Origin of the sequence: Myxococcus sp. NMCA1 (genome assembly GCF_026810205.1) — a bacterium.
GTDB classification, from domain to species: Bacteria; Myxococcota; Myxococcia; order Myxococcales; family Myxococcaceae; genus Myxococcus; species Myxococcus xanthus_A.
In genome coordinates, this window is sequence record NZ_CP113950.1 from 4,504,842 (window position 1) to 5,427,587 (window position 922,746).

Here is a 922,746-nt window from a genome sequence, read left to right on the forward strand (position 1 = left end):
TATTGCAATGGCCACCCGGTCGGGCTGTCACGCATCGGGTTCCATCGCGGAGCCATGCTTCTTTTGGCCGCGTTGGAAGAGGTCCGGGCTCTTGTCCGATGATGGGATTTCGCGTGCCACAGGCGAACGCGAATCACGCCCCAGCCGGGTGTGCCAAGGGCCGTGTCAGGCGCGACGTTTGATGGCGTTGGAGTTGCAGCGGAGTCTGGCCTTCATGTCCCAGCTTCTTCAGGACGTTCGATTGTCCCTGCGTCGCATGCGGCGCGAGGCCGCCTTCACGCTGGTCATCATCACCACGCTCGCGCTGGCCATTGGCGCCACCACCGCCGTCTTCAGCGCGGTGTACCAGGTGCTGCTGCGGCCGTTGCCGTACCGGGCGCCGGAGCAACTGGTGACGCTGTACCAGTCGACGCCCCAGCGCGAGCGGCTGGGCGTGTCGCTGCAGTCACTCCAGGCATGGCGCGAGCGTGCGTTCGCGTTCCAGGGATTGGAGGGGCTGTCGATCCGCGACATCACCTTGGCGGGTGACGGTGAGTTGGAGCGGGTGCGCGCGGGGCGGGCAACAGCGGGTTTGTTCTCGCTCCTGGGCGTGCGGCCCTTGCTAGGGCAGGACTTCCACGCGGACATGAACGCCAATGGCCTGCTCCTGTCGCATGCGCTGTGGCAGCGGCGCTTCGGTGGCCGCCCGGACGTGGTGGGACAGACGCTGATGGTGGATGACCAGCTCCACACGGTGGTGGGGGTGTTGCCCGCGGGCTTCCGCTTCGCACCGGACGTGGAGGCGTGGAAGCCGTTGGTCTTGTCCGCGGAGGAGTCGGCCGGAGGGGTGTGGCTGCGCGTGGTGGGGCGGCTGCGCGAAGGCGTGTCCGCGGAGCAGGCACGTACGGAGCTGACGGTCCTGGGCGCCGCGCTGGTGCGCGAGCCGGGCTTCACGGAGGAGCCCGCCGGAGTGCGGCTGGTGCCCTTGCACACGCAGGTGGTGGAAGGCTCCCAGGAGCGGCTGTGGCTCCTGGCCGGTGTGGTGGCGCTCGTGCTGTTGGTGGCCTGCGCCAACGTGGCCAACCTGTTGCTGGCCCGGGCTTCCGCGCGGGCGCGCGAGGTGTCGGTGCGCGCCGCCCTGGGCGCGGGCCGAGGGCGGCTGGTGCGGCAGTTCCTGGTGGAGAGTGGGATGTTGGCGCTCGTGGGAGGCTCCGCCGGGCTGGTCCTGGCGATGTGGGGCATGGATCTGCTGCGCGCGCTCATGCCACCTCAGTTCGTGGACGCCGAGGCCCTTCGCCTGCAGCCGAATGTCCTGGGCATCGCGCTGGTTCTCTCGGTGGTGACCAGCCTGCTCTTCGGCCTGGTCCCCGCGCTGCGGGTGTCGCGCGCGGATGCGCGGGGCGCGCTGGGCGGGCTGCGAGGCGGCGCGGGGGCCACGCGGGGCGAAGGCGGGCGCGTGGTGCTGGTGGTCGCGCAGGTGGCCCTGGCACTGATTCCGCTGGTGGGCGCGGGCCTGATGCTTCGCACCGTCCATGCCTTGAGCTCGGTGCCGCTGGGCTTCAATCCCCAGGGCGTCACGGTGGTTGACCTCTCCCTTCCGTCGGCGAAGTACCGGGATGAGGCCGTCCAACGGGCCCTCTTCTCCAGCGTGTTGGAGCGGGTGCGCGCGCTTCCAGGCGTGACGTCCGCGGGCATGTCCAGCACGGTGCCATTGTGGGGACGCAATGGCCTGGCTCCCGTGCTGCTGCCGGGCGAGCCGGCATCACAGGCGGACTCCCGGGAGTTGGTCCACTTCCGCACCACCAGCGACGGCTACTTCAACACCCTGGGCATTCCGCTGAAGGAAGGGCGCACTATCGAAGCCTGGGATGGGGCGGGCACCGCGCCGGTGGTCGTGGTGAACGAGACGTTCGCCCGACGCTACTTCCCCGGTCGGAGCGCGGTAGGGCAGCGCGTGCAACTGGTGCTCGACGGTGAGTCCTTCCGCGAAATCGTGGGCGTGGTGGGGGACGTCCAGCACAACAGCCTGGATGCGCCCCCGGCCAGCGAGGCCTTCGTCCCCATGGGACAGCTCTGGGGACTGCACATGCTGCTCACCGTGCGTGCCTCGCAGGACGCCGCCGCGCTGGCCCCGGTACTGCGCGATCAGCTTCGCGCCGTGGCCCCCGAGCTCCCGAGAGCCCCGGTGCGCTCCCTGGAATCGGTCGTGGACGCCAGCCTGGGCCACACGAAGGTGCTGGGTTCGCTGCTGGTGGCCCTGGCGGTGCTGGGGCTGGTGCTCGCGGGCGTGGGGCTCTACGGCGTGTTGTCCTATTCGGTCAGTCAGCGAACGCGCGAGCTGGGCATCCGCATGGCATTGGGCGCGACCGGGCAACATCTGGTGTGGCGCGTGGTGGGGCAGGGGCTTCGGATGGCCGTGGCCGGCGTCGTCCTGGGCATTGGCGGCGCCGCCGTGCTCGCGCGCAGCCTGTCCAGTGTCCTGTATGGCGTGAGCGCGTTCGACGTCGTCACCTTCGCGGCCGTGCCCGCGCTGCTCGCCGCAGTGGCGTTGCTGGCCAGCTGGCTGCCCGCGCGCCGCGTCACCCGCGTGCCTCCGCACGAGGCGCTGCGTTCGGACGACTGAGCCGGGTGCTTTGCTCAGGTGATGGCCTCGCGAGGCACGGGGACCATTGCCTGGCGTATCCCTACGACGAAGGTGTCTCCAAGGCGCCGGTGGATGTCTATGGAAGGCCTGGCGAAGGGTCGGTGGTCATCGATGCGGGCTGGGGATTCCTGCTCCCCGCCAACCGGACCTATCCTTGGTTCAAGTAGCGCCGTGATGCGAAATGACGACGGCCGGGCCTCCCTGAAGGATCTCGGCCGCCGTGGCGGACTCCGCGGGCGCCCGGGCGGCCGACTCCACCCCACGGGCCCGCCTGCCTCAGTCGTGCCTGAGCGCGATGATGGGGTCCACGCGCGAGGCACGCAGCGCGGGCATCCAGGTGGCCACCAGCCCCACGCCCAGCAGCACCAGCGGCGCGGCGACGAAGGACAGCGGGTCCAGGGCGCTGACGCCGTGGACGAAGCCGGACACCACCCGCGTCAGCGCCAGCGCACCCGCGCACCCCAGCACCACCCCGCCCGCCACTGAGCCCAGGCCCTGTCGGAGCACCAGCCTCACCACATCGCCCCGCGTAGCGCCGAGCGCCAGTCGCACGCCCATCTCCCGCGTCCGCTGGCTCACCAGATAGGACAACACGCCGTAGATGCCCACTGCGGCCAGCGCGAGCGCCAGCGCCGCCATCATCCCCAGCAACATCATGTTGAAGCGCTCGGATCCGAGCGAGCGCGCGACGTGGTCCTCCAGCTTCAGCGTCTCCATCACCGGTTGCTGCGCGTCCACCGCCCACACCTCGCGCTGGACGGCCGTTACGACGTCCGCGTGGCCGCCCCTGGCGCGCACCAGCAGGTTCTGCGGAATCATCCTCACGACCATTGACGCGACGCCCTGCGACATCTGTCCCGGCGCCAGGTACAGCACCGGGGGAGGCTCGTCATTCAGGCCGTCCTCGCGCACGTCCCGCACCACGCCCACCACGACGCGGGGCACCACGTCCCGGAGGGATGGCACCGAATGCGCCACCCGGATGCGCTGGCCGAGGGGGTCCTCGCCCGGCCAGAACCTGCGCGCCGCCGTCTCGTTGATGACCACCACCGGCTCAGAGCCCGCTATGTCGTTCTCCGCCAGCAGCCGCCCGCGGACGAGGCCGATGCGCATCGCACCGAAGTAGTCCGGCGTCACCGGGCGGTACTGCCCCCAGCCCGCGCCGGGGCCGTTGTCATCCCCCGTGTACTTGCCTTCGATGGAGAACGACATGCTGGGGCCCCTGTCCATGGGCAGCGACGTGGCGAACCCGACCGCCTCCACGCCAGGCAACGCCCGCACGCGCTCCTCCACCTGCGTCTCGAAGCGCTCCAGTGCCTGCAACGTGCCGTAGCGTCCCTCCGGGAGCGACAGCCGCAGCACGTGGACGCCGTGCGGGTCGAAGCCCGGCTGCACGCTCTGGAGCGTGGAGAACCCGCGGATGAGCAGCGCCGCGCCCACCAGCAACATCACCGCCAACGCCACCTGACCCACCACCAGGAACGCGCGCGTGCGCCCGCCCCCCGGGCCCAGGGTCGCCCGCTGGCCGCCCTCGCGGAGCGCCATCTGGAGGTCCGTGCGCGACGCTTGCCACGCGGGCAACAGCCCGAACAACAGGCCCGTGAGGAGCGACGCGGCCAGCGTGAAGCCCAACACCGTGCCATCGATGCCCACCTGCGCGCCCGCGAGCCCTCCGTCCCCGGGCAGCAGAACCGAGGTGTCCGGCGCCAGCGACAACAACCCTGGCAACACCGCCACCGCCAACAGCACCCCGAGCCCTCCGCCGGCCACGGAGAGCAAGAGGCTCTCCGTGAGCATCTGCCGCGCGAGCCGCCCCGGCGCCGCGCCCAACGCCGCGCGCACCACCAGTTCTCGGTTGCGCGCCGCCGCTCTTGCGAGCTGGAGGTTTGCCAGGTTGACACATGCGATGAGCAACACCAGGGTCACCGCGCCCATCAGCACCCAGAGCGCCAATCGCGTGTCGCCCGCGAGGAATGCCCGCAGGTCCACCGGGGCGAACTCCTGGCCCTCATCAAGCAGGCCCGGGTTCTCCGCGCGCACGCGGCCCCCCAATGTCTCCAGCGCCGCCGCCGCGACGTCGGTCGAGACGCCCGGGCGCAGCCTGCCGGTGACGAAGAGGTAGTGGGAGTTGGTCCGGTCCGTGAGGTCGAGCTGGAGCGGCGTCCACAGGTGCACGCCCGTGGGGTACGCGAACGACGCGGGCGCCACGCCCACCACCGTATAGGACTCGTCGTTGAGGACGATGGAGCGGCCCACCACGTCCGGCGCGCCGCCGAAGCGCCGCCGCCACAGGCTCTCGCTGAGGACGACCACGCGAGGCCCGCCCACCACGTCCTCCTCCGGCAGGAAGCCGCGTCCCAGCCTCGGCCTCACGCCGAAGGTCTCGAAGAAGCCCTCCGTCACGCGCATGCCCGGCAATCGCTCCGGCATGCCGTCGCCCACGGCGCTGAAGCCCGAAGGCAGCACCTCGTAGGCCGCGACGCGCGAGAAGGGTGACCCCTCCGCGGACATCCACACGTATCCAGCGATGGACTGCGACGCCGACCGCCCGTGGTCCTTGGTGACTCGCACCACCTGCATCAGCCGGTCTGGCTCCGGGTACGGCAGCGGCCGCAGCAGCACCCCGTTCACCACGCTGAAGATGGCCGTGTTCGCCCCGATGGCCAGGGCCAGCGTCAGGAGACAGACCAGCGTGAACGCACGACTCTTCAGCAAGAGCCGGAGCGAGAAGCGGACATCCTCGATAAGGGGGGACACGGGGGACCTCGGGGGGCGTGTGTTCGCCCTACGGCGCACGATGAGGACCATTGCACCTTCTGCGTCCGGGTACTTGAAGTGCGTCCGCGGCTTCCAGGTGCGCGCCTGGAAGTCCCGGCCCAGGCGCAACTCCTGGTCGATGGGGTTCGGGTCCACCACTTTGCCCGGGTTCATCTTCCCCTGCGGATCCCAGATGCTCTTGAACTCGCGGAGCTGGAGGCCTACACGGACCCCGGCGTACCGCCGCTGCCGCCGCACATCACCTTCGAGCAGGCCTGGCACTTCGCATCGGCGCTCCTGGAAGGGGACGAGGACACGGCGGGTGTCATCAAGCAATCCCTCAAGGGCATGGTGGACAAGCTCCTCCCGCACAAGGGGGAGCGACCAGAAGGGCCGTCGCAACACGTCACAGGCAGGACCTCTCAGGCTTCATCCGTGGTGAAATGAAACGGGCCCCGACGCGAATGCACCGCGTCGGGCCCCGGCGGATGACGCGCCTTGGGGGCGCGAGTGACTCAGTTGTAGGTGGCGGTGTAGGTGCCGGCCAGGGCGCCGTCGATGAAGGCGAAGTCCACGCCCTTGATGGTGCGCGTCACCGTCGTCACGGCGGAGCCCGCGCGGGTGACGGACAGCAGCGTGCGGCCCGTCGTGGTGCGGGTGGGCACCATGAGGGACAGGTTGCGCGCGGGGCTCGTGAGGTTGAAGGTGAGCACCGTGCCGGTGAAGGCCACGGTGGACACCTGGGTGGCCTCGCGGGCATCGAGCCACTCCAGCAGCTGCTTCGCGGTGATGACCGGCACGCCGTCACGCTTGGCGGACGCGATGATGGCGGCCGAGCCGGAGGAGCCGGCCGACGGCTGCGAGTCGACGTGCATGTTGGCGTTGAAGGCGCCGTAGTAGCCCTTGGTGCCCAGCGCGTTGCCCAGCAGCGTGTCGATGTGCAGCGGGTAGGACTGGCCGGACTCGTCCGTCATCTGCGTGGCGAGCTGGTAGACGTCCAGCGGAGTTCCGTCCAGGTCCGCGAAGCGCATGGCCAGGCCGGAGCCGGTGAACAGGCCCGGGCGGTCCTGCACCCAGTAGTCGGGCCAGTAGTAGTAGTTGGTGTCCATGCGGATGCCGTGCAGGCGCGACACCTTGGGCTGGGTGGACCAGTCGCTGAACGCGATGCAGTGCGTGCGGTTGGTGACAGGCGCGGGGACGGCGGGGAAGGCGGACGCGAAGCTGGCGAGCTGCGGGGTGAAGAAGTTCGGGTCCAGCGTGTTGGCCGTGTAGTCCGCGCAGCCGGTGTTGATGTGCAGGGCGTACTCGAAGCCCTGGGCCACGTAGTTGTTGGCCTGGGTGGCGCTCAGTCCGCCCACGTAGTCGTAGATGGTGCCTCGGATGCACTCCCAGTCGTCCACGCTGCATCCGGTGGGGCTGTCCGCGAGGTACTGGTTCCAGCGCTGGGTGGTGGCGCCACCCGGGTGTCCGTCGCCCGTCATCACCACGACGGCCTTCTTGGCGTTGGGGAAGTACCAGAGGCGCGGCAGCGGCGTGGTGCTCGTCTGGTGCAGCACGTTGGCGAGCAGTCGCTGCTGCTCGTCCGCCTGGGGAATCTGGACCTTGGCCAGGTTCACCCAGTCCGGCTGCGGGTCGAAGGACGCGTTGCCGTAGAACATGTCGCTGGCGCGCGCGCCCGGGCCGATGGAGGAGCCGTCCCGGTTCTGTCCCTGCCACGCCGGGTTGCCTTGCCGCGTGTAGATGACGGATTTCGCCAGGTCATACATGAAGGCGGTGGCGGTGCCGCTGCCCACGGTGCGCTGGCTGACGGCGGTGAACGTCGTCGCGGTGGTGGCGTCCGAGTAGAGCGTGGCGACGGTGCGCGTGCCGGTGACGATGGTGCGCTTGTCCGCGAGGCCGTGGTACTGCATCGTCTCCGCGGTGATGCCCGTGCCCGGGGCCTGGGTGTCGTTGACCAGGATGTAGCCATTGGCCTGCGTGCCCTGAGAGGCATTGAGTCCGAGCAGCGACTGGAGGTTCGCCGCGGGCCGCAGGGCGATGAGGCTGCCGCCGGCGGTGACCCAGTGGGTGATGAGCGTCACCTGGGCCGCGCTCAGCGTCTGCTCGCCGAGCACCAGCACCTTGTAGTCATTGAGGGAAACGGAGACACCCAGGTTACCGGCATCGGTTGTTGCAAAGGCGGCGATGCCCTCGGCCTCCAGGATTTCGCGCAGGTAGTCGGTGAAGGGGTTGCCGGGAGCGGTGGCCACCAGCACGGGGCCCGCGCCGTGGATGCCCGGGCGGGGCGGAGGTCCGTAGGTCTCGAAGACGACGTCCACCCAGTAATTGGAGTTCTGGTGGCTGCCGTTGGGGAACGTGGACGAGGAGGCGTAGGCGAAGACGCCGTTGCCGCCCGAGGTGGTGGCGCCGGGCAGGGCGTGCAGCGGAGGGGCGTCCACTCCGGTGGCCAGGCCGTTGCTGTCGAACGAGTAGCCGCCGAGCGGCGCGAAGTACGACGCCACGTAGGTGGTGCCGGCGGTGATGGCGACAGGGGAGGAGAACGTCACCTCCTGCCAGCCGACGGCCGTCTCGTTGGTGAAGGTGGCGGTGGCGAGCGGCTGGCCCGTGGCGCTCCACAAATTGCCCACGTGGGTGCCGTTGTTGCCGCTGCCCTTGTAGAAGCGCACGCCCGTCACCTGTCCGTCCACGTCCGCGCGGAACTTCACGCCCACTTCGATGGCGGCGGTGTCAGGGGTGGTGGCGGTGCCGGGCGTGGCGGTGGGGGCGAAGATACGGAAGGTGTTGTCCGGGGGCTGCGTCGGGGGCAATGCGCCGGTGGCCTGGAAGACGACGTCCACCCAGTAGTTGGAGTTGCCGAAGCTGTTGCTGGGGAAGGAGCCCGCGGCGCCGTAGGTGAAGACGCCGTTGCCGCCGCTGGTGCTGCCGGGCAGCGCGAAGAGGGGCGGGGTGTCCTGGCCGCTGGCGAGGCCACCGTTGTCGAAGGCGTATGCGCCGACAGGGGCGTGGTACGAGGCGACGTAGGTGGTGTTGGCGGCGACGGCGACAGGGGAGGAGAACGTCACCTCCTGCCAGCCGGTGGCCGTCTCGGAGGTGAAGGTGGCGAAGGCCAGGCGCTGCCCGTTGGCGCTCCAGAGGCTTCCCACGTGGGTGCCGGTGTTGGCTGCGCCCTTGTAGAAGCGCACGCCCAGCACGTTGCCGCTCACGTTCGTCTTGAACTTCACGCCCAGCTCCACGGGGTCGGAGTCATTGGTGACGGAGGCGACGGCGGGCGTGGCGGTGGCGGGCCACAGGGTGACGGGCTCAGCCGGGCGAAAGACGACGTCCACCCAGTAGTTGGAGTCGCCGAAGCTGGTGCTGGGGAAGGAGCCCGCGGCGCCGTAGGTGAAGACGCCGTTGCCGCCGCTGGTGGCGCCCGCGAGCGCGTGGAGGGGAGGGGAGTCCACGGCCGAGGCCAGTCCCGCGCTGGTGAAGCCGTAGGCGCCGCCGGGCGCGTGGTACGAGGCGACGTACTGGGTGTTGGCGCTGATGCGCACGGGCGTGGAGAACGTCACCTCCTGCCAACCGGAGGCCGTTTCTCCGGTGAAGGTGGCGAAGGCGAGGCGCGCGCCAGCGGCGCTCCAGAGACTTCCCACGTGGGTGCCGGTGTTGGCGGGGCCCTTGTAGAAGCGGATGCCGAGGATGTCTCCCTCGATGTCTGACTGGAACTTCACGCCCAGCTCCACCGGGGCAAAGTCATTGGTGACGGAGGGGACGGCCGGGGTGGAGGTGGGGGCGAATAGCGTGTACGTCGGCTGGGTGCGCGCGGTGGTGGGTAGCGCGAGCAGGACGGCCGCGAGCAGCGCCAGCGCGTGGGCGCGTGGCTGTCTCGCGACCCAGTTGGGCCGTGGCTTCGAGGGTGTCATTCGGACTTTTCCTTGGGGGATGGCACGACGAGACAGAGCAGCGGCGGCATCTTGCTGTCTGCCCCTGACGTGGACAATGGCGCGAGACGTAGGTCCGCGAGTCATTGCCGCATGACGCGATTTTTGGCTTCCAGGCGGTCGGACTTTTTCGGTGTCGGTTGTCTTCAGCCGTGATGGGGACCTTGAAAAAGGGCCCGACTCCATGCCGGGGGCTAGTGAATAGGAAATCCAGCGTTTAGACCTGACACGTCGTTCACCTCGGAATGGGCTGGCAGTACCTTGAGCTGGCCTTTGCGCGAGTCCCTCTCACGCGGGCACTCGGAGCTTCCCGCCGATGTCCAAGGGGAAGCGCAGATGCGCTGCGGCTGGTATGAAGGGGGGATGTTCCATTCTTTTGCAACGAGGGTTGTCCAGCTCGACGAAATCAAGGTCCGCTTCGAGGCCGCGAACGAAGCGGAGACCTTCGGCTGGTTCGTCGAGCACTTCGAGCGGATTCAGGATCGCGCCCAGCAACAGAACAAGCCCGCTGTCGAGATCCATCTGGCGACCGGGCTCGTGCGTGCCGACAAGCTCGTCCCTGCGTCTCCGTGGATTCTCGTTGTCGATGGAGATCTCGAGGTAGCGGGTGACATCGACCTGTCGACCCAGCCTTACGAAATCAGTCTGTTCGTAGTGTTCGGCAGCGTGCATGCGAAGAATCTGCGCTTCAGCGGAAGCGCGTGCTGCTACGCGACGAAGTCGGTCGAGCTCGCGGGCGGATGCTTCGGAGATCACGGCGACGAGGCGGCCGAACTCCACACCACCCGTCTGAAGGCCCGCATGTTGATGCTCGACGGCAACACCGGAGTGAACGCTCAGCAACTCGATGCGGTGGTGTTCGCGAGCAAGGGCTGGGGCCTGCCTCGGCACTTCACCGACGATGACGTGGCCGCAGATTTCTTCGTCGCCGAGGCGCTGGATGAGGACGGCGGAATTGACGAGCGTGCGGTGTGGGAGTTGATGACGAGCGGGAAGGACCCGTTTCAGCCCGGAGCACTGGCGACGCTCAGCGCGAGGCGCGTCGATGCCGAGACCCGACTCAAGCCCCGGTAAGCCGTGCCGAAGCTCCGCAGCTCGTTGTCGGCGAGCTGTTCGTGGCCAAAGTCCGGCCTCTCCGTCGCGGGGGGCGACAACACGCGCGCCATGAAGGAGAACAGCAGCTCTTTCAGGCAAGCGCAGCGCGAGCGCCGCATCGTGCCAGCTCCGGCGCAGGGGGACGGTGTCGCCCCCTGCGCGGTGGCTGAGGAAGCCCTGGGTGGATGAGCGGCTTCGCGATGCACGAGCATCGCGAAGCCGCAGGGCTACTGCTTGCGATAGCAGAAGAACACTGGGTAATCGACGCCGGAGGTACCCAGAATCTGGACCGCCTTGAAGCCATCCGGGCAAGACGCCTGGCCGGTGAGGGGATTCACATACGGGCCGCCGCTGCCTTCACCGTACATTCCGCCAAAACGGTAGGGCGACGGCAGATGTGGCTCGTAGGGACGGTGGCAGTATCGGAGGTCGTAGTCGATGCCCGAGGACCCCAGCGCCGCGTCGGTCAGGTAGCCATCGGGGCATGAGGCGGCCTGCGTGATGTCATTCTTGTAGTCGCCGATACTCCCGAAGCCATACGCCCCGCCGAACTCCGCCAGGGGCACGCTCCCGTCCACCGCGTGGCGGCCACAGAAGTACATGTTGTAGTCGACGTTGGTCGTCCCCAGCGTCTGGTACGCCGTGTACTCCGGAGGGCAGGAGGGGCCCCCGGTATAGGGATTGACGTAGGTGCCCCCATTGAAGAACCCATACATGCCTCCGAAGTGCATGTGGGCGTCCGCCCCGAAGACCTGGACCTCGGCGAGGCTCAGGGGGTTGTTGGTGTTACCGAGCTGGACGCGGACATAGCGGGCCTTGCTGTTGATGCTGAGGGAGGTCCGCCGCGGCGCCACGCCCGCGAAGGGGTGGTCCTGCCAGGTCGTGCCGTCCTCCGAGATGCGCACCCGGAAGTTCTGGAGCCGGTCCGAGCAACAGTCGGTGCGGTTGTAGAGGACCACGTTGGAGATGAGGTGTGAAGCCTGGAGGTCGACCTGCCACCACGGCTGGGTTTGTTGGCTTTGCAGGGCGGTGTGGGTGACGGAGCCGGCCCAAAAGTCGCCGTCGGTATTTCCGTCCACCGCGAGCGACGGCTCGCCGCCGCCGCCGAGGTAGGCGCTCGACTGCAGCGCCGGCTTGCCGAGCGCGAGGTTGGGAGGCGAGAGCAACGCCTGCCGCGCGGTGGTGCCGGTGAGGTCATCTGGAGGGAGTTGCTCGGCGGAGGCGTCGGGGGAGCACGCGCCGAGGAGCGCGGCGCCCGCGATGCTGACGAGCCAGGGGAGGCGGAACATTCGGGTTGGGGACATGTATCGGTCTCTGGATGGGGTTCACGCGGCCGGAGGGGCCGGCGACATACCGACCCGCCGCGACCGCGCGCCGCTGCCCCAGAGCAGCCGACGTGCCACGGGGCCGCCGCCCAGGCTTCCGAGGGGGAGCGGCCCTTCCCCGCGTGGCGCCGGCCGTTTCCACGCGTGGAACCCGGCGGCCGACGCGTGGAAGCGTCGCCGGAAGTCTGCATTGCTCCGGGACGTGCCCAGCCATCCCCGTCCCCGGCGTGGGACCACGCCACGGCCGATGCCTCCCGACGCCCGCTCTCCGCGGAGGGCGCCCGGCTCGTCCCCGCGCTGACCATCGTCTCGCACCCGCAGATGCGCCGCGTCGGTGAGCGGCTGCTCCTAGAGGGGCTGCTGGCGGGCCGCCCGGTGCGCATGTCCTGCAGGCGCTGGTGGCCTTCGAGAGCCCTGCCGCGGTGCCCGAGGTCCTCCAGCAGCTCGCCGTGCCCGCTTCGTGGACTTGCTATCGCAGATGATCGAGGAGGACCCGGAGGCCATCCGCGGCCTCTATGACGAGCTGCGCTCGCTGGTGACGGACCTCCGCAAACACCCATGGAAGGTGCTCTAGAAGGACTGAGCCACGTGCTACGACTTTTCTCAAGAGAGCGTGGCGAAATCCATTCGCCACGCCCAAGAGCTGAGCTGCTACGACGCATTTACATCACAAAACCGACACGTTCCACTGAAGCACCACCAAAAGATCCCACAGCAATCCTTCAGTAATCAAAAGCCACACAATCGGCATCCAGGCACTCAGCTTCACACTCTGTCTTGGCCACAATCTTGGACGGTCCAGGGCAGTAATGAAAGAACAGCCCAGTGGGATCCGTCGGGCACACCCAATAACCACTTTCGCAGAGCTGCTGCTCAATGGCTTCGCCTGCCACGACGGGTGCCTCCTGATCGCCAGTGGGGCCACAAGCAATCAGTCCGGCCGCCACGAAAAGACTCGCAGAACGCCTCATATCAAACACCCTCTTGCCGGCGGAATTTCCAGCACCAAGGCCTGCTCAATCACAGGCATCTCAACGCTACCCGCCCAATCGATGACAGTCCATCAGTTGCTGCCCGCTCGCACGTTCCTTCTCAATTAAATGGCACATCCACACGCCGTCATTTCCCATTGACAAGCTCCACTCAGTCAAACCCTCAACGCCGCCCCACGCATCGGCCAGCAGCCCCCTACGAGCACTCGCGCCCTATCGTTGATGGCGTGCACCAACGCATAAGGGGGATGGGGGCCCTGTTGAGGGGAGGGAGGGTGCAGAGGGGCCGAGGAGGGCCGCTGACGGGGCCGCCCGAGCGATGCTCCCGGGCGATGGACAAGGGCGCTTGAGCCCCCTTGGGGTGCACGCCTGCCCAGGCCGCGCGCCCATCAGGTGCGTGGCAGGAGCCTGGGCCTGTTGCGGTCTTGCTCAGTTTTCAGGCGGCCTTCGCGTGCTCTTTGCACTGCAATACCGAGCTGACACTGGGGGGCTTCCTTGACGGTGCTCTTCGACACGGCCTCCAGCACGTCGCCGCAGAAGTAGGCCCAACTGTCCGCGCTACTGATCGCGCTTAGGACAGGGAACGCGGCACTGGGCGCCAGTTCCTGGTAGTCGTAGCGGAGGTCTTCCGTGGCCTGGAGCTTGTGCGTCAGTTCATGGACCACCGTCGGCGCGCAACGCTACAGCCTGGGTTTCCTTCCGTCGGGCCGGCGCCGCCCGGCCTTCAAGAAGAGTTGGTAGGTGTTGCAGGTGTCGACAGTGAAATTCATGAGCACGCTCCGTTCGTCAGTCAGCTTCAGTTCGCTGTACAGGAGAGTTCCGCCTTGTCCCACGCCAACGCGAACACTCGTGATGTGTTAAGACTCGCCGTAGAGATCACTTCTCGCAAGCCATTTGGCAGACATCCTTCGCGATCACCAGTTGGATAGTGCGGAACTCGAACTCCCTTCCGAGCGTCACTGTCTTCCCCTGGAACAGTGCTCCTGACGGTCGCGGAATTGGTTACAGGAAGGCCTGCGCTCATGCCTCGAGGCGGCGAAACCAGGACGCGGTCTCCTCGGCCTGATTCCTACTCCCCGTGGAGAACCACATCCCCTGATCGTGTGCGCGCTCGATCAGCGGACGCAGCGCCAGATGTAGCGCCCTGGCGTCCGTCGCCTGCTCTCCGCGCTCGCGATCATGCAGTGTGGGTCGTTCGCCAATCCGAAACAGCGTCCCACCCGGTGCAGGCCCGTAGGTGATTGCCGGCCCCAGGCCCTTGACCACTGCGTCCACACCTCCGAACTCGGAGAGCAGAGGCTCGCTCACCATCGTCAGCCACGCGACCGTCTTGAGCGCGTTCTGCTGCACCGCCCGATGATCTTGCGGGATGCGTATGATATCGGTCTCGGGATAACGCATCGAGGTCCTCACGGCGTACGCCTCCGCCGCTGCGGACGAGTAGCGCGTGACATGGAAGGCGAACCCGGCGGTCGCGCAGACACACGGCACAATCTCGAGCAGGCGCATCAACAGGGACTGCAGCTCGCCCGCTCGCTGAAGGCCGAGTTCCGGCGAAAACGCCAGGGTGACCGAGTTGGCGTTTTTGGACTTGAAGGACGGTGACCCCTCTTCAGCGCTGGTGAACTTGAACAAAGCCTTCGGTGCATCCATCTCGCTGTCGCCGTCCTTCAGTTCCAGCGACACGTAGTCCTTCTTGTCCAGCGGCTCGGTGGCCCATCGCGCCAGCGTGCCCAGTGTCTTCTTGGTCACCGCTCGGTGCTTGCGCATCGTCTCGGTGGCATAGAAGTGGAGTCGCTCCGGCGGACAGACGGACAGGAAGAGCTCCTGGCAGCGCAGCGCCGCATGAGGGAACTCGGCGAACGTCGCTGCGGTGAAGAGGTTGATGGAGAAGGTGAACGAGGCCTGCCGGATGCCCTCTTCGTCCCGGAGGTCGAGCGAATCTATCAGCGTTGCGGTGTCAGGCATGGGGCCGGCTCCTCGTGTCGGCGATGGGCAAATGCAGCTCACGAAGCCAGGGCTGGGAGCTACGGTCGAGTATGGTCATGCATACAATTCTACCTGGAAGAGCCCTTGACTGTGGCGAGAGCTCGCTCGACGTGTAGCCCGTGCTCGATGACGAGCGAGCAACTCCAGCCATTGTGCGCCACCTCATGGAGTCGCCCACGTCGACGCTGGAGCACCTCGGTCCGACATTGGCCCCGGTGCTGTTGGACGTGCTGGAGAATCCGGAGTCGAGCTGGGAGGAGCTGGTGCAGGTGCGCTACGTGCTCGCCCGGCGCGCCTACTCATCCATCTGCACGGCACGCGCAGGGACAAGCCCTTCGTCAGCGTGAATCTGGGCGCCAATCCAACCGGCCCGGTGGGACGCTTTCTGCCGCTCACCGCCGGATGCGCGCGACTCACCGGTGTCAGGAGGCACTTCGCAGAGAGGACCGGCTGGGGGGAACCGGGTGAGGAATCCTCTGACTTGCACGGCGGCCTTCCGCCGCGACCCGTGCAAGGAGCCTTCTTCGCATGCGACTTCCCCGTCCCTTTCTCCTGCTTGTGGCTTTCGCTGTCGCGTGGGGGCTGTCAGGCCCCAGCGCTCATGCCCAGGCGACTCGCGGCTCGCGGGCCCCGCGTCATTCACGCGTCGACGCGGTGTTCGCGCCCTGGAGCGGCAAGAGCACACCCGGTTGCGCGGTGGGCGTCTCGCGCGATGGCGTGGTGGACTACGCGCGCGGCCATGGGATGGCGAACCTGGAGTACGGCATTCCCCTCACGCCGCGGTCCATCTTCGGCATCGCCTCCATCTCCAAGCAGTTCACCGCGTTCTCCATCCGCCTCCTGGAGCAGGAGGGCAAGCTCTCGCTGGACGACGACATCCGCAAGTACCTGCCGGAGATGCCGGTCCGCGAGAAGCCCATCACGGTCGCGCATCTGCTCCACCACACCAATGGCTTGCGCGAGCAGGGCCAGTTGCTGAACATGGCCGGCTGGCGCAACGACGACGTGTACACCGAGGTGGACATCCTCTGGGCGTTGACCCGGCAGCGCGGGGTGAACTTCGAGCCGGGTGCGGAGGTTCTGTACGGCAATGCCGCGTACACGCTGCTGGCGATCATCGTGCGGCGCGCGTCCGGCAAGTCGCTGCGGGTGTTCGCCGACGAGCGCATCTTCAAGCCGCTCGGGATGACCGACACCCATTTTCAGGATGACCGGAGCGAGGTCGTGCCCCGGCGTGCTTCGGCCTACGCCGCCCGTGAGGGCGGAGGCTGGCGACTCAAGATGTCCAACAGCGACCACTACGGCGCAGGCAACCTCTACTCCACGGTCGTCGACCTCCTGAAGTGGGAGCAGAACCTGCTCGACGGACGCGTGGGCGGTCCGGCGCTGGTCGCCTTGATGCAGACCTCCGGAAAGCTGAACGACGGCACCGTCACCGGCTATGGCAGTGGTCTGCGGCTGTCGGAGTATCGCGGCCTGCGTACGGTGAGCCATGACGGCATGGATGCCGGCTACCGCACGGAGGCCACGCTCTTTCCGGACCAGCGGCTGGCTGTCGTCACGTTGTGCAACGGCTCGACGCTTGAGGCCACGGACGTCGCGTGGAAGGTGGCCGAGGTGTACCTGGGGAACGTCATGAAGGACACGATGCCGCCCGCCGTGGCTCTGCCAGAGACGGAGCTGCCCGCGCTGGCCGGCGCCTACTGGAGTCCCCAGACGGATGAAGTGGTGAGGTTGGAGGTCAAGGACGGGGCGCTGTGCCAGGTCGGCGTGCCCAAGCCGTTCGTGCACATCGGCCAGGGCCTCTTCCGCCCGGGCGAGTCCACGCATGTGTGGCGTTTCTCCGCGCCGGCCAAGGCCGGTGGCCCGCGTGAATTGAGCATCCGGGACGCGTGGCCGACGACGCGTGACTTCATCCGTGTGTCCGAGCCCCTGCCCACGAACGCCGAACTCGCTGCCTTCGTCGGCCAGTATCGTAGCGACGAGCTCGACACGATCTACACCGTGCGCATCGCGGACGGCAGGCTGGCCATCCAATGGTCCCGCCGGGACGAGGTCATGCTGGACGCCGTGGGAGGGGCCCGTTTCCTCGGCTCGCTGGGCGCGGTGTCCTTCACGCGGGCGGCTTCTGGTGGAGTCGACGGGCTGATGATCAGCAACCGTCGTCTTCGCCGTCTGCGCGCTGACCGCGTGGGCCCGGCACCTCAGCCACCTGCCGTGAGCACGAGCGACTCAGGCCGACGCTGACTCCTGGTGACGGGCGGGCCATCCACGACCACCGGCTCATCCACCCAGGTGGCTCCCGCGTGGCCCTCGTGCCGGGGCCAACCTCGCACATGCCGCGGGCAAGCCCAGGTGCTCCAGAATCACCCGCACCCCGGGGGCCCCCTCGCTTTCCACCCACAGTCATCGATGTGGGTGGAAAGCGATCGAGCCGGCCGCGTGTCGCGGCAGCTTGGTATGTCCCGAGACCGCCTCCCCATTGCTCCACCTTCCTTCTTCGCCGCTACAGGAACTCGGTGGCCCCGTACGCGCCGCGCTCACTCGCCTTTGACGTACGCATGACGCAGCGACCGGATTTTGGGTAGATACAACCCCATCGACGGTATTCATGCGTAATGCGACCCCTTCGGTACTCCATCAACGTCACATTGGACGGGTGCTGCGATCATCGTGAGATACTCGCGGACAATGACCTGCATCGTCACGCGCGCGAGAATCTCGACCAGGCGGATGCGCTCCTCTTTGGGCGGGTGACCTACGAAATGATGGAGGCAGCATTTCGACCGCCAACGCGAACGGGGGCGATGCCTGACTGGATGGAACCCTTCGCTCGGACGATTGACGCGGCAAAGAAGTACGTCGTGTCGAGCACCCTGGAGCGGGTCGATTGGAACGCGGAGCTCGTGCGCGGGGATCTGGAGAAGGTCGTTCAGCAGCTCAAGCGGGAGCCGGGTAAGGGATTGTTCGTGGGAGGCGTGAAGCTCCCTCTTGCGTTGGCGGAGCTGGGATTGATCGATGAGTACGAGTTCGTGGGGCATCCCAGGCTCGTGGGTCATGGGCCGACCTTGTTCGCGGGGCTATCGAAGCATGTCGACTTGAAGCTCGTGAGCCGGCTGGAGTTCGACTCGGGGGCGGTGGCGCTGCGGTATGAGCCGAGAAGGTAGCCATCGGGCTTGTGCCCCTCCCTGTATCAGGGAAGATGTCGCCTGGGCGGACTCGCCGAGCTGTTGATGCCCTCTGCGCGCGCCTCTCTCACTCGCCTTGACGCACTGCTGAACGCAGCCTTGGCGCGCGCATGACGCAGCGACCGGATTTTGGGTAGGTCAGGTATTAGGGCTGAGCCCTGAGCGATCCCCTCATTTCAGCGAGCTGCTCACCAGCCGCCTGCCAGCCGGCTCCGTGCGAGGTGGGGGTGGTGGGAGGCAGAAGGAGAGGCCATGCTGGTACGCAAGGTGGCCATCAACGAAGAGCAGGTGCGGACGTTCCTGTCGAACTTGTTCGAGGAGGACCTGCACGCCAAGCGGGTGTTGTCGCTGTCGCACGCGACGTTGGGCGTGGTGCACGCGGCCTCCTTGTCGGTGCACGCCATTGGCCAAGCGCTGGCATGGGCACGGGGCGGCGTGCAGAAGCACGGCATCAAGCAGGTGGACCGGCTGCTGTCCAACGAAGCCGTGGACGTGTGGAAGTTGGCGGCCGCATGGGTGCCGTACGTGCTGGCCGAGCGCGACGAGGCGCTGGTGGCGCTGGACTGGACGGACTTCGACGCCGATGACCACACCAGCCTGGTGGCCAGCCTCGTCACCTCGCATGGGCGCGCCACGCCCTTGTTGTGGCTGACGCTTCAGAAGAGCGCCCTGGCGGGCAACCGGGCCCAGGCGGAGGATGAGTTGCTGCTGCGGCTCAAGGAGTGCGTGCCCGACGGGGTGAAGGTGACGGTGCTGGCGGACCGGGGCTTCGCGGACCAGCGGCTGTACGCCTTCTTGGCGCAAGCGGGCTTCGAGTACGTGGTGCGTTTTCGCAAGAACGTGCAGGTGGAGGTAGCCGGCGGCTCGCGGTGTCCGGCGGTCGAGTGGATGCCCACCAGCGGGCACGCGAAGAAGCTGACGAATGTGCACGTCACGGCGGACCGAATGCCGGTGCCGGCGGTGGTGCTGGTGCACCAGAAGGGCATGAAGGAGCCGTGGTGTCTGGCCACCAGCCTGGGCAGTGCCAGCGCGCGCCAGGTGGTGGACCTCTACTCCCGACGCTTCTCGTGTGAGGAGACGTTCCGGGACGTCAAGGATTTGAGATTCGGCATGGGGCTGTCCGCGGTGCGCGTGAAGAGTCCCGAGCGGCGCGACAGGCTGCTGCTGGTGAGCGCACTGGCTCAGGTCCTGCTGACACTGCTGGGCGCCGCCGGAGAGAGCCTTGGCATGGAGAAGGGATTGAAGGCCAACACGGCCAAGACGCGCACCTACTCACTCTTCCGTCAGGGCTGCATGTATTACCAGGCCATCCCCATGATGAGGGAGGAGCGACTGCTTCCGCTCGTCGAGCGCTTCGCCGAACTCCTTCACCGCCACCCCGTCTTCCAGGAAACTCTCGGCTTCATATGAGGGGATGGCTCAGGGCTGAGCCGGGAGGACGATCGAGAACGGATACCGGCCCTCGTCTCGGAGGTCCGGGTCATAGGGCCCCGTGGGCAGATCACTCGTTCGCGTGCATCGTGCCGTTGACGTACCTGAATTCAATCGTGCCTCTGAAGAAGAGGCTATTGAGGTTGAGGCCGTGGTAGCGGCTGGAGTCGTAGCGGTTGAGTATGCTGTTGCGGCGCCCGTACCAAGCCTCATTCACCTCCTGTAGGTTGCGCGGGCGCCGGGCCTCCAGCCGCTGGAGGATGGCCGCGTCGATGGGGCGGCAGTTCCGGACCAGCCGCGCCGCGCTTACCCCGAGTGCTGTCTCCAGGAGGCGCTCCTGCTTGTGCCCAACCGTCTCAATCTCAATCCCAAACCGGAGCGTCTTCATGGCGTTTGCCTCTCGCATTCTCGCGAGGCTGTGGCGCCCGTCGCGAAAAACATACGCGCTCTGGTGTGCGAATGAGGCAAGTCATCTTCGACGTCTGGTGGGTGGATTTCGGTGTCTGGATTGATTGCGTGAAATCGCAAGGGTTCACGCCTGCTCTCTGAAGCTGGAGCGCGGCCGGCCCGCCTGCGTTGGGCAGCAGGCGGAACTTCAGTGTGTTTGGGCGGCGAACATCCGCACGGAACAGAGTCGCCGCAATGAATGAACCGATTCTCTGCATCGCGCTGGGTGACGCCTTCGATGGTGTCCCTAACCCGAAGTTCGATCGCTGCGCCCTGGACGCGTCAAAGCTGCGGCAGACGGTGCGTCAACGCGGGTGAGCAGTCATTAGCCTCCTGCTCGCACCGGCATACAGCAGGCCTGCGCGCTGGGCGGGCAACAGACTGCACTCCAAGTCTGCTCTCACCGGCCCTCTCAAGAAGGCCCTCATCCTGGAGCCATTCACGCCGGCGAGAGCCGGAATGTCTCACGACAGGGACGGAAGTCGTGTGTGTCTTGTGGCGGATCCAGCGTCAAGCTAGGGGTATGTCCCCCAGGGCTGGCGGAGACGGCATCCAGAGTGGTGTCGATATGGGCCGTGTGCTAAGCGCCTGGCGCGCCTGCGCAGGTTTTCGGCGACGAAAAAGTCACGCTCTAGGACAACGCGACATGAAAATGACTTCGGAAAGAATCTCCCGGTGGGCAACCAGTGCTCTCTCGGTACGGGGCCCTATGATCGTGGCGTTTCTCGCCATACTCGTCGTGCAAACCGCATGGACAAACACGTTCCTCGGAATCGACCTGGATTTCCTGATGCAGAACCGGGGGATTCTCCTACTCGTTCTATTTGGGGTGCTGTTCGTCCTTGACGGCCTCAGGATAGGCCTCCACAAGTTCCTCTCGTCACGCGCCCAGGGGGACGACAGCGACGTGAAGGACGAGCAGGAACATGTCACCGCGATATTCTCTCTTGATAAAGCAGACCCGGCGAAGCCAGGGGCGCTCGTGGGCATGGAACACCTGCAAGAGAAGCACAACTTCGACGCGCTGGACTGCCCGGAATGCGACGGAGAGGGGTGCAAAGGCTGCGACGACGGTGGCCTCATCCTCGTCTGGGAGAAGGAGCCCTGCGGCCCAGATTGTCCCATCCTGGCTACCAAGCAGTGATACTGGGCGCGGGTCAGCCGAGGGGTGAGCCTCAATGGTCACGTGAAAACCGGCCAAAGGGAGAGGACCGAGACAGGAGGACTCCTACCCCGCGGACTCAGAGGTCCGCACCTCCATGGCCCCCTTGGTGTCCTTGGTGTGCCAGCAGCGGGGACCGAATCGGAAGACGTGGGCATGGTGCAGCAGACGGTCGAGCATGGCGGCCACGGCGGCGTTGTCGCCCAGGAGCTTCCCCCAGTCCTCCACGGGCCGGTTGGAGGTGATGAGGGTGGCGGCCTTCTCGCAGCGGCGCATGATGAGCTCGAGCAGGTCCTCGGCAGCGGTGGCCCTGGGACTGGATGAAGGCGCGGCCGAGGGACTGGGCGATGTGACTCTTGCCGGGGCCTGGAGGGCCGAGGAAGAGCGCGTCATCGGTTCGCTCCACGAAGCCGCCGGTGGCCAGCTCGAAGACGAGGCGGCGATTCCCCCTGTGTCTGAGAAGAAGTCGCCTCGGCTGACGTGCCGAGCTGACAACGCCTTGGGGGCGAGACCTGGCGTCTGCCGCGGCGCACGCATGCCCGGCTACATACCAAGCGGGCTCAGCGGACTTCTGATGCGCGCGTAGCAACCCCGTCTGACATGGGCGGGTCAAACCGGCACCTGGGCTCTGACTCCAAGTTTCCACTGCGGTTGTGCGCGCGAACGATGGCTCGTGAGCAATTCAAGGGCAGGTCTTCCCAGCAAGGCGTGAATAGTCAGAACATGGTCGGCGCGCGCTCTTGAAGGAGGCGTCGATGGAAGGGAAGAACCGGTACCGCAACAGCGAGTCGATGATTCTCCACGGCAACCCGTCCTTCCAGGCGGCGAAGGAGGCGGGGCTGTTGGACCTGGCGGTCCACAACACCGGGCACGGCACGCTCGCGCTGCCGGACGGCCGCGAGTTCATCAACATGTGTTCGTGTTCCTACCTGGGCCTGGACGCCGAGCCCGAGGTGCTTCAGGGCGCCATCGACGTGCTCCAGCGCGAGCGGACCATGGACATGGCCATCTCCCGGCTGCGCATCCGGCTGGCCATCCTGGACGAGCTCGAAGCGCGGCTGTCCACGCTCTGGCGCTCGAAGGTCATCGTCACCACCACGGCGAGCTACGCCAGCGCGGGCTTGTTGCCGCTCATCGCTTCCGGGCACCTGCTGCCGGAGGGCCCGCGGCCCGTCGTGGTGTTCGACAAGTCCGCGCACTTCTCGATGAACCTCATCAAGCCCATCTGCGCGGACGAGACGGAGGTGCTGACGTCGCCGCACAACGACCTCGAGTTCGTCGAGGACGCCTGTCGCAAACATGCGCGCGTGGCCTACGTCGCGGACGGCTTCTATTCAATGGGCGGCGCGGCGGTGGTGAAGGAGTTGCTCGCGCTCCAGGACCGCTACGGCCTGTTCCTGTACTTCGATGACTCCCATGCGCTCTCCGTCTATGGCGAGGCGGGGGAAGGCTTCGTGCGGACGCTGGCGGGAAGCGAGCTGAACCCGCGCACCATCATCATCGCGTCACTGGGGAAGGGCTTCGGCACCGCGGGTGGCGCTGTCATGCTCGGGCCGAGTCAGCACGCGGACCTGGTGGGCCGCTTCGCCGGGCCGCTGGGCTGGTCGCAGAGCCTGTCCATTCCGGCCATTGGCGCCAGCATGGCCTCCGCGCGCATCCACGGCACGCCGGAGCTGGCGAAGCGGCAGCAGGCCCTGCGCGCCAACATCCGGTTCTTCGACGAGCGCATACCAACGCGGACCGCGGGCGAGGACTTCCCCATCAAGGTCATCGACGTGGGCCCGGAAGAAGTCGCGGTGGAGCGCTCGCGGCGGCTGCTGGAGCGCGGGTTCTATTCGTCGGCGGTGTTCTTCCCCATCGTTCCGAAGGGACGCGCGGGCCTGCGCATCATGTTGCGGTCCAACCTGTCGCAGGCGGACGTGCAGCGCTTGTGCGACGCCGTGCGGGAGATTTCCGCACCCACAGCCTGAGTGAGTGGAGGTGGCGTCATGCCGTTGTCCGTTGCTTGCAGGTCCATGCTGGTGACGCCCGCCCTGGAGCCAACGCGCTTCGACAAGGCGGCCGAGGTGGGCGCGGATGTGGGGTTGCTGGACCTGGAGGACGGCGTGCCCTGGGCCTTCAAGTCCGAGGCGCGCCGCCTGGCCACCGAGCACCTGGCGCGAGGCCGCCGTTCGGGCCCCATGGCGTTGCGAATCAACAGCCTTCGCACGGAGGACGGGCTCCGGGACGTGCTCGCCCTGCTGGACACGGGGGCCCGGCCCGACATCGTCCTGCTTCCCAAGGTGGAGTCACCCGCCGAGCTGCAACAACTCGACGCGCTGCTGAGTCCCCGGCTGCCGGACGTGGCGCTGCTGGCCATCATCGAGACGTCTCGGGGTGTGGCCTCGGTGGATGACATCGCGACCGCCACGCCGCGGCTCCAGGGGCTCGTGTTCGGATCGGCCGACCTGTCCGCGCAGCTTGGAATCCCGCTGACGTGGGAACCCATGCTGTACGCGCGCTCGCGAATCGCCATGGCGGCGGGGACGGCGGGGCTGTCCGCCATCGACTCACCGTGCTTCGACCTGGCGGACCTGGACGCGGTGGAAGAGGAGACGCGCCGCGCCCGGGCGCTGGGGTTCGTCGGGAAGATTGTCATCCACCCGGCCCAGGTGGCCGCCGTCCACCGGGCCCTGCGTCCGTGCGCGCGCTCGGTGGACCATGCGCGCCGCGTGGTGGCGCAGGCGGAGGATGGGAAGGGCGGCATCCGGCGCCTGGGCAACGCCATGGTGGGGCCTCCGCTGGTGGCGGCGGCGCGGCGGGTCCTGGCCAACGAGCACCGGATGGAGGAACTGGAGTCTACGCCCCGGCGGCAGGGCGCCAGGACAGGAGACACATGAAGAAGATGGTCACCGCCCACAAGAAGGTGGGCAAGCAGCGCTACCGCGAGACGCACGGCCTCTACTTCGACGACTTCGAAGTGGGAGACGTGTTCGAGCACCGGCCGGGGCGCACCCTCACCGACGTGGACAACATGTGGCAGTCCCTGCTGTGCCTCAACACGCATCCGCTGCACATCGACGCGGTGTATGCCAGCAAGACGGAGTGGAAGAAGCCGCTGATGTCCAGCCTGGTGACGCTGGCCATCGTCGGCGGCATGAGCCTCAACAGCACCAGCGCGAAGGGCGTGGCGAACCTCGGCTGGGACAAGGTCCGGCTGACGGCGCCCGTCTTCGTGGGAGACACCATCTACGCGGAGAGCCGCGTGCTGGCCAAGCGCATGTCCCGCTCCCGTGGAACGCAGGGCATCGTCTCCGTGGAGACGAAAGGCGTGAAGGCGGACGGCACCGTGTTCATGACGTTCGAGCGCTCGTTCCTGGTGCCGCTCAAGAAGCACAGTGTGGACGTGGATGCGAACTACTGAAGCGGGGATGCGCGCGGTGACGCAGGACCGGCCCGGCGGTCCGGAGGTCTTCCGGCTGTGCGAGCTGCCGCGTCCAGCGCCAGGCCCGCGTCAGCTCCGCGTCCGGGTGCGCGCGTCCGCTCTGAACCGCGGCGACATCCTCCAGCGCAGCGGGGCCTATCCGCTGCCACCAGGTGTGACCAGCCCGCTGATTGGCGTGGAGGTCGCGGGCGAGGTGGAGGCGTGCGGCGCTGAGGTGCGTGACTTCGAAGCCGGCCAGCGAGTCTTCGGTCTGGTGGATGGTGGAGGCTACGCGGAGGCATGCCTCATGGAAGCGGGGATGGCCATCCCCATGCCGGCCCACTGGAGCTTCGTGGAGGCGGCGGCGACACCAGAGGCCTTCTTCACCGCGCACGAAGCCTTGCTGGAGCAGGGCGGCCTGCGCGCGGGCCAGTCGGTGCTCATCCACGCGGGAGGCAGTGGCGTTGGCACCGCGTGCATCCAGGTGGCCCGCGCGGTGGGCGCGCGGGTGTTCTTCACGGTGAGCACCGAGGAGAAGCGCCGCCGCTGCCTGGCCCTGGGCGGTGAGGCGGGCGTGCTGCGCACCGAGCAGGACTTCGCGCGGGAGTTGTCCGTCCTCACGGGAGGTGCGGGGGTGGACATGGTGGCGGACTTCGTGGGCGGCGCGGCCCTGGCGCGGAACCTGTCCGTGTTGAAGTTCGGCGGCTGCCTGCTCCTGCTGGGCGTGTTGGAGGGGATGGAGGGCGCGCTGGACGTGCGGCAGGCCATCCTGCGCCGGCTCCAGCTTCGCGGCATGTCGCTGCGCCCGCTGCCCTTGGAAGAGAAGGTGGCCGTCACGCGCCGCTTCCGCGAGCGGTGGTTGCCGGAGCTGGAAGCGGGGCGGGTGCATCCCATCATCGACTCCACGTTTCCGCTGGAGCGCGTGGCGGACGCGCACCGGCGCATGGAGTCCAATGCCAGCTTCGGGAAGATTGTCCTGGAGCTGTAGGCGGCTCAGGGGCGGACGACGCAGCGGAACCCGATGTGCGACGTGCCGCTGTCCACTGCCTGGGGTGAGCGCGCCGCCGGGCGGTACCGCAGGCAGTAGTTCGGCGCGCACAGGTGGCTGCCACCCTTGAGGACGCGGCGGGGAATCTTCACCTTCGGCAGGCACGGGTCCAGGCTGCGATCCGATGTGGCCGGTCCCCGCGGATTGACGGGGATGCAGCAGGGCTTTCCGCCGTTGCCCTCGTGCCGCTCCTGGTACCAGTCCGAGGTCCACTCCCACACGTTGCCGGCCATGTCGAAGAGGCCGTAGGCGTTCGGTGGGAAGTTGCCCACCGGGGACGTGCCCTCGAAGCCGTCCGTGTTCAGGTTCTGCCAGGGGAACTCGCCCTGCCAGGTGTTGGCCATCAGCTTGCCACCCGGCGCGAACTCGTCGCCCCAGACGTAGACCTTCCGCTCCAGGCCCCCGCGCGCGGCGTACTCCCATTCCGCCTCGGTGGGCAGCGCCTTGCCCGCCCAGTGTGCATAGGCGAGCGCGTCCTCGAAGCAGACGTGCACCACCGGGTACTGCTCGCGTCCCTGCCAAGTGCTGTCCGGGCCTTCGGGGTGCTTCCAGCAGGCGCCCGCCGTGTAGAGCCACCACTGCGTCAGGTCACGCAGGTCCACGCGAGCGAGCGTCTTCTTGAAGACGAGCGAGCCCGGGACGAGCAGCGCTGGATTCGCGCCGGGAAAGTCGTCGGGGTTCAAGGGGCGCTCGGCCACGGTGACGTAGCCGGTGGCATCCACGAAGCGCGCGAAGTCCGCGTTCGTCACCAGCTGGCTGTCCATCCAGAAGTCCGTCACCGTCACCTGGTGCGTCGGCCGCTCCTCCGGATAGTGGTGGTCCGAGCCCATCCAGAACGTCCCACCGGGGATGTAGACCATGCCCGGCAGCGAGCGGGCTTCCTGTCCCGCGCCGTCCTCGAGGGGCCGGCCGCCCTGGGCCGCGACTTCGTCGATGACGTCGATGCTCATGTGCGTGCCTCCTTCCCTGCGAGAACGGAGGGGCGCGCCGTGCCCCGGCAGCAAACGTGGGGGCCGCGCGGCACGGAACAATCCGGCCCTCGGGGGTAGGCCTCGTGTCCGCGCCTGCTCCTGCCGGTCGTCCCTGGCGCCCGGCCGGGGGCCGCTTGTGGGTTCCTGGACGCATCCCCACCGTGGAGACGGCGCCTCATGGACCCGCACTCGACGATTGCCGAATTCTCCCTGGTGAAGGGCGGGCTGCTCTTCGAGACCGAGCGCCGGCTCCGGCGCGGTCCGCGCAAGCGTTATGACCCCGTGTTGCGGGCGCTGGCCTTCTCGGCGATCGGCTGGTTGCCTCTGCTGCTCTTCACGCTGCCTTCGGGCGGGCCGACCGTGGGCTCCCTGTTCAAGGAACTCCAGGTTCATGCGCAGTTGCTGGTGGCGCTGCCCGCGCTCCTCGCCGCGGAGCCCTACATCGACGGCCGCCTGGCTTTCGCGGTCCGCCAGTTCCTCAATTCGAACCTGGTGGCGACGGACGGCCTCCAGACGTTCGAAGCGGATGCCCGGCGCGCCATGCGGTGGCGGGACAGCTATATCGCGGAGGCGCTGCTGCTCATCCTGGCGTACGCACTCACGTTCATTACCCCGGCTGACCCCACCCGGACGTGGACCCTCAGCGGCGACGGGTTCTCCATGGCGGGGTGGTGGAACCTCGCCGTGAGCCAACCCCTGTTCCGTTTCCTGGCGCTCCGGTGGATCTGGCGTGGCGTCGTGTGGAGCGCCTTCCTGCTGCGGGTGTCACGTCTGCCGTTGACCCTGGTTCCGACACATCCGGACATGATGGGCGGGCTCGGGTTCCTGCCCATCTGCCAGGCCAGCTTTTCGCCCGTGGTGTTCTCCCTGGCCGTGGTGGTGGCGGCATACACGTCCCGGGTGGAGCCCAAGGACCTGTCGGCCAACCCCACGGCCTACGTGATTCCGCTGGTGGTCATCGCGGCCGGAGCGGTGGTGCTGGTGTTCGCGCCGATGAGCTTCTTCGTGCCTCAGCTCGTGCGAGCGAAGCGGATCGGTGACGAGGACTTCTCGAAGGTCGCGTCCAAGCACTCGCGGCAGTTCGAACACAAGTGGTTCCGGGGCGGACCGGAGTCGGAGCTGCTGGGCGCGCCGGAGATGTCCTCGCTGGCGGACATCGGCACGGCCTTCACCCTGTCGCGGAGGATGCGCCTGTTGCTCTGGGACAAGATGGCCCTGCTGGCCGTGGTGGGGGCGGCGCTGGCGCCACTGCTCATGTTGCTGGTGATGGACCGGCAGTTCATCTCCGTCCTCAAGTTCATCCACGATGGCTTGAGGTGACGCGGGCCCGGAGGGCTCCGGGCCCGGTCCTGCCGATGCGCTCAGAACGTGGCGCCGACGTTCAGCGTGGCGTTGTAGCTGGAGCCTCCCGCGAACGTGACATCTGTCAGGGGCTGGTTCTCCGCGGGCGGCAGCGTGGGGACGAGCTCCTGGTTGAAGAGGAGGTTGTAGTTGGCCCGCAGGTCCGCGGTGAAGGAGCCGGTGTAGAAGCGCAGCCCCGCGCCCAGCGGCACGGCGCCGGCGGTGTCGTCGCGGTAGCCCAGCGCTTCCGCGCCGCGGCGGACGTTGTACCAGTTCATGCCGAGGCCGCCGAGGAGGTACGGCTGCACGGGGCTCGCCGTCAGGCCGATGGTGGCCACGGCCTGACCTCCGTTGCGGACGATGTCCGGGTTTCGTGCCAGGTCCTCCAGGCCGCGCCGGTCGAGCTTGTTGATGGCTCCGGTGTAGCCCAGCTCGATGCCCAGCACGGTGGACGGTTTGAGCGTGGCCGTGGCGCCGTACGCCGCGCCCGGATCGATTCGGGGGGCCAGCCCACCGCTGTAGCCCTCCACGCCGCCGCCCACGGTGACGGTGAGCCCGCGCATGTCGGACTCGTTCTTGGCCAGCGCCGTGCCTCCGCACAACGCGCCCGCGACGACCAGTGCCTGGATTCGTTTCATTTCGAGCGCCTCCAACAGACGGGGTTGTTCCGCCAGGAAGCTGGGGCCGCGGACAGGCCGGTTCAAGGCGAGCCGGCAAGGCATCTCCGCGAGCCCTCCCCAGCGTGCCTGTGTCCCACCGCCGGGCCCCACTTGGTGCGGTGGCATTGTCCGGCCGGGTTGAAACGGGAATCGCGTGGCTTTATAGAGGGGGACGCCAGCGGCCTCATCGTGAGGGTGTCTGGCCCGGACGAGGCGCGCCGTACCCGGTCAGGACAAGACGACGCGACAACGGGAGTCGTACGTCATGTCCTGGATTCTACTCATCATCGCGGGGTTGCTCGAGGTCGGTTGGGCCATCGGTCTCAAGTACACCGAGGGCTTCACCAAGCTGGTACCAAGCGTCCTCACGGGCGCCGCCATCGTCGCCAGCATGGTGCTCTTGGGGATCGCCACGAAGAACCTGCCCATTGGCACGGCCTATGGTGTGTGGGTCGGCATTGGCGCAGTGGGCGCGGCCATCATGGGCATCGTGCTCTTCAATGAGCCGGCCACGCCCGCGCGCATCTTCTTCCTGGTGCTGCTGCTCACCTCCATCGTGGGCTTGAAGGTCACCAGCGGCCGGTAGGTGGCCCTTCGGTGCTGATTTCCCAGGCGCTGCCTTGAAGGCAGCGCTACACGTGGGGGTCATGCGCGATGCGTTCCTGGGTGGAGGTCGTCCGAAGCGGCGGGGCCTGTGGCGGTATGCCCTGGGCGTGATGGGGCTGGGCGCGGTCGTGGGTGCCCTCCTCACGTGGACGACGACGGACGGCCTCCAGTCTTTCGGGGCGCGTGCGGATGGGGCGCGCCTGGAGCGGATGAAGGCATCGTCGCGCTACCAGGACGGCATCTTCATCAACACCGCCGGTGCCAGGCTGCCGCAGAATGGACCGGACTGGGGCACGTTGAAGGAGATGCTCTTCGGCACCCAGCAGCGTACACCGCCGTCCGCGCTGCCCATGGAACGGGACGTGGCCGCGGCGCTGGCGAAGCAGCCGGAGAGCGGCCTGCGCGTGACGTGGCTTGGCCACTCCACGCTGCTGGTGGAGATTGACGGCTTCCGCATCCTCACAGACCCCATCTGGGGCGAGCGCGCGTCGCCGTCCACCATTGCTGGGCCCAAGCGGTTTCATCCGCCTCCGCTTCCGCTGGACGCGCTGCCGGACGTGGACGCGGTGCTGCTGTCGCATGACCACTATGACCACCTGGACATGCCCACCATCCGGGCGATGGTGCCGCGTCAGGTGAAGTTCTACGCGCCGCTGGGCGTGGGGGCGCACCTGGAGAAGTGGGGCGTTCCGGCGGAGCGCGTGGTGGAGTTGGACTGGTGGCAGGAGGTGTCGTTGGGGGAGGGGGAGGGACGCCTGCGCATGGTGGCCACGCCCGCGCAGCACTTCTCCGGCCGAGGCCTGACGGACCGCAACAGCACGTCCTGGACGTCGTGGACGCTGCTGGGCTCGCGGCATCGGGTTTTCTTCAGCGGGGACACGGGGCTGACGGAGGAGTTCGCGGAGGTGGGCCGCCGCTTCGGTCCCTTCGACGTCACCATGTTCGAGGTGGGCGCCTTCCATCCATCCTGGGGAAGCATCCACCTGGGGCCCCGGCAGGCGCTGAAGGCGCATGAGATGGTGCGGGGGCGCACCTTGCTGCCCATCCACTGGGGGACGTTCAATCTGGCGCTGCACGCCTGGGATGCTCCGGCAAACGAGCTGGCGGTCGAGGCACGCGAGCGGGGCGTGAGTCTGCTCACGCCTGTCCTGGGCCGCCCCGTGGAGCCGACGCGGGAGCGGGCGGACACGGCCTGGTGGAGCACGGTCCAGACGGCGGCGGTCGCTGGCGATGCGCACTGATGCCTCGCCGAGGCCCTGACGTCACCAAGCGTCAGTTGGCACCCTGACAACCACGTCCTGGTCATCCGGTGGTCGCGTATGACCGCTCTGTCATTCTTCGGCCGGAATACAAGTTCTACAGACGATGCACTGAGATGTCTGTCGTTGGGTATGGGACGTGCAGTGCGGCCGGGCATGACTCGAACGGTCCTCGTAGCGGTGCTCCTGTGCGCAGGCGTCGGGAAGGCGCAAGGCGTGGAGGCCTCGTCGGTGCCGCAGGCCCCTCGCGCGGAGCGCGCCGGGCTGGCCATCTGGACGGCCTCCTTCATGGATTGGAGCCTGCTGCTGGTGGGGCCAATCCTGGGCGTGGGCCTCAATGTCGCGCTGCCGGTGGGCATGAACGTGCCCTTGACGGATACAACGGACGGAGTCTTCGAACTCCGACCCATGCTGGCGCGCAAGAGGTGCACCAATTTCCACGGAGACGCCATGCCCCGTTGCGGCACCCTGCAAGCCCTCCGGGCCACGGTGGGCCTGGCGTGGACGCCCTGGCCGGGCGAGCGCGGCGATGGCTTCTTCATCCAGCCCAAGCTGAGTGGCATGGTGACGCATCAGACCGTGCGTGGGACGGAAACCCCAGTGACGGCGGAGGGCACGAGGATGGAGACGGGCGGACAGGTCTCCCTCGGGTTCGACGTGGGGTACCGGAAGACGTCCCGCCGCTCGCGTTCTTTCCTGGCCCCGGTGATCGGCGTTGGCGTGGGCTATAGCTGGAACCAGCAGCGCGAGCGAGTCGACCCCGGGTGGCTCTTTGCCCGCGAGCAGGCGCGTGGCTGGAAGGACAAGTTCGTCGTGGACCTGAACCTGGACCTCTTGCGGTTCGGGGCCACATTCTGACGGCCAGGGGAGCTGCGTCAGTATCTGGATTCAACGCCGACCTGTGACAGGCGAAGTCCATGCCCGGCGTGAATTTGCACTGGGAAAGCAGTCGCCCGCGTCTGCGACGTAAGGGGTTCCCGAGGGATTGCACCCCCGCACGCTGGCGCCCACAATGCGACGCGTCTGGATTGTCAGATGGAGCATCATTCCCCGTTTTGAGCCCGGATCGGGCACGGCCGGATGCGACTCTCACTCACCCATAAAATCACCCTGGCGCCCATCGTCGTGGCGCTCCTGTTCGTCCTTCTCTCCCAGGGCTACACCGTGCCTCGGCTCCAGGAGGCCTTCGAGGCGCAGGGGCGGGAGCTGAGCGGCGCGCTGCCGACGGTGCTCGCCGCCGCGGTGGCGGACGGCATGAAGCGGAGCGCGCACGACGAGGTCCAGCAGACGCTGGAGGCCGTGGCTCGGCATGGTGGGGCGGCCTACGTCGCCGCGTTCGACGCGGGTGGGACGTTGGTGGGCGTGGCCGGTGAGAAGGCCCAGATGCTGCGGGATGCCCGCGAGCAGTTGAAGTCCTCCGAGGGAGGGCTCGTCCTGCGGGATGGGGACACGGAGCTACAGGACCTGGTGGCGCCGGTTCCAGGTGACGCCGGCAGGGTCCACGTGGGCTTCGACCGCACCCATGCGCGTGGGCTCGTGGAGGGGGCGCTGGCGAACGTGGGCATCACCGCGCTGGTCGCGCTGCTCGTCTTCACCGCGGCGGCCTTCCTGGTCAGCCGCGCCATCGTGTCACCCCTGATCCAGCTCTCCGCGGCGGTCCGTCATATCGCCGAGCGCGGCGACCTGCGGCAGACCATTCGCATCGACTCGGATGACGAGGTGGGGCAGCTCGCGCGGGCCGTGGGCATGCTGGTGGGCAAGCTGAAGGAGCTGCTGCATCAGCTCCAGTCCTCCACGGAGCTGCTCAGCGACTCGGTGTCGGGGCTGACGGAGTCGGCGGACCAGCAGAATGAGATGGTGACGCGCCACGCGGCCGCGCTGCAAGAGACGCAGGTGACGGCGCAGGAGATTCGCCAGACGGCGATGCTGGCGTCGGGCTCCGCGGAGTCCGTCATCCAGGTGGCCGAGCGCGCCGAGCAGCTGAGCCGCACCGGAGAAGAGGCCGTCTCGGCGAGCATCGACGGCATGGAGGAGGTGCGCAATCAGGTGGCGGAGATCGCCGCGCGCATCACCGCCCTGGGCGAGCGGACCAAGCAGATCAGCGGCATCACCGAGACGGTGAAGGACCTGGCGGACCAGTCCCACCTGCTGGCCGTCAACGCCGCCATCGAAGCGGCGCGGTCCGGGGAGCACGGCAAGGGCTTCGTCGTGGTGGCGAAGGAGATTCGCGCGCTGGCGGACCAGTCCATCCGGGCCACCAACCAGGTTCGGCGCATCCTCCAGGACATCAATCAGGCCATCATCGGCACGGTGGAAATCACCGTCGAAGGCACCGAGCGCATGGAGGCGGGGCTGACGCAGGTCCGCACGTCCGGCGAGACGCTGAAGCAGCTCACCGCCATCGTCGAGGACAGCACCGCGGCGGCGCGGCAGATCGCGCGGACGGTCAGCCAGCAGGCCACGGGCATCGAGCAGATCTTCACCGCGGTCAACGAGCTGAACACCCTGATGACGGACACCGTGTCCCGCATCTCTACGACGAGTGACTCCGCCATGTCCCTGAAGATGCTCTCCGAGCGCGTCTCCCAGGTCGTCCGCGCCTACAACGTCTGATGGCGCCGCCGGAGCAGCGGTGAGGTTCTTCGACCGCTACGACGCGGACTGAGCGGCCTTCTTCGGTGACGTGTGTTTCGTGGCTTGAGGGCGCTTCGCTGAGACGCGGCGCCGCTTCGCGCTCAGGTGCACCTCATCGCTCCGGCAGACGCGCACATGGAGGAAGCGCTGGAGCTGGGAGAGCGCCAGGTCATGGTCGTTGTCGCTCTCCGCCGCGCAGCAGTCGCTCAGCACCGTGAGCTGGTATTCGTGCATGTGCGCGTCATGGGCGCTGAAGAAGATGCACAGGTTGGTGGCCAGCCCCGCGAGGATGAGCTTCCGGGTGCCCAGGTGCTCCAGCAATGGCACCAGGGAGGTGGCGAAGAAGGCCGAGTGCTTGGGCTTGAGGATGAAGTAGTCATCCGGCTGCGGCTTGAGGGCCCGAGCGACGTTCCGGCCCCGGCTCCCTTTGCGGGTGCAGTGGTCGTAGGTGTCGCGGAAGTTGCTACGCCAGTACCCGAAGTTGTCGTTGACGTAGATGACAGGGACGCCGGCCCGCCGCATCCTCGCCGCGAAGGGGCCCAGCCGTTCCACCATGCGCAGGGCCCACGGGAGGACATTCTCCCCGCCAGGGAAGTCCAGGTCGTTGATGACGTCGATGATGAGCAGGGCCGTGTCGGAGCGTTTCCCCGCTGACATCCGCTGCCGTGGCTTCGTGATTCCGGCCTTCCGCGTCACATCCACCCCGTCTTCAGGAGGCTGCTGCGCGGAAGGGTAAGCACGGCCCCGGGGGACGGCGAGTCACCTCCGTCAGCGGGACTCCGCCTTCTTGTAGCGCAGGCGCTTCATGGCCTCGAAGCGGGCCCTGTCCTTGGGCGGCGTGGTGGCCACCAGCCCGTCGAGCATGCGCTTCGAACTCTGGAAGATTTCCTCGACGGCGACCTCGAAGGCGTCGGTGTTCTGCTTCGACGGCGTCCGCGTCCCAGCAATCTTCCGGACGAATTGAAGCGCCGCCGCGCGGATGTCGGCATCGGTGGCGGGAGGCGCGAAGTTGAACAGGGGCTTGATGTTCCGGCACATGCCCTCAGGGTAAAGCGAGTCCGGAAAACAGGCCATGGCCTGCCGCCGGCGGACGGCCGCCGAGGCGAAGCGCTCAGCGCAGGGTCCCCATGACTTTCAAGAACTGGGCGTGGGCGGTGTTCAGCTCTTCGAGTGCTTCGATGTAGCCACGGCGCCCATCCAAGGCCTCGCGCCGGATGATGAGCAGTTGCAGGGAGTCCACCTTGCCGGCACGGTAGGCCTCGGTGACGAGGTTCAGGTTCTCCTGGAGCGCGGCGAGCACCTCGGCGTCGAACAGCTCCGCGGCCGCCTGGGCGGACTGGTACCGACTGAGCGCGAGTTCGACCTCGGCGCGGACGAAGCGTTCGGTGGCGGCGAGCCGCTGCTGGGCCCTCCGTTCCCTCGCGACGCTCGCGCCTCGCTCGGCCTGGTTTCGGTTGAAGACGGGCAGGTCGATGATGAGCGTCCCTTGGATGATGGTGTCGTTCTCCTCCCGGCCGTAGGCCAGACCCACGCTGGGGCGGGGCAGGGCGTCGCGGCTGGCGAACCGGAGCTCGGCCCGGGCCGCTTCCCGTTCGGCCCGGGCGGCTTTCACATCCTGGCGCTGACCGGAGGCTCGCTCGACGAGCACCGAGAGCGCGGGCTGGGGCGTCACCTCTGTCCGGAGCGCGTGCTCCAGGGTGATGTCTTCGTTGGGGTCCATGCCCAGCAGGAGCTTCAGCTCCGCCAGGGCCTGGTGCCGCAGCCGGGTGGCGCGGACCTTCTCCTGCAGGGCCCGGCCTCGCTCCACCGTCGCGATGTTCATCTCGATGTGGGAAGCGGCGCCTGCCTCGAGCCGCTCCTTCGCGACCTTGCGCCCTTCCTCCGCGAGCCCCAGCGCGTCTTCGCTCAGCCGCAGCGCTTGTTCGGACGCCAGCGCCCGGCCGAAGGCCTGACGCACGTCCGCGGCCAGCTCCACCTGGAGGGATTCCAGTCGGAACCGGCTGGCCTCCGTGGCGGCGCGCGCGGCGTCCTTGCGCGCGCGTCGCTGTCCGAAGATTTCGAGCTGCTGGCTGATGCCCACGTTGAGTTCAAGCGTGTCTGCCTCATCGCGCAGTCGCGGACCCACGGCGGCCTGGAGCTGCGGATTGCTTTGAAGCGGGAGGTCCGCGCCCTCCCACCGCGCCTGCGCGGACGCGGCTTCGGCGCGGCCTTCGATGAGGCGAGGACTGTGTTCGAGCGCGAGCGTGACGGATTGCTCCATCGTCAGGGGGCGAGCCGAGAGGGCCGGCGTCGGAACGAAGAGAAGCAGGAGGGGCAGGACGCGCATCACGGAGTCCTCCTGAAGACCGAGTAGAGGACTGGGAGCACCACGAGGGTGAGCAGGGTGGACGACAGGACGCCTCCAATGACGACCGTGGCCAGGGGCCGCTGGACCTCCGCGCCGACGCCGGTGTTGAGCGCCATGGGCACAAAGCCGATGGCGGCCACCGCGGCGGTCATCAGCACGGGCCGCAGCCGGGACACGGCTGCCTGGCGGATGGCTTCGCTCAGGGCCTGGCCTTGCTCCAGAAGGGCGCGGACCCGTGAGACGAGCACCATGTCCCCCAGGACCGATACGCCGGACAGGGCGATGAAGCCCACGGCGGCGGAGATGGAGAAGGGCAGGCCCCGCAGCAGCAGCGCGAGCACGCCGCCCACGAGCGCGAAGGGGACGCCCGCGAAGATGCGCACGGCGTCCAGGACGCGCTGATAGGTGAGGTAGAGCAGCAGGAAGATGAGTGCCAGCGCGACCGGCACCACGATGAGCAGGCGCGTCTGTGCGCGCTCGAGGTGTTCGAACTGACCGCCGTAGCGGACGTAGTAGCCCGCGGGCAGCTCCAGCTTCTCGTCGAGCGTGCGGCGGACCTCCGCGACGAAGCCGCCGAGGTCGCGGTCTCGCACGTTGGCCTGGACCACCAGCCGCCGCTTGCCCCACTCGCGCTGGATGGTGGTGGGGCCGGACGTCTCCTTCATGGTCGTCAGCCGTCCCAGCGGAACGCGCTCGCCGCCGGGCGCGGCCACGGGGATGGTGGCGAGCCGCGTGGGCTCCTCGCGGTACTCCTCGGAGAGGCGCACGGCCAGGTCGAAGCGCCGCTCGCCTTCGCGCACCTCGCCGACGATGCGCGTGCCCACTGCTTCCACGACGTCGAGGACGGAGCGGGCGGGAATCCCGTAACGGGCCACCGCGGCCCGGTCCACCCTGATTTCCAGCACGGGCTGGCCCGTCACCTGCTCCACGGTGACGTCGGCGGCACCGGGAATGGCCTTCACCAGCGTCTCCAACTCGCGGGCCTTGGCCTTGAGCACGTCGAGGTCATCCCCGAAGAGCTTGATGCCGACGTCGCTTCGCACGCCCGCGATCATTTCGTTGACGCGCATTTCAATGGGCTGGAGGAAGGCCATGCGCATGCCTGGGAGGTCCGCCAGTTCGGCCTTCATCTCGTTCACCAGCTCCTCCTGGGTGGTGGCCCGCTTCCACTGCGCTCGGGGCTTGAGGGTGATGAAGACGTCGGACAGCTCGACGCCCATGGGGTCCGTGGCCACCTCCGCGGTGCCGGTCCGGGTCCAGACGCGTCGCACCTCGTCTGGGAACCGGGACAGCAGCACCCGCTCTATCTGGCTGCCATAGCGGATGGATTCGGAGAGGGAGACCTCCGCCAGACGCACGGTGTTGATGACGAGCGTGCCTTCGGACAGGCGGGGGACGAACTCGCTGCCGAGGCGCGTGGCGGCGAGGGTGGCACCCACGATGAGGAGCGCGGCGGCGGTCAGGGTGACACGCGCGTGGGCCAGCGCCCATTCGAGGACGGGCCTGTAGATTCGCTGGAGCCAGCGCATCAGCCGTGGCTCATGGTGAGGGCCACCGCCTCGCTTCAGCGCGAAGGAGGCCAGCACCGGCATCAGCGTCATGGAGAGCAGCGCACTGCCCAGGAGCGCGAAGATGACGGTGAGCGCCATGGGGCGGAACAACTTCCCCTCCACGCCTTCGAGGGCGAGGATGGGCAGGTAGACCACCATGATGATGAGCTCGCCGAAGAGCGTGGGCTTGCGGACCTCGATGGCGGCATCCCGCACCACTTCCATCAGGGAGCGTCCGTCCCGGGCCTCGGAGAGTCGCCGCTCCGCGTTCTCCACCATGATGACGGAGGAGTCGACGACGAGCCCGAAGTCGATGGCGCCCAGCGACATGAGCGTGCCGGCGATGCCGAAGCGCAGCATCGCGTTGAAGGCGAACAGGAGCGACAGCGGAATGGCCGCCGCCACGATGAGGCCGGCGCGCCAGTTGCCCAGGAAGATGAAGAGCACCGCGATGACGAGCAACGCGCCTTCCAGCAGGTTGGTCCGGACGGTGCGCAGCACGTGGTCCACCAGCTCGGTGCGCTCGTAGACGGGCTCCAGGCGGACGTCCTCGGGAAGCGTCCGCTGGATGTCCGCCAGCCGCTGGGCGAGCGCCTTCGTCACCGTGTGGGAGTTCTCGCCTACCAGCATGAAGCCCAGGCCCAGCACGGCCTCGCCCTCGCCATCCGCGGTGGTGGCGCCACGCCGGATTTCATGGCCCACCTCGACGCGCGCCACGTCCCGGATTCGGACAGGGACGCCGTGGTGCGCCGCGATGACCACGTCCTCGATGGCGTTGCCGTCCGCGAGCACTCCCACCCCGAGCACGAGCGTCGCCGTGCCGCCCCGCTCGAGCACCCCGCCCCCGACGTTGGCGTTGTTCTCCTCCAGCGCCCGGTAGATGTCGCCGAGGGAGAGGTTGAACTGCTGCAGGCGGCGGGGGTCGACGATGACGTGCCACTGCTTCTCCTCGCCGCCCCAGGCATTCACCTCCGCCACGCCCGGCACGCTGCGCAGTTGGGGCGCGATGACCCAGTCGTGCAGGGTGCGCAGCTCCTCGAGGCTCTTCGTCCGGCTCTTGACGAGATAGTGGAAGACCTCGCCCAGGCCGGTGGCGACGGGCCCGAGCGTCGGGGGCGCGATGCCCGCTGGCAGCTGCACCCGGCTCAGCCGTTCGGACACCTGCTGCCGCGCGAACCACAGGTCGGTTCCGTCTTCGAACTGGAGGGTGACCTGGGAGAGGCCGAACTTGGAGATGGAGCGCAGCTCGCTGACGCGAGGCAGGCCCGCGAGCGCCTGCTCCACGGGGACGGTGAGCTGGCGCTCCACTTCGTTGGGCGTGAGCGCCGGTGCGACGGTGTTGACCTGCACCTGCGTGGGCGTCGTGTCCGGGATGGCGTCGATGGGCAGCGCCCGGAAGGCGAGCAGGCCCGAAACGATGAGGGCCCCCGTTCCCAGGAGGACGGCCCAGCGGTGGGACAACGACCATTCGATGAGCCGGGTGAGCATGGCGGCTACTCGCCTCCCGCCGTCTCGCAGCAGCCCGCGCCGATGGAGTCCTTGAGAATCTCCGTCTTGAGCAGGAAGGCGCCGGTGGTGACGACCTCCACCCCCGCCGACAGGCCCTTGACGATTTCCACCTCCTCGCGCGTGCTGGCGCCCAGCTCCACCGCGACGGGCTCGTAGAGCCCCGGCTGCTTGCGCACGAAGACCAGCGTCTGGCCTTCCGCGCGCTGGATGGCCGCGTGGGGAACCAGCACCGCCTCATGTTCCGGGGCGACCTGCACCCGGGCCCTGAGGAAGAGCCCGGCCTTGAGGGCGCCGTCGGGGTTGGGCAGTTCGACCCGGGCGCGCACCGTGCGGGAGGCCCGGTCCACCGACGCGCCCACGCGGGTGAGCGTGGCGTCACACGTCTGGCCGGGCATGCTTTCGAACGTGAGGGTGACGCGCTGTCCCGCGCGAACCTGGGCCGCGTCCGCCTCCGGAATCTCCAGCAGGGCCCACATGGTGCTCAGGTCCGCCACCTGGATGAGCGGCTGTCCAGCGGATGCATGGCGTCCGGCGACGGCGTCTCGCGCCACCACCGTCCCCGCGAAGGGCGCCGACAAGGCATAGGTCCCCTGCGGGCCCTGGCCGTTGGCGCCCGCGGCGGAGAGCGCCGCGCGGGCGGCATTGCGCTCGGCCTCGGCCGCCGCGACCTCCGCCTGGGCGGTCTCGACGTCTTTTCGTGCGCTGATTCCGCTCGAGGCCAGCCGCTGCTCGCGCTCGAGCGCCGAGCGCGCCACCGTCAGCCGCGTCTGTGCCGCCGACAGCCGTCCCTGGTCCGCGCCCACGGCCCCGGAGGTGACCAGCACCAGTGGCTGGCCCGCCTTCACCTCGTCGCCGACGTCCACGCGGACGTCCGTTATCAGCGCCTCGCTGCGGGCGGACAGCTGCGCCAGCCGGTTCTGGTTGAAGTCGAGCTGCCCGACGACGTCCAGGGTCCGGGCAAAGGGCCGCTTCACCGCGCGACGTGTCTGGATGCCGGCCTCGCGGACCGTCTCGGCGGACGCGAGGCGGACGCGCGTGCCCGGTTCGGGGAAGGTGGGGGGCTGGGCGCCCGCGGCCTTCACCAACTCCGGGTGGCAGTACGGGCAGACGGACTCCGGGAAGCCGTGCTCCCGGCAGTAGTCACCGGCCTCGATGAATTTCGCGACCAGCGACGGGTTGCATTTGGTGCAGCGGGACTCGGGGACCGCGTGCTCCTTGCACCAATCCTTGGGGGCGGTGTCCCGCGCGGTGAACGTGAGGCCCGGGTTGCATTGGAAGCACTGGGATTCGGGCACGCCGTGCTCACCGCACCAGTCGTCCTGGTCCTTGAAGACGTCGATGAGGTCGGGGGTGCACCGGGTGCACAGCTCCGCGGGGACGCGGTGCTCACAGAGTGCGGGCTCGGACGGGGTGGACGTGCCTCCCGAGGCGGCTGGAGCCGGTGAAGGCGCCTTCGCCGCAGGGGGACTCGCTGGTTGGCTGCAACTGGCGGCGCTCAGTGCCAGCAGCACCGCCAGGACGCTGGGGCCGACTCGGGAGGCACGCATCTACTTCACGCCCTTCTTGGAGAGTTCCGGGTTGCAGAGGACGCACTGGGATTCGGGCCGCGCGTGCTCGGGGCACCAGTCACCCTTGGCCTTGAAGACGGGGGCCAGCTTCGGGTTGCAGCGGGCGCAGAGGCTCTTCTGGACGCCGTGCTCGCAGCGCGGCTTCTCGGACCCGGCCGCCTGGGGCTGCTGGGCGGGTTTGCTCTCGTCGGCCAGGACAGGAGCGGCGAACAGGGACAGGACGACGGACAGCGTACGCAGCGAGTGCATGATGAGGCGCTCCTGCCGGGGCGCGTGCCCACGGCGGTGGTGGCCCGCGCGAAGGTGCGCGGGAAGGTCGGACAGGGCCTGGGCGGTGCGGGAGGACGTGCGCGCACGTCCGGCCACGGCCCTCGCAAGACACACGTCTCCCGTGAAGGGCGGTGTCAGGCTCTGGGCGGCTGGAAGATGTCGGTCCCCACGCTGGAGAGCGTGGGCTCATCCACGCGCGAGGGGATGGGTAGCGGCCGGGGCGGCGGGACGAGACGCGCGTGGGGCGACGCGGGAGCGGGGGCGGCTCTCAGTGGGCAGCACACGCACAGCACGCAGTTGGGCGAGCAGTCCTCGCATTCGTCGGATGCCTCTTCCGCGCATTCGTCGTGCACGTACGACGCCAGGGCCAGCGTCTGGAAGACGCCGCCCGTCATCAGGACGAGGAGCACGGCGAGAAGTCGCAGAAGGGACTGCATCCAGGACCGGCTTATTAAATGGGGCTTGGTGGTGTCAATCCAGCGGGCGAGGCGCTGAGGGTGGGGGCTCGCGTATCAGGCGCTCCAGCAGACGACGCATCGCGCTGGAATCCCATTCCCGCGGGCCCGAGAAGCGGGCGACCTGGCGGCCGTCGACCAGGAGGACGCTGACGGGAAGCAGGTTCACGCCGAACGCGTCACCGGCTCGTTTGTCCACGTCGAGGCGCAGGTGGAGCGGCGCGGGTGGAGGCCCCTTGAAGAACGACTCCACCGCCTGGGGCGTCTCGTCATGGCTGAAGACGACAACCTGGAGGTCCTCGGGGGGCGCTTTGGCCAGGGCGACGAGCTGGGGTGTCTCCTGCCGGCAGGGCGGACACCACGACGCCCAGAACACGATGAGCAAGGCGCGGGAGGGCGGCACGTCCGCGACGGTGGGCGCGGTCCCCTGGAGCCGGACATAGGCCGGTGGGGGCTCGCTCTTGCATGCCCAGGTCAGCGACGACAGGCCGAGCAGAAGCAGGCGCAAGGCGGTGGGGGTGCGCATCAGGGGCTGAGACCTCGAGGCGTGCGAGCGTCCCCGAAGGTACCACGTCCCCGTGGCTTGAGTATTCAAGTGTTCTATTGAATAGTTTCATTCGTGACGACACCCCATCGACGCTTCAAGGACGCCATCTACGAACAGTTCGCCCGGCTCGGTAAGGCCGTATCGGCGCCGAAGCGGCTGGAGCTTCTGGATCTGCTCAGCCAGGGGCCGCGGACGGTGGAGTCGCTCGCGGGGCAGGCGGGCCTCTCGGTCGCTAACGCGTCCCAACATCTCCAGGTCCTTCGCGCCGCGCGGCTCGTCGATGCGGAGAAGCGCGGCCTCTATGTCGAGTATCGCCTCGCGGACGATGACGTCTGGCGGTTCTTCCTGTCGCTGCGCGGGCTCGCGGAGGCGCGTCTGGCCGAGGTCGAGCAGGTCACCCGTGAGTACTTCACGCGGCGGGGCGCGATGGAACCCGTCGAGGGGCCGGAGCTCGTCCGGCGGGTGAGGGCCGGAGACGTCACCGTGCTCGACGTCCGCCCGGTGGAGGAGTATCGGGCGGGCCACATCCCCGGTGCGATTTCCATCCCCGTCAGCGAACTCAAGGCGCGGCTCGACGAGTTGCCGAAGGGTCGCGAGGTCGTCGCCTATTGCCGTGGCCCCTACTGCATCATGGCGGTGGAGGCGGTCGAACTGCTCCGCAAGCGGGGCTTCAATGCACGGCGCATGGAGCAAGGCGTCATCGACTGGCGTGCCCGCGGCTGGCGCGTCGAAAGCGAGGCCGCACAGTCATGATCTTCCGGCGTGACGTGGCGGGCCAGACCGCAGCGCGCCGCTCGGCGCCGGACGTCCGCCTGGGACTGAGGGAGAACTGGAAGCAGTTCTCCCTGCTCATGCTCACCAATGCCTTTGTCGGCGGCATGGTGGGCATCGAGCGCACCGTCGTCCCGCTGATGGGCTCCGAGGTGTTCCACATCGCGTCCACCACGCTCATCACCTCGTTCATCGTCAGCTTTGGTGTGGTCAAGGCGTTCGCGAACCTTGTGTCGGGGCAGTTGGCGGATTCCTGGGGGCGCAAGCGGGTCCTCGTGGCGGGCTGGCTCGTCGGCCTGCCGGTGCCCTTCATGCTCATGGCCGCGCCGGACTGGGGGTGGGTGATTGCCGCCAACGTCTTGCTGGGGTTGAGCCAGGGGTTCACCTGGTCGATGGCGGTCGTCATGAAGATCGACCTCGTCGGCCCGAAGGGACGCGGGCTGGCGGTGGGCCTCAACGAGTTCGCCGGGTACCTCGCGGTGGGGGCCACGGCTTTTCTCACCGGCGTGCTCGCGAGCCATTACGGACTGCGTCCCGTTCCGCTCTACGTCGGCGTTGCCTACGCCGTCATCGGGACCGCCCTGTCCATCCTGCTGGTGCGGGATACGGGCGGGCATGTTCATGCGGAGGCCAGGGCCGCGAGCCCCGTGGAGGCGTCCTTGGGCTTCCGTGAAGTCTTCGCGCGCACGACGTTCCGGGACCGCAACCTGTTCGCAGCCTCGCAGGCGGGGTTGGTGAACAACCTCAATGACGGGATGAGCTGGGGAATCTTCCCTCTGTTCTTCACGTCGCTGGGGCTCGGCATCGAGCGGATTGGCATCCTCAAGGCCGTCTATCCGGTGGTGTGGGGCGGGCTTCAGGTTGTGACAGGCCCCCTGAGCGATCGGTGGGGCCGCAAGGGGCTGATTGTCGCCGGCATGTGGGTGCAGGCCGCGGGGCTCGCCCTGACGGCGTGGGGCGGACGGTATGTCTGGTGGTTCGCCGGGAGCGTCCTGCTGGGGATTGGCACCGCCCTGGTCTATCCGAGCTTGATCGCAGCGGTCTCCGACGCCTCCCAGCCCGCGTGGCGCGCGCGTTCGCTGAGCGTCTACCGCTTCTGGCGTGACCTGGGATACGCCCTGGGGGCCTTGCTGGCGGGCCTCATCGCGGACCGCTTCGGTTTCGAGTCGGCGATTCTCGCCGTCGCCGTCGCGACCTTCATGTCCGGCACGACGGTGGCCGTGGTCATGCGTGAGGCGCCGCCGGCGGTCTGTGGTCGCGGGAGCGCCGGAGGTCGCGGCCTCGACGGGCTCCACGTGCCATGAAGGTCAGGATCGTGCTTCGATTGGCGTGACACCCGGGGAGGTGCTGGGCACCGTGCGACTGACCCGGACCAGGCCGGAGCCCACGAGGGAGCTCCGGCCTGGTGGTGTTCAGCGACTAGAGCTTGGCTGCCGTCGCGCTGAAGGCAGCGCAGGCGGCGGGCACCGCGAAGCCGTTGGTGGGCGTCGTGCCGCCGGAGCCACTGGACACGGCGTTGGTGCCCATGCCGAACGCGGCGAAGGCCGTCCACAGGCGGCAGACGTCCTCGCCACCGTGCAGGGTGGTGGCCGCGGTGATGATGCCGTCACGCACCTGGGTGAAGGTGGGGCTGCACGGCGTGTTCTTCAGGCCCTGGGTGAAGTACAACATCATGCGCTGGTTACCCGCGGTGCCCGTGGCGTCGTACAGGTTGGCGCTGAAGCCGTGGTGGTTGACCAGGGCCCAGTAGGCCTCCCACATGCCCTGGGCGAACACGGCACCCACGCCGTGCGGAACCGCCATGCCGTTGATGCTGGCGTAGGTCCAGGTGTTGACGGTGCTGCTGGTGCTGTAGCGCTGGGGACGGATGCCCACGCCCGTGGTGGGCTGGTTCAGGGCGTAGGTGCCCACGCCGCGGCCCTGCGCGCCGGTGTCCGTCGCCTTCGCGGTGTAGAAGAGCGACAGGAAGTCGCTGATGCCCTCGCCCGGCTGCTGGCGGTTCGACAAGCAGGACACGTTGCTGGGGCCGCCCACGAGGCGGTTGGAGATGCCGTGGCCGTACTCGTGGACGATGATGCCGGCGTCCAGGTCTCCGTCCTTGTTCGGCGTCACCGTGTTCCAGCGGTACATCTGCATGCGCGGCCGCTGGCCGTCCGGCGGGGTCATGAAGTTGGCGTTGTTCATGCCGCCGCCGTCCTGCGCCTCCGCGCGGACGTCGTCGTTGCCGGCGCCGCCCCGGCCGTAGTTGTTGACCTGGAAGTTACCGGACGCCTCATCGAAGCCGTACTGGTACTGGACGTCGTGGATGATGTTGTTCCAGTAGAACAGGTTGGTGACGGCCGCGGGGATGTACGTGGAGGGCGCGCCCGTGAGGGTGATGGGGAAGTCGCAGTGGATGGCCGCGGTGCAGTCGGGCTGCACGGCGGGCGGCAGGCCATCGTTGTTGGTGTCCTCGTAGGCGTGGACGTTGTTGCCGCGGAGGGTGGTGTACTCCGCGCCGGCCGCGCCGTTCGTATCGTGCCAGCCGTAGGGCGACGCCGTGACGTTGGCGGGGTTGGAGACCAGCACGCGCCCGTCCGCCGGCGGCAGCGGCGTGGTGTGGTTGGGGCTCTCCACCGGCATGGGATAGACGCGGTAGGTATCATCGGCCGCCACCCAGTCGAAGCGGGTCCAGACCTCGCCCGTGGACGCGTCCACCGTGACGTCGTAGGCGTGATCGTTGTCCAGGGTGTGGACCTGGAAGCGCCACACCAGCCGTGCCTCACCACGGCGAACTGGCAGCACCGCCAGCTCCGCGTCGATGGGCTCGGTGGACAGGCCTTCCACCGCCACGCGCGTGCGCTGACGCGCGCCGGGCTCGGCCTTCAGGGACTGCGGCGCCGCGGAGATGCGGACGCCCAGGTGCTTCGCCACGCCCACCACCGCATCCGCGGCGCTCAGGCGCGGCGTGGTGCCGGCGAGCGAGGACTCCAGGGCCGGGAGGAAGTCGCTGTGCACGCTGAGCACGCGGCCGTCGCGGTCCACGTTGATCTGAAGCTGGCCGTTGTAGACGGGCAGGCCCCGGTACGTCTGGCGCAGGTACAGGTTGGTGACGCCGCTCACCTTCGAATAGACGCGGTCCGTCACCTCGAGGTTCGCCAGGTCGTTGAGCCCCAGCCCGAGCGCGTCCCGGTGCTTCTGGACGAAGTCCAGGCCAATGGCCATCGGGTCCCCGCTGCGCGGACCGGAGAGCGCACCCACCGGATTGGTGAGCGAGCGCACCAGGCCGTTGGACTCGTCGAACTCCACCATCAGTTCCGGCACGGCCTGCCGCAGCGCGGCCTGGCTGGACGTCTGGGCAGACGAGATGCCAAACCGGGCCTGCGCGTTGTAGGCATCACGCGCATCGTAATTACGAACGCCTGCCTCCGAATGGACTGCCATTGCAGCGGAACCCGAAAGGGTTCCCACGAGAAACACCGCATGAAAAAGGCGCCTTCGGTAAGGACCTGAGGACATGTCGTGCTCCTGCACTGCGGGTTGACCGAGCTCCTCTAGGAGCTACGGTGCTGGCACGGCAGAAATCACACTTTAAGTGAAAATAGCAAATCACCAACTAATCTGGAATTCTGCGGTTTCGTGCAACGGATTTGCACAGTCCCGCAGTATGACAAGCAATGACGCTGTTACGTCTTTTGAATGTCAATCATCCAACGCGGTGCGGTGAGCAGGAATTGGCCGCGGAAGCAGGCGCGACAGCAGCGCGCTCACGGAGCGCACGGGGTGGGCGCCGGGCTCGGGGATGCGCGCCGTCAACAGGGCCGCGCCCAGGCGGGCCACAGCGGACAGCACGAAGAGCACGTGCAGGTTCACCCAGACGTGGCCGCCCAGGGTGAACTGGGTGGGCAGGGCGGCGGCGATGGCGCCTCCCAGCGCGGCCGCGGCGGCATAGGCCAGGCCGCCGGCGGTGGCGAAGGCGGCCAGGTAGAAGGGCCGGTTCTTCCGGGGCGCGACCGTCAGGGGCAGCTCGAAGATGGCCAGGCCGTGGCCGCTCCACAGCGCCCCGGCGAGGAGGACGTCGAAGAGCAGGGGCCACAGCGTCCCCGCGGAGGGCAGCAGCCACAGGGCGGGGATGGTGGCGATGCCCAGTGAGCACGCCATCAACACGGGCTGGGCGCCGCAGCGGTCAATCGCGCGGCCCCAGAGTGGCGCCGCCAGGATGCGCACGCCCGCCACCGCTGCGGCATGCAGCGCCATGATGACGAAGGTCATCTTGAGGTTCTGGAGGCTGTGCAGCGCGAAGAAGGGTGCGGACACCCCCACCGCCGCGTTCCAGGCCACCTGGTAGGTGAGCACCCGGCGCGCGTTGTCATCCTTGAAAGGGACCAGCGCGCCCTTGAGCTCCAGGGGCGGCGTGGTGCCCGGGGGCGCCGGGTCGTGCTGCGAGGCCATGAACAGGGTGGTGACGATGCCCATGACGCACGCGCCCAACGCGAGCAGCGGAAGGGCCACGCCCACGCCGCCCGCGGGGCGCAGCCGGTCCATCAGGAGGCCCGCGCCCAGGGAGGCCAGCGTGCCCGCCAGCGTGGTGAGCGCGGTGCGGCGTCCGAAGAAGCGGCCCCGGACGGCGCGGGGCACCAGCTCCCCCATCCACGCCACCCAGGCGTTGTTGCCCACCACGCTCAACGCGGCGGAGATGCCGGCCACCGTCAGCAGCAGGTGCTGCTGGGATTCGAAGGGCAGGCCCAGCCAGGGCAGCACCGCCAGGGGGAACATCACCACGCGGGACAGGCACACCGCGGTGAGGGCCACGCGCCGGTGGCCGAAGACGCCCGTCAGCCAGGCCGCGGGGAACTGCACGAACTGCGCGAAGAAGGGCAGGGCCGTCATCACCCCGACGAGGAAGGGCCCCAGCTTCAGCGCGATGGCCCAGGCGGTGAGCACCGTCGCGCCCGCGCACGCGGTGAAGACCTCCGAGAACATGCCCTCCACCACGGACACGCCCAGCGTCCGGCGCAGCCGGCCCTGCTGGGGGCGGACCATGGGCCCGGGGCCGTCCGCGGGCGGTGCCCCCAGGAGCGGCGCCGTCGAACCGGGCAGGGACGCGCCGGGTCGGAACAGCGGAACCGCGGAAGCAAGGGAGGCGAAGCTGAAGCTGCGGAGGAACTGCCGACGGAGGGCTGCGCGAGTCACAGGTCCGCGTTCTGTCGCACGCTCCGCCGGGCCCTCTCAATCCACCCCCGGTGGGCCCCGGAGTGCCCGGCCGCTCTCCGGGCGAGTGCGGCGCGGCTGTCCCACATGCTCCGGTACCCGTTCGCGCCCGGCTGCTGGGCAGCGCTGGAATCAGGTGCAGTTCAAGCGGTCTTGAACTATATGAACGGACGAGGAGACGGCGCACTATGGATCTGGCTCGGGAGCTGACGGATTTTCTGGGGGCGGTGGAGCAGCGGCTTGGCAGCACCCTGGTGGATGGCGATGCCGGTCCGGACGTGAAGGGCGACACGCTGATGGAGGCGGCCCGCCACCTGTGCCTGGGCAGCGGCAGCAAGCGCGCGCGCCCCATGCTGGCGCGGCTGTTCGGCGGCGCGGTGGGAGTTCCGGCGGAGCGGCTGGTGGACGTGGCCGTGGCCGCGGAGCTCATCCATTCCGCCAGCCTGCTGCACGATGACGTGGTGGACGCGGGCATGTTCCGCCGGGGCCGGCCCACGGTGAACGCGCGCTGGGGCAACATCGTCGCGGTGATGAGCGGCGACCTCATCCTGTCCACGGGCCTGTACCAGCTGTCCCAACTGGACGCGCGGCTGACGCGCAGCGCGCTGTCGGTCGTCTCCGAGATGACCCGCGCCGCCATCGCCGAGGTGGAGGCTCGCGGCGACCTGGACCTGCCGCTCAACCGGCTGCGCTTCATCGCCGAGGGCAAGACGGGCTCGCTGTTCGGCTGGTGTGGCAACGCGGCGGCGACGCTGGCGGAGCACCCCGAGGCGGTGGAACGTTTCGACGGCTTCGGGCGTCACCTGGGCGTGGCGTTCCAGATCGCCGACGACATTCGCGACATCCTGGGTACGGACGTGGGCAAGCCGCGTTACGCGGACGTGCACTCGCGCACGCCGTCCATGCCCATCCTCCTGGCGGTGGCCAAGGATGAGTCGCTGCGGCGCAAGCTGAAGGACGCGTGGGCGTTCTCGGCGATCACGCCGGAGCGCACGAAGGAGATTGGCGCGGCCATTGAAGCCACGGGCGCGGTGGATGCCTCCATGGCGCGGATGAACGTCGAAATCGAGGCGGCGCTCGACAAGCTGGGCCACTTCGCCAAGGAGCCCGCGGGCGCGGAGCTGGTGAGCTGGGCGCGGAGGCTGTCGGCCGGCATCGCGGAACAAGTCCAGGGGCGCGCTGCATGAAAGGCTACCTGTGGACGGGGGGACCCGGTAGCTCGGCCTCGGAGGCGCCGCCAGCGGATGGCCGGCTGGCGCCCTGGGAAGCCATCGCGGTGGACGCGGTGGGCAATGTCATTGAGTTCTGGGGGTTCAAGCGCAACCAGGGTCGGGTCTGGGCCCTGCTGTACCTGCGCGGTGAGCCCCTGACCGCGGGCGAAATCGAGCGCGAGCTGGACCTGTCCAAGGGCGGGGTCTCCATGCTGCTGCGCGACTTGGAGCGCTGGGGCGTCATCCAGCGCGTGCGCCTGCCCCAGGACACCGTCTGGCGTTACGGCGCCGAGAACGACCTGGTCCGGATGGTGACGCACGTCATCGAGGAGCGCGAGGCGGGCTTCGTCGCGCGCATCCGCGCCGACCTGGCGGAGGCCCGGCGGCTGGCGGAGACCCAGTCGGGGCTGCCCCCGGACCGGCTTCAGCGGTTGGAGAAGATGGCCACGCTGGCCGAGCACGTGGAGCGCGCGCTGCGGCTGTTCATCAAGACGTCCCGGCTGGATGTGTCCGGTGTGCTGTCCGTCTTCCGGGACGAGGCCTCCGGGGGACGCCGGGGCTCCAAGTAGTCAGTCAAAGGGGCGGACATGGATTCGCATTACGATCAGGTGATGAAGGCGCGTGCGGGCGCGGACCCGTCTGCCACGCGCCTGTACTTCGCGTACTCGACCATCCTGGACCGCGCCGCGTTCGAGGAGTGGCGGTCCCAGCACAGCTACGACTTCTTCGAGCTGCCCGAGGGGCGGCTGGCCGAGGCCGTGGATGTCGATCTGGTCTATGACTTCCCGTCGCGCTGGTGGGGTGGGCGCGTCGCGGGGCTGACGGATTCCGCGGGCCAGAAGGTGTACGGCCGCCTGTTCGAGATTCGCGGCCAGGACTGGCCCATCATCCAGCACAAGGAAGGCTTCGTGACGAGCATGTGCGTGGAGCGGCCGGTGCGCGTGCGCGTGGATGGGCAGGAGCTGGAGGCCACGGCGTTCGTCACGAATCCGCGGCGTGCGTCGACGGACGGCCCGGTCAGCACCCGTTTCGTGGACGCGCTGGTGCGCGGTGCCCAGGCCGCGGGCCTGCCAGCGGACTACGTGGAGCGGCTGAAGCGCGGCGAGTAGCCCTCGCGGGCGTTCCGTAAGCCCTCGGACACAATCCAGCGTGGTGCCTTCCCTCCTCGCTGGGAGTGCGCAGCTTGGGCGGCGCGTATGTTCTTCTTCTTCTCGAACCGGCTCGGCTGTATCGGCAGCATCCTGGTGTCCATCGCCCTGAGCGCGGTGCTCTACTTCCTGTTCATGCGCTGAGGCCCGGCCCCTGGGCAGGCTCACGGCTTGCCGTGCCACAGGTCGTCCGAGTCCTCGGAGTCCAGTGGATGGATGGTGATCTCACGCCCGTCCTTGTCGGGCGTGCTGCGCACCGCCTCCGTCTCGTCCGGCGTTCGAGGCGCCCGCTCCGAGAAGCTGTCGTTCTGGAGGTGGCGCTGACGCTGCTCACTGGTCCCGCCGTACCCCTCGATGATCTTCTTCTTCGTCATCCCCGTCCTCCTGGTGCGTCGATCGCCCAGAAGTAGGCTGGGGTCGGATGGAGGAGGGAGCAAGCGGCACGGCCTGCTCGCCTGGTGTGCGGGCGGTGTATCGGGGGTTGGCGGGGCAGTGCCTACATGCACAAAACATCAGGTGTTTTCAGGGGGCCTGAGACCATCGTTCCTACATGAACGTCAGGGCAGGGGCCCGGCGATCATGATCGGGGTCGATTGACTGTCTGGACGTTCAGTGGGTCATGCGGTGGTTGGCTCGCCAAGGCCCACATGAACGCGCTATCAGGCATTTGGCCTCATGTTCGCGGTGTCGCTGTGAGCGGGGCTTCAGTGACACACCGGGTTCTGGTTGCTGCCGGCTTGCTGATGACGTGTTCAGAGGGGCGAGTACCCTCGATTGCATCAATGCCCACATGATCGTGCGTTCAGTGTCGCGCGGAGTTCTGATCGCGGCCTGTTTGCTGATGGTATGTTCAGTGATCCGGATGGCGCTGTGGACGCGAATGCCTACATGGTAGCGCGTTCAGTACCGCGTATCGGCCTGAACGCGGCATGTTGCTGATTCAATGTTCAGTGGTTCGGGCGTCGTCTTGGGTATTCATGCCTACATGGCAGTGCGTTCAGTGCGCCGCTCGGCCGATCGCCGTCTTCGGGCTGGCTGGATGTTCAGTGGTTTTTGGCACCCCGTATTGCGATGCCTACATGGCTATGCGTTCAGTGCTGCCACAGCTGATCGCCGTCTTTGGACTGATTGGATGTTCAGTGAGTTTTGGCACCCCGTGTGTCGAATCCTACGGGCCTGCTCGTTCAGTGCCTGGCTGGTTCCCTTTCGCTGACGGGATGCCCAGTGATTTCAATGCACTCTGACGAGTCGTGCATGGGCTTGATGTTTGTGATTGATGTTTGTCTTTGATGTTTTTGTTGGCATTCATTGCGAAGAGTCATTGAGGGGCCCGCTGGAGCGCAGGCTGGTTCACGCGCGGGGCGGTGGCTGCTCTGGTGGGAGACCCACCATGGCGAAGACGAACGACACCAGGCGGCGAGCAAAGCCCGTCGCCGTCGCCCCCAGTTCGCACGCTGTGCCTCGACGCAGGAACCAGGAGTCCGCGGTGATGCTGTGGTGAACGCCCCTGTGTCGAGGGATTGGCTCAGCCCGGCGTGAACCACAACACGGACAACGGGGGCAGGGTGAGGGTGGCCGAAGCCGGCTGGCCATCCCAGCCCGTGGGTTCGGTGTGAATCTGGCCCATGTTGCCCAGGTTGGAGCCGCCGTACTGCTCGGCGTCCGTGTTGATCAACTCCACGTAGCGGCCCTGGAACGGGAAGCCCACGCGGTAGTTCTCCCGCACCGTCGGCGACAGGTTGGCGATACACACCACATGCCGTCCTGGCTGACGCGCGCGCCGCACGAACGCGAACACGTTGTACGCGGCCGAGTCCGGCTGGAGCCACTGGAAGCCCATGGGCTCGCCGTCCGCGTCGTGAAGCGCGGGCATGTCCCGGTAGATGCGGTTCAGGTCCGAAACCAGCTGAAGGATGCCGTGGTGCCCCGGGTCGTGCGTCAGGTGCCAGTCCAGGCTCTTGTCGTGGTTCCACTCGGCCGGCTGGCCGAACTCGCCGCCCATGAAGACGAGCTTCTTGCCCGGGTGCGCCCACATCCACGCGAACAGGGAGCGCAGGTTGGCGCGCTTCTGCCACGGGTCGCCCGGCATCCGCCCGTACAGGCTGCCCTTGCCGTGCACCACCTCGTCATGGCTCAGCGGCAGCATGAACTGCTCGCTGAACGCGTACAGCAAGCCGAAGGTGAGCTGGTTGTGGTGGTACTGCCGGTAGATGGGGTCCTTGGAGAAGTACGACAGCGTGTCGTGCATCCACCCCATGTTCCACTTGTAGTCGAACCCCAGGCCGCCTTCGGACACCGGCGCGGACACCTTGGGCCAGGCCGTGGACTCCTCGGCGATGACGACGACGCCCGGGTGCTTGCGGTGGACCGTTTCGTTCAGCTCGCGCAGGAAATGGATGGCCTCTTCGTTCTCCCGGCCGCCCCAGCGGTTGGGAATCCACTCGCCCTGCTTGCGGCTGTAGTCGAGGTAGAGCATCGACGCCACCGCGTCCACGCGCAGTCCGTCGATGTGGTACTCCTCGATCCAGAACAACGCGTTGGCGATGAGGAAGTTGCGCACCTCATTGCGGCCGAAGTTGAAGACCAGCGTGCCCCAGTCCGGCTGCGCGCCCTTGCGCGGGTCGGCATGCTCATACAGGGCCGTGCCGTCGAACTGCCCCAGGGCGTGCAGGTCGCGCGGGAAGTGTCCGGGCACCCAGTCCACGAGCACCCCGATGCCTTCCTGGTGCATGTGGTCGATGAAGAAGCGCAGGTCATCCGGGTGGCCGAAGCGCGCCGTGGGCGCGTAGTAGCCACCGACCTGGTAGCCCCAGGAGCCACCGTAGGGGTGCTCGGCTACGGGGAGCAGCTCGATGTGGGTGAAGCCGGTGAACTTGATGTACTCGGCCAGCGCGGGAGCCAGCTCCCGGTACGTCATGGGCCGGTCGCCGTCTTCCACCACCCGGCGCCAGCTGCCCAGGTGGACCTCGTACACGCTCCACGGCTGGTGATGGACGTCCCGCCGCTGCGCGCGTTGCTCCAGCCACGCCGCGTCGCCCCAGGTGTAGCGCGCCAGGTCGTGCACCACGGAGGCCGTGGCGGGGGGGACCTCGGTGCGGAAGGCGAACGGGTCCGCCTTGAGGACGTTGGGCCCGTCCTGGCCGGGGCGAATCTCGAACTTGTACCGGGTGCCTTCGCCCACCTCGGGGACGAAGAGCTCCCAGATGCCGGAGGAGCCCATGCGGCGCATGGAGTGCAGCCGGCCGTCCCAGCCGTTGAAGTCACCGACCACGGACACGCCCGCCGCCGTGGGGGCCCACACCGCGAACGAGGTGCCGCGCACGCCGTTGTGGTGCAGCAGGTGCGCGCCCATGCGCTCCCAGAGCCGCTCGTGGCGGCCTTCACCGGCGTAATACAGGTCCATCTCCCCCAGGGTGGGGAGGAAGCTGTACGGGTCGCGCAGCGTGAAGACGCGCTTGCCGGGGTACTCCACTTCCAGCAAGTAGTTGAACGTCTGGTCCTTGCCGTTGATGCGGGCCTCGTAGACGCCGCCCAGCCGGTGCGTCATCGCGACGCGGCCGCCGGATTCCGGCAGCACGTGGATGGCCACGGCGTCCGGGCGGAAGGCGCGAATCACCACGCCATCCCCATCCGGGTGGATGCCCAGGACAGAGTGTGGCTCCGGATGCCTCAGCTCCACGACGCGCTGAAGCTCCGCGTCGACCTGGGCCTTGTCGGCTGGCTTCCTCACTTGGGTGCCTCCATACGCAAGAGGGCCTGGACGGGGATGCGCACCCAGTCGGGCCGGTTCTGCATTTCGTATCGGACTTCGTAGAGGAGTTTCTCCAACTCGAACGCACGCAGCATCACGTCGAAGGTGTCTTCGTCCGTGGGCAGGAAGGGCGCGCCGCGCGTCACCTTCCGATAACCTTCCACGAAGGCGTCGCGGATGGTGTTCATGCGCTCGTGGGGCGTGCCACCCTCCAGTGCAACCGTCGCCTCCGCGTAGTCGAACGAGCGGATCATCCCCGCCACGTCGCGCAGCGCGCTGTACTTCTCCCGGCGGGTGGTGAAGGAGCGCGCGGGCTCGCCTTCGAAGTCGAAGATGATCCACTGGTTGTTGGCGCGCAGCACCTGCCCCAGGTGGAGGTCGCCGTGGATGCGAATCTTCTGGCCGGAGGGCGGCACCTGCGCCAGACGCTTCGCGTACTCGATGAGGTCGTCGCGCCGGTTCTCCAGTTCCGGGTACTGCCGGCTGGCGTCCGCCAGCGTCACGCCTAGCTCCCCGACGATGGAGGCGCTCCAGCGCTGGAGGTCCTCTTGCAGCAGCGGCTCCGGCGTGAAGGCCGGGTCTTCGTCGGTCGCCGAGGCGAACGCCAGGTGGAGCTCGCCCAGACGCGAGCCCAGATCGCGCATCTCCGACTGGAAGCGCTCACCCACCGCACGTTCCTGGCGCAGCCGGTCCAGCGTGTACTTCCAGCCGTCCGTCGCGTCCGGCACGAAGCGGTGGGCCACCGCGAGCGTCGCGCCCGCCGCCCCTTCCAGATGCAGCGCGCCCACCAGCGTGGGCGTGGCACGGAACGACGTCTTGGTCGCGAGGAAGCGGCCCACCTCATGCTCCGGATTCACGCCGGCTTCCAGCTTGCGGATGATCTTCAGGATGACCTTCTCACCCAGCACCACCGAGGTGTTGCTCTGCTCCACCTGCAGCCGCCGCACCTCTGGTGACTCCGAGAGGGCGAGCAAGCCGTCCTGACCGCCAATCCATTCGCCTTGCACGCGGCCGGACGCGGACGCCACCTGGCCTTCGGTTCGGATGAGGTCGAAGAGGCCGCGCAGGCATTCGTCGCTCTCCAGCGCGTCTCGCACGCCTTCGGTGGAGGGATGAACGGGCAGCAGGTAGCGCTCCGGGCTGCCCAGTTCGTAGATGACCTCCACCACGGCGAGGCTGAAGGAGCATCCGCCCGATTCGACGGTGGCGTGGTCCATCACCGTGACGTGCTTGATGGGCCAGGCCTTGCCGCTGAACCAGCGCTGGTGCTTGAGGTAGTCAGGGAGCTTGGTCAAATCGAGGGTTGTCATTCGAGGCTCCTCACCTGCTGGGGCCTGTCCAGCCGGAACCACAGGAACATGAAGGGGCCCATGGAGAGCTGATACGGCAGCTCACTCACCCGCGGGAAGGGGGTTTCTCCAATCAGCTCTACCGGCACGGCGCCCTCCCACTCACGCATGTCGAGCACCGCGGGCTGGGCGAAGCGTGACAGGTTGCACACCACCAGAACCGTCTGGCCCTCCCATTCACGGATGAAGGCCAGCACCTTGCGATTGTCCGTCTGGAGGAAGCGCAGGTTCCCCAAGGAGAAGACGGGGTAGCGCTGGCGGATGCGAATCATCCGCTTCACCCAGTGCAGGAGGCTGGACTTCACCCGCTCCTGCGCTTCCACGTTGATGGACTGATAACCGTACACCGGGTCGGCGATGACGGGCGCGTACAGGCGTGCGTAATCCGCGCGGCTGAAGCCCGCGTTGCGGTCTCCCGTCCATTGCATGGGCGTGCGCACGCCGTTGCGGTCGCCGAGGTAGATGTTGTCGCCCATGCCAATCTCGTCGCCGTAGTAGAGGACGGGCGTGCCGGGCAGGGTGAAGAGCAGGCTGTGCATCAGCTCGATGCGCCGGCGGCCGTTGTCCATCAGCGGCGCCAGCCGGCGGCGGATGCCCAGATTGATGCGCATGCGCGGGTCGGTGGCGTATTCCCGGTACATGTAGTCCCGGTCCTCGTCCGTCACCATCTCTAGCGTCAGCTCGTCATGGTTGCGCAGGAAGATGGCCCACTGGCAGTTGTCCGGGATGTCCGGCGTCTGCTGCATGATTTCGACGATGGGCGTGCGGTCCTCGCGGCGCACCGCCATGAAGAGGCGGGGCATCACCGGGAAGTGGAAGCCCATGTGGAACTCATCGCCGTCGCCGAAGTACACGCGCACGTCGGCGGGCCACTGGTTCGCCTCCGCCAGCAGCATCTTCCCCTGGTATTCGGAGTCGATGGTCTTCCGCAGGCGCTTGAGGAAGGCGTGCGTCTCCGGAAGGTTCTCGCAGTTGGTGCCTTCGCGCTCGAAGAGGTAGGGCACGGCGTCGCAGCGGAACCCGTCCACGCCCATGTTGAGCCAGAAGCGCATGACGTCCAGCATGGCTTCCTGCACTTCGGGGTTGTCGTAGTTGAGGTCCGGCTGGTGGCTGAAGAAGCGGTGCCAGAAGTACTGCTTGGCCACCGGGTCCCACGTCCAGTTGGAGCGCTCCGTGTCCAGGAAGATGATGCGCGCGCCCTTGTACTGCTCGTCGGTGTCGCTCCAGACGTACCAGTTGCGCTTGGGGCTGTTGGGGTCGCTGCGCGCTTCCTGGAACCATGGGTGCTGGTCACTGGTGTGGTTCACCACCAGCTCGGTGATGACGCGGATGTCGCGCTTGTGCGCCTCATCCACCAGCCGCTGGAAGTCCGCGAGCGTGCCGTAGTCCGGGTGGACGCCGTAGAAGTCCGCGATGTCGTAGCCGTCGTCGCGCAGCGGCGAAGGGTAGTGGGGCAGCAACCAGAGGCAGTTGATGCCCAGGTCCTGGAGGTACGGAAGCTTTTCAATCAGACCGGGGATGTCCCCGTGGCCATCTCCGTTGGAGTCATGGAAGGCACGAAGGTGCAGCTCGTAGATAAGGGCTTTCTTGTACCAGAGGGGATCCAGGTCCATACGCCTCTCGGGTTGTCACTCGTAGTAGTCGAACGCGTTCTCAGTGCGGCGGAACCGGTGAACGGCCCAGAGGGCCGCGGGCTGCTCGGGCGTCAGGCGCACCTGCACGTCGGGACCCTGCCATAGCGAGCGCTGGTCCGACATCAACTCGTGCACCTGATACGTCTCGTCGGGGCGCGCGCCCAGCCACTCCAGTGGCACGTGCAGCAGCGCCTCCTGGGCTGCATACGGGTCCAGGCTCACCGCCATCAGCACCATGCTGCCGCCGTCTGGCGTGCGCTTGCCGTAGAAGAGGACGCGGTCGTTGTTCGACGAGAAGAAGCGCAGCGTCCCGTACTGATGCAGCGCGGGGTGCGTGCGGCGCGCGGCGTTGAGGCGCGCAATCCAATCCCGGATGTTGCCGGGCCGATCCAAATCCCAAGCGACCAGCTGGTACTTCTCCGAATCGGTGTACTCCTCCTTGCCCGGGATGGGGCGGCCCTCGCACAGCTCGTAGCCGCAGTACATGCCCCACACGGAGGAGAGCGTGCCGGCCAGCGCCGCGCGCAGACGGAAGGCACCGGGCCCCGCGTTCTGGAGGAACTCCGGGAGGATGTCCGGCGTATTGGGCCAGAGGTTGCCGCGGAAGTAGTCGGACACCGGCGGCTGGGTGATCTCCTCCAGGTACTCCTGGAGCTCGCCCTTGAAGTTGCGCCAGGTGAAGTAGGTGTACGACTGGGTGAAGCCCACCTTGCCCAGGGCCTTCATCACCTTGGGACGGGTGAAGGCCTCGGACAGGAAGAGGACCTGCGGATGGGCTTCCTGCACGCGGCGGATGAGCCAGGCCCAGAATTGCGTGGGCTTGGTGTGTGGGTTGTCCACGCGGAACGTGTTCACCCCTTGCTTCACCCAGTGGAGGACGACGGATTCCAGCTCCGCCCAGAGCGACTCACGGGCGGGGCCCATCCAGTCGAAGTTGACGATGTCCTCGTAGCGCTTGGGCGGGTTCTCCGCCGTCTTGATGGTGCCGTCCGGCCGGTGCTGGAACCACTCGGGATGTTCCTTCACGTACGGGTGGTCCGGCGAGCACTGGAAGGCCAGGTCCAGCGCCACCTCGATGCCGTGTGCCTGCGCCGTCTCCACGAAGTGCCGGAAGTCCTCCAGCGTCCCCAGTTTCGGGTGCACGGCCTTGTGGCCGCCTTCCGAGGCACCAATGGCCCAGGGGCTGCCCACGTCGTCGGCCGCCGCGGTGAGGCTGTTGTTCTTGCCCTTGCGCGCCGTGCGGCCAATGGGGTGGATGGGCGGGAGGTAGACGGTGTCGAAGCCGAGCTGCTGGATGTACGGCAGCCAGGCTTCCGCGTCCCGGAAGGTGGCGTGGGTGACGCCGTCGCGCTTCGCCGAACGCGGGAAGAATTCGTACCACGCGCTGAAGCGGGCCTTCTCCCGGTCCGCGAAGACCTCCAACACCTTGTCGTAGCGGCGGGCCAGTGAACGGTCCGGGTGGGTCGAGGCCACGTCGGCCAGCTCGGGCGCCAGGGCCACGGCGAGGAGGTCAGGGGAGGGGGCCTGTCGCAGCCGGACAGCCGCTTCGGTCAGCACCCGAGCGTCGTCCATCTGCTTCGCCGTGCGGGCTCGGGCGGCGGCGCCTTCCAGCAGGGCGGCGCCTTCCAGCAGCTCGCTGCGCACGTCGCGGCCCGCGTCGACCTTGCGCTTCAGCTCGGACGTCCAGGTCCGGAAGAGGTCTGGCCACGCTTCAATCGAGTATTCGTAGCGGCCGTTCCGAGCGAGGGGGAATTCGCCTTCCCACCGGTCATTGCCGAGGAAGCGCATGGGCACTTCCTCCCAGTCGGTCTGCTGGGACCGGGGCGTCACCTGGCGCCAGCGGATGACGGCGACGAGGACGTCATGGCCTTCCTTGAAGACATCGGCCTTGACGGTGCACCGCTCTCCCACGACGCGCTTCACGGCGTGACGTCCAGCGTCCAGCTCGGGGCTGACTCCCTCGATGAATACGCTTCCGAGTCGTTCAGTCATGGTGGCCGGCAGCCCTTATAGGTCTTGGGTTGTGATTGCCTCGCGGCGAATCGCGGCTGTTGTCGATGCTGGACGGCTTCCGTGCCGGCCGCGTTGGCTCGTCAACGTTAAGGATGGGGGCGGGCACTGCCCACCCTGGAAGGCACAGCGCGCCCGGGTGCCCGCCTGCCGATACTTGAAGCTGGGAACTGCCCTGCCGATTGAGCTATCCGGGACGAACATGGCGCCTCCTTCCTCCGCTGTGCCCCGAGCAAGCGACCCAGCGCTGGACCTGGTCCTCCTCCGGCAGGTCGCCATGGGAAGCCCGCAGGCCATGCGCGACGTCTACGCGCGCTGCGGTGGACGGTGCTTCGCCATCGCGTTGCGGTTGCTACCGACCCACGCTGACGCGGAAGAGGTGTTGCAGGAGAGCTTCCTGGAGGTCTGGCGGCGCGCCAGAGAGTTCAATCCAGAACGCGGCGGCCTGGAGGCCTGGGTGACGACGATTGTGCGCACGCGCGCCATCGACCGGCTGCGGGCGCAGGGAACGGCGGCCCGCGTGGTGGAAGGGGCCGCGCAGCAGGGGCCTCCGGTCAGCGCCGCGCCCGCCGCGCCGGACGAAGCGGTCAGCCAGGGGGAGGCTCGCGCCCGCGTGGTGGCGGCGCTGGCCCAGCTTCCTCCGGAGCAGCGGGCGGTGGTGGAGCTTGCCTACTTCGAAGGACTCTCCCAGCGGGAGATTGCCGAGCGCACCGGAGACCCATTGGGCACGGTGAAGACTCGTGCGCGGCTCGCGTTGGAGAAGCTGGGGGCGTTGTTGGAGATGCTGCGCCCCCACGCCTAGCCCCGCTTAAGATTCCCTCAAGCTTTTCCGTCCAGAAGGGGGATGTGCCCGCCGACGTGGGCACGTCACCGGTTGGAACGGAGGCTGTGGATGAAAAGCGAAGTCATGTCGCGCCGTCGGATTCTCAAGGGCACGGGAGTGACGCTGGCAACCCTGCCGCTCGCTCGCTTCCTCATCGCGTGTGGCGAGGGCACGGACCCCATCGATGAATCGAACCCGGACGCGGGGACCGGGGCCTCCGCCTGGGCCACCGGCGGCACCTCGGCGATGACGATGGCGGACACCTATCCGGATCCGTTCGCCGCGGGCATCGGCACGGTCTGCGCGCTCACCTGCGAGGCCACGCTGGGGCCCTGCTACGCGACCACCATCGAGCGGCAGGACATCAGTGAAGGCGAGAGCGGGCTGCCTGTCCGGCTGGCGCTTCTGGTGGTGAATGAGAACTGCGAGCCCATCCCCAACGTCACCGTGGATATCTGGCACGCGGGGCCTGCCGGCCTGTACTCGGGTGAGGACGCGAGCGACTTCTGCACGTCCGGTGACGCAGAGGCCCGGGCCGCGCGCTGGTTCCGCGGGGTGCAGACGACGGATGCGCAGGGCCGGGTGAACTTCGATACGTGTTTCCCGGGGTGGTACAGCAGCCGGACCATCCACATCCACTTCACCGTTCGCGTGGATGGGGCGGAGTTCGTCACCTCGCAGCTCTTCTTCGATGACGCGCTCAACGATGAGGTCGTCAACACCCAGCCGCTCTATGACGCGCGGGGCGCCCGGGACACGACCAACCAGAACGACACGGTCATCTCCGGCGATGCGGTGGCGGACTACGTGTTCCAGACCGGGCGCATGGCGGACGGTGCGATGCTGGCGTGGAAGACGCTGGTCATCCGTTCCTCGCTGTCGAACGCGCGGTGCGCGGTGCCGGGGGGCAGTGGTGGGCCGGGCGGTGGACCGGGCGGCCCTCCGCCAAGTGGCGATGGCGGCATGGGGCCGCCGCCGGGGTGGGACGGGGGCATGGGCCCTCCGCCCGGCTTCTGATGGCGGAACGAGGAGGCACACGGCATGGGCGAGCGCATCCTGCTCGTGGAGGATGACCCCCAACTCGGCGCGCAGATCGCCGAGCACCTGCGCGGCGCGGGCTTCGAGCCCACGTGGTGGCGGGAGGGCCGTGTGCTCGCCTCGGGTGAGCTCCCTGACGTCAGCCTGGTGGTGCTGGACCTGATGCTCCCCGGTACCTACGGCCTGGACATGCTCAAGTCGCTCCGGGCCTTCTCGGAGGTGCCGGTGCTCATCCTCAGCGCGCGCAATGACACCTTGGACAAGGTGCGGGCGCTGAAGCTGGGGGCGGATGACTACCTGACGAAGCCATTCTGGCCGGAGGAACTCATTGAGCGGGTGCGGGCCCGGCTCCGGCGGCCGACGTTGCAGAAGCCGGACGCCGTCGTGGCGCTGGGGCCGCTGCGCATCGACCTCCAGGCCCGCGAGGTTCGCGTCCATGATCAGGTCGTGGAGCTGACGCGGGTGGAGTTCGCGCTGCTGGCGGCGTTGGCGCGCAGGCCGCGCGAGGCCGTGACGCGGCAGTGGTTGGTGGAGCATGTGATGGACCCGGAGCGCGAGGGAACGGAGCGCACGCTGGACGTGCATGTGTCCCGGCTCCGGCGGAAGCTGGGCGCCCAGCACGGCGTGGAGACTGTCTGGGGCGTGGGCTACCGCCTCGTGCCGGGGGATGGCTCGTGAAGCTTCGACTGCGTCTGGCGCTGACAGTGGTCGCGGTGTCGGTGCCGATGGTCGCCAGCGTGGGGTACGTCCAGCACTCGTTGCGGCAGCGCAACCAGGCGGAGGTGCTGGAGGCGTCCACGCTGGCACGGATGCAGGCGGGAGAGCGGGAGCGCTGTGAGGCGCGGCCCGCGACGTGGGGGGCGCGGCGAGGGCCCAGGCCACCAGCGTTTCAAGGGAACTCCGAGGGTCCGCCGCGCACCGCCGACGGGCGTCCCGCGGCGCCCGGCGAGGTGGAGCCTCCATGGCGAGAAGAGGCCCCGCGTGGCGGCGGTCCTCCCGCCTCGGTGCGGCCTCCTCGCATGGACCGATCCGGGCCCAACGGACCGTGGCCCATGGGCGTCGCGCATTTCGCGTACGGTGCCGGGCTCGAATCCCTGAACCCCGACGCTCCCGTCCTTTCCGAGTCGGTGCGGCGGGAAGCCCAGGAGGGACGTGCGACGGTCGTCCGTCGAACGGCGCGGGACGGTGAGTCGGTGCTCGACGTCCTGATTCGCATGCCGTGGGAGGAGGGGCCCTGCGCGTTCATCCTCGCCCGGCGGATAGAGCCCCGGGGACCACCGCTTGGCGGCATTCCCCCTCCGGAGGTGCTGGGCGTCCCGCTGCTGGCCGTGCTCGTGATGGCGTTGGCGCTGGGGCCCGTGGTCCGGCGCGTGCGGCAGCTCACCGCGGAGGTCCGTGCGTCCGCGAACAGCCGCTATGTGGAGCCCGTCCTGGTGCGAGGCCATGACGAGGTGGCCGAGCTGGCCCGCGCGTTCCAGGAGGCTCGCGCCGAAATCCAGTCCCAGCTCTCCCAGCAGGAGGCCCGGGAGCAGGCCCTGCGGGACTTCCTGGCCAACACCACGCACGACGTGATGACCCCGCTCACGGTGCTCCAGGGACACCTGTCGGGACTCCAGCAGCGGTTGAGCCGGGGGGAGGCCCTGGAGTCCTCCGTGGTCGGAGATGCGATGGGAGCGGCGCACTACATCGCGTCCCTGGTACACAACCTGGCGGCGGCGACGCGGCTCGAAGCCGGACGGCCCCAGGTCCAGTGGGCCGAGGTGGACCTCAACGCCGTGGTGTCACGCGTCTTGGGCCGGCATCAGCCCATTGCCCGCCAGCAGCGAATCTCCCTGGAGAGCGGCGTGCCGGAGACCGCTGTCTGGGTCCACGGAGACGTGACGCTCATCGAGCAGGCCGTGAGCAACACATCACCCACCATGTCGCGCAGGTGCATGGCTGGACCTTGTCGCTGGCGCCATCGGAATACGGCGGCCTGGAGCTCGTGCTGGAGGGCGCGTCCTCCCACTAGCGGCCCTTCTTGCGCTCCGTCTTCGCCTTCGGGCCCTCACCGTAGCCTGACACCACGAGCCCGAGCGTCTGGACGAAGTTCACCGCGGCCTCCACGGGGATGCGCGTGGCCTTCACCCGGTTGCGCGCGGGGTCGATGAACACGCCCAGCGCGGTTCCGAAGTCCGCCTTCGTGAGCGTGCAGCCGCGGAAGTTGCTGCCGGTGATGTCCGAATCGCTGAAGTCCGACTCGGACAGGTCCGTGTCGATGAAGTTCATCTCCAGCGCCGTGCAGCGCAGGAACGCCGTCTTCCGCAGGCTGAGCCCCGCGAAGGTGCAGTAGCGCAGGTTGGAGCCGTCGAAGGTGACTTCGGGGAAGCTGCCCACGTCCGTCCAGTCGATGCCCATCAGCTTGGAGCTTTCGAACCGCACGTCCCGCAGCGACGTCTCCGTGAACCGGGCCCGCGTGAGGTCGCAACCGGTGAAGACGCAGGACTCCATCCGAGTCCTCGTCCAGCGACTCTCCTGCAGGGTGCAGTTGAGGAACGTGCAGCGGTAGAACTCCTTCCCGCCCAGGTCCGTCTCCTGGAGGTTCAGGTCGGCGAAGGTTTCGTTCTCGAAGCTGTCTTCTTCGTGGATGCGCTGGGAGGCCATGGCGGGCCCGTCACTAACGCCAGATGGCGCTCGCGGGCCAAGTCATTTCGCTCCGGACTCTCTATCCATGACGGACGGTGAATGCCGCCAGCAGGGGCCCCGCCAGGCGGGTGTTCGCAGGAGACGTCGGTCCTCCTTCGGGAAGCTGCGTGAGGAGCGCCTCCAAGGCGGGCTTCATCTCCTCGAAGGCGGCGGTGGCCGCCGCCGCGTTGTCGAAGAAGCGGTGGTAGAGGAGCCAGCCGGTGACGGAGCAGGCGATGGCGTGGAAGGAGCGGGTGTCATCCAACTCGTAGGTGAGCCGCGCCAGGCCGCCGAAGTCCTCATCCCGCGCGATGGTGCCGCCCTGGGTGCCCATCCACCCGATGGAGCCCCCGTCTTCATATGGCCGCCACGCCGCGTCGTCCGCACGTCCCACCATTCCACCCCGTGAAAGGAAACCGGCGCCATCATGCGTGCCCCGGGGCGGACGCTCCAGGACTCCGAGGCCTCCTCTTCGTCCGGAGGTGGACGTCGGTTCGGCGCGGCGGAGGTAGGGAAGGGGAGCACGCCGCGGTTCGCGGAACAGTTGCGGCGGGGCGGTTTGTGCCCGGCGAGGCGCCGTCCTAACCTGCCATGTCCATGAAGGCGATCCTCGTCTCCCTTTTCCTGTTGGGCTCGGCGCCGGACTCCAGCGCGCCAGCGATTCCGCCCGAAGCGCTCGCGGCGCCCCCTGTCGCGGATGAGTCACCCACCGCGTGGTCCTGCACCGTGGACACCCTGCGCGCTGGGAAGGAATGCGTGTTCGAGGCGGACCTGTCCGCGGGCGCGCCCAGCGATTCGCAGGACGCGTCTAACAAGAAGCTCCTCCAGGACGTGGCCCGCGCGCTGTGCACGGAGGCAGTGGGCAACATCCGCGAGGGCCGCCCGGACGCGACGCTCACCGCGCTCTGTGAGCGGCGCTACATCACCGCCGTGGACCAGTGCGGACTGGAAGGCACGTCGTTCGTGGTGGACGCCAAGGGCCGCTTCGCCCCCGGCGCCCGCTCTTGCTACCGCGCGCTGGCCAACGTCCTTCAAGAGGTGCAGTTCATGGCCACGGTGGCCTCGCCGTGCTGCGAGTGCGCCGCCCGCGCCAACTGCCCGGGCACCGCGGACCGCTGCTATGCCGAGGTCGCCCAGCAGGCCACCGCGCCCCAGACGCAGGCGTGCCTGAGTGATAGGTGCGCGGATGCGTGCGCCGTCGTGCTTCCGCTGCCTCGCTCCGGTGCGCACCCCGCGCCCACCGTCCAGCAGCGCAGCCGTTCCACCAGCCCTGGCTCCGCTTCCCTGTAGGAGTTCCGCCCATGCGCCGTCCTTCCTGGAAGCTGTCCACCTGGGCCCTGCTGGGCTCCTTCACCGCTGGCTGCGGCGCCTCGCATTCCCACGTGACGTGGTCGGAGGACGCGCCTCACCCGAAGGAGGAGGTGTTTGTCGCCAGGCCTCCGCCGGAGCCGCCCGCGCCCAGCCCTACCTCGGACCCCAAGGCCTTCGCCGCCCGGTACGCCAACCCGGCTGTGTGTGAAGCCGCCGCGCGGCGGCTTCAGCGGGCTTCACGGGATGAGGCGTGGGATGGCCTGAAGGCCTGCATCGAGCACACGCCCTTCACCCAGCTCAACGCGCTGCTGGGTCGCGCCTGGGCGCAGGACCTGAGCGTCCGTCCCGAAGGCGCCAGGCTCATTGCCCGTGTGGTGGCCCAGCGCGGTGGCAGCGTGACGGGGGAGCTGCGCTACCTCCAGGAGAAGCAGATCCCCATCTTCTCACTGGCCTCCGCCATGGACCGGCCGGACACGTACAAGGGCCGCTACGTGCTGCTGCGCGCGCAGGTCGCGGACCAGCGTTCGGAAGGTGAGCGCCCCACGGTGTGGCTGGTGGAGCAGGCCCTCAGCTCCGTCCAGACGGACGAGGTCGTGGGCTATGGCGAGCGCATCGACTCCGTCACCGCGTACTCGGGTGACCTGGCCGGCCAGTCCGTGCTCACGGGGCCGGGGCGGATGGGGGGAACGGTGAGCACGTCGGAGCGCTCCGGCCGCAACACCACGCGGCGCTTCGTGGAGAACATCTCCGATGAGACGGGCCGCGAGGCACTCGGCCGTCTGGCGAGCGCCGACCCGTTCCTGGAGACCCGGCGCGACTACGTCATCCTCGCGCGTTTCGACGGCGTCCGCCTCACGTCGGGCGGCGCGGAGACGGATGATGAGGCGCCGCGCATCCCGGTGCTGACCATCGTCAGCTACCACGCACCGCAGGCGCTCGTCGTCTACTGAGCCGCCTTCGACGTGGGCTCTCCGCTGGATGACGCGGAAAAAAAACGAGGCGCCGGGAAACTTGCCCCGACGCCTCGCCCTGGGAACCGACCCCGCGCCAGTCCCCACGTAACCGTGTGCACGTCGCGCCCGCGCTACTGCTGGGTCGCACCCGTAATCGTGAAGTGATTCGCCACGTCGCGGCCCGAACCCACTTCCACCGTCACCGGATGGTCGGGCGCGGTGGAGGCGCTGACGAAGGGGGGCGGCTCGAGGTGCACCGTGAAGGTGCCCGGAATGAGGAACTTGAAGACCGCCTCGTAGGTGCCGTCGCCGTCCTCGTCGGTCAGCGCCAGCCGCTCACGGCTGCCCGCCTCGTTCGTCATCACCGCGTTGAAGTCGCCCAGCGTCACCTGGTGGCCGTCCACCACGGGCAGCGTCACCGTGGCGGCTGTGTCCGCCGTCACGCGGATGCTGCCGGAGGCCGTCACCTCGGCGGACTTGATGACCGGACGCATCACCCACTTGCCCGAGTTGCCCGCTTCCTTGCCAAAGCTCTGGCCGACGTCGAAGTCCACGAGCAGCACCTTCTGCTCGCCTTCGATGGTCAGCTTCTCGGAGAACTTCACCTTCAGCCCGGACGTGCCGTAGCTGGGCATGTGGAGCTGGCCGCCCACCTGCGTGCCCGCGGGCAGGCCGGAGTAGTCGGCTGACGACGCGAACACGGTCGACGCGCCGTCCTCATTCGCCACCTCGATGTAGCCACCGGTGATGACGAAGCGAAGCTCGGAGTAGTCGCCATTGGGGACCACCGCGTCAGACACCAGTTCGGACGTGGAGTTGGCGAGCTCCAGCAGGCTCACGGTGACGGGGGTATCGCGCAGCACCACGCGACCACCTTTGCCGTCGCCGCCTTGCAGATAGATTTCGGAGATGGTGACGACCGCGGTGCGGATGTCGTCTCCCGGCGCGTCGGTCAGCAGCAGGGTGACCTTTCCCTCATTGCCGCCACACGCCATCAGCGGGAGCAGGGCGATGGGCAGCAGGGCCAACAGGGTCGAGCGCAGGCGCGAGCGAAGAGTCATGGTCGGCACGTCCCGGAATAGGGCCCGCTGGAATACCGGGCCGTTCGACACGTAATGACCCGGCCCGGAAACAACCGGCCACGCGAACCTGCTCACGTCGCCGCGAAAGCAGGGGGCCCGGAGGCCCACACCCACTCACGCCGGTGACGTGTCCAGGCCGTGCTTGCGCAGCAGCTTGCGCAGGTACACGCGGTCGATGCCCGCCTCGCGGGCCGCGCGGGACACGTTGCCCTCGCAGCGGTCGATGAGGGCGCGCAGGTAATCGCGCTCGAAGCCTTCGATGATGCGGTCCTTGGCTTCCTTGAAGGGGAGGTCCAGGGAGATGGGGCGCGTGCTCTCCGGGTCGTCCGAAGGCGGCGGCAGGGTGGTGGGGTCCTCGGCGTGGGAAGGCAGGTCCGGGATGTCCGGCAGGGCCTCGTCGCCCAGGTTCACCACCCGGTCCACCACGTTGCGCAGCTCGCGCACGTTGCCCGGCCACGGGTACTGCGCGAGCAGGGCGCGCGTCTGGTCCGACAGCGCGCTGGGAGGACGCCCCATCCGCTGCAGCACCGTGTCGACGAGCAGCGGCACGTCTTCCAGTCGCTCCCGCAGCGGCGGAAGGCCGACGCGGAGCACCGCGAGCCGGTGAAAGAGGTCACCGCGGAAGCGCCCGGCCTGCACCGAGCCCTCCAGGTCCTGGTGCGTGGCCGCGACGACGCGCACGTCAAAGGTGCGGTAGTCGTTGGAGCCCACGCGCTTCACCTGCCGGCGCTCCAGCGCGCGCAGCAGGCGGGGTTGGACTTCCAGCGGCAGTTCGCCGACTTCGTCCAGGAAGAGCGTGCCGCCGTGGGCGCGCTCGAAGGCGCCCGCGCGGTCGGAGTGCGCACCCGTGAAGGCGCCTTTCACGTGTCCGAAGAGCTCGCTCTCCAGCAGTGAGGGGGCGATGCCCGCCAGGTCCGCGATGACGAATGGCCCCCGGGCCCGAGGGCTGTGCGTGTGGATGGCCTCCGCGCACAGCTCCTTGCCCGTGCCCGTCTCGCCCTGGATGAGCACGTCCGACTCACCCGCGGACAGCCGCTCCAGCAGCGTGAAGAGCTCCCGCATGCGGCGGCTGTTGCCCACCAGCGAGCCGAAGGCGCTGCGCGCGGACAGGGGACGCGCCCGGGGACGTTCGCTCTCCGGCATCAGCTTCAGCTCGGTGGTGCCCAGCTTGAGGACCGCGCCCGTGCGCACCTCCAGCTCCTGGAAGCGCATGCCTTCGCAATAGGACCCATTGCGCGAGCCCGGGTCCACCGCGCGCACGCCGCTCTCGTTCACCTCGAGGATGAGGTGCTGGCGCGACACCGCCCGGTCCGACAGGAGGATGTCCGCATCCCGGCCCGAACCCACGCGATAGCGTCCCGGCATCAGCGGCCAGTCGCGGCCAGCGTCCGGACCCGACAACACCACCAGCCGGGTACGTACCCGTTGGACGCGAATGGCCGGCAACGCATCGGTGCGGACCAGCTCGTCGTCCCCATCCTCATCTCCCAGACTCGCCACGGCGCGGACGATATCACAGCCGCTTTGCGGGGTTGGCCTCCGCATTCCCGGGTTATGCGGTAAAGTTTGAAAAGGGGGCACCCGCGATGGCAAGTGCGCCGCGAGAACGATTCGGCCGGTATGAACTTCAAGAGCGGGTTGGCCAGGGCGGCATGGCGGAGACGTGGCGTGCCCGGCTCCGGGGCGCGGCGGGCGTCACCAAGTCCGTGCTCATCAAGAAGGTGCTCCCGGAGTACGCCAACGACGAAGCCTTCGTGTCCATGTTCATCAGCGAGGCGCGCATCTCCGCCACGCTGTCGCACGGGGCCATTGCCCAGGTCTTCGACTTCGGGAAGGTGGACGGGCAGTACTTCCTGGCCATGGAGCTGGTGGAAGGCCAGCCGCTGAACCGCATCCTGAAGCGGGCGCTGCGCTCCGGCTACCACTCCCTGCCGGTGCCCCTCGCTGTCTTCATCGCCATGGAGATGTGCCGCGGCCTGCACTACGCCCACACTCGCAATGACGAAAAGGGCGAGCCGCTGGGCATCGTCCATCGCGACATCTCTCCCGACAACGTCCTCATCGGCTACGAGGGACAGGTCAAAATCGTCGATTTCGGCATCGCGAAGGCGCGCTCCCTGCGCAGCTTCAACACCGAGCCCGGCGTGGTGAGGGGGAAGTACCTGTTCTTCTCGCCGGAGCAGGCGCGGGGGGAAGCGGTGGATGCCCGCACGGACGTCTGGGCCACCGGCGTGGTGCTGTTCCAGATGCTCTGCGGCCGGCTGCCGCTTGAGGGACAGGTCCACACGGTGTTGCAGCGCTTGAATAGCGGCCAGCCGCTGCCCTCACCGCGACAGGTACGGTCCGACATCCCGGTGGCGCTGGACTCCATCCTCCAGCGGGCGCTCGCGCTCCGGAAGGAATCCCGTTTCGAGTCCGCCCATGCGCTCGGGGATGCCCTGGCCGGGTTCCTCTACTCGTCCACCCCGCGCTTTTCGCCCATGTCCGTGGGGTACCTGCTGCGGGAGCTGTACCGCCCGGACCTGGAGGCGCTCGGGATGACTGCCCGGGTGCCGGCCTCCTTCGCGGAGGAGATGTCCATCTGGCGCGAGGCGCCCCCGCTGCCAGCGCCCACGCAGCACGGTGTGCCAGCGCTGGACCTGGAGCCGGACTACCGCACCGAGGAGAGCGGGCCCGTCGAGGTGGACGACGCGGAGAAGGTGGCTCCCGCGCCGCGTGCGACGCGGGTGGGCCTGTTCGCCGAAGGCAGCCGCGGCTCCCAGTGGGTGGCCGGTGTCGGCCTGGTGATGGCCGCGGTGCTCGCCGTGGTGGCGGTGACGCGGGTGGGCTCCGACTTACTGGCCGCCGCCAGGGAAGAGGCGCGCGCGCCCGGGCCGCCCGTAGCGCAGCGGATCATGCCACCCGCGTTGCCTCCCGCAGCACCCGTGGCCGCGCCCTCGAAGCCCCCGGCCGCGGAGGAGTCGCCTTCGCGGGCCGCCGAGGCCATGGTCGAGAACGCGGATGACGACGAGGTGTCGGGAAACGCCGACACGCCGGATGACGCACCCGAGGCCGCGGCCGGGCGTTCCGGAGTGGCGCGTCCGGTCTCCGGGACGCGGAGCGGCAAGGTCATTCCCGCGGCTGGCACGGGCGCTCGAGGACAGACGCGGCAGGCCCCGGCGGCGCTGCTGGGTGAGGCGGGCAACGCCCTGGCGGTGTCGCCGGTGACGGCGGGGCCCGCGTACAGGGTGCTCACCGCTGGGCGCGCCCTCCAGCGTGAGGGGAAGTACACCGCCGCGCGGAACTCCGCCCGTGAGTGCGCCCGGCTCGAGCCCGGCAACGCCGAGTGCTACCTGCTGCTGGGGGCCGTGGAGGTGAAGCTGGGGCGCATCGAGGAGGGGGCTCGCAACTACCACCGCTTCCTGGAGCTGGCCCCGTCGGACCATCCGCTCGCGAGCACCGTCCTGCGCATCCTGCAGGAGTACGAAGCCCACCAGGTCGGGCGTCCATAATTCGACGCATTGAGTCATCTGGTTCCCCGCCGGGGGCTTGGAAAAGCGAGTGAGCCTCCCGTACAAGGGGGCTTGCATGACGCGTTTCCGCCTTCCTCGACGCCTGATGCTCCCTGCGCTGCTGACGGCGGCCGCATGTGGTGAGTCCGACTCCATCCCTGTCCGGACCTGCGACGTGACGTTGACCTACGCACCGCAGCAGTCCGTGGCGGGCACGGTTCAGGTCGTGGGGGAGTGGAACAACTTCGCCGCCCTGCCTCAGCCCATGAACGACCGGGGTGACGGCGTGTTCACGCTCCGCCTGGAAGGGCTGGAGCCGCGCGACTACGGCTACCGCTTCGTGGTGGGCAACAAGCAGGAGATGGACCCGGAGAACCCGTACTCGCGCTGGGTTCGCGCGGAGGAGTATTCGCGCCTCACCGTCCCGGACTGCCGCCAGCCCGTGCTGGAGCTGAACCGCTTCACGGTGACGCCCGAGGGCTCGCTGGACGTGGCTGTCTCCTACCTCGACGGGACCGACAAGGCCGGCCCGGCGGGTGAGGGCATGGTGATGTCGCTGGACGGCACGCCCCGGCCGGATGCCTATGACGCCGCCACCGGCCGCTTCAGCCTGAACGTGCAGGGCCTGGAGCAGGGCAAGCACCACGTGAAGGTGGTGGCCAAGGACAGCCAGGGCCGAGAGGCGAAGTCGCTCTACCTGCCGTTCTGGGTGGAGCCGGAGCGCTTCCACTGGGCTTCGGGGCTCATGTACTTCGCCTTCACGGACCGCTTCCACAATGGCCGGCTGGAGAACGACGCTCCGGTGGCGGACGTGGACCCCATCGCCAACTATCTTGGCGGGGACTTCGCGGGCATCACCCAGAAGCTGGAGGAGGGGTACTTCGACGCGCTGGGCGTGCGTACGATCTGGATTTCGCCGGTGGATCAGAACCCGGAAGGCCGCTTCATCGGCACGGGCGGCAAGTACTACACGGGCTACCACGGCTACTGGCCGTCGAAGCCTCGCGAGACGCAGCACCGCTTCGGCTCGCTGGAGGAGCTGCGCGCGCTCACGGCGGCCGCGCACAAGCGGGGCATCCGCGTCATCGCCGACCTGGTGCTCAACCACGTCCACCAGGAGCACCCCTACTGGACGAGCCACGGGCAGGAGGGCTGGTTCAACACCGCCGCCAGTTGCGTGTGTGGCACGCAGGACTGCGACTGGGAAGCCCAGCGCCTCATCTGCAAGTTCACGGACTATCTGCCGGATTTCAACTGGCGCTCGTCGGACTTCGTGGACCAGTTCGCCGCGGACACGCTCTGGTGGCTGGAGCAGGCGGACTTCGACGGCTTCCGCCTGGACGCGGTGAAGCACATGGAGCAGGTGGCCGGGCGCACCATCCGCGGGAAGCTGAAGGAGATCACCACGATGACGGGCACCGAGTTCTACCTCGTGGGCGAGACGTACGTTCACGTGGATGGGCGCTCACAGATTGCCCGCTACATCAGCCCGCGCGAGCTGGACGGTCAGTTCGACTTCCCCCTGTACTGGCCCGTGCGCGAGGCCTTCGCGGACGGCCAGGGCTTGCAGCGTGTGGACGACGCCGTGCGCGCCAACGAGGAGGCCTATGCGCCGGGGACGCTCAACTCGCCGTTCCTGGGCAACCACGACGTGGCGCGCTTCATCTCCCAGGCCGCGGGGCAGCTGCGCGGGGATGGGAGTGATCCCTTCGGTCCCAACCGCCCGTCCTCGGTGGTGACGGACCCGGCCGCCTTCGAGAAGATGAAGTACGGCTTCGCCTTCGTGCTGACGCAGCCGGGCGTGCCGCTGGTGTACTACGGCGACGAGGTCGGCCTGCCGGGCGCGGGTGATCCAGACAACCGCCGCTTCATGCGCTTCGGCAGCGCGCTGGCGCCGCTGGAGCGGGAGCTGCTCGACTTCGTGCGGACGCTGGGGCAGGCGCGCCTGGCGCACGAGGCGCTGCAGACGGGCGCGCGGCGGACCCTGCGCGTGGAGAACGACCTCTACGTGTTCCAGCGCGATCTGCCGGACGGACGGGGCGCTCTGGTGGCCATCAATCGTGGCGCCATAGAGCGCTCACTGGTGCTGGATCTGATGGGGAGCCTGGCCGCGAGCAGCGGCACCTACGTGGACATCTTCACGGGGCAGACGCTGCAGCTCGCCGGCACGGAGACGGTGCTCGTCGTCCCGCCGCGCGGCGTCGCTGTCTACGTGCCCCACCAGGAGTAACAGAGCAGGGATGTTCCGGTGGAGGGGTGGGCCGTCCCCCTTCCGCCGGCGCATTCCGCTCAGGACTGCGGGGCCGCCTGCTCGCTCTTGCCGTGCTTGTAGAAAAGCACGAGGGTGTAGCAGTGGAATTCGTTGTCGGAAGACTGACAAACGACCCGGTCCACAATCTCCAGGTCAGAGTTGCTCTTCAGCCACCGGGTGACGTTCTCACCCAGCTCCTCGCGCTCCTTCGCCTTGGTGGCGGAGAAGACCTTCACGCCCGTGAACATCGCCTGCCACTCCTTGTGCGGTGCTGATTCAGGACAATAGGAAGTTATCGCACGCGCCGTTCCGGGGTGTCAAAAACCCGGCTTCCCTGTTGTGGGGATGTTGATCGTCCATGCCTGGGGGTTTGCAGTCTCCCGCCCGTGCCTATGTTGATCGAGTCGCACCTGATTGCCTGGGGCGCTCGTGGCAGGGGGCCGCGAGTGGCGGCGGAGTGGGGAAGGGGGAAGGCCCGTGGACATGAAGACCAAGAAGGACCTGGCCGTAGACTTCATCAACACCATCCGGACGATGGAGCCCTCCGCGCTGAATGCGCTCATCGTCAAGGAGGCGGGTGAAGAGCTGGCCCAGTTCTTCCTCAATTACAGTGCGAATCTCATCTCCAAGGACCCGTCCCGGGTGCTGGAGAATACGTCCTCGCTGATGCTGATGGGGTACCTCATCCGCACCTACGAGGAGAAGAACACCCAGGCCACCCAGGGCACCTTCCAGTCCTACGCGTTCGCCTGAGTCGCGGGCAGGGCGTTGCAGGCTCGACAGGGCTCGGGGGAGCCTGTTAGGGAGCAGCGCCCATGCTCATCGACCTGCACGCCCATTCCCACCTGTCCAAGGGTTGCGAGCTGGACCCTCGCGCCGTGCTGGAGCGGGCCGCCTTGTTCGGCCTGGACGGGGTGGCCTTCACCGAGACGAACACCCAGGACGGCTGCGACGAGCTCTTCGAGATCGGCGCGAAGTCGAAGCTCAAGGTCTTCGTCGGGCTGGAGCTGGTGACGGACCGTGGACAGTACCTGTGCTTCTTCCCGAAGCCGGAGCTGGCCCCGGAGCCGGTGCAGATGTGGGGCAGCAACCGCGAGAAGCCGTGGAGCGCCGCCGAGTGCCTTCCCAAGGTGAAGGCCCTGGGCGCCGCCATCGTCGCCGCGCGCCCCTATGACCGGGACTCGCAGAATCCGGCCATGGACTTCATCCGCTCCCTCGGCGTGCTGAGCGCCGTGGAGGGCTACAACGCCCGGGTGAAGCAGACGTCCAATGACCTGGCCGTGGAGGCCGCTGCGGCGCTGAAGCTTCCCTGTGTGGGAGGCAGTGACGCCCGGGGCTCGCTCGACGAGGTCGGCCGGGGTGCCACGCTCTTCAAGCGGCCGGTGCAGACGCAGGCCGAACTGGTGGCCGAGCTGCAGAAGGGGGATTTCTGGCCGGTGATGGCCGGCGATCTTCCCCGGCTTACGCGCCCGGGAGAGGCCCAGGCGGCGCGCAAGTCCGGTGGTGGCGGCCGTGGTGGCGGTGGTGGCAAGCGCCGCCGTCGTTAGCCGGCGCTCACCGAAGTCCACTCAGGGGACGACCTGGTCGCCGCCTTCCTCGGCGCGCGCGAGGCGTCCGTCCGTGAAGAAGACGCGGCGGCGGCCCCCGGGGTAGGTCCACTCCTCGTGCCTGGCCGTGCCCTCCAGGGAGCGCCGCACCGTCTCTGGCGGGCCCCAGGCCATGCGTGCCGCGTCCATGGACATGTTGGCCACCAGTCGCTTCTCACGCACGGCCTCCTGCACCGCGGGCGGCAGCGCGTCCAGGGTGGGATTCAAGTCCCGCGCGGACAGGTACTTCTCCAGCTCCGTGCGGAAGTCCTCCGGACGGTCCAGGTTGGGCGGCATCACCAGGATGAGCGGCGGCGCGTTGGCGGGTGCGCCGGCTTCCGTGAGGTACACCCAGGGCCAGGCGCGCGGGCTGTAGAGGACGCGCTCGGTGATGACCCAGGAGGTGGGGAACTCCACGCGGGTGATGCGCAGCTTCGTCCCGGCGGGGAGCACTCGCTCCACGGCGCCCGGGTTGATGGGGGTGCCCTTCGTGTCGTCGAGGAGCCGGACGTCCTCGGGGGCGTAGGGCGTCAGTAGTCGCTTGGAGGCGTCACCGAAGAGCGGCGTGACGTTGCTGGAGACGCGGAGGTACTGCTCCGCCTCCGGGCCGGAGAGCGTCTGGTTGAGGGAGGTCCGCGCCTCGGGCGGCATGCGCGTCTGGGACGCACAGCCCGCGCCAAGCACGGTCAGCAGGGACAGGGACAGGATTCGGAATGGGGCGAGCGGCATGGCACCTCCGCGGGGACAGGGCGCGGCAGGTGTCCTGATTAGCTCACCGGGCTGGCTGCGTCAGCGGGGATGGCTCCACCGCCTCGCGCTTGCCACCGCGGCATCCGCGCTGGGGCGGGCAGATGGGGCCGCGGCCATGCGGATCCGCGACGAGCAGGAAACGGCCGAGCCCGCGGGTGTCCGTCAGCTCTGGATGGCCACACAGAGCGCAGTGACGGGGAGGACGCTTGGAGGGGGGGAAGGGCACGGGGAGTGAGTGTGCGCCGCTCCCATGCCCTGAGCGAATTTTCGGCGGGCCCGGCCCGGGTGGGCGCGGGCCGGGGACTACTTCTTGTCGCCCGAGGCCGCCGGCGCGGGGGCCGGAGCGGGCGTGCTGGGCGCGCTGCTGGCCGACGAGGACGCGCTCGACGACGAGGAGGAGCTGCTGCTCGACGCGGAGCTGCCGCCGTCCTTCTTGGTGGAGCTGTACAGGTCGGAGTACCAACCCCCGCCCTTGAGGACGAAGCTCGAGCGGCTGACGACCTTGGTCATCGACCCCTCGGCGCCGCACCCGCCGCACGTGGCGGGGGCGGGGTCGGAGATCTTCTGCAGCACGTCGATCATCTTTCCACAGCTCTGGCAGGAGTACTCGTAGATGGGCATGGTTCTCAGTGCCTCGTCAGGGTGTTGATTCAGCGGGAGCTGGCCAGCAACTGCTTGCGCAGTCCGTCCGCCAGTCCCAGGCGATCGAAGGCGCGGAAGACGAGCTCGGACGGGGCGCCGTGCTTGCGGCCGACGGCATCCGCCAGTTCGTGCAGGTCTCTGGCATCGTGCAGGACGTCACCGACCAGCCGCTCCAGTTCCTTGCGGAGCATGTCGGCGAACTTCTTCTGGATGCCCAGGTCGGCCAGGTACTTCTCGCGCCCGAGCAGGTCCAGCCGGTGCGTCAGGTGGGGCGCGGCCAGGGCCTCGCGGCGGAAGCGCTCGCGCAGGGCCTCCACGTCCTCCGTCAGCGACAGCACGGACACCAGCCGCTGCAGCTCCGACGGGCTCAGGCCCAGGGCCCAGGCCACGCGGCCGGCGGCGCCCCGCTGGGTGGTGAAGCCGTCCAGCACCTGGCGGCGCTCCTTCTCCACCATCGCGTCCATCAGCGCGTGGTCCCGGAGCACGTTCTCCAGATCCATCTGCGTCAGCTCGCCCCGCGCGCCATTGAAGCGCTGGGACAGGGCACGCAGCAGCGCGAAGCGGTGGTCGGCGGCCTCCAGGGCGGCCTCCACGATGGGCTTTCCGGTCAGGCGCGTCAGCTCCAAGAAGGACGCGCGCGGCGCCTCCACGCGGGTGAAGCGGCCCCGGGGGCGCGGCAGGTCCCTGCGCGAGAGGGCGGGCTCCTCGGCGAAGTCGGCGGGCGAACCCAGCGAGTCCTCCGTGGGGGCGCGCTTGCGCGGGGCGATGCGCTCCTTGACGGTGGCCTCCAGGTCCTCCTTCGCGGCCTTGCCGCCCTTCTTCCCGGCGGACGCATCCGCGGCGGGCGGCGGGGCGAAGGTGAGGGTGGGCTCGGCGGGAGCCGGAGCGGGCGGCGCCTTCTGATCGCGCACGTGAGCCAGCTCGCGGGCGACCTCGTAGAAGCCGCATGCCTGACGCTGCGCGGCCACGGAGGCCTGGGTGCCGCTGAGGATGTCGATGACGGCGAAGGGCCCCAGCGGGGAGGCCTCGGGTTCACCGTCCGTCAACGCGCGGACGCGGAAATCATCAGCCTCGGCCAGGAGGGCCAGCGCTTCGCGGACCTCGGGGGCCGGGGCGGGTGCCTTCGCGCGCCTGCAGAAGTCCGAGACGGCAACCGCCACGGGGGTGGGGACGTCGTCGGGCTGCCGTCTTCTCTGCCAGGGACTGTTCATGAATGTCGCGGAAAAATGCTCGTTTACGAGGGCGGATGCCTCTATCTTCGCCTACAGACAGGTGTCAATGAGCCAGTCCGATTCCAATCTAAACAGCCTACGGCGAGTGCAAGTCGCGGGGACGGGCGGGCGGGAGGGGAGGCGCTCCCCAGGGCCGCACGCCTAAGCGTTGCAGGGAGGGTGGGACGGGAGTATCAGGCCTGCGGCGTTCAGAGACCAACACATGCCGGTGACGTTTTCTTCTCCGGCGGGGCGCCTTTGTTGGGAAATGGCCGGGTCGCGAGGGTTGGCCGGATTGGTTACAAGAAGAGCGGAGGGCGAGGCAGCGGCGGGCCTCCACCCAGTGGCGCCCGAGGCATGGCGCGGACCCGCGGCGACTTTGAAGGATTTCACATGAGCAACAGCCACAGCCATCATCACCACCACGACGACGACCGGGACAAGGACGAGGTGCTTGCCCGCTACATGGCCCAGCATGGCCTGAAGAGCACGCGGCAGCGCAGCCTCATCATCGACACGTTCTTCGCGGTGGGAGGCCACCTGTCGGTGGAGGAGCTGTGGAACAAGGTGCGCGAACAGGACACCAAGGTGTCCGTCGCCACCGTGTACCGGACCATGAAGCTGCTCAGTGAGTGTGGCCTGGCCCACGCGCGCAACTTCGGGGACGGGCAGACGCGCTACGAGGCGGCCGCGGGGCGCGACCACCATGACCACCTGGTCTGTACGCGCTGCGGCACCATCATCGAGTTCGAGAATGAGCGCATCGAGGCGCTCCAGGACGCCGTGGCCCGCAAGCACGGCTTCAAGGTGACGTCGCACAAGATGGAGCTGTACGGCCTGTGTCGTGACTGTCAGCGGGCCGGGCCGCCCGCCTCGGAGGCCTGATCGCCATGTCCCGCGCGCTGCTACGGGGCGCCGTCGTGGCGCTGGTGGCGCTGGCCGGCTGCCGGGGCACTCGGCCGGTGGACGCGGGGTACGCCTTCCTCAACGCGCTGGCGCTGCCGTCGGTAGGGCCCACGCCGCATGACGTGCGCGCGCTGGACGGGAAGGTGGTGCTCGTCTCGTTCTTCGCGACGTGGTGCTTCCCGTGCCTGGCGGAGATGCCCACGCTGGAGGCGCTCCAGAAGGACTACGGCCTTCAGGGCTTCCAGGTGGTGGCGGTGGGCATGGACCTGGAAGGGGAGAAGGTCCTGGCCCCCTTCGCGGACCACTATGCGCTGCGCTACCCGGTGCTGGTCGCGAACCAGGCGATGATTGAAGGCCACAGCGCCTTCGGGGCCATCCAGGGCCTGCCCACCACCGTGCTGTTGGACCGCCGGGGCCGCGCCGTGGCCGGCTGGCATGGCGTGGAATCCCACGCCGACATGGCGAAGGCCGTGGAGAAGCTCCTGGCCCAGCCCAAGTAGCTTCCCGGCATTGCTACAGGCCTGGAGCGGAAATCTTGCGGGGCAGGGGGCCACTGGTACGGTCCTCCGGCTCATGACGGCGAGGCGAAAGTTCCTGGTGGTGGCGGTAGGGGTGGCTGCGGCCCTGAGCCTCGTGTCCGTCGTGGACGCGAAGGGCTTCCGCCGCTACCTCTCGCTCCGGCAGGACGTGGAGTCGGTGCAGGCCCGCAACCGCTCCCTGTCCGCCCAGAATGAGGCCCTGCGCAGTGAGATTGCCGCCCTGCGCAAGGACCCGGCCGCGCTGGAGCGCGCCGTGCGTGAGGAACTCGGCTTCGTGAAGCCGGGCGAGCTTGTCTTCCACCTGGAGTCCCCATGACGTCGCTTCCCGAGTTTCCGTCTCCCGGAAGGTTGCTGCGTCTCGCGGTCCGGTCCATACCCGCCGCGGCCGCGCTCGCCACGTTCATCCACCTGGCGCGCGGCGGCTTCCGGGGGCTGAACACGCTGGGGTGGACCGAGGCGGCCCTGGTGGGCTGCCTCCTGGTGGGCATCGCCGTGGCCGCCTGGCGCCGGGCCATGCGTGGCGCTGTGGGCGCTGTCATCGACCTTCGGGACGACCTGGAGCTGGGCGGAGCGCTCATCTCCGCGGCCTTCGTCGTGGTGGCCATTGGCGGCGGGGACTTGTTCCCCATCGTCTACCTGCTGATGGCGTTCCTGGTGGCCTTCCTGCCGCGCAACGCGGGTCTCACGCTGCTGGGTGTGGCGCTGGTGTACGACGCGCTGGTGACCCTGGGCGGTCCGGTGCCCAACGCCACGGGCTACCTGACGCACGCGGCCTTCCTGGCCCTGTTCTCCGGCCTCTACCACCTGGTGCTGGCGGCGCGCATCGCCGCCGCGCGCCGGGCGGAGAGCGACGCGGTGCAGAAGCGCATCCGCGAGGTGGAGGAGCGGGCGCGCACCTTCCGGCTGGTGTCATCCGGCACGCAGGACAGCTTCAGCGGGATGAGCTCGGACGAGAAGTGGCTGGTGGCCTCGGTGAAGGAGATCGAAGGCGCCGTGCAGGCCGCGCTCGAAATCGCGGAGACGGGGCTGCGCACCTACACCTGCGCCGCGTTCCTGCTCACGTCGGATGACCGGAGCCTCAAGCTGTACGACTGCCGCTCCGGCTCCGAGCGCGTGCAGCGCGAGCGCTTCAACGCGGGCGAGGGCATCATCGGCGGCGTGCTCAAGCGCCGCGCCCCGGTGCGGATGAACTCGCCGAACGGGCTCAAGGGCGTGACGCATTACGACGGCAGCGGCCCCGCGGTGCAGGCGCTGCTCGCGGTGCCCATCCTGGAGGCCAGCGGACTGGTGCGCGGCGTCCTGGTGGCGGACCGGCTGGCGAACGAGCCCTTCAGCGACCAGGACGAGAAGCTGCTCTCCACCATCGCGGGCGAGGTGCTGCGCTCCATCGAGGTGGAGCGGGTGATGAGCTACATCCGCAAGACGCGCGACGAGAAGGACCGGTTCTTCCGCGCCATCGAGGAGCTCAACCGCGCGGGCAGCCCGGACCAGGTGTTCGTGGCGGTGCTGGAGAGCACCCGGCAGCTGGCGGGCCTGGACTTCTGTGCGGTGACGCTGGTGTCCGAGGTCGACGGCAAGCGCATGCACCGCGTGGTGCGCATGTCCGGCGTGACGGCGCAGGGCCAGGCGCTGTCCGGCCAGAGCTTCGAGGACAACAACGGGCTGGTGGCCAACGTGGTCCGCTACGGGGCGCCGCTGCCGGGCCGCGACATCAAGGCCATGGACCGGCAGATCATCTTCGACGACGAGACGCAGATTCGCGGCCTGGGGGCGCTGAAGATCTTCCCGCTGGTGGCGGGTGACCGCATCCTGGGCACGCTGGTGGCGGGCTCGCGCAAGAAGGCCGCGTTCGAACAGGACGTGCTGCGGATGATTGAGGTCATCGCCATCCAGGCCGCGCAGGCCGTGCTGCGTGCGCAGCTCTTCGAGCAGATGGAGCGGATGGCCACCACGGACGGCCTCACCGGCCTGTTCAACCACCGCACCTTCCAGGCGAAGGCGGACGAAATCCTGGCCCAGGCGCGGCGCTACCAGCGCAAGTGCTCCATCATTCTCACCGACGTGGACCACTTCAAGAGCGTCAACGACACCTATGGTCACCCGACGGGCGACCAGGTGCTCAAGGGCGTGGCCCGCATCATCAAGACGATGGCGCGCGACACGGACATCGTCGCGCGGTACGGCGGCGAGGAGTTCGTCATCATCATGCCGGAGACGGACGCCAAGGGCGCCTTCACCATCTCCGAGCGCATCCGCGAGGCCGTGAAGGCGGAGACGTTCCAGACGGAGATGGGGCCGCTGAAGATCACCATGTCGCTGGGCATCGCCACCTTCCCCGACAGCGGCACGGAGAAGCAGCAGCTCATCGACCTGGCCGACCAGTGCCTCTACCACTCGAAGCGCAACGGCCGGAACCAGTCCGTCACCGTGGCCATCATGCAGGGCGGCCGGAAGCTCCAGGCGGCGAACGCGTCCTGAGTGTGAAGCAGGGGGCCGCCCGTGACGCGCGGCCCCCTGGACCTGCTTCGGCGCATTACAGCGAGCGCAGGAACGCCAGCAGCGCGTCGCGGTCCGCGCTGTTCATGTTGGCGAAGTTGTTGCGCGCCGCCTGGCCCTCGCCGCCGTGCCAGAGGATGGCCTCGGCGAGGTTGCGGGCGCGGCCGTCGTGCAGGTAGGCCTCGCCGCCGCTGACGCCCGCCGTCAGGCCGATGCCCCAGAGCGGGGGCGTGCGCCACTCCGCGCCGGTGGCCTGTCCGTCCGGCAGGTTGTCCGCCAGCCCCGTGCCCATGTCGTGCAGCAGCAGGTCCGTGTACGGACGGATGGTCTGGCCGCGCAGCTCCGCGTGCGGGTGGTACGCGCTGGTCGTCAGGCTGGCCGTGTGGCACCGCGCGCAGCCCGCGTTGTTGAACAGCGTCTCACCGCGCAGCGCCGTGGCGTCGCTCAGGTTGCGGCGCGCCGGCACGCCGAGCAGGGAGATGTAGCGCGTGAGCTTGTCCAGCTCCGAGTTGGCCAGCTCGGTGCTGGTGCTGGTGCAACCCTGCTGCGACGGACCGCAGTCCAGCGACGGGAACACGGAGGTGGTGACGCCGATGTCGCTGTTGAGGGCCTCGGCCACCTGGTGGCGGACCGTGGCGGTGCTCGCCTTCCAGCCGAAGCGGCCCAGGCGCGTCACGCCCGTCTGTGGGTCGCGCACCTGGTGCATGCGGCCGGAGATGCCGTCACCGTTGCTGTCGTTGGGGTCCGCCAGCGCGGCGATGGCCGACTCGGGGATGGCCTCCAGCAGGCCCATGCCCACCAGCTGCGGGGTGATGCGCGCCGAGTAGTTCGTGGGCGTGTTATTGGTGAAGCCGTAGTTGGGTCGGCGCAGCTCGAACCGGGTGCCGTCACCGTAGGTGCCGGAGCTGACGGTCCACCCGGTGATGCGGGCCTCGCCCTCTGGCGTGCCGCTGGTGCGGCGCGGCTGCAGCCGGTAGCCGAGGAACGGGTCGGCGGCGCCATTGGCCTGGCCCACCTTCACCACATAGTTCGTCAGCGTCGTGTTGTTGCCCGGGGGCAGGGCGCGGCCGTTCTGCACGTGGCAGGCGACGCAGGACGGGGCGACGTAGTGTGGGCCCAGCTTGCCCTGGTGCTGCGTGAGCGCGGGGTTGCCCGGCTCGGAGTGGCTGCCATCACCGAAGTTCGTGTGGTGGATGCGGCGGCCTTCCACGAAGGGCTGCGCGCTGACCGGCGCCAGGTTGTTGGCCATCTGCAGGAAGCGGTTGTCGGGCTCGTTGGACTGCGGCGAGCTCAGCGTGGTGCGGCCACCGCTCCAGCCCGCTTGCGGCATGGGGATGGAGTCCCGGATGGAACCCGTGACGTCGAAGGGCACCACGCCGCCCGAGCCGACCATGTAGAGGTACGTGGTGGCGTAGTAGTTGAAACGGCCTTCCACCGGTTGACGAAGGAAGACACCCACCTCCAGCTCCATTCGGTCGCCCACGCGGATGGCGCGGCCTTCCTTGGCGTTGAAGTCGACGCTGGACGTGAAGTGATAGTCGTTCACCTGGGTGAACTGGGCGTTGTGGAAGTACTCCGCCACGGTGCCGAGTCCGCGGAAGAAGGCGCGGAAGTCAGGGCGCTCGTAGGGATAGACGGTGTGCAGGTTCACCGTGACGCGGTTGCCACCCTTGGCGACCTCGTCGACGATCTCGATGTAGTGCGTGCGCGCCTGGAAGTAGAGGGGCAGGTAGTGGTCGTACGCCTGGAACATGTCCTCGCGCGCGTGGCGATCCCGGACGCGGTCGCCCACGCGGGTGATGATGGCGGAGGCCGTCTCCTGGACCGTCGCGGGCTCCAGCGGCGTGGACGTGGTGTACAGCGGGACGATGGGGCCCGTGGGAGGCGTGCCCGCGTCCGTCGGAGGTGGCGGCGTGCCCGCGTCGGTACCCGCGTCCGGCGGGGGCGGAGGCGGGTTCGTGCCGGAGTGCGTGTAGCGCGTCCAGGCCGTGTCACGGGCACAGTCGCAGGACACGTCCCAGTACGTGAATGAGTAGTCGATGGTTTCGCCCGCGGACAGGTCGGTCACCGTGTACTGGTTCCGGCCGTTGACGATGCCCATCCGATAGTTGAGCTGCCCCTGATTGTTTTGGACGTAGTGGATGTCCGCCCAGGCGTTGGTGTCGACGTAGAAGACGGCGGACGAGCCCGACGGCGTGACTCCAAAGGTGGCTGCGAACGCGTCGCCCACCAAGAGGGTTGCGACCATTACGACAACGGCCATTCCTGTTGCTCTGTTGTGCATCGTTGTCCTCTCCAAGCGATCCACTCCGGGCGCGGATTGGGGAGATTCTCCATCGTCCGAAGGAAGTCCGATTCTGAGGCACGAGGGCGCGAAATCCTATGGAGTTCGTTAATTCGTACTAATCCTGTCGGCTCCGAGACGGAGTCTGGCAGGGCCTTCCACGGTTGACGCGATGGGCCAGCCGTGACGTGGCGCGGAGCGTCGTGGATGGCGGAATCCGTTGCTCCTTCGCTGCGGGCATGGTGGATGCGAGGCAGGAGGGTGACCCTGGTACCGCTGGCAGTGACGACGAGCACGAAGGTGGATGCGGCGCTGGTGCGCGAGGCGCGGGCCGTGGCGGCGCGGTGGGGTGTGCCCTTCCTGCCTCGGCGCGCGAAGGAGAGCGTGGCGCCGTGGCTGGGGACGAAGGCGGCGGCGCTCTTGGTGGTGGGCGGTGACGGCGTGACGCTGTGGGACGCGGAGGGCTCGTTCGGGTTCCACGCGGGCATGGCGCACCTGCGGCGGATGCGGCTGCGGGCGGGGGAGCCGGATGCCTTCGTTCGGGTGGCGGAGCTTCGCGCCGGGGACTCGGTGCTGGACTGCACGTTGGGGCTGGCGCAGGACGCGATGGTGGCGTCACTGGCGGTGGGGCCCTCGGGGCGCGTGGTGGGGCTGGAGCGGAGCCAGGCGCTGGGGGCGGTGGCGGGGGAGGGGCTGCGGCGCTATGCGCTGGGCGAGGACTCAGGGCCCATTGAAGTGGTGCACGCGGATGCGCGCGAGTACCTGAAGACGTTGCCGTCGCGCGCGTTCGACGTCGTCTTCTTCGATCCGATGTTCGCGAAGCCGCGCAAATCACAGCCGGCGTTCGACATGCTGCGCCGCTTCGCGGAACACGCGCCGCTGACGCAGGCGACGCTGGAGGAAGCCCGGCGCGTGGCGCGGCGGTGGGTGGTGGTGAAGGGCGCGAAGTACACGGACGACCTTCGCAAGCTGGGCCTGGAGGATGAGCCCGGCTCGCGCTTCACCGACGTCATCTGGGGCCGCGTGGGGCCCTCCGCCGAGCTGTGAGGGCGGTTATCACCCTCCAGGGGTGACTGCCTGACAGGTTCCGATCCTGCGGGAAGCTCTGACGCGTCGCCTGAGGCCTACTCGTTCCCGGCGCCCTTCGGGGGGCCTTCGCTGCCCATCGGGGACAGCCGGGCGGACAGGGCTCCGGCCTGCTCGTGGGCCATCTTGTCCCGCGGTGAGCGGTAGTACTGCATGGGCGAATGGTGCAGGAAGTTCGACACCCGGCTCGTGTACAGACAGGCGTACTGCTCCACCTGGTAGCCAAAGCGGCTGTTCTCGTTGCCTTCCTTGAAGAGCAGTCCCCAGTACGGGTTGAAGCCTTCCTCCACGTCCTGCTCGAGCGTGTCCGCGACCTCGTTGGCCTCTTTCAAGGCCCGCCGCATCCGGTCCAGCTCCAACTTTGTCTGCTTGCGGAGCTCCTCCACGCCCAGCCGCTCATCCGGCGCCAGCTGTTCGCGCTCCAGCCGCCGCTCCAGGATGTTGAGCAGCGTCTTGTGGTGGTTCACCTCGTCGTCCAGGCGCTCACGGAGCACCTCCACCTGCGACAGCGTTCCAATCTCCTCCTGCCGCGTCGCCGTGTACGTGATTTCGTCCTCAATCTCCTGGACCACCATGCACGTGCGCCACAGCGACGACTTCTTCGACTTCAGGATGTCGCCGTAGATGTGGTCGCCCACGTACAGGATGTTCTCGCCCCGGTAGCCCGTCAGCTCCTCGAAGCGCGCCAGGTTGCCGCCCGAGTACACCTTGCCGCGCTCCAGCGACGAGGCCTCGCCCACCACGCGGCCTTCCTCCGTGGAGGCATCCAGCTCCAGGAAGGGGTGCGAGTCGGTGAAGAAGCCCGGCTTGCCCGCCGACGTCACCACCACGTCGAAGTAGTTCCTCCAGCTCGGATACTCCGCGAGCTGTCCGTCCAGGAGGTACTTCATCACCGCGTCCGTGTAGTCCCACGCGGAGTTCGTCAGCAGGAACAGCCGCTTCCCACCCGAGCGCAGCTTGTGCAATGCCGGCCCCAGCTCCGGGTCCAGGAACACGTAGCGCGCCAGGTCCTTGCGCACCTCGCGCTTGAGCGAGTTGTCCCGATGCACCGTGTCGATGGCCTCCCGGATGTCGTCGTACAGCTTGCCGTACTGGACCGTGTGGCCCAGCGACTCCAGCAGCTCGATGATGCCCGCGAACAGGCACGTCTCCGGCAACGCGAACAACGTGTCGTTCCACGCGAACTGCGGGTTTCGCAGCCGCACGCGCTTGTTCCGGTACAGCTCACGCGAGACCTCGCGCTTCAGCGGGCGCAGCCCGTGGTACGCGCGGCCCACGTGGCCGAAGCGGTCCATCTTCAGGATGTTGCCGTTGACGCGGTCCACCGCCAGCCCGCGCATCACGAAGTGATGGTCGTACAGCAGCCCGCCCACCACCGGCGGATAGCCGTACTCACTCACCAGCTTCGCCAGCGTCATGTCGAACGACAGCTGCTCCAGCCGGCGCATGTGATAGATGGCCAACGTGTAATCCATGTCGAAGCCGAACAGTTCGACACTGGCCATGCGCAGGTTGCGGTTGACGAAGATGTCCCGCGCCCGTTGCACCACCTCCCGGCGCTCGCGGGGCGACGTGAGCAGCCGCGTGAGCTCCTCGTCGGCGAGCAGTCCACCGGCTCGCTGCGCGGCGTCCTCGGCGCGGGCTCGATTGAGGGGAGAACGGAAGCTCCCGTGAAGCGGGTCCGGCGCGGGCCCACCCGGGATGGGACGGAACGGGGAAAGTGATGGTGCCAAGGGACTCAGACACATAACACGCGTGTGGGTGGCCCGGCTCTTACCTTGCGGGGCTTGGAGTCGGCATGGCACGCTCCAGGGTCTGCGATGCGCTCGCCCACCCGACGACAGCCCTCGGAGGCCCCCGAGGCGGTTCAAGCTCGCCTGTCCGCCCGGATCGCCGCGCTCGAAGATCGGGTTCGCCGCCTGGAGGCCCGGTTGCGTCTGAAAGTCGCCGCCACCGAGCCCGCCGCGCGAGGAACCGCCCAGCGTACGGCCGAGCGCCCGGTCCGGGCCCGTCCCCGCTGCCCGGGGTGCACGCTGGAGCTGCCGCGTGGCCGCCGCGGTGAGTCGTGCGTGTGGTGTGGCTTCGTCTTTTCCGCCGTCACGCGGCGACGTCCGGCGCGAAAGAAGCGATGACGGCCACGTATCGGCTGACGAGCAAGGTGGAAGGCGGGGAGCTGGCCGAGCTGTATCAGGGCATCGAGCTCCCCGGCATCCCCGTGGTGGTGAAGCTCTTCCACCCCAGGACGTCCGATCCGGCCTACGCCCATGACCTGGCGGAGACGACGCGGCTGCTCCAGCCCGTGCGGCACCCGGGCATCCTCCACGTCGTGGACCTGGGCGTCATCCGCCAGCGCCTGGCCGTGGTCCGCGAGGACGTGGACGGCTTCACCCTGGGCACCGCGCTCCAGCGCCTGCACTCCAAGGACGTGGTGCTGCCGCCCACCGTGGCGCTCCACATCATCATCCAGCTCCTGGAGGCCCTGCATCAGGCGCATGAGGCGGGCGTGGTGCACGGCGCCATCACCCCGGGCAACGTGGTGCTGTCGCATGACGGCCTGCCCGCGGTGTGCGACTTCGGCGCGCTACGCGCCCTCATGGCCGTGCCCCAGCTGCGCAAGTCGTTTGGCCACCGGGGCCGCGGCACGTACCGCGCGCCGGAAGTCACGCGGGGCGAGCCGCACTCCGCGCAGTCGGACATCTACTCGCTCGGCGCCATCGCCTACGAGCTGCTCACCCAGCGTGAGCCCGTGGTGCCCGGCAGCGGCGGGGTGTCCACGCGGCGCAGCGAGGCCTTGCCGCCGCCCAGCCGCGTGGACCGGCGCATCAATTCACGGCTGGACCCGCTCATCCTCCGCGCGCTGGAGCCCACGCCCCAGCGCCGCTTCCGCTCCTGTGGCGAGTTCGCCACGTCGCTTCGCAATCAGCTCGCGGCCAGCGGCGGCATGCCCTCGGCGGACGACGTTCGCCGCTTCGTGCGGGAGCTGTTCCCCAACGAGATGAGCCTCGTCAGCTCGGGGCCCCCGCCGTTCAAGGAGCCCTTCACGCTGGAGCCCATCTCCGGCGCGGAGATGGACGACCTGCGCGCGGAGGAACTCGAGAAGTCCGTGGTTCAGCGCGCCCCATACAGCCGCGCGCTGACCGAGGACGAGGCCAACGCGGAGACGCAGCAGGCCTCCGAGCCCGCGTTCGAGGAGTACCGCCCGGAGCTGTACGAGCGGGACGTGGCGGACGTGGCCACGCGGGTGCGGGCGCCCTCGGGCGTGTCCGCCTCCGACGCCACCGCCGCGCCGGGGGAAGATGACACCGGGCCCGCTCCCGCCGGACCGCTGGAGCAGGGGTGGGAAGCTCCGCCGGGCGCCGCTCCGCCGAAGCCTCGCCGCCAGCAGTCGTCGGTGGGGGGAGGGAGCGGCCACACCCGCATCGGGCGAAATCCGCGCCTCAAGGTCGTGGAGGACTTCTCCGCGCCCGAGCCGTCCGCGGATGACGAGGGCTCGGTCTCCGTCTCCGCGCCAGGTCGCCGCGGCGCCCGGGTCCGCCGCGCTCCCGCGGAGGCCAAGGGGCCCAAGACGATTCCGGACGTGTTGCCCGCGGTGCAGCCGGCCTCGGCGCGAGCGCGTGACGACATCGCGATGCCGCCGTCCGATCCGGCGTTGCCTTCGACATCCGACGTACACCGGCGCCTGGTGAGCGCGGAGCAGCGGTTGTCCGTGGCCCAGCACCGGTATGGACGCCGGTTGGGCATCGCGGCGGCCATCGCCGGGGTGGGGTTGGTCACCTTCCTGGTGGCCGCGTGGCAGCTCGGTGGTGATACCGCACCCGCGCCGGAGGAGGCCCCGCGGGAGGCGAAGGCCGAGGAAGCCCCCGTGGGCCCACCGCCCGCCATGCCCATCGCGCCGCCGCCGCCGGTGCCGGTGCCGGCGCGTCCGCCTGCTCCAGAAGCCGCGTCGCGAGGGGGCGAGGAGGACGCTGCCCCCGAGCCGAAGCCTCCCCCGAAGTCTCAGCGCGCGTATGTCACCATCACCACCAATGTGCCGGCGACCGTCTACGTCGACGGCACGCGGCTGAGCAGCCGTACGCCCCTCAACCGATACCCCGTCAAGGTGGGCACCCGGCGCATCAAGCTGGTGTCCGTCGCCACCGGTGAGCCCAAGGAGCTGGACCTGCGCATCAAGCGGGGGCAGCACCTCAAGGTCCTGGTGGACTCGTTCACGTCTCCGAGGCGGTGACCATGGACCCGACCCGCATCTTCGTCGTCGAGGATCAACCCCAGCTCCTCAAGAACCTGGTGAAGGTGCTGGCCACCTTTCCCGAACTGGAGGTGGTAGGCACCTCCCAGGAAGGGGAGGCCGCGGTGGAGGACATCGTCCAGCTCCGCCCCCAGCTCGTCCTCCTGGACCTGGAGTTGCCCGGCATCAACGGCATCCAGGTGACCCAGCGGGTGAAGCGCCACGCCCCGGAGGTGGAGATCCTCATCCTCACGTCCTTCGACGACGAGACGAAGGTCTATGAGGCCATCCAGGCCGGGGCCTCCGGCTACCTGGTGAAGCGGGTGGGGCCGGAGAAGATCCGCTCCGGTATCCAGGAGGTGATGGAGGGCGGGACGGTCCTGGAGCCCATCATCGCCAAGCGTTTCTGGAACTACTTCCAGTCCGTCCAGGCGAAGTCCACCCAGGAGGAGAAGAAGCCGGAGAACCCCTGGGCGCTCACGCCGCTGGAGTTCGAGGTGCTGCGCTACGTGGCCAAGGGCCTGTCCAACGCCGAGGTGGGGCACGTGATGACGCTGGAGCGGCGGACGGTGCGCACGCACCTGTCGCATATCTACCGGAAGATGGGCGTCAACTCTCACGTGGAGGCCGTGGTGATGGCCCTGCGTGCGGGTGTCGTGGATCTATAGCCACGCTCTGGTTAGGTTCGGGGTCCTATGTCCAAGGCTTCCCCGAGCAAAGTACCCACTCGCGTGGCGGACCCCGCACTCGAGTCCCTGTTCGACGTCCACGAGGCCACGCTTCCCAACGGCCTCCAGGTGCGGCTGCTCGCCAACCACCAGGCTCCCGTTGTCAGCCTCTACACCGTGTTCCAGGTCGGCAGTCGCAACGAGCGGCCCGGCATCACCGGCATCAGTCACCTGTTCGAGCACATGATGTTCAACGGGGCGAAGAAGTACGGCCCCAAGATGTTCGACAAGACGCTGGAGTCAAACGGCGGCCGCTCGAACGCGTACACGTCCACCGACCTGACGGTGTACTACGACGACTTCTCCGCCGACGCGTTGGAGACGGTGCTGGACCTGGAGTCGGACCGGATGCGCTCGCTGCGCATCTCCCAGGAGACGCTCACCAGCGAGCGCGAGGTGGTGAAGGAAGAGCGCCGCGTCCGCGTGGACAACGACATCTTCGGCATCATGGACGAGGAGCTGGGCACGCTCGTCTACAAGGCGCATCCCTACCGCTGGCCTGTCATCGGATGGATGGCGGACATCGAGGCCATCCGCCGCGAGGACTGTCAGGACTACTTCCGCACCTACTACGCGCCCAACAACGCCGTGCTCTACATCGTCGGGGCCATCGACCCGAAGAAGACGCTGGCGCTGGTGCGCAAGTACTACGGGAACATCCCCAAGGGCCCCGCGCCCGCGGCGGTTCTCAACTCCGAGCCCGAGCAGAAGGGCGAGCGCCGCGCCGAGGTCCGCCACCCCGCGCAGTCCCCCGCGCTGATGCTGGGCTTTCGGGGGCCGGCCGCGCGCGATGACGACACCTTCGTGCTGGACGTCATCCAGTACGTGCTGACGAAGGGGGAGGGGAGCCGGCTGATCCGCTCGCTGGTGTACGAGCAGAAGCTGGCCGTGTCGCTGATGCTCGACTGGAGCTGGCGCATCGACCCGGGCACCATCCTCTTCTACCTGGCCCTGAAGCCGGACTCCGACCCGAAGAAGGTGGAGGCCGCGCTGTACGCCGAACTGGAGAAGGTCGCGCGCGAGGGCATCACCGAGCGCGAGCTGCAGAAGGCGCAGAACAACCTGCGCTCGGACCACCTGCGCGAGCTGGCCACGAACAGCGGCCGGGCGCATGCCCTGGGCCACTACGAGGCGCTGCTCGGCGACTGGCGCCGGTTGCTGACGCTGCCCTCCACCTACGCCTCCATCACCAACGACCAGGTCAAGGCCGTGGCCGCGAAGTACTTCGCGCCCGAGCACCGCTCCGTGGTGACGCTGGTTCCCGCGCCCACCGAAGCCTGAGCCCGGCCCGTACAAGGAAACCTCCCGATATGGCCTCTCGCAAGAGCCCCTCCCGAAAGTCCCCCGCACGTCCGGCGAAGCGCGCCGGAGGCAAGGCCCCCGTTGCCCGCAAGGCTTCGTCCGCGCGCAAGGCCTCGCCGAAGCGCGGCGCGCCACGCGCCACGACGAGCGCCCTCACGCTTCCCACGCTGCACGAAAGCACCACGTCCAGTGGCCTGAAGGTCATCGCCGCCGAGCGCGGACCCCTGCCCATGGTGTCCGTGCGACTGGTGATTCGCGCGGGCAGCGCCACCGATCCGGATGGCAAGCACGGCCTGGCGGACTTCACCGCCCGGCTGCTGCGCCGGGGCACCCGCCGGCTGAACGCGCAGGCCATCGACGAAGCGGTGGAGTTCGTCGGTGCCAGCCTGGGCGTGGGTGTGAGTGAAGACACGCTGTCGGTGGCCCTCACTACGCCGTCCGAGCACTTCGTGCCGATGCTCGGCATCCTGGGCCAGTTGGTGCGCGAGCCCACGTTCCCGCAGTCCGAAGTGGACGATGCGCGCGAGCGCGAGCTGGCGCAGTTCGCCAATGACCTGGACGACCCGTCCATCATCGCCGACCGCGCCATGGTCCGCGCGCTCTGGGGCAACCACCCCTACGGCCATGACGTGGGCGGTTCGTCGAAGACCGTGAAGACCTTCACGCGTGATGACGTGGTGCGCTTCCACCAGGAGCGCATGGGTCCGAAGGTGTCCATGCTCATCGTGGTGGGGGCGATGGACCCGCAGCGCGTGGCGGCCGCGGCGGAAGATGCCTTCGCGGATTGGACGGGCGGGCCGGACGCGCCCGTGGCCATTCCCGCGCCGGAGCGCATTGCCCTGGGCGGGCGGGTCATCATCGTGGACAAGCCGGACCAGACGCAGTCGCAGGTGCGGCTGGGCGGCCCCGGCATGCGCATGGGCCATGAGGACTACTTCCCGGCCACGGCGATGAACATCGCCCTGGGCGGTGGATTCACCTCGCGCCTGATGAACGAGATTCGCGTCAACCGCGGCCTCACGTACGGCGTCAGCTCGTGGTTCGACTCGATGAACGCGGCCGGCGTCTTCGCGCTGTCCACCTTCACCAAGACGGAGTCCACGCGCGAAATCATCGACGTGGCGCTGGCGGAGATTGGCGGCGTCCGGGAGAAGGGGCTCAAGCCCCGCGAGCTGGCGGATGCGCAGTCCTACCTCGCCGGCCTGTACCCGCTGCGCACGGAGACGAACGAGTCCATTGCCGGAAGCATCGCCGAGGCCCGTTTGCACGGGCTGGGGGATGACTGGGTGGAGAGGTTCCGGGACCGGCTGCGCGCGGTGACGCCGAAGGAAGTCGTGGCCGCCGCGAAGAAGTACTGCTTCGCGCAGGCTCCCGCCGTGGTGGTGCTGGGCAAGGCGGACGCGGTGAAGAAGCAGCTCAAGGGCCTGGGCCCCATCACCGTGGTGCCGGCGTCGGAGTACGAGTGACGGACGTCCGCATCCTCTTCGAGGGCGGCGGCGTGCTCGTGGTGGACAAGCCGCCCGGGATGCTCGTCATTCCCGGGCGCGAAGGCGGCCCCTCGCTCCGGGAGCTGCTGGAGACGCAGCGGCGCCAGAAGGTCTTCGTGGTGCACCGGTTGGATCGGGACACCTCGGGGGCCCTGGTGTTCGCACTGGACGCCGCGGTGCACCGGGCCCTGTCGGGTGCCTTCGAGACGGGGAAGGTGCGCAAGCGCTACGTGGCGCTGGTGGAGGGCCGGGTCGAAGCGCCGCAAATGGTGGATGCGCCCCTGGTGGCCGGCAGGAAGGGGCGCATGCGCGTGGCTCGGCCTGGGGATGCGGAAGCCAAGGCCTCGCGCACCCGCGTGCGGCCCGTGGAGACCTTCGAGCGTGCGTCCCTGGTGGAGGCCGAGCCTCTCACGGGGCGGACGCACCAGATTCGCGTGCACCTGCTGTCCCTGGGGCACCCGCTCCTGGTGGACCATCAGTACGGCCGCGAGGCGCCGCTGACGGAGACGGACCTGGGCGGGGAAGGGGACTCGGTGGTGCTGTCTCGCACGCCGCTTCATGCCGCGCGTGTGGAGTGGCCTGCCCTGGCAGGTGTCGAGGCACGTGCCGTGGAGGCGCCCGTGCCCGGGGACATGGCCCGTGCCCGCGAGTTGCTGCGGGCGTCCGTCACTTCACCTTGAAGCCTAGGGCCGGTTCATGGTTCGAACCTCATGCCCAGGTACATCGCGAGCCCGCCGAGCTGACTGTCCAGCCAGGGCGTGTGCACCGGCGCCCAGGCGCCACGCGCCTCCGCCAACGCGCTCCAGCGGCCGAAGCGGTGGGCCGCTTGTAGGGCGACGAAGCCCATGCCGGAGACTCTGCTCTCTTTCACTTCGCCCTGGAAGTCGCTGGAGAGGTAGTGGTGGAAGGGGACGGGACCGGCGCCTGCCCGCCCGTAGAGGGAGAACGCGCCACGGCGGAAGAAGTCCGCGCGAACGGAGAGCAGCAGGGGCAAAGCCATCACTTGCGAGCGGACCACTCCGAGCGCCTCTACCGGACCTCCGTACATGGCGGTGCGGGCTCCGACTTCCAGCTCCGCCGCGATCCGGTGCCTCCACCAAGGCGTGAGGACCGAGACGCCCACACCGCCCGAGGGTCCGGTGTTGGCGCCACTCGCGATCACTCCTCCCGCGAGCAGGAAGAACGAACTCCGCCAGGTGTCGACCGCCTCGGATGCGCGCGCGGTGACGGATGTGGACAGCACGGTGACGCCAGCCTCGGTGTGTGATGCGTGCGCCTGGTCCCGGCGGCGGACGCGCACCTTCACCCGCTTGGCTCCGGAAGCTGGAGCGACGCGAACACGCAGCACGTCCTGGGCATTGGCGCCGACGTCGGCCGAGTGGGGAGCCTCTTCAATCGGAAGCTTCTGTGCTGGCGGAGCGGAGCCGCTTCTCGCGGGGGCCGTCCGCGTTGCCGCATCTGACAGAGGCCCCGTCGTCGGCATTTCCTCAGAGGTTGGGGCCACCACCGCTGACGGAGGACGCGTCGTCGGCATGTCCTCATCGGCAGGGGCGACCACCGCGCCTTCCGCCACCACGTCGACGTCACTGGCGCGCAGGGGCGCTTCGCCCGCCATCAGTAGCCAGCCTCCCTCCACTGCGGGCAGGGCAGGCGGCGTGAGCGCCGCGGCCAGCGGCGAGTCCGGCGGCGGGTCCAGTGGAACGGCTGCATCGGTGCGAAGCGTCCCTCGCGTGGCCAGCACTCGCGCCTCCCGGACGCCAGGAGGGACTTCGACAGGCACGCGAGCCTGCCCCCGGGTGTTCGCCCGAACAGGGCCGAAGCGACGATTCGCGACCTCCACCTCGACGCGCGCGCCCGCCGCCGTGGCGACATCGAGCTCCGTGAGGCCCACCAGGGGTAGCCGCACCACCGTCACCAGGGGCGGCGCGTCCGCGGTGGGAGCGTCCGTCCAGAAGAGGAGCACGGCCACCTGTGGATAACGCACGGAAGGAGGCCGCCACTGGAAGAGGCGGACAGCACCCCCCTCCACGCGGTTCGAGGCGAAGGTGCCCGTGGATGCCGCGGCGTGGAGGGGTCCCGTGCCGGCGGGGACCTGGACCTTCAACGTCACCGGAACATCGGTGCCGAGCACGATGCGCTCGGGCGACCAGGACACGGTGACGTCATGCTCGGCCGCCAACCCCGCCACCGGCATGGCGAGGACCATCAGGAGGGGCAGCGCGCGCAGTGTCATCGTCCGTGCCCCTCCATGATGGATGTGCGGCCCCGGTCAATCCTCCGACGCGGGGGGCGGCTCGGCGCCGTCAGCGGGCGCCGGCTCGGCGCTGTCACCGACGGGCTGGGGCTTGTCCGCGGGTCCGGTCACCTGCCGGTTGGGCGGGTTGAAGACCGGCTTCTCCACCGGGCCACCACCACGGCCGTGCACCAGCGTCTTGGTGTCGGTGCGGAAGGTGATGTCCACCTTGTCGCCGCGAACGGCCGAGACGTAACCCGTGCCAAAGGTGGGATGCTGAATGACCTGATCCACCTTGTACGTGTCCTTCGGGCTGTAGCGGGGCGCGTTGGCGACATCCTTGCCAGCGAGCTGCTCCTCGAAGGAGATGATGATCTTCTCCGCCTTCGCGGACGCGCTCGAGCTGCTGGAGGACGTGCGCGTGGTGCGGGTGGTGCTGGACGAAGGGCGATCCGTCGCGCCAGGCGCCCCGCGATAAGCGTGATCTCCGCCACACGTGTTGCAGCGCACCCGAGCAATCTTCGTTCCCACCATCGCCAGGATGGTGTGCGCGAGAGTGAGCTTGCAGCGGGTACAAAGCGCATCCACCTCGCCGCCGACCTTATGAGTTGCCATGTTCGTTCGTCTATTTCTCTGCCCTGCGGGGGACGCCGCCGGGCATGGGAGTAAAGGGGCGCGGAACATAACGGCATCGCTTCCAAGGGAGGAAGTGTCTTCGTCGCTTGCCTCCCCGGGCCTTGTGCCGGCCACCGGGCCGCCATAAAGAGTAGCCCCGAACGCATGACCACGCAGACCCCCAGCAAGCCGGCACGCGAGCCCGGGCCCTTCACCCAGGCCGTCACGCGCTTTGGCCAGGGCCTCATCGACATCGTCAGCACCCTGGGCGGCATCATCACCATGGGGTTGGACGTGTTCCGCTGGAGCGTGCGGCGCCCCTTTCGGCTGGTCAACCTCTTCGCCCAGCTGGACTTCGTGGGCGTGGGGTCCATCTTCATCGTGTCGCTCACCGGCACGTTCACCGGCATGGTCTTCGCGCTGCAGACGTCCACCGCCTTTCGGCTCTTCGACGCGGAGAGCCTGGTGGGGCCCACGGTGGCTCTGACGCTCACCCGCGAACTGGCGGCCGTGTTCTCCGCGCTGATGGTGACCATGCGCGCAGGTTCTGCCATGTGCACCGAGCTGGGCACCATGCGCGTCACCGAGCAGGTGGACGCGCTGGAGACCATGGCTGTCAACCCGGTGCAGTACCTGCTGGTTCCCCGGGTGCTGGCCGGCCTCTTCATGGTGCCGGCGCTCACCATGCTCTTCAACACCATGGGCATGGGCGGGGCCTACGTGGTGGCCGTCGGGGGCCTTGGCATCTCCCCCGGAACCTTCCTCACCCGGACGCAGCAGTGGCTGGCGCCCGAGGACATCTTCCAGGGCCTGCTCAAGGGCGCCGTGTTCGGCCTGGCGGTGTCCCTCATCTGCTGCTTCAAGGGCTTCAACGCCTCGGGCGGCGCCAAGGGTGTGGGTCAGGCCACCACGGAGGCGATGGTGGCCAGCGCCCTGTCCATCTTCATCCTCGACTTCATCCTGGGCGTCCTCTTCTTCTGATGTCGCCCCCGGCCTCCAACGCTCCGGCGTCCGGCACGCCGATGATCCAGGTGGTCGACCTGCACAAGACGTTCGGCGACCACAAGGTGCTCACCGGCATCAACCTCACCGTGCCGGCCGGCAGCACCTGCGTCATCCTGGGCGGCTCAGGCTCCGGCAAGACGGTGCTGATGAAGCACATGATTGGCCTGCTCAAGCCGGACCGCGGCCAGGTCATCGTCGATGGGGAGGACATCGTCCCCATGAGCGTCGAGTCGCTTCAGAGGGTGCGCAACAAGTTCGGCATGGTGTTCCAGGCCGCCGCGCTGTTCGACTCGATGACCGTCTTCGAGAACGTGGCCTTCCCGCTGCGGGAGCACACGAAGGATCCGGAAGACGTCATCCGCCAGAAGGTCCGCGCGCGGTTGGACCTGATGGGGCTGAAGAAGGACGTCGAGGATCGGTTCCCCGCGGACCTGTCCGGCGGCATGCGCAAGCGGGTGGGCCTGGCGCGGGCCATCGTCATGGACCCGAAGGTGGTGCTCTATGACGAGCCGACCACCGGCCTGGACCCCATCACCACGGACTACGTGGACGAGATGATCCTGGCCGCCCAGAAGGAACTGGGTGTCACCAGCGTGGTCATCAGCCATGACATCTCCTCTGCCTTCAACGTGGCGGACCAGATTGCCTTCCTCTCCAAGGGCGTCATCGTTGCCAGCGGTTCGCCGGAGCAACTCCGCGAGGCGGATCACCCCGCGGTGAAGGTGTTCCTGGAGACCTGGTTCGGGAAGAACTGACCGGGGCGCGGGGCGGCGGGAGGGCGGGGGGCCATAGGAAAATGTGGCACTCGGAATGCAAAACGTTAGAGTCGCGCCGGCCGGTCGCGCTCGGAGTCACATCAGGTGAAGAAGCTCGTCACGCCCTTCCGTGTGGGCCTGCTGGTCATCGCGGCGGGGGCTTTTTTCGTCACCTTCGTCCTGTTCGCTCGCAAAGGTGGTTTGAGCGACAGCGAATCCACGAGGGTGTGGGCCTATTTCCGGGATGCGTCCGGCCTGGCCGTGCGTGGGCGCGTGCAGATCGCCGGTATCCCGGTGGGCGAAATCGACGACATCTCGCTCGAGGGGACCCGGGCGAAGGTCTGGTTGAAGATCCGCAACGACGTGGACCTGCGCGAGGACGCCGTCGTCACCAAGCGCTCCGAATCGCTGCTGGGTGACTACCTGCTGGACCTGAACCCCGGCACGGAGGGCGCCCCCAGCCTGGAGACGGGTGGGCAGATCCGCCGCGTCGTCGACACCCAGGGCATGGAGGCCGTCTTCGAGTCGCTGTCGCAGATCACCGCCGACATCCAGGAGGTGACGGGGGCGCTGCGGGAAGTGCTCGGCGGTGAGCGTGGTGCGGGGTCGCTCCAGCGCATCGTGGAGAACCTGGTGCGGCTGTCGGACTCCGTGGATGCCACGGTCCGCCGCAACGCGGACCGCCTGGACACCATCGTCGGCAACGTCGAGGCCATCTCCGCGGACGTGCGCGGCATCACCCAGGGCAACCAGGCGGAAATCACCCGCATCATCGACAACATCGAGTTCATCACCCGCGACGTGCGCCAGGTGCTCGGCAGCGTGAAGAACATCGTGGGCACGGGTGAAGGCGACGTGAAGGAGACCGTCGCCAGCCTCAAGGAGACGCTCAAGAAGCTGGACGGCACGCTGGGCAACCTGGAGGAGATCACCCGCAAGGTGAAGGACGGGGAGGGCGCCGCCGGCGTGCTCCTGGCCGACGAGGCCGTGGGCCGCGAGCTCCGCGAGACGGTGCAGGACGTGTCGCGCTTCGCTTCCCGCCTGACCGACCTCCAGGCGGAGATTGGCATCCAGAGCACCTACCTGGCCGCGCAGGGAAATTCGAAGAACGTCTTCTCCGTGCGGCTCATCCCCAAGCCGGACAAGTACTACCTGCTGGAGCTGGTGGACGACCCTCGCGGCAGCGTGACGACGGAGGTGTTGCAGACGAACCCGCCGTCCGAGGGCGACCCCGTCGTGCAGACGCGGAAGGTGACGAAGGAGAGCCTCAAGGTCAGCGCGCAGTTCGCCAAGCGCTGGTACTTCACCACCCTGCGCGTGGGCCTTATCGAGTCCACCGGCGGCGTGGGCGCCGACCTGCACTTCTTCAACGACGCGCTCCGGTTCCAGGTGGATGCCTTCAACTTCGCGGACGACGAGCTGCGCTACCCCCGCCTGCGCGCCAGCCTGCGCGCCCAGCCGCTCGATCACCTCTATTTGATCGCGGGCATGGACGACATGCTCAACGCGCAGCAGCGGGACCTGGCGACGCGGCGCCTGGTGGCGGGCCGCGACTTCTTCGTGGGCGGCGGCCTGTTCTTCACGGACGATGATCTGAAGGCCATCCTCACCTTGACAGGCATTCCGACGCCCTGAACCCACCGCTCGGCGCTTGACGGAAAACGGGAAACGACGTACCCGGCATGGGCACGGGGCCCAGGGGAGCGCCGTGCCTGATTTCACGGCATCTCCCCCCAGGAAGCTCGCATGTCCCTGCTCGTCGTCGGCTCCGTTGCCCTGGACTCAGTGGAAACCCCCTTCGGCCAGAAGGAGGACATCCTCGGGGGCTCGGCCACCTACTTCTCTACGTCGGCCTCGTTCTTCAGCCCCGCGCGTGTCGTGGCGGTGGTGGGCGAGGACTTCCCCGAAGGGCACCTCAACTTCCTTCGCGGACGGGGAATCGACCTGGAGGGCCTCACCCGGGAGACGGGCCGCACCTTCCGCTGGAAGGGCCGCTACAGCTACGAGCTGAACGAGGCGCAGACGCTGGACACCCAGCTCAACGTCTTCCAGGCCTTCTCCCCGAAGCTGCCGGAGTCGTACCGGGATACGCCCTATGTCTTCCTGGGCAACATCCACCCGGAACTCCAGGCGCAGGTGCTGGACCAGGTGAAGGCGCCGAAGCTGGTGGCCGCCGACACCATGAACTTCTGGATCAAGGGCAGCCGGGCCGCGCTGCTCAAGACGCTCTCCCGCGTCAACCTCCTGTTCGTCAACGACGCGGAGGCCCGTCAGCTGGCCGGCGAGCACAACGTGGTGAAGGCCGCTCGCGCCATCATGGCCATGGGCCCGCAGCGCGTGGTCATCAAGCGCGGTGAGTACGGCGCGCTCCTCTTCGAGGCCGAGCACATCTTCGCGTGTCCCGCCTTCCCCCTGGCCGAGGTCTTCGACCCCACCGGCGCGGGGGACACCTTCGCCGGCGGCTTCATGGGCGCTCTGGCCACCTCCAATGGTGTGTTGGACCAGGCGTTGCTGCGCCGCGCCATGGTGATGGGCAGTGTCATGGCCTCCTTCACGGTGGAGAAGTTCAGCCTGGAGCGCCTGCGCGAGGTGACGCGGCCGGAGATCCACGCCCGCTTCGCCGAGTTCCGGAAGCTGACCCACTTCGACGACCTGGGCCCCCTGGAGCGATGAGGCCGTGGGCAAGGGTGGGGCGCTCCACCACCCTCGAACTTGACTGCGGAATCAGGCCGTCCCTAGGCTGCGGATTCGGGTGACGGAAGAAGGTTCCGGGTTGAGCGAAAACCGAAAGTCCACGCGGATTCCCACCCAGCTTCGGTGCTGGTGCGAGGGTGACAACGTCACGCTCTATGCGCGAATCTCGAATTTGAGCGAGGGAGGGCTGTTCCTCCGCACGAGCACGCCCCTGGCACGAGGGGCGCGTACGGTGGTGAAGCTGTCCCCCGCGGGCCATCAGGACATCCAGGCCCAGGCCACGGTGGTGTGGCTTCGGGAGGCGGAGGAACGAGCGCTTCCCGCAGGCATGGGGTTGCGTTTCGAGTCCCTGGACAGCGATACCCTGGGACGGCTTCGCCAGATGATTTCGCAGCAGCAGCAGAACCAGGTGAAGGCCGGCTGGGCGGGTTGAGCCCACGCCACCGGACCGAGGCCCCGCATGCGTATCGCCGTCATTTCCGACATCCACTCCAACATCGAGGCGCTCACCGAGGTGCTCCGCGTCGCCGAGCACCAGAAGGTGGACCGGTTCGTCTCGCTGGGGGACATCGTCGGTTACGGGGCGTCGCCCAACCCGTGTTGTGAGTTGGTGCGTTCGGTGGCGGAAGTGACGCTGCTGGGCAACCACGACGCGGCGGTGGCGGGGCGGATGGACTATTCGTACTACTACGACGCCGCCCGGCACGCGCTGGACTGGTCCGCCAACGTCCTCACGGACGAGAACATGGCCTGGCTGCGCAGCCTCCCGTACACGTACCGGATTGGCGACGTGGGCTTCTGCCATGGTTCGCCCATCGACCCGAAGGCGTACGAGTACATCTTCGCGCTGGAGCAGGCCCGGGAGCTGACGCCCTACGTGGCGGAGTTGCCGGAGGTGACGTTCATCGGCCACAGCCACCTGTGCCGCGCCTTCGCCATTGGCAATGGCGAGGTGAACGACGTGGTGGCCCAGAAGTTCGGCATCCGTCGGGGCTACAAGTACATCATCTCCGTGGGCAGCGTGGGGCAGCCGCGCGACTACGACAACCGGGCGTGCTTCGTCATCTGCGACACGGACGCGCGCACGGTGGAGTACATCCGCGTCGAGTACGACATCGAGACGTCGGCGCAGAAGATCTTCGACGCGGACCTGGCGCTGAACTTCGGCAAGCGCCTGTTCCTGGGCGTCTGAGGCCCGTTCCGGGGCACAAAAGGCGGACAGGCGCGGGGAAATGACATAAACCCGTGTCGTGCGCACCCTGGTCCTCCGAGCGTCCCTCAGGCCCCTCGTGGGCGTCGTCTCCGCAGTGCTGCTCACGCTGGCGCCCACCGCCTGCCGTCGCGAGCCTCCCGCCCCTTCCGCCGAGTACGAAGAGGCCGCCCGCCGCTTCCGCGAGCTGTATGCGCAGAAGCTGGATGACGCCTTCCTGGATCCGCAGGTGGGAGAAATCGAGGCAAAGCTCCAGCGCGTCCCCGCGGACAGCCTGGACGCCGAGGGCGCCCGCGAGCTGCTCCAGCGCATCAAGGACGGACGGAACCGGATGGCGGCGGCCGCCAACGAGCGGGACGAGGCCGTGGCCAGTGCGCGGGAGCTGCCGCCGGGCTCGTACACTGCGCCGTCCACCGAGGAGTCGGCGCGTCCCGCGGCTCCCGTGGAAGCGCCGGATGCCGGGCCTCCGGATGCCGGTGCTGGCGGTGGCCCCCAGGCTGGCACGGCCGCGTCCGAGCTGGTGGCGGGCTTCCGGGGGTGCTTCCAGCGGGGCACTCCCATCGATGTGCAGGGACGGGGCATGCGGGAGACCTGGCAGCTCGCCGACCGCACCGCCTGCCGCCTGGAGTACCCCCAGCATCAGGATTCATTCCTCCTGATTGAAGAGGGGAAGGTCCTCACGCTGTTACCCAAGAGTGCCGTGCAGACCGTCCCCGTCACTCCCGACGGCGGTCCGGCACCCGCGACCGACGCCGGTCGCTAGAACCGATTCGCCGATATGAACGACCAGACTTTCATGAAGTTGATGCAGGTGTTGCCCAAGTCCGCGCTCTCCACCGTGGTGGGGATGGCCACGCGACTGCCCGTGCCCGCGCCGGTGCATCAGGCCGCCATGCGCGCCTTCGCCAAGGCCTACAACGTGGACATGGAGGAGGCTGAGCACTCCTTCGACCACTACCCGACCTTCGCCCAGTTCTTCACCCGGGGCCTGAAGCCCGGCCTGCGTCCGGTGGACGCGGGGGAGAAGGTGGTGGTGTCCCCGGTGGATGGCCGCGTGTCCCAGGTGGGCTATTCGGATTACGGGCGCTGCCTGCAGGCCAAGGGCATCGAGTACACGGTGGACGAGCTGCTGGGGGACTCCGAGGCCGCCAAGCCCTTCCACGGCGGCGCCTGGACGACCATCTACCTGTCGCCGCGCGACTATCACCGCATCCACGCGCCGCTGGGTGGCACGATTACGGGCTACGCGTACATCCCCGGTGAGTTCTGGCCGGTGAACCCCGCGTCGGTGAAGAACAAGCAGTCCCTGTTCTGCGTCAACGAGCGGCTGGTGACCTACCTGGACACCGTGGCGGGCAAGTGCGCGGTGGTGAAGGTGGGCGCCACCTGCGTGTCGCGCATCAAGGCGGCCTACGACGAGGTGACGACGCACACCGGGCAGCCCGGCAAGGTGCACCGCTACGGCGCGGCCATGCCGGTGGAGAAGGGTGGGGAGCTGGGCCGCTTCGAGATGGGCTCCACTGTCATCCTCCTGTTCGAGCCCAAGCGCGTCACCTGGGACGACAGCCTCCAGGAGGAAGCCGTGGTTCGGCTGGGCAAGCGAATCGGAGCCATCACGTGAGTCAGAAGGTCGCGGGCGTCAAGGGCATGAACGATCTCCTCCCTGGGGAGATCGAGATCTGGCAGCACGTGGAGGGGCTGGCCCGCGAGCTGTTCGGCCGCTTCGGCTACGGTGAGATCCGCACGCCCATGGTGGAGGACACCGCCCTGTTCGTGCGCAGCGTGGGCGAGGAGACCGACATCGTCGGGAAGGAGATGTACACCTTCAACGACAAGGCGGACCGCAGCCTGTCCCTGCGCCCGGAAGGCACCGCGCCCGCGGCGCGCGCGTACATCGAGCACTCCATCGCCAACCAGGAGCCGCTCACCCGCTGGTTCTACACAGGGCCCATGTTCCGCTACGAGCGGATGAAGACGGGCCGCTACCGCCAGTTCTATCAAATCGGCGCGGAGGCCTACGGCGCGAAGGAAGGCGCCCAGGACGTCGAGATGATGGACATGGTGGTGCAGTTCCTGGAGCGGCTGGGGCTCAAGGACATCACCCTGAACATCAACTCGCTGGGGGACGAGGCCTGCCGGCCCGCGTACCACACGAAGTTGGTGGAGTACCTCCAGGCCCACCGCGAGGAACTGTGCGCGGACTGCCAGAAGCGCATGGAGAAGAACCCCCTGCGCGTCCTGGACTGCAAGAACGAGAAGTGCCAGGCCATCGCCGCGGCCGGACCCAACGTGCTGGAGTCCCTGTGTGAGCCCTGCCGCGCGCACTTCGACGACGTGCAGCGGAAGCTGACGGCGCTGGGCATCCGGCACGTCGTGAATCCACGCATGGTGCGTGGGTTGGACTACTACACGCGCACCGTCTTCGAGTTCATCGCCTCGCACCCCGCGCTGGGCACCGCCAGCACCGTGGGCGCCGGTGGCCGCTATGACAAGCTGGTGAAGAGCCTGGGCGGGCCGGACGCGCCCGCGGTGGGCTTCGCCTGCGGCCTGGACCGGCTGGTGCTGCTGCTGAAGGAGAGCGGCCAGCAGTTCGCCGTGCGCCCAGACGTCTTCGTCGCGGTGGCGGACGCGGGCTCGCACGATGCCGCCCTGGTGCTGGCCAGCCGCCTGCGCCGGGAGGGACTGCGCGTGGAGTTCGATACCCGCGGAGGCAGCCTCAAGAGCCAGATGAAGCGCGCGGACAAGAGCGGCGCGGACTTCACCCTGGTGCTGGGCGAGGTCGAGCGCACCAGCGGCCAGGCGAAGCTGAAGCCCATGGCCGGAGGCGAGCCCATCCCCGTCGCGCTCGACGAGGTCGCCAGGGTGGTGCGGGAGCGGAAGGCCGTTCCGGCATAGCGTTTCGTGGGGGCGAGAACAGTATTCCGGGCGGTTCTTGCCAAGTCTGAGAAACTGAGGTAGGCGCGTAACCCCTGATAAACGTTGGGTTATTGGGTCGGCGGGAACTCGCGGGCGCAGGTCGGGTCGGCTAGACTGACCTGCGATGCCGCGCGACACTTCCACCCCCGTTGTGCCTCCGGCCCTGAGCTGGGTCCCCGTCCATGGGGACAGCATGTGGCCATCGCTGCGCTCGGGCGACCATGCCGGCGTGGAGCCGCTGGAGGGGGCTCCACGACCTGGTGACGTCCTGCTGGCGCGCTTCGACCATGCCCTGGTGCTGCACCGACTGCGGCGGTGGGAGGCCGGAGCGGTGGCGCTGCGAGGCGACAACTCGCCCCAGGAGGATCCACCGCTGGCGCCGACGCGCGTGCTGGGGCGGGTGCGGCGCGTCCGCCGGGGCGGCGTCGTCCTGGAGACGGGGTGGGACCGGGGTCCCCGGTGGCTGGGCCGGCTGCGGGTGGCCGTGAAGTGGCGCCTGGCGGCGTTGCTGGGCCGGGGAGGTGCGCGATGAGCGCGGAATTCGCGGCGGACCATGCGCCGCGCTGGCGCGAGGGCGTCTCCGGCCAGCGCTTCGGCTCGGACTTCATCGTCCTGGATGCCGAGGGCAACACCCTGCGTGGGCTCAACGGAACGGCCATTGAAATCTGGGAACTGTGCGACGGGACGCGCACGGCGCGGGCCCTGGTTGAGCAGGTGGCCCAGCGTCACGGATGGGACGTGGAGCAGGTGCTGACCGACACGCTCAAGTTCTTCTCGGAGCTGACCCGGCTGGGGCTCATCGACGAGTTGGAGGAGGCGCGGTGATGCGGACGCGTTTGGCGCTCCTGGCGGCGGCGGTGATGCTGGCCTCGTGCACGGAGGGCGTGGCGCCCTATGCCCCCGTTCATGCGCCCCCGGCGCAGGAGCCGGTGGCGCCCACGGACGTGTTGCCCCCGCGCGAGGGTTCGGAGGCCAGGCCGCCGCCCGCGCCGGTGGAGGAGCCGGAAGTGCCTCCGCCTCCGCCGCCCGTGGTGCCGCGGGGCTCGGCCACCGTCATTGACCTGGGAGAGGGGCGCCGGGGCTTGCTGTCGGTGGAGCAGGTGGACGTGGACCTGACGGTGAGCGGCGTGCGTGGCCGGCACACGGTGTCAGTGGAGTTCGTGCCGCCTTCCGGGCTGCCGTATGAGCGCCGCTCGGCGGAGGTGGATTCACGCGTGGACGAGTCGCGCACGGTGCGCTTCTCCCTGCCCGTGGCAGGCACCGCCGTGGCGACGTCCGGCATGAGCGGGACGTGGCAGGCCCGGTTCTTCCTCGATGGGGCGCCGCTGACGGCGGCTTCCTTCACCCTGGATCCGTGAGGGCTCCATTCATGCGTCCGTTCTCCGCTCCCCTCGTCGCCGCCGCCGCGCTCCTGGCGCCCTCGCTGGGGTGGGCGCAGTCGATGTCCCCGACCGCCGTCTTGACCACGCAGCCGCAGGGTGGGGACACCCGCGCGCGGGTGGTGATGGACGAAGCCTCCGAGCTGACGGTCGATGTCCGCAACAACACCTTCAGTTGGTCGCCGCTCTTCCGGCGCATCAACGAGGTGTGGTTCGCGCTGCCCAATGGCTACATCCCGCTCGCGTCCATCCCGCCCCCGGGATGGACGGTGGACTACATCGCCAATGAGCGGTGGGTCATCTTCTACAATCAGGACTCCTGCAACGGCAGCGGCGACTACGGCCTGGGGCAGGACGAGTCGGCCCGGTTCGTTCTTCGCGTGGTTCCACCGACGTCGAACAACGACCAGAACAACGAACGCTTCATCGCGAGTCAGACGTTCGCGCGTGACACGTGCGCGGGGGGCGACTTCACCACGTCGGTGACGACCTCGGCCGCGAGCTGGATTCGCTCCGGCCTGTACACCCAGGTGGACGTGCGTCCTCGGGTGATGGGAGTTGGCGGCGACATCGACGCGCGGATGGTGGTGGAGAACCGGACAGGCACGAACCACAACAACACCACGGTTGAGGGACCCTCCACGGGCGCGGGCGCCGTCACCTTCCAGGTGGTGGACACCGAGCCGACGCCGTTCCGCATGAACATCGCCAGCCGGAACGCGGGCGTTTATTCCGCGAGAGTGCGGACGGGCTCGGCCGGAACGCTGGTGGCGCGGGTGCGGGGCGTCAGTGGGAACGGCAACACCGTGTCGCCCGCGATGGACGCGCGGATGGTCAACGTGGGGGCGCTCCCGGTGGCCATGGACGTGGACACCGACGACGCGTTCAACAATGAGCTCGTGCGGGTGCGGCTCACGGTGACCAACCCGACCTCGACGGACACGTTCCTGAACGTGACGCCGCGCGCGCCCGTGTTCCAGGGAACGGCGGCCGCGTCGCTCGTGTCGGGGCCTGGGCCCGCGAGCGTTCCCCGGCTGGACCCGGGCGCCTCCGCGCACTTCGTCTGGACGTACCAGCTCACGGGCTCCCCGTTCGCGAACTACCGGTTCCGGGGGCAGGTGGATGCCACACGCAACGGCGCCTCTGTGACATCGAACCTGGTGGACTCAAACCAGGGGCGCATCGTGCAGCACCGCGTGCGGACGAACATCAGCGCGGCGGCCGCCAACTCCACGAACCGGTCCGTCATCTACACCATCCAGAACCGGGGCCCCATGCCGCTGCATGAGGTCCGGCTGCTGCGGCCCGCGCTCAACTACTTCACCGTCAGCGGCGTGCTGCAGACGCCCACCGGGTGGCGCATGGCGTCCAACAACGCCACCACGGGCATCACCTGGGAGTCGACGAACGCCACGGGCATCCCGGTCAACGGCGAGCGCTCCTTCACGGTGGTGTATTCCAACTTCGGGGCGGGCGCGTCGTTGTCCGGGCCCACCACGTTCCGTCATCGCTTCCACCTCATCGACGATTATGGCGGGCCGCAGATTCGCATCGACACCCCGATGACGCTGGTGCAGGGCACTGTGCCGGACGTCAACCGTCTCACGGGCGTGGCGCGCGATGGCAGCGTGACGCTCGCCTGGGACAACCCGGCGGTGCACGGGGGCGTGCTGATTCTTCGCGCGGAGGGCGCGCCGCCGAACCTCTCTCCGACGCAGGGGCTGACCTACGCGGTGGGGGCCTATCTGGGCAACGCCCAGGTGGTGTACGCGGACGACGTTGGCGCCACCACGACGTTCACCGATACGTCCGTCACCAACGGCACCACGTACTACTACCGCGTCTTCAACTCGGATGACCTGCGGTGGTACTCGCCGGGCAACCAGCCGACGTCGCAGGCCCTGGTAGCCACGCCTCGGGCTCGCGTGGGCGCGGCGCCGCTGTGGTGTTACTCGGTGGGCCTGAATGCCTCGCAGCAGCCCATCACCGAGCTGGGCACGGGCATCTTCAGCGCCTTCAACGACTCCGTCGTCGCCAACCTCACGCAGGTCACCAATCCGTCGGCGGATGGCGCGGAGCGGTGGCGGCCTCGCCCGCTGGCGGGCCTCATTGGCAGCCGCTTCCCGGTGGTGCCGCTGCATGGCCTGTCCGGGCAGTACATCCTCGTGGGTGACCAGGGTGGCGTGGCCAGCGCGCTCAACGCCGCCACCGGCCAGGTGCTGTGGCGCTGGGACAATGGTGGCCAGCCCATTGGCACCATCCAGTCGTTCCCCGTCACGCAGCTCTTCGACTACGCGAACGCCACGTACCGGGCCGCGCACCCCAACCGCGACCTCGTCTTCTTCGCCACGCGGCTGGCGGACGCTTCGCGCAACCGGGTGGTGGCCCTGAATGCCGCCACCGGCGCGCCGGTTTGGAGCTACCAGCCCGGGAATCTGGGCATGGTGGCGGGTGGCATGGTGGTGGACTACACCACCAACCGGCTCTTCGTGGCGACGCGCGCGCATGCGGGCTCGCCGGACACGCTTCGGGTGCTGAACACGCTGACGGGGCAGGTGCTGGCGCAGCTCCCGGTGGGCGACGTGGAGCTGAGCCTGGTTCGCAATGCGTACACCAACCTGATTCTCGTGACGGACAGCGATGGCTTCGTGCACGGCGTGGATGCCGCCACGGCGCAGCTCGTGTGGAGCCTGCCGGTCACCACGCGCCCGGCGCCGAACACGCCGGCCTTCACCAGCTTCGTGCGGCCCCAGGGCTTGGGCTTCGTGGCCAGCCTCGCGGCTGGCCGGGTGGCGCTGTACGACGTGTCGGGGCCCGCTCAGTCGCCGCCGGTGCTCCGGTGGAGCACGCCGATTGCGTCTCCCTCTGGCGCCTTCTCCTTCAATCGGAATGGCGCCGTGCGCCTCTACGTTGGCAGCTCCGACGGACAGGTCCACCAGTTGGAACTGCTGGATGGCTCCGACTCCGGTCAGGTCTCGATTGGTGGTGCGCAGCGTATCGGGACTCCCACCATCGACCACACGGTGAGCCGCCTCCACGTGGGCTCCGAAGATGGTCGCATCTGCGCGTTCCCAGTCCCGTTCCCTTGAAGAACGTCCCTTCTTCCTCGCTCGCACACCCCATGACTTCGGACGCCTTCCAGACGCCGCCCCCTCCTGACGCCGGCCCTGCCTATGAGGCGCCGGCCATTCTCTGGGAGCAGCCCTTCGTGGCACTGGCGCAGATTTCCCAGTGCAACATCCCCGGTGAGTCGGAGTGCATTCCCTGACCCTTCCGCGGGAAGGCCCCACGGCGGACGCGGCCCTCTGCCTGCGAATCGCCGGTTGGACGGGAGTTGTGGAAGTCGGCGATGCGGGCCTGCGAGACTCGCTCCGGCGCATGTTCTCCCGGTTCGTGGTGTCCCCAGCGCGACAGGGCAGTGAGGTGGCTCGGCTCGTGGCCGTGGCCCCCGCCCAGGCGCGTCCTGCTCCCGTCATTCGCGAGCTGCCACGGGTCCACCGCACGGAGGACGGCACGCTGCGCCTGGCCGGCGAGGACTACGACGCGACGCTTTCCGCCGACGGCCTCCAGGCCCACGTTGAGGGGCAGGGACGGTTTCCCGTGGAGACGGTGCTGAAGGTGATGCTTGCCCGGGCGCTGGCTCGGCGTGGCGGGCTGCTGGTGCATGGCGTGGCGGTGGCGCACCAGGGCCGGGCCGCGCTCTTCACGGGGCACTCGGGGGCGGGGAAGAGCACGCTGGGGGGCCTTTGGGCGCAGGCGGGCGGGCAGGTGTTGTCCGATGAGTTGGTGGCCGTGTGGCCGGAGCCGGGCCGTGGGTGGCGGGCGGCGGGGACTCCCTGGAACGTGGGGCAGGCCGTCGAGGCGGAGCTGCGCGTGGTGGGGACGTTGGCGTGGGACGGCGTGTCGACGTGGGAGCCGCAGGCCGCTGGCGACGTCGGACGGATGCTGCTCGTCAATGCCCTGCTGCCCGAGGCGACGCCCGTGGGGCGGGGTGGGCTGCTTGGCGCGGCGGGACGGTTGCTGTCGGAGGTTTCGCCCGTGCGGTTGGTGTTCGCGCGTGATGCGTCCGCGGCGGCGGTGATTCAGGGAGCGTTGGCGAATGGGTGAGGGTGGAGCGCAGCGGCCACTGTTGACCGTGATTGCCGGGCCGACGGCGTCGGGGAAGACGGCGCTGGCGATTGCGCTGGCTCAGCGTGCTGGTGGCGAAATTGTCAGCGCGGACTCGCAGCAGGTGTACCGGCACTTCGATATCGGCACGGCGAAGCCCTCCTCGGAGGAGTTGGCCGCGGTGCCTCATCACCTGGTGTCCGCCGTGGACCCGATGGAGGCGTTCTCCGCTGTCGAGTACCAGCGCCGTGCGGACGCTGTCATCGCGGAGATTGCCGCACGCGGCCGGCCTGTCTTCGTCGTGGGCGGCACCGGGCTGTACCTGCGCGTGCTGCTTCACGGTGTGCTCGAGGCGCCCGGGGCCTTGCCGGAGTTGAGGGCGGAGTTGGAGGCGCTGGCGGCCGGTGAGGGGCGCGAGGCGGTGCACCGGAAGCTGGCGGAGGTGGACCCGGAGACGGCGGCGAAGCTTCCTCCGCAGGACCTGGTCCGCGTCATCCGGGCGCTGGAGATTCATGCGCAGACGGGCGTGCCTGCCTCGGCGTTCCGGAAGGCCCATGCCTTCGCGCCGGACCGTTATCCCTTCCAACTGTACGTCCTGTCGCCACCGCGGGACGTGTTGTACGGGCTCATCAACACGCGCACGCGGATGTTGTTCGAGCGTGGGCTCGTCGAGGAGACCCGCGAGTTGCTGGCGCGAGGGTACGCCGATGCGGCGCCCATGCGCAGCGTGGGCTACGTGCAGGCGCGCGCCGTCGTCGAGGGTCGGATGACGCGCGAAGAGGCCATCCACGACACCGCGCAGGAGACGCGCCGCTACGCCAAGCGGCAGTTGACGTGGTTCCGGAAGGAGCCCGGTGCTGTCTTCCTGGCTCCCCCGTACGAAGCGGCGCTTCCGCGCGGCGGCTGTTGCTCACCCTGACGGCCCAAGGGCCGGGGCGGGCGAGGGACGGAGCGGCGTCAGCGAGCGTTGTCGGCCCCAACGCGGTGGCCCATGTTCGGCGATGGATGTGCCGGGTTCCTTTGTCGCCTGCCGACAGGCGGGCGAGACGCGAGGCGGCTCGGCCTCCGAAGTGCACTCGCTTCGGGAGCAGTCACCATGGCCTTCACCGATGAACGCAAACCGGAAATCCTGACCCCTGACACGAGGCCGAGGGTGAACTCGGCGGCCTGGGGTGGCCCCTTCATCATGGGGATTTTGATGACGCTGCTGGGGATTGTCGCGCTGGGGGCCGCCTTCTTCACCAGCCTGGTGACGGCCATCCTCTTCGGCGCGATGCTGGCCGCAGCCGGCGTCATGGAAGTCATCTCCGCCTTCCGGACGCGCAAGGAGGGCGGGCCGTTCTGGTTGTACCTGCTCAGCGGCATCCTCTCCGTCGTCGTGGGTCTGTTCGTCCTCGTCTACCCGGCGGCGGGACTGGGTGCCATGACGCTGCTGCTGGCGGGCTACTTCTTCGCCAGCGGGCTCTTCCACGCCGTCACCTCGGTGATGGACCGCTATCCCCGGTGGGGCTGGGACTTCTTCTACGGCGCCGTGTCCATCTTCCTGGGCATCATCGTGATGCGGCAGTGGCCCATCTCCGCCGTCTGGCTGGTGGGCACGCTGGTGGGAATCGGCATCTTCTTCCGGGGCGTGGCGCTGATGGCGGGCGCCCTCTCCGTGCGGAAGGTGCTCCGCTCGGGCGGTCCGACAACGCCTGCCTCCATCTCCCACTGACGGGCAGGCGGCCAAGGGCACCGGCTCCCGTCCAGGGCGGACACATCCCACGTGTCCCCCTGGATTGGCGCTTGCCATGCCCCGCGCAGGCGCGGCAGCGTACGCGCCCTGCGACCATGATCGACTACGACCCGCACCGTTGGTGGAGCTACTTCCATTACCTCCGCGGTTCCATGGTCCGCGAGATTGTGGCTCGGGTCCTCGTCTGTGTGTTGTGGGCCGCGGGCGTCACCGCGGTCCATCATCACATCAAGCCCCTGGACATCCCGGCCACGGTGCACACGCTGGCGGGCATCTCGCTCAGCTTGTTGCTCGTCTTCCGGACCAACGCCTCCTATGACCGCTTCTGGGAAGGCCGGAAGCTGTGGGGCGGCATCGTCAACGAGACGCGCAACCTGGCCCGTGCATCCGGCGTCTTCATGCGTCGGGACGCCGCGCTCTACGGCACCCTGCTGCGGTGGATCATCGCCTTCCCCTATGCCGCCGCCTCGTCACTGCGAGGGGAGCGCGACCTGGGCCCCGTCGCCTCCGAGCTGCCGCGCGACGAAGCGGACGCGGTGCTGGGCAGCCAGCACGTCCCGCTCGCGGTGTCGCAGAAGATGTCCGTCGTGCTCGATGAGGGCCGGCTGCGGGGCTGCTACCCCGAATACGTCCAGATGCAGCTCGACCAGAATGTCCAACTGCTCATCGACTACATCGGTGGCTGCGAGCGCATTCACAAGACGCCCATTCCGTTCGCCTACATGATGCACCTGCGGCGAGCGCTGCTCGTCTACTGCTACACGCTGCCGTTCGCGCTGGTGGATTCGTTCGGCTGGATAACGGTGCCCGCCACGTTCGTCGTCGCCTACGTCTTCTTCGGCATCGAGGAGATTGGCGTGGAGATCGAGGACCCGTTCGGCCACGACGACAACGACCTGCCGCTGGAGCGGATCTGCGAGACGATCCGCGGCAACCTCAAGGCGCTGATGCCCGGGAGCGCCGAGGCCATCCACGCCCCGGTCTCCGCGGTCGCCATCCCCGGCGGTGGTCAGGACGCGTAGCGGTCCTCGGCCAGCTCGCGCGTGTCGTCCGCGGCGTGCGGCGCGGGCTCCAGAACGGGGACTCGGCCGGTGAGGATGCGCAGCAGCCGGTCAGGGTCCACGGGCTTGGGCAGGAAGGCCTCCGCCCCCGCGTCCAGGGCCCGCTGCCGGACATGCGGCCGGTTGAGGCCACTCATCACCAGCACGCGGGTGTTCCGGGTGAGGGGATGCTGCTTCAGGCCCTCGGCCAGCCGCAGGCCATCCACCCAGTGCAGCACCACGTCCAGGAGGATGGCCGTGGGCGGCCGCCGGGCCACCGCGCAGAAGAGGGCCAGCTCGTCGGCGAAAGACACCACCTTCGCCCCGGTGCTCTCCAGCAGCGCAGTGAGCGCCTCGCGTGCGTCCGGGTCGTCATCCACGACGTAGTAGAGGTCCGGCTCCAACTCCGGCACCACCGAGGGGACTGGCTCCACCGTGGTGCGCAGCCAGGAGCCGACCAACTCCTTGAGTCCCTCCCAGCGCGCGGCGCCAAGGAGCGCGATGGGCGTGGGGCCGCTCAGGCCCAGCACCCCGCCGCCGAAGGTGCCACCCAGCGTCCGTCGCCCCTTCGCCTTGACGAAGGCCTCCGGCGAGCGAGGGCCCGCTCGGCGCAGCCAGGTCATCGTCCGGGCTCCCGCGGCGGCGTCCTCCAGCATTTCGCCCAGGCCTTCGCGCACGTAGCGGCGCTCCAGGGTGCCCGTGTCCAGCCCGCCGTCGAGCAGCGCCACCGCCGCGCGGCTGCACGAAGCCAGTGTCTCCGACAATCCCACCTGGAGTGGGTGGCCGAAGGCCGCGGGCCCCACCGCGATCTGCCCCGGCGCCACCAGCGTCCGGCCCGGTCCGTAGGGCAGGCGGGTGGTCTCCAGGGCCGCCAGCTCGAAGCCTTCCTCCACCAGGCCGTCGCGCGCGGCCATCATCAGCACCTGGCACAGGTCCGCGGGCGTCACCGCCGGCCCGAAGGCCAGCGCGTACACCGAGTTGGCGCCAGGCAGCAGGAACAGACCATCCACCGTTGGCAGGGGCGCAATCCACAGCCGGGCCACCGGAGCCAGCTCCAGCCGAGGCGAAGCGTGGCGCAGGCGAGCCTGCACCGCCGGGATGGTGGGGGCAGGGCGGAAGCCCTTGAAGAAGGCGTCACCCATCAGCGGCCCGGCGCCGGTGGCCAGCGCCACCGCATGAAAGCGATCACCACTGCCCTGGGCGCGCACCACCAGCGAGCCCGCGCCGCGCACGGAGGCGGGCGCATCCGGCGCGGGGGCCTGCCGCTCCACGCGCTCGACGTGGCGGGGAAGGAAGCGGGCGCCCTGGGCGCTGGCCGCGGTGGCGAGCACATCCCGCACCTGCTCCAGGCCGCCCAGCCCCTGGGGCCAGCCGTCCACCACCCAGAGGCCACCGGGCGTGGAGGACAGCAGCTCGCGCCGGCCCTCGGCGATGATTTCAATGCCGCGCAGCTCATGGGCGCGCCATTCGGAGGGAATGCGGCAGCCCAGCGCGGCCAGGCGTGAGCGGCATTCCGGCGTCAGCACCGCCGGCGGAGCGGTGCGCTCCTGCGTTCCTCCGGAGTAGACGCGCACGTCCAGCGCCAGCCCGCGAGCCCTCCCGTTGAAAAGGAGTGAGGCGGCAAGCCCCGCTCCGGCAATGCCGCCTCCCACCACCGCCACCCTCGAACCTGTCGCCAGTCTGTTCCCCAGCATCATCCGCGCCCTCGCTGCTGCCCCGCCGTTGCCTGCCTCACCGCGCCCCGTTCAGTGCCGCTGCGCCGGAGGCGAATTCGCGGGCCGGCCAAACACGACGACCCGATCCCGCCCCTCGCGCTTCGCCTCGTAGAGGGCCGCGTCCGCCGCCTTCATCAGCGACTCGGTGTCCTCGCGGGGCCCTTCGAAGGTATGGTCGGCGATGCCCACGCTCACACTCAGTCCGAAGGGGGCAGGGCGGCCGTCGCTCTTCTGGACGCCGACGGCGCGCAGCCCGGTGCGGATGCGCTCGGCGAAGACGGCTGCTTCCAACGCCGTCTGGTGCGGCAGCAGCGCGACGAACTCGTCTCCACCGAAGCGGGCCGCGAAGTCCGACTCACGCAGCTCGTGCTTCAACTGGGTGGCCAGCGCGAGAATCGCCCGGTTGCCCACGTCATGGCCCATGCCGTCGTTGATAGCCTTGAGGTGGTCCAGGTCGATGATGACGACGCTCAGCGGGTACTGGTAGCGCTGGGCCCGGCGGAACTCTTCTTCCATCCGGATGGTCAGCGCCCGGAAGTTGGCCAGCCCCGTGAGGCCGTCCGTCTGCGCCAGGACCTGCAGCCGGCGCTGCTGCTCGCTCTGGCGCAGCGCCCGGTCGATACGGGCCAGCAGCTCCCGCGCGCTGGCCGGCTTGTGGATGAAGTCCACGGCGCCCATCTCCAGGCAGCGCTCCAGCGTGGCCTCGTCCGCGTCGCCCGTCAGGAAGATGACGGGCACCGCCTCCGTGCGCGACTCGCGCTGGAGCATCTCCAGCACCGCGAGCCCGTCTCCGCTGGGAAGGAACCTATCCAGGAGGATGAGGTCCGGGCGGTGCTCTCGCGCCAGCTCCAGCCCCGCATCCGAATCCGGAGCGGCGAGCACATCGAAGCGTACGGCGAGCAGGTCCACGAGGCTCTCGCGGACCTGTGCGTCATCTTCGATGATGAGCAGAAGGGACCGCTCGGAGGTCCGGCCGCGCCGTTCCATGCACCACTCCGCTTCACTCGGCTGCTGCGAAATGGCAGGCCGAAAGTCTCGGGTGCCACGCCCTGCCGTGTGCTCCCAACGCCCCTGCGCCCCACGCGCATCCGCCGCCGCCCGGTCCTGCAAGCACACCCCAACGCCCACAACCTTCACCCGAGACCTCCGGCTGCCAAGCCTGTCAGGCTCCGCGAGACGGGGCCGTTCCCCGTCATCCGTGAGGACGGTGCGGGAGCAAGCACCATGCCCCGCGGTGGGGGAGGGCAGTCAGAGTGTTTCCGGGCGGTTGCGCACCCTCTGCGTCGCCCTGTTGTACAGGGTCGGAAGACGTTGCAGCGCGCTGAGGGGCAAGCCGGTAGATATTCCCGTGCGCGGGCGGACGCTCAATGGCCGCGCGACGGGTCGCTAGCGTCGGGTGCTGAACTGCATGCGGCGGCCGCCCATGGGGGGCATGACCGGCGGCGGAGCCTCGAGCCCGAACTGCCACCACATGGGCTCGTACGGCTTCATCTTCAGGCGCTTGTCGTTCTGGAGCTGGGCGAGGCTGCCCTTGAGCTTCTCGTCCTTGGGGTTCTGCTCCACGCCCCGGGCGAGCACGCGCAGCGCGCCGTCCTTGTCCTTGTTCTGCATCAGGCACCAGGCATAGGCCGCCCAGACAATGGACTCCTTCTTGCCGCTCTTCGTGGCGGACTCGAACGCCTTCTTCATGGCGTCGAAGTCCTTGCGCTGGAAGTACAGGGCGCCTTCCATGGCCTTGGCCATGTAGTTGCGGCCGCTGCCCTTTTCGAAGGCGGCCTTGGCGCCCTCGTGGTCCTTCACCATGTACTTCAGCATGCCGATCTGGGAGTGAAGCTCCGGACCGACCAGGAACTGCCACTTGTCGTAGACGAGCCCCTGCTCCAGCGTCTTCACCGCCCGGTCCACCCGCGACTGGGCGTCCTTCTGGCTGGTGGGCTGGGACTGGAGGTCCTTCTGGACCACCGTCATCAGCGCCTGGACGCGGCTGGCCACCCGGCGAGCGAGCACGATGTAGGTGCCGACGAGAGCCAGGATTCCGGGGACGAGCCCCGCCCAGATGGAGAAGCCGGCCACCTTCACCAGGAGCGCGACGGCAATTCCCACACCGAGGGAGATGAGAAGGTTGTACATGGGGGGCCCCTCTTAGCGATGTGCGTGGAGCACCGCAATCTTCGGATGCACTTGGTATCAAGTCGCGGTATACGTCTGCTCGTCGCGACAGCAGGGGGCCCTCTGTCGAAATTGGTAGACGAGGCGGACTCAAAATCCGCTGCGGCTGACCCCGCGTCCCGGTTCGAGTCCGGGGAGGGCCATCATCCGAAGGGCAGGACCGGCGAGGTGGTCTTCCGCTGGAAGCGCCCGGTCCTGGTAAAGGACAGGCTCCAGCAGGTAGGGGCGGCGGAGGTCCCCCGTTAATGAGGGTGTTGCTGGTCGAGGATGACGCGAGCCTGCGGGAAGGCATGGGCGAGCTCATCTCCGAGCTCGCGCAGGTCCACGCGGTCGGCACCGGGGAGGAAGCGGTCGCGGCCCTTGAGGCCGAGCGCTTCGTCCTGGTCATCAGTGATCTGCGCATCTCCGGAGGCGAGCTGGGCGGCCGGACGGTCGTCGAGGCTGCCCGGAAGCGTCAGCAGGCGGTGGCCATTGTCAGCGCCGCGACGCCGGACGAGGTGATCCAGGCCGTCCAGCCCCAGGTGGCGGACGCCATTCTCCTCAAGCCGTTCCAGATCGACGACATCTACGCCCTGGTGGAGCGCTTCATTGCGCTGCGTCAGGACGTGGAGCGGCTGGCCACCCAGGGGCAGCGGCCTCCCGCGAGCGCCTGGTCGCAGTGGGGCGCCCACGTTCAGATCGCGCGGGAAGACGCATTGAGGGCAATGTGGGTGTCCGTGACGGCCGGCGGCGACTTCGGCTGGACGTTCCACCCGACACCCGCGGGCGTGGGGATTCAGGTGGTCGAAGGCGTACTCGAAGTGGATGACATGTCGTACTCGGCGCCCGGATATTTCTTCCTGGGGGTCGGGCAGGCGCCTCGGATGCGCAGCCCGGAAGGCTGCCTGGTCGTGGCCGTGGGACTGAAAGGGCAGGGCTGAGGCACGTGGATTCCGTCTGGCCGGCAACGCCCGTAGACCCGGATCGCCTGGGTCGTCCGTCCCGTCGTGGTGCGACGGCGGCACTCGAAGCCCACATCGCGGTGCTTCGCGGCGAGCCATTGAAGGCCGCGCTCGCCAACGCCTTGCGAGAGGCCAATGGCCTGGGCGGCCAGGAGCGGCGCTTCACCGCCATGGCCGTGCGCGAGCTGTCCCGGCACCAGCGCTTGCTGGACCTGGCGGCCCGGTTGCTGGGCCACACCATGGGCAAAGTGGGGCTGACGGAGGACCAGGCGCTGGTGCGCTACGCCCTCTGGCGCCGCATCTTCTGTGGTGAGGGCTGGGCCCGCATCGGTCCCGAGGTCCGGCTGCCGGGGCCCGTGCGTCCGCGCACCATCAAGGACGACCTGCTCCAGCGCGTGGTGGAACAGCCGCTGCCGGAGGCGCCGCTCCCGGAGTCCCAGACGGAGCGGCTGGCCATCCGCTACTCGTTCCCCAACTGGTTGGTGCAGCGCCTGGCCCAGGTGTACCCGGAGGATGTGCTGGAAGGACTGCTGGCGTCGCTCGATGAGGAGCCGTCGCTGCACTTCCGCGCGCGGCCCCCGGGGACCCGGGACGCGGTGCTGGCGGCGCTGAAGGAAGAGGGCGTCAACGCCGAACCGGTGGCCGCGGCGCCGGATGCCGTGCGGGTGACGGACTCCAGCCACCGCGTCTTCGAGACTCGGATGATGAAGTCCGGCCGGCTCCAGGTGCAGGACGTGGGCAGCCAGCTCATCTCCGAGATGTGCCGTCCCCGGGAGGGCTCGCTGGAGGGCTTCACCGTGGCGGACGTGTGCGCCGGCGCGGGCGGCAAGACGCTGGCGTTGGCGGACTTCGTCGGGCCCCGGGGCAAGGTGCTGGCCGGGGACCGTTCGCGCCGTCGGCTGGCCGAGGCGCGTGAGCGCGTGCGCCACTTCTCCCTCCGGCAGGTCGCCTTTCCACATCCGCTTCCGCTGTCCGACGCGGACGTCCTTCTGATCGATGCGCCGTGCAGCGGCACGGGCTCCCTGGCGCGCGAGCCGGATCAGAAGTGGAAGCTCACCGCTCAGGAAATCGCCAAGTACCAGGCCACGCAGTCGGAGTTGCTGGATGAGGTGTCACGCCAGGCGAAGCCGGGTGCACTCATCGTCTATGCGACCTGCTCGGTGATGCCGGAGGAGGACGAGGCGGTGGTGGAGGCCTTCCTCGCGAAGCATCCGGACTTCACGCTGGAGCCAGTCGAAGACGTACTCGGCGCGGAGCGGGCGGCGCTCGCCGCGCAGGGGCCCTATCTGAAGGCGTTGCCTCCCAAGGTTCCCGGGGGAGGATTCTTCGCGGCCCGGCTGCGGAGGACAGGGGCGGGGCCGGGTTGACAGGCTCCGAGAGCGCACGCTACGCAATCGTTGATTTCTCAAGGAGTGTGACTGACTTGGCGGCCGACTCGAAGCAGTCCGAGGTGGTGAAGCAGATCAACGAGGCCTTCCAGGCGGCGCAGGACCGGTTGGCCCAGCTTCGCGAGGCGGTGGAGCGCAACACGGACCTGGCCCGGGCGAACGCTCGCACCACCGTGTTGAAGGATCAGAAGGAGAAGGCGCTCAAGGAGCTGGGTGAAGCCGTCTGGCGCCAGGTCCAGAAGGGTCGGCTGGACCTTCCGGCGGGTTTCGGCGTCGCGCTCAAGGCGGTGGAAGCAGCGGAGCAGGCGGTCGAGGCCCACGCGCGTGAGCTCACCGACCTCCTCCGGGAAGGGGAAGAAGTGGCGCAGCGGTTGAACGAACAAAAAAACGCACCGAAGCCTCAAAGAGTTCTGGTGCCTGGAGCGAAGAAACGGTAGAAGGCACCCACTTCGCCGGTCGGGCCGCTCCCCAAAGCGGCTCATCAGTAAAAGACGGGGCTATAGCTCAGCTGGGAGAGCGCTTGAATGGCATTCAAGAGGTCATCGGTTCGATCCCGATTAGCTCCACTCTGAAATGAAGAGGCCCGCCAGGGGAACCTGGCGGGCCTTTTGTTTTGAAGCGTAGAGAGTAGCTGCTTCGCCAGTCGGGCCGCTCCCCAAGGCGGCTCAGCAGCAAAAGACGGGGCTATAGCTCAGCTGGGAGAGCGCTTGAATGGCATTCAAGAGGTCATCGGTTCGATCCCGATTAGCTCCACTCTGAAATGAAGAGGCCCGCCAGGGGAACCTGGCGGGCCTTTTGTTTTCCGCCGAGCCGATTACGACTTGCCGGCGAAGATGGCCATCACGTCCTTGAGGAGCTTGATGGACTCCTCGTGCGGACGCTGGAAGGCGTTGCGGCCCATGATGGAGCCGAAGCCGCCGCCGGCGTTGATCTGCTTGATCTCCTCCAGCAGGGCGTCGGTGCCCTTGGCCTCGCCGCCGGAGAAGATGACGATGCGCTTGCCGTTGAAGGCGGAGCGGACGACCTCGCGGACGCGGTCCGCCATCGTCTTGGTGGGGATGCCGGCCTTCTCGAAGGCCTTCTTCGCCTCGGCCTGCTCGATGTGGTCCTGCGGCGGCTTCACCTTGATGACGTGGGCGCCGAGCTGGGCGCTGATCTGCGCCGCGTACGCCACCACGTCGATGCCCGTCTCACCCTCCTTGGACAGGTTGCCGCGGGGGTAGGCCCAGAGAACGGTGGGCAGGCCGTAGGACTTGGCCTCGGCGATGATGTCGCGGAGGTCCTCGTACTGCTCGTTGCGCGCCCCGGAGCCCGGGTAGATGGTGTAGCCGACGGCGGTGCAGCCCAGGCGGACGGCGTCCTTCACGGAGCTCGTCACCGCGGACATGGGGTGGGGCACCTTGGCCAGGGTGTCGGAGTTGTTGACCTTGAGGATGAGGGGAATCTCACCCGCGTACCTGCCGGCCACTGCCTCCAGGAAGCCCAGCGGCGCCGCGTAGGCGTTGCAGCCCGACTCGATGGCCAGGTTGATGTGGTAGTCCGGGTCATAGCCGGCGGGGTTCGGACCGAAGGAGCGGGCCGGGCCGTGCTCGAAGCCCTGATCCACCGGGAGGATGACGAGCTTGCCCGTGCCGGCCAGCGTGCCGGTGTTCAGCAGCCGGGCCAGGTTGGTCAGCGTGCCGGGGTTGTCGGACGGGTACCACGACAGGATCTGCTTGACGCGATCGGTATGGGGCATGTGTGGGGATCCTCTGTCTCGGGAACAGGGCGCAATCTGCTGCATGCGCCACGTCCTACCAACTCCTTTTCGCGCGCGAGTGTCACGGGTTCCACGACAGTGCACATCCCCCGTTCCTTTCGGCGCGGCCGTCCACAATCTCCGGCCGGTGCCATGGGACGAACAACACCGGTGACGGCCCGCTGCCGAACGGACATGCTGCGCCGCCGTGGGGTTCTCGGCTATGGGGAGCTACACAAGGCGGGTTGATGCGCAGACACCTGGATCATGGCGTGACAATGGCGCTGGTGCTCGTGGCGGGCGTTGCCGGAGCGCAGCTCACCCCCGGTTCGGTCGGGACGGGGAGCAGCCCTTCAACCGGCACCGGAAGCACGCCTGCCCCCTCCACGCCCGGCGCTACGCCAGCGCCGACGACGCCGGACCTGGGGACGCCGGGGTCCGACGCGCCGACGACGGTGCCTGGCACTGGGGCGCCGGGAGGGACGCGGCCCACGCCGCGCGCGGGAACCGGGGGGAGGGAATTGCCGCCGAGTCCGCCGGGCATTGCTCCCAGCTCGATTGAGGAGACGCCGGGTTCCTCCCAGCGGGGGCAGGCCATTTCACCCGCACCAGTCCTGGAACCCTCCGCCGAGGCGGAGCAGGTGAAGGAGGGCGTGACGGATGCGCCGGACTCGGAGGAGAAACCCGCGCGGCGGGAGCCGCTGACGCTGGCGCAGCTGGTGACGCGGGCTCGCGAAGCGGACTCCCGGGTAGAGGAGGCGACGGCGGAGCTGCGCAAGTTCCAGGCGCTCTACCAACAGGCGCGGTGGGCCTGGTTCCCCAAGTTCGAAATCACCGTGGGCGCGGGAGGCCCCACGCCCGAGGCCCGCAACGACGGCCTGGGTGGACCGCCCACCACGGAGGCCACTTATAAAGGAGACCTGAACTTCGGCCGCGTCGGCGTGACGATGTTCTCCACTGGCAACGCGGTGCTGCCGCTCTACACCTTTGGCAAGCTGACGGCGCTGGAGAAGGCGGGCGCGCAGGGGCCGGTGCTGGGGGCCGCGCTCCGCGAGCGCACGCGCAACGAGGTCGGCTTCCAGGCCGCGCAGGCGTACTTCGGCTACCAGCTGGCGCGGAACGGGCTTCAGCAGATTGAAGAGGTGTCGAAGCGGCTGGAGGACGCTGGCCAGCGCATCGAGCGGCTGCTCAAGGAGGACTCGGGCCAGGTGTCCGCTGTGGACTCGTACAAGGTCCGCTTCTTCCGGCAGATTGTCGAAGCGCGCAAGGCGGAGGCCCTGCAGGGGCGTCAGTTCGCGCTCGCCGCCATCGGCCTGCTGGCGAACGTGGGGCCCGAAGACGCCGTCACCGTCGTGGAAGAAGACCTGGAGCTCGAAGAGGACGTGCCGGTGCCCAGCCTGGAGCAGGCCCTGGTGCGCGCGGAGCAGTCCCGTCCGGAATTGACGGCCGTCGCCGCCGGCATCGCCGCTCGCGAGCAGGAGGTCTTCATCCGCGAGCGCAGCTACTACCCGGACCTGGGTCTGGCCGGCTTCTACGATGTGCGCTTCACCACCAGCGCCACGCGACAGCGCACGCCCTTCGCGTTTGATCCGTTCAACGACCGCACCGCGGGCCTGGGCCTGGTGATGCGGGGGACGTTCGACATTCCCATCAAGGACGCCCAGCTCGAGCAGGCCCGCGCGGAGCTGGACAAGCTGCGCGCGCAGGAGAAGCAGATTCGCGCGGGCATCCGCCTGGAGGTCTCCAAGGTGCACGGCGAGCTGGTGTCCGCCTGGAGTCGCGCCCGGGCCTTTGGCGAGGCGGAGCGGAGCGCCCGCCGGTGGGTGACGGCCGCCTTCACCGCGTTCGACCTGGGGACCGGTGACACACGTGACCTGGTGGACGCTTTCACGGCCTATGCCCAGGCTTCAGGTGACAAAGGCAAGAGCTGGCACGACGTTCGGGTAGGTATGGCCGCCCTCGCGCGGGTAACCGGGGCGCCGCTGGCTCCGGGTGAATAACCATGCGCTCACCACAGTCTTCCCTGCCGTCCTTTCACTCGGAGCCCATTGAATGATTGCTTCCCTGCTTGCCGCCACCTTGCTTGCCGCCGCGCCCGGCCCACTGACGGTCGTCCAATCCGGGAATGCGGACGTGCAGAAGGCCGCCAACGCGCCCGGTGCCACCGCGCAGTCGCTCGCCACCGTCGTGGAGAAGTTCGTCGACTTCGAGGAGCTGGCGAAGCGTGCGCTGGGTGACAAGACCTGGGCCGGCCTCCAGCCCGCCCAGCGCAAGGAGTTCACCGAGACGATGACGGGCCTGCTGCGCGCGTCCTATGCCCAGAAGGCCCTGGGGCAGGCGCAAGCGCAGGTGAAGTACGGCGAGGAGGGCGTCGACGGTAACGAGGCCTCCGTGGGCACCACGGTGACGGTGAAGAAGGACGCCGTCCCCGTCGAGTACCGCCTGTACCGCACGTCGGCGACCGGAGCGTGGCGCATCTACGACGTCATCACCGACGAAGTGTCCCTCGTGGACACGTACAAGGGGCAGTTCCGCAAGCTGCTCGCCGACAAGGGCTTCGACGGCCTGCTGTCCACGCTGAAGAGCAAGCGGACGCAGCTGGAGAAGGAGAACGCGGCGTCGGCCGAGAAGAGCGCGGAACAGACGGCGGTCCCCTGACGCCCAGCGCGGTCCGCGTCACGAGTCCAGGCCGAGGTACCCTCGAGGGTGCCTCGGCCTTCGTCTTTTCAGCGGCCGCCCGCCTCGCGGTATGCCGCCAAGGTGCCAGCCAGGCCCTGGGACAGGGGGATGGTGGGCAGGAAGCCCAGCTCCCGGTTCGCGCGCTCGGTGGAGCACGTCCACGCTGCGCACCGCATCTCCCGCACCTTGTCCCGGTTGAGGATGGGCACCGTGCCGCGCAGGCGGGCCACGGCTTCGGAGCCCAGGCCCACCACGTAGCTGACCGTCTGCGGCACGGGCAGCACGGCGGGCCGGCCCTTGCCGAGCGCCCCGGCCATGGCCGCGCAGACGTCTTCCCAGGAATGCTCCACGCCGTCGGACACGCCGTACACGCCGCGCGCCGGGTCTTCCTTCGACACCGTGGCGCCGCGATCCGCGGCCGCGAGGAGGGCGGTGCACAGGTCATCCACGTGGATGAGCGAGTAGCGCTTGGGCCCGAAGCCGCTCTTCAGCGCCAGCCCCAGCTTCGCCATGGGCAGCAGTGACGGGAGGAACTCCACGTCACCGGGCCCGTAGACGATGGGCGGCCGGACGATGACGGACGGAACCCGGTCCGCGAACTCTCGCACTGCTTCCTCGCCGCCCAGCTTGCTGCGGCCGTAGATGGACACGGGCGCGGGCGGGTCCTCCTCGCGGCGTGGGCGCTCCGGCGTGGACGGGCCGGCGGCGGCCAGTGACGAGCAGTACACCAGCCGGGGAGGGTGGGGCAGGGCGGCCATGGCCTCCACCAGGCGGCGGGTGCCCTTCGCGTTGCCCTCGATGTAGCCCTCGGGCTCGCGGGACTTGGTGACGCCGGCCAGGTGCAGCGCGCAGTCCACGTCGCGCACGGCTTCGGCCAGTCCCGCGCCCGTTGTCAGGTCCGCCACCACGAAGCGGGCGCCCAGTCCCTCCAGGGGCCCACGGCGCGAGCTGGCGCGCACCATGAGGGTGAGCGTGTCGCCACGCTCCACGATGCGGCGCGCGAGCCGCTGGCCAATGAACCCGGTGCCGCCAGTGAGCAGGAATCGCAAGGAAGACTCCTCGGAGTCGGGCTGCGGTCAGAGCGCGCGCGTGTAGACGCGGTACGTCTTGGAGCGCTGGGCGCCCATGGACTCGATGGCGCGGTTGACCAGGTGGTTGTCCTCGAGCGTCCAGGAGATCTCCCCGCCCACGTAGCCCAGCCGCTTCGCCGTGCGCAGGGTGTCCAGGTACAGGATGGCGTCCAGGCCGCGGCGCCGGAAGCCCTCCTTGATGCCGAGGATGATGAGGCGCAGCCGGTTGATGCGGCGCGAGGCCAGCGCCAGCTTCACCAGGCCGATGGGCAGGCCGAACGTGGTGAGCCGCCCGTTGGCCGCGCGGATGGCCTGGTTGGCATCCGGCACCGTCAGGGAGAAGGCCACCGGCTCGCCCTGGACCTCCGCCATGAGCGCCAGCTCCGGCCGGACGACCGTCTTGAGCTCCTTGGCCAGGTGGTCGAACTCCGCGTCGGTGAAGGGCACGAAGCCCCAGTTCTTCTCCCACGCCGAGTTGTAGATGTCGCGGATGCGCTTCACCTCGGCGTCCAGGTCCTTCATGTTGACCGGACGCACGACGACGCCGTCGCGCACGCGAATCTTCTCCGCGATGCGCACCACCTTCTCCGGCGGCTGCGCGGACGATGACAGCTCGTAGGCGTACAGGTCCTTGGCCTTCGTCAGGCAACAGGCCTCCAGCAGCGCCGCGTAGTAGGGCGGGTTGTGCGGCATCATCACCGCGGGCGGCGTATCGAAGCCGTCGATGAGCAGGCCCCAGTCCTGGTTGGAGGACAGGTTGGCCGGCCCCAGCATGGCGTCCATGCCCCGCGGGCGCAGCCAGGCCGCGGCGGCCTCCAGCAGGGTCCGGGCGACGCCCGCGTCATTCACGCACTCGAAGAGGCCGAAGAAGCCCTCCTTCGTGCCGTGAATCTCCATGTGCCGCGGGTTGCGAATGGCGGCGATGCGGCCCACCACGTCCGGGCCGCGCCGGGCGAGGAACAGCTCCAACTCGCCGTACTCGAAGAAGGGGTTCTTCTTCGGGTCCAGGAAGTCCCGGCGCTCCATCTCCAGCGGAGGAACCCAGTGCGGGTCGCTCTTGTAGAGGGCGTAGGGGAGGCGGATGAACTGCATCCGCTCCGCCTCGCCGCGGACAGGGGTCACCTGCACGTCCGATGGCATGGTCGAGGACGCGTGGGTCGGCTGGGACGGCTCGGCGTGGAGGGCCATGGGCGGTTCAGTTCCGGTCGGAGTGGGCGCCGTTGCGCATGAAGAAGTGAGCGCCCTTCTCCAGCAGCAGGCCCGGCAGCTCGCCGCGCTTCTCCCATAGCTTCATGGGCGCGTTGCCCAGCTTGCGCAGGTCCTCCGGCTGGAGGTTGGCCGCGCGCCAGGTGAGCTGCTCCACCGCGTCGAACAAGCGGCCAGCCACCTCGCGCGACGACATGCGCGACAGCTGGTCCAGCGTGATGCCGCCCTTGTCCGCCAGCAGACCGTTCGAGCCCGCGGCCCACTTCTCGCTCGCGCGGTTGGACAGGATGCGGGTGCCCGGGCGGGCAATCTGCACCGGCTCGTAGACGGTGGGACGCGTCTCTGGAATCACGCCCAGCTTCCGGCCAATGGTCTCGAAGGTGTCGAGCACGCGGTCCAGCTGCGCGTCCGTGTGCGTGGCCATGTACGAGGTGCGGATGAGCGCGTGGCCTGGCTCCACCGCCGGCGGAATCACCGGGTTGGCGAAGACGCCGGCCTCATGCAGCGCGCGCCAGAAGCGGAAGCACTTCACCTGGTCGCCGATGTGCACCGGCACCACCGGCGTCACCGACACCCCCGTGTCGAAGCCCATGGCGCGGAAGCCGTTGTGCATCTTCTCCGCGATGTCCAGCAGACGGGCGCGGCGCTCCGGCTCCGCTTCGATGATCTCCAGCGCCTTGAGCGCCGCGGCGATGGAGCCCGGCGTCATGGACGCGGAGAAGATGACCGAGCGCGCCTTGTGGCGGATGTAGTTGATGACCTCGAAGGGACCGGCCAGCACGCCGCCCAGCGACGCGAAGCTCTTGGAGAAGGTCCCCATGACGAGGTCCGTCTCCTTCTCCAGGTCGAAGTACTCGGACGTGCCCCGGCCCAGCGTGCCCAGCACGCCCATGGCGTGCGCGTCATCCGTCATCACTCGCGCGTTGTAGTGCTTGGCCAGCTCCACGATGCGGGGCAGGTTGCAGATGTCGCCCTCCATGGAGAAGACGCCGTCGGTGACGATGATCTTGCCCGCGTCCGGATCCGCCTGGGACAGCAGCTGCTCCAGGTGGTCCATGTCGTTGTGGCGGAACTTGCGCTCGGTGGCGAAGGACAGGCGGATGCCGTCCACCAGCGACGCGTGGTTCTGGCGGTCGCTGAAGACGATGTCGTGCCGGCCCAGGATGGACGCCAGCGCCAGGTTCGTCTGGAAGCCCGTGGAGATGACGATGGCGGACTCGCGGTTGAGGAACTTCGCCAGCCGCGCTTCCAACTCCTCGTGCAGCGCCAGTGTGCCGTTGAGCAGTCGCGAGCCGGAGCTGGTGGTACCGAACTTCTCCGTCGCCTTGATGGCCGCTTCCTTCACGCGCGGATCGGCGGACAGGCCCAGGTAGTTGTTGGACCCGACCATGATGACACGCTTGCCTTCGATCTCCACCTCGGTGGCACCGTGCGACGCTTCGATGGCACGGAAGTACGGATAGAGACCCGTAGCCTTCGCGATACGGTAGTCCTTCCAGTTACGGCACTTGTCGAAGACGTCGCTCATGGGTGATCGGTCTTTCTCTCAGGCTGCGTCGGGAGGCATGGACCGGCCCGGGAGCCTGGGGCTCTCCAGTCGCGACTCCCCCGATTGAAGGAACGTTCCGCATCGGGGATTTCTGCGTCCGGAGGCCTCCCACTGGGGACGCGGGGCCGTGAATAAAGAGGGAGCGCGGCAGTGTCAAGGCAAGCGCCGCGCCGTCCATCCCGCTGTCGTCACCCGTATCCGGGCTCGCCTTGACAGCGCTGAGACTTTGATGGCACCCCGCCGTCCGACACACGATGTTCTCCAGTCGATACTGGAGCGCACGGTGTGCATTGGGCTGCACACCTGCCGTGGGCGGTGCGCGTCTGGAAGCCTTCCGCTTCACCCGCTGTTCAAGAGCGCCGCTGACTGGCCGGGAATTTGCTCCGTGGCTGGTCCCCGAGGAGTCGACGTTGGCCAGGTCTCAACGGTGGTTCGAAGGCTTCATCCAGGCCGCGGTCTCGCGTCCCTGGCAGGTGTTGCTCGTGTTTGCGCTGCTCGCGCTGGGCGGTATGGCGCTGGCGTCGCGGTTGGAGTTCCGCGGGTCGTTCGTGGAGCTGCTCCCTCAGGGATCCCAAGAAGTGCGGGATCTGACACTCGTGTCAGAGAAGGCAGGCGGGGACGGCTACCTGGTCCTCGTGGCAAAGGGAGACACGCCGGAGCGCCTGGAGGCATACGCGGCCGAATTGCAGACGCAATTGGAAGCGATGCCCGAGGTCCGCTACGTCGAGCACCGCTATGACGTGGACTTCTTCCGTCGAAATGCGCTGCTGTTATTGCCCATCGAGAAACTCGCTGCGTTGCGCCAGGACCTGACGGCGCGTGTGCGTTACGAGCGACAGCGCGCCAACCCCTTCTTCTTCGACCTGGGGGGCACGCCGGAGCCGCCGGACTTCGAGGCCATCGCGAAGAAGTACGCGCCGGACGCGCCCATGCGCGCGTCGTTGGCCAGCGCGGACGGCACCGAAGTTTATTTGATGATCAAGCCGTCTGGGACGGCGGGGGACCTGGGGTTCGCACGGCGCTTCGTGGACCAGGCGATGGGCACCGGACGCACGCTCGCGGCGCAGCGCTATCCGGGCGTGACGCTGCAGGCCACGGGCAACTTCCAGGGGCGCATCGAAGAGGACGCGGTGATGCGCGGCGACCTGTCGCGCGCGGGCACGCTGTCCGCGCTCATCGCGGTGGGACTCATCCTGCTCGCCACGCGGCGGGTCGCGGCGCTGGCCGTCGTTGGCATCCCCGTCATGGTGGGCGTGGTGTTGACGTTCGCGGCGGCGCAGCTGGCCATCGGCCACCTCAACATCGTGACGGGTTTCCTCGTCGCCATCTTGATTGGCCTGGGCATCGAGTACGGCGTTCACCTGTGCATGCGGTACTGGGAGGAGCGGCGCACGCGTCCGGCCCGCGAGGCCATCGCCACGGCGGTGCGCGGCACCTTCAGCGGCGCGGTGACGTCCGCGGTGACGAACGCGGCGGCCTTCTTCGTGTTGCTGCTGGCCCAGTTCCAGGCCTTCAACCAGTTCGGCCTCTTGGCCGGCCTGGGGGTGCTGCTGGCCGTGTTGGCGACGTATGCGATGGGCCCCTCGCTGCTGGCCATCGCGGAGCGGCTGCGTCCGGCCCGCGTGGATGTGGCGGCCGAAGCCACCGCGTCCCAGGTGTCCCAGCCGGAGCGGGCGTGGCGGCGCTGGCCCACGGGCGCCATCGCCGCGCTGGCGCTGTCGGTGGTGGGCTTCGCCGCGTTCTCCGTCTCCGTGGCGCCCCAGCTGGGCTTCGAGACGGACATGCGCAAGCTCAAGGGCGAGTCCCCGGCATCGCGCCTGGATGACCGCGTCACCGAACAGCTGGGCCAGCCCCTCAACCCGGCCATCTTCCTGGTGGATGACGTGGCGCAGGCGGCGCAGGTGGAGGCCGTCATCGCGGAGGTGAAGCAGCGCAACGGCGCGGACTCCGCCATCCTCGACTCCGCGTCCCTCAATGACTTGCTGCCGTCCGATGTCGAGCGCCGGGAGGTGGAGCTGTCGGCTTTGCGCGAGGCCTTCCAAGGTCTGGAGGACCTGCCCGCGGAGCTTCGCGCAGACGCGCGGCTCCAGGAGTTCCAGCGGATGCTGGAGGCGAAGCCCTACGGTCTGGATGCGTTGCCGGTGGAGGTGCGCCGGCGCTTCGAGGCCACGGACGGGAAGGGCACCTTCCTGCTCCTGTTCCCCTCCGTCTCCAACTCCGACACCGAGGAGCTGCGGCGCTGGGCCACGCAGATCGACCAGGTGGTGGAGGGCGTGAAGGCGCGCGGCATCGACATGGCCGTGCTGGACAGCAACCGCATCGCCGCGCGCATCTTCGCGCTGGTGAGCGCGGACGGACCGCTCATCCTGTGGTCCGCCGCCGCGGTGGTGTTCGTCGTCATCCTGGTGAGCCTGCGCAGCTTCAAGCGCGCGTTGCTCGTCACCGGGCCGCTGTTCCTGGGCATGACGTGCCTAGCGGGTGGCATGTACCTGTTCGACGTCCAGCTCAACTTCATCAACGCGGTGGTCCTGCCGAACCTGCTGGCCATCGCCGTGGACAACTCAGTGCATCTCTTCCACCGGTACGAGGAAGAGGGGCCCGGCTCGCTCGGCAAGGTGGTGCGCCACACGGGGCTGGCGGCCGTGGTGGCCACGCTGTCCAACGCGGCCGGGTATGGCGCGCTGCTGGTCGCCAACCACCAGGGCCTGCGGAGTATCGGTCAGATTGCGCTGCTGGGGGTCATGTGCACCTTCTTGGGGACCACGGTCTTCTTCCCCGCGCTGCTCGCCTTGCTGGAGCGGTGGAAGGGGCGCGAGGATGCGGTGGCGGGGAAGGGGGCGGTCGTTCAGAGCCTCGAACTCGGCGAATCTGGCGCGCAAGCCGCGCCGCCGGGGGAGCGTAAGTCGGCGTGAGTTCCTGGTATTCCCAAAGCGTTCGCGGTGAGGCGGTGCGCGTCCAGCTCACCACCGTGGACCTCATCATCGTCGTGTCGTGCGCGTTGGCTTCACTGCTCCTGCTGGGGCCGGGCCGGTGGGTGCCGGATGCGCTGCGCTGCGCGGGATTGTTCGCGGTGGTGGGCGTGGGGCCGCTCGTCCTCCGCACGGTGGCCGCGTCGTTCCCGGGGCACCGGTGGCTCCACGTCCTCGCGGACTGGTGGCTGCTGCCCACGGCGGTGATGACGCACGGCTGGCTGTCTCCCGTGGTGGACACGGTGAACCCCCTCCTCAAGGACGCGCAGTTGGTGGCGGCCGACCAGCGGCTCTTCGGCATGCAGGCGGCCGTGGTGCTGTCGCGCGTCGTCCCGGCGTGGCTCAACGACATCCTGCTGGTCTGCTACTACGGCCACTTCATCTGGGCGCTGGTGATGGGGCTGGTGCTCTACCGGCGCCCGGGCGGCGCGGAGTACGACGAGTACCTCACCGCACTGGGGCTGCTCTTCTTCCTCAACTACGCGGCCTACGCGCTGGTGCCGGCGGTGGGGCCTCGCTACTTCCTGGTTGACGCGTTCGATGGGCCGCTGCGGGGCTCGCTGGCGCCGCTGCTGGATTCACTCATGCGCAAGCCGCTGTTCGCGCGTGACTGCTTCCCGTCGGGACACACCGGCGCCACGCTGCTGGTGCTGTACTACGCGTGGCGGTTCTCCCGCCGTGTCTTCTGGGTGATGTTGCTGCCGGGCCTGGGGCTCATCGCGGCCACGCTGGTGGGCCGTTTCCACTACGCCACGGACCTGCTCTGCGCGGTGCCCATGGTCATGGTGGTGACGGGGCTGGCGCTGGGCGTCTCCCGGGCGGCCCGCCAGCGCGAAGTGGTGAAGGACGCGCGTTCCGTGCCGGTGGACGCTATCGTCAGGCCCTGAGCGCCCGGACGGTACGCGGCGCGAGGAGCCGACGTCCATGTCCAGGCCCGTAGCCGCGCAGCGAGTCACCCGGTTCGCCACCACCGTCTTCTCCGAGTTCAGCGCCCTGGCCGCCCGCCACGGCGCGGTGAACCTGGGGCAGGGGTTTCCGGACTTCGACGGTCCGGCGGCCATCAAGGAAGCGGCGCAGCGCGCCATCCGCGACGGGGGCAACCAGTACGCCATGGGCGCGGGCGCCCGGGAGCTGCGCGTGGCCATCGCCGAGCACTCGGCGCGCTTCTACGGCCAGGCGGTGGACCCGGACACCATGGTGACGGTGACGAGCGGCGCCACCGAGGCCATCCTCGACACGCTGCTGGGGCTGGTGGACCCGGGCGACGAGGTGGTGGCCTTCGAGCCCTTCTACGACTCCTACGACGCCAACATCACCTTCGTGGGGGCCACCGCGCGCTTCGTGCCGCTGCGCCCGCCGGACGCGGACCACGCGCAGTGGTGGTTCGACCGGGACGAGGTCCGCGCCGCCTTCAACCCGCGCACCCGGTTGCTCATCCTCAACACGCCGCACAACCCGACGGGGAAGGTGTTCACCCGCGATGAATTGACGTTCCTGGGCGAGCTGTGCGCCGAGTTCGACGTGAAGGTCCTCTCCGACGAGGTGTACGAGCACATCGTCTTCGATCCCGCGCGCCACCTGCGTCCGGCCACGCTGCCCGGGCTGGCCGAGCGCACCGTGACGGTGAGCAGCGGTGGGAAGACGTTCAGCCTCACTGGCTGGAAGGTGGGCTGGGTCATCGCGCCGCCGCCGCTGCGGGACGCGGTGCAGCGGGCCCACCAGTTCGTGACCTTCGCCACCGCCGCGCCGCTGCAGGCCGCCATGGCGGAGGCGCTGCGGCTGCCGGACGCGTACTTCACGGAGCTGACGGCGTCCTACGCGGCGAAGCGGGAGCGGCTGCTCACCGGGCTGCGCGAGGCCGGGCTGACGGCGTTCGCCCCGGAGGGCAGCTACTTCATCCTCGCGGACATCGCGCGCCAGGGCTTCGCCGATGACGTGGCCTTCTGCCGCCACCTGGTGTCCGAGGTGGGCGTGGCGGCCATTCCGCCCAGTGTCTTCTATGGTCCGGCGCACCGGCACCTGGGGCAGGGGCTGGCCCGCTTCGCCTTCTGCAAGACGGAGGCGGTGCTGGACGAAGCCGTGCGCCGCCTGCGTGCGGGCCTGTCGTCGCGATGAGCTTCTTCGGTGAGCTCTACCTTCGCAGCACGCTGCCGTTCCTGTCGGAGGCCGTCACCGCGCGTGAGGTGGACTACCTGGCCCGGGCCTTCACGGACGTGGCGGGGCCGGCGCCGGTGGTGGACCTGGGGTGCGGCCATGGCCGCCACGCGGCGCGGCTGAACGCGGTGGGGCCTCTGGCCGGGCGCGTCATCGGGCTGGAGTTGGACGCACTGTCGTTGGCCATGCGGCGCCCGGGCTTCCCGGCGATCCAGGGAGACCTGCGGGCCCTGCCGTTTCGCGAGGCGTCTCTGGCGGGGGCCTACGCGTGGTACTCGACGCTGGCCGCCTTCACGGATGGCGAGCACATGCACATCCTCCGCGAGGTCGCGCGCGTGCTGCGGCCAGGAGGACGGTGGGTGTTCCAGACGGTGCCGTTCGAGCGACTGGCGGCGTCCCCCCGGGCGGCCTTCCGCGAGACGCTGCCGGATGGAAGCGTCCTGGAGGAGGAGAGTTGCTTCGACGCCTCGACGGGGCGGGACGAGGGACGTCGGACGCTGACCTCTCCGGAGGGTCGATGCCTGCGCGCGTCATATTCCCTTCGTTACTATCCCCTTGCGGATTGGGTGAGGCTGTTGGAAAGCACGGGATTTTCCGTCGTCTGGGTGCACGGTGGCCTGGCGGGTGGGCCGCTGGACGCGCAGTCAACCGACCTGATCGTGGGAGCGGAGCGGCGCCATGGCTGAGATGCAGGAACACTCCAGGGCGAGGTTGGGCTGGCTGGGCCAGTTGCCTAAGCAGGTCGACGTCTACGAGGTCGGTCCCCGGGACGGCTTGCAGAACGAGCTGCGCACGCTGCCCACGCGGGACAAGGCGCGCCTCATCAACGCGCTGGTGGCTGCGGGGGAGAAGCGCATCGAGGTGACGTCGTTCGTGTCACCCAAGTGGATTCCCCAGCTCGCGGACGCGGAGGAGCTGCTGCGGCTGGTGGGCCGGCGCGAAGGCGTCGTGTTCTCCGCGCTGGTGCCCAACCTCAAGGGCCTGGAGCGCGCGAAGGACGCGGGCCTGGAGGAGGCCGCCGTCTTCATCTCCGCCTCCGAGGCGCACTCGAAGAAGAACATCAACAAGAGCATCGCCGAGGCCGTGGTGGGCGCGCGCGAGGTGACGGCCTCCGCGCTGCAGGCGGGCATGCGCGTGCGCGGCTACCTGTCCACCGTGTGGGGCTGCCCCTACGAGGGCGACGTCCCGGTGGAGCGCGTGGTGGACATCTGCCGGCAGCTCGTGGATGCGGGCATCTACCAGCTCAGCCTGGGTGACACGATTGGCATCGGCACGCCGCGCCAGACGGAGGTCCTCCTGGAGGCGCTGCTGAAGCACATCCCCGTGGAGAAGCTGGCGCTGCACCTGCACGACACGCGCGGCACCGCGCTGGCGAATGCGCTGGTGGGCCTGTCCGAGGGCGTGACGACCTTCGACGCCAGCATTGGCGGCCTGGGCGGGTGCCCCTACGCCCCGGGAGCGGCGGGGAACCTGGCCACCGAGGACGCCGTCTTCATGCTCCACGGCATGGGCGTGGACACCGGCATCAACCTGGACCGGCTGGTGGAGGCCGGGGAGATTGCCCAGGAGCTGATCGGCCGGAAGCTGGCGGGCAAGTACCTCCAGGCCGCGCTGGGCGAGCGTGAGAAGAAAGCCGCCCGCCGGGCCCAGACGTGAGCGAGCCCTGCCCAGTGCCGAGGTCATGAAGTACCCGACAGTCCTAAAATCCAGGTGTCGTTGAAAAATTCTGTTCGGACTTACGTTTCGAGGTGGTGAGCGGGTAGGGTGAGGTCGTTTTGACCCCACCTGCTGCCTCAACGGGAAGTGCCGGATGAACGTCTCGCTTGATGCCGACGTCCTCGCGAGACGTTCGCAATCGCTGTTCGACGCCCACCAGGTGGCGCTGAGCCGCCGCACGGACCGGATGTTCGCCGTGCTGATGGGACTCCAGTGGGTCGCTGGGCTGGTGGTGGCCCTGACTCTGTCCCCCCGGACGTGGACCGGGACGTCCAGTCAGGTCCATCCGCACGTCTGGGCGGCGGCCGGCCTGGGAGCCCTCCTGGCGAGCCTGCCGGTGGCCATGGCGTGGACGTTGCCGGGGCGGGAGGCCACGCGGTTCGTCATCACCACGGCGCAGGCGTTGGTGTCCGGGCTGCTCATCCATCTGACGGACGGGCGCATCGAGACGCACTTCCACATCTTCGGGTCCCTGGCGCTGCTGGCCATGTACCGGGACGCGCGGGTGCTGTTCCTCTACTCGGCGCTGGTGGCGGCGGACCACCTGCTTCGCGGCCTGTACTGGCCCCTGTCCATCTTTGGCGTGGAGTCCGCCAGTGCCTGGCGCGCGTGGGAGCACATCGGCTGGGTGGTGTTCGAGAACGTGTTCCTCCTGATTGGCGGGCGAGGCGCGGTGAAGGATGCCCGGGCACTGGCGGCGCGACAGGCCTGGTTGGAGTTGTCTCAAGGAGAGGTTCGCACGCGCGTGGTGGAGCCGCTGGTGGACTCGGCGCGGGCGCTGACGGAGGCGACCCATTCGCTCGTGTCGAGCACGGATGATCAGCGCGCGATGCTGTCGCGCCAGTCCGCGGCGCTCACGGATACGCAGGCGGTGGCGAACGAGATGCAGCGGGCGTCTTCCACGGCCTCTCATCAGGCGGATGCCATCCTCGCCTCCACGCTTCAGGCGGGGGACGTGGGGGCCGACGCCGAGGCCATGTTGGGCCAGAGCATGGAGGGCCTGGAGGCCATCCGCGCACAGGTGATGGAGATGGCCGGGCTCCTGCGTGGATTGGACGGCCAGGCGCGGCAGCTATCGAGCGTCACCCTGGCGGTGAAGGACCTGGCGGACCAGTCCCACATGGTGGCGGTGAACGCGGCCATCGAGGCGGCGCGCGCGGGGGTGCACGGCAAGGGCTTCGCGGTGGTGGCCACGGAGATGCGGCGGCTCGCGCAGCAGTCCGTCCGGGCGGCCGGGCAGGTGAGCGGCATACTGGACACCGCGCACCAGTCGATCCAGCACGTCGTGGAGCTCTCCCTGATGGGGGCGGAGCGGATGGCGCGGGACATCGAGGTGGTGCGCGCGTCGGGAGAGCGCTTGCGGGGCCTGTCCACCGTGCTGCGCACCAGCACCGAGGGCGTGCAGCAGATTTCAGTGGCGGTGGCGCGACAGGCCGCGGGCGTGGCGCGGATCTCCGGCGCGGTGGACGAGCTGTCCGCGATGATGAGTCAGACGCTGGGCCGTGTTGAACAGACGACCACCGCCGCCCAGACGCTTCGCGTGGTGACGGGCCGTGTCCACGGCGTCATCGACACCTATCAAGGCACCAGGACGGATGAGTCGCCGCCAGCGAACGATGCGGGCCGGGTGATTGCGTTCAGCCGGGACGCGTAAGCGGGCGTCCTCCGCGTGTGAGGTTGCTGGCCGGGGCGCGCGGTGCCGCCGCGCCCCGGAGCCCACCCCTTCGCCTCAGCGTCCGCCGAGCATGGACTCCAGCCGGTCCTGAAGTCCGAGGTGGGCGGCTGCGCTCACCAGCATCCGCCGCTCCTTGCGGTCGATGCGGCCGTCCACCAGCGCCATCTCCACGATGTTGCGCAGGAACACCTCCGCTTCGGGGCTGCCCTTCGCCACGAGGCGGTCGAAGAGCTGTGGCCCCATGGTCAGCGCCAGCTCCACGTTGTCCCACGCCACGCCCCAGCGCTCCGAGCACAGCTTCAGCAGTTTGCGCTCCGCGGACGTCACCTCGCCATCGGCGGCGGCGATGGCGGCCATCATGTACAGCAGGCGCTGCCGCTCCTGGACGTCCATCACCGCGTCCTCGGGCCGCGGTGTGTGGCCATGGTCACCCATGCGCTGTTGCGGCGCTTCCCGGCGCGGAGGGAGGGCCCGGAACCGCGCGTCCTCGTCCGCGTTCCACGCCTCGAACGTGCGCGCCGCCGCGAGCACCCAATCCCGCTCACCAGTGGCCAGCGGCGTGCCGCAGTATTCGCAGTCCGTGGCGGCGCTGTTCGTCAGCGGCGCGTTGCACTGCGGGCACCGGTTCGTGGACATGCCGTTGGCGGTGTTCGTCTTCGCGCCGTGCTTGCGCGTCAGCGTGAAGATGTAGCGCTGGGGCACGGTGGGCAGGGAACGGGGCCGCTCGTTGGCGGGCCCCACGCCCATGCGCGCGCTCCAGCGAATCTCCACGTGCGCCACGTCCTGGCCCTGCGGGTCCACTTGGAACGAACGCACGTCCGCGGAGCCCACGGCGCACTCCAGGAACACGCGGCGGAACCCCTGGCGGCGCAGGCCCTCCAGCTCCGTCTCCAGCCGTTGCACGGTGTCCGTCCGGGCCACCTTGGCCAGCGGCTTCGTGTCGCCGCGGCTCTGCGCGTCAATCCACTTCCAGAACAGCAGCGACGCGCGGTCCTCCAGCACCTCCAGGTTGAGCGCCGGGTCCGACTCGCGTGCCTGCATCAGCCCGTCCACCGTCTTGTGGTACGGCGCGTGCTCGATGCCCTGTGTGATTTCGGACAGCGTCCAGTCGTAGTTACCCGAGTTCACCACTGCACCGCAGAACTCGCAGCTGTTGGCCGCGCCACCGTTGAACGGCGCGCCGCAGTTGGGGCACTTGCCCTGGAACAGGTCCGCGCCGATGCGCGTCTGCGCCCCCGGCTTGCGCACGAAGGTCCAGACCTCCGTGAAGGCCTCGCTGGGGACCTTGCGCGCGGCCTCTGTGGCCTGCGCGTCGCTGAAGGACACCGGCACGTCGGTGTCTCGCATCCGCGCGTGGACACGGACGTGGATGCTGTCGAACCACTGGCTCTGGTCCAATCCGATGAGCTGGAGGTCCAGCACCTCGAAGTCGGTGATGGCGTCCCGCACGCCCTGCGCGCGCATGAGCTCCAGTTGCACGCCGAAGCGCTGGAAGGTTGCGTCCGACAGGAAGGGCCGCACCGGCGTCATGTCCCGGAGGAACCACGCCTGCTGCAGCTCCATGAACAGCCACTTCGTCTTGTCGAGCATCGGCTCCAGATCGAAGGCGGGATCCTTCAGCTTGAGGGCGTTCACCCAGCCTTGCACGTCACGCTGGGACACCTGGGTGCGCTGATACGCCTCGCGCTGCTCCAGGGCGCGCCTGGTGGTGGCGTCCGGATGCAGGTTGCGGCGGTACAGCCAGTACACGATGCCGCCAATGCAGAGCAGCGGCAGCATGACCTTGGGGTAGCGGAAGACGAGGCTGAAGAGCTGGTAGACGACCCAGAGCGCGACGCCGTCCCCGTCGCCGCCGCCGCGGCCACCGCCATTGCCGGACGAGGGGCGGGAGTAGTGCTCGCCGCCACCTCCGCGGCCCAAGGCTTCGAGCGGGAGCAGGAGCGCCACGTAGGCGATGGCGGGCAGCCAGGGGGCCCACCGGGAGAGTCGGTGCGAGATGGAGCGCAGAGGCGTGGCCATGTCCCCCATGCTAACCGTTTCCGCCTTGCCAGACCCGGCTTATGGCCGCACTCTGCCGCGGCCCAGAGCAGCCCGCCTGCCAGGCCGGGAAAGGGGAGCGAACATGCCGGAATTCAAGGTCGACGCACGAGGTCCCATCGAAATCTGGACCATCGACGGCGAGAGCCGCCGCAATGCCATCAGCCGCGCCATGTTGAAGGAGCTGGGCGAGTTGGTGACCCGCGTGTCTTCCAGCCGTGACGTGCGCGCCGTCGTCATCACCGGCGCGGGCGACAAGGCCTTCTGCGCCGGCGCCGACCTGAAGGAGCGCGCCACCATGGCCGAGGACGAGGTCCGCGCCTTCCTGGACGGGCTGCGCCGCACCTTCCGCGCGCTCGAGAAGAGCGACTGCGTCTTCATTGCCGCCATCAACGGCGCGGCCTTCGGCGGTGGCACGGAGCTGGCGCTCGCGTGTGACTTGCGCGTGGCCGCCCCGGCGGGGGAGCTGGGCCTCACCGAGGTGAAGCTGGGCATCATCCCCGGCGGCGGAGGCACGCAGCGCCTGGCGCGCCTGGTGGGCCCGGGCCGCGCGAAGGACCTCATCCTCACCGCCCGCCGCATCAACGCCGCGGAGGCCTTCAGCGTGGGGCTGGTGAACCGGCTGGCGCCGGAGGGCCACCTGCTGGCCGTGGCGTACGGGCTGGCGGAGTCGGTGGTGGAGAACGCGCCCATCGCCGTGGCCACGGCCAAGCACGCCATCGACGAGGGCACGGGCCTGGAGCTGGACGACGCGTTGGCGCTGGAGCTGCGCAAGTACGAGGAGATCCTCAAGACGGAGGACCGCCTGGAGGGCCTGCGCGCCTTCGCGGAGAAGCGCCCTCCCGTCTACAAGGGCCGCTAGCCCGCACGAACGACTTCGGGGACGGAAGGCCCGGTTCGCACCGGTGCCCCGTCCCCGAAGTGCATCACGTCATGGCCCGAAGGCCGCGCGCGCCGGTCAGGCGTTCGCGGTGCGCTCCTGGCCCATGTTGACGTTCTGCTTGTTCATGTAGGCCGTGGCCTTGTCCTTCACGGTGGTCCGCAGCTCGGTGCCCGTCTTCGGGGCCAGCAGCAGGGCCGCCACGCCACCCGCGGCCACGCCGAGGAGGAAGATGCCCAGGCTGCCCAGGCCCGCGCGCGCCGGCTTGTAGGTGGTCAATCCGACATGCCGCAGCACGTCATCCGGCTCGAAGTCATCCCAACGGTTCCGCGCCACGCGGGGCAGGTCATTGACGAGCTTGTGGGCCAGCCACTTCCGGTACAGGTCGCTCCGGGCAATCCCCTTGGCCATCCACTTGCCTCTCTTCGCTGCGAACATGCGTCCCTCCTGGGCCGAATGGTTGCCGGGTGCGCATCACTCGCGAGCACGCCCCCGTTACGCACCAAGGTAGGCAGGGGAGCCTGGAGCGGCATCCCCTGGGGAACTGTTCTGCGCGGTGCGTCGTCTGCCTGTCACGCCGCGCCGGTCCCCCAGCGAGAAGGCAGCCAGCCGTAGCCCTTTCTGCTATGTGCCACGGGCCATGTCCCAAGACTCGAGACTGCTGGAGAAGATCGCCCAGGTGGAGAAGGGTGGCGCGCAGAAGTACCACGCGAAGAACACGGAGGCGGGCAAGCTCTTCGCCCGTGAGCGCATCCGCCTGCTGGTGGATGAAGGCTCCTTCGTGGAGGACGCGAAGCTCGCCAACAACCTGGACCCGGACCTGCCCTCGGATGGTGTCGTCATCGGCGTGGGCAAGGTGGCCGGGCGCACCGTGGCCATCATGGCCAACGACTCCACGGTGAAGGCCGGCAGCTGGGGCGCCCGCACGGTGGAGAAGATCCTCCGCATCCAGGAGACGGCCCGCGACCTGCGCTGCCCGCTGTTCTACCTGGTGGACTCCGCTGGTGCCCGCATCACCGACCAGGTGGAGATGTTCCCCGGGCGCCGTGGCGCCGGCCGTATCTTCTACAACGAGGTGCACATGTCCGGCTTCGTGCCGCAGGTGTGCCTGCTCTTCGGTCCGTCCGCCGCCGGTGGCGCGTACATCCCCGCGTTCTGCGACCTGGTCATCATGGTGGAAGGCAATGCCTCCATGTACCTGGGCAGCCCGCGCATGGCGGAAATGGTCATCGGCGAGAAGGTCACCCTGGAGGAGATGGGTGGCGCGAAGATGCACTGCTCCGTCTCCGGCGTCGGCGACGTGCTGGTGAAGACGGAGCAGGAGGCCATCGAGGCGGCGAAGAAGTACATCGGCTACTTCCCGGAGAACTTCTCCCAGACGCCGCCGCGCGCCGAGCCCAAAGCCCCCAAGGCCGGCGGCAAGAAGGTGGAGGAGATCGTCCCCGTCGATCAGAACAAGCCCTTCAACATGCATGAGCTCATCAACGAGCTCATCGACGAGGGCAGCTGGTTCGAGGTGAAGAAGCTCTTCGCCCAGGAGCTCGTCACGGGCCTGGCCCGCATCGACGGCCGCCCGGTGGGCATCGTCGCCAACCAGCCCAAGTACAAGGGCGGCGTGCTGTTCGTGGACAGCGCTGACAAGGCGGCCCGCTTCATCTGGCTGTGTGATGCATTCAACATCCCGCTGCTCTACCTGGCGGACGTGCCGGGCTTCATGATCGGCACCAAGGTGGAGCGGGCGGGCATCATCCGCGCTGGCGCGAAGATGATCTCCGCCGTGTCCGAGGCCAGCGTGCCTCGCATCTGCGTGGTGGTCCGCAAGGCCTACGGCGCCGGCCTCTACGCCATGAGCGGCCCTGGCTTCGCCCCGGACGCCACCATCGCGCTGCCCGGCGCGATGATCGCCGTCATGGGCCCGGAGGCGGCGGTGAACGCCGTCTACTACAACAAGATTCAGGAGCTGCCGGAGGCCGAGCGGCCGGCCTACGTCCAGAAGCTGCGCGACGAGTACAAGCAGGACGTGGACATCTACAAGCTGGCCAGCGAGCTGGTCATCGACGACATCGTCCCGGGTGACCGGCTGCGTCAAGAGCTCACCCAGCGCTACGGCGTCTACTCCCAGCGGCATCAGCCCCGGGCGGAAAAGAAGCACGGTGTCTATCCGGTTTGAGTAGGTAGCGTTACCCCACCTCCAAGGCCCGGGCTGCGCCTGGGCCGTCTGCTATAGATCCTGCTGACACCATGGATTTTGACCTTCCTGAAAGCCATCGCGCCCTCCAGTCCTCCATCCGTGACTTCTGCGAACGGCGGGTGAAGCCGTATGCCCGCGAGTGGGACAAGGACGAGAAGTTCCCCATGGATGTCGTCCGGGAGTTGGGGCAGCTCGGGGTGATGGGCATGCTCGTCGCCGAGGAGTTCGGCGGAGCGGCCATGGACTCGCTCGCCGTGGCGGTGGCAGTGGAGGAGATCGCTCGCTACGACGGCTCGCTCGCGCTGACGGTGGCCAGCCACAACGGCCTGGGCACCAGCCACCTGCGCGTGTTCGGCTCGGACGCGCAGCGCCAGAAGTACCTGCCCAAGCTGGCCACGGGTGAGTACCTGGGCGCGTGGGGCCTGACGGAGCCCGGGTCTGGCTCGGACGCGTCGAGCATGAAGACCACGGCCGTGCGCAAGGGCGACGGCTGGGTGCTCAACGGCGCCAAGATGTTCATCACCCAGGGCACGGTGGGTGACGTGTTCGTGGTGCTGGCCGTGACCTCGCCGCAGAAGCGGCAGAAGGGCATCACCGCGTTCCTGCTGGACAAGGGCCTGCCGGGCTTCAGCCAGCGCCCCATCCACGGGAAGCTGGGCATGCGCTCGTCGGACACGGCCGAGCTCATCCTGGAAAACGTGGAGGTGCCGGACTCGGCGCGCGTGGGCGAGCTGGACCATGGCTTCATCGACACGATGAAGATCCTGGACCGCGGCCGCATCACCATCGGCGCGCTGGCGGTGGGCCTGGGCCGGGGCGCCCTGGAGGAGTCCATTGGCTACTCGCGCGAGCGCACCGCGTTCGGCCAGCCCATCAGCGAGTTCCAGGGCCTGCGCTGGATGATGGCGGACATGAAGACGGAGCTGGACGCCGCCCGGCTCCTGGTCCACCGCGCGGCGAAGCTGGCCGACGAGGGCAAGCCGTATTCGCGGGAGGCCTCCATGGGGAAGCTGTTCGCCTCCGAGGCCGCCATGCGGGCTTGCAACAAGGCCGTGCAGATCCACGGTGGGTACGGTTACACCCGCGAATTCCCCGTCGAGCGCTACCTGCGCGACGCCAAGCTGTGTGAGATCGGCGAGGGAACCAGCGAGATCCAGCGTACAATCATCGCCCGGGAAACCTTCAAAGGGGCTTGATGGACACCGCGCGGCTGGAAGGCCTCGGGCTGCAGTTGCGGGAGGACGCGGCCGGCACCGAGGCGGTGCTGGACCTGGATGCGTCCCCGCTGGTCAATCCCGTCACCCGGGCGTTCATCCCGGAGGTGACCTTCCAGGTGATGGGGGACCGTCTCATCCCCATCACGCCGCCCGCCGTGGTGGGGCTGGCTCCCATCCTGGTGGGCGCGCTCAGCGACGTCGCCGACATCGAGGCGCTGCTCGCGGACGCGTTCAACGAGCACATCTTCCACATCCAGCGCCGCTCGGCGGAGCTCCAGGTGCTGGGGCTGACGCCGCGCGTGGATCCGGAGACGCTGGAGCTGTCCACGGAGGTGGTGGACGGTGAGCTGGCCGTCACGCTGGTGTCGGACCGGCTGGGCAACTTCCGCGTGGCCCGCGTGGCCCGGGGGAAGGAAGACCTCTCCACCGGCAGCGGCCACACGCTGGAGCTGTCGGAGTTCCGGGAGCGCGCGGCGCTGACGGGCTACCTGGTCGCGCTCTTTGGAGAGCCGGCGACCCGTCCGCAGGCGGCGCCGGTGGGCGCGGGGCTGGTGCGCTTCTCCGACATCGTTGAGAAGTTCGGCGCCGAGGCGTTGGTGCCTCCCCGCAGCAGCCTGGAGCTGCTGGCGCAGTTGCAGGTGGAAGGCCGTCCGTACCGCTTCGCCGCCGCGAGGGTGGCGGGCCGAACCTTCCGGGGGCTGCTGGCGGGTCCCCAGGGCAAGGAGTGGGCGGGGCGGTTCGAACTGGATGAGTTTCCAGGCATCGTGCGGATGGTGGCGGACCTGCTGAAGGTCCCTCCCGCGGCCGTGAGGCTGGTGGGCCCGGACGCACCTCAGGAGTGATGCGTTTGAGTGGTGCGGACAAGATGAGCCCGTCCGAGCGGGTGCAGTTGCTGGAGTCGCGGTTGGGGTTGAGCTTCTCCCGGATGGAGACGGCGCTGGAGGCCCTGACGCACAAGACGTACGTCAACGAGACGCGGGACAAGGAGCTGAAGGACAACCAGCGCCTGGAGTTCCTGGGCGACTCGGTGGTCAACCTTGCCGTCAGCCACCGGTTGATGTCGCGCTGCCCGGGCCTGCCCGAAGGCGACCTGACCAAGATGCGCGCCCGCGTCGTCAACGAGGACGGCCTGGCCCGCGTGGCCCGGACCATTCCGCTGGGCGACCTGCTGCTGCTGGGGCGGGGCGAGCTCATGTCCGGCGGCCGGGAGAAGAACTCCGTCCTGGCGGACGCCCTGGAGGCCGTCTTTGGCGCGGTGTTCCTCACCAGCGGCCTGGACGCCGCGGTGGCGCTGGTGGACCGGTATTTCGCGGACCTGCTGGACGAGGTGTCCAGCGGCCAGGGCCGGCTCGACTACAAGACGCTGCTCCAGGAGATGGCCCACGAGCGGCTCAAGCTCCAGCCCCGCTACCGCGTCGTCTCGGAGTCCGGTCCGGAACACTCCAAGGTGTTCGAGGTGGAGCTGATGCTGGGGGAAACGGCCTTCGCCCGGGCCACCGGCCGAAGCAAGAAGGAGGCGGAGCAGTCCGCCGCGCAAGCGACGCTGGAGAAGCTGCGGGAAGACGCCGCGTGTCCCACCTCCCCCCCGCCCGGAACGCCACGACACGACACCCCGGCGTGAAACCCCTTGGATGGGGCAGGGGGCGGCGCGTAAGGTGCCGCGCCGACATGCCCCCCGCCTCCCTCCGAAAGACGCTCGCGCTGGTGACCTGCCTGCTGGCGGGCTCCGCCCTCGCCGCTGATTCCGGCAAGTGGACCCGGAAGGCCGCGGCCGGCAAGGACCTGTACGCCACGCTCCAGACGAGCGAGGGCACCATCGTCGTCCGGCTCTTCGCCAAGGACGCGCCCAAGACGGTGGCCAACTTCGTGGGCCTGGCCGCCGGTGAGAAGGAATGGCGGGACCCCAAGACGGAGAAGATGTCGAAGAAGCCGCTGTATGACGGCACGGTGTTCCACCGGGTGATTCCGGGCTTCATGATTCAGGGCGGGGACCCCACGGGCAGCGGCTTCGGGGATCCGGGCTACCGCTTCGCGGACGAGTTCCAGAGCGGCCGCACCTTCGACAAAGTGGGCCTGCTGGCCATGGCCAACGCGGGGCCCAACACCAACGGCAGCCAGTTCTTCATCACCACGTCCACGCCCGGGCACCTGGGCGGCAAGCACACCATCTTCGGTGAGGTGCTGGGCGGCTACGACGTGGTGGAGAAGATCAGCAACTTGCCTCGGGACAACCGGGACCGCCCGCGCACCGCGGTGGTACTTACCCGCGTGGTGCTGGGCGACAAGGCTCCCGCGGGCGTGACGGCCCCCGCGGCGGGCAAGGAAGCGGCGCCCCAGAAGGACGCGGGCGCGAAGACGGTTTCACCAAGGCCGTGACACATGACCGGGTCCGTCCGAAGGGCGGGCCCCCACACGGGAGGGTAGCATGGGAGTGTTGGACGAGGCCCGCGCGGGCAATGACCTTTACGCCACCTTCGACACCACGCAGGGGCAGATCGTGGTGAAGCTGTTCGCGAAGGACGCGCCCAAGACGGTGAGCAGCTTCGTGGGCCTGGCGACGGGCGAGCTGCCCTTCCAGGACCCGAAGACGGGTGAGAAGACCCAGCGCGCCTACTACGACGGCATCATCTTCCACCGCGTGATTCCGGGCTTCATGATTCAGGGTGGTGACCCCACGGGCACCGGCCGCGGCGGCCCGGGCTTCAACGTGGAGGACGAGTACCAGAGCGGCCGGACCTTCGACAAAGTCGGTCTGCTGGCCACGGCGAACGTCGGCCGCCCCAACACCAACGGCAGCCAGTTCTTCATCACCACGTCCAAGCCGACCTACCTCAACAACAAGCACACCATCTTCGGTGAGGTGCTCAGCGGCTACGACGTCGTGGAGAAGATCGCCGGCGTGCCGCGCGACGGCGATGACCGCCCCCGCCAGCCCGTGGTCATCAACAAGCTGACCATTTCGACGACCCAGCCGTAGCCCGTCTACTCGCCGCCCGTTCTGGCATGGCCGGGCGGGCGGTGAGCTGTGATAGGGCGCTGTCCAGACGTTCCCTTTTCGGGCCTCCGCGGTAAGCGGCGTCCCAGATCACCTCCGAAGCAATGGCCTCCCCCAAGACACACCGCAGCGGCTTCGCCGCCCTCATCGGGCGCCCCAACGTGGGCAAGAGCACGCTGCTCAATGCATTGACGGGCGAAAAAATCGCCATCGTCTCCCCCAAGCCGCAGACGACGCGCAACCGCATCCTCGGCGTCGTCACCCGTCCGGAAGGGCAGGTGGCGTTCATCGACACGCCGGGCATCCACCAGGCCAAGGGCGAGCTGAACCGCTACATGGTCGAGGTGGCCCTCCAGGCGGCGGAGGAGGTGGACCTGGTCCTCTTCCTCATCGAGCCGCCGGCGAGCGAGAAGCCCGAGGTGAGCCCAGGCAACCGCGCCATCCTCGAGCGGCTGCAGAAGATCGGCAAGCCGACCTTCCTGGTCATCAACAAGATCGACAGCGTTGCCAAGGGGCAGCTGCTGCCGCTCATCGACCTGTACCGCCAGGAGTTCCCCTTCGCCGAGGTGGTCCCCATCTCCGCCCGGGAGAAGGACGGCGTGGATCGGCTGTTCCACACCGTCCTGGGACACCTGCCGGAGGGAGAGAACGTCTTCGACGAGGACATGCTCACCGACCAGCAGGAGCGCGCGCTGGCGGCCGAGTACATCCGCGAGCAGGTGCTGCGCCACTGCCGCCAGGAGATTCCGTACTCCACGGCCGTGGTGGTGGACATCTTCGACGAATCCGAGCGCGAGCCCCGGCCGGGCACGCCGCCGAACCAACTGGGCGGGCTCATCCGCATCGCCGCGTCCATCTTCGTGGAGCGCGACAGCCAGAAGGCCATCATCATCGGCAAGCAGGGGCAGATGCTGAAGACCATTGGCACCGATGCGCGCAAGTCCGTGCAGCGGTTGCTGGGCGCGCATGTGTATCTGGACCTGCGCGTCCGCGTGGAACCGCGTTGGAGCGAGCGCCCCGAAGGCCTCAAGAAGCTGGGATACGACTGAAATGAAGCCCCTGGTCGCAATTGTCGGACGCCCCAACGTGGGCAAGAGCACGCTGTTCAATCGGCTGGTGGGCCGGCGCGTCGCGCTGGTGCAGGACGAGCCCGGCGTGACGCGGGATCGCCACTACGCGGACGCGGAGTGGGAAGGCCGCAAGTTCACCTTCATCGACACCGGCGGCTTCGTGCCCGGTGACGAGGACCAGCTCCTCCAGCAGGTGCGGGAGCAGGCGCAGCTGGCCGTGGACGAGTGTGACGTCATCGTCTTCGTCACCGACGCCCGGGCGGGCCTCACCGCCGCGGACGAGGCCGTGGCCAACTACCTGCGCAAGAGCGGCAAGCCGGTGGTGCTGGCCGCCAACAAGCTGGACAACACGACTGGGCAGATGCAGGCGCTGGCCGGTGAGTTCTACCGCCTGGGCCTGGGCGACGTGCAGGCCCTGTCCGCCGAGCACGGCCTGGGCATGCAGGAGCTGTTCGACTCGGTCGTCGCCAGGCTGCCGCCCAAGGAAGAGGACGAGGACGCGGAGGCGCCGCCGGACGACGGCATCATCCGTCTGGCCATCATCGGCCGGCCCAACGTGGGCAAGAGCACCCTGGTCAACGCCATCCTGAAAGAGAAGCGGGTGGTGGCCAGTGAGGTGGCGGGGACCACGCGGGACCCGGTGGACTCCGAGCTCACGTACAAGGACCGCAAGCTGCTGCTCACCGACACGGCGGGCATCCGGCGCAAGAAGTCCATTGCCCAGCGCGTGGAGCAGTTCTCCGTCGTGGCCGCGCTCAAGGTCATGGAGCGCAGCGACGTGGCGGTGCTGCTGATGGACGCCACGGAGCCGGCGGTGGACCAGGACGCCAAGCTGGCGGGCCTGGCGGAGGAGCGGGGCCGCGCCCTGGTCATCGTGGTGAACAAGTGGGACCTGGTGGGCGCGGACCAGCGCCGCCAGGAGACCTTCCGCGAGTCCCTCAAGCACTCGCTCAAGTTCGTGGGCTACGCGCCCATCCTCTTCACCTCCGCGCTGACGGGCTCCAAGGTGGAGAAGGTCGTGGACGTGGCGACGGAGCTCGCCGACCAGTTCCGCTTCCGGGCGCCCACGCCGCAGCTCAACCGGCTGCTGGAGCACATGGTGGACAACCACCCGGCGCCCATCGTCCGGGGCAAGCCGCTGCGCATGTACTACATCGCCCAAGTGGCCGCGGCGCCGCCGACCTTCACCATCACCGTGAACCATCCGGACGGCGTTCCGGACATGTACAAGCGGTACATCACCAACCAGCTGCGCAAGACGTTCGACCTGCGCGTGCCCATCCGGCTCATCTTCAAGGGCCGGCCCGGGCAGGCCAAGCGAGAGGCCCGCAAGCGGCCGCAACGCCAGGGGAAGCGCTGAGGCGTCAGTGCGTTGACACTCGCGGCGCGCGCTCCATACAGTGCGCCGCTCTTTAAAAGAGGTTTCCAGACGTGGCCGGAACCACCAAGACCGAGAAGATTCGCCAGAAAGAGCTCAGCCAGCCGGACTCCTTCCAGAAGGTGGGCACCGAGGCGAGCGACTGGCTTGCGCAGCGCCAGAAGATCATCGGGCTCGCCGCGGGCGTGCTCATCCTGGGCGGCGTGGGCGTGGCCATCGCCAGCGAAGTGTCCAAGCGCGGCGAAGAGAAGGCCTCCCAGGCGCTGGGACAGGCGCTGACCGTGCTCGACCGGCCCGTGGAGGGCGTGGAACCCGCGCAGCCCGGTGACACGGAGCCCCCCTTCAAGTCGGTGAAGGAGCGCGACGAGGCCGTGGTGAAGTCGCTGGGCGAGTTCCGCCAGCAGCACGGCGGCACCCCGTCCGCGGTGACGGCCGCCCTGGCCGAGGGCAAGGCGCAGTTCCGGCTGGGCAACTACGCCGCGGCGCAGACGGCCTTCGGCGAGTACCTCAAGGGCGCGGCCCAGAACGATCCGCTCCGCGCGGAGGCCTTCGAGGGTCAGGGCTACGCGCTCGAGGCGGACGGCAAGTACGAGGACGCCATCAAGGCCTTCGAGCAGATGGGCGCCGCGGGTGGCCCGTTCCTGGTGGGCATGGGCGACTACCACAAGGCCCGGATGCTCATCCTCCTGGGCAAGAAGGAAGAGGCGGCCCAGGTGCTGTCGAAGCTGACCACGGCGCAGCCGAACACGGCGGCGGCGCGTCAGGCCGGTGAGCGCCTGGCGGTGCTGGCGTCCGAAGGTGTGAAGGTTCCTGCCCCGGAGGCTCCGGCGGCTGCACCCGTTCCGGACGCGGGGTAGAAACACACGCCATGACGATGCGGCTCGTGAGCTGGAAGCGTTGGCTGGGTGGCGCTGTGGCGGCAGGGCTTCTGGGCGGCTGCAGTGGCGTGCGGTACTACGGCAATCCGGAGTTGCCCCGGTCGCCGTCGAACACGCCGCTGGAGTACTTCTCCGTCAACTGGTGGGCGCCGCTCGCGCCCCCGCAGACGCTGGAGTACGGGCCGCGTGAGACGGCGACGCCGGCCTATGATGCCGTCAGCCGGACGACCGTCGCGCTCACGCGGGACGGGTTCGCCCGCGGCGTGGGTCCCGACGGCCAGGTGAAGTGGAAGTACAAGACGGGCAGCCGCTTCAACGCCGGGGCCCGGGTGGTGGACGGCGTGGCCTATGTTCCGGGCGGGGACGGCGTGCTGTACGCGCTGGACGCGGCCTCGGGCGAGGAGAAGTGGAAGTACGTCGCGGGCGAGGCCCTGGCCACGGTGCCCGTGGTCGCGAATGGCCTGGTGCTCGTGGCCTCGGAGAGCGACACGCTCTTCGCGGTGAAGATCTCGGATGGGCAGTGGGCCTGGCAGTACCGCCGGGATCCGCCCACCGGCTTCACCGTCCGCGGCGCTTCGCGGCCCCTGGTGCGCGAAGGCGTGGCCTACATCGGCTTCTCTGACGGCTTCGTGGTGGCGCTCAGCGTCGACGACGGCGGCGTCACCTGGGAGCGCTCGCTGTCCGGCGCCGGCTCCGAGTTCCTGGACGTGGACAGCAGCCCGGTGATGGACGCCAACGGGCAGCTCTACGTGGCGTCATACAAGAGCGGCATCTTCGCGCTCGAGTCCGAGTCGGGCGACCTGGTGTGGAACACCTCCGTGGCGGGCATGACGTCGCTGCTGGTCAGCGGCCAGGTGCTCTTCGCCGCGGGTGACGGCCGCGTGGATGCATACCTGGCGGAGACGGGACGGCTCCTCTGGTCGCATCCCCTGGGGGAACGGGCGGCCTTCGCTCCGGTGTTTGCCCAGGGAATGCTGCTTGTGCCCACGTCCAGTTCGCTGCTGTTCCTGGAGCCCAAGACGGGGCGTTCGCGCGTGTCGTGGAACCCCGGGAGTGGCATCACCGCGCCGCCTTTCGCGGCGGGCAGGCAGCTGTTCGTGCTGTCGAACAATGGCTACCTGTACTCCCTGGACATGAACGGGATTGACGGGTGACGGCTCCGGCTCGCAGGATGGTCCGCGTGGTGGCGGCGCTGATTCCGCGGCCGGAGGATGGACGCCAGTTCCTGGTGCAGCAGCGGCTCCCCGGTGGAAGCCGCGCCTTGCTGTGGGAGTTCCCCGGCGGCAAGGTGGAGGCCGGGGAGACGGACGAGGCCGCGCTGGCCCGTGAGTGCCGCGAGGAATTGGACGTGGAGCTCGCCGTGGGCCGGCGGCTCTGGGAGGGCCAGCACTCCTATCCGGACCTGACGGTGGAGCTGGTGTTGTTCCTGGCCCGGATTGTCTCGGGCGAGCCCCGACCCCTGGGCGCCCACGCGCTGGCGTTCCACACGCCGGCGCAGATGCAGTCACTGCCGTTCTGCGAGGCGGACATCCCGCTCCTGGACGACCTGGTGGCGGGAAGGTTGGGCGCGCTCGATTGATGCTGCAGCGGACGTTCCAGCACATCCCCAGCGTCGGTCCCTGGCGGGAGAAGGACCTGTGGTCCCGCGGCATCCGCACCTGGGATGACTTTCCGGAAGCCGGCCAGGGCGTGGCGCTCAACCGGAAGTCCGACGACGTGGCCCGGGCGCGCATCGCCGAGGCGAAGGACGCGCTGGCCCGCCGGGACTTGCGCAAGCTCGCGGAGCTGCTTCCGAGCCGGGAGCACTGGCGGCTGTACCCGGAGTTCCAGGACGACGCCGTCTATTTCGATATCGAGACGGACGGCCGGGAGGCCCAGGCGCCCACGGTGGTGAGCCTGTTCGATTCGAAGGGCCTTCACGTCTTCATCCAGGGCCGGAACATGGACGCGCTGCCGGAGGCCATGGCGGCCCGGCGGCTGTGGGTGACGTTCAACGGCTCGTGCTTCGACGTGCCCGTGCTGCGTGACTACTTTGGCCCAGCGCGATTTCCGGTGCCGGATGCGCACATCGACTTGCGGTTCGTGACGCGGCGCCTGGGCATGGGCGGCGGCCTGAAGGAAATCGAAGGGAAGATCGGCGCCGAGCGTCCGCCGCACATGAAGGGCGTGAATGGCTACGACGCGGTACTGCTGTGGCGCGCGTACCAGCGCCGCGGCGACGTGGAGGCCCTCCGGTTCCTCGTCGAGTACAACCTGTACGACGCCTTCCAGCTCCGGACGCTGATGGATGTGGCGTACAACCGCGGCGCCGACGAGCTGAACCAGGATGTTCCCCGGCTGCCAGTCTTCGAGCGTGGCGACGTGCTTTACGACGTGAGCCGCATCATCCTGGAGCTGGGGCCGACTGAGCGCGACCTGCAGACGCTTGCTCGCGTCCGGGCCATGGAGCAGGACGGCTGAGCGGGCAGGGTGACTGTGCCCGGTTCACCGTCCTGGCGGCAGCCGTGCGTTCGCGAGTACCGGACGGTGAACACCTCCGCGTGTGAAGTGTAGCGGTCTGGTGGAATGACCTGGGGAGGCGTTTGTAGGTTGAAGGGTCCACCTACGGAGGAATGAATGAACGACCCGACGAATCCGACGCCGGCCGAGGTTCCCGAATCCGCTTCAAGCTCCAAGGGCAAGACGCTGGCCGTCGTCCTGGGGCTGGCGGGCCTGGCGTTGGTGGCGTCGTATTTCGGTCTGCGGCGTCAGGCGTCACTACCCGCGGAGGTTCTCGCGATTCCGACGGAGCCCGCTGGCGAGATGGCCGTGGCCCCTCCGACGCTGCCCGAAACGTCGCTGCCGGAACGGGACGCCGAGGTCCGCAGCCTGGCGAGCCAGCTTTCGCCTGATCCCGAGCTCGCGCGGTGGATGGGCGAAAAAGACCTGGTACGGCGCTTCGCGGCCGCGGTGAACAACATCGCGGACGGTTCGAGCCCGCGCACGGTGCTCGGGTTCCTGGCGCCCACGGGGGCTTTCCAGGTGAGCCAGGTGGACGGCACCACGGTCATCGATCCGGCCAGCTACGCGCGCTACGACACCGTGGCCCGCGTGATTGGCTCCATCGACACGCAGTCCGCGGCCAGCGTGTACCGTGAGCTGAAGCCGCTGATTGACCAGGCGCACGCGGAGATTGCGCCGCCGGGACAGACATTCAGCAGCGCCTTGAGCGCGGCCATCCAGCATCTGCTCAAGGTGCCCGTGCAGGAAGGCCCGGTGGAAGTCGTTCCCGAAGGCGCGCTGTATGCCTATGCGGCTCCGGAGTTCGAGGACCTGAGCCCCGCGCAGAAGCATCTGTTGCGCATGGGGCCCCAGAACATGCAGCTCATCCAGGCCAAGCTGCGGGAGCTGAAGAGTTCGCTGGGCCTGCCGCCAGTCGCGGACCGCTGATTCAAAGCCAGTCCCGGGCCGCCCAGGCTCAACGGCGTTTCTTCTTGCCGGCGGGCTTGGGCGGAGGGGCTGGCTTTTCCTTTTCGCCAGCGACTTGAAGGGCCTGGCGGAACTCGTCGACGTCACGGCCCAGGCCGTCGGTGAACGCGGTGCCGGTCTGGGCATCCACGACCAGGGTGTACCTGAATCCGGACTTGAGCGGCTGCGGCAGCTGGATTCGGTAGACGAGGCCGGTTTCGGATTCCTCGACGTCGTCATCGGACACCATGGCCCGGTCGGCTTCGTCGAACAGCCGGACCCGGTAGTTCTTGAGCGGGCTGGACGTCCGGAGCTCCAGGAGCGACGTGGGCTCAATGATGGTCGCGTCATCGGGGGCCGGGGCGATCTCCGTGAGGCCCGCGGCGGCGATTCCAGCGTCCTCGGCGATGCCTGCGTCGTTGGCGGGTGCCGCGGCGGGGGCGCTGGGCGGCGCCCGGTAGCTGAGTGAGAACCGGGTCGGCGGCGGCGTCGCGGGGACCTGGGGTGCCTCGGCGACCCCTGAGTCCGGGCTGGCGGCCGGCTTGTCCGGGCAGCCCGAGAGGACGAGAGCGCCACAGCAGGTGGCGGCGACGAGTCCGAATCGAAGAAGACGCATGTGGCGGCCACGGTATGCGCCTGGATGGACGCCGGAAAGCACCGAGTGCCGGGCAGCCAGCCGGGCCGTAGGTTGGTAGCAATGGGCCCGCGGATAACCGTCCAGGACGTGACCTCTCCCTCCGAAAGAGGGTCCGATAACATGCGTTATGTAAACTAAGTGAGCACGAATCCTGGGGTCGATTCAGGCCGTTCCCCCTCCCTGGTTTCTGGGCCGTCCGGGCCGGTTTCGGTCCGTCGATTGCAGTCGATTCCGGCAGGATCTCCACCCCCGACGTCCCGCCATGACCTTCTTCGATTCGATCGCCGCGGATGTTCGCTTCGCGCTCCGCACCTTCCGCCGCTCGCCCGGTTTCGTCGCGGCCGCCGTGCTGTGCCTTGCGCTGGGCATTGGCGTCAACGCCGTCATCTTCAGCGTGGTCCACGGAGTCCTCCTCCGGCCGCTGCCGTACGCGGAACCGGAGCGGCTGGTCAGCCTCGTCGAGGTGCGCCCCCAGGGCTATGGCGGCCCGGTGTCCTGGCCCACGTTCTGGGCCTGGCGCCAACACAGCCCAGCCTTCGAGCACATGGCGGCGTTCACAGGCGGCGGCGTCACCCTCCAGGCCCAGGATGCGCCTGAACGCCTCCAGGCTCTTCGCGGAACGGCTGACTTCTTCACGGTTCATGGCGTGCCGCCTTTGCTGGGCCGGACTTTCGCAATCGACGAGGACCTGCCCGGCCAGTCCCCGGTCGCGGTCCTCGGCGAGCGTCTCTGGCGCGCCCGTTTCGGCGCTGACCCGGCCGTCCTCGGCCGTTCCGTGAGCCTGGATGGTCTGGCCCACACCGTCATTGGCGTGATGCCCGCGTCTTTCGACGCGTCCACGGACGTCTGGCTGCCCCTGGTGGCTCCGCCGGACGCCGCCGCCCGGACCCGGTCCACGGTGCTGACCCTCCGGGCCCGCCTGGCGCCAGGCGTCTCGCTGGCCTCCGCCGAGGCCCAGCTGAAGCAAGTCGCCGCGAACTCCGCGGCGGCCCAGGCGGAATCCCACCGGGACCGGAGCGCCCGGGTCATTCCGCTCGACGAAAGCCAGACACAGTCCTGGCGGGCTCCGCTCCAGGTCTTGCTCGGAGCCGTTGCCCTGGTGCTCCTCATCGCGTGTACGAACGTCGCGAATCTGCTGCTGGCCCGCGCCGGCACCCGGCGGCGCGAACTGGCCGTTCGCCTGGCCCTGGGCGCTGGCCGGGCCCGGGTCGTCCAGCAGCTCCTGGCCGAAAGCCTCCTGCTGGCGTTTCTGGGCGGCGCGCTGGCCGCATTGCTGGCGCGTTGGGGCCTGGACGCGCTGCTCGCCCTGGCGCCGGAGAGCCTGCCCCGGCGTCAGGACATCGCGTTGGACGGCACGGCCTTCCTGTTCCTCCTCGGAATCACCAGCGTTAGCGGCCTGGCCTTCGGGCTGCTTCCGGCCCTCCAGGTCTCCCGGCTGGACGTCCGTGGTGGGCTCGCCGCCGCGGGCGATGGCAGCACGGTGCCGGGCTTCGGCCGTCGCCTGGGGGCCTCGCTGGTCGTTGTGGAGATCGCCCTATCGCTGGTGCTGCTCGTCGGCGCGGGCCTGCTCGGACGGGGCTTCCTGCACCTGCTGGGGACTTCCACCGGACTTGCCCCCGGCCAGGTACTCACGCTGCACCTGTCCATCCCAGACGACCGGTTCTTCAAGGACGGCGCCCTGGACGCGGAGCTTCCGGGGCGGCTCCTGGAGCCGGTGCTGGAGGCGGTTCGCGCGCTCCCGGGCGTCACCGCGGCGGGTATGACGTCCGTGCTCCCCATCCAGCGGGCCTGGAACAACGCTCGGTATCAGCTCGAAGGAGCTCCTCTGCCAGAGCCCGGCGACGAACCTCGCGCCGAGCGCCGCGCCTCCAGTCCGGGCTACTTCGCCGCCATGGGCATCCCCCTGCGCCAGGGGCGCGATTTCACGTCCCTGGACGCCGCGCCGGACCAGCCCGGCGTTGTCATCGTCAACGAAACCCTGGCCCGCCGGCACTTTCCGGCAGGAGGTGCCCTGGGCCACCAGCTGCGCATCGGGGCGACGCCGTACACCATCGTCGGCGTCGTGGGGGATGTCCGCCAGGCGGGACTGGAGCGCGAACCGCTCGCCGAGTTCCACGTCCCCCATGGCAGGCCCTGGGGCGATGACGGGCTCGTCCTGGTCACGCGCACCTCGGTGCAGCCGGAGACGCTGCTGCCGGCCATCCAGGAGGCCATCCGCCGCGTGGATGGCACCGTGCCCGTCTACCGGGCGCTCACCCTGGAACAGGTCATCTCGCACTCCCTGGCGATGCGCAGGCTCGTCCTGGGGCTCTTCGGCGGTTTTGCTGTCCTCGCCGTCCTGCTCGCCGCTTACGGCCTCTATGGGGTCATCTCGCTCCGGGTCGCCCAGCGCACGAGGGAGCTGGGCGTCCGGATGGCGCTCGGTGCCCGGCCCGCGGACGTGCTCCGGCTCGTCCTGGGCCAGGGCGCGGGCATGACGGCCGTGGGCCTCGGGGTGGGACTTGGGGCGGCGCTGGCCCTGTCCCAGGTGCTCGCAAGCCAGCTTCACGGCGTCAGCGCTCGGGATCCGTGGACGTTCGGGGCCGTGGCGGCACTGCTCGCGGCCGTGGCGTTGCTCGCCTGCTGGGTTCCGGCCCGGCGGGCGACGCGGATGGACCCGCTTCAGGCGCTCCGGAAGGAATGACGTCGGGACTTCCGCGTCCCAGGCCTGGGATGCGGAATCCCAGTCGTGGAACGCAGCCGGATGACACGTCGCGTTGACGGGAAATCCTGACGCGAATGCGACTTTTTCCTCCGCGTCACGTTGTTCCTCAATGGGCCCGGTTCAAGGCCGGTTTCTCCTCGGAATCCAACCTCTGGCGGCGGGAATCAGATGCCTGCTTGCATGTTGGGTTCCCCGGCGAATCTCCCCGCTTTTTACTGGCTTGACCCAGCCAGGAGCTTCCCGCAGAACCGCGACACCCATGGCCCTGGAAAGGACCGTTTCATGAAGCGTTTGTTCGTGATTGCCACCCTCCTCGGCGCGGCTCCCGCGATGGCCGACGAGGGCATGTGACCTACAACAACTTTCCCTCCGCGAAGGTGAAGGAGAAGTACGGCTTCGAGCCTTCCCAGCAGTGGCTGGACAACGTGCGCCTGTCCTCGGCGCGTCTGGCGGGCGGATGCTCGGCCAGCTTCGTGTCCGCCAACGGCCTGGTGATGACGAATCACCACTGCGCGCGCGGCTGTATCGACCAGCTCTCCACGGCGAAGAAGGACTACATCGCCAACGGCTTCTACGCGAAGGCGCAGGCCGAGGAGACCCAGTGTCCGGCGATGGAGATCAACCAGCTGGTCAAGATCACCGACGTCACGGAGACGCTGAACAAGGCCACCCAGGGCCTGACCGGTAAGAAGTACGCCGACACGCTGAAGGCGAAGATGTCCGAGCTGGAGCAGGCCTGCTCCGCCGGCAACGCCAAGGCGCGTTGTGACGTCGTCACCCTGTACCAGGGCGGCCAGTACAACCTCTACGAGTACAAGCGCTTCCAGGACGTCCGCCTGGTGATGGCGCCCGAGCACGCCATCGCGTTCTTCGGCGGCGACCCGGACAACTTCGAGTTCCCCCGCTACGACCTCGACGTGACGTTCCTGCGCGTCTACGAGGACGGCAAGCCGGCGACGACGAACAACTTCTTCAAGTGGTCCGACAAGGGCGCTCAGGAAGGCGAGCTGACCTTCATCTCCGGCCACCCGGGCCGCACCTCGCGTGGCCTCACCATCGCGGAGCTGGAGTTCCAGCGTGACGTGGTGCTGCCCAAGACGCTGATGACGCTCTCCGAGATGCGCGGCATGCTGACCGAGTTCGGCCGCCGTGGCGCCGAGCAGCGCCGCATCTCCACCAACCTGCTGTTCGGCGTGGAGAACTCGGTGAAGGCGCTCAAGGGCCGTCACGAGGCCCTGCTGGACAAGACGTTCTTCGCGCAGAAGGTCGCTGCGGAGCAGGACCTGCGCAAGAAGGTCGAAGCCAACCCGGAGATGCAGAAGAAGTACGCCGCGGCGTGGGATGAGATCGCCAAGGCCCAGGCGCAGCTGCGCAACATCCGTCAGGACCTGACGTTCATGGAGAACAGCGGCGGCCTGTCCTCCACTCTCTTCCAGGTGGCCCGCACGCTGGTGCGCGGCGCCGAGGAGCTCCCGAAGGCGAACGGCGAGCGCCTGCGTGAGTTCAACCAGGCCAACGTCCCGGCGCTGGAGGCCCAGCTGTTCAGCCCGGCTCCCGTCTACCCGGAGCTGGAGATTGCCCGCCTGACGTTCGGCCTCACCAAGATGCGCGAGGAACTGGGCTCCGACCACCCCTTCGTGAAGAAGGTGCTGGGCAAGGAGTCCCCCGAGAAGCTGGCCGCGCGGCTGGTGAAGGGCACCAAGCTGCGTGACGTGAAGGCCCGCCAGGCGCTGTACAAGGGCGGCAAGGCGGCCATCGCGGCGTCCAAGGACCCGATGATTCAGCTGGCCGTCGCGGTGGACCCGGACATGCGCGCCATCCGCAAGACGTACGAGGAGAACGTCGAGTCCATCATCCGCAAGAACAGCGAGCTGGTGGCCAAGTCCAAGTTCGAGATCTACGGCACCAACCAGTACCCGGACGCGACGTTCAGCCTGCGCCTGTCCTACGGCGCGGTGAAGGGCTACTCGGAGAACGGCAAGCAGGTCAGCCCCATCACCCAGATGGCGGGCACCTTCGAGCACGCCACGGGTGAGGAGCCCTTCGCGCTGCCGAAGTCCTGGCTGAAGAACGAGAAGGCGCTGGACGGCACCACGCCGATGAACTTCGTCTCCACCAACGACATCATCGGCGGCAACTCCGGCTCGCCGGTCATCAACAAGGACGCGGAGATCGTCGGCATCGTGTTCGACGGCAACATCCAGTCCCTGGGCGGCGAGTACGGCTTCGACGAGAGCGTCAACCGCTCGGTCAGCGTCCACAGCCAGGCCATCATCGAGTCGCTGACGAAGATCTACGGCGCCACGCGGCTGCTCGAGGAGCTGCGCCCGGGCAGCACCAAGGTCCCGCCCGTGAAGGCCAGCCCGGCGAAGTAATGCCTTCGGGCGAAGATGGGGGCCCCGGCGCGGTCGGCCAGGGCCCCTGAAACACGAAGAGGCTGCCCGGCACATGTACCGGGCAGCCTCTTTCGCGTCAGGGCGTCAAACGCCCTACCGCCCTACTCCCATTCGATGGTCGCGGGGGGCTTGGACGAGATGTCGTAGGCGACGCGGTTGATGCCGCGCACCTCGTTGGTGATGCGCGTGGAGATGCGCTCCAGCACGGGGAACGGCAGCCGGGCCCAGTCCGCAGTCATGCCGTCCACGCTGGTGACGGCGCGCAGCACGCAGGTGGACTCGTAGGTGCGCTCGTCGCCCATGACGCCCACGCTCTGCACCGGCAGCAGCACCGCGAAGGCCTGCCACACCTCCTTGTAGAGGCCGGCGCTGCGAATCTCCTCCTGGACGATGGCATCCGCGCGCCGCACCAGCTCCAGGCGCTGCTCGGTGACTTCACCCAGGACGCGGATGGCCAGACCCGGGCCGGGGAATGGCTGGCGGGACACCATCTCATCCGGCAGCCCCAGCTCGCGGCCCAGGGCGCGGACCTCGTCCTTGAAGAGCTCGCGCAGCGGCTCCACCAGCTTGAGCTTCATCGTCTCCGGCAGGCCGCCCACGTTGTGGTGGCTCTTGATGGTGACGGAGGGGCCCTTGTACGACACGGACTCGATGACGTCCGGGTACAGCGTGCCCTGGGCCAGGAACTCCGCGTCCTGCACGTCGCGCGAGGCCTCCTCGAACACGGCGATGAACTCGCGGCCGATGATCTTCCGCTTCTTCTCCGGGTCCGTCACCCCGGCCAGCTTGTCCAGGAAGCGCTGGCGGGCATCCACCGTCTTCAGCGGGACGTGGAAGCGGTCCACGAAGAGCGCCTCCACCTGGGCGCGCTCGTTCTGCCGCAGCACCCCGTTGTCCACGAAGATGCACTGCAGCCGGGGGCCAATGGCCCGGTGCAGCAGCAGCGCGGCCACGGAGCTGTCCACGCCGCCCGACAGCGCGCAGATGACCCGGCCGTGCTCACCCACCTGGCGGCGGATGGTGCCCACGGCCTCGTCGATGAAGCCCTTCATCGTCCACGAGCCGCTGACCTTGCACTCGTTGAAGACGAAGGCGCGCAGCATGGCCTTGCCCTGCGGCGTGTGGACCACCTCCGGGTGGAACTGGACGCCGAACCAGGGCTTCGTCGTGTGGGCGGTGGCGGCGAAGGGCGAATTGCCGCTGCGGCCAATGGCCTCGAAGCCGGGGGGCAGCGCCTCCACCCGGTCGCCGTGGCTCATCCAGACTTGGACTCTGTCCCCGGGGGTGAACTCGGCGAAGGGGCCGCGGCGGGCCAGCACCTCCACCTCCGCGTTGCCGAACTCGCGGTGGGCGCTCCGGTCAATCTTGCCGCCCAGCAGCTTGGCGGTGAGCTGGAGGCCGTAGCAGATGCCCAGCACGGGGACGCCGGCTTCGAAGACGAACGGGTCGCACCGGGGGGAGTCCGGGGCCTCCACGGACGCCGGGCCGCCAGAGAGGATGATGCCGCGGGGAGCGTACTTGCGGATGTCCTCCGCCGGGAGGTCCGGGCGGTGGATTTCGCAATAGACGCCCAGCTCGCGGACGCGCCGGGCGATGAGCTGGGTGTACTGGCTCCCGAAATCGAGGATCAGGATTTTTTCGGCGTGCAGGTCCACCTGGGAGTCTCCAAGAGGGGCGTCGTTGACGGCTGGGGGCCCTTATCGCTACAAACTTCCGGAATACAACGCCCAAGTACCTTCAATTGTTCGAGGCCTGGATGCTCCGCCGCCTGTCCGCCCCTACCGCTGCTGCGACCCTACTCCTGCTGTCCGCCACCGGATGCGTGAAGGAGATCTCCTCGGATGAGCGGCTGGACCGCGAAACCCAGAATCTCTCCGCGAAGGAGATGCCGGGTGCCGCCGAGCTGGAGAAGCTCACCTGCGAGGACTCCACCGAGGCGCTCATCAAGGCGCGCAATGTGAACCGGCCGGAGACGGACCGGCTGGTGGACTACATCGAGCTGTACTCCTCCCTCCGCAAGCGGACCGCCACGTTCGAGGATGCGATGAACCGCAACCCGGACCTGAGCTACCGCGAGGGCACCCAGCACCTGGTCAACGCCAAGGACAACTGCATCCAGCAGACGGCCGACGTCCGGGTGGAGTTCGAGACCTACATGCGGGAGCTGGTGGGCGTGCCCACCGTCCAGGAAATCAAGGGCGGCAACACCGTGACCATCGCCCGGCTCGACTTCAACACCCTGCGCCAGGCCATCGAGACGCTGGAGCCGGACGACAAGGACACGCTGCTCAACCAGGTGAACTCCGCGGAGAAGCGCGTGGCCCCGTCGACCCCCGCGGCCGATGAGTCCGCCCCCGCGTCGGGTGGTGGCCGCAAGCGCGGCCGGTAAGGACGCTCCGGCCGTCTCTGGCTGGACACCCAGGGCCCCGCCGAGAGGCGCGGGCCCTTTTTCATGGCCTCGGGACGCGGCGCGGGAGGACGGGCCACCGCCCTCCCTGGCGCCCTCCGGACTACCCGACGCGGTAGTTCGGCGCTTCCTCGGTGATGATGACGTCGTGCACGTGGCTCTCCTTGAGCCCGGCCGAGGTGATGCGGACGAAGGTGGCCTGGGTGCGCAGCTCGTCGATGGTGCGGCAGCCCACGTAGCCCATGCCGCTGCGGATGCCGCCCAGCATCTGGTGGACGTTCATCGCCAGGGTGCCCTTGTACGGCACGCGGCCCTCGATGCCCTCGGGCACCAACTTCACGGCCTCCACGTCCGCCTGGAAGTAGCGATCCTTGGCGCCCTGCTTCATGGCGCCCAGGCTGCCCATGCCGCGGTAGCTCTTGTAGCTGCGGCCCTGGTACAGGATGACGTCGCCCGGGGACTCCTCGGTGCCGGCGAAGAGCGAGCCGACCATCACCGTGTTGGCGCCCGCCGCCAGCGCCTTGACGATGTCGCCCGAGTACTTGATGCCGCCGTCGGAGATGACGGGCACGTCGTGCTTCTGGGCCTCGCGGACGCAGTCATCCACGGCCGTCACCTGGGGCACGCCCACGCCGGCCACCACACGGGTGGTGCAGATGGAGCCGGGGCCGATGCCCACCTTCACCGCGTCCACGCCCGCCTGGATGAGCGCGCGGGTGGCCTCGGCGGTGGCGACGTTGCCGGCGATGAGCTCGAAGCCCTGGAAGTTCTTCCGGGTGTCGCGCACGCCATCCAGCACCGCGGTGGAGTGACCGTGCGCGGTGTCCACGACGATGACGTCCACGCCGGCCTTGATGAGCGCCTCCACGCGGGCCTCGCGGTCCGCGGACACACCCACGGCGGCGGCGCACAGCAGGCGGCCCATGCCGTCCTTGGCCGCGTTGGGGTGCGTGCGGCGCTTCTCGATGTCCTTGATGGTGATGAGGCCCTTGAGCTCGAAGGCCTCGTTGACGACGAGGAGCTTCTCGATGCGGTGCTCGTGCAGCAGCTTCTGCGCATCTTCCTGCGTGATGCCTTCGCGGCCGGTGACGAGCTTGCGCGTCATCATCGACTCCACCGTCTGGGTGAAGTTGGTCTCGAAGCGCACGTCGCGGCTGGTGACGATGCCTACCAGCCGCTGGCCCTTCACCACCGGGATGCCGGACACGCCGTGAAGGCGCATCAGCTCCAGCGCGCGGCCCAGCGGGGCCTCCGGTTCGATGGTGACGGGGTCCACCACCATGCCGCTTTCGAACTTCTTGACCTTGAGGACCTCGAGCGCCTGCTGCTCGGGCGTCATGTTCTTGTGGATGACACCAATCCCGCCCTCCTGGGCCATGGCGATGGCGGTCCGGGACTCCGTGACGGTGTCCATGGCCGCCGACAGGAGGGGGATGTTGAGACGGAGATTGCGGGTGAGCCGGGTCGTCAGGTCGACGTCCTTGGGGACGACCGAGCTCTCGCCCGGGACCAGGAGGACGTCGTCGAAGGTGAGGGCGAGCCGGATATCGGGGTTGAGCATGAGCAGCGCTCCCGTGGGCAGATGCCCGCGGGGCACCACAGCCCGCGGGTGCGGTTCCATACGAGGTACGCTGCCCCGGCGCAACGGAGAAGGGCGCTGATTTTGACGCCCGTTCCCTCGGAGTTCGGGCGATAATCGCAACCCAGTATCCCCTCTCGTCTCAGGAACCGGGCATTGACGGATTCGAATCAGGGTGCGGTCGGGCTCGTCGTGAAGCTGCCCTTCGCGACGCCTGAGGAGTTCCTGGCGAAGTACGGCCCGAATGTGACCCGGGGTGGCATCTATCTGCGCGCACGCGCGGTGAAGCCACCGGGGACGGCCGTCACCTTGGATCTCAAGCTGGCGGGCGGGGAACGCATCATCTACGCGGCGGCCGTCGTTCACTACGTCACAGGTCAGGGCGGCCCGGGCGTGCTCGGCATGGGCCTGCGCTTCCTGAACGCGGATGCGCCCACCCGGCGGCTCCTGGATTCGCTGGTCGTCACCCTGCCCCACGCCCAGTCGGATGTTCCCCCGGTTCCTCCCAATGTAGGGCCGCCGGATTACACCGTCCCACCCACGGAGCAGACGCCCGTCGCCCTCGCCGCCGAGCTCTTCGCGCCGGCCCCCGTGCCAGGCAGTGCTTCAGCCGAGGCCCCTGCCGCGCCGCCGCAGATGATCTCCAACGCGGCGTTGAACCTCAGCTCGGAGGACCCGAAGCGCGCCGGTGTCGTCATCGGCATCGACCTGGGGACAACGAACTCGTGCGCGGCCTACGTCCGCAACGGCAAGCCGGGCGTGCTGCCCAGCCGCGAGGGCCACAACACGGTGCCCTCCATCATCGCCGTCAACACGCGCGGCAAGCTGGTGGTGGGCCACCCCGCCAAGGGGCAGATGCTCACCAATCCGCGCCAGACGGTGTACGGCGCCAAGCGGCTGGTGGGCCGGCCCTTCGCGTCCCTGGTGGTGGAGCAGATCAAGGACCGCTTCCACTATGAGATCGCCGCCAGTGAGAATGGCGACGCGGGCGTGAAGCTGGGCGAGCACGTCTACACGCTCCAACAGATCTCCGCGCTCATCCTCCGGGAGGTCCGGGAGGTGGCGCAGAACCAGCTGGGCCATCAGGTGTCCCGCGCGGTCGTCACCGTCCCCGCCTACTACAACGACAACCAGCGCCAGGCGGTGCGCGAGGCCGGGAAGCTGGCGGGCCTGTACATCGAGCGCATCCTCAACGAGCCCACCTCGGCGGCGCTGGCCTATGGCTACGGCCGCAAGCTGAACCAGCGCGTGCTCGTCTATGACCTGGGCGGTGGCACCTTCGACGCGTCGGTGCTGGAGCTGAACGACAACGTCTACGAGGTCATCTCCACCGGCGGCGACACGTTCCTGGGCGGCATCGACTTCGACTCCGCCATCGTCACGTACCTCCTGGACGAGTTCCAGAAGACCACGGGCCGCGCGTTCCAAGGGGACCGGGTGGCCCTGCAGCGCATCAACGACGCGGCCGAGCGCGCCAAGTGCGCGCTGTCGGAGCGCTCGGAGGTGCGGGTGCACGTCGCGTTCGTGACGATGATCGACAACAAGCCGTGCGACCTGGACGTCATGCTCTCGCGGCAGAAACTGGTAGAGCTGACGGAGGGGTTGGTGGATCGCACCCTCCAGGTCTGCGAGGAGGTCCTCCGAGCGAAGAAGGTGACGCCGCAGGACATCGACGAGGTCATCCTCGTCGGTGGGCAGAGCCGCTTCCCGCTGGTGCACGAGAAGATCACGAAGTTCTTCGGCAAGCCGCCCAGCAAGGGCGTGCACCCGGACGAGGCCGTGGCGCTGGGCGCGGCGCTGCTGGCGCACAGCCTGGGGCAGTTGGAAGGCGTGGTGCTCATCGACGTGCTGCCCATGGCCATTGGCGTGGGCCTGCCCGGTGGCCGCTTCAAGGCGGTGATGGAGCGCAACACGTCGCTGCCGTCCACCAAGAGCTACACCCTGGCCACGCACCGCGACGGCCAGACGGAGCTGGAGCTCACGGTGTTTCAGGGCGACTCCGACAAGGCCGCGGACAACGAGTACCTGGGCACGCTGAAGCTGGAGGGCCTGCCGAAGCTCCCGCGTGGCGCCGTGCAGGTGAACGTCACCTTCGAGGTCAGCAACGAGTCGCTGCTGAAGGTCACCGCGCGCGAGGCTTCGTCGGGCCGCGAGGTGACGAGCACCTTCACCACGCGCGACACCCCGGAGGCCGTGAAGGCGCGGCTGGCGCAGATCGAACCAGAGACGCCGCCGGCGCCTGGCCCGGCAGCCGCGGCACGGAGCGCGGGCCACGCGGGGGCCACAGCCACAGGGCCCTCCGCTCCGGTGAAGGTGCCCATGGCCACGGCCGCGCGGCCGGTGCTCGTTCGGCCCGCTTCGTCGGCTCCCGTGCCCTCGATTCCTGCTGTCAGTGTGACTGTTGCACCCAAGCAGAAGGGCTTTATGGGGTGGCTCAAGGGGTTGTTCGGAAGAGCCTGAGAACGCGCACTGCGTGTCCTGATCGCACTCAGTGTCATGTATGGTTTCGGTAATTTTCCGGTGAATCTGGCCATCGCCTAGATAGTCGGATTTGCCTGCTATGTAGCGCCTCGCTTCCTTCCGGACAGACGAGCGCGCTCCCATGCATGAGACTCCGCGAACCCTCCTCGAAGTCCTGACCCAACGCGCCTTCAGCGAGACGGCGCACCGGAAACAGTACGCATTTCTCGGCGATTCAGACGGTGAGGAAGCCTCGCTGAGCGCGAGGGAACTTCACGCGCAGGCGGCGCGCATCGGCGCGCTGTTGCAGGCACAGGGTGCGCAGGGCCAGCGTGTGTTGCTGTTGTACCCGCCGGGGCTGGACTACGTCGCGGGCTTCTTCGGCTGCCTCTACGCGGGTGCGGTGGCGGTGCCCGCCTATCCGCCGGACCCGGTGCGGCTGGAGCGCACCCTGCCCCGCCTTCGCGCCATCATCCAGGACGCCGAGGCCACGGTGGTGCTCACGACGTCTGGCATCCTCTCGCTCGCGGACTTCGTCTTCGAACAGGCGCCGGACTTCCGGGCGCTGAAGTGGCTGGCGACGGATGAACTGCCCGTGGGCGGTGAGTCGTCGTGGATTGAGCCCCAGGTGAGCCCGGGCACGCTGGCGTTCCTCCAGTACACGTCCGGCTCCACGGGCACGCCCAAGGGCGTGATGCTCAGCCACGCCAACCTGATTCACAACCTGGGGCTGATTGCCGGCGCCTTCCAGACGGGGCCGCAAAGCTCGGCCGTCATCTGGCTGCCGCCGTACCACGACATGGGCCTCATCGGAGGCATCCTCCAGCCGCTGTTCGCGGGCTTCCCCGTGACGCTCATGTCGCCCATGTCCTTCCTCCAGCGGCCCATGCGCTGGCTGGAGGCCGTGTCCCGGTATGGTGGCACCATCAGCGGTGGACCCAACTTCGCGTTCGAGCTGTGCGCGCGGCGGGCCACGCCCGAGGACATCCAGGCGCTCGACCTGCGGGCCTGGGACGTGGCCTTCTGCGGCGCGGAGCCCATTCGCGCCGCCACGTTGGATCGCTTCGCGGAGGTGTTCGCGCCCAGCGGGTTCCGCCGCGAGGCCTTCTACCCCTGCTATGGCCTGGCCGAAGGCACGCTCATCGTCACGGGTGAGGAGAAAGGCCGCGTGCCGCGGGTGCACGTCCTGCAGGACGCCGCGTTGGGCCACGGGCAGGCGGTCCGCGTCGAGCCAGGCTCCGAGGGTTCGAGGACCCATATCGGTTGCGGCTCCACGCTGGCCGAGCAGCGGCTGCTGATCGTGGACCCGGAGTCGCGCGTGCCACGTGCGCCGGGCCAGGTGGGCGAAATCTGGGTCTCCGGTGGAAGCGTCGCGCAGGGCTACTGGCGCAAGCCCGATGACAGCGTGGACATCTTCCAGGCTGTCCCGGTGGGCGCGGAGGCCGGTCCGAAGTACCTGCGCACCGGCGACCTGGGGCTGCTGCTGGAGGACGGGCAGCTCATCGTCACCGGCCGGCGCAAGGACCTCATCATCCTGCGGGGCCGGAACCTGTATCCGCAGGACGTGGAGAGCATCGTAGAGCGGGCCCACCGCAAGGTGCGTCCGGGCTGCATCGCGGCGTTCGCCATCGAGACTCCGGAGGGCGAGGCCCTGGCGGTGGTCGCGGAGGTGTCGCGAGACCTGGCGGAGGGCTCGGACCCGGCCGCGCTGGGCGCCGTGGCGGACGCGCTGCGGAAGGCCATTGTCGCGGAGCTTCAGGTCCAGCCGCACACGCTGGCGCTGCTGCCGCCGGGCTCGGTGATGAAGACGTCGAGCGGGAAGATCCAGCGCTTCGCCTGCCGTGCCGCCCTGGTGTCCGGCGAGCTGCCCATCGTGTGGCGCAGCGGGACGGGTGTCATCTCGGGGCCCGCGTCCCTGCCCGCTCCCGCGCCGGCTCCGGCCATCCAGCCCGCGCTCTCCCAGGAGGCACTGGAGACGGCGCTGCGTGAGGAACTGGTGGCGGTGCTCGGCGCCGAGGCTGTTGGACAGGACGCCAGCACGCCGCTGACGTTGCTGGGCCTGGACTCGCTGGGGGCCGCAGACCTCCAGGGCCGCGTGGAGAAGCGGTTGGGGGTGCGCGTCTCCATCGCCGCGCTGTTGCAGGACCTGAGTCTCCGGTCGCTGGCGGAGTCCGTGTCCGCGGAGGGCACGGGGCGCCGGTTGCCACCGCTCCAGCGCCGTCCCGCCGGTGACGCGCCCACGCCCGCGTCCTTCACGCAGGAGCGGCTGTGGTACCTCCTCCAACTGGATCCATCCTGGACGTCGAACCAGATTCCGGTGGCGCTGACGCTGCGTGGGACGCTGGACGTGGCGGCGCTGGAACGGGCCCTGTCGGAGGTGCTGCGCCGGCACGAGGTACTGCGCACCCGCTTCGCGTCCCGCGATGGCGCGCTGCTTCAGCGCGTGCAGGCGCCGGGCCCCGTCTCCCTGCCGTGCCTGGACTTCACGGGTGTGAGCGGTGACGCGCGGCAGGCGACGCTCGAAGCCCAGGCAGTGCTCGATGCGCAAAGCCCCATGGACCTGGAGGCAGGCCCGCTGGTGCGGTGCTCCCTGCTGCGCTTCGGGCCGGAGGACCACGTCCTGCTGACCGTCCTGCACCACCTGGTGGTGGACGGCACGTCCGTCGCGCTGTTCATGCGCGAGCTGGCGGCCCTTTACGGCGCGTTCGTGGAGGGACGGCCGTCGCCGTTGGCGGAGCCGGAGTTCCAGTACGGAGACTTCGCCGCGTGGCAGCGCGCGTACTTCACGCCGGATGCGCTCACCACGGAGTTGACGTGGTGGAAGGAGACGCTGGCCGGCGCGCCCCAGTTGCTGGCCCTGCCCACCGACCGGTCCCGGCCGCAGCGGTTGTCCGTCCACGGGGCTCGTCGCCTGCGCCTGCTGCCCGCGTCCCTCATGGCCCGGCTGCATGCGCTGGGACGGCGCCAGGGCGCCACGCCGTTCATGAGCGTGATGTCCGCGCTGGCCACGGTGCTGCACCGCTGGAGCGGCCAGTCCGACTTCGTCGTGGGCACCGTCATCTCCGGCCGTGACGCGGCGGGCACTCGCGAGCTGATGGGCGACTGCACCAACTTCATCCCGCTGCGGGTCCGCCTGCCCGAAGCCGCGACGTCCGCGGACATGCTCTCCGAGGTGAAGTCGCGGATGCTGGGCGCGCTCGCGCATGGGTACGTGCCGTTCGAGCAGATTCTCGCGGCCGTGCAACAGCCCGGAGCGGAGCGCCGCGAGTTGTACAACGTGGGGTTCATCCTCGACGACTACGAGCTGCCTCGCGCGCTGTCCGTCCGGGGTGGACTGACGCTCGACGTGTCCCTGGTGGACAACCACACGGCAGAGCTGGACATGACCTTCGAGGCGACGCACCGTCCTGAAGGCCTGCTGATTGGCTGCAAGTACTCCGCGGACCTGTTCGATGCGGAGACGGCGGACCGGCTCCTGAGCCATCTGGAGCATGTGATTCGCGGAATGGTGGAGGCGCCGGATGCGGCACTGACCACCCTGCCGTTGATGAGCGATGCCGAGCGGCAGCACGCGCTCCACGGCTGGAATCCCCGCGTCGAAGCACCTCCGTCCGGCACGCTGACGGAGCTCATCGAAGCGCAAGTCGAGCGGACGCCGGACGCGGTGGCGGTGGCGTTCGAGTCGGAGCGGCTGACGTACCGGGAGCTGGACGCGAGGGCCAACCAGGTGGCGCACCACCTGAGGAGCCTGGGTGTAGCCCCGGAGTCGCTGGTGGGGGTGTGCCTGGAGCGCTCGGTGGACATGGTGGTGGCGCTGCTGGGCGTGCTGAAGGCAGGCGCGGCCTACGTGCCAGTGGACCCGGCGTACCCGAAGGAGCGTCTGGGGTGGATGCTGGAGGACACCGGGGCGTCGGTGCTGCTGACGCACGAGAAGTGGAAGTCGGTGCTTCCGCCCAGCGCCGCGCGCGTGGTGTGCCTGGACAGCGAAGCGGGCGAAGTGGAGCGGCAGCCGGTGACTCGGCCGTCGGTGCGAGTGGGCCCGGAGTCGCTGGCGTACGTCATCTTCACCTCTGGAAGCACGGGCCGTCCGAAGGGGGCGATGAATGCGCACGGGGGCGTCGTCAACCGGCTGAAGTGGATGCAGGAGGAGTACGGGCTTAACGGCACGGACGTGGTGCTGCAGAAGACGCCCTTCAGCTTCGACGTGTCGGTGTGGGAGTTCTTCTGGCCGCTGCTGGCGGGGGCGAAGCTGGTGGTGGCGCGGCCGGGAGGGCACCAGGAGCCGGCGTACCTGGTGAAGCTGATGAAGGCGGAGGGCGTGACGACGGTGCACTTCGTGCCGTCCATGCTGCGTGCCTTCGTGGAAGAGCCGGGGCTGGAGGGACTGGGAAGCCTGCGGCGTGTGGTGTGCAGCGGCGAGGCGTTGAGCGCGGAGTTGGTGAAGAAGGCGTACGCGCGGCTGCCCGCACCGGTGCGGGTACACAACCTCTACGGCCCGACAGAGGCAGCAGTAGACGTCACGTACTGGCCGTGCCCGCGTGGAGAGGACTTCCACCGCGTCCCCATTGGGCGGCCCGTGGCGAACACGGTGCTGTACGTGCTGGACACGCACGGGCAGCCGTCTCCTGTGGGCATTCCGGGCGAGTTGCACATTGGCGGCGTGCAGGTGGGGCGCGGCTACTGGCAGCGGCCCCAGCTGACGGCGGAGCGCTTCATTCCGGATGCCTTCAGCGGCATTCCGGGCGCGCGCCTGTACCGCACCGGAGACGTGGCGCGGTGGCTGCCCGACGGCACGCTGGAGTACCTGGGCCGGGCCGACTTCCAGGTGAAGCTGCGCGGCTTCCGCATCGAGCTGGGTGAAGTCGAGACCGCGCTTGCCGCGGACCCGGCCGTCCGCGACTCCGTGGTGCTGGCTCGTGAGGATTCGACGGGTGACCAGCGGCTGGTGGCCTACGTCGTCCTGGACGATGCGGCGGCGGCGCAGGAGGTCGACGCGTCCTCCCAGTGGCAGGCCATCTACGACGAGGCCTACGCACGCGAGACGCCGGAGAGCGAAGACCCGACCTTCAACATCGTCGGATGGGAAGACAGCTACACTGGAGATCCTCTTCCGCCCGCGCAGATGCGTGAGTGGGTGGACACCACCGTGGCGCAGATTCTCAGCTTCCAGCCCAAGCGGGTGCTGGAGCTGGGGTGCGGCACCGGCCTCCTCCTGTACCGGCTGGCGCCTCGCTGCGAGGCCTACTGGGGCGTCGATTTCGCCCGGCCCGCGCTGGACCGCATCGAGCGCCAGCGTGAGCGCATGGGCGGAGCCCTGGAGTCCGTCCATCTGCTGCACCGGAGCGTGGACGACTTCTCGGGTCTGGAGCCGGGCTCGTTCGACACGGTCGTCATCAACTCAGTCGTCCAGTACTTCTCCAGCCCTGAGTTCCTGCTCGACGTGCTCCGCGGGGCCGTGCGCGTCCTGAAGCCAGGGGGCCGGGTGTTCCTGGGCGACGTGCGGAGCCTGGAGCTGCTCGAGGCCTTCCGTGCCTCGGTGCGCCTGCACCGGACCGCGGGCCCCGTGGCCACGTCCCAGTTCGCCTACCGCGTCCAGCGCGACATCCTGGCGGAGAAGGAGCTGGTCCTCTCCCCTGCCTTCTTCACCGCCCTGCCAGATCGCATCCCGGGCATCCAGCGCGTGGAGGTGCTGCCGAAGCACGGGCGCTACGATAACGAGCTCAGCCGCTTCCGCTACGAGGTCATCTTCCACGTCGGCGACGCCGCCAAGACTCCCGCCCGGCGCTCGAAGCCGGACTGGGTGGACGGCGCCGGATTCACCCTGGACAGACTGCGCGAGCAACTGAGCGCAGGGCCCGGACTGCTGGCCGTGCGTGGGCTCCCCAACGCGCGAGTCCTGGAACCCACCCGGCTTGTTGAACTGCTGTCCGCCACGCCGCCGCCCACGGTGGCGGGCCTTCGCGAGGCCCTGCATGACTGGCCGGGTACCCGCGGCGTGGAGCCGGAGGACCTGTACGCCCTGGGCACGGAGCTCGGCTACGAGGTCCGGGTGAGCTGGGCCTCCGCGCACCGGAATGGTGCGCTGGACGTCGTGTTCGCGCGCCCCGGTGAAGTGGACACGCTCGACCTGTCCCCCGAGCCGAAGCAAGTCACCTCCTGGGATGGCCTTGCCAGCGATCCGCTGCGGGGGGCTCGGAGTGCGCATGCGGTGAGCCGTCTCCGCGACACGTTGGCGGACAAGCTGCCGCCGCACATGGTGCCCTCCGCCTTCGTGGTGCTGCCCGCCCTGCCCTTGTCTCCCAATGGCAAGGTCGACCGCAAGGCACTGCCCGCGCCGGAGGCCGAACGCCTGGGCGCCGCGGACGCCTTCATCGCGCCCCGGACGCCCACCGAGGAGAAGGTGGCGCGCATCTTCGGCGAGATTCTGGGCCAGTCCCGAGTCGGCGCGAACGATGACTTCTTCGCGCTGGGGGGACACTCCCTGCTGGCCACGCAGGTGGTCGTGCGCGTGCGCGCGCAGCTCAACACGGAGATCTCGCTGCGCACCCTGTTCGACGCGCCCACCGTGGCCCGTCTGGCGGAGCGCATTGAATCGCAAGCCCAACTGGCCGACGCATCGGGTGTCCCGGCACTGGTCCCGCTGGAGCGCGGTCCGTCCGCTGACGAAGGACTGGCTGCGTCCTTCGCCCAGCAACGGCTCTGGTTCCTGGAGCAGTTGCACCCCGGGCAGGCCGCCTACAACCTCCCCGCGGCCCTGCGGCTGACGGGACAGTTGGATGTGGAAGCCCTGCGCCGCACCTTCCTGGAAGTGGTCCGCCGTCATGAGGCGGTGCGCACCACCTTTGTCACGCGCGAGGGCCAGCCCGCCCAGCGCATCCACCCGGCGCCGGCTGAATGGCCGCTGCCAGAGGAGGACCTGCGCGGTCTGGAGCCCGAGGCCCGCGACGCGGCCGTGCAGGCTCGGATGGTCGAAGAGGCCCACCGCGCCTTCGACTTGGAGAAGGGTCCGCTGCTGCGCACCGTGCTGCTGCACACCGGCGCGGACGCGCATGTGCTGCTCTTGTGCATGCACCACATCGTCTCGGACGGCTGGTCCATTGGCGTGCTGGTGCGGGAAGTGGCGGCGCTCTACGAGGCGCTGTCGCAGGGGCGTGAGGCAGCGCTGCCCGCGTTGACGGTGCAGTACGCGGACTACGCCGCGTGGCAGCGGCGCGTACTGGAAGGCCCGGCGCTGGCGCCGCAACTGAACTGGTGGCGCTCACGCCTTGAAGGCGCTCCCACGCTGGAGTTGCCCTCCGACCATGCGCGTCCCGCGGTCCGTAGCGGCAAGGGCGCTTCGTACTTCTTCTCGCTGTCCTCGGAGCAAGTCGCGGGCCTGGAGCGCGTGGCCTCGGCCCACAACGCCACGTTGTACATGGTGCTGATGGCGGGCTGGCAGGCGCTGCTCGCTCGCTACTCCGGGCAGACGGACTTCTGCGTGGGCACGTCGGTGGCTCATCGCACGCGGCCCGAGCTCGAAGGGCTCATCGGCTTCTTCGTCAACACCCTGGCGCTGCGCGCGAACGTGGACGGCGATCCGCGTTTCGATGAGCTGGTGGCGCGAGTCCGAGAGGAGTCCCTGGCGGCCTTCGCGAACCAGGACGTTCCCTTCGACCGTCTGGTGGAGGTGCTGGGAGGCCAGCGCGACCTGTCGCGCACCCCGTTGTTCCAGGCCGCCTTCGTCCTCCAGAACGCACCCATGCAGCCCCCCACGCTGCCGGGCATGGTCGTCGAGGTGCTGCACACGGGCACGGACACGGCCCGGTTCGATGTGACCGCGTTGCTGGTGGAGCGCGGCGGACGGCTAGACGGCGAGCTCGAGTACAGCCTCGATCTGTTCACTCCGGAGACCGCGCGCCGCATGGTGGAGCATTTCCAGCGGCTGCTCCGCGGCGTCGTGGAGGACGCGGCGTGCCGCATCAGCGCGGTGCCGCTGTGGAGCGAGGCCGAACGCCACGAAGTGCTCGTGGACTGGAACGACACGGCGGCGCCCTACCCCGCCGACACCACCGTCCATCAGCGCTTCATGGAGCAGGCGCAGAGGACTCCGCAGGCCATCGCCGTCGAGCATGAGGGCCGCTTGCTCACGTATGAGGAGCTGGATGCGCGTTCCAACCAACTCGCGCATCACCTGCGCTCGCTGGGCCTGGGCACCGAATCGCGCGTAGGCGTCTTCCTGCACCGGGGCCTGGACTTGCTGGTGGGCCTGCTGGGCATCCTCAAGGCGGGCGGCGCCTACGTGCCGCTCGCGCCGGAGTACCCCGCGCAGCGGCTGGCCTTCATGGCCGAGGACTCGGGAGTGGCCGCCATCCTCACCGAGTCCGCGTTGGAGGACGAGCTGCCCGCCGGTTCGCAGCTCATCGTGGTTCTGGATGACGAGTGGGCGCGGATTGAGCGCCAGCCGTCGACGCCCGTGACGGGTGGGCTCGTGGGGCCGGAGCAGCTCGCGTACATCACCTACACCTCTGGCTCCACGGGGACGCCCAAGGGCGTGGCCATTCCGCACCGGGGCGTGGTGCGCCTGCTCATCGGCTCTCGCTTCGTGGACCTGGGGCCGTCGGAGGTGGTGCTGCAGTTGGCGCCCCTGGCCTTTGACGCGTCCACCCTGGAAATCTGGGGCGCGCTGCTGCACGGAGCGCGCCTGGTGCTCTACCCGCAGCGGACGCCGGACCTGGCAGAGCTGGGCCAGGCGCTGGTGCGGCACCAGGTGTCGGTGCTCTGGCTGACGGCGGCGCTCTTCGAGCAGATGCAGCAGCACCAGCCGGAGGCACTGGGCCAGGTGCGTCAGCTGCTCGCTGGTGGTGACGTGCTCCCGGCGCCTCGCGTCCGGGAGCGGCTGGCGCAGGGCGTGGGACTGGTGAACGGCTACGGCCCCACGGAGGGCACCACCTTCACCGCGTGCCACCGGATGGCGCCGGGCGACGTCGTGGGTGACTCCGTCTCCATTGGACGGCCCATCGCGAATACCCAGGTGTACGTGTTGGACTCGGCGATGCGGGCGGTGCCCGTGGGAGTCCCGGGTGAGGTGTTCATCGGTGGCGACGGCCTGGCCCGGGGTTACCTGGGGCAGCCGGCCCTGACGGCCGAGCGCTTCGTGCCCAATCCCTTCGGGCCTCTGGGGGCTCGGTTGTACCGCTCGGGAGACCGTGCGCGTTGGCAGGCGGACGGCACGCTCCAGTTCCTGGGCCGTGTGGACTTCCAGGTGAAGCTGCGGGGCTTCCGCATCGAGCTGGGTGAAGTCGAGGCCGCGCTGCGCAACCACTCCGCGGTGGAGACGGCGATTGCAGTGGTGCGCGAGGACATCCCGGGGGACCGGCGGCTGGTGGCCTACGTGACACCGGAGGACGTGGACACCTCGGCCTTCCGGGAGCATCTGCGCCAGCGGCTCCCCGAGTACATGGTGCCCAACGCCGTGGTGGCGCTGGGCACCCTGCCCCTGTCGCCGAACGGCAAGGTGGACCGCAAGGCCCTCCCGGCTCCAGACCTCGTCGGTCTGGGGGCTGCTGACTTCGTAGCGCCCCGAACGGAGCTGGAGCAGCAACTTGCGCTCCTGTTCAGCGAGGTGCTCGGCCTGGAACGCGCGGGCCTGAACGACGACTTCTTCGAACTGGGAGGCCACTCGCTGCTGGCCACCCAGGTCGTGACCCGGCTGCGCGCGCAGCTTGGCGTGGACCTGCCGCTCCGCACGTTCTTCGAGGCCCCCACCGTGGCGCGTCTCGCCGCGCGCCTGGAGTCGGCGCCGCGAACCAGCACCTTGCTTCCCTTGGAGTCCCTGCCCCGGCCAGCCCAGGGCGAGGCGACCTTCGACGTCTCGTTCGCGCAGCAGCGGCTCTGGTTCCTGGATCAACTGCAGCCCGGACAGTTCACCTACAACGTGCCCGCGGCATTGGAGCTGAAGGGGCGGTTGGACGAGGAGGCGCTGCGGCGCACCTTCCTGGAAGTGGTTCGCCGCCACGAAGCGGTGCGCACCACCTTCGTGACACGCGAAGGCCAGCCGGCCCAGCGTATCCACCCGGCGCCCACCGAGTGGCCACTGCCCGTGGAGGACCTGAGCGGGCTGGCGCCGGAGGCGCGTGACGCGACCGCGCAGGCCCGGATGGTCGAAGAGGCCCACCGCGCCTTCGACTTGGAGAAGGGTCCGCTGCTGCGCACGGTGCTGCTGCGTACCGGGCCGGACGTGCATGTGCTGCTGCTGTGCATGCACCACATCATCTCGGACGGCTGGTCCATGGGGGTGCTGGTGCGGGAAGTGGCGGCGCTCTATGAGGCGCTGTCGCAGGGGCGCGAGGCAGCGCTGCCCGTGTTGACGGTGCAGTACGCGGACTACGCCGCGTGGCAGCGGCGCGTGCTGGAAGGCCCGGCGCTGGCGCCGCAGTTGAGCTGGTGGCGCTCGCGACTCGAAGGCGCTCCCACGTTGGAGTTGCCCACCGACCATCCGCGGCCGGCGGTGCGCACGCTGCGCGGCGCCACCCAGACGTTCACGCTGCCGCCTTCCCTGGTAGCTGGGCTGGAGCGCGTGGCCTCGGCCCACAACGCCACGTTGTACATGGTGCTGATGGCGGGCTGGCAGGCGCTGCTCGCTCGCTACTCCGGGCAGACGGACTTCTGCGTGGGCACGCCGGTGGCCCATCGCACTCGGCCCGAGCTCGAAGGGCTCATCGGCTTCTTCGTCAACACCCTGGCGCTGCGCGCGAACGTGGACGGCGATCCGCGTTTCGATGAGCTGGTGGCGCGAGTTCGAGAGGAGTCCCTGGCGGCCTTCGCGAACCAGGACGTTCCCTTCGACCGTCTGGTGGAGGTGCTGGGAGGCCAGCGAGACCTGTCGCGCACCCCGCTGTTCCAGGCCGCCTTCGTCCTCCAGAACGCCCCCATGCAGCCCCCCACGCTGCCGGGCATGGTCGTCGAGGTGCTGCGCACGGGCACGGACACGGCCCGGTTCGATGTGACCGCGTTGCTGGTGGAGCGCGGCGGGCGGCTAGACGGCGAGCTCGAGTACAGCCTCGACCTGTTCACCCCTGAGACCGCGCGCCGCATGGTGGAGCACTTCCAGCGGCTGCTCGAGGGTGTCGTGGAGGACGCGGCGCGCCGCATCAGCACGGTGCCGCTGTGGAGCGAGGCCGAACGCCACGAAGTGCTCGTGGACTGGAACGACACGGCCGCGCCCTACCCCGCCGACACCACTGTCCATCAGCGCTTCATGGAGCAGGCCCGGCGGACGCCGGAGCGTGTCGCGGTGACCTTCGAGGGCCGCTCGCTCAGCTACGCGGAGCTGGACGCTCGTTCCAACCAATTGGCCCGGCACCTCGTGTCCCTGGAACTGGAGCCGGAGGCCCGCATTGGCGTGTGCGCGTCGCGCGGGTTGGAGCTGGTCATCGGGGTGCTGGGTGCACTCAAGGCCGGTGGCTGCTACGTGCCCTTGGACCCGTCCTGGCCCGTCAAGCGCCTGGAGCACGCGTCCTCGTTGGCGCGCCTGTCGGCGGTACTGACGTGGCAGTCGCTGTTGCCGTCCCTCAAGGAAGGCCCGTGGCACGTCGTGGCGCTGGACGCGGATGCGGCGGATATCGCCCGCCAGTCCCCGGAGGCCGTGCAGGTTCCCGCGTTCCCGGAGGGGCTGGCGTTCGCCACCTTCACCTCGGGGTCCACGGGAACGCCCAAGGGCGTGGCCCTGCCGCATCGGGGCTTGCTGCGGCTGAGCGAGGGCTCCCGCTTCCTGACCCAGGCGCCCGAGGAAGTCACCCTTCAGCTCTCGCCTCTGGCCTTCGACGTCTCCAGCGTCGAGCTGTGGGGCACGCTGCTGCACGGCGGCAAGCTCGTCGTGTACCCGCCCGGGACGCCCGAGCCGGACGCGGTGGCCGGGCTCATCGTCGAGCACAAGGTGTCGTGGCTCATCCTGGCGACGTCGCTCTTCGAGCTGATGCAGCAGCACCAGCCCGAGGTCCTGGCGCGAGTGCCCAACCTGCTGACGGGCGGCGAAGCGATGCCAGCCCCCCGGGCGCGGGAGCGGCTGGCGCGGGGTGGTGCCCTGACCAACGCCTACGGGCCAACCGAATGCAGCACCATGGCCACCCGGCTCACAATGTCGCCTGGGGACTCCGTGGGCCGCTCCGTCCCCATTGGCCGGCCCATCGACAACACCGAGGTCTATGTCCTCGACCCGGCGCTGCGTCCCGTGCCAGTGGGCGTTCCGGGTGAGCTGTGCCTGGGAGGACCGGGCCTCGCGCGCGGCTACCTGAACCGCCCGGACCTCACGGCCGAGCGCTTCGTGCCTCACCCTTTCAGCGCCGCCCCCGGAGCCCGGCTCTACCGCACGGGTGACCGCGTCCGCTGGAGTCCGGACGGCTTGCTGGCGTTCCTGGGCCGGTTGGATCACCAGGTGAAGGTGCGGGGCTTCCGCATCGAGCTGGGTGAAATCGAAGCCGTGCTGCGCGCCCATCCCTCCGTCGTCGAGGCCACGGCCGTCGTGCGCGAGGACGCCTCCGGGAGCAATCGCGTGGTGGCGTATGTCGTTCCCCCGCAGGCGGATGTGGCTCCGCTGCGCGAACACCTGCACCAGCATCTGCCGGACTACATGGTCCCGTCCGCGTTCGTCGGACTGGACGCCTTCCCGTTGACGCCGAATGGCAAGGTGGACCGCAAGGCACTGCCGGCTCCGGACCTCGGTCTGGGAGCGGCGGACTACGTGGAGCCTCGAACGGAGCTGGAGCAGCAACTGGCGGCCCTGTTCCGCGACGCGCTCGGTCTGGAACGCGTGGGCCTGAACGACGACTTCTTCCTCATGGGCGGCCACTCGCTGCTGGCCACCCAGGTCGTGACCCGGCTGCGCGCGCAGCTCGGCGTGGACCTGCCGCTCCGCACGTTCTTCGAGGCCCCCACCGTGGCGCGTCTCGCCGCGCGCCTGGAGTCGGCGCCGCGGACCAGCACCTTGCTTGCCTTGGAGTCCCTGCCCCGGCCGGCCCAGGGCGAGGCGACCTTCGACGTCTCGTTCGCGCAGCGCCGCCTGTGGTTCATGGAGCAACTGCATCCCGGACAGGCCACCTACAACATGCCCGCGGCCTTGCGGCTGACGGGACGGTTGGACGAGGAGGCCCTGCGGCGCACCTTCCTGGAAGTGGTCCGCCGTCACGAAGCGGTGCGCACCACCTTCGTGACGCGCGAAGGCCAACCGGCCCAGCGCATCCACCCGGCGCCCGCCGAATGGCCGCTGCCAGAGGAGGACTTGAGCGGCTTGGAGCCCGACGCCCGTGACGCGGCCGTGCAGGTCCGCATGGCCGAAGTGGCCCACCATGTCTTCGATTTGGAGAAGGGACCGCTGCTGCGCACGGTGCTGCTGCGCACCGGGCCGGACGTGCATGTGCTGCTGCTGTGCATGCACCACATCATCTCGGACGGCTGGTCCATGGGCGTGCTGGTGCGGGAAGTGGCCGTGCTGTACGAGGCGCTGTCTCAGGGCCGAGAGTCCCCGCTGCCCGCGCTGACGGTGCAGTACGCGGACTACGCCGTGTGGCAGCGGCGCGTACTGGAGGGCCCGGTGCTGGCGCCGCAGCTGGACTGGTGGCGCTCGAGGCTCGAAGGCGTTCCCACGTTGGAGCTGCCCACCGACCATGCGCGTCCCGCGGTCAGTAGCGCCAAGGGCACTTCGTACTTCTTCTCGCTGTCCTCGGAGCAGGTCGCGGGCCTGGAACGCGTGGCCTCGGCTCACAACGCCACGTTGTACATGGTGCTGATGGCGGGCTGGCAGGCGCTGCTCGCTCGCTACTCCGGGCAGACGGACTTCTGCGTGGGCACGTCGGTGGCTCATCGCACGCGGCCCGAGCTCGACGGGCTCATCGGCTTCTTCGTCAACACCCTGGCGCTGCGCTGCCGGTTGGACGGCAATCCGACCTTCGCCGAGCTCGTGGCCCGTGTCCGCGACGAGGCCCTGGGCGCCTTCGCCCATCAGGACGTGCCGTTCGAGCAGCTCGTGGATGCCGTGGGCGGTGAGCGCGACCTGTCCCGGACGCCGCTGTTCCAGACGCTCTTCGTGCTTCTGAACTCGGACCTGATCCAAGCGTCGTCGCTTCCGGGGCTCCACGTCGACGTGTTGCCGAACGCGACGGACACGGCCCGGTATGACTTGACGCTCGCGATGAGGGCACGCGGCGGCGAGTTGGAAGGCCAGCTGGAATACAGCCTGGACCTCTTCACCGCGGACACCGCCAGGCGAATGGTGGAGCACCTGCGGGTGCTTCTGTCGGCGGTGGCGGATGGGGCCGGTTCGCAGCGGCTCAGTGCGCTGCCCATGATGGAGGCCCAGGAGCGCCAGCAGGTTCTCTCGACCTGGAATGCCACCCAGGCCGCCTATCCGATGGACGCGACCGTGCCTTCGCTCTTCGCGGAGCAGGCGCAGAGGACTCCGCAGGCCATCGCCGTCGAGCATGAGGGCCGCTCGCTCACGTATGCGGAGCTGGATGCGCGTTCCAACCAACTCGCGCACCACCTGCGCTCGTTGGGCCTGGGCGCCGAATCGCGCGTGGGCGTCTTCCTGCACCGGGGCCTGGACTTGTTGGTGAGCTTGCTGGGCATCCTCAAGGCGGGCGGCGCCTACGTGCCGCTCGCGCCGGAGTACCCCGCGCAGCGGCTGGCCTTCATGGCCGAGGACTCGGGTGTGGCCGCCATCCTCACCGAGTCCGCGCTGGAGGACGAGCTGCCGGCCGGTTCGCAGCTCATCGTGGTTCTGGATGACGAGTGGGCGCGGATTGAGCGCCAGCCGTCGACGCCCGTGACGGGTGGGCTCGTGGGGCCGGAGCAGCTCGCGTACATCACCTACACCTCTGGCTCCACGGGGATGCCCAAGGGCGTGGCCATCCCGCACCGGGGCGTGGTGCGCCTGCTCATCGGCTCTCGCTTCGTGGACCTGGGGCCGTCGGAGGTGGTGCTGCAACTGGCGCCCCTGGCCTTCGACGCATCCACCCTGGAAATCTGGGGCGCGCTGCTGCACGGGGCGCGACTGGTGCTCTACCCGCAGCGGACGCCGGACCTGGCAGAGCTGGGCCAGGCGCTGGTGCGGCACCATGTGTCGGTGCTCTGGCTGACGGCGGCGCTCTTCGAGCAGATGCAGCAGCACCAGCCGGAGGCCCTGGGCCAGGTACGTCAGCTGCTTGCTGGCGGCGACGTGCTCCCGGCGCCTCGTGTCCGGGAGCGGCTGGCGCAGGGCGAGGGGTTGGTGAACGGCTACGGCCCCACGGAGGGCACCACCTTCACCGCGTGCCACCGGATGGCGCCGGGCGACGTCGTGGGTGACTCCGTCTCCATTGGACGGCCCATCGCGAATACCCAGGTGTACGTGTTGGACTCGGCGATGCGGGCGGTGCCCGTGGGCGTCCCGGGTGAGGTGTTCATCGGTGGCGACGGCCTGGCCCGGGGTTACCTGGGGCAGCCGGCCCTGACGGCCGAGCGCTTCGTGCCCAATCCCTTCGGGCCTCTGGGGGCTCGGTTGTACCGCTCGGGAGACCGTGCGCGTTGGCAGGCGGACGGCACGCTCCAGTTCCTGGGCCGAGTGGACTTCCAGGTGAAGCTGCGGGGCTTCCGCATCGAGCTGGGTGAAGTCGAGGCCGCGCTGCGCAACCACTCCTCGGTGGAGACGGCGATTGCCGTGGTGCGCGAGGACATCCCGGGGGACCGGCGGCTGGTGGCCTATGTGACGCCGGAGGACGTGGACACCGCGTCCGTCCGGGAGCATCTGCGCCAGCGGCTCCCCGAGTACATGGTGCCCAACGCCGTGGTGGCGCTGAGCACCCTGCCCCTGTCTCCGAACGGCAAGGTGGATCGCAAGGCCCTGCCGGCTCTGGACTTGTCGCCCGCCGAAGACACCCTGGCGGGGGACCTGCCCCTGCTCCAGCAGCAGTTGGCGGCGCTGTTCCGGGAGGTGCTGCACGTCGAGCGCGTGCGGCCTCACGACGACTTCTTCGAACTGGGCGGCCATTCGCTCCTGGCCACGCAGTTGGTGACGCGCATCCGCGCGGCGCTCGGCGTGGAGGTCCCGCTGAGGACGCTGTTCGAGGCGCCTACGCTCGCGGGCCTGTCGCAGCGCATCGAGGCGCTGATGATGCAAGCGTCCCGCGCGGCGATGCCTCCGTTGCTGCCCGTGCCCCGGGATACGGCGCTGCCCTTGTCCTTCTCGCAGCAGCGCTTGTGGTTCCTGGCGCAGCTCCAGAAGGGACATACCGTCTACAACGTGCCCTTCGCCCTGAAGCTTTCCGGGTCGTTGGACGTGGACGTGCTGAGGCGCACCTTCGCCGAAGTCGTGGCCCGGCACGAGGTGTTGCGTACCTCCTTCTCCGCGACGGAGGGACTGCCCACGCAGCACGTACAGTCAGCGCCAGAGGTCTGGGACCTTCCGGTGGAGGATTTGTCCGCGCTGAAGGGGCCGGCTCGCGACGCGCGCGTGCGGGAACGGATGACGGAGGAAGCCCGCTTCCCGTTCAACCTGTCCGTGGCGCCCCTGCTCCGCACCGTGCTGCTCCGTCTGGACGCGGACGAACACGTGCTGTTGCTGTGCTTGCACCACATCGCCTCGGACGGCTGGTCCATGGGCGTGCTCGTGCGTGAGGTCGCCGCGCTCTACGCCGCGATCAGTGAGAACCAGCCGTCTCCCCTGCCGCCCCTGCCTGTGCAGTACGCGGACTTCGCCGCGTGGCAGCGGCAGTGGGTGCAGTCGCAGGGCATCCAGACGCAGCTTGCCGAGCTGCGGAGCCACCTCCTGGGTGTTCCCGCCTTGGAGTTGCACGGCGACCTGGGCCGGCCCGCGACCCGCACCGTACGTGGCTCGAGCCACTTCTTCATCGTGTCGGCGGAGCTGGCGGAAGCCCTGAAGAAGGTGGCTCGTGACCAGGGCGCCACGCTCTTCATGGTGCTACTGGCGGCCTATGAAGTCCTGCTCTCCCGCTACTCGGGACAGAAGGACTTCTGCGTGGGCAGCCCCATTGCCCACCGCACCCAGTCCGAACTGGAGCCCCTGATCGGCTTCTTCGTCAACACGTTGGCCCTGCGGGCCCGGTTGGACGGAGCGCCGACCTTCGCGGAGTTGGTGTCGCGCGTCCGCGAGGAGTCCTTGGCGGCCTACGTGCGCCAGGACGTGCCGTTCGACCGGCTGGTCGAGGCCGTTGGCGGCGAGCGCGGAGGCGGCAGGTCGCCGCTCATCCAGGTGATGTTCGCCCTGCAGAACGCGCCCATGCAGCCGCCATCGCTGCCGGGCGTGACGGTAGAGCAGCTGCGGTCCAGCACGGACACGGCCCGGCTCGACCTCACCCTGTCGCTGATGGAGCTGGGCGACGGGAGCCTGGAGGGAGGGCTGGAGTTCAGCCTCGACCTCTTCACGCCCGAAGCGGCGATGCGTCTGACACGGCACTTCCACACGCTGCTGGAGGCGGTCGTGCGCGATCCGCAGACGCGCATTCAAGCGCTGCCGATGCTGCCCGAAGACGAACGGCAGCAGGTGCTGAAGGGCTTCCGGGGACGGGAGATGGCGCCCGCTGCCGAGACGACCATCCACGCACTGGTCGAGGCGCAGGCTGCGCGCACGCCAGACGCGGTGGCGGTGGCGTTCGAGTCGGAGCGGCTGACGTACCGGGAGCTGGACGCGAGAGCCAACCAGGTGGCGCACCACCTGAGGCGCCTGGGTGTTGCCCCGGAGTCGCTGGTGGGCGTGTGCCTGGAGCGCTCGGTGGACATGGTGGTGGCGCTGCTGGGCGTGCTGAAGGCAGGCGCGGCCTACGTGCCTGTGGACCCGGCGTACCCGAAGGAGCGTCTGGGGTGGATGCTGGAGGACACCGGGGCGTCGGTGTTGCTGACGCACGAGAAGTGGAAGTCGGTGCTTCCGCCCAGCGCCGCGCGCGTGGTGTGCCTGGACAGCGAAGCGGACGAAGTGGCGCGGCAGCCGGTGACTCGGCCGTCGGTGCGCGTGGGCCCGGAGTCGCTGGCGTACGTCATCTTCACCTCTGGAAGCACGGGCCGTCCGAAGGGGGCGATGAATGCGCACGGAGGCGTCGTCAACCGGCTGAAGTGGATGCAGGAGGAGTACGGGCTTAACGGCACGGACGTGGTGCTGCAGAAGACGCCCTTCAGCTTCGACGTGTCGGTGTGGGAGTTCTTCTGGCCACTGCTGGCGGGGGCGAAGCTGGTGGTGGCGCGGCCGGGAGGGCACCAGGAGCCGGCGTACCTCGTGAAGCTGATGAAGGCGGAGGGCGTGACGACGGTGCACTTCGTGCCGTCGATGCTGCGTGCCTTCGTGGAAGAGCCGGGGCTGGAGGGACTGGGAGGCCTGCGGCGTGTGGTGTGCAGCGGCGAGGCGTTGAGCGCGGAGTTGGTGAAGAAGGCGTACGCGCGGCTGCCCGCACCGGTGCGGGTACACAACCTCTACGGCCCGACAGAGGCAGCAGTAGACGTCACGTACTGGCCCTGCCCGCGTGGAGAGGACTTCCACCGCGTCCCCATTGGCAGGCCGGTGGCGAACACGGTGCTGTACGTGCTGGACACGCACGGGCAGCCGGCTCCGGTGGGCATTCCGGGCGAGCTGCACATTGGCGGCGTGCAGGTGGGGCGCGGGTACTGGCAGCGGCCCCAGTTGACGGCGGAGCGCTTCATCCCGGATGCCTTCAGCGGCATTCCGGGCGCGCGCCTATACCGCACCGGAGACGTGGCGCGGTGGTTGCCCGACGGCACGCTGGAGTACCTGGGCCGGGCCGACTTCCAGGTGAAGCTGCGCGGCTTCCGCATCGAGCTGGGTGAAATCGAGGCCGCGCTGCGCACGCATCCCGGCGTGCGCGACGTTGTCGCCGTGGTCCGTGAAGACGCCCCGGGCGATCAGCGCCTGGTGGCCTACGTCACGGGAGAGCCGGCGCCGGAGGTGACGGCGCTGCGGGCACGGCTGGCTGAGCAGCTGCCGGCCCACATGGTGCCCACGTCCATCGTGACACTGCCGACCCTACCTCTGTCTCCCAACGGCAAGGTGGACCGTAAGGCCCTTCCTCAGCCGGTTGCCACCCCTGTCCCCGGGGCCGCCGCCCCGCCCGTGCAAGAGCGCATGACTCCGTTCCAACAGCGCGTCGCCGCCCTCTTCCGTGAACTCCTTCGCGTGGAGCACGTGGGCCTGCACGACGACTTCTTCGCATTGGGAGGCCACTCGCTTCTGGCCACGCAGCTCATCTCCCGGCTGCGGACGATGTTCGGCGTGGAGCTCTCCCTCAACGCGCTCTTCGACGCGCCCTCCGTGGCCCGTGTCACCGAGCTCGTCGAGGAAGGCATGCTCATGCGTGCCAGCGCGCCCCAGATTCCTGCGCTCCGGCCCGTGCCGCGCGATGGGAACCTGCCGCCGTCCTTCGCGCAGCAGCGACTGTGGCTCATCGACCAGCTCCAGCCCGGTGGCAGCCAGTACAACCTGCCGGGAGCGCTCCGGCTGGAAGGCGCGCTGGACACCGAGGCTCTGCGCCGTGCGCTGGAGTACCTCGTCAAACGCCATGAGCCGCTGCGCACCCGCTTCGTGATGCGTGACGGTGACCCCATCCAGGTCATCCACCCCGCGACGGACTGGGCGCTCCCCTTGACGGACCTCACCGGCCTGCCTCGAGGCGACCGGGAGGCCGAGGCGCGCCGGCTGGCCGCCACGGATGCGGGGCAGCCGTTCGATTTGAGCGCGGGCCCCCTTCTGCGCACCCTGCTGTTGAAGCTGGACGCGGAGCTGCACGTGCTGGTGCTGACCATGCACCACATCGTGTCGGACGGCTGGTCGCTCGGCGTCATCGTGCGCGAGGTCGCCGCCGCCTACGATGCGTTCGCCCAGGGCCGCGGCCCCGCGCTTCCGCCGCTGCCCATCCAGTACGCGGACTTCGCGTCCTGGCAGCGGCAGTGGCTTCAGGGGGACGTGCTCACCGCGCAGGTAGACTGGTGGAAGGCGCAGCTCGCCGGTGCGCCCCAGGTGCTGGACCTGCCCACCGACAAGCCGCGGCCCACCCATCGCTCGCAGTTCGGCGAGCTCTTCCCCATCCATCTGTCCCAGGACGTGGTGGCGCCGTTCCTCGCGCTGGCGCGCCAGGCGGGAGCCACTCCGTACATGGCGCTGCTGGCCGTGTGGCAGGTGCTGCTCTCGCGTTACAGCCGGCAGGAGGACCTGCTGGTCGGCTCGCCCATCGCGGGCCGCCGCCACGGCGAGGTCGAAGGCCTGGTCGGGTTCTTCGTCAACACGCTGGTGCTGCGGGCCCGGGTGCGTCCGCGCGACTCGTTCCGCGCGCTGCTCGCACAGGTCCGCGACACCACCCTGGCCGCGTACGAGCACCAGGACCTGCCCTTCGAGAAGCTGGTCGAGGAGCTCCAGCCGCGCAGGGACCTGGGCCGCAATCCGCTGGTGCAGACCTACTTCTCGTTGCTGAACACCCCCACGGGCCCGGTGCGGGCCACGGGCCTCACGCTGAGGCCGGCGGACGTGGACATCGGGACCTCGCGCTTCGACCTGGGGCTCGCCCTCATGGATGACGCCGACGGCTTGCGCGGCGCCATCGAGCACAGCACCGACCTCTTCGAGACCGCCACCATTGCCCGCCTCGCCGGGCACCTGCGCGTGCTCGTGGCGTCCGTGACCGCCGCGCCGGACCAGCCGCTGGGCACGCTGGACATGCTCACCCCGGGCGAGCGTCAGCAGCTTCTCCGGGAGTGGAACGACAACGCGGCCCGGTACGACGGCGCTGGCGGCACCATCGCGGAGGTCATCGCGCGGCACGCCTCCCTGCGCCCCTTCGCCGTCGCGCTGGAGTGTGGTGAGGAGACGCTGACCTTCGAGCAGTTGGACACTCGGGCCAACCAGCTCGCGAACCTGCTCCGTTCGCGCGGGGTGAGCACGGAAGTGCTCGTGGCCGTGAGCCTGGACCGGGGCACGGCGTGGGTCATCGCGCTGCTGGCGGTGCTCAAGGCCGGAGGCGCCTTCGTGCCGCTGGACGCGTCGTACCCCGCGCAGCGGTTGGCCATCATGCTGGAGGATGCGCCACCGCACCTGCTGCTCACGTCGCGGGCAAACCACGCCAGGCTGCCGCTTCCCGACGGCGGGCTTCCCACCCTGCTCCTGGAAGAGCTGGACCTGTCGGAGTGGCCCACCACGTCCCCGGTGTCCGACGTGGGACCGAATCACCTGGCCTACGTGATGTTCACGTCCGGGAGCACGGGGCGCCCGAAGGGCGTGGCCATCCCGCACCGGGGCGTGCTCCGCCTCTCGCACAGTGAGCCCTTCATCCACTTCGGCGTCCGGGAGACAGGGCTCGTCATGGCGCCTGCCTCGTTCGACGGCTCGGTGATGGAACTGTGGATTCCGCTGCTCAACGGAAACCGTGTCGTCCTGTATCCGCCGGAGGCGCAAGCCAGCGACCTGGACACGCTGTCCCGCGTGGTGGAGCGCCACGGCGTCACGCTCGTCCACTTCCCCGCGGGCCTGTTCTCACAGGTGGTGGAGCACCGGACCGACCTGCTGAGGAAGCTGCGGGCCATCCACGTGGTGGGTGACATCCTGTCCGCCCCGCACACGCGCCGCACGCTGACCACCGTCGGAGTCCCCGTCACCAACGGCTACGGGCCGACGGAGAACTCCATCATCTCGGCCAGCTACACGGCCTACGAGGCCTCGCAGGTCGGGGCCTCCGTGCCCATTGGCCGGCCTGTCTCGAACACGCAGGCCTACGTGCTGGATTCGCAGCTCCAACTGGTCCCCGTGGGGGTGCCCGGCGAGCTGTACGTGGGCGGCGAAGGACTCGGGCGCGGGTATGTGTCGCGGCCGGACCTCACGGCGGAGCGCTTCATCCCCGCCCCCTTCGCCACCCAGCCCGGTGCGCGCCTCTACCGGACGGGAGACCTGGTCCGGTGGCGCCCGGACGGCACGCTGGAGTTCATTGGCCGCACCGACAATCAGGTGAAGGTGCGCGGGTTCCGCATCGAGCTGGCGGACGTCGAGGCCGCGCTGCGCACCCAGCCCGGCGTGCTGGAAGCCGCCGCCGTGGTCCGCGAGGACGTCCCCGGTGACAAGCGGCTGGTGGCCTATGCCATGGGACGCGACGACGCGCCGCTGGATGTCGCGGCGCTCCGCGCGGGGATGCGTCAGCGGCTCCCTGAGTACATGGTGCCGTCCGTCTTCGTGGTCCTCCCCACGTTGCCGCTGAGCACCAGTGGCAAGGTGGACCGGAAGGCGCTCCCCGCGCCGGACAGCGCGTCCACGGGCCGCGATGGCCATTTCGTGGAGCCTTCGAGCCCGCTGGCGCAGCAGCTCGCCGCGCTGTGGGCGAAGGAGTTGGGCACGGAGCGCATCGGCCTCCATGACCACCTCTTCGACGACCTGGGCGGAACGTCCCTGTCGGTGGTGCGCATCGCCAAGCGCATGCGGGAGACGTTGAACCGGGAGGTGCCGGTGGTGTGGCTGTTCGAGCACCCCACCGTGGACGCGCTGGCCGCCGTCCTGGAGCGCGACGCGAAGGTGGATGAGGCCCCCGCCGCCCCCGCGCGGCCCGAGCCTGCTTCCGAGCCGAGCGCCGAGGCGAAACCCGTCACGGGCTCTGGCCTGGTCGCCATCGTGGGCATGTCGGGCCGCTTCCCGGGTGCCAGCTCCGTCCAGGACTTCTGGCGGAACCTGCGCGACGGTGTGGAGTCCATCTCCCGCTTCACGCCCGAGGAACTGGAGCGGATGCCCGGCCTGCCCGAGGGATTGGAGCTGTCACAGCACCCGGCCTTCGTCCCGGCTGGGGGTGTCCTGGACGGCATCGACGGGTTCGACCCGGGCTTCTTCGACCTGTCGCTGCGCGAAGCACAGTGGATGGACCCACAGCAGCGGCTCTTCCTCCAGACGGCGTGGTCCGCGCTGGAGGACGCGGGCATCGACCCGGAGCGCACGCCCGAGGCCATCTCGCTGTACGCGGGCGCCGTCGACTCCGGCTACAAGGACGCGGTCCGGGCCACGCTGCCGCTGGATGGCGCGGCGCTGTTCGAACTCTACGGCACCGCCACCCATGAGAGCCTGGCCACCAAGGCCTCGTTCAAGCTGGGGCTCACCGGGGAGAGCGTCCTCGTCTACACGGCGTGCTCCACCGGGCTCGTCGCCGTCCACCTCGCCTGCCAGAACCTGCTGGCGGGTCGTTCGGGTGTGGCGCTGGCGGGGGCCACGCGCATCGCCGTCCCGCAGCGCACGGGCTACGTCTACCAGGAGGGCATGATTCTCTCTCCGGACGGACACTGCCGGAGCTTCGACGCGAACGCGCAGGGCACGGTGTCCGGGAACGGCGTCGCGTGCGTGGTCCTCAAGCGGCTGGAAGACGCGCAGCGGGATGGTGACTCCATCTACGCCGTCATCCGGGCCACGGCGACGAACAACGACGGACGCTACAAGTCCGGCTACACCGCCCCCAGCGTCCAGGGCCAGGCGGCGGTCATCTCCCAGGCGCTCGCGCGCTCCGGCGTGCGGGCCCAGGACATCGGCTACGTGGAGGCCCACGGCACGGCGACGCCGCTGGGTGACCCCATTGAAGTGGCCGCGCTCCAGCGCGCCTACGGCCTGGGCGCCGAGCACCGGGGCACCATTGCCCTGGCCTCGCTCAAGAGCAACATGGGGCACATGGACACGGTGGCTGGACTGGCGGGCCTGATGAAGGTCGCGCTGTCCCTGCACCATGGCGAGGTGCCGCCCAGCCTGCACTTCGAGCGGCCCAATCCGCAGATCGACTTCGACGCGAGCCCCTTCTTCGTCAACACCACCCGGCGGCCGTGGCCGAGGACCGAGACGCCGCGACGCGCGGCCGTCAGCTCCTTCGGCATTGGCGGCACCAACGCCCACGCAGTGCTCGAGGAGTCCCCCATGGCGCACAGCGGCTCCACCACGCGCTCACATCAAGTCGTCACGCTGTCCGCTCGCTCCGCCGAGGCGCTGGAGGCCGCGTCGCGGCAGCTCGCCGGGCATGCCGAGGCCCACGCGGCGGACCTGTCCCTGGCGGACGTGGCCTTCACGCATGCCGTGGGACGCAAGGCCTTCGAATTCCGGCGCACCGTGGTGGCCCGGGACGCCGCGGACCTGACGGCGCGGCTGCGCAAGCCGTACACGCCGGTGAAGGTGACCGATGCCGACGTGAACCGCCGCCGGGTGGCCTTCATCTTCCCGGGCCAGGGCGCGCAGCAGGCGGGCATGGGCCGCGAGCTGTACGAAGCGGAGCCGGCCTTCCGCGCCCACGCGGATGCGTGCCTGGCGCTGCTGGAGCCCGCGCTCCGGGAGCGAGTCCGCGAGGTGCTGTTCGCCGGGCCAGGAATGGACGCGGCGGCGGTGGCTGACACCCGTGCCGCCCTGCCCGCGCTGTTCACCGTGGAGTATTCGCTGGCCCGGATGTGGATGGACTGGGGCCTGCGCCCATACGCCGTGTTGGGGCACAGCTTCGGTGAGTATGCCGCTGCGTGCCTGTCGGGCGTGCTGTCGCTGGAGGACGCGATGCGGCTCGCCGTGGCACGTGGCGAGCTGATGCACCGCATGCCCCCGGGCGCGATGCTGGCGGTGGCAATGCCGGAGTCGCAGGTGCTGCCGCTGCTGACGGGCCGGCTGTCGCTGGCGGCCATCAACGCACCGGACCGCTGCGTCGTCGCCGGGCCGATCGCGGAGGTGGAGCGGCTCCAGGAGGAGCTGCGCCGCCGTGAGGTGGGCACCGTGCGGATGCCCGCGCCGCACGCGTTCCACTCCGCAGACGTGGAGCCGCTGATGCCGGCGCTGGCGGACGTGGTGAACTCGCTCCAGCGCCATGCGCCGACGCTTCGGTATGCCTCCAGCGTGACGGGACGTTGGGCACAGGCGAATGAGCTGGCCCAGCCGGATTACTGGGCGGCGCAGATGCGCCAGCCGGTGCGCTTCACGAATGCCGTGGGGGCCCTGCTCGAAGAGGGGTGCAGCCTGTTGCTGGAGGTCGGCCCGGGTCAGGACCTGACGCCGTTGGTGCGTGCCTGCCTGGGACGCGACAAGGAGCGGGTCAAGGCGGTGGCGACGCTGCGCCGTGGCGGCACGACCACGGAGCACGCGAGTCTGATGACCGCGGTGGGCGAGCTGTGGACCCTGGGCGTCTCGGTGGACTGGAACGTCTTCTACGGCCACGAGCAGCGGCTGCGCCTGCACCTGCCCACGTACCCGTTCCAGGAGAAGCGTTGCTGGGTGGAGGCACCGGCGCGGCCGGCGCATGCGGCCATGCCCGCGCTGGCGAATGGCGCGGGGCACGCCGCTGCGTTCCAGGCACCCGGGGGCGCTGTCTCGCCTGCGGCTGCGCTCGCATCGGTGGCAGCGTCGGGTGTGCCTGGTCCGTCCGCGACGTCATTCCAGGCGTCGGCCGGTTTCGCGACGTATGGCGGGTTCCACACGTCCTCGGCACCCGCATCAGGGACGCAGCTCGGTTCTCCGGCTGCGTCCCTGGCACCAGGAAGCTTCGCGACGCCCGGAGTCACGCCGTCCTCTGCCCACGTGCCCAGCGGGCAGAATGGCTCCTCGGTTCCGGTCCAGGCCCACGGCGGCCTCGCGGCCCCTCACGCCACGTCGCCGCATCAGGCCTCGGGGACGCCTACGCCTTCTGCCACGCCAGAGCGTGAAGACGCGCCGCGAGGCGACGTCGAGGAGCGGCTGGCGGCACTCTGGCGCGATCGGCTCGGCCTGACGTTCGTGGGCCGGGACGACAACTTCCTGGAGATTGGCGGCAACTCGCTGATGGCCGCCCAGCTCCTCAACCAGGTGCGGTCCACGTTCGGCGTCCAGCTCCCCCTGGCCGCGCTGTTCGAGGCCCCCACCGTGGCGGGCATCGCCCAGCGCATCGAGCCCCTGCTGCGTCAGGGCCCGGTCGTGGAGACCACCCGCGAGCTGCCCATCGTCCCGCTGCCTCGCGACCGGCCCCTGCCGCTGTCCTTCGTCCAGGAGCGCGTCTGGCGCCTGGAGCAGCACTTGCCGGGCTTGTCCGCGTACAACATTCCGTTCGTCTTCCGGCTGGAAGGCGCCGTGGACGCGGTCATCCTGGAGCGCGCCGTCCAGGAGATCATCCAGCGCCACGAATCCCTGCGGACGACCTACGACGTGGTGGAAGGCCGCCCGGTCCAGCGCTTCCACGCGCGGATGCACGTCCCGCTGGTGCGCCTGGAGCTCACCGGTACCTCCGAACAGCGCGAAGCCGAGGCGATGCAGCTGGCGCGCGAGGACGCCGCGAAGCCGTTCGATCTGGTGAAGGGCCCCGTTGTCCGGACCACGCTGCTCCGGCTCGACGAGCGCCTGCACATCCTGCTGGGCAACATCCACCACATCGTCAGCGACACGCTGTCCATCAACATCTTCATCCACGAGCTGTTCCAGTGCTACGCGGCCTTCCAGCAGGGCCGTCCGGCGCCCCTGCCGCCGCTGCCCGTGCAGTACGCGGACTTCGGCGCATGGCAGCGGCAGTCCATCGCCGAAGGGCGTCTGCCCGAACAGGAGCAGTGGTGGCGCAACCAGCTGGCCGCCATGCCTCGGCAGCTGAGCATCGCCACGGACCGGCCGCGCCCCAAGACAAGTCCACTGACGTCAGTGCGCATGCCGGTGTCCTTCTCGGTCGCGCTGTCCCGGGAAGTGGCGGAGTTCGGCAAGCGTGAGAGCTACACCCCGTACATGATGGTGCTCGCCGCCTGGCAGGCGCTGCTGCACCGCTACAGCGGGCAGACGGACATCATCGTTGGCACGCCCATTGGCAATCGCACCCGGCCGGAGCTGCTGCCGCTCATCGGGTACGTGGCGCACTCGGCCGCGTTCCGCACCAGCTTCGCGGACGATCCGACGTTCCTCGAACTCCTGGCCCGCGTGCGGCAGGAGGTCAACGACGTCCAGTTGCGTCCGGACGTGCCCTTCGAGCACCTCGTGGAAGCCCTCGTCCCAGGCAAGGACATTGGCCGGGGACGGCTGACGGACACTATCTTCGTCTTCCACACCACCGTGGGAGGCACGGCCGCCGCGCTGGAGCTGACTGGTGTCCGCGGAACCATGGTGGAAGTGCCGGACGCCCCGGTGCAATGGGGCGCGACGCTGTCCGACCTGTCCCTCGTGCTCGGCGATGACGCCGGCCGCATCAGCGGCGCGCTGGAGTACGCCACCGAGCTGTTCGACGAAGCCACGGCCCGGCGCATCGTGGAGCACCTCCAGGTGCTGTTGGGCTCGGCGCTGGCCCGGCCCTCGGAGCGAATCTCCCGGTTGCCCCTGGCCACGGAGGCGGACCGGCGCGCCTGGCCCGCCCCCCTTCCCCGGCCCGTCTCCACGCCGATTCCCTCGCGGCTGTCCCAGCGCGCGGCACGGCAGCCGGGAGCCACCGCCGTCATTCAGGGCTCGACGGCGTGGACCTGGAGCGACCTCGCCCAGCGTGCGCGCAACGTCGCCGCAAGGCTGCGAGCGCTCGGTGTGCAACCCGGTGAGCCGGTCGCGGTCTGCCTGAAGCCGTCCCCCGCGAAGCTGGCCGTCCTCTGGGGTGTCCTGGAGGCCGGTGGCGCCGTCGTGGCGGTAGGCCCCACGGACCTGGGGCGCCTGTCGGACTTCGCGTCGTCCGGAGCCCGGGTGCCGGTGCTCGTCACGTGGCGCGGCATCATGACCGCCGCCCGGCTGGATGCGGCGCGGGTTCTCCATGTGGAGGACGCACTGGAGTCTTCTGGTGCCCATGCGGAGCGCCCTGCCCCGGCCCCGGAGGCGCTGGCGTGGCTGTTGCCCGTGGGTCCCAACCAGTCGCCGTGGGCCCTGGTGCATCAGGGGCTCACCGAGCTCTTCGACGCGCTCGACAAGCGGCTGCGGCCCGCGGAAGGCGCCACGTGGGTGGCCGCCGCGGAGTCCTCTGCCGAGCGTCCGGAGCTGGAGGCCCTGTGGGCCCTGTCACGCGGGCTGACCGTGACGTTCCCCTCCGAGCAGGTGACGGCCCAGTGGGAGGTCCTCCAGGGCGGCGGTCCGCGCCAGGGCGCGATGGACCTGAGCCTCATCTACTTCGCCAACGATGAAGACTCGCTCGTCGGTCCGAAGTACGAGCTGTTGGTCGAGGGCGCGAAGTACGCGGACGCCAACGGCTTCTCCGCGGTGTGGACGCCGGAGCGGCACTTCCACTCGTTCGGCGGCCTCTATCCCCAGCCCGCCGTGGTGGCGGGCGCGCTGGCCACCATCACCCGCAACCTGAGCCTGCGCTCGGGCAGCGTCGTCCTCCCGCTGCATGACCCGCTGCAGGTCGCCGAACAGTGGTCCGTGGTGGACAACCTCTCCGGAGGCCGCGCGGGTCTGTCGATTGCGACGGGCTGGCACGTGGCGGACTTCACCTTCGCCCCACAGAACTTCGAGGATCGCCGCAACATCCTGCTGCGGAACCTGGAGACGGTGCGCGCCCTCTGGCGAGGCGAGAAGCTCCGCCGTCCGGGTGGCGGCGGCGTCACGGTGGAAGTCGGCCTGCGGCCCAAGCCCGTCCAGAAGGACCTGCCCGTGTGGCTCACGGCCGCCGGCAGTCCGGAGACGTTCCGCCTGGCCGGCGAAGTGGGCGCGGGCGTGCTCACCGGTCTGCTCACGCAGTCACTGGAGGAGCTGAAGCAGAAGGTGGCGCTCTACCGCGAAGCCTGGCGCCGCAACGGGCATCCGGGCCGTGGCCACGTCGCGCTGATGCTGCACGCGTTCATCGGCGACGACGAACAGGAGGTGCTGCGCACGGTCCGCAAGCCGCTGCTGAACTACTTCCGGAGCTCGGCGGAGATCACCGCCACGCTGCTGGCCGCGCAGGGTTACCAGGGCGAAATCGACAAGGTGTCCGAGGAGGACGTGAATGCCCTGCTCGAACACACCTTCGAGCACCACGCGAAGGGCACCGGCCTCATCGGCACGGTGGAGAGCGGCGTGCAGCGCCTGCTCCACGTCCGGGAAGCCGACGTGGACGAGGTGGCCTGCCTCATCGACTTCGGCCTGGACACGCCAGTGGTGCTGGAGGGCCTGCGCCGGTTGACCGTGATTCGCGAGCGCCTGGAGCAGGACGCCTCGCAGCGGAAGGTCCAGCGGCAGGCGGAGGGAACGCTCGCGGTCGACGAACTGCTGGCGCTGGCCCGGCAGTCGGGCGCCGTCCTGCTGCATGCCTCGGCGCGGCTGGCGCGCACGCTGGTGGAGTTGCCGCGGGCCCGCGAAGCCCTGGAGCCCGTGGGCGCGCTTGTCCTGGACGGTGCCTCCACGGAGCTGGCCCTGTCGCTGCACCGGAACCTGGGCACGGAGGTCCTGCTCGCGGGTGCCGCTGGCGAGGGCGGCCTGCTGCCACGGCCTCCGACGGAGCGTGTCCCCGAAGGGCTTCAGTCCTGGGTGCTGGACGCGGCCGGATTGCCGGTGCCCCCCGGCGTCGTCGGTGAGCTGGCCCTGGAGGGCGCTGGCCTTCCCTGGGACTTGTGGCGCGCCAATGAGCAGGAGCGCCGCCGTTTCGTGCAGCACCCGTCGAGCAGTGAGGCCCGTCTCTTCCGGACCGGGCGGCACGCGCGGCTCCGCGTGGACGGCCGCGTGGAGCACGTCACCCTCCCCTCCGCGCCCAAGGCACAGGCCCCCGCGCCGAAGCCTCCACCGAAGGCGCCCCCTGCGCCCATGCAGCCCGCGCTGACGCAGCAACCCGAGCCCGCGGCGATTCCCCGCGTACCCCGGACTCGGCCGCTGCCCCTGTCCTTCGCGCAGCAGCGGCTCTGGTACCTCCAGCAACTGGACCCGAGCAGCACGGCGTACAACAACGGCTCCAACTTCCGCCTCACCGGCCCGCTGAACGTCGAGGCGCTGCAGGCCGCGCTCAATGAGGTGGTGAAGCGGCACGAGGTCCTCCGCACCACGTACCAACTGACGGAAGACGGCGCGGTGCAGGTCATCCACGCGGAGGGCACGCTGCCGGCTCTGGTGGAGGACGTCCCCGGCGACTCGGTGGAAGCGCGCGAAGCGGAGATGCTGCGGCGGTGCGCGGCGCTCGCGGCGCTTCCCTTCGAGCTCGAGAAGGGCCCGGTGGCGCGCGCGTTGCTGCTCCGGATGGGACCGGAAGACCACGTCCTGAGCCTGATGCAGCACCACGTCATCTCCGACGCGTGGTGCACCCTGGTGCTGGGCCGCGAGCTGTCGGTGCTCTACTCCTGCTTCAGCGCGGGCATCCCCTCGCCGCTTCCACCGCTGGAGGTGCAGTACGCGGATTACGCGGTGTGGCAGCGCCAGTGGCTGGAAGGCGCCGTGATGGAGGCGCAGGTCCGGTGGTGGAAGGAGCAGCTGACGGGTGTCCCGGCGCTCGAGCTGCCCACGGACCGGCCCCGGCCCGCGGTGCAGTCCTATGCGGGCGGTAGCTACAGTTTCGAACTGCCGGCCGAGGTCACCGAACCGCTGCTCGCCTTCGGGCGGCGCGAGGGCGCCACGTCGTTCATGGTGCTCATGGCGCTGTTCCAGGCGCTGCTGGGGCGCACTTCGGGACAGGAGGACTTCGCGGTGGGCATCCCCACGGCCGGCCGCTCCCGCCCGGAGGTGGAGGGGCTGCTGGGCTGCTTCGTGAATACGCTCGCGTTGCGCTCGCGGCTGGAGGGCGCCCCGTCGTTCCGGGAGCTCGTGGGCCGCGTGAAGCGGCATTCGCTGGAGGCGTTCGCGCACCAGGACGCGCCCTTCGAGCGCGTCATCGAGGCGCTCCAGTTGCCGCGTGACCAGAGTCGCACGCCGGTGTTCCAGGCCGTCCTCAACGTGATCAACACGCCCACCGTGGACGTGGCGTATCAGGGGCTGAAGCTGAGCGGGCTCGGCCTCTACCCGGACACCTCCAAGTTCGACCTGAGTCTGGAGGTCGTCGAGCGCAAGAACACCCTGTACTGCCGCTTCGAGTACGCATCGAGCATCTTCGATGGCGCCACCCTGGAGCGGCTCGCGGGCCATCTGGCCGAGCTTGCCCAGGCGGTCGTCGCCACACCGGACCTGCCACTCCATCGCGTGGCGATCCTCTCAGAGGACGAGCGCCGTCAGGTGCTGAAGGGCTTCCAGGGACGGGAGATGGCACCCGCGTCCGAGGCGAGCATTCACGCGATGGTGGAGGCGCAGGTGGCGCGCACGCCGGACGCGGTGGCGGTGGCGTTCGAGTCGGAGCGGTTGACGTACCGGGAGCTGGACGCGAGGGCCAACCAGGTGGCGCACCACCTGAGGAGCCTGGGTGTAGCCCCGGAGTCGCTGGTGGGCGTGTGCCTGGAGCGCTCGGTGGACATGGTGGTGGCGCTGCTGGGCGTGCTGAAGGCAGGCGCGGCCTACGTGCCAGTGGACCCGGCGTACCCGAAGGAGCGTCTGGGGTGGATGCTGGAGGACACCGGGGCGTCGGTGCTGCTGACGCACGAGAAGTGGAAGTCGGTGCTTCCGCCCAGCGCCGCCCGAGTCGTTTGCCTGGACAGCGCGGCAGACGAAGTGGCACGTCACCCGGTGACTCGGCCGTCGGTGCGAGTGGGCACGGAGTCGCTGGCGTACGTCATCTTCACCTCTGGAAGCACGGGCCGTCCGAAGGGGGCGATGAATGCGCACGGAGGCGTCGTCAACCGGCTGAAGTGGATGCAGGAGGAGTACGGACTGGGCGGCACGGATGTAGTGCTGCAGAAGACGCCCTTCAGCTTCGACGTGTCGGTGTGGGAGTTCTTCTGGCCGCTGCTGGCGGGGGCGAAGCTGGTGGTGGCGCGGCCAGGAGGCCACCAGGAGCCGGCGTACCTGGTGAAGCTGATGAAGGCGGAGGGCGTGACGACGGTGCACTTCGTGCCGTCCATGCTGCGTGCCTTCGTGGAAGAGCCAGGGCTGGAGGGACTGGGAAGCCTGCGGCGTGTGGTGTGCAGCGGCGAGGCGTTGAGCGCGGAGTTGGTGAAGAAGGCGTACGCGCGGCTGCCCGCACCGGTGCGGGTACACAACCTGTACGGCCCGACAGAGGCAGCAGTAGACGTCACGTACTGGCCCTGCCCGCGTGGAGAGGACTTCCACCGCGTCCCCATTGGCCGGCCCGTGGCGAACACGGTGCTGTACGTGCTGGACACGCACGGGCAGCCGGCTCCTGTGGGCATTCCGGGCGAGCTGCACATTGGCGGCGTGCAGGTGGGGCGCGGCTACTGGCAGCGGCCCCAGCTGACGGCGGAGCGCTTCATCCCGGATGCCTTCAGCGGCATTCCGGGCGCGCGCCTGTACCGCACCGGAGACGTGGCGCGGTGGTTGCCCGACGGCACGCTGGAGTACCTGGGCCGGGCCGACTTCCAGGTGAAGCTGCGCGGCTTCCGCATCGAGCTGGGTGAAATCGAGGCCGCGCTGCGCACGCATCCCGGCGTGCGCGACGCCGTCGCCCTGGTGCGTGAGGAGACGCGAGGGGATGCCCGCCTCGTGGCCTACGTCACGGGTGACTCGGCGCCGCTGGAGGCCGAGACGCTGCGAGCGCACCTCCTGAAGCAGCTCCCCCAGCACATGGTGCCTTCAACCTTCGTTCACCTGGGCGTCCTGCCGCTGACGCCCAGCGGAAAGGTGGATCGCAAGGCCCTGCCCGCCCCCGAGGCGCCCACCGTCCAGCGGGGCCTCTACGTGGCGCCGCGCACGCCGACGGAGGAGTCCCTGGCCGAGCTCTTCGCCCAGGTGCTCAGCGTCCGCCGCGCCGGCATCCACGACGGCTTCTTCGAACTGGGAGGCCACTCCCTGCTGGCCACCCAGGTGGTGGTGCGCGTGCGGACGCGCTTCGGTATCGAGCTCCCGCTGCGCGCCTTCTTCGAGTCACCCACGGTCGCCGGGCTCGCGGCGTACCTGGACGACCAAAAGAACGCGCCCGCGCAGACCAACGCCGCGGTGCCAGCACTGACCCACGCGGACCGGCGCGCCGCGCTGCCCCTGTCCTTCTCCCAGCAGCGGCTCTGGGTCATCAGCCAGTGGAGCGAAACGGGCAGCAGTGCCTACAACCACCCGCTGGCGCTCCAGCTCACGGGCGCGCTGAACCTGCCCGCGCTCCAGCGAAGCTTCGACACGCTGGTTGCCCGTCACGAGGTGCTGCGGACGACGTTCCGCATGGAAGGCGACGCCCCTGTCCAGGTCATCCACCCGCCCTCTCAGGTTCCCCTCCAGGTCCTGGACTTGTCGGGTGAGGCCGTCGCCCATCTTCGTGAGGCGGAGACGCTGCGGCGGGTCCAGGAAGAGGTCCAACGCCCCTTCGACCTGGCGAAGGGCCCGGTGGTCCGCGGCATCCTGTTGAAGCAGTCCGCGACGGAGCACGTGCTGGTGCTCAACATGCACCACATCGTCACCGACGGCTGGTCCAACGGCGTGATGGTCCGGGAGATGGCGGCGATTTATGGCGCCTTCCGGCAGGGCCAGTCGTCTCCCCTGCCCCCGCTCCCGTTCCAGTACGCGGACTTCGCGGCGTGGCAGCGGAAGTGGCTCCAGGGCCAGGTCCTGGAAGCGCAGCTCGACTACTGGCGCGGGATGCTCGCGGACGCGCCGCCGTACCTGGAGCTCCCCACTGACAAGCCGAGGCCGGAGCAGCCGTCCTTCCAGGGCGACAACACGCCCATCCAATTGCCGGCGGCCCTGAGCGACGCCGTGGACGCGCTCGCGCTGAAGGAGCGTGCAACGCCCTTCATGGTGTTGCTCTCTGCCTTCCAGGTGCTGCTGAACCGGTACTCCGGGCAGGAGGACGTGTTGGTGGGCTCGCCCATCGCCGGCCGTCGCCACGCGCAGACGGAGGGGCTCATCGGCTTCTTCGTCAACACGTTGGTCCTGCGCGCTCGCTTCGGTATGGACCCGACCTTCCGGGAGCTGCTGGCCCAGGTGCGTGACACCACGCTGGGGGCGTACGAGCACCAGGACCTCCCCGTCGAGCGGCTGGTGGAGGACCTCCGCCCCGCCCGTGAGGAGGGCCGCACGCCGCTCTTCCAGGTGATGTTCGCCCTCCAGAACACGCCGGTTCCCGAGCTGACGCTCCCGGAGCTGTCCCTCCGGGGCTTCGAGTCGAAGCACACGGTCAGCCGCTTCGAGCTGGAGCTGGTCCTGTCCCGCGCGACGGAGGGCTACCAGGGCGGGCTCGTCTACAGCACCGACCTGTTCGAGTCCGCCACGGCGGAGCGACTGGTGGCGCACCTCCAGGTCCTGCTGGAAGAAGCCGTGACGTCGCCGGACACCCCTGTCTCCGCGCTTCCGCTCGAAAGGGAGGAGGCGCCGCAGCCGGACGACGCAGCGGACATGGCCCGCGAGGCGACCTTCCACCTGCGCGTCGAGGAGCAGTCGGCTCGGACGCCCGATGCCCCCGCCGTGTCGCTGGAGTCCCAGGTCCTCACGTACGCCCAGCTCAACGCGAAGGCGAACCAGCTCGCCGCGCAGCTGCGCACGCTGGGCGTGGGCCCGGAAGTCCGCGTGGGCTTGTGCCTGGAGCGCACGCCTGACGCCATCGTCGCGGTGCTGGCGGTGCTCAAGGCCGGCGGGGCCTTCGTCCCCATCGACCCGGCTGCACCAGCGCAGCGCAAGTCCTTCGTCCTGAAGGACAGCAACGCGTCCGTGCTGCTCACCCTCCAGCACCTGGCCGATGCCTGGAGGCCCCAGGTCCGGCACCTGCTGTGCCTGGATACCGAGGCCTCGAAGCTGGCGTCACTCCCGACGCGGAACGTCGTGGTGAGCGTGCGCGAAGAGAACCTCGCGTACGTCATCTACACGTCCGGCTCCACGGGTACGCCCAAGGGCGTCATGGTGCAGCACCGCTCGTTGCTCGCCATGCACGCGGGAACGACGGAGGCGTTCCAGGCAACGGGCGCCACCCGGCAGCGCGTCAGCCTCAACGCCCCGTTCCACTTCGATGGGGCTTTGGAGCCTCTGGTCCATCTGGCGAACGGACATTGCCTCTGCCTGGTGCCCGAGGAGACGCGGAAGGATCCGGAGGCGATGCTGGCGTGGGTGGGGCAGCAGCGCGTGGACGTGCTGGACTGCACGCCCGCGCAGCTGACGCTCTTGCTCCATGCTGGACTGCTGGAGCAGGCGCATGTGCCCTCGCGAATCGTGTGCGCGGGAGAAGCGATGGCCCCGTCGCTCTGGAAGCAGTTGGCCAGCACGGAGCGCACGACGGCCTACAACGCCTATGGCCCCACGGAGAGCACCGTCTGCGCCACCACGGCGAGCGTCCGGAACAGCACCGCGCCCGTGCCCGTCATCGGGCGGCCCATCCAGGGCACGCGGGCCTACGTGCTAGATGCGCGGCAGCGGATGGCCCCGGCAGGCATCGCGGGTGAGCTCTACCTGTCGGGAGACGGCCTGGCCCGTGGGTACCTGGGACAGCCGCAGTTGACCGCGGAGCGCTTCATCCCGGACGCCTTCAGTGGACAGCCGGGGGCCCGCCTCTACCGCACGGGAGACAAGGCGCGGTGGCGGCATGACGGCACGCTGGAGTACCTGGGCCGGCTCGACTTCCAGGTGAAGCTGCGCGGTTTCCGCATCGAGTTGGGTGAAATCGAAGCCGTGCTGCGGACCCACGACCAGGTGCAGGAAGCCGTGGTGCTGGCACGCGAAGACGTGCCCGGCGACAAGCGGCTCGTGGCCTACGTTGTTGTCGTGGTGACTCCCGAGGCCCTGGTGACCGCGGAGATGTTGCGTCAGCACGCCCAGGCGCGGCTGCCTGAGTACATGGTGCCGTCCGCCTTCGTGCTGATGGGCACCCTGCCCCTCACCCCCACCGGCAAGGTGGACCGGAAGGCCCTGCCCGTCCCTGACGTCTCGAACCTGGCCGTCAAACGCGACGTCGAGCCGACCGCGACGCCCCTCGAGGCTCAGCTGGCGGAGGTCTGGAAGGAGCTGCTGCGTGTCCCCACCGTGGGCCGCCGCGACAACTTCTTCGAGCTGGGCGGTCACTCCCTGCTGGCCACCCAGGTGGTGGCGCGCATCCGGGCCACCTTCGACGTGGACCTGAACCTGCGCACGTTCTTCGCGGCGCCCACCGTGGCCGCGCTCGCCGAGCGCCTGTCCTCCGCCTCATCCGGTCCCCGGCTTCCAGCCCTGACGCGAGCCCGGGGGGACGGAGCCCTGCCGCTCTCCTTCGCCCAACAGCGGCTCTGGTTCCTGGATCAGCTCCAGCCAGGGAACGCGTCCTACAACATGCCGACGGCGCTGCGCCTGTCGGGTGCGCTGGACGCGGCCGCCTTGCAGCGTGCCGTGGATGAAATCGTCCGTCGGCATGAATCGCTCCGCACCACCTTCCAGACCGAGGACGGTGCGCCTCGTCAGGTCATCCACGCGCCGCACACCGTGGCAGTGGACCGGGTGGACCTCTCGGGCATCCAAGACGGGACGCACCGGGAAGCGGAGGCGCTGAAGCGCGTCACCGCCGATGCCCGGCGTCCCTTCGACCTGACCCAGGGCCCCCTGCTGCGCGTCACGCTGTTGAAGCTGGAGCCGTCCGAGCACGTGTTGCTGCTGTGCATGCACCACATCATCTCGGATGGCTGGTCCATGGGCGTGCTGGTCCGAGAGGTGACCTCGCTCTACGGCGCCTTCCATGCCGGTCAGCCCGTCACGCTGCCCGAGCTTCCGGTGCAGTACGCCGATTACGCGGTGTGGCAGCGGGGGTGGCTCCAGGGCGACGCGCTGAACCAGCAGTTCAGCTTCTGGAAGGAGCAGCTCGCGGGCGCTCCGCACGCATTGGAGCTGCCGACCGACAAGCCGCGCCCGGCGTTCCTGAGCACCCGCGGCGCGTCGGTGCCCGTACAGCTCTCCCTGGCGCACAGCCAGGCCGTGGAGACGCTGGCCCAGCGCGAGGGTGTCACGCCCTTCATGGTGTTGCTCGCGGCGTACCACATGCTGCTGAACCGGTACTCGGCCCAGGATGACGTGTTGGTGGGCTCGCCCATCGCGGGCCGGCACCATGCGCAGACGGAGCGCCTCATCGGCTTCTTCGTGAATACGCTGGTGCTGCGCGCGCGCTTCGGCCGCGAGCTGACCTTCCGCCAGCTCCTGGCGCAGGTGCGCGACACCACGCTGGGGGCCTACGAGTATCAGGACCTCCCCGTTGAACGATTGGTGGAGGAACTCCAGGTCGAGCGGGACCCGAGCCGCACCCCGCTCTTCCAGACGCTGTTCACGTTGCAGAACGCGCCCATCCCCGCGCTCGTGCTGCCGGGACTGACGGTGCGGCCGGCCGACGGTGAGGACACGGGCGTGGCGCTGTTCGAGCTGAGCCTGGACCTGTTCCGCGGCGCGGACGGCTTCAGCGGGACGCTCAACTACAGCACCGATTTGTATGAAGAGGCCACGGCCCAGCGGCTGGCCTCGCACTACCAACGGCTCCTGGAAGGCGTCCTGGCCCGGCCGGACGAGCGTGTCGCCGCGCTGCCGATGATGCTTCCCGAGGAGCGTCAGGCCGTGCTCGAAGCCGCGAGCGGCGCTCGGGAGCCACTTCCGAAGGATACGCGAATCCACGCGCTCTTCGAGGAACAGGTGTCTCGCACGCCCGACGCGCTGGCCGTGGTGGCGGGCGCCGAGTCGGTGACGTACCGGGAGCTGGATGCGCGGGCGAACGCGCTCGCCCTTCGCCTTCGCGCGGCGGGCGTGGGACTGGAGCATCGCGTCGCGGTGTGCGTGGAGCGCTCGGTGGAGCTGCTGGTCGCGCTGCTCGGTGTGCTCAAGGCTGGCGGGGCGTACGTGCCGCTGGACTCGGAGTCCCCGGCGGAGCGCCTGCGCTTCATGTTGGAGGACAGCGGCGCCCGGATCATCGTGGCCCGTGCGGCGTTCCGCGAGCGTCTGGGGGCAGCGGAGGGCTGCGTCTGGCTGGACGCGGAGGTGCCTCCCTCCTCCGGCGTGCCCCAGGCCCCCGCTGTCCTGGTGCCCCCCGAGGCCGCGGCGTACGTGCTCTACACGTCCGGCTCCACGGGCCGGCCCAAGGGCGTGGTCGTCCAGCACCAGTCGCTGGTGAACTTCACCCGCGCGGCGTGGACGTCCTTCCCGGTGGCGCCCGGAGACCGGGTGCTCCAGTTCGCCTCCATCAGCTGGGACACCAGCGCGGAGGAGATCTACCCGTGCCTCACGAGCGGCGGGACGCTGGTGCTCCGGACCCCGGACATGCTCGACGAGCCCGGTGCGTTCCTGGCGAAGTGTGAAGCGGCGGGCGTGACGCAGCTCAACCTGCCCACGGCCTTCTGGCATGACGTGACGGCGAGCCTCGATGCGGGCACCGCCCGTCTCCCCTCGGGGCTGAAGTGGGTGGTGATTGGCGGCGAACGCGTGGCGCCGGAGCGGGTGGCCCAGTGGCAGCGGAGCGTCGGTGCCGAGCTGCCACTGCTGAACACGTACGGGCTCACCGAGGTGACGGCGGTGGCCACGTCCGTGAACCTGTCAGCGGCCGGAGTCCTGGCGTCCCCGGGCGCCGAGCGCGAGGTCCCCATTGGCCGGGCGCTGACGAACGTGTGGATGTACGTGCTGGACCGCGAACTGGAGCCCGTCCCCCCGGGCGTACCCGGCGAGCTGTTCATCGGCGGCCGGGGTGTGGCCCGAGGCTACCTGGGCCGGCCGGAGCTGACGGCGGAGCGCTTCGTGCCTTCGCCCTTCGGTGACAGCGAGCGGCTGTACCGGACCGGCGACCTGGCCCGTTGGCGCCGGGACGGGAACCTGGAGTACCTGGGCCGCGGCGACACCCAGGTGAAGGTCCGCGGCGTCCGCATCGAGCCTGGAGAGATTGAGGCCGCCCTCCGCGCGCATCCCACGGTCCACGACGCCGTGGTGCATGTCCGCGAAGACGTCGCTGGCGACAAGCGGCTGGTAGCGTACGTCGTGCTGTCGTCCGCGCCAGACGCGGGCCAGCCGGAGGCGTCCGCCCTTCGGGAACACCTGCGCCGGAACCTCCCCGAGTACATGGTGCCCGCCGCCTTCGTGTCGCTGTCCGCCCTGCCCCTGACGCCCAGTGGCAAGGTGGACCGGAAGGCCCTCCCCGCGCCGGAGGCCTCGCAACTGGCCCTCAAGCGCGACAGCCTGCCACCCGCGACGTTCATGGAGGCCCGGCTGGCGGAGGTCTGGCGGGAGCTGCTGCGAGTCCCCACGGTGGGACGCCACGACAACTTCTTCGAGCTGGGAGGCCACTCCCTGCTGGCCACGCGCGTGGTCGCCCGCGTCCGCGCTGACTTCAACGTGGAGCTGAGCCTTCGCGCCTTCTTCGAGGCCCCCACCGTGGCGGCCCTCGCCGAACGTCTGGGCTCCGCCACGCCCGGCCCCCGGCTGCCACCGCTCACCCGGGCCCGGCGCGACGGGCCGGCGCCGTTGTCCTTCGCCCAGCAGCGCCTGTGGTTCCTGGACCAGCTCCAGCCGGGCAACGCCTCCTACAACATGCCGACGGCGCTGCGCCTGTCGGGGACGCTGGACGTCGACGCCTTGCAGCGCGCCGCGAATGCCCTGGTGGAGCGGCACGAATCACTCCGCACCACGTTCCAGGCCCAGGGCGGCGAGCCCCGCCAGGTCATCCATCCATCGCGAGCGCTGCCGCTGAAGGTGGTGGACCTCTCGGGACTCCAGGGGCGGGCGTACCGGGAATCCGAGGCGTTGAAGCGCGCCACCCACGATGCACAGCAGCCGTTCGACCTGTCCACGGGGCCCCTGCTGCGTGTCACCTTGCTGAAGCTGACCCCCACCGAACACATGCTGGTGCTGTGCATGCACCACATCATCTCGGACGGCTGGTCCATGGGCGTGCTCGTCCGGGAAGTGGCCGCGTTCTACGATGCCTTCCTTCGCGGACAGCCCGCGTCCCTGCCCGAGCTCCCCGTGCAGTTCGCCGACTACGCGCTCTGGCAGCGGGGGTGGATGCAGGGCGAGACGCTGAAACAGCACCTGGGCTGGTGGAAGGAGCAGCTCGCGGGCGCGCCGCATATGCTGGACCTGCCCACGGACAAGCCGCGACCCGCGGTGGTGACGCACCAAGGCGCTGGCGTGCAGGTACAGCTTCCGCTCGCGCTCAGTCAGGCGCTGGAGGCGTTGGCCCAGAAGGAGGGCGTCACGCCGTTCATGCTGTTGCTCGCGGCCTTCCAGGCGCTGTTGTGCCGGCACTCGGGACAGGACGACGTGCTGGTGGGCTCACCCATCGCCGGGCGCCGTCAGGCCGAGTCCGAGCCACTCATCGGCTTCTTCGTCAACACGCTGGTGCTGCGCGCGCGAATCTCCCCGGAGACGACCTTTCGCCAGTTGTTGGCGCAAGTGCGGGACACCACCCTGGGCGCGTACGAACACCAGGACGTGCCCTTCGAGCGGCTGGTGGAGGAACTCCAACCCTCGCGAGACCTGAGCCGCACGCCGCTGTTCCAGGCCATCTTCGCCCTGCAGAACGCACCGGGCTCCGAGCTGGCCCTCCAGGAACTCTCCCTGCGAGAGCTGGAGCCGACGCATGGTGTCAGCCGGTTCGAGCTGGAGCTCGCGGTGGCCCGCCTCCCGGAGGGCTACCAGGGCGCGCTCATCTACAGCACCGAGCTGTTCGAGCCCGCCACGGCGGAGCAACTGGTGGAGCATCTCCGGCTGCTGCTGGAAGGCGCCGTGGCGTCACCGGATGACCCCGTGTCCACCCTTCCCCTCCACACGGAGGCGGAGCAGCAACAGTTGATGGTGGACTGAACAGCACCACCTCCAGCGTCCAGCGCGGTGGCATCTTCCACACGCGCTTCGAGCAGCAGGTGGGACGCACGCCCAACGCGCCTGCCGTGGCGCTGGATGAGCAGGTGCTGTCCTTCAGCCAGCTCAACGCGAAGGCGAACCAGCTCGCCGCGCACCTGCGCACGCTGGGCGTGGGCCCGGAAGTCCGCGTGGGCCTGTGCCTGGAGCGTACGCTGGAAGCCATCATCAGCCTGCTGGCGGTACTGAAGGCCGGAGGGGCCTTCGTCCCCATCGACCCGATGGCGCCCACGCAGCGCCGCTCCTTCATGCTGGAGGACAGCGGGGCCACCGTGCTGCTCACCGTCCAGCACCTGGCCGAGGCCTGGCGGCCCCAGGTCCAGCATCTGCTGTGCCTGGACACCTTGGCCTCGAAGCTGGCGTCACTGCCCACGTACAACGTCCCCGCGAACGTGCGCGGAGAGAACCTCGCGTACATCATCTACACGTCCGGCTCCACGGGCACGCCCAAGGGCGTCATGGTGCAGCACCGCTCGCTGCCGTGGTTGCTCCAGGGAATGACGGAGTCGCTGGAGATGGCCGAGCCCGCCGGGCAGCGCCTCAGTCTCAACGCGCCGCTGTACTTCGACGGCACTGTCGAGCGGCTCATGCACCTGGCGGAGGGACACTGCCTGTGTCTGGTGCCAGAGGCCACGCGGAAGGACCCGGACGCGATGGTGGCGTGGCTGGAGCAGCAGCGCGTCGACATGCTGGATTGCACGCCCGCGCAGCTGGCACTCCTGCTCCAGGCCGGGCTCCTCGAACGAAGCCACGTCCCCGCCAGGATTTTCTGCGGAGGCGAGGCCATGTCGCCCATGCTCTGGAATCGACTGGCCAGCACGGAGCGCACGACGGCCTTCAACGTCTACGGCCCGACCGAGAGCACGGTGTGCGCCACCTCCGCGCGCGTTCAGGGCAACCCGAGTCCCGTCCCCGTCATCGGTCATCCCATCGTGGGAACGCGGGTGTACGTGTTGGACTCGCACCAGCAACTGGCGCCGCTGGGAACCGCGGGCGAGCTGTGCATCGCAGGAGAAGGTGTGGCCCGGGGCTATTTTGGCAGGCCGGGACTGACGGCGGAGCGCTTCATCCCGGACGCCTTCAGTGGACAGCCGGGGGCCCGCCTCTACCGCACGGGAGACAAGGCCCGGTGGCGGCATGACGGCACGCTGGAGTACCTGGGGCGGCTCGACTTCCAGGTGAAGGTGCGGGGCTTCCGCATCGAGCTGGGCGAAATCGAGGCGGCCCTGCGCACCCACGGCCAGGTCCAGGACGCCGTGGTGCTCGCGCGCGAGGACGTGCCGGGCGACAAGCGGCTCGTGGCCTACGTCGTGGTCGACTCGGTCACCGCCGAATCGCTGCGCCAGCACCTCCTGCAGCGGCTGCCTGAGTACATGGTGCCGTCGGTCTTCGTTCCACTGGGCGCCTTGCCGCTGACGTCCACCGGCAAGGTGGACCGCAACGCGCTGCTGGCACCGGACGCATCCCAGCTCGCGCTCACGCGCGACGTCGAGCCGCCCGCGACGCCCACGGAGGATCGGCTGGCGGAAATCTGGAAGGAGCTGCTGCGAATCCCCACCGTGGGCCGGCATGACAACTTCTTCGAGTTGGGCGGACACTCCCTGCTGGCCACCCAGGTCGTGGCCCGTATCCGCGACGCCTTCGATGTGGAACTGAACCTTCGCGCGTTCTTCGCGGCCCCCACCGTGGCGACGCTCGCCGAGCGGCTGGCCTCCACGACGCCCAGGCTCCGGCTCCCGCCATTGACGCGCGCCGGGAGGGACGGTTCGGTGCCGCTCTCCTTCGCACAGCAGCGGCTGTGGTTCTTGGATCAGCTCAATCCTGGAGACGTGTCGTACAACATGCCGTCCGCGCTGCGGCTGTCGGGGATGCTCGATGTCGAAGCCCTGCGGCGAGCCGTGAGTGCCATGGTGGAGCGGCACGAAGCGCTCCGCACCACGTTCCAATCGGTGGCTGGCGAGCCCCGGCAGGTCATCCACCCACCACACGACACGGTGGTGGAGGTCGTGGACCTCTCGGACATCCAGGACCGGGCCCAGCGGGAGGCGGAGGCGATGACGCGCGCCACCCGGGATGCCCGACAGCCGTTCAATCTCGCCACGGGGCCGCTGCTGCGCGCCACGCTGCTGAAGCTGGAACCGTCCGAGCACGTCCTGTTGCTGTGCCTGCACCACATCGTCTCGGACGGCTGGTCCATGGGCGTGCTGGTGCGTGAGGTGACCACGTTCTATGAGGCCTTCCAGAACGGGAACCCCGCGGCCCTTCCCGAGCTTCCGGTTCAGTACGCCGACTACGCGCTCTGGCAGCGGGGGTGGCTCCAGGGCGAGACGCTGAAGGAACAGCTCGGCTGGTGGAAGTCGCAGCTGGCCGGTGCACCCCATGCGCTGGAGTTGCACACCGACAAGCCCCGGCCCGCGGTGCTGCGTCACCACGGCGCGGTGGTGCCGGTGCTGCTGCCCCAGGAACTCGCGCTGATGCTGGATGCGCTGGCGCAGCGTGAAGGCGTCACGCCGTTCATGCTGCTGCTCGCGGCCTTCCAGTCGGTCCTGGCCCGTCATGCCGGGCAGGATGATGTGTTGGTCGGCTCGCCCATCGCCGGCCGGCGCCACGCGGAGACCGAGCCGCTCATCGGCTTCTTCGTGAACACGCTGGTGCTGCGCGCCCGCCTCACGCCCGCGATGACCTTCCGTCAGCTTCTGGCGCAAGTCCGTGACGCCACGCTGGGCGCGTATGAGCATCAGGACGTGCCCTTCGAGCGGTTGGTGGAGGAGCTCCAGCCCTCGCGAGACCTGAGCCGCACGCCGCTGTTCCAGGTGATGTTCGCGTTGCAGAACACCCAGGTCCCCGAGCTGGCCTTGCCCAAGCTGTCGGTCCGTCCCGCGGACGCCGACGACTCGGGGGTGACGCTGTTCGAGCTGAGCCTGGACCTGGTGCGTGCCCAGGATGGCTACGAGGGTGCGCTCGTCTACAGCACCGAGCTGTTCGAGCGGGCCACGGCGGAACGACTGGCCACCCATCTCCGGCTGCTGCTGGAGCGTGCCGTTGCCGCGCCGGACCTGGCCATCGCCACCCTGTCCCTCCACACGGAGACGGAGCAGCAGCAGTTGATGGTGGACTGGCACGACATCGCACCGGACCGCGAGCGTGGTGCGCTCTTCCACACGCGCTTCGAGCAGCAAGCCGCGCGCACGCCCGAGGCCCCCGCCGTGACACTGGGGGCACAGGTGCTGTCGTTCGCCCAACTGGACGCGAGGGCCAACCAGCTTGCCTCGTCCCTGCGCTCGCTGGGCGTGGGCCCCGAGGTCCGCGTGGGCTTGTGCCTGGAGCGCACGCCGGACGCCATCGTCGCGGTGTTGGCGGTGCTCAAGGCGGGTGGCGCCTTCGTGCCCATCGACCCGTCAGCGCCGGCACAGCGCAAGTCCTTCGTCCTGAAGGACAGCAATGCGTCCGTCCTGCTCACCGTCCAGCCGTTGGCGGATGCCTGGAAGCCTCAGGTCCGGCATCTGCTGTGTCTGGACACCGGGGCGTCGAACCTGGCGTCACGGCCCACGGATGACGTCGCGGTGGAGGTCCGAGGCGAGAACCTCGCGTACGTCATCTACACATCCGGCTCCACCGGCACGCCCAAGGGCGTCATGGTGCAGCACCACTCGCTGGCCTCGCTGCACGTGGCCTCGAACCTCGCGTTCCACCTGGGGCAGGCGCCGGGGCAGCGGTTCAGCCTCAACGCGCCGCTCTACTTCGACGTCAGCATGGACCAGCTCGTCCATCTGGCGGACGGGCACTGCTTGTGCCTGTTGCCCGACGACACACGGAGGGATCCGGAGGCGATGCTGGCGTGGCTGGAGCAACAACGCGTGGACGTCCTGGACTGCACGCCCGCGCAGCTGACGCTGCTGCTCCAGGCCGGGCTGCTGGAGCGTACCCACGTCCCGGCGCGGATTCTGTGCGCGGGTGAAGCCATGGACCCGTCGCTCTGGAGCCGCCTGGCGAGCACGGAGCGCACCACGGCGTTCAACGCCTACGGCCCCACGGAGAGCACCGTGTACGCGACGTTCGCGAAGGTGCAGCACAGCCCAAGTCCGGTCCCCGTCATCGGAAAGCCGCTCGCGGGGACTCGGGCGTACGTGCTGGATGCGCGGCAGCAACTGGCCCCCCTGGGCACCGCGGGCGAGCTCTACCTGGCGGGGGATGGCCTGGCCCGAGGCTACCTGGGCCAGCCAGGCCTCACGGCGGAGCGCTTCGTCCCCCACCCGTTCGCGACCACGCCGGGCGAGCGGCTCTATCGCACGGGCGACAAGGCCCGCTGGCGACATGACGGCACGCTGGAGTACCTGGGCCGGCTCGACTTCCAGGTGAAGCTGCGCGGCTTCCGCATCGAGCTGGGCGAAATCGAAGCGGCCCTGCGTGCACACGAAGCGGTCCAGGACGCCGTGGTGCTGGCGCGCGAGGACGTGCCCGGCGACAAGCGGCTCGTGGCCTACGTCGTGGGCGGCGCCGTCACCGTGGAGGCGCTGCGTCAGCACCTCCAGCAGCGGCTGCCCGAGTACATGGTGCCTCCGGCCTTCGTCTCACTGCCGGCCCTGCCCCTGAACCCCAGTGGCAAGGTGGACCGCAAGGCCCTGCCCTCGCCCACGCTCGCGGACACCCGAAGCCAGGAGGTCCACGTGGCGCCGCGGGATGGGCTGGAGCTGCGGCTCGTGCGTACCTGGGAGCAGCTCCTGGGCGTGGCGCCCATCAGCGTGCGCTCCAGCTTCTTCGAGCTGGGGGGCCACTCGCTGCTGGCCGTGCGTCTGGTCGCGGCCCTGCGCGAGTCCCTGGGCCGGCCGCTTCCCCTGGCCGCGCTGTTCCAGGCCCCCACGGTGGAGCAGCTCGCCGCGTTCCTGCGCCGCGAGGACGCTGGACCGGCGTCGTCGCTGGTCCCGTTCGACGCGGGCCGGAGTGGAACGGAGGTTCCGTTCTTCTGCGTGCACCCTGTCGGAGGCAACGTCCTGGCCTACGCGGAGCTGGCCCGGCTGCTGGGGCCAGAGCGCCCGTTCTACGGACTCCAGGCGCAAGGGCTCGACGGCAGCACGCCGCCGCTGGGCACGGTGGAGGAGATGGCGGCCGCCTATGTGGAGGCCATCCGCACGGTCCAACCCGCCGGGCCCTACCTGCTGGGCGGCTGGTCCGTGGGCGGCGTCATTGCCTATGAAATGGCGCGCCAGCTTCGCGAGCGTGGCGACACGGTGGCCTTGTTGGCGCTCATCGACGCCTACACGCCCGCGGTGCTCAACGCCGCCGAGCCGGAGCCCGACGCCGCGCAGGTCGTCTCCGCTTTCGCGAGCGACCTGCTGGGCATCGGGTTCGCGGACCTGGCCACGCCGGACGCGTCCCAGTCGCCCGAGGCCCAGGTAGAAGCGCTCTGGGAAGCCGGTCAGCGCGCGGGCGCCCTGCCGCCCGGAATGGAGCCCGCGCACCTGCGGGCCCTGCTCCAGGTCTTCGAGGCCAACCTCCGGGCCGCGCGCCGCTACCAGCCGCCCGCGCTGAACCCGGGCCGGGTGTTGCGGCTCCAGGCGACGGAGGGCGCGGAGGGCCTGCCCGAGGACGGCGGATGGAAGGCGCTCGTGGGAACCGGCCTGGAGCAGCACGCCGCGTCCGGCGACCACTACAGCGTGCTGCGCGCCCCGGGGGTCCGCGAGCTGGCGGACCGGCTCCGGAGCGCGCTGAAGCTCACCACCGGGTGAGGAGGAACTCGACGCCCAGGCCCAGCTCCTTGAAGTACTTGGGCGTCCCTCTGATGAGCCGCCGCTCTCCCTCCGTCTTCTTGAGGAGGTAGACCGGCATCGTGAGCCGCACGCCCACCATCTCCGCCAGGTCCACGCCCAGGCGGGCCTCCGGAACCGTCAGCGCCCATTCGTTGGGCTTGCTGAGGTAGCCCGCGGACACGCCCAGTCCGGCGCGCCACCGGACGTACGGCCCCAGGTCGAGGAACGGAATCGCGCCGGAGAAGCCGTCCATGTCGGAGACGCAGTCGATGTAGAGGCCCAGCGAGGCCCAACGGATGCGGGTGTCGTTGGGCACGAGCTGGTCCATGTCCCGCACGCCCAGCCCGGACAGCACGGCGCCGAAGCGCCACTCATTGCGGCTGTAGGCGTAGTCGTCGCGTCCCTGCTCGGACGCCAGGAACGGAAGCTCCACGCCCACGCCCACACCGCGCTGGCGCATGGCGCTGAGCGTCCAGACATGGTGCGGCTTCGAATACGTCAGCCACTCGTCCAGGAACGCGGCGCCCGCGGGACGGAGCGGAATCTTGAGATTGCCCCGCTGCTGCGTGACGAGGCTGTGGAAGGCGGTGCCCACGCGTTGGCGGACCGGGATGAGGTCCTCTCGGGTCCCCGTGGCTTCAATCCCCTCCATGACGCCTTCGCTGTACTGGTAGCCCACGTCGCCCAGCACGGAGAGCAGGTCGTCGACCTGTCCCTTCTGGAGCTGTCCCGCTTCCGCCTTCTTCGTCAGGGCATCGGTGGCCTGGCGCAGCCGCCCCAATTGCGGCGTCATCGTGCAGTCATTGCCCACGACGCAGCGGAAGCCGGGCGAGTCGATGCGCAGGACCTTCAGCACGCGGAGCTCACGATCCCTCAGACGCTCCTTGCCAGCGCGAGGCACCAGCAGGTCGACGGCGCGCGTCGAGGTGAGCTGAGTGGACAGGAAGCGGATGGCGTCCTGCATGCCCCGGTAGAAGTCGTGCTCGCGGAAGCGCCGGTCGAAGAAGCCCATCATCGCGAACTGGAACTCCGACGGGAGCACGGACGTGCGGCGAGGAATCTGGATGCGGCCCGACAGATTGATGTCGTGCTCCAGCGTGTTGAGCACGGCGCTGTCGCGCGCGGCGTTCAGCACGTTGCCCAGGTACTGGAAGTAGGCCTCGTCCAAGGGGCTGCGGGAGCGCTCCGGCCGTTCCGGCGGTGACGCCCAGTCCCAGCCGACCGCGTCCTGGTCCAGGTAGACGACGGGGAAGCGCTCACGATTGAGCGTCGTCTCCCGCGAGGTTCCGCGCTCCACCCACCGCGAGCCGAGCCGCACCGCCAGGTCCACGGGGTTGTTGTTGAGCACGCCGCCGTCAATGAGCTTGAGGGACTCCAGGGGCCCCCATTGCGTCTGGTTGAAGAAGGAGACCTCGACGGGAACAGGGGGGAACGCGAGCGGAAAGGCCCCGGAGGCCTGCGGGGTAAGCAGCAGGTTCGACAGGGACACCTCATGTCCGCCGTCGCCCGTCGGTTGGGCGCCCAGCGCCGGGTAGTACGCGAGCTCCTTGGGCTTCACTCCGATGTGGGGGAACGACGCGCTCACCGCGCCCTCCATGAAGGGCAGCCGGGCGGTGAGCTTCCCTTCGCCCTGCGTCATTACCTGGACGACCAGCTTCTCCGTCACGCGCTTCAGCTTGAACTGGGCGTCGGGTCCGCCGTCGCCGAAGGGAACTTCGCGCCCTCGCAGGTTCGTCACGGTGATGCCGTAGGCGAAGGTGCAGTCCTCCTTGAAGCGGGTCGTCTGGGCCTTCTTCAGGATGAGCTGCAGGGTGTCCTGCATGTGGGGCTCGCTGAAGAGATGCGTGCCCTGAGGTGGCTCATTCCGCTCTTCGGGGAGCAGCCGCCCCAGGTCGAGCTGGTCGATCCACACAGTCCAGAAGAGGCTCTGCTCCGGAGACCACGTGGGCTGGGCGAACGCCGTGTCACACGAAGCCAGTCCCCCGAGCAGCGCGTTCACCGCCCCCGCCGAGGCGCCCGTCCACACACGCGGCGCGGGGTTGCCCAGGTCCGCCTGCTCGCCTTCTCGCTGCGCGACGCTCCAGAACCGGACCAGTGTGGAGATGAACCCCGCCTGATACGCGCCCAGGCTGATGCCGCCGCTGACGACCAGGGCCGGCGCGCTGCGCTCCGTCTCCTCGGCCAGGGCGCGGGCCCGCGCGGGGTCTTCGATGTGCGGTGGCAGGAACGGCGTCCCCTCGGGGACGAGCGCGGTGTCCTTCGCGAAGGCGTCACCATCCGGCGGAACGGGCGGCACCTCGGGGCTCACCGCCGGAACGTCTTCAGTGACAGCGCTGGCCGGCACTTCGCCCGGTTCGGCTTCGGGCAGCGCCGCTGGCGCATCAGGTGGGGCGTCCGCCGACACGGGGTTGGCGGGTGTGGAGGAGTCCTCGGCCTCGGATGGGGCCAGTGGGACGGCTTGCGCCTGCGCGGTGCTGGTGGTTGCGAGCAGGACCACGGCACAGGCACGAAGAAGGTTCTTTGGCATTCACGGGGCTCAGATGAAGGTCGACGTTGAGGCTATCCCTCAATCCTGACCCTGATCCCGGAAGCCCGGCAACCACGGAAGGCGCCGGGGAAGCTGTCGTCCCCGGCGACCTTTGTTCGAAGGCCTACGACTTCTGCAGCTCGTGCGAGCTGTCGGCGGCGGCCTGCTCCGGTGCCGCGACGAACAGGGCGTCGCCCGTGCTGGACACCTGGGGACGCAGCGGCGCGGCCACCGACTCGTGGACCAGCGCGGGAACCACCACGGGCTCCACGATGGCGGCGGCCTGGGCGCGCTGCGCGGCCTGCCGGCGGCGCCACACGAAGTAGCCGATGGCTGCCGCGGCCAGCACGCCCATCACGGCGAACTGCCCTTCCTTGAACTTGGAGATCATCGTGTCCAGCTCGCCACCGAAGTGGAAGCCGAGCCAGATGAACACGGGCGCGGACAGCAGCGCCGCCAGGCCATCCCAGAAGATGAAGCGCCAGTAGGACATGCCCACGGAGCCCGCGGTGAAGTACGTCACGGCGCGCACGCCCGGCATGAAGCGGGCGATGCAGACGATCTTCTGCCCGTGCTTGACGAAGAGCCCTTCCACCTTCGCGCGTTTCTCGGGTGTGACAATGCGGGCGAAGAAGCCACCGCCGCCTTCACGTCCCAGCCTCCCCCCCAGCCGGCGGCCGGCGAGGTAGATGAGGCTGTCGCCAACGAGAATGCCCGCGAAGCCGACCACCATCATCACCGACAGGTTGGCGGCCCCCTTGTGGGCCAGGAAACCCCCGAGGATGAGGGAGATGTCCTCCGGAAGAGGAACACCCAGCCCGCAGGCCACCAGGATGCCGAACACGGTGGCATAGGCGAAGAAGCCCTGCGAGTCGCCGAGGAGGTTGGTGAGAAGTTCTTGCACGCGTCGTCCTGTCCATTCACGTCCGAAGGGCCCGCCCCGGCACTCACCTGAGGCCGCCCCTCTAGCGCCCAGACATCAACCGGGCGCGGGTCGTCAAAACTCCGGGTCAACAAGGGGAATCGACCACAAAAATCCCTGAAACCCGGCCTCCGCTTGGGCCCTCTTCGGTGCCCCTCGTCCCTTCTTATTCTCCGACCGCCGCCTCCCGCTGCCCCACTGTCCCGACGTCGCGCCGCCCCTTCGGGCAGCCTGCCCACCTGGGTTCCAGTCGTCCAGGAGGCCCATTCCGCCCCGGCCCGCACTGCGGAACGAGGTGGGAACTCCATCCACCAGGCCCTACCCCATCCCGCACAGCCAGAGCCGCCGGGCAGCTTAACCACCGCCCGCCCGAATGGCGTCACCTTCGGCTCAGGCCGCGGGCGCTTTTCCGATGAGCGTGCGCAGCATGTCCCGGTTGTCCCGGGCCTTCTGGCCGAAGTGCGCGACGATGCCCATCAGCAGCTTCACGCAGGCCTGCGGCTTGGTAGCCAGGAGTTTCTGGAAATCCGCGGCGCGAATCTCCAAGGCCAACACGTCGGTGACGGCGGTGGCGGTGCACAGCCGCTCACCCTTCTGCACCAGGGCCAGCTCTCCCAGGGGTTCGCCGGAGCCGACCTCACCCAGGGACACATCCTCGCCCCCGGCGCTCTTGGCGCTCAGGCGCACGGTGCCTTCACCCACGATGAGGAGCGAATCCCCCGTCTTGCCTTCTGCGAAGAGCGCGGTTCCCTTGGGGAACGCACGGGTGACGGCGACCCCGGCGAAAATCTGGATGCCGGTGTCCGTGAACCCCTTGAACAGCGGGCACGCCTTGAGCGTTGTGGCAGGCACGAGAGCCATGGATGTGCTCCTAACACGCCCAGCGTAGGCTCGCGAGCGACTCAGCGGTCCGTGTGGTACTCGGCCGCGAGCAGCACGTAGTGCTGGGCGGACATCAGGAGGAACTCACGCTCCGCCTCGGTGATGGGGCGCTTCACCCGGCCCGGAGAGCCCACCACCAATGAGCCCGGGGGGATCTTCGTGCCCGGCGTCAGCAGGGCTCCCGCGCCGATGATGCAGTCGTCCCCCACTTCCGCGTCGTCCATGACGGTGGCGCCCATGCCCACCAGCACCCGGTTGCCGATGGTGCACCCATGGAGGATGACGTGGTGCCCCACCGTCACGTCGTCCCCCACCGTGGTGGCGGACCTGCCGCTGGTGACGTGAATCAGGGAGAGGTCCTGCACGTTGGTGCGCTTCCCGATGCGGATGGGATTCACGTCCCCGCGCAGCACGCAGTTGAACCAGATGGAGGAGTCCTCCCCCACCTCGATGTCACCCACCAGCTGGGCGGAGTCGTCCACGAAGCATCCCGGGTGGACGCGGGGGGATACCCCTCGGAATGGCCTCTGGGGCATGGGGCTACGCCTCCGCGACGACGTGGAACGGCGCCTCGGCCATGGGCACCGGCAGCGGCTCCACCGTGGGCGGCTTGAGCAGGGCCACCTGCTTGCCCGAGAGCTGGTTGGGCGTGGCGCGCTCCACCTTCACCGTCACGAAGGCGCCCGCGGGGGCGTCCCCTTCGAAGTTGACGGTGCGGTTCTCCGGCGTGCGGCCGAAGCGCTTGGTGGCGTCGTAGCGCGAGTGCCCCTCCACCATGACCTCCACCTCCGAGCCCACCAGCGCCGCGGTGATTTCGCCGCTGATGCGCCGCTGCAGCTTCTGCAGCCGCTCCAGGCGGGCAATCTTCACCTCATGCGGCACCGGGCCCCAGTCCTTCTCGCGCAGGGCCGCGCCCGTCTTGGGCCGCGGGCTGTAGACGAAGGAGAACTGGTTGTCGTAGCGGACCTGCTCGGTCAGCTGCATCGTCATCTCGAACTCCTCCTCGGTCTCCCCAGGGAAGCCGACGATGATGTCCGTGGTGACGGCGATGCCCGGCCGCGCCTCGCGCAGCTTCGCCAGGCGCTCCAGGTACTGCACCACCGTGTAATCGCGGCGCATCATCTTGAGGATGCGGTCGCTGCCACACTGCACCGGCAGGTGGAAGTGCGGGGTGATCTTCGGCTGGACGCGGAAGGCTTCGATCAGCTCGTCGGACAGGTCATGCGGGTGACTGGTAGTGAAGCGCACGCGCTCGATGCCGGGGACCTCCGCGGTGCGCAGCAGGAGCTGCGCGAAGGAGATGCCGCCCGCGTACGAGTTCACGTTCTGGCCGATGAGCGTCACCTCGCGCACGCCGACCTTCGCCAGGTCCGCCACCTCGACGAGCACGTCCGGGAACGCCCGGCTCACCTCGCGGCCGCGCGTGTGCGGCACGATGCAGAACGAGCAGACGTTGTCGCAGCCCTTCATCACCGTGACGAACTCGGTGACCTTGCCGCGGGACGTCTCCGGGTCGGCGCGCGGGAAGACGTACTCCTCCGAGTTCACGAAGGCCGTCTCCACCACCCGCTCCCGCTCCGCGGACACCCGGCCGATGATGTCCGGCAGGCGCGCGATGTTGTCGGGACCGAAGACGAAGTCCAGGTACGGCACCTTCTTGAGGAGCTTGTCCTTCTCCTGCTGCGCCACGCACCCGCCCACGCCAATCAGCGCGCCACGGCTGGCCTTCACCGGCTTGTACCGCCCCAGGGCGGACAGCATCTTGTCCTCCGCCTTCTCCCGGATGGAGCAGGTGTTGAGGATGATGAGGTCGGCGTTGTCCGGCACCGGCGTCGGCGCGTAGGACATCTGGCTCAACACCTCGCTCATGCGGAGCGAGTCGTTGACGTTCATCTGGCAGCCGAAGGTGTGGATGAAATAGCGCTTCATGGAAGAACCCTGAGCAAGTACGTGCCCTTATCCGATGGCCGGACGCGGAATGCAACCGGCCGCCCGCCCGGCTTCATCTCCGGCTGAGCAGGTGCGTCAGGCGGGTGTGCAGGTCCACCAGCTCCGTCTCGCGGGCCCGGAGCAGCACCAGGGCGTCCTCGCCGTAACGCCGCGCCAGGGCGTTGGTTTCGCGCTCCTGTTTGGCCAGCTCGTCCTGGATGCGGCCCTTGAGCTCGTCCGCCGCGCCGCCCTGGAGCTGACCCAGCTTGTCCTGGAGCTTGCGGGCCGCCCAGCGCCGCCCGCCGAAGGCTCGCAGCAGCGCGCTGCCCTGCTCCGCCGTCTTGGGGTCCAGCCCCGACGCGGCCAGGGCCTCGGTGTGGGCCTTGGCCAGGGTCTCCGTCCCCTGCCCGGAGGCCTGGGCAAGGTAGGTCTGCTGGTAGCGGACCAGGGCGTCGAGCATCGCCGCGTCCAGCGGAGGGGCGGCCCAGCGCAGGGTGCGGTCGTCGGCGGCGGTGAGGTCCGTGGACGACTCCCGGTTGGGGACGTCCTGGAATCCGTTGTCGTCGAAGAGGAAGGAAGACATGGGGAGGTGCCTTGCGGGGGAATGGGCCCGGGACTACGCGGGCACGAGCTGGTCGGCGATCCGGGCCAGGTCCGACACGGAGGTGACGACGACGGCCTGGTGACAGTGCTTCTCGTAGGTGAGCATCTCGCTGTCGCCAATGCCCCAGTTGCCACGCTCCTCGGGGCAGATCCACAAGAGCCGCTTCGCCTTGCGGCGCAGGTCCTTGAGGGCCCAGGCGTTGTTCGCGTTGTAGTTGTTCCGCCCGTCGCCAATCACCATCACGGTGGTCCGGCGGGTGATGCTGCCCAGGTGGTCCCGGGTGAAGTCGGCCAGGGCGCGGCCGTAGTTGGAGTTCGCGCTCAGCGACACCGTCTTGCCCGCGGTGGCCATGTCGATGGCGGCGTCGACCTCCAGGTCCTTGAAGTACTGCGTCACCTCGCCCACGTCGGACACGAAGACGAACGAGCGCACGCGGACGAAGAGCGACTGCATCGTGTGCATGAACAGCAGCATCATCCGCGAGGCCTGTCGCACGGAGTCGGACACGTCGCAGAGCACCACCAGCTCCGGGCGCTCGGGGCGGCGGCTGCGGAACTGGGGCACCATGGGCACCCCGCCCCACGGCAGGTTCCGGCGCAGGGTGCGCCGCACGTTGAGGGCGCCCTTGCGGTGCGAGCGCTGCTTCCGGATGAGCCGGCTGCGCAGCTTCTCCGCCAGGGTGCGCACGGCGGACTCCATCTGGTCCACCTCCGCCTGGGTGAGCAGGTGCAGCGGCTTGTCCGCGGCGGTGTCGGTGCGGCGGCGGATGCGGGCCTCCGCCTGGCGCTTCACTTCCTGGCGGGCGGCGTCCTCGATCTTCCGCATCGCGGCCGCGACATGGCGCGAGACAATCTCCACCCCTTCCGGTGTGAGGCCGCGGGCCCGTAGCTCGTCCTCAAGCGACTTCATGTCGTTCCGGGCCTTGTCCGCTCCAGCCGCCGCCAGCATGCGCCTGGAGAAGAACCCGGCCTGGAGCGGACTCTCCATCCGCGACAGGTCCAACTGCAGCGAGGCCATCCGGAAGATCTGCGCCAGCCGGGCCCGGTCTCCCATCAGCACGGCCTGCGCCAGGGGGGACATCTCCGGGAGGAGCTGGTGCATCTGGATGAGGACCATCTTCAGCAGGTCGCCCTCCAGGTAGCCTTCCTCCTCCAACTGCTGCGCCAGCGACTTGTCGATGGCCTCGAACGTCCTCGCCGCGCCGGAGAAGTAGAACTCGAAGGCCCGGTTGAAGGTGTCCACGTCCAGCTCGCGCTTCACCAGCGTGGTGCGGAGCACCGAACGGAACAGGTTCCGATCCTTGAGGCCTACCTCGGACGTGGCGCGCAGCGCGTCCTGGACCTCGGACGTACTGACGCGAACACCGTTCTGGCGAAGGACCTCGGCGAACTCGACGATGCGGGCATCCACGCAACCATCATGTCCGGGGACGGCCCGCACGCAATCGGGAATGCACGACCGTGAAGCGAGCGGATGCCTGCCTCCCTGGTACACGCGGTGTAATCACTAAAATTTACTGAATTGCAGATTGTTCCGATCTGCGTCCGCCGTCTATGGAAGCCACTTTCAGAGGGAAAACAGGCAAGACGTGGCCTGGACGCCACGAGGCGCCCGAATCCCGCTGCTCAACGCAACAAAGACTGATGGTGCGTGTTGCCGCTGTTCAGGCCGACCGCTCGAAGGACATCACGGCCTCGACGTGATGCGTCTGAGGGAACATGTCGACCACCTGGAGGGCCAGGGGCTTGTACCCGGCGGCGACCAGGCCCGCGGCGTCCCGAGCCAATGAAGCCGGGTCACACGCCACGTACACCACGCGGCGCACCCCCAGGGCGGTCATCCACTTCGCCAGGCCTGGGGCTCCCGCGCGCGGCGGGTCCGCGAGGCACACATCGAAACGGCGCTGTTCGGCCACCAGCCCGTCGCACACCTTGCGGGCGTCGCCCTGGATGAAGCGCACGTTCGTCACCCCGCCCTCCCGCGCGCTCCGCTGGGCCAACTCCACGCCCACGGGGGATGACTCCACGCCCAGCACGGACGCGGCGGTTCCGGCCAGGGGGAAGGTGAAGTTGCCGTTGCCCGAATACAGCTCCAGCACGGAGTCGGACTCCCGGGCTCCCAACTCGTACACGGCCGAGGTCACCAGCCCCACGTTGGCTTCGGCATGGGCCTGGGCGAAGGCATCCGGCCGCAGGTACAGGGGGACTTCCGGCCGCAGCGGTGAGTAGGAGCGCAGCGCGGGCTTGCCCAGGAGCCGGGCCGAGCCCTCCTTCGGCGTCAGCACCGCGCCCTCCAGCCGCAATGCGCGCACGGCCGCCTCCGCGGCCTCCAGGTGGCGCGCCGTCACCGGGCCGCTGAGATTCACCGCGAACGCGGCCTTGTCCCCTTCGGCCAGCAGCAGCACCTCCTCGGTGTCCTTCGCCAGGGGCTTGAGCAGCGGAGCCAGCTTCCCGGGAAGCGCCGTCAGCACGGGCGTGAGCGCGCCGCAGACCTCCACGGGCACGCGCTCGTGGCTGCGCCGGCCGAAGTACCCCAGCGCCCCCTTGCCCGCGGGATGCAGCACCGCGCGGCGCCGGTAGCCCCAGTCCCTGGGCGCCACCAGCAGCGGACGCACGGTGAAGCTGTCCCGAGCCAGGTGGCCCAGGTGCTCCAGCGTGGACAGGACGATCTCCTGCTTCGCGGTGCGTTGGGCGGGCTCGGCCAGCCCCAGCCAGTCACAGCCGCCGCAGTCGGACGCGTACACGCAGGGCGCGTCACGCCGGTCCGGACCCGGTGACACGACCTGCCGCAGGATGCCGCGCAGCACGCGGCCTTGTATCTCCAGGTGGACGCGCACGGTGTCTCCCGGGAAGGTCCCCGGGATGAAGACGGTGCGCCCCTGCCAGGAGGCCACGCCTTCGCCGAGCTGGCCGAGGCGTTCGATGGTCAGTTCAATGGGAAGTTCGGGTAGCGGCAGCATTCAGGCGCTATTCGGGCGGGAGCTCCGAGCGCAAGCGCTCCACGAACTCCTCGATACGCGATCGCTTGTCTTCATCAACGTCCAGGAACTCCACCGCCATCCCTGGGGACTGGGGCGCGGGCACGCCCACGGCATTGGTACGCGTCACCCGCCCCTTCAGCTCCACGGGGAAGTGCGCGCCGGGCAGCGTCACCAGCAGCCGCACCACCGTGTCCACGGACAGCGGCTTGTCGGTGTTGATGTACAGGCCACCCTTCGACAGGTTCACCGCCCAGTCGGTGACGAAGCCAGAGACGCTGCGGTAGGCCACCGGCAGCTCGTACTCCAGGCGGGGCGCGCGGGGATGAGGGGTCGAGGTGTTGGGACTGTCTGCCATGGGATGCGCTCCGCCGCGGGATTCGTACAACGCCCGCGGCGGTGCACCTTAGCCCCACACGCTCAGACTTTCATCTCACGGACGTCGGGGGCCACCGTCAGCTTCGGCTCGGTGAGCTTCTGTACCTGCTCCACCGTCACCCCGGGGGCCACCTCGCGCAGGATGAGCCCCTGCGGCGTCACGTCGATGTACGCGTGGTCCGTGACGATGTGGTGGATGCACTTGAGGCCCGTCAGCGGCAGCGAGCACTTCTTGAGGATCTTGGGCTTGCCGTCCTTGTTGGCGTGCTCCATGGCCACGAAGATGCGCTGGGCACCGACGGCCAGGTCCATGGCGCCGCCCATGCCCTTGATCATCTTTCCGGGGATCATCCAGTTGGCCAGGTCGCCCTCTTCGCTGACCTCCATGGCGCCCAGCACGGCCATGTCGATATGGCCGCCGCGGATCATCCCGAACGACAGGGCCGAGTCGAAGAACGCGGCGCCGGGCACCGCCGTCACCGTCTCCTTGCCGGCGTTGGAGGTCCGGATCCTCCTGGCCTTCCACGGGCCAGGGGCCGATGCCCAGCAGGCCGTTCTCCGACTGGAGCACGATGTCCATGCCCGGCGGGATGTAGTTGGCCACCAGGGTGGGCATGCCGATACCCAGGTTGACGTAGAAGCCGTCCTGCAGCTCCTGGGCGATGCGCTGTGCAATCTGTTCACGAGTCAGTGGCATGGCTGGGCTCCTCAGGCCGACTTGCGGACGGTGCGCCGCTCGATCCACTTCTGGAGGTTCTTCGCCTGGACGATGCGCTTCACGAAGATGCTCGGGATGTGCACCAGGTCCGGGTCCAGTTCGCCGGGCTCCACGATGTGCTCCGCCTCGACGATGGTGACTTTGGCCGCCATGCACATCATCGGGGAGAAGTTCCGCGCCGTCTTCCGGAACACCAGGTTGCCCCAGCGGTCCGCCTTCCACGCGCGGACAATGGCGAAGTCCGCCTTCAGCGGCGTCTCCAGCACGTGCAGCCGCCCGTCGATGACGCGCGTCTCCTTCCCTTCGGCCACCTGGGTGCCGGCGCCCGTCGGGGTGAAGAAGCCGCCAATGCCGCAGCCGCCCGCGCGGATGCGCTCGGCCAGGGTTCCCTGCGGGTTCAGCTCCACCTCCAGCTCGCCGGAGAGGAACTGCCGTTCGAACTCCTTGTTCTCTCCCACGTAGCTGGACACCATCTTCTTCACCTGCTTGTTCTGAAGCAGGATGCCGAGCCCCAGCTCGGTGGTGCCGCAGTTGTTGGAGATGATGGTGAGGTCCTTCACGTTCTTCCGGTGAAGTGCCTCGATGAGATTCTCCGGGTTGCCGCACAGCCCGAAGCCGCCGCTCATGAGCGTGCAGCCATCCGGGATGTCGGCGACCGCCTCGTCCGCGTTCGCGTAGACCTTGTTCATCCGCCCTCCCGCATGTGCGAACGGGGTGAAGGCCCTTGGCGGGCCCCCACCCCGTGCCTCTCCCCTATCGGGAGAGGAAGTTCAGCGCTCCACCATCAGCGCGATGCCCTCGCCGCCGCCGATGCAGAGCGACGCGACGCCACGCTTCTTGTCCAGGTCCTGCATCGTCTGCAGCAGCGTCACCAGCACGCGCGCGCCGGACGCGCCAATCGGGTGGCCCAGCGCCACCGCGCCGCCGCGCACGTTCACCTTCGACACGTCCAGGCCGAGCAGCCGGTTGTTCGCGATGGACACCACCGCGAACGCCTCGTTGATCTCCCAGAGGTCCACGTCACCCGCGCTGATGCCCTGCTTCTTCAGCAGCTTGTTGATGGCGTCCGTGGGCGCGATGGTGAACTCCACCGGCTTGCGCGCCGCCTGGGCGTAGCCCGTGATGCGGCCCAGGATGGCGCGGCCCTCGGCCTTCGCGCGCTCCTCGCTCATCAGCACCAGCGCCGCGGCGCCGTCGTTGATGGAGGACGCGTTGGCGGCCGTCACCGTGCCGTCCTTCTTGAACACCGGCTTCAGGCCCGGAATCTTGTCCGGCTTCGCGTTGCGGGGACCCTCGTCGTCGGAGACGGTGACGACGTCCTCCGGCTTCTTGCCCGGAATCTGGACCGGGACGATCTCCGCCTTGAACAGGCCTTCCTTCTGGGCCTGGATGGCGCGGCGCGTGGACTCCAGCGCGTACTCGTCCTGCTGCGAGCGGCTGATGTCCTGCGTCGTGGCGCACTCCTCGGCGCAGATGCCCATGTGGACGTTGCCGTACACGTCCCAGAGGCCGTCGTGGATCATCGCGTCCTTGAACTCCACGTTGCCCATGCGCGCGCCGCCACGCATCGTGTGGCTGATGTACGGCGCGTTGCTCATGGACTCCATGCCGCCCACGACGACGACGTCCGCGTCACCCAGGGCAATGGCCTGCGCGCCCGCGCTGACGGCCTTGAGGCCGGAGCCACAGACCTTGTTGAGCGTGGTGGCGGGGACCGTCTCGGGCAGGCCGGCGAAGATGGCCGCCTGGCGAGCGGGCGCCTGGCCCACGCCGGCGGTGAGCACGCAGCCCAGGATGACTTCCTGCACGGCCTCGGGCTTCACGCCCGCGCGCTCCAGCGCCGCCTTGATCGCGATCGCGCCCAGCTGAGGGGCCGTCAGCTTGGCGAGCGCGCCCTGAAAGGCACCAATGGGGGTACGGGCCGCGCCTACGATGACGACGTCACGAGCCATGAAAACTGCCTCCTCTTGAGGATGTGCGGATGCTTTTCGATAACAGTGTCGGGGGCCCTTATCACCGGCCACTTCCCTGAGTTCAAGCATCCTTGCTCGTCACACGGACGTGAGCGTCCACTGTGCACGACGCAACGCGCCAGCGTGGGCAAAGGCGCGAAGTCACGAGGCCTCCTGGCTCGGACCCCGCGCCCCTGCCCGCCCGACCGGTCGGACGGTTCCTAGCGGACGAACCAGGAGAACAGCTCCGCGTCCCACCCGCCCGTCGTGATGACCTTGCCGTCCCCCCGCCAAGAGATGCCCAGGACCGTGCGTTCGTGGGCGCCAATGACAGTGGGCCGGAACGCGCCTTCTTCACGGACGTCCCAGGTGAAGAGCAATCCTCCTTCGCCGCCACTGGCGAGCCGCGTGCCATCCGGGCTCCACGCCAGGGCGAGTTGGATGAGCCAGGTACTGGCGCCCGCAACGAAGGCACCCGTGCTCAAATCCAGGACGGCGAGCCGCTCACTGCTGCTCAGCGCCAGGCGCGTCCTGTCGGGGCTGAGCGCGGCGGCCACGATGCCCGTCAACCCGGGCTCCATGCTTCGAAGGACACCGGACGCACGGTGCCAGAGGTTCCACGCCCCATGGCTGTAGACGATGATCAGCGACGCTCCATCGGGCGTCCATTCCAGCTCAACGACGGGGCTCGGCGTCTCCGGGATGCGCAGCAACTCCGTGCCGCTGCCCACGTCCCAGACTTGGACGGTTCCTTTCATCCCGGTGGGCGACAACGTCGTGCCCGCGCCCGCCAGGGTCCGGCCGTCTGGCGTCAGCGCGGCGTGCTCCACCCTGGATTGCTGTCCATGAGACCACGGCGTCAGCTCGACGGGCGTGCGCACCCGGGTGCCCGCATTCACGTCCCAGACGCAGAGCCGGCCGTCATCGCCTCCCGTCGCGAGTCGCGTGCCCTCCTCGCTCCACCCCAAGGCACGAACGTCTCTGCCCCCATGTCCGTCCAGCGCTCCCAGCGCCAGGCCTGAATCACTCCAGAGCCGGACCTTGCCCTCGCTGCCGGCCGACGCCAGCCGATCTCCCGCGGGACTCCACGCCGTGGCGTTGACCGCCCTCAGATGCGCCAGCAGCTCAGTGCGCCGCACGCGCGCGTGCTCCGCATCCACCTGGAAGACGGACACCGCGGCGGGCTCCCTCTCCAGCGCGACGAACGTGTTGTCGACCGGGTGGAACCGCACGGCGCCGTAGCCGGACGCAGTCAGCGGTTTAGGGGGAGGCTCGGAGCCATCCGCCACCACCGTCCCGGTGTCGGCCTCCAGGACCGTCAGCGAGCGGAGTCCATCCACCACCACGAGCCAATCCTTCGTGCGACTCCAGTCCAGGCGGGCGGCCAGGCCCCACGGGCCTGTCCACCCTGCCTGCTGCTCGTGGGTCGCTGCCTCATACACTCGCACGTAGCGGTAGCTGCCCACCGCGTACCGCGCGCCGTCCGGGCTCCAGGCGAAGCCATGGGCATTGCTCTGCCGGTAGAGCGGCCCCGCTGGGGCAAGCGGGTGGATCTCCACCATCTCGCCCTGCACCTCGAGCGCGATACGGCGTGCATCCGGGCTCCAGTGGATCTGGTGGATGGGATACTCCGTCAGCAAGGGCTCCCGGCGCTCCGTCCCCGTTTCCGCGGACCAGAAGCGCACTTCCCCGCCGCCCGTGCCCAGGTTGCTGATGCTGGCGAACTCGTTGCCGTCCGGGTTCCAGGCAACGCTCAACACCGGGCCCGAATGGGCGCGCCAACGCTGGACAGGCGCGCCTGTGTCCGGGTCGATCCGGGCCAACTGCCCATCCTCGAAGCCGGCGACCAGGTCCTCCCTCCTGGGCCCCCACGCCACGGCACGAATGTCCGAGCCCTCCATCCGAATCACCTGGGAGACGTGGCCGAGCTGCGCATTCCAGATGCGCAGTGAGCCCTCCCCCCCGACTCGATCCAGCACCGCGAGGAGGACCCCGTCCGGGCCCCAGGCCACGGCGCTGGGGTTACGCGCACCTGACTGCCTCCAATGCGCGGAGTGCTCGAGCTTTGGAGCGAACCCCACGCCACAGCGCCGGTCCTGCTCGACTCGGATGACATGGGGCATCTGCTCCGGCCCGCAGCGCATCCATCCGGTGAATCGCCATCCCTCCGCGGGCTCCGCCTGGAGCGTGACTTCGGTCCCCACATCGAAGCGCGCCATGCACGGGCCCGCGCAGCCGCTCACCCCTTCCGGCGTGCTCGTGACCCGCCCTGCGCCAAAGACTTCGACGAAGAGCGTCCGCTTCCCATCATCCAGGGGTGGAGCAGATTCGACGGTGAAGGCCACGGGTTCGGACCACGCCCCCACCCGCGAGTGCACGTCAACCGCGCGGCAACGGACTTCGTAGTCGCCCACCGCCTGGAACGCCCGGCTGACTTCTCCGGGGGCTCCGCTGGGAAGGCGTGCGGAAACACCCGGCGTGGGATCCGCGCGCCCCCAATCGAAGACGTAGGTGAGCGCATCTCCTTCCGGATCCTCGGCAGTGCACCGGAAGGCTCCTGCCTCTCCCACCGTAAACTGCTCCGCGAGCACTTCGACACGCGCCGGCCCTGGGGGCCGTGAGTCGGAAGACGCCGGGCTGCGACCACACGAAGAAACAAACATCGCGCTCAGCGCGAGCGCGCAGGCCACCTGGGTGCGACGGCCCCAGGTCAAAGAACGTGCAAACATGGCATCCCCCACGCGCTCGGCCCCGAAGCGCGCGTCGCCCTGCATAGCAGGCCCCGCCCCGAAACGGCAACGGCCGGGCCCCCTCTCGGGAACCCGGCCGTCTCGCCGTGCTGGCGCGTGCGGCTGAAGACTACTTCTTCAGCTTGCTCGCCATCACGTCGCCGAGGCGCGCCTTCGAGCCTTCCGCCTGCTTGCGGAGGTACTCGCGGTAGTCCTCGCCCTCGCCGATCAGCGCCTTCATCGACAGCGCGACCTTCCGGTCCGGGGTGTTGATGTCGATGATCTTCACCTCGACATCCTGCGCCTCCTGCACCACGTCACGCGGGTTCTCGACACGCTCCTCCTTCAGCTCGGAGACGTGGACGAGGCCCTCGATGCCCGGCTCGATCTCCACGAACGCGCCGAAGTCGGTGACCTTGGTGACCTTGCCCTTCACGCGGCTGCCCACGGGCAGGCGCTCGGACAGCGTCTCCCAGGGGTCCGGCTGGAGCTGCTTGATGCCCAGGCTGAAGCGCTCGTTCTCGACGTCGATGTTGAGCACCACCGCCTCGACTTCGTCGCCCTTCTTGAACATCTCGCCCGGGTGCTTGATGCGCACCGTCCAGGAGATGTCGGAGACGTGCACCAGGCCGTCCACGCCCTCCTCGACGCCGACGAACACGCCGAAGTCGGTGACGTTGCGGATCTGACCCTTGATGACGGAGCCGATCGGGTACTTGTCCTCGAGCAGCGTCCAGGGGTTCTGCTCGATCTGCTTCATGCCCAGCGCGATGCGCTTGGCCTTCGGATCGATGTCCAGGACGACGGCCTCCACCTCCTGGCCGACCTCCAGGATCTTGGACGGGTGCTTGAGGCGCTTGGTCCAGGACATCTCGGACACGTGCACCAGACCCTCGACGCCCTGCTCGATCTCGATGAACGCGCCGTAGTCCGTGATGGACACGACCTTGCCGCGCACGCGGGTGCCGACCGGGTACTTCTCGTCGGCGCGGTGCCACGGGTCCTCCTGGATCTGCTTCAGGCCCAGGCTGACGCGCTCCTGCGTCGGGTCGAACTTGAGGACGACGACGCGAACCTCGTCACCCACGTTGAACATCTCGCTCGGGTGACCGATGCGGCCCCACGACATGTCCGTGATGTGGAGGAGACCGTCGATACCGCCCAGGTCGATGAACGCACCGTAGTCGGTGAGGTTCTTGACCACGCCCTTGAGGACGGCACCCTCCTTGAGGTTCTTGAGGGTCTCCTTCTTCATCTCCTCGCGCTGCTTCTCGAGGAGGACGCGGCGGGACAGGACGATGTTGCCGCGCTTCTTGTTGAACTTGATGACCTTGAACTCGAATTCCTTCGAGATGTACTGGTCAAGGTTCCGCACGGGGCGGATGTCGACCTGCGAGCCGGGCAGGAACGCCTTCACGCCGATGTCGACGGACAGGCCGCCCTTCACGCGACCGACGATGGTGCCCTTGACGATCTCATCGCGCTCGCAGGCGGCGCTGATCTCGTCCCAGATGCGCATCTTGTCGGCCTTCTCCTTGGAGAGGACGACCATGCCGGTGTCGTTCTCGCGGCTCTCCAGGAGGACCTCGACGGGGTCACCGGCCTGAACCGAGACCTCTCCGCGAGGGTTGGTGAACTCGGAGATCGGGACCTGTCCCTCGGACTTGTAGCCGATGTCGACAATCGCGAAGTCCTTCGTCACCTGGACCACGGTGCCCTTGACGATCTCCCCTTCCTTCAGGATGCCGTCACCACCGCGCTCCTTGAGCGAGGCCTCGAACATTGCGGCAAAGTCTTCGTCGCCGCCGTCCATCCCGACCTGCTGGTTCACGTTCTGCTGCATGAAATGGAAGTCCTTTGAAACCGGTACAGCTGCCCCCTGATGGTGGTTTTTCCGTCGCGGCCTGCGGGGAGCAGCGGGCAGTGACGTTCGTCCTCCTCATTGAGGACTTGATTTGATGGAAGCCGCGCACCCTAGACACCGGTGATTCCGGTAGTCAAGCGAGCTCGTGCCCCTTGTGCTGTTGGGTGGATGTCCTACCCCAGGAAAGTCAATGCCTCCTAGTTAAGAACGCCTGCCCTACCGCGCAGCCCCGTCCCACAGGATGCCTGCCCCCAGCCTGGTGCTCGAACGAGCGGCCAAGGCCCTGAAATTCCAGGGCCAACTCCGGGCCGCGCTCAACCGCCGGCGGCCCCGGATTTCTTCCCGGCCGTCAGCCCTGGAGCTTGAAGCTCTCGCGGGCGATCACCATCCGCTGCACCTCGCTGGTGCCTTCGTAGATGGTCTGCACACGGGCGTCGCGGAAGAACCGCTCCACCGGGAACTCGTCGATGTAACCGTAGCCGCCGTGGAGCTGCACGGCCTTGTCGGCCACCTTGTTGCTCATCTCGCTGGCGAAGAGCTTCGCCATGGAGGCCTCGCGGGAGAACGGCTGGCCCTTCTCCTTCATCGACGCCGCGCGCAGCGTCAGCAGCTCCGCCGCCTCCAACTGCGTCTGCATGTCCGCGAGCATGAAGCGCGGGCCCTGGAACTCGCCAATGGGCTGGCCGAACGCCTGACGGTCCTTCACGTAGGCCACGGTCGCCTCGAGCGCCGCGCGCCCCACGCCGCAGGCCTGCGCCGCGATGCCAATGCGCCCACCGTCCAGCGCCACCATGGCCAGCCTGAACCCCTGCCCTTCGGCGCCCAGCAGGTTCTCCGCCGGAACCTCGCAGTCCTCGAACGTGAGCGACACCGTGCTCGAGGAGCGCAGGCCCATCTTGTCCTCGTGCTTGCCGATGATGAGCCCCTTCGTCCCGCCTTCGACGATGAAGCACGACAAGCCCTTGTTGCCGGCGGGGGACGTGCGCGCCCACACCACCATCACCCCCGCGTACGCGCCTGAGGTGATCCACTGCTTGCTGCCGTTGAGGACCCACACGTCCCCGCGCCGCACCGCGGTGGTGCGCAGCGCGCCGGGGTCGGAGCCCGCATGGGGCTCGGACAGCGCGAACGAGCCCGCGATGGCCTCGCCGGACGCCAGCCGCGTCACGTACTTCTCGCGCTGCGCGTCGGTGCCGAACGCGTTGATGAGCTCGCCGCACATGTTCGTGACGGCCATGGCCACCGACGTGGACGCGTCGGCCGCGGCCATCTCCATCATCGCCAGCGCATAGGCCACCACGCCGGCCTCCGAACCGCCGTAGCGCGCCGGGAGGTTCACCCCCAACAGTCCCATCTCTCCCAACTGCCGGAAGAGGTCCGTGGGAAAGCGCTCTTCGCGATCCAGTGTCCGGGCCTGGGGGGCCACGCGCTCGCGGGCGAACTTGCGAGCGGTGTCGCGGATGAGGGTCTGCGTCTCGGTGAGCTCGAGGTTCACGGCGGTTGTCCTACTCGATGGCCTTGAGGTTGAACGGGTACTCGATGGGGCGGTCCGTGCCATCCGGAGGCTTCGGGAAGGTCATGGACGACAGGACGGCCTGGACGCAGTCGTGCAAGCTCGGGTCCTTGAGCGTGCTGGTCTTCTTCACCACCCGGGCGTCCTTCACCAGGCCGTTGGCGTCGATGGTGAAGGTCGTCATCAGCTTACCCTCCACCGTCCGGTCCTTCTCCGCCATGTGGTCCTCGTAGCACTCCTGGATGCGGCGCTGGTGGTACTGGACGACCTGACGGATGGAGTCGGGCGTGAAGGGCAGCCGCTCGACGTCCGGCCCGTCGCGCTTGGCGGGGGCCGGCGTCGCGGCGGCGGGCTTGCCGCCGGCGGGCGCCTTCGCGGGGGCGGCGCCCTGCGCGAGCGCCACCGCCGAGGCTAGGACGACTGCGGAGAGAAGCGCTCGGGTCATGGCGGTTACTCCCTCAGCAGGTTGGCGGCGATGACGATGCGCTGGATCTCGCTCGTCCCTTCGTAGATTTCCGTGATGCGCGCGTCGCGCACGTGGCGCTCCACGTCCATCTCCTTGCTGTAGCCCATACCGCCGTGCACCTGCAGGGCCTTGTTCGCCACGCGGCTGGCCATCTCGCTGGCGTACAGCTTGGCCATGGCGCTCTCCGCGCTGTGGCGCACGCCCTTGTCCTTCTGCAGGGCCGCCCGCCACACGAGCAGCCGGGCCGCGTCGATCTCCGTGGCCATGTCGGCGATCATGAACTGGATGGCCTGGTGCTCACGGATGGGCTTGCCGAAGGACTTGCGCTCACCGGAGTAGCGCACCGCCTCTTCGTACGCCGCGCGCGCGATGCCCAGCGCCTGGGACGCGATGCCGATACGGCCGCCGTCCAGCGTGCTCATGGCGATCTTGAAGCCCTCGCCTTCCTTGCCGAGCATGTACTTGGCCGGCACGCGCATGTCCTCGAAGAACATGGAGCAGGACCAGGCGGCGCTGATGCCCATCTTCTTGTCCGGCTCGGCGCGGATGAACCCCGGGGTGTCCGTGGGGACCATGAACGCGGTGATGCCCTTGTGGCCCGCTTCCCGGTTGGTCATCGTCATCAGGACGATGGCGTCGGCCTTGGGGCCGTTGGTGATCCAGTTCTTCGAACCGTTGATGACGTACTCGTCACCCTTGCGCACGGCGACCGTCTTCTGCGCGGCGGCGTCGCTGCCGGCCTCGGGCTCCGTGAGGCCGAAGCAGCCCAGCTTCTCGCCCCGGGCGAAGGGCGCCAGGAACTGCTCCTTCTGCGCGTCCGTGCCGTACTTCATGATCGGGTCGCAGTAGAGCGAGTTGTTCACGCTCATGATGACGCCGGTGGAGGCACAGCCGCGGCTGATCTCCTCCATGGCGATGGCGTAACAGACGTTGTCGAGCCCGGCGCCGCCGTTCTGCTCGGGAACGGCCACGCCCAGCAGGGACAGCTCGGCGAGCTTCTTCACCGCGTCCGTGGGCCAGGCGTGGTGCTCGTCCCACTTGCGAGCGTTGGGGATGAGCTCCTTGGCCGCGAACTCGCGGGTCATCCGCTGGATTTCACGCTGGATGTCGGTCAACTCGAAGTTCATGGAACCTCCATAATATGAGGGGCTTCCCTCTGGAACAGCGAAGACGCGGCGCGTGCGCGGAAGCGCGCCGAGGCGTGCCGGTGAGACACCGTCCGGTCGCCTGAGACCCGGGATTCCCCGGGAGTACCCAAGAAAATATTGAGGGGCACCGTGACGTCGAGGCTGACATCCAGCCGGTTCCCCTCCCCCGTCCATGCCCGCCGCACGACCACGGACAGGGTCCACGGCACTGTGTCCCGGTGCCGCTCGATGAAGTCATAGGACAATCCCAGCCCCGCCACGCCCCCTGAGCCGTCCTGTCCCCACAGTCCCGCCCCTTCGGCCAACACTCCGAAGCGCGCTGCGTCAGGAAACGCATACACCCGTGCCCCGGCGAGCATCCGGAAGGCCGACCGTCCCAGCCGGAGCTGAGGCTCCAGGAACGGCGACACGACCAGCGTGGGCCCCGGCACGTCCAGCGGCGGCAGGGCCCACGGGTGGATGGGCCAGGACAGCACCCAACCCTCCTGGGTGTCCGGCCCCCACTCGTAGCGGACGTCGGGGATGAGCGGCTCCAGGAAGCAGCCCGTGTAGAGGCACAGCGAGCGCTTCCAGGACACCAGCACGGGGGCCCGCCCGTCCTTGTCCCCGCCGTCGTCCGAAGCCTGGGCCGGCTCGGCGGCCAGGAGACACGCCAGCAGTCCCCCGGCCGCGAGCCCCTTCACCGCGCTACTTCCCGGTGAAGGTCGCGGGGCGCTTCTCCAGGAAGGCCTTCATGCCCTCGCGCTGGTCCTCGGAGCCGAACAGGTCGCCGAAGGCCTTGCGCTCGATGTCGTTCGCGGCGCGCAGGTCCTGGTCGGCGCCGGCCTCGATGACCTGCTTGGCCTTGGAGATGGCCAACGGGCTGTTCTTGACGATCTTCTCCGCCACGGCGCGACAGTGCGCGAGCAGGCCGTCCGCGGGGAGGACCTCCAGCACCATGCCAATCTCCTTCGCCTTCGCCGCGTCGATGCGGTCGCCGGTGAAGATGAGCTCCTTGGCGCGGGCGCGGCCCACCACGCGGGTGAGGCGCTGGGTGCCGCCGAAGCCGGGGATGACGCCCAGGCCGACTTCCGGCAGGCCGAGCTTGGCCTTCTCGGAGGCGTAGATGAAGTCACAGGCCAGGGCCAGCTCGGAGCCGCCGCCGAGCGCGAAGCCATTCACGGCCGCGATGGTCGGAATGGGCAGCGCCTCCAGCGCGGCCATGACCCGGTGCCCCAGGGCACCGAACTCCTGGGCCTGGGCGTCGGTGAGCGCGGCCATCTCCGCGATGTCCGCGCCCGCGACGAAGGCCTTCTCGCCGCCGCCGGTGACGATGAGGACGCGCACGTCCGCGGGCAGCGACTTCAGCGCGGACTCGAGCTCCTGCAGCGTCTTGGTGTTGAGGGCGTTGAGCGCCTTGGGGCGGTCGATGAAGAGGGTCGCGATGGCGCCCTCCTGCTCCAGCCGGATGTTCTCGTAGGCCATGTTCGAGGCTCCTGGGGTGGAAGTGGGTAACCGCGTGGCGGCTCAGTACTTGTAGAAGCCGCGGCCGCTCTTCTTGCCGTACCAGCCGGCGTCCACGTACTGACGCAGCAGGGGGCTGGGGCGGTACTTGGAGTCGCCCAGGCCCTTGTGGAGCACCTCGGCGATGTAGAGGACGGTGTCCAGGCCGATGAAGTCCGCCAGTTGCAGCGGGCCCATGGGCTGGTTGGTGCCCAGCTTCATCGCGGTGTCGATGTCCTCGATCGAGCCCAGGCCCTCCATGACGGCGAAGCAGGCCTCGTTGAGCATGGGGATGAGGATGCGGTTGACGATGAAGCCCGGGTAGTCCTTGGACACCACGGTCGTCTTGCCCATCTTCTCCGCCAGGGCGCGCGTGGTGTTGTACGTCTCATCGGACGTGGCGGCGCCGCGGATGAGCTCGACCAGCTGCATCACTGGCACCGGGTTCATGAAGTGCATGCCGATGACGGACTCGGGGCGCTTCGTGGACGCGGCGATGCGGGTGATGGGGATGGACGAGGTGTTGGTGGCGAGGACGCCGCCCGGCCGCACCACGGCGTCCAGGTCCTGGAAGATGCGGCGCTTGAGGTCCTCGTTCTCCGTCACGGCCTCGACGGCGAAGTCCACGTCCTTGGCCTCGGTGACCTTCGTCAGCGTGGAGAGGTTGGCCTCGGCGGCCTGCTGCTTCGCGGCGTCGAGCTTGCCCTTCTCCACCAGCTTCTTCAGGCCGGCGCGGATGCGGTCGGCGCCCTTGGCGAGCCCTGCTTCGGAGACGTCCGCCAGCGTGACGCGAAGGCCCGCGACGAGTGCCACCTGCGCGATGCCCGCGCCCATCTGCCCTGCCCCGACGACGACAATGTGTTCCGTTGCCATGGCGTGTACGCACCTCTTGGGTCGGAAAGAGTGAAGAACGGCGTGCGGGCGGCCTTAGCCCACGCCCCCGGGTCGGTCAACGAACTGCGGCGGGCAACTGGAGCTGCCGGACGATGTACTGCTCCTCGCCGACGACGAGCTCCGTCTCCAGGCGCACCCGGGCGTCGCTGCCCTCACGTTTCACGAAGAGCGCCGCGTCCCAGGTGCCCTCGGGCAGGTCCACCTTGTACGTGAGTTCAGGCGGAGGTCCCGAGGGGAAGAACCGCTCCTCGCGCTTGAGGAGCTGGCCTTCCGGGTCGGAGATTTGGAGGTCCACGGCGCGCACGGAGGCCCAGCCCGGGCCCGCGAGTTGGAACGCGACGTCGCGCTCGGGGGTGCCCGTCACCTGCCACAGGTAGAGGCCGAGGGCGACGAGCAGGAGCAGCGGCAGCCGCTTGGCCAGCGCGCTCTTCCGTTCGTTCGGGCGCAGAGGTGGTGCGGCACTCGAGGGGGACTCAGCGGGAGGGGGCGTGTCCGCCACCGTTACTCCTTCTTGGTGCGCTTCGCGCTGGGGCGCTTCGCGTTGAGCTCGGAGATGACCACGCTGGGCGTGGCGGACCGGCGGGACCTGGTGGGCTCGGCGGAGGCTTCCGGCTCGGAGGGCTTCTCCTCCTTCTCGGGAGGCACCAGGCGGATCTGCGCCTTGATCTCCACCGTCATGCCGGACATGAGCTTGAGGAACTCGTCGCGCAGCTTCTCGGACTGGAGGAAGCGGCGGAGCTCTTCGGTGACGGCGCGCGTCACCTCGTCCTTGGTCTTCTCGGCCTGGCCGAGGATGAAGCCGAGGGCTTCCTTGGGGAGTTTGAGCTGGCCCGCGAGGTTGCGGATGCCCTCTTCGGTCATGAAGAGGGCACCCAGGCCGGCCACGGCCATGCGGCGGACGAACTCCGGAACGAAGCCCGCGGGCCCGTTGGAGCCACTGGAGCGGTCCTGCCGTTCGTCTTCGTCGAGCAGCGGATCGGGCGGGAAGTCGTCGTTGCCGGCCGGGGCCATGATGTCTCCTCGATAGTTAGCGGGCCTGCATCACCGGCAGCGGAACGCTCTTGATGCTCTGGGCTGACACGCGCCCTGCGATGTTCCGCGCGACTTCCTGGAAGGCCTTCGCCTCCGGGCTGTCCTTGGCACCCACGACCACCGGAACGCCGGAGTCTCCAGACTCCCGCACCTTCAGGTCCAGCGGGATTTCACCGAGGAATGGAATCCCGAACATCTGCGCGGCCTTGCGGCCGCCGCCGTGGTTGAAGATGGCCGTGGTGTGCGAGCAGTTCGGGCAGACGAACTGGCTCATGTTCTCCACGATGCCCAGCACGGGGATGTGGACCTTGTCGAACATCTGCTTGGCGCGGACCACGTCGGCGAGCGCCACGTCCTGCGGCGTCGTGACGAGCACGGCGCCCGCGGCCCGGACGGACTGGGACAGCGTGAGCGCCACGTCACCGGTGCCGGGCGGCAGGTCGAGGACGAGGTAGTCGAGCTCGCCCCAGTTCACGTCGCGGACGAGCTGCATCAGCGCGCCGTGGAGCATGGGGCCGCGCCAGATGAGCGCCTGGTCGGCCTCCACGAGGAAGCCGATGGACATGACCTTGAGGCCGTGGGCCTCGAGCGGATTGAGCTTCTTGCCGTCCGGGCTGACGGGGCGCTTGTCGCCCAGGCCGGTCATCATGGGGACGGAGGGGCCGTAGAAGTCCGCGTCGAGCAGGCCCACCTTGGCGCCGTGCTGGGCCAGGGCCGTGGCGAGGTTGATGGAGACGGTGGACTTGCCCACCCCGCCCTTCCCCGCGCCGACGAGGATGATGTTCTTCACCTGGGGGAGGAGCGCGCCAGCGGGCATGCCGCCACCGGCCGCGCGGACCTGGGCGCCCCACTCGATGTCAAAGGACTTGAGGCCGGGGACGGCCTTGAGGGCGGCCTCGGAGTCGGCCTGGATCTTCCCCTTCATGGGGCAGGCAGGCGTGGTGAGCTCGATCTTGAGTTTCGCGGTGTCCCCGCTGACGCGGATGTCCTTCACCATTCCCGCCTTCACGAGGTCGATGTGAAGCTCGGGATCCATCACCTTCGACATCGCAGCGAGGATGTCGGCCTGGGTAACGCTCATCAGGACACCTGAAACCTTTGGAAAACGGGCGGTTGTAAGCCGCCAACGGGCGCGGAATCTGGCCAGCCCAGGGGGGGCTGTCAACGTCGTTTAACGGGGCTGTACGCCCAGCGCACCCTGTAGGTCCCAAGGACGGCCGGTGAGTGTCGGCCCGCTGAACGGGCCTATCAGGAGCGCTAGTGCGGGGCCCGGACGGCGGGACAAGGGGTTGGTGCGCTACTTGATTGGCACGATGCGGTACGCCTTCCCCATGGCGTACGGCACCTACCGACGGCGGACGTCCGCGCTCACCATTTTTTTGTGGAGATTTCCTTCATGACCTCGATTTCGAGGTCCCTCTCGGCCAGCAGTTTCTTCAGACGCGCGTTCTCCTTCTCCAACTCTCTGAGCCGCAGCGCGTCGCCTGCCTCCATGCCGCCGAACTTCTGCCGCCAACGGTAGAGCGTCTGCTCGACGACACCGTACTTCCGGGCCACCTCCACCACGCTGGCCCCAGGCGCCTCCGCCTCCCGCAGGATGCGGACCATCTGCTCCTCGGTAAATCTGCTCATCCTCACGACCGACCTACCTCCTGGCCGCGAGGACTCTCTCACGCTTCAACTGGTCCGAAAAATCGGGGGCAGACCACAGCGAGTCTCAGGCGGCCTCTCCTTGGGGCGTCTGCGGCATCGTGCTGGCTACCCGTTTGTGCAGGAGTCGCACGAGGACGGAGAAAGCCAGTTTCGGAGGCACTGCATTACCAATGCAGTGGCCAAGCAGGCGTCGACTGGGGTTCTCACCAAATTCGAACCAGTCCGGGAAGAACTGCACCCGCGCCGCTTCATGTGGAGTCAAAGTCCGCGGCTTGCTGGGATGCAGATAGCGCCCCTGACCAGGGCTGCCATATCCGGTAGTGATTGTGTGCGCGGGCTCCTCCCACTTGAGCCGCCCGTACATTGCAGTGTAACGATGCGAGGGGTTATCTCTATGACAGGGAGGGCGAAGCCTGTTTGGCAGGTCGTACTTGCCGTTCTCAAGAAGGTACTTCGCCCGCTTCTGGTTTTCGGGAGTTAGCAGAGCCGCGATGTCGAAGGGCGAACGAGGGGCAATCTCCAAGAGATCTGCGATAGCCCACTCCAACGTTCGCGGGGGTTCGCGGGGCGAGAAATTGAGCACTTCTTCGACGTTTCTACCTCGGGCTGCGACGAGGATGTGGCGAACTCGTTTTTGGGGTACTCCAATGTCAATCATTCGCACCAAGCGGTGTTCCACCGAGTAGCGCAGTTTCTCGCTTAGCCACCATGTTGCGCGCTCAAGGACCTCTCCATGGTCGCGACGAACGCCCTGGACGTTCTCGATGAGGACATAGGTGGGTTTGAGCACCTCCACCGCACGGATCATCACCATGTACAACTCGTTCTTCTTGTCGCGCCGGCGGGTATGATTGTTGAGATCCGAGTGCCCCTGGCAAGGTGGCCCTCCCACGAGAATGTCTACCTTTCCAACTTCTTGTTGGGTCTTAAGCTCGGCGGCGGACAACTTCTGTCCGGGCTCCCGGTCGAACCGGCTACGGACATCTGCGCGATTGTCCTTGAGTAATGACTCGAAGTTAAGGTCGTACACACCACGGACTTCTTCGTCCAATTCCATGGCTAGGCGGACCTCAAGACCAATTCCCAGCGTACGGCAGGACTCCATGGCTCCGAGCGTGAGGCCTCCCGAGCCCGCGAACAGGTCGACTAGGCGTAAGGGATCGGCGCCTTTAGGGGCCTCCGGACGACTCTTGCGGCGCAGGAATGACAGGTCGTCACCGCCGATTTCGTCTAGCTCGTAGCTCATCGCTTCGTGATACCTGCCTTGGAGAACCGACGGGCGAGGGCGCCCTCGTCGCGCAGTTCGCACTGCCATACCACGAGAACCCGGAACCCGAACTGCCTGAGCGCGCGTGCCATGCGAGCATCTCGCTGGCGGTTTGCGGCCAGCTTTGCTTCCCAGAAAGCGCTGTTGCTCTTGGGGACGGTCGCCAACTTGCAGTTGCGATGACCGTGCCAGAAGCATCCATGGACGAAGACCGCCCAGCGCGCACTCTTGTTGGCGATGTCGGGGCTTCCGGGCAAGTTGCGGGGACAGAGCCTGAACCGGGCTCCTGCGTTCCAGAGGAGCCGCCGGACTTCCACTTCCGGCTTGGTGTCACGACGCCGCACCGCCTTCATCCGGCGTGAGGTTTCTTCAGAAGGCCGTACCGCAACGCGATGGCGTGTCACGCCGGAAGGATAATCACGCGGCACCTGGATTATGCATCACTTGGTGAGGAACACCTGAGTCGTCCACGCTGATGTCCACGGTTTCGGGCCTTCCTCATGGAAGTTGAGGGGATGGACGAACTGCCCGCTTCGAGCGCCTTCGAGTGTTTGTAGCGCGTAAATCCAGATGGGCTCACCGATTTGACAGAGGCGGGATGGGAAGTGTCTGCGCGCGAGGCCGGCCACCAGCCGACGCTCCCCTTCCGGGGACCGGATACCGACGCGCAAAGTCGTAGTGCCTGCCTCGATGCTCTCGACCACGCCCCAAATGTCCAATGGGAGCGGCCTTTGGCCCACACCCACCCAGTTCGACCTCCACCCCTCTTCGGCGTACTGCGTGTAACTCGCGCAGCGAGGCCTCTGTGGGCAGTGCATGCATGAGGGCCCCGCCGTTTCGTAATCAACGGCGGTGGCTGCCGCCTGTCCCCACGGCAGTTTCTGGCCCTCTATCCTGCTGCGGAGGACGCCGAGCGTCTCCCGGCGTCCATCCACGTCGAAGACTCCGCTGTCGGCGACGACCTCCAAGCGGAAGCCTTTAGGCCTTGGGCTGGCCATGTCGTCCAGGGCGAGCGCGTAACCCTGTAACTGCAGGACGTAACCTTCCTTCAGATGTCCTTCCGGTTCGAGCACTGCTCCGGACTTGAAGTCACTGATTCGGACGATATCGTCCTCAGTCCACTCAACGAAGTCCGCCGACCCTCGCAGGTGCAGCGGCTTGCTACTCAGGGGCACCTCGGTTCGTTTTAGTCCCCGGGCTAGTTTAGGGGGAGCGCCGCTGGCCATGGGGACAGGGATGGGCTTTGAAGGGAGCTGCGCCACGGCGAGCGAGCGAAGGTGCACCAGCACATTGTGCCAGGCGATGGGCGCCCAGGCCCGGCTCAAAGGGGCGCGCCAGGGCTCCGTGCGGCTGAGTTCCCCATTCATGCGTGCCACGGCCTCATCGACGAGGCGGCCAGCGATCAGCCGGCGGCCATCGGCGCTCTCCAGCATGCCCCACTCCGCCAGCGGCACGGCGGGCACGATCCCTCCGGCCCGCCACCACCCCTGAATCGCAGCCTCAAGGATCCAGTGACGGAGCGTGCCTAGCAGCGCACCGGGGGCTTTCCCGGGCAGCGCGGCATGCCGGTCCAGCGCCTTGCGCTTGCACGCACGCGTTCCCAGCAGATCTCCGAGACGCGAGAGCCCGAGTTCGTCGACCACCTGGAACGTCGCCGCGTCACGTGAGGGCTTCACACCAGCCCCTTCATCTTCCGATAGACCTGCACCGGACGCCGCATCAGGTCGAACGCCGAGATGAACCCCACCTGATCGCCGCTGGCCATGACCTTCTCGATCGCCACATCGAGACGCCCTCCCTTCAGCGCGCCGACCTCCCTCGCCCAGAACGAGTGCACTATGAGCCACTGCTTGGGTGACGGCCCTCCGGGCAGGGAGAGCGCGGTGAGCGCTTCGTAGGGGGTCGCCTTGGTGTCCGGAAAGCGTGCGACGAAGTCCCCCACCGCCGTCTTGACGTACTGGTCCCACAGATCGGTCGAGGGAGAGGCGTGCCCGTTCGTCAGGCCTGCCGAGAAGGCACTGCTCCTGAGTACTTCGAGGAAGGCGAGGCCGAGGCGCCAATCGAGCAACGCATGATACGCCCGGTTTCCGTACCGCAGGAGGCACTTGTAGCAAGCTGCGGTGCACTCTTTATCGTGCTCCTGGGTCAGCAGCTTCCGGGGATACTCGTTCGGATGATCGAGGATGCTGCAAATGAGCGTCTGGAGTACGCTGTGCTCGGACAGGCGGCGGCAAAAGCCAGAGCCGTTGACGAGGCGATCCGCCACGACGAGGAGCGGGCCTACTTCAGCCCCGTTCTGGAAGAAGACACGAGGTTCCAGGACGTCGAACTCGTCTGGGTCGGTGTCGAACTCCAACGCAGCCCGGTTGACCAGGATGGACGCGGCCGACACCGCCGCAGCACGGATGTCGGCGCGCGAGTTCTGCGTCCCGCGGACGACACCGGTGAGATCGAGGAAGCTGGGCACTACGCCTGGGCGGATGGCCAGCAGTTCGGTGATGCGCGGGGCCATGAGCAGCATCGGCTGCGTCGCCGAATCTGGCTCCTCGGTAAAGTGCTTGGAGCTCTCCCAGTCCATTTTCTCGATGCAGTTCCTGGCCACGTATTGGCCCTTCTCGGCTGGAGTCGCACTGTCCGGACCGAGAACGAGCCCGTACCTGAGGCGGCGTGAACCGGAGACGAATTCGGTTCCTGCCACCTCGGGAGAGGCGGCAGCCTCCGTTGGATCTGGGCCGGGGTTAAGACGGAAGAGTGTGGCCTGGGCCAGAAACTCCATCGCGGTGTTCAGCCCAGCAACGTGATCCTGCGGTGACGTGTCGACGGCGGCAATCAGTGCGCGGTGCGAGCGGATCAGCACATCGGGATCCTTGAGCTCGACCGGCCACAGGTTGGTGCGGAATGCCTGTGGCTCGCGGCAGAGGTAGCCTTTGCTGGCGAAGGCCGACCGACAAGCTTGGCACGTCCCCGGCGACGCTTCGGTAGCCGACTGCTTCCAGGCACCGCACACGCGGCATTCGAACAGATGGATGGGGCTGCCCAGGGCGGGAGTGTTCGCCTTGATAGTGGTGATGTCCCCCGGACGTCCAGAGGGGCCGATCCACTCCGGCAGGCGGCCGACAACGGCCGTCACGCGATGGATACGCTTGTCCTTGACGAGCTCCTTGCCAGGGCTGAACTCGTATAGCGCGAGATCGAGGTCGCGCTCGATGCTCTTCCACTCGAAGCCTCGATTGCCGTGGGTCTTGCTCTTCACAAGTTCGGTATAGAGCGACCGCACGCGCGTCGGCATGCCGAACATGGGAAGAAGCCCCTCGTCGGCGAGTGATTCAGCCAGGGCGTCCTCATCCGTGTGCGGCACGAGCTTTCGCTCGATGTCCTCGATGAGCTTCTTCGGAGTCACTGCATCGAGCCAGTGGCTATGGTGCGGGTCCCCGTCCGCAAGCGCGCGGGCGACCTCCGCAGTCTGGGCGCTATTGCTCTGCAGCTCCGCCTCAAGCAGCGCCTTCCAGTTCCTCGCCGGGTGGACATCGTTGCCCGGGTCTCCATTCCTCCACTGTGAGACGTACATGAACTCGCCGTGCACATCCCCTGGCTTCATCGCATCAGCCGGCCACTGACCGGGTGAGTCCAACTTCTCGTTCTCCGGGTAGTACTGACCGGCCGGGAAGAGCTTCCCTCGCAGGCTGGCGAAGGCCGTGGTGAGTGCACTCTTGCGAAGCAGCCGCTCCGCGACGAGGTCCATGTTCTTATTGAGGAACGGCGACGGTGGCTCCTGGCCCGTCATCAGGTCCGGCCGTTGGAAGTAGTACACGTCGTGGCTCTTCGTACGGCACACCGTGAAAACGGTCGAGAACGCCTGCCCGCGGCGGCCAGCGCGGCCAGCGCGCTGCTGATAGTTGAATCGCTGCGGCGGCATGTTTGCCTGAAAAACGCTCTGCAGTTCACCGATGTCGATACCGACCTCCATCGTCGTCGTGACCGAGAGCAGATCGATCTCCTCGCGCCGCCAGTACCGCGCGGGCGAAGGACTGTCCTCGTCGGTCGAGGCTCGCTCCACCTCGATGCCCTTGAAGTCCACCTGCCGCTCAAGCGGATCGTCCGTCTGCCCTGTGAGTTCCTCGCAGTGCAGCCGGAAGGTGGCTTCGTTGGACTCCCGCTTCCGCGTCCGGTCGATTCGCAGCGCCAGGTAGTTCGCCGTGCGCAGCTCTCCAGCGGTGGAGTTCGGAACCGTCGGGAGCTTCTCGCCACAGCGGGTGCACAGCCCTACCCCTTTGTGGAGGTGCGCACGCCGACACTGCACGCAGAGCCAAGCGGGATCATTCTTTTCGGCGACGCGGAAGACGAGCCCCTTGAGAGAGATGATGCCCTTGGGGTGCCCTGCTCCCTGCAACTCCGCAAGGACCGCTTCGAATGCATCTTGGGGCTGCTTGCCGAGCCATGCCTCGATGAACCGCTTGATGCGGCGCGGGAGGAACTTCGGTGCCTCGTTCCACTCCTTGCTCTCGTAGGGTGTTGGGTCCGAGCGATAGCTCTCCGCCAGCACTCGGGCGAGAGCGGAGAGTTCCTCGCGCCGCTGCTGCTTCAGATCCCCTTTGGCGATGAGCAGCGTTCCTAGCCCAGCCTGTTCCGCCGAGAAGTACCCCTTGTGAAAGAGCACCTCCGGAAGCAGGGTCCTCGCTCCGTCGACGAGCGCACGCTGCGCTGCCGCGACATGGTCCGACGGGGTGCGCTGGCTCCACGTCAAAGGCGCCTTTCCTTCGAGACCGTCGAAGAGCTCGTGCCACTCGAAATATCTGCGCTCTTCTCTCTCTTTGCCGTTGTGCAGTCGGGCTACCCCTGCCTCGTCGCTCGGATGGATGCCGAGCTGGACGAAGCGCTCGATTAGGGGCAGCACGCGTTGCCCTGCAGCGGGGTAAGTGAACTCCAGCAGAGAAGTCAGGGGAACCTCCAGGGGTTCCTCCCTAAGTATCTTCTCAAGGGCATCGACATCCGCCTGGAGCTTATCGGCGGCGCTTGAGAACGCCTCCCTGGTCATTTCATCGGTGACACCCTCAAGCTTCTTCCGCATCTTGGCCAGCTTCTCGGTCTTCTCAGTCTTCTCGGCCCGTGCCGTCTCTTTTTGCGGTTGCCCCTCCTCAGCATGGCGCCGCGCCACGTCGACGAAAACGTGCCGCCGGAGATCCTGGTGGTGATAGCGCTCGATGTCGTACGAGGCACTCGCCGCGTCCTGCCGGCTATCGGAGAAGCACACGAGCTTCGAGGGTGCTCCGGACTTACCCGCCTCCACGACTTGTGCCCCGAAGAGCTCGCCCGCCAAGAGTTGCGTCGTCTTGCCGAAGCCGGTGCGGAAGTTCCGGATAGGAGAGGCTCGGCCCCGGCGCTTCTTGCCCTCGGGTGGCGAATAGTCCGTGCCGCACGCTGGGCATGCTCCAGGGACGTTCGAACCCGGCTTCTCGTCCTTATGGGTCCGGAAGAACAGGAACCCTCGGACTTGATTGTGGCCCGGTGCGCTACTGGACTTCTTGAACGGTGACGTCTGCTCCTCGCGCGCGACGCCCGTCCGTGCATCGAGTACGGCCTTGACCCAGTACTCCGAAGTGTTCTCCGAAGTGTTCCCCGACTTGAACGGCTCCCTTGACTGGTTCGTCGTGGGCCAGAAGACGGCCTGGGTGTCGTAGCTCAGAGTCTCGAACAGCTCGCCAACGGCCTTTTCGGGCGAACCGTCGAGGGAAGGCTCACCGGGCAGCAGCTCCGTTTCCTTCAGTCCCTTCACTCCGGAGGGCGTTCTGTCTGTGCGGCCTGCTACGAAGAGTTCTCCGCAGCATTCGCAGTACAGGACTTCGAATACCCGGGCCTCAGTGCCAAACCGGGGAGTCTGGTCGATGCTGAGCTTGCCCACATGGCGCTCGCCGAGCCCCTTCTCTCCGTCTGTCTTCCCGGGCTCGGGCGCGACACCGACGAGGAGCGGAGCAAACAGCCCTTCGATTGCACGGAAGAAGGCGTGTACCCGGAATGAAGGCGCCTGGATTCTCTTCTCACCAGGGAACCAGTCCTTGCCGTGGAATAGCTCTCCCGCGCCACGGACCAGCATCAAGCCTCTGAGCGCCGAAAGAGCCACTACGTCCGATTCGCCAAACAGGGCATTGGCCACCTTGGACAGGGGCGTCGGCTTCTTCTTGCCCTCCTCGGTCCGTAGTCCTCGCGCAATCCACTCTCCCGAACACTCGATGCACTTGCGGATGAGTTCGGGGCCCAGCTTTCCAGAAGACGAGCCCAGCAGGGCCGTCGCGACGCCCTGCCAGACTTCCGGTGCTTGCAGGGGATTGGCGGGAGCAGCCGCGTCCGCGATGCGCCCGCTGGTCTGGAACGCCTGACTGAGGCTAGCGCTCTTCTCCAGGAAGGAGACGAACGGCGCGGGATGTAGTTGGTCCCCGCAGGGAATGGCCGCAAGATCACGCTCACCTGGGACGACCGACTTTCCCCACTCGGCTTTCGCCTCGGAGATGCTCGGTGCCGACTTCGGTGCGCGGTAGACACCGCCGAAGCCGAACATGTCCCAGAGGTATTCGATACTCTCGTCCCGATTCGCTTTACCAGTGACGGCCGAAGTGCCCTCCATCGGCAGCGAGGCGCTCGACGAGAGCACCCGCAGCTTGTGCCGATGCTCCTCCTTGTCGAGCCCAAGTCGATGGATGAGGAGCCGCAGCAGATACGCCACCTCCGTGCCTGCCATGCCGCGATGCAGATGGAGCTCGTCCAGGACGAGGAAAAAATAGGCGTCATCCGAGGAGGCGAGCCATTCCCGCGTCTTCTCCAGGATGGGAGCGTCGATCTCCCGCGTGAGCAGGATGTTCAGCATGCTCACGTTGGTGACGAGGATGTCCGGCGGGTCGGCTTGCATGTCCCATCGATGGACGAGCTCTGCACCACGCGGCGACGGGAAGAGGAAGCGGGTCTGCTCCCGCTGGCTCGAATCCAGCCGAGCGAAGTCCTGCTTCGTCTTGCCGGGGTTCTCTCGCAGGAACTTCTGACGGTCGTACTCCGCAGCGGCCTCCTGGGTTCGCTCAAGCGTCAGGAGCTCTTCGAAGAGCTGCTTCGCCTTGCTGTCACGGCGATCGAGCTCATCCTCGTTCGCCGGGTGAATGCGCGGGTGGATATCCCAGCCGGTGACAGGAGTAAGACCGGTGTACCGGCCGAAGAAGATGCGGTTCCCCTTGAAGTGATTGCGGCAGACTTCAGCCGCGAGTTCGGAGTCCAGAGCACGGCGTAGACGCACCAGCTGATCCTCGACCAGAGCGTTCATCGGGTAGAGAATCAGCGCGCGCACCGCCGACTTGCGCGTCTGTTCCTTGCGGTGGGAGACGAACGTCCTGACGGGGGCATTGCCCTTGACGTTTTTCCCGAGCGGACGCCGGGACTTGGGGAACACCTCGGGATCGTCGGCCTTGCCCGTCCAGCGCTGGTAAGGAGTGCCATTCGCCTGGCACCACCACAGCTGCTTCAGGAAATCGCCACCAGGTGCGGACCAGCCTACCGCCTCGCGGGCCAGCTTCGCGAAGATCGGCAGCAGGAACGACTCCGTCTTTCCGGAGCCAGTTCCACTCGTAACGATCCCAGGGGCTCCTGGCACGGTCCCTCGCCGCAGCATCTCAAGCTGATGCTGGTAGAGCGGGTAGTCCGCCTCCCTGGGATAGGCATCCTTCTGGGCGGGGAATTCCTCAAGGCGGTGAGAAGGGAAGAGCCCCGCCAGCGCGAGCTCCTCGAATGCCTTACGTTCCTCGTCCGTGAAGCCGGGCAGTGTGTCCCGCCCCAGCGCATGGAGCGCGATTTTCGAAGACTTGTACCTGGGCAGCTCCTCCAGGAGCGGCTCCGTACATAGCTGGCCAGCCTGCTCAAGCAGAGCTCGGCGCTCCTTCGACACATCCAGGTTCCGGATGGCGAACGCGGTCTCAAGGTAGGTGAGGAATAGCTCGCGCGTGCGCTCGAAGACGCCAATCGGGTCTCTCATCGGTCAGCTCCGGTGGCAAAGCCCAGGCGAGCGGTGACCGCCCTGAGGAGGACCTCGCTCGTGAAGTGGTAGAAATACGAGCCGCTGTCCGAGCCCGGCAGTGAATCGCCGGAGAACGCCAGGATCCGGGCAAGCGGCAGGGGCAGATAGCGCCCTGGCTTCATCCTCAGATCCCTTCCCTCGGATGCCCACGGCGGCTCTCCGCGCACCGCATGCGCCGCGAGGATTGCAACCGTCCGGCTGAAGAAGGAGGCAACGGGCTTTCCGCGCTGCTCAAGAACGTACTCATCGGCCTGCGCGTGGCGAACGACACGCCACAGCTCGACGTCCTGCTCCCCTCGGCGGGTACGGGAGAAGGTGCCCTGGCTCCAATCTAAGCAGCGGAGCCGCTGCGCGCGGGGAATCGCGTCCGGCTGGCGTGCCGGGGGAATGCGCCGGACGAGCTCAAGGAGCTGTTCGGTCACATCCTCGACGCGCGGAACGAACCAGGCCCCTCCGAGCCCGAGTTGCTCACCGGCGCTCAGCACCGTCTCCAGCTCCTGGAACCGCCAGCGCGGCACCTGGATGCTCCCATCACCCGACATGAGCTCGGGCATGGCGGTGCCGCCATTTCGCTTAAGCTCGCCCGCAACGCGACCCCGCGTTGCGGCGTCGGTCAGCCCCGCGAGCGTGGCGATCCAGCCCACGGAAGCCCGGTGCAGGCGCAGGTGCGGCTTGACCGCATAGTAGCTGCGCCCGGACCACTGCCCGTTGTGGTGGGGCGTCAGGAGCGCCGACTCACAGAGCGCGTGGACGAGGTGCCACTGCTCTGCCACCGTGCCGTTCCGCAGCGACGAGCCACACAGCTCAAGCAACTCGCGCTCGGTCAGCCCGCTCTTCCTGTTCTTCGCCACCGCGTCGAGGACGGCGAGGAGGGTACGGGGCGTGGACGGCTGCACCTGCTGCGCTCCGGTATCGGGCGGCACCTGCTGCCGGCGCGGTTGCTTGAAGGTTCGGCGCGGCAGCTCCGGCTCGACATGCACGCAGACCGCTCGCGACGAGGGCTTGCGGACCTTGGCGAAGGCGGAGACGTGGCTTTCCGGAATGACTCCCTGCTCGCGGGCGCGGTCGACGAGGCCGTGCCACAGGTTCTTCAGCTTCTCGTCCTTTACGAGATGAGGGCTCGCGGGGGCGGGAGTGGCGTACTCCCTCGACCAGCTCATCCTCGGAGTCCCAGCCCTCAGCTCGAGCAGGTCGAAGCAGAGTGGAAAGCCCGCACGCTGGCTTCGGGTGAAGACTCCCTTGGCTAGTCCGAAGTAGATGCGGTCGGAGGACTGGGCGTCGAACGCGACGGTACGCTTCGACACCTCCGCTCGCATCGATCCGTCCCACGACTCGTTGCCAGCCTCGCGCTGGCGGACATCCACGCAGTACGAGCGGTGCTCTGAAGGAGCCTGCGGGCCACCCCATTCGACGAAGCCGCTCTTTCCGGACGGCTCTCCGTAGCTTCCGGAGTGCGCGGCCCTGATGAACGAGACAGCCTGCTCAAGTATACGTCCATCGGAGAGCATAGCCCGGAGCGTCCCCGGCTCGGGCTTGGGCTCGCGAACGAAGCGCCAGACACCCTCCTTCTCTTTCTTCGCGGGCGTGTCGCCAACGAGCTCGACGGTGACCGCGTTCGGCACGATTACTTCCGGTAAGAACCCCTGCGCGGCGAGATATTCGCCCCGGCCGGCACGGATGCCGCCACGCAGCCGCAGGAGAAACGCATCGGGAATCGGCCCCGAGACACTCGCCTTTCCGAGGGATGCTCCGAGCCTCCATCCCTCAAGTCCACCCACCTTGAACTCCGTCGGCTCGATGCCCTCGGGAGGGTTGCCACGGAACAGGACGGCGTCCGCGAGGGACAGCGCCACGCCGGGATCCCAGCGGAGGAGCCTCGGAAACCGCTTGCCCGGATCGTGAATGAAGGCCCCGGTCAGGGGCAGCACGCGGGTACGCGTCGCCCGCCACAACCGTGCGAAGGAGGAGTCCGGGTGCTTGCCTGCGAACACCTCGCGAACAGGCGCATCGGGATTGCCCTCCCACAGCAGATATCCCTCTCCCTCCTTGAGGACAGCCGGGCAGGGCTCGAAGGTGTACTTCCCAATCGCATCTCCTTCCCTGGCCATGAGGAAGGCCTGGGCGTCATCCTCTTCGGGTTCGTGGATGGCGAAGCCCACGGTCCCCTCCGGGCTTGCGGACTCAAGCTCCCGCTGAGCGGCGAGCACGGCACGCCAAAACGGGTGCCGAATGCGCTTGGCCATTTGCTCGGTGTCCGAGTCGACTGCCTTCTCGAAGTCCTCCAGGACGCTTCGGAATCCCAGCGTGAACTGAAGAAGAGTCCCTTTGGTCCTGAATAGGTTCCGCACGCTCTCGAAGGAGAGCGTGGCGAGTGAGAGCTCCGGGTTGCTGCCGAGGAGCTTGCGGAGCGCGGTGGCATCGCGTCCCCGGGGAAAGGTGAGGCCGAGCGTCGTGCCGATTTGCCTGAACGTGGGGTAGGTCGGGAGCTCAAGCGGGCGATAGCCTTGTCTCCGTGAGAGCCACTGCTGGAGTTCCTCCCAGGTGGCAGCGAGCCTGGTCGCTCCACTGTGCGTGGAACCGGTCTGCTCCGACAGCTTGTCGTAGAACCCCTTGCTCTCGAAACCGTCCTGCATCGACGCAACGCGACAGAGATAGAACAGAACGGCGTAGATGCCCGGCACTCCGTGGTTGTTGACGGTCCACTCGACGCCCGCGTCGATGGACTCGCTCCGGAGCGCACCGCCGACGAGCGTTTCAAACCTCTTCAGCAACTCTTCTTGACTGACATCCGGCGCGTATCGAGCCGCCGCGGTGAAGAGGAACTCGTCAGAGGTGTCGATATGGGTGACCGGATCGCGAGCGTTGGGCTCGTTGGGTTCGACGGCGAACGTGGCGCGAAACAGGCAGTTGTTCCAGTCGTCGTAGGTCAACAACCCCTGATGTGGTGCAATGTTCGTCAAATCCCCCTCCTGATGGTCCCGGCTCGCAACGAGTTATGGTGAACAGTATCTCGCCTCCAGCAGAGAGGGGAGCAGTAGGGGCATCGTAGGCTGGCACTAGATCCACAGCCTGCGTGATTCGCTGGGCGGCAGAACCGGGGGCGCGGAGGGGATCATCGACATACGCCCATGGCGTCCTTCGAGTTGCTTTGGCTAGCTCGTATTCACTGCCGTTGGCTTGCTCTCGCGCTCCTCAAAGATACGCCGCAAGTTGGGGACCCCCACTCCGACGGCGCCTGAGGAAAGCGAAGCGCGCCGCTATTGACGAGGATCCGCAGCCAGTTTTCTGTTGGCATCCGGTCCGGACTAACTGTGCGAGTCATTGGTCACCCAGGCTTCAGTGCAAGTACGACAGCTGAATCTGGGTGAACCGGTGACCGGACAATAGCGGATTCGGCGGGTCGGCCAGTTCCTGGGAGCGGAAGACCATGCTCAGCCCGAACTGGAACCCGCCCGCCCGGAAGGCCGCGCCGAATTCGCTGTCCCCGACGATGGGCTCCTTCCGGACGCTGATGCTCGGACGGAAGAGCGTTCCGTCCAGGAACAGGTTCCTCGCAACCACCCTCGCCTGCCCCCGCGCGTACAGGTAGGCCTCCCAGGCGCGTTCATCTCGAATGGTCATCAGCTCCGAGGATGCCTCTCCCGGCGCCCGCTGCGCCTCCAGTTCCTTGACCATGGACGGCATGATGGGCGCCAGGCCATACGGCCGGGCCAGATAGCCCACACGGACCGTCCCTCCCAGGCTCGCGTTCACGAAGACCGTGCCCAGCATCGCCCCGGCTGACCACGTCACGTCCACCACGGGGCTCCAGAGCAGCGGCTGCTCGCGGAGCGCGGAGAAGTGGAACGCGGGCTCGGTGGGCAACTGCTTCTCCCAACCCACCGGAATCCTTGCCACCGTGTGCCCGAAGATGTCGTTCAGCGTCCGGTGCAGCCAGCGCTGCGTCTGCGCCGCTCCGGACGCCGGGCCGGTGACGCCCACCGTGGCCTGGAGCGTCAGCCTCGACGAATCCGCGGGCGCCCTTCCCGCATAGATGTGCTGGAAGAAGATGCCGCCGTGCAGCCAGCCCCCATAGGGCCGGTCATTCGGATCCGGGAACACCTCCTGCTCCGGCAACGGAACGATGCGGCTGGGCGTGTACATGTTCTGCGCCAGCGAGCCGCCACAGAGGTACCGGTGCTGCACGCCGTCCGGAAGCCGCAGCGTCCGCGCGATGGAACGGCACCCGTCGTATTCCCCGAAGTGCTCGATGCGGACGCCGTTCGTGTAGAGCCGGTCGCTCTTGGCCAACACGTCATTCTCGAAGTGAAGGCTCGTGACGAACGGCAGCTTCTCCTCCACCTGCGCGGTGGAAGAAGCCTCCGCCTGGGCCAGACAGGATGCGGTCAGCAACGCGAGTGCCTTCAGCATCCCTCCAGTCTACCGCTCGCGCCCGTCAGCCCCCGAATGGCCACTGGTCATCAGGAAACACTCTACCCACCACGTCGGCCACCCCGAAGCGCGCGGCATCTTCAAACGCCTCCGTGCCGCCCAACCCATTCAGGCTCAAGGCCGTGGGGCACAGCGCATACGTCTGCGCATGGGACGCCCCCATCAACAGCCTCAACAGGTTCACCCGCTGCTTGGGCGCGCCATAGGTCATGACTTCGAACCGCTCCGCCGCGTCCACCTTCGCCAGCGACAGCGCATGTCGGCAGGCCTCCTCGAAGCCCGCGACCTGATCCACCAGTCCCACGGCCTTGCCGCGCACGCCCGAGTACACGCGGCCCTCCGCCAACTGGTGGATCTCCTCCTTCGTCCGGCCCCGCCCCTTCGCGACGATGTCGAGGAACGCCTGGTACATCTCCTCCACCTCGGCCTCCAGCGTGGCTTGCTCTTCCGGCGTGAAGCCACGCGAGAACGAGAGCATGGCCGCGTTCTTCCCCCGGACCAGCACCGTCTTGTGCACCCCGAGCTTCTCCATCAGCCCGGACACATCGAACTTGCCAGCGAAGACGCCAATCGAGCCCACCATGGCGTGCGGCGCGGACCAGATCTCCTTCGCGCCCACCGCCACCATGTACCCCGCGCTGGCGCACACCCGGTCCATGTACGCGATGACGGGCTTCTTCCGCGCCACACGCTGCACGGCCTCCAGCATCTGCTCCGAAGCCAGCGGCGTCCCGCCCGGACTGCTGATGTAGACGACCACCGCCTTCGACCGCTTGTCCCGCCCCGCGGCGCGCAGCGCCTTCACCACCGTCTCCGCGGTCGCCATCTTCCCACCGCCACCTTTGCCCGGGATGATGATCCCAGACACAGGCACCACCGCGACGCGCGGGTTCCGCCGCATTCGCTTCCAACGCACCGGCGGGAGGGGAACCGTGGACAGGTACGTCTCCATCGGCTCCAGCTCCGTCTCCTCCTCCCCGTCCTCCGGCTTCACCAGCCCCAGGTGCGCGGGCAGGTTGGCCTCGCTCACCAGTGCGTCCACCAGCCCCGTGTCCAGCGCCCGGCGGGCACTGAAGGGCCCCTGGTCGATCAGCGCCCGGACCTCCTCCGGCGTCTTCCTCCGCCCCCGAGCCACCACGTCCACCAGGTCCGCGTAGCGCTCATCCAGGAACGACTCCACCGTCCGCGTCTGGATGTCCGAAACGGCGGGCCTGGTGAAGAGCTCCGGTGCCGTCTTGTAGTCCCCGCGCCGGATGAATTGCGGCCGGATGCCCGCGCGCGACAGGCCCGCGCCCAAGGCGGTGGCCTCGGCGGCGTAGCCCACCAGCTCCACGCGGCCCATGGGGGGCAGGAGCACCTCGTCCGCCGCGCACAGGAGGGCATATCCCTCGTTGTCCACGTGGACCGCCCAGCCCACCACCCGCTTCCCCTGGGCCCGGAACGCCGTCAGCACCGCCACCAACGCATCCCGCTTCGCCGCGGGCACCGTCAGGTCCTCCACCTCCAGGAGGATGCCCTTCACCCGGCCGTCCTTCGCCAGGAACTCCAACGACTCGCGGAGGCGCTCCACGGACGTGACATCCGACGGCTCGGGGCGGCTTCCCCCCAGCTGCAACCGACGGCGGCGCCGCTCGCGGTACGGCGGATCCCCCGTCAGCCGGAAGCGGACGTAGGCGGGCCGGTGGCTGGCGGCCATCATCCGGAAGGGGGCGCCCAGCAGGGAGGCCAGGAGGAGGTACAGGTTGGCGAGGACGATGAAGGGCAGGCGCAGCATGGCGTCCGGAATGGAAATGTGGGTCCCCGGCCCGTAATGGACGCTCACTCAGGGTGCAAGCCCTGTTCAGTCCATCCGTTGGGTCGTGATAGCCTCCCCCGCCATATGCGATACCTCGTTCCCAGGATGCTCCTCGTCCTCGCGCTCAGCTCGGGTGGTGCCGCGCTGGCCCAGCCTCGCAAGCAGGTCCAGAATTTCCAGGCCCCCCGCGAGATGACCGCCGAGGAGCGTGAGGCCGCCAAGCAGCGCGCCATGGGCAACAACCTCAACTCCTACGGCAAGGACGTCCAGCTCAAGCAGAAGCCGATTCCGTGGATGGCCATTGGCCTCGCGGGGCTCGTGTTCGTGGTCGCCGTGCCTTTCGGCATCCGCGCCTACCGGAACACGTCCAAGGACATCGCCGGGCAGAACACCTTCGGCTCCAACCGCGGCGACGACGAAGTGGCCTGAGCCGGTCCCGGCCCGGACTTCAGGCGGGCCGGACCTCCACCGAACCTCCCGCATCCACCGTGACGCGCACGGGCAGGAAGCGCTCCACGACACGGGCGTGCGTGGTGAGGTGGTCGGTGATTCTTGCCGCCGTGAAGCGCGTGGTGCCCGGTGACGCCGGCCCCAGGCGCCCGGCGGCCAGCAGCGCGGCGGGCAGGAGAATCTGATCGGCGAGGTGCTCGTCGAGCGCCCCACCCGTCTCCATGAACCGCGCCAGGGCCTCTCCTCCCTCGCGGCCCACGTCCTCGGCGGGACGGCCCCGCTCTCCCAGCGCGGTGAAGCCCGCGATGGTGTGCTCGAACTGGGCCAGGACGAAAGTGACAGTCCCCACCGAGCGCGTCACCGCCAGCGGGCGGTTGTCCGCCTCCGCCAGGATGCCGCGCTCACGCAGCGCCCCCACGGCGGCGCGGGACTGACGATCGGCGATGGTGAAGGGCAGCCCGCCGGTGAAGGACGACACGCGGACCTCGCGCAGCATGCCTCGCGCGGGCAGCTCCACCAGCCGGGGCGGCTCCTGCGGCGCCCCCACCTCCGCGACAATCTCCCCCGCGCCCTCCGGATAGAAGCCGGCGTGTACCAGGGACAGCAACACCGGCAGGCCATACGCATGTGCCACCGGCTGCCAGACGGTGGCCACATAGTGGAAGCTGGGGCTGTGCGGCAGGTGCGTGCCGCCTCGCAAGGTCAGCCGTCCTCCGCCGGCCAGGGCCAGCGGATAGACGAGGCACTGGAAGAGCAACGGCGTGCTGCCCGCGGTGCCCACCTCCAGCAGGTAGTCGCCGGCGCGCACGGGGGCCGGGGTGAAGGTGAGCTCGGAGGCACCGACGGTGGCGCCTTCGGAAGAGGCGGCACCGCCGCACAGTGCCTCGGCGCCGCGTACGCAGGCCAGGTGCTGGGGACGCAGACCAGGCGGATCACGTCGCTCGCGCAGGCGCGTGATGTGGAACGGGCGGCCGGTGATGAGAGACAGCGACAGCGCGGAGCGGAGAATCTGCCCGCCCCCTTCGCCCTCACTCCCATCCAGTCGCACCAGCCCGGTGTCGGGCCCCTGGGTGCCGGTCATGTCCCTCCCGTTTCGGGTGCCACCGCGTGAATGAAGGCCCAGGGTAACAGGAACGCAAGGCTGGCACCCCCACGAGAACACCCTTCCCTTCGCCGCTGCACAAAAGCAGCCCTGATGGCGGCGAACGGAGGGGGCCGCGTGGGGGCCCTCGCGCTACTCGTCCAACGAGGGCAGCACGCCCACCTGGATGAAGCTGGGGTTCGCTGCGGAGTGGTAGACGCGGTGGAAGGCGCGAGTGAAGTGCTCCTCCTTCGCCTCGAAGATGTTGGGCACGTAGGTCTGCGGGTTGCGGTCGATGAACGGGAACCAGCTCGACTGGACCTGAATCATCACGCGGTGCCCACGCTGGAAGGTGTGGAACACGTCGTTGATGACGAAGCGCACCTTCGTCACCTCGTTGGGCTTGAAGGGCTTGGGCTCGCTGTAGCTGTCGCGGAACCGGCCGCGGAAGGGCTCGCCGCGCACCAGCGTCTGCTGATGGCCCCGGTTCTTCGCCCCCTTCTCTTCATCACCCTTGCGCCACCCGCGCACCTTGCCCGGGTTGACGTCCACCAGCTTCACCACCCAGTCTGCGTCGGTGCCCGTCGTGGAAACCCACAACTCCGCCTCCAGCGGTCCCGCCAGCGTGAGGTCGCGCTCCAGCGGCTCCGTCTCGAACACCAGCACGTCCGGCCGGCGCGCGGCGAAGCGCTGGTCCTCCGTCATGTAGTCCTTGCTCCAGCCCGTCATCACCTCCTGCGTGTACGGCACGGGCTTGGCCGGGTCGCTCACGTACTCCGCGAAGGACGCGCCCGTCGTCTTGGGCGCCGTCGTGGCCAGTCCGCCCTTGGGCTGGAAGTACAGCTTCGTCTCGCGCAGCCCCTTGGGCGGCCACGTGTCGAAGCGGCGCCAGCGGTTGGCGCCCGTCTCGAACACCATGGCCTCCGGCACGTCCGGCTTCGCGCCGCCCTTGAGGTGGTGCTTGAAGAAGTCCAGCGCCAGCGTCTGGTAGGCCTCGCTGGTGGCGAAGCCGAAGTCCGCGTCGCCCAGGGACTCGCCACCGCCGCGCTGCCAGCCGCCGTGCGGCCACGGGCCCATGATGAGGCTGTTGGAGATGCCAGGGTTCTGCTTCTCGATGGCGGCGTAGGTCCGCAGGGGGCCGTACAGGTCCTCGGTGTCGTACCAGCCGCCCACCGTGAGCACCGCCGCCTTGATGTTCTTCAGGTGCGGCAGCAGGTTCCGCGCTTGCCAGAAGCTGTCGTAGTTGGGGTGCGAGGTGACGTCCTTCCAGAAGGCGACGTCCCCCTTGAGGTGCTTCGCGTCCGCGTTGCCCAAAGGCCCCAGGTCCAGGAAGAACTGGTAGCCGTCCGGCGTGCCGTGCTCGAAGCGCTGCCACTCCTCGTTGTCCGTGGGCTGGGGCCGCGGCTTGCCGAAGGTGGAGAAGAAGTTGAACGCCAGCGCCAGGTTGAAGGCACCGTGGCGGTGCATGTCATCCCAGAACCAGTCGGCGATGGGGGCCTGCGGCGACACGGCCTTGAGCGCGGGGTGCGAGTCGATGGCGCCCGCCGACGCGTAGAAGCCCGGGTACGAAATCCCCCACTGCCCCACGCGGCCGTTGTTGTTCGCCACGCGCTTCACCAGCCACTCGATGGTGTCGTACGTGTCGGTGCTCTCGTCGAAGTCCTTCGGCCCCGACTTCTTCGGCTTGTGGGGGCGGACGTTGACGAACTCGCCTTCGGACATGTTGCGGCCGCGCACGTCCTGGAAGGCGAAGATGAAGCCGTCCTTCTCGAACGCCTCGGTGGGGGCCAGCGCGGGGGGATACCGGTCCACGCCATAGGGCGCGACGCTGTACGGCGTGCGCACCAGGATGATGGGATAGCGCTTCCCCGGTGACGCGTCCGCGGGGACGTAGACGGAGGTGAACAGGCGCGTCCCGTCCCGCATGGGAATGCGGTACTCGAACTTGGTGTACTGCGAGCGGACGCGTTCGGTGCGCTCGGGAGAGATGCTGTAGGGTCGCTTCGGGGCTGGCGGGGTGGACTGCGCCTGCGCCGGGCCTGCGGAGGTGGCCAGCAGGACAGCCGCGAGGCATCGGGTCACGGGATGCATGCACGCTCCTGGAACGATGACGCTGGAAGGACGGCCCGCAACACTCGAGCGGCCCGCTTGTTCCCGGAATCAGATCCGCTCTTCCCCGCCGTCGTCCAGCCCGTACTTGCGCAGCTTGTCATGCAGGGTGGCCCGGCCAATACCCAGCCGCCGCGCCGCTTCACTGCGGTTTCCACCCGCCATGCGCAGCGCGTCCAGGACCAGGCCGCGCTCGTACGCCTCCACGCGCTCCTTGAGCCCCGCGCCGGGAGCGCCGTCCTGTGGCCCTGGTCGGACCGGATCCAATGACGCCCCCGGGGAGCCACTATCCGCCCCTGCCGGCTCGGCGGAAGGCAACTGGCCTAGGTCCAAGCGCCCCTCGCTGGACAGCGCGACCAGGCTCTCCAGCGTGTTCTCCAGCTCGCGCACGTTGCCCGGCCACGGTAAGGCGCGGAGCCGCTCGAAGAAGCCGTCGGGGATTTTCAGCGGGCCAGTGTGGAACCGGTCGATGAAGCGGTCCAGGAACACCCGCGCCAGCACGGGGATGTCCTCGGGGCGCTCGCGCAGCGCTGGCACCCGGAGTTGGACGACGTTGAGCCGGTAGTAGAGGTCCTCGCGGAACGCGCCCTCCAGGGCCAGGCGGCGCAAGTCCCTGTGGGTGGCGGCGATGATGCGCACGTCCACCGTCACCGGCCGATCCTCCCCCACCGGTCGCACCTCGCCCTCCTGGAGCACGCGCAGCAGCCGGGCCTGGAGCGTGGGCGCCAGCTCGCCCACCTCGTCCAGCAGCAGCGTGCCTCCGTCCGCCTCACGGAAGAGTCCGGGCCGCGCGCGGTGGGCTCCAGTGAAGGCGCCCCGGGCGTGGCCGAACAGCTCGGCCTCCGCCAGTTCCTCGGTGAGCGCCGCACAGTTGAAGCGCAGGAAGGGCCGGTTCGCGCGCGGCGAGGCCCGGACGAGCGCGTCCGCCACCCGCTCCTTGCCCGTGCCGCTCTCACCGGTGATGAGCACCGTCACGTCCCGGGAGCCCGCCAGCTGCACGAGTTGCGCGAGCCGGGCCATGGGCTCCGAGACGAACACCAACGAGCGGGACAGGTTCAGCTCACCCGAAAGCCGCGCGTTCTCCTCGCGCAGTCGCACCGACTCCAGCGCGCGGGAGACGACCGCCAGCAGCTCATCCACCTCGAAGGGCTTGCGGAAGTAGTCGTAGGCCCCCGCCTTCATGGCCTCCACCGCGAAGCGCTCGGAGCCATGCGCGGTGATGACGATGACGCGGGGTGTCCGAGGAAACGTACTCAGCCGACGCACCAGCGCCATGCCGTCCATCCGAGGCATGCGCAGGTCGGAGATGACGAGCTCGTAGGGCCGCGCCGACAGCTTCTCCAGCGCGTCCTCGCCATCCACGGCCTCATCCACCTCCACGCCGGAGAGGCTCTTGAGCATCTCCCGCAAGGTGAAGCGAACGCCCGCGTCATCATCCACCACCAGGACGCGCGTGGTGCCGCCCTCCTTGGCCTCATCCCACATGGGCGACTCCGTGCAGTGGCCGCAGCAGCTCCGCCGGCAGCTCTCGAGGAAGCGTCAAAGCCGCCTCGCATCCGCCTCCTACCGCGTTCGCCAGCGTGACGTCTCCACCGTGCTGTCGCGCCAGGGCCCGCGCCACCGTCAGGCCCAACCCGGAGCCCTTGGCCTTGGTCGTCACGCCCGCGTCGAACACACGGGCCACGAGCTCGGAGGACAGTCCAGGACCTGCGTCGCGCACGGAGACGCGGGCCTCGCCCACGGGCAGCGCGCGGACCTCGACGGTGACCCGCCCGCCCGCGGGGCTGGCCTCGATGGCGTTGTGCAGCAGGTTCATCAACACCTGCTTCACCTTGCGCGAGTCACACATCGCCGCCACGCCTTCCGTCCCCTTGCGATCCAGCCGCACGCCGTGGCCCGCCGCCAGGCCTTCGTGCAGCACCAGGGCTTCGTCACACAGCGCGCCCAGGTCCACGGAGCTCACCGTCAAAGGTACCAGCGGCCGGGTGAAGTTGAGGAACTCCTCCAGGATGCCCTGCATCCGCACCACCTCGCCCGACAGCACCTGCAGGCGTTCGGCGGGCTGGGCGCGGCCTGCTTCGCGCGCCATGAGCTGGGTGAGGCCCTTCACCGTGGCCAGCGGGTTCTTCAGCTCGTGGGCAATCTCCCCGGACATGGCCTCCAATGCGCCCGCATATGAGCGATGCGTGGCCAGCAGCTCGTCGCGGCTGGCGAGCGCTTCGCTCAGCATGTTGTCGAAGGTCGTCCGGATGGCGCCACCCGCGGCGCTGCACACGCAGAGCATGATGGCGGTGACGAGGGCGCCCGCGACGAGCAGGACGGACGACGGCGCGCCGAGGAACCACAGGGGCAGCCCCTGAACCAGCCCGGAGATCTGGACGAAGGAGACGACCATCAGCGTGGACAGCTGCGCCATCAGCAGGCGCGAGCGCTCCCGAGGCGCCGCCGTGAGGCTCGACAAGAAGCCCAGGGGCAACGCGGCGGGGAGGACGGGGCTGGCGATGCCGCCTGTCCCCACGATGATGCACGTCAGGATGATCTGCCCCATCCACAGGTTGAGGGGCACGCTGCGCGCGTCGACGCCGTCGCGCTGGAAGCGGCGGAACTCCTGGAAGAAGCAGGTGAAGGCGCCCACCCCCACCACACTCATGAACACGCATCGCCAGGGCGCGCCGTCGATGACGGCGACACACACGGCGGACAGCAACAACAACAGCGACAGGAACAGGCGGACACGAACGAGCCGGCCGAACAGGCGCCCGAAGTGCTTGAGTTGGATGTCCTCGAAGTAGCGCTGGGTCCGCGAGTCCATGGGGTCTCTCCCGCTCACGCCTCCCCGCTCATCGTACGTCAGCCGCGTCCCCCTCGATGAGCGTCAACTGGGGCGCCGCCTTTCGCTCCGGGACGCGCGCCCCGGACACGGTCTGCCCTCCCGTTGCCGCGCGCTCGGTGGAGGACGTGCGGGGTTGGCTGGCCTGGGACGCAGCACGGCGCGGCGCAGGCCGCAGTGGCAGGCCGAAGTACAGGTACATGTCGAGCAACATGGATTGACTTCCCCTTGGCGGATGCGTGGACGCTGAAACGCATCCGGCCTGGAGCAATGATGATGCCACCGGCTGTCCGGCCATTCACCGGGGCGCGCCACTTCGCGAGGAAGCGGCGAAACGCACCGTGCCATGGGCTCCAGGCGCCCTTTCGTGAAAAAGGATGAAGTTGCGTGAGGCAACCCCGGATGTGACGTGCGCGTGAAACCACCCTGCGGGGTCGGGTCACCGCCGGGGTTCCGGCGGGGTGCCGGATTTCCGGCAGGTCCGCCGCACGGCCCTCCGGCACACGTGCGGCGCCGGGTATCGGAATGGGACTTGCCGGGCTCGTCCCCGTTCATGCGTGAAGCGATTCGTGCCGGGCCAGCATCTCGACGAACTGTTCGATTCGCCGAGCCCGCGTCTCCGCCTTCTTCGCGGTGTGGACGCGCCACAGGATGGCGTACCGGTTCGCCGCGTTGAGCGTGGCGAAGAACGCGGCCGCCTTCGCATTTGCGGCCAGGGCGCGGGCCAGGTCCTCGGGCACGGTGGCCTTGCTCTGGGACTCGTAGGCGGCGTCCCAGCGGCCATCCTTCTTGGCGAGCGCCACGACCTCCATGCCCGATGGCTTCATCCGGCCCGCGGCGATGAGCGCTTCCACCTTCTCGCAGTTGACCTTGGACCAGACGCTCTTCGCGCCCCGGGGGGTGAACTTCTGGAGCCACGCGGTGTCGTCGAAGGCGTTCTTCTGACCGTCAATCCAGCCCCACTCGAGCGCGACGTCGAGCGCCTCGGCGTAGGTGACGGATTCGATGCCCGAGCCCTTCTTCGCCAGCTTCAACCAGAGGCCGCGCGCCGAGGCATGGTTCGCTTCGAGCCAGGACGCCCATGCCGCGGGCGACGCGAAGGCAATCGTGGGGAGCTCAGCGGCGGGGGCCTTCTTCGCGGCGGCCTTCTTCGTCGGACTCATGTCGGCGTCAGCGGATAGCACGGCCCCCCAGCACCCCGCCAACACCCTACGGAGGACTCTCCGCCGCCGTCCTCGTGTCTCCCCCACCGCCCAGCAGCATCTCCTTCAATGCGCTCAGCCCCTTGCCGCCGGCGGCCCGCACGCCCTCAAAGGAATCCCCCGCCGCGCGGGCGAAGTCGTCCATGGAGCGCTGTGCGAGCCCTTGCCGCACCCGGTTCATCCACAGGACGGGCGCCAGGACCTCCCCTGCCCGCTCCGGTCCCAGGAGTGTGACGAGGATCTTCTCCGGGCCGCCCGCCCTCGCCACGAGCGCCTGTCCCAGGATGGCGGCGGCCCGCGCCTGGAGGAAGATGGGCAGCCGTTCGCCGTGCTTGCGCATCGCGTCCGCGCTGGCCTGGATGTCACGCCGCTCGGTCTCGCCCAGGTACGGACTCTTCGCCAGGGTGTCGAGGTAGCGCGCGGATTCGTCGTAGCGCTCCCGGCGGAAGTGGATGAAGGCCCAGCCCCACCACGTCAGCTCATTCTCGATGCCAAGCTTCTCCAGGGAGCCCAGGCCCCGCTCGAGGTCGTCTTCCGCCGCGCGTTCACGCTTGAGGCCCATTCTGTTCCAGGCCCGCAGGAAGTACCCCGTGGCCAGCAGCGTCTCGCGAACCTGTGCCCGCGAGGCATCCCGCACCGATGGATAGTCGCTGGCGGGCATCGCCTCGGCTTCGGACAGGAACGCATTCAGTTCCTCCTCGGCCGCGTAGTGATAGCCCGCGCCGCAGAAAGCCATCCCCCGGCTGCCGCGAACCGACACGCGCAGCCCTGGCGGCCACGCGGGCTGAGGCGTGGCGCGCGACAGCTCGTAGAGCACCAGGTCGGTCGCGGGTACACGGTTGCCCGAGTCCGCCGCGTCCAGCACGAACCACAGCGCGGAGAGGAACGCGTGCTCCTGGCCCGCGTCGTAGCCCGGCAGCGGAGGCGGCTGGCCCGGCTGGAAGCGGTTCCACAGGAGGGGGAACTCGTCTTCGTCGCGCTGCTCCAGCGTCTTCTTGGCCTTGTAGAACGCGACGCCCAGGTCCAGGTACGCCTTCGCCACGCGGAGCGCTTCTTCCTCGGAGGCAGCCTTCGCCGGCAGCTCCCGCGTGTCCGCCAGCGTCTGCCAGAGCGCGGCGACCTCGGCGGGAGCATTCGGCTGACCTTCCGCGCGCATCGTCAGCTTGAGCGCCCGGTACGGGACCAGCGAGTAGGCGTCGCGAATGCGCGCTTCGATTTCCTCCCGCTCCAGTGCGGCTCGCTCCGCATCGGACTTGCGGCAGCCGGCCAGGACCGTCAGCAGCATCACTGCGAAAACGCGTCCCAGGAGGCGTGGAGCCGAGCGTGGCGTGGAGACTGGGTTCACCCCGTCCTTCGCGTCCTTGTTCATCGGGAAAGGAAGGTATCACGGCGACCTTGGCGTACCCATGCCCCTGCCCCCTTGGGAGCCGACACAGGCAGACGGTGGCGCGTGACGGGCCCGTGGATTACAGCGCCGCGAGCATGACTCATCAGGCTGCGGCTTCCGGGCTCTCCATCTTCCATCATCGAGACTTCCGCTTCTATCTGCTGGCGCGCCTGTGCGCGGTGCTGGCCGTCCAGATTGAGTCGGTGGCCATTGGCTGGCAGGTCTACGAGCTCACGGGCAGCGCGCTCGCGCTCGGATACACGGGTCTGGCGCAGTTCGTGCCGTTCCTGTCGCTGTGTCTGGTGGGCGGCCAGGTGGCGGACCGCGTGGACCGGCGGACCATCCTGGCGGTGTGCCAGACGGTGATGCTGGTCTGCAGCCTGCTGCTGCTCGCCTTCACCTTGGGCCATATCCGCGACGTGCGCTTCGTCTATGGCGTCCTGGTGCTCTTCGGCGCGGCGCGCGCGTTCCATGCCCCGGCGGGCTCCGCGCTCACCCCGCATCTGGTGCCGCCCGAGCACCTGACCCGCGCCGTGGCCATCAACTCCACCACGTGGCAGGTGGCCACCATTGGCGGCCCGGCCGTGGGCGGCATCCTCTATGGCTGGGCCGGCGCCACGGGGGCCTACACGGCCTCCGCGATGTTGTGCGCCCTCTCCGTCATCTGGATTCTCGTCCTCAAGGTGCGCACCGGGCGAGCGTCCGCCGAGCCGCTCTCCCTGTCGACCCTGGTCGCGGGGCTCGGCTTCGTTCGACGGCAGCGCCTGCTGCTGGGCAGCATCACCCTGGACCTGTTCGCCGTGCTCTTCGGTGGCGCGGTGGCGCTCCTGCCCATCTACGCGCGGGACATCCTGCACACGGGGCCATGGGGCCTGGGGCTGCTGCGCTGTGCACCCGCGTTCGGCGCAGCGGTGGTGGCCGTCTTCCTGGCGATGCGGCCCATGGGCGGCAACACCGGCCGGAAGATGTTCATCGCGGTCGCCATCTTCGGCGCGGCCACGCTCGTCTTCGGGATGAGCCGCTCGTTGCCCCTGTCGCTGGCGGCGCTGGCGATAGCGGGCGCCGCGGACATGATCAGCGTCGTGGTCCGACACACGCTGGAGTTGATGGCCACCCCGGACGACATGCGAGGCCGCGTGGGCGCGGTAAACATGATGTGCATTGGCGCCTCCAACGAGCTGGGCGAGTTCCGCGCGGGCGGGTTCGCCGAGTACGTGGGCGCCGTACCCGCGGTGGTCGCGGGCGCGGTGGGCACGCTGGCGGTGGTTGCGCTCTGGGCGTGGGCCTTTCCCGAGCTGCGGCGGGTGGACCGCCTGGAGTCCTTCGCGAGGACGAAGGAGCCTCCAGCGGCACCCGCGAGTTGATGTCCCGCGAGACTCAGGCCTGCGCGCCGTCGTAGCTGACGCGCAGGCCGCGATGGGTCACGGTGATGAGGGGCCGACCCAGCCAGCCACAATGGCGGCACACGGCGCTGGGACCGGAGGCGGTGACGCGCACGGGCAGGTCCGCCGCGCAGACGGGGCACCCCTCGGGAAGCGTGTAGTCACGCGAGGTTGCGTTCACTTCGGTCATGTATTTCAGGTAACGCAGTCGCGCGTCGCCGCAAGCAGCCGGCCAGACACGCTGACGTGCAGCCGGACCTGGGTACGGCTGACAGGCCGCTGGGTTCAAGCCGCGTCCAGCCCCGGCCACCCCGTCGAGGTCCGCCAGCAGCTCCCGCACTCCCTGCGCCGTGAGGGCTTCCGCCACCGCGAGGCCGATTCCGTGAGCCGCACCCGTGACCAGCGCGCACCGACATGAATGTCGATTCATGTTTATATCGATATGGTGGAGCATGGCGCTGGCGTCGGCAATGTCACCACCTGCCCGCCCCGCGCACTCCTCGGTGGAGGTCCGCCGCGGCCCGGAGTAAGGGGGGCAAACATGCCCCTTCGCCTCGTGAAACGACTTGCCCGGGACTGGTTCCTGCTGGGGATGTTCGCCGCCGTCATCCTGGCCGCGCTCTTCCCGGAGTTCGGCGCGTCGGGCGGACCGATGCACGCGGACGTCGTCGCCGACGTGGGCATCTTCATGGTGTTCCTGCTCCACGGCCTGGGCCTGCCCGCGGCCCAGCTCCGCGCGGGCGTGGTGACGTGGCGAGTCCACGTGGTGGTCCAGGCCTTCACATTCGTTGTGTTTCCGCTGCTGTGGTGGCTGGGCGACGTGCTGGTGGGCCGCTGGCTGCCGGCGGACCTGTCGATGGGGCTGCTCTATCTCTGCGCGGTGCCGTCGACCATCTCCTCCTCGGTCGCGATGACGGGCGTCGCCCGGGGCAACGTGCCCGCCGCCATCTTCAACGCCAGCCTGTCGAGTCTGCTGGGCATCGTGCTGACGCCGCTCATCATCGGCCTGTTCGCCAGCGCCACCGGGCAGTCCCTATCCATGGGCCAGGCCGTCCTCAAGCTGTCGACACTCCTGCTGCTTCCCCTGGCACTGGGACAGTTGCTGCGCCCGCTGGTGGGCGGCTGGTTCGCGCGCTACCGGCCCTATACGAATGCCTTCGACCGGGTGATGATCCTGGTCCTCGTCTATTCGTCGTTCTGTGACTCGATTGCCTCGGGCCTGTTCTCTGACTACGGCGCGGAGGTGCTGGGCCTGGCCTTCGTGGGCGCGGTGCTCATCCTGGCCATCGTGCTGATGCTGACCACGCGGACGGCTCGGGCGCTGGGCTTCTCCAAGGAGGACGAAATCACGGTGGTCTTCTGTGGGTCGAAGAAGACACTGGCCTCAGGTGTGCCCATGGCGCGGCTGCTCTTCGGCGCCAATCCCGCCCTGGGACTCATCGTCCTACCGTTGATGTTCTATCACCAGGTCCAGCTCCTGGTGTGCTCGCTCCTGGCGGAACGCTATGCGAAGCGCCCGGCGGGACAACCTGCCGCGTAGGCCTCGGCGCGCATCCCCGGCGGACCGGCACTGTGATAGGTGCGCCAACCACGTATGTCAGCGCCGCACAGAACGTCAGGGGCCTGGCTTGACCCGGCCGGTACAGCTCGGGCTGGAATGCACCCCATGGCCGAACGACTCGTCTTCCCGCCCATCGTGGAAGGGCTCTTCGTTCGGGGTCTGTCCGGACGGGTGACGCCCCTGCTCAAAGAGCAGCTGCGAAGCGAGGGACTGGACCTGGACCGGCCGCTGCTCCCCGCGTACTCCCTGGAGTCGTGGATTCGCTGCGTCACGCTGACAGCGAAGGCGCTGCACCCCCACGAGCCCGACGAGGTGGCGTGGCGGATGCTCGGCGAGCGGATGATTGACGGTTACCGCGACACGCTGATGGGCCGCGCGCTGCTCGGGGTGATGAAGCTGCTGGGGCCCAGGCGGATGCTGTCGAAGGCACAGCACGGATTCCGGACGAGCAACAACTACACCGAGGTCCGCATCACGGAGACGGGACCGACGGAGGCCGAGGTCTGGCTCAACGAGCCCGGAATGCTGCGCTACTTCAAGCAGGGCGTCATGCTCGCCATGTCCCGGGCCGCCGGTGGCGTGGCCGCGTCGGTGGATGTCCGCACCTTCGACGAACACTGCGTCACGTACCGCGTCTCCTGGAAGGACTCGAGCCGCTGAGGCGGCTTGCCCTGGGGGCCGCCCCTCTGCGACCGTAGTCCAGCGATGGCGCCCTGGCGCCGTTGGTGAGGGGGGACGATATGCCGTCGAGCGAGCGCGCCAATCTTCCGCGCTGGAAGGGGCAGCAAGGCTTCTTCGAAATCTGGTTCCTGTGTGTGCTCGACCCTGGAGGCGAGCGCGCCTGGTGGTTCCGCTACACGCTCTTCACCCCCGCGCCAGGAGCCCCCGGTGAGCCACGCGCCATGCTGTGGGCGGCGGCCTTCGACTGCGCCACCGCCACGCCCGCGCTGGGACTCAAGGCCATCCATCCCCTCTCCCGCTTCTCCGCCAACACCTCGGGCCGCTTTGGCATCCAGATTGGTGACGCGGAGCTGGCGCCGGGCCGGTGCCACGGCCGCGTCGCCTCGGGAGGCCATTCCATCGAATGGGATTTGCGCTACACGCCGGAGTCCGCGGAGGCGGTGAGACGCGCTCCTCGGGGCGCCGACCTGCTGCCACTCACGACGCACGTGGCCCATGCCCATGACGACATCGCCTTCACCGGCGCCGTCACCGTGGATGGGCACCGGTATGACGTCCAGGGCGCGCCGGGGCTCCAGAAGCACCTGTGGGGACATCGTCGGCTGGAGGAGTTGACGTGGCTCTACGTGCCGCGCTTCCAGGAGGATCTGGAGGCCCGCCTGGAGGTGTTGTCCGTGCGCTCCCGCCAGCATCCGCTCAGTCCAAGACTGTCGCCCATCTACCTGCGCACCGCGCGGCGGGAACACCGGTTCCACGAAGCCCCGGACATGCTGTTCACGCGCCTGCAGTCGCCTCAGCCGGGTGAGCTGTGCTTCCAGTCCCGCTCGGCCACCGTGGCCGTGAAGGGCCGCGCGTGGTGCGATCCCAAGACGCTGGTGGGCTACGTCTACCGGGACCCGACGGGCTGGGACGTCCACGTGGCCCAGAGCGACGTGGCCACCTGTGAGCTGGAGCGTTTCACCCGCCCCCATCCCTTCGTGGCCTGGAGACCGGACGGACGGCTCACGTCCACCGTGGGCGCCCTGGAGTTCCACGCGCCCGAGCCCCTGGAGGGCGTGCGCTACATCGGATGGGACGAGACGTCTGTCTCGGATGCACCGGGCGAGGCACCGCCCTCGGTGGCCGAAGGCGCGTAGCGGCGCGAGTGCTCATGGCGCCGTATCCGGTCAGGCCATGGCCTCCAGCGCGCCGCGTATCACCGGATACGTATCCTGCGACGCAGTGCTTCCCATGAAGGTGTCCAGGTGGCCGTACCCCGCCAGGACCTTCCGCTGGTAGTACGACGCACCATTCTCTTCACGCAGCCACTCATAGGTGAGCTCCGTGGACGCGGGCATGTATGTGCCGTTCTGTTCTCCGGACACGAAGGTGATGGGACGCTTCAGGTGCTCCGCGCGCAGGTATGACGGCGGCCGCTCCCGGCCATAACGCCGGAGGTTCTCCTCCCGGCCATGGTCGAAGCCCACCGCGTATCCCGAGCGCGCCATCTGCGCCAGGTGGCGGAACGTCAGCATGTTGCAGGGACCGAACTGCTCGTCGAGCCGGTCATGCGTCTCCCGGTTGATGCGCGCGTGCCGGAAGAGCTGCCCGTACATGAACGTCAACCGGCGGCAGACGGTGCTGTCGCATTCATGGCGGAACAGGTCCACGAAGGTGCCGAAGGCCGCCTGGAACAAAGGACTGCTCGGGTCCTCGTCCGGCGTCAGGTAGTCGCGGGTGATGTCCAGCACGTCCGGCAGCCGCAGCATCGCCTTGACCTGTGTCGAGGGCGGGACGATGTGGTGCAGCGCCACCTGTGATGCGACCACGCTCTGGACGTCCGGCAGCAGCCCCGCCGCCATCGCCATGAAGAACGTCGCCGAGCCCGCGCAGTGCACCACCGCCTGCACGGAGTCCGCGCCGGTGTGCTCTCGGACCTGCCGGACGGCGGCGGGCATGTCGTGGCGGGCGGCGTCATCCAACGTGAACTGCCGCAGCGGCAGCTCCACGCTGGCGCGCCAGTCCAGCAGCCAGGTGTCGTAGCCGTGGCGCACCAGATGCTGCACGAAGTTCTCCTGCACCGTGGGCAGCATGAACATGCCGCTCCACACCCCCGCGCCGTGGACGAGGAGGACAGGCCCCTTCGCGCCGCCCTGGTAACGCGTGAGCTGCAACGGAACGCCGTCGCCCGCGGGAAAGTCGTGCCTTTCGGCGGAAGGAAGCGTGTTCATGAAGCGCTCCTCGAATGGGATGAGAATCCGTGCACCACGGCCTCGGCGATGCGCTCGGCCACGGCACTGATGGTCATCACCGGGTGGAAGCCGATGGCTGTCGGGATGACGGAGCCGTCCGCCACGTGCAGCCTGGGATAGTGGAAGACCTCTCCCTCGGTGGACACCACGCCGCGCTCGGGAGCTTCCGCCAGATGGGCACCGCCAAGCGAATGCACCGTGAAAGGCCGCTTGAAGAGCTGCCAGGTGACCAGCGGCGCGAAGGTGGCGCCGTACTGGGCCGCCAGGTCTTGCATCGCGTCCGTCATCCGCCGCACCAACTCCGCGTTCTCCCCGGCGAAGTCCCACGACACGTCGAGCTGCCCGTCATCGAGGTGCATCCGTCCGTTGGCGTTGTCCTGGCCGATGCCAAACAGGTTGGATGTGCGCGCCGCATCCACGTCGGTACGCATGGGCCGGCTCATCAGGCCCTTCTTGAGCGCCGCGTGAACGGCTGGGCCCAGGCAGGTCCATAACGGTGCCCCCAGGCCCTGGAGCCGTCCGAGGTTCGGCTGCCCCAGGCCCGCGAGGACTTCCATGGCGGGCTGGTTGAACGTGGCCGTCACCAGCGTGAAGCGCGGCTGCCGGTCGGTGAAGCGCATCACGGTGGACACGTCGGGCCCCACCCAGGGCTGGATGTCCTCGCGCGCGCCCTGCATCGACGCCAGGAAGTCCCCGTTGCCCGAGTAGCCATGGCCCAGCCGCCGGCTCACCCGAGGCAGCGTCCGCGCGACGTCCCGGCTGCGCAGCAATATCTCCACCGTGCCCAGCGTCCCCGCGGCCAGCACCACCCGCGAGCCCTCCACGGCGTGCCGCTCCCCCGACACCAGGTCCTGGCAGTGGACGCGGTAGCCCTCCCGCAGCGGCTCCACGTGGGAGACGAGCGTACGGGCCAGGACCAGCGCCCCCAGCGCCTCCGCCCGCGCCAGGTACGTCAGGTCCATGGTGTTCTTCGCGCCGTGCTGGCAGCCGAACTCGCACTCGGCGCAGAGCTGGCACACGCGCCGGCCCGGTCCCGGCGGCTCCGAGAAGGCCACGGCCACGGGCGGGTCGAACGTCTCGCGCCCCATGCCCCGGGCCGCACGCTGGAAGAGGTCGCGCTTGCGCAGCGGAATCGAGGGCGGCACCGGATTCAACCGCAGTTCCCGCGCCACCTTGTCAAAGTAAGGCTCCAGCGAGTCCCGGCGGTACGTCCGGGGCCAGCGCGGGTCTTCGAACACCTCGGCGTCCGGCCGCATGTGGACGTTGGCGTAGATGAGCGAGCCGCCGCCGACGCCGCTGGCCGTCACCGTGCCGATGCCGGACAGGAAGCGCACGTCATAGAGGCCCTGCGCCTTGCGCCGCGTGGCATGGCGCCAGAGCACCTCGTCCGTTCGCGTCACGTCCCGGGGAAAGTCACCGGGCCGGTAACGCTTGCCGCGCTCCAGGACCAGCACGGACTTGCCCGCCTGGGCCAGGCGCAGCGCGCTGATGGAGCCCCCAAAGCCAGAGCCCACGACGACCACGTCGTACCGCGATGCCTTCGCCACGATGCGCCTCTCTTATTCCAGCTTGGTTCGCGCGAAGACGTCCCAGAGGTTGCCCATGAACATGCTCCCAAAACGCTTCAGGGCCTGGGCCTTCGCCAGCGGTGACGTCGTTCCCAGCACGGCGAAGGTCGTGAGCTGCTGCAGGAAGTCCGGCATGCCCAGACGGATGATGCCGCTGGCCACCGCGGGCGCATGCCGGTCGCTACCCCGGCGGATGACGGTGTAGAGCGTGGACGTGTCCGACCACATGTCGAAGCCGTCGTCGTCCCGGACATGCTTGTAGCCATCCAGCAGGTACTGCTGGCCGTCCATTCCGGTGAAGGGCAGCAGGTAGAGCATCCGCCGCTCGTAGTAGCTGTCCGTGTCCACGAAGAGATTGAAGACGCCGTGGTCCACCTTCGCTCCGCCAGGAGGCGTGAGGCCGTGGACGTGGACGGTGCCTTGCGCGATGCCTGAATGGGCCTTCTCCGCGAGGAAGCGGTCCAGGTTGGGCAAGGTGATGGTGAGGATGAACTCGGCCACCCTGCCCTCTGACTTGCCCTCCTCCTCGGCGCCCGCGTAATCCGTGTCCGGTAGGTGGCCGTGGTTGATGAAGCCGCGCATCCGCTCGGTGAAGCGCAGCCCCACCACGGGCGTTGGCGACAACACCGTGCCTCCCTCTGGAATCACCACGCTCCGCATCGGATCCTCTCTTGGCACCACCCGCGTGGGTGCCACACTCGTGCTCATCCGCATCGACGCGCGGAACGGTTCCGCCGCCGCCCGGCCCGAAGCTGTTCCGGCCCGCTCAGGGGCGGTCCAGGTGGGGTGCCCCAGCACTTGCCGGATGGCGGCCTCGACGTTGCGCTCCGCCACCGCGGCGATGGTGGATGACGGGTTCACCCCGGTGCTCGCGGGCAGCGCGGCGCCATCCAGCACGTACAGCCCAGGGTGGCCGTGCACCTCACCGTCCGGGGTCAGCACACCGTAGGCCGGCTCCTCCGCCATGGTGCAGCCGCCCAGGTTGTGGACGGACACGGGGATGTGAAGCCGATCCCACAGGGGGTTGAAGACGGCGCGCGCCCCGAGCGCCCGAGCGATGTCCTGGCAGAGCTGCTCCTGTGTCCGGTACAGCGGCAGGTTGGAAGGCACGTCCCAGCGCACCTCCATGTCCCGAGTCAAAGGCCGCAGCGCGAGCCGACCGTTGGAACGGTCCCTTCCCATGGCCAGGAACACGGCCTGGAAGCGCCCGCGCTCCTTGCCCATGACGGTTTCAGGCTTGGAGCGCCGACGTAGGGCGCGGACCAACTGCTTCTGGAGCAGGTCCGCGGGGACACGGAAGTCCCGGCCCATGTCCAGCACCTGAAGCAGCCCCGCCGCCTGCCCGGGGTGCCCGCCCTCCTGGAAGAGGAACCACGTCTTGTCCGGGCCCTGCCCCTGGTCCACCACCAGGCTGGTGGTGATGGTGGGGCCCTCGGACGGGTCCCACACCTCGCGCGTCTCGAAGGCGAAGGCCAGGAAGTCGCCGTTGGCTGAATAGCGGCACCCGAGCCTGTCGCTGATGCGCGGGAGCGTGCCCCACTGGTCGCGGCAGCGCAGCAGCAGCTCCGTGGTGTTCACCGTGCCGGCGCACAGGAACACGCGGCGGGCCTCCACGGTGCGCTCGGCGCCGCCCGCGACATGGTCGGTATAGGTGACGCGATAGCCCGCGGGAGACAGCGGTTCGATTCGCGTGGCCTCCGCCTGGGTGGTCATCTCCGCGCCCTGCTGTTCGGCGACGGCCAGGTAGTTGAGGTCCAGCGTGTTCTTCGCGCGGACGTTGCAGCCGATGTCGCATTCGCCGCAGTAGTTGCATCCCTCCTGGGCGACGCCGAACTTGTTTGGCATCGGCTCGCCAGCGGGGGCGAAGCGCACGGCGAGGTCCGGATAGAAGAACTGCTGCTCACGGCCCAGTTTGCGCGCGACGTCCCGCATCCGCTTCGTCTTGGTGGGCAGGCCACGCGCGGACGCGGTGATGGGCTGGAGATCCAGCATGTACGCGACCAGGTCGTAGTACGGATCCAACGCGGCGCGGCTGTAGCCCTCCGGCCAGTCGGTGTCGAAGGTCTCCGCGGGCGGGCGCAGGTGGACGTTGGCGTAGATGAGCGAGCCGCCGCCGTAGCCCGCGGCCTGGACAATGCTCATCCCCGGCAGCAGCTTCACGTCGAAGAGGCCCTGGCCGTACCGCCACAGCCAGCCGTTGAGCGGGTTGCTCAAGTCGCGGGGAAAGCTCCCCTTCGGGTAGCGCAGGCCCCGCTCCAGGACGCGCACGGTCAGGCCCGCCTGTGCCAGCCGGCAAGCCGCCACCGCTCCCCCAAAGCCGGTGCCAATGACCAGCGCGTCGTACGTCGGCGCCATGTTCCCCCTCGTCGAGACCTGTCCCCGCGGCAGGTTTCAACTGACACCTTATTAACGCGCGAGGGTCTGATCCTTCGACCTCCACCCATCCGGGGAACCCAACCCCTTGGAATCGTTGTTACCAAAAGGGGCTGGGCGTGGGCGCCGAAGCTCAGTAGGCGTGGTGCTGCTTGCACTCCCCCTTCGGACGGAACGGCAAGGCCCACAGCTCGCGTCCAGTCTTCCCGTCATCCGCCGAGAAGAACACGTCCCAGCCTGAGCGCACGAAGTCGCGCGGCGACGATGAAGCGCTCCCGTGCGCCAGACCTCGCAGCGCCTTCGTGCCCGAACGGGTGCCATCGCTCACCCAGGGCTCGTGCCCATGCACCCCATCGCTCGCGGAGAAGAACAGCGTGCCTTCAATGGAGGCCAGCGCTTCGGGATCCGATGAGCCACCACCGGGCGCCAGATCCTTGAAGAGCCTGGTCCCCGAACCGGTGCCGTTGCTCACCCAGAGTTCACGTCCCTCTCCGGAGCCATCATTCGCGGCGAAGAAGACTCGCGACTTCAGAACCGCCAGAGAGCTCGGTGAGGAGCTCATGGGCCCTGGCCAGATGTCCTTCACCAGCTTCGTGCTTGAGGTCGAGCCGTTGCTGCTCCAGAGCTCCTCACCCTCTGGCTCACCTGCCCCGGCGCTGAAGACGACACGCGAGCCCAGTGCGACCAGGTCGTGCGGATACTCTCCGTAGAAGTACCGTAACTGTTGCGTGTTCGAGGCGGCCCCATCCGTCTTCCACAAGCTGGCTTCGCCCTCGTCGTTATCCACGAGGAAATAGAGGCGCGACTTCACGGCCAGGAAGTTGAAGAGAACGTTGTCGTCCGCCCGAGTGAGGACGGAAATGGCGCCCGGCACTCCAGCGCTACGCCAGAGATGAATCTCATCGCTCCAAGGGCCCCGCTGGGACGCGACGAAATAGAAGGCCTCGTTACCCACGCGAACGAGACTTCGCGGGGAGGAGCTAGCGGGTCCGGGCTCGATGTCCTCGACGAGGTACGTCCCCGCGTCTGTTCCATCACTGCGCCACAGCTCGCGTCCGTGCACGCCGTCGTTCGCGCCGAAGTATAGGACACCACCGAACTCAACCAGCACGGGCTCGCGCAGCCAGTGGAAGTAGTCCGGACGGCGAATCCCATCCTCCGGCCCCGGGTAGATGTCCTTCACCAGGTACGTGCCGGCCGACGTCCCGTCGGTCACCCACAACTCGTAGCCGTGGACGCCGTCATCAGCGGCGAAGAACACCCGGTTCCCCACCCGAGTGAGATTCGAAATCTCCGCCCCTGCCAGCCCTGGGTAGATGTCCTTCACCAACGACGTGCCGCTGCCCTCCGTTCCGCTGCTTCGCCACAACTCGCGTCCATGCACCCCGTCGTCCGCCGTGAAGAAGAGGACTCGGTCGCCGTGGATCAGATCGGCCGGATTGGACCCCACGGGGCCAGGGTAGATGTCCGCCAATCGAACGGCCTCCTTCCCGCACAGCTCCCACTTCTGACTCAAGGCGGACTCCTGACTCGTGAAGTCGACATCATCGACTTCGGTGCCACAACCCGCGGCGCCCAGGAGAATGAGTAGTGGAAGATGGGGCTTCATGACGGCCTCCGTTGAGGGCGCGGTCCATCCGCGCCGAATCCGGAGGGTGAGAGTCTTGCGTACCCGCATCCACCTGCGCAGGGGTGGCACGCAGCGGGCGGAAAGCGACAGTCGCTCACGCGGAGCGGGCGGAGACAGCGGCGCGTCCGGTCAGGCACGGCGACTGCACTGACGAACGTCCGCGCCTGGCGTCGAAGTCCTGGTCCAGGCGCACGCAACCCGCGGCATGTGCAACGCCCTTGCGCCGGCAGACATGACGACACGTCGGGCACGCACGCGCCGGACACAACGTCACACGAGGTCACAACTCAAAGATGAATCCAACCCAGCAGAAGCTGAACGCTCGGCGTCGTCACGCTCGCGGATTTACGCTGATTGAAATCATGGTCGTCATCACCATCCTCGGACTCATCGCCGCGGCGGTGGGCGTCTCCGTGATGTCGAACCTGGAGGAGGCCAAGCAGAAGACCGCCGCCCTGGACATCAAGACATTGGAGACGGGGCTCAAGCTCCACTACATGAAGACCGGCAGCTTCCCGGAGACCCAGGCCGGCCTGGAAGAACTCCTCCAGGCGCGCTCGCTGGAGCGACTGCCCAAGGACCCGTGGAACCGCGACTACGTGTACATGAATGAGGGCGGCAGCCCTGTCATCCTGTCGTACGGCGCGGACGGTGTCCCAGGGGGCGACGGCAGCGACGCGGACATCTCCTCCCAGGTGGCGTCACCGTCCGCGAGCGCGGCCCGCCGCCCCAAGGGGCTCCGTTAGTCCGAGCCCTCGAGCACGTCAGCGGCCCGCCGCCACGCGCGCGAAGTGGTGCGCGAGGCGGTGCAGCACCTCCGTGTTGTCGGCCTCGGCCGCCTTGAGCTTGGGCAGCTGCGCCTTCAGCTCTTGGGGGTTCTTCCCGCGTTGCTGGAGGCTGTCCGCCTCGAGGTCAATCCATCGCCCCAGCTCGCTGGCGGTCAGCTCCAGGTGGAACTGGAAGCCGTAGGACGCACCCAGCCGGAAGGCCTGCTGGGTGTACCGGTCCGTGGACGCCAGCAGCGTGGCGTCCGGGACGGGCGCATATGAGTCACCGTGCCAGTGCGCCACCACCGTGCGCGGACGGGCCCCGGACAGCACGGGGTCCTTCTGCGCCTCCGGCGTCCATCGCACCGGACCCACGCCCACCTCGAAGCCATTCTTCCCGGGGAACACGTCCGCGCCCGCCGCCGCCGCGAGCATCTGGGCGCCCAGGCAGAAGCCCAGGCACGGGCGCTCGTAGGCGAGCCGCTCCATGAGGATGCCCAGCTCTTGCCGCAGGAAGGGATGCTGCTCGGATTCGTAGACGGCCATGCGGCCGCCCATGACGACCAACAGCTCCGCGTCCACGTCCTCCCGGCGCACGGCGCGGAAGCGGTTCACCAGCGTGAAGCCCGCCTCCTGCAACACCGGCCCCAGCAGGCCGGGCCCTTCGTGCTCCTCGTGCTGGAACACCACCGCGCGCATCGTAGTCACCTCCAAAGCCGCGGGCGCCCTGCCCGCCGGCTCAATCGTATGCGCACGACGTGCAGATGTTGAGGCAGGTCCCCACCTGCTCTCTGTATTCCTTCACACACTCCTGGTTGGAGGCGCAGTTCACGTCGCTCGTACATCCGGGCACGCACGAGCTGAAGGTGGCGTCCGCGCAGTACTGCCCCGGCTGGCAGGGGTCATCGCCCATGAACTCTCCGCACTCGGTGTACCCCTGCTGGAGGGGCGCCATGACACAGGCGCTGGTTCCCAGGGCAAGCACGGAGAGGACGGCGGGCCAGAGGCGGGTACGCATCGAAAGACCTTTCGGGAGCAAGCGGAGGATGTCCGCTTGCTCTCGACGGCCGTCCGAGCGCCGTATTCACGGCCCGTGCGTCGTTCTACTTCGCGGCCGGCACCGGGCAGCGGTTGCGGAAGCTGTCGCTGAGGGCCACGGCCACCAGCAGCTCGGGGAGCCGGTGTCCACCCGCCGAGAAGCGCGTGTCCACGTAGCGCACGGTGGCCTCGTCCTCGTCCGTCAGCGCGCGGCCCAAGCCATAGGCCAGCGCCTGCCGCGTCATGCACGTCGCGAAGGCGGGGTCGCCCTTGAGGATGGTCGCCAGCTCACGCGGGCCCTGGAATGACACGCCCTTGAAGTTGCCCGTGGCGTCTACCGGTGAGCCGTTGTCCGTCTCCCGCCAGGCCCCGGCCGCGTCGTAGTTCTCCAGGCCGAAACCGATGGGGTCCAGCGTGTCGTGGCAGCCCGCGCAGGCGGGGTTGGCGCGATGCAGCTCGGTGATCTGCCGCAGCGTGGAGCCCGGCGGAACCTGCGTGGGCAGCGCCTCCACGCCCGGAGGCGGCGGAGGAGGCTCCTGGCACAGCAGCTTGCCCAGCACCCACTTGCCGCGAAGCACCGGCGACGTGCGCGTGGCCAGCGACGCCTGCGCCAGCACACCCGCCTGGCCCAGCACACCGCCTCGCCGTCCGTCGCCCGTGCTCACGCGCGTGACGGAGGCGGAGCCCGGCCGAGGCAGGCCGTAGTAATCCGCGAGCCGGTCGTTGACGTAGGTGAAGTCCGCGTCCAGCAGTTCCAGCGCGCTGCGGTCCTCGTTGAGGAAGGCGCGGAAGAAGCTCTCCCCTTCCTCTCGCATGGCGCGCTTGAGCTCGGAGTCCATGCCGGGGAACAGCGTCGGGTCCGCGGTGATGCCGTCCACCTTCCGCAGGCCCAGCCACTGGCCGGCGAAGTTCTGCACCAGCGCCTCGGACCGAGGGTCCTTCAGCATCCGGCGTACCTGCGCTTCCAGCACCTCCGGGTCGGACAGCCGGCCCGCGTCCGCCAGTGACGTCAGCTCCGCGTCAGGCTGGCTGCTCCAGAGGAAGTACGACAGGCGCGATGCCAGCTCGCGCGCGGACAGCTCACTCTTGCCCGTCCCAGGCGCCTGCGTCTCCACTACCTGAAAGAGGAAGTGCGGCGACAGCAGCACCGAACGGAACGCGAACTTCGCCGCCAGTTCGAAGCCGTCCCCCGACTCCCGCACGAGCGTGTAGACGCTCATCAACTCCGCGACCTCGTCCGGCTTCGCGGGACGCCGCCAGGCGCGGTTCGCCAGCGACTCCACCATCTGCCGGGCACATGCTTCTTCCCCGGTGGCGGCCGGTTCGCACACGCGCAGGTGGCGCTGGGTGGCTGCCGACGTGGGCGCGGGAGAGCGGACCTCCATCCAATCCAGCAGGAGGTTGCGGTCCGTGGACGTGTCCGGGTCGTAGATGTCGTTGGTGAAGCGCACTGTGAAGCGCTTCTGTCCCGGCGAGTCCACCCGCACCGGCTTCGTGTACACCGTGGGCGTGGTGGCCGGCACGTCGAGCGACGCCACCACGACGCCATCCAGCAACCACTGCATCCGCACCGGGTCCGGCGGCGCCTGCGTGCCCCACGCGCGCACGGAGAGCTGGTACTCGCCGGCTTGCGCGAAGGTGAAGGTGGCGGAGAGGTCGCCGTTGGACCACAGATTCCACACGGTGCCGTTCTGCTCACTGGCACCCGTGGTGGCGCTGGCGGACTCGGCCTCGATGCGAACGGTGCCACCACCGGCGCTGGCCGCGCCGTCCCGGGCCCAGGCCTGGTCGATGAGGCGGCCCGCGGTGGCCTCATAGGCCTCCACTAGCGCGGGGGACACGCCCAGCAGGCTGGCCTCGTTGTCGAAGCCGTGGCCCGTGGGGTCCGCCGGGAAGGTCGTCGCGGGCCGGCCCGTCTCGCCGAGCAAGTCCCTCACGGTGTTGTCGTACTCCGCGCGGTTCAGCCGGCGCAGCGAATGCGCGCCATCCGAGCAGTTCTGCGCGGCGACGACGGGCTTGGGGTCCTGGGTGCGCGCGACGGGAAGTTCGTCCGAGCACGCGGTGAGCAGCAGCGGGATGCCGAAGAGCAGTGAACGGGTCTTCATGTGCGGTCTCCCCTCACGCCAGTCCGGCCAGCGGTCCCTGTGCCAGCGGTCCGAAGGTGCCTCGTGGAATCTCGAAGGCCTGGAGGATGGAGAGCAGCACGTCTCCACACCGCTTGCCCTGTGCCCGCATGTGCCGGCCTGGCCGGATGGCACCGCCCGCGCGCCCCGCGAGCAGGACCGGCATGTCGTAGTGGTTGTGCCAGTCGCTGTGCGAGATGTCGCTCGAGTAGAACACCGCCACGTTGTCGAGCAGCGTGCCCTCCCCCTCCGGCACCGCCTTCAGCCGCTGCACCAGGTGCGCGAAGCGGGCCACCTGCCACCGGTCGATCTCCACCTTGGCCGCCAGCTTCACCGGGTCGTTGCCGTGGTGAGAGGCATCGCCATGGTGGGAGAAGGCCCGGCCGTTGACGGTGAACATCATCGGGCTGACGCACATGCCGAGCATCAACGTGGCGACGCGGGTGGCGTCGCACTCGAAGGACTTCACGATGAGGTCGCACATCAGGTTGGCGTAGGCCGTGCCATCCATGGGGATGCCCACGGGCCGCGCGCCCGTGGTGCACGCGGCGGCCGGGGCACCCTGCTCGGCCTTCTGGATGGCGACTTCGATTTCGCGGATGCCCGTGAGGTACTCGTCCAGCCGGAGCTTGTCCGCCTGGCCCAGCTTCGTCTGAAGCGCTTTCGCCTGGCCCGTCATCCGGTCGAGCACGCTGCGCCGGTACATCCAGAGGCGCCGCTCCGCCTCCGTGGGGCCTTCGGCCTGAAGCGAACCGAAGAGGCGGTCGAAGATGACGCGTGGGTTGTAGACGTTGGGCAGCCGCTGGCCGCGGGAGAACGTCGCCATGCAGTGGTCCTCACCGCTGCAATGGTCCTGCGTGTCGTCATAGGACGACGTCTTCGGGTCGATGAAGCCGTCCCCGTTCGCGTCGCGGTAACCCGGGTTGTAGTAGCCGTTGTTCTCCACGCTCAGCGTGAGCGCCGGCACGCGCACCTGGGCCGACGTGGCGCGCGCAATCACCTGATCGATGGAGTCCGTGTTGCCCGCGACGATGCGCTCGGACGCGGTGAGCATCATCCAGAAGCCGCCTTCGTGCGTGCGCTCGTAGTAGTCCCACGCGCCCAGCCGCATGCCGCTCAGCACCAGGACGTCATCCTTCACCGGGGCCAGCGGGGACAGCGTGGGCGTCAGCGCGTAGTTCGCGCCTTCGGTCGTCGGGAACCATTGGTCCGGGACGACGCCCGCGGAGTGGAACATGCCCACGAAGCGCAGCGGCGGCTTCGCACCGGACGCTTGCGCGCGTGCCATCGAGGGAGCCATGGCCTCCAGCCAGGGCAATGCGAGCGCCGCTCCCGCGGCCCCCCGTAGCAGGCTGCGTCGCGACAGCTCCCAGGTTCTCGATTTCGGCACGGGGGGATCCTTGTTGTCTGAGCCACTGTCTTGCTCAGCAACGAGGGTGCCACCCCTGAAAGCACCAGGAATTCCGGAGAGTTGCAGCCCTCGTGGATTCCCGAGTGCGCGGCGGGGGGCTCGACCCCACACGCGGGTGTGGGGTGTCGCCCCCGTTTCTCAGGCCTTGGGCTTGCGGATGCGCAGCAGCCCTTCCTGAGCCACCGAGGCCACCAGCCGGCCGTCACGCGTGTAGACGCTGCCGCGCGACAGGCCGCGCGCGTTGCCCGCCCACGGGCTGTCCATGGAGTACAGCATCCAGTCGCTCACCTTCAGGTCCCCGTGGAACCACAGGGCATGATCCAGGCTGGCGCCCTGGATGCGGGGCTGGAAGAAGCTGGCCGCGTGGGGCAGGAGCGCGGTGCCGATGAGGTTGAAGTCGGACGCGTAGGCCAGCACGTACCGGTGCACCTGCGGATCCTCCGGCAGGTCGCCGTTGGCTCGGAACCACACGTGCTTGATGGGCGCCTTCGCCTCCGGATTGAACGGATCCTCCGGCGCCACGGGCCGGATCTCAATCGGCTTCTCCCCCAGGAACTTCTCCCGCAGGGCTTCCGGGATGCGCTCGGACAGGCGGCTCAGCAGCTCCTGCTCCGTGGCCAGTCCCTCCGGGCCCGGCACCTCCGGCATGGGCGCCTGGTGGGCAAAGCCCTCTTCGTCCCCGTGGAAGGAGGCGATCATCGTCAGGATGGGCTCGCCCTTCTGCACGGCCACGACGCGGCGCGTGGTGATGCTGCCGCCGTCCCGCACCCTGTCCACCGTGTAGACGACTGGAAGCGTCGCGTCGCCCGGGCGCAGGAAGTAGCCGTGCAGGGAGTGGACATGGCGGCCGGCGGGCACCGTCTGGCTGCCCGCGGACAGCGCCTGCCCCAGCACCTGGCCGCCGAAGAGCTGGCGGAACCCCAGGTCTTGACTCCGGCCACGAAACAGATTTTCCTCGATTTTCTCCAGTTTAAGGAGCGACAACAGCTCATCCAGGACTCGGCTCATGGCCCCTGTCGTAATCGACCCGTGCACCGGTGTCTCGGGAAGTGGCGCCCTGTCCATGCTCCCTCGCCGGGTCCCGCCCGACCGCGAAGCCGTGTCGGTTCACGATGAGAATAGACGGCTCATGCGCAGCGCCGCAGTGCATCAATGACATACGGCGTCATGGGTTGCCTCCACTTTTAGCAACCTTTGAGAGCGGAGACGCTTGAAGCGCCCCGCCCTCTTGCGCGACGCTAATGCTCAACGCTGGACACTCCATCGGGGGGCGAATGCAGTCGAATGTATTCACGGCGGTACTCATGCCGCTGGCGCTGGCCGTCATCATGCTCGGGCTTGGCCTGACGCTGACGCTGGCGGACTTCAAGCGGGTCATTGTCTATCCGCGCGCCATCCTGGTGGGCCTCGGCTGCCAGATGTTGGTGTTGCCGGTGGCGTGCCTGCTCATCGCCCACGCCTTCAGTCTGCCGCCGGAGCTGGCGGTGGGACTGATGCTGCTGGCGGCGTCCCCTGGCGGCGCGACGGCGAACCTCTTCAGCCACCTGGCCCGCGGTGACGTGGCGCTCAACATCACGCTGACGGCGGTGAACAGCGCGCTGTCGCTCGTCACGTTGCCGCTCATCATCAACCTGTCGCTCGCGCACTTCATGGACGAGGGCCGCGCGGTCCCCATGCAGTTCGCGAAGATCGTGCAGGTGGTGTTCATCGTGCTGGGGCCGGTGAGCCTGGGCATGTTCATCCGCTCGCGCAGCGCGGCCGTCGCGCAGCGCATGGACAAGCCCATTCGCATCCTGTCCACCCTCTTCCTCGTCGCGGTGATTGCAGCGTCCGTGTACACGGAGCGCGCGAATGCGCTCAGCTTCTTCCGCCAGGTGGGCCCGGCGGCGCTGGCCTTCAACCTGGTGAGCCTCGCGGTGGGCTACTTCGTGCCCATCCTGCTGCGCCTGCCCCGGCGGCAGGCTGTTGCCATTGGAATGGAGATTGGCATTCACAACGGAATGCTTGCGATTGCCATCGCGCTCAGCCCGACGCTGCTGGCGAACTCGACCATGGCCATTCCCCCGGCCATCTACAGCCTCATCATGTACTTCACCGCGGCGGCCTTCGGCTTCTATGTCAGCCGGCGCTACGCGGATGAGCAGAACCCCGCCGTACACCGCACCCCCACGTCACTCCCCGAGAAGGTGTCTCGATGACGCTGCGTCGACCGCTGTCCGTGCTTTCCCTGTCACTTTGCCTGGGATTCTCCGCACCAGCCGCCGCCGAAGAGCCCGAAGCCGCTGCCCTGCCGTCGACTCCGCAGACAGCCCCCAAGCCCACGGACGCACCCACGGCCCCCACGCTCCCGCCGCTGGGGCCCGACACCCGTCTGTATTTCGCCAACATCAACTTCCTGCGTTGGAACCCGCTGGGCATGGAGACCCAGAACCGGCTCATCCTCCAGAAGCGGATGTTCGACGGCGAGTCCATGTTGACGCGCGACAACTTCGTCAACGGCGCGTTCGCCATCAAGGCCAACCCGGCCTCGGTGAAGATTGGCCCCGTCTTCGAGATTCAGCCGCTGGCCATCTTCAACCTGCGGGCGACCTATGAGTACGTCCGGTACTTCGGCACCTTCGGGTTCCTCCAGTCGTACAACAACCCGATGCTGGACTTCTCCGACGACGCGCGCGACCTGACGGAGGGGGACGCGTACAGCACCTCCGGTCACCACTACATGGTGGAGCCCACGCTCCAGGCGCGCTTTGGCTCGTTCGTGGTGCGGAGCAAGGCGTCCATCGAGTACTGGAACGTGGCGCTGCGCGAGGGCAACGGTGCGTCCTTCTACGACGCGCTGCTGGACACGCTCATCCCCGGCCGGGGCTGGGTGTTCACCAATGACACCGACCTGATGATGCTGACGACGCCGCAGCTCACGCTGGGGGCCCGCTTCAGCGGTGTGTGGCCGCGCTACCAGGATGGCTCGGGTGGAGCGCAGAACGTGGACAACAGCCACACGCGCATCGGCCCCATGATGGCGTACGCCCTGAACACGCGCGAGGGCTCGTCGTTCAACCGGCCGACGATCCTGCTGAACTTCGCGTGGTACCTGAACCACCCGAACCGTGGCGGCGCCCTGCCCTACATGATGGGCGCCTTCGCCTTCACGTCCGACTTCCTGGGCGGCTAGGCGGAGGACTTCCGCCGGGCGTCACGTCTTGGAGACGCCCGGCGTTGAAGCAAGGATGGGCCCGCGAAGGCGCCCGTCCGAATCAGTGAGAGTCGTGGGGCCCGTGGGCGTGGCCGTGCTCCAGCTCCTCGGTCGTCGCGGCGCGGACGTCCCGCACGGTGACCTCGAAGTGCAGCGTCTTGCCGGCCAGCGGGTGGTTGAAGTCCACCAGCACGGAGTCGGCCTTCACTTCCTTGATGAAGAAGTCCACCTCGTCCCCATCCGGGTCGGTGGCGCTGAGCACGCCGCCCGCCACCAGCTCCAGGCCCTCCGGGAACTCCGTCTTCGGGACTTCCTCGATGCCTTCCGGGTCGTAGTCGCCGTAGCCCTCGTCGGGACCCACCGTCACCTGGAGGGTGTCACCACGCGCCTTGCCCTCGAGCGCCTTCTCCAGGCCCGGGACGATTTCCTCGTGCCCCTGCAGATAGACGAGCGGCTCCCCCGGCTCGCTCTCGTCCACGGCCTTGCCGTCGCCGAGGTGGAGGCGGAAATCGATGGAGACGACGCTGTCCTTGGTAATTTTCATGGGGCCCTCATAGCGCACGGCCGTGGCGTGTGCCTCAATCATGTGCCTGTCTGACAATGGGGCGAGCGTCCCGCCCGGATCGACTGTCCGATTCCAGTGGTGCGGAAGCCCAGAATCGTCAGGTTCCCGAGCGAGGGCTCCCCATTCCCAGGTCCAGCGAGGCCGCCCGGGTGCTCCGGGCCAGGCGCGTCTCCAGGCGAAGGATTCGGCGGTGGTGGTCCACAGGCAACTCCGCCGCCGAGGCCAGCTTCGCGTGGTGCAGCGCCCGCGCGAGGTCCTTGAGGCCATGCTCGTACAGCTTGGTGAGCTGGAGGTGCAGCGGCGCGGCCTGGAATCCCTGGGCGGTCTTCAGTGCCTGGTGCAGGTGCGCCGCCGCGGCCGAGGCGTCACCCGCCTTGCGTGACAGCCGGGAGGCCAGGGCCAGGGCTTCGATGCCCACGGCGCCGGTGTCCCCCGCCGCCGCGGCCCGGGCGAAGGCCTGGGCGCGCTCGTAGTCGCGGGCCCGGAGCGCCACGCCCGCGAAGCCGAGCAGGTCGCGAGGGTCCGCGTCCCGGGGCACGGAGGCGCCTGGGTCTCCTGCTCGGAAGCGGCGGACCAGCTCACCGAGCAGGGCCGCGAGGAGGAGGAGGTCGTTGACGTTGTGCTCCAGCACGGGCGTCAGCGCCGAGCCGTCTCCGCCGCGCAGGTAGCGGAAGTACAGGTCGGGAATCAGCGAGCCGTCCACGTCGTCGACGCGCCGGAAGCCGAGGACCTGGTCTTCCAGGTGGACCAGCCGCGTGCCGGCGCCCCGGTGCTTGAAGACGCGGCGGGCGCAGTGGAGCAGGTCCAGGTGGGGCAGCTCCGCTGGTGCGGGGACGCGGTTGAGGACGAAGCGCGTTCGCAGGAGCGGCCAGTCGAAGCTCTTGCCGTTGAAGGTGACGAGGCAGGAGGACGCGGCCATGCGCTCGGCGAGCGAGCGCAACATGGGGGCCTCTTCTCCCAGGCGCCGAAGGAAGAGCTGGTGCACCTTGAGCGAGCGGCCCTCGAACCACGCCAGTCCCACGAGGAAGGGCACGGTGCCGGTGCCTCCCGCGAGCCCGGTGGTCTCCGTGTCCAGGAAGAGCATCCGCTGGAAGTCCACGCCCGCCAGGTCCGCGTGCAGCGCGAGGCTGGCGACCAGGGAGCCTTCCACGTCCAGGGCCGCGGCGAGGGGCGCGGAGCCGTGGTGGTGCTCCGGAGAGAGGATGCGCTCGGAGACGTGGACAGTGCCGTGGGCCGTGGCGCGGGACTCCACGGGCAGTGGGCCTGGAGGTGCTGGAGGTGGCGTGCCTCGGCGCGCGGCGGCCAGGCCCTGGCGCTCCGACCAGTCCGACAACATCCTGCGCAGGCTGTCGATGCGCGGATCTCGGGGGGCGGATGGAGGTGTGGCTGTGACTGGGCGTGCTGCCGGGGCCTCCACCGTGCCCTCTGCGCGGGCGACCTGCGATTCCGCGCCGGCGGGCGTTGCGTTCTGAGAGGCCGTTTCAGCTGTGCCCGGGACGGGCGTGGACGGCGCCTCCATGCGCCGGGCCTGAACCAGCTTCGCCAACTGCGCGGCGAGCGCGTCGGGCACGCCCGCTTCGGCCCGAGGCGCGGGCGTGTCATCAGCGCGCGTGGCGGGCTCGGCCTGTGGCTCCGCCACAGGGGGCTTCGGGGGTGACTTGCCCCCGGGGCCCACGCTCGTCAGGCGCGCCAGCTTGCGCTTGAGGTCCACGGCCGCGCCTCCCGGTTACTGCATTCCCGCGATGCCCAACGCCGATAGCACGTCGAGCGCCAGTCGCTTGCGCGGATGCGGGTCCACGGGCGCCTGTCCCGGCATCGCACCCGCAGCTGGGCCGATACACGCCGGACAGCCATCCTCGCACGTGCACGACTCCAGCAGTCGGCGCGCACGGTTCAGCAGTTCGTCCCGCTGGTCGTACAGCCGCGCCGCCAGCCCCACTCCGCCGGGCACGTTGTCGTACAGGAACAGCGTCGGGTCGAAGCCCACGCCACCATCCTTGCGCGGCGGTCCCTCCGCGTCATCCCGGCTCCCCAGCGTCTTGCCGATATCCCGAGGGTCGATCATCAACCCCACGCACGCCACCGTGCGCAGCGCCGTGGTCAGGCCACGAAGCGCATCGATGACCGCCGGGCGCGGCGCCCGCATGGCGCGCACCACCGTCTCCGGCACCGTCAGCCAGAGCGCCGTGGTGTGCATCTGCATCTCCGGCAGCGCCACGTCGCCGTAACCGACGTTCTCATGCGTGTGGTACTTGATCTTCTTGTACCCCACGACCTTCTCGATGACGCTCACCTCGCCCATGCCCGCCTGAAGGTCCGGGCCCATGGGCGCGGCCTGGTCCTCCTGGATGACGTGCACGCGCACGTAGGTCATCGCGTCGGTGAAGTAGTCCGGCGCCACCTTCCGCACGAAGGCCTTGTGGTTCTCGTAGTCGAAGCGCTCGACTTGATACTGCTCGGCCTCGTGTTGGTAGATGGCCTGTTCGTGCAGCATCGTGTGTGCCGAACGGAAGTCCATCTCCGCCAGCGTCCGGTCCGTCCCCTTCTCGATGATGACCACGTTGTCCCAGCCCACGCTGCGCAGTGACACGTGGTTGGCTGGATACGCATCCGTGGACCAGTGGAACACGCGACGGCCCGCCTCGCCCACGGTGGGGTGCACCACCTCGTGCTGCGCGAGGAATCCGAGCGCCTCCGTGGTGGACTCCGGCGGCACGTCCCCGAAGGGCTCTCCCTCCTCGAACGGCAATTCGAAGGAAGCGCACTTGAGGTGCTGGACCAGAATCTCCACGTTGTCCGGGTCGATGCGCGCGTGCTCCACCGGCGAGCCCACGAGGAAGCGCGGGTCGCCGGCGAGGTACTGGTCCAGGGGCGCGCTCGACGTCACCAGCAGCGCCAGGCTCCCCTCACCGCGCCGCCCTGCCCGGCCGAATCGCTGCATCAGCGCCGCCACCGAACCCGGGTAGCCCGCGCACACCACCGCGTCCAGCGAGCCGATGTCGATCCCCAGCTCCAGCGCGTTGGTGGCCACCACGCAGCGGACTTCACCCGCACGCAACGCCGCCTCCGTGGCGCGCCGAGTGCCCGGCAGGTACCCACCGCGGTAGCCCTGGATGAGGGACGGGTCCAACTTCTCCTCGACGAAGCGGTCGCGGAGGTACTTGAGCATCACCTCGATGTTGTTGCGCGACTGCCCGAAGAGCAGCGTGGACACACCCGCGCGCACCAGGTCGGCCGTCAGCCGCACCGCCGTCTTGAGGTAGCTGGCCCGGATGCCCAGCTCCGCGTTCACCACGGGGGGGTTGAACACCATGACGCGGCGCTCGCCGGAAGGCGCCCCGCTCTCAGACACCAGCGTCACGTCCCGCCCGAGCATCCGCCGCGCGTGGGCCTCCGGATTGCCAATAGTGGCCGACGCCGCGACGAACACCGGGTCCGCGCCGTGGAAGCGCGCCACGCGCTGGAGCCTGCGCAGCACGTTGGCCAGGTGAGAGCCGAAGACGCCCCGGTACGTGTGGAGCTCGTCGATGACGACGTAGCGCAGGTTGGAGAACAGGCGCGCCCAGCTCGCGTGATGCGGGAGGATGCCCGTGTGCAGCATGTCCGGGTTGGTGAGCAGCACGCCGCTGCGCTCCCGCGCGGCCCGGCGCGCATCCGCCGGCGTGTCACCATCGAAGGTGATGGCGCCGTGGGACAGGCCCGCCTCGCGCATCAGCGCGCGCAGGGACTCTTCCTGATCTCTGGACAGGGCCTTGGTGGGAAACAGGTACAGCGCCCGCGCCTGGGGCTCCCGCGCGAAGCGGTCCAGCAGCGGCAGGTTGTAACAAAGGCTCTTGCCGGAGGCGGTGGGCGTGGCGATGACCAGGCTCTGGCCCGCCCGAGCCAGCCGGTACGCCTCCGCCTGGTGCGAGAAGAGCTGCTGGATGCCTCTCTTCTCGAGCGCGTCGCGCACCTGGGGCGCCACCTCTTCCGGAATGGGCGCGAAGACGCCCGCCCTCGCGGGGGTGGCCTCATCCAGGACGAAGCAGGAGCGGAGCTGCCGGTCCGACCGCCACCCCTCCAGCACGGAGTCCAACCCGCGAGGCGCGTTCCACGGCGTGCGACGGGCCCCTCCGAAAGCGCCCGGTTCCTTCTCTGGCTTCATGGGCCGGGCACTGTACAGACGTATACCGAGGCAAACAACGCGGGAGCGCGCCTCATTGGTTTGAGCTCCAGCCAATCCGCGCAGAGGCGGACGTGCGGGCACTCCACTAGTGTGCCGCGCCGTGGCCCTCGCCATCTTCCTGTTCACCTACGTCTTCATCGCCGGTGCGCGCCTTCCGTACCTGAAGCTGGACCGCCCCGGGGGCGCGCTGCTGGGCGCCGTGCTGATGGTCGTCTTCGGCGTCGTCACTCCCGCCGAGGTCTACAACCACAGCGCCGACGCGAACCGTCACGCCATCGACGCGGACACCATCGTCCTCCTGCTGGGGATGATGCTGCTGGCAGCGTACATGTCCCAGGCGTCCTTCTTCCGCACCGCGGGCGCGTGGGCCGTGCGCAGGGCGCACACGCCCCGGCGGTTGCTGCTCGCCGTGACGTTCATTTCGGCCGCGCTGTCCGCGTTCCTGGTGAATGACACGGTGTGCTTGATGCTCACGCCCCTGGTGCTGGCCACCGTGGAGGACGCGCGCCTGCCACCGGCTCCGTACCTGCTCGCGGTGTGCATGGGCAGCAACAGCGGCTCGGTGGCGACCTTCACCGGAAACCCGCAGAACATGCTCATCCAGGGAGCCTCCGGGCTGTCCTACGCCAGCTTCGCGGCGTACATGGCCCTGCCTGCCCTGCTCTCCACGGCGGTGGTCGCCGCCGGACTCCTGTACCTGTTCCGGCATGACCTGCCCGTGAAGCAATTCGAGCCCCACCCTCCGCCTCCGCCAGTGGACCGGGGCATGATGGTGCTCACCTTGACGGTGCTGTCCGGGGTTGTCGTGGCCTTCTTCGCCGGGCTGCCCATGAGCTGGAGCGCCCTGGCCGGCGCGGCCCTGGTGATGGCCCTGGCCCGCCGCGAGCCACGCGAGGCGCTGGAGCGCGTGGACTGGGTGCTGCTGCTCTTCTTCGCCAGCCTGTTCGTGGTCGTCTATGGCGTGAACAAGCACGGCTACGCGGAGGACATCCGCGTCCTGTTCGAGCCCCTCATGGCGGGCCCGCCCCTGCGGGAGACGCTGGGCTTCGCGGGGCTGACGCTGGTGGCGTCCAACCTGTTCAGCAACGTGCCCTTCGTCATGCTGGCGCGGACGTGGGTGCCCACGCTGCACGACGTGGAGCTGGGCTGGCACGTGCTCGCGCTGGGCTCCACGCTGGCGGGCAACCTCACGCTGGTGGGGAGCGTGGCCAACCTCATCGTGTTCGAGGCCGCGCGCGGGAAGGTCAACATGAGCTTCCTGCGCTTCCTTCGCGTGGGCCTCCCGGTGACGCTCGTCAGCTTCGTCGTGGGGCTGACCGTGCTCCTGGTGGAGCACGCGCTGTTCTGAAGCAGACCGTGTGACTCAGGGGTCGGGGTCCGGCAGCTCGCCGGGCGCCAGCTCGTCTTCCGGAGGCTTCGTCGCCTCGGGTGCCGGAGCCGGGGCGCCCGCCTTGCCGGGAACCACGTCCGAAGCCGCCGCGGAAGCCCGGGGCGGCGGCGCGCCGCCGCGGTCGGTGGGCGTCAGGTCCTTCACGAACATTCGCGCCACCTCGTCCAGCATGGACGTCATCGCCGCGCGGAAGAGTGACGGGTCCTTGCCCACCTTGAACGGGTCCAGGTGCTCCTTGCCCTCGGCGACCTGGTCCATGGCGAACGGGCGGCGCCACACCTCCGTGCGCCCGTCCAGGGTGAACATGCGGCCATAGCCTCGCAGGTACGCGCCCGCACGGCCGTCATCGCTGCGCATGCCGTAGTCCTGGATGACGAACTCGACGATGGTGTCCGCGCCCAGCGACGCCACCAGGTCGTAGTCCGGTGCGTTGGCCGGCACCTCCTCCACCAGGAAGCTCTCCAGCACCGAGGCCACCCGCGCGGGGTCCACCACGTGCGTCCACGGGAACTCACGCGGCAGTTGCGACAACGTGGTGACCCGGAGGCGCTCGGAGATCTCGAAGCGCGTGACGGCCTGAAGCAGCTTCACCGTCAGCCGCCGGTCCGCCTCCACCGGCTCCAGCTTCTTGAGCTTGTTCCGGTACGCCGAGTCCTCGCGGAACACGTGGCTCTTGGGGCCGGCCCCGTCCTCGATGCGGGAGATGAAGGCCGGACGCCGGACGCGGTCCAGGTCCGCGCCAGCCAGGCGCTGCGACGCACAGCCCGAAGCCAGCAGCAGTGCGAGAAACGGCAGTATCCGTCGCGTCATGTAGGGACTGTTCTACCCCATTCCCTGCCCTCACGCTCCTCCCCAGCCTCCGAGGTGTTAGCTGGTCTCCGGTAGTGCCTGACTGGCTGCTATGCTTCACGGCCGTGAAACAGCCGCCTGTCACACCCTCTGTCTCGCTCCCTGGCCGCAAGCGCCGGCTTGGGGAGATTCTCATGGACGCCGGGCTCCTCTTGGAAACCCAGCTCCGCTCCGCCCTCGCGGAACAACGCAAATGGGGCGGCAAGCTGGGCCTCACCCTGGTGCAGATGGGGTACGTGGACGAAAGCTCCATGGTCCACGCCCTGTCGCGGCAGCTCGCCATTCCCACGGTGGATTTGGAGCAGCACACGCCGTCCGTGGTGGTGTTGCAGGCGCTCCGGGCGGACATCGCCGAGCGCTACACCGTCTTTCCCATCGCCGCGGATCCGGCCACGAAGACGCTCACCGTCGCCACCGCCGACCCCACCAACGTGGAGGCGTTCCAGGAGCTGGCCTTCCACTGTGGCCAGCGCATCCAGGTGGTCGTCTCGAGCGCCTCGTCCATCGAACGCGCCATCCGCCGCCACTACCACGGGGAGGTCACCTCCACGACGGCGACCCCGCTGTCCTTCGGCATGGACGAGCCCACTTTCGAACTGGCGCCCCCCGCCGAAAGCGCACCCCTGTCCATGACCGTGCGCGCGGCCTCGGCAGCCCTGGCGCAGCCCGGCCGTGAGACGGAGCTCACCCAGCGCGTGGAGGAGCTGACGCAGCAGGTGGCGGGGCTGGAGCGGATGGTGGCTCAGCAGGCCCGCTCGCTGCGGGCCATGCTGGAGCTCCTGGAGACGCGCGGACTGGTGACGCGAGACGACTACCTCGCCAAGGTCCGCTGACGTCAGACGAGGATGAGGTCTTCCTCAACGCCGGCTTCGGTCAGCACGCGCTGCGTGCGCCGGAGCCGTTCGTCGCTCAGGTTGGAAATCAGGGCCAGGATCTGCGGGTGGCTGGAGATGAGCGCGTCGAAGTCGGCGCGCGGCAACCGCAGCAGCGTGGTGTGCCGGGTGGCGGTGACGGTCGCGGTGGCTGGCGTCTTCTGGAGCAGGGAAATCTCTCCGAACACGTCCCCTTCCCGGAGCTGCGTCAGCAGGTGGCCGTCCTTGCGCACCTCCACCTCGCCGGACAGGACCACGTAGAGGCCGTCCGTCGGGTCGCCATCACGGATGATGACGGTGTCACGCTCCACGTCCCGGGAGCGGAAGCGCTCCACGAGCGCGCGCCGGTCCTTCCGTCCGAAGAGGCGGAACAGCTCCGACGTGTTCATCACGTTCGTCAGCATGCGCTGCCGGCAGAACTTCTTCAGGGCCCGGGCCACCTGCGGGTGGCTTCCCGAGAGCTCGGCGAGCACGCTGGCGGAGATCTCCAGGAGCTGGGTGTCGTCAGACGCGGACTCCACCGAGGCCGTGCGCGCCGCGCCGGACAGCAGGGCCATCTCTCCGAAGAAGGTGCCTCCTTCGAGCGTCGCGATGTCCTGGCGCTGGCCCTCCTCCGTCCGGAAGACGCGCACCGCGCCCTCGCAGACGACGTAGAAAGCATCGCCGTGGCTGCCCTGGTCGATGATTCGCTCGCCCGGGCCGAAGCGGCGCAGCGGGCAGCGCTCGAACAGCTCGATGAAGGCGTCGCGAGGCAGGTCCGAGAAGAGCGGAATCGTGGGCAGCGCGTCCAGGGAACCCGCTTCGGGAGGGACCTCCTCCGGCAGGCTGTAGATCTCTTCCTCGATGCCGTCGCTGATGGACGTGGTCCCCAGGCCTTGTCGATCCAAGCCCGCCTGCGCGGCAAGCTCCACCGCGTGCAACAGGGAGTCGGCTTCCAGCTCCAACTCGGTGAAGGAGGACGGACTCGTCGCCGTCCGGAAGGAGGCGCCCAGCGCGGGGGACAGGTCGTGGCCCGGGAGCGCGGTGGCGCCCGCGGGGACCGGTGGGTCGGCACGGCGCGACCGCAGTCCTGGGGGCGCGGAGGAGGCCGCGGCTTCAGCAGCGGCGGGCGCTGCCTGCGTGGTGATGGGCGACGACAGGGCTTGCCAGCGGCCGCTGTTCGAGACGGACCGTGGCGGTTCGGCCGGCGCGGGTTCGGGCGCGCGAGCAGCGCCCACCGCGGGCAGCCGCTGCGACGCGCGCGGTGCCAGTCCTGGCGGCAACGCGCTCGTCGCCGGACGCGCGCCTCCGGGTTGAACAGCGGGAATCCGGGTCGCGAGCGGCGGCGCTTCTGGCTCACGGATGGCCATCGGGGGCGGGATTGAGGCCACCACGCTCGTGGATGCCTGGACAGACGTGGTCAATGCGGACGCCATCGAATCGGTTCCGCACGCGTCGTCCACCAGCGTCCCTGCCACGACGGGCTCCATGTCCAGCGTCAACTCAACGCCAGCGGTCCCCTCTTCCGACGCCAGTCCTACCTCGACCGAGTGGACGACTTCTTCGGTGCCACGCGTGGACGCGTCGGTCGACAACAACAGCTCTGGAGGCAGCTCCGCGGACAGGTCCACCGCGGGACCGCCGGCCACCAACCCCTCCCCCAAATCAATGGCGGCGACGGCCGCGCGCACTGCCTCGGGCAGGCGCGACGTCACAGCGGGCTCGGAGGATGCCTTCACCGCCACGGACGACGCGCTGCTCATCGGGCCCCGGGCGCGTGCGCCCATGGGCGTCCCTCGGCGCGCGTACAGGTCCGCGATCATCTGCTGCACGCCGCGGTGAGCCGGGTCCAGCTCGAGGATGAGCTTGCTCGCGGCGATGGCGCGCGGAAGGAACCCCTCGCGCGCGAAGCCTTCGGCGGCGGATTGATACGCCGAGATGGCCCGGTCCCGCTGCCCTGCCTTCACCCAGGCATCCCCGGAGCGCAGGCGTGACTGATGGTCCTTGGGCTCGGCCCGGCAGTAGTCCTCGTAGAGCTCCGCCGCCTTGGAAAAGCGTCCCTTGGTGAAAGCCTCGGACGCCTTGTCCTTGAGCTTGCGCAACTCCATCAGCGAGCGCCCTCCGACGCGGTGCTCTCGGACGCCGGTGCGGCGCCCGCGGCCTCACGCACCGTCCGGAAGTAGTCCGCCTTGAGGGCATTCAACTGGTCCGCATGCGCGGCGCCGCCCAGCTTCCGGAGCGACGAAGCCGCCGCGGCGCGAATCTCGGGCAGGTCGTGGAACAGGTCCTTGGCCACCGCGTCCGCCGCCTGCGCGTCGCCAATGATCCCCAGCGCCAGCAGCACGTCGCGGCGGGCCACGCTGTTGGGCTCGTCCAGCGCCTTCACCAGCGTGGGCACGGCGTCCTTCGCCTGAATCCGTCCCAGCAGGGCCGCCGCGAGCGCCGCTTCCGGTCCACCTTCGCGCACCACGGCCTGGAACTGCGCGGAAGCGAAGCCCGGCACACCGCCGGCACGCGTGAGCGCATCCAACACCAGCAGCTTCTCGCTCCCCATCTTCGGCAGCATCTCGATGAGCGCGGCCTGCCCCGCCTCGCCGGCCTCCGCCAGCGCCTGGGCCAGGGCCTTCTGCAGGTCGCGGTCCGGCTCGACGAGCCCGGCCTTGGCCACGTTGACGCCCTCGGGGCCCAGCCGCGCCAGTCCCACCAGGGCCGCCACGCGCAGCGCGGCGCTGGAATCCTGGGTGTATCCGGTGAGCAGCTCCAGGGCCCCGGGCGCCTTCAGCGTCCCCAACGCTCGCAGCAGCGTCGCCAGCGGCACCAGCCGCTCCGGCGCCACGTCGTCATACAGCTCGGTGGGCACGCGATGCCGCACCACGTCCCGTCCGGACTCACGCACCCGGGCGGCATTGAGCTCCTTCACGCGCCCCAGCAGGTCCGCGTGCCGCGACGGCCGGTCATCCTTCATGCCAGGCGTCGACGGGGTGGGCGGCATGGTCGAAGGGTCGAACCCCACGCCGAACTTCTCCGGGAGCGCTTGGGTCACCCAGTCGGCGCGCAGCGCTTCCAGTCCCTTGACCTCCTGTTCGTAGAGCTTCTGCAACGCGGGCACCACGGAGGCATCCCCCACCTCCGCCACGGCCTCCACCGCGAGCAGGCGCAGCGTGGCGTCCGGATGGCTCAGCCACGGCACCACCTTGCCGAGCAGCGGCAGCGCAGCAGGTCCCAGCCCCTCGACGGCCTGGAGGCCACTGGCGGCCGTGGCCGGACGTGCCAGCCGCTCGCCAATGGGGTCCACCGGACAACCGCCGCGCGCGCGCATGCTCCGGCCCGCGACGAGCGCCTCCGCCGGTGCTCCCTCCATGACGATGGCGCACAGCGAAGCATCCGTCTGCGGCGTCCGGGGGAAGGACACGATGGCGTCGATGGCCAGCGGGCTGACGGCGCTCTTCTCCACCGCCACCATCTGGAGGCGCTGCGTGGCCACCGGATCCTGAAGCTTCATCAGCGCGTGGATGGCGGACTCGCGCAGCTCGGGGAAGTTCTCCTCCAGCAGCAGCGCGATGGGACCCACCGCGCGCTTATCGCCGGCGTCACCCAGGCCGCGCACGGCGGCGGCGGCGAGGATGACCTGGCTGTCGCGAACCAAGGGCAGCAGCCGGTTGACGGCATCGGGTCGGCCGCTCTTGCCCAGCTCCTCGGCGGCGCCCACGCGCTCGGGCAGCGCGCCTTCGGTCAACGCGAGCTGGTTGCGGTCCCACTGCGAGCGGGCCTCGGCGGCGACCACCTCCGCCATGGCACCTGGAACGTTGGCGTTCTTCAGGGCCTGGACGATGACCTGACGCGTGGCCCGGCCCCGCCGTCCGTACTGGAGCGTGAGGTACGCCTTGGCCTTTTCGTTGTTCACCTTGGACAGCGCCATGGCGGCGCGGCCCTGGACCTCTTCGTCCTGGTCCTCGAGCAATTCGCCGAGGAGGTCCACGACGCGGGCGTCCTGGCTCTCTCCCAACGCCACGGTGGCCTCGGCCCGGACGATGGCGGCGAAGTCCTTCGCCGCTCGAGTGAAGAGGACCAGGTCATCCGGGTTGCCCTGCCCGGCCAGCTTCTTCACCGCGAGAGCGCGGACCTCCGGACGAGGACTCTGGAGGTCCGCAAGAAGCTGGTCCCTGCTGCCGTTGCAGCCGAGGAGCAGGGCAAGTGCGAGAATGAGGGGGCGTGCGCCGGTTCGCATCGGTCTCCGGTGAGGGAAACGGTGTAGGAGTCGGCGCCGGTTATATCAATCCCCCTCGATTCCCGCCCAATCCACCGCGTCATGTATCAACGCGGACGGCGAGGCCCCCGGGGAGGAGGCCGGCCCGCGCCGCCTCGGGGACGCTCATTGCTCCAACTCGGGGCGCTTGCCCGCTCCTTCTTCTTGCCCCAGTCCTGGAATCCGCCGGACTTCTCGGCGGGAGCCCCCTTGCGAGCCCCGGCCCGGACGACGCGTTCACGGGGATTCCCGCTTTCGTCGGTGGGCGTCCAGGTGCTGCGTGCGGGGCGTCCGCCCTCGGAGCCCTCACGGCGAGGACCACCCCGGCCACGCGGAGCGTCTGCCCCTTCGGCGCGAGGCTTCCATTCACGGCGCTCCGGGCGGCCAGCACCCGCGCCTCCGGAACGGGGCGAGTACGGACGGCCTTCACCCCGCGGGGCACGGCCGGCGCCGCCGCCAGCACCCCACGACTTGCGCTCCGGACGGCCTTCGCCACCCGCGCGCGGTGCGCGAGTCCGCGGTGCGGCGTCTCCGCCAGCACTCCACTCACGGCGCTCCGGACGACCCGCGCCACGGATCTTGGAGGCTCCGCCCTCGTCACCGCCAAACGAGCGACGGGCGCCGCCAGCACCACCGAATGCGCGGCCCGCACCGCGAGCGCCCGTGTCACTGCCGAAGGACCGACCCGGACCACGGCTCCGAGGAGCGCCCGATTCATCACCACCGAAGGAGCGGCCCGCACCACGGCCACGCGGCGCGCCTGCCCTGTCACCGCCGAAGGAACGGCCGCGCGGTGCGCCCTCATCGCCACCAAACGAACGGCGCGCGGGCCTGCCCTCGTCACCACCGAAGGAGCGGCGCGCGGGCTTGCCCTCGTCACCACCGAAGGAGCGGCGCGCGGGCTTGCCCTCGTCACCACCGAAGGAGCGGCGCGCGGGCCTACCCTCGTCACCACCGAAGGAGCGGCGCGCGGGCCTGCCCTCGTCACCACCGAAGGAACGACGCGCGGGCCTACCCTCGTCACTGCCGAAGGAACGGCGTGCGGGCTTGCCCTCGTCACCACCGAAGGAACGGCGCGCGGGCCTACCCTCGTCACTACCGAAGGAGCGGCGCGCGGGCTTGCCCTCGTCACCACCGAAGGAACGGCGCGCGGGCCTGCCCTCGTCACCACCGAAGGAGCGACGCGCGGGCCTACCCTCGTCACTGCCGAAGGAGCGACGCGCGGGCCTACCCTCGTCACTGCCGAAGGAACGGCGTGCGGGCTTGCCCTCGTCACCACCGAAGGAACGGCGCGCGGGCCTACCCTCGTCACTACCGAAGGAACGGCGCGCGGGCTTGCCCTCGTCACTACCGAAGGAGCGACGCGCGGGCTTGCCCTCGTCACTACCGAAGGAGCGGCCCACGCCACGGCCACGCGGCGCACCTGCCTTGTCACCGCCGAAGGAGCGGCCACGCGGCGCGCCCTCATCACCACCGAACGAACGGCGCGCGGGCTTGCCCTCGGCCGAAGCCCCCTTGGGCCGACCGAAACGCGCCAGGCTCGAACCACCCGCGGACGCCGCCTTGGCCGCACGGGCCGGCGCCTTGCGCGCGGGCTTGGCGGCCACGGGCGCATCATCATCCATGGACAGCTCCGCCTCGTCGTCCGAGTCGAAGCCCGGAGCCGCGCGGCCATGCCGGCGCGGAGGCAGCTTCAGCTCACCCGTCGGCGGCGCGGTCTTGCCATCCGACACCTCGTGCAGCAGCTCCACCTCGCTCGTCTTGAGCGGGCGCAGCTCGCCAGGGCGCAGCCCTTCCACGCCCACGCCGGCGTAGGACGGACGGAACAGACGCACCACCGGGTGCCCCACCGCGGCGCACAGCCGCTTGATGAGGTGCGGGCGCCCTTCCGCCACGACAATCTTCAGCCAGGTGTTCCGCTCCGCGGCCTCGAACACGCCCACCGACACCGGCGTGGCCATGCCATCCTCGAGCCGCACGCCGCCGCGCAGCTTGTCCAGCGTGGCCACGTCCGGGGCGCCCTTCACCTTCGCCAGGTAGGTGCGCGGCACCTGGAAGCTGGGGTGCGTCAGCTTGTGCGCCAGCGCCCCATCATCCGTGAACAGCAGCGCGCCCTCGGCGTCGTAGTCCAGACGGCCCACCGGGAACAGGCGCTTGCCCGTCTCTTCCACGTAGTTGGCCACCGTGGGCCGGCCCTGCGGATCCGACAGCGTCGTCACGACGCCAACGGGCTTGTAGAGCAGGAAGTAGGAGGATTCATCCGGAGGCGTGACAAGCGTCCCGTCCACCGTCACCAGGTCCGTGCCGGGCTCCACCCGGCTGCCCAGCTCCGTCACCGTCTTGTTGTTCACCGCGACGCGGCCCGCGGTAATCAGCTCTTCTGCATGCCGGCGCGAAGCAACTCCCGCGCGGGCCAGGTACTTCTGTAGTCGTTCGGCCGCCATACCATCCTTCTTCCATGCTGCCCGTCACTCGGGCTTGGGCCCCGTCGTATCACCCGTCTCGGGTTTCGGGGGCGTCGTGTCCAGGACGCTGGAGCTGACCTTTTGTGTCCGGTCTGCGGCCGCCATGGCCTCTTCCAGGTCCTCCAGCGCGGCTTCACTGGCCGCCGCGCTCTTCTCCATCCGCTTCGTGAATGCCGGGTCCGACAGCGCTTCCACCGTCCCCGCAGCCGGGGGCGCCGGCTTGTCTTCCTTCTCGACGATCTCCCGGTGCTCCTGCGTCAGCTCGTGGAACTCACGCAGCGTGGGCAGGGCAGACAGGTCCTTCAGTGCGAAGAACTCCAGGAACTCACGCGACGTTCCATAAAGGATGGGCCGCCCTACTTCTTCGCGCTTGCCCAGGATCTTCACCAGCTTGCGGTCCATCAACGCCTTGATGACCGCGCCGCAGTCCACGCCGCGGATGTCCTCGATTTCCGGCCGCGTCACCGGCTGCCGGTACGCGATGATGGCCAGCGTCTCCACCGCCGCCCGGGTCAGCCGCTGTGGCTTCACCCGCAGGTAACGCCGGACATATTCACCCGAATGCGGGTCCGTCCGGAACTGCCAACCGCCCGCCACCTCGTACAGCACGATGCCGCTGATGCCGTCGCGGTGAATGCCGGAGAGCTGGTTGAGGGCCTCGGCGATGAGCTCCCGCTCGATGCCGGTGGCCATGTACAGCTCGTCCACCGACAGCGGCCGCTCCGCCACGAAGAGCACGCTCTCGATGACGGTGCGGATGCGGTCCGTGGACAGCTTGCGGCTCTTGGAGAGGAGCTTCTCGAACGACGTCTCCAGGTCCGGAGGCGCCTCGTCCGAGTCCTCCTCGATGGAGGCTGCTTCCAGCTCATCCAGCTCGTCCGCCGGGCCGGGGCCCGTGACAGCAGCGATTTCCTCTTCGGAGAACGGGCCGGGGCCGCCGGGCGTGCCCGGTTCTGGAGTCTCGTCCTGCGGTCCGTTGCTACCGGTAGTCACTGTCGTCGACCTCCGTGGGAGCCAGCTTCTCCAGCGCGTCCCCGTTGGGCAGCAGCAGGATGGGCCCCATCGGCTCGTCCTGCACCACCCGGATGAGCCGCCGCTTCACCATCTCCAGGATGGCCAGGAAGGTGATGACCACCTCCTGTCGCGACGGGGTTTCCTCTTCCGTGAACAAGCTCTCGAACAGAACCTGTCCATGGGGGCGCAGCCGCTCTACTACGCGGAGGATGGCCTCGGACAGCGTCACGCGCTCCCGGACCACCTCGTGCTGCAGTTTGGGCTGCAACCGCTCCAGCACCCGGTCGAGCGCCTCCACCAGCTTGAGGACGCTGAACTCCTGGAGACCCACCTCCTCTTCGGGGATGGGCACCGCCTCCACCGGGACGTTGCGAGCGAAGACGTCGCGGCCGAGCAGGTCCTGCGTGGCGAGCTGTTCAGCGGCATCCTTGTACTTCTGGTACTCCAGCAGGCGCCGCACCAATTCCGCGCGCGGGTCCTCGGTCTCCTCGGCGACCGCGAGCACCTCCGCCCCCTCCTGCACCGCGACGGCGTCCTGCCGGGGCAGCAGCATGCGGCTCTTGAGGTGCGCCAGCGTGGAGGCCATCACCAGGAACTCCCCGGCGATGTCGAGGTTGATCTCCCGCATCCGCTCCAGGTGCTCGAGGTACTTCTCCGTGATCAGCGCCAGCGGAATGTCGAAGATGTCGACCCGATGCTCCTTGATGAGATGGAGCAGCAGGTCCAGCGGACCTTCGAAATTGGGCAGCGCGATGCGGAAGTTGTCGCCAGGACTCCGCGGCAACTCCCCTTCACGAAGGGCCTCATCGGCCGGCGAGCGACGTTCCTCACTCACCGGATGTCCTGGATGGCGTCAACGGTATGGGTGGGGGCGCGTCATCGCGTAAGGGCCCGACTTTCTTAGGCAGCGGGCACGAGCCTGGAGGACACACACCCATACCAGTGGCCCCCAGGTGGGTCAAACAATCGGCAGTGAAAGCCCGTTCAGGCACACGGACTCATGGGACTCCCACGGCCTTGCGGACCTGGTCCATGAGGCGGGTCGCCTCGGCCCGGGCCCGGTTGGCGCCGTCCTGGAGGATGCGCTCCACCTCACCCGGGTCGGCCGCCAGCTCGGCATACCGCTGACGGGCCGGGCCAAAGGCCGCATGGTAGGCCTCCAGGAGCTTCTTCTTGTAGTCGCCGTAACCCTTCCCGCCCGCCTTCCAGGTGGCGTCCACCTCGGCGAACTCGGACTCGGGAAGCATCAGCTTCAGCAAGTCGTAGAGCGGCGCATCGCTGACGAGCCCGGACGGCGGCGGCTGCGTGGGCACCGGCTTGGGCGCGTCCACCGGCGTCGAGTCCGTCTTGATGGACATGATGCGCTTCTTGATTTCCTTCTCGTCCCCGAACAGCTCGATGGTGTTCCCGTAGGACTTGGACATCTTCTGTCCGTCGACGCCGGGCACCGTCTGGGTGGCCTCCTGGATGCGCGCCGCGGGCAGCTTGAGGATGCCGGGCGCATGGCCCCGCTCCTTGCCTTCCGGGTCGGCCGGGTCGTAGCCGGGCACGTACTGGGTGTTGAACTTCACCGCCCAGTCGCGCGCGAACTCGATGTGCTGAATCTGGTCCTTGCCCACCGGGACGAAGTCCGCGCTGTAGAGCAGGATGTCGGCGGCCATCAGCACCGGGTAGGCGAAGAGGCCGAAGTCAGGACTGATGCCCTTGGCCACCTTGTCCTTGTAGCTGTGGGCCCGCTCCAGGTGCGCGTGCGGCGTCACGGTGCCCAGAATCCAGTACAGCTCCAGCACCTCGCGCACGTCGCTCTGCCGGAAGAGCACGGCCTTCTTTGGATCCAACCCCAGCGACAGGTAGGCCATCGCGGCCTCGCGCGTCAGCGCCAGCGCGGCCTTGGGATCCCTCACGGTGGTGAGCGCGTGCAGGTTGGCGATGAAGTAGTACCCCTCGCCTTCATCCTGGAGCTGCACGAACTGGCGGAGCGCGCCGTAGTAGTTGCCGATGTGCAGCCTGCCGGACGACTGCACTCCTGAAAGAATTCGCATGGACTCGCTCTGATTCGGTTAGGCGGAATCGGGAATCGGACGGGGCTGGTTCGCATACCCGACGCTGCGCTGCAACCTTCCGTTCGTCCTGCTCCGACTCCGTCCAGGACTGGAAGTCAAGACGGACTCTCCCTGGAACTTTGCGCCCCGCCAGGAAATCATGAACAAATCCAGGTACTTGCAATTGAATCACGGTGGGTGCGCCGGTACCCTGGGGGTTCCTCACGCGGGCCAACCCACCTTGGAGGAAGCACCTGCATGGAGCCATTCAACGGAAGTCTCGCCAGCTATCGCTTGCAGTTGGTGATGCCGCCGCTGTTCAGCGCGCCCGGGGTTGAAGGGGTGCTGAGGGTGGAACGCGGCGCGGTGCGGCGCTGCTTCCACGTCAAGGACGGCTACCTGGTGGGCGAGAGCTCCAACGACCCGCGCGAGCACCTGGCCCAGGTCCTGGTGAACCTCCGCATCCTGGACGCGCCCCGCGCCGCGGCGGCCTTCGAAGCGGCCGAGGGAGCGGGCATGCCCTACGGCACCTTCCTGGTCCAGCGCTGCTTCGTGGAGCTGCCCCGCCTCATCGAGGCCCTGGAGCACAAGGCGCGTGAGTCCCTCTTCGACTGCTACGCCTGGGAGTCCGGCGAGGTGGAGTTCACCCCCGGCCTGCCGCCCGCGTCCCGGGCGATTGGGCTCAAGCTGTCGCTGTCCACGCTGCACCGCGACGCGGTGACGCGGCAGCGCGAGTGGAGCATGTTCCGCGACATCTTCCCGCGCATGGACACGACGTTCCGCGTCTTCCGAGAGTTCGCCGTGGAGACGTACTCGGAGGAGGAGGACGTCCTGCTGGACCTGGCGGCGAGCGGCGCCACGCTGGGAGAGATGCTGGCGAGCGCTCGGGAGGCCCCCCTCTTCGCCGCGCGCTGGGTACTGCACCTGTACCGGCGGGGGGCCTTGGCCCCGCGCAAGGCCCGCGGCCCCCGATTGGGTGAAGCCGCCGAGTTGGAGGAGCTGCTCACCCTGGTGAAGCGCTTCCTGGAAGCCGGCCAGTATGACCATGCCGTCGCCCTGGCCGCGCAAATCCTGGAGCAGGGCCCCGTCCCCGAAGCCCACGCCCTGTACCGCGAGGCGGAGATTCGCCTGACGCTGGCCCTTAGCGACGAGCTCTTCGCGCTGGACGGGCGCCTGGTGTTCGAGCCGATTCCGCGCCCCACCCCGCCCGACCTGACGGCGGATGACCTGTACCTGTACTCGAAGCTGCGCGGCAGCCGGAGCATCCGGCAGGCCCTGCGCACGGCGGCCATGGGCGAGCTCGCCGCGTCCCGCTCCGTCCACCGGCTGATGGCGTCCGGGCTGATTCGCGTGGCCCCGCTGCCAGGGAGCGGGCCCCGGCGGGCCCACACGGACCCGTTCGGCCTCCCCATCCACAGCGTGGGGAGCTGAGCGCCAGCGGACGGAACGTTCCTTCCGCAGCGCCCGGGGACCCGGGCCGCCCCCTACCGCGCGGCGGCTCGCGTCTTCTTCGCCTTGGGGACGAAGACGTCGCTGCGCGGATGGAATTCGTCGTACACGGACCGCAGCCGGGCGGCGTTCACGTGGGTGTAGATTTGCGTCGTGGCGAGGTCCGCGTGCCCCAGCATCTGCTGGACGGCGCGCAGGTCCGCGCCGCGCTCCACCAGGTGCGTGGCGAACGAATGCCGCAGCTTGTGCGGCGACAGCGGCTTCATGATGCCCGCCTTCAGCGCGTACCGCTTGAGCAGCTTCCAGAAGCCCTGCCGGGTGAAGCCAGAACCTCGCGGTGTGACGAACAACGCCTGGGACTTGCGCCGTCCCAGCACCGCCGGCCGTGACTCCGCCAGGTACGCCTGGACCTTCTCGATGGCCACGCGCCCCAGCGGGACGAGCCGCTCCTTGGCGCCCTTGCCCTTCGCCACCAGATAGCCCGCCGTGAGCTGCACGTCGTTGATGCCCAGCCCGCACAGCTCGCTCACGCGGAGGCCAGTGGCGTACAGCACCTCCAGCATGGCCTTGTCACGCACGCCCGTGGACGTGCGCTCGTCCGGGGCCGCCAGGAGCTGTTCCACCTCTTCCAGGGTGAGGAACGACGGCAGCTTCCGGGCGGATCGGGGCGTGTCCAGGTCCTCTGTCGGGTCCTTGTCCGCCATGCGCTCGGCGACGAGGAACCGGTGGAAGCCGCGCAGGGCCGCCAGGTGACGGGCCTGGCTGCGCTTGCCCAAGCCCCGCTTGCCCAGCGCGGACAGGTGCGCGGACACGTTTTCCTGACGCGCCTGCGTCACGTCGGAGACGCCGCGGGAGCGCAGGTCCTCGAAGTACACGTTGATGTCGGCGGCGTAGGCGTCCACCGTCTTGCCGGACAGTCCGCGCTCCGCGCGGATGAAGGCGATGAACGCGTCGAGCATTCCTTCCATCGCCGCGCAGGCTACCGGAGGCGCGCGGCGAGGCAACTCAGCGGCTCAAGCCCGGGGCTCCCCTGCCCCCTCCGGCGACGCCGACTCCAGCGCCTGCACCACCCACGGCCAGCCCACCACGATGTTCCCCGGCGAGCGCAGGCAGGCATCCGCCACCGCCAGCACCTCCGCCGGCCGCGAGCGCACCGCCAGCGCCAGATGCCGCCCCAGGAAGGGATGCGGCAGATAGCTGAGGTTGTGGTGACGCACCGGAACCCAGCCCAGCGTGGGCCGCCCCGTCCAGCGCTCCACGGCATATGCCACCGCCGAAGCCAGCACCTCCAGCGCATACAGAGGGAGCCGGAACGCGCTCACCAGGAAGGCCACCAGCGCACTGGCGGCCACCGCGCCGGCGTAGGACGCATTCGTCGTCCCACTCCAGAGCAGCATCGGTGTCAGGCTGGCGAGAATGGCCGCCAGTTGGACCCGCACCACGGTGGGGCCCCGGCCAATGGCGATGCCGCTGATGCTCCCGCACGCCAACCCAGCCACGCCCCCCAGGCACATGCCCACGACCATGCCCGCCACCCCACCCAGCTCCGGCCCGAAGGCATCCGCGGCCGTGGCATGCAGGCCCAGCAGCGTGGCCAGACTGGCCAGCGACCCCAGGAGGACGCCCGCGGCCAGCCCCAGCACCTGCGCCACCACCAGCCCCACCGCCGAGCAGAACAGCGCCGACAACACCCAGCCTCGCTCCAGCGGCAGGCCCGCCGTCACGAGCGCCAGGCCCAGCACCTGCGTCACCACCGGCGCGCCGACGAGCAGCACCAGCAGCATGCGCCGGACATAGACGGCCGTGGCCCGGTCTCCCTCGGGCTGCTCGCGACACAACGTCCCCAGCCGCGCGCCCGGAACGCGGATGCCCGCGGCCCGCAGCCGGAAGTGCAGGTCCACCGGCCGAAACAGTAGCAACAGTAACAACTTGAGCGGCCCTGGGACCTGCTCCGGCGCATCCACGGAGCTCGGCCGTGTTCCCCCCTGTGCCAAGAAATCCCCCTATTCTCGGGTTCTAGTCCTCCAGCCTACCCTTCCCCTGCCGGAGGATTTCAAGTGAATCGCCGATGAGCGAAATCACCGTCGACGGTTCATTGAGCGTCACACCCCCGTCAAGGATGAGGTCCAGGCCGTGTCCCAGTTCGGCCTTGATATCCTTTGCGTCCGTGAGGGGCTCACCCTCCGTGTTGGTCGCGGAGGTCGTCACCAGAGGGCGGCCCAGGGCCCGGGCCAGCTCGCGGGCGAGCGACGCGTCAGGCACCCGGATGCCCACCTGCTTCTGCTTGGACATCATCAGGTCCGGCACCAGGCGCGTCGCTTCCAGGATGAAGGTGAACGCACCCGGAGTGAGGCTCTTCATGGTCCGGTACGCGAAGTTGCTCACGTGTGCGTAGCGGGCCACGTCCGACAGGTCGGGACAGAGGAAGGACAGGGGCTTCTTCTTGTCGCGCCCCTTGAGCTGGTACAGCCGCTCGATGCCCTTCTTGGAGCTCAAGTCGCAGCCGAGCCCGAAGTACGTGTCCGTCGGGTAGGCCAGCAGGCCGCCGCGCTCCAGCACCTCCACCGCTCGCTGGATGTGGCGGGGTGAAGGGTGCTCCATGTCCACCTCGAGGATGGGTGCGGCCATGATGTCCTCCGTGCCTCCTATGGACTGCTGCTGAAGGTGTGGATGCCTGACAGCCTATGCCGTTCCCTGCGCGTCGTCCGCGCGGATCTCCCCGGAGGCCGCCAAGGCGCGCCGGGTGAGGACCGGCCCCACCAGTTCGTGGGCGGTAATCATGGCGACGATGAGCACCTCCACCTGGGGGCCAAAGGTCGGAAATGTCCTGGACACCAGGGCCGCCAGGCCAAACGTCACGCCCGCCTGGGAGATGAGTCCCATCCACAGGTAGCGCTTGAGTCGCGGGTCGTCCGCCGGGGCGAAGCGGCGGCAGGAGAACCAGATGGCCACGCCGCGCAGCGCGACCAGCAACATCGCCGCCGGCCCCACCGTCAGCAGGGAGTCCAGCTTCAGCCCCGCGCCCGCCGCGGCGAAGAAGAGCGCGAACACCGGCAGCCCCGCCTGCTGGATGGCGTTGTGGATGCGCTCGCCCGCGTGCTCATCCAGGTTCGCGATGAGCGCCCCCGCCGCCAGCGACACCAGCAGCGGAGACAGGTGCAGGCGCGTGCCCCCTTCCGCCGCCGCGAAGCACAGGCCCACCAGGAACAGCGGCAGCTCCCGCTTCACACCGCGCATGTAGATGAGCATGCCCACGGCCAGCACCAGGCCCACCACGACCGAGCCGAACAGCTCCCACCCCACCCCGCCCAACAGCTCCGTCACGTCCAGCCCGCCGCCGAAGCTCGCCTTCGTCAGGCCCGCGGCCAGCGCGAAGGCCACCATCACCAGCAGGTCGCCGATGATGACCAGCGCCATCAGGAACTCCGTGAAGGCGCCACGCGCGCTCGTCTCCTGGACGATGGCGATGGTGACGGTGGGCGAGAACGACACCACCACCGTGGACAGCAGCGCGCTGACCGCCAGCGCCTGGGGCACCGTCATGTCCGCCAGGAAGGGCAGGAAGGGCTTGAGCGCGAAGGTGGCCCCGAAGCACACCAGGAAGGTGACGCCGCACACGGCCGCGCACAGCAAGGCCACGCGCGCACCCACGCGGCGGATGAGCCCCAGCCGGAGCTCGGTGCCGGCCACCAGCGCGATGAGGCTCACCGCCAGCCCCTTCACCAACTCCAGCCCCTTCACGCCCGCGTTCGGGATGAAGCCCAGCACATAGGGCCCCACCGCCACGCCCACCAGCAGGTAACCGGTGAGGCGAGGCAGACCCAGGCCCTTGGCCACCTTTCCCGCGAACAGGCCGCACAGCAGCAGCGCGCCCGCCGCCAGCATCACCGGCGTCCCCGAGTCAGCCCGGAGCACCTGCGCCCGGCTGATGATGGCCAGGAGCACCATCAACAGCAGCAGCCGGATGACGGCCCCCTTCATGCCGCCACCTTGTGGCCGTCAGTCGAGTTCGCGGAGATGCTGCGGGGCGGGTCCACCACGTACTGGAAGGCCTGGCCCGCCAGCAGCTCGTTCACCACCGCGCCCATCACCACCACGTCCAGCACGCGGCGCGCCAGCACACCCGGCACCAGCATCCCGTACTCCGCCACCAGGCACAGCGCCAGGCCGCCCTGGGCGATCAGCGCGTAGCCCAGCCGGGGTGGCAGCACGAGCGTCTGCTGCACCAGCCGCCGCGCGAACCGGCCGCCCAGCATCTTTCCCAGGAAGCGCAGGCCCACGAAGGCGGGCATCAACACCCAGGCCCAGTAGTCCCGCGCATGCACCGCGCAGCCCACCAGGAACACGAGCACCAGGAACACGGGCCGCTCCACCCGGCCCAGCGCGCGGGCCACGCGCTCCGAGGTGCGGCCTCCCACCACCGCCAGCGTCGCCCCACACGCCACGCCCGCCAGCAAGGGCGACACCCGCAGGTACGCCGCCGCGCCGCTCACCAACACCACGCCGCCCAGCGTCACCGTGGTCAGCTCCGCCAGGTCCTTCAACGAATGTGTGAGGAAAGCCAGCAGCGCCCCACACATGACGCCCAGCAGCAAGGCCAGACACACCAGCCCCAGGCCTTCGCCCACGTTGCTGGCGGCGCCGATCATCAAGGCCAACGCCAGCACGCCCAGCCCCACCGCGTCATCCAACATGGTGAGCAACGCCACGCCCAGGCCACGCGCCCGGTCCAGGCGCCCCGCGCGCCACGCGAGCACGGCCGAGTGCCCCGAAGAAAGGCTGGCCGCCGCCCCCAACATCGCCGCCGCGCCCACCGCGCCGAGCAGCCCCCGGACGGACGTGAAGACGAGCGGCACCAGCAATGGCAGCGCCACGAAGAAGAAGGCCGTTCCGGAGTGCGCCAGCCCCGACAGGTAGACGGACCGCGGCAACAGACGCAGCAGCCGGGGCTCCAGGTTCAGGCCCAGCAGCACGCCCGCGGTGCCCAACCCCAGCGCCATCACCGGGCGCATGGCCTCCAGGTGCCGCTCGCTGAGCACCCCCGCCACGGAAGGCCCCAAGAAGATGCCGAGCAGAACGAAGAGGAAGCCGCTGGCCGCCAGTCTCGCCAGCGCTGGAAAGCGCCCCGGGTCCAGCGCGCGGCTGGAGGCGAGCAGCGACAGCGCCGCGATGGATAGGAAGACGAGCAGCGCTTGCACAGCCCGTGCTTATAACGACGGGACGCTTCCCGTCACGACCGGCGATGCGTGGGCGCGGAAATCACTGGCATGGCGACCAGCCGTCCCATGGGTGGATCGTCCGCATCCATTTCCAGTTGGACGCGCTGCACCAACCGCTCCATCTCCTCGGCGGGCAGGCCTGGCAACAGGCTCACCAGGATGACGCGATCGTCATCGGCGCCCAACGCCAGACTGCGGAGCCCCGCGAACACGGGGACCTCGGCGGACAATGCCGCCGCCGCGCTCCGAGCCCGCACCACCAACGGCTCCGGGATACCGAACTCCCGGAGCCGGCGGATGGCCCGCTCGGTTCCTTCCAACTGTTCAAGGAACGTGATGACCAGGTACACGCGGCCCTCTTAGTCGGTCCGCGAGTCTGGCGCCACGCTCGCGGTGCTACTCGTTCTGTCCCGGCCCCGCCGGCTCTCCGGAAGAAGGGGGGGGAGACGGCGCCGCACCCTCCTGGGGCGGAGCACCTGCCGTGCCCTCCTGCGCCGCCATGGCGGCACGCGCGGCCCGCTTGCCCTCTTCGATGAGCTTCTTCACCTTCTGCCCACCCTTGCGGCCAATCTCCTCGTAGAAGTTCGGACCCCGGGTGGCCTTCACACGGTCGCCACCCTTCTTGCCGATCTCCTCGTAGAACTTGGCGCCGCGCTCGGCCTTCACCGTCTCGCCGCCCTTGCGGCCGATCTCCTCGTAGAAGGAGCGACCGCGCTCGGCCTTCACCGTGGCGCCGCCCTTGCGGCCGATCGTCTCGTAGAACTCGCGACCGCGTTCGTTCCGGACCGTCTCGCCACCCTTCCGGCCCGCTTCGGCCACCGTCATGCTGCCCTTGTTGTCCTTGTCCGACATTTCCCTATCTCCTCTCGTGACTACCCCAGCCCTCGCCTTGGTGCCCCTTGCCTGAAACCTTGGGACGGAAGCGCCCCGATGCAAGCAAGCTCCGTACACCGCCAGCCGTTCACGCCTGATACGCCACACGAAAACACCTGTGATTTCGTGGGTTTCGCAACGCCTGCCGAGCTTTCGGACCGGGCGGCGGGCTGCCCGGCCGGACGCTTTCATGTTGGAAACACCCCACTGCACATTGCGGATTCCCGAAACCACCTTCACTTTCAGGCCCACGGCGCGGCGGAAGTGGGGCCGCGGGGAGGAACGGCGTGGCGCAGTCGGTGAAGACCTGGCTCCGGGTGTTGGCCCCGATGCTCGTCTCAGTGGGGGGGCTTGTCGCACTCCGGCTGCTCGGGCCGGACTTCGTCGACCAGCAGCGCCTCGCCAGCTGGTTGGAGCCCTTCGGGAAGTGGGCGCCCATTGCATACATCGGCTTCCTTGCCATCCGGCCCGTGACACTGCTTCCGGGTCAGCTGCTGACGGCCGTGGGCGGGATGATGTTTGGCACGCTCGCAGCGACCCTCTATTCACTAACGGGCGGCTTGCTGTCGGGCCTGCTGCTTTTCGCGGCGGCGCGCAAGCTGGGCACCGGGCTGATGAAGCGCCTGGCTGGCAGCAAGTACCCCGCACTGGTGCGGGCGGCGAGGCGGCATGACTTCCTCTTCGCCTTCACCGCCTGCATCAATCCGCTGTGCCCCACCGACGTGATGCTGGCGGCGGCGGCGGCGAGCGGAGCGCGGCTGATGCCCACGCTGGCCGGCGTCATCCTTGGCACCATTCCTGGCACCTTCCTCACGGCGCAGCTCGGCAGTGGTCTGGCCCAGGGCCGCACGACGATGACAGTGGTCTCCGCCGTGGGTCTGGTGGTGTCGCTGGTGCTCGGCGTCTACATCGGGCGGCGCTTCTACAAGGAGATCAACGCAGATGCGCCGGAGCCGCATTCGGCACCGTCGCCCCCCGCGCCACGCTCCATCCGTCATTCCGAAGGGACGGCCAAGCCCGCGGCGTTCTAGGCATGCATGGGGGGCTCCGGGAAGAGCTCCACGCGGCGCTGCACGCGCTCTCCAGGGCCCACGCCCGTGGGCAGCGAGACGGCCCGGGCCATCTCCTCACCATGCCGCAGCCGCATCCGGATCACCTCCGGCGCGAAGTCCAACATGTCCCCCATGGGCCGTGCGGGCTCGATGACGGTGATGCGGCAGTACCGGTAGGGCACTCCATCCGGACGCCGCACGGTGAGCCCCGCATCATAGGCCTGACGGACGATGTCGTTGATGCGCACGAAGGCATCCACGTCATTGAGCAGGATTTCGTTGAGGGTGATGTCGGTCAGGCTGCGCGTGGCCACCTCCAGGAGATTGGCCGGCGGCTTCGCCCGTTCAATCTGGGACGGTGAGCAGACGATGACGACGATTTCCGTCGGGCCGAACTCCAGCGCATCCCCCAGGGGCGTGGCGTTGCGCAGGCCCCCGTCGACCAGGGCCGACGCGCCGACGGGCTCCCAGAGGATGGGCAACGTCGCGCTCTGCCAGATGGCATCCAGGAAGTCCCTCGAATCACTGGGCACCAGCTCGTAGTTGCCGGAGACCAGCGACACGCGCCCCACGTGGGCGGGCACCCGGAAGCGGTGCCCGGCGAGGTGCCGCTGGATCAGCTCCCGCATGGGCGAGTTGTCATACAGCCCCAGCTTGCGGAACAGGCCCACGCGCAGGGCCACGAGTGGCCAGGGCAGCTTCCGGTAGAGGTCCGCCTCGCGGATGTTCAACCAGATGTCATTGAGTGCCCGGTAGGAGTGCTGGGCCAGCAGCGCGGCGTTCAGGGCGCCCACGGACACGCCGAAGATGCGCTCCCAGCGGAAGCCGTGGACCTCCCGGAGGACGCGCTCGGCGCCGACATGGAAGGCTCCCTTGGCGCCACCGCCGGACAGTACGAGTGTTGCGGGACGATCCTTCATGGCACGCCTCCTGGGAAATGGACCTGGCGCAGATGGATAGGCGCGTGCCAGCGCGTCAGGAATCACCCCGGGGCGTGGGCCCCTGTCCACCGGCCCTCGGTGCGCTGGGGCACCCCGGACGGCAACTTCCATGCACCACCGGCCGGAAGGCTCTCTAGGATGGGCGGATTCCCCCCTCCGGAGCCTCGATGATCCGCTTGCCTGGCTGTTGTGTGGTGGCGCTGCTGTTCGCGTTCCCGCCATCCGCGGTGCTGGCCCAGCAGCCCACCGCCGACGCCGCCACCCATGACGCCCTGCGCGTCCTCAAGCAGGAGATGGAAGACGCCCTCAATGCCCAGGACATCGACCGGCTGCTGAGCCACCTGCACCCGGATGTCTCCTTCACCACGATGAACAACGACGTGCGCGTGGGGAAGGAATCCATCCGCGCGTACTACGACGAGATGATGCGCGGGCCGAATCGCGTCGTGGACCGCATCCAGGCGAAGTTCGAGGTGGACGACCTGACCCGCCTGTACGGTGACACCGGCATCGCGCGCGGTTCGTCGCGGGACCACTACGTCCTCACGGACGGCACGGACATCGTCATCGACGGCCGGTGGACCTGCACCCTGGTCCGGGAGGGCGACCACTGGCGGATTGCCGCGTTCCACTACTCCACCAACGTCTTCGACAATCCCCTCCTCACGCGGGTGAAGCACCTCGCGCTCGCGGGCGCGACGGTCATCGGACTTGGCGCGCTCGTGGCGGGCGCGGTCATCGGCCGGAGTCTGCGGCGCCGAATCCCCGGGCCCGCCTCTCACGCGCCCTGAAGCCGACGGGCCGGCACTTCGGCCAGGAAGGGATGGCGCCGGGGAAGGCGCTTGCGCCAGAAGGACTCGATGGAGCGGTGGAACAGGCGCAGCAACGCCAGCCCCGGACGGCCCTCCAATGCCGCCAGCTGTCCGGCCGAATCATCCAACAACGCCCTGGCCCGGACGTACTCCGCCGTCATCCACTCGCGGCCCGGCTCCGTGCTCAACAGTGCATCGATGTGCGTAGGGTCCGCCCCCTCACTCCGGACGGCCGCCGCGACCACTTCCGGAACGTTGTAGAGCCCCTGGGCCAGGTCCTCCCGCAGGTCCCGCATCACCGAGCACCAACCGAAGGCATCCATCAGCGCGGGCGCGTCCTCGGCCCGGACGCCCGCCCCGGCGACGTGCAGCATCAAATCCACCGACAAGCAGAACGTGTCGCGTTGCTGCGCGCGAAGCGCCTCCGCGCTCCACCACTGTCCGGCCTTCACCCGCTCCCGGTCCCTGCGCATCGTCCGCACCAGCGCGAAGACCTGGGCGCGCGCCGTGTCGTCTTCCAGCCGCTCGAGCAGCACGCGCCCCAGCGTGGCCGCCGTCCCCCGGTCCTCCCCTCGCCCCGACTCCAGCTCCAAGAGGAGCGCGTCCACCCAGTCGAGCGGCTCTCCGTCCACCGCGCGGTCCCCGTCCAGCACGTCGTCCACCAGTTGGAGGAAGCAGAAGCCCACCCGAGCCACCCGTGCCTCGCGCCACCACCGGCTCACCGCGTAGCGGTAGAGCACCAGGGCAATCAGCCCGTAACGCAGGTGACGCCGCGCGAAGCGGTAGGACTCCCGGGCGCACAAGGCCTCGACTCGCAGGGCCTCCAGAAACGCTGTGCGGCGCATCCAGGGAGCCACCCACCGCCACGTGCCCCAGGCCAACAATGCCCCCGCGACCACATCCACCACGTGGTGTTCGTGGATGAGCAACGTCGACGCCGCGATGGCCAGCGCCCATAAGCCGAACAGGGCACGCCCCAGCACGCCGGCCCGCTCCGCGTAGGCCAGGGCCGCCGTGCAAGCGAAGGCCACGTGGAGGGACGGCAGGTAGTTCCGCTCCAGGTTCAGCGTGTCCGCCAACTGGAAGACGCCCGCCCAGGTCCCCTCCACGGCGCGCGGCGGCCAGGCCACCTCCACCGGGAAGAGCAGGAAGCACACGGCCGCGAGCGCTGTCTCCACACACAGCGCCAGCGCGAAGGGCACCATGTCCCGCCACGTCCGGAAGACGAACAGGGACAGCAGGAGCAGCACGTCCATGCTGACGTAGACCAGCGCCCAGGACGGCATGAACGGGATGTGGCGCTCGAAGGACAGCTCCACCCGGAGGCCCCCGGTGTAGAAGCCCGTGAGCCAGCTCGCGCCGCCGTAGACAGCCACGAAGAACAGGGCGAAGCCCGTGGCCATGGCGGCCGTGAGGGCCAGCTCCTCCTTGCGTGGCCAGCCGAACAACGCGGGACGCGGGCTCATCGCTCCTCCATTGCGGCGGGCAGTGGCCGAGGGCCTCGCCACATGGACAGCCAGATGCGCAGGAAGGACGGTCGCGCCACCTCCGAGTCCACGTAGCGCCCCAGGTAGAGCCAGGGCACGTGCGGGTGCCGGTGATGGGCCCGGTGATAGTGGTAGTTGAGGAACAGCCACCGCACCGGAGCGGCCACGCGCAGGTCCCACGCGCCGTCACGGACATGCAGCGGTGACCACGCGTGGTCCGCGTATTGAAGCGCGCTCCAGTTGATGGCGAAGGCCGCGTAGCAGAGCCCCCACCCCATCGCGGACACATCCAACGCCAACACAAGCCCCATCTGCACACAGACCGCCAGCAACACCTCCGCGCGGATCGCGCCTCCAGGCGCTGCTTCCAGGCGTCCGAGGTACGCGTCCGCGCCCGTCTGCTCGCCGTACCGGGTGCCCGTGCCGCGCAGCCGGTGCAGCAATCCGGGAACGAGCGCGAAGGCCACCGCCCCCACCGGGACGAACAGCCAGTAGAGCCCTGTGAGGATGGAGTACCACTGCGCCCGCTTCAGGAAGCGGTTGTCTCCGGGCCGGAAGTAGTCGAACTGCTCCAGGTGCGTCCGGTTGTGGCGGTGGTGGTTCAGGTGGAAGGCGCGCTGCATCGTGAAGGACGTGGGAAAGAACGCCGCGGCGACCCGGCCCAGCGTGTCGTTCACCCGCCGCACGGGGTGCAGCACGCCGTGCGTGGCCTCATGCAGCAGCGAGAACACGGTGTTGTTGACGAAGGAGAAGACCACCGCGGCCAGTACCTGGAGTACGAGTCGCTCCGCGTGTGACGCCAGCCACAAGCATCCGGCACAGGCCGCCATGGCGCAGACCAGGAGCACGGCGTTGAGCGCGGCCGGAATCGGGGTTCCCTCGCCCTCACCCGCGGTCGTCATCGGGCGCCTCCGGCAGGCTGTCGGTGAAATCGAGCACCTGGCGCAGCACCGGGTCCGCCGCCGCCCCCGCCCGGTTGAAGCGCATCCCGTCGAGCACGGACAGGTCGCGCCGCAGGAACGACGTGAACAGCCACCGCGACACCTGGAGCGCCAGCCAGTCCACCCCCGGAAGCCGACTGCGCCGCGCGGCGAAGGCCAGCCGCACGAACAACCCCTCCTCACTCTGATGAAGGCCCGCGAGCAACGCGCTTCGCGTGCGCCCCAGGTCACTCTCCACGGACAGGAGCGTGCCGCCATGCAACGTGAGCGTGACACCGATGCGATCGCCGGACAGGAACTTCATCACCCGGTCACTGAGCCCGCTGCCCGTGACGCGGGACGTGTACCGAACGCGCAAGGTGAACGGGTCCGGGCGCTCTACCACCGGCGCGTCCCGCAGCTCGCGATGGTGCACCGTGCGCAGGTGCTCCAGGTCGAAGGCATTGGCCACCACGGGCAGCCAGTCACAACGGACCGCGAAGCGAGACGACGTGCCCCAGCGCAACGCCCCGCTGCCCACCTCCGGTGGAGGAAACAGCACGATGGGGCCATTGAAGACCAGGATGGCGCCGTACCGCTCCACCACGGGGAACGCCCTCTGTGCCGTCTTCCCTTTGCAGGTGCCACTGCCGTCGAACTGCCAGTGGTGGAGCGGACACCGCAGTGAGTCCCCCGCCACGGTGCCACCGCCCAGGTGCGCGCCCATGTGGGGACAATGGGCGGCGAGCGCATGGACCGCGCCGCTCCGTCCCCGGAAGAGCACCAGCTCCCGCGCGCCCGTGCTCCAGCGCATCACCTGCCCGGGCCGGAGCGCCTCGGAGGGGCACACGAGGTGCCACGCGCGCAGCCGGCCTGGCTCGGGGTGACGCACAGGCTTCGACCGCGAGGCAATCTTCACCACCATGTCGAGACCCTAACGGACCGTCCCGCCCTGTGGCCATCTGCACGCGGAGGGGAGTGCGCCCTCGCGAAGCCCCCAAGGCCGATGCCCTCGCTCGCTGGCGAACACCGTCGGACCAGGAGCGTCCCCGCCGAGACATGCCACGCGAGGGCCTGTTCGTAGCCCCCTCCTCCTCCTTGGGCTCGCCGTGGAGCGTGACGCGGAAAGAGTCACGGAGGTCGCCAGGCCCTTGCGGGAAGGACTCCCAGGCGCGCTGTGGCGGACGGCCAAGGCGTGCGCCGTGGCGGGGCTGGCCCTGGACCTGCTGCCGCGGCGTCCCCGGTGGATAGAGGCGGCGGACGGACGGCCCTTGAAATTCCCTCTCCCAGTGCTGCGCTAGCACTGCATTCAACGAGACACATTGAGTGTCTCCGGATGCGGGAAGCAGCAGGCGATGTCGATGTCCATCATCAAGGATGAGGACTCCCGATGACGAGCGTTGCGGGCATCATCCGTCGACATCAAGAGGAAATCATCCGGCGGTGGTTCGAGCAGGCAGCTCAGGCCGCGTCCGCTCGAGGGCTCGACGCCCCCGAGTTCAAGAACATCATGCCTGTCTACGTGGCCTCGCTCGCTGACGAGGAAGGGGCGCCCGGTGCGCTTGCCCACGCGCTGCGGGCGCACGTCGAGACGCATGTGGCCGCCCGCCTCCGGCAGGGCTTCAACGTGGCGGAGGTCATCGAGGAGTTCGCCATCCTGGGACGGTGCATCGCCAGCATGTGGGCGAACGCTTCGCCTGAAGCCCGCCCTAGCGCCCTTGACGTCGAGCGGCTCTTCACGGAGCCGCATGCCGCTTCGACCGCCGTGTCGGAACTCTTCAGCCGTCACCTGCTGGAGGATGAACAGACGGAGAAGCGATACCTGCGGCTGCTCCAGAAGGTGGCCAGTGAGGCGCTTATCGAGGGGGATGCGGCATCCCTGCGTGACCACTTGAAGGATGTCCTCGAGTTGATCATCGAGGCGATGGGCGCCCAGAGTGGTGCCGTGCTCCTGTATGAGGCCGAGGGGGAACAGCTCGTCACCGTGGCCGCCGCGGGATTGGCGAGCGAGCAGCTCGAGCACTACGCGGCCTCCATGAATCCTGCGTCCTTTCCTGGCAGGGTTGCCGCCGCGGGCGAGGAGACCAGCTCGGTCCTGGATGCCGAGACGACGTCGCTCGAGGTGAGCCCTCCGCTGCGTCAGAGCGGACTTCGTTCGCTGCTCGGGGTTCGACTTCCCCCCCCACCGCGCACTGGTAGGCATCATGTATGTCGGCCTTGCCGAGGTCCGGGAATTCACCGCCCGGGAGAAGGGGCGGCTCCTGTCTCTGGGCCAGCAGCTGAGCGTCCACCTGGACAACGCCAAGCTGTACGCGAATCTGCGCGAGAAAATCGAAGCGTTGCAGGCCGAGCGGGCGCTTCGCGAGCACTTCGTCTCGGTGCTCGCCCACGACCTTCGCGGCCCCCTGTCGGCGGCGAAGTCGGGGGCTCAGCTTCTCATGCGGCATCCCGAGCGACTGGACCAACGACGCGACGTGGCGCTGCGCATTGACCGGAACATTGAACGCACCGACCGGATGGTGCGGGATCTCCTCGACGCGAACCGCATCCAGGGGGGCCAGCGGCTCCCGCTTCGCCTCGACATGTGCGACCTGGGTGGTGTCGCGCAGGAAGTGGTCGAAGAGCTGATTGCGCTCCATGGGGACCGCTTCGTCCTCCAGGCGGAGGAGCGCGTCCGGGGAATCTGGAGCGCGGAGGAGCTCCGCCGCGCTCTCTGGAACCTGGGCAGCAACGCCATCAAGTACGGGGCCGCCACGGAGCCCATCACCTTCACCGTCACACGGGCCGGAGACCGGGCGCGAGCGTCCGTCCACAACCGCGGCCCCGTCATCGCGCCTGCGGACCAGGAACAGATTTTCAAGCCCTTCACCCGGACCCACGCCGCGAAGGAAGGCCCTTCGAAGGGTTGGGGGCTTGGACTGACGCTCGTCTGGGGGTGTGCGCAAGCACATGGAGGAACGGTCTCCGCCCAGAGTGACACCGCGACCGGAACGACCTTCTCCCTGGAGCTGCCGCTGGACGCCCGCCCCTACCAGCCTCGCGAGCCGTGAGCCGCCGTCCTGCCCCGGTATCGGGCGTTGGCTGACAGAAGGGTGACACCATAGGCGGTTGTACGAACATGATCCCCTTCGCCTTCGCCTCTCATTGGACGCTGAGTGTGCTCTTCCAGAGCCTCTTCCAGCACCGCTATGCCGCGCACCGGATGTTCGCGATGACGCCGCGCGCTGAACGCGCCCTGCACCTGAGCACCGCGCTGGTGCAGGGCGCGAGCTACCTCGACCCACGCGCCTACGCCATCCTTCACCGTGAACACCATGCCTATGCGGACACCGACCGTGACCCGCACTCCCCCGCGCACCACCAGCACCTGCCGCGCATGATGCTGGAAACGGGGCGCCGCTACGGAGGCCTGCTCACGGGGAGCGTCCAGGCCGAAGCACGCTTCATGGGTGGCTACCCCGAGTGGCCCGCAGTGGACCGCTTCTTCCGCAGCTGGACCTCACGCTTGGGGTTCGGCGCGCTCTACACGCTCTTCTACAAGCGCTTCGCCACGCGCTGGTGGCACTGGGCGCTCCTCCCTGTGCACTTCGTGATGGGGCCCGTGCATGGCGCCATCGTGAACTGGTGCGGACACCGGTACGGCTACCGCAACTTCGCGACCCGAGACCAATCGCGCAACACGCTGCCCCTGGACGTGGTGTGCATGGGCGAGTTGTTCCAGAACAACCACCACGCCCGGCCGGCGAGCCCCGACTTCGCCGCGAGGCGCTTCGAGCTGGACCCCACCTGGCAGGTGATGCGGTTGCTCGCACGGCTGAAGCTCATCCAGCTGCGCAAGGCGCCCCGTGAGGAAGTACCCCGGCCAATGGAGGGGCGCCAGAGCTTGCCGCTCAAGACTTCCCGCCGCCCCGAGGCAACAGTGTCTCCACCATGCCCTTGAGCGACTGCTTCAGGATGCCGCCCGTGTCCACGTCGCCCTTCGCCAGCGCCTGGGCATAGTGCTTCGCCTGTTCGAAGGTGATGTGCGGCGGTAGCAGCGGCACGTCCGGGTCCACGTAGGCCTCGAAGACGACGGGCCGGTCGGCGCTCAGCGCCTCATCCCACGCGCGGCCCAGCGACTCCGGCCGGTCCACGCGAATGCCCTTGAAGCCCAGGGACTCCGCATAGGCCGCGTACGGGAAGTCCGGCAGGTCCTGGGACGCGGGCAACTTCGGATCGCCCGCCAGCACGCGCTGCTCCCACGTCACCATGTTGAGGTCCCGGTTGTTGAGGACCATGACGATGAAGCGCGGGTCCTTCCACTCCTTCCAGTACTTGGCCACGGTGATGAGCTCCGCGTTGCCATTCATCTGCATGGCGCCGTCGCCCACCAGCGCGATGACGGGCCTGTGCGGGAATGCGAACTTGGCGCCAATGGCATAGGGCACGCCGCAGCCCATGCTGGCCAGGTTCCCGGACAGCGACGCCATCATCCCCTTGCGAATCTTCAGGTGCTGCGCGTACCAGCTCGTGCCCGACCCCGAGTCGGCCGTCAGGATGACGCCGTCCGGCAGCCGTGACGACAGCTCGAAGAACACGCGCCGGGGGTTGACGGGATTCGCGCTGTCCATCGCGAGCGCCTCCGCCGTCTTCTCCCACTGCCGCACGCTCTTCACCACGCTGTCGCGCCAGCTCCGGTCCTTCTTGTGCTCGAGCATGGGAATCAGCGCCTTCAACGTCTCCTGACTGTCCCCCACCAGCGCCACCTCCATGGGGTAGCGGATGGCCAGCATCCGGCCATCGAGGTCGATTTGAACGCCCCGGGCCTGCCCCTCCTTCGGGAGGAACTCCGAGTACGGAAAGCTGGTGCCCACCATCAGCAACGTGTCGCAGTCCGACATCAGGTCCCAGCTCGCCTTGGTGCCCAGCAGCCCGATGGAGCCGGTGACATAGGGCACGTCATCCGGCAGCACCGCCTTGCCCAGCAGGGCCTTCGCCACGCCCGCGCCCAACAGCTCCGCCACGTGCATCACCTCGTCCGCCGCGGCCTGCGCTCCGGCGCCCACCAGCATGGCCACCTTCTTCCCGGCGTTGAGCACGTCCGCCGCCCGCCGCAAGTCCCGCTCGCGAGGCAGCACGCGCGGCACGCTGTAGCCCACGCTCGAATGGAGGGTGCCGTGCGCGTGCGGAGGCTTGTGGTAGGCCTCTTCCTGGACGTCATTGGGGATGATGACGCACGTCACGGTGCGCTCGTAGATGGCGACGCGCATCGCCCGGTCCACCGCGTGGCGGATGGCGGAGGGGCTGGTCACCATGGTGATGTATTCGCTGGCCACGTCCTTGAAGAGGGACAACAGGTCCACCTCCTGCTGGAAGTGGCCGCCCAGCGCGGCGCGCGTCTGTTGTCCGACGATGGCCACCACCGGCTGGTGGTCCAGCTTGGCGTCATAGAGGCCATTGAGCAGGTGGATGGCCCCGGGCCCCGACGTGGCCAGACACACGCCCGGCTCGCCGGTGAACTTCGCGTGCGCACAGGCCATGAACGCGGACATCTCTTCATGGCGCGTCTGCACGAAGCGGAACTCCGACGTGCGCCCGAGCGCGCCGAGGATGCCGTTGATGCCGTCACCGGGATAGCCATAGATGCGGCGGACGCCCCACTGGGACAGGCGGTGCAGCAGGTAGTCGGAGACGGTGGCGCTCATGACGGCTCCTCGGGTTCGGGGACGCCATCAAGCTAGGCACCCGGGCACCGCCGCCTGCGGCGGAGCTCCCATCCGCCCGTCCAGCGGCCGGGGCAGCGACCGGGCACTGGTCGACACTTCAAAGCCGGGCGACCGCGGGGACTGTCCACCACTGGCCCTCGCGGAGGCCGTGCAAGGAAGAAGCCTGGAGGCAGACACCCAGGCAATGGCCTGCTGGCCCTCGGTCATGGCTCTGTGTATCGCCTTCTTCGTTCCCTTCATCGCCGCGGCTTTGGCCGTGCTGATCACCCGGCTGTTCAAGTCATGGGCGGGCTGGGTGCTCGCCCTGTTTCCGGCGGGGCTGGCGGTGTGGTTCGGCGCACAGGTTCCCGCCGGGGTCCAGGGTGAGGTGCCATCGCTGACGCTGCCGTGGATGCCGGACCTGGGCATCGAACTCGCGCTGCGGCTGGACGGCCTGTCCCTGCTGATGGCGCTGCTCATCACCGGCCTGGGCACGCTCGTGGTCATCTACGCGGGGCGCTACCTGGTCCACCATGAGGTGCTGGGCCGCTTCTACGGATGGCTCCTGCTCTTCATGGGCGGGATGCTGGGCATCGTCCTCGCCGACAACACGCTCCTGCTCTTCGTCTGCTGGGAGGTGACGACCTTCAGCTCGTTCATCCTCATCGGCTTCGAGCACAAGGAAGACGCCGCCCGCGAATCCGCGCAGCGGGCCTTGCTCATCACCGCGCTGGGCGGACAGTCCCTGCTGGTGGGCCTGCTCCTGCTGGGCGACGTGGTGGGCACGCTGTCCATCTCCGGCACCATCGCCGCCGCGGGCACCGTGCGCGACAGCCCCCGCTACCTGGCCATCCTCCTGTTGGTGCTGGGCGGCGCCTTCACCAAATCAGCGCAGATGCCGTTCCACACCTGGCTGCCGGGCGCGATGACGGCACCCACGCCCGTGAGCGCGTACCTCCACTCCGCCACCATGGTGAAGGCCGGCGTCTTCCTGCTGGCGCGGCTGTCGCCCGTCCTGGGAGGCACACCCCCGTGGGAAACCATCCTCACCGTCGTGGGCACGACGACGATGGTGCTGGGCGCCCTGCTGGCGCTGGGGCACACGGACCTCAAGCTGGTGCTCGCGTACGCGACGGTGAGTGTCCTGGGGGCCTTGGTGATGTTGCTGGGTCAGGGCACCGCGGCCTCCATCCAGGCCATGGTGACGTTCCTCACCGCGCACGCGCTCTACAAGGGCACGCTGTTCCTGGTGGCGGGCTCGGTGGACCACGAGACGGGCACGCGCGACGTGGCGCACCTGAGCGGGCTGCGCAAGCGCATGCCGATGACGGCCGCGGCCTCCGCGGCCGCCTCCTTGTCGATGATGGGCCTGCCCCCTCTCTTCGGCTTCGTGGGCAAGGAGCTCATCTACGAGGCCTGCCTGGAGGGCCCAGGGGGCTGGCCCCTGGCGGTGGGGGCCACGGTGGGCTTCGGCGGCATGGTGGCCGCGGCGCTGCGCGTGGGCGTACAGCCCTTCGCAGGCAAGACGTTCCGCGCCGAAAAGCCGGAGTCGAAGGTCCACGAAGCGCCTCCGTCCATGTGGGTGGGGCCCGCGCTGCTCGCCGCCGCCGGGCTGGTGTTGGGCCTGGTGCCCTGGGCCATCCAGCCCCTGCTGGCCATCGCGGCGGTGGACATTGGTGGAAGCCAGGCGGGGGACCTCAAGCTGACGCTGTGGCATGGCGTGACACCCGCCCTGGGGTTGAGCGCGGGGAGCCTCGTCTTGGGCGGGGGCCTCTTCGCGCTGCGCCAGCCGGTGCTGAAGGGCCTGCGCGCCCTGAACCTGTCCAGCCACGGCCCGGAGCGCTTCTACCAGGCCTCCCTGAGCGGCCTGCTCAAGCTGTCCTCGTCGATGACGCGGGTGCTCCAGAACGGCTCGCTGCACCAGTACATCGTCGTCACCCTGGCCACGTTCGGCGGACTGCTGGCGCTGGCCGTCTTCCTGCGCCTGGGGGAATGGCCCCGGGGCGTGTCCAAATACGTGCTGTCTCATGAAGTGGTGGTCCTGGTGGGCATCCTGGTGTCGGCGGTGCTGGCCGTGGTGTCACGCTCGGCGCTGACGTCCATCCTCGCGCTGGGCGCGCTGGGCCTGGCGGAGGCGCTGCTGTACGTGTTCTTCGGCGCGCCGGACCTGGCCATGACGCAGATCGTGGTGCAGACGCTCACCGTCATCCTGTTCGCGCTCGTCTTCTCGCGCTTCCCGGTGCAGCCGCATGAGCACCGCTTCCGCTGGTGGACGGCGGCCCTGCCCCTGGCCGTGGGCGGGCTCATCACCTGGATCATCCTGCACGTGGCCTCGGTGCCCTCGCACACGCGGCTGGCGGACTTCTACGCAACGCAGAGCGTGCCCGCCGGCAAGGGGCTGAACATCGTCAACGTCATCCTGGTGGACTTCCGGGCGCTCGACACCCTGGGAGAGGCCACCGTGCTGGCGACGTCCGGACTGGGTGTCTATCTCCTGTTCCGCACGCGCTCGCAGCGAAAGAAGAGGCAGGTATGAACCCCGTGGTGATGCACACCGTGGCGCGGCTGATGGCCCCGGTGCTGCTGCTCGTGTCCCTGGTGCTGGCCGTGCGGGGCCATGACATCCCCGGTGGCGGCTTCGTTGGCGGACTGATGGCGGCCACTGCGTTCGCGTTGCTGATGGTGGCGTTTGGCCGGACCGCGGCGCGCAAGCAACTGCGGGTGCACCCCACCCGGTTGGCCGCTGCGGGCCTGCTGGTGGCGCTCTTCAGCGGCGTCCCTTCGATGATGGAAGGCCGGCCCTTCCTGTCCGGAATCTGGGCGCGGTTGCCCGTGCCGGGGACGGATGGATTGAAGGTGGGCACCCCGCAGCTCTTCGACCTGGGCATCTATCTGGTCGTCCTGGGGACGGCCATGTGCTTCATCCTGGGCATGGCCCGGGGCGAGGACACCACGGCGCCGGAGATGGGGGGCTAGGCATGGAACTGTTCCTCGCGATCACCGTGGGCGGCCTCTTCGCTGCGGGGTTCTACTGCCTGATGCTCCACAGCATCGTCCGCATCGCGCTGGGGCTGGTGCTGCTGGGCAGCGCCACCAACCTCCTGATCTTCACCATCAACGGGCTGCAGCGCGGCTTCGCGCCCCTGGTGCCCGAAGGCCAGGAGGCCCTCTCCCCGCCCTACGCGGACCCGGTGCCCCAGGCCTTCATCCTCACCGCCATCGTCATCAACTTCGGCCTGCTCGCGCTGCTGCTGGTGCTGGTGCACCGCGCCGCGCAGGAGACGGGGACCGATGACACGCGGGCGCTGCGCACCGAGCTGAAGGACTCCAAGCAATGACGCCCTCCGTGCTGCTCAGCCTGCCCATGATCCTGTGCCTGGGCGCCGCGGCCACGGGGCTGCTCGCCCCGTCACGCGCGTGGCCGCGCCGGTGGCTGGCGCTGATGACCATGGTGTCCCTCGCCGTGGTGGGCGCGATGCTGCTGGTGACGGTGCGCCGCGAAGGCATCCAGTCCATGCAGGTGGGCGGGTGGGCGGCGCCCTTTGGCATCACCCTGGTCGCGGACCTGCTGAGCGCCCTGCTGGTGCTCGTCACCGGGGTGATGGGCCTGACGGTGGTCTCCTACTCAGCGGCCACGCTCCCGGCGTCGAAGGAGGCGGGCGCCTACTACCCGCTGGTGCTGGTGCTGGTGGGCGGCGTGTGCGGCGCGTTCCTGACCGGAGACCTCTTCAACCTCTTCGTGTGGATCGAGGTCATGCTGGGCGCCTCGTTCGTGCTGCTCGCGCTGGAGGCCCGACAGGAGCAGCTCGAAGCGTCCATCAAATACATGTCGCTGAGCCTCATGGGCTCGGTGGTGCTGCTGTGCGCGGTGGGCCTGCTGTACGGGGCCGCGGGCACGCTGAACCTGGCGGACCTGGCCGTCACGGTGCCAGGCCTGGACACGCCGAACCTGATGACGGTCGTGTCCATGTTCTTCCTGGTGGCCTTCGCGCTGAAGGCGGGCGCCTTTCCCCTCTTCTTCTGGCTGCCGGCCTCGTACCACACGCCCCCGGCGGCGGTGACGACGCTCTTCTCCGCGCTCCTCACCAAGGTCGGCGTCTACGCCCTAGCGCGCGTGTTCACCCTGGTCTTCACGCAGGACCCTCAGCTCACCAGCACCCTCCTGCTGGTGATGGGCGGCCTCACCATGGTGACGGGCGTGCTGGGCGCGGTGGCGCAGTACGACATGCGCCGGCTGCTGTCCTTCCACATCATCAGCCAGATTGGCTACCTCATCGCCGCCCTGGGGATGCTCACCCGGGGCGCGCTGACGGCGTTCATCGCCTTCCTCATCCACTACATCTTCGCGAAGTCGGCGCTCTTCCTGGTGAGCGGGGCCACCGCGCGAGTCACCCGCACCTATGACTTGCACCAGATGGGCAACCTGTACCGGAGCCAACCCCTGCTGGCCGCGCTGTTCTTCATCCCCGCGCTGTCGCTCGCGGGCGTGCCGCCCTTCTCCGGGTTCTTCGCCAAGCTGGCCGTCATCCAGGCGGCGCTGCGGGCCGAACACTGGATCATCGCGGGGACGGCTGTCGTCGTGGGCCTGCTCACCCTCTTCTCCATGATGAAGATCTGGCGCGAGGCCTTCTGGAAGGCGCCGCCGGAGAACCAGCCGCAGGAACCCGCTCGGCCGCTGAGCCTGGGAGACGGCGTGCTCGGACCCTGCATTGCGATGACACTGTTCATGGTCGTCCTGGGCCTGGGAGCCGAGCCGTTGCTGGAGCTGGCGGACGCCGCCGCGGGCCAGTTGCTGGACCCGGAGGAGTATGTGCGGGCGGTGCTGGGGGGACGCCCATGACCGCGTTCCTCTGGAACCTGATGCTGGCGCTCCTCTGGGCCGCGATGCTGGGGAACGTCACTCCGGAGAACCTCCTCACGGGGTTCGTCATCGGCTTTGTGCTGCTGACCCTCATCGACACGCAGCATGTGCCCTCGCGCTATGGGACGCAGGCGTGGAACGTGGTGCGGCTGGTGGCGGGGGTGGGCTGGGACGTGCTGGTCGCCAACGTGCGAGTGGCCTACGAGATCGCGACGCCCAAGCTCCTCACCCGTCCCGCCATCTACCGCTACGACATGGAGGCGCGCACGGACGCGGAGATCACGCTGCTGACGCTCATCGTCACCTTCGCGCCGGGCACGCTGGCCCTGGAGGTGTCCGAGGACCGCAAGGCCATCTACGTCCACGTCATGTTCGCCACCACCCGGGAGGCGTTCTGCCAGGAGCTCCGCGAGCGTGTGGAGATTCCACTGTTGAGGGCACTGCGATGAGCGACTGGCTGCAGAACATCACCCAGGGGGCCCTCGGGGCCATCTCCGTCTCGATGCTGTTCTCGCTCCACCGGCTGCTCCGAGGTCCGTCGCTGACGGACCGGGTGGTGGCGCTGGACCTCTTCTCGCTCCAGACGTCGGCGGTCATCACCGTCTACGCCCTTTGGGTGGGACAGCCCGAGTTGGTGGACGTGGCGCTGGTGCTGGCCGTCATCGGGTCCATGGGCACCATCGTCATCGCCAGATATCTCTACAGCGCACGGAAGGGCGTCCCATGAAGGAAATCATCACCGCGGTGTTGCTGGTGTTGGGGGCGCTGCTGATGCTCCTGGCGGGGCTGGGCCTGTTCCGGATGCCGGACCTGTTCCTGCGGCTCCACGGGGCCGCGAAGGCGTCCTCGCTGGGCGTGGGCCTGCTGATGGGCGCGGCGGCGCTGGGCCTGGGAGACGTCAGCGTGGTGGCCCGCGCGGCGCTGGGCGTCACCTTCGTCTTCGTCATGACGCCAGTGGCCACGCTGCTCATCGCGCAGGCGGCGTTTCGCGCCGGCATCCCGCTCTGGGAGCGCACGCACCAGAACGACCTGGAGGAACACCACCCCGCTGGAGGTCCGTACGAGCCGCGCCTGGGGCCCGACGGCGAGGATTGAACGCCAGACACGGGTGGATGCGCCTCCAAGGTCCACCGGGCCACGGCGGGCCGCTACGCCCGGCGCATGGGACTACTGGCCCCGTGGACCGGCACAATGCCCGCCAGGCCGCGAACGACGCGCCCGGGAGACACTACGCGCGGCACGAGAGCGCGAGGGACACTGCCGCCACGCCCAGGCCCGTCACGTCATGGGTCGGGACGAATCAGAAGGAAGGTGGCGCCATGGACCGCAGGCGGCAGCGGGAGCTCCAGGCGGAACACGCGGACGCCGTGGCCCACTGGAGCCTGGTCCGGGACGTGCTCATCGCGGGAGGGCTGGTGGGCACGCTCAGCGCCTGGGTCATGGCCGCGCTGGCCATGCTGCTGGGCGGTATCACCCAGGGCGACCTCTGGTACGCGCCACGGCTGGTGGGCGGCGTGGTCTTCAGGGACGCGCCCGCTGGGGCCGCGGCGGTGGTGCTCGGCTTCGTCCTGCACTTCGCGACGGCGGGAGGGCTCGCCACCGCCTTCGCGATGCTGGTGCCTCGGGGTGGCACTGCACTGGCGGCCGTGATGCTGGGCCTGCTCGCGGGCCTGACGCTCCAGGCCGTCATGCCCGTGCTGGTCGTCCCCTGGGCCGCGCCCCCGCTGGAGCGAGCGGGACCGCCCATCGCCGCGTTCCTGCTCCTGCACCTAGTCTTCGGCGCGTGCCTGGGCGTCCTGACGCCTGTCCGGAAGGTCTTGCTCCTCATGGATGCGAAGCGCCGTGGCGTCCGGGCACTCCCGGCACCACCGCCCTGAGCCCGCGGCTCGGGCGCATCAGGGCAGCGGCAGCCAGGGCGGCGCCGCGCGAGGAGGGCCGCTTCGTTCGGTGCCCGGCAACCGGGAAACGGGAAAGGGCCCTGGCGGCAACGTCGGCCACGCCCGGGCCGCGGCTTCCGCCAACACCAGCCCCACCAGGATGCCAACGAAGACGCCCGCGGTGCCGATGACGAGCCGGGGCCCGCCGGGCCGCTCCGCCAGGTGCATGAAGAAGAAGGCAATCAGCACGGCCTTGCACAGCGCGATGCCCAGCGCGGCCGGCACCGCCCACGCCCCCAGGGGCAGCCTCGACAGCCCGAAGGACAGCGTGGCCAGCGCCAGCAACACGGCTCCGACGGCCAGCACCTGGACCCCGCCCCGCATGCGCGCCTCCTCACGTCAGGTACAGCAGTGGCCAGAGGAACAACCAGACGACGTCCACCAGGTGCCAGTACATCCCTCCCAGCTCCACGGGCGTGTGGAAGCGGGCCCCGAACTCCCCCGCCAGCGTCCGCAACGCCAGCGTGACGAGCACGCCCACACCCACGAGCACGTGCACCGCGTGCACGCCTGTCATCACCCAGTACAGCGTGAAGTAGAGGTTGGCACCGGGAAGGGCGAACGCCTCATAGGCGTACCAGGCGCCGGGCAGCGCCCCGTCATGCACGTGCTTCGTGTACTCCGCGGCCTTGATGAACAGGAACGCCATGCCCAGCAGCACCGACAGCGCGAGCAACGCCGCCGCGGCGAAGTCGCGTCCATTCCGGATGGCATCCACCGCGAGCGCCACCAGGATGCTGCTGCTCACCAGCACGAAGGTGTTCAGCGTCCCCAGGAACACGTCCATGTGCGCGGGCGCCTGCTGGAACACACCGGGATACGTCAGCCGGTACAGGGCATACGCGGTGAACAACACCGAGAAGAGCAGCACCTCCGTGGCCAGGAAGATCCACATGCCCAGGTGCGCGGCGTCCTGGCGGGACGCCTCGTCTCCAAAGTGGAGCGCACGGGGCTCCACCGGGCGGGGGCTCGCCTCATGCCGCATGCTCCACCTCCGTGTTGGCGCCAGGGTTCGCATAGTCGTGCGGCGGCCTGGGAAACCGCGGCGGCGCATGGAAATTGAACTCGGGGGGCGGTGAGTCGCTGAGCCACTCATACCCCTCGCTGCCCCAGGGGTTCCGCCCCGCCGCGCGGCCATGCCGCAGCGACCAGCCCAGGTAGACGGCGACGATGAGGAAGCCGAATCCCAGCAGGGACGCCCCAGCGGTGGACGCCACGTGCAGCGGCTGGAACGCCTCCGGGTAGTCCGCGTACCGGCGGGGCATGCCCAGATTGCCCAGCAGGAACTGAGGCAGGAAAGTGGCGATGAAGCCAAAGATGATGAGCACCGCCGTCCCGATGCCCATGCCCTCCGGGTACATGCGGCCGAACATCTTCGGGAACCAGTAATGCAGCGCCGCGAGGAAGGCCATCAGCGACGCGCCCACCATGATGAAGTGGAAGTGCGCCACCACGAAGTACGTGTCGTGCCAGTGCAGGTCCGCGGACGTGACGGCCACGGCGACTCCGCTCATGCCCCCGAAGAAGAGCAGGAAGATGAAGCCGAGCACGTAGGTGAACGGCGTGGAGACCCACAGGCTGCCCCGGTACATGGTGCCCAGCCAGGTGAAGATCTTCATCGCCGTGAAGATGGCCACCAGCATGGACAGCACGCTGAACGCGCCCGCTCCGAAAGTGGACTGCCCGGAGACGAACATGTGGTGTCCCCAGGTGAGGAACCCCACGAAGGAGATGCCCACCGTGCTCCAGACAATCACCCGGTAGCTGAAGGGACGCTTGCGGCTGAAGGCGCACACCGTCTCGCTGATGACGCCCATGCCCGGCAGCACCATGATGTAGACGGCCGGGTGGCTGTAGAACCAGAACAGGTGCTGGTAGAGCAGCGGGTCCCCTCCCCGGCTCGGGTCGAACAGCCCCACGCCCGCCACCCGCTCCAGCGCTACGAGCATCAGCACCATGCCCAGCACGGGCGTCGCGAGCACCTGGATGATGGACGTGCCGTAGAGCGCCCACACGAAGAGGGGCACCTTCATCCACGTCACACCGGGGGCCCGCATGGTGTGCACGGTGGTGATGAAGTTGATGCCGGTGAGGATGGTGGAGAACCCCACCACGAAGACGCCCAGGAGCACGGGCATCACCTCCCGCCCGGTGACGGTGCTGTAGGGCGTGTAGAACGTCCACCCCGTGTCCACGCCGCCCTGGAACACGCCCCACAGCGTCATCACCGCGCCGAGCATGTAGAGGTAGAAGCTGGCCAGGTTGAGCCGGGGGAAGGCCACGTCCCGGGCGCCAATCATCAGCGGCAGCAGGAAGTTGCCGAAGGCCGTGGGGATGGACGGGATGAGGAACAGCCACACCATGACGACGCCGTGCACGGTGAAGGCGCGGTTGTAGGCCAGCCGCCCCATCACCGTTTCACCGGGCGTCAGCAACTCCACGCGCAGGGCCAGGGCGAACACGCCCCCCAGCAGGAACATCAGCAGCAACACGGCCAGGAACATCACGCCAATGCGCTTGTGGTCGCGCGTGGTGAGCCAGGACCAGAGCCCTCGCTCCGCGTCCAGATAGCTGGGCCCCGCGACGGAGGGCTCAGCGTGGGAGGGGGCCATACGTGGGCTCCTGGGCGGGGGGCGGCTCCGGACGCTCCGGCTGGAGCGACTTGATGTACTCGACGAGCGCGCCCACCTCGCCAGCGCTCAGCCGCCCGTGGAAGGACGGCATCACCGGCGCGTAGCCCGCGACCACCTTCGCCAGCGGGTCCATCATCGACTCGGTGAGGTACGCGACATCGGCGCGCACGCTGTCACCCGAGGCCAGCGGCTCCTCGCGGCCGTACAGCCCCAGCCATGAGGGACCGATGTGCGGCGTGCCGTCGATGGTGTGGCACTGGAAGCAGCCCTGCCGCGTGGCGACGACCGCCCCTCGCCGCGCGAGCGGTCCCCGGGTGCCCTCCTCCCGGGCGGATTCATCCGCCACCCAGGTGGGTTGAGCCAACTGCCGGGCCCGCCAGGACTCAAAGGCCGCGGGCTCCAACGCCACCACCTCGGCGCGCATGCGCGAGTGGTCCAGGCCGCAGTACTCCGCGCAAAACACCCGGTAGCGGCCCGGCCTCACGGCCTCGAACCAGACCTCCGTGTAGCGCCCAGGCAACGCATCCATCTTCAAGCGGAAGGCGGGGACGTAGAAGGAGTGGATGACGTCGCGCGACGTGAGCAGCAGGCGCACGGGCGTGCCGGTGGGAACGTGCAGCACGCCCACCATGCCCGGCCCGTCTGGGTACGCGAACTTCCACATCCACTGCTTGCCGGTGACGTAGACGTCCAGCGCGTCGCGCGGCGGCGTGCGCGCCCACACGTAGTCCTGGAAACCCAGCGCGCCCCAGAGAAGGAAGAAGGCCAGCGGCACCCCGGCGAACGCGGCCTCCATCCAGGTGGGCGCGGCCATCGTCGGCTCCTGCGCGGGGGCTCGCCCACGGCGGTAGCGCACCAGGAAGAAGAGCCCGGTGAGACCAATGCCCGCGCCCACCACGAAGGTGGTGCCGATGATGAAGAAGTGCAGCCGGTCCACGCGCGGGGCCAGCGACGACGCCGCCTCGGGGAGGAAGAGGATGCGCCGCATCAGGTCACTCATGGCCGCGCCCCCTCTTCCGCGGAGAGGACCTGCTCCATGGCCCGCTCCACCGGAAGGTGGATGACGCCCGCGTCCCGGTCCACCCAGCCATACGCCTGCAACCGTGCCCGCTGTGCGTCGCGCAGCCGAGGCGCGCCGTCCTCCAGGGCGAAGGGCCGCTGGTTGACGTCCGCGACCTCGGGCGTCCCCAGGGCCGGCGGAAAACCCGCGCTTGCCACGGGCGCGTACCGGTCCTCTCCCCAACGGACCACGAGCAGCGCCGCCGCGACCAGGACAAGCCACGCGGCCCCCACCACGGCGATGCGCCGCCCTGGAAGCTGCTGGTGCTCTGGCGGAGGTGGCGTGAAGCCGGTGCTCATGAGCGCGGCACCCGCAGCGAATGGGGCAGGAAGGGGTCTCTCACCGGCACCGTGTAGCCACCGCGCGCGAGCAGCCCCCACGCGGCCACCGTCCATCCCCCCACGCCGGCCCACGCCGTGGCGCTGGTCCAGTGGAACGTCGCCGCACCGGGAGAGAGCGCGGGCCATACCAGCCAGTACACGTCCAGTGCCCGCATGAGCAGCAGCCAGGCCCCCACCGCGGCGAGCGCGCCCGCGTGCTGCTTCACGCGACGGAGCAGGAGCAGGAAGAACGGCGCGCCGAAGTGCCCCACGGCCAGCACCACCGCCACCGCGAGCCAGCCTCCGTCCAGGCGGGCGCGGTACCACGTCACCTCCTCCGGCAACGAGGCGATCCACACCAGCAGGAACTGCGAGAAGCCGCAGTAGGCCCACAGGCAGACGAAGCCCAGCAGCAGCGTTCCCAGCCGGAGGAAGTGCGCCGGCCCCATCAACGCGCCGAACTGTCCCGCGCCTCGCGCCAAAGCGGCGGTGAGAGCCACCGTGGCGAGCGCGCCCACGACCGCGCCACACCCGACCGTGAGCGCGTACACGGTGGACTGCCACAGGGGCTCCAGCGACATCAGCCAGTCCAGGCTGGCGAAGGACAGGCACAGCACCATCAGCGGCAGCGCCCCCGAGGCCAGCCGCCGCTGGTACAGGGTGATGCGCACCGCCCGCTCGGTGATGCCCGGCTCCGCGTCCTGTCGCACCGACCAGCGGAACAGGAGGACGCCCACCGCGCCCCAGACGGCGAAGTACAGAATGGCCCGGCCCAGGAAGAAGGGCACGTTGAGGTACGGCTGCTTGTGCGCCAGCAGCTGAAGGTCATGCCCGCTCAGACTGGAAGGAAGCGCGACCCAGGGGAACAGGTGTGGCATCGCCAGGGCCACGGGGACGAAGAGCAGCGCGAACAGCGGGCAGCTCGCGGCCATGATTTCCAGAGACCGCCGCAGCACAGTGGGCCACCGGGCGCGCGCCGCGTGAAACGCAGCCAGGATGATGAGCGCCCCCAGGCTGAGCGACAGCCAGTACGCGAAGGCGAACAGGTAGCCGTGGGCGGCCTCCCTGGGCGCGGCCCATCCCCCCAGCAGCGTGGCCAGGAGCCCCAGGCTCCCCACCGCGGCGGCGCCCCAGGTCACGCGCCGGCCTTCCGTCAGGCGTGTCAGCACCGCGGCCGTCATGGCGCACCCTCCACGGGTTCCCGCATGAGTTCATCTCGTGCGTCCTCGGGCGCGGCGGACAGCGGTGCGCGCTGGCTGTACGCCAGGACCCGGAGCCAGGCCACGACCTTCCAGCGCGCCTCGGGCGTGAGTGCGTCCGCGTAGGAAGGCATCAACCCATAGCCGCCTGTGATGACCGAGTAATAGAAGCCCGGCGGGTGTGGCAGCGCCTCCCATCCAGGTGGCACCGGGCGGGCGCCCTCCCCTGCGTCCGCTGGCCCCTCAACTCCATGCTCGGGATGTGAGTGCGCCTCGCCGTACAGCGAGGGAGGCGGCCGCGCGCCCATGTTCTGGGCGACGATGCTCTGCCCGTCACCGAGCAGTCCGTGGCACGGCGCGCACCAGGTCTCGAAGTGGGCACGGCCCTCCCGCAGCGTGTCGCGCGTGAACGGCACGGGGAGCCGCTCCACCTCCACCCAGCCGCCATCCGGAGAGCCCCGGCGGGCATATGCGGCCTCCTGGAAGTACCACTCGCGTGCGACTGTCCCGGGGACTCGGGGCCGCATCGCCCGCGCGTCCGCGAAGTACGGGTTGGCGACAAAGGCTCCGTCGCGAGCCTGCACCCGCATCGGGTCCAGGTCCTCGCAGCCGGCCACCGCCGAGAGCCCGAAGGCGACCCGTGCAAGACGAGCCCTCATCGCCGGCCCTCCACCGCGAGCACGACCGCGGCGCCGAGCTGGCGGAGGGCGCCTTCCGCCGCGTCCACGCCCTCCGAACCGTCCACGGCGACGGCGAGCCAGAACCCGTCGATGCTGGCGCTTCGGAACGCCTCCTGGTGGAGGAACGGATGCGTCACCCGCGGCAGGCCACACGCCACGATGACCCCCAGGAAGATGGAACCCGCCGCCGCCAGGACAGCGGACTCGAAGGTGATGGGAATGAAGGCGGGGCCACTGTGCAGCGGACGTCCGCCCACGTTCAGCGGCCAGTCCACGGCCTGCGTGAACCACTGCACGACATAGGCGCCCACCGCGCCGCCCACCCCGGCGAGCAACGCCAGCAGCGGCAGCCGAGAAGTGGGCAGTCCCAGCACGGCGTCCACGTCCTCCACCGGGTACGGGGTATGCGCGTCCAACCGGAGGAAGCCCGACGCCCGCAGCGCCCGGGCCGCCTCCACCATCCGCTCCGGCGAGCGGAACTCGCCCAGCACCCATCGGCTCATCGCGCGCCTCCCTCCCGTGCCGACACGTCATGGGCGAAGGCCTCGGAGGCCTCGAGCTCGTGTTGGAGCTCCTTCACCTCGCTGATGGGAATCGGCGGCAGGAAGCGGAGGAACAGCAGGAAGCCCAGCCCGAAGAGCCCCACCGTTCCGGACAGCAGGCTCAGGTCCACCCAGGTGGGCGCGTAGTGCCGCCAGCTCGAAGGCAGGAAGTCCTCGCTGAGCGGAGACACGATGATGATGAAGCGCTCCAGCCACATGCCCACGTTGACGAGCAGCGCCGCGCACCACAGGACCACCGGCTGGGTGCGCAGCCGGGCGGACCAGAAGAGCTGTGGCACCAGCACGTTGCAGGCGAAGACAGTCCAGAACGCCGGCGCATAGGGGCCGGTGCGTAGGATGTTCATCGCGTGCATCTCGTAGGGGCTTCCGCTGTACCAGCCGAAGAAGTGCTCTTGAACGTAGCCGTAGGCCACGAAGAGACCGGAGACGAGCAGCAGTCGCGCCAGCGCGTCCAGGTGCGCCTGCGTCACCACCGCGTGCAGGTGGAGCGCCCGCCGGGCGGGAATCAACAGCGAGAGCACCATGGCCAGCCCGGAGAAGATGGCGCCCGCCACGAAGTACGGAGGAAAGACGGTGCTGTGCCAGCCCGGAAGCTGCGCCACGGCGAAGTCGAACGAGACGATGGTGTGCACCGACACGACCAGCGGCGTCGCCAACCCCGCGAGCAGCAGGTACCCGGTGCGCCAATGCCGCCAATGGCGGGCACTCCCCCGCCACCCCAGGGACAGCAGGCCCCAGACTCGGCGCCGCCAAACCTGCTTCGCGGTGTCGCGCGCGGTGGCCAGGTCCGGCAGCAGGCCCAGGTACCAGAACAGCACCGACACGGTGAGGTACGTGGTGATGGCCACCACGTCCCATGTCAGGGGCGACCGGAACTGCGGCCACATGCGCAGCGAGCTGGGGTACGGCACCAGGTAGTAGAACTTCCAGGGCCGGCCCAGGTGCAGCAGGGGGAACAGCGCCGCGCACACCAGGGCGAAGAGCGTCATCGCCTCCGCCATGCGGTTGACGGAGCTGCGCCACTTCATGCCGAAGAGCAGGAGGATGGCGGAGATGAGCGTGCCGGCGTGGCCAATGCCAATCCACCAGACGAAGTTGATGATGCCGAACGCCCACGCCACCGGGATGTTGTTGCCCCACGTCCCCACGCCCGTGACGAAGGTGATGGTGATGGCCACCGCCAGCAGCACCGTCAGCGCCGCGCACACGCCGACGAGCGCCCACCACCCCATGCCCGGCGCGGTGAGCACTGGCCGCAGCAGCGCCTCACCGAGCTGCGCGTCCGTGCGTCGCTCCTCGAGCAGCGGGTGGACGACCAGCGGATCCGCCGTCACCGGTGCCAGGGGCAGTGGCTCGCTCATCCCATGGCCTCGCTGGGATTCTTCAGCCGGATCAGGTGGACGGTGCGCGGCTTCGTCCCCAGGTGGTTCAACAAGGCGTAATGGCGCGGGTCCTGGTGCAGCGGCGTGACCGGGTCCTCCGGTTGGTTCAAGTCACCGAAGACGATGGCCTCCGTGGGGCACGCCTGCTGACACGCGGTGCGCACCTCCCCTTGCCGGATGGCGCGGTGCTCCACGCGCGCGGTGATGCGGGCGGCCTCGATGCGCTGCACGCAGTACGTGCACTTCTCCATCACCCCGCGCGAGCGCACCGTCACCTGGGGGTTGCGGTACATCCGGTCCAGGGGCCCGCCGTGGTTGTATTCCAGGTAGTTGAAGCGCCGGACCTTGTAGGGGCAGTTGTTGGAGCAATACCGCGTGCCGACGCAGCGGTTGTAGACCATCTGGTTGAGCCCCTCGTCCGAGTGGACGGTGGCGGCCACGGGGCACACGTACTCGCAAGGCGCGTACTCACAGTGCACGCACATCAGCGGCTGGGTGATGACGGACGGGGTGTCCACGTCCCCCATGAAGTAACGGTCGATGCGCAACCAGTGCATCTCCCGTCCGCGCCGCACCTGGTCCTTCCCCACGGCGGGGATGTTGTTCTCCGCCTGGCACGCCACCACACAAGCACTGCACCCCGTGCAACGATGCAGGTCGATGGACATGCCCCAACGATGGCCCGACGCGTCCGGCACGGGCTGTGGCGGATACAGGTGTTCCGTTGGTGCCTGGAGCGCCGGGAGCCGCGCATCGCCCTGTGCCGCGAAGCGGGCGGCCGTCGTCTGGAGCGCCACGGGCCGGCCCTCCATTTGCCAGTGCTCCTGCGTCAGCGCGAAGTCGTGGTGGCCTTCCACGCGCGTGAGCCGCACGCCGGAGGCCCACCAGGGCGCGTCCTGGAAGCGCAGAACCTGGGCATCGAAGCCCACGCCGCGAGCCACCGGACTGCCCAGGCGCTGGCCGTACCCCAGGGGCAGCGTGAGGGTGTCATCGGCCTGCCCGGGAACCACCAGAACGGGTGCTTCCACCGAACGGCCGCGAAGCTCCAGGCGGACGCGGTCGCCTCGCACCAGCGACAGGCGCGACGCCGTGGCGGGACTCACCCACACGGCATTGTCCCAGGTGAGCTGCGTCATCGGGTCCGGCAGCTCCTGGAGCCAGGGATTGGCGCCGTAGCGGCCGTCATGGACCTTGGCGTCCGCGGCGAAGTGCAGTTCCAGCCCGTCCCCCGGGTGAGGCAGCGCCTGGACCGCCGCGAGCACCGAGGCGGCATCCACGCTGGCCTGCTGCAAGGGCAGCTGCGTGCCAGGAACGACGCCCTCCGCGAGCCAGCGTTCCCATTCATCCTCGAAGCGTCCCGATGCCGCGGCGTGCTCACGCCACTGGGCCCGCAGTCGCTCGTAGGGCGTGGTCGCCAGCGCTCCGGCGAAGGCCGCCAGCAGCTCCAGCGGAGGCACGGCGCTCTCCAGTAGCGGCGCGATGAGCGGCTGCAGGATGGTCGCGGTGCCATCCACCGCGCGCCCATCGTCCCAGGCCTCGAACGGATGCGTGGAGGGTACGGACCAGGACACCCGCGCGGCGGTCTCATCGTCGTGGAGCGCGCAGTACACGGCGTCCTCCACCAGACCCAGCGCCTCCCCCAGGGGCACGTCCGTGGGCGCGCGGTAGACGGGGTTCCACGCGGTGATGAGCAGCGTGTCCACCACGCCCGCGCGGATGTCCGCGACGAGCGCCGGCAACGCCGCCGCGTCCGGCGCGGGGACCAGGAGCGAGTCCACGCACCGCACCGTCCCACCGTGCAAGGTCGCGTTGAGCAGATGCGCCAGCGCGTGCACCGCCGCGGGCTGGGATTCCCCCACCACGATGAACGCCCCGTCCCCCTGCTCCGCCAGGTCCCGAGCGGCCCCCGCCACCCAGCGATGCTCCGCGGGCTCCAACGCCCCACGCCCGAGCACCATCAACGCATCGCGCCCCAGCAACCGCCCCAACTCCGCCGCGAGCGCCCGGGCAATCCACGGCACACGAGACGGGCGCGCCCGGAGGCGTTCGTCCGCGAAGGCGCCCGTGAGGCTCAAGCGACTCTCCACCACCCAGAGGCGGTTGAGCGCCGGCGGCATGCGCGCGGAGACGAACTCACGTGGCACGCGCAGTCCTCCCGTCAGCGTGGACAGGAAGTCGTCATCCAGGGCCACCACGGCGCGCGCTGAGCTCCAGTCCGGCATCGCGCGCAGCGGCCGGCCCCACGCAAGGCGAGCGCCCTCGTGCGCGTTCCCCGTCTGCGTGGCGCTGAAGGGCACGACCTGGGCCTTCGGGAAGCGCTCCAGGATGCGCTCGAAGGTCCGGACCCACAGCGGTGACGCGGTGGGCTCCACCAGCAGGCGAAGTCCCGCCCCTCCGTCCTGGCGCGCGGCGCGACGGCGCACCATCTGGAAGACCTGGGACAGGGAGGTGGGCGCGTCCCGGTGGCGCACGGTCCGAGCACGGTGCGGGTCATACAGGCCCAGCAGCGACGCCTGCTCATGTGCGCCCGCCGCTCCCAGGCTCTCCGGATGGGACGGATTGCCTTGCACCAACGTGGGCCGCCCCTCCTGGCTGCGCACCAGCACGCCCCGCGCGTAGCCCTCCAACGAAAGCCCCGTGGCGTAATGGAGCGGGATGCCCGGAGTGACGTCCGGCGGTTGCCGCGAGTACGGCAGGACCTTCTCCGGCGGCGCGCGGAAACAGCCCGTCAGGCCCGCGGCGGCGGTGCCGAACGCGGCCAACTCCAGCAACACGCGCCGGGACAGCCCCCGAGGTGGCGCATCGGCATCCAAGGGGAACTCACCCGGCGACGGCGCGGGCGCGGCGCCCTGTCTCGCCTCCAGACTGCGCCAGGGCTCGGCTCCCTCCAGGACAGGGAGCGGATATCGGTCCGTCAGCGGTGGCATGTGGAGCACTCGGTCCGGGGCGAGACATCCAGGGCCTGCATCACCCGCAGCCCCACGTCGCGGGCCGGGCCCCGCGGGCTCCACGTCATGTCCGCGACGTGCTCCGGAGGTCGCAGGTGCGGCGCCGGGTCGCGGTGGCACTCCAGGCACCAGCCCATGGTGAGCGGCGCGACCTGCTCCACCAGCGGCATCTGGTCCACGCGGCCGTGGCAGCTCACGCACCCCACGCCCTTGTGGACGTGGATGGCGTGGTTGAAGAAGACGTACTGCGGCAGCCGGTGGACCCGGTTCCACGGAATGGGCCGGTCTTCGAAGTAGCTCTGGCGCACGGGCGCCAGCAGCGCGCTCTCGTTCCAGATCTGCGCGTGACAACCCATGCACCGGCTGGTGGGTGGAATGCCCGCCGAAGGCCCCCGCCACGCGCCGTCGTGGCAGTAGCGGCAGCCAATGCCCTCGTCCGCCGCGTGGTGGCGGTGGTCGAACTGCACCGGCTGCTGCACGGGCTCGAAGGCCCCCGTCCCCAGTGGACTGCGGGCCAACAGCAGCAACGCCACGGGCGTGGCCACCGGCAGCACGGCCATCAGGCCGAGCACGCCTCGCAGGACTCCATCGGTCGCCGGTGGAAAGAGGCCCATACACCGCCCAGGCAGGCATGAGGCCCGCACCTAGCGGAGCGGCGTTTGGGGGCGGTAGCGCGGACCTCGCGGCGTGTCCGTTACTCCAAGCCAGGGAGGGACGCCCGTCGGAGAGCGCACACGCGCGTGCCCTCTGGACGGAGGCGGCTCAGTCCGCCTTCACCGCGTCCTCTTCCAGCGCGATGGCGGGGGACGCACCGTTGTAGACGGCGGCATCGAGCAGGCCCTCTTCGCGCGCCACCAGCACCGGGACCAGCATCTGGCCCGTGACGTTGGTCATCGTGCGCATCATGTCGAGGATGCGGTCAATGGCGAGCAGGTAGCCCAGCCCCTCCAGCGGCAAGCCCGCGGAGCTGAGCACCACCGTGGCCATGACCACCGCCGTCCCGGGCACTCCCGCGGTACCGAAGCTGCCCAGCACCGACGCCAGCAGGATGATGAAGTACTGCGACGCGGACAGCTCCAGGCTGAAGTACTGCGCGACGAAGAGCGACGCGATGGCCGGGTAGATGGCACCGCACCCATCCATCTTGATGCTGGCCCCCAGCGGCACGGCGAAGGCCGCGTAGTCCTTGTTGACGCCCAGGTTGTTCGTCACGGCGCGCAGGGCCACCGGCATGGACGCGAAGCTCGACGAGCTGACGAAGGCCACCTGCATGCCGGGCGCGGCGCCCCGGAAGAAGCGCAGCGGATTGAGCCCGTGCGTCATCAGGAGGCCGCCGTACACGAAGACGATGTGCAGCGCGCACGCCACGTACAGCGCCAGCACCAGCTTGCCCAGCGGCAACAGGCGCTCGAAGCCGTAGGTGCCCACCAGCGCGGCGATGAGGCCGAAGGTGCCCAGCGGCGTGAGCTCCAGCACGAAGCGGGTGACCTGAATCATCGCGTCGCTGGCCTCGCGGACCAGCTCGCGCAGCCGGGCCGTCTTCTCGCCGAGCTTCACCAGCGCGAAGCCCAGCAGGCCTGCGAAGAAGATGACCTGGAGGATCTTCCCATTCGCGAGCGCCGCGAACGGGTTGGTGGGCACCACGTCCAGCAGCACCTGGAGGGGGCCAGGCACGTCCCGTGGCTTGTAGGTTTCGGTGGCCATGAGCTGACCCACGCCCTCCCCGGGGCGGAGCAGCGCGGCGACGCCCAGGCCCACCCCCACCGCCAGCGCGGCGGTGACGGCGAACCAGAGAAACGTCTTGCCGCCGAGCACCGCCATGCTCTTCTGCCCGTGAAGCGCCGCCACCGCGTTGATGACCGCGAAGAACACCAGCGGTGTGGCGATCATCTTGATGAGGTTGACGTAGAGCGTGCCCAGCGGCTGGAACCAGGGCCCCGCTGGCTCCCCCACGAGCCACCCGGCCACGGCCCCGAGCACGAACGCCCCCAGGACACGTTGCCAGAAGGGAATGCGGAACCAGGCGGAGACGAGCTTCTTCACGAGGGAGACCTCTCGACGGCGGGCGGCGGACGATAACCCCAGGCCCCAGGCCGCGCAGGGGGGAGCGCAGAATTTGCGCCAGGGGTGCCCGCGCCGGGGATCCGGGTTTTGCCGCGCCCGACCGGCCCCGGCGGGACGCCACAGAGCATCAGGGCCTCCCATTTATTCCCGAGGAGCGGTACACCTGGGCCCCATCATGGCCGAGACCTCTTCGCTCAACATCCCCACTGTCGACCTCGCCGACCTCGCGTCGGATGACTCCGCTCGTGTCGAGCGCGCCGCCGCGGCGATCCGCGAGGCCTTTGGCGTCTTTGGTCTCGTGTACCTGAAGAACCACGGCGTCGACACCCAGGCGCTGAGCCGGTTCTACGACGCGTTCGCGGCGTTCATCGCCCGGCCCGCCGAGGAGAAGAAGCCCTACGGCCGCGCGGACATCTGGTACCAGCGCGGCTGGACGCCTCCGAACACCGAGGTCGCGGTCGCCAGCAATGGCCAGCCGGACTTCAAGGAGTGCTACTTCGTCGCGCCCTACCCCAACGACGCGCAGTCCGCGCTCGAGTTCCCGGAGCTGTACCCGGAGAACGTGTGGCCCCAGAACGCGCCGCCCTACTTCGAGGACGGCATCATGACGCTGGGCCGCTCCCTCCATGAGGCCGGCCTGAAGCTGCTCCGTGGCTCCGCGGTGGCCCTGGGCCTGCCGGAGACACTGTTCACCGACCTGTGCGACCGGGGCGCCCACGTCACCCGCGCGCTCCAGTACCTGCCGCTCACCAACGCGCAGGTGAACACGGACATCGTCTGGGGCGAGGAGCACACCGACTTCAACCTGCTCACCCTGCTCCCGGGCGGCCGCTTCCTGGACCCGGAAGGTAGCCCCGCGCCCGGCCCCGACAACAAGAGCGGCCTCTACCTCCGCACCCGCGCGACGCCCGAGGCGCCCAACGGCCTCCAGGTGCGCGGAACGGCGCCGGCGGGCTGCATCGTGGCGCAGGTGGGCCAGCAATTGGAGATCCTCACGGGTGGCACCTTCCTCGCCACGCCGCACGTCATCACCGCCCCGGGCGTGCCGGGCTGGCAGCGCCAGTCCGCCGCGCACTTCATGCACGTGCACACGAACACCGTGCTCTTCCCGCTGGAGAAGTTCCGCAGCGCGGATGCCGTCCGGAACTACGCGCCGCCCGTGCTCGCGGGGACGTATGACATCAAGACGCTGGTGGACATCGGCCTGGCGCCCGCGAGTGCGCTCGACAAGCTGGGTTACCGGCACTACGACCGGCTGAACCGCCAGCGCGCTGGCGCGTAGTCCTGGCGGTACCGCTTGAGGCCCCGGAGACAACCGGGGCCTCGCGTGAAACACAGTCACCAATTACAGACAGGCAAACAAACACGGACACCCAAAGATAGTCATTTCGTGTCTGTGATTTAATTTATCCCGCAATGACAGACTCTGTCATTGGAAAAGCCCCTTGCCGGCCGCTCATCATCTACCGGAGGGTGCCAAAAACCACTGAAAAGAACTTCATGTAGGCATTGCCCTCCCGGATGAGGCGCAATTCCATGCGAGGAGGCCGGCCGGCGGCCCCTGAAAACCACTGATGACGTGTTCATGTAGGCATTGCACGTCCCCTCCGGCGCCTGGCCGCGCGCCAACGTGTCAGGCGTGCGGGCGACCTGCTTCACGACGCGCGAAAACTGACTGAAGGTTCGTTCATGTAGGCATGGTGCATCCGTGCCGCAGGCTCTTGGGATCTCCGTCCTGGGGCCGTGCGTTGCCGCCATTCCAGTGTGTCGCCTGTGCGACAGAGATACCGCCCCAGAGGTAGAGGCAATGGCGTCCTGGTGGCAGACCAGTCAAGGGTAGCGCGCCCTGCCCCCGTCGGCGCGACCCGCCTCAGGGTGAGGAGCTTCGCCGCACGATGCACCCCATCATCGACTTCAAGACGCTCTTCGACGTCTCACCCAACCCGTACATGCTGCTCGACCGCGAGCTGCGCTTCGTCGCCGCCAACCCGGCGTACCTGCGCGTCACGGCCAGCAAGCTGGACGAGCTGCTTGGCCGGAGCGTCTTCGAGGCCTTCCCAGACGACCCCTCGGACCCGAACAGCGCCAATCTCCGGCAGCTCCGGGAGTCCTTCCTGCGCGTCCTGGCAAAGCGGGCGCCGGACATCCTGGCCCTGATTGCCTACCGCGTCCCCGAGTTGACGAATCAGGGCGTCGTCCCGACGTACCGGTACTGGAGCGCCACCCACATCCCCCTGCTCGATGCCTCGGGCGAGGTGGCCTACATCCTCCAGCACACCATGGACGTCACGGAGCTCCAGCGGCTGCAGGAGGCCGTCCAGGCCGCGACCGGCTCCACCGGCACCAGCAAGCCTCCACCATCGCAGCTGGAAGCCGGCGTCTTCCAGCGCGCGCTGCAGGTCCAGGAAGCGAACCAGAACCTGGACCAGGAGCGGCGCCACCTCCGTCGACTGTTCGAGCAGGCGCCCGGCTTCATGTGCTTCCTTCGCGGCCAGGACCATGTCGTCGAGCTGGCGAACGCGGCCTATATGCAGCTCGTCGGCCACCGGGACATCCTCGGCAAGCGCATCCGGGACGCCCTGCCCGAAGTGGACGGACAGGGGTACTTCGAGCTGCTGGACCGTGTCTTCACCACGGGTCAGGCCTTCGTCGGCCGGGGCATGAAGGTCTTCCTCCAGCGAACCCCCGATGACACGCTGGCGGAGAGCTACGTCGACCTCGTGTATCAGCCCATCATCGAGCCGGACGGATCCATCTCCGGCATCTTCGTCCAGGGCCACGACATCACGGAGCAGAAGCGCGCCCAGGACGAGCTGCGCCAGTACAAGGACCATCTGGAGGAGCTCGTCCGGGAGCGCACCCGCGCATTGGAGGAGAGCGAGGCTGAACGGCGTCAAGCGGAGGCCGCCCTCCGGCAGGCCCAGAAGATGGAAGCGGTGGGCAAGCTCACCGGCGGCGTGGCGCACGACTTCAACAACCTGCTCCAGGTCATCAGCGGAAACCTGCAGCTCCTGTTCCGGGATGTGGGCGACAACGCCCAGGCGCAGCGCCGGCTGACCACGGCGGTGGGCGCGGTGGAGCGCGGCGCCCGGCTCGCGTCCCAGTTGCTGGCCTTCGCCCGGCGGCAGCCGCTCAATCCCACGGTCATCAACCTGGGCCGCCTGGTCCGCGACATGGACGAACTGCTGCGGCGCGCGCTCGGCGAGGACGTGGCGCTGGAGACCATCATCGGCGGCGGGCTTTGGAACACGTTCGCCGATCCGAACCAGCTCGAAAACGTCATCCTCAACCTGGCCATCAACGCGCGTGACGCCATGGCGAGCGAAGGCAAGCTGACCGTCGAGGCCGGCAACGCCATGCTGGATGACCACTACGCCCAGCTCCACCCGGACGTCGTGCCGGGCCAGCACGTGTTGCTGGCCATCTCCGACACCGGCTGCGGCATGCCGCCCGAGGTGCTGGAGCGTGCCTTCGAGCCGTTCTTCACCACCAAGCCCGAAGGCCGCGGCACGGGCCTGGGGCTCAGCATGGTGTATGGCTTCGTCAAGCAGACGGGCGGCCACGTCAAGATCTACAGCGAGGTCGGCCACGGGACGACCATCAAGATCTACCTCCCCCGTTCGCTCCAGGCGGAGATGCCGCGCGCCGAGGTCATCCCCGAACAGGTCGAGGGCGGCACCGAGACGCTGCTCGTCGTCGAGGACGACTCGGAAGTGCGCGCCACCGCGGTGGAGATGCTGACGGAGCTGGGCTACCGCGTGCTCAAGGCCTCTGACGGGCAGAGCGCGCTCGCGGTCATCCAAAGCGGCATCCCTATCGACCTGCTCTTCACCGACGTGGTGATGCCCGGCCCGGTCCGCAGCCCCGAACTGGCGCGGCAGGCCAAGGCCCTCTCCCCGGACCTGGAGGTGCTCTTCACGTCCGGCTACACGGAGAACGCCATTGTCCACGGCGGCCGGCTGGATCCGGGCGTCCAGCTGCTGAGCAAGCCCTACCGCCGCGAGGACCTGGCGCGGAAGATCCGCCAGCTCCTGGCCGCCCGGCAGCACCGCATCGCCCAGCGCGAGGCCACCCAGCCATCCCGCGGCGGAGCCACCACGCCGGCACCTGCTCGCGTGAAGCGGACCGAGCTGCGCATCCTCCTGGTGGAGGACGACGAGAACATCCGCCTCCCCGCATGCGAGCTGCTGGAGACGCTGGGCCACACAGTGACGGCCGTCGCCCGCGCGGAAGAAGCCACGCCCCTCTTGCGCGCACAGGAGTTCGACCTCCTGTTCACCGACGTGAGCCTGCCCGGCCAGTCCGGCATCGAGCTGGCCCACCAGGCCGTCCAGGACGTGCCCGGCCTTCGCGTCATCATCGCGTCCGGCCACGGCACCAACGTGGACACCGGTGACAAGGGGCCGCTCGACGGCGCCGTCCTCCTGCCCAAGCCCTACGGCCTCTCCCAGCTCGAGCAAGCGCTCTCCCAGGTCATGGTCTGAAGGTGAATTCAGGTTCATGCAGTGCGTCATGCATGCGCCATGCGCGGGGCGCTTGCTCCTCGCGCAACAAAGTCCGTTAATCGGGCGTATGAAATTCCTGAGAGAGCTCCGCTCGGTCCTGAACCTGACCGTGCTGGTGGCCGGGCTCGGCTACTTCGTCGACCTCTTCGACATCACACTGTTCGGCGTGGTGCGTATCGCATCGCTCAAGGACATCGGCGTCACCGACCCGGCCGACATCCTCCAGAGCGGACTGCTCATCTACAACGCGCAGATGGTGGGCATGATGGTGGGCGGCCTGCTTTGGGGCGTGCTCGCCGACAAGCGCGGCCGCCTGTCGGTGATGTTCGGCTCCATCCTGCTCTACTCCTTCGCGAACCTGGCCAACGCCTTCGCATGGGACGTCACCAGCTACGCCGTCTTCCGCTTCCTGGGAGGCGTGGGGCTCGCGGGTGAGCTGGGCGCGGCCATCACCCTGGTGGCGGAGTCCCTGCCCAAGGAGAAGCGCGGCCTGGGGACCACCATCGTCGCCACGCTGGGCATGCTCGGCATCGTCGCCGCGGCCTTCCTGGGCCAGCACATGCACTGGAAGACGGCCTACCTCACCGGCGGCTTCATGGGCATCGCGCTGCTCTTCGCGCGCTTCAAGGTGTCGGAGTCGGAGCTGTTCACCAAGAAGACGGACCCCTCGCGCGCCAACCCGCTGCTGATCCTCACCGGCGGCCGGTTCCTCAAGTACATCTGCTGCATCCTCATCGGCGTGCCCATCTACTTCACCACGGGCATCCTCTTCACCTTCGCGCCCGAGCTGACGGCCGGCCTCGACGTCCAGGGCACCGTGACGGCTGGCAACGCCATCCTCTACGGCTCCATTGGCCTGACGCTGGGTGACCTTCTGGCGGGCGTCTTCAGCCAGTGGCTCAAGAGCCGCAAGCGCGCGGTGGCGATGAACCTCTGCGCGGGCTTCGTGCTGATGCTCGTCTACGGCCTCACCCCGGGCCTCACCAGCACCATGGTGTACGGGCTGAGCTTCCTGATTGGCATTACCGTGGGCTACTGGGCCGTGCTGGTGACCATGGCCGCCGAGCAGTTCGGCACCAACATCCGCGGCACCGTGGCCACCACCGTCCCCAACTTCGTGCGTGGCTCGGCGGCGCTCGCGGCCAGCGGCTTCGCCTACCTGAAGGGCGAGATGTCGGTGTCCACCGCGGCGATCATCGTCGGCAGCATCTGCTTCGGCCTGGCGCTGCTGGCCCTCACCCGGCTGGAAGAGACGTTCCACCGGGACCTGGATTACGAGGAGACGGCGACCGGCCCACAGCCTGCCGCCCAGCCCTCGCAGTCCGGCACCTGACGCACGGCGCGGCGCCGCGCCCTGAATCGGACGTTCGCCCCGGCAGCCGTTGCTCCGGGGCCTGCCGGATGCATACAGCGCGCACATGGAACATGTGTCGCTGCGTCCCATCCAGAAGGTCCTCTGCGCCAACCGCGGTGAGATTGCCATCCGCGTCTTCCGCGCGTGCAACGAGCTGGGCATCCGCACCGTCGCCATCTACAGCGACGAGGACCGCACCCACGAGCACCGCCACAAGGCCGACGAGGCGTACCTCGTCGGCCGGGGCAAGCGGCCCGTGGAAGCCTACCTGGGCATCGACGAACTCCTCGACGTGGCCGTGAAGGCGGGCGTGGACGCCATCCACCCCGGCTACGGCTTCCTGTCGGAGAACGCCGCCTTCGCGGAGGCGTGTGAGCGGCGCGGCATCCGCTTCATCGGCCCGCGCTCGGACGTGGTCCGCACCATGGGCGACAAGGTCGCCGCCAAGCACCTGGCCGACGCGTGCGGCGTCCCGGTGGTTCCCGGCATCACCCTGGAGGGTGACGACGCGCACGTGCTGGAGCAGGCCCGTGCCTTCTTCGCGAAGCAGGGTGGCCCCATCCTGGTGAAGGCGGCCCATGGCGGTGGCGGCCGAGGCATGCGCGTGGTGCGCGAGGCGAAGGCGCTGGAGGACGCGCTGGCCTCCGCGCGTTCGGAGGCGAAGAGCGCCTTCGGTTCGTCGGCGGTGTTCCTGGAGCGCTTCCTGGAGCACGTGCGCCACATCGAGGTGCAGCTGCTGGGAGATTTGCACGGCAACATCGTCCACCTGCACGAACGGGACTGCTCCGTGCAGCGGCGCCACCAGAAGGTCATTGAGATTGCCCCCGCGCCCAACCTGGCCCCGGCGGTGAAGGAGGCCATCTGCGACGCGGCGGTGCGGCTGGCGCGCAAGGCCGGCTACACCAGCGCCGGCACCGCCGAGTTCCTGGTGGCGGGCGACGCCTTCTTCTTCATCGAGTGCAATGCCCGCCTCCAGGTGGAGCACACCGTCACCGAGCAGGTGACGGGCGTGGACCTGGTACAGAGCCAGCTTCGCATCGCGGAGGGCTACCGGCTGGACGCGCCGGAGGTGGGCATCTCCCTGCAGGAGGACGTGGTGCCCCGGGGCTACGCGGTGCAGCTGCGCGTCACCACCGAGGACCCCGCCAACCAGTTCATGCCCGACGCGGGCGTCATCACCGCCTGGCGCGCGGCCATGGGCTTCGGCATCCGGCTGGACGGCTCCAACGGCTACACCAACGCCGTCATCTCCCCCTACTACGACTCCATGCTGGTGAAGGTCATTGCCTACGCGCCCACGTTCCAGGGCGCGGTGATGAAGGGCCAGCGCGCGCTGCGCGAGTTCCGCATCCGCGGCGTGAAGACGAACCTGCCCTTCCTGGAGAACGTGCTCGCCCACTCCGCCTTCCAGCAGGGAGAGACGTACACGCGTTTCATCGACGAGACGCCGGAGCTGTTCCAGTTGGAGCCCCGCCGGGACAGGGCCACCAAGCTGCTCCAGTACCTGGGCGACGTCATCGTCAACGGGCACCCCACCATCAAGAAGGACCAGCGGCTCAAGCCCACGCAGTTCCTGGAGCCGCGGCTGCCGGTGACGCCTTCGGGCCCGGTGCCTCGGGGCACCGCGCACATCCTGGCGGAGAAGGGCCCGCGCGGGCTGGCGGACTGGGTGCTGGCCCAGAAGCGCGTGCTGCTGACGGACACCACCATGCGGGACGCGCACCAGTCCCTGCTGGCCACGCGCATGCGCACGCGGGACATCCTCCGCGTGGCCCCGGCCACCGCCCACCTGGCCTCCGAGCTGTTCAGCCTGGAGAGCTGGGGCGGCGCCACCTTCGACACCACCTACCGCTTCCTCAACGAGGACCCGTGGGCCCGCCTGCGCGCGCTCAAGGCCGCCGCGCCCAACCTGCTCCAGCAGATGCTCCTGCGCGGGGCCAATGCCGTGGGCTACACCAGCTACCCGGACAACGTGGTGGAGGCCTTCATCGACGAGGCGGCCCAGGCGGGCGTGGACGTGTTCCGCATCTTCGACAGCCTCAACGATTTGGGCAGCATGGCGGTCTCCATCCGCCGCGTGCTGACGACGGGCAAGGTGGCGGAGGTGGCCATCTGCTACACGGGCGACGTCGCCAACCCCAAGCGCACGAAGTACACGCTGGACTACTACGCGGACCTCGCGAAGCGGATTGAAGACTCCGGCGCGCACTTCCTCTCCATCAAGGACATGGCCGGCCTGCTACGCCCGCGCGCGGCGGCCATGCTGGTGCACCGCCTGCGCGAGGTGACGCGGCTGCCCATCCACCTGCACATGCACGACACGTCCGGCAATGGCATCGCCAGCTACCTGGAAGCCATCGAGCAGGGCGTGCACGTGGTGGACGTGGCGCTGGGCAGCATGGCGGGCCTGACGAGCCAGCCCAGCCTCAACGCGCTGGTCAGCGCCCTGCGCGGCCACCCCCGTGAGACGGGCCTGGCCAACGCGCGCCTGCAGCCGCTGGCCAACTACTGGGAGGACGTGCGCGAGTACTACGCCCCCTTCGAGGCCGGCCTCAAGAGCACCACCAGCGAGGTGTACTACCACGAGATTCCCGGCGGCCAGTACTCCAACCTCCGGCCGCAGGTGGCGGAGCTGGGCCTGCTGGGCCGGTGGAACGACGTGAAGGACGCCTTCGCGCTCGTGAACGTCCTGGTGGGCGACATCCCGAAGGTGACGCCGTCGTCGAAGATGGTCGGCGACTTCGCCATCTTCCTGCTCAAGAACGACCTCACGGTGCGCGCCTCCACGCTGGCGGAGGCGGCCGCGCTCACGCGCCAGAGGCTGATTGAACAGGCGCCGCGCCTGGACTTCCCTACCAGCGTGGTGGGCTACTTCCGGGGCGAGCTGGGCCAGCCGCCCAACGGCTTCCCCGAGGACCTGCGCGCCGCCGTGCTCAAGGGCCTGCCTCGCGTGGAGGGACGGCCCTCCGCCAGCATGCCGCCGCTGGACCTGGACGCGCTCCAAGGGGAGCTCTCCGCGAAGACAGGACATGCGCTCACCCGCGTGGACGCCCTCTCCAGCGCGCTCTATCCGCGTGTCATGGCCGGCTACCTGGAAGACCTGGGGCGCTACGAGGACGTGTCCATCCTCGACACCCCGAACTACTTCTACGGCATGGAGGTGGGGCAGGAAGTCTGGGTGGACCTGGAGCCGGGCAAGACGCTGGTCATCAGCATGTCCGCGGTGGGCGAGCCGGATGAAGAAGGCGTGCGCACCGTCTACTTCGCCCTCAACGGCCACAACCGCACCGTGCACGTGAGGGATCGCAGCCGCGCCGCCACCGTGGAGGCGCGCCGCCAGGCGGACCGCGCGAATCCCAATCACGTCGCGGCGAGCATGCCGGGCACCGTCATCGCCCTGCACGCCAAGTCGGGAGACGCCGTGGAGGCGGGCGCGCCCCTCGTCACCCTGGAGGCGATGAAGATGGAGACGGTGGTGCGGGCTCCGCGCGCCGGCACCGTGGCGGAGGTCGTCCCGGCGCTCAAGGCCTCCGTCCAGGGTGGCGACTTGCTGGCGGTGCTCCAGTGACGGAGGGCCTGGGCCCTCAGAAGGTCACCGTCATCACCAGGGTGTCTGAGTAGGCACCCGCGGGGATGGTCTGCACGGCCGGGATGCGCCCGAAGATGGGCACCGTCACCTCCACTCCGTACACGGGAAGGACGGGCCCGTAGCGACCCGTACCGCCCGCGCCGTTGCCCCAGATGATGAGGCGCGTCGCATCCAGGTAGAGGTTGTACTGCAGGCGGGGAGCGCCCGGCCCCGCCATGCTGCGGGCCTGGTAGTCGCCCGAGCCACCGGCGCTGAAGTCGATGGTGATCGGGGTGACCTGCCCCTCACACCGGTAGGTGATGCTCCCGGCCGAGTCCCGGGGGAGCAGGTCGGTGGTGAGGTAGGTGCCGAAGCTCACCCCCACCGTGCCGCGAATCTGGCAGACGGCGCCCGCCCATCCGGGCAGCAGTCCGCATACGCCCGCCGCGATGAACGCGGCCGCCCTATTTCGCATCGTCATGGACACACCTCACGGTTCCCAGGTCAATGACCTTGCCCTCGAGGGATGGAACTTCCAGCGAGGTCGCGCAACGGCCCTTGGGGTAGACGACTGTCGCCGGCAGACGCCCTTCGGGCAGGCCCACCAGTTCGAACTCACCATTCCACCCGATGGGTGAACTCCACTTCTCTCCGTCCTTCTCGGCGCGAATCTCACCGTAGGACAGCCAGCGCGTATCCTCCGCCGAGTCGATGGTCACCTTGCCCCGATAGGCGCGGATCGTCTGCGTCTTGAAGTCCAGCACCACGCCGCCTCGCTGGTACGTGGCCACCACCTGCTCCGTGGAGGGGATGTAGACGTCCAGCGGCACCTGATGGTCCGCCAGCGAGAGCCGGTTGGCGTTGTAGGCCTGGAGCCGCGTCACCACCAGCTCGCCGCTGGAGTCCGTGCGCCCGATTTCGTGGTTGTTGAGCCGCACGCCCACGCCTTCCACGCCCTTCACGCGAACCAGCGCGTAGCCCTGGTCCACCGCGCGCGTGGGACGCACGCGCCCGCCAATCAGCACCAGGCCGCCGGCGACCTCGGCCATGCCCGCCATCCGTCCTTCGAACCACTCCGCGCCCGCGCTGACGCGGCCCACGTTGGAGTCGAAGTCGGCGCGCGCCATCGCCTGGTCCACCGCCCCCACCCGGCCCTGCACCTGGTAGCCCAGGCCGCCCTCCATGGGCACCGAGCGGGCGATGTCCACCGACGTGGTGCCTTCCCCGCGCAGCGCCTGGGAGTGTCCCACGGTGCCCGTGGTGCGGGAATCGAAGATGGCGTTCAGGTACACCATCCCCTCGACGGCGGAGCCGCCTCGCTCGGAATTGCTGCGGTTGGCGGAGAAGGACAACGTCGACCAGTCGGTCAGCCGCGCGGAGGTGGTGGCGCCCAGCCACGTCGTCCACCCGTCTCGCTGGTAGCGTGACAGCATCGCCTGCCCGCCCACGCTGACACTCTCCCCCAGCGCCAGGAACAGTGAGCCGCCCGTCTCCACGGTGGGGTGGTCGTCATCCAGCTCGAGGCTGGTGTGTGTGTAGGACTCGTTCATGCCCCGTCCGAAGACGGAGCCCCCCACCCAGCGGCGCTGGAGCGCGTACACGACGCCCGCCGCCAGCCCCGTTCGCCGCTCGCTGCGGCTGATGGCCTGTGACAGCTCCAATTCGCCGAAAGGCAGCTGGATGAGCTGCATGGCGCCGGTGCTGACGACGTTGGGCGCCAGCTCCAGCCGCAGGCCCGGCGTCAGCCACGATGTGAGGCCCATGCGGAAGTTGCCCAGGAGCATGGGCCGGCCGAAGGCGAAGTTGTAGAGATTGACGGACTCCCGCTCGATGCCCGCGGAGAGTCGGTAGTCGACCACTCCCGGAGAGAGCTGCTGCCCGCTGAGATAGTAGGACGTGTTCACCTCGCTCGCCCGGCCGAACGCGTCCCGGATGACGTAGCGCGTGTTGCCCTCGCCCCGGGGCACCGTGAGGTTCTCCAGCCGGAAGGGACCGGGCGGGAGCTCGGTGCGCTTCACCAGGTGGTTGTTGACGTAGACCTCCAACGTGGACGGCGTGGCGACGTCGCCCGCGAAGTCCTGCATCGGGTTGCGCACGAAGTACGGATTCAGCTCGAAGGTGCGCATGACGTGGAAGCCGGCCACCACCGCGCCGCCGCCCAGCACGCCGCCAAATCCCGTGGACTCACCCGCGATGGCGCGCACCATGTTCTTGGGGAAGTCCAGCGACAGCTGCGTGAGCCCCCGCAGGGGCACGGAGCCGGGCCGCCACCTGGCCTGCGTCGTCAACAGGCCCCGCCCCACCGACGCGCCGGCCTCTCCAAAGAAGGTCAGCGAGGTGTTGCGGGCGTGGGCCGCGTAGTTGATGAAGCCGCTGGGACTGCCGCGGACGGCGTAGTCCGACGGCGCCTGCGGCCCCAGGTTGATGCGCGTCTGGTCGAAGACGGACGCGGGCAGCTCGCACGACAGGCTGACGGTCCGCTCGTTCAGGGTGCAGCGCCCTTCGGGCTCCAGGGACCGCGCGGAGATGTAAGTCTTTCCTTCGATGACTTCCAGGCGGCCCCCGAGCGCCACCAGGTCCACGCCATGGGCCTCGAGCGTGGCCGCGGGGAGCAGCACGTCGCTGCCGCGCAGCATGGGGAAGGTGGCGCCGCGGGGCACGCCGTTCAGGGTGAAGTCCGCGACGATGGGCATCGGCGGCGCGGAGGGGTTGGCGGCCACGGGGTCTTGCGCGGCCGCTGACAGGGCCCCCAACGACAAGGACAACGCCAGCACCGTGCATGAGGGCGCACGGGTTACTGCAAGTCGGGAGGGGGGCATGGTGCGTCGGTCAGCGAGCGCAGGGAGCGGGAGAATCCACGGGGGAGGTCTGACGGATCACGCCCTGGTCGGTCTCCATCTCCACTTCCACCGTGCGGACCTTGCGGCAGGCCTTGCCAGCGATCTCCATGGCATACACCTGCGCGTCGCCCGCCAGGACGTACCAGCCGGGCTCCTCTTTCTCGACCAGCCGCTTGCCCTTCGCGTCGAGCCCCCGCACCCGAAGGTTCCGGATGAAGAAGTTCACCGTGCCCGGGTTCCGCACCCGGACATGGAACTTCGACTCGCGCAGCACGGCTTCCGCGATCTGGCCTTGAACGGTCTTCTTCTTGGGTGCGACAAAGACAGGCACTGAGACTCGGGTGAGGACATTCAACCCAGTTGACTGGGTGGACGGTTGCAGCGGAGGAAGCTCCTCCACGACGATTCGGAAGGAGCGTTCGTTATCCTGTGGAGCCGAGGAGCTCCCCACCCGGATGGGGCGGGACTCCCCGGGCTCCAACGTCAACATGGACGGGAAGAAGAACAAATCCTGAGTCGGCGCGAGCGACATGCGCCCTTCTTCGTCCTGAACCCAGGAATAGACAGAGGCTTGGAAGCGTGTGGTTTCGCTGCTCTTGTTCCTCACGTTCATCACCACGCCACGGGCGCTTGAATCCAATTCAAGCCGAACCGGACTGACATCGAGCTCAGCCGCGCTCGCGGTCCCCATGGCAATCCATTCCAAGGCAGCCGAACACATCAGGCCGCCGGTCCAAGACAGAAGACGGTTACGCATGTGTTATCGCCCCGAATCAGAAGGTGATGGTGGCGACGACGGTGTCGTTGTACGTGCCGGAGGGAACGTTCTGGCCGCGCGGAACCGTGCCGTAGACCAGCACGGGGACGGGCAGGCCCGTGCCCAGGAACGGGAGGCCCGTGCCAGCGGTGTTACCCCACACGATGAGGCGGGTGACGTCCTGGTACAGGCTGTACGCGAGGTAGTCAGCCGACGCCGTGTTGCGCATCCGGCGCAGCGGGGCCGCGTCCGTCGAGCCCGCGGACGGGTGCAGGCCCTGGCCCAGGGTGATGACCGCGGTGCCGAGCAGGGTGCACTGCACGCTTAGCGTGCCCGTGCCGAACAGGTCGATGCCCAGCGCGGAGTTGACGATGATGGGATCGTACGTGCCGAAGTTCAGCGTGCCGCCGCCGCCAGCGCCGATGCTGCAAGAGCCACCGACGTTGGCGGTGACGTTCAGGTTGGCGGTGGCGGTGGCGGCCTCAGCGGGCGAGAAGGCGACGAGAGACGCGGCGGCGGTGACAGCGGCAACGGCAGTCTTGATTGCGTTCATTTGAGTTGCGTGCTCCATCGAGCGGCCGGTTGATTCCGGCTGCGTCAGGGCATTGCAACCCGCTCGCCGACCGCTGAGCGGCCCGGCGTACCCCTCCCTTCAGCGCATGTCGCACCAATGCCTCGCGTGCGCTTCCAGGCAATACGTGGAAATGTTCTCTTGTTTGTTTTTACAGCGAAACGCACACATGTCCCTGGGGGGAGCCCTTCAGGGAGGGACGGACAGGCTTCGCGGCCCGCACCAGGTCCTTGGCATGTGGCATCGTGTGACGGGATGTGCCCAGTGGACGTAAGTTCATTCCCCACGTTGGGCAAAACTCTTCCCACCCCTGGAACGAGAAGCGCGAGGGTGTCCGGCGGCGTCTACCCGGTGACACGCGCGTTGCTCAGCCGAACGGAACTGAACTGCCTAGCGCGTCCGTCCTTGCTACCCACTGCTGGCGAAGCGCCGGACGCGCTCAGTCCACCTTCGCCACGCGGCGACGGTCTCCGAGGAACTCCTCCACGCCATGGGCAATCGCCTTGGCGACCTCGGTCTGGTAGACATTGGACTTGAGACGTGCCTCTTCGTCTGGGTTTGAGAGGAACGACGTCTCCACCAGAATGGCCGGCATCTTCACGCCCAACAACACATAGAAGAGCGCTTCCTTGTGGCCCAGGTCACGGATGCCCTTGTACTTGCGGGAGAGGTCCCCCACGAGGCTGCGCTGCACGTGGCTGGCGAGCCGCGAAGACTCCTCGGTGTTCGCCTTCGTGGCCAGGTCGGCCAGGATGAACTGGAGGTCGCTGATGCCCTTCTCCGAGGACGCGTTCTCCCGCGCGGCCAGACGGATGGAGTAGCGGTCCGCCGACGTGTTGAGGGTGTACGTCTCGATGCCGCGCAGCGTGCGCTTCTCCGCGGCGTTGCAGTGGATGGAGATGAACAGGTCGCCGTGCTCGGCGTTGGCGTACTTGGCGCGGTCCTCCAGGCGGATGAACCGGTCATCGTCGCGGGTGAGCACCACCTCCAGGCCCTTCTCGCGCAGCTCCTCCGCCAGCTTGAGGGAGATGGACAACGCCACGTCCTTCTCGCGCGTCCCCCCCTTGCCGATGGCGCCCGTGTCGTGGCCGCCGTGGCCGGGGTCGATGACCACGCGCCGCACCTTCAGGCCGAGCTGCTCCGCCAGCGTCAGCTCCATGCTGCGCGACTGCTTGGCCACGGCCTTCAGCCGGGCCTGCGCCACCTTGTCGTCCACCGGACGGGTGATGGGATGCGGGGGCTCCGCGGCAGCGGGCTTCGAGGCCATGGCTGCGGCGACGGCCGCGTCCAGGCTGCCTTCGCGCGTGTCCGCCTTCACGGGCGCGCTCGGCTCCTTCTGCGGAATCCTGGGCGACGGCTCGCGCGCCATCTTCTCGATGGCGGCCACCAGGCTGGACGCAGGCCGCTCCGCGGGCACCGAGGCCTCCACGGCCGGCTCCGGCTGCGCGTCCTTGGACGTGTCGGCGGAGGCAACAGCCTTGGACGTGTCGCTGTCGCCCGCGCTGGAGGTATCGGCCGAGGACGTGTCGGTCGAGGTGACGGCCTTGCTCGACGCGGAGCTCTTGCCGGAATCAGCCACGGTGACCGCCTTGCCAGCGGTGCCCGTCTTGCCCGACGCGGAGGAATCAACCTTGGCCACGACAGGCGCGGCCTTGCGAGGCGGCGGCGGCGGGGCCTTGGGCGACGGCAGCGAGGCCAGCAGCTCCCGCATCTCCCGCGCACGGTCACCCTTGCCGTTGACGGCCAGCGTCTCCGTCAGGACCTTGCGCGCGGACTCCGGCTGGTCCAGCCGGTGGACGTGAATCTTCGCGAGCGCCAGCGCCCCGTCATCCGACAGCCGGTGCTTCGGGTAGCCCTCCAGCAACTTGGTGTAGTCGGTGATGGCGGCCTTGAGGTCGTCCTCCACGAAGGAGATGCGGCTCAGTTCCTGGAGCATCTCCGCCGCGGTGAACAGGGCATCCGGCGCGCGGCCCGACTTCGGGAAGCGAGCGGCCACGGATTCGAAGCGCGTCACCACGTTCAGCCAGTGATGGCGCAGCTTGCGCCGGGCCGCGTCGTCCTTCAGCGCGTAGTAGATCTTGCGAGCACCCTGGTAGGCCTCCTCGGCCTCGTCTCGCTTGGCGGCCCCCACCGCGCTCGGGACGAGCAGCAGTAGCACGGGCAGCACGATGACGAGGCGCGAGTGCATGGGGTTCCTCCGGGTAGGTGCGAGCTACAGGCGTGTGTCACACAGCCCCACCCCCCCGGCAAATTTTCGGCCCCCACCATCTGTGTCAGCGCAGCCACCCCAGCACGCCCGCGAGGTCCTGGTCGATGACGCGCGCCCACCCAGGCTGCCGGGGCACCACCGCCGCCAGCACCTTCTCCCCGTTGCGCACGGGCGCCCGCCCCGGCCGGACCCGCGCGCGAACCGCGTGTTTCACGTCCTGCCGGAAATAGTGGGCCGGAAAGGACACCTCGCCCCGAGTCTCCGGCAGGGGCCCGTCCGGCGTCAGCCACACCAGCGCGCCCAGCCGCAGCGGCTCCACCTCGGAGCGCCACAGCCGCCGCATCTCCCACGCGAAGTACCCCACGGCCACGAGCACGCCCAGGCCGATGCCCCAGGGGAGCAGCCCCACGCGCAGCGCCCGGGAGCGAGCGAAGCCAGCCTCGCGCGGCCGGTCCGGCATGGCGGGGTCCACCAGCAACGTCACCCGGGCGCCCCGCCCCAGTCCCTCGGCGTACTCGGCGAAGGTCCGGATGCCGGACACGGAGTGCTCCGCCTCCGCGAAGGTGTAGAGCACCTCCAGGGCGGCTTCCCCGCCATCCCGGGCGTCCGGGGGCGGCAGGCGGGAGGCCACCACCAGCCCCTCCACTTCCTCCGCACGGGCGGTGAAGCCCTGCTCCTCGACGAAGTAGCGTCCGGCCCAGCCGGCACCGGTGCCCAGGACCGCTACCGCCACCAATCCCAGGAGGACGCCTCGCACCACGCGCCCCACGGCGCCGGGCACCTGCGTCAGTCGGACCTTTCGGGGGGCATGCGGAATGGCCAGCTGCATATGGCCGCGCAGCCTACCCCAAGCGCGGCGGACGGACGCACACGCCGCCTCACGGCGATTCCGGCAGCCGAACCCAGACGCCCCGGAAGCGCTTGCGCGCCGCGTCCTTCAGTCGCTTGCACTCGACGCCGTCCACCGGCGCGGTGCCGTCGTCGCTGAGCAGCAGGATCTCCTCGGCGTCCTCCGGCGTGAAGAAGGCCTCCGGGTTCAGGCCCGCCAGGTCCACCGATTCCACGGCGACCGGAGCATCCTCACCGCCGCGCCAGGTGAACAGGCGCGAGGTGCCCTCTCCCGCCATGCCACCGCTGATGATGAGGTAGCGGCCTCGCCACCAGGACAGCGAACGGATGCCCAGGCCGCCCAGGTCCAGTTGAACGGGCTCGCCCAGCTGGGCCCGAGCGCCCTCCTCCTCCACCAACGACACCGGATTGAGCAGCGGTACCAGCAGCGCCTTGCCGTCGGGCACGGGGCTGCGGAAGCCCACGAGGATGGAGCGCCCATCCGGCATGGCCGTCATGCCCTCGATGTTGAGCCCGCCCGGGGCCTTGGGCGCCTTCGTCTCCGCGCCGTCCAGCCCGAAGCGCGCCAGCTGCGGCGCCGCGAGCATGTCATCCAGGAGCTGCGTGTACGGCCGCCCCACCAAGCGGGGCACCGCGTCCGTCTCCTCAGTGGCGAAGAAGCGCAGCCGGCTGGGCGCCTTCTTCCCAGAGCTGTTGCGGCCGTGCGACGTCAGCCAGAATGACAGCGAGCCCAGCCCGGTGGCCGCCTCGATGTCCGCCTCCGGGGCCTTCTTCTTCGCCGCGGGCAGCTCCAGGTGCGGGGACAGGTCCACGCTCTGCACCGGCGGACCGCCCCGGCGCGCGTCATAGACACGGAGGATGTTGTCCTCGTCGTCGCCCACGACGAACAGGTCGCCGCCGAGCGACACCGCGCCGGAGGCGTCACACATGCCCTCGAAGCGCAGCACGTCGCGGCCATCCATGGACGCGGCGGCTACGGCGTCGGGCCGTTCCCCCACGCTGTGCGCCGAACACCCCCAGACCAGGACTCCCATGCAGACAGGCAGCAGCCTCATGGCCCCACTCTTGGCCACGGTCAGCGCATGCGGGGAGTGGCGTGACGCCGACTGTGCGCTGGGCGACACCGGGACTGTGGGACCGGCCAGCACCGTCCTGGGCCTTCACTTCTTGGGAGGGTTGTTTCCGCGACCTCCGCCAGAGGGGTTCCCGGTCGTGCTCGGAGCATTGGCCGGCCTGCCATTACCGCCGCCGCCTCCGCCGCCTCCACCCTTGCCCGAACCTCCGCCCCCCTGCCCTCCACCATTGCCCTTGCCACCACCGGAACCCTGACCGCCGCTTCCGTTGCCTTTGCCCATCATGCCTCCTTGGTGAGGAAACACGCGGACGAGACACCATCCTCTGGCATTGTGGGAAGGCCTCGCCAGTTCCGACGTGCAATTAAAGACATCAGGAGCGCCAATCCAGACAAGGCAGCCCTCGTGAGTTCGACCTGACAGATGTGGACGTTCTGCGTCGGGAGCAGGTGACGCAACCGGACAGAGGGGCTGAGATGCGCCGCCCTGCCGAAGAGCACCCGTCAAGGAGGAGCACCCATGAAGAGCGAGCGACAGAAGATGCTGGATGGGGAGCTTTACGACCCGTTTGACGCGGAGCTGGTGGCGGCCCGTATTCGTGCGCGGGACCTCTGCCAATCGCTCAATGCCACCCGAGAAGGCGATCGGGAGGAGCGGCGGCGCATCCTCCGAGAGCTGGTCGGCGCAGGCGGCGAAACGGTGTGGATGCAGCCTCCCTTCTTCTGTGACTACGGCTCGAACATCGAGCTGGGGGAGCGCGTGTTCTTCAACTTCAACTGCGTCGTGTTGGACGTGTGCAAGGTGAGCATCGGCAACTACACGCTCTTCGGGCCCGGGGTGCAGATCTACACGCCCATGCACCCGTTCAACGCGGAGCTGCGGCGGAAGGAGGAATACGGCAAGCCCGTCACAATCGGCTCGGATGTCTGGGTGGGAGGCGGAGCGCTCATCCTGCCGGGCATTCGAATCGGCGCGCGCGCGGTCATTGGTGCTGGCAGCGTCGTGACCAGGGACGTCCCTGACGGCGTGTTAGCCGCCGGGAACCCCTGTCGTGTCATCCGCGAGATTACGGAGTAGCCGCCGCCCCCGGTGGCACGATGCGACGCTGAGGCGGGATGAGTGCCGCCCCTCTTCCACGCGGGGCCTGCTTTCGCCCTGGGGGCCTCACGCTTACTGGGAGGAGAATGAGCCTCTGGGTTTTCGTCGTGGCGGTGTCCACCGGACTGCTGGCCGCCGTGCCGCCGTGGTGGTTCGCGCGGCGGCGCCCCGGCTACAGCCACCTGCGGAACACCCTCAGTGAGCTGGGGGAGACCGGGGCCCCCGATGCGACCCGAGTGGCCTGGCTCGCCTTCGCGCCCCTGGGGCTCGCGGTCTGGGGCTTCATGGCGTTGCTCGGGGGGCAGTTGCCGGAGGATGCCAGCACGGGCCTCGTGCTACTCTCCCTCCTGGGCGTGAGCTACGTCGGCGCCGCGGTGTTTCCATGTGACGCCGGAGCGCCGTTCTGGGGGACCTGGCGGAACCAGGTTCACAACCTCGTTGCCGCCATCGGCTACTTCGGCGCGGGGGCTGGGTTGATTGAGCTCGGGCGCGCCTTCGAAGACGTGTCGCGGTTGTCCGCTCTTGCCATCGTCACGTCCACCCTGGGCAAGGGGGTCCTTGCAGGCATCTTCGTGCTGTCGTTTGAATCGCCGGTGCGTGGACTGACCCAACGCGTCATCGAGGCGGCGGTGTTCGGCTGGATGGTGCTGGTGGGCGTGTGGCTGGTGCTGGGCTCCTGAGCCACGCCACAACGCCGCATCCTCGGCGGCACGCCTGGAGCGCTCGCCCGCGCCGCCGCGTTCAGCGCGCGGGGAGGACGTGCCGCAGGAGCCGCCCCTTCAGCAGTTCGACCAGGGTGAGATAGGTGGGCACCACGAGTCCGACGAAGAGGAGGTAGGCCGGAGGCAAGGGCACCATGCCGAGCAGCGCCGCCGCGGGAGTGTACGGGAGCACGCCCCCGATGATGACCACGGCCACCGCGGTGACGATGAGCGCGGCGCTCGGCCGGTTCTTCCAAGGCCGGCCCATGGTGCGAATCACGAACACCACCAGCACCTGGGTCGCTAGCGATTCGATGAACCACCCCGTCTGGAACGCCGACTGCCCGAAGTGAAACCCCCACAGCAGGACACCGAAGGTGAGGAAGTCGAAGGCCGAGCTCACCGGCCCAATCAGCACCATGAACCGACGGATCAGCGAGATGTCCCACCGCTGCGGACGGGCCACGAAGGCCGGGTCCACGTTGTCCGTGGGGATGGTGAGCTGGGCGACGTCGTAGAGCAGGTTGTTCAGCAGGATCTGCGTCGGAAGCATCGGTAGGAATGGAAGGAACAGGGCCGCGCCCGCCATGCTGAACATGTTGCCGAAGTTCGAGCTGGTCCCCATGAGCAGGTACTTGAAGACGTTCCCGAACGCGCGCCTGCCAGCGAGGATGGCGCCATGGAGCACGGCGAGGTTGCGCTCCAGCAGGACGATGTCGGCGGCCTCGCGCGCGACGTCGACCGCCCCCGACACGGAGATGCCGACATCCGCGCCGTGCAACGAAGGGGCGTCATTGATGCCGTCGCCGAGGAAGCCGACGACGTGCCCCCGGGACCGGAGCGCCCGGATGACGCGGTGCTTCTGCGCGGGCGAGACGCGGGCGAACACCTGGGCCTGCTCCGCGACATGGGCGAGTGCGCCGTCATCCATGCGCTCGAGCTCACTGCCCAGAACGATGCGGCCCGCCGGCATCCCCACCTGCGCGCAGATGTGACGCGTCACGAGCGCGTTGTCCCCGGTGAGGATCTTCACTGAGACGCCGTCGCGCCCCAGCGCCGCCATGGACTCCGCCGCGCCTTCGAGCAGGTGGTCGGCGAACGTCAGGTACCCCGCGAAGATGAAGTCCCGCTCGTCCCCCACGTTGAAGCCTCGTGGCCTGGAGACGCGCCGGTAGGCCACGGCGAGGACGCGGAAGCCTCGCTCGCTCAACCGCCGGAAGACCTCCAGGCAGCGCTCCGCCGAGCTGTCATCCAGGGGCTGGACCCGCCCCTCCACCTCGCACACCGTGCAGAGGCGCAGCACGCTCTCCGGCGCGCCCTTGGTGATGAGCAGGTGCGCTCCGTCACGTGCCACGACGATGGACAAGCGGCGCCGCTCGAAGTCGAACGGAATCTCATCCGTCTTCTCGAAGCGCTCTCCTCCGGCGCCGGCGCGATCGAGGATGGCCGCATCAAGCGGACTCTTGATGCCGGACTCGAAGCGTGAATTCAGGGCGCCCAGGAAGAGCGCCCGTTCGTCCGCCTGCCCGAAGGGGCCGAGCGTCGCGTCGAGCGACATGGTGCCCGCCGTCAGCGTGCCCGTCTTGTCGCTGCAGAGCACGTCCACGCTGCCCAGGTTCTGCATCGAAGCGAGGTGCTTGACGATGACCTTTTCCCGCGACATCCGGAGCGCCCCCTGGGCGAGCGTCACCGTCGTGATCATGGGCAGGAACTCGGGGGTGAGTCCCACGGCGAGCGCCACCGAGAACAGGAGCGACTCCAGCGCGTTGCGCCCCAGGCTCACGTTCACCACGAGGATGAAGAGCACCAGGAAGAGGACGGTCTGCAGGATGAGCATCCCGAAGCGCTTCGTGCCCCGCTCGAACTCGGTCTCCTCCGGCCGCGCCGCCAGCCGCTCCACGATGTCGCCATAGGCCGTGCGCCGGCCCGCGGCGAAGACCAGGGCCGTGCCCGTGCCGCTCACGACGGACGTCCCGAGGAACACGAGCGCGCCGGAGTCCGGTCCCGTGTCCGGGAGGGCCTCGTGCGTCGCCGTCTTCTCCGCCGGCAGCGACTCGCCCGTCAGCGAGGACTGCATGACGTGGAGGTCCGTCGCCTCCACCAGCCGCGCGTCCGCGGGCACCAGGTCTCCCGCGGACAGATGGATGAGGTCCCCCGCGACGATGTCCTGGCGGGGAACCTCCACCCAGGCGCCATCGCGCATGGCCGTCGCCGTGGGGGCGATGCTCGCCTGGAGGTGCTTGACGGCCTGCTCCGAACGGAGGGTCTGCCAGGCGTTGATTCCCGCGCTGAGCAGCACGATGCCTCCGATGATGAGGGCATCGCTCACCTCTCCGAGATACGCGGAGGCCGTCCCCGCCACGAGCAGGATGATGACCAGCGGGTTCGCCAGGGCGCGCAACACGCCGCGCACGCAGACCCCGGAGCGCCCACGCGCCAGGGCGTTCCTCCCTCCTGGTGGGGAGCGCCGATGGGCCTCCTCCGTGGTGAGTCCCTTCCCAGCCGTCACCAGCCGGGCCATCAATCCGGCCAATGGCTGGGCCGCCCACGCGCCGCCAGCCACCACGTCACCCGGCGGCGCGCGTGGAGGCCCCAGCTCGCGTCGTGACAGCCAGAGCCCGGGCAGCATCGGAAGCCAGAAGCTGAGGCCTCGGAACAGGAGCGTCGCGGCGAGCGCGACCGCGATGGGCACCCCCACCATGCGCAAGGTGATGACCGACGCGGCCTCGAACGTCCCGAGCCCTCCGGGCATGATGCCCAGCGTGCGAAAGAGGCTCGAAATCATGAAGCTCGCGAACACGCCTCCTGGCGAGCCCCAGGCCCCCAGCGAGCGGATGAGGACCCAGAGTGTCATGGCGTCACAGAGGACGATGACCAGTTGATAGAGGCTGGTCCGCAGCAGCAGCCGGGGGTTCCTCGTCAGCCGGGGGTCCGCGTCCCGGATGAACTCGAGCGCGGCGCGCACCAGCCGCAGCCTCGCCAGCCAGCGGGGCACACGTCGCGCGCCCCTCCCGGAGAGGGCCAGCACCCACACCGTGAGCCCGACGGCGAAGAGCAAGAAGACACATGAGACGAGCAGGATGACCGGGGTCACCTCGCCTCGTATGATGGTGATTCCGAGCGCGCCCCCGAGGCCGAGCACATAGGCGACGTAGTACGAGGCGAGGTCGACCACGACGGCCGCGGCGACCGTGGGCCGGGGGATGCCTCGCCGCCGCAGGCCACTCGCCAGGACGACCGTCCCGCTCAGCCCCGCGGACGGGAGCGCCTGGTCGACGAAGAGCTTGGCGAGGCTCAACTGGCTCGCGGTGCCCAGCCGCACCGCGCCCCCTCCCTCCCGGATGGCCAGCCTGAACACCTGCCCCTGGGCCAGGTAGGTTCCCACCTGGAGCAGGACGGCGAGCCCGAACCACCAGGGCTCGGCGCGCTCGGTCAACTGCGCGAAGTCCCGGGCCTCCGCGAAGTGGCGGGCGGCGAGGATGACCCCCGCGAACAAGGTGCCCCCGAGGAGCCACGGCAACCAGCGGCGCGGCCCCCGCGGCGCGGGCCCAAGCACAGTTCGCGCGGCCGGTGGAGCATCCCTCATGTCTCCTATGGAATGTGCATGGCGGCCCCGTCCGCCACGGCACGCCAGCCGTGGCCGAGGGTTCGCAGCGCGCGCATGGTGGGCCGGATGGGCTGTCCCTCCACACCGCTCAGTGACGGCTGCTGGTGGCCCGCCCGTTGATGTACGTCTGGATCACCGGAATCTGGCTGATCTTCGTGGGGTCGCCGCCCTTGGCCGGATCGAAATCGAGCGGGTTGGCGCCCAGCACGACGAAGTCCGCCACCTTGCCGGGCTCGATGCTGCCCAGCAACGTGTCGAGCTCATGATGGCGGGCCGGCACCACCGTGATGGCGCGCAGCGCCTCCTCGACGGTCGCCGCGTGCTTGGCGCCCAGCACGTACTCACTCGTGAAGTCCGGATAGGACCAGGTGCGCCGCGTGACGGCCTGCTCCACGAACCAGAGGGGACGCGTCGGGGTCACCATCGAATCGCTGTGGAACGAGAAGGGAATCTCATTCTCACGGTCATAGGCGATGGGATCGATTTCGTTCGCGGTCTCCTGCCCCAGCATCCCCACGAACGCGTGACCCCAGTACGCCACGTGCCCGATGAGGTGCGTCACCTGGACGTCGAGCGCGGGCACCGACTTCTTGTCCAGGGTGCCCGCTCCCTTGCGCAGGTCACCAATGCGCTTGGAGAGCGCGGGCTGGCCCACCGTGTTGTGGATGAGGAGGACCCGGTGGGGGTTCTCCGTCCCCTGCTGGAGCTGCGACAACGCATCCAGCGCCCAGGTGTTCGCCCCGTTGCCGTTGGCGTGGAGATTGAACCGCCACGTCCCCTGATTCCAGAGCGGGCTCAAATGGTCCACGATGGCCTGCGCGTTGTCGTAGTCCGCCCGGCCCTCGCCTTCACCCGAGCAGTGCCCACCCTCCAGGTAGTGATACGGCGAATCAAGCTTCGCGGTGCAGCCCTGCGTCGAGCCATCGACCCAGATCTTGATGCCGCCAGCGCCCAGCCACTTCGGCAGCGCACAGTCATTGCCCGCCTTCGGCTCACAGGCGGGCGCCGTCGGCTGGAGATTCGCACCCGACGCGGCCTCCGCGACCACGACGCCCGTGATTCGGAAGGGGAACCCGGGCAGCTCGGTGAACCGCTTCACGGCGTTGACCTGCGCCACGCTCTGGAGACCACCATCCGCGATGGTGGTGACGCCCGCGTCACGCAGCGCCAGGATGGCGCGATCGATCTCCGCGCCGCCCTGCTCCGCGAGCTTGACCGGATCGGAGTGCATCAGCGCCAGGGGCAGGTTCTGCTGCATCGCCTTCATGAACGGCGCGTAGCCGGACGACTCCCGCAGCAGGCCCGTGAAGTTTCCAGACGCATCCGTGGCCCACTCGCCCCCGCCCTGACCAACGGAGTCGGGCGGCTTGCAGCCCTTGACGACTCCGTTCGGACAGACGGCCTCGAAGGCCTTCTGGTTCACGTAGGCCAGGTGGCCCGACTGGTCCAGGATGAGCACCGGCCGGTCCTTGGTCACGCATGCGTCGAGGTAGAACTTCGGCTGCGCCATGAAGGTCGAAGGGCCGCCCTTCCCGCACCCCGTCGAGTTGTCGAACGTCTGCCTCGACGGATCCAGGTTCATGCCCAGGACGAAGACGTCGCTCCCGATGGCACTCGAATCCTCCACCTTCATCGAGGAGAGCGCGCGCAGCACCTCGCTGCGGGACTTGCAGTCCACGGACGGGTCCACCCGGTACGGAGGCGGCAGACAGGGCGCCAGGTCATGCGAGCCCAACACACTCTGGATGAGCGTGGGCAGGAAGTGCATGTGCGGGTCGAAGAAGCCCGGCATCAGCACTTGTCCGGGCGCGAGCTGAACCACCTCCACCGACGTGGACAGCCCCTGCTGGAGATCGAACGCCTTGCCGACCTTCAGGATCTGTCCCCGGTCATCCACCAGGACGGCCTCGGCGACGGTCCCCTTGTCGTCCATGGTGACAACCTTCCCCAGGAACAAGGTGGAGCCAGGCTTGGCAGGGCCGCGCTCGACGGGCGCCGCACAGGACGACAGGAAAGCGAGTGCGGCCCCAAGCACGGAGTAGCGAGGGAATGCACGGGAAAGACATGAGACATCTCGACGCAGAGGTCCAGCCATGGAGTTCCTTTTCAAGGGGTGCGACAATATACACAGCAGCCCCATTAAATCCATACACCACAAAGGCATTAAATCCAGACACGTCAAAACCTCATTCGACACGTCAACACGGCTCCTGACACGTCAAATGCGACAGCCAGCCCCAGGGCAGTCACCCGTCAGTCCGTCGGCTGACATGACAAACCCGCCGTTGACGTGTCAGCGCGCCGTCCGACGCGTCCACACCTGAAAAGGGGCTGCTCCCCAGAGGCCCGCCGAATGACCAGGGGGCGCCGATATCCGCACCGAACATCCGCTTCAGTGCCCTGGAGTTCGGCTGTGACGCCGTCGCGTCGAACCGGCTCATCCAGCAACGCCGGAACGCCCCCAGCAGCGTCTCGCAGCCCCGCGAAGGGGCCGCCGTAGCGGCCACCCGCTCACGCGGAGGCAACTCCTGTGGGTACTCGCGGGTGGAGCATGAACTGACGCGACATACCTTCCAGGAGGACGTCAATTACGTACCGCCCATCACGCACCTCATCCAGCAGGCCTGGCCTGAGCTGGCGCTGCTGGAGGCCAACGCGAAATGCGTGCCCGCAAGCCCCTTCTCGCCCACGAACAACCGCATCGAGGCGGTCGTCCACGGGGGCTCGGGTCCAAGGGCCGCGCTGGAAGCGGCCCGCCGCGTCCAGTTGGTGCGGCTGTACCTCTGGGCTGAGCACCGGGCGAGGCGAGGCCCGGCGCTGCTTCCTACTCCAGCTCGCGCTGAAGCTTCGCCAGCAGGTTGAGCGCATCCAGGGGCGTCATCCGGTCAATGGTCGCCCCCTTCAGCGCATCCAGCGTCTTCTGCTGCGCGGGCGTCACCCCAGCCGAGCCCTGAGCCGTGGGCGCCGGCTCCGCGCCGAACAGTCCCAGCTGCCCGGACGAAGCCCCACGCCGTCCACCCTGCGGCTGCCGCACGGCCACCCGGGGCCGGCCCGCGTCATCCAGCTCACCGGACTCCAGATTTTGGAGCAGCTCGCGCGCGCGCCCGACGACTTCCGGCGGCAGACCCGCCAGCTTCGCCACCTCGATGCCATAGGAGCGGCTGGCCCCACCCGGCACCAGTTTGCGCAGGAAGATGACCTTGCCGTTCTGCTCCTTCACGGCGATGCACAGGTTCTTCACCCGAGGCCGCTCGCGGGCCAGGTCCACCAGCTCGTGGTAGTGCGTGGCGAACAGCGCGCGCGCCCCCAGTGTCGTGCAGGTGCTCCGCCACCGCCCAGGCAATGGAGAGCCCGTCGAAGGTGGACGTGCCACGGCCAATCTCATCCAGGATGATGAGGCTCTTGTTCGTGGCGTGATGGAGGATGTGGCTGGTCTCCGTCATCTCCACCATGAAGGTGGACTGACCGCGCGCCAGATTGTCCGCCGCGCCCACGCGCGTGAAGATGCGATCGCACAGACCGATGCGCGCCGCCTTCGCCGGAACGAACGAGCCCGCCTGCGCCATCAACGCCGTCAGCGCCACCTGCCGCATCACCGTGCTCTTGCCGGCCATGTTCGGACCGGTAATCACCATCAGCTGCGCGTCCTCGGCCGGGTCCAGGCGAACGTCGTTGGGAACGAACGAATCGCTCGCCCCCAGCATGCGCTCCACCACCGGATGCCGCCCCGCGGTGATGCTGAGCGCCACGGACGCGTCCACCTCCGGCCGCGTGTAGCCATACTCCGCCGCGCACCGCGCGAAGGACAACAGCGCGTCCCCAGTGGCCACCGCCTCCGCGGCGGACCGGATGCGCGGCGCCGCCGACACCACCTGCGTGCGCAGCTCCTCGAAGAGCTGAATCTCCAGCGCGCACCGCCGCTCCTCGGCGGTGAGGACCTGCTCCTCGTACTCCTTCAGCTCCGGGGTGACGAAGCGCTCGGAGTTCACCGTGGTCTGCTTGCGGATGTAGTCCTTGGGCACCCGGTCGAGGTTCGACTTCGTCACCTCCAGGTAGTAACCAAAGACCTTGTTGTAGCGGACCTTCAGCGAGGAGATGCCGGTGCGCTCCTTCTCCCGCTGCTCGATCTGGAGCAGCAGGTCCTTGCCGGACGTGGACAGCGCCACCAGCTTGTCCAGCTCCGCGTTGAAGCCGGCACGAATCATGCCGCCGTCCTTCAGCGTCACCGGCGGCTCGTCCGCCACGGCGCGCGACAGCAGCTCCGCCAGCTCCGGCAACGCGGACAGGGGGCCCGTGAGCGACTTGAGCAGCGAGGACTCACACCGCGCAAGCACCGCCACCACCCGGGGAAGCTGCGCCAGCGACAAGCCCAGCGCGCGCAAGTCCCGGGCGTTGCCCGCGCCCAGCGACAGCCGGCCGCACAGCCGCTCCAGGTCCCCCACTTCCTTGAGGATGCCTGCCAGCTCCTCGCGCCACACGCTGCGCCCGGACAGCTCCTCCACCGCGTCCAGCCGCGCGTGGATTTCCGGCAGCGAGCCCAGCGGAGACGAAAGCCAGCGCGCCAGCTTGCGCGCGCCCAGGCTCGTCACCGTCTTGTCCAGCACGCCCAGCAGCGAGCCCTTGCGCCCACCGTCCCGCAACGAGCGCAGCACCTCCAGGTTGGCCCGGGAGGACTCATCCATCAGGAGGTTGCCGCCGCGCTCCTGCCGGCTCAGCCGGTCCACGTGCGCCGCCGCCGTCTTCTGAGTGTCCTTCAGGTAGCGCAGCGCCGCGCCCGCGGCGCCCGCGGCCAGGGGCGCGTCATCCAGCCCGAAGGCGGACAGCGACTGCACCGCGAAGTGACTGCGCAGGTAGCCCGCCGCACGCGTGGGTTCAAACGACGCGGCCTCACCCTCCGCCACCGCTGGCGTGCGCACCATCCGGGCGAGCAGCTGCGCCACCTCCGGCGCGTCCCGCTTCCCGTCCGGCACCAGCAGCTCACGGGGCTCCACGCGCGACAGCGACTCCGCCAGCTCCGCGATGCCCGGGGCCTCCAGGGCCATGAACTCGCCGGTGGACGCCTCCAGCAGCGCCGCGCCCCAGCCCTTGTCGTTCCAGGACACGGCGGCCAGGAAGTTGCTGGCCTGAGGCTCCAGCACCTCTTCGTCCAGCACCATGCCCGGGGTGATCACCCGTGTGACTTCCCGGCGGACGATGCCCGGCCCGTTGCCCGGCTCCTCCACCTGTTCGCAGATGGCGACCTTCAGGCCCTCGGACACGAGGCGGCCGATGTACCGCCGCGCGGCATGGTAGGGCACCCCGCACATGGGCACCTTGTCCGCGCCCTTGGCCCTCGCGGTGAGGGTGATTTGGAGGATCTCCGAGGCCTTCACCGCGTCCTCGAAGAACATCTCGTAGAAGTCACCCAACCGGAAGAACAGCAGCGAGTCCGGGTGGAGCGCCTTCACCTCCATGTACTGGCGCATCATGGGGGTCAGGGAGGCAATCTCCCGGGCGCCCGCACCCTCGTTTACCGGCCCCACCTCGGGCGTCATGTCCCCGGGGAGCTCCACCGCTGCTGTCTTGCCTGCCTTCGCCTGCTGCGTCACGGCCATCCCTGCCCTTCTCTCATGGCCCCACCCCTGGATCAACGAACCGGCGCCCTACCCGCCGAGTTCCCTTACCACCCACCGCCGACATTCCACCCACCCCACCGCTGAAAACGGGTGCCATGCCCGACGACGCGGGGCATCGTGCGCGCCGCATGGCGCAGACGCCCCCTACTTCAGAGGCCCGGCCCCGGCCTCCCGTGCCCGCGCTCTTCCGCGTGGCCCTGGCCCCCATCCAGGCCTTCTTCCGCCTGGAGGCGGCCAGCGGCATCCTGCTGGCCCTGTGCGCGGTGGCCGCCATGGCGTGGGCCAACTCGCCGTGGGCCGCCACCTACTCCGCGGTGTTCGACGCCCGCATGACGGTGGGGGTGGCGGGCGTCCACGCGGGCTTCACCGTCCGCGAGCTCATCAACGACGGGCTGATGACGCTGTTCTTCTTCGTCGTCGGCATGGAAATCAAGCGCGAGCTGAGCTCGGGCGAGCTGCGCACCTTCTCCCGCGCGGTGCTGCCGCTCATCGCCGCGATGGGCGGCATGATTGTCCCCGCCGCGCTCTACGCCGCCTTCAACCAGGGGACGCCCGCGCAGGCGGGCTGGGCCATCCCCATGGCCACCGACATCGCCTTCTCCATTGGCTGCCTCACGTTGGTCAGGACGCGGGTGAGCCACGGGTTGGTCGTGTTCCTCACGGCGCTGGCCATCTTCGACGACATCGGCGGCATCCTCGTCATCGCCGTGTTCTACGGCTCAGGGCTTCACGCGAGCTGGCTCGTGGGGGCGCTGGGTGTACTCGCCGTGCTGGCGTGCCTCAACCACTTCCAGGTGCGCAACGGCGTGGCGTACGCGCTGGCGGGCGCGGCGCTCTGGTACACGATGCACCACGGCGGCATCCACGCCACGCTGTCGGGTGTGGTGCTGGGCCTGTTCATGCCCGCACGCCCCCTGCGTCCGGGCCGCCACGTGCTGGAGGAGCTGCGCCTCTACGTAGACCGGGCGCTCCTGACGGCGATGGATGAGGCGACGCGGGGCGCGCAGATTCTCTACCTCGAGGAGCGCCTGGAGGAGCTGGAGCCGCCGCTCAACCGCTTCGTCCACTTGTGGCACGTGCCCGTGGCGTACGGCATCGTCCCCCTCTTCGCCCTGGCCAACTCAGGCATCTCCCTGGAGGGCATGGGCTGGGCGGACCTGCTCCGGCCGCTGCCGCTGGGCATCATCGCCGGCCTCTTCGTGGGCAAGCAGGTGGGCATCTTCCTGTTCACCTGGGGCTCGGTGAAGCTGGGCGTGGCGGACCGGCCCGGCGGTGCGACGCTGCCGCAAATCCACGGCGTGGCGGTGGTGGCGGGCATTGGCTTCACGGTGGCCCTGTTCGTGGCGGGGCTGGCCTTCCCCACCCAGCCGGAGCTGCTCACGGAGGCCAAGCTGGGCATCCTGGTGGGCTCGCTGCTTTCCGCGGTGGTGGGCTACGCACTCTTGCGCTTCGTGGCGAAGCCGGCCGTCCCGGCGTAACGTAGAGGACAGGAACGCTCGTGATTCTCCAAGACCTCAACCGCGTGCGGCAAATCACCGTCATCGCGGCGCGCCACGGCTTTGGCGAGCTGGCGGAGCGCGCGGGCCTGTGGCGCATCCTCGGCCGCAAGGAGAAGGTGGAAGTCTCGCCGGAAGCCCAGCGCGCCTCCACCGCGCGGCGCTTCCGCATGCTGCTCAACGACCTGGGCCCCACCTTCGTCAAGCTGGGCCAGGTGCTGTCCACCCGCGCCGATCTGCTGCCCGCCGAGTACATCGACGAGCTGGCCATGCTCCAGGACCACGTGGAGCCCATCTCCCTGGAGGATGTCCGCGAGCAGATTGAAGGTTCGCTCGGCGCCACCGTGGAGAGCCTCTTCGCCACCATCGACCCGGCGCCGCTGGCCGCCGCGTCCATCGCCCAGGTGCACCGCGCGGTGACGCTGGAGGGCGAAGAGGTGGTGGTGAAGGTGCAGCGGCCGGGCATCGCCGAGCGCATCGACTCCGACCTGGGCGTGCTGCGCAGCCTGGCGCGCCTGCTGGAGGCCGTGGTGGAGGAGACGGGCGTGTATACGCCCACCGGCATCGTGGATGAGTTCGACCGGGCCATCCACGAGGAGCTGGACTTCATCAACGAGGCCACCAACATCCGGGCCTTCCTGGAGAACCACCGCGAGCGGCCCTACCTCAAGATTCCGCGCGTCTACTCCGGCCTGTCCAGCCGCACGGTGCTGACCATGGAGTTCATCCGCGGCGTGAAGCTCAACCCCGCGGAGCTGAGCGAGCCCGAGCGCAAGGCCATTGCCCAGAACATCCTGGACGCCTCCTTCCGGCAGCTCTTCGAGGACGGCCTGTTCCACGGCGACCCACACCCGGGCAACCTACTGCTGCTGGAGGACCACCGGCTGGCGTTGCTGGATTTCGGCGTGGTGGGCCGGCTGTCGCGCCCCATGCAGGAGACGCTGGTCATGCTGTGCCTGGCGGTGGCGCTCAAGGACAGCGAATCCGTGGCGCGCATCCTCTACCGCGTGGGTGTGCCGGACGCGCGCGCCAACCTGGTGGGCTTCCGCAACGACATCGAGGCGCTGCTCGGCCAGCACCTGGCCACCACGCTGGGCCAGGTGGACACGCGCTCGCTGCTGAGGGACTTGCTGGACCTGGCGGTGAAGTACCGCATCCGCATCCCCAAGGAGTACGCGCTGCTCAGCCGGGCCTCCGTGTCCACGGAGGGCATGCTGCGCAGCCTGTACCCGGAGATGAACATCATCGAGGTGGCGCTGCCGTACGCCAAGGAACTGCTCGCCGGGCGCTATGACCCGATGCAGCTCCAGGGCGGACTGATGCGCACGCTGCTGCGCTTCCAGTCCATGGCGCAGGACCTGCCCACGCAGCTGTCGCAGATCCTGCTGGACATGGAGTCCGGCAAGTTCACCGTCACGGTGCGCGCGGACCAGTTCGACAAGCTGAACGAGAACCTGCGCAGCGCGGCGGTGATTGCCTTCATGGGCCTGTGCGCGTGCGGCTTCATCGTGGGCGCGTTCATCTCCTTCGCGCCCAAGCCGTGGATGTACGGCAACATACCGGTGCTCGGCGTGGTGGGCATCGCGGTGGCGGCGGCCTTCTTCGGCGCGGCCATCACCTGGTACCTCTTCGGTGGCCGGGGCCTGGGCAAGGTGCGCTTGAGCCGCTTCCTCAAGAAGCCCAAGCGCCAGTAGCCCGCCGCCTCTAGACGGGCCGGCGCCACAGGTCGGCGAGGTCCGCCGGGAGCTGCGAGGCCACGGCCGCCACCTCGTCGTCTGGAATCCGGTCCCGGATGGCGGTGAACACCACCGTCAGGACGCGCAGGGCCTGGTCCACGGGGATGCGCAGGTGGTCCGCCACGTCGGTGATGAACTCCGCGCGGTCCATGCGCTTCGCGTGGGACGGGCCCCGGTGGATGCTGCACGCCCCGAGGATGGCGCCGATGCCGCCCTTCCCCAGCGACCAGAGCAGCTTGAGGTCCTCTCCGTCGGACAGGCGCCGCGCGAGCGTGCAGAACACCGCCTCCGCGCCCTTCCGGGCATCCACCCCATTCACCTGGAATTCGCGGCTGTTGCCCAGTTCGTCCAGGAAGCCTTGGAGGTCAGCGGGCTCTTCACGCTCCTTGACCGGCGTGGCGTTGATGGGGGGTTCGGTGTGCTCCGCCATGGGGCTGCCTCCTTGCGTGCCAGTGCGGCCGTGCCGCGTGCAGTCAGCGATTGTGATGGTGGACATGGCGCGGGCACGCTTCACCCGGAGCGCGCCGTGTGCCTCGGCCTGCATCCCCAGGAGCGAGTGCCCGGTGGGAGGCACGCCACCCATTTTCCAGAGCGCCATCCCTACAAGCATGCCGAACACTATCGACCATCAGTTGTGGCCAAGCCTCATCCCTGCCGCCCGATAATGCGGCAGCAGAAAGCCACCTCTGGGGCACACGAGGAGCCCCTCGGATGGCAACTGGGGGGCATTTTTCTCTCGCGATTCGCCCAGATGGTTCTCTTTGGGCAGCTGGCAGGCCCTCGTCCTTCGGTCACATCCGCGCGCTGACCTTCCAGTAGCTACGGCGCAGCGAGCAGCGCCTCCAGGCGCCGCGCGTAGAACCCACGCGAACGCTCACCGTTGACGGTCGCCACCACCACGCCCTCTCGGTTGATGAAGACGGTGGCGGGCACGGTGGAGATGCGCAGCGGGCCCAGTACCTCCCCCTTCGCCGTGGCCACGGTCATGTGCACCCCCAGCTCGGCCGCAGTCTGGCGGTTTCGCGCCTCGCTGGGATTGAGCGAGAGCGCGAGGAAGCCGACGCCGCGCGCCTCGTACTCACTCCTCAGGGCTTCGAGCTCGGGCAACTCCCGGGCGCAGGCGTGTCAGCCTGGGGCCCACACGTTGATGACCCAGGGACGGCCCAGCAGCGCCTCCCGGTCGATGCGCTCGCCCTCCAGCGTTTCGGCCCGCAGGGTCTCCGGCACCGGCGTGCCGGGGCGGTCATAGCGGTCACACGCTCCCTGCACCAGGACGAGCGCGAGCAGGAGCGGGAAGCAAAGGAGACGGCGCATGGGCTTCTATATGCACACGGAAGCACGCCCGCGCATCTTCTTTCCGTGTGGGAGTTCCCGCTGCGAGAAGACCTGGCGGGACTCACGTTCAAGTGCCTGATGATGACGGACGAAGCTATCTCTGCGCGCTCAACACGCGCTGGAAGAACGCCACCGCCTCCGCGCGCGTACGTGCCTGCGAGGCCGCGCGCGTCCCCGGCGTGGCATCCCGGCACAGCATGGCCGCCACCTTGAAGCCCAACTCCGTGCACTCGGGCAGGAAAGTGAAGTGGGCCGCGTCGTCCAACACCACCGTCGTCGCGCCGGGCTGCAGCTTCGCCAGATGCAGGCCGTGCTGTGCATGGGGCATGAGTTCGTCCCCCTTGGCGAGCACCAGCATCACCGGCACGTCGATGTCCGCCACGTCCCGCGCCTCGTAGGTCCCCGCCATGCCGGGTGCCATGGAGATGGCGGCGCGCACTCGCGAGTCCTTGTACGACGCACGCGCCACCGCCAAGTCGATGTGGCTGTAGTCCACGTCGCGAAGCTCGTCGCAACCTGGGTGCTCGCGTGTCTCAGGTGCCGTGCAGAGGTTCGCGATTGGTGACAGGTTGAGCCGCGCGCCCGCCAACGCCAGCGCCGTGTAGCCCCCCATGGAGTGCCCCGCCGCGCCAACGCGCTCTGCGTCCACACGAGGCCCCCAGACCGCGTCCTTCAAGAGCCCATCCAGGAGGGCCGTGAAGTCCTGGGGCCGCTCCCAGCCGCGCACATAGCCCTCTGGACTCGTGTCTCCGTAGGTATTGCCAGGATGGTCCACCGACACGACGATGAAACCGTGCGCGGCCAGGTGCGCGCCAAACCAGGACATGTTGACGGCCGCGCCACCATTGCCGTGGGACAGCACCACCAGCGGCCAGCGCTCCCGGGCATCCGAGACAGGTGCGTCCTTCGCGGCGACGAAGGGCACGAAGATGGGAGACGCCGTGTGCTCCACCATGGGGGAGCCCGGCGGCGCTGGATACCAGACCACTGTCTTCAACGAACGCTGGCGGGCCGCGTCCTCGAAGGTCCGCGTCGTGAAGCCCACGGCGAATGCCGCGTCGGCGCCTTGACGAGACGTGTTCGACGAAGGCGCCTCCGGAACGGGCCGCGAGGAAGCACAGCCCCACATCATGAGGGCCACTCCGAGGCCCGCTGCCCCCAGGAACTTCGAGCGACGGTTGACGACAGAGACACTGCGACCGCGAGACGAAGGAGGGCGCATGGAAATCGACCGATGACGACCACCGGGCGCCAGGCCCGGAGCAGGTGACCTTTACCGCAGCCCCCGAGGACGACCGCCGTCAGGCCACCGCGGCGTCACGAAGACGTCCGCGATGGCCTTATCACCCAAGCGGTCAGCCGCGCCGCTCACCCATGTGCCGCCGGGCGCGGCGCATCGCCATGCTCCGGGTGCTGCGGCGGCTCGTGGGTCTCATCGTCCTTCTTGCCGAACCGCTCACCCAACCGCGTCTTCATGCGGTCCGCCACCACGTAGAAGGCGGGCACCACCAGCAGGCTGAGCACCGTGGACACGGACAATCCGCCCAGCACGGCGATGGACATGGGCGCGCGCGTCTCCGAGCCCGCGCCCAGCGCCAGCGCCGCCGGCACCGCCGCCATCATGGTCGCGGTGGACGTCATGAGAATGGGCCGCAGCCGCACCGGTCCCGCGCGCAGCATGGCCTGCATCGCGTCCGCGCCGCGCTCCCGCTCTTGCAGCGCGTAGTCCACCAGGATGATGGAGTTCTTCTTCACGATGCCCATCAGCAGCAACAGGCCAATCATGCTGAAGATGTTCAGCGTGGTGCCCGTGGCGAACAAGGCGAAGGCCGCGCCCGCCACCGACAGCGGAAGAATCGTGAGCACCGTCACCGGGTGCAGGAACGAATTGAACTGCGCGCCCAGCACCATGTAGGCCACGCCAATCCCGAGGAAGAGCGCGAAGAACAGGCTGCTCATCGAGTCGCGGAAGGCCACGCTGGCGCCACCCGCCACCACGCGCACGCCGCCGGGCAGCTCCTTCGCCAGCCGCTCCACCGTCGCCAGGGCCTCTTCCTGGTTCGAACCCGGCGCCACGTTCGCGAAGACGCTGATGGCGCGCTCACGGTCCCGCCGGGTGATGGCCTGCAGCGCGGGCCGCTCCTCCTGCGTCACCAGCGACGACAACGGCACCAGCGCGCCGCTGGCCGTCCGGACCTTCAGCGTGGAGAGGTCCTCCGGCCGGGAGCGCTGATCCGCCAGGAGCCGCATGCGCACGTCGATGCGCCGGCCGCCGGTGCTGTACTTGCCCACGCGCACGCCGCCCACCAGCGCGTTGATGGTGGTGGCCACCGACTGGATGGGAACGCCCAGGTCCGCCGCGCGGCCCCGGTCCGGGGTGATGCGCAGCTCCGGCATGCCCAGCTGGTAGTCCGTGTCCACGTCCACCACCTTGCCGCTGGCCTGGAGCTTCTCCCGCATCTCCTGGCTGGCCTCCACCAACTGCTCCCACTCCGAGCCGCGCACGCTGAACTCCACCGGGAAGCCGCGCTGCGCCGTGAAGCCGCTCTGGGACTGGTCCTGCACCACCGCGCGCAGGCCCGGGTAGCTGTTGAACTCCTTTCGGAGGATCTGCTGGAAGTCCGCCTGCGGCATGCGCTCGTCGGGCGGCTTCAAGCTGACGAACATCATGCCGGTGTTGACCGCGCCGCTGCCGAAACCGCCGACGACGGAGAAGACGCGCGTCACCTCGGGCCGGCTGCTGGCGAACTCCTCCGCGCGCAGGAACAGCCGGTTCGTCTCTTCGATGTTGCTGCCCACCGCCGTCTGCATGCGCACCAGCAGGCGGCTCTGGTCCTGGGACGGCACGAACTCACCCGGCAGCGCACGGAAGACGAAGACGCTGGAGGCCGTCAGCGCCACCGCCACGCCCAGCACCCACCACGGCCGCTTCAGGCCCCAGGCCAGGGTGCGCGCGTAGACGCGCTCCAGCTTCTCGAAGCCCCGGTCCACCCAGACGCCAATCCGGCTGCGGCCTTCACGCGACGTCTTGAGCAACTGCGCGCAGCGCGCGGGGGCCAGGGTGATGGCCTCCACGTAGGACAGCAGCACCGCCACGCACAGCGTCACGCCGAACTGGAGGAAGTACTTGCCGATGACGCCGCTCATGAAGACGACGGGCAGGAAGATGGCCACCACCGCCGCCGTCGCCGCCAGCGCGGCGAAGGTGATTTCCGCGGTGCCCTCGCGCGCGGCGCGCACCCGGTCCTTCCCCTCTTCGGAGTGCCGGTAGATGTTCTCCAGCACCATGATGGCGTCGTCCACGACGATGCCCACCGCCAGCGCCAGGCCCAGCAACGTGAAGGTGTTGAGCGTGAAGCCCAGGAAGTAGATGACCGCCACCGTCCCCAGCAGCGACATGGGGATGGCCAGCACCACGTTCATCGTGCTGGAGAGCGAGCCCAGGAACACCCAGCACACGAAGGCGGTGAGGATGCACGCGAGCATCAGCTCGAACTCGATTTCGTGGACGCTCTCCTCGATGAACTGCGTCGAGTCGAAGTTGATGCCCAGCTGCATCCCCTCCGGCAGGTCCTTCTGCATCTTGTCCAGCTCGGCCCGGATGCCCTGGGCCACCGCCACGGCGTTGGCGCCGCGCTGCTTCTTGATGCCCAGGCCCTGCGCCGGCTCGCCGTTGATGCGCGCCATGCGGCGCACGTCCTCGAAGCCGTCCTCCACCAGCGCCACGTCCTTCAGGTAGACGGGGAAGCCGCCCTGCTCGCGCACGATGATGCGCCGCAGCGTCTCCAGGTCCAGCGCCTCACCCATGACGCGGACGTTGACCTCGCGGCCCTGCGTCTCGATGCGGCCGGCGGGCAGCTCCACGTGCTCGCGCTGGAGCGCCGCGGACACGTCCGCCACCGTGAGGCCCAGCGCGTCCAGCTTCTGCGCGTCCACCCAGATGCGGACGTTGCGCTCCAGCATGCCGCCCAGCTGCACCTCGCCCACGCCCGGAATCGTCTGGAGCTTCTCCTTCACGCGGTAGCGGGCGTAGTCACTCACCACCTGCTGGCTGAAGGGCCCGGACACGCCGACCCAGAGGATGGGTTGGTCCTCCGGGTTGGACTTGGAGATGATGGGTGGATCGATGTCCAGCGGCAGCCGGCGCTGCACCTGGCTCACCTTGGTCTGCACGTCCTGGAGCGCCAGGTCCACGTTGCGCGACAGGTCCAGCTCGACGGTGATGTTGCCGCCGCCCTGGCGCGCGGTGGAGTTGATGGCCGTGACGCCCTCCACCTGCGTCACCGCTTCCTCGATGAACTCGAGGACGTCGCTCTCCACCGCTTCCGGGTTGGCGCCTTCCCACGTGACGGAGATGTTGATGGTGGGGAAGTCGACGTCCGGGAACTGGCTGATGCCAATACGCTGCGCGGCCACCAGTCCGAAGACGATGGTGGCCGCCATGATCATCCACGCCAGGACGGGCTTCTTGATGCACGCCTCGGTGATGTTCATTGCCGGGCGCCTCCGCCGCCGCTGGCGGCCTCCGGTTCCAACCGGGGCTCACCCGTGAAGGTGGGCTTGGGTCCTTCCGCCACGCGCACGTTGGCCCCGTCGCGCAGGGCCTCACCGCCGCGCACCACCAGCATCTCACCGGGCTTCACGCCGTCACGGACCTCCACGCGGCCATCCGCGGTGCGCAGGCCCAGCTCCAGCACGCGCTCACGCGCCTTGTTGCCCTCCACGACGTAGGCCAGGAAGCCGCGCTCGCTGGCGCGCACCGCCGTCTGCGGAATCACTGGACTGCCGCCGCGCGTGTCCACGGGCACCGCCACCGTGGCGAAGGCGCCCGGACGGAGCCGCTCGGCGTCCTCACCGGTGACTTCCGCCGTCACCGGCACCATGCGGCTGGCATCATCCGCGGCGGCGGCCACGTGTGTGATCTTCGCCGTGAAAGAGCCACCACCCGCGGCCTGGACGGAGAAGCGCGCCGTCATGCCGGGCTGGATGCGGGACACGTCCGCCGCCGGAACAGTGAAGCGCAGCAGCAACGGCTCGCGCCGCAGCAACGTGGCCAGCACGATGCCGGGCTGCACGTACTGGCCCGTCTGCACCGTGCGCGTCTGGAGCACGCCGTCCATGGGCGCGCGCACATAGGCGTCACGCTGGTTGAGCTGCGCCTGGTCCAGCAGCGCCTTCGCCGCCGCCACGTCCGCCTCCGCCGTGCGCGCGCGGGCCTCGAAGGTCTCCAACTGCTCGGCGGGCAGCAGACCGGGGCTGACCTCGTTCACCGCGGTGCGGCGCTTCGCACCAGCCTCCGCCTCCACCAGCGTGGCGCGGGCCCGCGCCAGCGTGGCCTCCGCGGACCGCACGGCGATGGCGTAGCGGGCGGGCTCGATCTCCGCGAGCACCGCGCCCTTCTTCACCGACTGCCCTTCCGCGAAGAGCACCCGCTCCACGGCGCCCGGCACGCGGGCGGTGATCTGCACCCGCTCGAAGGCCTCCACGGAGCCCACCGCGTCTACCACGTACTCCACGTCCCGCGACTCCACCGGAGCCACCTCGACGGGGAACTGGATGGCTGCTCGGCCGCCACCTGCCGGCGCTGCTCCGCCTTGGGCGCTTTGCGCGTCCTTCTTGCAGCCAACCCCCAGGGCCAGCGCGGCCACGGCCAGACCCAACGTTCCTGCGCGTCGCATTTCCTTCACGGTTCCTTCCCCAATGGGTCGAGTCCGACTGCCGCCCGCAGCCCCAGCAGCGCCACGCCCAGCGCGAACCGGCTCTGGGCATACGCCACCTCCGCCTCGAACTGCCGCAGCGAGGCGTCCGCCACCGTCAGCGCCGTGGACAAGCCCTGACGGTAGAGAATCCCCTGCTCCTCCGCATTCTGCCGGGCCGTGCGGACCGCCAGGTCGCTCTGTGCCAGGGCGGCCTGAGCATTCTCCAGCGCCACCCTCGCCTGCTCGATATCCACGTCCACCCGGCGCGTGGTGGCCTGGACCTGGAGCTCCGCCGCCCTTGCCAGGGCCACGCGCTCGCGGCGTTCGGCATAGCGCTCGCCGCCGTCGAAAAAGTTCCAGATGAGGTTGACGCCCAGGAAGCCGTCACCCGTGCGGCCCGCGAGTCCGGCCTCGTTCGTGAGGCGGTAGGTGGCGGACGCACCCAGCGTGGGAAGCAGCCGGGCGAGCGGTTCCTTGGCGCTCTCCTCCAGCGCGTCCACCCGCAGCCGCGCGGCCAGGATGTCCGGCCGGCGGTCCAGGGCCCCATCCGACAGGGAGGCGTGAGCCTGCAGCGGCCGGCTGGCGTCCGACAGCAGCGCGTCCGGAGAGGCCAGCGTGCCCTTCACCGAGGACACCAGCAGGAAGCCCAGCTCCAGGCGCGTGGTCTGCGCGGCGTTGCGCGCGTTGGACATCTGCACCTCGGCGCTGGCCGCCTCCAGCTCCGCGCGCGTCACATCGTTGCTGCTGGCCAACCCCGCCTTGGCGCGGGCCGACGCGTCCTGAAGTGACTGGCGGGCGAACGCGAGGCGCTGCTCGGCGGCGCGGTACACCTGCTCCTGGGCCAGGGTGGCGAGGAAGGCGTTGGCGGCCTCGAAGCCAATCTGCCGGCGCGCCTCCACGGCCTCCAGCTCCGCCGCGTCGCCGTCCCTCCGCGCCGCGCGGTACAGGAAGATGCCGCGCGCGTCGAACAGCGGCATGGAGGCGACGAAGTTGGCGTTGAAGGCGTTGTTGCGCTGGATGACCACCGTCTGGCCACCCACTTCGCGCGTCACTTCATACAGACGCCGGGTATAGATGCCCGTTCCCGTCAGCTCTGGGAAGAAGAAGGCCCGGGCCCGAGCCAGCCGGGCCCGTGCGGCCTCGGATTGCTGCTCGGCGGCCAGCGCCACCTCGTTACGCTTCGCGGCAAGTTGCACCGCCTCTTCCAGCGTCAGCGGACCACCTGCCGTGGACAGGGCTTCCGCGGGCGGAGGACTTGCTGGGGCATCCTTCGCGGATTCGGAGGCGGCGGGTGCGCCCCCCTCGGTCGCGGGCTGCTGCCCCGAAGCACTGGACGCGGTCAGGGCGAGCCAGGCGCAGAGGGGCACGGTGATGGCGTGACGGGGTCTATGCATGAACGGGCGGGGAAGGCTCGGGCGTCGGGGGGGCGGCGCGCCATATAAACGGAGGTAGAGAGAAGGGGCTATGACGATTCGGCGTCTGGACGCTGGCCTGCGCGACGGACTATGGGTGGCGTCGGGTTCTCCTGGGTTCCGTAGCTCACTGTAGAAAGATTGCGGGCGCCACCAAGCGCCCGGGAATGCTCGGCCGATGCGTTTATTCCTGATGGGTTGCGTTCTCGCGGTGGTGTTTTCCGTTTCCGGATGCCGGAAGCAGGAAGACCCGCCCAATGCCGGGGCCGTCCGCGTTCTCGTCTCGTATGCGACGTTTCGCCCGGGCTGTCTCACGCTGACCGTCACGGATGTGGACGAACCCAGCCGCACCGAGACCGCCGACATCCGGATGGAGCCTTCTGCTCGCAGCGACGTGCGGACGGTGGCCATCCTGGGCCGGGAGGGCTGGAGCCGGAACCTGCGGCTCACCGCGACCGCCAACGAGCGCTCCTGCAACGGGCCCGTGGTGGCACGGCACGAGGTCACCACGCAGGTGCCCACGGTGGGCACCGCGACCGTGGAGCTCGACCTGCGCGCCCTGGACCTGGATGACGACGGCTACGTCACCAGCGAGGGCGCCTTCCCTGGCTCGGATTGCAACGACGACGACCCGGCCATCCACCCCGGCGCGACGGAGCTGTGCGACGGCGTGGACAACAACTGCGTCAACGGCGAAGCGGATGCCCCCGGCGGCGCGACCTACTACCGCGACGCGGACGGTGATGGTTTCGGCGACGCGTCCGCCCTGCCCAACCTCTCCTGCACGCCTCCCGCGGGCTATGTCCTGGAGGCCGGTGACTGCAACGATCGGGACCCCAACATCCACCCCAGGCAGGCCGAGCTGGTCTGCGACGGCAAGGACGACAACTGCGATGGGTACATCGACAACGACCCGTTCGATGTGGGCACGCAGTGCCAGACCGAGCAGAACTGCGCCGGGTCCAAGCAGTGCGCGAGCGCCGCGCTAACGGCCTGCGTCAGCAGCGAGACGCCGCGGGAGTGGTTCGTGGACGAGGACGGTGATGGCCGGGCGGGAACCTCCGTGGGGCTCTGGTGCGCCAACCCGCCGCAGGACGCCGTGGAGGACAACACGGACTGTGATGAGAGCTCGCGCTTCGTGTCGAACACGGCCCCCGAGGTGTGCGACCGGCTGGACAACGACTGTGACGGACAGGTGGACGAAGACCTGGCGGGCTGCGACACCGTGGCCTGGACGACGACGAACGCGACGCCCGCCTCGATTGTCTGGGACACGGTGGCTGCGTACCCCGGCAACAAGGGCTGGCTCGCCGGACGCGACGGCCACGTCGCCCACGTTGATGGCGGGACGCTCACCCCCGTGGCGAACTGCCCGGGCCAGTGGAAGTCCTCCTGGGTGACGAACAGCGGCCGCGTGTTCCTGGGCAACAGCGCGGGCAAGTTCACCACCCGGCTTCCGTCCGACACCAGCGCGTGTGTCGACGTGGATGGCCCCGGGAGCGCCAGCATCAACGGGATGGTGGGCTTCGAAAGCGGCAACCGCGTGGCGCTGTACGCGGTGGACAGCCAGGGCCGCATCCTCCTCTGGAACTACGAGGAGGGCGCCCCCACCCAGGCGGCCCCCGAGGAGCTCACGCGGCTCAACGACAACCTCAAGTCCATTGACGGTACCAGCCCCCGGACGCTGTTCGCCGCGGGCGCCGAGACGCAGGGTGGCACCAACCACCCCGTGGTCTGGCGCGGCCCCACGGAGGACGGTGGCGCCTGGCAGAAGGAAGCCCTGGGCAACGTCGGGACGACCGGATTCCTCTACGGCATCCAGGTGCTCTCACCGAGCCATGTCTACGCCGTGGGCGACAGCGGGCTCTTCCTGGAGCGCGCGGGCACGACGTGGAGCGTGAAGCCCGCCATCACCCTGCCAACCCAGACCCCGGCGGACATCCGCGGACTGGTGGCCTTCGGCGGCAAGGCCATCTACGCCGTGAGCTCCGGAACGAACAACATCCACTTCTTCAATGGCACCAGCTGGAGCACCGCCTTCACGCCGTCCAGCCCCATGAACGCGCTGAGCGGAACCGGCCCGGCGGACGTCTGGGTGGCGGGCTCCGGCGGCGCGCTCGTGCGCTGGCGGCCCTGAGGCGGCGGGCGGACACCATGGACCTGCGCGCGGACGGCCTCACGGTACGGTACGGAGCGAGGCAGGTCCTGTCCGGCGTGAGCTGCGCGTTGCCGCCCGGGACGCAGGCACTGGTCCTGGGGCGCTCGGGCGCGGGGAAGACGACGCTGGTGAAGGCCCTGGCCGGCCTGGTGCGGCCCACTGAAGGCCGTGTGTTGTGGGATGGGCAGGAAGCGGCGCGTCTGACGGCCGCCGAGCGGCGCGAGCAGCAGGCGTCGTTCGGCATGGTGTTCCAGACGGATGCCCTGTTCGACTCGATGACGGTGCTGGAGAACGTCATGGCGCCACTCACCCGCCGCCACGTCCCGGAGGCCGAGGCCCGGGCCCGCGCCAGTGACGTGCTGCGGGCGGTAGGGCTCGCGGACGCGGCGGACACGCTGCCGGAGCGTCTGTCTGGCGGCATGAAGAAGCGCGCGGGAATCGCGCGGGCCCTGGCGGCGCGTCCGTCGGTGGTGCTGGCGGATGACCCGTTCGCGGGGTTGGATCCGGGCACGGCGCGGCAGGTGGCCCGGGTGCTCCTGGACGTGTCCCAGGGTGGCACGCTGCTGGTCGTGGCGACGGAGGCTCCGATGGACCTGCCCCTGCCCCGCTGGCTGTACCTGCGGAGTGGCCGGCTGGTTCATGACGGGCCACCCGCGCCCGAGTTGGAGGATGCACCGGACGAGGTGCCGGCGTGACGCGAAGTGCGCGAGCACATCAAGGTGTCACGACGCGCCACCAGGAGGGCGCGGACACAGCCGTGCCGCTGCCGAGCCTGCACCAGGACGAGGTGCCGCCATGGCGCTCCTGACGAGGCTCGGACGAACGGCGCTGGACGCGCTCCGCGGAACTGGCGCGCTGGGCCTGGTCGTGGGCCGCACGGTGCTGGCGCTGCCGAAGCTGGAGCGCCGTGAGCTGGGCCGTGCGCTGGTGCAATTCGGCTACGGCTCCCTGCCGCTCGCCCTGGCCACGGCGGCGCTGGCCGGCATCATCGTGGTGCTGCAGTCGGGCATCTACGTCCAGCGCTTCGGCGCGCGGGCCTTCCTCGGCTGGGCGGCGGGTTACGGCGTGCTGTGGGAGTTCGGCCCGCTGCTGCTGGGCCTCATCATGTCGGCGCGGCTCGGCGCGCGAAACGCGGCGGAGCTGGCGCTGATGCAGGTGGGCGGACAGATTGAAGGGCTGAGGGGCATCGGCCTGGACCCCTTCGCCATCCTCGTCGCGCCTCGCGTGGTGGCCATGGAGGTCAGCATGCTGGCGCTCAGCGGCGTCACCTTCGCGGTGGCCATCCTCTTCGAGTCCGTGGCCGCCCTGCTCGCCCTGGGCCTTCCGGTGCGCGTCTTCTTCGGCACCTTCTCCCAGCTTCTGGGGCCGCTCGACCTCCTGGGCGGCGTGGTGAAGACGGGCATCTTCGGCCTGGCCATCGCCCTGCTGTCCACCACCGTGGGCCTGTCCGCTCGAGGCGGCGCACACGCCGTGGGCCAGGCGGCGGCCAACGCGGTGGTGCGCAGCTGCGCGGCCATCTTCGTCCTCGACTTCGCCCTCACGTCCTTGCTCGCGGGGTGGATGGGATGAGCGGCGTGCTGTCGTTCTTCGGAGCGCCGGTGGTGATGCTGGCGCGCACGGTGCGGGCCTCCACCCGGGACGGCGTGCCCTGGCGCGAGTCCCTGGCACAGCTCCACGAACTGGGCGGGCGCAGCGTGTGGCTGGTGATGTCCGGCATGGCCTTCTTCGGCGCGGTGCTCGTCACCATCGCCAACAGCCAGGCACGGCGCTTCGTGGGCAACGTGGCGGTGCTGGGGCCCGCGTACTTCGAGCTGCTCATCCGCGAGCTGGGCCCGGCCGTGTCCGCGCTGCTCACGGCCTCACGCGCGGGCGCGGCTCACGCGGCCGAGCTGTCCACCATGAGCGTCAACGAACAGGTGGAGGCCCTGGAGATGTCCGCGGGCGACCCCTACGCGGACCTCGTCGCGCCCCGGGTGATTGCGGGCGTACTGGGCGTGCCCCTGCTGTGCACCCTGGGCACCATCGCGGCCACGCTGTCCGCGGCGGCGGTGGCGCAGTTCGCCTTCGGCGTGGACGGGCGGGCCTTCATGGACCCGCGCTACGTGGACGGGTGGGACTTGCTGGCCGCGTTCCTGAAGGCCGCGGGCTGCGGGCTCTACATTCCGTTGGCGGCGGCGGTGGCGGGCCTCAAGGCGCGCGGCGGCGCCGAGGCCGTGGGCGAGGCCACCACCGACGGCGTGGTGGCGGCGAGCCTGGGGTGCCTGCTCATCGACCTCGCCGTGTCGCTGGCCTTCCAGCTGCTGCGCCTGTGAGCGAGCCCCGCGCATGACGCCCCTTCCCGACAGCGAGGCCCTGCGATTCCGGGACGTGCACGTCGCGTTCGACGAGGGACGCCGGCGCGTGCTCGCGGGGCTCACGGCGGAGGTGTCCACGAAGGAGCTGACGTTCATCGCGGGCGCCAGTGGCACCGGGAAGAGCGTGCTGTGCCGGCTGGCGGTGGGGCTGCTGCGCCCGGACGCGGGCGAAGTGGTGCTGTGGGGGGAACGCGTGGACTCCAGACCCGAGCGCGAGCTGGTGCCGCTGCGCCGACAGGCCCCCTACCTGGTGCAGGGCCCGGCGCTGTTGGATTGGCGCACGCTCCGGCAGAACGTATGGCTGGCGGACCCGGCGGCGTCCGTGGACGACGTGGACGCCGCGCTGGCGCAGGTGGGGCTTCTGGACTGGGCGGACCGGCTGCCACCGGAGCTGGGGCCCGGAGCGAAGAAACGAACGGCCATCGCCCGGGCGTTGGTGCTCAAGCCGCGTTATCTCCTCTTCGACGAGCCGACGACGGGCCTCGACCGGAAGGCGGCGGGCCAGGTGGAGGAGGCGCTCGCATCGCTGAAGGCGCGGGGCCTGGGGGGAATGGTGGTGTCCCACGATTACCGGCAGCTGAAGGCGCTGGCGGACCGGGTGCTGGTGGTGGCGAACAAGCAGTGTGCCTACCTGGGCACGCCGAAGGGCTTCCTGGAGTCCTCCGCGCCCGAGCTGCGAGTACTGACAGCGCCATTCATGGAGGGCGCGACGGATGGATGAGCGACGGCTGGAGCTGAAGGTGGGCGCCCTGGTGCTGGCCGCCATCGTGGGCGTGCTGTTGTTGCTGTGGCTGATGGGCGAATTGAAGCTGGGCTCGGAGACGGGGCTGGCCGTGGACTTCGGCCACACGGGGAACGTGGTGGAGGGCGCCCCCGTGAAGCTGGGCGGCGTGCAGGTGGGGCGCGTGCAGGACATCCAGCTCCAGCCCGAGCGGCGGGACGCGCAGGGACGCCCGCTGCCCGTACGGATGGAGCTCGCGGTGGCACCGGAGGCCGTGGGCGCGCTGCGCAAGGACGCGCGCGTGACGGTGGCCACGGTGGGCATCCTGGGAGAGCCCTACCTGGAGCTGAACCCGGGCTCGGCGCCGGAGCGGCTGCCCGCGGGCACGGCCGTGCGGGGAACGGACGCGCCCCGGCTGGACGTCCTGGCCGAGCAGCTCACCCGCTTCGTGGACCTGCTGTCCCAGATGCTGGAGGAGGACCCGGAGGCCATCCGCGGCCTCGCGGCGAACGTGTCCCGGCTGGCACGGACGCTGGACCAGCTCCTGACGGAGAACCGGGGCGACGTGAAGGTGCTGGCGTCCGAGCTGGCGGCGGCCTCAAAGGATTTGCGCCAGCTCGCGGGCCTGGCGCGCGAGGCCTTCCAGCCTGGAGGCAAGGGCGCGCGGCTGCTGGACGATGCCTCGGCGGCGGCGGCCGTCGTTCGTCGCGACCTGCCGGGGCTGACGAAGTCCGCCGGGACGACGTTGGACGGACTGGCGGCCGTGACGGGCCCGCTGGGGCCCGAGGACGGCGCGCGGGTCAAGGTCGCGCTGGAGCGGCTCACCTCTGCCTCGGGCCAACTGGAGAGCATCGCGGCCCGCGCGGACCGGGTGCTGGCGAAGCTCGAGGCCGGCGAGGGCACCGCGGGTGCGGTGCTCCAGGACGGCACGCTCTACGAAGAGCTGCGCATGCTGGTGACGGACCTCCGAAAACACCCGTGGAAGGTGCTCTGGAAGGACTGAGGCCGGGGCGTCGGGCACCTATCAGGACGCAGCGTGAAGACGCGGAAACACGGGCCCAACTGTTCAGGGTGTGGCCTCCCCCCCCATTCTGAGAGCGCACCGAACCACTGCTGGTGGTACAAGCCCGAGCCGTGAAAGCCCCCCAGCCCCCCGCCCCCGTCGAGGCCACCTTCGATTCCCTGGGCTTGAAGCCCGCGCTCGTCGAGGCGCTCAGCGCGCTCGGCTACGAGGAGCCCACCCCCATCCAGGCCGCCGCCCTCCCGCCACTGCTCGCGGGGAAGGACCTGCTCGGCATCGCCGCCACCGGCACCGGCAAGACAGCCGCCTTCGCCCTGCCCCTGCTCAACCACGTGGAGCCCGGCGCGTGCCGGCCCAACACCACGTCCGCGCTGGTGCTGGTCCCCACGCGCGAGCTGGCCATGCAGGTCTCCGAGGCCATCCACCGCTACGGCCAGAAGCTCGGCATCTCCGTGCTGCCCCTGTACGGCGGGCAGGTCATCGGCCAGCAGCTCCGCGTCCTCAAGCGCGGCGTGGACGTCGTCGTCGCCACGCCGGGCCGCGCGCTGGACCACCTGCGCCGAGGCACGTTGCAGCTCGATGACGTGCGCGTCGTCGTGCTCGACGAGGCCGACGAGATGCTCGACATGGGCTTCGCCGAGGACCTGGAGGCCATCCTCTCCGGCACGCCCGAGGACCGGCAGACGGCCCTCTTCTCCGCCACGCTCCCGCCGCGCATCGCCAGCATCGCCGAGCGTCACCTGCACGAGCCCGTGCGCGTGAAGATTGCCCGCGAGAAGGTGGAACAGGGGGAGATTCCCCGCGTCCGGCAGACGGCCTACGTCGTGCCGCGCGCCTTCAAGATCGCCACCCTGGGCCGCCTGCTCGACGTGGAGTCGCCCACCGCGGCCATCATCTTCTGCCGCACACGGACGGAGGTGGACGACCTCACCGTCTCCCTCAACGGCCGCGGCTGGCGCGCCCACGCCCTGCACGGCGGCATGACGCAGGAGCAGCGAGACCGCGTCATCAAGCAGCTCAAGTCCCAGGGCACCGACCTGCTCGTGGCCACCGACGTCGCGGCGCGCGGCCTGGACATCCCCCGCCTGTCCCACGTGGTGAACTTCGACGTCCCCAACGCGCCCGAGGCCTACGTGCACCGCATCGGCCGCACGGGCCGCGCCGGCCGCGAGGGCGTGGCCATCACCCTGGTGGAGCCCCGCGAGCACCGGCTGCTGCGGAACATCGAGCGCGTCACCGGCCAGCGCATCGAAGTGTCCACCGTGCCCACCGTCGCGGACATGCGCGAGAAGCGGCAGGAGATGCTGCGCGCATCCCTGCGCGAGACGCTGGTGGCCGGTGAGTACGACTCCCTCCGCAACGTGGTGGAGAGCCTGGCCAGCGAGTTCGACGCCATGGACATCGCCGCCGCCGCTGTGAAGCTCCTCCATGAGGCCCAGGACGAGGGCCGCGACACGGAGGAGACGGAGATCCCCGTCGTCGCGCCGCCGCAGGAGCGCCGTGAGCGCACGGGCGGCAAGTTCGGAGCGCCCGCGGGGCGTCCAGCAGGCCGCCCGGAGCGCGGCCCGAAGGCCCGCGGTGGCCCGCCGACGTGGGACGTCACCCGCCTGTGGATTGGCGCCGGCCGTCACGCCGGCGTACGCCCCGCCGACCTGGTGGGCGCCATCGCCGGGGAGGCGGGCGTCGAGTCCTCCAAGATTGGCGCCATCCAGATTGGCGACGCCTTCTCCCTGGTGGAGGTGCCGGAGTCCGACGCCAACCGCATCATCGCCGCGCTGAAGAACGCCACCCTGCGCGGCAAGAAGGTGCTGGTCCGGAAGGATCGGACCTGACCTTCCGGCTCGGGGGGAAGTGCCCGCCTCGTGAGTGGGAGGATGACGAGCGAACCCGTCACGCTCACGAGGAGGGCTGAAACCCGTCAGGCCACCGGCTCGGACTGCGCGGCGGCTTCTTCCCGAGGCTCGGTGTTCGTCCGGCGCCGGGGGAAGAACCGGCGCCACGACAGCGCGAAGCCCGTGTAGACGAGGAACACGCCGCCCAGCGACGCGATGGCGGCCACCAGCTGGCCCATGAGCCCCAGCGCCTCGCCGGTGTGCAGGAAGCGCAGCCAGGTGCGCAGCTTCCGGCCGCTGTTGTAGTCCGCGTACGTCTCCTGCTTCGCCACCTCGCCCGAAAAGGGATTGAGGGACACCTGCTTGGAGGAGAACAACGGCCACGCATCCGCCTCGCGGAGGGTGACCGTCACCGCGTCCACGCCGTCCGTGCCACCCTTCTCGCCCCGCTCGCCCTTCGCCTCCGGACCACGGCCCCCCTGCGCGGGAGTCCCGCCCGGACGCGCTCCGCCGCCCAGGCGCACCGTGGCGGACGACCAGGTGGGCGACGTCTTCTGCGCTTCGGCGATGAGGACATCCATCGGCTTGCGCGGCGTCTCCTCCGTGGGCGAGGGCACCTTCACCGACGCCGAGCCCGGCGGCCCCTGCGTCGCGGGCGGCGTGTTGCCCGTCATGGTGAAGACCAGGTTGGACGCCCACTTGTACGAGATGACCATGCCCGACGCCGTGAGCACGATGAGCACCGGCAGCGACCAGAAGCCGATGACGTTGTGCCAGTTCCAGTCGCGCGCCTTGCCCTTCAGCCCACGCCGGAACCACAGCGACGGCCGCATGGCGCGCAGCGTCCACTTGCGCGGCCACCACAGGTACAGGCCGGAGATGGCCAGGAAGAGGAACACCGCGTTGCTCGCGCCGGTGATCGCCTTGCCCACCGCGCGGTTGTCACCGCCGGCGGCCAGCCACCGGTGAAGCTCCACGTTCCATTGGAGGAAGCCGCGCAGGCCCGTCGCGCCATTCCCCAGCACCTCGCCGGTGTAGGGGTTGACGTAGGTCACCGAGCCCCGGCCCATGCTCACGAGCACCGAGGACGTCGGCTCCGGATACACCGTCACCCCGGAGGGCTGTCCGTCCGTCCGCGCCGCGCGGGCGCGTTCGACCAACGCCTCCACGGGGAGCCGGGGCGCGCCCGGAGACGGCAGCTGCACCGTCCGGACATCCCGCTCCGCCCATTCGATGAGCTGCTTCTCGAAGGCGATGACCACGCCCGTGAAGGACATGATCGCAATCACCAGGCCGGTGGCGATACCGACGATGAGATGAATCCAGAAGATGATGTTTCGGAAGGTGCGCATGAAACGGCTCGAGCGCGCGCCGAAGCCCACGCGAGGAGAACTGGAGCGGACCTGGCGCGACACCGCGCCAGACTCACTTCAGGGAGAAGTTCACCGGAATGTCGATCATGACTCGCGCCAGCCGCCCCGAACGGCCCAGCGCGGGCGTGAAGTGCCACTGATTCACGGCGGCAATCGCCGCGGCGTCCAGGGCGGGCACGGAGCGCATCACCTGGGTGTGCTCCTGCTCCACCCGGCCGTCCGTGCCAACGATGACGCGCACCACCACCACTCCCTGGATGTTCCGCTGCTTCGCCAGCCGGGGGTAGTCCGGCCTGACCTGCTTGAGGACCGTGGGGGGCCGCATCACCTGCTTCAGCGTCAGCGCGTCGCCCGTGCCACCCATGGCCGTCGACCCGACGATGCCGCCCTGCGTTCCACCCACGACGCCGCCGACCACGCCACCCACCACCCCTCCCACCGAGGGCGCCTCGCTGCTCGCGGACGCCGGCTCCACCTTCGCCACCGTGGGCTCGGAAGCAGGCTCGGGCTCCACCACGGGCTCCGGCTCAGGGGGCGTCTCCGGCTTCACCTCCGCCACCGGCTCGGGCCGGGGAACGGGGGTCGGCATCACCCGCTGCGCCGGCTTGGGACGCGCCTGGCGCTGCACTTCCTTCTTCGCGGCCGGCTGCGCCCCTCCACCACCAGCGGGCGGCGGGGGTGGTGGCGCGGCGAACGCCAGCAACACCAGCTCCGGCTCCTCCCGCACCACCTTCTTCGGCGGCGCCGGGGACACGGACAGTCCCGCCGCGACGACGACCGCGTGGAGCACGACCGCCACGACAACGGCCCCGCTCCAGCGGCTCCAGAACCCCTCCACCCCGGCGGCATCCCCCAGGCGGAAGAGCGCGCCAGCGGGCTGCGCCAACACCGCGGATGCGGCATCCGCGGCGGGCTCCGGAAGTTCGAAATTGAGAATCGTTCTCACTTTCACTACGGACGTGGATACCCCCCACGGCCCTCATCCGTCAACGCTCGCTGAGTAAAACTTCTTACGCACGGTGGAATGCCCGTCCGGTCGACCACAGAGGATGGCGCACGGAAAAGCCCTTTCGCGACAGCCCTTTACAGGCGGCTGAAGGACCAGCTCAGCGCGCGGCCACCGGAATACGGCATGACCCCATGGAACGGCCGGGGGTCGGCGTCGAACACCAGCGGCAGGAAGTGCCGGTCGCCGTCCCACAGGTTGAGGCCTTGGATATCCGCCACGGGCACCCAGGAGAGGGAGCCCTCCGGGTTCCGCTCCAGCGGGGTGCCTTCGAATCGGTCGATGCGAAACACGAAGCCCAGCCAGTCCTCCCCGTGCTTGCCGAAGCCCGGCCAGGAGATGGTGCCGCGCAGCACCATCCGCGTGCACTCGATGCCGGCCTCCTCGCGAATCTCCCGGCGCATGCAGGCGGCCACGTCCTCGTCGCGCTCCATCTTCCCGCCCAAGCCATTGAACTTCCCATAGTGGGCGTCATCCGGGCGGGCGTTGCGGTGGACGAGCAGCACGCGCTGCCCGTCCGGCGACATCACGTAACCGAGCGTGCCGATGATCGGGGTGTACGGCATGGGAGCGACCTCGCGCGGTGCGGCGTCCAGGCGTCGGAGCCCCTTGGCCACCGCCGGAATGTGACAGAGCGCGGCACTGTAGTTCATGCCGGGTCAGCCAGGTCCCTCCTCACCCCGCCCTGCTCGCACGGTGGGTCGGGGACTTCCCTTTACGCCAGCCAACGCAGCGCGTTAACCTGTTGCGACACAAGCATTATTCTTGATGACAACCCGCGTCGTCGGGAGAGGGGACTCTTGATGTCGGCATTCCGCCCCGGCCGGTACGGCCTGTATGAGCCAGACACCGAGCATGACGCCTGCGGCGTGGGATTCGTCGCCCACCTGAGGGGTGAACGCTCGCGAGGCATCGTCGAGGACGCCCTGGAGCTCCTCAACCGGCTCAGCCACCGGGCGGCCGCGGGCAGGGACCCACGAACCGGCGACGGCGCCGGCATCCTGGTGCAGCTCCCCCACCGCTTCTTCGAGCGCGAGTCCCCGAAGCTGCCCTTCGCCCTCCCGCCGCGCCGGCACTACGGCGTGGGACAGGTGTTCCTCCCGCCCGAGCCCGAGGCCCGGGCCGCCTGTGAGGCCGCCTTCGAGGAAGTCGTCGTACAAGAGGGCCAGCGCGTGCTCGGCTGGCGCGACGTGCCCGTGGACCCGGAGCACCTGGGCCCCGTGGCCCGTGAAGCCGCGCCCGTCATCCGCCAGATCTTCGTGGCGCGCCGGCGAATGGTCCCCAGCGCCTTCGAGCGGAAGCTGTACCGCATCCGCAAGCTGACGGAGAACCTCATCCAGGCGCGCGGCGTGGACCCCAAGGGCCGCTTCCACGTGGCGTCGCTGTCGTCGGAGACGCTCGTCTACAAGGGTCTGATGTTGCCGGTGGACCTGCCGCGCTTCTATTCCGATTTGCAGCAGCCTGACTTCGTGAGCGCGCTGGGCCTGGTCCACTCGCGCTTCTCCACGAACACCTTCCCCACGTGGGAGCTGGCGCAGCCGTTCCGCTTCATCGCGCACAACGGTGAAATCAACACCATGCGCGGCAACCGGAACTGGATGACCGCGCGGCGTGGCCTGCTCCAGACGGCGCGCCTGGGCGGCAGCCTGGAGGCGCTCCAGCCCATCATCGTCCCGGGCAAGAGCGACTCGGCGCAGTTCGACAACATGGTGGAGCTGCTCTACCTGGGCGGCCGCACCCTGCCCCACGCGCTGATGATGATGATTCCGGAGGCGTGGGAGGGCGACGCGCTGATGTCCGACGAGCGGCGCGCCTTCTATGAATACTCCTCCGCGCTGCTGGAGCCCTGGGACGGACCGGCGGCCATCGCCTTCACGGACGGGCAGCTCATCGGCGCCACGTTGGATCGCAACGGCCTGCGGCCCGCGCGCTACCTCGTCACAGAGGACGACCGCATCATCCTCGCCTCGGAGATGGGCGTCATCGACGTGCCGCCCTCGCAGGTGCGCCGCAAGGGCCGCCTGACGCCGGGCCGCATGCTGCTGGTGGACACCACCGAAGGACGCATTCTGGAGGACGAGGACGTCAAGCGCGACATCACCACGCGCTGGCCCTACCGCCGCTGGCTCCAGCGCAACGTCTACACCTTCGACAACCTCCCCGCCGTCGCCGCCCCGGTGCGGCTGCGCGGCGAGGAGCTGTGGCGGGCCCAGCGCGCCTTCGGCTACACCGCCGAGGACGTGCGCTCGGTGCTCACGCCCATGGCGGAGACGGGCAAGGAGCCGGTGGGCTCCATGGGCACGGACACGCCGCTGGCGGTGCTCAGTGACCAGGCCCCCAGCCTCTTCTCCTACTTCCACCAGCTCTTCGCGCAGGTGACCAACCCGCCCATCGACCCGCTGCGCGAGTCGCTGGTGATGACGCTGGCCACCGCGCTGGGTCCGGAGAGCAACACCTTCGAGGAGACGCCGGAGCAGTGCCACCGGCTGTCCCTCCCCGGCCCCATCCTCACCAACGGGCAGCTCGCGCGGCTGGCGGCCATCAATGACGAGGGCCTGTTCGAGACGCGCCGCCTGTCGCTCCTCTACGCCCTGGACGGCGGCGAAGGCGCGCTCGAGGCGGCGGTGGAGAAGCTCTGCAACGAGGCCGTGGACGCGGTGGACGCCGGCGCCAGCATCCTGCTCTTGAGCGACCGCGGCGTGGACGCGGCGCACGCGGCCATTCCCGCGCTGCTGGCCATGTCCGCGGTGCACCAGCGGCTCGTCCGTGACGGCATCCGCATGTACACCGGCCTGCTGCTGGAGACGGCGGAGGCGCGCGAGGTGCACCACTTCGCCTGCCTGTTTGCCTACGGCGCCGCGGCGGTGAACCCGTACCTGGCGTTGGACACGCTCCGGGCCCTGGCGGACAGCGGCGAGCTGGCCGTGGACGCGGAGAAGGCGCAGGACCGCTTCATCCACGCCGTGGAGGAAGGCCTGCTCAAGGTGATGTCGAAGATGGGCATCTCCACGCTCCAGTCCTACCGCGGCGCGCAGCTCTTCGAGGCCGTGGGGCTCCAGCGCTCGCTGGTGGAGCGGCACTTCACCGACACGGCGTCGCGCGTGGAGGGGGTGGGCCTGCCGGAGCTGGGGCGCGAAGTGGCGGAGCGCCACGCCCGGGGCTTTGGCGCGGAAGCGGACGTGGAGGCCGGCATGCTGCCCGTGGGCGGCCAGTACCGCTGGCGCCGTCTGGGCGAGCGGCACAAGTGGAACCCGGCCACCATCGCCAAGCTCCAGGCGGCGGTGCGCGCGAACGACGCCGCCACCTTCGCGGAGTACTCGCGGCTGGCGGACGACGAGACGCGCGAGCACAGCAACCTGCGCGGCCTGCTCGAAATCGCCCACGAGGGCCGCACGCCGGTGCCGCTGGATGAAGTGGAGCCGGCGCTCGCCATTGCCCGGCGCTTCGTCACCGGCGCCATGTCCTTCGGCTCCATCAGCGCGGAGGCGCACGAGACGCTGGCCATCGCGATGAACCGGCTGGGCGGGCGCTCCAACAGCGGCGAGGGCGGCGAGGAGTCGCGGCGCTACACCCGCGACGAGAACGGCGACCTGCGCCGCAGCGCCATCAAGCAGGTGGCCAGCGCGCGCTTCGGCGTCACCACGGAGTACCTGGTCAACGCGGACGAGCTCCAAATCAAGGTGGCCCAGGGTGCCAAGCCCGGCGAGGGCGGCCAGCTGCCCGGCCACAAGGTGGATGAGCGGATTGCCCGCGTGCGCTGGTCCACGCCGGGCGTGACGCTCATCTCTCCGCCGCCGCACCACGACATCTACTCCATCGAGGACCTGGCCCAGCTCATCTACGACCTCCAGTCGGTGAATCCGGCCGCGCGGGTCAGCGTGAAGCTGGTGAGCGAGGTGGGCGTGGGCACCATCGCCGCGGGCGTGGCCAAGGCCGGCGCCAGCTGCGTGGTCATCTCCGGCTACGAGGGCGGCACGGGCGCCTCGCCGCTGTCCAGCATCCAGCACGCGGGCCTGCCCTGGGAGCTGGGGCTGGCGGAGACGCAGCAGGTGCTGGTGCACAACGGGCTGCGCTCGCGCATCCGCGTGCAGGCGGACGGCGGCATGCGCACCGCGCGCGACGTGCTGGTGGCCGCGCTCCTGGGTGCCGAGGAGTTCGGCATGGCCACCGCCAGCCTGGTGGCCGTGGGCTGTATCATGCTGCGCAAGTGCCACCTCAACACCTGTTCGGCGGGCATCGCCACGCAGGACCCGGGGCTGCGCGAGCGCTTCCAGGGCAAGCCCGAGGACGTGGTGAACTTCTTCCTCCTCATCGCGGAGGACCTGCGCCAGCGGATGGCCGCGCTGGGCGCCCGCACCCTGGAGGAGTTGGTGGGCCGCGTGGACCTGCTGCGGCAGCGCCCGGCGGTGGACCATTGGAAGGCGAAGCGCGTGGACCTGTCCGGGCTGCTGGCAGCGCCGGCCGCGCCGGACAGCGAGCCGCGCCACTGCACCGAGCCGCGCATCAAGGACGTGTCCGACCACCTGGACCACGCGCTGCTGCGCGACGCCAGCGCGGTGCTGAACGGCGGGCCGCCCATGCTGCTCAACGTGCCGGTGGCCAACACGCACCGCGCCGTTGGCGCCCTGCTGTCGGGTGAGATTGCCCGCCGTCACGGGGGCCAGGGCTTGCCGGATGGCCGGCTCCACGTGCGGATGAAGGGCTCCGCGGGCCAGAGCTTCGGCGCCTTCGTGGTGAAGGGCGTGACGCTGGAGCTGGAGGGCGACGCCAACGACTACGTGGGCAAGGGCCTTTCCGGTGGGCGCATCATCGTCTACCCGCCGCAGGCCAGCCGCTTCACCGCCGAGGAGAACGTGCTGGTGGGCAACACCGCGCTCTACGGCGCCACGGCCGGCGAGGTGTACCTGCGGGGGCTCGCGGGTGAGCGCTTCGCGGTACGCAACAGCGGCGCGCAGGCCGTCGTGGAGGGCGTGGGCGACCACGGCTGCGAATACATGACGGGCGGCGCGGTGGTGGTGCTGGGCCCCACCGGGCGCAACTTCGCGGCCGGCATGAGCGGCGGCATCGCCTACGTGCTCGACCGCGAGCAGTCCTTCCGGCAGCGCTGCAACCTGGAGATGGTGGAGCTGGAGTCCCTGGTGGACGAGTCCGAAATCTGGCTCGTGCACGGCATGGTGGAGCGGCACCTGCACCACACCGGCAGCGGGCTGGCGCGGCGGGTGCTGGACAACTGGGAGCTGATGGTGCCGCGCTTCGTGAAGGTGATGCCCACGGACTACAAGCGGGTCCTCCAGGCACGGCGCGCGGCGCGCAGACCACCGGAGTCCACATCCGCGGCGCTGCCCCAGTCCGCGGCGGGGAGGGCCTGAGCCATGGGTAAGCCAACGGGATTCATCGAGTGGGAGCGCGTCCACGCAGACAAGCGGGACAAGGCGGACCGGCTGGGCGACTGGCGCGAGTTCGCGCTGCCGCTGGCCCCCGACGAGGCCAAACGGCAGGCCGGCCGCTGCATGGACTGTGGCGTCCCCTTCTGTCACCAGGGCTGTCCCCTGGGGAACCTCATCCCCGACTTCAACGAGGCCGTGTACCGCGGGCGCTGGCGCGAGGCGTATGACTTGCTCAGCCGCACCAATGGCTTCCCGGAGATGACGGGCCGGCTGTGCCCGGCGCCGTGTGAGGCCGCGTGCGTGCTCGCCATCGACCGGGACCCGGTCACCATCGAGCAGATGGAGAAGGAAATCGTCGAACGGGCCTTCAAGGAGGGCTGGGTGAAGCCCCGGCCTCCGGCACGCCGCACCGGGAAGACGGTGGGCGTGGTGGGCTCCGGGCCCGCGGGACTGGCGGCGGCGGCGCAGCTCAACGCGGCCGGACACACCGTCACCGTGTACGAGCGGGACGCCCGGGCCGGCGGCCTGCTGCGCTATGGCATCCCCGACTTCAAGCTGGAGAAGTCCGTGGTGGACCGGCGCCTGGCGCTGATGGAGGCCGAGGGCATCACCTTCGTCACCGGCGTGGACGTGGGCGGTGCCCTGAGCTACCGCGAGCTGCGCGCGAAGCATGACGCCCTGGTGCTGGCCCTGGGCGCGCGCCGTCCGCGCGAGCTGGAGGTCCCCGGACGCGAGCTGTCCGGTGTCGTCCAGGCCATGGAGTACCTGGAGCACCAGAACCGGCTCGTCTCGGGCCATGGCCAGAAGGATTCGCGCCTGGACGCGGCCGGTCGGCACGTCGTGGTGCTGGGTGGCGGCGACACCGGCTCGGACTGCCTGGGTACCGCGCTGCGTCAGGGTGCGGCGAGCGTGCGGCAGGTGGAGCTCCTCCCCGCCCCGCCCGCGGTGCGCGCGGAGGGCAACCCCTGGCCGAGGTGGCCCGTCATCTTCCGCACCTCCACCAGCCAGGAGGAAGGCGGCGAGCGCCGCTTCGCGCTGATGACGAAGCGGCTGACGGGCAGCGACGGACGGCTCCAGACGCTGCAGGCCGTGGAAATCGAGTTCCAGCCCGAACCTGGCGCCCTGCCCCGCCTCATTGAACGTCCCGGCACCGAGGTGACGTTCGAAACGGACCTGCTGGTGCTGGCCATGGGCTTCACGGGGCCTGAGGCGGGCAACCTCTCCGAGGAGCTGGGGGTGAAGCTGTCCCCCCGCGGCACGGTGCAGGTGGACGCGCGCTTCGCCACGTCCGCGGACGGGGTGTTCTGCGCTGGGGACGCGAGCCGGGGCGCCAGCCTCATCGTCTGGGCCCTGTCGGACGGCCGTGAAGCCGCCAAGGCCTGCGATGCGTATCTTTCTGGGGGGCGCTCCGCGCTGCCCACCCGGGGCGCGGACTGCGCCTTCTGAGCGGAATGAAACGCCCGGGTCGCCTTTTTGGGGCGAGTCGGGAATAAATAGCAGGTGAGGCAGTTAGAATGGGCTTAACCCATTACTCCCTCCCACAGGAGGCCCCTGACATGCGAAGCGAACAGACCCTCATCGTGACCGAAGCCGACCTGGAGCGCCTGCGCCAGGTGGTGGACCACAACGGAGGCGGCCGTACGGCCGAGTTCGCGGAAATGCTCGACGCGGAGCTGACCCGGGCTCGCGTCGTCGCGTCGGAAGAGGTGCCGCCCGACGTCGTGACGATGAACAGCAAGGTCGTCTTCGAGGACGAACAGACGGGAGAGCGCCGGGAGGTCACCCTTGTCTACCCGCGCGACGCCAGCAGCGACGACGGCCGCATCTCCGTCCTGGCCCCCATCGGCAGCGCGCTCATCGGCCTGACCGTGGGGCAGACCATCACCTGGCCCCTGCCGGGCGGACGCTCCAAGCGGCTGCGCATCGTCGCGGTGCCCTACCAGCCCGAGGCCTCGGGCCACTACAACCTCTGATTCGGCTTCCCCCGGACGGCACCGTGCGCCCTCGTGGCGGACCGTGCCGTTTGCCGTTTCAGCGCAGGCCCACGCGCTTCGCCAACTCCTGCGCCAGGGCCCGCAGCTCCTCCACGCCGGCCGCCTGCGGGCTCGTGTCGAACACCACCTCGTAGCCCAGCCCCGCCTGGTTGATGGACTCCGAGCGCGGAATTCGCGCCCGCAGCACGGGCACCGTGGACTCGCTCAACGCGCCCTCCATGGCCTCGTTGGTGGCGGTGGTGCGGCGATCCCACAGATTCACCACCGCGACCAGCTCACCGCCCTGCTCGCGAACGTCACGCCAGGCGGTCTCGATTTCCCCCAGGCCCTGGAGCGCGAAGGCGCCGGTGGGCACGGGGGCCACGACCAGGTCCGCGGAGGCGAGCACGGCCTCGGTGTAGGCCCCGATGCTGGGCGGGGTGTCCGCGAGGATGATGTCCGGCGTCCACCCCAGCGTCTTGAGCGCGCGCGGAATCGCCTGGAGGCGGTGGCCCCACTGGAACAGTTCGCGCTCCTGCGCGGCCATGCGCGGCGCGACGGGGGCGATGAACAAGCCGGGCCGCTTCGGTGAAGCCACCACCACTTGCGCCAGCGTGTGCTTGGGACGGGGCCCGAGCGCATCCCCCACACACGGGCCTTCCCGGCTCTCCAGTCCCAGCACCAGCGATGCATGGGCCTGAGGGTCCAGGTCCAGCAGCAGCACCTGGCGGCCGGCATCCGCGAGGGCCGCCGCCACATGCGAGCAGAGCGTCGTCTTGCCGACGCCGCCCTTGATGGTGGAGAACGCGATGAACGCCATGGCCCCGGTCTATACCGGACGTCCCACGGGGAGAGAAGCCACGGGCGGCGGCGCCTCTCCCGCGCTCAGTTCACGCCCACCTTGCACTCGGGGAGCGCCTGGCGCAGCCGCTCGATTTCCTCTGAGCGCGGGCAGCTCGCCCAGCTTCCGGCCGTTGAACAGCAGCGCCTTCGAGTCTCGGGGGCACTTGTCGAACAAGGCAGCCGGGCCCTTCGCCTTGGCGGGCGCCGTCGCCTTGATGGAAAGGGACGCACCCTCCAGGGCCTCGGTCAGCGCCGCCAACTCCTCCTCGAGCCACGAGGAGAACGTCCCCAGCCCGTCCACTCCCCGCAACGGTGTGCGAAGAAAATGGGCACCTCCGCGCGCTACTTCTGCGTCAGGATCCACTTCACCAGCGCGCGCGCCTCGGCCTCCGACACCTGGGCGTTCGCCGGCATCGGAATGGCGCCCCAGACGCCGCTGCTGCCCTTGCGCACGCGCTGCGTCAGCTTGTCCTCCACGCCCTCCTGCTTCGCATAGCGGGCGGCCATCTCCTTGAACGAAGGACCGACCAGCCGCGCCGTCGCGGAATGGCACGTCATGCAGCTCTTGGCCTTCGCGAGCTCCTCGCTCGCGGAGGCCACGTTGGACACCAACGCCACCGCGAAAACAGACAGCCACAGAAAACGCTTCATTGAAGTCTCCCGTCCAAACAGCATATCGAGACCGACCGACAGCTCCACGCAAACTAGAGCGCGGCACGCCCTTCCGCGACGCGCACCACGCGCCCATCGCCCAGGGTGTCCGGTGGGCTCAGCACCACCCGGTCCTCGGCGGACAATCCGTCCATCACCTCGACATGAGCGCCCAGGTCACGCCCCAGCACGACCACGCGCTGCTGGACGGCATTCGCCTCCCCCACCACGAGGACCGTGGGCCCCTCCCTCCGCATGGCCAGCGCGCTGGCGGGGATGAGCATGGGCGGAGCCTCGCGCTCGATGAGCAACCGGACGCGCACGAAGGCCCCTGCGAACAGCGCCTCTGCGTTGGCGAGCTGCACCTCCGTCAGGAGCGTGCGGGTCCCTGGGTCCAACACCCCCGCGGTCCGCACCACGCGTCCTGGCAGCGCCCGCGCGGGCGCATCCAGCGTGGAGATCCGCGCCTCGAGCCCCGGCCGGATGTCATGGGCGAGGGACTGCGGCACATCCACGTAGACCTTCAGCGTGTGCGTCTGCGCGAGTTCGAACAGGCTCGTCATACCGCTGCCACTGCCCGCGGTGACCAGCGCTCCCCGGTCCACGTTGCGGCGCACGATGACACCATCGAACGGCGCCACCACGCGGCGATACGCGTACAGCGCATCGAGGCGCTCCACCTCCGCCTTCGCGCTCTTCAGCGAGGCCTCCGCGGAGTTGGCCCGCGCCCGCGCCTCTTCCGCCACCTCGTGGCTGACGTTGCCCTCTCCCGCGAGAATCTGCCCGCGCCGCGCGGACGCGCGAGCGAGCTCCAGGTTCCGCTCCGTCTCATCCAGGCGCGCCCGGGCCCGGTGACACTCCGCCTGGAGCTCGGGCGCTTCAAGCTCCGCCAGCAACTGGCCCGCGCGGACCCGGTCGCCCAGGTCGACGTGGATGCGGCCCACGAAGCCATTGAGGCGGGCGTGCAGCGACGCGCGCTGACTGGGAAGGACCGTCCCTGGCAACGTGAGCTCCGCCTTCGGCTCGGACCGCGTCACGCGCGCGGTGGCAACGAGCGGCGGCAGACGGGCTTCCGCTTCACGCCGGTCCAACGCGCGCGACCGCTCCAACCGTGGCGCCACGCCGAGCCCCAGCAGCGCCAGGAGCAAGGCGGCGAACACCCAGGGCCAGCGCCCGCCTCGCGCCGCGGCATCCACGCCAGGGGTCTGCTCCGTCACGCTGTCACCGAGGGCTCGAGTTCAGGGGACGCCGCGCGGACAGCCCGCCGCGCCTGCATCAGACTGTAGACGACGGGAACGAAGAACAGGGTCGCTACCGTGGCGCCCACGAGGCCGCCAATGACGGCGCAGCCGAGCGCGGCGTTCTGCTCGCCGCCCTCGCTCAGGTTCAGGGACATGGGGAGCATGCCGAGGCCCATGGCCAGCGCCGTCATCAACACGGGGCGCACCCGCACCCGCCCCGCTTCGAGCGCCGCCTCCGCCGCGCTCGCGCCTCGCGCGAGCTGCTCGTTGGCGAAGGACACCACCAGCACGGAGTTCGCCGTGGCCACGCCCACGCTCATGATGGCGCCCATCAACGAGGGAATGCTGAACGGCGTCTGCGTGGCGAACAGCGAAACCACCATGCCCACCACCGCCCCGGGCAGCGCGGTGATGATGATGAAGGGGTCCAGCCAGGACTGGAAGTTGACCACCATCAGCGCGTAGACGAGCACCGCCGCGAACAGCAGGCCCAACAGCAGCCGGTCGAAGCTGGTGCGCATGCTGTCCACCTGCCCACGCACCTGGATGCGCGAGCCCGGCGGCAGCTCCTCGCGGTAGCGCTCGACGAGCCGCTCCAGCCGCGAAGCCACGCTGCCCAGGTCCGTGTCCTGGACGTCCGCGCGGACGTTGAAGGTGGGCTGGATGTCCACGTGGGTGACGAAGACGGGCGTCCACTCGCGCTGCACCCGGGTGAGGTCGCCCAGGAGCTGGGGCCCCTCCCGGGTGGGCAGCGCCATCCGCGTCAGGTCCTCCACCGAGGACACCCGCGTCTCCGGCACGCGCACCGACAGGGGATAGCTGTTCCCCGTCTTCGGGTCGATCCAGAAACTGGGGCTCACCTGCGAGCTGGATGACACGGTGAGCAGCACGTTGTTCGCCACGTCCCGCTGTGTGAGCCCCACCGCGCTGGCGCGGACCCGGTCCACCTCGAAGTGCAGCCGCGGCGCGTTCACCACCTGCGACAGGCGCACGTCCACCGCGCCCCGGACCTGCCCCAGCTCCGCCTCGAGCTTGCGCGCGATGGCATAGGTGGCCTCACGTTGGGAGCCCGAGACCTGCACGTCAATGGGCGACGGCAGCCCGAAGTTGAGAATCTGCGTCACGATGTCCGCGGGCTGGAAGTAGAACGTGAGCTCGGGGAAGCGCCGCGGCAACTGCTCGCGCAGCAGCCGGACGTACGCGTCCGTCCGGACCCGACGCTGCGGAGCCAGCGTCACGAGGACCTCCCCGTCCGCGCTGCTCACGTTGGAGGTATCCGTCAGCGCGAGGTTGTAGCCGCCCGGCATGCCCATCATGTCAATCAGGCTCACCCGGTCCTCGGCGGGAATGAGCTCACGCACGGCGTCCTCCACGAGCGACAGGTACCGCTCCGTCTCCTCGATGCGCGTCCCCGGCGGCGCCACGACGTGAAGGCGGAGCTGGCCCGCGTCCACGGTGGGGAAGAAGTCGCGGCCCACGAAGGGCATCAACCCCACCGCCGCCAGCACCGCGAGCAGGAAGAGCACCAGCACGCGGCGCGGCCGGGCCAGGGCGCCCTGGAGCGCGCCCACGTACCGCGCACGGAAGCGCTCGAAGCCCGCCTCGAACCGGTGGTGCAGTCGCGCCAGCCACCCCGTCTGGGGCTGCCCATGCCGCTGAACCTCCGCGCGAAGCAGGAACTGCACGAGCGTGGGCACGAGCGTGCGCGAGAGCAGATACGAGGCCATGACGGAGAGCCCCACCGCCAGGCCCATGGGCAGGAACAGGTACCGGGCCGGCCCCTCCAGGAAGAGCACCGAGATGAACACGATGCCAATGGAGAGCGAGGCGACGAAGGCCGGCACGGCGATCTGCTCCGCGCCATCCAGGATGGCCTGGGTGAGCGGCTTCCCCATGGCCAGGTTGCGGTGGATGTTCTCTATCTCCACCGTGGCGTCATCCACGAGGATGCCCACGGCGAGCGCCAGCCCGCCCAGCGTCATCGAGTCGAGCGTGTACCCAAGGCCCCGCAACACCAGGATGGCCGCGAGCACCGACAAGGGAATGGAGATGGCGATGATGAGCGTGCTCCGCCAGCTTCCCAGGAACAGGAGGATCATCGTCGCCGTCAGCAGCGCGGCGATGACCCCTTCAGCCAGGAGCCCGTGGATGGCGGCCGTCACGAAGGAGGACTGGTCCGCCAGCAACCGCACCGACAGCCCCTCCGGCGCGGCGGCCTGGATGGTGGGCAGCAGCTCGCGCACGCGGCGGGCGACCTCCAGCGTCGAGGCGTCCCCCGTCTTCATCACGGACAGGATGACGGAGCGCCGGCCCTCCTCCCGGGCGATGTTCGTCTGCACCGCGAAGCCGTCATGCACGTGCGCCACGTCCCGGAGGAACACGACGCGGCCATCGCCCCGGCGCACCGGGATGTCATTGAGCGCGGCGAGCGTCTCCGGACTGCTGTTGAGCGTCACGCGGTACTCGTGCGCGCCCATCTTGAGGTTCCCCGTGGGCAGGACCAGGTTCTGCGCGGAGACCGCCGAGGCGACGTCGTGCGGCGCCAGCCCATGGGCCTCGAGGGCCTCCAGGTCCAGGTCCACGGTCATCTGACGGACCTTGCCGCCCATGAGCTGGGGAATGCGCGCGCCCCGGACCGTGCCGAGCAGGGGCCGGACGCGTTGATTCACATGGTCGTAGATTTGCGACTCGGTGAGCGTCTCGCTGCTGAACGACACCTGGAGGATGGGCACACTGCTGGCCGAATACCGGAGGATGATGGGTGGCTGCGTCCCCGGAGGCATGCGCCGGGTGATGGATTGCGAGGACGCCGTCACCTGAGCCATGGCCTCGGCCACGTCAGCCCCGGGGTGTAGATACAACCGGGCGACCGATACACCGTCGAACGACTGGCTTTCCTGCCGGGCCAGGTTCGCCACGTTGTTCGCCAGGGAGTACTCACTGTACTGGGTAATCTGCCGCTCGATCTGCTGCGCGGGCAGCCCGTCATAGCTCCAGACGACGCTGATGACGGGGATGTCGACCTCGGGGAGAATGTCCGTAGGGGATTCGCGGATGACGTGCACACTCACGAAGACGAGCAGCAGCGCCGCCACCACGAAGGTATAGGGGCGTCGGAGCGCCAGCCGGACGATCCACATATCGCCTCCGCTCTTTGCCATGGAGCAGCAATCGAGGCAATGTCCGCAACCCTTGCTTCCACTGGGAAGACTGGGGCAGCATGAAGGCTGAGCCGTCATGAACAACGCCGTGAAAACATCTCCCTCCTCTGGGACTGTGCTGACACAAGCGCTGCTGAATCGCAGACAGCTCCTGCAGTGGTTGGGAATCGGCGTGGTGGCCTCCAGTTGCGGAACGCTTCGCCCGCGGCTGATACCTCCCACGGCGGGAGCGGCGCCCCTCCAGCTCATCGCCCCCGACAGCGCAGGGCCGCTCCCCGACGACGTGCGGGACGTCCTGCTCGACACGGCCCGCCGAATCTCACGCTTCGTGGGAATCGACGGTCACCACAACGAGGCGCTGCTGGAAGGCTATCTGCGCCTCAAATGCGAGGAGCGCCCCTCGTACCTGGCCACCTACACCCGCTTCGCGGCGGAGGTGAAGCGGCCCGAGAAGCTCTCCGTGGAATGGCTCTTGGAGCTGCCGGAGCTCCACCGCGTGAAGGTGGTGGGCGAGCTGGCCATCATGTCACTGGTCGGCGGGGGCTTCCGGACGTTTGGCTTCGGCAACATGAATGGCCACATGGGCGGCCTCTGGCACGAGCCGCACGCGTCTGGCTCCTATCGCGCCTCGGACGAGCTGTAGTCAGCGCGGCCGCCAACAGGATTTGACAACATGAGGCTGTGTATCGTCGGAAGTGGTGTTGCCGCGGTCATCACCGCCCGCGCCGCGCTGGAGCGGGGCTACGAGGTGGTGATGCTCGAAGCCGGCCCTCGCACGCCCATGCGGGACTCGCGCCGCTGGCTGGACTTCGTCACCACGGGCGTGCGGCCCTACCACGCCTGTGAGGACTCGCAGGGCGACGCCAACTCCCGTCCCGGTGTCCAACCCGAGCGCGACCACTTCCTCATCAAGGGCAGCCGGCTCATGGCCGTGGGCGGGTCAACGCTGCACTGGAGCGGCTGGACGCCCCGCCTCCAGCCCGAGGACCTGGAGCTGCGCAAGCGCACCGGCAAGGGGAACGACTGGCCCTTCAGCTACACCCAGCTCGAGCCCTATTACAACCAGGCCGAGTCCCTGCTGAACGTCACCGGCCCCAACGCCCCCGTGGACGGACATCCCACGCCCTGGCGCTCGCAGCCCTACAAGTGGAACAGCCCGCCGTATCCCATCGAGTCAGAGCCGGTGCGCCACGCCCTGAAGGCGCTGGGCATCACCTATGGCCACATTCCCATGTCGCGCAGAGGCCCCGGCGGCGAAGGTGTGGGCGGCCCGTGCATGACGTTTGGCACGTGCCGGTATTGTCCGATGGGCGCGCGCTTCGACCCCACCCTGCTGCTGGCGGACATGGAGTCCCACCCGGGCTTCCGGTTGCTCGCGAGCAGCCCGGTGCTGGCCGTGCGCATGGCGGGTGAGGTGGCCCAGGGCGTCACCTACCGCACCCCCGAGGGCGAGACGGCCACGCTGGACGCGGACGCCGTGCTGGTGGCCGCGGGCGCCCTGGAGACGCCCAAGCTGCTGTGGCACTCGGGCTTCGATGAGCAGCGCCTGCCCGCGCTCGGGCGCTACCTGATTACCCACCCGATGCTGAAGCTCGAGGGCAAGCTGGCGAAGCCACCCCGGGAGTTCAACGGGCGCGAAGTCCCCATGCCCGCCCTCTTCTCGCGGCACTTCGACACGCCGGAGCAGCAGGCCGCCGGGAAGATGATCTTCTCCGAGTACCCGGAGGAGCCGGACCTGCAGTCCTGGGTCCGCCAGGAGCAACTGGCGCCCGCGTACATCGACTCCTTCGCCCGGGAGAGCCGGCTCAACCTCCATGGCTTCATCGAGGAGTTCCCCCAGGCGGAGAACCGCCTGCGCTTCACGGGCAAGCCGGGCGAGCGCCAGGTGGAGATTCACTACGCGGTGGACGCGGGGTTCGCCGCGCGCTGGCAGTGGATGACCGACACCTTGATGCAGGTGATGAAGGCCGCGGGCTGCCGCGAGTCGGAGGTCTGGGTTTCGGGCGTGATTCGCCGGGCAGACCACTCGGTGGGCACGGCGCGCTTCGGCCAAGGGCCGGACTCGGGCGTCGTGGACGGGAGGCACCTCGTCTTCGGAACGAAGAACCTGTTCGCCCTCACCAACGGCAACTTCCCGAACAACGGCGCCATCAACCCGACGCTGACGCTCACCGCCCTCTCGCTGCGCTTCGCGGACCAGGTGCTGCCTGGCCTGGCGCCGTCACGAACTACAGCGCGGCCTTGAGCACGGCCAGCGCGACGATGGCCGCGACGGCGAACACCTCGCGCCGCGCGGGCGCCTCCTGGATGAAGGCGTTGGCGAACACCAGGGAGAAGAGCGTCACCGAGTTGAGGATGGGCCAGGCGACGACGCGGTTTCCCGCCGCCAGCGCCATGACGAAGGCGACTTGATTGCCCACGGTGAAGAGGGCGCGCACGAGCAGGTTGGTGCGTGCGCGGCCGTCCACGACCAGCTCGCTCAACTGCGCCCCTAGCGGCCCCCGGGCGCCGAAGAGGAGCAGCAGCACCAGACAGGCGGCGCTCCTCCAGAACATCAAGGCGGTACTCACCTCCAGGTTGGACGCCACGCCCGAAGGCTGGCCCTGGAAGAAGAGCTCCCCGCAGAGGCTCTGCACGAGCACGGCCACGGTGATGAAGAACGCCGGCAGCCACAGGGCGCGGCGGTTGTCCGAGGCCCCTCCCGCCGCCAGCAGCGAGCAGCCGGACACGGCGAGGGCGAACAGGTACTCGGTCCAGTGCACCGTGCGGCCGGACAGCATGAGCGCCAGGGGGATGAGCACATCCCCGATGCGCGAGGCGATGTTCACCCGGGCGACCGTGAGGTGCCGGAAGCCGAAGGAGAAGGCGAAGGCCACCCCCTGGACGCTCACCGCGAACAGCGCGAGCTTCGCGTTGCCATAGAGCGCCCACCCCGCCCTGTCCTCCATGGGCAGCAGCGGCGTCAGCGCCGCCAGCAAGAGGAACGGGACGAAGTTGTTGGCGAAGTTGAGGACGAGGATGGACTGGCGGCGGAGCCCGTAGCTGAGCCGGTCGAAGACGCTGTTTCCCGACCGCAACAGGACGGACGTCAGCGAGTAGAGGACTGTTTCCATCGCGTCCGCGCGTCGGCGCTCGGCCCGGGGAAGAGGCGCTCCAGACAGGGCCACAACTGGGGATGACAGGGCTCATCCAGCAGGCGCCCCAGCTCCTCTGGCGCCAGGAAGATGCCCCCGTCCACCTCCCGCTCGGAGAAGCGCAGCGGGCCTTCTATTCGGGCGCGGTAGAGGAAGATGCGCCGGTGGTGCCCATCGTCGAAGATGAACTCGGCCACGGGCACCAGCGGCCCCTCCAGGCCCAGCTCCTCCAGGAGCTCCCGCTGGGCGGCCTCCAAGGGCGCCTCGCCCGCGCTCACGTGACCTCCCGCGGACGTACACAGGTGGCCGGGCATGAAGGTCATGTGCCGGGAGCGCCGCTGCAGGAAGACCTTGCCGTCGCGCTCCACCATCACATGCACGATGCGATGGGGCAGCTTCTGGCCGTAGATCTGGTCGCGGGGCGCGCTCCCCACCACCTGCCCCTGGGTGTCGATGACGTCAATCAGCTCCATGCCACGGACATCCTATGCGACCAGGGGCTTCCGGCCTTCCATGGGAATGACCTCGATGCGGTCCCCCACCCACTTCCGGAAGTGTGCGTCCAGGTCGTAGTTCTCTTGCTTCCAACCGTCCTGGACGGAGCCCGTCACCAACGAGCTGAAGAAGAGCTTCTTGCCGGTGACGATCTCCTCGGTGCCCATCATCCCGTCCGGCCAGATGAGGAAGTAGTAGCGGCTGTAGTTGACGGTGCGGTCCGACAGGCGAATCTGCATGTCGGGGTAGCGCTCCCGCAGCCGCTCCACGGTCGCGGTGACATGCGACGTCTCCTCCGGCATCAACTCGCCGTAGATGTGATAGGCGCGGCCGGCGGAGAGCGTCCAGGAGATGGCCCAGTCGCGGATGCCCCGCTCGTAGATGAACTGGGCCAGCTCCTCGACATGCTGGCTGTTGTGGCGGTTGAGACAGGTCAGGATTCGCGGCGCCACGCCATTGTCCACGCACAGGCCTATGGCCCGGAGCGTCTCCTGGTAGGTGTTACCCTTGGCGTTGCGGCTGGGGCGAATCTCGTTGTTGACCCGCTCGTCCATGGAATCGAGGCTGATTTCCACGCGCGTGCAGCGAGACACCGTCTTCATCATCTGCTGCGTCAGGAAGGTGCCGTTGGTGCCGAGGATGGTGGCGACACCATGGTCCGTGAGCTTGTCGATGACGTTCAGCGTGTCTCGGCGCATCAACGGCTCACCGCCAGAGAGAATCTGTCGCATGATTCCCGCGCGGATGACTTCGTCGGCCACCTTGAGCTGCTGGGGCGTGGAGAGCCGCTTCGACGGCAGGTCCTCGACGTTCCCGTAGCAGTGGATACACACGAGGTTGCACGGCGCAGTGACCAGCCATCCACAACCGATGGGACTCCGCGGCACAGGCACGCAACCCTCGAACACCTTCGCCGAGAACTCATCGCGGAGGTTGTCGTAGATGATGGTGCCCCAGCTCTCCTGGCGCTCTCTGATGCGTACGGACATGGTGAGGAATTAAGAACAGCCCCGCAGCCGACAATGGGCCGCAGAGCCTTGGTTGATGAATCTGAGCCGCCCAATCGAAAGACACACCACGCCCGGGAGGACGCCCCTGCCGCCTTGGGCATGGGTACAGTCACGTCCGCCCGACAGCGCCCCCGAACCTTCCGGGGCTCCCCCTCGTGACCTCTTGAAATAGAAGAGCCAGCCTACGCTGACGTCACAGAGATGTTACGCGGGTTTCACTTTATCCGCAAGAGCGAGTTTTTCTGTTTCTTCATGACGTCCCTGAAAGAGGCTCATCTGCCGCGACATTCTCTTTAACTCACGCCACTGACATCGCGGTGTCGGACGCCACCGCGAGCCAGCGCCGGCTCCGCGCTCCGAACGCATCGCTTCCGCGGAGAAGCGGTGGATGCCCCCGGCAACGCAATCACAGACATCCCGAATCCATCAAGACCGGCTCAAGCGCGTGTCAATTCACGAAGACACGGAGCCGCGCACGGATACCCGGAGACTCAATACAAGGTCCCACACTCGGCGATCCGCTGGACTCGGAGCGCGGCGAGCCGCGCCAGGGGCATGGCCACTTCGGCCCCCTCCAGCGCCGCCACCGCTCGAGCCACGGCATCCAGGGTGGACATCCCGGAGGGGTGCGAGGGTTCGCGGAGCCGGAGCAGTCCTGGCTCCGGTGGCGGCAGCGCCAGGCGAGGCAGCGTCCGTAGCGCGGCGACCCGTTGTGTCATCCGCCGCGCCTGGGACCAGCTCGCGTCCAGCACCACCAGTTGCCGCGGTGGCGGTGCATCGGGCGGCGCGGGCGGCCCATCGGGATAGAGCAGCCACGTCCCGGGCTCGGAGAGCAGCTCCAGCTCCGCGCTCCCACTGAGGGAGCCGTGGATGAGGCGCTTCGAGTTCACCAGCGCCAGCGCGGCCACGCCGCCGGTGTTGCTCTTCTTCGCGATCTCCATCACGTGCTGCAGGAGGAGGATTCGCGTCCGCGTGTGGACCTGGGGAATCTCGTCACACAGGCACAGGTGAAGCGCCAGGTTGCAGCGGGAACAACGCGGGCGACTGGCGAGACGGGAAGACACTGCCCCCATCTTGGTCCGGCCCTTGGACGAACAGAAGCACTCGTTTCCCCCTGGCCCTCGTGCTGGGATGCTTCGTCATGGGTGATTGGGCGGTGACGACGCACTGGACCTGGACACGGCCGCGACTGCCTGAAGCCAGGGACTTTCCGAGCGACCGCTGGGCTGCCCGGGAGCCCTCCGGCGCAAGCCGCTTCGCGCGAGCCGCGGCGCTGCAGGGTGAAGACGCATCCCTCCCGCCAGCGGTTCAACACGCGGTGCTGTGTCTGCGCACCTCCATCCGCTTCGAGCGCCCTCTTGCATCCTGGAGTCTGAGCGAGAGCCATCTGGACTCGGCCCCCGCCGCCCGCGTCGCTGAGGCGCTCATCGCCGGGGACGGATGGAATGCGTGGTGGGACTCTTCACTTTCGAGTTCGGCTGGGTCCACACAGGCGTCCTGACGCTGTTCATCGACAATTCGATGGAGCGAAGTGGGGCCGAACTCGAAATGACAGGCCGGTTCAACGCACTCTCCGAAACAAAGGAGGTCGGCCCGTTCGCGCACTCCCTGTACATGGAGCGGCCCACACCGGTCCCGATGCCCCTCGTCGCCTGGCCCTTCCCCACGCGGTAACTCGGTCTGCCAGTGGCCCTGCGAGCACGATGAGCATCCGCTCACCGACACTCCCGGTGGTTGTCCGGCCACCTCATTTGTAGGAGGCTGCGCCGCCAATGACTCCGGAGCGTCGAAAGTACCTTGTCGTGGGCGGGCTGGCCACGCTGTTGCTCATCCTCGACCAGTGGACGAAGGTCCTGGTCCGCGAGCATGTGAAGCCCCTGGGCTACACCGGCATGAGCGTCTTCGGCGACGTCATCCGCTTCCAGTACGTGGAGAACACCGGCATCACCTTCGGCATGTTCCGGTCGCTGCCCTACGCCCAGCTCATCCTCAGCGCGGTGGCCATCCCCGTCTTCCTGCTGGTCATCCACCTGGTCCGCCAGACGCCCGCGGACCACTACCGGCTGCACGTCGCGCTCGGCCTCGTCGGCGCCGGCATTGGCAACCTGATTGACCGCGTCCGCCTGGGCAGCGTGACGGACTTCGTCGTTGCTGACCTCGGGTTCTGGCCTCTGAACCCCTGGTATGCCTTCAACGTCGCGGACGCCGCGCTCGTCGTCGGCGCCATCTTGATGGCCTTCGACTCACGTCGTCCGAAACCGGCCCCTGCGCCCGCTCCCGCTCCGAGTCAGGGCGACTAGCCAGGGCGTGGGCGCGCGGTCGCTTCCTCGCGACGCACCACGCAGCAGGGGAATCCGCCGCGAGCGGCCAGCCCGGAACAATCCCTCCAGCACCAATGTGTACCCCTGGAGCTGGAGGTCCGTGATGCGGCCAGCTTCTCCAGATACTCGGCGGTCGGAGTGCCCTCCGCGCACTGGTGGATGCATGCATTTTCCCGCATCGGGTGAGCAATGAAGACAGGACTGCCGTGCGCCATTGGAAGACGTGCCCGCCGCCCTGCCATGCGACCGACCTGCACCGGTTTGGATCGCCCGCACCAGGCGAGCGCGCTCCATTCTGGAGCACCGATGGGCGCACCCAAGGCCCTCACCCCTGATTCCGGGCACTTGGGAATGGCACACACCATGCTCTGAGGCTCCGGGCATGAGGGCGTCCCAGGCGGAGGCCCCCCATTCAAGGAGACTCACGATGGAAGTCCGGTTTCATGGCGTTCGGGGGAGCATCGCGGTGTCGGGCTCGCGCATTGGCGGCAACACGGCCTGCGTGGAGGTGACCAGCCAGGGCCACCGCCTCATCCTGGATGCCGGGACGGGCATCCGCGCACTGGGCGAAATCATGATGCGCGAGGGCGCGCCCCAGAAGGCCACGCTCTTCTTCTCGCATCTGCATTGGGACCACGTGCAGGGCTTCCCCTTCTTCACGCCGGCCTACCTGCCCACGTCCGAGCTGACGCTCTACGGCCCGGGCGCGAATGGGGCCCAGGCGCTCCAGTCCGAGCTGGCCGCGCAGATGCAGCCGCCCCACTTCCCGGTGCCGCTGAGCATCATGCGCTCGCGGATGGACTTCCGCTCGGCGCTGCATGCCCGGCCCGTGGAGGTGGGCCCCTTCCGCGTCACGCCCATCGACGTGCCGCACCCGCAGGGGTGCCTGGCGTACCGCGTGGAGGCGGATGGTCATTCGTTCGTCTACGCCACGGACGTGGAGGTGCGGGTGCAGGACCTCGCGCCGGAGGTGGGCCGCCTCTTCGAGGGCGCGGATGTCCTGTGCCTGGACGCGCAGTACACGCCGGACGAATACGAGGGCCGCACGGGCGTGGCGAAGAAGGGCTGGGGCCACTCCACCATGATGGATGCCGCGGGCGTGGCCGGGCTGGTGGGGGCGCGCCGACTGTGCCTGTTCCACCATGACCCGGCGCACGGTGACGACGTGCTCGAGGACATGGCGGAGCAGGCCCGCGCCCTCTTCCCCGTCTGCGAGCCCGCACGCGAAGGCCAGCGGCTGGTGCTGGGCCGCGCGGCCTGAGAGGGGCGGTCCCATGCCGTCTGGATGTTATGGTGCGGCCTCCGCGTTCGTCCTTCCGCCGTTGCCCGCCATGCCCCAAGCCCCCTCGGACGTCTCCCAGGTCCTCCTCCCCTTCGGAGGACTCGTTGGCAGGGAGGTGGACCTCGACGCGTTCCTCCAGACGCTGATGGACCGCATCGCCATCACCCTGCAAGCGGACCGCGGCACCCTCTGGCTGCTGGACCCGGCCCGCCGCGAGCTGTTCAGCCGCGCCGCGCACCTGCCCGAGGTGTCCCAGATTCGCGTCAAGCTGGGCCAGGGCGTCGCAGGCACCGTCGCCGAGGCGGGCCACGCCATCAACGTGCCGGACCCGCGCGGCGAGCAGCGCTTCTTCGCGGACATCGACCGGATGACGGGCTACCGCACCACCAGCCTGCTCGCCGTGCCACTGCGCGACGGGGACGGCGCCCTCTACGGCGTGCTCCAGGTCCTCAACCGCCGCGGCGAGGACCGCTTCACCGGCGAGGACACGCAGCGGCTCACCGCCATCGCCTCGCAGGTGAGCACCGCCCTCCAGAGCACCAGCCTCTACCAGGAGCTCCAGCGCGCGAAGGACCAGCCCCAGGTACCGGTGGGCTACTTCTTCAACCGCATCATCGGCGAGTCCCCGCAGCTCCAGGCCATCTACCGACTGGTGCGCAAGGCCGCTCCCACCGACGCGACGGTGCTGCTACGCGGCGAGAGCGGCAGCGGCAAGGAGCTGTTCGCCCGTGCCGTCCATGTGAATGGACCCCGCAGGGACCAGCCCTTCATCAAGGTGGACTGCGCGGCGCTGCCCGCCACGCTCATCGAGAACGAGCTCTTCGGCCACGAGCGCGGCGCCTTCACCGGCGCGGACCACCGCGTGCCCGGCAAGTTCGAGGCGGCCAGCGGCGGCACGGTGTTCATCGACGAGATTGGCGAGCTGCCCCTGCCGGTGCAGGGCAAGTTGCTGCGGGTCATCCAGGATCGCGAGTTCGAGCGCGTGGGCGGAACCCAGGCCGTGAAGGTGGACGTGCGCATCGTCGCGGCCACCCACCGGGACCTGGCCCGCATGGTGGCCGAGGGCCGCTTCCGCGAGGACCTCTACTACCGCATCAAGGTGGTCGAGGTGGTGCTGCCGCCGCTGCGGGAGCGCGGCGCGGAGGACATCGAGCGGCTCGCCCGCCACTTCGTCGCAGCCGTCGCCCGGAGGCACCGGCTGACGCCGCCCCGCCTCAGCGCCGCCGCGGTGGAGCGCCTCAAGCGCTACCGCTGGCCCGGAAACGTGCGGGAGTTGGAGAACTGCATCGAGAGCGCCGTGGTGCTCTGTGAAGGGGAGATTCTCGAAGAGCACCTGCCCCTGCCCAATGTGGACCGGGCCGCCCTGGCGCCTCCCGCAGCCTCTCAGGGTGTCAACGCGCCAACTGCACCCGCGCCCATGGATGCGGGCCTGCTGCCACTGGCGGAGGTCGAACGCCGCCACATCCTGCGCGTGCTGGACGCCGTGAAGGGCAACCGCACCGCCGCGGCCCGCGTGCTGGAGATTGGCCGCAACACGCTCGCGCGGAAACTCAAGGAGTACGGCCTGGGCGACGAGCCCTGACGCACCGCACGGAGGCGGCCTCCACCCCACCCTCCAGGGCATCTGTCCGCTGACCACCGGTCTTTTCTGGTATCCGCCTTGTTCCGAGCTGAGCAACGGCGTACGACAAAGAGACCTCCGGCCCACGTGCAGGAGGCTTCAGCCCAGGGGGACGCGCATGAAAGTGGTCAACAAGCTGCTGGAGAAGCTTCCCGACGTCGTGGCGGGCAAGGTGCCCGACGTGAAGCTGCAGGACCAGGACATCAAGGTGCCGCTGGCCCAGGGGACCTTCACGGAAGAGAAAATCCTTCCGCCCAAGCTGGCCATGCACGGCATCACCCTCTCCTTCGAAACCACCGGCGAAGCGTCCATCCGCAACTTCAACTCGCTGGGCGACGTGGACGAAAACGGCATCGTCGGCGAGCCGAGCCCGGAGAGCGCCGAGGCAGGGCCCCGGCCCCAGCTGCTGCTGGGCAGTGACATCGGGTGGATGCGCTACCAGGTGTCCGCGCGCGTGAAGGCCGCAGTGAGCGCCAGCCTGTCCTTCCTCGCCTCCGAGAACCAGACGGAGCTGTCCGTCACGCTCAGCGACTACCGCGCGCATCCGCTGGGCCAGAACATGCGCGAGGCGGTGCGCTCCGACCTGTCCGAGCTGCGGCTGATGCAGGCCACCGACCTGGCCAAGCTGACCACGGGGGACGCGGTGGCGTGGCAGGCCCGCGGCGCGCTCCACACACGGCTGGAGCTCAACTGGGCGGACATCTTCCCCACCAACCTCAACCGCCTGGGCTTCCTGCGCGGCAACGAGCTGCTCGCGCTGAAGACCAGCGCCAAGGCCAGCCTCTCCGCCCGGGTGTCCCTCACCGACGACTACCAGCTCAGCTTCTCCCGTCCCCGTGCCGGCCGCATCCAGGTCGCCGTGCGCAAGGTGAAGTCCCATGAGCAGGCGCTCTCCGCCGGCCTGGGCATCACCGTGGAGCTGCTGGACCCGGCGGCGGTGAAGGCCCAGCTGGGCCAGCTGTTGGAGGCGCTGCTGGGGCCCGTCCTTCGCGACCTCGTCAAGAAGGGCACCACCGCGGTGGAAATCATGGACGGCCTGGTGGACAAGGCCAGCAAGGCGAAGCTGGACGACAACCAGAAGAAGGTGCTGGGCCTGGTGCTGGAGCGCCTTGGCATCGACCCGCAGCTGGCGGACCCGGCCAACCTCCCGCAGGCCTGGGCCGACTTCAAGGCCCGCGTCGCCGAGGCGCTGGAGAACGCCGTCCGCTCGCAGGTCGCCGAGGGCTTCGAGTACGAATACCTGCGCCTTTCGGAGGCCTCCACGCTGCTGGAGGTCGTCGTGGAGGACGTCACCGCGATGCGCTTCCACGAGTCCCTGCTCAAGGGCAACCTGGTGGAGCTGCTGAAGTGGATGAAGAGCCTCCCCGCCCAGCAGAGCGAGTTCGAGCTGCGCAACTACCTCCACGCCACCACGCTCACGCGCCAGCAGGCCTACGGCTTCTCCCTGGGGGTTGGCTCGTTCGAGCTGCTCAAGGCGAAGAACGTCAGCAAGCAGTCCTGGGTGACGCAGGAGAACTTCCAGGGCGCCCGGCGCATGGCGTTCCTCGGACGCCGGGGCTACGAGGACAAGCTGCTGGGCACCCGCGGACAGTGGGTGGTGGATCTGAAGGCGGACATGACGCGCTTCTCCCCCACCCCCGTGGCCTCCGACTTCGGCTACGGACTGCACCTGATGCTGTGGGGACGGCAGAAGAAGCTGTCGCGCAAGGACCTTCAGCAGGCGGTGGATGACGCCGTCGTCTGGGGCGTACTTGACGCGAAGGACGCGGCCACCGTCATCAGCGTCATGCAGGAGGACGTGGGCAAGCACCCCATCGAAACGCGGCTCGAGCTGAAGATGGCGGATGACTCGTTCCGCGCCCTGGTGCCCCGCATCCAGACGCTCGAGCTGTCCCGCTTCTCACGCGCCCTGGCCCGCGCGCTCCCATGGAGCGAGCAGCTTCCCCGCGCCTCCGCCGAGTTCCGGCGCGCGGTCTACGCCCCCATCTGGGAGGCCTACCTCCGCGAGGTGCAGGAGCAAGGCAGCCTCATGCTGAATGACCTGTCACCCAGCCGCGCCGCGCAGATCGCCAAGTGGTACTTCCAGAAGGACCCCACGGTGCGCGACCTGGGCAAGGACCTGCAGCTCATCGAAAGCGAGTGGCGCCCGGGTGGCGGCAACTTCAGCTTCGCGGAGGTCATCTCGAAGAACCCCAACACGCTCATGCGGTGCAGGAACTTCGTGAGCGGCATGGTGCGCCTGCGCCGCGCCATTGATGAACGCAAGGCCCCGGACGAGCTGCGCACCGTGTTCGGCGAACTGGAAGGCATGTGGACCACCGGCTTCCACCTGCGCGCCGCGGGCTCCCTGCTCTCGGACCTGGCGCAGTCCACGCCGCTAGGCCTCGCGGGCGTCGAGCGGACCCTCACCGTGCGGGTGGCGGACAGCGAGGAACAGCTCGTGTTCTCCACCACGCGAGGCACCGGAGCAGACTGAGCGCGTCCCGAGCGGCCTGGGCGTCAGTGCTCGGACCGCGAGGCCCACGGGCGCATCACGCTCCTTGCGCGGCGGTACGGACCCCGCCGCGCGTCTCACAGCGCCCGTGACAGGACGACGGCCGCTGCCATGGACAACACCCCGGCCGCCGCGAAGTGCCGCCAGGCCCGGCGCGCCAGCGTCTCACTGGTGGCCGGCGCCTGGGGTCCCAGCACCAACATCGCGGGGCCACCCTCCCGACCGACCAGGGCGTAGCTGCCCTCGACAGGGCCCCTCCGGAGTTCGCCCACCACGAGGCAGGATTCGCCCACCGCGCCCACGCGCTCCCAGGACAGGGCCTCGGGTTCGATGGCGGGCCTCGGGCTGGGGGCGTCCGTGGACGGAACGTTCATTCCACCCGGGGCTGGGCTCAGGCTGGCCGCAGACTCTCGCGCGCGCGCTGTCACCGGATGCTCCGTCTGATACCAGGACGCGGGCACCGTGCCTGGCAGGGCCTTGCACCGGCGGACCTCCACCGGGGCCATCAGCGACGCGGGCGAAAAGGACACAGAGGCACGGGCGCGCTGGCCCCGCAGCGCCAGCACCGGCGCATACGCGCGCTCACGCGACAACAGCGGCCCGCGCCGGCCGTCCGCCGCCACCTCGCGCACCTCCGCGTCGAAGAAGACACACGGCACGCCGCCGGGCGACGTCAACGTCGACTCCGCGTCCAGGACGCCGTGATAGACGCCCCAGCCCGGGGACGCACCGGCACGCAGGGCCGCCACCGCTTCATCCAGCGGCACCGGTGCCGAACCCCGCAGCACGTTGGCCCGGGTCCGGGCCCAGGCGCCCCGCAGCGCCAACCCCGCGGCCAGCACCAGCAGGACAGAGCCCATGGCCTTCACGGCCGTCTCCGAGGCCAACACCGCCCCGGTCCCCTGGACGTGCCGCAGCACGACGAGCGCCACCCCCGCCAGAAGTCCGAACCACAACAGGGGCACGCGGTAGGGACGGGACGCCACGTCCTTGCGCCCGTAGGCGAAGGCCGCCACCAACAGTCCCAACAGGCACGCCGCGTAGACCGGCGCCAGTGCCATGCGCCACAGCTCCATCCCGTCCCCCTGAAGGCTCGGCATGGACTCCCGCGAGGCGGAACATGCCGAGAGCAAGGTGGGGATGGAGCGGCGTCCGCGCAAGCCTTCGCTTGCCGTGCGGGCTACTCGGGGCCGGCGGCGACGCGGCGGACGGGCCGGGGCATCAGGTGCCCCCGGACCTTCAAGTCATCGAACGAGCAGGACAGGTTGCGGCAGCCCAGGGCCACCTTGCCCACGCGGTCCTCCAGGCCCACCAGGAGCTTGCGGGCGAAGCGCTCGTTGTTGAGGAACGCCTCCACCAGCACGCCCGAGCTGTTCCGGCGCAGCTGCAGCCGCACCTGGTAGGGGCCGTGGGCCGGCAGCGGCATCTCGTCCTCGACGAGCGCCTCCGTGTCCTGCGCGCTGTTCCCCACCACCTCGCGCCCGTCCGGCATGAAGTAGCGCCACGACAGCCGCATGCCCACGTCCGGAATGGCGAACGCGGAGACCTGCAAGTCCTTGATGCGGAACGCCAGCTCGCCGTAGTGCTGCGCATCCGCGTCCTGCGCGTACTCCGGTCCCAGCTGCGCCACGTCCATCAGCACTTCGGCCGTGAAATCGTTGGACGAGAAGTAGCGCTGCGCGATGTACGCGCGCGGAATCAGCCGCCGCCCATTGGTCTCCTTGCCCGCCTGCAAGGCCTGGAGCTCCCCATCCACCAGCCGCCATTGGCCACTGTGGACGTTGACCTCCTCGTTGCCCTCGTTGAAGCCCAGCTCCAGGCGCGAAGTGCCCCCGGCCTTGGCGGGCGCCGCGAAGGAGAGCGATGAGAAGACCTCGCCGTAGGTGTTCGGCGGCAGCGCCCGGTTGCCGGGCTTCACCTGGACGCCCTTCGTGCCGATGATGACGCGCTGGTCGTCGCCCAGGTGGAGGCTCACCGGCCCCACGAACCACCGGACCGCGAAGCCCAGCAGCGCCAGCCCGCCCACCACCGACAGGCCACCGCGCACGCGCCGCCAACCCGAACGGAGCTGACGCGACAGCGCGGTCTGCCGCACCGGCCGTACCGGCCGTACCGATCGCGCGGCAGCGGGCACCATGCGCCCGTCCAGGTTGCTCTGCGGAATGCCCGGCGCGGAGCTGGTGGCAATCATCGCCTCCAGCGCGGCGCACAGCTCGCCGGCCTTCTCGTAGCGCGCGGCCGGGTCCTGCTCCAACAGGCGGTCCACCACCGGGTCCACGCGCGGGTCCAGCCCCGGCACCTTCGAGGAGGGCAGCTTGAAGCGGCCCAGCGGCAGCTCCCCGGTGAGCACCTCGTAGAGGATGACGCCCAGCGAGAAGAGGTCCGCGCGCCCGTCCACGTTCTTCGCGTCGCGGCGCTGCTCGGGAGCCATGTAGTTCAGCGTGCCCATGGCCACCGACGTCGCGGTGAGCTGCAGGCGCGAGTCCGGCGCGCGGATGCCCGCGAGGCCGAAGTCCGCCACCTTCACGTGCCCGCGCCCGTCCAGCAGGATGTTCTCCGGCTTCAGGTCGCGGTGGATGATGCCCTTGTCGTGCGCGCACTCGATGGCGCGCGCCACCGCCAGGAGGAGCTTGATGCCCTTCTCCGGCGTGAGCCCGGCCGACATCGCCTCGCGCAGCGAGCGGCCTTCCACGTACTCCATGACGAAGTAGTAGTGCTCGCCCGCCACACCCCGGTCGATGATCTGGATGATGTGCGGATGGTTGAGCGCCGCCAGCGCCGTGGCTTCCTTCTCGAAGCGCGTGACGAACTCCGGGTCCTTCGCGAGCCGCGGCGGCAGCAGCTTCACCGCCACCGTGCGCCCCAGCGACTGCTGCCGCGCGAGCCACACCTCGCCCATGCCGCCGCGCCCGAGCATCTCCAGCAGCTCCAAGCCCGGCAGGTCCACCTTGCCAGCGCCCACGAAGGTGCTGTCCTCGTGCGCGTTCAGCGCCGAGTGCGCAGTGTCCGAGCCCGTCTTCGCGGACGAGCGAACCAACGTCTGCTCCACTGACGCGTCCGAAGCTCCGTTGCTGGAAGGCATGGCCACACCACTGGTCCCCGGCGCCGCCACGCCTGGCAGCCCGCTCCCGTCGCCGCGAGGCCCGGAGCGCGCGGGCTCCGGAGCGCGCGAAAGGGAGATGTCGATGCCCGGCTCCGGCTCCGCGTGAGGAACCACCGTCACCACGCCGGAGGTCCCATTGGCCGGAGGGCGCTGCTCCTGGATGCCGCTGCCCGTGGGCACCATCGTGTTGCGCGCCACCTCGGCGGCCATGTCACCCCGGCGGGCCTCGAACCGGATGCCGCAGCGGCACTGGACACGCTGGCCGCTCACGTAGACGCGGATGTCGTGTGGATGGCCGCAGTTGGGGCAGGCCTGCGTCGTCGGGCTCATGCTCGGCGTGAGGAGGAAGCGGCGGTGGTGTATTCCAGCCCGTGGACGCGGTAGGTCGGCACGGCCTTCTCCTTGCCCTTCACCTGGAGGGCCGGCAGCCCCTCCACGTCGAAGCCGGCGCCCGCCCTGCGCACCGTGGACTCGGAGGCCAGCACCTCGCCGCTCTTCGCCATGCCACATAGGCGCGAAGCGGTGTTCACCGTGTCGCCAATGGCGGTGAACTCGTGGCGTTCGGCGCTGCCCATGTAGCCGACAACGGCCTGCCCGGTGTTCACCCCGATGCCGACCTCAATGGGCTGCTTGCCCGCGGCCACGCGGCGGCGGTTCAGCTCATGCACGGCGTCTTGCATCTCCAAGGCGGCCCGAAGCGCGCGGGCGGCATCGTCCGGGTGCGACAGCGGCGGCCCCCAGACGGCCATGACACAGTCCCCAATGAACTTGTCCAGGTTCCCCTCGTGGCGGAACACCACCCCGGCCATGGCGGTGAAGAATGCGTTGAGCATGTCTACCACCTCTTGCGGAGAATCGTTCTCCGAGATGGTGGTGAACCCGCGGATGTCCGCGAAGAGGCAGCTCACCTCCGCCAGCCGGCTCTGCGCCAGGTCTTCCGTCTCACCGGCGATCACCGCGTCGGCGACGGCCTTGGACAGGAAGCGGCTGAGCTCCGCGCGCGTCACGGCCTCGGCGCGGATCTGCTCGGCCAGCGCCGCGTTCTCCAGCGCGATGCTCGCCTGCGAGGCGATGCCGGAGAGGATGGTCAGGTCCTTCTCCGAGAAGGCGTTGATCTGCTGCCGGCTGTCCAGGAAGAGCACCGCCTGAATCTTCCCGTTCACCTTCAGCGGCACCGCCATGGCGGACCGGATGCCCTGCGCGACGATGCTCTCCGCCGCGGAGAAGCGCTCGTCGATGATGGCGTCCGCCGTCAGCACCGCCTTGCCCGTCTCCACCACGCGCTTGAGCACGGTGTCGGACAGCATGACGTTGACGGCCTTGTCGGAGCGGTGGTGCACCGCCGACGGGATGAATTCGCCGTCCGCGGCCACCTTCAGGATGACGCCGTGGTCCGCGGCCAGCAGTTGGAAGGCCACCTTGAGGATCTGCTCGAAGAGCCCCGTCTGGCTGCCCTGCAGGCTCACCTGACGGTGGAACTCATGGGCGATGCGCAGCTTCTCGTAGTCGCGGCGAAGCGCCTCCACGTCCGACACCTGCTCGGCGGGCCGGAAGTTCTGCGGCACCTGGTCCATCTGCGCCAGGAAGGCCGGCATGGAGATGGACTGCGCCACCACCGTCACGCCCGGCGCGGTGGGCGCGGTGGCCTGCGCCACCGGCTCCCCGCTGTGGAAGATGAGCCGCGAGGCGCCCAGGGAGATTTCGTCCCCGTCGCGCAGCTTGAGCTCCTTCACCCGGCGGCCATTCACGAAGGTGCCGTTGGACGAGCCCAGGTCCTTGAGGATGAAGTCCTTGCCCACGCGCTCGATGACCGCGTGTTCCTTGGAGACCTCCCGGTCCACCAGCCGCAACGTGTTGGACGGATGCCGGCCCAGGGACGTCGCCGGCCCCAGGGGAAACTCTCCGAGCGTGCCATCCGCGAAGCGCCCTGTCAGACGGGGGCCGCGAATCTGCCCGGGTTTGGGAGCGAAAGGGACGGGGGACTGGCTCACGCGGAAATCCTCACCGGCCCGGACACTACCAGAGGCCATCGGCACCGGGGAACGCTCGGAAATCACCACTGCACGGCCGAGCAGCGTCCGCCTGGCGGGACGGCTCCTCAGCGACGGGCCGCCGGCTTCCTGTCCGCACCGCCCGCCCGGATGGCCAGGCCCACCGAAGGCATCACGGTAACGCCCCCCAGGTTCCGCTCCATCCCGAAGAGCTGCGGCCTGCTCCGGAAGTAGCCCCCCGTCACCTCGGCATAGAGGTGGACGTACCGGTAGCCCACGGCGATTCCCAGCGTGGAGCCCACGAAGTGGCTGCCCACCGTCGCGGGAAGCGTCGCGTCGAAGCCCGACACCGGCTTCCCCTGCTGGGAGTAGTCCACCAGCCGCGCGTCCAGCCGGGTGCGACTGTAGATGTACTTGGGCGCCGCGTAGAGCTTGAAGACGTCCCCCCAGTCCGCGCTGAGGTACAGGGGCACCTCCACGTCGTAGCGGCTGAAGTCGTTCATCTCCACCACCTCCAGCACGTCCAGGACCGGGCTGCTGAAGAAGTGCTTGGACACCCCCACCCCCAGGGACATGTCAAAGGAGCGCTGGCCCAGCTCCAGATAGCGGCCCACCTCATCTCCGCCGTGGGCCAGCTGGAACTTCAGGTCCCCGCGCAGGGAGATGCCGCTGTAGCGCAGGCCCACGTCCAGCCGGTCCACCACCCCCACCCGGACCATCAGCTCCGGATTGACGCCCGGCGGGGCCACCATCAGCGCCACGCCCGCCGTCAGCAGCTCCTGCTGGGCCTCCTCGCTCAGCGTGTAGGGACGGTCATTCGCCACCGCGTCCCGGGCCGCCTCACCCTGCTCGATGCCGGCGTCCACCACCCGGACCAGGGACCCCACCGGGATGAAGAACCCCGCCCCGCCCGTCACCTGGACCTGCCCCGGCGCCAACGTCCGGGCCGTCTGCTGCGTGGACAGCGTGGATGCACACCCCGGAGCCAGGGCCAGGAGCAACAGGGGAAGAATTCGCATGGGAGGTCACGTTATCCCCTTTCTGGCGCAGGTGCTTCATTCCGGGGCGCCGCGCTGGTAAGGGGGGCGCCGTGCGAATCAAACAAAAGCCCGAGGACTTCTCCGTCAAGGAGTCATACCGTTTCGACGAAGTCGACTCGGGACGTCACCGCGTCTACCTGATGGACAAGCAGAAGCTGTCCACCTTCGACGCCGTGACCCGGCTGCGGGATGCGTTCGGCCTCAAGCCCGGCGCCATCAGCTACTGCGGCCTCAAGGACAAGCAGGGCCGGACCGAGCAGATCATCGCGGTGGACGGCGCCGACGTGGACATGCAGGAGCCTGACCTGCGGCTGAAGTACCTGGGCCGCACGGACAAGCCGCTGTCCGCCGCCAACATCACCTCCAACCGCTTCTCCGTCACGGTGCGCTCGCTCCAGCCCGAGTCGCTGGGGCCCCTCAACGTGGCCGCCGCCGAGGTCAACCGCCTGGGCGTCATCAACTACTTCGACAGCCAGCGCTTCGGCTCGCTGAAGCACGGCCAGGGCTTCATCGCCAAGGACCTCATCCGGGGCGACTTCGAGGCCGCGCTGCACAACTACATGGCCAAGCCGTCCGAGCTGGACCGGACGGAGGACGCCAAGATCAAGGCCTTCTGGAAGGAGAACTGGGGCCGCTGGGACGCGCGCGTCCCCTACGAGGGCACGCGCAAGTACCACCGCGTCCTCAAGTCCCTGCGCGACCAGCCGGGTGACTACCTGCGCGCCTTCATGCAGATCGACGCGGACTACCGCGCGATGCTGATCTTCACCTACCAGAGCTTCCTCTGGAACGAGGGTGTGCGGCGCTACCTCCAGCTGATGCTGCCGCGCGAGCACCTCTTCCCCATGCGCTACCAGGCCGGCACGCTGCTGTTCCACCGCGACGCCAGCCCGGAGGTGCTCCGCACGCTGCGCGATGCCTCCTTCCCCCTGCTCGCGCCGAACTCGACGTTCAGCGACCCGAAGGTGGAGGAGGCCGTGCGCTGGGTGCTGGGCCGCGAGAAGCTCCAGCTGTCGGACCTGCAAGTCCCCGGCGCCGAGCGCAGGCTCTACTTCAAGCACGAGGAGCGGCCCCTGCTGTCGTTCCCGCACAAGCTCGTCGTGGGCCGCACGCAGGCGGACGAACTCAACCGCGACGACATCAAGGTCAACATCGCCTTCACCCTGCCGCCTGGCGCCTACGCCACCCTGGTCATCAAGCGGCTGTTCCACTTCGAGTACACCGAGGACAGCGCGGAGACCATCCGCGCCTCGCAGCGGCCGAAGCTGGTGGAGGCCGAAGCCGCCGCCGCCGCGCACGAGCCCTCCAGCCGCCGGGGGCCGCCCCGCCGTGACGCGGACGGCGCACGCGCCGGAAGCCGTGGCGCTCCGGGTACGGAGACCCGCCGCCGGCCATCCGGAGACCGCGACACGCGCGCGCCCGCCGGCAACCGCGATGCCCGGGGCGCTGGAGCTCCGGGCCGCCGCCGCACCGGTCCGCGTGAGGTGGAGATCCTCGAGCCCGCCTCGGGCCGCGCCCGCACCCTGGCCGCCAAGGTCCCCGCGCCCCCCCAGGCCGCGGAGCCCGCCGCGCCACTGGGCTTCCGTGAGCGGCAGCGCCAGCGCAAGGACGCCCGCTCGGCCGCGCGCGCGGAGACCGAGGCCAAGCGTGTGGCCAAGGCCAAGCCCCCGAAATCACGGAAGAAATAGAGATGTCTCTCCCGGATGCAATGGGCGGACGGGCGCGCCGTAGACCAAGGCGTGAACGCTCTTGCCCTCGACGACGCTCCCGGGACGCTCGCCCATGCCATCGGGATGCTGATGGCTGAGGAAGCCCCTCCGCTTCCCTGGAAAGCGGACGTGCAGGCCGCCCGCCGAGGTGACCCGTCCGCTTTCGAGTCCCTGGTTCGCAGCGTGCAGCGCCCCGTCTACGGACTGGCGCTGCGGCTGCTCCAGAGCGAGGCCGAGGCCGCGGAGGTGGCGCAGGAAGCGCTGCTTCGCGCCTACCAGAACCTCCACCGCTACGACGACGCGCGCCCGTTCGACCTGTGGGTGCTCGCCATCACCCGCAACCTCTGCCTGGACCTGCTCCGCCGCCGCACCAAGGTGCGCACCGAGGAGCTGGAGCCCATGAAGGAGGTGCTCCCCAGCGGCGAGGCGTCGCAGGAGGAAGGCGCCATCGCGCGCGAGGAGCGGCAGTCGCTGGAGGAGGCCATGGCCACTCTGTCCGTCGAGGACCGGGAGGTGCTCGCCCTCTATTACGTCCAGAAGCGCACGACGAAGGAGATCGCCCAGATCATGGGCTGTGCGCCTGGCACCATCATGGCCCGGCTCTTCCGGGCCCGTGAGAAGCTGCGCAAGAAGATGACGACCGAGGAGGCTCCACGATGAATCCCCACCTGTGCCCGGACCTCGAAGTCCTCTTCGCGGAGCTGGAAGCCGGCGAAGGGCCCGCGCTGGACCACGCCGCCGAGTGCGCCGCCTGCGCCGCCGTCCTGGAAGATCACCGGCTGATGGAGCAGGACCTGTACCGGCTGGCGGATCCCCTTCCCCCGCCCACCCTGGTGGCCAGCGTCATGGCGCGCGTGTCCGCCGAACCCGTGCCCCGGCGCCGCGAGGTCTGGTCCGGGCTGGCCATCCTGCTGACGTCGATGCTGGGCGGGCTGGGCTATCTGGTGATGAGCGACCAGGCGCTCGGCCGGCTGGGAACCGGGCTGGCCTCCGTACTGGTGCAGGGGCGCCCCTTCATCGAAGGCGTACTCAGTGGCGCCAACGCGTTGTGGTCCACCGCAGGCATGACGGTGGCCTGCTCTCTCGCCTTCCTCCTGCTGACGTCGCTGTACGGTCTCAAGCGGCTTGCCGGCACCGGGCCCACTCCTTCCGAAGCGTGAGCGAACCATGAAGCTCCTTCCTCGAATCCTCTTCCCCGCTCTGCTGCTCGGCGCCCCCCTGGCGCTTGCCCAGGACACGGCGCCCCAGGCTGGCGTGACGGCTCCCGCCGCGAGCACCATCGACATCAGCTTCCGCGGCACCCTGCGCGACGCCCTCAAGACGATCGCCGACAAGGGGGGCCTCAATCTGGTCGTCACCGGCGACCTGGACTCGCCCGCCGAGGTCCACCTGCGCGGCGTCACGGCGAACCAGGCCCTGCGCACCGTGGCCCGGGCCTATTCGCTGCGCCTGGACCAGGACGGCACCATCTTCACGCTGCGACCCATGACGGCGCAGGAGAAGCGCGCCGCCGAGTCGGGTGAGTCCGAAGCCAACGTCGACGCCGCGCCGCTCGAGATGGTGGTGCCTTCCATCCCGCCCATCCCTCCGATTCCCGACCTCCCGAACGCGTTCTCCGAGGAGACGCGGAACGAGATGAAGCGCGCCCGGGACGAGATGAAGCGGACCCGCGACGAGGTGCGGCGCAACATGCGTCGCAACGGCAGCCGCAACGTGGTGGCGCGCGGACAGAACCTGGAGGTGAAGGAAGGCCAGTCGGTGGAAAGCGCCGTGGTGTACGGCGGCAACCTGGTGGTCAACGGCCACGTGAAGGATGACGCGGTCGCCTTCGGCGGCAACCTGGAGGTCCACGGCCGCGTGGACGGGGACGCGCATGCCTTCGGCGGCAACGTCATCCTGGGGCCGGACGCACACGTGGAAGGCGACGTGTCTGCCTTTGGCGGCTCCGTGGAGCGCGACGACGCCGCCCAGGTGGAAGGCAGCATCGAGTCCTTCGGCGGCGCGGGGATTGGCCGCATGGTGGCCAGTGAAATCAAGAAGGGCGTGAAGGAAGCCAAGGACCCCTCCGAAAACCGGAGGGACCGCGACGATGACGGCGCGGGCATGGCGGGCTTCATCCTCACCTTCGCGGTGCTCTTCGGGCTCGGCTTCCTGGGTCAGATGTTCTTCCCCGCGCGCATGAAGCAGCTGGGTGAGGAAGTGCGCCGCAGGCCGGTGCAGACGGGGCTCACCGGCTTCGTGGGACTGCTGGCGATGATTCCCCTCACGGTGGTGCTGTGCATCACCATCATCGGAATCCCGGTGGCGCTGGTGCTGTGGATGGCGGCCCCCGTGGCGGCGGCGCTCGGCTATGCGGCGGTGGCGAGCGAGCTGGGCACGCGGCTGCCCATCCTCCGCGGCCGGAAGACGCAGGCGGTGGTGCTGGCCCTGGGGCTGCTGGTGCTGATGGTGGTGGGCTCGCTCCCCATCCTCGGTCCCATCATCACCACGCTGGTCGGCCTGATGGCCCTGGGCGCGGTGGTCCGCACCCGCTTCGGGCACCGGCCGCAGGGCATGCCCGAGCCCATCATCCCCTCGACCGAGCAGCCTGTCTGACAGGGATTGCCGGGTGCTTTGCCCGGCGCGTCACGCACCGACGCGAGTCTTCAGGGGGACTGTCCCGGGCGCCACACGGCCCGAGACGGTCCCCTCTCGTTTTACAGTGTGCGCCTTAGCCAAGCTCGGGCGCGCCATCACCACGCCTATCGGCCAGGCGTGTTGGGCATAGCGCGTCATGCCTTCAGAGGCTTTGACCGCCCGGTCCGCGTGCGCCATTTTGCGCGCACCCTATGCGACGCCTTCCCGACGTACCGCCGCGCGGCCGGGCCATCACCGTGGACCTCGAGGGCGAGAGCCTCCCCGCCATCGAAGGTGAGCCGGTGGCGTGCTCGCTGGTTGCCGCGGGTGAGCCCATGCTCGCCCGCTCCATCAAGTACCACCGGCCGCGAGGCCCCTACTGCTTCGCCGGGGCCTGCTCGCATTGCCTGATGCGGGTGGACGGCGTGCCCAATGTCTACGCGTGCCGCACGCCCGCGCGGGACGGCATGAAGCTGGAGCGGCAGAACGCCTACCCCTCCGCGAAGGTGGACATCTTCGAGAGCATCGACTGGTTCTTCCCCAAGGGCATGGACCACCACGAGATGTTCGCCGGCGTGCCGGTGGCCGAGCAGGTGATGGCCAAGGTGGCGCGGCAGCTCGCGGGGCTGGGCCTGCTGCCCAAGACGCCCGCGCCAGTGACGGCGCCCGCGCGCACGGTGCGCACCCGCGTGGCCGTGGTAGGCGGCGGCGCGGCGGGACTGGCGGCGGCGCGCGTGCTCACCGAGCGGGACGTGGGCTTCCTCCTCATCGAGCGGGACGACGCGCTCGGTGGCCGGCTCGCGAACGGCGTGCCGGAGGCCGGCGGCCCCAGCCTGGACGACATCCACCGCATCTCCCCCAGCAGCGTGCTCACGCGGGCCACCGCGCTGGGCCTGTATGACGACGATGCGGGGCGCTTCCTCGCGGTGGGCACCTGGGAGGCGGACGCGCCGCGCCTGGTGAAGGTGTACTCGGAGCGCTTCCTGCTCACGCCCGGCGGCCATCCGCCCACGCTCCCCTTCGAGAACAACGACCTGCCCGGCGTCTACGCGGGCCGGGCGGCCAGCCTGCTGCTGCGCCGCTACGACGTGGCGCCGGAGACAGCAGCCCTGGTGGGCTGGGGCGCGGAGCTGCACGCGCTGGCGAACCTGCTCCAGGAACGCGGCACGAAGGTGGTGGCGGTGGTGGACCTGCGGGACACGCCGCCGGCGGGCGCCCATGCCACGGCGGTACGAGGCAGCGAGCCCAAGGCCCATGGCCTGCGCGGCGTGAGCGCCTTCAGCTACACGCGCGAGGGCGGCGGCCGCGAGAAGGTGTCGTGTGACGCGGTGCTGGTGTCCGTCCCCGTCAGCCCCAGCTTCGAGCTAGCGCGGCAGGGCGGCGCGAAGGTGCCGTTCGACGAGAAGCGCGGGCTCTTCGTGGTGGAGACGGACGCGGACGGGCGCACCCAGGCGCCGGACGTGTACGCCGCGGGTGACGTCACGGGCGGAGGCACCGCGAAGGACGCGGCGGCGGCCGGACGGCGCGCGGCCCAGGCGCTGGTGGGAGGGCTGTCATGAGCAAGGCGATGATCTGCTCCTGTGAGGACGTCACCGTCGACGACATCCGTCACGCGGTGTCCCGGGGCTTCTGCGACGTGGAGTCGGTGAAGCGCTACACCGGCTTCGGCACCGGCATCTGCCAGGGCAAGAGCTGCTCGGCGGCGGTGGCCGCGCTGCTGGAGAAGGAGAAGGCGCTCAAGCCCGCGGCCGTGGTGCCCTTCACGCCGCGCCCGCCGCTCTACCCCACCGAGCTGCGGATGATGGCCTCCGCGCCCGTGGACGAGTCCCAGCCGCCCGTGGGCGGGCTGCCGCAGGAAGTGGACGCCTTCCCCGCCGCGCTGCGCCCGGAGGGGCCGGTGCCCGCGAAGGCGAAGGTGGTCATCATCGGCGGCGGCATCATGGGCCTGGCGCTGGCGTACAACCTGGCGCGCGCCGGTGAGACGGACGTGGTGGTGCTGGAGCGCGGCTACCTGTGCGCGGGCGCGTCCGGCCGCAACGGCGGCGGCGTGCGCATGCAGTGGGGCACGCCCTCGCTGGTGGAGCTGGCCAAGCGCTCCATCGAGTTGATGAAGGGCTTCGCGCGCGAGCTGGGCATCAACGTCTGGCTGCGCCAGGGGGGCTACATCTTCCTGGCGAAGACGAAGCCGGTGGCCCAGCGGCTGGAGCGCAACGTCTCGCTGCACAACCGCTTCGGCGTCCCCACCCGGCTCATCACCCCCGACGAGGCGCGCGGCATCGTCCCCGGGCTCACGATGAAGGACTGCCTCATCGCGTCCTACAATCCGGAGGACGGCGTCATCTTCCCCTGGCCCTTCCTGTGGGGCTATGCGCAGGGCTGCCAGAAGCGCGGCGTCCGCGTGGAGACGTACACGGACGTCACCGGCTTCGAGACCAGCGGTGGCCAGGTGCGCAAGGTGAAGACGACGCGCGGCGACATCGCCTGCGACACCGTGGTGCTGGCCGCCGGCGCCTGGAGTCCGCAGGTGGCGAAGCTGGTGGACGTGAAGCTGCCCAACGAGCCGCACCGCCACGAAATCCTCAGCACCGAGCCGCTGAAGCCCTTCCTGGGGCCGCTGGTGTCCGTGCTCGACAGCGGGCTGTACTTCAGCCAGTCCATGCGCGGCGAAATCGTGGGCGGCATGGGCGACGCCAAGGAGCCCGCGGGCCTCAACATGGGCAGCACCCTGCGCTTCGTGTCGCGCTTCGCGCAGGCGCTGATGGAGCAACTCCCCCAGGTGGGCCACGTGAAGGTGCTGCGCCAGTGGGCCGGCTGCTACGACGTGACGCCGGACAACAACCCGATTCTGGGACGCACCCCGGGCCTGGACAACCTGCTCCAGATGTCCGGCTTCGTGGGCCACGGCTTCATGATGGCCCCCGCCGTCGCGGAGCGGATGGCGAAGTGGATGGCCACCGGCGAGTCCGACGAGCTCTTCACCCGCTTCAACCTCCGGCGCTACTCTGACGCGGCGGGCCATTCGCGTGACTTCGGCACCGGAACGCTGGAGCGCGAGGACATGGTCATCGGCTGAGCCCCAGGCCGCGCTGCTCCCGGGCCGCGCCTGGACCCGTCTCCACCGGGTCCGGACGCGGCCCTTGTATTTTTCCGGAGCCTGTCCTGGCCGAAGACAACGGCTGGGGAGCGAATTGACCCGGAACGCACCAGCTCCGGATAGTCTCGCAAATCACGAAAAACACTGGCGGCCGTCAGCGGGGTTGTGAAGCGCCTTTACATCAACAACTGGGTTACCTGGACAGGGACGCACCAGTCGCGTGTGCCGGCACGGTGCTCGCTCCGAGTAGAGACGCTCGGAGTGGAGACATGGCACGGCGCGTGCCTTGGCGCCTCGCCGCGCAATCCAGCGCGAGGAGGTGTTCCGATGTTCCCGAAGAGCGTTCGTGCGCTGTTCCTGGTGGGAGCCCTGTCTGCCTGCGGTACCGAAGCACCTCCCGACGTTCCCAACGCGGACGGCCAGGAGCCGCTGCAGTCGCAGGAGTCCAACGTCATCGTGGGCTCGGTGAACTGGGTGAGCGCCACGACGCTGTCCGGCACGCAGCGCACGCGCTCTCTCGCGGTGGGCTACCTGTCCATTCCGGCGGTGAGCTCGCGTTGCACGGCGTGGCTGGTGTCGCGGGACGTGATCATCACCAACAACCACTGCGTCGGCAGCAGCTCCGAGGCCTCCGGTGCGCGCGTGTCCTTCAACTATGAGGACGGCGTCAGCTCCACCGCTCGCGTCTGGTACAACTGCGGCACGATGATCCGCACCTGGGCCGGCGACGACATGACGGCGCTGCGCTGCACGGCCACCAACGGCCAGCTCCCGGGTGACGTGTACGGCTGGCTGACGGTGGCCAGCGCCAACGCCGCCACCAACGCCAGCATCTACGTGGTCCACCAGAACTGCGACTACTACACGACGAGCGGCTGCACGCCGACGAAGAAGTCCTCGCCGGGCGTGGTGCGCAACGCCAACTACAGCACCACGGACCTGTCCTACGACGCGGACACGCTGGGCGGCTCGTCCGGCTCGCCCGTGCTGTCCTCGTCTTCGCACCAGGTGGTGGGCCTGCACCACATCGGCCTGGGCGGCAACTCGCAGGGCCGCGGCACGGCCAACACCGGCGTGAAGGCCACGCGCGTGAAGGCGCGCCTGGCCGAGATTGGCCTCTAGGTCCGGGCACCCCGCGTCACGCGGGTGATGGCTCGCCCGACAGCGGCAGCGTCTGGGGGGCCTGCCGTGATGGGAGCAGCAACTCCTCCCGCCGCAGGCCCCGCAGCGCCATCCGCCCCAGGCTCCGCTTGAGCCCGCGTGGCAGCAATGGCAGCAGCCGCATCACCCACCGGTGCCCCAGGCCCGGGTACACCAGGGCCTCGCCGCGCTCGAAGCCGGCGAGCGCCTCGCGTGCGCAGCGCTCCAGCGACAGGTGGAAGAAGGGCGCCAGCGACTCCGCGCCCTCCACACCCGCTTCCCACAGCGGCCCCGGAGCCACGCGCGTCACCGTGACGCCCTGCCCCTCCACTTCCAGGCGCAGTGCCTCCGTGAAGCCGTCCAGGAAGCGCTGGGTGGCGGAGAAGGTGGCCGAGCCCGGCAGGATGAGCTGCGCCGCGCCGGAGCCGATGTTGAGGATGCCGCCCCGTCCCCGCTCCAACATGGGCTTGAGCAGCCGGTGCGTCAGCAGCGCGGGCACCCAGACGTTGGCGCGCAACATGGCCTCCACACGCGCCCAGCCCTCCTGGGCATACAGCGCCTGGTCGCCTTCCGCGGCGTTGTTCACCAGCACGTCCACGCGGACGAAGTGCTCCTCCAGCGAAGCGAGCAGCGCATCCACCTGCCGGGGATCGCACACGTCGCAGGATTCGACGAGCACGCCCAGCGTCGGGTAGTTCAGCAGGAGTTCCTCGCGCAGGGGCTCCAGGACCTGGGCCTGATGGTCCACGAGCACCAGGGTCCGAACGCGACGCGCAAGCAGCCGGGCAAGCTCCCGGCCAATCCCCCGGGCCGCGCCGATGATGAGCACGGTTCCTTGGTCGATGGGGAGAGGACGCATGACAAAATCCTCCGTTCGTTGAGGTGCCCATCGTGCGCACGCCTTGCGCGGTCTGCCGCTCCCCCCGCAGGGTTTGCACGCCCGGACAGCAGACAACCGGCGCGGCGCCTGGCACGGCACTTCCATCTAGGGTGCGTCATGCCCAGAAAAGAAGACATGGCGACTGTTTCCCGAATCCTCGTTCCCGTGGACCTGTCGGACGGCTCCCGGGAGGTCATCGACTACGCGGTGAAGCTCGCTCGGCCTTTCAAGGCATCGGTCGAGGTGGTCCACGCCTGGGAGCCACCCCAGTACGTGGCGCCGGACCTGCTGGTGGCCGCGCCGGGGTGGAACTCCCAATCCCTGGAGCACGTCGCAGTGGAGGCAGCGACGAAGGAGCTGACGGCCCAGGTGAACAAGGGGGAGCCCCCGGGCGTCCCGGTGAGCCAGAAAATCGTCGTGGGTGAGGCGGCGTCCACCATCCTCGACCTCGCCGAGCAGGACCAATGCGACCTCATCGTCATGGGCACCCACGGCCGGCGCGGCCTTCCCCGCCTGCTCCTGGGAAGCGTGGCGCAGAAGGTCGTCGCCCGCGCGTCCTGCCCGGTGCTCACCATCCACCTGTCCGAGCAGAAGTAGCGCGGACGCGCCTCACGGCCCCGGGGCGGGAGCCACCGGGGGAGCGGCCTGCTCCCCCGCCTTCCGCCGCGAGGCCAGCACCGTGGGCACGGCCAGCACCGCCATGGCGGCGACGACGAGCGCGGCGCCCACCAACTCCAAGGCCCCCGCGCCCGGCTGCCCCAGCGTGACGGACATCACCACCGTCGCGACCACTCCAGCGAGCACGCTGGACGCGCGGTTCACCGGCACGCAGAAGGCATTCTCCCGCCCGTCCAGGAGGATGAGGCCGCCGAAGATGCCGGTGGCCTGCGACAGCAGTCCCACGGCGATCTCGGAGACCAGGTGGCCTCGCGACAGGGCCCCGGTGAAGCCGTCGCGGATGTCACCCAGCACGCCATCGCCGCCGATGAGGGCCAGCACCGCCAGGGTGCCCACCAGCACTGGCGTGGCCACCATCTGCTCCTCCACGAAGTAGCGGATGGAGACCTCACGCTCGCCGGACTTGGCAAGCTGACTCATTGCGCGCAGCCGGAAGAAGTAGGCCGCCAGGTACACGCCCACGTCCACCGTTGCCAGGAGCGTCAACGTGGGGCTCACCGACGAGCCCGCGGCCACCGCCACCGCCGTGAAGCTCAAGCCCAAGGCCACCCATGAGGGCCAGCGCACCCGCCGTCCACTGAGGGCGTCCACCAGCGGCGCCAGGACGAGCACGCCGCCGCGCATCAACAGCATCATGAAGACGATGGACGCCCCCGGCAGGGTGTACGCCAGCGTCGTGGTGCCGATGATGGCCGCCGAGCAGAACCCCGACAGCAGCGTCCACCGCCCTGGTGCCGGCACCTGGAAGCCCCACACCTGGCGGTGCCCCGCGTGACGCCACCAGCGCATCCACGTGAGGAAGGCGAACATTCCCACCAGCGAGGCCGCGGTGCTCACCGGCAGGAGCGTGAAGCCGGAGATGCCCTCCCGCATGCCGGGCAAGGCGCCTCCGGACAGCGCCTTCGTCAGCGCGCTGTAGGGGGCATAGGCCACGAAGTAGCCCAGGGCGTACCCCCAGATGCTCAGGTCACGGACGTCATCATTTCGAAGGGGCGTGGCGGACAGGACGTGTTCCCGGGTGGGGTGTAGGGACAGGGTTGTGCAAGCCGCACGCCGGGCAGGTGGCTGGCGTGGGCACGCAATCGTTTCCAGACGGGCGCGTATGCAGCGGCGTCACGGCTTTCACAGGAGCCTCGCATGCGCTCGTCCCCCATTGCCACCCTGGCCCTCGGGCTCGCCCTCGCCACCCCTGCCTTCGCCGAGGACGACGCGAAGTCGCCCCAGAAGTGGAAGGTGGTGTGCGCCACGCAGTCGAAGGACGGAAGCCGCGCCGTCCAGGGCACGGACCTGATCATCGAAGCCGGTGAGAAGATGAAGGACGGCGTCGCCGTGGAGGGCAACGTCATCGTCCGCAAGGGCGCGGTGGTGGAGGACGTCGTCGCCATCCGGGGCCGCGTCATCGTTGAGTCCGGGGCCCGGGTGACGGGCAACGCGGTGTCCCTGGGCGGCGAGGTCCGCGTCCACAAGGGCGCCGCTGTCGAGGGGAACGCCATCGCCCTGGGGGGACGGCTGAAGGTGGATCAGGACGACGCGGTGAAGGGCGACAAGGTCAGCCTGTCCTTCGAGATTGGCGGCCGGGACATCGTGCGCGGCTTCATTGAAGACGCGCTCGACGAGGAGACCGGCTGCCACATCGTCGACGAGAGCGATAAGGACGTCTGAGTCACGCGGCGCTGGCCGGCCCCGGAGGCACGGCCGGCTCGGTGCCGGTGCGCGTCAGCGGCATCAGCGAAGCCCGCAGCGACAGGATCTGATCGCGGGCCAGGTTCTTCAGCGTCTCCACGTCCGCCAGCGTCATCCCCTTGGTGGAGATGGGCGTGCCCACCGTCACCAAACCGCGCGAGGTGGCGAAGCGCCAGGAGTGCTTCGGCAGCGCCCGCCGCGTCCCGCTCACCGCCAGGGGCAGCACGTCCGCCTGCGCCTCGATGGCCAGCCGGAACGCGCCGTCCTTGAATGGCAGCAGGTCATCCGTCTTCGAGCGCGTCCCTTCCGGGAAGATCATCACCGGCATGCCCTTGGCCAGCCACTGGCGGCACTTCGCCATGGCGCCCGTCGCCGAGTCGCGGTCGCCGCGGTGCACGGGGACGTCCCCCGCCATCCACATGCTCCAGCCCACCACGGGAATCTTGAAGAGGCTGGCCTTGCCCAGCCACTTCATCTCCCACGGCAGGTGCGAGATGAGGAACGGGTCCGCGTTGGACTCGTGGTTGCTCACGACCACCGTGTTCGGCGCGAGCTTGTCCGGCACCGGGCCGTGCACGCCGAAGCGCCAGAACGGCGTCAGCTTCGCCGCAGTGACGCCGATGAGCCGGAAGCAGCGCCCCGTCACGTGGCGCTTGTGGTCGAAGGCCCAGGTCAGGATGGCCAGCGACAGCTGCACACAGAAGCCAACCAGCGCCACCAGGCCAATCTCGATCCACGTCCAGATGGAGAGCAGTGCGTTCATGAGAGCCTCGAACAAGCGTCAGCGAACCGCGGGGTCCAGGTCCACGCTCACCGGACAGTGGTCCGAGCCGAGCACGTCCGGGTGGATGCCAGCCTTGCGCACGTAGGCCATGGCCGCTGGCGAGGCCAGGACATAGTCGATTCTCCAGCCGATATTCTTCTCCCGAACGCCGGCCCGCTGACTCCACCACGAATAGTGGCCCCCACCCTTGTTGAAGTGGCGGAAGGTGTCCACCCAGCCAGCGCGAATCCACCGGTCGAACTCCTCGCGCTCCTCGGGCCGGAAGCCGCTCGTCTCCCGGTTCTCCTTGGGCCGCGCCAGGTCGATTTCTTGATGCGCTGTGTTGAAGTCGCCCATCACCAGCACCCGGCCACCGTCGCGCAGGGGCTTCTCCAGCCGCTCGAAGAGGCGCTGGTAGAAGGTCAGCTTGTAGGGGATGCGGCTGAGGTCCCGGTCCTTCCCGTTGCCGTTGGGAAAGTAGCCGTTCACCACGGTGAGCTTGCCGAAGCGGGCAATCTGCAGGCGCCCTTCGACATCCAGCTCTCCCACGCCGAGCACCGTCACGACTTCATCGGGCTCCAGGCGGCTGTACAGTCCGACGCCGCTGTAGCCCGGCCGCTCCGCCGCAACGAAGTGCGTCTTCCACCGGGACGGTGAGCGCACCTCATCGGGAAGCTGGTCGGCGCGCGCGCGGACCTCCTGCAGACCAACGACTTGCGCCCGGCACCCCGCGAGCCAGGGCAAGAAGCCCTTGCGGTGCACCGAGCGCAGTCCGTTCACGTTCCACGAAACGACTCGCACGGGGAAGGCTTATGGCCCGCCCCGTGCGTCATTACCAGCCCCTACCGCACACACGGGCGGTAGGGGCGAACAGGCGACCTGCTACGGCTCCGCCGCGCTCGACGCGTTCTGCGGCTGACGCGTCGGACGGAGGATGAAGTCCGCCGAGTTGTCGTTCGAGTCGTGACCGTTGCCCTGCAGTTCGTCCGCGCCGCCGACGACCATCGTCGCCGCGGTCGACGCGGCCGAGGCCTTGCGCTCGTAGCTGCCCGCGACGGGCGGTACGGTGGCGATGCGCGTGCCCTCCGGCTGGTTGGCGTTGCTGCCGTAGCCCACCGTATCCACCACCAGCGGCGAGGTGATGGCGTCGGTCAGCGCCATCTCCGGGTAGCCCAGGCGCACATGGCCCGCGGAGCCGCCCATCGCGATGGTGCCACCCCAGTTCGCGTTACCCGTCACGGTGTTGCCCGACGAGCTCGCGTAGCCCGTCGACACCACCAGGAAGTAGCTGCGCGGCGCGATGACCGAGCCGGCGGGCAGCGCGAAGCTGCTGTTGTAGCCGGTGGTGCCCGTGGCGGACTTGTACTGGAGCTTCCAGCCTGAGATGTCCACCGCGCTCGACGTGGGGTTGTAGAGCTCGATGAACTCGTCGCCGGCGCCACCGGGGCCCGCGGGCGCGAACTCGCTGATGACGATGTGGCCCGTGCTGCTGCCGCCACCGCTCACCTGCACCGCCGCCGCGATGGACTGACCGTTCAGCGCGGCCACCAGCTGACCCTCGCCGCCCGTGCTGCCCGCGGTGAAGTCGAACTTGGCGGACAGGCTGTTGGCCGTCACCGTCACCGTCGCCGGCACCGTGCCGAGCGACGCGGGCTCCAGCGCGAGCTGGATGACCGTGTCCTGCGCCGGGGGAACGTCCAGCTCCACCGTGAAGCCCTGCGTCTGGCCAGCGCTCACCGAGATGACCTCGGGCGACAACGTGGCCAGCTCAGCGGCCTGATCCGCCGCCAGCACCCGGACCGTGGCCGCACGCGTGTCATTGCCCAGCGTGGCCGTCAGCGTCGCCTTGTCCGTCTCCGGATCCGCGGCCAGGTTCGCCGTCACCTGCACCGTGGCGGAGCGCTCACCCGGGGCGATGCGAACCAGACCACCCTGCACGTTCAGCACGGGGCTGGACGAAGCAACCTCCACCCAGACCTCCGCCGGAGCGTCCTCACGCAGACGCACCGTCAGCGCCTCGGGGAACGTCGCCCCCGTGGTGCCGGTGCGCGCGAAGGTGCCCGTCGGACCGAAGCTGTCCAGCGAGACCTGGACCGTGCCCGCGTCCGTACCGGCGTCAACGTCCGTGCCCGCGTCGGTGCCGGCGTCGTCCTCGCCCGTGCCCGCGTCGGTGCCGGCGTCGTCCTCGCCCGTGCCCGCGTCGGTGCCGGAGTCCGGCTCACCTGAACCACCGTCCTCCTCCGAACCCGCGTCCGGCTCGCCCGAGCCACCATCCTCGGTGGTGCCAGCGTCGTCCTCACCGGTGCCCGCGTCCTCGGTGGTGCCAGCGTCGTCCTCACCGGTGCCCGCGTCCTCGGTGGTGCCAGCGTCGTCCTCGACGATGCCGCCGTCCTCTTCACCGGTGCCGGCGTCATCCTCAGTGCCGGCATCCTCCCCGGTGCCCGCATCCGGCGTGGGGCGACGGCAGCTGTTGTCACAGCTGTCGTTGTTGTTTCGGTTGCCGTCGTCGCACGTCTCGCCAGCCTCGACGATGCCATTGCCGCAAACGGGCCTGGGTTCAGGGTCGTCGCCACATGCGGACATCAAAAGGAGCAGTGCGGACAGCGGCGCCAGCATCTGCCGGAAGGACCAGGGCATGGGTAAAATGTCTCCGTTGAAACTTGAAGAGCCCCCTGCATCCCATATCTGTCACCCGCGACGCAATCCAGGCGGCAGTTTCCGATTTCACTGGACCCAAACCTGGGTTCTGATCCTCCCAGCCTCCCCTCTTAGGACGGAGGCACCGGAGCGTGCTCCCCGACCTCATGGGGCGGCTCCAAGCCGTGGTCCACGAGGAAGACACGCACGGCCTCGGCGATCTCCGACCCGGCCTCCAGCAAGCCGGCGTGCCCCGCGTCATCCACCCGCATCCAATGTGCGTGCGGCATTGCGTCACGCATTCGTTCCATCTCTCCCAGCGGAACGAGCAAATCGTTGCTGGCGGCGACGATGAGCGTGGGCACCTGCACCGTCCTGGCCACGTCCCAGGAATGGCCCTCCACCATGCCCCGGAGGGTGTACCAGTAGGCCCTGGGGCTCATCCGGCGCAGGGCGAGCATGAACTCGTCGATGTCCGCCCGAGGCGCCCGGGCCCGGAGCGCCCCCACCATCCGCGCCAGGGGATAGGCGAAGCGGCTGGCCATCACCGCGTGCGCCACGGGCGCCGCCAGCGGCAGCGTGGGCGTGGCCAGCTTGAGCATGCCCCGGGTGGCGGCCAGGAACGCGCGGGCCCCCGCCGAGTCCGCCCCCGAGCCGAACGCCCCCGGCGCCCCGGCGATGAGCGTCATGGACGGAACCAGGTCCGGCCGCCGCCGGTACAGGTCCAGCAGGACGCGCACGCCCATGGAGAACGCCACATGGTGCGGCGGCCGCCCATCCCCCCGGGCCATCGCCGCCTCGGTGATGCGCTCCAGGTCATCCACGTGCACGCGAATCTGGTACCCGTCCCCCAGGGATTCATCGCTGCTGCCGTGGCCCCGGTAGTTCCAGTGCACCACCCGGTGGTCCTGCTCCAGGTTTCCCACCAGGTAACGCCAGAAGTTCTCCGAGGAGCCAATCCCGTTCGTCAGCAGCACCGTGGGGCGGGCCGCCAGCTCTGAGTCGGCGGTGGCCTCCCGGAGGTTGCCGAAGTGGGTATGCCAGGCGACCCGGGTACCATCCGGGGCAGTCACAAAGCGCGTGGTGCGACGGTAGGGCATGCCACCTCCCACCATGAGGCGCCCGGGCCGGGGGCGCAAGCATCAACCTGCCCTGACGGGCTCGTGCCGGGGTATGAGGGGGCGCCATGCTTTGCGTCGACGTGGAACGGTTCGATATCCGCCCTGCCCTGGCCCACTACGCCGAGCACGGCTACGCGAAGCTGGGCCGCGTGCTGGGGGACGAGGGCCTGGACGCGCTCCGCGAGCGAGCCGACGACCTGATGCTGGGCCGGGTCGTCCACCCGGGCCTCTTCTTCCAGCCGGACGCCACCACCGGCCGCTACGAGGACGCCCCCCTGGGGCTGGGCTGGCAGGGCCCCTCCCTGGACTACCGCAAGCTGGAGAAGCTGGAGAAGGACCCGCGCTTCCTGGCCTGGATGGAGAACCCGTTGTTCGAACGCATCGCCCGGGCGCTCATCCCCGGCGACATCGTCCTCTACCGCGCCATCCTCTTCCACAAGGGGCAGGCCGGCGGCAGCAACCTGCCCTGGCACCAGGATGGCGGCCGGCTGTGGGGGCTCACCCACGAACCGGAGCTGCAGGTCTGGACCGCGCTGGATGACGCCCCCGAGGACGGCGGCTGTCTGGAAGTCGTGCCGGGCAGCCACCGAGGGGGACTGGTGACGCCGCTGGGCGGGGTGATTCCTCCGGACGCGGTGGCGGCGGCCGACGCTGAATCCCGCGTCCTGTCCCTGCCGGTGCGCGCCGGCGAGGCCATCCTGGTCCACAACCACCTCTGGCACCGCTCCGGACGCGGGCGCCCCGGCTTGCGCCGCCGCGCCTTCTCCGCCTGCTACATGGACGCGGCCGTGCGCTGCCTGCGCAAGAAGAAGGCCCCCCGCGTCTTCCCGCCCATGTTCCGCCGCTGACCTCAGCCCACCAGGGGCATGCGCAGCGGCGGCTCCACCGGCTCCTTCGCGCGCCGCGCCACCGGCAGGGAGACTCGGAAGGTGCTGCCCCGTCCCTCCTCGCTCTCCACGGAGATGTCTCCACCGAAGCCGGTGACGATGCCGTGGCAGATGGACAGGCCCAGCCCCGTGCCCTCGCCCACCGGCTTGGTGGTGAAGAAGGGGTCGAAGATGCGGGCGCGCACCTCCGGCGGCATGCCCACGCCCGTGTCGCGCACCTCGATGATGACGCGGTCCCCGGCGGTCCGCAGGCTCAGCCGGACCTCGTGCTGCTCTGGCTGGCCTATCGGAATGGCCTGCGCGGCGTTGATGAGCAGGTTCAGGAACACCTGTCCGAAGCGGCCCTCGTTGCCCTCCACCAGCGGCACCTCGCGGTAGTCGCGGACGAGCTGCGCGCGCAGCTTCAGCTCGCTGCGCGCCAGGGTGATGGCCGACTCGAGCACCGCCTGCACGTTGACGGCGGTGGCCACCTCGTCATCGCCCCGGGAGAAGGTCCTCAAGTCCCGGACGATCTGCCGCACGCGGTGCGCGCCGTCGGTGGCCTCGCGCAGCACCTCCTCCAGCTCCGCCATGCGGCCCGACGGCAACTCCGGCGCCAGGGCGTGCAGCTCGCCCGCGAGGAACGACAGGTTGGAGAGGACGAAGGCCAGCGGGTTGTTGATTTCGTGCGCCACGCCCGCCGCCAGCGTGCCCACCGCCGCCAGCCGGTCCGACACCACGAGCTGCGCCTGCATGGCCTTGCGGTCGGTGACGTCCACCGCCACGCCCGCAAGCAGCCGCCGCCCCGAGCGCTCCCGCACGATGAAGCGGTAGGTGAGCCAGTGGCGCTCGGTGCCGTCGCGCGCGGGAATCATCGTCTCGGTGATGCTCTGCTTGCCGGATGTCAGCACCGCGTCGTCATCCCGGCGCGACTGCTCGGCGGAGGCCGCGGGCATCAACTCCACGTCGGACACGTTGGACATGTCCGCGCCCACCGGATAGCCGAAGAACCGGCTGTAGCGCGCGTTCACCCAGATGCGGCGGCCCCGCTCGTCCTTCATGAAGGCCACCGCGGGGATGTTGTCCATGAAGGACGCGAACAGCTCCTGCGACTCCTCCAGCGCGCCCATCGCCAGCGTGTTCTGCACCATCAACTCCTGGCGCGCCTGGGCCTCGGCCGCGTTGCCCATGGCCGCGCCGAGCAGACCCGCCATCAGCTCCAGCGTGCGCACGTCCCGGTCCTCGAACGTGTTCGGCCGCCGGCTGGTGACGTTGAGCGCGCCCACCGGACGGCCCTCGCGCCACAGCGGTACGCAAATCATCGACCGCGCGCCCACGTGGCGCAGCGCCATCACGTTGACCCGGACGTCCGCCTCCGAGTCATCCGTGCGCATCACCTCGCCCCGCAGCAGGCTGGCACCCGTGAGGCTGCCCTCCACCTTCAGCCGGAAGCCAATGAAGGGCGCCAGGCTGCCGGTGGCCACCAGGTAGGTCACCTCCTCCTCGGTGTCCGCCCCCAGCAGCGCCACCGCCGCGCCATCCGCGCCGCACAGCACCCGCGAGCGCTCGCACAGCAGCCGCATCAACTCGTCGAGCCCGTAGCCCGCCATCGCCACGTCCGACTGCATCTGGATGATGGAGGCCAGCCGCGCCACCTCGCCCCGCGCCTCCGCCTCGGACGTCCGCCGCTGACGTCGCGCCGCCACACGCCGCTCCAACAACACCCGCCGTGAGCGCACCTGTACCGGGGTGAAGGGCTCCACCAGGAACTCGTCCACGCCCGCGGCCAGCAGCGGCTCGAGCGCCGCGTCGGTGCCGTCCCGCGCCAACCCCAGCACCAGCGGATCCTCGGGACGGGCCCGCGTCCGCAACGCGTCCAGCCAGCGCGCGTCCTCCACCAGGTCCGCCGCGTCCACCACCAGCACGTCCACGGGCCCGTGCCCCAGCGCCGCGCCGGCTTCCACCAGGTCGGCGGTGCTGAACACGGCCTGACCCTGGCGCCGCAGCTCCTCCGCCACGGGGTGCCGGTCATCAGTGGTGAGACACAGGAACTTCATCCAGTCGTCCTGCTCCGTGGCCCCAAACACACGGGGTGAAAAATACTATGATTCTGTAGCACGGCATTTCCAGCCGGGGGCGTCCTGATAGGTGGGGGTCAGGTACACCCCATGCCCGGTGGAAACATTCCGGCCGGAGGGCAAACGGGTGGCCACCGGGTGGCGCCAGGACGCTATCCTCCGCGCGTGCCGGGCATCCCTGGAGTCGTGGTCGCCGAGCAGCCGCACTACCTGCCGTGGGTGGACTTCCACGAGCAGCTGGCCCGCGCGGGGACCTTCGTCGTGCTGGACAACGTGCAGTGGCTGCGGCGCGGCTGGCAGCGGCGCACGCGGGTGGCCCTGCCCCACAACGTCCCCCTGCCCCCGCCCACGGAGCCCGGGTTCCAGTGGATGTCCATCCCCTTGGAGGACCCCCACCGGGACACCCTCATCAAGGACCTGGCGGTGGATGCCCGTCAGCCCTGGGCCCGCGAGCACCTGCGCACGCTGGTGTCGCTGTACGCGAAGCGGCCCTACTTCGCTTCGCAGGTATTGCCCCGGCTGGAGCCCTTCTATGACGCGGCGGCGCGCGAGTCGGGCCCCGGTTCGCTGCTGCGGGTGCTGCTGGCGAGCATGGCGCTCTTCAATGAGCCGCTAGGCCTGACGCCGAACCTGGTCCTGGCATCCACCTTGGACAAGCAGGGCGAGGACAAGTCGGCCCGGTTGGTGGCGTACTGCCGGCAGCTGGGCGCGCACACGTACTACTCGGGGTTGGGCTCGTCCCTGTACCTCCAGGTGGGCCTGTTCCGGGACGTGGACGTGCGCGTGCTGTGGCAGCGCTTCCGCCATCCCGAATATGCGCAGGGCCGCCCGGGCCGCTTCGTCCACGGCATGTCGTTGGTGGACGTGCTGGCCAACGTGCCGGTGGACGAGGTGCGCCAGTGGCTGGAGCCTTCGCCTTGGGGACCGTTCGCGCCCCGGCCCCCGGGCGAATGAGGGTGCCTCAGCCCGCGGAGGCCGACGTCCCCGCCGGCTTGTCCTTGTCGAAGCGCACGAAGTAGCCACGCACGGCGGAATCCAGGAGCTCGGTCGTCAGGCGCGGCTCCAGGCCCTGGTAGTGCGCCATGTCGATGACCTGATCCAACAAGTCACGCGGCTGGCAGGCGGCGAACGGACGCCCCACCGGGCGGTAGTGCGCGTCGATGAGGTAGTCCACCGCCGCCGCGTTGTAGGGCACGCCGCGCTTGCGGCACATGACCTGGAAGATGTCGTGGAACTGCTCCTCGTCCGGGCGCTGCACCTCCAGCTTGTAGCGGACGCGGCGCAGGAAGGCGTCGTCCACGAGGTCGCTGGGGTCCAGGTTGGTGGAGAAGGCGGCGAACACGTCGAAGGGCACCTGCAGCTTCTTGCCGGTGTGCAGGGTGAGCATGTCGATGTCGCTCTCCAGCGGGACGATCCACCGGTTGAGCAGGTCCTTGGGGGACACCTTCTGCCGGCCGAAGTCGTCGATGAGGAGCATGCCGTTGCTCGCCTTCATCTGGAACGGCGCCTCGTAGTACTTCACCTCCGGCGAGTACACGAGGTCCAGCATCTCCAGCGTCAGCTCACCGCCCACGACGACGAGCGGACGCCGGCAACGCACCCAGCGCCGGTCATACGGCGGCGAGCCGGGCTCGTCCTCCACCACCTTGTGGAGGTTGGCGTCGAAGATGCGCACCACGAAGTCGTCGATGAGGATGGCGTGGGGGATGAAGATGTCCCCGTCGAAGCAGTTCACCATGCCCTGGCAGATGGCCGTCTTGCCGTTGCCCGGGGGCCCGTAGAAGAAGATGGCGCGGCCGGAGTTCATCGCCGGACCGATGCCGTCGAAGATGTAGTCCTTGATGATGAGGTCGCCGAACTTGTCCTGCATGCGCGCGCGGGTGATGCGGTTGCCGCGCACGGTCTGCTTCTTCACGGCGGCCGCCCACTCCAGGAAGGGCACGGGCGCGGGGCCGTTGTAGCGGTTGCGGTCGAGCACCTGCCGCAGCACGTCCGTCACGAACGTGGTGAGCTGGTAGATCATCGTCGACTTGCCCACGCCCGAGCCGCCACCGCCGCGGATGTCGACGTACTTCTGGCGGCGCAGGCCTTCGATGACGTCGTCCACCAGCGCGGAGGGCAGTTGGAGGCGCGCGGCGATGTCCATGCCGCGCATCTCACCGGCGAAGAAGAGCGCCTTGAGGACCAGCTCTTCCACGAAGGTGGTGTTGAGGCCCGTCTCGAGCAGGGTGCGCGGCTGGGCGGGCCAGAAGCGGTCGCCCTGGCTGACACCGCCCTCCTCTCCCGGCCGCCGGGGCGCCCGGCGGTCGGGGCCGTTGTACTGCGCGCTGGCGGCGGTGCCGCGCCGGTCCGGGCCCGAGTACTGGGACGGCCCGGGCCCGCGTCGCTCACGGGGTTCCGGCGGGGCGACGATGACGGACGGCAGTGTGGCCGGGGCCGGCGGCGGAGCACGGCGGTCCGACGGCGAGGACGAGGCGCGGCGCTCGGTGGGGAAGTCGGGCTCGTCCGGCTCCGGCGGCAGCGCGGGACGTGAGCCCGTGACGGCGCCCGGGGGACGCGGCGGGAGCGCAGCGGTCGCCCCCGTGCCACCGACGCGCGGGCGAGGAGGCCCCGACAGCACCGGCGTGGGCGCCGCGGGCGGCACCACGGCCGTTTCCACGGGGGTGACGCTGCGGCTGGACTCGTCGCTCGACGAGCCGGAGTCCGGGGATGGCGGTCGCCTGAACAGGGACATGCGGTGCTCGCTCCAGGGTGTTCGCGCCGGAGCCTACCGCATCGGTCCGGTTTGGACGAAACGGAGTTACGGATGAAACGGGGACTTCCGGATGAATGTCCGGGCACGCGCGTCGCTATGGAGTGCATGCCCGTTCGCCGGGACGCCCAAACACGACCGTGCTCGCCGTGCCCCTGGCAGACAGGCATTGGCGAGTGTTTCATGAAGCAGAACAAATTGAAAAACACTGAACGCCGGTGTGCCTGTCAGCCACCTCGACGATAGTGCGCGCGCACCCCCATCCTTCGCACTGGAGGTCTTCGTGAAGCGACTTCTGTCCGTCCTCGCCCTGCCCCTGCTGCTGCTCGGAACCACCGCGGCGGCGCAGACGACGCCCACCCTCACGTTCCACGGCAACTGGACCATCAACCAGTCGGAGGTGCTGACCGAGGGGGGCCAGGTGCAGGTCGTCTACAGCACCGCGCGCCTGCCGCAGTGCCGCGTCAACAACCCCGACGGCAGCCCCGCGTGGAGCATCACCGGCCACTACCGCATCAACGGCTCCGCGCCGGCCAGCTTCGATGTGGCGGGCGCGCCCGTCACCGGCAATGGACCGACGCTGGACTTGCAGGAGCAGGGCCTGCTGGAGCTGTGGTTCCTCGTGTCCAGCCCGGGCTGTGAGCACTACGACTCCAACTACGGCAACAACTTCCCGTTCAACGTCCTGGAGGACAGCGCCACGCCCACGGCGACGCTCGTGTTCCAGCAGGACTGGGTGGAGTACGTGGTGGGCACGCCCCGCCGGGGCCAGCCCTTCGTCGTGGACTATGACATCGCGCGCCTGCCCGAGTGCCGGCTGCTCTACAACGGCGCGCCCACGTGGGACGTGGGTGTGCGCTGGCGCTTCAACAACGGGGTGACGGGCGAGAAGAGCGTCACCACCACCAGCGGCTATACGCGCACGGGCACGCCCGTCACCATCATCCCTCCCGCCGGGGCCACCTCCGTGCAGCTCTGGTTCGAGAACTGGGACCGCGGCACCTGCCGCCGCTGGGACTCCGACTACGGGGCGAACTACACGTTCAACCTGCAGCCGTAGGCCGTCTGGCAGCACCACCCACGTTCCGGCCCGGATGCCCTCGCACCACGAGACGCGCCCAGGCCGGAACGTGGGTGCTACCTTTGGCGCATGAGTTTCTTCCAGGAACCGCCGAGGCTGGGCAATCAGTACGACGACGATGCGCTGCTCCAGAGCTACCTGGCACGCACCCTCCCCGAGGACCTGCGGCGCGCGTTGACGGATGAGTTCCGCGAGCTGGGTGAGCTGGGTGGGGATTACTTCTACCGCTTCCAGCTCCGCGACCGGCTGAACGAGCCGGAGCTGACCCAATGGGATGCGTGGGGCCACCGCGTCGACCACATCGAGGTGTCACCGCTGTGGAAGGAAGCCGAGGCCCTGGCCGCGCGGCGCGGACTGGTGGCCACGGCCTACGAGCAGAAGAACGCCGAGCTCAGCCGCGTCCACCAGTTCATCCTCAACTACCTCGTGCAGGCGTCGCTGGACGTGTACTCGTGCCCGCTGGCGATGACGGACGGCGCGGCGCGCTCGTTGCTCACGCTGGGCAACACGGCGCTCATCGACCGCGCCCTGCCCCACCTGACGTCCCGGGACCCGGCCACGGCGTGGACGTCCGGTCAGTGGATGACGGAGCGCACCGGCGGCTCGGACGTGGGCCTCACGCAGACGGTGGCCCGGCAGACCCCGGAGGGCTGGCGGCTGTCTGGTACGAAGTGGTTCACCTCCGCGACGACGGCGCAGATGGCGCTCACGCTGGCGCGTCCGGAAGGCAACGGCCCCGGAGGCAAGGGCCTGGCCCTGTTCTACGTGGAGACGCGCGACGCGGCCGGAAGGCTCAATGGCATCCAGATCAACCGGCTCAAAGACAAACTGGGAACGCGCAAGGTGCCCACGGCGGAGCTGTCATTGGATGGCACGCTGGCCATTCCCGTGGCGGGGCTGACGGATGGCATCCGGAACATGGCGTGGATGCTGAATGTGACACGCACCTGGAACGCGGTGGGCTCCGCATGGGGCATGCGCCGGGCGCTGGCCCTGGCCCGGGACTATGCCCAGCGGCGGGTGCAGTTCGGCGCGAAGCTGGCGGACAAGCCGCTGCACATGGACACCCTGGCGGGGCTGGAGGCGGAGTTCCAGGCGGGGTTCCTGCTGGCCTTCCGCGCCGTGGAGCTGCTGGGCCGCATGGAGGCGAAGGTGGCCACCGAGCAGGAGCTGCTCCTACAGCGGCTGGTGACGCCCCTGGCGAAGCTGACCACCGGCCGGCAGGTGGTGCACGTCACCTCCGAAGTCACGGAGGCCTTTGGCGGCGCGGGCTACGTGGAAGACACGGGCATTCCGCGGCTCCAGGCCGACGCCCAGGTGCTGTCCATCTGGGAAGGCACCACGAACGTCCTCTCCTTGGACACCCTGCGCGCCCTGGCGAAGGAAGGCGCGTTGGAGGCGTTCTTCCACGAGGTGGAGGGCCGTCTGGGCCAGGCCCGGGACGCGGGCCTGCGGCCCTGTGTCGACGCGGCCCAGGGCGCGCTGGAGCACGCGCGGGCCTGGGTGGCCGGTGCCATGGAGGACCCCGCCACCCTGGAGGCTGGCGCCCGGCGCTTCTCGCTGACGCTGGGACGGACGCTGGAGCTGGCCTTGCTCTGCGCCCATGCGCAGTGGTGTCTGGACCATGGCCACGGCCCCCGGAGCAAGGCGGCGGCACGGCGCTTCGCCTCGCACGGCGTGGACCTCATCCAACCGGCCGCGAGCCTGGAGGATGTCCGGCTATTGACCTGAGGTGTCGCATCCGACACCAGCCCAAAACAACACGACACATCAAAACAGCCTCAATCATTTACACGCAATTCCTATCCCAGGGGCCGCCCGGCCCCTCCCTCCGGGGCAGGCGCCCTTGAAGGCATACGGGCGTCGGATCACAGACGACGCCCCTCCCCTCACGCTGAGCCCGCACTTCACCTGCCCACTCCCAGACGCGGCGCCTGTGTAACACATCACGCTTCAACGGGAGACCTGACCGGCCAAAGACATACTCGTAAAAAAGCAGAAAAAACCAGCTGCGAAATGCATCCATCATCTCGAATCATGCTCACCATGCACACGATGCAATGGCGAAGCTTGGACGAGATGATGGGGGGGCTCAGACCACCAGAGAACTGCTGCCTCGAGCAGCTCTCGCGGGACTCCGTCGATCAGGTCACTGCGCTTCTGGGGAAGTGGTACCCGGACATCCGGGTCGGCACGGAGAGCCGGCACCTGGAGCCCTCTTTCTATGAGCAGTATGTCTGTATCCAGGGCGAGTCTCCGGATCGGCCGGTGTATGCGATTCTGGGAAGGGATCGGGACACCCAGGAAATCATCGGGCTGCTGACGCTGGAGAAGAACGCTCGCGGCCTGCAGTTGTCCGCCGCGATGGGGGCCGTTGAACCCTCTCAGCGAGGCCTGGGCCTGGGCCAGTTTGGTATCTCCCTGCTGGAGCAGGTGGGCCGCAACATCGGCGCCGAGGTCGTCCTCTATTACTCCACCCTGAAGATGGCCCGGGCGCAGCGCAACGCCGAGCACCGCGGCTTCAAGCTGGTGGGACTGGTGCCCGCGTTCGATGTGGACGCCATCGCGCCCAACACGGTGAAGCGCGTCTACGAGGCCATCTACGCGAAGGTGCTCGTCGGTCCGGAGAAGATCCACCTCCCCGACTGGAATGCCCTCATCCCCACCACGCGCGCGCTGTACACGCATCTCTTTGGCCAGCACCCGGCCGCCGCCACCCTGGAGCACATGAACGCCGTCTCCGTTCCTACCTCGGCACCGATGCCCATCTCCGCGCCCGAGGCCCGTCATGGTTGAGGTCCGCACCTTCGAGGGCGACGCGAAGGAAGCGTCCCAGTTCATCAACAGCGTCTGGCAGCGCACCTACGGCGCGAAGATGGGATTGACGATCTGGGACGAGCGTTTCTTCGACTGGCTGCTCTTCAGCAATCCCCTGGCGGACCGGGACTATCTGCTGGGGGCGTATTCGAAGGGCAAGCTGGTGGGAGCCTTCCTGGCAGAGCCGGCGAAGATCCAGCTCGGCCAGCGGCAGGTGGATGGCACCTACGGGAGTTGGGTCAGCGTGGCACCCGAGAGCCGGGGCCAGGGGATTGGCATCAAGCTGTCGGACACCATGCAGGCACGCCACCGCGAGCGTGGCGCCGCGCTCACCTTGAGCTGCGTGGCCGACGGCACCCTGGGCCAGGGCTTCTGGGGCCGGCGGAGCCACACGCGCTACCTCAACGACCTGGGCATGTGGCTGCACATCTTCAACGCGGAGAAGGCGGTCCGCTGGTCGCTGAGCGCCACCGAGCGCGCGTTCCTCACCCTCACGCGTCCGCTCCACCACCGGGGCTTCCTGGCGGCGCGCACCGACGGCATCCGGGCCTACCAACCCCGGGACCTGCCGCAGTGCATGGCCCTGGTCCAGAAGATGATGCGGCCGGTGAACCTGGGCTACGCCTACACCTCGGAGCGACTGGCCCACCAGCTCCAGTTCCGTGACATCCCGCGCACCTTCGTCCTGGAGCGAGACGGCGTCATCCAAGGCATGGTCAACTACTACACCCTCCAGATGACGGCCCGAGGCCTCCTGACGACGGGACTGGTGGACCTGCTCGCCTTCCAGGACGGGCTGCCCTTTTCGGAGCAACGGCGGCTGCTGTGGGTGGCCATGCAGGACATGGTGGCCCAAGGGGCCGACTGCGCCGCGATGCTGCGCAGCCCGTGTACGCCCACGCACCTGATGCTGCGCTCCGGGTGGTTGCCATTCCCCGGGGGCTCCCGGGTGACGTGCCTGCTCACCACCCCCGACGTGGAGCTGCCCGCCTCTCCCCGGGTGTTCATGCACCTGCGCTGAGGCAGCGCGCGCGAAGCTGAAGCCCTGTGCTTCAGCGCAGCCAGGAGAAGGCGCGCTCGAGCGGAGCCACACCCTCATCGAGGTAGCAGCGGCCGTGCGCGAGGAGCACCCGACGAGGCTGCCATGCCATCATCTGCTGGTAGCAGGCGCGCGCCTGCGCGGTCCGGCCCCAGGTCGTCACCCGCACCTCGCGTGGCGTCTGCCCCGGCCACATCGTCCCGCCGAGCGTCAGCAGCCATCTCAAGCGAGGCCGGAGACGCTCGGGCTCCAACGCCATGACCAGGTCCGCGAGAATCAAGGTCGAGGACGCACCGTGGAAGAACACCACCTCTTCCACGAAGCGGCTGCCCCGGAAGATGAGCTGGCCCAACTCCGTGGACCAGGCCGAGGGCGCGGCGTCGTCGAGGTCGGCATCGAATGGGACGTCAATCTGCTGGGAGCGCGCCCGTTCGCGAACGCCCGGAGACGCCCAGGCCGTCGCGCGCGGATAGCGTGCCTTCCAGGCCGGAATGCCCGCGTAGTGGAACCGGTTCGGAGAGACGAGATGTTCCACCGGGCCGAGTGCGTCGACCTGTTCGAACAACTCGGGCGTTGGTGCCGTGGGCGACCAGAGCCACAAGCCTCCCGAACCCAGGCGAGCGATGACCATGCGCGTCGGGAACGGCAGGGAGACGGGGCCCACGCGCATCCTCGCCACCGGCCCGTCCACCCACCAGACACCGTCCGTGACCGGCTTGAGGGTGGAAAGCGGCACATAGGGACGCACCCCATCGTTCCATTCGAGGCCAGCAGTCATCGCCCAGGCAGCGTACCCCGCTGTCCATGCAATGACGCCACTCGACTGGACTTCACGTTCGTCACCTTGCCGGAGCGCTCCAGGACGCCTTCTCCCACCAGGAAGAGCGCGCCATGGATGTCCTTGCGGCACCGCTCGTACACGTCCGGAGGCACCACCAGGTTCGCGATGCCCGTTTCGTCCTCCAGGGAGATGAAGCAGATGCCCTTGGCCGTGGGCGGACGCTGGCGGCAGATGAGCATGCCTCCCACCGCCACCCTCCGCCCGTGGGCCACCTTCTTCAGTCCCTCCGCCGTCACCGCGCCCTGCTGCTTCAGCACCGGGCGCAGCAGCTCCAGTGGGTGCTTCTCCAGCGACAGCCCCACCGTGTCGTAGTCCGCGCAGACCCGCTCCAGCACGTCCATGGACGGAAGCTCCACCGCCGTGCCGTCCATGGCCATGCCGAAGAACAGGTCATCCGAGTCCAGCGGCCCCAGCGCCTGGAGCTCCCACAGCGCCTGACGCCGGGAGCCGCACAGCGACGACAGGGCGCCCGCCAAGGCCAACCGCGTCAGCTCGTGCCGGGGCGCCCGCGACCACCGCGCCAGGTCGCCCACGTCGCGGAAGCCCTCGCGCTTCGCCGTCGCCACGCGCCGCCCCGCGGACTCGCCCAGACCCTTCACCATCCGGAGCCCCAGCCGCAATGCGGCCCCGCCCTCCTCCAACGTGCAGTCCCAGCTCGAGTGCCGCACGTCCACCGGCCGCACCTCCACGCCATGCCGCTGCGCGTCCGCCACCAACGTGTGCGGCGCATAGAAGCCCATGGGCTGCGAGTTCAACAGCGCCGCCGTGAAGGCCGCCGGGTAGTGACACTTCAGCCAGCTGGACGCATACGCAATCAACGCGAAGCTCGCTGAATGGCTCTCCGGGAAGCCGTAGTGCGCGAAGCCCCGGAAGTTGTCGAACCACTCCTCGGCTTGTTTGCGTGTGTACCCCCGCGACACGCAGCCCTCCACGAAGCGCCCCCGGTATTGCAGCAGCATGGATTCGGCGCGCTTGTGGCTCAGCACCCGCCGCAGTCCGTCCGCCTCGCCCGCGGTGAAGCCCGCCGCCACCATGGCCAGCTTCATCGCCTGCTCCTGGAAGAGCGGCACCCCCAGCGTCTTGCCGAGAATCTCCTTCACCGCCTCGCTCGGGTACTCCACCTGCTCCTGGCCGTTCCGCCGGCGCAGGAAGGGATGCACCATGTTGCCGACGATGGGCCCCGGGCGGATGAGCGCGATCTCCACCACCAGGTCGTAGAACGTCCTCGGCCGAAGCCTGGGCAGCATGTTCATCTGTGCCCGGCTCTCAATCTGGAACACGCCCACCGTGTCCGCCTCGCACAGCATGTCGTAGACCTTCGGGTCCTCAGCTGGCACCGTCGCCAGGGACAGCTCCCGCCCATGGTGCTCGCGAATCAGCGCGAAGCACTTCGACAGCGCCGTCAGCATGCCCAGCGCCAGCAGGTCCACCTTCAGCAGCCCCACCGCGTTGATGTCGTCCTTCTCCCACTGGATGACGGTGCGGCCCGGCATCGCCGCGTTCTCCACTGGCACCAGCTCCGTCAGCGGCTCGCGTGTCATCACGAAGCCGCCCACGTGGATGGACAGGTGCCGGGGGAAGCCCTCCAGTTCCATAGCCAGCGCCAGCGTCTTCTGGACCCGGCCGTCCTCCGCGGACAGGCCCGCCTCGCGCAGCACGTCCGGCGTCACGTCGAAGCCGTTCGACGCGGACACCTTCGACAGCCGGTCCACCTGGTCCAGCGACAAGCCCAGCGCCTTGCCCGTCTCACGCAGCGCCAGCCGGCCCCGGTAGCAGATGACCTCGCAGACCATGCCCGCGTGCCGACGCCCGTGCTTCTCGTAGACGTACTGGAGGACCTCCTCGCGGCGCTCGTGCTCGAAGTCCACGTCGATGTCTGGTGGTTCCTTGCGCTCCATGCTCAGGAAGCGCTCGAACAACAGGCCCATCCGCACCGGGTCGATGGCGGTGATTTGCAGCGCGTAGCAGACCGCCGAGTTCGCCGCGCTTCCCCTCCCCTGGCAGAGAATCCCCTGGGCCCTGGCGAAGCGGACGATGTCCCACAGCGCCAGGAAGTAGCCGGCGAAGTCCAACGCGGCGATGAGCTTCAGCTCGTGTTCAATCTGCTTCACCACCGCCGGGGGCACGCCTTCCGGATAGCGGAACTGAAGTCCTTCGTACGTCAGCGCGCGCAGGTGCGCGTCCGAGGTGCGGCCTTCGGGCAGGTCCTCTTCCGGGAAGCGGTAGTGCAAATCATCCAATGAGGCGTGGCAGCGCGAGGCCAGCTCCGCCGCGCGCGCCAGGGCCTCTGGCCGATCCGCGAACAGGCGCGCCATGTCCCGTGGAGACTTCAGCGTCCGCTCCGCGTTGGGCAACAGCCGAGTCCCCGCCCGGTCCACCGACGTCCCATGGCGGATGGACACCAGCACGTCCTGCAAGGCCTGCCGCCGGCGGTGGTGCGTGTGCACGTCGTTGTGCGCGACCAGCGGCACGCCGAGTTCCAGCGCCAGCCGCTCCGCCCGGGCCTCGCGCTCCGCGTCCCCCGCGGACAGGGTCCGGCAGATGCCGACGTGGAAGCGCTCCGGGAAGGCCTCCGCCAGTGAAGCGACCTGCTCGAAGGGCGCGGGCTCGGGCAGGAGCGCGAGCAGCCCCGCGGACCGGTCCGCCACCGCGCGCCACGGCAGCCCGGCCTCGCCCTTGGGGTGGGTCATCCGGCTCTGGGACACCAGGGCGCACAGGTTCGAGTACCCCGTCCCATCCGCCGCGTACACCACCACCGGCGGGCCGTCCTCCAGCGTCAGCTCGGCGCCCAGGATGAGCCGCACCCCGTGCTCCTTCGCGGCCAGGTGCGCCTTCACCACGCCGTACAGGCCATCCGCGTCCGTCAGCGCGAGCGCACCCAGCCCGAGCCTCGCGGCCGTGGCCACCAGCTCTTCCGGATGCGAGGCCCCGCGAAGGAACGAAAAGTTGGAGCGGCAGACCAGCTCGGCGTAGTCCACGCCCGGATCTAGATACCGAACAGGCGTTCAGGCGCTAGATTGGATCTTCGCGGTGCGGGCAAGCGACTTCATGGGTTGACGCGGATGAGGGCGATCCGTACGGGGTGGAGACTGCTGCTTGCCGGACAGAGTGGGCGGCCCCCTCCTTCAGGGCACCCAACCAGGCCTGGCAAACTCATCAGGCGCTGCCTCAGCCTTGTTACGAGATTTGTAAATGTCGCATCCGCTCAGCAAGTCCTGCACACCCGCGAGGCCGGGCAATTCTCAGGGAATTAAGCGACCTGCGCTCCACCCAAAAGCCTGAGCTGTGATGTTTGAAGTTCGCGCCGCCGCCGTTTGACAGGATGCCGATCCGACTGCCAAACATGTCTTCATGGACCTCACTCCCACCGCGTGGCAGCTCTGGCTGATCGCGGCGCTCCTTCTGGGAGCGCTGGAGATGCAGCTCACCAGCTTCATGGTCCTCTGGCTCGCCGTGGGGGCGCTGGCCTCCTCGATCGGGGCGGCATTGGGCCTGGGCCTCAACGGCCAGCTCTACCTGTTCACCGCCGTCTCCGTCGCCCTGTTCGCGGCCTCCCGCACCCTCTTCAAAAGCGTTTTCATGCGCGACGCCACGCATTTGAAGACAGGTATCGAGGCCATGCTTGGCCAGGAGGCGGTGGTGGTGGAGACCCTGGGCGACCCGCTCGGGGGCACGGTGCGCATCAATGGCGAACTGTGGACGGCGCGCTCCCTGTCGGGCCCGGTGCCCGAAGGCGAACTCGTCACCGTGGAGCAGGTGGAAGGTCTCAAACTCTGGGTGCGCCGACCGACGGCGTCGTTGCCGGTTCCCTCGGGGGACCCGAGGAAGGAGTAGGCGGGATGGAAATCGTGACGATTTTCGGCATCTTCGCGGTCATCCTGGTGGGCATCGCCGCCACCGGTATCCGCATCGTTCCGCAGGCCAAGGTCATGGTCGTGGAGCGACTGGGCAAGTTCTACAAGACCGCCAGCAGCGGCCTCAACTACCTCGTCCCCTTCGTGGATGCCCCCCGCGCCATCGAGATGCGCACGGGCAACCGCTTCATGCGCAGCAACCTCGTGGACCTGCGTGAGCAGGTCATGGGCTTCGACACCGTCCAGGTCATCACCCACGACAACGTCAACATGGAGGTCGGCTCGGTCATCTACTACCAGATCGTCGAGCCCGCGAAGGCGCTCTATCAGGTGGAGAACCTCGCGCTCGCCATCGAGCAGCTCACGATGACGAACCTGCGCAACATCATGGGCGGGCTGACACTGGACCAGACGCTCACCAGCCGTGAGACGGTCAACACCAAGCTGCGCATCGTGCTGGACGAGGCCACCGAGAAGTGGGGCGTCAAGGTGACGCGCGTGGAGCTGCGCGAAATCGAGCCGCCCCAGGCCATCAAGGCCGCCATGGCCAAGCAGATGACCGCCGAGCGTGAGCGCCGCGCCGAGGTCACCAAGGCCGAGGGCGACAAGGCCGCCGCCATCCTCCAGGCCGAGGGCGAGAAGATCTCCCGCATCCTCCGCGCCGAGGCCGAACGCGACGCCGAGGTTGCCCGCGCCGAAGGCCACAAGCGCGCCACCATGCTGCAGGCCGAAGGCAAGGCCGAGGCCACCCGGCTCGTCTTCGAGGCCATCCACACCGGCCGCGCCACCCCCGAGGTGCTCGCGCTGCGCTACATGGAGACCCTCCAGGAGCTGGGCAAGGGCGACAACAAGATATTCGTCCCCTACGAGGCCACCGCCACGCTGGGCGCCGTCGCCACGCTCAAGGAGGTCTTCGCCCAGACCGGGGATGCCACCAGGCCCGCCCCGGCGCCGGCCCGCTCCGCCGCGGGCCTGAGCGCCCAGGCCATAGCCAGGAACACGGCGGTCCCCGAGCACGCCACCCTCCCCGGCAGCACGCCCGCCGTGGCCCCTCGGCGCCAGCGGCCCGCCCTGGACACGCAGGACGACTGAGCCCAGGCGTAGGCAGCCCCCGCGGGAGGAAGACGCCTCTCGCGGGACACTGAGCAGGGCTCGCGTTCGTCCCCGCGCTGCATCGGGGCGAATCAGGACGGGGCCCGCTCAGCGAACGTCATGCAACCCCGCTCGGCGGGAACAGCCACCAGCGCCACCCAGGCGGTGAGCGTCACCAGCTCACCGCTGATGGGGAATGCGCCTTCGTCGACGTGCACGGGCGTGGGCGCCGAGCCCACCTGCTCCTTGAGCAGGAGCTCCGACTTGAACAGTCGCAACGGCCGGCCGGCCAGCTGCTCCGCGATGGCCGTCACCTCGGGATGGAGCGCCAGGCGGCGCATGAGGCGGCTTTCGAGCTCCGCGTCCGCGCCCCAATCCATGCCCCTCCCCGCTTCGGAGGGCCATTGGAGGGTGTCATGACGGCGCAGCATCGCCGTGGCCTCCTCGAGGAACTCGGCGACCTCCGCGGGAGTGAGCACCTGCGGAACCTTCAGGTAGCCATCGGTCCGGTACTGCGTGACTTCGCGCTCCTGCAACGCCATGGATGTCTCCTGGGTGCAGGTTCGGGATTCAACTCCGCACGGAACACGCTGGCGTGCTCGATGGCCCAGGACGCGAAGGTCCGCCCGGCGCGTCCCGTCACCTGCTCCACCGTGGGGACGACACGCGCCGCCGCTTCGCGGGAACCTTCCATTTGTCCGGATGTCAGAGCCTCCGAACACACCCACCGGAGGAGAGCATGCAGAACATCTTCATCGCAGGAGGCTGGGGGATGTACCCCACGTTGCTCGCGGGAATCGCACTCATCGCCACCTGCGTCCAGTACGCGCGCCGGCCCGCGCCGCGCTACGTGCCGTTGATGCTGTCGCTGGGACTCTGCACCTTGATTGCCGGCACGCTCGGCTTCGCCACCGGCATCCTCTCCCTCCTGCACGCCTATAGCGGCCCGCTGTGGGACCAGGGCCCGCGCGTGCTCTTCATCGGCACCTTCGAGGCGCTGTACAACGTGGCGCTCGCCTTGCTGCTTGCCATGCTGGGCGCCGTGCTGGCGTCCATCGGCGCGTGGCGGCTCTCCCGCCGCATGGGGAACTTCGCCGCGCCCGCGGCAGGTTGATGCGCGACAGCCGGACGCACTGCCGGAGGAGTGCCCCCTGCCCGCATGAAGGCGGGGGTTGCATTCCGGCGCGCGTCTGGACATAGATTGCAGCCATCCCCAGGAGGGATTGACGCCCCCTCCCAACGAGAGGTCAGACGCACCCTTGAGGACGCTTCGCTGAATTCCCAGGTCCGTTGACGTTCCCGCGCTGAGCCGCCTTCGGGCTGGCTTGCGCCCTGGATTCAGGAGCTTCCTTTATGTCTTCCGTGCGCGCGCACCGCGTTTCGTTCGCCTTTTCCGACGCCGTTCCCGTCCTCTCTGAAGTCGACTTCCACCTGTCCCCTGGCTGGACGGGGCTCGTGGGCGCCAATGGCGCCGGCAAGTCCACCCTGCTCCGGCTGTTGGCGGGAGAGCTGACGCCCACCGAGGGACACCTTCAGTTCGAACCCTCCGCCCCCACCCTCCGCCTCTGCCGGCAGGAGGTGGAGGCGCTGACGCCCGACATCTCCGCCTTCGCGGAGTCGTGGGACTCCGTCGCGCGGCGACTGCACGGCCAGCTGGGCCTGGACGTCACCGCGCTGGAGCGCTGGCCCACGCTGTCCCCGGGCGAGCGCAAGCGGTGGCAGGTGGGCGCCGCCCTGGCCGCGGAGCCCCACTTGCTGCTCTTGGACGAACCCACCAACCACCTGGATGCGGAGGCCCGCACATGGCTGGTCTCCGCGCTGCGCCGCTTCCGGGGCCTGGGCATCGTGGTGTCACACGACCGCGACCTGCTGGAGTCCCTCACCACCTCCACGCTGCGCGTCCACCACGGAAGCGCGCGGCTGTGGCCCGGCGCCTACACCGCCGCGCGGGCGCACTGGGAAGCCGAGCGTGAGACTGAAATCGCCACCCACCAGCAAGCCCGCGCCGAACAACGCCGCGCGGCGCATCTGCTGGACCAGGCCCGGCGCGAACAACAGTCCGCGGATGCCGCGCGGCACACCCGCAAGCGACTGAAGAACAAACACGACAACGACGCCCGCTCCATGGGCGCCAAGGTGGTGGCCGGCTGGGCGGAGGCAGGGGCCGGGCGGCGCGTGGGCACCGCACGACGCGAGTTGGAGCGCGTCAGCGAGGCCGTGGGCGAGTTCACCGCGGACAAGACGGTGGGCCGCTCCGTCTTCCTGGACTACGTGCGCGCGCCGAACCCGTGGCTCTTCACGCTGGACGTGCCCGGCCTCCGCGCCGGTGACGTGAAGCTGCTGGGCCCCGTGAATCTCTCCGTGAGCCGCGAGGCCCGTGTGCGCATCGAAGGGCCCAACGGCGCCGGCAAGAGCACCCTGGTGCGCGCACTGCTGGAGAACGCGCGCATTCCGCTGGAGCGCGTGCTCTACCTGCCCCAGGACGTCAGCGCGGACGAGGCCCGGGCCACGCTGGACGCGGTGCGCGCACTGCCGCCCGAGGAACGCGGACGCGTGCTGTCACTCGTCGCGGCGCTCGGCGTGGACCCGGAGCGGCTGCTCGCCTCCGAGCAGCCCTCCCCCGGCGAGGTGCGCAAGCTCCTCATCGCCCGGGGACTGGGACAACACGCCTGGGCCCTGGTGCTGGACGAGCCCACCAACCACCTGGACCTGCCGTCCATCGAACGGCTGGAGGCGGCACTGCGGGAGTACCCCGGCGCGCTGATGCTCGTCACGCATGACACGTCCTTCGCCCAGGCCTGCACCTCCGAGGTGTGGCGCGTGGAGCATGGCCAGGTGACGGTGACATCCGGGTAGCCGGCACAGAGGCCCCGCCTCAAGGCACGTTGAAGACGCCCAGCCACGTCTCGTTGTTCTTCCTCAGGTGCCCGACTGTTCGTGGAACCACGCCACCAGCCGTGTCAGTCCCTCCTCCACAGAGACGCGCGGCCGGAATCCCGTCTCCCGCTCCAGCGCGGCAGGGTCCGCCCAGGTCGCGTCCATCTCCCCAGGCTGCGCGGGCGTGGACTTCACCCGCGCCCGGGCGCCCAGGAGCCGCTCCAGGACGGAGAGGAAGGCCCGCACCGAGACAGGCTCGCCCCGGCCCACGTTGAGGACGCGATGGCGAGGTGCCCCTGGGGGCGGCCGGTCCAGCACGCGCACCACGGCCTCGGCCACGTCCTCCACGTACGTGAAGTCGCGCTGCATCCGGCCTTCGCCATGCAGTGACAGCTCGGTGCCGTCACGCAGGGCCTGGAGAAAGCGCAGTGGGGCCATGTCGGGTCGTCCCCAGGGGCCGTACACCGTGAAGAAGCGCAGGCCACTGGTGGGGAGCCCGTGCAGATGGCTGTACGCGTGCGCCAGCAGTTCATCGGCGCGCTTGGTGGCCGCGTAGACGCTGAGCGGGTGGTCCGCCGCGGCGCCTTCCTGGAACGGCGGCACCGAGCCCGCGCCATACACGGAGCTGGAGGACGCGTAGACCAGGTGCCGCACCCGGGCCGCGCTGGCCTGCTCCAGCACCTGGAGGAACCCCGACACGTTGGCGTCCACGTACGCCTGCGCGGTGCCCGCCGGCGCCCGCACGCCCACACGCGCGGCCAGATGCACTACGGCCTCGGGGCGCGTCTCCTCGAAGAGCGCTCGCAGCGAGGGGCTGTCGGTAACGTCCACGGGTCGGAAGGTGAAGCCCGTCGCCCCCGGCAGCGTGCCGAGCCGCGCCAGCCGCGCCTGCTTCAACGCCACGTCCCCGGACGGGTCCAGGTTGTCCACGCCGATGACGGCATCACCGCGCGCCAGCAGCCGTGCACTGACGTGGTGGGCAATGAAACCCGCAGCTCCCGTGACGAGTACCCGCATCCACCTCCACGCTCCCACGCCTACCCCCAACACGCCACGGCGGAAGACGTGGACGCGGCGCTTCCCGTCCCCGCCACTTGCACGTAGGGTGGAGGCCCTCATGGTGTCCGTGAATCAGCTCCGCCCCTTCGCCGGTGCCTCGCTGGACGCGTTCCGGGCCGCGTCCGGCCCCGTGGCCCTCATCCAGCAGCCCGTGGAACTCGTCGGCCAGCACAGCCGGGGCCTGGCGGCACGCACCGTCGGCATGGCACACCGCGCGCACATGGACGAGCGGCTGCTCGCCATGCTCCGCGACTTCGACAACCTGGAGGTCCACTTCCTCCAGCCCTCCGTGGACGGCGAGGAGCTGACGGTCGGCCGCACCGAGGAGTGCGACCTGGTGGTGCCCGACCCGTCCGTCTCCCAGCATCACGCCACGATGCGCTGGAACGCCGCCCGCGGTGGCTTCTCCGTGCGTGACGCCGAGTCCATGAACGGCACCTTCATCAACGGTGCCCCCCTGGGCTACCGCGCCCAGGTGCTGCTCCACGACGGGGACACCCTGGCCTTCGGCGACGCCCAGTTCCTCTACCTTCGCGCCGAAACCGTCTACGAACACCTGCGCCTGGCCAGCCCGAAGAAGGCCCCCTGAGCCGGCCCCAGCCCGGGGCTCATGGAATGGCCTGGATGGCCTCCACCACCGCCTTGCGCAGGTAGGAGCGGAGGTCCGTCTGCGCCTGGTACATGCCAATCGTGGAGACGGTGCGCGTGGGGTTGCTCCACCGCAGCTTGCCGTTGGGTCCCACCACCCCCGTCTCCAGCAGCACCTCCGCGCGGCCCATCAGCTGGGCGGACGTCACGTCCACCCAGTTCAGCACCACCACCACTCCGGCCTCGGCCTCGTTGTCCTGGATCATCGCCACCACCTCGTGGATGGTGGGTGACGGTGCCTGGGAGATGCGCGTCCCCACCACCTCGAAGCCCCGCTCACTCAGCGTGGCCTGGGCCTGGCTGACGAGCACCGAACGGGGGTTGCCTTCTCCCATCATGTCCTGCCGGTACGTGAAGGTCGGCAGCGCATCCACCCGGGAGCCCACCACCACCACCACCTTGCGCAGGGCCCCCGGCGGGCGGACCTGACGCGGAGCGCACGAAGCGAGCAGGAGGCAAAGCAGGACGGCCGCGGGACGGAAGACGCGCATGACGGGGAACCTGGGAGACGGGTACGAGGCCACTATGCTGGGCCGCCGGGCCTCAGTCGAACAGTCCCTGGAGATAGAAACGTCCATCCCGTCCGTCGCGGAACACCCAGGCGGGGCCCAGCCCCTCGAAGTGGACCCGATAGTAGTCCCGTTGAAAGGGCGTCTCCGACCACCACTCCCCGCCCAGCCGCTCCGGCCCCGTGAGCGCCGTCACCCGGTGCCGCCGGCCCCCCATGCGCGCGGCCAGCAAGCGTCCGGACTCCGCCACTTCCGCGTCCAGACACGCCGGCTCCGCCAGTAACCGGGAGGGACGCTCCCGTGAGGCCGCCTGCACCGAGGCGCGCCGGGCTCCTGGCTCCAGCAGCTCCGCCGACAGGCCCCGCCGCGCCTCCGGAGGCCGGAAGGCCCGTGTTCCATGGGCCGCCTCGGGCCGGTGGACCGCCTCCAGGCCCGCCGCGAAGAGCGACGCCTCCCCCAACGTGGACGCCAGCCGCGACAGCACGACTTCCAGCGCCGCGTCGCCCTCCGGCGCGTCCCCCAGCGCGAGCTGCTGTCCTCCGTCCTCGGAGTGCTCGTCCACCCGAGCGGACACCTCCGCCACCGGGTTCTCCAGCCGCAGCTCCTCCAGCCGGTGCCGCGCCAACTCGTGCAACAGCTTCGCCCGCGCCGTGGGCCGCGCCAGCGTCAGCGTCACCTGCCGTTGCCCCGAGGGGTCCAACTTCAGCGTGAAGGTGAGCCGCACCGCCGCCCGGCACCGCCCGGACAACCGTGCCCCCAGCCGGTCCGTCAGCGTCTTGAGCGCGAAGCGCAGCGGCTCGAAGGACTCGGCCGGGAAGTCCAGCACCACGCGCTCCTCCAACACCTCTTCCAGCGCCGCGGGGACGAAGGGCGTGTCGTCCTCTCCGCGGCACCGCGCATGAACCCGTGCGCCAGCCGCGCCGCCCCGGGCCGCCACGGCCCCCGCGGGCAGCGCCGCCACCTCGCCCAGCGTGGTGAGGCCCAGCGCGGAGAACGCCGCCCCCTCGCGGCCTTCCAACGCGGACAGCGGCAACGGCGCCAGGGCCCGAGCACTGTCCCCCGGAGCCACCACCTCCACCCGGCGCGCGCCATGCCGGGCCACCGCGCGCGAGGTGAAGGCCTCCGAGGCCACCACCACGTGCGCCCGGTAACCCAGCTCGGCGCACAGCGACAGCATCCGCGTGCCCAGGCCTTCCTCACTGTCGCACAGGTGCGCGGCCCCCGCGTCCAACCACAATCCATCCGGTGCGCAGAGCTGGAAACCCGGGGCCAGTGGCAGCAGCGCCTCGCCCAGCGCCGTCAGCGCGCGCAGTTCGTCCTCCGGGCGGTAGTCGAAGTGCCGCAGCCCTGGCTCCAGCGCGGTGGCCGCCGTCAGCGTCATCCCCGGGCGTACCCCCGCCTTCAGCGCCGAGGTGGAGGCGAAGGCCACGCGGCGCTGGCCACGCACCGCCTCCACCAGCGCGAAGGGACGGCCCGCAAGTTCCGGGGACTCCACCACCCGGCGCTGCGCCGGGAAGCGGGTGAGGTGCAGATAGGCCCTGCGCATGTCGTGCCTCAGTGCGCCGGCAGGGCCGCGTCCAGTCCCTGCCGCATGGGCGGCATGGGCGCGTCACGGCCGGGACGCTGGCCCAGGATGCCCAGCCCGTTGCGCAGCGCCCCGGACTGATCTCGCAGGAAGTCCGGCGTGTCGTCCTCCGTGTCCTCGGCCACGTCCAGCAACCGGCCGCCTCCCTCCAGCCCTAGCGCCGGGTACAGCGCGCTCCACGGCAGCTCCGCCCGAGCGCCCGTGCCCCCCTGCCGGCTGCGCACCACCTCCACCGACCAGCCGTCTCCGTCCCGGGCCTCCGTCCGCAGCCGGACCACGCCGTCCGCTGGGGACTCTGGCGAAGTAAGCAGCAGGAGCAGCCCGCCGCCGCGCGCCGCCGCGTCCGCCAGCTTGCGCGCCTCCGCCAGGGCCACCCGGCACGCGCGCCCGCCGGGATTCACGCCGCGCGTCAGGTCCAGCACCACGCAGGCGAAGGCCCCGCTCCGGGCCAGCTGCACCGCCGCCCAGACGCGCTGCTCAGGAGCCTGGGGCCGGACGATGAGCAGCCGCTCCAGGTCCACCCCCAGGGCCGCGGCCGAGGGCGAGTAGAGCTCCCGGGGGCCATCCACCCAGGCGCACAGCCGCGCCTCCTGGTGCGCCGCGGCCACCGCGTGCAGCGCCAGGCTGGTGCGCCCCGAGGCCGCCTCACCGCACAACTCCACCACCTGCCCCAGTGGCAGGCCCCCCGTCGGCAGCAGGGCGTCCACCGCCGACAGGCCCGTGCGGAGCACCGCCAGGTAGCGCCGGGGCGCCGCCTGCAACTGGCGGATCCGCTCCCGAAGCTGCTCCATGACCGAGCCCGTTCCCTGCCCCGCTCCCACTCGCTGCTCCGCCGCGCTCATCTCGCCTCCTCGCCAGCCCCTCCGGACCGGACGACCGGCGGGGCGGTCGTCCACTATCCTCAGAGGTCTGACATGCGCCTTCATGGGACGCATGGCGGTGGGTGCGTGGATCAGACCCGCTGGCGCGGGTTCACCCGGGCATCAGCCGGCGCAGAGGACCTTCACCTCCACCTTCTTGTCGTCCGCGCGGCGCAGGCAGCTCGACTGGAAGAACAGGCGGGCCGGGTACGCCTCCGTGGAGGCCTCGTAGCGCAGGTCGCCCGCGGCCACCGAGCACCGCTCCACCTCGTCATTGGCGCGCGTCAGCTCCACCTGGACCAGCCGGGGGTCGGGCAGGTTCACCACTTCGATGCTCTGCGCCACCGTGGCCAGCTCCGCGATGCGCAGCAGGGTGTCGCGGTAGTTGTCCCGGCAGATGGAATCGAGGTTGTCGAGCCCCTGGTCGAACGCCTCCGCCATGGCGCGCTGCCGGTGGCCGGGACCGTAGGAGGTCGGGCAGTCGACGTTGCGCACGAAGGTGCCGTCGGGCGTCACGTCGCGGATCAGCTCCGCCCGCTTGTCGGACAGCGCCACCGGCCCAATCGTGGCCCAGAGCACCTGACGCGAGGCCCCCGTTGAATCCCGGAGTTGCTGGAACGTGGCGAAGTACTCCTCCACCGGCGTCAGCAGATGGGACTGCTCACTGCAGTTGTCGATGGACGTGTCGTCGGACACCCACACCGGAGGAGGGCGCTGGATGGTGCTGCAGTCTTCCTCGTCGGTGACCACCGCCACCAGCAGCCGCGCGCCGTCGCGCAGGAACCCGGCGTTGCCGTTCTCCGCCCCCGGCGTCGACACCAGCGGCTCCGTCACGGCCAGCCGGACCGCCTCGAAGGGCGTCTCCTGCCCGCTGCCATCCGTCCCCCGGATCACCAGCCGGCGGAACTTCTCCAGCACGTACGGATCCGTGCCGTCGATGAAGCGCTCGTCGGTGGGGTTGCCCGCCGCGTCCGGCACGCGCTGCAACCGGCCAGACTCCCTGGTGTACTCGCGGTACTGCTCCTGCCCCTGGAACATGGCCAGCCGGTACACGGACGTGGTGATCACGCCCACCCGGAAGTCCTGCGAGACGCCGCTGCCCTCCTTGAGCGCCTCCAGGAAGGCGGGCAGCTCGGTGGCGATGGCGTTCTGCTCCTCCTCCATGGAGCCGGAGTTGTCGATGACGAAGAGGATGTCCGTCTTCTGCGGCGCGATGACGGGGGACTCGCTCTCGCACTTCCCGGGCAGATTGGAGCCCGGTTCGTCGACGGGCGACCGGCATGACGTCCACAAGAGGGACGGCAGCAGGAGCAGGTGGGCGAAGGGTCGGAGCTTCATGGGGGGCCTCTCGAAGAGCTGCGCACCCCGGCGGGGCGCCGCGTCAGATGCTAGGGGGGCGATCATGCCCCACCCTACGTCCGGACGCGAGACTTCCGAGGAACCCGGGAGAGATGACGGGGGGCGGAAAAACGCACACTGCGTTTGCCATGTCCGTTTTGGTTGTTACGTTGGTTCATCCGCCGCAGAAAACCTGGAAATGTTCACTGGTTGTCGAAGGGAAAAGGCTGAACTTCATGTCCGATGAGAAGAAGAAGGGCACCGCTGCGAGCGCTATGCCCACCGCGATGGCCCCTCCGGGGCTCATCAACAAGGAAGACATCCCGCAGGTGCTTCCCATCCTCCCCCTGCGCAACAGTGTCTTCTTCCCGGGCGGGGTGCTTCCGCTGGCGGTCGGCCGCCAGAAGACCATCGCCCTGATCAAGGACGCCGTGCGTGACGACCAGGTCATCGGTGTCGTCACCCAGCGCCGCGCCGAAGAAGAAGATCCGGGTGCCGCCGACCTCTACACCATGGGGACGGTCGCCCGCATCGTGAAGCTCCTGAAGATGGGCGAGGACAACTACTCGCTCGTGGTGCAGGGGCTCGCCCGCTTCCGCGTGGTGGAGCTGGTCCAGGAAGCGCCCTACCTCAAGGCCCGCGTGGACGCCGTGGAGGACAAGACCTCTTCGGAGAACGTGGAAGTCGAGGCGCTGGGCATCAACCTCAAGAAGCTGGCGCGCGAGGTCATCGAGCTGATGCCCGAGCTGCCCGCCGCCGCCACCGAGCTGGTGGAGAGCATCACCCACCCCGGCCACCTGGCGGACCTGATCGCCGCCAACGTGGACGTGCCCATCGAGGAGAAGCAGGCCGTCCTGGAGACGGTGGACCTCAAGGCCCGGATGAAGCTCGTGCTGGAGCTGCTCAACCGGAAGCGGGAGATCCTCAAGCTCTCCAACAAGATCGACTCCGCCGTGAAGGGCGAGATGTCGAAGACCCAGCGCGAGTACTACCTGCGCCAGCAGCTCAAGGCCATCAAGGAAGAGCTGGGGGAGATGGGCGAGGAGGAAGAGGAGCTCGACGAGCTGCAGGAGCGCCTGAAGAAGGCCGGCCTGCCGCCCGACGTGGAGAAGGTCGCCAACAAGGAGCTCAACCGCCTGAAGACGATTCCGGCGGCCTCCAGCGAGTACACCGTCGCGCGCACCTACCTGGATTGGATCGCCGACCTGCCGTGGGCGAAGATGTCCGAGGACAACCTCGACATCGAGAACGCACGCCAGCAGCTGGACAAGGATCACTTCGGCATCAAGAAGGTGAAGAAGCGCATCCTGGAGTACCTGGCCGTCCGCAAGCTGAAGAACGACATGCGTGGCCCCATCCTGTGCCTCGTCGGTCCGCCGGGCGTCGGTAAGACGTCGCTGGGCCAGAGCGTGGCCAAGGCCACGGGCCGCAAGTTCGTGCGCCTGTCGCTGGGCGGCGTGCGCGACGAGGCGGAGATCCGCGGCCACCGCCGCACCTACGTGGGCGCCCTCCCCGGCCGCTTCATCCAGAGCATGAAGAAGGCCGGCACGAAGAACCCGGTCATGATGCTGGACGAAATTGACAAGCTCGGCGCCGACTTCCGTGGCGACCCGAGCGCGGCGCTCCTCGAGGTGCTGGATCCGGAGCAGAACAACACGTTCAGCGACCACTACCTCGACGTGCCCTTCGATTTGTCCAAGGTGATGTTCGTCGCCACGGCGAACCAGCTCGACCCCATCCCCGGTCCGCTGCGTGACCGCATGGAGATCATCGAGCTGACGGGCTACACCTTCGAGGAGAAGCAGAGCATCGCCCGCATCCACCTGGTGCCCAAGCAGCTCAAGGAGCACGGGCTGAGCCCGGACCACATCGACATCACCGACGAGGCGCTGCTCACGCTGACCACCGCGTACACGCGCGAGGCCGGTGTGCGTAACCTGGAGCGCCGCATCGCGGACATCTGCCGCGCGGTGGCGGTGGAGGTGGCCGGCGGGAAGACGGAGAAGCAGACCATCAACGCGGACCGGGTGAAGGAGATCCTCGGGCCCGAGATGTTCTACTCCGAGGTCGCCGAGCGCACCGAGGTTCCGGGTGTGGCCACGGGCCTGGCCTGGACGGCGGCGGGTGGCGACCTGCTCTTCATCGAGGCGACGAAGATGGCGGGCAAGGGCGGCATGACGCTCACCGGCCAGCTGGGCGACGTGATGAAGGAGAGCGCCACGGCGGCGCTGAGCTACCTGCGCAGCAAGGCCGAGCAGCTCGGCATCAGCCCGAACTTCCTGGAGAAGACGGACCTGCACCTGCACTTCCCGGCGGGCTCCATTCCGAAGGACGGGCCTTCCGCGGGCGTCACCATCCTGACGGCGCTCACCAGCCTCCTGACGGGCATCCGCGTGCGTCACGACACGGCGATGACGGGCGAGGCCACGCTGCGTGGCCTGGTGCTGCCGGTGGGTGGCATCAAGGAGAAGGTGCTGGCGGCGCACCGGGCGGGCATCAAGCGGGTCATCCTGCCCGAGCGGTGCCGCAAGGACCTGATCGACGTGCCGGATCAGGCGCGCAACGAGCTGGAGTTCATCTTCGTCACCCACATGGACGACGTCCTGAAGGCGGCGCTGGAGACGCCTCCCTTCGGCGTGGCGGGCACCCCGGGCGGCGAGCCGGGCAAGGAGGCTCCGCTGCCGAAGCCGGCCGAGTCCGCCCCTGAGGTCCGCGCCTAGCGCACGGCCTTCCAGCCCATAGGAAGTGACACGGGCAGGTTCCCTTCTGGGAACCTGCCCGTTGTCTTTGCGGGACTGGTGGCGCTCAGAGCGAGAACAGGAAGTGACGCGGCTCCGGGACGCGCTTCACCCGCAGGATGTGACTGTGCTCCACAGGCAGCCGGGGGACGGCCTCTGGACGGGGAACGTAGAGGATGCCGGGGTCGTCCTCTCGGGTGAAGACGTACTGCCCACGCGAGCCCTTACGCGTGCAGCCCACGTCGAGGATGAGGTGCCGCTCGATGTCCGCCGCATCCGTGGTGTCCCAGTTGAAGCGGGTGAGTTCCTCCACCGTGAGGCCATACATCTCCGCCACGCTCTCCAGCGTCTCTCCGTCAATGACCCGGTGCTGGGTGACTCGTGCGAGGAAACGCGGCGCGCTGGCCACCCTCGCCCTCTGGCCGCTCTTCGCGAGTTTCTGCTGGGACCACGGCCCTCCCGTCCGTACCAGCGCGAGGGTGTTATCCAGGGTGGCGCCCTTGAGGACGGACAGGACGTGGGCATTCCCCTTGGGAACGTCCCTCAGGTCGATGCGGCCCTCAGAATCCGTCCGAGCCTGCTGCTCGGACCGGTCGTCGAGTTGGATGCGTAACTGGACGCCGGCAATGGGCACATCGGTGACGTCGTCCACCACCTGAAGCCGCAGCCAGACCGGCTCCTCCACCGGCGCAGACACGCGTTCTGTCCGCGGAACGGAGAATGGCGGCGGAACGGAGGATTCACGCGGAGGAGCCTGCGCCAGCCGGAGGACTCCCGCGTCCAGAAGAAGCGCGGCTTGCCGCACCACTTCATCCACCGGCAGCGGTGCGCGCACCCCACTGCGGTGTCCATGCGCGTAGACCAGGGACTGGAGCGTGCGCTGATTGGACGCATCCTGCGCGAGCTGGCGCAAGCGCCGTTCCAGCGCCCAGCCCCCGGCAGGCATCACGAACGCGTACCCAGTGGGCAGACCCTCATGAAGCGCGAGGACAATGTACTCGCGTAACCCGTCTTTCAGACGAGGATGGAGAAACATGCTGTCACCTGGAGAAGACGTCTTTATTTGCGGTACTTCTGACCTTCACGGAGGTGCCGCTCCACCGGAACCAAGATGTCTGCCTTGGTGATGAAGCCCTTGCCGCCGCGGTCCAACCCCTTGTTGGGCTCGTAGCCTCTCGCCCCCTTGGCATAGCAGACGAAGGATGCGTCCTTGCCGAGCGCTTCCGGACAGAGGATGCAAGCGTAGACATCACCGAGATTGTCCAGAGGGAGCTTCGACCGCGCCTTCCACATGCGGAAGTACTTGGCGACATAGTCGAGCTGCTCGACAGCGCTCATCCTCACCAGTGCGGACAACTTGATATCGAGCGCATCTTTTCCTTCGTTGATGGCCGTGAACTGAATGAGGCCAAAAGCCTGATGCCCTGCCCGGTTCGGTGTATCGGCACGGAAGGCATTTCCTGTCTCGAAAGCCATGCACGCCATCAAGTCATCGGCGTTCATCTCCAGTTGCTCGGCGATGATCAGCACCTTCCTCCGGAACGCCTCCGTCACATTCGGGTGACTGCCGTAGATGAGCGTGCCTTCGATGCGGCGGGGTGTTCCCTCCAGGTCCAGGTGGATGGCAGGAAGCACACTGGAGTGGTTGGCATTCGCCCGCTCCACCAGACGCGCTTCAATCCGAAACCGGCCCTTGCGCCGCATCCGCTCGACGAGCGCCGGCTCCCGGAGACGCGCCACCACCCGTCCACGAGCGTCGCATTGCCCCGCCGCCCCCTTCGCGACCTCATACCGGAAGGGCACGGCACCGAAGACAACGGGCTCCGCGACGTCAGCGAAGAACTCATACAGGCGAAACTCGATGACATCCCCCTCCTTTCCGTTGGGGATGTGAAGGGCCTGGCAGCGGACTTCCAGGATGGACGTATCATCCGTGAGCTGGACGAACTCGGCGCGAAGTCCCTGGAGCCGAGGAACGCCTGGGTACTCCACGGAGAAGGCCGGTGGCGCTGCCACCAACTCGTCCCAGAGCCGCGCATCCGGCTTTGAGACTCGACCCTGGATGAAGACCTTCTGGCGGATTCGAGGATCGTCGAATCGAACGAGCGCCTCGTAGTAACGAGGATTCCCATCAAGGGGCCGCGCCTCCAACCGAAGCACCTCGGTCTCCCGAGAGGCCGTTGGCTCCATGGGACTCAGGTCGTCGCAGATCGAAAAGACAGGCGAAGCCTCACGCCAGTAGTCGAGATCCCCGATGACCTTCACGGTGATGAGCAGGTGGTTGTCGCGAGCCCCCAGCCAGACGTCCCCGAAGCGAGGCATGCGCGAAGGCCGGACCGCCAACTCCTTGGAGGCCAGTGCCGTCACCAGCTCCTGGCGCACCCGGTCCTGCTTCTGTCGCGCGGGAGCCCTGGCCGACGTTGGGGACTCCAGCCACAGGTCCTCGTCCTCGAACGCGAGGAATCGCGTCTCATCGAAGTCCAGCACCGAGCGGATGGGCACGTATTCATCGGTCCCCATCAACGAGCGCGGAATCCGCAACAAGGCGAAGCTCTTCCGGTGCAGCCAGTCCTCAGCGTCGAGGAACTGCCGTAGGAACAGGCCCCTCTCGTTGGCGTTCACCAACACCGGCCGCGAGACGGGGTCCATCAGGGTGAAGGACAGGGCCTCGCCACGCGTCTGAGCCTCGTACCGCCAGTGGGTCAGCTCCAGGGGGAGCTCGAAATCCGGCTCCAGATGCTCCACCGTCGCGGTGACCGCGTGGTGCTTGAATTCGAACCCGGTCAGCTTCGGCTTCGGGCACACGCATGCCCTTGGCTGCTCCCACACCACGTAGGGCCGCGTCTCCCCCTCGATGTCTCGGAGCACTTCGAGCCGCAGGTCGAAGGCGTATTCGCCCTGAATGGGCTCACGCCATGGCAATCGGAGACCGTCCCCACTCCAGGCGCAGCCAACTCGCCAGTCCTTCGCGCCCAAGTCGGAAGAGCCCCATTCCAGCGCGGCATAGCGCTGCTCCTCTGGAGCCATCCTCGGCGCCACGCCACGCTTCGGCTCCACGGAGTGGTAGATGGAGAGCCGAAGCGTCGCGCCGGTGAAACGTGCATCCATGTCCGGCTTCAATCGGAACCGTCGGCCAAACAGGACAGGGACGCTCAGGTCGAGCCCCCTGAGCCCCAAGGGGATGTCGAACTCGAAGGGCTTTTCGAGGCAGCATTCCTGCGCGAAGGGGAAGTCGGGGACGACGGTCAACTCCGCGTGGCCCCGGCCGAAGAAGCTCGCCTCGTAGATGTCCGCCTCGAACTCCAACGTGCATGACCTGCCATTGACACGCAGTGGGACGTTGACCAGCGTGTACTCCCGCGCTGGCATCCCACGCGCGTGCGTCTTGATCAGAACGCTGCAGACCGTATCTGCCGGCAGGTTCTTGTGCGTTCCCTCCAGGATGAAGGCAATCCTGTCCTGTTCGGCCCGGTGGCTCCTCAGGGAGAGCTTGAGTTCCGTAGGGGCCACCGCGACGAGATAGAAGACGCCCTCGGCTCCCGGTTCACGCCGAAGCTCGAAGCGCTCGCCACCAGCATGTGACTGTGAAGCAGCGGCTGTGTCCGCCATCACCCTTCCCCCTTCATGGGCACGGCGCCCAGGTCGTCTGACCACCACCACAGATTGGGGCGAATCCGCACTTCGTCGTGTACTCGGGGCACGATCCGCTCGGGCAACGAGAGCTTCAGTTCCCGAGCAAGATCCGCGTCGTTCTCACGAATCGGGACGACACGGAGCACGTATTCCCTGGCGCCCTCCAGCGCGGCCTCGACATCATTGAGATCCACGTCCGCATGGAGCGCCCCTTCCACATCCGTCAGACCTTGCCCTTGGCGTTCCGGTTTGTAGACAACGCTGCCCTTCTTGAGCTTCAGCGGAAGCCCGGGCTGGTCGCCTGGCAGCGACGGACTGGCGAGTTCCAATCGGAAGGGTCTGCTCACCGGGACGGCCTCCGTCATGACGGCCACCTTCAGGCTGAAGGCATCATGGTAGTGAGACCGCGCTTCAAGCCTGGCATTGCGCTGCATGGTGTAAGCACGGCCCTTCGCGGGCTGGACGTCGATCCGTTCGTGCCCCAGGGGCACATGCTTGTTCACCACCTCGGCGGTCGGGATGAGAATTCGCCCCTGAACCTGCGCATCCTCGAACCCGAAGGTCCGCACCACGCACCCATTCTGGATGACGGACTGACGTGCGGCGGCTTCATCGAGGGAACTGTGGCCCACCTTGATGATGGGTCGAGCCTTCTCCCAGAAGGTCCGATTCCCACCCAGCAACCGAGAGGAAAGCTGAATCCCCCGGGCGGTGACGAAGACCTTGGGCGCTTCGAGCGAAGGGATGTGAAGGACCTCCGACACCTCGGTGGACCACACCTCCAGCGCCCCCGCTTTGGCGCCGCTCCGCAGCGCGTCGAGCGTCACAGGTTCACACCTGCTCCCCAGCGTATCCGCCGTCACCAGACGCGAGTCCCGCGCGCTTCCCCCGTTCGGGAAGAACGCGCCGAACTTCACATGGACCTCATGGGTACCTGGGATGCCCTTCCGCAGCTCCGAGAAAGCCGCGCTGGCGTCGAACCGGATGACAAGTTCACCAGGATGACGTCCCTCCGCTGGCGCTGGGACTCGGACGCGAATCGCCCCCTTGGCCGCGTCCTCCAAGGCGGTGAACCAGCCATCCTCTCGAACCTTCTCGGCGGCATCCTTCAACCGCCGAGCATTCGTGGCCGTGAGCACGATGGACAATCCGTCCTCGGCCAGCGCGGACAACGCCAACAACTGCTTCTCTGAATACGCGCACTGGACACGCTCCACCGCCTCCACGAGCGCCCAGACCAACGGAGGATCTGTCTTGGAAGCAGCGGCCTTCAAGAAGGATCGGTAGGTGAAGTGCCGCGTCACATACGTTTCCAGCTTCTTGAGCGCCCCCTTCTGAATGAAGCCGTCAACGACGCGGAGTCCGGAGGTCTCATTGAACGCCGAGTCCTCCCGCCCCTGTACGGGGATCGCCACACGGGCCAACTCGAACGCAGGTCCCTCCGGGTGCAGCCCTTCCTGCTTCGTGGCCTTCGCCCATGCGCTCAGGAGCACCCAACCCCGAAGAAGCTTTGGGCAGTTCTCCCTGAAGGGAATACGCCAGGAGAACGTTCCATCCTTGTGAGACTCGGGAGCGTAACGAGCCGAGGAAACAACCTGGCTCCCAGGAACCTCCGCCGACTCGCGCCCACCCAGCAACACCGGCGGGAGCACCTCCAATGTCGCGGTTCCCACGAGCCGGGCACCCGGCATGTCGAGCGTGCAGGCCCCCCAACCCGGCAACTCCACCTGCGCGAAGAAAGCACCATCGGTACAACTTCCGCTCGCGAGGAAGCAGCGTGTGCCCTCATGCAGCACATGCAGTTCCACCTCGTCGTCTCCGCTCCCGCGCACCACGGCCCCCACGTCCAGGAGTTCCCCCACCCGGTATGCGGCATGAGCGCTTCGTGCTGGGATCCACCCCACCGCGAGCACGTCCTTCGAGTCGCTCGGGCGCCAGGCCGGCAGGTCCGAGAACCGGACGAAGCCATGCCTGACCATGAGCATCAGGAGCCAGGCGAAGGTGACGGGGTGCGGGTTGTCGACCAGTCCCTTCGCAGGCAATTGGTCGACGTCCGGCGCCGCTGCGAAGAGCGCCTTCTTGGCACCGTTGTCCCCCACGGGCCCGAGGAAGGGCACTTCCTCCGGGTGGGCCCAGAATCCGACCGCCTCCGCGTAGCGTCCCAGCAGCCTCTTCGCCTCGTCCGGCTGCAGGATGTCGGCGATCTGGCTCCCCATTCGAAGCTGACCGTGAATCTCCAGATGCTTCATCACCTGAACGACGATGCTCTCCGGCAACCACTCGTTCAGGTGCCGGAGCACCACGTTTCGCCAGCGGACGGACGCCAGCCTCTTGAAGTGCTGAAGCTCCTGCTCGAGTGCATCCTGAGCACCGCCGCCCACCTGCAGCAGAAGGCCGGCGCCATCGGCCGGCTCCACGAAGATTCGTCGAGCCCCTGCCGGCAAGCGAACGTTGAGACGACTCTGTTTTCCATCGTAAGCGACGTACCGTTCGCCCGAGGGAGGCTCGAAGGTCAGCTTGAGCCAGTAGGTCCCTTCAGGGAGCGCGTCCTTGTAGTTGGTGATGACAAGCTCTGCGGGAAACGAAGGCTCGCCGGCATCACCAGGCGCATCATCGGACGAGAACGCGAGCGCGCGAGGTGAGCGAAGAATCGCCTTGAGCGCGCCGTGGTGATACGTCTGCTCGAAGCGGGAGAGGCACTCCTCTTCGGGGTTCCCCGTAGCGTGAATCGACTTGGGCGCCAGCTTCATCAGCGCGTCGAGTTCTCCCTTCGATGGGTCGAAGAAGTTGTTCTGGTCCGCCTCCTCGAAGACCTTGAAGAAGTCTCCCAGGCCCAGCGAGTCCTTCGCGAAGTCGAGGAAGGCCTTGAGTTGCCCTGGCTCGGATGGCGCCAGGATTTCCCAGTGGACGAAGCCATCTCCAATGGCCTTGCTCCTGCTGTCGGCATAGCCAAGCACCGCGCCAGCCTCCAGCTTGAGCAAGGGGTGGCGCAGCGTCACCATCCGCCCCTCGCGCAGTGCTTCATGAATACCCGTCAGGTCCTGGTCCGCCGGCCTCCAGAGCGCTCGGACATCATCCCCCTGTGCCTCTCCCAGGCGTAGTGTCTCGGGCACGCCCAACCCCGTCCCCACGACGGAGTAGCTTCCCCCCTTCTTCTCGACGACATCCGCTCCCGCCTCCGGCAGGGCCTCCTGCAACCACCGCGTCTGGCGAAACGCCTCATGCGCCGGATCAACCACCGTCAGCGCGCCGTGGCGCCGCACGAGCAGCTTCAACCAGTCCACGTTCCGGTATGTGTCCGGGTCCTTCCAGTCCGGAGGAACGAGGTGCATGTAGAGGCTGTAGAACGTAAAACGCCGCGGCGGCTGGCCCTCCGTCTTCGCTGCCTCTTCGACATCGTGCCGGACGAGGACGAAGGAGTTGTGGTTGCCTGTGAATTCCCGGGCCAGTTCGTGCGCCTCGGGTCCATCCTCGACACGCTCCTTTTCTTCGAGGGGAGCAGGCAGGCCATGGGCCAATCGGACGGCCACCACGTAGCCCGGGGCAAAGCAACGAACCTCTCGCACGCCGGACCTGGCTGCGGAACTCGTCGCCCCCTCCCGCGCCGAGAAATGCGACGCAGGCAAGTGGATTCCCGAATGAAGATTCCGGCGCATTCCCAATGGGAAGAGCCCACCGGGCGGCATCTCCGTCTCCGTAAGGGCGTAGCAGTTGATGGGCCGGAAGCGGATATCCCCGTGGTCGAACGGATACGCGACCGTGCGCATCACGTTGGTTTCGAGAAAGCCAGACGGGACGACGGTAGGACGGAGCGAGTAGAGAAAGGCTCCGCCCTTGTGCTCGTCGTGGCGGTAGTCCATGAACAAGTCGTCAGGCACCGCGCTATAGGTGTTCTCCTCGAACAGCTTGCGGGCACGAATCAGGACGACGGACGCCTGCGCATTTGCCCAGTCACCCCTGCGCACCCGGATGAGATCGTGCTCACCCGTGACTTGCTTCCTGGCGAGCGCCGCCAGGTCCGTGCCATCCCGAGAGCCTGGATCAGGAGGAAAGAAGAGATGGGTTCCCTTCTGAACCCCAACCTTGTTGTTCTGCGTTGCCGGGTCCGCGACCACCAACCACAGGTGCCTCCCGGTTCGGTCCACCAACCAAGCGAATCCGATGATCAGGATGAGATGAATGGGAGCATCTCTAGCAACGGAGAATCCCGAATAAAGAATGACCGGATTGTTGGCCGCGAGCGCCTTGAGAATCAGTGACAGCTTGTCTTCGATGAGACGAGGATCGTTCGCAATCCTCGCGGCGTGCCTTCGTCGTTCCTGGAGTGAGTACGGCAACACATGCGAGTACGCCATGCCGAGCACAGCGGACGCACTGAGATTACCGCGGGACACGTTGGAATCACCGCGAGACGCATTGAATTCCGGAGGAACAACCGTGGCCCAATGAGGCGGTTTGCCCCCCCGATTGGACACGAAATACCCATCCAGATTTCCACCAAAAGGTGGCTCTACCGGCTTGAGATGAAACGCCCGCTGCCCTCCTGGGTAGCGCAGATCCAAGAAATGCCCTGGATTTCCACCATCCCAATGGGTGATGAACCTTGAGGCAAAGTCGCCCCCTTGGGTCACCTGATAATAGTTATACGCCATTGCACTGGCAGTCCGCCCACACCAATCAGATGGCCCTCCAGGATAGTGCTGTCCCAGCAGAGGCACCTTGAGGATGTGATACTCCTCCAGCGCAGACAACAGCAGCTCTGGCAACTCATATTGCCAGACGGCTCGATAGATATTCTGTCTAGACACGACTCGCTCCCCCACGAGTACGTTCAATTGCTCCGAATCAGTGCCCCCCCGGCACTGGAGCATGACTACGGCCCGCCCTGCAGACACTCCCCTCCGAGGTCGGGATACTTCTGAAATACATGCGTGCACGCCAGTTCGCCCAGGTACGCGATGTCGCCGTCAGGCTCTGGAAGCTTGAAGGTTTCCTGTCGTGCCTTCTCCCCGTCGATATCCGCGAGTGTCAACCGCAGAGTGTTCTCATGTTTCGACACAGCAGAAACCCATAGAAACTCCATGCTCTCTCCCTCACTTTCGATCATGACAAGGACGCGCCCGTGAATGTCCGGATCAAAGACGAGGAGATAGGGGCGCTTCAGGCAAGCATTCCATCGCATCCGAGGAATGCCATCCTCCGCCTTCATCGATAACAGTGCCCACTTGCTAGGAATCAATCGAAAGAAGGCCAGCTCAGCCTCATTCAGGACGTATTGCCCAAACGGAGCCCTCGAATAGACATCCGAAGATGTGCTAACACCAGAGAACAGCGCCTTGTCCAGCACTGACGTCAATAACGAACTGGCTTGCTCCAACACCTCGCCTTTGACCTGAATCGTCGCTGTTTCTTCGAAGCGCCTGTTATCGAACCGGAATCGCCCACGATATACAGTCAGACTTTCGGCCGAACCAAATACAATGACGAACAACTCATTTCTTACCTCTGCCCGAACCTTGACCCCATCAACATGGCTCGTACTGGTGCTCCTCAGACAACGTTCGGGCTCATTCACAGTGCAGACAAAATCAAACGGCCTCCGCAGGCTCGGTTTCTTCAGCCGCGCGACGGCATCCAAATTGCGCTCGAAGAACAACGTCGCCAGTTCCTTCTGAAGGCCAGCGTCCTCAGGAGCCAGCGTGGCGGCACGCAGGGCACTCTCCTCCCGCTGCTGCAACGTCCGCTTCGGGTCCTTGGCCTCCGCGGCGAGCTTCTCCACCGACGGCTTCTCGGGGCCCAGAAACGCCCCCACCACGAAGCCTTCCGCCTCTCCGCAGCGCACTCGGGCCCATCCCCCCTCGAGGGATTCCTGCGTCCGGCACTCCGTCCCAATGGGCAGCTTCTGGAGGACCTCCGCCGTCTTGCAGGCCGCCTTCCGCAGATTCAGCGAGGAACCCTGGACGTATGCCGGGGGCGGCTCTCCCCCAGCAGCGGCCATTAGCAGGCCTAGCAGCATCGTCTTCATGCCCTGTACCCCTCCCCCTCTGTTGAAGACACTGTCATGCCGGTCCGACGCAGGTTCATGAGTGGCTGTTCTACTCAGTGAGTCGAATATGACCGCGACGTGGGCTTCCAAACCACCCCATCAACAAGGGAGACTACGCAGCGACGCCCCTTTCTTGGGCATTTCAAGCACCATGCCGAAGCTCTTTTTGCTGCTGGGACTGGGACTCGCCCTATGGGCCAGGCCCGCCGCCTCCGCCGAGCCCACCACCGTCGCTCCCACTCCCACATGGCCCGCTCCGGGCGCCCCCCTCGCCGTTTCCGAGGTGCGCTTCCCCAAGGACTTCGGAAAGCGCCGCATCTACCTGGACGCAGGGCACGGCGCGGAGGGGAACACCGGCAACAAGGGCGTCACCTGCGAGGACGAGGAGACCTTTACCCTTCGAGTGGCGGAAGACCTGGCGAAGCGGCTGGAGGCAACCGGCCACTTCCAGGTGCGCCTGAGTCGCAGGCCGGGCGAGCGCGTCCCCTATCCCACCCGCGTCACCGCCGCCGAGCGGTGGCGCGCCCATGCCATGCTCAGCCTGCACTCCGACTCACGTGGCACCGCCACACCATGGTCTCCAAATCCGGACCAGGAGTGCAACCGGCAGGACTCCGCCCCTGGCTTCACCGTGCTCTGGTCCGAGTCCGCGGAAGCCACCACGCTCCTCCAGACTGGACGCGCGGGACTGGCCCGCGCCCTGGCGCGCAGGCTGGGCCAGGCGGGCTTCCCGCCCTATGACGGCGTGGACTACGAAGGCCTCTACGCCATCGACTCCAAGCAGCCCGGCGTCTTCGTGGCGCGTGAGCCCACGCACCGGCAGATATTCGTGCTGCGAAAGCCGCGCATCCCCTCTGTCATCATCGAGACCCACCATGCGCTCGACTTCGAGGAGTCCGCACGGTGGCGCGAGCAACGGACCCTGGAAGCCTTCGCCGCCGCCGTGGCCCAGGGACTGGTGGATGCGCTCGCGCCCGAAGCGGCCACCCAGCCTCGCACAACCCGCCCCCGGTGAACCCGAGCCGCAGCGTCCCGTGACATGCTCCAGGCCATCCACCGGACCTCATGATGGATGGCTCGCCATTCATAGGTGAGCGGTACATCGGGCTCTGCCATTCAGGCGGGGTCCTCGCTCACCCCTCGCGTTGCTGCCCCGCTGCCTCGTGCCGTCCATTGGCGGCGCCGACGTGTTCGACAAGGCGGCGCGCCAGCGTCTCCACCCGCGGATCCCGGAGCACACTGTAGTGGTCTCCGGGAACGTCCTCCACGGCGAGCCCTGATGGCACCCAGCGAGCCCATCCGTGGGACGGCTCCACGGCCTGGGAGCGTTGCGCATCCTTCGCGCGCAGCAGCAGCACGGGGCACCGAACGGGACCGGGGCGGTAGGCCGCCAACGCCCGCAGGTTCGCTCGGGTCACGTCACGCCAGGCGCGGAGCGTTGACGCCTCGATCTCGGGAGGCAGCCATCCTGCCTGTCGCGCGTGCTCGACGACGACGGCGAATTGCTCCTCGTCGGTCAGGCCCGAGAGCGCCTCGGGACGTAGGGTGGACTCGGCACCTGCCGTCCGTGCCAGGTCCATGGCCATTCCCGCGAGCAACAACGCCGCATCGGGTTCCCGCGTAGGCGCGTTCTCGTCGGGAGCGAAGCTGTCCAGCAGCATCAGGAGCGCCACGGACTGCCCCTGACGCTCCAGCTCGCGCGCCATCTCGAACGCCACCACGCCACCCAGGGACCAGCCGCCCAGCACATAGGGGCCCTCGGGCTGACGCTCGCGCATCGCCTCCACGTAGCGACGGGCGAGCGCCTCCACCTGCTCAAGAGGAGGCTCGCGTCCATCGAGCCCCGCGGCCTGGAAGCCGTAGAGAGGCCGCTCGCGTCCCATGCGCCGAGCCAGCGCACGATACGGCCCCACAGCGCCGCCGACGGCGTGCACGAGGAAGACAGGCGTGCCGGCACCTTCGGGCTGCAATGCCACACAGTCACGCGTGGCCCCTTCCGTATCCGAGCCTTGCAACCAAACCGCGAGCCGCAACACCGTTGGCGCCTCGAAGAGGGCACGCAGCGGCATGTCCACGCCAAGCTCCGTGCGGACACGCGCCACGACCTGGGTTGCCAACAACGAATGGCCTCCCAGCTCGAAGAAGTCGTCATGAAGACCGACACGTGGCACGCCCAGCACCTCCGAGAAGATGCCCGCCAGCGCGTGCTCGGTGGCCGTGCGCGGCTCGGCGAAGGCTTCATTGGCAACGTGCGACCGCAGGTTGTGAGCAGCCAATACCTTGCGGTCGACCTTGCCGTTGGGCGTCAGCGGCAGTGCCTCCAGCACCACCACCACCGACGGCACCATGTACTCCGGCAGCTTCTGCCTCACGTACTCCTTCAGCGCCCCTCCCTCTCCCCCTGGCGCCACCACGTACGCCTCCACCCGCTTCTCCTGCCCCTCTCCCCTCACCACCGCTGCCGCTTCCTTCACCTGCGCGTGCTGCTTCAGCGCCTCCTCCACCTCCCCCAACTCAATCCGGTACCCCCTCACCTTCACCTGCGCGTCCCGACGCCCCAGAAACTCCAGCAGCCCACTCTCCTGCCACCTCACCTCGTCCCCCGTCCGGTACACCCGCTCTCCGTCCCCAAATGGCGACGGCACGAAGCGCTCCGCCGTCCACTCCGGCCTCCCCACGTACCCCTCCGCCAGCCCCTCCCCTCCCACGTACAACTCCCCCCTCACCCCCACCGGCACCGGCCTCATTCCTTCGTCCAGCACGTACACCCGCGTATTCCCCACCGGCTTCCCAATGGGCACCGTCACCCCCACGTCCTCCTCCGCTACCCGGTGCACTGTCGTGAAGGTCGTCCCCTCCGTCGGCCCGTACCCGTTGATGAGGACGCCCCCTCCCCTCACCCTCTCCCTCACCCGCCCCACCGCCAGCACGTCTCCTCCCGCCAGCACCTGCCTCACTCCACTCAGCGCCTCTGGCTGGTACGCCTGCATCTGCTCGAAGAGGGCCGCCGTCAGCCACAGCGACGTCACTCCCGCCTCCTTCAGCCTCCGCCCCAGCGCCTCCAACTCCAGCGGCCCCTCCGGGTACACCACCAGCTTCCCCCCGTGCAGCAGCGCGCCCCATACCTCCAGCGTCGACGCGTCGAAGCCCGTCGGTGCCAATTGCAGCCACACCTCCTCCGGGCCGCAGTCCGCCACGCCGCTTCCCACCACCAGTCGCGTCACCGCTCGCTGCGGCACCGCCACTCCCTTCGGCTTCCCCGTGCTTCCCGACGTAAACATCACGTACGCCAGGTTGCCCCCTCCCACTCCCGGCACCGGGTTTGTCTCCGGCTGATGGGCAATCTGCGTGTCCCACTCCGTGTCCACGCTCACCACCAGCTCACCACCCGCGGCCACCTCGTCCGCCAGCCGCTCCTGCGCCACCAGCAGCGCCACCCCAGCCTCCCGCTTCATCCACCCCAGCCGCTCCAGCGGGTAGCTCGCGTCCAGCGGCACGTACACGCCCCCCGCCTTCAGAATCCCCAGCGCGCTCACCACCCACTCCAACGAGCGCTCCACGCACAAACCCACTCGTACCTCGGGGCCTACCCCCATCCCCCTCAGGTGGTGCGCCAACTGGTTCGCTCGGCGATTCAACTCCCCGTACGTCACCTGCTGCCCCGCCCACTCCACCGCCACCGCCCCCGGTGTCCTCTCCACCTGCGCTTCAAACAGCTCCGCCAGCGACGCCTCCCTCGGGTACTCCTCTCGCCGCCCGCTCCACTCCTCCACCAAGCGCAGACGCTCGGTGGCTGGCATCAATGGCAGCTCGCCCAGGCGCGTTTCCGGATTCGCGACCGCGGCCTCCAGCAGCACCGACACCTGCTTCAGCAGCCGCTCCGCCGTCTTCGCGTCGAACAGGTCGCTGTTGTAATTGACTGACGCGGCGGCACCTTCCGGCAGCTCGACGACGAACATCGACAGGTCGAACTTCGACGTCTGAATCCGCGCGTCCATCACCGTCAGCGACAATCCCTGTCGCAGCTTCACTTCGGGCGCAGGCGTGTTCTGAAGTGTCAGGGACACCTGGAACAACGGGCTGCGACTCAGGTCCCGCTCCGGCTGCAATGCCTCCACCAGCTTCTCAAACGGGACGTCCTGGTGCGCATAGGCGCCCAGGGTCACCTCACGCACCTGCGCCAACATGTCCCGGAAGGAAAGCTCGGGACGTACGCGAGTCCTCAGCACCAGGGTATTGGCGAAGTTGCCGATGAGCCCCTCCGTCTCCGCCTGCGTGCGACCCGCGATGGGGAAACCCACGCTGATGTCGTCCTGCCCCGAGAGCCGCCACAACACCGTCTGATACGCCGCCAGCAGCACCATGAACGGCGTGGCCCCTTCTCGCCGCGCGGTCGACTCCACTTGCTGCCACAGCGCCTTCGGCCACATCTGCCGCAGGACTCCGCCTCGAAAGGTCTGCACCGCGGGGCGAGGCCTGTCCGAGGGGAGGTCCAGGAATCGCGGCGCGCCCGCCAGTGCCTCGCGCCAGTAGCGAACCTGCGATTCCAGCACCTCGTCCTTCAACCACTCGCGCTGCCAGAGCGCGTAGTCCGCGTACTGCACGGGCAGCTCCGGCAATGGTGACGGCAGCCCTTGCGAGAAAGCGTCGTAGAGCGCCGCCAACTCCCGAAGTAGCACGCTCGCGGACCAGCCGTCCGAGACAATGTGATGCAATAGCAGCACGAGGACGTGCGCCTGCTCGGACTGCTTCAACAGCAGGGGGCGTAGCAGCGGCCCACGCGCGAGCTCGAATGAGCGGTCGACTTCCGCGCGCACCCGGTGCCGTACCTCGGACTCATCCTGGGCGCCCAACTCCACCACGGAGAGGTGGAACGGCGATGGCGAAGCGATGCGCTGGACAGGTGCTCCGCCCTCATCCGGGAAGGCCGTCCGCAGGACTTCATGACGGCGCACCAACTCCGAGAAGGCTCGCTCCAGGACAGACACATCCAGGGGGCCATCCACCCGCAGCACATACGGTACGTTGTACTCAGTGCCGCCCGGCTTCAGCCGATCCAGGAACCACAGTCGCTGCTGCGCGAATGACAGCGGCACCCGGTCCCCCCGAGGCATCGGACGCAGCGCGGGCAGCGTCTGGCTTCGAGTCGCCTGCTCCACCTGCTGGGCAAAGGACCTCAAGGTGGGCGCCTCGAAGAGGGCACGTAGCGGGACCTCTACGCCCAGGACCGCACGCACGCGCGCCACCACCTGCGTGGCCAGTAGCGAATGTCCACCCGACGCGAAGAAGTCGTCCTGCCGGCCCACCCGCTCCATCCGCAAGACGTGGGCCCAGACAGCGGCCAGCGTCTCTTCCATGGGGGAAGCCGGCGCATCATAGGCGGGAGCCGAGCCACGCGCCGACACGTCCGGCACGGGCAGCGCGCGCCAGTCCACCTTGCCATTGGGCGTCAGCGGCAATGTCTCCAGTACCACCAGCGCTGACGGCACCATGTGCCCAGGAAGCCGCTGCTGGAGGAAGTCCTTGAGGGCCGCGATGTCCGGAGCAGCCCGGGCCGTACGAACGGCGTAGCCCACCAGCCGTTTGTCGCCAGGCACCTCTTCTCGCGCGATCACCACCGCGTCCTGGACGTCGGGATGCGCTCTGAGCACCGCCGCCACTTCTCCGGGCTCCACCCGGAACCCTCTCACCTTCACCTGGAAGTCCGTCCGCCCGATGAACTCCAGTCGCCCATCCCCCAACCACCGCACCTTGTCTCCCGTGCGGTACATCCTCGCTCCAGCCTCCCCACTGTACGGGTCCGGTACGTACCGCTCCGCCGTCAACTCCGGGCGCCCCACGTACCCTCGCGTGACCTGCGCCCCTCCCACGTACAACTCTCCCCCCACGCCCACCGGCACGGGACGCAGGCTCCCGTCCAACACGTACACCCGCGTGTTGCCCATCGGCCGTCCCAGCGGCACCGCCGCGGGTGACTCCGCTCGACGCGGCAGCTCCACGCGCCCCGCCAGCACACCCACCGTCGTCTCCGTCGGGCCGTAGTGGTTGTGCACTTCGCACCCGGGCGCCAACGCCGCCACCTGCTCCAGCAGGCTCCACGAGGCCTCCTCGCCTCCCACCACCAGCCGCTTCGTCGGCAGCACCTGCCCGGGCGCTACGCCACTCATCAGCGCCGCAAGGTGCGAGGGCACCACCTTCAAGCACTCCACCCCATGCCGCTGGAAGTACTCCGCCACGCCCGCCGCGCTGCTTGCCCTCTCCTGCGTCAGCACATGCAGCAGTCCCCCCGTCCACAGCGCCGCGTACAGCACCGTGTTTCCCAGGTCCGCCGCCAACGTCGACACCAGCGCGAAGCGTGTGCACTCCGCCAACCGCAGCCGCGCATTCGCCGCTTCCACGTAGTTCGCAAGCTGCGCGTGTGTGACCGCCACGCCCTTGGGCCGCCCCGTGCTTCCGGACGTGAACAGCACGTACGCCAGCTGCTCGGGTTGCACCTCTACCCGCGGCGCTTCCGTCGGCTGCGCCTCGAGCCGCGCCGCGTCTCCATCCATCTCCACCCGGCGCGCCGACAGCCCCTCGAAAGTCGCCGCATGCCGAGCCTGCGTCACCACCACCGGCGCAGCCACTTCTTCCACCAGCGCGCGCAGGCGGGACACGGGCTGCGAGGGGTCCAGCGGCACGTATGCGCCTCCCGCCTTCAGGATCCCCAGCATCGCCACCACCCACTCCACGCCACGCTCCAGGCACAGCGCCACTGGCACTTCCGCGCCCACCCCCATTCCCCTCAACTGGTGCGCCACCTGGTTGGCCTGCGCCTCCAACTGGCGGTACGTCAGCTCCCGCTCCTCGCACCGCACCGCGGGAGCCTCCGGCGTCCGCTCCGCGTGGTGCTCGACGCACCGGTGGACAGCCTCCCACCGGAGAGCCTGGACCGATCCGTTCCATTCCACCAGCACCTGATGACGCTCGGCATCGGTCAGCAGCGGTATCTCGGACAGGCGCGATTCGGGCCGCGTGGTGACGGCCTTCAGCACCTGCTCCAGGTGGAACACCATCCGCTCCGCCGTGGCCTCCGTGAAGAGGTCGGTGCTGAACTGGAGCAAGCCCTCGAACCCCCGTGGTGTCTCCCCCAGGCTCAACGAGAGCTCGAAGCGGGCCGCCTCCTTGTCAATCAACCCCATCGGCTTCACGGTCAGCGCGGGCAGCGTCAACGGCCCCACCGGGGCGTTCTGCAACACGAAGAGGACCTGGAAGAGCGCGCTGCGCCCCAGGTTCCGCTCGGGTTGCAGGTCCTCCACGAGCTTCTCGAAGGGAAGGTCCTGATGATCGTAGGCCCCCAGTGTGCGCTCACGCACCTGCGCCAGCAGCTCGCGGAAGGTGGCATGGGGCTGGACCTGGGCGCGGAGAACCAGGGTGTTGACGAAGAAGCCGATGAGCCCCTCGGTCTCTTCGTACCGGCGCCCCGCGATGGGCGAGCCCACCAGCACGTCCTCCTGCCCCGAGTAGCGCGACAACAGAAGCTGGAAGGCCGCCAGCAGCACCATGAAGGGCGTGGCTCCCTCGGCATGGGCCAGCGCCGTCACAGCGTCGCTCATCGGCCGTGGCAACCGCACCGGCACCCATGCCCCACGGTGCGACAACGTCGCCGGCCTGGGCTTGTCGGTGGGCAGCTCCAAATGAGGAGGCGCGCCAGACAGCTGCTGCCGCCACCAGTCGAGCTGTGTCTCCAGCACGGCCCCGCTCAGCCATTGCCGCTGCCATACCGCGTAGTCCGCGTACTGCACGGGCAGCTCCGGCAACCCGGGCGACCGTCCTTCGAGGAAGGCCGCATAGAGCGCGCCCACCTCGCGGACCAGCACACCCAGCGACCAGCCATCCGAGACGATGTGATGCAGCACCAGCACCAGGGTGTGCACGTCCGGCGACAGCCGCGACAGCCCCACGCGCACCAGGGGGCCGCGCTCCAGATGAAACGGCCGCAGAGCTGTTCGCGTCGCACGCGCGCGGAATTCCGCCTCGCGTTCCGCTTCCGGCAGCGCGCTCAAGTCCTCGAAGGCGAGCTGGACGTCCATGGCCGGATGAACGACCTGGACAGGCTGGCCCTCGTGGGAGGCAAACGTGGTGCGCAGCGACTCATGGCGCGCCACCAGCGCGGAGAACGCGCGCTGCAACGCGTCCACATCGAGCGAGCCCTCGATTCGGAGGACGATGGGGACGTTGTAGCTGGCACTGCCCGGGTGGAGCTGGTCGATGAACCAGAGCCGCTGCTGGGCGAACGACACGGGCAATGCGCCCATGCGAGGTACCCGGGTCAGCGCTGGCACGCTCGGCGCCGCCGCTTCCCGCGCCGACTCCTCGATTCGCAGCGCGAGCCCTTCGAGAGCAGGTGACGCGAAGAGCGTGCGCAGGGGCAACTCCACGCCGAAGGCGGAGCGGATGTGCGCGATGAGCTGCGTGGCCAGCAACGAGTGCCCGCCCAACTCGAAGAAGTCAGCGTCCGCGCTCACCCGCTCGATGCCCAGCACTTCACACCAGATGATGCTCAGCCGCTGCTCGGTGACCGTACGCGGCTCGATGTGCTGACGCGGCTCGGAAGGCCCCGCTTCAGAGGCCAACAGTGCCTTGCGGTCGACCTTGCCGTTGGGCGTCAGCGGTAGTGCCTCCAGCACCACCACCACCGACGGCACCATGTACTCCGGCAACTTCTGCCTCACGTACTCCTTCAGCGCCCCTCCCTCTCCCCCTGGCGCCACCACGTACGCCTCCACCCGCTTCTCCTGCCCCTCTCCCCTCACCACCGCTTCCTTCACCTGCGCGTGCTGCTTCAGCGCCTCCTCCACCTCCCCCAACTCAATCCGGTACCCCCTCACCTTCACCTGCGCGTCCCGACGCCCCAGAAACTCCAGCAGCCCACTCTCCTGCCACCTCACCTCGTCCCCCGTCCGGTACACCCGCTCTCCGTCCCCAAATGGCGACGGCACGAAGCGCTCCGCCGTCCACTCCGGCCTCCCCACGTACCCCTCCGCCAGCCCCTCCCCTCCCACGTACAACTCCCCCCTCACCCCCACCGGCACCGGCCTCATTCCTTCGTCCAGCACGTACACCCGCGTATTCCCCACCGGCTTCCCAATGGGCACCGTCACCCCCACGTCCTCCTCCGCTACGCGGTGCACTGTCGTGAAGGTCGTCCCCTCCGTCGGCCCGTACCCGTTGATGAGGACGCCCCCTCCCCTCACCCTCTCCCTCACCCGCCCCACCGCCAGCACGTCTCCTCCCGCCAGCACCTGCCTCACTCCACTCAGCGCCTCTGGCTGGTACGCCTGCATCTGCTCGAAGAGGGCCGCCGTCAGCCACAGCGACGTCACTCCCGCCTCCTTCAGCCTCCGCCCCAGCGCCTCCAACTCCAGCGGCCCCTCCGGGTACACCACCAGCTTCCCCCCGTGCAGCAGCGCGCCCCATACCTCCAACGTCGACGCGTCGAAGCCCGTCGGTGCCAATTGCAGCCACACCTCCTCCGGGCCGAAGTCCGCCACGCCGCTTCCCACCACCAGTCGCGTCACCGCTCGCTGCGGCACCGCCACCCCCTTCGGCTTCCCCGTGCTTCCCGACGTAAACATCACGTACGCCAGGTTGCCCCCTCCCACTCCCGGCACCGGGTTTGTCTCCGGCTGCCTGGCAATCTGCGTGTCCCACTCCGTGTCCACGCTCACCACCAGCTCACCACCCGCAGCCACCTCGTCCGCCAGCCGCTCCTGCGCCACCAGCAGCGCCACCCCAGCCTCCCGCTTCATCCACCCCAGCCGCTCCAGCGGGTAGCTCGCGTCCAGCGGCACGTACACTCCACCCGCCTTCAGAATCCCCAGCGCGCTCACCACCCACTCCAACGAGCGCTCCACGCACAAACCCACTCGTACCTCGGGGCCCACTCCCATTCCCCTCAAGTGGTGCGCCAACTGGTTTGCTCGGCGATTCAACGCCTCGTAACTCACCTGCTGCCCTGCCCACTCCACCGCCACCGCGCCCGGTGTCCTCTTCACCTGCGCTTCAAACAACTCCGCCAGCGATGCGTCTCTCGGGTACTCCTCACGTCGCCCGCTCCACTCCTCCACCAAGCGGCGCCGCTCCTCGGCTGACATCAACGACAGCTCCGACAAGGTCCGGCGCTCCGAACCACACAGATCGCGCAGGATCTGGCGGGCCTGCTCCACCATCCGCTTTGCCGCCGACGCGTCGAAGCGCCTGGCGTCGTAGGTCAGGCGCAGCTGCCATTCACGCCCGGGGACAGCCATCATCGTCACCGGATGTGAGTCCACCTCGACGATGTACGGATCGCGAACCACCAGCTCGTCCGACATCGTCGTGAGGCCCGCATCCCGGGGGTAGTTCTCGAAGACGACCAGGCTCTCGAACAACGCGGAGCCAGGAGGAACCTCACTCCAGCGGCGCACCTCCACCAGGGGTGACGTCTCGTACTGCCTCGCCTCCTGGAGCCAGGCTTGCAACTCCTTCAGCCAGGGGCCCACGGGGCTCGACGCGGACAGGTGTACTCGCACGGGGATGGCGTTGATGAACAAGCCCACCATCGCCTCGATGCCGGCAAGCTCCGGGGGCCTGCCGGAGACGGTCAACCCGAACAGGACGTCGTCCTCTCCGGTATAGCGCCACAGCAACAGCGCCCAGGCCGCTTGCAACAGCGTGCCTCCCGTGACGCCCTGCTGGCGCGAGAAGGCCTCCAGTGCCGCCGTCTCCTCCGCGCTCATCCGGAGCAGCACTTCACCCAGGAGCGTCACATCACGCGGCGCCCCTCCGAGCTCCAAGCGGGTGGGCTCCGTGAACCCCGCCAGCGCGGCGCGCCAGAAGTCCCGGGCGGCGCCCAGGTCCTGACGCCCCAGCCACGCGATGTAGTCGCGGTACGGCCGCACGGCGCTTCGTGCCAGCGTCACGCCTCGCCGCAGCGCCTCATACCGGGTGAGGACTTCCCGCAGCACCACCTGTGTGGACCACCCGTCCAGCAACAGGTGCGTCAGGCTGAACACCACGCGCCACACACGCGCTCCCGTGCGAAGCATCGTCAGCCGGAAGCCGGGCGCGCGGGTGAGCACCAGCCCCCTTCGGCGATCCTCCTCGAAGAACGCGGCCAGTCGGGCCTTCTGGTCGGCCTCGGACAGGTGGCGCAAGTCCTCGACGTCGACGGGAGGCAGCACCTCGCGCATCACCGCCTGGAGCGGCGTGTCCAGCCCCTCCCAGAAGAACGCGGTCCGGAGGATGGCGTACTGATCGGCGGCCTGCCGCCACGCTTCCACGAAGGCGCGCTCATCCAGTGGGCCTTCGACCTCGAAGGAGATCTGATTGAAGTACGGCTGGGTCTCGCTCTCCTGGAGATGGGAGATCAAGATTCCATGCTGGAGCGGTGACAGCGGGTACAGGTCCTCGATGTCCTCCAAGTAGTAACCGTGCGCGGCCAGCCTCTTGGAGAATGCCTCCAGGCCCTCCGGGGAGAGACCTGACAACGGAAAGCCGGAAGCGGACCCGTCCGGAGGCTCCTCCGTGAGCTGGGGATCGACGGGAGGGGCATCCCCCGCCACCGCCGCCAGCCCCGCCACGGTCGGGTGGTCGAAGAGCTGCTTCATCCGGAGGTGCAGCCCCGCCTGCTCGGCCCGCGAGACGACCTGGATGGCGATGATGGAGTCGCCACCCAGCTCGAAGAAGTTCTCGTGGATGTCCACCCGCGGCCGGTCGAGCACCTGCGCCCAGATGGCCGTGAGTGTCTCTTCCTTCGCGTTGCGCGGCCCCTCGAAGACTCGCGCTGCTTCTTCGGGCAGCGCTGGCGGCGGCAGCGCGCGCCAGTCCACCTTGCCATTGGGTGTCAACGGCAGGGCGTCCAGCAACACCAGCGCCGACGGCACCATGTGCCCAGGAAGCCGCTGCTGGAGGAACGCGCGCAGCGCCGCCGTGTCAGGCGCTGGCTGCGAGGCGGGCGTGGCATATGCCACCAGGCGCTTGTTTTCGGGCACGTCTTCGCGCGCCACCACCGCCGCGTCCCGAACCTCGGGATGCGCTCTGAGCACCGCCGCCACTTCCCCAGGTTCCACCCGGAAGCCTCGCACCTTCACCTGGAAGTCGACCCGGCCGATGAACTCCAAACGCCCGTCCGCCAACCACCGCACCTTGTCTCCCGTGCGGTACATCCTCGCTCCAGGCTCCCCGCCGTACGGGTCCGGCACGTACCGCTCCGCCGTCAGCTCCGGATGCCCCAGGTACCCTCGCGTCACCTGGGCGCCTCCCGCGTACAGCTCCCCCGCCACTCCCACCGGCACAGGACGCAGGCTCCCATCCAGCACGTACACCCGCGTGTTCCCCATCGGCCGCCCCAGCGGCACCGCCGCCGGCGACGTCGGCCGACGCGGCAACTCCACGCGCCCCGCCAACACGCCCACCGTCGCCTCCGTCGGGCCGTAGTGGTTGTACACCTCGCACCCGGGCGCCAGCGCATGCACCTGCTCCAGCAGGCTCCACGACGCCGCCTCCCCGCCCAACACCAGCCGCTTCCTCGGCAGCACCTGCCTCGGCTCCGCACCGCTCATCAGCGCCGCGAGGTGCGAGGGCACCAGCTTCACGCAGTCCACCCCGTGCCGCTCGAAGTACTCCGCCACGCCCGTCGGACTACTCGCTCGCTCCTGCGTCAACACATGCAGCAGCCCCCCGGTGCACAGCGCCGGGAACAGCACCGTGTTCCCCAGGTCCGCCGCCAGCGTCGACACCAGCGCGAAGCTGGCGCAGTCGGCCAACCCCAACCTCTCAATGGCCGCTTGCACATAATTCGCCAGCTGACCGTGTGTGACCGCCACCCCCTTGGGCCGCCCGGTACTTCCTGACGTGAACAGCACGTACGCCAGCTGCTCCGGGTGCACCGCCACGAGCGGCGGTGCCGCTGACGGCCACCGATCCAGCAGCGCGGCCTCTCCCTCCACCATCACCCGGCGCGCGCGGGTCCCTTCGAAGATCGCGGCATATCGCGCCTGCGTCACCACCACCGGCGCGCCAACTTCTTCCACCAGCATCCGCAGCCGGGACTCTGGCTGCGAGGGGTCCAGCGGCACGTAGGCGCCCCCTGCCTTCAGGATGCCGAGCATCCCCACCACCCACTCCACACCTCGCTCCAGGCACAGCGCCACGGGCACGTCCGTCCCCACGCCCTGCCCTCTCAGCTGGTGCGCGAGCTGATTGGCACGCGCTTCCAGCGCTCCGTACGTCACCACCTCCTCCTCGCACTGGACGGCTGGCGTGTCCGCGTTGCGCGCGACCTGCGCCAGGAAGCGCTCTTGCACGCTGGCCCAGGCCGCGAAGCCGGTGCGCGTGCCGTTCCACGCCACGAGCACCTGGTGACGCTCGGGCTCGGAGAGCAGAGACAGCGTCCCCAAAGCGCCGTCGGGCCTCGCCGCCATCGCCTCCAGCACGAGGCGAATTCGTTCGAGCTGTGCATCCGCGAAGGCCGCTGTGAAGCGCGCCCGGTCGTACCGCAAGCACAGCGGAAGCCGGGAGCCGTTCGTCGAGATGAGCGTCAGCGGGAAGTGGTCCGCTTCGACCGCGCGAATATCCCCCACCGCCAAGGCCCTGGCGGAGGACGTGAGTTCGGCATCCAGCGGGTAGTTCTCGAAGACGACCAGCGTCTCGAAGAGCGAGGTGCCAGCGGGCACACCGCTCCAGCGCTGGACCTTCACCAGCGGCGCGTGCTCGTGCTGCCGCGCCTCCACCTGCATCTCCTGGATTTGCCGCAGCCAGGGCCCGAACGACGCATCTGGAGGCAGCCGCACTCGCACGGGCTGGGTGTTGATGAACAACCCGACCATGTCCTCCACGCCCGCAAGTCCCGGGGGACGTCCGGAGACAGTGGTGCCGAAGACGACATCTTCCGCCCCGCACAGGTGACCGAGCACCAAGGCCCAGGCCCCCTGCACCAGCGTGTGCAGCGTGAGCCCCTGCCTCCGCGCGAAGCGGCTCAGCTCCGAGGTGAGCGCTTCCGACAGGAACAGCTCCCGCGAACCCTTGCCCTTCCCTTCCCCGCCACCGGGCTCGACACGAGGATTCGTGGGCGCGTCGAAGCCTTCGAGCGCCTGCCTCCAGAACGCCTCGGACACCGCCAGGTCCTGCTCGCCCAGCCAGCCGATGTAGTCCCGATACGGCCGAGGCGCCGCGATGCGAGGCTGCTTCCCCGCGCACGCGCCCTCGTACAGAGCGAGGACGTCGCGGATCACCAGCGGCACGGACCAGCCGTCCAGAATCAGGTGGGAATGGCTGAAGACGAAGCGATGCGCGTCATCGCCGATGCGCAGCAGCGCCAGGCGCACCAACGGCGCCCAGGACAGGTCGAAGCCCTCGCGACGGTCCTGGGCCAGCAAGGCGTCCAGCCGGGACTCGCGTGCTTCGGGCGACAGGTCGCGCCAGTCCTCGATGCGGACCGGCAGGTCCACCTCGCGCAGAACGACCTGCATCGGCTCGTCCACGTCGTCCCAGACGAACGCCGTGCGCAGCACCGGGTGCGCCGCGACGACCGTGTTCCACGCCTGGGTGAAGACCTCCACGTCCAGGTGGCCGCGCAGCTCGCAGACGAGCTGGTTGAAGTACAGACCCCGGCCGGGCTCGGCGATGGCATGGAACAGCATGCCGCCCTGCAACGGCGACAGGGGGTACAGGTCCTCGATGTTGTCGCTCATCGCGTCTTCTTTCCAAACCGTGCGGCCAGCTTGTCGAGCTGCGCCTGTTTCACCTTCGCGAGCGGAAAGTCGGAGGGCGAGTGCCCTCCCGCATCCGGCGCCCGCGATGCGTGCAGCAGCGCCTGGAGGCGCGCGAGGAAGTCCTCGGCGACACGCGTCACCGTCTCACGGCGGTGCACCGCCTCGCTGAAAGTCCAGAGGACCACCAGCCGCCCGTCACGCACCATGCCCGTCACATCGAGCAGGTATGGCCGACGCGCGCTCGGGGCTCGCTGCCGCAGGGCCGCCGTCTCGGGTGCGAGCAAGAAGGGAGCCCCCTCGCCCACGGCGCCGTCGAGCTGCCCCAGGTGGTTGAAGCCCACCTCCGCCAACGGCAATGCCGCCAGCGCCGCGTCCCTCGACACGTAGCGGAGCAGCCCCCACCCCATGCCTCGTGACGGCACGGCACGCAGCCCCTCCTTCACGGCGCGAAGTGCCTCGCCCGGCCCCGTCGCCCCCCGCAGGTCCAGCAGCGAGGGAAACACCCGGGTGAACCAGCCCACCGTGCGAGATACATCCACGCCCGGAAGCACCTCTTCCCGTCCGTGCCCCTCCACGTCCACCAGCGCGACAGCCCCTCCCGCCCACGCGGTCAGTGCCTGCGCCAGCGCCGTCAGCAGGGGCTCCTGAGGCTGCGTGTGCCAGGCCTTCGGGACATCCTGCAGCAACGCGCGCGTCTGCTCTGGCTCCAGCGTCACCTGCACCGTGCTCGCGGTGGCCTCCGTGTTGAGGCCCCCCGTGAAGTCCACGGGCAGCCGGGAGGCCTCGCGCCAGGGCCGCTCCAGCCACCAGGCCCGCTCCGCCATGAGCGCCTGCGATCGCGCCAGCGACTCCAGGCCACGGGCCCACGCCTGGAACGAAGTCGTCTTCGGGGGCAGCACCACGGCGTCCCCCGCCGCGAGCCGCGTGTACGCCGCCGCCAGGTCCTCCAGGAGGATGCGCCAGGACACCGCATCCACCACGAGGTGATGGACCACCAGCACCAACCGCGAGGGGTGGCCCGTGCCCCACTCCAGCAACACGGCCTGGACGAGCGGCCCGTCCAGCCGCAGCGCGCGTTGCGCCGCCTCCGCGTGCCGCGACAGTGCCGCGGGGCGCTCCGCCTCCGGCACGGTGGACAGGTCCACGCGCGCCACCGTGACGCGCGCTCCTGGCTCGCAGATGGCCTGGTGCCAGCCGTCCTCCCCGCGCGCGAAGCACAGCCGGAGCGCGTCATGATGCGCCAGCAGGTGTGCCAGCGCGCGCTCCAGCAAGGCGGCGTCCAGGGAGGCTCTCGCCTCCAGCAGCAGGGACATGTTCCAGTGGTGTGGCGCCTCCAGCCCCAGTTCGAAGAACCAGTGCTGGATGGGCGTCAGCGCCACCGGCCCCACGACGGGGCCTTGCTCGGCCTGCACCGCCAGGCGCGTTCCCGCGACCGAGGCGAGCCGCGCCACCGTCGGGTTCTGGAAGAGCTGCTTCGGGGACAGCTCGATGCCCTGTGCGCGCGCGCGGGTGACGATCTGCAGTCCCAGGATGGAGTCGCCCCCCAGCTCGAAGAAGTCGTCGTGGATGCCCACGCGTTCGACGCTCAGCACCTCCCGCCAGAGCGACACCAGCGTGGCCTCCACCTCCGAATGAGGCGCAGCCGGCGCCGCCGCGGATGCCGGGTCCGGTGTGGGCAACGCCCGGCGGTCCACCTTGCCGTGCCGGGTGCGCGGCAGCGCGTCCATCGCGACGAAGGCCGCGGGGACCATGTACGGCGGCAAGCGCGAACGCACCCACTCCTTCAGGGCCTGTGCGTCTGGCTTCTCACCCGGCCCCTCCGTCGCGAGCACCCCGTAGGCGACCAGGCGCTTCGGCCCCTTCGCATCCTCACGCGCGACGACGACGGCCTCCTTCACCGCCGGATGCGCGAGCAGCGCGGCTTCGACCTCACCCGGCTCGATGCGGAAGCCCCGCACCTTCACCTGATGGTCCACGCGGCCGATGAACTCCAGCGTCCCGTCCGCCCGCCAGCGCGCCACATCGCCCGTGCGGTACATGCGCGCGCCGGAGTGGCCGTCGAAGGGGTCCGTCACGAAGCGCTCGGACGTGAGGCCAGGTTGGCCCAGGTAGCCTCGCGCCACGGCCGCGCCGCCCACGTACAGCTCGCCCGGTGCGCCCCGCGGCACCAGCCTGCGGTGCGCGTCCAGCAGGTACACGCGGGCCCCAGGCACCGCGCGCCCGATGGGCACGCGCCCCTCTTCGTCCACACGCACCCGGTGCACCGTGCTCCAGATGGTGGCTTCCGTGGGGCCGTACTCGTTGAACAGGGACACCGCAGGCAACGCCTCATGATGCGCCCGCGTCAACTCCACGGGACACGGCTCGCCTCCCACGCTCACCGCGCGCAAGCGCGTCAGCCCTCCCACCGGCGCCGCCGCCAGTATCTGCCCGTAGAGCGAGGGCACGGAGACGAGGTGCGTGACGTGTGAACGCGCGATCCGCTCGGCGAGTCGGCGCGGGTCCCCATGCTCCTCGGCGTCCGGGTAGCGCAGCGTGCCGCCTCCGAACAAGGACCACAGCAGTCCCGCGAGCGAAGCGTCGAAGGTGAAAGGTGCCAGGGACATCACCACCCCCGGCTCGCCGTACACGTCGGCGCGGGCCTGTGTCGCGGCCACCAGGTGCCGGTGCTCCAGCACCACGCCACGCGGCCGGCCGGTGGAGCCGGAGGTGTAGACGACACACGCCGCGTCCATCCCCTCCGGAAGGCCGCGCACGTCCTCGGACGCCTCGGGCAGGGAATCCAGGGCGATGACCGTCAGCCCCTCGCGCGAGGGAACCCGCGCACGGCACGACTCGGAGACGACCAGCGCCTGGGCCCGTGTGTCCGCGAGGATGCCGGACAGACGCTCCCCCGGGTGGTCCACGTCGAGCACCACCACGGCCGCCCCCGCCCGAGTCACGCCCATCAGCCCCGCGACCACGTCCGCCGGCTGCGACACCGCGAGCGCGACGATGTCACCCCGCTTCACGCCTCGCGACACGAGGTGCCGGGCCAGCCGCCCCGACAGCACCTCCACCTCGCGATACGTGAGCGTCCGGACGCCATCCTCCACCGCCACCCGGTCCGGCGTCCGTGCCACCTGGGCCAGGAACCGCGAAGGCAACGTGTCCGCCGGAAGGTGCCCTGCCGTGGGCTCGGGATTCCACTCCACGAGCAACCGGTTTCGATCCGCGCGGTCCAGCAGGTCGAGCTGGGACAGCCGGACTTCCGGTCTGCCGGCGGCGGCCTCCAGCAACCGGAGGAGCGAGCCCGACAGCCGGGCAATGGTCTCCGCGTCGAAGAGCCCGGTGTTGTACTCGATGCTGCCTCGCAGCCCCTCGGGCGACTCGGTGACTTCCAGCGCGAGGTCCAGCTTGGTCGCACCCGCATGCACGGGACGGCTGTGAAGCTGGAGCCCGACGAGGGACAACGCCGCGGCGGGCGTGTTGTGCAGAATCAGCATCGTCTGGAAGACGGGCGTGTGGCTGAGGTCGCGCGGCGCGTGCAGCACCTCCAGCAGCTTCTCGAAGGGCACCTCCTGGTGCGCGAACGCGTCCAGCGCCGTTCTTCGCACCCGCCCCAGGACCTCCGCGAACGAGGGGTCGCCGGACAGGTCGGCGCGCAGGGCCATGGAGTTGATGAAGCAGCCAATCAACGGCTCGACTTCGGGCCGGTCGCGGCCCGCCACCGGCGTGCCCACCGCGAAGTCGTCCTGCCCGGTGTACGCATGCAGCAGGACCTGCCACGCGGCCATCAGCACCATGAAGGGGGTGGCACCCTCCTTCCGCCCCATCGCCACCAGGGCGTCGGTGAGGGACTTCGGAACAGCGAAGGGCAGTTGCTCACCCTCGTGCGTCTGCAACGGAGGACGCGGACGGTCCACGGGCAGTTGGAGCACGGGGACATCCGCCAGCACGTCGCGCCACCACGCCTGTTCGGCCTTCAGGGCGGAGCCTCGCATCTGCTCCAACTGCCAGAGCGCGTAGTCCGCGTACTGCACCGACAGGGCGGGCAAGGAGGTAGGCCGACCCGTCAGCTCGGCCTCGTACAGCCGAGCCATCTCGTGCCCCATCACGCCCGCGGACCAGCCGTCCGAGATGATGTGGTGCAGCGTGATCAGCAGGACGTGCTCGGTACTTCCCAACCGCAGCAAGGTCGCGCGGAGCAGCGGTCCCCGCTCCAGGTCGAAGGGACGGCGCGCCTCTTCACGCGTCCAGCGGGCGACGTCCTCTGCACTGGCGCCCTCCGCCGCCTCCAGGGAGATGGAGACCTCCAGCGACGGCGCGATGGTCTGCACCGCCGCGGTGCCCTCCATGGAGAACGTGGTCCGCAGTGCCTCATGCCGGCGCACCACCGCGTTCAACGCCCGCTCCAGGGCCGCGGCATCCAGGGCACCGCTCACGGTGAACGCGACGGCGTTGTTGTAGGCGACGTTGCCCGGCTCCAGCCGATCCAGATACCAGAGCCGCTGCTGCGCGAAGGACAGCGGCAGCGGACGGCCCCGGGGGACCCGGGTGATGGGCGTGGGCGCCTCGGGCTTCTTCGCCACGCCTTCCCGAGAGCCCATCGCCTTCGGTGGTATCGGCCTGCCCTCCGGAACAGGCAGGGCGGGCAACAGCTCCAGCGAGCCATCCCGTTTACGCCGCGCACGCCGGCCCGTGGCCATCCGTCTCGCGTCATCCGTGCTTCCGACAAGGATGCGCACCGGGGTGGAGTCCGGCGCGTTCCAGAGCCCACGTGGCACGCCCGCGCCCTTCACCACCAGCTCACCGATGACGCCCACCGGCACGGGCTGGCCGCGCCCATCCACGACGTCCCAGCGCGAGGCAGCTCCCGGCTCGTCGGCGAACGCCCAGGCCCCCAAGCCCAGGTCCGGCTGCCGGTGCGCGACACGCCAGGGCATGGCACGCGCCAGGGATGCCGCCGCCTCTTCGGACGCGCCTTCGAGCCAGACGTGGCGAACGGGCCGGAGCGCCTCCGCCGCGTCGGGCAGCGTCAGCATCGAGCGCGCCAGCGCCGCGGTGCAGTGCAGGTGGGTGATGCCCGCCTCGCGCACGAGCGCCAGCAGGGCCTCCGCCGCGCCCGGGCCTTCCCGCAGCGACGGCATGGGGACCGCGAGTCCGGGCTCCGGGGAATGGCGACCGCGCAAGGCATCGAGGTGCCGCAACCCCTCCAGGGTCGCCTCCACCTCGACGCCGAAGTCCACCAGGCAGGCGATTTCATCCACGTCGAGCCGCTGGACACGCTCCACCATGGGACCGCAGGAGTCCGGCGTACCGAAGAGGCCGCCGCTCTCCACGTACCGCTCCACGCCGTGCGCCAGCAGCGCATCCATGTCCGCGGGCGTCAGCGAACGGGGGTCCATGTCGAGCCCCATGCCGGCCATGAAGCCCGCGGCGATGTCCACGGAGCTGCGGAAGTAGTCGAGCAGCGGCTGGCGCGCCCTACGCCGGACCTCGGCCGGGTCGTCGCCGAGATACGCATGCAGCATCAAGCTCACGTGTCCCCGTCCCGCATGGCCATGTTGCCGCCAGGCGTCGCGGTACAGCGCCACCTTCCCCTCCAGGTCCTCCAGGTGCTGGCCCATCAGGTTGGTGAGCACGTAGGCCCCCAGCTCGCCCGCCAGCCGGAAGGTCTCCGGGTTTCCGGCCGCGGTGAGCCAGATGGGCAGCGTCTGCTGCACCGGGCGTGGCCGCAGTGAGAGCGTCACTTCCTCGCCCGCGCCGTTGCGCCGGCGCACCGTCCCGCCTCGCCACAGGGTGCGCACCTCCTCGAGGCCTCGGTGCATGACCTCCTTCCGGCGCGCGTACCGGTCCGGCGCGAACACGAAGTCATTCGCGTGCCAGCCCGAAGCGAAGGACACGCCCACGCGGCCATCGGACAGGTTGTCCAGCACGGCCCACTCCTCCGCGACGAGGATGGGGTCGTGCAGCGGCAGCACCACGCTTCCCGCGCGGATGCCCAGGCGCTGCGTCACCGTGGCCACCCCCGCGCCCACCACCGCCGGCCGCGGGTACAGGCCGCCGAACGCATGGAAATGCCGCTCCGGCGTCCACACCGCGGAGAAGCCATTCGCATCCGCGAACTTCGCGGCGTCCAGCAGCAGGCGGTATTTGCGGCCGCCCAACGAGTCCTCGTCGTTGGCGAAGAACGACAGGCTGAAGTCCAGGTGCCGTCGAGCAGGCTCCGCGCCAGCGACCACCGGCGTGAAGCGCGCGCGCTCCGCGGGCAGCACCACCCGCAGCCCACGTGTCAGGGCCCAGAGGACCTCCAGCCCGGTGCCGGGCACCTGCGGCTCCTCCGCCGCGAGCCAGACGCCTCCCTCCGGGGTCGCATCCGCGTCCAGACGGCCAAACAGCTCCGCCACGGTGCGGTGTGTGTGGATGGCCCGGAGCGGCTCGCCCCGCGGCCCTGTCCACGGCTCGAGGCAGACCATGCCCGAGGCGGAAGCCCGCCGAGGCTCCCCTGGGGTGCCTTGGACTGAATCTCCTGCCTGCGCGAGCACCGTCTCCACATGGAGGACGCGCGCGGCCTCCAGGGGCACACCCGTGCGGACCTTCGCGTGGGTCAACAGCAGCGGAGGCGGCGCGCCTGGAGGCGCGAGGTCCGGCAACTCCATCAACCGCGGCACGGACAGCAGGACGTAGGCCGCGCCCGTCTCCTGGACCGCCCACTGCGCGACCACGCGCTCCACCGACGGCTCCAAGCACACCGCCACCAGCGCCTCGGGCCCCACGCCGCGGTCCGACAGCACGGCGGACAGGCGCCCCGCGGCCCCTTGCAGCTCGCCCCATGTCACGCCCCGCCCGTCCGGCGCTGTCATCGCCACCTGGGACGCGTCCGTCATGGCGCGAGCCCGAAGCAGCGCCGCGATTGGCGTCACCGCCGACGCGGAAGCCGCGGGCTCCGAGGCCAGCGCCTGACCGGCCCGTGCGTGCTCCAGCGGCAGCGCGGAGAGGGCCTGGCCGGGCTCCGCCACCGCCGCTTCGAGCAGCGTGGTCCAGTGCGCCACAATCCGCTCCACGGTGTCCCGCTCGAAGCGCTCCTCCGCGTAGTCGACGGTACCGGAGAAGCCGTGCTCATGCTCGCCCAGGCCCACGGACAGGTCCGACAGGACGGTGCCGAACTCGGGTGGACCGTTCTCGAGCTCCGCCAGGCTCATGCGCAGACCCGGCAGCTCCAGGTTCAGATTGAACCGGCTGTGCAGCACGAACATCGAGTCGAAGACCCGGCCGCGGCCGGTGTCCTTCGCGGGCTCGATCTCCCGCACCAGCGACTCATACGGCACGTCGGGGTGCGCGTAGGCCTCCATCATCACCTCGCGCACGCGCGCCACCAGTTCCTTGAATGGCGGGTCCCCGGACAGGTCCGTCCGCAACGGGACGGAGTGCGCCACGTAGCCGATCAACGGCTCCAGTTCCGGCCGGCTCCGGTTGCCAATGGGCGTCCCCACCACGACGTCATCACGGCCCGTCCAGCGCGACAGCAGCGCCTTCCAGGATGCCAACAGCACCATGAACGGCGTGGCACCCTCTCGCTGCGCGAACGCCTGGACCGACGCCGAGAGCGCGCGCGAGAAGCCCACGCGCAAGCACTGGCCACGGAGCGCGGGCCCCTCCCCCCGCGGCCGGTCCACCGGCAGCTCGAGCGGACGCGGGAACGCCGCCAGACGCCCGCGCCAGGCCGCGACCTGGGAAGCGAACGCGCCGTTCTTCAGCGCCAGCTGCTGCCAGGCCGCGTAGTCCACGTACTGCACGGGCAAGGTGGACAGCGCCAACGGCCGCCCCTGCATGAAGGCGGTGTAGTGGTCCCCCAGCTCCTTCGCGAGCACCACCAGCGACCAGGTGTCACACACCACGTGGTGCACGGTGACGGCCAGCAGATGCTCCTCCGGCGCCAATCGCCAGAGCCGGGCGCGGGCGACCGGCCCGTGCTCCAGGTCGAACGGCCGGGCCACCTCGTCGTGCACCCGCGGCTGCCACGCCGCGGGGTCCAGCGGTTCGGCGGAGAGCGACAGCTTCAGCTCCGGGGCGATGCGGACACTCGGAGCGCCTTCGCCACGCGGATAGGACGTGCGCAGCGCCTCGTGGCGCTGTGCCACCGCCTCCAGTCCCCGCTCCAGCAGCGCCACGTCCAGCGCCCCATGCAGCCGCAGCACCACATACATGTTCAGGGCCGGGTTGCCGGGAATGGCCTGCTCCAGCGCGCAGATGCGCTCCTGCACCACGGACAGCGGCAACGCTCCGCCACGCGGGATGCGGACCAGTGGAGGAAGGACCGGGTCCGTGGACGCCGTCCCCGGCGTGCCCAGCCGCGCCTGGATGCGGGCCGAAATGCCCGCCACCGTGGGCGCGTCGAAGACGTCACTCAGGGGGAGCGAGACAGGGAACGCCTCCCGCAAGCGGGTCAACAACTGCGCCGCCATCAGCGAGTTGCCACCCAGCTCCAGGAAGTCGTCGTGGATGCCGAAGTCGGTTCGGCCCAGTCGCTCGCGCCAGATGGCCAGCACCTTGCGCTCCACGTCCGTGTGGGCCCCGACCTGATCCGCTGGCGCCGCCAGGTCGGGCGCGTCTCCGGCTTCCGCGAGGCGCTCCGCCACCGCCGAGGACGTCTCCGGCCGGGCCACCACCGAGGTGGGCAGCGGGGTCCGGAAGGTCTGCCGCTGGAAGGGATAGGTGGGCAGCGCCACCTTCTGGCGTGACTCGTGCGCGTAGACGCGCTGCCAGTCAATGGCGAGCCCCTGCGCCCACACCGTTCCAAGCGCCTCCATCAACGCGGCGTGTGCATCCAGGGCCGAGCCCGCCCGAGGCAGCGAGGCCACGGCACGTCCTCGACGTCCTCGAAGCCCCAGCCTCGCCAGGGCGGTCAGCGCCTGGTCCGGGCCGACTTCGAGGAACACCTCGCACCCGTCCGCCTTCAGCGTCTCCAGTCCGTCCCCGAAGCGCACCGGCGCCCGCATCTGGCGCAGCCAGTAATCCGGGTCCGTCGCCTCCTCCGGGCGAATCCACGTCCCGGTGACGCTGGAGACGTACGGACGCTGGGGCGGAGACAGGCGCAGGCCCGCGACCACGCGCCGCAGTTCCTCCATCACCGGCTCCACCGCCGCCGAGTGGAACGCATGCCGCGCGGGCAGCCGCAGCACGCCCACGCCCCGCGCGCTCAGCTCGCGCTCCAATGCCTCTACGTCCCCCGAGGGCCCGGACACCACGCACCGGTCCGGCCCATTCACGGCGGCCAGCGACAACGCCCCCGTCAGCAGCGGACGAACTACCTCTTCCGCGCAAGCCACCGCCGTCATGCTTCCGGGTGGCATCCGCGCCATCAGACGGCCCCGCGCCGACACCAGCGCCAGCGCATCCTCCAGCGGCAGGACCTCCGCGAGGCAGGCCGCCACGTATTCGCCGAAGCTGTGCCCCAGCAGCGCACGCGGGCGCACGCCCCACGCTTCCCACTGACGCGCCAGCGCGTACTCCACGGCGAACAGGGCGGGCAACGCGATGCCCGGGTCGGCCAACGCCTGCTCCGCGGCGGCCTCGGCGCCAGGCGAGGGAAACAGCACGTCACGCACCGCCGCCCCCAACCGGGCCCCCAGCCCCTCCAGGCAGGCCTCCAGGGCCTCACGGTAGACGGGCTCCGCTGCGTGAAGCGCGCGTCCCATGCCCACCGTCTGCGCGCCCTGGCCCGGGAACAGGAAGGCTACGCCCTGCTCGCGTGCCGCCACGAGGTTCTCCACGACCTGGGGTTTCCCCGGGCCGCGCAGCTTCGCCTGCAACTCCGCGCGGTCCTTCGCCACGAAGGCCCGCCGGTGCTCGAAGGCACGGCGGCCCACGTTGCGCGTGAAGGCCACGTCCTCCAGCGCCACGTCGGTCGGCGCGGCCTCCAGCCAGGCAGCCAGTTCCCGCACCGCGGCGTCCAGGGCCTCCGCTGAGCGGCCCGACAGCGTCACCAGTTGGGTGGGCCGGACACTGGGCGAGGCAGGCTCCGGAAGCGGCGCTTCCTCCAGCACCGCGTGCGCGTTCGTCCCTCCGATTCCGAACGAACTGACGCCCGCGCGGCGAGGCACCGGGCCGCGGGGCCATGGCCGCAAACGGTCGACGACGAAGAACGGGCTGTTCGCGAAGTCGATGGCGGGATTCGGCCGCTCGAAATGGAGCGTGGGCGGAAGCTCCTCGTGCGCCAGGGCCAGCGAGACCTTGATGAGCCCCGCCAGACCTGCGGCCGTGTCCAGGTGGCCGACGTTCGGCTTCACCGACCCCAGCGCGCAGTACCCCTTCCGGTCCGTGTGCCGCCGGTACGCCCGCGTGAGCGCCGCGACCTCGATGGGGTCTCCTAACGAAGTGCCCGTGCCGTGCGCCTCCACGTAGCCGATGTCGCCCGCGTCCAGGCCCGCGAAGGCCAGCGCCTCGCCGATGACGTCGGCCTGCCCCTCGACACTGGGCGCCGTGTAGCCCACCTTCAGGCCACCGTCATTGTTGATGGAGGAGCCGCGGATGACCGCGTACACGCGATCACCGTCCCTGCGCGCGTCCTCCAGCGGCTTGAGCACCACCACCGCCACGCCGTTGCCCGGCACCGTTCCCGCCGCGCGCGCGTCGAACGCGCGGCAGTGCCCGTCCGGCGACAGGATCATCCCCTCCTGGAACAGGTAGCCCGAGCGCTGCGGCATCGCCAGGCGCACCGCGCCCGCCAGCGCCACGTCCGACTGGCGCATCAGCAGGCTCTGGCAGGCCATGTGGACGGCCACCAGTCCCGTGGAGCAGGCGGTGTAGAGGGACAGGCTCTCGCCCCGCAGGCCCAGCTTGAAGGACGCCCGCGTCGCCAGGTTCTCCGCGGAGGTGCTCATCAGCTCGTAGAACGAGGCCGGGTCCAGGTTCCCCTGCCCCAACATCGCCAGGCCGTGCAGGGATGCGCTCGCGCCCGCGTAGAGCGAGATTTTCCCCGCGAAGCGCTCCGGGTCGAGCGCCGCGTCCTCCAGCGCCGTCCAGGCACACTCCAGGAAAACGCGCTGCTGCGGATCCATCCACTCCGCCTCGCGAGGGGCCATTCCGAAGAAGGCCGCGTCGAAGCGGTCGCCGCCTTCCAGCTCCGCGGCCACCGGCACGAAGTCCGGATGATGGCGCACCGCCTCGGACATCAGCGGAGAAGGCTCCAGCGCCTCGGCGGGCACGCGGGAAATGGACTCCACGCCTTCGCGGAGGTTGCGCCAGAAGGCCCGCGCGTCCGCGCTCCCGGGGAACCGGCTGGCGATGCCGATGATGGCGATGTCGCTACCCGCGCTGCCGTTGTTCTCGCTCATGGTGTCGTGCTCAGTCATGGCCCCGGGGGTTCCTTCCACGCCGCTGGAGCGCCTGCCGGCGGGCCTCCGCGCGCGACTGGTGCTTCACGTCAGAGGCGGGCTCGGGACGTGCCTCAACCTGCAACCTGCGGGCGAGTTCGTGGACGGTGGGATGTTCGAAGAAGTGGGTGATGGGGACTTCCTGGCCCAGCGCCGCGCCCAGCCGCGAGCACGCGCGCACCGCGGACAGCGAGCTGCCGCCCAGGTCGTCGAAGAAGTGGGCATGCACGTCCACCGCGGGCAGCCCCAGTGCCTCCGCCCAGGCGCGAGCCACTGTCTCTTCCAGGGGCGTGCGAGGCTTTCCCGCTGGCGACACGGCGAGCGATGGCCGCGGCAGCGCCCGCACGTCCACCTTGCCCGTGGCCAGCAGCGGGAGCGCCTCCACCGGAACGATGTCGACCGGAATCATGTGCTCGGGGAGCTGCTCGCGCAGCCGCGCCCGGAGCTCTCCCGGTGGAAGTATGTCTCCGGGCGGTGGCACGATGTACGCGACCAGCCGCGGCTCGCCCTCCGCGGAAGGACGCCACGCGGTGACATGGGCCTGTCGCATGCCAGTCAGCTCGCGCAGCGCCGTCTCCACCTCGCCCGGCTCGATGCGGAAGCCACGGATCTTCAGCTGCGCGTCCGCGCGCCCCTGGAAGTCCAGCCTTCCATCCGCGCGGCGGCGTGCCATGTCGCCCGTGCGATAGAGCCGGGCCCCGGGCTCGCCGCCGTGAGGGTCCGGGATGAAGCGCTCGGCCGTGAGCTCCGGCCGGTCCAGATAGCCACGGGCCACCGACGGCCCGCCGACGTACAGCTCGCCCGCGACCCCCACGGGAACCGGCTGGAGCGCCTCGTCGAGCACATAGGTGTCCACGTGGGGCATGGAACGCCCGATGTTGGGCGGCCCCACTTCGTCCGGAGCGATGACGCCCCAGGTCGCGCCCACCGTCACCTCGGTCGGGCCATAGCCGTTGTAGAAGGCGCGGCCCTCGGCGAAGCGGGCCACGAGGCTCGCCGGACACGCCTCCGCGGCCACCATGAACATCGACAGGTCCGGCAGCGGCCCCTCCGGGAGGAGCGCTGCGACAGGGGGAGGCAACGTCGCCGAGGTGATGCGCTGCTCGCGCAACATCCGGTACAGCGCGTCACCCGCGGGGGGACCACCGGGCGACAGGTGCAGCGCGCCTCCCGAGGCCAGCGCCAGGAAGTAGTCCCACGCCGACATGTCGAACGCGGGCGAGGCGAACTGCAATACCCGCGAGCCGGGCCCGATCGGCAGGTCCGACACCATCGACTCGCACAGGTGCGCGGTGCCGCGGTACGGCACCATCACGCCCTTGGGCTTGCCCGTGCTCCCGGACGTATAGGTGATGTAGGCCGCGCAGTCTGGAGGTGGCTCGCCGGCATCCCACAGGGACGTGTCCGGCATGTCATCGCCGTCGCCGTGCGCCTCCCATGGCAGCAGCGTCACCCCTTCGGGCAACGCCAGGCGCTGGGCGTAGCGCTCCTGGGCCAGCAGCACGCGCGCGCCGCAGTCCGCCAGCGTCCACGCCACGCGCGCGGGGGGATACGAAGGCTCCTGGGGCACCACCGTGCCCCCGGCCTTCAAGATCGCGAGGAAGGCGACGACCTGCTCGGGGCTGCTGCGCTCCAGCAGCGTGCCGACACGGACCTCCGGCCCGACACCATGGCGTCGCAGGCGCGCGGCGAGCCGGGCCACCCATGCCGCCAACGCACGATAGGACCAGCTCGACGCGCCCGCGACGAGCGCGGGCGCCTCCGGCGTCTTCGCGGCCCACTCCTCGATTCGGTGAACGATGCCGGGCACGGGCGCGCCCCGCGTGTCCTGTGTCCTCCGCCCCAGCGCCAGCAGGGTGCCGCGCTCATCGGGAGCCAACAGGGACAGGTCGCCCAGCGGCACCTCCGGCTGCGCCACGGCGGCATCCAGCAGCGCCCCCAGGTGGCGCGCCATCCGTTCGGCGGTCATGGCGTCGAAGAGGTCGGCGCAGTACTCCAGCCTCCCCACGAAGGCCCCTTCCAGTTCCGCCATCATCAGCGCGAGATCGAAGGCGGCACCGGGATGACTCAAGGGGACGGACTCGACCGTCAGGTCATCGCCCAGCCGGGCGCTCGCACCCGAGGCCCCGACGGCGAACGCACCCAGGAGCTCGTTCTCGGGACGGGGGGACTGCAGGGCGAACATCGTCTGGAAGATGGGCGCGCGCGACGGGTCACGCCGCGGCTGAAGCTGCTCGACGAGCCGCGTGAAGGGCAGCTCCTGGTGCTCCAGTGCCTCCAGCACGGTGGTCCGAACCCGCGCCACGAGGCCAGAAAAGGACAGCGTGCGCGGCACCCGGGCGCGCAGGGCCACGGGGTTGATGAAGTAGCCCACCTGTCGCGACAGGTCCGCTCGCGGGCGGCCCGCGGTCGGCGTACCGACGATGAGGTCCTCCTGCCCCGAGTAGCGCCGCAGGAACGCCAGGTAGCCGGCCAGCAGCACCATGAACGGCGTGGCGCCGTGCGTCCGCGCCAGGGCCTTGAGCCGCGTGGACGTCTCGCGCGGCAGACGGAAGGCCACCTGCGCCCCTCGGAACGACTGGAGCCTGGGTCGAGGGAACGACGTGGGCAGGTCCAACACGGGCAGCTCGCCCCCCAGGCGCTCACGCCACCAGGCCAGGAGCGCGTCGCCCTGCGCTCCCGTGCTCCGCCGCGCCAACGACAGGAGGATGGGCGCCACGGGTGGCGGCGGCGGCGACAGGCCGGACGGCGTGCCTCGGACCTCCGCCGTGTAGAGCGCGCCCAGCTCCCCCGCGATGACCTCCAATGACCAGAAGTCCGTGACCAGGTGGTGCATGGCGAGCAGCAACACGTCCCCACCCGGCGCACCGGTGTAGAGCCGGGCGCGAACCAGCGGGCCCCGCTCCAGGTCGAAGGACTCCCGTGCATCCGCCTCGAGCCGCTCACGCAGCGATTCATCCGTCCAGGAGGACGCCTCCACCAGCGCCAGCTCCAGCGGCGTGACGCAGGATCTCCTCGCTGGAGCCCCCTGCACCTCGGGGAACGCGGACGACAACGCGGGGTGACGGGCAACGAGCGCGGAGAACGCGCGAGCAAGCGCTCCGCCGTCCACCGTCGTGACGAAGCGCACCGCTTGGGACACGTGGTAGGCCTTGCTGCCCGGAGCCATGCGCTGGAGGAACCACAATGCCTGCTGGCCATCGGAAACGAAGGCCGCGGGGTCACCAGGCAAGGCGGCCGGAACCCCGAGCCGCGCCTCGGCGCCCTCGGTCCGGGCCCGCTCGACCCACTGCGCCAGCTCGCGGAGGCTCTGCCCCTGGAGCACCGACGTGATGGGTGGAGACACGCCCCATGCCTCGTCCACGGCGTGCAACACCTCCAGTGCTCTAATCGAGTCGAGCCCTTGGTGCATCAGCGGCACATCCACGCTCAGCGCCGGTCCACTCGCGCCAAGCAGTGACGCCAGCCGGGACCGGAGCACCGCGAGCACGTCCGCCGCTTCGGGCGCCGCGTCAGGCCCGATGTCCAGGGAAGCCGCCGCGGCGTCCTCCTTCCATGCGTGCACCCCGTCCAGCGTCCCCGCCAGGAAAGCCTCACGGGTGGCGCGCCGCTGCACCTTGCCGCTCGACGTCTTCGGCAATGTCCCGGCGGCGATGAGCACCACGGCATGGACGGCCAGACCATGCGCTTCGCCCAGCGCCGCGCGGATGCTTGCGACGACCTCGGCCGCCGCTTCCGGCGTGGCGACCTTCGCGGCGACCTCCTGCACGATCACCAGCCGCTCTTCGTCGCCAGCGTCCACCGCGAACGCGGCACCGCACCCGGGGCGCACGCCGGGATGGCAGCGATCCGCGGCGTGCTCCAGATCCTGCGGGTAGTAGTTGAGGCCGCGCAGCACCAGCACGTCTTTCAAGCGGCCGGTGATGAAGACCTCGCCACCTTCGATGACCGCCAGGTCTCCGGTACGCAGGTACGGGCCCTCCCCCGAGCCCGCCAGCCGGCCATGGAACGTGCGTTCCGTTTCGTCGGGGCGCTGCCAGTACCCATCCGCCACGCTCGGACCGCGAACCCAGAGCTCGCCCATCCGGCCCGGCGCACACGGATGGCCGGTTTCCGGATCCACTACCCGCACGTCCTGGCCACCCAGCGCCTGCCCGCATCCCACCAGCGCCGTCGCGGGAGCGTCCGCCTCGGGGGCCCGCGCCTCGCCGCGCAGCAGGCCATCACGAGAGAAACGCCGCACCACCGGCACCGCCGAGCGTGCCCCTCCCGAGACGATCAGCGTCCCCTCCGCCAGCCCGTAACAAGGATAGAAGGCCTCGCGCCGGAAGCCCGCCGGGGCGAACGCCTCCACGAACCGCTCCAAAGTGTCCGCGCGTACGGGTTCCGCACCGCTGAACGCCACCTCCAGCCGGCTCAGGTCCAGCGCCGCGCGCTGTTCGGGCGTGGTCTTGCGCACGCACAAGTCGAAGGCGAAGTTGGGCGCGCCGCAGACCGTCGCACCGAAACGCGACATCGCCTCCAGCCACCGAAGCGGGCGCTGGAGGAAGGCCATGGGAGGCAGCAGCACCGAAGGGATGTCTCGGTACAGCGCCTGGATGAGCCCTCCAATCAGCCCCATGTCGTGATACGGCGGCAGCCAGTGGGCGGCCACCGGCTGGGGCCGGGTGTCGAAGCCCCGGGCCATCAACCACGAGTTGTGCAGCAGATGACGGTGCCGCAGCACCACGCCTCGTGGCGTCCCCGTCGAGCCCGACGTGTATTGAAGGAACGCCACCGAGTCGCCCCGCAGGACTGGCGCGCGCCAGGCCTCCGCTTCGCTCGGGGACACGGCGTCCGTGACCAGCCAGCGCAGCGCGTGCAAGTCGGGCGCCCCCTCCGTGAGGGGCTCCACCATGTCCGCGATGCCGGAAGTCGTCAGCGCCACCCGGGCGCCACAGTCCGCCACCAGCGCCTGGAGCCTGGGCAAGGTGCGGCCCAGCCGCATCGGGTCCGGTGGATAGGCGGGCACCGCCACCACGCCCGCGTAGAGACACGCCAGGAAGCCCAACGTGTAGTCACGGCCCGGCGGGTACATCAGCAACGCGCGCTCACCGGGCGCCAGGTGTCGTTGTAGCAGCGCCGCCACCGCGCGAGCGCTCGCGTCCAACTCCGTGTAGGAGAGGGCCTGCTCCCCCGCATCGTCGAGAAACGTATAAATCCAGTCGTCCGGCTGCGCGGCGGCGCGAGCCCGACACATATCCACGAGGGTGACATCCTCTGGGCAGACGAATTCGGAGGCGGGGTCGGCGCGGGTCGGAAGGTGCATGTCGAGAGTCCCGAAGCACTGCCTGGAGGCACCGCCCGAGACGCCGCGTCACGTCCCCTGCTGGAAGCACGAGGGGCACGCTCCGCATCGCTCCGAACAGCGCCCCTCGGATTCCGGCTCTATCTACCGGATTCCAAGTAACCAGAAAAGACCTGGTACGCGCGCGACCCGGTCTTCCACGGTATGAGCCATGGCACGCCCGGTGACACAACGAGGCGTGTTGCCATCCACGCTGAACGAATGAGGAACCAACGGAATGAAATACACCAACCTCGGACGCACGGGCCTGCGTGTGTCTCGTCTCGGCCTGGGCTGCATGAGCTACGGCACGCCCAAGTGGCGCCCCTGGGTGCTGGATGAAGAAGCCTCGCAGCCGTTCTTCCGGCGAGCGGTGGAGCTGGGCATCAACTTCTTCGACACCGCGGACATGTATTCACTGGGCGCCAGCGAGGAAATCACGGGCCGTGCCCTCCGCCGTTACGCGCGCATGGACGAGGTGGTGCTGGCCACCAAGGTCTACTTCCCCATGGGGGACGGGCAGAACATGCGGGGCCTGTCGCGCAAGCACATCGTCCAGGGCTGCGAGGCCAGTCTGAAGCGGCTGGGCGTGGAGGCCATCGACCTCTACCAGATTCACCGGATGGACCCGAACACGCCGCTGGAGGAGACGCTGGCCGCCCTGGACCAGCTCGTGCGCCAGGGCAAGGTGCGCTACCTGGGCGCGTCCTCCGCGTATGCGTGGCAGTTCGCGCGGGCGCTGGGCGTCGCGGACCTGCGCGGCTGGACGCGCTTCGTGTCCATGCAGGGCCACTACAACCTCGTCTACCGCGAGGAGGAGCGGGAGATGCTGCCCCTGTGCGAAGCCGAGGGCATTGGCGTCATCCCCTGGTCGCCGCTGGCGCGTGGCCTGCTCGCGGGATCACGCAAGTCGCTGAAGGACCGGGACGCCACGACGCGGGCGAAGTCCGACACGCTGTCCCCCATGCTCTATGACCAGGCCGGTGACTGGGACGTGGCGGAGGCGAACCGGAGCGTCGCGGAGAAGCGCAACGTGCCTCCCGCGCAGACGGCCCTGGCCTGGCTCCTCTCGCGCCCCGCGGTGACGGCGCCCATCATCGGCGCCACGAAGCTGGAGCACCTGGAGGATGCCGTGCGCGCGGTGGACCTCAAGCTGACCGCCGACGAAGTGAAGGCCCTGGAGGCCCCCTACCAGCCCCACGCCGTGCGCGGACTCTGAACGCACCGCGCATGCAGGCCCGCGAGGCCCCGGGCATGTCCCGGGCCCGCGGCGTCATGGACCGTCCACGCGCCGGGCACGCGCTTCACCCGGGAGCCGCTGCCGCAGCCACGCCGCCGCCGACCGGAGATCCGCTTCGAAGTGGATGCGCGCCTCCGCCCGCGCCCGGCCTTCTGGAAGCCGAAGCACCGCTTCGGGGTCAAACGTGGCCATCCAGCCCTCCGCCCACCGCGTGTCCAGCAGCTGCCCCCGGCTCAGGTGCATGCGGAACCCCACCCCCAGGAAGGCCTGCGCCGCCACGGGCCCCAGCGCGATGATCATCCGCGGGCGGACCTCCGCCACCACGCCCTCCAGCCCATGACGGCAGGTGCGCCCTTCCCCCCGCGCCGTCGGAGGGAGCACCCCATGCCGCGAGCGGCATCCGTCCCCGCACGGCCGCACCACCCGGCGACTGGAACGCGTGAGCCCCGCGCGGCCCAACACGACCTCCAGGAGCGCTCCCGCGGAACCCGCGAAAGGCGGCTCCGCGCCGTCCACGGGTGAAGCCCCCACCAGCAGCAAGGACGCGCGCTCCGCGTCCGCCCGTGGGGGCGAATGGGGCGCCGCCAACCCTACCCGGGCGCGTGCCCACTCCGGCAGCGCCCCGCCTTCCTCGAAGGTCAACCGCTCCCGGTCCCAATGCGCCCAGGTGTCTGGCGTGAACAGGCTCCAGGAGATGGCCGGGAAGCGGCGCACGAGGAACGGCGCCACGTCCCGGACGATGAGGTGTTCGGGCCGGTACCACGCGACATGGTGTTCGCGCCCGTCCCGCCACACCCGGCGGAAGCGCAAGGCCGCCAGCAGCGCCTGCGTGTCCCGCCGCACCGCCTGCTCCAGCCACCGCAGCCGCCGCACGTCCGCGTCGTCGTGACACTCCAGCAGTGACGGCTCTCCATGGGTCAGCCGCCACAGCACGCGGTACAGCAGCGCCCAACGCGCCGGCTCGCGGTGGCACACCACCTTCTGCGCCAGCCCCACGAAGTCCCGAGGCACGCCGGACGCGGCGCGCCCCCAGGCCTCCCAGCGCGCGGCCTCCAGCCACATGCCCTGGCGTCCACGCGTTTCCTCGAAGTGCACCCGCTCCGGAGGTTCGCCCCGCGCCAGCAGCCCCCGCGCCACCACCCGAAACGATGCCAGGTCCGGCGCCACGAAGACCCGCGTCAGCCCACCGTCCCGGTGTCCGGCCGCGGGCCGTTCCCCCCGCGCGCCCCGGACCTGCGACCACCGGGCACCGATGACAGGCCTCAACTCCTGATGGACGTCCATCCGGGCATTCCTACCTGCCCAGTCTGACATCCGCCTTCCCGCCCGTGACGTCCTTCTGGCCCCCGGCGGCTCACGGGTCGCGCGCCAGCGCGTCCACCTGTTCCTGGACCTTCACGGCGTCGGAGAAGAAGTCATCCATGGGCTCGGTGGCCACCAGCCGGAAGGCCGGCGGCAGGAGCGCCCGGCGGAAGCCCAGCTCCGTGCTGAAGGACTCGTTGCCCAGCCATTCATCCGCCCGCGACAGCGCGCCAAACGACAGCGTGACGACGGCGATGACCCGTGTGAGCCGCCCCGGTTCCCAGCGCGTCACGTAGCGCAGGTGCCAGTAGAGCCCCCAGGCCATCAGCGCCAGGAAGGCGACGTGGTGGGCCCAGGCCAGATTGCCACTCACGCCCAGGCTGAAGCCCACCAGCGTGAGCAGCGGCTGGATGACGACGGAGCCCAGCAGCACCAGCGCGGCCACGGTGGCATGCGTGCGGTAGTGGAACTGGCGCCGGGCGATGCGGCTCGCCACCGACCAGCCACCCGCCCACAGGAAGGTGATGCCCAGCGGCACCACCAGCGCCACCGTCAGCTCCCCCCAGTCCGTGCGCCCGTAGTTGGCCAGGTAGCCTTCCAGCAGGCTGGCGCCCAGCAGGGCCTGCAGGGCCAGGGAGAAGTAGCGGGGCTGCTCGAACACGCGCGGCCTCGGCGCGGTGGGCGCCGCCGCCACGACGGTCTTCTCCACCGGGTGGCTGCGCGCGCGGAAGCGCAGCACCGTGTCCCCCACCGACACGCGGGTATCCGTGGCCAGCTCCAGCTCGGCCAGCTGCGCCCAGGGCTCCACGCGGTAGGTGCCGTTCTGGCTGCCCACGTCGCGCAGCACCAGCGTGCCGTCCTCGCGGCGCTCGATGCGCAGGTGCTCGGCGGAGACCTTCGGGTCATCCAGGATGACGTCGTTGCCGTAACCCCGGCCGACGTTGACGGGGAAGCGCTCCAGGCGATGACGGGCCTGGACGGAGTCCCCTTCCAACACCTCCAGGAAGATTACTTCGTCCACGACAGCCCCTCCAGGTAGCGGCGCGCCAGCTTGCGGCCATTGTCCGCGGTGAAGCCGGCCAGCGTGAGCGACGTGTCCACGCCGCTGGTGCTGGCATTGAGCGTGGCCGCGCGCAGCACCAGGTCATAGAGGCCGGGGAATTTCCGGTAGGCGCGCATGCACAGCGCGGCACGGACGGGCAGGCCCGCCACGTCCACGAACTCCGACTGGCAGCGGTAGTTGGTGACGTCCTGCCGCGTGGCCTCCACCGAGTCCGGGTCCTGTGAGAAGAGCGCGCTGTAGAGCGCGGAGAAGCGCAGCGCGCCCAGCTTCTGGCTGGTGGCGTGTTGATGCAGGAAGGCCACCACGCCCGTCCGGTGGCGCGAGGACACGAAGATGTCCTCCTCCGACGAGCACTGGTAGTTCGTCACCGTGTACGGCACCTCGGGGTCATGCGGCGTGTCCCCCCAGCACTTGAGGAACGTGCCCCAGCGCCCCGGCACGCGGTAGCTGCCCAGCGACTGCTGCGGCACGGGCGCGCTCAGCAGCCTCTCGGTGACGCGCTGCTGGTTGTCCAGGAGCTGCGCGCGCACGGTGTCCAGCAGCGCCTGCGCGCCGGAGTCCTTGGCTTCCAGCGCGCGGGCCAGCAGCTCGCGCGCGTGTTTCACCGGCACCAGGAAGCCCACCTGGTTGCCCATGGTCGCCACGTTGACGCCCACCACGCGGCCCTCGCCCGTGAGCGTGGGACCGCCGCTCATGCCCGGGTTGATGGCCCCGCTGAAGTGCAGCCGCTCATAGAGCGCGTCGTGGATGAAGCCGTTGTACGTCCCCTCCACGATGGTGGTGCCCAGGTCGCGCGGATTGCCCATGGCAAACAGGCGCGCGCCCTGCGGCGGCTCGCGGTCGTCCAGGTCGAAGAAGCTCTGCACCGGGGTGGCCGTCTGGATGATGGCCAGGTCATGCACCACGTCCACGTCCACCAGGCGCACCGGCACGGGCTCTGCGCCGCCCTTCAGGACCAGCTCCGCCGTGTAGTCCTCCGGGTGGATGACCACGTCGGAAATCACGTGGTAGTTCGTCACCACGTGCCCGGCGGCCGACACGAAGAAGGCCGAGCCGATGGACGAGCGCGTGCCGGAGCGCCGCTCGATGATGCGCACCTGCGCGACCTGTCCCTCGATGCGCTGGAACAGCTCGTGCGTGGCGGGCGGCAGCGAGCTCAATTGCACGGCGGGCGCGGCTTCGCGGGTGCCAGGTGCGGGAGGCGGGCTCGGCTCCGCCGGAGCCACCGGCGACTGCGTGAGCACCGCTGCGAGGATGAAAGCGAACATGGATGCGGCGCACCCTACCCCACCGCGCCCTCCGACGGACGTCCAGCCTCATGTCCCGCGCCAGGCAGGCGGCCGGGCGGTCCGTCCACCCACCGACGCGAGCCCGCGCCGCCGGTCCATGGTCGCACCGCGCGCGGGGTCCCCATCTTCGCCCTTCGGGTGGGGGAGCCGGCATGCGTCACAGCCAGTGGTGCGGCCGGCGCGGACCCGCGGCGCGATGGCGAAAGGTGGCGCTGCTGTCATTCCTGCTGCCCTCGCTCGCCCAGGCGGCGGAGCTACCCGCGGATGCGCCACGCGCCGGGGACGAGGAGGACGCCGCCCCACCTCCCCGGCCCCGCCAGTTCTGGTGGGCCCTGGGTGAAGTGACGGCCATCAACCTCACGGTGTGGGGCTTCAACCGATACATCATGAACAAGGACTTTGCCCGGGTCGGCCTGGACGCATGGCGAACGAACCTCGAAACGGGGTTCGTCTGGGACAAGGACGATTTCAGTACCAATCAGTTCGCGCACCCCTACCACGGCAGCACGTACTTCAACGCCGCCCGGGACCACGGCTTCAACTACTGGGGCGCCATGGGCTTCACCCTGCTGGGCAGCCTCCAGTGGGAGTTGTTCGGCGAGAACCATCTGCCCTCCTTCAACGACCTCATCAACACCACGATGGGTGGGTGGGCCCATGGCGAGGTCATCTACCGGCTGTCCTCCATGCTGCTGGACCAGCGCGCCACGGGAACCCGGCGCGTCGCCCGTGAGGTGAGCGCGGGGTTGCTCAATCCCGTCCGAGGCGTCAACCGCGTGGTGCGCGGGGATGCCTGGCGCAGCGCCCCCACCCCGGAGGACTGGCAGCCGCCCGTGTTCGCCGTGATGACACGCACCGGCTACCTGAACATCGACGCGGGCACGACGCTGAACCAGTTCTTCGCGGAGCTGGACCTGCGCTACGGCGATGCCCTGCGCTTCCCGGTGGACGCGCCCTTCGACGCCTTCAACATGGGCGTGCAGTTCACCACCGGCGAAAACCGACTCATCAGCCGCGCCGAGGTGAAGGGCGCGCTGGCGATGCTCCCGCTGGAGACGGGTGGGAACGAGCGCGTGCTGCTCGGCGCCTTCCAGCACTTCGACTACAACGACACGCAGGCCTACGAGCTGGGCGGACAGTCGATCGGCGCGGGGCTCGTGTACCGGTACCTGACGCAAGAGGGCCGCGAGCTGCGTCTGGCGCTTCATCTGCGAGGCGTGGTGCTCGCGGGCATCACCTCCGAATACGCCGACAAGGTGGGCCGCGACTACGACTACGGCCCGGGCCTGGGCTTCCACTTCGAGGCGTCCTACGGGCGCTGGCCGTGGGAGTACCTCAAGCTGCACGCGGGCACCACGTGGCTGCACACGCTCAACGGCGCGGACGGCAACCACCTGGTGCATGAGGGCACCTTGCTGCTGGACGTTCCGTTGTTCGCCAACCTGGGCCTGGGCGCCAGCTTCACCTTCTTCGAGCGAAACAGCTTCTTCCGCGACTTCGATACCGTCTCACGCGGAATCCCTCAGGCCCGGGTGTTCCTCTCCGTGCACTGACCGTCCACGCGGGGCGCAGGTGACTTGGCGGCCTGTGAGGCAGCCGGTAGCGTCGCCCGTGCCCAGGAGTCGCTCACGTGAATCCCCCGATGCCGTCGCTCCCCTCCTCCGCCACCGAGACCCGGATGGTGGACATGGTGTTCCCCGACCAGGCCACGCACTACGGCGTCCTCTTCGGCGGGCAGGCGCTGCGGATGATGGACATGTCCGCGTTCATCACCGCCAGCCGGTACACGCGGCGCAACGTCGTCACCGCCTCCAGTGAGCGCGTGGACTTCCACATCCCCGTGCGCCAGGGCCAACTGGTGGAGCTGGTGGGACGCGTGGTGTCCACGGGAAGGACGTCGCTCACCGTGGAGGTGGAGATGTTCGCCGAGGAGCTGCTCACGGGCGCCCGTGCGCTGTGCACGCGCGGCCGGTTCATCATGGTGGCGCTGGATGAACATCACAAACCCACGCCGGTTCCACCGCTCGCGCCAGAGCCCACGTAGGGGCCGCTTCGGTCGCGCACGGCTACGACGTGGGGTTGCCCGCCGCGTGACGCAGGCGCCGCCGTCGCCACGCCGTGTACGAGACGACCAGCGCTCCAGCCAGGGTTCCCGCCAGCGCGCCCAGCACCCGGCGTGGGACGGGGCCACCCACGCTCGGCGGCTCGTGGCGGAAGGTCTCCAGCGAGGCACGCACTTGCGGCTCCAACGCCTGCCACCGCACCGCGGGCGCGCTGACCATCACCACGGCATGCTCGCCCTCCGAGGCCAGGCCCGCGACGAGCACCGTGCGAACCTGCCCCGCCTCGCGCAGCGTCCCCAGCACCTCCACACGCGGTGTCACCCCGCCCAGGCGCTCCACACGCTCGGCGGCAAGCGGGAGTCCCAGTTCGCGCTGGTAGTGCTGCATCACCGCGGACGCGAACTCTTCCCGGTCGGAAGGGCTCGCGCTGAAGCCACGCCCCACCACGGACACGAGCAGCGTGGCTGCGTCCGGGCCCTCACCGTCGGTGAGGGCCGCCGACAAGGCGCGCGGCGCGTCCGGGTCCAGCGCCACCGCACCCACGCGCGAGCCGGCGTACTGCTCCCACCGCACCATGTGGAAGCCTTCCGGAGGGCGAAACGAATAGCCATCCCGGCGCAGCTCCGTTCCGAGCGCGCCCGGCAGCGTCAGCAGTCCGACGGCCAGGAAGGTGGCGTGCACCGGGGCATCATAGTCGCCCACCCACGCCCGCGCCCGCCCGGCAGCCGGGTGGCCTCGCGACCTCAACGCACGGCGTGTGGCGCTGCGGAGCTGGGCTGACGATGGAGGCTGGCCCGAAGTGCCGAATCGGCCTGTCCTACAGCACTCGCTGTGCGCACCGGCGAACCAGACAGGGCCGGCAGCACCGCGGGAGGTCAAGGCGGCTGGACGGGCGACTACAGGGGCGATAGCTCGTACGACACGGAGGCTTTGGCCAGCCCAGAGAACCCGTGGGAGCGTGTGGTGGACTCGGTGCGTCGACCGGCGGCGCCGCCGGTGCCGCGATCAACGCCGGGGGCACGCGGTGAACGTGCCGGATGGCCGTTACGACACCGGCGGGGGCCGCATTCGCGGCCCCGTCACGCCTTGAAGTGCTGGCACCGCAGCTACTGGCAGGTCACCGGGTCCTTGCAGGAGTACGTCAACTGAAAGAGCGCGTGGTGGTCGCCATACGGCGTCTGCTCGCAGCGCAACTCTTGCTCCACGGCGTTGCAGTATCCCGCGGGGCATGCGGCCGAGGCCGCCGCATAGGCCTGCTCCCGAGCGGTCTCCATGGCACCGTGGCAGCGGAGCGGATGGTTGGCACCTCGCGTCACGACGTACCGCTCACCGCCGCAAATACAAGGCGCGGCACAATAGGTGTAGCCCTGGCCACAAAACACCCAACCTCCGTTGCTGTCCCCCGAGAGACACAGGCCGTTGGTGGCACCACAGGACACCGGGGCGGCTCCCGGGCATTGACGGGTCACCGTGCAGGTCAGGTCCTGCTCCGTCTCTCCGAGCCGGATTTCATCCTCACCCGGTTCCCCCACATTGCACGCGGCCAGAGCCACGACAGCCAACACGACACCGCAGCGCCGGAGTCCTTCGAAGTGGATTTGCATCGCCGGGACGCTAGTGGCGGCCGCGCCAAGGCATCCATCGTGGGAACCCGCATCGCGCTAGCGCATCGGAATGACGACGCGATACTTTTTCCGCCGTAAGCAACTCTCCCGGTTAGCCACGACGCACCTTGCCAGCCATGCTCGAGGCATTTCAGCGCATCACCACGGAACGCCTGCTGCTTCGCGCCGTGCGCGACAGCGATTTGGACGCCGTGTTCGCCTTGCATGCGGATCCAGAGACGAACCGGTTCAGCGTCTCCGGTCCCATGCGCTCACGAGAGGAGGCGCATCGGCAACTGACACTGTGGCTGGACGACTGGTCCCGACACGGTGTGGGCTACTGGGTGGTGGAGCGGCGCGATGCCCCTGGTGACGTCGTGGGCTTCGGTGGCGTGCGCCACAAGGTGCTCGAAGGACGCCCGGTGCTGAACCTCGCCTATCGCTTCACACCCCGGACCTGGGGCACCGGGTATGCGACGGAGATGGCCCGCACGGCCCTGGCGCTGGCCCAGCGTCACCTGCCCGATGTGCCCGTGGTCGCCATCATCCACCCGGACAATGAGGCCTCCCTCCGCGTCGCGGAGCGCAGCGGAATGCGCTTCGAGCGCGTCATCGACTACGCCGGCACGCCCAGCCGGCTCTACGTGCCCGCACCGCCGTAACGCCCTGCCCCCGTCCGCACCGGGAGCGGGTGGCCAGCCCCATTGGCCTCCGCCAATACTTAAGCATCGGCTTGACAATTAAATCCCGCGTCCCGACACTTAAGTCCGTGCCTAACCAATCAGCCATCGACCGGGTCTTCCACGCCCTGGGGGACCCCACGCGACGAGCGATGGTCGAAGCCCTGGGCAATGGACCCGCCTCGGTGAGTGCGCTCGCCAAGCCGCTTGGCATCTCGCTCGCGGCCGTCGTCCAGCACCTTCAGGTGCTCGAGGAGAGCGGCCTCGTGACGACCGAGAAGGTTGGTCGTGTGCGCTCGTGCCGGCTGGAGCCCAAGGGCTTCCGGGTGGCCGAGCAGTGGATTGCCGATCGAAAGAGCCTCATCGAGCGGAAGTTCGATCGGCTCGAAGCCCTGCTGTCCGAAGAACCCACCCCACCCGCTGGAGACAAACCATGACCGTCGTTCACAGCACCTTCACCGTCGACCGCACCTTCAACGCCCCCGTTCCCCGCGTGTTCAACGCGTTTGAGAACCCTGAAATCCGCCGCCGCTGGTTCGTCGAGGGCGAGGGCTGGGAGGTTGGCCGCTACGAGCTCAACTTCCAGGCGGGAGGCCGCGAGGGCGGTGTCTTCCGGTTCCAGGGCGGCCCGGAGATTGGCAACGACACGCTCTACACGGACATCATCCCCAACGAGCGCATCGTCTTCGCCTACACGATGACCGTCGCTGGCAAGCGCATCTCCTCGTCGCTGGTGACGGTGCAGTTCACCGCCGAGGGCGACAAGACGCTCATGTCCTATACCGAGCAGGGCGCGTACTTCGAGGGCGGACAGGACGCGATCCGCGGCCGCGAAGCCGGCACGAAGGAGCTGCTGGAGAAGCTGGCGCGGGAGCTCACGCGCTGAGCAGGCACGTTGGACTCATTCAATTGCGGCGATCCGGTACTCGCCATCTTCTAGCACCAGCCGGACGGCGCGCTCGCCACCCAGCGGGAACACGGCCTCGCCCGCGCCGACGCGGACATGCGTATTGAGTGCGAGCCGGGCACGCCGGAGACGTTCCCTCGCAAGGGGTTCGCGCTCGAAATCCTCGCGAAGGCGCTCCGGGGTGTAACGCGCGCGCAGGGGCCCGGCGAGTTGGCTCCAGGCGGACTTCCAATCACGAGCCTCCACCCTGTCGATGAATTGGCGAAGGGCGGCCCGAGGAACATCCGCGGGCCGGGCCTCGACGATACGCCACCCCTGGGGGGACTGAGCGACCGTCAGGGAGGGTGCTCGCGCCTCGAGGTTCGGCGCGCCGGCTCGGACGTCCGCAGCCCTGGCGCTGCGAGCCCCCGCATCCGCATAGCGCTCCAGGAACGCCGCCTCCTCCTCGGGCCCACCCACCGTCAGCGCGTACGCGTCCCCGACACGCCCTTCCTCGAGGGCGCGGGCATATGCCTCCGCGACGGAGGCGGGCTCTCGCGGCGTGGTCGCACAGGCGGTCAGCAGGAGACAGAAGACCCAGGAACGGTTCATGCGCATCGCGGGGAGAATACCTGCCCGGGCATTCCGGCCAATCGCTGTCTTCGACCAGGCACGGAGTCTCACCCGGGCGTGCCTGGCCGGGCGCCGCGGCGCTGCGCCCTCTCCGCCTTCGTCACCTGCTCCAGCAACTCATGGAGCCGTGGCTCCTCCACGGGCTCGAGGAACTGGACGGTATGCCGCCGCCCCCCCTCCTCCACGGTCAGGGTGAAACGGCGGGCGTCCGCGGCGCCTGGAGGAATGGTGCCTACAACGGGAGGCAGTTCGAAGAAGCGGGCAGCCTGGACGCTTTGCCGCAGCGCCTCCGCTTGCTCTGGGGGCAGGCTTGCCAGGTCCACTCCCCTGGGCCGGGCCAACCCAGGGAAGAAGGCGGGCCCACCTTCGCGCTTGATCTCGATGCGCATGGCGGCCACCGAAGAACCCCTTACGCCCTGGGGACTCGCTTCGCGGTCGTCGAAGGCTGGGTGACGGCGCCGACGAATGACGGAATGCCGATGCCTGGTTTGGGGACGCGGATGCCCACCTGCTCCCAGGCATCCCGGACCGCGTCCGCCTCTTCCCCGGATCCATACAGGCGCATCGCGGACATCATGGTGATACGCGCGAAGTCGAGGAACCCCATGTCGGGCTTGATGTGTGAGTCGCGAATGGCGTCGTACCAGATGCGCCCCGCCCGCTCCCAGGCGTAGCCGCCCAGTTGCGACGCCACCAGATAGAACGCCCGGTTGGGGATACCGGAGTTGATGTGCACGCCTCCGTTGTCCTCCCACGTACGGACGTAGTCCTTCATGTGCCCGGGCTGCGGGTCCTTGCCCAGCACGTCATCATCGAAGGCCGTCCCCGGATTCTTCATGGAGCGCAGCGCGACCCCCTCCACGTTGCCAGTGAGGAGTCCCGTGCCGATGAGCCAGTCCGCCGCATCCGCCTTCTGCTGAAGCTTCATCTGCCGCACCAGCGAGCCGAAGACGTCGGACATGGACTCGTTGAGCGCACCCGCCTGGCGGAAGTACCAGAGCGGCCCTTCGTCCTCGGTGACACCGTGCGCGAGTTCGTGCGCGATGATGTCCAGGCAGATGGTGAATCGGTTGAAGAGGTCGCCGTCCCCATCCCCGAACACCATGCGCCGCCCATCCCAGAAGGCGTTGTCGTAGTTCTTCCCGTAGTGGACGAAGGCCTGCAGCGGCATCCCATCTCCGTCGATGGAATTGCGCCCGAAAATCTCCCAGAAGAAGTTGTAGGTGTCTCCCAGGCCGTCATAGGCCTCGGTGACCGCGATGTCCTCCGTCGCCCCCTGCCCCTCGAAACGAACGGGCGTGCCAGGAAACGCTTCACTGTTCCTCAGGTCGTAGATGGTCCGATGCAGCGCTGATTCCACCATCATGGCCCTGGGACGGGTGACGAGCGTCGATGGGGTCGTTCTGCTCCCCGCGAGCCGGAGCGCACGGAACGTCGAATCCGTGGAAAGCGTCCGCAAGGCCCGCTCACGTTGCTCGCTGGTGCCGTTCTGCGCGATGGAGCGAGCCAGGTAAGGCGGCAGGATGCAGTGAATGGAGTGCCGGTGTCGTGTTGGGTGAAACATGACGAATCCCTCTGCTGAATGGGCTCAGCCACGAGGGTAGGAACGCCGGACCTCCCTTCGGACGACTCGGCCGCGCACGGGCTCCGTCGTCATGAAGGAGCACAAGCACGCGGGCGAGCCCGGGCCTCCAGGTTCCCGTCAACGCGCCTCTTGAGTCGCCACCCACCACGGGGTGCCACCCGCGTCGCGGAACCCACCGCGCTTGTCACCATCCCCACTGTTGACGGGAGCCTTCACGGCCACGGCGCCAGTGTCGAGCGCGCGCTGGTAGGTCCGGGTCCACGTCCGCGACGTACACGTGGACATGGGCCGGCACCACGGGCCAGCCGGTGGCCGCGTCGCGCAGCATGATGACAGTGCCGCCGATGCGCACCTCACCATGGACCATTCTACCGGCGTCTCCGGGAATCATGCGCAGCCGCTCGGCACCGAAGACCTCATCTCGGCATCCCATGGCGAACTCGCCCCTCGTTTTCCAGGGCGTCTCCCTGTTCGTCATTCCCCTGCGAACAGCGCTCCCGATCACTGACACCGCACGCGGCTGGCGTCTATTCCTCGGCGACGCCTTTGGTGAGGGGGGATGGGGAACATGGCGAGCACGATGAACCGATGTCTCAGGAGCGTGCTGTTCGGAACCGTGCTGCTCTCCAGGACTGCGGCGGCTCAGGAAGCTCCGGCACGGCTCCAGGAGTCCTTCGGTCCGGTGCTGAATTTGAGCGGGACGCCCACCTTCAACTTCGAATTCCAGACAGCCGTCGCCGACAGCAACGTCTACATCGTGTGGAGTGATACATCGTCCCTGGACGTCACCCACGTCTACCTGCGCAGGAGCTCGGACCAGGGAAAGAGCTTCGAGCCTCCCCTGAGACTGAGCACCGACACCGGGCCCGCCTACCTCCCCACCGTGGTCGCGGAGGGAAAGAAGGTCTACGTCGCCTGGCGCGAACAGGGCATCCAGTTCCGCGTGAGCCATGACAACGGAAGGAACTTCGACCCCGCGGTGACCCTGGCCTCGCACGGCTTTTCGCCCCGGCTCGCGGCCGAGAACAGCGATGTGTACGTGACCTGGACCGAGCCAACGGGCGCGCGGTCCGCGACCCAGCACTTCCGGGCGAGTCACGACAAGGGACTGACCTTCGGCCCCACACTGGCGCTGGATGACCGTCATGGCATCGGGGTGACGGAGATGACCGCGTCCAACAATCGCGTCTACCTGGTGGGCGACGACATCGGCGCGGATGACCGGCCCGACGTGTACATGAGGACCAGCCCCGACGAGGGAAAGGCCTTCGCACCGCGTCTCAACCTCAGTGCCGGCGAGGGCCCGGGGCAGCCGTCACTGCTCGCCCGCATCGCCGTCAAGGACCAGAAGGTCCACGTGGTCTGGGAGGAATGCAACGACCTCTTCCCGGACACCTGCGCCATCCTCTACCGCCGCAGCACCGACCGGGGGGCCAGCTTTGGACCCACCCAAGCCATGAGTGGGAGCCAAGGCTTCGCGCTCGCTCCGGACCTCGAAATCTCGGGTCAGCACGTCTTCGTGGCGTGGCAGGACGACAGCCCCGGCAACTTCGACATCCTCCTGCGCGCCAGCAACGACCACGGGGCCACGTTCTCCGCGCCACGCAACCTGAGCCTCACCCCGGGATACTCCGGCTCCGTCAGCCTCTCCGCGGCCCAGTCGCATCTGCGCGCCGCGTGGGAGGACTCCACCGCCGGCTCGGTCGACATCCTCTACCGGGCCAGCGGTGACCTGGGCGCGTCGTTCACGCCCGTGACGAACCTGAGCAACACGCCGACGCGCTCTTCTGCGCCACGTGTCTTCGCCTCCAGCGGCGGAGCACATGGCTACGTGGCCTGGCTGGAAGACCTGGCCAACGAAAACACCGACGTGTTCTTCCGCCGCACCGAGGCGAAATAGTCCGGGCCCTGCCCGCGCCTACCGCAGGCCCGTCCGGGTCATCGACACGGAGGACACCTTGTCGTGCCACGAGCCTCCCGGCATCGCGTTGACGTCACCCACGTTCTGGGACGTGGTGAAGCAACGGCCCGACAGGTTCGCATGCTCGCACAGCGTCGCCTGGTACGGCCCCAGCACGGTGACGGAGCTCAGCACGTCGTTGAACCCCACGCTGCGCAGATCGCCCACGCTGCCGCCGAGCCAGACGAGGTTGCCCTCGAAGTTCGAGTGCTCGTGGAGATAGACGCCTTCCGAGGCGGAGTGCCCCTGGACCCCGTACGTGTAGTCACCCGACGAGAGGTGCGCGCCCCGGCCGTAGTCCGAGTACGCCCAGTTGCTCAGCCCACCCGGCGACTGCTTCACCACCACGGACCAGCTCTGGAATGGGAACCGGGAGTTCAGGCGGCCATGCAGCGCGAGCGCCCTTGCCGCCGCGTTCCCTGACAGGCCCCCGAGCTGCTCTCTCACGTAGTTGGACAGGAAGTCCCTGCCCACCACGCTCGTCACCGAGCGCGTCAGATAGGCGATGTGGGTGTAATCATCGATGGCGTCGGACTGGTAGAAGTTCCCCTGGTGGCTGATCCACCCGCCCCAGGACTTCTTCAGCGCGGCGATGTGCCAGTTGCGCCCGGGCACGGCGTTGTGGACGAAGTTCCGGATGCCGTGCCACCGCTCCTCCGCGTTGCCACCCATGGTGTGCGCGGTGTTCCTGAAGATGACGTTGAAGTCATCCGGCAGCCACGTCGTCGAGGACAGGAGACGGAAGTTGAGGGCCAGGATGGCGTCAATCAAGCCCGCTCCCGGGAAGTCCATCATCAGGATGCCCGCGCGCTGGACGTGCCCAGCCACCAGGTGGTCGATGGCGAAGTCATTCACACCGCGAATGGCCATCCCGTCTCCGCCCGCCACCGTGAAGGGATGCGCGAGCGCGGAGGCGCCACTCAGGAAGTTGACGAACAGCGTGGACGGCGAGCCCGTGTTGGTGCGCCCCAGGTGCGCGCGGACCTTGTTCCACTTGTCGTCGATGTCGAAGATCGTGGACACCGTCCAATCGTCCTGGAGGTCCAGCCCTCCCCAGGGGATGCCGTAGGCGCCACCGCCAAAGCCGTCCAGGATGACAATCTTTCCGCGGACCTCGCCCAGGGCGGGCACGTGGCTCCCGGTCCAGATGTAGGGCCTGTAGGCGGGGTTGTTCCGGTACGCCTCGTACGTCGCGGCGAAGCTGCGCGTGATGTTCTCCTCGGTGTGCTCCTTCTTCACGCGCATCACCAGCGTCTCGCTGGGGTTCGCGTTCAGGAACTGGATGGCGGTCTGAAGCACGTTGTCGAAGTTGACGTGCAGGTAGACGACGCCGTGGTGGATGGTGAAGCTGTCCGCGATGTGCCGGCAGCGGATGTCCAGCGCGCGGATGCCCGCGTCGAGCTGACGGCGCAGGTCCAGGGACTGGGTCTGCGTCAGGGAGCCGCCGTAGGACTGGTACGCCATCGTGTCATGTGTCCCCGGCAAGGACAGGGCGGCGAGGCTCGTCGAGTCGGGAACCCAGTTCATCCAGTTGGGATGATGCGTCTCGATGCTGCCCGAATCGTTGTAGTAGCGGCCTCGCGCGGAAGCGGGGGAAGAGATGGCGACGAGGCCCACGGCGAGCATCGCCACCGCGTGACGGAGGCGGATGGAGGGATACGACGTGTCTGACATGGATGGCGTCCGGGAAAGAGTCGCGACAGCATCGAGGCACGCCCAAGATTAGACGCCAACATGGATATTTGGAAAAAGCGGGATAGTCACGGCGCGCCCTGCCCAGCATCCCGCCACGCTCACCATCGAAGCTGGCGCGGAGCTACGCGGGCGCCTGCATGAATCCTCCTTTCAAAGCCTTTCCGAAATGGAAGGTATTTCCAGGATACGGACTCCTCGTCATGGCTCGAAGTCGAAATGTGTCGCGCCCTGAAAGTGGCGGATGAATCACGTCTGACTTGATTCAAAACAGGTACACGGGCGCTGTGACACTCCGGGTGTCGCGACACACGCAGTCCTTCGCATTCCAACTCGCACGCGGAGCTCAGGCAACCGCGAGCGGTCCAGGATTTTCGACGGCACGCCACCAGCCTCCCGGAATCCACACCTGGGTGCCGACCACCCCGACACAGCGTGTGGCCTCCCGGAATCCGAGCCTTGTCGCGGCGTCTCCCTGCGTGTTCGTTGTGACATCCCCGCGCGGCGCGGGTAACCTGCCGGGGAGATGAACCCCGCCGCCAGGGCCGACATGGAGTCACGTGCCGATCGCGCCCTGCGCCGCGGCGAGCTCACCGAAGCGCTCGGTCTGTACGAGTCGCTCGTGCGGGCCTTCCCAGCCGACGAGGGGCTTGTCCTCAAGCTCGCCAACGCGCGCGAGCTGCTCCAACCCGCGGAGTTGGAGGTGCTCGAAGCCGCCCGGGCCGAGGCCAGCATCCCCCTCCCCGTGGGCCCCTCCTCCCCCGTTCAGGAAGGCGAGCGCCTCTTCGCGCTGGGCGACTATGCGGGCGCCGCCGCTTGCTACCGGCGCGCGGTCCAGGAACGCCCGGACAGCGAGCTGCTCAAGGAGCGGCTGATCGAGATCTACGGCCTCGCGAAGGCCATGCCCCTACAGTCACCGACAGATAGGGCGCTCCCCGACAAGCCGGAGCCTCGACTCCAGGCCTTGCTGGACCGCGTGGCCTCGCGCCGCCGCATGAAGCGGGACTGAGGAAAAGGCCCGTTTCCACTCGCGAATCTGCCCTGACCGGTGATTCGTGCGTTGCACCCCCGGGGGCCCCCCCCTACAATCAGGTCCGACGTTTCTGTCATGGTGAAGCACCCTCCCTCTGACACCCGCGTCCGACCTGTATGCCCCGTCCCATGAGACTTGGAGTCCTGACCGGCGGCGGCGACTGCCCCGGCCTCAACGCACTCATTCGTGGCCTCGTGAAGCGGGGCACGCACGAATTCGCCTACGAGTTCGTGGGCATCGAGAACGGCTACATGGGCCTGGTGGAGCCAGGGCTCGCCCACCCGCTCACCGAGGAGGACACCCGCGGCATCCTCCCCAAGGGCGGCACCATCCTGGGCACGTCCAACAAGGCAAACCCCTTCAGCTACGCGACCCGTGAGGACGGGCACTGGGTGGAGCGGGACGTGTCCGACCAGGTCCTGCGCCGCTGCGAGGAGCTGGGCCTGGACGGGCTCATCGCCGTGGGCGGTGACGGGACGCTGTCCATCGCCCACCGGCTCGTGGAGAAGGGGCTCAAGGTCGTGGGTTGTCCGAAGACCATCGACAACGACCTGTCCGGGACGGATCAGACGTTCGGCTTCGACACCGCGCGGCTCATCGTCACCGAGGCGCTCGACCGCCTGCACTCCACCGCCGAGGCCCATGACCGGGTGATGGTGGTGGAGATCATGGGCCGCCACGCCGGCTTCCTCACCCTGGAGAGCGGCATCGCCGGGGGCGCGGACGTCATCCTGATTCCGGAGATTCCGTACAGCGTGGAGGCCGTGGTGGAGAAGATCCGCCGCCGCGCCACCCGCCGTCGCAGCTTCTCCATCATCGCCATCTCCGAAGGCGCGTTCCCCCAGGGCGGCGAGCTGGCCGTGCTGGACTCGGCGGAGGCCATCCCCGGCCGGGGCGTGGTGCGGCTCGGCGGCTCGGGGAAGGTGCTGGCGGACCTGCTGGCCCGACACATCGAAGCGGAGATTCGCGTCACGGTGCTGGGCCACCTCCAGCGCGGGGGCAGCCCCAGCGCGGCGGACCGGGTACTGGCCACTCGCTACGGCTGCAAGGTGCTGGACCTGGTGAGCGCGGGCCAGTGGGACCACATGGTGGCCCTGCGCGCGGGCGAAATCATCGCGGTACCCTTGAGCGAGTCGCGCAAGGAGCGCCGGGTGGATCCGGCGGGCGAGCTGGTGCGCTTCACCAAGAGCATGGGCATCAGCTTCGGGGACTGAGGGGACCGCCAACTCGCCATGACGACGCTCGTCGGCCGCCATATCGGTCGCTACCGCATCCTCGAGCAACTGGGCTCGGGGGGCATGAGCGTCGTGTACAAGGGGCTCGACACCGCCCTGGACCGTGAAGTCGCGGTGAAGGTGCTGCACCCGCACCTGGCCGGCAAGGACGAGTCCCGCCGGCGGCTGGCCCGCGAGGCCCGCGCGGTGGCCAAGCTGCACCACCCCAACATCCTGGAGGTCTTCGACTTCTCCGCCGCGGACGCCCAGGACGCGTTCATCGTCACCGAGTACATCCGCGGCCAGACGCTGAAGGCGTTCATGGACGAGGGACCCATGGACCCGCCGGAGCTGGCGGCCATGGTCATCCACGAGCTGGCCGCGGCGCTGGCGCACGCGCACGAGGCCGGCGTCATCCACCGCGACCTCAAGCCCGAGAACGTCATGGTGCGCGAGGACGGCGTCCTCAAGCTCATGGACTTCGGCATCGCGCGGCTGATGGACATCGAGGAGCGGATGACCGTCACCGGCACGCTGGTGGGCTCGCCGGCCCACATGGCCCCGGAGATCATCGAAGGCCTGGAGGCGGGCCCCACGGCGGACGTCTTCAGCGTGGGCATCATGTTCTACGCGGCGATGACGGGACGGCTGCCCTTCAGCGCGCCCAACACCACCGCCACGCTCAAGCGCATCCTGGACGGGGACTACGAGGACGCGCGCCGGCGCGTGCCCGCGCTGTCGGACGAGCTGGCGGACATCTGCGCCATCTGCCTCCAGCGCGACCCGGAGCGGCGCTACCCCGACGCGGCCCGGCTGCGGGACGCCCTGGCGGACTACCTGGCCGGCCTGGGCTTCGCCCGCGTGGGCGAGGAGCTGGTGTCGTACTTCGCGGACCCGCCATCGTACCGAAAGCTGGCCCGTCAGCGCATCGTCGCCACCCTGCTGGAGCGCAGCGAGCGGCAGCTCGCGGAGAAGCGCACCCCGCGCGCCCTGTCCAGTCTCAACCAGGTGCTGGCGCTGGACGCCACCAACGCGCGGGCGCTGGCGCTCCTCAAGGGCATCCAGCGCGCCCAGCGCATCAAGACGTGGCGCCGCCGGGGGCTGCGTCTGGGCGTGGGCGTGGCCGCCGCCGCGGTGCTGGGCCTGGGCGGCTGGCAGGCGCGCCACGCGAACGACGCCGAAGCCACCACCCCGCCCGACGCCACCACGCCCGGACAGGTCGCGGCCACGCTGCCTCTGGCCCCGCCTTCCGAGCCGCTCGCCACCGTCGCGCCTCCCGACACCACCCCGGCCCCGAAGGAGAACGCCGGGCGTCCCGGCCCTGGCACGTCGCAGCCGCCCCGCCCGGCGGGACCGGCTCCGCGCGTGGTCAAGGGCACGACGACACCGGGAGGCCTGGCACCGCGGACGGACGGCACGCCGGCCGTGGGCGGCACCGTGCGCGGAATGAGCACGCGCCCCTCGGGTGAGGACGAGGAGGCACCGCGCAAGCCGCTGGTGCGCAAGCTGCCGGTGTCCATCCTGGTGCGCCCCTATGGCAGCATCCGCGTGGATGACGGAGCGGCCAGCGCACAGCCGCTCCAGAAGCATGACGTGGAGGTGACGCCGGGCCGGCACACCGTCACCATCTCGTGCGACTACTGCGAGGACGTGGTGGACACCATCGACGTGCAGCCGGAAGGCGACAACGTCTTCCACCTGCGCGCCCAGCCCAAGGCATCCCGCCTGTCGGTCGACTTCGAGCCCGCGGGCGCGCTGGTCCGCGTGGGCGACGAGCTCCGCTCCGCGGAGGACAGCGTGAAGACGCCCTTCGAGGTCCGCTCCCCGCGAGGCCCCGCGGGCTTCCAGCACACCGTGGTGGTGGAGGTCTCCCACCCGGGTTACGTGTCGGAGCGCCGGGTGGTGCATCTGCGGCCGGGCGAACCCACCACCCTGCGCGGGAGCCTCCGCCCAGAATGAGCCGCTGCCTCCCGCTCTTGCTCACGGCGCTGATGCTGCTCGCTCCGGGCGCCACGCTCGCCCAGGACGCCGGTGACCCGGAGGTCGCCGCGCTGCGCGCCAGCTTCGAGTACGGCAAGTACGCGGAGGTGATGGACCGCGCGGCCTCGCGCATCGACCGGGGCGGCCTGGACGAGGACGACCTGGCGGAGCTTCACAAGCTCGCGGGCCTGGCGGCCTTCAACCTGGGCCGCACCGACGACGCCCGCCGTCACCTGCGCGCCCTGCTCCGGTTGGATCCGGACTTCAGCCTGGACCCCTTCGTCGTCCCGCCGCCCGCGGTGGCCTTCTTCGACACGCTCAAGGAGGACATGGACACGGAGCTGGACTTCCTGCGCCAGGAGCGGCGGCTGCGTCAGGAGCGCGAGAAGGCGGAGGCCGAGCGCCGCGAGCGCGAGCGCCTGGAAGCCGAGGTGCAGCGCCGCCGCGCCGAGGAGCTGGCGTCCCAGGTGACGGTGCGCACGGTGGAGAAGCGCAACTTCCTGGTCAACTTCGTCCCCTTCGGCGCCGGCCAGTTCCAGCAGGGCCGCACCAGTCTGGGCATCGTCTTCGCCGCCACCGAAGGTGTGCTGGCGGTGACGAGCATCATCTCCTTCTTCGCCTACGAAGGGCTCTTCGAAGAGCGCACCATCGATTTGGACAACGTGCTGGACCCGGACGGCCGGGCCTCCGTCACCGTGCGCTACATCCCCACCAGCCGGGCCAGGCAGCGCGACGCGTGGCAGTTGCTCAAGCTGTCGTCGGCCGCGGGCTTCTACGCCGTCTACGCCGTGGGCGTGGTGGACGCGCTGTTCCACCACGAGGACCAGGTGGTCCGCAGCACGGTGGAGCCTCGCGCCGAACAACCCGCGGAGCTGTCCCCCCGCTCCACTTCCGCCCGCGCGACGGCACCGAAGACGTACACGCGCGTGGGCATCTACCCGACCCCCGGCGGACTCGGCGCCGGTCTCACCCTCTCCTTCTGACGGAGACTCCCTCCAGGTACGTGAAGCCATGGCCAGCCTCACCGTCCGCACCCCCGATGGCAAGGTCCGCGCGGTCTCCCTGCACAAGCGCCTCACCAGCATTGGCCGGGGCCCGGACAACGACATCCCGCTGGAGGACACCTCCGTGCCCTCCAGCGCCCTGCACGTCACCTTCGACGGCACGCGCTACGAGGTGGGCAGCCTGGGCGCCACCTTCCACGTCAACGGAAAGAAGCGCGACGCCCATGCGCTCTCCACCGGCGACGTGGTCCGCGTGGGCCACACCGAGCTGCTCTTCGCCCGGGAGGACGCTCCCCGTGCCCCGCCTCCACCCGCGTCCCCTCCGCGCGAGCTGGTGCACACGTCCAATCCCGACTCGCACACCTCGGAGCTGCCCGGCGTCCCCGGCCGCGAGCTGCTGCTGCTGCGCCGGCTCACCGCGTTCAGCGAGCGGCTGCTGGGGCTCTACGACCTGGAGCGCCTCCTGGAGGGCCTGATGGACGAGGCCATCGAGGTGACGCGCGCCGACAAGGGCTTCCTCATCCTGATGGAGAACGGGGAGCCGCGCGTGAAGGTGGCGCGCAACGTGTCCCGGGAGAACATCGAGGACGCGGTGGAGAAGGACAAGATCTCCGACTCCATCATCGCCAAGGTGGTGAAGGAGCAGAAGGCGCTCATCGTCGCGGACGCGCTGGACTCGCCGGAGTTCAACAAGAGCGAGTCGGTGGTGAACCTGCGCGTCCACTCCGTCATGTGCGTGCCGCTGATGCAGAAGGGCGACCTCTTCGGTGTCCTCTACGTGGGCAATGACCGGCTGGTGAACCGGTTCGAGCCCAAGAGCGCGGACATGCTCACCATCTTCGCGGCACAGGCGTCGCTCATCCTCCAGAACGCGATGCTGGTGAGCGACCTCAAGCTCGACAACACCGAGCTGCGCCGCAAGCTGGAGGACCAGCGCTATGGCGACATCGTCGGCGCGTGCCAGGGCATGCGGGACGTGTACAAGCGCATCGACAAGATCGCGCCCACGGACATCTCCGTGCTCATCACCGGCGAGACGGGCACCGGCAAGGAACTCATCGCGCGGGAAATCCACCGCCGCTCGCCGCGCGCGAAGGGCCCCTTCATCACCATCAACTGCGGCGCGATTCCGGAGAACCTGCTGGAGAGCGAGCTGTTCGGCCACGTGAAGGGCGCCTTCACCGGCGCGGTGGCCACCAAGGCCGGCAAGTTCCAGGCGGCCATTGGCGGCACGCTCTTCCTGGACGAAATCGGGGAGATGCCGCTGCAGCTCCAGGTGAAGCTGTTGCGCGCGCTCCAGGAGAAGGTCGTCTACAAGGTCGGCGACAACCGCGGCGAGGCGGTGGACATCCGCGTGGTGGCGGCCACCAACAAGGTGCTCGAGGACGAGGTGAAGAAGAACACCTTCCGCGAGGACCTCTACTACCGCCTCAACGTAGTCACGCTGAAGCTGCCGCCCCTGCGCGAGCGCGGCGAGGACGTGGTGGTGCTGGGCCGCTTCTTCCTCCAGAAGTACGCCCGCGAGTTCAGCTCCAAGGCCCGCGGCTTCACCCCCTCCGCCACCGTGTCCATGCGCAAGTACGGCTGGCCGGGCAACATCCGCGAGTTGGAGAACCGGCTCAAGAAGGCGGTGGTGCTCGCGGACAAGCCGCTCCTGGGGCCAGATGACCTGGACCTGAAGCCGGAGAACCTGGAGCCCATCATGCCGCTGCTCCAGGCCAAGGAAGAGTTCCAGAAGCGTTACATCAACGAGGTGCTCGCCCGGAACAACGGCAACCGCACCAAGACGGCCAAGGACCTGGGAGTGGACCCGCGCACCATCTTCCGGCATCTGGAGAAGCTGGAAGCGGAGAAGTCAGGGCGGCCCCTGCCGCCCGAGGAGGGAGACGAGCTGCTCTAGGGGAGCGGCCCGTCCGGGGATGATGGAAGCCACGACGCGGCGATACTCCTGGAGACGAGAGCTGTGGCTGCTGATGGCCGCGGGCTGCGCCGCGTCCGGCTGCCTCATCCCCCAGGACGACACGTTGCTGGACTCCGTGCCGGAGTTCATGAACCGGCCGCCGCGCATCATCGACAGCCTGGTGGCCCCCCAGCAGCGCTTCATCCCGGACTTCGGCGCCGACGGCTGCGACCTCGCTTTCGAGGTGGCCGTCGAGGACCCGGACGTGGACGACCGCATCGTCGTGCACTGGTACGTGGACTACAACCCACAGGACCCGCGCGGCCCCTACCGCCAGTATGAGCTGGCCAGCACCCGCGAGCCCCGGCGCTCGGACCGGGGCACGCTGCTCATCAGCCTCGCGTCCGCCAACAACCCGCTGAGCACGCCCGGCCCCCACCTGGTGGAGGCGCTGGTGAGCGACGCGGAGCTGGTGGACCGCGTGGTGCGGCCCCGGCCGGTGCAGTTGCCGGACGGCACCACCATCGACAACCCGGGCTTCGTCGTCACCTATTCGTGGGTGGTCAACACCGTCCAGGGAGACTGCCGGTGAGGCGCCAGCGGCGGGTGCGGCGACTTGCGTGGACGGTCCTGCTGTCAGGCCTGCCCAGCGCCGGCTGCGTGCTGCTGGAGGAAGCGCCCGACCCCAGCCAGCTGGTGTGCCGCGCGGACAGCGACTGTGCCGTCAACGAGGTGTGCTTCCCGGACGGCTGCGGCGACCCGGGCCGGGACATCGTGGTGGAGGTGACGCCCAACCCCCATGACGGCCTGCACGCGCAGGACTTCCAGGTAGCCGCCATCCGGCCGGAGCTGAACCTGGCGCTGTTCGGGCCCGCCACCGTCCAGGGCAGCACCGTGCGCGCCACGACCCCCATCGGCAGCGCCCCGCGCCCCTACAACGAGCCGCTCCACCTCACCGCCCGAGGGGAGAGCGCGCTGCTGCCGGGTGTGGCGCGCCTCTTCACGGCCGACCTGGTCCCGCTCAACGGCGCCTGGGTGCTGCCCGTGGGGACCGGGACGTACACGGTGACGTTGGAGCCGGAGGACCTGGGGCTGCCACCGGTGCGAGGCGAAACCACCGTGTCGCCCGGCGGCGCCGTGCCCCTGCAACTGGTGCTGCCCTCCCCCACCCAGGTGGCCCGGCTGGAAGGCCGGGTGGTGCGCCAGGGCGCGCAGCCCGTGGACGCCGCGCTGCAGGTCCAGGCGCTGGACGCGGACCTGACGCCCCTGTCCCAGCGCGTGCCGGTGGTGCGCGGCTCGGGCGCCTTCTCCCTGGCCCTGCCGCTGGAGGCCTCGCAGCGCACCAGCCTCCTGGTGCGCGTGACGGCGACAGGCGACGTGTGGGTGCCGCAAAAGACGTTCACCGTGGATCCCCGCGAGCCGCTCACCGCGCCGTTGGAGCTGGGTGACTATGGCGAGCCGGTCCAGGTGTCCGGCCGCATCCTGGGACGGGACGGCCGGCCCGTGGTCCAGGCCTCCGTGTCCCTGCGCGGACCCGTGGGAGGCGGCGGCACGTACCAGGGGCCCCTGGGCGCCACCGACGCGGAGGGCCGATTCACGGTGGAGACGCTCCCGTCGGGGCCGGGCGGCAACCTGTCGCTGGTGGTGGTGCCGCCGTCAGGCTCCACCGCGGGCCTGACGGTGCAGTCGGTGGAGGTGCCTCGCACCGGCGCGGTGCTACCGGACGTCGTGTGTCCGGACCGGCGCATCATCCGGGGGACGATTCTCCAGACGGACAACACCTCCCCGGCGCTGGGCGTGCGAGTGCTGGCGGATCCGGTGGGACAAGTGCCGGGCTGGCCGCGTCCGCCGGCGGGCAGTGAGTCCCTGGGCACCACGGACGACACGGGCGCCTTCCGTCTGGGGTTGGATCCGGGCATCTACCGCGTGGACTTCATCCCCACGGAGAACCTGCCCCGCGTCAGCCGCGTCATCACCGTGCTCCCCGGCGACGACGCGTCCGATCAGGTGCTGGCCACCTTCCCGCTCCAGCGCGGCCGCACGGTGCGGGGCATGGTGACGGAGGCTGGAGCGCCCTCGCCCTACGCCTCCGTGCGCTTCTACCGGGTGGCGGACCTGGGAGGACGCCCGTCGCCTGTGCTGCTGTCGCAGACGGTGTCGGACCACCTGGGGCGCTACACCGCCCTGCTGCCGGTGCGCTGACTCAGGGCAGCCGGCCGGCGCCGGGGTTGCGGCCCGCGGCGTTCAAGGCGTCGTGCAGCGCATCCACCGCGCCGCCGACCTCTCCCGCGTACTGCACCGCGTGGATGGCGTAGAGGTCCTGCACGCGCACCAGGCGGCGAAACACCTCGCGCAGAGGGGCGCGCTCCCGCGAATCGAGCGCGCATTCGGACTCACGCACGCGGAGCTTCTGCAGCCACGCGGTGCGGAAGCGCATCCATTCCTGGTCGACGCTCTTGGCGGGAGACACGTTCACCAGCTTCTCGCGCCCGCTCTCCAGCTCCGTCCACAGGGTCCGCGCGCCATCCAGGCACTCGCGGAACGTGAGCGCGACGGGGGCGGGAGGCAGCTTCTCCGGCGTCATGGCCGAGACAGAGCGGCCGACACTCCAGATGAGCCACAACGAGAACAGCGTGGTGAGGAGGATGTAAATCCCATACGCGGCACCACGAAAGCGGCGATAGCGGGGATCTTTCCGGGGGTCGGGAGCGGACACGGGGCCCACGTCTTATGACCGTGGACCCCGTGTGGCAACGCTTCCGTGTGTCCACCGTCCGGTGGGTGGGGCCCCGGGCCCCACGGGCGGCTACTGGCCGGGCTGGCTCGTCGCCTGGGCCGGAGCCGCGGGCGCCGCGCTCTCCGGGTTCATCAGGCGCTTCACCGTGGCGATGCGGCCCCGGAACTGCGACTGGTATGGGCTGTTGAGGTAGGCGCCGGCCGCGTCACGGGCGATTTCCAGCGCCTTATCGTACTGGCCGACCTCCTGGTAGGAGTGCGCCAGCAACAGCATGGCGTAGTCGCGCGTCTTCGACTTGCGGTCGCCGTCCACGAAGCGGGCGAGCAGCGGCACCGCCTTCTCGTGGTTGCGGGTGTTGTTGTAGGCCGTGCCCAGGAAGAAGGACGCGTCCAGCGCCTGGTCCTGCGGCGGGTTCATGGCCAGGAACCGCTCCATGTTGGAGATGACGCTGTCCATCTCGTTCTTGCGGAAGGCGATCTTGCCCTGTTCGAACGCGGCGTCGCCCGTCTCCCGGCGCAGCACGGCGGCGCGGTCATTGAGGGCCTGGCGCTCCAGGTTGCTCAGCCGCGACGTGTCCAGCTTCACCAGCGCGTCGATGCCCTTGAGGCGCTCGTCACCGGGCAGGCTGGTCATCATCTTGTAGACCTTGTTCGCCTCCTGCTGGACCGACTGGTGCGCCGCGGTGTCCGCGCGCTGCTTCTCCAGTTGGCCGGTGAGGTCGGCGACCGTCTTCTCCAGGCGCTCCTTTTCGTTGGTGGCGCTGGAGCTGCGCGCGCTGGTGATCATCAGCGCGGCGCCCACGGAGATGACCGCGAACAGCACGTAGGCCACCGCGGACGACATCCACTGGCGCTTCTGGAAATCTTCGTGGCGTTTGCCAACCGCCTTCACCTCCGCATGGAGGTTCTTGAGCAGGTTGTCGCTCTTGATGACGAGGTTGCGTGCCTCGACGATCTCACGGCGCAGATCCGTGAGCTCCTTTTCCACATCCGTTTTCGGCTGGTCTGGCATGGACATCTTCCTAGGCCCGGAAATCATCTCGGCCGATTCACGCATCGTAAGGAGTTCTCCCGGTCATGCGGCGATATTTTCCGCAGCGGAACAGCGCTGCTTAGCCAATGCATTTCCCAGAAGAAGGGCGACAGCGCCCGGCCCGCCTGCTTCCCCTCCGGACTTACAGGCTCCCAGGGAGCGGCCGTGATGGCTCTGCTGGAAAGCTGTACGTCACGCCCAGCGAGAGCCAGCTCCCGCCCAGGCTGAACGAACCGACGCGCGCCGTGGACGGCCCCACCGGACCCCGGAGGAACGCGAGCCGGTAGTCGGCGGTGATGCCCCAACGCGGCGTCAGGCGCAACGTGGCGCCCACGTTGCCCATCCACGTCTGGGTGGTCATTTCCTGGAGCTCCTCCCCCTTGCGCTCCGACGAGGCGAGCGTGGGCCCCGTCAGCAAGCCCGCGAAGGGCACGAGCCCATGGGGCCCCAGCTGCGGAATCACCGTCTGGAAGCGCAGGCCGATGAGCGCCCCGTAGCCCAGCACGTCCACCTGCCGGGCCTGCGGCGGCCCGCCGTCGACGCCCGGCTCGTTGAGGTACAGGCGACTCTGCGTGCCGAACAGGTCGATGCCCACCTCCAGCAGGTCGGAGATGGCGTAGGCGAAGGACGCCACCACCGTGGGCCCGCCCGCCACTTCCCGGGCACGCGGCAGCCCCTGGTTGGCTTGCCGCGAGTACCAGCCGTCGTAGAGCGTCTTGTTGGGCGTGATGCGCCAACCGCCCTGGATGGTGATGCGGCCCACCCCATCCAGCGAGGTGGACACGTCCTCGTCGCCGTAACCGAAGTCCTGAGCGGCGGCGGGAGCGGAAAGCAGCAGTGCGAGCGGAAGAAGGCGACGGAGCATCAATGGCGGCTTTGGCGTCAGGGGCGCTTGGGGCTCAGCGCGATTTCCAGGAAGGTGGTCCGCCGGCGGCGCAGCGATGCGACGAAGCAGCGCACCACGCATCCGGCGCCGAACTCGCGCAGCACCACGCCGAGATTCGCCACCACGTCCCGCAGGGTGATCACACCGTGCATGTGCCCGCTCCTGTGCGCTGCGGAGGTTGGCCTGGGTGCTACAGGCGTGTGGCGCACGGTAACAGGGGGTCCCCCCCCGTCAATTTTCGGGGCACTCAGCGGGCGCGCCGCTCCAGCTCCAGCAAGGGCATCTCCAGCACCACCACCGTGCCGTGGCTGCACGTGGGGTGGAAGTCGGCCCGGTCCAACTCCCCGAGCAGCGCGCGGAACTGCGCGTCGGAGAGCGGCACGGCGCCAGCCTGCTTCGCGGCGTGGCACGCCATCACCCGCACCGCCTCCGCCAGCGACACCGTGTCCAGCGTCGCGCTCTTCGGCGGAAGCGCCCGCGCCAGGGCCTCCAGCAGCGAGCGCGCGTCCGCGCCCTCCAGTCCCGGCGGCACCGTCTTCAACGCCACCGTGGTGCCACCGAACGGCTCCACGTCGAAGCCCAGGCGGGACAGGGCATCCCTGCCCTCCACCAGGGCCTTGGCCGCCGCGACGGGCAACTCCAGCGTGGTGCCGAAGAGCGTGGGCGCGGGAGGCGGCTTGCCGGACTCCAACGCGCGCAGGTAGCCCGTCAGGCGCGCGCGCTCCAGCGCCGCGTGTGGATCCATCACCACCAGCGTGCCACCCGGTCCCTCGCAGACATGGAAGCGGCCGCCCAGCATGCCCAGGGGCCGCAACGCGCCGAAGTAGCCCGGCGGGGGTGCCTCGTTGAGTTGCGGCTGCGCCTGACCGAACGCGGGGGCCTGCCCCACCGCGGCGGCGAAGGGCAGCGCTCCCGGCCGAGCCCCCTGCCCCAGTGGCCCCAGGGACGGCCCCCCCGGACCAGGACCCGGCGCGTCCATGGCGGTGGGCAGCGGACCGCCCCACGCGGCTTCCTGGGCGCGGGTGAGGAAGCGCTCCACGGCGTGCGCGTAGTGCGCGGCGTCCATGGGCTGGCCGGCCTGGGACGCGGCGCCCTCCACGCCCGAGCCCAGCCACGGCGCGGCGCGCAGCATGCGGCTGAGCGCGGCCGTCACCGCCTCCTGGACACCCCGGGCGTCGGCGAAGCGGACCTCCTGCTTCTGCGGGTGCACGTTGACGTCCACCGCGCGCGGGTCCACGTCGATGTGCAGCACCACCACGGGCTGGCGCCCGGCGGCGAGGAAGTCCTGGTACGCGCGCTGGATGGTGCCAATGAGGCCGCGGTCCCGGATGTAGCGGCGGTTGACGAAGGTGTAGAGGCCGCGCGCGTTGTTGAAGGTGAACTCAGGCGAGGCGGCGTACCCCGTGACAGCCACGCCCAGCCGGCGCTCCTCCACGGGGAACAGGTGCGGATGCGACGTGGAGCCCAGCGCCGCGGCGATTCGCTCGCGCGGGTCATCCGGGCAGGCCGCGCTGGAGAAGAGCGTGCCGCCCTCGTGCGAGGCGAAGAAGCCCACCTCCGGGTACGCCAGGGCCAGGCGCACCACGGCCTCCTCCGAGTGCTTCAGCTCCGTGTCGCCCCGGCGCAGGAACTTGCGGCGCGCGGGCACGTTGAAGAACAGGTCCTCCACGGTGATGACCGTGCCCGTCCGCGGCGGCGCGTCCTCCACCAGCGGTGGCCCACCACCCTCCACCGACACCCGCGTGCCCACCTCGGAGTTCGCGGCCGCAGAGTGAAGTGTGAACCGGGAAACGGATGCGATGGCGGGAATGGCCTCGCCCCGGAACCCCATGGAGTCGATGTGGAACAGGTCGTCCAGCTCGCGCAGCTTGCTGGTGGCGTGGCGCTCCAGGCAGGCCACGGCGTCCGTGCGCCCCATGCCGTGCCCGTCATCCGACACGATGATGCGGTCCACGCCCCCGCCGTCCAGCTCGACGCGGACCGTGCTGGCACCGGCGTCAATGGCGTTTTCCACCAGCTCCTTCACGACGGAGGCGGGGCGCTCCACCACTTCGCCGGCGGCAATCTTGTTGATGAGGACGTCGCTGAGACGGGCAATCCGGGACATGGCGGCCGGACACCCTCCGCCACCCAGGCGACGTTGTCCAGCAACACAACATGAGTCGCGGCTGACAATCCCTGGCGCTGGGCTAACACCCGACACCGCGTATGGACGTGTCACGACCAGGCAAGGGGCGGCTGCGCATCGCGGTGACCGGCGCGAGCGGCGACTACGGGCGGCTCCTGCTGTCTCGGCTGGACCAGGATCCCGACGTGGAGAGCATCCTCGTGCTCGACGTCGTCCGGCCAGAGGGCGACAAGGTGGAGTTCCACCGCGTGGACCTCACCCGGTACGACGCCGAGAGCGAGCTCACCGACGCGCTCACCGAGCGCCCCGTGGACGCGCTCTATCACCTGGCGTTCCTGTTCGGTCCCATCCGCAACGGCTCCCTGGCGCACGAGCTGGAAGTCATCGGCACCATGAACGTGCTGACGGCGGCGGGCCGCTCGCGGCTGCCCCGGCTGGTGGTGCCCTCCTTGACGGCTGTCTACGGCGCGCGTGGAAACAACCCCGCAATGCTGCGCGAGGACTCGGCGCTCCAGGGTTGCCCGCACAGCCGCTTCGTCACCGACAAGGTGGAGGTGGAAGGCCAGGTGCGCGCCTTCCGGGAGCGGCATCCGGACATGCGCGTGCTGGTGCTGCGCTTCGCGCCGGTGCTCGGGCCCTCGGTGGACAACCCGGCCACGCGCTTCTTGAAGAATCCAGTGGTGCCCACGCTGATGGGCTTCGATCCGCTCTGGCAGGGGCTGCACGAAGACGACGCCGCTCGTGCCTTGCACCTGGCCTTGCGCGCGGACGCGTCCGGAGAGTTCAACATCGTGGGCCGAGGGGTGATGCCAATCTCCGGCCTCATCCAGCAGGCGGGCGCGCGGCCGCTCCCTCTGCCAGGGCCCTTGTTTCGGGCCGGCCTGCATACGTTGGACGCCGTGGGCGCGGGCACGTTGCCCGTGGCCCTGCTCGACTACATCCATTACTCATGGGTCGCGGACGGCGAGCGCGCCGAGTCCGCACTCGGTTTCATCCCCCTCCACCATGTCAAAGACGCCGCTGCGGCGCTGAAGAGGAGCTAGTCATGGCCAAGGGCGTCCTTGGGAACGATCCCTTCAAGCGCGGCGCCGCGTCGCGCCCCACCGAGGGCTCCACGCCGGGTGGCGAGGAAAAGGCCGCCGCCGCGGAGACGGTGACGAAGAAGCCGGAGACGGACGGGACGGCGTCCGCGAAGGCCGGTGGCAAGGCGGCTGCCGCGAAGTCGCGCAAGCACGAGGGCAAGAAGACGTCCGGGAAGGCCAAGGGAGGCAAGAAGGGCGCCGCAGCGGCTGCCCGGCCTCCGGCGCAGGCATCGGGGACGCGGGTCCCCGCGCCGCCGCAGGCCCCCCAGACTTCTGCCCACGACGCGGACGACGCCGTGCTTCCCCTGCGCGAGCCCGCGGTGTCCACGCCGCTTACGCAGGACTCACGAGCCCCCGGCCCGGTGAACGATGCCGGTGCCCCCACGTCGAAGCAGCGCGACGTGGACCTTGCCTTGGCGGAAGCCCTGGCCGCCGACGTGGCCGAAGCCACCGCCACCGCCGCGGTGGACGCGGCGCTGGGCGCGGAGCCCGGCCCCGACGCCGAGGTCGAGCGGCTCATGGCCACGGAGTTTGCGACCGAGCTGGCCGAAGCCGCGGTGGAGGAAGCGCTGGAGCAGTGCGCTGCTGCCCGGTCTCCGGAACAAGAGCAGGAGCTCGCCGCCGCCGTGGCCGCGCAGGTCGCGGACAGCGCCGCGCGGGCCGCCATCGACGAAGTGCGCGCCCGCCACGCCACACCGGATGCTCCGGTCGTCACCCGGTGGGAGCGGGAGACGTCGGTCCGCGTCGTGGTGACGGAAGAGGCGGACACGTCCGCGGTGGAGCCGGAAGTAGAGCTTCCGGATGCCACGCGCGACGAGTTCCCTCCCGGCCGCAGGGGCCCGCTGTCGCTGGTGCCTCCGCCCGCCACGAACGCGGGTGAGTCGTCCTATCGGGAGTCCTTCTCTCCGGAGTCCGGACGGGGTGAGCCCGAGGGTATCCGTCCCCTGGCGGAGCGCGCCGTGGCGGCCCTGTCCCTGGCGCGTGACATCGCTGGGCAGGCCCTGGCGAGCGAGAGTCTGGCCCGGGCGATGCTCGCGATGGGCGGTCTGAAGGACATGCTCCGCGCCGGCCTGGGCACGGGCGGTGGCGCGAACCTGGACGCGTACGGCAAGGACCCATCGCTCGTCGAGCGGCTGGAGCCCGTGCTCGAGTTCCTCTATTCGCAGTACTGGCGCGTGTCCGTGCAGGGCGTGGACCACGTGCCGCCGGGCGCGGCCATCCTGGTGGCCAACCATTCGGGCGCCCTGCCCTACGACGGGCTCGTCATGTCCATGGCCCTCGCGCGTGAGCGCCCGGACCTGCGCGAGCCCCGCTGGCTGGTGGAGGACCAGGTCTTCCACGCGCCGATGGTGGGCACCCTCTTCAACCGACTCGGCGCCGTGCGGGCCTGCCCGGAGAACGCGCTGCGGCTCCTGGACGAGCATCGTCCGCTGGTCGTCTTCCCCGAAGGCTACCAGGCCCTCAGCAAGCCCTTCGGTGAGCGTTACCGGCTGAAGCGCTTCGGCCGCGGCGGCTTCGTGAAGCTGGCGCTGCGCACCGGCGCGCCCATCGTCCCGGTGGCCATCGTGGGCGCGGAGGAGACGTCGCCGCTGCTGGGCCGCATCCCCGCCTCCTTCCTGGGACTGCCCTACGTACCCCTCACGCCGCTGGGCCCCCTGCCCCTGCCGGCCAAGTGGAGCATCCGTTTCGGCGAACCCATTGGCGTCGAGGACCTCGCGCCCGAGGCGGCGGACGACCTGGGCGAAGTCCAGCGCCTCACCGAGCGCACCCGTGAGGCCATCCAGAGCATGCTCCAGTCGCTGCTGCGCGAGCGCCGCTCCGTCTTCGCGGGCTGAAGCGGCAGCGCCTGGACAGGCACGAGGTGGGCTGGAGACTCAGCCCACCACGCGGTTGCGGCCGGACGTCTTCGCATCGAAGAGCTTCTCGTCGGCGTCGCGCACCAGCTCACCCGACTCGCGGTGGTGCGGCTCCAGCACCGCGAGGCCCACCGACACCGTGACGGGAATCACCTGCCGGTCGAACTCGAAGCGTTGCTTCTCCACCAGTCGGCGCACCTTTTCTGCGAGCTGACGCGTGCCGGACAGCGACACCTCCGGCAGCAGGATGGCGAACTCCTCGCCGCCGTAACGCGCGAACACGTCCTCACGGCGGATTTTCGTGCGCACCGTGGATGCGAGCTGCTTGAGCACCGAGTCCCCCGCCAGGTGCCCGTACTTGTCGTTCACGGCCTTGAAGTGGTCGATGTCCAGCAGCACCAGCGACAGCATCCGCTCGTAGCGGCGGCTCCGCGAAATCTCCCGGTCCAGCTGCTCGTCGAAGTAGCGCCGGTTGTAGATCTGCGTGAGGCCGTCCATCGTGGTCAGCCGGTAGATTTCGTCGTGATACGCGGCCTCGATGTTGCCACCGGCGATGTACTTGAAGATGGTGCGGCCAATCTTCACCAGGTCGCCGTTGCGCAGCTCACGCACACCCTCCGCCAGCTCGTCGTTGATGAACGTGCCGTTGGTGGAGCCCAGGTCGCGGATGCGCACGCCCTCTCGCGAATTGGTGATGCTCGCGTGGTTGCGGCTGACCGACTCCTGGTCGATCTGGATGTCCGCCTTGGACGAGCGCCCAATGAGCGTCTCCTCGGACGTGAGGTCGAACTTGCGCCCCAGGTCCAAGCCGTAGATCACCACCAGCGCCGCGTCGAGGTTGACCGGCCGGTCGGAGATCTTCGAGATGACCGTGACGACCGTCTCCTTCTGCACCATGCCTCCCGGGACAACAACGCTACCACCCGGCAAATCAAGAAAGCGAGTCAGTGCACGAGAACGCAGGTGGGTGTTCCCGCACTCGGGCCTCAGGGAATGTCGACCTGCCGGGTCGCGGTGACGAGCGGACGCAGGGGGTCACCCTTCAGGTCCACCAGGGTGGCCACCAGCGACACCCCCAGCCCCGAGCACCTCGCCGGGAGCTGAAGCTCCACCTCGCCGCGTCCCGGTGCAACGGGGGCGGAGGCGAACAGCACCTGGTCATTGCAGCCCGAGCCGCCCCGCAGGCTGACGCGCACCTGACCTTCGCCCCCGGAACCCGTGCCCAGCCGGAAGCCGGAGACGCTCACCCGCACCGCGCTGCCTCGGGCCAGCCGCTGCCCGTCCGCTTCCGGATGGCGCCACGTCACCTCCGGCCGGCCCAGACTCAGCGTGGCGACGGCATCCGTCAGGTCCGCGAGCCGCTCCGCGCCCAGGCCCTCCGCGGCCGCCAGGCGGGACGGGCCCTGCCCCACGCGCCGGTCCAGGCCCCGCACGCGCAGCGCCTCCACCTGGAGCTTCGCCCGCGTTTCCTGCAGCAAGCCGTCGAGGGTGCGGTCCTCGAACCCCAGCGGCGGCCGGGGAACGACGACGCCGTCGTCCGTATCGTCCGGGTCCATCAGCACCGTCCAGCGGCGGCCGGCGCGGTTGGTGAACTCGGCGCGCACCACGCTGGCCCGTCCGTCCACCTGGGCCTGGAACTCGCGGCCGACGAGCTCGCCGTGGGCGTTCCCATCGAAGTTGTAGCGAACGGATTCCGGGAGGGAGAGGAAGCTCAGCCCCGCGTCCACGGGCTGCACGCCGTCCGGGTCGAACTCCGGCCTGGGCAGGTTCGCCACGAGCGTGCTGGTCGCCACCGTGCCGTCCTCGGACTGGTCACCTGACGTGGCCGACACCACCAGCCGGTACGGCAGTCCCTCCAGGCCCCGGTGCGTGGGCGCCATGCGCACGGGCACCAGCCCGGGCCGGCCCAACCGCGCATCGGCGTCCGTGTTCGGATCGGCCGGCGCCACGTTGGCCGCTGCGCCCAGCCCCAGCGGAACCATGCCCCGGCCGGGGACCGCCACGGTGGCCAGCACATAGGCGCGGGCCAGGTGCGAACCCCGGTACTGAGGCAGCGGCGGCACACGCACGGCGAAGGGGAACGACAGCCGCACACCCGGCGTGTCCCGCTCGAAAGGCAGCGCCTGCGCGTACTCCGCCGCACGGGTGTCCGGCTCGCCGGTGAGGATGCCGGGCGTGGGCGCCAGGGTGAAGCGGGCGTCACGTGACAGCGCCGAGAAGAAGCGCGTCGAGCCGGGCAACAGCTGCCCCAGTTGCAGCAGCGGATCCGTCCCCGGCGCCATGAGGTTGAGGGGGAGTTCCTTCAGGGGGAGCGCGCCCGTCAGCGCCCAGGCCGTCCGCGTCCCACACGCGCCCGTGCGAATGGCCAGCTCCGCATCCAGCACACCCGGTAGCGAGCCGTCACACACACCCGCCACGCCCGGGGCCGCGACGTCTGGCGCGGTGCTGCCCGTCAACCACAGTGCGCTGCCCGACGGCAGCGACAGACGGTCCTGGCCCGTGCCCAAGGGGAGCGCCACCTCGTGCTCCGGGCCCAGGAAGGACTCGGGAGCCAGGTCGGAGGGGAGCCCCGGCACGGACAAGCCCATCAGCCCCACGCGCAGCGAGACCGCCGTCGAGAAGGTCTCCGTCAACGTGGGGAATGGGCCCTTCACGCCGCCGAAGCGGTCCAAGGGGTTGCGACGCAGGGCCATCCGCACGTCGCGGAACTGGCTCGCGTCGTGGCGCGCCAGCGTCAGGTAGCCGTAGTCGGGGTGGAAGGCGGAGAGCGCCACCTCACCTTCCGCGGGCACCCAGGCGGCTCCGTCGGCGTTCGTCACCATGGTCGCTCCCACGCCGCCGTCATTGTCGGACACCGCGACGACGGCCAGCGGCACCGGGCGCCCGGTCAGCGCATCCACCACCAGCACGCGCACCCCACCTGGGGCCACTTCGGCGGGCAGCACGGTGACGCGCGCATGGCAGGAGATGTTGCCCACTCGGGCCGCCAGCGCCAGATGCTCCGAGGCGGGCTCGCCCAGCACGACAGAGGCCTGGTGGCCGTCCCCGCCTCCGACCACGGAGGCAGACAGCACCTCCCACGCCACGCCATCGCGCAGCACCAACGGAGCGCCCGTCGATTCGCGCACCCACACGCGGAAGTCCACCGTCATGCCCGGGGTGCCCACGACGACGTCCGGCGTCACCTCGCACGCGGCCGCACGGGATTCGGACGGCGGCGAGCCACACGCTCCGTCTCGGCACACCGTGCCTGAGTCACAGTCCGTGTCGGTGGCACAGACCACGGGCACGCACCGGTTCATGTCGCATTGGCAGCCGGCGCCGCCTACCTCGTCACACGCGGCCAGTGCATGAGTGCCCCGCCGCGCCACGCCGCAATCCTCGCGCGTCAGGCAGGCGGGCTCGCAGCGCGAGGTGGCCGAGTCACAGAAGAAGAGCGAGGGGTCCGGGCAGTCCTGATCGACGGAGCAGTACGTCCCCTGTGGGAACGGACCCGCGGGGATGTCAGGCCCCATGTCCATGTCGCCGCAGCCGCTCAGGCACAGCAGGACACAGGCCAGGCAAGCCAGCACGAGGGGGCGGGGGGTGTGACTCATACGGATGCGGCTCCGGGGGGACCGTCCGCGACCTTACAGCCAGGACGCGCGCTGCGCGACGGTACGCGGCGCCGGCCGCCGCACTTCGAGCCCCATCATAGCCCGTCCGCCCGCCGTGCGCCCCCCCTCCGCACGTGATGGTTGGCTTTCGGGGTTAACGGATCGATGATCGCCCCCCTGATGGCCCGGAGTGAACCCAAGTCCCTGGAAAGTCTCCTTCCCCGCGTCCTGGCACGGCTGGCGGGAGAGTCCGGCAAGGGCCACGCGTTGGCGCCCGTGTGGGCGGCGGTGGTCGGTCCGCACCTCGCACGCCACACCACCCCCCAGGCCCTGCACGGAACCACCCTGGTGGTGGCGGTGACGGGCGCCCAGTGGGCCCAGTCGCTGGAGTCCGAAGCGGCCTCGCTGTGCGAGCAGCTCAACGCGCGGCTCGGCCCAGGCACGGTGAAGGCCCTCTCCTTCACGTTCCAGGTGGCGCGACGATGATGGCCCTGCTGGCGCTCAGCGCCTTCCTGGCCGCCGCACCGCCGACATCGGCCGGAATGGAACGCAGCGCCGCCCAGCACGTGAGCCGCGAATTCGAGCGCGTGGGACGGCGCGTCCCGGTGGAGGACCCGAAGCTGACCACCGCCGCGCGGCGGCTGGCACACGAGGCCCTCACCGAATACACCACCGGCGCGCCGGGCCTCTTCACCCTCACCTCCGCCGTCAGTGACGCGGGCGCGGCGGACCCCTCCCCGCGCGCGCTGGTCATCCGGGCGTGGGTGCCACGGCACGTCATCGAGACTTTCCTCGACCGCGACGACTTCAACAGCGAGCGCACCTCGCACTTCGGCGTGGGCGTGTCCGTCCTCGGCGAGCGCGCGGCGCTCGTCCTGCTGCTGGTGGACCGCAAGGCGGAGCTCCAGGACTTCCCGCGCCTCATCGCCAACGGCAAGCGCTCGGCCATGACGCTCTGCGGCGTCCTGGTCCCACCGCTGCGGCGGGCAGAGGTGTACGTCACCCAGCCGAACGGCGGGGTGAGCCTCATGCCCGTCCAGAACCGGGGTGCGGGGGGCGGCTTCTGCAGCCGGCTCGCCTTCGCCACGCCGGGTACGTACACCGTGGAGGTGGTGGGACGCGCGGACGGCGGGCCGGAGGTGGCGGCGCTCTTCTTGGTGGACCAGGGTGAACCCCGCAAGCACGCCGCCAGTGAGGACACCGCCGAGCCCACCACGCTGGAGGACGCCCGCCGGGCCGTCTACGAGCGCATCAACGCCCTCCGGCGCGCCCACGCGTTGCCCGAACTGTCCCCCGACGCCGCGCTGGAACAGGTGGCCCAGGACTACAGCGCGCGCATGTCGAAGGAGGGCTTCTTCGCCCACATCGCTCCGGACGGCTCCACGCTGACGAAGCGCCTGCCGGCGGGCGCACGCTACGTGCGCGCGGGAGAGAACCTGGGCCTGGCCCCGGGGCCGTTGGCGGCCCACTTCGGCATCGAGCACAGCCCTGGCCACCGCCGTAACGTGCTGGATCCGGGCTTTCGCTTCATGGGCGTGGGCGTGGCGTTCCACACGGTGAACGGGCGCAAGGAGGCCATCCTCACGGAGGTCTTCACCGTCGCCCCGCCCGCGTCGCCGGAGCTGGCGAACCCGCGGCAGGAGGCCTACGACGCCCTGAGCCGGCTGCGAGCGACCCGCAAGCTGCCGCCCCTGTCGCGCAACGCCGCGCTTGAAACACTGGCACACGCCCACGCCAAGCGCGCGCTGGAGCTGGACCAGCCCTCGGCCCAGCCCGGTGAAGCCCCGGTGCACGACCGCGTCTTCGAGCTGCTGCCCGACGCGGGAACGGCGTCCGTGGACTTCTTCGTGGTGTCGGACCCCACGGCGATTCCGGAGTCCCGCAGCATGGCCGACGCCACGAACAACCGCGTGGGCGTAGGCGTGGTGCGGGGAGACTCCCGCCGCTTCGGTACGAATCAATACTGGGTGGCCGTCATCTACGCGGCCGTCCCCTGACGCCCCGCACGGAGACGCCGTGCGTGGTGGTGCCCCCGGTGTGTGTGGCCAGGGGCGTCAACGCCATGAGCCCCGTTCAGACAGGCCGGCGCTGCGTGGCGTAGGCCTCGAGCCCCATCTGCGGCGGCGCCACCTGCTGATACATCGGACACTTCATGCAGGTGAACGACTGCCAACCTCGCCGGACGGCTTCATCCAGGCAGTTGTCATACTGATGACAGTTGAGGTTGCGGTGGGTCTCGACGCCGGCTCGCTTCGGCCCGGCTTCGGGGTTGATGGTTTGTGGCAGATCGGCTGGACACGGCTTCATGAAGCCCTCCCTCTGAACTGTTTCCCCCCCGAGCGCTGTGAACGAGCAGTGCTACCTGACGACAACGACTGGACCCGCCATGCAACGACGGACCGGAGTGGCGCTGAGCGGCGGCGCAAGGTAGTGATTCACTCCCGGTGACGCAATGGGTCGGCTGTTCCTACCCAAGTGCGCGTAATCGCCTGGACGCTTTCAGCGAATGACATCTGGTGCTGAACAGTCAGGACTGGCCCGACGCCGCGCGGATCTAGGACTTGTCGCGCCCGCTGTCAAACCACCCTCCCTCCAGGGCAAGGGGAATGATCGGTGTGTGCGTCTCGTTGGCAGGCCGCAAAGCCGCGTCGTGAAAGGAAGACCACATGAGTTGGAGTGGGTGGGTTGCGGGGGTGGTTGCGGGGATGTCGCTGGGACAATCCCCCACGGCGCTGGAGGCCGTCCGCCTCCACAAGCCGGATGCGGCCGCCCTGGCGCGCGCGGAGCTGACGGCCTGCGCCGCGAAGAAGTGCGACGACGCGGGGCGGCTGGCGCTGCTCGCGGGGACGCTCGCCCTCTCTGACGGCCAGGCCGGCGAGGCAAGGGAGCTGCTGGCTGCCTGGCCCGCCCCTCCACTGCTGGCGCCGTACCACGCCTTCTACCTGGGCCAAGCCCGCTTCTACGCCGGGGACGCCGCGGGCGCGGCGGACGACTTCGCGCGAGTACTGGAATCCAAGGCACCCGTGGAACTCGCGGCCCGCGCCCGTGCGCGCCTGGGTGAGTCACTGCTCAAGGCAGGCAAGCCCCAGGACGCGGCCCAGGTGCTGGAGGCCGCGGCCAAGGCGTCGCCCACCGTGGAGCTGCTCTATCAGCGTGCCTTGGCGCGCGGCGGCTCCGGAAACCGCGCCGGACAACGCGCCGACATGATGACGGTGGCGTTGCGCTTCCCCACCCACCCCTACGGCGACGAGGCCATGGCGTGGCTGACGGAGGGCAGCACGCCCCCCGTGAAGCTGGGCTACACCGAGCGCACCACGCGCGCGGACCGCTTCCTGGACGCGGGCGCGACGAAGCGCGGACTCGACGAGCTCGCGACGCTGGACCAGGAGAAGCTCGACAAGGCGCAGGCGGCCCAAGTGGCACTGCTGCGCGCGAAGGCCTGGATCGCGCTGGGGCGGACGGAGGATGCGGAGAAGGCGCTCGCGCTGGCGCGCAAGGGGCCCGCCGCCGTGGCCGCGCAGGCAGACCTGCTGGTGGCGCGGCGCGCGCTCCGGTCCGACGACAACGCCAAGGCCCGAACGCTGATGGCGGCCCTGGACAAGAAGTACCCCTCGCAGCCCGCGGGTGATGAAGGCGCCTTCTTCGCGGGATGGTTGGATTTGCAGGCCGGGCGCTTCGCGGACGCGGTGCAGGCCTTCACGGCTTTCGAAACGCGTTATCCGCGCTCACGTCGGCGCGACGAGGGCATGTGGTTCCGCGCGCTGGCCCACCTCCGTCAGGAGGAGTACGCGAAGGCGCGCGCCACGCTGGATGCGTTCCTGGCCGCCTATCCCAAGAGCAGCATGGGGCCGCAGGCGCGCTACTGGATGGCGCGCAGCCGCGAGCTGGAAGGGGCGAAGGCAGACACGCTGGGCCCCGCGTATGAGGCCGTCATCACCTCGGCGCCCGCGTCCTTCTATGCGCTGATGGCCAACGAGCGGCTCAAGGCGCTGAGCCTGAAGACGCCCGCGCACTTCCCTCAGCCGCCGCAGGTGCTGAAGCTGCCCCGCCCTCCCGAGCTGGAGCTGGCGGTGGAGCTGACGCGCGCGGGGCTGTTCCGTGACGCGGCGGACGAGGTCGAAGCCCACGCGGCGCGGCTGCGCTCGGCGGACCAGGCCCTGCCCTTCGCGCACGCGCTGCTGGGACTGGGCGAGTACGGCCACGCCTACGCGGTGGCGGCGCGCCACCTCTGGGGACGGGCCTTCGGCGCGCGCGCTCCGGAGGCCCTGGCGCCCTTCTATCCTCGCGCCTTCGCCACCGCGGTGGAGGGCGCGGCGACGCAGCACCAAGTGGACCCCTACCTGGTGTGGGCCATCATGCGGCGGGAGAGCGCCTTCCGGCCGGAGGTGATGAGCATCGCCGATGCGCGAGGGCTGATGCAGATCATCCCCAAGACGGCGAACGCCATCGCGGAGAAGCTGACGGAGCCCGTCCCCGCGCCCGCGGACCTCTTCTCCCCCGAGCGGAACATCCGCTATGGCGCCTGGTATCTGTCCCGGCTGATGGATCGCTTTGGACACCCGGTGCTCGCGGCGGCCGCGTACAACGCGGGCCCAGGCTCGGCGGCGAAGTGGGTCCAGGAGCGAGGCTCACTGCCACTGGACCTCTTCGTGGAGACCATCCCCTTCAAGGAGACGCGCGGCTACGTAAAGCAGGTAGTGGCGGACCTGTTCCTCTACCACTCCTTCTACGGCGACGGCACGGGGGCGCTGAAGCTGCCGCTGCAGGTGCCCGCGCCGTCGAAGGAAGGCGTCAGCTTCTAGGCGCCGGTCGGGGCGCCAGGCCGGCGACAAACGAGCCCGCGGACCGCTTGCCGTGGACGTAGCGGGTGCTCGCCAGACAACGCGCAGTCGCGCGCCGGGCTTCAGTCCCGGTCCGGCGCGCCCAGGGGAAAGAGCGGCCGGAATTGCCGCGCCTCATTCACCGCGCGGGCGAAGGACGGGCGCGCAAGCAACCGCGTGCGGTAGGCGCGCAGCACGGGAAACGCATCGGAGATCTGGTGCGTCCAGTCCGCGTAGAACAGCGAGGGCGCGGCCGCGCAGTCCGCCAGCGTGAAGTCCTCTCCAGCGGCGGCCCAGGTCCTGCCTGCGAGCTGCCCTTCGAGCCAGGCGTAGGCGACCTCCAGCTTCTTCACTGCCAGGGCCAGTCCTTCCTGGCGCTTCACCGAATCACCCGTCAGCGCACCGTCGACCGCGTGCTGCGCCGCGTTCATGACGTGCAGGTCGAAGAAGCGATCGAGAAAGCGCACGGCGAGCGCGGCCATCGGTTCCGCGGGCAACAGGCGCACGGGCCCGGGATGTGCGAGCTGCAGGTACTCGATGATGATGCTGGTCTCGGCGATGTCGCGCTCGCCATCCACCAGCAGCGGGAACTTGCGCAGCGGCCAGCGCCGCGACCACTCGGCCGAATGCTGAGGTGTTTCCGGCCCGATACAGCGGAACTCGAAGGGCGTGCCGTTCTCGTACAACGCGATGAGGACCTTCTGCGTGTACGAAGAAAAGGGATGACCGTAGAGCACGAGTGACATCGGAGGGCTCCTGTCGCAGACCACTTGCATATCGCAAGCAGTCGAAACCCTATCCCTACCACTTGCACATCGCAAGGAGTAGCCTGGAGAGAATGGCCATGGCGCAGACAGGGCGATCCGGCTGCCCGATCAACCTGACGCTCGAACAGCTCGGCGACCGTTGGAGCCTGGTCGTCATCCGCGACGTCATGTTCGGAAACAGGCGCAGCTACGGCGAGCTGCTCGCGCAGAGCGAGGAACGCATCGCCTCGAACATCCTCGCGGACCGGCTGAAGCGCCTGACGGCGTCCGGCCTGCTGACGCGACGCGCGGATCCCACCCACCGACAGAAGGTCATCTACAGCCTGACGGAAGCGGCCATCCAGCTCGTGCCACTCCTCGCGCACATGGGCGCATGGGGCCGCCGGCATACGCGCCCAAGCAAGGAGCTGTCCGTACGCGCGGAGCTGCTGGAACAGGGCGGCGCGCCGCTTTGGAACGCCTTCATGGAGGAGCTGCGCCACCTGCATCTCGGCGCGCCGCGGCCGGCGCGCTCGGTATCCGGCGAGCTGCAGGCCGCCTACGAGAAGGCGCTGGCGAAGCGCTCCCGCTGAGCCCGGCGCGTCGTCCTTTTCGCCGGGCGAAGGTTCCCCTACCCGCGCTAGGCGCGCTGGGCCATCCGGCGCAGGATTTCGGACTCCATCCCGTGCACCACCTCCGACAGGGGGATGCTGCTGGAGTCCACGTGCACCGCGTCCTCGGCGGCCTTCAGCGGCGCCACGGCGCGGGCGGAGTCGTCGCGGTCCCGCTTCGTCTGGTCCGCGAGCACGGCGTCCAGGCTGCTCTCCACGCCCTTCTGGAACAGCTCCTCGTAGCGGCGCCGGGCGCGCACCTCGGGGCTGGCCGCCAGGAAGAACTTCGCGTCCGCGTCCGGGAACACCACCGTGCCAATGTCACGGCCCTCCAGGATGGCGCCCTTCTCCGACTCGAGCGCCAGCCGCCGCTGAAGCTGCAGCAGGCCCGCGCGCACCACCGGCCGCCCGGAGACCTGTGACGCCGCCATGGAGATGTCCGGCGTGCGAATCTCCCCGGACACGTCCTGGCCGCCCAGGAAGACGTGGTTCTCCTCGCCCACCACCTGGAAGTGGATGTGCACGCGGCCCAGCAGCTCGCCCAGGCGGGCGTCGTCGTCGAAGGCGATGCCCTCACGCTGGGCCATCAAGGCCACGCAGCGGTAGATGGCGCCCGTGTCCACCAGCGAGAAGCCCAGCCGGCGCGCCAGCAGCTTGGACACCGAGGACTTGCCGGCGCCCGCGGGGCCGTCGATGGCGACGATGAAAGGCCGGGCGCTCATGACAGGAGCTCTTTCAGCACCTGGACGCAGCGCGCGTTCTCCGCGGGCGTGCCCACGGAGATGCGCACGTGGTTCGGGAAACCCTGCCCCGCGAAGGGCCGGACGATGATGCCCTTGCGCAGCAGCTGCTCGTACAGCGCCACCGCGGGACGACCGAAGTCCACGAACACGAAGTTGGCGTGGCTGTGCGTGTGCGTGCCGCCCAGCTTCGGCAGCTCCGCGGCGAAGTAGTCCAGACCCGCGCGGTTCACCTCACGCGTGCGGCGAACATGCTCGGTGTCTTCCAGGGCCGCCAGACCCGCGGCCTGGGCCAGCACCGTCAGGTTGAAGGGCATGCGCGTGCGGTGCAGGTACGCCGCCAGTCGGGCATCCATGATGCCATAGCCCAGGCGCACGCCCGCCAGCCCGTGGATCTTGCTGAAGGTGCGCAGCGCGACCAGGTTCGGGTGCTGGCTGACCAGCGGCACGGCGCTGGTGTACTCGGACCACTCGACGAACTCGAAGTAGGCCTCGTCGTGCACCACCAGCACCTCCGGCGGCACCGCGGCCAGGAAGCGCGTCAGGGCGTCGCGGCTGAACGCGGTGCCCGTGGGGTTGTCCGGGTTGGCCAGGAACACCATCCGCGTGCGCGGGGTGATGGCCTTCGCCATGGCCTCCAGGTCGTACTGGTAGCCCTCGCGCATGGGCACCTCCACGAAGGGCCGCCCATGGGCCTGCGCGGAGATGCGGTACGCGGAGAAGGAGCCCTGGCACAGGAGGATTTCGTCCTCCGGCGTGGTGAAGGTGCGGATGAGCAGCTCGATGAGCTCGTTGGAGCCGCTGCCCAGCACCACCTGCTCCGGCTTCACGTCCACGTTCGCGGCCAGCTTGCGCACCAGGTGGAAGGACGTGGCGTCGGGGTACAGGTGCGTCGCGCTAGAGATGTTCCGCATGGCCTCTACGGCGCGCGGAGAGGGGCCCAGTGGATTCTCGTTCGAGGCCAGCTTGATGACACCCTTGAGGCCGAACTCTCGCTCGGTCTCTTCAATGGGCTTGCCGGGCACGTACGGCTTGAGCGTCTCAACGTGGGTGGGGACGAGCGGTCGCATGGTGTGAGGTCCTGAGTACGTGGTTTCAGCGTCCGGAGAACACACCGAGCGCGCGAAACTTCGCGTACCGGTCCTGGACCAGTTCATCGGGCGACAGCTCGGCGAGCTGCCCCAGGTGCTTGCGCAGCGTCTTGCCCAGCGCCTCCGCCATCTTCGCGGGGTCGCGGTGGGCACCACCGGCGGGCTCGGCGACGGCCTCGTCGATGATCTTCATCTCCAGCAGGTCCTTCGCGGTGAGCCGCATCGCGTCCGCGGCCTTGTCCGCCTTGGCGGCGTCGCGGAACAGGATGGAGGCGCAGCCCTCCGGAGAGATGACGGAGTAGACGCTGTTCTGGAGCATCAGCACGCGGTTGCCCACGCCAATGGCCAGCGCGCCGCCGGAGCCGCCCTCACCCACCACCGTGGAGATGATGGGCACGCGCAGGCGGCTCATGACCTCCAGGTTGACGGCGATGGCCTCGGCCTGTCCCCGCTCCTCGGCGCCGATGCCCGGGTACGCGCCCGGCGTGTCGACGAAGGTGAGGATGGGCTTCTCGAAGCGCTCGGCCAGCTCCATGAGGCGGCGGGCCTTGCGGTAGCCCTCCGGGCGCGGCATGCCGAAGTTGCGCGCCATGTTCTCCTTGGTGTTGCGGCCCTTCTGGTGGCCCATCACCATCACCGGCTTGCCGTCGAAGCGCGCGAAGCCGCCGACGATGGACGGGTCCTCGCCGAAGGCCCGGTCACCGCACAGCTCGACGAAGTCGGTGAAGAGGTAGTGGACGTAGTCGAGGAAGTAGGGGCGGTTCGGGTGCCGGGACATCTGCACCACCTGCCACCGAGTCAGGTCGCTGAAGATCTCCGTCTGGAGCTTCTTCGCCTTCTTCTCGAGCTTGGAGATCTCCGAGGAGAAGTCCACCGTGCCGCTGGTGGAGAGGACCTTGAGCTCGTCGATCTTCTTTTCCAGCTCAATCAGGGGGCGCTCGAACTCGAGCACATAGCTGGTACCGGTTGCCATGGCGCGGAACTAGCACCAGGGTATGGCGGCTTTCAACGCGCAAGCGGTTACGCACCCCAGTATGGAGGCACATGCACCCGGCCCTGCCCCTGTTGCTCCTGGCCCTCACAAGCGCCGCGACGCCCCCCCATGCCCAGGGACTGAACACCCAGGGCTTCCGGCTGTACCAGGCGGGGCGCTACCCAGAGGCCCTGGAGCGCTTCCAGGCGTCCGCCCGGGAGTCCCCGGACTATGCGCTGGCGCACTACAACCTGGCCGCCACCCTGGGGGTGCTCCGCAAGCAGGGGAAGGTCTGCGAGTACAGCGCCCACCGGGACGTCATCGTCGAGCACCTCACCCAGGCGGTGAAGCTGGATGCCCGGCGGCTCGCCCGCGCGAAGGAGGACGCGGACTTCACCCCCATCCGGGACACCCTGGGCTGGCAGAAGCTGCTGGGCCGAAGCCCGGCGAGGGAGGCGGATGTCCCCGTGCTGCTGCGCGAGGTGTCCTGGTTCGGCCCGGGCGTGGGCGTCTACGGCACCACCCAGGGGCTGCGCTTCGGTCCCTCCGGCAGGGTCACCCTGTGGACGAAGGAGGTGGGCGATGACGGGACGCCCCGCCAGAAGGAGGTGCGGGGCCGCTACACGGTGCGCGGCAGGCAGGTAGCGCTTCGGTTGAATGGCCGTGCGCCGCTCGAAGGCACGCTGACGGAGACGGGCGCGCTCACCTTCCCTGGCTTGGAGACGTTCACCGACTCACCTTCGGAATGCGAGGCGTGAGCCCCCGCGGGCCTCCGTGCATTCCAGCCATCAGTCGCGACGCGAGGCACGCTCGCTTTCAGATACGGCCCGCGCAACCCCCTTGGCACCCATGCCGCGCGTCGTCATGGTGCGCACGGGGGCAGGTGGGAAGGGATGATTCTTCGGGGTGGAATCAGGGCGTGAGGCGGATGTGGCGGCGGCCCCCTCTACTTCTGCACAACAGCCAGGACGCTCCCGCCGGGTGAAACGAAGCCCGGCAGGGCGCCCCTTTGGCCCGATCCACGACGGGCCTGGACCTCAGGCCGCCTTGATCTTCGCGGCCGGCAGCGACAGCGCGTACCACGCCGTGCGGAAGGCCTTCAGCTCGCGCAGGCCCGCCGGGTGACGGCCCAGGGCCGGCGCCATGGTGACGGGCAGGCCCAGCTTCTTCTCGATGGCCTTCGCCGCGTTGAGCTCCAGCTTGCGCCGGTTCTCGCACTTCTCGCAGGTGGACTTGGGACCCACGCGGTTGACGAGCACCCGCTCCACGGGGAGCTTCTTCTCCTGCAGGTACTCCACCAGCCGCTCGGTGCGGGCCGCGGCCAGCTCCTCGCCACGCGTGACGACCACGAAGCGCGCCTCGCTCGGGGAGGCCAGCGCGTCCTCGAAGCGCTTCACGTGCTTGATCATCCCGGCGATGTCGTCCGCCAGCTCGCCCAGGCCCTTGGCGCGGTGCTTGGTGAGCACCGCGTGCAGCGCGCCCAGCCACGTCTTGGCCGTCTCCGCCAGCTCCACCACGCGCACGGACGTCACCACCGGCGACGAGTCCACCACGATGCGCTTGAAGCGCTCCTGCACCAGCGCGTCCGTCAGACAGGACAGCGCGGCCAGCTCGTCGATGCCCGGCGGCGCGCACTCCAGCAGGTTGCGCAGGTAGAGCAGATCCGCGGGCACCTCGCTGCCCGACCGGGGAGCGCCCTCGAAGGCCTTCTCCGCCTTCTCCTTCACCCGCTTGCGCAGGGCATTGAACCAGCCGGCGATGTCCAGCTCACGCGCGTACAGGCCCTTGGTGCCCTTCACCTGCGTTTCCGTGTCCGTCAGGCGGCTCTGCAGCACGTCCGACAGCGAGTGCGCCGGATCCGTGGAGATGAGGAGCACCGGCCCCTCCTTCTCCGTCAGCGTCACCGCGGCGGCGGCGGCGCAGGAGCTCTTGCCCACCCCGCCCTGCCCCACGAAGAAGATGAGCCGCGTGGGCGGCAGCGGCGGCGCGGCGATGGGCGGCATGGACGGCGCGCGCACCAGCGCCGGAGGCCCTTCGGCCGCGGCGAACTCCAGCGCCTTGGTCTCCTTGCCACTGGCCCACGCCTTGGCGAACAGCGCCAGGCCATCCAGCCCGCGCGGCGCCACTTCACGCCGGCCCAGCAGGTGCACCGGCACCGTCTTGTCCAGCGCCTGGAATTTGCGGACGTGGGGGGCCTGTAGGCCGCGGCGGCCCTGGCACGCGGGACAGCCGTCCTTGTCCTCGATCTGGTTGACAACGATCTCCGTCACCGGCAGCCCGCGCTCGCGAAGCTGGGTGAAGAGCATGCGCGTCTGCGCCTCGGGCACCGGCTCCGCCAGCGCCACCAGGTGGAAGGCCGTGCGCGCGGGGTCCTTCAGCAGCGCCAGCAGCTTCTCCGCCTTCTGCCCCACCTGCTCCAGGAAGCCGGGCGCCTCGGCCGCGGCCGCCGCCTTCTTGCCCTTCTTCGCCGGCGCCTCCGTCTTGTCCCCACCGGCCTTCACCAGGCCCAGGAACTTGCGCAGGCTCGTCGGCAGGTCGAACAGCCGCAGGGTGTGGCTGGTCGGCGCGGCGTCCACCACGATGCGGTCGAACTCCTCGCCCTCCAGCAGGTCCACCACGTGGAAGAGCGCCACCAGCTCCTCCAGCCCCGGCACGGCCTGCTGGTACAGCTTGCCCATGTCGTCGTCCGACACGTGCGTGCCCTTCGCCGCGGCCTTCGACAGCGCGGGCAGGTAGGACGCCAGAAAGGGCTTCATCAGCGCCGCCGGCTCCACTTCCAGGCCGTACACGCCGCCGTCTCCCTTGCCCGGGACCAGCTTGGTCGCCTTGGCCGGGAGCTTCTTCTTCACCAGGTCCGACAGGGAGCGGACCGGATCCAACGACACGAGCAGCACCCGTTCCTTGGGCGCATCCTCCGACAGCCTCAACGCATATGCCGCCGCGAGCGTAGTCTTACCTACCCCGCCTTTGCCGCCGAAGAAGTGAAGTACTCGCGCGTCGCTCATTGCGTTGTGGCCTTCCTTGTGCCCCCCCGCGGCACCCGATGCACACTCCGGGGCGCCCGAATAGATTGGCGCCGCTGGAGTTGCCCGAGGCGTGGAACATGTACGGCCGGGCACTCCCTGTGGGTGGGAGACCCCCCCAGAATCCCCCGTCCGGAGGTCAAAAGTCAAGAATTGACGGGGGTTTCGCGGCGGGGTCGCCGCCTGGGCGGGCGTCCCCTCCGAGCCAGGCCAAGAGCCTGGAATCCGAAGGGGATATCCTACCCGTGAGGTCAGCGGATGACGAACGAGTTGGTGCCCATGGCCCCCATCCCGCCGTCGCTTCCCTGCCCGCCCAGGGGACCGCCCCCGCCGCCACCGGGCGCCTGCTGCGCGCGGGCCTCGGCCGCGTAGCGGTTGAGCTTGTTGTAGAGCGTCTTCTCGCTCACCCCCAGCACCTCGGCGGTGCGGGCCTTGTTGTTCCCGTTCCGCTGGAGGCTGCCCAGGATGTACTCGCGCTCCACCGCGTCCAGGCTCAGCCCGAAGGGCAGCCGGAAGGTGTGGCGCTCCGGGCTCTTGCCCGCCATGTCGGGCGGCAGGTGCTCGCGGGTGATCAGCTCCCCGTCGCACAGGATGACGGCGCGCTCCACCGCGTTGCGCAGCTCGCGGATGTTGCCCGGCCAGTCGTAGTTCTTCAGGACCTCCATGGCCTCCGGGTGCACGCCGCTGACGCGCTTGCCGGAGTCGCCGCGGAACTTGTCCACGAAGTGCTGCACCAGGATGGGGACGTCGTCGCGGCGCTCGCGCAGGGGCGGCAGGTGGATCTGGAAGACGTTGAGGCGGAAGTAGAGGTCCTCGCGGAAGCGCCCGTTCTTGATCTCCTGCTTGAGGTCGCGGTTGGTGGCGCAGAGCACGCGCACGTCCACCTCGATCTCCACCTTGCCGCCCAGCCGGCGCAGCCTGCCCTCTTCCAGCACGCGCAGGAGCTTGGCCTGCAGCTCGATGGGAATCTCCCCCAATTCGTCCAGGAAGAGCGTGCCGCCGTGGGCCATCTCGAACACGCCGGGCCGCCGCTGATCCGCGCCGGTGAAGGCGCCGCGCTCGTGGCCGAACAGCTCGGACTCGATGAGCGTGGCCGGGATGGACGCGCAGTTGATGGCGATGAAGGGCTTGTCGCGGCGCAGGGACAGGTTGTGCACCGCGCGGGACACCACTTCCTTGCCCGTGCCGGACTCGCCGCTGATGGACACGCTGGCCTTGGAAGGCGCCACCTTCTCCACCAGCTCGATGACCTTGCGCATGCCCGCGGACTGGGCAATCAGGTCCGACGAGCCGAGCTGCTTCAGCCGCCGCCGCAGCGTCTGCACCTCGCGCATCGTCTCCTTCTTCTCCAGCGCCCGGTCGATACAGACCTTGAGCCGCGCGGTATCCAGCGGCTTGACGATGAAGTCGTAGGCGCCCTCGCGGATGGACTCCACCGCGGCGTCGATGGTGCCCCGCCCCGTCAGGAAGACCACCGGGCAGTCCGGCAGCTCCTCCTTCAGGTTGCGCAGCAACCAGAGCCCATCCGTCTCCGGCATGGCCAGATCCGACAGGACCACGTCCGGCCGGAACTCGTTCGCCTTTCGGAGGGCGTCATGCCCGTCGAATGCGATCTCGACCTTGTGTCCCCAGGCGCTGAGCATGTCCGCCAGCGCCTCACACGTGTCGCGTTCGTCATCCACGGCCAGGATTCGTGCGCTGCCCAAGTGAAGACCTCCCGTACTGCGTCGTGACGCGAAGTTGTCGTGACTCGAAATCAGAAGCCGGCCCGTCTCGATGAGACACTCAGGCGCGGGAGAAACTCAGGCGGCACAGCCCCGCCCGGACGTACAGGTCGACGCCCAGTTGTGAACAGCGCAGTTGCAGCGCGGCCACGGCTTCAGGCAGGGGCTCGGGGCAGGCGCCGGCCGAATCCTCGACCTCCAGCACCGCGCTCGTCTCGTCCCCGCGCACCGTGACGCGGATCGAGCCGCCATTCTCCGCCCGGCGGAAGGCGCGCAGCAGCGTCTGGATGAGGAAGAAGCCCAGCTCCGACGTGTCCGGCAGGCGGACCTGGACGCCCGCCTCCACCGCCGCCTGGACCTGGACGCGGCGCTTGCGGCCCTCGTGCCCCAGCACGCCCAGCGCCCGCGTGGTGACCTCCGACAGGTCCGCCACGCCCGGCGCGCCGCCTCGGAAGACGATGAAGTCGCTGAACAGCTTCAGGATGCCGTCCACGCGCTGGATCTGATCGCGCATGGCCTTGAGGTTCTTCTCCTGTGACGGCGGCACGCTGCCGGTCTCCGCCTTCAGCTTCTCCGACAGGACCTCCAGGTGGATGGCCAACGCGTTCAGCGGATTGCGGACGTCGTGCAGCAGGCTGTCCATCAGCGTGGGGACGGCCAGGTATCGGGCCGCGCCCACCACGGGCTGCGGCGCGTCCCCAACAGAGGATGCACTATTTGACATTGCTGTCGAGGTAACCAACTGGAACTCCTCGGGATTTTCCCTGATCCACCCCCGCCGCCGCCCAACCGGAGCCAAGAGTTAGGGAGCCGTTCCAACATCGTCAACCCTGGGGCGGTAATTCTTGCCGGAAGCGGCAAATTCCCCATGCACGGCGCGGACTTAGGTCCGCCCGCGAGTGTCTTTCAGGTGACGATTGAGGAGAGCGCGCGATCCGCGCGGAAATGCCCGTACTGCCCCGCGGTGCGGGGCGATCAGGCACCCGAGGCGGGAGGCCGGGCGGCGTCGCCCAGACCCACCAGGTCCAGCTTCAGCCGGGCCGCGTACTCGAAGATGCGAGGGTCCCGGTAGAACTCGCCGAACACGATGCGCACCAGGCCCGCGTTGGCGATCAGCTTGAAGCACGGCCAGCACGGCGAGGCGGTGGTGTAGATGGTCGCCCCGTCGATGCTGACGCCGTTGGTGGCCGCCTGGATGATGGCGTTGGCCTCCGCGTGGACGGTGGCCACGCAGTGGCCGTTCTCCATCATGTGGCCCACGTCATCGCAGTGCGGCAGCCCGCGGATGGCGCCGTTGTAGCCGGTGGACAGGATGGTCCTTCCCCGGACGATGACGGCGCCCACGTGCTTGCGATCACACGTGGCGCGCGAGGCCACCTGCGTCGCGATGTCCATGAAGTACTGATCCCACGAGACACGTCCGGCCATCCCACACCTCCAGACCGGCGGATGTAACCCGCTCTCGCGTGGTGTCGAGATTCCTGCCGGCCCGCCCAGCGGGCCTGAGACACCGCGCGAAGTGACTAGCGCCCGGCGGCGTGGGCGAGTCCACCTTCCGTCGCGGGCTTGCGCGCCAGCAGCCGGCCAAAGCCCTTGGCCTGGAGGAAGTGGCGCACCTTCGCGCTGGGTGCGGCGAACGTCTCTCCCGGCATGGGCACGTCGAAGCTGTAGTTCTCCTCTTGCACCTCGAAGTCCACCTTCGCGGTGCGGTAGCCCTCCACGATGGCCAACAGCCGGCCTGTCGTCAGGCTGAAGATGCCGCCGCCCGACGCGCCGTAGCCGATGGGGGCGTCCGTCTTCACCATCTTCGGGCGCTGGGACTCCTTGTCCCATTCGACCTGGGACAGCATGCCTCCGGACAGCGACAGCGCGCGGCCGAACGGTGAGGCGGCCACCACCACGTCCTCACCCAGCTCCAGCTCCGCGTCGTCCGCCAGCTCCACCGCGGGCAGGTCCAGCCCTGGCACGCGCACCAGCGCGAGGTCCAGGTCAGGCACCTGGCCCATGGCCACCACCTCGCCCCGGTGCTCCAGCGACTCCGCGCGGCGGTCCACCATCACGCGCAGCTCCGGAGCCTCCATCCCGTCCATGGCCACCGCATGCGCGTTGGTGACCACCCAGGCGACCATGGCCCCGCTCTCATCCCGCTCGGCGCCCACCACCACGCCCGACGCCGTGCTGAGCACCCTGCCCTGCGAGGCGAGCTGCAGCCGCACGTTGTGTGGGAGGATGCGCCGCACCTGCTCCTTGCGCGTCATGCGAGGCGCGTCCGGCACCGCGAGGACCCGCTCGACGACGGGCGCCACCTGAGACGCGGGGGTGGCGGCGGCCGGCTGAGACGGCGCACCGGCGCACGACACGAGGGCGAGCAGGGCGGGGGCGCCCAGGAGGAAGCGGGTCATCGACTCTCCGGTCTGGGGGGAAAACGGATGCAGCCAGTACAACTCCCTGGCAGCCCCCATCATCCCGAGCCCTTTCCGGCTTTGAAAGCAGGCGTCCAGGCGGGCCCCGGACGCCTGCCCGGTCACGCGTAGCGCTTCTTCATCAGGAAGAGGATGGCGTCCTTCGCGCACGCCTCGCAGTAGCCGTAGCGCTCCGCCATCGTCTTCAGCGTGCTCTGCACCTGCGTCTGCTCGCGCGCGGTGAGCTGGTTGCGGTCCTCGGACAGGTACTTGAGGATGTTCTCCTTGTTCTTGCGCAGCACCCGCTTGCGCTCCTCGAAGTAGTGGTCTCGCAGGCGCTTGAACATGTCCGGGAAGATGCGGCCGTAGTCCATGACCGCGTCCGGGTTGTCCAGCCGGTGCGCGCCGATGGAGGCGATGAGCCCCCGGCGGAAGTCGGCGGCGTCCTCGCCGCGCGGCATGATGATGGCCTCCACCTCCACCATGCGCTGCTCTTCTGGCGCCTCCATCACCCCGGTGACGCGGTTGCGCATCTTCTCTCCGCGCACCCAATGGCTGATGGTCTGGATGTAGCGCTCCACCAGCTCGCGGTACTGCCCCTCCGACACCAGGCCCATGGACTCGCGCACCTCCGAATCCACCCGGTCCAGGTACTCCGCCTCCGCCAGCTTCACGAAGGCGTCATGGTCGTGGTAGCCGTCCACCACCTCCTGCAAGAGGAACTCGTAGACGCTCTTGTCCTTGCAGATGGCGGACAGCTCCTCCAGCACCGCCAGCGCGTTGAGACACTTGTAGTCGGCGTTCTGCGCGGCATTGAAGAGCGCCGTCTTTATTTCGCGCGCGCTGGCGCCCGAGCGTCCCTCGTAGTTGGGGTACGCGTCCGACTCCGTGAACAGCTCCTCGCGCAGCTTGCGCAGCTCCTTGGTGTTGGCCAGGCTCAGGCGATCCGGCGGCGCGCCCTCTTCGTAGAGGTGCAGCTTCTCCACCGGCGTCACCTGGTCGATGAGCTCCTTCACGTCCTGCGGGTAGCGGTCCGGAATGGGCTTCTTCAGCCGGGTGAGCACCGCCCACATGGCCGCCAGCTCCGTGGCATGCGGTGCCACGTGCTTGCCCACGGTGGTGGAGGTGATCTGCGCGTCGTAGATCTGCTGCTCGGTGCGGTAGCGGCGCAGGTAGGGCACGCGCACCAGCTCGATGCGGCCCTTGAAGGATGCGAAGTCCGGCAGCTCCTTGAAGGCGTTGAGGTGCTTCTCGTTCGCCGACGCGATGAGCACCTCGTCGAGCTGGAGGACAAAGGGCTCCAGCGGGACCTCGCCCGTCTCGCTGAAGCCCAGCAGGTACTTGAAGGCCTCCAATGGCCGCTTGAGCAGGTCCGCGTACTCGATGAGGCCGCGGTTGGCGTGGACCAGGGGGCCGTGCGGCTCGAAGAGCACCGTGCTGTGCAGCGGCGCGGGCACGTTGAGCTGGGTGCGGTCCGCGGTGAGCTGCTGGACGACGGCGTCCACGCTCATCTGCGGCTCCACCGTCACCGTGCCCACCTGATAGCGGCGCGACACGTAGAAGCGCTCCACCTGGACGTGGCGCATCACCTTCAGCCAGTCCCCGCCGTAGGAATTGAGCAGCGCGGTGTAGATGCGGCGGCACTTGGAGCACAGCTCGCCATCACGCACGTAGTCGGACAGGATGAAGTCGCCGCTCTCCCCGTCCCCGTTGCCCAGGCCCTTCTTCTTGAGGGCCGTCTCCAGCAGCTTGCGGCGCTCGCCGGGCGGGACGGCGAAGAGCGGATGGTCCCGCAGCTCGCAAGGCATGCGCAGGTCGATGGACTCCGCCTCCAGGTGCGCGAAGGTGGTCATCTCCCCACTGGCGGAGTCCCGCTCGCCGAAGCCGATGGAGCCCTTGATGAGCTTCTCCGACGGGAACACCCAGGCGAGCCGGTAGAGCGCGCCCTGGGGCAGCCGGGAGTACGCCTCCATGCCCTCCTTCAGGGCATTGACGAGCGTGGACTTGGCGCTGCCATTGGGCCCGTGCAGGAGGATGAGCTTGTTGATGCGGCCGGCCCGCACGAAGTTGCCGAGCAGCCGGTAGATGGCGTTCTGCACCTCCTCCTGGCCCGCCACCCGGTCGTCCCGGTCGCCGCCGGGCGCATCGAAGACCTGGAAGCGCCGGATGGTGCCCGTGGGATGCGGCACCGTCGTGGTGCCGAAGTGGTCCATCACGTCCCGCAGGTACTGCGCCGCGTTGCGGGCCTGGCCCTTCGGGTCGCTGAAGAAGAGGGAGAGATATTCCTCGAAGGAGAGAATCGACCGGTTCTTGACGAAGTCGGCGTTCACCTGCGCGCCCACTTCCTGCAGATAGCCCTTCGCGTCCAAGTTGATTCTCCTCTGGTCAGTCATCCACCACCAAGTTTTCCGCCCGGGCCACCAATGTCCAGCACCCCGGATGGCATTGTCGGCTGGGGCACGCGCTGCTGGCCACCGGGCGGGCACCGGGAGCGCTAAGGCCCCCTCCTGGGGAAGCAGGGAGCCCGGGTCCGCATTCCCGGGGAGCGGCAAACGTCGGGGTGTGTGAACTCGCGCGCGACGCGAGGGTGCGCTACGGTCTTTATCTTCCTCTGCGGCCTACCCACCCGGAGTCCAAGCAAGATGCACAAGGAGCCCATCATCGGCATCGACCTCGGCACGACGAACTCGTGCGCGGCGATCGTCGAGGACAGCGGGAACGTCAAGCTCATCCCCTACAAGGGCGGCGAGTACACCATCCCCTCGATCTTCGCGATCGACGACAAGGGGAACGAACTCATCGGCTACGAGGCCAAGCGCCAGTGGCAGCTCAACCCGCGCAACACCGTCTACGGCTCCAAGCGACTGGTGGGCCGGGGCTTCGGCACCGAGGTCGTCGACACGATGAAGAAGGTCGTGGCGTACAACATGCGCCCCGGCAAGCAGAGTGACGTCATCCTGGACGTGGGGAAGAAGGAGTTCGCCCTCCAGGAGGTCAGCGCCAAGATCCTGGGGAAGATCCGCGAGGTCGCCTCCAACTACCTGAAGATGCCCATCAAGCGGGCGGTGGTGACGGTCCCCGCCTACTTCAACGACCGGCAGCGCCAGTCGGTGAAGGACGCGGGCAAGCTCATCGACCTGGAGGTCGTCCGCATCATCAACGAGCCCACCGCGGCGGCGCTGGCCTACGGCGTGGGCAAGGGGCTGAAGGAAAAGGTCGTCATCTACGACCTGGGCGGCGGCACCTTCGACGTCTCCATCATCGAGATTCGCGACCGCGTCTTCGAGGTGAAGTCCACCGGCGGTGACGTCTTCCTCGGCGGCATCGACTTCGACAACGCCATCATCCACCACGTCCTCAAGGACTTCGCGGCGAAGACGGGCATCGACCTCGCCACGGACCCGGTGGCCATGCAGCGCATCAAGGACCTGGCCGAGCGCACGAAGATCGACCTGTCCGCGCGCGAGGAAGTCCCCTTCAACATCCCCTTCATCACGATGACGTCGCAGGGCCAGCCCCTGAACATCGAGATGAAGTTCACCCGGAAGATGCTGGAGCAGCTCACCAACCAGCTCGTGGATCGCACCCTGCAGATGGTGGCGCGCGTGCTGGTGGACTCCGGGCTGTCCACCAAGGACGTCGACGAGGTCATGCTCGTGGGCGGCCAGACGCGCATGCCCATCGTCCAGGACCGGCTCACCAAGTTCTTCGGCAAGCCGCCCAGCAAGGGCGTGCACCCGGACGAGGCGGTGGCCATTGGCGCCGCGCTCTACGCGCACTCGCTGCAGGACGACACCAACCTGCGCATCCAGTTGCTGGACGTGATTCCCATGGCCATTGGCCTGGAGAAGGCCGGCGGCGCCTTCCACGTCGTCTTCCCGCGCAACGCGGCCATTCCCAACGCCAAGCAATTGCTGGCCACCACCAGCATGGACAACCAGACCGAGCTCGCCGTGCGCATCTTCCAGGGCGACAACGAGCTGGTGGCCCGCAACGACATGCTGGGTGAGTTCACCTTCTCCGGCATCCAGCCCGGTCGCGCCGGCGCCGCGCAGGTGGAGATCACGTTCGACGTGAACGTGGAAGGCATCCTCACCATGCGCGCGCGTGACCCGGCGTCCGGCCGCGAGATGAAGACCACGGTGCGCGTCAGCCAGGCCTGATTCGCATCCCCTGCCCCGCTCCCATTCGCCAGGAGCGGAGCGCCCTCAACCGCCCCGGCCCACGGCCGCCGCTTCCGGCGGCAGGAAAGCCGTCGCGTCCTCCGGACCCAGCGGGCCCTGGCCCTCATCGCGGGCCAGCTCGAAGAGGCCCGCCTCCACGGGCACCAGGTGGAAGCGTGACGCCGCGCGCGCCTGGGCCCGGCCGCTGACCAGCACCTGCCCGCGCCCGGCCCGGACCGCCAGCCGCGCCGCGGTGTTCACCACGTCCCCCAGCACCGTGAAGTCCAGCCGGCCGGAGGCCTTCGCCCCCACGCTGCCGGCCACCAGGTCACCCGAATCCAGGCCCATGCAGACGCCATGCGCGTACGGTGCGCCCTCGCCGCCACGCGATGCCAGCGCGCCCAGTTGCCGGTGAATGGCGTGACAGGCCTCCAGCGCCAGGTCCACGTGCCCGGGGCCTCGGAAGACGGCCATCACCGCGTCCCCCATGAACTTGTCCACGATGCCGCCGCGCGCGAGCAACTCCGGGACAATGGCCTCGAAGTTGGCGTTGAGGCGGCGCAGGGACTCCGGCGGCGCTTCCTGGTGCAGCACCGGTGTGAAGGCATCCACGTCGATGAACACCACCGTGCCGTCCACCCACTCGCCCGCCATGGCGTCCGAGCCCTGGAGCAACGGCGGCAGACGCTCCAGCACCGCGCCCGGGACGAACATGCGCAACAGGCCGTTCTCCTCCGTGTAGCGCACGGTGCGGCGCAGCTCGCGCACGTGCTTCAGCGTCTTGACGAGCGTGGCCTCCAGGTCCGGGAAGTCGATGGGCTTGGTGATGAAGTCGAAGGCGCCGCGATTCATCGCCGTGCGAATGTTGTTCATGTCCCCATACGCGGAGACGATGACCACCCGGGTCAGCGAGCTGATCTCCCCCACGCGCGACAGGAACGTCAGCCCGTCCATGCGCGGCATGTTGATGTCGCAGAGGACGACTTCGATGTCGGGATGCTGGCGCATCTCCTCCAGCGCCTCCTCGCCGTCCGCGGCGAAGAGGAACTGGTAGACGGAGCGGCGGATCTGCTTGCGGAAGCTCTGCTCCATCAACACGACGATGTCCGGCTCGTCATCCACGACCAGGATCTTCGCCGGGCGCGACGGCCGGCCCGCGTCCACCGCGCTGGTGAGGGCGGAGGCCAACTCGTGCGCGGACTGGAAGCGGCGCGCGGGGTCCACGTCCAGGGCGCGCGCGAAGAAGGCGTCCACCTCCGTGCCCAGCTCCGGTGCCAGGCTGGACGGCGGCGCGGGCGGCGGCGGCACGTTGCCCAGGCGCATCTGCCGCAGTGACTCCAAGGGGAACGGGTGCTGCCCCGTCAGCGCGCGATACGCCACCACGGCCAGCGCCCAGAGGTCACAGCGGTGGTCCAGCCGCGGCTCCAGCCCTCGGAGCTGCTCGGGGCTCATGTACCGGGGCGTGCCGGCCATCTCCTCCTCGGGATGCGGCCGGGCCGCGCCGCCCGACATCAGCAGCGCCAGACCGAAGTCCAACACCTTCACCTGTTCGCCATGCTCCGTGCGCGCGAGGAACAGGTTGGCCGGCTTGAGGTCGCGGTGGATGACGCCCGCGGCATGCGCGGCGGTGAGCGCGCGGGCCGCCTGCGTCACCAGCCGCTCCACCATGGCCAGGGACAGCCGGCCGCGGCGGTTCAACAGGGCCTCCAGGTCCTCTCCCACCAGCCACTCCATGACGATGTAGGGCGTCTCGCCGGAGAGGTCGCAGTCGTGGACCTGGATGACGTGGGGGTTCTGGAGGCGGGCAATCGCCCGCGCTTCCCATTCGAATTGCTGGCGCGCCAGGGGCGCGGGCGCGCAGTGGGCCGCCATCAGCTTGAGGGCCACGCGGCGCTGGAGCTTGGGATCCAACGCCACCCAGATGGTGCCCATGCCGCCGCCCGCCAGCCGCCGCTCCAGGACGTAGCGGTCGCCAATGACTTGTCGCTCGGAGTTGGAGTCTTCGACCATGGGAAGCGGGAAGTGTCTCACACCGGCCCCTCGCAAGGTACCGCGGGCTGCCCTCTCCCACGGCAGCCAGCCGCGCGGCGGCGACCGGTCTGTCACAACGCGCGTGCTACGGTCCCCGCCCCCATCCCGATACGGCGTGCACTCACCCAACCTCCGGAGGCGTCATGCCCGAGACTGAATCCGTCCTGAAGCACCCCGCCCCCGCGGCGACCGAAGCAGCCCCTTCCCTCTCGCGTGAGCCGGACGGCCATTCGCTCCCCGGTCTGCACGTCCCACCGGGGCTCAGGCCCGGCATGCCGCGCAACGCGATGACCACCAGCCCGGTGGAGTACGTCAACGAGCCGCTGCAGGTGCTCGCCGGCGCGCTGCCAGAGGACCTGCAAGGTCACGTCTATGTCGCGGGGCCCAGCGTGCACGCGGGCTCACCGGCCCTGGCTTCGGACGGGCTCGTGATGCGGCTGGACTTCCAGGTGGGCGGCGCCCGGTTCACCACCGCCACCATGCGCACCCCGTCGTACTACGCACGCCAGCAGGTGGACGCGGGCGCGACGGCGCGAGGCCCCCTGACTCGGCTGCTCAACCGCTTCCGCGAGACGACGCTGGCAGACGTGTCACTCACGCTGGGCCCGCAGGAGACGCCCAACACGGCGCCCTTCCTGGTCGAGGGCGAGCGGATGCTGCTGGTGACGACGGACGCGGGCCGCCCGTGGGCCATCCACCCCAAGACGTTGAAGGCGTACACACCGCTGGGCTACCTGCGTGAGTGGAACCGCGCTCTCCCCACGCCGTGGGCCTTCCCGCTGCTGCAGAGCACGGCCCACCCGGCCTTCGACCCCGCCGAGCGCATGGGCCTGCGCATCGACAAGGACCGGCCCCGCCTCTTCTTCACCAACCACGCGCCCAAGTGGCCCCTGGGTCCCGGTTACACGCAGTTGGTGAGCTGGGACACGGAAGAGAACCGGCTGCACCACTGGAAGCTGATGGACGCGGCCACGGGCGAGCCGGTGTTGGCGTCGTCGCTGCACCAGATCGCCGCCACGCGGGACTACGTGGTGCTGCTGGACGCCAACTTCCCCATCAACTTCTGGCAGATCGCCGCGCAGGCGGCGGTGCCCTTCCTGCCGCGGGTGCAGCGCGCGGTGGAGTGGCTGACGGCGTCCCCTGCCGCCCCGCAAGCGGTGTTCTGGGTGGTGCGGCGAGCGGACCTCCAGACGTCACCCGGGACGCTGGACCCGGAGAATCCGCCGCTCGTGTCCGCGCACCGCTTCCAGGCCGGAGGCGGCGGGCTGCACTTCGCCGCCATCTACGAGAACCCCGACGACGTCATCACCCTGGTCGCCGCGCACTCGCCTACCGAGGACCTGTCCCATACGCTGGAGCCGGGCGAGCTGCTCATCAATGGCAACCGCGTGCAGGACTGGCAGGCGGGAATGCCCACGGCGGTGCCCGTCACGCGCAGCTCCATGGGGGTGCACCGCATCGACATGAAGCGGCTGCGCATCCAGTCCAATCTGTATTCGCATGACGACTTCACCTGGGGCCTGACGGTCTTCTCCAACGCCGGCCTGGTGAATGGCGAGCTGGAGGCCCACCTCCGGCTGCTGGGCCATGTGATGAACGGCAAGGTGCCCACGAAGGAGCTGGCGCTCTACATCAACTCGGACGGCTTCACGGCGGACATGGTCCCGGAGGCGCTCTACCAGCTCTACAAGCCCATCGTAGGAGACAAGTCCGCGCTGCCCATCCGCGACGGCCGCGCGGCGAGCTTCTTCAAGTTCTTCGTCGACTCCGGCCGCTTCGAAGGCTACGTGCTGCCCACCGGCTGGTTCGGCTTCGCGCCGCAGTTCGTCCCCAGCGCCCGGTTCCCCCAGGTGCCACACTGGAAGGGCTACGTGGTGGCGCTCGTCGTGTCGGACCCGACGCCGGACCTGCCGGCGAACTCCACGGGCGACGAGGTCTGGATCTTCGACTCCGAGGACATCGCCAAGGGCCCCATCTGCCGGCTGGGCAGCCGCAACTTCGACGTGGGCATGACGCTGCACACCACCTTCCTGCCCCCGGGCCTGCCAGACCTCCTGGAAGGCCAGCCTCCGGGCAACGTGGCCCCCTACTGCGTGGACGTGCGGCAGGACCTGGACATGGACGCCATCGAACGGACGTACCTGGAGTGGCCCCAGACGCTGCTTCCACGGGTGCCTCGGGTGCTGTTCGCCCCGTGGCGCCTGGGCGTGAAGTGGGCGTTGAACTTCCCGAAGCTGCGTCAGGTGCTCCAGGAGGACGTGTATCCGCACTTCCCGCGCAGGTGACTGCGTTCGCCGCAGCGCCTCAGCCGACGACGATGTTGATGATTCGCCCTGGCACGTAGACGAATCGGCGCTCGGTCTTTCCAGCGAGATGCGGGATGAGATCCGGCTCTTGGTGGACGGCGTCACGCGCCTCCGCCTCCGTGGCGTCTCGCTTCAGGCGCAGCTTCCCCCGGACCTTGCCGTTGACCTGGATGGCCATTTCGACCAGCTCGTCCACGGTCAATGCGGGGTCGTATTCAGGCCACGGCTGGAGGGAAATGGACTCGCTTGCGCCCCAGCGGTGCCAGAGCTCCTCCGCGAGGTGCGGCGCGAATGGGGAGAGAATTCGCGCGAAGACCCTGGCTGCATCGAGCGGCACACGCGGGAGCTCGGCCAGCGCGTTGGCGAGAATCATCATCGCGCTCACGGCGGTGTTGAAGCGCAGCGCTTCGATGTCCTCCCCCACCTTCCTCACCGTCTTGTGCAGGAGCCGCAGCGCGTCCTCGGTCAGCGCCGCCGGCGCACCGCCCTCGTCCTCCGCCACGAACGCGAGCGTATTCCACACGCGGTCGAGGAATCGCCGCACGCCGATGACGCCGTTGGTCTGCCACGGCTTCACCGCCTCCAGCGGGCCCATGAACATTTCGTACATGCGCAGGGCGTCCGCACCGAACTGCCGGACGATGTCGTCTGGGTTCACCACGTTGCCGCGCGACTTGGACATCTTCTCGTTGTTCTCACCGAGGATCATTCCCTGGTGGACGAGCTTCTTGAACGGCTCTGCGTGCGTAACGAGGCCGCAGTCGAACAGCACCTTGTGCCAGAACCGGGCGTAGAGCAGGTGTAGCACCGCGTGCTCCGAACCGCCGACATACAGGTCCACTGGCATCCAGGCGTCGTAGGCCTGCTGCGAGAAGACGGCCTGGGTGTTCTCCGGGTCGATGAAGCGCAGGTAGTACCAGCACGAGCCCGCCCATTGGGGCATCGTGTTGGTCTCTCGCGCATACCACTTTCCGTCCCGCTGGAAGAAACGCCAATCCAAGGCGCGGGCCAGCGGGCCCGCAGGATCCTCGCTGGGCTTGAAGTCCTCGAGCTCGGGGAGTCGCACCGGCAACTGGTCCTCTGGCACGGGCAGAGGCTGGTCGTAGCGAATGGTGTGGGGATGCACACGCGGGTCCGTTGAGCCCTCCGCGAGCTCGACCGGGAAATAGATGGGGATCGGCTCCCCCCAATAGCGCTGGCGCGAGAACACCCAATCCCGCAAGCGGTACTGGACACGCCGTGCGCCCAGGCCCTCACGCTCGAGGTGGGCGAGCATGGCCGCCTTGGCCTCGGGCGTCCGCAGCCCATCGAGGAAGCTCGAGCGCACCGCGACGCCCTCCCCCACGAAGGCCTCGGTCCACGTGCCGGTCTCGCTCAGGGCGCCGTCGAGCGAAACCACCTCGACGACAGGCAAGCCGAAGGCACGCGCGAACTCGAAGTCACGCGCGTCGTGGCCGGGCACGCCCATGATGGCGCCCGTCCCATAAGAGCCGAGCACGAAGTCCGCGACCCAAATGGGGAGGCGCGCTCCCGTGAGCGGGTGCAGCGCGTAGGAGCCGGTGAACACGCCGGTCTTGGCTTTCGTGAGCGCGGTGCGGTCCAACTCGCTTCGGCTCGCGGACTCCTCTCGGTAGGCCAGAATCTCGGCGCGCTTCTCCGCCGTGGCGAACCGCTCCAGCAGCGGGTGCTCGGGTGCGACGACCATGTACGTCGCGCCGAAGAGGGTGTCCGGACGGGTGGTGAAGATGCGGAGGCGGTCCGCGCTGCCCTCGATGGCGAAATCGACCTCAGCGCCCTCGCTGCGCCCAATCCAGTGGAGCTGCTTCTCCCGCGTCTCGGGCCAATCCAGCCCCGCGAGGTCCTGGGCGAGCCGATCGGCGTACGCCGTGATGCGAAGCGTCCACTGCCGCAGCGGCAGCCGCACAACCGGGTGACTGCCCCGCTCGCTCTTCCCGTCAATGACCTCCTCGTTGGCGAGCACCGTTCCGAGCGCCGCGCACCAGTTCACCGGGAGCTCGGCCTGATAGGCAAGACCGCGCTCGAAGAGCTTGAGGAAGAGCCACTGCGTCCAACGCACGTACTCCGGGTCCGTCGTGGAGAGCTCGCGAGACCAGTCGTACGAGAACCCGAGAGACTTGAGCTGCCGCTTGAACGTCGCGACGTTCTTCGCGGTGGTCTCGGCCGGGTGGGTTCCCGTTTCGAGCGCGTGCTGCTCCGCGGGCAGGCCGAACGCATCCCATCCCATGGGATGAAGGACATCATAGCCCCGCATCCGCAAGTACCGCGAGACGATGTCCGTGGCCGTGTAGCCCTCCGGGTGCCCGACGTGCAACCCGGCCCCCGAGGGATAAGGGAACATGTCGAGGATGTATGCCTTCGGCTTGCCGGGGTGCCTGCGCGCCTCGAAGAGGCGCTGTTCTTCCCAACGGGCCTGCCAGAGAGGTTCGATGTTCGCCGGGTCGTACTTCGGCCGTTCTGTGGACATGGCGCGCCAGTTACCACAACGGGCATGCCCAGTCAGCAGACGGCAGAGCGGCTCTTCGGGTGGTCCGCTCCGCCCATCACCGGTTCAATCGTAATCCCCGCGCTACATGACACCGAAGGCGATGTTAGCAATGGGAGACCTGTTGGAGGAGCGCTCCAAGCCTGATGCGTTCTCCTCCGGTAGCAATTGATTGAAGGGACAGGTTCACAGAGGCAGCGCGAACCCATTGAACTGGAACTGGCCTTGGAATTGAGCGACCAGTCCCCCCATGCTCGTCTCCTTCACGCCCTGCTCCTCTCTGGCCGCGGCGCGGGACATGGGAGGGATGGGGCTCACCGACCCCATCCCTCCCACCAGGGAAGCGTTCATCTGGAGACCATCCGGGGAGGTGTGCGGACCCGGTCACACCCGCTCGCGCTCACCCCCGCGGCCTGACGGCCCTTCTTCAAGTCCGACCGCGCGAGAACGCCTCGTGCATCAGTAGCAAACAGGGAACTCCTCACAGATGCAGTGAGGGCCCAACTGGACGCACTGATAGAAACATGTACAGCTCTCATCGGCGCACTGGTTTTGACACCAATCCCCGCTGGCTTGGGCCTCCGGCGGACGGACCGTGCCCATTACGCTTCCAAACATAATGCCCACGACAAAGACCCACTTCTGGATTCCCTTGCGCATGACAAATCCTCTCAACGGGACTGCGCGGAAATCCTATCACAAGACAAAACCCGCAAAGACCCTCCTGTCGCGCCTCAATGCGTCATCAGGTCCAGTGTTCCGCGAAAAATACGCTAAGCAAGTGGAATCACGGTGTCCACGATCTTGGCGGAGCACAGCACAGCGGGAAGCCCAGCGCCGGGGTGCGTGCCCGCTCCGACCATGTAGAGGCGATCCACGTCCTCACTCCGGGCCTGCGCCCTGAGGAACGTCGTCTGCAGCAACGTCGGCGCGAAGCTGAACGCGGCCCCCTTGAATGACCGCAGTTCGTCACGGAAGTACTCTGGTGTAACCATCCGCGAAGTCACCAACTCCCCCTCCAGCCCCGGCAACACGGTCCGCGAAAGGCGCTCCTCCAGCTCGCGGCGAAAGGCCCCGGCCCTGTGCTTCCACTCCGAGCCCGTCCCCAGATGTGGCACCGGCGCCAGCACATAGAAGGCATCGTGCCCAGCCGGAGCTAGCGCCGCGTCCGTCGCCGTGGGCCTGTGCAAATACAGCAACGGGTCCGCCGACGGATGTCCAGGCCCCTCCAGCCCCGAGAACATCCCCCGGAAGTCCTTGCCGAACAGCAGCGTGTGGTGGGCGACCTCCGGGTACTGACGCCGTGTCCCGAAGTACCAGAGGAACGCGCTCATCGAGTACCGCGCCCGGCTGATGCGCTCGTCCGTCCAGTGCTTCCGGACATGCCCCGGCAACAGGTACCGATACGTCCACGCCGCGTCCGCGTTCGACACGACCACGTCCGCCGCCAGTCCCGTACCGTCCCCGAGCCTCACACCCGTCGCCTTCCGCCCTTCCAACGAAATCTCCGTCACCTCACTGCCGTAGCGGACCTCGCCGCCCAGGGCTTCCAGCAGTTCCACCAGGCCACGAACCAGCGCCCCGGTGCCGCCCACCGGGAAGAACGCACCCCAACGCCGCTCCACGAATTGAATCGACGTGTACACCGCGCTCGCGGTCGCGAAGGGGCTGCCGCCAATCAGCAGCGGATGGAAGCTCAACGCCTGCTGCAGCCGCTCGTCCCGGATGTGCTTCGACACCAAGCCGAACATGGACCGGAACGCCTCGTCCCGCACCAGCGCGGGGGTGAACGGCGCCAGACTCAGCACGTCCGGCACCGGCGTGCTCATCAGGGGCCCAATGCCCGCCTCGTACATCCGCTCCACGCGGGCGAACAGAGCCAGGAATCCCGCCTCATCCCGGGGAGACAACCGCCGCACGGACTCGCGCATCGCCTCGCGGTCCGAGTGGTAGTCGAACGTGGAGCCATCCGGGAACCGCATCCGGTACAGCGGCACCACGGGCCGCAGCTCCACGTGGTCCGCCATGCGTTGCCCCGCCAGCGCCCACAGCTCTTCCAGCAGGTGCGGACACGTAATCACCGTGGGGCCCGCGTCGAACGTGAAGCCGTCCTGCTGGAAGGCGTTCGCCCGCCCGCCCGGGCTGTCCATCCGCTCAAGCACCGTGACGCGCCACCCACGCGCCGCCAGCCGGATGGCCGCGGCCAATCCGCCGAAACCACTGCCAATCACGATTGCGCGTCGTCCACCGCTTCGTGCAGCCAGGCCAGCCATCCCAGAGGGTCTCAGCACGGTGACTCGATCCATCGCACACCCTCGAGGCCCACTCCACTCCGGCCTGCGGGCAGGCTTCCGTCCTCACCTCGCCCGCGCTCTGTTGCGAGCCCCCAGTGCCAGGGCTACCCTCCCCGCCTCAACGGGGAGTGCGCTCCTTCGCGCACGGGTGGAAGCAATGATGGATGTGCCCGGCTACCGCATCGGCAGAGAGGTCACTACCGCAGGCGCCTTCCAGCTCTTGCGCGCTACACGCGAGGAAGACGGCGCTTCGGTCATCCTCAAGGTCCCCGACGCTGCGCGGCTCCCCTCCGCCACCACGCGGCTTCGCCATGAGTGGGAGCTGACGAACGCCCTGAGTCTCGACGGCGTCCTGCGGCCCCTGGCGTGGGCCGAAGCGCGGGACGGAGCACCTGTGCTCATCCTGGAAGGCTTCGGTGATGCGACGCTGACCCAACGCCTGTCACACGGGCGCGTGGAGCCGCGCGCAGCATGCCGCATCGCGCTGTCGTTGGCGCGCGCCCTGGGTGCCATCCACGAGCAGGGCATCCTCCACCGGGACCTGAACCCCAGCAGCATCCTCGTGGGCACGGATGGCGAGTCCGTGAAGCTCACCGGCTTCACCCTCGCCACGCGCAGACCCCGTGCCGAGGTCGCTCCGCTCGCCCCCGAACGGTTGGAGGGCAGCCTCGAATACCTCTCCCCCGAAGGCACCGGGCGCACCCACCGCAGCGTGGATTCGCGGGCTGATTTCTATTCCATGGGCGTGGTGCTCTACGAGCTGCTCACCGGGCGCCGCCCCTTCGCGGACACGGATGCGCTGGGCCTCATCCACGCACACGTCGCCCTGCCCCCGCCTCCGCCCGTCAGTGTCGAACCCGAGCTGCCCCAGCCCCTGTCCGACATCACGCTCAAGCTGCTCGCCAAGTCCCCCGAGGACCGCTACCAGAGCGCCTACGGGCTCGTGGCGGACCTCCAGCGCTGCCTGGGTGCCCTCGAGGGCCCCGGCCCGGTCGCCGCCTTCATGCTGGGCGCCAAGGACGTCCCCGAGCGCTTCGCCATCCCCGAGAAGCTCTACGGCCGCGAGCACCCACAGGCGGCCCTGAGCGAGGCCTTCGAGCGCGCCGCCTCGGGCCGCTCCGCCTTCGTGCTCGTCTCTGGCGCGGCGGGCATGGGCAAATCGGCCCTCACCGGGGTGCTCAAGCGGCCCGTCGCGGAGCGCCAGGGTCACTTCGCCCGAGGAAAGTACGACCAGCTTCTCCGCGACACCCCCTACAGCGGCATCTTCGAGGCCTTCCGCGAAGTGGCTCGCGGACTCCTGGGCGGACAGGAGCAGGAGCTGGCTGCCTGGCAACACCGCCTCCTCGAAGCCGTGGGCGGCATGGGCCGGCTGGTGGTGGACGCGGTGCCTCGCATGGCGCTGGTGCTTGGCGACCAGCCTCCCGTCCCGGAGCTGGGGCCCGCGGAGTCGGAGCTGCGCTTCCAACTGGTCCTGCGCAAGCTGGTGGCCGCGCTCGCCACGCGGGAACATCCCCTGGTGCTCGTCCTGGACGACCTCCACTGGGCGGACAGCACCAGCCTCCAGCTGTTGCGGCTGCTCCTGACGGACCGGGACATCGAACACCTGCTCGTGGTCGCGGGTTGCCGCTCGGAAGAGCTGGGCCCCGACCATCCCGTGGAGTCCCTTGCCCGCGCGCTACAGGACCACGGCACGCCGGTCCACCGCATCGACCTGGCGCCGCTGTCGCCCGAGGACGTGACGAGGCTGGTCGCGGACGTGTTCCCTCCCGCCGAAGGCCAACCCGACGCGCAGCTCGACGACCTGGTGCTGTCGCTGACGGAAGGCAACCCGTTCCACGCGGTGCAACTGCTGCGCACCTTCTACGAACGCGGGCTGGTGCGCTTCGACGCGGACGGCGGTGGCTTCCGGTGGGATGCCAGCGCGCTGCGCGGACAGGATTTCAGTGATGGCGTGGTGGCGCTGCTCACCTCCCGCATCCGCGAGCTGAGCTCTTCCGCGCAGGCGCTGCTGCCCATGGCCGCGGCGCTGGGCCACACGTTCGACCTGCGCGGCCTGGCCATCGTCCTGGAGCGCACGGATGAGGAGGCCGAGAAGGGGCTCGGTGAAGTGCTCCAGGCGGGGCTGGTGGTACCCATCGACGAAGCCGACCTCGACGCTGGGGGCGCGTATCAATTCACGCATGACCGCGTGCAGCAGGCCGCGCTCGAGCTGATTCCCGCGGACGTGCACCCGGAGATCCATGCCCGCATCGGCCGGCTGCTCCTGCGGCACACGCCCCCGGAGCGGCTGGACGAAGGACTCCCGGAGCTCGTCAGCCATTTCCACCTGGCTTTGCCCGTGCTCCACGACGAGCAGGAGCGTCACCGCGTGGCGGAGCTGGACTTGCGCGCTGGCCGCAGCGCCAAGTCCCGAGGCGCCTGGTCCGCGGCCCTGCGCCTGCTGAATACGGGCCTGACCCTGCTCGGCGAGGACGGCTGGCGGAAGGACCGGCGGCTCACCTTCGACCTGCACGTCGACGCGGCGGAAGCAGCGTACCTCGCCGCGGACTTCGACCTGATGGAGCGGCTGGCGGCAGCGGCGCTGGCCCATGCGGTGGACGGCGCGGAGGAGGTCCGGGTGCAGGAGGTCCGGCTCCAATGCCTCGCGCACCGGGGTGAGCACTCACGCGGCGTGGACCTGGGCCTGGAGGTGTTGCGCAAGCTGGGTCAGCCCCTGCCCGCGAATCCGAAGCAGCCTCACGTCCTGGCCGCGGTGGCGAAGACGAAGATGCGCCTGGGCCTGCGCAAGCCCGAGGACCTGGCGGCCCTCCCCGAGTGCACCGACCCGCTCCTGCTCGCCACGCTGCGGCTGCTGGTGAAGCTGTCCTCGCTGGCCTTCATGGCCCGCCCGCTGCTCTTTCCGCTGGTGGTGCTCCGCGTGCTCCAGCTCACCATCCGCCACGGCGCCACGGGCGTGGCCGCGTTCGGCTACGTGGGCTACGGGCTGATGCTGAGCGTGCACCTGGGCAACCCCGAGGAGGGCTTCCGCTACGGACGGCTGGCGCTGAAGACGCTGGACCGCTTCCAGGCGGAGAGCCTGCGGGCCATGGTGACCTTCGTCTTCAACCTCTTCATCCGGCACTGGAAGGAGCCGCTGTCCGCCTGCGTCGACGACTTCCTCGCCGCCGCGCAGAAGGGCCAGGAGACGGGCGACATCGAGTACCTCGGCTATGCGTCCAGCGCGGGCTGTGCCACCGCCCTCATCGCCCGGGACGGATTGGCCGACGGTGGCCCGCGCATGGACCGGTACCGGGACATCCTGGCCACCCACCGCCACAAGAACGTGCTCTTCACCGAGTACATGCGCCACACGCTCGATTCCCTCACGGGGGCCTTCACCGGCAACGTGGAGGCTCGCGAGGAGGAGCTGGTCGCGCCGTACCGTCAGCTCGACTACGGCAACGGCATCGCCACCTGTGACGTGCTGCGCACCTTGCGCCGCTGGCTGTGGGGCGATGCTCGCGGTGCGCTGGAGAGCGCCGCGGCGGTGGACGCCCAGGTGGAGCTCATCGCCGGGCAGATCTACCTGCCCTGGTACAAGTTCTTCCAAGGCCTGGCGCTCATGGCGGTCCACCCGACATTGGGGCCGCTGGACCGGATTCGCTCGTCACGAGCCATCGACGCCATCCGCAAGTCCATGCGCGGCTGGGCCCGCATCGCCCCCATGAACTACGGCGCCCGCGCGGAGCTGCTGGACGCGGAGCGGGCCCGCCTGGACGGAGAGGGGGACTTGGCCGCGGATGCATATGACCGGGCCATCCGGCTGGCGCGCCAGTACGGCCTGTCGCTCGACGAAGGCGTGGCCTGCGAGGCCGCTGCACGGTTCCACCTGACGCAAGCCCGCGAGCGCGTGGCCCGCACCTACCTGGAAGAAGCCCGCGCCGCCTACCTGCGTTGGGGGGCCCGCGCCGTCGCGGCTCGACTGGAGCGGGAGCACCCGCGGCTCTTGCCGTCCGCCCCCACGACTACGCGCACGGATGCCCCCACCGAAGCGTCACTGGCCGCGCTGGACCTGGCGTCCGTCATCAAGACGGCGCGCGCGCTGTCCGGCGAAATCGTCCTGGGCAAGCTGCTGCGCAAGCTGATGACGCTGGTCATCGAGAACGCGGGCGCGCGGCGGGGCCTACTGCTGCTGAAACGGACCGAGGGCCTGGTCATCGCGGCGGAAGGCTCCGTGGACGGCGATGGCGTGGTGCTCGATGCGCCCATTCCCATGGAGTCCTCCGCGTCGCTGCCGACCTCCATCATCCACTACGTGGTGCGCACCGGCGAGACGGTGCTCCTCCACGACGCCTCGGCGGAAGAACCCTTCTCCGAGGACCCCTACGTCCGCAGCGCCCAGCCCAAGTCACTGCTGTGCAGCCCCCTGTTGAAGCAGGGCTCGCTCACGGGCGTGCTCTACCTGGAGAACGACGCCACGCGAGGCGTCTTCACGCCGGAGCGGCTGGAGGTGCTGCGCCTGTTGTCGTTCCAGGCGGCCATCTCCCTGGAGAACGCCGACCTCTACGCCAGCCTGGAGGAGTACAGCCGGACGCTGGAGCGCCGCGTGGAGGAGCGCACGGCCGAAATCCAGCACAAGAACGCCGAGCTGGCGGACACGCTCACCCGGCTTCAGGAGATGCAGCGCCAGCTCGTGGCGCAGGAGAAGCTCGCGTCCCTGGGCGCGCTCACCGCGGGCATCGCCCACGAGCTCCAGAACCCGCTCAACTTCGTGAACAACTTCTCGAACCTGTCCTCGCGACTGGCCGGGGAGTTGGAGGAGACGTTGAAGGGCATCGCGGACCGGCTCGACAGCGAGGCCCGCGAGGACGTGCTGGAGACGCTCCAGGACTTGAAGCAGAACGCCCAGCGCATCCACAGCCATGGCAAGCGCGCCTCGGACATCATCAAGACGATGCTCCGGCACTCGCGCAAGTCTGAGGGCACCCGCTCCAAGTCGGACCTCAACCAGTTGGTGCGCGACAGCGTCAATCTGGCCGTGCAGGGCCTGCGCAGCCGTCCGGGCGGCGCCAGCGTGAAGATGGAGACCACGTTGGACCCCACCGTGGGCATCGTGGAGCTGGTGGCCAGCGACATCAGCCGGATGCTCACCAACATCCTCGACAACGCCTTCTACGCCGCGGCGCAACATCAGCCTCAGGCCGGCGAGGGCTTCACGCCCCAGGTGCACCTGAGCACCCACCGCGTCGGAACCAAGGTGGAGCTGCGCATCCGCGACAACGGGCCAGGCATCCCCGAGGACCTCCGCGAGAAGCTCTTCGACCCCTTCTTCACCACCAAGCCCGCGGGCGTGGGCACAGGGCTGGGGCTCTCGCTGTGCCACGACATCGTCCAGGAGCACCAGGGCGACATCCGCGTGGAGAGCGCGCCCGGCGCCGGGGCCGAGTTCATCATCACCCTGCCCGCGCCCTGAAATGCGAAGGCCCCGCCTCCCGTGAGGGAAGCAGGGCCTTGGGACACCTGGAGAAGCAAGACGCCGCTAGGCCGTCTTCTTCTCCTTCTCCATGACGAGCTGGGGCGCCTCGTGCTTGGTGATGACCTGCTCGGTGATCTTGCACTCCTTGACGCCCTCGCGGAACGGCACGTCGTACATGATCTCCAGCATGGCATCCTCCAGGATGGCGCGAAGGCCGCGCGCTCCGGAGTGACGGCGCATCGCCTCGCGGGCGATGGCGCGCAGCGCCTCTTTCGTGAAGGTCAGCTTCACCTTCTCAAACTCGAAGAGCTTCTGGTACTGCTTCACCAGGGCGTTCTTCGGCTGGGAGAGGATGATGACCAGGTCCTCTTCCTTCAGGTCGTTCAGCGTGGCGATCATCGGCAGGCGGCCGATGAACTCCGGAATCATGCCGAAGCGCATGAGGTCTTCCGGCTCGGTCAGCGCCAGCAGCTCACCCACGCTCCGCTCCTCGCGGTGGGTGATCTTCGCGCCGAAGCCGAGGCCCTTCTCGCCCACGCGGCGCTTGATGACGCCGTCGATGCCGTGGAAGGCGCCGCCGCAGATGAACAGGATGTTCGTCGTGTCGACCTGAACGTACTCCTGCTGGTTGTACTTCTTCCCGCCGCGCGGCGTGACGTTGGCCCGGGTGCCTTCGATGATCTTCAGCAGTGCCTGCTGCACGCCCTCGCCGCCCACGTCGCGGGTGGCGCTGGGCATGTCACCCTTGCGGGCGATCTTGTCGATCTCGTCGATGTAGACGATGCCGCGCGAAGCCTTCTCCACGTCGTAGTCGGCGTTGTGGAGGAGGTTCTGGATGATGTTCTCCACGTCCTCGCCCACGTAGCCGGCCTCGGTGAGGCTGGTGGCGTCGGCGATGGTGAAGGGCACGTTGAGGAAGCGCGCCAGCGACTGGGCCAGCAGCGTCTTGCCACTTCCCGTGGGACCGATGAGCAGGATGTTGCTCTTGCTCAGCTCCACTTCCTCGCCGGTGGGGCCCTTCACGCCCGGACGCGGCCGAGAGGTCGGCTTCTTTTGATAGATGCGCTTGTAGTGGTTGTACACCGCCACCGCGAGGACCTTCTTCGCCTGGTCCTGTCCGATGACGTAGTCGTCGAGGAACGCCTTGATCTCCGCCGGCGTCGGCAAGCTGACCTGGGGCTTGCCCTCCTCGCGCTCGTTCTCGTCCGCGATGATGTCGTTACACAGCTTGATGCATTCGTCGCAGATGTAGACCGTCGGGCCCGCGATGAGCTTGCGGACCTCGCGCTGCGACTTGCCGCAGAACGAACAAGACAGGTTGACGTGGTGCTCCTTCTTCACTGCCGCCTCCGAGTTCGCCGGCTCCGGACACCCGGAGCCTCCTTCGCCGTCCACCGCTCCCCTACCCGCACGGACTGCCCACGTCTCGAACAGCCGTCAGGCCCACCTTCCACGCGGCCCTGAACCACTATAGGGCCCTCCCCTTCGGGCAGGAAGCCCGGCGGTACAGGCCCGTTGCCGAGCGCACAGCCCCGGCGACGGGTCAGCGTTCAGTAACAGCGGCTCAGGCGTCCGTCACGCCCGAGGCGATGTCCTCGAGGTCTTCAGCCAGGGCGGCTGCCCGCTCGGCGACGGCGTTCGGAATCCGACGACTCCCCGACAGCTCGCTCGCGAGCTTGCGGGCCATCTGTGCCAGCTTCCGCACCTGGGCGCTCTCCGGAGGCGGCTCCGGCGGGGGACGGGGGAAGCGCTCGGCGAACTCCTTCTTCAGCTCGGCCGGGTTCTTCTCCGGGCTCCAGATGCTGTCGCGCAGGGACTTGTATTCAGTGGGCGACAGCTGGCCCCGCTCTTCCGCGTCCGCGAGGACTTCGATGACCTCGAAGGCGGGTGCGCGCTGGGGGAACTCCTGTGCGGTAAGCTCCTCCTCGGGCTCGTGCTTGGTCAGGAAGCTGAACGAGCGGGTGAGCTTCAAGGCGGTCTGCTTCTTGATGTGCAGTTCCTTGAGGCAATAGGCCTCGAAGGAGGGGTAGCCCCACTCCTCGAACTTGGCCTCGTCCCGGACCTGGACCAGGAGCTTGCCCAGCTCGGCCCAGGTGGACTTGAAGCGCTTGGCGGCCGTCAGCACGGTGTGACGGAAGGTTCCCGGCGGGACGCTCAGCGCCTTCTTCGCAATTTCGGTCTCTGCAACGGATGCGGCGGACATGCCCACGGTATCGGGCATGCCCGGGGTGCCGGCAAGAAAGTGACCCTACCCCCGCTTGCCGATGGTGAACGACAGGCCCACCGTGGCCCGCTCGCCTTCGTAGGCGCGGAACGGCCACTTCTGCATCTCCGCCAGCAGGCACTCGTAGAGTGGACCCTTCTTGAACTGGGGGTTGTCCACCCAGAGCTTGCTGACGCGGCCGTCGTTCCCGATGACGAACTCCATGGGGACCTTGGCGTAGATGCCGGGGGTGCGCTCCGCCTCTTCCTTGAAGCAGCGGAAGAGCGTGGACTTGTTGCTGGCCACCACCCGGTTGATGGCGGACTGGTCGAACTGCTGCGTCATCTCCATGCCCTCCGGGTCGGTGGTCACGCTTCCCTGGGGGCGGGGCTTCCGGTCCGCCGGCGCCCGAGTGGTGGAGGCCATGGCCACCTTGCCCGGACCGCTGCTGCCAGTGGCGGGCTTCACGCCCGGCTCGCCCGAGCCCGGACGGCGTGCCCCATTGCCGGGGTACTCGAAGAGCTCCTCATCATCCACCCGGGCCTGGGCCACGCGGATGGTGATTTCGCCCATCTCGAAGTCGTCCGTCTGGACCTCGCCGCCACCGAACCAGCCGTGGACGGCGGCGTTGCGCGCCACCTGGATGCCGACGATGCCCAGCACCACCACGCCCGCCGCCGCGGCGCCGCCGAGAATCTTGAGGCGCTTCGCGGACTTCGCCCGCTCCACGACGACGGCGGCGTCCACGCGGGCGCGCGCCTCCGCCCGGGCCACGTGCACGCGGAAGGCGTCCACATCGGACATGCGGTGGAAGTCCCGCTCTCCAGCGGGCGCCACCAGGGTGTCCAGCGTCAGCTCACCCGAGGTGAGCTTCTCCACGATTTGAGCACCACTGACGGGCCCCAGGACGAGGTCCCCGTGCTTGAAGAGCCAGAGTCCGTCCACGTCCGCCGCAAGGTCTTGTCCAGCCGCCATTTCGCGCGCGAGTATCCCGTGGTTCCCCACACCCAAGCAACGGCGTGCTCCCCTCTACCTCCAAGCGGATTCCCGTCGCACTGTGGATCTGGTACCGCGGCGGAATCTTCCGCGGCTTCCAGCGCCAACCCGAGGGCCCCACCGTCCAGTCAGCCCTGGAAGAGGCGCTGCGGTCCGTGGGGGTGCCGGCGACCCTGATGCCTTCGGGGCGCACGGACCGGGGCGTCCACGCCCGGATGCAGGTGGTGAGCGTCCGGCTGGAAGCGGGTGACTCGGCGGAGTCCCTGGAGAAGCGGCTCCCGCCCCGGTTGCCACCGGGCCTGGGCCTGTGCGGGGTGCGCCGGCCCACGTCCTTTCATGCGCAGTGGAGCGCGAGCGGCAAGGAGTACCGCTACCGGTTCCAGTTGGGTGGGGCCGTGACGCCCGACTGGGCGCCCTATGCGTTGGACGTGTCCGCGGAGCCGCTGTTCCAGGCCACGGCGGTGACACCGGAGCGGTTGGGAGCGCTGCTGCGTTCGGCGGAAGGGACGCGGGACTTCATCGCGTTCCATGAGAAGTCCAGTCCACGCAAGCCGCGCACGCTGGAGTCCGCCACCCTGCACGAGTTGGGCGGTGGGCTCTACGAGGCTCGGCTGCGCGGGGACGGCTTCGCGCGCTACCAGATCCGCTATTTGATGGGGAGCGCGTTGAAGGTGGCCGCGGGGCTGCTGCCGGAAGAGGCGTGGCTCGCGGCGCTCGAGACGGGACAGACCCTGGAGGGCTTCAAGGCGCCCGCTCACGGCCTCGTGCTCTGGGAGGTTCGCTACCCTCCCGGAGTGGACCCTTTCACCGCCGGGGAGCGTCTCCATCCCCCGGGGCTTCCGCTGGAGCCACCCTTCCACATCGGGTGACGCGCGGTGGGGCCCGGACGGCCGCCATCAGTCGACGAGCCGCTCTTCGTACTTCGCCAGCAGATCCGAGATGGCCTCGCGGAGGTACTCGCTCTGACGGATGCGCGTGGCGCGCGACAGGTCCTTGAGGGCGTCGAGCTTCTCGCGGTTGAGCCGGAAGACCACTGAGGTAAGGCGGGGATTCATGTCCATGTGCGCGACCTCCTACAGATGCGCACACATTCTCACAGGTCGGTCTGATCGCAAGAAATTCACTTCGATCCGACCGGGAAGATCCACTGAACCCCGGTGAAGGCTTCGGCGTCTCCGCGCAGGCCCGCGCCAAACCCGAGCGAAAGCCCGAGTCCCCCGAACACCGCGAGCCGCTCGGAGAAGGTGTGTCGCACGCCCAACGCTACGCGAGGCCCCAGCCACGGCCCAGAAAACGGCCTGATCAGCAGGCCCAGATCATAAAAGGTCTGCCAGGACCCATCGCCGTAGAAGTTCCGGAAGCCGCCGGCCACCGATAGATCCGGGCCGCGCAGGGTGCCGCGGATCACCACGAAGACCTCGTCCCCGTCGTAGCCCACGGTCCGGCTGGCCCCGAGGTCCAGGTGCGCGTCCCCGCCCTTCTCGGCGTCGGACTCCGAGCGATCAATGGACTCGGTGTAGGAGGCGCCGGGGCCGAGGATCAGCGAGAAGGCCCGTCGTTCCGCGTACGGCGCGTCCACGTACTCCGCCGCGCCGGCCGCCGCGGGCAGGATCACGGCGCAGGTCCTGATCAGGCCGTGGATGCGGCGTGTCAGGCGGGAAGTCCCTCTGGGGGATGTGGAGTGATCGCGGGCCATGGCGCGGATCCCGTTTCTAACAGGGTCCGAGCTTGGGATGCGCCAGTCCGTGGTCCCCTGCCCTGTCGTGACTTCTCTGGGCGTTGCTCACGCACGGAATCGGACGCTGAGTTCACCCACCTGCCTTCCACCGGAGCCATGACAGGGCCTGGAGCGAAGAGAGCCAGGCCCCCGCCACGAGCGCATGACGCAGGTGGTTCATCCAGGCCCAGGTCACTGCAGTCTCCACGGCGGCGGCGTTGTCGGGCGACGCCATCAGCCGCACCATCGTGGGGATGAAGTACGAGAAGGTCAGGAGCCGGTCGGCCAGCGCCGCCAGCGCGGCCCCGAGCCACCAGACGCGCAGCGCGCCGGTGGCCTGGGATGCGAAATAGAGACTTGCCAGGGTGAGCAGCGTCAGCGGCCCCGTGGAGACGAAGGCCCAGAAGCGGAGTCCCACGTTGTCCTGCCGCGCGGCCTCCGCGGACCAGTGTCCGCCCAGGGTGTCGAGCCATCGGGGCAACGAGACGCGGTGCTCATAGAGTCCCGCGCCAAAGGCGATGCCCAGGACGACGACGAAAAGCCACAGGACGGTTGCCGCGACGGAATGCTTCAGGTTGATCATGGCGCCAGGATGCGGTCCGGGCTCGTGGCCGTCTTTCGTGCCCTTGCGTCGTTTTTCGCCTTCCTGCGGAGTTCCTGATGAGCCCCCGGCCTGCCCTGCTCGAACAGATTGGTTCGGACGTCGTGCAGTTCCAGGATGCGTCCGCGGAGTTCGATGCCACCGTAGGAAAGGTCCTGGCGCTCGGGCGCGCGGACCTCGCGTGCCTGGCGCAGCTTCACTTCGGTGGCCCGACTCCCCTGGGCGCAGTCACCCGCGAAGCCGACGTGGCGCGGCTGGAGTTGGCAGGCTACGTCCAGCGGGAAGCGGCCGGTGGTGGCCAGCGGCTGGTGCTCACCGCGCATGCACGCGAGTGGATTGAAACTTTGTGGGGCCCCTTGCAGGCGGATGGGCACCAGCTCATGGCGGCGCTGCCAGAGGAGCACCTGCGGATCATCGCGGGTTTTCTGAAAGCGGCGAGAGGCATCCAGGACCGGCACGCGTCCCGGGTGGCCAGACTGCTTCAGGAACCGGGGACCTCACGGGCGGCGCGCCAGCGAGGCGGACTCTCCCCCGCCGCACTTCACCGTGTGCAGCTTTACGCGGAGGCGCACCTTGCCGAGCCCATCCGCGTGGGTGAGCTCGCCAAGCGCTCCGGATTGAGCGTCTTTCATTTCACTCGCGCCTTCCGCCAGTCCACCGGCATGACACCGCACGCCTGGGTGCAGCAACGACGCGTGGAGCGGGCGCGCGACCTGTTGAGCAACTCGTCGCTGCCATTGGGCGACATCGCGCTCGCGGTTGGCTTCAGCTCGCAGAGCCACTTCACCACGGTGTTCCGCAGATGCACCGGACTGACTCCGGCTGTCATCCGACGCGGCCAGCGGTGAGGCGCCTGGAGTCAGGCTCCACCCAGCCATCCCCTGTTTGACAGCTTTACTCCGCCTCCGTAGGGTCGTGTCCGTCCCAGGGGGGAGTCATGCAAAAGTTGAGTCTGGCTGCGTGTGCGCTCGCGATGCTGATCGCCGCGTGTGGGGAATCTTCGTCAACCGGGCCGTACACACCGATTCGCGCGACCGAAGGAGTGATGCGTCTGCCATTGGTGTCGACCGCGCCCAATGGCGTCCAGTACCGGCTCGTGGGGGCGGTCTTCGTCATCACTGGGACGGAGTCGCTCACGATCACGGATACGTCACCGGACACGCTGATAGTGCCGTTGGTGGCCGGAACCTATTCCATCCAGCTTGAGGGTGATTGGCACGTCGAACGCGTGGGCACGCCATCCGAGGTCGTGCCAGTGCAGCTGATTTCTCCCAACCCGATGGCGTTCTCCCTCGCGGAGCGGGACATGCGCGAAATTCGATTCCTGTTCAAGCTCCCCGCGGACGGCAACGCAAACGTGGGCATCACCGTCGATGAGGGTGGTTGGATTACGGGCACCATGCGATTCACTGATCATTGGCCACGAGACCCGCCCAGTGAGTACGCCGAATTGGTCGGGCAGGAGGTGCCATTTACCATCAGCTTCGAATTCGCCTACCTGAGTCGCAACTACTGGCGAGGACTCTCGGTGGCTACGAATGAGCTCGTCGTCCAGTTCGGGGGCCCCTACTCCGCGCTGCTGCATGATCATATCGCAAGATATCTAAGCGGTGACACAGCCAGATTCGAGTTGAACCGAGGCGAATCGAATCTCATCTACTTCGACAACTTCACGACGATGGGAATGAGCACTACAGGCAATACCCCGTACCATCTGCAAATGACTGGGCGACACCTGTTCCGAGGAGTCTTGGACTCCGAACAAATTCCTGTCAGCCAGCCGTTCCCGTTCACCACGGAAGTCACTCTTCAAAGATACGACACCTCTGAAGGCATGCTCCGTGGAGTCGCGACTGGTACCGGCACGACCCAGTAGTGGGAATCGAAGGGCACGTTTCCGGGATCCGCGCTGCCGCATCGAGCAAGCCCCTGTGCTTGCGCCTTGACCTGAGTGCATGGAGGGGTTGTTCTGACTCCATGCACTCGGGAACCCTGAGATTCGCCGGATTGTTTCTTGTCATGGCGGCCTGCGCCACCCGTCCCGCGCCCGTCATTCCCGCTCCTTCCTCGATCCCCGTCGTCGTGACGGCTCCCAGGCCGCTCCTCACGGTGTTCCGCCTCGAACCGGATGGGACAAGCGCTGAGTTCGGGCATTTGCCACCAGGGCCCGAAGGCTTCACCCCACCTGACACGGGCAACTGGTACGCAGAACCCTTGCGCCCCGTGCGTACCGAAGCGGAGGCTCGCGAAATCGCCGCCGTGTTGCGCGCGCATCGCGTGCCCGAATTGTCCTTTGGCGCTGTCGGAGTCCCAGCCCCCGGGCTGCTCGCGGCCCTGCTCCAGGAGTCCGGTGTCGTCGCGCTTCAGCTGTCTGGCACGGACTTCGGCAATGCGCACCTCGCCTCGCTGGAAAACGCAACTCAGCTCGAGACCCTGCACCTCAATGCCACCCGGGTCACCAACGCGGGGCTGGCTCCTCTCAAACGAATGCAACGACTGGCAGTGCTGCGGCTGGACGAAACGCCGGTCTCCGACGCAGGCCTTGCGTCGCTGTCAGAGCACACCACCCTGCGTCGAGTAACCCTCGCCGGAACAGCCATAACCCCCCAGGGACTTGGATTCCTCGCGAGGCAACCGGGGCTGGAGGAACTCGACCTGTCGGATACCGCGGTGGACGACACCGTCCTCGCAGTGCTGCCAAGCGCCCCGTTACACACGCTCAACCTCAGCGGCACGAAAGTCACGGATGCAGGCCTCCGCGGCCTCAACACCATGCCCTCCCTTCGGCGGCTGGGCCTTGCGCGTACCGCTGCCTCAGACGCCAGCCTCGCGCACGTCGCGGAACTCCGTGAACTGGAAGCCCTCCACCTGGGCAACACCCAGGTGACGGACGCTGGGTTGCTCCACCTCGCGAAACTGCCCGCGCTTCGTGCGCTGGTTCTCAGCAAGGCGCGAATCCGAGGCGCAGGACTTCGCCACCTCGCGGGCCTCTCTCGACTGGAAGCGCTTCACCTCGACGACACGCGAGTGGGCGACGCAGCGCTGCGCCATCTTCGAGGACTCAACGAGTTGAGAGAGCTTGACCTCTCGCGCACGGCCATTACGGGCACGGGACTTCAAGAATTGAGCACCTTGGTGGCGCTCGAATCACTCTGGCTCTCAGGGCTCGCGCTGACGGACGATTCCCTCACGGCACTCGCACCCCTCAGCCAACTGACTCGACTCGCGCTCAGCCACACGCCGATTGGCCCGGAGGCACTGAACAACCTGGGTTCCCGCCCACTCCTGCGACACCTGGACTTGAGCAAGACCGGGCTCACTGACGAATGGGTGCCCTCCATACGGCGGGCCTTTCCCGGCCTCCATTCATTGAAAGCCGAACGCACCCTCCTCACGGACGTGGGGCTGGGCCAGTTCGCCGAATGGACAGAACTGGAGGCAATCCATGTCGCGGGGACTCTCATCAATGGCTCTGGCCTGACGAGCCTGCACACGCTTGCCCGACTCACGACGCTCGACCTCGGCGCGACGAGGTTGGACGCAGAGGGCCAGAAAGCGCTCCAGGGTTTCACGAGCCTCGTCTGGCTGAGCGTCGCCGGCGTCCGCACCGGCGACGAGGTGCTTGGCCACCTTCCCAGTTCGCTCCGCACGCTCTACCTGACGCGCACGAAGGTCACCGACGCCGGCCTTCCAGCGCTGCTCAAGCTGCCACGTCTCAGGGAGCTCGACCTGCGAGGCACCGCGGTCTCCACGGAGGCCAGGGATGCCCTGGCACGGGAGCGCGGCATCCACCTCATCACCGGGCTGTGAGCCGCTCCCCAAGCCTGGTGCTCATCGCCAAGGAGACGCGGCTCAGCTCACCACGGGCAGCGGGAACCCTTCCGGCTTGCCCGTGGCCCCCGGCCGCGCGACGCCCACCGCATCATTCATGCGGCCCGAGCGGAACGGCTCCAAGTCCAGCGCCACGAACTTGAACCCCAGCGCCAGGAACGCGGTGTTGATCTTCTGCCGCACGTCCGCCGCGAGGAAGCGCTCGTACTCCTCCGCCGCCACCTCCAGCCGCGCCACGTCCTGGTGGTACCGCACGCGGAACTGACGGAAGCCCAGCTTGCGCAGCTCCGACTCCGCGGCGGCGATCTGCAGCAACCGGTCCCGCGTCACCGCCGTGCCATATGGAATCCTCGACGCCAGGCACGCCATCTGCGGCTTGTCCCACGTCGGCAGCCCGAGCGACTGGCTCCACGCGCGGATCTCCTCCTTCGTCAGCCCCGCCTGCGCCAGCGGCGACACCACCTGGTGCTCCTGCGCCGCCTTGTGCCCGGGCCGGTGGTCCTTGAAGTCGTCCGCATTGAAGCCGTCCAACACCACCGCCAGCCCCAGCGACTTCCGCTGTGCCTCGCAGATGTCGTACAGCTCCGTCTTGCAGAAGTAGCAGCGATTCGTCGGGTTGGCCGCGTACTGCGGATTCGCCAGCTCGTTGCTGCCCAACACCACGTGCCGGGCGCCCAACCGCCTCGCCAGCTCGCGCGCCTCGTCGGCCTCCTCTGGCGCCACGGACGCGGACAGCGCGGTGAGCGCGAGCGCCCGGTCGCCCAGCTCCTCCACCGCCACCTTCAGCACGAAGGTCGAATCCACACCTCCGGAGAACGCCACCAGCGCGCTGCCATGGGCCCGCAGCGCGGCGCGCATCACCTCCAGCTTGGGGCGCGACGACTCACACAGGGACTGGATCCGCTCGGGGCTCAACATGAAGCTCTCCTAAAACCAAAGGGCCCCGGATTGCACGCGCCGTTGCGCGGCAACCTGGAGCCCCTCAGGAATGAAACCCAGGCCCGGAAGCCCGGCCGCCTAGCGAGCCTTCCGCTTCGCGGCCTTCTTCGCCGCCGGCGCCGGCTTGCCCACCCGGGCCGCGCGCGTGGCCGGACGGGCCTTGGCACCCTTGTCCGCCTTCGGCGCCTTCGCCGCGGGCTTGGACTCCTCGGCGCGACGGGCCTTGGCGCCGCCCTTCTCGGCCTTCTCTGCCTTCTCGCCCTTGGCCGGCAGCGGGTTGGCCTTCATCTTCTTGCCGGTGATGACCTTCAGCTCCTCGGTGCTCATGTAGCCGAGGTCCAGAAGCGACTGGAAGATCTTCGCCGCGCCGTCCTCCACCGACTCCACGTCGGAGTGGATGGTGACCTCCGGCGAGTTGGGCGGCTCGTACGGCTCGGTGATGCCGATGAAGTTGGGGATCTCCCCGTTGAGCGCCTTCTTGTAGCGGCCCGTGCTGTCGCGCTCGATGAGCTTCTCGGTCGGGCAGTCGACGTAGACCTCCACGTAGCGACCGATGGACCGGCGGTTCTCCTCACGGCCCGGCTTGTACGGGCTCACGCAGGGAACCAGCGCCGCCACACCGTTGCGCGTCAGCAGGTTCGCCACGAAGCCCAGCCGCTTCACGACGGTGGTACGATCCTCCTTGCCATCCCCCAGCCCCGCCCACAGCGCCTCGCCGAGCTCACCCTCGTCGAGGATCTCGACGTTGCGGCCCACCTGCCGCAAGCGCGCGGCGATGTAGGCGGCGGTGGTGCTCTTCCCGGTACCGGACATGCCGGTCAGCCAGAGGGTGAAACCAGTGTTGGAGGCCATATGGGTCGTCTACTCCCTGCGTCCGGAGCACTTCTTGCAAGCTCGTAGGGACGCCGCAGATCCAGAAGATGGACGCGGTTATAGACGAAAACCCGGCCACTTGACAATTCGCGCCCACCTTTCCGCAGGTGGGGGTGACGGGCACCCAAGTGCCTGCTCAGACAAGGCTTTTTCGTTTCTGCAATGAACTTTTCAGCTCGCTCGTGACACGAAGTTTCCCGCACGCCACTCATACTCCGACACGTAGTGAACACAGCCGCGGTGTATGGATCCAATGAGATAGGAAACATTGGGGAGCAACGGACGCCCCTCAGGAGCCGCCCGCAGCAGGTCCTCCTGGGAGAAGGTCGCCGGTGCATCCACATGCGAGTGGAACACGCACACCACTCGCTCTGACCGTGCATCCGCTTCGATGCAGACGGCCAGCCACTCCTCGGGTGCGAAGGCGTACGCCACCCGCGGGTTTCCGGCGGCGTTGCGCAAGGGACGGATCCGCAGGCGCCCTGTCCCTTCCTCGCGGAGGAGCACCCCACAACCCTCGAACGGATACGCGGCCTCCAGGTGCCTCCCCACCTCGGTGAGGATGTGCTCGGGCCAGTGACTCACTGCGCGCCAGGCGCCTCACGGCCCGCGCAACGTGAGCACTTTCGCAGCGCCATCTCCTCCACGGTTCCGGGCGCCACCAGCCACCGGCCTCCCAGCGCGGGGCCCAGGCCCAGCCGCAGCCGCTGGAACACGAGCGCCCCCAACGTCCCCACGGCCACGCCCAAAGCCCCATCCGGGGGCGAGCCCAGGTGCCGCACCGTCTCACCGAAGCACCAGAGGCACCCCTCCGCGCTCCGGAAGACGACGGCGGCCCGCATGCCATCGCCCCCCAGGGCCACCCAGGGCGCCTCGCCACTCCACGCCGCGGGCAGCTCCGCGACCAGCCCTCCGCCCTGTCCTACCGCGCCGGCGTCCGGGTTCAGCGCGGGCACCTCGCGGGCCAGCGCCTCCGTCACGGGCAGGCCGACGTCATCAGGCCCCATCAGGAAGCCCGGCGCCCAGGGCCCCAGCGTCAGCGAGCCCGCGCCCGTCACCGGCGTGCCAGCTCCCGCCAGGTACGCCGCCGCCGTCAGCCCCGACGCGCCGATGCCATCCAACCGCGCCGTGCCCGCGAGCAGGGACTCCTGGCCGCGTCCGCCCACCTCGCGCAGGAGGATCTGGCGGGAGTAGCGCAGGATCTGATCTTCACGCAGCGCCATCGCCGTCAGCCTCCCGCCATGGCGGGGATGAGGATGATGCGGTCAGCGTCCTTCACCGGCGTGTCCAGCCCGTTCAGCGCGCGGATGTCCTCGTCGTTCAGGAACACGTTCACGTAGCGCCGCACCGCGCCGCGCTCGTCGAACACCCGGCCGCCAATGCCCGGATGGCGCGCGTCCAGGTTGTTCAGCACCTCGCGCACGGTGGCGCCCGGGGCCGTGACTTCCGCCTGGTTGCCGGTGAAGCCCCGCATGGGGGTGGGAATACGAAGGGTCGCCATGGCTCACTCACCTGCCCTGCTTGCGGAGCACCAGCCGGTGCGTCCCGTCCGGGAGCGCGTCCAGGGACACGACTTCGTGGCCCTCGTCGCGCGCGTTGCGAGGCACGTTCTTCAGCGGCTCGGTGCCCCGAAGCAGCACCTCCAGCAACGTACCCTGCTCCAGTGATTCCAACTTCAGCTTCGTCCGCACGTAGGTCATCGGACAGACCTCGCGGGTGATGTCCAGCGTCGCCTTCATGTCGCGCACACCTCCGGAGACTCAGGGTACGCGGGGATGGCCGTGACGCGGCACCCCTCGCAGTCCGGCGCCCGCGCCACGAGCGTCCTCCGCCCCAGGAGCGACACGGCATCCAGCACGTGCAGCGTGGCCTCGCCCTGCCCACCTCGCGCGGCGCCCGACAGCAGCTCCAGCGCCAGCAGGGCCTGCACCGCGCCCACCAGCCCCGCCAGCGAGCCGAGCACCCCCGCCTGGGCACACGTGGGCACCGCGTCCGGCGGGGGCGGCGCTTCATAGAGGCAGCGCAGGCACGGCCCACCCGGGTCCACGCGCATCGCCTGTCCCTGCATGCGCAGCACCCCGCCATAGACGAGCGGCACGCCCGTCAGCACCGCCACGTCCGACAGGAAGAACTTGGTGGCCACGCCATCCGTGGCGTCGATGACGGCGTCGTGCGCGCGAAAGAGCCCCTCCGCGTTGCTCGCGTCCACGCGCTCGGTGAGGGCCTCCGTGCTCAGGCCGGGAAAGGCCCGAGCCAGGCCCGCCGTCGCGGACTCCGCCTTGTTCCGGCCCACGTCCTCACTCCGGTGCCAGAGCTGGCGCGGCAGGTTCGTCACGTCCACGCGGTCTGGATCCGCCAGCGTCAGGTGCCCGACGCCGGCCTGGGCCAGCGCCAGTGACGCCGGGCACCCGAGCCCGCCAGCCCCCACCAGCAGTACGCGCGCGCGCTCCAGCCGGGACGCATGGGGAATTCGGGGATGGTGGTCTGTACCGTGGCCATGCATCGGATGACTGCTCCACGCGGTCGGAAACGAATATGGTGGGGCCGCCTGCGTACCACCATGCAGAAGGGCGCAGGTGTCTCTCCACCGTCCCGCGTCCGCGCGGCCCCCACCTGCCAGGACATATGAAAAACCTGACCGGCGTGCTCGTCTTTTCCGCTGTCCTCTTCCTGGCTCCTGGCTGCACCCGCAAGACAGGCGAGGCCCCGGGCCCCACCGACGCCTCCGCCGCGACGGACGAAGCCGCGCGCACCGGCGCCAGCAAGGGGGCCCTGAGCGCGGAGGACGCGGGCTCGGGCAGCACGACGCGCGCGGCCCAGGAGTCCTGCGTGGACACGTGGCTCCAGAAGCAGGGGCTGGACGCGTACGGCAACCCGGAGGGCAGCATGTACGCGGGCGGCACGCCGCTCTTCAACGAGCGCACGGGCGAGCAGATCGACCGGCTGGACTTCATCTTCAAGAACAAGCCCGAGGCACGCCAGGCGTGCTCGGGTGACGCTTCCACGGAGTAACGCGGCGCTTCCTCCCGGCGTGGGGCCTGCCCCCTCGCCCTCCAGAAAGCGAGGCGGGCCACCTCCGGGATTCCCGGCCCCCCGGTTGCTCCCGTAGAGTACCGGACGAATGGATTCCCAACTCGCATTGAGCGAGGAAACGCCCGCCAACGACCTGCGCGCCCGGGTGCGCAAGGTCCTGGAGCGCCGCAAGCTGACGGACAGCGTGTCGGCGGAGCAGGCGACCGCCTCGTGGGAGCAGGACCGCTTCGTGGCCCGGGCCCGCGCGCTCTTCTACGCGCGGATGATGTTCCTCACCTTGGGCCTGCTCATCCTCGCGGTGCCGGCCTGGAGCGGCTACTTCGGCCTCACCGGTCCGTTCTCCTTCGTGGGCTACTTCGCGATGCTGCTCTACAGCGTCGCCAACCTCCTGGTCATCGACCACCCCAAGGCCGGCCGCTGGGTGACGTACATCACCCTCTGCCTGGACGTGACCATCAGCGTGGTGCTCATCGCCAAGCCGCACGTCGGCGGCGGTCTCCAGAGCCCGCTGCTGGCCACGCAGCTGCTCTTCACCACGCTCTTCGCCATCCTCTTTCCCAAGCCGCTGGCGATCCTGCCGCCGCTGCTGGCGCTGCCCATCACCACCCGGCTGGACCTGCTCCTCAACCGCTCCGTGACGGCGGTGGAGCTGCTGACCCTGCTCTGGTACCTGGCGCTCAACTTCATCATCGTCTACGTGCTCGTGTACCTGAACGAGCGCGAGGCCGCCGCGCACCGCGAGGTCGTGTCGCTCCAGGGAGACCTCAAGGAGCTGGCGGTGGTGGAGGAGCGCAACCGGCTGGCGCGGGAGATCCACGACGGCCTGGGCGCGTCCCTGTCGTCGATGATCATCCAGTCCGAGTACATCCTGAACCTCGCGCGCGAGGAGGGCCTGCGCGGGGAGATCCGCGAGCTGAAGCTCACCGCCGAGGAGTCCATCGAGGAGCTGAGGCGCAGCCTGCGGATGATGCGCGAGGACTTCGAGCTGGCACAGGGCCTGGAGGACTACGCGAAGACGTTCCGCGAGCGCACCGGCCTGGACATCCGCTTCGAGCGCACCGGACTCCAGCGCAAGCTGAACCCGGACGCGCAGCTGGCGCTGTTCCGCATCCTCCAGGAGTCGCTGTCGAACGCGGTGAAGCACGCGGAGGCCAAGGGCGTCCAGGTGCGGCTCGACTTCAGCGAGGACCGCGTCAACCTCGTCGTGCGCGACGACGGCAAGGGCTTCGACCCTTCCCGGACGCCGCGCGGCCACTACGGCCTGTTGAACATGCGTGAGCGCGCCATGAAGCTCGGTGGTCAGCTCATCGTGGACTCGTCACCCGGCGCTGGCGCCCAGGTGGCATTCTCCCTTCCCTGTCGCCCGTCATGACCGGAGCTCCCGTGGACGCCCCGCAGCCTCCCGATTCGCCGCCCATTCGCGTCTTCGTGGTCGAGGATCAGACTAAGATCCTCAAGAACCAGCTCCGCCTCTTCGAGAACCACCCGGAGCTGGACATCATCGGCACGGCGCTCTCCGGTGAAGCCGCGCTGGAGGAAGTGCCCAAGCTGATGCCGGACGTGCTGCTGCTCGACCTGGGCCTGCCCCGCATGAGCGGCATCGACGTGACGCGCGAGGTGAAGGCGCGCTTCCCGAAGATTGAAATCCTCATCTTCACCATCTTCGACGAGGAGGACAAAGTGCTGGAGGCCGTGAAGGCGGGCGCCTCCGGCTACCTGCTCAAGGGCGCCCCGGTGGACAAGATCATCGAGGCCATCAAGGAGGTCCGCGCGGGCGGCACCGTCATCCAGCCCAACCTGGCGCGCCGGCTGCTCCGTCACTTCCGCGTGGAGCCCGACGCCAGCCCCGTGGCCTCGCCGCCCTCCGCGCCGGAGCCGTCGGCCAGCGACATGCCCCAGGAGCCCCTGCTCAAGCCGCTGTCGGACCGCGAGCGCGAAATCCTCCAGCTCATCGCCAAGGGCGTGTCCAACAGCGAGGCGGCGCGCCTGCTCGACCTCAGCAAGGCCACCATCCGCACGCACCTGGAGCACATCTACCGGAAGCTGGAGGTCACCAACCGCGTGGAGGCCGTCACCGAAGGCATCCGCAAGGGCCTCATCTCCGTCTGAGCCGGAGCGCCCGCGCTCAGCGCCCCGTGGAGACCGCCGCGCCCGGACGCTCCGCGGCGGCGGCCTCCATGACCAGGTCCGCGTACCGGTTGACCGGATCTCCCGGCTGCGTGCCGTCCCGGTAGTAGAAGGTGTAGTCGTCCCAGGCCTCCGGCCGGGCGTCGTTGGAGAACATCCACAGCGCCCCCGCGCCGACGCCTTCCTTCCGCATGCACTCCAACCAGCCGCGATAGAGCGCGCGCCGCTGTGACACGTCGAACGTGCCTTCGTTGCGCAGCCCCAGTTCGCCCACGAACAAGGGCTTGCCCAGGTTCCGGGCGATGGCGGCGTGCTCCCGAATCCACCGGGCGCCGGCCTCGGCCGTGTCGATGCCGCCCAGGCCCCAGGACTCTGGATAGAAGTGCACCGACGCGAAGTCGATGTACGGGGACGCCGTGTTGCGCGTGAAGCTGGCCCCCGGCGTGCGGAGCACCGGCGACCCGGACCGGGACCAGAAGCCAGGGTCGTACCCGTCGGGAGACGGCTCGAAGCCCTCCTCGCCCGTGCCCACCAGGTGGCCGGGCGCGTGCGTCTTCACCTCGCGCGCCACGTCATCAATCCACGCGCGCAGCCGCGCCCCTTCCTTGTCCAGCCCCCGTCCCCGCGGCTCGTTGAGCAGCTCCCAGGCCAGGACGGCCGGGTGGTCGCCGTAGCGGATGCCGTCCACCGTGTTCACCCGGTTGAGCAGCCGCGCCACGTGCGCCTTGTAGTGCGCCACCACCACCGGGTCGGTGAAGAACCGGGCATCCCCTTCCACGGGCCGGGGGAGGCCCGCCCACTCCACGTACTGGCGCGCGCCCCCGTACGCATCCCAGTAGTTCCCCAGCGTCAGCACCAGGCGGACGCCATGGAACCGGGCGCGGGTGAGCACCCAATCCAGGCCGACCAGGGCCACCTCGTCGTACTCCAGCGGCGCCACCTGGATGGCGGTGTCCCCCACCTTCGACAGTGCGTCGTTGTGTCCGTTGGTGCGCAGCGCGCGCACGCCCAGCGCGGAGGCCTTGGCGAGCACCTCTTCCAGCACCGGGGACTCCGCCGCCCCCCGCCGCGCGTCCCGGGTGGCCTCTTCCTGTAGGAAGTAGGCGTTGAGCACCATGGCGCCGGACGGCAACCGGTCCAGGTGTTGCGCCGGGCCGCCCGAGCAGCTTGCGGCCACCGCCTCCAGCATGACCGGGTCCCCCTCTCCGCAGGCCCCCAGGAGGAAGGCGACGGCCGCGGAGGCGGTGGAGGTCCGGCGAGAAAGGGGCATGCCTACATGGTAACGACGCCACGCGCTCCACGCATCGGTCCCGAGGACTGGGCTAGGTTCGCCGCCATGGACCTCAGACTGGAAGGCGTGTCGAAGACGTACCCCAACGGCACCCGTGCGTTGCAGGGTGTCAACCTCACCATTCCGCGCGGAATGTTCGGGTTGCTCGGACCGAACGGCGCCGGCAAGTCCACGCTGATGCGCAGCATCGCCACGCTGCAGGACGTGGATGCGGGCACCATGACCTTCGACGGCATCGACCTGCGCCGGGACAAGGACCGGCTGCGCGAGGTGCTGGGTTACCTCCCACAGGACTTCGGCGTGTACCCCAAGGTGACGGCCTGGGACATGCTGGACCATCTGGCCCAGCTCAAGGGCCTGGCCCAGCGCGGCCCGCGCCATGACACGGTGAAGGCGCTCCTCCAGAAGACGAACCTCTGGGAGCATCGCGACCGGCGGCTCGGTGGATTCTCTGGCGGCATGAAGCAGCGCTTCGGCATCGCCCAGGCCCTGCTCGGCAATCCCAAGCTGCTCATCGTGGACGAGCCCACCGCCGGGCTCGACCCCGCCGAGCGCTTCCGCTTCCACAACCTGCTGGCGGAGATCAGCACCGACGTGGTGGTGCTGCTGTCCACGCACATCGTCTCCGACGTGGCGGACCTCTGTCAGAACATGGCCATCCTCGCCCAGGGGAACGTCGTGGCCAGCGGCCACCCGCTGAAGCTGGTGGAGTCCCTGCACCAGCGCGTGTGGAAGCGCTTCGTCACCCACCAGGAGGAACTGGACGCGCTCATGAAGCAGTTGGAGGTCATCGCCGTGCGGCGCGTGGCTGGCCAGCGACTGGTCCACGTCTACGCGGAGTCCCCGCCAGAGGGCTTCGAGCCCGCCAGCCCCGACCTGGAGGACGTCTACTTCCACGCGCTCGCCCGGGCGACCAAGCAGTCCTGAGGGCACGCCATGCTCACCGCCCTCCTGACCTTCGAACTGCGGCGCCGGATGAAGATGATCTCCACCTGGGTCTACGCCCTGGTGCTGGCCGCCGCCGCCGCGATGATAACGCTAGCGATTGGCGCCGTGTTCAAGGGGTTCTCGGTGACGTCGGGCCCGGAGCTGGTCCGCGTCAACAGCCCGCACACCATCTTCTACTTCACCACTGGCATGGCCTACGTCGGCCTCTTCATGGTGGCCGCCGTCTTCGGCCAGGCCGCCTACCAGGACTTCGGCCACAACACGTGGATGCTCATCTTCACGAAGAACGTGAAGAAGGGCCCGTACCTGCTCGGCCGATTCCTGGGCGCGTACCTCTTCAGCGCGGTGCTGATGCTGGCCATCATCCCCGGGCTGCTGGTGGGCGCCGCGGGCGTGTGGCTGGTGGATGCCGAGCGGCTCGCTCCGTTCCAGCTCACTTCCTACCTCTGGCCCTACGTCGTCGGCGTCTGGCCCACGCTCTTCTTCGCCGGCGCCGTCTTCTTCTCGCTGGCCGCCCTGACGCGGCGCATGGCCCCCGTGTACGTGGGCGTCGTGGTGCTGGTGATGGGGTACCTGGTGCTCAGCGCCGCCATGTCCGACGTGCAGCACCAGGACCTGGCGTCCCTGCTGGACCCGTTCGGCTTCCTCACCTTCGAGAACGCGACCCGCTACTGGACGGCGGCCGAGCGCAACCGGGACCACGTCCCCTTCGCCGGGCTGCTGCTCGCCAACCGGTTGCTGTGGAGCGTGGTGGGCGCCGCGATACTGGGGCTGGCGGTCCTGCGCTTCCGCACCACCGTGGAGGAGCAGCGGGGACGCGGCACGCGCAAGGAGAAGGAGGCCCCCGCCCCGGTCGCCATCCCCACCGCCGTAGCGGCGCCCACGACGGGCAGCTGGCTGCGCACGGCCTTCGCCACCTCCTGGCTGGCCTACCGCGACATCCTCCGCTCCCCGGTGTTCTGGTCCTTCGTCGTGGCGGCGCTGGCCTTGGGCACCATGGGAATCTCCCTCTCGAAGCAGATATTCGGCACCGCCACCTGGCCGGTGACGTGGCAGGTGCTGGAGACGGCCACGCGAACGTTCCAGCCCTTCCTGCTCATCACCATCACCTTCTATGCGGGTGAGCTGGTGTGGAAGGAGCGCGACGCGGGGCTGGCCGACATCGTGGACGTCACGCGCGTGCCGTCCTGGGTCACCTATGGCGCGAAGCTGGGGGCGCTGCTGCTCGTGGCCTTCTCGCTCAAGGCCGTGGCGCTGGTGTCCGCGCTGCTGTCCCAGGTGCTTCGCGGCTACTTCGACATCGAGTGGAACCTCTACGCCAAGCAGCTCTTCCTGCTGGACTTCCCGCATGACGCGCTGCTGTGCGTGCTGGCCTTCTTCGCGCAGGTGCTCATCCATCAGAAGTACCTGGCGTACCTGGTGATGGTGCTCTACTTCGTCCTCCAGGCCGCGCTGGGTCTGATGGGCGTGGAAGACGCGCTGGTCCGCTACGGCTCCGAGCCCACGCTCCGTTACTCCGACCTGAACCGGTTCGGCAGCAACATCCCCGCGCTCGTATGGCACCGTGTCTACTGGTACGGGCTGGCCGCGCTGCTCGTGGCGGTGGGCTACCTGCTCACCGTCCGAGGCCGGGAGGCGCGTTGGAAGCAGCGCTGGGCGGCGGCCAAAGCGCGGCGCACGGGCGCGTGGACGGCGGCCGCGGCGCTGTCGCTCTGCGTCTTCGTCGGGGCGGGCGCGTTCATCTACTACAACACCCACATCCTCAACCCGTACATCACGAGGAAGGACCGGGAGCGGCAGCAGGCCCGCTACGAAAAGGAATACGCGTCCTACGCCGCCCTGCCCCACCCGCGCATCACCGCCGCGAAGGTCACCTTCCACATCCACCCGGAAGAACTGCGCCTAGAGGCCCTGGGCAGCTACCGCATCCGCAACAAGACAGCCGTGCCCATCTCCAAGGTGATGCTCAGCCTGCCGGACGACGCCCGGGTGCGCGGCCTGTCCCTGGCCGGCGTGACGAAGCCCGCGATGCATGACGCCGAGCTCGGCATCTTCGTCTACGAGCTGCCCACGCCGCTGGCGCCCGGCGCCGATTCCGCCATCGTGTTCGACCTGGAGTTCGGCACGAAGGGCTTCAAGCACGGTGGGGCACGCACGGACATCGTGGGCAACGGCACCTTCTTCAACAACATGAACCTGCCGGTGCTGGGCTACCAGAAGGGCGCCGAGCTGGAGGACGACCGGGACCGCAAGGACTACGACCTGCCGCCTCGCGAGCGCATGCCGGACCGCGACGACCCGAAGGCGAAGCAGGACAACTACATCCGCCAGGACTCGGACTTCATCGCCTTCGAGGCCACGGTGAGCACGGCGAAGGACCAGATTGCCATTGCCCCGGGCTACCTGGAGAAGGAGTGGACCGAGGGCAACCGCCGCTTCTTCCACTACCGGATGGACAAACCCATCCTCAACTTCTTCTCCGTCCTGTCCGCGCGCTACGAGGTGATGCGCGATACGTGGCGAGACGTTAAGTTGGAGATCTACCACCACCCCACGCACACCTTCGCGCTGGATCGGATGATGCGCGGCATGAAGGACACGCTGGAGTACTGCAGCGAGAACTTCGGGCCGTATCAGCACCGGCAGGCCCGCATCCTGGAGTTCCCCCGCTACGAGAGCTTCGCCCAGGCCTTCCCCAATACGATTCCGTATTCGGAGGCGCTGGGCTTCATCGCCCGCGTGGAGGACGGACGCGCCGACGACGTGGACTACCCGTACTACGTCACCGCGCACGAGATTGCCCACCAGTGGTGGGCGCACCAGGTGGTGGGCGCGCGCGCGCAGGGCGCCACGATGACGTCGGAGACGATGTCGCAGTACGCCGCGCTGATGGTGATGAAGCACCGCTTCGGGCCGAAGAAGATGAAGCGCTTCCTCAAGTTCGAGCTGGACCGCTACCTCGCTGGCCGCGCGTTCGAATCGAAGAAGGAGGTGCCGCTGGCACGGGTGGAACAGCAGCAGATGTACATCCACTACCAGAAGGGCAGCCTCGTCATGTACGCGCTGCAGGACTTCATCGGCGAGGAGCGGGTGAACCGCGCCCTGCGCCGCTACGTGGAGAAGGTCCGCTTCCAGGGCCCGCCGTACACCGGCTCCTCCGAGCTGCTGGGCTTCCTCCGGGAAGAGACGCCGCCGGAGTACCAGTACCTCATCGAGGACCTGTTCGAGACCATCACCCTCTACGACAACCGCGCCGTCTCCGCGCAGGTGCGGCAGAACGACAAGGGCACCTGGGACGTCACCCTCAAGGTGAAGTCGAAGAAGTACCGCGCCGATGAGAAGGGCGAACAGACGGAGGTGGACTTCAACGACTGGATGGACGTTGGCGCGCTCGACGAGCGCGGCGAGGCCGTCTTCCTAGAGAAGCGCCGGGTGACGAAGGGCGAATCGGAGCTCACCTTCACCGTTCCCGTGAAGCCCGTCCAGGTGGGCATCGACCCGCTCAACGTGCTCATCGACCGCACGTCCACCGACAACGTGACGGAGCCCACCGTCGCGTCCGCGGTAGCGCTGGGGAGCCCGTCCACGCCCTGACGGGTCAGCTCCAGCGAATGCGCAGGTCGAAGCCGTCGGGCGGCTCGTAGCGCTCCACGTTCGCCTGGGGCTCGGTGGCGCCGGCCTGCCGCAGCGCACCTTCACAGGTGCCCGCGGCGGCCTCCGCCGGGAAGGGGTAGCCCCGGAAGCGGACGCGCCAGTCCGCCGGGCCCAGGGATTCCACCTGGATGTCCACCGGGGAGAAGACGGAGCTGAAGCTCAGCGACACGCGCTTCATGGCGCGCTCGGGCCCGGCCACCTTGAGGGCAATGCCCACCACCTTGCCCACCAGGGTGTCGAAGTAGCTGCGCACCAGCTCCCGCCCCAGGGTCCGGTAGGCCGACTTACGGTCCATGCCCTGGTAGCGGTAGCGCACCGTCGCGTCCTGACAACCCGCGAACACGGCCGCGGGATAGGTGGCGCGGGGCTTGTCCATGTCGAAGCCCGCGGCCAGGAACTCGGCCTGGAGCTTCGCGTCGGGCTGCGCCATGCGGACCAGGGATTCGAACAACGTTGATTGAACAGTGACTTCGGCTGGCATCGGTGGCGCGGCACCCTAGAGAAGTCAAGCGGCTCGGGAAAGCGGATGCACCGGCGTTGTTTGACTCGCCAACGTCCGCGCTCAATCGCCGCGAAGGCCGCAGGGGTCTGGCAGTTGGAGCCGGGCCAGCAGCGTGGGCGGCATCCCCCACTCCACGGGCGTGAAGTAGACCTGGATGCCTCACATCACTCCCGATGTCTCAGTGAGTGAGAATGAATCATCCAACCCGGCGACGAAGCTGTCCTTGTGACATGCGGCGACACAAGCGTCTCGCGAGTCGAGAATCCGGAGCAACAGCCCGAAGTCGCTCCCAGCGGCCGTATTCCGATTCATGATGGAAGACGCGCACTGGCAAGGGAGCAAGGGACACGGCGGAGCCTCACAAGTGTCAGACAGTCCTGAGAGGATGTCCCCGGGCGCCAATGCCAGAGGGGGAGCCCCGCGCGACATCCGTAACAGGAATTGGGTGAAGAAACCTGGCCTCGACCGTTTCTCACCAACTTGAGACGTCGTGTCCCAGAGGGCACGCGGCTGTGACACATGCTGTAACCCATTCATACACAACCAATCTCGAGAGTTGAGAATACAGCCTTGGCTTTACGAGCAATCCGCTATTGGCGTAGGTTTTAGATATGAGCGCAGTGTCCAATATTGAGCACGACCCCATCGCAATCATTGGCATCGGCTGCCGCTTTCCAGGGGGCGCTAAGTCACCGCGCCACCTCTGGGAGCTGCTCACCCAGGGCCGCTGCGCCATCGTAGAAGTCCCGAAGGAGCGCTGGGACCACCGCCGGTACTACGACCCGGACCCAGACAAGCCAGGCAAGACGTATGTGCGGGCGGGAGGCTTCCTGCAGGAGGCCATCGACACGTTCGACGCGGCCTTCTTCTCCATTTCGCCCCGGGAGGCGGCGACGCTCGATCCGCAGCAGCGGCTGCTCGCGGAGGTGGCGTGGGAGAGCCTGGAGGACGCGGGCCTTCCGGCGGACAAGCTCGCGGGCAGCCCCACGGGGGTCTACGTCGGCGGGTTCATGCTGGACAGCATGCTCACGCACATGGGGCCGATGAACCGCGAGCTCATCGGACCGCACACGGCGGTGGGCTCGACGATGACGGTGCTCTCCAACCGCCTGTCGTACATGTTCGACTTCCAGGGGCCGAGCATCTCCCTGGACACGGCGTGTTCCTCGTCGATGGTCGCCGTCCACCTGGCGTGCCAGGACCTGCGGAACGGCACCACGTCACTGGCGCTGGCGGGTGGCGTCAACGTCATGTTCCGGCCCGAGATCTTCGTGGCCATGAGCAAGGGCAAGTTCCTGTCGGCGGACGGGTACTCCAAGAGCTTCGATACCCGCGCGGACGGCTACGGCCGTGGCGAGGGCGCCGGCATCGTGGTGCTCAAGCGGCTCTCCGACGCGGTCCGAGATCAGGACCGCGTCTACGCCGTCATTCGAGGAACGGGCGTCAACCAGGACGGACACAGCGAGTCCATGACGGCGCCGAGCTCTCGCGCGCAGGAAGCGCTGATTCGCCGCGTCTGCGCCAGCGCCGCGCTGGACCCCACTGAAATCCATGCCTTCGAAGCCCATGGCACGGGCACCGCCGTGGGTGACCCGGCGGAGCTGGGAGGCCTGGGCGCTGTCTCCAAGCGCGAGGACGGCCAGGGACCGTGGGTCGGCTCGCTCAAGGCCAACATCGGGCACCTGGAGGCAGCGGCCGGCGTGGCCGGGCTGATCAAGGCGAGCTTGTGCCTGCAGCACCGGCAGCTGCCCCCGCAGGCCAACCTGCGCAACCTCAACCCCGCCATCCCCTTCGACACGCTGGGCATCCGCATCCCGCGCGCGCTCGAAACGCTCGCGCCCCGCCAGGACGAGCCGCTGCGGATGGGCGTCAACTCCTTCGGCTACGGCGGCACCAACGCCCACTGCGTCATCGAGCAGGCGCCCTCCGCCGAGTCGCAGGCCCGCGCCGACGGCCCCCCGGCGCCGCTGCTGCTCCCCCTCTCCGCCCGCAGCCCCGAGGCCCTGCGCGCCCTGGCCCAGTCCTACGCGGAGATGCTCGCCGCTCCGGCGTCGGCCTCGCTGTCGGACATCTGCTTCTCCGCGGCCACGCGCCGCGCCCACCATGAGCACCGGCTGGCGCTGCTGGCGACGGAGGACGTGGCCGACCTGACGGCGCGGCTGACGTCCTTCGCGTCGGGCAACCCCGCCGAACTGGGCGCTTCCGGCCGAACGCTCCAGGCCGCGGATGCCCGGCCCGTCTTCGTGTTCACCGGCATGGGGCCCCAGTGGTGGGCCATGGGCCGGGAGCTCTACGCGCAGGATGCGCTCTTCCGCGCCACCCTGGACCGCTGCGACGCCCTCTTCCAGCGGCTGGCGGGTTGGTCGCTGCTGGAGCAGATGCTCGCGGACGAGAAGTCCTCCAACATGGCGCGGACGGACATCGCGCAGCCCGCGAACACGTTCCTCCAGATTGGCTTGCTGGAGATGTGGCGACGCGCGGGCATCACGCCCGCGGCGGTGATTGGCCACAGCGCGGGTGAGGTCGCGTCGGCCTATGCCGCCGGCCGCTTCACGCTGGAGCAGGCCATACTCGTCATCTACGAGCGCAGCCGCATCCAGGCCAAGGCCGCGGGACAGGGCAAGATGGCCGCCGTGGGCCTCTCCGAGGAAGGCGCGCGCGCCGCCATCCGGGGGCGTGAGGACCTGGTGTCCATCGCCGCCATCAACGGCCCCAACGCGGTGACGCTGTCGGGTGACGCGAAGGCCATCGAGGAGATCGCCGCGGAGCTGGAGGCGCGCGGCGTGTTCCAGCGCATCCTGAAGGTCGAGGTGCCGTACCACAGCCCCGCCATGGAGGGCCTGAAGCCGGAGCTGCGCCGCTGCCTGGCCGCGCTGAAGCCTTCCGCCGGGCACCTGCCCACCTACTCCACCGTCACGGGCGGGCGCATCGAAGGCATTGCCTACGACGCGGAATACTGGTGCGACAACATCCGCGAGCCCACGCTCTTCGCGAAGGCCGCGGGGCAGATGCTGAAGGACGGCTACCGGCTCTTCATCGAGCTGGGGCCCCACCCCGTGCTGCTGGCGTCCATCAAGGAATGCTGCGCGGAGGCCCGCGTCGAGGGCCGCGTCCTCACCTCCCTCCGGCGGCAGGAGCCCGAGCACAAGACGTTCATCAAGGCCGTGGCCGAGCTCTACGTCGCGGGCATTCCCATCGACTGGAGCGGCCTCTATCCGCAGGGCTCGCGTTACACCCCGCTCCCCACCTACCCCTGGCAGCGAGAGAGGCACTGGCACGAGTCGGAGGAGGCCCTTACGGACCGCCGGGGCTCGACCGAGCATTCGCTGCTCGGCCCCCGCGTCTCCGCGCCGTTGCCCACCTGGGAGCGCGGGCTGAACGCGCGCTTCCTGCCGTGCCTCCAGGACCACCGCGTCCGGGGCTCGCTCGTCGTCCCTGGCGCTACCTACGTCGAGCTGGCGCTCGCCGTTCGCCGCGCCATGGGCCTCTCGGAACCGCATGCGCTGGAAGAGGTGCGGTTCGAGAACGCGCTCGTCGTCACCGGCCATGACGAGCCCGTCGTCCGGACCACGTACGACGAGGCGGCCCAGACGGTGACCATCTACAGCCGGCCGCGCGACAACCGCACGGCGTGGACCCGCCACGCCACCGCGCGCATCCGCCGGAGCGTCCATACGCAGCCGGAGATGCAGGCCCGGGTGAGCGAGCTCGGCATCCACGCAGAGGCGCCGCTCGACACCGAGGCGCTGTACCGGATGCTGGCGACCCGCGGGCTCGAGTACGGCCCCAGCCTGCGCGGCATCCGCACGCTGCGCCGCAACGAGAAGGAACTGCTGGCCGAGATTGTCCTTCCCGAAGCGGAAGTGGCCCGCATCACCGCCGATTCGCAGCTGCTGCTCGACCCCGTGTGGTTGGACCCCTGCCTCCAGGCCATGGTGTCCTGGCTTCCCGAGGACGACACGCGGCTCTACCTGCCCATGGGCTGCCGGAGCATCCAGCTCTCCACGCCACCCGAGCCCCACGCGCCGCTGTGGTGCCATGCCCGGATTCGCGCGCGCACGGCCCACACGCTCGAGTGCGACATCACGCTGCTGGACGGCGAAGGACGGGTGTCCGCGAGGCTGACGGGCGTCGAGTGCGCCGCGCTCGCGGACCGTGAGGAGTCCGTGCCCAGGCCGGCGTTCTACGACTGGACGTACACGCACGCCTTCGAGGCCACCGCCGAGGAGCTGCCCGCGAAGAGCCAGGGCACCTGGCTCGTCTTCGCCGACCAGGGCGGAATCGGCGCCGAGCTCACGCGTGAACTCCAGCGGACCGGCATCCAGGACCTGGTCCTGGTGACGCGGGGCGAGACGTTCGTCCGCGAGTCGAACCACCGCTTCCAGATTCGCTTCGGAAACGCGGAGGACGTCCATTCCCTCGTGGAGGCCGTGGGCCGCGTCCGCATCCAGCACGTTGCCTACCTCGCCGGCCTGGACGCGCGTCCGGGAGCCGAGTCGAACGACGTGCAGGCGCTGCTCGACGTGGTGCTGGCCCTGGCGCCGGGCGATGGCGCGTCGCTGCGCATCGTCACCCGCGACGCACAGCGCGCGGCCCCGGGCGACGCTCTGGGCGCGCTGTCCGCCACGCCGCTGATTGGCTTCGCGCGCGTCGTTCCCGCGGAGTTCCCGCACCTGCGGACCCGCTCCATCGACCTGCCGAAGAGCGCTGCGGCGTCGCAGCCGGAGCTGATCGAACGGCTTGCCCGCGAGCTGCTGGCGGACACGCAGGAGGAGGAGGTCGCGCTTCGCGATACCCGCCGCTTCGTCCGCCGCCTCAGCGCGAAGCCCCTGCCGGAGTGGGAGGCCCAGACGAAGGGCACGCCCGCGCTGGCTGGTGTGGAGCAGGTGTTCGAGATCGCCCTCGACGGCGCCGAGCGCCGGCCGCGTCGCGCCACGCGCAAGCAGCCCGAGCGCGGAGAGGTCGAAATCAAGGTCACCCACGTGACGCTGACCCGCGCCGCGGCCGTGCAAGGCAGGCGTGCGTCCGACACGCACTGGCCGCTGGAGGTGGGCGGTGTGGTCGTCGCGGTGGGCGAGGCCACCCCGGGCTTCACGTCCGGCCAGGTGGTGCAGGCGCTGGTCGCGCAAGAAGCGCCCGTGGTCGGCACGCACGTGGTGCTGCGCCTGGACCGGGACTTCATCAGCGCGGGCACGTCCCAGGGACGGCTGCTGCCCTTCCTCGGCGCCGAGTACGCGCTCCATGTGCATGGCCACATCCAGCCCTCCGAACGGCTCCTCGTCATCGGGGACGCCGGTGGCGTGGGGACCGCCGTGGTCGAGCTCGGCCGCGCCGCGGGAGCCCGGACGGCCATCATCCTGGACGGCGACACGCGGCAGGCGCCAGAGGGCGTTCGCGTCTTCGACCGGCGCTCGCCTTCCCTCCCGGAAGACATCCTGGCGTGGACGAACGGCGCGGGCGTGGACCTGCTGGTGAACGCGTCCTGCGACGCGGAGCCCACCATCACCAGTGTGCTCGGGTCCTTCGGCCGCTTCGTCGATGCGGGCCCGCTCGCTCCGGCGGAGGGGCTGTTCGCCACCGCCTGGCCCCGTGGCGCGGCCTGCGCACGCGTGGACGTCGCGGCCATGCTGCGCCAGCGTCCCCAGGAGGTCGCCGCACGGCTCCAGTCCGTCCTCGGCCGGTTCCAGACCCTGCCGGCGCTGCCGTCCGAGTCCTGGTCCGTCACCCGCGCGGAAGAGGCACCGGCCTGGCTGGCGGAGCATTCGCGGGACCAGGGCCTGGCCCGGCTCACGCTGACGTTCGCCGACGGTGAGCCGCTCGCGCTCGCTCCGGCGGCGGACGAGCCACTCTTCGATGCGAACGCCACGTACCTCGTCACCGGTGGCTTCGGCGGGTTCGGCCTCGCGCTCGCCCGCTGGATGGTCGCGGAGGGTGCGCGGAACCTCGTGCTCACCGGCCGAAAGGGCGCCTCCACGCCGGAAGCCAGGCAGCTGGTCCAGGAACTGGAAGCTGCCGGCGCTCGCGTCACTGCGGCCGCCGCGGACGTCAGCAGCATGGACGACATGCGGGCGCTGTTCGCGCGCATCGACGCCACGCACCCGCCGATCAAGGGCGTGCTGCACACGGCGGCCGTGCTGGACGACGCGCCGATGCCCGACCTGAACCTCGAGCGCATCCAGCGCGTCATGGCTCCCAAGGCGGGCGGCGCGTGGACTCTTCACGAGCTGACGCAGGACCGGCAGCTGGACCTCTTCGTCCTCTTCTCGTCCGTCGCCGCGCTGATTGGAAATCCGCGGCAGGGCAACTACGTCGCGGCGAACAGCTTCCTCGACGCGCTCGCGGAGCACCGGGCCGCGCGAGGGCTGGCGGCCATCAGCATCCACTGGGGCGTCCTGGGTGAGTTCGGCATGGCCCAGGACGAAGCGGTGCGGACCTACCTCGAATCGCTCGGCCTCAACCCGATGGCGCCCGCCACCGTGTTGACCGCGCTCAAGCGGGTGCTGCGCCTGCGCACGCCGCAGCTGGGCCTCTTCGATGTGCAGTGGTCCAAGCTGGGCCGCGCCGCCCCGCACCTGGGCAAGTCCGCCAGGACGGCACACCTGCTGGGCAGTGCCCAGGGGGGCGCCCAGAGCGAGGCGGAGCAGCTCCGCGGACACCTGTCGGGTCTGGCCCCCGAGGCCCGGCAGCCGGAGCTGGAGAAGTTCCTCGTCGAGCGGCTCGCCACCATCCTCCAGATTCCCATGGAGCGGGTGGAGCCGCAGAAGCCCCTGTCCCTGCTGGGCGTGGACTCGCTGCTGTCGATGCAGGTCCAGCGGACCATCCGCGAGGCGCTCGGCGTCGAGATTCCCGCGCTGGAGCTGCTGCGCGCCGGGAGTCTGGTGGAGGTCGCCACCAACCTGTCGTCGAAGTTCGACGGGCCCGCGGCCGCCGCCGCTGCGCCCGCGCCGGAACCGGTGACGGAGGAAGCCGAAATCGAGCAGCAGGTGAACAGCATGTCGGAGAGCGAGCTGGACACAATCCTCCAGGCCATGCTCGCCGCGCAGACGGCGCAGGAGAGGGAGACGGCATGAGCACCCCGGCTGACAACATGAAGGGCCTCTCGCTCGAGGCGAAGCGCAAGCTGCTCGCCGAGCTCATGGCGAAGTCCGGGAAGGCGGCCCCCCGCCTCTCCCCGCTCGCGTCCGGCCAGAAGGCGCTATGGCTCCTGCACCAGCAGGACCCGGAGAGCGCGGCCTACAACACGCCCTTCGCGCTGCGCATCCGCTCGCAAATGGATGTGGCGTCGCTCAAGCGCGCGTTCGGAATGCTGGCCGAGCGCCACGCGTCCCTGCGCACCACGTTCTCGTCCACCGCGGAAGGGCAGCTCGTCCAGACGTGCCACCCGACCCTCGAGCCGAGCTTCACCCACGTGGACGCGCAGGGCTGGAGCGCCGAGCAGCTCCAGGCCGAGGTGGCCCGCGCCTACCGTCAGCCGTTCTCCCTGGAGCGGGGCCCGCTGCTCCGGGGAAACCTCTTCTCCCTGGAGGCCGAGGACCACGTCCTCCTGATGACCGTCCACCACATCGTCTACGACGGGTGGTCCGCGGGCATCCTCCAGCAGGAGTTCAATCAGCTCTATCAGGCCATCGCGCGCGGCGAGCAGCCGTCCCTGCCGCCCGTCACGGGCAGCTACGCCGCCTTCGTCGCGCAGCAGGCGGAGACGATGTCGGGTACCTCGGGGCGGGCCCACTGGGACTACTGGCAGAAGAAGCTCGTTGGTGAGCTTCCCATCCTGGCGCTGCCCGCCGACCGCAGCCGGTCGGCGGTCGCCGCGAACCGGAGTGGCGCGAGCCCGTTCCGCCTCTCCGCTGAGCTGACGACTCGCATCAAGGCGCTCGCGCAGAGCGCCGAGTCCACGCCCTTCGTCGTGCTCGTGTCCGCCTATGCCGCCCTGCTGGGGCGTCTGGCGCGGCAGGAGGACATCCTGATTGGCTCGCCCACGGCGGGCCGGCCCGGCTCCGCCTTCCATGACGTGGTGGGCTACTTCGCCAACGCGGTGGCGCTGCGCGCGGACCTCTCCGGCGCGCCCTCCACCCGGACCCTTCTGGGCCGGATGCGCACCGTCGTCCACGAGGCGCTCGCGCACCAGGACTTCCCGTTCGCATCGCTCGTGGAGCGCCTGGACATCGAGCGCCGTCCCGGCGTGTCTCCCCTCTTCCAGGCGTCCATCTCGCTTCACGCCTCGCGCGAGGGCGGCGGCGCCATGGCGCTGTGGGCCTCGCCCGACGAGGACGCCCGCGTCTATTGGGGCAACCTGCAGCTCGAGCCCTTCCCCATCAGCGACCAGGAGTCGCAGTTCGACCTCACGCTGGAGATGTGGGAGACGCGAGGCGCCTTCTCCGGCGTGCTGCGCTTCAACCGCGCCCTCTTCAACGACGACACCGTCGCCCTGTGGCGCGGCTACTTCGAGAAGCTCGTCGAGGAGATGGTCCGCGCGCCGGATGAGCCGGTGGCCCGGCTGTCCCTGGCGGTCAAGGCCCCGTCCCCCGTACACGAGGCGCGCGTTGGAAGCGCCCCGGCCGTCACCACCGCCCAGACCCTCACCGGCTGGTTCGAGGCCCAGGCCGAGCGCAGCCCGAATGCCACCGCGCTGACGTTTGGCGAGACGCACCTCAGCTACGCCGAGCTCAACGCCCGGGCGAATGTCCTGGCGCATGCGCTGCGCGACCACGGCGTGGGCCCCGAGTCCCTGGTGGGCATCTGCGTCGACCGCGGCGTGGAGCTGGTCGTCTCCATCCTCGGCGTGCTCAAGGCCGGCGGCGCCTATGTGCCGCTGGACCCCGCCAGCCCGAAGGACCGGCTCGCGTTGATTCTGGAGGACGCGGAGGTCGCCGCGCTGGTGACCGAGTCCAGCCGCACCGGCGAGCTTCCCACCCAGCGTGTGCCCACCGTCTTCGTGGACGCGCTCGACTGGCAGGGCGGCCGGCGTGCGCCGAATCCCGAGCCGGCCATCACGCCGGACAGCGCCGCCTACGTCATCTACACGTCCGGTTCGACGGGGCGCCCCAAGGGCGTCATCGTCACCCACGCCAACGCCACCCGCCTGTTCACCACGTCGGAGCCGCTCTACGGCTTCGGGCCGGATGACGTCTGGACGCTGTTCCACTCCGCGGCGTTCGACTTCTCCGTCTGGGAGCTCTGGGGGCCGCTGCTGTACGGCGGGCGCCTGGTCGTCGTGCCCCACTGGATGACGCGCGCGCCCGAGGCCTTCGGTGAGCTGATTGCGCGTGAAGGCGTGACGGTCCTCAACCAGACGCCGTCCGCGTTCCGTGCGCTGACGCGCGCGCCGTCCATCGCGGATGGCAAGGGCGGCCGCAGCCTCAAGTGGATCATCTTCGGCGGAGAGGCGCTGGACGCGGCGACCGTGCGCCCCTGGTTCGAGCGGTATGGGGACGCCGGCACGCAGCTCATCAACATGTACGGCATCACCGAGACTACGGTGCATGTCACGTACTACCGGGTGACAGAGGCCGACCTCACCTCCGCCGCGAGCCCCATCGGGCGCCCGCTCCCGGACCTCGAGCTGCACCTGCTCGACGAGCACGGCCAGCCCGTGCCGGCCGGCGTTCCGGGGGAGATGTACGTCGGCGGCGCGGGTGTTGCGCGCGGCTACCTGAAGCGCCCCGAGCTCACCGCACAGCGCTTCATCGAGGACCCGTCTTCGCCGGGCAAGCGGCTCTACCGCTCGGGCGACCTCGCCATCCGCCTCCCGGATGGCGGCTTCACGTACCTGGGGCGCATCGACGACCAGGTGAAGATTCGCGGATTCCGCATCGAGCTGGGTGAAATCCAGTCGGTGCTCGCCACGCACCCGGCGGTCGCGGATGCCTACGTCACCACGCATGAGCGGAGCGCGGACGACCGGCGCATCGCCGCCTACGTTGTGCCCAGGGACAACGCCGCGGAGACGCTCCTGTCCTCGGATGCGGACGGCGGCGTCGGTGACACACACGTGGGCGAGTGGAAGGCGCTCTACGATGACCTCTATGCACGCTCCGCCAGCGAGCCGCAGCTGGACCCCAGCTTCAACATCGCGGGCTGGGACAGCAGCTACACCGGCGCACCGCTCAGCGCGGAGGCGATGAAGGAGTGGGTCGACCACACGGTCCACCAGATTCTCGTGCGGGAGCCCCGCCGCGTGCTCGAGATCGGCTGCGGCACCGGTCTGCTCCTCACGCGGATCGCGCCGTCCACGGAGGCCTACTGGGCCACGGACGTCTCGGGTGTCGTCGTCAACATGCTCCGGGGCGTCACGGCGAAGTCGGCCGGGCTCGAGCATGCGAAGCTCTTCCACTGCGCGGCGGACCAGTTGGACGGCATCGACTTCGGCGACATGCGCTTCGACGCGGTGATGCTGAACTCGGTGGTCCAGTACTTCCCGAGCGCGGAGTACCTCGCCCAGGCCCTGGAGAAGGCTTCACAGCGGCTGGACACGGGCGGCGTCATCTTCGTGGGTGACGTGCGGAACTTCCGCCTGCTGGAGGCCTTCCACGCGTCCATCGTCCTGGCGCAGGCGTCCGGCACGCTCGAGCCGCAGGTGCTCAAGGCCCGCGTGGCGCAGCGCATGGCGGCGGAAGAGGAGCTGGTGCTCGCCCCGGACTTCTTCTGGGCCCTCAAGCAGCGCATCCCCCGCCTCACCCACGTGGAGATTCGCCCGAAGCGGGGCGCGTGCCTGAACGAGCTGACGCGTTTCCGCTACGACGTGCTCATCCACCTGGACACCCCGCCCAGCCCCGCCTCCGACGTGGCCTGGGGCCCGGGCAACGTGAGCCTGCCTGAGCTCCGCGCCCGGCTGCCCCAGGACGGCACCCGGCGTGTAGGCCTGCGCGGCATCCGGAACGCGCGAGTCGAGGCATCCTTGGACGCCCTGGCGAGCGTGACGGATGGAGCGTCCTCGCGGCCCGGCTCCTTCGAGAAGCTCCGTCGGCGTGTGCTGGACCGCGATGCCACGACGCCCGCGAGCGATCCGGAGCCTGGCATCGACCCCGAGTCTCTCCACCAGCTCGCAGAGGCCCTGTCCCTCAACGTCGCCTTGGACTGGTCGCGCGGCGGCGTGGATGGTTCCTTCGATGCGGTCTTCAGCCCGGCCGCGAAGTCGGCGCAGGGGCCCGTGGCCCTCTTCGGCAGTGCACCGGAAATCGTCGCGGGGGCGCGCCGCGCCAATGACCCGCTCCGGAGCCGGGTGGACCGCCGCCTGGAGAGCGAGCTGCGCAAGCGGTCGCAGGCGAGCCTTCCCGAGTACATGGTGCCCGCGAGCATCATGGTCGTCGACCGGATTCCCCTGACCGAGAACGGCAAGGTCGACCGGCGCGCCCTGCCCGTTCCATCCGTCTCACAGGGCCTGGAGACGGCCTACGTCGAGCCGCGCAACGGCGAGGAGGAGATCCTGGCCAGCATCTTCGCCGAGCTGCTCGGCGCGGAGCGCGTGGGCGTGCACGACAGCTTCTTCGACCTGGGCGGCCACTCGTTGCTGGCCACGCAGGTCGTGTCCAGGATTCGCGCCGTGCTGGGCGTGGAGATTCCGCTGCGCACGTTCTTCGCGAGCCCCACCGTCGCGGGGCTCGTGGCGGCCGTCCAACAGCAGCGCCAGCGCCCCGGAGCGGCCGCGGTCGACTTCACCGGGCCCATGGAGCGCCCGGAGCGCATTCCGCTGTCCTCCTCCCAGGAGCGGCTGTGGATCGTGGACCGCATCGAGGAGACGCGGGCCCCCATCTACGTCATCCCGCTGGTGCTCCGGCTCCGAGGCCCCCTCCACCACGAGGCCCTGCGGCAGAGCCTGGACGCCATCGTCCAGCGACACGAAGTGCTCCGCACGTGCTTCCCGGCGGAAGGCGCGCAGCCCTTCCAGGTCATCTCCACGAACGTCTCGGCCGAGCTTCCGCCCAGTGAGGAGCTGGTCCATCCGGCCGGCGCTTCGGAGGCGGAGCTGCTCAAGCTCATCCAGGTCCAGGCGGGCTTGGAGGTCTCCCGGCCGTTCGACCTCGAGCGGGGTCCGCTGCTGCGGATGCGCCTCTTCCGCATCTCGGAGTCGGACCATGTGCTGGTCCTGACCATGCATCACGTCGTCTCCGACGGCTGGTCCGTTGGCATCCTCGCGCGTGAGCTCGCGGCCGGTTACAACGCGCTGCGCTCGCAGCGTGAGCTGGCCTTGCCGCCGCTCCAGGTCCAGTACGCGGACTTCGCGCTGTGGCAGCGGCAGCTCCTGCGGGACGGTGCGCTCGCGGAGTCCATTGAAGCGCACAAGCAGCGCCTTGCCGGGGCGCCCACGTCCCTCAACCTCCCCAGCGACCGGCCCCGGCCGGAGACGCCGACGTACCGGGGCGGCGTGGTCCGCTTCGACGTGGACCGTTCCCTCACGGCGCGCCTGAAGGAGCTGAGCCGCCGGGAAGGCGCCACGCTGTACATGACGCTGCTGGCGGCCTTCACCGCCTACCTGTCACGGCTGAGCGGCCAGAAGGACCTCATCATCGGCTCGCCGGTGGCGAACCGGAATCGCGCGGCGGCGGAGCCGCTGATTGGCTTCTTCGTCAACACGCTCGCGCTCCGGATGGACCTGTCCGGCGACCCCAGCTTCCTGGAGCTGCTGTCGCGCGTCCGGCGCACGGCCCTGGACGCCTACGCGGACCAGGACGTGCCTTTCGAGAAGCTGGTGGAAGTGGTCGCGCCCGAGCGGAGCCTCAGCCGCCAGCCCCTGGTCCAGGTGATGTTCGCGCTTCAGAATGCGCCGTTCTCACCGCCCGCGCTGGACGGGCTCGACGTGCAGCTGCTCGACCTGGACAGCGTCACCGCCAAGTTCGACCTGACGCTGTCGATGCAGGAATCCACGGATGGCCTCTCCGGCCTGCTCGAGTTCAGCGCGGACCTGTTCGACCGCGAGCGCATCGAGCGAATGGCCGATCACCTCGTCGTCATGCTCCGTGAAGCGGTGCAGGCGCCAGAGCGCCGGGTGCCCGAGTTCGCACTACTGGGTGCGAGCGAAGCCAGCCTGGTGGCGAAGTGGGAGCAAGGCCCCAGCGCGCCATCCGTGCCGGACTCGGTGGTGGAGCTGTTCCAGGCGCAGGTCGCGCGCGCACCGGAGGCCATTGCCCTGGAGCATCGCGACGTCCGCCTGAGCTACGGCGAACTCGACCGGCGCGCGACGCGCCTTGCCCGGCACCTCGTTTCGCTGGGCTTCGGACGGGAGAAGCGGGCCGCCATCTGCCTGCCGAAATCGGTGGACTTCATCACCTGCATCCTGGGCGTGTGGAAGGCCGGCGGCGCGTATGTCCCGCTCGACCCGGAGTACCCCCAGGCGCGCCTGGGCCACATGCTGGACGACTCGGGCGCGGAGGTGCTGCTCACGGAGCGCTCCCTGGGCGAGCGGCCGGGCTTCCGGGGCCAGACGTTGTGGATGGATGAGCCCCTGCCGGAGCACGCCGAGCCGTCCACCCTCCCGTTCCCCGACGCGGGCTCCGCCGCCTACGTCATCTACACCTCGGGTTCCACCGGGAAGCCGAAGGGCGCCGTGCTGGAGCACCGGGGCGTGGCGAACATCGCCGTGGCCTCGGTCCCGCTCTTCGGGCTCGGACCGGACAGCCGTATCCTCCAGGCGGCGTCGCTGTCCTTCGACGTGTCCGTCTGGGACATCGTGATGGCGTTCGCCAGCGGCGCCCGACTGGTGCTGCCCACCGATGAGACCGCGCGCGTGGGCGAGGCCCTGGCCACGGTGCTCACGGAGAAGCACATCACCCAGGTGGTGCTGTCACCCTCCGCGCTCGCGACGCTGCCGGAAGGGGCCTATCCCGACCTCCGCGTGCTCATCACGGCCGGAGAAGCGCTCCCCGCGGAGCTGGTGAAGAAGTGGGTGACGGATACCCGTCGCTTCGTCAACGCGTATGGTCCGACCGAGACGACCGTCATCGCGACAGTCGCCGAGCTCAAGAAGGGCGACACGGGCGTTCCGTCCATCGGCCGGCCTCTGCCGGGGCTCGTGGCGCGCATCCTCGATGCCGACCAGCGGCAGGTCCCCATCGGGGTTCCCGGCGAACTGTACGTGGGCGGTGTGGCGCTCGCGCGGGGGTACCACGGACTCGACGAGCTCACCCGGACACGCTTCATCCCGGACCCCTACTCCGACGCTCCGAACGCCCGGCTCTACCGGACCGGCGATCTCACGCGCTGGAGTGCCGACGGCAGCATCGACTTCCTGGGCCGCATCGACGACCAGGTGAAGCTGCGCGGCTACCGCATCGAACTCGGTGAGGTGGAAGCCATCGTCGACAGTCACCCCGCGGTCCAGCGGTCGGTCATCGTGGTCCACCAGGGGCAGCTCGCGGCCTATGCCGTGGGCCGTCCAGGCACGTCGCTGACGATTCAGTCCCTGCGCGACCATGCCATGGGCCTGCTTCCGAACTACATGGTGCCGGCGCACTTCGTCGTGCTGGAGACCTTCCCGCTGACGCCCAGCGGCAAGGTGGACCGCAAGAAGCTGCCGGACCCCGTGCAGGCCCAGGCGCCCGCCGCCTTCGCCGACGCGCGGACGCGGGAGGAGCAAATCCTGTCCAGCATCTGGGCCACCGTCTTGAAGAAGGAGTCCGTGGGCATCCACGACAACTTCTTCGCGCTCGGCGGTGACTCCATCCTCGGGCTGCAGATCATCTCCCGCGCCACCCAGCAGGGCCTCCGGCTGCGTCCGCGCCAGCTGTTCGAGCACCAGACCATCGCCGACCTGGCGCGCGTGGCCTCCAGCACCCAGGTCATCAACGCCGAGCAGGGGCTCGTGACGGGCAGCGCGCCCCTCACCCCCATCCAGCATTGGTTCTTCGACCAGAACCGCGCCGGGCCGCAGCACTTCAACATGGCGGTGATGCTCGACGTGGAGCCAGGCATTGACCTGGCCGCGCTTCGCGGCGCGCTCGAGGCGGTGGAGCGCCACCACGACGCGCTCCGCTTCCGCTACCGCAAGGGCGGTGACGGCTGGACCCAGTTCCACGCGGAAGAGGAGGCGCTGACTGGCATTCCCCTGGACACGCTGGACGTGGACGGGAGTGAGCACGTGGAAGAGGCGCTCGCCGACCTCCACGAGTCCATGGACCTGGAGCAGGGCCCGCTCATGCGCGCCGCCCTGCTGCGGCTGGGTGGGGACTCCGCGCGGTTCGCGCTGGTGGCCCACCACCTGGTGGTGGACGCCGTGTCGTGGGGAATCATCATTGAGGACCTGCTGACGGCGTACAGCCAGTTGTCGAATGGCCAGGAGGTCGGCCTCCCGCCGAAGACGACGTCCTTCCAGCACTGGGCGACGCGGCTCGAAGCGTATGCGGCGACACCCAACGCCCGGGCCGAGCTCGACGCCTGGCTCGCAACGGCGCAGCGGGACGACTCCCAGGACCTGCCACTGAACGACCCCCACGCCCCGGACACGGTCAGCGACGCGGGCACGCTCGTGACGTGGCTGGAGGCGGAGGAGACCCAGCTGCTGCTGAACGAGGTCCCGACGGCGTACGACGTCAAGGTCAACGAGGCCCTGATTGCCGCGCTCGCCCGGACGCTCACGGGCTGGTCCGGCAACAGCACCGTCCGAATCGATTTGGAAGGCCACGGACGCGAGTTCCTGTTCGAGGATGTGGACCTGAGCCGCACGGTGGGATGGTTCACCGCGCTCTTCCCGCTCCGCCTGCACGTGGGGGCCCGGGAAGGCGTGCGTGAGACGCTGGCTCGCGCGAAGGACGCGTTGCGTCGGACGCCTCGTGGCGGAATCGGCTACGGCGTGCTCCGTGCGCTGTCGCCGGATGCGTCGATTCGTTCGAGGCTCGGCGCGATTCCGAACGCGGGCATCGTCTTCAACTACCTGGGACAAATGGGCGCAGTGCCAACGCAGGGCGTGGTGCGAGGCGGCGCCAAGGAGGGACTGGGCCTGCTGCACGCGCCTGGCGCCACCCGGCCCCACCGCATCGAGCTCAACGCCGTGGTCGAAGCGGGCCAGCGACTCCGCCTCGACTGGACCTTTGGCGCCAAGGTCTTCCACAAGGAGACCATCGAGCGGCTGAACGCGGAGTTCCACGCCAACGTGCGAGCGATGATTCGCGAGCGCGCGGAGCCCGCCGCTGCGGTCCGGGTGGCGTCTGACTTCCCGGCAGCGCGTCTCAGTGCCAAGGATTTGAAGCGCGTGCTCACGCTGACGAAGAAGCCGCGATGAGCCAGGTGGATGGTGAGGGGCAGGACAGCGCCATGACGTCAGAAGAGTCGATCGAGGACATCTACGAGCTCGCCCCCATGCAGCACGGCATGCTCTTCCACGCGCTGATGGAGCCCGGCGCGGGCATGTACGTAGAGCAACTGAGCTGCGAGGTCCGGGGGGACCTGCCCATCGAGCGTTGGAAGGAGGCCTGGCAGCACGTCCTCGCCCGGCACCCCATCCTGCGCTCGGGCTTCCTCTGGGAAGGTCTGGAGAAGCCGCTCCAGGTCGTCGCGGTGGAGGCCGAAGTCCCCTGGCGCATCGAGGACATCCGGCACGTGCCGGCGGATGCGCAGCAGCGGTGGATTGAGGACTTCCTGCGCGAGGACCGGCTCCAGGGCTTCGATCTGGGCACCCCGCCCCTGATTCGCTGCGCCCTGCTCCGGCTCGACGACGCGCGCCACCTGTTCGTATGGACGTACCACCACCTGCTGCTGGACGGGTGGTGCTTCTCCATCGTCCTCCGTGAGGTGCTCGGTGCCTTCGAGGAGGGCGTTGCAGCGCTGCCGCCAGCCGCACGCCCCTACCGCGACTACATCGCCTGGCTCCAGGAGCAGGACCCCGCCCGCGCGGAGTCCTTCTGGCGCGAGCGGCTCCAGGGCTTCAAGCAACCCACGCCACTGCCCTTCACCGAGCGGCAGGACGCCAGCGGACCGGCGGGCGATACGCAGCCGGAGGTCAGCAAGCGGCTGTCGCCGGAGCTGACCGCGCGGCTCACGGGCTTCGCGAAGTCACACCGCTTGACGCTCAACACGCTGGTCCAGGGCGCGTGGGCGCTCGTGCTGGCGAGGGCGACAGGCACGGACGACGTCATCTTCGGAGTGACGGTCTCCGGCCGCCCCGCCGACCTTGCCGGTTCCGAGTCCATCGTCGGACTCTTCATCAACACCTTGCCCCTGCGAGCGCGGCTGGATGGCACGGCGCCAGTCGCCACCTTCCTGTCGGGGCTTCAGGCCCAACAAGGCGCGGTCGAGCCGTATAGCTACGCCTCGCTGGCGGACATCCAGCACTGGTCGGATGCGCCAAAGGACCGGCCGCTCTTCGAGAGCATCCTGGTGTTCGAGAACTATCCGCTCGACGCCTCGACGCTCCTGCCTCGCAGTGGCCTCACCATCAGCTCGGTCAACACACACGACCGCATCAGCTACCCACTGGCGCTGGTTGCCATCCCGGGTGAATCGCTGGAACTGCGCGTCATGTACGCGGCGGACGCGTTCTCCCGTCCGATGGCCGAGCGCATCGCGCGGTTGCTGGAAGCCGCGCTCGAGTCGCTGCCGGGCGCGAAGACGGTCGGCGAGATCGACCTGATGGAAGAGGCCGCCCGGCGCGTGCTGGCGGAGTGGGGCCAGAATCCCCGTGCGTTCGACGTCACCAGCCCTGTGACGACGCTGTTGGCTCGGGCCGCGCGCGACGCGACCGCCGTGGTGGGCCCCGACGGACAGTCCATCAGCTACCGCGAACTCGACAGCCGCGCCGAGCGCGTGGCGCGGCACCTCCGTCAGCTGGGCGCCGGACGGGAGCGCATCGTCGGCGTGTGCATTGGCAGGTCCGTGGAGATGGTGGTGGCCCTCCTGGGCGTGCTCAAGGCGGGAGCGGCCTACCTGCCCCTGGACCCCAACTATCCCGCCGAGCGGCTCGCCTACATCGTGGGCGATGCGGCCCCGGTCGCCATCCTCAACACGGGGGCGGACCCCATCGCGGACACGCGCGTTCCCCGGCTCGACGTCTCCCGAGTCCTGAACGAGTCGAACACGCCCGACGTGCCCGCGAAGGAGCCGGTGCGGCTGGATGACCTTGCCTACGTCATCTACACCTCGGGTTCGACCGGTGCGCCCAAGGGCGTGCTGGTCGCGCACCGCAACTTGATGAACCTGGTCTCCTGGCACACGGAGGCCTTCGGACTCACGGCGAAGGACCAGACGACCCAGCTCGCCAGCACCGCGTTCGACGCCGCCGTCTGGGAAATCTGGCCGACGCTCGCCGCGGGCGCCACGCTGCACCTCGTCCCACCTGAGCTTTCGAGCGCGCCCGCCGACCTGGCGAACTGGCTGGTGGCGCAGCAGATCTCCATCAGCTTCCTCCCGACGGTGGTCGCCGAAGCCGTGCTGGCCTTGCCGTGGCCTTCGCCGTGCGCGCTGCGCTTCGTGCTCACGGGTGGTGACCGACTCCACGCCACACCGCCCGCGGGACTCCCCTTCCAGCTCGTCAACAACTACGGCCCGACCGAGACGACGGTGGTGGCGACGTCCGGAACCGTCGCTCCGGATGGCAGACAAGGGCTGCCCTCCATCGGCCGGCCGGTCGCCAATGCCCGCATCTACATCCTCGACCGCCAGCGGCGTCCCGTCCTTCCGGGTGTCGTCGGAGAGCTATACATCGGCGGCGCGGGCGTCACCCGGGGATACCTGAACCGGCCGGACCTGAACGCGGAGCGTTTCGTTCCCGACCCGTTCGCGGGTGTGCCCGAAGCGCGCATGTACGCGAGCGGCGACTTCGCCCGGTTCCTCGCGGATGGGAGCATCGCGTTCCACGGCCGCGCGGACCGTCAGGTCCAGATCCGCGGCGTGCGGGTGGAGCCTGGCGAAATCGAGGCCGCGCTGGCGGCCCACCCTGACGTCACCGCTGCTGCCGTGGTGAGCGAGGCGCAGCGGCAGAACGGTGACGTCCGCCTGATTGCGTTCGCGGCCAGCGACCGTTTGCCTCAGCCCGACGCGGCCGAGCTCATGCACTTTCTGGCGACGAAGCTCCCCGCGGCCATGATTCCCAGCCGGGTCATCGTCATCGACCGGCTTCCGCTCACGCCCAACGGGAAGGTCGACACCACGGCGCTCGAAGCGCGTGCCCAGGAGGCCCAGCCACAGGTGGCATCGGCCGCACCCCGCACGCCCCATGAGGAGATTCTCGCCGGCATCTGGAGCGCGGTGCTCGGCCAGGAGCACGTGGGCATCCACGATGACTTCTTCGACCTCGGGGGACATTCGCTGAAGGCGACCCAGGTCATCGCGCGCACCCGCGAAGCCTTCGGCGTCGACATTCCCGTCCGAGCCATCTTCGAGCGCCGGACCATCGCGCAGCTCGCAGAGACGCTCTCTGGACAGGGCACGGCGGTCGAGCCCATCCCGCACGTGGAGCTGACGGGAGACACGCCCGTTGCTCCGGGCCAGGAGAGCCTGTGGTTCATCGACGCGCTCGGGGGGGACAGCGCGGCGTACAACGTCCCGTTGGTGCTCCGGCTCCAGGGGACGCTCGACAGCAGCGCGCTCGCGAGGACGCTCCAGCTCCTGGTTGAACGCCACGAGGCGCTCCGGAGTACCTTCCATGACCGTGGAGGCACGCCCGTCCTGCGCGTCCAGGCGCCTGCCGCCTCCGTGCTCGTGAGCGAGGACATCTCCCCTGCCCTCCTCGACGCACGCATCGCCGAGGAAGTCGCCGCGCCCTTCTCGCTGACGAAGGGCCCGCTCTTCCGGGCGCGTCACTTCCGGCTCGCACCCGACAGCCACGTCCTGGTCCTCAACCAGCACCACATCATCGCCGACGCATGGTCCGTCGGGGTCCTGCTGCGCGAGTTCTGCATCGTGTACGCCTCGCTGGTGAGCGGCACGGAGCCGGCCCTGCCCGCGTTGCCCGTTCGCTACGCGGACTGGGCCGCATGGCAGCGGCAGCGGCTGGAATCAGGACGCCTGGACGAGAGCGTTGCCTTCTGGCGTGAGGCCTTGAAGGGCGCCCCGCCCGTCCTTCCGCTTCCCACCGACCGTCCGCGACCGGAACGGCAGCGGTTCCATGGGAAGACCCATGGCTTCGTGCTCGAAGCGCCGCTGGGCCAGCGGCTCGAAGCGCTCTCCCGGAGCTCGGGCGCCTCGCTGTTCATGACCCTCCTTGGCGCCTTCGCCGCATACCTCGGGCGCATCAGTGGCCAGGAGGACGTGGTGATTGGTTCGCCTGTCGCCAACCGCGACCGGCACGAAACGGAGGGGGTGGTCGGATACTTCCTCAACACGCTCGCGCTCCGCGTCGACCTGTCTGGAGACCCGACGTTCTCCGAGCTGCTGCTGCGCGTCCGCAAGATGGCGCTCGATGCCTACGCGCATCAGGACGTTCCCTTCGAGAAGCTGGTGGCCGCACTCGAGCTGCCGCGTGGACTGGCGCACAACCCGTTGTTCCAGGTGATGTTCGTCCTCCAGGGCCAGAGCGGTGGCGAGCTCCAGCTCCCCGATGTTCGCGCCGAGATTCAAGCGCCGGAGAGCTCGACGTCGAAGTTCGACCTCACCTTCTTCGTGGAGCCGCGCGAGGGCGCGCTTTCCTGCAGCATCGAGTACGACACGGACCTCTTCGACGCGGACCGGATTGACCGGATGGCCGCGCACCTCGGCCGGCTGCTCCAGGCCATCGCCGAGGAGCCCGAGCTCCACACCTCAGAGCTCCCGCTCTTGTCCAACGAGGAGCGGCGTCTGTACGCCGACCTCAACCGCACCGAGCGCAGGTACACCGGCCGTACCCTCCCCGAGCTGTTCGAGCGTCAGGCCCAGAAGACGCCTGACGTGGTCGCGCTGGAGCATCAGGGCGAGACGCGGACCTACCGGCAGCTCCACGAGGCCGCAGAAGCCCTGGCCGACCGGATGGGCGCATTGGGCGTGGGCCCAGGGGTCCGGGTTTCCATCTGTCTGGACCGCTCCGTCAATGCGCAGGTCGCCCTCCTCGCGGTCCTCAAGGCCGGTGGCGCCTATGTGCCGCTCGATCCGACGTACCCGCCTGAGCGCCTTCGCTACATGCTGGAGGACGCCAAGCCGCGCGTCCTGCTCACGGAGAAGAAGTACAGCGGTCTGCTCCCGTCCCAGGACCTGACGCAGATCCTGCTGGATGACACGCAGGCGCCTGCCACGAAGACGCCGCGGCCCCGGGTGGAGCCGCATCATCTGGCCTACGTCCTCTACACGTCGGGCTCGACGGGCAAGCCCAAGGGCGTGGCCATGCCGCACCGGGCACTGGTCAACCTCATCGAGTGGCAGACCGAACACGCCCGCCCCCTGCGCACGCTTCAGTTCGCGCCGCTCAACTTCGATGTGTCGTTCCAGGAGACCTTCTCCACCTGGTGCTCGGGTGGCACGTTGGTCCTCATCGATGAAGGCACGCGACGCGACCCGGACGCGCTTGCTGCGTACCTCGATTCGGCGCGCGTGCAGCGCCTCTTCCTGCCAGCCGTGGCGCTCCACCATCTGGCGCAGGCCGCGCTGCGCACCGCGCACCGCGTGCCGGGACTCGCGGAGGTCATCACCGCGGGAGACCAGCTCCGCATTACCGACCCCATCCGCCGCTGGTTCCAGGAAGGTGGCAAGCGCCTTCACAACCACTACGGTCCCACCGAGTCGCATGTGGTGACGGCGCATGAGCTGGAGGGCGACCCGCGGCAGTGGCCCGGACTGCCGCCCATCGGGCGGCCCATCGCCAACGCCGCGGTCCACCTGCTCGACGCGAACCAGCGTCCCGTTCCAGTGGGCGTGCCCGGAGAGCTCTATCTGGCGGGCACGTGCCTCGCGGATGGATACCTGTCGCGACCGGACCTCACCGCCGAACGCTTCGTCGACCTGCCCCTGTCTCCCCCCGTGCGGGCGTACCGGACTGGCGACCTCGGCCGGTTGACGCCGAAGGGGAGCATCGAGTTCCTCGGCCGCGCGGACGACCAGGTGAAGATTCGCGGCTTCCGCGTGGAGCCCGGCGAGATTGAGCGCGCCCTGTGTGCCCACCCCGGCGTCCGCGATGCGGCGGTCATTGTCGACGGGGATGCCACGCGCGAGAAGCGGCTCGTCGCCTACGTCGTCCCGGAGACGGCGCCGCTGGCCGAGCTGCCGGACTTCCTCGCCAGGGACCTGCCCGAGTACATGGTCCCCGCACTGTTCGTGCCGCTGCCCGAGCTGCCCCGCACGCCCAGTGGCAAGGTCGCGCGTCGTGCGCTCCCTGCGCCCGTCGCTCCGGAGCAGGCCGATAGCACGTTTGAGCCGCCCCGCACGCCCACGGAAGCGACCGTTGCACGGGCCTTTGAACACGTCCTGGGCCGCGGCGCTGTCGGACGCGACCAGGACTTCTTCGAGTTGGGTGGACACTCGCTGCTCGCGATGCAGGTCGTCGCGCGGATTCGCGGCGACGTGGACGCGGAGTTCCGCGTCTCCGACCTCTTCGAGCAACCGACAATCGCCGCGCTGAGCCGGCTGCTGGACGCTCGTCACGGAAGCCAGACGCTGACGCGGTCTCGGATTGAACCGGCCCCGGAGGGCGCTGACATTCCGCTGTCGTTCTCACAGGAGCGGCTCTGGTTCCTGAACCAACTGTTCCCGGAGAACTCGGCCTACAACCTGCCGATGGCGCTCCGGCTAACGGGCACGCTGGATGCCGAGGCCTTCCGGGAGAGCCTGGCAGATATCGTCCAGCGCCACCCTGTCCTCGGCATGCGCTTCGTCGAACGGGATGGGGGCGTGTGGCAGGAACCCCGGACACAGCGCACGGTGCCCTTCGAGCAGGTGACGCTGGGACCGACATCGCCCGAGGCGCTCCGTGGCCTCATCGATGAAGAGGCGGCACGGCCCTTCGACCTGGCGAACGGCCCGCTGTTCCGCGCGAAGCTCTTCCGGCTCGGAGACACGGAGCACGTTGTCGTCGCGACGCTGCACCACACCGTCGGTGACGGCTGGTCCATCAGCGTGCTCGCACGCGAGCTGTCCCAGCTCTACGCGGGACGCGTCTCTGGCCAACCGGTGTCACTATCCGCGCTCGCGGTCGACTACCGGGACTACGCGTACCAGCAGCGGCGGCACCTCCAGGGAGAGGTGCTCGATCAGCGCCTCGACCACTGGCGACAGGTGCTGCGTGGCGCGCCTTCGGCCCTGGACCTGCCGATGGACCGCCCTCGCCCCGCCAAGGTAAGCATGCGTGGCGCGACCGAGCGCATCTCGTTGGGCCACGAGCTGAGCGGCGCCATTGAAGCCCTGAGCCTGCGCACCGGCGGAACGAGCTTCATGGTGCTCCTGGGTGGTTTCGCCGCGTATCTCGCGCGCATCACCGGGCAGGAAGACATCGTCATCGGAACGCCCGTGGCCAATCGCGACCACGCGGATCTGGAGCCGTTGATTGGCTTCTTCGTCGGGACGCTGCCGCTGCGCGTCGACCTCTCCGGAGACCCGACCTTCGAGGAGGTGGTGACCCGCGCCCGGGGCACCGCGCTGGACGCCTTCGCGTACCAGGATGTCCCGCTCGAAAAAATCGTCGAGGCGGTCAACGTCGAGCGGAGCCTGAGCCACACGCCCCTGTTCCAGGTAATGCTGGCGCTCCAGAACACGCCCACCAGTCAGTTGAGCCTGCCAGGGCTGACCTTGGAGCCCATGGCGCTCGAGCTGGGCACGTCGAAGTTCGACCTCTCCCTCTCGTTCGAGCCCAGGCCCGAGGGCCTGACCGGCGTCATCGAATACAGCACGGACCTCTTCGATGCCTGGCGTATCCAAGCCATGGTGCGGCAACTGACCGGGTTCCTCACGCGGCTCGTCGCCACGCCGCGCGCGCGGATTTCGGAAGTCGACCTGCTGAGTGACGGGGAGCGCGCGGCGCTCAGCCCTCGGGCTCCCGAGCCGATGCCCCGACTCCCAGCCGTTCATGAGGTCATCGCGGAGCAAGCGCGGAAGACGCCCGAGGCCATCGCCGTCGAAGCGGAGGACGGCACACTGACCTACGCGGCCCTCGAGGCGCGGGCCAACGCCGTCGCCCAGGCGCTCGTGCGCCGTGGCGTCACGCCGGGAGCGCTCGTCGCACTGGCGGTGGAGCGCTCCGCCGGGATGATGGCGGGACTGCTGGGCATCCTCAAAGCCGGGGCGGCCTATGTCCCGATCGACCCTGCCTACCCGCGCGAGCGACGGGCCTTCATGCTCGAGGACAGCGGTGCCCGACTGGTCATCACCCAGGCGCACCTCGCGGACTCATTCGCGAGCGCCGAGGTGCTCGTGCTCTCTGAAGAGACCCAGGACACGTTCGACGCACGAAGCGGGGACCTCGCCTACTGCCTGTTCACCTCCGGCTCGACGGGTCAGCCCAAGGGCGTGCTGATTGAGCACCTCAGCCTCGCCAACCACATGCAGTGGATGGCGGAAGCGCTGCCGCTCAGCTCAACGGACCGGCTGCTGCAACGCACCTCGCTCAGCTTCGACGCGTCCGTGTGGGAGTTGTTCGCGCCGCTGATGGCGGGAGCCCGGCTGGTGCTGGCACCGAAGGGCCTCACCGCGGACACGGAGCACCTGGTCCGCGTGCTTCAGGAGCGCGGAATCACCGTGCTTCAACTGGTGCCTTCATTGCTGACGGCGCTGGTGGAGGAGCCTGGGCTCGCGGGCGTCTCGACGCTCCGGCGCGTGTGCGTGGGCGGTGAGCCCCTGCCTTCGGCGACTGTCCGCAAGGTCTTCAGCCGCTCGAAGGCCGAGGTCTGGAACTTCTACGGGCCGACCGAGGCAACCATCGAGGCGGTCGTCCATCGCTGCGAGCCGGATTCGGTCGGCGTCCATGGCCCCACGGAGCCCATTGGCCGGCCCATCCTCCGGATGGAGGCGCTGGTCCTCGATACGAAGCTGCGGCCCGTGCCCACCGGCGTCCCCGGAGAGCTCTACCTGGCGGGCCCCGGCCTCGCCCGGGGCTACCTGAAGCGCCCCGAGCTGACCGCCTCGCGCTTCATCGAGCACACCTTCCCGGGAGGCCCCACGCTCCGCATGTACCGGACGGGTGACGTGGTCCGCCGCACACCGGATGGGACGCTCCTCTTCGTGGGTCGAGCGGACCGCCAGGTCAAGCTGCGCGGCCACCGCATCGAGCTGGGCGAGGTCGAGGCCGCCATTGCCCGCCATCCGTCCGTGCGCGACACCGCGGCGCTAGTGCGAGGCACCGGTGGCGACGCGCGGCTGGTGGCCTTCGTGACGTCCCAGGATGGCGCGCCGCGCCTGGAAGCCGCCGAGCTGCGCGGCTTCGTGGAGCGGCAGCTCACGGCCTCCATGGTGCCTGGACAGTTCGTCTTCCTGGAGGAACTGCCCCACGCGCCCAACGGCAAGGTGGACCATCGCGCGCTGGCCGCAATGCCCATTGACGAGGCGCGCGTCACCCGTCCGGAAGGACTGCCGCGCGACGCCATGGAGCTGGAGACGGTGCGGCTCTTCGAGGAAGTGCTGGGGATGCGCGCGGTGGGCATCCACGACAGCTTCTTCGACCTCGGCGGCCACTCCATGCTCGCGCTCAAGCTGAAGCTGGCGGTGGAGAAGCGGCTGAACCGTCCCTTCCCCCTGGTGTCCCTGTTCCAGAATCCGACACCGGCCCAGCTCGCCAAGGTCCTCCGCACGGGCGACGCGAAGGCGTCACCGCTGGTCCCGCTGACGCCCGCCGCCCATGCGATGATGTCGCCACCGTCTGAGCCGTCAGCGGCCCCGCCCACGCCGGCGCTCTACCTGGTCCCCGGGGGCGGCTCGACACCTTTCTACCTGCTCTCCCTCGCACGGCATCTGGAAGGCGCCGCCGTGTTCGGGCTCCAACCCCAGGGCCTGGACGGAGAGGCGCCGCCCCACGAAACGGTGGAGTCCATCGCCACGTGGTACGCGGACGCCATCATCGCCGTGCAGCCCCAGGGCCCCTACTGCATCGGTGGCCATTCGCTGGGCGGGCACATCGCCTATGAGCTCGCGCAAGAGCTCCAGGCCCGTGGCAAGGACGTCCGCGTGGTCGCGATGCTCGACACCGTGGCGCCCTTCCCGGAGGCAACGCAGCCCCTGAGCGACAACTGGGACACCGCGCAGTGGATGGCCCACCTGGGCGGCGTCATGGAAGGCTTCTTCAACGTGAAGCTCGACCTCGTCCTGCCGGAGCTCCAGGCGATGGATGAGGCCCAGCGCCTGCAATTCTTCGTGACGCGACTCCAGGCAGTGGCCGTCCTTCCCGAAGGCGCGCAGCCCAGCCACGTGCAGGGCATCCTCAACGTCGCACGCGCCCACGACGGGCTGAACTACCGGCCACGCCGCACGCTGCCGGTGCCCCTGGTGGTCTTCCGCGCCGAGGACCGAAGCGATCCGCACCGGGCGGAGCTCGATGGCCTCCTGGAGGACGATACGCTGGGCTGGAGCCGCTTCACGGGGACCGACTGCGCGGCCCACCCCGTCCCGGGGACCCACCTGACACTCATCCGCGACCCGCACGCGGCCGTCCTCGCCCATCACCTGCTGCCGCACCTGCCCCGTCCGACACCCGCCCCATGAATGTCCACAACGTCCTGAAGCTCCTGCACCTCATCGCCGTGGTGGTGTTCCTGGGCGACATCGTCGTGACGGCCGTCTGGCGGCTGCTCGCGGACAGGACGCGCGAGCCCCGGGTGATTGCCTATGCCCTGCGGCTGGTGCAGTTCACCGACAAGTACCTGCTGGTGCCCAGCGTCTTCGCGCTCGCCGCCACGGGCATGCTGCGCGCGCACCTCCAGGGCATCCCCCTGTGGACGAACCCGGCGCTCGCCGCGGGACAGGTGTGCTTCATGCTGTGCGGCGTGGTGTGGAGCCAGACGCTGCGCCCCATCCAGGCGCGGCAGTTGGCCATGGCCGAGGCGCTGGGTGACGCCGGGGCCTCGTTCGACGACTACCTGCTGCTCACGAAGAAGTGGTTCCGCTGGGGCATCCTGGCCATGGCGCTCGCCTTCGGCTCCATGGCGCTGATGGTCCTTCACTGAAACGCGAAAGGGAGCCCGCCCCATTGGCGCGAGCTCCCTTCCCGGACTTCACGGCGGGCTATCGCCGCCGTCTGGACTCAGCCGCTCAGAACCACTTGGGCGACGGGCGGCGCGGAGGAAGCGGAGAGGCCTCGGGGGCCTTCGCCGGCGCCTGCGCCACCGCGGGGCGGCCGCCACCCGAACCGCGGGAGCCACCCTGGCCCCCACGGCTGGCGTTGCCACCGGAGCCACCCGAGCCCTGGGCCGAGCGGCCACCCTCGGGACGACCCTGCCCACGGCCACCGCCTCCGGCTCCGGCTCCGCGGCCACCCCGGCGGCGCCGGGAAGCGCCCGCGGAGTGCCCGCCACCACCACCACCGTTCCCCGCGGGACGCGGCGCGCCCTGGGAACGCCCACCGTTGCCCGAAGAAGGCCGGGCCTCCGGCGCGGCGCCGGACGCATGGCTCACGGGACGCGGTGCGGGCTGGCCCGAGCGGTACGGATGGTCCTCCACCACGGGCACGTTGCGGCGGATGGTGCGCTCGATGTCGCGCAGATACGCGCGCTCCTCGGCGTCGCAGAAGGACACGGCGGTGCCACTGGCCCCCGCGCGGCCGGTGCGGCCAATGCGGTGCACGTACTGCTCCGGCACGTTGGGCAGGTCGTAGTTGACGACGTAGCTCAGCCCGTCGATGTCGATGCCACGCGCGGCGATGTCCGTGGCCACGAGCACGCGGAGCGTCCCGGAGCGGAACTCGTCGAGCGCGCGCTCACGGGCATTCTGGCTCTTGTTGCCGTGGATGGCCGCCGAGCTGACGCCCGCGCCCTCCAGCTGCTTCGCCACCCGGTTCGCGCCGTGCTTGGTGCGGGTGAAGACGAGCGCGCGGTGGATGTTGCCTTCCTTCAGCAGGTGCGTCAGCAGCCCGCGCTTCTGCTCGCGCTCCACGAAGTACACCTGCTGGCTCACCGTCTCCGCGGTGCTGGAAGCCGGCGTCACCTCCACGCGGATGGGGTCCGTGAGGATGCTGCGCGCCAGGTCCACGATGTCCGGGGGCAGCGTGGCGCTGAAGAACAGCGTCTGCCGCTTGGGCGGCAGCGCCTTGATGACGCGCCGCACGTCGTGGATGAAGCCCATGTCGAGCATGCGGTCCGCCTCGTCGAGCACGAACACCTCGAGCGAGCGCAGCGACACGAAGCCCTGCTCCATCAGGTCGAGCAGGCGGCCCGGCGTGGCCACCAGCACATCCACGCCATTGCGCAGCGCCTGCACCTGCGGATTCTGGCCCACGCCACCGAAGATGACGGCGTGACGCAGGGGAAGCCCCTTGCCATAGGTCCCGAAGCTGTCGCCCACCTGCCCCGCCAGCTCGCGCGTGGGCGTCAGGACCAGGCAGCGCACCGGGCGCGCCCCGCCCGCGGGCGCCTTGGCGGACAGCCGCTGGAGGATGGGCAGCGCGAAGGCCGCCGTCTTCCCCGTGCCCGTCTGGGCCACGCCGAGCACATCGCGCCCGGTCAGCGCGTGGGGGATGGCCTTCTGCTGGATGGGCGTGGGGGTGGTGTAACCCTCCGCCTTGACGGCGCGCAGGAGGGTGTCGTGAAGCTGAAGTTCGTCGAAAGTCATGGGTTCCTGATGTTGAAGTGAGCCCGCCTCCTCCCCAGGGGAGGAAGCCCGCGCAGCGCGCCCAGTCGGACGTATGTCCGGGGCGCCTGGCGGTGCGCGGTCGGGCCCGGCCGGCCGAACCGCTTTGGGAACGGATGGAAACAGGGGGTCTCCCCTACCCATTCCGGAGAATCGGCGAGCGACCCTGCACTTTCCCGTCCCGGAAGTCCCGTGAAATCAACGGCTTGCTTGCCGGTTTTGTGGCCCCTGATGGACATTTGTACAGCGTCCAGATCCTTCCACCTCGAAAGACCTGGAATGTCCTGCCAGCCCCGGGAGCCATTCCTGGCTCCCGGGGCTGCCCTTCACCTCAGGCCCGGGCCTCCGCCAGGTAAGCGGCTTGGCGTGCCTCCGGCACCGGCTCGTATGCGCCCAGACGCATGCTGGCCTGGGCCCGGCCCTGGGTGCGGCCTCGCAGCCCGGTGACGTAGCCGAAGAGGCTGGCCATGGGCACCCGGGCGGAGACGAGCCGCACCACGCCGCGCGCCTCCATGCCCAGCACCCGCCCCCGCCGCGCCGCCAGGTCTCCCAACACCTCGCCGAGGTACTCCTCGGGCGTGGTGACCTCCACCTCCATCACCGGCTCCAACTGCTGCACGCCCGCCCTGTGCGCCGCCGCCTGGAGCGCCAGGGAGCCGGCCACGGCGAAGGCCTGGGGCGTGGAGTCACGCACGTGCGTGTCCCCATCCACCAGCCGCACCTCCACGTCCACCAGCGGCACGCCGTCCCGCACGCCTCGGGCCATGGCCCCGGCCACGCCCTTCTCGATGGCAGGCACCAACTCCTTGGGAATGGTGCCCCCGCGCGTGTCGTCCGTGAAGACGAGCCCCGCGCCACGCGGTGCCGGCCCCACGTCCAGCACCACGTACGCGTACTGTCCCGGCCCGCCCGACTGGCGGACGTGGCGGTACTCCTGCCGCACCTGGCGACGGAGCGTGTCGCGCCACGCCACCTTGGGCTGGCCCACGCGGGCCTCCACGCCGTGCTCTGTCCTCAAGCGGTCCACCACCACCTCCAGGTGCAGCTCACCCATGCCGGACAGCAGCACCTGGCCGCTCTCCGGGTCCACGCCCACACGCAGCGACGGGTCCTCCGCCGCCAGCCGGTGAAGGCCGTCCTCCAGCTTCGTCAGCTCCGCGGGCGAGCGCGCCTCCACGGCGAGCTGCACCACGGGCTCCATGACGCCCAGCGACTCCAGCACCACGGGCTCCGCCGGGTCGCACAACGTGTCGCCCGTGCGCACGCCCTTCAGGCCGAGCGCCGCGCAGATGTCCCCCGCATGGACCTCCGCCACTTCTTCGCGACGGTTGGCATGCATGAACATCAAGCGCCCCACCCGCTCACGCCGCCCGGTGGCGGGGTTGAGCAGGGCGGTGCCCGCGCGCAGCGTGCCCGAGTAGACGCGGAGGAACACGATGCCGCCCACGGCCTTGTCGCTCATCAGCTTGAAAGCCAGGGCGCAAGGCGGCCCCGAATCGGACACGGGCCGGAACACACGCCCCTCCTTGCCCGGGACATAGCCCTCCACGGCGGGCATGTCCGACGGCGCGGGCAGGTAGTTGACGATGGCGTCCAGCAACATCTGCACTCCCTTCTTCTTGAAGGCCGACCCGCACAGCACCGGCACCAGCGTCCGCGCGAGGGTGCCCGAGCGCAGCGCGCGCTCCAGGTCCTCCCCGGTGATGTCCTCCAACCGCCCGTCCACAAACTTCTCCAGCACGGTGGCGTCCGCGTCCGCGCACGCCTCGATGAGCCGCAGGCGCTGCGCCTCCACTTCCGCGCGCACCGCATCCGGCACGGACTGGCCGTCGACGAAGCTTCCATCTTCCCCGTCGAACATCACGGCCCGCATGCGCACCAGGTCCACCAGCCCGCGGAACTCCGAGCCCTCGCCCAGGGGCCACTGCACGGCCACCGGACGCGCGCCCAGCCGCGCCTGGATGGACGCGACGCTCATGGCGAAGTCCGCGCCCACCTTGTCCATCTTGTTGATGAAGGCGATGCGCGGCACGTTGTACCGGTCCGCCTGCCGCCACACCGCCTCCGACTGGGGCTCCACGCCCTGGCTCGCGTCGAAGACGGCGACCGCGCCGTCCAGCACGCGCAGCGAGCGCTCCACCTCGATGGTGAAGTCTACGTGCCCCGGGGTGTCCAGGATGTTGATGCGGTGGGGCACACCCGCGCCCATCCCCTGCCGGGGTTGCCAGAACGTGGTGGTGGCCGCGGAGGTGATGGTGATGCCGCGCTGCTTCTCCTGCGGCAGCCAGTCCATCTCCGTGGAGCCGTCGTGCACCTCTCCCACGGAGTGGATGCGACCGGTGAAGAAGAGGACGCGCTCAGTGAGCGTCGTCTTCCCCGCGTCAATGTGCGCCATGATGCCGATGTTGCGGTACCGCTCGATGCGTGTGTGGCGAGACATGAAGGACTCCCGTTCCCGTCGGGCAGCGAGGCCCGCGGGTTGAATTGAGGCGCCGGTTGGAATGAGGGGACGACGCCCCGAAGGCCTCAGCGGCACACACGCGCGACTCGCCGGAGGGGCACGACAGGCCCGCTCAGGGACGCGTGAGGACACACGAGGACGCGGCAAGAGAGAGGGCGGAGCCGGGGCTCACGGCACACGGGAACCAGCCAACCCGCGCGCCGGAGACACCGGTCCGCCAACTCAAATGTCGAGCAGAACCTCGTGACGGGGGGCGAGGCACACGTCCGCCGCCGGCGCGAACGTGCGCGCACTCAGCAGGGCGTTGAAGAAGACGGGCCTCATGATGCGTTTGAATTAAAGCACAGACGCCGTGTTGTCAATCCGGGCACGGGTGCGAACACGCGAGCCCGGAATGACAGACACGCCGGCTGTCAGGTGCTGAGCGCCCGCACGCGCGCCGCGAGGTTGTGCGTGAAGAGGCGGAAGATGCGCAGCGCCGCCGCGTCATGCGTGTCCAGGTAGTGCTGGAAACCCGCGCGGGTGATGCGCAGCGCGCGGACCGCCGTGCGCGCGCGGACCTGCGCGGACACCGGGGCATCCTGTACCAGGGAGATCTCCCCCAGGTACGCGCCAGGCCCCAGCGTGTTGAGCCGGCGTGCATCCAGCTCCGGACCGCTGAACACGTCCACCGCGCCCTCCAGGAGCACGAAGAGGCCGCTGCCTGGCGAGCCCTTCTCCAGCAGCACCGCGCCCGACGGGATGAGCACCTGCCGCGCCACGCGGTACAGGTCCTTCATGTCCTCGAGCGACAGCTCTCCAAAGATGGGGATGGCCTTCAGGTAGTGGTAGCCATTGGACTCCGGCGCCGCCGCGTTCGAGGGCAGACGCGCGATGACGGCCTCGGCCTCCGCGTCCATGCCCAGGCGGCGCAGCAGCCGGGCCTTCTCCGCCGCCAGCGCCGGGTCTCCCCGCGCCGACTCCGTGCCGCGCATCGTGTCGGCCAGGAGCGCCAGCGCACGCCGCGTGAAGCCCTCGCCATCCAGCAGCTTGCACATGCGCAGCACGGACTCCAGGTGACGCGGGTCACCGGAGGGAACGCTCGCGAGCGCTTCCACCTCCGCGTGCGACTGGCCCAACTCGCGGTAGAGCTGGGCCGCCTCGTACGGGCGGCCCAGGCGCACCAGGCAGTGCGCCATGGCCTCACGCGCGCCCAGGCCGCGATAGGCCTCCAGCGCGCGCTCCATGGCGCCGCCCCGCTCGAAGGCGGCCGCGGCGCGCTCCACCTCACCCGCGCGCAGGTACGCCTCCGCCGCGTCCACGTAACGCCCGCCCTGGACATACAGCTCCGCCACCAGGGCCGCCGCGCCGCATCCATCCAGCAGGCGCGCGGCGCCCGAGAAGTCGCGGGCCTGGCGCAGGACTTCCGCCAGACGCTGGCGCTCCGCCACCGCGGCCTGCGCGGCCTCCTTCTGGAGCCGCTCGCGCTGGGAGCTCCCCAGCTCCTCGTAGAGCTGCGCCGCCACCTCGGACGACGGCTGCGTGAGCAGCCCGTGGAACGCGCCCTCCCCCGGGACTGCTGATCGGGGGCCTTCCAAACTCATCTCCGCCTCGGACCGCGACATCGCTCGCCTCCCCCATTCCGGGTCACCACGCACCTCCGGGCCGGTCCACGCCGGCCCGGACTTCCCGGAAGACACGGAAATTCTATAGCACGTCGGCGAGCGGAGTTCCTCGCCTCCGTCAGCGGACGGACACGAGCTCGGTGTCGAAGATGAGGACCGTGTACGGCGGAATCCGGCGGCCCGAGCCGGTGGCGCCATAACCCAGGGACGACGGGATGACGAGGCGGCGACGGCTCCCCACTCGCATGCCGGCGATGCCTTCATCCCAGCCCGCGATGACCTGCCCAGTGCCCAGGGTGAATCCGATAGCGGGCCCGTTGCCGGTGGCATCGAAGCTCCGTCCGTCCGGCAGGTAGCCCGTGTAGCGAACCTGCACGCGATTGCCCGCCTGGGCCTGCGCGCCATCCTCCACGACGAAGGTGTCCTGGATGTAGAGCCCGCTATCCAGCCGGGTCATCTCGGCCAGGTCCACGTTGAGCGACTCCGCGTACGTCACCTTGGTCGGGTCTCCCGAGTCGGGGTTGACGCTTTCGTCGTCACCACAGCCGAGCAGCGAGACAGCCAGGAGCATGGGAACCAGCAGGGAGCGGAGCATGACGACCTCGAAGGGGTGCGTGAACCGGGAATCGGCCTCGCGAGACGGCGAAGCCTGCCCCGGCGCGGCGGCGTGGGAAAGGGGCCCGGGGTGTGCCTGGCCCACCTTCCTGCTTGCCCCCCTGGAATCCTGGAGCGCGACGGGAACGCTTTCGTTATGCAGGATTCCCGATGCCACGCTGGGTCAGCCTGCTCCTCTTCTTCGTTCCCGTGCTCGCCGTGCTGTCGGTGGGCCATGTCTATCTCTACCGCCGGCTCGTCCGTGACGTGACGAAGCGGAAGTGGCTGCGGCGCACCGCCCAGGGCCTGTTCGCCGTGGGCTTCGTGGGCGCCCTGAGCGCGCGGGCCATTGGCTCCGTGCTGCCCTCCGAGGGCGCCCGGCGCCTGGGCATCGTCTTCCTCCTGTGGATTGGTCTGGTCCTCTACCTGCTCATGTTCACCCTGGCGGTGGACATGGTGCGGGCCATGGCCGCGTGGCGTGAGCGCCGCAAGGCACGCGCGGAGACGACAACCCCCACCGCGCCCGCGTCGCCGGAGCGCCGGGCGCTGCTGGGTCAGGGGCTCGCGGTGGGCGCGGGGCTCGCGGGCGTGGCGGTGAGCTCCTACGGCGGCTGGCGCGCGTACCACCCACCCGATGTGCGAGACATCCCCGTGCGGCTGCCCCACCTGCCGCGCGAGTTGGAAGGCCTCACGCTGGTGCAGCTCACCGACATCCACATCGGCGGGGTGATTCAGCGCCGCTTCATGGATGAGCTGGTGTCCCGCACCAACGCACTCAAGCCAGACGTCATCGCCATCACCGGGGACCTGGTGGACGGCTCCGTGGATGCGCTGGGTGTCTTCGCCGCAAGCCTGGGGAAGCTGAGCGCGCGGTACGGCACCTGGTTCGTCACCGGCAACCACGACTACTACTCCGGCGCCGATTCGTGGGTCGCCTTCCTGGAGGGGCTGGGCATCCACGTGCTGCGCAACCGCTCCGTGTCCATTGGCGACGGCGCGGCGTCCTTCCAGTTGGCGGGCGTGGACGACTGGAGCGCGCACCGCATGGGCGAGCGCGGCTATGACCTGGACGCGGCGCTGCGCGACGTGCGGCCCGACCGGGCCTCCGTGCTGCTGGCGCACCAGCCGTCCAATTTCGACGAGGTGGCCCGGCGCGGCGTGGGGCTCCAGGTCTCAGGGCACACGCACGGCGGACAGATGTTCCCGGGAAACCTGATGGGGGACCTCATCTGGGGAGACCGCAACGCGGGCCTGAGCCGCACGGGCGACTCGCTCATCTACGTCAGCCGGGGTTGTGGCTTCGTGGGCCCACCCATGCGCGTGGGCGCGCCCCCGGAGATTGCCCGACTGGTGCTGCTGCCCGCATAGACCCCTCGGGCCTCGTCAGCCCAGCGACATGGCCAGCACCAACGCGAGCACGAAGCCCCACATGAGGCCGGTGGTGGCCTCGCGCTCGAAGCCGCCGCGGTGGCTCTCCGGAATCATCTCGTGGCTGATGACGTAGAGCATCGCCCCGCCCGCGAAGGCCAGTCCCCACGGCAGTAGCGCGGAGCTGAGTGACAGGGCCAGGAGGCCGAACAGCGCCCCCACCGGTTCCACCATGCCGGTGAGCAACGCCAGGAGCGCGGCGCGCGACGCGGACGCCCCCGTGGCACGCAGCGCCAGCGCCACCACCAGTCCTTCGGGGATGTTCTGCGCGCCGATGCCCAGCGCCACCGATAGGCCCAGCTCCGGCTGCGGCGCGGCGAAGGACACGCCCACCGCCAGGCCTTCCGGGAAGTTGTGCAGCGTCATGGCCAGCACGAACAGCAGCACGCTGTTCCACTTCGTGCCGCCATGGCCCTCGTGGCCCTTGAGCGCATGTTCGTGCGGCATCAGGTCGTGCCACACGCGCAGGAACAGTCCACCCAGCAACACCCCCGCCGCCACGCGCAGTGCCGCTGAGAGCCCGTCATGGCCCTGCCCTCTCACCAACTCCATCGCGGGGATGACCAGCGAGAAGGACGTGGCCGCCAGCATCACGCCCGCGCTGAAGCCCAACATCCGGTCCTGGGCCTTCCGGCTGAGCTCCGAGGTGACGAGCACGGGCAGCGCGCCCAGTCCCGTCGCCGTGCCCGCCAGCAGGCTTGCCACCAACCCCGCCCCCATGCCTTCGATGCTCCAATGGTCCACGCGTCCGAGGTGCCTCCGCGCCCAACACTAACGGCCTCGCCCTCCAGGGCAGGACGGGATGTTGCCGACGGGCGCAACCCCGCGACTTTCCAGTACTTTCCCCGCCAAACCTTGAGAATCGAGACCGCCGGAAACACTTTCGCAGGTGGCCCGTAGAGGAGCCGGGTGATGCGGAGCCAAACGGACGAAGAGCTCATGGAACGGTTTCGCGACGGAGCACAGGACGCCTTCGAGGACCTCTTCGCGCGGCACGCGCCGCGGGTCCAAGGCTTCCTGGCCCGGATGGTGCGCAATGGCGCGCTCGCGGAAGACCTGCTCCAGGCCACCTTCTTGTCCGTCATCCGCTCGCGGGGCCGCTACGAGCCCGGCACCCGCTTCACGCCGTGGCTGATGACCATTGCCGCGAACGCCGCGCGCGACGCGCTGAGGCATCAGCGGCACGTGGACGCCTATGCATCCCGGGAGGACACCGCGACGCCCGCCTCCCCGGCGCCGGATGACAGCGACCCGTCGCTGCGCAGGCATCTGCTGGACGCATTGCACCAACTCCACCCGGACCACCGTGAAGCCGTGGTGCTCAGCAAGGTGGAGGGCTGGTCCTTCGAGGAGATTGGCGCGCTGCGCGGCATCAGCCCTGGCGCCGCGCGGCTGCGGGCGCACCGCGGCTACGAGAAGCTGCGCGATCTGCTGGGCGAGCTGGAGCTGGAGGTGGCGCGATGAAGCCACCGACGGACCTGGACCAGCTGCTCACCCAGACGCCCACGAAGGACAACGCCGCGATGGAGCGCGTGCTCGCCGCGGCCCGGCGCGAACTGGCGCTTCGTCGTCCGGTGCGGCGCTGGCGCACGCAGGCCGTCTGGTTGATGGCGGCGTCGGCGGGACTGGGCCTGCTGGCGGCCGTGGTGATGCTCGCGGTGGGCGCGGTCACTGCCCCCCTGCTCCTGGCGCGCGCCCCCCTGCTGGCCATGCTGGTGGGAACCAGCGCGGTGTGTGCGTGGGGCGCGCTGTCCCCCAAGGGCCGCTGGATGCGCCGGCTGGGCGTGGGGCTGGCGGTGGTCAGCGCGGCGGCCCTGGTGCTCGCCCGAGGCACGCCGCACAGTCCCCCATCGCTCCCGGGCTGGGTCTGCACCGTCAGTCACCTGGCCATCGGCGTGGTGCCGCTGGTGGTGGCGCTGTTCGCGCTGCGTGGGGCCTTCTTCCAGCCGCTGCGCGCCGTGGTGGCGGGCCTGTCGGTGGGTTCGACGGGCGCGCTGCTCGGAGAGCTCGCCTGTGAGCAGGACGGGCGGCACGTCCTCTCCCACCACCTGCTCGCATGGGTCGTCATCACCGTCGTGCTGGTGGTCATCTCGAAGTCGCTCAAGCCCCGTTCCTACGCGCCATGATCCAGGACCCCTCACTCATCATCTGTCATGACGTGGACGGCGCACCGGTGCGCATTGGCGCGACGGTGAAGGTCGTGCCGCACTCCGAGGACGGCACCATCAGCCAGCGCTTCCTGGGCAAGACGGGAATCGTCGTGGGGCTGGTGTTCGACGACCCGGCCACGCAGTACCCCGATGACCCGCTCATCCAGGTGCTCGTCGAAGGGCTGGGCGAAGACCTCTTCTTCCCGGAGGAACTGGAGCTGGCCCCGGAGTGGGCTCGCAACCGGATTGCCCAGCACCGTCAGGCCGTGCGGGCCGGCGGCCGGAATTCGCTGGAGCGCATGCCCTGACGTGGCGGGACACGCGTCAGCGCGTACCCGACTGGCCTCGCGCGAACGCCACCGCCTGCGTAATCGCCTTGGAGCTAGGAAAGAGGCTCCTCGCCCGCTCCTCCACCTCCAGCGCCGCGTCCAGTTGTCCCTGCGCGCCCAGCGCGTGAATCCACCCCGCCCACGCCTCCTCCAGCAAGGCCATCGCCGCACTGGCCGCGGAGGAGAAGGCCCGCTCCGCCTCGTCGGGCGCCTGTCGCACCGAGACGAGGAAGTGTCCCAACGCCAGCAGGGGCTCCGGGGCCCCCGCGGAGACGTCCGACGCGGAGCGGAGCACCTGCTCGGCCTCGGACACCGCGGCCTCCGGGTCCGCCGCCTCGTGCCGGCCAGCCAGCAACGTGCGGCTCAACGACAGGAGGTTGGGAACGAACGCGGGACAGCCCTGCGCCAGCGCCCGGTACGCCTCGAGCCGGTGACCGCCCTCCAGCGGCTCCGCGTTCGCCAGCTTCCACTTCCTGCGCAGCTCCTGGGGGGACACGTGCTCGGACATGTCCGCACCCTACGCCTCCGCCGCGCCGGAGTGGGAGCCGGCAACGCGCCTCAGTAGGACGCGGTGATGCCCCAGTGCAGACTGGAGTACGTCTCCGCCGCCACGCCGCCCTCATCCCAGCCCAGCTTCGTGCCGGCGCCGGAGAACGTGTCCTGGAAGCGGGACACGCGGAAGCGGACCGAGTAACCGAAGGGCCCCCAGATGTCGCCCCCGACGCCCAGCTCCGCCTCCCAGCCGAAGCTGGACACCGACGTGCCGTAGTCGCTGACCTCCGCGTCCAGCGCCGCGCTGCCGGCGCCCAGCCCTTGCCCGGCTTCGGGCTCAGGAAGAACTGTCCCGCGCCCTCCAGCCGGACCCAGCGCAGCAGCGGCACCGACACCTCCAGCCCCACGGCGGGGAACAGGCGGTGCGTCCCGGTGAGCGGGCTGTTGGCGGACTCGTCCACGTCGAAGGCGCGGGTGAGCAGGCCCGCGCGCAGCCCCGCGTAGCCCAGCGGCGCGTTCGCCTCCCCCATGCCGAAGAAGTAGCGGTAGAGCGCCTGCGCGGTGAGCACCGAGTCGGTGGCCACCACCTCGCGCGTGGTCGACCGGCCAGCGTCACTCACCAGCGTCACGTTGGTGGAGGAATACCCACGCCGGTAACCCAGCGACAGGCCCAGGCCGCGCAGCAGTGATTCGCTGCGCGCCAGCGGCAGCAGCTCCAGTTCGGCGGCAATGCCCAGGTACGGCACCGACGACGCATAGCTCACCGTGTCCCCCAGGCGCTCGTTCGCCGGGAGCCGGTCATATTCGCCACAGGACTTCACGCCGGGCCGCGCGCAGTAGTTGCGCCACGTCGTCGTGCCCCCCAACGTCAGCCGCGCCAGGGGCGGTCGTGCCGGCGCGTCTCCCACCGTGCCGCCAGAGCCCGTATCCAGCGCCACCTCCAGGAAAGGGGCGGTGGTGGTGTGCGACTCCGGGTCCACCTCCATGCCCCACGTCTTTACGTCTCGCGGACGGGCGGAAGCCGTGGCCTCTTCCGGGAACGACAGCTCCTGGGGCCGCGCCGGTGCCGAGTCCTTCCGCTTCACCGCGGCGGCCAGGGCCTGCGGCGAGGCCAGCGCCACCACCAGGGCGCACCACAGCCCCCAGCGAACCATCGAGAGTCGGGAGGTCGTCATTCCCCGGGGAGGTTCACCCACCCCGTCGGGGAAGTCCAGGCTAGGCGGTTCTCCTGTCGCTCAGGCGTTGAGCGTCGCCGCGGGTCCCATCGCCGGCGCCGCGGGAGACATGCGGGAGGAGACGGGCTCGGACATGGGAGGCGCCGACGTGTTCTCGTCATCGGCGGACAGGTGCTCGGCGCGGCCGATGCCCAGGAAGTCCCGGCGGTAGATGCGGACCATGGCCATGAAGATGGAGGCGATGAGCGGCCCCACCAGCAGGCCCATCATCCCGAACACGGCCAGCCCGCCGAACATGGACAGGAAGACGAGCAGCGGGTGCAGCGCCATGCGCGAGCCACACAGCCGGGGCCGGATGACGTTGTCGATGCTGCCCACCAGGAAGGCGCCCCAGGCCAGGAGGAACACGCCCTCGCTCACCTGGTTGGCGGCGATGAGCACCACGCCAATGGGCCCCCACACCAGGGCCGTGCCGCCCACGGGCACCAGCGCCACCAGCACCATGGCCGCGCCCCACACGCCGGCATGCGGCACCCCCGCGATGAGCAGCCCGACGAAGCCCACGGCGCCCTGGATGAGCGCGGTGACGGTGTTGCCATAGATGATGGCGTAGGCGACGTCGGTGAACTCGCGCGCGAAGGCCTCGAAGTAGCGCCTGTCCAGCGGGATGAGCCGCATGACCTCGGCCACCAGCCGGCGCCCGTCGAGGAAGAAGTAGTACATGGCCACGGACATCAGGAACAGGTTGATGACCAGGTCCGTGCCCGCCGCCGCCACGTCGCGCAGCAACGACGCGCCGCCCGTCACCGCGGCCAGGAGCGCCCGCTCCGTCTCCGCGCTGTCCGCGCCCAGCCGGAGGTAGCGCTCCAGGCCCAGCGGCAGGCTGGCCAGGAACGGGTGACGCAGGTGCTGCTGCTCCAGCAGGACCTGCGCCTGGCCTACGAGTTGGAACACCTCGCGCGCCACCATCCACCCGACCAGCGCCAGCGGTGCCAGGATGAGGACGAACACGGTGACGGTGGACACCCCGGCGCTGAGAGACTTGCGGCCCCCCAGCTTCTGGCACAGGGAGTCCTGCACCGGCATGAACAGCACCACCAGGAAGCCGCCCAGCAACACCGGCATCAGGAACGGCAGCAGAATCCTGGAGAAGAGAATCAGCGCCAGGGCAAAAAGCCCGGCGAATACAAAATTGGACCACCGCCTCGAGTCAGCCACCGCCCCACCCCACCCCGCCCTACGAGCCCACCGAACGCCGCCCTTGCCCAACGTAGGAACCGGCCGTCCCACCGGGAAGTCCGGCTTCCGTCTCAAGGAGAACCAAGTCATGACTTCTGGACGTTTCGCCCCCTTCGTCGCCGGGTTGCTCCTGCTCACCACCGGCGCCTGTGGCGGAGAAGCCCCGCCCTGCACGGATTGTCCCGCGGTCGAAGGCCGCTACCGGCTGCAGTTCAACACGGACGGGGGCGTGCCTTCGGAGTGCGCGCTCCTGGGGGTGGAGGTTCCCACGGGTGAAGTCCTGGACATCGCCCGCTCGGGCGAAAACCTCACCAGCCGGCTGGCGGGCGTCCCCGTCCGGGGCACCATCACCTCCCAGGGGACCTTCCTGATGACGGGAACGGGAGTGCCCTCGGCGAACCGGACGGACACGCTGACGCTCACCGGCAGCTACATGGCGCCGCTGACGGATGGCGGGACGGCGTCCATTACCGGCGTCCTCACGGGCAGCTACGTGCGCGCGTCCGACACGGGGGGACAGCGCTGCAATGTCAGCAATCCGTTCTCGGCGACCCGGGACTGAGCCACGGGCCGCACGAGCGCGGTCGGAACGACTACTTCTTCTTCGACTCGGCGGCGGCCTTGGCCTCGGCCTTGTTCTTCTTGGCCCGCTTCTTCCAGGCCTGCTTGATCTTCATCTGCACGCGACGGTGCTTGCTCTTGCTGCGGGCCATCTTTGACTCCTGTGCTCCGTACGGAGACGTGAAAAGAGGGGCTTAACTATCAGAACCCGCCGGGCTCCCGGAAGAGGAACCCTCGGGCCCCCCCGGCTCTCCGGTGTCGTCCGGTGCCGGACGGGTGGGAAACGGGATTCCCTCGGCGCTCCGGACCTGGGTCGGCCGGGCGGTGGACGCCTTCACCTCCCCCTCCCGGTCCTCGTTGCTGGGCCGCTCCCTGGCCGCCGGGGCGCTCGACTGCTGGGGGCGCTTCTTCACGGACGCGAAAATCGGCTTGTAGGCGTCCAGGAAGCGCCGGACCTCGTCCAGGGGGAGCGCCGGGCAGTGGTTGCCGTTGGCGCCCGTCATGGACGTGGCCATGCACATGGCGTTGAGGATGGCCTCCTCGGTGGCCTCCATGACCGCCTCGTAGAGGGGGTCCAGGCGCTGATCCAGGAGGAGCTTCAGCTTGTAGACCATCTTCTGCGTGCGCCGGGGAATGATGTTCGCCGTGGAGAAGCCGACGACAATCTCCCCTGAGCCGTGCGCCGCGTAGCTGCCCACGCGGCCAATGCCCAGCGCCACGCGCTTGCAGAGGCGGTTGATTTGATGGCTCAGCAGCGGCGCGTCCGTGGCCACCACCGCGATGATGGAGCCGTACGTCTGGCCGCGCTTGGGCGTGCCCTTGAACTTCTCCGCCAGAACCTCGCCCACGGGCAGGCCGCCCACCCGCAGGTTGTGCATCTTCCCGAAGTTGGACATCACCAGCACGCCCAGCGTGTAGCCGCCCAGCACCTCCGGCAGCTTGCGGGACGACGTGCCGATGCCGCCCTTGAAGTCGCACGTCACCATGCCGGTGCCGCCGCCCACGTTGCCCTCGGCCACGGGGCCGGTGGAGGCGTTGTTGATGGCCTCGAAGACATGCTCCTCGCGCACGTGGCGCCCGGAGATGTCGTTGAGCCAGGAATCGTCACACTCCCCCACCACGGGGATGATGACATCGTGCTCGTCGCCGATGCCGGGGTAGCGGTCCACCAGATAACGCGCCACGCCGTCCGACACCGCTCCCACCGCCATGGTGTTGGTGAGGAGGATGGGCGTCTCGATGAGGCCCCACTCCATGAGCTGCGTCATGCCGGAGACCTCGCCCGCGCCGTTGAGCACGAAGCCGCCTCCCGTCATGCGCTCCATGAAGATGTTCCCCTGGTTGGGGAGGATGGCGGTGACCCCCGTGCGCACCGGACCGTGCCCGGGGCGAAGCGGACCCTCGCCCCGTATCAACGTGCTGTGCCCGACGAGCACCCCCTCCACGTCGGTGATGGCGTTGAACTTGCCGGGCTTGAAGCGCCCCAGCGGAAGGCCCAGCTCACGGGCCCGGACGCGCGGACCCGTCTCCTCGGGGATGTGCACCATAGAGGGGGGACACTAACCGACCACTCCCCACCGTCAACCACTCCAGCCGGCCCCGCCCGCCCCCTCGAAGAGGAGGCGCGGGACGGGGCGGCCGGGGCGTCGCGTGGGCCTCAGGCCTTCGCGTCCACGCGCGGTGACGGCTCCACCGCCGGTGACGCCGGTGCGGGGGCCGTCGCGGCCACGGGCTGCGCGGCGGTGGGAGTCCCCTCCTCCAAGGGCACGCTCTTGCGCAGCACCGAAGCGGGGTGCTCGCTGGCGGCGCGGCGCGCCTCGCGCTCCTTGTAGCGGCGGATGGCGGGGGCCATGATTTCGCCGATGAGCCCCCGGTAGTCCATGCCGGCGCCCTGGGCGATGAGCACCAGGTCGCTCCAGCCCGGCGTCAGGCCCGGCAGCGGATTGCACTCGATGAAGTAGATGCGCCCCTTGTCGTCCATGCGGAAGTCGATGCGCGCGACGTCGCGGCATCCCAGCGCCATGAACGAGTTGCGCGCCGCCGTGCGCAGCCGCTCCAGCAGCGCGGGCTCCAGCTTCGCCGGCGCGTCGTAGCGGATGCGGTCCGTCCAATCGAGCTTGTGCTGGAAGCTGTAGACGGGGTTCTTCTCCTCCCGGTCCAGGAAGACGATCTCCATGGGCGGCAGGACGCGGGGCCGCCGCTCGCCCAGCAGGCCCACGGTGAACTCGCGGCCGCGGATGTACTCCTCGATGAGCGCGGGCTGCTGGTACTTGCCGGCAATCTCGCGCACCACCTCGCGCAGCTCCGCCTCGCTGTGGCAGACGCTCTTGGTGACGACGCCCTTGGAGCTGCCCTCCGCCACCGGCTTCACGATGAGCGGGAAGCTGGTGAACTCCTTGTTGAGGCGCTCCTTGCCCGTCGCCATGAGCTGGAAGTTGGGCGTGAGGATGCCAGCCTGCCGGACAATCTTCTTCGCCAGGCCCTTGTCCAGGGCGATGGACAGCGTGGCCGGGTCCGAGCCCGTGTACGGGATGTCCAGCAGCTCCAGCAGCGCCGGGACCTGGCTCTCTCGGTTGCGGCCCTTGAAGCCCTCCGCGATGTTGAACACCACATCCAGCGGCGTGCTCGACAGCACCGAGGGAAGCTCAGCCGTGGCCTCCAGGTCGATGACCTCGTGGCCCCACGACGCAATCGCCTCGCGGATGGCCTGGAGCGTGTTCGGCGAGTCGTACTCGGCCTCGCTGTCCTCCACCGTCTCCGCCGTGGCCGTGGGCTTCACGCGCTTCACGTTGAAGCTGAAGCCCACGCGCAGCGGACCGCTCTTGCGCGCCGGCTTGCCCTGGCGACGCGACGAGTCCTTGATTTTGTACCGCTTCGCCGCGCTGGTGATGATGGAGTTGATGACCCCATCCAGGTGCAGGCCGTCCAGCTCCGCCGCCGCGTAGATGCCCGCGCGCGGCTCCAGACTGGGGAGCGCGTTGATCTCCAGGAAGTACGGCACGCCCGCGTCACTGAGGCGCACGTCGATGCGGCCCAGGTCGCGGCAGTCGAGCGCCCGGTACACCTTCTGCGCCATCCGCCGGATGTCCTCCGCCGTGCGAGGCGGAATCTGCGCCGGGGCGCGCACGCTGACCGTGCCCTCCCGCGACGTCTTCAGCGCGTAGTCGTAGATGGCGTACTTGCGGCCCTGCGTGACGGCCGGGTCGATGACGTACTCCACCGGGGAGAGCACGCCGTCGTAGTCATTGTCCACCGACTCCAGGAACGGCACGGCGAGGTCGCGGCCGGAGATGTACTCCTCCACCAGCACGCCGGACGGGTACTTCTCCAGCGCAGCGGCCACCTTGGCGCGAACCTCGTCCAGCGTCTCCGCGATGGAGTCCTGGCTGATGCCCTTGGACGAGCCCTCGAAGTTGGGCTTCACGATGACGGGAAAGCGCAGGTTCTCCGCGGACAGCTCGCTGAGCTTCTCCACGTACTGCCAGCCGGGCGTGCGGATGCCCTGCTTGGACAGCACCAGCTTGGTGAGCTGCTTGTCGAGCGTCACCGCCAGCGCGTACGCGTCCGAGCCCGTGAACGGGAAGCCCAGCTCGTCGAAGAGGGCCGGGTAGAAGGCCTCGCGGAAGCGGCCGCGGCGGCCCTCGGCGGTGTTGAAGATGAGGTCCGGGCTGTAGGCCTCCAGCCGCGCCACGGTGCGCGAGGCCGGGCCGCTCACCTCGAAGCGCTCCAGCCGGTGGCCGATGCGCTCGATGGCCGCCGCGAGCGCGTTGACCGTCTCCTGCGTGTCGAACTCCGCCTCTTCTTCCAAATCAGACAGCCTGAGGTTGTGGGTCAGCGCGATGCGCATGGGTACCCCCTTCGCTTCCTGAACGACGAGCGTCCACGGCGCACCTTCGCCGCGGACATGAGCCTGCCGGAGGCGCGCTCATGCGCGACCGGCGTGCGAGCTGCAACGGTTACGCCCGCGACGACCTTCCCGTCGACCACCTGCGTCTGCGCCCAGGTGTCGCCCAGCCGCCAGCCCAGCGGATCCCTCAGCACGCGCCATGCTTCCACGCTGCCGATGACGATGAGCCCCGCGGCCGCGGCCACCGTCCCATGCGGCGCGGGCATCATGCCCAGCAGCACGATGAGCGCCAGCGGCGCGTTGCGCAGGGTGCTGTCGCGGTGCCGCGCCGCCGAACGCGTGGGCAGATGCATCACCTTCACGCCGAAGATGCGCTTGCCCACGCTCTGGCCCTGGAGCATCCCGTCCGCCAGCAGCAGGAACAGCAGCGCCACCACCGCGCCCGCCGCCCCCCCCACGACGTACAGGCCCCACGCCACCGACACGTCCACCGCCCGCGCGCCGCCGCGCAGCCAGAGCGAGGCCTTGGGATAGGGGGAATCGGGTTGCGCGTCTCCGGACACCAACCGCAAGGCGCGGCCCCCTTGCCGACTTGCCGCCATGAACACGCGGCTTCGCGCGGTGCTCACTCCTCCGGCTCCAGCGTGAGGCCTTCCTCGCGCGGCTCGGGCTCGTCCAGCCCCGCCAGACGCGCCAGCCGTTCGTGGGCGCTCAAAGGAGAAATCATGGGCGCGGCCCACTCGGCATGCTCGCGCGTGTACTCGGCCGCGAGCGCCGCGGTGGGGCTGCCCGTCTCCGACATCCGCAACAGCCGCCCGCGCGCCGCGTCTTCATCATGCCTGGCGGGGCTGCCCTGGCGCGTGAAGAGGACAAAGGCCATGGCCGGGCGCTTGGAGGACTCGCGCATCGCGAACTGGATGCCGTCGAGGTTCCAGCCCTGGGTCGTCCACTCGTTGAGGGTGCGCTCCAGGGCGCCCTCGTCCACCGTGGACAGCTCGACCACTTTGTACTGCAAGGGCACTGGGGGGGTGACACGGGCCGCGCGACCGGCGCCGGACCGCTTCTTCGCGGTGGGCCGGCGTTGGGGCGGGGGCTTCTGGGACTTTCGTCCAGGCCGCTTTTTGGTTGGCATCGTGCGACGCACATTTGGACGCAACGCGCGCGGCGGATCAAGGGTCAACCCGCCGCGAGCCCGCCCGGCTGTTGCCTACAGGAGCTTCGCCGCCTCCAGGGCGTGGTAGGTGATGATGAGGTCGGAGCCGGCGCGCTTCATGGACGTGAGCGTCTCCAGCATCACCCGCTCGTAGTCAATCCACCCGTTCTGCCCGGCGGCCTTGAGCATCGAGTACTCGCCGGACACGTTGTAGGAGACGACGGGCAGCTCCCAGCGCTCGCGCACGGCGCGGATGACGTCCAGGTAGGCCAGCGCGGGCTTGACCATGATCATGTCCGCGCCCTCCTCCACGTCCAGGGCCACTTCCTTGAGGGCCTCGCGGAAGTTGCCGGGATCCATCTGGTAGCCCCGGCGGTCACCGGAGGTCGGCGTGTTCTGGGCGGCCTCGCGGAACGGCCCGTAGTAGCCGGACGCGAACTTGGCCGAGTACGCCATGATGGGCAGCTCGCCGAAGCCCGTCTCGTCCAGGGCGGCGCGGATGGCGGCCACGCGGCCATCCATCATGTCCGACGGAGCGATGATGTCCGCGCCCGCCTTGGCGCAGCTCACGGACATCTTCGCCAGCAGCGGCAGCGTGGCGTCATTGACGACGTGGCCGCCTTCCAACACGCCGCAGTGGCCGTGGTCGGTGAACTCGCATAGGCAGACGTCGACGATGACCTGGAGGTCCGGCTCGGCCGCCTTGATCTCCTGGATGGCGCGCTGGACGATGCCGTCGTCGGCGTAGGCTTGGGTGCCGCGGGCATCCTTGTGGTTGGGGATGCCGAACAGGAGGACGGCGGGCACGCCCAGCTTCCGGGCGTGCCTGGCCTCGGCGACGACGTGCTCCAGCGACAGGTTGAAGATCCCCGGCATGGAGACGATGGGACGGCGCACGTCCCGGCCTTCCACGACGAAGAGGGGGTAGATGAAGTCGCCCGGGTCGAGGCGCGTCTCGCGCACCATGTCACGCAGGACGGCGTTGCGGCGCAGGCGGCGGGGTCGGTGGATGGGATAGGCCATGGCGCTCGCCGGTATAAACCGGCGGCGCCGCGCCTTCATCGTTTTGGGCCCCCGGCCCGCCTGCTCAGCCTGCGACGAGCCTCCAGCTCTTCTGATGGTTCCGAGCCTCCCGTGCGTGCCGCAGGGCGCGGCGCTCGGCGATGTCCGCTTCGTGCAGGGCGCGGGCGTAGCGCACGCGTGCCGCCTCCGTCCCGGTCGCCAGGTCCTTGTCGGCCTGCTCCAGCTCGCGGCGGGCATCCAGCAGCTGCTGTTCGATGCGGTCCTCGTACGTCATGTCTGGTGCTCCTCGTGGCTTGAGTTTGCCGCCGGACGATGCATGGGCCGGACCGTGGAGCTCCAAAGAGTCTGCAAGCCGCCAAGTCCCCGGAACAACGAGCTACCGCGGCGCGGCAGGCACGGAAGGCGTGCGAAGCGGCTTTCCCACGGGCGCGAAAAGAGCGTCGCGGTGGGCCGTGGCCGCCCAGCGCGCCCGGCTGCCCGCCCGGTATGCAAGTCGAGGCAATCGACTGACGCCAGGGTCGTCTACAGTCGTAATCGTGAACAGCCAGGTGCCAGCCATCGAAGTGAGGGGACTGAGGAAGACGTACCACCGGGCCTTCCGGAAGGGAGGCAACGAGGCCCTCCGTGGCATGGACCTGACGGTGCCGGAAGGAAGCGCCTTCGGCCTCATCGGCCCCAACGGTGCGGGCAAGACAACCTTCATCAAGAGCATCCTGGGCATCGTCCAGCCCACGGAGGGGTCCATCCGGGTGCTGGGGGGCTCGCCCGAGGACCCGCGCATCCGAGCCCGCATCGGCTACCTGCCCGAGCGCCTGCACCTGCCCGGAACCTGGACGGCGCCCGCCTTCCTGGCGACGGTGACGCGGCTGAAGGGCCTCCCCGTGGACCCCGCGGTCAACCTGCGCCTCCTGGAGCGCGTGGGCCTGTCGGACGCGGTGGGCCGGCGCATTGGCGGGTACTCCAAGGGCATGCGTCAGCGGCTGGGCCTGGCCGCGGCGCTGGTGGGCACCCCTTCCCTGCTGGTGCTGGACGAGCCCACGGACGGAATCGACCCCATGGGGCGGATGGAGGTGCGGCGCATCCTCCAGGACGAGGTGCAGCGAGGCACGACGCTGTTCCTCAACTCCCACCTGCTGGCGGAGACCGAGCGGGTCTGTGACCGCGTCGCCATCCTCGCGAAAGGCCGCGTGGTGCGCGAGGGCCGGCTGGAGGACCTGGCGCGCGGCGGCGTGCGGTGGCTGGTGCGCTTCGCCCCGGGCGCCAACACGGAAGCCCTGGTGACGGCAGGCTTCGTCCGAGGCGTCGCGGAGGGACAATACGTCGTAGAGGCGGAGGACCCGGCGGCGCTCAACGGGGCATTGGACCGGGCGCGCGCGGCGGGGGCATTGATGGTGGAGCTGCGGCGTGACGGAACGGACTTGGAGTCGGTGCTGATGGGAACAGTGGAGGCCGCAGCGTGAAGCCCGTCCTGGGAATCGCGGGCTACGTGCTCCGTGAGGCGATGTCGCGCAAGTTCATCCTGGCCTTCATGGTGGGCATCACCCTGGTGCTGACCGTGGTGGCGCTGAGCTTGCGCATCGAAGTGGTGGACGGCGCGCTCGCGGCGTCTCGGCTGTTCGGCGAGGAGCTTCGCTCGAGCATCCGCTCCGTCGACGTGGCCCTGCGGCCCGTGTACCAGGCCGCGGCGTTCCTGGTGTTCTACGGCGGCATCCTGTTCGGCATCGTCGCGTGCTCGGACTTCGCGCCGTCGCTGATGTCACCCGGGCGCATCGAGCACCTGCTGGCGCTGCCCATCCAGCGATGGCACCTGCTGGCGGGGACGTTCCTGGGCGTGATGGTGCTGGCGCTGGGCGGGACGCTGTATGGGACGACGGGACTGGTGCTCATCTTCGGCGTGAAGGCGGGGTACTGGACGGCGGGGCCGCTCATCGCCGGCTTGCTGGCGTGCGTGGGCTTCGCGGCGGTGTACGCGGTGATGCTGACGGCGGCGACGCTGGTGCGCAGCGCGGCGCTGTGCGCGGCCTCCGGCTTCGTCTTCCTGGTGGGAGGAATCATCGCGGGTTACCGGCAGCAGATGACGCCCTTCTTCGAGGAAGGCTTTGGACGCGAAGCCTTCCGGGCGGTGACGCTGGTGTTGCCGCGGCTGTCCGCGCTGGCCGTGGCCGCGGGCGACATCGCCGCGTCCACGCCGCTGGAGGTGCGCTCGCTGGGCTTGCTGTTGCTCGGTGTGCTGGTGTTTGGATTCGGGGCCTTGGCGGTGGGGTTCTGGCGCTTCGAGGGAAAGGACTACTGACATGGACAACCGTGGACGCCGCCGGGTGTGGCTCGTCGTGGCGGCGATGCTGTTCGTGGTGGCCGCGGTGTTGATGTTCACCGGGCAGGGTGAAGAGCCCGCCATGGAGACGCCGAAGGTGGAATTCCCCCGGCGGATGCGGGCACCCGAGCGGGAGCGCGCGGAACGGCGCCGGACGCATGTCCTGCCCGTGCAGGTGGACGCGGGCACGCAGGAGCGCGCGCGTCCCAGGGACCCCCTGCTGGCCGCCCTGCCCCGCGGCGAGGGCAAGACGGCGGTGGTCATCGAGGCGAACGCGCTGCGGCACTCGCCCATTGGTGAGCTGCTCCTGGACTGCCTGATGCGGGATGGCGGAAAGCGGCTGCAGGAGCTGCGGAACCTCAGTGGCGTGGACCCACTCCAGGACCTGGACCGCCTGGTCATCACCGATGAAGGGATGATGCTGTCGGGCAACTTCGGCAACGCGAAGTTCAAGGAGCTGCTGGGTGAGCGCGTGTCCATGGACTACGGCGAAGGCGCCCGGGTGTACGAGCCGGGCGACATGACGGTGACGCGGCCGGATGGGAGCACGGCGCGTGGCCGGAGTGAGGCCGCAGTGGCGACGTGGAACAACGAGCTGCTGGTGATTGGCAAGTCGCCGGACGAGGTGAAGGCGGTGGTGGACCGGGTGGAGGGACGCGGCCCGGACGAGCCGCCCGCCATCTCCGAGGGCAGCACCTACGGGGAGATGTATGGCGTGCTGTCCGTGGACCAGCTCGCGCGGCTGTTGCCCAAGGAGCAGGCGGAGCTGGCGGACCGCATCCGCCGGGTGGCCCAGAACGTGGAGCTCCACGTGGACGCGAGCGGCGATGTGGCGATGGTCGCCGAGGTCCGCGGCGCGAATGGCGACGAAGTCACGGACCTGGGCAAGACGCTGGGCGCCGCGCTGAGCATGGCGCGCATCAAGGCGCAGGCCGAAGGCGAGAAGGACCTGGCGCAGCTGCTCGACTTCGCGCGCGTCCAGCCGGATGGCACGTCCTTCAAGCTGGAGATGGCGGTGCCGCTCGACGTCATCAAGCAGCGACTGGCGTTCTGCAAGGAAGAGCGGAGTGCGGCGGAGGCGGCTGAGCGATAGGCCGGGAGTCGTCGCTTTCGCGCTGTCCACGACGCCCCCTGGCCTTCCCGCCTGGGGGCGTCGTCGTTCCTGGAATCAGGGCTGAAGCGACACGCCGACGTCTTCCTGTTCGCGACGGCGCAACTCCGCCGCGGCCTTCGCCGCGGTGAAGAGTGTGATGATGATATAGGCGCGGATGATGAGGGCGACGACGGGCACGCGCCCTCCCTCCGTAACGGTATCCACCACCGTGGTGAGCGCATCGGCGATGTACAGGATGCCGGCGAGGATGGGCGCCGCCCGGGTGCCCCGGTAGGTAAAGAAGCCAAGCACCGCGACCACCACGCCGATGAGGATGGAGCCCAGCCCCATCCCCACGGCCTCCAGGGCCTCGCTCTCCACCAGCAGCCCGATGACGCCGAGCAAGGTGTTCACCCCGGCCAGGAAGTAGAGCATGTTCGCCGCGCGCGTGACCTGCTGCGACGGGTCCGTGTCCGAGCCTGGAAGTGCCTCTCCAGTGCCAGCTTCTTCGACCCCACGTGAATCACCCTCCGTCGACCCCAAACCGGGTCAGGGGGCGCAGCTAGCTGTCCTATGGATGACATTGCAAAGTCACGGGCGATTTCAGGCGGCGCCGTGGCGAAGCCCCGGGGCCGGCTCAGCCTCGCAGGGCCACGCCGAGGCCGATGATGACCAGCATGGCAACATGGAACCAGCCGACGTTGCGAGCGAGCACGGCCCATCCCTCCCCTGAGCCAGGAGCGGCACCGCGCCGGATGGCCGCCAGCTCCTGGTAGCCCAGCACGAGCCCCACGAGACCCGGCACGAACCCGATGAACCCCACCGTGGCGAAGATGAGCGCCAGCGTGGCGCGTTTGGAGGGTTTCTCTCCCAGCGCGACGGTGTGGCAGTGAAGGCAGAGCATGCGCCCCACCTGCCACCTGCGGCAGCCTTCACACAAGAAGGTGCCGCAGCGGCTGCACGTCCCCTCCGCGGGCCTCTCGGGATGTCCGTACATGGGAACAGGGCGTGACCCGGCCGCTCTTGATCACCGCCCCATGACAGAGACAGTCCTCGCGGCTGGCTTTCCCTGAAGAATTACACCCTACAATGACAGGCACTAATAGAGCGGGCCCTCACCAGGGCTCGGTCGCGACATCCACTCCCCTCCCCTGGCGCGCCCCAGCCGATTGTTTGATATATTGTTGCGCGCTGCCGCTCTCAATTCCATGCGAGCACAGCCTCCTCAAGGGAGAATCCACATGCGCATCGTTTCGAAAGGGGCCCGTGGCCTTTCCGCACTGATTGGCGCGGCGGCCCTGGCATCCATCGGTTGTGGTGATGTCCCGGACGCGTCGGAGAGCTCCCAGGCCGAGCTCCAGCAGACAAGCGCGCCTCTGGATTGCCTCGCCTCCATCAAACCGGAGCGGGAGCTGCTCATCCAGGATGCGACCGTGCTGAATGACCCGGTGCGTACGGCCTGGTCCGGAGCGATGCCCAAGGTGCGCGGGGCCGCGGACGGCGCGTGGAGCTTCGGCCGACGACTGGCGGAGATGAGCGGCGACGTCGCTCCCTCCGAGTTCGTCCGCGACGGGCTCCAGCGGGGTGCGGAACAGGACGCGGTCGCACGCACGCTCGTGCCCCAGCTCCTCGAAGCGTGGCCAAGACTCGCGGATGGCACCCTGGACATGACGAAGGCGCCGCTGCGGCTGAAGGCCATCGTCAACCACGTGGACACCCACAATTCGGACCGGCACAGCGCTGGCGAGGGCCACCTAGTCTTCGATGCAATCGATGCGGACGGCAAGCCGCTGCCCCTCACCGCCACCCTCGTGTACGACCTGCCGGCATCCAAGCCCTCGGACGCGCTCCACTGGGCCCGGCAATGGCATGCACTCGCCACGCAGACTCCGGGTACGGAGGCATTCAATACCACCCTCCAGGCCGTCACCGACCGATTCACCGCCGCCCCAGGCCGGCTCCAGGTGAGCACGACGGAATCGGTCCTCGACTCAGCGCGCTCGAAATCCACCGACGCGCGGCGCCTCGCGAAGGACTTCGGAAACCTGCTGTGTACCGATAGCGCAGCCCCTACCGTGACGCTCCTCTCGCCGAGCCCGGGCAGTGCCGTGCGCGGCACCATCACCCTGACGGCGAGCGCCTACGATGACGTCGGCGTCACGCGCGTGGACTTCTTCTCAGGGTCCACCCTCATCGCCTCCGACACCCAGCCCCCTTTCATCGTGGACTGGGACACGGCGACGTCCCCCTCCGGCACCCAGGCGCTGACAGCCCAGGCCTTCGACGCGGACGGCAACATGGGCATCTCCGACCCGGTGAGCGTCATGGTGGACAACTTCGCTCCCATCATTCTTTCGGGCACGCCCCAGTACAACCCACAGACCCTGAACTACGTGCGCGGCAACATCACCGTGGGCTGGTCCGTGACGGACCAGTCCCTCTCAGGCGTGGTCCTGGCCGAATTCTTCCAGGAGGGGTACCTCAAGGGCTCGCTGACGAGCCCCACCAGCTTAGGGTACACCTTCGCGTGGGACACGCGGGTGCTGGCCAATCGCCCCTACAGCCTGACCCTCCGCGCGACTGACAGGGCAGGCAATGTCGCGATGCACACCCGTTCGCTGATCGTCGACAACGCGCCGCCCACGTCCGTCCTGACCGCACCGGCCAACGGAGACGTCGTCAGTGGTGTCGTCACGCTGGCTGCCAATGCGAGTGACAGCCAATCGCTCTACTACGTCGCCTTCGAGATCGACGGTGTCATCCAGACACCCTATTCGACCACCGCGCCCTTCACCCGTACGTGGGACACGACGGGCAAGTCCGGCACGCACGTCATTGTCGCCATCGCGTATGACCGCGTGGGCAACAGCCAACGCAGCAACGCAGTGACGGTCACCGTTCCGTGAGCCACAGGCGGGCACTGACGCCTCGGTAGCCCCCCTGGTCTCACCTTGTCCGGGTGCCCCGTCGAAGGGCCGCGCCAGACCTGCTGGCGCGGCCTCTCTTCGTAACCGTCCGGCGAATGACGTGGCGTGAGATGTTGAAGACGGTTGGGTGCCGTGCTCGGCGAGCGCTGCAAAAGGACTGGGCGAGAAGGCATGGTCCGGCGTGAGCCACCAGGGAGCGCCGGCGATGCTCGGCGGAAGGCCCCTCCCCTCGTTGGAGCACCCATGCAATCGCCGCGACAGTACAATGCGCCCGCACTCTTCACCCTGTCGACCCTGCTGTATGTGGTGATTGGCGTCCCCGCCTGCACTGCCTGAGTCCTCTTCCTCTCCGGTGTCTTCGCCACGTTCCTCGTGGGAGGGCTGAGTCAAGCGGCTCGGCGACGCGTCGCCGCTTCCATTCGTCGGACAGCAGCTCACCGATGCGTGAGTTGGGATGCGTCTGCACGCTCGGGGCTTGGTCGATGGCTGTACTGGCGCATTGCTTGACTGCCGCTGGCAGCTTGATCCACCTGTCCACTGAACCCGGGCAACTTCACCTGCGAGCCACCACCGACGGCACCACAGGGTGCCCAGGCAGGTCTGAGCCCGTTTTGCAGGGACTGCTTGCTATCCCACCTGCCGTCCGTGCCAGTCTGGCCGGATGAACCGCGTCCTCCTGCTGGCCGGACTGTTGAGCCTCGTTGCGTGCAAGGGCTCCAACGAGCCAAACACCAACGCCGGAGGCCCTAACAACCCAGGGGAGCCCGGGGGGCCCGGTGGGAACCTGGGCGCCGCGTGCGTGGTGCAGTCGGTGCTCGCCGAGCGCTGCGCCAGCTGTCACGGCGCGCTGCCGACCCAGGGGGCGACGATGCCGCTGCGCACCCTGCACGACATGCGGGTGAGTTCGGTGATGGATGGGAGGCTCAGCAACGCCCAGCGCGCGCTCATCCGCATGCGCGACGACGCGTCTCCGATGCCGCCGGCCCCGCATGAGCGCGCGAGCGCAGCCGACCTCGCCGCGCTCGAGACCTGGATCGGGGAGGGGATGCCCCTCTGCAGTGGCACGGGCGGCCCGCCCGTGACCGTGGTGCCCGAGCCCAACCTGCTCGATCAGTCTGCGCTCTTCAGCTGCACCGAAGGCGTGCGCTCGGATGCGCCGACGCGCATCCGCCGCATGAACCGGCGCGAGTTCACCCGCAACGTCGGTGGCTCGGTCGAGCGCAGCTGGACCGGGTTCAGCTTCTACGACAACCCGCTCGATCCCAGCGCCATCGAGCAGTACAGCTCCTGGGCCACGGACGAGACGCTGGACGAGGCCACGGTGGAGCTCTTCCTGCCGGTGGTCGGCGCGGCCGCCTCGCCGTGGACGATGAACTACCCGGACGGCAACCGGATGGAGCGTGTCTACACCAACAGCCGCTTCAGGTGCATGTTCGACGACGCGAACCCGAGCGACTCCTGCAAGCGCTTCCACCTCGGCCAGATGCTCGAGTTCGGCGTCTTCTTCCGCCCGCCCACCGAGGATGAGCTCACCCGCCTCACCGCCTTCGCGACCGAGGTCATCGCGCAGGAGCCGAGCTACTCCCCGCGAAACCGCGCGGACTCCATCACGCGGATCTCCAACGCCGCGTGGATGATGACCGGCGCCATGTTCCGCCGCGAGATGGGCGGCGAGCCGGCCGACGGTCGCGTGGAGCTGACCAGCCTTGAGCTGGGCTCGCAGCTGGCCTACGCGCTGGCGGGGCGCGCGCCCTCGGCCACGCCGAGCTTCGTGTGGCCTTACTTCTCCGCGCCCCTCGAGGGGCATCTGGCGGACGTGGCGACCGCCGCGAAGGATGGCTCGCTCAAGCAGGATGCGACGACCACCGCCCTGATCGAGAAGTACCTGGGCGGCGTCGACGCCCACCAGAACGGGACACCGCGCTTCGATCTGGTGCAGGACTACAACGAGGAGCAGCGCTCCAAGCGCGGGCAGTACTGGCTGGGTGACGGCGTCGCGGGCTTCTTCCGCGAGTGGCTCGGCTACGAGCACGTGGCCGCGGTGTTCAAGGAGTCCCCGGCGGCGACCTCGCGCTTCGAGATCGAGGGGCTCGGCTACATCAGCTCGGTCTCGTACGAGAACCTGCTCACCAACTTCCATCCGCTGGAGCCGACCTTCATCCAGCAGTTCGACGATCTGATCGCGCGGGTGGTCGTCGAGGATAAAGACGTGCTGGCGAACCTGCTCACCACGCGCACCTTCTACGTGCCCTCCATGCAGCACGCGGCGTACGACTCGCACAAGGGACTCTCGCACCCCTACAACGTCAGCGAGATCCTCCCGGCGACCGTCGCGGGCCGCTGGAAGACGCTGCCTGCCACCGAGCGCGCGGGCGTGCTGACCCACCCGGTGTGGCTGGCCTCGCACGGCGGCAACTTCGAGGACGATCCGTCCATCGTCCACCGCGGCAAGTGGGTGCGCGAGAACCTCCTGTGCGGCTTCGTCCCGCCGCTCAGCAGCGTGCAGGTGGCGGCCCAGGTCGGCGCTCACGCTCCTGACAAGAACGCGCGCCGCCGCCTGCAGGAGGCGACCGCCGGAGCGCAGTGTCAGGGCTGTCACCGCCTGATGGAGCCGCTCGGCCTGCCCTTCGAGATCTACAACCACGCGGGATTCCTGCGCGCGCGGGATCACTCGACCAGCGGAGGCTGGACCACGCCGGACGGAAGCTCGACGCTCACGTCGATGCCGGACCCCGGGCTGGACGGCCCGGTGCGCGACGCGGTGGAGTTGAGCGAGCGCCTGGCGACCTCGCGGCACGTGAAACGCTGCTTCCTGCGACAGGCCTTCCGCTACTTCATGGGCCGCCCGGAGAACCCGAGCGACGCATGTACGCTGACGCAGATGGAGCAGGCCTATGATCAGAACAACGGCTCGTTCTCCAAGATGCTGACCACGCTGATGACCAGCGACACCTGGAAGACGCGGCGTGTGCCGCAGGCTGGAGAGTGACTGCCATGTTCTCGCGACGAACCGTCCTGAAGGGCATGGCCGCCGGCCTCTTCGCGCCCTACTTCCACGACGTCTACGCCCAGTCGTCAGCGTTGCCGGCGCGCCTGGTGCTGGTCCTCGAGTGCAATGGCGTCTACCCCCGCGCGCTCCTGAGCACGGGCACCCGCGCGGCGCTGGGGGGGCGCGCCAACACCTCCGACCGCCTCTTCTGGGACGCGTACAAGGACACGCCGCTGGTGCGTGAGGGCGACAATCTCGCCAGCGCGATCAGTCTCGGGCCGCTGGCGGCGTCTTCCGGCAACATCGACCTGGTGAACCGCTCCGCCGTGCTGCTGGGGCTCTCGAACCTCATCGCGGGCGGCGGGCACTCCAGCGGGACGGGCGGGCTGAGCTGCGCGGTGAACGGCGCGGGCGCGACCTTCGACGCGGTGATCGCACCTCGCCTGCGCCGTGGTGCACCGTTCGACGTGCTGCGCCTGGGCACCAGCTCCGCGCGCGTGTCGATCGTGTACGAGACCTGCGCGCTCGGACCACGCAAGCCCGCAGGCATCATCGTCAACCCGTCGCTCGCGTTCGACAGCACCTTCGGCTCTCTGCTCGGCGGCTCGACGAACGGGCGCGATCGCAAGATGCTCTTCGACTTCGCGCTGGCCGACTCGCGGAAGGCACTGGCGGAGTTCAGCGGCAACTCCAACGAGCGGCTGAAACTGGAGCGCTACCTCTCCTCGCTCGAGTCGCTGCGCACGCGGGAGGATCAGCTCGAAGGCATGGCGGAACGCGTGCGGCCCTACCTGCCACTGGCACCGAAGGACAACCCGCTCATCACCGGCGCGGGCTCACCGCCCGACTCGCTGAAGTGGTTCGAGGCGCAGTTCCAGATCGCCACGGCGTCCCTCCTGGGCGGGCTGACGAACACGGTGGTGCTGGCAACGGGTACCTCGGGCTTCGACGTGGCCTACGGCCCAGACGTGACCGACATCCCGCGACACAGCCTGCAGCACGGCCTGGATGCGGGGCAGAACTGGGATCGCGTCGCCGAGGTCACCCGCCGTCACGTGCAACTGGTGGCGAACCTGGCGAGGACGCTGGCCGCCACGCCCGAGGTCGGCGCGAGCGGCTCGATGTTGGATCACACCGCGATCGTCTTCATGTCCGACAACGGCGAGCAGCACCACTCGACCTCACGTGAGTGGCCGAAGCTCGTGGTGGGCGGCAACGCGCTGGGCCTGAAGACCGACGGGCGCACGGTCGTGTACCCAAAGTACGACGCGGCCCGGAACCGGCAGGTCTCGAACCTCTTCAACACGCTCGGCCACGCGTTCGGAGACGCGGACTTCAACACCTTCGGGCAGGAGGGCAGCACGCGCATCGCGCCGGGACCGCTGAGCGAGCTGTATGGCTGAGCCGTGAGAGCGGGCTGGGAGGGTTCCACGTCATTTTTGGCAGGCATGTCTCGCGGGTGCCACTCCTGGACCGGCGGTGTTCCCCTTCGTGCGCTGGCCTCGGCGCGGAGCCTGTCCGTCATCCCGAACTGGGACGACATCGTTCCACTCGACGATGGCAGTCTGTCCTGATTCGAGCACGCCGAAGTCGACTGCGTACCCCGCGGTCCCCTCCCCGGCGAACGCCCACTGCACTCCGACGCGGACACCCGCGATGCCGGTGCCGAGCGCACGGACGGCGGAGGCTCGCACCCAGCGCCTGCGTGTCCGGGCCATGCCGCCGTCGTTTGTTTGAAGGCACGGAGCCCCAGAGTCCTGCGTCGCGCGCGCAGGGGCCGCGGATTGAAGCTCGTGTCCACCGCCATATCCGGGCTGCATCCTCCGGGCGGCTGGTTGGGCGCGTGGAGCCCCCCACTTTTGCGCCGTCGTTCGCGAAGGGGAGGCTGCACATGAAGCGGGAAGTGAGAGCCGGCATCGCCGGGCTGCTGTTCGGGTCCATGCTGGCTGGCTGCGGGGTGGCGCCGGAACTGGAATCGCCGCAAGGCAACGAGGAGCTGGAGGCGTCCACGAGCGCCGAGGCCGAGCTCGATGCGCATCGGGATGACTCCACGCCTGCCGCGGTGGCGCGTTACGGGCCCGCGGTTGCGTACGGTGATGGCAAGTACTTCGCGGTCTGGACCGACGTGCGGACCGGCGGCATCTGGGGCACTCGCGTGAAGCCAGACGGCACCGTGCTGGACAAGGGAGGCATCCGCATCAACATCAGCGACGAGACCGGGTCCCAGCCCGGCATCGCCTTCAATGGGACGCACTTCTTCGTCGTCTGGGGGGGCCGGGATGGCGTCGACGGCGTTCGCGTGAAGCCGGATGGCACCGTCGTGGGGCCGGTGTTCCGTGTCATCCAGACGGATGAGTTCCAGGGCCCGACGCGCGTCGCGTGCTCCCCGAAAATCTGCCTGGTGACGTACACCGTCACGGGTGACACCGAGACGGTCATCTTCGTCACGCGCGTGACGAAGGCCGGCGTCGTGCTCCCGTCGTCCGACCGGTCCATCAGCGCCGGCTTGAACTACGCGGCTGACGCGTCGGCGGCCTGGAACAACAGCAAGAAGGAGTTCCTGGTCGTCTGGTCTGACCAGCACGGCGAGGGCCCGGAGAACGCGGACATCTACGGCAACAGGGTGAAGGAGGACGGCACCGTCCTCGACGACGACGGCTTCCCCATCTCCACGGCGGAGGGCGCCCAGACGACGCCCGACGTCGAATGGACGGGCAAGAACTACCAGGTGGTCTGGTCCGATACCCGTAACGGGAACCCGGACATCTACGGCGCGCGGGTAAATGGGCAGGGCAAGGTGAAGGACCCCGACGGCATCCCCATCACCATCGCCGCGGCCGCGCAGACCGCACCGCGCATCGCGCACCACAACACCAAGTCCCTGGTCGTCTGGGATGACACGCGCAACGGTCCGCACAGCATCTGGGGTTCGCGGTGGGACGAGGACGGGGACGTATGGGACGGCTCGGGCTTCCCCATCTCCAGCGAGGGCCTGGCGCAGCAGTACCTGCCAGACGTCGCCTACGGGTCCGACAAGTTCTTGACCGTCTACGCCGCCCAAAACGTCTACGAGCCCTTCGCGCCACACTACATCGTGGGTACGCGCGTGACGCACCAGGCGCAGGTGAAGGACGTGCCCGCCATTCCGCTCACGCGCAAGTACTAAGGCGTTGAAGGAGAGGCCAGCTCCGCTGGCCGGCCACCACGCGGACCGCTGCCTTCGGTCCGCGTGCGAGGCGACACGGCTACACGGAGTTCGCGCCGCACCAATGGCGGGCGTTGTCACGCACCGTCTTCCGCATCCTCACTCACGCGGGCGGGCGCGCGTGGGCCGAGGCCCGCGTGGAATGGTCCCCCTGGCGCCAGCAACGGCCGCTGCTCCGCGCGTGTCATCTCCCCGGACGGCAAGGTGCACCTGCTCGACGAGCAGACGCTGCACGACGCGCCCGTGGAGGCCCCTGGCCCCGACAGCTCCACGGACGCAAAGGCGCTGCGCGCGCCCCTGCCGGCACTGCGTCCCGGCAGCGTGTTGGAAATCGAGTCCGTCGTGGAGGACACGCAGTCGTTCTTCGAGGCAGGCAGCGTGTGGATGAGGCTGCACAGTCCTCACATGAACAGCACGCGTGTCGGATGGGTGGACGCACGGCTTCGCGCTGCTGGACCCACAGAGCGAGCATGTGAGACTTTGCCCCATGGCGGACATGCTCAAGCCAGACGCGACCGTTTCCGAGGGGCTGGACCGCCGTCGATTCCTGACGTGGGTCATGGCCTCTCCCACGTTGATGATTGCCGCCCGGTGGGGGCTCGACGTGCCCGAGTCCGAGGCGGCGGAGCCCCTGAACGGGGCGACGACGGCGCTGAGCCTCTATCTCGCCGTCCAGTCCGATGGGCGCGTTGTCACCACCCTGCCCCGCACGGAGATGGGCCAGGGCATCACCACGGCCGTGGCCATGCTCGTCGCCGAGGAACTCGACCTGGCGCTCGACCAGGTCGACGTGCGCAGCGCCGACGCGGACCCTCGCTGGGTCATCCAGCTCACCGGCCTTTCGTCAACGATGCGCTCCCTCACGGGCCCCCTGCGCGCCGCGGCGGCGGAGGCACGGGCACGGCTGGTCACTGCCGCGGCGCTGCGGTGGCGCGTCCTGGCCCCTACCCTCTCCACCTCGCACGGTGGGGTGAGTGCACCCGACGGGCGGCGGGCTGGCTATGGTGAGCTGGCGGAGGACGCCGCTCGCGTGCTGCTCCCCGCGGTCTCCAGCCAGCCCAGGCCCGTGAGCCAATTCAAGTTGGTGGGCCAGCCCACCGGCCGCATCGACGCGAGGGACATTGTCACGGGCGCCACGCGCCATGCCCTGGATCTGGACATCCCCGAGGCGCTGCCGGCGGTGGTGGCCCGGCCCCCCACGCTGCGCGGAACCGTCCAGGCGGTCGACGATGCCTCGGCGCGGACGATGCCCGGCGTGGTGGCGGTGGTACCCCTGGGCACTGGCGTGGCGGTGGTGGCCCGAACCTTCGGACAGGCGCTCGCGGCGCGCGCGGCGCTGCGCATCACCTGGACGCCCGGCCCCGCCAGCGCGCTGTCGGACGCGGACATCCGGGCCCGCCTGCGTGACGCCATGGGCCCAAGGCCCCTGCCGCCGCTGTTCACCACGCGGACGCTGGAGGGACGCTTCGACTTCCCCTACCTGGCGCACGCGACCATGGAAACGCAAAGCTGCGTGGCCCGCGTGCAAGGCGGACAGGCGGAGGTCTGGGTGGGGGCGCAGGACCCCAAATACGCGCAGCGCGAGGTGGCCCGAGCGCTCGGCTGGGGGCTCACGCCGTGGCAAGTGACGGTGCACACCCTCCGGGCCGGTGGTGGCTTTGGCCGCAGGTTCTTCACCGAGGCCGCGGAGGAGGCCGCGCTCGTGTCACGTGCCATTGGCAGACCGGTGAAGCTGATGTGGAGCCGTGAGGATGACATGCGCCACGGCCGCTTCCGCCCCGCCAGTCACCACCGCATCCTCGCCTACCTGGGCCCGGGCGGACGAATCCTGGGCTGGCATCACCGGGCCGCCATTCCCACCGTGGCATTCCCCCACGGCTTCGGTGACGCCCTCACCTCGCTGGCTGGCGAGGTCCTTCCCGAGGTCACCAGCGCGGTCTTCTTCGCGCTCTCACAGAAGCTCCCGTACGGCTTCGGATGGGTGAGCCAGGAACTGCGAGACGTGGCGATTCCAATTCCCACCGCGTCGTTCCGCTCGGTGTTCACCAGCCAGGTGGGCGTGTCCAACGAGGTCTTCGTCGACGAACTGGCCCGCGAGCTCCAGGTGGACCCCGTCGCGCTACGACGCGAGCGGCTCACGTCGAATCGCCTCAAGGCGGTGCTGGACAAGGTCGCCACGGAGGGACAGTGGGGCCGCGGCCTGCCCCCCGGTGTCGCCCAGGGCGTCGCCGTCCTCGAGGAGTGGGACAGCGCCATCGCGCACCTCATCGAAGTGGACGTCACGGGAGAGACGCCTCGGGTGCTGCGCATCGTCATCGCCGCGGATGTCGGCCTGCCCATCAACCCCAAGGGCATTGAGGCCCAACTCCAGGGCGCGGCGGTGGACGCGATGTCCACCACGCTGAGCGCGGGAATCCACATCGATGCGGGCGCGGTGCGCGAGGGCAGCTTCGCGGATTATCGCTGGATGCGCATGAAGCACGTCCCGTCCGACATCCAGGTGCACCTGGTCCGCTCGGATGACCGGGTGGGCGGCGTGGGCGAGCTCGGCTATCCCAGCGCGGCGGCGGCCCTGACCAACGCCATTGCCCGGGCGCGAGGCTCGATGCCCACCCGCTTTCCCATCCTCGACGAGGGAGTCTGAGCATGCCGGCACATCAGTTCATCCTCAATGGCCAGACGGTGTCGGTGGAAGCGCCCGAGGACCTGTCGCTGCTATGGGTGCTGCGCGACGTGCTGGGCGTGACAGGCCCGAAGTACGGCTGCGGCGTGGGCGTGTGCGGCGCGTGCACCAGTCACCTGGACGGCGAGGCCTTCCGCCCCTGCATCCAGCCGGTGGGTGGACTGTCTGGCCGCGAGGTGGTCACCATCGAGGGGCTGGGCGCTCAGGGACTGCATCCCGTGCAACAGGCGTGGATGGATGAGGACGTGGCCCAGTGCGGCTTCTGCCAGCCGGGGCAGATCATGGCCGCCGTGGCGCTGCTCAAGAGGAACGCCCAGCCCTCTGACGCGGACATCGACGCGGCGATGAGCGACAACGTCTGCCGCTGTGGCACCTATGTCCGCATCCGCGCCGCCATCAAGCGCGCCGCCCTGCTGCTGCGAAGCGGCGCGGGCGGCGGGTGATGATGACAGTGCCTGTCACGCACTTCGGCGGCTTCGTCAGTCAGCGGGCTCTGTCACGGCCCCCACCGGCGCCGGTTCCGTCTCGGTCTGCTCGACCTCGCGCCACCAGGGGTCAATGGACTGCACCTGGCGCGGCTCAATCGGCTGTCCGAGCCGCGGCATGACCAGCGGCGCATTCGCCGGGGCGAGCTTCACGAGCGTCTCCGCAGGCTCGTCCCAGGAATGGATGGCGAGATTGAACGTGCCCCAATGGACCGGCAAGAAGGCGCCACCGCCCAGCAACTCATGCGCTTTCAACGCGTTCTCCGGTCCGAGGTGAATGTCTCCCCAGGCCGGGTCCCACGCGCCGACCTCGAGCAGGATGAGGTCGAACGGTCCCAGCCTCTGCCGGATCTCGACGTACTCCTGCGTCAGGCCCGTGTCGCCGCTGAAGAAGACGGCGTGACGTGGGCCGCGCACCACGATGGACGACCACGCCGTCCGGTTCCTATCGGCCACGCCGCGCCCCGAGAAGTGCTGCGAAGGCGCCGCGGTGAAGGTCAGGCTGCCGACCTGCACGGACTCCCACCAGTCGAGCTCGGTGATTCGCTCAGGGGGCACGCCCCACGCCTCCAGGTGCGCCCCCACCCCGAGCGAGGTGACGAACGGGACACCGAGCGGGATGAGTTGAAGGAGGGTCGCATAGTCGAGGTGGTCGTAGTGGTCGTGCGAGATGACGACCGCGTCGAGCGGGGGAAGTTGCTCGATTTTCACCGGCGCGGGGTGAAACCGCTTCGGTCCCGCGAAGGGGAGCGGAGAGATGCGCTCTCCCCACACCGGGTCTGTCAGCACGCGCATTCCATCGACCTCGAGCAGGACGGTGGAATGACCGAGCCATGTTGCGCGGAGCCCGCTTTGCACCGGGCGCAGCCACTGCTCGAGCGGACTGACGATGGGCAGCACGCCCGTTGGCACCCGCCGCTGACCTCCCCAGAGGAACTCCTTCATCGTCGAGACAGCGGTGCCCTTCTTCAGCCCCTGACTCACCGGGAAGGTGTTGTGGAACGTGCCGTCCTTGAAGCGCGGTGACGCCTTCATGCGCTCCAGCCGAGCCCCCTGCGCCTTGCTTCCGAGTGCCTGCATTCCGAGTCCCTCGCATTCGCCCTGAAACCATCAAGGATGCGTACCGCCGCGTCGTCAACAAGGACATCCGTGGCATGCTCCTGGGCGGCGGCCCCGTGGAGGACCTGCCCGAGCCGGTGCAGAAGTTCATCGACGACGTGATGCTCCCCACCTGCATCGTGCTCGTCAACGCCATCGAGGAGGACTGGCAGAACCTCCAGGCCGTGTTCAGCGAGGAGGGGTAGACGGTCGAGGCCATCGTCACCTTCCTCCAAGGCCTGGCGAAGACCAGGACGAGCCTGTTGCGGCTGGACACGGACCAGGACGCGAGCCAGAAGGAGGCCAGCACTGCGGCCAAGCGCTACTCGGTGATTGGCGCGGGGATTGCCTCGGTGGCCGCCCTGCTCGCTTCGTTAATGGGCTTCGTGCGCACGGACCTGGAGGAGGCGAAGCAGCAAGGGTGGTGTAGCCCCCTGAAGAGTCGGACAGGCTCGTTCGGCTAGAAAGCGAGCCTTGGGGTACACGCCTGCCCAGGCTGCGCTCCCAGCAGGTGCGTGGCAGGGGCCGCCAGCCCGGTGGCTGTCTTGCGCCTCAACACCCAGCCTGGGGTGGCCCTCGTGACGGGGCCAACCTCGCACATCGCTCTACACAGGGAGCACCGCATGGCCGAGCTGGTTCTCACTACCTACGACTGGGTCCCCAAAACGCCGCGAGGCTATGTGCGCGACCTTCGCGTGCGATGGGCGTTGGAGGAGGCCGGGCTGCCCTACCGCGTGGAGAGCACGCCCTTCCGCAACCGCAATGCCGAGCACCTGACGCACCAGCCCTTCGCACAGGTCCCGTGGCTGACGGACGGCGACCTCTCCCTCTTCGAAAGCGGCGCCATCCTGCTGCATCTGGGCGAACGCAGCCCCGCCCTGATGCCGGCCGATCCGCGCGGCCGGGCCGAAGCCATCGAATGGGTGATCGCCGCCCTCAACTCGGTGGAGATGGCGAGCCTGCCGTGGTCGTTCTTTCAGTTCGGCATGGCGGACAAGGCGGCGTCGAAACCGTTCGACGACTTCCTGAAGCTCCGCCTCGACCGCTTGGAGCCGGTGCTCGCTGGGCGCGATTGGCTGGCGGGCAGTTTCTCCGTCGCCGACATCCTGATGGCCGACGTGCTGCGGCTCGTAGTTCGGTTCGACGGACTGGCGGCGCACCCGGCCTGCCTCGCTTACGTTGGCCGCGCCACCGCCCGCCCTGCCTTCACGAAAGCGCACGCGGACCAGATGGCCCACTTCGCCGCGGCGGACTGAGACCTGAAAACTCCCGCCCAGTGGCGCTGTTGAAGGTAGCGCCCTCCGCCGCCGACTGCCATCCTCGCTGGATGGGCGCGAATGCCCTTGAGTACCGCGCGATTCAGGCGTTCTACGGACAGCGCCGCGCTCGACGCTCCGGCATTCCGTACCTGCACCACATCGACGAAGGGCTGTGGGTCCTTCGGGCCCTGGGCGCGAGTGAGCAGGCCCAACGCGCGTACTGTCTACACCCGCTGGTGCAGGACGTTGACAAGCGCGCCGCCGCCTGGGCCCAGGCGCTCGCCACTGGAGCGGACCTCATGTCGCCACCCGTCGAGGGTGTGAGTGACAACCCGCGTGTCCTCGCACTCGCGCTGAACTACCGGGAGACGGCCAATGCCGCACTGTCTCATCGACCAGACCTGAAGGGGCCCGGCGACATCGCGCTCAGCACGGAGCCCGCGGTCAACGACATGCTTCGCGCCGACAAGGTCCAGAACTACAAGGACTTCATTCGCCATCACCGGGGAACCCATCCCCGGTCCGCCGAGTTGGAGCGCTATTTCCAAGCATGGCTCGCGCGCCTCGAAGTGTCTCCGGAGCAGGTCACGCGCTGGCACGCGGCGCTCGACCACCTCTCCCGCTGATGCGTCGCCATCAGCGTGGAGATGGCAGAACCTCACCGGACTCGACGCGACCTACCAGCCCCCTCCCAACGCCGCCCCACTCTCCTGGAGCATGCCCGTAGCAACATCGGCATGGGTGAGTGGTTCGCCTCCGTTCCTCGGCTGACATCACCTGCACTTTGTCTTGTCGGACCGTCGCCGACAGGCCGCAGGGATGGAGGATGACTCCCTGGCCGGCATCGCAAGGAAGCCGCGCGGCCCGCAGGCCGTGCCCGCCAGGGCCAGCACGAGGGACCTCCATTGGAGTCGAGCGCGGGAGGCCACAGTGCCGGGCCCGGGCTTCATGCTCCGCTCCGGCCCGGCGAACATTCACATGGAGTCAGCGGCGAGTTGGACAAGCTGCCGCCGCTGAATGCGACACAATCCGGTCGAACGAGCCTGCGACCCGATGTGACGGCTCAGGCCTCTTCCTGAACCATCACGTTGACGGGTCGGGGGCGGTCAGCGGTCGTCCCGTCCCCCACCTGGCCGAGGCTGTTGCGCCCCCAGACCCAGCCGGCCCCCTCCGGACTCATGGCCGCCGTGTGGAAACGGCCCGCCGTCACGGTGAAGACGCCCGTCAGCCCCGCAGCCCGCCACCGTGGCACAGATGGCCAGGGCCACCCACCGCCAACCACTTCCGTCCTTCCTGTCTCATCCATCCCCCTTTGCCATCGCGCTGCGTAAGCGCTGCCGTCCCAGGCCGGCCGGGCGGCAAGAGTGGCCAGCACCTTCCGGGAGGGAGCACCAGGAGACCTACATTATTCCAGAAACATCGCAACTGAGTGAGCCCTACCCCATGAGAGTCGACAGGGAAACCAAAGGCAGACACCCAGAAAGCAGAAAAGTCACGACCCCGGCTGAAGAGGACACCCGCAGCTCTGGTTTGAGAATCTTCAGCGGGATGTCTTTCAAGCTCTTCAATGGCGCGCCACCCACTGGGAAGCGACGGTGGCGGTGGACGCCCAAATGGGAGGCGCGAGGCACGCCTTTTCGATTGCGCTGGCCCGCTGAGACTTCGCGGCATCCATTCGGCAAAGCACCAAAATGCCACGCCTGGGAAATTCTGCCCCAGGAGTGACAGCGCCCGTTCCTCACACGCGTTGAGTGACGTGCCGGATTGGGTGGATGCGCCTGGCCTCTGCGCGACTCTGGTGAACGGCCTGCGAATTGCTCGGTAATCAGGTCGCCGCGCCAGTGATTACCCGGGGCAGGCCCGTGTAGGGGGCCGAGCACCCCCATAGGGCACACTGCTGCCCAGGCCGCCCTCTCATCAGGGCGCGGCAAGAGCCTGAGTTGGGCCTGTGGGTTGTCTTGAGCGCCTCAACACCACTCCGCCTGGGGTGGCCCTCGCGCCGGGGCTGGCCTCGCACCTGCAGTGGCCAGGCCCAGGTGCTTCAGAATCGCGCGCACCCCTCGTGCTCCCTTCACGTACGCCAACACCCGGCGCCTGCCTCCACACCTCACGCAGCCGAACACGTCGAAGTCGCACGTCCTCCTCAGCAACTCGGCCCAGTCCACTCGCGGCGGCCTCTGCTTCATCCGCTCCGTTCTGGCCGCGGCCTCCTTCCCCGCTCTCGCCTCCTCCTCACCTGTTTGGGGGAACAGAAATGGCCGCAGTTTGGCGCCTGGAGCGGCGGAGGCCATCTCCCGCGAGATGCTCCGGGGCGCCCTCCCGGAGAGCACCGCCGCCGCGACGATGGCCACACCCATCGCCTCCTGGCTGTCCTCGAAGAAGTAGCGCGAGGACGCGCGCGTGCATCATCGCCGTCGATGTGATGCAGTCGCGCGGTGCTCGAAAGCGTCACCATCGACCAGCTCCGCACGCTCCGCGCGGTGGCCGAGGAGGGCAGCTTCTCCGCGGCGGCCCGGAAGCTCGGCCAGGGGCAGCCCGCCGTCAGTCAGGCCATGCAGCGGCTGGAGAAGCAGCTCGGCCTGCGGCTCTTCGACCGGAGCGGGCGCGTCCCGCGTCTGACGGCGAAGGGAGAAGCCGTCGTCGCGGCGGCGCAGCGACTCCACGAGGACATCGCCTCGTTCCAGGCGGTGGTGGGCCGGCTCAAGAGCGGCGAGGAAACGAAGCTGTCGCTGGTGGTGGACGCCATGTTCCCCACCGCCGCACTGCTGGACTTCGTGCGGGAGCTGGCGCGCACGCACCCGGGTGTGGAGCTGGCGCTGGAGGTGGAGCTGCTGTCCGCGGTGACGGAGCGCGTGCGCGAGCGCCGCGCGACGCTGGGCATCGCCGGCGCGGACCTGGACCTCACCGGCCTGGAGCAGCGCCCCATCGCGCTCCTCAAGATGATTCCCGTCGCCGCGCCCTCGCATCCGCTCGCGGCGGTGAAGGGCGTCCTCACGGAGGCGCACCTCGCCTCCGCCATCCAAATCGTCCTGAGCGAGCGGCTGCCGGAGGGCAAGACGGGCACGGCGGACCGGGGCGTCATCGGCTCGCGACTCTGGCGAGTCGCAGACCTGATGACCAAGCACTCGCTCCTCGTCGGCGGCGTCGGCTGGGGCCACGAGCCCAAGCACCTCGTCCGCGACGACCTCGCCGCCGGACGGCTGGTGGCGCTGCGACTGGCGGCCTGGGAGGGAGGGCCCCCACCCCAGCGCCCGCTCGCCCTGGTGCGCCGCAAGGGCACGCCGCTGGGCCCGGTGGCGACGTGGGCCTCGAACCGGCTCACCTCGCTGTGCCAGCTCGCGCTCGGGGGCGCGGACCATCACACGACGTGATGAAAAGCATCACGACCTGGAGCGATTTACAGACGGGGCTCGGCTCTTAGATTTGGAGGCATGAGCACCACGACCCAAGTCAGCGTTCCCACTTCTCCTCGAGCCACTTCCCGCCCCCGCACCCTGGAGAGTGTCCATGGTGGCGGCGAGCTGCACTGGGTGGGTGACGGCTTCCGCGTCCACACCCTCGTGCCGAGCGGCGGCCTGCGCCAGGAGCGGACCAGTCCGTTCCTGCTGCTCGACTACCATCCGCCCCATGACTACCCCGCGCTGGCGAAGGGCCAGCGGGGCGTCGGCTGGCATCCGCACCGTGGCTTCGAGACGGTGACGCTCGCATTCGAAGGTCACGTCGCGCACCGCGACAACGCGGGCCACTCCGGCGTCATCAGTCCCGGGGACGTGCAGTGGATGACGGCGGCGTCCGGCATCCTCCACGAGGAGTACCACGAGCACGACTTCTCCCGGCGCGGGGGCACGTTCCACATGCTCCAGCTCTGGGTGAACCTGCCTCGCCAGCACAAGATGTCCGCTCCGGGCTACCAGCCCATCACGAAGGAGCAGATTCCGGTGGTCCCCGTTCAAGGAGGCGGGGAGGCCACGGAGCACAGCCGGGTGCGCATCATCGCCGGGAGCTACGGTGACGCGAAGGGTCCCGCCAGGACCTTCACGCCCATCTCCATGCTCGACGTGAAGGTGCGCGCGGGCGAGGACTTCAACCTGTCGCTGCCCTCGAACCACAACGCCCTGGTGCTCGTCGCCAACGGCCGCGTGACGGTGGACGCGGAGAGCATCCGGAGCGGTGAGCTCGCGGTGTTCGCCAACGACGGGGAGACCCTGTCCCTCCGGGCCGGCGAGGACACGCACTTCATCGTCCTCGCGGGCGAGCCCATCCACGAGCCCATCGCCCATACCGGGCCGTTCGTGATGAACAACCACCGGGAGATCATCCAGGCCATCCACGACTTCGAGTCGGGCGCCTTCGGTGGGATTCCTGAGTAACGGGGCGCGCGGCGGCTGACGGCGCGCAAGGAGTTCTGGCGCCTCCGGGACACACCGTCCCGGGGGCGTCAACGGCAGGGGCCGCCGGCCTGGTGGCTATCTTGCGCCTCAACCCCACGCGGCCTGGGGTGGCCCTCGCGCATGCCCGCGCCCCGAGGGACGCGATCCTCGGGGATGCGGTATGAGCAGGCATGCGCATCGCCGTGACGGGTTCACACCGGGTGGGCAAGTCGACGCTGATTGACTTGCTCGGAGAAGAGCTCGAGGGGTACCGGCTCGCGGAAGAGCCGTACCTCCTCCTCGAGGAAGAGGGTTACGAGTTCGCGTCTCCCCCCTCCCTGGAGGACTTCATCGAACAGCTCCGGTTCTCGGCCGAGCTGCTTCAAGCCGAGAAAGACTCACGCGACATCCTGTTCGACCGCTGCCCTGTCGACTTCCTGGGTTATCTCCAGGCGCATGAGGACGCGGAGGCGTTCGACCTGGAGGAATGGCATCCCCGGGTCCGCTCCGCCATCCAGACGCTCGACCTCATCGTCTTCGTGCCCATCGAGGCACCGGATCGCATCCGGCTCCGGGCCCGTGAAGACATCCACATGAGGACCGCGGTAGACGAGACGCTGTCCAGGGTGCTGCTCGACGACCCGTACGAGCTGGGCGTGGAGGTGCTCACCGTCCACGGCACGGCGGACGCGCGGGTGAAACAGGTCCTTGCACGGGCAATCCGCTGACCGGGAGGCGTTTGACGAACGGCCCGCAGGCTCGGCCCCCCGTCCCCTTGCCCCGCTCAGGCAAGGCTCCAGACGCGAACCCTTCTCGCGTCTGGAGCCCGCCCGTGAATCACGGCGTGTACGTCACTTCGAGCTGCGGGCGCTTGGAGGCGTCCTCGGCCTCGCGTGAATGGTAATAGCTGATGTACCCACTGCTGGAGATGCGCAGGGAGATGCGTCGTTCTGTCGCATCCGATGCCCCCAACGGCGCACCGGAGACGTCCGGCTGGTTGTGGAAGGGCATGCTGTATTCATCCCAGGCATTGTCTTGCACGAGGTGCGTGTAGGTGTTGCCCCAGGTACTCAGTACTGGGAATTCAACTACACGACCAACTGGATCCACCCCCTCTACGAGCTGCCCTTCACCGGCGGCTCCCCGACCAATCGGCGACGGACCCGGCGAACACGTATCAGGAAGGCAAGATCGGCCGGAAGGCATCGATCGTTCCGGGCAATCGGATCGGCCTCAACAAGGACCCGCAGCGGACCATCGAGTTCGGCGACAACCCGTCCCTCCCGCGCGATCCGGATCGCTTCGACACAGAGGAAGACTCTCAGCGCAAGTTCCGCCAGCGCTTCATTCCGAGCGGCGTCGCGCGGGAGGTGTTCCTGAACGTGTTCCAGCGACTCGACTCCTTCCAACCGGGTGTGACCAACCTCGAGCAGCGGCTCGTGGCGGCCTACAAGGCGGCGATCACCGTCGCGGACACGAATGGTGACGGCATCATCCAGGCGGCCGAGGGCGACATCGACACCTGCAACGAAAAGTGCTTCCCTGCGACGCCGAGCGACGAGTGCACGGACAGTGACAGCTCGTGCCTCTACCTTCCGGCCACGACCTACAACCGCTTCGCGGTGACCCGGGAGATCAACGACGGATACCTCGCGCCGCGCTTCGCTCCGAGCCAGCGTGGGTGGGTGCTCTCCGGCAACAGGGTCGAAGTCTCCCCGGCAGTGCCGGCCTCCGCAGGCCGCGACAGCGACGACCGCTGACCAGGGAGCCCACCGGCGTGGACCGAGCGCCGCCTCGCCCACGCCGGCCTGGGCACGCGCACGTCTCGCCACCGGTCGCCAGCCTTGGCGTGGATCGCGTGATCCTCGTCAACGCCGCACGGGTGGAGAAGAGCTACTTCGATTCCAAGGTCATGGCCGACGAATTCGTGCATGAGCTCCTGGTCCTCGGGCTCGAGCAGGCGCGCGACACGGTACTGCCGGAGATCCTGGTGCGCTCGCGCTTCCGACCATTCGTCGAAGACGAGCTCGATGCGCTCTGTTCGGACAGCCCGGTGCGCCTCATCCCCCACCCTCCGGCCAGCACGCCGGTGGAAGCACTCGCTCCCCTCCCAGCGGAAAACGCGGTCTTGGCCATCGGGCCGGAGGGCGGCTGGGTTCCCTTTGAAGTTGAACTCATCCAGGCCCGAGGCTTCACTCCCTTCAGCCTCGGCCCCCGGATCCTGCGAGTCGAAGTCGCCGTGCCCCTGTTGCTGGGACAGCTCGCGCTCCTGATTCACGCCTCGGCTGATGTGGTCGCGTTCCGGAGAGAGCCGAAAAGCTTGAGCACCGCCTGGGGCCGCACCCACGGCCCACGACGAATTCATCCGGGCCGTGAATCAGAGCCGCGCCGCTACTTCGCGGCGCGGCTCAGCATGTCCCAGTAGCTGTGCAGGCCACGGATGTGGTTTCCACCATCGACGGAGATGGTCTCCCCGGTGATCCACGCCGCGTCCTCGCCGCACAGGAAGGAGACCACGCCCGCGACATCCGACGGCATTCCACACGGCTTGCCCAGCGGCGTGCGAGCCAGGAACTCATGACCCATGACCTCGATGAGTCCGACACTCTCCGCCAGCGGTGTCTGGATGGCTCCAGGGGCCACCACATTCACCCGGATTCCATGCCGCCCGAGCTCCGACGCGGCGACCTTCGAGAGGTTCGCCAGTCCCGCCTTCGACGCGCAGTAGTGCGACAACCCATCCGTCACCGCGAGCTGGTTCAGGGAGGAGATGTTGACCACCACGCCGGGCTTCTTGGCCTGCACGAGCGCCCGCGCGAAGGCCTTCATGAACAGGAAGGGCCCCTTCAGGTTGATGGCCATCACCTGGTCGAAGTCCTCGTCCGGCAGGTCGAGCAGCGGCGCCAGCGTGGCGGTCCCCGCGTTGTTCACCAGAATTCCTGGCAGGCCCAGCTCGCGCGTGGCGACCTCGAGACTCCGGGCGACATCCTCCGGCCGGCGGACGTCACCCGTGAAAGGCACGGCGCGCGCATTCCCGTCGAACATGCGGTTGAGGTCCCTGGCGGTCTCCTCCACCTTCGCCTGAGTCCGGCCAAAGACAAGCACGTTGGCCCCATCCCGCATCAGTCGCTCGGCGATTCCCCGCCCGATGCCCTGTGCAGCTCCCGTCACGATGGCACTGTTTGATATGAGATTCACGCTGCCTCCTGGCTGCTGGTGAGTCACACGGGATGATGGCAGCCAGGAACTCTTCGTCCATTTCAGGGAAATCGTCCTCGGCTGCCGTGGCAGACACCCGCATCGCCATCGTCAGGGAACACCGCTCACGGCCACGCACGAAACTTTTCCACGAAGAGGGCCGCTCTTGTTGCCCCGTTTCCCGCCAGGGAGTCTGAAATAACCTCCCAGCGGCCCCCCTGCGGCTGGGCTTGCCCACGGCATGTGCGAGGTTGGCCCCGGCACGAGGGCCACCCCAGGCCGCGTGGTGTTGAGGCTCAAGAGGCGCCAAGAGGTCCTGGCCCCTGCTACGCACCTGATGGGAGCGCGCTCTGGGCAGGCCTGTACCCCAAGGGGGCTCAAGCCGCCTTCCACCACACGGGAGCATCACTCGGGCGGCCCCGTCAGCGGCCCTCCTCGGCCCCTCTGCCCCCTCCCCCACCAACAGGGCCCCCATCCCTCTTATGCGTGGCGGGGACATCTCCCGCCACAGGGGAAGTACTCAAGGGGAAGGCTGCAGCGCCTTGCGCTCCTTCGCGCAGACCAGGACCAGCGCCAGCATGCTCATGCTGGCGCCGCCGATGTCGAACTTCTGCTCCTTGAAGTCGGGGTACCGATTCTCGAGGATGCGCCCCTCCGCGATGCAGTCGTTGAGCTGCGCGAGCGCCTCGCTCTTGCGCCCCGTGGAGAGGTGGGCCTTCGCCGCGTCGTAGGCCTTCCGCTGGCCCTCCTGGAACCGGAGCTCCACGTCGACCCGCTTCAGGGGCGCCTGCAGGGCCTCGGCCTTCTGGGCGCACTGGGGCATCACGTCCTGGGGCCGGGTGGGGCTCCCGTCCACGAGCACGTCGACCGCCGCGAGGCTGGCGTTCTCCTTCACCATCCGGGCGCCCTCGTCCTGGCATGCCTTGAGCTTCTCCGCGGCGCTCGCGTACAAGGCCCTGCGCTTGCGCAGGTCCGAGGAGGACGCGGCGGATGCCGCTGCCTTGCACTCCTTGGCGTACAGGGCGTAGTCACGGTCCTTCTTGACGAAGGCGGCACCGGCCTCCAGCACCACGCCAATCTGCTTGACCGCGTTCTTCGCGGCCTGGAGCTGCGCCTCCGACGGCGTCTCCTTCTGGACCTGGGTGACCAGCGCCACCGCGTTCTTCCGGGCCTCGTCCACCTTCGCGCGCTGCTGCTGCAGGTCGACCTCGTACCGGCGCCGCTCCATCGTCACCCGCCCGTCCTTGAGCAGCTGTCGCGCCTCCGCGGCGGCCGGGCTGATGGACGTATAGGCGGGATAGAGGCCCTGTTGAGGGTGAGGGCTGGAGCGGAGGGGCCGAGGAGGGCCGCTGACGGGGCCTCCCGAGCGATGCTCCCGGCTGGTGGACAGAACGCTTGCCCCCCCTTGGGGTACATGCCTGTCCAGACCGCGCTCCCATCAGGTGCGTGGCAGGGGCCGCCGGCCCGGTGGCTGTCTTGCGCCTCAACACCCCGCGGCCTGGGGTGGCCCTCGTGCCGGGGCCAACCTCGCACAGGCCGTGGGCAAGCCCAGGTGCTCCAGAATCGCCCGCACCCCGGGGGCCCACTTCACGTACGCCAAGACCCGCCGCCGGCCTCCACACCTCACGCAGCCGAACACGTCGACGTCCTCCTGCATCCGCCAGACCCTGGTGTTCGATCTGGAAATGGGCGTTGACAACCGCAAGCCCGCCGCCACCGACGACATCGCGCACACCCTCAACTACAAGGCCGTCTCCAAGCGACTGATCGAGTTCGTCGGCCAGTCTGACTTCGGTCTGGTGGAGACCCTGGCCGAGCGTTGCGCGGCCATCGTGCTGGAGGAGTTCGGCGTGCAGTGGCTGCGCCTGAAGCTGTCCAAGCCCGGCGCGGTACGTGGCGCGCGCGGTGGGGGTGCTCATCGAACGTAGCCGTCAAGACGGCTGACCGCACCCAAGCCAAGGAGGTATTACCTGCTCATGAATGTGCAACAACCCGTGACGATCCTGCCGTGGCTGAGCGCGCTTCAACGCCAGCTGGAGCCCTGGCCGATGGCCTGGCCGGTCACTGTGCTGGCGGCGCTGCTGGGGGTGGCCTGGCTGGCCAACTTCGTCACCAAGAAGATCCTGCTGCGCGGCCTGCACCATGTGATCGAGCGGCTGTCCGGCCCCGAGCACGACACCCGGCTGGCCTTGCGCGCGGTGGAGCGCCTGTCCAACGTGGTGCCGTCGGTGGTGATCGCCTCCGGGCTGTCGCTGGTGCCGGGTCTGCCGGCAGCGCTGGTGGTCCTGCTCCAGGGCGCCTGCCACGTGTGGACAGTGGCCACGCTCGCGCTGGCCGCCAGCCATGCCTTCGACGCTTCCAACGCGTTCTACGAACGCCGCCCGGATGCGCGGAACAAGCCGATCAAGGGCTACCTGCAGGTGGCCAAGATCATCGTCTTCGTACTGGCCGGCCTGTCCATCGTGGCCACCCTGGCCGGCGTGAAGCTGCTGCATGTGCTCACCGGACTGGGCGCGGCCACGGCGGTGCTGATGCTGATCTTCCAGGACACGCTCCTGTCGCTGGTGGCCAGCGTGCAGATCAGCGGCGATGGTCGCGTGCGCATCGGTGACTGGATCGAGATGCCCAGCCAGAACGCCGACGGTGATGTGATCGATATTGCCCTGCACACGGTGACGGTGCAGAACTGGGACAAGACCATCACCACCATCCCGACCAAGAAGTTGATCAGCGACTCGTTCAAGAACTGGCGCGGCATGCGGCAGAGCGGTGGCCGCCGGATCAAGCGCTCGATCTACCTGGATCAGCACAGCGTGCGCTTCTTGGATGATGCGTTGCAGCCACGCATCTACCAGTTCGCATTGCTCGATGATTACCTGGCCAGCAAGCGCGAGGAGCTGGGGCAGTGGAATGCCCAAGTGGCCGCCGTGCATCCCGAGCCCGTCAATGCCCGCCGGCTGACCAACCTGGGCACGTTCCGCGCCTATGTGGAGCGCTACCTGCGCACCCACCCGCGCATCAACCAGAACATGACCCTACTGGTGCGTCAGATGGCACCGACCGAGCACGGCCTGCCCCTGGAGATCTACTGTTTCACCGCCTCCACGGCCTGGGCCGAGTACGAGGCGACCCAGTCGGACATCTTCGACCACCTGCTGGCGATCCTGCCCGAGTTCGGTCTGCGCGTGTTCCAGCAGTCCTCCGATGCGATGTTCATGGGCCTGCAGCGCGCCCAGGACTGTGCCACGCCGGTGGTGCGCGGCTGAGAGGCCGGGCCTGCCGACCCGGTGTCATCCACGCAAAAGGCCGGGCAATGCCCGGCCTTTTACGTGTGCGAAGGCGCTTACTGGCCCTTGGGCGTGAGCTTGAGCAGGCGGCCGGCCTTGCCGTCCTGGAGCAGCCAGATGGCGCCATCCGGGCCCTGTCCGACCTCGCGGATGCGCTCGCCCATGGCAAAGCGTTCGGCCTCGCGGGCGCTTTCGCCCTCAAAGGCCTCGCGCACCAGCGACTTGGACGACGTATACGTATCGGCGGGATAGAGGCCCTGTTGAGGGTGAGGGCTGGAACGGAGGGGCCGTCCTCCACTCGTGACAGCCGCTCCAGCGCCAGCGCACCGCGCGCTCCGTAGCGGCATAGCCGTTCCAGTCCCTGCCTGTCGTTGGCATGCAGGTCCTTGCGTGGGCGGCGGCAACGCCTCGAAGCGCACGCCGCTCTCCCCCGGCACGAAGACGCCTTCCGGCACCAGCGCATGGTAGTGAGGGGTTACTTGCAAGGCCGAGCCGAAAAATTGGAGAAAAGAGACGGCCCCGGTCTGTCCACCGCGCACGCCCTGCTGCCGTGCCCTGCGACGTTGCAGGGCAAACACCGCTCGCAGGAAAAGGGTGAGGACGTCCGAGAGCAGCCCCTTCTCCTTCAGCAGTATCCATCGCACCCGGTGCGGAAAGGACAACGTCCACTGACGGAAGGGCACGTGCGGCAGCACCCGCTCCACCAGGTGCACCGCCGTCACCTGCGCCCGCTTCGCGTTGCAGGAGGGGCACACCCCTCGCCCCTTGCACGAGAAGGCGACGAGCAGTTCGTCCTTACAACTCTCGCAGCGCACCCGCGCGAATCCGTGCACCAGCACGCCGCACTCCAGGTACCTGGCGAAGTCCCGCTCCACGTACCGGGGTAGGCCGCGCCCCACGTCGCTCGCCTCCGCCAGCAGCGGTGGCAAGGTTCTCCCTCACCGCCTCGTACAGCACCGTCCCCTCCGGCTGCCTCCGCCGGTACGCCCACCCCCGCTCCTCCACCTGCCCCTCCCCAAATCCACCTCGCCAGGGCACACGCTACCGTCAGCCTCCCACGGGCTTCTCGTGAGCCCTGCGAGACTGGGAAACTCGGGCCGCTCGCGCCCGTGAGCGGGTTGACCCTGTGTGGCCGCATGTGCCCCCAGTGTGCCCCTCAAGCGGGGATGAGAACGGGACAAGACGGGGGAAGACGGGATAGGGCGGACCAAACGAACCGACGTCAGATCAAGGCGATAGTGGGTAACAGCGCGCCCTGCTTGGGGTTTCCTATCGCCTTGGCCGTGGGTTCGATTCCCGCCGCCTCCACTTTTTAGTACGTCTTTACGGATGGTTAGCGGCTTCCTCCATCCGTGTTGCACGTATGTCGCACGCGGGCGCAAGCGGCAGGGGCCGGTCGAGAACTGAAGTTGCCCCGGTTCCGCAGAGCGTTTCGCGCTTTCGCCCTCAAGCGGCAGCGCGGTGCTTCTTCTCGTAACCAGCGGGTGACTCGTAGTCGAGCGCGGAGTGGCGCCTGAGCGGGTTATACCAGCCTTCGATGAAGCGGAAGACGGCCATCCGCGCCTCGGCGTGAGACGTGAAACGGCGGCGTGCGAGCAGTTCGCACTCGAGTGTGGCGAAGAAGCTCTCACACATCGCGTTGTCGTACGCGTCGCCAACGCTGCCCATGGAGGGCCGCACGCCGGCTTCCTTGCACCGAAGCCCGAAGCCAATCGAGGTGTACTGCGTCCCTTGGTCGCTGTGGTGCACGACGCTCTGGGGCTGACGCTGCCCCACAGCCATGTCGAGTGCCTGCACGACGAGCTGCGTCTTGAGGTGGCCAGCCATTGCCCAGCCGACGACTTTGCGGCTCCAGGCGTCGAGCACAACGGCGAGGTAGAGGAAGCCGGCGTGCGTCGGGATGTACGTGATGTCAGCAACCCAGAGCTGGTCGGGTCCAGGGGCCACGAATTTGCGGTCGACCAGGTCGGGAGCAGGGCGTACGCGCTCGTCGCGCGTCGTTGTGACACACCACCTGCGGCGACTGACGCCTTCGAGGCGAGCTGCCCGCATGAGACGGGCGACACGCTTACGGCCGATGTGCACGCCCTCCGCCGCGAGCTCGGCGTGGATGCGCGGCACGCCGTAGGTGCCGTCGCTCATCGCGTGGATGGCGCGAATGCGCTCGCTGAGGCCCGCGTCAGCGACCGCGCGCTTCGAGGGCAGGCGCGTCCGCCACGCGTGGTAGCCGCTCTCGGACACCTCCAAGACACGGCAGAGCGTCGTGATGCAGTGGACGGCCTGGTTCGCCTTCACGAGTCGGTACGCCGCCTGGGCGTCGCCACGGACTCCTGCGCGAACCAGGCCGCAGCTTTTTTTCTACGCCGGCAAATATGGCCTGAGTTTCTCTTCGATGTCTCGGAGGTAGCCATCCGGGTCGGCGCGGAAGCGCCGGCCCATGATGCGAGGGACGCGCCGATGCTCAAGCTGAGCGCGCAGCAGTCGCCAGTCGTTGAGGTCCCCAGGCGCCAGGTGAGGGCCGTCAAGGGCGGGCAGCAGGTGGGCCGAGGCGATGGCCGGAATCCGCACCGCGCCGCGCACGACGAGGCCCGCACTCCCTCGCACCCGGCCCGAGGCGCGCCGTTCGTGGTAACGGCAGGAACCGAAGAGGTGTTCGAGGTCATTGTCGGTGCGGGGCAAGTCCGGCACGTCGTAGCAGTGGAAGAGGCCCTTCCAGTAGCGGCGCGTTTCGAGGAGGAAGTGGGCGAGGGCCTGCCGCAGGATTCCTCGGTGAAGTCGGCGCGTCCAGCGCACCAGGGCGGCCAGCAGGGCGGCAAGTCGGCGTCGCACACCTGCCGCGTCCAAGCCGGCCTCGTTGCGGAGGATGGCCGCAGTGCGCTCTACCCATGGGTAGGCCCGTGCCAGGCTGGGCCACATGCATGCCGTTGCCTTCAGCGCGTTGCGTAGCACCGCATGCAGACGGCTCAATTCCGGTGGGCACGCCCCCCTTTTGAAACCCGCTCCAAACTCTTCTCAATGGCCTCCAGGCGCCGGCGAAACAGCAGGCCGGAGGGTTTGAGGGGCGGGCGGTGGTCGTCGGTGAGGGCGCTCCTCACAGCCGCCGCGTAGGCGCGCGTAGCGTGGGCGCCAGCATCCTGGCGGCCTTCTACCGCGCGTTCGACTTTCCTCACCTCGCGCACCCGCTTCTTCAATTCCTTCTTCGCATGCCGGTCGGCCTCGTAGAGGGGCCGGGCTGCCTCTCGGAGGTAGTGGAAATGGCAGAGTTGGTGCGGCACCTCGGGCAGTACATGGGCGAGAGCGTTGCGGATGCTCCTCTGCCCATCGGACACCACGCCGACGATGGGCACCAGCCCCAGCGCGCGCTTCACTTCTTCGAGAAGTGGTGCGAGTTCCTGCTCGCTCCCAGACAGCAAGGGACGCGCCAGCAAGACCTGACCCGACAGACATTCGCGCACCACCCAAAGCACCTCGTGTCCCACGTCAGGAGCGAGCCCATCAATAGCAAGCACTGCCCGCCCCTGAGGTTTCAGTGTTTCTTGCAGCCGCCTGGCGTCGAGCAGCTTGAGGCTGACGAGTTCGTCGTATCGGTCGAGCAAGTTGGTGCAGGTACGCTCGGAAATGGCGATGCCCTTGTGACGCAACAGGGCGTGGATTTCCGGCACGCTGCGGTGCGCCCGGTAGCGCTCCGCCCCAATGAAGGCCAGCACGTCCAGGCCGAACTCATGCTCCGGCAGCACCCATTGCCCCTCGCCCTCGGCCCTCAGCGACACCCCCTTCAGCAGACACCCCTCGCGGTGGCACACCCGTACCTGGACGGACAATCCCACGCACCCGGTGAGAGTCGTCACGCAGCGCCGCGAGCGCCAATCTGCTCGCGTCCTCGTGCCGCATGCCTCGCAGCGCCGACGCTCGCTGTCGAGCCGCACCTCCCGAGTTGCAATAGGGCGAGCTGTCGTCCGAGCCATGGCAGTCCTCCTCTCAGAAGGTCAACACCTCGGACTCAAGCCATATTTGCCGGCGTAGTTTTTTTAGGATGTCGCGCTCCTCGCGCAGCACCCGCACCTCGCGCCGCAGCCGCTCGAGTTCGGCTCGCTCCTCCGAGGCGGCACTGCTCGCCCTGGGTGCTGGCCTGCTCTCGCCGTTGCTGCTGGGGGCGCCACTGCAGCTCTCCTCCAACTGCTTCTTCCAGTTGCGGATGCTCTGCTCGGTGCAACCGAATTCTCTTGCGAGACTCTTGCCGGACCGGCCGGCCTTCAGCAGCTCGACGACCCGCTCACGGAACTCCGGCGGGTATGGGGGGCGTGACTTCGGCATCGTGGAACCCTTTTCGCACAGCGGGGGGGGACTCCACGAAACCGGGGCAACTTCAAACACCGACCGTCTCTCGCCGCGTGTCGGGGCTCAGGTGGGCGTAGCGCTCGGTCATCTCGATGGTGACGTGTCCCATCAACTCCTGAATGACCTTGAGCGGAACGCCCCGCATGGCGAGGTGGCTAGCATTCCCTTCGAACTTCCGGCCCATTCCTCCCGTGCGCCTCCCATGCGAAATGCCACCCCTTTGAGGAGGCCGTGTGCCCATGAGAGTCGTCGTCGACCTCACCCGCTGCCAGGGGTATGCGCAGTGCGCCTTCCTTGCGCCGAGCGTGTTCAGGATGCAGAGCGGGGATGCGCTGCTGTACGACTCCAACCCCGACGACGCCCTTCGTGAGCAGATCAAGCGAGCCGCCGCGGCGTGCCCCGTCCAGGCCATCCACATTGGCGGGATGGGCACCCTGGCGGCGATGCGGAAAGAGCCTGCACAGCGACGGAATCCCAGGGGGCCCGTGCGTCTCACCGACGCGGAAGCGGCGTTCAAGCGCGGTGGCCGCATCGTTATCGTCGGCGCATCCCTGGCCGGGTTGACTGCCGCCCTCATGCTCCGCACCTGAGCCATCCCCTCATATGAAGCCGAGAGTTTCCTGGAAGACGGGGTGGCGGTGAAGGAGTTCGGCGAAGCGCTCGACGAGCGGAAGCAGTCGCTCCTCCCTCATCATGGGGATGGCCTGGTAATACATGCAGCCCTGACGGAAGAGTGAGTAGGTGCGCGTCTTGGCCGTGTTGGCCTTCAATCCCTTCTCCATGCCAAGGCTCTCTCCGGCGGCGCCCAGCAGTGTCAGCAGGACCTGAGCCAGTGCGCTCACCAGCAGCAGCCTGTCGCGCCGCTCGGGACTCTTCACGCGCACCGCGGACAGCCCCATGCCGAATCTCAAATCCTTGACGTCCCGGAACGTCTCCTCACACGAGAAGCGTCGGGAGTAGAGGTCCACCACCTGGCGCGCGCTGGCACTGCCCAGGCTGGTGGCCAGACACCACGGCTCCTTCATGCCCTTCTGGTGCACCAGCACCACCGCCGGCACCGGCATCCGGTCCGCCGTGACGTGCACATTCGTCAGCTTCTTCGCGTGCCCGCTGGTGGGCATCCACTCGACCGCCGGACACCGCGAGCCGCCGGCTACCTCCACCTGCACGTTCTTGCGAAAACGCACCACGTACTCGAAGCCCGCTTGCGCCAAGAAGGCGTACAGCCGCTGGTCCGCGAAGCCCCGGTCCGCCAGCACCGTCACCTTCACCCCGTCGGGCACGCACTCCTTGAGCCGCAGCAGCAACTCATCCTCCGCCTGGGCCCGGTTGCCCGCCAGGGCGCTCTTCTGAAGCGTCAGCCACAACAAGGGCGTGGCGCGCCCATGCGAGGTGACGAGGCTGGCCACCAGGCTGGTGTGGTCATCGGCGTCGAAGTCCGTCCAGTCCAGCGCCACCAGCGCCTCGTCGCGCTCGGCCAGCACGTACGGCACCCATGCGGCCGCCAACTTCCACACGTCCACGGCTTCGTTGGACAGCAGCCGGTCCACCTGCTTGATGCCGTGCTTCTGCACGCCGCCCCGTGCCCATGCCAGCGCTTGGCCAATGGCGTGCACCGACAAGGAGGCCGCGTGCACCACGCCCAACGTCGCGTGCGACAGCGACAACACCCGCTTGGCGTGCAGGTCCTCCTCGAACAAGTTCGACAGGAACGTCCGCACCTGCTCTTCGTTGATGGCCACCTTGCGTACCAGCATGGCCTCTCCTTCTGCCTCCCACCACCCCCACCTCGCACGGAGCCGGCTGGCAGGCGGCTGGTGAGCAGCTCGCTGAAATGAGGGGATCGCTCAGGCTCCGCACCCAAGGCTTTGCTGGGTCGTTGACCCTCATCGGGGATGAGGCCTACGACCCGTACGACCGGCCGCCGCTCTCCAAGCAGGTCCTGACAGGTTGGGTGAAGGCAGACCACACCCTATTGCCTTACAGCGACGAGCTCGATGCGGACTGGCACCTGGGCGTCCGTGCCATGGGACTGGACCTGGCCGGCAGGCAGGTCCTCCTTGCTGACGGGAACAGGGTCCAGTTCGACCGGTTGCTGATTGCGACGGGGGCGCGTGCCCGGCCGTGGCCCAACGACGCGGAGGCGTCGCTGGAGGGCGTAGAGGTGGTGCGCACCCGCGACGATGCGGCCCAGTTGCAGCGCCGTCTGGCCGCCAGACCCGGCCGGGTTCTGGTCATCGGCGGCGGGTTCACCGGCTCGGAGGTCGCCTCCGCGTGCCGCGAGCTGGGTCTGCCGGTGACCGTCACGGAGCGGGGGGCCACTCCACTGGTGGGGGCGCTCGGCGGAGTTGTCGGGGCGGTCGCAGCCGCCTTGCAACGCGACCATGGCGTCGACCTGCGCTGCGGCGTCACCGTCACGCGGCTGGAGGGGGATGCAAACGGGAGGCTGCGGCGGGCCCACTTCTCCGACGGCTCGACACTGAACGTCGACGTGGCCGTGGTCGCGCTAGGGGCGATCCGCAACGTGGAGTGGCTGCGCGACTCGGGGCTGGCGGTGACTCGATGGGGGGTGGCCTGTGATGCGGCCTGCCACGCGTTCGACATCAACGGCCTGGTGACCGGGAACATCTTCGTCGCCGGGGACGTGGCCCGCGTCCCTCACCCGATCTACGACTACCAGTTCCTGTCCCTCGAGCACTGGGGCAACGCGGTCACCCAGGCCAAAATTGCGGCCCACAACATGCTCAGCCCGGAAGCGGACCGCTGGCCACACCTGGCCATCCCCACCTTCTGGTCCACGCAATTCGGCGTCAACATCAAATCGGTGGGTGTGCCGACCTTCTCGGACGCGCTCGTCATCACCCAGGGCTCACTCGCCGAGCGCCGATTCGTCGCCGTCTACGGCTACAAGGGGCGTGTCACCGCCGCGGTCGCTTTCGACCAGCCCAAATGGCTGGAGTTCTACCAGGGCTTGATCGATGCGGCCGCGCCGTTCCCGCCCGCCTTCCGCACCGTCCATCAGCCCGCCGAGATGCGGCCCGTCCCTCCCGAATTTCCGAAACGGGCCGTGTCCGACCAGGAGGCCACCGTCATGGTCACCGGCCGTGAACCCTACGAGCGGCGGGTCCGGTGGGTGTACCGGCACCTTTGAGCCGAGTGTCGGCAGCCGCGTCCCCCCCACCCCTCCAACGGACTCAAGGAGACCGCTTCATGGCACAGGCCAGCATCTTCGAGCAGATCCTCGACCCGGCCAACCGGGCCAACCCCTACCCGCTCTACGCCGAGTTGCGGAAGACTCCCGTGGCGCGCGAGGCCGACGGCACGTACATCGTCAGCACCTACGATGAGATTGTCGCGTTGCTCCACGACCCACGGGTCAGCTCCGACATACGCAACCTCGTCCGGCAGGCCGGTGCCACGCCCTCCCCCCAGGAGGGCCCTCCAGGGCTGCCAGAGCCCTTCATCCGGCGCGACCCTCCCGACCACGACCGGCTCCGGAAGCTGGCGATGAGGCCCTTCGGGCCGCCGCACACCCCCGGACGCATTGATGCCCTTCGTCCCTGGCTGGTCGAGACCACCACGGGCCTGCTTGACGCGCTCGCGGGCAAGAACCAGGTCGACATCGTCGGCGACGTGGCCTACCCATTCCCTGTGACTGTCATCTGCAAGCTGCTGGGAGTCCCTCGCGAGGACGAATCGCGCTTTCACGAGTTGGCCGACGCGGGCATCGAGACCCTTGACCCCACCACAGGGACGATCGAGCAGCGAAAGGCCAAGCGCGACCGGACGAAAGCGGAGCTGGGGCAGTACCTCGCTGCGCTCGCCGATGCCCACCTGCGCCAGCCCGGCAGCGACCTGCTCTCTGGGTTCCTGACGGATAACGGCCCCGACGGGCGGATGTCGCGGGAAGAGGTGTTGAGCACCGCCGCGTTGCTGCTCGTCGCTGGCCATGAGACCACCGTCAACCTCATCGCCAATGGCATGCTCACCCTGCTGCGCCACCCCGGCGTGTTCGAGCGGCTGCGCCGCGAGCCCGAGCTGAGCATCCCGCTGGTCGAGGAGCTGCTGCGCTATGAACCACCGGTGCAGTTCCTGCCTGACCGCGTCACTCTGGCCGACATCGACATTGCCGGCACCACCATTCCCCAGGGCTCGCCGCTCGTGCTGATGCTCGCTGCGGGCAGCCGCGACCCAGAGCGCTTCGACGACCCCGACCGCTTCATGCCCGACCGGCCCAACAACTCGCACCTGGGCTTCGGCAGTGGCATTCACTACTGCTTTGGTGCACCGCTTGCCCGGTTGGAGGCACAGATTGCCTTGACCGAACTCGCCTGCCGCCTTGAGCACCCCAGGCTCGTTGCCGACCCGCCCCCCTACCGGCCCAACCCGACCTTGCGAGGCCCCCTCCACCTCCTCGTCGAGGTCGACGGCATCCAGGCGGTGGGCGTGCGATAGCGTCTGCCCCGGCTCACTGACCAAAGGCGACGGGCTTCGCCATGTTGCACGTATGTCGCAGGAACGTGCGGAATGGGCTGGAACAGGACGGGACGAGACGGGACGCGGCGGGATACCGACTCCTAAGCATTCCGGGCGGTTACGAGGTAAGGGCGCGATTCTGCTAGAGGTTTCGCACCGCCCGGCGCGGGTTCGATTTCCGCCGCCTCCAACTCTCACCGGCGGAGTGGAGTTGCCCCCGTCAAATCGGACAGCTCAGGGATGAGAGTTAGCAGTACGTAACCGTCCGGCCAGTGATGTGGCGCGAGAGGTTGCAGGCGGACGAGGAGCGTGTCCGGCGGGCGCCGCGACGAGCGAGCTGTTCAGATGCAGAGCTGGAGAGGTGAGTTGGGCGGGTCGGCGATACGCCGTCGCTTCCACTCGTGGGGCAGCAGTTCGTCGATGCGGGAGTTGGGGTGCGTCTGAACGCGCAGCAGGACGTCCGCGAGGTATGCCTCGGGATTGACTTGGTTGGCCTCACAGGTGGCCACCAGCGCGTAGAGACCGGCCAGGTTCTCCCCCGCGGCCTCGTGGCCGACGAAGAGAAAATTCTTCCTCCCCAGGGCGGCCTTTCTCAGCGCCGCCTCCCCCCTGTGTCAGGGAAGATGTCGCCTCGGCTGACGTGCCGAGCTGACGACGCCCTGGGGGCGAGAGCAGGCAGAACGCAGTGCCGTACACGGATGCATTCAAGGCGCAGATGGTGAAGCGAATGGTGGGCCCCGGCGCGGTGAGTGCCGCGGCGTTGGCCCGCCAGGTGGGAGTCTCGCAGCCGACGCTGTCGCAGTGGTTGCGGGAGGCGAATAAGTTGGCGGCCATGACGCCCCCGCCCGAGGAGAAGCCCGTCGGCCCCAAGAAGTGGACGCCCGAGGAGAAGTTGCGCGTGCTGGCGGAGGCACATGGACTGGCGGGCGAGGCATTGGGAGCGCTGCTGCGCCGAGAGGGGCTACACGAGGGGCACCTGGCAGAGTGGCGGGCGGCTGCCGCTGGAGCCCTCTCTCAGGGCACGAAGGAGGCGCCGTCCGGGGCCCTGACGGCCGGCCAGCGTCGGCGGCTGGCCGTCTCGGAGAAGCGAGTGAAGGAGCTCGAGCGAGAGCTGCGCCGCAAGGAGAAGGCGCTGGCTGAGGCGGCCGCACTGCTGGTGCTCGAAAAAAAACTTCAGGCGATGGGTTGGGACGAGAAGGACTCGGGCGACGAGGACGGCGCAGCGGACGAGACGTGCGAGAAATGACGCTCGCGCTCGTCGACGAGGCGCTGGAGAAGGGCGTGCGGCTGGAGGCCATCTGCTCGCGGCTCGGAGTCGTTCCGCGCACCATTCAGCGCTGGAGGAAGCCAGCGACGGCTGAGGACCGGCGGTGTGGCCCGCATACCCGGCCGGCCAACCGGCTGTCCGAGGTGGAGCGACGCCGCATCCTGGCGGTGGCCAACAGCGAGGAGTTCCGGGACGCCTCGCCCAAGCAGATTGTCCCCAGGCTGGCCGACAGGGGCGAGTACGTCGCCAGCGAGGCGAGCTTCTACCGGGTGCTGCGCGAGGCAGGGCAGCTGGCCCACCGCGGCCGCGCCAAGGCCCCTGTGCCCAGGCCTCGGGCCGAGCACACCGCCACCGGGCCGAACCAAGTCTGGAGTTGGGATATCACCTACCTGCGCGGCCCGGTGAAGGGCAGCTTCCTCTACCTGTACCTCGTGGTGGACGTCTTCAGCCGGCGCAGCATGGGCTTCGCGGTGCACGAAGAGGAGTCGTCCGAGCACGCCGCGGCCCTCATCCGCCGCTCCTGGCAGGAGGCTGGCTGCCCCGAGGGGCTGGTGCTGCACTCGGACAACGGCGGCCCGATGAAGGGCGCTACGCTACTGGCCACCTTGCAGTGGCTGGGCGTCACCCCGTCCTTCAGTCGGCCCCGCGTCTCGGACGACAACCCCTTCTCCGAGGCCCTTTTTCGCACGCTGAAGTACCGCCCCAGCTTCCCTCAGCGCCCCTTCGCGTCCGTCGAGGACGCGCGTGCCTGGGTGACGCGCTTCGTGGCCTGGTACAACACCGAGCACCGCCACTGCGCCATCCGCTTCGTCACGCCCGAGGACAGGCACTTCGGCCGCGAGGGCGCGCTGCTGGCCCGACGGCACCAGGTGTACCAACGCGCCAAAGCCCGTCACCCCGAGCGGTGGAGCCGCGACACGCGCGACTGGACGCCCGCGGGCCCCGTCCGCCTCGGCCCCTCTCCGAACCTCACCCCAGCAGTGCAGGAGTTGAAGCGCATCGGTTGAACCCTTTCACGCGACATCTACCTTGACGCTCACCGCCTCCGCGCGGTTGTTGTCCAGGGGTAGGCGCTCATTCTCGACGAAGCGCGTGAGGGCCGCCCACTGCTTGAGGGCGTAGGAAATAGCCTGGCCCAGCGGACTCTTGGGTGGGTGCCGCGGCGTCTGTTCTTCAAGCCAGACGTGCAGTCGCGCGAGGACGGGGGCGCTGTGCAATTGGCGCAGAGCGCGGTGGGCGGCGGTGCGCACCACGTCCGCGCCTCTCGCCTGGGCCTCCACTCGGTAGAGTTCGAGGATGAGGTCCATGGCATGGCGCGCTTCGGGCGCGGTGGCCAGCGCGTCGAAGAATCGGCGGCGGCAATGCGCCCAGCAGCCGACGCGCACCCGGCCCTGGGGCAGCGTCACCGCGTTGTAGCCGGTGTATGCGTCCACCACGAGCGCACCCGAGGTACCTCCCAGGACTTCCTTGGGCGTCCTGCTCGCCCGGCCCATGCTGAAGCGGTAACCAATGAGCCACTCACCGGCTTCGTTCTGGGTGAGGAAAGTCCAGAGGTAACCCAGCCGCGTCTTCTTCACGTCCAGCACGCGCAGAGGCGTCTCGTCCGCCCACACCACGTCCGCGGCTGCAATGCATTGCAGCAGGTGCTGCGACAGCGGCAGCAGCACCGAGGCGGCTTGGTGGAAGAGGTCCGTCAGCGTGCTGCGACTCATGGGTGTTGATGGTCACCAGGAAGCGCGGATTTCTGGTCATGGACGGCGAGAAGTTCGAGAGCTCTGCTGCCAGGGGCAGCGCTGGGTGCCGCCGAAAAGTTGAGGAGAGGAGCGCGAGCCGGTGGAGTCCGGGGCTGCGCGCGTCCTGAAAAGTCAGAAGGCCCACCAGCGACACCTGGAGGGCCTTCCTGGGGGCGCGCCCTGGTGTGCGAGAGGGGCGAGCCGGTGAGGGAGGGGTAGCGCACTCCGCGGCGCGGCGCCAGAAGTCGGCGCGCACGGGAAGGTGTGCGTGGAGTCATTGCGTCTGGTGGTGTGCGGGCGGCCGGAGTGCCGGAGGCTGTTTCAGCTGTGCAGCCGGTGCGACAGGGGGCAGCGCTACTGCGAGCGCAGGTGCGGGGTGCTGGCGCGTGCGGAGTCGGTGCGCGCGGCCGGGCGGCGATACCAGCGCACCCGAGACGGACGGCATGCGCACGCCGAGCGCCAGGCCGCGTACCGAGGACGGCGGCGGAAAGTGACGCATCAGTCTCCCCCGCCAGGGGCCTTGGAGGTGACGGTGCCGCCCGCGCCGGCCCAGGCCACCACGCAGGTGTCCGCGGAGCCGAGCGCAGCGAGGCCACCTGCGTATGCACCACCGTCCATTCCGGCTTGCACGTCCTGCGGACGCGCCAATCCATTCCTCCGTCACACCACCCTGGCGCGCACCCGAATGGGCCCGCGCTGGCGGCGCTGCCCACCCTGAGGAGGTGGGAGGATGATTGGCCTCGAGGTACGCGCCCGGATTCGCCAGTTGCACTACGCGGAAGGCTGGCCGGTGGGCACCATCGCCACGCAGTTGGGGCTGCACCACGACACCGTGGAGGCGGCCCTGGAGGACGTGCCGGTAGCCAGTGCTGACAGAACGGCGAAGCCCACGGTGCTGGGCCCGTACACGGACTTCATTGACGTCACCCTCAAGGCCCACCCGCGCCTGAGGGCCACGCGCCTCTTCCACATGGTGAAGGCCCGTGGCTACCTGGGCGGCTATGAGCAGGTGAAGCGCTACGTGCGGCGGGTGCGTCCGGGGCCCCAGGCCGAGGCCTTCTTGCGCCGCAATACCCTGCTGGGCGAAGAGGCCCAGGTGGACTGGGGCAGCTTCGGCAAGGTGCGGGTGGGGCGGGCCACCCGGACGCTCTCCTGCTTCGTCCTGGTGCTGGGCCACTCGCGCGCCATGTACGCGCGCTTCTTCCTGGGCCAAACCATGGAGTGCTTCCTCCAGGGCCACGTCCAAGCCTTCGAAGCGCTGGGCGGCGTGCCTCGCAACCTCCTCTACGACAACCTGAAGTCCGTCGTGCTGCAGAGGGCCGGAGACATCATTCACTTCCACCCGCGCATATTGGAAGCCGCCGGCCACTACCACTTCGTCCCCAAGCCCTGCGCCCCCTACCGCGGCAATGAGAAGGGAAAGGTGGAGCGCACCATCCGCTACCTGCGCGACTCCTTCTTCTCTGCGCGCACCTTCCACGGCCTCGACGACGTCAACCGCCAACTGCAGCGCTGGGTGGAGGAGGTGGCCCACCAGCGCCGGGTGCCCGGCGACGCCTCGGGCCGCACGGTGGCGCAGGCCTTGGAAGCCGAGCGCCCCCTGCTGCTGCCGCTGCCCGCGCACCCGCTGCCCACCGACGTGGTGCGCCCCGCCGCCTCCGGCAAGACGCCCTACGTGCGCTTCGACGGCAACGACTACTCCATTCCCGAGGGCCTGGTGCGCCGGCCCCTCACGCTGGTGGCCTCGTCCACCACGGTGCGCCTCCTCGACGGCGCCGTGGAAGTCGCCTCGCACGTGCGCAGCTGGGACAAGGGCGCCGTCGTCGAGGATGCCAGCCACCTGGCTGCCCTGGCCAGGCGCAAGGCCCACGCCCACGAGCTGCGTGGCAGGGACTTGCTGCGCGCACGCTGCCCGCACGCCGAGCAACTCCTCCAGGCGCTCACCAGCCGCGGCGACAACCTCGGCAACCACACCGTGAAGCTGCTGGCGCTGGCCGACAGGTACGGCTCCGCCGAAACCGACGCCGCCATCGCCGAGACGCTCGCTCGCGGCGCACTCGGCCCCGCCGCCGTTGCCCACGTCCTCGACCAACGCAGCCGCAAAAGGGGCGCCCCTCCGCCGCTGCCCCTGGTGCTGCCGGATGACCCGCGCGTGCGCGAGCAACGCGTCCCCCAGCACTCCCTCAACCCCTACGACGCCCTCCTCGGGCGCGACACGGAGCAAGTGTCATGAGCCCCTTGAAGGAACGCCTCAACACCCTGGGCCTGCATCACACCAGTGCCGCGCTCGATGACCTCATTGCCCTGGCCACCAAACGCAGGTGGGGCCCCACCGAGTTGCTGGAAGCCATCACCGAGGAAGAGACGAAGGACAGAGCCCGGCGCAGCGTGGAGCGGCGCCTGTCGCGCAGCAAGCTCGGCGCGCTCAGGACGATGGCCGACTTCGACTGGGGCTGGCCCAAGCGCATCGACAGGACGGCCGTCGAGGGCGCCCTGGCGCTGGACTTCATGGCCCGCCCCGCCAACGTCGTCCTCGTCGCGCCCCAGGGACTGGGCAAGACGATGATTGCTCAGAATATCGCCTACAACGCCGTGCAGGCTGGGCACTCCGTCCTCTTCACCACCGCCTCCCAGTTGCTGCTCGACTTGGGAAGCCAGGACTCCGCTCGCGCTCTCGACAGGCGCCTGAAGCACTACTGCACTCAGGCGGGGTTGCTCGTCATCGACGAGATTGGCTACCTCTCCTACGACGCCAGGAACGCCGACCTCCTCTTCCAGGTGGTGTCGCGCAGGTATGAGAAGAAGCCGATTGTCCTGACGACCAACCTCCCATTCTCCGAGTGGACCACCATCTTCCCCAACGCCGCATGCGCCATCGCCCTCATTGACCGCGTCATCCACCACGCGAGCATCATCAGCATCGAGGGCGACAGCTACCGCAGGCGTATGGCCGAGGAATCACGCGCGGAGCGCAAGGCAAGGAAGAGCTGAGCGTCCCCGCGACTCACCGATGCCCACCGGCCTCGCTCTGCGCCCCGCAATCGGAGCGCAGCGCGGGGCCGTCTTGCGTTGCCTCGACTCGATACCTGCGCTCGCCGATGACCCGATTTCCGCGCTCCGCGATGACCGCGTCGATGACCAGAATCCCGCGCTCTTTGATGACCGCCAACACTCATGGGGACGCCACTGCGCTCAACACGTTGGGCCAGCCGGTGCAGCGGCATGGCGTCGGCACACTTCGACGTCACCACATGCGCGATGAAGCCCGGGCCGTACTCGCCCCTGTCCACTACTCTGGCCGGAGGCGGGGCGGTGACGACGCCCCGGCCGCACGCGCACGCCAGCACTTCCTGCACGTGCACTTGCTTCTCGAAGCGCGCCGGCACGTACTCGTACAGCACCGAAGCGCGGCCCTTGCCCAGTGGCTTCATGTCCTCGCCGCCACACGCAGGGCAGCGGCGCTCCTCGGTTGGCACCGCGTGGCGAATCTCCCGTGCGGGTGCCTCCTCCGCCTTCCGGGAGGCTCTCTCCCGGCGCTTCTGCTTCGCGGCCTCGGCCCGGGCCGCCGTCGAGTCCGCGTCCCCTCGCAGCTCGGCAGCCACTGTCGGCAACTTCTCCGCCCTGCGGCCGAAGACGTGACGCTGCAGGGCCGCCAACTGCCCCTTGAGTGCGTCCACCTCCCCGCCGATACGGCTCACCTCGGCCTTGAGTTCCTCCGCCTCCTCGCGCCAGGGGCAGAAGTGGTCTTGAGGGAGCTCTCGAGGCACCCAGCTTCAACATGCCTCCGCCACGCTGCGTCCCGGGCCCGGCGCGTCAGGTGCCCGTGCGCCCGGGAGGCGTCCAGGCAGGCTGGCGCCTCACCTGCGCCACGTCAATGCCGTCCAGCAGCATCGCCAACTGCGTGGCGTCCAGGTGCACCACCTGCGCGCCCGCGTCCACCGGTGGTAGGCGGAAGCGGCCCGTCTCCAGCCGCTTGTACAGCAGCACGAAGCCGCCTCGACTCCACGTCAGCACCTTGACTCTGTCGCCCCTGCGCGAGACGAAGGCGAAGAGGTGCCCCGAGTAGACGTCCTCGCCCCATGCGCTGCGCACCAGTGCCATCAGGCCGTCAATCGACTTACGCATGTCCACCGGCTCTGTCGCCAGCACCACGCGCACCGAGGCTGGAAGGGCAAACACTGCCTCACCGCCCCAGCGCGGCGACGAGCCGGGCCACGTAGTCGACGTCGGTGCCCTCCTCGAAGCGCACCCGCGCTCCGCTCGCCGTTACCACCTCCAGCATCGACTCCGTCGCCGTGGGCCTCGTCGCGACCTCCACCGGCAGCAGGCGCACTACCTCTGCCTGACTGCCGTGCTGGCGTCGGCGCCGGTACACCCACGACTGCAACGTGCTGAGCCGCACGCCTCGCTGCGAGGAGAACGCTTTTGGCGTCAGTCCGCTCGCCTCGAAGGCTTCGGCGACCCGGAACCACTCCTGCTTCTCCACCGGCTTTGACATTCCCACCAGGGTCCTCGGCGCCGACTCCTCACTCAACGCCTCTCAGCACGTCCTTGGCCGGACGAATACGCTCAGGGATGAGAGTTAGCAGTACGGAACTCGCGGGGTGACTTCATCGTGAGCTTGCGGCGCGGGTGGCAGCGGTTGTAATCATCGAGCCAAGCGGTCACTGCGCACCAAGCGGGTACTACAATTCCCTAAGGTGATGCTCTGGACGAGAGACTTCCAGCGCCCCTGGCAATGGTCGGCACGTTACCCGCTCGCGTTGAACTCTTCGGCGACGCGCATGCTCTGGGCTTTCAACTCGCCATCCCCTCAATACTCCGCAGTGCATCGTCTGCCATGCGGATGCCATTCTTCGGTGGCGTCCTCGCCACTGGCTCAGCGTGACGAGTTCCCCCTCTGCTCTCATCATCTCCTCGCTGGGGAAACCCCTTCATCGGGGCCTCAACATGGAAAAGAACTCAAACTCTTCATGAAACCCGACCGCTAGTTCCCCATGAGAACGGCACCAAGGCGCCACCTTCATGCCAGTCCTCTACGGTACTCTCACGAAACCACGGTTCTTCGAGTCTTGCATGATCAACAACAATGATCTGCGGCCTGCCCTCACCACGAGAGGACTGGTAGAGCAAATCATACACCTCGCGCACCGCACTTAGCTCCCTATCACCCTGCGGGATTGTCAACTGAGTCAGCTTGGCACGTTCGGCGGGAAACCACGCTTGACTTGGCTGATCAAGCATGAGCACCGCAGGGACCGGCGCGTGAATTTTCTGGAAAAACAGGTGAAGGGCAACCGTCCCAGCCACGTGATATCCAAGCCAGTTGGCACCGCTGCCCAGTTCATTAAGCCCAACCCATTGACCATCCAGTTGGACTTCAAAGACAAAGCTAGAAAAATTGATGCGGACTGGCGCTGCACGAAACTCGACGTCTAGCCGCTGCGCAAGCCGCGTCATTAGCTCACTCAGTTCTCGATCCACGCCCTCCCTCAAGCCGCGTATTGCGTTGTCACCAACCTCTGCCTCTAGCTCGTGGATCCTGCCGACAATCCTGTCCCGCTTCGTGTCTACTGTTGCTTCCACTCTCTTCATTGAGGCCAGGAACTCCTTGATGCGTCCTATGAGTTGCTCGCGGCGGCTGGCCTCCTCAAAAAGCGGGCGGCTTTGTTCCCAGTTGGAAAAAAGGATTCTTAGTCTGGCATGCAGAGCCGTTTGGCGCTCGTTTAGTTCCTCTATCTCTTGCTTGAGCCGCCTGCGCTCCTGCTCGATCTTCCCGCTAATTCTCTTGGGCGGCTTTCTAACAGCGGTCAGTGCAGCGGCAGCGTCAATAAGGAGTTTCTCGATTCCCGTTGCATCGACTGAATCATTGCCACAAATGGGGCAATTGCTCATTTTTGAGTCAGGGAGCAACTCCCTAAGTGCCAGCCTCCCTAACTGCTTGTCGGTAATTACCTCATGTACCCCAGCGCCCTGGGAGAAACGCTCCAATTCCGACAATTCAAGCTCTCTCTGGCGCAACCGCTGCCTGATGCCTGCCTCCTCTGCTTGAACAGCACCGAGCCCCATTTCATTGGTTAGCCTATCAAGGCTGTCAATCTTGGTGCCTGCAATGCCCCGAAGTTCCACCAGCAGGCTTGAAAGCAGGACTGGCGCAGTCTGCCCTTTAGCCAAACCAAGTCCAACAGCTTCACTCCACAGACGGAGACCGTGGTCGAACCCCTCCGCTTTAGACCTAGCCCCCTCCCTTGCCTGCCGCTCGATAGCATTCCGCTCCGCCTTTAACACTACTGCGTCAGGGGTAGGCCGAAGGGGGAGTGTGCGACGGAGGGCTGGGCGGGTAGGCTCTCATTGCATCGGCCGCCATCCGCCCCACTCATGAAGCAGGTATGGACTCCTTCATGAACGCCGCCGCGGTGCAGCGGCTTGAGAGGTATTTCCAGCAAATCGGCGAGGTCCTCGGCGAGGAGAGCCGGCGCGGCTCGTTCGCCCTCTACGCCATGGGCCTGCTGGGGGATGGGGAGCGCAAGAGCGTGGAGCCCATCGCCGCCCGCGCGTGTCCGAACCCCGAGCGGGTGGATGCCATGCACCAGCGGTTGTTGCACTTCGCCGTGGACTCGAGGTGGAGCGACCGGGACGTGCGGCGCGAGGCGTCGAGGTACGCGCTGGAGGCGATGACGCGGCGGGAGTCGGTGGAAGCATGGATTGTGGACGACACGGGCTTTCTCAAGCAGGGCAAGCACTCGGTGGGCGTCCAGCGGCAGTACACCGGCTCGGCGGGGAAGGTGGCCAACTGCCAGATTGGCGTCAGCCTCAGCGTGACCACTCGTACCGAGCACCTGCCCGTCGACTTCGAGCTGTACCTCCCCGAGTGCTGGGCCAACGACGAGGCGCGTCGCCGTGAGGCCCGCATCCCCGCCGAGGTTTCCTTCAGGACGAAGCCCCAACTGGCGCTGCGAATGATTGAGCGGGCCGTGGAGGACGGGGTGGCTCCGGGCGTCCTCCTGGCGGACAGCGCCTACGGCAACTCCAGCGGCTTCCGTGCGCGACTTCGCGCACTGGGCTTGCATTACGCAGTCGCGGTGTCTGCGCAGACGACCGTCGGCCTCCTGGATGCGAAGGGCCGTCCCCGAAAGGACGCGCGAAGTGTTTCGGACCTGGCCTGGCGCATTCATGAACGAGGCGGCTTCCGACGGTGCACCTGGCGCCAGGGCACGCAAGAAGCCTTGTCGGCACGCTTTGCCCTACGCCGCGTCGTCGCCGCGGGCGTCCACCAGCGAGAGCAGGAGCCCCTGGGGCTGCTCATCGAGTGGCGAGACAGTGAGCCCGAGCCCGCCAATTACTTCCTGATATCCCTGCCAGAGGGCCGGACGAAGAAGCAGCTCATCCGTCTGGTGATGCAGCGATGGAGAACCGAACGCGTCTACGAAGACCTCAAGGGGGAACTGGGTTTGGACCATTACGAAGGCCGCCGTTTCCCCGGCTGGCATCACCATGTTTCCGTCGCGCTGTGTTGCTACGCCTTCCTCGTGGCGGAACGCACGCGGCGTTTTCCCCCCTCGGCCCGAAGGGCGGCTGAAGCCCACACGCAGTCACTCTCGGCCTGAGCGCCACTTCCGCGACAGCTTCATCACCGCACGGCTCGCTATGGCTCGGGTGATTGCCAACTGGTTGCCGCGCTGCCCCACCTGCCACCGCACCAACCACCACCACCGCACCTCACGTCGCCTACCCGGCCTCCCCGTCCACCCCTCGGGCCCCTGACGCAGTAGTGTTAAGGAGCGTAGTTCTCTCCTCTTTCTCAATCGGTCGATAGTCAAGATGCCCTGAAAATAGTACGCAGCATCTGCTGCATGTCTTTTCTTGTAGAAATCTTCAAGACCGGCGAATGCCACATTGCGACTGGCAATAACATCCTGGGGCTGAAAGACATAGAATGAACAGTGCCTAATGTTCGCTGGGCTCCTGGCTTCCGGTGCCGCATCGTACTCATTCATCAACACAGGGAGTGATTCTATTCCCGTGAAGTCTGACAACAATTCTTTGGCGGCCTCGATGTTCCAACGAGCCTCGGGAGGGGATTGTGGCAGTGTCTTATCTGTGCCCTTGGATATGTGTACCTCAGCTGAAGTCAGTCGGCCTTCGTCGGGAAGTGCCCTCACGACCACAATCGACTCGTCTCCACGAACAAGCAAGACACCGACATGCGAAACGTTTTCACGTATGAAGCCCTTGGATATTGGGCATCGTTCAGACATTAGGCAATAATCTACAATATCAAGAATCGATGACTTGCCCCTGCTTGATGGGCCTGTAATGATGTTTAATCCTTCCGTCTTGAATTCAATATCACGCAACCCTCCGCCCTCCTTGGCATAAACCCCTAGTCTCAAAATTCTCCAACTCATGGCGCCACCGTCAGTCCAAGAATTAGAGATATTGCATTGTCATCTGCCTCTTTAGCCAGGATTTTACCCAGGGCGGTTGCACGTTTCTTTAATTCCAAATCCAATGGGCGTGCGGGATTGTCGACATTGCCTTCCGCATAGAGCCGGCCATTCTGCATTGACAGCGTGCCAGTTCCAATGCCCAGGCGTACAGCCAGCCAAAATGGGGCGGACCAGAATCTCAGCGTTTCAGGCAGCCCCAACCGCCATTGGGGGTGTTCATGGAACAGAATGGATAGCTTACCATTGGCATTCCGTGGGAGTTCTGCCCGCACCGCCTCTGGCGCCAGTAGTGCCAAGCAGAGTGTTCCCCAAGGCCACAAAAAACCTTGCAAAGCATCCTTTCGTTCGCGCTTCTGTTGCCGATAGCCTTGACACGTCCACCTCAAGCAAGACAAGCAAAAGGCCGGATTCGTGTGTGCAAACTGATCGATTGATTCCGTCATATCGTCGCTAATCTTCTTTTTTGGTGGACGACAACTGATTCAAATAGTCTGGATGCCATCCGGCATGCGGGGCATTGCTGGGTTCGTTTGTGAGGATGTAATACGTGCCATTGGCAACATGGACAGGAGGCACGAGCATGCCACTGATATTTCCATGGTAGTTCATGCACTCCCCATGTATTGTCCAGCCGCATTCAACCAATGCGCTCGCATCTGCTGGTTTGGCTCTCAGTGCGCCAAGTCGAATCGTCCTCCATTTTGCCTTTAAATCGCTATCGTAGCTCTGGAGTTCGCCAGCGGCGTTCGGGCGCGTCTGTCGCCAGATGTCGCGCTCGGCCCGGGCTCGATGGAGCATGGCAATTGCGTTCACCAAGTGCTCCTCTGACGCATCAAGTAGCTCCAATTGCCTCAGATAAGGAGGATCAGAACTGCGCTCCTCGTCCAGGGGAGGGTATTCGGCTTCCCCTTGAGTGCTGCATAGCGCTGCAGGCGCCTGAAGCGAAAGCAGTTCCGCCAACTTGCCTACAACCTCATCGACTGTGATTTTGCAGCCTCCACTCGACAGGCGTGTGGCAACAATTCCTTCGAACCATCCAACTAGACTCTCACGAAACAACCGCACTGCTTGTGGCCGGACAGTATGCCGGAGCAACCTCTTCTCAATGGTCTCATCGACTTCTGCCAAACGGGGCTGTGCTTCTTGTATTCTGATCCTATTAACTAGGAACTCGCGCTCTGACGTTTTCAGGCGTCTCCAGTCTGATATGGCGGCAGCGCTCTCTTTATTTTCTGATGTTTTTGAGATTGCATCCAGTCGCTGTCGGACTTTGTCGATATTGGTCTTGAGTTTGGGGTCGTCAACAAATTCTCTCAAGTCGGGACCGACGCGCGCGGTCGTGCTGAGAACAAGCGTCGAATCGGCGGAAAGATGCTGTCTTGTTAGGAGGTAAATCCAGACGCGCAGCGTTTTCCAAAGCTCGACGGAGTGAGCCGTTAGAAGATCTTCGCTCCACGAATGCTTAGTTTGTATCGCGGCTATGACATGCCCGCTGCCCGAGCTGACAACAATGTCGTCAAGTGTCTCCAAGCTCACGGCGGCGTCGAGTTCTTCCTGCTTCAGCAAATACAGGAGCAACGAGCGCAGTTGCCAAATGAACCCGGCCATTGTTGGGGCTGCGGAGAATGGGCTCTTACGCATTGATTTCAAGTGGAGCGCCACTTTGCCCTCGTGTCAAGACAGCGCACACTGAACGTCCATTCTGTGATGGGGTTCGGTTGAAGGCGTAGGGGCTAAGCTTTACGAGACTGGGTGGTGAGTACCCCAGCCCAAGGAAGCGTGGGGGCTGTGCCTGCTGCGTGTTCCGGGGGTGGTGAGCACCCATTCCAGCGCAAGCGAGCAGCCGTTGTGGCCAATGGCGAGTAGTCGGAGCGCCGTGACGGTGGGGCGTCCCGGAGGTCCTGGCTGTTGGCCAGCGCAAAAATGCTGCGCCGCTCCACGACTGACGGACGATTGGCAGAGTGGGTATGTACGGACCGCAATGCCGGTCCTCGCCAGTCGGGGCTTCTTCCCGCGTACTCCCACCTCGCTGGTAAGCGCCGCAGCACTTGCCGAGCCCGGGACCAGCATCCTCTTCACCAGCTGATCTTTGCGTGCGTCCGTATGCGGCGCTGCTGCCTGCCTGGTCTCGCCCCTGGGTGTCGCCAGCTCAATGCGCCAGCCGAGGCAACAAATCACCGGACACAGGGGGCACCCTCGCGCACCTCTCCGCACCATCTCCCCCACCGCACTTCAGTCCCGTCTGTTCTGTGCGTTCTATGTTCAACAGTAGGCCAAGAGTCGCTAGGGTAGTGCACCCAACCGTCCTCACACCGTGAGTCACCGTGCGTATCGAGAGTGTTACCATTTCTGGCTTCCGGAGTTTCGGCCCCAATCCAGTTCGCATTGCCTTAGCCGGCGACCTGACTGTGGTTATTGGGCCAAACGCCTCAGGAAAGACGTCTCTGCTCCACGCCCTGGCCAAGCTGTTTGGAGTCACTCGATCCCAACGCACCGTTCATCGCTCCGACTTTCACTTGCCGCCCGACGTAGATCCAGGAGATCGAAAACCTCGCAGCATGTTCATCGACGTAATAGTTGGAATGCCCGAGTTCGCCAAAGGTGCTGCGACTGCGGAGAGCGTCGCGCCCACTTTCAAGCATATGCGTATCGAGCGTCCTGCTGCGCCGCCCGTGTGTCGGCTGCGCTTAGAGGCACATTGGGCGGACGACGGCACGGTCGACGGAGAAGTTACACAGGAATTGTATTGGATCGACACGCTTGGCGCTACGATCAGCGACGAGCAGCGTCACCCTGTGACACCATCCGATAGGGGCCTTATCCAACTTTACTATACGCCAGCCAGTCGAGACGCGGAATCTCAGATCCGTGCGACAACAGGGGCGCTCGCCGCGAGATTGCTGCGAGCAATCGAGTGGTCGCAGCGGACAAAGCAGGCGGTGGTTGCGGCCAGTCAAAGCCTGCGGGAGAGCTTCAATACTGAATCGGCAATCAAGGCGATCAGTGAAGCCCTCACGAAGCGTTGGTCATCGCTACACGACGACAAGACAGATACCGAACCAAGCTTGACGCTCATTAGTCATCGCTTCGAGGAGGTCGTCAGCCATGTTAGCGTTGTTTTTCAGCAGGGCCCAGCTGGTGTCGAGCGTGGTCTTGAGGCGTTAAGCGACGGGCAGCAGTCCCTATTCTACTTTGCGCTCGCGGCAGCGGTGTTCGACCTTGAACGCGCAGCCGTAGCCGGCCACATCACGGGATTTAATGCGGAAGATCTTGCGATCCCGGCCCTCTCAATATTTGCGATTGAAGAGCCCGAAAACCATTTGTCACCGTATTACTTGGCGCGCATTGTGTATCAAGCGCGATCGCTTGTCTCAGATGGGGTTGCACAGGCAATCATCACGAGCCACTCGCCCGCCGTGCTAAGCCGGGTAGAACCTGGAGAGGTTCGCTACTGCCGCTGCGAACAGAAAACACGCCTTTCCTCCATAAGCGCTGTGTCCTTGCCCGAAAACGATCAAGAGGCTGCGAAGTTCGTACGTGGGGCAATGCTAGCCTTCCCTGAGCTATACTTTGCGCGCTTCGTTGTGCTTGTGGAAGGCGACTCCGAGCGGGTTGTCTTGCCGCGCTTGGCCAAGGCATTGGGCGTGCTGATTGATCCAGCCTTTGTGGCCATTGTCCCTCTGGGCGGGCGGCACGTGCAGCACTTCTGGCGATTGTTGAGCGATCTTGGAATTCCTTATGCAACTTTGCTTGATTTGGATATTGGTCGCGAAGGCGGTGGATACGGCCGAGTAAAGACCGCAATTGAGCAACTGCTGGCGATTGGTGTTGGCAAGCAAGATGTCCTGGGAATACCAAATGGCGTGATGTCCGATGCAGAATTCGCCCAGATGCACACTCGAAAAGACGAGCACTTGGCAGCTTGGGCAACTAGCCTAAAGAAGCACGGCGTCTATTTCTCGTCACCGCTCGATCTGGACATGGCCATGTTGCATGCGTTCCCCCAAGCCTATGCTTCCATAATTCCAACGGGCGGCGGACCGAAAATGACGACTGAGAAAGCTGCGGAGGTGGTGCTCGGCACCAATGGGCTCAAGGATTACGATGGCGCACTCAGCGACTATAGACAATTAATGCCGGCATACCGCTACCACTTCCTGACGCACAGCAAGCCCGCGACGCATCTGCGGGCACTGGTCAATCTCGATGATGAATCATTAAGGCAAGCTATGCCGGCATGCCTGCTGCCTGTGTTGGAGCGAGTAAGGGCATACCTGCGGAGGGACTAGGATGTCGCTACATCGCCGCCGTATCCGCGCTGAAGAATGGAGCCCTGTCGGCATCGAGTCGCTTGAGGATAATGCTTTTGATGTCGTGCGATCAGTCGACAATCGCTCGGTGATTGCTGGCCCTGGCGCTGGCAAAACTGAGTTACTAGCACAGCGAGCCGCCTACCTTCTCCAGACAGGTGGGTCGCCGCGACCGCAGCGAATCCTAGCGATCAGTTTTAAGCGCGATGCGGCGGCAAACTTAGCCTCACGGGTGCGTAAGCGGTGTCATCCGCGACATGCCGCCCGGCTCGATTCGATGACCTTCGATGCCTTCGCGAAGAGCATCGTTGACCGTTTCGGGCAGGCGCTACCAGAGGCTTGGCGGCCCCGCCCCGACTACCAAATCTTCTCTCCTACGGAGGGGCAGTATCGCGACTATCTTGGCAGTCTTGGGGCTCCACCTGCGCAATTTGGTGCCCGAGCTCAGATTATGGCTATCAAAGCAAAGGACTTTGAGCGCAAGCATTTGTTCGGAGTGCCTTTGCCTGAAGTGCCTTACCCGCCGGAAAATGCAGCACAGTGGGCTGCAGACCGCTACTGGCGCACTTCGCTGGAAAACACGCGAGACAATTTCCTCAGCTTCCCGATGATTGGTCGACTGGCTGAACTTGTGCTACGTGTCAACCAAGTTGCGCGCCAAGCGCTCGCATTGACCTATTCGCATCTGTTTTTGGATGAATTCCAGGATACTACGCAAATCCAGTACGACTTGGTCAGGACCATTTTCCTTGGATCTGCGGCCATCGTCACTGCGGTTGGCGATAACAAGCAGCAGATCATGCGATGGGCGATGGCAATGGACGATCCTTTCGGTGTGCTAGAGCGGGACTTCGGAGCCAAGCGAACGCCCCTTCTGAACAATTACCGCTCGTCGCCGGAACTCGTCCGCATCCAGCACGTCCTTGCTCAAGCCCTTGATGCTCAAGCGGTTGCACCAGTATCAAAGACTCAGGCAACGGTGTCTGGCGGGAGTTGCGCAGTCTGGGACTTTTCTACTCCTGCAGTGGAGGCGAAAACGCTGGCCGCATTCATCGCTAGCCAAATGAAGGAGTTCAGTCTTGGTCCGCGCGACTTCGTGCTGCTTGTGCGACAGCGTGCAGTGGACTATGCGAAAGTATTGGCGCCAGCCCTTGCCAATTACGGGGTGCTTCTGCGGAATGAAGCAGCATCGGTTGGGGAGGTGACGCTACAGGAGTTGCTCGCCGAAGACTTGTCGGAGATGGTGATCGGATTTGCTCGTTTGGCTACAAGCACACGGGCGGGTCGGTATTGGAGTGAGTGTCAGGACACCCTTGCCAACCTACGAGGTTTCTCCGTAGATGATGATGCCTCGTGGGTTCGGCTTAGTCGTGAACTCGACACTTTCTGCGCTGATTTTCGGCAGAACTACCCCAAGCCGGTTACTGACCTGCCCGCAGCTTCGACGTTGGTTGCTGGAGTGCTAAATTTCATTGGTCTGAAGTCCCTTCTTGCCGCTTTTCCAGTATATCGGCAGGGCGACTGGATGACCAAGGTCACTAATGCTATCGCATTGCACATCCAGGCGAGTTGCGCGATGGCGAGTGACTGGGCGACGGCGCTCGATGTCTATGAGGGTGTGAATGCCTTGCCCCTTATGACTATCCACAAGAGCAAGGGTCTTGAGTATCATACCGTCATTTTTGTTGGGCTCGACGATGGTGCATGGTGGAGCTTTTCGCAGGATCAGATCGAAGCCACCGCTGGATTCTTTGTCGCGTTCACACGGGCTAAACAGCGGGTTTTGTTCACCTATTGCCCAACGCGGGGCATGCGCCAGAAAATTGCAACACTCTACGAGTTGCTCAAACTCGCGGGCGTTAGTGTGATCCCTGCTGGCTAGCACGGTGATCACGGCGGTTGAGGAGAGTAGCCGCAGTAGGCGAACCAAGCGGCTGCATCCTGCGGCCGCACGGTCGAGAGCACCTCGCGCATGGCCTGCAGGAGGGCCGCGTGGGTTCGCGCGCCGATGGCCCGCAGGCGCGTCTTCACCTTCAGCCAGCACGACTCAATGGGGTTGAGGTCAGGGCTGTAGGGCGGCAGGAAGAGGAGATGGGCCTTGCGGCTGCGAACGAGCGTTTCGACTGCGGGATGGTGATGGGCGCTGAGGTTGTCCAAGACAACGACGTCGCCGGGCTTGAGGACGGGAAGTAGCCCCTCTCGGACGTAGGTCTCGAAGCGTTCGCGATTGGTGGCCCCCTCGAAGGTCAGCACGGGCCCCACCCCCTGGAGCGTCAGGTCCCCAATCATCGTGAGGACCTGTCGACGCCCCATGGGCACGTAGCCACGTGCTCGACTCCCTCGGTGAGCACGTGCATAGCGGCGAGTCATCGTGAGGGTGGCGGCGGTCTCATCGATGAAGTGGAGATGCGAAGGCTTCAGCTCTGAGGTCTTATCCAGGTACCGCCTTCGCGCCTGGCGACTCTTCGCCAGCCGCCGCTCGGAGGCGAGGAGTGACTTTTTTTCTACGTCGGCAAAGCTCTCCTGAGCCCCCGCTCAATCGCTGCGAGATAGGCGTTCGGATTGGCCCGGAATCGGCGGCCCAAGGCTCGCGCGTATTGCCGTCTTCGAAGGGAGGCACGCAGCTTCCTCCACGCGACGACGTCTTTTGGGGCCAGTTCCGCGCCGACAGTGGGGGCCAGTCGGGTCGCCACTGCGGCGACGACTCTCACCTGTCCGCGCACCACCAGGCCCTCGCTTCCGCGGCGCCGACCCGAGGCCCGGCGCTCGTGGTAGCGGCAACTGCCAAACAGGTGCTCCAAGTCATTGTCCGTGCGAGGCAGGCCGGGTACGTCGTAGCAATGGAAGAGGCCGGGCCAATAGCGACGCGTCTCCAGGAGGAAATGTGCAAGCGCCGCACGGTGGGGGGAGCGGGTGCGTCGCACGGCATGCTCCAGTGCGCCGACAAGGCCGGCCATGCGCCTTTTGACGTGACAGCCTTTCTGGCCGGAGGCATTGGTGAGGATTTCGGCGACACGCTCTACCCACCGGTAGGCCGCCTTCAGTGGTGGCCACATCCTCGCCGTCTGCATCAGGCCGCGCCTCAATAGCAGGCGCAGCCGTGTCAGCCCTCTGGCGCGCGCCCCCCTTTTTCTGCCCGGCGGAGACTCGCTTCAGTCGCTCGCAGTCGCCGGTGCAACTCCAAACCGGAGGGCTTCAGGGGTGGGCGCCTGTCGTCCGTCAAGGCGCTGCGCACTGCGGCGCAGTAGCCGCGGACGGCTTGTGCTTGGGCGTCCTGGCGCCCTTCGACGGCGCGCTCGATAACCCGCACTCCTCGCACATGACTCTTCAGCAGCTTCTTGGCGTGCCGGTCCGCTTCGTAGAGGGGGCGGGCCGCCTCACGCAGGTAGTGGAAGTGGCAGAGTTGGTGAGGCACCCCAGGCAGCGCCGAGGCCACCGCGTTGCGGATGGAGCGCTGGCCATCCGAGACGACGCCGGCAATGGGCACTGCCAGCGCCGCTTTCACCTCCAGGAGCAGCGGAGCCAACTCCGCCTCACCACTGCCCAGCAAGCTACGGGCTGCCAGCACCTCGCCGGAGAGGCAGTCGCGCACCACCCACAACACCTCATGGCCTACCTCGGGCTGCAATCCGTCCATGGCTAGCACCACCCGGCCCTGTTGACGTGTCACCTGCTGCAGTCGCCGACTGTCTGTCATTCTCAGTGCCAGCAACTCATCGTACCGGTCGAGTTGGTTGGTGACACTGCGCTCGGAAATGGAGACGCCCCGTGCGCGAAGGACTGCATGGATTTCCGGGACGCTGCGATGCTCGTGGTAGCGCAGTGCACCAATCAAGGCGATGACGTCCAGGCCAAACTCATGGTCCGGCAGCGCCCACCGGCCCTCTTCTTCGGCACGCACAGGTCGCAAGTACAACGGGCACCCCTTCCGGTGGCACACTCGCACCTGTACCTTCAGGGCGACCACCGCCTCCAGCGTCACCACGTTCCGCCGTGCCCGGTAGTCCGCTGGGGCGGGCCCTCCGCACGCGGAGCACCGCCGTCGATGGTTCTCCAACCCCACCTGCCTGCTCGCCGGTGGGTGGGCAGTCGTGCGTCCCATGGTGCCACCTCCCCATGGAGGCAACACCGCGGAGGGCAGGAGGTATTTGCCGGCGTAGTTTTTTTACGTGTGTAGCCCAGGCGCCGGAAGGCACGTCCCATGGTAGGGCGGCTCACCCGTACGCCTGTCGCCTTGGCGTAGGCATCCGCAATCTCCTGGGTCGTGCTGTCGGGGCAGGCGTCCAGCAGCCGCTTCACCTTGGCGAGTTGCGAATCCGGAATTCGGTAGTGGGGCCGCGGACCAGGACGCAACGGAGCGAGGGAGTGGGTGCGCTTCCAGCGGCCGACGAGCCGATCAACCGTCGCGACCCCTACCCGAAACCGCTTGGCGAGTTCTTCCCACGTTTCCTCGTGTGCCAGATACGCCTCGAGGATGCGTTGCCTCAAGTCCATCGACAGTGGAGCGCCCATAGTCCCAATTTGAGGGCTCCGGAGCGCACTGCCTTGCTCCTGTGCTCCGGGACGCACCGATTCAGGGCTGCGCTGCTTGCTTCGCACGATCAACATCCACGAGCACCGTTGTAAACCACCGCTCGTGATTCTCGATCGCGGTTGGTGAGCGGGCGGGCGCGCGGGGCGACAGGAAGAGTCAGGGGCACATCCCGTTCGGCTCTGTGTGCGCAGAAGACCAGGAATCAGAAAGGCCCCGCCCAGGGACAAAGGTAGTCCCCGTCTTTCGCGGCTGCAGCGCCGCTCTCTCATCCGCTGGCGTGAAAGGAGCGGCTGCCCGCTCACCCTGCGGCGGTGCATGGCGGTGGTGGGAGTGTCGCGCGGCGAATCGTGCAGGCAGGTAGCGCGTGCTCTGGCGTGCGCCACCTCCACGGTTGTCTCCGCGGTCAATCGCTACCGGACGGGACGGCGTAAAGCCCTGTTGGACCTGAGCGATCCCCTCATTTCAGCGAGCTGCTCACCAGCCGCCTGCCAGCCGGCTCCGTGCGAGGTGGGGGTGGTGGGAGGCAGAAGGAGAGGCCATGCTGGTACGCAAGGTGGCCATCAACGAAGAGCAGGTGCGGACGTTCCTGTCGAACTTGTTCGAGGAGGACCTGCACGCCAAGCGGGTGTTGTCGCTGTCGCACGCGACGTTGGGCGTGGTGCACGCGGCCTCCTTGTCGGTGCACGCCATTGGCCAAGCGCTGGCATGGGCACGGGGCGGCGTGCAGAAGCACGGCATCAAGCAGGTGGACCGGCTGCTGTCCAACGAAGCCGTGGACGTGTGGAAGTTGGCGGCCGCATGGGTGCCGTACGTGCTGGCCGAGCGCGACGAGGCGCTGGTGGCGCTGGACTGGACGGACTTCGACGCCGATGACCACACCAGCCTGGTGGCCAGCCTCGTCACCTCGCATGGGCGCGCCACGCCCTTGTTGTGGCTGACGCTTCAGAAGAGCGCCCTGGCGGGCAACCGGGCCCAGGCGGAGGATGAGTTGCTGCTGCGGCTCAAGGAGTGCGTGCCCGACGGGGTGAAGGTGACGGTGCTGGCGGACCGGGGCTTCGCGGACCAGCGGCTGTACGCCTTCTTGGCGCAAGCGGGCTTCGAGTACGTGGTGCGTTTTCGCAAGAACGTGCAGGTGGAGGTAGCCGGCGGCTCGCGGTGTCCGGCGGTCGAGTGGATGCCCACCAGCGGGCACGCGAAGAAGCTGACGAATGTGCACGTCACGGCGGACCGGATGCCGGTGCCGGCGGTGGTGCTGGTGCACCAGAAGGGCATGAAGGAGCCGTGGTGTCTGGCCACCAGCCTGGGCAGTGCCAGCGCGCGCCAGGTGGTGGACCTCTACTCCCGACGCTTCTCGTGTGAGGAGACGTTCCGGGACGTCAAGGATTTGAGATTCGGCATGGGGCTGTCCGCGGTGCGCGTGAAGAGTCCCGAGCGGCGCGACAGGCTGCTGCTGGTGAGCGCACTGGCTCAGGTCCTGCTGACACTGCTGGGCGCCGCCGGAGAGAGCCTTGGCATGGAGAAGGGATTGAAGGCCAACACGGCCAAGACGCGCACCTACTCACTCTTCCGTCAGGGCTGCATGTATTACCAGGCCATCCCCATGATGAGGGAGGAGCGACTGCTTCCGCTCGTCGAGCGCTTCGCCGAACTCCTTCACCGCCACCCCGTCTTCCAGGAAACTCTCGGCTTCATATGAGGGGATGGCTCAGCTGTTGGACCGCAGGGCGGCCAATGGCGAGGCGAAGGTGGATGAGCGCTTCCTCGCAATTCTCTCGCACGTGCTGGCGGGTACTCCCGACGAGGTGGGCTGGTGCCGCCCGACGTGGACACGGGAGTTGCTCGCGCTGGAGATGGAGCGCCGGGGCCTGGCGCGGGTGTCGGTTGCCACCATGGGCCGTGCGCTTGCCACCCTCGCTGCGAGCCTGAAGGCGGCCAAACCCGTGGTGGGCTGCCCTTGGCCGGGCTGGAAGCGGCGCAGACGTCTCTTCGAGTTGCGCTGCCTGGAAGCCTGTGCCCGGTCCGACGAGCCGGTCCTCTATGTGGACGAGGTGGACATCCATCTCAATCCGAAGGTGGGACGTGACTGGTGCCTGCCCGGCCAGCGCCGGGTGGTTCTCACGCCAGGCAACAACACGAAGCGATACCTGGCCGGCGCCCTGGACTCGAAGACGGGCCGCCTCACTTGGGTGGAAGGCAAGTCGAAGGCCAGCTCACTCTTCATCCAACTGCTTTGGCGCACCGCCGGTGAGTACCCTGGCGCCCCACGAATCCACCTCATCCTGGACAACGCCTCCATCCACAGCAGCCAGAAGACGAGAAAGGCGCTCGAGCAACTCGGCGGCCGGATTGTCCTCCACTTCCTGCCGCCTTACTGCCCGGACGCCAATCGCATTGAGCGCGTCTGGCTGGACCTCCACGCCAACGTCACTCGCAACCATCGCTGCCGCACCCTCCAGAAGCTCATGCGGCGCGTCCATGCCTACCTGCTGTTGGCGGTCATCAAAGAGCGCGGGATTCTGGTCATCGACGCGGTCATCGCGGAGCGCGGAAATCGGGTCATCGGCGAGCGCAGGTATCGAGTCGAGGCAACGCAAGACGGCCCCGCGCTGCGCTCCGATTGCGGGGCGCAGAGCGAGGCCGGTGGGCATCGGTGAGTCGCGGGGACGCTCAGCTCTTCCTTGCCTTGCGCTCCGCGCGTGATTCCTCGGCCATACGCCTGCGGTAGCTGTCGCCCTCGATGCTGATGATGCTCGCGTGGTGGATGACGCGGTCAATGAGGGCGATGGCGCATGCGGCGTTGGGGAAGATGGTGGTCCACTCGGAGAATGGGAGGTTGGTCGTCAGGACAATCGGCTTCTTCTCATACCTGCGCGACACCACCTGGAAGAGGAGGTCGGCGTTCCTGGCGTCGTAGGAGAGGTAGCCAATCTCGTCGATGACGAGCAACCCCGCCTGAGTGCAGTAGTGCTTCAGGCGCCTGTCGAGAGCGCGAGCGGAGTCCTGGCTTCCCAAGTCGAGCAGCAACTGGGAGGCGGTGGTGAAGAGGACGGAGTGCCCAGCCTGCACGGCGTTGTAGGCGATATTCTGAGCAATCATCGTCTTGCCCAGTCCCTGGGGCGCGACGAGGACGACGTTGGCGGGGCGGGCCATGAAGTCCAGCGCCAGGGCGCCCTCGACGGCCGTCCTGTCGATGCGCTTGGGCCAGCCCCAGTCGAAGTCGGCCATCGTCCTGAGCGCGCCGAGCTTGCTGCGCGACAGGCGCCGCTCCACGCTGCGCCGGGCTCTGTCCTTCGTCTCTTCCTCGGTGATGGCTTCCAGCAACTCGGTGGGGCCCCACCTGCGTTTGGTGGCCAGGGCAATGAGGTCATCGAGCGCGGCACTGGTGTGATGCAGGCCCAGGGTGTTGAGGCGTTCCTTCAAGGGGCTCATGACACTTGCTCCGTGTCGCGCCCGAGGAGGGCGTCGTAGGGGTTGAGGGAGTGCTGGGGGACGCGTTGCTCGCGCACGCGCGGGTCATCCGGCAGCACCAGGGGCAGCGGCGGAGGGGCGCCCCTTTTGCGGCTGCGTTGGTCGAGGACGTGGGCAACGGCGGCGGGGCCGAGTGCGCCGCGAGCGAGCGTCTCGGCGATGGCGGCGTCGGTTTCGGCGGAGCCGTACCTGTCGGCCAGCGCCAGCAGCTTCACGGTGTGGTTGCCGAGGTTGTCGCCGCGGCTGGTGAGCGCCTGGAGGAGTTGCTCGGCGTGCGGGCAGCGTGCGCGCAGCAAGTCCCTGCCACGCAGCTCGTGGGCGTGGGCCTTGCGCCTGGCCAGGGCAGCCAGGTGGCTGGCATCCTCGACGACGGCGCCCTTGTCCCAGCTGCGCACGTGCGAGGCGACTTCCACGGCGCCGTCGAGGAGGCGCACCGTGGTGGACGAGGCCACCAGCGTGAGGGGCCGGCGCACCAGGCCCTCGGGAATGGAGTAGTCGTTGCCGTCGAAGCGCACGTAGGGCGTCTTGCCGGAGGCGGCGGGGCGCACCACGTCGGTGGGCAGCGGGTGCGCGGGCAGCGGCAGCAGCAGGGGGCGCTCGGCTTCCAAGGCCTGCGCCACCGTGCGGCCCGAGGCGTCGCCGGGCACCCGGCGCTGGTGGGCCACCTCCTCCACCCAGCGCTGCAGTTGGCGGTTGACGTCGTCGAGGCCGTGGAAGGTGCGCGCAGAGAAGAAGGAGTCGCGCAGGTAGCGGATGGTGCGCTCCACCTTTCCCTTCTCATTGCCGCGGTAGGGGGCGCAGGGCTTGGGGACGAAGTGGTAGTGGCCGGCGGCTTCCAATATGCGCGGGTGGAAGTGAATGATGTCTCCGGCCCTCTGCAGCACGACGGACTTCAGGTTGTCGTAGAGGAGGTTGCGAGGCACGCCGCCCAGCGCTTCGAAGGCTTGGACGTGGCCCTGGAGGAAGCACTCCATGGTTTGGCCCAGGAAGAAGCGCGCGTACATGGCGCGCGAGCGCGCGTGGCCCAGCACCAGGACGAAGCAGGAGAGCGTCCGGGTGGCCCGCCCCACCCGCACCTTGCCGAAGCTGCCCCAGTCCACCTGGGCCTCTTCGCCCAGCAGGGTATTGCGGCGCAAGAAGGCCTCGGCCTGGGGCCCCGGACGCACCCGCCGCACGTAGCGCTTCACCTGCTCATAGCCGCCCAGGTAGCCACGGGCCTTCACCATGTGGAAGAGGCGCGTGGCCCTCAGGCGCGGGTGGGCCTTGAGGGTGACGTCAATGAAGTCCGTGTACGGGCCCAGCACCGTGGGCTTCGCCGTTCTGTCAGCACTGGCTACCGGCACGTCCTCCAGGGCCGCCTCCACGGTGTCGTGGTGCAGCCCCAACTGCGTGGCGATGGTGCCCACCGGCCAGCCTTCCGCGTAGTGCAACTGGCGAATCCGGGCGCGTACCTCGAGGCCAATCATCCTCCCACCTCCTCAGGGTGGGCAGCGCCGCCAGCGCGGGCCCATTCGGGTGCGCGCCAGGGTGGTGTGACGGAGGAATGGATTGGCGCGTCCGCAGGACGTGCAAGCCGGAATGGACGGTGGTGCATACGCAGGTGGCCTCGCTGCGCTCGGCTCCGCGGACACCTGCGTGGTGGCCTGGGCCGGCGCGGGCGGCACCGTCACCTCCAAGGCCCCTGGCGGGGGAGACTGATGCGTCACTTTCCGCCGCCGTCCTCGGTACGCGGCCTGGCGCTCGGCGTGCGCATGCCGTCCGTCTCGGGTGCGCTGGTATCGCCGCCCGGCCGCGCGCACCGACTCCGCACGCGCCAGCACCCCGCACCTGCGCTCGCAGTAGCGCTGCCCCCTGTCGCACCGGCTGCACAGCTGAAACAGCCTCCGGCACTCCGGCCGCCCGCACACCACCAGACGCAATGACTCCACGCACACCTTCCCGTGCGCGCCGACTTCTGGCGCCGCGCCGCGGAGTGCGCTACCCCTCCCTCACCGGCTCGCCCCTCTCGCACACCAGGGCGCGCCCCCAGGAAGGCCCTCCAGGTGTCGCTGGTGGGCCTTCTGACTTTTCAGGACGCGCGCAGCCCCGGACTCCACCGGCTCGCGCTCCTCTCCTCAACTTTTCGGCGGCACCCAGCGCTGCCCCTGGCAGCAGAGCTCTCGAACTTCTCGCCGTCCATGACCAGAAATCCGCGCTTCCTGGTGACCATCAACACTACCTGCACGCTCGCAACGCCCAGCGGCGTGCCAGTCCTATCCTCCGCAAGGTCCATCTGCAGCGCGTCGCCTGAGCGCGTGCGAGATTCATGATCGGGCGTTTAGTACGATTCGGTCACTCAGTTGGGACGCAGCGATTCGCCGAGGGCATGGACTGCCTGCGCGAGGGCTTCGCTGCCGCCACCTGCTTCTTCGCCTTCCCCAGGGCCCACTGGAAACGGCTTCGCAGCACCAACGGCCTGGAGCGTCTCCACGGCGAGGTGAAACGCCGCATCCGCTCCGTCGGAGCCTTCCCGGACCGCGCCAGTGCGCTGCGCCTCATCATCGCCGTCGCACTTGAAGTCACCGGCATCTGGGACGACCGCCGCTATCTCGACATGACTCTGCTGAATTCAACTCCAGACACCACCGCTGCTTGACCCCGCCAAGGAGCCTTCCTCCCCCGAACCCCCTCCGGACCAACTACACACGATTCGGGACTTGACCACCGCCGGGTGGGCGGTAGAAGACCCGTGCCGAGCGCCACTACAGAGCTGTGCCCCCTGTGTCAGGGAAGATGTCGCCTCGGCTGACGTGCCGAGCTGACGACGCCCTGGGGGCGAGAGCAGGCAGAACGCAGTGCCGTACACGGATGCATTCAAGGCGCAGATGGTGAAGCGAATGGTGGGCCCCGGCGCGGTGAGTGCCGCGGCGTTGGCCCGCCAGGTGGGAGTCTCGCAGCCGACGCTGTCGCAGTGGTTGCGGGAGGCGAATAAGTTGGCGGCCATGACGCCCCCGCCCGAGGAGAAGCCCGTCGGCCCCAAGAAGTGGACGCCCGAGGAGAAGTTGCGCGTGCTGGCGGAGGCACATGGACTGGCGGGCGAGGCATTGGGAGCGCTGCTGCGCCGAGAGGGGCTACACGAGGGGCACCTGGCAGAGTGGCGGGCGGCTGCCGCTGGAGCCCTCTCTCAGGGCACGAAGGAGGCGCCGTCCGGGGCCCTGACGGCCGGCCAGCGTCGGCGGCTGGCCGTCTCGGAGAAGCGAGTGAAGGAGCTCGAGCGAGAGCTGCGCCGCAAGGAGAAGGCGCTGGCTGAGGCGGCCGCACTGCTGGTGCTCGAAAAAAAACTTCAGGCGATGGGTTGGGACGAGAAGGACTCGGGCGACGAGGACGGCGCAGCGGACGAGACGTGCGAGAAATGACGCTCGCGCTCGTCGACGAGGCGCTGGAGAAGGGCGTGCGGCTGGAGGCCATCTGCTCGCGGCTCGGAGTCGTTCCGCGCACCATTCAGCGCTGGAGGAAGCCAGCGACGGCTGAGGACCGGCGGTGTGGCCCGCATACCCGGCCGGCCAACCGGCTGTCCGAGGTGGAGCGACGCCGCATCCTGGCGGTGGCCAACAGCGAGGAGTTCCGGGACGCCTCGCCCAAGCAGATTGTCCCCAGGCTGGCCGACAGGGGCGAGTACGTCGCCAGCGAGGCGAGCTTCTACCGGGTGCTGCGCGAGGCAGGGCAGCTGGCCCACCGCGGCCGCGCCAAGGCCCCTGTGCCCAGGCCTCGGGCCGAGCACACCGCCACCGGGCCGAACCAAGTCTGGAGTTGGGATATCACCTACCTGCGCGGCCCGGTGAAGGGCAGCTTCCTCTACCTGTACCTCGTGGTGGACGTCTTCAGCCGGCGCAGCATGGGCTTCGCGGTGCACGAAGAGGAGTCGTCCGAGCACGCCGCGGCCCTCATCCGCCGCTCCTGGCAGGAGGCTGGCTGCCCCGAGGGGCTGGTGCTGCACTCGGACAACGGCGGCCCGATGAAGGGCGCTACGCTACTGGCCACCTTGCAGTGGCTGGGCGTCACCCCGTCCTTCAGTCGGCCCCGCGTCTCGGACGACAACCCCTTCTCCGAGGCCCTTTTTCGCACGCTGAAGTACCGCCCCAGCTTCCCTCAGCGCCCCTTCGCGTCCGTCGAGGACGCGCGTGCCTGGGTGACGCGCTTCGTGGCCTGGTACAACACCGAGCACCGCCACTGCGCCATCCGCTTCGTCACGCCCGAGGACAGGCACTTCGGCCGCGAGGGCGCGCTGCTGGCCCGACGGCACCAGGTGTACCAACGCGCCAAAGCCCGTCACCCCGAGCGGTGGAGCCGCGACACGCGCGACTGGACGCCCGCGGGCCCCGTCCGCCTCGGCCCCTCTCCGAACCTCACCCCAGCAGTGCAGGAGTTGAAGCGCATCGGTTGAACCCTTTCACGCGACATCTACCTTGACGCTCACCGTGTGGAGCCCCGGTGTGCAGCGGCTGCCATGGCTCGCGCCGAGCTTCACTTTGGGGTGACTGGAAGCCATCCGCGCCAAGTGCCGCCTCGGGTCCGTGGAGTTTATCCAGTCCGCAGTGGCGGCCACGGACCTACTCAGGCATTACCTCAGGGCCGTAGAACCTGCCCGGTACGCAGCGGCGGACAAGCCTCGTGCCAAGCACCATCTTAGGGCAAGTGGTGCCTGCCTCGTGTGCAGTGGCCGCCAACTTCCTACGAGCATCACCTCAGAGCTTTGTGCCCATCAGATGACGGCAGCCAAGCACTGAAGCGCTTTGTCGCCGCAGACGGCATAGTTCGGTAGATGCGCGCAGCGATGGTTTGCACCTGAACTCAGCGCTACACCTCGGGCGCGTAGTGGTCACCCGCGCCGAGCGCTGCCTACGGTGCGAGGTTCCACTGCGCATGGGGGTGGTTCATGATGCTGGTGCACCTCCGCTCCGGGTCAGACGGCTCTGGCCCCGGTGTGTTGATGGGTCCGCAGGGACCAAAAAAGAACCAAATCCAATGGACGGGCCCGGACTCACCTGGACGGAAAGCTACCCCTATTTTCAGAGGGAAAACCGGGCGGACAGCCTGTGGTCCGAGTAGGGACCAAATCCGCCCGCGCGGCTTCGATTCCCGCCGCCTCCAGCTCTCACCGGCGGAGGCTGATTGCTGACAGGCTCCGGCATGAAAATCTGCGCTGCCGCCTCTCAATATCTTGCCAGCCAGGGCAAGCTCGAAGATCCGTGGACGGCCGAGCAGGTGCTCCCCTGCGTCTTTCATTCACATCAGAATCGCGTTTACCTCGTCCGTGGACGCGTGCTCGTCATCCCCATGAAGCACCAGGGGCGGCAGTACCGTCAGGTCCGCCCTGCCCGCCTCGACGGCATGAAACAGCACCAGCTTCGCGGGCCGGTCCGCCAGCGGATGCACCCTCCGCGCGGTGCGCGGCTCCATCCGGTGGAGCCGCAACACAGACGTCAGCTCACCAAGCGTGACGCCGGGTACACCATGAACAGCGCTCCACGCGGCACCAGTAAGTGGTCCGCCGCGCGCACCACGTCCTGGAGCTCACACGCCAGCTCGTGCCGCGCAATCGCCTTCTCCATGGACACGCTGCTTCGCCCCGATGCCCGCGTCCGGTACGGCGGATTGCGCAGCACGTGCGCGAAGCTGCCCGCCGCCAACTGCGCCCCTACCCTGCGCAGGTCCCCTTGCACCAGGGGCACTTCGCGCTCACAGCGGTTGAGGTACACGTTCCGCTCGGCCAGGGAGAACAGGCGCGCCTGACGCTCCAGCGCGGTGATGTCCTTGCGTCCCAGCTTGCGCGCGAGCACCAGGGGGATGACTCCGCACCCAGTGCCCAGGTCCATCAGCCGGCCGCGCTGCGCCGCGCCTTCGTCCATGGCGAAGTGCGCCAGCAGCAGTGGATCCAACGTGAAGCGGTATCCCTGACGGCGTTGCAGCATCCGCCCCCCCGCCGCAAATCGAGTCCAGCGTCTCCCCCGGCCCTGGCTGGAGTTCGAGCGGAACACGCCGGGGAAGAGCCTCCGGCGGAGTTTGGCTCAGGACCCTCACGCAAAGAAATCAGGCTTCCCGGTCCAGGTAGAGCAGCCCCGCCGGTGGCAACGGTTCGACGCGAAGTGTGCTGGGTGGCAGCGTCGCCTGAGCCTCCATCACCGCGCGCACCTCCCACAGCGGCGGCGGATTGAGCGCGAAGCCCGCCTGAAACATCCCCGACTCGACGCCCTGCACCAGCGACTCCAGCCCCTGCACCGGGAACACCTGCGAGTGCCCCGGCGCCTCCGGGTCCTTGATGCCCAGCACGGTCCGCAGCACCAGCGCGTTGAGCAACGCCAGATCCAGGCTCCGCAGCGTGGGATTGCGCGGCGCCCCCTTCAGGTGCGCCAGGTCCAACCCCTGACGGAACCGGAGGATGCGGCCTCGCCCTCCCGGCAACACCAGCAACACCGCGTGGTGCCCGGTGATGAGCGTGGCCAATCGCTCTCGCGCCACCGCCAGACCGCGCGGAGTGTTCAAGGGCTCATCCAGTTCGTAAACGCGCGCATACGCCGTCACCAGCGTGAGGAACGTCTCCTCCTTGAAGGTCTCCACGCCCTTGAGCGCGCGGTGGATGGGCAGCAGCTCCAGCCCCGGGTCGGACAGGGGAACGACGGCCGCCAGCGTCGGGCCGCGCTCGTTCAACGCCGCCAGTGGGCGCATGGGCGCTTCATCCAGCACCGCTTGGAGCCGCTTCGACACGGGGGAAGGCTCGATGCGCCGCAGCGACAGGGTGTTCTGTCCGTAGCGCCCTTCCCACACGACGATGGCGCGCTCGGAAGCCTCCGCGAGCAATCCGCGCAGCACCCCATGGTCATCCGCGGTCAGCGTGACAGCGGGCTCCGCTTCCCAGGCCCTGGGCCGGTACGGGTCATGCTCCAGCGAGGCGCCCGCATCTGGGTTCAGAGCACACAGGAGAAAGCGCACCGGCGGGCCGCCGAGCTTGCCGGCGGGCCCCTGCACCTCCACCAGGTACATCGCAGGCCGTGAGTCCCTCAGCAGCGCGCCCGAGTCCCGCATGCGCCGCAGCTCCGCCGCGGGATTGGCTGCCTCCAGCAGGGGGCGGACGTGAGACGGCTGGGGAACCGCATTGCCACGCGGCACGTAGCTGCTGGGCTCCAGCGAGGAATCCAGGGAGCCAAGAAGGGCCGAAAATGGATTGACGCGCGCCATGTCGGGGGGAAGGTGGTGCCTCCTGCCCCGCCGTGCCATGGCGCTCGCCAGGTTGCTCTAGGACGCGTCTACCACCAGACGTTCGTGTACGGCCGGTCCTTCTCTGAGCGGCCTGCCATCTTCAGGGCGGAGCGGTCCACGCTCTCCTCCCACAGCAGGCTCACCGTGGTGATGGCCCCCGCCGAACCGAGGAACGACAGGACGTACGGCGTGGACTGATCGAAACCACCCAGCACCACGCCGGAGAGGAGCAGCACCACCGCGCCCACGCCACCGCCGAAGATGTTGGCTCGGACGATTTGGGACGGCGTTGGGTTGTAACGCATGGTGGCCAGCGCCAGCGCGCCCGCGCCGATGCCCGGCGCCAGCAGCAGCGTGTCCCGCCACGTCTTGCCGGACACGGGCGTCCCGGAGAAGTGGATGATGGCCAACAGCAGCGCCGAGTAGGCCGCGCCCCAGCCCGCACCGGACGAAATCAGCAAGCCGTCGTTGAGCGGAAGCTGGCCGCCGCCAATGCCCGCCGTGAGCCACGCGCCCAGCTCCGCGCCCAGGAAGGCGGACCACGTCAGGATGCCCGCGTCCTGCGTGAAGAGGTCCATCAGGCCCGCGGTGAACATGCCGCCCACCACCGAGTTGGCGATGCCGAAGTTGGCCATGGGGCGGTCCACCCAGTTGTTGAACTGCCACCACGATGAGGCACCGAAGCCCAGGCCCGCGCCGATGAGCGTGCCCGCCAGCATCGCCTCACGCGAGCTCTTGTCGAAGTTGAAGTCGCTGGCGAACGCCTGCGTGAAGAAGCCACCCAGAGCGCCCAGCGTCGTGTGATGCACGATGAAGCTGAAGCTGCCCGGACCGGAGAGGAACGGGCCCTGGCGCGGCCTGCCGTCCAGCATCACCCCTGTGTCCTCGATGGGAGGCACGCCCCGCTTCGCCATGGCCCGGTCGTCCGGCGTCAGCGGCGACTGCGGCTTCGTCCGCAGCGAGTCCGGATCCGGAGGCAGCGTGGGCGCGTCGCTCGCCGTCGCGGAATCGCCCGGATAGCGAGCCGGGTCCTGCGCATTCGACGGGGGATAGGCATTCTGCGCCGGGGGATAGCCCTGCGGCGTCTGCGGCTGCGCATACGGGTCCACCGGCTGCTGCGTCTGCGGCGGCTGCGCGTACGGGTCCACCGGCTGCGTGGACGACGGCGGCTGCGCATACGGATCCGCTGACGGCTGCTGCGTCTGCGGCTGCGCATACGGGTCCACCGGCTGCTGGGTCTGCGGCGGCTGCGCATACGGGTCCGCGGGCTGTGCGGACGCCGGCGGCTGCGCGTACGGGTCCGCGGGCTGCTGCGTCTGCGGCGGCTGCGCATGCGGGTCCGCGGGCTGCTGCGGCGCCGTCTGACGATACGTGGGCTGCGGAGGGGCCGCATAACCCGCGGGGGCAGACGGAGGCTGCGCAGACCCCGGGGATGGATAGGTTCCGCCAGCCTGCGCCTTCGCGGGCTCCGGAAGGACCAGCGCGAGAGCGAGGGCGGTGATGGGGAGATAGCTCCAGCTTCTCAATGATGACACGCAAGGACTCCTTCGGTCCGGCCGGACGGCAGAAAACCACAACCTGTCCTCGGGTGTCGGAAATTGGAGCGCCATCCGACCTTCCCTGTCCCCTCGTTCACAGCCACGCACTTCTTTTCCTCCGCGACGCGAATACGGCTCGCGTATCAGTGAGGCCCCATGCCTGAAGGCTTCTCGTGGTCCGAACTCGGCGTCGATTCGGCGCGCGTCCAAGTGGTGAAGGACCTCCCCCTTCCTTCCGGCCGCCGCGACTTCGTCCTCTACTGGTGCATGGTCAACCATCGCGCCGAGCAGAACCACGCGCTGGATGCCGCCATCGGTCTGGGCAACCACCTGGGCCTGCCCGTCGTCGTCTACCAGGCCATCCGTCCGGACTACCCCCATGCCTCCGACAGGCTCCACGCCTGGGCCCTGGAGGGGATGATGGACATGGCCACCGGCTGCGCCGCGCGCGGGCTGCCCTACTGGCTGGAGCTGCCCCGGACCTCGAAGGAGCACCGTCCCCGGCTGGCCCAGCTCGGCCGGCGCGCCGCCGCCATCGTGTCGGACCTGTTCCCCACGTACATCATCCCGGGCCACCTGCGCGGCGCCGCCAAGGCCCTGGACGTGCCGCTGTTCGCCGTGGATGCGTCATGCGTGGTGCCCATGCAGCGCGTCGCCACGCGGCAGATTGGCGCCTATACCCTGCGGCCCAAGCTGAAGAAGCTGTGGCCGGAGTACCTGGAGCGCGCCGTGCCCAACCGCGCGGTGAAGGCCGCCGCGGCCGGACGCAAGCTGGAGCCGGACTTCGCCACGTCGGACGCACGCGAGGCCCGCGAGTCCCTGGACGCCTTCGACTTCGACCATTCGGTGGCGCCCATCCAGGAGCGCGGAGGACGCAAGGCGGGCCTCGAGGCGCTCCAGGCCTTCGTGCACCAACGGTTGGAGGGCTATGACGAAGGCCGCAACGACCCGGGCCTGGCGCGACAGTCCAACCTGTCCCCCTTCTTCCACTGGGGCAACCTCTTCGCGGGAGAGGCCGCGCGCGCCGCCATCCGCGCACGCGGCGCGCAGGATGCTTCGGTGCAGGGCTTCCTGGAGGAGCTGCTCGTCCGCCGTGAGCTGGGCTTCAACTACTGCCTCCACACGCCGGGGCCGCAGCAGCTCTCCGTGGCCTCCCTGCCTCCGTGGGCGACGGAGACGCTCACCCGCCACCAGAAGGACGCGCGCGAGCACCGCTATTCGTTGAAGCAATTGGAGACAGCGCGGACCGCGGACGGCTTGTGGAACGCGGCCCAGCGCGAGCTGGTGGAGCGTGGCCGCATCCACAACTACCTGCGCATGCTGTGGGGGAAGAAAATCCTGGAGTGGACGCCATCCCCCCAGGAAGCGCTGCAACGCATCGCGTTCCTCAACGACAAGTACGCGGTGGATGGCAGGGACCCCGCAAGCGTCGCCAACTTCATGTGGGTGCTGGGACTGCATGACCGCCCCTTCCAGGAGCGGCAGGTGCTGGGCAAGGTGCGGCCCATGAGCTCCCTGCGCACGGCGGCCAAGTACAACCTGGCACCCTACCTGGAGCGCTGGGGCCGCCCGGAGGACCCACCGGTGAAGCTCAAGCGCGTTCGCAAGACGGCAGGCCCGTGAGCAAGCCTGTTGACATCCGCGCGCCCAAAAGTGACACGGCGGTTCCATTCCCGCTCGGGCACGGCTAAACGCACGAAGCGGGACACCGAGATCAGGAGCCAGCCATGGGAATGATGAAGTTCGATATCCCCCACTCCCTCCCCAAGGAGGAGGTCAAGCAGCGCGTCGATCAGCTGCTCCAGTACTGGGGCGGCAAGTACGGCGTGAAGGCGGACTGGCAGGGGGAAGGCGCGAAAATCGTCGGCAAGGTGATGGGCATCCAGATGGACGCCTCGTTCGTCATCACCGACAAGGCCGTCGAGGGTGAGGGCACCGACCCTGGCATGCTGCTGCGCGGCCAGGCCAAGAGCTACCTGCAGAAGAAGTTCGGCTCCGTGCTCGACCCGAGCAAGAGCCTGGACCAGGTGAAGAGCAGCCTGGACTGACGTGAAGCCCGGGACGCGGCCCCTGCCTCAGCGCAGGGGCTGCTCCTCCAACGCGGCCAGGGCGTAACGCGCCGCGCGAGAGATGGCATCCGCCGAGTCCGGCATCTCCGGGTAGTGCCCCGCGAGGGGACGCTGCGGGAAGCGAAGCTGGGCAATGGCGTTTCGGTAGCTGCGCCGCGCCGCCTCATGGTCCTGCGTGCGCTCGTGCACCTGCGCCAGGAGGTAGTGGCCAATGGCCAGCGTGGGCTCCAGGAACAGGGCCTTGCCCAGCTCGGAGCGCGCCTCGCTCAACTCCCCTGCCTGCAACGCGGCGACCCCGCCGAACACCCGCGCCTCCACGCACAGCGGCTCGCGCTGAATGGCCTGCGCGAAGGCCTCGCGCGCCTCGGGGATGCGGCCGGTGAGAGAGAACAGGTTGCCCAGCGTCAGCAGCCCATCCAAGTCACTGGGCTCGTCCGCGAGCAGCCGCTGCACGCCGGCGATGGCCGCCGAGAAATCCCCCTGCGACATCTTCCGCACCGCCATGGCCAGACGCTCCGCCGGAGGCAGCAGCGTGGGCCAGGCGGGCACCTCCATGGTGGGCGCGCGCGGCGTGGTGGCCACGGCCGGAAGCTCGGTGGTGATGCGCGGACGGGCGGAGTCCACGCTCCCCACCGTGGGCAGCTCCGCGGTGACACGCGAGCGCGCGGCGCTGGGAGGCGGCGGCGCGGCGATGGCCGGCAACGGCGAGTGAGGCGACACCGCGGGCAGCCGCCCCGGCACCACGGAACGCGGACTGGAAGAGGCGCCCACCGCCGGCAGCGTCACGCTGGGCGAGCCAGGCGCCGCCACCGACGACGCAGACACCGCGGGCAGCCGCGTCGTCAACGGGACGTCCGCGGGCTGCATCCGCTTGCGCAGGTCCGCGGTGAACGCGTCCACGGGCACGGGCCTGCGCGCGGCGACGTCGGGCTCGCCGGGATACGGGGTGATGCGCAGCGGCGGCGCCCGCATGCTCTTGTCGTCCAGCGGGCGGCGGTACACGAACGCCCCGTCGACTTCGATCATCTCGAAGCGGTCGTAGACCTTGAAGAGGCTCTCCGAGTACCCCAGGAACAACAACCCGCCCGGCCGCAGCGCGGCGAGGAAGCGGTCCATCAACCCGCGGATGGTGGGCAGGTCGAAGTAGATGATGACGTTGCGGCAGAGGATGAGGTCCAGCGACGACAGGGCCACCTTGTCGAAGACGGGAACGGCCAGGTTCTGTCCGTCGAAGCGGATGTACTCACGCAGCGCGGGCAGCGCCTCATAGCCCTCTTCCACGGGCCTGAAGAAGCGAGTCAGCCGCTCCTGGTTGATGCTGATGGCCCGCCGCGAGGTGAAGCGCCCCTGCTTCGCGGCCTCCACCGCGGCCAGGTTGAGGTCGGTGGCCCACAGGTCCACCTCCAGCGACAGCGCGCCCAGCTCCGCCAGCACCATGGCCAGGCTGTAGGGCTCCTCACCCGTCGCGCAGCCCGCGGACCAGATGGACACCTTGCGCATCTCGCGCCGCGAACGGGACACCAGTTCCGGCAGCACGCTCTTCTCCAGCGCGCGGAACTGCTTCCCGTCGCGGAAGAACTCCGTGTGCCCCACCGTCACCAGTGGCAACAGCGAGCGCAGCTCCTCTTCGCCACCGGCGCCCGTCAGGCGCTGGATGTAGTGCTCGGGCTCATCCAGGCCCAGCACGGGCATGCGCGCGGACAGCGCCAGCCGGAGGCTGTGGAAGCCATCCGGCGTGATTTTCAGCCCCGCGCGCTCCAGCAGCAGCGCGGCGAGTTGCTGCAAGACTTTCTGGCTCGCCGTCAGCACACGTCCACCCACTGCATCAGCGCCGCGCCAATCCGGCTCAGTGGCAGCACCTCGTGCGCCGCGCCCATCAATACCGCCTCGCGCGGCATGCCCCAGACGACGCTCGACGCTTCGTCCTGGGCAATGGTCCGACCGCCGCGCTCTCGAATCTCCTTCAACCCTCGCGCCCCGTCGCGCCCCATGCCCGTCAGGATGACCCCGATGCAGCGCGGGCCGAACGACTCACCCGCTGAAGTCAGCAGCATGTCACAGGACGGCCGGAAACCGCGAAGTGCGGGGCCCGCGTCCAGCTCCAACCTGCCCTCGGGTCGGACCAAGAGGTGACTGCCCGACGGAGCGATGTACACCGTGCCCGGCGCCATGAGCACGTCATGTTCGGCCTCCAGCACGCGCAGCGCCGTTTCATTGGACAGCCAGTGCGCCAGCCCTTCCGTGAAGCCGTCACTGATGTGCTGGCAGTAGGCGATGGGCGCCGGGAAGGCGCGCGGAATCATCCGCAGCACCTGCGCCACCGCCTTGGGGCCGCCCAGGGACGCGGCGATGGCCACCAGCGGATACGGCGGAGGCGGCTTCGTCTCACGCGCGGCTTGCGGTGGCGGCCGCGTCTGCACCTGCCGCACCGCCTTCACCTGCGCCAGCAGCACCAGCTTGCGCGACACATTCGCCCAGAACTCGGGCCCGGGATTCGCTGGACGCTCCAGCACGTCCAGCGCGCCAGCCACCATCGCCTGGAAGGCCTCCTGGCCGGACAGCACGCCCGGGTGCAGCGCCAGCACTGGCACTGGCCGCTCCACCATGACGTGCTCGATGGCGGGCAGCGCGTCCAGCGCGCTCAGGTCCACCAGCACCACGTCCGGAAAGTGCCGCTGCACGGCCACCAGGGCGCCGGCGAAGTCCACCTCCGCCGGCCCCACGGGCACCAGGGATTCCCCATCGAACAGGCCCCGGGCCGCGAGCGCACGCAGCCCCTTGCCCACCATGAGCACCCGAAACGCCATTCCTGCGACTGCCGCGCCACCGCCCAAGCCTGGCTCCTCAGGTCAGCCGGTCGATGGCCTGCGCGAGAACCTCCACGCCCAGCTCGCCCTTGACGAGGTACGCGTCCGCGCCGGCATCCAACCCGCGCCGCTTGTCCTCGGGTGAGGCGAGCGACGACAGGATGATGACCGGAATGCGAGCCACCGCGGGCGTCGACTTGAGCCGTCGCGCCAGCGAGAACCCGTCCAGCTTGGGCATCTGCACGTCCGTGAGGATGAGGTCGTAGGTGTTGTTCTGCACCTTCACGTAGGCCTCTTCGCCGTCCTGGGCTTCCTCCACCGAGTGCCCCAGCGCCTTCACCAGCGCCCCTTCCGTGGCGCGGGCAATGGGCGAGTCATCCACCAGCAGCACCCGGAGGCGCTTGGCGGCGGGGGCCTGGGTGACGGGGCGGGCCATGCGGCGCACCTCCGCCATGATGTCCGGGACATGGAGCAGCACGGCGATGCGCCCGTCCTCCAGCGCCGCGGTGCCGGCGATGAAGGGCGCGGCCTTGAGGAACTCGCCGCCGCAAGGCTTCACAGCCACTTCGCGCTCGTCCACGAAGCCGTCCACCACCAGCGCCGCGTGGTCCTCGCCGTGACGCACCACCACCGCGGGTGGCTTGTCGAAGCGATTGCCGCCGTTGAGGCCCAACAGCGGCCCCAGCGCCACCAGCGCCGTCGGCTTGCCACGGTGCCGCACGGCCAGCGTGCCGAAGATCTCCAGCCGGTCATCCGGTTTGACGCGCATGACGGCTTCCACGTCCGCGGCGGGCATGCCGTAGACGTCGTCCCCCAGGCGCACCAGCAGCACCTTCATCAATGCCAGCGACTGCGGCAGGCGCAGGGTGATGGTGCTGCCACGGCCGATGCGGCTGTTCACGCCCACCGAGCCGCCCAGCGTCTCCACCTTGCGCTTCACCACGTCCATGCCCACGCCACGGCCAGACAGCTCGCTGACCTGGTCGCGGGTGGAGAAGCCGGGGCGGAAGATGAGCTCGATGGCCTCGCGCTCCGACAGCGCAGCGGCCTGCACCGCGTTGATGAGGCGCTTGGAGATGGCCGCCTGACGCAGCCGCTCCGGGTCGATGCCGCGGCCGTCGTCCTCCACCTCGATGTGGAGCATGTCGCCGTCCACGCGCACGCGGATGCGGATGCGGCCGTTGAGCGGCTTGCCCAGCTGCTGGCGCGTGTCCGGGGACTCCACGCCGTGGTCCACCGAGTTGCGCAGCAGGTGCACCAGCGCGTCGCGCACGTCGCCCAGCATGGACCGGTCCACGCCGATGTCGGCGTTCTCGATGACCAGATCCACTTCCTTGCCCTGCGTGCGCGACATCTCGCGAACGGCGCGCGGGAAGGCGTCGAACACGGTGGACAGCGGCACCAGCCGGGCCTCGGCCACGTGGTCCGCCATCTTCGCCAGGTTGCCGTGCAGCGTGTTGATGCCGTCGTCGTTGCGGCGCACGAAGCGGAACGCGTCGTCGCGCAGCATGTGGAGGTCGCTCTCCACGCGGTCCAGCTGCTCACGCACCTCGTTCGAGATGTCGATTTCTTCCGCCAGCCGGAGGAAGCGGTCCCCCAGGCGGCTGAAGCGCTCGAACAACGCCTCCGTCTCCGAGCTGCGAAGCCGGCCACGGGCGCTCTCCACCAGCAGGTCGCCCGCGAGCAACCCCAACGCGTCGAGCACCTCCACGTTGACGCGGATGCTCCGGTCGGCCACCGCGGACTTCGCGGCGCTCGGGGCCTCCTCGTCACGGCCATGCGCGGCAGCCGGGTGATGCGCGGTTGCAGCGGCGTGCGCCACCGGCTCGGCCACGGGGGCCTGCGTCGGGGGCGCTGCCACCGGAGCCTGCACCGGCGCGGCGACGGCCGCCGGTGCCACCACGGGCGCGGCGACAGGGGCCGGCGGCGGTGCCGCGGGCCGTGCGCCAGCGATGGCGGGCGGCGTCTGTCCGGAGACTTCCGCGAGCATGCGGACCATCTCCTCGCTGGCCGAGTTGCCCGTGTTGGCGCCGGACAGGTCTTCGTTGAGATCGGAAAGGACGTCGCACGCCCTGAGCAGGACGTCGGTGGCCACCTCCGTGGCCGTCTTGCCCTCGCGCTCTGCGCGCAGGACGTCCTCGGCGGCGTGCGCCAGCTGCCCGATGGCGGCCAGACCCAACATGCGGGCCTCGCCCTTCATCGTGTGCAGCTCGCGCGCGACGTCCTCCGCGGCCTGGTCCGCGGTCTCCTTCTCCAGGTCCAATACCCCCAGCTGAATCTTCTGGAGGCGGTCTGCGGTGACCTCCTGAAACTTCTTCAGGAGGGATTTCTTGAGAGCCTCGGTGTCCATGGCCGGCGTACGCCCCTCCCCTTCCAGGAAGCGCTAGTCGGCCTTGAACCGCTTGATGAGCTCGGCCAGCCGTCCGGCCAACTGCGTCAGCTCCGCGGCCGCGCCCGTGGCCTGCTTCGAGGCCTGCGTCGTCTGGCGCGTCACATCCTCGATCTCCGCCATGGAGGCCACCACCTGCTCGGTGGCCGTGCGCTGCTGCTGCGTGGCCAGGTTGATGACGCGGGCCGCGTCGCTCGTCTCCTGGACGCCGGCGAGGATGCCTTCCACCGCCTGCGCCGCCACCGCGCCCAGCTTCTCACCGGACTCCGTGGCGGACTTGGACGCCTCGGCGGCGCCGGCCGCGGCGGCCGTGGCCTCGCGAATCTCGGTGATGAGGTTCTTGATCTCCTTGGTGGAGTCCAGGACGTTCTCCGCAAGACGCCGCATCTCCGCCGCGACGATGGAGAAGCCCTTTCCGGCCTCACCCGCGCGGCTGCCTTCCAGCGCCGCGTTCAGCGCCAGCAGGTCGGAGCGGTCGGCAATCTCGTCGATGACCTCCACCACCGTGCCGATGCGCTCCACGCGCTTGGACAGCTTCGCGATGGAGTCCGCCACCGCGACGCCGTCGCTGCGGATCTGCTGCATGGCCTGGATGAACTCGCCAATGGCGCCCCGGCCCGCGCGCGCCGCGCCCAGCGTCTCTTCCGCCACGCGCGCCACGCTGCCCGCGTTCTCGGCGATCTGCGCCGACGCGTGCTTCAGCTCCTCCATGGTGGCGGTCGTCTCGTGGATGGCCGCCGCCTGCTCCGTGGAGGACGTCTCATGCTGCGTGGAGGCCGCCAGCACCTGATTAGCGGACGAGGACAACCTCAGGGCCGCCTCGTTGATCTCCCGCACGAAGGTGCGCAGCGTCTCAATGACCTTGCCGAAGCCCTCCAGCAGGGGCCCGAGCTGCGGGTCTTCGGTGGTGGTGTTCCACCGGGACAGGTCGCCCTCGCGCACCAGGCCGATGAGCGCGTCCAGCGCCTGGTCGATTTCCTGCGCCGCCACGTGCTTGCGGTGCTCGGAGGCCGAGAACTGGTCCAGCACCTGGTTGAGCAGGTGCGCCAGCTCCGCGCCTGACTCACCGACCAGCTCCTTGGGCACGCGGGCCTGGAGGTTGCCGGACAGCACCGTCAGCAACGTGTCGGTGATGGCCTTGGTGGAGGAGGTCGACGCCGCGTTCGTGGCGCCGGCCTTGGAGGCGGGGGCCTTCCGGGCGCGCGCCTTGCCAGCGGGCTTCTCGTTGGGGGTGTCCAGGGACATGTGTCTCAGTGCCTTCCTTGAGTCCTTGCGGTTTCGACCAGATCGATGAGCAACACGGTGCGGGCCTCTTCCAGGCACACACCGACTGCGTAGGCTGCGGCGCCGGCCGTGGGAGGCATCCGGCGCAAGGAATTGACGGGGATGGAGCGCACGCCGTGCACGGCGTCCACCTTGAGGTGGGCTTCACCCTCCGGGGTGTCGAAGACGATGGCGCGGTTGCCCCGGTGGGGCAGCCCCAGCTCCGGCAGCGTGAGGTCCTCCGGCAGCGCGCGGTCGATGCGCAGCACCTGGGACGCATCCGTGCCGTAGAGCGTGGCGCCGATGTCGAAGAAGAGCAGGTCCACCTCTTCCTCCTTCTCGTGGAAGGCGTCGTCGTTCACCGCGCCACCGCCCGCTGCCGCGCCGTCTGGAGCAGCTTGGAGAAGTTGAGGAGGTTGATGGCTTCCTGGTTGCCGCTGGCCTGCACCACGCCCAGCAGGTGCTCGGCCGCGGCGTCGCCGCCCAGGGGCGGTGGGAGGATGTCCGCCACGGGAATGCGGCGCAGCCCCAGCACCGTATCCGCGACGACTCCGGCCACGTAGCTGCCCGTGACGCCGACGAACAGGCGGGTGCGCGGGCCGATGCGGGCCTCTCCCTTGGAGAGGAAGCGCAGCAGGTCCAGCACCGGAAGCACCTCGCCCCGGTGGCCGGTGACGCCCATGATGAAGGACGGGGTCCGGGGCAAGGGCGTGAGCAGACCGGCCCGAAGCACTTCGAGCACGTTCTCACTGGGCACGCCCAGGCGGAGGTCGCCCACGCGGAAGCAGAAGAACTCCTGCTCCGGCCGGGCCTGGGCGGCCAAGGCGCGGTCCGGAGCCATCCGGAGTGCTCGCTGGAGGGGAGTCGAGGTCGTGGTCAAGGCGCCAAAGTATCCGGAGGCGATGAATAGCGGTCAAGAGGACCTGACGACCAGACCGCCTGGTCGCCGTTTCGATGGTCCGCGCTGCACCAAAGGTGTAGGGTTCCACCGCGAAGCCCTTGAGGAGGACGATGTCGCGCGTACTGGTCATTGATGACAGCCCGATGCTGGTGGAGCTCACCGTCCGGGCGCTCACCGCCGCCGGCTACCAGGCGAGCGGCGCGCAGGACCTTGCCAGCCTCGAGCAGAAGCTCGCCGAGGGGCCGTTCTCGCTCATCCTCATGGACGTCAACATGCCGGAGATGTTCGGCGACGACGTCGTGGAGTACCTCCGCCGGCAGAAGAAGGTCACCGCGAAGCTGGTCCTCTATTCCGACATCTCCGAGGCGGAGCTGGACGGAAAGACGAAGGCTTCGGGGGCGGACGGCTACATCCTGAAGAGCGGTGGGCTCGAAGCCGTGCTCGGCGGGGTCATGGGTCTCATTGGCCCCCCCGCCCTGGGCATCCCCACCGCCGTGCCCGCTCCGGCCGCGGCCCCCGCGGCGGCGCCCACCCCGCCGGCTCCCGCGGCCCCTGCCCCCGCGGCGGCGGCCGGCCTCAAGCCGGCTCCCACCACGGGCGGGCGCAAGCCGCGCATCCTCATCGTGGATGACAGCGAGATGACGGCCCGCATCATTGAAGCGGACCTGGTGGCCAAGGGCTTCGAGGTCCACGTCGCCGACACCGCCGACAAGGCCACGAAAATCATCCTCAAGAAGCAGACGCGTCCGGACCTGGTGCTGCTGGACGTGCGCATGCCCAACGTGAACGGCGAGCAGTTCTGCCGCTTCATCAAGAGCAACAGCCTCTTCAAGGGCATCAAGGTGCTGCTGTGCTCGGGTGAGAACGTCGAGGAGTTGCAGCGCATCTGCCGCGAGGCGGGCGCCGACGGCTACATCCCCAAGGACGCGGTGATGGGCAACCTGGTGGCCAAGGAGCTGATGCCCACCGGTAACGAGTAGTCCCCAGGGGCCGCGTCGCGGCCCCTCTTGGCGTATTGCCCCCGAGGCCGCGCCACCTGCCTCCCGAGGACGGAGCGCCCACCGGGCCTCCCGGCCGACGGAGGAAGGAACGCCCTCCCCCGCCCCTTGGGCGCTACCGGAGCCCGGCCGCGTTCTCGCGCTCTTCCAGCCCGCGCGCGAAGTTGCCCACGATGAGCCCCGGGCGTGCCGCCTTCAGTCGCTGAAGCAGCGTGCGGATGCCCACCGGCTCTCCTCCCGCGCCGCGCTCGCGCGCCACCTCCAGGTACTGCAGCGGGTCGATGCACAGCGAGCGCGTCTGCACCTGGTCCACGCGGTACTTCTTCACGAGCCGCTCCAGCGCCCGCACCTCGCCCTCGCGGTCGGTGACGCCGGGGAACAGCAGCAGGTTCAGCGCCAGGTACGCGCCGCGCTCACGCGCCAGGGCGATGGAGGCCTCCACGTCCTCCCAGCCGTACTTCACCGGCTTGTAGTAGGCCTCGTAGAGGTCCTTCACCGCCGAGTTGAGCGACACGCGGATGGCATCCAGCCCCGCGTCGAAGAGGGCCTCCAGGCCGCGCGTGAGGCTGGCGTTGGTGTTGATGTTGATGGAGCCCGCCTGCGTGCGCGCCCGCATGTAGCGGATGGCCTCGGCAATCTGCTTCCAGCGCGTGAGCGGCTCGCCCTCGCAGCCCTGGCCGAAGCTCACCATGGTGCGGCCCGGCGCGTGCTCCAGGTGGAAGAGGCCAATCTGGCCCATCTCCTCACCCGTGGGCCCGTCATCCATGCGCTCGTGCGACGCCGGTGGGCCGTCCGCCGGCTGGTCGGAGATGCAGCCCACGCAGCGTGCGTTGCACATGACGGACGCGGGGATGGCGGCCTCGTCACGCACGTAGAAGGTGTTCTGCGACGTGAAGCACCGATAGAGCATCGCGCACGTTTTGAGCTGCTTCAGCACCCGGTTGTCCGGGAAGCGCGCCATGTGCTTCGCCACCAGGTCCTTCATGTCCGGCGTGGAGAACCGCTCCGGGTCCCAGTGGGAGCGACGGTCGGTATGGATGGCCCACGCCACCGGCCCCTCTCCCACCCAGGCCGCGGCGGTGTACGCCCACTGCGGCAGCACGGGGCCACTGCCCTTCACCTCGCCGGGGAGGAAGGTGCGCGTGTAGCCGGGGGGCAGCAGCGCGCCCACTGCGTTGGGGACAAACGTCTTGCCCCCCACCTTCATCTCGCGGACGAGCTCCAGCTCCCCCGTCTCCGGATGCAGGCCCACCGGGAGGCGCCCTGGCAGGTGGACGAGCCGCCCGGCGGACGGCAGCGGAATGGGCTTGTCCTGCGGAGGAACGAGCTCTTCGCCGCTGCGCAGCGTGGCGAGCAGGTACGGATGTTCCATCACCCGTCCCTTGGGGTCCGCGAATAGGAGCTTCGGAGCAGACGTCATGTCCCTGGTAACTAACACGAGCGGCGCACGCTTCATCACGCATCGCATCCAACGCCTCGCGTCATGTCATCAGGGGTGTTTGACGCAAATGGCGCTCATGCCGGGCTGTCCGCCCGCGCCTTGATTCCCCCTTGGGCCCTCGTTAGGGTCCGCGCGCTTTTTTACGTCCCCTCTCGGAGGCAGTCGTGATCGTCGGAGTTCCCAAGGAGATCAAAACCCGCGAGTACCGCGTCGGCATGGTGCCGGCTGGCGCCGCCGCCTTCATCGCCGCGGGTCACACGGTCCTGATCGAGACGAACGCCGGCGTTGGCTCCGGCATCCCCGATTCGGAGTACCAGCGCGTCGGCGCACAGATCGTCTCCACCGCGGACGAGGTCTGGAAGCGCTCGGAGATGATCATCAAGGTCAAGGAGCCCATCGCGCCCGAGTACGCGCGCATCCAGCCCGGTCAGATCATCTATACGTACTTCCACCTGGCCGGCGTGGACCCGGAGCTGACCAAGACGCTGCTCCAGAAGAAGGCCGCGGCCGTGGCCTATGAAACGCTGCAGCCGGACGACGGCAGCCTTCCGCTGCTCAAGCCCATGAGCGAGGTGGCCGGAAAGATGGCCATCCAGGTAGGCGCCAAGTGCCTGGAGCGGGCCCACGGCGGCAAGGGCATCCTCCTGGGCGGCGTGCCCGGCGTGCGCCGGGGCCGCGTCACCGTCATCGGCGGCGGCGTGGTGGGTCTGTGTGCCGCCAAGGTGGCGGTGGGCATGGGCGCAGAGGTCACCATCATCGACGTCAACATGGAGCGCCTCACCTACCTGGATGACGTGTTCCTCGGCCGCGTCGGCGTGCTGGCCTCCGACTCGGAGAGCATCGCCCGCTCCGTGCGCGAGGCCGACCTCGTCGTGGGCGCGGTGCTCATCCCCGGTCGCAAGGCCCCGAAGCTCGTCTCCGAGGCCCTCATCTCGGAGATGAGCCCGGGCTCCGTGGTGGTCGACGTGGCGGTGGACCAGGGTGGCTGCATCGAGACGTGCAAGCCCACCACCCACGACAACCCCACGTTCGAGGTCCACGGCGTCGTCCACTACTGCGTCGCCAACATGCCCGGCGCCGTGCCGCAGACGTCCACCTACGCCCTCACCAACGTCACCCGCCCCTATTCGCTCATGATCGCCAACCAGGGCCTGGCGACGGCCGTGAAGGCGGACCGCGCCCTCTCGCGTGCGCTGAACACCTACAACGGCCACGTCACCTACGAGGCCGTCGCGAAGGACATGGGCTACCCCTATATGCCCATCGCGGACGCGCTCGCCGGCAAGTAAGCCCGGTAAGCAGGCAAACGACGCAGTCCCTGGCGGGGAGGTTCGGATGGCGACATCCGGCCTCCCCGTTCGTTATCTCTGCTAGGGAATATGTTTCCCTGGCCGGCGTCGTGTATTCCCGAAGCGGGCGTCCGGGCGGGTGTCGTGGGATGCCGTTGTTGCCCTGGTTGTTCCCGTGCATACATTTGGCGGGTAAGCGACAACTCATTCCCCTTTTGTTTCGGGCCCTTGGAAGGCGGGACATGTTGGATTTCAGGCAACCCAACCGGACGAAGCAGGAATTCGAAGAGCTGGCGCTAGCCCATCTGGACCCGCTCTATTCGGCGGCGCTGCGCCTGACGAAGAACGAGCGCGACGCCGAGGACCTGGTGCAGGACACCTGCATGCGGGCGTACCGCTTCTTCGACAAGTTCGAGCGCGGGACGAACATCAAGGCCTGGCTCTTCAAGATTCTCACCAACACCTTCATCAACCGCTACCGGCGGAAGGTGAAGGAGCGCACGGTGGTCGAAGGCGTGGAGCGCGAGGCCGTCCACGAGCGCTTCGTGAGCCGGGACGCGACGGACTTCGCGGCCAACCCCGAGCAGTACTTCTTCGACCGGCTCCTGTCGGACGACGTGCTGCGGGCCATTGACGCGCTGCCCATCGACTTCCGGCTGGTGGTCATCCTCGCGGACCTCCAGGAGTTCTCCTACAAGGAGATCGCGGAGATTCTCGAGTGCCCCGTGGGCACGGTCATGAGCCGCCTGTTCCGCGGACGCAAGCTCCTGCAGAAGAACCTGCGTGAGTACGCCGAGGGCCAGGGCGTATTCCGGCATGACGGTGAGCCGGTGAACGCCCCCGCGGACCTGGAAGAGTATCGCCACAGGAAGAAGACAGGGTAGAAACCCGTTCCTAGCGCGCGCCATGAACTGCCAGGACCTCGAACGGCTGCTCTATCCGTACCTCGACGGCGAATTCCAGCCCGAGGAACGAGTGGACCTCGAAACCCACCTCTCCGGGTGCGCTGATTGCCGGCGCCGCGCGGAGGAAGAGAAGCAGATGCAGCAGGCGCTGCGGCGAGCCGCGCGCCACTCCGTTTCGGGCATGCGGGCCCCCGCCTCGCTCCGGGCCGGCATCCAAGTGGGCCTCAAGCAGGAGCAGCGCCGCGTCCAGTTCGGCGTCTGGCTGCGCGCCGGGGCCATGGCGCTGGTGGTGGTGACGGTGGGCGGCGGCTGGGCCGCGTTCCACGCCGAGCAGCGCCTGAGCGCGGCCAGGACGGAAGCGGTGCAGCGCCACAGCAAGAGCAAGGCGCTCCCCTTCGAGATTGCCTCCAACGCGCCGGAGCAGGTGGAGGAGTGGTTCAAGGACAAGGTGGATCCGCGCATCACCGTCCCGCAGATTCCCAAGGCCAAGCCGCTGGGCGGGCGCATCTCCATCCTCAACGGCCGCGAAGTCGCGTACATCAGCTACGAGACCCTTCCCGACAACGAAGGTGAGCCGAGCCGCCGCTTGGGCGTCTTCGTGCTCCCTGGCAACGACGAAGTCTCCATCCCGAAGTTCCAGGCCCTGCAAGCCGTGGAAGTGGACTCCGCGCAGGGCTTCAATGTCGTCACCTGGCGCGACGATGAAATCGTCTATGAGATGGTGACGGACATGGACGAAAGCGACATCCGCCGGATGCTCGCCGAGCGCGACAGCGGTGAGAAGCTCGCGCGCAAGTCCGCGCCGGAGGCCGACGAGCCGCTGTATTCGCTCCCGCCCGCGCCTCGCGCGCCACGCTCCCGGCCTCCCATCTCCGTCGAGCCCGTGACGTACCCGACGTACCCTCAGTGACGGAAACGTCGGCTGTGTGACGGCGCTTGCCCGCTCCCCGGGCAGCCGGAATTCCGCCTGGTCCGAACATTGACGCTCCCGCGCATGGCCGATAGCCTCGACGCACATCATCACCTTGCGCGTCGCGGCCGGTAGGGCGTTTGCGCGCGCCGCACACCAGGACGGGCCGTCCCTCCATGTCGAAGAAAATCCTGATCGTCGAAAGCGACACCGCGCTCTCCGCCACCCTGCGCTCGGCCCTGGAGGGCCGGGGCTTCACGGTCGAAGAGACGACCGACGGCAAGGGCAGCGTGGAGCAGATCCGCAGGGACCGGCCGGACCTCGTGGTGCTCGCGGTGGACCTGTCCGCGGGACAGAACGGCTACCTCATCTGCGGCAAGCTGAAGAAGGACGATGACCTCAAGAACGTCCCCATCCTCATCATCGGCAACCCGGACGGCTTCGCGCAGCACCGCAAGCTGAAGGCCCACGCCGACGAATACGTCGCCAAGCCGGTGGACGCGGAGCAACTGGTGGAGCGCGCTGGGGCGCTGATCGGCTTTCCCGAGCTGCCCGCCACCGAGGACGTCGACGACGAGAGCCTCACGCTGGACGCGCTTGGCGACGAGCCGATGACGGCGGACTTCGGCGAGGAGATCTCCGTGGAAACCGCGGAGGAGCCTCCCGTCACCGGCGAGGAGTTGGACCTGGACGCCGCCTTCGGCGACCTGTCCGCCCCCGAGGAGCCGCCGTCCTTCGAGGAAGAAGTCGTCGTCGCGCCGCCCGAGGCGGTGGTGGAAGGCGTGGAGGAGGACTTCTCCACGCTCGACTCGCTGGGCACCGACTCGGATGATCCGCTGGAAGGGCTGGATGACTCCGACGAGAAGACGGTGATCGGCTTCATCGCCCCCGCTCCCGTAGCCGCGCCCCCTCCCGAGCCTCCCCGCGCCGTCGCGCCGCCCCCCGTGCCCCGCCCCATCGCGGCCCCCCGCCCCGCCCCGCCGCCCGTCGCGGTGGCGCCGGCCGCCGACGCCGCGGAGCTGCGCAGCCTGCGCACGCGGGTGGCCGAGCTCCAGGCCGAGCTCGACGACTCGCGTGGCATGGCGTCCCACGCCGAGGAGCGCGTGCGTGACCTGGAGGCGCAGCTGGAGAGCCAGGCCACGGAGCTGGAGGCGGCCCGGGCGTCCTCGGGCAAGAACGACAAGGACACCTTCGCCCTCCGCGACGCGGCCAACAAGAAGGACAAGGAGATCCTCCGCCTCAAGACGGAGCTGAATCAGAAGGACCAGGAGATCATCGAGCTCAAGGACCAGAGCCTGGAGCTGGAGCAGAAGGCCAGCACCGCCGAGTCCGAGCTCGCCCAGCGCGACGCCCAGCTCAAGACGCTGAGCGCCCGGGCGGACTCACTCGCCTCGGACCGCAAGCGCGTGGACCAGCAGCTGGCCGCCGCCAAGGAAGAGGCCCGGGGCGCGTCCGCGCAGCTCACCGCGCTGCAGACGGAGCTGGACCAGCACCAGGCCCAGGCGCAGGCCTACGCCGCGGAGCTGGAGGAGCTGCGCGCTCGCGCGGGGCAGCTGGAGGCGGACGTCCAGGCCGCGCAGCATGAGGCCGAGGACCTGCGCGTCCAACTGGGCCAGGCCCAGGTGGAGCTGTCCGAGCAGAGCAGCCGCGCCAGCGCGGAGGCCGACGAGCTGCGCGGCCGCATCGCCGAGTTGGAGGCCGCCACGGCCCGCAACGAGGAGCGCGTGACGCGCCTCTACGCACGCATCAAGAGCGAGGAGAAGCTGCGCGAGAAGACGAAGAAGGCGCTCGTCATCGCCCAGCAGCTCCTGGACGAGCCCGCCTCCTCGGTGGCGGACGACGCCAGCGAAGCCGCGGCCTAGTCGCACGGGCCGCGCTCCCCGGGCCCACCGCGCCCGGGGCACCGCCGGCCCCTACCCCTGCTTCTTCGGGGTCGTCTTCTTCTCGTGCAGCTTCTTCGCGAAGCCCTGCACGGCCGCGGGCACGTTCTTGTCGCGGCTGAGGTCCTTCAGCTCGGCGTCCCGGAACGAGTTGAGGAACTTCATGGTGACGGTGAGCGGGACCTTGGGGTTCTTCACCAGCGCCATCTTCACCTTGTGGTTCTTCGTCCACTCGCGGTTGCTGTAGATGACGCGCAGCACGTCATCCATCATCGCGCGGTTGGTGGCGAACGAGAGCACCTCGCCGTCGGTGATGCGCGGGCTGCGGATGACGGCCACCGCTACCAGCTTGTTCGTCTCGCGGATGAGCGCGGTGCGGGCTTCCTTGTTGCCCAGCGTGGCCAGCTTGATCTTCTCCGCGATGGACATGCGCATGATGCGCTGGGCCAGCGTCAGGCGCTTGCCCTCCTCCATGGGGGCGGCGGATTCGTCCGCGGCCTCCTGGAACTCCTGAAGCACCTCCTCCGCGGTGGGGCCCTGCGGCGGGGGCGCCTCCGCGGCCTCGGGGCCGAAGACGCGCACGCGCGCGGCCTTCATCTGCGGCACGTCCATCAGCGTCAGTCCGCTGCGCACCGCGAAGTCGCAGACGTTGTCGATGAGCGACACCGGCGCGCTCGCGTTGACGCAGAGGTTGCGGAGGATGTCCTCGTGGCGCAGAAGACGGAGCTGGTTCTGCCCGATGATCTCCGCCAGCTTCGGGCTGCAGTCCTTCGCCACGTCCGCCACCGCGTCGTCCGGCGTGCTGGCGTTGAGGACCAGCATCTCCGCGTAGGCCTCGTTGCCTTTCACGAGCCCCAGGAGGTAGCCGAGCACCTGCGGCTGCACCTCTTCGTCGCGCAGCGCGGAGCCCAGAATCCTGTCCGGCAGCCCCGCGGCCGTCTTCGCCGCCGTCTCGCGCACGTTCGCGTCCGGATCGTACGTGAGCATGTAGAGCGCACCCACCATGTCGGAGGGGCTGAGCGGGACGAGCGACTTCGCCGCCATCATCCGCAGCGGCACCGGCGCCGCGGGGTCCACGTGCTTGCGCAGGTTGGGCGGCAGGAACTCCGCATCGAAGGGGCAGCCCGGGGGCGGTGTCGGGACAGCGTTGGGAGCGGCAGTGGTCATGACGCGTGATTCCTTCCGTAGATGATGCGCAGGCCCTCGAGCGTGAGGAACTCATCCACCTGGTGGATGACCTTCGACTCGCTGGCCACCAGCGACGCGAGCCCTCCGGTGGCGACGACCTTCACCGGAAAGCCCAGTTCGGCCTGCATGCGGGTGCAGATGCCGTCCACCATGCCCACGTAGCCGTAGACGAGCCCGGCCTGCATGGAGTGCACGGTGTTGCGCCCGATGACATGCGGCGGCCGCGCGAACTCCACACGCGGCAGCTTGGAGGCATTCTGGAACAGCGCCTCCATGGAGATGTTGATGCCGGGGCAGATGCAGCCCCCCAGGTACTCCCCCTTCGGCGACACCGCGTCGAACGTCGTCGCGGTGCCGAAGTCCACCACCACCACGCCGGCGTGGTGCTTCTCGTAGGCGGACACCGCGTTGACGATGCGGTCCGCGCCCACCTCCCGGGGATTGTCGTAGAGGATGGGCATGCCCGTCTTCACGCCGGGCCCGACGAACATGGGCCGGATGCGGAAGTACCGCTCGCTCATCTTCTCCAGGTTGGACTGGAGCGGCGGCACCACGCTGGACACGGCCACCGCTGTCACCTTCGTCGGATCGATGCCGCTATGGGCGAAGAGCTGCCGGACCAGGATGCCGTACTCATCCGAGGTGCGGCGCGTGCTGGTCTCCACGCGCCAGTGGTCGAGCAGGCGCCGGCCCTCGAACGCTCCGAGCACGGTGTTGGTGTTGCCGACGTCGATGGCCAGGAGCATCACACCGCGCACTCTATCGCCGTGGGCGAAGCTGCTCCACGTCGCCCGCCAACACGCGCTCGAGCGAGCCCTCCGCCGTCCGGACCAGCAGCGCCCCGGACGGGTCGATGTCCTCGGCCCGCCCCCGCAGCTCCTGCCGGTCGGTGCGCACCAGCACGTCCTGCCCCAGCGTGGACGACAGCGCCTTCCAGCGGGCACGCACCGCGTCGAAGCCCGTGGCCAGATAGAGGTCCAGCCACTCCTCCAGCCGCGTCCAGAGGGAGGCGGCGAAGCGGGTCCGGTGCACCGGCTGCCCCAGGGCCAGCGACAACGACGTGGCGGTGGCCCGCAGCTCCTCCGGGAAGTGCTCGGCCTGGGAGTTGAGATTGACCCCCACGCCCACGATGACGAAGTGCACGCGCTCGGGTTCGGCGGACAGCTCGGTGAGGATTCCCGCGACCTTGAGGCCGTCGATTTGGACGTCGTTGGGCCACTTGATGGCGGCCTCCACGCCCGCGTCGCGCAGCGATTCCGCCAGCGCCACGGCCGCCACCAGCGTCAGCTCCGGCGCACGCTGGGGCGGCAGGTCCGGACGGAGGATGGCGGAGAAGTAGAGGTTGAGGCCCGGCGGGGACACCCAGGTGCGGCCCCGGCGCCCCTTGCCCGCGGTCTGCTGCTCGGCCACCACGACCTCGCCGTGCTCAGCGCCATCCTGGGCCAGGCGGAAGGCCTTCTCGTTGGTGGAAGGCAGCGATTCGTGGTGGTGGATGGTGCGGCCCAGGTCGTGGGTGCCCAGCAGCGGGCCCACCTCGAGCGAGGTGAGCCGGTCCGGCACCGCCACCAGCCGGTAGCCTCGCGCGGACACCGCCTCGATGCGGTAGCCCTTCGCGCGCAGGGCCTCCACGTGCTTCCACACCGCCGTGCGCGACAGGCCCAGCTTGCTGGAGAGCGCTTCACCGGAGGTGTAGTCGCCCCCGCTTTCCGACAGGAAGCTCAGGATGAGCTCTTCCTGGGTCTGCTCGTTCGCATTGGCGGCCACAGCGGCACCTCGTGGAGATTCCTCCACCGTATCAACCCGAAGGCGGCGCCGCGCCGTCCCGGAGCTGCCAGGCCGTCAGTTCCAGGGAGGTCTGCGGCATCAGCTGGCCGTTGGTCTCCACGGCCACTTCGATGCGCACCACGCCGACGCCAGGCGCGAACGTCATCGTATTCACCAGCGTGGCCTTGGCGTCCACCCGGTTGCGGCCCTCCACCTGGACACAGTTCGGGAAGGTGCCCGCAGGCGTCTCACAGGAGTCCCCCGCCTGGACGATGTGGTAGCGCTCCGTGGAGGACACGGACACCACGTTCGTCCACGAGTGCCCGGTCCGCACCGGACCGCGCAGCAGGTAGCGCTTGGGGTCTCTCAAGCCGTAGCCGTCCAGCGAGAGCTGACCGCCCTGGCTGTCATGGAAGACGCCGGCCTCTTCCTTGAGAATCTCCACGGTGACTTGTTTGTCGTCGCGGCCGTTGAGCCGGTAGGTCCAGCTGTTGCCCACCGCGAGCGGGTAGTACACGGACACGTCATCGGTGCTGGCGCTCGCGCCCGCCGCCGCGTCGACGTTCTTGGAACAGCCCGTGCCCAGCACCAGGGCCGCCAGCACCGCGGCCCCGCCCATGCCGAATGAACGCTTCATGTCGATGTCAGTCCGCGCGGCTGGGGCCACGCGCCTCCGCAGGTGAGTGCTTACGTGATGCGTAGAGCGTGTCCAGCGCCTGTTGCGCGGCGGCCTGGACGGCGGGCGCATCGTGCCCCTGCGCCATCGTGTAGAGATAGGCCTCCGCCTCCGGGCCACCGATTTCGCCCACCGCGAAGACAATCTCCTGCACGAAGCCCAGGTCACGGCCACGCACCAGGTCGATGAGCACGGGCACGGCGGCTCGCGCCTTCATCTCCACGAGCGAGCCCATCGTCCTGCGCACCGTCTCTGCGTCGGTCGCTTCCTTGAGCCGGTCGATGAGCAGCGGCGCGGCCGCCGGGTGCTGCCGTTCCGCCAGCGTGCGCAGGCTGAACTCCCGCACCCGCGAGTCCGAGGCCTTGAGGTCCAGCACCAGCTCTTCATCGGTGCGGTCCAGCGCCGTCAACTGCATGACGGCGGACTCGGTCACCTGGCGCAGCACGTTGGCCAGTGCCGTGCGCATGGCCTTCTGCCGTCCCGCGGGCGAGTCCTCCTCGACGGGCGCCTCTCCCAGCCCGACCAGTTCGTAGCGCTGGGGCAGACTCCCACCGAAGCGCTCCAGGACCAGGTTGGCACCTACTTCGGCGAAGCTGCGCGGGTCACCGTCCTTCAGCACTTCGCGGGTGAAGGGCACATCCAGCGTCAGGCGCCAGGGCCGCTCCTCGCGAGGCGCCTCCGCGCCCTTCTGCTCGAAACGGCCGGAGTCTTTCAGGGCGGCGGTGAAGAGCGTGGCCACGCCCTCGGGAGCCAGGCCCAGCAGGGCGTTGTCCCGCAGGGTGGCCCCGGAGAGTTCCACCGGCGCCACCGGGTAGCGCGGCGACTGCCATCGGCAGGCACCGAGCAGCAGGACGACGCAGGAGGCGAGCAACAGGACCGGCTTCATCGCTCCCCAGGGTAACACCTGGAGAGCGGCGGCGCCGACCAATCCCTCACCTCCTGGAGTGCCGCGTCAGCTATCGCGCTCCCCGGACGGCCCCTTGGGGGGCACGGACGAGTCAGCGGACGGCTCACCGTCGGTGGGAGAGGGAGCAGGCTCGCTGACCTGTGCGCCCTCCGCGGATCCAGAAGACGTCGTCATCGCGGCACCAGGGGCCACTTCGCCCGCCGAGCCGTCCTGCACGCCCGCCTGAGTCAGCCCCGAAGTCGGAGCAACCGATGACGTCTCCTCGGAAGGAGCAGTCCCGGACACGTCCACCTGTGTGGCGACGCCCACGGACGCGGATGCCACTTCGCCGGAGACCGCCCCGGAACCGACATCACCAGCAGAGGCAATCGCTTCGCCCGACACGGCACCTGGGGCAGCAACCGAGCCCGCTCCACTGTCAGCGCTCGCATCGCCGGACTTGGAGACGGGCGGTGCCTCGCCAGCACCGTTCGCAGCAGGAGACGCGACCCCCGTAGCACCGGTCCCGGCAGTCGACACTCCGGTGGCACCGACAGAAGTCGTCTCTCCAGCGACGCTCCAGGCGGCCGTATCTCCGCCAGCGCCCTCAGCCGAGGCTCCGGCCTCGCCAGCAGCGGCACCGCCCGTAACGGAGGCACCCGCCTCGCCCGCGGTACCACCGGCACCCGAAGCACCGGCCTCGCCAGCACCCGTAGCCGAAGCACCGGCCTCGCCCGCGGTACCACCGGCACCTGTGTTGGAGGCACCCGCCTCCCCTGTGGCACCACCAGCACCCGCAGCCGCGACTCCCGCCTCGCCCGCGGTACCACCGGCACCCGCAGCGCCCGCCTCACCAGCGGCAGCGGCCTCTCCAGCAGCCCCCGCCTCACCAGGAGCTCCGGTGGCACCGGCCTCACCCGCGCGGCTGCCACGGCCGCGACGGCCCCGGCGACGACGGCGGCGGCGCTTGCGGTCACCCGGTGCCCCTTCGGCACCGGCATCCGCGGCAGTTCCATCGGGACGCGCACCACCCACGAAAGCGCTGGCGGCCTCGAGGTCGTCATCCTCCCCGTCCTCGTCGTCGCCCTCCTCATCGTCCTCGTGGCCCAGCAGGACCGGCGCGGCCGGAACCGGAGCGGCTTCACGCGCATCACCAACGGGAGCAGCCGGAGCTTCCTCCGTGGAAGCCCCCGCGGTGGCCTCCGCTTCACGAGCCTCACGGGCCTCGCGCGACTCACGCTCACGGCGGCGCTTCTCACGCGGACGCTCGCGTTCCGCCGGTGCCGCGGCCTCGGTGGGCTCCTCGCCTTCCCGGGCCTGCTTCTCGCGCTGACGCTCCTCGCGGCGCTTCTGGGCCTCCTCGGCATCCAGCTTCGCGGCCTCGAAGAACTTCTCGTCGACCTCGTACAGCGCGACCTGCGTGACGGAGACGGCCGTCTCCGCTTCCAGGAACTTCTCGCCCAGCGCGTCACCGCACCAGAGCATCACCAGCGAACCATTGGCCTGCGCCTCGGTGCGCGCATCACCGCGCACGTCACCCGGGCTCACCAACAGGCCCACCTGCGCCGAGTAGTGGCCCAGGTCACGCCGCAGCTCCTGCACCGACTTGCGGTCGATGCCGGGCGTGCCCTTCAGCATGCGCACCGCGTAGCGCAACTCCACGCTGCCCTCGCGCTTGCGCGCCGTGAGCAAGGGCCCTTCCTTGGACCGCTTGGCCACCTTCAGCTCGCGGAAGCCCAGGCCGTGCATCATCTTCACGACGGACTTCTCGAACGTACCGACGTCCAGTTCGCCCAGGCGCTTACGCAGCCCACGCGCCACGGAGCGGCGCGCGTCCTTGAGCGCGGCGCGCAGCGTGGACACCAGCGCGGCATCCGCCGGGGCCTCGCCCGCGGCAGCTGGCTTGCCCAGCACCGGACGGCCAGCCTCCAGCGGGATGCCCAGCGCCTGCGCGAACGCGGCCTGGAGTTCCAGCGGAGGGGCCTCGCTCGGGGCGCCAGCGCGCTCCAGCGACACCTCACCAGAGTCCTTGCTGAAGGCGTACTGCGGCCGGCGGCCCGCGTCGATGCGACGCTGGTTGTCCTCCAGCAGCGCGGTGAGCACCGCCTCCACCGTGGTGTCCTCGGCGCACAGCTCCTTGGCCCGGGCACGCTCGATGATCTGATCGGTGCGCAGCCCGATGTCCGACTCGCTGAGAATCTCGAACACCACCTCGGGCAGCGGCGGGAAGCGCTTGCGGCGACCGCCACGCTCCTCGTCCTCATCGCGGCGGCGCTTGCGGTCGCTGCCACGGCCCGCGACCCGCACGTTGTCCGTGCGCGGCTCCGGGTGACGCTCCGCCGGACGCAGCGGCGGCAGCTCTTCTTCAGGATGCGGCTCGACCACGCCGGTTTGAGCCAGTGCCTCGACGTCCTCGGGAATCGACCAGTCAACCAGCGCGAAGGTGTCCTTCGCCGTCACAAGTACCTTGCGATCCCGCGTGCGGCGCGCCATGGCTGCGAGGCGCGACAGCATCGTCACCTCAGGCGTCTTGCCCACGTGGGACAGCAGGCTCTGCTGGATGGACTTCTCGGTAATTTCAAGGAAGTGGAGGGGACGACCTTCGCTCTCCAGGATGCGGAGCGCGGCCTCGTAGAATGTCATCGAGTATTCCCCAGGAATTCCGAACGGTTACAAAAATGTAGGTCCGTATAGGCGGCGGATGCTAGCCATCGCTAAACTGGCTTGTCAACGAACGCAAGATGACCCGCATACGCATCGGACAGCGCTGGAAACGCGAACCCGCGGCTTCCCCGCTCGATTCCATCGCACTGGAATTGGACGGGGTGGACCTTCTGTCCGGGGCCGTGGAGGAGTCTCTAGCAGAAGTCGTCCCCTCCCTGGTGCGCTCAGTTGCGGCGCTAGCGGGTGGGCGTCAGAAACTGGCCCAGGTCTCCCTGCCCGAGGCCCACCTGGAGCTGGTGCTCCGCCGCATGGGGCCGGAGGTGGAGCTGCTGGTGGCCAACCTCTCCCGCCCTGCCCGGCTGATGCGCCCGCCCGTCCGGGTGGAGCTGGAGGAACTGGTGAAGACGGTCCGTGAGGCCGGCGAGCGCTTCCTCGCCGACGTCACCCGGGCCGGGCCCAAGTCGCTGGCCACCACCGTGGGGCAAGCCCTCAAGGAGCCGCTGAAAGGCCTGAACCGGCCCGCCCGTCCTCCAGACGAGGCGCCGGCCCGGCCCGCCACCCGGCGCGTGGAGCCCACGGAAGTCCCGGGCTTCGGCTTCGAGCTCCGGGACGCCGGCGTCCCCATGGGCCGTGGCGCCGCGCGGGGGACGGCCGGACTGCTGGCGCCCCTGCTGGCATCGGGCGAGGTCTGGCTGTCGCTGCCCGGAAAGGCCGAGGCCTGGCGCGTCCCCGGCCCGCCGTTCCTGACGGCGCTGGAGCTGTCGCGACAGGCGGTGGAGCTGGCGCGCGCGGTGGAGCTGGGCGAAAGCCGCTTCGAGCTGGCCCCCGCGGGGGCGAAGCCTTCGCTCCTGGTCGACCTGAAGTCGGGCCAGGCGAAGGCGGGACGCACCGGGACGCCCTTCCCGCTCGCGGGCAACGTGCTCGCCGCCGCCCTCTTCCACCTGGGCGAGTCCCTGGCCGCGGCCTTCGCGGAGGCGGACCGCGCGCTGGTGGCCAACCCGTACCGGATGGAGCTGGCGGAGCGCTGCCGCGAGGGCCTTTCGCACCTGCGTGGCCCCGTGCAGCCCCCCGAGGCCAGGGGCGCGGCCCGAGAGAAGAAGGCCCGGGCCACGGGCCAGGGCACCTCACGTCCGTTGAAGGTCCCCGGCCGGTTGCGCCGGCTGCGCTTCGCGAAGCTGTGGGAGAAGCGCGGCCTGCCGGACGCGGAGGAATCGAGGCTGCTGCTCGGCCGGCACGGGCCGGTGTACTGCGCGCCGCAGCTCGCCTCCGCGTTCTCCCGAAAGGACGGAGCCCTACTGTGGAAGCGCGCCGCGGCGCTGGGTGTGGCCGCGTCGGCGGATGGCCACGCGGTGGCGGCGGACATCGCGCGTGTCTACGGTTTCACGGGCCGGGGCGGCGGTGCGCGCTGGCTGCATGACCACGACGGAATCCCCCTGGGTCCGCTGCTGCTGCGCAAGGACGGCCTGCTGCTCACCTTGTCCGAGGACCGCACCGTCGTGGCCTTCGCGGAGGCCACGGGCCGCGAGGTCTGGCGCCTGGCGCCGCCGCGGACCCAGCGCAGCTGGCTGGCCACCCAGGGACACCGCGCGCTGGTGGGCACGGACTCGGGCTACCTCTATGGGCTCGACCTGGAGGACGGCCAGGTCCGCTACCGCATGCGCGCGCCCATGCCGTTCCACGGGCCACCCGTGGCCTGGGGCCGGCGCTTCCTGGCCATGCTGGGCCGCGGCTCGCACTGGGCCGTGTTGCTCGCGGATGCGCACACCGGCGAATCCGTGTGGACGCATGAGCCGGACCTGTCCCACCTGTCCGCGCCGTTGCCCGTGGGCTCGCGGGTGTTCATCGCCGGAGAGCGCGAGCGCGAAGGCATGCTGCTCTGCCTGGACGCGAAGGGCCGGCGCCTCTGGGAGCGCCCGCTCAACCTGGGCCCTGGCCCCTATGCGTTGGCGCCCCTCCCCCGCGCGGTGGTGGTGACGAGCGCCTCGGGCGCCGCCACACGGGTGGCCGCATCCGGCACGGTGGACTGGCGCGTGGGCGCCGCGGGCGAGCCGCTCATCAGCGCGCTCCCCGCCCATACCGCGCGCGACGTCACGCTGGTGCCAGGGGAGCGCGTCCGCGCGGTGGACCCCCGCGGCGGGCAGGTGCTCGCGGAGGTCCAGGCCGGCGTGGGGCTCGTCGCGCTCCAGGCCGACGTGCGCCTCAACCTCTACTTCCTGGACGATGCCGGCACGCTGTCCGCGTACCGGCTCGGCTCTCACTTCACGGTGGTGGAGTAACCCCCGCGAAGGCCTAGTTCGCCGCGGCCTTCGACGGGTCGATCTCCTCCTCGGGGCGCTCTTCCTGGGTGGCGCCCTCCCAGGACTCGCCGGCGCCGAGCTTCCATTCCGACGGCACGTCCAGCTTCCACACGTAGGTGGACGCCGCGGTGCCGCCCGACGCCGCGCTGGAGGAGAGGTTGATGGTCATCTCCACCTTCGCCACCTCGTTCGGGAGCAGGTCCAGGTCGTAGTGGCCCAGCACCATCTGCGGGGGGAACGCCCGGACGAAGCGCTCCGGGTGGTCAATCTTCATGGACGGGTCGGCGCCGCGCATCTCGCCCAGCAGCTTCCCCTTCGCGTCGGTGAGCTTCCACACCGTGTCGAACGTGGCGCTGGTCATCATCTTCAGCACCTTGCCGTCGTCCTTGAGCACACGCTGCGCGCCCCACACCGCCAGTTGCAGGCGGATCTGCGGCTTGCCCAGCACCATCACCACGTCGGAGGAGATGATGTCCAGGCGCATGCCCTTGTCCGTGGCCGTCCACACCGGGCGGTAACGGCCCTCGCGCAGGCTGTCGAACGTCTTGCGCGTGTACTCGTAGAAGGCCTTGCGGTCGTTGGCACGGTCATCCTTCGCGCCACTCTCCTCGCGCTTCTCCAGCTCCAGGAGATAGTCGTCGAACTTCGTGTTCCCCTTGAAACGCGTGAGGTGCGCGTCCACCTGCTCGAAGTAGTGCTTGAAGAAGGGCTTCAACTCATCGCGGTAGCTGGCCTCGTCCGGGTTGGCGCGCATCCAGCCCACCCGTTCGAGGTACTCCGCGTGAATCCGTTGCTGATCCGCATCCCGCTGGGCTTCCAGCGCGCGACCGCTCGCGCTGCGATAGCTCATGACGGCGGCCAGCAGCACACCCGCGACGATGACGATGACTCCGAAGTAGCGCTTCACGCGGCAGTCTCCTGTGCCTTTGTCCTGGCAGTGATATGAAAAATCCCCAACGTGATCCAGGCCACCGGGACCCACCTGTTCACCACGCCCCTTCCCTTGGAGGAAGGAGAGCTGCTGGGCAATCCCCAGGTGGCCTGGGCGGCCTACGGAGAACCATCAGACGGCAAAGCGGTGGTGTTGCTGCACGACCTCGCGCACTCGCACCTCGCGCTGGGCCCGCCGGAGGACTCGGCGTACCAGCCCTCCGGCTGGGGACGCGCCCTGGTGGGGACGAACCTCGCGTTGGACCCCGCCATCACCCCCGTCTTCTCCCCCGGGTTGCTCGGCAGCCCTTTCGGTAGCACGTCGCCCGCAACGGTGAATCCCGCGTCGGGTGAACGCTGGGGGCTCGAGCTGCCGCCGCTCACGGTGCAGGACATGGCGCGCGCCGTGTCGGCCACGCTGCGCGCGCGGGGACTGACGCAGGTGCGCGCGCTGGTGGGCGTGGGACTGGGCGCCCATGTGGCGCTGCGACTGGCGTCGCTGTTCCCCGACCTGGCCGAGGGCGTGGTGGCCATCGGCGCGGCGCGCGCGCTGCCCGAAGGCGTGCGCGAGAAGCTGGGCCTGTCCTGGCAGGTGCTGCGCGCGGATCCGGACTACCGGGACGGCCTCTACGCGCTGGACGCGCCGCCGCGAAAGACGATGCGCAAGCTGCGTCTGGACTTCCTGAAGCTGCTCTGCGGACGTGAGTTCCTGGCCTCCGCGTACCCGGCCCCCGACGCGGCCCGCGCCGCGCTGGAGACTGAAGCGGACGCCTTCGCGGACGCCTTCGACGCGGTGTCCTGGGCGTCGCTGTGCTCGGCGTACGCGGGCAGTGACGTGTCGGACGGCTTCTCGCGAATCCGTGCGCGGGTGCTCCTGGTGACGGGGACGTCGGATGCCATGGCCCCGGTGAACCGGGTGCGTGACACCTACCACCTGCTGAGCGCCGCGGGCGTGAGCGCCCGCTTCCTCGAGCTGCCGGGGCCCGGGGACCACGCGGCACTGCTCCAGGACGCGGAGCGGCTCCATGGCCCGCTGAGCGACTTCCTGCGGCGGTGCTGACTAGTCCCGCTTCACGGCGCCGGAGAGCTTGCCGCGAAGCGCGCCCACCAGCATGCCAATGGCAATCTCGTTGTTGCCGCCGTGCGGGATGATGATGTCCGCGAAGTGTTTGGACGGCTCCACGAAGCCCATGTGCATGGGCCGCACGTGGCGCAGGTACTGGCTCACCACGTGGTCGAAGTCGCGGCCGCGGTCCTTGATGTCGCGGGTGAGGCGCCGGAGGATGCGAAGGTCGTCGTCCGCGTCGACGTAGATCTTCACGTCCATCACATCCCGGACCTCCTTCATGTGGAGCACCAGGATGCCCTCGATGAGGATGATGTCGCCGGGGTCCACGTTCTTCGTCTGCGGCGTGCGCGACGAAGTGACGAAGTCGTAGACGGGCTTCTGGATGGGCTGCCCGGACTTCAGCGCTTGCAGGTGCTGAACCAGCAGCTCCCTGTCGAAGGCATCCGGGTGGTCGAAGTTCACCTCACGCCTGTCCGCCAGCGGAAGGTCCTTCAAGTCCCGGTAGTATGAATCCTGATCGATGAAGGCCACGCGGCAATCGGCCAATGCCTCGCGTACCTTGCGGGCAACGGTGGTCTTGCCGGACGCGGTGCCGCCCGCGATTCCGACGACGAGGGGGGACGCCATGTGGGCGCGACGTATCTTACCAGGACGACCAGCGCAAGGGTTCGGTCCAATCCTGAACAATTCTTCCCGCTATCCCCGGCGGATCAGCCCACGCCCCCTCGCCGCCTCCAGCAACCCAGGGGACACCTCCGCCTCGGCCATGGGCCGCACAGCGAGCATTCCCAGGAATTCACCCAAGGCTGGGGGCACCGACATCACCTCCGGTCCTCCCGCCTTGCGCCGAGCGACGAAGGACCAGGGCCCCGGGCCCGGCCGGCGCGCCACCTGGTTCAGCGAATCCAGGCCGGACAGCTCCAACGTGCCACACGCCCACGCACGGGCCGTGAGGTGCCGGCGTACGGCTCGGGCGGAATGGACCAGCTCGGACAGGTCCACGGGAAGCGACCCGACCCGCACGTCCTCCATCAACCCCACCTGCCCCGGCGCGGGCGCGGGCACCCGCCGCGTGAACAGCGACGGCAGCAGCATCTCCAGCGTCAACGCCGCCGACGCCCCCTCATCCGGTGATTCGCGCAGCCGGCGCATGGCCCAGGACGCGAAGGACTGCCCGGGCGTCCGCGTCACGGAGTCGAAGAGCTTCCGGTACTCCTTCGAGCCGGTGAAGGCCGCCAGCCCCTCCCGCGTGCCCGCGAGCAACAACCGGGTGAGTGGCCAATCGCGGTCGAGGACCTCCGCGACCACGGCCAGGCGGAAGTCCTGGTCCGCCAGCGTGCCGGCTTCGTCCTCCACGGAGGCCGCGGGCGCGGCGGCGTAACCCGCGTCGAACAAGGCCCAGGGCTGGCTGTCCTCCGTGAGTGGAGGCACGGCCGCGACAGCCGCCGGTACGCACCACGTCAGCGGAGGACGCGCTCCCGAGGGCACCAGCTGGCGCAGGCGGCGCAAGGACATCCGGGCGACCTCGGGCGGGTGGCCATCTCCCTCGAAGGTGACGGCACGCAGCGACGGGCAGCGCGGAATCAACGAGGCCAGCAGGTCGAACAGCTCCTCGCGCACCGGCTGCGTGTGGTCATCCACGTAGAAGCTGCGCGGCCCCCGGTGCGTCACCACGCCTCCGGCGATGTGCAGCTCGATGACCTGGTCGAGCGGAAAGCCGTCCAGCCCCGACTCCAATGGCAGTCCCGCGGAGAGCTGATGGCTGAGCAGGTGCCCCAGGTCGAGCAGCAGCGGCGCCCCGGTGCGCGCGTGCAGCTTCGCCATGAAGTCGAGCACATGCCACTGCCCGCGCCGCGCGAGCACCGCGGGGTTCTCCAGCACGAGCGGCACGGACAGGTGCCGCTGGACATGGAGCGCGTGGGACACGCACGCCTCCAGGCCCGCTTCGTTGAAGGGCGGCGTGAAGTAGAGGTAGCCCGGGAAGGGCTGCCCGTCCACGTGCCACCAGCCCACGTCGTTGCCCACCCAGGGACTCTCCACGGCGCGCGCGTGGGCGTCCAAATCCCTCAAGGCCTGGCCTGGCTCCAGCGCGGGCCCCCAGAGGTTGAGGTGGACGGGATGGAAGAGCACCGGGACGTCCTGGCGACGGCGCCACATCTCCGGGAACAACGAGGCGTGCGCCTTCGACTCTTCCAAGGAGAGCGGCGCGCTGTACTCCACGTAGTCGAAGAGGCCCGGTGACTCGTCCAGCAAGCGGTAGGGCTGCGGCACGTCCGCCACGCTCAGGTTGCTGCTCAACCCCAGGCCCCGCCAGGGCAGTGTCCACGTCTCGGAAACCGCATGCGTCATCCGCTCAACGTAGACGCGCCCCGCGTCCACCGCCACCCGCGACTGCCGGGCAGTGGCGCGCTGAACGCTCCCGAGGTCGGGTATGCTCGCCGATTCCCCTCACCCCAGGAGCCACGATGCCCGCCCCCTCACGCGTCGAGATAGATGAGTCCAACGCGCAGTACCGTGGAGCCTGGAGGCTGTTCGCACTGGGCAGCAAGTCGGGTGAAGTGGTGGAGCGCCCCGAGGTCTACATCACCGCCTGCCACGTAGCCTGGTCGATGATGAACTCCGCCTTCCTGCGCGCGCCCGTCGAAACGGAACAAGCGCTCGCGGCCGCGGCGGCTTCGGCGGCGCGCTACTTCTCCGCCGGCAAACATGGCTGGAGCTTCGTCATCTGCGACGACTGGCTGGCGCCCTCCGTGCGCGACAACGCGCCCTCCATCCTTGCCTGGTACGGGCTCAAGTCCGAGATGGGCGTCACCGGAATGGTGGCGGACCGGCTGGCGCCCGCCATTCACCCACAGCCCCCGTTCGCCGTCCGTCCCGTCACGGATACCTGGGGCCGGCAGGCCGTGGCCGACATCAACGCCAACGCCTACGACGTCCCCCGCCACTTCGGCCGTGAAGCGTTCGACGAGGACACGCTCTACACCCCGGACTGCCAGGGCTTCGTGGCGTGCCGCGACGAAGAGGCCGCGGCCAGCACGGTGGTGCTGCGCGTGGATGCCGCCGCCTACGTCGCCCTCGTCGCGACCCAGCCGCAACACCGCCGGCAGGGTGCCGCCGAGGCCGTGATGCGACATGCGCTGGCGAAGGCCCATCAGGACTGGGGCACCGAGCGCACCGTCCTCCACGCGACCAGCGCGGGCGAGCCCGTCTACACCCGCATGGGCTACCGGCCGGTGACGCGCTTCCGCATGTACATGGCGCCTCCACCGGGCCAGGGCTGAGCCACGCGCGAGGGCTCGGCACGGGGGAGTAAAAACAGACTCACGCCATTTCGAGAGAGTGACTGGCTTTTTCTACCGAGCTTGAAAGCCAGTCGCCCCACCTCATTGAAGAATGCCGCTCTCGCATGAACTGCGGCCCACATTCTTCGATGGCGTGGAGGTTATGGCACACTGATCCGTGAGGGGGCTTGCCGCACGTCTTGCATCGCCCAGCCACACGGAGTCCGTACATGGCCAAGTGGGATGATCTCGTCCTGGCGATTCCACCGCACGCGGGCGGCAGATATCAGGCGCCCGCCGCGGTCACGCTGCTGGAGACACTCCTCGGCCTTCACGAAGCACAGCTCACCCTCCTTCGCGGATTGCATCGCGACGTCCGGCCGCTGCGGGAAGGTCCCTTCCATGCCGGGCGGCTCCACCTGGAGGCCGTGCGCGCCCCTCAGGCCACCCGCGACGAACAGCTGGAGCGGCTGAAGTCCGCGCGGAGCTGCTTCACGGAAGCCATGGGCACCGAGCGCGACAAGGCGCGGCTGTCGTTCATCGCCCTGCACCTGGGCCTCTGCTGGCTGCTGCTGGGCGCGGAGCGGGATGCGCGGGAGTGGACGCAGCTGGCCCACCGCACGGCCGTGGAGGCCATGAAGGACATCCTGGTGGAAGCCTCGAAGCACCAGGGCCTCACCCAGAACCGGTACCTGGATCCGGCGCTCACCTTCTTCATGTTCTTCACCAGCACGGCCACGCTGGGCGCGGGCTACCTCTTCTGGGACCGGGTGCTCAGCAAGCGCACGGGCACGGTGATGCGGCGCGCGCTGGGGCAGATGCAGGCGCTGGCGGACTACGTGGACATGCTGGGCGAGGTCCGCCTCCGCCTGGGCGAGCTCCCCCATGACGTCGCCCGGTACGAGCTGACCCACGGCGTGGACGAACAGCAGTCCGTCGCCCGCATCACCATCCGGAAGCTCATCAGCGACCGGGAGGCCATCTACTTCAACGGCCGGGAGACCCGGAAGGTCACCTGGAACGACCAGGAGCGCTCCGAGGTCATCACCCGCGAGCTGATCTGACGCCGGGCGCTGTCACCGTCCCGTCAAAACCTGTTTTCAGGATTGCCGCGAGCGAAACGTCAGACCGGCCCGCCATAGTAGCGGCACTTCCTCGATGGGGGCGAAGGTGACGGCGCAAACGATGCTCGTGTTCATTCCAGTGATTCTCCTACTCGCCGCGGCGATTGCGATTCCGCGGCCCCGCCGGCGCTCACGCCGGTAGTCGTAGTCACGGCCGGGGTTGCGCCCCGGCCGTCTCCCCGGCCCGGGCGGGTGTAGAGTGCGGCAGTCGTCGCAATCCTCCCCTCCCGAGCAGCCGTGGCCGAACGTCCCACAGTCCTGGTCGTCGACGATGATCCTCACCTGAGGGAGATCGTCCGCTTCGCACTGGAGCAGGGAGGCTTCCGGGTGGATGAGGCCGCGGACGGCCGCGCCGCCCTGACGCAGGTCGACCGGGCCCTCCCAGCGCTCATCGTCCTGGACATCATGATGCCGGAGCTGGACGGGCTCGCCGTGTGCCGAGAGGTCCGGCGCAAGCACGAGCTGCCCATCGTCTTCCTCTCCTCACGGGATGACGAGGTCGACCGCATCCTTGGCCTGGAGCTGGGTGGCGACGACTACCTCACCAAGCCCTTCAGTCCGCGCGAGCTCGTGGCCCGCGTGAAGGCGGTGCTCCGGCGCGCGCGGCCCGCCCCGGAGGTCGAAGTGCCCGCGGCGCGGATGCAGTCTCGAGGGCCGCTGCGCATGGACGCGGAGCGCTGGCGCGCGTGGTGGCAGGACACGGAGGTGGTGCTCACGGTGACGGAGTTCCAGCTCCTGGCCACGCTGCTCCGAGTCCCCGGCAAGGTCTTCACCCGGGATGAGCTGATGAACCGCGTCTACGACGACGTGGTGGTCAGCGACCGGACCATCGACAGTCACGTGCGCCGGGTCCGGCAGAAGTTCGCCAGCGCGGGCGGAGACGTCATCGAGACGGTGCATGGCCTTGGCTATCGGCTCGCCCTCCCCTGAGCGCCGCGCGCGCCCGCGCTTGTGGCTGGTGTTCGCCGCCGTGGGCGTCGCGGGGTTCGCCCTCACGCTTGCGGGGCTCGCCTTCGTGCGCGTCCATGACAACCAGCTCATCCGCCAGACGGAGTCGGAGCTGATTGCCCAGGGCGCGGTGGTCGCGGAGGTCTTCCGCGAGCGGCTGCGCGCCACCGTGCCGGAGGGCGTATACGGCCGCGAGCGCACCGCTCCCTGGCCCTTCCCCATTCCCGACGACACGCGCCTGCGCCCCATCCTCCCGTCGCTCAGGGCCTCGGATGCGTCCCTTCCGCCGGGCGACACGCCTCGGCCTTCGCTCGTTCCCGCGGAGCCGCTGTCACAGGCGGCCGGACTGCAGCTGACGCCGCTGCTCGAACAGGTGCGCGCGGCGACCCTGGCCGGCATCCGCGTGGTGGACACCGAGGGCGTGGTGGTGGCCAGCAGCAGCCCCGCGCTGCTGTGGACGACGCTGGCGGACCGCACCGAGGTCCAGCGGGCCCTGCGCGGCGAGCCCGTCAGCGTGATGCGCCGCCGCGTCGCCGATCCCGAGGACACCCCACTGGCGTCACTCAGCCGCGACACCGGCATCCGCGTCACGGTGGCGCTGCCCGTACTGGAAGGCGATCGCGTCTGGGGCGCGGTGGTGCTGACGCGCACGCCCATGACGTTCGCCAAGGCGACGTACGCGGACCGGTGGAACCTCACCGCCACCGGCTTCGTGTTGCTCGGCGCGGTGGCGCTGATGTCGCTGGCCGCCGCCGCGCTGGTGGGCCGGCCGGTGCGCGCGCTGGTGAAGCAGACGCGCGCCATCGCCATGAGCGACCCCGCGGGCTTCGAACCCATGGCGCGCCCCGTGGTGGCGGAGCTGGCCGAGCTCTCCGAGTCCCTGGCCGGCATGGCCACCGCGTTGCGAGACAGGAACCAGTACATCCGTTCCTTCGCGGCCAACGTGTCGCACGAGTTCAAGACGCCGCTGGCCTCCATCCAAGGCGCGGTGGAGCTGCTTCGAGACAGCGCCGACGCGATGTCTCCCGAGCAACACGCGCGGTTCCTCGCCAACGTGGACGCGGATGCCCGCAGGCTCACCCGCCTGGTGCAGCGCCTGCTGGAGCTGGCCCGTGCGGACTCCATGACGGCCACGCTCGCGCAGGTGGAGTTGGGCCCGCTGTTGGAGGGGCTCGCCCTTCGCGCCCGCGCGGAAGGCGCCACGGACATCCATGTGACGGCACCGCCCACGGGACTGAAGGTGAGCCTCCCGCAGGAGGTGCTCGACGACGTGCTGTGGCAGCTCGTCACCAATGCCCGCCAGCACGGTGGCGACACCATCCGCGTGGACCTGTCGGTGGAGCAGGCCCCGGAGGCGGACATGGTGCGCGTGGTGGTGAAGGACAACGGCAAAGGCATCTCCGAGGCCAACCGTGCGCGCATCTTCGACGCCTTCTTCACCACCGCCCGCGAGCGAGGCGGCACGGGCCTGGGCCTGACGATTGCCCAGTCCATGCTGCGCGCCTTCCACGCGAGGTTGGAACTGCTTCCTTCCGACACGGGCACCACCTTCGCGGTGGTGGCGCCCGTGCCCCGGCTTCAACGGAAGTAGCTGTCGGAGATGTCCACGGAGTAGCCCAGCTCCAGCGTGGGCGAGGACGCGGCCACCAGGAACTGGCGGAAATGCAGCGCCTTTCCGGGCAGGCCTGACACCTCCGCGGCCACGGCTCCCGTCGACTCGTACTGCTCCAGGCTGCCGCCCTCGCGCCGGTAGTTGAACACCGCTGGGAAGTGCGCGCGTGCACGGAGCTCCGCCACCGGCCAGGAGACTCGCGGCAACGCCAGCTTCAACCGGCCGGAGAGGTGGAAGACGCCCAGCTCTCGCGACAGCACCACCTCCAGCGTCCCGCCCGTCTCTCCCAGCCGCGCCGGAGTGGCCTTCAACGCCAGGGTGCCGTTCTCCGACTCCACGGGGACGGGAATGGCGTTCAGGGTGACGCGCTCGAGCCGGTGTCCTTCGGGCAGCACCAGCTCCAGCGGCTGCTCGCGGTCCAGGCTCAGCGCGTAGCTGACGCGCAGCGTGGCACGGCCTTCCAGCGTGGACACCCAGGACGCTGTGGCCTCGGTGATGCGCGGCTCGAGCGGCGGGCGCACCTGCTGCTTCTGGCTTTGTGCCACCCGCGCCACCGCCGCGCGCCAGCCGACGCGCAGCGCGCCTTGCACGGGATAGACGGCGTGGGACTCGCCTCCCATCGACGCCACCGGCTCGGTGAGTGTGAAGACGGACGTGTCCGCCTCCAGCGCCAGCGGCACCGGGGACGCGTGGGGCCCGAAGCGCAGCTGGGCACGGCGCTCCGGCCCCGCTCCGGGCGAGCGGATGGAGACGCCCACGTCGAAGACGTAGCGCCCCGCCTTCCGCGTGAGCAGGCAGAGGTACCCGTCGACGACGCCCACGGAGCCTTCCTCCAGCGCGGGCAACGCGGCCGGGAACGTGTCGGCGTCGAGTTGGAGCAGGCGCACCTGCGTCCAGCGTCCATCCGCGAGCACCTCCACGTCGAAGTGCCCGTCCACGAAGAGGGCATCCGCCGTGAGCCGGCCTTTGAGCTGGCTCTTCACCAGGGCCGCCATCGGAGGTGCTTCGACGGGCGCCGACTGGCGCTGCGCGTAGAGGGGAATCAGTTCCTGAAGCGGCACGGTGGCGGTGCCGGAGGGAGACGTGGAGGCCGAGCCATCGGCCGTGGTCAGCAGGAGTCCAACGAAGAGCGGTACGGTCCACATGGCGGAATCAGCTCGCTTCCGGGGTGACAGGGGTGGAGGCAGCGGGAGCCACGGCGGCGCGCGGAGGCTCACCGGGCAGGGACAAGTCGGAGAGGAAGGCCCGCACACCAGCGCGGGTGGAGAGCACCATCAGCCCCAGCAGCGCGGCGAGAATCTCCAGCGTGTAGATGAGGCCGGTGTAGCCCTGGAGGATGACGGCGCCAGTGGGGACCACCAGCGTGGCGCCCCATAGTCCCGCGAGCACGGACGTCCGCTCCTTCGGGAAGAGCCAGCGGACGTACACCACCACCGCCGCGCCCAGGCCCACCGCGCAGAGTGCGTAGGCGGCGTAGAAGTTCATGAAGGCCGCCAGGTACGCCAGCAGCACGAAGAAGAAGCCGTACACGGACGCCAGCAGGTACGTCTCGTGGAGCGCGAGCGAACGGCGGTGGCGCAACCCCAGGGCCGCGAGCAGTGCGAGCAGCCCCAGGAAGGGCACCCAGGCCCGGGTCGCCATCGTGCCCACCAGCGCGTCGAAGGTCTTCTCCGACGGGAGGATGACGCCCAGGTTCACCCCCGACTCCAACGACTGGAAGGCCCAGTCCAGCGTCACCGCGTCGGCCGTGGTGTTCACCGACGACGAGGCCAGCACGCCCGCCGGGTAGTCGTAGTTCTCCCCTCCTTCGACGGCGACATGGACGCGCACGTCCCGCGCGGGGAGCGCCGGGTCCAGGCGGTACACGAATGAGTTCAGCCCCCGGGCGCGGTAGCGGATGGTGAAACGGGACGTGGCGCCCTTGGCGATGCGGCCCGTCCACACCAGCCGGTTGCCGGACTCGCCCAGGTCCAGGCTGGACTCCTGGCCGTCGACCAGGAACTGGAGCTCCGACAGCAGCACCTGCGACTTGTCCATCTCCATGGGGAAGATGAACGCCACGTCGATGTCGGTGCTCTCGCGGTTGACCACCGCGTAGTCGGCGTTGAGGGTGAAGTCGAAGCCGGAGAAGTAGCGCAGCCCGCGCTTGCGGTAGTTCATCTTCGCCTGCACCTCGACGTGCTGGCGGTCGAAGGGCAGCGGCTTCAGCTCGGTGAAGATGGTGCCGCTGTGCACGTAGCGCAGCGACGGCGCGGGCTGGGTGACGGGCGCGCCCCAGCGGTCCTCCACCCCGGCGGCCAGCTCCGAGTTGGCGAAGTCCGTCCGGTCCGCCACCTGCCCGGCGATGACGGCCGTGGCGAAGACGACGATGACCAGACTGCCGAAGACGTGGTGGGCCACGAGCCAGCGAAGGGCTCGGCGAAGGGCGCCTTCGGGCGCTCGCGGCGGACGGGGAGGCAGCGGAGGAGGTGCGTTCATGGGCGCAGGATGTGCGGCCCCCGTGCAACGGTGATGGCCCCCTTGTGCGGCTGCCAAGGAATGTTCGTGCAGATTTCGTGCAGGCCGGGATGCAGCTTCACCCGGCCCCGGGTACACTCTGAGTCCATTCCGCGTCCTGGACGCGGCCCTTTCCCTGAAGCCCCGACAAGGTCGTCATGTCCGTCCCTGGAATCGGCTTCCCTGGCCCCTGGCGGCTCCGCTCTGGAGCCGAAGAATACGAACTGCTCGTCATGCGAGCCGTGACGGCCCTCGACGAGCGGGAGTGCGTCCCGGCCGAGCACATCACCTGGCAGCTCGACCATTGGCTGACCTCCGCCCGCAGGCCCCTGCTGGAGATGTACGAGGCCCTGGGCGGCATCCTTCCGTGGAACGCCAGCTCACTGGACCGCTCCCGGCAGGACGCGCGCGTGCGTGAGCGGCTGGTGCAGGCGCTGGAGCGCCGTGAGCTGGTGGCCCTGCGCGTGCAGCGCCGCGCCGCCGCCTGGGCGTGGCCGGAACCGGCCCTGCCGCCCCCCCGGCCCGAGCCCGAAGTCATCCCCCTGGCGCGCCCGCCCGTGGAGGTCTTCACCCTCTTCCCAGACCCGGCACGGCAGGCCGAAGTCCTGCGCCAGGCCGCGGCGGCGGGTGTGCCGTTCTGCGAGGAGTGTGAAAAGAAGAAGCAGCAGGCCGCGGCGTGAGCGCCCCCGTCCCCCAGCTTCCGGGCCTACTGCAGTGGGTGCGTCAGGCCACGGAGGAAGCGCCCACCTCGGCGCTCTACGCCATCCTGGACGGGGCGCGGGCCCCCAACATCCACCGGCTGGTGCTCACCTGTGGCCTGACGCAGAGCTGCCTCTACGCGGGGAAGCTGCCACCGGAGCTGGTGGAGGTGGCGCCCTACCTGGTGCAGCTGAGGCCCGGAGCGCCCGCCACGGAGCAGCTGCTCGCCGCGGGCTGGGGCAAGAGCTGGGGCATCTTCGTGCAGAGCCCGGCCCACCCGGACGCGCTGCGGCGGCACCTGCGGCGCTTCCTCAAGGTCAAGGACGCCAACGGCAAGCCACTGGTGTTCCGCTACTACGACCCGCGCGTGCTGCGCGTCTACCTGCCCACGTGCACGGACGACGAGCTGGACTTCCTCTTCGGCCCCATCGAGCGGTTCTTCGCTGAATCAGAGGACGGCGGCAGCATGCTCGCCTACGCGCGCCGTCCCGAGGATGCGCCCCTGGACGCGCCGCCGCTGTCCATCCTCCCGACGCCGCTCATGTAGCGGCCTCGGCCGCCCTCCCCGGGGCGCACCGTTGAATCGATGCGCCCCGGTCGGGCTTCCCCGCCTCAGTGCGCGGAGAGCAGAGGCCGGTCGAACGCGCGCGCCAGGCAGGACTGGTTCGCCACGCTGTCCAGGTTCGTGTTGCGCATCTGGATTTCGTAGAACGGACGGCTCAGCGACGTCACGACGGGGTCCTGCACCCAGTAGGCCGTGGAAGGACTGGCCATGCCCGTGGCGAGGAAGAGAGACAGCGTTCCGTTTTCGTCGATGTGCGTGAACTCGGTGCGCGTTTCGCGGCCGTGGCAGCCGCTGCAGGTGTTGCGCGAGAAGATGTGACGGGCGTCGTTGACGGAGATGCCCGACGCACGCCAGTACGAGTCCGTCGGCGACGAAATCCACGGGAACGCGCCGAGGAACCGCGTGCTCGACGTGGGGTACGTCGGCGGCACGGTGTAGCTGTTGGCCAGGATGGCGGGCGTGTTCGCGTTGATGAAGTCACGCAGCACCGTCGTGTTGTTGTGCGAGTCGCCCGGCGTCAGCACCGTCGGCTGGCCCTGCAGGCGGTTCACCGAGGGGCCCGAGCCCATCAGGTGGAACTCACGCAGCTCCCACGGGTAGCGCAGCCACTCCTCGTTGGTGCGGATCTGGTTGATGGCGCTGCCGTTCGGCTTGCGGGGCGCGGCGTTGCGCACCACCACCTGCTGCGTGAGGCTCGCCAGCGCCGCGTTGTACGCCGAGCTGCCCAGAATCATGGACGGCGCCGACAGGTTCAGCCACCCCTGCGCCCAGGTGCGGACCGCGTCACAGCTGGCGTGCGGGACGCCGTACTCGAAGATGACCAGGAAGGGCCGCACGCCACAGGCCCCGCTTGAACGATCCACCGCGGCGAAGACGAAGCGCAGCTCGCCCGCGTTACCGGAAGCGTAGGCGGACGGCCCCGCGCCGGCGCCCAGGTCCAGGCGGTTGACGATGGCCACCAGCTTGAACGGCGACCGCGCCAGCTCCAGCCCGCCGCTCGAGCGCGGCCACGGCGTGAGGATGCGCGCGGTCATCGCCGGGCGCGCCGGCACCGTCCAGCCGTTGATGTTCTGGTTCACGGTCCACTGACGCAGCCAGTGCTCCGTCAGGTTTGCGGGCGACACGTACGAGCTCGCCATCTCCCGCATCAGGTGGTTGAACGTCCACACACCATTCGGGTTGCCGGCGTTCGTGCACGGGTCATACGTGCGCGTCGGGTCATTCACCACGTTGGGGTGGGTGATGATGAGCGAGTTCTCCGGCTTCACCGCGAGGGAGATACCCGCGGGGAAGATGGAGATGGGGACACCCGGCCGGAAGACGTCGGGCGACAGCGGCGTGAGTGCGCGCTCGGAGACGCGGACGCGGTTGTCGAAGGTCGCGACCGTCAGCGGCGTCTGGGGATTGCGCGCCTGGAACTCGCGAATGCGGTCCTGCGTGGCCCGGTGCGTGACGAAGTCCACGTCGCCAATGGCGGAGAACACGCCGTCACCGGCCTGCTCGTCCCCATTGAGGCCCTGGTCGTTCAGCACGAGCGCCTGCCCCGAGTCCGACACCACGGGAACCTGCTGATGCTCCTGCCCCTGCGCGAGCTTCGCGCGGATGAGGCTGCGCGTCCTCGACGTCAGCTCGCTGTCGAGCGCGATGGCATCCATCGAATCGATGATGGGCGCGGCGCCCGTCTGCGCCTGCTCCTGCGCCGCGGCGGCCGGCTCCTCCGAAGGGAGGGACTCGGAGCCACCACACCCTGCGAGCAGAGATGTGGCGACGACGCCAGTCCAGGCGCGCAACACGCCTGGAAACTTCTTGGAGGACTGATTCATGGGGGACTCCTCGCGGGTAGACTGCAACGCGGCCGTGTGCACCCCGCAGGCCAGAGTCCTCTTTCAATGCCTTCAAGCGCAGCGCGTGCGCCGCCGCTGGTGGCAATGACAAATCACGCCACAGCGTGACTCGCCCTGTAACACCAGACGTCACAGACTCAAGGGAGAGTCATTGCAGTCCCAGGGTGTTGAATTGCAGCACGGCCACCCGAGAGCCCCGCCCTTTCAAACCTCCGGAAGCGGCCTCACCTCCAGTTGCTTGGACGCGAGGAACTCCGGGTTGAACACCTTCGACGCGTAGCGGCTGCCGTGGTCGCACAGGAAGGTGACGATGCGCAGCCCCCCTTCCCGGTGACGGCGCGCCAGCTCCCACGCGGCGCGCACGTTGAGGGCCGCCGACGTGCCCACCACCAGCGCGTCCTCGCGGGCCAGGTGGTAGAGCATCTCCACCATCTCCTGGTCGCCCAGGCGCATGGCCTCGTCCACGCGGGCCCGGCGGAAGTTCTCCGTGAGGCGCATGATGCCAATGCCCTCGGTGATGGAGGAACCGGGCCCTTCCATGCGCCCTTCGCGCACGAAGGTGAAGAGGCCCGAGCCCGGTGGATCCACCAACACCACGCGCACGGAGGGGTTCTTCTCCTTCAGGTAACGGCTGACGCCGCCCATGGTTCCACCGCTGCCCACGGACGCCACCAGCACGTCCACGCGGCCCTCGCACTGCTCCCAGATTTCGGGGCCCGTCGTCTCGTAGTGGTAGTCGCCGTTGGCCGGGTTCTCGAACTGGTTCGCCCAGAAGCCGCCCTGCGCTTCCGCCAGCACGCGGGCCTGGTGGAAGAAGTGGTTTGGATTGGCGAAGGGCACGGCGGGGACCTTGCGGACCTCCACGCCCATGGCCTCCAGCAGCTCGTACTTCTCGCGGGCCTGGTTGTCCGGCATGGTGACGACCACGCGGTACCCGCGCTCGCGGCCCAGCAGCCCCAGACCGATGCCGGTGTTACCCGCGGTGCCCTCGAAGATGGCGCCGCCCGGCTTCAGCAGGCCCTGCGCCTCCGCGCGCTGAATCATCCCCTTCGCGGCGCGGTCCTTGATGCTGCCGCCGGGGTTCATGAACTCGGCCTTCGCGAGGATTTCACACCCCGTCTGCCGGCTCAGCGAGCCGATGCGCAGCAGCGGGGTGTTTCCGACGGAGTCCCAGAGCGTTCCAATGCGAGGCGCCATGGGCTGTGCTTAACGCGAAGGGTGGCGCCCGTCACCGGGAACCACCGCCCTCAATCCGCCCGCATGGCCTCCACCGGATCCAACTTCGCCGCCCGGGCCGCCGGGTAGATGCCGAACAGGAGCCCGACGCCGCAGCTCATGAACAGGGCCAGGCCCACCGCCCACGGGGGCACCTGCATGGGAAAGCCCATCATCCAGTTGCCCAGGAACACCAGCCCAAAGCCCAGGCCCAGGCCCAGGGCGCCGCCCATCAGCGACAGCAGCACCGCCTCCGTGGCGAACTGTCCCAGGATGCGGCGCTTGCGCGCACCCAGCGCCTTGCGCACGCCAATCTCCCGCGTCCGCTCCATCACCGACACCAGCATGATGTTGAGGATGCCAATGCCGCCCACCACCAGGGACAGCAGACACACGCCCACGCCCGCGATGGTGATGACCTGGGAGAGCTGATTGAACGACGCCGTCACCGACTCGTTCGTGTGCAATTCGAAGTCGTTGGGCATGTTCGCCGGAACGTCGCGGCGGCGGCGCATCAGCGAGGCCACCTCGTCCTGCGCCTTGCTGAACAGCTCCGGGGACTTCGCCTGCACGCTGATGTCCAGCGAGCGCTTCTTCCCGTAGAGCTGGTGAAAGACGCTCAGCGGAATCATCACCTGGTTGTCCAGGCTGAACATGCCCAGCATGCTCCCCCGCTTCTGGAGCAAACCGATGACGCGGAAGGGCCGGCCCTTGATGCGCACCTCGTGGCCCACCGGGTTCATGCCGGGAAACAGCGCGTCCGACACGTCCGTCCCCAGCAGCACCACGTAGCGGCCGTCCAGCGCCTCCACTTCGTTGAAGTAGCGGCCGGCCTGCACCGATACGCCGCTCACCAGCGGGTAGTTGGCCGGCGTGCCGAACACGCGAACCGAAGGCCGCGTCTCCGAGCTCGCGGTGGACAGCTTCTGGCCACCCTCGTCGTCGGTGGGAACCACCGTCCCCACCGACGGGCAGGACTCCTCGATGGCCCGCGAGTCGGGCATCTCGAAGTCCTTGCGCTTGGCGAACTTGGCCCAGTTGATGCGCCCGAAGCCGCCCGCGGGCCACTTCGTCACCTGGAAGGTGTGGGCGCCCATCCGCCCCAGGTCGTTGTTCACCTTGATGCGCAGGCCCTCGATGAGCCCCATCATCGTGATGACCGTCGCCACGCCGATGACGATGCCCAGCAGCGTCAACAGCGAGCGCAGCGGGTTGCCCAGGAAGGTGCCCAGCGCCAGCCGCAAGTTGTCCAGGAACGCTCGCATCACATCACTCGTAACGGAGGGCTTCCACGGGGTCCAGGTTCGCCGCGCGCGCCGCCGGCCAGATGCCGAACAGCAGGCCCACCAGCGCGGCGAAGCCCACCCCCGCCACCACGGTCATCGGCTGCACGTCCGCCGCCAGCGGCGTGATGAGCGACACCACCTTGGCCGTGCCCAACCCCACGGTCGTCCCCAGCAGGCCTCCCACCGCGGACACGCTCGAGGCTTCCATCAGGAACTGGAAGACGATGGTCCGTTTCCGGGCGCCCAGCGCGCGTCGCACGCCAATCTCCCGCGTCCGCTCGCGCACCGACACCAACATGATGTTCATGATGCCGATGCCGCCCACCAGCAGCGTAATGAGTCCCACACCCACGGCGACACCGTAGAGCGCGCCCGTGAGCTGCTCGTAGGTCTGCGCCATGGCCTCCGGCCGGTTGATGGAGAAGTCGTCGTCCGCGCCCGGCGGCGTGGAGCGCACGCGCCGGAGGATGCCGGTGAGCTGGTCCTCCGCGGACCGCATCTGCGAGGCATCCTCCACCGCCATGGCGATCTCGAAGCTTCGGCCCTTGCCGAAGCTCGAATAGAACGTCTTGAAGGGGATGAAGACGAGCAGGTCCATGCTCTCGCCCACCATCTTCCCCTTGCGGCTGAGCGTGCCCACCACCTGGAAGGTGCGGTTGTCGATGCGAATCGACTGCCCCACTGGACTGACGCCCGGGAAGAGCCCGTCCACCACGTCCGCGCCCACCACCGCCACCGGCCGCGTCGTCGCGTCGTCCGCCTCGGTGAGGAAGCGCCCGCCGGTGATTTCGTAGCCAGAGATGTTGAGGTACTCGTGCGTCACGCCCTGGATGCGCACGGTGGACAGCTGCTCGCCGCCGTGCGCCACGTCCGAAAGGCGCGACACCGCCGGGGACATGGCCGTCACGAAGGGCGCCAGCGTGCGCAGCCGGTGCATCTGCTCCAGGGTGAAGTTCTTCCGGTTGCGGTACTTCCACCAGTCGCCCTTGATCATCCAGGGCCACTTGGACACGTACATCGTGTTCGCGCCAAACGTCGCGAGCTGCTGGTGGAACGACGTGTTGAGCCCCTGGATGATGCCGACGATGGCCAGCAGCGTGGCCACACCGATGCCGATGCCCAGGGTGGTCAACACCGTGCGCAGGCGGTTGGCCTTCAATGAGAAGACCGCGATGCGCGCGCCTTCCAGCACATCCACGCGGAAGGCGGACCGCTGACTCATGCGCCCCCCGCGTTCAACACGTCCGTCGCCGTCCCCAGGGCCACCGTGCGGCCGTCACCGTCCGCGACAATCTCTCCGTCGCTGAGGCGGATGGCCCGGGGGCAGCGCGCCGCCAGCTTGGGCTCGTGCGTGACGAGCACCAGCGTGTGGCCCGCCTTGTGGAGCTGCTCGAACAGGCGGACGATCTCCTCACCCGTGGCCGAGTCCAGGTTACCCGTGGGCTCGTCGGCCAGCAGCATGGAGGGCTCGGACACCAGCGCGCGGGCAATGGCCACGCGCTGGCGCTGACCACCGGACAGCTCGTTGGGCCGGTGGTGCATGCGGTGGGTGAGCTGCACCTTGTCCAGCGCCGCCTTGGCCCGCTCGCGCCGCTCACGCGCGCCGATGCCCCGGTACACCAGCGGCAGCTCCACGTTGGCCAGGGCCGTCTCCTTGGGCAGCAGCTGGAAGGTCTGGAAGATGAAGCCAATCTCCACGTTGCGGATAACGGCGAGTTCGTCGTCGCTCATGATCGACACGTCCTTGCCGTTCAGCATGTACCGGCCGCTGCTGGGCGTATCCAGGCAGCCGAGCACGTTCATCATCGTGCTCTTGCCAGAACCTGACTGGCCGATGATGGCCACCCATTCTCCCCGGTTGATGCCGAAGGAGACGCCGCGCAGCGCGCGCACCTCTTCCCCACCCACGTGGAAGACGCGGGTGATGTTCTCCACCTGGATGAGCGGTCCCGCGCCACTGGCCTGACTCACGACTTCCGACCGCCCTTCATTCCCGCGCCCGGTTCGGGCTCACGCACGATGTCGCCGTCATTCAGCTCCTTCGACAGCGTCCGGTACGGACCTTCAATCACCCGGTCGCCCTCGTTGAGTCCGGAGACGATCTCCAGCTCCGTGTCGGAGGCGATGCCCGTCTGGACGCGGCGCACCTGCGCCTTGTTGCTGCTGTCCACCACGAACACGACCTTGGCCAGGGACTCCGTCCGCTTCGCCGTCAGCCCGCCACCTTCGATGGGCGCCTTGTAATCCGGCAACGAGCGGTCCGAGCGCACCGTCACCGCCTGGATGGGCACCAGCACCACGTCATTGTGCGTCTCCGCGGAGATGCGAACCTCGGAGCTCATGCCCGGAAGCACGCCGGGCGGACGGGTGTCCAGCGCGACGGTGATGGGGAAGCTCGTCACCTCGGCCTCGGTGCCCTCGTTCTTGATGAGCGCCTTCTGGGCAATCTCCACCACGGAGCCCGAGTACGTCTGGCCCTCCAGCGCGTCCAGCGTGATCTCCGCGGGCTGGCCCGGCTTGAGGTGCACCACCTCGTGCTCGCCCACCTCGAACTTCACTTCCATGGCGCTGAGCGCGGCGATGGTCATCACCACGTCCTCGGACAGGTCCGAGCCACGCACGCGCTCACCCACTTCACGCGACAGCTCGATGACGTTGCCATCGATGGGCGACACCAGCGTCGTGCGCGTGAGGTCCGTCTGCGCCTGGTCCACGATGGCCATGTTGCGCGCCTGCATCTGCTTGGCGGAGGCCAGCCGCGCATCCGCCGTGCTCTTCGTGGCTCGCGCCGTGTCCACCTCGGCGGTGGACGAGAGCCCCTTCTTCGCCAGCTCCTCCACGCGCGCGAGCTCCAGCTGCGTGCGGCCCACTTCCACCTCCGCCACCTGCACGTCGGCGCGCGAGGCGTTCAGCGACGCCAAGGCCTGCTTGTGCGCGGCCTGATAGAGGCGCGGATCGATGCGGCCCAGCACCTGGCCCTTCGTCACCGCCTCGCCGTCCTTCACCGCCAGCTCCACCAGGTCACCGGAGAGACTGGACGAGATCTTCACCGTCGTGGCCGCCTGCACCTTGCCCGCGCCGGTGATGGTGCGGGTGATGGTGCCCTTACGGGCCTTCGACAGTTGGACTTCGAGCGACGGCGGCGGACGGTCCTTCAGCCCACCCACCGTGATGGCCGCAGCACCCAGGAACAACGCGCCAGCAATGGCACCCTTCCACCACTTCATTTCGACTCTCCCGGGCTCAGGGCGCCCATGGCCCGCAGCAACGAATAACGAGCGATTTCGACATCGATCCTGTTTTCCAGCAAGGCGAGTTCAGCGCGCGTCAGGCTCAGCTGCGCGTCGCGGACCTCCAGGGTGGAGCCCGCGCCAGCGCGGAAGCGCGCCTCCTGCATATCGAGGCCCTGGACAGCGGCCTCGACGTTCTGCGCGGCCAGGCGAGCGGCCTCCAGCTTGGCCTCCAGCGTGCGGTGCGCGGCGCGAACCTCACCCTCGATTTCCCGCGCCGTCTGCTCCAGCGTCAGCTGGGCCTTGCGGATGTCCGCCTCGGCACGGCGGGAGCTGGCGCCCGTGGACAGACCGGTGAAGATGTCCCAGCTCAAGCCGACGGCCGCCGTGAAACGGTTCTGCAGGCGCGGCTCGGTGAAGACCAGCGAGGCATCCGGACCACCGCGGTTGTAGAGACCCTGGGCCACCAGACGGGGCAGATACTCCGACCGGGCAATGGACTGCCGCAGCTCCGCGGCGCGGATGCGCAGCTCCAACGTCTTGAGCAGCGGCCGGTACGCGCGCGCCGACGAAAGCGCTTCGTTGACGGACGGGGCGGGCAGAGGCTCGGTCGTGAGCACGCCCGGGTCGGAGGCCGTCAGCACATCGGTGCCGGGCCGGGCCAGCCACACCGCCAGCTGCGTCTGGTCGTTGACCAACTGCCCGAGCATGGCCGTGTAGTTGATGCGGTCGGTCCCCAGGTTCACCGCGGCGGTGATCTCCTCGTTCTTGCCCGTGCGTCCCGCATGGAAGAGGGCCTGGGCACGCTCGACCTGCTCTTCGCTGCGCTGGACGGTGGCCTTCAGCACGTTGAGCGTGGCCTGGGAGCGATACAGGGTGAAGAAGCGGCGGATGGCCTCCAGCTCGGAGGTGTCCGCCTCCTCGCGCGCCTGCCCCTTCTGCGCGTCACGCACCACGCCACTCTGCTCCAACTGCTTCCAGCGGGCGCGGTCGTAGATGATCTGCGTGAGCGACATGCCCAGGTCGTAGTTCTGCGTGCTGGTGGAGGGCGTCTCCACCGCGTTGCGGACGAAGCCTCCCGGGTTGGCCGGGTCCGGAACCGTGATGAACTCCTGCCGGCGGCCGAACCAGATTTTTCCCGCAGAGGCATCGACCGAGATCTGCGGCAGCAGCGCTGCACGGGACAGCTTCACGTCCTCGTCCGCCATCGCCACGTCCAGCAGGGACTGGATGGCGGCGACGTTCTGCCGGCCCTCGGCGCGTGCCTGGTCCAGGGTGATGGGCGTGCCGGAGTCCACGGGAACGGCGGCCAGCGCGGCCGCGACCACGAGCGCGTTCATTGCGCACCTGCCTGAGCGGGAAGGCCGATGAGGAAGATGCCCGCGTACATGGCGTACAGCGCCACCGCGAGCAGCAACGCGCGCCCACGGCTCATCCCGGTGGCGGCGGAGAAGCCCAGGCCCAACAGGCCCGTGCTCCAGAGGTTGAAGAAGTCCACGGTGGACGCCACGCGCTGCATCTTCGGACTCAAGCCTTGCAACACGGCTCCCAGATTCGACGGTACGAGGTTCATCACCCGCGCCACGGTAATGGAGTGCTGCGCCGCGATGCAGAGGGTCAGGATGAGGTGGTAGAGCGCGATGGGCAGCAGCGCCAGGACGGCCGCGGACAGCAACTGCTCGAAGGACGCGGGCCGGTCGAAGAGCCAGCTGGCCACCCACAGGATGCAGGCCAGGAGCAGCGCCATCAGCGGCATCAGGATGGCGCCCTTGGCGATGCCACCGACCAGCGCCTTGCGTGACTCCGTTTGGATCTTGTCCGTGAGGTCCGCCTCGGACAGCCCCATCAGCCCACCAGAACCCTGGAGCTGGCGGATGACGTCAGGCGCGACGTCCCAACGGAGGGAAAAGAGCGTCCCGGAAGCGGACACGCACAAGGCCAGGATGAGGAGAGGCCACACCCAGCGGCGCGCCTCGACGGCGGCACGGGTCCCATCGAGGGGATCGACGAAGACGCGGGCCGGTTGAGCAAGAGAAGTCATATGGTGGTGGAGGTCTCGGAGCGAAGTACGACGCTCGTCCTCAGGCAATTGCCTGGCCAGCCGAAGAAAGACGCCGAACAGGCAGGCAGCCAGCCAAATTCCGCTGGCGGACGCTTTCTACTCCAGTGCTTTAAGACACATGTAGCGGCCTGTAGCGGAAATTTTGCCGGACACCCCAAGAGGGTGTATTCCGCTCGTCTGGTCGCTTGCCGGAGTTCGAATGGTCGATAGCACGGACCTCGCGCAGGTCCTCCACGAAGCGAATGACATCGCACAGAGCGTGGTGCAGAGGGTCACCTCCGCCCACGTGCTCCTGGCGCTCTTCACGGTGGAGAACCGTGCACAGCTGCTGCTCAAGGAGCGAGGCGTGGACGAGGACGCCATCCTCCAGCTGCTGACGGCCGCTCCCGCGGAGCCGGACGGCCTGCTCCGGGAGCTGCGCGAGAAAACCCGGGAGATCGCCACCAATGTGGGCTCCCATGAGGCGGACTGCCTCCACCTGCTCATCGCCGTGGCCCGAGTTCGCTGCGCGGCCCAGGAGCTGCTGCTGCAGGCCGGGCTGGACCTGGGCGGCCTCATGCGCGTGGCGATGTCCTACTTCACCAGTGGTCACATGCCGCGCCGCCTCCAGTTGGGCCGGTCGCACACCCTGGGCCCCCGGCCCGCGAGCCGTCCCCTGGGCGCGCCGCCGTCTCCCCTCCCGGCCTCCGCCGTCACGCTGAGCCTGCCGCGCTCCCGGCCCGGCGCCCCGCCGTCGTCGCCCCCGTCCTTTACCGCGCCGCCGCCACCGCCGCGCTACAGCACGCCCGCGCTGTCGCCACGCGACCTCATCGACGTGGACGAGGAGCCGGAAGCGCTTCCGCCGCCGCCCGCGCCCGTCGCACGCGCCGCGCCGTCCCCTGCCTCGACGCCCACGGCCACCCCTATACCCTCGGCCCGGCCGGCGCAGTCCGCCTCCGCGTCGCCCGTGCTCGACGCCAAGGCCTACCCCCTGCTCACCTCGCTGGGCCGCAACCTGAGCCAGGCCGCCCACGAGGGCCGCCTGGACCCGGTGGTGGGCCGCGCGCGCGAGGTCGAGGAGGTCATCGACATCCTGGGCAAGCGCCGCACCAACAACCCCTGCCTGCTGGGCGAGCCCGGTGTGGGCAAGACGGCGGTGGTGGAAGGCGTGGCGCAGCGCCTGCTCGAGCTGCGTGGCTCGCTGTCGGAGAAGGTGCTGGTGGAGCTGGACATGGCCACGCTGGTGGCCGGCACGCAGCTGCGCGGCTCGTTCTCCGAGAAGCTCAACGCGTTGAAGGACGAGGTCCGCCGCGCCGAGGGCCGCGTGGTGGTCTTCATCGACGAAATCCACACGTTGGTGGGCGCGGGCTCCACGGGTGACGGTCCGCAGGACGCGGCCAACGAGCTGAAGACGGCCATGGCGCGCGGTGAGTTCCCGTGCATCGGCGCCACCACGCACGACGAGTACCGCAAGTTCATCAGCACCGACCCGGCCCTGGAGCGCCGCTTCACCGCCGTGGTGGTCAACGAGCCCTCCGTGCCGGAAACGGTGGAGATCCTCCGCGGCGTCATCGGCCGCTACGAGGAGCACCACGGGCTGCGCTACACGCCCGAGGCGCTGGAGGCCGCGGCGTCCCTCGCCAGCCGCTACGTGACGGACCGCTTCATGCCGGACAAGGCCATCTCCGTGGTGGACCTGGCGGGCAGCCGCTGCCACCGCGAGGGCCTTGACGTGGTAGAGCCCGCCGACGTGGCGCGCGTGGTGGCCAAGCTCGCGGGCGTTCCCGAGGAGCGCCTGCTGATGAACGACTCGTCGCGGCTGCTCCGGCTGGAGCAGGACCTGGCGGAGCGCGTCATCGGACACTCGGAGGCAGTCACGCGCATCGCCCGGGTCATCCGCCGCAACTACGCGGGCTTCGCGTCGCGCCGCCCCATGGGCAGCTTCCTCTTCCTGGGCCCCACGGGTGTGGGCAAGACGGAGATGGCCCGCGCGCTGGCGGACGTGCTGTTCGGCAACCGCGATGCGCTGGTGCGCCTGGACATGAGCGAGATGTCCGAGCAGCACGGCGTCTCGCGCCTCATCGGCTCGCCCGCCGGCTACGTGGGCTTTGGTGAGGGCGGACAGCTCACGGAGCCCGTGCGCCGCCGGCCCTCGTCGGTGGTGGTGCTGGACGAAATCGAGAAGGCGCACCGCGAGGTGCAGATGCTCCTCCTCCAGGTCCTGGAGGAAGGCCGCCTGACGGACGGCAAGGGGCGCCACATCGACTTCTCCAACACCGTCATCGTCATGACGACGAACCTGGGCGCGGAGGCCTTCTCCCGCACCGGCCGCCCAGTGGGCTTCGGCGCGGATTCCGCGGGCCCCGGGGACGCCATGGACATGGCGTCTTCGGTGGCGCGCAAGGCGCTGCCGCCGGAGTTGTGGAACCGCATCGACGAACGGCTCCCCTTCCGTCCCCTGGCGGAGGTGGAGGTGGCGCGCATCGCCACGCTGCTGCTGGAGGAGAGCAGCAAGCGCCTGGCCACCGAGCGCGGCATCGAATACGTGGCGGGCGACGACGTGGTCGGCCACCTGCTGAAGTCCGGCGGCTTCGACCCGCAGCTGGGCGCTCGCCCCATGCGGCAGATGGTGCAGCGGCTCGTGGAGGGCCCCCTCGCGGAGCGCATCCTGTCGGGTGAGTTCGGTACGGGCGACCGCGTGCGCATCGCTGTGAACTCCGGACAGCTCCAGTTCCAGCGCGAGCGATGAGCCCCGGGCCCCGCCGCCGCGCAGGGCCTTTGGAACGGCGCCCACCCGTCGTCATTGTCGGGATGGGCCGCCTGGGTGGTGCCCTCGGGCTGGCGCTCCAGGCGAAGCGCTGGCCCGTGCGCATCCACTCCCGCACGGATGAAGGCCGCGAGCGCGCGGAAGCACTCGGCTTGAAGACGGCCGCACCCGCGGACCTGAAGCGGGCCCGCGTCATCCTCCTGTGTGTTCCGGACGCGGCGGTACCCGCCGTCGCACAAGCGCTGTCCACCACCCTCCCCCGCACGGCCGCACTGGTGCACACGGCGGGCGCGCTCTCGCTCGATGCGCTGGGCACGGCCAAGGGCCGGAGTCGCGGCTCGTTCCATCCGCTCTGCGCTGTCTCCTCGCCACGTGACTCGCTGGCGGGTAGCACCGTGGCGGTGAGCACCCCGTCACGCACGCTGCGGGAGGTGCTGCGTCACATGGCGGCGGACGCGGGGCTCCGCGTCATCGAGGTGCCAGAAGCCCACCGCGCGGCCTACCACGCGGGCGCGGTGCTGAGCGCTGGAGGCCTGGTCTCGCTGGCGGATGCGGCGGTGGCGGCCCTGGGCGCTGCGGGAATCCCTCCAGCGGACGCGCTGGCGGCCCTGTTGCCGCTGATGCATTCGGCGCTGAGGGGACTGGAGACCCGGGGCCTCGCGGGGGGGCTCACCGGCCCTATCGTCCGCGGAGACTCCGGCGTGGTGGCGGCGCACCTGGAGGCGCTCCCCGCGGACGTCGCCCCCCTCTACCGGCTGCTGTCGCGGCGCGCGCTGGGGCTGGCCGGAGACCGGCTGGAGCCCACGTCGCGCGCCGCGCTGGAACGGCTGCTCAAGCCGTCAGGATGATGGAGCCCTGCAGGGCCTTGCGCACCACGGCCAGGGCCTGCTCGGACGCGGCCTCGGCCTCGGTGAGCCGGCGCAGGGACAGCTCGCCGCCCTGAACCTGCGTCACGGAGCGCTTCAGGTCGGAGAGCAGCGTCAGCGCGGCCTGCAGCATCTCCTTGCCCTGCGGCGACTCGGTGGCGGGCTTGCCGGCCGCCTTCGCCACGTACTCCGTGAAGCGCTGGAGCGTCTCCGCCGTCTTCGCGGGGTCGAACTGCTCCAGCAGCGGCTGGATGCGCGAGGCGTTGATGCGGATGAGGCGAAGCGCGCCCACCCGGCCGAAGCCCGGGTGCACCAAACCGATGTCACTCATCTCGAACGCGCCCAGCAGGCCCTCGTCGGGGGCCTTGTGCGCGTGCGGCACCAGGTCCACGAAGAGCGGCAGCGGGTCCGCGCCCTGGCGGAACATCTCCAGCTCCTCCTCGTCCAGCGGCGGGAAGCTGGCCGGGGTGCCGATGAACAGCAGCGGCAGCACCAGGTCGTGCCAGAAGTCCTCAGGCGCCGAGCCCGTCCCACCGATGGTGCCGAACAGGTGCGCCATCAGCTCCGCCAGACGCGGCGCGCGCTCGGCCTGATCGATGAGCGACTTGGTGGTGTCCAGGCGCTGGAGGGACTGCACGATCTGTCCCTCGAACTGCTGGCGGGCCTCGGGCGGCAGCGGCGGCTGGGTGCGGCCCAGCGCGTTGCGCACGTCCCGAGCGAGCCCGTCCGGCTTCGTCTCCAGGGCCGTGGCGGCCTTCTTCGGGTCCAGGACGACGAACTGGAGGAACCCGGGGTCGAAGAGACGCTGGTAGTCCACCGGCGTCAGCTTGGGCGCCTGGCCTCCCAGGGCCTGCGCCGGGTTGCCGCCAAAGCGGGCCTGTCCCAGCGAACGGCGGATGTCCGCAGCCAGGTCTTCCAGGCGGGCCAGCTTGCCCTGCCCCAGCGAATCCATCACCGCGCCGAACGGCGACAGCATGATGATGGCCTCCGGGAAGCCCAGCGTGGCGCCCTCCGGCGAGTCCCGGTTGGGGAACCAGAAGGCCTGGTGCTCCTGGATGAGCCGCAGGGCGAACGCCCCCGCCAGGCCCAGCGCGAGGGTCTGGTGCTCCGGCTTGTTCACCTGGAACTGGCCGCCAGTCAGCTGCGCGATGGCGGGTTCAATCTCCGCCCAGGGCGCCTTGAGCAGGTCGACCGGCTTGCCGGTGGCCTGCTCCAGGGCAGCGGCGACCTGCATCTGGGCATTGTGAACGTGCTGCGGAACGGGATGCGCCTGGGTGGCGGGTTCGGACATGGCGGAATCCAGACTCGGAAATAGGGAGGCGACGGGGCCATCCCTTACCGTGAAATTCGCGGTCGTGGCTACGATTTGTGGCTTGTAGGATGGCCCGCATGCCCGCTTCCCGCTGGTGGCTTCGTTGGGCTGTCCTCGCCACCTGTCTCCTGCTGACAAACGGCGGGTGTGCCTTCGTCACACCCCGTTTCCCCCAGAACATCCAGGCCTCGTTCGCTCGGGACGAGATGCGCAAGCTCACCACCGAGTCCCTGGAGCTCTACTACCCGGCCCAGCTCCGGGGCGCGGCCCTGCGCATGGCGTCGCGGCTGGAGGGCTGCGTGGCCCGCCTCCACGAGCAGACGTGGCAGAAGAAGAAGCGGGACCGGGTGCTCGTCTACCTGACGAGTTCCAACTTCAACAACGCCTACGTAGTCCCCGACTACGCCAGCACGCCCCAGCAGATGGTGATGCCTTCCCACCTGACGCTGGAGCTGTTCAACCTGTTCAACCTGGGCGAGGTGGACGTCGGTGACGTGGCTTGCCACGAGGCCGTCCACTACGTGCAGCTCCAGCAGACGGACGGCGTATGGGGTTTCCTCAACCTCGTCACCGGCGGCCTGTTCCAGCCCAACTCCTATACGGAGTCGTGGTTCCTGGAAGGACTGGCCACCTACTACGAAGGGCAGTTCGGCAAGAACGCGGGACGGCCGCACAGCCCCATCTGGCGAGGCTGGTACGACTCCGTGGTGCAGGCCACGGGAGGACGGCTGAACCCTGGCTACCTGTCCCCCGAGCAGCGCGCGCTGGACCCGTTCGGCGGCAACTACATCACCGGCATGCACTTCGTGGAGTACCTCGCGAAGCGCTATGGGGAGTCGAAGCTGTGGAAGCTGGTGGATGAGCAGGGCGACTCCCTGGTGCCTCCGCTGGCGGTGACGCTGCGCTTCAAGCGTGTGTACGGGCGGGACATCGGCTCGCTGTTCGCGGAGTACACGCAGTCGCTGCGGGAGAACCTGCAGGTGCGCGAGCGGCCCTCGGCGCAGCGGACGTGGGTGTCCGACGCGGGCTACTTCTCCCGGCTGGCCTCGCACGCGGCCAGTGGCGTCACCGCGACGGTGGGCGTGGGCCGGGAGCGCTACTCGCGGTTGACGGTGCTGGAGCCGGATGGCCGTGTGCGCTTTGAACGGCCGCTGGTGGAACTGCTGCCCGGGCGCCGCTGGGTGCTGGGCTCCCCGACGCTGGTCAGCGGCATGTCGTTCAGCCGCGATGGCGCGTGGCTGTACCTGGTGATGGCCGACCTGAACACGGAAGGAGGCTACACCGCGAAGCTGTGGAAGGTGGATGCGCGCACGGGTGACGTCGTTCGGCTCTGGGACGACGTGATGGGGATGGGCGGCAGCATCACGCTGGACGGGACGGCCTACGTCTACGTCCGCGTCGATGGGGATTCGGCCAACGTCGTGCGGCTGGATTTGGAGACGGACACCCGGAAGGCCCTCACCGACTTCAGCGCCAGCACCTCCGTGGGGCCGCCCGCGGTCGCTCCGGATGGCGAGCGGGTCGTCTTCCCCCTCTCAGGGGACGCGGGTTGGGACCTGGTCCTGCGGGAAGCGGATGGACGCCTTCGGTGGCTGACGCGCGACGGCCGCTTCAACTACTCGCCCAGGTGGCTGGATGATGAACGCCTCGTGTTCCTCCGGGAACATGAGGGGCGACTGCAGGCCCACGTCCTCACGGTGGCGACGCGGGAAGTGGTTCGCATCACGGACGCGCCGCACCTGGTGATGGACGTTCATCCCGTGGGGACCGAGGAAGTCGTGTTCCTCAACCGGGATGGATTGAACTTCACCATCGACCGCGCCCCACTGGTGCCCATTGCGCCGACGGAGGCCGACGCTGGAACGGCCCGCGTGGAGGTGGCGGGGCACACGGTGCTGGCGCAGACGCCCCACCCTTCGGCTACGTCTCCCGAGGACGAACCCGGAGCGCCCCGGCTCCCCGAAGTGCGCACGGAGGCTCCGGCATCGGACTCGGGTCATGCGGCAACGGCCGCACCGTCCGAGTCCGAGTCCGAGTTCGCCGCGTTCCCCAAGCCCGGCGCTCCGGTCCAGGCCAATGCGGCGCAACCGCCCTCGCCGTCAGAGGTCGCGCCGGGCATTGGAACCCCGCCATCCGGGCAGCCGTCCGCCAGCGACGAGGCGGCACAACCGTCTTCTCCACCAGAGGACGCGCCGGGCATTGGAACCCCGCCCTCCGAGCAGCGACCCACCAACACTGCCGAGGGCGCCGTACCTCCCCCTCCTGGGCCCTCGTCGGAGCAGCCTGCCACCGAGGACACCGCACCGGCGTCCCCATCTCCCGCGGCCGAAGACGCGCCCACGGCGCTCACGGGTCTCGACGGTCCTGTCGAAGCCCCGCCTGACCCGGGCACGGAGCTCCAGATTCTCTCGGACGAGCCCTACTCGCCACTGGAGCGCTTCTTCATCCCCGAGCTCCGCGTGCCCTACCTGCTCGCGGGAGCCGACCCCGACAACACGGACGACACGTACATGATGGGTGGGCTGGCTCTGGCGGGACAGGACCGGCTCGGCTTCCACGCGTACTCGCTGCAGCTCTCCTTCGACTCGCGCGAAGACGCCCCCAGCCTCTCTCTGGCCTACGGCAACGCGCAACTCGCGCCCTGGTACATCCAGGTGTCGGGCGCGTACATCCGCCAGAATCAGCGCACCGACCTCCAGGCCACGGCCTTCGCTTCGCGCTCCTTCTGGACCACGCCGGTGACCTTCGGCGTGCTGGCGCTGCGCCGCGAGTACGACGCCACGGACCGCTTCCCACGCATGGTGACGCGCATCGTCGGCCCGGAGGTCTCCGTGTCGTACTTCGCGGGTGACGCCACGTCCTACGGCAGCACCCAACGAGGCCTGGGCATGACGGCGGCCGCGGGTGTGTACCCCGGCGCATTCCTCCGGGACTCCACCATGGGCGACGTGCGCCTGGGACTCGACGCCTTCACGGGGGGCCTTCCCTTCACGGGGCGCGACAACCTCCGCCTCACCGCGGTGGGGCGCTTCCTCCCCGGCGCGCCGTCCGGGCTGCTCCAGGTCGGCGGCCTGAGAGCGGGGCAAATCTGGTACACCAACCGCGAGAGCCAGCAGACCGCTCCCCTGCCCCTGCAGTTGCAGCCGGGCATCGCCTTCAGCGAGTACCTGCGCGGCTACGAGGACCTGGAGATTCGCGCGCGCAACGCGCTCATCGGCTCCGCGACGTACCAGTACCGGGTCCCCATCGACTACGGATGGGCCTCCACGCTGTGGCTCTTCCCGTCCCTCTTCGTGCGCGACGTCGGCGTCGAGGCCTTCGGCTCGCTGGCCCGCACCGACAACCGCGCCAACCACGCGGCCGTGGGGGCCTCGGCGTCACTGCACCTCACCTTCGGGCAGGCGGTTCCGGTGTCCCTCTATTACCAATATGCCTACCGCTTCGAGCAGGGCCTGGACCACCTGCACCTCATCGGCTTCGGGCTCTGACTTGGGCTTGCCCCTCAACCTGCTCGCGAATCACGAACCTTGGTTGAGCACTCGCATGTCGCTTACAGCCCCTCGTCCTTGCAGAGGTCGTCCTGCAGATCCGTCAGCGCCTTCCGCGCCCGCATGGGCTGGCAGGTGTTGGCCAGGAAGTAGGACGAGGCGCCCACCGTCGCGCTCTTGAGCCTCGCGCCGAGCGCCGACCAGCACCATTCGAACGCCACCTTCCTCGCATCGCCCGCGCGGGCATCCGTCGAGGGCAGGTCCAGTGCGGCCAGCACCGCCTCCGCGAGCGCCTCGTCCTTGCAGGCGCCAGCCTCCTTCCCACCCCGCACCGCCGAGGCGAAGAGCGGCATCGCGACATAGGCGAAGTGGCCCCTCTTCACGAGCCGCGCGGCCTGGAGCGTCGTCTCAGCGCTCGCGTCCCCCGTCAGCTCCCGGTACGTGTCGATGCAGCCACTCCGCTCGAGCTCGAGGCAACGCTCCAGGTCCTTCAATCCTCGCGCGTCGCGCGCCGAGGAGAAGCCGGGCGCCTTGGCGAGAAAGGCATACCGCTGCCCCAGAGCGCGCGCCTTCCGGGCGGTGGCGAACGGGTCCTTGTCGTCCGGAGCCATGGCCGATTCGACTTCGGCCGTCGCCGCCTCCGTCACGAGCGCGCGCCATGTGTCGGTGCGCGTGGCGGGAGGAACCTCCTCCGCGCGCTCCAGCAGCTCCGCCCAGGACTTCTGCACGGCCAGCGCCCGGAGGTCTTCGAGCGTCGCGGCCGGGCGAGCCAGCACCGGCGCCGCCAGGAGGTACGCCAGCACCATAGGCAGTCGACGCGTCACTTGAGCCTCCCGTCCAGGAATGCGGGCCCCTCGGCCGCGCCCCCTTGGTTAGTGGTGAAGATGAGCGCGTCGGCACCCCGCTCGAACGCGAGCGCAGGCCCGAAGCGACAGGTGAGGACCGTGACATCCTTCAAGGCGGCACAGCGCTCCCGGGCCGGCCTCGCGAGCGGCGCACACACCGCCCAAACGTCCAGCTCCGCCATCACCGCGTCGTCGAAGGTCTTCCAGTCGAACGTGAAGGTCGGTGACGTGCCACACGCCTTGCGCAGCGCCGCCATGGCTTCGGCGGCGCGCGCGGTGTACTTCTTCTCCAGGTGGGGCCAGGCCTTCTTCTCGAAGGCCGCGATCCGCCCGGACTCCCGTTGCAGCAGGTGCGCGGAAAGCACGTCGGAGGCAGACGCCTTGCCCGTCGCCTCCTGGCTGAACTTGACGCGGAAGGATGGCTTCCCGGGAACGAAGGCCTCGTAATCGCCAGCGCGCTGGGACAGCAGCACCCAGTCCGCGCCGCGATGACGGACGACGTAATCAACACCCCGCCCCGTGTCCCGGGCCTTGCCGCGCACCGAGAGGCCATCCTGCTCGGAGTCGGTGCCCTGAAGCCGCAGCACCACCTCCGACGCCTCCCGGGGCGCCAGCGTCACGACCTCGATGGACTGCCCGTCGGTGCCCCGATAGACCTTGAGGGCCAACGACTCCAGTGACTCCGCCGCCACGGCCCCCTGGGCCCACAGCAGCAGGAGCACCATCGCCATCCTCCGCGCCATGCTCAGTTCAGCGCCTTCTCGAGGATCGCCTTGGTGTTGTCCTCGATGTTCGTGTGGTCCACGCTCATGCGGTACGTCAGCGTGCCCTTGTCGAGCGAGATATTCCGCAGCGTCGCGTCGTTGGTGCCGTCCTTCTTCTCGGGCGGCTTGACGCCACCGAACAGGCACGACACGCCGGTCACCTTCTTCGCAATCGCCTTCTTGTAGGCCGGGCGCTCGCACATGCTGGTGACCGCATTGATGGCCGCCTCACAGTAGGAGCCAAAGCTCGAGTTCGCCCAGGCCTCCGGCTTGAAGTTCTGGAAGTCGGTCTTGACGGTGAGCTTGGTGCCACACTTCTCGTTCGCGGCATTCACAGGCTCGGAGATCTGCTCCTCGAACGACGCCTTCGCCTCCTCCTGCGCGGGCTTGAGATCCTCCTCGGCGAAGGCAGACGTCGACAGCAGGGCCACGGCGGCGAACACGAGCTTCGAATTCATGTGATGTTTCTCCAGGAAAGAACAGCCATCACGAGTTTCAAACTGCCCTGGTTTTTACGCAAGCGTATCAACGGAATAGAAGCCCTATAGAGGGTGAGGGCTGGAGCGGAGGCGCCGAGGAGGGGCGCTGACGGGCGCGTCACCTGAACGGCGGGGCAGCATGGCGAAAGTCGAGTCTGACGGACGGCGGCGCTACGGCGTCCGCTTCAGGCCATAGAGGCCGTGCTCGCGCGCATAGGCAATGGCGCGCGCGGGCACCAGGTCCGACGGAGCCTCGCCGCGCGCGAGCAGGTCGCGAATCAGCGTCGACGACACCTCCGCCAGCGGCGGCCCCAATGTGTTCGGCGCCGGGTACCCCGCGCGGTTGAGCACCATCACCCGCGACAGCTCCTCGATGCGGTGGAAGTCCTTCCAATGCGGAAGGTCGCGCAGGATGTCGCTGCCGATGATGATCGACCAGCGGATGTCCGGATGCCGCGCCACCAGCAGGGTCAGCGTGTCCACCGTCCGGCCGGTGAGGCCCGGATCCTCCTCGACCCGGCTCGTCTTCAGCCAGCCCGATGTCTCCGCGCACAGCGCATCGCACATGGCGACGCGATGCTCGAAGGGCTCCATCTGCTTACCGAACGGGTGCTGCCAGGACGGCATCAGCCACACCTCGTCCACGTCCTGGGTGGCATGGACGTACGTGGCGGCCATGAGGTGCCCCACATGGGGCGGGTTGAACGAGCCTCCGAGGAGCGCGACCTGCACGGCGGGCCTCACGTCACTTGAGGGACAACTTCGGGGACTTCTTCTCCAGAACGATGACCTGGGGCTCCAATATCGAGTGCCCATCCAGGCGGAACGCGGAGAAGCGCAGGTTCCGGTCCACCTTCTCCAGGAGCGCACAGGTCTGCTCGGCGGCGCCCACCAGTCGGCCCGGCGTCAGGAAGTAGCGCGGGCCAATCTGCACCACCTTGGGCTCCGGCTCCTTGCCGTGGACGAAGAGCAGCGCGTTGAGCAGGTCATCCCGCGTCAGGTCGTTCTTGTCGTGCACCACGCAGCAGAGCGTGTCCCCCATCAGGTCCATGACCTTGTTGTTGATGGAGGGGTCTCTGAACTGGAGCGATTCGCGCTCGGGCACGCGGATGAAGCGCTCCATGACGAGCCGGCGGTCGTCCTCCGACGCCACGTCCGCCGGAGCCTCCGCGCGCGACGGCGTGCGAGGCAGCGCGTCCTGGCTTCCCAGCCAGTTCGTCACGTCCGCCAGGAAGTCCGCATCCGAGTACTCACGCCCGCCCCGGCTCTTCTGCCGCCGCCACAGCACCCATTCATCCAGGTCCGTGTAGCGCGCGCCCGCGAAGAGAAAACGCCGCGCCCCCTTGGAGCGCAGCAGCTCGTAGGCCGCGTCGAAGGCTTCGAGGTCCCCATGGCTGTCGGAGAAGACGCCGATCACGCCTCAAGCGTATAGCAGGTAGGACGTCCTGTGACGTGCGAACGTTTCCGTCTGAGCGGAGAACCCCTCCAGCAACCGCTCCAGCGGCCACCCCGCCTCGATGCCTCGGCGCACCTGGTCCGTCCCGCAGAGCAGGTCGAAGGCCGGCACATCCTCGACGAACTCGTACGCATCCGCGCGCCAGCCGAACGAGCCCGGACCAATGTCATGCAGCGCCTGGAAGATGGCGACGCCGGTGCGCAGGGGCTGGAAGACCTGCCGGTCCGTCACGTGGATGAAGGCGCCGTTGCAGGACTGGCCCGTGTACTTGTCGAACGTCGGCGTGAAGCCCACGGCCCGGAAGGCGACCCCGGGCAGCTCCTCCTTCGCCAGGCGCGCCAGCAACTGGTCCGTGTCCACCCACGGCGCCCCGAACTGCTCGAAAGGACGGCAGGTGCCGCGGCCCTCCGAGACGTTGGTGCCCTCGCCCAGACACATGCCCGGGTACACCAGCGCGGTGTCGGCGGTGGGCATGTTGGGCGACGGCGAGATGAAGGGCAGCCCCGTCTCCGACCAGAACTGGCCGCGGCGCCAGCCTTCGCACGGCACCACCGTCAGCTCGCAGCCGAAGCCCTCCTGGACGTTGAAGAGGCGGGCCAGCTCCCCCGCCGTCATGCCGTGGCGGTTGGGCAGCGCATACAGGCCCACGAAGGAGCGGAAGCCCTCCCCCACCAGGTTGCCTTCCATCGCCGCGCCGTTGAGCGGGTTCGGCCGGTCCAGTACGTAGAAGGGCACTCGGGCCTTCGCCGCGGCCTTCATGGCCAGCGCCATGGTGTAGACGTAGGTGTAGTAGCGGCTGCCCACGTCCTGGATGTCGAAGACGAGCGCGTCCAACCCCTGGAGCGACTCCTGCCGGGGCGACAGCGATTCGAAGGTGGAGCCGTAGAGGCTGTACACCGGCACGCCGGTGCGGCGGTCCCTCGCCTCGTCCACGGCGACCATGTACTGCGCCTCACCCCGGATGCCGTGCTCCGGACCGAAGAGCGCCGCCAGCGTGACGCCGTCCGCGCCCGACAGCAGGTCCGCCAGGTGGCGGAAGCGAGCATCCACGCTGGTGGGATTCACGATGGCGCCCACGCGCTTGCCCTTCAACGCGGAGAAGCCCTGCTCCACCCACACGTCCAGTCCCGTCTTCACCTTCGTCACGGCGTTCCCTTCCTCAGCCAGCCCCGAGGGCCGGCACATCAACGCGCCTTGAAGCCCTTGAGCGCGCTGTCCGCGGCCGCCTTCGAGTCGCACTTGGAGAAGCCGAACAGGCCCATCCGCACTCCCTCATCGGGCCCACCGTCGGACTTCAGGTCCTCCAGCGCGCTCACCGCCCGCTTCAGCTGGAGCCGGCCTACCGTGGACGCAGCATCCGAGCGTACGTCACATCGCACATGCGACAGCATCTCGATGAGGCGGTCCTCCGCGGCGCGGCTGCCGGCCTTCACGGCCGTGGCGTAGACCTTCAGCGCGTCATCGGGCTTGCCCGTCGCTTCCGTCAGACGGCCCAGCAGGAAGTTGCGCCGCCCGGAGTCCTGCTCCTTCATGATGAGGGTCCGGACGTCCTTGGCCAGCGCGGTCCGCTCCTCCTCCGGTGCTCGCTCCACCGCCTTGATGGCGCGCACCGTCTCGTCGCCACTGAACGCCAGCATCGCGACGCCCGCGAGCACGACGGCCGCGCCCACGCCCACCAGCGCGCGGTGCTTCTGGACCTGCGGTGGAAGCGTTGCCATGCCGCGCGAAAAGAGCGAACCGCCCACCGTACGCGCCTGCCGCCCGAGCTCCGCGGCCTGCTGGCCCAGCACCGTGGCACCCGCGGCCGCGCGTTGACTGATGACCGCGGCGCTCGCCGCGGCCCGCTGCCCCAGCACGGACAGGTCCACCTGCGCCCCCGGTGACGAAGCCTCCGCCACGCGGGACAGGGCCAGGTTCCCGAAGGGCGGCATCGATTCGGAGCCCGGCGCCTCGGCGATGGCGCTGGCCGCGGGAGCCTCCACGCGGTACGGCGCCCGGGGCACGTGGAAGACGCGAATCTTCCCCGGGATGCCCTTCAGCTCGTAGGCGCCCACTTCCTTGGAAGGCACCTCGGCCTTGTTCATCGCCAGGTAGACGGCCTCGGTGAAGTACACCTCGCCCGCCTCGGCGATGCCCTCCACCCGGGCGGCGATGTTGACGGGCTCGCCGAAGATGTCGTTCCCGTCCAGCCGCACCTCGCCCACGTTGATGGCCACGCGAACGTGAATCTGCTCCGACACCTCCACCGTCCGGTTGTGGTGCCACAGCCGGTCCTGGATGGCGATGCCGCTGAGCACCGCCTGGGTGGGCGATTCGAAGGTGACGAGGTACGCGTCACCGATGGACTTGACGATGCGCCCGCCAAACGCCTTGAACAGCGGCGCCAGCAGGGCCTCGTGGACCTGGAGCAGGCGCTGGTTCTCCTCCAGCGTCTGCCGGCTGGTCCGCTCGGTGAAGCCCTTGATGTCGGTGAAGACGATGGCGAGGTTGGCGGTCTTCAAAGCCCGCGCAGTGTATGCGCCACCGTCGAGGGTGCAATCGCAACTGCGTACCGAATGACTGCTCGCTGTCAGCGACGTGATGGTTTGAGGTCACGCATTCGCCGCTTCGGAGGGGCTTCCAGCGCCGCGCGGACCCGCTCCGCCAGCTGGGGCCGCCCCGTGCGCGTGTAGAAGTCGGCGAGCCGCCGGAGGACCAGCGGACTGGCCGGCTGGAAGCCTCGCGCCGCCAGCAGCTCCTTCTCCGCGTCCAGCAGGCGCTCCTGCTTCTCCAGCACCTCCGCCAGCTGGAGGCGCACCTGCACCCACTCCGGCTTCAGCCGTGCCAGGTAACGCAGGTGCAACTCCGACTTGAGCAGGTCCCCCATGTCCAGCCAGAGCGTCCCGAGCCGGAAGCGGGCCTCCTCGTAGGAGGCGCGCAGCTGCACGGCCTGCTCGTACGCCTGGACGGCCTGCCGGCGGTCATCCCGCTCCTCCCACAACAATCCCCGCAGGTACCAGGCGCGGGGATTGTTGGGAGCCTGCTGGAGCGCGGCGTTCAGGTGGGACTCCGCCTGCTCCAGCGCGCCTCCCGTCTTCAACAGGAGCCGGGCCATCTCCAACCGGGGCAGCTCCCACGCGGGTTGGGCCCGGACCAGGGCCTCCAGCGCGGCCAGGGCGCCCACATCATTCCCATCCGCTTCCAGGGCCAGGGCCTCCGGGAGCGAAACCACCGTCCGTGACGAGGCCGGTGTCAGGGCAGAAGGCTCCGCTGCGTCAGTCGCGCCCGCCAGCAAAGCCACCAGGATGACCCACCTCATGTGCGGCTGATAGCAGAGCCGACCCGGGCGCCTCAATAGATCCTCTTGACGGCCAGACGGCCGCGCATGAAACCCATGACCGTGCAGATATCGCAAAGAACGCTGGAAGACCTGGGCTTCGCGGACGTGCTCCGCGCGTTGGCGCAACGCTGCAGGACCGAGCCCGGCAGGGAGCGTGTGCTCGCCCGGCCCTTCCTGGACACTCCCGAGGCCGTGGCGGAGGCCCTGGCGCTCGTCTCCGAGACCCGCGCGTTGTCCCAGGAGCAGTTCTCCCTCCCCTTGGGTGGCGTGACGGACGTGCGCACGCCCATCGGCCATGCGGCCAAGGGCGGAATGCTGGAGCCCCGCCAGCTCATCGACTCGGCGCAGCTCCTGTTCGCCTTCGTCCGCACCCGCGAGGCGCTAGACGAACGCCGGGCCCGCGTCCCCCGGCTTGTGGAGATTGCCCGCCGGATGCCCTCGCTGGAGCCGCTGGCCCGCCGCATCGACCAGTGCTTCGAACCGGACGGTGAGATTTCCGACCGCGCCAGCCCGGAGCTGCGCGAAGCCCGGGACCGGGCACGTGGGCTCCATCGCCGCATCAAGTCGCGGCTCGACGAGCTGCTCCACGACGAGACCTTCCTCCCCAAGCTGCGCGAGAACTACTACACGCTCCGCAACGGGCGTTACGTGGTGCCGGTGGTGGCCAACTACCGCTCGGAGGTGGACGGCATCGTCCACAACGCCAGCCAGACGGGCCAGACGCTCTTCATGGAGCCCCAGGCCATGGTGGGCCTGGGCAACGACCTCGCCATCGCCCAGTCGGAGGTGACCGAGGAGGAGCGCAAGGTGCTCCAGGCCCTGAGCGACCAGCTCGGCCGGGAGTCGGAGCGCATCCTGGAGGGCCTGGACGCCGTGGCGGAGCTGGACGAGGCCGAATCCGTGGCCATCCTCTCCGCGGACCTGGGCGCCAGCATGCCGGCCTTCGAGAACGTCACGGACATGCAGCTGCGGCAGCTGCGCCACCCGCGCCTGGTGCTCAAGGGCTCCGAGGTGGTGGCCAACGACGTGACGCTCACGGGCGATGCGAAGGCCCTGGTCGTCTCCGGCCCCAACGCGGGCGGCAAGACGGTGACGCTGACAGGTGTGGGCCTCTGCGCGCTGATGCTCCGCGCCGGCCTGCCGATTCCGGTGGCTGAAGGCTCCCGGATGCCGCTGTACCGCTCCGTCCACTCCACCGTGGGTGACGCGCAGGACCTGGAGCAGGGCCTGTCCACGTTCAGCGCGCACGTGGTGATGCTGCGCGACATCATCGGCGCCGTGGGCGAGGGCTCGCTGGTCCTCATCGACGAAATCGCCGCGGACACCGACCCGCGCGAGGGCGCGGCCATCGCCATCGCCGTGCTGGAGGAGCTGATGTCCAAGGGCGTGGTGGTGCTCGTCACCACGCACTTGGAGGAGCTGAAGGCGCTGGCGCACATGGACCCGCGCTTCCTCAACGCGCGCGTGGGCTTCGACTCGAAGCGCATGGCCCCCACCTACCGGCTCCAGATTGGCGCCGCGGGCCAGTCGTCGGCCATCGAGATGGCGGTGCGCGTGGGCCTGCCCCAGAATGTGTGCGACCGCGCCCGGGAGCTGTCCGTCAACGCCGGCGGTCCGCTCACCAAGGCGCTGGCGGCGGCCGAGGAGGAGCGTCGCAAGCTCTACGAGGAGCTGGAACGCGCCCGCGTGGCGGCCCAGGAGGCCGAGGCGCTCCGGGCCGACCTGGAGAAGCAGAAGCAATCCTTCGAGCGCGAGCGCCGCGCCCGGATGATGCAATTCAACGACGACGTACACGCGGCCAGCGAGCACGCGGCGGCGGAAGTGCAGAAGCTGCTGACGAAGCTGCGCTCCGAGCAGAACGAGAAGGCCCTCGCCGAGGCCCGGCAGCAGCTCCAGCAGCGCGCGGACGAGGCGCAGAAGCGCGCCCTGGCCGCCAAGGCGGAGCTGTTCCAGGTGGAGGCACCCGGCCCGGCCAACCTGAAGGTGGGCGCCTGGGTGCACCACTCGGGGCTGAACCGCGACGTGGAAATCCTGGAGCTGGCGGACAACCACGCGGTGGTGTCCGCGGGTGGCGCGCTGAAGATGCGCGTACCCACCACGGAGCTGTCGGGCGCGCGCACGCGCAAGCCGCAGCAGGCGAAGTTCCCGGAGCGTCAGAAGCAGGATGTGGCACTCAAGCGTGCGGCCTCCGCGGCCCCCGCCGAGGTGGAGGCCACCAATTTCCGCTGCGACGTGCGTGGCATGCGCGCGGACGACGCGCTGGCGGAGCTGGAGTCCTTCCTGGACCGCGGCATGCGCAGCGGAGAAGACGCCGCGCTCGTCATCCACGGCCATGGCACGGGGGCGCTCAAGCAGGCCATCCGTGACTACCTGGCCGCGTCTCCGTACATCCGCATGTACCGGCCGGGTGAGGGCCACGAAGGCGGCGACGGGGTGACAGTGGTCGCCCTGCGCGCCTGACCGCAACCGCGATACGGACTGAAGCATCCAGGGCTGGAGGTGGCTGGAAATGGCCGCCTCCGGCCCTTCGTCTGTCAGGCCAGCCCGCGCGACCGCCAGCGGAGTCGCGGTGTCCACGCCCACGAGTTGGAGCTTGAAGCACTGGAGACGCGCTGGCGCCGGCTCATGTCCGGTGCGGCGACGGAGCAGGTGGCCTAGCTTCGAGACACGTCACGGCCGAACACCTGGTGGATGCGCTCCAGGTCCGCCGGTGCGACATGGAGCAGCGAGAGCTTGGGAGACACCACCGCGAGCACGTATCCGCCGAGCACCCAGGCACGGGCGCGGTACTGGGCGAAGTTGCGGAAGAGGCAGCCGTAGCCTCCCGCGACATGCCCCTCGAAGGCGTCGACCTCCAGGACCTCGAACGGGGCGGTGAGCCCGCAGCGCAGGGCCTTGGAGAGAGCTTCCTTCATGGTCCAGATGACGTTCGCAGCCAGCTCGCCGCCGCCGGGCGCGTGACGGACCATGGCCAGCTCGCGTTGCGGCATCACCGATTCGAAGACGTCCGTCCGTTCGGGAGAGAGCTGCTCGACGTCGACGCCGACGATGTGCTCCGGCCCACACGCAACCGCGGCCGCCACCGAGCGCGCGTGGCTGAGGGAGACCACGGGCGAATCCCCTCCCGCGCCCTTGACCACCGGGTGTTCGAAGACGCCAGGCGCGATTTCGACCGCGTGCATCGGTACCTGGATGCCGAGCCCGCTGAGGGCGCGTTTGGCTGCGTAGCGCCCCAAGAAGAACCCGAGCCGTCGCGAGTCCGCGCGAAAGCCATCCAGTCGTGCCCGCTCGTTCGGATGGAGCAGTGCCAACTGCGCATCGTTGATGGCCGCAGCGGACTCCTGATGGACACAGGCCAGCACCGCTGGCACCGGCACGCCGTGGCGCACCATGCCGAGCGACACCGTCGCGAAGGACTCCTGTCCGAGCGGGTCGTGATGGTCAGAGCCGGTCATGGCGCTGGATTCTGTGTCAACCCGCCCGGGACCTCAATCACAGCCGAGCCCCTGGCCAAGGGTGAAATCGCGGCAATGTCGCCAGATACCCGGCTCACGCGGAAAGCCGTCAGTTGGCGCACACCGCGAACGTCCCGACGCCTTTCTCCGAGGCCACCATGCATTGGGTCGTCCAGCACAACCTGTTCAACGAGCCTGGCTTCCACACGCTGCTCGGCGTGCTGCGGCGCGGCGAGATTCCGCACACTGTCGTGAAGGTCATCCCGTTCGATGGCGGTGTCGAGCCGACTGTCGACGTCGACGGGCCCGTCATCGTGATGGGCTCGCTCAGCCTGACGCGTTACGCGAAGCGGAGAGGCTGGACGCCGGGCGCGTTCCTCAACGACAACTTCGACTTCCGGATCTGGCGCGAGCAACTGGGCCACCACCTGCTCAACGCCGATGCCCAGGTCCACCGCTTCGGGGACGTTCCGCCGAGGGAGGGGCCCTTCTTCATCCGCCCCTGCCTGGACGACAAGTCCTTCTCCGGAATGGTGACCACGTGGGACGACTTCAGCACGTGGCGTGCGAGCGCCCTCGCATTGGGCGAAGGCGCCACGGTCGATGCCGACACCTGGGTGGCCGTCAGCCCGCTGAAACACATCCAGCGTGAGTACCGCATGGTCGTCGTCGACGGACGCGTCATCACCGGCAGCCGGTACAAGCTCGGGGACCGCGTTGCCTCGTCTCCCGAGGTCGAGCCCGACGTGCGTGCCTTCGCCCAGGCCATGGCCGACACCTGGACGCCAGACCGGGCCTACGTCCTGGACGTCTTCATGCACGACAGCGACCTATACGTCGGGGAGCTCAACAACCTCAACGCTGCGGGCTTCTACGCCTACGACGTCGCGAAGATGGTGGACGCCATCGAAGCGATGCCCTGGTAGCGCGGTCCGGGCATCGCTCCGCGCGTGTCGCGGCTCAGGACACGCGCTGGTGCTCCGCGAGCACGTCATCCAGGGCCTGGGCCTGCAGCTTCACGTCGGGATCCGAGTCCGTCAGGGCCTTCGCGGTGTGAACGCGAGCACGCGCGGCGTCCGACTTCGCCAGGGCCATGGCCATGAAGAGGTGCGCCCGCGTGTCGTCGGGGTGGGCCTCCAGCACAGGGGTGAGAACCTGTACCGCTCGTGCGTCCTCTTCCCGCTCCAGCAGTGCCATGGCCAGGTCGTGCGCCGGGCCCGGCTCCGACGGCGCCCGGGCATGGGCGTGCTCCAGGAGTTCCACGGAGCGTGCGCGCTCACCCGCCAGATCCAACACGCGAGACAATCCGTGCATCACCGCCACGTCGCCCGGGGACTTGCGCAGCGCCTCTTCCAGCAGACGGCGGGCTTCGGCCACATCCCCTGCGTCCAACCGGGCCATTCCGTCGCGATAAAGGTCCGTTCCCACTGAGTTCTCCTGGCACCACGCGGTGCGTCGGTCATTTCCACGCAACTTCAAGTCTACAAACTGCGACAAACTGAGAGGAAGCTTTCCCCCGGACTTCATCATGCTCGTTCGAAACGCCCCCGTCTCGGCCCGCCGCCCAGCGAACTCCCCCTCGGAGTCGCCCGCCGCGGAGAAGCCCAACGCCGCCGCGGTCCCCGCGGCCATCCACCAGAAGGACTCGTTCAGCAACACGACGACGGCGCTCCAGCGCACGGCGAAGGTGGGCGCGGCACCCGCGGGCGACCACGGCAAGCTGATGACGGAGTACCTGACCGGCGCCCGCCCTCCCCCGGCGGACTTCGAGAAGGTCATCGGCTACAAGCCCTACGCCATCCAGACGCCGCACGGTCAGCGGATGCAGGACCCGCTGGGCTACGCGTCCGTCCCGCTGAAGATCGGCCCGGACAAGGAGTTCGACCCCGCGGCCAAGACGCACGACTACGGCTACGACCTGCTGCGCTACTTCGACAAGAAGGGCACGCCTCTCGGCCCCGATGCGCGCAAGGCCGCCGACGCCCTCTTCCGCAAGGACATGTTCGACTACGCGAACGACCAGAAGGGCGCGATGAACCGCTTCAAGTACCGCTCCTGGGCGCAGATCTACGCCACCGCGGTGGAGCTGAACTCGAAGCGGCAGGGCAACGGCCCTCCGTGAACCCCGCCTGAGGTTGCCGGGGCGCGCGGCGCGGAGTCTCTTCTCCGCGCCGCCCGATGCGCTCAGGGCGACTCGTAGCGCCGCAGCTTGTCGTACAGCGTCCGCAAGCCAATCCCCAGCCGCTGAGCGGCACGCTTGCGGTTCCCCGCCTCGTCCGCGATGGCTTGCTCAATGGCCCGTCGCTCCAGTTCCTCCAGCGTCAGGCTGGGAAGCCGGCCCCCCTCCGAGACGGGCGCATCCACCACGGGCCCCGCCGCGCCCGTTGGATCCAGCCACAGGTGCCGAGGCTCCACCACCGGCCCATCCGCGAGGATGGCGGCACGCTCGAGCGCATTGCGCAGCTCGCGGACATTGCCCGGCCAGGTGAACGCCTCCAGCCGCGCCACGGCCTCCGGTGACAGACGCAAGCCCGGACGACCCAGCTCGTCGCCGATGCGGCGCAGCAGCAGCTCCGACAGCGGCCGCAGATCCTCGCGCCGCTCGCGCAGGGACGGCAACCGGATGGGGAACACGGCCAGCCGGTGGTAGAGGTCCTCGCGGAACTCACCGCGCGCCATCATCGCCTTGAGGTCGCGGTTGGTGGCCGCCACCCAGCGCACGTCGGCTTCCAGAGTCCGCGTACCACCCACGCGCTCGAAGCGGCGCTCCTGGAGGACGCGCAGCAGCTTGGCCTGGAGCTCGGCCTTCAGCTCGCCGACCTCATCCAGGAAGAAGGTGCCTCCCTGCGCCAGCTCGATGCGGCCGCGCCGCTGGGCCACCGCGCCGGTGAACGCGCCCTTCTCGTGACCGAAGAGCTCGCTCTCCAGGAGTGTCTCCGTCAGCGCCGCGCAGTTGACGGCCACGAAGGGGCCGTCCGCGCGCTCACTCCACTGGTGGAGGGCCCGCGCCGTCACCTCCTTGCCGGTCCCGCTCTCCCCCACCAGCAGCACCGTGGCCTGCGTGGGCGACACCTTCCGCAGCGCTTCCACCACCGGGTGCATGGCGGGAGCACCCCAGCTCAGCTCCACCTCGCCCGCCGACTCCCGCGCCTCTGTCTTCCAGTTGAGCAGCGCGCGCCGCTCCAGGGCCCGCGCCACCGTCAGGCGCAGCTCGGCGGGGCTGCCCACCGGTTTGAGCAGGAAGTCGAAGGCGCCCGCCTTCATCGCCGCCACGGCGCTCTCCACCGTGCCCACGGCGGTGAGCACCACCACCTCCACGTCGGGCTGCTCCTCGCGCACCTTGCGCAGCAAGGTCAGCCCGTCCATCCCGGGCATCCGCAGGTCCGTGAGCAAAAGGTCCACGCCCTGCCTCGCCATCAGCCGCGCGGCCTCTTCGCCGTCGGCGGCCATGGTCACCGAGTGACCTTCGTACTCCAGCGCCTCGGCGAGGAACGAGCGCACGCCCTCTTCGTCATCCGCCACCAGGATTCGCGCCATGGCTCAGGCTCCTCCCGCGGGAACGGTGAGACGGAACTCCGCGCCGCCGCCCGCATGGCTCCGCGCGCTCACCGTGCCACCGTGCAGTTCGACGATGCGGCGGGTGATGGCCAACCCCAGGCCCACGCCGCGCACGCGGCCCGTGACGAAGGGCTCGAAGATGCGCTCCTCCTCCTCCGCGGCGATGCCGGGCCCGTGGTCCTTGACCGTGAACACCAGGAACGAGTCCTGCCGCTCCACGGTCGCCTCCACGCGCTGGCCTTCGGGGCTGGCCTGGACAGCGTTGCGCAGCACGTTCTCCAGGGCCTGCTGCAACCGGCCCGCGTCCAGAGGCCAGGGCGTGCGGTCCGGCAGATAGCGAGCCTCCACACGCGCCGCGCCCGTGCTCTCCACCGCGGCGCGGAGCACGTCGTTGGGGTCCGCCTCCACGCGGCGAAGCTCACCGCTGGCCACGAAGCCCAGCAGGTCGTTCATCAACTGCTCCAGCCGGACGGCCTCCGACACCACCCGGTCCGCCTTGGGCGCCAGGACGGCGTCACGCTCCACGCGCTCGGCGAGCAGCTGCGCATGGCCCTTGAGCGACGCCAGCGGATTACGCAACTCATGCGCCAGCACCGCGGACATGGTGCCCAGGGCCGCGAGCCGCCGGCCGCGCTCCAGTTCCTCCGACAGCGCCTCCCGCTGCGCCAACGAGCGCGAGAAGGCGAAGGCCAACGCCAGGATGCCCACGCACGAGGCCACCGCCACGCCCAGCAGCCGCTGCGAGCGCGACTCCAACGCCAGGGCGGTGAGCGGCTCGAACTCGTAGACCATGCGCAGGTGCTTGCGCGGCTCCTGGGAATCACCCTGCTCCGACATGGCGCGGACCTCCTGCTGTGTCAGGGGACCGAAGGCAGGGCGGGGCCGGCGGAGGCGGCTGACCAGGCGCGCGCGCGCCCCTTCGACCACCAGCGGCGAGCCCTCATGGGGGAGAAGCCGCCCCAGCTTCACCTCCCCGGCTGACGCCAGCACCTGGTCGTCATCCATGACGGCCACGTAGCGCAGGCCGCCCTCCCGGTGGGATGCCAGGAAGGCGTTCAGCGCGGACGGGTCCAGGAGCCCCTCCGTGTCGCGGAAGGCCTCGAAGCCGGCCACCATGATGACGTTGGCCATGCCCCGGGTGACCAGGGCGGACGACTCCAGCGCGGTGTTCCGGATGAACAGCGCCGCGGACATCAGCACCGCGCACATGAGCACCGCCGCCACCCAGGGCGCTCGAGGCCCAAGCGGCCGCCACCAGGGAGCGCCGCTCACCGCCAACCTCCGCCGTGGGGACTCCAACTCCATCGCACACCTCCACAGGCTGCGAACTCTGCATGCGGAGTGCGGAATCCGCACTCTCTTCTGTCGGCGCCGCGCGCCTCGGGAGCCGTCGGTCGTCCGAGCATGAGAGGAGGCATGGGGCGTTCTCCTGGGGGTGGAGGGCGGCCACGTGGCCGCTGGCAGGGCGAAAGAGCAGGCGCGAAACCTCGGCGCGCCCACATGTCGCCCCCGCCCTGTGCAATCACGGGGCCCAGGCCCGCTGTTCAGGCTCGCGCACGTGAACCCGAGGGAGACCTCGAGGCGTGCATGCGGAGATGGCCGGCATCGCATGCGGAATCCGCACTCGCACTGCGGTTCCCGCAGGCCCGGCGCCACTTTCCCTCCACATTTCCAGGGGTTGGACCGTGGCAAGGCAAATGCAGTGGCCCGGCTTGCGATGAAAAACGCACAGACACCGTGGTGGAAGCGGCAACCCTACCGGATGACGGCCCTGGCCCTGGGCTTCCTCGGGCTGGTGACGGCGCCCGGCGTGGGTCTGGCCCAGGCAACGACGACGTTGACGACGGTCTCCCTGGAGGAGGCCATCGCCCGGGCGCTGAAGACGAGCCCCCAGGTGGCGCAAGCCGCCGGCACCGTCACCACGACGGGGGCCGCCGAGCGCAGCGCGTTTGGAGCCTACCTGCCCAACCTGTCCGCGAGCGCGAACAGCTCCCTGGCCAGCAGCCAGCGCCTGGACCCCACCACGGGCGCGGTGTTCAACGCCCCCAGCGACACGTACAGCGCCGGCTTGTCGGCCTCGTGGAACGTCTTCACCGGTGGCCAGCGCGGCGCCACCAGCAAGCAGGCCCAGGCGCGCTCCAGCGCCGCCCGGGCCGGACTGATCGCGCAGCGCGCGTCCGCGGTGCTCGACGTGGAGCGTTCCTATTACGAAGTCCTGCGCGCCGGGGGCCTGGAAGCGGTCGCCGTGTCCCGCATCGAGCGCGCGAAGCAGAACGCGGAGGCCGCGGATCGGCGACTGGCGGTGGGCTCGGCGACGCGCTCCGACGTGCTGCGGGCGAAGTACGACCTCACCTCCGCGCAGGAGGCCCTGCTCTCCGCGCAGACCCAGCACGCCGCCGCGACGCTGTCGCTGGGCCGGCTCATCGGAGAGGACGGCCCGGTGGACGCCCAGCCGTTGGAGCTCCAGGACGTGTCCACCTTCGCGCTCACCGACGAGGCGCTGACGGACGAAATCACCGCCCAGGCGCCGTCCATCCAGGCCGCGGAGGCGGACCTTCGGGCGGCCGAAGCCAGCGTGAAGGTGGCCAGGTCGTCCTACCTGCCCACGGTGCGTCTCTCCGGCGGTTATGACTGGTTCAATGACGAGCCCGCCTTCAACGGAGGCCGCACGAGCTGGTCGGTCCGGATGGGCCTGTCCTACCCCATCTTCGACGGCTTCGTTCGCGAGGAGCGCGTGGTGAGTGCGCGGACGCAGGCGTCGGTGGCCCAGGCCACGCTCTCGGATACCCGGCGTGCGCTGCGCTCGAGCGTGGGGACATCCCTGAATCAGCTCAAGCTGGCGTCGAACCGCATCGCCCTGGCCACGGAGTCCGTCGCGGTGGCCCAGGAGGACCTGAAGGTGCAGCAGGAGCGCTACAAGCTGGGCGCCACGACCATCATCGAGCTGCTGACGTCGCAGGAGAACCTGGTGACGGCGGAGATCAACCTGGTGGCCTCCCGCTTCGACTACCGGATTGCGCGCGCGGAGCTGGAAGCGCTCGCGGGGAGGCCGCTGTGAGCACGTCCACCAACCCCCAGCAGCAGGCGGGCGCGGGCCCGGCGCGGGACATCTCCGACGTGGTCATCCGCGTGGAGGGCCTGCGCAAGGACTACACGATGGGCTCCGAGGTGGTGCGCGCGCTGCGCGGCGTGGACCTCACCATCCGCCGCAACGAATACGTGGCCGTCATGGGCCCGTCCGGCTCCGGAAAGTCCACCTTCATGAACCTCATCGGATGCCTGGACGTCCCCAGTGAAGGCCAGTACTGGCTCAACGGCCAGCCGGTGGCGGGCATGTCGGAGAACGCGCTGGCCCGCATCCGCAACCGGGAGTTGGGCTTCGTGTTCCAGAGCTTCAACCTGCTGCCCCGCGCCTCCGCGCTGGACAACGTGGCCCTGCCGCTCATCTACGCGCGCATCCCCAAGAAGGAGCGCCGCGAGCGCGCGGCGGCGATGCTGGACAAGGTGGGCCTGGGCGCGCGCAAGGACCACCGCCCCAACGAGCTGTCCGGCGGTCAGCGCCAGCGCGTGGCCATTGCCCGCGCGCTCGTGACGCAGCCCGCCCTGCTGCTGGCGGACGAGCCCACGGGCGCGTTGGACAGCCGCACGGGTGAGGAGATCATGGCCCTCTTCGGCGAACTGCACAGCCAGGGTCAGACGCTGATGCTCGTCACCCACGAATCGGACATCGCGGCGCACGCGCAGCGGGTGCTGTTCCTGAAGGACGGCGTCATCGAGCGGGACGAGCGAAATCGGGACTGAATTTTCGCCACGCGCGCTGCGTGGGACAGGGAACGGGAGGTCGTCGTGAGCAAGACGAAGAAGTGGATCATCTCAGGCAGCGCGGCGCTCCTTCTCGGCGCGGGGGTGTACGTCACCCAGCGCGGCGAGGAGCCCAAGAAGAACGAGCGCTCGGCGGCGGTGGCCGTGGTGGAGCGCCGGGACATGGAAGTGGTGGCCGAATCCGCGGGCCTGGTGGAGCCGCTGCGCGTCGTGGAGGTGAAATCCCAGGCCTCCGGTGAAGTGCTGAAGGTCCACTACGACACGGGCGACACCGTTGCCGAGGGCACGCTGCTGGCGGAAATCGAGCCGCGCGACGTGCAGAACGCGCTGGCGCAGGCCCAGGCCGACCTGGAGTCCGCGCGGGTGCGGCTGAACACGACGGAGGCCCAGCGCCAGCGCATGGAGGCGCTGCGCAAGGACGGCTACGTCACGCAGCAGGAATACGAGACGGCCGTGGACGCGTCGGCGACGGCACGGGCCACCAAGGTGCGGGCGGAGACGAACCTCCAGTTGGCGCGTGAGCGCAGCCGGGACGTCACCATCATCGCTCGCAGCCCCGGCACCATCCTGGAGCGGACCATCCAGCCGGGCGTCATCATCGCCTCCGCCACCAACAACGTGTCCGGTGGCACCGCGCTGTTCAAGATGGCGGACCTGTCGGTGATGCAGGTGCGCGCCAAGGTGGACGAGACGGACGTCGGGCAGATCAAGCCCGGCCAGAAGGCGCGCGTCACCATGGAGGCCTACCCGGGCCGCACCTTCATCGGCGAGGTGGTGAAGATCGAACCGCAGGCCCTGGTGGAGCAGAACGTCACCCTCTTCCCGGTGCTGGTGCGGATGGACAACCCGGACGGCCTGCTGCGGCCGGGCATGAACGCGGAAGTGGCCATTGAAATCTCCCGCCGCCGCAATGCCCTCACCGTGCCCAACACCGCGGTGGTGGGCGTGCGGGACGCCCGGACCGCGGCCTCCGCGGTGGGTGTTTCCGAAGAAGCGCTGCGCGCGGTGATGCGGCCGCCGGGAGCCCCGAGCCACCCGGGCGCGCCGTCCGGACCGACGACGGTGTCGGCCGTGGGAGAAGCCGGCGTGGGCGCCACCGCCGCGGTGGCCAATGGCGCCGGGCCGGGCGCGGTGCCCGCCAGGGGCCAGGGCGGCATGGGTGAAGGCCAGGGCGGCGGAGGCCAGGGCCGCGCGGGCCGCCGCGCTCGCGAGGATGTCCAGGGCGCGACGGACACGCGGCAGGGAGTCGTCTTCGTGCAGAGCCCCACCGGTCCGCAGCCCCGGCGCGTCACCCTGGGCCTGAGTGACTGGGAGAGCACGGAAGTGGTGAGCGGCCTGGAGGATGGCGAGAAGGTGGTGCTCATCACGGTGGCGAAGCTCCAGCAGCAGCAGAAGCAGACCACCGAGCGGATGCGCCAGATGTCGGGCGGCGTGATTCCCGGCGCGGGTGGTGGCCCGCGCGGGCCGCGCTAACCCCCAGGTCCATCAGGAGGACACGTCATGGGTGAAATCATCCGGGTCGCATTCGATGCGGTCCTCGCCAACAAGCTGCGGTCGCTGCTGACCATGCTGGGCATCGTCATCGGCATCGCGGCCGTCATCACCATGGTCGCGCTGGGCGAAGGGGCGCAGCGCTCAGTGGCCCAGCGGCTCCAGGGGCTGGGCACCAACGTCCTCACGGTGCGCCCGGGTCAGGCGTTCACGGGCGGCATGATTCGCGCCCAGGCGTCGATGACCATCGACGACGCGGAGGCGCTGCGGGAGAACGCGCGCCACATCCAGGCCGTGGCGCCGGAAATCGAGTCGCGCTTCCAGGTGGAGTACGGCGCGAAGAACGCGAACCTGTCCGTCGTGGGCACCTGGCCGGACTACTTCCGCGTCAACCAGGGGCAGATCACGAACGGCCGCCTCTTCACGGACGCGGAGGACAAGGGCCGGCGCCGGGTGGTGGTGCTGGGCGCCCTGGCCGGTGCGCAGCTGGGCCTGACGGACACCGCGTCCCTGGTGGGTGAGTCCATCCGCATCCGGGGCATTCCGTTCGAGGTCATCGGCGTGCTGGCCGAAAAGGGCGCGCAGGGCTTCAACAACCCGGACGAGAGCCTCTACATCCCGCTGTCCACCGCGCAGTTCCGCGTCATGGGCAGCGACCGCATCCGCTCCATCGCGGTGCAGGCCGTGAGCGACACGTCCATGGACGACGCGATGGCGGAGATCGACCAGAAGCTCCGGCGCGAGCACCGGCTGCGCCCGGAGCAGCCCGCGGACTTCAACATCCGCGACCAGGCCTCGCTGCTCAACACCATGCAGGAGACGACGCAGACGTTCTCCCTGCTGCTGGCCGGCATCGCCGCCATCTCCCTGCTGGTGGGAGGCATTGGCATCATGAACATCATGCTGGTGTCGGTGACGGAGCGCACGCGCGAGATTGGCTTGCGCAAGGCGCTGGGCGCCACCGGCATGGACATCATGCTCCAGTTCCTCGTGGAGTCCCTGGTGCTGTGCCTGGCCGGAGGAACGCTGGGCCTGCTGCTGGGCATTGGCGGCGCGGCGATGCTCCAGCGCGTGGCGGGCTGGACGGTGGTGGTGGCACCGGAGGCCATCATCGTGGCCATCGCCTTCTCGGCGACGGTGGGCGTGTTCTTCGGCATCTGGCCGGCGCGGCGCGCGGCGAGCCTCGCGCCCATCGAGTCGCTCCGTTACGAGTAGCCGGAGTCCTGGCCTCGGGCGCCAGCCCGCCCGCCGAGCAGGCGGCGGGCACGGCGCCCGAGCGCGTTTCAAGCCCTCCTCTTCCGGGCCGGGACTGCACAGGGTGCACATGTTTGCGGGCCTGACTCGAGGAGGGACGACATGGCGGATGGCAAGCGAATCGCGTGCATCGTGGGGAGCGGCTTCGAGGACTCCGAGCTTCGGGTTCCCTACGACAAGCTGCGCACGGAGGGCCACGAGGTGGTCCTCATCGGAAAGAAGGCCGGAGAGGAAGTCGTCGGCAAGCAAGGCAAGGAGAAGTTCCGCGTGGAGCGGAGCATCGACGACGTCCAGGTGCAGGACTTCGACATGCTGCTCATCCCCGGCGGGCACTCTCCCGACAACCTCCGGGCCGACGAGCGCTTCGTCCAGTTCGTGAAGGAGTTTGATGACCGCGGCAAGCTCATCGCGGCGGTGTGCCACGGGCCCCAGCTCTTCATCTCCGCGGACATCCTGGACGGACGGACACTCACCGCGTGGACGACGATTCAGCATGACTTGCGCCGCATCCCCAATGTCCAGGTGAAGGACGAGGCGGTGGTGCGGGACGCCAACTGGATCACCAGCCGCAAGCCGGACGACCTCGAGGACTTCAGCCGCGCCATCATCGAGGACCTGAAGGGCGCAGGCGCCCGAGGAGAGCGGGAAGCACGCACCTGACATGGCGTCTACTTCCGGCCGCTGAGAATGTGCTGGAGGAGCTGACGCGAGATGTGGAGCAGCTTCGCGGCCCCGCGCACGCTCCCATCGGATTTCGCCAGGGCCTCGTCCACCAACGTGTCGCGGACGAGGCTCTCGAAGCCGTGCAGAGGCACCCGTCCCGCGCTCGCCCGCAGCGCGGTGACCAGATCGGGGGGACGCGCCAGCGTCTCCAGCCAGACGGCCTCCAGCCGCGCGAGGTCCAGCGGCTTGGGAAGGAAGGCACGCACGCCCTCCTGCGCGAGTTGGAAGGCCTGCTCCGCCGTCGCCGTTCCGCTGATGGCGATGACGTGTGGCAGCGGCTCCAGCTCACACAGCGGCGCCAGCAGCTCGATGCTGTCCCCATCCGGAAGGCTGACATCCAGGATGACGGCGTCGGGCGCATCACTCCGGAGAACCTGACGCGCCGCGGCGATCGAAGCCACATGGGTGCACCGCTCGGCGCGAGAGCGCAGCGCCTCCTCGATCGCACGCGCCAGACGCGTGGCGTCCTCGACGACCAGGAGATGTCGGACCCGCCCCACCCATGGCAACTTACCATGAATGCCTGAGAGTCCTCGACCGCTGGCGCTGGAGCAGATGGCGCAGCGGGTGCTGTCCGACGCTTCGAACGAGGGCGAAGCGCTGGTCAGCGGGGTCCGGATTGTCTTCTGTGCCCTCATCCTGACGCGCTTCCTGGCACTGGGTGGCGCCCACGCAGAGGGCGGCGCCGCGGCGGCATTGCTCCAGCTTCCCCTGCTGCTGGGCAGCATCGTGGTGTCGGCGATGGCGCTGTGGGCGGCTCGGCGGCGGATGTTCGGCGCGAAGCTGCTCGTGGCCTCCACGGTGCTGGACGCTGTCTTCGCCCATGCGTCCCTCCTCTCCACGGTGCTCTGGCATGGCCCCCACTACACCGGCCTGCTGCGAATGCCGGACCCCGCGGCGGCCATCGCGGTGGCCTTCATCACCGCGCTGCGGCTGTCGCCCGCGGCCGCTTGGATTGGGACGGCGGCCAACCTCCTGTTGATGGCGGGCCTGACGGCGGTCGACTTCCACGTCAATGCAGGGCAGTCCACCTACGGGGCGAAGGAGCTGATGCTTCTGTTCATCTTCATCGGCAGCGCGGGAGTCTTCGCCTCGGTGATTTGTGGCATCGCACGGCGGCTGGTCCTCAAGGCCGGAACCGCGAGTGCCCACATCGAGAGCGCGCGCACGAACCTGCGCACGCTGCTGCGCGAGCACCACGACGTGCGCACGTTGCTGTCCGCGGCGAGGCTCCGCGCCGACCTCCTCCTCCGCGAGCCCATGGGCGCCAGCGCGCCCGGCCATGCGAGCGCCCTGGTGCAGGACCTGGGTGAGCTGAGCAGCTTCATCGAGAGCGTGAAGACCCGGACGCTGAGCGAGCTGACCCTGATTGAAGACGCGACAGCGGTGAACATGGGCGCCACGCTGCGCCGCGCCATGGAGGTCGTCCAGGCGAGGTTCTCCCGGGTCCGGTTCGAACTGGAAGAGACAGCGGGCCTGGCGCGTGCCGCCGCCAACGACGTCAGCGTCCGGATTGTCGGCGGAGAGCGCGGGCTCACGCATGTGGTCACCAACCTGTTCGTGAACGCCTGTGAAGGCGATGGCCAGCAAGGCGCGCGCACGGTTCGAATCAGCGTGGAGCCGAACCCGACGCTGCACCGCGTCCTGCTCAGCGTGAGCGATGACGGACCGGGCTTCCGGCCGGGGTTGCTGGAGGGAGAGCGGCCCCGGGGCGGCACGACCAAGCCACAGGGGTCTGGACTGGGCATGCTCCTGGTGAGCGGGCTCGTCGAGGCCAGCGGCGGCACCTTGCGCGCCTGCAACCCGCCCGAGGGAGGCGCGCGGGTCGAAGTCACGCTGCCCTTCAATGGGTAGCTCAGCGGGCTCCTTCGCTCAGCCCGGCAGCAGGCCCCGCCTCGCAAGCGCGAGCGCCACGGTCGGCCGGCGCGACCGCCAGCCGTGAGCGAGCCCCAGTCCGAGGTTCGCCACCAGCCACAAGGCCATGGACCCGCGGTTGTCCTGGTCGAAGGAGGGCAAGAGCTTGAGCACCACCGCGAGCAGCGAGCCCGCCACGAGCAGCCAGACGCATCGGCGTGCCCAGCGCTCCGCGCGCTCGCTGCCGGTCACCATCAGGAGGCCCAGCGGAAGCAACCCGAAGGCAAGCGGATTGGCCAGCAACAGGTTCTCATTGCGCTGCATGACGTCGAGCCTGGAGAACAGCATCAACCCACCCAGCGCCACGCCCGCCGCGCCGAGCGTGAGCCCGAACACGGCGTGATAGAGGCCAAAGAGAATCTGGAACACCCGGTGCGTGCCGCGCCCGCGCAGGAACGCGAGGAGGACGGCCAGGACCGCACCTCCAGCGCCAGGTCCCCAGGCGGCGGCCCCCTCCCAGCCAGCGCCGACAGGAGCAGCCACGGCAATGGACGGGGACGAAGCCCCCTCGCGCCTGACCAACGGGATGCGCTTGCCGGAGCCATCCACGTAGGACACCCCCATGAGCAGCCTGGCGAACTCCCGAGGAAGGAAGGCCTCCTCCCATTGGGTCGCGGGCGCGTCCACGGCGTCGTTCAGCCATAACATCAGGAGCAGCTCCGACACCGGATGCGTCTGGACGTATCGCCGGAGGAGTTCTCGCTGGGTGGCACGCGCCGGCGCCGTGAGCGCTTCCCGAAGCGCGCCACCCAATGCCTCATCAAGGACATCCCGCACGCGCGTCGCACAGTTGTCCCTGAGCGGGTGATAGGCATATTCGCGCGAGGCGGATTGGACGTCGCGCTCCAGCCGCGCCAGGAGCCGCTGACGCTGCTCCACCGAGAGCGCGAGGTCCTGCACGTCAATGGACCGCGCCATCGCGCGGTACAGCGAGAAGCTCCGCTCCACGGACAGGCGCGCCGCCCAGAACGTCGGACGGCCCAGGAGAAAGCGAACCGGTCCTCCATTCGCGATGGACGTCGTGCCATAGCTGTAGAGGAGGCCCGTCTTCAGGCGCGCGTCCTCGACCCACAGCGCGCTGTGACCGAAGCGCTGGTGCATGTCCGCGCCTGGGCCAATGGTCACCAACCGGATGCGCAGCGACTCGGGATGTTGACCAAAGCCCTCGGGTGAGGGCGCGGCGAACGCCGCTGCGCGGAACAGGGCCACGACCAGGATGAGCACCGCGTGTCTCGCCATCCCACCGCAATGCCCCACGCCCGCGGGGTCAGGGCAGTGCAAAAAGATTGGCAGTGTTCACGCGAAGCGCGTCGCGACAGGGTCCCTATCGGCTCGCGGGCCTTGCGCACCGAGTCAATGACACACACCCCAATCCCTGGATTGGCAAGGAGAAGCCCCACATGAACACGACCCACAACCCGCACACGTATTCCAGGCGCTTCCTGGCTGCCTTCACGGCCACCCTAGCCGTGGCCATGCTCGTCATGACCCCTGGCAAGGCACACGCCATGGATGGTGACAGAGAGGTGACGCACCTTCGTGTCCGCGTTGTCACCGGAAGCGACGACCTGCGCAAGGCGAGCAACGCCTTCGCTGAGTTCAGCTACACGGTGACCATCAACAACCAAGTCTCCCACCACTCCATCAGCCAGAACCTGAACAACGGCGCGAACTGGCCCAACGGGTCGACGCGCACCGTGGAAATCGCACTCCCCCTGGGCGTCCTCTACGGCAACATGCGCGAGTTCGCGATCCGATTTCAATCCGGGCAGTCAAACCCCTTTGAGACGGGTGACAACTGGAACCTGAACGACATCCGGGTCACCGCCATCCTGGACGACGGGACGGAGGCCATCATCGTTCAGGACTCCGGCAACCCCTACCACCGCTTCAAGAGCGACGTGAACACCCGGCGAGCCTGGGTGCTGTGACGTCGCCGTGGGAACAGCCCGGTAGCGTCAGGCGGTTCCCTGCTCGAAGGCCTCCACGTCCTGGTAGTACCGCTCCACCTGGGCCTGGGTCGCCGTCTGGGTATAGACCTCCGGACGTGGGTGTTCGATGACGTCGAGGATGACCTTCGCGGCGTCCTCGACGCGTTGGGCCCCTGCCAGCACCCGCGAATCCGGCCCACCGCCGAGCGCGTTGTCCCCGAACGCGGTGGCGACCACGCCGGGCATCACCACCGTCACGGTGATGCCCGGATGCGTCTCACGCAGCTCCTGGCGCAGGCAGGCGCTGAGCGCGTTGAGCGCATGCTTCGCCGCGCTGTACGCCGACCGGTGGGGAACGATGGGCAGCCGCCCCAGGGTGCTGGAGACATTCACCAGCTGCCCGGCGTCGCGTGACTGGAAGTGCGGCAGCACCGCCTGCATGCCGTACAGTGCGCTGTTCACGTTGTCGCGCCACATGGCCTCCAGGTCCGCGTCCGTGAGCTCCGCCACGGAGCGCGTGATGCCCCGCCCCGCGTTGTTCACCCACACATCGATGCGGCCAAATCGGGCGAGCGCGGCGTCACGCAGCCGCTCCATGTCCGCGCGCCGGGTCGCGTCCGTGACCACCGCGAGTGCCTCACGCCCGCACTGTCCGGCCACCACTTCCAGCTCCGCCTTCCGTCGCGCGGCCAGCACCAGACGGGCGCCCTTCCCGGCCGCTTGCCGCGCCAGCTCCGCGCCAATGCCGCTGCTTGCTCCAGTGATGACGACGACCTTGTCCATGTCCACGGCCCTCCCTGTCTGACGGGGGGGCCTCTATCAGGCGCCCTGCCCCCCCGCGAGCCCGCCCGGCCGCCCTGGGCGAAGCCTTGCCACCCAGGCGCCACGCTTACCGTGGGCCGTGCCGTGGTACCGTGCGGCTCTCCCGCGACCCTTTCTTCATACCGGTGCGACTCTTCTCCTTTTCGATGCTCATCGGGCTCGGCGCGGTGCTGGGCCATCTGTACCTGTACCGTCGGCTGGTGCGCCCCCTGCTGCCTGGCCGCCTGCCTCGGCTGCTGGCCCTGGCCGTGCTCGTCGCGATGACGGGCGTCCTGGGGTTCCGGCGCACCGTGCTGGACCTTCTTCCAGAAAGCGCCGAAGGGCTGCTCACCATGGCGGTGTACGCATGGATGGGCGTGGCGCTCTGCCTCGTCATCGCCCTGTTGCTGACGGACGTGGGCCGGGGACTCGCGGCCCTGGCAAGGCGGGTGCGGCCCCACGCCTCGCCCGCGCCTCCCTCACCAGCGCCCAGCACCACCGTGGACGAAGACCGGCGGCGCTTCCTGGGCCAGGCCGTGGCGGGGAGCGCCTTCGTCGCGGGAGGCGGACTGGCCACCTATGGAAGCTGGCGTGCCTTCTCACCGCCGCTCGTCACCGAGCTGGCCGTGAAGATTCCCAAGCTGCCCAAGGCCCTGGACGGGATCAGCATCGTGCAGCTCACCGACATCCACGTGGGCCACTTCATCCAGCGTCGCTACATGGACGCCCTGGTCCAGCAGGCCAATTCGCTGCGCCCGGACCTGTTCGCCATCACGGGAGACCTGGTGGACGGCGACGTGGCTTCGCTCGGCGGCCACGTCGCCGCGCTCGCCGCGCTGAAGTCCCGCTACGGCAGCTACTTCGTCACCGGCAACCACGACTACTACTCCGGCGACGAGGAGTGGTCCGCGTTCCTGGAGTCGCTCGGTATCGAGGTGCTGCGCAACCGGCACGTGCGCATTGGTGACGCGGGCGCTTCGTTCGACCTGGTGGGCGTGGACGACTGGAGCGGTGGCCGGCGACGCAACAAGAAGGGGTATGACCTGGACCAGGCGCTCGCGGGGAGAGCTCCGGACCGCGCCGCGGTGCTGCTTGCGCACCAACCGGCGAACTTCAAGGTGGCGGCCGAACGCGGCGTGGACCTGCAGATTTCGGGGCACACCCACGGTGGACAGCTCGTGCCCATGACGTTGCTGATTGGTCTGGCGTGGGAGCACTCCGCCGGGCTGTACGCGCACGGTGACTCGAACATCTACGTCAGCCGTGGCTGCGGCTTCTGGGGACCGCCCATGCGCGTCGGCAGCCCGCCAGAGCTCGTCAAACTCGTGCTGACGGCGTGACGCACTGGGACATCCGGTGCGCGGCCTGCCTGCTCACCAGGGCGCTGGCCATCGGGCGAAGGGCCGCGGCGGCTCGACTTCGGGTATGCTCCCCAGCAAATCAGGACCCGTGAGGGTGGGTCCTCAAGAATCTTGAGAGGCACAGATATGAAGCGCCTGGGAAAAGTCGGTCTGCTGGTCGGAGCGCTCACGCTGGGTGGCGCAGTCGTCGGGTGTAAGGCCGAGGACGACACCGCGAAGAAGCACCGCATCGTCGGCAGCGACCACTTGAGCAAGAAGGAGTTCAAGGAAGCCGCCGCGGCCTACGCGCTGTCGCTCCAGGCAGACCCCAAGCAGGAGAAGGTCTGGGAGAAGAAGGCCTTCGCCCACATGCAGCTGGGGCAGATGAACGAGGCCGCCGAGGCCGTCCTGAAGATGGGCGAGTTCAAGACGACGCCCACGGAGAAGGCGGAGATCTACCGGACGCTGGCCAGCATGTACATGACCGGCGGCACCACCGAGGAGGCCGAGAAGTACTTCAACGAGGCCCTCAAGCTGGAGCCGAAGGACGAGGCGTCGCTCGGGTGGATCGCGGAAATCTACGCGCAGCGCGGCGGCGCCCGCTCCATGGGCGCGCCCATCATCAAGGAGTCCCTGGAGAAGTCGCTCAGCTATTACGACCAGGTCATCGCCATCAACCCCAACTCCGCCAACACCTATCTCAACAAGCGCGTGGTGATGGGCCGGCTGATGGAGTTCGAGCGGCAGCAGAAGGAGATGGCGCTGTCCGAGGCGACCGAGAACGCGAAGAACAAGGAAGTCGTCGCCGAAGCGACGGCTCGCGCCGACGAGCACCAGAAGCGCATGGACGAGTACCAGGTGCAGTTCGCGGAGATGACGAAGAAGTTCAGTGAGGCACAGAAGGCCGCGAAGGCGGCGGCGCCCGCGCAGTAACCCACCGCAACCTGCCGGACAGAACGCAAGGGCCTGGGACCGCGAGCCGGTTCCGGGCCCTTCGTGTTTCAGCCCATGCCCACCGTTGCCACGGGGCCTGGGTGACACTGTTCCCCTCCCAGGGTGTTCCAACCTCCGCGACGTCGGTGACGTCCGGAAACCTGGGAGTGAAGACATGCGCATCGCGAAGTCAGGAGCCTGGGTGGGGACCGCGTTGCTCGCGGTGGCCCTCACCGCGTGCTCCTCCGGTCCTTTCGTGGAGGGCAATGGACGTGTGGTGGAGAGCGAACGGGAGATCCCCTCGTTCGACGAAGTCGTGGTGAACGACGGCATCTCCGCCACCGTCGTCGTGGATCCAGCGCAGCCCGCCAGCGTCATCGTCGAGGGTGACAGCAACCTCGTGTCCCTGATGCGCACCGAGGTGCTGTCCGGGGCGATGCTCCGGGTCCACTTCCTCGCGGACGACGTCGGCCACTGGGAGTCCGCCAATCCCCTTCGTGTCCGAATCACCGTGCCGACGCTGACGTCCTTTCAGCGCTCGGGCGGCGGCACCGCTGACCTGAGTGGGCGCATCGACGTCCCCTCTTTCCTGCTCACCGCGAGCGGCGGGGGCACGATTCGAGCGCGAGGGTTCGTGACGGAGCGGTTGACGCTGGAGACCAGCGGCGGAGCGGAAACCACCCTGGAAGGGCAGGCCACGCTCCTGGACAGTGAGATGTCAGGCGGCGGCCGCCTCTTCGCCACGGGCCTCCAGACGCGCGACGCACGGCTGGAATCGAGCGGAGGCGGCACCACCGAGGTGCGGGTCTCCGGCTCACTGCGAGTCGAAGCCTCGGGCGGCGCGGACATCCGCATCACCGGAGCGCCCACCGTCGTCGAGAAGGACCTCTCTGGCGGCTCGGCGCTCCGCTTCGAATAGCCGAGGTACGCCCGGCTCAGCGGCGCCGTCTGCCTCCGCCTGCGAGCACCATCAAGATTCCGCCCACCAGCGCCGCGCCGCCCCCCGCCAGATACAGCGTGGTGCGGTCGGTGTTCCGGCCGGTGAACAACTCCGTGGCCCGCTCCGCGAGCGAGTCCCGGGCCTTGAGCCCGGACCACAGCAACACGGCGCCCGCGATGGCGAGCATGACACCCAGCAGCCGGACGAAGCTCACGTTGCCTCCTGAAGTCACGGGCCTCCCTTGAAGCAGGAGGCCCGCGTCGGTCTCAGCGCTTCTTGCGCCCCGTAGGCGCCTTCTTCTTCGCGGCTCCCGAAGCCTTCGCTGGCTTCGCGGCACGCGCCACGGTGGGCTTCGCGGCCTTCTTCGACGGCGCCTTCGCCTTGGACTTCGACGCGGCAACCTTGGTGGCCTTCGCGGCGGCCCGAGCAGGCGCCGCCTTCTTCGCCTTGGCGGTGGGCTTCTTGGCCTTCGTGGCGGCGGCCTTCTTGGCGCTGCCGGCCGCGGTGGTCTTCTTCCGCGCCGGGGTGCGCGTCGCCTTCGCCACGGCCTTCTTCCGCGTCGCCTTCCGCTTCGGCGCAGCCGTCTCTGGCGCGGGCGCGGGAGTCACGGGCGTCTCGACGCTCGCGGGCGCGGCTCGCACGGGCTCCGGGGCCACAGGAGTCGGGGTTTCCGTCACGGCCCGGCTGGGAACAGGCGGGGGCGCTTCGACGGGCGCCTCGGGCGGCGGGCGCGGGGGCTCTATCGAGAATGCCCTGTCGTCCTCGGACTCGCGCCCGGGCTTGGGAGCGGGGAACCGGGGCCCCGGTCCGCCCTGTGGCTTCTGCTTCTGGAACGACCGGCCGTGGGAAGCGCCGCGGGGTTCAGGCCCACGCTGACGCTGGGACGCCAACGCGCGAATCCGGTCGAAACCCGGGTGTGGAGACCGGGCGGCGTCATCGCCCGCCGGCAATTCCCATGAAGCGGGCGCGGACGGCGCTTCGGGCGGAAGCGGCTCGGCCGTTTCGGCGGACACGGGCGCCGGTGCCTGCGGCTCCGGGCGGATGAACGTCCTGCGCTTGGGCCACGCGGGCGACTCGGCACGAGGAGGTTCCTGTCCTTCCGGCGCCCTGGGCGGGAACCGAGGCTCCTTCCGGTGCGGCGCGGCCTCCTCACGACGGCCTTCGCGGGAGAAGCGTCCGCGCGGACGTCCCGTGCCCGTCTCCTCGTGATGCCCAGAGGGCGCGCCCTGGCTCGTGGCGGCGGCTTCCCGTTCGCGGCGGCCCGGGCGCCCTGCCCGCTCCCGCCGGCCATCCCGCTCGCGGTGCGACGGTGCCTCGGCCGTCCACGCCTGACGCCGGTGCGGCTGATCGCCCCGCGTCGCGACGCGGCTCAGCAGCGCCTCGCCCTCGAACTGGAGCGCCTCGAAGTCGATCTTCTTCGCCGTCACGTTCACGGACGTCAGCCGCACCCGCAGCTTCTGTCCCACGCGCACCCGGCGCCCATTCGCGTACACCAGGGAGTGCGTCAGCTTGTCCAGCTTCGCCCCGGGACCCAGCGTCTCCGCCTTGACCAGGCCTTCGACGTGCACCTCGTCTAGTTCGACGAAGAAACCGAAGTCGGTGATGGCTGCCACGGTGGCGGCGAACTCCTCGCCCACGCGGTCCTTCATCAGCAGGCACGCGTAGAAGGACACCACCTCCCGCTCGACCTGCATCGCCGCGCGCTCGCGCTCGGAGCACTGCGCGGACATGTCCTCGAGCTGGTCCTCCTCGCGCTCCAGCATCGACTGCGAAGGCTTGCGCCCCTTCCGGGCCCAGTGCGCCTTGAGCAGCCGGTGCACCAGCAGGTCCGGGTAGCGGCGGATGGGCGACGTGAAGTGCAGGTAGTGCTCGGCGGCCAGGCCGTAGTGGCCCACGCGGGACGACGTGTACACGGCCTGCATCATGGAGCGCAGCAGGAGCTGGTTCAGCGCCCGCTGCTCGGGGTGGCCCTGGAGCTGGCTGACGAAGGCATCCAACTCCTTCGACGACACGCCGTCCTCGACGCGCATCTTGAAGCCATAGGCCTCCGCCAGCGCGGCGAACGTGGCCAGCTTCTCCGGATCCGGCTCGCCGTGGAACCGGTACACCGTGGGCAGGCCCTCGTCCTGGAAGAAGGTCGCCACCGCCTCGTTGGCGGCGAGCATGCACTCCTCGATGAGCCGGTGGCTGTCCTTGCGCTCGCGCTTGTCCATGCGCGCGGGCAGGCCCTCCTCGTCCAGCACCACCTTGTGCTCGGGCAGGTCGAAGTCGATGGCGCCGCGCTCCTTGCGCATCTTCATCAGCGCGCGGGCCAGCGACATCAACCGCTCGAAGTGGGGCTTGTGCGCGTTGCGGTGCGGCACGTCCTGGCCGTCGAGGACGTCCTGCACCTCGTTGTACGTGCACCGCGCCACGCTGCGCATCACCGCCGGATACAAGTCGTAGGAGCGACGGTGGCCGCGGCGGTCGAACGTCATGTCCGCCACCATGCACAACCGGTCCTCGTCCGGGCGCAGGGAGCAGATGCCGTTGCTCAGCCGCTCCGGCAGCATGGGCAGCACCCGGTCCGGCAGGTACACGGACGTGGCGCGCCGCAGTGCCTCCGCGTTGAGCGCACTGCCTTCCCACACGTAGTGCGTCACGTCCGCGATGGCCACCACCAGCCGCCACCCGTCCGCCTGGTCCTCCACGTAGACAGCGTCGTCGAAGTCGCGCGCGTCCTCACCGTCGATGGTGATGAGAGGAAGGGCGCGCAGGTCGCGCCGGTGCTCGCCGCGGGCCTCTTCCTCCGACACCGTCACCGCGTAGCGGTCCGCCTCGCCCATGACCTCCGGCGGGAACTCGTCCGAGAACCCCTGCGAGTAGGCGACGCCCAATACCTCGGCGCTCGGCGTGCCGGGCTTGCCCAGGGAGCCGGCGACCTCGCCGTGCAGCCCCCTGTCCGGGTCCAGCATCTGGGCACCAATGCCCAGTTGGACCTTCACCAGGTCCCCTTCGCGAGCCATCTGCGTCAGCGGCACGCGAATGGGGCCGGGCAGGCTCGAATCCGTGGGGTACACCACGGCGTAGCGGCCCTTCACGACATAGGTACCCACCGCCAGCTCGCGACGGCGCTGCACCACCCGGACGATCCGGCCCTCCAGGCGCGGAGGCCGCCCCGAGACGGCCACCACCACCCGGTCATTGTCGAGCGCGCGCTGGGCCTCGTGTGGCGGAAGGAAGACGTTGTCCCCTTCCCCCGACAGCGGATGCACGAAGCCGAAGCCATCCCGGTGGACGTGAAGGATGCCTTCCAGCAGGCCATCCTCTTCAACCTCGCTGAAACGACCCCGGCGGCCGGGCCACTCCCCCCGCTCCTGCCGGAAGCCCCCTCCGTGCTTCGAAGCGCCCTTGCGCTCACGCCCCGGGCCCTGCTCCTGCCAGCCCGCGCGCTTCCCACGCGCCCCCGGCTCATGCCGGCGGGCCGCGAAGCCGCCAGGGCCCGCCGCGCGCTGCCCAGCCTGCCGGGGCCCACGACCTGGCCCGCCCTCGCGGGGCCCTTCGGCATCGCGCTGACGCCACGCCATGGGAGCGACCTGCTCCCTTGCACGCACGTCGGCCTCGCGCCGCGAGGGCTGCCGGGGCACGAAGCGCTTGCCGTCCTTGAGGATGTCGCCCTGACGGACGAGCTCGCGCAGGGCGCGCTTGAGCTCCGTCTGTTGTCCGGGGTGCAGGCCCGCGAGCCGGAGAAGCTCCTTGATGCCCAGCGGGTGGTCTGCTTCAGCGAGGATCTGCTTGAGAAGGTCTTGAGAAAGGCTCACGGTGGGGTCGCGGCTCGGCCGCTACGGGAACGGGTAAGCCCGAAGCGGCCGGACGGGAACCCCCCGGCGACCGGCCGCCCCCCGGAACCTGCTCCGGGCGGCGACCCTCAGGGCTTGACCGTGACGTTGATTTTGAAGGAGCGGTCCACCAGGCCAGGCGACAGCGCCTTGGCCAGGAAGAACTCCACCTCGAAGGTGCCCGGGTTGCGCGGGGTGAAGAAGAACTCGCGGGTACCAGGACCGTCCTCGGGCGCGGGCTCGAAGTTCGCTTCGCGCAGGCCCACGCGCTTGGCCACCGTGGGCTCGATGGCCCAGGTGAAGCCGGGATGCTCGGGCAGGCGCACGGCGAGACCGTGGTTGAGGCGCACGTCCACGGACGTGGGGACCTCTCCCTCGATGTGCACCAGCTCCATCTCGTCGCGGGACACGGCGCGCGCTTCGGACGGACGCAACTCCACGTTCTCCGCCAGGATGCGGCCACCCCAGCCGGACGTCTTGTCGACGACGCCCTGCACCTGGAGCGTGTACCCCACGTGCTTGCGCAGGGCCTTGCCAGCGGCCTTGCCCTCGATGATGAATGACACCTGCTGGCGCGTGCCGCCGTTGGACACGACGAGCACGAACTCCTCGCCCGTCATCTCCAGGTTGCCACGCACGCCCGCGAAGCCCTTGATGCCCGCGCCCATGCCAGCCGCCGTCACCATGGAGACCTCACCGGGCGACAGGTAGCGCAGCCGCGCCTCCGTCTCCACCGGGGCGGCTTCCACCACCTCGGAGTCCGGCTTCTTGGCCGAGTACTTGCGAACGTCCACCACGCCAGCGTGGTTGGTCGTCTTGCGGATGAGGCCGCTGACGGAGACCTTGTGGTCCACGTAGGCCGGGAGAACTTCCTGATCCGGGCCCTGGAGGAGGAAGGTCAGCTCGCGCTTGTCGCGCCCGACGACCACCAGGTGCGGCATGTCGTTGGTGACCACCAGGCGCCCCTTGAGGCTTCCCTCGCCCGTGACGCCGCGGCCTTCACCGGCCGTCAGCAGCTGCTCCATCTCACGCTTGGTGAGCGGCTCGCCCGGGGGCGGGAGCTTGGTGGCGCGAGGACGGGGCCTCTCCACCGGAGGAGCGGCGGGTACCGCGCTCGCCTTCCCCGCCTTGGCGCCCGCGGCGGACTTCGCTGCGGGTGGCGCCTTCGCCGGAGATGCCTTCGGGGTCTTCGCTGCTGGGGATGCGGCCTTCGCGGCCGAGGCTGTCTTCCCAGCGGGCGCGGCCTTCTTCGCGGTGGCCTTCTCCTGCACGGCCTTCTTCACCGCGCTCTTGGCCCCCTTCGTTACGTCCGATGCCGCTTTCGCCAATTTCGTCGCCGCCTTCGCCACCCGCTTGGAGGCGTTCTTGATCAGATCCAGCCGGGCAGCGGAGTCCTTCTTCGCAGCGGGCTTTGCGCCAGCCTTGCCAGCGGGAGTCGTCTTCTTGGCCCCGGACTTGGGCTTGGCCATCGACGCAGTCTCCTTGAGAGTTCCCGTGTCCTTTCAACGGGTTGGCGGACCTACCCAGAGGGCAGGCAAGCCTCGCGATCACCGTTGCTTGTAACGATGATCAGGTAGGCTGTCAAACTAACACTTGATTATCTCACGGACTTTGTTCGTGAACGGGTCCAAGCCACAGAGCCACGGCATGGCTATAAGCCGGGCATGAACGACTCCGCCACATTGCTGCCGGAAGAAGACGCCCGGTCGCAGATCCTGGCCCTGTGCGCGCCCCTTCCCACCGAGTGGTTGCTCTTGGATGACGCGCTGGGACGCGTGCTCGCCGAGGATGTGATGGCGCAGCGGACGCTCCCTCCTTGGGACAACTCGGCCATGGATGGCTATGCGGTGCGCAGCGCGGACCTGGCGGGTCCCCTGCCCGTCCGGCTCAACGTCGGAGAGACCATCTACGCCGGCGCGGTGGGCCACCAGGCGCTGGTCTCCGGGGTATGCGCCCGCATCATGACGGGCGCTCCCCTCCCCGCGGGTGCGGATGCGGTGGTGATGCGAGAGCGGACACGGCCCGTGGTCCAGAGCGGCGCGGATCAGGTCGACGTGCTCGAAGCGGTGGCCCCGGGCCAGTTCGTGCGGCCCCGGGGCGAGGACGCTCGGGAGGGACAGCTGCTGCTGGCACGCTGCACGCCGCTGGGCATCCCCGAGCTGGGCCTCCTCTGGGCCCAGGGCCGACAGGCCGTGCCTGTGTCGCGCGCACCGCGAGTGGCCATCCTCTCCACTGGCGACGAGTTGTGCCACGCGGACGAGCCGCCCAACGGCCGCATCGTGGACACCAATGCTCCGTCACTGGCGCTGGCGGTCCGCCGCGCGGGCGGCATTCCCACGCGGCTGGGCATCGCTCGGGATACGCGCGACGCCGTACTGGCCGCGCTCTCCCGGCTGGACGGGTTCGACGTGGTGCTCACCAGCGCGGGTGTGTCCGTGGGCGAGCGCGACTACGTGAAGGAAGTGCTCGCCGAGCTGGGCGTGGAACAGCACTTCTGGCGCGTCGCCATCAAGCCCGGAAAGCCGCTGGTGGTGGGCCGGCGTGGCGCAACGCTGTTCTTCGGACTTCCGGGCAATCCCACCTCCTCCCTGGTGACGTTCGAGCTCTTCGTGCGACCGGCCCTCCGCAAGCTGCTGGGCCATGCGCAGGTCGGGCCTGGGCGCGTGGCCGGACGCCTGGAAGGCAAGCTCTCCAAGCCTTCCGGTCTGGCGCATTTCGTCCGCGTCACGGCTGCTTGGAGAGAAGGCAGCCTGTGGGCCCGTCCACTGGCGACACAAACGTCCGGTGCCCTGCGTTCTGCCGCGGCAGCCACACATCTGCTGCATTTCCCTCGGGAAGCCAGCAGCTTGACGGCTGGGGACGCGGTAGAACTGCTTCCGCTCTCATGGGTGGCCTGAGGAACAAAGGACGCCGTGGAGCATCCTCTTGGGGGCTCGTGCTCGAAAGTTCGAGCCCGCCTTGACTTGAGAACCTGAGGACTCCAAACAGGGGCCCGCATCTGGAGAGGACTCAACATGTCGGACACACGCTCACCTCAGGTCCTTCCGACCCGTAAGCCCACGCAGCACCTGGAGCGGTTCTCGGAGGCGGACATCCCGACCGAGCGCGGCTCGCTGCGGACCATCGTGTTCCGGGACAAGCGCAACGGGCGGGAGCATGTCGCGCTCGTGGTGGGAGAGGTTTCAGGACACGAGGGTGTGCCGGTGCGCATCCACTCCGAGTGCCTCACGAGCGAGGTCTTCGGCAGCCTGAAGTGCGACTGCCGCGAGCAGCTGGACCGCTCTCTCGACTTCATCACCCAGTCGGGACAGGGCGTCGTGCTGTACCTGCGGCAGGAGGGGCGCGGCATCGGCCTGGGGAACAAGATCAAGGCCTACGCGCTGCAATCCAAGGGACTGGACACCTACGAAGCCAACCGGCAGCTGGGTTTCGCGGACGACCTGCGCACGTATGACATCGCGGCGGAGATGCTGCGGAGCCTGGATGTGCGCTCGGTGGACCTGATGACCAACAACCCGCTGAAGATCGCGGGCATCGTCGAAGAAGGCATTCCCGTCCGGCGTCGAATCCCTTCCCGGACCGAGCACAATCCGCATAACGTCGACTACCTGAGGACGAAGCGCGAGCGTACGGGGCACCTGATTGAGCTCTTCGCCGAGGACGACGACACGGAAGCCCAAGCAGGCTGAGCAGCCCCCCGCGAGGCGACGGAACACCGTCGCGCGCAACCAGGCCCGCGTGCCCTTCGAGGTGCGCTTCTGGGGTGTGCGCGGCTCCATTCCTTCACCGGGCGCGCACACGAAGCGCTACGGCGGAAACACGCCCTGCGTGGAGGTCCGCTGCGGGGACGAGCTGCTCATCTTCGACCTGGGCACCGGCGCGCGCGCGCTGGGGCATGCGCTGGTGGCGAAGAAGAAGCCGGTGAAGGGCTCCATCTTCATCTCGCACTACCACTACGACCACCTGCAGGGCCTGCCCTTCTTCGGGCCCATGTTCCTGCCCTCGAGCGACCTGACTGTCTACGGCCCGGCGCGGCACGGGCAGTCGGTGAAGCAGCTCCTCAGCGGGCAGATGGTGCCGCCGTACTTCCCAGTGACGGCGGACGGCGTGTTCCGGGCGCAGCTCACGTACACGGACCTGGCCGCCACGCAGACGCTGCAATTGGGCCCTGCGACGGTCCGGACCATCGAGCTGAACCACCCGGGCGGCAACATGGGCTACCGCGTCGAGTGCCAGGGCCGCTCGGTGGTGTACGCCACCGACCTGGAGCACGGCAGCGACATGGACGCGGCTTTCTACGCGTTCGCCCAGGACGCGGACGTCCTCATCTACGACGCCATGTACACCGAGGACGAGTACCACGGCCGCACCGGGCCAGCTCGCACCGGCTGGGGCCACTCCACCTGGCAGGCCGCGGTGCATGCGGCGGATGAAGCCGGGGTGAAGAAGCTGGTGCTCTTCCACCACGACCCCTCACGCGATGACGCGGGCATGGACCGGCTGCTGCGTCAGGTGCGCAAGCACCGCCCCGACGCCATCGCCGCTCGCGAGTCCCTGGTCATCAAGCTGTAGCGCGCTTCACCGTCTCCCGCAGGCCCCGGAAGGGAAGCCGCTCCAGGGCCGTGGGCACGTCGACCCACTCGAAGGCGTCGTGTTCGGCGCCCAGGCGCACGTCCGCGTCCGGGGGCACGTGGACGGCGAAGCCGTTCTCCTCCACGAGTTGCGGTGGCAGCGCCTCTCCCAAGGCGAAGGCGTGGCGGTAGTCCAGGTCCACCAGCGGCACTCGGAGTCCTGTCTCCTCCTCCAGCTCCCGCGCCGCGGCCTGCGCTGGCGACTCACCTGCTTCGAGCCTCCCGGTGAGGACCTGCCAGAAACCGCCCCGCTCCGGGCGACGGCGCACGAGCAGCACCCGCGCTTCGGGGCCCCGGCCCTTCACCACCACGATGCTCACCGTCCGCATCGGCGGCGGCGCGTCCACGCGCTCGCTGTCGAACACGGTGCAGAAGCTGATGGCGATGGCCTCTTCCACCTCCGCCATGGGGAGTGCGCGGCCCAGCTCCCGCTGCATGGACGTGACGCCCGCTTCTCGGATGCCACACGGGACGATGAGCTGGAAGTGGTCCAGGTTCGTGTTCACGTTGAGCGCGAAGCCGTGCGTGGTGAGCCAACGCGACAGGTGCACGCCAATGGCGGCGATCTTCCGCGCGTCCGGAGCACCTTCTGCGCCAATCCAGACGCCGGGCCACTTGGGGATGGGGCCCGCGGTGATGCCCCACTGGGCCAGCACCTGCATGACGGAGCGTTCCACGTCGCGCACGTAACGGCGCACGTCGCGTCGGTCCTCCGGCAGCAGGAAGATGGGGTAGCCCACCAGTTGGCCGGGGCCGTGGTAGGTGACGTCGCCGCCACGGTTGGTCTCGAAGACCTCCGCGCCCTCCTTCGCCAGCTGCGCGTCGCTGGCGACGATGTTCTCGCGCTTCGCGGCACGGCCCAGGGTGAGGATGGGCGGGTGCTCCAAGAGGAGCAGCACATCGCCGGAGAGTCCCTGGCGGCGGGACTCGCTGAAGAGGTGCATCAGTGCGAGCCCGTCCTCGTACTCCACTCGGCCCAGGCGATAGACGGTGATGGTGTTCATGACGTTCGCTTCTTTCGAGCCTTCCGCGGGGGCGAGGGCTTCACGGTGGGCGCCAGGCTCCACGTTCCCGTGGGCACCCGGTTGAGGAGGGCATGCAGCTCATGGCCCGCGCGCGGCGAGCGGCTGGCCTCCTGGGCCAGCGCAATGAGCACGTCCTCGGAGGCGGAGACCGCGGGCTCGCGCGAGCCCAGGCGCTGGCGGGCAATCTCCACGAATTCAGATTGTGTGGGCACCTGGAGCGGCAGGAGCACCTGCACTTGCTCCAGGATGTCCGTGGGCACAGTTCCGCGCACGGACTGAGTCAGCGCGGCGGTGGTGGGCACTGGAACACTGTGTGAGTCCCCGCGGAGGCTCAGGCCCCGAACCTCCGTGCCTTCGCCCCTCGCGCTCAGCACGACGGCAGGTCGACTGTCTCGAGCCAGGAAGGCTCGCAGTGTCGCGTGTGATGACGCATCCAGGCGGTCCACGTCCTCCACCAGCAGCGTGCGAGAGGAAGTCGTCAGGTCCAGGTCCGCGACCGTGGTGATGACGCCCACGGCCTCTCGCTGGAGTTGCTGGAACCAGACGCTCTTGCCACTGCCTTCGGGCCCGACGAGCAACAGGGTCCGCGCGTGGGCCCCGAGCGACTGTGTCAGCAGCGCCTGCGTCGCGCCCTGCCCCACGAGCCCCAAGACAGGTGTCACGGGCCGTTCCAGTCGCGACACCGTGGGCAGAGGCACCGGGGTGACGTCTCCAAGCAGCGATTGCGACTCGGTCAGGCAGCTCTTGCAGATGAACGCGCCCGCGGGCCCTGCGACCAGGTCCCCCGTGTCCGTACGCGGACGGCAGCAGAAGGAGCACCATGCGTCGAGCGCCGCATCCGCACGCGTGGGGCCGCGCTCGATGAGCCGAGCCTCTCTGCGACGCCGAGGTCGCGCATCCGTGAGGATGTCCTCTCCGAAAGGTGCGTCCTCTGCCACGCCCACCATTCGTGATGAAGCAAGCCGCGTCGTGGACGCCTCGTCGCCCGGATGTTCCCGCTCGCTCATGCCATCCGGAGAACTGTCCGCTGAGGCGAGCTCTGGCGCGGGTATGGACGCGGAAGAAACGCGCCCTCCGGGCAACTCCGCTGATTCCCCCCCCGGCGTGGATGTGGAGGGAACGTTCCGTCCAGGCCTTTCCGCAGAAACGGCCGCTGGAGCGAAGGCGGACGTGGAAGGAACGTTCCGTCCAGGCGCCTCCCTGCCCCAGCTCAGCCTGGACGCAACACCGCCCCGCACGTCCACGGTCGCATCCAGCGGCGACGAGGAATCTTCTGCCCCTTCGACCGCGCCCGCGACGCGCGCAATCTGCACTTCGAGCCGCTGCAGATCTTCCGCGACCTCCGACTCGATGACCCAGGCCTGGGCGGCGTCGCGAGACGCATCGTCACCGGCATGCAAGGCCGCCTCGCGCAACGCATCCTCGATGAGCCGCTGCCGGTGGACGACGTCCGGCAGCAACTCCGACTCCAGGGAACGCACCAACCCGGATGCAGGCAATGCCTCTTCGTCGTCGGCGTCCGACCCAGGCCAAGTGAGCACAGGCTCCGGCATCCACTCCAGCCGGTTCACCGCATCCGCGATGTCCGCGCGGCTACCGTCCAGCCGCTGCGCATGGCGAAGCAGTTGCAACGCGCGGGACGGATTACCCGCCTGACGATACAGCTCCGCCGCTTTCTGCAGGCACTCCACCGCACGGGCCACATCCCCCTGTGTCTCGGCGGACTGCGCAGCGCGGATCAGCTCGCGAGGGTTCTCGGCCATACGGGGAGAGCCTAACCGGCTCGGGGCACCCGCGCGCGGCCCTCGAACGCGGGCCCCACCACCAGGCGCTTCCCGGCCCGGCTCCAGGGCCACCACGCCCCTCACGTCAGGGGCGTGGACCTACCACGGCGCTCACCTCACGCCATGGCCAGGAACAGCAGGTCCGGCTTCTCCAGGTACTTGATGATCTCGTACGTGAAGTCCGCCGCCACCGAGCCGTCGATGACGCGGTGGTCGCACGACAGCGACAGGTTCATCATGTCGCGCACGACGACCTGGTCCCCCACCACCGCCGGGCGCTTCTTCAGGCGGTGCACGCCCAGGATGCCCACTTCAGGGTGGTTGATGATGGGCGTGGCGAACAGGCCGCCGCTCTGCCCCAGCGAGCTGATGGTGAAGGTGCCACCCGTCAGCTCCTCCATCTTCAGCTTGCGGTCGCGCGCGGCGGCGCCCAGGCGGGCCGTCTCACGCGCCAGCTCGGCCAGCGTCAGCCGGTCCGCGTTCTTCACCACCGCAACGGTGAGACCGTCCGGCGTCGCCGCCGCCATGCCGATGTTGTACTCGCCGCGGACCACCAGCTCCTGCGACGCCTCGTCGAAGTTCGCATTCAGGTGCGGGAACTTCTTCAGCGCCGCGACCGTCGCCTTGATGATGAACGGCAGGTAGTTGAGCTTGGTGTTCTCACCGGCCGCCGCCAGCTGCGCGTTCAGCCGCGCGCGCAGGGCCACCAGCTCCGTGGCGTCCACTTCCTCGACGAACGCGAAGTGCGGCGCCGTGAACTTCGACCGCACCATCTTCTCCGCGATCTTCTTGCGCAGGCCCCGAAGCGGAACGCGCTCGTCCGCCGCGCCCGAGCTGACGGCAGGAGCCGCGGGACGCGCCTTCTGCTCGGCCGGAGCCGCGACGACGTTCTTCTCGCCACCCTCCAGCGCCGCCACCACGTCCGCCTTCGTCACGCGGCCCTGCGGCCCCGTGCCGGCAATCGCCGCCAGGTCCAGCCCGTGCTCGCGCGCCATCCGCCGCGTCACCGGCGTGGCCAGCACCTTGGACGCCGAGGCAGTCGCCCCACCGCCATGGCCACCCGCCGCGGCCACGGGAGCCGCCGCCGGCGCGCTGGCCTCGCCATGACCACCGGCCTGCGCCGGCGCATCGCCCTCCACCTCCAGGGTGACGAGGAGCTGGTGCACCTTCGCCATGTCGCCTTCATTGCCGTGCGTCTTCACGACACGGCCCGCCTTGGGAGCGGGCACGGTGACGGTGGCCTTGTCCGTCATCACCTCGGCGAGCACCTGGTCTTCCTTGACGGAATCCCCCGCCTTCACGTGCCACTTCACCAGCTCGCCTTCCATCACGCCTTCACCAAGGTCGGGGAGCTTGAATTCGAAGATCGCCATGGAGTCGTCTTTCCGGGAAGCAGGGGTGTTGGGTCAAGCCATGAATCGGAGCGTCACAGGTCAGCCGAGCCGCTCGAGCCGCTCGCGCTCCATCAGGCCCTTCATGAAGAACTCAGCGGCCCGGTAGCTGGACCGCACCAGCGGACCGGAGGCCACGTAGAGGAAGCCGTAGGACTCAGCCAGCGTCTTGTACGCCTCGAACTGCGCGGGCGACACGAAGCGCTCCACACGCAGGTGGTACTGAGACGGCTGCAGGTACTGGCCCAGCGTCAGCACGTCCACGCCCACGTCGCGCAGGTCCTTGAACGTCTGCTCCAGCTCCGCGTCCGTCTCCCCCAGGCCCACCATGACGGACGTCTTGGTGTACAGGCCCTCGGGGCGGTTCTTGAGGTACTCCAGCACGCGCAGGGACTGGTGGTACTTCGCGCGCCGGTCACGCACCGTCGGCGTGAGGCGCTCCACTGTCTCCACGTTGTGCGCCACCACGTGGGGCTTGGCCTCGGCCACGGTGGTCAGGTCCTTCTCCACGCCCTTGAAGTCCGGGATGAGCACTTCGACGATGGTGCGCGGGCTCTCCCGACGCAGTTCGCGGATGGCGGAGGCGAAGTGGCTGGCGCCGCCATCCGGCCGGTCATCCCGGTTCACGGACGTGACGACGATGTACTCCAGGTCCATCTCCTTCACCGCCTGGGCCAGATGGATGGGCTCCATCGGATCCAACGGCGGCGGCGCGCCGACCTTCACGTGGCAGAAGCGGCACGCGCGCGTGCACACCTCGCCCATCAGCATCACCGTGGCGGTGCCACCGCCCCAGCACTCGGCGATGTTCGGGCAGCGGGCCTCTTCGCACACCGTGGCCAGCTTGGTGCGCTTCACGATGGCTTTGACCCGCTCGTAGCCTTCTCCGTGCGGGAGCCGCACCTTCAGCCACTCCGGCTTGCGGGTGGTCTCAGTCACCTGGGGGAGAGGGAACCGGTCGGGAGTCGCCATGGATCGCGGGCCTTCTATGGGTTGGACGGAGGACGTTCAAGCGGAAGCCACTGACGCGAGGCGTCAGCATCCACCAGTCGTCCGCCAGTTGTCGCCTCTCTACTAATGCCCCCGTCGCCTGGGGACAGGCCACAGGAGCACTCGTGAGGGCGGCCAGGCAGGGGACCGTCACCTCGCGCGGCCGCGGGGGCCGGAAATACGAGGGGCCGTCCACGGCACACCGGGACGGCCCCTGGGACTTCAAGCGAGGCGCCGCCGCCTAGAAGTGGCGCGGGTGGCCCAGCGTGGCCTCGGCACCCTCGTGCACGATTTCCGAGAGCGTCGGGTGCGCGTGGATGGTGTTGGCCAGCTCCTCGGTGGTGATCTCCAGCTTCAGCGCGACACACGCCTCGGCCAGCAGCTCCGTCGCGTGCGGCCCGATGAGGTGCACGCCGAGGACCTCGTCGTACTTCCGGTCCGACACGATCTTGATCATGCCGGTGGCCTCGTTGGAGATGGCGGCCTTCGTCACGGCGCCCATCGGAGCGATGCCCACCTTCACGTCGTAGCCGCGCTCCTTGGCCTTCTTCTCCGTCAGGCCCACCGAGGCGACCTCGGGGTAGCAGTAGGTGGCCGACGGCGTCAGGTCGTAGTTGATGGGCTGCGGGTTCTTCCCGGCGATGTGCTCCACCGCCACCACGCACTCCGCGCTGGCCATGTGCGCCAGCATCGGCGTGGGGATGATGTCGCCCACGGCGTAGACGTTCGGCTCGGAGGTGCGCAGCATCGAGTCGACCTTGATGTAGCCGCGCTCGGCCTGGATGTTCGTCTTGTCCAGACCCACGTCCTCGGTGACAGGCGAGCGGCCCACCGCCGACAGGAGGATTTCCGCCTCCAGCGTCTTGGTCTCGTTGCCCACCTTCATGGTGACGCGCACGCCGTCCGCCGTGTGCTCCACCTTCTCCACCGCGGAGCCGGTGTGCACGTCGATGCCGCGGCGCTTGAAGATCTTCTCCAGCTCCTTGGAGATGTCCGCGTCCTCGATGGGGAGCAGCGCGGGCAGGTACTCCACGATGGAGGTCTTGCTGCCCACGTGGTTGAACACGGAGGCGAACTCACAACCCACCGCGCCAGCGCCCAGGACGATGATGCTCTTGGGGACGCGGTCGATCTGCAGGATGGAGTCGCTGTTCAGCACCCGCTTGTGGTCCACGGGGACGTTGGGCAGGGACTTGGGCACCGAGCCCGTGGCGATGATGATGTTCTTCGCCTCCAGGACCTGCTTGGAGCCGTCCGCGGCGGTGACCTCCACCTTGCCCTTGCCGGCGATGCGGCCGTGGCCCTTCACCACCGTCACCTTGTTCTTCTTCATCAAGAAGTCGATGCCGTTGGCACCCTTGGTGACAATCTTGTCCTTGTGCTTCATCGCGTTGGGCCAGTTGATGGCCGGGCTGCTCACATCAACGCCGAAGTCAGCCGCTTCGCGGACGTGGTGGAACAGCTCCGCGGTCCACAGCAGGGACTTGGTCGGGATGCAGCCGCGGTGGAGGCAGGTGCCGCCCAGCCGCTTGTCCTTCTCGATGATGGCCGTCTTCAGGCCCAGCTGACCCGCGCGAATGGCGCCCACGTAGCCGCCGGGGCCCGAACCGATGATCACCACGTCGAACGTCTCAGCCACGCACGCCTCCGTAATTATTGCGGATGGAACCCGGTGGGGCTGATAACCCCCGGTCCCGGTTGGAATCAAGGAGTTTGCTCGTGCGCCGTTTCCCGCTCCGAACCCTCCTCTTGATGTTGGCAGCACTCATCGCCTTCGGGCGCCTGTGGTGTGTGACGCACCAGGAGGAAGCGCCCGGTCCCCGGCCCGAGCGCATGGCCCAGACGGGTGACGCCCCGGCCGGCGCCCCCGTCCCCTCCTCCGCCCCCGAGTGCCTCACGCTGGAACGGGCCCTCGAAAGCGCCCTCCGCACGCCCCAGGACACCCGGGTCCTGGACGAAGCGCGCCAGCAGCTCGACGCATGCCGTCAGCCGCCCGTCCGCGCCTGCGCGCTGGGCGTGGCCCTGGACGCCCGCTCGCCCTTATCCGAGGGAGAAGCCACACCGCTGCGTGGCCTGCTGACCAGCCTGTGTGAACGCTGCCCGCCCGCCGCCAATTCGTGCGCCCGGGCCGTGGGGCAGGCCCTGCTGAGTGCCGCGGTGGGGTCGAATGCCGACGTCGCGAGCGCGAAATGGAACCTGGAGCATGCGGGGCCGGGCCTGGGAGGGGCATGTGCCTCGCTCGTCCAGCTGGGGCTCGCACCCGCGGCCCAGTCAGACCTCACCGTGCGGCCCCCGGTGCTCGCGCTCACCGGGGAGCTGGCGCCCCGCTGCTCGCAGGCAGGCTTCCTGGATGACGCGCTGCTGCGCGCCGCCGCTATGAACCTCGTGGCGCCCACGCCCGCGCTGGTCGCCTTGGCCGCGGTGCCCATTCCTCCCGAGACGAGCGCCATGAAGCCGGACCGGATTGAAGGCACCGAGCCCGGCTTCCAGGCGTTCGACCGGGACGAGAACACCGGGGTTCCGGTCGGCAAGGCGCTCAAGAGTGAGCGCTGGGCGGCGGACGGAGCGCTGCGCGCCAGCTACGCACCCACGCTGAAGCAGCTCGTATCGATGAGGATCCGCGCCACGGGCCCGGGAACGGTGCGGGCCATCGTCCGGACACCGGAAGGCGTGGGACTGAAGGACCCGGAGAAGGACTTCGCCTTCGTCAACCCCACCGTGTGCCGCTTCACCGGCACGGGTCAGTGGGAGCAGTGCCCGCTCCAGGTGCCGCTGCGCGACGTGGACGCCGTGAGCGTCTTCCCCGAGCGCGCGGACACCGAGCTGAAGGAGCTGGAGGTCCGCGGCGCCCGCTGAAGGCGCCGCCGACCGACGTCAGGCGACGAGGCCGCGCTCCTTGGCCATCGTGAAGAGTGGCGCGGCGTCCTTCTTCAGCACCGCGCTCACGTCCTTGACGATGGAGTCACCCGACTTCGCGACCGACAGGAAGTTGTCGAAGGTGCGCGTGAGGATGAGCACGCCGGAGATGATGACGCGCTGAAGGTTGTGCTGCAGGTCCGTGCCTTCATAGATGAGCCACGCCTGCTCCACGCAGGTGCGGCGGGCATCCATGAGGAACTGGTTGAGTACGGTGCGCTCGTTCGCGTCGGGCACCTTCGACTTCGAGCTCACCGACCCCACGTAGATGAGGTTCGTGTTGAGCCGCGTCGCCGCTTCCTGCATCTGCGCCAGCACCAGCGTCACGTCCTCCTTGGTCGGAGGATTCTCCCAGCGGGAGAAGATGACTCGGTCGATGATCTCCGCTTTGTAGGTAGGGCCGTTCACGATGCCTCCGGTGAGGCGAGCGCCTGACCGGCACCCGCCCGGCTTGCCACGCTGCCGTGCGGTCGGATCTGTAGCAGGAACACTCCATTCGTTGAAGTGCACGACACCTGAACCTGCATTCATTTCGCCCGGCACCGCGGTCCTGTCCTGCAGCGGAAACGGACAAATCCAATTGGACCGACACGGACACTCAGGGAAAACACGTATACGCCCGCGTCATCTCCAGGATTCACCGGATACTGTCGTACAGCGGACGTGCGCGGCGGCTCAGCGCGGAGCGCGCCTGGCGAGGACCGCCTTCACGTCATCGAGCGAGAGGCCCAGGGGCCGGACAGCGACGAGCACGTGATAGAGCACGTCCGCCGCTTCCTCCGCGGCACGTGACGGATCCGCGTCCGCGCACGCCGTCACCAACTCCGCGGCCTCCTCGCCCAGCTTCTTCAAGCGCAGGTTGCGGTCCTCCAGCAGGCGGCGCGTGTAGCTTGGAGGCGCATCATCGGGTCGCTCCACCGGTGCGGCGCGGCGAGCGAGCGTGTCATCCAGCGCGCTCAGCGCATCCCAACGGCCAGGGCCGAAGCAGGTCTCCGTCCCCGTGTGACACGCCGGGCCCGCCTTCTCCACGCGCGCGAGCACCGCGTCACCGTCACAGTCGGCGCGGAGCGCCACCACGCGCTGGACGTTTCCACTGGTGGCGCCCTTGTGCCACAGGCCGCGCGTGCGCGACCGGTAGTGCAGCTCCCCTGTGGCCAGCGTGCGCTCCAGGGCTTCCCGGTCGGCATGCGCCACCATCAACACGTCACCGGTGCTCGCGTCCTGCGTGACGACCGTCACCAGTCCGTTGCCCTTCGCGAAGTCGAGCGCGTCCAGGTCGAACATCAGCGTGTCTCCACGGCGCCGAGCCGCTCCCGCACCACGCGCGCCATGGCCGCATTGGTGGCGATTCCATTTCCGCCGAACGCGGTCCGCCGCCCCGTCCAGTCGGTGAACACACCGCCGGCTTCCTCGATGATGGGCTGCAAGGCCGCTCCATCCCAGGGGGACAGCAGCTCATCCACCATGACCTCCGCGCGCCCGGTGGCGACCAACAGGTAGCCGTAGCAATCCCCCCAGGTGCGGTCCACGGCCGCATCCCGCGCGAGCGCTCGCCAGGCGGCCCCGCGCTCCGGGTACACTGGGAAGCGCTCATCCGTGGACAGCACCACTGCCTGGGACAGCTCCGCCTGCGTGGACACGGCCGCGCGCTGGTCGTTCCAGAAGCAGCCCTGCCCCGGCGCCGCCACCAGCAACTCACTCACCGCGGGGAAGTACGCGGCCCCCACGAGGATGCGCTCACCTTCCGCCAACGCCACCAACGTGCCCCACAGGGGGACACCGCGGATGAACGTCTTCGTCCCGTCGATGGGGTCCAGGATCCACCGGCGCTTCGCGCCCGGACGCGTCTCGCCGAACTCCTCGCCCAGGATGCCGTCCTGGGGGAAGCGCGCTTCCAGCCACTCGCGCGCACGGGACTCCGCCGTGCGGTCCGCCACCGTCACCGGAGAGCCGTCCGACTTCGTGTCCACCGCGATGCCACCGCGGAAGAACCCCAACGCCGCGTCACCCGCCATCCGCGCCACCTCGGCGGCGGCCTGCATCAGATTTCCAGAGTCCGTCATGCCACGCTCCGAATGTGAAGGCCGCCCTCGCGGAGCAGCGCCTTGATGGCGCCCACCGTAGTGAGGCCGTCGTGAAGGATGCCCGCGACCAATGCCGCATCAGCGCCTCCCTCCTGGAACGCATCCCGGACGTGCGCCGCGCTGCCCGCGCCGCCCGAGGCGATGACGGGCACATCGACCGCCGCCGACACGGCCCGCGTCAACGCCAGGTCATAGCCCGTCCGCGCGCCATCCCGGTCGATGCTGGTGAGGAGCACTTCCCCTGCCCCTCGCGCCACGCACTCACGCGCCCAGGCCACCGCGTCCAGGTCCGTGGGCTTCCTGCCGCCATGGGTGTAGACGCGCCAGCGGTCGCCGTCTCGCTTCGCGTCGATGCTGGCCACCACGCACTGTGCGCCGAAGCGCTCCGCACACGCGGTGAGCAGCGCCGGATTGGCCACCGCCGCGGAGTTGATGCTCACCTTGTCCGCGCCCGCTCGCAGCGCCCGGCCCACGTCATCGACCGTGCGCACCCCGCCGCCGACAGCCAGGGGAATAAAGAGCTGCTCGGCGGTGCGCCGCACCAGCTCCCACAAGGTATCCCGCTCCTCGGCGCTGGCGGAGATGTCGAGGAACGTCAGCTCATCCGCACCCTCCGCTTCGTAGCGCCGGGCCAGTTCCACCGGGTCACCCACGTCGCGAAGTCCCTCGAACTGGACGCCCTTCACCACGCGTCCGCCCTTCACGTCCAGACAGACGACGAGCCGCCGCGTGAGCATCACTTCACCTCCAGGGACACGGCGCCCTTCATGCTGAACACCGAGCCGGAGTCCACCATGGCGTCCCGCAGCGCCAGCCCCAGCGCCTTGAAGGACGCCTCCGTCGCGTGGTGGCTGTCCTTTCCGCGCAGCACCCGCAGGTGCAGCGTCACCCGGGCGTGCTCGCTGAACGAGCGCATCCAGTGCTCGTAGAGCCGGTTCTTCAACGGGCCCTGGTAATAGAAGCGCCCCCCCGCATCCAGGCAGGCCTGTACCAGCGCGTCGTCCATGGGAATGGTGCGCTCGGCGAAACGCGCGGCCGTGGCTGGAATCACCTGCTGCACCGCCGTGCCCAGCGTGATGGCCACGTCCTCCATCACATGGTGCGTGAGGTCCCCCCGCGCATGCAGCGAGAGGTCCAGCCCCGCGTAGCGCGCGAAGGTGGCCAGCATGTGGTCGAAGAACTTCAACCCCGTGTCCACGTTCGTGACGCCCTTGCCCGGCGACAGCTCCACCCGGACCTGCGTCTCCTTCGTCTCCCGAATGACAGTGGTCATCCCGCGAACTCCCGAGCGACTGCGCTCGCATCCAGCCTTCCGGTGTACAGCGCCATGCCAATGACGGCCCCGTATGCGCCCGCCGCCGCGAGGGCCCGCAGGTCCTCCAGCGTCGTCACGCCGCCCGACGCGTACAGACGGTGCCGGCTGGTGCTCGCCACTTCCCGCATCAACGGCAGGTCCACTCCCGACAGCTGCCCCTCCTTGTGGACCGCCGTCACGAGCAGGCCCGCCAGTGGCAAGGGCTTGAAGGCCGCCAGCACCTCCCGGATGTCGCGATGGCTTCCCTCCGTCCAGCCTCGCGTCACCACCTCGCGCCCCTTCACGTCCGCGGCCACCACCACCCGGCCGGGGAAGCGGTTCGCGATGTCCGCCAGCCAGCCGGCGTCTTCGATGGCGCGAGTCCCCACCACCACGAACTCGGCTCCGCCCGACAGGATGGCCTCCACCCGGTCGGAATCGCGCACGCCGCCGCCCACGGAGAAGGTGAGCCCTCGCTCGTAGGCAGTCAGCTGGAAGATGGCGTCCGAGTTGGAGCCCTTGCCCAGCGCCGCGTCCAGGTCCACGACGTGGAACGCGCGGAAGCCGTGACGGCGCCACTGCTTCAATGCCTCCAGCGGGTCCTCCACCCGGACCTTCTCCGCCGCGAACGAGCCGCCCACGAGCTGGACGCACGCGCCCTCGCGCAGGTCGATGGCTGGAATCGCAATCACGGCGCCACCTCCCGCAGGAAGGCCTGCACGAAGCGCACGCCCGCCGTGGAGGACTTCTCCGGGTGGAACTGCACACCCACCACCCGTCCCCTGCGCACCGCCGCCGGGAAGCGGTCCGCCTCGTGCGTCGTCCACCCCGTCACCACCGAAGCATCCGCGGCGCGGCAGACGAAGCTGTGCGCGTAGTACACGGTGTCCAGCCGCGCACCCGCCAGCGTGCGTTCGTCCTCGACCTGGTTCCAGCCAATCTCGGGCACTCGCTTCGCTGCCAGCCGTGTCACCCGGCCCGCGAAGAAGCCCAGGCCGGCGCCCTCGCCTTCGTCACTGCCTTCGAAGAGCAACTGCATGCCCAGGCAGATGCCCAGGCAGGGCAGGCCCTTCTCCAGTGCCCCGCGCATGGCATCACGCCCCGGCTCGAGCCGCGCCACCGCCGCACCGAATGCGCCCACCCCCGGCAGCACCAGCACGTCGGTGTCCAGCGCACGCAAGGGGTCCTCCTGGACGCGCACCTCAGCGCCCGGCACCGTGGCCAGCGCCTTGACCAGCGAGTGGAGGTTGCCCGCGCCGTAGTCGAACAAGGTGACTCTCATCGCAACGCCTCCCGCAGCGCCGCCAGCGCCGTCTCCATCAAGGGCCAGGGCCCCACACCGATTCGGAGCGCGTCGCCCACGCCCGTCAGCGCCTGGAACGCCCGCACATTCACGTCCCGCTCGCGCATCCGCTCCGCGACCGCCAGCGCACCTGGAAGTGGCACCATCAGGAAGTTGGCTTCCGATGGCAGAGGCGTCAGGCCCAACGACACCAGTTCGCCGCGCAGCCGCTCGCGACAGACGACGGCCTCCTCCGCACGGGCTCGCACCCAGTGTGCGTCACGATTCAGCACCGAGACGGCCACGGCCTCCGCGACGCTGGTGAGCTTGTAGGGTCCGCGAGCCTTCTCGACCTCCGCCACCAGTTCGGGCGAGCCGACGCCCCACCCGACTCTCAGCCCCGCCAGCCCGAAGGCCTTGGAGAAGGTGCGCGTCACCAGGACATTCGACCGCCGTCGCGCCAGGTCGAGGAAATCCGTCCCTGGCGCGAAGTCCGCATAGGCCTCATCGATGATGACGATGCCGGGTGCGTCCTCGGCAACACGCTCCACCGCCGCCCGCGACAGCGCGGTGCCTGTGGGGTTGTTGGGCGAACACAGGTAGATGACCTTCGCCCCCGTGCCGAGCAGCGCGTCCGCATCCACGTCGAAGTCCGGCTTCAACGGTACTGGCACGGCCTTGAGTCCGTTCACCTTGGCAAACAGCGGCACCATGACGAAGGTCGGGTCCTGAAAGGCCAGCGTGCCCCCGGGCTCCAGGAAGGCACGCAGCGCCGAGTCGATGACGTCATCCGAGCCACAGCCCGTCGTTATCTCTTCGGGCTCAGCGCCAATGGACGCAGCCAATGCCCGGCGCAGGTCCGGGGCATGACCCCGCGGATAACGCGGTACGTGGGACACGGCGGTGGCAAGAACCCGCTCCACGGAAGGCGGAACGCCAAAGAGGTTGGTGTTGTCACTCAGGTCCACGCGGCACGGCCGCTTCGAAGGCGCGTACAGCGAAATGTCCCGATACGAAGGCCGCCTGGGAATCATGACCGCCCCCAGGCGCGCGCGGCGTCCGCGTGCGCGAAGAGACCTTCACTGTCGGCCAGCCGCCCCACGTCCTCCGCCAGAGACGCCGCGGCTGTGGGCGCGACGCGCTGGTAGGTGGTCCACCGGTAGAAGTCGAGCAGGTTGAGTCCCGAGTACGCCCGCGCCAGCCCCGCCGTGGGCAGCACGTGGTTGGAGCCGGTCATGTAATCGCCGTAGGCCACCGACGAGCGCTCACCCAGGAAGACGGTGCCCGCGTTGCGCACCCGTCCCAGGTCCTCCCGCGCCGACGCGGTGGCGATGAGCAGATGCTCCGGCGCGAAGTCCGCCACGAAGGGCCAGGCTTCCTCCAGGGACGCCACCGTCAGCACCGCGCCGCGAGAGCCCAGGGCCGACGTGACGATTTCCCACCGCTTCGCGCGCTCGGCCTGCCGCTCCACCTCCGCGGCGATGGCGTCCGCCAGCGCGTCGCCCAGCGCCAGCGTGACACAAGCCGCCTCCGGATCATGCTCCGCCTGAGCCAGCATCTCCCGCGCCACCGCGGCAGGGTTCGCCGTGTCGTCGGCCACGACCAGGATTTCACTGGGACCCGCGGGTGCTTCAATCGCCACCGCGCCCACCACCTGCAGCTTGGCCTCGGCCACATAGGCATTGCCCGGCCCCACGATGCGGTCCACGCGCGGCACGCTCTCCGTGCCATAGGCCATGGCCGCCACCGCGCCAGCGCCGCCCAGCGAGAAGACGCGGTCCGCGCCCGCCAGGGATGCCGCCGCCAGCACGCTGGGGTGTGGCAATCCATCGGGCCCCGGCGGCGAGCACACGATGACCTCGCCCACGCCCGCCACCTTCGCGGGCACCACGCCCATCAGCACGCTGCTGGGGTACACCGCGCGGCCTCCCGGTGCATACACCCCCACGCGGCCCAGCGGATCCGGCCGCCGGCCCACGAGGACACCGGGTTCGGTTTCGACCTCCACGCATTGCGGCTTCTGCGGCGCATGCGCCAGGGCGATGTTGCGGGCCGCTCGGGCCAGCGCGTCCCTGACTGATGGCTCCAATCCGGCGAGCGCCGCGGCACACACCTCTCGCGGAACCTCCAACGCCGTCAGCTCCACGCGGTCGAACTGCCGCGCGAGTTCGAAGAGCGCCTGGTCTCCTTCCGCTCGCACGCGGGCGATGAGCTCCCGCACGCGCAGCGCGACGCGGGCATCGGAGCCACTCGCCCGGTCCAGCAGTCGCAGGAGGTCCTCCCGAGCAAGAGCGGACAAAGGACCGCGGTACCTCAGGGTCGATGAAGCAAGGAAGGCCATCACGCCATCAACCTTTCAATGCGGGTGACGAGGATGCCCTCACAGCCCAATGACTTCAGCGCGTTGATGGTGCGGTAGATGGTCTTCGCCGGCACCACCGCGTGCACGGCCACGAAGTCACCGCCGTCCAGCACGTCCACCACGGTGGGACCATTGAGGCCCGGGAGGACTTCGCGCACCCGGATGAGCGAATCCTTCGGCACGTTGGCCATCAGGTAGCGCTTGTCGCGTGCCGCCAGCACCGAGCCCAGCGCCTGCTTCAGCTCGTCCAGCTTCCGCTGTGCGTCCACCGGATTGCCCTTGCACGCCACCAGCCGCGCGCTGGACTCCAGCACCGTGGCCACCTCGCGCAGGCCATTCATCTTCAGCGTGGAGCCGGTGGACGTCAGGTCCACGACGATGTCCGCGATGCCCAGGTGGGGCGCAATCTCCGCCGCGCCCGATACTGGGACCACCGCCACCCGCTGCCCGCGCCTGGCGAAGAACTCCTGCGTCAGCCGGGGGAAGCAGGACGCGACCCGCATGCCCTCCTTCACGTCCTCCGGCGAGGCGAAGCCGCCCTCCTCCCGCGCCGCCACCACCAGGCGACACCTGCCGAACTCCAGGTCCATCAGCAGGTCCAGATCACGTCCGGCCTCACACACCAGGTCCCAACCGGTGACACCCGCGTGCGCGGCGCCGTCCGCCACGAACTCCGGGATGTCCTGGGCGCGAACAAAGATGGCCTCGAACTCTCCGCCCAATGACGCGGTGAGCGCGCGCTCACCGCGGGCCCGCACCTCCAGGCCCGCGTCATTGAACAACTCCCGTACTTCGTCCGAGAGGCGGCCTTTGTTCGGTAGAGCAATCTTCAGCAGCATGGGGGACCTTCGAAACTGCGGGGAGACAACGACGCGGAAACGAAAAAAGGCCCGTCCTGGGAGGACGGGCCTTCGGTCGCTGCGGCAGGTGCCGAGGTGGGTGCGTCTAGCGTCTCACCCAGGCATGCGCATGGCGAACGGTCCCGTCGGGGCCGAGCCGATGATGCGCATGGTGATGGTGAAGGGACGCGAGGAGCATCGCAGCATGAGTAACGACAAAGCGCCCCGCCGTCAACCGGGCCCGGGGGAGAGCCCGCGCAACGCTTGCAAACACTCGCGCGGGCGAGCAGGAAGCGCCCATGCAAGTCGCGGACGTCATCATCGTGGGTGGGGGCATCATGGGCTGCGGCATCGCGCTGCGGCTGCGGCAGGCCGGAGTGCGCGTCGTCGTGTTGGAGCGCTCCATTCCAGGCGCGGAGGCCTCCAGCGCGGCGGCGGGAATGCTCGCGCCCCAGATGGAGTCCGACGGTCCGGGCGCCTTCCTGGAATTGTGCCTGCGCAGCCGCGGCCTCTATCCCGCCTTCGCCGCCGAGCTGCGCGAGCTGTCCGGCGTGGACGTGGCCTACCGGCCCTGCGGCATCCTCAAGGTCGCGTTCAACGAGGCCAGCCTGCACCACCTGGACGCCACGGTGGCGTGGCAGCGTGGCATGGGCCTCCGGGCCGAGTTGCTCGACGGCGCCGCGGCCCGCGCCCTGGAGCCACGCCTGTCTACGAAGGCCGTGGGCGCCGCGCACTTCCCGGACGACCATCAGCTGGACAACCGGCTCCTGGTGCGCGCCCTGACGATGGCCGCCGCCCGGGTGGGCGCGGAGTTCCGCAGCGGCTACGTGCGCGGCGTGGTGCAGGAAGGCGGCCGCGCGGTGGGCGTGGACCTGGACGGCGAGTTGCTGCGCGCCGACGCGGTGGTGCTGGCCGCGGGCTCCTGGTCCGCCCTGGTCCACGGCGCCGGCGTGGAGGCCCGGGCGGTGCGACCCGCGCGCGGGCAGATGGTCCAATTCCAGACACGCCTGCCCCTGCTGGACCGCATCGTCACGTCCGAGAAGGGCTACCTGGTGCCGCGCGCGGACGGCCGGGTCATCGCTGGCAGCACCATGGAGCTGGTGGGCTTCGACAAGCAGGTGACCGCGGCGGGGCTGGCGCGCATCCTCGACATGGCCCTGGAGCTGTGCCCGGAGTTGGGCTCGGCGCCCGTCACGGAGACGTGGGCGGGCTTCCGGCCGTGGACCGAGGACAAGCGGCCCTACCTGGGTGAAGGCCCCGTGCCCGGGCTCTTCCTGGCCACGGGCCACTTCCGCAACGGCATCCTCCTGGCCCCCATCACCGCGAAGCTCGTCGCACAGGCCGTGCTGGGTGAGCGGCCCGCCGTGGACCTGGCCCCCTTCCGGTACGGCCGCTCGCCCGCCCAACCCCGCACCTGACGCAACCCGACGTCAAGGGTGAGGAGTCGTCCATCTGCCTCCTCGGACGCAGGTGGCACGACAGGCGTCACCGGGGCCCGACCCGTCCCTGGGGCCGCGAGCGGACGGGCGGGCGGGCCCGGCGCCTGATTCAGAGGGGCGGACAGGACGCTGAGCCTGCCTGTCCTACCCACCGCCAGGGGTCGTCCCCTCGCCAGGTCCCCCGATCGATCAGCCGTGAACCCTGATCCGATGGTAAATTCCCGTACTCGTTGGCCAATGAAACCCGGAAACCTCTAGACTCGCTCGCCGTGGAAGCCATCCCCCCTGCCCCACCCCGAATCCTCATCGTCGACGATGACGACTCCGTACGAGACGTCATCTCTGTCCTGCTACGTGAGGAAGGCTACAACTGCGTCGTCGCCAATGGGGCCGAGATGGCCCTGGACCTGGCGGGCGAGGAGGAGACGCCGCTCGTCATCAGCGACATGAAGATGCCGGGCAAGGACGGCCTCTGGCTCCTGGAGAACCTCCGCGAGCGGCTCCCCGACACCTCCGTCATCATGCTCACGGGCTACGGTGACACCGAGTCGGCCGTGGACTGCCTGCGCCGCGGCGCGGTGGACTACCTGCTCAAGCCACCCAAGCTCACGGACCTCATCCGGGCCATCGAGCGGGCGCTGGCCAAGCGCCGCATCGAGATGGCCCGCAAGCGCTACCAGAAGAAGCTGGAGCGCAAGGTCCGGGACAGGACGGCCGAGCTGCGCAGCGCCCTGCGCGACATCGCCAACACGTACCAGAACACGCTGCTGGCCCTGGTGGCCGCCCTGGACGCGCGCGAGCACGAGACGAGCGACCACTCCCAGCGCGTGGTCAGCTACACGTCCGCCATCGCGCAGCGCATGGGCATCCAGGGCAAGGAACTGGAGGAGATCGGACGCGGCGCGCTGCTCCACGACATCGGGAAGATTGGCGTGCCGGACGCGGTGCTGCTCAAGCCCGGCAAGCTCACCCCGGACGAGTGGCTGGAGATGCGCAAGCACCCGGACATCGGCTTCCAGATGATCCAGGCCATTCCGTTCCTGGACACGCCCGCCTCCATCGTCCTTTCGCACCAGGAGCGCTGGGACGGCGCCGGCTATCCGCGCAACCTCCAGCGGCAAGAAATCCACATTGGCGCGCGCATCTTCGCCGTGGCGGACACGCTGGACGCGATGACGAGCGACCGGCCCTACCGCAAGGGCACGACGTTCACCAACGCCATCCAGGAGATCAAACGCTGCGCCAACACGCAGTTCGATCCAGAGGTCGTGCGGGCGTTCCTCGACATTGGCGAGGAGGGGCTGATCCGCATCAAGCAGGAGATGGCGACGAAGAAGCTCCAGCTCCCGCAGGCCGAGCAGGACGCCCATGACGCCGAGGCGGAGCTGGCCCGGCTCACGGATCTGGACGACGACGTGGACGCCGCCGTGCCTGGCCACTCCGCCAGTGACGACGACGAGCCCAAGTCGGCCGTCGTTCGTTCGGCGGCTGGCAACAAGGGGTGAGCCTGGCTGGAAGAGATGACCGCACGGGGGGGCGGCTGTTATGAGGACAGGTCCGCCGTGACGACGCCTGCCCTCCAGCCCCCGCCCTCCGTGCTGGCTCCGCCCCTGCTGGACGCGCAGGGGCGGCGGATGACGTACCTGCGGCTGAGCATCACCGACCGGTGCAACTTCCGGTGCAGCTACTGCTCGCCCGCCTCGTGGGGCGGCAAGCGGGACCTGCTGGGCCCCGAGGAGTTGGAGCGAATCACCTCCGTCTTCGCCCGCATGGGCATCCGCCGTGTGCGGCTCACCGGCGGCGAGCCGTTGATCCGCCCGGACATCCTCGACATCGCCCGGCGCATCGCCGCGGTGCCCGGCATCCAGCACCTGGCCATCACCAGCAATGCCAGCCACCTGGAGCGGCTCGCCCTCCCCCTGCGCGAGGCGGGCGTCACCCAGCTCAACCTGAGCCTGGACACCCTCCTGGCGGAGACGTTCCGCCGCATCTCCAAGCAGGGGGATTTCGACGCGGTGCTGCGAGGCATGGACGCGGCGGCGGGCGCCGGTTACGCGTCCCTCAAGCTCAACGTCGTCGTCATGCGGGGCGTGAATGACGAGGAAGCCCCCGCCCTGATCGCCTATGCGCACGCGCGCGGCTTCACGCCCCGCTTCATCGAGCTGATGCCCTTCGGTCAGGGCACGCCGGTGCCCACCGCGGAGCTGGTAGAGCGGCTCCAGGCGTCAGGACTGCCGCTGGAACCCTCGCCTGATGACACGGGCGACGCCGCCGGTCCGGCGCGCTACTGGCGTGCGCCCGGAGGCCGCGTGGGCTTCATCTCCCCGCTCACGCAGAACTTCTGCGGCAGCTGCAACCGCGTGCGCGTGGCGTCCAATGGCGACTTGCGCAGCTGCCTTGGCGGCCGGGCGCAGGCGCCGCTGCACCAGCTCATCCGCGGCGGCGCCAGCGACATGGAGCTGGCCGTGGCCATCCGCCGGGCGCTGGGCGACAAGCCAGAAGGCCACCGCTTCACCGAGCCCGGCAACGGCGCCACGCTGCTGTCCATGATGGGCATCGGCGGTTGAAAACACGACGGGCGGGCCCGCGCCTTCGCGCCTGGCCCGCCCGAGTGTTCCTGGACCGTTTCCGCCGGCCCCGCGTGGCGCGCTACTTCACCAGTCGAATGTTGACCGGGTACTTGTAGAGCTGACCCTCGTTCGCCTTCAGGCCCGCGATGATGGCGAAGACGATGGCGACGATGCCGACGATGGGCAGCAGGACGGCGCCAATGCCGATGCAAACGGTGATGGCGCTGACGAAGGCCGCAATGAACATCGTGATCTGGAAGTTCAGCGACTCCACGGCGTGGGCGCGGACGAAGGAGGACTCCTTGCCCTTCGTCAGCATCAGCACCAGCGGCACGGCGAAGCCCAGGCCCACGAAGTTGGCCAGGATGGTGCCCATGTGAGCGAGCAGCCCCATCGTCTTCTCATCCTGGGTCGGCATCGGCGTACCACTGACGAACGAACCCATTTGCTCCTGCGGCGGAGTCTCCATTGAAAATCCCCTCCAAAGATGTCTCGGGCGCGCACACCGCACCCAGCGGGGTCCACCATGACACGCGCCCGCTCCGATTGTCACGTCCAGGACAGGTGATCTGACGGGTCACCCGCCTAGCGGTACAACTGGCTCCCAGCCTTCTTGAATTCCTCGCTCTTCTCATCGAGCGCGGACTGAAGCGCGGCGTCGTCGCTCACGCCCTGCTTCGCAGCGAAGTCACGCACCTCTTGCGTGATCTTCATGGAGCAGAACTGCGGACCGCACATGGAGCAGAAGTGCGCCACCTTCGCGCCTTCCGCCGGCAGCGTCTCGTCGTGGAAGGCGCGGGCGCGCTCGGGGTCCAGCGACAGGTTGAACTGGTCCTCCCAGCGGAACTCGAAGCGGGCCTTGGACAGCGCGTTGTCCCGGGCCTGAGCCCCTGGATGCCCCTTGGCCAGGTCCGCGGCGTGGGCGGCGATCTTGTACGTGATGACGCCTTCCTTCACGTCATCCCGGTCCGGCAGGCCCAGGTGCTCCTTGGGCGTCACGTAGCAGAGCATCGCCGTGCCGAACCAGCCGATCATCGCCGCGCCGATGCCGCTGGTGAAGTGGTCGTAGCCCGGCGCGATGTCCGTGGTGAGAGGCCCCAGCGTGTAGAACGGCGCCTCCCCGCACACGGCCAGCTGCTTCGTCATGTTCTCCTGGATGAGGTGCATGGGCACGTGGCCCGGGCCTTCAATCATCACCTGCACGTCGTGCTTCCAGGCAATCTGGGTCAGCTCGCCCAGCGTCTCCAGCTCACCGAACTGCGCCGCGTCGTTGGCATCCGCGATGGAGCCCGGCCGCAGCCCGTCCCCCAGGCTGAAGCTGACGTCGTACGCCTTCATGATTTCGCAGATCTCCTCGAAGTGCGTGTAGAGGAAGTTCTCCCGGTGGTGGGCGAGGCACCACTTGGCCATGATGGAGCCGCCACGGCTGACGATGCCGGTCAGGCGCTTCGCCGTCCACGGCACGTAGCGCAGCAGCACGCCCGCGTGGATGGTGAAGTAATCCACCCCCTGCTCGCACTGCTCGATGAGCGTGTCGCGGTACAGCTCCCAGGTGAGCTCCTCCGCCTTGCCGCCCACCTTCTCCAGCGCCTGGTAGATGGGCACGGTGCCGATGGGCACCGGCGCGTTGCGGAGGAGCCACTCGCGCGTCTCGTGGATGTTGCGGCCCGTGGACAGGTCCATCACCGTGTCCGCGCCCCAGCGGATGGACCACACCATCTTCTCCACCTCTTCCTCGATGGAAGACGTGACGGCCGAGTTGCCGATGTTGGCGTTGATCTTCACCAGGAAGTTGCGGCCGATGATCATCGGCTCCAGCTCCGGGTGGTTGATGTTGGCCGGGATGATGGCGCGGCCCCGCGCGATTTCGTCGCGCACGAACTCGGGCGTCATCACCCGAGGAATCGCCGCGCCCCACGACTGGCCCGGGTGCTGGGCCGCGAGCGACGCCTCCACCTGGAGGTTCTCCCGCAGCGCCACGTACTCCATCTCCGGGGTGATGATGCCCTTGCGCGCGTAGTGCAGCTGCGTGACGTTGGCGCCGGACTTCGCCACGCGCGGCGCGCGGCGGTGGGCGAAGCGCAGGCCCGCAAGTCGCGGGTCCGCTTCACGGGCGCGGCCGTATTCGGAGCTCACGCCAGACAGCGCTTCAGTGTCGTTGCGGCCCAGAATCCAGGACTCGCGCAGCGCGGGCAGGCCCTGCCGCAGGTCGAGCTCCGCGGCCGGGTCCGTATACGGCCCGCTGGAGTCGTAGACGTGCACGGGCGGGTTGGCCGTCTCCTTCGCGTCCGGGCCGTGGCCATGGCGCGTGGGCGTCTGGCTGATTTCACGCAGGGGCACGCGCAGGTCCGGGTGCAGCACGCCGGATACGTACACCTTGCGCGAGGCTGGCAACGGGCCCCGGCTGATTCCCTCCAGCACCTTCCCGTCGACCTTCAGGCTTCTGGACGCTCCGCTCATCACGCATCTCCTCTTGAGAGGGCGGACGGGCTGACGGTCGGGGGGCAGCAAGCCTCCCGGGCCGCTTCCCTCCGCCGGTACTAACCGGTTCAGGTTCCAAGGGTTGGCCGGAACTACGGCCGTCTCAGCCCCTTCCGGGGCACCCCTAGCGACAGGGTGAGCATCTAGCGCACGGCGAGGCCGCCTTCAACCCGGCCGCGGGCGTAAGCGCTTGTCGACCGCGCAATGTCTGCGGAGCGCCAATCCTTCACGCAAACCTTGCGCGTCCAGAGGCAGGGAAACACCGTTCCCTGGGGCAGACCGGTTGGCCCCGGAGATGCAGTGATGAAGGGACGATAGACGTCTTCCACCCGCCAGGAGTACCGCCATGCAGATCGTCGGAGAGCTGATGACCCGTGACGTCGTCGCGCTCAAGGAAACGCAGAACCTGGCCAAGGCGGATGAGTTGCTCCGCCTGCACCGCATCCGTCACCTGCCGGTGGTGCGGCAAGACAAGCTGGTGGGCCTCATCACCCACCGCGACCTGCTGCGCGCCGCCGCCACCCACGCCACGGATCCGGCCGCGCAGCCGCTCTGGGCCGCAGACATCATGACGCGTGACGTGCAGACGGTGCGCCCGGACACGCCGCTGCGCCGGGCGGTGACGCTGATGCTCGAGCACAAGTACGGCTGCCTGCCAGTGGTGGATGAGGGCGGCGTCCTCCAGGGCATCCTCACCGAGGCGGACCTGGTCCGCTACGCCCAGCACCTCATCGGAGAGCAGGACCGCCGGGAGTTGGCCGCCGAATACAATGCCTGACCCCGAAGCCAGCGCGTGAGTGGCGGACCCGCGTCCCCTCTCCGCCTGGCGCGCGTTCCCCCACGCCATGTCCCCCACTCCCCTGGCCGGAGCGGCCTCCGCCGAGGTCCCCCTCTCCGCGACTCCACCCGGCGTCTCCGCGTCCCGGCATGCGTTCGCACTGGCCGGGCTCACGGGGGTGGCGCTGGTGGCGCTCCTCGGCGTCGAGGCACCGGTGGCCACGCGCACGGTGCTCATCGGCGGTGCGTGCCTGGTGCTCTGGCTGACGGAGGTGGTGCCCTCCTTCGTGCCCACGCTGCTGCTGCTGGGCGCCACGCCCGTCCTCCTGGGGCCGTTGGACCGTGCCTACCAGCTGCCGTCGGTGCTCGCGTGGTGCGCGGACCCGGTGCTCATCCTGTTCCTGGGTGGCTTCACGCTGGAAGTGGCCGCCATGCGGCACGGACTGGACGCCTCGGTGGCGCGGCACGTGATGCGGCTGTCGGGTGGGCGGCCGCGGCGGCTGGTGTTGCTGGTGATGGCGGGCGTCGCCTTCCTCTCCATGTGGATGTCCAACGTGGCCGCGGCGGCGATGATGCTGGCCGCGCTGCGTCCCCTGCTCCAGGCGATGCCCGCGGGCGCGCCGCTACGGCCCGCGCTGCTGCTGGGCGTGGCCCTGGGTGCCAACGTCGGCGGCATCGCCACGCCCGTGGGCAGCGGGCCCAATGCGCTCGCCGTGTCCGCCGCGTCCGCACATGCGCAAGTCACGTTCGCGAAGTGGATGTCCTTCGCCCTGCCGCTCACGCTGCTCCTGCTGCTGGCGGGCTTCGGCCTGGTGCTGCTGCGCTTCCGCGTGGGCGGCAGGCTGACGCTGCCCGCCGAAGCGCCCGTGTCCCTAACGCGCTCGGGACGCCGCGTGCTCTGGGTGAGCGCGGCGTGCGTGGTGGCCTGGCTGTCGGAGCCGCTCCACGGTGTGCCCGCGCCCGTGGTGGCACTGGCCGCCACCGCGCTGCTCTTCGGCAGCGGCCTGCTGAAGCGCGAGGACCTGGGCCGGTTGGACTGGGCCACGCTGCTCCTCATCGCCGGTGGCATCGCCCTGGGCCGGCTGATGGAACACTCCGGGCTCATCGCTCGCGCACTGGCCCGCGCGGACCTCGCGGGCTGGCCGGTGCCCGTGCAGCTGGGGGTATTGGTGGCCGCGGCGGCGGTGCTGTCCGCGCTGATGAGCAACACCGGGACGGCGGCGCTCCTCATCCCCCTGGCCACGCAACTCCATCCCGCCGCTTCGACGCCGGTCCTCGTCGCCCTGGGATGCTCGCTGGGCATGCCCTTCGTCATCAGCACACCGCCCAATGCGATGACGGTGGGCGAGGGCCTGGCCTCCTCCGAGCTGATGAAGTTGGGGGTTCCCCTGATGTTGGGCGGCTGTCTGCTGGTTAGCCTTTCGGGACCGACCGTGCTGCGCCTCTTTGGATTGCCATGAGTTTCCCTCCCCGCCTGGTCGGCACCACGGTACGAACGCAGCGTCCCGGAAGAAGCAGTCGCGCGGCATGCGCGTTGAAGGGGCACTACCTGCTCAGGCTTCGGTGGAGGTGAGCTCGTGACGAACGTGACCATCACTGAGTACGAAACGCGCCTCTATTGGCAGGGGGAGCGCGGCGCCGTGCTGACGAGCGACCGTGCGCCGCCCGTGCCCATTGGCCAGCCGCTGACCGGGCAGGACACCGTGGCCGTGGGCCCCTGGTCCCCGGAGGCCCTGCTCGTGGGCGCGGTGGAGGGACGCACCCTGCTGGCGTTCCTGGAGCAGGCGCGGGAAGCGGACGTGCGCGTGCTCTTCTACCAAAGCTCCGCGGTGGCCCGCGTGGTGTGTGGCGCGGACCAGCCGCCGCACCTCACGGACCTCATCGTGCGCCCACACGTGGCCGTGGCCACCGAGGCCGACGCGGAGGCCGTCCGCCTCATCTTCACCGAACTCCCCGCGCACTGCTTCCCCAGCTCCGTCATCAACATCACTCCGCGCATCGAACCGGTGGTCGAGACGTGGCACGCTCGTAGCAGTGGTCGAAGCGTACCCGCCGCGATTGCCCCTGCATCCTGACCTGACAGCAAAGGCTCCACCTCCCCCATGTCCCCACAGCGCATCCTGGTCGTCGACGATGAGGACAATGCCCGCCGGGCGATTGCCACCATCCTGAATGAGGAAGGCTACGAAGTGGCCGAGGCCGCCAACGGCGCCGAGGCCCTGGCTCGCATCGGCGAGTTCTCCCCCTCGGTGGTGCTCACCGACGTGCGCATGCCGCAGATGGACGGCCTCACGCTGTTGAAGACGGCGCGCGAGCAGGGCAGCGACGCCACCTTCGTGATGATGACGGCGTTCGCCAGCGTGGAGACGGCCGTGGAGGCCATGAAGTCCGGCGCCGACAACTTCCTGCTCAAGCCGCTGGACGCGGACCAGGTGCTCGTCACCCTGGGCAAGGTGCTGGAGAAGCGCAGCCTGCGCCAGGAGGCGGAGGCGCTGCGGGACCAGGTACGCTCGCGCGTCCGCCGCTTCCACGACATCATCGGCGAGTCGCCCCAGCTCCAGGGCATCTACGACGTCATCCGGAGGGCGGCGGGCACGCGCGCCACGGTGCTCATCCTGGGTGAATCGGGCACGGGCAAGGAGCTGATTGCCCAGGCCCTGCACCAGGAGTCGCCACGCAAGGACAAGCCCTTCATCCGTGTGCACTGCGCGGCCCTGTCCGAGAACCTGCTGGAGAGCGAGCTGTTCGGCCACGAGAAGGGCTCATTCACGGGAGCGCTGGCCCGGAAGGAAGGCCGCTTCGAGCTGGCGGACGGTGGCACGCTGTTCCTGGACGAGATTGGAGAAATCTCCCCCGCCGTTCAGGTGAAGCTGCTGCGTGTCCTCCAGCAGCGTGAGTTCGAGCGCGTGGGTGGCACCCAGACGCTGAAGGTGGACGTGCGCATCGTCGCGGCCACGCACCGGGACCTGGTGGCCGAGGTGAAGGCCGGCCGGTTCCGCGAGGACCTCTACTACCGGCTCAACGTGGTGAGCGTGACGCTGCCGCCGCTGAGGGACCGCAAGAGCGACGTCCCCGCGCTGGTGAACCACTTCCTGGAGAAGTACAGCGATTCGTACGGCAAGCAGGTGCGAGGCCTGGCGCCCGGGACGCTCCAGGCGCTGCTGTCCCATGACTGGCCGGGCAACATCCGCGAGCTGGAGAACGCCATCGAGCGCGCGGTGGTGCTGGCGCAGGGGCAGGAGCTGACGACGGATGACCTGCCGCCCGTGCTGCGCGGCCCCCGGCCGCATGGGACATCCACGGGCGCGCTCATCCCGGGAGCCACGCTGGCCGCCATCGAGCGCGAGGCCATCCTGCGCACGCTGGAGATGGTGCAGGGCTCCACGTCCCGGGCCGCCGAGGTGCTGGGCATCAGCGTGCGGAAGATTCAGTACCGGCTCAAGGAGTACGGCACGCCGGGCGGCGCGCCGCTCAAGGTCGTGGCCGATGACGTGGATGACCTTGCCGCGGAGTCGTAGCGGTTTGATGGGTGGGCTTGGGCACTGCTACCGTGCCCTGGATGAGATGGCGTTCGAGGCGAGCCTCGGTTCACCGGGGCAACGTGCTGCTGCGGGTCCTGGTCTGGGGTGCGAGCGGAATCCTGCTGCTGGCCGTGCTGGCCCTAGCGGCCTTCCACCTCTGGTCTCAGCGCCAATACGGCCCCGCCATCGGGCAGTTCCGGGCCGACGTCACGGCGCAGGTGGACTTCTTCTGCGAGCAACAGGCGCTGCTGGGCGCGGAGCCGTGGTTTCGCGAACCACGGGCCTTGGGCGATGCGGGCCCGCTGCTCAATGAATGGCTCCGCGTGGCATCCGGCCCGCCCGGCCTGGGAGAGTCACCCCTTCGGCTCCCCGCACACCTTCTGTTGCTCCAGAAGGCCGAGAGCATGGAGGACTGGATAACGTCGGACCTGGACCTCTCTAGCCTGGACTTCGGCTGGATGCGCCAGATGCATGCGTTCGACCACTGGAATGCAATTCCCCGTGCGTCCATCCCACCGGACAAGCCTTTCGACCTGATGTCCGCGCCCTTTCCGGAGTTCTCGCTCCTGGTGCTCTGGTCGAAGTTGCGGCTCCGGCATGCGGTTGAGCAGGGGACGCCGCTGGAAGCCGTGCGCGACGTGAGGCAGCTCGCGTGGCTGGCCTATCGCACGGACACCCTGGTGGGCGGCATGGTGGCCATTTCAATACTCACGATTGAGCACAAGCTCTACGCCACCTTGGAGAACCCTCCGCCCGACTGGCGGCCCTTGAGCCCCGAGCAACTAAAGCGCTTCAAGGCCGTGCTGTGGTCCGCCTCGGCCTTTTCGAGCATCGCGTCGCCCGTGGAGGTCAGCGAGAAGGCACGCGCGTGTGAGCCGGCGATTGGCCGCTGTATTGGCCTGGTGGAAGCCGCCCTTCGAGGCCGTTACCTGGAACCCTATGCGAAAGGCACGCACCGGCAGGCGTACCTGGAACTCAAGACAGCCAGCGCGGCGGGCCACTGCCCCACGCAACTGCTGGCGTCCATCTGGGAGCAAGGGTTCATGGTGACGGATGACGATACAGGGCTGGGTGCAGGGGACGAGCGTCCCCTGGCGGCGCGGCTGATTCCCACGAGCGCCCTCAGGGGCCCCTTCGCACTCCAAATCCTGGCATCCTCGCTGACCACCCTCGACCCGCTCCGCGAGCTCAAAGCCCTGTCCCCCGCCCCATAGCAAGGGCAATGCCTCCAGGGACGGACATCTACGACGGGCGTCGTTGACTCTTACGACGGCCGTCGTAATACTCCGCGAGATGACCACCCACGCCCTCCCGCAGCCGACGCGTGCCGAGCTGGCCATCCTCCGCGTGCTCTGGAAGCAGGGCCCCAGCACCGTCCGGCAGGTGCACGAGCTGATGCGGGGCACCCAGGACAAGGACACCGGCTACACCACGGTCCTCAAGCTCCTCCAGAACATGACGGAGAAAGGCATCGTCCAGCGTGACGAGAGCGAGCGGACCCATGTCTATGAAGCCGCCATCAGCGAGACGCGCACCCAGCGCGACCTCCTGCGCGACTTGATGGACCGGGCCTTCGGGGGGTCGGCCACGTCGGTCGTGGCACAGGCGTTGTCCATGAAGCGCGCCTCCGCCGAGGAACTGGCGGAGATTCGCAGGCTGCTCGACGCACACGAAAAGCGGGGGAAATGATGGACGCGCGTTATCTCCACGCCCTGGAACAGGCCCTGCTCGGCTTCCTGTGGCAGGGCGCGGTGGTGGCCCTGGCCGTCGCGGGTATCCTGTCCCTGACGCCGCAGCGCGCCGCGCGGACGCGTTACGCCACCGCGTGCCTGGGGCTGGTGGCCATGGCCGTGCTGCCCGTGGTGACGTTCCTGACGGCGCTGGCGGAGGCCTCGCGCGCCGTGACGTTCGGAGCCTTCGAGTCCCTGGCCCAGTCCAGCATGCTGACCGTGGTCGCGACGGAGACCGCGTCCCTGGCGGAGCCGCACTGGACGGAGGTGCTCCGGCCCTGGCTGCTGCCAGCGTGGTGCTGCGGCGTTCTCCTCCTGTCGGCCCGGACCGTGGCCGCCTGGCTCATCACCCACCGGATGGCCCGGCAGGAGACGCAGGCCCCCTCGGCCCCCTGGCGTGAGGCGCTGACGCGTGCGTTGCGCCACGTCCACCTGTCCCGGCCCGTGCGCCTGCTGGCCTCCGCCCGCGTCGACGTACCCATGGTCATTGGCCTGTGGCGCCCCCTCATCCTGGTGCCGGCGGGGGCCATCACCGGGCTGTCCGCCGCGCAATTGGAGGCCATCCTCGCCCATGAGCTGGCCCACATCCGGCGCCACGACTACCTGGTCAACCTCCTCCAGTCCTTCGTGGAGACCCTCCTCTTCTACCACCCGGCCGTCTGGTGGCTGTCCCACCGCATCCGCGAGGAGCGTGAGCACTGCGCGGATGACCTGGCCGTCCAGTGCTGCGGGGATGCGCTGCTCTACGCCCGCGCCCTGGCCCACATCGAGGAGCTGCGCCTGGCCCCGTCACCCCACCCCGCCCTGGGCGTGAGCGATGGCTCACTGCTGATGCGCGTGCGCCGGCTGCTGTCCGTGTCCGAAGGCATGACGCCGCGCCGGTCCTGGCGGCTCGCCAGCGGGCTGGGAAGCGCCGTGCTCGCCGTGGCCCTGGGGTCGTCGCAGCTGCCGGAGACGGCCCATGCGACGGAGCCGGTGAGCGCGCCGTCCCTCCACGCGGAGGCAACCCCCAGCACGGGGCAGCGACTGTCCAGCACCCTGCCCATGCACCATCTGCTCGTGGCCCCGGCGACCTTCTCCGCCCAGGCCCGGCAGGCCCCCGCGCCCATCGAGCGCCCGAAGGCGGCGGCGAAGGCAGAGCGAGCACCCGCGGCGAAGCCCCGTCCCACGCGGCCCGCCCCCCTCCTCATCCCGGACACAGGGACGATTGCCCGCACGGAGCTGTCGCGCGTGCCCTACTCGCTCGACGGTGAGCCCGCCGCGCCCGTCCTCCTCGAGGACACCTCCCTGGAGTCGCCCGAAGCCGCCCTGGCCGAGGCCGCCTCCGCGCACGCCGACGAGCACGCCACCGAGCTGCGCCGGGTGGTCGTCTCCGCGCCGGCGCCCTCGCGAGCCTCCGCGTTCGACGCAGTCTACAAGGCCATGAAGGCGTCGGCTCCCGTCAAGACGCTCCGGCCCGGAATCACCCCACCCCGGTTCCTCTCGGGCGAGCGCATCCACCTTCCCAATATCGCCTACGGGATTCAGTCCCACTTCGGAGGCTTCCCCAAGGGCGCGGTGGTGGCCCGCTGCATCATCACCGCGCAGGGCTCCGTCACCGACTGCCAGCCCATCCAGGGCCTGCGAGGCCTGGAGGAAGGCGTCATCCGCACGCTCTCCACCTGGCGCTACGAGCCCGCCACGCTCAACGGGAAGCCCGTGGCCGTGCGCTACGTCTTCGACGTCTGGTTCACGAGGGAGCCGGGCGGCGGAACGCATGAGTCCCGGCAGTTCGCGGGCCTCGACCTCTCCGACGTGGTGGGCGCCGCGGCCCCGGGGACGTGCGACGACTGCGACGCCTTCGAGTTCCACAGCCCGACGGCGCAGCGGTAGCGCGTCCCGCCTGCCGCTGACGGGCCCTACCCCGCCAGCGGCATCCGGAGGATGAAACGAGCGCCCCCACCGGGCGCCGTGTCCACCTCCAGCGAACCGCCATGCTGCGTGACGATGGCATGGACGATGGACAGCCCCAGCCCCGAGCCCTGAGCCTTCGTGGTGAAGAAGGGCTCAAAGATGCGGTCCCGGACCTCCTGGGGAACACCCGGGCCGCTGTCGTCCACGGTGAGCCACACGCGCCCGCCCTCGTGCCCCGCGGACAACGTCACGGTGCCTCCCGCTGGCGTGGCCTCCAGCGCGTTGAGACACAGGTTGATGAGCACCTGACGCAGCCGCTCCTCCTCGCCCGCCACCGACGGCACCGGCGCCTCGCGTGGCGTGACGTCCAGTGACACCTTGCGGGACGCGGCCTGCCCGCTCAGCAGATCCACCACCCGCCGCAGCAGCTCGTTCACGTCCACGGAGGCGGGACGGAACTCGCGAGGCCGCGCGAACTGGAGGAAGTCCTCCAGGATGTGGTCCAGGCGGCGAATTTCATCGCGCACCAACAGCAGCGGCTCCAGCAAGGGCGCCTGCTGCCCATCCGGAAGACGCCGTAGACGCCGCTCGAGGACGGAGAGCTGGAGCGCCGCCGCGTTCAGCGGGTTGCGGATTTCGTGGGACAGGCCCGCCGTCATCGTCCCCACCGCCGCCAGCTTCTCCGTCACCTGGGCGCGCCGTGCCAGCTCGCGCTTCTCCGCGTGCAGGCGCACCTGCCGCATCGCCTGCTCCAGCGTCAGCAGCAGCTCCTGCGGCGCGCAAGGCTTCATCAGGTACGCACACGCACCCGCCCGCACCGCGGCCACTGCCGTCTCCAACGTGGCGAAGCCCGTGAGCAGCACCACCTCCGAGTCCGGCGACGCGGCCTTCAGCTCGGCGGCCAGCGCCGTCCCATCTCCGTCTGGCAGGCGCAGATCCACCAGCGCCACGTCGAAGCCCTCCCGGACCCGCTCGCGCGCCGCCTTGCAACTGGACGCGCCGCGGACGGCGTAGCCCGCATCCCCGAGCAACTCCTCCAAGTTGTCCAGGAAGGCCGCGTTGTCATCCACCACCAGGACGGACGGAAGGGACGGAGGAGTGGGCTCGCTCATGAGGCGTGGGTGGGGCGTGCCGCGTGCGCCGTTTCCAGCACCTCCATCAGCGCGCCTGGGTCGAAGGGTTTGGAGAAGACGCCCGTGGTCCCATCAAGCGGGGCCGCGTCGGGATAGGCGGTCATGACGAACGTGGGCAGGTGAGGATAGCGCGCGCGCAGCCGTCGCAAGGCCTCACCATCCGGCCCTCCGGGAATGCGCAAGTCCACCAGCGCGGCGAAGGGCTGCGCGCAGAGGATTCGGTCCGCGTCCAGCACCGAGGCCGCCGTCACACAGGAGAAGCCGCGCCCGCGCAGCAGCTCGGCGATGTTGTCGCTCAGCGCCGGGTCGTCCTCCACCAGCACCACCAGCCCATCCCGGCGAGCACCGGACAGCAGCTCCACCAACGTGGGGATGGGCACGGGCTTGGGCAGCACCGCGAGCAGGCCTTCGCGCCGGGCCGTCTCCAAGTCATCCTGGCGTGGGTGCGCGGTGATGACCACCGCGGCCAGGCCCGGATCCACGCGGCGGAGGTGGTGCACGGCATCCGCGCCGCTCATGCCGGGCATGCGCATGTCGGTCAGCAGGACGTCGAAGCGCGTGGTGCGCGCCAACCGCACGGCCTCGTCACCGCTCGTGACGACAGTGGCCGCGTCCCCGCCGTCGCGCAGAATCTCCGCGAGGTTCTCCGCGAACGCCAGGTTGTCATCCAGCAGGAGGTACTGGCGCATGCGTCTCCTCCGAAGCGACGAGGGAAAGCCGAATCACGAAGCGCGCTCCCGCTCCGGGACGGGGGACATACGCGATGCTCCCCCCATGCCGCTCCACGATGCGCTTGACCAGCGCGAGCCCGAGCCCGATGCCGCGCGCCTTCGTCGTCATCAGCGGCTCGAAGAGGCGGCGGCGGATGACGTCGCTGACGCCCGGCCCGGAATCCTCCAGCACCAGCTCCACCATCCCCGGCTCGCACGTGGCGGCGGACAGTGACACCGTCCCGCCCGTCTCCTCCAGGGCCTGGACGGCGTTGTCGAGCAGGTTCACGAACACCTGGCGCAACTGCCCCGCGTCGCCTTGAACCGCGGGCAATGAGGTCAGTCCCTCCGCGCTCACGACGACAGTGTCGGGCCGCTGCACGGCCTTGAGCGCTTCCTGCCAGACCTCGTCCAACCAGACCTCCTGCCGGTGCAGGGGCCGGTCCCGAATCATGTCCAGCAGGTCGGAGACGATGCGGTTGGCGATGCCCACCTGGTCGCCAATGCGGTCCAGGTGCTTCGTCGTGCGCTCGTCCACGGCCCCCGGGCGCCCCCGGAGGATGTAGAGCGACGTCTCGATGACGCCCAGCGGATTGCGCAGCTCGTGGCCGATGGAGCCCACCAGTTGGCCAAAGGTGGACAGCCGCTCGCTGCGCGCCTGCTGCGCCAGCAGATCTTCCCGGTACGTGTGGAGCATGATGGCCAGCTCCAGGTCGAGAATCTTCCCCACCGCGGAGCGGGCCGCGCGGAGCGCCGCGGGCTGCTCCAGGTAGGTGGCGTCGATGTGGCTGTTGAACTCCTGCCGCAGGACGTTCATCGCGCCGAACATGTAGTGCTGCGGCAGGGCGATGCGCACGTGCATGCGGCCAATGCGGCAGCGCAGCGCGTAATAGACCTCGTCCCAGGGGCCGCGGAGGAGCTGGTCCATCCACACCTGCAAGGTGCCGCGCAGGTGCCCCACCTGGCTCTCTCCCCCTTCGAGCGCCTGCCGAGCCCCCTCATGCTCCAGGATGCGGTCGTAGAAGACACGAGCGAAGCGCGGGAAGTGGGGCTTCGCGGTGGCGTGCAAGGTCATGAGAGCCTGCTCGTCCGCCGAGCAGAACCCCACGTACCGCTTCAATTCCTCGAACAAGGTTTCCGCCATGAGTCCTGGGGTAAGAGCCTATCCGCGCTGAACGCATGAGAGCAGGAACTTCCTCCCCCGCTTCGCGCTGGCTCGGCACGCCGCCCAGGGGCCACGGCCCGCGAGTCCAAGGACTCCGCCGGGGACATGACATGGACCGCCTGTGGCGCACCGCGAATGGCCATGAAGGCTCCTGGAGCCCGACCATTCCGGCCCGGCGGGAACTCTTCAGCAAGCCTCAGGCCAGTGCCTGTGCACGGAGGGCGGCCCAAGGACGCGCGCAAGATGTGCGCGCATCCCCCATCCGGCCCCGGCATGCGCAAGGTTTGCGCGTGAACATGGGTTCACGGCGAATCCCCACAGCCCTCAGACTCCACTCCGTCCTCGTATCGCGTCTGCCCCCGCATGACACGGGTGTGCCGTCATTCTCCTCCACCGAGCAGGTACTCCAGCAACTCACGAACAGGAGATGACAGGTCGTCCCAGTCCTGGAAACAGACACAGAGCCGGCGCTGGGCCCAGGCCTCCGACAGGGGCACCTTCCGATAGGTGCCCTCCCGCTGATGCCGATTCGCAACGCGCTCCGGGACGATGCCCAGGCCCACGCCGTGAGACACCATCTCGCACAGCCCCCGGAAGCCCTTCATCCGGACGCGGAAGGACACGTCGAATCCCGCGCGACGTGCGTGCCCGTCAATGTGCTCCTGCAAGGCGCTCTCGGCCGCCAGGCCGACGAAGGGCTCCCGATACACATCCCTGAGCGCGAGGCTCTTGGATGCAGCCAGCGGGTGCCCGGCGGGAATGATGAGCACCAGGGGGTCGGGCGCCACCGGGCGGACTTGAAGCGTGCCCGTCTCCACGGCGTCCGAAATCAGTCCGGCCTCCGCCAGGCCTGCCTCGACCGCCTTGACGATATCCGCGCTGGTTCGCTCTCTCAGGTCGATGTTCAGCCTCGGGTGCCTGGCAAGCCATGGCGCCAGCTTCTCGGGCAGGTACTCGGTCAGCGCCGCGGTGTTGGCATGGAGGCGAATGGTGCCGCGCCGGCCTGAAACAAACGCATTCAACTCATCCTTCAACAACTCCTGTTGATGCAGGATCAACCGAGCGTGGTGCACGAGTGCGTCACCTGCCTCGGTCGTGACCACGCCCCGAGGCCGCCGCTCGAGCAGCTTGACGCCCACCGCATCCTCGATGCTTCGCAGACGCTCGCTCGCGGATGCCAGCGTCAGGTTCGCGCGTTGGGCACCTTGCGTGATGCTCCCCGCATCCACGATGCAGAGGAACAAGCGAAGATCCGCGAGGTCGAGCCGCATCGCGCCTCCTGCGCACGCTGCCTCCGGCGCGTCCGAAGGGAGTCACGAGACGCTCCGCATTGTGCCAGAGCACGCCGGGTGGTCCAGTCGGCGCACGTCGCGCGCCTGGAGCGCGCCCACTGGAATCGCCATGCCCCAAGACGACGGAAAGCGGGTCGCCAGCATCGCCATGCGCGGTCATGACCTTGCGAGGCGCGCAAGCCGAAGGGCGGTGAAGCGCCTCAACCGGACCCAGGGAGTGAGGTGCACGAGGTCGTCGTATGGCGTGGTTCCGGCCTACCACGGCCATCGAGTAACAATTGCCACATGCCCTTTCCTCGCGCGGTGTTCGTCTCGCTCGCCTTGGTCCTCCTCGGATGCTCCGGGTCGTCGAACGACTTGGAAAGGGAGGCGCCACCGAATGACGCGGAGTCCACAAAAGCGGAAGACAGTCTCGCCGGACTGACTCGCATCGCGACCGCCGAGTACCAGGCGTTCTATCTGGTGGATGGGCAGGTGCTGGGTATCGGCTCCAACCGCGCTGGACAGCTCGGCGTGGGGCATTCCATTGCCGGCAACCACGTGCCCCCCATTCGAATCTCACTTCCGGAGCACCTGCGCTTCAAGGACGTCGCGGGCGGTGGGTTCCAGAGTCTGGCGCTCGACACCCAGGGGCGCGTGTGGACGTTCGGCCAGAATCTCTACGGCCAACGCGGGGATGGCACCACGAACGACTCCCCCAACACGAGCACGACTCCGAACAACGGCCAGCCCTACCTCATCCTCACCGACGCCACGGGCGCGGTGTTCGACAATGTCGTCGCGGTGCGCAGCGCGATGCTCTTCAACATGGCCTTGAAGGCAGACGGCTCCGTCTGGGTCTGGGGCATGAGCGGCACGGCGATTGGCAATACGCTGGGCATTGCCGGCGATGGCAACACCAGCGCGCGCAACATCACCCGCCCCACACGCGTCCCCCTGCCCCCAGGCGTACGAATCACCTCATTCACCACCAACGACAACACCCTCTTCGCGACGGATGACGCGGGAACGGTGTGGGCCTGGGGTGGTGGCACCGCTGCGGGGGAGACATTGGGCACGGGCAGGCACAACGACTATGCGCGGCCGAATCCGGTGAACATCCCCGTCAAGGTGACGGAAGTCGCCGCGGGCGGCAGTCGCTGGGTGGTGGCGCTGGATGAGCACGGCGACCTGTGGGGCTGGGGCATCCAGGGCACCTATCTGGGCCTGGGCAATCCCGCGGGCGGGTGGTACCCGGTGGCCACGCCGGTGAAGCTGTCCTTCCCGGTGTTCGGCGCACGCAAGGTCACCCACGTGTCCGCGAACGGCCACGCCACCCACGCCATCCTGGACGACGGCTCGCTGTGGGGCTGGGGCGACAGCGCGATGGGCGAAGTCGGCAACGGGGTGATGCTGGACTTCGCCACCTACCACACGCCCTACCGTTGGGACTGGTCGCAGTATCAGATGATGGTCTTCGACCCCGTGCGGATTGCCCCGGGCGTCACCTTCAGGGCCCTGCACAACACCGCGCAGTCGTTCTACGGCTACGCCACGGCCACGGATGGGACCATCTACTCCTGGGGCCGGAACAAGACGGGTGTGCTGGGCAACGGCGTGCTGCCCACGGGTGACCTGGCCAACCGGCCGGACAGTTGGAACGTGGCAACCGCCACGGCAGTGCCCGCGCACCTGCTCGACTTCGCCATCCCGACGCCGTCGAAGTAGGCCACCGCGGCGCGGCGAGGGGCGCAAGCGCTGCATAAGCGCTTGCGCTTTGGAGAGGGCGGCGGAATTGAAGCGCCGGGGCCGGCACCGCCTAGTGAGTGAGGGGGCCCCGGGACTCCATCCGCCGGGGCGCGACCTGCTCGCGCGTCACCGTCTCACGGCCGGTGGCCCTTCCCCGCTCCAGCAGCGACTTGAAGCGCAGCAGGTCGTCATCCATCTGCTTCTTCGGGTCCGCGCCCAGCAGCCTCGCGAAGGCATGGCCAATGGCCCCGGCCGGCGGGTTGTAGGACAGCCGGATGTCCACCCGAGTGCCGCCACGCGGCGTGGACTCGAAGTGGATGACGCCCAGGTTCTCCACCGCCGTGCCCTCCACGCTCTTCCAGGCCAGCACCTTGTTGGGCACGAACTTCGTGACGACGGCGTCCCATTCGAAGTGCAGCCCCGCGGGCCCGCGCACCTTCCAGTGCGAGCGGCCCTCGACGCCCGGAATCACTTCATCCACGTGTGTCATGAACCGGGGGAAGTTCTGCATCTCCCTCCAGAAGGCGAACACCTCCTCCACCGGCGCGTTCACGTTGATGTCCTTGTGAAGCGTGATGGCCCGCCGTCCCGCGCCCATCCCCGTGAGCCGTCGCAACCCCAGGTTCGTGAAGGCCCGCGTGCCCAGCATCACGCCGCCCAGGGCCGCCAGGGTGCCCGTCAGTCCCCGGCGTCCCAGCCCCCAGGCCGCCAGTGTCAGGCCGCCCAGCGCCCCGAAGAGCCGTTCGGACGGCGACCAGTGCTCCTGGAGGAAGATCCTCGACTCACCCGAGCGCATGCTGCCTCCTTGCAGCGCCGGGTGCGCTGAGCCCTCCGCATACGGAACAAGCTGGTTGTCCAGCCCATGCACCCCCTGCACCTTGCCGATGCGGGGCAGCACGCGCCGGAGTTCCTCGCGAAGGATGGGGCCCTCCAACCGAACCAGGCCATCCCGAGCCATCACGCGAATCGCCCCGGGATGCGAGCACACCCGGCCCAGGGCCGAGCGCACCCGTTCCTCCAGGACAAGGTCCTCCACCGGTGCCCGGTGCAGCTTGCGCATCGATTCGAAAAAGACGCCGCGCGAGCGCTGCGAGAGGTCCCGAGCGACGACGCCCACCGCGCCTCCCGCCTCATGCGCCGCGTGGACGGCCTTCCCCTGCAGATGGGACCTGCGCCAGCGGCCACTGCGTGGATCCGTCCAGTACATCAACCCCAGGCCCAGCCCAGCGCCACCGATTCCCCATAGGGCAGCTTTCATCGTCCGCCTCCTTCTGGCTCGTGTCCTTCGCTCCTCGGAACGTGAAGGCGGCGATGGCGCAGTGCAGCAGACGGGAAGGGGCTGCCTCGCTCGCGTCCGCGGGGGATGCCCGGCCACCAACCGGGCGGCTCAGCGCCCGGAGGTCCTCGCGTTGACTGGGCAACGAGGACGGTGCCCGCAGGCTCGGGCGTGCCCACTGTCTTTCGTGCTGGTCAACCCGAGAGGAGCAACACGGCATGCCCGAGGTACCGACGACACCTGACTCGCCCGTGAAGGATCCCGACCCCGACAAGAAGCCCGGGCGTGAGCCTCCCGGGCCGCAGGCGCCGCCGAAGAAGGACCCTCCCACGCGACAGCCGCCGGAAATCGAGCCGCCGCAGCCGCCCGAAATCAAGCCGCCCGGCATTCATGATCCGCCAGTGCCCAATCAGCCTGGACGGCCGGAAATCATCGCGTGAGCAACACCGGGAGCGTGGCGGACGAGCACGCCGCGCCCCCCGCGGCGTGAAGACGGGAGGCCAGGCGAGCGCCTGGCGCCAGCACGAACGCCCGTCCCGTTCCACGAGGCCACCGGCGTGGCCAGCTTTCTCCTGACGAGCGCCCGTTCCACTCCAGGGAGCGGCGAGGAGTGGCGGCATGCGAGAGCCCGAATTCCAGGACCGCTATGAGGGAGGCCGCGTGCTAGTGGACCACCTGCGGCGCCACGCGCGGCAACCCGGCACGCTGGTGCTGGCGCTGCCACGGGGCGGCGTACCCGTGGGCGCCGAAGTCGCGCGGGAGCTCGGAGTGCCGCTCGATGTCTTCCTGGTCCGCAAGCTGGGCACGCCCGGCCACGAGGAGCTGGCCATGGGCGCCATCGCCTCCGGGGGCGTGCGGGTGCTCAACCGCGAGGTCGTGGACGAGCTGAACATCGGCCGCGAGCAGATTGAGGCCACGGCCCGCCGCGAGGCCGTGGAGCTCCAGCGGCGTGAAGAGAGCTACCGGGAAGGCCGGCCGCTCCCCGACGTGCGGGGGCGCACCGTCCTCCTGGTGGATGACGGGCTGGCCACTGGAACGACGATGCGGGCGGCCGTGGCGGCGCTGCGGCTCCTGGAGCCCGCGGCCATCATCGTGGCCGTGCCCGTGGCCGCGGCCGAGTCCTGCGAAAGCCTGGCCCAGGTGGCGGACGAGGTCGTCTGCGTCCGCATGCCCGAGCCCTTCTATTCCGTGGGCCTGTGGTACCGCGACTTCGCGCAGACCGAGGACGACGAGGTGCGCGACCTGCTCGCCGAGGCAACCCGGGAACGGGCTTCCGGCGAAACACTGCCTTCCGCCTGAGCCCGGCGCCTCGCGGACCTCAGCCGCGCGGAGCCGGCCCCCATGAGCGCATGGACGTCCGCCCCACCATGATGTCCACCAACCGCTTCACGCGGCGGAAGACGCTCTCCTGCGCGTAGGGCACGCCGTGCTTCTCGCACAGCGCCTTCACCTTGGGCTGCGCCTGCCGGTAGCGCGTCATGGGCAAGCTGGGCCAGAGGTGGTGCTCGATCTGGTAGTTGAGCCAGCCGTGGAGGAAGTCCACCACGTCGTTGCCGGTGGCGTAGTTCACCGAGCCCACCACCTGCCGCACGGAGAACTCCGCGCCGCTGCGCGCCCGACCCTCGAAGCGGTAGAGGTCGTCCCCCGCGTGGTTGGGCGCGATCAACACGAAGCTCTGGATGTTGGTGAGCACTTCCGCGAAGACGCTGTTGGCGAAGACGCTGAGGACGGCCCACGCGCCCAGTGGCGCGAAGAGCGCGGGCAGCAGCACGAAGCGCAGGCCCGCGTAGGGCAGCAGGCACGTCCACCAGAAGGCACGGCCTTCGACGGAGAATGGGTTGAAGGCGGTGATGAGGGGCAGCGTGCCTGGTTCGTCCGGTCCTCCCGCGCGCTTGCGTTCGAAGCGCCGCCACTCCAGGAACGTGTTGGGCGCGTAGTACGTCACCTTCCACGTGCAGGCGAAGAACGCCACCAGCGCGTACTTGGCCAGCATGGGCATGCGCGATTGGCGCAGCCACTCCGTGTTCATCTCCACCAGATCCGGGTCCACCGTCTCCCCCGTGCGTCCGTGGTGCAGCACGTTGTGCTCGTGCCGCCACGCCTGGGGATGAATCCAGTCCGGCCAGTCCAGGAAGCGGCGCCACCCGGTGGCGAAGCGCTTGCCCGTGTAGTGCGCCGGCACGCCCGGCACCTTGTCGTAGCCTCGGTGCGTGACGTGATGGGCCATCATCGTCCAGCGCGCCGTGTTTCCCTGCGCGATGAGCAGCGCCGACACGGGATTGGGCATCAGCCACGCCGTCGCGTAGCCCAGCGCGGAACAGGCCCGGCCCCAGCGTTCAATCTTCCGCGCGTGCGCCAGGTCCGCCTCGCCGAGCGAAGACTCCAGCTCCTGCTTGAGCGCCTGAAGGTCCTGGGCGAAGGCCTCCGGCTCGGAGAGTGCGTGGGGGTGGGGATGGGAGATGGGAAGGGACGTCTGCGGCACTGCGTCGACGAGCAGGGGGACTGCCAGGGTCATGATGGGACCGGCATCTCGGTGAGGGCATCCAGGTGGGCGGCCACCAACCTGGTTTCAGGCCCTGAAATTCCGGATGCCGAAATCCACGAGCCCGTTCTCTCGCCCACCACGCCACCAGGGCGGCACACCCATGCCAGACGAGCCACCGCCCGGCCGAGGATTGCGGTTAAGCTCCCGCGCTCGCCGCCCACCGCATGCACGAGTTCCCTTCCCGTCGACAGTTGCTGCTGGCCGTCCTGGTGGCCACGACTCTCTCCGCGGCCGTCGAGGGGGTCTGGAGCTACTCCGGGGCGGTGAGCCCCCCCGCCCGCGTCCTCCTCACCGCCGCGGTGGGACTGCTCATCAGCGGCACCCTGGCGCTGTTGCTCCTGCGAACCCGGGAGCGCGCTCACCGCGCACGGGACGCCGCCCTGCGCAGCGCGGATGACGCCAGCGCGCTTCGCGAAGCCGTCATGGACGTGACGTCCGTGGGCTTCGCCTTCTTCGACCGCGAGCTGCGCTACGTTCACGTCAACACGGCCCTGGCGGCGATGCATGGCCTGCCCGCGGAGCGCCACCTGGGCCGGCACGTCACCGAGGTGATGCCCGACCTGGGCAAGCGCATCGCTCCGCGCCTCCAACTGGCGCTCAGCACGGGGGCCTCCATCCAGGACACCCTGCTCCAGGTGGAGACGCCCGCCGCGCCGGGCGAGAGCCGCTTCTGGTTCGGCAGCTATCTGCGCGTGTGCGGCGCGAACGGCGAGGTGCTGGGTGTCATCGCCGCGATGTCCGAGTTCACCGAGCGCATGCGCGCGGAGCAGAGCCTCCAGGAGCACGAGGGCCGGCTGGACGTGCTGACGCGGTCGCTGCCGGACTACCTGTGGGGCGGCAAGCTGCGCGGCGGGAGGCTGCGCGACTTCTACTGCACGCCCGTCATCGAGCGCACCACCGGTTATGCCGCCTCCGCGTTCGTCCAGCCCACGCCGGATGGCGGACCGCCGCCGCTGTGGGCGGAGATGATCCACCCCGAGGACCGCGCCCGCTACCGGGCCAGCATCGAGGGCCTGTCCCCCGGCGCCGAGGCGGAGCTGGAGCACCGGCTCATCTGCGCCGATGGCCGCGTGCGTTGGGTGCGCAGCCGCGCCGCCGCTTCCGCGTTGGATGCGCAGGGTGAGCTGCATGTCGGCTGCGTCGTCACCGACATCACCGACCGGCGGCTCGCGGATGACCTGCGCCAGCGCCTGCATGACAGTTTCCGCCGCTCCGCCCAGGAATGGCGCCGCACCTTCGACGCGGTGGCCTCGCCGCTGATGGTGTTGGGGGCGGATGGCACCGTCCAGCGTCTCAACGCCGCCGCCATCGCGCTCTTCGGAGGCATGGACCCGTCCGGCCAGCCGCTGTTCACCGCGGCCAGTGCCACACCCTGGTCGCACGCGCTGCCGTTGGTGGAGGAGCTGCGCCGCACCCACGCCAGTGCCACCCGCGAGCTGGGCGACCCGGTGTCACACCGCACGTGGGAGGTGTCCGCCACCTGGCTGGAGGAAGCGGGCGGCGAGGACTCGCGCATCATCCTGGTGGCCACGGAGGTGACGCGTCTCCTGGAGCTCCAGGCCAGCCTGCGGCGCAGTGAGACGATGGCCGCCATGGGCGCCATCGTCGCGGGCGTGGCCCACGAGGTCCGCAACCCCCTCTTCTCCATCTCCGCGGTGGTGGACGCGGTGGAGGCGACCTTCGGCGCGCGCGCGGAGCTCAAGCCTTACGTCGACGTGCTGCGCGGCGAGGTGAAGCGCCTCAACCACCTCACGCAGGAGCTCTTCGAGTACGGCCGCCCCACCCGCGGCGAATGGGTGGAAGGCCCCGTGCTCCCGGTAGTGATTGATGCACTCTCCGCGTGCGCCCTGGCCAGTGAGCGGGCCGGTGTGAATGTGAATCGCGAGTTGGCGGCGGCGCTGCCCCGCGTTCGCATGGACGCCCGGCGTTTGTTTCACGTGTTTCGCAACGTGGTGGAGAACGCGGTGCAGCATTCACCGGCGGGCAGCGCGGTGCGGGTGGCGACGGAAGAAGTGGAAGAGGCGGGCCGGGCCTGGGTGCGGTGCACCGTGCGCGACGGTGGGCGAGGCTTCCGCGCGGAGGACCTGCCCCATGTCTTCGAGCCCTTCTTCAGCAAGCGGCGCGGCGGCACGGGGCTGGGCCTGGCCATCGTCCAACGCATCATGGAGGAGCACCAGGGTATCATCCGCTTGCGCAATCACCCGGAGGGCGGCGCGGAAGTCACACTGCTGCTTCCAGCTGTTTCTTCGCGTGTATCAACCCAGCACGTAGACTCCCTCGCTTCATGACGCGTACCCGAATCCTTCTCGTGGACGACGAGCCCGGCATCCGCCTGGGCATGCGGGGCTTCCTCACCGCCCATGGGTTCGACGTGGACGAGGCCACCAGCCTCGCCGAGGCGCAGGAGGCGTTCCGCACCACGCGTCCGGACGTCGCGGTGGTGGACTACCGGCTCACGGACGGCACCGCGCTGGAGCTGCTGCCGCGCCTCAAGGACATCGACGCCTCGGTGCCCCTGGTGGTGCTCACCGGCCATGGCTCCATCGAGCTGGCCGTCCAGGCCGTGAAGGAAGGCGCCGAGCAGTTCCTCACCAAGCCGGTGGAGCTGGCCGTCCTCAAGGTGGTCCTGGACCGGCTGGTGTCGCAGCGCCGCGAGCGGCAGCGGCTGCTGGCGGAGCGTTCGCGCATCGCCCGTGGGACGGTGGACCCCTTCATGGGTGGCAGCGCCGCCATCCGCGCGCTCCAGGCGCAGGCCGAACGCATCATCGAAAGCGACAGCCCGGTGCTCATCACCGGCGAGACGGGCAGCGGCAAGAGCGTGCTCGCGCGGTGGCTGCATGAAGGCGGCCCGCGCAAGGACGCGCCCTTCGTGGACCTCAACTGCGCGGCGCTCTCCAAGGACTTGCTCGACTCGGAGCTGTTCGGCCACGAGAAGGGCGCCTTCACCGGCGCGGTGGCCGCCAAGCAAGGCCTGCTGGAGGTCGCCGACCGGGGCACCCTCTTCCTGGACGAGATTGGCGACATGGACTCGGCCGTCCAGCCCAAGCTCCTGAAGGTGCTGGAGGAGAAGCGCTTCCGGCGGCTGGGCGACGTAAGGGACCGCCGCGTGGACGTGCGCCTCATCGCGGCCACGCACCAGGACCTGGCCGTGGCCGCCCGGGACAAGCGGTTCCGCAGCGACCTCTACTTCCGCGTCAGCACGCTCATCCTCCATGTCCCTCCGCTGCGTGAGCGGCCCGAGGACATCGTCGGGATGGCGCACCACTTCCTGGCGGAGCTGGGCGCGGCGCGAGGCCGCGGCGGCGTGGGGCTGCAACCCGACGCGGAGACGGCCCTCACCCGCTACACCTGGCCTGGCAACATCCGCGAGCTGCGCAACGTGCTGGAGCGCGCGGTGCTGCTGTCCGGCGGCGGGCCCCTGTCCCGGGGGGACTTGCGCTTCGAGGCCGCCGCCGGCGTGGCCGCCTCCGACGCCGACGACCACCTCACCCTCGAGGAGTTGGAGCGCCGCCACATCGAGCGCATCCTCCGCCTTGAGCACGGCCACGTGGAGCGCGCCGCCGCGCGGCTCGGCATCCCCCGGTCGTCCCTCTACGAGCGGCTGAAGCGCCTGGGCATCAACCGGTCCGGATTCCAGAAACCGGATCCGTAGCCTGGACGCAGCGAGCAGACACTGGCCGGGACGCGGGAGCAAGCACCGGAATTTACTTGGAACCGAGACAAGCCCGTCTCTGGCCCTGAGCTTGCTTGAGGGCCCGCCCCGTGGCTCAGAACATCCTGATCGTCGACGACGAGTCTTCCCTCTGCTGGGTGTTGGGCCAGTTCTTCTCCGGGGCCGGCTACCGCGTGGACTCGGCGGGCTCGCTGGACGAAGCGTTGGACCTGATGACGACGGGCCGCTACGACTTGGTCATCAGCGACCTGCGCCTGAGCGGAACGCTCTCCGAAGAAGGGCTGATGCTGGCGGACTTCGTGCGCCGCTACACGCCCCAGACGCGGGTGGTGCTGCTGACGGCGTTCGCCACCCAGGAGCTCACCGACCGCGCGCAGGCGCTGGGCGTGGACCTGGTGCTTTCCAAGCCGCAGCCGCTGCCCGCACTGGCCGAGCACGTCTCACGCCTGCTCGCCGCCGCCGCGGTGTAGTTCGCGCCCCTGCTGCCGCGTGCGAGTCCCCAGGCTCCGCGCGACGACGCGTTATCGAGCTGCATGTCGCCGGGACGGACCCGAACAACTGGGACACCGACTGCTCATCGTTTCTTGAGTCAGTCATCCGCCGGTGACAACCTTCGCGGCTCCTCGGCGGGGCCCGTCCCAGCCTCGACCTTCCATGCACCTTCCTCACCTCACACCGTCCTCACCGCGCAGCTTCCTTCGCCGCGTGACACGGCTCGCCGCCCCGTTGCTGCTGGTGGCTTCGGCCACCGCCAGCGCCCAACCCGCGGCGTCGCAGGCCATCGACGTGCAGCAGTACAAGCCGGCCCCGGGCGCCTATGACGTGCTCGGCATGCACGGCGCGCGCATCGCGCCGCACCTCTCCTGGAACCTGGGCGCGTCGCTCAACTACGCGAATGATCCGCTCAACCTCGTGGACCCGCGAGCGGACCGGTTCCTCTACCGCATCGTGGACAGCCAGCTCACGCTGGACCTGATGGGCGCCATCTCCCTGTTCGACCGGGTGGAGATTGGCGTCGCGCTGCCCCTCTCCCACACGACGTCGGAACCCGCCGCCGCGGTGGCGCCAGACCTGTCGAACGGCGTGGGGACCACGGGCGTGGGTGACCTGCGGCTGGTGCCGAAGGTCCGCCTGCTCTCCACCGACAGTGGCATCCACCTGGCGGTGACGGCGCCCCTGACGCTGCCCACGGGCGGCGGCTCGAAGTTCCTGGGCTCGGACACGGTGACGTTCCAGCCGCGCTTCGTGGCGGAGTGGGCCACCACCGCAGTCCGCCTGCTGGCCAACGTGGGCTTCAACGTCCGCCGCGAGGAGCAGCTGCGCAACCTCCGCGTGGGCAACGAGTTCGCCTACGCGGTGGGCGCCGAGGTGCCCCTCACGCAGGCCCTCACGGCGCAGGCCACCCTGGCGGGCGCGCTGGGCCTGAAGGAGACGAGCGCCGAGGAGCGGCCCATGGAAGCACTGGCCGCGCTGAAGTACCGCTTCACTCCGGGGTTGGCCGCGCATGTGGGCGCGGGCCCGGGCCTGTCGCGGGGCTATGGCACCCCGTCCTTCCGCGTACTCGCGGGGGTGGCCTGGACGCCATTCGAGTCCAAGGGCGGCCCCGCCTCCGCCGCGCAGGTCTGCGACCTGGGGCCCGAGGACTTCGACGGCTTCCAGGACGACGACAACTGCCTGGACCCGGACGACGATGGTGACGGCATCCCCGATGTCACCGACGTGTGCCCCACCGAGCCGGAGACCTTCAACGGCTTCCAGGACGAGGACGGCTGCCCGGATGACCCGGACGCCCACCAGCCGCCCACCGAGGCGGGCCAGCCCGCACCGGCCCCGGCGCCCCTGGCGCTGCCGCCCGCGCCGGTGGATACCGACAAGGATGGCGTCGTCGACTCGGAGGACCTGTGCCCGACCGAGCCGGAGGACATGGACGGCTTCGAGGACGAGGACGGCTGCCCCGACCCCGACAACGACCAGGACGGCATCCTGGACGCCGTGGACCAGTGCCCGCTGGAGGCGGAGACCATCAACGGCGTGAACGATGACGACGGCTGCCCGGACAAGGGCAAGGCGCAGGTGCGCGTGGAGGGCGCGCGCATCGTCATCCTGGACAAGGTGTACTTCGGCACGGACCGGGACGTGATTCTGGCCAGGTCCCACGGCCTGCTGCGGCAGGTGGCCTCCACGCTCAAGGCGAACCCGAGGATCCTGGTGGTCCGTGTGGAAGGCCACACGGATGACCAGGGCAACGACGCGAAGAACCTGGACCTGTCCCAGCGGCGGGCGAGGAATGTGGTGGCCTTCCTGGTGAAGGAAGGCATCGCGGCGCAGCGGCTGGACGCGGTGGGCTATGGTGAGGCGAAGCCGGTCGACACCAACACGACGGCCAAGGGGCGCGAGAACAACCGTCGCGTCGAGTTCAACATCGTGAAGGTCGCCGAGCCTTCGACGGGAGGAGGCACGCGTTGATGCGGACAGCCCCTTGGATGATGGCGGTGATGCTGGCGGGTCCACCCGCGCTCGCCGCGCAGGCGCAGGCGCAGGCGCCGTGCGGCGGGCTGCGCTTCGACAATGGCCGGATGGTGTTCGGCCGGCCGCTGGCGCCCCAGGGCGCGGAGACGGACGCGTGCCTGGCGCACGTGGCCCAAGCGCTCCTGGCGCGCCCCGCCATCCGTTCCGTGACGGTGGCGGCGAAGCTTCCGGACGCGGACCGGCTGGACGGCCGGGGCCTGGCCGCGGCGAAACGGGCCGCGGACGTGCTGGTGGCGGCGGGCGTGCCCCGCACGCGGGTGTCCGCCATGGCGCCGCCGTCCGTGGAGGGCGAGCCCGCACAGCTCCAACTCGCCTACGTGGAGCGGCCCGCCCAGCCCGCGGTGGCCCGGCTGCGGGCGGCCAGCGGCGCGGTGGAGGCCGGCGCGACGGAAGCCCTGCTCCTCGCGCGGACGGTGGGCGACTCACTCTACCCGGGCGAGCTGCTGCGCACCGGCGCGGACGCCCGGGCGGAGCTGGCCCTGGCGGACGGCAGCATGGTGCGCGTGGTGGAGAACAGTCTCATCAAGGTGGGCGCCATCGAGCTGATGGCGAACCTCCAGCGCAAGGTGCAGTTGGACTTGCTGCGAGGCACCGTGGAGACGGACGCGGCGCCGGGTGGCGCGGGCTCCATCTTCGAGGTCCGCACGCGCGGCGCGGTGGCCGGTGTGCGAGGCACCCGGTTCCGCGTGTCGGCCCAGGACGACGGCACCAGCCGGCTGGAAACACTGGAGGGCAACGTGGCCCTCAGCGCGGAGCAGGCCGAGGTCGAGGTGTCGGGCGGACATGGCTCGCGCGCGAAGCCGGGCTCGCCCCCGGAGCCGCCTCGCCCGCTGCTGCCGGCGCCCACGCTGGTGGGCCCTCGGGGGGGCGCGTTCGCCACGGCCCCGAAGGTGTCCTGGCGGACGCTGGAGGGCGCCGCGACATACCGCGTGGAGGTGGCCCGCACGGCGGACTTCGCCGCGAGTGTCCAGACGTATGACAGCGCCAGCCCGGAGCTGGCGCTTCCCGGGCCCCGCCAGGGCAAGTGGTTCTGGCGGGTGATGGCCGTGGACGGAGACGGCTTCGTGGGCTTCCCTTCGAAGATCTACGCCTTCGACGTCCAGCCCTGAGACGGGTGCATTGCGTGCGCCCATCCGCGCACGCATGATGGCCGGGCCCTGCCTGCCAGCAGGCCCCGCCCATGGACTCCAGTCCCGCCGAACCCCACCGCCGCGACGGTCCCCGTCTGCCCTCGCCCGCCGTATTGCGGGTGCTGGGTGCGTGCGTGGGCATCGCGCTGGCGGGGGTGACGGCGGCCACCGGTGGCGCGCCGGGCTTCCTGGAGCGCTCGCTCTACGACAAGGCGGTGAGCCGGCTGCTGCCCGCCGTGCCGCCGAGCGCGAACCTGGTGCTGGTGGAAGTGGATGACCGCGCCCTCGCGACGCTGGGCGAGCGTTGGCCGCTGTCACGCACCACGTGGGCCCGCGCCTTCCATGCGCTCGCCGCCCAGCGCCCCGCCGCCGTGGCGATGGACGTCGTCTTCGACCAGCCCGGGCCGCGTGACGCGCTTGAGCTGGGTGAGGACATCCTGGAGGCGCTCCGCCGCTCGGGGCTGACGGAGCAGCCCGCGGGTGAAGCCTTGGCGGCGGACCTGGAGGCACGGCTCCACGCGCGCGACGGCGATGCCCGGCTGGCCGAAGCGATTTCAGAAGGGCACGGCGTCGTCCTGGGTGCCGCCGCGCTCACCAACGACGTCCCGGTGATGGCGCCTCTCGAGGATGGCGCGCTGGGCACGCCGCTGGCCCTGCCCGCCCAGTCGCTGCGGCTCCAGGCCCAGGAGGTGGCGGGGAGCATCGCGCCCCTGCGCATGGCGGCTCGGGGCAGCGGAACCCTCAACATGCTGGTGGACGGTGACGGCGTCATCCGTCGCTATCCCTACGCCGTGGGCGTGAGCGGACAGGCCTGGCCTTCGCTGGCGCTGGCCACCGCGCTGCACCTGACGCCCGAACGGGCGGAGCCTCTGCGCGAGCTGGCGGCATTGGACCATGGCGCGCCGTTGATGCGGCTGCCTGCCCCCAACTGGCTGCCCCGGGTGAGTCTGGCGGACCTGCTCCACGCGGACCCGCGCTCGGTGGGCTTGGACCTGGCGCTGCGTGGCAAGACGGTCTTCGTGGGTGTCACCGCCACGGGGCTGCATGGCCAGAGCACCCTGCCCGGCCAGGTGGCGGTGCCCGGCGTGGAGATTCACGCCTTCGCCATGGACAACCTGCGGTCGGGCCGACTGATGCGCTCGTCGGGCCTGGTGGCGCTGCTGGGCGTTCTGGAGACCGCGGCGGTGCTCGTGGCCTTCGCCTGGCTCTGCCGGCGCGCGCGCACGTCCGGCGCGGTCCTCCGGTGGGCGGTGACGCTGGCTGTCCTGCACACGGCGCTGGTGGCGTGGCTGGCGTCGGACCCGGGCTGGGTCATTCCCCTGGTCCCCTCGTGGGTGGGCCTCATGCTAATGCTGGTGGTGGACGCGGCGTCGCGCGCGCAGGAGGTGGGCCGGCAGCGAGGCGCCCTCCGCCGGCTCTTCATCCGCTACCCCCAGGCATCCGTGGAGCCGGCAGCACCGCGGCAAGACGCCCAGCGCGCCCGCGCCGACGCAATGCACCAGGACTAGCGGACAGCCAGACAACCGCGCCGGGCGACACCGCGTCACACGAAGCCTTGAGCCGGGCAGCAGCCGTGGCAGCATCCTCGCTCCTGCATGCGCCGCTACGCCCTCATCGCCGAGCCCGACCCACAGCGAGCCGCTGGCCTCTTGTCCCTGGTGACGGAGGAAGGCCTGGAAGGCGTCGTCGCCAAGGATGGAGCGGAAGCCCAAGACGTCGTGCGCCAGCGCGGTGCCCCCCTGCTGCTCGTCACGGACCTGGCGCTGCCCCGGCTGGACGGCTTCGCGCTGCTGACGTGGCTTCGGGAACAGGAGGACTCTGCCGGAACGCAGGTGGTGGTGGTCACGGCCTTCGACGAGCTGCGCGTCCGCGCATGGCAGCTCAAGGATGCGCTGGGCATCCACGCATTACTCAGTCGCCGGGCCTCCTCGGAGGTGATGCGGGACACGCTGCGTCGCGTTCTCGCAGGGCAACTCGCGCCACAGCCGCCTCCGGCGGAGGGGGCCGCGGAGCAGGAGCGGCAACGGCTGGCGAGCATCGCGGCCATGCACCTGGTCGACAACGGACCGCCCGAGGCGGAGCTCCAGCAACTCGTGAAGGAGGTCGCCCAGGCCTTCGGTGTTCCCGTGGCGCTGCTGACGCTGGTGCTGGGCGAGCGCCAGTGGTTCAAGGCCCACGTCGGCCTGCCACCCACCCTCGCGAAGGACCGGGGCACGCCGCGCGACTGGGCGTTCTGTCACCACGTGGTGCAGGGGCGCGAGCCGCTCGTCGTACCGGATGCCCGGCGCCATCCCTACTTCCGTGACAACCCGCTGGTGCGCGACGGCATCGTGGGCAGCTACGCGGGCGCACCGCTGCTGACGTCCACGGGCGAAGTCCTGGGCTCGCTGTGCGTCATCGACACGCGCCCGCTCGTCCTGGGCGCCGAGGACCTGGCCGCGCTGCGGGAGCTCGCGAACCGCGTAGCGGAGGACCTGGAACAGCGGGCCCGGATGAAACAGGCCACCGGAAAGGCCCAGGCAGAGCCCGCGCTCACCGAAGCGTCGGCCCTGGGACTCCTGCGTGATGCGGTGCAGGCCCTGGACGTCGCGGCCCTGCTGGTGGCGCCTGGACGCAAACCCCACGCGTGCAACACCGCGATGACGGACCTGCTGGGCCTGCCGCCCGAGCCCTTCCCGGCCATGACGTTCGATGCCTTCTGCCAGCACGTCGCGGGACTCACCGCGGACCCGGCGAGCACGCTGCGGCAGCTCGACCTGGCCTCCGAATCGTCCCGAGGCCTCCGGATGACGCTGGTCCTGGAGCGGCCCCAGCCGCACCGGCTGCGCTGGGTGGCTCGGCCCTTCCCCATCCCTGGCGGCATGGCGCAGATGCTGACGCTCGCCGACATTGGACACACCCGGCCAGCCCGTGAGGAGCGGGAGCGGCAGTACCGGGTGGACGCGCTGACGGGACTGGTGTCGCGGCGCGCGGGCGAGGAACGGGTGCTGCGCGAGATTGGCCGCTGCCGCAGGGATGGCATGCCCTTCAGCGTGCTGCTCGCGGACCTGGTGGGACTGGGGCGCATCAACGCGACTCGAGGTTTCGACGCGGGGGACGCCACGCTGCGAGACGGAGCCCGCATCACCGAAGCCCTGGGAGTCCCTGGAGGCTTCGCGGTGCGATGGGAAGGCGGGACGTTCCTCCTGGCCCTTCCTGGCGTGGGCGCGGCGCAGGCCGAAGCGTTGCGCCAGAAGCTGCACGACACCCCTGGCGCGCCCGATGTGGTGTCCGCCACCGTCACCGTCGAGGGTGAGGAAGACCCTCAGGGAACGCTGGCTCGAGCCCAGGCAGCGCTCATCCGGGCCAAGACGGAGCACCGGCCACTGCGGCTGGCATGAGCCACGCTGGCCCCCTTCACCGCGACGAGGAGCACCGCATGTCGACGCCCGTGCCCGACCGCCTCCGCCTGCCCTTCCACTTCGACGCCGCGCCGCTCCAGCAGGAACTCGCGGCATTGCCCGCCGAGGCGTGGGTTCCCCACTTCAACAAGCGCGAATACGAAGGCGAGTGGAGCGGCGTGCCCCTGCGCTCCATTGGCGGCATGGAAGGCCGCATCTATCCAGACCCGACGGGCCGCGAGCGATACGCCGACACGCCGCTGATGGCGCGCTGCCCCGCGTTCCGCGCAGTGCTGGCCACGTTTCAGTGCCCCGTCGGCGCCGCGCGTCTGCTGAAGCTCGCGGCGGGCGCGCGCATCCGCGAGCACACCGACTACAACCTGGGCTACGCGGACGGCGAGGTGCGGCTCCACGTGCCCATCACCACGCACCCCGACGTGGCCTTCTTCCTCGGAGGCGAGCGCGTCATCCTCCAGCCCGGTGAGTGCTGGTACCTGGACTTCAACCGTCCCCACCGGGTGGACAACCCCAGCGACACCGACCGCGTCCACCTGGTACTGGACTGCGACGTGAACGACTGGCTGCGAGACGTCTTCATGGGGGCCGTGAATGGGCGCTGAGTCCTTCGAGCGCTTCCGTCTCCGCGTCCTGGAGGACGTCACGCTCCAGGAGGCACTCCGCGAGACTCCGGACACCGCGGCCTTCGTGGCACGCGCCGTCGAACTGGGCGCCATGCACGACTGCCACTTCACCGCCGAGGACATCCACGAAGCCCTGCGCACCGCTCGCCGGGTCTGGCGGGAGCGATGGATATGACACCAGACATGGAGGGCTGGGTGCCCGCGCGCATCCACGTGGACGGCGGACAACCGCGCGTGGACTGGTGTCACATGGGGGGCCAGCGATTCACGGACCCGTTCTTCGACGAGACGCTGGAACGGCGGCTCCGCCACCCGTTCGCCCTGCTCTTCCGGCATCAGACGTCGATGGACGCGCTGGTGGCACGACAAGCCGAGAAGCCCGGCCTGCCAGTGCGCGGGCTCGTCTTCCACATGTCCCGCTGCGGCTCCACGCTGGTGGCGCAGCTGCTGGCCGCGCTGCCGCGCCACATCGTCCTGTCCGAAGCCGGCCCCGTGGACACGGTGCTGCGCGCGCACCAGTACTTGCCAGGGGTCACGGACACGCAGCGAATCGAATGGCTGCGCGCGGTGGTGGGAGCCCTCGGACAACAGCGGCATCCGGAGGAGCGCGCGGTGTTCCTCAAGCTGGACGCGTGGCACATCCTGGAGCTCCCGCTGCTGCAGCGCGCCTTCCCCGGTGTGCCGTGGATGTTCCTCTACCGGGATCCGGTCGAGGTCATGGCGTCGCATCAAAATCACCGGGGCGCACACATGCTTCCAGGACTGCTGAACCCCGCGCACCTGGGCCTGGAGCCCGGGCAACTCGAAGGCATGCCCCTAGACGAGTACGGCGCGCGCGTCCTCGCTGCCATCTGCGACGCGGGCCTACGAGGCTATCGCGCGCGGACAGCCCAGGCGCGGCTGATGGACTACCGGCAGCTCCAGCCGGAAGGCCCACGGGTGCTCACGGAGCTGTTCGCTCTCGAGCTGACGGCCGAGGACACCCCGCGCTTGCGCGACGTCTTGGAGCGGAACGCGAAGAACCCCGTGCTGCCCTTCGAGGACGACACGGAGGAGAAGGCTCGCCGCGTCTCATCGCATGGGCGGGCCCTGGCGGAGCAATGGGGCCGTCCCATCCACGACGCGCTGGAAGCCGAACGCCTGCGCGGGAATGTTGGGACGTAGCGCGAGACACCTACGCCCGGCGCTACCGGGCCAGGGCCGCCTGCTCAGCATTGCCTGTGGTCACCGCCATGCTCCGGCCGAAGTCCCGCGGCACGCCAACCGCCACGGCGCGCTCGCTCAGTGCCGTCCCCGCGCAGCGACGGCGTCCTGGATGAGCCCGGCGAGCAGCATGAGGGACTTCGGATCCTTGCTCGCGCGCACGCGCCACGACCCGGCGCGGGTATGCAGCACCAGCCGGTACGACTCCTCGGCGAGGACGAGCCGCGCGATGCAGCCGAAGATGACCATGACGACGGCGATCAACGCCGCCTCATAGCCCCCCTTCGCCGTGCTGCTGGAGACGGACAGCGCGGACAGGGCCGGCAGCCCCACGCTCATGCACAGGCCCAGCGTGGCCAACACAGGAACCATGCGAGGCGTGCGCCGCACCGTCTCCACCCGCTGGACGTCCGCGAGCAACAGCGTCCTGCCCCGGGCGACGACCCGCTCGGTCGTCACCCGCAGGCCGGCGTCCTGGAAGAGCGGCACTTCGGAAGGAGCGGGCGGCGCAACCAGCGGGCGGTCCGGAAACGCGGGAGTGGCGGGCACCGCGGACACGGCGAGAGGCTCAATCATGGGGCGACTCGGTCGACGGCGGCACGGCCCCGCCGGGAGAGATGAATACGGAACTCGGATGACCTGGAACGTGGGCCAGCAACACCCGGCGCAGCTCACCGAGCGGCCGGCCCAGCGCGAAACAGTCGCGGGCGCCCAGCCGCAGGGCGAGTCCCACCAGCCGCTCATCGGCGAAGGGCACCAACACGATGATGGGCCCCTGGGGCGAAAGCTCCCGGGCGCGCTGAAGCCGACGCTGGAGACTCTCACCGCGCTCGACGTGGACGAGCACGAGGTCCGGACACCCACCCGCCGGCGCGCCCGACTCCAGCGCGATGCCCAGCTCGGCCAGCACGTCCATCAGGAGCGAGCTGAGCGACGCATCCCCTCCGAGCAGGAGGGCACGGGCGATGGACGAGGACTTCACGTTGCAACATCAAGCAATGCCCATGCCCGCTGTCCCCGCCCCGAGAGCCCGGGCAACGTGCGGGCGAACCGTTGCATCACGCCAGACGTCCCTGGCGGATTACCACGGTGTCCAGAGCGCCCCTACCCGCGCTCCCGCTCGCGACGGTGGATGGTCGACACATCGATGCCGAGCACCTCGGCCGCGCGCGTCTTGTTCCCGCCGCAGCGTGTCACCATCCACGCGATGTACTCCGCCTCCAGCCGCCGCAGGGGCCACAGCGCGTGCTGCGCCATCACCAACGGCTGCACCTCCGGCGCCTCGGGCGGCAGGTGTGGGCGCAAGTCCTCCAGCCCCACGACTTCGCTCGCCACCATCACCGCCAGCCGCTCTATCAGGTTCTCCAGCTCACGCACGTTTCCCGGCCAGGGCAAGGTGGCGAGCGCGGCCACCGCCTCTGGAGACAAGGACTGCATGCGGGAGCGAGGGTTGCGCGCGCGGGCGCGGGCCGTGAAGTGCTCCACCAGCAAGGGGATGTCCTCGCGCCGCTCCGCCAGCGGAGGCAACAGCAGTGTCACGACATTGAGCCGGTAGAACAGGTCCGCGCGGAAGCGGCCCTCGCGCACGCGGGCGTCCAGGTCCTGGTGCGTGGCGGCGACGATGCGCACGTCCACGGTGCGGCTGCCGTCGGCGCCCACCGCGCGCACCTCGCCGTCCTCCAGCACGCGCAGCAGGCGAGCCTGGAGCTCCAGCGGCATGTCGCCAATCTCGTCCAGGAACAGCGTGCCCCCATCCGCCTCCACGAAGAGGCCGCGACGGGCGTGGGTGGCGCCGGTGAAGGCACCCTTGAGGTGACCGAACAGCTCGCTCTCCAGCAAGTCATGTGGCAGCGCCGTGCAGTTGACGGCCACGAAAGGCCCGGAGGCGCGAGGCCCCTGGAAGTGCAGCGCGCGCGCCACCAGCTCCTTGCCCGTGCCGCTCGGGCCCCGCAGCAGCACCGCCGCCTGGGCGTAGGCCACGCGGTCGATGAGTTCGTAGAGGTTCCGCATCGCCGTGCTGCGGCCCACCAGCGCGCCCAGCCCGCTGCGCTCGGCGGCGGCGCGCCGCAGTGCCCGGTTCTCCACCTGGAGCCTGCGCTCCTTCAACGCCCGCTCGAGGAAGAGCAGCACCTCATCCAGGCGGAAGGGCTTGGTGAAGTAGTGGTACGCACCGCGCTTCATCGCCTCCACCGCGCTCTCCACGCCGCCGAAGGCCGTCATCATCAACACGGGGATGTCCGCGTCGAGCGCCCGCACGGCCTCCAGCACATCCAGGCCGTCCACCCCCTCCATGCGCAAATCACACAGCACCGCGTTGTAGGCCTGCGCGCGCGCCATCCGGATGGCCTCTTCGCCGCCCGTGGCCAGGTCCACGACGTAGCCCGCGTCCGTGAGGGGCTCCCGCAGCATGAGGCCCATGTCCACGTGGTCATCGACGACCAGGATGCGTCCTTCAACCGACATACCGCTCCTCCCCGCTGGGCTTCGCGATGGGCCAGAGCACGGTGACGCAGGTGCCCCGGCCCTCCTCGCTCTCCAGCTCCAGCCGGCCACCATGGTTGCGCACGACGTGGGCCACCATCGTCAGCCCCAGTCCCGTGCCCTGTCCCCGCTTCTTGGTGGTGAAGAAGGGGTCGAATACCTGATTGAGGTGCTCCCTGGGAATGCCGCAGCCGTCATCGCGGAGGGTGAGCGCCACCAGCCCCCACGGCTCCGCCTCCGGCACCGCCGCGGACAGCGTCACCTGCCCGCCCTCGCCACACGCGTGGCAGGCGTTGAGCGCCAGGTTCACCAGCACCTGCTGGAGCTGGTCCGGGTCCGCCGCCAGTGGAGGCAGCGTCTCTGGCACTGTCACCTCGAAGCGAACCCCGCGCCGCTCCACCTCCATGCGCAGCAACTCCTGGACGTCATGGAGCAGGGAGATGAGCGGCACTGGCCGCACCGCCGTGGGCTGGAGGCGCGAGAAGTCCAGGAGCTGCCGCAGCGTGCGGCTCACCCGGTCGATCTGCTCGATGATGACGGCGATGCCAGGCCCCTGCGGGTGCTCCTTGCCCAGCTTGCCCAGCACGTACTCCGCGCGCCCACGCACCACGCCAAGCGGCGTGCCAATCTCATGCGCGATGCCGGCGGCGAGCACGCCCACCGTGGCCAGCTTCTCCGCGCGCAGCAGCTGCGTCTCCAGCGCGCGCACGTTGCTCAGGTCCTCCACCACCAACAAGGTCTGGACCTCCGGGTGGCGCGCCTCCAGCGGCACCGCGTGAAGGTTGAACCGGCCCTCGTCGCCGAAGAGCACCAGTGTCTCTCCCAGGATGCTGTGGGCGCGCGACTCGCTCGCGGCGGCGGCCACCAGGGCGCGAATCCGGGACACCACCGGCGCCGGGGCCTGAGGGAAGGCCGTCTCCAGCGGCGCGCCAATGGCGTCCGGAGGCATGCGCTCGCGGAGCACCTGGTTCACCGCGCTGATGCGCCCGTCCACCGTGAGCGCAAGCACCCCGGAAGGAATGTGGTCGAGAATCTTCTGCGTCTTGTCGTGCAGGTGCGCCAGCTGGTCCGCGTGCTGGCGACTCTCACGCAACGCGGCCGCGCGCCGCTGCGCCAGCACCACGTACACGGCGAACGTCACCAGGAAGAGCGCCACCAACAGCGCCGCGGCCATGAGCCGCCAGATGAGGGCCTGCTGATGCGAGCGCAGCGTCGCGGTGGACACCAACGTGGCCGCGGCCCAGTGGCTGCCACCGCGGACGCGGATGGGCGTGAACACGGCGATGGCCTCCGAGCGGCCCAGGCCCAATCGCTCGGCCTCCTCCGCGCGCAGTGGCAACGCGCCTCGTTCGCCCTCGCGCATGCGCGCCGCCAGCGCCGCGAAGCCCGGCACCGATGCGCCCTCCGTCTCCAGCCGCCGGAACCAGTCCGCCAGGGTGGCATCGCTCGCGGAGGTCGGCTGGCCATACGCGCCCAGGAGCAACAGCCGCGCGTCCGGGTCCGACGTCACGATGCGCAGCGGCGTGAAGAAGGACGTCGTGTCGACCAGCACCGCCACCGCGCCCTCGGGCCGGCCTTGCGCATCCTCGGGCAGCGCCGTGGCCATGACCCGCAGCGAATCCAAGCCGCCATCCTCCATGGGAGGCGACAGGGTGACGTCCCCCGGCGGCCGCAGCAGGGCCCGCCGGCCCGCCTCCGCCATCTGCGCCAGCACGGGCGCACGTGCCACCTGCTTGCCCATGCGCCGGTCCAACATGCGCAGCCATTCCTTGCCGCTGGCGTCGTAGGCGATGAGGACCTTGTACTGGCCCACCGCCTCCAACAGCGCCCGCATCTCCCGCCGGTGCTCCGCCAGCGTGCCGGGCTGGGACATGAGCTCCCCGGCGAAGCGCAGGTCCTCCGCCACGTCCTCCAGCGTCTCCGCCACCCCGCGCGTGGCCTCGTCCAGTTGGGCCTGGCGCTCCACCGCGAACTGGTGCCACTGGGCCGCCCGGTTGCGCTCCAACAGGGTGAACACCCCCACCCCCACCGTCGTGAGGGCGACAAAGAGCAGCAGGACGGGAACGAGCGCGTACCGCATGGCCCGCGGAGTCTAACCGCCAGGCCCTCCCCAACCCCTTGAAATAGCAGGGAAATCAAGAAGCTCGCCGGCCAGGGGGCCCACTTTGGCGATTGACACCTCGCGTCGAGCGCTGCTACCTACCGGTCGGTAGGTCTCAAGGAGGGAGCAGACGTGACGAACACCGGAGGACGGAAGCCGGACGAGGGCGAGCGCTACCGAGCCATCCTGGAAACGGCGGCGAGGCTCATCTGTGACCGGGGGTACGAGGGCACGTCGATGCAGGAGATTGCCGCCGCGTGCCGGATGACGAAGGCGGGCCTCTACCACCACATCCAGAACAAGGAGCAGCTGCTCTTCGCCATCATGAACTACGGGATGGACCTGTTCGAGGAGCAGGTCCTCTCGCGGGTTCAGGACATCGCGAATCCAGTGGAGCGGCTTCGCGCGTGCATGCGCCACAACATCCTGCTGGTGACGCGGGGGTGGAGCAAGGAGGTCATCATCATCCTCCACGAGCACGCCACGCTCACCGGTGAGACTCGCGCCTTCATCGACGCCCGGAAGAAGAAGTACGTGGACTTCCTGGAGGAGGCCTTCGCGCAGGCCTCGCAGCAGGGCCTCATCCGCCCCGTGGACCCGACGGTGGGCGCCTTCTCGTTCCTGGGAATGGTGCTGTGGATCTACAAGTGGTTCAAGCCAGACGGGCGCCTCACGGACGAGCAGATCGCCGACGGCATGGTGGACATGCTGTTCCCGCCCTTCGCCGCCGCTGGTGACACCGCCGGACAGGCAGGGCCCTCCCCGTTGCGCATGGTGCCGAGCGTGTCGGCCACCGGCACGGATTCGGAGGACGCATGAAGACGGCGCGCTGGTGCTCGCTGGAGGAGGCGGTGGCCTCCATTCCGGATGGCGCGTCGCTGGCCACCGGCGGCTTCATGCTGGGCCGCGCCCCCATGGCGCTGGTGATGGAAATCATCGCGCAGGGCAAGCGCGACCTGGGCCTCATCTCCCTCCCCAACCCACTGCCCGCGGAGTTCCTCGTGGCGGGCGGCTGTCTGGGCAAGCTGGAGATTGCCTTCGGCGCGCTGAGCCTTCAGGGCCGCGTGCGTCCCATGCCCTGCCTCAAGCGGGCCATGGAGCAAGGCACCCTCGCCTGGCGCGAACATGACGGCTACCGCGTCGTCCAGCGGCTGCGCGCCGCGTCCATGGGCCTGCCCTTCATCCCCGCGCCGGACGCGGACGTGTCCGGGCTGGCGCAGACGGAGCCGCCGCCCACGGTGGAGGACCCCTTCACCGGCCAGCGCGTGGCGGTGGAGCCGGCGTTCTATCCGGACGTGGCGCTGATCCACGCGCGCGCCGCGGACGAGCGCGGCAACCTCTACATGGAAGACCCGACCACGGACCTGCTGGTGGCGGGCGCGGCGAAGCGGGTGATTGCCACGGTGGAGGAGCGGGTGGCGAAGCTGCCTCGCGCCACCCTGCCCGGCTTCCAGGTGGACCGCATCGTCCTGGCCCCCGGTGGCGCCCTGCCCACCGGCTGCGCAGGGCTCTACCCGCACGATGACGCGATGCTGGCCCGCTACCTGTCGCTGGCGGAGACGGGCCGCGAGGCGGAGTTCCTGGAAACGCTGCTGACGCGGAGGGCGGCATGAGCGCGACGCTGGACATCACCCCGGCGGAGACCGTGGTCGCCCTGCTGGCGCGGCAGATTGATGACGGCGGCGTGGTGGCCACGGGCGTGGCGTCACCGCTGGCCATCCTGGCCATCGCCGTGGCGCGCGCGACGCATGCGCCGGACCTGACGTACCTGGCCTGCGTGGGCTCGCTGGACCCGGAGATTCCCACGCTTTTGCCCTCCTCCGAGGACCTGGGCTACCTGGATGGCCGGTCCGCGGAAATCACCATTCCGGACCTGTTCGACCACGCGCGGCGCGGCCGGGTGGACACCGTCTTCTTCGGCGCGGCCGAGGTGGATGCCGAAGGCCGCACCAACATGACGGCCAGCGGCAGCCTGGACAAGCCGCGGACGAAGTTCCCCGGCGTGGCGGGCGCCGCGACGCTGCGGCAGTGGGTGCGCCGGCCGGTGTTGCTGGTGCCGCGCCAGTCGCGCCGCAACCTGGTGCCGGAGGTGCAGGTCGCCACCACGAGAGACCCTCGCCGGCCGGTGACGCTCATCTCCGACCTGGGCGTGTTCGAACTGGGCGCGTCCGGCGCACGGCTGCTCGCGCGGCACCCGTGGGCCTCGGAAGAGAGCATCGCGGAGCGCACCGGCTTCGCCTTCCAGGTCCCCGAATCGCTGCCCGTCACCCCGCTGCCGGATGCCCGCACGGTGGCGGCCATTCGCGCCATCGATCCGCACGGCTACCGCGACGCGCTCGTCGGCGCCTGAGCAGGGCCGTTCCCCTTCCACGAATTCAGATGCACGGAGGCACCTAGATGAAAGCCGTCGTACTGCGCAGCTTTGGTGAAGCGGGCAACCTGAAGATGGAGACCGTGCCCATGCCCCGTCCCGGGCGTGGCGAGGTCCTCCTGCGCGTGCATGCCTGTGGCGTCTGCTACCACGACGTCATCAACCGCCGAGGCAACCTGCCCCGCACCAGCGTGCCCGCGATTCTCGGCCACGAGGCCGCAGGTGAAGTCATTGAAGTCGGCCCGGACACGCCCGGCTGGAATACGGGAGACCGCGCCGCGACGCTCCAGCGCATGTCGTGTGGCGACTGCGCCCTGTGCCGCAGCGGGCGCAACAGCCTCTGCAAGACGGACAACCGCTTCTTCGGCGAGGAGCTGGCCGGTGGCTACGCCCAGTTCATGGTGGCCCCCGTCGGCGGCCTGGGTCGGGTGCCGGCGTCGCTGCCCTGGAACGAGGCAGCCACGGTGTGCTGCACCACCGGCACGGCCGTCCACACGGTGCGCACGCGAGGCAAGGTGCGCGCGGGCGAGACGGTGCTCATCACCGGCGCCAGCGGCGGCGTGGGCCTGTCCTCCGTGCAGCTCGCGCGGCTGGACGGCGCGCGCGTCATCGCGGTGACGTCCAGCGAGGCGAAAGTACAGGCGCTGAAGGAGGCGGGCGCGGACGAGGTCATCGTGTCGCGCGGGCTGGACTTCGCGTCGGACGTCCGCAAGCGCACCCAGGGCGCGGGCGTGGACGTGGCCGTCGAAATCGTCGGCAGCGCCACGTTCGACCAGACGCTGAAGTCCATGGCGCCCGGAGGCCGCGTGGTGGTGGTGGGCAACCTGGAGTCGGGGATGGTGCAGCTCAACCCGGGGCTCGTCATCGTCAAGGAGCTGGAGATCCTGGGGGCCTACGCCACCACGCAGGCGGAGCTGGACGAGGCCCTGCGCCTGACGGCCACCGGCGGCGTGCGGCAGTTCGTGACGGACGCGGTGCCCCTGGCCGAGGCCGCGAAGGCTCACTTCCGGCTGGAGAACCGCGAAGTGGCGGGCCGGCTGGTGCTGGTGCCCCCCGAGGCGTGAGCGAAGCGGCGGCTGGAATCCAGAGCACGACAAGGAATCGAGGAGTCCGATGAAGAAGCGCGTGGGAATCGAAGCGTTGGCGGTCGCGGTGCCGTCCCGGTACGTGGACATCGAAGACCTGGCCCGGGCACGGGGCGTGGACCCGGCCAAGTACACGGCGGGCCTGGGCGCCCAGGAGATGGCCGTCACCGACCCCGGCGAGGACACCGTGGCCCTGGCGGCCACCGCGGCGGCCCGCCTCATCCGTCAGCAGGGCGTGGACCCGTCGCGCATCGGCATGCTGGTGGTGGGCACGGAGACAGGCATCGACCACTCGAAGCCCGTCGCCTCGCACGTGCAGGGCCTGCTGAAGCTGCCGCGCACCATGCGGACCTACGACACGCAGCACGCGTGTTACGGCGGCACCGCCGGGTTGATGGCGGCGGTGGAGTGGATTGCGTCCGGCGCGGGCGCGGGCAAGGTGGCCGTGGTCATCTGTTCGGACATCGCGCGCTATGGGCTGAACACCGCGGGCGAGCCCACCCAGGGCGGCGGCGCGGTGGCGCTGCTGGTCTCCGAGCAACCCGACCTGCTCGCCATGCACGTTGGCCTCAACGGCGTTTGCACCATGGACGTGTATGACTTCTGGCGGCCCGTGGGCCGGCGGGAGGCGCTGGTGGACGGACACTACTCCATCACCTGCTACCTGGAGGCCCTGTCCGGCGCTTACCGGGGCTGGCGCGAGAAGGCCCTGGCGGCGGGCCTGGTCCGCTGGTCGGACACGCTGCCCGGCGAACAGCTGGCGCGCATCGCCTACCACGTACCCTTCTGCAAGATGGCCCGGAAGGCCCACACCCAGCTGCGCCTGTGCGACCTGGAGGATGCGGCGGGCGCGGCGGCTTCGACGGCAGAGTCGCGGGAGGCGCAGGCGAAGTCGGCTGCCAGCTATGACGCGCAGGTGGCGACTTCACTGGGACTCAACTCGCGCATCGGAAACGTGTACACCGCGTCCCTCTACCTGGCGCTGGCGGGAATGCTGCACCGCGAGGCCGGCGCGCTGGCGGGACAGCGCATTGGCCTGCTGTCCTACGGCAGCGGCTGCGCGGCCGAATTCTACTCCGGCACGGTGGGCGAGAAGGCCGCCGAGCGGATGGCGAAGGCGGACCTGGAGGCGGTGCTGGCCCAGCGCGAGCGCGTCTCCATCGAGGAATACGAGCGCCTGATGAAGCTGCCGGCGGATGCGCCCGAGGCCGTGGCCCCGTCGCCCGGTGCCTTCCGGCTGACGGAGATTCGCGACCATCGCCGCCAGTACGCCGAAGGGACCTGACGCGGGGCGCCGGGCGCCCATCCCAGACGCGTGACGAGGCACCGGCAGGCTCCCCGGTGCCTCCCCTTCCGCCGCCGTCTCCCTACCGTGAATCCCTGAACCCCTGCCTCGACGAACGGGGCACGGCTGAAAGGAGACGGAATCATGGCGGACCTACCTGCCCGCAGAGGCGGAGGCATGCTGGGAGCCCCGCGCGGCTGGGACCCCTTCGAGCGCATGCAGGAGCTCTTGGGATTCGACCTCGGCCGGATGCTCGGCCCCCAGGGCACACGGGAAGGCGGCTTCGCGCCCGACTTCGAGGTGAAAGAGACCCAGGATGCCTTCATCTTCAAGGCCGATGTCCCCGGCGTGGAGGAGAAGGACCTGGAAATCACCCTCGCGGAGAACCGGCTGACCATCAGCGGCAAGCGGGAAGAAGAGCGCCGCGACGAAGGCGACCGCTATTACGCCTACGAGCGCAACTATGGCTCGTTCAGCCGCACCTTCACGCTCCCCCGAGGCGTGAATGCCGACGACGTCCAGGCGGACTTCAAGAGTGGCGTCCTCAACGTGCGCATCCCCAAGAAGTCCGAGGAGCAGCCCAAACGCATCAAGGTCGGCGGCGAACGCGGTGAGAAGGCGAAGGCCTGAGCCACTTCGCTGAGCAACCCCGGGGGCCCCCGCGGGCCCCGCCGGGTGAGCCCGGCGAATCGGCGCATCAAGGCAAACAATCGGATGGACGCCTCCGGACACCCGCGCTTCGGGTAGCAAGGGCCGCCCGGAGGCGTCCGCGCGTGGCGACCCGCACAGCCGCGGCATATACATCAGACATCGTGTCTGGACTTTCGCGGCTCCTCGCGCTCGCGCTGTTGATCCTCTGGCAGGCTGTTGCCAGTGGCGCGGGCGGGCTTGGGCACTCCTGCGAGAAGCAGGTCCACTCACGGGCCTCCAAGTGCGAGTGCCCCCACGGGGCCGTGCACTCGGAGGCGGCGGACGAGGGGCTGCCGGTACTGCACGCGCACTGCTGCGACGCGCCACACTGGGATTTGCCCGCCCCCACCGAAGCGGGCTCCGCCAGTTACGCCCCCTTCATCCAAGCCCCTACCGTCCTCGTTCCCGCCGCCTGGCTGCCCAACCCGCCGTTCCTGAGCGGGCCACGGCCTTCCTTCGCGCGAAGGGACGCACCTCAAGGTCAGGGCCTCCCTGTCTTCCTCCGCATCCGCACGTTGCTGATTTGAGCCAAGCGCCTCCGCGTTGACGCTCGATGTCGGCTGTCCTGGCACCGCCCGCGCGCAGCGCGCGTGGCAACGGGACATGTCCGCCATCGAGCCCCATGCCGAATGCGCTGTTTCTCAAATCAATGACGACAGGAGTCGCGACGTGGACATGCTCTGGGAGCTGATAGTGGGAACCGTGCTGTTGACCCTTCTCATCGTGGTGGTGACGCCAGCGATGTGGAGTTCGAGGTTGAGCCTGCGGCAGAAGCTGAGGAAGGACGCCGAACACAGCAAGCCAGGCGCCTGAGGCAACGGGAGGGGCGCTCGGGAGAAGCCGGCCGTGTTATGGGATTTGGCACGACAACCAGCTTTTCCCGAAAGAAGGCTACCAAATGATGCGCCGCGCCCTTCCCCTTCCCTTCCTGGCCACCCTCCTCCTGCTGGCGTCCGCGTGCGCGACCACCGGCACGGCGCCAGCGGAGGCAGACATCCTCCAGCTCGTGAGTGACCAGGCGGAGGCCTGGAACCGCCAGGACGCGGTGGCCTGGTCCAAGGACTTCGCCCCGGACGCGGCCTTCATCAACATCGTTGGCACCGTCTTCGAGGGCCGCGATGAAATCCAGGAGCGCCACGCGGGCATCTTCGCCACCATCTTCAAGGGCAGCCAGAACCAGGTCACCGTGCGCAAGGTCCAGTTCATCCAGGAGGACCTGGCCATTGTCGACACCACGCACGAGGTGACAGGCCATCCCGGCCTGCCCCCCGGCGTCCAGGAAAGCGAGCCCGGCCTGCTGCGCACGCAGATGCGGTACGTGATGAAGCACGTGAACGGGCAGTGGCAAATCCTGGCCGGCCAGAACACAGACGTGAAGCCCAGGCCCCAGGCGGCCGCGCCCCAGACACCCTGATGCTCAGTGGGTGGTGGACTCCTCGCGCTGGGCGGCGCGCGCCTGACGGAACAGCGGCGCCAGCGCGGCGAAGCCAGCCACCACCGTGGAGCCGTTGTTGACCACGGCGGCGGCGACAGGCGGCAGCCATCCCAGCGCCGCGAGCACCATGGCCACGGCATTGGGCACCAGCACCAGCCCGAGCCCCAGGTGCACGCGGGCCAGGGTGTCGCGGCCCGCGTCGAACGCCAGCAGCAGGTCATCGAGGCTGCCTCGCAGCAGCACCACGTCCGCCGTCTCCAGCGCCACGTCCGTCGCACCCCTCAAGGAGATACCGACGTCGGCGAGCGCGAGCGCCGGGGCGTCATTGATGCCATCCCCCACCATGGCCACGATGCGTCCCTGGCGCCGGAGCGCGCGCACTTGCGTGGCCTTGTCCTCGGGAAGCAGCTCCGCGATGGCCTCGTCCACGCCCAACCGGCTCGCGACCTCCGCCACCCGCGACGGCGAGTCCCCGGACAGCAGCACGATGCGCCGGCGCCCGTTCTCCTTCAGGGCCTGCACCACGCCCGCGCTCTCCGGCCGCAGCGTCTCCACGTAGCTGATGCACCCGGCCAGCGCGCCATCCACGGTGACCCACAGGGTGGCGACATCGCGCGGCACGGACCGGGCCAGCGCCGAGCCCGCATCCGTCACGTCCACACCTTGCTGCTGCATCCAGCGCGCGCTGCCCACGCAGACGCGGCGCCCGTTCACCTGGGCGCAGACGCCCCGCCCCAGGACGAACTCCTCCAGTCCCGCCTCGGGCTGCGGCACCTCCACGCCTTGCGTCTGGGCATGCCGGCGCACCGCCTCCGCCACGGGATGAGACTGACGCAGCTCGGCAGCGGCGCTCAGCGACAGCACCTCGCGCGCGTCCCAGCCCCGCGCGGGAATGACGTCCACCACTTCCGGGACACCCAACGTCAGCGTGCCCGTCTTGTCGAAGACGATGGTGTCCGCCTGCGCCAGCCGCTCCAGGTACTGCGCCCCCTTGATGAGGATGCCCTGGCGCGCCGCGAGCGTCATCGCCACCAGCGCGCTCGCCGGCACGACGATGCGGACACCCGTTCCGAAATCCGTGATGAGGATGCTGATGGGCCGTGACGCCTGGCGCGTCCACAGCCCTGTCGCCGCGGCGAGCCCGAAGGTCGGCAGCACGACGCCGTTCGCCACCGAGTCCACCTTCGTCTGCAGCGTCATGGGCTTGGCGCCCGCTCCTTCGAGGATGTGGAGGATCTTGGCCGCCGTGGTCTCCACGCCCGCGCGCACCACCCGCACCCGAAGGCTGCCCTCGCCCACCACGGACGCGGCCAGCACGCGGTCCCCCGTCTCGCGGACGCGGGGCTCCGATTCACCCGTGAGCGCCTTCTCATCCACCCACGCAGTTCCGGACACCACCGTCCCGTCGGCGGGCACGCTCTCCCCCGAGTGCACGACGATGAGGTCGCCCTCCTTGAGCCGGTCCGCCCGGACCTGCTCCACCTCTCCGTCCACCCGCAGCCGCCAGGCGTACAGCACCTCCAGCCGCATCAACCGGGAGATGGCGGACCGGGCGCGGTCCGCGCTGCGCTCAATCAGCAAGTCGCCAATGCCCAGCAGGGAGGTGATGAGCGCCGCCGTCCGCACCTGCCCCGTGGCCAGGGACACCCCCACCGCCACCAGGTCGAGCAGGTCCACGGTGATGCGCCGCTCCGCGACGGACTGGAAGGCGCGCTGTGCCAGCGGCAGGCTCGTCAGCGCGACGCCCGCGGCCAACACGGGCATGGGCGCCGCATTCACGACGCACGCGGCGAGCACCGCCGAATTGAAGACGGTGGCGGCCCACTCCCGCCGGGGCGGCTCGGGCGCGGCGGGCCAGGTGGACGGATCGCTCGTGCGCAAGGCTGCCATCAACTGGCTCGCGTTGAGCATCTCCGGCTCGAAGCTCACCACCAGCGAATGGATGGCCGGCGAGGCGCTCGCCTTGTGCACCCCCGGCAGCGTCGCGGCCCAGGCCGCCAGCTTGAGGATGTCGTCGTCCTCGAGCCCTCGGACGCGCAGCCGCACGCGTCCGGGCAGTGCGTGCAGCACCTCCACCTGGAACGGCTTCGGCGGAAGCTGGTGCAACGTGAAGACGAAGTCCCGCACCCGCAGCGCGAACGCGCCGGGGAAGCGCGAGGCTTCCTGGTAGTGCACCTTGACCAGGCCCGTGCTGCGCTGACACGTGGCCACCTGGACCTCGGGGCGGGACTCCAACCAGCCGAGCAACTGGCGCAGCGTCTTGGAATCCTCCGCCGCGCCTCGGATGAGGAGCCGGCCCGGAGCCACGTCCGTGACGTGGACGGACACGGGCCGCTGATGCCCATCCAGGACATCGTGCGCGCGCCCCTTGAAGCCGCGCGCGATGCCACTCAGGAACTCCACCTCCGCCCGCATGAACGCCCCCCGAGCTGAACGCAGTGCAACCGCGGCCTCACGCGTGGGGCCGAGGCCGGAAGGCCACCGTCCCGCTGACGCGCGCGGCGTCTTCCTGCTCCTGCTCTCGCACACCGTCACGGAACACGCTGTAGGCCCAGTACAGCGCGTTGTCCCAGCGAGGCAGCCAGCCCTTCTGCGACGGGTTCGCCACCAGCGAGTAGATGCCCGTGGCCGTCAGCACCACGGGAATCAACTCGTAGAGGCCCGCCCCCGTCAGCTCACGGGCCAGTCCGTCCAGCCACCGGGCGCCACTCACCACGTGCTCAGCCGGGGCCTTCCGTGACTTCGCCATGAACTTGGCGTCGACGATGCCGTCCAGGCCCGCCGTGTCGACGATGGCCGCCAGGAGCGATTCCACGTCGGCCGCGTCCGGGCTGTACTCGATGAGCAAGCTGCCCGTGAGTGGAGAATGGACGGTGCCGAACACCCCTTGCGTCTCCCCCAGCTCACCGCGCACGCGGTCCGCGAGGCCCGCGTCATCTCGGAAGCAGCTCGCGCGAACACGAAGCCGGCCCGGGGAGTGGTGCACGAGCAACAACCACTCCCCTTCGATGGCGCCCGAGTCCGGGTCGAGCCTCATGCGTGCCCCTCCCGGCTGTCCGCGACGGGCCTGGCGCCGCTGTCCGCCGCGCGCCGGCCGTGGGCCTGATGGAGATTCGCCCGCGAGCGCGCCTCCGCCACCAGGTCGGAGAGGAACTCACGCTCGGTGGCGATGACCCGCCGCGTCCACCCCACCAAATCAAACGCCGCCGTCGCCACGGAGACGACCGCGCCGCGTGAGTTGTCGACGGTGCTCCGGGCCATCCAGCCGGTGGCCACGCCCGTCAGGAATGCCACCGCCGTCTTCATAGCGCCCCCGGAGCAGCATGGGCGTCAGCGCCCAGCCCGGAGATAGGAGACGACGGCATCCGCCCGTCGCGCGGCTCGGACTGGTCGCCCTGCGGCGCACGAACGACGCCGTGGGTCCGGAACTGCTTCAGCAGGGCCTGAACCCGCTCGCGACGCAACGGACGGTTGAGGGCGGCGGCGGCCTGCCGCAGCAGCAACCACTCCGCGTTCGACATGGACAGGTCCACCGCGGCAATCACCTCGAGCGCGTGCAGGAAGGCATCCCGCGCGGGCTCGGGCACCTCGTGGAGACGCTCGACCCACTGCGCCTCGTCTTCGCCCAGGCGCTCCAGCAGCCGCTTGCGCGCCGCGGAAGGGATGTTGCGCAGCAGGTGCGTCAGCATGACCGTCGCCTCGGCCCGCAGCACCCCATCCGTTCCGAACAGGCACCAGGCGCCTTCGATGAGCAGCTCCACGCACCGCGCGTCCACGGCCCGCACGGAGGAGAACGCATCGTCCAGGGCGCGGCGGTAGCGCGCATACTCCACCGAGGCCTCGCCCAGCCGGCGAGTGCGCCGCCAGCTGGTGACGGAGGAGGTCAGGACGCTGGCGAAGGGAAGGAGGTTTCGCAGCACGCCCTCCCCCATCAAGCGGTTGCCCAGCTTCCGCTCCGCCGCCTCCGTGTCCTCGGTCAGCATGCGGCCCACGAGCCCCGCACCGCCGCGGTCCGCGTCCTCCCACGTCTCCGAGCCCGACGTGAGGGCGTTCAAGTGGAGCAGATCCCACGGGTCATCCGGGTCGATTCGCACGCCGAACGCGGACGCCACGTCGCACATCATCCGGGCCTGGATGAGCGAGCGCAGCATCGTGTCCAACCCCATGGCGGCTCCAGCGACGGGGACGGCCACGAGCGCCCCCACGAAGCCAGTGTCCAGGGTGAACATGGCCGCGCTGGTGGAGATACCCGCGGCGCTTGCCCCCACCAGCGCAGCCTCCTTGCTGGCACGCCGGATGAAAGCATCCGTCTCGGACGCAGGGACGGCGGACGCGGCACCGGCGCGCCGCGCCTCGTAGTGACGCACGTAGGCGGTCACCAGCCGGGCGTGCCACGCGCCCGAACGGATGTCATCGAAGCGCAACTCACGCCCGAGCTTCTCGGCGAAGTCTCGCAGCGGGTGCAGTGCGGCCGCGGGCGTCGCGGCGTCTTCCGGGTGGAATGGAGCGGTTCGTGTCATGGGCATGAGTGCGGAACAGCCGTGCGCGCCAGACCTGGAGGGCGCGACACGGCTGGTGGGGGGTACATCCGATGTGGGCTTCCAGGAATCGGCGCACTCAAGCTAGGGGGATTCGAGGACCGGGAGAACCGGTCCTGCGGGGCAACGCCTACGCCGCCGGGTTGACGTCGGACTCAGCGGACGGGGATGGCGGCCCGGGCGGTGCGCAGGAGCTCGGTGAGCTCGACACGCGCCTGCGCCTTCGCCGCCGGGTCTTTCTCGTCCTGACCTCGCTGCTCCAACAGCGCCGTCACCATGGCGCCCGCGGCGGCCTTGGCGCGGGCCCAGGGATTCGTCTCCGCGTCCACTTCGTTCGTCGTCACCGCGGCCCAGACTTCACACAGGTGGCTGGCCGCGTCCGCGAACGCGGCGACGGCGGGCTTCCGTTCGAGGATGGACGCGTTGCGCAGGTCCCCCAGCGCCCCCGCGATGACGTGCCCCTGGCGAGGTGCCTCACCGCGGGCCTGCGCGAAGAGGTCCGCGGCGGCGGCACTGCCCTCGACGCGCGTCGCGGCCTGCCGCAGCCACTCCGCACAGACCTGGAAGGCCGTGGGCTCCGGGAACTGCGCCGTCAGCCAGCCCAGCAAGGGATAGAGATACTCGGAGCGCTGCCAGACCTCGTCCACGGAGCCACAGGCCAGGCCCGACTGCTGGAACATGCTGAGCAGGAACGCATCAGGGGAATCAGTCATCGCGGCGGCCACTCTCTCCCCGAGGTGGGCGCGGAACAACCCCGAACGTGGCCCTACGGTGCGCCCGTGGGCAGTGACACGTAGTGCTCACCCAGCTCGGTCAACGTGCCGGCGGCGCCGAGCAGGCTCGCGAAGCACGGGTCGTTCGTCCACCGCCCCGTGAACCACGCATAGCGGAACACGTCCTCGCGCCGCTCGCAGACGGCCACCATCTCCGTCATCTGCACCCGCTGCTTGGCGACCGAGTCAATCTGCGCGCCATCCGGCTGGCTGTGGCAGTTGGCGAACTCGGTGACCCAGAACGGCTTGCCGTACTTCGTGAGCCGGTCCAGGTGGTACTCCAGGCCATAGTCGTACCAGTGGAACCCGAGGTAATCGATGTGTGGATCGCGGTTCCCGTTGGCGGCGCGATAGGCGGAATAGAAGGCGTCCAGCCAGACGACGGGGTCGCCATAGCCCTGCATGGTGCCCCAGTTCATCGCCGGCCCCACCAGCTTCACGCCGGTGTTCTGGGCGACACGCTCATACCGTGGCCACAGCTCCGCCGCGGCCTGCGGCGACATGTTGGCCTGGTCCGTGAGGTTGGGCTCGTTGAGGAGCAGCAGGTACTGGATGCGCGGATTTGCCCGGAGGATGGACTCAATCCGCGCCGCGTCGAAGTTCCCGTTCCAGAGCATGGGAATGAAGTCCATGCCGTAGCGCGTCTGGAAGTCCGCGGGCACGCCCGGATGCGGCGTGGGGCTCCAGTTGTACCACCAGCTCACGCCGGGAGCGACGGCCGCCAGGTCCTCGGGCGTCGAGAGGTCGAAGGCGATTCCCCGCTTCGCGCTCTTCGTCGCGATGACGCCGGCGTCGGGCACCTGCGCGCCGGCGTCGGGTCCCTGGGCGCCGGCATCCGGCTCCGGGCCTGGCTCCGGTGCATCCCCGCTGCATCCGACGATGAGCGCGGCGAGCCCCGCGATGATGAATTCAAGGTGCCTCACGCGCGACCTCCCGTCGGGCCAAGAGGGCCTTGTGCGTTGCGCTTGAACAAGGTCAAGAGCCCCGCCAGCGCCCCCAACCCCGGTGAGCTGCCCAGCAGCGCCGCGCCCAAGATGAAACGATTGTAGTCATCACCGGAAGGGGCGCCCGAGGAGTCTGGGCCTCCGAACATCCACATCAACGCCGTCACGCCGACGACCACGGTGACACCTCCGCCCATCAGCAGGAAGTGCTTCCAGGAGCCGTACCCCTTGCGAATGGCGAACACGAGGATGAGGACCGCCGCGCTCCCCACCGCACACGCAATGGCGAGCGCCACGATGAAGCCGCCGATGATGACCATTCCCATGGCGCTGCATCCTACCCCCGCCCGCTCAGGCACCCCAGGTGCTCCGTCGAGAGCGTCCACGGTTTTCTGAGGCACGCCGGAGCCTCAGGAGCGACAAGCCCTGGAATTCACTTGGCCGCGCGTCGAGCACGCGTCTTGCTTTGGCTCACGGCTCTTCCAGACATCCACGGAGGCCCCATGGACATCCCTCGCATTCAAGTCGTCGCCTGCTGCGCCGCTACCCTGCTCCTTGCTGGCTGTGAGAGCACCCTGTGCGGTTCGGCGCCCCCCACCGCGGACGCCAGCTGCCTTCCCCCTGAACTGGAGCAAGCGCCGGGCGAGTATGTCGCCTCGTCGGCCCCTCGGGACGCAGCGCCCACCACCACCGACGAAGAGCTGGCGGCCTTCGTCAGCGGCAACACCAGCCTGGGCGTGGCGCTCTATCAGCGCGCCATCCAGGAGAAGCAGAACGTCTTCTTCTCCCCCCACAGCGTCACGCAGGCCCTCTCCACGGTCTACGCCGGGGCTCGCGGGAACACCGAGGCGCAGATGGCCCAGGCCCTGCGCTTCTCCCTGTCCCAGGCAAGGCATCACCCCACGGCGAACGCGTTGGAGCGGGCACTGGCGAAGCCCCCGAGCCATCCACCGGCTTCGGGGACACCGCCGGCCTTCCATTCCCTGAACTCGGCATGGGGTCAGCAGGGCATGACCTTCCATGACGACTTCCTCGACACCCTGGCCCGGCATTACGGCGCCGGCATGCATCTGATGGACTTCGAGAACGATGCGGCCGGTGCGCGCGCGCAAATCAACCGCTGGGTCGAGGTGAACACGAAAGACCGCATCCAGGACCTGGTCAATGAAGAGTCCCTCCCGGATGCGACGCGCTTGATGCTCATCAACGCCGTCTATTTCAAGGGCGCGTGGTCGTGGCCGTTCAGCGAGCGCGGAACGCGGAACGCGGCCTTCCGGGCCCTGGATGGAACGAGCCACCAGGTCCCGACGATGAGCGGCGGCATGGGGCAGTACATGGAGGGGGATGGCTTCGAAGCCGTCACCCTGGACTATGCCGGAGGCACCTTCCGGATGGTGCTCATCATCCCGGAGTGGGAGCGCTTCAAGGAGGTGGAATCCCGGCTGTCTCCCGCGTTCTTCAACGAAGTCCGCGCACGGCTCGAGAACCGCCGGATCGATATCCGGCTGCCGCGCTTCCAGATTGAGTCCGAGCTCCCACTCATCCCTGCATTGCAAGCGCTGGGCATGGAGGACGCGTTCACGGCGAGCGCTGACTTTTCGGCCATCTCCCCCACGAAGCTCATGATTGCGACCGTGAATCACAAGGCGTTCGTGGCCGTGAACGAGCTTGGGACGGAGGCCGCCGCCGCGACGGCCGTGGGTATGGTCCCCGTGTCACAGCCGGAGCCAATCCACGTCAATCGGCCGTTCATCTTCGTCATCGAACACGTGGCGACACAGAACGTGCTGTTCCTGGGGCGGTTCGTGAAGCCTTGATGCCCCCGTGGCACCACGGCCCCGTGCCCCGCGACGAACAAGGTTCAGGAAGGTGCGACTGACGCGTCAAGCGCCTCCACTTGACGTGTCATGACGCGAGCAAGGCCTGCTGATCCGCGGATAAGCACGTGACTCGATTGGGCAGCAATCCGGCATGTCCACAGCCTGGGTGGTGAGGGCGGTCCTTCACCCACCCGCAATACAATCCGGACACGACGATGAACGACATCGCCGTTCTCAAGCTCGACCGGCCCATCAAGTTCAACCAGGCCGTTGCCGGTGCCTGCGGGCCCCCACCCTCAATCACCGGGTCGTGGCCAGTAGCTACCGCTCCCAGGGAATCACCATCGACGAGCAGGCGATGCTCGGGGCTGGGTACAATCAAGGAGGCAAGGACGCATGCCAAGGGGACAGCGGAGGACCTGCCGTCGTAGCGGGGCCCCAAGGGTACGTGCTCCAGGGAATCGTGAGCTTTGGCGTGGGCTGCGCGAGGCCGGGGTTGCCCGGCATCTATGCGCGGGTCACCCATTACCTCCCGTGGATCCACGCGCAGATCAGGACCCTCACGCGCCGTCAGGTAGGCGGCGCGTGAGAGGGCTCCGTCAGGCGCCGGTCCCCGTGAACTTGAATCCCGGACACGACATCGCCCCCGGTCGAAAGCCCCGGAGGCGATGAGATGACAGGTTCCGCCGTGCGGCGGAACTAGATGAGGGGCATGAAGACCTTGAACCCACTGCGGCCGCTGTTGGTCGTGTTGCTCTCGATGAAGTCGCTGGCGGACGAGCGACCGTCGCCGGTGGTGATGGCCGTGTGGCCGTAGATGCTGCCCAGTCGAGTGGAGGTGCTCTCCCAGGTGAGGACGAGGCCCGGAATCTTCAGCGCCTGCTCGAGCGACATGTTGACCTGCTTGAACTTGTCGCGCGGCAGGTTGTCGTCGATCTGGTTGCCGTTGCCCCAGACCTTGAAACCGAAGGCGTTCTGGATGGCCCGGCTCACGCCCGTGGCGCACAGGCCCTGGCTGTTGTACCCGCCCATGCCCAGCGCGGCCTGGCGGCCCGCCTCGGCGAGCCTGCGCATCGCGGGGGTCGCCTGGCCCGGGGCCACGCCGCCGCCCCCACTGACCGCTCCGCCGCCCGACGCACCGCCGGAGCTCCGCGGACCGCTCTTGCCAGAGTCGAAGGAATCCTTGCCGCTGTGGCCCGTGGCGCGGCCGCCAGCGCTCCCGGGGAGGCGCAGCGTGTCACCCGCGTAGATGAGGTCCGGATTGGCGATCTTGTTGATGCGCGCCAATTCCTTCACCGACGTCTTGAAGCGAGCGGCGAGCTCCGAGAGGGTGTCCCCCTTGCGAATCTTGTAGGAGGAAGATGCTCCCCTGCGGCTCGAATTGATGGACGTGGACATTCAGGTCTCCTGGCTCCCATTGTCGTCACGGCCCTCCCTGAGTTGCGTCCGGTTTCCCAAAATCTTGGAATCCGCAGGGAAACGAGGGGCTGCAAATCGAGAAACCCGAATAAAACCAGGTAACTGGAGGCGCTCGATTGCGGTGCGGCCTCCGTGCCGAAGTGAGCATCACCGTTCCAGGGGAAAAGCGCTCTAGCCGGCGTCGGGCAGCCGTGCCTTCGCCACGGGCCCCAACTCCACGCGGAGCGCCTGCGCGAAGGCATCTGGCAGAGGCTTCAGGGGGTCGTCCGCCAAGCCGTACTCCTCGATGCGGGGCGCCGCCCCCAGGAGGAACTCCAGCCAGCGCTCCCGCAGTCGAACCGTTCGCTCCAGGCGCTCGTCGATGGTGTTGGCAATCAATGGAAGGTGAACGTCCAGGGTGGTGTCCGGCTGTCGCGCGCGAAGCCGCTGGACGAGCGACCCCAGCCGGTCGACGCGGCCCACGCGCTGCTCGAGCTGCGCGGGGTTCCACGCCAGGTCGTGATGAACCACCCGGCGGCAGTGATGATGCAGGTCCAGCCCCTCCTGCATGACCTCGTTGGCCACGAGGACCATCGGGTACAGTGGCGTGTTGAAGGCCTCGCGGAGCCGCTCCCGGCTCTCGCCCTCCACGGTGTGGCGGACGAGCGCACCCGCGCGAACCGCATCATCGAGCACTTCGCGCCGCCGCTCCTCGTCGAGCTTCCCCGCATAGGTCAGGAAGCGCTTCAGCAACTCGAACCAGGGCCGTCCCCGAGGCGTGGTCCAGAAGCGGTCCACCACAGACGACAGCGCCCGGGACTCCACCGCCTCCACGTCAACGCCCTGCTCTTTCGCGAATGCCAGCAGATCCGGAAGGAAGGGGACATTGCGAGCGACGAGGTAGCTGGCGAGCCGCTCGACGGTGCGGACCCGCAGCTCGGGAGGTACCTCGAACAGGGCACCCTTGAGGTAGGACCAGAGATGCTCGCGGCGAAGCACGAGGGCCGCGTCCCCTGCGTCAATCGACCAGGAGGGCGTCCTGTCTCCCTCGGCGGAGTCCTCGACGTCGTCGGCCACGAGGTCGAAGCCGAGCGCCACGTAGCGCGCGTCCGTCAGGCGCCTCAACACCTCCGGGTCGACATCCGCCGCCAATACTCCGTCTCGCGCGAAGAGGGCCACGGCCTGCTCTACACAGCGTTTGACCAGGGACCAGTCCATCCTCTCCGCTTGCGTCTTTGAAACGCGTTGCCGGCGCAGGAGGACGTTCGCCCGCTCGATGACGCGCTCAAGGTGGGCCCCCTCCACCAAGACGCCCTCCAACAGCGTACCGGTATACCGCTCTCGCAGCGCGAGGTAGAGCGCATCCTGAGCGCGGCCGAACCGATCACGCAGGCGAGAGTGATGTCCATCCACCCGCTTGCCGTCCAGCTCGAAGATGTCGCCGTGGCTCGCGGCCGGAAACACCTTCCTCCATCGCTCCAGCAAGAGATTCTCCCATTCCGCCTCGATTCTCCGCTTCAGCTCACGGAGCGTCTCGATGCGGGCGCAGAAGATGAGCGTCTTCTCGTCGCGGGCGACAGCCTCCAGCGCGTCCCGCACGACGTGGTCCACCTTCGGGTGGCCCCCCTGCTCCACGCGCAGTTCCCCCACCACGCTCCGCAAGAGCCCGCGGTAGGCCTCGGCGTCGCCATCGGGCAGGGACTGCCGCTCACTGGAGAGCAGCGCACCCTCGCGCGCGGCCCCGTAGGAGGAGACCATGTTGATCTGAACCGCCGCCTTGTGGGTGCGGCTCTTCTCCCGGAAGAGCTCCGCGATGAACCGCTCGTAAAGCATGAAGGGAACACCCGCCCCACCCTCGGCCCGCAGCCGGGGGCGGTGGCTCCTGCGGTAGACACGCTTGTCCTCCCGGAGGCTCCGAATCATCCACCGCCGGAAGCCCGGCTCGACGCGCTCCGCCTTCAAGGACAGCAACCGGCGCGCGCACAGGACCACCGCCCGCAGGGAAGCATCCGCCGGCTCCTCCACGAGCCGGGGGTCCCTGGAGAACAACGCGCCGAAGTCCGAGATGGCGGCCTCGTCCGCTTGTGACCAGACGCGCTCAAGCTCGTTATAAGCCTGCTTGTAGTCCCCCACGTCGTCCAACAATCGTTGGGCCTGCTCCATCAGGTCAGCAGGCGCGGACCGGGCCAGGGCGAAGAGCGAGAGCACCTGCTTCAGCTCGTCGACAGAGAGCTGGAACGGCGTGGCCGTGAGGAACAGCGCCTTTTCGAAGCGCCCCTCGAAAACAGTGCGCACCCCGGTGGCCCGCACCGAGTCCACGTTCTTCAGCTTATGGGCCTCGTCAACGATGAGCAGGTCGAAGTCGGGGATGAGCTGCCCGACCAGGCGGAAGCGCAGGTCCATCAGCGCATCATCGACCCGCCTCTGGTTCGCGAAGCCGTCGTACTCCTCGCTTTTCCAGAGCGCGTCGAGTGAGCCCTCTCCCGCACGCTGTTTGTGTCTTTTCAACGCCTCTCGGGCATGGGGCCTGATGACCGACCACTCGAAGGTGTCGAGGAACGCCTGCTGCTCGACGTCCACGCGCGCCACCGCGCCTTCCCGGTAGCGACGAAAGATGGCCGCCACCTGATTGCCGGCGAGCCCCTGTGCATCCGCCCACAACGAAAGCAGCCAGGCCTGGTCCGCCAAGGAGCGACTTCCCGCGAAGATGTTCACGGGCGCGATGGTGATTCGCGTCTCGCGAGTGGCCGCGACCAGTTCAGCCAGGGTGCTCGCGGCCTTGGACTGCCCCGCGAAGCCCCGGTACATGGGGCGGCTGGTGTCACAGAAGGCGCGCAGCTCCTTGGACCACTTCGTATTGAGGTCGGGCCCCGGGGTGAGAATCAGCGCCCGGGCATTCGGCAGCACATGCAACCGGGCCGCAAGGACGCCGAGCGCCTCATACGTCTTCCCCATTCCCACTTCATCCGCTAGCACGACGCCTGGCTGATCATCGAACAGCTCCAGCGCGCGGAGGACGGTGTCCTCCTGTCGCTCGATGTCACGCAGGGGCACCGTCGAATCGGCCCGTGCATCCAGGTGTAGGAAGCTCCGCAACCAGGTCCGCTCACGTCTTTCCATGGGTGCCCTCGAGCCCGTAGAAACGAACGACACCGTCCAGCCACCCGGCACCTCGCGGTCGCAGCCGCGTCAAGTCCGCGCGCAGCAGGGTTCGCAGGTCCACGAGCAGCGCCTGCTTCGCCTCCAGATCCGCGCTCTCGGGCAACACGAGCCGCTCCAGCTCGCGAAACAGCTCGCAGCCGTAGACCCAGATTTCGTCATCGGACACGGAATCCCGAGGCAAGTCGCGCAGCCGCTCCCAGAGCGTCCGGGCCCCCATCGGCCCCAACAACCGATAACGAAACGCGGAGACCGTCGACGCGGCGAGCAAATCCTCCTTCAGTCCCCACCAGGCCTTGAAGACGTCCGTGGGGCCAAAGCCCTCGCCAAACACCGTGTCCAGAACGGAGTCGATCCCCGCCACGCCTCGCTGCTCGCGCAGGGTCGACAACCGCTCCGCTCCCACGCGCCGCCCCAGCAGCGCCAGCAACTCCCGGACGCCCAGGCCCGCCAGATGGGCGCTCGTGGGCAGCATCGCGAGGTCCGCGACGCGGATGGGAACAAGCCACGTCCGTCCCGCCGCGCGGAACTCCAGCTCGGCTCCCGCCGCGGCCAGCTCGAAGTCGGAGAGCACCACCGGACCCGAGCCCGGCCCCACGCCCTTCGCCAGCTCCCGGTCCAGGTACCACCAGGACCAGGCCTCCAATCCCTCTGGCCCCTGCTGACTCCAGGTGACGGTCAATGTGCGGATGGCCGCGTCATGGACGACATCCTCGAGCCACGCCGAGAAGTCGACTTCGGCCGCGGGCGCCTCGCGCTCCTCGAAGCGCGCCGACTCGAAGGGGGCGCACACCAGCGAAGGCAGCAGCTCCGACAGGCGCACCTCTCCGTCCAGGCAGAGCAGGACGCCCGCCTCGACATTGCCCCCCTGCTCCACCCCAGACGAGAGCGCGGCGTCGGAGGCGTTGGCGGACCCGACGAGCGCATAGGTCAGCGTCTTGCCCGCGTTCGTCACCGTCAGCAAGAAGAGCTTGGCATGCAGGGGGCGTCGGCTCGCGCGCCCGGAAGGTGTCAGCGTCGCCGTCGGATGGAGCCAGAGTTGGACCTCGTGCTCGCGGACGATGCGCTCGAGGATTCGGCTCGGCGCATGGACCGTCGGGGGCTCCACGGGCCACATCCGTCCCTCGGCGATTTCATGCTCGAACGCCTCGCGCTCGTACCGCCCAAGCCGCCCGGAGCCGAGCTGGATCTCCACACGTTTCGCCGTGACGCGATTGAGCCCGAAGTACTCCAGGCGCTCGATGCTCTCGCCGTCGACCTCCTCGCGATAGCGCGAGGCCCACAGCCGTCCTTCGCCCTCCGCGAGCACGGGCATTGCCCCGCGAATGGGAGGGGCGAGGGGTGCGTCCTCCCAGGGCACGCCAAGGTCCAGCGGAGGCGGACTCCCTGGGCGAAGCGCGAGCAGCTTGGAGAGCACCGACGAAAGCCCCTTCGTGTCATTCGCGATGTCGAGGTCGTCCTGTTCGAAGAACGGGGACAGGATGCCCACACGAGTGACTCGCGATTCCTCGGGGAGCGCCTCTTTCAGATGATCGAGCATGGACGCGCTGAAGGTGTCCACGAAGAGCGCATCCGCGGGCGCGTGGCCGCTGAGGGGCGGCGTTCCGGAGATTCTCGCCACGAGCGCGGAGCGGACCAGCGTCAGTTGGGTTCCCGGGTGGGTCGCGAACGCCGCGCAGCTTCTGAGGAACCTGTCTACCGTCCGTAGGAACGCCGCGTCGGCGGGGACGTCGTAGCGCAACGTGCGCGTGAAGAAGAGCTCGGCGTTCTGCTCGTGGCCCGGCCTGGTGGCATTGCCGGAGCCCACGGCGACGCGTGCCTCCTCGTCGTACAGCACCAGGATGACCTTCGGGTGGAACGTCCGCTCCCGGATGAGCTGGAGGTCATACGGCAGGCGACGACCACCCCTGCGGACATGGGCGTCGACGAAGCAGGCCACCGGTGTCTCGCGGAGCGCCGCACGGGCCTCCTCGTGGTAGCGGACAGCCTCCTCCTCCGGGTCCCCCTGCAAGCGCAGCAACGCACGCAGAATGCGGTCCTCGAAATAGGAAGGGTCGAACGTGTAGGAGCAGAAGACGGCCCCCAGGCAGGGCTGCTCGGAGACGAGGACCTGCTCGATGAGCCTCCGGGATTCGAGCATCACGCGGCACCTTCCAGAGCATCCTGCTCCCAGCTCATGGGCAGCCGTCCCAGGTCCGTAAGCAACGTGCGGACCACATCCAGCTTGAACGCCGGGAAACGGGCCGCCTCCGGACGCGCGGTGTACGACGTGACGACAAGCACGAGCTTGCCGGCCTCGTTGCGAATCCAGCCTTCGCCGCGTCGCCGCTCGCGCTGTACATCGGAATGATAGGCCAGCAGCAGGTCGAGCGCCGCGAGTGGGTCCGCCTCCACCAGCGCCTCGACCAATCGCAGAAAGGCGGCACCATGCATGGGCAGGCGCCGGATCGCGCCGACCTCTGGTGAGGACAGCAGCGCCGCGCATGCGCCCTTCAGCGGCTCGAGTGTCCGCGCATCGAGGGCCTCGCGCCCGATGCGCTCGCGGGGGGCGACCCAGCCGGCGCCATCCAGACAGGCATAGACCCGGTCGAAGGCCCCGACGAGCTCCTGCATCACCTCACCGAAGCGGCGCGCCGTCAGCAGGAGCGCCAGCAGCTCATCCGAGAGCCGTCCCAGCCGGCCCGCCAGCGCCGCGTCGAGGATGTCTCGCGGAGCAGAGACCCCGGCCTTCGCGGCTGACTCGACCAACTGGCTCATCGCGAACGAGTGCGGGTCCCGTGCGTGCACGAAGAGGGCCTCGAACAACCGGTGCTGCTGCGCGGTGCGTTCTCGTTCGACCAGGGAGGTCAGACGGCTGAACCGCCCCACCTGAGCCAGCGTCAGCCGTCCATGGGCCCGCGCGATGCTCGTCGCTTTCCTGTCCAGCGCCAGCAGCGCGTACTCCTCGTATCGCCCCCGGTGTTTGTTCTCCGAGGGCTCGTCCCAGAACGCGTCGATGAGCGCCAGCGCGCCCGGGCCCGGTCGCAGGGAACCCTCGATGACGAGCCCGGCGCGCCGCAGCGGCGCCAGGTATGCACCCAGGTTTCCCAGCTCCTGCTGACGGGAGATGAGCTGGAAGTCGAGCGGCAGGCTCGACGCTCCGGGGCGCCACGCATTGCGGACACCTCGAACGCCCCGCATGGAATCCCAATCGCCCCGAGGAAGCTGGCCTTCTCGGAACTCGAGCGTGGCCAGAGCCCAGAAGCGCTCCCAGCGCTCGAAGAGCTCTCGCCGCACCTCGTCCGTCGCGGGGTAGGAATGGTGCTCGATGGCCCGCTCCACGAGCTGCAATCCATAGAGCACCATCGCGCAGGCCTGGGCCCTGCTGGAGCGAGTCGTCAGCGTGGGCAACCCCCAGAGCCCCACCTGCTGCGAGACATAGTCGAGCGCGAGCGGGTCTTCAGAGGTCAGCTCGGGATTCTCCGCGGACGGGGCCACCCAGCAGAGGGCATCGGCGGGACTCTTCAACGGCGTGAGCATGGGCATGCACGCGCAGGCTCGCATCTCGGCGCCGTGCTGGAAAGACGGGGGACCTACCACCCGGGGAGTATGGCCCGTGTGTCATTGGGGACCTCTCCGGCCCATGACGCAGTGGCTCATGATGAGGCTTCTGAAAGCCGTGTCTTGAAAATGTTCCAGTTCTCCGAGAGTCAAAATTGCCACTATCCGCAGTGTGTCTTGTTTGGTACACCGCGTGCGGCCTCGCTGATTACTGCCGGATGGGGGCTGGCAGCGGGCTTTTCATCATCCCTGGACCTCATCAGCTCGAGGAATGTCAAATGTCAGGTCAAACCAAACTTCAGAACATCCATTTGGACGTCAAGGCGTGGCTCTATTCCCATGACATCGACAGCATGGTCGTGGGAGCCCGGAACCAGTTGCGGGAGCAGGTGGAACTCCTGGCGCGCAGCGCCTTCCTGGAAGGAGACGACGCGGCGTTGACCGAGGCGCACCGGGTGCTCTACGCCATCAACATGGCGCTGCTCACCGCCCCGTGGTCAGTCGAGCGCCTGAACGTGGGCGATCCGCTATTTGGCCAGATGAAAAGCATCCTGGAGAAGTGTTGGCACCAGGCCTCGCGGAAGAAATACGCCCCAATCCTTGCCGCATTGCCTCCCGCGTCACAGTTTCGTGATTGGGTTACGCAGCGCGTCCAATCTCATCCATCCAACGTCACGCACCCCATCTTCGCGTTCCTGCGTGACCAGGCCACCTTCGAGCAGATGCGGGAGTTCATCCTCCAGGAGACGCCGCTCGAATCGCTGTTCGGTGACATCATCGCGTTGATGATGCCGGGCGTGTATGGCGGCATCAAGCTCGAGCTGGCCAAGAACTTCTGGGATGAGGTTGGCCACGCGCAGGACGAGCGCGTCCACCGGAACATGCGCTTCCGGCTGATGGAGTTCCTGGACCTCCCGAAGGATGTCTACACCCAAAAGTTCGACCTGCTGGTGCGAGAGGAGCTGGCGCTCGTCAACATGTACATGAGCATGGCCACGAACCGCTCGCGTCTGACGGAGATCCTGGGCGCGCTGCTCGCGACGGAGACGATGATTCCCGGGCGCTTCGAGTGGCAAATCCAGGGCTGGCGGCGACTGGGCGTGAGCGACAAGCCGCTGGAGTACCTGCTGGAGCACACCACGGTCGACGTGGAGCACGCCAACGCCTGGATGGGGGAGATCATCCTGCCACTCCTGGAGCGCAACCCGGCCGTCCTGCCCGACATCGTGCTGGGCATCCTGCTCCGCCTGGATACCGCGGGGGCCGTGATTGACAGGCTCTACCCCCACATCAAGAACCTCAAGGTGTCCACCGTCGGGCCCTACCGCGGCTCGCACGTCGTCCCTTGATGCAGGGCGCCGTGGCGCTCACGCTCGAATCGACGCGTACCGACTGTCATTCCTGGCCGCCCCATGTCCCAGCAGGGCGGCCACGCCGAGGACTCAAAATTGCCATACGTCAATGTCCAGCTCACTGGAGATAGGCTTGCCGCGGAGCAGAAGCTGGAGCTCATCCAGCGCATCACGAAGGTCTTCGTGGATGTGCTCGGCAAGGACCCCGCGACCACGTTCATTGTCATCCAGGAAATCGATCCGGAAAACTGGGGCGTTCATGGTACGAGCGTGGCCTTGCGCCGCGAGGCCCGCGCTCGGGGTGAGAAGCTCTAGGCGCGGGGGCGCCGCGCCGAGGAATTGACGAAATGAGTCAACCGATTCCCATCTCCGGGGAGCCCGCGCCCGTGGCGCGGCCGGACTGGCCCGAGCTGGGGGCGCAGGCAAGTCATCTGCTCCCCAAGGACGTCTGGCAGCAGGTCCGGGCGCTGCACAAGGCCCGACCCTGGCGCAGCGTGCTGCAATATCTGGAAGTCTATGCAGGGATTGCCCTGGCATTCGCCGCCGAGGCCTGGTTCCAGCATCCTCTGGTCACCCTGCTCGCCATCGTCGTCATCGCGGGTCGGCAGCACTCGCTCTACATCCTGAACCACGATGCGAGTCACTACGGCCTCTTCCGCTCCCACAAGGCCAATGCATTTGTCGGCACGGTGTTCTCGAACCTGGTGATGTTCCACCACCCGGAGGCCTGGTCCTTCGTCCAATGGCGGCGGGTGCACATGCTGCACCACCGGCACCTGTTCACCCCGGAGGACCCCAACTGGCTGGGCAGGCACCTGCGGGGAGATACCCAGCGCCCCTATTCGCCGGGGCGCCTGCTCTGGACGTGCGTCAAGGCGGGGCTCCTGAGCGTCCTCGAGTTCTTCAAAGGCCGCCAGGACTACGTGCCGCCTCAGGGAAACCACACCATCAAATGGCGGGACAACCACCTTCGAGCGCTGCTCCTCCCGTTCCGGGACGACGCGGAGATGGAGCGGGAGCGGCGCCTCAAGCTGCTCTTCTTCGCCGTCGCGCTGGGCGCGGTGGCGTACTTTGACCTCTGGCGCCCCTTCCTGCTCCTGTGGCTGCTCCCCATGTACACCGTGTACCCCATGATTCTCACGCTCATGGACCTCACGGAGCACCGGTGGACCCGCGAGGAGGGCGACCTCAATGTGAACGCGCGCTCCACCCGGCTGGGGCTGCTGCCTACGATGCTCATCAGCAGGCTGCCGCGCACGCTGCACCGGGAGCACCATGTCTTCCCCGGCGTTGTGGCCAGGGACCTGCCCCGGTTGAGCGCGCTGCTGTGCCAGGCCCGTGTCTCCCCCGAGCCCGCCCAGGGGCTCTCCGCGCTCATGAGGGAGCTCGCGGACTCCCAGCCATCTTCCCCTCGGTGAATCCGTGAAACCACAGCAGCGCGAACGTCCCGTCCCTCACTCCGCCGATGAGTTCAAGGTCCACGTCCACAACTCGGGGAGCGAGGGGCTGTTCACCAACGCATTCATCGTCGAGACGGCCCGGTCCGTGGTCGTCATCGACGCGATGATGCGCGTCTCCGATGCCCGGGGGGTGCGGGCGCGCGTCGAGGCGACGGGCAAGCCGCTCGTTGGCCTCATCGTCACCCACGGGCACCCGGACCACTACAACGGCGCGGCCGAAATCACCCGGGGCCTAGACGTGCCCGTGATTGCGACCAAGGGCGTGGACGCGGTCATCCGCCGCATCGACGACGCCAAGGAGAAGCAGTGGAAGCCCATCTTCGGCGAGGACTGGCCCGCCACGCGGCGCTTCCCCAACCAGTTCGTCAAGGAGGGGGAGACGTTGCACTTCGACGGCGTCCCGTTCACCGTCTGGGAGCTGGGGGAAGGCGAGTCCCACTGGGACAGCTACTGGGTCGTCGGCCGCGCCGCGTCCGTGGCGTTCGTGGGGGACATCGTCTTCGGCGGCGTCCACTCGTTCATGAATGACGGCCACTCCGCCCTGTGGCTGAAGAACCTGGACCGCCTGGAGGCGAAGCTCTCCGCGGACGCGCTGCTGTTCACGGGGCACGGCGCGCCCAGCGCCTCCAGGGCCAGCCTGGAGGCCCAGCGCCGCTACCTGCACCTCTACCGGAAGACGGTCCGTCAGCTCGCCCAAGGAAAGAGCACCCTGGACGACAAGGCCAAGGCGCGGCTCGTCCAGGTGATGAAGCAGCACCTGCCGACGTCCGACCTGGAGACGTTCATCACCGCGGGGGCCAACGCCGTCGCCGCGGAGCTGGCCCGGGAAGAGGCGGAACGCGCCGATGACTGAGGGCGCCGATGCCAAGGGGCGCCCCCGGGCCGCGGGCATGTCCGCGGCCGAGTTCCGGGAGCTGGGGCACCGGTTGGTGGACCAGCTTGGCGATTTCCTGGCCGCGCTGCCGGAGCAGCCCGTCCGGGCCGAGGACTCGGCGCCTCGCATCCGCGCGCTCCTGGACGCGGACGCCTTCCCGGAGCAGGGAATGGCGCCCGGCGTGGCGCTGGAGCGGGCCTTCACGCTCCTGCGTGAGCACGCCGTCTCCACGGCGCATCCTCGCTTCTGGGCCTACATCATGGGCTCACCGAGCCCGCTGGGAGCGCTGGCGGACCTGCTCGCGTCCGTCATCAACCCGCCCGTCACCAGCTACCCGACGTGCGCCATCACCGTGTCGCTGGAGGCGCAGACGGTGCGTTGGCTCGCCCGGCTCGTCGGCTTCCCCACGGACTGTGGCGGGCTGTTCCTCGGCGGCGGCTCCCTGGCCAACCTGGTCGCCATGCGCGCGGCCCTGCACGACAAGGCCGGCTGGGACGTGCGCGCGGAAGGGGTGCGGGGGCCAGCGGGCGCGCCCCTGTGCCTCTATGCCAGCGCCGAGTCCCACACGAGCATCGTGTCCGCAGCCAACCTCTGCGGCCTCGGGTCGAACGCGGTGCGCAAGGTCGACACCGACCGAAGTGGACGGATGCGGTTCAGCAGCCTGGCGCAGCGGCTCGCCGCTGACAGGAAGGCGGGGTTGCGGCCCTTCATGGTCGCCGCGACCGCGGGGACCACGGGCACGGGCGCGGTGGATCCGCTGCCCGACATCTCCGCCCTCTGCCAGGAAGAGGGGCTGTGGTTCCACGTGGACGGCGCATACGGAGCGCTGGCCGTGCTGTCACCCGACGCGCCACTGGAGCTGCAGGCCCTCCGGCTCGCGGACTCGCTGGTCGTCGACCCCCACAAGTGGATGTACCTGCCCGCGGATGTCGGGTGCCTGCTCACGCGAAACCGGCGCGTGCTGTATGACACCTTCCACCAGGGCGCCTCCTACTACGCGGACAGCGACGAGCAGCTCCTGCTGGGAGGCCCGGAGACGCTCCAGCTCCGGGACCTGGGGCCGCAGACCACCCGCAGCCTGCGCGCCCTCAAGGTGCGCTTGTGCCTTCAACACGAGGGACGGGCGGGCTACGCGCGGATGATTTCCGACGACATCCGGCTCGCGCGCCGGCTCTACGCCTGTGTCGAGGCCGAGCCCGAGCTTGAGCCGCTGACCCACGGCTTGAGCATCACCACGTTCCGCTTCATCCCCGCGGACCTCGAGCCCCAGGCGGAGGCGCACCGCGACTACCTCAACACCCTGAACAAGGCCCTGCTCAAGCGGCTGCAGCGCGGCGGCGCAGCCTACCCCTCGCATACGGACGTGGAGGGCCAGGCCGCGCTGCGCGTCTGCATCGTGAACAACAACACCACGCTCGCGGACATCGAGCGCCTCCCGAGCCTGGTGCGGCGGCTGGGCACCGAGGTCGACGCGGAGCTCCGGCCGGGACGCCAGAACCGGACGGCGTGAGCCTCGGCGCGCCCGTCAGCGGGCCGGCCCCCCGGGCGCATCCAGGCCGATGGTGTTCTCACACAGGTGGATCCGGCCGCGTGCCCGGTTGGAGGCATCCAGGACACCCTCCAGGAGGCCGAAGGCATCGTTCAGCCAGGCGTGCTCCGCGCTGTTGCTGCGGAACATCACGGACGCGGTGCAGACGCGAGCCTGGTCGTGGGCTCGCAGCAGCGAGACGCCATTCAACTCCAGGAAGACCTTGTCCCCCGACGAGGTGGTGAGCACGCCCCGCAGCGCGGGCAGATTCACGTTGTCAGGCCGCTTCACCGGCGTGTTCAAGAAGCGCACCGGACCCGCGAGCCGCTCGCCGGTGAGGGCTCCGTCGACGATGGCGAGGTACTGGCCTCCACTGCCGAAGTCCAGGTACTCCATCCAGGTGTAGTGAAGGTCGAAGTCGGCGAGCGTGCTCAGTCTCACGTGTGATTCCTCTCCGGGGGCGGGCCGCGCTCGCTACCTGGGGCCGTGGTTGGCCATCCAGGTTTCATGGATGTGCAGCCACACCACACCCCCGGGCGCGGCTGCGTCCGCCTGGAACAGCACCGTGGCGTACCTGCCCGTCTTCTGCCCGCCAGCCTCGCGCCACTCCACGTACCGCACCAGGGCGACCTCATCCCGGGCCCACACCGGAGCGAAATCATCGATGGTGATTTTCATGTCCGGCTGTGCGCCGAGGGCCTGGGAGAGCCGCTCCAGCAACACCGCCTTCTTCTCGGCCACGCCGCCCGGAGCATACAGCGTGCAGTCCGGCGCGAAGGCCTCCGCCATCCGGGCCGTTCCGGACGCGGCGGCGGGGCCCGTCCCCCGAAGCCACGCTTCGAGGACACGGTGGAATTCAATGACTTCCGTTCGACTGAGTTCGACGATGCCAGACATGGTTCAAGGGCTCCGCTCGAGGGTGGCCTGGCGTCAGACCTGGCCTGACGCTCTCTTGCCTTGGGGCTCCACCGGCGCATGCGCTTCACCCGGGGGCGGAAAGCGGCGCCTGAAGTCGAATGCGCGGGACGAAGGCCCTTCGCTCGCGAGCAGATCGAGCCGCTCCTTGGCCTCCGCGACCGTGGGAAGATGGCCGGCGGGCACCCACCAGAGCACATACGGCGGTCCCTCGACGGGAAGGAACCACTTCCGGCGGTTGCGGAAGGGCACCACGTGCTCGCTCTTGTAGACGAAGTCGAAGAGCGACTCGACCGACTCCCACGTCGACATGTTCAGCAGGATCAGCGGGTTGTCGAACCCCCGGACTCCGGTGGCGTTGCCGTCGTCCGTCTGCAGCCGCCAGACAAATCCAGGTGAGCGGTCCGCCAGCTCATTCACCGGCCGGAGCTGCGCGACAAAGTCTTGCATCAGGGGGTGGTCAAGGGGTTCGCGTGCCAGCGAAATCGCCAGCTGCGCGACATGGAATTTCTGGGTCGTCATGGATGCTTGCTTGGCGTTTTGAAGTAAGCCACGACTATAGCCATTGGCCCGTCTGGCACCAAGCATTCTGGCCTCCGAGCAGATGAGGTGGTGAGCAGCGATTGACCAGCGCCGTTCGCGTTCGGGCTCGCGCTGCCGGTTGGGGCGAAAGGTGCTCAGCGCTCGTGACGACCGCGCGGTCGCGACCGGCTGCTAATGTAGACGGCCATGAGCCTCGTTGAACGACTGCAAGACTCAATGCGTCACGCCGCCAGGGAGCGCTACGAGTCCGTCCACACTCCGCCCTTCACGGCTTACTTCCACCCGTCGGACGCGCTGGTCTACTTGAACTACGCCATCCCGGACGGGCCGGTGACGGGCGACGTGAGCGAGCCGCTGCGGCAACTCAGAGCCGCGTTCGAACAGCGTGTGCGCGTTCCCCGATTCGAGTACGTCGACAGCCTGGCACCGCAGCTCGCAGACATCCTTCGTGGCGCGGGCTACAGGGTGGAGGCGGAAGCACAGTTGATGGTGTGCACGCCCGACAGCTACACGCCGCTTCCGAGCCCGCCAGAGCTCACCATCTCCGCGCTCACCTCGGACGCACCGTTCGAGGAGATGCGGTCCTTCTGCGCCACGACCCAGGAAGGCTTCAATCCGGGCGCCCCCGTCCAGGTGAGCGACGCTGAGGTCTCCAAGACGCTGGCGGATCTCAAGAATGGACGCGCGCTGCTGGCGAAGTGGGATGGCGTGCCCGTAGCCGGAGGACTGGTCACCCCACCCCACCAGGGCACGTCCGAGCTCGCTGGCGTTGCGACGCTCCAGGCATGGCGCGGGCGGGGCATCGGTGCGGCGCTGGTTTCTCGCGCGGCCCAGGAGGCCTTCGCCCATGGCGTGGACGTGCTCTTCCTCAGCAGCGTCACCGAAGAAGCGGGGCGACTCTACGAACGTGCCGGGTTCCGGTTCCTCACGCGCTTGCTGTTCATGGTCGACGCCGCAGCGGCGCAGGTGTCGCCATGACGTCGACTCGCACGGGTGCATCGAAGCAGCGACAAGGGCGGCCGTCTCGGCAGGCTCCGCGAGCGGCTCGGACTCAGGGCGTCGCGCCTCGCCCCACCGTCAATCGTGACCTCCGCGGGCAGTTGTTGCGGCTGGACCGCATCGACAACACCTTGCGTTCGGAGTGGGTTGCAACGGAGTTCAAGGACCGCGACCTCGAACGCAAGCTCCAGGCCCTCACCGACGCAGGCATCGACTGGCTGCGTGAGACGATCAAGGTCCACGGCTGGCCTGGGCATCGCCTCGTGGGCCGAAGCGGGGCCGCGGCCGCCTGGCGGCTGATCCAACATGCCGAGTGCTCGCTGGCCTTTCAGAAGCGCTGCCTGACGTTGCTGCGGGACGCGGCGGCGCGCGGCGACGTTCCCATCCAGCAGGTGGCCTACCTCACGGACGTGGTGCGCATGCGTGAGGGGAAGAAGCAGCTGTATGGAACGAAGTTCCGCAAGGTGAAGGGAGAGCTCGTCCCCTACCCCATCGAAAAAGAAGCCTGGGTCGACTTGCGCAGGAGGGAGATGAACCTGCCGTCGCTCGCCGCCTACGCGCGGAAGCTCCGCCGCGCCTTCCAACCCTCTTGACGGGAGCCGCCGTGCACCGCGCCTTCGATTGGCAGCCCTTCGTGAAACAACATTGGGAGAAGACACCCGCGCGTCTGGCACTTCCTGCCCCCATCCTTCCCGCCGAGCAGGTCTTCCAGGCCGCGGTCTCCGCCTGTGCCCCCTTCCGCCATGGAACGCGCTTCCGCGCCCTTCCCGACGCGCGCTTCTTCGTGGAGGCCGCCAGGCTCGCCGCCCCAGGAACGCTCCTCCCCGGCGAAGACGACGCGTCCATGGAGTCCTTCTCCCGCCGCGCCTCCAAGCACCTGGATGGCGCGTCCTTCCAGCTCCACATCGAACAGCCGTTCATGTTCGACTTCACTCTCTGGAGCGCCTTGCGAGACTTCCTCCGGGGGCTGCTGGAGCGCGTGGGCGTCCCGGTGCTGCCCATGGCCACCGACCTGTTGCTGGGCCGCTTCTCACGAGGTCCACCAGGCGTCGCGAAGCGGCCCCACCATTCGCTGGTGACGCTGGTCCTCCAGGGCCGGCTGCGCGTCCGGCTCTGGAAAAAACTCTGGGGCACCCCTCCCAACGAGACCGAGGACTTCGAGCGCCACCTCGACAAGGCCACCACGCTGGAGGCCGGTCCGGGCGAGTTCCTCTACATCCCCTCTCGCTACTGGCAACTCGAAGAAGCCCAGGGCGACTGCATGGCCGTCCGGGTGTGGATTCCCGTCAAGGGAAGCCGGCCCACGGACGCGGTCAAGGACGTGCTCGTGGGGCTCCTCGAAGAGCAGCATGCCCACGACGAGACCGTGCCCTACCATCCCTACCCCTGGCGCCGGCCACGCACGGGCGCACAGGCCACCATTCCGTCCGTCGAGCAGACCGCGGACACCCTCCACACGCTGACTCGGGAAGAAGACGTCCAGCAGGTCCTGCGCCTCATCTGGGCCCGGAGGGTCAGCGCGTGCGCACTCGAGCCCGTACCGCCGCCGGACCAGGCCCCTTCCCTGTCAGACACGGACCGGGTGCGGAAGACGCCTGCCACGGACATCATCCGGGTCAAGGACCCGTCGGGGCTGTGGATCTGGGCCGTCAACGGACATGCCTTTCCCGGTCCCAACGAAGCCGTGGGACAGCGGCTCCTCAATGCCCTGTCCTCGGAAGTGCCCCCTCGCGTCGGTGAGCTGTGCAACCTGGCTCGCCCCGGTCCTCATCGTGAGTCCATCCGCGCCTCTCTAGCGGCGCTTCTCCGGCTGCGCGGGATTCACGTCATCACCGGAGCGGAGGTCTGACGGATGCCCGCCTTGGAAATCGCAACCCGCTTCGACTGGGACACCTTCGTCAGGCGCTACTGGAACCAGCGCCCCGTGCTCTTCAAGGGAACGCAGGCCTCGCCCTTCACCGTCGGCGACGTCTTCGACGCGTCGGCCGGCGCCACCCAGCGCTACCTGTCCCGCAGCTACGCGCCGACGTCACGGCCAGACGTCACCTTCACGGTGGACCGCCTGCGGCAGCTCCGCTCCCGGGAATGGCTGCCCCGCGCTTCCGACGGTTCCCTGGACGGGTATGACGCCCGCATCGCCTCGCAGCTGGGCGAGCGCCGGTACGCCCTCATCATCGCCACCCTGCACGCCTCCGGCTTCCGGCTCTGGTCACGGCAGCGCGCCTTCTTCTCCGGCCTGTGGCAGCGCGTGGGCATGCCCGTGACGGGCGCCATTACCACGCTGTTCCATGGGACGTACGAACACAGCCCCGTGGGCGTCCACCTGGACCGCTTCACCACGTTCCTGTTCGCGTTGCGCGGACGCAAGCGGATGCGCTTCTGGCGCAAGCGGCCGTGGCGCGAGGACGTCTCCACCATCCTGGACTACCAGCCCTACCTGGCGTCTTCCTTCGTCGCGGAGGTCGAACCCGGCGACATCCTCTACTGGCCTTCCACGTACTACCACGTGGGAGAGAGCGCCGGCTCACGCGTGGCCAGCAGCGTGAATGTCGGCATCCCCATCACCGAACACCGCGCCATCTATTCCGTGGACGACCTGCTGCGCGGGATGCTCGACGAGACGTCGCTCGCCGACCAGGAGTGGAAGCAGACGCGGCTCTCGCGGGTGTCTGCATCCCCCCTGGCCCGCGGAGCCCTGACGAAGAGCGGCGTACTGGCCACGGAGCTGCCCCGGGCGCTCACCGAAGCCGTGAGCGCGTTTCGCGACGTCAGCCACCCGAAAGAGGCGCGGCGGCACATCCAAGCCACCTGGCTCAAGCGGTTGACCTCGGGAGGCTTCGAGCCCGTGCCGCCGCCCACCCGTGAAAAGCCGTTACGTGACTCACACCACGTGCGGGTGGACCCAAGCTTCCCCATCCTCTTCGAACGTGACGGCCTCACACGGTGGATTTGTTCCGCCAATGGACATGCCTTGCGCGGCGTGGGTGGCGGACGCGCCGTTGAAATATTCTTCCGAAAGCTGAACTCCGGCGCGGATGTAAGCGTCGAAGATTTGCTGAGACCGTTTCGGACACAACGCACTGCGAGACATGACTCAGAAATCATTGCCGCGACGCATGAAGGAATGCGCGGACTCCTGAAAAAACTTCACGCCTTTCACGCAATCACTCTCAGCGCTTGACGCATTTGCCGTCAGCGCCCAGGCTTGGCCAGCAGTCCACATCCATCGACGGAGGAGTGTCATGACGAAGACGAAGGCGAAGGCGAAGGCCCCCCGGTCGTCCAAGCAGGCCAAGCAGAAGCTCGTGAAGCTGATGAACGTCATGGAGAAGGCCACGGTTCCCGCTGCCACGAAGGCCATGGCCGGAACCTGCATGCGCATCTACTGCTCCCCCTACTAATGCCCTCGGGCCGCTGGGAATCGTCCCAGCGGCCCGCTTCCCAACCTGCGCAGTGTGCCTCGCAGAACCGATGTAAGGCATTCTGGAGCATGCAGCCCCCCTCACTATCCTGTCACCCTCCTGAATCTCTCGAGGAGCCGTGACATGAAAAGCGCTGTCGACCTGCAGGGCAACCCACTGAGCGACATCTCCCTCGCCGCGATGCGGCGATGGCTCCTCGAAACGGATGTGCTGGGCTACCTGCCACAGATTGCCGCCACGGAGTCTGAAGGCCGCCTCTGGACGTACTACTGGTTCGGCGTCCGGCGCATTGATGAGTTCGTCCGCGCGAACGGGTACGCGGTCCTCGACGACGCCTCCGTCCTCACCGAGGACCTGGACGCCGTCGTGGCGCTGCGGGAGTTCATGGCCGCCGCGCCCCCACTCATGGACGGCCACCGGAGGCTCGTGGAGCAGCTTCGCGCCTTCGCCGCGGAACGGGATGCGCTGGACCAGGGCCGTCCGCTCACCGCGCACGAGCTGTTCTCCCTCTGGTACCTGAAGGCCGTGCCGGGCGCCTACATGGCGCAGCGGCTCCAGCTCGCGGACGTGGACGAAGCCACGGTGCGGCGCATCGCGAAGCTCTCCGCCGTGGGACTCCAGATGTTCGATGACGGGGTGGACCTCCAGGCGGACCTCGACCGGGGGCGCCTGTGGTTGAGCGCCGAGGAGCTCGACTTGCTGGGGTTGTCCACGACGCCGCCCGCGACGCTGGCCACCACCGCGGGGGAGCGCATCATCCGGCTGCGCAAGGCCATCTGCCTCGAGTACTTCCTCGCGGTGTATGACGAGGCCTCCCGCATCGCCTCGCCGGAGAGCCGCAAGCGCGCCCAGGCCTTCGCGGAGGGCTGGCTGAGCTTCCTCCAGCAGGGCTACCTCAAGCTCTACACGCCCGGAGGCCCCAAGCCCTGGGGCTCCGTGCAGCGCGTCCTGAAGGCGCTGCCGGGCTCGGAGACGGTGAAGCTTCCCGTGCTGCACTCGCTGTTCTCCCTCATCGCCGCCCTGCCGCTTCCGCCCGTGGACGTGGAGGCCTGCCGGCGGGAGCTGCAACAGCTTGGGGGCTGCCCACAGGCGCTGGCGCCAGAAGTGGCCCTGGACGTCATGGGTGCCCGCGAGGCGGAGGGGGACTCCGCGAAGTTCGACGCGGCCGGGCCGGAGGCTTCGGTGCTGGAGCGCGTGCTGCTGGCCTCACCCTCCAAGCACACGGCGGCGGACTTCGCGCGGCGCTGCCGCGAATCGACCGAGGGCTCTCCGTCCAACCTGCGCGACCCCAACCTGCCGGAGGTGTTCGCCAGTGGGCTCAAGCTCGCGGAGCGCTCCGCGCGGAACTCCGTCACCGCCCGGGAGAACTTCCTCCAGCAGCTTCGCCCTGGATCACGACGGGCGCCGGTGGTGGACGCAGAGCTGGCCGAGCGGTTCTCCCGCGACGGCGCGGACTGGCTCGCGTTGGGAATCGAGACCCTCGCGGCGACGGCCCGCGGGGTTCGCGACGGCTGCCGGAAATAGGTCCTCTGTCCGTTACCCCATCCATCGTCAATGAATCCTGAATCCAGCATCGCGGCGGCCGAGTCACCCTGGCTCGTCCGCCGCAAACCCCAGGCATCGCCTCGTCTCCGGCTGTTCTGCTTCCCCTACGCGGGAGCAGGCAGCCTCCCCTACTTCCGTTGGCCGGACCTGCTCCCAGAGGCGGACATCGAGGTGTGCGCCGTGCAGCCGCCCGGCCGGGAGAACCGCCTGCATGAGCCGTCCGTGGAAGAACTCCCGCAGCTGCTGGACGCGCTCGTCCGGGAGCTGTCGCCCCTCTTCGATGGCCCCTTTGCCTTCTTCGGCCACAGCCTGGGCGCGCTCATCGCCTTCGAGCTGACGCGCGAGCTCCGCCGCCGGGGCATGCCGCTGCCTGGCACGCTGCTCGTGTCCGGCTCCGAAGCGCCCTCCCGGCGCAGTGGACTTCCGCCACTGAGCGGCCTGCGACGAGACGACTTCATCCGCGAGCTGTCCGCCCGCTACGACGGCATTCCGCAGCAGGTCCTGGCGCAGCCGGAGATCCTGGACCTCATCCTTCCCATCCTGCGCGCCGACCTGAAGATTTCAGAGCGCTACTCCTACCAGGAGGAGCCTCCTCTTCCGGTGCGGCTGTGTGCCTTTGGTGGTACTCGCGATCCTCGCGTCTCGGAAGCCGCGCTCGACACGTGGCGACTGCAAACACAGCAGTCCTTCTCGATGAAGATGTTTCCAGGCGGCCACTTCTTTCTCAACGAGCTGACGGCCCAGGTGGTTCAGGCCGTCCATGCCGAACTCGCAGTCGGAGCAACCCCAGCACCATGAACAGAGACGACCTGCTCGATGTCCTGACCCGCTATGTCGCGGATGAACTCCTGGACGGGGACGCGGAGGACCTTGATTCCTCCACGCCCCTGCTGGAGCTCGGCGTGCTGAACTCGCTGGAGACCGCCCGGATGATGGGCTTCGTCCAGAAGAAGTACGGCATCACCATTCCCTCGGAGTCGCTGAAGGTCGAAAACCTCCAGACGATCTCCGCCATCGCCGACCTCGTCTACGACGCGAGGCCCCGGCAGCCGTAGCCGCTCAACGGCCCCGACGCAGCATGGCCTGGACGGCGTCATCGTCCAGGCTGTCTACGTCCGCCAGGAGCGCATCCAGCTCCGCGTCCTCGGGAGCCTCCTCCACGGGCGCGGCCGCCTCTTCCTTCAGGCCCAGGACCTCGGCCGCCAGGTAGTCCACCAGCCCGTTGACGGTGGGGTTGTCGAAGGCCACCGTCGCGGGCAGCGAGGTGCCCAGGCTCCGCTGCAGGACGTTGCGCAGCTCCACGGACATCAGCGAGTCCATGCCGAACTCGAAGAAGCCCTGGTTCGGGTCCAGTGGCTCCGTCGTGGGACGCCCCAACACGCCGTTGACCAGCTCGCCCACGTGCGCACGCAAGGCACCGCGCCGCTCCTTGGGCTCGAGCCGCTCCAGCCGCTGACGAATCCCCTCGCTCGCCGCGGGGCTGGCCTTCTCGATGAAGGCCTCGAACAGCGGCGCACGTCCGCGCCGCCCGAGCACCGCCCAATCCACGGGAAGAACACCGAGCTGACCGCTCAGCCCCAGGGACTGCTCGAACACCTGGAGACCGTCTTCCGGAGGAATCACGCCGAAGCCCAGCTGCTCCATTCGGCGGCGGATCTGCTCCTCCGCCGCCGCGCCCACCTCTGCCCAGGCGCCCCAGTTGAGGCTCAGGGCGGGCAGCCCGTCAGCCTGGCGGGAGCGGGCCAGCGCATCCAGGAAGGCATTCGCGGCCACATAGTTGGCCTGTCCCGCCGATCCGATGAGCGACGCCGCCGAGGAGAACACGACGAAGAAGTCCAGCGCCGTGCCTTGCAACGCACGGTGGAGGTTCCATCCACCGGAGACCTTGGGCGCGAAGGCCTTGGCCAGCCGCTCCGGCGTCATCTGCACAAAGAGGCCGTCATCGATGACGCCCGCGGAGTGGATGACGCCACGCAGGGGCGGCACGCGTCCTGAGAGCCCGGCGAGGACGCGCTCCACATCGGCGGCCACGGCCACGTCGCCCTGCACGCAGTGGATGGTGACGCCACGCTGCTCCAGCGCTTCAAGGCGAGCGCGCGCCTCGGGCCCCGGCTCACGCCGCCCCATCAGGACCAGGTGACGGGCTCCACGCTCCGCCAGCCGCTCCGCGACGATGAGCCCCAGTCCGCCAAGGCCACCCGTGACAAGATAGCTCGCGTCCGGCTTCAGCGCGGGCTCGCCGCTCGCCCCACGGAGCTTCCGGCTGCGCACCAGTCGGGGCACTCGGCGCGTCGTTCCTCTCAGCGCGATTTCGTCCTCGCCGCTGCCACCGAGCAGCTCGGCATGAAGCTGGGCGACTTCGTGCTCGGACGCGCTGGCGTCCAGGTCCACTCGCCGGCAGTGGAGGTCTGGATGCTCGCGGGTGATGGACTTGCCCAGGCCCCAGAGGACCGAACTTCCCAGGTGGGTGATGCGCTCCTTCTCCGAGGTCGCCTGGGCACCGCGAGTCACCAGCCAGAGCGAGGTGCTCTTTCCCTTGGCCTCGACGAGCGCCTGGGCGAGCGCGAGCACACGGGTGCCATGGCCCAGGGCCTGCGCGGGTACGTCGTCCCCACCACCGTCGAGGCTCCACAGGTCGATCACATGCAGAGGCCCTTGCAGCGCCTCCGGGCGCAACTGGCCCAGGAGCGCGAGCGCCGAATCGCGGCCATCGACCGTGGCTCGCGCTCCAGCAGGGACCGTCACCACGTGCCAGCCTTGCTTCGTCAGTCGCTCGGCCAGGCGCGCGCCCAGCCCCGCCGCGTCGGCGAGGATGAGGCACTGTGTCCCAGCGTGCGCCGCCTCCGCCCCTGCCGCTGGAGCCTCCAGCTGCCGGGGTTGCCACTCCAGTTCGTACAGCCAGTTCTGGTAGCGCTTGCTCTTCGCGCCCAGGAGTCCCTCCCGGGTGATGCGCCGGAGCAGCAGCTTCTCCACCGTGGCCACGCGCTCCCCATCCGCCGTGAGCAACTGGATGTCGCACACGTAGCCCGGGCCCTTCGGGTCGTCGCTCCGCGCCAGGGTCGCGTGGGCCCACACCTCACCCAGCCCGCCGCGCTGCACCTGCACCTGGCCGACACCCACGGGGAGGTACGCGGCATCCCCTTCCTCGTCGAGCACCGCGCCCACCATCTGGAAGCACGCATCCAGGAGCGCGGGCTGAAGCTGATACTGCCCCGCGTCCGCCGCCGCGCTGCCTGACAGGGCCAGGCGCCCCAGCACCGCGTTCTCACCCCGCCAGAGCGCCTGGATGCCTCGGAAGCTGGGGCCATACGCGAGCCCCGCCTGCCCCAGCTTCGCGTAGTAACCCTCCACCGGCACCTCGCGAGTCAGCGAGGCGCGCAGACGCTCCAGGTCGACGCGCTCAGCTGGCGCGGCCGTCGTCGCGGAGAGCTTTCCGTGGGCATGGAGAATCCACGCGGGCTCACCCTCTCCCGTGCGCTCCTCCTGGCTGTGGATTTCGAAGCGCCCGGCGCGCTCACCTTCCGGTGAATAGAGCAGGTGCACCCGGCGCGCCCCTTCCTCCGGAAGGAACAGGGCCTGCGAGAAGGTGATTTCGTCCACCGTCCCGCCCGCCGAGCCGAAGAGCGAAGCCCCCGCGGCGAGCCCCATCTCCACGTAGGCGGCTCCAGGCATTAAAATCTGTCCGTAGACGCCATGGTCCTTCAGGAAGGCGGGCTTCGCTGCCCCCACGGAGGACTCGAACTGCCGCATCTGTGAAGGCGACGCGTGCGGATGGCCCAAGAGGGGATGTCCTCGCGTGGCCCCTGCCTCCGGCGCTGTGCTCACGCCCGGGACGTCCCAGGTGGACCCGTTGAGGTCCATCCAGTGGTTGCGCCGCTGGAAGGGATAGACGGGCAGCGCGACCTTGTGGCGCTCGCGCCCCTGGTCCACGCCCCGCCAGTCCACCGGCACGCCCGCGACGTGAAGGGCCGCGAGCCCCTCCAGCATCTGCTGCCAGTCCGAACGCTCCGGCCGCAAGCTGCCCACCCAGAGCGTGTCCTCCTTCGTGATGCAGGACTGGCCCATGGTCACCAGCGTGGGCTTCGGGCCGACCTCCAGGAAGGCCTTCACGCCGGCCTGCTCCAGCGTCTGCATTCCCCTGGCGAACATCACCGGCTCACGAAGATGCTGCACCCAGTACCGAGGCGTCAGGATTTCCTTCCCCGCCTCGCGCCCGCTCAGGTTCGAAATCAGTGGGATGGCCGGAGGCTGGAGCTTCACCTTCGCCACGGCCTTGGAGAACGCGTCGAGGATGGGGTCCATCAACGCGGAGTGGAACGCGTGCGAGACGCGCAGCATCGTGCCGCGCTTGCCCTTCCGCGTCAGCTCGGCCACGCATTCGTTGACGGCGGCCTCGCGCCCCGAAATCACCACGTTGCGGGGGCCGTTGAGTGCCGCGATGGACACCTGCCCGTCATACTGGGAGAGCAGCGCCTCCACCTCCGCGGCATCCGCGGACACTGCGGCCATCGTCCCGCCCGCGGGCAGGGACTGCATCAGCCGGGCGCGCGTGGCGATGAGTTCCAGTCCTTCTTCCAGGGTGAAGACGCCGGCCACGCAGGCCGCCACGAACTCACCCACGGAGTGCCCCATCACGAAGTCCGGGCGGAGGCCCCACTGCATCCACACCTGCGCCAGGGCGTACTCGAGCGCGAACAACGCGGGTTGGGTGAAGCCCGTCTCATCCAGCCGGGCTCGCGCCTGCGCGTCGCGCTCAGCGGGGTGCAGCAGGTCGATGAGCGACTGGCCCATCAACGGCTTCAGCACCGCGTCGCAACGCAGGAGCGTCTCGCGGAAGGTGGGCTCGGTGCGGAAGAGTTCCTCCCCCATGCCCAGCCACTGCGCGCCCTGCCCGGTGAACAGGAAGGCCAGCCGAGGCTCCCCGTCCGCCTTCCCGCACAGCACCGACGATGAAGTCTGCCCGGACAGGAAGGACGTCAGCTGCGCCTGCATGGCATCCTGTGAGCTTCCCAGCACGGCGAGCCGGTGCCGGAAGGCGTCCCGCCCGGTGTTCGCGGTGAAGCAGATGTCCTCCAGCGACTGTGACGCGAGCCCTGGGCCGTCGAGCGCCTGCGCATAGCGCTGCGCCAGCTCGTTCAGCGCCTGGGGGCTGCGCGCGGACAGCGTCAGGACGTGCATCGGCCGCGGCGTCGCATCCGGCGTCTGGGCAGGCGCGGGCGGGGCTTCCTCGATGAGGACATGCGCGTTGACGCCGCTGAGCCCGAAGCCGCTGACGCCGGCCACGCGGGGCCTGTCGCCCTTGGGCCACGGCGTCACCTTCGTGGGGATGGCAATCTGCAACTGCTGCCAGTCCACGGCCGGGTTGGGCGTACGGAAGTGCAGGTGCGGAGGAATCTCGTCCTGTCCCAGCGACAGCACGACCTTGATCATCCCCGCGGCACCAGCGGCGGACTCCAGGTGCCCGAGGTTCGTCTTCGCGGAGCCGACGAGCAAAGGGGCGTCCGCGCCGCGCCCGTGCCGGAGCACCGCGTCCAGCGCCCGCAGCTCAATCGGGTCACCCAGCGGCGTCCCTGTGCCATGGGCCTCGATGTAGTTCACATCCGCTGGGGCCAGGCTCGCCGACTCCAGCGCCTTGCGCAGCAGCTTCTCCTGCGCGGGCCCGTTGGGAACCGTCAGGCCGCCACTGAGCCCATCATGGTTCACCGCGGAGCCACGGATGACGGCGAGGATGCGGTCCTTGTCCCGCTGCGCATCCGAGAGCCGCTTGAGCACCAGGACGCCGCAGCCTTCGCCGCGCCCGTAGCCATTGGCGGACGCATCGAACGTCTTCGAGCGCCCATCCGGCGCCAGCGCCCGCATCTTCGACAGGACGATGTTGTTGTCCGGCCGGAGAATCACGTTCACCCCGCCCGCGAGCGCCAGCGAACACTCCCCCTGCCGCAGCGCCTGGCAGGCCAGGTGGGCGGAGACGAGCGCCGAGGAGCACGCGGTCGCGACCACCATGGACGGCCCCTGGAGGCCCAGGACGTAGGACACACGTCCCGCGGAGAAGCTCAGCTCGTTCCCGGTCCCCATGTACGGCAGGTCCCGCGTCTGCACCGCGTTGAAGGGAACGCGCCCGTAGTCACTGCTCAGGAAGCCGACATAGACGCCCGTGTCGCTGCCCACCAGGGAGCCCGGGGCGATTCCGGCGTCCTCCAGGGCTTCCCAGGACACTTCCAGCATCAAGCGCTGCTGCGGGTCGACGTAGTTCGCCTCGCGCGGCGACAGGCCGAAGAACTCGCTGTCGAAGCCGGCGATGGGTTGGTTGAGGAACCCACCCTCACGAACCACCATCTTCCAGCCCGCGTCCGGGTCCGCCGCGTAGTAGGCATCCACGTCCCAGCGGTCCGGCGGGACGGTGCTCACGGCATCGACGCCGCCGCGCAGCAGCTCCCAATAAGCGCGCGGGTCGTTCGCGCCGCCGGGGAACCTGCACCCCATGCCGATGACGGCGATGGGCTCCGAGCGCGCGCGCTCCAATCCATCCACGCGCGCCCGGAGGGTCTTGATTGCCAATGCCGCCCGTTGCAAGGGCGTCATCGACTCCATCGAGAGAGCATTCTCCTCGTTGGACATCCTCACTCGAATGGACTCATCCGACACTGCCCACCCCTTTCGTTTCGACTAGCTGATGGAGATCTTTTCCAACGGTTCCGGCGCGGCGCTGGACGCAGCGGCCGGGCTGCTTGAATCCGGAGAGGTAGCGCTCGCCGGAGGCTCACGGCGGTCACTGGGCCGGGCACCCGCCTCGGAACCCGTCGTCCCCTTCGGCCGCTTCGCGAGGATCAGGTCCCCCGCCTTCTGGATCACGTCGCCAAACGACACCCCGGACCGGTGCGGCTGGCCCGCCGCCGGAGCCGTGTGCGCCTGCTTCGCCCGGTCCTCGATGGCCGCGTCGATGTGCTGCAGCTCGTGAATCTGCGCATCGAGGATGTGCGCGACACCCTTGAGCGCCTCCTGCTTCGCCCGGAAGAGCTGCTGCACCAGGCCTCGCCCGCCCGGAATCAGGGCGTTGGTGAGCTCGGCGAACCGAGCGCCGTACTCCGGCGAAGCGCCAAAAGAACCCTGCGGATAACGATCATCTTGCGTGGACATCAAACACCTCTTTCTTTTTGGAAACTCACGATGAGCCGGTCACCCTCCATGCGGGCGCCCGACGTCGGGAGGAGTGCAATCATCCGAGGCAACACGACGTTGCGCCGGACGGCCCCGACCTGGATGACGAACTCCGCGCCGCGGCGGGAGAGCTCGACATCGCTCTTCGCCACGAAGGGGAGCCGCACCTCCAGCGAATACGCATCCACTGCGTCCTTGCGGATGCCCAGGGCAGGGTGCGGGGCCGTGAGACGGACGGGGTCCTCTCCCTGGTAGAGCTGCTCTGCGAAGACCTCGAGCGGCTTCTCCCCCACCACCTCGGTGGCCTGGTGCGGGACCTTCAACACCAGCAGCGACGAAAAGGCGCTCTGGAGCTTCTCCACGTGTGACTGCTGCGCCCGCCCCCGTTCGGAGCCGGCGTCGGCGGCTTCCGGTGCGAGTCGGTTGATGACGACGCAGTCCACCGCGAGGCCGAGCAGGCTGAAGTACGTGTACGCCCGCTGCGCCTCCTGTCCGGACACCGTGTCCGCGGTGGTCACCAGCCGGAGGGTCGTCACCTCCGGGTCGTGCAGCAGCGCGTCCACGGCGGTCAGCCGGTCGCGAACCTCCAGGCTCGCGTCCGCGCCATGGAGGCTCGCCGCCAGCAGGCGTGCCTTGCGCCCCGGCTGCGTGGGCGCCTGCTGCTTGCGCGCGTACCAGCTCATCGCCGGCACGGTGTTGAGCAACTGCAGGGCCGTGCGGGTGGACGGGCAATCCACGATGACGAGGTCGTGCTGCTGCTCGCGGAGGTACTCGTCCAGGCGGAGGAGCATGACGACGTGGGCCGCCTCGGCCGTCATCGCCACCTCCTCCGCGTTCACGCGCTCCAGCCCGCCATCCACGAGCGCGGCCAGTCCGCCCTGGCCCCCGTTCCATCCCCGGCGGAGCTCTTCTCCAACGTCCACCTCGTGGAAGGACAGGTGGTCGTTGACGCCCACGGGAACGCCCCGGGGGCCGGAGAAGAGTGGACTCTCGACGCCCATGGCGGCGCTGAGGCCGCGGGACAGGTCGAACGAAAGCACCAGCGTCCGGAGACCCCGGCGGGAAGCCGCCAGCGCCGTCGCGGCCGCCACCGTGGTCTTCCCTGAACCGCCGGTACCGGAGACAAGAATGATCCTGGCCATCTCAATCCACCTCTCGCGCTAGGTCGCCTTCGCCGCGTCAGACGCCCAGCCCGATTTCCCGATCCACGTCTGCGCACGGTTGAGCTGCGAGACGGTGGACTGGGTGCTCAGCAGGCTCTGGACGGTGGACTCCACCTGCTTGAGGTTCGCCGCGGAGAGCGTCTGGTCCACCACGGGATTCAGCCGGAAGTACTTCTTCCGCAGAATCATGCGGCACTGGTAGTCCGCCGCGTCCGAGCCGGCCTCCAGCATCATCTTCACGAGCACCATGGGGTCGTGGAAGTCCAGCAGCCACTTGGAGAAGCCCCAGTTGGCCACGCCCTTGCAGAAATGCGGCGTGAGGTACGAAGACATGCAGCCGTTGCCCACCGACATCATCAGGATGTTCGTCAGGTCGGGCGGCTCCGTCTCCAGCGTCTCCACCTTCTCCGAGCGGCTCTTGCGGGTGATGTTGTTGATGATCTGCGCCAGCGCCACCAGCGACGGGTTGTTGGCGAAGATGCCGCCGTCGACGTAGCCGCTGCCCTGCTCCCGGATGCCCTGGTAGACGGGATAGGAGAGCGGAGGCGAGCCGCTGCGCATCAGCACGTCCACCACCAGCTCGTTGTGGTCGGTGTCGTTGTCCGGACCGGTGTTGTGGAAGACCTTGGCCTTCCAGGTCCGCAGCGACTTGCGGTGACCGTCGAGCTGGAAGGACGGCAGCGCCACCTTCCGCTTCAGGTCTCCCAGGCGCAACGTGGCGCCGAAGTAGCTGCAGAAGAAGTCGCGCATGTAGCTGGAGTCGAGCAGCGCGGCGTTGCCCGTCAGCGCCATGGCGGTCCGCCCCAGTGACACCGCCTTGCGGTTCATCTGGACGACCTCGCCCCAGAAGTCGAGGATCTTGGGGAAGGCGTCGTCGGGGTTCTCGTAGGTGGCGAAGAACGCGGCGTTGAAGGAACCCGCGGACGTGCCGGAGAACAGCTCCACGTCGTTCAGCAGGCTCTGCCCGCCTCCGCGGCTGGTCAGGGTCTCCTTCAACGACTTGAGCAGTCCCGCGGTGACATACCCCTCACCGCCGGAAATAGACGTACCATCCATTGCAAGGACTCGGTGCGGCATTACATGACCTCCATGGGGAGCTGCGCAGCCAGCCCCGTTGCTGGCATTTCCGCCCGAGACACTTCTGCGATTGGCGGGAACATCAAAACCCTATCCAGACATTTCTGTATTTCAATTGCAAGCACGGCGACATTCCGCTCATCCATGATGAGCGTCATGTGATTGCCTGGAACCGGTATCACTTCCGTCCCCGCAAGCGCGAATCTGCGCACACTGTCGACGAGCGGGTCGCCTCCAATCGTCACAGGACCCGTCCTGAAAAGTGTGGCGGAGCCTCCGTACGCAGAGAACGTATAGAGTTGCTCCGAGCGGCGTGTTGCCAGGAAATTCCGGGCTGTCAGCGCGCTGTCTCGCAAGAAACGCCACAGGTATGAATACTGCCCATCTGTATCCCGACGAAGCAGGTCTGCCCATGCCTCGGGGAGGCTGATGCCCATCCATTCGCCTATCAATCTCAGGCTGGCGTAGTCCCGCGGCATCTGGGCCTCCCCCAGCACCTTGATGAGCTGGGAGCCCGCGGGAATCTCCTGCGGGGTGCCGTCATGCGCGGCCAGCCGGTCCAGCGCCGCGCCGTCAATCAAGCCGAGCAGCGCCACCTGTTCCCCGAGCGCCTCGAGCTGCCGCGCCATCTCACAGACGACGAGCCCTCCGTAGGACCAGCCCGCGATCCGGTACGGCCCACGCGGTTGGACCTGCCGCAGGGCCGCCACATACAGCGCGGCGGTGTCCTCGATGGTCTCCGGTGGCCGCTGGTCGTCCATGACGCCCGGCATCTGGAAGCCGAACACGGGCTGCTCCGCGTCCAGGTGGCGGGCCAGGGTGACGTAGACGGCCGGGCTGCCAGCGGACGGCGGGGCGAGGAACAGCGGCGGTTTGTGCCCCAGGGGCTTCAGCGCCACCACACAGGCAGGCAGTTGGCGAATCAGCGCGGTGACCTTGCTGGAGTGTTCGTCAACCCAGTGCGCCAGGGCCTCCACGGAGGGCCGGTCGAACACCTCATTGAGGGGCACCTCGATGCCCAGCTTCGCGGAGATGCGAGAGATGAGCGTGACAGCGAGGAGCGAGTGGCCCCCCAGTTCGAAGAAGCTGTCGGTGGGCGCCACGGTGCTCAGTCCCAGGAGTTCGCCGAACAGCGCCTGGAGCTGCCGCTCCGTCTCGGTCCGCGCCTCCGTGCGGGCCAGCGCGCTGGCTACGGGGGCCTCGGACACCACGGGCGGGAGCGCCTTGCGGTCAATCTTCCCGCTGGGCGTCAGCGGCAGCTCCGGGAGGACCGCGATGACCTCCGGCATCATGTACTCGGGCAGCACCTCACGCAGGGACTTGCGCAGCTCCGCCCGCAGGTCGCCGTTCTCCATCGACTGGGGCTGCACGTAGGCCACCAGGCGCGGCGCCCCGCTTGGGAGACGCTGCAGGAGCACCGCGGCCTGGACGACGTCGGGATGGCGGCCCAGCGCGGCCTCCACCTCTCCCGACTCGACGCGGTGACCGCGAATCTTGAGCTGGTCGTCCTGGCGGCCCAGGTATTCGATGCGTCCGTCGGAGAGGTACCGGGCGTGGTCCCCCGTGCGGTAGAGCCGCGAGCCCTCGGTGCTTTCGTCGAATGGATTCGGGACGAAGCGCTCCGCCGTCAGGTCCGGCCGGCGCAGGTAGCCTCGGGCCAGTCCGACGCCGCCGATGTACAGCTCGCCGGGCACGCCAACGGGCACCGGCTGGAGGTACCGGTCCAGGATGTACAACCGCATGTGCGGGATGGGCCGGCCAATGGGCACCCGCTCCGGGGGGGGCGTGCCATCCGGCAGCAGCGTCTCGAAGCAGCACGCCACCGCGGCCTCGGTGGGGCCGTACTCGTTGATGACGCGCGTGGGGATGCCCTGCTCCCGCCACGCGGCCAGGTCCACGCCGTGCAGCCCTTCCCCGCCCAGCACCACCGCGTGGGTGCGGCCCAGCACCTCGCGCGTGCGTCCCAGGCCGTTGAAGGCCCGCAGGTGCGACGGCGTCATCTTGATGAAGCTGAAGCCCTGCTCGGGGTAGTCCCGGGACGTCAGCTGGTCGATTTCGTGACCGCGCGGCACGAGGAACAGCGCGCGGCCCGCCAGCAGCGGCGCGAAGAGGCTCGTCAGCGTGCCGTCGAAGCTGACGGAGCCAATCACCGGGCTCCCCGTCCCTTCACGAAGCCGGTACGCGTCCACGCTCCAGCGCAGGTAGTTGACGATGCTCCGGTGCGTGATTTCCGTGCCCTTGGGCCGGCCCGTCGAACCCGACGTGTAGAGGATGTAGGCCAGTTGGTCGGGGAGGACGTCACGACGGAGCTGCTGGCCAGGCGCGGCGGGCATGTCCCGGTAGTCTTCGTCCACGTGGAGCGTGACGAAGCCCCCCATGCCCCAGAGGCGCTCGGACAGCTTCGTGGAAGAAATCACCACCCGGGGCCGGGCATCCGCGACGATGTGGCGGAGCCGGTCCGCGGGCTCGTCTGCGTCGAGCGCGAGGAACGCGCCCCCTGCCTTCATCACCGCCAGCAGGCTCACGATGAGCTCCGCCGAACGGTCCAGGTAGACGCCGACCACCACCTCCGGTCCCACGTCCAAATCCTGGAGCGACGCGGCGACCCGGTCGCTGAGCTGATCGAGCTCGCCGTAGGTCAGCTCCCAGTCGTCCACGACGACGGCCACCGCATCCGGCGTGCGCAGCGCCTGGGCTTCGATGAGCGCATGGAGGCACGCACCTTCCGCCTCCGGCGTCCCCGTGTCGTTCCACTGCCGGAGCACGCGCTCGCGGACATCCGCGGGGAGCACGGGCAGCTCGCCCACCGGCCGCTGGGGCTCGGCCACCAGCCCTTCGAGCAGCACCTGGAAGCAGTCCACGTAGTGCTGGATGGTGCCCTGCTCGAAGAGGTCGCGGTTGAACACCATCCGCGCCGACAACCGGTCGCCATGGTCATCCACGAAGAGGTTGAGGTCGAAGCGCGATGATTCCGCCTCGAACTCGAGCGGCCGCATGCGGAGGCCCGTCTCGTCCTGGGCCTCGCCGGAAGCGCGGACCCAGGCGAACACGACCTGGAACAACGGGTTGAAGCCCAGGCTGCGCGCGGGCCTCAGCTCCTCCACGAGCAGGTCGAAGGGCAGGTCCTGGTGAGCGAAGGCATCAAGCACCGTCTCACGCACGCGCTCCAGCACCGTGGCGAAACCCGGACTGCCACCGAGGTCCACCCGCATCACCAGGTTGTCCACGAAGAAGCCCACCAGCGGCTCAAGCTCCGTGCGCGTCCGGTTGATGGAGTTCGCGCCCAGGACCAGGTCCTCACCTCCCGTGAGGCGGTGCAGGAGCACGAAGAACGCGCTCAACATCCCCACGAACGGCGTGGTGCGGGCCGCGTGGCTCTGCGCCTTCAAGGCGGCGGTGAGCTGGGGGCCCACTTCGAAGCGGACCTCGCCGCCTCGGTTCGACTGCACCTTGGGGCGCGGATGGTCCGTGGGCAGCTCGAGCAGCGGAGGCGCCCCCTCCAGCTTCTTGCGCCAGTAGTCCACCAGCTTCTGGCGAACCTCGCCCTGGAGGTACTCCCGCTGCCAGACAGCGAAGTCGGAGTACTGGAGCGTCAGGGGCGGCAACGGCGAGGGCTGGCCGCTGGCGAAGCTGCCATACAACGTCACGATTTCGCGGACGAGGATGGCCTGCGCCCATACGTCCGCCGCGATGTGGTGCAGACAGAGCTGGAGGTACTGCCCCTGCGCGCCCCGCTCAATGATGAGCACACGCATCACGGGGCCCGTGGCCAGGTCGAAGGGCCGCTTGCCCTCACGCTGGAGGAAGGCCTCCACGCCCGCGGGTTCGGAGGCCAACACCTCGCGCTCGTCGAGCACGCGGAAGTCGAACCGGGGCTCCGGGTCGACAATCTGGACCGGGACGCCCGCGTGCTCGGCATAACGCGTGCGGAGCACCTCGTGGCGGCGGATGACCTCGGTGAAGCAGCGCTTCACGATGGCGACGTCGAGGTGACCGTCGATCTGCAACGCCAGCATCAGGTTGTAGGCGGTGCTCCCGGGCTCCAGACGGTCCAGGAACCACAGCCGCGTTTGCCCATAGGAGAGCGGCGCGGGCCCGGTGCGTTGAACCGGGACGATGGGCGCCTCCTCCTGGCCCTGGTCATGGGCACGCAGGAGCTTGAGCAGCTCGGGTTTGTGTTCCGCCAGTGACTGCCGAAGCTCCGGGCTGGCGGCGCCTTTCGGTCCGCGAAGCCTCAGCGCGTCGCCTTCTACCCGGACTTCCAGGCCCCGCCGATTCAGCTCGGCGAGCAGTTCCCCCAGGTTCATACCGTCAACTCCTCGATGTCGGCTGCGGCCTCTGCCGCGGGAGCACGCGCGAGCAGCTCCTTGAGCTCGAGCTGGGTACTCAGCGCATCCACAATCCCGTCGAGCGTGGTGCCGTCGATGAAACGCGCCATGAGCAGGTCCACACCCAGCTCGCGGCCAATGCGATTCTTGAGCTCGACCGCGCGCAGCGAATCGAGCCCCATCTCGTTCAGGGAGATCTTCTTCTGGAGGACCTCGTGGTCCGGGGCGAAGCCCAGCAAGGGCCCCAGCCGGCTCTGCACGTATCGGGTCAGCAACGCTCGCCGGCGCTCTCCGTCCGCCCGCTTCAGCTCGTCCATCAGCTCATGCATCCGCGAAGCCGCCGCGGACCGGGCCTGCTCACGGAGCATCAACTCGGAGAACAAGGGGCCATGGCCGGGCGAAGGCCCCGCCTCCAGCGAGGAGACGCTGAAGGGCACCACGCCCACCTGCACGGCCCCCTGCTCCAGCAGCTGTTCGAAGACCTGGAGTGCCACTTCGGGTGAGAGGCTGGCGGCATCCGACGCCTCCGAGCGGTCCGCGCTCTTCGCCGCCATGCCCGCGCCCGCCCACCTTCCCCAGTTGATGCTGAGGGCAGGCAGACCCTGGCGGTTCCGGTGATGCGCCAGTGAATCAAGGACACTGTTCGCCGCCACGTAGTTGGACTGTCCCGCCACGCCCACCAGCGAGGCCGCGGACGAGTACATGACGAAGAGGTCCAGCGGCATCCCGGCCGTGGCGCGGTGCAGGTTCAACGCGCCCTGCACCTTGGGCGCGAACACGCGCGAGAAGCGCTCCGCCTCCTGGTGCAGGATGACGCCGTCCTCCAGCACGCCCGCCGTGTGGATGATGCCTCGCAGGGACTGGCGCCGCTCGGACACGCCCGCCACCAGCCGCTGCACGTCCTCCTGTCGTGAGACATCCGCGCGCGCGACGGTGACGTTGACGCCCCGGGCGGTCAGCGCCGCGAGCCGACCGTTCGCCGCGTCCGTGGGCTCGCTCCGTCCCACCAGCAGCAGGTGCCGCGCCCCCGCCCCCACCAGCCATTCCGCCGTCGCGAGCCCCAGCGCTCCCAGGCCTCCCGTGACGAGGTAGACGCCATCCGGGTGGATACGCACGGGGGCAGCGCGTTCAGGTGGCTTGCCAGGACGCACCAGGCGCGCGCCCAGGAGCCGGCCGCCGCGCAGGGCCATGACGTTCTCCTCCGGCGGCTGCGCCATGAGGTGGAACAACCGCTCCAGCGATTCAGAGCCCGGCTCCAGGTCCACCATGCGGCACGCGAGCTCCGTGTGCTCGATGGCCACCGCGCGGCCGAAGCCCCAGAGCGAGGCCTGAGCGAAGCCCTCCACCGCATCCGTGGGCGTGGCGGCCACCGCGCTCTCCGTCACCATCCACAGGGCAGGCGGCTGCGCCCAGCTGGCACGCGCCATCGCCTTCACGAGGTGAAGTGCGCCCACGGTGCTCGACGTCACCGCGCCGGAGAGGGCTTCTGGGGAACGGTCATCGAGTCCCCACAGGTAGGCCACTGCCGCCGGAGCCGAGCCCGTGGCGGAGACGTCCTGGAGCAACCGGTCAAAGCCGGCCGCGTCATGGGGGTTGAGCCGATAGTGGGTCGCGTCGATGCGTTCGTAGGACGCACCGGGCGAGGCCACCACGCAGGACCAGGCGCGTTGCCGCGCCAACATCCTGACTTCGTCCGCGACGCGGTCCGAGTCCACCAGCAGCAGCCAGGCCCCGGCCTGCGAAGCCACCTGGTCACGTGCGGTGGGCACGGGCTGCTCCCGCCATGCCAGCTCGAAGAGGAGTTCCTGCATCGCCCCGGAGAAGGCGGCCTGGAACGCGCGGCGGTCGACCTGCTTCAGCAGCAGGCCTTCCACCTCGGCCACGACGGCGCCGTCCTCGTCCAGGATGCGGAGGTCGGCGCTCACCAGTCCCTCAGAGAGCGACGTGCGTGCTCCGGTTCGGGCATGCACCCAGATGCTGCTCCCGGGCCGCTTGAACCAACGCAGCCGCTCGATGGCGACCGGAATGCGCCCCTGCCCTTCTCCCGCCACCTGCGCGCCGCCGCCGGTGAACGCCGCCGCCGCCGTCTGGAAGCACGCGTCGAGCAGCAGCGGATGCAGCCAGTAGTCCCCCAGACCGATGACGAGTTCATCGGGCAGCCGCACGTGGGCGAGGCATCCCTCCCCGCCGAACCGCAGCGCATCGATGCCTCGGAACGAGGGGCCGTACTCCAACCCGCCGTGCGCCATCATGTCGTAGTGCGCGCTGACGGAGCCCTGTTGGGGGAACGCCGGCAACAGCCCCGACTCCAGCGCCACGTTCTCCGGGTGTGCGCGGCCTTCGGTGATTCGACCTTGCGCCAACCGGGCCCAGCTCCGGTCCGACGTCCCTGTCCCCTGCCCGAAGATTTCGAAGTGGGAGCCCTGCTCCTCGGGCGTCAGGACCGTCTGGACGTTTTGTGCCTGTCCCTCCGCGAAGACCAACGCCCGCTCCAGCTCGATGGCCGTGAGCTCCAGGGGCTTCCCGCCCGAGGTCGCGTGGTGCGCGGCGCCGAGCGCCATCTCGACGTAGCAGGAGGCCGGCAACACCGGGTTGCCCAGCACACGATGCTCCTCGACGAAGGCGGGCTCGTGCCTGCTCAGCCTGGCTTCGAACCGTGACTCCTTGGCTCCCGCGAGCGACAGCGGTGTCCCTGGCAGGGAGTGCGCGTCGCCTCGCCCGGCATCGTCACGCGCAGCCTGGCCGCGGTGCTTCTCGGGGCTTCGCGAGTCCATCCAATAGCGCTCACGCTGGAAGGGATGCGTCGGCAAGCAGCGCGGGCGCCGCTCGAACGGCGCATCGAACGCGGCCCAATCCACGTCGAAGCCGCGCATGTACAGCTCCGCCACGCTGGCGAGCAGCTGCGCCGTCTCTCCGGTGGACGGACGCAGGCTGGGAAGCCAGCACAGGTCCTCCGACTGGAAGGTCCTGCGGCCGATGCCAGCCAGGATGGGCGCTGGCCCCAGCTCCAGATAGGTCCGGTGCCCCTCCTCGCGCGACGCCTCCAGCGCCTTGGCGAAGGCGACGGGCTCTCGGATTTGACGGCACCAGTAGTCTGGCCGGGTGATTTCGTCACCGACACGCCGGCCTTCCAGCGTGGACACCAGCGGGATGCGTGGCGCCGACAGCGTGAGCCCTCGGAAAGCCTCCGCGAACGGCTTCAGCACGGGCTCCATCTGCGTGGAGTGGAACGCGTAGGACATCCGCAGACGCTTCGTCTGGACGCCCTGGCTCGTCAGGGCCTGCTCCACCTCGGTGATGGCATCGGGTGTCCCGGAGATGACCACGTCATCGGGACCGTTGACCGCCGCCATGGAAACCGTTCCGGCGTGCGGCGCAATGGCCCGGTTCACCGTTTCGAGCGAGGCAGAGACCGCCAGCATCGCGCCCGTGCCCAGCAACTCGCCGATGAGCCGCGCGCGCGTCACGACCAGGCGCAGCGCCTCCTCGATGCTGAACACCCCCGCGACAGCGGCCGCGGCATACTCTCCCAGGCTGTGCCCGATGAGCGCCGCTGGCGTGACGCCCCAGGCGCCCCACAGCTCCGCCAGCGCATACTCCAGGGCCACCAGCGAGGGCTGCGCATGGCGCGTGTCCTCCAGGAGCGTCGCTGAGGATTCACCGAAGAGGAGCGCTTCGAGGCTGCAGTCGAGCAGCCCCTCCAGCGCCTTCGAGCACCGCTCCACCGCTGCACGGAACACCGGCTGTGTCTCGAAGAGCTCCCGTCCCACGCCGGGGCGAAGCGCGCCCTGCCCCGTGAAGAGGAAGACGGGCCGGGGGCTCTCCGTTCCGCGCAGGGGTTCGCGCGCCGGGCGCAGCTTCTCTTCGCGCAGCCGCGCCAGGTTCGCGCGCAGCTCCGCGGTCGTGGCGCCCGAAACGGCGGCACGGTGCTCGAACTGGGAGCGGCCCGTGTTCGCCGTGTAGCACCAGTCTCCCAGCGCCGCTGCGTCCTCCGGCAACGCGCGTTCCTGCGCTTCCATCAGCGCTTCGAGCGCGGCTTCGCTCTTCGCCGACAGCGTCAGCACATGGGCCGGGCGCTCCGCATCCACGCGGGGCCGCGCCAGCACGGGGGCCTCTTCCACCACCATGTGCACGTTGGTGCCGCTGAAGCCGAAGCTGCTGACGCCCGCGATGCGGCGCTTGTCACCGCGCAGCCAGGGCCGCGTGGCCGTGGGGATGGTGACGGGCAGGTCGTCCCAGCGGATGTTCGGATTGGGCCGCTCGAAGTTCAGGTGGGCGGGGATGGCCTCGTTCTGCAACGCGAGCAGGACCTTGATGAGCCCCGCGATACCGGCGGCGGCCTCCAGGTGCCCGATGTTCGTCTTCACCGAGCCGACGTACAGCGGCTCACCACGAGCGCCCTTGCGCCCGAAGACGGACCGCAGCGCCTCCATCTCGATAGGGTCACCGAGCAGCGTCCCCGTCCCGTGGGCCTCGATGTAGCCCACCTGGTCCGGCTCCACGCCACAGCTATCCAGGGCCGCCCGGATGACGCGCTCCTGCGAGCGCCCGTTCGGCACCATCATCCCGCTGCTGCGGCCGTCATGTGTGACAGCCGAGCCCCGAATGACGCCGAGGATGGCATCGCCCTTGGCCAGCGCGTCCGACAGGCGCTTGAGTACGACGACGCCACAGCCCTCGCCGCGCCCGAAGCCGTCCGCGGACGCGTCGAACGTCTTGCAGCGGCCATCCGCCGCCAGCATGCGGTTCTGGCACTCCACCATCACCGTGACGGGAGAGAGGTTCAGGTTCGCGCCCGCGGCGAGCGCGAGGTCGCTCTCGTCGTTGCGGAGGCTCTGACAGGCCAGGTGGATGGCGACGGCGGACGACGAGCACGCCGTGTCCACGGAGACCGCGGGCCCCTGAAGGCCCAGCGTGTGGGAGATGCGTCCCGCGGCGACGGACGGGTAGTTGAGCGACGCCGAGTGGAACTCCATGTTCTCGGCGATGCCCAGCAGGTTGTAGTCGTTGTGCATCAGCCCCAGGAAGATGCCGGTGCGGCTCCCGGAGAGGCCCGCGGGCGGAATGCCGGCGCGCTCCAGGGCTCGCCAGCACTCCTCCAGCAGCATGCGCTGCTGCGGGTCCATGCCCTTGGCGTCACGCGGCGTGATGCCGAAGAAGCCAGGGTCGAACAGGTCGACGCCGTCGATGAACGAGCCTCGGCGCGTGTACATCTTTCCCGGGACACCCGGCGTGGGGTCGTAGAACGCGTCGACATCCCACCGTGAGGCAGGCACGTCCCGTGTCGCGTCGCGGCCCTCGGCGAGCAGCTCCCAGAACGTCTCTGGCAGGTCACCTCCGCCGGGGAAGCGGCAGGACATGCCCACCACGGCGATGGGCTCGGCCGCCAGCAGCTCCTTCTTCGAGCGCAGCTGGCTCGCGAGGTACGCGAGCTTGACGACAGGCAATTCCGAAATGCGTGTAGATAGTTTCGCCATCAGGGTCTCATCTGGTGAGCGCGCTCTCCAGCTCCTGGTCGATGAGGGATGTCAGCTCCTGCTCCGACAGCCCTTGAATCTCCGCGGAGAGCGCGCCCTGCGCCTCCCGCGATGCTTCCTGCTTCTTCTGAGCCTCGGTCCCCATCCCCAGCTCTTCGGCCAGATGCGCGACGAGCCCGTTCACCGTGGGGAAGTCGAAAATCAGCGTTGAACGCAGGCTTCGCCCGAGGCTGCTCGCGAGCCGGTTCTTGATTTCGATGGCCAGCAGCGAATCGACGCCCAGTTCGAACAGGCGCTCGTTTCCGGACAGCCGCTCCGACTCCGGCATGCCCAACGTCGCGGACACCTGCCCCGCGACGTGCTGACGCAGCAACTCCGCCTTGCGATTCGGCGGCGCCGCGTCCAACTGCGCGCGGAAGGCCGGCGCTTGCACCCGCTGTGGCACGCTCCCCAGCAAGCCCTGGACGAGCGCCTGCCGCGCGAGCCCCGGCAGTTGCTCCGCCAGCCGCGCCCAGTCCACGGGGAAGACGCCCCACTGGACCTGCGCGCTCCCGATGAGCCGCTCCAGTACGCTGAAGCCCTGCTGGACGGGAATGGCGCCGAAGCCCTGCGCCCCCGGCCGCGCGGAGGCGGCCCGCTCCAGCCGTGCCGCCATGCCCGTCTCCGCCCACGAGCCCCAGTTGAGCGTCAGCGCGGGCAACCCCTCCGCGTGGCGCAAATGGACCAGCGCATCGAGGAAGGCATTCGCGGCGACGTAGTTCGACTGGCCCGGAGACCCGATGAGCGAGGCGGCGGACGAGAAGCAGACGAAGAAGTCCAGCGCCATGCCCTGGCTGAGCACATGGAGGTTCCACGCGCCCTGAAGCTTGGGGGCCAGCACCTCCCGGAACTGCTCGGGCGTCTGGTTGGCGAGCGTTCCGTCGCGGAGGACGCCCGCCGAATGGATGATGCCGCGCACGGGCGGGGCTTCGCGCAAGCTCGCGAAGAGGTCCGCCATGGCGTCGTGAGACGCGATGTCTACCCGTGCGACCCGCACCTTCACGCCCTGGGCCTCGAGCGCATCGAGCTGGGCGCGGGCTTCAGGAGCCGGAGCACTGCGCCCAATCAGGACCAGATGCCGTGCGCCCTGCGCCGCCAACCAGGTGGCGGCACGCAGGCCGAGTCCCCCCAGGCCTCCCGCGACGAGATAGGTGGCCTCCGCGACGATGGACACCTTCTTCGCCGCGACCGTTCGAGAACGGGCCCGCTCGAGCCGGGGGGTGTAGAGACCGCCGCCACGAATGGCAGCGCCGGACTCCCCATCCGGCAACGCGAGCGCCCGCATGAATGTGCCCAGGTCTTCGGACCGGGGCTCCGCGGGCAGGTCGATGCGGAGGCACCGCAGTTCGGGCAACTCCGTCGCCACGGCCTGTCCGAAGCCCCACAGCGGCGCCTGCGCGACGCGGGCGCCGTGCGTATCGGAGGGCAGGCTTTGCGTGCCCCGCGTCACCAGCACCAGCCGGGGCGACGCTCCCTGCCCATGCGCCAGGGCCTGCGTCAACCGTAGCGCGCCCAGGCACCCCGCCTCCTGAGCCACGTCGAGCCTGGCGCCTGTGTCACCCGCCTGCGCCCCCTCATCGAGGCCCCAGAGGTACAACAGCCCCGTGGGAGGCTGATTCGCCCACGCCTTGACCAGCCGCGCAGAGTCCTCCGGGTTGGCGGGATTGATGCGGAAGCCCTCGGGCGTGCTGCTGAACGACTCCCCCTTGCGAACCAACGTGCAGCGCTCGCCACGCTGCGAAAGCACCTGCACCAGGTCCGATGCGAAGTCGTCCTCGCTGGTGAAGACGGCCCAATGTTGATTCGCGGAGCGGGCTTCCTCCGTGACGGCACGCGGCACCCAGTTGAGGCGGTACAGCCAGTCCTGGAAGTCGTTGTCGAGCCCGCGCAGCAACACATCGCGCTCGGCCTTGCGCACCGAGAACCCCGACACGACGGCCACCACCGCGCCCTCTTCGTCACACAGGGTCAGGTCCGTCGCGGAGAAGCCCTCCTGCCCCTCCCGGGGAGGCTGCGTCGCATACGTCCAGACCCGCTCCGGCAGGGGCCGGTACAGGTCGAGCGTCTGCAAGGCCACCGGGAGGTGCAGCGCGTCTTCCTCGGTGAGCTGCGACACCGCCGCCGCCGTGCGCAAGCAGCCGTCGAACAGCGCCGGGTGGACGCGGTAGTGCCCGCTCCGGTCCTCCACCCGGCCCAACGACAACGCGGCCCCAGTCCCCCGATGCAGCGACGTCAGCACGCGCAGGGACGGCCCATAGTCGAGTCCGTGGTGCGTGAAGACGGCGGAGAGTTCATCGATGGAAACAGGCGTCGAGCAGCCACGGCCCCACGCCTCCCGATCCACCGATGGGGCCACGGAGCTCAGTGCCGACACCCGGCACGTCACATGGGTGACCCAGGCCGTGCGCGCGCCGCCGCCGCCCTCCTCCGAGCGCTCGTCCCCTCGGCTCACCACCTTGCACGCAAGGCCCGCATCGCCCTGGTCCTCGAGCAACGTCTGGACGACCCGCGTCTGCTGTTCGGGAAGCACCAGCGGCTGAAGCAGGGAGATG

672 protein-coding genes, 3 tRNA genes, 18 pseudogenes and 2 riboswitches (1 of these 695 cut by a window edge) are annotated in these 922,746 nt (G+C 69.0%); of the genes and pseudogenes, 323 read left to right on the top strand and 370 right to left on the bottom strand.

What is annotated here, in order from left to right:
- Positions 1–214 precede the first annotated feature (214 nt).
- Positions 215–2,602: an ABC transporter permease gene (locus OZ403_RS18920; protein ID WP_268784772.1), complete on the top strand. Its 2,388-nt coding sequence runs from the start codon at positions 215–217 to the stop codon at positions 2,600–2,602.
- Between the two features lie 297 nt (positions 2,603–2,899).
- Here the strand turns inward: OZ403_RS18920 and OZ403_RS18925 are convergent, their stop codons facing one another.
- Positions 2,900–5,662, bottom strand: coding sequence for an ABC transporter permease (locus tag OZ403_RS18925; RefSeq protein WP_268784773.1), 2,763 nt, complete (start codon positions 5,660–5,662; stop codon positions 2,900–2,902).
- A 233-nt stretch (positions 5,663–5,895) separates the two neighbouring features.
- Positions 5,896–9,282 carry a DUF4082 domain-containing protein gene (locus OZ403_RS18930; protein WP_268784774.1) on the bottom strand — a complete coding sequence of 1,129 codons (3,387 nt, stop codon included), beginning with the start codon at positions 9,280–9,282 and terminating at the stop codon, positions 5,896–5,898.
- Between the two features lie 291 nt (positions 9,283–9,573).
- On the opposite strand from OZ403_RS18930, the gene OZ403_RS18935 reads away from it, so the two are divergent.
- A complete protein-coding gene (locus OZ403_RS18935) occupies positions 9,574–10,374 on the top strand; it encodes a hypothetical protein (RefSeq protein WP_268784775.1) in 801 nt (266 codons plus the stop codon).
- A gap of 248 nt (positions 10,375–10,622) precedes the next feature.
- Here OZ403_RS18935 and OZ403_RS18940 read toward each other — a convergent pair whose 3' ends face one another.
- From OZ403_RS18940 to OZ403_RS18945, 3 genes are all read right to left on the bottom strand, one after another.
- Complete coding sequence (locus OZ403_RS18940; RefSeq protein ID WP_268784776.1) at positions 10,623–11,699, bottom strand: galactose-binding domain-containing protein; 1,077 nt, start codon at positions 11,697–11,699, stop codon at positions 10,623–10,625.
- A gap of 1,402 nt (positions 11,700–13,101) precedes the next feature.
- Positions 13,102–13,377 (bottom strand): M35 family metallo-endopeptidase, encoded by a 276-nt coding sequence (locus tag OZ403_RS39755; RefSeq protein ID WP_442929798.1) that lies wholly within the window; start codon positions 13,375–13,377, stop codon positions 13,102–13,104.
- 355 nt (positions 13,378–13,732) lie between these two features.
- Positions 13,733–14,680 carry a type VI immunity family protein gene (locus tag OZ403_RS18945; RefSeq protein ID WP_268784777.1) on the bottom strand — a complete coding sequence of 316 codons (948 nt, stop codon included), beginning with the start codon at positions 14,678–14,680 and terminating at the stop codon, positions 13,733–13,735.
- A 185-nt stretch (positions 14,681–14,865) separates the two neighbouring features.
- On the opposite strand from OZ403_RS18945, the gene OZ403_RS18950 reads away from it, so the two are divergent.
- The 4 genes from OZ403_RS18950 (at position 14,866) to OZ403_RS18965 (ending at position 19,299) form a co-directional block, all read left to right on the top strand.
- Positions 14,866–15,048, top strand: coding sequence for a hypothetical protein (locus tag OZ403_RS18950; protein ID WP_268784778.1), 183 nt, complete (start codon positions 14,866–14,868; stop codon positions 15,046–15,048).
- A gap of 181 nt (positions 15,049–15,229) precedes the next feature.
- The gene (locus OZ403_RS18955) at positions 15,230–16,948 is read left to right on the top strand and encodes a serine hydrolase domain-containing protein (protein WP_268784779.1); all 1,719 of its coding nucleotides are present in this window, start codon (positions 15,230–15,232) and stop codon (positions 16,946–16,948) included.
- Positions 16,949–17,319: 371 nt separating this feature from the next.
- A complete protein-coding gene (locus OZ403_RS18960) occupies positions 17,320–17,868 on the top strand; it encodes a dihydrofolate reductase family protein (protein ID WP_268784780.1) in 549 nt (182 codons plus the stop codon).
- Positions 17,869–18,141: 273 nt separating this feature from the next.
- Entirely contained in the window at positions 18,142–19,299 is a 1,158-nt protein-coding gene (locus tag OZ403_RS18965) for an IS4 family transposase (RefSeq protein ID WP_268781588.1), read from the top strand.
- A 91-nt stretch (positions 19,300–19,390) separates the two neighbouring features.
- Here the strand turns inward: OZ403_RS18965 and OZ403_RS18970 are convergent, their stop codons facing one another.
- Positions 19,391–19,708: an amidoligase family protein gene (locus OZ403_RS18970; RefSeq protein ID WP_237080418.1), complete on the bottom strand. Its 318-nt coding sequence runs from the start codon at positions 19,706–19,708 to the stop codon at positions 19,391–19,393.
- A 254-nt stretch (positions 19,709–19,962) separates the two neighbouring features.
- Here OZ403_RS18970 and OZ403_RS18975 point away from each other — a divergent pair, with 254 nt between their 5' ends.
- Positions 19,963–20,085 carry a hypothetical protein gene (locus OZ403_RS18975; protein WP_257792147.1) on the top strand — a complete coding sequence of 41 codons (123 nt, stop codon included), beginning with the start codon at positions 19,963–19,965 and terminating at the stop codon, positions 20,083–20,085.
- Between the two features lie 328 nt (positions 20,086–20,413).
- Entirely contained in the window at positions 20,414–20,911 is a 498-nt protein-coding gene (locus OZ403_RS18980) for a hypothetical protein (protein ID WP_140791711.1), read from the top strand.
- An 84-nt stretch (positions 20,912–20,995) separates the two neighbouring features.
- Here the strand turns inward: OZ403_RS18980 and OZ403_RS39760 are convergent.
- Positions 20,996–21,575, bottom strand: a pseudogene (locus OZ403_RS39760) (ATP-binding protein).
- Positions 21,576–21,684: 109 nt separating this feature from the next.
- Between OZ403_RS39760 and OZ403_RS18990 the strand changes: the two are divergent.
- Genes OZ403_RS18990 through OZ403_RS19005 form a run of 4 tightly spaced genes read left to right on the top strand, consistent with a single transcriptional unit; the run spans position 21,685 to position 25,320 of the window.
- Positions 21,685–22,899, top strand: a complete 1,215-nt coding sequence (locus OZ403_RS18990) for an aminotransferase class I/II-fold pyridoxal phosphate-dependent enzyme (protein WP_140791715.1) — start codon at positions 21,685–21,687, stop codon at positions 22,897–22,899.
- Between the two features lie 18 nt (positions 22,900–22,917).
- On the top strand, positions 22,918–23,808 hold the full coding sequence (locus OZ403_RS18995) for an HpcH/HpaI aldolase/citrate lyase family protein (protein WP_268784781.1): 891 nt from the start codon (positions 22,918–22,920) through the stop codon (positions 23,806–23,808).
- A complete protein-coding gene (locus OZ403_RS19000) occupies positions 23,805–24,332 on the top strand; it encodes a MaoC/PaaZ C-terminal domain-containing protein (protein WP_140791717.1) in 528 nt (175 codons plus the stop codon). Before OZ403_RS18995 ends, OZ403_RS19000 begins: the two co-directional genes overlap by 4 nt.
- Entirely contained in the window at positions 24,319–25,320 is a 1,002-nt protein-coding gene (locus OZ403_RS19005; RefSeq protein ID WP_237080421.1) for an NAD(P)H-quinone oxidoreductase, read from the top strand. Before OZ403_RS19000 ends, OZ403_RS19005 begins: the two co-directional genes overlap by 14 nt.
- A 5-nt stretch (positions 25,321–25,325) precedes the next feature.
- Here OZ403_RS19005 and OZ403_RS19010 read toward each other — a convergent pair whose 3' ends face one another.
- Positions 25,326–26,330 carry a formylglycine-generating enzyme family protein gene (locus OZ403_RS19010; protein ID WP_140791720.1) on the bottom strand — a complete coding sequence of 335 codons (1,005 nt, stop codon included), beginning with the start codon at positions 26,328–26,330 and terminating at the stop codon, positions 25,326–25,328.
- 198 nt (positions 26,331–26,528) lie between these two features.
- On the opposite strand from OZ403_RS19010, the gene OZ403_RS19015 reads away from it, so the two are divergent.
- Positions 26,529–27,671: a hypothetical protein gene (locus tag OZ403_RS19015; RefSeq protein WP_140791722.1), complete on the top strand. Its 1,143-nt coding sequence runs from the start codon at positions 26,529–26,531 to the stop codon at positions 27,669–27,671.
- Between the two features lie 41 nt (positions 27,672–27,712).
- Here the strand turns inward: OZ403_RS19015 and OZ403_RS19020 are convergent, their stop codons facing one another.
- A complete protein-coding gene (locus OZ403_RS19020; protein WP_237078384.1) occupies positions 27,713–28,330 on the bottom strand; it encodes a hypothetical protein in 618 nt (205 codons plus the stop codon).
- 205 nt (positions 28,331–28,535) lie between these two features.
- A riboswitch (guanidine-III (ykkC-III) riboswitch) is annotated at positions 28,536–28,599 on the top strand.
- 17 nt (positions 28,600–28,616) lie between these two features.
- Between OZ403_RS19020 and sugE the strand changes: the two genes are divergently transcribed.
- From sugE to OZ403_RS19040, 4 genes are all read left to right on the top strand, one after another.
- Positions 28,617–28,937: a quaternary ammonium compound efflux SMR transporter SugE gene (sugE, locus tag OZ403_RS19025; RefSeq protein ID WP_140791726.1), complete on the top strand. Its 321-nt coding sequence runs from the start codon at positions 28,617–28,619 to the stop codon at positions 28,935–28,937.
- A 61-nt stretch (positions 28,938–28,998) separates the two neighbouring features.
- Complete coding sequence (locus tag OZ403_RS19030) at positions 28,999–30,198, top strand: MBL fold metallo-hydrolase (RefSeq protein WP_268784782.1); 1,200 nt, start codon at positions 28,999–29,001, stop codon at positions 30,196–30,198.
- Between the two features lie 174 nt (positions 30,199–30,372).
- A complete protein-coding gene (locus OZ403_RS19035; protein ID WP_268784783.1) occupies positions 30,373–31,074 on the top strand; it encodes a hypothetical protein in 702 nt (233 codons plus the stop codon).
- 222 nt (positions 31,075–31,296) lie between these two features.
- Complete coding sequence (locus OZ403_RS19040) at positions 31,297–32,829, top strand: methyl-accepting chemotaxis protein (RefSeq protein WP_140791730.1); 1,533 nt, start codon at positions 31,297–31,299, stop codon at positions 32,827–32,829.
- A gap of 36 nt (positions 32,830–32,865) precedes the next feature.
- On the opposite strand, the gene OZ403_RS19045 is transcribed toward OZ403_RS19040, so the two are convergent.
- The 8 genes from OZ403_RS19045 to OZ403_RS19080 all read right to left on the bottom strand — a co-directional run bounded on the left by OZ403_RS19045 (position 32,866) and on the right by OZ403_RS19080 (position 41,075).
- Positions 32,866–33,507 (bottom strand): cysteine hydrolase family protein, encoded by a 642-nt coding sequence (locus OZ403_RS19045; protein WP_268784784.1) that lies wholly within the window; start codon positions 33,505–33,507, stop codon positions 32,866–32,868.
- 111 nt (positions 33,508–33,618) lie between these two features.
- The gene (locus OZ403_RS19050) at positions 33,619–33,888 is read right to left on the bottom strand and encodes a DUF2277 domain-containing protein (protein ID WP_026114134.1); all 270 of its coding nucleotides are present in this window, start codon (positions 33,886–33,888) and stop codon (positions 33,619–33,621) included.
- 73 nt (positions 33,889–33,961) lie between these two features.
- On the bottom strand, positions 33,962–35,176 hold the full coding sequence (locus tag OZ403_RS19055; RefSeq protein WP_268784785.1) for a TolC family protein: 1,215 nt from the start codon (positions 35,174–35,176) through the stop codon (positions 33,962–33,964).
- On the bottom strand, positions 35,176–38,235 hold the full coding sequence (locus OZ403_RS19060; RefSeq protein ID WP_268784786.1) for an efflux RND transporter permease subunit: 3,060 nt from the start codon (positions 38,233–38,235) through the stop codon (positions 35,176–35,178). Before OZ403_RS19060 ends, OZ403_RS19055 begins: the two co-directional genes overlap by 1 nt.
- A gap of 5 nt (positions 38,236–38,240) precedes the next feature.
- Positions 38,241–39,803 carry an efflux RND transporter periplasmic adaptor subunit gene (locus OZ403_RS19065; RefSeq protein ID WP_268784787.1) on the bottom strand — a complete coding sequence of 521 codons (1,563 nt, stop codon included), beginning with the start codon at positions 39,801–39,803 and terminating at the stop codon, positions 38,241–38,243.
- Entirely contained in the window at positions 39,804–40,073 is a 270-nt protein-coding gene (locus OZ403_RS19070) for a hypothetical protein (RefSeq protein WP_140791740.1), read from the bottom strand. It abuts the gene before it with no gap.
- A gap of 155 nt (positions 40,074–40,228) precedes the next feature.
- Positions 40,229–40,531: a hypothetical protein gene (locus tag OZ403_RS19075; RefSeq protein ID WP_268784788.1), complete on the bottom strand. Its 303-nt coding sequence runs from the start codon at positions 40,529–40,531 to the stop codon at positions 40,229–40,231.
- A gap of 34 nt (positions 40,532–40,565) precedes the next feature.
- Positions 40,566–41,075 (bottom strand): TlpA family protein disulfide reductase, encoded by a 510-nt coding sequence (locus tag OZ403_RS19080; RefSeq protein ID WP_140854945.1) that lies wholly within the window; start codon positions 41,073–41,075, stop codon positions 40,566–40,568.
- 93 nt (positions 41,076–41,168) lie between these two features.
- On the opposite strand from OZ403_RS19080, the gene OZ403_RS19085 reads away from it, so the two are divergent.
- Complete coding sequence (locus OZ403_RS19085) at positions 41,169–41,849, top strand: ArsR/SmtB family transcription factor (RefSeq protein WP_268784789.1); 681 nt, start codon at positions 41,169–41,171, stop codon at positions 41,847–41,849.
- The gene (locus OZ403_RS19090; RefSeq protein WP_268784790.1) at positions 41,846–43,171 is read left to right on the top strand and encodes an MFS transporter; all 1,326 of its coding nucleotides are present in this window, start codon (positions 41,846–41,848) and stop codon (positions 43,169–43,171) included. The genes OZ403_RS19085 and OZ403_RS19090 overlap by 4 nt, the downstream gene beginning before the upstream one ends.
- A 115-nt stretch (positions 43,172–43,286) precedes the next feature.
- On the opposite strand, the gene OZ403_RS19095 is transcribed toward OZ403_RS19090, so the two are convergent.
- Complete coding sequence (locus OZ403_RS19095) at positions 43,287–45,290, bottom strand: M36 family metallopeptidase (protein WP_268784791.1); 2,004 nt, start codon at positions 45,288–45,290, stop codon at positions 43,287–43,289.
- Positions 45,291–45,548: 258 nt separating this feature from the next.
- Entirely contained in the window at positions 45,549–47,039 is a 1,491-nt protein-coding gene (locus OZ403_RS19100) for an MFS transporter (protein WP_268784792.1), read from the bottom strand.
- Positions 47,040–47,245: 206 nt separating this feature from the next.
- Between OZ403_RS19100 and OZ403_RS19105 the strand changes: the two genes are divergently transcribed.
- Genes OZ403_RS19105 through OZ403_RS19115 form a run of 3 tightly spaced genes read left to right on the top strand, consistent with a single transcriptional unit; the run spans position 47,246 to position 49,377 of the window.
- Positions 47,246–48,244 carry a polyprenyl synthetase family protein gene (locus OZ403_RS19105; RefSeq protein WP_140791753.1) on the top strand — a complete coding sequence of 333 codons (999 nt, stop codon included), beginning with the start codon at positions 47,246–47,248 and terminating at the stop codon, positions 48,242–48,244.
- On the top strand, positions 48,241–48,837 hold the full coding sequence (locus OZ403_RS19110) for a GbsR/MarR family transcriptional regulator (protein ID WP_140791755.1): 597 nt from the start codon (positions 48,241–48,243) through the stop codon (positions 48,835–48,837). Before OZ403_RS19105 ends, OZ403_RS19110 begins: the two co-directional genes overlap by 4 nt.
- 18 nt (positions 48,838–48,855) lie before the next feature.
- Positions 48,856–49,377 carry a gamma-glutamylcyclotransferase gene (locus tag OZ403_RS19115; RefSeq protein ID WP_268784793.1) on the top strand — a complete coding sequence of 174 codons (522 nt, stop codon included), beginning with the start codon at positions 48,856–48,858 and terminating at the stop codon, positions 49,375–49,377.
- Positions 49,378–49,580: 203 nt separating this feature from the next.
- On the opposite strand, the gene OZ403_RS19120 is transcribed toward OZ403_RS19115, so the two are convergent.
- The 5 genes from OZ403_RS19120 to OZ403_RS19140 all read right to left on the bottom strand — a co-directional run bounded on the left by OZ403_RS19120 (position 49,581) and on the right by OZ403_RS19140 (position 58,142).
- Positions 49,581–49,790: a hypothetical protein gene (locus OZ403_RS19120; protein ID WP_140791759.1), complete on the bottom strand. Its 210-nt coding sequence runs from the start codon at positions 49,788–49,790 to the stop codon at positions 49,581–49,583.
- Between the two features lie 1,151 nt (positions 49,791–50,941).
- Positions 50,942–53,146, bottom strand: a complete 2,205-nt coding sequence (gene glgB, locus OZ403_RS19125; RefSeq protein WP_268784794.1) for a 1,4-alpha-glucan branching protein GlgB — start codon at positions 53,144–53,146, stop codon at positions 50,942–50,944.
- On the bottom strand, positions 53,143–54,477 hold the full coding sequence (locus OZ403_RS19130) for a phosphotransferase (protein ID WP_268784795.1): 1,335 nt from the start codon (positions 54,475–54,477) through the stop codon (positions 53,143–53,145). The genes glgB and OZ403_RS19130 overlap by 4 nt, the downstream gene beginning before the upstream one ends.
- A complete protein-coding gene (gene treS / locus OZ403_RS19135) occupies positions 54,474–56,129 on the bottom strand; it encodes a maltose alpha-D-glucosyltransferase (RefSeq protein WP_140791763.1) in 1,656 nt (551 codons plus the stop codon). The genes OZ403_RS19130 and treS overlap by 4 nt, the downstream gene beginning before the upstream one ends.
- 15 nt (positions 56,130–56,144) lie before the next feature.
- Entirely contained in the window at positions 56,145–58,142 is a 1,998-nt protein-coding gene (locus tag OZ403_RS19140; protein WP_268784796.1) for an alpha-1,4-glucan--maltose-1-phosphate maltosyltransferase, read from the bottom strand.
- Positions 58,143–58,362: 220 nt separating this feature from the next.
- On the opposite strand from OZ403_RS19140, the gene OZ403_RS19145 reads away from it, so the two are divergent.
- From OZ403_RS19145 to OZ403_RS19160, 4 genes and pseudogenes are all read left to right on the top strand, one after another.
- Positions 58,363–58,962 carry a sigma-70 family RNA polymerase sigma factor gene (locus tag OZ403_RS19145; protein ID WP_140791767.1) on the top strand — a complete coding sequence of 200 codons (600 nt, stop codon included), beginning with the start codon at positions 58,363–58,365 and terminating at the stop codon, positions 58,960–58,962.
- Positions 58,963–59,052: 90 nt separating this feature from the next.
- Positions 59,053–60,000 carry a dioxygenase family protein gene (locus OZ403_RS19150; protein ID WP_268784797.1) on the top strand — a complete coding sequence of 316 codons (948 nt, stop codon included), beginning with the start codon at positions 59,053–59,055 and terminating at the stop codon, positions 59,998–60,000.
- Between the two features lie 24 nt (positions 60,001–60,024).
- The gene (locus OZ403_RS19155) at positions 60,025–60,699 is read left to right on the top strand and encodes a response regulator transcription factor (RefSeq protein WP_140875454.1); all 675 of its coding nucleotides are present in this window, start codon (positions 60,025–60,027) and stop codon (positions 60,697–60,699) included.
- A 659-nt stretch (positions 60,700–61,358) separates the two neighbouring features.
- Positions 61,359–61,460, top strand: a pseudogene (locus OZ403_RS19160) (hypothetical protein); the annotation flags it as partial.
- Between the two features lie 568 nt (positions 61,461–62,028).
- On the opposite strand, the gene OZ403_RS19165 reads toward OZ403_RS19160, so the two are convergent.
- Together OZ403_RS19165 and OZ403_RS19170 are read right to left on the bottom strand one after the other, a co-directional pair.
- A complete protein-coding gene (locus OZ403_RS19165) occupies positions 62,029–62,664 on the bottom strand; it encodes a pentapeptide repeat-containing protein (protein ID WP_140791769.1) in 636 nt (211 codons plus the stop codon).
- A gap of 61 nt (positions 62,665–62,725) precedes the next feature.
- The gene (locus OZ403_RS19170; RefSeq protein ID WP_011553706.1) at positions 62,726–63,082 is read right to left on the bottom strand and encodes a hypothetical protein; all 357 of its coding nucleotides are present in this window, start codon (positions 63,080–63,082) and stop codon (positions 62,726–62,728) included.
- A gap of 194 nt (positions 63,083–63,276) precedes the next feature.
- Here OZ403_RS19170 and OZ403_RS19175 point away from each other — a divergent pair, with 194 nt between their 5' ends.
- Positions 63,277–63,975: a hypothetical protein gene (locus tag OZ403_RS19175; RefSeq protein ID WP_140875455.1), complete on the top strand. Its 699-nt coding sequence runs from the start codon at positions 63,277–63,279 to the stop codon at positions 63,973–63,975.
- 11 nt (positions 63,976–63,986) lie between these two features.
- Positions 63,987–64,946 (top strand): hypothetical protein, encoded by a 960-nt coding sequence (locus tag OZ403_RS19180; protein ID WP_268784798.1) that lies wholly within the window; start codon positions 63,987–63,989, stop codon positions 64,944–64,946.
- A 134-nt stretch (positions 64,947–65,080) separates the two neighbouring features.
- Here the strand turns inward: OZ403_RS19180 and OZ403_RS19185 are convergent, their stop codons facing one another.
- On the bottom strand, positions 65,081–66,010 hold the full coding sequence (locus tag OZ403_RS19185) for a DUF4382 domain-containing protein (RefSeq protein WP_268784799.1): 930 nt from the start codon (positions 66,008–66,010) through the stop codon (positions 65,081–65,083).
- A gap of 135 nt (positions 66,011–66,145) precedes the next feature.
- A complete protein-coding gene (locus OZ403_RS19190; protein WP_140791777.1) occupies positions 66,146–67,531 on the bottom strand; it encodes a sigma 54-interacting transcriptional regulator in 1,386 nt (461 codons plus the stop codon).
- Positions 67,532–67,683: 152 nt separating this feature from the next.
- Between OZ403_RS19190 and OZ403_RS19195 the strand changes: the two genes are divergently transcribed.
- Both OZ403_RS19195 and OZ403_RS19200 read left to right on the top strand, forming a co-directional pair.
- Positions 67,684–69,522 (top strand): serine/threonine-protein kinase, encoded by a 1,839-nt coding sequence (locus OZ403_RS19195; protein ID WP_268784800.1) that lies wholly within the window; start codon positions 67,684–67,686, stop codon positions 69,520–69,522.
- 76 nt (positions 69,523–69,598) lie between these two features.
- Positions 69,599–71,752, top strand: coding sequence for an alpha-amylase family glycosyl hydrolase (locus OZ403_RS19200; RefSeq protein WP_268784801.1), 2,154 nt, complete (start codon positions 69,599–69,601; stop codon positions 71,750–71,752).
- Between the two features lie 59 nt (positions 71,753–71,811).
- On the opposite strand, the gene OZ403_RS19205 is transcribed toward OZ403_RS19200, so the two are convergent.
- Positions 71,812–72,021, bottom strand: a complete 210-nt coding sequence (locus OZ403_RS19205) for a hypothetical protein (protein ID WP_011553713.1) — start codon at positions 72,019–72,021, stop codon at positions 71,812–71,814.
- 229 nt (positions 72,022–72,250) lie between these two features.
- Here OZ403_RS19205 and OZ403_RS19210 point away from each other — a divergent pair, with 229 nt between their 5' ends.
- Both OZ403_RS19210 and OZ403_RS19215 read left to right on the top strand, forming a co-directional pair.
- Entirely contained in the window at positions 72,251–72,526 is a 276-nt protein-coding gene (locus OZ403_RS19210; protein WP_090492493.1) for a hypothetical protein, read from the top strand.
- Between the two features lie 62 nt (positions 72,527–72,588).
- Complete coding sequence (locus tag OZ403_RS19215) at positions 72,589–73,320, top strand: PHP-associated domain-containing protein (protein WP_140791806.1); 732 nt, start codon at positions 72,589–72,591, stop codon at positions 73,318–73,320.
- A 21-nt stretch (positions 73,321–73,341) separates the two neighbouring features.
- On the opposite strand, the gene OZ403_RS19220 is transcribed toward OZ403_RS19215, so the two are convergent.
- From OZ403_RS19220 to OZ403_RS19230, 3 genes are all read right to left on the bottom strand, one after another.
- Positions 73,342–74,088 (bottom strand): hypothetical protein, encoded by a 747-nt coding sequence (locus tag OZ403_RS19220; protein WP_268784802.1) that lies wholly within the window; start codon positions 74,086–74,088, stop codon positions 73,342–73,344.
- Between the two features lie 324 nt (positions 74,089–74,412).
- On the bottom strand, positions 74,413–74,730 hold the full coding sequence (locus OZ403_RS19225; RefSeq protein WP_140791811.1) for an FmdB family zinc ribbon protein: 318 nt from the start codon (positions 74,728–74,730) through the stop codon (positions 74,413–74,415).
- Between the two features lie 29 nt (positions 74,731–74,759).
- A complete protein-coding gene (locus OZ403_RS19230) occupies positions 74,760–75,911 on the bottom strand; it encodes a hypothetical protein (RefSeq protein ID WP_140791813.1) in 1,152 nt (383 codons plus the stop codon).
- Positions 75,912–76,355: 444 nt separating this feature from the next.
- Here OZ403_RS19230 and OZ403_RS19235 point away from each other — a divergent pair, with 444 nt between their 5' ends.
- From OZ403_RS19235 to OZ403_RS19250, 4 genes are all read left to right on the top strand, one after another.
- On the top strand, positions 76,356–76,847 hold the full coding sequence (locus tag OZ403_RS19235) for a Fur family transcriptional regulator (protein ID WP_174258825.1): 492 nt from the start codon (positions 76,356–76,358) through the stop codon (positions 76,845–76,847).
- A 5-nt stretch (positions 76,848–76,852) separates the two neighbouring features.
- Entirely contained in the window at positions 76,853–77,368 is a 516-nt protein-coding gene (locus OZ403_RS19240) for a TlpA family protein disulfide reductase (RefSeq protein WP_140791816.1), read from the top strand.
- A 73-nt stretch (positions 77,369–77,441) separates the two neighbouring features.
- Positions 77,442–77,723, top strand: a complete 282-nt coding sequence (locus OZ403_RS19245; protein ID WP_140791818.1) for an FtsB family cell division protein — start codon at positions 77,442–77,444, stop codon at positions 77,721–77,723.
- Entirely contained in the window at positions 77,720–79,885 is a 2,166-nt protein-coding gene (locus OZ403_RS19250) for a sensor domain-containing diguanylate cyclase (RefSeq protein ID WP_268784803.1), read from the top strand. The genes OZ403_RS19245 and OZ403_RS19250 overlap by 4 nt, the downstream gene beginning before the upstream one ends.
- A gap of 55 nt (positions 79,886–79,940) precedes the next feature.
- Here OZ403_RS19250 and OZ403_RS19255 read toward each other — a convergent pair whose 3' ends face one another.
- Complete coding sequence (locus tag OZ403_RS19255) at positions 79,941–82,187, bottom strand: di-heme oxidoreductase family protein (protein ID WP_268784804.1); 2,247 nt, start codon at positions 82,185–82,187, stop codon at positions 79,941–79,943.
- Positions 82,188–82,370: 183 nt separating this feature from the next.
- On the opposite strand from OZ403_RS19255, the gene OZ403_RS19260 reads away from it, so the two are divergent.
- Entirely contained in the window at positions 82,371–83,234 is an 864-nt protein-coding gene (locus OZ403_RS19260; RefSeq protein ID WP_268784805.1) for a class I SAM-dependent methyltransferase, read from the top strand.
- 77 nt (positions 83,235–83,311) lie between these two features.
- Here OZ403_RS19260 and OZ403_RS19265 read toward each other — a convergent pair whose 3' ends face one another.
- Entirely contained in the window at positions 83,312–85,021 is a 1,710-nt protein-coding gene (locus tag OZ403_RS19265; RefSeq protein ID WP_140854958.1) for an HAD-IG family 5'-nucleotidase, read from the bottom strand.
- A 380-nt stretch (positions 85,022–85,401) separates the two neighbouring features.
- Here OZ403_RS19265 and OZ403_RS19270 point away from each other — a divergent pair, with 380 nt between their 5' ends.
- Genes OZ403_RS19270 through OZ403_RS19290 form a run of 5 tightly spaced genes read left to right on the top strand, consistent with a single transcriptional unit; the run spans position 85,402 to position 91,695 of the window.
- Positions 85,402–87,498, top strand: a complete 2,097-nt coding sequence (locus OZ403_RS19270; protein ID WP_268784806.1) for a serine/threonine-protein kinase — start codon at positions 85,402–85,404, stop codon at positions 87,496–87,498.
- Between the two features lie 2 nt (positions 87,499–87,500).
- Positions 87,501–88,166 carry a response regulator gene (locus OZ403_RS19275; RefSeq protein WP_268784807.1) on the top strand — a complete coding sequence of 222 codons (666 nt, stop codon included), beginning with the start codon at positions 87,501–87,503 and terminating at the stop codon, positions 88,164–88,166.
- A gap of 27 nt (positions 88,167–88,193) precedes the next feature.
- Positions 88,194–89,507 (top strand): M16 family metallopeptidase, encoded by a 1,314-nt coding sequence (locus OZ403_RS19280; RefSeq protein WP_140791833.1) that lies wholly within the window; start codon positions 88,194–88,196, stop codon positions 89,505–89,507.
- A gap of 29 nt (positions 89,508–89,536) precedes the next feature.
- Complete coding sequence (locus tag OZ403_RS19285; RefSeq protein WP_140791835.1) at positions 89,537–90,994, top strand: M16 family metallopeptidase; 1,458 nt, start codon at positions 89,537–89,539, stop codon at positions 90,992–90,994.
- Positions 90,991–91,695: an RluA family pseudouridine synthase gene (locus OZ403_RS19290; RefSeq protein ID WP_268784808.1), complete on the top strand. Its 705-nt coding sequence runs from the start codon at positions 90,991–90,993 to the stop codon at positions 91,693–91,695. Before OZ403_RS19285 ends, OZ403_RS19290 begins: the two co-directional genes overlap by 4 nt.
- 14 nt (positions 91,696–91,709) lie before the next feature.
- Here the strand turns inward: OZ403_RS19290 and OZ403_RS19295 are convergent, their stop codons facing one another.
- Both OZ403_RS19295 and OZ403_RS19300 read right to left on the bottom strand, forming a co-directional pair.
- Positions 91,710–93,248 (bottom strand): hypothetical protein, encoded by a 1,539-nt coding sequence (locus tag OZ403_RS19295; protein ID WP_268784809.1) that lies wholly within the window; start codon positions 93,246–93,248, stop codon positions 91,710–91,712.
- Between the two features lie 36 nt (positions 93,249–93,284).
- Positions 93,285–93,998 carry a hypothetical protein gene (locus OZ403_RS19300; RefSeq protein WP_140791840.1) on the bottom strand — a complete coding sequence of 238 codons (714 nt, stop codon included), beginning with the start codon at positions 93,996–93,998 and terminating at the stop codon, positions 93,285–93,287.
- A 30-nt stretch (positions 93,999–94,028) separates the two neighbouring features.
- Here OZ403_RS19300 and OZ403_RS19305 point away from each other — a divergent pair, with 30 nt between their 5' ends.
- The 18 genes from OZ403_RS19305 to OZ403_RS19390 all read left to right on the top strand — a co-directional run bounded on the left by OZ403_RS19305 (position 94,029) and on the right by OZ403_RS19390 (position 110,686).
- Entirely contained in the window at positions 94,029–94,844 is an 816-nt protein-coding gene (locus OZ403_RS19305) for an MlaE family ABC transporter permease (protein ID WP_140791842.1), read from the top strand.
- 41 nt (positions 94,845–94,885) lie between these two features.
- Positions 94,886–95,623 (top strand): ABC transporter ATP-binding protein, encoded by a 738-nt coding sequence (locus tag OZ403_RS19310; RefSeq protein WP_140800708.1) that lies wholly within the window; start codon positions 94,886–94,888, stop codon positions 95,621–95,623.
- 105 nt (positions 95,624–95,728) lie between these two features.
- Positions 95,729–97,258, top strand: coding sequence for an MlaD family protein (locus OZ403_RS19315; protein WP_140791843.1), 1,530 nt, complete (start codon positions 95,729–95,731; stop codon positions 97,256–97,258).
- A gap of 111 nt (positions 97,259–97,369) precedes the next feature.
- Positions 97,370–98,296, top strand: a complete 927-nt coding sequence (locus tag OZ403_RS19320; RefSeq protein ID WP_140791845.1) for a PfkB family carbohydrate kinase — start codon at positions 97,370–97,372, stop codon at positions 98,294–98,296.
- Positions 98,297–98,396: 100 nt separating this feature from the next.
- Positions 98,397–98,750, top strand: coding sequence for a TIGR02266 family protein (locus OZ403_RS19325; RefSeq protein ID WP_217917601.1), 354 nt, complete (start codon positions 98,397–98,399; stop codon positions 98,748–98,750).
- 27 nt (positions 98,751–98,777) lie between these two features.
- The gene (locus tag OZ403_RS19330) at positions 98,778–99,509 is read left to right on the top strand and encodes a metallophosphoesterase family protein (protein WP_002640070.1); all 732 of its coding nucleotides are present in this window, start codon (positions 98,778–98,780) and stop codon (positions 99,507–99,509) included.
- 58 nt (positions 99,510–99,567) lie between these two features.
- Entirely contained in the window at positions 99,568–100,290 is a 723-nt protein-coding gene (locus tag OZ403_RS19335) for a hypothetical protein (RefSeq protein ID WP_140791846.1), read from the top strand.
- 15 nt (positions 100,291–100,305) lie between these two features.
- Positions 100,306–101,148 carry an archaetidylserine decarboxylase gene (gene asd / locus OZ403_RS19340; RefSeq protein WP_140798498.1) on the top strand — a complete coding sequence of 281 codons (843 nt, stop codon included), beginning with the start codon at positions 100,306–100,308 and terminating at the stop codon, positions 101,146–101,148.
- Between the two features lie 26 nt (positions 101,149–101,174).
- Positions 101,175–102,422, top strand: coding sequence for a histidine--tRNA ligase (gene hisS / locus OZ403_RS19345; protein WP_328285542.1), 1,248 nt, complete (start codon positions 101,175–101,177; stop codon positions 102,420–102,422).
- 214 nt (positions 102,423–102,636) lie between these two features.
- Positions 102,637–102,975: a S24/S26 family peptidase gene (locus OZ403_RS19350; RefSeq protein ID WP_174258828.1), complete on the top strand. Its 339-nt coding sequence runs from the start codon at positions 102,637–102,639 to the stop codon at positions 102,973–102,975.
- Positions 102,972–103,268, top strand: coding sequence for a PqqD family protein (locus tag OZ403_RS19355; RefSeq protein WP_140798500.1), 297 nt, complete (start codon positions 102,972–102,974; stop codon positions 103,266–103,268). Before OZ403_RS19350 ends, OZ403_RS19355 begins: the two co-directional genes overlap by 4 nt.
- Complete coding sequence (locus tag OZ403_RS19360) at positions 103,268–103,801, top strand: hypothetical protein (RefSeq protein WP_174258829.1); 534 nt, start codon at positions 103,268–103,270, stop codon at positions 103,799–103,801. Before OZ403_RS19355 ends, OZ403_RS19360 begins: the two co-directional genes overlap by 1 nt.
- Positions 103,802–103,812: 11 nt before the next feature.
- Positions 103,813–106,911, top strand: coding sequence for an outer membrane protein assembly factor BamB family protein (locus tag OZ403_RS19365; RefSeq protein WP_268784810.1), 3,099 nt, complete (start codon positions 103,813–103,815; stop codon positions 106,909–106,911).
- A gap of 32 nt (positions 106,912–106,943) precedes the next feature.
- Positions 106,944–107,090, top strand: a complete 147-nt coding sequence (locus OZ403_RS19370; protein ID WP_174258830.1) for a hypothetical protein — start codon at positions 106,944–106,946, stop codon at positions 107,088–107,090.
- Positions 107,078–107,929: a hypothetical protein gene (locus OZ403_RS19375; RefSeq protein ID WP_268784811.1), complete on the top strand. Its 852-nt coding sequence runs from the start codon at positions 107,078–107,080 to the stop codon at positions 107,927–107,929. The genes OZ403_RS19370 and OZ403_RS19375 overlap by 13 nt, the downstream gene beginning before the upstream one ends.
- Positions 107,922–108,848, top strand: coding sequence for a tRNA (adenosine(37)-N6)-dimethylallyltransferase MiaA (gene miaA, locus OZ403_RS19380; RefSeq protein WP_140798503.1), 927 nt, complete (start codon positions 107,922–107,924; stop codon positions 108,846–108,848). Before OZ403_RS19375 ends, miaA begins: the two co-directional genes overlap by 8 nt.
- 234 nt (positions 108,849–109,082) lie before the next feature.
- Positions 109,083–109,643 carry an HdeD family acid-resistance protein gene (locus OZ403_RS19385; RefSeq protein WP_328285537.1) on the top strand — a complete coding sequence of 187 codons (561 nt, stop codon included), beginning with the start codon at positions 109,083–109,085 and terminating at the stop codon, positions 109,641–109,643.
- 116 nt (positions 109,644–109,759) lie between these two features.
- Entirely contained in the window at positions 109,760–110,686 is a 927-nt protein-coding gene (locus OZ403_RS19390) for a bestrophin family protein (protein ID WP_140798505.1), read from the top strand.
- On the opposite strand, the gene OZ403_RS19395 is transcribed toward OZ403_RS19390, so the two are convergent.
- The 3 genes from OZ403_RS19395 to OZ403_RS19405 all read right to left on the bottom strand — a co-directional run bounded on the left by OZ403_RS19395 (position 110,674) and on the right by OZ403_RS19405 (position 114,549).
- Positions 110,674–112,401, bottom strand: coding sequence for a response regulator (locus tag OZ403_RS19395; RefSeq protein WP_140798506.1), 1,728 nt, complete (start codon positions 112,399–112,401; stop codon positions 110,674–110,676). The genes OZ403_RS19390 and OZ403_RS19395 overlap by 13 nt on opposite strands.
- A 48-nt stretch (positions 112,402–112,449) precedes the next feature.
- Entirely contained in the window at positions 112,450–113,406 is a 957-nt protein-coding gene (locus OZ403_RS19400) for a diguanylate cyclase (RefSeq protein WP_140791872.1), read from the bottom strand.
- Between the two features lie 399 nt (positions 113,407–113,805).
- Positions 113,806–114,549, bottom strand: coding sequence for a tetratricopeptide repeat protein (locus OZ403_RS19405; protein WP_140798507.1), 744 nt, complete (start codon positions 114,547–114,549; stop codon positions 113,806–113,808).
- Positions 114,550–114,645: 96 nt separating this feature from the next.
- On the opposite strand from OZ403_RS19405, the gene OZ403_RS19410 reads away from it, so the two are divergent.
- The 6 genes from OZ403_RS19410 (at position 114,646) to OZ403_RS19435 (ending at position 117,670) form a co-directional block, all read left to right on the top strand.
- Positions 114,646–114,731: transfer RNA gene (locus tag OZ403_RS19410), tRNA-Leu, on the top strand.
- 102 nt (positions 114,732–114,833) lie between these two features.
- The gene (locus tag OZ403_RS19415) at positions 114,834–115,508 is read left to right on the top strand and encodes a response regulator (RefSeq protein WP_268784812.1); all 675 of its coding nucleotides are present in this window, start codon (positions 114,834–114,836) and stop codon (positions 115,506–115,508) included.
- Between the two features lie 101 nt (positions 115,509–115,609).
- The gene (locus tag OZ403_RS19420; RefSeq protein ID WP_140796506.1) at positions 115,610–116,896 is read left to right on the top strand and encodes an RsmB/NOP family class I SAM-dependent RNA methyltransferase; all 1,287 of its coding nucleotides are present in this window, start codon (positions 115,610–115,612) and stop codon (positions 116,894–116,896) included.
- Positions 116,897–116,952: 56 nt separating this feature from the next.
- Entirely contained in the window at positions 116,953–117,354 is a 402-nt protein-coding gene (locus OZ403_RS19425) for a hypothetical protein (RefSeq protein ID WP_237078393.1), read from the top strand.
- A 56-nt stretch (positions 117,355–117,410) separates the two neighbouring features.
- Positions 117,411–117,483: transfer RNA gene (locus tag OZ403_RS19430), tRNA-Ala, on the top strand.
- Between the two features lie 114 nt (positions 117,484–117,597).
- Positions 117,598–117,670, top strand: a tRNA-Ala gene (locus tag OZ403_RS19435).
- A gap of 61 nt (positions 117,671–117,731) precedes the next feature.
- Here the strand turns inward: OZ403_RS19435 and OZ403_RS19440 are convergent.
- Positions 117,732–118,655 carry a class I fructose-bisphosphate aldolase gene (locus OZ403_RS19440; RefSeq protein ID WP_268784813.1) on the bottom strand — a complete coding sequence of 308 codons (924 nt, stop codon included), beginning with the start codon at positions 118,653–118,655 and terminating at the stop codon, positions 117,732–117,734.
- A 248-nt stretch (positions 118,656–118,903) separates the two neighbouring features.
- On the opposite strand from OZ403_RS19440, the gene OZ403_RS19445 reads away from it, so the two are divergent.
- Together OZ403_RS19445 and OZ403_RS19450 are read left to right on the top strand one after the other, a co-directional pair.
- Positions 118,904–120,655 carry a TolC family protein gene (locus tag OZ403_RS19445; protein WP_268784814.1) on the top strand — a complete coding sequence of 584 codons (1,752 nt, stop codon included), beginning with the start codon at positions 118,904–118,906 and terminating at the stop codon, positions 120,653–120,655.
- Positions 120,656–120,707: 52 nt separating this feature from the next.
- Complete coding sequence (locus OZ403_RS19450) at positions 120,708–121,313, top strand: MlaC/ttg2D family ABC transporter substrate-binding protein (RefSeq protein WP_140791884.1); 606 nt, start codon at positions 120,708–120,710, stop codon at positions 121,311–121,313.
- Between the two features lie 68 nt (positions 121,314–121,381).
- Here the strand turns inward: OZ403_RS19450 and OZ403_RS19455 are convergent, their stop codons facing one another.
- From OZ403_RS19455 to OZ403_RS19465, 3 genes are read right to left on the bottom strand one after another with little or no spacing between them, the layout of a single operon-like run.
- Positions 121,382–122,383 carry an NAD-dependent epimerase/dehydratase family protein gene (locus OZ403_RS19455; protein ID WP_268784815.1) on the bottom strand — a complete coding sequence of 334 codons (1,002 nt, stop codon included), beginning with the start codon at positions 122,381–122,383 and terminating at the stop codon, positions 121,382–121,384.
- 27 nt (positions 122,384–122,410) lie between these two features.
- Entirely contained in the window at positions 122,411–123,592 is a 1,182-nt protein-coding gene (locus OZ403_RS19460; RefSeq protein ID WP_268784816.1) for an N-acetyltransferase, read from the bottom strand.
- Between the two features lie 7 nt (positions 123,593–123,599).
- Entirely contained in the window at positions 123,600–125,138 is a 1,539-nt protein-coding gene (locus OZ403_RS19465; RefSeq protein ID WP_140791890.1) for an aminotransferase class I/II-fold pyridoxal phosphate-dependent enzyme, read from the bottom strand.
- Positions 125,139–125,413: 275 nt separating this feature from the next.
- On the opposite strand from OZ403_RS19465, the gene OZ403_RS19470 reads away from it, so the two are divergent.
- The 6 genes from OZ403_RS19470 (at position 125,414) to OZ403_RS19495 (ending at position 133,652) form a co-directional block, all read left to right on the top strand.
- Positions 125,414–128,071 (top strand): efflux RND transporter permease subunit, encoded by a 2,658-nt coding sequence (locus OZ403_RS19470; RefSeq protein WP_268784817.1) that lies wholly within the window; start codon positions 125,414–125,416, stop codon positions 128,069–128,071.
- A gap of 35 nt (positions 128,072–128,106) precedes the next feature.
- Entirely contained in the window at positions 128,107–129,015 is a 909-nt protein-coding gene (locus OZ403_RS19475) for a phosphatase PAP2 family protein (protein ID WP_442929816.1), read from the top strand.
- A 37-nt stretch (positions 129,016–129,052) separates the two neighbouring features.
- Positions 129,053–130,243 carry an aminotransferase class I/II-fold pyridoxal phosphate-dependent enzyme gene (locus OZ403_RS19480; RefSeq protein WP_268784819.1) on the top strand — a complete coding sequence of 397 codons (1,191 nt, stop codon included), beginning with the start codon at positions 129,053–129,055 and terminating at the stop codon, positions 130,241–130,243.
- A complete protein-coding gene (locus tag OZ403_RS19485; protein WP_140791896.1) occupies positions 130,240–130,968 on the top strand; it encodes a class I SAM-dependent methyltransferase in 729 nt (242 codons plus the stop codon). Before OZ403_RS19480 ends, OZ403_RS19485 begins: the two co-directional genes overlap by 4 nt.
- Positions 130,961–131,938, top strand: coding sequence for a hydroxymethylglutaryl-CoA lyase (locus OZ403_RS19490; protein ID WP_268784820.1), 978 nt, complete (start codon positions 130,961–130,963; stop codon positions 131,936–131,938). Before OZ403_RS19485 ends, OZ403_RS19490 begins: the two co-directional genes overlap by 8 nt.
- A gap of 154 nt (positions 131,939–132,092) precedes the next feature.
- Entirely contained in the window at positions 132,093–133,652 is a 1,560-nt protein-coding gene (locus OZ403_RS19495) for a methyl-accepting chemotaxis protein (RefSeq protein ID WP_268784821.1), read from the top strand.
- A 75-nt stretch (positions 133,653–133,727) separates the two neighbouring features.
- On the opposite strand, the gene OZ403_RS19500 is transcribed toward OZ403_RS19495, so the two are convergent.
- Positions 133,728–135,692: a TIM44-like domain-containing protein gene (locus OZ403_RS19500; protein ID WP_268784822.1), complete on the bottom strand. Its 1,965-nt coding sequence runs from the start codon at positions 135,690–135,692 to the stop codon at positions 133,728–133,730.
- Between the two features lie 103 nt (positions 135,693–135,795).
- Here OZ403_RS19500 and OZ403_RS19505 point away from each other — a divergent pair, with 103 nt between their 5' ends.
- The gene (locus OZ403_RS19505) at positions 135,796–136,572 is read left to right on the top strand and encodes an enoyl-CoA hydratase-related protein (RefSeq protein WP_140791905.1); all 777 of its coding nucleotides are present in this window, start codon (positions 135,796–135,798) and stop codon (positions 136,570–136,572) included.
- Between the two features lie 96 nt (positions 136,573–136,668).
- Here OZ403_RS19505 and OZ403_RS19510 read toward each other — a convergent pair whose 3' ends face one another.
- Entirely contained in the window at positions 136,669–137,028 is a 360-nt protein-coding gene (locus OZ403_RS19510) for a YtxH domain-containing protein (protein WP_268784823.1), read from the bottom strand.
- Positions 137,029–137,230: 202 nt separating this feature from the next.
- Here OZ403_RS19510 and OZ403_RS19515 point away from each other — a divergent pair, with 202 nt between their 5' ends.
- The 13 genes from OZ403_RS19515 to OZ403_RS19575 all read left to right on the top strand — a co-directional run bounded on the left by OZ403_RS19515 (position 137,231) and on the right by OZ403_RS19575 (position 149,748).
- Entirely contained in the window at positions 137,231–138,760 is a 1,530-nt protein-coding gene (locus tag OZ403_RS19515) for an acyl-CoA carboxylase subunit beta (protein WP_140791910.1), read from the top strand.
- 71 nt (positions 138,761–138,831) lie between these two features.
- Positions 138,832–139,977: an acyl-CoA dehydrogenase family protein gene (locus OZ403_RS19520; protein ID WP_140791912.1), complete on the top strand. Its 1,146-nt coding sequence runs from the start codon at positions 138,832–138,834 to the stop codon at positions 139,975–139,977.
- Positions 139,977–140,840, top strand: a complete 864-nt coding sequence (locus OZ403_RS19525; protein WP_174258832.1) for a hypothetical protein — start codon at positions 139,977–139,979, stop codon at positions 140,838–140,840. Before OZ403_RS19520 ends, OZ403_RS19525 begins: the two co-directional genes overlap by 1 nt.
- Complete coding sequence (gene rnc, locus OZ403_RS19530) at positions 140,837–141,619, top strand: ribonuclease III (RefSeq protein WP_140791917.1); 783 nt, start codon at positions 140,837–140,839, stop codon at positions 141,617–141,619. Before OZ403_RS19525 ends, rnc begins: the two co-directional genes overlap by 4 nt.
- 47 nt (positions 141,620–141,666) lie before the next feature.
- A complete protein-coding gene (locus tag OZ403_RS19535) occupies positions 141,667–142,374 on the top strand; it encodes a peptidylprolyl isomerase (RefSeq protein ID WP_140791919.1) in 708 nt (235 codons plus the stop codon).
- A 49-nt stretch (positions 142,375–142,423) separates the two neighbouring features.
- A complete protein-coding gene (locus OZ403_RS19540) occupies positions 142,424–142,975 on the top strand; it encodes a peptidylprolyl isomerase (RefSeq protein ID WP_268784824.1) in 552 nt (183 codons plus the stop codon).
- Positions 142,976–143,097: 122 nt separating this feature from the next.
- Positions 143,098–144,042: a GTPase Era gene (era, locus tag OZ403_RS19545; RefSeq protein ID WP_140798514.1), complete on the top strand. Its 945-nt coding sequence runs from the start codon at positions 143,098–143,100 to the stop codon at positions 144,040–144,042.
- 1 nt (position 144,043) lies between these two features.
- Positions 144,044–145,423: a ribosome biogenesis GTPase Der gene (gene der / locus OZ403_RS19550; RefSeq protein ID WP_140791924.1), complete on the top strand. Its 1,380-nt coding sequence runs from the start codon at positions 144,044–144,046 to the stop codon at positions 145,421–145,423.
- A gap of 71 nt (positions 145,424–145,494) precedes the next feature.
- Entirely contained in the window at positions 145,495–146,298 is an 804-nt protein-coding gene (locus OZ403_RS19555) for a tetratricopeptide repeat protein (RefSeq protein WP_140798515.1), read from the top strand.
- An 11-nt stretch (positions 146,299–146,309) separates the two neighbouring features.
- Positions 146,310–147,473, top strand: coding sequence for an outer membrane protein assembly factor BamB family protein (locus OZ403_RS19560; RefSeq protein WP_268784825.1), 1,164 nt, complete (start codon positions 146,310–146,312; stop codon positions 147,471–147,473).
- Between the two features lie 17 nt (positions 147,474–147,490).
- Positions 147,491–147,898 (top strand): (deoxy)nucleoside triphosphate pyrophosphohydrolase, encoded by a 408-nt coding sequence (locus OZ403_RS19565; protein ID WP_268784887.1) that lies wholly within the window; start codon positions 147,491–147,493, stop codon positions 147,896–147,898.
- Positions 147,898–148,779 carry a ribonuclease H-like domain-containing protein gene (locus OZ403_RS19570; RefSeq protein WP_268784826.1) on the top strand — a complete coding sequence of 294 codons (882 nt, stop codon included), beginning with the start codon at positions 147,898–147,900 and terminating at the stop codon, positions 148,777–148,779. The genes OZ403_RS19565 and OZ403_RS19570 overlap by 1 nt, the downstream gene beginning before the upstream one ends.
- A gap of 156 nt (positions 148,780–148,935) precedes the next feature.
- Positions 148,936–149,748 carry a DUF3014 domain-containing protein gene (locus OZ403_RS19575; protein WP_268784827.1) on the top strand — a complete coding sequence of 271 codons (813 nt, stop codon included), beginning with the start codon at positions 148,936–148,938 and terminating at the stop codon, positions 149,746–149,748.
- Between the two features lie 28 nt (positions 149,749–149,776).
- On the opposite strand, the gene OZ403_RS19580 is transcribed toward OZ403_RS19575, so the two are convergent.
- A complete protein-coding gene (locus tag OZ403_RS19580; RefSeq protein ID WP_268784828.1) occupies positions 149,777–150,382 on the bottom strand; it encodes a hypothetical protein in 606 nt (201 codons plus the stop codon).
- 283 nt (positions 150,383–150,665) lie between these two features.
- On the opposite strand from OZ403_RS19580, the gene OZ403_RS19585 reads away from it, so the two are divergent.
- Positions 150,666–153,086 (top strand): ABC transporter permease, encoded by a 2,421-nt coding sequence (locus tag OZ403_RS19585; RefSeq protein WP_268784829.1) that lies wholly within the window; start codon positions 150,666–150,668, stop codon positions 153,084–153,086.
- A gap of 303 nt (positions 153,087–153,389) precedes the next feature.
- Positions 153,390–155,482 (top strand): annotated as a pseudogene (locus OZ403_RS19590) (S46 family peptidase).
- A 122-nt stretch (positions 155,483–155,604) separates the two neighbouring features.
- Here the strand turns inward: OZ403_RS19590 and guaA are convergent.
- Positions 155,605–157,158, bottom strand: a complete 1,554-nt coding sequence (guaA, locus tag OZ403_RS19595) for a glutamine-hydrolyzing GMP synthase (protein ID WP_140791940.1) — start codon at positions 157,156–157,158, stop codon at positions 155,605–155,607.
- Positions 157,159–157,244: 86 nt separating this feature from the next.
- Here guaA and OZ403_RS19600 point away from each other — a divergent pair, with 86 nt between their 5' ends.
- Entirely contained in the window at positions 157,245–157,892 is a 648-nt protein-coding gene (locus OZ403_RS19600; protein WP_140791942.1) for a hypothetical protein, read from the top strand.
- Positions 157,893–158,013: 121 nt separating this feature from the next.
- Here the strand turns inward: OZ403_RS19600 and guaB are convergent, their stop codons facing one another.
- Entirely contained in the window at positions 158,014–159,471 is a 1,458-nt protein-coding gene (gene guaB, locus OZ403_RS19605) for an IMP dehydrogenase (protein ID WP_140791943.1), read from the bottom strand.
- Positions 159,472–159,645: 174 nt separating this feature from the next.
- Between guaB and OZ403_RS19610 the strand changes: the two genes are divergently transcribed.
- The 3 genes from OZ403_RS19610 (at position 159,646) to OZ403_RS19620 (ending at position 208,377) form a co-directional block, all read left to right on the top strand.
- Positions 159,646–161,949 (top strand): TIGR02266 family protein, encoded by a 2,304-nt coding sequence (locus tag OZ403_RS19610; RefSeq protein WP_140798517.1) that lies wholly within the window; start codon positions 159,646–159,648, stop codon positions 161,947–161,949.
- Between the two features lie 142 nt (positions 161,950–162,091).
- A complete protein-coding gene (locus tag OZ403_RS19615) occupies positions 162,092–202,594 on the top strand; it encodes a non-ribosomal peptide synthase/polyketide synthase (protein WP_268784830.1) in 40,503 nt (13,500 codons plus the stop codon).
- Between the two features lie 59 nt (positions 202,595–202,653).
- A complete protein-coding gene (locus OZ403_RS19620) occupies positions 202,654–208,377 on the top strand; it encodes a non-ribosomal peptide synthetase (protein WP_268784831.1) in 5,724 nt (1,907 codons plus the stop codon).
- Here the strand turns inward: OZ403_RS19620 and OZ403_RS19625 are convergent.
- The 31 genes and pseudogenes from OZ403_RS19625 to sppA form a co-directional block, all read right to left on the bottom strand.
- Complete coding sequence (locus OZ403_RS19625; RefSeq protein ID WP_268784832.1) at positions 208,364–210,925, bottom strand: patatin-like phospholipase family protein; 2,562 nt, start codon at positions 210,923–210,925, stop codon at positions 208,364–208,366. The two genes, OZ403_RS19620 and OZ403_RS19625, sit on opposite strands and share 14 nt — an antisense overlap.
- Before the next feature lie 124 nt (positions 210,926–211,049).
- The gene (locus OZ403_RS19630; RefSeq protein ID WP_140798519.1) at positions 211,050–211,829 is read right to left on the bottom strand and encodes a DedA family protein; all 780 of its coding nucleotides are present in this window, start codon (positions 211,827–211,829) and stop codon (positions 211,050–211,052) included.
- 408 nt (positions 211,830–212,237) lie between these two features.
- Positions 212,238–212,708: a cyclic nucleotide-binding domain-containing protein gene (locus tag OZ403_RS19635; RefSeq protein WP_140791951.1), complete on the bottom strand. Its 471-nt coding sequence runs from the start codon at positions 212,706–212,708 to the stop codon at positions 212,238–212,240.
- A gap of 41 nt (positions 212,709–212,749) precedes the next feature.
- Positions 212,750–213,265 carry a gamma carbonic anhydrase family protein gene (locus tag OZ403_RS19640; protein WP_090492640.1) on the bottom strand — a complete coding sequence of 172 codons (516 nt, stop codon included), beginning with the start codon at positions 213,263–213,265 and terminating at the stop codon, positions 212,750–212,752.
- A gap of 4 nt (positions 213,266–213,269) precedes the next feature.
- Entirely contained in the window at positions 213,270–214,658 is a 1,389-nt protein-coding gene (gene miaB, locus OZ403_RS19645) for a tRNA (N6-isopentenyl adenosine(37)-C2)-methylthiotransferase MiaB (protein WP_140791953.1), read from the bottom strand.
- 73 nt (positions 214,659–214,731) lie between these two features.
- A complete protein-coding gene (locus OZ403_RS19650) occupies positions 214,732–215,241 on the bottom strand; it encodes a hypothetical protein (RefSeq protein WP_268784833.1) in 510 nt (169 codons plus the stop codon).
- Positions 215,242–215,274: 33 nt separating this feature from the next.
- Positions 215,275–216,672 (bottom strand): VWA domain-containing protein, encoded by a 1,398-nt coding sequence (locus OZ403_RS19655; protein WP_140791957.1) that lies wholly within the window; start codon positions 216,670–216,672, stop codon positions 215,275–215,277.
- Positions 216,673–216,925: 253 nt separating this feature from the next.
- Positions 216,926–218,221: a class I SAM-dependent RNA methyltransferase gene (locus OZ403_RS19660; RefSeq protein WP_140875490.1), complete on the bottom strand. Its 1,296-nt coding sequence runs from the start codon at positions 218,219–218,221 to the stop codon at positions 216,926–216,928.
- A gap of 7 nt (positions 218,222–218,228) precedes the next feature.
- Positions 218,229–218,597 (bottom strand): TIGR02266 family protein, encoded by a 369-nt coding sequence (locus OZ403_RS19665; RefSeq protein ID WP_174258834.1) that lies wholly within the window; start codon positions 218,595–218,597, stop codon positions 218,229–218,231.
- Positions 218,598–218,659: 62 nt separating this feature from the next.
- A pseudogene (locus OZ403_RS19670) lies at positions 218,660–219,314 on the bottom strand (CoA transferase subunit B).
- Positions 219,315–219,325: 11 nt separating this feature from the next.
- A complete protein-coding gene (locus OZ403_RS19675; RefSeq protein WP_011553803.1) occupies positions 219,326–220,024 on the bottom strand; it encodes a CoA transferase subunit A in 699 nt (232 codons plus the stop codon).
- An 81-nt stretch (positions 220,025–220,105) separates the two neighbouring features.
- Positions 220,106–221,287 (bottom strand): thiolase family protein, encoded by a 1,182-nt coding sequence (locus tag OZ403_RS19680; RefSeq protein WP_140791962.1) that lies wholly within the window; start codon positions 221,285–221,287, stop codon positions 220,106–220,108.
- A gap of 221 nt (positions 221,288–221,508) precedes the next feature.
- Positions 221,509–224,016: a WD40 repeat domain-containing protein gene (locus tag OZ403_RS19685; RefSeq protein ID WP_268784834.1), complete on the bottom strand. Its 2,508-nt coding sequence runs from the start codon at positions 224,014–224,016 to the stop codon at positions 221,509–221,511.
- Between the two features lie 130 nt (positions 224,017–224,146).
- Entirely contained in the window at positions 224,147–225,859 is a 1,713-nt protein-coding gene (locus OZ403_RS19690; protein ID WP_002639616.1) for a 30S ribosomal protein S1, read from the bottom strand.
- 370 nt (positions 225,860–226,229) lie between these two features.
- Positions 226,230–227,375, bottom strand: a complete 1,146-nt coding sequence (locus OZ403_RS19695; protein WP_268784835.1) for an acyl-CoA dehydrogenase family protein — start codon at positions 227,373–227,375, stop codon at positions 226,230–226,232.
- A gap of 10 nt (positions 227,376–227,385) precedes the next feature.
- The gene (locus OZ403_RS19700; protein WP_140791968.1) at positions 227,386–227,838 is read right to left on the bottom strand and encodes an AgmX/PglI C-terminal domain-containing protein; all 453 of its coding nucleotides are present in this window, start codon (positions 227,836–227,838) and stop codon (positions 227,386–227,388) included.
- Between the two features lie 5 nt (positions 227,839–227,843).
- Entirely contained in the window at positions 227,844–228,986 is a 1,143-nt protein-coding gene (locus OZ403_RS19705; protein ID WP_140791970.1) for an acyl-CoA dehydrogenase, read from the bottom strand.
- Positions 228,983–229,690, bottom strand: a complete 708-nt coding sequence (locus OZ403_RS19710) for a hypothetical protein (RefSeq protein ID WP_268784836.1) — start codon at positions 229,688–229,690, stop codon at positions 228,983–228,985. The genes OZ403_RS19705 and OZ403_RS19710 overlap by 4 nt, the downstream gene beginning before the upstream one ends.
- Positions 229,691–229,694: 4 nt before the next feature.
- On the bottom strand, positions 229,695–230,471 hold the full coding sequence (locus OZ403_RS19715; RefSeq protein ID WP_011553811.1) for an enoyl-CoA hydratase-related protein: 777 nt from the start codon (positions 230,469–230,471) through the stop codon (positions 229,695–229,697).
- Positions 230,472–230,513: 42 nt separating this feature from the next.
- Entirely contained in the window at positions 230,514–231,362 is an 849-nt protein-coding gene (locus tag OZ403_RS19720) for a 3-hydroxyacyl-CoA dehydrogenase family protein (RefSeq protein ID WP_140875500.1), read from the bottom strand.
- 76 nt (positions 231,363–231,438) lie between these two features.
- Positions 231,439–231,882: a hypothetical protein gene (locus tag OZ403_RS19725; protein WP_268784837.1), complete on the bottom strand. Its 444-nt coding sequence runs from the start codon at positions 231,880–231,882 to the stop codon at positions 231,439–231,441.
- 2 nt (positions 231,883–231,884) lie between these two features.
- Positions 231,885–232,394, bottom strand: a complete 510-nt coding sequence (locus tag OZ403_RS19730) for a hypothetical protein (protein ID WP_140791977.1) — start codon at positions 232,392–232,394, stop codon at positions 231,885–231,887.
- A gap of 16 nt (positions 232,395–232,410) precedes the next feature.
- Complete coding sequence (apbC, locus tag OZ403_RS19735; RefSeq protein WP_268784838.1) at positions 232,411–233,496, bottom strand: iron-sulfur cluster carrier protein ApbC; 1,086 nt, start codon at positions 233,494–233,496, stop codon at positions 232,411–232,413.
- Between the two features lie 267 nt (positions 233,497–233,763).
- Positions 233,764–234,053: pseudogene (locus OZ403_RS19740) on the bottom strand (transposase); the annotation flags it as partial.
- 79 nt (positions 234,054–234,132) lie between these two features.
- On the bottom strand, positions 234,133–235,314 hold the full coding sequence (locus tag OZ403_RS19745) for a DNA cytosine methyltransferase (RefSeq protein WP_268784839.1): 1,182 nt from the start codon (positions 235,312–235,314) through the stop codon (positions 234,133–234,135).
- Positions 235,311–235,688, bottom strand: a complete 378-nt coding sequence (locus OZ403_RS19750; RefSeq protein ID WP_268784840.1) for a very short patch repair endonuclease — start codon at positions 235,686–235,688, stop codon at positions 235,311–235,313. The genes OZ403_RS19745 and OZ403_RS19750 overlap by 4 nt, the downstream gene beginning before the upstream one ends.
- A gap of 87 nt (positions 235,689–235,775) precedes the next feature.
- On the bottom strand, positions 235,776–237,011 hold the full coding sequence (locus OZ403_RS19755) for a PD-(D/E)XK nuclease family protein (protein ID WP_268784841.1): 1,236 nt from the start codon (positions 237,009–237,011) through the stop codon (positions 235,776–235,778).
- Positions 237,008–243,343 carry a DEAD/DEAH box helicase gene (locus OZ403_RS19760; protein ID WP_268784842.1) on the bottom strand — a complete coding sequence of 2,112 codons (6,336 nt, stop codon included), beginning with the start codon at positions 243,341–243,343 and terminating at the stop codon, positions 237,008–237,010. Before OZ403_RS19760 ends, OZ403_RS19755 begins: the two co-directional genes overlap by 4 nt.
- Entirely contained in the window at positions 243,340–246,345 is a 3,006-nt protein-coding gene (locus tag OZ403_RS19765; RefSeq protein ID WP_268784843.1) for a hypothetical protein, read from the bottom strand. Before OZ403_RS19765 ends, OZ403_RS19760 begins: the two co-directional genes overlap by 4 nt.
- A gap of 376 nt (positions 246,346–246,721) precedes the next feature.
- The gene (locus OZ403_RS19770; RefSeq protein WP_268781455.1) at positions 246,722–247,795 is read right to left on the bottom strand and encodes a lipid A deacylase LpxR family protein; all 1,074 of its coding nucleotides are present in this window, start codon (positions 247,793–247,795) and stop codon (positions 246,722–246,724) included.
- Between the two features lie 25 nt (positions 247,796–247,820).
- A complete protein-coding gene (gene sppA, locus OZ403_RS19775) occupies positions 247,821–249,638 on the bottom strand; it encodes a signal peptide peptidase SppA (protein ID WP_268781456.1) in 1,818 nt (605 codons plus the stop codon).
- 78 nt (positions 249,639–249,716) lie between these two features.
- On the opposite strand from sppA, the gene OZ403_RS19780 reads away from it, so the two are divergent.
- Complete coding sequence (locus OZ403_RS19780) at positions 249,717–250,040, top strand: hypothetical protein (RefSeq protein WP_268781457.1); 324 nt, start codon at positions 249,717–249,719, stop codon at positions 250,038–250,040.
- Positions 250,041–250,059: 19 nt separating this feature from the next.
- On the opposite strand, the gene rtcA is transcribed toward OZ403_RS19780, so the two are convergent.
- The 7 genes from rtcA to OZ403_RS19815 all read right to left on the bottom strand — a co-directional run bounded on the left by rtcA (position 250,060) and on the right by OZ403_RS19815 (position 258,568).
- Positions 250,060–251,142: an RNA 3'-terminal phosphate cyclase gene (gene rtcA / locus OZ403_RS19785; RefSeq protein WP_268781458.1), complete on the bottom strand. Its 1,083-nt coding sequence runs from the start codon at positions 251,140–251,142 to the stop codon at positions 250,060–250,062.
- Between the two features lie 153 nt (positions 251,143–251,295).
- The gene (locus OZ403_RS19790) at positions 251,296–253,233 is read right to left on the bottom strand and encodes a CocE/NonD family hydrolase (RefSeq protein WP_268781459.1); all 1,938 of its coding nucleotides are present in this window, start codon (positions 253,231–253,233) and stop codon (positions 251,296–251,298) included.
- 69 nt (positions 253,234–253,302) lie between these two features.
- Positions 253,303–254,736: a sigma-54-dependent transcriptional regulator gene (locus OZ403_RS19795; RefSeq protein WP_140791993.1), complete on the bottom strand. Its 1,434-nt coding sequence runs from the start codon at positions 254,734–254,736 to the stop codon at positions 253,303–253,305.
- Complete coding sequence (locus tag OZ403_RS19800; RefSeq protein WP_140791995.1) at positions 254,726–256,063, bottom strand: sensor histidine kinase; 1,338 nt, start codon at positions 256,061–256,063, stop codon at positions 254,726–254,728. Before OZ403_RS19800 ends, OZ403_RS19795 begins: the two co-directional genes overlap by 11 nt.
- 28 nt (positions 256,064–256,091) lie before the next feature.
- Positions 256,092–256,295, bottom strand: a complete 204-nt coding sequence (locus tag OZ403_RS19805; protein WP_140791997.1) for a hypothetical protein — start codon at positions 256,293–256,295, stop codon at positions 256,092–256,094.
- Between the two features lie 337 nt (positions 256,296–256,632).
- Positions 256,633–257,244 (bottom strand): YdeI/OmpD-associated family protein, encoded by a 612-nt coding sequence (locus OZ403_RS19810; protein ID WP_140791999.1) that lies wholly within the window; start codon positions 257,242–257,244, stop codon positions 256,633–256,635.
- Between the two features lie 46 nt (positions 257,245–257,290).
- Positions 257,291–258,568 carry a hypothetical protein gene (locus OZ403_RS19815; RefSeq protein ID WP_268781460.1) on the bottom strand — a complete coding sequence of 426 codons (1,278 nt, stop codon included), beginning with the start codon at positions 258,566–258,568 and terminating at the stop codon, positions 257,291–257,293.
- Between the two features lie 197 nt (positions 258,569–258,765).
- On the opposite strand from OZ403_RS19815, the gene OZ403_RS19820 reads away from it, so the two are divergent.
- Positions 258,766–260,034, top strand: a complete 1,269-nt coding sequence (locus tag OZ403_RS19820; protein ID WP_442929593.1) for an MFS transporter — start codon at positions 258,766–258,768, stop codon at positions 260,032–260,034.
- A gap of 13 nt (positions 260,035–260,047) precedes the next feature.
- Here OZ403_RS19820 and OZ403_RS19825 read toward each other — a convergent pair whose 3' ends face one another.
- A complete protein-coding gene (locus tag OZ403_RS19825; protein ID WP_140796509.1) occupies positions 260,048–260,242 on the bottom strand; it encodes a hypothetical protein in 195 nt (64 codons plus the stop codon).
- A 351-nt stretch (positions 260,243–260,593) separates the two neighbouring features.
- Here OZ403_RS19825 and OZ403_RS19830 point away from each other — a divergent pair, with 351 nt between their 5' ends.
- The 3 genes from OZ403_RS19830 (at position 260,594) to OZ403_RS19840 (ending at position 263,430) form a co-directional block, all read left to right on the top strand.
- Positions 260,594–261,592, top strand: a complete 999-nt coding sequence (locus tag OZ403_RS19830) for a bile acid:sodium symporter family protein (RefSeq protein ID WP_140792005.1) — start codon at positions 260,594–260,596, stop codon at positions 261,590–261,592.
- Positions 261,593–261,718: 126 nt separating this feature from the next.
- Complete coding sequence (locus tag OZ403_RS19835; protein ID WP_237078400.1) at positions 261,719–262,273, top strand: DUF2378 family protein; 555 nt, start codon at positions 261,719–261,721, stop codon at positions 262,271–262,273.
- A gap of 80 nt (positions 262,274–262,353) precedes the next feature.
- Positions 262,354–263,430 (top strand): hypothetical protein, encoded by a 1,077-nt coding sequence (locus tag OZ403_RS19840; RefSeq protein WP_268781462.1) that lies wholly within the window; start codon positions 262,354–262,356, stop codon positions 263,428–263,430.
- A gap of 30 nt (positions 263,431–263,460) precedes the next feature.
- On the opposite strand, the gene OZ403_RS19845 is transcribed toward OZ403_RS19840, so the two are convergent.
- The 4 genes from OZ403_RS19845 to OZ403_RS19860 all read right to left on the bottom strand — a co-directional run bounded on the left by OZ403_RS19845 (position 263,461) and on the right by OZ403_RS19860 (position 270,075).
- Positions 263,461–264,504 carry an alpha/beta fold hydrolase gene (locus OZ403_RS19845; protein WP_140792011.1) on the bottom strand — a complete coding sequence of 348 codons (1,044 nt, stop codon included), beginning with the start codon at positions 264,502–264,504 and terminating at the stop codon, positions 263,461–263,463.
- Complete coding sequence (locus OZ403_RS19850; RefSeq protein WP_268781463.1) at positions 264,501–266,072, bottom strand: GMC family oxidoreductase N-terminal domain-containing protein; 1,572 nt, start codon at positions 266,070–266,072, stop codon at positions 264,501–264,503. The genes OZ403_RS19845 and OZ403_RS19850 overlap by 4 nt, the downstream gene beginning before the upstream one ends.
- Positions 266,073–266,084: 12 nt before the next feature.
- Positions 266,085–268,448, bottom strand: a complete 2,364-nt coding sequence (locus OZ403_RS19855; RefSeq protein WP_268781464.1) for a GMC oxidoreductase — start codon at positions 268,446–268,448, stop codon at positions 266,085–266,087.
- Between the two features lie 151 nt (positions 268,449–268,599).
- The gene (locus OZ403_RS19860) at positions 268,600–270,075 is read right to left on the bottom strand and encodes an ELWxxDGT repeat protein (RefSeq protein WP_268781465.1); all 1,476 of its coding nucleotides are present in this window, start codon (positions 270,073–270,075) and stop codon (positions 268,600–268,602) included.
- Positions 270,076–270,389: 314 nt separating this feature from the next.
- On the opposite strand from OZ403_RS19860, the gene gspG reads away from it, so the two are divergent.
- Positions 270,390–270,842 carry a type II secretion system major pseudopilin GspG gene (gene gspG / locus OZ403_RS19865; RefSeq protein ID WP_140855082.1) on the top strand — a complete coding sequence of 151 codons (453 nt, stop codon included), beginning with the start codon at positions 270,390–270,392 and terminating at the stop codon, positions 270,840–270,842.
- An 18-nt stretch (positions 270,843–270,860) separates the two neighbouring features.
- On the opposite strand, the gene OZ403_RS19870 is transcribed toward gspG, so the two are convergent.
- The 5 genes from OZ403_RS19870 to tesB all read right to left on the bottom strand — a co-directional run bounded on the left by OZ403_RS19870 (position 270,861) and on the right by tesB (position 276,443).
- Positions 270,861–271,562: a glutamine amidotransferase-related protein gene (locus OZ403_RS19870; protein ID WP_268781466.1), complete on the bottom strand. Its 702-nt coding sequence runs from the start codon at positions 271,560–271,562 to the stop codon at positions 270,861–270,863.
- A 40-nt stretch (positions 271,563–271,602) separates the two neighbouring features.
- Positions 271,603–271,881, bottom strand: a complete 279-nt coding sequence (locus OZ403_RS19875; protein ID WP_237078401.1) for a hypothetical protein — start codon at positions 271,879–271,881, stop codon at positions 271,603–271,605.
- Positions 271,882–271,966: 85 nt separating this feature from the next.
- Positions 271,967–274,006 (bottom strand): DUF1592 domain-containing protein, encoded by a 2,040-nt coding sequence (locus tag OZ403_RS19880; protein WP_140855085.1) that lies wholly within the window; start codon positions 274,004–274,006, stop codon positions 271,967–271,969.
- A 13-nt stretch (positions 274,007–274,019) separates the two neighbouring features.
- The gene (locus tag OZ403_RS19885) at positions 274,020–275,414 is read right to left on the bottom strand and encodes a DUF1552 domain-containing protein (protein ID WP_268781467.1); all 1,395 of its coding nucleotides are present in this window, start codon (positions 275,412–275,414) and stop codon (positions 274,020–274,022) included.
- Between the two features lie 159 nt (positions 275,415–275,573).
- Complete coding sequence (gene tesB / locus OZ403_RS19890) at positions 275,574–276,443, bottom strand: acyl-CoA thioesterase II (RefSeq protein ID WP_140798545.1); 870 nt, start codon at positions 276,441–276,443, stop codon at positions 275,574–275,576.
- A gap of 266 nt (positions 276,444–276,709) precedes the next feature.
- Between tesB and OZ403_RS19895 the strand changes: the two genes are divergently transcribed.
- Positions 276,710–277,633 carry a bile acid:sodium symporter family protein gene (locus tag OZ403_RS19895; protein WP_140792027.1) on the top strand — a complete coding sequence of 308 codons (924 nt, stop codon included), beginning with the start codon at positions 276,710–276,712 and terminating at the stop codon, positions 277,631–277,633.
- Positions 277,630–278,607, top strand: coding sequence for a hypothetical protein (locus OZ403_RS19900; RefSeq protein WP_140792029.1), 978 nt, complete (start codon positions 277,630–277,632; stop codon positions 278,605–278,607). Before OZ403_RS19895 ends, OZ403_RS19900 begins: the two co-directional genes overlap by 4 nt.
- 82 nt (positions 278,608–278,689) lie before the next feature.
- Here the strand turns inward: OZ403_RS19900 and OZ403_RS19905 are convergent, their stop codons facing one another.
- From OZ403_RS19905 to OZ403_RS19915, 3 genes are all read right to left on the bottom strand, one after another.
- Positions 278,690–279,172, bottom strand: a complete 483-nt coding sequence (locus OZ403_RS19905) for an FKBP-type peptidyl-prolyl cis-trans isomerase (protein WP_174260059.1) — start codon at positions 279,170–279,172, stop codon at positions 278,690–278,692.
- 118 nt (positions 279,173–279,290) lie between these two features.
- Complete coding sequence (locus tag OZ403_RS19910; protein WP_268781468.1) at positions 279,291–280,904, bottom strand: ribonuclease H-like domain-containing protein; 1,614 nt, start codon at positions 280,902–280,904, stop codon at positions 279,291–279,293.
- 15 nt (positions 280,905–280,919) lie between these two features.
- Positions 280,920–283,337 carry a DEAD/DEAH box helicase gene (locus OZ403_RS19915; RefSeq protein ID WP_237078403.1) on the bottom strand — a complete coding sequence of 806 codons (2,418 nt, stop codon included), beginning with the start codon at positions 283,335–283,337 and terminating at the stop codon, positions 280,920–280,922.
- A 121-nt stretch (positions 283,338–283,458) separates the two neighbouring features.
- Between OZ403_RS19915 and OZ403_RS19920 the strand changes: the two genes are divergently transcribed.
- Positions 283,459–284,706 carry an SLC13 family permease gene (locus tag OZ403_RS19920; protein WP_140792036.1) on the top strand — a complete coding sequence of 416 codons (1,248 nt, stop codon included), beginning with the start codon at positions 283,459–283,461 and terminating at the stop codon, positions 284,704–284,706.
- A gap of 15 nt (positions 284,707–284,721) precedes the next feature.
- Here OZ403_RS19920 and OZ403_RS19925 read toward each other — a convergent pair whose 3' ends face one another.
- Positions 284,722–285,558, bottom strand: a complete 837-nt coding sequence (locus tag OZ403_RS19925) for a hypothetical protein (protein WP_174258837.1) — start codon at positions 285,556–285,558, stop codon at positions 284,722–284,724.
- Positions 285,559–285,731: 173 nt separating this feature from the next.
- On the opposite strand from OZ403_RS19925, the gene OZ403_RS19930 reads away from it, so the two are divergent.
- The gene (locus OZ403_RS19930; protein WP_268781469.1) at positions 285,732–286,430 is read left to right on the top strand and encodes a general secretion pathway protein GspE; all 699 of its coding nucleotides are present in this window, start codon (positions 285,732–285,734) and stop codon (positions 286,428–286,430) included.
- 2 nt (positions 286,431–286,432) lie between these two features.
- Here OZ403_RS19930 and OZ403_RS19935 read toward each other — a convergent pair whose 3' ends face one another.
- From OZ403_RS19935 to trpS, 6 genes are all read right to left on the bottom strand, one after another.
- Complete coding sequence (locus tag OZ403_RS19935; protein ID WP_268781470.1) at positions 286,433–288,556, bottom strand: cyclic nucleotide-binding domain-containing protein; 2,124 nt, start codon at positions 288,554–288,556, stop codon at positions 286,433–286,435.
- A complete protein-coding gene (locus tag OZ403_RS19940) occupies positions 288,556–290,676 on the bottom strand; it encodes a HEAT repeat domain-containing protein (protein ID WP_140792042.1) in 2,121 nt (706 codons plus the stop codon). Before OZ403_RS19940 ends, OZ403_RS19935 begins: the two co-directional genes overlap by 1 nt.
- A gap of 86 nt (positions 290,677–290,762) precedes the next feature.
- A complete protein-coding gene (locus OZ403_RS19945; RefSeq protein WP_268781471.1) occupies positions 290,763–293,138 on the bottom strand; it encodes a pseudouridine synthase in 2,376 nt (791 codons plus the stop codon).
- A gap of 24 nt (positions 293,139–293,162) precedes the next feature.
- A complete protein-coding gene (scpB, locus tag OZ403_RS19950) occupies positions 293,163–294,152 on the bottom strand; it encodes an SMC-Scp complex subunit ScpB (RefSeq protein WP_090494442.1) in 990 nt (329 codons plus the stop codon).
- Positions 294,139–295,008 (bottom strand): segregation and condensation protein A, encoded by an 870-nt coding sequence (locus OZ403_RS19955; protein ID WP_140792046.1) that lies wholly within the window; start codon positions 295,006–295,008, stop codon positions 294,139–294,141. The genes scpB and OZ403_RS19955 overlap by 14 nt, the downstream gene beginning before the upstream one ends.
- A 163-nt stretch (positions 295,009–295,171) precedes the next feature.
- Positions 295,172–296,215 carry a tryptophan--tRNA ligase gene (trpS, locus tag OZ403_RS19960; RefSeq protein WP_140792048.1) on the bottom strand — a complete coding sequence of 348 codons (1,044 nt, stop codon included), beginning with the start codon at positions 296,213–296,215 and terminating at the stop codon, positions 295,172–295,174.
- A 258-nt stretch (positions 296,216–296,473) separates the two neighbouring features.
- Between trpS and OZ403_RS19965 the strand changes: the two genes are divergently transcribed.
- Positions 296,474–297,646: a DUF4388 domain-containing protein gene (locus OZ403_RS19965; protein ID WP_140792050.1), complete on the top strand. Its 1,173-nt coding sequence runs from the start codon at positions 296,474–296,476 to the stop codon at positions 297,644–297,646.
- A gap of 53 nt (positions 297,647–297,699) precedes the next feature.
- On the opposite strand, the gene xerD is transcribed toward OZ403_RS19965, so the two are convergent.
- From xerD to OZ403_RS20000, 7 genes are read right to left on the bottom strand one after another with little or no spacing between them, the layout of a single operon-like run.
- Positions 297,700–298,632, bottom strand: a complete 933-nt coding sequence (gene xerD / locus OZ403_RS19970) for a site-specific tyrosine recombinase XerD (protein ID WP_268781472.1) — start codon at positions 298,630–298,632, stop codon at positions 297,700–297,702.
- Between the two features lie 45 nt (positions 298,633–298,677).
- On the bottom strand, positions 298,678–299,658 hold the full coding sequence (locus tag OZ403_RS19975) for a hypothetical protein (protein ID WP_268781473.1): 981 nt from the start codon (positions 299,656–299,658) through the stop codon (positions 298,678–298,680).
- 22 nt (positions 299,659–299,680) lie between these two features.
- Entirely contained in the window at positions 299,681–300,292 is a 612-nt protein-coding gene (locus tag OZ403_RS19980) for an L-threonylcarbamoyladenylate synthase (protein ID WP_140792056.1), read from the bottom strand.
- 54 nt (positions 300,293–300,346) lie between these two features.
- On the bottom strand, positions 300,347–301,645 hold the full coding sequence (locus tag OZ403_RS19985; protein WP_140792058.1) for a cation:proton antiporter: 1,299 nt from the start codon (positions 301,643–301,645) through the stop codon (positions 300,347–300,349).
- A complete protein-coding gene (locus tag OZ403_RS19990; protein WP_140792059.1) occupies positions 301,642–302,862 on the bottom strand; it encodes a sodium:proton exchanger in 1,221 nt (406 codons plus the stop codon). The genes OZ403_RS19985 and OZ403_RS19990 overlap by 4 nt, the downstream gene beginning before the upstream one ends.
- Positions 302,863–302,894: 32 nt before the next feature.
- Positions 302,895–303,233: a hypothetical protein gene (locus OZ403_RS19995; protein WP_140792060.1), complete on the bottom strand. Its 339-nt coding sequence runs from the start codon at positions 303,231–303,233 to the stop codon at positions 302,895–302,897.
- Positions 303,234–303,279: 46 nt separating this feature from the next.
- Positions 303,280–303,735 (bottom strand): general stress protein, encoded by a 456-nt coding sequence (locus OZ403_RS20000; protein WP_140792062.1) that lies wholly within the window; start codon positions 303,733–303,735, stop codon positions 303,280–303,282.
- 320 nt (positions 303,736–304,055) lie between these two features.
- On the opposite strand from OZ403_RS20000, the gene OZ403_RS20005 reads away from it, so the two are divergent.
- Positions 304,056–304,787, top strand: a complete 732-nt coding sequence (locus tag OZ403_RS20005) for a TVP38/TMEM64 family protein (RefSeq protein ID WP_237078404.1) — start codon at positions 304,056–304,058, stop codon at positions 304,785–304,787.
- Here the strand turns inward: OZ403_RS20005 and OZ403_RS20010 are convergent.
- Entirely contained in the window at positions 304,784–305,728 is a 945-nt protein-coding gene (locus tag OZ403_RS20010) for a patatin-like phospholipase family protein (protein WP_237078405.1), read from the bottom strand. The genes OZ403_RS20005 and OZ403_RS20010 overlap by 4 nt on opposite strands.
- A gap of 188 nt (positions 305,729–305,916) precedes the next feature.
- On the opposite strand from OZ403_RS20010, the gene OZ403_RS20015 reads away from it, so the two are divergent.
- Complete coding sequence (locus tag OZ403_RS20015; protein ID WP_268781474.1) at positions 305,917–306,540, top strand: nuclear transport factor 2 family protein; 624 nt, start codon at positions 305,917–305,919, stop codon at positions 306,538–306,540.
- On the opposite strand, the gene OZ403_RS20020 is transcribed toward OZ403_RS20015, so the two are convergent.
- The 3 genes from OZ403_RS20020 to OZ403_RS20030 are packed head-to-tail and all read right to left on the bottom strand — an operon-like array spanning position 306,528 to position 309,893.
- Positions 306,528–308,027: a phosphatase PAP2 family protein gene (locus tag OZ403_RS20020; protein ID WP_268781475.1), complete on the bottom strand. Its 1,500-nt coding sequence runs from the start codon at positions 308,025–308,027 to the stop codon at positions 306,528–306,530. The two genes, OZ403_RS20015 and OZ403_RS20020, sit on opposite strands and share 13 nt — an antisense overlap.
- Positions 308,024–308,950, bottom strand: coding sequence for a fatty acid desaturase (locus OZ403_RS20025; RefSeq protein ID WP_268781476.1), 927 nt, complete (start codon positions 308,948–308,950; stop codon positions 308,024–308,026). The genes OZ403_RS20020 and OZ403_RS20025 overlap by 4 nt, the downstream gene beginning before the upstream one ends.
- Complete coding sequence (locus OZ403_RS20030) at positions 308,934–309,893, bottom strand: Rieske 2Fe-2S domain-containing protein (RefSeq protein WP_268781477.1); 960 nt, start codon at positions 309,891–309,893, stop codon at positions 308,934–308,936. The genes OZ403_RS20025 and OZ403_RS20030 overlap by 17 nt, the downstream gene beginning before the upstream one ends.
- Positions 309,894–310,358: 465 nt before the next feature.
- On the opposite strand from OZ403_RS20030, the pseudogene OZ403_RS20035 reads away from it, so the two are divergent.
- The 3 genes and pseudogenes from OZ403_RS20035 to OZ403_RS20045 form a co-directional block, all read left to right on the top strand.
- Positions 310,359–310,583, top strand: a pseudogene (locus tag OZ403_RS20035) (histidine kinase); the annotation flags it as partial.
- Positions 310,584–311,172: 589 nt separating this feature from the next.
- Positions 311,173–312,018 (top strand): sensor histidine kinase, encoded by an 846-nt coding sequence (locus OZ403_RS20040; protein ID WP_268781478.1) that lies wholly within the window; start codon positions 311,173–311,175, stop codon positions 312,016–312,018.
- A gap of 68 nt (positions 312,019–312,086) precedes the next feature.
- Positions 312,087–312,908, top strand: a complete 822-nt coding sequence (locus OZ403_RS20045) for an acyl-CoA desaturase (RefSeq protein ID WP_268781479.1) — start codon at positions 312,087–312,089, stop codon at positions 312,906–312,908.
- On the opposite strand, the gene OZ403_RS20050 is transcribed toward OZ403_RS20045, so the two are convergent.
- Entirely contained in the window at positions 312,859–314,652 is a 1,794-nt protein-coding gene (locus OZ403_RS20050) for a thiamine pyrophosphate-requiring protein (protein ID WP_268781480.1), read from the bottom strand. The two genes, OZ403_RS20045 and OZ403_RS20050, sit on opposite strands and share 50 nt — an antisense overlap.
- 226 nt (positions 314,653–314,878) lie before the next feature.
- Between OZ403_RS20050 and mbhE the strand changes: the two genes are divergently transcribed.
- The 8 genes from mbhE to OZ403_RS20090 all read left to right on the top strand — a co-directional run bounded on the left by mbhE (position 314,879) and on the right by OZ403_RS20090 (position 321,390).
- Positions 314,879–317,188: a hydrogen gas-evolving membrane-bound hydrogenase subunit E gene (gene mbhE / locus OZ403_RS20055; protein ID WP_268781481.1), complete on the top strand. Its 2,310-nt coding sequence runs from the start codon at positions 314,879–314,881 to the stop codon at positions 317,186–317,188.
- Positions 317,185–317,628: a Na+/H+ antiporter subunit B gene (locus OZ403_RS20060; protein ID WP_140792081.1), complete on the top strand. Its 444-nt coding sequence runs from the start codon at positions 317,185–317,187 to the stop codon at positions 317,626–317,628. Before mbhE ends, OZ403_RS20060 begins: the two co-directional genes overlap by 4 nt.
- A gap of 2 nt (positions 317,629–317,630) precedes the next feature.
- Positions 317,631–317,990 (top strand): NADH-quinone oxidoreductase subunit K, encoded by a 360-nt coding sequence (locus tag OZ403_RS20065; protein ID WP_140792082.1) that lies wholly within the window; start codon positions 317,631–317,633, stop codon positions 317,988–317,990.
- A complete protein-coding gene (locus OZ403_RS20070; RefSeq protein ID WP_140792083.1) occupies positions 317,987–319,492 on the top strand; it encodes a proton-conducting transporter transmembrane domain-containing protein in 1,506 nt (501 codons plus the stop codon). The genes OZ403_RS20065 and OZ403_RS20070 overlap by 4 nt, the downstream gene beginning before the upstream one ends.
- Positions 319,489–319,962, top strand: coding sequence for a Na+/H+ antiporter subunit E (locus OZ403_RS20075; RefSeq protein ID WP_268781482.1), 474 nt, complete (start codon positions 319,489–319,491; stop codon positions 319,960–319,962). The genes OZ403_RS20070 and OZ403_RS20075 overlap by 4 nt, the downstream gene beginning before the upstream one ends.
- Positions 319,959–320,240 (top strand): monovalent cation/H+ antiporter complex subunit F, encoded by a 282-nt coding sequence (locus OZ403_RS20080; protein WP_140792085.1) that lies wholly within the window; start codon positions 319,959–319,961, stop codon positions 320,238–320,240. The genes OZ403_RS20075 and OZ403_RS20080 overlap by 4 nt, the downstream gene beginning before the upstream one ends.
- A complete protein-coding gene (gene mnhG, locus OZ403_RS20085; RefSeq protein ID WP_140792086.1) occupies positions 320,237–320,608 on the top strand; it encodes a monovalent cation/H(+) antiporter subunit G in 372 nt (123 codons plus the stop codon). The genes OZ403_RS20080 and mnhG overlap by 4 nt, the downstream gene beginning before the upstream one ends.
- A 224-nt stretch (positions 320,609–320,832) precedes the next feature.
- Positions 320,833–321,390: a hypothetical protein gene (locus OZ403_RS20090; protein ID WP_268781483.1), complete on the top strand. Its 558-nt coding sequence runs from the start codon at positions 320,833–320,835 to the stop codon at positions 321,388–321,390.
- Between the two features lie 18 nt (positions 321,391–321,408).
- Here the strand turns inward: OZ403_RS20090 and OZ403_RS20095 are convergent, their stop codons facing one another.
- The 12 genes from OZ403_RS20095 to OZ403_RS20150 form a co-directional block, all read right to left on the bottom strand.
- The gene (locus OZ403_RS20095) at positions 321,409–321,774 is read right to left on the bottom strand and encodes a cytochrome C oxidase subunit IV family protein (protein WP_140798562.1); all 366 of its coding nucleotides are present in this window, start codon (positions 321,772–321,774) and stop codon (positions 321,409–321,411) included.
- A gap of 10 nt (positions 321,775–321,784) precedes the next feature.
- Entirely contained in the window at positions 321,785–322,435 is a 651-nt protein-coding gene (locus tag OZ403_RS20100; RefSeq protein ID WP_140792089.1) for a cytochrome c oxidase subunit 3, read from the bottom strand.
- Positions 322,425–324,062, bottom strand: coding sequence for a cytochrome c oxidase subunit I (gene ctaD / locus OZ403_RS20105; protein ID WP_140855134.1), 1,638 nt, complete (start codon positions 324,060–324,062; stop codon positions 322,425–322,427). The genes OZ403_RS20100 and ctaD overlap by 11 nt, the downstream gene beginning before the upstream one ends.
- Entirely contained in the window at positions 324,043–325,083 is a 1,041-nt protein-coding gene (gene coxB / locus OZ403_RS20110) for a cytochrome c oxidase subunit II (protein WP_268781484.1), read from the bottom strand. The genes ctaD and coxB overlap by 20 nt, the downstream gene beginning before the upstream one ends.
- Positions 325,080–325,442, bottom strand: coding sequence for a hypothetical protein (locus OZ403_RS20115; protein WP_140792092.1), 363 nt, complete (start codon positions 325,440–325,442; stop codon positions 325,080–325,082). The genes coxB and OZ403_RS20115 overlap by 4 nt, the downstream gene beginning before the upstream one ends.
- Positions 325,439–326,644 carry a hypothetical protein gene (locus tag OZ403_RS20120; RefSeq protein WP_268781485.1) on the bottom strand — a complete coding sequence of 402 codons (1,206 nt, stop codon included), beginning with the start codon at positions 326,642–326,644 and terminating at the stop codon, positions 325,439–325,441. Before OZ403_RS20120 ends, OZ403_RS20115 begins: the two co-directional genes overlap by 4 nt.
- A complete protein-coding gene (locus OZ403_RS20125) occupies positions 326,641–327,321 on the bottom strand; it encodes a c-type cytochrome (protein WP_140792094.1) in 681 nt (226 codons plus the stop codon). The genes OZ403_RS20120 and OZ403_RS20125 overlap by 4 nt, the downstream gene beginning before the upstream one ends.
- Complete coding sequence (locus OZ403_RS20130) at positions 327,318–327,845, bottom strand: DUF3341 domain-containing protein (RefSeq protein ID WP_268781486.1); 528 nt, start codon at positions 327,843–327,845, stop codon at positions 327,318–327,320. The genes OZ403_RS20125 and OZ403_RS20130 overlap by 4 nt, the downstream gene beginning before the upstream one ends.
- Positions 327,842–329,266, bottom strand: a complete 1,425-nt coding sequence (gene nrfD / locus OZ403_RS20135; RefSeq protein ID WP_268781487.1) for an NrfD/PsrC family molybdoenzyme membrane anchor subunit — start codon at positions 329,264–329,266, stop codon at positions 327,842–327,844. Before nrfD ends, OZ403_RS20130 begins: the two co-directional genes overlap by 4 nt.
- On the bottom strand, positions 329,263–332,223 hold the full coding sequence (locus tag OZ403_RS20140; RefSeq protein WP_442929595.1) for a 4Fe-4S dicluster domain-containing protein: 2,961 nt from the start codon (positions 332,221–332,223) through the stop codon (positions 329,263–329,265). Before OZ403_RS20140 ends, nrfD begins: the two co-directional genes overlap by 4 nt.
- Positions 332,202–332,849, bottom strand: coding sequence for a cytochrome c3 family protein (locus OZ403_RS20145; protein WP_140792098.1), 648 nt, complete (start codon positions 332,847–332,849; stop codon positions 332,202–332,204). The genes OZ403_RS20140 and OZ403_RS20145 overlap by 22 nt, the downstream gene beginning before the upstream one ends.
- Positions 332,850–332,997: 148 nt before the next feature.
- A complete protein-coding gene (locus tag OZ403_RS20150; RefSeq protein ID WP_140792099.1) occupies positions 332,998–334,278 on the bottom strand; it encodes a dicarboxylate/amino acid:cation symporter in 1,281 nt (426 codons plus the stop codon).
- A 196-nt stretch (positions 334,279–334,474) separates the two neighbouring features.
- Between OZ403_RS20150 and OZ403_RS20155 the strand changes: the two genes are divergently transcribed.
- From OZ403_RS20155 to OZ403_RS20170, 4 genes are all read left to right on the top strand, one after another.
- Entirely contained in the window at positions 334,475–335,581 is a 1,107-nt protein-coding gene (locus OZ403_RS20155) for an isopenicillin N synthase family dioxygenase (protein WP_268781489.1), read from the top strand.
- Positions 335,582–336,194: 613 nt separating this feature from the next.
- On the top strand, positions 336,195–338,783 hold the full coding sequence (locus OZ403_RS20160) for a response regulator (protein ID WP_268781490.1): 2,589 nt from the start codon (positions 336,195–336,197) through the stop codon (positions 338,781–338,783).
- Positions 338,784–338,871: 88 nt separating this feature from the next.
- Positions 338,872–340,137 carry an MFS transporter gene (locus OZ403_RS20165; protein ID WP_140792102.1) on the top strand — a complete coding sequence of 422 codons (1,266 nt, stop codon included), beginning with the start codon at positions 338,872–338,874 and terminating at the stop codon, positions 340,135–340,137.
- Between the two features lie 85 nt (positions 340,138–340,222).
- The gene (locus tag OZ403_RS20170; RefSeq protein WP_268781491.1) at positions 340,223–343,726 is read left to right on the top strand and encodes a pyruvate carboxylase; all 3,504 of its coding nucleotides are present in this window, start codon (positions 340,223–340,225) and stop codon (positions 343,724–343,726) included.
- A 16-nt stretch (positions 343,727–343,742) separates the two neighbouring features.
- On the opposite strand, the gene OZ403_RS20175 is transcribed toward OZ403_RS20170, so the two are convergent.
- The 7 genes from OZ403_RS20175 to OZ403_RS20205 form a co-directional block, all read right to left on the bottom strand.
- Entirely contained in the window at positions 343,743–344,201 is a 459-nt protein-coding gene (locus tag OZ403_RS20175; RefSeq protein ID WP_268781492.1) for a Csu type fimbrial protein, read from the bottom strand.
- Positions 344,191–346,485 carry a fimbria/pilus outer membrane usher protein gene (locus OZ403_RS20180; RefSeq protein WP_268781493.1) on the bottom strand — a complete coding sequence of 765 codons (2,295 nt, stop codon included), beginning with the start codon at positions 346,483–346,485 and terminating at the stop codon, positions 344,191–344,193. The genes OZ403_RS20175 and OZ403_RS20180 overlap by 11 nt, the downstream gene beginning before the upstream one ends.
- A gap of 70 nt (positions 346,486–346,555) precedes the next feature.
- The gene (locus OZ403_RS20185; RefSeq protein WP_328285453.1) at positions 346,556–347,323 is read right to left on the bottom strand and encodes a fimbrial biogenesis chaperone; all 768 of its coding nucleotides are present in this window, start codon (positions 347,321–347,323) and stop codon (positions 346,556–346,558) included.
- Between the two features lie 16 nt (positions 347,324–347,339).
- Complete coding sequence (gene pru / locus OZ403_RS20190; RefSeq protein ID WP_268781495.1) at positions 347,340–347,876, bottom strand: fruiting body development fimbrial-like coat protein PRU; 537 nt, start codon at positions 347,874–347,876, stop codon at positions 347,340–347,342.
- Positions 347,877–348,333: 457 nt separating this feature from the next.
- A complete protein-coding gene (locus OZ403_RS20195; RefSeq protein ID WP_268781496.1) occupies positions 348,334–350,082 on the bottom strand; it encodes an N-acetylmuramoyl-L-alanine amidase in 1,749 nt (582 codons plus the stop codon).
- Between the two features lie 85 nt (positions 350,083–350,167).
- Positions 350,168–350,932 carry a DUF3592 domain-containing protein gene (locus OZ403_RS20200; RefSeq protein ID WP_268781497.1) on the bottom strand — a complete coding sequence of 255 codons (765 nt, stop codon included), beginning with the start codon at positions 350,930–350,932 and terminating at the stop codon, positions 350,168–350,170.
- A gap of 49 nt (positions 350,933–350,981) precedes the next feature.
- A complete protein-coding gene (locus OZ403_RS20205) occupies positions 350,982–352,007 on the bottom strand; it encodes a DUF3616 domain-containing protein (RefSeq protein WP_268781498.1) in 1,026 nt (341 codons plus the stop codon).
- 537 nt (positions 352,008–352,544) lie between these two features.
- Here OZ403_RS20205 and OZ403_RS20210 point away from each other — a divergent pair.
- A complete protein-coding gene (locus tag OZ403_RS20210) occupies positions 352,545–353,102 on the top strand; it encodes a sugar O-acetyltransferase (protein WP_268781499.1) in 558 nt (185 codons plus the stop codon).
- Between the two features lie 107 nt (positions 353,103–353,209).
- Positions 353,210–353,803: a DUF998 domain-containing protein gene (locus OZ403_RS20215; protein ID WP_268781500.1), complete on the top strand. Its 594-nt coding sequence runs from the start codon at positions 353,210–353,212 to the stop codon at positions 353,801–353,803.
- Between the two features lie 61 nt (positions 353,804–353,864).
- Here OZ403_RS20215 and mgtA read toward each other — a convergent pair whose 3' ends face one another.
- From mgtA to mutS, 3 genes and pseudogenes are all read right to left on the bottom strand, one after another.
- The gene (gene mgtA / locus OZ403_RS20220; RefSeq protein ID WP_268781501.1) at positions 353,865–357,320 is read right to left on the bottom strand and encodes a magnesium-translocating P-type ATPase; all 3,456 of its coding nucleotides are present in this window, start codon (positions 357,318–357,320) and stop codon (positions 353,865–353,867) included.
- 199 nt (positions 357,321–357,519) lie between these two features.
- Positions 357,520–359,526, bottom strand: a complete 2,007-nt coding sequence (locus tag OZ403_RS20225; RefSeq protein WP_268781502.1) for an amidohydrolase — start codon at positions 359,524–359,526, stop codon at positions 357,520–357,522.
- Between the two features lie 729 nt (positions 359,527–360,255).
- Positions 360,256–362,965 (bottom strand): annotated as a pseudogene (mutS, locus tag OZ403_RS20230) (DNA mismatch repair protein MutS).
- A 209-nt stretch (positions 362,966–363,174) separates the two neighbouring features.
- Here mutS and nhaA point away from each other — a divergent pair.
- Both nhaA and OZ403_RS20240 read left to right on the top strand, forming a co-directional pair.
- The gene (nhaA, locus tag OZ403_RS20235) at positions 363,175–364,524 is read left to right on the top strand and encodes a Na+/H+ antiporter NhaA (RefSeq protein ID WP_140796516.1); all 1,350 of its coding nucleotides are present in this window, start codon (positions 363,175–363,177) and stop codon (positions 364,522–364,524) included.
- A 20-nt stretch (positions 364,525–364,544) separates the two neighbouring features.
- Complete coding sequence (locus tag OZ403_RS20240; protein WP_140792117.1) at positions 364,545–366,236, top strand: ABC1 kinase family protein; 1,692 nt, start codon at positions 364,545–364,547, stop codon at positions 366,234–366,236.
- 10 nt (positions 366,237–366,246) lie between these two features.
- On the opposite strand, the gene OZ403_RS20245 is transcribed toward OZ403_RS20240, so the two are convergent.
- The 6 genes from OZ403_RS20245 to OZ403_RS20270 form a co-directional block, all read right to left on the bottom strand.
- A complete protein-coding gene (locus OZ403_RS20245; RefSeq protein WP_268781503.1) occupies positions 366,247–366,708 on the bottom strand; it encodes a DUF2267 domain-containing protein in 462 nt (153 codons plus the stop codon).
- A 389-nt stretch (positions 366,709–367,097) separates the two neighbouring features.
- Positions 367,098–367,592 (bottom strand): TlpA family protein disulfide reductase, encoded by a 495-nt coding sequence (locus OZ403_RS20250; protein ID WP_140792121.1) that lies wholly within the window; start codon positions 367,590–367,592, stop codon positions 367,098–367,100.
- Positions 367,593–367,707: 115 nt separating this feature from the next.
- Positions 367,708–368,745, bottom strand: coding sequence for an alpha/beta hydrolase family protein (locus OZ403_RS20255; RefSeq protein WP_268781504.1), 1,038 nt, complete (start codon positions 368,743–368,745; stop codon positions 367,708–367,710).
- 236 nt (positions 368,746–368,981) lie between these two features.
- The gene (locus OZ403_RS20260) at positions 368,982–372,107 is read right to left on the bottom strand and encodes an efflux RND transporter permease subunit (RefSeq protein WP_140798580.1); all 3,126 of its coding nucleotides are present in this window, start codon (positions 372,105–372,107) and stop codon (positions 368,982–368,984) included.
- A complete protein-coding gene (locus tag OZ403_RS20265; RefSeq protein ID WP_268781505.1) occupies positions 372,104–373,291 on the bottom strand; it encodes an efflux RND transporter periplasmic adaptor subunit in 1,188 nt (395 codons plus the stop codon). Before OZ403_RS20265 ends, OZ403_RS20260 begins: the two co-directional genes overlap by 4 nt.
- A gap of 5 nt (positions 373,292–373,296) precedes the next feature.
- Entirely contained in the window at positions 373,297–374,706 is a 1,410-nt protein-coding gene (locus OZ403_RS20270) for a TolC family protein (RefSeq protein WP_140792127.1), read from the bottom strand.
- Between the two features lie 211 nt (positions 374,707–374,917).
- Here OZ403_RS20270 and OZ403_RS20275 point away from each other — a divergent pair, with 211 nt between their 5' ends.
- The 7 genes from OZ403_RS20275 to OZ403_RS20305 all read left to right on the top strand — a co-directional run bounded on the left by OZ403_RS20275 (position 374,918) and on the right by OZ403_RS20305 (position 382,810).
- Positions 374,918–376,861, top strand: a complete 1,944-nt coding sequence (locus OZ403_RS20275; RefSeq protein ID WP_268781506.1) for a putative metal-binding motif-containing protein — start codon at positions 374,918–374,920, stop codon at positions 376,859–376,861.
- Between the two features lie 17 nt (positions 376,862–376,878).
- Positions 376,879–377,577: an ABC transporter ATP-binding protein gene (locus tag OZ403_RS20280; RefSeq protein WP_140855176.1), complete on the top strand. Its 699-nt coding sequence runs from the start codon at positions 376,879–376,881 to the stop codon at positions 377,575–377,577.
- A 100-nt stretch (positions 377,578–377,677) separates the two neighbouring features.
- On the top strand, positions 377,678–378,451 hold the full coding sequence (locus OZ403_RS20285) for an MlaE family ABC transporter permease (RefSeq protein WP_011553919.1): 774 nt from the start codon (positions 377,678–377,680) through the stop codon (positions 378,449–378,451).
- Entirely contained in the window at positions 378,448–379,194 is a 747-nt protein-coding gene (locus OZ403_RS20290; protein WP_140792133.1) for an MlaE family ABC transporter permease, read from the top strand. The genes OZ403_RS20285 and OZ403_RS20290 overlap by 4 nt, the downstream gene beginning before the upstream one ends.
- A gap of 13 nt (positions 379,195–379,207) precedes the next feature.
- Entirely contained in the window at positions 379,208–379,957 is a 750-nt protein-coding gene (locus OZ403_RS20295) for an ABC transporter ATP-binding protein (protein ID WP_020478098.1), read from the top strand.
- A complete protein-coding gene (locus tag OZ403_RS20300) occupies positions 379,950–380,960 on the top strand; it encodes an MlaD family protein (RefSeq protein WP_140792137.1) in 1,011 nt (336 codons plus the stop codon). The genes OZ403_RS20295 and OZ403_RS20300 overlap by 8 nt, the downstream gene beginning before the upstream one ends.
- Positions 380,961–381,091: 131 nt before the next feature.
- The gene (locus tag OZ403_RS20305) at positions 381,092–382,810 is read left to right on the top strand and encodes a DEAD/DEAH box helicase (RefSeq protein WP_140855185.1); all 1,719 of its coding nucleotides are present in this window, start codon (positions 381,092–381,094) and stop codon (positions 382,808–382,810) included.
- A gap of 86 nt (positions 382,811–382,896) precedes the next feature.
- On the opposite strand, the gene OZ403_RS20310 is transcribed toward OZ403_RS20305, so the two are convergent.
- The 3 genes from OZ403_RS20310 to OZ403_RS20320 all read right to left on the bottom strand — a co-directional run bounded on the left by OZ403_RS20310 (position 382,897) and on the right by OZ403_RS20320 (position 385,755).
- Positions 382,897–384,162, bottom strand: coding sequence for a PepSY-associated TM helix domain-containing protein (locus tag OZ403_RS20310; protein ID WP_268781507.1), 1,266 nt, complete (start codon positions 384,160–384,162; stop codon positions 382,897–382,899).
- 73 nt (positions 384,163–384,235) lie between these two features.
- On the bottom strand, positions 384,236–385,129 hold the full coding sequence (locus OZ403_RS20315; RefSeq protein ID WP_268781508.1) for a TonB family protein: 894 nt from the start codon (positions 385,127–385,129) through the stop codon (positions 384,236–384,238).
- 137 nt (positions 385,130–385,266) lie between these two features.
- Positions 385,267–385,755 (bottom strand): NUDIX hydrolase, encoded by a 489-nt coding sequence (locus OZ403_RS20320; RefSeq protein WP_140796518.1) that lies wholly within the window; start codon positions 385,753–385,755, stop codon positions 385,267–385,269.
- A gap of 237 nt (positions 385,756–385,992) precedes the next feature.
- Here OZ403_RS20320 and gltB point away from each other — a divergent pair, with 237 nt between their 5' ends.
- The 3 genes from gltB (at position 385,993) to rnk (ending at position 392,549) form a co-directional block, all read left to right on the top strand.
- Positions 385,993–390,558: a glutamate synthase large subunit gene (gltB, locus tag OZ403_RS20325; protein ID WP_268781509.1), complete on the top strand. Its 4,566-nt coding sequence runs from the start codon at positions 385,993–385,995 to the stop codon at positions 390,556–390,558.
- 3 nt (positions 390,559–390,561) lie between these two features.
- A complete protein-coding gene (locus OZ403_RS20330; RefSeq protein ID WP_140798588.1) occupies positions 390,562–392,022 on the top strand; it encodes a glutamate synthase subunit beta in 1,461 nt (486 codons plus the stop codon).
- Between the two features lie 110 nt (positions 392,023–392,132).
- On the top strand, positions 392,133–392,549 hold the full coding sequence (rnk, locus tag OZ403_RS20335) for a nucleoside diphosphate kinase regulator (RefSeq protein WP_140792149.1): 417 nt from the start codon (positions 392,133–392,135) through the stop codon (positions 392,547–392,549).
- A gap of 58 nt (positions 392,550–392,607) precedes the next feature.
- On the opposite strand, the gene OZ403_RS20340 is transcribed toward rnk, so the two are convergent.
- The 5 genes from OZ403_RS20340 to OZ403_RS20360 are packed head-to-tail and all read right to left on the bottom strand — an operon-like array spanning position 392,608 to position 398,445.
- On the bottom strand, positions 392,608–393,369 hold the full coding sequence (locus OZ403_RS20340; RefSeq protein WP_268781510.1) for a ParA family protein: 762 nt from the start codon (positions 393,367–393,369) through the stop codon (positions 392,608–392,610).
- 9 nt (positions 393,370–393,378) lie between these two features.
- Positions 393,379–393,702, bottom strand: a complete 324-nt coding sequence (locus OZ403_RS20345) for a hypothetical protein (RefSeq protein ID WP_268781511.1) — start codon at positions 393,700–393,702, stop codon at positions 393,379–393,381.
- A 32-nt stretch (positions 393,703–393,734) separates the two neighbouring features.
- Positions 393,735–394,043 (bottom strand): c-type cytochrome, encoded by a 309-nt coding sequence (locus OZ403_RS20350; protein WP_140798589.1) that lies wholly within the window; start codon positions 394,041–394,043, stop codon positions 393,735–393,737.
- A gap of 53 nt (positions 394,044–394,096) precedes the next feature.
- Positions 394,097–395,260, bottom strand: a complete 1,164-nt coding sequence (locus OZ403_RS20355; protein ID WP_140875587.1) for an efflux RND transporter periplasmic adaptor subunit — start codon at positions 395,258–395,260, stop codon at positions 394,097–394,099.
- Entirely contained in the window at positions 395,257–398,445 is a 3,189-nt protein-coding gene (locus tag OZ403_RS20360; protein WP_268781512.1) for an efflux RND transporter permease subunit, read from the bottom strand. Before OZ403_RS20360 ends, OZ403_RS20355 begins: the two co-directional genes overlap by 4 nt.
- An 88-nt stretch (positions 398,446–398,533) precedes the next feature.
- Here OZ403_RS20360 and OZ403_RS20365 point away from each other — a divergent pair, with 88 nt between their 5' ends.
- Together OZ403_RS20365 and OZ403_RS20370 are read left to right on the top strand one after the other, a co-directional pair.
- A complete protein-coding gene (locus OZ403_RS20365) occupies positions 398,534–399,088 on the top strand; it encodes a hypothetical protein (RefSeq protein ID WP_237080515.1) in 555 nt (184 codons plus the stop codon).
- Positions 399,089–399,118: 30 nt separating this feature from the next.
- A complete protein-coding gene (locus OZ403_RS20370; protein ID WP_268781513.1) occupies positions 399,119–400,690 on the top strand; it encodes a GMC family oxidoreductase N-terminal domain-containing protein in 1,572 nt (523 codons plus the stop codon).
- Here OZ403_RS20370 and OZ403_RS20375 read toward each other — a convergent pair.
- The 4 genes from OZ403_RS20375 to OZ403_RS20390 form a co-directional block, all read right to left on the bottom strand.
- The gene (locus OZ403_RS20375) at positions 400,674–401,558 is read right to left on the bottom strand and encodes a hypothetical protein (RefSeq protein ID WP_140792157.1); all 885 of its coding nucleotides are present in this window, start codon (positions 401,556–401,558) and stop codon (positions 400,674–400,676) included. The genes OZ403_RS20370 and OZ403_RS20375 overlap by 17 nt on opposite strands.
- A complete protein-coding gene (locus OZ403_RS20380) occupies positions 401,534–402,052 on the bottom strand; it encodes an NUDIX hydrolase (RefSeq protein ID WP_140875592.1) in 519 nt (172 codons plus the stop codon). The genes OZ403_RS20375 and OZ403_RS20380 overlap by 25 nt, the downstream gene beginning before the upstream one ends.
- 12 nt (positions 402,053–402,064) lie before the next feature.
- Positions 402,065–403,063: a radical SAM protein gene (locus OZ403_RS20385; RefSeq protein ID WP_140798593.1), complete on the bottom strand. Its 999-nt coding sequence runs from the start codon at positions 403,061–403,063 to the stop codon at positions 402,065–402,067.
- Between the two features lie 512 nt (positions 403,064–403,575).
- A complete protein-coding gene (locus OZ403_RS20390; protein ID WP_140792163.1) occupies positions 403,576–404,157 on the bottom strand; it encodes a tRNA-uridine aminocarboxypropyltransferase in 582 nt (193 codons plus the stop codon).
- A gap of 699 nt (positions 404,158–404,856) precedes the next feature.
- Between OZ403_RS20390 and lspA the strand changes: the two genes are divergently transcribed.
- From lspA to OZ403_RS20410, 4 genes are all read left to right on the top strand, one after another.
- Positions 404,857–405,384: a signal peptidase II gene (lspA, locus tag OZ403_RS20395; protein ID WP_140792165.1), complete on the top strand. Its 528-nt coding sequence runs from the start codon at positions 404,857–404,859 to the stop codon at positions 405,382–405,384.
- Positions 405,385–405,832: 448 nt separating this feature from the next.
- The gene (locus OZ403_RS20400; protein ID WP_140792167.1) at positions 405,833–406,666 is read left to right on the top strand and encodes an MBL fold metallo-hydrolase; all 834 of its coding nucleotides are present in this window, start codon (positions 405,833–405,835) and stop codon (positions 406,664–406,666) included.
- A gap of 13 nt (positions 406,667–406,679) precedes the next feature.
- Entirely contained in the window at positions 406,680–408,269 is a 1,590-nt protein-coding gene (locus OZ403_RS20405) for a sigma-54-dependent Fis family transcriptional regulator (protein WP_140875594.1), read from the top strand.
- 157 nt (positions 408,270–408,426) lie between these two features.
- Positions 408,427–410,784, top strand: a complete 2,358-nt coding sequence (locus OZ403_RS20410; protein ID WP_237077249.1) for a hypothetical protein — start codon at positions 408,427–408,429, stop codon at positions 410,782–410,784.
- 95 nt (positions 410,785–410,879) lie between these two features.
- Here the strand turns inward: OZ403_RS20410 and OZ403_RS20415 are convergent, their stop codons facing one another.
- The 4 genes from OZ403_RS20415 to OZ403_RS20430 form a co-directional block, all read right to left on the bottom strand.
- Positions 410,880–411,878 carry a hypothetical protein gene (locus OZ403_RS20415; protein WP_328285544.1) on the bottom strand — a complete coding sequence of 333 codons (999 nt, stop codon included), beginning with the start codon at positions 411,876–411,878 and terminating at the stop codon, positions 410,880–410,882.
- A gap of 104 nt (positions 411,879–411,982) precedes the next feature.
- Entirely contained in the window at positions 411,983–414,235 is a 2,253-nt protein-coding gene (locus OZ403_RS20420) for a serine/threonine-protein kinase (RefSeq protein WP_268781515.1), read from the bottom strand.
- A complete protein-coding gene (locus OZ403_RS20425; protein ID WP_268781516.1) occupies positions 414,232–415,896 on the bottom strand; it encodes an adenylate/guanylate cyclase domain-containing protein in 1,665 nt (554 codons plus the stop codon). Before OZ403_RS20425 ends, OZ403_RS20420 begins: the two co-directional genes overlap by 4 nt.
- A 107-nt stretch (positions 415,897–416,003) precedes the next feature.
- The gene (locus tag OZ403_RS20430; protein WP_140792175.1) at positions 416,004–416,915 is read right to left on the bottom strand and encodes a hypothetical protein; all 912 of its coding nucleotides are present in this window, start codon (positions 416,913–416,915) and stop codon (positions 416,004–416,006) included.
- Between the two features lie 71 nt (positions 416,916–416,986).
- On the opposite strand from OZ403_RS20430, the gene truD reads away from it, so the two are divergent.
- From truD to OZ403_RS20465, 7 genes are all read left to right on the top strand, one after another.
- Positions 416,987–418,624: a tRNA pseudouridine(13) synthase TruD gene (gene truD, locus OZ403_RS20435; protein ID WP_140855215.1), complete on the top strand. Its 1,638-nt coding sequence runs from the start codon at positions 416,987–416,989 to the stop codon at positions 418,622–418,624.
- Between the two features lie 111 nt (positions 418,625–418,735).
- On the top strand, positions 418,736–419,305 hold the full coding sequence (locus OZ403_RS20440; RefSeq protein ID WP_237078442.1) for an RNA polymerase sigma factor: 570 nt from the start codon (positions 418,736–418,738) through the stop codon (positions 419,303–419,305).
- Entirely contained in the window at positions 419,302–419,805 is a 504-nt protein-coding gene (locus OZ403_RS20445; RefSeq protein ID WP_140792181.1) for a hypothetical protein, read from the top strand. The genes OZ403_RS20440 and OZ403_RS20445 overlap by 4 nt, the downstream gene beginning before the upstream one ends.
- Before the next feature lie 7 nt (positions 419,806–419,812).
- Positions 419,813–421,240, top strand: coding sequence for a hypothetical protein (locus tag OZ403_RS20450; protein WP_174258839.1), 1,428 nt, complete (start codon positions 419,813–419,815; stop codon positions 421,238–421,240).
- A 233-nt stretch (positions 421,241–421,473) separates the two neighbouring features.
- Positions 421,474–422,820, top strand: a complete 1,347-nt coding sequence (locus tag OZ403_RS20455) for a 2Fe-2S iron-sulfur cluster-binding protein (RefSeq protein ID WP_268781517.1) — start codon at positions 421,474–421,476, stop codon at positions 422,818–422,820.
- Positions 422,817–424,334, top strand: coding sequence for an FAD-dependent oxidoreductase (locus tag OZ403_RS20460; RefSeq protein WP_140792187.1), 1,518 nt, complete (start codon positions 422,817–422,819; stop codon positions 424,332–424,334). The genes OZ403_RS20455 and OZ403_RS20460 overlap by 4 nt, the downstream gene beginning before the upstream one ends.
- Before the next feature lie 348 nt (positions 424,335–424,682).
- A complete protein-coding gene (locus OZ403_RS20465) occupies positions 424,683–425,477 on the top strand; it encodes a trypsin-like serine peptidase (RefSeq protein WP_140792189.1) in 795 nt (264 codons plus the stop codon).
- Between the two features lie 16 nt (positions 425,478–425,493).
- On the opposite strand, the gene OZ403_RS20470 is transcribed toward OZ403_RS20465, so the two are convergent.
- Positions 425,494–426,354 (bottom strand): SDR family NAD(P)-dependent oxidoreductase, encoded by an 861-nt coding sequence (locus OZ403_RS20470; protein WP_140798600.1) that lies wholly within the window; start codon positions 426,352–426,354, stop codon positions 425,494–425,496.
- A gap of 156 nt (positions 426,355–426,510) precedes the next feature.
- Here OZ403_RS20470 and OZ403_RS20475 point away from each other — a divergent pair, with 156 nt between their 5' ends.
- Entirely contained in the window at positions 426,511–426,972 is a 462-nt protein-coding gene (locus tag OZ403_RS20475; protein WP_140792193.1) for a universal stress protein, read from the top strand.
- Positions 426,973–426,984: 12 nt separating this feature from the next.
- On the opposite strand, the gene OZ403_RS20480 is transcribed toward OZ403_RS20475, so the two are convergent.
- Positions 426,985–427,986 carry a hypothetical protein gene (locus OZ403_RS20480; RefSeq protein WP_237080518.1) on the bottom strand — a complete coding sequence of 334 codons (1,002 nt, stop codon included), beginning with the start codon at positions 427,984–427,986 and terminating at the stop codon, positions 426,985–426,987.
- Positions 427,987–428,190: 204 nt separating this feature from the next.
- Between OZ403_RS20480 and OZ403_RS20485 the strand changes: the two genes are divergently transcribed.
- Complete coding sequence (locus OZ403_RS20485) at positions 428,191–428,715, top strand: hypothetical protein (protein ID WP_140792195.1); 525 nt, start codon at positions 428,191–428,193, stop codon at positions 428,713–428,715.
- Between the two features lies 1 nt (position 428,716).
- Here OZ403_RS20485 and OZ403_RS20490 read toward each other — a convergent pair whose 3' ends face one another.
- The 4 genes from OZ403_RS20490 to OZ403_RS20505 all read right to left on the bottom strand — a co-directional run bounded on the left by OZ403_RS20490 (position 428,717) and on the right by OZ403_RS20505 (position 433,236).
- Positions 428,717–429,499 carry a lysophospholipid acyltransferase family protein gene (locus OZ403_RS20490; RefSeq protein WP_171410137.1) on the bottom strand — a complete coding sequence of 261 codons (783 nt, stop codon included), beginning with the start codon at positions 429,497–429,499 and terminating at the stop codon, positions 428,717–428,719.
- Between the two features lie 18 nt (positions 429,500–429,517).
- Positions 429,518–430,300 carry an exodeoxyribonuclease III gene (locus OZ403_RS20495; RefSeq protein WP_140792199.1) on the bottom strand — a complete coding sequence of 261 codons (783 nt, stop codon included), beginning with the start codon at positions 430,298–430,300 and terminating at the stop codon, positions 429,518–429,520.
- Positions 430,301–430,381: 81 nt separating this feature from the next.
- Positions 430,382–432,136: a lamin tail domain-containing protein gene (locus tag OZ403_RS20500; RefSeq protein WP_140798601.1), complete on the bottom strand. Its 1,755-nt coding sequence runs from the start codon at positions 432,134–432,136 to the stop codon at positions 430,382–430,384.
- A gap of 131 nt (positions 432,137–432,267) precedes the next feature.
- Positions 432,268–433,236 (bottom strand): alpha/beta fold hydrolase, encoded by a 969-nt coding sequence (locus OZ403_RS20505; RefSeq protein ID WP_140792203.1) that lies wholly within the window; start codon positions 433,234–433,236, stop codon positions 432,268–432,270.
- An 86-nt stretch (positions 433,237–433,322) separates the two neighbouring features.
- Here OZ403_RS20505 and OZ403_RS20510 point away from each other — a divergent pair, with 86 nt between their 5' ends.
- A complete protein-coding gene (locus OZ403_RS20510; protein ID WP_140792205.1) occupies positions 433,323–434,105 on the top strand; it encodes a phytanoyl-CoA dioxygenase family protein in 783 nt (260 codons plus the stop codon).
- A 2-nt stretch (positions 434,106–434,107) separates the two neighbouring features.
- On the opposite strand, the gene OZ403_RS20515 is transcribed toward OZ403_RS20510, so the two are convergent.
- Positions 434,108–436,180, bottom strand: coding sequence for an ATP-binding protein (locus OZ403_RS20515; RefSeq protein WP_268781518.1), 2,073 nt, complete (start codon positions 436,178–436,180; stop codon positions 434,108–434,110).
- Between the two features lie 186 nt (positions 436,181–436,366).
- Here OZ403_RS20515 and OZ403_RS20520 point away from each other — a divergent pair, with 186 nt between their 5' ends.
- Positions 436,367–437,155, top strand: a complete 789-nt coding sequence (locus OZ403_RS20520) for a WbqC family protein (RefSeq protein WP_237081962.1) — start codon at positions 436,367–436,369, stop codon at positions 437,153–437,155.
- A 7-nt stretch (positions 437,156–437,162) separates the two neighbouring features.
- Here OZ403_RS20520 and OZ403_RS20525 read toward each other — a convergent pair whose 3' ends face one another.
- Positions 437,163–438,935, bottom strand: a complete 1,773-nt coding sequence (locus OZ403_RS20525; protein WP_140792209.1) for an ATPase — start codon at positions 438,933–438,935, stop codon at positions 437,163–437,165.
- Positions 438,936–439,236: 301 nt separating this feature from the next.
- Here OZ403_RS20525 and OZ403_RS20530 point away from each other — a divergent pair, with 301 nt between their 5' ends.
- From OZ403_RS20530 to OZ403_RS20545, 4 genes are all read left to right on the top strand, one after another.
- Positions 439,237–440,013, top strand: coding sequence for a DUF6209 family protein (locus tag OZ403_RS20530; protein ID WP_237081375.1), 777 nt, complete (start codon positions 439,237–439,239; stop codon positions 440,011–440,013).
- Between the two features lie 90 nt (positions 440,014–440,103).
- A complete protein-coding gene (locus tag OZ403_RS20535; protein WP_140798603.1) occupies positions 440,104–441,765 on the top strand; it encodes an acyl-CoA dehydrogenase family protein in 1,662 nt (553 codons plus the stop codon).
- 306 nt (positions 441,766–442,071) lie between these two features.
- Positions 442,072–442,830, top strand: a complete 759-nt coding sequence (locus OZ403_RS20540) for a hypothetical protein (RefSeq protein WP_140792215.1) — start codon at positions 442,072–442,074, stop codon at positions 442,828–442,830.
- Complete coding sequence (locus OZ403_RS20545; protein WP_268781520.1) at positions 442,823–443,872, top strand: GNAT family N-acetyltransferase; 1,050 nt, start codon at positions 442,823–442,825, stop codon at positions 443,870–443,872. The genes OZ403_RS20540 and OZ403_RS20545 overlap by 8 nt, the downstream gene beginning before the upstream one ends.
- Before the next feature lie 31 nt (positions 443,873–443,903).
- Here OZ403_RS20545 and OZ403_RS20550 read toward each other — a convergent pair whose 3' ends face one another.
- On the bottom strand, positions 443,904–444,638 hold the full coding sequence (locus tag OZ403_RS20550; RefSeq protein ID WP_237080519.1) for a DUF4336 domain-containing protein: 735 nt from the start codon (positions 444,636–444,638) through the stop codon (positions 443,904–443,906).
- Between the two features lie 26 nt (positions 444,639–444,664).
- Entirely contained in the window at positions 444,665–447,709 is a 3,045-nt protein-coding gene (locus OZ403_RS20555; RefSeq protein WP_268781521.1) for an error-prone DNA polymerase, read from the bottom strand.
- Between the two features lie 373 nt (positions 447,710–448,082).
- Between OZ403_RS20555 and OZ403_RS20560 the strand changes: the two genes are divergently transcribed.
- Complete coding sequence (locus OZ403_RS20560; RefSeq protein ID WP_140792223.1) at positions 448,083–448,565, top strand: NfeD family protein; 483 nt, start codon at positions 448,083–448,085, stop codon at positions 448,563–448,565.
- 5 nt (positions 448,566–448,570) lie between these two features.
- A complete protein-coding gene (locus OZ403_RS20565) occupies positions 448,571–449,677 on the top strand; it encodes an SPFH domain-containing protein (protein WP_268781522.1) in 1,107 nt (368 codons plus the stop codon).
- A gap of 92 nt (positions 449,678–449,769) precedes the next feature.
- On the opposite strand, the gene OZ403_RS20570 is transcribed toward OZ403_RS20565, so the two are convergent.
- Complete coding sequence (locus tag OZ403_RS20570; protein WP_268781523.1) at positions 449,770–450,219, bottom strand: phytanoyl-CoA dioxygenase family protein; 450 nt, start codon at positions 450,217–450,219, stop codon at positions 449,770–449,772.
- 197 nt (positions 450,220–450,416) lie between these two features.
- Between OZ403_RS20570 and OZ403_RS20575 the strand changes: the two genes are divergently transcribed.
- Together OZ403_RS20575 and OZ403_RS20580 are read left to right on the top strand one after the other, a co-directional pair.
- On the top strand, positions 450,417–450,791 hold the full coding sequence (locus OZ403_RS20575; RefSeq protein ID WP_237077257.1) for a hypothetical protein: 375 nt from the start codon (positions 450,417–450,419) through the stop codon (positions 450,789–450,791).
- Positions 450,792–451,030: 239 nt separating this feature from the next.
- Positions 451,031–452,533 carry an ATP-binding cassette domain-containing protein gene (locus OZ403_RS20580; protein ID WP_268781524.1) on the top strand — a complete coding sequence of 501 codons (1,503 nt, stop codon included), beginning with the start codon at positions 451,031–451,033 and terminating at the stop codon, positions 452,531–452,533.
- A 63-nt stretch (positions 452,534–452,596) separates the two neighbouring features.
- On the opposite strand, the gene OZ403_RS20585 is transcribed toward OZ403_RS20580, so the two are convergent.
- Positions 452,597–453,571: an NAD-dependent epimerase/dehydratase family protein gene (locus OZ403_RS20585; RefSeq protein WP_140798608.1), complete on the bottom strand. Its 975-nt coding sequence runs from the start codon at positions 453,569–453,571 to the stop codon at positions 452,597–452,599.
- Positions 453,572–453,671: 100 nt separating this feature from the next.
- Between OZ403_RS20585 and OZ403_RS20590 the strand changes: the two genes are divergently transcribed.
- Positions 453,672–454,202, top strand: coding sequence for an FHA domain-containing protein (locus OZ403_RS20590; protein WP_171410408.1), 531 nt, complete (start codon positions 453,672–453,674; stop codon positions 454,200–454,202).
- Between the two features lie 19 nt (positions 454,203–454,221).
- On the opposite strand, the gene OZ403_RS20595 is transcribed toward OZ403_RS20590, so the two are convergent.
- From OZ403_RS20595 to OZ403_RS20610, 4 genes are all read right to left on the bottom strand, one after another.
- Positions 454,222–454,752, bottom strand: a complete 531-nt coding sequence (locus OZ403_RS20595; protein WP_237079700.1) for a hypothetical protein — start codon at positions 454,750–454,752, stop codon at positions 454,222–454,224.
- Between the two features lie 52 nt (positions 454,753–454,804).
- Positions 454,805–456,316, bottom strand: coding sequence for a Y-family DNA polymerase (locus tag OZ403_RS20600; protein WP_140798610.1), 1,512 nt, complete (start codon positions 456,314–456,316; stop codon positions 454,805–454,807).
- A gap of 8 nt (positions 456,317–456,324) precedes the next feature.
- On the bottom strand, positions 456,325–457,197 hold the full coding sequence (locus OZ403_RS20605; protein ID WP_140798611.1) for an ImuA family protein: 873 nt from the start codon (positions 457,195–457,197) through the stop codon (positions 456,325–456,327).
- Positions 457,198–457,338: 141 nt separating this feature from the next.
- Positions 457,339–458,553: a vWA domain-containing protein gene (locus OZ403_RS20610; protein WP_174259305.1), complete on the bottom strand. Its 1,215-nt coding sequence runs from the start codon at positions 458,551–458,553 to the stop codon at positions 457,339–457,341.
- A gap of 236 nt (positions 458,554–458,789) precedes the next feature.
- Here OZ403_RS20610 and lon point away from each other — a divergent pair, with 236 nt between their 5' ends.
- Positions 458,790–461,273, top strand: coding sequence for an endopeptidase La (lon, locus tag OZ403_RS20615; protein ID WP_140792245.1), 2,484 nt, complete (start codon positions 458,790–458,792; stop codon positions 461,271–461,273).
- A gap of 85 nt (positions 461,274–461,358) precedes the next feature.
- Here the strand turns inward: lon and OZ403_RS20620 are convergent, their stop codons facing one another.
- From OZ403_RS20620 to OZ403_RS20635, 4 genes are all read right to left on the bottom strand, one after another.
- Complete coding sequence (locus tag OZ403_RS20620; RefSeq protein ID WP_237077259.1) at positions 461,359–462,204, bottom strand: LysM peptidoglycan-binding domain-containing protein; 846 nt, start codon at positions 462,202–462,204, stop codon at positions 461,359–461,361.
- Positions 462,205–462,350: 146 nt separating this feature from the next.
- Positions 462,351–464,900, bottom strand: a complete 2,550-nt coding sequence (locus OZ403_RS20625) for a hypothetical protein (protein WP_268781525.1) — start codon at positions 464,898–464,900, stop codon at positions 462,351–462,353.
- Entirely contained in the window at positions 464,900–469,759 is a 4,860-nt protein-coding gene (locus tag OZ403_RS20630) for a hypothetical protein (protein WP_268781526.1), read from the bottom strand. Before OZ403_RS20630 ends, OZ403_RS20625 begins: the two co-directional genes overlap by 1 nt.
- Before the next feature lie 38 nt (positions 469,760–469,797).
- Positions 469,798–470,949: an SH3 domain-containing protein gene (locus OZ403_RS20635; RefSeq protein ID WP_268781527.1), complete on the bottom strand. Its 1,152-nt coding sequence runs from the start codon at positions 470,947–470,949 to the stop codon at positions 469,798–469,800.
- 172 nt (positions 470,950–471,121) lie between these two features.
- Here OZ403_RS20635 and OZ403_RS20640 point away from each other — a divergent pair, with 172 nt between their 5' ends.
- Positions 471,122–471,985, top strand: a complete 864-nt coding sequence (locus tag OZ403_RS20640; protein ID WP_174259306.1) for an N-acetylmuramoyl-L-alanine amidase family protein — start codon at positions 471,122–471,124, stop codon at positions 471,983–471,985.
- A 118-nt stretch (positions 471,986–472,103) separates the two neighbouring features.
- On the opposite strand, the gene OZ403_RS20645 is transcribed toward OZ403_RS20640, so the two are convergent.
- From OZ403_RS20645 to OZ403_RS20655, 3 genes are read right to left on the bottom strand one after another with little or no spacing between them, the layout of a single operon-like run.
- Positions 472,104–485,684, bottom strand: coding sequence for an amino acid adenylation domain-containing protein (locus OZ403_RS20645; RefSeq protein WP_268781528.1), 13,581 nt, complete (start codon positions 485,682–485,684; stop codon positions 472,104–472,106).
- On the bottom strand, positions 485,681–497,023 hold the full coding sequence (locus OZ403_RS20650) for a non-ribosomal peptide synthetase/type I polyketide synthase (RefSeq protein WP_268784888.1): 11,343 nt from the start codon (positions 497,021–497,023) through the stop codon (positions 485,681–485,683). Before OZ403_RS20650 ends, OZ403_RS20645 begins: the two co-directional genes overlap by 4 nt.
- 10 nt (positions 497,024–497,033) lie before the next feature.
- Positions 497,034–502,301 (bottom strand): non-ribosomal peptide synthetase, encoded by a 5,268-nt coding sequence (locus OZ403_RS20655; RefSeq protein ID WP_237080458.1) that lies wholly within the window; start codon positions 502,299–502,301, stop codon positions 497,034–497,036.
- A gap of 325 nt (positions 502,302–502,626) precedes the next feature.
- On the opposite strand from OZ403_RS20655, the gene OZ403_RS20660 reads away from it, so the two are divergent.
- Positions 502,627–503,607: an aldo/keto reductase gene (locus OZ403_RS20660; RefSeq protein WP_140798619.1), complete on the top strand. Its 981-nt coding sequence runs from the start codon at positions 502,627–502,629 to the stop codon at positions 503,605–503,607.
- A 54-nt stretch (positions 503,608–503,661) separates the two neighbouring features.
- On the opposite strand, the gene OZ403_RS20665 is transcribed toward OZ403_RS20660, so the two are convergent.
- From OZ403_RS20665 to OZ403_RS20675, 3 genes are all read right to left on the bottom strand, one after another.
- On the bottom strand, positions 503,662–504,912 hold the full coding sequence (locus tag OZ403_RS20665; protein WP_268781529.1) for a DUF4130 domain-containing protein: 1,251 nt from the start codon (positions 504,910–504,912) through the stop codon (positions 503,662–503,664).
- Positions 504,913–504,982: 70 nt separating this feature from the next.
- Positions 504,983–505,951 carry an FHA domain-containing protein gene (locus OZ403_RS20670; RefSeq protein ID WP_268781530.1) on the bottom strand — a complete coding sequence of 323 codons (969 nt, stop codon included), beginning with the start codon at positions 505,949–505,951 and terminating at the stop codon, positions 504,983–504,985.
- Entirely contained in the window at positions 505,939–507,261 is a 1,323-nt protein-coding gene (locus OZ403_RS20675; RefSeq protein ID WP_268781531.1) for a S1C family serine protease, read from the bottom strand. The genes OZ403_RS20670 and OZ403_RS20675 overlap by 13 nt, the downstream gene beginning before the upstream one ends.
- 173 nt (positions 507,262–507,434) lie before the next feature.
- Between OZ403_RS20675 and OZ403_RS20680 the strand changes: the two genes are divergently transcribed.
- Both OZ403_RS20680 and OZ403_RS20685 read left to right on the top strand, forming a co-directional pair.
- Positions 507,435–508,835: a DUF3943 domain-containing protein gene (locus OZ403_RS20680; protein WP_268781532.1), complete on the top strand. Its 1,401-nt coding sequence runs from the start codon at positions 507,435–507,437 to the stop codon at positions 508,833–508,835.
- Between the two features lie 77 nt (positions 508,836–508,912).
- Positions 508,913–509,326 (top strand): acyl-CoA thioesterase, encoded by a 414-nt coding sequence (locus tag OZ403_RS20685; RefSeq protein ID WP_268781533.1) that lies wholly within the window; start codon positions 508,913–508,915, stop codon positions 509,324–509,326.
- 22 nt (positions 509,327–509,348) lie between these two features.
- On the opposite strand, the gene OZ403_RS20690 is transcribed toward OZ403_RS20685, so the two are convergent.
- Entirely contained in the window at positions 509,349–510,026 is a 678-nt protein-coding gene (locus OZ403_RS20690) for a hypothetical protein (protein ID WP_140792269.1), read from the bottom strand.
- Positions 510,027–510,451: 425 nt separating this feature from the next.
- Positions 510,452–510,619, bottom strand: a complete 168-nt coding sequence (locus OZ403_RS20695; protein ID WP_163973274.1) for a hypothetical protein — start codon at positions 510,617–510,619, stop codon at positions 510,452–510,454.
- 467 nt (positions 510,620–511,086) lie between these two features.
- Between OZ403_RS20695 and OZ403_RS20700 the strand changes: the two genes are divergently transcribed.
- From OZ403_RS20700 to OZ403_RS20710, 3 genes are all read left to right on the top strand, one after another.
- On the top strand, positions 511,087–511,611 hold the full coding sequence (locus tag OZ403_RS20700; RefSeq protein ID WP_268781534.1) for a GNAT family N-acetyltransferase: 525 nt from the start codon (positions 511,087–511,089) through the stop codon (positions 511,609–511,611).
- A gap of 170 nt (positions 511,612–511,781) precedes the next feature.
- On the top strand, positions 511,782–512,066 hold the full coding sequence (locus OZ403_RS20705; RefSeq protein WP_268781535.1) for an ArsR/SmtB family transcription factor: 285 nt from the start codon (positions 511,782–511,784) through the stop codon (positions 512,064–512,066).
- Complete coding sequence (locus OZ403_RS20710; RefSeq protein WP_268781536.1) at positions 512,063–512,515, top strand: SRPBCC family protein; 453 nt, start codon at positions 512,063–512,065, stop codon at positions 512,513–512,515. The genes OZ403_RS20705 and OZ403_RS20710 overlap by 4 nt, the downstream gene beginning before the upstream one ends.
- A 15-nt stretch (positions 512,516–512,530) precedes the next feature.
- Here the strand turns inward: OZ403_RS20710 and OZ403_RS20715 are convergent, their stop codons facing one another.
- From OZ403_RS20715 to OZ403_RS20730, 4 genes are all read right to left on the bottom strand, one after another.
- Positions 512,531–513,199, bottom strand: a complete 669-nt coding sequence (locus OZ403_RS20715) for a hypothetical protein (protein WP_268781537.1) — start codon at positions 513,197–513,199, stop codon at positions 512,531–512,533.
- Positions 513,196–513,537, bottom strand: coding sequence for a protealysin inhibitor emfourin (locus OZ403_RS20720; protein ID WP_268781538.1), 342 nt, complete (start codon positions 513,535–513,537; stop codon positions 513,196–513,198). The genes OZ403_RS20715 and OZ403_RS20720 overlap by 4 nt, the downstream gene beginning before the upstream one ends.
- Positions 513,538–513,557: 20 nt before the next feature.
- Positions 513,558–514,712: a M4 family metallopeptidase gene (locus OZ403_RS20725; RefSeq protein ID WP_140792282.1), complete on the bottom strand. Its 1,155-nt coding sequence runs from the start codon at positions 514,710–514,712 to the stop codon at positions 513,558–513,560.
- A 205-nt stretch (positions 514,713–514,917) separates the two neighbouring features.
- The gene (locus tag OZ403_RS20730; RefSeq protein ID WP_268781539.1) at positions 514,918–515,166 is read right to left on the bottom strand and encodes a VOC family protein; all 249 of its coding nucleotides are present in this window, start codon (positions 515,164–515,166) and stop codon (positions 514,918–514,920) included.
- Positions 515,167–515,415: 249 nt separating this feature from the next.
- On the opposite strand from OZ403_RS20730, the gene OZ403_RS20735 reads away from it, so the two are divergent.
- Entirely contained in the window at positions 515,416–516,633 is a 1,218-nt protein-coding gene (locus OZ403_RS20735) for a sialidase family protein (protein WP_268781540.1), read from the top strand.
- 18 nt (positions 516,634–516,651) lie between these two features.
- On the opposite strand, the gene OZ403_RS20740 is transcribed toward OZ403_RS20735, so the two are convergent.
- Positions 516,652–518,367, bottom strand: coding sequence for a phosphatidylinositol-specific phospholipase C (locus tag OZ403_RS20740; protein WP_268781541.1), 1,716 nt, complete (start codon positions 518,365–518,367; stop codon positions 516,652–516,654).
- 544 nt (positions 518,368–518,911) lie between these two features.
- Here OZ403_RS20740 and OZ403_RS20745 point away from each other — a divergent pair.
- From OZ403_RS20745 to OZ403_RS20775, 7 genes are all read left to right on the top strand, one after another.
- Positions 518,912–519,394 (top strand): tetratricopeptide repeat protein, encoded by a 483-nt coding sequence (locus tag OZ403_RS20745; RefSeq protein WP_268781542.1) that lies wholly within the window; start codon positions 518,912–518,914, stop codon positions 519,392–519,394.
- Between the two features lie 152 nt (positions 519,395–519,546).
- Complete coding sequence (locus OZ403_RS20750) at positions 519,547–520,632, top strand: 6-phosphofructokinase (RefSeq protein WP_174258843.1); 1,086 nt, start codon at positions 519,547–519,549, stop codon at positions 520,630–520,632.
- Between the two features lie 18 nt (positions 520,633–520,650).
- Positions 520,651–522,591 (top strand): serine/threonine-protein kinase, encoded by a 1,941-nt coding sequence (locus OZ403_RS20755; RefSeq protein WP_140798632.1) that lies wholly within the window; start codon positions 520,651–520,653, stop codon positions 522,589–522,591.
- The gene (locus OZ403_RS20760; RefSeq protein WP_140792293.1) at positions 522,588–523,595 is read left to right on the top strand and encodes a hypothetical protein; all 1,008 of its coding nucleotides are present in this window, start codon (positions 522,588–522,590) and stop codon (positions 523,593–523,595) included. The genes OZ403_RS20755 and OZ403_RS20760 overlap by 4 nt, the downstream gene beginning before the upstream one ends.
- A gap of 28 nt (positions 523,596–523,623) precedes the next feature.
- Complete coding sequence (locus OZ403_RS20765) at positions 523,624–525,516, top strand: sigma 54-interacting transcriptional regulator (protein WP_268781543.1); 1,893 nt, start codon at positions 523,624–523,626, stop codon at positions 525,514–525,516.
- Positions 525,517–525,535: 19 nt separating this feature from the next.
- The gene (locus tag OZ403_RS20770; protein WP_140792297.1) at positions 525,536–526,108 is read left to right on the top strand and encodes a hypothetical protein; all 573 of its coding nucleotides are present in this window, start codon (positions 525,536–525,538) and stop codon (positions 526,106–526,108) included.
- A complete protein-coding gene (locus OZ403_RS20775) occupies positions 526,105–527,718 on the top strand; it encodes a carboxypeptidase regulatory-like domain-containing protein (RefSeq protein ID WP_268781544.1) in 1,614 nt (537 codons plus the stop codon). The genes OZ403_RS20770 and OZ403_RS20775 overlap by 4 nt, the downstream gene beginning before the upstream one ends.
- 1 nt (position 527,719) lies before the next feature.
- Here the strand turns inward: OZ403_RS20775 and OZ403_RS20780 are convergent, their stop codons facing one another.
- From OZ403_RS20780 to mutL, 5 genes are all read right to left on the bottom strand, one after another.
- On the bottom strand, positions 527,720–528,232 hold the full coding sequence (locus tag OZ403_RS20780; protein ID WP_174258844.1) for a hypothetical protein: 513 nt from the start codon (positions 528,230–528,232) through the stop codon (positions 527,720–527,722).
- 90 nt (positions 528,233–528,322) lie between these two features.
- A complete protein-coding gene (locus OZ403_RS20785) occupies positions 528,323–529,309 on the bottom strand; it encodes a tetratricopeptide repeat protein (RefSeq protein ID WP_140792303.1) in 987 nt (328 codons plus the stop codon).
- 118 nt (positions 529,310–529,427) lie between these two features.
- Positions 529,428–530,150, bottom strand: a complete 723-nt coding sequence (locus OZ403_RS20790) for a hypothetical protein (RefSeq protein WP_174258845.1) — start codon at positions 530,148–530,150, stop codon at positions 529,428–529,430.
- Between the two features lie 17 nt (positions 530,151–530,167).
- Positions 530,168–530,323, bottom strand: coding sequence for a hypothetical protein (locus OZ403_RS20795; protein WP_163884409.1), 156 nt, complete (start codon positions 530,321–530,323; stop codon positions 530,168–530,170).
- A 95-nt stretch (positions 530,324–530,418) separates the two neighbouring features.
- Positions 530,419–532,278, bottom strand: a complete 1,860-nt coding sequence (mutL, locus tag OZ403_RS20800) for a DNA mismatch repair endonuclease MutL (protein WP_140855282.1) — start codon at positions 532,276–532,278, stop codon at positions 530,419–530,421.
- A gap of 101 nt (positions 532,279–532,379) precedes the next feature.
- On the opposite strand from mutL, the gene OZ403_RS20805 reads away from it, so the two are divergent.
- The gene (locus tag OZ403_RS20805) at positions 532,380–533,342 is read left to right on the top strand and encodes an SDR family oxidoreductase (protein ID WP_140792309.1); all 963 of its coding nucleotides are present in this window, start codon (positions 532,380–532,382) and stop codon (positions 533,340–533,342) included.
- A gap of 2 nt (positions 533,343–533,344) precedes the next feature.
- A complete protein-coding gene (locus OZ403_RS20810; RefSeq protein ID WP_268781545.1) occupies positions 533,345–535,216 on the top strand; it encodes a lysophospholipid acyltransferase family protein in 1,872 nt (623 codons plus the stop codon).
- A gap of 39 nt (positions 535,217–535,255) precedes the next feature.
- Here OZ403_RS20810 and OZ403_RS20815 read toward each other — a convergent pair whose 3' ends face one another.
- On the bottom strand, positions 535,256–536,131 hold the full coding sequence (locus OZ403_RS20815) for a GGDEF domain-containing protein (RefSeq protein ID WP_140792313.1): 876 nt from the start codon (positions 536,129–536,131) through the stop codon (positions 535,256–535,258).
- Between the two features lie 92 nt (positions 536,132–536,223).
- A complete protein-coding gene (locus OZ403_RS20820; protein ID WP_268781546.1) occupies positions 536,224–538,833 on the bottom strand; it encodes a carboxypeptidase-like regulatory domain-containing protein in 2,610 nt (869 codons plus the stop codon).
- 180 nt (positions 538,834–539,013) lie between these two features.
- On the opposite strand from OZ403_RS20820, the gene OZ403_RS20825 reads away from it, so the two are divergent.
- Together OZ403_RS20825 and OZ403_RS20830 are read left to right on the top strand one after the other, a co-directional pair.
- Positions 539,014–539,319 carry a DUF721 domain-containing protein gene (locus OZ403_RS20825; RefSeq protein ID WP_140792317.1) on the top strand — a complete coding sequence of 102 codons (306 nt, stop codon included), beginning with the start codon at positions 539,014–539,016 and terminating at the stop codon, positions 539,317–539,319.
- Positions 539,316–540,830, top strand: coding sequence for a CAP domain-containing protein (locus OZ403_RS20830; RefSeq protein WP_268781547.1), 1,515 nt, complete (start codon positions 539,316–539,318; stop codon positions 540,828–540,830). Before OZ403_RS20825 ends, OZ403_RS20830 begins: the two co-directional genes overlap by 4 nt.
- Positions 540,831–540,906: 76 nt before the next feature.
- On the opposite strand, the gene OZ403_RS20835 is transcribed toward OZ403_RS20830, so the two are convergent.
- Complete coding sequence (locus OZ403_RS20835; RefSeq protein ID WP_002636478.1) at positions 540,907–541,140, bottom strand: hypothetical protein; 234 nt, start codon at positions 541,138–541,140, stop codon at positions 540,907–540,909.
- 359 nt (positions 541,141–541,499) lie between these two features.
- On the opposite strand from OZ403_RS20835, the gene OZ403_RS20840 reads away from it, so the two are divergent.
- Positions 541,500–543,635 (top strand): transglycosylase SLT domain-containing protein, encoded by a 2,136-nt coding sequence (locus OZ403_RS20840; RefSeq protein ID WP_140798639.1) that lies wholly within the window; start codon positions 541,500–541,502, stop codon positions 543,633–543,635.
- Between the two features lie 101 nt (positions 543,636–543,736).
- On the opposite strand, the gene OZ403_RS20845 is transcribed toward OZ403_RS20840, so the two are convergent.
- A complete protein-coding gene (locus OZ403_RS20845; RefSeq protein WP_268781548.1) occupies positions 543,737–544,399 on the bottom strand; it encodes a glutathione S-transferase family protein in 663 nt (220 codons plus the stop codon).
- A gap of 92 nt (positions 544,400–544,491) precedes the next feature.
- Here OZ403_RS20845 and OZ403_RS20850 point away from each other — a divergent pair, with 92 nt between their 5' ends.
- The gene (locus tag OZ403_RS20850) at positions 544,492–544,992 is read left to right on the top strand and encodes a winged helix-turn-helix transcriptional regulator (protein ID WP_140792326.1); all 501 of its coding nucleotides are present in this window, start codon (positions 544,492–544,494) and stop codon (positions 544,990–544,992) included.
- A 47-nt stretch (positions 544,993–545,039) separates the two neighbouring features.
- Here OZ403_RS20850 and cmk read toward each other — a convergent pair whose 3' ends face one another.
- Genes cmk through OZ403_RS20865 form a run of 3 tightly spaced genes read right to left on the bottom strand, consistent with a single transcriptional unit; the run spans position 545,040 to position 547,814 of the window.
- Positions 545,040–545,732: a (d)CMP kinase gene (cmk, locus tag OZ403_RS20855; RefSeq protein ID WP_140792328.1), complete on the bottom strand. Its 693-nt coding sequence runs from the start codon at positions 545,730–545,732 to the stop codon at positions 545,040–545,042.
- The gene (gene hisC / locus OZ403_RS20860; protein ID WP_140875665.1) at positions 545,729–546,820 is read right to left on the bottom strand and encodes a histidinol-phosphate transaminase; all 1,092 of its coding nucleotides are present in this window, start codon (positions 546,818–546,820) and stop codon (positions 545,729–545,731) included. The genes cmk and hisC overlap by 4 nt, the downstream gene beginning before the upstream one ends.
- Before the next feature lie 25 nt (positions 546,821–546,845).
- The gene (locus OZ403_RS20865; RefSeq protein WP_140792332.1) at positions 546,846–547,814 is read right to left on the bottom strand and encodes an acetyl-CoA carboxylase carboxyltransferase subunit alpha; all 969 of its coding nucleotides are present in this window, start codon (positions 547,812–547,814) and stop codon (positions 546,846–546,848) included.
- A 71-nt stretch (positions 547,815–547,885) separates the two neighbouring features.
- On the opposite strand from OZ403_RS20865, the gene OZ403_RS20870 reads away from it, so the two are divergent.
- Positions 547,886–548,572 (top strand): tetratricopeptide repeat protein, encoded by a 687-nt coding sequence (locus tag OZ403_RS20870; RefSeq protein WP_237079712.1) that lies wholly within the window; start codon positions 547,886–547,888, stop codon positions 548,570–548,572.
- A gap of 279 nt (positions 548,573–548,851) precedes the next feature.
- Here OZ403_RS20870 and OZ403_RS20875 read toward each other — a convergent pair whose 3' ends face one another.
- The 6 genes from OZ403_RS20875 to OZ403_RS20900 form a co-directional block, all read right to left on the bottom strand.
- Positions 548,852–550,819, bottom strand: coding sequence for an ArsA family ATPase (locus OZ403_RS20875; RefSeq protein ID WP_140875667.1), 1,968 nt, complete (start codon positions 550,817–550,819; stop codon positions 548,852–548,854).
- A gap of 269 nt (positions 550,820–551,088) precedes the next feature.
- Positions 551,089–552,543, bottom strand: a complete 1,455-nt coding sequence (gene nla6 / locus OZ403_RS20880) for an enhancer binding protein Nla6 (protein ID WP_140792338.1) — start codon at positions 552,541–552,543, stop codon at positions 551,089–551,091.
- A gap of 79 nt (positions 552,544–552,622) precedes the next feature.
- Complete coding sequence (locus tag OZ403_RS20885) at positions 552,623–553,360, bottom strand: sensor histidine kinase (RefSeq protein ID WP_140792340.1); 738 nt, start codon at positions 553,358–553,360, stop codon at positions 552,623–552,625.
- 176 nt (positions 553,361–553,536) lie between these two features.
- A complete protein-coding gene (locus OZ403_RS20890; protein ID WP_090490494.1) occupies positions 553,537–553,989 on the bottom strand; it encodes a deoxycytidylate deaminase in 453 nt (150 codons plus the stop codon).
- 95 nt (positions 553,990–554,084) lie between these two features.
- On the bottom strand, positions 554,085–554,963 hold the full coding sequence (locus OZ403_RS20895; protein WP_268781549.1) for a S1 family peptidase: 879 nt from the start codon (positions 554,961–554,963) through the stop codon (positions 554,085–554,087).
- A gap of 122 nt (positions 554,964–555,085) precedes the next feature.
- On the bottom strand, positions 555,086–557,332 hold the full coding sequence (locus OZ403_RS20900) for a PrkA family serine protein kinase (protein WP_140798645.1): 2,247 nt from the start codon (positions 557,330–557,332) through the stop codon (positions 555,086–555,088).
- A gap of 273 nt (positions 557,333–557,605) precedes the next feature.
- On the opposite strand from OZ403_RS20900, the gene OZ403_RS20905 reads away from it, so the two are divergent.
- Positions 557,606–559,126 carry an Hsp70 family protein gene (locus OZ403_RS20905; protein ID WP_140792346.1) on the top strand — a complete coding sequence of 507 codons (1,521 nt, stop codon included), beginning with the start codon at positions 557,606–557,608 and terminating at the stop codon, positions 559,124–559,126.
- Positions 559,127–559,171: 45 nt separating this feature from the next.
- Here the strand turns inward: OZ403_RS20905 and OZ403_RS20910 are convergent, their stop codons facing one another.
- Complete coding sequence (locus tag OZ403_RS20910; protein WP_268781550.1) at positions 559,172–561,232, bottom strand: protein kinase domain-containing protein; 2,061 nt, start codon at positions 561,230–561,232, stop codon at positions 559,172–559,174.
- A 68-nt stretch (positions 561,233–561,300) separates the two neighbouring features.
- Here OZ403_RS20910 and OZ403_RS20915 point away from each other — a divergent pair, with 68 nt between their 5' ends.
- The gene (locus tag OZ403_RS20915) at positions 561,301–563,442 is read left to right on the top strand and encodes a carotenoid oxygenase family protein (RefSeq protein ID WP_237077269.1); all 2,142 of its coding nucleotides are present in this window, start codon (positions 561,301–561,303) and stop codon (positions 563,440–563,442) included.
- Between the two features lie 19 nt (positions 563,443–563,461).
- Here OZ403_RS20915 and leuS read toward each other — a convergent pair whose 3' ends face one another.
- Together leuS and crtI are read right to left on the bottom strand one after the other, a co-directional pair.
- The gene (leuS, locus tag OZ403_RS20920) at positions 563,462–565,948 is read right to left on the bottom strand and encodes a leucine--tRNA ligase (protein ID WP_140798647.1); all 2,487 of its coding nucleotides are present in this window, start codon (positions 565,946–565,948) and stop codon (positions 563,462–563,464) included.
- 791 nt (positions 565,949–566,739) lie between these two features.
- Positions 566,740–568,197: a phytoene desaturase family protein gene (gene crtI / locus OZ403_RS20925; RefSeq protein ID WP_328285455.1), complete on the bottom strand. Its 1,458-nt coding sequence runs from the start codon at positions 568,195–568,197 to the stop codon at positions 566,740–566,742.
- A gap of 220 nt (positions 568,198–568,417) precedes the next feature.
- Here crtI and OZ403_RS20930 point away from each other — a divergent pair, with 220 nt between their 5' ends.
- Positions 568,418–573,712, top strand: coding sequence for a trifunctional serine/threonine-protein kinase/ATP-binding protein/sensor histidine kinase (locus tag OZ403_RS20930; protein WP_268781552.1), 5,295 nt, complete (start codon positions 568,418–568,420; stop codon positions 573,710–573,712).
- A gap of 66 nt (positions 573,713–573,778) precedes the next feature.
- On the opposite strand, the gene clpX is transcribed toward OZ403_RS20930, so the two are convergent.
- The 3 genes from clpX to OZ403_RS20945 all read right to left on the bottom strand — a co-directional run bounded on the left by clpX (position 573,779) and on the right by OZ403_RS20945 (position 576,893).
- Entirely contained in the window at positions 573,779–575,056 is a 1,278-nt protein-coding gene (clpX, locus tag OZ403_RS20935; RefSeq protein WP_140792358.1) for an ATP-dependent Clp protease ATP-binding subunit ClpX, read from the bottom strand.
- A gap of 223 nt (positions 575,057–575,279) precedes the next feature.
- Complete coding sequence (locus OZ403_RS20940; RefSeq protein WP_140792360.1) at positions 575,280–575,936, bottom strand: hypothetical protein; 657 nt, start codon at positions 575,934–575,936, stop codon at positions 575,280–575,282.
- Between the two features lie 27 nt (positions 575,937–575,963).
- Positions 575,964–576,893 carry an AgmX/PglI C-terminal domain-containing protein gene (locus OZ403_RS20945; protein ID WP_174259309.1) on the bottom strand — a complete coding sequence of 310 codons (930 nt, stop codon included), beginning with the start codon at positions 576,891–576,893 and terminating at the stop codon, positions 575,964–575,966.
- A 44-nt stretch (positions 576,894–576,937) separates the two neighbouring features.
- Here OZ403_RS20945 and OZ403_RS20950 point away from each other — a divergent pair, with 44 nt between their 5' ends.
- Positions 576,938–577,783 carry a tRNA pseudouridine synthase A gene (locus tag OZ403_RS20950; protein WP_268781553.1) on the top strand — a complete coding sequence of 282 codons (846 nt, stop codon included), beginning with the start codon at positions 576,938–576,940 and terminating at the stop codon, positions 577,781–577,783.
- A 27-nt stretch (positions 577,784–577,810) separates the two neighbouring features.
- Here OZ403_RS20950 and OZ403_RS20955 read toward each other — a convergent pair whose 3' ends face one another.
- From OZ403_RS20955 to OZ403_RS20965, 3 genes are all read right to left on the bottom strand, one after another.
- A complete protein-coding gene (locus tag OZ403_RS20955) occupies positions 577,811–577,975 on the bottom strand; it encodes a ribbon-helix-helix domain-containing protein (RefSeq protein WP_328285456.1) in 165 nt (54 codons plus the stop codon).
- A 59-nt stretch (positions 577,976–578,034) separates the two neighbouring features.
- Complete coding sequence (locus OZ403_RS20960) at positions 578,035–578,610, bottom strand: hypothetical protein (protein ID WP_268781555.1); 576 nt, start codon at positions 578,608–578,610, stop codon at positions 578,035–578,037.
- A 112-nt stretch (positions 578,611–578,722) separates the two neighbouring features.
- Entirely contained in the window at positions 578,723–579,214 is a 492-nt protein-coding gene (locus OZ403_RS20965; protein ID WP_140792368.1) for a DUF1772 domain-containing protein, read from the bottom strand.
- 77 nt (positions 579,215–579,291) lie between these two features.
- On the opposite strand from OZ403_RS20965, the gene OZ403_RS20970 reads away from it, so the two are divergent.
- The 3 genes from OZ403_RS20970 (at position 579,292) to OZ403_RS20980 (ending at position 583,042) form a co-directional block, all read left to right on the top strand.
- Complete coding sequence (locus OZ403_RS20970) at positions 579,292–580,080, top strand: helix-turn-helix domain-containing protein (RefSeq protein WP_140792370.1); 789 nt, start codon at positions 579,292–579,294, stop codon at positions 580,078–580,080.
- Between the two features lie 89 nt (positions 580,081–580,169).
- Positions 580,170–581,108: a hypothetical protein gene (locus OZ403_RS20975; protein WP_140798650.1), complete on the top strand. Its 939-nt coding sequence runs from the start codon at positions 580,170–580,172 to the stop codon at positions 581,106–581,108.
- A gap of 101 nt (positions 581,109–581,209) precedes the next feature.
- Positions 581,210–583,042: a leucine-rich repeat domain-containing protein gene (locus OZ403_RS20980; RefSeq protein ID WP_268781556.1), complete on the top strand. Its 1,833-nt coding sequence runs from the start codon at positions 581,210–581,212 to the stop codon at positions 583,040–583,042.
- A 42-nt stretch (positions 583,043–583,084) separates the two neighbouring features.
- On the opposite strand, the gene larE is transcribed toward OZ403_RS20980, so the two are convergent.
- The 7 genes from larE to OZ403_RS21015 all read right to left on the bottom strand — a co-directional run bounded on the left by larE (position 583,085) and on the right by OZ403_RS21015 (position 587,378).
- Positions 583,085–583,981: an ATP-dependent sacrificial sulfur transferase LarE gene (larE, locus tag OZ403_RS20985; protein WP_140792376.1), complete on the bottom strand. Its 897-nt coding sequence runs from the start codon at positions 583,979–583,981 to the stop codon at positions 583,085–583,087.
- Positions 583,982–584,080: 99 nt separating this feature from the next.
- The gene (gene cysC / locus OZ403_RS20990; RefSeq protein ID WP_140792378.1) at positions 584,081–584,854 is read right to left on the bottom strand and encodes an adenylyl-sulfate kinase; all 774 of its coding nucleotides are present in this window, start codon (positions 584,852–584,854) and stop codon (positions 584,081–584,083) included.
- Positions 584,855–585,046: 192 nt separating this feature from the next.
- Complete coding sequence (locus OZ403_RS20995; RefSeq protein WP_140792380.1) at positions 585,047–585,460, bottom strand: Mov34/MPN/PAD-1 family protein; 414 nt, start codon at positions 585,458–585,460, stop codon at positions 585,047–585,049.
- Positions 585,457–586,098, bottom strand: coding sequence for a ThiF family adenylyltransferase (locus OZ403_RS21000; protein ID WP_140855307.1), 642 nt, complete (start codon positions 586,096–586,098; stop codon positions 585,457–585,459). Before OZ403_RS21000 ends, OZ403_RS20995 begins: the two co-directional genes overlap by 4 nt.
- Before the next feature lie 5 nt (positions 586,099–586,103).
- The gene (locus OZ403_RS21005) at positions 586,104–586,376 is read right to left on the bottom strand and encodes a ubiquitin-like small modifier protein 1 (protein ID WP_140855310.1); all 273 of its coding nucleotides are present in this window, start codon (positions 586,374–586,376) and stop codon (positions 586,104–586,106) included.
- A gap of 7 nt (positions 586,377–586,383) precedes the next feature.
- A complete protein-coding gene (locus OZ403_RS21010; protein WP_140792386.1) occupies positions 586,384–586,623 on the bottom strand; it encodes a sulfurtransferase TusA family protein in 240 nt (79 codons plus the stop codon).
- A complete protein-coding gene (locus OZ403_RS21015; RefSeq protein WP_140792388.1) occupies positions 586,611–587,378 on the bottom strand; it encodes a HesA/MoeB/ThiF family protein in 768 nt (255 codons plus the stop codon). Before OZ403_RS21015 ends, OZ403_RS21010 begins: the two co-directional genes overlap by 13 nt.
- A 122-nt stretch (positions 587,379–587,500) precedes the next feature.
- On the opposite strand from OZ403_RS21015, the gene OZ403_RS21020 reads away from it, so the two are divergent.
- The 3 genes from OZ403_RS21020 to OZ403_RS21030 all read left to right on the top strand — a co-directional run bounded on the left by OZ403_RS21020 (position 587,501) and on the right by OZ403_RS21030 (position 590,017).
- Positions 587,501–587,887, top strand: a complete 387-nt coding sequence (locus OZ403_RS21020) for a hypothetical protein (RefSeq protein ID WP_268781557.1) — start codon at positions 587,501–587,503, stop codon at positions 587,885–587,887.
- 109 nt (positions 587,888–587,996) lie between these two features.
- Entirely contained in the window at positions 587,997–589,280 is a 1,284-nt protein-coding gene (locus tag OZ403_RS21025) for a sensor histidine kinase (protein WP_140792392.1), read from the top strand.
- Positions 589,277–590,017: a response regulator gene (locus OZ403_RS21030; protein WP_140792394.1), complete on the top strand. Its 741-nt coding sequence runs from the start codon at positions 589,277–589,279 to the stop codon at positions 590,015–590,017. The genes OZ403_RS21025 and OZ403_RS21030 overlap by 4 nt, the downstream gene beginning before the upstream one ends.
- Before the next feature lie 16 nt (positions 590,018–590,033).
- On the opposite strand, the gene OZ403_RS21035 is transcribed toward OZ403_RS21030, so the two are convergent.
- Positions 590,034–591,305, bottom strand: a complete 1,272-nt coding sequence (locus OZ403_RS21035) for a glycoside hydrolase 5 family protein (RefSeq protein WP_140792396.1) — start codon at positions 591,303–591,305, stop codon at positions 590,034–590,036.
- A gap of 66 nt (positions 591,306–591,371) precedes the next feature.
- Here OZ403_RS21035 and OZ403_RS21040 point away from each other — a divergent pair, with 66 nt between their 5' ends.
- Both OZ403_RS21040 and OZ403_RS21045 read left to right on the top strand, forming a co-directional pair.
- Positions 591,372–592,253 carry an ABC transporter ATP-binding protein gene (locus tag OZ403_RS21040; protein WP_140792398.1) on the top strand — a complete coding sequence of 294 codons (882 nt, stop codon included), beginning with the start codon at positions 591,372–591,374 and terminating at the stop codon, positions 592,251–592,253.
- A 9-nt stretch (positions 592,254–592,262) separates the two neighbouring features.
- On the top strand, positions 592,263–595,868 hold the full coding sequence (locus tag OZ403_RS21045; RefSeq protein WP_268781558.1) for an ABC transporter permease/M1 family aminopeptidase: 3,606 nt from the start codon (positions 592,263–592,265) through the stop codon (positions 595,866–595,868).
- A 4-nt stretch (positions 595,869–595,872) separates the two neighbouring features.
- Here OZ403_RS21045 and OZ403_RS21050 read toward each other — a convergent pair whose 3' ends face one another.
- Entirely contained in the window at positions 595,873–596,409 is a 537-nt protein-coding gene (locus OZ403_RS21050; RefSeq protein WP_140798657.1) for a DUF2378 family protein, read from the bottom strand.
- A 632-nt stretch (positions 596,410–597,041) separates the two neighbouring features.
- Between OZ403_RS21050 and OZ403_RS21055 the strand changes: the two genes are divergently transcribed.
- From OZ403_RS21055 to OZ403_RS21070, 4 genes are read left to right on the top strand one after another with little or no spacing between them, the layout of a single operon-like run.
- Positions 597,042–603,500, top strand: a complete 6,459-nt coding sequence (locus OZ403_RS21055) for a type I polyketide synthase (protein WP_268781559.1) — start codon at positions 597,042–597,044, stop codon at positions 603,498–603,500.
- Positions 603,497–612,643 (top strand): non-ribosomal peptide synthetase, encoded by a 9,147-nt coding sequence (locus OZ403_RS21060; protein ID WP_268781560.1) that lies wholly within the window; start codon positions 603,497–603,499, stop codon positions 612,641–612,643. The genes OZ403_RS21055 and OZ403_RS21060 overlap by 4 nt, the downstream gene beginning before the upstream one ends.
- The gene (locus OZ403_RS21065) at positions 612,640–622,944 is read left to right on the top strand and encodes a non-ribosomal peptide synthetase (RefSeq protein ID WP_268781561.1); all 10,305 of its coding nucleotides are present in this window, start codon (positions 612,640–612,642) and stop codon (positions 622,942–622,944) included. Before OZ403_RS21060 ends, OZ403_RS21065 begins: the two co-directional genes overlap by 4 nt.
- Positions 622,941–623,405 (top strand): DUF2269 family protein, encoded by a 465-nt coding sequence (locus OZ403_RS21070; RefSeq protein WP_140792410.1) that lies wholly within the window; start codon positions 622,941–622,943, stop codon positions 623,403–623,405. Before OZ403_RS21065 ends, OZ403_RS21070 begins: the two co-directional genes overlap by 4 nt.
- Positions 623,406–623,490: 85 nt before the next feature.
- Here the strand turns inward: OZ403_RS21070 and OZ403_RS21075 are convergent, their stop codons facing one another.
- The 4 genes from OZ403_RS21075 to OZ403_RS21090 all read right to left on the bottom strand — a co-directional run bounded on the left by OZ403_RS21075 (position 623,491) and on the right by OZ403_RS21090 (position 629,683).
- A complete protein-coding gene (locus OZ403_RS21075; RefSeq protein ID WP_140792412.1) occupies positions 623,491–625,005 on the bottom strand; it encodes a DEAD/DEAH box helicase in 1,515 nt (504 codons plus the stop codon).
- Positions 625,006–625,354: 349 nt separating this feature from the next.
- The gene (gene fusA / locus OZ403_RS21080) at positions 625,355–627,463 is read right to left on the bottom strand and encodes an elongation factor G (RefSeq protein ID WP_268781562.1); all 2,109 of its coding nucleotides are present in this window, start codon (positions 627,461–627,463) and stop codon (positions 625,355–625,357) included.
- Between the two features lie 434 nt (positions 627,464–627,897).
- The gene (locus tag OZ403_RS21085) at positions 627,898–629,088 is read right to left on the bottom strand and encodes a cyclic nucleotide-binding domain-containing protein (protein WP_268781563.1); all 1,191 of its coding nucleotides are present in this window, start codon (positions 629,086–629,088) and stop codon (positions 627,898–627,900) included.
- A 118-nt stretch (positions 629,089–629,206) separates the two neighbouring features.
- On the bottom strand, positions 629,207–629,683 hold the full coding sequence (locus tag OZ403_RS21090) for an FKBP-type peptidyl-prolyl cis-trans isomerase (protein WP_268781564.1): 477 nt from the start codon (positions 629,681–629,683) through the stop codon (positions 629,207–629,209).
- A 170-nt stretch (positions 629,684–629,853) separates the two neighbouring features.
- Between OZ403_RS21090 and OZ403_RS21095 the strand changes: the two genes are divergently transcribed.
- Positions 629,854–631,050 (top strand): metallophosphoesterase, encoded by a 1,197-nt coding sequence (locus OZ403_RS21095; RefSeq protein ID WP_268781565.1) that lies wholly within the window; start codon positions 629,854–629,856, stop codon positions 631,048–631,050.
- Positions 631,051–631,065: 15 nt separating this feature from the next.
- On the opposite strand, the gene OZ403_RS21100 is transcribed toward OZ403_RS21095, so the two are convergent.
- A complete protein-coding gene (locus OZ403_RS21100) occupies positions 631,066–631,830 on the bottom strand; it encodes a ZIP family metal transporter (RefSeq protein ID WP_174260158.1) in 765 nt (254 codons plus the stop codon).
- Between the two features lie 192 nt (positions 631,831–632,022).
- Between OZ403_RS21100 and OZ403_RS21105 the strand changes: the two genes are divergently transcribed.
- The 3 genes from OZ403_RS21105 to OZ403_RS21115 are packed head-to-tail and all read left to right on the top strand — an operon-like array spanning position 632,023 to position 633,568.
- The gene (locus OZ403_RS21105; RefSeq protein WP_268781566.1) at positions 632,023–632,574 is read left to right on the top strand and encodes an RNA polymerase sigma factor; all 552 of its coding nucleotides are present in this window, start codon (positions 632,023–632,025) and stop codon (positions 632,572–632,574) included.
- Positions 632,571–633,236 carry a DUF1109 domain-containing protein gene (locus OZ403_RS21110; protein ID WP_268781567.1) on the top strand — a complete coding sequence of 222 codons (666 nt, stop codon included), beginning with the start codon at positions 632,571–632,573 and terminating at the stop codon, positions 633,234–633,236. The genes OZ403_RS21105 and OZ403_RS21110 overlap by 4 nt, the downstream gene beginning before the upstream one ends.
- On the top strand, positions 633,233–633,568 hold the full coding sequence (locus OZ403_RS21115) for a Carotenogenesis protein CarS (protein WP_268781568.1): 336 nt from the start codon (positions 633,233–633,235) through the stop codon (positions 633,566–633,568). Before OZ403_RS21110 ends, OZ403_RS21115 begins: the two co-directional genes overlap by 4 nt.
- A 16-nt stretch (positions 633,569–633,584) precedes the next feature.
- Here OZ403_RS21115 and OZ403_RS21120 read toward each other — a convergent pair whose 3' ends face one another.
- From OZ403_RS21120 to OZ403_RS21130, 3 genes are all read right to left on the bottom strand, one after another.
- Positions 633,585–634,097, bottom strand: coding sequence for a hypothetical protein (locus OZ403_RS21120; RefSeq protein ID WP_140792429.1), 513 nt, complete (start codon positions 634,095–634,097; stop codon positions 633,585–633,587).
- Between the two features lie 50 nt (positions 634,098–634,147).
- A complete protein-coding gene (locus OZ403_RS21125; protein WP_268781569.1) occupies positions 634,148–634,345 on the bottom strand; it encodes a hypothetical protein in 198 nt (65 codons plus the stop codon).
- Positions 634,346–635,316: 971 nt separating this feature from the next.
- A complete protein-coding gene (locus OZ403_RS21130; RefSeq protein WP_268781570.1) occupies positions 635,317–636,474 on the bottom strand; it encodes an AI-2E family transporter in 1,158 nt (385 codons plus the stop codon).
- 109 nt (positions 636,475–636,583) lie between these two features.
- On the opposite strand from OZ403_RS21130, the gene OZ403_RS21135 reads away from it, so the two are divergent.
- The gene (locus OZ403_RS21135) at positions 636,584–637,057 is read left to right on the top strand and encodes a hypothetical protein (RefSeq protein ID WP_268781571.1); all 474 of its coding nucleotides are present in this window, start codon (positions 636,584–636,586) and stop codon (positions 637,055–637,057) included.
- Between the two features lie 31 nt (positions 637,058–637,088).
- Here OZ403_RS21135 and OZ403_RS21140 read toward each other — a convergent pair whose 3' ends face one another.
- The 7 genes from OZ403_RS21140 to OZ403_RS21170 all read right to left on the bottom strand — a co-directional run bounded on the left by OZ403_RS21140 (position 637,089) and on the right by OZ403_RS21170 (position 643,353).
- Entirely contained in the window at positions 637,089–637,208 is a 120-nt protein-coding gene (locus tag OZ403_RS21140) for a hypothetical protein (protein WP_002636551.1), read from the bottom strand.
- 42 nt (positions 637,209–637,250) lie between these two features.
- Complete coding sequence (locus OZ403_RS21145) at positions 637,251–638,603, bottom strand: DmpA family aminopeptidase (RefSeq protein WP_140798672.1); 1,353 nt, start codon at positions 638,601–638,603, stop codon at positions 637,251–637,253.
- Between the two features lie 110 nt (positions 638,604–638,713).
- Complete coding sequence (locus tag OZ403_RS21150; protein WP_140792438.1) at positions 638,714–640,903, bottom strand: D-alanine--D-alanine ligase family protein; 2,190 nt, start codon at positions 640,901–640,903, stop codon at positions 638,714–638,716.
- Positions 640,888–641,532, bottom strand: coding sequence for an RDD family protein (locus tag OZ403_RS21155; protein WP_174259311.1), 645 nt, complete (start codon positions 641,530–641,532; stop codon positions 640,888–640,890). Before OZ403_RS21155 ends, OZ403_RS21150 begins: the two co-directional genes overlap by 16 nt.
- Positions 641,529–641,906: a hypothetical protein gene (locus OZ403_RS21160; RefSeq protein WP_174259312.1), complete on the bottom strand. Its 378-nt coding sequence runs from the start codon at positions 641,904–641,906 to the stop codon at positions 641,529–641,531. The genes OZ403_RS21155 and OZ403_RS21160 overlap by 4 nt, the downstream gene beginning before the upstream one ends.
- A 204-nt stretch (positions 641,907–642,110) precedes the next feature.
- The gene (gene hemB, locus OZ403_RS21165) at positions 642,111–643,079 is read right to left on the bottom strand and encodes a porphobilinogen synthase (RefSeq protein WP_186817788.1); all 969 of its coding nucleotides are present in this window, start codon (positions 643,077–643,079) and stop codon (positions 642,111–642,113) included.
- A gap of 64 nt (positions 643,080–643,143) precedes the next feature.
- Positions 643,144–643,353 carry a hypothetical protein gene (locus OZ403_RS21170; RefSeq protein WP_043613047.1) on the bottom strand — a complete coding sequence of 70 codons (210 nt, stop codon included), beginning with the start codon at positions 643,351–643,353 and terminating at the stop codon, positions 643,144–643,146.
- 298 nt (positions 643,354–643,651) lie between these two features.
- Here OZ403_RS21170 and OZ403_RS21175 point away from each other — a divergent pair, with 298 nt between their 5' ends.
- From OZ403_RS21175 to OZ403_RS21185, 3 genes are read left to right on the top strand one after another with little or no spacing between them, the layout of a single operon-like run.
- A complete protein-coding gene (locus OZ403_RS21175; protein WP_140796527.1) occupies positions 643,652–644,539 on the top strand; it encodes an ABC transporter ATP-binding protein in 888 nt (295 codons plus the stop codon).
- The gene (locus OZ403_RS21180) at positions 644,536–645,372 is read left to right on the top strand and encodes an ABC transporter permease subunit (protein ID WP_140792442.1); all 837 of its coding nucleotides are present in this window, start codon (positions 644,536–644,538) and stop codon (positions 645,370–645,372) included. The genes OZ403_RS21175 and OZ403_RS21180 overlap by 4 nt, the downstream gene beginning before the upstream one ends.
- A 1-nt stretch (position 645,373) precedes the next feature.
- The gene (locus OZ403_RS21185) at positions 645,374–646,486 is read left to right on the top strand and encodes a hypothetical protein (protein WP_140798674.1); all 1,113 of its coding nucleotides are present in this window, start codon (positions 645,374–645,376) and stop codon (positions 646,484–646,486) included.
- A 75-nt stretch (positions 646,487–646,561) separates the two neighbouring features.
- Here OZ403_RS21185 and OZ403_RS21190 read toward each other — a convergent pair whose 3' ends face one another.
- Both OZ403_RS21190 and OZ403_RS21195 read right to left on the bottom strand, forming a co-directional pair.
- The gene (locus tag OZ403_RS21190) at positions 646,562–646,921 is read right to left on the bottom strand and encodes a hypothetical protein (RefSeq protein ID WP_268781572.1); all 360 of its coding nucleotides are present in this window, start codon (positions 646,919–646,921) and stop codon (positions 646,562–646,564) included.
- A gap of 202 nt (positions 646,922–647,123) precedes the next feature.
- Positions 647,124–647,390, bottom strand: coding sequence for a hypothetical protein (locus OZ403_RS21195; protein ID WP_225887742.1), 267 nt, complete (start codon positions 647,388–647,390; stop codon positions 647,124–647,126).
- Between the two features lie 337 nt (positions 647,391–647,727).
- Here OZ403_RS21195 and OZ403_RS21200 point away from each other — a divergent pair, with 337 nt between their 5' ends.
- The 7 genes and pseudogenes from OZ403_RS21200 to OZ403_RS21225 all read left to right on the top strand — a co-directional run bounded on the left by OZ403_RS21200 (position 647,728) and on the right by OZ403_RS21225 (position 658,733).
- On the top strand, positions 647,728–649,392 hold the full coding sequence (locus OZ403_RS21200) for an Ig-like domain-containing protein (protein ID WP_268781573.1): 1,665 nt from the start codon (positions 647,728–647,730) through the stop codon (positions 649,390–649,392).
- Positions 649,393–650,074: 682 nt separating this feature from the next.
- Positions 650,075–652,402 (top strand): DUF1588 domain-containing protein, encoded by a 2,328-nt coding sequence (locus tag OZ403_RS21205; protein ID WP_268781574.1) that lies wholly within the window; start codon positions 650,075–650,077, stop codon positions 652,400–652,402.
- A 5-nt stretch (positions 652,403–652,407) separates the two neighbouring features.
- Positions 652,408–653,805 carry a DUF1552 domain-containing protein gene (locus OZ403_RS21210; RefSeq protein ID WP_268781575.1) on the top strand — a complete coding sequence of 466 codons (1,398 nt, stop codon included), beginning with the start codon at positions 652,408–652,410 and terminating at the stop codon, positions 653,803–653,805.
- Between the two features lie 488 nt (positions 653,806–654,293).
- Positions 654,294–655,568 (top strand): hypothetical protein, encoded by a 1,275-nt coding sequence (locus OZ403_RS21215; RefSeq protein ID WP_268781576.1) that lies wholly within the window; start codon positions 654,294–654,296, stop codon positions 655,566–655,568.
- 243 nt (positions 655,569–655,811) lie between these two features.
- Positions 655,812–655,931, top strand: a pseudogene (locus OZ403_RS39765) (hypothetical protein); the annotation flags it as partial.
- Positions 655,932–656,094: 163 nt separating this feature from the next.
- Positions 656,095–658,251 (top strand): xanthine dehydrogenase family protein molybdopterin-binding subunit, encoded by a 2,157-nt coding sequence (locus OZ403_RS21220; protein ID WP_268781577.1) that lies wholly within the window; start codon positions 656,095–656,097, stop codon positions 658,249–658,251.
- A 2-nt stretch (positions 658,252–658,253) separates the two neighbouring features.
- Positions 658,254–658,733: a (2Fe-2S)-binding protein gene (locus OZ403_RS21225; RefSeq protein ID WP_140792450.1), complete on the top strand. Its 480-nt coding sequence runs from the start codon at positions 658,254–658,256 to the stop codon at positions 658,731–658,733.
- 36 nt (positions 658,734–658,769) lie between these two features.
- Here the strand turns inward: OZ403_RS21225 and OZ403_RS21230 are convergent, their stop codons facing one another.
- Positions 658,770–659,855 carry an MBL fold metallo-hydrolase gene (locus OZ403_RS21230; RefSeq protein ID WP_140875730.1) on the bottom strand — a complete coding sequence of 362 codons (1,086 nt, stop codon included), beginning with the start codon at positions 659,853–659,855 and terminating at the stop codon, positions 658,770–658,772.
- Here OZ403_RS21230 and OZ403_RS21235 point away from each other — a divergent pair.
- The 4 genes from OZ403_RS21235 to OZ403_RS21250 all read left to right on the top strand — a co-directional run bounded on the left by OZ403_RS21235 (position 659,846) and on the right by OZ403_RS21250 (position 661,758).
- Positions 659,846–660,079, top strand: a complete 234-nt coding sequence (locus tag OZ403_RS21235) for a hypothetical protein (RefSeq protein WP_140875732.1) — start codon at positions 659,846–659,848, stop codon at positions 660,077–660,079. The genes OZ403_RS21230 and OZ403_RS21235 overlap by 10 nt on opposite strands.
- A gap of 57 nt (positions 660,080–660,136) precedes the next feature.
- Complete coding sequence (locus OZ403_RS21240) at positions 660,137–660,337, top strand: hypothetical protein (RefSeq protein ID WP_268781578.1); 201 nt, start codon at positions 660,137–660,139, stop codon at positions 660,335–660,337.
- 159 nt (positions 660,338–660,496) lie between these two features.
- Positions 660,497–661,129, top strand: a complete 633-nt coding sequence (locus OZ403_RS21245) for a glutathione S-transferase family protein (protein ID WP_268781579.1) — start codon at positions 660,497–660,499, stop codon at positions 661,127–661,129.
- Positions 661,130–661,149: 20 nt separating this feature from the next.
- Positions 661,150–661,758: a hypothetical protein gene (locus tag OZ403_RS21250; protein ID WP_268781580.1), complete on the top strand. Its 609-nt coding sequence runs from the start codon at positions 661,150–661,152 to the stop codon at positions 661,756–661,758.
- A gap of 437 nt (positions 661,759–662,195) precedes the next feature.
- Here OZ403_RS21250 and OZ403_RS39770 read toward each other — a convergent pair whose 3' ends face one another.
- Positions 662,196–662,438 carry a hypothetical protein gene (locus OZ403_RS39770; RefSeq protein WP_442929596.1) on the bottom strand — a complete coding sequence of 81 codons (243 nt, stop codon included), beginning with the start codon at positions 662,436–662,438 and terminating at the stop codon, positions 662,196–662,198.
- A 1,129-nt stretch (positions 662,439–663,567) separates the two neighbouring features.
- Here OZ403_RS39770 and OZ403_RS21255 point away from each other — a divergent pair.
- The 3 genes from OZ403_RS21255 (at position 663,568) to OZ403_RS21265 (ending at position 666,230) form a co-directional block, all read left to right on the top strand.
- Positions 663,568–664,503, top strand: a complete 936-nt coding sequence (locus OZ403_RS21255) for a LysR family transcriptional regulator (protein ID WP_268781581.1) — start codon at positions 663,568–663,570, stop codon at positions 664,501–664,503.
- Between the two features lie 60 nt (positions 664,504–664,563).
- Positions 664,564–665,502 (top strand): pirin family protein, encoded by a 939-nt coding sequence (locus OZ403_RS21260; protein WP_140855359.1) that lies wholly within the window; start codon positions 664,564–664,566, stop codon positions 665,500–665,502.
- A gap of 191 nt (positions 665,503–665,693) precedes the next feature.
- Positions 665,694–666,230, top strand: a complete 537-nt coding sequence (locus OZ403_RS21265; protein WP_090490565.1) for an AAA family ATPase — start codon at positions 665,694–665,696, stop codon at positions 666,228–666,230.
- 109 nt (positions 666,231–666,339) lie between these two features.
- Here the strand turns inward: OZ403_RS21265 and OZ403_RS21270 are convergent, their stop codons facing one another.
- Positions 666,340–666,513 (bottom strand): hypothetical protein, encoded by a 174-nt coding sequence (locus OZ403_RS21270; protein ID WP_161605164.1) that lies wholly within the window; start codon positions 666,511–666,513, stop codon positions 666,340–666,342.
- Between the two features lie 371 nt (positions 666,514–666,884).
- On the opposite strand from OZ403_RS21270, the gene OZ403_RS21275 reads away from it, so the two are divergent.
- Both OZ403_RS21275 and OZ403_RS21280 read left to right on the top strand, forming a co-directional pair.
- Complete coding sequence (locus OZ403_RS21275; protein ID WP_268781583.1) at positions 666,885–667,262, top strand: hypothetical protein; 378 nt, start codon at positions 666,885–666,887, stop codon at positions 667,260–667,262.
- Between the two features lie 98 nt (positions 667,263–667,360).
- A complete protein-coding gene (locus OZ403_RS21280) occupies positions 667,361–667,927 on the top strand; it encodes an RsmE family RNA methyltransferase (protein WP_268781584.1) in 567 nt (188 codons plus the stop codon).
- Here OZ403_RS21280 and OZ403_RS21285 read toward each other — a convergent pair.
- On the bottom strand, positions 667,894–668,700 hold the full coding sequence (locus tag OZ403_RS21285) for an SDR family NAD(P)-dependent oxidoreductase (RefSeq protein WP_090490566.1): 807 nt from the start codon (positions 668,698–668,700) through the stop codon (positions 667,894–667,896). The genes OZ403_RS21280 and OZ403_RS21285 overlap by 34 nt on opposite strands.
- Before the next feature lie 520 nt (positions 668,701–669,220).
- A pseudogene (locus OZ403_RS21290) lies at positions 669,221–669,985 on the bottom strand (hypothetical protein); the annotation flags it as partial.
- 385 nt (positions 669,986–670,370) lie between these two features.
- On the opposite strand from OZ403_RS21290, the gene OZ403_RS21295 reads away from it, so the two are divergent.
- Together OZ403_RS21295 and OZ403_RS21300 are read left to right on the top strand one after the other, a co-directional pair.
- A complete protein-coding gene (locus OZ403_RS21295) occupies positions 670,371–670,628 on the top strand; it encodes a dihydroneopterin aldolase (protein ID WP_011554118.1) in 258 nt (85 codons plus the stop codon).
- Positions 670,629–670,676: 48 nt separating this feature from the next.
- Positions 670,677–671,966: a mechanosensitive ion channel family protein gene (locus tag OZ403_RS21300; protein ID WP_020478328.1), complete on the top strand. Its 1,290-nt coding sequence runs from the start codon at positions 670,677–670,679 to the stop codon at positions 671,964–671,966.
- Between the two features lie 77 nt (positions 671,967–672,043).
- Here the strand turns inward: OZ403_RS21300 and OZ403_RS39775 are convergent, their stop codons facing one another.
- From OZ403_RS39775 to OZ403_RS21330, 5 genes and pseudogenes are all read right to left on the bottom strand, one after another.
- Positions 672,044–672,916: a transposase zinc-binding domain-containing protein gene (locus OZ403_RS39775; RefSeq protein WP_161604897.1), complete on the bottom strand. Its 873-nt coding sequence runs from the start codon at positions 672,914–672,916 to the stop codon at positions 672,044–672,046.
- A 517-nt stretch (positions 672,917–673,433) separates the two neighbouring features.
- Positions 673,434–674,345 (bottom strand): annotated as a pseudogene (locus OZ403_RS21315) (IS3 family transposase); the annotation flags it as partial.
- A protein-coding gene (locus OZ403_RS21320) for a transposase (protein WP_268781586.1) occupies positions 674,346–675,952 on the bottom strand; the annotation gives its coding sequence in 2 pieces (ribosomal slippage) (positions 674,346–674,980 and positions 674,980–675,952; 1,608 coding nt in all).
- 58 nt (positions 675,953–676,010) lie between these two features.
- Positions 676,011–676,301 (bottom strand): annotated as a pseudogene (locus tag OZ403_RS21325) (transposase); the annotation flags it as partial.
- 52 nt (positions 676,302–676,353) lie between these two features.
- Positions 676,354–676,485, bottom strand: a pseudogene (locus OZ403_RS21330) (tyrosine-type recombinase/integrase); the annotation flags it as partial.
- A 79-nt stretch (positions 676,486–676,564) separates the two neighbouring features.
- Between OZ403_RS21330 and OZ403_RS21335 the strand changes: the two are divergent.
- A complete protein-coding gene (locus OZ403_RS21335) occupies positions 676,565–676,915 on the top strand; it encodes a ferredoxin (protein ID WP_268781587.1) in 351 nt (116 codons plus the stop codon).
- Between the two features lie 9 nt (positions 676,916–676,924).
- Here OZ403_RS21335 and OZ403_RS21340 read toward each other — a convergent pair whose 3' ends face one another.
- A complete protein-coding gene (locus OZ403_RS21340; RefSeq protein ID WP_268781588.1) occupies positions 676,925–678,082 on the bottom strand; it encodes an IS4 family transposase in 1,158 nt (385 codons plus the stop codon).
- A gap of 122 nt (positions 678,083–678,204) precedes the next feature.
- On the opposite strand from OZ403_RS21340, the gene OZ403_RS21345 reads away from it, so the two are divergent.
- Together OZ403_RS21345 and OZ403_RS21350 are read left to right on the top strand one after the other, a co-directional pair.
- The gene (locus OZ403_RS21345; protein WP_268781589.1) at positions 678,205–679,476 is read left to right on the top strand and encodes an NAD(P)/FAD-dependent oxidoreductase; all 1,272 of its coding nucleotides are present in this window, start codon (positions 678,205–678,207) and stop codon (positions 679,474–679,476) included.
- Between the two features lie 59 nt (positions 679,477–679,535).
- Positions 679,536–680,780 carry a cytochrome P450 gene (locus OZ403_RS21350; RefSeq protein ID WP_268781590.1) on the top strand — a complete coding sequence of 415 codons (1,245 nt, stop codon included), beginning with the start codon at positions 679,536–679,538 and terminating at the stop codon, positions 680,778–680,780.
- Between the two features lie 362 nt (positions 680,781–681,142).
- Here OZ403_RS21350 and OZ403_RS21355 read toward each other — a convergent pair.
- Positions 681,143–681,406, bottom strand: a pseudogene (locus OZ403_RS21355) (transposase domain-containing protein); the annotation flags it as partial.
- Between the two features lie 80 nt (positions 681,407–681,486).
- Here OZ403_RS21355 and OZ403_RS39780 point away from each other — a divergent pair.
- Positions 681,487–683,075, top strand: a pseudogene (locus OZ403_RS39780) (IS3 family transposase).
- Positions 683,076–683,081: 6 nt separating this feature from the next.
- Here OZ403_RS39780 and tnpC read toward each other — a convergent pair.
- Positions 683,082–683,780, bottom strand: a complete 699-nt coding sequence (gene tnpC / locus OZ403_RS21370) for an IS66 family transposase (protein WP_268781591.1) — start codon at positions 683,778–683,780, stop codon at positions 683,082–683,084.
- Positions 683,781–684,531: 751 nt separating this feature from the next.
- Here tnpC and istA (OZ403_RS21375) point away from each other — a divergent pair.
- Entirely contained in the window at positions 684,532–686,034 is a 1,503-nt protein-coding gene (gene istA, locus OZ403_RS21375; RefSeq protein WP_268781592.1) for an IS21 family transposase, read from the top strand.
- A complete protein-coding gene (gene istB, locus OZ403_RS21380) occupies positions 686,031–686,792 on the top strand; it encodes an IS21-like element helper ATPase IstB (RefSeq protein ID WP_140876531.1) in 762 nt (253 codons plus the stop codon). The genes istA (OZ403_RS21375) and istB (OZ403_RS21380) overlap by 4 nt, the downstream gene beginning before the upstream one ends.
- Here the strand turns inward: istB (OZ403_RS21380) and OZ403_RS21385 are convergent.
- The 4 genes from OZ403_RS21385 to OZ403_RS21400 all read right to left on the bottom strand — a co-directional run bounded on the left by OZ403_RS21385 (position 686,735) and on the right by OZ403_RS21400 (position 690,089).
- A complete protein-coding gene (locus tag OZ403_RS21385; RefSeq protein ID WP_268781593.1) occupies positions 686,735–687,568 on the bottom strand; it encodes an IS66 family transposase zinc-finger binding domain-containing protein in 834 nt (277 codons plus the stop codon). The genes istB (OZ403_RS21380) and OZ403_RS21385 overlap by 58 nt on opposite strands.
- Before the next feature lie 46 nt (positions 687,569–687,614).
- Positions 687,615–687,980 carry an IS66 family insertion sequence element accessory protein TnpB gene (gene tnpB / locus OZ403_RS21390; protein ID WP_140787624.1) on the bottom strand — a complete coding sequence of 122 codons (366 nt, stop codon included), beginning with the start codon at positions 687,978–687,980 and terminating at the stop codon, positions 687,615–687,617.
- Between the two features lie 4 nt (positions 687,981–687,984).
- Positions 687,985–688,299 carry an IS66 family insertion sequence element accessory protein TnpA gene (tnpA, locus tag OZ403_RS21395; protein WP_268781594.1) on the bottom strand — a complete coding sequence of 105 codons (315 nt, stop codon included), beginning with the start codon at positions 688,297–688,299 and terminating at the stop codon, positions 687,985–687,987.
- A 473-nt stretch (positions 688,300–688,772) separates the two neighbouring features.
- On the bottom strand, positions 688,773–690,089 hold the full coding sequence (locus OZ403_RS21400) for a DUF3732 domain-containing protein (protein WP_268781595.1): 1,317 nt from the start codon (positions 690,087–690,089) through the stop codon (positions 688,773–688,775).
- A gap of 113 nt (positions 690,090–690,202) precedes the next feature.
- On the opposite strand from OZ403_RS21400, the gene OZ403_RS21405 reads away from it, so the two are divergent.
- Positions 690,203–691,408 carry an IS701 family transposase gene (locus OZ403_RS21405; RefSeq protein WP_442929817.1) on the top strand — a complete coding sequence of 402 codons (1,206 nt, stop codon included), beginning with the start codon at positions 690,203–690,205 and terminating at the stop codon, positions 691,406–691,408.
- Here OZ403_RS21405 and OZ403_RS21410 read toward each other — a convergent pair.
- The 3 genes from OZ403_RS21410 to OZ403_RS21420 are packed head-to-tail and all read right to left on the bottom strand — an operon-like array spanning position 691,394 to position 693,913.
- Entirely contained in the window at positions 691,394–692,158 is a 765-nt protein-coding gene (locus OZ403_RS21410; protein ID WP_268781597.1) for an ATP-binding protein, read from the bottom strand. The genes OZ403_RS21405 and OZ403_RS21410 overlap by 15 nt on opposite strands.
- A gap of 47 nt (positions 692,159–692,205) precedes the next feature.
- Positions 692,206–692,694 carry a three component ABC system middle component gene (locus OZ403_RS21415; RefSeq protein WP_268781598.1) on the bottom strand — a complete coding sequence of 163 codons (489 nt, stop codon included), beginning with the start codon at positions 692,692–692,694 and terminating at the stop codon, positions 692,206–692,208.
- 7 nt (positions 692,695–692,701) lie between these two features.
- A complete protein-coding gene (locus OZ403_RS21420; protein ID WP_268781599.1) occupies positions 692,702–693,913 on the bottom strand; it encodes an ABC-three component system protein in 1,212 nt (403 codons plus the stop codon).
- Between the two features lie 662 nt (positions 693,914–694,575).
- Here OZ403_RS21420 and OZ403_RS21425 point away from each other — a divergent pair.
- Positions 694,576–696,540 carry an ATP-dependent nuclease gene (locus OZ403_RS21425; RefSeq protein WP_268781600.1) on the top strand — a complete coding sequence of 655 codons (1,965 nt, stop codon included), beginning with the start codon at positions 694,576–694,578 and terminating at the stop codon, positions 696,538–696,540.
- 1 nt (position 696,541) lies between these two features.
- The gene (locus tag OZ403_RS21430) at positions 696,542–698,443 is read left to right on the top strand and encodes a UvrD-helicase domain-containing protein (RefSeq protein ID WP_268781601.1); all 1,902 of its coding nucleotides are present in this window, start codon (positions 696,542–696,544) and stop codon (positions 698,441–698,443) included.
- Between the two features lie 8 nt (positions 698,444–698,451).
- Here OZ403_RS21430 and OZ403_RS21435 read toward each other — a convergent pair whose 3' ends face one another.
- From OZ403_RS21435 to OZ403_RS39785, 3 genes are all read right to left on the bottom strand, one after another.
- Entirely contained in the window at positions 698,452–699,033 is a 582-nt protein-coding gene (locus tag OZ403_RS21435) for an IS630 family transposase (RefSeq protein ID WP_328285547.1), read from the bottom strand.
- Between the two features lie 32 nt (positions 699,034–699,065).
- Positions 699,066–700,546, bottom strand: a protein-coding gene (locus OZ403_RS21440; RefSeq protein ID WP_442929818.1) for an ISNCY family transposase whose coding sequence is annotated in 2 segments (ribosomal slippage) — positions 699,066–699,697 and positions 699,697–700,546 — 1,482 coding nt in all. Because the reading frame shifts where the segments join, the coding sequence is not laid out codon by codon here.
- Positions 700,540–701,412 (bottom strand): helix-turn-helix domain-containing protein, encoded by an 873-nt coding sequence (locus OZ403_RS39785; protein WP_442929819.1) that lies wholly within the window; start codon positions 701,410–701,412, stop codon positions 700,540–700,542. The genes OZ403_RS21440 and OZ403_RS39785 overlap by 7 nt, the downstream gene beginning before the upstream one ends.
- Here OZ403_RS39785 and OZ403_RS21445 point away from each other — a divergent pair.
- From OZ403_RS21445 to OZ403_RS21455, 3 genes and pseudogenes are all read left to right on the top strand, one after another.
- Positions 701,411–701,485, top strand: a pseudogene (locus OZ403_RS21445) (hypothetical protein); the annotation flags it as partial. The gene OZ403_RS39785 and the pseudogene OZ403_RS21445 sit on opposite strands and share 2 nt — an antisense overlap.
- A gap of 148 nt (positions 701,486–701,633) precedes the next feature.
- Positions 701,634–702,791, top strand: coding sequence for an IS4 family transposase (locus tag OZ403_RS21450; RefSeq protein ID WP_268781588.1), 1,158 nt, complete (start codon positions 701,634–701,636; stop codon positions 702,789–702,791).
- 4 nt (positions 702,792–702,795) lie between these two features.
- On the top strand, positions 702,796–703,749 hold the full coding sequence (locus OZ403_RS21455; RefSeq protein WP_268781603.1) for an IS630 family transposase: 954 nt from the start codon (positions 702,796–702,798) through the stop codon (positions 703,747–703,749).
- 13 nt (positions 703,750–703,762) lie between these two features.
- On the opposite strand, the gene istB (OZ403_RS21460) is transcribed toward OZ403_RS21455, so the two are convergent.
- Both istB (OZ403_RS21460) and istA (OZ403_RS21465) read right to left on the bottom strand, forming a co-directional pair.
- A complete protein-coding gene (istB, locus tag OZ403_RS21460; protein ID WP_140876531.1) occupies positions 703,763–704,524 on the bottom strand; it encodes an IS21-like element helper ATPase IstB in 762 nt (253 codons plus the stop codon).
- Entirely contained in the window at positions 704,521–706,029 is a 1,509-nt protein-coding gene (gene istA / locus OZ403_RS21465; RefSeq protein WP_268781604.1) for an IS21 family transposase, read from the bottom strand. Before istA (OZ403_RS21465) ends, istB (OZ403_RS21460) begins: the two co-directional genes overlap by 4 nt.
- An 893-nt stretch (positions 706,030–706,922) precedes the next feature.
- Between istA (OZ403_RS21465) and OZ403_RS21470 the strand changes: the two are divergent.
- Positions 706,923–707,198, top strand: a pseudogene (locus OZ403_RS21470) (transposase); the annotation flags it as partial.
- Between the two features lie 199 nt (positions 707,199–707,397).
- Positions 707,398–708,986 (top strand): annotated as a pseudogene (locus tag OZ403_RS39790) (IS3 family transposase).
- 842 nt (positions 708,987–709,828) lie between these two features.
- Here the strand turns inward: OZ403_RS39790 and OZ403_RS21485 are convergent.
- The 4 genes from OZ403_RS21485 to OZ403_RS21500 form a co-directional block, all read right to left on the bottom strand.
- Positions 709,829–710,002, bottom strand: coding sequence for a hypothetical protein (locus OZ403_RS21485; protein WP_268781605.1), 174 nt, complete (start codon positions 710,000–710,002; stop codon positions 709,829–709,831).
- A gap of 23 nt (positions 710,003–710,025) precedes the next feature.
- Complete coding sequence (locus tag OZ403_RS21490) at positions 710,026–710,514, bottom strand: tRNA1(Val) (adenine(37)-N6)-methyltransferase (protein ID WP_268781606.1); 489 nt, start codon at positions 710,512–710,514, stop codon at positions 710,026–710,028.
- Positions 710,515–710,632: 118 nt separating this feature from the next.
- The gene (locus OZ403_RS21495) at positions 710,633–711,778 is read right to left on the bottom strand and encodes a DUF1015 family protein (RefSeq protein ID WP_268784890.1); all 1,146 of its coding nucleotides are present in this window, start codon (positions 711,776–711,778) and stop codon (positions 710,633–710,635) included.
- Positions 711,779–711,846: 68 nt separating this feature from the next.
- Positions 711,847–713,334, bottom strand: coding sequence for a hypothetical protein (locus OZ403_RS21500; protein WP_268781607.1), 1,488 nt, complete (start codon positions 713,332–713,334; stop codon positions 711,847–711,849).
- A 159-nt stretch (positions 713,335–713,493) separates the two neighbouring features.
- Here OZ403_RS21500 and OZ403_RS21505 point away from each other — a divergent pair, with 159 nt between their 5' ends.
- Together OZ403_RS21505 and OZ403_RS21510 are read left to right on the top strand one after the other, a co-directional pair.
- Positions 713,494–714,960 (top strand): deoxyribodipyrimidine photo-lyase, encoded by a 1,467-nt coding sequence (locus OZ403_RS21505; RefSeq protein ID WP_268781608.1) that lies wholly within the window; start codon positions 713,494–713,496, stop codon positions 714,958–714,960.
- A 104-nt stretch (positions 714,961–715,064) separates the two neighbouring features.
- Positions 715,065–715,385, top strand: coding sequence for a polyhydroxyalkanoic acid system family protein (locus OZ403_RS21510; RefSeq protein ID WP_011554140.1), 321 nt, complete (start codon positions 715,065–715,067; stop codon positions 715,383–715,385).
- Positions 715,386–715,412: 27 nt separating this feature from the next.
- Here OZ403_RS21510 and OZ403_RS21515 read toward each other — a convergent pair whose 3' ends face one another.
- From OZ403_RS21515 to OZ403_RS21540, 6 genes are read right to left on the bottom strand one after another with little or no spacing between them, the layout of a single operon-like run.
- Entirely contained in the window at positions 715,413–717,215 is a 1,803-nt protein-coding gene (locus OZ403_RS21515) for a protein-glutamate O-methyltransferase (RefSeq protein ID WP_140855386.1), read from the bottom strand.
- Positions 717,209–718,213: a chemotaxis protein CheB gene (locus OZ403_RS21520; RefSeq protein WP_268781609.1), complete on the bottom strand. Its 1,005-nt coding sequence runs from the start codon at positions 718,211–718,213 to the stop codon at positions 717,209–717,211. Before OZ403_RS21520 ends, OZ403_RS21515 begins: the two co-directional genes overlap by 7 nt.
- A gap of 37 nt (positions 718,214–718,250) precedes the next feature.
- Positions 718,251–720,563, bottom strand: coding sequence for a hybrid sensor histidine kinase/response regulator (locus OZ403_RS21525; protein ID WP_140792513.1), 2,313 nt, complete (start codon positions 720,561–720,563; stop codon positions 718,251–718,253).
- 33 nt (positions 720,564–720,596) lie between these two features.
- Entirely contained in the window at positions 720,597–721,847 is a 1,251-nt protein-coding gene (locus OZ403_RS21530; RefSeq protein ID WP_268781610.1) for a methyl-accepting chemotaxis protein, read from the bottom strand.
- A gap of 5 nt (positions 721,848–721,852) precedes the next feature.
- Positions 721,853–722,227, bottom strand: coding sequence for a CheW domain-containing protein (locus OZ403_RS21535; RefSeq protein ID WP_140792517.1), 375 nt, complete (start codon positions 722,225–722,227; stop codon positions 721,853–721,855).
- A complete protein-coding gene (locus OZ403_RS21540) occupies positions 722,224–722,706 on the bottom strand; it encodes a chemotaxis protein CheW (RefSeq protein ID WP_011554146.1) in 483 nt (160 codons plus the stop codon). The genes OZ403_RS21535 and OZ403_RS21540 overlap by 4 nt, the downstream gene beginning before the upstream one ends.
- A gap of 170 nt (positions 722,707–722,876) precedes the next feature.
- Between OZ403_RS21540 and OZ403_RS21545 the strand changes: the two genes are divergently transcribed.
- Positions 722,877–723,746, top strand: a complete 870-nt coding sequence (locus tag OZ403_RS21545) for a response regulator (protein ID WP_140875749.1) — start codon at positions 722,877–722,879, stop codon at positions 723,744–723,746.
- A 133-nt stretch (positions 723,747–723,879) separates the two neighbouring features.
- Here OZ403_RS21545 and OZ403_RS21550 read toward each other — a convergent pair whose 3' ends face one another.
- Positions 723,880–725,184 carry a radical SAM protein gene (locus tag OZ403_RS21550; RefSeq protein ID WP_140792521.1) on the bottom strand — a complete coding sequence of 435 codons (1,305 nt, stop codon included), beginning with the start codon at positions 725,182–725,184 and terminating at the stop codon, positions 723,880–723,882.
- Positions 725,185–725,369: 185 nt separating this feature from the next.
- Here OZ403_RS21550 and ald point away from each other — a divergent pair, with 185 nt between their 5' ends.
- The 4 genes from ald (at position 725,370) to OZ403_RS21570 (ending at position 730,171) form a co-directional block, all read left to right on the top strand.
- Positions 725,370–726,494 carry an alanine dehydrogenase gene (gene ald, locus OZ403_RS21555; RefSeq protein WP_268781611.1) on the top strand — a complete coding sequence of 375 codons (1,125 nt, stop codon included), beginning with the start codon at positions 725,370–725,372 and terminating at the stop codon, positions 726,492–726,494.
- A gap of 242 nt (positions 726,495–726,736) precedes the next feature.
- Entirely contained in the window at positions 726,737–727,378 is a 642-nt protein-coding gene (locus OZ403_RS21560; protein WP_011554150.1) for a sigma-70 family RNA polymerase sigma factor, read from the top strand.
- A 22-nt stretch (positions 727,379–727,400) separates the two neighbouring features.
- Positions 727,401–728,309, top strand: coding sequence for an anti-sigma factor family protein (locus tag OZ403_RS21565; RefSeq protein WP_140792525.1), 909 nt, complete (start codon positions 727,401–727,403; stop codon positions 728,307–728,309).
- Positions 728,310–728,485: 176 nt separating this feature from the next.
- Positions 728,486–730,171, top strand: a complete 1,686-nt coding sequence (locus tag OZ403_RS21570) for a response regulator (RefSeq protein ID WP_268781612.1) — start codon at positions 728,486–728,488, stop codon at positions 730,169–730,171.
- Positions 730,172–730,222: 51 nt separating this feature from the next.
- Here OZ403_RS21570 and OZ403_RS21575 read toward each other — a convergent pair whose 3' ends face one another.
- From OZ403_RS21575 to OZ403_RS21600, 6 genes are all read right to left on the bottom strand, one after another.
- The gene (locus OZ403_RS21575; RefSeq protein WP_140792529.1) at positions 730,223–731,356 is read right to left on the bottom strand and encodes a hypothetical protein; all 1,134 of its coding nucleotides are present in this window, start codon (positions 731,354–731,356) and stop codon (positions 730,223–730,225) included.
- On the bottom strand, positions 731,353–732,123 hold the full coding sequence (locus OZ403_RS21580) for a type III pantothenate kinase (protein WP_268784891.1): 771 nt from the start codon (positions 732,121–732,123) through the stop codon (positions 731,353–731,355). The genes OZ403_RS21575 and OZ403_RS21580 overlap by 4 nt, the downstream gene beginning before the upstream one ends.
- A gap of 13 nt (positions 732,124–732,136) precedes the next feature.
- Complete coding sequence (locus OZ403_RS21585; RefSeq protein WP_140792532.1) at positions 732,137–733,141, bottom strand: biotin--[acetyl-CoA-carboxylase] ligase; 1,005 nt, start codon at positions 733,139–733,141, stop codon at positions 732,137–732,139.
- Positions 733,142–733,172: 31 nt separating this feature from the next.
- Positions 733,173–733,808 (bottom strand): hypothetical protein, encoded by a 636-nt coding sequence (locus tag OZ403_RS21590; protein WP_140792534.1) that lies wholly within the window; start codon positions 733,806–733,808, stop codon positions 733,173–733,175.
- Positions 733,786–734,703 (bottom strand): HEAT repeat domain-containing protein, encoded by a 918-nt coding sequence (locus OZ403_RS21595; RefSeq protein ID WP_140792536.1) that lies wholly within the window; start codon positions 734,701–734,703, stop codon positions 733,786–733,788. The genes OZ403_RS21590 and OZ403_RS21595 overlap by 23 nt, the downstream gene beginning before the upstream one ends.
- Before the next feature lie 66 nt (positions 734,704–734,769).
- Positions 734,770–737,346 (bottom strand): HTH domain-containing protein, encoded by a 2,577-nt coding sequence (locus OZ403_RS21600; RefSeq protein WP_268781613.1) that lies wholly within the window; start codon positions 737,344–737,346, stop codon positions 734,770–734,772.
- Between the two features lie 98 nt (positions 737,347–737,444).
- On the opposite strand from OZ403_RS21600, the gene OZ403_RS21605 reads away from it, so the two are divergent.
- A complete protein-coding gene (locus OZ403_RS21605) occupies positions 737,445–739,643 on the top strand; it encodes an outer membrane protein assembly factor BamB family protein (RefSeq protein ID WP_268781614.1) in 2,199 nt (732 codons plus the stop codon).
- A 13-nt stretch (positions 739,644–739,656) separates the two neighbouring features.
- Here OZ403_RS21605 and OZ403_RS21610 read toward each other — a convergent pair whose 3' ends face one another.
- On the bottom strand, positions 739,657–740,571 hold the full coding sequence (locus OZ403_RS21610) for a hypothetical protein (RefSeq protein ID WP_174259314.1): 915 nt from the start codon (positions 740,569–740,571) through the stop codon (positions 739,657–739,659).
- Positions 740,572–740,622: 51 nt separating this feature from the next.
- Here OZ403_RS21610 and OZ403_RS21615 point away from each other — a divergent pair, with 51 nt between their 5' ends.
- Positions 740,623–741,654 carry an alpha/beta fold hydrolase gene (locus OZ403_RS21615; protein ID WP_140792542.1) on the top strand — a complete coding sequence of 344 codons (1,032 nt, stop codon included), beginning with the start codon at positions 740,623–740,625 and terminating at the stop codon, positions 741,652–741,654.
- Here OZ403_RS21615 and udk read toward each other — a convergent pair whose 3' ends face one another.
- Together udk and OZ403_RS21625 are read right to left on the bottom strand one after the other, a co-directional pair.
- The gene (gene udk / locus OZ403_RS21620) at positions 741,655–742,290 is read right to left on the bottom strand and encodes a uridine kinase (RefSeq protein WP_140792544.1); all 636 of its coding nucleotides are present in this window, start codon (positions 742,288–742,290) and stop codon (positions 741,655–741,657) included.
- 69 nt (positions 742,291–742,359) lie between these two features.
- Positions 742,360–744,012 (bottom strand): DUF692 domain-containing protein, encoded by a 1,653-nt coding sequence (locus OZ403_RS21625; RefSeq protein ID WP_268781615.1) that lies wholly within the window; start codon positions 744,010–744,012, stop codon positions 742,360–742,362.
- Positions 744,013–744,128: 116 nt separating this feature from the next.
- Between OZ403_RS21625 and OZ403_RS21630 the strand changes: the two genes are divergently transcribed.
- From OZ403_RS21630 to OZ403_RS21645, 4 genes are all read left to right on the top strand, one after another.
- Positions 744,129–744,944 (top strand): GNAT family N-acetyltransferase, encoded by an 816-nt coding sequence (locus OZ403_RS21630; protein WP_140798707.1) that lies wholly within the window; start codon positions 744,129–744,131, stop codon positions 744,942–744,944.
- A 230-nt stretch (positions 744,945–745,174) separates the two neighbouring features.
- Positions 745,175–746,008, top strand: a complete 834-nt coding sequence (locus tag OZ403_RS21635) for a hypothetical protein (protein ID WP_237077290.1) — start codon at positions 745,175–745,177, stop codon at positions 746,006–746,008.
- A 297-nt stretch (positions 746,009–746,305) separates the two neighbouring features.
- Positions 746,306–746,998: a response regulator transcription factor gene (locus OZ403_RS21640; RefSeq protein ID WP_140792552.1), complete on the top strand. Its 693-nt coding sequence runs from the start codon at positions 746,306–746,308 to the stop codon at positions 746,996–746,998.
- On the top strand, positions 746,967–748,607 hold the full coding sequence (locus OZ403_RS21645; RefSeq protein ID WP_268781616.1) for a sensor histidine kinase: 1,641 nt from the start codon (positions 746,967–746,969) through the stop codon (positions 748,605–748,607). The genes OZ403_RS21640 and OZ403_RS21645 overlap by 32 nt, the downstream gene beginning before the upstream one ends.
- On the opposite strand, the gene OZ403_RS21650 is transcribed toward OZ403_RS21645, so the two are convergent.
- Entirely contained in the window at positions 748,595–749,773 is a 1,179-nt protein-coding gene (locus tag OZ403_RS21650) for a hypothetical protein (protein ID WP_140792556.1), read from the bottom strand. The genes OZ403_RS21645 and OZ403_RS21650 overlap by 13 nt on opposite strands.
- A 7-nt stretch (positions 749,774–749,780) precedes the next feature.
- Positions 749,781–751,106, bottom strand: a complete 1,326-nt coding sequence (locus tag OZ403_RS21655; RefSeq protein WP_268781617.1) for a hypothetical protein — start codon at positions 751,104–751,106, stop codon at positions 749,781–749,783.
- Positions 751,107–751,357: 251 nt separating this feature from the next.
- On the opposite strand from OZ403_RS21655, the gene OZ403_RS21660 reads away from it, so the two are divergent.
- Both OZ403_RS21660 and OZ403_RS21665 read left to right on the top strand, forming a co-directional pair.
- Entirely contained in the window at positions 751,358–751,804 is a 447-nt protein-coding gene (locus OZ403_RS21660; RefSeq protein ID WP_268781618.1) for a hypothetical protein, read from the top strand.
- Positions 751,801–752,370: a DUF4123 domain-containing protein gene (locus OZ403_RS21665; protein ID WP_268781619.1), complete on the top strand. Its 570-nt coding sequence runs from the start codon at positions 751,801–751,803 to the stop codon at positions 752,368–752,370. The genes OZ403_RS21660 and OZ403_RS21665 overlap by 4 nt, the downstream gene beginning before the upstream one ends.
- A gap of 65 nt (positions 752,371–752,435) precedes the next feature.
- On the opposite strand, the gene OZ403_RS21670 is transcribed toward OZ403_RS21665, so the two are convergent.
- The 8 genes from OZ403_RS21670 to OZ403_RS21705 all read right to left on the bottom strand — a co-directional run bounded on the left by OZ403_RS21670 (position 752,436) and on the right by OZ403_RS21705 (position 762,004).
- On the bottom strand, positions 752,436–754,211 hold the full coding sequence (locus OZ403_RS21670) for a choice-of-anchor X domain-containing protein (RefSeq protein WP_237077292.1): 1,776 nt from the start codon (positions 754,209–754,211) through the stop codon (positions 752,436–752,438).
- A gap of 225 nt (positions 754,212–754,436) precedes the next feature.
- The gene (locus OZ403_RS21675; protein ID WP_268781620.1) at positions 754,437–755,429 is read right to left on the bottom strand and encodes a cysteine synthase A; all 993 of its coding nucleotides are present in this window, start codon (positions 755,427–755,429) and stop codon (positions 754,437–754,439) included.
- A 50-nt stretch (positions 755,430–755,479) separates the two neighbouring features.
- Entirely contained in the window at positions 755,480–756,712 is a 1,233-nt protein-coding gene (locus OZ403_RS21680) for an ABC transporter permease (protein ID WP_268781621.1), read from the bottom strand.
- Positions 756,713–756,716: 4 nt separating this feature from the next.
- Positions 756,717–757,955: an ABC transporter permease gene (locus OZ403_RS21685; RefSeq protein ID WP_140798712.1), complete on the bottom strand. Its 1,239-nt coding sequence runs from the start codon at positions 757,953–757,955 to the stop codon at positions 756,717–756,719.
- Positions 757,952–758,704: an ABC transporter ATP-binding protein gene (locus OZ403_RS21690; RefSeq protein WP_140855408.1), complete on the bottom strand. Its 753-nt coding sequence runs from the start codon at positions 758,702–758,704 to the stop codon at positions 757,952–757,954. The genes OZ403_RS21685 and OZ403_RS21690 overlap by 4 nt, the downstream gene beginning before the upstream one ends.
- Entirely contained in the window at positions 758,701–759,960 is a 1,260-nt protein-coding gene (locus OZ403_RS21695; protein ID WP_140792572.1) for an efflux RND transporter periplasmic adaptor subunit, read from the bottom strand. The genes OZ403_RS21690 and OZ403_RS21695 overlap by 4 nt, the downstream gene beginning before the upstream one ends.
- Entirely contained in the window at positions 759,957–761,303 is a 1,347-nt protein-coding gene (locus tag OZ403_RS21700) for a TolC family protein (protein ID WP_140792574.1), read from the bottom strand. The genes OZ403_RS21695 and OZ403_RS21700 overlap by 4 nt, the downstream gene beginning before the upstream one ends.
- Entirely contained in the window at positions 761,300–762,004 is a 705-nt protein-coding gene (locus OZ403_RS21705; protein WP_174258853.1) for a YIP1 family protein, read from the bottom strand. The genes OZ403_RS21700 and OZ403_RS21705 overlap by 4 nt, the downstream gene beginning before the upstream one ends.
- Before the next feature lie 220 nt (positions 762,005–762,224).
- Here OZ403_RS21705 and OZ403_RS21710 point away from each other — a divergent pair, with 220 nt between their 5' ends.
- Positions 762,225–764,753 (top strand): ATP-dependent Clp protease ATP-binding subunit, encoded by a 2,529-nt coding sequence (locus OZ403_RS21710; RefSeq protein ID WP_268781622.1) that lies wholly within the window; start codon positions 762,225–762,227, stop codon positions 764,751–764,753.
- 62 nt (positions 764,754–764,815) lie between these two features.
- On the top strand, positions 764,816–765,619 hold the full coding sequence (locus tag OZ403_RS21715; RefSeq protein ID WP_140858416.1) for a DUF2520 domain-containing protein: 804 nt from the start codon (positions 764,816–764,818) through the stop codon (positions 765,617–765,619).
- On the opposite strand, the gene OZ403_RS21720 is transcribed toward OZ403_RS21715, so the two are convergent.
- Positions 765,603–766,928, bottom strand: coding sequence for a hypothetical protein (locus OZ403_RS21720; RefSeq protein ID WP_140792582.1), 1,326 nt, complete (start codon positions 766,926–766,928; stop codon positions 765,603–765,605). The two genes, OZ403_RS21715 and OZ403_RS21720, sit on opposite strands and share 17 nt — an antisense overlap.
- Before the next feature lie 98 nt (positions 766,929–767,026).
- On the opposite strand from OZ403_RS21720, the gene OZ403_RS21725 reads away from it, so the two are divergent.
- Positions 767,027–770,437, top strand: a complete 3,411-nt coding sequence (locus OZ403_RS21725; RefSeq protein WP_442929599.1) for a hypothetical protein — start codon at positions 767,027–767,029, stop codon at positions 770,435–770,437.
- Between the two features lie 62 nt (positions 770,438–770,499).
- Here the strand turns inward: OZ403_RS21725 and OZ403_RS21730 are convergent, their stop codons facing one another.
- From OZ403_RS21730 to OZ403_RS21765, 8 genes are all read right to left on the bottom strand, one after another.
- Positions 770,500–771,261 (bottom strand): hypothetical protein, encoded by a 762-nt coding sequence (locus OZ403_RS21730; RefSeq protein ID WP_268781624.1) that lies wholly within the window; start codon positions 771,259–771,261, stop codon positions 770,500–770,502.
- Positions 771,258–772,013 (bottom strand): hypothetical protein, encoded by a 756-nt coding sequence (locus OZ403_RS21735; protein ID WP_268781625.1) that lies wholly within the window; start codon positions 772,011–772,013, stop codon positions 771,258–771,260. The genes OZ403_RS21730 and OZ403_RS21735 overlap by 4 nt, the downstream gene beginning before the upstream one ends.
- Before the next feature lie 14 nt (positions 772,014–772,027).
- The gene (locus OZ403_RS21740; RefSeq protein ID WP_268781626.1) at positions 772,028–772,504 is read right to left on the bottom strand and encodes a hypothetical protein; all 477 of its coding nucleotides are present in this window, start codon (positions 772,502–772,504) and stop codon (positions 772,028–772,030) included.
- A 192-nt stretch (positions 772,505–772,696) separates the two neighbouring features.
- The gene (gene nadD / locus OZ403_RS21745) at positions 772,697–773,269 is read right to left on the bottom strand and encodes a nicotinate (nicotinamide) nucleotide adenylyltransferase (protein WP_140792587.1); all 573 of its coding nucleotides are present in this window, start codon (positions 773,267–773,269) and stop codon (positions 772,697–772,699) included.
- A gap of 1 nt (position 773,270) precedes the next feature.
- The gene (locus OZ403_RS21750; protein WP_140792589.1) at positions 773,271–773,942 is read right to left on the bottom strand and encodes a hypothetical protein; all 672 of its coding nucleotides are present in this window, start codon (positions 773,940–773,942) and stop codon (positions 773,271–773,273) included.
- A 3-nt stretch (positions 773,943–773,945) separates the two neighbouring features.
- Positions 773,946–775,166: an exo-beta-N-acetylmuramidase NamZ family protein gene (locus OZ403_RS21755; RefSeq protein ID WP_268781627.1), complete on the bottom strand. Its 1,221-nt coding sequence runs from the start codon at positions 775,164–775,166 to the stop codon at positions 773,946–773,948.
- On the bottom strand, positions 775,166–776,482 hold the full coding sequence (locus tag OZ403_RS21760) for an adenylate/guanylate cyclase domain-containing protein (protein ID WP_174258854.1): 1,317 nt from the start codon (positions 776,480–776,482) through the stop codon (positions 775,166–775,168). The genes OZ403_RS21755 and OZ403_RS21760 overlap by 1 nt, the downstream gene beginning before the upstream one ends.
- A 68-nt stretch (positions 776,483–776,550) precedes the next feature.
- Complete coding sequence (locus OZ403_RS21765; protein WP_011554192.1) at positions 776,551–777,279, bottom strand: tetratricopeptide repeat protein; 729 nt, start codon at positions 777,277–777,279, stop codon at positions 776,551–776,553.
- A gap of 75 nt (positions 777,280–777,354) precedes the next feature.
- On the opposite strand from OZ403_RS21765, the gene OZ403_RS21770 reads away from it, so the two are divergent.
- The gene (locus OZ403_RS21770) at positions 777,355–779,760 is read left to right on the top strand and encodes an endonuclease MutS2 (protein WP_268784892.1); all 2,406 of its coding nucleotides are present in this window, start codon (positions 777,355–777,357) and stop codon (positions 779,758–779,760) included.
- Between the two features lie 194 nt (positions 779,761–779,954).
- Here OZ403_RS21770 and OZ403_RS21775 read toward each other — a convergent pair whose 3' ends face one another.
- On the bottom strand, positions 779,955–780,755 hold the full coding sequence (locus tag OZ403_RS21775) for a 4'-phosphopantetheinyl transferase family protein (RefSeq protein ID WP_268781629.1): 801 nt from the start codon (positions 780,753–780,755) through the stop codon (positions 779,955–779,957).
- 158 nt (positions 780,756–780,913) lie between these two features.
- Here OZ403_RS21775 and OZ403_RS21780 point away from each other — a divergent pair, with 158 nt between their 5' ends.
- Positions 780,914–781,681, top strand: a complete 768-nt coding sequence (locus OZ403_RS21780; RefSeq protein WP_237079738.1) for an ATP-grasp domain-containing protein — start codon at positions 780,914–780,916, stop codon at positions 781,679–781,681.
- A 34-nt stretch (positions 781,682–781,715) separates the two neighbouring features.
- Here the strand turns inward: OZ403_RS21780 and OZ403_RS21785 are convergent, their stop codons facing one another.
- Positions 781,716–782,252, bottom strand: a complete 537-nt coding sequence (locus OZ403_RS21785; protein ID WP_140798723.1) for a tetratricopeptide repeat protein — start codon at positions 782,250–782,252, stop codon at positions 781,716–781,718.
- A 31-nt stretch (positions 782,253–782,283) separates the two neighbouring features.
- Between OZ403_RS21785 and OZ403_RS21790 the strand changes: the two genes are divergently transcribed.
- Positions 782,284–782,877, top strand: coding sequence for a hypothetical protein (locus OZ403_RS21790; protein WP_140798725.1), 594 nt, complete (start codon positions 782,284–782,286; stop codon positions 782,875–782,877).
- Positions 782,878–782,939: 62 nt separating this feature from the next.
- Here the strand turns inward: OZ403_RS21790 and OZ403_RS21795 are convergent, their stop codons facing one another.
- A complete protein-coding gene (locus OZ403_RS21795; RefSeq protein ID WP_268781630.1) occupies positions 782,940–784,292 on the bottom strand; it encodes a sigma-54-dependent transcriptional regulator in 1,353 nt (450 codons plus the stop codon).
- Positions 784,293–784,295: 3 nt separating this feature from the next.
- Entirely contained in the window at positions 784,296–785,537 is a 1,242-nt protein-coding gene (locus OZ403_RS21800) for a sensor histidine kinase (protein ID WP_268781631.1), read from the bottom strand.
- Positions 785,538–786,075: 538 nt separating this feature from the next.
- Here OZ403_RS21800 and OZ403_RS21805 point away from each other — a divergent pair.
- The 5 genes from OZ403_RS21805 to OZ403_RS21825 all read left to right on the top strand — a co-directional run bounded on the left by OZ403_RS21805 (position 786,076) and on the right by OZ403_RS21825 (position 791,540).
- Positions 786,076–787,371: a TolC family protein gene (locus tag OZ403_RS21805; RefSeq protein ID WP_328285549.1), complete on the top strand. Its 1,296-nt coding sequence runs from the start codon at positions 786,076–786,078 to the stop codon at positions 787,369–787,371.
- Positions 787,368–788,114, top strand: coding sequence for an ABC transporter ATP-binding protein (locus OZ403_RS21810; RefSeq protein ID WP_140798728.1), 747 nt, complete (start codon positions 787,368–787,370; stop codon positions 788,112–788,114). Before OZ403_RS21805 ends, OZ403_RS21810 begins: the two co-directional genes overlap by 4 nt.
- A gap of 45 nt (positions 788,115–788,159) precedes the next feature.
- Positions 788,160–789,608: an efflux RND transporter periplasmic adaptor subunit gene (locus OZ403_RS21815; RefSeq protein ID WP_268781633.1), complete on the top strand. Its 1,449-nt coding sequence runs from the start codon at positions 788,160–788,162 to the stop codon at positions 789,606–789,608.
- Positions 789,609–789,635: 27 nt separating this feature from the next.
- On the top strand, positions 789,636–790,841 hold the full coding sequence (locus tag OZ403_RS21820) for an ABC transporter permease (protein ID WP_140792612.1): 1,206 nt from the start codon (positions 789,636–789,638) through the stop codon (positions 790,839–790,841).
- Positions 790,842–790,982: 141 nt separating this feature from the next.
- Positions 790,983–791,540 (top strand): type 1 glutamine amidotransferase domain-containing protein, encoded by a 558-nt coding sequence (locus OZ403_RS21825; RefSeq protein ID WP_140798731.1) that lies wholly within the window; start codon positions 790,983–790,985, stop codon positions 791,538–791,540.
- A gap of 8 nt (positions 791,541–791,548) precedes the next feature.
- Here OZ403_RS21825 and OZ403_RS21830 read toward each other — a convergent pair whose 3' ends face one another.
- Complete coding sequence (locus OZ403_RS21830; protein ID WP_237079739.1) at positions 791,549–792,103, bottom strand: response regulator; 555 nt, start codon at positions 792,101–792,103, stop codon at positions 791,549–791,551.
- A gap of 19 nt (positions 792,104–792,122) precedes the next feature.
- Here OZ403_RS21830 and OZ403_RS21835 point away from each other — a divergent pair, with 19 nt between their 5' ends.
- Positions 792,123–793,457, top strand: a complete 1,335-nt coding sequence (locus OZ403_RS21835) for a sensor histidine kinase (protein WP_268781634.1) — start codon at positions 792,123–792,125, stop codon at positions 793,455–793,457.
- A gap of 18 nt (positions 793,458–793,475) precedes the next feature.
- Here the strand turns inward: OZ403_RS21835 and OZ403_RS21840 are convergent, their stop codons facing one another.
- Complete coding sequence (locus tag OZ403_RS21840) at positions 793,476–794,756, bottom strand: lipoprotein N-acyltransferase Lnb domain-containing protein (protein WP_268781635.1); 1,281 nt, start codon at positions 794,754–794,756, stop codon at positions 793,476–793,478.
- Between the two features lie 161 nt (positions 794,757–794,917).
- On the opposite strand from OZ403_RS21840, the gene OZ403_RS21845 reads away from it, so the two are divergent.
- The gene (locus OZ403_RS21845) at positions 794,918–795,448 is read left to right on the top strand and encodes a hypothetical protein (protein ID WP_140792619.1); all 531 of its coding nucleotides are present in this window, start codon (positions 794,918–794,920) and stop codon (positions 795,446–795,448) included.
- A gap of 27 nt (positions 795,449–795,475) precedes the next feature.
- Here OZ403_RS21845 and OZ403_RS21850 read toward each other — a convergent pair whose 3' ends face one another.
- Positions 795,476–796,231 carry an SDR family oxidoreductase gene (locus tag OZ403_RS21850; RefSeq protein WP_268781636.1) on the bottom strand — a complete coding sequence of 252 codons (756 nt, stop codon included), beginning with the start codon at positions 796,229–796,231 and terminating at the stop codon, positions 795,476–795,478.
- A gap of 158 nt (positions 796,232–796,389) precedes the next feature.
- Here OZ403_RS21850 and OZ403_RS21855 point away from each other — a divergent pair, with 158 nt between their 5' ends.
- From OZ403_RS21855 to OZ403_RS21865, 3 genes are all read left to right on the top strand, one after another.
- Entirely contained in the window at positions 796,390–797,589 is a 1,200-nt protein-coding gene (locus OZ403_RS21855; protein WP_268784893.1) for a metallophosphoesterase, read from the top strand.
- A gap of 147 nt (positions 797,590–797,736) precedes the next feature.
- Complete coding sequence (locus OZ403_RS21860; RefSeq protein WP_140792623.1) at positions 797,737–798,522, top strand: tetratricopeptide repeat protein; 786 nt, start codon at positions 797,737–797,739, stop codon at positions 798,520–798,522.
- Between the two features lie 175 nt (positions 798,523–798,697).
- On the top strand, positions 798,698–799,441 hold the full coding sequence (locus OZ403_RS21865) for a head GIN domain-containing protein (protein WP_268781637.1): 744 nt from the start codon (positions 798,698–798,700) through the stop codon (positions 799,439–799,441).
- A gap of 16 nt (positions 799,442–799,457) precedes the next feature.
- Here OZ403_RS21865 and OZ403_RS21870 read toward each other — a convergent pair whose 3' ends face one another.
- The 3 genes from OZ403_RS21870 to OZ403_RS21880 all read right to left on the bottom strand — a co-directional run bounded on the left by OZ403_RS21870 (position 799,458) and on the right by OZ403_RS21880 (position 804,749).
- Entirely contained in the window at positions 799,458–799,676 is a 219-nt protein-coding gene (locus tag OZ403_RS21870; protein WP_140792627.1) for a DUF3185 family protein, read from the bottom strand.
- Between the two features lie 52 nt (positions 799,677–799,728).
- Positions 799,729–803,262, bottom strand: coding sequence for a ribonuclease R (gene rnr, locus OZ403_RS21875; protein WP_268781639.1), 3,534 nt, complete (start codon positions 803,260–803,262; stop codon positions 799,729–799,731).
- A 107-nt stretch (positions 803,263–803,369) separates the two neighbouring features.
- Positions 803,370–804,749, bottom strand: coding sequence for a protease inhibitor I42 family protein (locus OZ403_RS21880; RefSeq protein WP_140855433.1), 1,380 nt, complete (start codon positions 804,747–804,749; stop codon positions 803,370–803,372).
- Between the two features lie 195 nt (positions 804,750–804,944).
- On the opposite strand from OZ403_RS21880, the gene OZ403_RS21885 reads away from it, so the two are divergent.
- From OZ403_RS21885 to OZ403_RS21895, 3 genes are all read left to right on the top strand, one after another.
- Entirely contained in the window at positions 804,945–806,177 is a 1,233-nt protein-coding gene (locus tag OZ403_RS21885) for a molybdopterin molybdotransferase MoeA (RefSeq protein ID WP_268781640.1), read from the top strand.
- 117 nt (positions 806,178–806,294) lie between these two features.
- Positions 806,295–806,969: a GTP cyclohydrolase II gene (gene ribA / locus OZ403_RS21890; protein ID WP_140792635.1), complete on the top strand. Its 675-nt coding sequence runs from the start codon at positions 806,295–806,297 to the stop codon at positions 806,967–806,969.
- Between the two features lie 49 nt (positions 806,970–807,018).
- Positions 807,019–807,852, top strand: a complete 834-nt coding sequence (locus OZ403_RS21895; protein WP_140792637.1) for an MBL fold metallo-hydrolase — start codon at positions 807,019–807,021, stop codon at positions 807,850–807,852.
- On the opposite strand, the gene lipB is transcribed toward OZ403_RS21895, so the two are convergent.
- From lipB to lpdA, 5 genes are all read right to left on the bottom strand, one after another.
- Positions 807,842–808,915, bottom strand: a complete 1,074-nt coding sequence (lipB, locus tag OZ403_RS21900; protein WP_268781641.1) for a lipoyl(octanoyl) transferase LipB — start codon at positions 808,913–808,915, stop codon at positions 807,842–807,844. The genes OZ403_RS21895 and lipB overlap by 11 nt on opposite strands.
- The gene (locus tag OZ403_RS21905; protein WP_442929600.1) at positions 808,912–810,804 is read right to left on the bottom strand and encodes a ClpX C4-type zinc finger protein; all 1,893 of its coding nucleotides are present in this window, start codon (positions 810,802–810,804) and stop codon (positions 808,912–808,914) included. The genes lipB and OZ403_RS21905 overlap by 4 nt, the downstream gene beginning before the upstream one ends.
- 32 nt (positions 810,805–810,836) lie before the next feature.
- Entirely contained in the window at positions 810,837–812,093 is a 1,257-nt protein-coding gene (locus OZ403_RS21910) for a dihydrolipoamide acetyltransferase family protein (protein WP_268781643.1), read from the bottom strand.
- Between the two features lie 60 nt (positions 812,094–812,153).
- The gene (gene lipA / locus OZ403_RS21915) at positions 812,154–813,083 is read right to left on the bottom strand and encodes a lipoyl synthase (protein WP_090490647.1); all 930 of its coding nucleotides are present in this window, start codon (positions 813,081–813,083) and stop codon (positions 812,154–812,156) included.
- A 259-nt stretch (positions 813,084–813,342) separates the two neighbouring features.
- A complete protein-coding gene (lpdA, locus tag OZ403_RS21920; protein WP_140792645.1) occupies positions 813,343–814,740 on the bottom strand; it encodes a dihydrolipoyl dehydrogenase in 1,398 nt (465 codons plus the stop codon).
- Positions 814,741–814,820: 80 nt separating this feature from the next.
- On the opposite strand from lpdA, the gene OZ403_RS21925 reads away from it, so the two are divergent.
- Positions 814,821–815,957 carry a hypothetical protein gene (locus tag OZ403_RS21925; protein ID WP_268781644.1) on the top strand — a complete coding sequence of 379 codons (1,137 nt, stop codon included), beginning with the start codon at positions 814,821–814,823 and terminating at the stop codon, positions 815,955–815,957.
- Positions 815,958–815,975: 18 nt separating this feature from the next.
- Here the strand turns inward: OZ403_RS21925 and OZ403_RS21930 are convergent, their stop codons facing one another.
- The 10 genes from OZ403_RS21930 to hisG form a co-directional block, all read right to left on the bottom strand.
- Complete coding sequence (locus OZ403_RS21930; RefSeq protein WP_140792649.1) at positions 815,976–816,425, bottom strand: DofB protein; 450 nt, start codon at positions 816,423–816,425, stop codon at positions 815,976–815,978.
- Between the two features lie 267 nt (positions 816,426–816,692).
- A complete protein-coding gene (gene hisIE / locus OZ403_RS21935) occupies positions 816,693–817,301 on the bottom strand; it encodes a bifunctional phosphoribosyl-AMP cyclohydrolase/phosphoribosyl-ATP diphosphatase HisIE (protein ID WP_140792650.1) in 609 nt (202 codons plus the stop codon).
- On the bottom strand, positions 817,301–818,080 hold the full coding sequence (gene hisN, locus OZ403_RS21940) for a histidinol-phosphatase (RefSeq protein WP_140792651.1): 780 nt from the start codon (positions 818,078–818,080) through the stop codon (positions 817,301–817,303). Before hisN ends, hisIE begins: the two co-directional genes overlap by 1 nt.
- Positions 818,077–818,838 (bottom strand): imidazole glycerol phosphate synthase subunit HisF, encoded by a 762-nt coding sequence (gene hisF / locus OZ403_RS21945; protein WP_140798746.1) that lies wholly within the window; start codon positions 818,836–818,838, stop codon positions 818,077–818,079. Before hisF ends, hisN begins: the two co-directional genes overlap by 4 nt.
- Positions 818,838–819,374, bottom strand: a complete 537-nt coding sequence (locus OZ403_RS21950) for an imidazoleglycerol-phosphate dehydratase (protein WP_140792654.1) — start codon at positions 819,372–819,374, stop codon at positions 818,838–818,840. The genes hisF and OZ403_RS21950 overlap by 1 nt, the downstream gene beginning before the upstream one ends.
- Positions 819,371–820,087 (bottom strand): 1-(5-phosphoribosyl)-5-[(5-phosphoribosylamino)methylideneamino]imidazole-4-carboxamide isomerase, encoded by a 717-nt coding sequence (locus tag OZ403_RS21955; RefSeq protein WP_140792656.1) that lies wholly within the window; start codon positions 820,085–820,087, stop codon positions 819,371–819,373. The genes OZ403_RS21950 and OZ403_RS21955 overlap by 4 nt, the downstream gene beginning before the upstream one ends.
- Complete coding sequence (gene hisH / locus OZ403_RS21960; protein ID WP_268781645.1) at positions 820,084–820,677, bottom strand: imidazole glycerol phosphate synthase subunit HisH; 594 nt, start codon at positions 820,675–820,677, stop codon at positions 820,084–820,086. Before hisH ends, OZ403_RS21955 begins: the two co-directional genes overlap by 4 nt.
- Positions 820,674–821,711 carry a pyridoxal phosphate-dependent aminotransferase gene (locus tag OZ403_RS21965; protein ID WP_268781646.1) on the bottom strand — a complete coding sequence of 346 codons (1,038 nt, stop codon included), beginning with the start codon at positions 821,709–821,711 and terminating at the stop codon, positions 820,674–820,676. Before OZ403_RS21965 ends, hisH begins: the two co-directional genes overlap by 4 nt.
- A complete protein-coding gene (hisD, locus tag OZ403_RS21970; RefSeq protein ID WP_268784894.1) occupies positions 821,708–823,018 on the bottom strand; it encodes a histidinol dehydrogenase in 1,311 nt (436 codons plus the stop codon). The genes OZ403_RS21965 and hisD overlap by 4 nt, the downstream gene beginning before the upstream one ends.
- Positions 823,018–823,878 carry an ATP phosphoribosyltransferase gene (gene hisG, locus OZ403_RS21975; RefSeq protein WP_140792664.1) on the bottom strand — a complete coding sequence of 287 codons (861 nt, stop codon included), beginning with the start codon at positions 823,876–823,878 and terminating at the stop codon, positions 823,018–823,020. Before hisG ends, hisD begins: the two co-directional genes overlap by 1 nt.
- Before the next feature lie 299 nt (positions 823,879–824,177).
- Between hisG and thiO the strand changes: the two genes are divergently transcribed.
- From thiO to moaA, 3 genes are all read left to right on the top strand, one after another.
- Positions 824,178–825,296, top strand: a complete 1,119-nt coding sequence (gene thiO, locus OZ403_RS21980; RefSeq protein ID WP_268781647.1) for a glycine oxidase ThiO — start codon at positions 824,178–824,180, stop codon at positions 825,294–825,296.
- Positions 825,297–825,586: 290 nt separating this feature from the next.
- Entirely contained in the window at positions 825,587–826,822 is a 1,236-nt protein-coding gene (locus OZ403_RS21985) for an HD-GYP domain-containing protein (RefSeq protein WP_140792668.1), read from the top strand.
- Positions 826,823–826,879: 57 nt separating this feature from the next.
- Entirely contained in the window at positions 826,880–827,884 is a 1,005-nt protein-coding gene (gene moaA / locus OZ403_RS21990) for a GTP 3',8-cyclase MoaA (protein ID WP_140792670.1), read from the top strand.
- An 82-nt stretch (positions 827,885–827,966) separates the two neighbouring features.
- On the opposite strand, the gene OZ403_RS21995 is transcribed toward moaA, so the two are convergent.
- Together OZ403_RS21995 and thiC are read right to left on the bottom strand one after the other, a co-directional pair.
- Positions 827,967–828,332 carry a DUF4870 domain-containing protein gene (locus OZ403_RS21995; RefSeq protein WP_237077302.1) on the bottom strand — a complete coding sequence of 122 codons (366 nt, stop codon included), beginning with the start codon at positions 828,330–828,332 and terminating at the stop codon, positions 827,967–827,969.
- Between the two features lie 140 nt (positions 828,333–828,472).
- Positions 828,473–830,347: a phosphomethylpyrimidine synthase ThiC gene (thiC, locus tag OZ403_RS22000; protein ID WP_268781648.1), complete on the bottom strand. Its 1,875-nt coding sequence runs from the start codon at positions 830,345–830,347 to the stop codon at positions 828,473–828,475.
- 49 nt (positions 830,348–830,396) lie between these two features.
- Positions 830,397–830,504, bottom strand: a riboswitch (TPP riboswitch).
- A gap of 210 nt (positions 830,505–830,714) precedes the next feature.
- Here thiC and OZ403_RS22005 point away from each other — a divergent pair.
- From OZ403_RS22005 to OZ403_RS22035, 7 genes are all read left to right on the top strand, one after another.
- Positions 830,715–831,146: a CBS domain-containing protein gene (locus OZ403_RS22005; protein WP_140792676.1), complete on the top strand. Its 432-nt coding sequence runs from the start codon at positions 830,715–830,717 to the stop codon at positions 831,144–831,146.
- A 67-nt stretch (positions 831,147–831,213) separates the two neighbouring features.
- Positions 831,214–832,605, top strand: a complete 1,392-nt coding sequence (locus OZ403_RS22010) for an SLC13 family permease (RefSeq protein WP_268781649.1) — start codon at positions 831,214–831,216, stop codon at positions 832,603–832,605.
- A 117-nt stretch (positions 832,606–832,722) separates the two neighbouring features.
- On the top strand, positions 832,723–833,220 hold the full coding sequence (locus OZ403_RS22015; protein ID WP_140792680.1) for an OsmC family protein: 498 nt from the start codon (positions 832,723–832,725) through the stop codon (positions 833,218–833,220).
- Between the two features lie 27 nt (positions 833,221–833,247).
- Positions 833,248–834,663 (top strand): sigma-54-dependent transcriptional regulator, encoded by a 1,416-nt coding sequence (locus tag OZ403_RS22020; protein ID WP_268781650.1) that lies wholly within the window; start codon positions 833,248–833,250, stop codon positions 834,661–834,663.
- An 83-nt stretch (positions 834,664–834,746) separates the two neighbouring features.
- Positions 834,747–835,880, top strand: coding sequence for a hypothetical protein (locus OZ403_RS22025; protein ID WP_268781651.1), 1,134 nt, complete (start codon positions 834,747–834,749; stop codon positions 835,878–835,880).
- 79 nt (positions 835,881–835,959) lie between these two features.
- Entirely contained in the window at positions 835,960–836,355 is a 396-nt protein-coding gene (locus OZ403_RS22030) for a BlaI/MecI/CopY family transcriptional regulator (RefSeq protein ID WP_026113894.1), read from the top strand.
- Complete coding sequence (locus OZ403_RS22035) at positions 836,352–838,268, top strand: M56 family metallopeptidase (protein ID WP_268781652.1); 1,917 nt, start codon at positions 836,352–836,354, stop codon at positions 838,266–838,268. The genes OZ403_RS22030 and OZ403_RS22035 overlap by 4 nt, the downstream gene beginning before the upstream one ends.
- Positions 838,269–838,294: 26 nt before the next feature.
- Here OZ403_RS22035 and OZ403_RS22040 read toward each other — a convergent pair whose 3' ends face one another.
- The 4 genes from OZ403_RS22040 to OZ403_RS22055 all read right to left on the bottom strand — a co-directional run bounded on the left by OZ403_RS22040 (position 838,295) and on the right by OZ403_RS22055 (position 842,568).
- Positions 838,295–839,401 carry a sensor histidine kinase gene (locus OZ403_RS22040; RefSeq protein WP_140792688.1) on the bottom strand — a complete coding sequence of 369 codons (1,107 nt, stop codon included), beginning with the start codon at positions 839,399–839,401 and terminating at the stop codon, positions 838,295–838,297.
- Positions 839,398–840,111 carry a response regulator gene (locus OZ403_RS22045; RefSeq protein WP_140792690.1) on the bottom strand — a complete coding sequence of 238 codons (714 nt, stop codon included), beginning with the start codon at positions 840,109–840,111 and terminating at the stop codon, positions 839,398–839,400. Before OZ403_RS22045 ends, OZ403_RS22040 begins: the two co-directional genes overlap by 4 nt.
- The gene (locus OZ403_RS22050) at positions 840,086–841,276 is read right to left on the bottom strand and encodes a sensor histidine kinase (RefSeq protein ID WP_140792692.1); all 1,191 of its coding nucleotides are present in this window, start codon (positions 841,274–841,276) and stop codon (positions 840,086–840,088) included. Before OZ403_RS22050 ends, OZ403_RS22045 begins: the two co-directional genes overlap by 26 nt.
- Before the next feature lie 401 nt (positions 841,277–841,677).
- Positions 841,678–842,568 (bottom strand): LysR family transcriptional regulator, encoded by an 891-nt coding sequence (locus OZ403_RS22055; RefSeq protein ID WP_268781653.1) that lies wholly within the window; start codon positions 842,566–842,568, stop codon positions 841,678–841,680.
- Positions 842,569–842,874: 306 nt separating this feature from the next.
- Here OZ403_RS22055 and OZ403_RS22060 point away from each other — a divergent pair, with 306 nt between their 5' ends.
- On the top strand, positions 842,875–844,296 hold the full coding sequence (locus OZ403_RS22060; protein ID WP_140792696.1) for an RCC1 domain-containing protein: 1,422 nt from the start codon (positions 842,875–842,877) through the stop codon (positions 844,294–844,296).
- A gap of 91 nt (positions 844,297–844,387) precedes the next feature.
- Here the strand turns inward: OZ403_RS22060 and OZ403_RS22065 are convergent, their stop codons facing one another.
- The gene (locus tag OZ403_RS22065) at positions 844,388–845,575 is read right to left on the bottom strand and encodes an SRPBCC family protein (RefSeq protein WP_237077303.1); all 1,188 of its coding nucleotides are present in this window, start codon (positions 845,573–845,575) and stop codon (positions 844,388–844,390) included.
- 236 nt (positions 845,576–845,811) lie between these two features.
- On the opposite strand from OZ403_RS22065, the gene OZ403_RS22070 reads away from it, so the two are divergent.
- Both OZ403_RS22070 and OZ403_RS22075 read left to right on the top strand, forming a co-directional pair.
- Positions 845,812–846,033: a hypothetical protein gene (locus tag OZ403_RS22070; protein WP_140792700.1), complete on the top strand. Its 222-nt coding sequence runs from the start codon at positions 845,812–845,814 to the stop codon at positions 846,031–846,033.
- 178 nt (positions 846,034–846,211) lie between these two features.
- The gene (locus OZ403_RS22075; protein ID WP_268781654.1) at positions 846,212–846,892 is read left to right on the top strand and encodes a phosphoribosyltransferase; all 681 of its coding nucleotides are present in this window, start codon (positions 846,212–846,214) and stop codon (positions 846,890–846,892) included.
- Positions 846,893–846,911: 19 nt separating this feature from the next.
- On the opposite strand, the gene OZ403_RS22080 is transcribed toward OZ403_RS22075, so the two are convergent.
- A complete protein-coding gene (locus tag OZ403_RS22080) occupies positions 846,912–848,108 on the bottom strand; it encodes a fatty acid desaturase family protein (RefSeq protein WP_140792704.1) in 1,197 nt (398 codons plus the stop codon).
- A gap of 194 nt (positions 848,109–848,302) precedes the next feature.
- Here OZ403_RS22080 and OZ403_RS22085 point away from each other — a divergent pair, with 194 nt between their 5' ends.
- From OZ403_RS22085 to OZ403_RS22130, 10 genes are all read left to right on the top strand, one after another.
- Positions 848,303–850,426: a PAS domain-containing sensor histidine kinase gene (locus OZ403_RS22085; protein WP_140792706.1), complete on the top strand. Its 2,124-nt coding sequence runs from the start codon at positions 848,303–848,305 to the stop codon at positions 850,424–850,426.
- A complete protein-coding gene (locus OZ403_RS22090; RefSeq protein WP_140792708.1) occupies positions 850,423–851,790 on the top strand; it encodes a sigma-54-dependent transcriptional regulator in 1,368 nt (455 codons plus the stop codon). The genes OZ403_RS22085 and OZ403_RS22090 overlap by 4 nt, the downstream gene beginning before the upstream one ends.
- A 110-nt stretch (positions 851,791–851,900) precedes the next feature.
- The gene (locus OZ403_RS22095; RefSeq protein ID WP_237077304.1) at positions 851,901–852,281 is read left to right on the top strand and encodes a response regulator; all 381 of its coding nucleotides are present in this window, start codon (positions 851,901–851,903) and stop codon (positions 852,279–852,281) included.
- Positions 852,282–852,414: 133 nt separating this feature from the next.
- Positions 852,415–854,277 (top strand): OmpA family protein, encoded by a 1,863-nt coding sequence (locus OZ403_RS22100; protein WP_140792712.1) that lies wholly within the window; start codon positions 852,415–852,417, stop codon positions 854,275–854,277.
- Complete coding sequence (locus tag OZ403_RS22105; RefSeq protein WP_268781655.1) at positions 854,277–855,449, top strand: FecR family protein; 1,173 nt, start codon at positions 854,277–854,279, stop codon at positions 855,447–855,449. Before OZ403_RS22100 ends, OZ403_RS22105 begins: the two co-directional genes overlap by 1 nt.
- Before the next feature lie 71 nt (positions 855,450–855,520).
- Positions 855,521–856,978, top strand: a complete 1,458-nt coding sequence (locus tag OZ403_RS22110) for a CHASE2 domain-containing protein (RefSeq protein ID WP_268781656.1) — start codon at positions 855,521–855,523, stop codon at positions 856,976–856,978.
- 87 nt (positions 856,979–857,065) lie between these two features.
- Positions 857,066–858,850, top strand: a complete 1,785-nt coding sequence (locus OZ403_RS22115; protein WP_140792718.1) for a GGDEF domain-containing response regulator — start codon at positions 857,066–857,068, stop codon at positions 858,848–858,850.
- Positions 858,851–858,888: 38 nt separating this feature from the next.
- The gene (locus OZ403_RS22120; RefSeq protein ID WP_268781657.1) at positions 858,889–859,470 is read left to right on the top strand and encodes an aspartyl/asparaginyl beta-hydroxylase domain-containing protein; all 582 of its coding nucleotides are present in this window, start codon (positions 858,889–858,891) and stop codon (positions 859,468–859,470) included.
- Positions 859,460–859,666 (top strand): hypothetical protein, encoded by a 207-nt coding sequence (locus tag OZ403_RS22125; RefSeq protein WP_140792722.1) that lies wholly within the window; start codon positions 859,460–859,462, stop codon positions 859,664–859,666. The genes OZ403_RS22120 and OZ403_RS22125 overlap by 11 nt, the downstream gene beginning before the upstream one ends.
- Entirely contained in the window at positions 859,663–860,655 is a 993-nt protein-coding gene (locus OZ403_RS22130) for a sulfotransferase family protein (protein ID WP_268781659.1), read from the top strand. Before OZ403_RS22125 ends, OZ403_RS22130 begins: the two co-directional genes overlap by 4 nt.
- 117 nt (positions 860,656–860,772) lie before the next feature.
- Here OZ403_RS22130 and OZ403_RS22135 read toward each other — a convergent pair whose 3' ends face one another.
- The 4 genes from OZ403_RS22135 to OZ403_RS22150 all read right to left on the bottom strand — a co-directional run bounded on the left by OZ403_RS22135 (position 860,773) and on the right by OZ403_RS22150 (position 865,255).
- Positions 860,773–861,270: a DUF6232 family protein gene (locus OZ403_RS22135; RefSeq protein ID WP_140792726.1), complete on the bottom strand. Its 498-nt coding sequence runs from the start codon at positions 861,268–861,270 to the stop codon at positions 860,773–860,775.
- Positions 861,263–861,676 (bottom strand): DNA-binding response regulator, encoded by a 414-nt coding sequence (locus OZ403_RS22140; protein WP_140792728.1) that lies wholly within the window; start codon positions 861,674–861,676, stop codon positions 861,263–861,265. Before OZ403_RS22140 ends, OZ403_RS22135 begins: the two co-directional genes overlap by 8 nt.
- A gap of 122 nt (positions 861,677–861,798) precedes the next feature.
- Positions 861,799–863,157: a sigma-54-dependent transcriptional regulator gene (locus OZ403_RS22145; RefSeq protein ID WP_268781660.1), complete on the bottom strand. Its 1,359-nt coding sequence runs from the start codon at positions 863,155–863,157 to the stop codon at positions 861,799–861,801.
- On the bottom strand, positions 863,147–865,255 hold the full coding sequence (locus tag OZ403_RS22150; protein ID WP_268781661.1) for a two-component system sensor histidine kinase NtrB: 2,109 nt from the start codon (positions 865,253–865,255) through the stop codon (positions 863,147–863,149). Before OZ403_RS22150 ends, OZ403_RS22145 begins: the two co-directional genes overlap by 11 nt.
- 153 nt (positions 865,256–865,408) lie before the next feature.
- Here OZ403_RS22150 and OZ403_RS22155 point away from each other — a divergent pair, with 153 nt between their 5' ends.
- The 9 genes from OZ403_RS22155 to OZ403_RS22195 all read left to right on the top strand — a co-directional run bounded on the left by OZ403_RS22155 (position 865,409) and on the right by OZ403_RS22195 (position 872,121).
- On the top strand, positions 865,409–866,095 hold the full coding sequence (locus OZ403_RS22155; protein ID WP_140792734.1) for a TetR/AcrR family transcriptional regulator: 687 nt from the start codon (positions 865,409–865,411) through the stop codon (positions 866,093–866,095).
- Entirely contained in the window at positions 866,092–866,889 is a 798-nt protein-coding gene (locus OZ403_RS22160; protein WP_140792736.1) for a CoA transferase subunit A, read from the top strand. The genes OZ403_RS22155 and OZ403_RS22160 overlap by 4 nt, the downstream gene beginning before the upstream one ends.
- Positions 866,886–867,626 (top strand): CoA-transferase subunit beta, encoded by a 741-nt coding sequence (locus OZ403_RS22165; RefSeq protein WP_140792738.1) that lies wholly within the window; start codon positions 866,886–866,888, stop codon positions 867,624–867,626. Before OZ403_RS22160 ends, OZ403_RS22165 begins: the two co-directional genes overlap by 4 nt.
- A 47-nt stretch (positions 867,627–867,673) precedes the next feature.
- On the top strand, positions 867,674–868,711 hold the full coding sequence (locus OZ403_RS22170) for an alcohol dehydrogenase catalytic domain-containing protein (RefSeq protein WP_268781662.1): 1,038 nt from the start codon (positions 867,674–867,676) through the stop codon (positions 868,709–868,711).
- Between the two features lie 49 nt (positions 868,712–868,760).
- Positions 868,761–870,017 (top strand): hydroxymethylglutaryl-CoA synthase family protein, encoded by a 1,257-nt coding sequence (locus tag OZ403_RS22175; protein ID WP_140798780.1) that lies wholly within the window; start codon positions 868,761–868,763, stop codon positions 870,015–870,017.
- A gap of 144 nt (positions 870,018–870,161) precedes the next feature.
- Positions 870,162–870,647, top strand: a complete 486-nt coding sequence (locus OZ403_RS22180; protein ID WP_140792745.1) for an Hsp20/alpha crystallin family protein — start codon at positions 870,162–870,164, stop codon at positions 870,645–870,647.
- Between the two features lie 182 nt (positions 870,648–870,829).
- Complete coding sequence (locus OZ403_RS22185; RefSeq protein WP_268781663.1) at positions 870,830–871,234, top strand: hypothetical protein; 405 nt, start codon at positions 870,830–870,832, stop codon at positions 871,232–871,234.
- A 76-nt stretch (positions 871,235–871,310) separates the two neighbouring features.
- A complete protein-coding gene (locus OZ403_RS22190; protein WP_268781664.1) occupies positions 871,311–871,520 on the top strand; it encodes a hypothetical protein in 210 nt (69 codons plus the stop codon).
- Between the two features lie 85 nt (positions 871,521–871,605).
- The gene (locus OZ403_RS22195; protein WP_268781665.1) at positions 871,606–872,121 is read left to right on the top strand and encodes an SgcJ/EcaC family oxidoreductase; all 516 of its coding nucleotides are present in this window, start codon (positions 871,606–871,608) and stop codon (positions 872,119–872,121) included.
- 3 nt (positions 872,122–872,124) lie between these two features.
- Here OZ403_RS22195 and OZ403_RS22200 read toward each other — a convergent pair whose 3' ends face one another.
- From OZ403_RS22200 to OZ403_RS22230, 7 genes are all read right to left on the bottom strand, one after another.
- A complete protein-coding gene (locus tag OZ403_RS22200; protein WP_268781666.1) occupies positions 872,125–874,557 on the bottom strand; it encodes a heavy metal translocating P-type ATPase in 2,433 nt (810 codons plus the stop codon).
- A gap of 37 nt (positions 874,558–874,594) precedes the next feature.
- Positions 874,595–875,179, bottom strand: coding sequence for an HMA2 domain-containing protein (locus OZ403_RS22205; protein WP_140792753.1), 585 nt, complete (start codon positions 875,177–875,179; stop codon positions 874,595–874,597).
- A complete protein-coding gene (locus tag OZ403_RS22210; RefSeq protein WP_237077307.1) occupies positions 875,176–875,436 on the bottom strand; it encodes a hypothetical protein in 261 nt (86 codons plus the stop codon). The genes OZ403_RS22205 and OZ403_RS22210 overlap by 4 nt, the downstream gene beginning before the upstream one ends.
- An 8-nt stretch (positions 875,437–875,444) precedes the next feature.
- Positions 875,445–876,662 carry a hypothetical protein gene (locus OZ403_RS22215; protein WP_140792757.1) on the bottom strand — a complete coding sequence of 406 codons (1,218 nt, stop codon included), beginning with the start codon at positions 876,660–876,662 and terminating at the stop codon, positions 875,445–875,447.
- Between the two features lie 173 nt (positions 876,663–876,835).
- Positions 876,836–877,393: a hypothetical protein gene (locus OZ403_RS22220; RefSeq protein WP_268781667.1), complete on the bottom strand. Its 558-nt coding sequence runs from the start codon at positions 877,391–877,393 to the stop codon at positions 876,836–876,838.
- Between the two features lie 53 nt (positions 877,394–877,446).
- Complete coding sequence (locus OZ403_RS22225; RefSeq protein WP_268781668.1) at positions 877,447–878,376, bottom strand: glycoside hydrolase family protein; 930 nt, start codon at positions 878,374–878,376, stop codon at positions 877,447–877,449.
- The gene (locus OZ403_RS22230) at positions 878,373–878,723 is read right to left on the bottom strand and encodes a hypothetical protein (protein ID WP_140792763.1); all 351 of its coding nucleotides are present in this window, start codon (positions 878,721–878,723) and stop codon (positions 878,373–878,375) included. Before OZ403_RS22230 ends, OZ403_RS22225 begins: the two co-directional genes overlap by 4 nt.
- 177 nt (positions 878,724–878,900) lie before the next feature.
- Between OZ403_RS22230 and OZ403_RS22235 the strand changes: the two genes are divergently transcribed.
- Together OZ403_RS22235 and OZ403_RS39795 are read left to right on the top strand one after the other, a co-directional pair.
- Positions 878,901–880,214, top strand: coding sequence for a serpin family protein (locus OZ403_RS22235; RefSeq protein WP_268781669.1), 1,314 nt, complete (start codon positions 878,901–878,903; stop codon positions 880,212–880,214).
- Positions 880,215–880,432: 218 nt separating this feature from the next.
- A pseudogene (locus tag OZ403_RS39795) lies at positions 880,433–880,806 on the top strand (trypsin-like serine protease).
- A 110-nt stretch (positions 880,807–880,916) separates the two neighbouring features.
- Here the strand turns inward: OZ403_RS39795 and OZ403_RS22240 are convergent.
- From OZ403_RS22240 to OZ403_RS22255, 4 genes are all read right to left on the bottom strand, one after another.
- Positions 880,917–881,615: a LysM peptidoglycan-binding domain-containing protein gene (locus OZ403_RS22240; protein WP_140792767.1), complete on the bottom strand. Its 699-nt coding sequence runs from the start codon at positions 881,613–881,615 to the stop codon at positions 880,917–880,919.
- A 192-nt stretch (positions 881,616–881,807) separates the two neighbouring features.
- Entirely contained in the window at positions 881,808–884,735 is a 2,928-nt protein-coding gene (locus tag OZ403_RS22245) for a helicase-related protein (protein WP_268781670.1), read from the bottom strand.
- A complete protein-coding gene (locus OZ403_RS22250; RefSeq protein ID WP_268784895.1) occupies positions 884,722–886,914 on the bottom strand; it encodes a hypothetical protein in 2,193 nt (730 codons plus the stop codon). Before OZ403_RS22250 ends, OZ403_RS22245 begins: the two co-directional genes overlap by 14 nt.
- On the bottom strand, positions 886,914–888,299 hold the full coding sequence (locus tag OZ403_RS22255; RefSeq protein WP_268781671.1) for a hypothetical protein: 1,386 nt from the start codon (positions 888,297–888,299) through the stop codon (positions 886,914–886,916). The genes OZ403_RS22250 and OZ403_RS22255 overlap by 1 nt, the downstream gene beginning before the upstream one ends.
- A 293-nt stretch (positions 888,300–888,592) precedes the next feature.
- On the opposite strand from OZ403_RS22255, the gene OZ403_RS22260 reads away from it, so the two are divergent.
- From OZ403_RS22260 to OZ403_RS22280, 5 genes are all read left to right on the top strand, one after another.
- A complete protein-coding gene (locus OZ403_RS22260; protein ID WP_268781672.1) occupies positions 888,593–889,663 on the top strand; it encodes an iron-containing redox enzyme family protein in 1,071 nt (356 codons plus the stop codon).
- 99 nt (positions 889,664–889,762) lie between these two features.
- The gene (locus tag OZ403_RS22265) at positions 889,763–889,981 is read left to right on the top strand and encodes a tautomerase family protein (protein ID WP_140792773.1); all 219 of its coding nucleotides are present in this window, start codon (positions 889,763–889,765) and stop codon (positions 889,979–889,981) included.
- Positions 889,982–890,013: 32 nt separating this feature from the next.
- Complete coding sequence (locus OZ403_RS22270; RefSeq protein WP_140792774.1) at positions 890,014–891,084, top strand: fatty acid desaturase family protein; 1,071 nt, start codon at positions 890,014–890,016, stop codon at positions 891,082–891,084.
- Positions 891,085–891,088: 4 nt separating this feature from the next.
- Positions 891,089–891,979, top strand: coding sequence for an MBL fold metallo-hydrolase (locus tag OZ403_RS22275; protein WP_140792775.1), 891 nt, complete (start codon positions 891,089–891,091; stop codon positions 891,977–891,979).
- Positions 891,972–893,510, top strand: a complete 1,539-nt coding sequence (locus OZ403_RS22280; RefSeq protein ID WP_140792777.1) for a pyridoxal phosphate-dependent decarboxylase family protein — start codon at positions 891,972–891,974, stop codon at positions 893,508–893,510. Before OZ403_RS22275 ends, OZ403_RS22280 begins: the two co-directional genes overlap by 8 nt.
- A gap of 15 nt (positions 893,511–893,525) precedes the next feature.
- Here OZ403_RS22280 and OZ403_RS22285 read toward each other — a convergent pair whose 3' ends face one another.
- The 3 genes from OZ403_RS22285 to OZ403_RS22295 are packed head-to-tail and all read right to left on the bottom strand — an operon-like array spanning position 893,526 to position 895,031.
- Positions 893,526–893,969: a hypothetical protein gene (locus tag OZ403_RS22285; protein WP_140792779.1), complete on the bottom strand. Its 444-nt coding sequence runs from the start codon at positions 893,967–893,969 to the stop codon at positions 893,526–893,528.
- Between the two features lie 33 nt (positions 893,970–894,002).
- The gene (locus tag OZ403_RS22290; protein WP_140792780.1) at positions 894,003–894,425 is read right to left on the bottom strand and encodes a DUF4440 domain-containing protein; all 423 of its coding nucleotides are present in this window, start codon (positions 894,423–894,425) and stop codon (positions 894,003–894,005) included.
- Between the two features lie 33 nt (positions 894,426–894,458).
- Positions 894,459–895,031 carry a DUF3291 domain-containing protein gene (locus tag OZ403_RS22295; RefSeq protein ID WP_268781673.1) on the bottom strand — a complete coding sequence of 191 codons (573 nt, stop codon included), beginning with the start codon at positions 895,029–895,031 and terminating at the stop codon, positions 894,459–894,461.
- A gap of 171 nt (positions 895,032–895,202) precedes the next feature.
- On the opposite strand from OZ403_RS22295, the gene OZ403_RS22300 reads away from it, so the two are divergent.
- From OZ403_RS22300 to OZ403_RS22335, 8 genes are all read left to right on the top strand, one after another.
- Positions 895,203–895,964 (top strand): GNAT family N-acetyltransferase, encoded by a 762-nt coding sequence (locus OZ403_RS22300; protein WP_161605165.1) that lies wholly within the window; start codon positions 895,203–895,205, stop codon positions 895,962–895,964.
- Positions 895,961–896,578: a DUF6624 domain-containing protein gene (locus OZ403_RS22305; protein ID WP_140855494.1), complete on the top strand. Its 618-nt coding sequence runs from the start codon at positions 895,961–895,963 to the stop codon at positions 896,576–896,578. The genes OZ403_RS22300 and OZ403_RS22305 overlap by 4 nt, the downstream gene beginning before the upstream one ends.
- Positions 896,579–896,589: 11 nt before the next feature.
- Positions 896,590–897,834 carry a hypothetical protein gene (locus OZ403_RS22310; RefSeq protein WP_268781674.1) on the top strand — a complete coding sequence of 415 codons (1,245 nt, stop codon included), beginning with the start codon at positions 896,590–896,592 and terminating at the stop codon, positions 897,832–897,834.
- A gap of 3 nt (positions 897,835–897,837) precedes the next feature.
- Positions 897,838–899,166, top strand: coding sequence for a JmjC domain-containing protein (locus tag OZ403_RS22315; protein WP_268781675.1), 1,329 nt, complete (start codon positions 897,838–897,840; stop codon positions 899,164–899,166).
- 61 nt (positions 899,167–899,227) lie between these two features.
- Positions 899,228–899,386 carry a hypothetical protein gene (locus tag OZ403_RS22320; RefSeq protein ID WP_268781676.1) on the top strand — a complete coding sequence of 53 codons (159 nt, stop codon included), beginning with the start codon at positions 899,228–899,230 and terminating at the stop codon, positions 899,384–899,386.
- A gap of 144 nt (positions 899,387–899,530) precedes the next feature.
- Positions 899,531–900,931 (top strand): hypothetical protein, encoded by a 1,401-nt coding sequence (locus OZ403_RS22325; protein ID WP_268781677.1) that lies wholly within the window; start codon positions 899,531–899,533, stop codon positions 900,929–900,931.
- Between the two features lie 30 nt (positions 900,932–900,961).
- Positions 900,962–901,750 carry a thioesterase II family protein gene (locus tag OZ403_RS22330; protein WP_140792791.1) on the top strand — a complete coding sequence of 263 codons (789 nt, stop codon included), beginning with the start codon at positions 900,962–900,964 and terminating at the stop codon, positions 901,748–901,750.
- Entirely contained in the window at positions 901,747–902,007 is a 261-nt protein-coding gene (locus tag OZ403_RS22335; protein ID WP_090490716.1) for an acyl carrier protein, read from the top strand. Before OZ403_RS22330 ends, OZ403_RS22335 begins: the two co-directional genes overlap by 4 nt.
- A 4-nt stretch (positions 902,008–902,011) precedes the next feature.
- On the opposite strand, the gene OZ403_RS22340 is transcribed toward OZ403_RS22335, so the two are convergent.
- From OZ403_RS22340 to OZ403_RS22370, 7 genes are all read right to left on the bottom strand, one after another.
- Entirely contained in the window at positions 902,012–907,543 is a 5,532-nt protein-coding gene (locus OZ403_RS22340) for a type I polyketide synthase (RefSeq protein WP_268784896.1), read from the bottom strand.
- Between the two features lie 75 nt (positions 907,544–907,618).
- On the bottom strand, positions 907,619–908,089 hold the full coding sequence (locus tag OZ403_RS22345) for a hypothetical protein (protein WP_237081393.1): 471 nt from the start codon (positions 908,087–908,089) through the stop codon (positions 907,619–907,621).
- Positions 908,089–909,252 (bottom strand): ArsA family ATPase, encoded by a 1,164-nt coding sequence (locus OZ403_RS22350; protein WP_268781678.1) that lies wholly within the window; start codon positions 909,250–909,252, stop codon positions 908,089–908,091. Before OZ403_RS22350 ends, OZ403_RS22345 begins: the two co-directional genes overlap by 1 nt.
- Before the next feature lie 18 nt (positions 909,253–909,270).
- Positions 909,271–910,350 (bottom strand): patatin-like phospholipase family protein, encoded by a 1,080-nt coding sequence (locus OZ403_RS22355; RefSeq protein ID WP_140792797.1) that lies wholly within the window; start codon positions 910,348–910,350, stop codon positions 909,271–909,273.
- Entirely contained in the window at positions 910,350–914,657 is a 4,308-nt protein-coding gene (locus tag OZ403_RS22360; RefSeq protein ID WP_268781679.1) for a non-ribosomal peptide synthetase, read from the bottom strand. The genes OZ403_RS22355 and OZ403_RS22360 overlap by 1 nt, the downstream gene beginning before the upstream one ends.
- Positions 914,654–920,155, bottom strand: coding sequence for a type I polyketide synthase (locus tag OZ403_RS22365; RefSeq protein WP_268781680.1), 5,502 nt, complete (start codon positions 920,153–920,155; stop codon positions 914,654–914,656). The genes OZ403_RS22360 and OZ403_RS22365 overlap by 4 nt, the downstream gene beginning before the upstream one ends.
- Before the next feature lie 7 nt (positions 920,156–920,162).
- Positions 920,163–922,746, bottom strand: the 3' end of a protein-coding gene (locus OZ403_RS22370) for a type I polyketide synthase (RefSeq protein WP_268781681.1). 2,978 nt of this gene lie beyond the right edge of the window; only the last 2,584 of its 5,562 coding nucleotides appear in the window; the start codon falls outside the window, past its right edge; its stop codon occupies positions 920,163–920,165.

Coding starts and splice junctions, on each gene's coding strand:
- OZ403_RS18920 (WP_268784772.1), top strand. CDS start 215: ATGTCCCAGCTTCTTCAGGACGTTCGATTGTCCCTGCGTCGCATGCGG.
- OZ403_RS18930 (WP_268784774.1), bottom strand. CDS start 9,282: ATGACACCCTCGAAGCCACGGCCCAACTGGGTCGCGAGACAGCCACGC.
- OZ403_RS18940 (WP_268784776.1), bottom strand. CDS start 11,699: ATGTCCCCAACCCGAATGTTCCGCCTCCCCTGGCTCGTCAGCATCGCG.
- OZ403_RS18945 (WP_268784777.1), bottom strand. CDS start 14,680: ATGCCTGACACCGCAACGCTGATAGATTCGCTCGACCTCCGGGACGAA.
- OZ403_RS18950 (WP_268784778.1), top strand. CDS start 14,866: ATGGAGTCGCCCACGTCGACGCTGGAGCACCTCGGTCCGACATTGGCC.
- OZ403_RS18955 (WP_268784779.1), top strand. CDS start 15,230: ATGCGACTTCCCCGTCCCTTTCTCCTGCTTGTGGCTTTCGCTGTCGCG.
- OZ403_RS18960 (WP_268784780.1), top strand. CDS start 17,320: ATGCGACCCCTTCGGTACTCCATCAACGTCACATTGGACGGGTGCTGC.
- OZ403_RS18965 (WP_268781588.1), top strand. CDS start 18,142: ATGCTGGTACGCAAGGTGGCCATCAACGAAGAGCAGGTGCGGACGTTC.
- OZ403_RS18970 (WP_237080418.1), bottom strand. CDS start 19,708: ATGAAGACGCTCCGGTTTGGGATTGAGATTGAGACGGTTGGGCACAAG.
- OZ403_RS18975 (WP_257792147.1), top strand. CDS start 19,963: ATGAATGAACCGATTCTCTGCATCGCGCTGGGTGACGCCTTCGATGGT.
- OZ403_RS18980 (WP_140791711.1), top strand. CDS start 20,414: ATGAAAATGACTTCGGAAAGAATCTCCCGGTGGGCAACCAGTGCTCTC.
- OZ403_RS18990 (WP_140791715.1), top strand. CDS start 21,685: ATGGAAGGGAAGAACCGGTACCGCAACAGCGAGTCGATGATTCTCCAC.
- OZ403_RS18995 (WP_268784781.1), top strand. CDS start 22,918: ATGCCGTTGTCCGTTGCTTGCAGGTCCATGCTGGTGACGCCCGCCCTG.
- OZ403_RS19000 (WP_140791717.1), top strand. CDS start 23,805: ATGAAGAAGATGGTCACCGCCCACAAGAAGGTGGGCAAGCAGCGCTAC.
- OZ403_RS19005 (WP_237080421.1), top strand. CDS start 24,319: ATGCGAACTACTGAAGCGGGGATGCGCGCGGTGACGCAGGACCGGCCC.
- OZ403_RS19010 (WP_140791720.1), bottom strand. CDS start 26,330: ATGAGCATCGACGTCATCGACGAAGTCGCGGCCCAGGGCGGCCGGCCC.
- OZ403_RS19015 (WP_140791722.1), top strand. CDS start 26,529: ATGGACCCGCACTCGACGATTGCCGAATTCTCCCTGGTGAAGGGCGGG.
- OZ403_RS19020 (WP_237078384.1), bottom strand. CDS start 28,330: ATGAAACGAATCCAGGCACTGGTCGTCGCGGGCGCGTTGTGCGGAGGC.
- sugE (WP_140791726.1), top strand. CDS start 28,617: ATGTCCTGGATTCTACTCATCATCGCGGGGTTGCTCGAGGTCGGTTGG.
- OZ403_RS19030 (WP_268784782.1), top strand. CDS start 28,999: ATGCGCGATGCGTTCCTGGGTGGAGGTCGTCCGAAGCGGCGGGGCCTG.
- OZ403_RS19035 (WP_268784783.1), top strand. CDS start 30,373: ATGACTCGAACGGTCCTCGTAGCGGTGCTCCTGTGCGCAGGCGTCGGG.
- OZ403_RS19040 (WP_140791730.1), top strand. CDS start 31,297: ATGCGACTCTCACTCACCCATAAAATCACCCTGGCGCCCATCGTCGTG.
- OZ403_RS19045 (WP_268784784.1), bottom strand. CDS start 33,507: ATGTCAGCGGGGAAACGCTCCGACACGGCCCTGCTCATCATCGACGTC.
- OZ403_RS19050 (WP_026114134.1), bottom strand. CDS start 33,888: ATGTGCCGGAACATCAAGCCCCTGTTCAACTTCGCGCCTCCCGCCACC.
- OZ403_RS19055 (WP_268784785.1), bottom strand. CDS start 35,176: ATGCGCGTCCTGCCCCTCCTGCTTCTCTTCGTTCCGACGCCGGCCCTC.
- OZ403_RS19060 (WP_268784786.1), bottom strand. CDS start 38,235: ATGCTCACCCGGCTCATCGAATGGTCGTTGTCCCACCGCTGGGCCGTC.
- OZ403_RS19065 (WP_268784787.1), bottom strand. CDS start 39,803: ATGCGTGCCTCCCGAGTCGGCCCCAGCGTCCTGGCGGTGCTGCTGGCA.
- OZ403_RS19070 (WP_140791740.1), bottom strand. CDS start 40,073: ATGCACTCGCTGCGTACGCTGTCCGTCGTCCTGTCCCTGTTCGCCGCT.
- OZ403_RS19075 (WP_268784788.1), bottom strand. CDS start 40,531: ATGCAGTCCCTTCTGCGACTTCTCGCCGTGCTCCTCGTCCTGATGACG.
- OZ403_RS19080 (WP_140854945.1), bottom strand. CDS start 41,075: ATGCGCACCCCCACCGCCTTGCGCCTGCTTCTGCTCGGCCTGTCGTCG.
- OZ403_RS19090 (WP_268784790.1), top strand. CDS start 41,846: ATGATCTTCCGGCGTGACGTGGCGGGCCAGACCGCAGCGCGCCGCTCG.
- OZ403_RS19095 (WP_268784791.1), bottom strand. CDS start 45,290: ATGGCAGTCCATTCGGAGGCAGGCGTTCGTAATTACGATGCGCGTGAT.
- OZ403_RS19105 (WP_140791753.1), top strand. CDS start 47,246: ATGGATCTGGCTCGGGAGCTGACGGATTTTCTGGGGGCGGTGGAGCAG.
- OZ403_RS19110 (WP_140791755.1), top strand. CDS start 48,241: ATGAAAGGCTACCTGTGGACGGGGGGACCCGGTAGCTCGGCCTCGGAG.
- OZ403_RS19115 (WP_268784793.1), top strand. CDS start 48,856: ATGGATTCGCATTACGATCAGGTGATGAAGGCGCGTGCGGGCGCGGAC.
- OZ403_RS19120 (WP_140791759.1), bottom strand. CDS start 49,790: ATGACGAAGAAGAAGATCATCGAGGGGTACGGCGGGACCAGTGAGCAG.
- OZ403_RS19130 (WP_268784795.1), bottom strand. CDS start 54,477: ATGACAACCCTCGATTTGACCAAGCTCCCTGACTACCTCAAGCACCAG.
- treS (WP_140791763.1), bottom strand. CDS start 56,129: ATGGACCTGGATCCCCTCTGGTACAAGAAAGCCCTTATCTACGAGCTG.
- OZ403_RS19140 (WP_268784796.1), bottom strand. CDS start 58,142: ATGACTGAACGACTCGGAAGCGTATTCATCGAGGGAGTCAGCCCCGAG.
- OZ403_RS19145 (WP_140791767.1), top strand. CDS start 58,363: ATGGCGCCTCCTTCCTCCGCTGTGCCCCGAGCAAGCGACCCAGCGCTG.
- OZ403_RS19150 (WP_268784797.1), top strand. CDS start 59,053: ATGAAAAGCGAAGTCATGTCGCGCCGTCGGATTCTCAAGGGCACGGGA.
- OZ403_RS19155 (WP_140875454.1), top strand. CDS start 60,025: ATGGGCGAGCGCATCCTGCTCGTGGAGGATGACCCCCAACTCGGCGCG.
- OZ403_RS19165 (WP_140791769.1), bottom strand. CDS start 62,664: ATGGCCTCCCAGCGCATCCACGAAGAAGACAGCTTCGAGAACGAAACC.
- OZ403_RS19170 (WP_011553706.1), bottom strand. CDS start 63,082: ATGGTGGGACGTGCGGACGACGCGGCGTGGCGGCCATATGAAGACGGG.
- OZ403_RS19175 (WP_140875455.1), top strand. CDS start 63,277: ATGTCCATGAAGGCGATCCTCGTCTCCCTTTTCCTGTTGGGCTCGGCG.
- OZ403_RS19180 (WP_268784798.1), top strand. CDS start 63,987: ATGCGCCGTCCTTCCTGGAAGCTGTCCACCTGGGCCCTGCTGGGCTCC.
- OZ403_RS19185 (WP_268784799.1), bottom strand. CDS start 66,010: ATGACTCTTCGCTCGCGCCTGCGCTCGACCCTGTTGGCCCTGCTGCCC.
- OZ403_RS19195 (WP_268784800.1), top strand. CDS start 67,684: ATGGCGGAGACGTGGCGTGCCCGGCTCCGGGGCGCGGCGGGCGTCACC.
- OZ403_RS19200 (WP_268784801.1), top strand. CDS start 69,599: ATGACGCGTTTCCGCCTTCCTCGACGCCTGATGCTCCCTGCGCTGCTG.
- OZ403_RS19205 (WP_011553713.1), bottom strand. CDS start 72,021: ATGTTCACGGGCGTGAAGGTCTTCTCCGCCACCAAGGCGAAGGAGCGC.
- OZ403_RS19215 (WP_140791806.1), top strand. CDS start 72,589: ATGCTCATCGACCTGCACGCCCATTCCCACCTGTCCAAGGGTTGCGAG.
- OZ403_RS19220 (WP_268784802.1), bottom strand. CDS start 74,088: ATGCCGCTCGCCCCATTCCGAATCCTGTCCCTGTCCCTGCTGACCGTG.
- OZ403_RS19225 (WP_140791811.1), bottom strand. CDS start 74,730: ATGCCCATCTACGAGTACTCCTGCCAGAGCTGTGGAAAGATGATCGAC.
- OZ403_RS19235 (WP_174258825.1), top strand. CDS start 76,356: ATGAGCAACAGCCACAGCCATCATCACCACCACGACGACGACCGGGAC.
- OZ403_RS19240 (WP_140791816.1), top strand. CDS start 76,853: ATGTCCCGCGCGCTGCTACGGGGCGCCGTCGTGGCGCTGGTGGCGCTG.
- OZ403_RS19245 (WP_140791818.1), top strand. CDS start 77,442: ATGACGGCGAGGCGAAAGTTCCTGGTGGTGGCGGTAGGGGTGGCTGCG.
- OZ403_RS19250 (WP_268784803.1), top strand. CDS start 77,720: ATGACGTCGCTTCCCGAGTTTCCGTCTCCCGGAAGGTTGCTGCGTCTC.
- OZ403_RS19255 (WP_268784804.1), bottom strand. CDS start 82,187: ATGCACAACAGAGCAACAGGAATGGCCGTTGTCGTAATGGTCGCAACC.
- OZ403_RS19265 (WP_140854958.1), bottom strand. CDS start 85,021: ATGTGTCTGAGTCCCTTGGCACCATCACTTTCCCCGTTCCGTCCCATC.
- OZ403_RS19270 (WP_268784806.1), top strand. CDS start 85,402: ATGACGGCCACGTATCGGCTGACGAGCAAGGTGGAAGGCGGGGAGCTG.
- OZ403_RS19275 (WP_268784807.1), top strand. CDS start 87,501: ATGGACCCGACCCGCATCTTCGTCGTCGAGGATCAACCCCAGCTCCTC.
- OZ403_RS19280 (WP_140791833.1), top strand. CDS start 88,194: ATGTCCAAGGCTTCCCCGAGCAAAGTACCCACTCGCGTGGCGGACCCC.
- OZ403_RS19285 (WP_140791835.1), top strand. CDS start 89,537: ATGGCCTCTCGCAAGAGCCCCTCCCGAAAGTCCCCCGCACGTCCGGCG.
- OZ403_RS19295 (WP_268784809.1), bottom strand. CDS start 93,248: ATGACACTGCGCGCGCTGCCCCTCCTGATGGTCCTCGCCATGCCGGTG.
- OZ403_RS19305 (WP_140791842.1), top strand. CDS start 94,029: ATGACCACGCAGACCCCCAGCAAGCCGGCACGCGAGCCCGGGCCCTTC.
- OZ403_RS19310 (WP_140800708.1), top strand. CDS start 94,886: ATGATCCAGGTGGTCGACCTGCACAAGACGTTCGGCGACCACAAGGTG.
- OZ403_RS19320 (WP_140791845.1), top strand. CDS start 97,370: ATGTCCCTGCTCGTCGTCGGCTCCGTTGCCCTGGACTCAGTGGAAACC.
- OZ403_RS19330 (WP_002640070.1), top strand. CDS start 98,778: ATGCGTATCGCCGTCATTTCCGACATCCACTCCAACATCGAGGCGCTC.
- asd (WP_140798498.1), top strand. CDS start 100,306: ATGAACGACCAGACTTTCATGAAGTTGATGCAGGTGTTGCCCAAGTCC.
- hisS (WP_328285542.1), top strand. CDS start 101,175: ATGAACGATCTCCTCCCTGGGGAGATCGAGATCTGGCAGCACGTGGAG.
- OZ403_RS19350 (WP_174258828.1), top strand. CDS start 102,637: ATGTGGCCATCGCTGCGCTCGGGCGACCATGCCGGCGTGGAGCCGCTG.
- OZ403_RS19355 (WP_140798500.1), top strand. CDS start 102,972: ATGAGCGCGGAATTCGCGGCGGACCATGCGCCGCGCTGGCGCGAGGGC.
- OZ403_RS19360 (WP_174258829.1), top strand. CDS start 103,268: ATGCGGACGCGTTTGGCGCTCCTGGCGGCGGCGGTGATGCTGGCCTCG.
- OZ403_RS19365 (WP_268784810.1), top strand. CDS start 103,813: ATGCGTCCGTTCTCCGCTCCCCTCGTCGCCGCCGCCGCGCTCCTGGCG.
- OZ403_RS19370 (WP_174258830.1), top strand. CDS start 106,944: ATGACTTCGGACGCCTTCCAGACGCCGCCCCCTCCTGACGCCGGCCCT.
- miaA (WP_140798503.1), top strand. CDS start 107,922: ATGGGTGAGGGTGGAGCGCAGCGGCCACTGTTGACCGTGATTGCCGGG.
- OZ403_RS19390 (WP_140798505.1), top strand. CDS start 109,760: ATGATCGACTACGACCCGCACCGTTGGTGGAGCTACTTCCATTACCTC.
- OZ403_RS19395 (WP_140798506.1), bottom strand. CDS start 112,401: ATGATGCTGGGGAACAGACTGGCGACAGGTTCGAGGGTGGCGGTGGTG.
- OZ403_RS19400 (WP_140791872.1), bottom strand. CDS start 113,406: ATGGAACGGCGCGGCCGGACCTCCGAGCGGTCCCTTCTGCTCATCATC.
- OZ403_RS19405 (WP_140798507.1), bottom strand. CDS start 114,549: ATGTACAACCTTCTCATCTCCCTCGGTGTGGGAATTGCCGTCGCGCTC.
- OZ403_RS19415 (WP_268784812.1), top strand. CDS start 114,834: ATGAGGGTGTTGCTGGTCGAGGATGACGCGAGCCTGCGGGAAGGCATG.
- OZ403_RS19440 (WP_268784813.1), bottom strand. CDS start 118,655: ATGCCCCATACCGATCGCGTCAAGCAGATCCTGTCGTGGTACCCGTCC.
- OZ403_RS19445 (WP_268784814.1), top strand. CDS start 118,904: ATGCGCAGACACCTGGATCATGGCGTGACAATGGCGCTGGTGCTCGTG.
- OZ403_RS19450 (WP_140791884.1), top strand. CDS start 120,708: ATGATTGCTTCCCTGCTTGCCGCCACCTTGCTTGCCGCCGCGCCCGGC.
- OZ403_RS19460 (WP_268784816.1), bottom strand. CDS start 123,592: ATGGCCCTCCACGCCGAGCCGTCCCAGCCGACCCACGCGTCCTCGACC.
- OZ403_RS19465 (WP_140791890.1), bottom strand. CDS start 125,138: ATGAGCGACGTCTTCGACAAGTGCCGTAACTGGAAGGACTACCGTATC.
- OZ403_RS19470 (WP_268784817.1), top strand. CDS start 125,414: ATGTTCTCCAGTCGATACTGGAGCGCACGGTGTGCATTGGGCTGCACA.
- OZ403_RS19480 (WP_268784819.1), top strand. CDS start 129,053: ATGTCCAGGCCCGTAGCCGCGCAGCGAGTCACCCGGTTCGCCACCACC.
- OZ403_RS19485 (WP_140791896.1), top strand. CDS start 130,240: ATGAGCTTCTTCGGTGAGCTCTACCTTCGCAGCACGCTGCCGTTCCTG.
- OZ403_RS19490 (WP_268784820.1), top strand. CDS start 130,961: ATGGCTGAGATGCAGGAACACTCCAGGGCGAGGTTGGGCTGGCTGGGC.
- OZ403_RS19495 (WP_268784821.1), top strand. CDS start 132,093: ATGAACGTCTCGCTTGATGCCGACGTCCTCGCGAGACGTTCGCAATCG.
- OZ403_RS19500 (WP_268784822.1), bottom strand. CDS start 135,692: ATGGCCACGCCTCTGCGCTCCATCTCGCACCGACTCTCCCGGTGGGCC.
- OZ403_RS19505 (WP_140791905.1), top strand. CDS start 135,796: ATGCCGGAATTCAAGGTCGACGCACGAGGTCCCATCGAAATCTGGACC.
- OZ403_RS19510 (WP_268784823.1), bottom strand. CDS start 137,028: ATGTTCGCAGCGAAGAGAGGCAAGTGGATGGCCAAGGGGATTGCCCGG.
- OZ403_RS19515 (WP_140791910.1), top strand. CDS start 137,231: ATGTCCCAAGACTCGAGACTGCTGGAGAAGATCGCCCAGGTGGAGAAG.
- OZ403_RS19520 (WP_140791912.1), top strand. CDS start 138,832: ATGGATTTTGACCTTCCTGAAAGCCATCGCGCCCTCCAGTCCTCCATC.
- OZ403_RS19525 (WP_174258832.1), top strand. CDS start 139,977: ATGGACACCGCGCGGCTGGAAGGCCTCGGGCTGCAGTTGCGGGAGGAC.
- OZ403_RS19535 (WP_140791919.1), top strand. CDS start 141,667: ATGCCCCCCGCCTCCCTCCGAAAGACGCTCGCGCTGGTGACCTGCCTG.
- OZ403_RS19540 (WP_268784824.1), top strand. CDS start 142,424: ATGGGAGTGTTGGACGAGGCCCGCGCGGGCAATGACCTTTACGCCACC.
- era (WP_140798514.1), top strand. CDS start 143,098: ATGGCCTCCCCCAAGACACACCGCAGCGGCTTCGCCGCCCTCATCGGG.
- der (WP_140791924.1), top strand. CDS start 144,044: ATGAAGCCCCTGGTCGCAATTGTCGGACGCCCCAACGTGGGCAAGAGC.
- OZ403_RS19560 (WP_268784825.1), top strand. CDS start 146,310: ATGACGATGCGGCTCGTGAGCTGGAAGCGTTGGCTGGGTGGCGCTGTG.
- OZ403_RS19565 (WP_268784887.1), top strand. CDS start 147,491: ATGGTCCGCGTGGTGGCGGCGCTGATTCCGCGGCCGGAGGATGGACGC.
- OZ403_RS19570 (WP_268784826.1), top strand. CDS start 147,898: ATGCTGCAGCGGACGTTCCAGCACATCCCCAGCGTCGGTCCCTGGCGG.
- OZ403_RS19575 (WP_268784827.1), top strand. CDS start 148,936: ATGAACGACCCGACGAATCCGACGCCGGCCGAGGTTCCCGAATCCGCT.
- OZ403_RS19580 (WP_268784828.1), bottom strand. CDS start 150,382: ATGCGTCTTCTTCGATTCGGACTCGTCGCCGCCACCTGCTGTGGCGCT.
- OZ403_RS19585 (WP_268784829.1), top strand. CDS start 150,666: ATGACCTTCTTCGATTCGATCGCCGCGGATGTTCGCTTCGCGCTCCGC.
- guaB (WP_140791943.1), bottom strand. CDS start 159,471: ATGCTCAACCCCGATATCCGGCTCGCCCTCACCTTCGACGACGTCCTC.
- OZ403_RS19615 (WP_268784830.1), top strand. CDS start 162,092: ATGCATGAGACTCCGCGAACCCTCCTCGAAGTCCTGACCCAACGCGCC.
- OZ403_RS19625 (WP_268784832.1), bottom strand. CDS start 210,925: ATGCCAAAGAACCTTCTTCGTGCCTGTGCCGTGGTCCTGCTCGCAACC.
- OZ403_RS19635 (WP_140791951.1), bottom strand. CDS start 212,708: ATGGCTCTCGTGCCTGCCACAACGCTCAAGGCGTGCCCGCTGTTCAAG.
- OZ403_RS19640 (WP_090492640.1), bottom strand. CDS start 213,265: ATGCCCCAGAGGCCATTCCGAGGGGTATCCCCCCGCGTCCACCCGGGA.
- miaB (WP_140791953.1), bottom strand. CDS start 214,658: ATGAAGCGCTATTTCATCCACACCTTCGGCTGCCAGATGAACGTCAAC.
- OZ403_RS19650 (WP_268784833.1), bottom strand. CDS start 215,241: ATGTCTTCCTTCCTCTTCGACGACAACGGATTCCAGGACGTCCCCAAC.
- OZ403_RS19660 (WP_140875490.1), bottom strand. CDS start 218,221: ATGCTGCCGCTACCCGAACTTCCCATTGAACTGACCATCGAACGCCTC.
- OZ403_RS19665 (WP_174258834.1), bottom strand. CDS start 218,597: ATGGCAGACAGTCCCAACACCTCGACCCCTCATCCCCGCGCGCCCCGC.
- OZ403_RS19675 (WP_011553803.1), bottom strand. CDS start 220,024: ATGAACAAGGTCTACGCGAACGCGGACGAGGCGGTCGCCGACATCCCG.
- OZ403_RS19680 (WP_140791962.1), bottom strand. CDS start 221,287: ATGGCTCGTGACGTCGTCATCGTAGGCGCGGCCCGTACCCCCATTGGT.
- OZ403_RS19685 (WP_268784834.1), bottom strand. CDS start 224,016: ATGTTTGCACGTTCTTTGACCTGGGGCCGTCGCACCCAGGTGGCCTGC.
- OZ403_RS19690 (WP_002639616.1), bottom strand. CDS start 225,859: ATGCAGCAGAACGTGAACCAGCAGGTCGGGATGGACGGCGGCGACGAA.
- OZ403_RS19700 (WP_140791968.1), bottom strand. CDS start 227,838: ATGACCCGAGCGCTTCTCTCCGCAGTCGTCCTAGCCTCGGCGGTGGCG.
- OZ403_RS19705 (WP_140791970.1), bottom strand. CDS start 228,986: ATGAACTTCGAGTTGACCGACATCCAGCGTGAAATCCAGCGGATGACC.
- OZ403_RS19715 (WP_011553811.1), bottom strand. CDS start 230,471: ATGGCCTACGAGAACATCCGGCTGGAGCAGGAGGGCGCCATCGCGACC.
- OZ403_RS19720 (WP_140875500.1), bottom strand. CDS start 231,362: ATGGCAACGGAACACATTGTCGTCGTCGGGGCAGGGCAGATGGGCGCG.
- OZ403_RS19730 (WP_140791977.1), bottom strand. CDS start 232,394: ATGGCCCCGGCCGGCAACGACGACTTCCCGCCCGATCCGCTGCTCGAC.
- apbC (WP_268784838.1), bottom strand. CDS start 233,496: ATGAGCGTTACCCAGGCCGACATCCTCGCTGCGATGTCGAAGGTGATG.
- OZ403_RS19745 (WP_268784839.1), bottom strand. CDS start 235,314: ATGAGCTACGAGCTAGACGAAATCGGCGGTGACGACCTGTCATTCCTG.
- OZ403_RS19750 (WP_268784840.1), bottom strand. CDS start 235,688: ATGAAGGCGGTGCGGCGTCGTGACACCAAGCCGGAAGTGGAAGTCCGG.
- OZ403_RS19760 (WP_268784842.1), bottom strand. CDS start 243,343: ATGAGAGACCCGATTGGCGTCTTCGAGCGCACGCGCGAGCTATTCCTC.
- OZ403_RS19770 (WP_268781455.1), bottom strand. CDS start 247,795: ATGCTGAAGGCACTCGCGTTGCTGACCGCATCCTGTCTGGCCCAGGCG.
- OZ403_RS19780 (WP_268781457.1), top strand. CDS start 249,717: ATGCTCCTCGTCCTCGCGCTCAGCTCGGGTGGTGCCGCGCTGGCCCAG.
- rtcA (WP_268781458.1), bottom strand. CDS start 251,142: ATGACCGGCACCCAGGGGCCCGACACCGGGCTGGTGCGACTGGATGGG.
- OZ403_RS19790 (WP_268781459.1), bottom strand. CDS start 253,233: ATGCATCCCGTGACCCGATGCCTCGCGGCTGTCCTGCTGGCCACCTCC.
- OZ403_RS19795 (WP_140791993.1), bottom strand. CDS start 254,736: ATGTGGGATGAGGCCAAGGAGGGCGGCACCACGCGCGTCCTGGTGGTG.
- OZ403_RS19800 (WP_140791995.1), bottom strand. CDS start 256,063: ATGGACTCGCGGACCCAGCGCTACTTCGAGGACATCCAACTCAAGCAC.
- OZ403_RS19805 (WP_140791997.1), bottom strand. CDS start 256,295: ATGTTGCTCGACATGTACCTGTACTTCGGCCTGCCACTGCGGCCTGCG.
- OZ403_RS19810 (WP_140791999.1), bottom strand. CDS start 257,244: ATGAGTCCGACGAAGAAGGCCGCCGCGAAGAAGGCCCCCGCCGCTGAG.
- OZ403_RS19815 (WP_268781460.1), bottom strand. CDS start 258,568: ATGCTGCTGACGGTCCTGGCCGGCTGCCGCAAGTCCGATGCGGAGCGA.
- OZ403_RS19820 (WP_442929593.1), top strand. CDS start 258,766: ATGACTCATCAGGCTGCGGCTTCCGGGCTCTCCATCTTCCATCATCGA.
- OZ403_RS19825 (WP_140796509.1), bottom strand. CDS start 260,242: ATGACCGAAGTGAACGCAACCTCGCGTGACTACACGCTTCCCGAGGGG.
- OZ403_RS19830 (WP_140792005.1), top strand. CDS start 260,594: ATGCCCCTTCGCCTCGTGAAACGACTTGCCCGGGACTGGTTCCTGCTG.
- OZ403_RS19835 (WP_237078400.1), top strand. CDS start 261,719: ATGGCCGAACGACTCGTCTTCCCGCCCATCGTGGAAGGGCTCTTCGTT.
- OZ403_RS19840 (WP_268781462.1), top strand. CDS start 262,354: ATGCCGTCGAGCGAGCGCGCCAATCTTCCGCGCTGGAAGGGGCAGCAA.
- OZ403_RS19845 (WP_140792011.1), bottom strand. CDS start 264,504: ATGAACACGCTTCCTTCCGCCGAAAGGCACGACTTTCCCGCGGGCGAC.
- OZ403_RS19855 (WP_268781464.1), bottom strand. CDS start 268,448: ATGGCGCCGACGTACGACGCGCTGGTCATTGGCACCGGCTTTGGGGGA.
- OZ403_RS19860 (WP_268781465.1), bottom strand. CDS start 270,075: ATGAAGCCCCATCTTCCACTACTCATTCTCCTGGGCGCCGCGGGTTGT.
- gspG (WP_140855082.1), top strand. CDS start 270,390: ATGAATCCAACCCAGCAGAAGCTGAACGCTCGGCGTCGTCACGCTCGC.
- OZ403_RS19870 (WP_268781466.1), bottom strand. CDS start 271,562: ATGCGCGCGGTGGTGTTCCAGCACGAGGAGCACGAAGGGCCCGGCCTG.
- OZ403_RS19875 (WP_237078401.1), bottom strand. CDS start 271,881: ATGCGTACCCGCCTCTGGCCCGCCGTCCTCTCCGTGCTTGCCCTGGGA.
- OZ403_RS19880 (WP_140855085.1), bottom strand. CDS start 274,006: ATGAAGACCCGTTCACTGCTCTTCGGCATCCCGCTGCTGCTCACCGCG.
- tesB (WP_140798545.1), bottom strand. CDS start 276,443: ATGAGCCGAGTCCTGGATGAGCTGTTGTCGCTCCTTAAACTGGAGAAA.
- OZ403_RS19895 (WP_140792027.1), top strand. CDS start 276,710: ATGCAGTCGAATGTATTCACGGCGGTACTCATGCCGCTGGCGCTGGCC.
- OZ403_RS19900 (WP_140792029.1), top strand. CDS start 277,630: ATGACGCTGCGTCGACCGCTGTCCGTGCTTTCCCTGTCACTTTGCCTG.
- OZ403_RS19905 (WP_174260059.1), bottom strand. CDS start 279,172: ATGAAAATTACCAAGGACAGCGTCGTCTCCATCGATTTCCGCCTCCAC.
- OZ403_RS19915 (WP_237078403.1), bottom strand. CDS start 283,337: ATGAAGCCAGAGAAGGAACCGGGCGCTTTCGGAGGGGCCCGTCGCACG.
- OZ403_RS19925 (WP_174258837.1), bottom strand. CDS start 285,558: ATGACGCGACGGATACTGCCGTTTCTCGCACTGCTGCTGGCTTCGGGC.
- OZ403_RS19930 (WP_268781469.1), top strand. CDS start 285,732: ATGGACGCCGGGCTCCTCTTGGAAACCCAGCTCCGCTCCGCCCTCGCG.
- OZ403_RS19935 (WP_268781470.1), bottom strand. CDS start 288,556: ATGGAGTTGCGCAAGCTCAAGGACAAGGCGTCCGAGGCTTTCACCAAG.
- OZ403_RS19940 (WP_140792042.1), bottom strand. CDS start 290,676: ATGCGAACCGGCGCACGCCCCCTCATTCTCGCACTTGCCCTGCTCCTC.
- OZ403_RS19945 (WP_268781471.1), bottom strand. CDS start 293,138: ATGGCGGCCGAACGACTACAGAAGTACCTGGCCCGCGCGGGAGTTGCT.
- trpS (WP_140792048.1), bottom strand. CDS start 296,215: ATGCGAATTCTTTCAGGAGTGCAGTCGTCCGGCAGGCTGCACATCGGC.
- OZ403_RS19965 (WP_140792050.1), top strand. CDS start 296,474: ATGGAGCCATTCAACGGAAGTCTCGCCAGCTATCGCTTGCAGTTGGTG.
- xerD (WP_268781472.1), bottom strand. CDS start 298,632: ATGGAAGGAATGCTCGACGCGTTCATCGCCTTCATCCGCGCGGAGCGC.
- OZ403_RS19980 (WP_140792056.1), bottom strand. CDS start 300,292: ATGGCCGCACCCATCCTCGAGGTGGACATGGAGCACCCTTCACCCCGC.
- OZ403_RS19985 (WP_140792058.1), bottom strand. CDS start 301,645: ATGAAGGGGGCCGTCATCCGGCTGCTGCTGTTGATGGTGCTCCTGGCC.
- OZ403_RS20000 (WP_140792062.1), bottom strand. CDS start 303,735: ATGTCGGACAAGGACAACAAGGGCAGCATGACGGTGGCCGAAGCGGGC.
- OZ403_RS20010 (WP_237078405.1), bottom strand. CDS start 305,728: ATGAAGGATCGTCCCGCAACACTCGTACTGTCCGGCGGTGGCGCCAAG.
- OZ403_RS20015 (WP_268781474.1), top strand. CDS start 305,917: ATGATCCGCTTGCCTGGCTGTTGTGTGGTGGCGCTGCTGTTCGCGTTC.
- OZ403_RS20020 (WP_268781475.1), bottom strand. CDS start 308,027: ATGAGCCCGCGTCCCGCGTTGTTCGGCTGGCCACGCAAGGAGGAGCTG.
- OZ403_RS20025 (WP_268781476.1), bottom strand. CDS start 308,950: ATGACGACCGCGGGTGAGGGCGAGGGAACCCCGATTCCGGCCGCGCTC.
- OZ403_RS20030 (WP_268781477.1), bottom strand. CDS start 309,893: ATGGTGGTGAAGATTGCCTCGCGGTCGAAGCCTGTGCGTCACCCCGAG.
- OZ403_RS20040 (WP_268781478.1), top strand. CDS start 311,173: ATGTATGTCGGCCTTGCCGAGGTCCGGGAATTCACCGCCCGGGAGAAG.
- OZ403_RS20045 (WP_268781479.1), top strand. CDS start 312,087: ATGATCCCCTTCGCCTTCGCCTCTCATTGGACGCTGAGTGTGCTCTTC.
- OZ403_RS20050 (WP_268781480.1), bottom strand. CDS start 314,652: ATGAGCGCCACCGTCTCCGACTACCTGCTGCACCGCCTGTCCCAGTGG.
- mbhE (WP_268781481.1), top strand. CDS start 314,879: ATGGCTCTGTGTATCGCCTTCTTCGTTCCCTTCATCGCCGCGGCTTTG.
- OZ403_RS20060 (WP_140792081.1), top strand. CDS start 317,185: ATGAACCCCGTGGTGATGCACACCGTGGCGCGGCTGATGGCCCCGGTG.
- OZ403_RS20065 (WP_140792082.1), top strand. CDS start 317,631: ATGGAACTGTTCCTCGCGATCACCGTGGGCGGCCTCTTCGCTGCGGGG.
- OZ403_RS20070 (WP_140792083.1), top strand. CDS start 317,987: ATGACGCCCTCCGTGCTGCTCAGCCTGCCCATGATCCTGTGCCTGGGC.
- OZ403_RS20075 (WP_268781482.1), top strand. CDS start 319,489: ATGACCGCGTTCCTCTGGAACCTGATGCTGGCGCTCCTCTGGGCCGCG.
- OZ403_RS20080 (WP_140792085.1), top strand. CDS start 319,959: ATGAGCGACTGGCTGCAGAACATCACCCAGGGGGCCCTCGGGGCCATC.
- mnhG (WP_140792086.1), top strand. CDS start 320,237: ATGAAGGAAATCATCACCGCGGTGTTGCTGGTGTTGGGGGCGCTGCTG.
- OZ403_RS20090 (WP_268781483.1), top strand. CDS start 320,833: ATGGACCGCAGGCGGCAGCGGGAGCTCCAGGCGGAACACGCGGACGCC.
- OZ403_RS20095 (WP_140798562.1), bottom strand. CDS start 321,774: ATGCGGGGCGGGGTCCAGGTGCTGGCCGTCGGAGCCGTGTTGCTGGCG.
- OZ403_RS20100 (WP_140792089.1), bottom strand. CDS start 322,435: ATGCGGCATGAGGCGAGCCCCCGCCCGGTGGAGCCCCGTGCGCTCCAC.
- ctaD (WP_140855134.1), bottom strand. CDS start 324,062: ATGGCCCCCTCCCACGCTGAGCCCTCCGTCGCGGGGCCCAGCTATCTG.
- coxB (WP_268781484.1), bottom strand. CDS start 325,083: ATGAGTGACCTGATGCGGCGCATCCTCTTCCTCCCCGAGGCGGCGTCG.
- OZ403_RS20115 (WP_140792092.1), bottom strand. CDS start 325,442: ATGAGCACCGGCTTCACGCCACCTCCGCCAGAGCACCAGCAGCTTCCA.
- OZ403_RS20120 (WP_268781485.1), bottom strand. CDS start 326,644: ATGACGGCCGCGGTGCTGACACGCCTGACGGAAGGCCGGCGCGTGACC.
- OZ403_RS20125 (WP_140792094.1), bottom strand. CDS start 327,321: ATGAGGGCTCGTCTTGCACGGGTCGCCTTCGGGCTCTCGGCGGTGGCC.
- OZ403_RS20130 (WP_268781486.1), bottom strand. CDS start 327,845: ATGAGCCGATGGGTGCTGGGCGAGTTCCGCTCGCCGGAGCGGATGGTG.
- nrfD (WP_268781487.1), bottom strand. CDS start 329,266: ATGAGCGAGCCACTGCCCCTGGCACCGGTGACGGCGGATCCGCTGGTC.
- OZ403_RS20145 (WP_140792098.1), bottom strand. CDS start 332,849: ATGGGCCTCTTTCCACCGGCGACCGATGGAGTCCTGCGAGGCGTGCTC.
- OZ403_RS20155 (WP_268781489.1), top strand. CDS start 334,475: ATGGCCGAGACCTCTTCGCTCAACATCCCCACTGTCGACCTCGCCGAC.
- OZ403_RS20160 (WP_268781490.1), top strand. CDS start 336,195: ATGCACCCCATCATCGACTTCAAGACGCTCTTCGACGTCTCACCCAAC.
- OZ403_RS20165 (WP_140792102.1), top strand. CDS start 338,872: ATGAAATTCCTGAGAGAGCTCCGCTCGGTCCTGAACCTGACCGTGCTG.
- OZ403_RS20170 (WP_268781491.1), top strand. CDS start 340,223: ATGGAACATGTGTCGCTGCGTCCCATCCAGAAGGTCCTCTGCGCCAAC.
- OZ403_RS20175 (WP_268781492.1), bottom strand. CDS start 344,201: ATGCGAAATAGGGCGGCCGCGTTCATCGCGGCGGGCGTATGCGGACTG.
- OZ403_RS20185 (WP_328285453.1), bottom strand. CDS start 347,323: ATGCGTAACCGTCTTCTGTCTTGGACCGGCGGCCTGATGTGTTCGGCT.
- pru (WP_268781495.1), bottom strand. CDS start 347,876: ATGAACGCAATCAAGACTGCCGTTGCCGCTGTCACCGCCGCCGCGTCT.
- OZ403_RS20195 (WP_268781496.1), bottom strand. CDS start 350,082: ATGCACTCGCGCCTCGTCATCGTGCTGCCCGTGCTACTGCTGCTCGTC.
- OZ403_RS20200 (WP_268781497.1), bottom strand. CDS start 350,932: ATGCAGCTGGCCATTCCGCATGCCCCCCGAAAGGTCCGACTGACGCAG.
- OZ403_RS20205 (WP_268781498.1), bottom strand. CDS start 352,007: ATGAGGCTGCTGCCTGTCTGCATGGGAGTCCTGGTCTGGGGGTGTTCG.
- OZ403_RS20210 (WP_268781499.1), top strand. CDS start 352,545: ATGAAGAGCGAGCGACAGAAGATGCTGGATGGGGAGCTTTACGACCCG.
- OZ403_RS20215 (WP_268781500.1), top strand. CDS start 353,210: ATGAGCCTCTGGGTTTTCGTCGTGGCGGTGTCCACCGGACTGCTGGCC.
- OZ403_RS20225 (WP_268781502.1), bottom strand. CDS start 359,526: ATGGCTGGACCTCTGCGTCGAGATGTCTCATGTCTTTCCCGTGCATTC.
- nhaA (WP_140796516.1), top strand. CDS start 363,175: ATGGCGCAGACGCCCCCTACTTCAGAGGCCCGGCCCCGGCCTCCCGTG.
- OZ403_RS20245 (WP_268781503.1), bottom strand. CDS start 366,708: ATGGCGGAGCACACCGAACCCCCCATCAACGCCACGCCGGTCAAGGAG.
- OZ403_RS20255 (WP_268781504.1), bottom strand. CDS start 368,745: ATGATGTGGGGCTGTGCTTCCTCGCGGCCCGTTCCGGAGGCGCCTTCG.
- OZ403_RS20260 (WP_140798580.1), bottom strand. CDS start 372,107: ATGAACATCACCGAGGCGTGCATCAAGAAGCCCGTCCTGGCGTGGATG.
- OZ403_RS20265 (WP_268781505.1), bottom strand. CDS start 373,291: ATGCGACGCGCAGGAACGTTGGGTCTGGCCGTGGCCGCGCTGGCCCTG.
- OZ403_RS20270 (WP_140792127.1), bottom strand. CDS start 374,706: ATGCATAGACCCCGTCACGCCATCACCGTGCCCCTCTGCGCCTGGCTC.
- OZ403_RS20275 (WP_268781506.1), top strand. CDS start 374,918: ATGGGTTGCGTTCTCGCGGTGGTGTTTTCCGTTTCCGGATGCCGGAAG.
- OZ403_RS20280 (WP_140855176.1), top strand. CDS start 376,879: ATGGACCTGCGCGCGGACGGCCTCACGGTACGGTACGGAGCGAGGCAG.
- OZ403_RS20285 (WP_011553919.1), top strand. CDS start 377,678: ATGGCGCTCCTGACGAGGCTCGGACGAACGGCGCTGGACGCGCTCCGC.
- OZ403_RS20290 (WP_140792133.1), top strand. CDS start 378,448: ATGAGCGGCGTGCTGTCGTTCTTCGGAGCGCCGGTGGTGATGCTGGCG.
- OZ403_RS20295 (WP_020478098.1), top strand. CDS start 379,208: ATGACGCCCCTTCCCGACAGCGAGGCCCTGCGATTCCGGGACGTGCAC.
- OZ403_RS20300 (WP_140792137.1), top strand. CDS start 379,950: ATGGATGAGCGACGGCTGGAGCTGAAGGTGGGCGCCCTGGTGCTGGCC.
- OZ403_RS20310 (WP_268781507.1), bottom strand. CDS start 384,162: ATGCGCACCTTCCGAAACATCATCTTCTGGATTCATCTCATCGTCGGT.
- OZ403_RS20320 (WP_140796518.1), bottom strand. CDS start 385,755: ATGCCGTACACCCCGATCATCGGCACGCTCGGTTACGTGATGTCGCCG.
- gltB (WP_268781509.1), top strand. CDS start 385,993: ATGTCGGCATTCCGCCCCGGCCGGTACGGCCTGTATGAGCCAGACACC.
- OZ403_RS20330 (WP_140798588.1), top strand. CDS start 390,562: ATGGGTAAGCCAACGGGATTCATCGAGTGGGAGCGCGTCCACGCAGAC.
- rnk (WP_140792149.1), top strand. CDS start 392,133: ATGCGAAGCGAACAGACCCTCATCGTGACCGAAGCCGACCTGGAGCGC.
- OZ403_RS20340 (WP_268781510.1), bottom strand. CDS start 393,369: ATGGCGTTCATCGCGTTCTCCACCATCAAGGGCGGCGTCGGCAAGACG.
- OZ403_RS20350 (WP_140798589.1), bottom strand. CDS start 394,043: ATGAAGCGTTTTCTGTGGCTGTCTGTTTTCGCGGTGGCGTTGGTGTCC.
- OZ403_RS20360 (WP_268781512.1), bottom strand. CDS start 398,445: ATGGCAAAGAGCGGAGGCGATATGTGGATCGTCCGGCTGGCGCTCCGA.
- OZ403_RS20370 (WP_268781513.1), top strand. CDS start 399,119: ATGAGGCTGTGTATCGTCGGAAGTGGTGTTGCCGCGGTCATCACCGCC.
- OZ403_RS20375 (WP_140792157.1), bottom strand. CDS start 401,558: ATGGAAACAGTCCTCTACTCGCTGACGTCCGTCCTGTTGCGGTCGGGA.
- OZ403_RS20380 (WP_140875592.1), bottom strand. CDS start 402,052: ATGGAGCTGATTGACGTCATCGACACCCAGGGGCAGGTGGTGGGGAGC.
- OZ403_RS20385 (WP_140798593.1), bottom strand. CDS start 403,063: ATGTCCGTACGCATCAGAGAGCGCCAGGAGAGCTGGGGCACCATCATC.
- OZ403_RS20390 (WP_140792163.1), bottom strand. CDS start 404,157: ATGGGGGCAGTGTCTTCCCGTCTCGCCAGTCGCCCGCGTTGTTCCCGC.
- lspA (WP_140792165.1), top strand. CDS start 404,857: ATGACTCCGGAGCGTCGAAAGTACCTTGTCGTGGGCGGGCTGGCCACG.
- OZ403_RS20400 (WP_140792167.1), top strand. CDS start 405,833: ATGGAAGTCCGGTTTCATGGCGTTCGGGGGAGCATCGCGGTGTCGGGC.
- OZ403_RS20405 (WP_140875594.1), top strand. CDS start 406,680: ATGCCGTCTGGATGTTATGGTGCGGCCTCCGCGTTCGTCCTTCCGCCG.
- OZ403_RS20410 (WP_237077249.1), top strand. CDS start 408,427: ATGAAAGTGGTCAACAAGCTGCTGGAGAAGCTTCCCGACGTCGTGGCG.
- OZ403_RS20415 (WP_328285544.1), bottom strand. CDS start 411,878: ATGGAGCTGTGGCGCATGGCACTGGCGCCGGTCTACGCGGCGTGCCTG.
- OZ403_RS20420 (WP_268781515.1), bottom strand. CDS start 414,235: ATGAGCCCGACGACGCAGGCCTGCCCCAACTGCGGCCATCCACACGAC.
- OZ403_RS20430 (WP_140792175.1), bottom strand. CDS start 416,915: ATGCGAATTCTTCCCCTGTTGCTCCTGGCCCTGGCTCCGGGGTGTGCA.
- OZ403_RS20440 (WP_237078442.1), top strand. CDS start 418,736: ATGGCTGAGGAAGCCCCTCCGCTTCCCTGGAAAGCGGACGTGCAGGCC.
- OZ403_RS20445 (WP_140792181.1), top strand. CDS start 419,302: ATGAATCCCCACCTGTGCCCGGACCTCGAAGTCCTCTTCGCGGAGCTG.
- OZ403_RS20450 (WP_174258839.1), top strand. CDS start 419,813: ATGAAGCTCCTTCCTCGAATCCTCTTCCCCGCTCTGCTGCTCGGCGCC.
- OZ403_RS20455 (WP_268781517.1), top strand. CDS start 421,474: ATGCGACGCCTTCCCGACGTACCGCCGCGCGGCCGGGCCATCACCGTG.
- OZ403_RS20460 (WP_140792187.1), top strand. CDS start 422,817: ATGAGCAAGGCGATGATCTGCTCCTGTGAGGACGTCACCGTCGACGAC.
- OZ403_RS20465 (WP_140792189.1), top strand. CDS start 424,683: ATGTTCCCGAAGAGCGTTCGTGCGCTGTTCCTGGTGGGAGCCCTGTCT.
- OZ403_RS20470 (WP_140798600.1), bottom strand. CDS start 426,354: ATGCGTCCTCTCCCCATCGACCAAGGAACCGTGCTCATCATCGGCGCG.
- OZ403_RS20475 (WP_140792193.1), top strand. CDS start 426,511: ATGGCGACTGTTTCCCGAATCCTCGTTCCCGTGGACCTGTCGGACGGC.
- OZ403_RS20485 (WP_140792195.1), top strand. CDS start 428,191: ATGCGCTCGTCCCCCATTGCCACCCTGGCCCTCGGGCTCGCCCTCGCC.
- OZ403_RS20490 (WP_171410137.1), bottom strand. CDS start 429,499: ATGAACGCACTGCTCTCCATCTGGACGTGGATCGAGATTGGCCTGGTG.
- OZ403_RS20500 (WP_140798601.1), bottom strand. CDS start 432,136: ATGCCCTGGTCCTTCCGGCAGATGCTGGCGCCGCTGTCCGCACTGCTC.
- OZ403_RS20505 (WP_140792203.1), bottom strand. CDS start 433,236: ATGCCCTACCGTCGCACCACGCGCTTTGTGACTGCCCCGGATGGTACC.
- OZ403_RS20510 (WP_140792205.1), top strand. CDS start 433,323: ATGCTTTGCGTCGACGTGGAACGGTTCGATATCCGCCCTGCCCTGGCC.
- OZ403_RS20515 (WP_268781518.1), bottom strand. CDS start 436,180: ATGAAGTTCCTGTGTCTCACCACTGATGACCGGCACCCCGTGGCGGAG.
- OZ403_RS20525 (WP_140792209.1), bottom strand. CDS start 438,935: ATGTCCCTGTTCAGGCGACCGCCATCCCCGGACTCCGGCTCGTCGAGC.
- OZ403_RS20535 (WP_140798603.1), top strand. CDS start 440,104: ATGAGTTTCTTCCAGGAACCGCCGAGGCTGGGCAATCAGTACGACGAC.
- OZ403_RS20540 (WP_140792215.1), top strand. CDS start 442,072: ATGCTCACCATGCACACGATGCAATGGCGAAGCTTGGACGAGATGATG.
- OZ403_RS20545 (WP_268781520.1), top strand. CDS start 442,823: ATGGTTGAGGTCCGCACCTTCGAGGGCGACGCGAAGGAAGCGTCCCAG.
- OZ403_RS20560 (WP_140792223.1), top strand. CDS start 448,083: ATGGACCTCACTCCCACCGCGTGGCAGCTCTGGCTGATCGCGGCGCTC.
- OZ403_RS20565 (WP_268781522.1), top strand. CDS start 448,571: ATGGAAATCGTGACGATTTTCGGCATCTTCGCGGTCATCCTGGTGGGC.
- OZ403_RS20570 (WP_268781523.1), bottom strand. CDS start 450,219: ATGGCGTTGCAGGAGCGCGAAGTCACGCAGTACCGGACCGATGGCTAC.
- OZ403_RS20575 (WP_237077257.1), top strand. CDS start 450,417: ATGCAGAACATCTTCATCGCAGGAGGCTGGGGGATGTACCCCACGTTG.
- OZ403_RS20580 (WP_268781524.1), top strand. CDS start 451,031: ATGTCTTCCGTGCGCGCGCACCGCGTTTCGTTCGCCTTTTCCGACGCC.
- OZ403_RS20585 (WP_140798608.1), bottom strand. CDS start 453,571: ATGCGGGTACTCGTCACGGGAGCTGCGGGTTTCATTGCCCACCACGTC.
- OZ403_RS20590 (WP_171410408.1), top strand. CDS start 453,672: ATGGTGTCCGTGAATCAGCTCCGCCCCTTCGCCGGTGCCTCGCTGGAC.
- OZ403_RS20595 (WP_237079700.1), bottom strand. CDS start 454,752: ATGCGCGTCTTCCGTCCCGCGGCCGTCCTGCTTTGCCTCCTGCTCGCT.
- OZ403_RS20600 (WP_140798610.1), bottom strand. CDS start 456,316: ATGCGCAGGGCCTATCTGCACCTCACCCGCTTCCCGGCGCAGCGCCGG.
- OZ403_RS20605 (WP_140798611.1), bottom strand. CDS start 457,197: ATGAGCGCGGCGGAGCAGCGAGTGGGAGCGGGGCAGGGAACGGGCTCG.
- OZ403_RS20610 (WP_174259305.1), bottom strand. CDS start 458,553: ATGAAGCTCCGACCCTTCGCCCACCTGCTCCTGCTGCCGTCCCTCTTG.
- lon (WP_140792245.1), top strand. CDS start 458,790: ATGTCCGATGAGAAGAAGAAGGGCACCGCTGCGAGCGCTATGCCCACC.
- OZ403_RS20625 (WP_268781525.1), bottom strand. CDS start 464,900: ATGGCGGACACAGCCGCTGCTTCACAGTCACATGCTGGTGGCGAGCGC.
- OZ403_RS20635 (WP_268781527.1), bottom strand. CDS start 470,949: ATGAAGACGATGCTGCTAGGCCTGCTAATGGCCGCTGCTGGGGGAGAG.
- OZ403_RS20640 (WP_174259306.1), top strand. CDS start 471,122: ATGCCGAAGCTCTTTTTGCTGCTGGGACTGGGACTCGCCCTATGGGCC.
- OZ403_RS20645 (WP_268781528.1), bottom strand. CDS start 485,684: ATGAGCGACAACATCGAGGACCTGTACCCCCTGTCGCCGTTGCAGGGC.
- OZ403_RS20650 (WP_268784888.1), bottom strand. CDS start 497,023: ATGAGCGAGAACAACGGCAGCGCGGGTAGCGACATCGCCATCATCGGC.
- OZ403_RS20655 (WP_237080458.1), bottom strand. CDS start 502,301: ATGTGTCGGGCTCGCGCCGCCGCGCAGCCGGACGACTGGATTTATACG.
- OZ403_RS20660 (WP_140798619.1), top strand. CDS start 502,627: ATGAAATACACCAACCTCGGACGCACGGGCCTGCGTGTGTCTCGTCTC.
- OZ403_RS20665 (WP_268781529.1), bottom strand. CDS start 504,912: ATGGACGTCCATCAGGAGTTGAGGCCTGTCATCGGTGCCCGGTGGTCG.
- OZ403_RS20675 (WP_268781531.1), bottom strand. CDS start 507,261: ATGTTCGCTTTCATCCTCGCAGCGGTGCTCACGCAGTCGCCGGTGGCT.
- OZ403_RS20680 (WP_268781532.1), top strand. CDS start 507,435: ATGCGTCACAGCCAGTGGTGCGGCCGGCGCGGACCCGCGGCGCGATGG.
- OZ403_RS20695 (WP_163973274.1), bottom strand. CDS start 510,619: ATGGAGACCGCTCGGGAGCAGGCCTATGCGGCGGCCTCGGCCGCATGC.
- OZ403_RS20700 (WP_268781534.1), top strand. CDS start 511,087: ATGCTCGAGGCATTTCAGCGCATCACCACGGAACGCCTGCTGCTTCGC.
- OZ403_RS20705 (WP_268781535.1), top strand. CDS start 511,782: ATGGTCGAAGCCCTGGGCAATGGACCCGCCTCGGTGAGTGCGCTCGCC.
- OZ403_RS20710 (WP_268781536.1), top strand. CDS start 512,063: ATGACCGTCGTTCACAGCACCTTCACCGTCGACCGCACCTTCAACGCC.
- OZ403_RS20720 (WP_268781538.1), bottom strand. CDS start 513,537: ATGCGCATCGAGATCAAGCGCGAAGGTGGGCCCGCCTTCTTCCCTGGG.
- OZ403_RS20725 (WP_140792282.1), bottom strand. CDS start 514,712: ATGTTTCACCCAACACGACACCGGCACTCCATTCACTGCATCCTGCCG.
- OZ403_RS20730 (WP_268781539.1), bottom strand. CDS start 515,166: ATGGGATGCCGAGATGAGGTCTTCGGTGCCGAGCGGCTGCGCATGATT.
- OZ403_RS20740 (WP_268781541.1), bottom strand. CDS start 518,367: ATGTCAGACACGTCGTATCCCTCCATCCGCCTCCGTCACGCGGTGGCG.
- OZ403_RS20745 (WP_268781542.1), top strand. CDS start 518,912: ATGAACCCCGCCGCCAGGGCCGACATGGAGTCACGTGCCGATCGCGCC.
- OZ403_RS20750 (WP_174258843.1), top strand. CDS start 519,547: ATGAGACTTGGAGTCCTGACCGGCGGCGGCGACTGCCCCGGCCTCAAC.
- OZ403_RS20755 (WP_140798632.1), top strand. CDS start 520,651: ATGACGACGCTCGTCGGCCGCCATATCGGTCGCTACCGCATCCTCGAG.
- OZ403_RS20760 (WP_140792293.1), top strand. CDS start 522,588: ATGAGCCGCTGCCTCCCGCTCTTGCTCACGGCGCTGATGCTGCTCGCT.
- OZ403_RS20765 (WP_268781543.1), top strand. CDS start 523,624: ATGGCCAGCCTCACCGTCCGCACCCCCGATGGCAAGGTCCGCGCGGTC.
- OZ403_RS20770 (WP_140792297.1), top strand. CDS start 525,536: ATGATGGAAGCCACGACGCGGCGATACTCCTGGAGACGAGAGCTGTGG.
- OZ403_RS20785 (WP_140792303.1), bottom strand. CDS start 529,309: ATGCGTGAATCGGCCGAGATGATTTCCGGGCCTAGGAAGATGTCCATG.
- OZ403_RS20790 (WP_174258845.1), bottom strand. CDS start 530,150: ATGCTCCGTCGCCTTCTTCCGCTCGCACTGCTGCTTTCCGCTCCCGCC.
- OZ403_RS20795 (WP_163884409.1), bottom strand. CDS start 530,323: ATGCACGGTGTGATCACCCTGCGGGACGTGGTGGCGAATCTCGGCGTG.
- mutL (WP_140855282.1), bottom strand. CDS start 532,278: ATGTCCCGGATTGCCCGTCTCAGCGACGTCCTCATCAACAAGATTGCC.
- OZ403_RS20805 (WP_140792309.1), top strand. CDS start 532,380: ATGGACGTGTCACGACCAGGCAAGGGGCGGCTGCGCATCGCGGTGACC.
- OZ403_RS20810 (WP_268781545.1), top strand. CDS start 533,345: ATGGCCAAGGGCGTCCTTGGGAACGATCCCTTCAAGCGCGGCGCCGCG.
- OZ403_RS20820 (WP_268781546.1), bottom strand. CDS start 538,833: ATGAGTCACACCCCCCGCCCCCTCGTGCTGGCTTGCCTGGCCTGTGTC.
- OZ403_RS20825 (WP_140792317.1), top strand. CDS start 539,014: ATGGCCCGGAGTGAACCCAAGTCCCTGGAAAGTCTCCTTCCCCGCGTC.
- OZ403_RS20830 (WP_268781547.1), top strand. CDS start 539,316: ATGATGGCCCTGCTGGCGCTCAGCGCCTTCCTGGCCGCCGCACCGCCG.
- OZ403_RS20835 (WP_002636478.1), bottom strand. CDS start 541,140: ATGAAGCCGTGTCCAGCCGATCTGCCACAAACCATCAACCCCGAAGCC.
- OZ403_RS20840 (WP_140798639.1), top strand. CDS start 541,500: ATGAGTTGGAGTGGGTGGGTTGCGGGGGTGGTTGCGGGGATGTCGCTG.
- OZ403_RS20845 (WP_268781548.1), bottom strand. CDS start 544,399: ATGTCACTCGTGCTCTACGGTCATCCCTTTTCTTCGTACACGCAGAAG.
- OZ403_RS20850 (WP_140792326.1), top strand. CDS start 544,492: ATGGCCATGGCGCAGACAGGGCGATCCGGCTGCCCGATCAACCTGACG.
- cmk (WP_140792328.1), bottom strand. CDS start 545,732: ATGAGCGCCCGGCCTTTCATCGTCGCCATCGACGGCCCCGCGGGCGCC.
- hisC (WP_140875665.1), bottom strand. CDS start 546,820: ATGCGACCGCTCGTCCCCACCCACGTTGAGACGCTCAAGCCGTACGTG.
- OZ403_RS20865 (WP_140792332.1), bottom strand. CDS start 547,814: ATGGCAACCGGTACCAGCTATGTGCTCGAGTTCGAGCGCCCCCTGATT.
- OZ403_RS20870 (WP_237079712.1), top strand. CDS start 547,886: ATGCACCCGGCCCTGCCCCTGTTGCTCCTGGCCCTCACAAGCGCCGCG.
- OZ403_RS20875 (WP_140875667.1), bottom strand. CDS start 550,819: ATGAGCGACGCGCGAGTACTTCACTTCTTCGGCGGCAAAGGCGGGGTA.
- OZ403_RS20890 (WP_090490494.1), bottom strand. CDS start 553,989: ATGGCCGGACGTGTCTCGTGGGATCAGTACTTCATGGACATCGCGACG.
- OZ403_RS20895 (WP_268781549.1), bottom strand. CDS start 554,963: ATGACCCGCTTCCTCCTGGGCGCCCCCGCCCTGCTCGCCCTCGTGTCG.
- OZ403_RS20905 (WP_140792346.1), top strand. CDS start 557,606: ATGCACAAGGAGCCCATCATCGGCATCGACCTCGGCACGACGAACTCG.
- OZ403_RS20915 (WP_237077269.1), top strand. CDS start 561,301: ATGCCCGAGACTGAATCCGTCCTGAAGCACCCCGCCCCCGCGGCGACC.
- leuS (WP_140798647.1), bottom strand. CDS start 565,948: ATGTCCACAGAACGGCCGAAGTACGACCCGGCGAACATCGAACCTCTC.
- OZ403_RS20930 (WP_268781552.1), top strand. CDS start 568,418: ATGATGGATGTGCCCGGCTACCGCATCGGCAGAGAGGTCACTACCGCA.
- OZ403_RS20940 (WP_140792360.1), bottom strand. CDS start 575,936: ATGCCCGATACCGTGGGCATGTCCGCCGCATCCGTTGCAGAGACCGAA.
- OZ403_RS20945 (WP_174259309.1), bottom strand. CDS start 576,893: ATGGCGGCTGGACAAGACCTTGCGGCGGACGTGGACGGACTCTGGCTC.
- OZ403_RS20955 (WP_328285456.1), bottom strand. CDS start 577,975: ATGGACATGAATCCCCGCCTTACCTCAGTGGTCTTCCGGCTCAACCGC.
- OZ403_RS20960 (WP_268781555.1), bottom strand. CDS start 578,610: ATGGCCCGCGATCACTCCACATCCCCCAGAGGGACTTCCCGCCTGACA.
- OZ403_RS20965 (WP_140792368.1), bottom strand. CDS start 579,214: ATGATCAACCTGAAGCATTCCGTCGCGGCAACCGTCCTGTGGCTTTTC.
- OZ403_RS20970 (WP_140792370.1), top strand. CDS start 579,292: ATGAGCCCCCGGCCTGCCCTGCTCGAACAGATTGGTTCGGACGTCGTG.
- OZ403_RS20975 (WP_140798650.1), top strand. CDS start 580,170: ATGCAAAAGTTGAGTCTGGCTGCGTGTGCGCTCGCGATGCTGATCGCC.
- OZ403_RS20980 (WP_268781556.1), top strand. CDS start 581,210: ATGCACTCGGGAACCCTGAGATTCGCCGGATTGTTTCTTGTCATGGCG.
- larE (WP_140792376.1), bottom strand. CDS start 583,981: ATGTTGAGCCCCGAGCGGATCCAGTCCCTGTGTGAGTCGTCGCGCCCC.
- cysC (WP_140792378.1), bottom strand. CDS start 584,854: ATGGCCTCCAACACTGGTTTCACCCTCTGGCTGACCGGCATGTCCGGT.
- OZ403_RS21000 (WP_140855307.1), bottom strand. CDS start 586,098: ATGGCGCTGCGTGAAGATCAGATCCTGCGCTACTCCCGCCAGATCCTC.
- OZ403_RS21005 (WP_140855310.1), bottom strand. CDS start 586,376: ATGGCGACCCTTCGTATTCCCACCCCCATGCGGGGCTTCACCGGCAAC.
- OZ403_RS21015 (WP_140792388.1), bottom strand. CDS start 587,378: ATGCATGGCCACGGTACAGACCACCATCCCCGAATTCCCCATGCGTCC.
- OZ403_RS21020 (WP_268781557.1), top strand. CDS start 587,501: ATGAAAAACCTGACCGGCGTGCTCGTCTTTTCCGCTGTCCTCTTCCTG.
- OZ403_RS21025 (WP_140792392.1), top strand. CDS start 587,997: ATGGATTCCCAACTCGCATTGAGCGAGGAAACGCCCGCCAACGACCTG.
- OZ403_RS21030 (WP_140792394.1), top strand. CDS start 589,277: ATGACCGGAGCTCCCGTGGACGCCCCGCAGCCTCCCGATTCGCCGCCC.
- OZ403_RS21035 (WP_140792396.1), bottom strand. CDS start 591,305: ATGCCCCTTTCTCGCCGGACCTCCACCGCCTCCGCGGCCGTCGCCTTC.
- OZ403_RS21040 (WP_140792398.1), top strand. CDS start 591,372: ATGGACCTCAGACTGGAAGGCGTGTCGAAGACGTACCCCAACGGCACC.
- OZ403_RS21045 (WP_268781558.1), top strand. CDS start 592,263: ATGCTCACCGCCCTCCTGACCTTCGAACTGCGGCGCCGGATGAAGATG.
- OZ403_RS21050 (WP_140798657.1), bottom strand. CDS start 596,409: ATGCCAGCCGAAGTCACTGTTCAATCAACGTTGTTCGAATCCCTGGTC.
- OZ403_RS21055 (WP_268781559.1), top strand. CDS start 597,042: ATGAGCGCAGTGTCCAATATTGAGCACGACCCCATCGCAATCATTGGC.
- OZ403_RS21060 (WP_268781560.1), top strand. CDS start 603,497: ATGAGCACCCCGGCTGACAACATGAAGGGCCTCTCGCTCGAGGCGAAG.
- OZ403_RS21065 (WP_268781561.1), top strand. CDS start 612,640: ATGAGCCAGGTGGATGGTGAGGGGCAGGACAGCGCCATGACGTCAGAA.
- OZ403_RS21070 (WP_140792410.1), top strand. CDS start 622,941: ATGAATGTCCACAACGTCCTGAAGCTCCTGCACCTCATCGCCGTGGTG.
- OZ403_RS21075 (WP_140792412.1), bottom strand. CDS start 625,005: ATGACTTTCGACGAACTTCAGCTTCACGACACCCTCCTGCGCGCCGTC.
- fusA (WP_268781562.1), bottom strand. CDS start 627,463: ATGTCTCGCCACACACGCATCGAGCGGTACCGCAACATCGGCATCATG.
- OZ403_RS21085 (WP_268781563.1), bottom strand. CDS start 629,088: ATGTCGCGGTCCGAGGCGGAGATGAGTTTGGAAGGCCCCCGATCAGCA.
- OZ403_RS21090 (WP_268781564.1), bottom strand. CDS start 629,683: ATGCTCCGCTCCCTGCTGGTTCCCATGCTCCTGGCTGTCTCGCTGCTC.
- OZ403_RS21095 (WP_268781565.1), top strand. CDS start 629,854: ATGCCACGCTGGGTCAGCCTGCTCCTCTTCTTCGTTCCCGTGCTCGCC.
- OZ403_RS21100 (WP_174260158.1), bottom strand. CDS start 631,830: ATGGGGGCGGGGTTGGTGGCAAGCCTGCTGGCGGGCACGGCGACGGGA.
- OZ403_RS21105 (WP_268781566.1), top strand. CDS start 632,023: ATGCGGAGCCAAACGGACGAAGAGCTCATGGAACGGTTTCGCGACGGA.
- OZ403_RS21110 (WP_268781567.1), top strand. CDS start 632,571: ATGAAGCCACCGACGGACCTGGACCAGCTGCTCACCCAGACGCCCACG.
- OZ403_RS21115 (WP_268781568.1), top strand. CDS start 633,233: ATGATCCAGGACCCCTCACTCATCATCTGTCATGACGTGGACGGCGCA.
- OZ403_RS21120 (WP_140792429.1), bottom strand. CDS start 634,097: ATGTCCGAGCACGTGTCCCCCCAGGAGCTGCGCAGGAAGTGGAAGCTG.
- OZ403_RS21135 (WP_268781571.1), top strand. CDS start 636,584: ATGACTTCTGGACGTTTCGCCCCCTTCGTCGCCGGGTTGCTCCTGCTC.
- OZ403_RS21140 (WP_002636551.1), bottom strand. CDS start 637,208: ATGGCCCGCAGCAAGAGCAAGCACCGTCGCGTGCAGATGAAGATCAAG.
- OZ403_RS21145 (WP_140798672.1), bottom strand. CDS start 638,603: ATGGTGCACATCCCCGAGGAGACGGGTCCGCGCGTCCGGGCCCGTGAG.
- OZ403_RS21150 (WP_140792438.1), bottom strand. CDS start 640,903: ATGCGCATCGCGCTGACCCACAACCTCAGGCTGTCTGATTTGGAAGAA.
- hemB (WP_186817788.1), bottom strand. CDS start 643,079: ATGGCCTATCCCATCCACCGACCCCGCCGCCTGCGCCGCAACGCCGTC.
- OZ403_RS21170 (WP_043613047.1), bottom strand. CDS start 643,353: ATGACGTACGAGGACCGCATCGAACAGCAGCTGCTGGATGCCCGCCGC.
- OZ403_RS21185 (WP_140798674.1), top strand. CDS start 645,374: ATGGACAACCGTGGACGCCGCCGGGTGTGGCTCGTCGTGGCGGCGATG.
- OZ403_RS21190 (WP_268781572.1), bottom strand. CDS start 646,921: ATGCTCTACTTCCTGGCCGGGGTGAACACCTTGCTCGGCGTCATCGGG.
- OZ403_RS21195 (WP_225887742.1), bottom strand. CDS start 647,390: ATGCTCTGCCTTCACTGCCACACCGTCGCGCTGGGAGAGAAACCCTCC.
- OZ403_RS21200 (WP_268781573.1), top strand. CDS start 647,728: ATGCGCATCGTTTCGAAAGGGGCCCGTGGCCTTTCCGCACTGATTGGC.
- OZ403_RS21205 (WP_268781574.1), top strand. CDS start 650,075: ATGAACCGCGTCCTCCTGCTGGCCGGACTGTTGAGCCTCGTTGCGTGC.
- OZ403_RS21210 (WP_268781575.1), top strand. CDS start 652,408: ATGTTCTCGCGACGAACCGTCCTGAAGGGCATGGCCGCCGGCCTCTTC.
- OZ403_RS21215 (WP_268781576.1), top strand. CDS start 654,294: ATGAAGCGGGAAGTGAGAGCCGGCATCGCCGGGCTGCTGTTCGGGTCC.
- OZ403_RS21220 (WP_268781577.1), top strand. CDS start 656,095: ATGGCGGACATGCTCAAGCCAGACGCGACCGTTTCCGAGGGGCTGGAC.
- OZ403_RS21225 (WP_140792450.1), top strand. CDS start 658,254: ATGCCGGCACATCAGTTCATCCTCAATGGCCAGACGGTGTCGGTGGAA.
- OZ403_RS21230 (WP_140875730.1), bottom strand. CDS start 659,855: ATGCAGGCACTCGGAAGCAAGGCGCAGGGGGCTCGGCTGGAGCGCATG.
- OZ403_RS21245 (WP_268781579.1), top strand. CDS start 660,497: ATGGCCGAGCTGGTTCTCACTACCTACGACTGGGTCCCCAAAACGCCG.
- OZ403_RS39770 (WP_442929596.1), bottom strand. CDS start 662,438: ATGGATGAGACAGGAAGGACGGAAGTGGTTGGCGGTGGGTGGCCCTGG.
- OZ403_RS21260 (WP_140855359.1), top strand. CDS start 664,564: ATGAGCACCACGACCCAAGTCAGCGTTCCCACTTCTCCTCGAGCCACT.
- OZ403_RS21265 (WP_090490565.1), top strand. CDS start 665,694: ATGCGCATCGCCGTGACGGGTTCACACCGGGTGGGCAAGTCGACGCTG.
- OZ403_RS21270 (WP_161605164.1), bottom strand. CDS start 666,513: ATGCCCTTCCACAACCAGCCGGACGTCTCCGGTGCGCCGTTGGGGGCA.
- OZ403_RS21300 (WP_020478328.1), top strand. CDS start 670,677: ATGAATGTGCAACAACCCGTGACGATCCTGCCGTGGCTGAGCGCGCTT.
- OZ403_RS21335 (WP_268781587.1), top strand. CDS start 676,565: ATGAGAGTCGTCGTCGACCTCACCCGCTGCCAGGGGTATGCGCAGTGC.
- OZ403_RS21340 (WP_268781588.1), bottom strand. CDS start 678,082: ATGCTGGTACGCAAGGTGGCCATCAACGAAGAGCAGGTGCGGACGTTC.
- OZ403_RS21350 (WP_268781590.1), top strand. CDS start 679,536: ATGGCACAGGCCAGCATCTTCGAGCAGATCCTCGACCCGGCCAACCGG.
- tnpC (WP_268781591.1), bottom strand. CDS start 683,780: ATGAGTCGCAGCACGCTGACGGACCTCTTCCACCAAGCCGCCTCGGTG.
- istA (WP_268781592.1), top strand. CDS start 684,532: ATGATTGGCCTCGAGGTACGCGCCCGGATTCGCCAGTTGCACTACGCG.
- istB (WP_140876531.1), top strand. CDS start 686,031: ATGAGCCCCTTGAAGGAACGCCTCAACACCCTGGGCCTGCATCACACC.
- tnpA (WP_268781594.1), bottom strand. CDS start 688,299: ATGTCAAAGCCGGTGGAGAAGCAGGAGTGGTTCCGGGTCGCCGAAGCC.
- OZ403_RS21405 (WP_442929817.1), top strand. CDS start 690,203: ATGAACGCCGCCGCGGTGCAGCGGCTTGAGAGGTATTTCCAGCAAATC.
- OZ403_RS21415 (WP_268781598.1), bottom strand. CDS start 692,694: ATGACGGAATCAATCGATCAGTTTGCACACACGAATCCGGCCTTTTGC.
- OZ403_RS21430 (WP_268781601.1), top strand. CDS start 696,542: ATGTCGCTACATCGCCGCCGTATCCGCGCTGAAGAATGGAGCCCTGTC.
- OZ403_RS39785 (WP_442929819.1), bottom strand. CDS start 701,412: ATGCACCGCCGCAGGGTGAGCGGGCAGCCGCTCCTTTCACGCCAGCGG.
- OZ403_RS21450 (WP_268781588.1), top strand. CDS start 701,634: ATGCTGGTACGCAAGGTGGCCATCAACGAAGAGCAGGTGCGGACGTTC.
- OZ403_RS21455 (WP_268781603.1), top strand. CDS start 702,796: ATGGCTCAGCTGTTGGACCGCAGGGCGGCCAATGGCGAGGCGAAGGTG.
- istB (WP_140876531.1), bottom strand. CDS start 704,524: ATGAGCCCCTTGAAGGAACGCCTCAACACCCTGGGCCTGCATCACACC.
- istA (WP_268781604.1), bottom strand. CDS start 706,029: ATGATTGGCCTCGAGGTACGCGCCCGGATTCGCCAGTTGCACTACGCG.
- OZ403_RS21485 (WP_268781605.1), bottom strand. CDS start 710,002: ATGGAGCCGCGCACCGCGCGGAGGGTGCATCCGCTGGCGGACCGGCCC.
- OZ403_RS21490 (WP_268781606.1), bottom strand. CDS start 710,514: ATGCTGCAACGCCGTCAGGGATACCGCTTCACGTTGGATCCACTGCTG.
- OZ403_RS21495 (WP_268784890.1), bottom strand. CDS start 711,778: ATGGCGCGCGTCAATCCATTTTCGGCCCTTCTTGGCTCCCTGGATTCC.
- OZ403_RS21505 (WP_268781608.1), top strand. CDS start 713,494: ATGCCTGAAGGCTTCTCGTGGTCCGAACTCGGCGTCGATTCGGCGCGC.
- OZ403_RS21510 (WP_011554140.1), top strand. CDS start 715,065: ATGGGAATGATGAAGTTCGATATCCCCCACTCCCTCCCCAAGGAGGAG.
- OZ403_RS21520 (WP_268781609.1), bottom strand. CDS start 718,213: ATGGCGTTTCGGGTGCTCATGGTGGGCAAGGGGCTGCGTGCGCTCGCG.
- OZ403_RS21525 (WP_140792513.1), bottom strand. CDS start 720,563: ATGGACACCGAGGCTCTCAAGAAATCCCTCCTGAAGAAGTTTCAGGAG.
- OZ403_RS21530 (WP_268781610.1), bottom strand. CDS start 721,847: ATGTCCCTGGACACCCCCAACGAGAAGCCCGCTGGCAAGGCGCGCGCC.
- OZ403_RS21540 (WP_011554146.1), bottom strand. CDS start 722,706: ATGGCTCCGGACCGCGCCTTGGCCGCCCAGGCCCGGCCGGAGCAGGAG.
- OZ403_RS21545 (WP_140875749.1), top strand. CDS start 722,877: ATGTCGCGCGTACTGGTCATTGATGACAGCCCGATGCTGGTGGAGCTC.
- OZ403_RS21550 (WP_140792521.1), bottom strand. CDS start 725,184: ATGACGTCTGCTCCGAAGCTCCTATTCGCGGACCCCAAGGGACGGGTG.
- OZ403_RS21560 (WP_011554150.1), top strand. CDS start 726,737: ATGTTGGATTTCAGGCAACCCAACCGGACGAAGCAGGAATTCGAAGAG.
- OZ403_RS21565 (WP_140792525.1), top strand. CDS start 727,401: ATGAACTGCCAGGACCTCGAACGGCTGCTCTATCCGTACCTCGACGGC.
- OZ403_RS21570 (WP_268781612.1), top strand. CDS start 728,486: ATGTCGAAGAAAATCCTGATCGTCGAAAGCGACACCGCGCTCTCCGCC.
- OZ403_RS21575 (WP_140792529.1), bottom strand. CDS start 731,356: ATGACCACTGCCGCTCCCAACGCTGTCCCGACACCGCCCCCGGGCTGC.
- OZ403_RS21580 (WP_268784891.1), bottom strand. CDS start 732,123: ATGCTCCTGGCCATCGACGTCGGCAACACCAACACCGTGCTCGGAGCG.
- OZ403_RS21595 (WP_140792536.1), bottom strand. CDS start 734,703: ATGAAGCCGGTCCTGTTGCTCGCCTCCTGCGTCGTCCTGCTGCTCGGT.
- OZ403_RS21600 (WP_268781613.1), bottom strand. CDS start 737,346: ATGACATTCTACGAGGCCGCGCTCCGCATCCTGGAGAGCGAAGGTCGT.
- OZ403_RS21605 (WP_268781614.1), top strand. CDS start 737,445: ATGACCCGCATACGCATCGGACAGCGCTGGAAACGCGAACCCGCGGCT.
- udk (WP_140792544.1), bottom strand. CDS start 742,290: ATGGCGTCCCCCCTCGTCGTCGGAATCGCGGGCGGCACCGCGTCCGGC.
- OZ403_RS21625 (WP_268781615.1), bottom strand. CDS start 744,012: ATGACGCATGCGGTTTCCGAGACGTGGACACTGCCCTGGCGGGGCCTG.
- OZ403_RS21630 (WP_140798707.1), top strand. CDS start 744,129: ATGCCCGCCCCCTCACGCGTCGAGATAGATGAGTCCAACGCGCAGTAC.
- OZ403_RS21635 (WP_237077290.1), top strand. CDS start 745,175: ATGGCCAAGTGGGATGATCTCGTCCTGGCGATTCCACCGCACGCGGGC.
- OZ403_RS21645 (WP_268781616.1), top strand. CDS start 746,967: ATGGCCTTGGCTATCGGCTCGCCCTCCCCTGAGCGCCGCGCGCGCCCG.
- OZ403_RS21650 (WP_140792556.1), bottom strand. CDS start 749,773: ATGTGGACCGTACCGCTCTTCGTTGGACTCCTGCTGACCACGGCCGAT.
- OZ403_RS21655 (WP_268781617.1), bottom strand. CDS start 751,106: ATGAACGCACCTCCTCCGCTGCCTCCCCGTCCGCCGCGAGCGCCCGAA.
- OZ403_RS21660 (WP_268781618.1), top strand. CDS start 751,358: ATGCGAGCCGTGACGGCCCTCGACGAGCGGGAGTGCGTCCCGGCCGAG.
- OZ403_RS21670 (WP_237077292.1), bottom strand. CDS start 754,211: ATGAATCAGTCCTCCAAGAAGTTTCCAGGCGTGTTGCGCGCCTGGACT.
- OZ403_RS21675 (WP_268781620.1), bottom strand. CDS start 755,429: ATGGCGCCTCGCATTGGAACGCTCTGGGACTCCGTCGGAAACACCCCG.
- OZ403_RS21680 (WP_268781621.1), bottom strand. CDS start 756,712: ATGCGAGCGTTCCTGGACAACTTGCGGCTGGCGCTGGGCACCTTCCTG.
- OZ403_RS21685 (WP_140798712.1), bottom strand. CDS start 757,955: ATGAGTCAGCGGTCCGCCTTCCGCGTGGATGTGCTGGAAGGCGCGCGC.
- OZ403_RS21695 (WP_140792572.1), bottom strand. CDS start 759,960: ATGAAGTGGTGGAAGGGTGCCATTGCTGGCGCGTTGTTCCTGGGTGCT.
- OZ403_RS21700 (WP_140792574.1), bottom strand. CDS start 761,303: ATGAACGCGCTCGTGGTCGCGGCCGCGCTGGCCGCCGTTCCCGTGGAC.
- OZ403_RS21705 (WP_174258853.1), bottom strand. CDS start 762,004: ATGACTTCTCTTGCTCAACCGGCCCGCGTCTTCGTCGATCCCCTCGAT.
- OZ403_RS21710 (WP_268781622.1), top strand. CDS start 762,225: ATGGTCGATAGCACGGACCTCGCGCAGGTCCTCCACGAAGCGAATGAC.
- OZ403_RS21715 (WP_140858416.1), top strand. CDS start 764,816: ATGGGCCGCCTGGGTGGTGCCCTCGGGCTGGCGCTCCAGGCGAAGCGC.
- OZ403_RS21720 (WP_140792582.1), bottom strand. CDS start 766,928: ATGTCCGAACCCGCCACCCAGGCGCATCCCGTTCCGCAGCACGTTCAC.
- OZ403_RS21725 (WP_442929599.1), top strand. CDS start 767,027: ATGCCCGCTTCCCGCTGGTGGCTTCGTTGGGCTGTCCTCGCCACCTGT.
- OZ403_RS21735 (WP_268781625.1), bottom strand. CDS start 772,013: ATGGCGATGGTGCTCCTGCTGCTGTGGGCCCAGGGGGCCGTGGCGGCG.
- OZ403_RS21740 (WP_268781626.1), bottom strand. CDS start 772,504: ATGAATTCGAAGCTCGTGTTCGCCGCCGTGGCCCTGCTGTCGACGTCT.
- OZ403_RS21755 (WP_268781627.1), bottom strand. CDS start 775,166: ATGTGCCGGCCCTCGGGGCTGGCTGAGGAAGGGAACGCCGTGACGAAG.
- OZ403_RS21765 (WP_011554192.1), bottom strand. CDS start 777,279: ATGAGGTGGGTCATCCTGGTGGCTTTGCTGGCGGGCGCGACTGACGCA.
- OZ403_RS21770 (WP_268784892.1), top strand. CDS start 777,355: ATGACCGTGCAGATATCGCAAAGAACGCTGGAAGACCTGGGCTTCGCG.
- OZ403_RS21775 (WP_268781629.1), bottom strand. CDS start 780,755: ATGACCGGCTCTGACCATCACGACCCGCTCGGACAGGAGTCCTTCGCG.
- OZ403_RS21780 (WP_237079738.1), top strand. CDS start 780,914: ATGCATTGGGTCGTCCAGCACAACCTGTTCAACGAGCCTGGCTTCCAC.
- OZ403_RS21790 (WP_140798725.1), top strand. CDS start 782,284: ATGCTCGTTCGAAACGCCCCCGTCTCGGCCCGCCGCCCAGCGAACTCC.
- OZ403_RS21795 (WP_268781630.1), bottom strand. CDS start 784,292: ATGGCGCGAATCCTGGTGGCGGATGACGAAGAGGGCGTGCGCTCGTTC.
- OZ403_RS21805 (WP_328285549.1), top strand. CDS start 786,076: ATGACGGCCCTGGCCCTGGGCTTCCTCGGGCTGGTGACGGCGCCCGGC.
- OZ403_RS21820 (WP_140792612.1), top strand. CDS start 789,636: ATGGGTGAAATCATCCGGGTCGCATTCGATGCGGTCCTCGCCAACAAG.
- OZ403_RS21825 (WP_140798731.1), top strand. CDS start 790,983: ATGGCGGATGGCAAGCGAATCGCGTGCATCGTGGGGAGCGGCTTCGAG.
- OZ403_RS21835 (WP_268781634.1), top strand. CDS start 792,123: ATGCCTGAGAGTCCTCGACCGCTGGCGCTGGAGCAGATGGCGCAGCGG.
- OZ403_RS21840 (WP_268781635.1), bottom strand. CDS start 794,756: ATGGCGAGACACGCGGTGCTCATCCTGGTCGTGGCCCTGTTCCGCGCA.
- OZ403_RS21845 (WP_140792619.1), top strand. CDS start 794,918: ATGAACACGACCCACAACCCGCACACGTATTCCAGGCGCTTCCTGGCT.
- OZ403_RS21850 (WP_268781636.1), bottom strand. CDS start 796,231: ATGGACAAGGTCGTCGTCATCACTGGAGCAAGCAGCGGCATTGGCGCG.
- OZ403_RS21860 (WP_140792623.1), top strand. CDS start 797,737: ATGAAGCGCCTGGGAAAAGTCGGTCTGCTGGTCGGAGCGCTCACGCTG.
- OZ403_RS21865 (WP_268781637.1), top strand. CDS start 798,698: ATGCGCATCGCGAAGTCAGGAGCCTGGGTGGGGACCGCGTTGCTCGCG.
- OZ403_RS21880 (WP_140855433.1), bottom strand. CDS start 804,749: ATGGCCAAGCCCAAGTCCGGGGCCAAGAAGACGACTCCCGCTGGCAAG.
- OZ403_RS21885 (WP_268781640.1), top strand. CDS start 804,945: ATGAACGACTCCGCCACATTGCTGCCGGAAGAAGACGCCCGGTCGCAG.
- ribA (WP_140792635.1), top strand. CDS start 806,295: ATGTCGGACACACGCTCACCTCAGGTCCTTCCGACCCGTAAGCCCACG.
- lipB (WP_268781641.1), bottom strand. CDS start 808,915: ATGAACACCATCACCGTCTATCGCCTGGGCCGAGTGGAGTACGAGGAC.
- OZ403_RS21910 (WP_268781643.1), bottom strand. CDS start 812,093: ATGGCGATCTTCGAATTCAAGCTCCCCGACCTTGGTGAAGGCGTGATG.
- lipA (WP_090490647.1), bottom strand. CDS start 813,083: ATGGCGACTCCCGACCGGTTCCCTCTCCCCCAGGTGACTGAGACCACC.
- hisIE (WP_140792650.1), bottom strand. CDS start 817,301: ATGTTCGACCTGGACGCGCTCGACTTCGCGAAGGGCAACGGACTGGTG.
- hisN (WP_140792651.1), bottom strand. CDS start 818,080: ATGACGGACTCTGGAAATCTGATGCAGGCCGCCGCCGAGGTGGCGCGG.
- hisF (WP_140798746.1), bottom strand. CDS start 818,838: ATGCTCACGCGGCGGCTCGTCGTCTGTCTGGACGTGAAGGGCGGACGC.
- OZ403_RS21950 (WP_140792654.1), bottom strand. CDS start 819,374: ATGACCACTGTCATTCGGGAGACGAAGGAGACGCAGGTCCGGGTGGAG.
- hisH (WP_268781645.1), bottom strand. CDS start 820,677: ATGAGAGTCACCTTGTTCGACTACGGCGCGGGCAACCTCCACTCGCTG.
- OZ403_RS21965 (WP_268781646.1), bottom strand. CDS start 821,711: ATGATTCCCAGGCGGCCTTCGTATCGGGACATTTCGCTGTACGCGCCT.
- hisD (WP_268784894.1), bottom strand. CDS start 823,018: ATGGCCTTCCTTGCTTCATCGACCCTGAGGTACCGCGGTCCTTTGTCC.
- hisG (WP_140792664.1), bottom strand. CDS start 823,878: ATGCTGCTGAAGATTGCTCTACCGAACAAAGGCCGCCTCTCGGACGAA.
- thiO (WP_268781647.1), top strand. CDS start 824,178: ATGCAAGTCGCGGACGTCATCATCGTGGGTGGGGGCATCATGGGCTGC.
- OZ403_RS21995 (WP_237077302.1), bottom strand. CDS start 828,332: ATGGGTTCGTTCGTCAGTGGTACGCCGATGCCGACCCAGGATGAGAAG.
- thiC (WP_268781648.1), bottom strand. CDS start 830,347: ATGAGCGGAGCGTCCAGAAGCCTGAAGGTCGACGGGAAGGTGCTGGAG.
- OZ403_RS22005 (WP_140792676.1), top strand. CDS start 830,715: ATGCAGATCGTCGGAGAGCTGATGACCCGTGACGTCGTCGCGCTCAAG.
- OZ403_RS22010 (WP_268781649.1), top strand. CDS start 831,214: ATGTCCCCCACTCCCCTGGCCGGAGCGGCCTCCGCCGAGGTCCCCCTC.
- OZ403_RS22020 (WP_268781650.1), top strand. CDS start 833,248: ATGTCCCCACAGCGCATCCTGGTCGTCGACGATGAGGACAATGCCCGC.
- OZ403_RS22030 (WP_026113894.1), top strand. CDS start 835,960: ATGACCACCCACGCCCTCCCGCAGCCGACGCGTGCCGAGCTGGCCATC.
- OZ403_RS22035 (WP_268781652.1), top strand. CDS start 836,352: ATGATGGACGCGCGTTATCTCCACGCCCTGGAACAGGCCCTGCTCGGC.
- OZ403_RS22040 (WP_140792688.1), bottom strand. CDS start 839,401: ATGAGCGAGCCCACTCCTCCGTCCCTTCCGTCCGTCCTGGTGGTGGAT.
- OZ403_RS22045 (WP_140792690.1), bottom strand. CDS start 840,111: ATGCGCCAGTACCTCCTGCTGGATGACAACCTGGCGTTCGCGGAGAAC.
- OZ403_RS22050 (WP_140792692.1), bottom strand. CDS start 841,276: ATGGCGGAAACCTTGTTCGAGGAATTGAAGCGGTACGTGGGGTTCTGC.
- OZ403_RS22055 (WP_268781653.1), bottom strand. CDS start 842,568: ATGCGGCTCGACCTCGCGGATCTTCGCTTGTTCCTCTGCATCGTGGAT.
- OZ403_RS22060 (WP_140792696.1), top strand. CDS start 842,875: ATGCCCTTTCCTCGCGCGGTGTTCGTCTCGCTCGCCTTGGTCCTCCTC.
- OZ403_RS22065 (WP_237077303.1), bottom strand. CDS start 845,575: ATGAAAGCTGCCCTATGGGGAATCGGTGGCGCTGGGCTGGGCCTGGGG.
- OZ403_RS22070 (WP_140792700.1), top strand. CDS start 845,812: ATGCCCGAGGTACCGACGACACCTGACTCGCCCGTGAAGGATCCCGAC.
- OZ403_RS22075 (WP_268781654.1), top strand. CDS start 846,212: ATGCGAGAGCCCGAATTCCAGGACCGCTATGAGGGAGGCCGCGTGCTA.
- OZ403_RS22080 (WP_140792704.1), bottom strand. CDS start 848,108: ATGACCCTGGCAGTCCCCCTGCTCGTCGACGCAGTGCCGCAGACGTCC.
- OZ403_RS22085 (WP_140792706.1), top strand. CDS start 848,303: ATGCACGAGTTCCCTTCCCGTCGACAGTTGCTGCTGGCCGTCCTGGTG.
- OZ403_RS22090 (WP_140792708.1), top strand. CDS start 850,423: ATGACGCGTACCCGAATCCTTCTCGTGGACGACGAGCCCGGCATCCGC.
- OZ403_RS22105 (WP_268781655.1), top strand. CDS start 854,277: ATGCGGACAGCCCCTTGGATGATGGCGGTGATGCTGGCGGGTCCACCC.
- OZ403_RS22110 (WP_268781656.1), top strand. CDS start 855,521: ATGGACTCCAGTCCCGCCGAACCCCACCGCCGCGACGGTCCCCGTCTG.
- OZ403_RS22115 (WP_140792718.1), top strand. CDS start 857,066: ATGCGCCGCTACGCCCTCATCGCCGAGCCCGACCCACAGCGAGCCGCT.
- OZ403_RS22120 (WP_268781657.1), top strand. CDS start 858,889: ATGTCGACGCCCGTGCCCGACCGCCTCCGCCTGCCCTTCCACTTCGAC.
- OZ403_RS22125 (WP_140792722.1), top strand. CDS start 859,460: ATGGGCGCTGAGTCCTTCGAGCGCTTCCGTCTCCGCGTCCTGGAGGAC.
- OZ403_RS22130 (WP_268781659.1), top strand. CDS start 859,663: ATGACACCAGACATGGAGGGCTGGGTGCCCGCGCGCATCCACGTGGAC.
- OZ403_RS22135 (WP_140792726.1), bottom strand. CDS start 861,270: ATGATTGAGCCTCTCGCCGTGTCCGCGGTGCCCGCCACTCCCGCGTTT.
- OZ403_RS22145 (WP_268781660.1), bottom strand. CDS start 863,157: ATGTCGGTTGAAGGACGCATCCTGGTCGTCGATGACCACGTGGACATG.
- OZ403_RS22150 (WP_268781661.1), bottom strand. CDS start 865,255: ATGCGGTACGCGCTCGTTCCCGTCCTGCTGCTCTTTGTCGCCCTCACG.
- OZ403_RS22160 (WP_140792736.1), top strand. CDS start 866,092: ATGAAGACGGCGCGCTGGTGCTCGCTGGAGGAGGCGGTGGCCTCCATT.
- OZ403_RS22165 (WP_140792738.1), top strand. CDS start 866,886: ATGAGCGCGACGCTGGACATCACCCCGGCGGAGACCGTGGTCGCCCTG.
- OZ403_RS22170 (WP_268781662.1), top strand. CDS start 867,674: ATGAAAGCCGTCGTACTGCGCAGCTTTGGTGAAGCGGGCAACCTGAAG.
- OZ403_RS22175 (WP_140798780.1), top strand. CDS start 868,761: ATGAAGAAGCGCGTGGGAATCGAAGCGTTGGCGGTCGCGGTGCCGTCC.
- OZ403_RS22180 (WP_140792745.1), top strand. CDS start 870,162: ATGGCGGACCTACCTGCCCGCAGAGGCGGAGGCATGCTGGGAGCCCCG.
- OZ403_RS22190 (WP_268781664.1), top strand. CDS start 871,311: ATGTCCGCCATCGAGCCCCATGCCGAATGCGCTGTTTCTCAAATCAAT.
- OZ403_RS22195 (WP_268781665.1), top strand. CDS start 871,606: ATGATGCGCCGCGCCCTTCCCCTTCCCTTCCTGGCCACCCTCCTCCTG.
- OZ403_RS22200 (WP_268781666.1), bottom strand. CDS start 874,557: ATGCGGGCGGAGGTGGAGTTCCTGAGTGGCATCGCGCGCGGCTTCAAG.
- OZ403_RS22205 (WP_140792753.1), bottom strand. CDS start 875,179: ATGAGGCTCGACCCGGACTCGGGCGCCATCGAAGGGGAGTGGTTGTTG.
- OZ403_RS22215 (WP_140792757.1), bottom strand. CDS start 876,662: ATGACACGAACCGCTCCATTCCACCCGGAAGACGCCGCGACGCCCGCG.
- OZ403_RS22220 (WP_268781667.1), bottom strand. CDS start 877,393: ATGACTGATTCCCCTGATGCGTTCCTGCTCAGCATGTTCCAGCAGTCG.
- OZ403_RS22230 (WP_140792763.1), bottom strand. CDS start 878,723: ATGGGAATGGTCATCATCGGCGGCTTCATCGTGGCGCTCGCCATTGCG.
- OZ403_RS22235 (WP_268781669.1), top strand. CDS start 878,901: ATGGACATCCCTCGCATTCAAGTCGTCGCCTGCTGCGCCGCTACCCTG.
- OZ403_RS22240 (WP_140792767.1), bottom strand. CDS start 881,615: ATGTCCACGTCCATCAATTCGAGCCGCAGGGGAGCATCTTCCTCCTAC.
- OZ403_RS22245 (WP_268781670.1), bottom strand. CDS start 884,735: ATGGAAAGACGTGAGCGGACCTGGTTGCGGAGCTTCCTACACCTGGAT.
- OZ403_RS22250 (WP_268784895.1), bottom strand. CDS start 886,914: ATGCTCGAATCCCGGAGGCTCATCGAGCAGGTCCTCGTCTCCGAGCAG.
- OZ403_RS22255 (WP_268781671.1), bottom strand. CDS start 888,299: ATGCCCATGCTCACGCCGTTGAAGAGTCCCGCCGATGCCCTCTGCTGG.
- OZ403_RS22260 (WP_268781672.1), top strand. CDS start 888,593: ATGTCAGGTCAAACCAAACTTCAGAACATCCATTTGGACGTCAAGGCG.
- OZ403_RS22270 (WP_140792774.1), top strand. CDS start 890,014: ATGAGTCAACCGATTCCCATCTCCGGGGAGCCCGCGCCCGTGGCGCGG.
- OZ403_RS22280 (WP_140792777.1), top strand. CDS start 891,972: ATGACTGAGGGCGCCGATGCCAAGGGGCGCCCCCGGGCCGCGGGCATG.
- OZ403_RS22290 (WP_140792780.1), bottom strand. CDS start 894,425: ATGTCTGGCATCGTCGAACTCAGTCGAACGGAAGTCATTGAATTCCAC.
- OZ403_RS22295 (WP_268781673.1), bottom strand. CDS start 895,031: ATGCTTGGTGCCAGACGGGCCAATGGCTATAGTCGTGGCTTACTTCAA.
- OZ403_RS22300 (WP_161605165.1), top strand. CDS start 895,203: ATGCGTCACGCCGCCAGGGAGCGCTACGAGTCCGTCCACACTCCGCCC.
- OZ403_RS22305 (WP_140855494.1), top strand. CDS start 895,961: ATGACGTCGACTCGCACGGGTGCATCGAAGCAGCGACAAGGGCGGCCG.
- OZ403_RS22315 (WP_268781675.1), top strand. CDS start 897,838: ATGCCCGCCTTGGAAATCGCAACCCGCTTCGACTGGGACACCTTCGTC.
- OZ403_RS22320 (WP_268781676.1), top strand. CDS start 899,228: ATGACGAAGACGAAGGCGAAGGCGAAGGCCCCCCGGTCGTCCAAGCAG.
- OZ403_RS22325 (WP_268781677.1), top strand. CDS start 899,531: ATGAAAAGCGCTGTCGACCTGCAGGGCAACCCACTGAGCGACATCTCC.
- OZ403_RS22330 (WP_140792791.1), top strand. CDS start 900,962: ATGAATCCTGAATCCAGCATCGCGGCGGCCGAGTCACCCTGGCTCGTC.
- OZ403_RS22335 (WP_090490716.1), top strand. CDS start 901,747: ATGAACAGAGACGACCTGCTCGATGTCCTGACCCGCTATGTCGCGGAT.
- OZ403_RS22340 (WP_268784896.1), bottom strand. CDS start 907,543: ATGGAGTCGATGACGCCCTTGCAACGGGCGGCATTGGCAATCAAGACC.
- OZ403_RS22345 (WP_237081393.1), bottom strand. CDS start 908,089: ATGTCCACGCAAGATGATCGTTATCCGCAGGGTTCTTTTGGCGCTTCG.
- OZ403_RS22350 (WP_268781678.1), bottom strand. CDS start 909,252: ATGGCCAGGATCATTCTTGTCTCCGGTACCGGCGGTTCAGGGAAGACC.
- OZ403_RS22355 (WP_140792797.1), bottom strand. CDS start 910,350: ATGCCGCACCGAGTCCTTGCAATGGATGGTACGTCTATTTCCGGCGGT.
- OZ403_RS22360 (WP_268781679.1), bottom strand. CDS start 914,657: ATGAACCTGGGGGAACTGCTCGCCGAGCTGAATCGGCGGGGCCTGGAA.
- OZ403_RS22365 (WP_268781680.1), bottom strand. CDS start 920,155: ATGGCGAAACTATCTACACGCATTTCGGAATTGCCTGTCGTCAAGCTC.